We start from the raw sequence: 922,746 nt of genomic DNA on the forward strand, positions 1-922,746 counted from the left end.
CGGACGTCCTCTGCGCCCCGGTCGAGCACGGCAAGAGCGCGTTGCGGTCGCCATCCGTAAGGCTCACAAGTTCGCCTAACGGCTGCCGCGCACTCCCGTCGCGAATCGTCCGTCCTCCTTGGCAGGAAATGAATATCCTCGCAGCATGATCCGCCCTTTTAAAGACAGGGAGACACCGCATGATCCGCCACCGCCGTTCCGCACTCACCCGCCATTCCGCCGTCATGGTGTCCGTGTTGGCCGGTCCCATGGCCTGGCTGGCCGCGCTGGCCCTTGCCGTGGGGCTGCTGGCCTTCGGCCTTGCCCCGGCGCGGGCCGGCACCGCCGACGCGGGCTGGCGCATCCGGCTGCTGGACGCCGCCGTGGTGTCCGGCGCCACGGTGACTCTGGGCGAGATCGCGGAGCCGGTGGGCCCCATTTCTCCGCAGGCCTGGCGCGAACTGGCCGCCACGCCCCTGTGGCCGTCACCCGCCGAGCCGGGCCGCCCCATGAGCGTCAACCGCCCGCGCCTGCAACAGGCCCTGCGCGAGGCCCTGCGTGATACCGAATCGCTGTGTCTGTACCCCGGCACGCTGGTGCTCCAGCGCGGCGGCGCGGTGCTGCGCGAAGGCGATCTGCGCGCCTTGGCCGTCAGAGCTCTGACACCCGCCATGGCCGCCATGCCCGGCGAGGCCTCCATGCAGGACTATCGCCTGCCGCCCTATGTCTTTCTGGCCCACCCGCAGCAGCAGGTGGTGGTGGAAAACACCCTGGCCGCCCCCGGGCGCAACACCCTGCGCTTTGCCGTGCGCGAGGTGGACGGCAGCATCGTGCGCAAGTTCACCGGTTCCGCCTTCGTGGACGTGTGGGCCGACGTGCCCTGCGCCGCCCAGCCCGTGAACAAGGACGACGTGCTGACCCCCGAAAAGATCACCCGCGTGCGCAAGAACCTGGCCTACCTGCGCGAACCCGCGTGGGACGGCCTGGGCGGACCGTGGCGCCTGACCCGCCCCGTGGGCGCCGACCAGGTGATCTACCAGAGCGATCTTTCCGGCGTGCCCACCGTGCGGCGCGGCAGCGTGGTGACCGTGCTGTACGATTCCGGCTCGGTGCGCTTGCAGGTGCAGGGCGAGGCCATGGCCGACGGCGGCCTTGGCGAGACCATTCCCGTGCGCAACATGCAAAGCAAGCGGCAGATCTATGCCGCAGTGAAGGATGGGGGAACGGTGGTGGTCCGCTAGGCCCCCCGCAGGCAGAAGCCCGAAACGCCCCATCCGCAATCTCAAGGAGAACCGTCATGAAACGCAGACTGCTCGCCGCCGGGTGCGCCATGTTGCTGCTTTCCGGGTGCAATGCCGCCCGCCAGCAGCCTTCGCCGGTGCCGCCGGTCACGCAGCCGCAGGCCTATGCCGAGCCCGAGGACACGGCCGCCAACCCCGGATCGCTGTACAGCGAATCGGACTCGGAGTTCCTGTTCTCCGACAATCGCGCCCGCCGGGTGGGCGACATCGTGCTGGTCAAGGTGGTGGAAACCGACAAGGCCAAGAACAAGGCCGACACCACCGCCGACAAGACCTCCACCAACGAGCTGGGCGTCAGCGCCTTTTTCGGGCAGTCCAGCGCGTCCATCAACCCCATAAATCCCGCAGGGCCTTTTAGCGGTGCCGTGGGCGCCAACCCCGTTCTGGGCACCAGCTCCACCTCCAAGCATTCCGCCACCGGTGAAACCAAGCGTGAAAGCACCGTCACCACCACCATCGCCGCCCGCGTGCTGCGCGTGCTGCCCGGCGGCCTGATGGAAGTGGAAGGGGCCCGCGAAACCCGCGTCAACGACGAGACCCAGTACATCGTGGTCAGCGGTCTGGTGCGCGCCCGCGACGTGTCCTCGGACAACTCCGTGACCTCGTCGCAGATGGCCAACGCCCGCATCGAGTACTACGGAAAGGGCACTCTGGCGGACAAGCAGAAGCCGGGGTGGTTTACCCGCCTTATGGACAACGTCTGGCCTTTTTAGGAAATGCGTCGGGCTGACCCGGATGCTTCGTCAAGCGGGGCCGCCGCCGAGGTCGAGTACTGAAGAGTACACTCCCTCGTCGGCGGCCCCGCTTTCCTTGCCTGCGGGCCAGCCGGGCGCATTTCCCGTGCGTTGCCAGGCACGGCGATTCCGCCCGCATGCATCGTCAAACATCGCCGCCGCCGGGGTCGTGTACCAAAGAGTACACTCCCTGGGCGGCGGCTTCGTTTTCCTTGCCAGCGAACGCGGCGATTCCGCTCGCATGCATCGTCAAACGGGATTTTCGCTCCGGTCATGTACCACCCCGTATATTCCCGTCGCGAAAATCCCGTTTTCCTTGCCTGCGAGCGGACTTGCCGCGTTCGCGCCGTACAGTGAGAGCGGGGGGCTTCTCTACTTTCGGTCCCCGCATATTTCCATTCCCTCTGACCGCCTTCGCACTGGCACGGTGTTGGCAATAGCCATGGGCAGCGCCGGAATACCGTCGGATACCCGTCGGTGCCGCGCCCTGCGGAATGCTTGTTTCTTGACCGTCAGCAATCCGCGCGTCCCATCCCTTCGCGCCCGTTCGGCCCACGTCCGGCCCATGTCCGGCGCACATTAGGGGGGGCGCCGCGTAACGGGCTGCCCCGCGCAGCCGGATTTTCGGAGAAATGCCATGTCGCCCAGCCTTCGTTCCCTCACCGCCCGCCTTCTCGTCGTCCCGCTGCTTGCGGCCCTGTGGCTGCTGGCCCTGCCGGGCGGCGCAGGGGCCGTGCGCATCAAGGACATCGCCAGCTTCGGCGGCGTGCGCGACAACCAGCTCGTGGGCTACGGCCTGGTGGTGGGCCTTGGCGGCACGGGCGACAAGAAGGACTCCACCTTCACCATGAGCTCCATGGTCAACATGCTGGAGCGCATGGGCGTGGCAGTGGACCCGGCCAAGATGAAGCCCAAGAACGTGGCCGCCGTCATGGTCACCACCCGCATGCCCGTTTCCGCCAAGCCCGGCACCCGTCTGGACGTCACCGTGTCGTCCATGGGCGACGCCACCAGCCTGCAGGGCGGGGTGTTGCTGATTACCCCGCTGAAGGGCGTGGACGGCAAGGTGTACAGCCTGGCGCAGGGGCCGCTGGCTCTGGGCGGCTTTTCCGTGGAAGGGCAGGCCGCCCGCGCCCAGAAGAACGTGACCACCGTGGGCACCATCCCCGGCGGGGCCATCGTGGAGCGGGGCATTCCCTTCCAGTTCAACAGCCAGGATACGCTGACCCTGCACATGTCCAGCGCCGACTTTTCCACCACCATGCAGGTGGTGGAACGGCTGAACCGGGTCATGGGCGGCAGCTACGCCAAGGCCCAGGATGCCTCCACCGTGGCCCTGGACGTGCCGCCCGCCTACCGGGGCAATCTGGTGCCGCTGATGGCCTCCATCGAGAACATCGAGGTCACCCCCGACAGCCCCGCCAAGGTGGTGGTGGACGAAAAGACCGGCACCGTGGTGCTGGGGCGCGACGTGCGCATCTCGCGCGTGGCCGTGGCCCACGGCAGTTTGCAGGTCACCGTGCAGGAAGGCATGGACGTCTCGCAGCCCGGCCCGTTCAGCCAGGGGCAGACCGTGGCCACGCCGCGCACCGACATCAACGTGCGTGAGGAAAACCGCCGCCTGATGCTCATGGAAGGCGCCACGTTGCAGGAGCTGGTGGATGGCCTGAACGCCATCGGCGCCACCCCGCGCGACCTGATTTCGATCCTTCGGGCCATGAAGACGGCGGGGGCTTTGCACGCCGACCTCGAAGTTATTTAGCCGCGGCACAAGGGCCTTTTCGCCTCTGCCGTCGTCAGAACGTTTTTTTGTTCCGGTCGGGTACCACAAAAGTACGCTCCCTCCACAAAAAGAGCGTTCTTCCTCGGCAGAGACAAAAAATCCTCTTGTGCCGGAGTCTCGCGTCGCCAATCGGATTGCCCGGTTGCAGAGGCATGAGGTTCCAGCTCAGCCGGAAGGACAGCAACCATGACCGCTCCCGTCGACCCTAAACTCGCCACTGCCGCCTCGGCCCAGCACGAGCTTACCCAGCGCAAGCTCGAGATGGATGCCCTGCGCAAGCGCCTGCGCACCGATCCGTCCAAGGAGCAGAAGCTGCGCGAGGCGTGCGAAGGGTTCGAATCCATTTTCGTGCAGAAGATGTGGGAGCAGATGCGCGCCACCCTGCCCAAGGAAGGCTACCTGCACAGCAAGGAAGAGGAATTCTGGCAGTCCATGTTCGACCAGGAGCTTGCCAAAAAGATGACCTCTGCCGGGGGCATCGGGCTGGCCGACATGATCTACGAGCAGCTTTCCACCAAGCTTACCGACGCCAGCCGCACCACCGCGCCCAGTTCGGTGCGCGAGCCGGTGCCGGTGAAGCCGGTGTCGCTGGTGCCGCGCATGATCACGCCCGCGTCCGAGGGGACTGGGGGGACTGGGGGGACTGGCGGGACTGGCGGGGTCAGGAGCGGTGCGGCTTCGTCCATGTACGAACCCGCCAACCCCGAGGCTCCGGTGGCGGGTGAGGCCCAGGCGCCGGACGCCGCAGGCGGAACAGGTGGAACGGGCGCAATGGCCGACCCGGCAAATCAGGCCGGGCACTCCATCGTCCAGCAGCATCTGGCCGAACTGGAGCGTCAGGTTGCCGCCGCACCCCCGGCTGGCGAGGCCGGTCCGGTGGCATCCAGTCCGGCGGTATCCCTTGTGGCGGGGGCTGCCATTGCGGGCGGCGCGGGTGCGGCTGCCGCAACGGGCGCGACTGCCGTAACTGGCGCAGCGGGGTCCGCTGTCGCTGTCGCTCCCGGTTCGACCGGGGCCCAATCCGCCATGGTACCGACTGCCGCCGTTGAAGCCGGGCAGGCAGGTGATGCGTCTTCCAAAGCCCAGCGCCGCACCGCACGCGGGCTGCCCGCCGCCTCCGTGGCTGGCGAGAACACGCGCAAGGTGCGCAGCCCCATGCGCGACGCCCAGATGGGGCCGCCCATCGTGCACCGCACCGGGGCCATGAAGCGGGTGGCCTCGCCCGCTGCCACGCGCACGCTCAGCGTGCCCACGGGTGCGCCTTCGGCAGCCGAATTGCAGGCCGGTCAGGCGGCGCAGGACGTGCAGGCCGCCGTATCCGGCGCCGGGCCCGTCGGCGCAGCATCCCCGGCGGCAGGCGAAATTTCTTCGGCAACCGGAGCAACGCCATCGGTGTCCGGCATGGTCTTTCCGGCATCGGGCGCGGCATCGGGCCCTGCATCGGGCGCGGCATCCCCGGCAGCCGCATCGGCCACCCCGGCCTCTCCGGCTGCTCCGGTTTCCAAGGCCTCTCCCACGGGCGGACCCGCGGTGGCCCTGGGCGCGCCAGGGCCCATGGCCTGGCCGCATGAGGGGCGCATCGCCTCCGGCTTCGGCTGGCGCAACGATCCCATCACCGGCGAACGGGCCTGGCATCCGGGCGTGGACATTGCCGTGACCGAGGGCGACCCGGTGCGCGCGGCGTGGGACGGCAAGGTGGTCTTTGCCGGTGAGCGGGCCGACTACGGCAGGCTGGTGGTGCTGGAGCACCCCGGCGGCTGGCGCAGCTTTTACGGCCATAACGGCAGCCTGGACGTGCGCGAGGGCGACGTGGTTCGGGCGGGCACGGAAATTGCCAAGGCAGGGGGAACGGGCCGCGTTGCCGGGCCGCATCTTCACTTCGAGGTGCGCCAGGGCGAACTGGCGGTAAACCCGGAATACGCGGCGCGCAGCCTCGCTTCCGGGGGGATCGCGGCACAACGGACCCGTACCGGAGGGTAACCAGATGTACGATCAGATACACGGCAATCTTGTCCGGCAAACCAAGGGGCTGGAGGTGCTGGCCCTGCTGCTCGAGGAAGAGTTTGCCCACTTGCGCGGGCGCTCTCCCGACGCCGTGAGCGCCGTGGAATTCTCCATCCACGAACTGATGCGCCAGCTGGCCTGTGAACGCGTTGACCTGAAGTCGGTCATGCAGCGCACCCGGCTTTCGGAATACGCGGACATGCTGCCCGAGGAACAGGGCGACGCAGTGCGCGCCCTCATCGCGCGCATCGACGCCCAGGAACAGCACTGCGCCCGCCAGGCCTCGCTGAACGCGGACCTGGCCCTGGCCCTGCTGGACCAGAGCCAGGAGCTGCTGGACTACCTGCACCGCCGCCTGGTTCCTCCCAAGCAGGAAACCTACGGCCGCAAGGGCGGCATGACCACCTCGCGCGCCGAGGCGGCGCTCATCCGCGGGAGGTTGTAAATGGCCGGTGTCACCTCGCTGCTCAACATGGGGCAGCTTTCGCTGCTGGCGAACCAGACCGCCATCCAGACCACGGGCAACAACATCGCCAACGTGAATACCGTCGGGTATTCGCGCCAGGCGGTGCGCTTCGAGGAGTATCCCGCCCTCGACGGCTTTCCGGGTCAGATCGGCACTGGTGCGTACGCGGCAGAGGTGTACCGCTATTTCAACGGCTTCGTGGAAAAGTCGTACCTGGACAAGGCCTCGCAACAGTCGCGCTGGGATTCGCAGTACGAGATGCTGCAAAGCGTGGAAAGCCTGTTCAACGAATCGACCACCCCCGGCATCAACGCCGCCATGTCGCAGTTCTTCGCCGACTGGCAGGCCCTTTCGCAGCGGCCCGACGACAAGGCCAGCCGCGACGCGCTGCTTTCGCATTCCGACAACCTCGTCAAGCTGCTCCAGAACTCCGAATCCAACCTGCGCATCATGCAGCAGCAGATGGACCAGTACCTGAAGCAGGAAGTGAACGAGGCCAACAGCCTGATCAAGCAGATCGCCGAGTTGAACCGGCAGATCGAAATGCACGACGATCCGGGCAAGAACAACGCCAACACGCTCATCGACAACCGCAACCTGCTGGTGCGCCAACTGTCGCAGAAGCTCGACGTCGACGTGGTGGACAACGGCAGCGGCAAGTTCACGGTGGTCACCAAGGCCGGTCACACCCTGGTGGACGGGGTGAACGCCTTCTCGCTGGACTACCAGGGGCCGCAGTCGCAGCAGTCGCTGGTGCCCGGTTCGAATTTCGACGGCGAGATCCACTTCGAAGGGTCGGACGAGTACGAATACACCCTCGACGTGGTGCAGTCCGGTGCGGTGACCAGCGGCGCGGGCGCGGCCATGTACCGGGTCTCGCTGGACGGCGGCAAGACCTGGCTGAAGGACGAGACCGGCAACGACCGGTTGTTTGCCGCCCGCCCTGAAGACCAGAAGGTCAAGGTGCAGGGGCTGGACATCTATTTCAGCGGGTCCACCCAGAACCTGGAGGCGGGCGACCGCTTTACCGTCACGCCCAAGAGCGGCGTGTACTGGGTTACGCCCACCACTTCGCCCCTGAACATTTCGCCCCAGACCATGGCCGACGGCACCGACAATTCCCGGCGCATCACCGGCGGCACCATCGGCGGGTTCATGATCTTTCGCGACACCCAGGTGGGCCGCTACGTGGACCGCGTGAACGCCCTGTCGGAATCGCTGATCTGGGAAGTGAACCGCCTGCACAGCCAGGGCGCGGGGCTCGACCACATGTCGGTCATGAGCGGCACCTACGGCGTGGCCGATCCGTCCATCGCCCTTGGGTCCGACAGTTCAGGCCTGGCCTGGCTGAACCGGCTGGAGGCGGGCAACTTCAGCATGTACGTGTACGACGCCAACAGCGGCGCCTACCTTTCCAACGCCTCCGGCCCGCTGGACTTCGACACGGCCACGCCGGGCATCCAGAACTTCGACCCCACGGTGCATTCGCTGAACGACGTGCGCGACGCGCTGAACAACACCTTCGGCACCTATATCAACGCCGACATCGTGGACAACAAGCTCGTGGTGCGCAGCAACAGCGGCTACAAGTTCGGCGTGGGGGCCGATTCCGCGGGGCTGCTGGCGGGCCTTGGGCTGAACACCTATTTCCAGGGTTCGGATGCCTCCACCATCTCCGTGCGGCCCGACGTGCGCAGCGACACCAATTTCATCAACGCGGGCAAGGTCAACGGCGGCAACGAGGCCAACGCGGGCGACAACGACACCGCCACGGCCATCGCCGGGCTGGCCACCAAGGAGGTGACCATCTCCACCACCTTCGAACGGGCCAGCTCGCAGACCCTGTCGGAATACTACAGCGCCATCGTGGCCACCGTGGGCGCGGATACCGCCTCCACCAAGTTCAACGCGGCCTATACGGCAACCCTGGCCAAGGACCTGGACGAGCGCCAGAGCGCATCGTCCGGGGTGAACCTGGACGAAGAGATGGCCAGTCTCGTCAAGTTCCAGCACGCCTACAAGGCGGCGGCCAAGCTGGTGACCACGGCGGACCAGATGATGCAGACGCTGCTGGGCCTCAAGCAGTAGCGACGGAAGGAGTCTCCCATGGCAGGACGCGTTACGCAGCGAACCATGTTCGACAATTACATTTCGAACATGAACTATGCGCTGTCCAACCTCATGGAATCGAACATGCAGGCGTCCAGCCAGAAGCAGGTCAACCGCCCGTCGGACGATCCCGTGGGCATGGCCCGCATCCTGAACTATCGCGCCTCGCTGGCCACCAACGAGCAGTACCAGAAGAACGTGGGCCAGGCCGAAAGCTGGCTGAGCCTCGCGGACAAGACGCTGACCCAGGTGAGCACCGTGCTCACCCGCATCAAGGCCCTGGCGGAACAGGCCGCAACCGGCACGGTCAGCCCAGAGAACCGCAAGGAAATCAGCTACGAAATGCGCGAGCTGTACGGGCAGCTCATCAACCTGGCCAACACCGAAAACGAAGGCCGCCACATTTTCGCCGGGCACAAGATCGAGAGCGCCGCCTATGTTGCCGGGCTTGCCGTCACCGCCAACGACCCCGCACTGTCGAACACCTCGTTCACGGTGGACGGCGGGGCCAGCAACACCATCGTGTTCCAGTTCCTGGAAAGCGGCACCATCGGCACCGACGCGCTGGACTACCGCTATTCCGAAGACGGCGGCACCACCTGGAAGACCGGCACCCTGGCCTCCAACGCCGCGCCGGTGATGCTGGGCGGGGCGCGCCTGACCATGTCTCCGGGCGCTGCGGTGACCGCCGTGGATACCGGCAACGACCACGAGGCGGGCAACGGCACCTGGCTGTACATTCGGCCCACGGCCATCTACAAGGGCGACGACATGAACTCTTCCGGCCTCACGGCCGAGAGGTACGGCGCCGCCAACATAGCGGCCACGGCCGATGGTTCGTTCTCGCGCGACGTCATGGTGCGCATCGACCAGTCGGGCACGCTGTCCGGCGCCATCAGCTATTCGTACAGCATGGACGGCGGCTCAAGCTGGGTGCCCGCCACCGCGTCCGGCACGGGCGGGCCCGTTTCGCTGCTGGTGCCCGGCGGCTTCCTGACGCTGGCCTCCAACGGGGGCAACGCGCTGGCGGCGGGCGACCAGTTCGTCATCAGGCCGCACCGCGCCTCGCTGGAATACGAGATTTCGCCCGGCGAATACATGTCGGTGAACAACGTGGGCAAGGACATCTTCGGCGGCCTGTACCAGGCGCCGGGGCAGTCCAGCCCCACGGCGGTGTACGGCGGCGACGGGCGCAACCTGTTCGAGGTGATGGGCAGGCTGATAGCCTTCACAGAAACCAACAGCCAGACCGGCATCCAGCAGGCGCTGGATGAACTGGGCACCGCATCGAAGGTCATCCTGACGGCGGCGGCGCGCGTGGGCGGCAAGGAAAACCGGCTCGACGTGGTGCAGGGCATCCTGGAGTCGCAGGAAGACGACCAGACCATGCGCATGAGCAGCATAGAGGACGTGGACGTGGCCAAGCTGATGACGCAGCTCGCGCAGCAGCAACTGACCTACAACAGCGTGCTCAAGTCGTCCTCCATGATCATGCAGATGAATCTCACGAACTTCCTGTAAGGGCCGGGCCACATGCTCATACTTACACGCCGGCCGGGCGAAAGCCTGTACCTTGGCGACAACATTCGCATCACCATCCTTGGCATGCAGGGAAAGCAGGTCAAGATCGGGCTCGACGTACCCGGCGACATGGTCGTGTACCGAGAGGAAGTCTACCGGCGCGTCATGGAGGAAAACCGCATGGCGCTCGAAACCAGCAACGCTGACCTGCTCGCGGCGACACAGATATGGCACGACAGAACGAAAGAGTGATCCAGACCCGGCTTGGCCGCCAGAGTGTGGCGCTGGACAAGGTGCTGTATTTTCCCCGGGGCCTCATGGGCTTCGAGGACAAGCACGAGTTCACGCTGCTGCAACTGCGCGAGGGCGCGCCCTTCCTCATCCTGCAAAGCATGGACGACCCGCGTCTGGGCTTGCTGGTGGGCGACCCGTACAGCTTCATCGAGGACTACCCCATCCGCATCGGCGATGCGGAGCAGAAGCTGTTGCGGCTGCGCACCATCCGGCAGGTGGCCGTGCTGGTCACCGTGTCCATTCCGCCGGGGCACCCCGAAAAGACGGCGCTGAACCTTACCGGTCCCATCCTGATCAACCACGAGGCCCGACTGGGCCTGCAGGTGCCCCAGACCGACGGGCGCTTTCCCTCGCAGTACTACCTGCACGAGCAGGGCAAGTGCCCGGCGGAACGTGGGCAGGACGCGGATGGGGGGACGGCGGGAGCCGGGACCGGGAACGGCGAAGGACCGGAATCCTGAGGCGTGGCGGACGGCGGGGCGTAGGCCCGGTTGCCCCGGCTGACCCGGTTGGCCCGGTTGCTCCGGTTGCTCCGGTTGCTCCGGACCGTTGGACGAAACACATGCATGCGAAAGGGCGGCCCCTGATGGGGGCCGCCCTTTCGCATGGTGACGACAAACCCGGCGGCGCCACGGACTCCCGAAATGCCCGCGTGGCCGGTGGAGGATGCGGACCCGTCAGTCGCCCCGGCGGGCGCGTTCCCCGGCCACCAGGCCGGAAAGCCCCATCTTGCGGATGCGGTAGCCCATCTGGCGCGGGGTGATGCCCAGCGCGGCGGCGGCGCGGTGCTGCACCCAGCCGTTGCGGCGCAGGGCGGAGATGATTTCGTTGCGTTCGATGTCGCGCAGGGTGGTGGGGTGCGCATCACCGTGGAGGTCCGCATCGCCCTGAAAGCCCGCGCCGCCGTGGCCCGCATGCGCATCGCGCGCCGCCGTGGCCCCGTGCGGCGCGCCGTGGCCGGGGGCGGTGTTGCCCGCCATGCCGCCCGCCATGTTGCCGGACATGCCGCCGGGCAGGGGCGCATGGAGGGGCGAATGCGCCGAATGCGCCTGCTGTGCCGGATGTGGCGGATGCGCCGGATAGGGCCAGTCGGGCTGGGCGTTTTCCGTGGCGGAATGTTCCAGCAGCGGCTCCAGGAAGCGCCGGTCGATCTGGCCCGATTCGGACAGGATGGCCAGGCGCTCGATGAGGTTTTCCATCTCGCGCACGTTGCCGGGCCATTCGTGGCGGCGCAGCAGGCCCAGCGCGTCCGGGGCCAGGGTTATCACCCGGCGGTAGTCGCGGGCGGCCTTGGCCAGAAAGTGGTTGAGCAGGCGCTCCACGTCATCGGGCCGTTCGCGCAGCGAGGGCACCCGGATGGGGAACACGCACAGCCGGTAGTACAGGTCCTGACGAAAGCGCCCCTGTTCGGAAAGCAGGGCCAGATCGCGGTTGGTGGCGGCCACGATGCGCACGTCCACGCGGTGGGTCTGGTTGCTGCCCAGACGCTCGAACTCGCGGTCCTGGATGACCCGCAGCAGCTTGGCCTGGATGCCGGGCGGCAGTTCGCCTATTTCGTCCAGAAAGATGGTGCCCCGGTGGGCTTCCTCGAAGCGGCCCGCCCGCACAGCGGCGGCGCCCGTGAACGCGCCCTTCTCGTGGCCGAACAGTTCCGCCTCCAGCAGCGTTTCCGGGATGGAGGCGCAGTTCACCTTCACGAAGGGGTGGACCATGCGGTCGGAAAGGTTGTGCAACAGCCGCGCGATGAGCGTCTTGCCCACGCCCGATTCGCCCAGCAGCAGCACCGTGGCCCTGGTGGGGGCCACCCGCTCTATCTGGCGCTGCACGTCCAGCATGGCCGCGCTGCGCCCCACGATGTAGTCGCCCCGTTCGTCCAGCACGCGGGTGCGCAGCTTGACGTTTTCGCGGCGCAGGGTGTCCACCCGCTCGTTGAGCTGTTCGTTCAGGCTCAGGAACTGGGCCACCAGGGTGGCCACGATGCCCAGGAATTCCACGTCTTCCGAGGTGGACACGTCGTCGCTGAACAGACGGTCCACGTTCAGCACGCCGATGGGAGCGCCCTGCTTCAGGATGGGGACGCCGAGGAAGGATATCTTGCCTTTTTCCACCTTGCGCGCGCCGGTGCGGTCGAGAAACAGCGGGTCGGTGCGCACGTCGCGCACGATGTAGGGGCGGGCGGTCTGGAAGATGGTGCCGGTCACCCCCTCGTCCAGCCGGTACACGCCCCGTCCGCGTTCCTCGGGGGTAAGCCCGTGCGAGGCGGCGATGACCAACTGCCCGGTCTCGCGGTCGGGCAGGGTGATGGTGGCGCGCTTCATGGAAAGGGTTTCCGAAAGCACGCGCAGAACCTCTCCGAGGGCCTGTTCCAGGTCCAGGGCCCGGTCGAAGACCTGACTGATGGCGTAGAGGGCCTTGAGTTTCAGGCTTTGCAACGTGCACGGCATGCCGGATGTGTTGCAAGGATGGTTCCGCCGTGGCGGAACGCCCGCGTGCCAGGAATCAGAGAACGATTTCAGATTGTTGCGCTTGCGGGTCTTTGGAAAGCGCAAAGTGCGCGCAAGTGTGTTTTGACAATAAACGGAAAAAACATGCGCCGGAAATGCCATTTTTGAAAAAGTGACATTCCCGGCGCGTTGCTATGCTGGGTGCGGAACCGTTGGCCGGAGGGCACACGCCGCAGGCGGCGTCATCAACCAAGCCACCGAGGGCGTCATCAACCAAGACGCCGTGGCGTCATCAACCAAGACGCCGTGGGCGTCATGAGCCAAGCCGCCGTGGGCGTCATGAGCCAAGCCGCCGTGGGCGTCATGAGCCAAGCCGCCGTGGGCGTCATGAGCCAAGCCGCCGTGGGCGTCATGAGCCAAGCCGCCGTGGGCGTCATGAGCCAAGCCGCCGTGGGCGTCATGAGCCAAGCCGCCGTGGGCGTCATCAACCAAGACGCCGTGGCGTCATCAACCAAGCCGCCGTGGGCGTCATCAACCAAGACGCCGTGGGCGTCAGGCCTCGAAGCGGGAAGTGTCGTCGTCTCCGCCGGGGCCGGGTGTATCGGCTCTGGCGCTCGGGGTGCTCCGGTTTTCACGCAACGTCATTGCGGGTACTGGTGCCGGGTTCGGCGGGTGCCGGGGCAGCCGCCAGCGAGGGCAGCCCTTCGATGGCGCGCACGTGCACGTCCATCTGCGGGAAGGATATCTCGATGGCGTTCTCTCGGAACAGGCGATCGATGGTCCGGCGCAGGTCGGACGCAGTGGACGCGCCGTGGTTCAGGTCGTCCACCCATACCCGCAGCACGAAGTCGAGGCTGCTGGGCCCGAAGTCCTGGAACAGCACGTTGGGCGCGGGGTCTTGCATCACCCGCGGATGGTCCGCCGCCGCCTGCTTCAGCAGGTCGGTCACCTTGTCGATGTCCGATCCGTAGGCCACGCCGATGGCGATGTCGCGGCGCATGCGCATGCTGTTGCGGGTCCAGTTGGTGAGCCGGTTGGACACGAATTCGGAGTTGGGCACGAAGATCACGGCGTTGTCGAAGGTTTCGACGGTGGTGGAGCGGATGCTGATCTTGCGCACCGTGCCCCACGTCTCGCCGATCTGGATGATGTCGCCCTCCAGCAGCGAGCGCCCGAAAATGAGGATCAGCCCGCTGAAGAAGTTGTTGAAGATGGTCTGCAACCCGAAGCCCAGCCCAACGCTGAGGCCACCGGCGATGACCGTGAGGCTGGTCAGGCTGACGCCCAGGGCGTTCAGCACCACCAGGCCGAACAGCGCCCACAGGGCATAGGTCAGCCCGGTCTGCAACGGCGGGATCACCCCGCGCTCCACGCGGGGCAGGCGCGCGGGCAGGTTGTCGAGGAACGACGTGCCCACGGCGATGGCCGAGCGGGTAAGGTAGAACAGCAGCACCAGACCCAGCACCCGCAACGAGTTGAACGACACCGACCCCACGTTGACGTTCAGTTCCAGCGCCTGGCGCATCATGTACGGGCCGCCGGGGAAGGCGGACAGCCACGGCAGCAGGGTGGCGGCGGCCACCACCCACATGGCGGGGGCGCCAAGGCCCAGCACCAGGCCGCGCAGCAGGGCGCGCATGCCCTTTTCCGGCAGGCGTTCCGCCAGCAGGGTCACAAGGGCCACCAGCACCGCCCCCAGTTGCAGGGCCACGGCCACGGCCAGCCCCACCAGGAAGAACGGGATGGCCAGCCGCGCCCAGCCGAACACCGCCGCCAGCAGCGAAATGATGCACAGCGCGGGTTCGCAGGCCAGCAGCACCTTTTCCAGCAGGGGCAGCACACGGGGCCTGCCGCGCCGGGCGCGCACGGCCAGCACCGCCACCATGCACAGCGCCCACAGCGGGGCCAGCAGCACGGCGGGCGGGTTCAGGAACAGCAGCAGCACCCCGATGGCCGCCGGTGCGAACAGCAACGACAGGGGCGAGCGCTGCGGCACACCGGCAAGACCGGCGGCGCGCAGGCTCCATACCAGGGTCAGCTCGCCCCACAGCAGCAGAAGGTGCGCGGGCACCACCACGGCCCGGTACACCTCGCCGCCGCGCGTCCATGAGGCGAAGTGCAGGGCAATGCCCACGGCGATCCACGGCCAGCTGCGCGCGGCCACATTGCGGCAGCTGTCGGCCCAGCCGCCCGGCAACCGGCAGCCGCGCTGCAATGCCAGCCTGCCCAGCAGGAACAGTGGCACGGCCAGAAAGGCAAAGCGCAGCAGCAGCGCGCCCCAGTCACGGGTGGACTGCGGGAACTCGGTGGCCAGTCGAATCTCGGTGGTGTCCGACCAGGCGGCCAGGTTGGCGGGCAACGACAGCCATACGCCAAGGTCCATCAGCGAACTGGAGGCCACCAGATAGTAGGTGCGCCACAGCGTGGGCAACTGCGCGTCGATCTGTTCCAGCGCCTGGGTCAGCTTTGCGCTGACGGCGTGGCCGGGGTCCAGGGCGCGGGCAAGGCGGGTGCGCAGCGTCGTGAGGTTCTTGCGGCCCTCGTTGAGCTTGGCCAGGTATTCGGACAGATCCTTTGAAAGGTCGCTGGACCGCTCCGTGGCCAGATGCTCGGACAATTCCTTGTCCAGCGCGGTGAAGTCGTCCAGGCGCTGGCGTACGGCGGCATCGGTGGCCTCCATGGGGGCCAGCCGTCCTTGCAGGGTGCGCTGCACGCCCGCCATCTGGCGGCGGATGGCGGCCATTTCGCTGGGGTGGTTGCGGCTCAGCTGGTACAGGGCGAACAGGCGCTGGTAGTCGCGCTGCATGGCGGACACCTGGCCGTCGAGCGCCTTCACCATGTCCGGCAGGGCCTTGCGCAGGCGGTCGGTTTCTTCCACCAGGGCCGACAGTTCCTGCCCGCGTGTCTGCCAGATGATGTCCATGGCCTGCTGCCCGTCCGGTGCATCCTGCTGCGTGTCGCCCGGCAGGGCGGCATCGGCGGCCTGCGACGGTGCCTGGGCCGCCAGCGCGGCGCGCGGGGCGGGCAGGCCGGACCACGCGGGGGCCAGCCCGGCAAGCGCGGCCAGGCCCAGCAGGGCCAGCAGCATGGTCAGGCGGCGGGGAGAGCGAAGCGGAAGGCGTATGGGGGCATGAAGCATGGTGGTCTGCATCCTGTGGAGTTGCTGTTGGCGGTGCCCTGGGGCATGTTCGGCATGGGCTGGCACGGGCTGGCACGGGCTGGCATGAGCCGGCATGAGCCGGAACGCGTCGGCATGGGCTGGCATGTACGGGGCGCAAGGCGGACTTCACCCTATACGCCGCCACGGCGCGTTGTTCAATGTGCGGATGGGCACCCGCGCCGCGTGGGCTGATTTTTCATCCGAACCGCTTGCCCGGTTAGGAAAATTGGGCAAGAATGCAAGTATTCACGTCAGCCCGCCCCACGGGGCACGCGTTGCGAGCAATGCGTGCCCGGCCCGAGCGGAGGACCGTTCCGGTCCCGCCCGTCCCGCCCGCCCGGTGCAATCGGACGAAAGGCACGGGGCCACGGCTGGCGAATCCAGGAGGAAACCGGCATGACTCCGGCTTTGCCGCCCGCCGCGCTGGTGCCCGTGCCCGACCCCATACCGGGGCCGTGGGGATGGTTCCAGGCGCTTCTTCTGCTCACTTTCGTGGTGCACCTGCTGTTCATGAACGTGGTGCTGGGCACGGGTGTGATAACCCTGTTCCGCTCGCTGCGCACGCCGTTCTCGCCCAACGACCAGATCAACGTGGACATCCGCGAGACGGCGGCCTGGGTGCCGCGCGCCATGGCCCTGGCCGTGAACTTCGGGGTGCCGCCGCTGCTGTTCCTGCAGGTGCTGTACGGGCAGTTCATCTACCCCAGCTCCATCCTGATGGCCGTGTGGTGGCTGGGGATCGTGGGCTTCGTGATGATGGCCTACTACGGCTTCTATCTGTACGGGCTGGGGCACGCCGTGCTCGGCCCGCGCCGCACCCTGGTGGCGGGCATCAGCGTGGCGCTGCTGCTGGTCAACGCCTTCGTGCTCACCAACAACGCCACCCTGATGCTGGACCCGGCCCGCTGGACCGGCTACGCCGCCTCGCCGGGCGGCACCCTGCTGAACTGGGGCGAACCTTCGCTCGTGCCGCGCTACCTGCACATGGTGGTGGGCGCGGTGGCCGTGGGCGGGTTGTTCATTGCCGGGCGCGCCCGGTTGCTCAAAAAGGCTGGCGGCCCGGTGGCCTCCGGCCCGCATGGGCCGCAGGACTGGGAGCTGCGCATCACCGAGGGCCTCAAGTGGTTCACCCACGCCACCTACGCCCAGGTCGTGCTGGGCACGTGGTTTCTGCTCAGCCTGCCCGGCCCCATGACGCGCCTGTTCATGGGCGGACACGGGCTGGCCACCGGCGCCTTCGTGCTGGGGCTGGCGGGCACGGTGCTGGCCCTTGTGGCCGCACGGCAGCGCCGGGTGTGGCTGGCCACCGGGGCCACGGTGGGCGTCATGTTCCTGATGGCGGCCATGCGCGCCGTGCTGCGCGACGCGTGGCTGGCCCCGCACCTGAACGCCTCCATGGCCCAGGCGGCGGCGACCCCCGTGGTCCCCCCGATGGTGGGGCAGGACGGCGCTGCGGCGCTGTTCGTGGTGTCGCTGGTGGCGGGCATAGCCGCCGTATGGTGGCTGGTGGTCATCGCCCGCCGCAGCGGAAAGGAGGCGTAGGCCATGCAGTACCCGGTCTGGCAACTGCCGGTGAACGGCGGCCTGCTCATCGCGCTGATTTCGGTCATCCACGTGTTTGTGGCCCAGTTCGCAGTGGGGGGCGGGTTCTTTCTGGTCATGGCCGAACGCAAGGGCCACGCCGAAGGCAATAACGAGATATTGCAGTGGGTGAAGCGGCACAGCCGGTTCTTCGTGCTGCTCAGCATGGTTTTCGGCGGGGTGACCGGTGTGGGCATCTGGCTGATCATCTCGCTGGTCAGCCCGGCGGCCACCTCGCAACTGGTGCACCTGTTCGTGTACGGCTGGGCCACGGAGTGGGTCTTCTTTCTGGGCGAGATTGCGGCGCTGCTGGTGTACTACTACACCTTCCAGCGCTGCATTTCGGGCCGCATGAGCAAAAAGGACCACATGGCGACGGGCTGGCTGTACGCGCTGTTCGCCTTCCTGTCGCTGTTCATGATCAACGGCATCATCGGGTTCATGCTCACCCCCGGCGAATGGCTGCGCACCGGCAACTTCTGGGACGGGTTCTTCAACCCCACCTTCTGGCCCGCGCTGGTGTTCCGCTTTGCCCTGTGCCTGCTGCTTTCCGGCCTGTTCGCCATGATAACGGCCCTGCGCATTCCCCACCCGGAAACGCGCGAGGCCATGGTCCGCTGGTCGGCCAAGTGGGTGTGCCTGCCGTTCATCGGGCTGCTGCTGGGCGCGGCATGGTACTTTGCGGCGCTGCCCCCGGCGCAGCAGGCCATGATCCTGCGCCGCACCGACGACATCCGGCCCTTCGCCCTGGCCTGGCCGGTGGTGACGCCGCTGCTGTTCCTGGGCGGGCTGGCCTTTTTCGTGAAGGCAAGCGGCAGGGCGCGAGCCGTGCTGGCGGGCGTGGTGCTGCTGCTGGGCCTTGCCCAGGTGGGGGCCTTCGAGTGGGTGCGCGAGACGGGGCGCCGCCCGTGGGTCATCCACGGCTACATGTACTCCAACGGCATCCGCGCGGCGGACGTGGAGCGCATGCAGCGCGACGGCGCGCTGTCGCTGACCGCCTGGGCGGGCGCGCGCCAGGTCACCGACGCCAACCGCCTGGACGTGGGCCGGTTCCTGTGGGCGCAGCAGTGTTCCAGCTGCCACGGCATGGGCAACCCCATGCTGGACATGGTGCCGCGCGCGGCCAAACGCGGTGTGGCCGGGCTGGAGGCGCAGCTGGCCGGGCAGGGCAAGCTGCTGCCCTACATGCCGCCCTTCTGCGGCACCCCGGCGGAGCGCAACGCGCTGGCTGTGTATATTGCGCACGAGGTTGAACGCCGCTTGGCGCGTTAGGCCGTCCGGAATATGCATTTGTGAGATTTTGGCAGCAACGACGCAGGGAGATGCGACGATGAGCAAGACAGATTCCCGCATGACCGAGAACCTGTTCCGCGTGTGGCTGATCGTGGTGGCCGTGTTCGCGGTGGGCTTTCTGGGCGCGCAACTGTTCGCGCCGTCCATGCGGCCCGCCGTCAAACCGGCGGGGCCGGGCCAGAATGTTCCCAGCCAGAACGCCACGGCTCCGCAGGGCGGGACCGTGGCCGGCACCGGCTATGGACAACTGGTCACCGACGTGCCCCCGTTCGACCCCGGCAAGGCCGGCCACGTGCTGGTGGCGTGGAGCAGGCAGGGCATGCAGCACGTCACCGACGCGGAACCCGCGTGGACCCTGCTGCCCGCCGGTTCCACCCTGCGGGCGCAACTGGTGCATCGCGGCCCCGGCCCGCAGGCGGTGACCGCGGGGGTGACCCTGACCTGGCGGCTGGACGGCGAGGCCAAAACCGTCGCCGCGCAGCCCGCCGCCGTGGCCGATTCCTCGCTCACCCCCGCCGGGCAGGCCGCCACCACGCCCGCCGCGAAACCCGGCGATGGTGCCGCGCAGGTGAAAGCCCCGCAGCTTTCGGGTGAACTGAAGCTGGTGGAAGGCACCACCCTGTACGAGGCTACGGGCATTCCCGTGCTGCCGTATGACGGAGCAGGGAGCCCCGGTGGTGGAAAGGGCGGGTTCAACCCGTACCCCACGGTGACCGTGGAGGCGCGTGATGCCTCCGGCGCGTTGCTGGCCGTCACCCGCTGCGTGCTGCCGGTGTCCACCGAGATGGGCTGCCGCAACTGTCACGGCGGCGAATGGAAGGTGGGCGGCGTGGCGGGCATTTCCCCGGCCACCGCCGCCGACGTGCTGGAAGTGCACGACCGCATCAACGGCACGGATCTGGCCAGGCGGGCCAAATCCGGCACCACCGTGGTCTGCCGGAGTTGTCATGAACCGCCGGACAAGTCCAAGGCAGACAAGTCCGAGGCAGACAAGTCCGACGCAGCCAAGCCGGGCGCAACGCCGTCCGGCAAGCCCGTGCCCCCCAACATGTCCGCCGCCATCCACGGCTGGCACGCCGCCTACATGGGCGGGCGCGGCGCGGATGCCTGCAATTCCTGCCATCCTTCCGCACCCCAGGGGGCCACCCGGTTCTGGCGCGACTACCACGCGACCAAGGGCCTGGATTGCACCCGCTGCCACGGGGCCATGGAAGACCATGCCCTGTCCCTGCTGCGCAAGGAGCAGGAGGCGGGCAACCCCGCCGCCGAGCGGCTGATGGCGGCCATCGCCCCCGTGGCGGTCAAGGATGCGAAAGACATCGCCCCGCGCACCCCGTGGGTGAACCTGCCCGACTGCGCGGGTTGCCACGACTTTGCCGAAAAGCCCAGGTCGGCCACCGCCAGCGCCTTCAACAAGTGGACCGCCGATGCCGCCGGGCTGTACGCCGAACGCACCGACGACACCACCATGCTGCGCTGCCCGGCCTGCCACGGTGCGCCGCACGCGGTGTACCCGGCGCGCAATCCGCTGGGGCGCGACCGCGACAACATTCCCCCCATGCAGTACCAGCAGTACGCCCGCGCCATGGGTGCTTCCGGCAACTGCTTCGTCTGCCATGGCGAGACGCCGGAATTCTCGGTGCACCACCCCCTGGTGGAGCGCAAGACGGTCACCGTCACCGTGCCGCAGGGCGCGAAGCTGGCCAAGCCGCGCGTACCCTTCCCGCACGAGGCGCACACCCCCGCCGTGGATTGCGGCACCTGTCACCACAAGGGCTACGTGGACGGCGGCCCCATGAAGTGCGCCAGCAAGGACTGCCACGACGTGGTGGTGGACGCCGAAACCGGCACACCCAAGGACCGCGAGAACCCGCGCTACTTCCGCAACGCCTTCCACGGCGAAGGCCCCAGCTGCAACGCCTGCCACGCCAAGCTGCTGGCGGCGGGCAAGGCGGCGGGGCCCACGGAGTGCCGGGATTGCCACAAGGTCAAGCCGTAACCATGTCGGGCCGTTGCCTCCTGTCTGGCAGGGGGTGAAACGCCTCGCAATGCCGACGAGGCCCACGGCCTGACCACATCGCACACCACCGGGGCGCGCGGAACACACCGCGCGCCCCGTTCGTTTCGGGGCACTTTCCGCGCCATTCTGTCAGGATAGACACATATAGCTGATAACGTGGAAGAAAGTGACTTCCCATATTCGAGTGGTGTGATATGCAGGACATGCTGGGCGTCTGCTTTCGCGGGGCGGCATGCCGTTTCCCGCCCGCGCCCGGTGCGCACCTTTCGCGCGCAACCCGCATCCCTCGTCAGGAGGCACACCATGAAAATGAACCGGCGGGGCTTCATCAAGCTCGCTGCCACGGGTGCAGTGGCCACCGCGTTCGGGGGGCTGGGCATCAGCCTTGCCCCGGTCGCGGTCCATGCCGAAGGGTTGGCCATCGACAAGGCCACCCTGACCACGTCCGTCTGCTGCTATTGCGCCGTGGGCTGCGGCCTGCTGGTCTGGACCGACCCCGCGACCGGGCGCACCATCAACATCGAAGGCAACCCGGACCACCCCACCAACGAAGGCACCCTGTGCCCCAAGGGGTCGTCCATCTGGCAGACCGCGGAGCAGAGCCAGCGCATCACCAAGGTGCTGTACCGCGCCCCCGGCAGTGACAAGTGGGAAGAGAAGTCGTGGGACTGGGCGCTGCCGCGCATAGCCCGCAAGATCAAGGACACCCGCGACGCCTCGTTCGAGGCCGTCAACGACAAGGGCCAGCCGGTCAACCGCACCCGCGCCATCGCCTCCGTCGGCTCCGCCGCCATCGACAACGAGGAGGGCTGGCTGCTGCAAGCCATGCACCGCTCGCTCGGCCTGGTGTACCTGGAGAGCCACGCCCGCATCTGACACAGTTCCACTGTGGGGGCTCTGGCAGAGTCCTACGGACGCGGCGCGATGACGAATCACTGGATCGACCTCAAGAACAGCGACGTGTTGCTCATCATGGGCAGCAACGCGGCGGAAAACCACCCCATCTCGTTCAAGTGGGTCACCCGCGCCCAGCAGCGCGGAGCAACGCTGATCCACGTGGACCCGCGCTTCACGCGCACCTCGGCCAAGGCGGACCTGTACGCGCCCATCCGCTCGGGCACGGACCTGGTGTTCTTTGGCGGGCTGATCAGGCACATTCTGGATAACGAGCTGTATTTCAAGCAGTACGTGGTGGACTACACCAACGCCTCGTACCTTGTGGGGCCGGACTACGACTTCAAGGACGGCCTGTTCTCCGGCTTCAACCCGGAGACGGCCAGCTACGACCGCAGGAAATGGGCCTTCGTCACAGACGACAAGGGCGTGACCCTGAAGGATCCCACCCTGAAGGATCCGCGCTGCGTCTTGCAGGTGATGCGCCGCCACTACGCCCGCTACGACCTGAAGACCGTGGTGGACGTGACCGGCATGCCGGAAGACAAGGTGCTGGCGGTGTGGAATTCCTTCGCCTCCACCGGCAAGCCGGACAAGGCGGGCACCATCCTGTACGCCATGGGCCAGTGCCAGCACACCGTGGGCGTGCAGAACATCCGCGCCCTGTCCATGATCCAGATGCTGCTGGGCAACATCGGCATAGCGGGCGGCGGGGTCAACGCGCTGCGCGGCGAATCCAACGTGCAGGGCACCACGGACATTGCCCTGTTGTGCGACAACCTGCCCGGCTACCTGCCCATTCCCCGCGCCACCTGGGCAGACTACGACGCCTACGTGAAGGCGGGCACCCCGGTCACGGCGGATCCGCAAAGCGCCAACTGGTGGTCAAACATCGACAAGTACGCGGCATCCCTGATGAAGGCCATGTACCCCACGGTGGACCACAAGGAAGCGTACACCTGGCTGCCCAAGATCGACGACACCAAGGTGGTGGAATACTCCTGGCTGTCGCTGTTCGAGCGCATGTACAACGGCGGTTTCAAGGGCGCGTTCGTGTGGGGGCAGAACCCCTGCGCGGGCGGGGCCAACGCGGGCAAGAACCGCAAGGGCATGGCCAAGCTGGACTGGGCGGTGATGGTCAACCTGTTCGAGAACGAGACCTCGCTGTTCTGGAAGGGGCCGGGCGTGAACCCCAAGGACGTCAAGACCGAGGTGTTCTTTCTGCCCGCGTGCATGAGCGTGGAAAAGGACGGCTCGGTGGCCAACTCCGGTCGCTGGCTGCAATGGCGCGAGAAGAGCGCCAGGTTCATGGGCGATTCCCTGAGCGACGGCGACATCGTCATCCGGCTGTTCGAGGAAGTGCGCAAGCTGTACAAGGCAGAGGGCGGCAAGTTCCCGGAACCCATCCTGAACCTTGATACCGCCTACCTGAAGGACGGCGCATACGACGCCAGCGCGCTGGCCAGGCGCCTCAACGGCACCTTCCTGAAGGACGTGACCATCGCCGACAAGCAGTGGAAGGCGGGCCAGCAGGTGCCCGGCTTTGCCGCGTTGCAGGCCGACGGTTCCACCGCGTGCGGCTGCTGGATATTCTCCGGCTGCTACACCGAGCAGGGCAACATGATGGCCCGGCACGACCGCACCCAGACCCCGGAACAGGCGGCCATCGGCCTGTTCCCCAACTGGTCGTACGCCTGGCCCGCCAACCGGCGCATCCTGTACAACCGCGCCGGGGTGGACCAGACGGGCAAGCCCTTCGACCCCAAGCGCGCGGTCATTGCCTGGAACGGCGAAAAGTGGGTGGGCGACGTGCCCGACGGCGGGTGGAAGCCCGGCGAAAAGCTGCCGTTCATCATGGTGCGCGAAGGGCGCGGCCAGTTGTTCGGCCCCGGGCGCGTGGACGGCCCCCTGCCGGAACACTACGAACCCTTCGAAAGCCCGCTGGCGGGCAACCCCCTGTCGCCGCAGCGGGTCAACCCCACGGCCCTGCACTTCGCCCACGAGGAAAAGGCCGTGCGCGACCCGCGCTTCCCTTACGTGTGCATACCGGGTGACCGAGCAGTGGCAGTCCGGCACCATGACCCGCAAGACCGCGTGGCTGAAGGAAATGCAGCCCGACGGATTCTGCGAGATGAGCCGCGAACTGGCGGCGCAACTGGGCGTGCAGAACGGCGACCAGGTGGTGCTGGAATCGGTGCGCGGCAAGGTGCAGGTGGTGGCCATCGTCACCCCGCGCCTGAAGCCGTTCACCGTCATGGGCGAAACCGTGCACCAGGTGGGCATTCCCTGGCAGTTCGGCTGGGGCCAGAAGAAGAACGCCACGTTCGATTCGGCCAACCTGCTGTCGCCTTCGGTGGGCGACCCGAACACGGGCATTCCGGAGACGAAAGTCTTCATGGTGAACGTGAGAAAAGCCCAGTCCGGGAAGCAAGGGTAGGTGAGCCATGAGCGAGAACAAGGGCAAGACCTTCTTCATCGACCAGACCCGCTGCACCGCCTGCCGTGGCTGCCAGGCAGCATGCAAGCAGTGGAAGAAGCTGGCCGCCGACGAAACGGTGAACACCGGCAGCTACCAGAACCCGCCAGACCTCAACGGGCACACCTTCAAGCTGGTGCGCTTCAACGAGGTGGAAGTGGACGGCAAGCTGAAGTGGGTGTTCTTTCCCGAGCAGTGCCGCCACTGTCTGGAGCCGCCGTGCAAGATGATGGCGGACGCCTTCATCCCCGGCGCCATCATCCAGGACGAGGCCACCGGCGCGGTGATCTACACGGAAAAGACGAAGGAACTGGACTACCAGACCATCCGCGAGGCCTGCCCCTACGATATCCCCCGCAAGGAGGAATCCACGGGCCTGCTCACCAAGTGCAACATGTGCATCGACAGGGTGCGCGCGGGCATGCTGCCCGCCTGCGTCAAGACCTGCCCCACCTTCACCATGCACTTCGGCGACCGTGACGAGATGCTGGCCATGGCCCGCGCGCGGCTGGCCGAAGTGCAGAAGAAATCCCCGGCGGCCCTGCTGGCCGATTCCGACCTCGTCCGGGTGCTGTACCTGTGCGAGGTGCATCCCAGCCATTACCACCATCACATGGTGGCCGACGCAGGCGGCGCAACGGACCGCATCGGCCCGTTCAGCCGCCGGGCGCTGCTGGCCATGCGGCCGCTGCGCACGGGGTAGGGCCTGTTCGGGCTGCCCGGGCAGTAGCCCGCATCCTCACCTTCTGACCAAGAAAAACGGGCCGCCCGCAATCGCGCGGGTGGCCCGTTCCGTTTGTATGACCGCAACCGGCTATGCCGCGTAGGCAGCCAGAAAGACGGAGACGGCGGCCTCCACTGCGTTGCGCGCTTCCTCTTCGCTCACTTCCGTCTTCACGCACAGCATCACCGGCATCTCCACGGTGGACTGGCACAGGGCCAGGAAATGTTCGGCGGCCACGTCGGCGTCGGGTATGCGCAGCACGCCCAGTTCGTCCGCCCGTGTCAGGTATTCCGCCAGCAGCCGCCTGCCGCGCAGGATGCACGTTTCGTAGAAGATGCGCCCGATCTCGGGAAAGCGCGGAGACTCGTGGTACAGCAGGCGCATCACGGCCTGCGGGTCCTTGTCGGTGATGAGGTTGAGGTACCGTTTGCCCAGCAGGCGCAACACCTCGTGCAGATCGTCGGCGTGGGGGGGCAGGTCGAACACGGTGGCGCCGCGCACGCGCACCCTGTCTTCCATGTAGGCTTCGAACAGGGCCTCCTTGCTGTCGAAATAGGCGTACAGGGTGCCCTTGGAGCCGCCAAGCGCGCTTGCGATGCGCGACATGGACGTGCCCTGATAGCCGTGTTCGAGAAACAGCGGACCGGCGATTTCGAGGATTTCGGCCCTGCGGTCACGTGGGGGGCGGCCTAGCGCCATATGCGTCTCCTGCCTCGATGAAGTTTTCGCAACATAACCCGACATGGGGGGAGTTGACAGGCACATGTTCAAACCGTACTGTACGGTCAATAAAATATAGGGCTCAGGGCGGGAAACGCAAGCACGAATCCGCAGCATGCCGTTTCTGAAAGGCATCGTTGCGGAACGAAAGGGTTTGCATTTCACGTGCGTGCGCGTCGCCCGACCGGCGAAAGCCGGAGGAACCGGCGTCAGGCGCCCGATGCACCGCAACTGCGCCATTGGCGGCATGTTGTCCCGGCCATGATGGGGCCGGTTTCGATCACACTCCATGACGGGGTGTGATGATTTTTGGGTGGCCCTTCACGCACGCCGCATTGGCGCGGCAGGGGCGCACGGCCGGAGGGGGCATGCAGGAGCAGCAGGATGACGAAACGCGCGCGCGACTGCTGCGCGCGGCCAGGGTGGTCTTTGCGTCCGACGGGTTGAAGCGCGCCACCATCCGCAAGATCAGCACGCTGGCGCGGGCCAACATCGCGGCGGTGAACTACCACTTCGGCAGCAAGGAAAACCTCTACGTGGCCGTGCTGCGCGACCACCTGGAGCAAAAGCTGCGGCGCAACCCGCGCGATGCTGGCGTGAGCAGCCTCACTTCTCCGCGCGGGCGCCTGCGGGCTTACGTGCGCAGCATGCTGACCCAGTTCGCCTGCGATGGCGACGCGGTGTCCGCACGTCTTGGAAAGCTGCTGTCACAGGAATTCGTGCAGTCCTCGTCGCGGTGTTTCCAGACAGTCATCGAGAGCTGCTGCGGGCCCGCGCACGCCATGCTGCTGGACATCGTGCGTCAGCTCCTGCCCGGCAGCGACAGCCGGACGGTATCGCGCTGCGCCGGGAGCATCATGGGGCAATGCGTCCTGCATGCCCACGCCAGCGAAGTCATACGTCTCATTTCACCCGACATGGTGCTGAAGCCCAGCAACGTCGAATCCATGGCGGATTTCATCGTCGAGTTCACCCTGGGCGGTATCGAGCGTCTTTCTGTCGGTCTGCCCGGTCACTCCCCCTCCCCCATACGGGAGCAACGTTCAGAAATTGCATGAAAGGTTCAGGAAAATTAATGCGCAACACCATGAGACACGCACTCGTCGCCCTGTTTGCCGTGCTTGCCACTGTGGTCGCCGGTTGCGGCCAGGACAGGCCCGCCGCCGGTCCGGCCCCGGAACCGGAAGCCACGGTGGTCACCATCCGCCCCGGCACGGTGACGCTTTCGACCATCCTGCCGGGGCGCACAGCTGCCCTGCTTGTTTCCGAGGTTCGCCCACAGGTTGGTGGCATCATTCAGAAAAGACTGTTCCGTGAAGGGGCGGACGTGAAGGAAGGCGAGGTGCTCTACCAGATCGACCCTGCCACCTTCCAGGCCGCGTACGACAGCGCCAAGGCCGTGCTGGCCAGGGCCGAGGCCGCCGTGGAGCCCGCCCGGCTCAAGGCCGCGCGCTACGCCGACCTGGTGAAGACCAACGGCGTGAGCCAGCAGGACAACGACGATGCCCAGGCCGCGTACAAGCAGTATGTGGCCGAGGTGGCCTCGGCCAGGGCAGCGCTGGAAACGGCGCGCATCAACCTTGGCTATACCCGGGTTGTCGCGCCCATTTCCGGGCGCATCGGTCGTTCCAGCGTAACCCCCGGCGCCCTGGTCACCGCCAATCAGGCCAACGCCCTGGCCACGGTGCAGAAGACCGACCCGGCTTACGTGGACGTTACCCAGTCCACCGGCGAGTTGCTGCGTCTTCGGCGCGCCCTGGCCGAAGGGCGGCTGCGCAAGGCCGGGACCGACGGCGCGAAGGTGAAGCTGCTGTTCGAGGATGGCAGCGCCTATCCGCTGGAGGGCACGTTGCAGTTCTCTGACATTACCGTGGACCCGGACACCAGCGTGGTGACCCTGCGCGCCTTGTTCCCCAACCCGAAGCGTGACCTGTTGCCCGGCCTTTACGTGCGCGCGGTGCTGGAAGAGGGCGTGGACGAGAACGCCATCCTGGTGCCGCAGGCTGCCGTGACCCGCGATTCCAAGGGCAACCCCATGGTGTTGCTGGTCACCGCCGACAACACGGTGGAGCGCCGCTCCATCACCGTTGACCGCGTGGTGGGCAGCGACTGGCTGGTGGGCAGCGGCCTTGCCGCAGGCGACCGGGTAATCGTGGAAGGCCTGCAGAAGGTGCGGCCCGGCGGCAAGGTGAAGGCCACCGAGGCCGTCGCCGCCGATGCGTCCGCCGCATCCGGACAGGCTCCCGGTACGGCGGCCACCCCGGCCGCGCGCCAGTAGGCGGGGAGTGTAGACCATGTCCAGATTCTTCATTGACCGTCCGGTCTTTGCCTGGGTTATCTCCATCATCATCATGCTGGCGGGGGCCTTGTCGATCCTCAGCCTGCCCATATCGCAGTATCCCAAGATCGCGCCCACGTCGGTCACCATCAGCGCACAGTACCCCGGCGCTTCCGCCAAGACCATGGAGGACACCGTCACCCAGGTCATCGAGCAGAAGATGAAGGGGATCGACAGCCTGCGCTACATGTCGTCCACCAGTGACTCCACCGGCCAGACCTCCATCACCCTGACCTTCGATGCGGACACCAACCCCGACATCGCGCAGGTGCAGGTGCAGAACAAGCTCTCGCTGGCCACGCCCCTGCTGCCGGAAGCCGTGCAGCGTCAGGGCATCACGGTGAACAAGAGCACCTCCAGCTTCCTGATGATCATCGCGCTGGCCTCGGATGATCCGTCCATGACCGGTCGTGACCTCAGCGACTATGCCGCCACCTACCTGCTGGATCCCATCAGCCGCGTGGACGGTGTGGGCGAAACCATGCTGTTCGGTGCCCAGTATGCCATGCGCGTCTGGCTCGACCCGCACAAGCTGCTGAACTACAAGATGACCCCGGCGGACGTCAGTTCCGCCATCACCGCCCAGAACGCCCAGTTGTCCGTCGGCCAGATCGGCGGCACCCCGGCCGTGCCGGGGCAGGGCATGAGCTTCACCATCCTTTCGCAGTCGCTGCTGCAGAACCGCGAACAGTTCGAGAACATCGTGCTGCGGGTGAACCCGGACGGCTCCACGGTGCGCTTGTCCGACGTGGCGCGGGTGGAGCTGGGCAGCGAAAGCTACGACAGCGTCTCCCGCTTCAACGGCAAGCCCTCCACCGGCATCGCCATCAAGCTGGCCACCGGAGCCAACGCCCTGGATACGGTAAGCCGCGTGCGCGCCATCATGGGGGAACTGGCCAAGAACCTGCCCGAGGGCATCCGCTGCGTGTTCCCCTACGACACCACCCCCTTCGTGCGGGTGAGCATCGAAGAGGTGGTCAAGACGCTGGCCGAGGCCATCGTGCTGGTGTTTCTGGTCATGTACCTGTTCCTGCAGAACATGCGGGCCACCATCATCCCCACCATCGCCGTGCCCGTGGTGCTTTTGGGTACCTTCGGCGCGCTGGCGGCCTTCGGGTTTTCCATCAACATGCTGACCATGTTCGGGGTGGTGCTGGCCATCGGCCTTCTGGTGGACGACGCCATCGTGGTGGTCGAAAACGTGGAACGCATCATGACCGAGGAGGGCCTGTCCCCACGTGAAGCCACCCGCAAGTCCATGGGTGAGATCACCGGGGCGCTGGTGGGCATCGCGCTGGTTCTTTCGGCGGTGTTCATCCCCATGGCGTTCATCAAGGGTTCCTCGGGGGTCATCTACCGCCAGTTCTCGCTCACCATCGTCTCGGCCATGACCTTGTCGGTCGTGGTGGCCCTTGTGTTGACCCCGGCCCTGTGCGCCACCTTCCTGAAGCCCATGCACAAGCACGAGCATCAGGCCCAGGGCGGGTTCTTCGGCTGGTTCAACCGCATGTTCGACCGTACCAGCCGGGGGTACCGCAATCAGGTTTCCGGCGTGGCGGGGCGTGTGGGCCGGATGATGTGCATCTACCTCGTGCTGCTGGTCTGCGTGGGCTACCTGTTCCTGCGCCTGCCCACGTCGTTCCTGCCGGAAGAAGATCAGGGCACCATCTTCAGTCTGGTGCAGTTGCCCACCGGGGCACCGCAGGAACGTACCCTTGAGGTGCTGCGACAGGTGGAACACCATTACCTGGTGGATGAAAAGGACACGGTGAATTCGCTGTTCACGGTGGCGGGCTTCAGCTTTGCCGGGCGCGGACAGAACGCGGGCCTTGCCTTCGTGCAGTTGAAGCCGTGGGACGAACGCAAGGGCGCGGGCATGAGCGCATCGGCGGTAGCCGGGCGCGCCATGGGTGCTTTTGCGCGCGTCAAGAACGCCATGATCTACGCCTTTACCCCCCCTGCGGTGACGGAACTGGGCAACGCCTCGGGCTTCAACCTGTTCCTGCAGGACCGGGCGGGCATCGGCCACGAGGCGCTGATGCAGGCCCGCAACCAGTTGTTGGGCATGGCCGCGCAGAATCCGGCCATTGCGGTGCTGCGGCCCAACGGCATGGAAGACACGCCGCAGTTCCAGATCGACATCGACCAGGCCAAGGCGGGCGCGCACGGGCTGGCCATGGCTGATGTGAACAGCGTGCTGTCTACGGCACTTGGGGGCAGCTACGTCAATGACTTCATCGACAGGGGGCGCGTGAAGAAGGTCTACCTGCAGGGTGACGCCCCCTTCCGCATGATGCCGGATGACATCAACGACTGGCACGTGCGCAATGCGCAGGGCAACATGGTGCCGTTTTCGGCCTTTGCCTCCAGCCGCTGGACCTACGGTTCGCCGCGACTGGAACGCTACAACGGCCTGCCCGCCGTGGAACTGCTGGGTTCCGCCGCGCCCGGCCGCAGTACCGGCGACGCCATGCAGGCCATCGAGGAAATGGCGGCCAAACTGCCCGCCGGCGTGGGCATAGAATGGACAGGCCTGTCCTACCAGGAACGCATGAGTGGCTCGCAGGCCCCGGCGCTGTACGCCATCTCCATCCTGGTGGTGTTCCTGTGCCTGGCCGCGCTGTACGAGTCGTGGGCGGTGCCCACGGCGGTCATCCTGGTTGTGCCGCTGGGCATCATCGGGGCGCTGGCCGCCACTCTTGGCCGGGGCATGAACAACGACGTGTTCTTCCAGGTGGGGCTGTTGACCACCATCGGCCTTGCGGCCAAGAACGCCATCCTCATCGTGGAATTCGCCATGCACCTGGTGAAGGCGGGCAAGCCGCTGCTGGAAGCCACGGTGGAAGCCGCGCGCCTGCGGCTGCGGCCCATCCTGATGACATCGCTGGCCTTCCTGCTGGGCGTGCTGCCCATGGCCATCAGTACGGGCGCGGGGTCCGGCAGCCAGCGGGCCATCGGCACCGGGGTCATCGGGGGCATGCTCTCGGCCACGGTGCTGGCGGTGTACTTCGTGCCGGTGTTCTTCGTGATGGTCTACAAGTTCGCCACGCGAGGGCGAAAGGGCGCCAGGCCGGGTTCATCCGAATCCGCAACCGCCGCCGCCCTGCCTTCCAACGACAATCCTGCCGGAACTTCCGGTGAGGTGACGCGATGAACCGCCTGACTTACACCCGCAAGATCGCCCGGCTGGCGGCAGCGGCGGCGTTTGTCGCCCTGACCGTCACGCCGCTGGTCGGCTGCTCGCTGATACCTGAATACCACCGGCCTGCCCCGGACCTGCCCGCCGCCTGGAACGCGGGCGGGGCGGCGGGGAAAGCTGCCACGGCAGCCACCATGCCTTCCACCATTCCACAGGACTGGCGGCAAGTGGTGGCGGATGCCCCCATGGCCCGGCTGATCGAACTGGCGCTGGCCGACAACCGCGACCTGCGCGTGGCCGTGCTGCAAATAGAGAAGGCACGCGCCCAGCACGCCATTGCCCGGGCCGACCTGTTTCCGCACATCGACGCCAGCGGCGGGGCGGACATGGGCCGCACACCAGCCCCGCTGTCGTCCACGGGCCGGTCGTACACCGCGCACACCTATTCGGTGGGGGTGGGCTTCAGTTCGTTCGAACTGGACCTGTTCGGGCGTGTGCGCAGCCTGAAGGAACAGGCCCTGGAACAGTATCTGTCCACGGATGCCTCCGCACGCAGCGTTCAGCTGACCCTGGTGGCCGAGGTGGGGCAGGCCTACCTGACCCTGGCCGCAGACCGCGAGAAGCTGGACCTTGCGCGCGAGATACTGGAAACGGAACGTGCCTCGTTCGAGGTGGTGAAGAACCGGTATGACAGGGGCATCGCCGGGGAACTGGACGTGGTCCGGGCCCAGACCACGGTGGATACGGCCCGCGTGAACGTGGCCGCAGCCGAGGCCACGGTAACGGCAGACGAAAACACTCTGGCCCTGCTGGTGGGGGCGCCCCTGACGCCGGACATGACCCCGGCCCGCAAGCTGGCCGACGTGGCCCCGCTGGCCGATGTGCCCGCCGGGCTGCCTTCGGAAGTGCTGGCCCGCAGGCCCGACGTGGCGGCGGCGGAGCATGCCCTGAAGGCGGCCAACGCCAACATCGGCGCGGCGCGGGCGGAATACTTCCCGCGCATCGGGCTGACCGCCAGCTACGGCAACGCCAGCACCGAGATGAACGACCTGTTCCGCGCGGGTTCGCGCACCTGGAGCTTTGTCCCGCAGGCCACCCTGCCCATCTTCCATGCAGGGGCCATCCGCGCCGGGGTGGAGTCGGCCGGGGCGGAGCGGGACATTCAGGTGGCCCGGTACGAGAAGACCGTGCAGACCGCGTTCAAGGAAGTGTCCGACGCACTGGCGCAGGGCACGTCGCTGACCACCCAGGCCGAGGCGCAGGCCTCGCTGGTGCGGGCCACGGGCAAGGCGTACGCGCTCTCCACCCAGCGCTACGAACGCGGCGTGGACGACTACCTGTCCAAGCTCGACGCACAACGGTCACACGCCACAGCCCGGCAGAACCTTGTGTCCGTTCTGCTTTCGCGGCAGAGCAACCGCCTGACCCTGTTCAAGGCGCTGGGTGGCGGATGGGACGGTCAACCCATGCCCGGCACGGGACCTGCGGCTTCGGAGGGGAACGGGGCACCCGCCTCTGCCGCCATCAACTGACGGGCTGCCTGCCCATCCACTGCCCGTTCGTCCCCTTCCGGTTCCTCCCCGGAGGGGGACGACGCACGAAACACAAGCCCCCGCGACCGTTCGCGGGGGCTTGCCGTTTTGCCGGGGCACGGGGTGCTGCGCCTACCCGGCCTTGCGAACCACGAAGGCGCAGCGTCCCTTCTCCCTGCCGCCGGTGGGCAGGTTCATGAACTCGTGCAGCAGGATATGGCAGGAAAGCCCGCGCAGCATGTCGGCCACCCGTTCCGGCGGGTGCGAATCGTAAAAGAATTCCCGGTCGAACATGGTGTCGGTGAAGGCCGGGTGGGCGGACCCGCCCGCGGTGAGCATCAGCCGCCCGCCGGGGCGCAGGGCCCGCACGGCCCCGGACAGGATGTCCGCATGGCGCGCGCGGGGGATGTGGAACAGGCAGTCCCACAGGATGACGGCGTGGCAGGCCTCGTCGAAGGGGTAGGCCTCCAGGGGCGTGACCCGCCACCGGGCCTGCGGAAAGTGCTGGCGGGCCACTTCTACCATGGCCGGGGACTGGTCGATGCCCAGCACGTCGCAGCCGCGGCGCAGCACGTATTCGGCCATGGGGCGCCCGGTGCCGCAACCGGCGTCCAGCACCAGCGGCCGTGTCTTCGCTTGCCCGTGCAAGTCGCCGGGTACGGCGGGGGCGATTTCTTCCAGCAGCAGGTCCAGGTAGGCCTGTTCGCGGCCGTAAAAGGCATGGCGCGCCCTGTCCCATTGCGGGGCCACGGCGTCGTACGAGGCCAGGTTCAGCGTGTCGGCGGGATGAGGCGTGGTGTTGTGGGGCATGCCGGATGGGGAGTTGGGAACCGTCGGCTAGCGCAGCTTGCGCAGCAGCCGGTAGAACTGCGCGCGCGAAAGGCCCGAAAGCTGCTGGGCCTTGGCCATGTCGCCGCCCGCATAGGCCAGCAGGTTCTGGAAATAGTCCACGGCGGCGCGCTCCAGCGCCACGTCGCGGTAGGTCATCCAGGTGGGGATGGACAGCCCTGCCAGGGGCAGGTCGGGCGAATCGGACTCGGCATGGTCCGTGTTGTCCGTGTGGTCCGTGTGATCGGGCCGCATGCCTTCGGCGGTGGCGCGCATGTGGCGTACCCGGATGTGCTCCGGCAGGTGCACCGGGTACAGGGTGCGCACGCCGTCCGCAAAGGCGATCATGGTTTCCATGGTGTTGCGCAATTCCCGCACGTTGCCCGGCCAGTGGTGCGCGCCAAGGGCCCGCAGCAGTTCCTGGGTCAGGATGCGCGAGGGCAGGTTGTTGCGTTCGCAGTACTGGTGCACGAAATGCTCGCCCAGGGGGCGCAGGTCGTCCTCTCGCTGGCGCAGCGGGGGCAGGGCGATGTGCATGGACCGTACCCGGTACAGCAGATCCTCGCGGAATTCCCCCCGCCGGACCATCAGCGAGAGGTCGCGGTTGGTGGCGGCCAGCAGCCGGAAGTCGCATTCCACTTCCAGCCTGCCTCCCACGGGTCGAAAGCGCCGTTCCTGCAACACGCGCAGGAAGGTTTTCTGCAAGGTGGGAGACAATTCGCCGATCTCGTCCAGAAACAGCGTGCCGCCCGAAGCCTGGCGGATCAGCCCTTCGGCGTCGCGGTCGGCCCCGGTGAAGGCCCCGCGCACATGGCCGAACAGCACGCTTTCGGTCAGGTTTTCCGGCAGGGCTGCACAGTCCACCACCACGAAGGGGCGTCCGGCCCGGTCACTGTTCTCGTGGATGGCCCGCGCGGCCAGTTCCTTGCCGGTGCCCGTTTCTCCGGTAATCAGCACCGGCACGTCGCTGTGCGCCGCCTTGGCCACCAGGTCCAGGCATTCCATGAAGGCGGGGCTGGTGCCCACGAGGCCTGCGGGGTTGAACTGCCGCCCCTGCTGGGCGGTGCGGGCCAGTTTTTCGTTGCGGAATTCCAGTGCCCGCAGGATGGCCAGACGGATGGAACTGACCGGCGCGCCCTTGGTGATGTAATCCCACGCGCCGTTGCGTACGGCCATTTCTGCGGATTGTTCGGCATTCGCGCCGGTTATGATTATCACCTCGGGCCGGGGGGGCGATGCCACGAAGCGGGGCAGCGCCTCCAGCCCGTTGCCGTCGGGCATCATCACATCCAGCAGCACCACGTCGCCGAAGCCCGCGTCCGCATGGGCCAGCCCGTCGGCCAGCGAGGCGGCCCGCAACGGTACATGGCCCATGTCCTCGGCAAGGTCGGCCAGGGTTTCGGCCACCAGCGGATCGTCGTCTATGATGAGGATTTCAGGCATCTCTCAGGCTTTACGCCTTTTTGAACGAAACATGCAAGTGCTTCGATAATTCTTCGCCAGTGAACGGTTTTCCTATCAGGGTCAGGCCCGTCTCCGCCAGTTCTTCCGGAGGGATGTCGCATTCGTTGCCGGTGCACAGCACCAGCGGCAGTGCAAAACCGCGCGCCCGGATGGCGCGGGCCAGCTCCGTGCCGGAACCGCCGGGCATGCGCAGATCCAGCAGGGCCACGTCGTAGCGGCCTGCCGCCAGCAGTTGCAAGGCGTCGCTCGCATCGCTGGTGCCGGTGGACCGGTGGCCGAGGGCATGCAGCATTTCCGCCACGGACTGGCGGAAGTCGTGCTCGTCGTCCACCACCAGCACATGCAGCGGACGCTCCTGCGGCGTGTCGGGCACGTGTTCCGGAGCGGTGGCTGCGGGGGCGGCACCTGCTTCCGCAGCCGCCAGCATGTCTGCAAGGGGCAGCAGCACGTCGAAGCACGCCCCCTGCTCCGGCTGGGAATGGGCGCGCACCGTGCCGCCATGTTGGCGGACGATGCCGTGCACCATGCTGAGCCCAAGGCCTGATCCCATGCCCTGCGGCTTGGTGGTGAAGAACGGCTCGAATACCCGCTCCAGTTGGGCGGCGGTCATGCCCTGACCGGAATCGGCCACCGAAAGGCATGCGTACCGTCCGGGCGACAGCTCCGGGTAGCCGCGCAGCACCTCGTCGCCGCCAAGGACCAGCGCTGCCAGCGAAACGTCCAGCACGCCGCCGTCGGGCATGGCATGCACGGCGTTGGTGCACAGGTTCAGCAGCACCTGGTGTATCTGGGTGATGTCGCCATGCACCGGCAGCGGGGCGACGGGCAGCAGGGTGCGCAGGGTGACGCTGGCCGGGATGGACGGTTTGACCATGTGCAGGGCGTCGGCCACGGTGCGGCACAGGTCCAGGGTGGCGTAGGGTTCGTCCGCCGGGCGACCGAAGGCCAGCAACTGGCGCACCACGTCGCGCGCCCGCAATGCGGCGCGCAGGATGCGGTCGGCGCGGGTGGCGGCCCTGCCGGTAAGCCCCGTGTCGCGCAGCATTTCGATGTTGCTCATGATCACGCCAAGGATGTTGTTGAAATCGTGGGCGATACCCCCGGCAAGGGTGCCCACGGCCTCCATCTTCTGGGCCTGGCGCAGTTGCCGCTCCAGCGCTACTTCGTGGGCCACGTCCTCGGCCAGCCAGGCCACCCGGTGCACGCGGCCCGTTTCGTCGGTGATGGGGTACAGGGTGTGTTCGAATATGTGGATGCTTCGCGCATCCCGGAACGTGGCCGGGGTTGCCGTTGCCACCACGCTGGACAGCACATTGGTCCGCCTGTCGCGCAGGTCATGGGGAACGTAATTCCCCAGCGCCCGCCCCAGCATGGCGTCCGGAGTGGTGCCCAGGCGACCGGCGCCGGTGGCGTTGCAGGCCAGCACCCGGCCCGCAGGGTCGAGCAGGAAGGCGCTGAGGCGCGGCGCGTTGAGCAGGGCGCGCAGGTTGGCCTCGCTCTCGCGCAGCGACTGCTGTTGCATGATCCGGGCAAAGGCGCTGCCGCCCTGGGCGGCCACGGCCTCCACATGGTGGCGGGCGGCCTTGCGCATGGGGCCGGGGCCGCGCGTGCCCGTCAGCAGGCAGGCAACGGCCCGGCCCTCGTGCAGAATGGGCAGGAGGTGGGCGCAGCAGACGGACGAGGCGGCGGCCAGCGCGTCCAACTCCACGTCACCGGTAAGCATGCAGCATGATTCCTGTTCGGGCGGCGTCTCGGGCACGGGGCGGCCCGCCTCCATCAGGCGCGTGGCCGGGGTGCCCGAAGGCAGGCAGCGCACCCTGTCCAGTACCGCCGGATTGAACCCCTGCGCCGCCACCAGCCGCCATTCGTGTCGCGCGTCACCACCGCGTGCGCCGTGCCCGGCGGGGTCTTCGGGCCGGTCGGGCCGGTCGGGAAGGTCGGGCCGGTCGGGAAGGTCGGGCAGATCCACCCGCAGCCATGCCGCGCCCGCGTCCACGCTTTCGGCGCGCAGGGCGGTGCGCAGGCACAACCCCAGGCAGTCCTCCACCGTGGTGGTAATGCCAAGCGCCAGCAGCAGGTCGCGTTGCAGGCGCAGCAGTTCATCGCGCTGGCGTTGCTCGGTGATGTCCTGAACCATGCCGTGCACCATTACGGGGGACTTGTGTCCGGTACGGGGCGGAATATCGAAGGTTACCAGCTGCCGGGCGTGGCGATACTGCCCCGAGGGGCTCCGGTAGCGGTATTCAATGATGGTATCGATATGATGTGCCATGGCGTGGTGGCACTGTTCGGCTATCCGCATCCTGTCGTCGGGATGGATGCACTCGAAGAACCGCGCGAACGAAGGCGCTTCCGCTGCCACGGGAAAATCGAACATCCGGAACAGGTTGTCCGACCATTGCCCTCTGCCGGTTTCCAGGTCGCGCCAATAGCTGCCCAGCTGGCCGGCTCGTTCGCCGTGTTCCAGCAAGTCGCGGCTGCGGCGCAGGGCCAGTTCGGCCCGGCGGCGTTCGGCCACTTCGTGCCGCAGCAACTGGTTGGCGCGGCGCAGCTGGGCGGTGCGCTTGCGGATGCGGTTGTCCAGGCCGCGCAGGGCCCTGCGCGTGGCCTCGGCGGTGCGGGCCGCCTGCAACAGGTGCGCGGTGGTATGGGCAAGCCCTTCCAGTTGCATGTCGGTGATGGGGTCCAGGGCGGGCAGGTGCACGCCCAGCACCCCGCCGGAAATGCCCTGGCCGATGCGGATGGCGTAGGCGGTGAACATGCCGCAATCGCAGGACAGGGGGGCGTCGGCTTCCGGCGTTGCGTGCAGCACCGGGCGCCGCGTGCTGGCCGAGGCGGCGCGGCCCACCGGGCCATGCCGGAAGGGAATGCGGATGATGCGCGGGTCGGGCTGGGCCTGTTCCGCCGCGGCGGACTGGCAGGAGGACAAGGCCGGTTCCTCCACCACCATGTGCAGGCAGACCGGTGGGGTGCGCGGCGCCGTGGGGCATGGAGCCCCGGCGTGAGGGCATTGGGCGCAGCGGTCACCTTGCCGGGCCAGCCAGATGCGGCAGGACCCGGCACCGAAGATGGCCAGGATTTCCCGTGCCAGCAGGCGCAGCTTTTCCTCCGGCGCTCCGCTGTGGATGAGCGCGGCGCGCAGGTCGTTGAGCCGCTGCACCCGTTCCACGCGCTGCGCGGAATCGTGCAGGAACGACACGTCATGCACCACCGAATGCAGCAGAACCCGGCCATTCAGCCACACCGGACCGCTGTGCACTTCCACCTCGCGCTCCAGGCCCGAGGCTGCCCGGTGCCGGAACCGGAAGGCCGTGCGTTCGCGGTGGAAGGCCTCGTCCATGTGCACGGCCAGTTGGTCTTCGTCCAGAGTGTTGATGGCGGCTATGGGCATGCCCGCCATGCGTTCGCGCGGGTGGCCATAGAAGCGGCAGGCGGAGGGATTGGCGTCCACGATGGTGCCGTTTTCCGGGTCCACCAGCAGCATGGGGGCCACGCTGTGCTCGAAGAGAGGAATGGGGTCGCCCTGCCGGTCGGGGGGCAGTCTTTCGGGATTGGCCGGATGGTTCGGCCCCGCGGCGGAAGCCGCGTCGGGCGAAGGCGCCTGCCCGGCCTGCTCTGCCTGTCCAGACTGGCGGGCTTCATGATCCTGACGAGACATGGGGGAAACCTCGCGATGGCCGGGAGTCTGCCCGCGCCCTTTTCCGGGTTCGCCCGGAGTCGAAGCTTGCGGTCATGGCAGGCATGTCCGCAAGCCTGGTGGCACAACGGGAAGAGGGGTTGTCTCACCAGGTGATATAGAGTCTCGCGTTATGAGACGCAAATCTCATATCCGGATACAGGCTTAGAGATAGCGCTCCCCGTCGAAAAGAGCAACCATAGCAGAAACAGCAAGTTGCAGAAAATTAAGGCAGGCGCAGTGTCCGCTTGCTCCGCCCTGTTGCCCGGCATGGTTCTTGATATCTCCGGCAGGTCGGCCAACGTCGGCCGCAGGAGGGAACATGTCCGAGAAGTGGATCACCAGAATGGTGCAGGGGGCGGTGCTCAGCAGCAGGAGCCAGGCGCGCGAAGTGGCACGCACCATCGGCAAGCCCTATCCCACCCTGATGCGCGAACTGAACCCGTTCGACCTTGGGGCAAAGCTGGGCGTGGAAACGTTTTTCCAGATACTGCGCACCACCCGCGACGTGACGCCGCTGGAGCAGATAGCGCAGGAACTGGGGTACCGGCTGGCTCCGGTGGATGGCGGCGAGGAGGACCCCGGCCACGGGGCGCACCCCGGGCGGTAGGCATGCCGTCCCGGGGGAACGACACACCGCAGGGGTGGCGGCGGCGAACCGGCAGCTCCGGCCCGGCCCGACATGGGGGCATGGCGGTGCGGTTGGCGTTGCGCGCGCTGGCCGCCGTGCCTGTGCTGCTGTTGCTGCTGCTGCCTCAGGGCCTCGACTGCCTGGGGCGAGGGTCCGGCAGGGCGGCGCATGCCCCGTGGGGGGCAGCATGGGCGGCAGAGGACAGCTGGCGGCATGACGGCGCGCAAACGCAGCCCGATCCGGGGTCAAGCCCCGCCACCAAGCCGACAGGGTCCATGAGGAACGGCAACGGGCTGCCGTCCGACGCCCCGGAACTGCACATCGGCCTGCTGACCACCTATCCGCCGCTCAGCTACATGGTGGAGGGGGTGCCAGCGGGCTTCGCGCGCGATCTGGCCGAGGCCGTGGCCCAGGCGGCTGGCCGCAGGGTGGTGTTCCTGGCCGACGACAGCGGCGTGGCCCTGCGGAGCGACCTGGCCGAGGGCAAGGTGGACGTGCTGGCCCTGGTGGCGGAAACGCCGGAGCGTCAGACGCAGCTGGAATTCAGCGAACCCGGCCTGGAAGTGGCGGAGCGCATCTACGTGCGGCGCGACAGCGGCGTCCACCCGCGCGGCGTGGCCGATCTTTCCGGGCTGCTGGTGGCCGTGGTGGAGAGCCATGCCAGCCACCAGTACCTGCGGAACATGCCCGGCCAGCGGCTGCTGCCGGTGCCCACCCCGCTGGATGCCGTGATGGCCGTGGCCTGGGGGCGGGCCGACGCCCTGGTGGCGCCCGAACCGGTGGTGGAGCACATCATTCGCCGCCTGCCCACGGACGCCCCCCTGGAACCTTCCGGCCAGCCGTTGCGCACGTTGCGGTTTTCGTTCGGCGCGGCCAAGGGCAACACCCCCCTTGTGGCCGTACTGAACGAGGCCCTCGTCAAGGTGCGCGCTTCCGGCGAATACGACAAGCTGTACAGCCGCTGGTTCGGCGGCAACGTGCTGTCGCGCTATACCGACCGCGAACTGCTGCTGGCCGGTGCGGCCTTTGCGTTGCTGACCGTGTTCCTGGGGGCCTCGGTGGTGCTGCTGTCGCGCACGGTGCGCCTGCGCCGCGACGTGGAGGCGGGCACCGTGGCCACGCGCGAGGCGCGGGCATCCATGCTGCGCGAGGCCATCAGCAGGCAGCGGGCCGAGCAGGAGGCGGAGCGCTTCTTCGCCCTGTCGCTGGACCCGGTGGCCATCGTCACCCAGCAGGGTGCGCTGCGTCGGGTGAACCCGGCATGGGTGCGGCTGTTCGGCTTTTTGCCGGAAGAAGTGACCGGGCACCCGTTTCTGGATTTCGTGCACCCGGACGACATGCATGCCAGCCGCCCGTTGCTGGTGGGCGGCATGAACGGTCTCGCGGGGGTGGCGGCCACCCCGGTGGAAAATCGCTTCCGCTGCAAGGACGGGGTGTACCGCTGGCTTGCCTGGGCCTCGGTGGTCTTGCCCGAGGAAGGTCTGGTCTACCTGTCCGGGCGCGACGTGACCCAGCGCAAGGAGGCGGAACTGCACCTTGAGCGCCAGGCCGAGGAGTTGCGCCGCTCCAACGCGGAACTGGAGCAGTTCGCCTACATCGCCTCGCACGACCTGCAGGAGCCGCTGCGCAAGATCGCAAGCTTTCTCGACCTGCTGGCCAAGCGCTACGTGGGACGGCTGGACAGCGATGCCGACGAGTTCATCGGCTTTGCCGTGGACGCCGCCCGCCGCATGAAGGACATGATCGAGGACCTGCTGGCCTATTCGCGGGTCAGCACGCAGGGGCGGGATTTCGAGGACACGGACATGGAAAAGGTGGTGGACACCGTGCTTTCGGATCTTGGCCTGCTGTTCGAGGAAGCCGGGGCCACGGTGGAACGGGGCCCGCTGCCCATGATCCGGGCCGACCGGGTGCAGATGGAGCAGTTGCTGCGCAACCTGCTGGGCAACGCGGTGAAGTACCGGTCGGAGGCGCCCCCGAGCATTTCCATCGGGGCGGAGCGGGCCACGGGCGACGGGCACCCCGGCGGGGCGTGGGTATTTCATGTGCGCGACAACGGCATCGGCATGAAGCCGGAGCATTTCGAACGCATCTTCCGGGTGTTCCAGCGGCTGCACGGGCCGGGGCGCTATCCGGGCACCGGCATTGGCCTTGCGGTGTGCAAGAAGATCGTGGAGCGGCACGGCGGCACCATCGACGTGGAATCGGCACCGGGCAAGGGCAGCACCTTCCGCTTCATGATGCCAGACAGGCACGGCGGGCAGGTCGGGCAGCAGATGCCGTAGCAGCCGCCATCGGCCACGGGTTGCACCAATCGAACAAGACTGCACGGGAGAAAGACATGAGTGGCATGCATCAGGCAAGACTCATCGACATCCTGCTGGTGGAGGACGATCCCGGCGACGTGCGCCTGACGCGCGAGGCGCTGAAAGGCAACCGCGTGTCCAACCGGCTGTTCGTGGTCGAGGACGGCGAGGAAGCCATGGCCTTTCTGCGGCGCGAAGGCCAGTACGCCGACGCGCCCCGCCCCGACCTTGTGCTGCTGGACCTGAACCTGCCGCGCAAGAACGGGCGCGAGGTGTTGGAAGAAATCAAGAAATCTCCGGAGCTGCGCACCATTCCTGTGGTGGTGCTGACCACCTCGCGGCAGGAGCGCGACATCCTGCACGCCTACGACCTCAACGCCAACTGCTACATAACCAAACCCGTGGGCTGGGAGCAGTTTCTGGAGGTGGTGGGGCAGATCGAGCATTTCTGGATGGGCATCGTGACGTTGCCGGTGAAGGGGGACTGAAGGCGGGGCCACATGGCGGACGGCCCGGCCTTGGCGTCGTGTCCATGTTCGGCACGGCTGCGGATCAGTCCACGGCGTGTGCACAACGCACGCCGGAATACACCGGAATAACTCCGGAAGTCCATCGGAGGCTTCATGGATCAGGGGCAGGTGCGCATACTGTTGTTCGAGGACGACTCCGGCGATGCCAGGCTGTTCAGGCTGCTGCTTGCCGGGTCGGGCCTGCGGCATGCCATCGAGCGGGCGGAAACGCTGGCCGAGGGCCTTGCCCTGCTGGGCGGCGGCGCATTCGACGTGGCCCTGCTGGATCTCAGCCTGCCCGACAGCCAGGGGTGGGACACCCTGGGCAGCCTGGTTTCGTACGCGCCGGAACTGCCCGTCATCGTGCTGACCGGGCTTTCCAGCCCCACCTTCGCCGAAGAGGCCGTGGCGCGCGGCGCGCAGGACTACCTGCGCAAGGGCGAGGTGGCCGAGGGGCTCATCGTCCGTACCATCCGCTACGCCATCGACCGCAAGCGGGCGGAGGGCGCCCTGCGTCAGCACCGCCAGCGTCTGGAGACCATCATCAGCGCCAACCCGGACGGCATGCTGGTGGTGGACGCCGATGCCCTGGTGCGCTTCGCCAACCCTGCGGCGCTGGCCATGCTGGGACGCGGCCTGCCCGATTTGCCAGGCCTGCTGGGGCAGCCTTCGCCGGTGCCGGTGCGCGACGACGAACTGGACCTGTGCGGCGACGGCGACAATCCCTGCCTGGTGGAGGTGCGCACCGCCCCGGTGACCTGGGACGACGCCCCGGCCACCCTGGTATCCCTGCGCGACATCACCGCCCAGCGCCAGGCGGAGCGTGCCCTGCGCGAGGCCGAACTGCGCTACCGCACCATTTTCGAGCATTCGCTCGACGGCATTTCCGTCTACGAGCATCGCGACGACGGCAGCGCCCCCCGGCTGGTGGATTGCAACCGGGGCTACGAGCGCATGGCCGGGCGCACCCGCGACGACCTGCGCGACATGGACGACGTGCGCCGGTTGCAGGTGTATCTGGGGGGGCGCAAATCCCCGGAGCCCTTCCGTGACGACGGCGGGCTGCGCGGCCCGCAGAGCGCCGTGTATTCGTGGCTGCGGCCCGACGGGCGCGAGAACTGGATAGAATCGGTTTCCGTGCCCGTGCGCGATGGCGACAGGGTGCTGGTCTTCGGCATCGGGCGCGACGTCAGCCGCCGCCGCAAGCAGGAAGAGGCCTTGCAGCAGAGCGAGGCGCGCTTTCGCGCCGTGTTCGAGCATGCCCCCCTGGGGGTGTTCATCACGGATCATGACGGCAGCTACGTCAAGACCAACCGGCTGTTCAACGTGCTGCACGGCTTTGCCGCGGCGGAACTGCCATTGGGGCACTTTTCGGAACTGGTCTACGGGCACGAGGCGGGCGACGTGCGCGCGCTGTTCGCCGAACTGCACAGGGGAGAGCGCAACGGCTTCTTTCTGGAAACGCGGCATTTGCGGCGCGACGGCACGGTCTTTCCCGTGCGGCTGGCCGTGGCGGCCATCCGGGGGCGCAAGGCCGACCTGCAATACGCAGTGGGCATGCTGGAGGACATCAGCGAACGCCGCGCCGCCGAGGCGGAACTGCAAGGCTATCGCGCCCGGCTCGAGAACATGGTGCTGGAGCGCACCCGCGACCTGGAGCAGGCCCTTGGCACGGCGGAGTCCCACCGGGAGAAGATCGACCTCATCCTGCGTTCCGTGTCCGAGGGGCTGCTGGTCACCGACCCCGACCACCGGGTGTTGCTGACCAACCCGGCGGCGGAGGACATCCTGGGCCTTGCCGCCCCCGGCGATCTCGTGGCCGAGGCGGTGGCCGATCTCATAGAGGACGTGCCGCTGCGCAAGCGGCTGGTGCAGTGCCTGGACGACACCATGGGCGGCGCGCCCTGTCAGTTCGGCTTTTCGCGTCCCACGGAAGCGGGTGGCGTGCACCACTACACGGCCAGCACCTCGGAGGTGCGCGATGCGGGCGGCGGGCGCACCGGGGTGGTCACCGTGCTGCACGACGTGACCAGCGAGCGCGAACTGGACCGCATGAAGAGCGAATTCCTGACCACGGCCGCGCACGAGTTGCGCACCCCGCTCACCACCATCCTGGGGTTTTCGGAACTGCTGGTCACCGGGGGCGACATTCCCCCCGTGGAGCAGCGCCAGTACCTTGGCTACATCAACGAGCAGGCCGCGCTGGTCTCCGGCATCGTGGCGGACCTGCTGGACATTTCACGCATCGAGATGGGGCAGGGCTTCAGCCTCAAGCGCAGGCCGTGCGACCTGGTGGCGCTGATACGGCGCAAGGTGGCCGCGCACATCGTGGGCACGCGCCGCCATTCGTTCCGGCTGCTGCTGCCCGAAACGCCGGTGCCCGCCGTGGTGGACGCGGACAAGGTGGCCCAGGTGCTCGACAACGTGCTGAGCAACGCCGTCAAGTATTCCCCCGGCGGTGGCGTGGTGGAGGTGCGGCTGCGGCCCGGGCAGGACGCGCACGAAGTCAGCGTGCGCGACAACGGCATGGGCATGAGCCCGGAACAGCTTTCGCGGGTGTTCGAGAAGTTCTATCGGGGCGATGCCTCGAATACCGGCATACCCGGCACGGGCCTGGGCATGAGCATCGTGAAGCATCTCATAGAGGCGCATGGCGGCGAAGTGGCGGTGGAAAGCGCCAAGGACGTGGGCACCACGGTGCGCTTTACGTTGCCGACCGGCGCGTCCGAACCGGCCGACCACCCCGAACCGGCCGACCACCCCGGGCCGGCAGGGCCACCCGGCTCACCCGGACCGACAGGGCCACCCGGCTCACCCGGACCGACAGGGCCACCCGGCTCACCCGGGCCGGCAGGGCCACCCGGCTCACCCGGACCGGCTGGACCGGCTGGCGCGTGAACGGACAGGGCCGCTGCGTGGGGCACTGGATAACTGGCGAATGGGGCCGCACGCCCCGAAGGAGACGCCATGACCGGCGAACGTGAACGGCGTGGAGCATTCGGCATCAAGGCCAAGATCATGGCCATCGCCATTCTGGGGCCCGTGTGCATCGCCGGTGTCATGGCCGTGCAGCGCATCGGCGACATTCGCGAGGGCGCGCACGAGGCCATCCTGGAACAAAGCCGGGCCGTGGTGCTCATGGCAGAGGCCGCGCGCGACGAGATGTCGCGCAAGCTTGAAGGCGGGCTGATCCGCCCGTTCGCGGAACTGCCGCCCGACAAGGTGGTGGACGCTGTGCCGGTGATCACCGCCATCAAGATGGCCAGGGTCAATGCGGAAAAGCTGGGTTACGAATTCCGGGTGCCCAAGATGCATCCCCGCAACCAGACCAACGAACCCACGGACCTGGAACGCAGGGTTCTGGAGCAGCTTTCAGCCTCGGGCCAGCAGGAACTGATCCTGCGCGAGGCGGACCGCATCCGGTATTTCCGGGCCATCAAGCTGACGCGCGAATGCCTGTTCTGCCACGGCGACACCAAGGGCGAGCACGACGTGGTGGGCGGCATCAAGGAAGGCTGGCGCGAGGGCGAGGTGCACGGCGCCTTCGAGATCGTTTCGTCGCTGGACGCGGTGAATGCCCAGGTGCGTTCCGCCGCCCTGTCCGTGACGGGCTGGGCGCTGGGCATCGTGGCCGTGGTGGTGTCCTGCGCGTGGCTGCTGGCCAGCCGGTCCATCGCAAGGCCGCTCGAACGCATCCGCGACGTGGCCGGGCAGGTGGCCTCCGGCGACCTGACGGCGGACGTCGAGGTGAGCAGCCGGGACGAGGTGGGCAGCGTGGCCGAGGCCATCCGCACCATGACCGGCAACCTGCGCCGGGTCATCGGCGAGGTGATGGAGACCACCCGCGGCGTCACGGCGGGCAGCCGCGAACTGTCCGAGACGGCGGTGAGCATGGCCCAGGGCGCCACGGAGCAGGCCAGCGCGGTGGAAGAGGTGTCCGCCTCGGTGGAACAGATGACCTCGAACATCCAGCAGAACGCCGAGAATGCCGCCGAGACAGACCGCATCGCCCTGCGCTCGGCAGAAGACGCCCGCGAGGGCGGGCAGGCCGTGGCCCAGACCGTACGGGCCATGAAGACCATCGCGGAAAAGATATCCATCGTGCAGGAAATTGCCCGGCAGACCAACCTGCTGGCCCTCAACGCCGCCATCGAGGCGGCCCGCGCGGGCGAGCACGGCAAGGGCTTTGCCGTGGTGGCCTCAGAGGTGCGCAAGCTGGCCGAGCGCAGCGGCACGGCGGCGGCGGAAATCGGCGAGCTGTCGTCGTCCAGCGTGGCACTGGCCGAGCGCGCGGGCAGCATGCTGGGCACGCTGGTGCCCAGCATCCAGAAGACGGCGGAACTGGTGCAGGAGATCGCGGCGGGCAGCAAGGAACAGAGCGTGGGCGCGGAGCAGATCAACAAGGCCGTGCAGCAGCTCGATTCGGTGATCCAGCAGAACGCCTCCGCTTCGGAAATGATGGCCGCCACGTCGGAGGAACTGGCCGGGCAGGCCACGCAGCTGGCCCAGACCGTGGCGTTCTTCCGGCTGCCCGCGGGCGGCGGCGCGCCGTCCATGGGGCGGCCTGTTCCGTCAGTCCAGTCAGTCCAGCCGAACCACAAGGGCGGGCTGGAGATACGCCGCCAGCAGCGGGCGCACCCGTCCGCCGCCATCACCGGGGGCGGGTTGCCCGGTGACCGCTCCGCCAGGGCGGGGCAGTCCGGCGTGACCCTTGAACTTGACGAGGCCGCCACGTCCGACGCCGACTTCGAACGCTATTGAGGTCTGCCGGTCCGGAACCGCATGCGTTCGCCGGGCCGACCCCCGGTTTTGCCGCATGCAAGGGGTAGGAGCCATGAAACGGATACTCATCGCAGAGGACCAGTACGAGGTGCGTGAACTGGTGCAGGCCACGTTGCGGATAGGCAACTATCAGATATTGCAGGCTGAAAATGGCATGCAGGCGGTGGAGATGGCCCGCCTGCACCGCCCGGACCTGATCCTGATGGACGTGATGATGCCCGGCGAGATCGACGGGCTGGAAGCCACCCGGCGCATTCGGTCCGACCCGGTCACGGCGGCCTGCCGGATCATCATGCTGACCGCCAAGGGCCAGACTCAGGACCGCGAGGAAGGATTGCGCGCCGGGGCCGACGACTACTTCCCCAAGCCGTTCAGCCCGTTGGCGCTGATCCGCAAGATAGAGGAGTTTCTGGGATGAACGGGGCGCGGGACGGGACACCCCCGGACATGCAGGCCGACGTCCGGACAGACGTGCGTCCCGAAGCCCGGCGCGACGCCGGACCGGCAGCCCCCCCCGGCGCGGGTCAGGCTGACCAAACGGACCAGGCGGACCAGGACGCATCACCGGCGCCGGACGGCCTGCCCCCCCGCCCGGCTGCCCTGTCGGGGCTGGCCGAGTGCGGCGAGGTGTCCATGCAGACGGTGCGCTACGCCGAGGACCTGGCGGCGCTCTACACCGTGGAACGGGCTCAGCGGGCGGAATTGCAGGCCGTCAACGAGCGCTTGAGCGCGGTCATCGACTCCATGGCCGATGGCATGCTTACTGTGGATGCGACGGGCGTGGCGGTTACCGTGAATACGGCGGCCTGCGCCATGCTGGAGCGTTCCCCGGCGGAACTGGAGGGCCGTCCGCTGCTGGAATTACTGGGCGAGGCGGGCGCGGCGGCGGTGTTGCCGCAGGGCGGGCACGGGGCAAGACTCCCCGGCGGGGGCGGTACCGAAGGTGTGTCCGGGCCGTACATGCGCGGACAGTATGTATCCGGACAGGACCTGTACGGGGCGCGGGTGGTGGAACTGGAACTGCCCTCGCCCGAAGGGCTGGCCCGGCGGGTCGTGCGGGTGGCCACATCGCCCATGCGCGACGGCGGGCGTGTGCTGGTGCTGCACGACATCAGCATGCAACGCCGGGTGCAGCACCTGAAGCAGGATTTTCTGGCCATCATTTCACACGAGATGCGCACCCCGCTCAACGGTATCCTTGGGTTGGGAGACGTGCTGCTGGACGAGGCGCGCCGCCGGGGCGATTCCGACGCCGAGGAACTGCTGGGCCACCTGTTGCAGGCAGCGCGGCGCATGCACGCCATGGTGCGCGAGGTGGTGCGCTTTGCCGAGGTGCAAGGCGGCCGCGTGGAGGCCGCGGATGCGCCCGTGGACATGTATTGGGTGCTGACCGGCGTGCTGGAAGAGCTTTCCGCCTTTGCAGCAGCCCACGGCGTGGTGCTGGGGCCGATGCCCATGGGGATGCCGGTGACGGTGCGCGGCAACGCCGGGCTGCTGCGCGAACTGTTCCTGCACGTGGTGCACAATGCCATTCGCTTCAACAGGCAGGGAGGCATGGTGACCTTGCGCTGCCGTCCGCCGCGCGGCATGGCCGGGCCAGGTGTGGCGAATGGGCCCGGCGGGCCAGACGGGCCAGCCGGCAAGGGGAGTCCGGATGTGCCGAGCGGGCAGGGCTGCGCGGTCCGCGAGGTGGTGGTGGAAGTGGCGGACACGGGCGTGGGCATCGGCGCGCAGGAGCGTGAGCGGGTGTTCGAAAGTTTTTATCAGGCGCAAGGGTACATGACGCGCAACCGCGAAGGATTGGGCATCGGGCTTACCTTGGCCCGGGCCATTGCCCGCCTGCACGGGGGAGAGGTGACCCTGGCCAGCGAGGTGGGCCGGGGAACGACGGTGTCGGTGCGTCTGCCTGCCTGCGTGGGCGTGTATGGCGCGTCCGTCCGGGAAACCTCGGCAGGGTGACGTTTGGGGCGCGGCCACGCGCATGGGTGCCCCCCGTGTGCCCGGGCCGTTCGCCCACTCCGGGACAGGACGGCGGATGGGGGTTTCGCCGTGCGGCCCACCTGCCCTGGAGTTGACCAACCCCCGACCCAGGTCGCGCCGGGTCCCGCGCGAGCGCATGCTCGAACCCGGCGCGGCCGCAGGGAAAGTGCGGAGCGATGCAGGGGGTGGCCCGGCGCGACCGTCATGGCTCGTAACGCCGGGTCCCGCGCGAGCGCATGCTCGAACCCGGCGCGGCCGCAGGGAAAGTGCGGAGCGATGCAGGGGGGTGGCCCGGCGCGACCATAGGGAAAAAGGCGAGTGGAGTGCATGGCCCGGCGCGGCCACGGGGAAGGCACGCGAAGAATGGCGCCGCACGTTGCGGTGCCATGGGAACGGCAGGAGGCATTCACCAACGCCCGGCCACGGAGACAGGGCGCACAGCGGGGGAGGACCGCATGACGCAGGACACCACGCACGATCCACGGCATCCCGAACGGAACCGCATTGCCGAGGAAGCGGAAGAGGCCTGCACGGCCATGGAGGAAACGCGCGAGCAATTGCGCCTGGCCCACGGGCAGTTGCGCGCCTTCGCCGACGATCTGGGGCGTACCGTGCTCGACCTGCGTGCCTCGCGCGCGGAACTGGAGCGCTCGTACCTCGACACGCTGAACAGGCTCACCCTGGCCGCCGCCTACAAGGACGACGACACCGGCGACCACATCCTGCGCATGGCCTTTTACAGCGAAGGCATCGCCGCCGCGCTGGGCATGCACGCCGACGGCCTGCGCGACATACGCGTGGCCGCGCCCATGCACGACGTGGGCAAGATCGGCACGCCCGACGCCATCCTGTTGAAGCCGGGCCGACTCACGCCGGAGGAATTCACGGTGATGCAGCAGCATGCCGTCATCGGCGAGAAGATACTGTCGGCCTCGTCGTCGCGGGTGGTGCGCATTGCCGCCACCATCGCGGGCACCCACCACGAGCGCTGGGACGGCAGCGGCTATCCGCGTGGCCTTTCGGGCGAAGGGATTCCGCTGGAGGGGCGCATCGTGGCCGTGGCCGACGTGTTCGACGCGCTGACCAGCAAGCGGCCCTACAAGCCCGCCTTCGAGCTGGACAAGGCCCTCGGCATCATGCGCGAAGGGCGGGGTACCCACTTCGATCCCGGGCCGCTGGACGCCTTTCTGGAAATCGCGAAAGACCTGTGGGCTGCGCGGGACGGGGTAAGCTCAACCCTGCGCACTGGCGAGCATGACGGGTGAATGTTCCCCCATGCGGACCGGGAAGGGCACCGGCAGATGGCACGCGGAGAACTGTTTCATGTGGTTTCCTTTCCGGAACACTGTTCCGGATTGAAAACATCCTGGATGGAAATGGTCAGATACAATAGTTCTCCGGTGTGCGCGCCGCAATGTCGGAGTGTGCCGATTCTGACTAATGGTGTTGAATGCCGTGCAGGCATGGTGTAGGTGTACCGCAGCGGACGGAGTGCAACATCGCGCGCCGCCGCAACGGGAGACCTTGAAACGGCATGAAGCTTACCGCCAGAACGCGCTATGCGGCACGGGTGCTGGTGGCTCTTGCGGTGCATGGCACCGAGGGGCCGCTGACCACCACCGCGCTGTCGCGCCACACGGACATCAGCGTCCAGTTCCTGGAGCAGATTCTCAAGGATCTGCGCCGCGCCGGGCTTACGGCCAGTGCGCGGGGAGCCATGGGCGGGCACCGGCTTGCGCTGCCACCCGCCAGGATATCACTGGGCACAGTGGTACGGCTCATGGAGGGCGGCATCCGCATCGCGGAGCACTGCGACCTGCCCGCCACCCCCGGCGACAGGCTGACCTGCCTCGGCTGGACACGCGCCGCCGATGCCGTGGAATCGGCGCTGGACTCGATCACCCTGGACGACCTGGCCAAGGGCCTGCCCGACCTGACGGACCACGACACGCCGCCTGACGGCACCACTCACGCCGACAGGCCGGGTGCCTGACCTGCCCCAGGGGCACGGCTTCCGTTCCTTTTCGCAGTATCCCCCTGCCGGACGCTTTTGCAGACAATGGCGCCCCGCCCGTACAGGCGAGGCGCCGTTTCATTTTCATGCAACAGGACGCGTGTGGTGCGGTGTGGCTTGATGTGTCCGTGTTGCGGCGCGCAATGTGGATTTTGAGCGTGGCAATCCGTTCAATCCGGATTGTCCTGATGTGGAGTGAATGCGTTAGTTGTGCGATGTTGTTGAATATACCATTTAGGTATGCTATGGTGCGACAGTGCGCATCAAGTGTCTGCCGTTACCCGCATGCATGCGGATGCGACGGCGACGACGTGCGCGCATGCGGCATGCACGGGCGTGTGGGGCCTGGTGAATGGCCGCGAGATGATCGTCAACCGAGGGGGCAGGTCATGCGACTGCTGACCAACAGCCGCTACGGCACGCGGATGATGCTGGACATCGCCCAGCACAGCCGCCTGGGGCCGGTGCTGATGCGCGACGTGGCGCGCAGGCTGGACGTATCGCAGAAGTATCTGGAAAAGATCAGCCGTTCGCTGAAGGAGGCGGGCCTGCTGATGAGCCAGCGCGGGCCCAACGGCGGACACCGGCTGGGCCGCGCACCCGATGAAATTTCAGTGGGCGACGTGGTGCGCGTGCTGGAAGGCGGGGCGGAAATGGTGGGCTGCGGCCGCGACGAGGAAAACTGCACCCATGCCCCAGGCTGCCTCACGCGCATGGTCTGGAAGGAGTGCAGCCGGGCCATGTTCGCCCGGCTGGACGCCATCACCTTCGGCGAACTGCTGCGCTATGTGGATCAGGGGGTGAAGTTCGGCGACTGGTGCCCCGGCACCGTGGACGAGCATCGTCACGAGGCGGAACGAGAGCTGCGCGCCCTGGGCGGGCTGGAGGAGCCGACTGGCATGGCGGGAGCGCAGACATTCGGCGGGCAGGCCACGACATGTTGCCCCGGCGATGCCGCGCCGATCACGCAGGCCGAGCCGATCGCACAGGCCGAGCCGATCGCACCGACGGTACCGGCCATGCCGATCACGCAGGACCCGCAGGCCGTGCCCGGGCCGCCCGGGCGGCGACGCGTATCGGAACCGTGCGAGCCGGAGGGTCCGGTGGAACCGGACGGGGCGGAGGATGCGGAATGGTCGGGCACCCCGCGCGTCTCCCGCACAAGGCCGATCCGCGTGCCCTGACCGTGGCGGCCCGGTGTGTGGGATGCGCGCGGCGGCAGCACGGGAGGTTGCCATGGCCGCAATGACCGCCGGGACGGGCGGCACGACATCCGGTGACAGGGGCCCGGACAGGGGCCCGGACAGGGGCTCGGACGGGGGCAAGGGGCCGGGTACGGGTTCGGGCGCCGATGCGGGCGCCTCGCCCGGTTCTGCCCCTGCCGCCCGCGCGGGAAGACCCGGCAAGCCGGGATGGGGCCGACGCCTGCGCGGCCTGCCGGGCGGCAGCCTGGCCGCCAAGGTGGTGGCGGGCAGCGGCGCGGCGCTGTTCCTGGGGGTGCTGGTGCTGTCGCTGGGCAGCATCCGCTACCAGCGCGAGCACCTGCACGACGAACTGGCCGCCGGGGGCGACCGCCTGGGCACCACCATCCGCCTGGGCGCGCGCTTCGCCATGATGCTGAACGCCCGCGACGAGATCAACCAGATCATCAGCGACGTGGCCCGCCAGAAGGACATCGTTTCCATCCGCATCTACAACAAGGAAGGCGTCATCAAGTTCTCGGGCGACCCGGACGAGGTGGAACGCCGCACCAACATCCGCGACGAGGCCTGCGCCGCCTGCCACCGCACGGCGGAACCGCGCAAGTGGCTGGCCCTGCGCGAGCGCACCCGCGTGTTCACCGACACGGATGGCCGTCGCCTGCTGGGCAGCCTTACCCCCATCATGAACGAACCCGGCTGTTCGGGCGAGCCCTGCCACTTCCACCCGGCGGACAAGCTGGTGCTGGGCGCGCTGGAAGTGGTGCTTTCGTTGCAGGACGCGGAGGCCGAAGTGCTGGCCTTCCAGACCCGGGTGGTCACCCTGGCGGCGGCGGTGTTCCTGCTGGGGGCCACGGCGGTGCATCTGTTCCTGCGGCGCTTTCTGACGCGGCCCGTGGCCCGGCTCATCGAGGGCACCCGCGCCGTGGCGCGCGGCGAGAAGGTGGACCTTTCCGACGTGCGCCAGCAAGACGAGATAGGCGAACTGGCCGGGGCCATCACCCGCATGGACCGCGACATCGCCCAGAAGCGGGCGGAACTGAACCGCCAGCGCGACGAGTACCAGCGGCTGTTCGATCAGGTGCCCTGCGCCATCACCGTGCAGGACAGGAACCTGCGGCTGCTGCGCTACAACCGCATGTTTCGCGAGAACTTCACGCCAAGGCCCGGCGATTTCTGCTTTCAGGCCTACAAGGGGCGCACCGGCAAGTGCCCCAACTGCGCCGTGGAAATGACCATGCAGACCGGCCTTGCCCATTGCAGCGAGGAAAGCGGCTTCCACACCGACGGCAGCCGGGCGCACTGGATCGTGCACACCTCGCCCGTGTTCGATGCGGAAGGGCGGGTGGTGGCGGCCATGGAAATGACCCTGGACATCACCGACCGCAAGGAACTGGAAGAAAAGCTGCGCCGCTCGGAACTGAAGTACCACGCCATCTTCAACCACATTCCCAGCGCCGTGTTCGTGCTGGACCAGCAGACCCTGGAGGTGGTGGACTGCAATTCCACGGCGGAAAAGGTGTACGGCTGGCCGCGCGAGGAAATGAAGGGCCGCTCGTTCCTGGACCTGTTCCCGCCGGACGAGCGCGAACGCTACGCCTCGCAGTTGCGGGCCTTCACCGTGCTGAACCGCGCCCGCAACGTGGCCCGCGACGGCAGGCCCTTTCACGTGGACATCATGCTGTCCCCGGCGGAATACCTGGCCCGGCAGGTGCTGCTGGTGACCACCACCGACATCACCGAACGGCTGGAGGCCGAGCAGAAGGTCATTCAGGCGGGCAAGATGGCCACCCTGGGCGAAATGGCCACGGGCGTTGCCCACGAACTGAACCAGCCGCTGACGGTCATCAAGACCGCCGGGGGCTTCCTGTTGCGCAAGGTGACGCGCGGCGAACTCATCGACCCGGAAATCCTGGCCACCATGGCCCGCGAGATCGACGGCCACGTGGACCGGGCCAGCCGCATCATCGGGCACATGCGCGACTTTGGCCGCCGCTCGGACCTGGCGCTGGAGCGGGTGGACGTGAACGCGGTGCTGCAAAGCGCCACGGAATTCTTCAGCCGCCAGCTGTCGCTGCGCGGCATCGACATCGACTGGCGGCTGGCCGAGCCGCTGCCCCCGGTCATGGCCGTGTCCAACCGGCTGGAGCAGGTGTTCATCAACCTGCTGCTCAACGCCCGCGACGCCATAGAGGAGCGCAGCGAGAAGGAGCCGGGCGCGCCGCGCCGCATCATCGTGGAAACGGTGGCCGACGACCGGCGGGTGACGGCGCGGGTGTGCGACACCGGCGGCGGCATACCTCCGGCGCTGCTGCCGCGCATCTTCGAGCCGTTCTTCACCACCAAGAAGGTGGGCAAGGGCACGGGGCTGGGGCTTTCCATCAGCTACGGACTGGTCAAGGAGTTCGGCGGGTCCATCCAGGCGTCCAACATGGCGGAGGGCGGGGCGTGCTTCACCCTGAACTTTCCGGTGACTTCCGGGGCCGTGGGCGCTGCCGGATCGGGGGGGACTGCGGGGGCAGGGGGCGACGCCCCGGGTAGGGCAGGAGGCGGGGCAGATGCGCCCGCCACCGCGCCGGGGCCGGACGGGACCGCTGACGGCACCCCCGCCGGGGGCGTGGGAGGGGACGCGGCATGAGCGTATCGTTGCCTTTGCCCCTGCTGTCCCTTCTGCCCCTTCTGTTGGTCGACGACGAGGAAGGCATCCGCACCGTGCTGGCGCTGCTGCTGGCCGACATGGGGTGCGCGGTGCGCACGGCGGCGTCAGGGGCGGAGGCGCTGGCCATGGTCCGCGCAGACCCGCCCGCCGTGGTGCTGACCGACGTGCGCATGCCCGGCATGGACGGCATGGACCTGCTGCGCGCGGTGAAGGCGGAATTTCCCGCCGTGGAGGTGCTGGTGCTGACCGGCCACGGGGACATGGAACTTGCCGTGTCCAGCCTGCGCTTCGGCGCGGGCGACTTCCTGACCAAGCCGGTGGCCCCGGAGGCGCTGGAAGTGGCGCTGGACCGCGCCCGCCAGCGCATGGCCCTGCGCGAGGCCCTGCGCCGCCATACCGAGGAACTGGAGCAACTGGTGGCCCAACGCACCCGCGAACTGCTGCACGCCGAGCGGCTGGCCGCCGTGGGCGAGACGGCGGCGGGCCTTGCCCACGCCATCAAGAACGTGGCGGGCGGACTGGAAGGGGCCATGTTCGTGCTGGAAAAGGGGTTGGAGCTGGACCGCCGCGATTATCTGGAACAGGGCTGGCGCATGGTGCGCGACGACGTGGCGCGGGTGCGCGACCTGGCCATGCGTTTGCTGGACATGGGCCGGGCGGCGGAACTTGCCCCGCGCCCGTGCGACCCGGATGGCCCCCTGCGCGACGTGGTTCGCCTGCTGGTCCCGCGCGCGGCGGCGGCAGGGGTTGCGCTGGTGGTTCAGGCCGGTGCCGGGCCGGAACCGGCCATGCTGGACCCGGACGCGGTGCACCGCTGCCTGATGGATCTGGTGGTCAACGCCATCGAGGCGTTCGAGGATGATGGCGGGACGGGTGCGTTGGCCGGTGGCCCGGCCAGTGCCCCAACGACTGTCGCGGCCCGGATGGATGCTGGCGGGCCGGAGGCGGGCGGGGGTGACCCTGATGCATCCCGCCGGGTGGTCCTGCGCAGCCGCCGGGTGGTGTTGCCCGAGCCTGCGGGCGCGGAAGGAGCGCCCGGCGGTGAGCTCGGGTCGGTCAGTGCAACCGGCATCGAATACGTGGTGGAGGACAACGGCCCCGGTTTTCCGGAACAGGCCAGACAGAGCGGACAGGCTGGACAGGAGCAGGGGAGCAATGCAGCCCCGGACGGCTTTGCCGCCTTCGTTTCCGCCAAGCCGGGCGGCAGCGGCGTGGGCCTCATGGCCACACGCAAGCTGGCCCGCGAAATGGGCGGCGAACTGGAGCTTGGCCCAGCATTACAGGGGCACGGCGTGCGGGCGGTGCTTCGGGTGCGCGTTGGCTAACCGCCGTTTTCCGTTCGCTCTTCCTCCGCCTCATCCCCACGCCTCACTGCCTCCGGCAGGCGGCGCGGCAGCGACACGGTGAAGGTGCTGCCCTCGCCGGGTTCGGATGCCACGGCAATGTGCCCGCCGTGCTGCCGCACCACCTGGCTGGCCACGAACAGGCCGATGCCCGTCCCGGCGGTGCCCTTGGACGAGAAGAACAGGGTGAACAGTTTTTCGCGGGTCTCGCGGTCCATGCCGGTGCCGTTGTCGATGATGGTGAAGGTCACCTCTTCCGGCGCGCCGCGCACCCGGAAGGTGACGGCGTGGTCCTGCTTGCGCCCGTCCGCCGCACAGGCTTCCACCCCGTTTTCCAGCAGGTTCACCAGCGCGGACGACAGCGCCCCGGTGTCCGCCTCGAAGGTGCCGAGGTCGGCGGTACCGCCGCTTCCCGACGATCCGGCCTGAGCCGTGCCCGTGGCCTCTCCGGCGTCCGTCGCCGTTTCCGCGTTCCCCGTGCTGTCTGCTTCCACCCCTGCCGCCGCCCCTGCTGCCGTAAAATCCCGCACAAAGCGCACCCCGCGTTCCGTGGCCTTGGCTTCCACCAGCATGGCCGTTTCCTCGGCAAAGGCGCGGGTGACCACCACTTCCCAGTTCAGTTCGCGGTTCTTGGCGTAGTACAGAAGGTCCAGCACCATCTTGCGCAGCCGGTCCACCAGGTGGCGGATGTCCTGGTGGCTGTCCTGCACCCGCGCCGCGTCGCCGCGCGCGATGCCGCTGCCCAGGCGGTACACCCCGCCGTCCAGCGCGGTGAGCAGCCCCTTGATGCCGTGCGCCGTGGAGCCCAGCAGCAGCCCCAGTTGCGAAAGCCGGTCCTGCAGGCGGCGCAGTTCGGTGATGTCCGTGGACATCTCCATGACCTCGGTGATGGCGCCCTCTGCGTCGCGCAGGGGGGCCGTCCACACCAGCACGTTCACCTGCCGCCCGTCGCGCGCGGTGACCACGGTTTCCGCCTGATGGGGTCGCCCGTCGTCAAAGGTGCGCCCGGCGGGGCAGCCGGAGCAGGGGGCCAGGCGGTGGGCAAAGGCGTCGTGGCAGCGGCGGCCTGTGGGGTCGCCGAAATCCTCGCGGTATCTGCGGTTGGCCTCCACCACGCCGAAGTCGCGGTCCATGACGGCCACGTAACAGGGCGATTCGTCGAACAACTGGCGGAAGCGTTCGCGGGTCAGGCGCAGGTCTTCGCGCAGGCGGCGCACCTCGGAGACGTCCACCGAAAGCTCCAGCACCAGTTCCACCTCGCCGTCGTTGCCGTAGATGGGCGCGGTGTTCACGATGACCGGAATTTCCTGTCCGTTCCTGCCCAGCAGCACCTCGTTGGAGCGGAACCCCTCGCCCGTCTCCAGCACGCGCATCACCGGGCACAGCCGGTCGCCGGGGCCGCGCCCGGCGTAGGCCTCCCAGCTGCGGCTGCCGATGCGGTGCCCCAGGCGTTCCTTGTACAGCTGGTTGGTGGAGACGATTTCGAGGTCGGCGTTGTGCACGGCCACGAAGCAGGGCAGTTCGTTGAACAGCCCGCCGTCGTCCAGCGCGCTGCACAGCGAACGGATGCCGCTGGCGATGCCGTCCATGACCTGCAACGCGGCCAGCTGGCGTTCCGCCTCCACCAGCCGGGCCGACTGGTCGCGCACCATCTGTTCCAGGTTTTCGGTGTACCCGCGCAGGCGCTGGCGCATGGATATGCGTTCCTCGGCGCGGCGCAGGGCCACTTCCAGCATGTCGTCGTTGACGGGCTTGGTGAGAAAGTCTGTGGCGTCGCGCTTCAGGCTCTGGATGGCCAGGTCCATGTCGCCGTGGCCGGTCAGCATGATGACCTCCACCTCCGGGTCGGCGGCCTTCAGGCGCTCCAGCAGGTCCAGCCCGGACAGGCCGGGCATCTTGATGTCGGTGAGCACGATGTCGGGCCTGTGCGCGGCAAAGCGGGCAAGGGCTTCTTCGCCGCTGGCGGCGGTGGTCACGTCGTAGCCCGCGTCGGCAAGCGAGATGCCGAGCACGGTGCGGATGCCTTCCTCGTCGTCCACCAGCAGGATCGATGCGCCCATGCGCGGCTCCTCGTGGTCCGGTGCGGGCCCGGCGCGCTCCGGATGCGGTTTCGCGGGGTGGTGAATCCCGTGCCGTACCCGGCGCGGCCATGGGGGGATGGGGGCGGCACGACAGGCGCGCTGTCGGAGGCCGCCCTGATGTCCCATTGTCCCACGCGGAGCCGCGCGCGGCAAGGGCGGGCCGTCGGAGAGGGTATTGCCCGCCCCGGTGCGGGGTGCCTTCTCTGGTGCGGGCCCGCCGCCGTCCACAAACCCGGCGGGCGCCTGCCCGCTGCTGGTGGGTTACTGGCGCGCTACTGGTGAGCTGCCGGCGCTTCCGCCGCCAGCTCGCCGCGTTTTTCCAGTGTGTCGCGGATGATTTCCAGCAGGCGGTTGGGGTCGAAGGGTTTCTTCAGCGAGGCCACGGCGTTGCGGATGGCCAGATGGATGCCCGACAGCCCGCTGATGACGATGACCGGGGTGTCGCGGAAGGCGTCTTCCCTGGTCATCTTGCGGTAGAAGCGCGGCCCCCACTCGTTGGGCATTTCCAGGTCCAGCGTCACGAGGTCGGGCCGCTCGCGCTTCAGCACTTCCAGCGCCTCGCTGCCGTCCGAGGCGGAGCAGGTGGCGTACCCGTTGTCGGAAAGGATATCCACCATGTACTTCACGATGTAGGGGTCGTCGTCCACGACCAGTATCTTGTACGGCATGCGCTCATTCTCCTTGGCGTCGTGCGTGGCGGCGCGCGGTGACGCCGTTGCCTGCCCTGTCTTCCGGGATATTCCGTCCGGGGTCGCCCCGGTTCCGTCCTGTTCCGCCCGTTCGGGCTGACCTGCCATTCCTGCCGTTCCGTTTCCGGTTCCGTTCAGCGCCCGGCGGGCCAGTTCCAGCAGCCTGTCCGGCCGGGGGGGCTTTTCCACGTAGGCGAACGGCTCGTTCATTTCCGTGCTTCCGCCCCCGTTCCGTCCACCGTCCCTGCCCCTGTCGGCGGCCTGGCACATGGACAGCCCGTGGGCAAAGGAGGCCCCGCCCACGCCGGACAGCATGATCACCGGCACGGAACGCAGGGCGGGGTCGGCCTGCATGGCGCGGTACATGGGCAGGCCCCCGCCGCCCGGCATCATCACGTCCAGCACCACCAGGTCCGGGCGTCGCTTGCGGGCCGTTTCCAACCCTTCCGCGCCGTTGCGGGCGGCCACGGCCTCGTGCCCGTCGGTTTCGAACAGGGCCTTCAGGAAGAACCGGAACGACAGGTCGTCGTCCACCACCAGCACCAGCGCCATGTCGTGCCCCGTGTTCTGTCGTCGCTCGTCGTGAACCGGTTACGCCCCGGCTGGCGGGGCAGCGTGGCCGCCGCCCCGTGCCGTCATCCTCCTGCCGTCAGCCCGCAGGCGGACGTCAGGCAACCCGCTCCTCATGCGTGACACTGGCCACCGGACAGGCGGAGCGCAGCACCACCTGTTCCACGGTGGAACCGATTTCCGCGTCCTCGGCGGGCACTTCCCTGGCGTGGTGGGCCATGACGATGAGGTCCGCCTTGCGGTCGCGGGCGTACTTCAGGATTTCCACGTAGGGCGTGCCTTCCCAGATTTCCACCTGGTAGTTGTCGTAGTCGGTCATCTTGCTCACGTACCTGTCCTGCATCTGCTTGCGCGCCCGTTCCAGCTGCCGCTCGATTTCTGCCTGGCTGGGGTACAGCCCCGAACCGCCAAGGTCGCAGGCGTGGAACAGGTACAGCTTGGCGCCCACCTCGCGCGCGGTCCTGTAGGCGAACTGGAAGGCCGCGTCGGCGGGCTTGGAGAAGTCGGTGCTGAACACGATGTTGGAGAACATGTGCCAGCAGGTGTTGCAGGGCCGGTTGACGATCAGCACCGGGCAGCGGGCGGACTTGGCCACCTTCTGCATGGTGTTGCCGATGATGGAGCGCACCCGCGAGGCGGCGGCGTCCTCGTCGCGCCCGTGTGCGCCCATGACGATCAGGTCCACCCCTTCCTGCCGGGCAAAGCGCAGGATTTCGGTGTGCGGAACCCCGACGGCCAGTTGCAGCGCGGCGTTGGGCGGGCCGAAGTCCTTGAACTGGGCCTCGTAGACGTGCTTCAGTTCTTCGGTGACCCATTCGCGGTAGTCCGCGTCGGCCACTTCTTCCTCGCCCGACTTCAGGTCGCGCACGTACTGGCCGAAGCCGCGCGTGGGCACCCCCAGCACGTGGAAGACGTACAGGCGCGCCTCGTTGCGCCGCGCCAGTTCGAAGGCCACCTTGGCCGCGTTGTCACATGCCGGAGAGGCCGACGTTGCAAAGAGGATCTTACCGAACATGGCGTTTACCTCCTCAGGCTACAGTGTCTGGCGCCGCCCTGGAAGCCGAGCTCCCAGGCGAGGCCCTCGATGACTTCGAACAGGCTGAAGGTGGTCTCGCAGTCGAGCACCCGCGTCCTGTCCCCGAAAACCACGTGTCGCAGGCCGCCCAGCGAGAGCGGCAGATCCAGAAGGGCGTCGAGCGGGATGAACCTGATTTCGTGTTCCGTTTCGCCGTCGCGGCCGCAGGGGCTGTTTGCCCCCGGCGCCAGCGCCCGCAAGGACAGGTAGATTTCCGCGCGCGGGCCGCCGGGGTAGCCGATGAGGTCCACCGTCTTGCGTAGGGCAAGGCCGGTCAGCCCCTCGGCCCGGCAGTCCGTGGCGGGGCAGCGGGCCGCGTCCGCCACGGCGGCGGGCAGGAACGGGCCAAGGCGTTGCAGTTCGGCGTGCCGGGTCAGCAGGGCGAAGAACGAGCGCAACGTGCAACCGGCGTCCAGCACCGCCGCCAGCCGCAGGCAGGGCAGCGGATCGGCGTGGGTGCTTCCGTCGGGGGCGCGGAGCGTTCCGTCGGGGGCAAGGTGCACGGTGTCCATGTGGTCTCCGGGATGTTCTCCGTCGGGGTGTTCTTCTTCCTGCGTGGCGCGGAATGCCGCAGGGGGCCGGTTACCGTTGTCACCGTCGCGCCATGGCGTTTCAGACCCTGGTGTGGCAGCCGCCGCAGGCCGTGGGGCCCTTGCCCTGTTCCCGGTGGCAGCCCATGCACTGGCGGTGGTAGGCGCGTTCCAGCGGCGTGCCCTTGCCGACCTTGCCAACCCCGCCTCCCCCGCCACCGTGGACGGCATGGCAGTCGGCGCAGGGGGTGCCCTCGGACGTGGCAGCCGTGGCGTCGCGCCGTCCGTCCTCGGTGGTGCCGTGGTGGCAGGTGCCGCATTCGTCGATCTTGGCCTTTTCGTTGTGCGTGTCATGCACGAACCGGGCGGCGGGGCGCGACTGCGGGGCCAGGGCCTCGGGCGCCAGAACCTTCATGTCTTCCTGCGCCGGGGCCATGGCCACGGGCGGCAGCAGCAGGAACAGCAGCGCGGCGGCAAGGATGGCCGCCACGATGGCCGGTTGCGTCGCAAGCCGTGGTGCCCGGGGCAGGGAACGTGGTGTCTTCATGGGGGTGCTCCTTGCCGTGCCTACGCGGCGCCGGGCTTTTCCATGCAGTCGTAGATCAGGTCGCCCAGGAACTTGGTGTGCATGCCGAGCTTGTAATGGTGGATGATGTCTTCCAGCCCGCCGTGGCAGTTGTGGCAGGGGGCCACCACCGTGTGCACGCCCGTGGCGGCAAGCTGGTCGGCCTTGGCCTTGTTGCCCGCCAGCCGCACGCCCTTGAAGGGCGGGCCGCAGTTGATCACCCCGCCGCCCGCGCAGCAGCACAGGTTATGTTCCCGCGTGGGGGACATTTCCACCACGTTGGAGCACAGGGCGTGGGTAACCTCGCGCAGCTTGTCCATCAGGCCTCGCCCGCGGATGATGTTGCACGGGTCGTGGATGGTCACCGGTTCTTCGAATTTCTTCGCCAGCCTGATCCTGCCCTCGGTCAGCAGTTCCCAGAAAAACTCCACGGAATGCACGATGGGCACGGGGTGGTTCTTCCAGCCCAGCCAGCGGTTGCCCACGTCATATACGGACCGGAAGGCGTGTCCGCACTCGCCCATGACGATGCGCCGCACCTTCAGCTTCTGGGCCATCTCGAAGTGGCAGCGCTTGAGCCGCCCCATCATTTCGTAGTCGCCGGTGAACATGCACATGTCGCTGTTGTCCCAGCCGGGTGACGAGGGCATGGTCCAGTCCACCCCGGCCTGGTCGAAGATCACCGCCGCCTGGTAGATGAGCTGGGTGCGGAACTTGGGTTCCGGCGCGATGACCGAGTACAGGAAATCCGCCCCTTCCTTGTCGAAGGGGATGCGCAGCGTGGGAATTTCGCCTCGCGCCTCGTCTTCCTGCCACACCAGGCTGTCGATCCACTCGTCGTCCTTGACCCACATCTGGTTCATGGTGCCGGAATGGCTGTGCGCGGTATCCTGGATGTACAGCGGCACCACGCCCAGGCGGTGGCAGATGCGCCGCACCAGGCTCATGACGTAGCCGGTGTCGATGCCCACGGGGCAGTAGTGCACGCAGCGGCGGCACAGGTTGCATTCCGTGTAGGCGATCTGGGCCATGCCGTAGATGTCGTCCGGGTCCACCCTGCCGCCGGTGCGCAGCAGCTTCCACATGGTCTGTTCCATCTTGCCCACGGGCGAGTAGGTGGGGTCGCCGTCGTGCGAGATGCAGTAGTGGCAGGCGTCGGCGCACATGCCGCAGCGCATGCAGGTTTCATGGTAGACGGCCAGGCGCGCCCCGGCCTCGCCCCTGGTCACCGCCTTGACCACGCGTTCGATGCGTTCGCGCGTCAGCGCGGCCACGCCCCGCACGAGGTTGGCGTCTTCTATGCGGCGTTCCGCGATGCCCGAGAATTCCGTTGCGCTCATGTGGTTGTCTCCCGTGGGATGGCGCCATGCGCCCTTCCGATGAATCCGTCCGGTCCGTTCTGCCTGCTCTTTCCCGTGCTGCCCCGTGGCCCCGCCTACCAGTCGGGGCAGTGGCGCACCCCGCCGAACTCAGAGCCCATGTAGGCCCGCGTGAAGGGCGAGAAGATGGCGTGCGACAGCCGGGTGAAGGGCAGGGCCATCAGCGTGGCCTCGCCCGACAGCACGTGCAGGGTGGACAGCAGCAGGTTGTCGCCGATCTGCTGCTTGGCCAGAAAGGCGGTGACGCACGGCACGGCCACCAGTGCCAGCACCAGCCAGTCCATGGGCCGGGTGACGAAGCGGACGACGGGAAGTTGCAGGCGTCGCCATGCAAAGAACCCGCACAGCAGGATGACCAGCACGGTCAGGGTGTCGGCCATCCCTTCTGGTAGCGACCAGACATTGATGCCGAAGGCGTAATCCCACAGCACCGCGTGCCCCGGCGCAAAGAGCAGCAGCAGGCCGAGCGCGGTGTGAAAGGCAAAGGTGGCCACGGTGACGGCGGGGTTGGCCCGCCAGCCCAGGGTGGCGAACGGGGTTGCCCAGTGCGCCATGGAGCGCGCGGCATGGCGCACGTCCATGTAGGCCACGGCGTTCATGTCTTTCTTGCGGGCCAGCGCCCACATGGACGCCAGGCGCCAGGCCGACCCGCCCAGAAACACGGCCCAGGCAACCCAGGCCAGGGGCCCCACGGCGAAATTGTACAGTTGCTGCATCGCTGTGCCTCCGCTGGCCATCAGGCCCTGAAGTCTTCTGGGGTGGCCACCCACCGTTCGCACGCCCCGCCCCGGATGCCCCGCAACAGCACGGTGCCGGGCGGACAGCCGGAATCGGCAGGGCCGAACACCGGGTTCCACGCCGTGGTGAAGCCATCGCGCCACGGGCGGCCATCCAGCAGCACCGTTTCACGGCCCGCTTCACGCACCCGCACCGCCACGTGCCGACCGCAAGGGCTGAACACGGGCCGCCAGGCCATGTCCCACTTGCCGGGCCAGGGCACTCCGTCCACCACCACCTGCCAGGCGGCGTTGTCGTTGCTGGCCAGGGCCGCGGCGCGGGTGCCGTCGGGCGACAGGACAAGGTCGGTGATCACCGGCGCGGTGAACGGCCAGGGCGCAGCATCGCGGGCCACGGTGAAGCTGCCGTACCGGGGGGCCACGATGGCCCACAGGTGCCGCCCGTCGGGGCTCCAGGCGGGCGACCAGCACTGGAAGAAGCGCGCCTCCCACAGCAGGGTGCCGTCCAGGGCCATGCCCCATCGGCCATCCTTGCGCACCGGGGCGGCCACCGCGCCGGTGGCCGGGTCGAAGCACGGCTCCCACACGCAGGGGAAGGTGGCGGGCCACAACGTGCCGTTGACGGCCACGGAGTATTCGGCATGGGTAAGGCGCACCTGCGCGGCCACCCGGTCGTTGCGGTTGTCGAACACCGGGGTCCACACGTTCATGAAGTTGTGGCCCCATGCCTCACCATCCACGGCCACGCTGTACACGCCCCGCACGAAGGTCTCTATGTCGGCCTGGCCCAGCGGCACGGTCTGCACCACGGCGGCGGTGCGGCGACCATCGGGGCTGATGGCGAAATTGTTGGCGTTTTCGTACAGCGTTTCCCAGGGCTCGCCGTCCATGATCATGCCGTAGCGCATGTCCTGCTGCACGGCGGCAATCACCCTTCCGGCGGGGCCGTGCAGCAGCGACCAGATGAACCCGTAGGTTTCCGGCCACGGTTCGCCGTCCACGGCCACGGTCCATTCCCCGTCCTGCTGGACGATGGCGACCAGCCGCCCGTCGGGCAGGAAGCGCGGCGACCACACCTTGTCGAATCCCGCGTCCCAGACTCCGTCGTCCACCCGCATGGTGAAACTGTCGTCCTCTTGCCGGACCACGGCGGCCACGTGCATGCCGTCGTGCGACATGAGCGGTTCTTCCTGCCATTGGTGGCCGGGCAGCGGCGCGAGGGACGGCGCGATGACCCGCCTGCCCGGCTCCCACTGGCCGGGGCCGGGCTGCGGAAGCCCCGTTGCGGCGTGCGCGGCGGGCGGCGCTTCCGGCTGGCCGTGGGCCGCTTGCGGGGTTGCGGTGGGTGTGGACATGCGAACCTCCTGTTCTGCGCTCCTCATTGTTGCGATGAGCGCAGGAGAATGATCGTTGCTTCGTATTGCAGCGTCGCTAATGCGAATGTGTTTGAAGGATATGTAACACAGGAAAGACTACCGTGGAAGTGGTGTTGCGAAAAATAGTAGTATACTTGCGTGGTAGATTTGATTGTCTACTGCAATGGTATAGTTGAAATGCAACTATGGCGGTAGAGAATATGTGTTGCGCAGTGTGTGTCATGCGGCAACATGGGTGGGGTAATTGCTGTGGCGTGACCGGCGGCGTGTCGATGTGAACCAAAGTGTTTCACAGGTGTGCCGGAATCGGAAAATCGCCACTGGGGCGGGCGAGGGGAAAGGCCGCCCTTGCGGGCATGTGCGGCAGGCCTTTTGTGGCGTCAGGCAGTGTGTCTGCCGGGGGGCTGCGCCAGGAGTCGGGTGCGCAGGCGGGAAAGGTGCGCCGACGAGGAAGCTAAATATTGCGACTATGAGATTGACTATGAAAATCGTTTTCAGTATCTAACGCGGAAACGTCCGCCGTACCCCTGCGCGGCGCGGCGTTGCACGGGGCTGCGCGGCGCCATTGCCGTCCGGTCCGTACATATTCCTGCAAGGAAGGAGGAAGCATGAAACGTTTGATCACGCTGCTGTTGGGCGCGGCGCTGCTGTGCGGCGCGGTGTCTCCGGCAAGCGCCGCCACCATCGAGGCCAAGGGCGAATGGGCCTTCGACTTCTCGTGGACCGATGGCATGAATTACCGTTCCGCCAGCGACGGCGGCGACAGCGAAGACGATTTCGCGGCCCACCAGCGGCTGCGCACCCAGATCGACATCATCGCCAGCGAATCGCTGCGCGGCGTGGTGTTTCTGGAAATGGGCACCACCACATGGGGCCAGGAAGACGGCGCGCTGGGTTCCGACGGCAGGTCGGTGAAGGTGCGCCGGTCGTACATCGACTGGACCGTGCCCAATACCGAACTGAAGGTCCGCATGGGCCTGCAGGGCATGGATCTGCCCGGTGCCACCTTTGGCGCCAACCCGGTGCTGAGCGATGAAGACGTGGCCGCCCTGGTGCTGAGCCATGCCATCACCGAAAACGTGGGCCTCACCGCCTTCTGGGCGCGTCCCTATGACAACAATTCCGGCAACTCCGCCGCCGACGGCAACGACTTCGACGAAGTGGACCTGTTCGGCCTGACCGCGCCGGTGACCCTGGACGGCGTCAGCGTGACCCCGTACGTCATGTACGCCTCCGTGGGCAAGAACGTGGACGGCACCGACACCGAATCGTGGGAAACCTTCCAGGATGGCATGCAGAGCCTGGGTGAACGCACCGGCATGACCGGCGATGACACCACCATCCACAATGCGTGGTGGGGCGGCGTGGCCCTGGAGGTGTCGCTGTTCGATCCCTTTGCCCTGAAGATGGACTTCACCTACGGCAGCAAGGACGCCGACGAAGACTACGCCACCCGCGAAGGCTGGCTGGTTTCGGGCATGGTCGAGTACAAGACGGAATCCGCCACCCCCGGCGTGTTCGCCTGGTACGGCAGCGGTGAAGACGACGACCTCGACAACGGCTCCGAGCGCATGCCTTCGGTGTCGCCCAACGCATGGGCGCCCACCAGCTTCGGCTTCCCCGGCTCCGCCTTCAACCAGGACAGCCAGTTCGCCCTCAATGGCGCGGGCCTGTGGGGCATCGGCGTGCAGGTGGCGGACATCTCGTTCGTCGAAAACCTCTCGCACCTCGTCCGCGTGGCCTACATGCGCGGCACCAACGATTCCGAACTGGTGAAGGATACCGCCGGGCTGGCTGGCGAACTGGCCCCGGCACAGGGCGGCGTGTTCCTGACCGACAAGGACAGCGCCTGGGAAGTGAACTTCGACCACACCTACCGGATCTACGAAAACCTCACCTTCATCCTTGAAATGGGCTACATCCGCCTGGATCTGGACGAAGATGTCTGGGGTGCCGACGGCAAGGACCTGAACGCCGCCAAGAAGCTGACCTTCAATCTGGTGTACGAGTTCTAGCCGTATCGTCCGGCGGTTGCGCGGCGTGACCGACGCAGGGCGCCGACCGCAGGGACGATGGGCCGCACCGGCAGTGCCGGGCGCGCAAGGTAATGGGGGCATGGCCTTTGGGTCATGCCCCCTTCGCGTTTGCCCTCTTCGTGTTCGCCGCTGCGACGGCAATTGTTCGGCTGGTGGTGTGTCGCATTTTTCAGATGGTGTGACGCTGCATTTGACGGATGCGCGCGGACCGTGAGAAGGGCTGCTATTATATGCCACTGGAGCGGCATCGCAATATAATTGCGGTGTACAATGCGGAAAACTGCGTGCTATGCGGAAATGGATGGTCATGGACAGGGTGTGTCGATCGCCGCGATGTGTGGTTTGCGACATTCTGTCGGCGTGTTGCCCGATGCAGGCTGATGCGTGCCGATGCATTTCGGCATGTGCCTGTGCGCTGCGGGTTGTGCGTTTTCGGCATGTTTGCCGCATTTGGCGGCGGGGTGTCATGCATTCCGCCCTTCGCAAAAGGTGCACCCCCATGCCCATCGACGGCTGGCTCGAAGCGTTGCCCGGACAGGATGACCGCACCGTGAACCGCGATGTGACGGATGACGTCGTCCTGTTCGCCGGTCGCGACCACCCGCTGCTTTCCTCCCGCACGGTGCGCCACCATGTCTCCCGGCTCAGCGCGCATCTGCTTGGCGGTGAAGCTCCGGGAGCCCCGAACCTCATGGACGACGGGCTGCGCCGCGCGCTCATCGGCTATTCCCTGTACACCCGCCAGCTGGACATGGTGCAGGACCGCGCCACAAAGCACATCTGCCGCGACGGATGCGAGCGCCCCCCGCTGGGCTGCTGCAACCGCAGCCACAACGTGGTGTTCAGCCTGTCGGACATCATGATGCAGTCGCCTACGGGACTTGCCCTGCGCATGGGCGATGCGCTGGCCCGCCTTCAGGCCGCAGAGGGCTCCCACCACTCCCACGGCGCCCCCACGGGCGAGCGGGGCTGCCCGTACCTGACGGCCACCGGCTGCACGCTGTATCTCTTCAAGTCGCCGCTGTGCGTGCACTACCTGTGCCCCACGGTGGCCGACGCCCTGAACGCCGCGCACGGCCCCGAGGCCGCGCCTTTTGTGGAGGGCATGCGCCGGGCGGCACGTCGGCAGATAGAACGCAGCACGGACTTCATGGAACCCGGCCTGATCGAGGCGGCGGTAAGGATGTTCGCCACGCGCGGCGGGGCGGGAAGTGGTGCGGCGGGCTGGCCGGACGGCGGGGCAAGCGGCAACGCCTGAGGCAGGCGGACTTCCTGAAGGGGGCGTCATCGGCGGCACTGCCCGGCTCCGTGCCGGGCGCTGTTGCGTGGTCGTTTTTGGCAGAAAGTGCATGATGCGGGACATTGCCGCCATGGCAGGGGGGCGGTAGACTGTTCCGGTCAGGTGATCGGGTGCCCGTTTCGGCCCTTGCCCCCTGCTGCCCAGTTACCGATTGCCATTCCCAATCGGGCCGTTCGCCTGCCGTCCCCCCCCCGTGAGGTTCCCATGCCGCAGTCCGCACGCCATATCGTGTTCGCTCTCTACCCCGGTTTCGTGGGGCTGGACCTTGCCGGTCCACTCGACGTGTTTTCCTGCGCGGCTCGGCTGGCCGAGCGGCAGGGCCGCCCAGCGCCGTACCGTTGCCATTTCGTGGCGCGTGCGCTGGGGCCGGTGGTTTCGTCGTCGGGGCTTTCCGTGCTGGCTGACACCACGCCCGATGCCTTTGACGCAGCCGTTGCCGGTCCGGGTTCCCCCGCTCCGCACACCCTGGTGGTGCCCGGCGGCGTGACGCCGGGGCGGGAAGGGGACGACCCGGAACTGCGCGCCATGGTGGCCGGGCTGGCCGCGCGGGCGCGCCGGGTGGTTTCCGTCTGCACCGGCGCCTTGCTGCTGGCCGCCTGCGGTCTGCTGGATGGTCGGCGGGCCACCACCCACTGGCAGGCCTGCGCCCGGCTGGCCGCCGCCTATCCGGCGGTGCGGGTGGAGCCGGACGCCATCTTCGTGCGGGACGGCGGCGTGGTGACCAGCGCCGGGGTGACGGCGGGCATCGACCTGGCCCTGCATCTTGTGGAAGAGGACCTTGGCCCGGCCACGGCCATGGAGGTGGCCCGGCTGCTGGTGGTGTACCGGCGGCGGGTGGGCAACCAGAGCCAGTTCAGCGCGCCGCTGCGGGCACAGGCGCGGGCCGGGGCGCGATTCGGCCCGCTGCACGTCTGGATGGAGGCGCGCCTGGGCGAGGACCTTGGCGTGGAGCGTCTGGCCGGGCAGGCCCACATGAGTCCGCGCCACTTCGCGCGGGTGTTTCCGCAAGAGACGGGCATGAGCCCGGCGCGCTACGTGGAGCAGTTGCGGTTGGACAGGGCGCGCGAGCTGCTGGAATCGGGCGAATCGCACATGCAGACCGTGGCCATTGCCGCCGGATTCGGCAGCGAGGAGCGGCTGCGCAGGGCCTTTCAGCGGCGCATGGGGGTGACGCCCAGCCAGTATCTGGAGCATTTCAGCGGCTGACGCGGCGCGCCGGGGCGGAGCGCACGTCGATTGCCCGGTGGCGCATGACGCCCCGCGGTTTCGCCATGGCGCGAACTGCGGGGCGTGTGTCGTTGTGGCGGGCTGGCGCGCGGGTGCATGCTGGGGTGGTCCGCCGGGCAGTCCGGCTGCGCAGGGCGGACGTCGGGCACGGCCCGGCACACCACGAACCGCGTCAACCGCGACAGCCGCGACAACCGCGACAACCACAACAGGGAGCACCCATGACCACGTACGGCCTGTACATCTACGAACAGGTGGCGGAGCAGGATTTCGTCGGCCCGCAACAGGTGTTTGCCGCATCCCGGCACATTTCGGGCGGCAACGACACTATCGTGACCATCGCCGCGCGGCCCGGCCCGCTGCGGGGGGCCAGCGGCCTGCGCATGATCCCCGACCACACCTTTGCCGACGCGCCCCCGCTGGACGTGCTGGTGCTGCCCGGCACCGCCGATGTCACCCGTCACGCCCTGTCCGACCCCGGCCTGATGGAATGGGTGACGGCACAGGCCGCCACGGCGCGCTGGGTGACGGCAGTGTGCACCGGCACGCTGATCCTGCACGCGGCGGGCCTGCTGCGCGGGCGCAGGGCCACCACCCACTGGGCCTATGCAGAGGAACTGGGCCGCGACCCGCAACTGACCCTGCTGCCGGACATGCGCTACGTGCGCGACGGCAACATCGTCACCTCGCAGGGGGTGTCGGCGGGCATAGACATGGCCCTGTGGCTGGTGGGGCAGATTCATGACCCGGACCACGCCCGCGCCGTGCGCAGGCTGATCCAGTACGACCCGGCCCCGCCGTACACGGCGGAAGTGTAGGGGATGCCGAGGCGACCGGTCGCAGTGCGGTCGCCATGGGAAAGGCGGCGCGGACAGCAACGGCTGGCGCGCCGAGGCAACGGAAAAAGGCGTACGCGGTTGCGTACGCCTTTTGGCTTGCGGTGGCGTCCCCAAGGGGATTTGAACCCCTGTCGACGGCGTGAAAGGCCGTTGTCCTGGGCCAGCTAGACGATGGGGACACCCTGTGCGCCTTGCAGCGCGGAAGAGACGGATACTCCGAAGGCGCGGTGCGCGTCAAGCGAAAAAGATGGTGGCGCGGCAAGAGAATGCGGAGCGGGTGGCGGAAGGGGCACTTCCTGCCGCCGGTGCGGTCCCGTTCCGTTCCGGGTGTCCGCCGTGCCCGGCCTGCCCACCCTATCGGCTGGGTCTGCCCGGCCCGTCCTATCTGTTGGTCCGGCCAGGTCCGTCCTATCTGTTGGGGCGGTCAAGTCCGCCCTGCCTGTGGGTTCCGTTCCGCCCGGCGGCCCCGCCCGGCTTCGCGGCGGCATCCCCGATCTCGCGGAACATGCGCACGTAGCTGGCATAGGCGCGGCCCACGGGCGATTCCGGGTCGAAGGCGCCCAGCAGCCCGCCCAGATTGTCCGGCCTGGGGGGCACGCGCGGCGGGGGCGCGCTGCGCTCCACGCGCACCTCGTCCAGCGGGGTGCGGCGTTGCAGCAGGTGCACCTCCACCCGTTCGAAGTACGGCCCGTCGGACACGTCGTCCATGAAGGCGTTGACCCGCTCCAGGATTTCCGGCGTCAGGAAGGTCAGGTCCTGCATGGCCATGTTGTCCTCCGCCCCCACCAGCAGGATGCGCTTGCGGTGGCCCAGCGGGTAGGCCAGCACGGCGATGTCCGTGCCCATGACCATGTCCCAGTTCTCCCACAGGCGCACGAGGCGCATCCGCTCCGGTGCGCCGCGCCGTTCCAGAAAGCCGCGCAGGGCCTCGCCGATGGTCTTCACGACGACCTCCGGCGGGAGCCCGCCGTGCCCGCTGCGCCCTTGGTGAGGGACGCGCGGGACGCGCGGGTTGCGTGAGGATAGCAGGGAAAGCTGATCGTCATGGGCGCGGTGTAGCACGTCCGGCCCGGAAACGCACCGGGCGCGAAAGGGGGGTGGCCGGTGCGGCATGAAGGGAGGCGACCAGATGCTTCGTCCCGGCCATGCGTTGCCGCAACGCAAACGCCACATGCGCCAGCGCGTGGTGAAAACACTGAAACCGCCACATGTTACGGAAACGTGACGCCGCCGTAACCTGATCTTCGTCCGCGTGCCCCATGAATACGCCAGCCGCCGGGGAGGGTGGCGCGCCCCGATCGTCGTACGTGCGTCTGCCGTGCGAGCGCCTGGCCGACACCTGCCGACGGGCGGATGCGGAGCGCCCGGACGCAGTGCATTCCACAGGACGGGGGCCGCCCGGGGGGGCGCCGTTGCGCGCGCCTCGCGCACGTCCCGCCTTGCGTTCCCCGCCCCGGCCCGCATCCACGCCGTACGGGTTCATCCCCCGGCATACTTGCCACGGGCATGCTTTCCGCTGGCATACCTCAAGGACGGGCGCATGTTTTCCACCCTTTCGTTCCGCACCAAGCTCATCGCGGGCTCGCTGGTCATGGTGCTGGTGACCATGGCGGCCATGCTGGTCACCAGCCTGGTGGACGCCCGGCGCGGCTACCTTGCGCAGGGGCGTGCCTCGTTGCACAACGTTTCGCAGATACTCATGGAATCCGCCCGGTTTCAGGATACGCTGAACCGCAACAAGATCGGCTCCGACCTCAAGCTGATGCAGTTGCAGTTCGGCCTGGCCGGATTTCCCATCCCCGAGATTTTCATGGAGGTGGAGGCCGACCTGCGCGACGCCGACACCGGCCAGCGGGTCAAGGCCACCCTGCCCGGCTTCAAGCTGGGGTCCGCCTACCTGCATCAGGGCACCGACCTCGTGGACCGCATCCGCGAACTGGCCGGGGTGGGGGCATCGGTGCTGCAACTGCACGAAGGGCGGCTGGTGCGCGTCAGTTCCAGCGTGGCCGATCCTTCCGGCTCCGCCCGCTGGACATTCCTCGGCAAGGAGCATCCCGTGACGGCGGCGGTGCTGTCCGGCAACGGCTTCACCGGCATGCTCAAGGTGGGCGGCCAGTGGAACCTGGCCGCCTACGCCCCGGTAAAAGGCATGGACGGCAGCGAGATACTGGGCGCTGTGGAAGTGGCCCGGCCCCTGCTGACGCCGGAATTCGCCGCCGCCGTGGTGCGCCACAACGTGGGCGGCAAGGGGTATTCCCTTGCCTTCGACGGGGCGGGCATCATCCTCATCCATCCCGACCCGGCCATGGTGGGCCGCAACGTCTTCGACCTGCCGTGGGGCGCGGCGCTGAAGCAGGGCGAGGGGGCGCAGGGCCGCAATGATCCCGCTGCCCGCGCGGATGCGAACGGTTCCCGCGTGCTCGCCTGCACCATCAACGGCGAGGAGTACGAAGCCTGCGCCGACCGTTACGCCCCGTGGGACGTCACCTTCGTCACCACGGTCAGCCGCGACGAACTCATGGACGGCGTGGGCGAGCGGCTGTGGCGCGGCGCGGCCATTGCCGCCGCCGTGGCCCTGCCCGTGGCCGCTCTGGTCATCTGGCTGATGGTGCGCCAGCTGATGGTGCCCATGCAGCGGCTGGCCACCCTGGCCCAGCAGGTGGCGCGCGGCAACTTCGACTACACCTTCGACTACGCGGCGGACGACACCATCGGGGCCACGGTGCGCGCCGTGCAGGCCATGGTGGGCGAACTGCGCATGCGCCTGGGCTTCAGTCAGGGGGTGCTGGACGGGGTGGTGGTGCCCTGCGTGGTGGTGGACCTTGCCAATGACATCACCCACGTCAACGCAGAGGCGCTGGCCGTGCTGCGGCGCGGGGGCGCCCCCGCGCAATGGCTGGGCCGCCAACTGGGCGAGCTGGTGTACGGCAGCGCCGCCGATGCCGCCCGTCCGGTGCTGACCCGGCGCAGCATGGAACGGCGCGATCGGGTGGCCGAGGACGTGGTGCTGGACCCGCAGGCCGACGGGCGCGAGGTGGTGCTGCACATGGTGGCCACACCCATCTACGACCTGGACGGCGAACTGATGGGCGCCATCTCGTTGTGGGTGGACCTGACGCACGAGCGCGCCCAGCATGCCCGGCTGGACGCCCAGAACGCGGTCATCGCCGCCACAGCGCGCGAGGCGGAGGACATCGCCCGCCGGGTGGCCTCGTCGGCCCACGAACTGGCCGAGCAGGTGGCCCATTCCAGCGAGGGGGCCGCCCGCCAGCTGGCCCGCGTGGACGAGGTGACCGCCGCCATGGACCGCATGAACCGGACCGTGGCCGAGGTTGGCCGACGCGCCGCGCTGGCCGTGGACATGGCCGCCTCCACCATGCGGGTGGCCGAGGATGGCCGCGACGTGGTGCGCGCCTCCATGGACGTGATGCACAAGGTGCACGGACAGGTGGAGCGGTTGCAGGAAAACGTGGCGGAACTGGGGCGCGAGGCGGAAGGCATAGGCCAGATCATGGGCGTCATCAGCGACATTGCCGACCAGACCAACCTGCTGGCGCTGAACGCGGCCATCGAGGCCGCACGGGCCGGAGAGGCCGGGCGCGGCTTTGCCGTGGTTGCCGACGAGGTGCGCAAGCTGGCGGAAAAGACCATGAACGCCACCGGCCAGGTGGGCGAGCGCATCCGGGCCATCCAGCGGGCCACGCGCGGCTTTGTGGACAGCACCGCCACCGTGGCCGGGGCGGTGCGCGAAAGCGACGCGCTGGCCACCCGCTCCGGCGGGGCGCTGGACGACATCCTGGCCCGCATCGGCGATTCCGGCGGCGAGGTGCGGGCCATCGCCGCCATGGCAGAGGCGCAGGCGCGCGGCGGTGCGGACGTGGAACGCGCCGTGGCCGAGGTGGACGCCATCGCCCGCGAAACCGCGCAGGGCATGGCGGAATCGGCCCATGCCGTGACCGGGCTTTCGCGCCTGGCCGGTGAACTGCAACGCGCCATGGACGGCATGGCCTGCGATGGTGATGGCGCAACCCACTGCGATGACGGGGAATCCTTGGTGTGACGCCGTACGTGCGCGGCGTGCGGCACGGGAAAATGGCGCGACACAGGATTGTAACGGTCGTCACAACAGGCCGTAACCTGCGCTGGCTACTTCTTGTGGCGCGTTGACGCTGAACCGCACACAATTACCCCCAACCGGGAATCGTCAGGGAGGCTTGCAATGAAGTCGATCAAGAAAGTGGCGCTGGCCGCCGCGCTCGTGCTGTCGCTGGCCGGTGTGGCCGAAGCCCGCGACCAGGTCCGCATCGTGGGCTCCAGCACCGTGTATCCCTTCTCCAGCGCCGTGGCCGAGGAATTCGGCGCCACCAACAAGCAGTTCAAGTCGCCCGTGGTCGAATCCACCGGTTCCGGCGGCGGGCACAAGCTGTTCTACGCGGGCGTGGGCCCCGATACCCCGGACATCACCAACTCTTCCCGCCGCATGAAGGTCGAGGAACTGGAAACCAACATCAAGAACGGTGTCACCGAGATCACCGAAGCCAAGATCGGCTTCGACGGCATCGTCATCGCCCAGAACATCGGCAACGCCGACATGGACCTTTCGCTGAAGGACCTGGCCCTGGCCGTGCTGGAGGAAGTGCCCGTGGACGGCAAGCTGGCGCCCAACCCCTACAAGACCTGGAAGCAGCTGAACCCGGCCCTGCCCGACCGCAAGATCGTCATCTACGGCCCGCCCGCCACCTCCGGCACCCGCGACGCCTTCATCGAAATGGTGGTAGAAAAGTTCACCGGCAAGGACGAGACCTTCAAGGCCGTGCTGGGCAAGGATGCCGCGCAGTACAAGAAGATCCGCCAGGACGGCCCCTACGTGCCCGCCGGTGAAAACGACAACCTCATCGTGCAGAAGCTGACCAAGGACACCGAGGCCGTGGGCATCTTCGGCTACAGCTTCCTGGCCGAGAACAAGGACCGCATCAAGGGCTGCACCGTGGTCGGCAACGCGCCCACCTTCGATGCCATTTCCTCGGGCAAGTACCCCATCTCCCGCGCGCTGTTCTTCTACGTGAAGGACGCCCACGTGGGTAAGATTCCCGGCCTGAAGGAATACGTGGAACTGTTCATGTCCGAAAAGATGATCGGCGATGCCGGCTACCTGAAGACCATCGGGCTCATTCCGCTGCCCGCCGCCGAACGCGAAAAGGTGCGCAAGGACGTGACCGGCTTCAAGAAGCTGACCGCCGAAGACCTGAAGTAGCAACAAGCCGCACGCGCCGGGGAAGGGATGCGCCTTCCCCGGCCTTCACCATTTCCGGGGGGCGCGTACCCCCCGGCCAACGGGAACGCACATGACCATGGGAAGCGCGTTGCAGATGGCCCTGATGGCCATATTGCCGCTTTCGGTGCTGGCGTACATGGCAGCCCGCCGCAGGGCGGGGGCCGACAATGCGCGGGGCACGGAATTCCATTCGCCGCTCGTGTACTACGGGTGGTATTCGTGCCTGTGGGTGGCCCTGCCGTCCATGGGGCTGTTCGTGCTGGCGGGGCTGCTGCACCTGCTGCACATCGCCACCGTGCCCGGCCCTGTGCTGGCGGGCGGGGGCGTGGCGCTGGCCGCGTTCGGCCTAGTGTGGTCGCAACGGGCCATCGGGCGCGACTTCCGCGCCATCCAACGGGTGGAAGGCGTGGTGCGCTGGGCGCTCATCGGGGCCTCGTGCATTTCCATCCTCATCACCATCGGCATCGTGGTCTCGGTGGTGTTCGAGGCCATGCAGTTCTTCCGGCTGGTGAACCTGTGGGACTTCCTGACCGGCACCAAGTGGAGCCCGGAAACGGCCTTCCTGATTTCCTCGGGCCGGGCCGACGGCAACGTGGCCACGCCGGAATTCGGTTCGCTGCCGCTGTTCGCGGGCACCTTCTACATCACCGCAGTGGCCATGTTGGTGGCCGTGCCCATGGGGCTGTTCGCGGCGGTGTACATGGCCGAATACGCCAGCAAGCGGGTGCGCCGCATCGCCAAGCCCGCGCTGGAAATCCTGGCGGGCATCCCCACCGTGGTCTACGGGTTCTTCGCGGCCATCACGGTCAGCCCGTTCATCGTGCACCTGGCGGAACTGGTGGGGCTGGAGGCGGAATACACCAACGCCCTCGCTCCCGGTCTGGTGATGGGGGTGATGATCATTCCCCTTGTGTCCTCGCTGTCGGACGACGTGATCAACGCCGTGCCGCAGGCCATGCGCGAAGGTTCGTACGCGCTGGGCGCCACCACGTCCGAGACCATCCGCAAGGTGGTGCTGCCCGCCGCCCTGCCGGGCGTGGTTTCCGCCGTGCTGCTGGCCGTGTCGCGCGCGGTGGGCGAAACCATGATCGTGGTCATGGCCGCCGGGCTCATGCCCAACCTGACGTGGAACCCGCTGAAGAGCATGACCACGGTTACCGTGAGCATCGTGGATTCTCTGACCGGCGACCAGGCCTTCGACAGCCCGCAGACCCTTTCGGCCTTCGGGCTGGGCCTTGTGCTGCTGGTGCTGACGCTGGTGCTCAACGTGGTGTCGCTGGTGGTCATCCGCAAGTTCCGCGAACAGTACGAGTAGGGGGGGCAGCATGGCATCATTGTTCGGCATCGACGAAAAGAAGCTGCTGCGCAAGCGGCGCGCGGCGGAAACGCGCTTTCGCCTGTGCGCCATATCCGCGCTGTTTCTGGCCGGGGCGTTTCTGGTGTTCTTTCTGTTCGACATCGGGCGCAAGGGCTACCCCGCCTTCCAGCAGGCGGAACTGCTGGTGGCCGTGAACTACACGGTCGAGGCGCACGACAACCCCTACGCCGCCATGGACCCGGATACGGTGCAGGTCGTCTCGCGCAGCTTCACCCGGCTCATCCCGTCCATGATGGCCGAGAACAGCAGGCTCATCGGCACCACGCAAGAGGTGTGGGTGCTGGCCAGCGCAGACACCGACCAGTACCTGAAGGGGCGCCCCAACCGGCTGAAGCCCAGGCATCAGGCGCTGGTGGACACCATGCGCCAGGAAGGCAAGGCACGGCTGGCCTTCAACTGGGGGTTCTTCGAGTCGGGCGATTCCAAGCTGCCGGAACTGGCGGGCATCCGCGCGGCGGCCATCGGCTCGCTGTACGTGCTGCTGATAACCCTGGCCATCAGCTTTCCCGTGGGGGTGATGTGCGCGGTGTACCTGGAGGAATTTGCGCCGGACAACCGGCTGACCCAGATCATCGAGGTGAACATCAACAACCTGGCGGCCATCCCGTCCATCCTGTACGGGCTGCTGGGGCTGGCCATCTTCATCAACTTCATGGGGGTGGCCCGGTCGTCGGCCCTGGTGGGCGGGCTTACCCTGTCGCTGATGACCCTGCCCGCCATCATCATCAGCACGCGGGCGGCCATCCGGTCCATACCCCCGTCCATCCGCGAGGCGGCGCTGGCCCTTGGGGCAACGCCGTTGCAGGTGGTGTGGCACCACGTGCTGCCGTTGTCGCTGCCGGGCATCCTGACCGGCACCATCATCGGCCTGGCCCGCGCCATGGGCGAAACCGCGCCCCTGCTCATCGTGGGCATGATGGCCTACATCCCGGAAGCGCCGGAAAACTTCAACAGCGCGGCCACGGTGCTGCCCGCCCAGATATTCACCTGGGCGTCGGATTCGCAGCGGGCCTTTTCCGAGCGCACCGCGGCGGGCATTCTGGTGCTGCTGGTGCTGCTGCTGGGCATGAACGCCACGGCCATCTGGCTGCGCAACAAGTATGAGCGCAAGTGGTAGGATGCGACGGACGGTGCCCGGCGAGTGTCGGGACGGAAAATGAAGAATGAGGACGGCGGCTCCGCGAGGGGCCGCCGTTTTTGTCCGTCATCATGTTTGGCCGGTTGGTGCTTGAAGCGTTTATTGCGTGAAGTAGGCAGGCTGTATGAAGGTACGTGCCCTTTTTGGCCGGTTTGCTGGCTGGTTTCACGTGTGGTGCGTTGAAGGGAAATCTGACTGTCTTCTGACAGGGAGTCGTAGGTTGCGTACCTTTTATTGACTTCGATTTTCAATTTCAATACACAGGGGGTGCCGCCGACGAGGCCCACCCCGCACCGATGACGCCGCCCCCCTGCGCCATGACCGCGAGGCAAACGGGCCGCAACCCCCGTCGGCGTCACGCCTGCTCCGTGGTCGTTGCGAGTTGTCCGCCTTGTGGCGGAATGCGGCAATGGCCCGGCAGGGCGGCGTGCCCGGCATGTGCCTTCCCCAACATGGTGTCCGTCCAATACGCCTCGCTGCGGGGTTTGCCGGGTGCGCCGCGCCTTACGGCGGGGCGCTGTCCGACTTCGTCGGAGCGCATTTGCCGCCGTCTTCCTCTCGCCATTCCTTCATCCCTGGAGCCTTCATGATTCCTTCCCAGATTGCCCGCGCCCTTGCCACGCTGGTGGCCATCCGTCGTCCCGTGTTCCTGTGGGGCGCGCCGGGCGTGGGCAAAAGCCGGGTGGTGGCGCAGGTTGCCCACGACCTTGGCATGGACCTGCGCGACGTTCGCGCCGTGCTGCTGGACCCCGTGGATCTGCGCGGCTTGCCGACCATCGACGCCACCGGGCGCGCCCGGTGGTGCTCGCCCTCGTTCCTGCCCGATGACGGGCGGGGCATCCTGTTCCTGGACGAACTGAACGCCGCGCCGCCGCTGGTGCAGGCCGCCTGCTACCAGCTGATTCTTGATCGCCAGCTTGGCGAATACCGCCTGCCTGATGGCTGGGCCGTGGTGGCGGCGGGCAATCGCGAACAGGACCGGGCGGTAACCCACCGCATGCCCACCGCGCTGGCCAACCGCATGGTGCATCTGGACTTCGAGACCGACCTCGAAGACTGGCTGGGCTGGGCGCAGTCCGCGAACATCCGTTCCGAGGTCACGGCCTTCCTGCGCTTTCGCCCGCGCCTGCTGCACGACTTCGACCCTGCCGTGGTCGACCGGGCCTTTCCCTCGCCACGCACGTGGGAATACGTGTCCGACATGCTGGCCGCCGGGCCGGACGAGGCCGTGGAATACGATCTGGTGCGCGGGGCCGTGGGCGAAGGGGCCGCCGCCGAATTCGCGGGCTTTCTGCGGGTGTGGCGCGACCTGCCGGAGCCGGACGCCGTGCTGGCCGCCCCGCACGAGGCCCCGGTGCCCGACGAACCCGCCGCCGCCTACGCCATATGCGAGGCGCTGGCCCGCCACGCCGCGCCCGGCACCATGGAGGCGCTGGTGTGCTACGCCGACCGCCTGCCCGTGGAATTCGGCGTGCTGCTGATGCGCGATTCCGTGCGCGCCGACACCACGGTGGTGGAAACCCCGTCCTTCGCGCGGTGGGCGCAGGCCAACGCCCACGTGCTGCTGTGAGCGGGGCCGTGCATCCGGAGATTGCGGACTTCCGGCCCGGCAGGCGGCCCGTTGGGCCGGTTCTGGAGGTTCTGCCGGATGGGGCGCGGGACGTGGCGCAAAGCGTGGCGCCGGACGGGATGCCGGGCGGACATGTCACCCCCTTGTGCGAGGCATATCTTTCTGCCGCGCCTGCCGCCGAGCGCCCGGGCGCATCCAACCTCCCCGTCGCCCCCGAATCACCCGCCCCTTGCGGCCCCACCGAAAGGGCGCTGGAAGCCGAGGCCCACGGACGCATGCTGCGCGCCCGCGCCGCGCTGGTGCTGGACCATCCCTTTTTCGGCTCGCTGGCCCTGCGGCTGCACCTGAAGGCGGACCCCGCCTGCGACGGCCTGTGGACCGACGGCGTGAGCCTGGGCTTCAACCCGCGCCGGGTGGCCGCCCTGCCGGACGCCATGGTCACGGCCATGCAGGCGCACGAGGTGCTGCACGTGGTCTGCGGCCACCACGTGCGCCGTGACGGGCGCGACGAAGGCCTGTGGAACCGCGCCTGCGACTACGCGGTGAACGGCATACTGCTGGATGCGGGCTTCACCCTGCCCGCCGGATTTCTGGACGCGCCGGAACATCGGGGCCGCACGGCGGAGGACATCTACGCCGTGCTTTCGCGCATGCAGGAAGAAGAGAAGGGCGGCGGCACCGGCGACAAGGCCCAGGGCGAGGCAGAGGCCAGCGGTGCGCGTTCCGGCGCCTCCGGCGACCAGCCGGAAGAAGCCCCGGCCACGCAGCGCCGCAGCGACCCGGAACAGGCGCCGCCGGAACTGCCGGAAGGGGACGATGCGGACGGGCGCGGCGGTGACCGCACGGGCGAGGGCGAAGGCCGCGACAACGTGGAAACGTCCTTTTCCGGCGAGGTGCGCGATCATCCCGCGTTGCAGGGTGACGCGTCAGACGCGGCCCGTCGCCGGGCCGAACGCGACCTGCGCATCGACCTGGGGCAGGCGGTGCAGGGGGCGCGCTTCATGGGCGACCTGCCCGCCGGGCTGGAACGGCTGGCCGGGCAGGCCCTGCACCCGCCGCTGGACTGGCGCACCCTGCTGCGCCGGTTCATCCGCCAGTGCACGGCCAACGACTATTCGTGGACGCCGCCCAACCGGCGCTACGTGCACATGGGGCTGCACCTGCCGTCATTGCGCTCGCAGGATCTGCCGGAACTGGTGCTGGTCATCGACAGCTCCGGCTCGGTGGACGACGCCGCGCTGGCCCGCTTCTGCGGCGAGGTGTCCGCCATATTGCAGGATTTCGACACCCGGCTCACGGTTATCTACTGCGACTGCGCCGTGCAGGAAGTGCTGCACCTGACGCGCTGGGATCTGCCCCTGCGCCTGACCCCGCGCGGCGGGGGCGGCACGGACTACCGCCCGGCCTTCGCCCGCGTGGATGCCGACGGCCTGCATCCGGCCTGCTTGATCTGCCTGACCGACCTTGAATGCAACCGTTTTCCCGCGCCGCCGCCGTACCCGGTGCTGTGGGCGTCCACCCGGCCCGTGGGGGCAGACGGTGGCGACGACGCCCCGCCCTTCGGCGAGGTGCTGACCCTGCACGAAGGAGCCTGACCATGCGCATCGAATGGCGCATCGACAAGCAGCGCGGCAACCTGCGCCCCGTGCTGCGTTACACCGTGTCCCTTGAACCGCACGAAAAGGCGCTGGGCGTGCCCCCGGTGCGGGTGCAGTCCACCATCCCCGAACCGCCCGATTCGTGGCGGCCCCACTGCTACCCCGGCGAAAGCGAACGCGCGGGCGAGGCCCCCAGGGGCGTCTACGTGCTGGATGCCCCCTCGCACGCGGGGCGCGAGGCGGAAACCACGCTGCGCCTGCCGTGGCGCGAGGACAACGAGTACCCCGAGGTGGAGGCGTCGTTCGCGCTGCTGCGCGACGCCTGCGAGGCGCAACTGACCAGCGCCCACGCCAGCGAGCCCATGAACCTGCGCGGCGAACTGCGCGCCACGGAATCCATGCGCCGCCACGTGGCCCCGGCGGTGGTGGCCGAGCGGTTGTTGCGGCTGGCCAGGTAGCCACGTTGTCTTTTCGCCCGTTGGCGGGCATGCGCCGGGTGCGGAAGCCGACTACTCCAGCCCCAGTTCCTTGCGCTTGCGCCACAGGGTCACGGTGGTGATGCCCAGGATGGCGGCGGCGCGCTCCATGTTGCGTTCCGTGGCCAGCACCCGGCGGATGTGCGCCTCTTCCAGTTCGCGCAGGGTGGGCAGGCGCGCGTCGTCCCCGTCGTCGCGTTGCGACAGGCCGCCCGCGCCCAGCGGGGGCAGCCCGGCGGCGGCGCGCACCGCGTCGGGCAGGTCGGCCAGCCCCGGCTGCCGCCCGGCGGCCAGCAGGGCCATGCGCTCCATGGCGTTGCGCAATTCGCGCACGTTGCCCGGCCAGCGGTGGGCCAGCAGGGCATGCAGCACCGCTGGCGGCAGGGGGGCAAGGCCCTCGCCCGATGCAACGGCGTCGTGCGCCCCTTCCGATCCCGTATCCACCCCCAGCCGCACCGACGCCGTGCGGAACAGCCGGGCCGCCAGCGGCGCGATGTCGTCGGGCCGGTCGCGCAGGGGCGGCACCACGCACTCGAACACGTTCAGCCGGTAGTACAGGTCTTCACGGAACGCGCCTTCGCGGCACAGCCGGGCAAGGTCGCGGTTGGTGGCGGCGATGATGCGCACGTCCAGCCGCAGGGGGCGGGTGCCGCCCACCCGTTCGATGACCCGGTCCTCCAGAAAGCGCAGCAGTTTGGCCTGCGACGCGGGCGACAGCTCGCCCACCTCGTCCAGGAACAGCGTGCCGCCCTCGGCCAGTTCGAACTTGCCCGCGTGGTCGCGCACCGCGCCGGTGAACGCCCCGCGCACGTGGCCGAACACCTCCGATTCGAACAACGATTCCGCCAGCGCGGTGCAGGTCACCTCCACGAAGGGGCGGCCCGCCCGCGCAGAGCGGGCATGGATGGCCCGCGCCAGCGCGGTCTTGCCGGTGCCCGTCTCTCCGGTCAGCAGCACCGTGGCCTCGCTGGGGGCAATGCGTTCCACCAGCGTCTGCAAGGCCAGCGTGGCCGGGGCGGTAAGCCCAGCGAACCAGTCACCGCCCGCGCCTGCGGCATCCGATGCGCCCGCCGCCCGCAACCGGGCGTTTTCGCGGCGCAAGGCCACCACCGTGGCCACCTTGCCCACCAGATGCTCCAGCTGTTCCACGGAAAAGGGCTTGGGCAGGTAGTCGAAGGCCCCGGCCTTGATGGCGGCCACGGCGTTCTCGAACGAGGCGAAGGCGGTCATGACCACGCACAGCGCGTCCGGGAGCAGCGCGCGGACTTCACGCACCAGGTCGATGCCCGATGCCCCTTCCATGCGCACGTCGGTCAGCACGAGGTCGGCGGGGTGTCCGGCCAGCAGGGCCAGCGCCTCTTCCGCGCTGGCCGCCGTGCGCACCGGGCATCCGGCGGCGGACAGGGCCAGGCGCAGGGTGGTCAGGATGCCGGAGTCGTCGTCCACCACCAGCACGTCCAGCGGGGTGCGGGCGTGCTCGTTGCCGGGGGCCGGGGCGGCGGCTGGGGCGGCTTGTGGTTGCGGTGCGGAGGGCATGGCGTCCTTCATGGGGCTTGGGAGGATTGCGGATGTGGCGGGCCTTTCCGGCATCATCCGATGTCCGGGGCGGAACGGTTCGCCGTTGTGGTGTCATCGGCCATGTCAGTGCTCGTGTCCATGCCCGATTCGTCCTCCTGGCCGTTGCGGGGCGGTAGCGGCAGGGTCACGGTGAAGCGCGAGCCGCGTTCCTCGCGCCGTTCATAGGCAATGTGCCCGCCGTGGGCATCCACGATGGAGCGGGTGATGGCAAGGCCCAGGCCATACAGGCCGCCGCGCGCGCCCGCCGCCGGGCCGTGGGCGAAGGGCTGGAACAGGCGCGCCTGCACGGCTTCCGGCAGGCCCGCGCCTTCGTCCTCCACCTCGATGACCGCGCGGCCCTGATGCTCGGTCACCCGCACCCGCACCTCGCCATCCGTGGGGCTGGCGCGCAGGGCGTTGGCCACCAGGTTGGAGACCACCCAGGCGAAGCGTTCCGCGTCCAGACGCACTTTCACGGGGGCCTCGCGGGCATCCACGGCCAGGCGCACCCCGGTTTCGCGGGCCAGCAGCACGAAGGGCGTCAGCCAGCGGTCCAGCAGGGCGGGCAGGTCCGCCTCGTCCCGCGTCAGGTGCAGGGCGGAAGGGGTCATGCGGGCAATGTCCATGAATTGCTGGGCAAGGGTGCGCAGGCGGGCGGCGTCCTCGTGCACGGTTTCCACCAGCAGTCGGCCCTCGGCGTCCAGAGTGTCCTTGCGCCGGTCCAGCAGGTCCGCCGCAAGGCACAGCGACTGCATGGGGGTCTTCAGTTCGTGCGACACCCAGTCCATCATTTCCGAGCGCAGCCCCTCGCGCCGCCGGGCCTCGGTGACGTCGCCCAGCAGGAAGACCTGCCCGACTATGGATGTGGGGGGAGTGGGGGAAGCGGGATATGCGGGAGGCATGGGGGAATGGAACGGCACGGAGGACGCGGACGGGAAGGATGAGCGCGGTGTCTGGCTGGTGCTTCCTGCCTCCGCCAGCCCGTGGGCGTCGCCGCCGACCTCCGAGAGCCCATGTGCGCCACCGCCGACCTCCGACAGCCCGTGGGCGTCACCGCCGACCTCCGAGAGCCCGTGGGCGTCGCCGCCCACGAGATCCCGCCGCCGGGCCACGAACACCCGCTCCTCGCCGCCTTCGGTCAGGGGCACGTCGCGCTTGCCGTGCAGGCTGGCGTCCAGCGCCCCGCGCAGGGCCAGGTAGTTGGGCGCGGCGGTGGAAAGGTCGGCCCAGGGCATGCCCAGCACCTGTTCGCGCGCAAGCCCCAGCAGCGGCAGCATCCGTTCGCTGACGTGGGCCACCGTGCCCGCGCCGTCCAGCACCAGGATGGCGTCGTCCGCCGATTCCAGAATGACCTCCAGCTTGCGCTTTTCCGCCGTCAGACTGCCCACGTTCAGGGCGTCCAGTTCGCTCAGGCGTCCCCACAGCCGCACCAGTTCGTCGAACAGCACGCGCACCTCCAGCGTCTGGGGCGGGGGCAGGTGCAGCGGCGCGCCCAGCCGGGGGCGCTCCTTGAAAACTTCCGCCGCCCGGCGCAACGGGTGCGAGACGCGGGCCGCGATACTGTCGGCCAGCAGCACCGCCCATAGCGTGCCCGCCAGAAACAGCGCCGCCGCGCCCATCACGGTGGCGTCGCGCAGCAGGGTGTTGCGGTCCAGCCGCCGGAACATGCCGCGCTCGTTCACTTCCACCAGCGCGGCAAGGGTGGCGCGCAGCCCCGCGTGGGCCGCATCCACCGCGACGGGGGCATCGGGGGCGGGGGAAGGGGGTGCCCCTGTGGCCACCCGGCGGAACTCGACCCAGGCGGCGCGGATGTCCGCCAGGGCCTGCGGTTCATCCGGTTCGGTGATGTTGCGTTCCGCCCGGTCCAGCGCGGCCTCGAAGGCGGCGGCCCAGCCCGCGCCGTCCCGTTCCGGGTACTGGTCGGCAAAGCGCAGGCCGTTCATGGCCGTTTCCATCTCGCGCACCCAGGCGATGGAATCGTAGTTCATGCGCACCAGCAGGTTGGGCATGCGCCCGGCGGCAAACACCGCGCCCACCAGCACGATGCCCAGCACCCCGAACAGCCCCACCAGCCGCAGGAAGTCGCGCCGGATGCGCTTTTGCAGGGTGGGCAGCGTAGTGGCGCGTGGCCCGGCGTGGGCGGCGGATTCCGGCCCGTAGGGCGTGCGGGGGCCGTGCGGCCCCTGCCGTGAGTCGGGGGTGTTCCTGCCGGAATGGCCCCCGCCGGAAGCATCAGGACCGGAAGCATTCGGGCCAGACGCATCCGCAGACGCACCCGCGGGCCCATCCGTGAAGGACGCATACGGGCTGGCGCTCATGGGGCCTCCCGGGGGGTGGTGTTGACGATGTGCACGTCCACCCCCACCGCCTCGTGCAGAAAGTCGAGAATGAACGAGCCGCGCAGCCGCTCGCGCAGGGGCGACAGGCGCGACTTGCCGAACACCGCGTGGCGCACGTTGCGCTCGCTGGCGAAGTTCACCAGCGCCTCGGGCACGTCGTGCCCTTCCAGTTGCACCACTTCCGCCCCCAGCAGGGCGGCCAGGCGCAGGTTGTTCTGCAGCACGCGCTGCAACCCCGCGTCGATGCGCACCGGGGTTTCGCTGGGGCGGCGCACGTACACCACGTAGCACGGCGAGCCGAACTGGCTGGCCATGCGCATGCCCCGGCGGATCAGGGTTTCCGCGTCGGTGGGGTCGGAACTCAGGGCCACCATCACCGCCTCCACGGCGTCTCCGGCGGCCTCGCGCGACAACAGGCCCTGCTCGGTGATCTTGCGCACCTGGTCGCCCGATGCCTCGCGCAGGCACAGTTCGCGCAGCAGCGACAGGTTCTGGTAGGTGAAAAAGCCCATCAGCGCCCGCTCGGCCTGCTCCGGCCCGTAGATCTTGCCCAGGCGCAACCGCTCGCGCAGTTCCTCCTTGGTCACGTCCACGTTCACCACCTGATCGGCGCGGTGCAGCACCGCGTCGGGCAGCCGTTCGCGCACCGGGATGCCGGTCACCGTCTCCACCCGCTCGGCCACCGATTCCAGGTGCTGCACGTTGAGCGTGGTGATGACGTTGATGCCCGCCTCCATGATCTCCAGCACGTCGCGGTAACGCTTGGGGTTGGGCGACCCTGCGGCGTTGGTGTGGGCCAGTTCGTCCACCAGCGCCACCTGCGGGCGGCGGGCCAGCACGGCGGGCACGTCCACCTCGGGAAACAGGGCGTCGCCCACCCGGCACATGCGCGGGGGCACCACCTCCAGCCCGTCCATGAGGGCGGCGGTTTCCGGGCGGCGGTGGGGCTCCACGTAGCCGATGGCCACGTCGAACCCGGCCTGACGCAGCCGGTGCCCTTCCTGGAGCATGGCGTAGGTCTTGCCCACCCCCGCCGCGTAGCCAAGGTAGACCTTCAGCGAGCCCTGTCGCTTGCGGGCCAGCAGTTCCGCGAAACCTTCCATGTTTCCTCCTGGTGCATGACGGCCTTTTGCCCACCGGCGGCGTCAGATGCGCCTTTTACTCCGGTCACGCACATTAGAGTGCGCTCGCCTTCGTAAAAGACGCATCTTCCTTGCCGGTGAACAAAACTCCTGTCATGCACGGCGCGCGAGTGCCTGCGGGCAGTCGGTCCATGTGGGGAGCGACCGGACTGGCCAATAACACGGCCAAGACACGTCCTAGTTGCCTTCTGCCCGGCCACCCGCCAGCGCGTCCAGCGCCAGGTTCAGGCGCAGCACGTTGACGTGCGGTTCGCCGAACAGGCCCAGTTGCGGTCCTTCCACGTGCTCCTCCACCAGCAGGGCCACGGCCTTGATGGGCAGGCCGCGCGCGGCGGCCACGCGGGCCACCTGCATGGCGGCTCCCTGCGGGCTGACGTGCGGGTCCAGCCCGCTGGCCGAGGCGGTGACCATGTCCGGGGGCAGGGGGGCCTTCCAGTCCGGGTTTTCCGCGCGCAGGGCGGCGGCGCGGGCCTGCATGGCCTCTGCCAGCGCACGGCTGGTGGGACCAAGGTTGGACCCGCCGGACGCCGAGGCGTCGTAGCCGCCTTCTCCTGCGGCAGAAGGTCTGCCGTGGAAGTACCCGGCCCCGGTGAAATGCTGGCCGATCAGGGCGGACCCCGTTACCCGGCCGTCCGCCACCCCACTCTCGGGCATCACGGGCGAGCCGTTGGCCTTGTGGGGCAGCAGGGCCTGCGCCGCACCTGTCACCAGTACAGGGTACGCGCCGCACAGCAGGGCCGCAAGCAGCAGGGTGACCGCGAGGGATTGTCTGACAAGGGTGAGCATGACCTTCTCCTTTGCCTGCCGCTACACCAGCCCGAGGGCGGTGATCAGCAGGTCGATGCACTTGATGCCGACGAACGGGGCCACCAGCCCGCCCAGCCCGTAGACCAGCAGGTTTGTGCGCAGCGCATGCGCCGTGCCGCGCGGGCGGTAGCGCACCCCGCGCAAAGCCAGCGGGATGAGCGCCACGATGATCAGCGCGTTGAAGATCACGGCGGAGAGCACGGCGCTTTCCGGGCTGGACAGGCGCATCACGTCCAGCGCGCCCAGTTGCGGCAGCGATGCGGCGAACAGCGCGGGAATGATGGCGAAGTACTTGGCCACGTCGTTGGACACGCTGAAGGTGGTCAGCGCCCCCCGCGTGATCAGCAGTTGCTTGCCGATCTCCACGATTTCTATGAGCTTGGTGGGGTCGGAATCCAGGTCGATCATGTTGCCCGCCTCGCGCGCGGCCTGGGTGCCGGTGTTCATCACCAGCCCCACGTCCGACTGGGCCAGCGCGGGCGCGTCGTTGGTGCCGTCGCCGGACATGGCCACCAGCCGCCCGCCCTTTTGCAGGTCCACGATGAGGTGCAGCTTGTCTTCCGGCTTGGCCTCGGCAAGGTAGTCGTCCACGCCCGCCTCGGCGGCGATGGCCTGCGCCGTCAGCCGGTTGTCGCCGGTGATCATCACCGTGCGGATGCCCATGGCCCGGATGCGCTCGAAGCGGTCGCGCATGCCCGGCTTGACCACGTCCTTCAGGTGGATGACCCCCAGCACGCCCGCCACGGAAGAAGCCACCACCAGCGGGGTGCCGCCCTGGCTGGCGATGGCGTCGGCCAGGCGGTGGGCCTCCTCGTGCCGGGCGGCTCCGTTGCGGCTGGCTGCTTCGGGCAGATGCGATCTGTCCATTCCATCCGGCCCGTTCAGACCGGCCAGCCCATTCAAACCCGCCAATCCACCAACCCAGGCCAGCACCGCGTCGGTGGCGCCCTTGCGCAGTTGTTCGCCCGGCTGGTCGATGCCGCTCATGCGGGTTTGCGCGCTGAAGGGGATGCGGGTGATGTGCCCGTGCGCGGCGGGCGTGGCGTCGCCGCCCTGCTGCCGGGCCAGATCCACGATGGACCGGCCTTCCGGCGTTTCGTCGCCGGACGAGGCCAGCAGCGCGGCGCGCACCAGCTCCGTCCGGTCCACGCCGGACAGGGGCACGAAGTCGGCGGCCATGCGGTTGCCCAGGGTGATGGTGCCGGTCTTGTCCAGCAGCAGCACGTCCACGTCGCCCGCCGCCTCCACCGCGCGGCCCGACATGGCCAGCACGTTGCGGCGCAGCAGGCGGTCCATGCCCGCAATGCCGATGGCCGCCAGCAGCCCGCCGATGGTGGTGGGAATCAGGCACACCAGCAGGGCCACCAGCACCACCACGCCCAGATTCACGTCGTGAAACAGGGCGAACGGCTTCAGGGTGACCACGGCCAGCAGGAAGACGATGGTCAGCCCGGCCAGCAGGATGTTCAGGGCGATCTCGTTGGGGGTCTTCTGGCGTTCCGCGCCTTCCACAAGGGCGATCATCCTGTCGAGGAAGGACTTGCCCGGCTCCTGCGTCACGCGGATCACCAGCCGGTCGGACAGCACCGTGGTGCCGCCGGTCACCGCGCTGCGGTCGCCGCCGGATTCGCGCACCACCGGGGCCGATTCGCCGGTGATGGCCGATTCGTCCACGGCGGCGGCGCCTTCCACCACGGTGCCGTCGGCGGGGATCATCCGGCCCGCTTCCACCACCACCACGTCGTCGGGCAGCAGGGCCGAGGCGGAAACCTCTTCGGTGGCGCCGCCGCTGCGCAGGCGCAGGGCCGGGGTGTCGCGCCGGGCGTTGCGCAGGGTGTCGGCCTGGGCCTTGCCGCGCCCTTCGGCCAGCGCTTCTGCGAAGTTGGCGAACAGCACCGTGGCCCACAGCCACAGGCTGATCTGCCCGCCAAAGGCCGCGCGGGCCGACCACCCGTGCAGGGCAAGGTCGTGCAGGAAGGCGGCGGTGGTCAGCAGGCTGCCCGCACCCACCACGAACATGACGGGGTTTCTGGCCAGCACGCGCGGGTCCAGCTTGCGGAAGGCGTCCCGCACCGCGCGGCGGTACAGGGCGGGGTCGTGCGAGAGGGGGCGTGAACGTTTCATGGCGTTGGTACCTTCATCATCCAGCTAGTAGAGCTGATTTTCAATCATTTGCAGATGTTCCACGATGGGGCCCAGTGACAGGGCGGGCAGGTAGGTCAGCGCGCCCACGATGAGGATGACCGAGGCCAGCAGCAGGGCGAAGGTGGCGCCTTCCACGGGGAACGAGGCGTCGGTGACCGGGCGCGGCCTGCGCGCCGCCAGCGAACCGGCAACGGCCAGCATGGGCAGCATGACGCCGAAGCGTCCGATGAGCATGGACGCCGCCGTGGTCAGGTTGAACACGGGGCTGTTGACGGTAAGCCCGGCAAAGGCGCTGCCGTTGTTCTGCGCGGACGAGGTGTAGGCGTAGAGCAGTTCGGAGAAGCCGTGCGCGCCCGCATTGGCCATGGCCTGCGGCCCCCAGCCCACGGCGGCCAGCGCGGTGAAGCCCAGCAGGGGCAGGGCGGGCAGCAGCAGGGCGGCCACGGCCAGGGTCACCTCGCGCCCTTCGATGCGCTTGCCGAGGTAGTCCGGCGTGCGGCCCACCATCAGCCCGGCCAGGAACACGGTCAGGATGATGAACAGCACCATGCCGTACAGGCCGGACCCCACCCCGCCGAAGATGATTTCGCCCAGCTGCATGTTCAGCAGGGTCACCAGCCCGCCCAGCGGGGTCAGGCTGTCGTGCATGGCGTTCACCGCGCCGCACGAGGCGTCGGTGGTGACGACGGCGAACAGGGAGGAGGAGAAGATGCCGAAACGCACTTCCTTGCCTTCCATGTTCGGGACGGAGACGGAAACCGCCACGGGGACGGGGGCGCTGGCGGGAGGGGATGCGGGGGGCGAGGCGACGCCGGACGCGGCAATGGGCGCGGGCACGGAGGCGGCGGAGGTGGAAGGACCGGACGCGGCAGGGCTGCCCGTAGCCACGGCCTGCGCCATGGCCGGGGTGCCCCGGTATTCGAAGTGGGCGGTCAGCAGCGTGCCCGCCACGAACACGGCGGCCATCACGCCCCATACCGTCCAGGCGTGGCGGGGGCGGCGCACGGCGGCCCCCAGCGTGAAGACGAGGGAGCTCGGCAGCAGGAAAATGGCTAGCATCTGGATGAAGTTGGCGACGGCGGTGGGGTTTTCGAAGGGATGGGCGGCGTTGGCGTTGAAGAAGCCGCCGCCGTTGGTGCCCAGCATCTTGATGATTGCCTGCGAGGCCACGGGCCCCACGGCAATGGTCTGTATCGCGCCTTCCGGCGTTGCCACGGTGAACGAGGCGGCAAGGGTCTGCACCATGCCCTGACCCACCAGCAGCAGCGCGCCGGGCACGCACAGCGGCAGCAGCACGTACAGGGTGGAGCGCACCATGTCGGCCCAGAAGTTGCCGATGCCCTGCGCCTCGGTGCGGGCGATGCCGCGCACCACGGCCATGCACGCGGCCATGCCCACTGCGGCGGAGACGAAGTTCTGGTAGGTCAGCGCCACCACCTGCGAAAGGTGGCTCATGGCGGTTTCGCCGCCGTAGGCCTGCCAGTTGGTGTTGGTGACGAAGCTGACGGCGGTGTTCAGGGCCAGGTCCCACGACGGGGCGGGGAAGTGCTGCGGGTTCAGCGGCAGCACGTCCTGGAACAGCAGCACGCCGAAGGTCAGGCAGAAGCCCGCCAGGGTGAAGCCCAGCAGGCTTGCGGCGTAGCGTTGCCACGGTTGGTCGCTGGCGGGGTCGATGCCCGCCGCCGTGTAGATCAGCCGTTCCACCGGGCCGAGCAGGGGATGCAGCCAGGTGCGGCCACCTTCCAGCACGCGGTGGATGTAGCGGCCCAGCGGCGGCGAGGCGGCGGCCAGTATGCCGAGGAACAGGGCCAGTTGCAGATAGTCGCGCGGGGTCATGATGGTCTCCGGTATGGGGCGGTCCGACAGGGAGGTGCTTGTGCTCGGGAGGTGTTTCCGAATGAGGTTTTCCGTTCGTTGGCGAGGAAGGCGAGCGAGCCTCCCGGATGTCCACCGCGCCGCGTGCCCTTCTCGTATTCAACCGGGATGGCGGCGAAGTCTGTCGAAGCCAACGGGCGAAAAGGCCATTGGAAAGCACCCTCTAGAACTTGTCGGGTCGAAACAACGCGTACACGAGATAGACGAACAGGCCCGCCGCAAAGGCGATGCCGATGGCGTCGTACAGTTCCATGGTGCGCTCCGGCGCGCCCGGCAGGGCGCGGATGGAGGTGCGCGGGAGCCGTTCCTGCTTGTGTCGGCGGAAGACGGCGTACCCGGCCCGGCGGGTGCCGGACGTCACCGGTAGAGCATGCGGCGTGCCAAGGGAGGAGAGAAAGAGGAAATGCAGCAGTTACGGTGAGTTGCGTTGCGTGGCGCGAGCGGGGAAGGCGCGGCGGAGGGGGGAGCGGGATTACCTTTTGCAACGGGGATATTTCATTTTGTAATCCCGTGGCGAAGCCCCGGCAATGGAAATGACGGGCTGAGGCAGGCGGCGTCAGGCGGCGGCAAACGCAACCACAGGTCGATCATGGAGCGGCCTGGCGCTGTATGCGCCGGAGCGGATGCTTGCAAATCAAGTTTTCTTGATGTATGGATATCAAGGCATCCGGAAACGGTGTCCGGCGTGTGGAGAACCACCCGTCATACCTAAAGAAATTTTGCGCGGGAATCCCATGTCGGCAGCTCTCGACTACTTCAAGGCCCTTTCCGACGACACCCGAATGCGGCTCATGCACGTGCTGAACAAGCACGAGCTGAACGTGAACGAGCTGGTATCCATCCTCGAAATGGGCCAGTCGCGCGTGTCGCGCCACCTCAAGATCCTGACCGGGGCGGGGCTGCTGGTCTCGCGCCGCGACGGGTTGTGGGTGTTCTACGCCGCCCCGGCGGAAGGCGAAGGCCGCGACTTTCTGGACGCGGTGGCCCCGTTCATCGCCGAGGACATGACCCTGCAGGGCGACATGGCCATGGCCGAGAAGATCATCGAGGAGCGGGCGCTGAAGACCCGCCAGTTCTTCAATGCCATTGCCGAGGACTGGGACGAACTGAACCGCGAGGTTCTGGGCGGGTTCGACCTGGCGGGCGCGGTGGCGGATGCCATGCCTGCCGCCACGTCGGGCGGGTCTGATGGCACACCGGGCTGCCGCGTGGCCGTGGACCTGGGCTGCGGCACGGGTACCGTGCTGGAGCGCATGCTGCCCCGCGCGCAAGAGGTCATCGGCGTGGACGGTTCGCCGCGCATGCTGGAAATGGCCCGTCGCCGTCTGGCCGATGCCGGGCAGCGCGTATCGCTGCGCATCGGCGAACTGGACCACCTGCCCCTGCGCGACGGCGAGGCGGATTTCGCCTCCATCAACATGGTGCTGCACCACCTGTCGGAGCCGGTGGCGGCCCTGCGCGAGATTGGCCGTACCCTGCGCACCGGCGGGCTGCTGTTTCTCAGCGACTTCGACCACCATGACAACGAGCGCATGCGCACCGACTATGGCGACCGCTGGCTGGGCTTCGACCGGGCCGCGCTGACGGCCCGCCTTTCCGAGGCGGGCTTTGCCGTGCGCCGGGCTGACCTGCGCGAGGTGAGCAAGGGCCTGTCGCTGCACCTGATCGTGGCGGAGAAGTCGTAGGCGAACCGGCGCAGTTGGCCGGGGCTGGGACGGGGCTGAGCCGGTTCGGACAGAACCGGACGGCACCGGGCAGAACCGGGCAGCAGGAATCTGTCACCGATCGACAACTATACTCCCCCAACACGCCGTCCTCCTGTATGGTAGATGGAGCAGATTTCCGGGGCGCGCGCCGTGCCGCCGCCCCGCGCCTTACGGGTTTCACAAGGTTTTCATGTCTTGACGTTTCCCATGTTTTCCGGTGGACGGCCGCCCAGGCGGCACGCGACGACCCGCCCCGCTCCGCCGGACCCGCGCGCTCTGGAAGTCACCGGACCGCCGGGCGTCACCGAATGCTCCCCGGGCCGCATCCCGCATGCCGTGCCCGGCACACCGCAACAGCAACCGAATCCTTCCCTACGGAGGCACACATGACCGATGCCAAGCGGGCGCAAGCCCTGGACCTTTCCCTTGCCAACAAGGTGGCCGACATGGCCCTGGCCGACTTCGGCCACAAGGAAATGCAGCTTTCCGAGCGCGAAGTGCCGGGGCTGATGGAACTCATCCGCATGTACGGCGTCAGCAAGCCGCTGAAGGGCCTGCGCGTCACCGGTTCCCTGCACATGACCATCCAGACGGCCATGCTCATCAAGACGCTGTACGAACTGGGCGCGGACATCCGCTGGGCCTCGTGCAACATCTTCTCCACCCAGGACCACGCGGCGGCGGCCATTGCCGATTCCGGCATGGCCAAGGTGTTCGCCTGGAAGGGCGAAACGCTGGAAGACTACTGGTGGTGCACCGAAATGGCGCTGACCTGGCCCGACGGCAGCGGCCCCGACCTGCTGGTCGACGACGGCGGCGACGCCACCCTGATGATCCACAAGGGCGTCGAGGTGGAAGGCAATCCCGAACTGCTCAAGCAGGCCTACGACAACAAGGAATTCCAGATCATCATGGATCGCCTTGCCCTGGCCTACCAGAACGATCCGGGCCGCTGGCAGCGCGTGGCCGCCCGCGTGCGCGGCGTTTCGGAAGAAACCACCACGGGGGTCCACCGCCTGTACCAGCTGGAGCAGGAAGGCAAGCTGCTGTTCCCGGCCATCAACGTCAACGACTCGGTGACCAAGTCGAAGTTCGACAACCTGTACGGCTGCCGCGAATCGCTGGCCGACGGCATCAAGCGCGCCACCGACGTGATGGTTGCGGGCAAGGTGGTGGTGGTCGCGGGCTACGGCGACGTGGGCAAAGGCTGCGCCCAGTCCATGCGCGGCTTTGGCGCGCGCGTGCTGGTGACCGAAATCGATCCCATCTGCGCCCTGCAGGCCGCCATGGAAGGCTACGAAGTGACCACCATGGAAAAGGCCGTGGAAGAAGGCGACATCTTCGTCACCGCCACCGGCAACTACAAGGTCATCACCGGCGCACACATGGAGGCCATGAAGGACGAGGCCATCGTCTGCAACATCGGCCACTTCGACAACGAAATCGACATGCACTACCTGGAAACCACCCCCGGCTGCACCTGCCTGAACATCAAGCCGCAGGTGGACAAGTGGACCCTGAAGTCGGGCCGCTCCATCATCGTGCTGGCCGAAGGGCGTCTGGTGAACCTGGGCTGCGCCACCGGCCACCCCAGCTTCGTCATGTCCAACAGCTTCACCAACCAGACCCTGGCCCAGATCGAACTGGCCACCAACCCCGACCTTGAACGCAAGGTGTACATCCTGCCCAAGAAGCTGGATGAACAGGTGGCCCGCCTGCACCTGGCCCGCCTTGGCGTTACCCTGACCACCCTGACCAGTGAGCAGGCCGACTACATCGGCGTGCCCGTGGACGGGCCGTACAAGCCGGGGCATTACCGGTACTAGCCAAAGCCGGACGAATGACCGGAACGCCCCCGGGCCATGGGCCCGGGGGCGTTCCTTTCGTTGTTGCCCTGAGCGTGCCGGTCGGCCTAGGCGCGGCGGTTGTCTTCCTGCCTTGTGGCTGCGGAAGGGGATTCCGCGTGTCCATGTCGGCATCGCGATGCATGCCGGCAGGCGCGGCATGTGGCGTCATTGCAGATTTCCAGCTTCAGGTGCACCCCTGCCACGTCCGGGTTGTCCCGGCGCAGCATCTTTTCCAGCTTCGCCATGCATTGCTGGGCCTCGGCAAGGGACAGCCCGCGCGGCAGCACCACATGCATGTCCACGTAAACGTCGCGACCCGACATCCACGCCCGTACGGCATGGACCGAAAGGCAGTCTTCCGAGGCCGCTTGCCGCAGCGAGCGGTTCAGGCGCTGGAGAAGTACGGCATCCGCCTCGTTCATCAGGCCCTTCACGGCATTGCGCACCAGCCCGTAGCCCGTTCGCACGATGTGCAGCGCCACTGCGCAGGCTATGGCCCCGTCCAGCCACAGCCAGCCGGTCAGGCGGACGGCGGCCAGCCCTGCCAGCACCCCGGCGGTGGTGTACACATCGGTCAGGATGTGCTTGCCGTCGGCGATGAGGGTCATGGTGTTGGTGCTTCTGCCCACCCGCAGAAGATGAAGCGCCAGTGCCAGGTTGGCTGTTGAAGCCAGCACCGAGATGCCCAGCCCCGTGTCGAGGTGGGTCAGAGGCAGCGGATCGATCATGCGGGGTGCGGCAGTGATGATGATGCCGATGGCCGCCGCCAGTATGAGCCCCCCTTCGAAGAACACGGAAAAGTATTCGATGCGACCGTGCCCGTAGGGGTGATTCTTGTCCGGAGGGGTTTGCGCCACGTGGATGCTCCACATGGCGAACCCGCTGGCAAGGACGTTGATGGTGGATTCCAGGGCGTCGGTAAGCAGGGCGGAGGAACCCGTCACCAGAAAGGCTGCTGACTTGAGCAGCAGCACAATCACGCCCACGGCCAACGACGTTGCAATGGCCCTCTTTGGCGCGTTTCCGGTGTCGGTATTCCTCATGGGCAGCCTCTGTGGAAAATGGCGCCAACCTGCGGTGCGCAGGGCATACAGGCTATGCTGCCGCTTTCCGAAAATCCATGAGTATCTGCGCCGGGCCATGGCAGCGCATGGCGTCCACGGCAGTGGGCCTGTGGCGCGGGGCAGGCCTCCCGTGGCCAAACAAGGCACTGGCACCGCGCGTGCAGCAGGGGGGGGGAGGCTTTTCGTCGCATACTCATTGCATCTACGCCCTGATGCTACTGCGTCCCCTACCTTCCTTCCGCTGCCCCGTTCCCACCGCTTCGGAAATCGCGTATTGTCCAGCGTGACTGTCCCTAACGAGCAAAACCCACGAGGCATGACCATGAAGAAATTGATCAATGCAGTGGAAAACGTGGTTCGCGAACAGTTGCAGGGCATGGCGGCAGCGCATCCGGAACTGCGGGTGAACATCGACCCGCACTTCGTCTGCCGCAAGGAAATACCGCAGGGCAAGGTGGCCATCGTCTCGGGTGGCGGCAGCGGGCATGAACCCATGCACGGCGGCTTCGTCGGCCACGGCATGCTGGACGGCGCGTGCCCCGGCGAGGTGTTCACCTCGCCCACGCCCGACCAGATGTACGAGTGCGCAAAGGCCGTGGATCGCGGCGCGGGCGTGCTGTTCATCGTCAAGAACTACACCGGCGACGTGATGAACTTCGAAACCGCGGCCGAACTGTGCCACGCCGACGGGCTGAAGGTGCAGAACATCCTCATCGACGACGACGTGGCCGTGAAGGACAGCCTGTACACGGCCGGTCGGCGCGGCGTGGGCACCACCGTGCTGGCGGAAAAGATCGTGGGCGCGGCGGCGGAAGCCGGGTACGACCTAGACAAGTGCGCCGACCTGTGCCGCAAGGTGAACCAGTATGGCCGCTCCATGGGCATGGCGCTGACCCCCTGCACCGTGCCCGCCGCGGGCAAGCCCACCTTTGAACTGGCCGAGAACGAGATCGAGATCGGCATCGGCATCCACGGCGAGCCGGGCACCCAGCGCGCCCCCATGAAGACCGTGGACGAACTGGTGCAGATCATGGCCACCACCATCATCGACGACCCGGCCTACACCCGCACCGTGCGCGAACTGGACCCCGCCAGCGGCCAATGGGTGGACAAGACCCTGACCGACGCCCCCTTCGCCAAGGGCGACAAGGTCATCGCCTTCGTCAACAGCATGGGCGGCACTCCGGTCAGCGAACTGTACGCCGTGTACCGCAAGCTGGCCGAAATCTGCGGGGCGCGCGGCATCTCCATCGTGCGCAACCTGATCGGCCCGTACATCACCTCTCTGGAAATGCAGGGCTTTTCCATCACCCTGCTGAAGGTGGACGACGAGATCCTGAAGTTCTGGGATGCCAAATGCGCCACCCCCGGCCTGCGCATGGGCTAGGGTGCGCTGCGGTCCTTTTGTCCTTTGCCGTCGTCGGAACGCGCGTGCATTCCGGTCACGCACCGAAGAGTGCGCTCCCTTCATGAACACGCGCCCCTCCTTGGCAAAGAACAAAAATCCGCGCAGCGCACGGCGATTGCCACTGGCATAGTCAATGCCGATGACCTTCGCGTAGCGCATGCAGAATGCGAAGGGCCAAGGCTAGGCACACGCAGAGGCGTGGTCCCCACCAGTCAATCGTAGGACTTATATAACCTGCGCCAGCACAGTTTCCTTACCGACCATGAATCCCGGTCCGGCCGGTGGCCATGCGCCGCCCGCCGGACCGGAATCCGTACACGCGGATGGCGGTTCACGCCATTTTCACCAATTCACCGCAGCTTCCCACAAGGATGCCCCATGCAGATCACCCGCGACCACATCCTCACATGGCTCGACAAGCTGGGCGATATCATGCGCGACAACCGCACGTACCTCACCGATCTGGATGCCGCCATCGGCGATGCCGACCACGGCATCAACATGGACCGGGGCTTCAGCAAGGTGCAGGAAAAGCTGCCCGCCTTCGCGGACAAGGACATCGGCGCGATTCTGAAGGACACCGGCATGGTGCTGCTGTCCACCGTGGGCGGGGCCAGCGGCCCCCTGTACGGCACCTTTTTCATGAAGGCCGGGCTTGCCGTGGCGGGCAAGAACGCTCTGGACACCCCCGACGTGCAGGCCCTGCTGGATGCCGGGGTGGAGGGCGTTGTCTCGCGCGGGCGGCCCGTGCTGCACGACAAGACCATGTTCGACGCCTGGAAGCCCGCCATCGATGCCTATCGCGATGCGGTGGCGGGCGGGGCCGACCTGCTCGCCGGGCTGGATGCCGCCGTGGCGGCGGCGGAAGGCGGCATGCGCGCCACCATTCCGTTGCAGGCCCGCAAGGGGCGCGCCAGCTACCTTGGCGAGCGCAGCATCGGCCATCAGGATCCCGGGGCCACCTCCACGGTGCTGCTGCTGACCGCCCTGCGCGACGTGGTGCGGGGGTAGCCCATGGTCGGCATCGTGGTCGTCACGCACAGCGCCGTGCTGGGGCAGGGCGTGAAGGAACTGGCGGAACAGATGACGCAGGGCCGCGTGCCCCTGGCCGTGGCGGGCGGCATCGACGACCCGGAACACCCCATCGGCACCGACCCCATGCGGGTCATGGCCGCCATAGAAGAGGTGCAGCAGGGCGACGGCGTGCTGGTGCTGATGGACCTTGGCAGCGCCCTGATGAGCGCGGAAACGGCGCTGGACCTGCTGCCGCCCGAAGTGGCGGCGCAGGTGCGGCTGTGCCCGGCCCCGCTGGTGGAGGGCGTCATGGCTGCCGCCGTGCAGGCCTCCATCGGGGCGGACCTCGACACCGTGCTGCGCGAGGCGCAGTCTGCCCTGGCGGCAAAGGCCGAGCTGCTGGGCATGGCCCTGCCGCAGGATGGCGGCGGGGAGGACGAGGCAGCACCCCCGGCGGCGGGCGCAACCCCGGCGGCCAGCCACGAGCTGACGCTGATGGTGCCCAACCGCCTCGGGCTGCACGCCCGGCCCGCCGCGCGCATCGTCACCGCGCTCGGCCCGTTCGTGGCCGACGTGCAACTGGCGCGCGGCGAGCGGGTGGTATCGGCCCGTTCGGTGAACCGCATCGCCACGCTGGCCGTGCGCGGCGGCGAAACCATCACTTTCCGGGCCGCCGGGGCGGATGCGGAACAGGCCCTGAAGGCGCTGGCCGACCTTGCGGCGGAGAACTTCGGCGATCTGCCGGACGCGATCAGGTCATCTGGAAAGACTGGCGCCGAAGGCCCGGGCGGACCGGACGGGCAGGGCAGGGCCGGTGTGGCGGGTGTGCCCGCCGCCAAGGGCGGGGTGCCCGCTTCGCCGGGCATTGCCGTGGGGCCTGCCGTCTGGCATCGCCCGGCGTTCGATGCGCCGCCGCCGGACCTGGCAACGGGCGATCCGGACAGTGAAACCGCCCGGCTGGATGGCGCGCTGGATGCGGCCCGCAAGGAGCTTGCCGCGCTGGAGCGGCGCACCGCCGCCATGGCGGGCAAGCAGGAGGCGGAAATATTCGTCATGCACCGCCTGCTGCTGGACGACGCCACCATCGCCGGGGACGCGCGCCAGCGCATCGCGGAGCTTCGCGAACCCGCCGAGACCGCATGGTACGCGGTGATCGACCAGGCGGCGGAAAGTTTCCGGCAACTGCCGGAAGGCTACATGCGCGAGCGCGCGGCGGATCTTGTGGACGTGGGTGCGCGCGTGCTGCGCCTGCTGACCGGCGCGCCGCCATCCGGCCCGCGTCTGGAGCGGCCCTCGGTGCTGCTGGCCGCGGACCTTGGCCCCTCGGACATGGCGCATCTGGATCCCGCGCTGGTGCTGGGCATCGTCACCGCGCAGGGCGGGGCCACCTCGCACGCGGCCATCCTGGCCCGGTCCATGGGCATTCCGGCGGTGGCGGGCGCGGGCGCGCTGGCCGCCAGCGTGGCCGACGGCGTCACCGTGGCGCTGGACGGCAGCACCGGAGAGGTGTGGATTGCCCCCGCGCCCGATGTGCTGTCGACCATCGAATCCCGCCGGGCCTCGTGGCTGGCCGTGCGGCAGGCCGCGCTGGCCGGGGCCGCCCGCCCCGCCGTGACCGTTGATGGCCGCCACATGCACGTGCACGCCAACATAGGCAACCCGGCGGACGCCGCCCCCGCCTTGCAGAACGGCGCGGAGGGCGTGGGCCTGTTCCGCACCGAGTTCCTGTTTCTGGACCGGGCCGCCGCCCCGGACGAGGAGGAGCAGCGCGCCGCCTACGTGGCCGCTGCCGCCGCCATGCCCGGCCTGCCGGTGGTGGTGCGCACCCTGGACATCGGCGGCGACAAGCCGGTGCCCTATCTGGGGGACTTTGCGGCGGGAGAGGACAACCCCTTCCTTGGGTTGCGGGGCATCCGCTTCTGCCTGGCCCGGCGCGAGCTGTTCCTGACCCAGTTGCGCGCCCTGCTGCGCGCCGCCGCCGAACATCCCCTGCGGGTCATGTTCCCCATGGTGGCCCACCCCGGCGAACTGGCGGCGGCAAAGGCCCTGCTGGAAGAGGCCCGCGCCGCGCTGGCGGCGCAAGGCCTGCCCCACGGCCCGGTAGAGGTGGGCATCATGGTCGAGGTGCCCGCCGCCGTGGCCCTGGCGGACCAGTTGGCGCGCGAGTCGGCCTTTTTCAGCATCGGCACCAACGACCTGGCCCAGTATGTCATGGCCGCCGACCGGGGCAACGCCGCCGTGGCCGACCTGTCGGACGCGCTGCACCCCGCCGTGCTGCGCATGGTGCGCGACACCGTGGCGGCGGGCAATGCAGCTGGCATACCCGTGGCCATGTGCGGCGAACTGGCGGGCAACGCAGAGGCCATTCCGCTGCTGGTGGGGTTGGGGCTGGACGAACTGAGCATGAACGGACCGGCCATTCCGCGCGCCAAGGACGTGGTGCGCGGCTGCGACATGACGGCCTGCGTCAGGCTGGCCGAGCGGGCGCTGGAATTGCCCGATGCCGCCGCCGTGCGGCGGTTGCTGCGCGACGGCGGGTAGCTTGCCGGGGCGCGGCCCTGCGACGTGGCATGATGCCGAAAGGGGCCGCGCGGTGACATGACCGTGTGGCCCCTTTCGCATGCGTGCGTGCCGGATGCGCGTGCCGTGAACGTATCGGGCGCATGTGGGGGCACATGACGAGCGCATGTGTGGCGCGCGCGCCTTGTCGTCTTTCGCGCGCATCCGGGATGGAGACAAGACGCGACGAGGCGGAACCATCCGAAAATGGTTCCGCCTCGCCGTTACATTGGCAGACCGCGCAGGGGCGCAGCCGGAAAAAACCGGCTGGTGGTCGGGCGTGCCGGGCGCATGCGTCCTGCCCCGCCATCGACACCGTGCCGTACGTGACCTTTACGCAGCCGGTGCAGAACCGTGCGCAGCCGGTGCGCAACCGGTGCGCAACCGGTGCACAACGGGCCAGCATCACCGCGCCGCGCAAAACGCGGGGCAGGTAGCGGGGGGGGGCAGAGGCGCGCGATACCGCTAGCCGAACAGGTCCTGCTCTTCCTTGAGCAGCTTTTCGGCCACGGCGCGCGAGTCCACCTGGTACTCGCCGGATTCCACCTTGCTCTTCAGCGCATCCACCTTTTCCTGCCGCACGTCGGGCGCGGCAAGGGCGGCAGAATACGCTTCCGTGCGCAGCTTGGCCTCGTTGGAAAGGCTTACCCGGTCGCCCTGCAAAGAGGGCGCGGCGTCGCTTTCCTTGCGGGCTGCGGTGCGCTTGGACTGGAGCTCGGACTGTTCCAGCTTGGTCCTGTACGGATCCAGGTTCTTGAGATAGTTCTTGATTTCCATGGTAACCTCCCCGGGGGAGCATACCGTTTATCGGAACGTGGATAGCCTAAAGCATGGTATCATCCACTGTTTCGAGAGCAATGTGCCATAGCCGGTCAAGGATTCTCGCCTTCTCCGCTGGCGCTACCTCGACGGGGCCTTCCGGCCCGGCGCGGAACACCTGAATGTCCAGCTGCGTCGGAGGATACGTGAAGGTGAGAGTTTCTCCCAGTTCCTGTTCCAGCTTTTGCCGAATCTCTCGTACGACGGGGTTGTCGCTTCCCGCAAGCAGAAGATTCTCCATGATCTCACGAGCCACACGTTCCACCATGAACCGCCGCTTCACCTCAGGAGGAATGGCGCTTTCCTCCTCGCCCGACGCGAGACGCATGGCCTGCCTGTAGCGGGCCAGCCTGCGCGCGGTCACAAGCTGCTTGTCGTAGTGCAGCAGCATGTTGCGAAGGTAAAACGAGTTCGTGGTCACGGTAGTCTCCCCTCGTATCGCCTATCGGCATCCCCGAGGGGGAACTTTAGGGGGCGGACGCATTTTTCCGAAAAAAATTTCCGGCCAATGCGAAGAGGGAAGACCCGCCCATGCACTCACCCCTCCTATCGGCGGCTGGCGCAGAAACATTAGGTGGTTTTGCGGTGTGACTGCATTCTTTTGAAGCGGGTGGGGAATGCCCCCATCGCGCTGGGGTGCATTGTCTGTATGTGGTGGGGGATTCCCGCGCTGCCGCTTGCAAATGCAGGCACATGCATGCGGTATGGCTGTGGGGATGGCGCACTTGCGCCCAGGGCCGCCATGGGGCATGACACGCAAGGCGTATCGCGTGCCGCCCGCGCGGGCCCGGCTGTTCGGGGTGCCAGACCGGCCTGTCCAGACTGGTTTGGGCAAGGGGGATTGGGCCAAGCAGGTTTGGCCAGACGGGCCGGGCAGACCCGACAGACAAGGCTGGCGCACCGGCCTTTCGGGGTGGCGAGTTTCCACGCACGGGGCGCGAACGTTACATTCTTTCCGGAGCCGCAACCGCATGACCGATCCTTTCATGACAGCGCAGCCGGGCCCGGCGGATTCCGCGGAACCTGCCGCGCCCGCCGGTCCCTTCCGGGCGCTGCTGCCCGTGGTGCTGGCCTCCGGCTCGCCCCGCCGCCGCGAGTTCCTGCATTCCCTGGGGCTGTCGTTCGAAGTGTACGGCAACGGCGCGGCAGAGCCGGAGCCGCTGCCCGCCGAACCCCCGGCGCATTACGCCCGCCGCGCGGCGGCGGCCAAGGCCGCGTCCGTGGCCGCAACGCGCCCCGGTTCCGTGGTCATCGCGGCGGACACGGTGGTGGCCCTGCACGGCGAGATCATGGGCAAGCCGCAGGACAGGGCCGACGCGCTGCGCATGCTTTCCCGGCTGGCCGGGCACACCCACGAGGTGGTCAGCGCCTGCTGCGTGGCCCTGCCGGACGGCACCCGCGAAGTCTTTCACGCCGCCACCCGCGTGACCATGTGGGACGCCCCCGCCGCCGCCCTTGCCGCGTATGCCGCCACGGGCGAACCCGACGACAAGGCCGGGGCCTACGGCATTCAGGGGGTGGGCGCGTTTCTGGTGGAATCCATCGACGGTTCGTGGAGCAACGTGGTGGGACTGCCGGTGGCGGAACTGGTCCGGTTGCTGCTGCAACACGGCGTCATCGCGCCGTCGGTGGAGTGAGCTGCCCCGGGCGCGGCATTGGCGGCACACACGGGCCGTCTTTGGCAACGCAAGGTGGCAAGAACAGGGAGCACACGCATGCACGCAACGCACGATACCGGGCCTGAAGGCTGCATCCCGCCGCACGAGCGGCATGGTCTGGACAGGCTGGCGCTGGAAGTGGCCCGGGTATGGTACGCCGGGCGCAGCCCCGTGGCCCCCGGCACCGTGGGGTCCGCCGTGGCCGCCCTGCTGGCGCCGTGGCTGTTCCTGCCCTTGCCGCTGGGCTGGCGCGTGGTGGTGTTGCTGGCGGTGTTCTTCGGCGGGGCCTGGGCGGCGGGCCGCGCGGCGCGGGTGCTGGGCCGGTGCGACCCCGGCAGCGTGGTCATCGACGAGGTGGCCGGGCAGTGGATGACCATGCTGCCCTTTGCCACGCTGTCGCCGCTGGGCGTGCTGGCTGCTTTCGTGCTGTTCCGGGTGTTCGACATTCTGAAGCCCGGTCCGGTGGGCGCCTCTGAATCGTGGCTGGAGGGCGGCCCGGGCATCATGATCGACGACATGGTGGCCGGGGCCTGCGCGGCGGCGGTGCTGGCCGTGCTGTTGTGGCTGGGCCTGCCGGGGTAGGGGAAAGGCGCGCGACAGGCAGCCGGGACTATGTCGAGCCCCGGTGGGCATATCGGCGGAACATGAACGAAGCGGCTGCTGTCGCCTGACGGCACGACGGCCCGCGTATCCGGAACCACCGGGTACGCGGGCCGTCGTGCGTTGCGTGCCTAGTGCGTGCGTGATGCGTGCCTGAAGCGTGCGCTGATCGCGCGGGGTGGTTTGCGTGGCGCGGGTAGCGCGGGCAGCCGCCCGCCTGTTGTCTCCTCCCCGGGCTGCTGCCGGTTCAGCCTTGTTCGGTCAGCGCTAGCCGGATGCCCAGGAACAGGAACAGCGCGCCAAGGCACCGGTCACCCCATCGCGCAAACCGGCCCGCCAGCGACCCGGCCTGGAAGATGCTGCCCAGCCGGGCGGCGCCCCAGGCCACCAGCAGGTTCACCAGCGTGCCGTTGACGGTGAAGATGCACCCCAGCACCAGAAAGGCCACGGGAGACGGGGGCGTGCCCGTGTTGCCGCCGCCTTCCACGAACTGGGGCAGAAAGGCCAGGAAGAACAGCGCCACCTTGGGGTTCAGGGCATTGGTCAGAAACCCCTGCGCGAACACGCCCCGCAGGGATGCCCACGGCGTCCTGCCGGTGGAGGCTTCATTCCGACCGCATCCGCCCGGCATTGACCCATCGCGTGTGGCGGGGGCGGCGGACGGCAGCGTACCCTTGCGGGACAGCAGCATGGTGCACCCCATGTACAGCAGGTAGGCAGCACCCAGCAGCTTGACCACGGTAAAGGCCGTGGCCGATGTGGCCAGCACGGCGGACAGGCCGAAGGCCGCTGCCGCGATGTGCACGGAACACCCCGCGCCGATGCCCAGTGCCGCCGCCACCCCTGCGCGCAGGCCGCGCGTGCCAGAGGTGCCGCACGGGGTAGACCGGGCGATGATGTACAGCATGTCCGGGCCGGGGGTGATGTTCAGCAGCAGCCCAGAGACCACGAACAGCCAGATGTCGTGCACGCCATGCATGGCGGTCCTCCGATGTTTTCGCCCTCATGCGCTTCCGGCGTCGGTGCGTCAACCCGGCGCACGGCCCTGCGGGGAGTCCGTGCGGGGGGCATCATCATGCCGCAGGCAGCGGCGGTGGATACGTGTGCGCGCACGCCCTGTGGAAAATGTTCGTTAGTTTCATAAAAAACTGAAATTGCACGGATAAAAAGGAGTACGGCATGTGCGTTTCATGAGCGGCGATCCCTGCTGGCAACCCGCAGGCTGTCACCGGTGCCCGCGCTGCGAACATCATGTGCATAACCATGTGCCTAACAACTCTATTATTCCGAAAATGCAGGTAAATTTGATGCATGAAGAAGTCGGGGGGCGGCAAGGTTCGCCTTCGGACGCAAGAAACCCGCACGGGCGGTGCGGGCGGGACATTGACCGAAGGCGGCAGGGATACCGCCGGAATGGCTGGTGAATCGTCAGGGAGTGCCAGGCAATGGAGAATCGGGGCGGGTCGGCGGAAGCAGGACCGTCAGACAGGGTGAAGCGCGGCCAGCCAGACGGACGGGGTGTCAGGCGGGACGATGGGGGGAGGCTGGACGACGGAGGAGACAGGCCGACGGGGGAGACAGGACAGCAGGGGGAGACAGGACAGCGGGACGCGGCGGAACCACGGGCAGCGCGCCGTGTCATGCCGCCCGGATCAGCCCCAGAGTGCGCAGTTCCGTCAGCAGGCGGTCGAAATCCAGCGGTTTCACCAGATAGGCGGAGATATGCCCCTGCTCGAAGGCGCGCAAGGCGATATTGATGTCGGTGACGGCGGTGGTGACCAGCACGGGCACGCGGGCCAGGCCGCGTTCCGTTTCCACGGTGCGGATGCGTTCCAGCACGGTCAGGCCGCTTTCGCCAGGCAGCATCAGGTCCAGCAGCACCACGTCGAAGGGGGCATCGCCGTCCAGCGCCTGCATGTAGGCCGAAAACGACCGTTCCGCGTCGTCCGTGCAGACGGTTTCGAAGTGCATGTTCAGCGTCAGGTGCAGGACACGGGCGCTGAGGGCGTCGTCTTCAACGATGAGAGCTCGCATGTGGCCTCCGGGCGGCGCGCTGTCGGCGCAACACGCGCGCCGTACACGGGCGCATTGCAGGATAACCAGAGCAATGTAGCCCGGAATGCCCGGAAAATGGAAGGGTGATTTTGCGCAGGCGCATGCGAGGGGGCACTGCACGCGGTGGCAGTGCGCGCGGGGGCCTAGTCCTGTGCGTGGGGCGAGATATGGCAGGCGTTCTTGGGGCACAGGCTGGCGTCGCGCATCAGGTCGGCCAGGGTGAAGCTGTTGAGCTTCTTGTACATGGCGCGCGAGGCCTCGTCCCAGATGGTGCGCGTCAGGCACACGGCCATGCGCGGGCAGCAGGGATTTTCCTCGTCGCAGGTGTAGGGCGCCAGAGATTCTTCCAGCGCGAACACCACGTCGCCCACGGGAATTTCCGAGGCGGGCTGGGTAAGCTGGTAGCCGCCGTGCGCGCCCAGCGTGCTGCGGATGTAGCCCGCCTTGCGCAGTACCCGGATGAGCTTTTCCAGGTACTTGACGGAAATGCCCTGCCGCTTGGCGATATCGCGGATGGACACGGGGGCATCGGTGCCGTGCATGGCGATGTCGAGCAGCATGCGGGTGCCGTAACGGCTGCGGGTGGTCAGTTTCATGCGTATGCCGTGTGGTTTGCGGCGGTGCCCGGTTGCCGGGCCGCTGCTCGTTTCATGCCGTGCCCGTTGCCGGGCTGCCCGCCTTGCCTCGCGCGTGGCCGTTGGTTTCTCATTCGCCCAGGGCGCGCCGCACGATGCCCAGCATCAGGTCCGGGTCGAACGGCTTGTCCACGGTGCCCACGGCGTTGGGCACCATCAGGTGCAGCCCGCCAAGGCCGGTCACCAGCACCACGGGGATGTGCGCGCCGCCGGGCAGGTCCATCAGTTCGCGGTATACGCGCGGACCCCACTGGCGGGGCATCTCCAGGTCCAGGGTGACCAGGTCTGGCCGCCGGGCGCGGGCCATTTCCACGGCATCGGGGCCTTCCGTGGCCGCGTCGGCGCGGTAGCCGTTGGTTCTGAACAGCGAAACGAGGTAGGCGGCGATGTCCGGGTCGTCTTCCACCACCAGGATGGATTTAGCCTGGGTGTTCCGGGCCTGGGTGGCGTTGGCCATGGTCGCTCCGGGCCTCCGTTTGCGGGCCGGGCCGGGGTGCCCGCGCCATCATGCGAGGGGATGGGGGGGCGCCGGCGGGCCGGGCGGGGGGTGGCTCTCCCCATCCGGCGGCCATGCGGTCGCGTGCGGGGCGCGGGCCTTGTCGCGATGTCGTGCAAGGCCCGCGCGCTCCGGCGCGATCTATTCGTCTTCTTCCTGCGGCTTCAGGTGCTCGGGCACGATGACCATGCTGATGAGCAGCGGCTTCAGGAACGACCAGCGGATGCCGATCTCGTATTCTTCCTCAAGGTCGCGGATGGCGTCCCAGCAGTTGTGGCAGGGCGCCACCACCAGCTTGCAGCCGGTGGCCAGGATCTGGTCGCGCTTGGTTTTCAGCGCCACGTTGCGCTGGTGGCGGTAACGACCGATGCCGTTGAACCCGCCGCCGCCGCCGCAGCAGTAGTTGTGTTCCCGGTTGGGAGCCATTTCGTGGAAGTCTTCCGCGATGTAGCTCATGATGATGCGGGTGTGCTTGGCAAGGCCGTGGTTGCGCACGTAGTTGCAGGAATCCTGCAAGGTCACGGGTTCCTTGATGCGCTTTTCCGGGTCGATCTTCAGCTTGCCGGTGGTCAGCGCCTCGGACACCCATTCCACGTAGTGCAGGAAGGGCGCCGGGGTGCGGCCATCGGGACGGCCCGCCCAGTAGGGGCCTTCGATGACCGTGGCGCGGTGCGCGTGGCCGCATTCGGTACCCACGACGCGCTTGGGCCGCAGCTTGTCCACGGCGGCGTACACGCGCTCCACCTGCATCTTGCAGCCCGCCCAGTCACCGGCGAACATGGTCAGCGAGGTCTGTTCCCAGCCTTCGCTGGGCACGGTCCAGTTCTCGCCCGCCAGGTGGAACAGGATGGCGGCCTCGGCCAGGTCTTCGGGGTAGTGCTTGGGCTCGCGGGCGTTCAGCACGTACATGATATCCGCGTCTTCCTTGTCGACGGGGATTTCCAGGCCCGGCCATTCTTCCTGCTGTTCCTCGGCCATCCATTCGCAGGTTTCCACCCAGTCTTCGGTGGTCACGTCCATCTGCGCGCCGTACACGCGGTGCATGCCGGAGCCGATCTTCAGTTCCCACGGCACGAAGCCCTGGGAGAACAGCAGGCCGCGCAGGTAGCTGAACATGACGCCCATGTCGATGCCGTGGGGGCAGTACATGCCGCAGCGGTTGCAGCAGGTGCACTGCGACCACGCCACTTCCATGGTGCGCATCATGAACGCGGTATCCACCTCGCCCTTCTTGCGCACGATTTCGCCCAGCGTGGACTGGATCTTGTAGGCGGGCACCTGCTTGGGGTCGCGGTCGTTGACCCGGTACAGGAAGCAGCTGTCCGCGCACATGCCGCAGTGGGCACAGATTTCCAGCCACGTCTTGGTACGCGACTGCAAGGTTTTCTGCAGGGTGGCCTTCAGGGCCTCTACATCAACCTCCAGTTCCGCCATTTCCTTGTAGTATTGCGCACCGCCCTTGTCGCCGAGCAGGGCCTTGAGGTCCTCTTCGGTGTTGACAGGACGTCTGTTGCAGAACGTTCCTTCAGGCATGGGATGCTCCTTTCATGTCCATCGGGTCGTGGCACGGTCGGGTAACGGACGGGCCGTTACCAGGGGAAGGCCGCCCCGCGGCTGTAACCGCCGCGCTTGATGGCGTAGTCCATGCCGAGCTGGCCGCGCGACATGAAGAACAGCACGATGTGGGACAGCTTGGTGAACGGGGCCACGATGAGCAGCAGTTCGCCCGTGATGATGTGGGCGAGCAGCCACGCGTCGTAGTTGCCCACGTGCAGCCGGGCCACGAAGCCGGTGACGAACGGCGCCGCCGAAACGGCGAGGATGAACCAGTCGTAGGCGGTGGTGAGGATGCGCACCTCGGTGAGGGCGATGCGCCGCAGCGCGATCATCACCAGGCCGATGATGGCGGCCACGGTCAGCGCGTCGGCGATGCCCATGGGCAGCGTCGGCAGGCTGAAGCCGAACCGCTCGGCCAGGATGATGTTGTGCCCGGCAAGGAACAGCGGCACCAGCACCGCGCCGATGTGGAACAGGAAGAAGGCCACTGCGAAGTAGGGCTGCTCGCGCCAGCTCTGCGTGCCGAACGGCAGCATCCACTTCAGGGCGGAATGGATGCCGCCCTTCAGGCCGTGCGCCAGGTGCGGGCCGTAGGCCACGCGGTCGAGCTGCCAGCTCAGGCCGCGCACATACCAGACCACGCGTGCCGCAAGGCCGCCGAAGAAGACCAGCAGCGCCACCCACAGCATGGGACCGGTGAGGAATGCGTACATGGTTTGCTCCTATGGCAGGCCATGTTTACAGGTGGATATTCCGTCCGTTGGCGGCGTCAGGCTTTGCCTGCCGTCATGGCAGATGCGCCCTTGTTGCCGACGAACGGAATCTCTCACCGTAAACACGCCCTGGTCACTGCTTAGTATTTGCGGATCTTCTTGTCGCGTCCGGTCAGGAACAGCCAGTAGCACACGAAGCCCACCAGGGTGGCACCCATCAGCAGATAGGTGATGTTCTTGGTGTGCAGCATGAACTCGTGCAGGGTATGGATTTCCATAGCGTGCTCCTTGGCTGCCCTAGTGGGCGTCCTTGTAGTCGGGATGCTCGTACAGCACCGGCATGCGCGTGGCGATGAACCGGTAGACCGTGATGATGAGCGTCACGATGAACACCGACACGCCGATCTCCATCCAGTGCGGGAAGTAGCGGTCGGCGGCGGGCAGGTTCCAGTTGAAGGCGACGAGCGAAACGTTGAAGCGGTTCAGCACGATGCCCAGCACCGCGTTGATGGACGCGATGCGCACCAGGGTGACGTTCTTCTCGCGCACGCCAAGGGCGTACAGGAACGAGGGCAGCGCCACGAAGCCGAACATCTCGACCAGGAACCAGGCCCCGTAGCCGGTGCCGAGGTAGGCCCAGTCGTTGTCCATGGCGATGTCCATGGTCTTGATGAAGAAGTACCCGGCAAGCACGAACGAGGCGGCCTTGCCGAAGCCGAAGATCACGCCTTCGGCCTCCTTCAGGTGGGTTTCGTCCATCTTGTGGTGCAGCCCGGCGTGGGCCAGGGTGCCTTCGAAGATGACCATGGAAAGGCCCGCCACCATGGACGAGATGAAGAAGAACACCGGCAGGAAGCTGGAGTACCACAAGGGGTGCAGCTTGCCCGGGGCGATCAGGAACAGCGCGCCCAGCGACGACTGGTGCAGGGTGGACAGCACCACGCCGAAGATGGTCAGCATGATGGTCAGCTTGACGATGACGTTGCGCAGCTTGCGCAGGCCCAGCCATTCCAGCGCCGCCGGGGACCATTCCACGAACAGCACGGTAAGGTAGGTGGCCACGCACAGGCCCACTTCGAACAGCAGCGAGGTGGTGCCCTGCGAGTACACCAGCGGGTAGGGCAGGCGCAGCGGGTGGCCCAGGTCGTAGTGCAGCGCCACGACCACGAAGAAGTAGCCGAGGAACGCTGTGGTGATGGCCGGGCGCACCGCCGAGTGGTAGCGCTTCATCCCGAACAGGTAGCACGAGGCCGAGGTGACGTAGCCGCCGGCGGCCAAAGCCACGCCGCACAGCAGGTCGAACCCGATCCAGATGCCCCACGGGTTGTTGTCGGACAGGTTGGTGACGGCCCCGATGCCCTGGGTGAAGCGGATGAAGGTGATCACCGCGCCCACGGCCAGGATGATGCCCGTGATGATGTTGCCGGGCGTGAACAGGCCGTTCTTGGTGTTGGCGTCATGCATGTTATGCATCCTCCTTGCCTTCGCCGTCGTCGCCGTTTTCGGCGGTCTGGCCTTCGGCACGCAGGGCGGCGAACTTCTCTTCGAAGGCTTGCTCCGCCTGTTCCATGGCCTTCTTGACCTCGCGGGTCACGGCGGCGTCCTTTTCCTTGGCCGCCTTGGCCAGGGCGGTATCCATGGCCTTGGCCGCATCGTCGCGGGCCTTGGCCAGCGCGGCCTGCACGGCTTCTTCGCGCTCTTCCGCCGCAACCTTTTCCTTGCGCTTGGAGATGGCGTAGGCGCCGGTCAGCAGCACCGGCCAGATGCCCACCACCATGGGCACGGAACCAAGGGCCCCCGCCGTGTATTCCGGCGCGGACTTGGTGCCCATCTCCTGCTGGCCCACGGCCTCGAAGGGCACGCCAGCCAGGTACATCCACGCGGTGCCGCCCATTTCCAGTTCACCATAGACGTGATCCTGGTACCGGCCGGGATTGCTGCGGATGCGGTCATGGGCGATGCGCACGAGGTCTTCGCGCTTGCCGAAGGTCAGGGCCTCCTTGGGGCAGGCCTCGACACAGCCGGGCAGCTTGCCTTCCTGGATGCGCGGGTGGCACATGGTGCACTTCTGGATCAGCGGGTCGAAGGGTTCGTCGTACTGGAAGGCGGGCACGTTGAACGGGCACGCGATCATGCAGTAGCGGCAGCCCACGCACAGGCTGCCGTCGTAGGTGACGGAGCCGTCGGGGTTCTTGGTGAAGGCCTTGACGAAGCAGGCCGAGGCGCAGGCGGGTTCCAGGCAGTGGTTGCACTGCTGCTTGCGGAACACCGGATGGTCCAGCCCTGCCACATTGTACTTGTTGACCACCGTCCAGTTGTTCGAATCGGTACGGCGCGATTTTTCCAGCACCGTAAGGTCGTCGAACTTCACCTTGGGCGCGGGCAGCTTGTTCACCTCGTTGCAGCCCTGCTCGCACTTGCGGCAGCCGATGCAACGGGTGGTGTCGTGCAGCACCCCGTAACTGTCCTTGTAGCCCTTGAAGCTCTGGTTGCCCGCCGCGACGGCCTTTTTCGCGCCTACAGCGCTCATGGCCGTGGAAACACCGGCGGTGCCCAGCAGGGTCAGGAATCTTCTCCTGTTCATGGATAACTCCTTACCGGTTTCCTATTTCGCGCGTTCCTTGTGACACTCGGCGCAGGCCGTATCCGCGGGCTTTTCCAGCTTCATGCGGTTGTGGCAGCCCATGCACTGCTGGTGGTAGGCAGCCTTCAGGCCGGGGCGGTCGCCCTTGGCGGCGTCGAAGGGCTGGCCGTGGCAGCTGGCGCACTTGGGCGGCGTCTTGCTGGCGGGGCTGTTGTGATGGCAGCCCGCGCAAACGGTGGCCTTGTCGGTGTGGAACGTGCCGGCCAGCTTGTCGTCGCCGATGGCGGCCATCAGGGTGTTGACGATCTTGCGGTGCGGCAGCTTCGAGGGTTCGTACTTGTCGGACAGCACGCCGATGGTCACGAACTCGGGGATGTCGTCGGCGGGCAGGGTGCCCTTGGTGGTGCGGCGGGCGGCCAGGGTGGCGGCGGCCACGTCGGCGCGCTGCTCCTTGGTGGCCTTCAGCAGGCCGCCGTCGGCCACGGTCTTGGCGTCCATGCCGACAGGATCGGCGTGGCACACCCCGCAGGCGGCTTCGGGCTGGGGCTTGGCGCCGGTCTTCATGAAGCCGTGGCAGCCGGCGCAGGCAGGGGCTTGCACCTTCTGGTTGTGGCAGCCCACGCAGCTCTTCATGGAATCGGGCTGGTGCATGGCCTTCTCGATCTGCACGAAGTTGCCGTCCTTCACGCCTTCCAGCGTGTGGCAGGTGGTGCAGTTGTCGATCTTCACGTGGTGGCAGGCGCGGCAGGTGTTGCTGGCCGTTTCGTGCACCTTGTGGTTGAAGGCCACGGGCTTCATGGCGCCCTTCATGCCCTTGGGCGCGGTCTTGCCCACTTCGGGCAGGACCATGGCGGCATCAGGCTGGCCGCGTTCCAGGCGGGGCACGTCGCGCACCACCTTGAACTTGGCCTGCATGGCCGGGTCGTGGCAGCCCGCGCAGGAAACGGGGCCGCTGTCGGCCTTGGCCGGGGCGGCGGCCACGCTGCGGTGGCAGGTGATGCACTGGGTATGCGCGGCTTCACGCAGCGAGGGCTTCTTTTCCACGCGCGCGTCGCCGTGGCAGGCGCGGCAGGAATCTTCCTTGTTCTTGACCCAGGAAAGCTTCTTGGCGGCTTCGTCGTACACGTGGTGGCAGGCGCCGCAGTTCTTCTGCGGGTCGTTCACCGGCGCGATGGCCTTGGCGGCCACGTGGCGGAAGTGCAGCGACTTGTCGAGGCCGATCTGCTTCCACGAAGAGGCCATGGGCTTCGGGTTGTGGCAAGAGCGGCATTCGCCGTCCTGCGGCCCGGTCTTCTTGCCCGCCTTGGCCTGCTCGGTGTGACAGCCGATACAGTTGGCGTGGTAGATATTCTTCAGGTCGGCGGCAGTGGTGTCCTCAAGGCGCATGAACTTGAGCGACATCTTGCCCTTGTCGTCATTCTTGTGGCAGGTGGCGCATTCCTTGCCGGGCGCGGCGACCTTGGCCACGGCCTCGGAATGCCGATCGTGCGGGAAGGTGACCTTCGGCAACTCCAGGTTGCCGAATTTCGCCATGACGCCGATCTCCACCAGGTCGGCGCGCTGCTCGCCCGTGGAGCCGGGAAGGGGCTTGGTCGTGCCCCGCGCATCCAGTCCGAAGACCGTGACCGCAGCCACGGCGACCAGAGCTCCCGCCCATCGCAGCAGTGATTTCGCGTTCATCATAGTGGCAGTCCTTTGAAATGAGTGAAACGCTTCCTCTGACAACCCTCAGTCGGCGTGCCGCCAGCCGGTTCCCTGCGGCTTGCGCGGCGGCACGTTCGGACAGAGCCCTGCCACGAAACGGAACCGCGCCAGTGCCCCCCATGCCGGGGCACCCGCGTGTGGTCCGAATCGTGGTTCCTCCCTGTGGCGTTCGCGCTATTCCGATGTGTGTCCTGTGATGCCGCGCGGTTACGCGGTAGGCGCAGGCGCATGCACCGGGGTTTCTCCGGCCGTTGGCGTCGGTCGGAAGGCACGCGAATACCCTACTTCTAGGGTATGGAATAATTCCTACCGGAGGGGTATGCGATTATCAAGGGTGCGTCAAGCACATTCTGCGGAAAATCGGGGTTGCTCGAAGGGTTTGGCAGATCGCTGCTACATGTTGAAATAATTTATGAACTTTTGGTATGTAAGCGGTTGCAAACCGGCCTTTTTTAGTCCGGATTAAGGCGGTACGCGGGGTGGCGGCGGGGTGGTTTTCATGAGGGTGCCGAAAAAAAAGGGGGATGCGCGTGAAAAGGGCGCGGATGCCCCTATACGGGGGCAAGGTGGCCCAAATGCGGGGTGCGGTGTGCCAAAGGCGGGGTGTGGGGTGCGCAAAACGGGGTGAGGTCGTTTTGAAGGGCGCGCCGCCGCACGTCGGGCATCACCTGGCTGACCATTCCGCGCAGGCCTGTCCCCAGCTGCGTGGTTGGCCCCGGACGGGCGCTGTGCTACACGCCCCCCATGCACACCTTCGTGAATCTTCCCCTCAGCTGGGTCGTCCGCGACCCGGCGTGGCTCGACCGTTTCGCGGCCGATGGGCTGGCCCCGGAACTGGGCATCGACACCTTTGCCGTACAGGAACTGACGCTGGACTGGCACCGTGACACCGCGCGCCGCCTGGTCGATGCCGGGCTGGCCTGCGCCGTGCACCTGCCGTTTTTCGACCTGCACCCCGGCAGCCTCAACAACGCCATCCTGGCCGCCAGCCGCGACACCCTGCGCCGCGCGGCGGAACTGGCCGCCCTGTACGCGCCGCGCCACATGGTGGGGCACGCCGCCTTCGACAACAGCCAGCATGGCGGAGCCTTTGCCGCGTGGCTGGAGCGGGCCTGCGGCACGTGGGCGGCGGTGCTGGAAGTGTGCGCTGCGCCCGTGCACATCGAAAACACCCACGAGCGCGACCCCGAGCCGGTGGTCGCGCTGGTCGATGCCCTGGCTGGCCGTTTCGGCGTCCGCGCGGGTATCTGCTTCGACGCCGGGCACTGGCACAGCTTCGCGGGCGGCGCGCAGCGGCGCGACTTGCGGCGCTGGCTGGACGCCTTTGCCCCGCGCCTTGCCCACCTGCACCTGCACGACAACGACGGCAGCGACGACCAGCACTTGGGCCTGGGCACCGGGTCCATTCCGCTGGACGACCTGTTCGGCGGGCTCATGGCGCGCGGGCTGCACCCCACCGCCACCCTGGAGCCGCACGATGAAGCGTCGTTTGCCGTGTCCCGCGCCTGGCTGGCCGCGCGCAAGCACTACGCGGACGTGCTGACGTCCGTGAATGAACCATCCGGGGAACCTGCCGGAACATCCGCCGTCTGAAGCGCCCCCGCTGTTTCCGTCCATTGCCTGTTTCGCAAATGAAGCGCGCCGCCCGGTACCTGCCGGACGGCGCGTCGTGCATTGCGGATTCCGCGGATGGGATTGGCGGCGGCACCGCCCCGGCTACAGCCCGTCGGCGTAGTTCACGGGCAGCCAGGCGTAGCCGCCCTTGCCGCCATTCCTGGCGCGCACCCGGCCCAGGCCGGGGAAGGGCAGGTGCGACCCGGCCACCCAGCAACCCTCGGCGGCCACCTGGGGCAGCAGGCGCAGGCGGGTGGCCACGGCGGTCTTCTGGTCCACGTCGAAGTCGATGGATACCTCCGGCCGGGCGAACTGCACCGGGGTGCTGTGGATGATGTCCGCCCAGAACAGCAACGCCGCGCCGCCCGAGGACACCCGGAACCCGCAGTGCCCCGGCGTGTGGCCGGGCAGGTCCACGGAGGTGACGAACGGCAGTTCGGGCAGGGGCGCGGCCCCCGGCGTGAAGGTGTGCAACTGCCCGGAATCCTTGTAGGGGGCCAGCGCCTTGCGCAGGGCCAGCAGCCCGGCCTTGCGCCCCTCCGGCGCTGCGGCGAAGGTGGTGTCGCTGGTCCAGTAATCCAGTTCCGGGGCGCTCACGTGCACGCCGGCATTGGGGAACACCCGCGCGCCCGCGGCGTCCACCAGGCCCATGGCGTGGTCCGGATGCAGGTGCGAGAGCAGCACGTGGTCGATGTGTTCCGGGGCGTACCCGGCCGCGCGCAGGTTGGCGGGCAGGTGCCCGCCCCGCGCGCCGAAGAAGGCGCCCGCGCCGGTATCCATGAGCACCCTGCGCCCCCCGGCATCCAGCAAAAAGCAGTTCACGTTGCTGGTGGCGGGCTGCCCGGCGGGGATGCCCGCATCCTCCAGCAGGGCGTCGATGTCCTTGCGGTCGGCGCCGTGCAGGATGGACGGGTCGAGCTTTCCGTGGGCGTCGAACAGGGCGAACACGCTCGCCTCGCCCACCGGCAGGCGGAAAAAGCCGGGCGCCTGCGTGCCGGGGGATGCAGGGGGCGGGGAGGATGCGCCCGTTCCCGCGCCGCCGGTGGTGGCGGTGGCGGCGGTGGCCGCCGTGGCGGGCAGGGTGGCCAGTGAGGCAACAGCCAGCAACGATTGCATGAAGCGTCTGCGATCAAGCATGCGGGCCTCCGGGATGGTTGGGGCGACGGGTGGCGGGAACGCCTGCTGATGGCGGAAGCGCAAGACGACGGGATGTTCCGGCGGCGCGTCGCGGGCAGGCGGGGTGGCAGCGACGGGCAATGCGTTGCCCGTTGGTACAAGATAGCACGCGGCGGCGCACAGGCAAGCAGGCACGGGCAGGATGCCGCGTGCGAACGCGGGGCAGGCCGCCCGCGCCGCCATTCCCTGCCTGCGCGGTTATTCCCTGTCCGTACCCTATTCCCTGCCTGCGCCGCCGATGCCCAGCCGTCGCAGTATCTTCTGCAACGACACCCGCTCCAGCCCGGAGATGCGCGCCGCCTCGGAGATGTTGCCCTCGGTGCGTTCCAGCAGCCGTTCCACGTAGCGCCGGGTGAATTCGTCCACCACGTGGGCCTTGGCGTCCTTGTACGGGGTAAGCGTTGGCTCGGCCACGGGCGCGGCGCAGTCGGCGGGGCCGTCCACCAGCCGCAGGTGGGCCATTTCCACCGTGGGTCCGGGGCAGAATACCGCAAGACGCCGCACGAAGTTCTGCAATTCACGCACGTTGCCAGGCCATTCACGCCCGCACAGGCAGGCCATGGCTTCCGGCGAAAGCCGCTTTGCGGCTATCTGCATCTCTCGGCAGGTCTGGACCAGAAAGTGGTCGGCCAGCAGGGGGATGTCGTCGGCGCGGTCGCGCAGGGGCGGGGTGTGGATGGTCAGCACGTTGAGCCGGTAGAACAGGTCTTCCCGGAATTCCCCGCTCTTGATGCGCGCCTCCAGCGCCTGGTTGGTGGAGGCGATGATGCGCACGTCCACCTTCACCGTGCCGCTGGAGCCCACGGGGCGTATCTCGTGTTCCTGCAACACCCGCAGCAGCTTGGTCTGGATGCCGGGCGAGATGTCGCCGATTTCGTCGAGCACGATGGTGCCCCCGGCGGCGGACATGAACAGCCCCTTGCGCGAACGTTCCGCCCCGGTGAACGCGCCCTTGACGTGGCCGAACAGCTCGCTTTCCAGCAACTGGTCCGGAATGGCCGGGCAGTGCACGCTGACGATGGGCCGCTGCGCCCTGCCGGACAGGGCATGGATGGACGCGGCCACCAGTTCCTTGCCGGTGCCCGATTCTCCGCGCACCAGCACGGTGTAGTCCGACGCGGCCACCGCCGCGATGGTTTCCTTCAGCCTGCGCATGGCCGGGGTTTCGCCGATCAGGGTGCGTTCCATCCCCGTGCGCGACATTTCCTCGCGCAGTTGGCGGTTTTCGCGCAGCAGGCGGCAGCGCTCCAGCCCCTTGGTCACGGCGCGGTACAGGTCTTCGCGCCGCACCGGCTTGGTCAGGAAGTCGTAGGCCCCGTTCTTGAGCGCGGTCACCGCCGTTTCGATGGTGCCGTGCGCGGTAAGCAGGATGACGCTGGGGGTGGCGTCCTGGGTCTGGGCGTGGGCCATCAGCTCCAGCCCGTCCATGTCGGGCATGCGCAGGTCGGTCAGCAGCACGGCTGGGTCGCTGCGGCCCAGCAGGTCCAGCCCGGCCTTGCCGCTGGTGGCCACCAGCACCTCGGCATCGGGAAAGCCCGCGCGCAACTGGCGGGCCAGGCCGTTGGCGAAGTCCGCCTCGTCGTCCACCACCAGGATGGTCTCGTGGGGCGTGGTCATGCGTCGTGCTCCGTACGCGGGGCCGGGTGCTCCCGGTCCGCCGCGGGCAGGTGAAGGGTGAATACCGCGCCGCGCGCCAGCTCTGCCATGTCTGGCATGTCTGGCATGTCTGGCATGTCTGGCATGTCGGTTCGCTCGGCAGACCGGTTCTGGCCGTCTGTGGCGCCCGTGCCATCGGGGCAGTGCGGGCCGGTTCCGATGGCCGGGGCGGTTTGGGCGGCCTCGGCAAACAGGGCGGCCAGGTCGATCCGGCAGGCCAGGCCGCCAAGGGCCGCAGGGGCAAGGTCGGCTGGGGTCAGGTTGCGCGCCTCGATGCGCCCGCCCATGTCCCGCATGATGCCGAAGACCACGGCCAGCCCCAGCCCGGTGCCGCGCCCGGCGGCCTTGGTGGTGAAGAACGGGTCGAACAGCCGGGGCAGGTGTTCTTCCGGAATGCCGGGGCCGTTGTCGATGACGTGCACCACCACCTCGCCGTCTTCGGGCAGGCTGCGCGCGGACAACACCACCAAGCCGCGCTGCCGGGGGCGTGGGATGGCGGCGGGGGACATGGCGTCGGCATCGCCGGTTTCACCGGTAATTCCGTTCATGTCCTGTGGGCAGCTGCGGTCCTCGGGTTCGGCTCCGTGCATGGTCGGGCCATCGGTCTCCACGGCGTCCAGAGCGTTGAGCAGCAGGTTGGTAAGAATCTGCTCCAGCCCGTTGCGGTCGGCCAGCACCGGCGGCAGCGGGGCGCAACCGGCGCCTCCGGTTGTTGCCCCGTCCTGTGACACGTCCTGTGAAACATCGGGGACGATGCGCGCCCGCGCGGCCCGCGCCCGGGGGCGAAACACGTCGGCCAGCCCCGCCAGCACGTCGGCCACGTCGCAGGGGCCGCGTTCCGCCTGCTTGGGCCGGGCAAAGTCCAGCAGGTCGCGCACCACCTTTCGGGCCTGCTCGGTGTGGCGCATGATGACGTCGATGTCGGCCTGGGCCTGCCCGTCCGGCGCGGCGGCGCGCAGCAGATCAGCGTAGCAGTGGATGACCCCCAGCGGGTTGTTGATCTCGTGGGCCAGGCCCGCGGCCAGCTTGCCCACGGCCACCAGTTTTTCGTGCTGCTGGACGCGTTCCAGCATGCGGCGTTCGTCCGTGGTTTCGCGCAGGTAGGCCACGGTGCGCCCGCCGCGTTCCAGCCGCCCCCCCAGCGGGTAGGCGTTCACCGCAAAGGACCGTCCGTCGCGCAGGGTCACCGCGCGCGACACCGGGCCGTCGCCCATGCGCGCGGCGATGTCTGCCGCGTCCAGCAGTTCGGCCAGGGGGGTGCCGTTCGTGTCGGCGGCGTTGCCGTGCCTGTCGTCGTCCCCGCCGGGCGATGCCGCCAGCGACCGGGTCAGCCGACGTGCCGAACTGTTGGCCAGCACCACCCGGCCATCGCCGCCCAGCAGCAGCAACGGGTCGGAAATTCCCTCGAAGATGGAATCCAGCAGGGCGTTCTGGCGCAGCAGGTTGTCCAGCGCGTCCAGGTTGTCCATGGCGATGCCCAGCTGCCGCCCCACGGCCTGGGCCAGGTCCGCCGTGCCGGGGCCGCAGGCATGGTCCGCATCCCAGTACAGGCACAGCAGGCCGCGCGTGGTGTCGCTGGTCTGCACGGGAATGAACCAGGCGCGCGGAGTGAGGCGCGGCGAGCCTTCCGCCGCCATGTCGTGCCAGTCGGCGGGCAGTTCGGGCCGCACCGCGCGGTCCGGCCAGGCGTGGAAGTCGCTGGCCGAGAGCACGCAGGCGTAGGCGGCCCGGTCCGCACCGAAGCGCCGCGCGATGAGCGCCAGCGAGGCGGCCAGCAATTCTCCCTTGCCGCTGCTGCGGTTCAGGCGGTCCAGCAGCCCCACGAACAACTCGACGTCGGTGCGCCGGGCCGTGGCCTCGGAGGCGAGGTCCACGGTGCGCTCGTGCACCATGCCTTCCAGGTTGGCCGCGTAGTCGCGCAGCTTGGCCCGCGCCTCGCTCAGGTGCAGGGCCAGCGATTCCATGTCGCCCAGCAGGTCGTCTATGCCCACGTCCGGTTGGCCGCGGCGGGGCATGGTCATGTCCGCCTCGTCCGGGAAATGGCGGCGCATCACCCCGCCCATGCGGCGCAGGTTGTGCACCACCAGCCTGTTGAAGAACACGTGGATCACCGCGAACAGCACCAGCGCCCCGCCCGCGAACAGCACCCCGAACGACATCACCGCATCGGTCATGCCGCTGACGGCCTGGTCCATGGGCAGGGCCACCATGGTCATGCCCGCCAGATCGCCGGTCTTGCGCCAGAAGCCGCGTTCAGCCCCGTACATGGCCAGCAGCACGGGCGGGGCCTCTGCCGGGTCGCCGTGGCAGCGCAGGCACGCGGTTTCGAAACGCACGGGCTTGGCCGTGATGAACCTCCGCTCGCCCTCGTCCTCGGTCACGTCCTCCACGCGGGTCAGTTCCGGGTCTTCCTGGAACCGGGCAATGATGGAACGCTCCAGGTCCGAGGCCTCGTAGGCAGGGTTGCGCGCGCCCACGGCCACCCGGCGGTAGGTGAAGCGGTCGTGGGCCAGGTTGTTGTCGTTCATCACCGCGCGGGTGACGAACGAGGTGGACATGGCCTCGATGACGAAGGTGTCTTCGGAGAGGGTTTTATACATGGCAGGGCGCAGGGTGTTGCGCACGTAGCTCTGCACCGCCTCGGCCTGCGAGAGGATGAGCGCCGCGCGGTCGCGGGCCTCGTTTTCCACCAGCCGTTCCAGGTGCATGAACAGCGAAAGGGCGAAGAACCCGCCCAGACAGGCGAGAATGAGCAGCAGGCCAAGCAGGAAGCGGGCCTGCAACGAATGAGGCGTGAGTCGGATCACAGGGTTCCTTGCGCGATGCATCAACAGATATGAAGGGCGGCCGTCTTCGGCTGTTCCGGCCAGGCGGATTCGCCAGCGGCGTCGCATGGCCGATGTCTAGCACAGGCGGGGCAAAGGGCAACCCGCGTTCCGCAAGCTGCGTTGCACCGGCTGCGGGTGCTGCCGCGAGTTAGCAGGCGGGTAGGCACTCATGTTCCGTATCATGCTATTATTGTTTGCATTGAATGTTCCGGACCGGGTTGGTCCGCGTCTTGCTCATGGGGGGCGATATCCGGCGCACGGAACCGTGGGCGCGGGCAGGGCGGGCGGCGCAAAGGGGCGCCGCGCGGCTTCGCCCGCAACCTTTCCCGGCAGCGGGGAAGGAACGGCACCGGGCTTCGGCAAGGGACAAGGGAAAGGGAAGATGCACCGGCGGGCCATGCCCGCGTCATGCTCTCGGCAGGGGCGCGGCAGGGCGATACGCCGGGGCATCCGACCAAAGATCACGCAACCCCCAGGAGATGCAACGCAATGGAAGACAAGGGGCTTTTCGGTAAGATCCTGGCCATCGTGCCCGGTCTCGCGGTGATGATCGGCACGCTCTACGTGCTGCGCGTGTACGTGGAACCGTGGATGAAGGACGCCGTGGTGTTCGGCAGCAAGGGCTGGCTGGTGCAGGTGCTGAGCCTGAACTACATCCTGCTGTCCATCCTGACCGGCATGTTCTACCGCAACATCCTGTTCGGCGGAAAAATTCCCACCTGGGCGGAAGAAGGCTTCCGCACCACCCGCCTGTTCATCAAGACCGGCGTCATCATGCTGGGTTCGCTGTACACCTTCGACAAGCTGCTGAAGGTCGGCGGCGTGGCCATCGCGCTCATCGTGGCCTTCGTGTTCGGCACGGCCCTCTTCGTGCTGTGGCTGGGCAAGCGCCTGGGCGCCGACCGTTCGGTCACCGCCACCATGGCCGCCGCCTGCGGCGTGTGCGGCGTTTCCGCCGCCGTGGCCACCGCGCCCGGCGTGCGCGCCAAGCCCGTGGACCTGGCCCTGTCCATCGCCACCATTCTCGGCTTCGGCATCATGACCATGTTCGTCAGCCCGTTCATCGGCAAGATGCTGTCCCTGTCGGACTACCAGTTCGGCGCCTGGGTGGGCACGGGCATCCTGAACTCCGGCCAGGTACTGGCCACCTGCCTTGCCTTCAACCCCAACTTCGCCCCCGGCACCGCCGTGGCCTACGGCGAAATCTGGAACGTGGTGCGCGTGCTGTGCATTCCGTTCGTGGTGTTCTTCATCACCGCCTGGTACTGGAAGGGCGAGGCCGACGCCGAACACGTCAGCCTGGGTTCCATCCTTGCCTCCAAGTTCCCCATCTTCGTGCTGGGCTTCATCGGCATGACCGCGCTGTCCTCGCTGCACATCATCGGCGCCGAAGGTTCCGAGACGCTGCACCTGATGCGTGACGTGATGGCCTGGGTGTTCGGCATCGGCCTTGTGGGCCTTGGCGCGTACATCGACGTGCGCGAAATCAAGGCCGCGGGCGGCACGCCGCTGCGCATCGGGCTCATCGCGGGCGTCTCCAAGTACGTCATCGCCATGATCATCATCCTGGCCTTCATTCCGAAGGAAGGCGCCTTCTAGGCGGCCCGCACGAGGAGAATACACATGTCCGACAAGAAGAAGTCCCTTACCGTATTCAAGAGCGACCGCCACGAGGACGTGGCCGCCATCCTGGCCTCCGCCCTCATCGTGGTGGTGGTGCTGACCTACATGGCCTTCATCGTGCCCTCGGTGGGCATCAAGGCCTCGCAGGACGGCAAGCTGGTGGAGATCTTCGTGACCGAAGGCGCCGACGTGAAGAAGGGCGACAAGCTCTATGCGCTGGAAGTGGTCAAGAAGAAGTGGGTCAACAACGTGATGGAAGAGAAGATCGCCGTGGAAAGCTTCACCGCCAAGGCCAACGGCAAGGTGCTGAAGGTTTCCGGCAAGCCCGGCGACTCCCTGAAGAAGGGCAAGCAGACCATCGTGGTGCTGGAGCACGAGAAGGGCACCCTTCCCTAGCCATCAGTCATCAGAACCGCGCGTGGCCGGGCGGAAACGTTCCATCCGGCCACGCGCGGCATGCACCTGACCCATGGCGGGCCGCCTGTGCCCGTCGCCGCATTCCACCCCGCCCACGGAGAACATGTCCCCCATGAAGTCGCCCACGACCACCCCCATGAAGCTGCTGCTCGCCCTTGACGACGGACCCGGCGCACGCCGTGCCGTGGACGAGGCCATCCGCATCGCCCGCGAGAAGGGCGCCACCCTGGACGCCCTGTTCGTCATCGACGCCACGTGGGACGTGTTTACCGGGCACGACTGGCTGTCCGGCTGCAATTCGCGCATCGGCTTTCTGGAGTACATGCAGGGGCTGGAGGAAAAGGCGGCGGCGGAAAGCGCGCGCGCCTTCCTGGAACGCAGGGGCGACGTGCCCGGCGAACTGCTGACCGCCCCCGGCGACGTGGTGGACGTGATCCGCGAGCACGCGGCCAGGGGGTACGACCTGCTGGTGGTGTCCAGCCCGTTCACGCGGGGGCTTGAAGTCATGCGCGACGCCGTGGCCCGGCTGACCCGCGATGCCCCGTGCGACGTGCTGCTGGTGCGGGCCGCGCCGGAGTAGCTGCCGGAGTGGCCGCCGGAGTGGCCGCCGGAAACGGTCGCGGAACAGGTTGCCGGAAACTCACGCCGGAAAAGGGCGCCGAAACGGTCGCCGGAGAAGGGCGCCAGACGCCTTCGGTTTTCCGGCGGGGCGTGCGGTCTACACGTCTTGGCCACGCAGGTGCTCCCGGGGCGCACCGCATGCGGGCTTCACCGTGTGCCAGGCAAGCGCCCTGCGCCCGCATGAACGAAATTTTCGCACGGTTGCCCCTGCCTGCCGCACCCCCGTGTGGGGCAGCCGATGCGACCGCCCACGGGCCCGCCACCGCCGGAGGCATCTCCGGCGGTGGCGCTGCGTTCAGGGGCGGGGCTGCACCCGCGCGTGAGAGGACATTCGGCGCTCGTACCTCTTCGTCCGTTGGCAGAGAAGACTGCACCCGCGTGAGGGGGGCGTTGGGGCTGTCAGCCGGGTGGCCGGGCGGGTTGCCGGGCGGGTGGCCAACGGGGTGGCCAACCGGCTGGCCGGAAAGGCTGGCGGCGGATCGTGCCCGCCGCCGACCGCCTGCCGCCGCCCGCAATGGGCACACGTCGCAGCGGGCGTGCGCGATCAGCCTATCGTTGCCGTGCAGTGGGGGCACCGGGTGGCCCGCACGTCTATCTTGCTGAAGCAGAACGGGCAGTCCTGCTGCTTGGGCGCCGCCGGGCCTTCCAGACGTTCGCGCAGGGTGTTCACCCCGCGCACCAGCAGGAACACGGCAAAGGCCACGATGGTGAAGCTGACCACCGTGTTGGCGAACACGCCCGCGTTCAGGGTTACCGCGCCTGCCTGTTTGGCGGCGGCCAGGCTGGCGTAGGGGCCGGGCGCGGCGCCGTCGCGCAGGGTGACGAACAGGTTGGAAAAGTCCACGCCGCCCAGCACCAGGCCGATGGGCGGCATGATCAGGTCATCCACCAGCGACTTGACGATGGTGCCGAACGAGGCGCCCAGAATGACGCCCACGGCCATGTCCAGCGCATTGCCCTTGACCGCGAATTCCTTGAATGCCTTCAGCATGTGAACCTCCTGCTGCGAGAGAATGCCAGATGCTATGCACGCATTGGGGCGCGGCGGCAACCCCGCAGCGGCGCGGCGCAGCCCTGCCTGTTTTCTGGGGGTGGGCGGCAGGCGGGTGGGGCAGGCGGCATGGAGCCGAACCGCCAGGGCTGGAGGGAGGAGGCGATACGGGAACGGAAAGCGGCATGGGCGCGGAAGGCTGCATGGTCGGGGTATCGGTGAATCTGCCGTGGTGCTCTTGACGGATGAAGCGATGCAAGGGTAGGGCAGTGCGCCCGGTTCGAAACGAGAGGACGGCGTGGTGCCGCATTCGGCAACGCACGCGAGTGCGCACGGCAGGACAGGCGTATGGACACCACATTCTAAGCTGGTGGCCGCCGCGCACGCCGCAGGGCGGTCCGCACATTCGGTGTCAGTTTTTACGCCACGAAGTGATGCCAAAAATGACAACACTCGGTGTGCCGCCGGAATTTTGCCAAAACATCGGATAGTTGTCGTAACCGGTAGTGTTTGACAGCTTTCCGGATTCCGTGGCATCAAAAAGTGTTGGTCGATGGTGGCATTCCTGCCCGACGCGCTGCATTGCCGTGCGTGCGCGGGGTGGTCGCCGTTGCGGCAATGTCTTTACAATATTGTTCACTCGTTTCGTCAACATTTCGGAGGATCGAGCATGCGTAAAGGATGGTTCAAAGGCCTTGTTGCGGGTCTTGCCGTGGCCGTTATGGCCTGCCCGGCGTTTGCAGCGGACACCATCAAGTTCGGCGTGGCCGGCGCCCACAGCGGCGACCTGGCTTCCTACGGGCTGCCCACCGTCAACGCCGCCAAGCTGGTGGCCAAGATGATCAACGCCAAGGGCGGCGTGCTCGGCAAGCAGGTGGAAGTCATTCCCCAGGACGACCAGTGCAAGCCCGAACTGGCCACCAACGCGGCCACCAAGCTGGTGTCCGACGGCGCCAACGTGGTGCTGGGCCACATCTGCTCCGGCGCCACCAAGGCCGCGCTTCCCATCTACAAGGAAGCCAACATCGTACTGATGTCGCCCTCGGCCACCAACCCGGCCCTGACCCAGAGCGGCGACTACCCCAACTTTTTCCGCACCATCGCCTCTGACGATCAGCAGGCCAAGCTGGGCGTCGATTTCACCATCGACAAGCTGGGCAAGAAGAAGATCGCCGTGCTGCACGACAAGGGCGACTACGGCAAGGGCTACGCCGAATACGCCAAGCAGTTCGTCGAGCAGAGCGGCAAGGGCACCGTGGTGCTCTTCGAAGGCGTGACCCCCGGCGCCGTGGACTACTCCGCCGTGGTGCAGAAGATCCGCAACTCCGGCGCCGAAGCCGTGATGTTCGGCGGCTACCATCCGGAAGCCTCGAAGATCGTGCAGCAGCTGCGCAAGAAGCGCATGGACCTGCCCTTCGTGTCCGACGACGGCGTGAAGGACGACACCTTCATCAAGGTTGCCGGCAAGGACGCCGAAGGCGTGTACGCCTCCAGCTCCAAGGACGTGAGCGCGCTGCCCCTGTACAAGGAAGCCATCGAAGCCCACGTGAAGGAATTCGGCGCCGAGCCCGGCGCGTTCTACAAGGAAGCCTACGCCGCGTCGCTGGCCCTGCTGAACGCCATCGAAAAGGCCGGTTCCACCGATTCCGCCAAGATCATGAACGCCCTGCGCACCGAGTTCGTTGAAACCTCGGTGGGCAAGATCAAGTTCGACAAGCGTGGCGATGCCGAAGGCGTCGGCTTCTCCATGTACCAGGTGAAGAACGGCAAGTACGTGGAACTCAAGTAGTTCTGCGGAAAGCATTCGATACGACAGGGGGGCGGGCCAGAGGCCCGTCCCCCGAGTTTTGACAAGGTGCGGCCAGGGCCGCGCTTGTACGGGAAGGCACTAATGGATTGGCAGTATTTCTGGGAACTCTTCTTCGGCGGGCTGACGCGCGGCTCCATCTACGCGCTCATCGCGCTCGGCTACACCATGGTGTACGGCATCATCGAGCTGATCAACTTCGCCCACGGCGAAGTGTACATGATGGGGGCGTTCACGGCGCTGATTGTGGCGGGTGCCCTCGGCATCTACGGCTTTCCGGCCCTGGCCATCCTGATCATCGCGGCGGTGGTGGCGGTCATCTACTGTGCCGCCTACGGCCTGACGCTCGAAAAGATCGCCTACAAGCCCCTGCGCGACGCACCGCGCCTCTCGCCGCTCATCTCGGCCATCGGGATGTCCATCTTTCTCCAGAACTACGTCATCCTGGCCCAGACCTCGGACTTCATGCCGTTTCCCAATCTGGTGCCGCAGCCCGAATTTCTCGAGCCCATCGCGCACATCATGGGCGCCAGCGAGGTGCTGATCATCGTCACGTCGGCCGTTTCCATGGCCGCGCTGACGCTGTTCATCAAGTACACCCGCATGGGCAAGGCCATGCGCGCCACGGCCCAGAACCGCAAGATGGCCATGCTGCTCGGCATTGACGCCGACAAGGTGATCTCGCTCACCTTCGTCATCGGCTCGTCGCTGGCCGCCGTGGGCGGCGTGCTCATCGCCTCGCACGTGGGGCAGGTGAACTTCGCCATCGGCTTCATCGCGGGCATCAAGGCGTTCACCGCCGCCGTGCTCGGCGGCATCGGCTCCATTCCCGGCGCCATGCTGGGCGGCCTTGTGCTTGGCTGGTGCGAAAGCTTCGCCACCGGGTACATTTCGAGCGACTACGAGGATGCGCTGGCGTTTGCGCTGCTTGTGCTCATCCTCATCTTCCGGCCTTCGGGCATCCTGGGCAAGGCCAAGACGCAGAAAGTCTAGGCGGCGCCCCCACAAGGTGCCTTTTGTCCTCTGTCTTCGTCGGAACGCCTTTTTGATACGGTCGAGTACGCAAGAGTACGCGCTGCGGTCGCCAGTCGTAAGGCTCGCAGACCCGCCTGACGGCTGCCGCACTCACCGCATAAAACGTCGTTCTTCCATGACAGAGACCAAGAATCCCGCTTGAGGCGGCACCGCCGGTCTGCGGTAATCCGCAGGTCGCGGGCCGTCCCGCCGGGTGCCGGAGCACGCAGGACACAACGACGCATTCCGAGGAAAGTCTTCATGCAAGGTCTCAAGAAATCCATACTGGTCAGCCTGTGGTTCATGTTCCTGACCTTCCCGCTCATGGTCATCAGGATCGACAGCCTGAACGGGACCATCGACTGGCGGTGGGAGAACATGCTGGGCATGGGCGTGGGCTCGTTCGTGCTGTCCTTCGTGTGGCGGTTCATGCTGGCCCGCAAGGAAGCCGGGCGCGCCGCCGCCGCAGGCGGGGCCATGTCCGCGCGCGGGGCGTGGCTCGAACGCCTGCGCAGCGACCCCAAGGCCGCCGTGCCCGCCCTGGTGGTGGTGCTGGCCGCGTTCCTGGTGCTGCCGTGGGTGGTTTCCACCTACCAGACCAACATCATGATTTCGGCGCTGCTCTACGTGATGCTGGGCCTTGGCCTGAACATCGTGGTGGGCCTTTCGGGCCAGCTGGTGCTGGGCTACGTGGCCTTCTACGCCGTGGGCGCGTACTCCTACGCCATCCTGAACAGCAACTTCGGCCTCGGCTTCTGGTCGGTGCTGCCCATCGGCGGGGCCATGGCCGCGCTGTTCGGCATCCTGCTGGGCTTTCCGGTGCTGCGCCTGCGCGGTGACTACCTGGCCATCGTCACCCTGGGCTTTGGCGAAATCATCCGCCTGGTGCTGGAAAACTGGAGCAGCTTCTCGCAAGGGCCCAGCGGCATCGCCAACATCGAGCGACCCGGCCTGCTGGGCATGCAGCTTTCGGTCAGCGACGCCACCACCTACATCTATTATCTCATCCTGGCGGCGGTCATCGTCACCATCCTTGCGGTGACGCGCCTGAAGAACTCGCGCATCGGCCGCGCGTGGCAGGCCCTGCGCGAGGACGAGATTGCCTGCCAGGCCATGGGCATCGACATCACCACCACCAAGCTCACCGCGTTCGCGCTGGGCGCGTGCTGGGCGGGCTTCGCGGGGGTCATCTTCGCGGCCAAGACCACCTTCATCAACCCGGCCAGCTTCACCTTCCTGGAATCGGCCATGGTGCTCGCCATGGTGGTTCTGGGGGGCATGGGCTCGGTCATCGGGGTTTCGGTGGGCGCGCTGGTGCTCATCCTGCTGCCCGAATACCTGCGCGCGTTCTCCGAGTACCGCATGCTCATCTTCGGCGCGACCATGGTGCTGATGATGGTCTTCCGCCCGCAGGGCCTCGTTTCGCCGGGGCGCACCAAGTACAACGTGCCCGACGCCCAAGGCGCCGGTGCTGACGCGGCGCGCCCCGCCGCCGGAGGCAACGCCTGATGTCCGCAACCACCGCCAACGCGGCTGCCGCCGTTCTTGACGTCCGCTCCATTTCCATGAACTTCGGGGGCCTGCGCGCCCTGAACGAGGTTGACCTGCAAGTGCGCCAGGGCGAGATCGTGGCGCTCATCGGTCCCAACGGCGCGGGCAAGACCACGTTCTTCAACTGCATCACCGGCATCTACGTGCCCACCGAAGGCACCGTGCACGTGACCCCGCGCGACGGGCGCACCGTCACCGTCAACGGCCTGAAGGCCAGCCAGGTCACCGCGCTGGGCATGTCGCGCACCTTCCAGAACATCCGTCTGTTCCCCACCATGAGCGTGCTGGAAAACGTGATGATCGGGCGCCACTGCCGCACCCGCGCGGGCATTCTGGGCGCGCTGCTGCGCGACCCCAGGACCCGCGCCGAGGAACAGCGCATCGTCGAGGAAAGCTACGCGCTGCTCAAGAGCGTGAACCTGCACCAGCACTACAAGGACGAGGCGCGCAACCTGCCCTACGGCGCCCAGCGCAGGCTGGAGATTGCCCGCGCGCTGGCCACGGAACCCTTCCTGCTGTGCCTCGACGAACCCGCTGCGGGCATGAACCCGCAGGAAACCCACGAACTCAAGGAACTCGTCATCGAGATCCGCGAGCGCCACGAACTTTCCGTGCTGCTCATCGAGCACGACATGAGCATGGTCATGTCGCTGTCGGACCGCATCTACGTCATGGAGTACGGTTCGAAGATCGCCGAGGGCACCCCCGAGGAAGTGAGCAAGAATCCCAGGGTCATCAAGGCCTACCTGGGCGAGGAATCCCATGCTTGAGCTGCGTAACGTCAATGCCTTCTACGGCAACATCCAGGCCCTGCGCGACATCAACCTGACCATCGGCCAGGGCGAGATCGTCACCCTCATCGGCGCCAACGGCGCGGGCAAGACCACCACGCTGATGACCGTGTGCGGCGCGGTGCCCCCGCGCACCGGCGAGGTGCTTTTCGAGGGCAAGCCCATCCACACCATGAAGCCCAACGAGATCGTGCGTCTGGGCATCAGCCAGGTGCCGGAAGGTCGGTTGATCTTCCCCGACCTGACGGTGCAGGAGAACCTGGACCTTGGCGCTTTCCTGCGCAACGACAAGGACGGCATCGCCCGCGACCTGGACTACATCTTCGGCCTGTTTCCCATCCTGGCCCAGCGCCGCAAGCAGGCCGGGGGCACCCTTTCCGGCGGCGAGCAGCAGATGCTGGCCATTTCGCGCGCCATCATGGGCAGGCCGCGCCTGCTGCTGCTGGACGAACCCTCGCTGGGCCTCGCGCCCATCATCATCCAGCAGATCTTCGACATCATCCGCAAGATCAACGCCGACGGCACCACGGTGTTCCTGGTGGAGCAGAACGCCAACCAGGCGCTGAAGATCGCCCACCGTGCGTACGTCATGGAAACCGGGCGCATCACCCTGGAAGACACGGCGGCCAACCTGCTGGTGAACGAAGACGTGAAAAAAGCCTACCTCGGCATGTAGCCGGGTAGGCAGGATACATGGCCCCGCACGCGGGGTTTGCACATTGCCTGGCGTGGGCGGTCCTTTCCGAAAGGGGAGGGCCGCTCTTTTTTGTCTGGCGGGACGGGGAAAGCGGCCTGTCGCGGACCAGATCGGCCAAGCCGGCCAGATCGGCCAGGTCGGTACGGTCGGGCAGGTCGGCCATGTAGGTAAGGTCGGGCAGATACGGGCCAGATGCTTGACGATGCGTAGAGACGCATGACGACGCGTGGCGACGCGACAATACGCACACGGACTGCCGGGGCCGCCCGGTGGGAACGTGAACAGGGGCCACCGCCTCCGCCATGCGCAAAGGACGGACGGCCCCTGTAGCAGAAGCCCGCTGTTCGCAGCGCCGCCATGGCACGGCCCCGCTCCTGGCGGACGTGGCCATGCCTGTTCGGTCGCGGTCAGGCGGGCAGCGGGCCGAGGAGAAGCGCCGTCAGCATGGCGCAGGCCATGACTACGGCCACGGAGGTGCAGAGCAGGCGCATGGTCATGCCTCCCTTCCGGACGCCATCGGCACGGGGCCGAGCCGATGCGCACCGGTGTGGTCGGGGTGTCGGTGGGGGCCGGTTGCCGCACGATCTGTTGCGGGCATGCCGGTAACAACCTGGGCGGACTCTGGGCCGGATTGCGGGGGAATCCCGTTGGCGGGAAGGGCGCGGGCCTTTGCCTGTGCCGTGGGGGCGTGGCCGGTGATGTCCGGCTGCCTGCGCGGTTCGCGGTGCTTTCCGAGCTCCGCCACTTCCGCGAGCTCCGCCGGGGTCAGCGGGCGGCGCAGGGTGGCGGAAAGCTCGCGCACCGCCTCGACGATGGCGGGCAGTTCGTCCGGTGGCGGCAGGATGGAAAGCTCGGCCAGCGCGGCGGCAACGGCGCCTACGCCGCTTTTGCGCCCCACGCCCATGCGGCGGCTGTCGCCCACCAGTTCCGGGGGGAATGGTTCGAACAGGCTGGGGTCGCGCCGCACGCCATGGGCGTGCAGTCCGCTTTCCACGGCAAAGATGTCACGCCCGGCCACGGGCCAGTGGCGCGGCACGGACAGCGAGGCGGCCTGGGCCACCTGGCCGCACAGCTCGCGCAGGGGCGCCAACTCGAACCTGGCCCTGCCGCGCACCACAAGGGCGGCGGCCAGTTCTTCAAGCCGGGCCACCCCGGCCCGCTCGCCAAGCCCCAGAACCGAAACGTCGGCGCAGTCCGCCCCGCATTCCAGCGCGGTGAGGGCGTTGGCTGTGGCCATGCCGCAGTCGTTGTGGAAATGGGTGCCAATGGATACCCGGCGCGCACGGGGGGCCGTGCCGTCCTGGCGGGCCCCTTCCAGTTCCGCGCGCAGCGCGCGCACCACGTCCGCCACCTCCAGCGGGGTGTACAGCCCCACCGTGTCGCTCAGGCGTACCCGGTGCGCCCCGTGCGCGGCGGCGTGGCGCGCCACGGCGAAGACGAAGGCCCGGTCCGCGCGCGAGGCGTCCTCCATGCCCACGGTGACGTGTTCGATGCCCAGCATGCGCGCCTCGGCCAGGGTGGCGGCCAGCAGGTCCAGCAGGGCGGGCCTGCCGATGCCCAGCCGCCGGGCCAGATGCGCGTCGGAAACGGGCACGCCCACGCATACCCGGCGTGCACCGCAGGCCACGGCGGCACGCAGGTCTTCGGGGCGGCAGCGGCACCATGCGGCGGCGGCAAGGGCGGGGGCCACGCGGGCCGACAGGGCCAGCATGTCCGCAAGGTCGTCGCGTCCGGCCCAGCCCACCTCGACCTCGGGCACGCCCACGGCGGCAAGGCCGCGCAGGACGCGCTCGCGGTCGGCCATGGACAGATAGGTGCCGAAGGACTGTTCTCCTTCGCGCAGGGTGGTGTCGAGCAGCATGCGGCCTCCCTGAAGAATGGCGGAGCCGCCCCGACCTCTGGGTGGCGGCGGTGGAAGAGGGCGGGGCGGACATCCGCGTGAACCGGATGCGCCTTGGTATGCATCGCGGATGCCAACCAGACCGCCCATGGCGACGCAGGCACGGCTCTTCCCTTCTCCGTGCCGGGCGTTTTCAGGAGCCGTGCGGTTCGCTCCCGGGAAGCGTGTCGCTGATTTCCCTTGTCATCCGGCATATTGCGCGCGCTGACACGGCGCCACATCCCTTCGTGCCGGTGCCCCGGCCCGCGCCGTACCCGCGTGCCGCAAATCCTGCCGTTGCCCCGCAGCACCCCTCTGGTTGTCCCCTCCATGCCCCGCTCCGACCCTGTCGGGAACAACGCATTTGTCGCATGCGACAAAATGGTCGCTGCGTGCGTGTCGCGTCCGACGTGCGCGCCGATCGCCTGCTGCGTGAATAAGGCGTGTATTTTTGGTGTGTTGGTGCGTTTTGTCCGCACTGGCACGGGGTTTGCCCTATGCGTGTCGTTGCATGGGCACGCCAGTCACGGCGAACACACCCCGGCCAATCCACCCCCCGGCCGGGCGTGAATCTTCAGGAGGATATCATGAGAAAGGTGGCCATCTACGGTAAGGGCGGCATCGGCAAGTCCACGACCACGCAGAACACCGTCGCGGGTCTCGCGGAAGCTCTGGGCCGCAAGGTCATGGTCGTCGGCTGCGACCCCAAGGCCGACTCCACCCGTCTGCTGCTGGGCGGCCTGGCCCAGAAGTCGGTGCTCGACACCCTGCGTGACGAGGGCGAGGACGTGGAACTCGATGATATCCGCAAGCCCGGCTACTCCACCACCCTCTGCGTGGAATCGGGCGGTCCCGAACCGGGCGTCGGCTGTGCGGGCCGCGGCATCATCACCTCCATCAACATGCTGGAATCCCTTGGCGCGTACGAAGAAGACCAGAAGCTGGACTACGTGTTCTACGACGTGCTCGGCGACGTTGTGTGCGGCGGCTTCGCCATGCCCATCCGCGACGGCAAGGCCGAGGAAATCTACATCGTGTGTTCCGGCGAGATGATGGCCATGTACGCGGCCAACAACATCTGCAAGGGCATCATGAAGTACGCCGAATCGGGCGCGGTGCGCCTTGGCGGCCTTATCTGCAACTCGCGCAACGTGGACAACGAAAAGGAAATGATCGAGGAGCTGGCCCGCAAGATCGGCACCCAGATGATCTACTTCGTCCCGCGCGACAACCAGGTGCAGCGCGCCGAAATCCACCGCCAGACCGTCATCGAGTTCTCGCCCGAGCACGGCCAGGCCCAGCACTACCGCAACCTGGCGAAAGCCATCGACGAAAACCAGATGTTCGTGGTGCCGAAGCCCCTCCAGATCGCGGAACTGGAAAAGCTGCTGATGGATTACGGCCTGTTCGAAGCTTAGGACCAACCGCCACGGCAGGCCTTGCTTCGCCAATGAGCGAAGCCTGCCCCGCAGACAGCCCCAAGCCGGGCCAACCCCACCCAATCTGAAGGAGAACGGCGATGATGATCATGGTTCGTGCCATCGTGAGACCCGAAAAATCCGACGACGTTCTGGCCGCCCTCATGGCCGCGGGCTTTCCGGCCGTGACCAAGATGTCCGTGGCCGGGCGCGGCAAGCAGCGCGGCATCAAGATCGGCGAAATCACCTACGACGAAATTCCCAAGACCCTGCTGATCAGCGTGGTGAAGGCCAGCGAAAAGCAGTTCGTCATCGACACCATCATGGAAGCGGCCCGCACGGGCGCCAAGGGCGCCTTCGGCGACGGCAAGATCTTCGTCACCCCGGTTGAAGAGGTCTACACCATCAGCTCCGGCGTGAAGGAACCCGACATCGAGGAGGCCGCGGCATGAAGGAGATCATGGCCGTAGTGCGCCTGAACAAGATGAACCAGACCAAGAAGGCTCTGACCGAGGCGGGCGTGAACGGCTTCTACGCCCACGAGGCCTTCGGCCGGGGCAAGGGGCTGGTCAGCAGCGACCTGCTGGAAGGCGCCAAGGAAGGGTTCGAAGAGGCCGTGGAACTGCTCGGTGAAAAGGGCAGGTTGTATTCCAAGCGCGTGGTCACCGTGGTGGTGCCCGACGACCAGGTCAGCGACGTGGTCGAGGCCCTGATCAAGGTGAACCAGACGGGCAAGCCCGGCGACGGCAAGATCTTCGTCACCGCCGTTCCGGAAGCCCACCGTGTGAGAACCGCCGAGCACGGCGACAAGGCCATACTCTAGCGGTCAGGAGAGGACACCATGGCACTGAAGCACAAGAGCATCCCCGACGTCGCGACCGTCAAGGAAGAGCTGCTCAAGAAGTATCCCACCAAGGTCGCCCGCAAGCGCGCCAAGCAGATCGTCATCAACGACGTGAAGGACGGCGACGTGGTGCCCGAGGTACAGGCCAACGTGCGCACCACGCCCGGCATCATCACCATGCGCGGCTGCACCTACGCGGGGTGCAAGGGCGTTATCCTTGGCCCCACCCGCGACATCGTGAACATCACCCACGGGCCCATCGGCTGCGGGTTCTATTCGTGGCTCACCCGCCGCAACCAGACCAAGGCGCCGCTGGAATCGTCCGAAAACTTCATGCCCTACGCCTTCTCCACGGACATGCAGGACGAGGACATCATCTTCGGTGGTGAAAAGAAGCTGATCGCGGCCATCCAGGAGGCCTACGACACCTTCCACCCCAAGGCCATCGCCATTTTCGCCACCTGTCCCGTTGGCCTCATCGGCGACGACATCCACGCCGTGGCCCGCAAGATGAAGGAGAAGCTCGGCATCAACATCTTCGCCTTCAGCTGCGAAGGGTACAAGGGCGTCTCGCAGTCCGCGGGGCACCACATCGCCAACAACCAGATATTCACCCACGTGGTGGGCGAGGACGATACCCCCAAGCTTGGCGAATACAAGATCAACATGCTGGGCGAGTACAACATCGGCGGTGATGCCTTTGAACTGGAACGCGTGCTGGAAAAGTGCGGCATCACCCTGGTGTCCACCTTCAGCGGCAACTCCACCTACGAGCATTTCGCCACCGCCCACCAGGCCGACCTGAACGCCGTCATGTGCCACCGTTCCATCAACTACGTGGCCGAAATGATGGAGACCAAGTACGGCATCCCGTGGATCAAGGTGAACTTCATCGGCGCCGAATCCTCTGCCAAGTCGCTGCGCAAGATCGCCCAGTACTTTGGCGACAAGAAGCTGATCGACCGGGTGGAAGAAGTCATCGCCGAAGAAATGCCCGCCGTGCATGCGGCCCTGGAAGACGTGAAGCCCTTCACCGAAGGCAAGACGGCCATGCTGTTCGTGGGCGGCTCGCGCGCCCACCACTACCAGGACCTGTTCACCGAAATGGGCATGAAGACCATCGCCGCCGGGTACGAATTCGCCCACCGCGACGACTACGAAGGCCGCAAGGTCATGCCCACCATCAAGGTGGATGCCGACAGCCGCAACATCGAGGAAATCGAGGTCGCGCCCGATTCCACCCGCTTTGTCCCGCGCAAGTCCGACGAAGACCTGAAGCGCCTCGCCGAGGAAGGCTTCACCTTCAAGGATTACGAAGGGATGATGCCCCAGATGGAGTCCAACACCCTCGTCATCGACGACCTGAACCAGTACGAGGCCGACAAGCTGATCGAACTCCTGAAGCCCGACGTGTTCTGCGCGGGCATCAAGGAAAAGTTCTCGGTGCAGAAGATGGGCGTGCCCATGAAGCAGCTGCACAGCTACGACTACGGCGGACCCTATGCGGGCTTCAAGGGCGCGGTGAACTTCTACACGGAAATCAAGCGCCTGGTCACCAGCAAGGTCTGGAGCGACCTCAAGGCCCCCTGGGAAGAAAACCCCGAGCTCTCGGCAACCTACGTCTGGGAATAACGGGCAAGGAAGGGAAACGACATGCTGCTCAGACATACCCCGACGGAAATCAAGGAGCGCTCGGCGCTCAACATCAACCCGGCCAAGACCTGCCAGCCCATCGGCGCCATGTACGCGGGCCTGGGCATCAAGGGCTGCCTGCCGCACAGCCACGGCTCGCAGGGCTGCTGCGCCTACCACCGCAGCACCCTGACCCGCCACTACAAGGAACCCGTGTCGGCGGCCACCAGCTCGTTCACCGAAGGCGCGTCCGTGTTCGGCGGCCAGGCCAACCTGTTGCAGGCCATCGAGAACATCTTCTCGGTGTACGAACCGGAAATCATCGCGGTGCACACCACCTGCCTGTCCGAAACCATTGGCGACGACCTGAACCAGATCGTCGACAAGGCGGTGAAGGAAGGCAAGGTGCCCGCGGGCAAGCAGGTGATCTTTGCCTCCACGCCCAGCTACGTGGGTTCGCACGTCACCGGCTTCTCCAACATGGTCAAGGGCATGGTGAAGTGCCTGGCCGTTGCTTCCGGCAAGAAGAACGGCAAGGTCAACATCATCCCCGGCTGGGTGGAACCTGCGGACATGGAGGAGATCAAGCGCATCGCCGGCATGATCGGCGTGTCCTTCACCATGTTCCCCGACACCTCTGGCGTGCTCAACGGCCCGCTGACCGGCGAGTACCACATGTTCCCCGATGCGGGCACCCCGGCAGAGGACATCCGCGCCGCGGGCGATGCCATCGGCACCCTGGCCCTTGGCGAATGGTGTTCCGCCGATGCGGCCCGCACCCTGGATGCGCAGTGCAAGGTGCCCTGCCGGGTGCTGGACCTGCCCATCGGCCTGAAGGCCACCGACCGCTTCATCGACGCCCTGCGCACCGTGGCAGGCACCTCGGTGCCCGACACCGTGAACTTCGAACGCGGCCAGCTCATCGACGTCATTTCCGACTACCACCAGTACTTCTTCGGCAAGAAGGTGGCTCTGGTGGGCGACCCGGACCAGCTCATCGCGCTGACCGAGTTCCTGCTGACGCTCGACATGCAGCCCGTCCACGTGGTTACCGGCACGCCGGGCAAGAAGTTCGAGGCGCGCATCAGGGAACTGTGCGCGGGCAAGGGCTTTGACGTCAACGTGCGCGCCGCGGGCGACATGTTCCTGCTCCACCAGTGGATCAAGAACGAGCCCGTCGATCTCATCATGGGCAACACCTACTGCAAGTACATCGCCCGTGACGAGGACATTCCCCACGTGCGCTTCGGCTTCCCCATCATGGACCGGGTGGGCCACCAGTACTTCCCGGTGACGGGGTACAAGGGCGGCATCCGGCTGATGGAAAAGATCCTGGGCGTCCTGCTCGACCGTGCCGACCGGGATGCGCCGGAAGAGAAGTTCGAACTCGTCTACTAGGGCGTGTGGTCACGAGCGTCCTTTTGCCCTCTGCCTGACCGACCCGAAGGGCGCGAAGCGTGCCCGTTGGGCGAGCTTGCGAGCCCCACGGACATCGAGCGCAAAGCGGTCAGAACAAGTTTTTATTCCGGTCACGTACGGGAAGAGTACGCTCCCTCCGTAAAAAATTGTTCTTCCTTGGCAGAGCACAAAAATCCTGCTCGTGACGACACACCAAGCACCCGCATCCTTTCCGCCCGGCGCCGTTTGACACCACACGGAGCCACCCGGCGCCGGGCGGAGAACCCCACGGAGACACCATGAGCGGCGCACCCCACTGTATGCACACGAACGGACGTCCCGGCGGCTGGCTGCTGCTGCCCGTGGCGCCGCGTTCCAACGCCCGCAGCCGCCATGGCGATCCGGGCGTGAGCACCCCGTGCGCCTGCGGAACGCAGCCCGCATCCCCAGCCATGCTGCCGCACGAAGCGCTGGAACACCTGCGCACGGTCATGGAATCGGGCGCGGTGGTGAACACGGTGGGCGTTGCCGGCCCCGGCGACCCGTTTGCCGTGCCCCACCGCACTCTGGAAACCCTGCATCTGGTGCGCGCCGCCTACCCGCACATCACCCTGTGCGTGACCACCAACGGCCTTGGCGTGGCCAGCCATGTCGCCGCCCTGACCGAGCTTGGCGTTGGCCACGTCACCCTGCTCATGGACGCCGTGGACCCGGAACTGGTGGACACCCTGTATGCGTGGATACGCCCCGGCACCCGCACCCTGCGGCCCGGCGAAGGCGCCGCGCTGCTCGTGGACGAGCAGGCCGTGGCCCTTGCCGCGCTGGTCAGGGCGGGCATCGAGGTGACGGTGTGCGTCACCGTGTACCCCGGCATCAACGACGCCCACGTGGGCGACATTGCCGCCGCCGCCAAGGTGCTGGGCGCCTCGGGCATCTACGTGCTGCCCTTCGTGCCTGCCGACGCCGCCGCAGGCCCCGTGCCCGCCGCCGACGCGGCCACCATGGACGCCGCCCGCAACGCGGCAGCCGCCTTTCTGCCCGTGCTCGACGCCTCTGCCCGCGACGGCCTGCCCGTCGCGCGGCGCACCGGCATGGGATGCGGCGAACCCGTGGCCGTCACCGCCGGTTCCGGCCTGCCGCTGCCCGGCGGCAACCGCCCGTATGTGGCCGTGGCCAGCAGCGACGGCTTTGAAGTGGACGAACACCTTGGCCACGCCCGCCAGTTTCTGGTGTACGGGCCAAAGGATGGTCCCCAGACCGGTTCCATGGCCAGTTCCATGACCGGTCCGGTGGAGCTTCTGGGCGTGCGCCCGGCACCGCCCGCCGGTTCCGGCGACGCCCGGTGGGAGGCGCTGGCCGCCGTCCTGTCCGACTGCGCCTACCTGCTGGTGTCCAGCGCGGGCCAGCGGCCCGTGGAATGCCTGGCGGGCAAGGGGCTGCGCGTCATCCAGACCGAAGACAACATCGAAGGCCTCGTGGACGTGCTCTACGGGGGTGGCAAGAAAGGCAAGAACCGCGGCAAGGGCCGCACAGTCTAGGTATTGCAAGGGAGAGGAAGGACCATGCCCAAGCCGACGCATCAGATTCTCGTGTGCCAGAGCTTCCGTCACAAGGGCGAACCCAAGGGCGTCTGTTTCAAGCAGACCGACGGGTTCCTGCAGTACCTCGAAGAGGAAATCCTTGATCGCGGGCTGGACATCCTGGTCACCGCCACCGGGTGTCTGAAGGCCTGCGAGGAAGGCCCCGTCCTCGTGGTGCAGCCGCAGAACTGGTGGTTCAAGGGCGTGGACAGCCACGACGCCATCGATGCCATCCTCGACGGCATCGAAGACGGCGAACCCAATGCCGACTACCTGATGTACTGAGGAAGAATTTCCGGGGGAAGGGACCCTTTGCGGCAGCCGTTGGGCGAGTTTGCGAGCCTTACGGATGGCGACCGCAGAGCGTGAAAGGGTCTCCTTCCCCCGGACCCCCATCCCCCCAAACTTTTCAACGGGGGGGCCGCAAGGAACAGCGGGAAACGCCACAGCAGGACAACACAAGATTTCGCGCAGCTACGACAAAGGGGAAAGACCATGACCACCGCAACCGCACCCAACGTTACCGCCACGGCAGAATGCCGCGACGCGGATCTTCTGGACGAACGGAAGAAGCAGGTGCACCGCGCCGGGCAGGGTCCCATCGACATGGCCTGCAACCGCGAGAGCCTCGCGGGGGCCGTCAGCCAGCGCGCCTGCGTGTTCTGCGGCTCGCGCGTGGTGCTGTACCCCATCGCCGACGCGCTGCACCTGGTGCACGGCCCCATCGGCTGCGCCGCCTACACCTGGGACATCCGGGGGGCGCTTTCGTCCGGGCCGGAACTGCACCGCCTGAGCTTTTCCACAGACCTGCAGGAAAAGGACGTCATCTTCGGCGGCGAAAAGAAGCTGGCCGCCGCGCTGGACGAACTGATCGACCTGCACAATCCCAAGGCCGCCTTTGTCTACTCCACCTGCATCGTGGGCCTGATCGGCGACGATCTGGGCGCGGTGTGCCGCAAGATGTCCGAGAACAAGGGCATCCCGGTCATTCCCGTGCAGTCGGAAGGCTTCAAGGGCAACAAGCGCGAAGGCTACCTTGCCGCGTGCAAGGCCATGTTCCGGCTGGTGGGCACCGCGCCCACGGACGACGTTTCGCCCCTTTCCGTGAACATCCTCGGCGACTTCAACCTGGCGGGCGAAATCTGGATCGTGCGCGGCTACCTTGCGCGCATGGGCATTCAGGTGGTGGCCAACATCACCGGCGATGGCCGGGTGGACGACATCCGCCGCTGCCACGGCGCGGCCCTGAACCTGGTGCAGTGCAGCGGCTCCACCATGGATCTGGCCAAGATGATGAAGGAAAAATACGGCACCCCGCACCTGCGCGTGTCGTACCTGGGCATCGAGGACATGGCCGATTCGCTGTATGCCGTGGCCGAACATTTCGAATCCGTGGACCCCGGCATCGTGGAACGCACCCGCGACCTGGTGCGCGAGGAACTGGCCGCCCTCATGCCGCGCCTGCGCGACATCCGGCGCGACCTTTCCGGCAAGCGCGCCGCCATCTACGTGGGCGGTTCGTTCAAGGCGTTCTCGCTGATCAAGGCCTTCCGGCACATCGGCATGAACGTGGTGCTGGTGGGCTCGCAGACCGGCACGCAGGAAGAATACCGGGAACTGGAAACCGTGTGCGACCCCGGCACCGTCATCATCGACGACGCCAACCCGCTGGAGCTTTCGCACTACGTGCGCGAACTGGACGTGGACGTGTTCGTGGGCGGCGTGAAGGAACGCCCCATCGCCCACAAGCTGGGCGTGGGCTTCTGCGACCACAACCACGAGCGCAAGATCGCGCTGGCCGGTTTCGAGGGCATGTACAACTTCGCCCGCGAGGTGCACGCCTCGGTCATGAGTCCCGTCTGGCGGTTCGTGCCCCGCCGGGCCAGGCGCGCCGCCACTCCCGCTGGCGCGGATGCATAGGGGGTGTGCCATGACGCTTGATTTCGTTGAACCCGAAGGCACTTGTGCCAGTGGCGATGCCGTGTCCTGTGACTGTGGCAGTGACTGCGGTGGAAGCTGTAGCGAATCCGCCCCGCGCGGCTGTGCTGACGACTGCGCAGACGGCTGCGGCTGTTCCGGAACCCCGGAAGCCGGTGCGGACGACCGCTGCCTGGCCCCGGTTGCGCTGAAGGCCGCGCCGTCAGGAGCGGTTCCGGGAACGGCGGCCACCAGCGGCGGCAAACCCGGCAAGGCCCCGCGCCCCAAGCGCCCCGACTTCGTTTCCACCACCAACGCCTGCAAGCTGTGCACGCCGCTGGGGGCCATGCTGGCCTTCCGGGGCGTGGAAGGCGCCGTGCCCTTCCTGCACGGTTCGCAGGGCTGCGCCACCTACATGCGGCGCTACGTCATCAGCCACTACCGCGAGCCCATGGACATCGCCTCGTCCTCGCTGGGCGAAAAGCAGGCCGTGTACGGCGGGGGGCCCAACCTGAAGAAGGGCATCCTCAACGTCATGAAGAAGTACGACCCCGTGCTGGTGGGCGTTGCCACCACCTGCCTCACCGAGACCATCGGCGACGACGTGGGCGGCTACCTGCGCGAATTCCGCAACGAATTCGGCGACCTCGACCTGCCGGAAATCGTCCACGTGCACACGCCCAGCTACAACGGCACGCACATGGAAGGCTGGAACGCCGCCGTGCGCGCCCTGGTGGACCAACTGGCGAAGGAGAAGGTAGAACCCCACGGCAAGGTGGCCCTGCTGCCCGGCTTCGTTTCCCCGGCGGACCTGCGCCACCTGCGTGACCTTGTCGCCGATTTCGGCTCCGACGCGGTGATCCTGCCCGACCTGTCCGACCCGCTGGATGGTCCGGCGCTGGAAGACTACACCCCGCTGCCCGAGGGTGGCACCCCGCTGGCCGACATCCGCGCCCTGTCCGGCGCGGCGGCGGTCATCGAATGCGGCCGCTCGCTGGCCATGACCCCCACCGGTTCATCCGGCTCATTCGGCTCCGCTGGCCCGGCCACGGCGGGGCGGGTGCTGCACGAACGCTTCGGCCTGCCGCTGCACGCCGTGGGCCTGCCCATCGGCCTGCGTGAAACCGACGCCCTTGTCGCCGCGCTGGAGGCCATTACCGGCAAGCCCCTGCCCCGCAGGCACGAACTGGAGCGCGGGCGGTTCGTCGATGCCCTGGTGGACGGCCACAAGTACGTGTCCGGCAAGCGCGCCGTGGTCTACGGCGAGGCTGATCTGGTCATCGGCCTTGTCTCCCTGCTGACCGAGATCGGCGTGCACACCGTGCTGGCCGCCACCGGCACGCGCGGGGCGCATCTGGCCGAATCCGTCGCCGCCGTCACCGAAGGCATGCTGCCCGCAATGCCCACGGTCATCGAGGGCGCGGACTTCGAGGAAATCGCCGACACGGCGGAAGGACTTTCGCCCGATCTCTTGGTGGGCAACAGCAAGGGCTACCGCTACGCCCGGCAGTGGAACATCCCCCTCGTGCGGGCGGGCTTTCCCATCCACGACCGCTTCGGCGGCCACCGCCTGCTGCACGTGGGCTACGTCGGTGCCCAGGCCCTCATGGACCGCATCGTCAACGCCGTCATCGAGAAGACCCAGAGTGATAGCCCTGTAGGATATTGCTATCTTTAGGAATAGCGAAGGAGACCGCCATGAAGCCGCTGCGCACCACCCCCCCCGGCCATCCGTGCTTTGATCACAACAGCGCCTCGTCCTGCGGTCGTGTCCATGTTCCCGTGGCGCCCAGGTGCAACATCCAGTGCGGGTACTGCAACCGCAAGTACGACTGCGTCAACGAATCGCGCCCCGGCGTGACCAGCGCGGTGCTTTCGCCGCGCCAGGCCCTGGAGTACGTGGACAAGGTGCTGGCGGCGGACCCGCGCATCACCGTCATCGGCATCGCCGGCCCCGGCGACCCCATGGCCAACCCGGCGGAAACGCTGGAAACGCTGCGGCTGGTGCATGAAAGGCATCCCGAACTGCTGTTCTGTCTCTCGTCCAACGGCCTTGGCCTGCCGCCGCATCTCGACCGGCTGAAGGAACTGGGCGTCACCCACGTCACCGTCACCATCAACGCGGTGGACCCGGCCATCGGCGAAAAGCTGTATTCCTGGGTGCGCGACGACAAGGTGGTCTGGCGTGGCCGCGAGGCGGCGGAATTGCTGCTTGCGCGCCAGCTCGAATCGGTGCGCGGCCTTGTGGAGCGCGGCATGGTCGTCAAGGTCAACACCATCCTGGTGCCCGGCGTGAACGACCACCACGTGGAAGAGGTGGCGCGCGTGGTGGGCGAACTGGGGGCCACCATCCAGAACATCATTCCGCTGAAGCCCACGGCGGATACCCCGCTGGCCCACCTGCCGGAACCGGACGCCGCCGCCGTCAACGCGGCGCGCAAGGGCGCGGGCGGGCACATTTCGCAGATGACCCACTGCAAGCGCTGCCGCGCCGATGCCGTGGGCCTGCTGCACGAGGACAAGTCCGCCGAGATGGCCGAAACCCTGCGCGCCTGCGCCGCCAGCAAGACCGAAGAAGCGGAACGCCCCTACGTGGCCGTGGCCACGCGCGAAGGCATGCTGGTCAACCAGCACCTGGGCGAGGCCGCCCGGTTTCAGGTCTGGGGGCAGGGGGCGAGCGGCTTCTACCTCGTGGAGGAACGCCTTGCGCCCAAGCCCGGCTGCGGCCCGGAACGCTGGAAGCAGGTGGCCCATACCCTGCGCGATTGCCGCGCCCTGCTGTGCGCCGCCTTTGGCGCGCACCCGGAAGGGATTCTGGTGGCCGCCGGGGTGAAGCCCGTCGAGGCCTCCGGCTTCATCGAGGATGCACTGGAGGTGGTCTTCGGCAACGGCAACACCGCTCCGTTGCGTGGCCGCAAGGGCGGCGTGGGCAAGACCTCGTGCGCAGGGGGCGGGTGTCGCGGCACCGGCGAGGGCTGTTAGTTTTCGCAAGTTCTCCGTGTGCTGGCTTCGTCAGAAGGTGTCGCTTGCTCCGGTCACGCACCTTTAGTGCGCTCCCGCCGCAACCGCCTCGTCTTCCTTGCCAGCGCACGGATTGCATGCGGAAACCGAAGGCGTGTCGATCCCGCGCGATGGCAGGAACGCCATCCGAAGGCTGAACGCGAAAAAACGGCGGCTCTCCTTGGGGAGGGCCGCCGCATGTTGCGTGCGGGCAGGAAGGCGGGAGGGGGCGCGAAGAGGGAAAGGGGCTACTTTTCCAGCGGCAGGCCCGCCGCGTTCCAGGCCAGCGTGCCGCCGTCCATGTGCAGGACCGACGTGAAGCCGAGTTCGCGGAACACTTCCAGCGCCTTGCTGCTGCGGTTGCCCGAGCGGCAGTAGACGAGATAGGTGCGGTTGCGGTTCAGCGAGCGTACCCGGTCGCGGAATTCCGGCGAGGTGAAGTCGATGTTCCGCGCGCCCTGCAGGTGGCCTTCGGAAAATTCTCCGGGGGTGCGCACGTCCAGCACCATGAAGGCTTCGTCGTTCGCACGCTGTCCCATGACGGTGGCGGCCTCTTGCGGCGTCACGTTGCGCCAGCCCGCGACGTGTCCGTCGATCTGCCCGGCGGTCTGTTGAGCGGCCCTGACAATGTCGGGCGCTATCCGTGGCAGCATGGCCTGCACCGAGTACGCCGCCACGCACAGGGCGGCCAGCCACAACAGCATGGTGCGCAGCGTGGTGCGCTTGCGGGCGTAGGGGATGCGGGCGTGTTCCGCGCGCGGGCTGAATTCTTCGTCGGGTTCGGGACGGTAGGTCATGGCGGCTCCTGCTGCGGGCAAGGCGGTGTGGCCGGAACGGGCGGCACGGCGCGGGAGCACGCCGCCTGCCGATGGCTAGCCATAGATAGGTCCGCGCCGTCCCGCTGGCAACCGTGGCGATGTGCCGCCTGCGTCCAGCGTCCTCTTGCCTTGCTTCGCCGCCGGTCACGCGTTGCCAATATCCGGTCAAGCCGTTGCGTGAAGCGCCACCGTCGCGCTATGCTCTGCCCCATCGACACATGGGAGTGCCGCCATGAAACATACATTGTCCGTGCTGGTGAAGAACAGGGCCGGGGCCGTGGCCGAGGCCACCGACGTCTTCCGGCGCCGGGGCATCAGCTTTCGCTCCATATCCTGCGCCGAGACCGAGGATTTCGACGTCTCGCGCCTCGTGCTGACCGTGGAGGACCACGAGGCCGAACTGGAATCCATCGCCGACGAACTGCGCGCCCAGGACGTGGTGGCCACGGTCGAGGACCTTTCACGCCGCGACTTCGTGGACCGCGAACTGGTGCTGGTGAAGGTGGACGTGACCCGCGAAACCACCACCCAGATCATGCAGGTGTGCGAGGTGTTCCGCGCCAGCGTCATCGGCATGGGGCAGGAAACCATGACCGTGGAAATGACCGGCGACACCCAGAAGGTGGACGGCTTCATCCGCATGTTGCGCCCGTTCGGCATTCGCAGTCTGGCGAGGACGGGCGTGGTTGCCATGAAGCGCGGCGACGACGACTAGCAGGGGCGGCGATTTTGCCGGATCGCTGCGTCAGCCGCCGTTTCCGCTCCGGTCACGCACCAAAGAGTGCGCTCCCATCGCGGAAACGCCGTCTTCCTTGCGCTACGGCAAACGTGCCACCCCTGCATGAAGAAATTTGCAGTGGATTGCATCGTTGCGCGGCGTGTTCCTTTCCGCGCTGATGTTCACACGCGGCCTCGTTTTCCCTTTCCCGTTCACGACGTCCATCTCCAGCGGAGCATGCCGGTTTGACCACTGAAGCAAAGATTTGCCAGGGCCCGCACACGGGCGGGCAGGGGCCGAGCAGCCTTGACGAACTGGTCGCGCGCGTGGCCGCCTGCGGGGCGCGTCCGCGCATCGCGCTGGCCGCCTGTGCAGAGGCCCATGCCCTGGGCGCGTTGCTGGACGCCATGGAGCGGGGCATCGCCCAGCCCCTGCTGGTGGGCGACATGGACCAGACCGCGCGCATCGCGGCGGAGCTTGGGCGCGACATTTCCGGCATTGCCGCCGTGCACGCCCCCGACCCGCGCGAGGCCGTGCAGTGCGCCGTGGACATGGTGCGGCGCGGCGAGGCCGATGTGCTCATGAAGGGGCTGGTGAATACCGATGTGTTGCTGCGCCGGGTGCTCAACCGCGCCACCGGCCTGCCCCCCAAGGGCGTGTTGAGCCATGTGGCCGTGTTCGAACTGCCCGCGTCGGGCGGCACCACCCGGCTGGCCATGATGACGGACGCCGCCGTGAACATCCGCCCCAACTTGCAGCGCAAGCTGGAAATCGTGCACAACGCCGTGGCCGTGGCCCGCGCGCTGGGCATTGCCCGGCCCCGCGTGGCCATGCTGGCCGCCACCGAAAAGGTCATCCTGCCCGCCATGCCCGCCACGCTGGACGCCCAGATCGTGGCCCGCATGGCCGAGCAGGGCGAATTCGGCGAGGCGGACGTGGCCGGGCCCATGGCCCTCGACATCGCCCTTTCGCCCGACGCGGCAACTCGCAAGGGAGTGGACCACCCCGTGGCCGGGTGCGCCGACATCCTCGTGGCGCCGGACATCGAAAGCGGCAACATCCTGTACAAGTCGCTGACCATCCTGGCCCGCGCGGACATGGCCAGCACCATGGCGGGCAGTTCCGCGCCGCTGGTGGTCACCTCGCGCGGGGACAGCGAACGGTCCAAGTTCTGCTCCATCGCGCTGGCGGGGTATCTGGCCCTGGCCGCAAGAAGCTAGCGCCCGCCCCGACCGTCCGTTCCATTCTTTTCCGGCGGCCCGCATGCCGCGTTGCCGTCCTTGCACGACACCGCCTTTCGAGAGGATATCCATCTGAGTTCCCAGCCTGTTCCCACCGACGGCACGCCTGCCGCCAGCACGGCCCGCCCCGAGGATGCGTCCGGTTCCGGGAAGGAACGCATTCTGGCCATCAACCCCGGCTCCACCTCCACCAAGGTGGCCCTGTACGAGGGCGAGACCGAAGTGTTTTCAGAAACCGTGGAACACCCGCGCGACGAGCTTGCGGCCTTTCCCACGGTCATCGCCCAGTACGCCTACCGCCGCGCCGCCGTGGACGCGCTGCTGGCCGAACACGGCATGGCCGACATGCCCCTGGCCGCCGTGGCCGGGCGCGGCGGGCTGCTGCCGCCCATGCCCGGCGGCGCGTGGCGCATCACCCCGGCCATGCTGGAAACGCTGGAGCAGGCCCGCTACGGCGAGCACCCCTGCAACCTGGGCGCGCCGCTGGCGCACGATTACGCCGCCCGCTGGGGCGTGGCCGCGTACATCGTGGACCCGCCCGTCACCGACGAGATGGACGAGGTGGCCCGTATTTCCGGCCTGCCCGCCCTGCCGCGCCGCAGCGTGTTCCATGCCCTCAGCCAGCGTTCCGCCGCGCGGCGGGCCGCGGAACTGCTGGGCGTGGACTATGCGGCCAACCGCTGGCTGGTGGCGCACATGGGGGGCGGCATTTCCGTGGCGGCGCACCGCTGCGGGCGCATCGTGGACGTCGTCAACGCCCTGGACGGCGACGGGCCCATCGCGCCGGAACGCACCGGCCGCCTGCCCTCGCTGGGCGTGCTGTCGCTGGTGCAGGACGGCACGTACACCTTCGAGCAACTCCGGCGCATCATCCTGCGCGAGGGCGGCATGTGGGCGCACTGCGGCACCAATGACCTGCGCGTGCTGGAGCGGCGCATGGACGGAACGGCCTGCTGCGATAAAGACGGAACGGCCTGCTGCGATAAAGCCGGAACGGCCTGCTGCGGTAAGGACGGTACTACCGGGAGCGGTAAAGACGGTTCAGCCGCAAGCGGTACGGATGGCGACGGCTACACCCCGCCCGACGCCCATGCCGCGCTGGTGTTCGAGGCCGTGGCCTACACCATCGCCAAGGAAATCGCCTCGTTGGCGCCCGCCCTGCTGGACGGCGGCACCGGCACCGGCTGCGGCGAGCCCGTGGCGGACGCCGCGTGCCCGGCCCGCATCACCGGGGTGGTGCTGACCGGCGGCATGGCCCGCAGCGTCCGGCTGACGGAACGCTTGCGCCAGCGGCTGCAGTGGCTGGCCCCGGTGGTTGTGCTACCCGAGGTGGAAGAGATGCACGCCCTGGCATCGGGCGTGCTGCGGGTGCTGCGCGGCCAGGAGACACCCGGCGACTATGTCTGATGGATGCTGAAGGTGCCTGGGTGCCCGAGGTGCCGCCCGAGGTATGGGGCTGGCGTGCCCCTGCGCGGCGCGCGGCCTTGCCCGGCGGATTCGCATTGGCGCGATTGGTTCTTTGGCCCGTCACCGGCAGGCCCGGCAGGCAGGTCGGGCATGGCAGCCCTGCCAGGCGTGACAGGCGTGACAGGCATGACAGGCGTGACAGGCATGACAGAGATGACAGGCGGGCACGCCTGGATCGGCGGCGTGTGACGGCGTGCGGTGTGATGTGCCCTGTCGTGTGGGTGCCGCATTGCGATGCCCGGTCCGATGCATTCCGGAAGGGGAGTCCCGGACCGTTCTTTGGCATGCGCGAGGACCCCGCGCAAATTCCCGTGCTTGACGCCGCCTGTGGGAACGTGTCTATGATGTTCTGCGCAACGCGCGTTCCGCACCTTTCGCTCCCTTTGCGGCGGACGCACCCAGAAAAGAGGCACGCATGGCATCTTCCAAAGATCTGATCCTGGAAAACGCACGTATCCTGTTTGCCGCCAACGGCTTCAAGGGTACCACTATCGCACAGATCGCCAAGACGTCCAACGTGACGGATGCGGCCATCTACCGGCACTATCGTTCCAAGCAGGAAGTGTTTGACGTCATCGTCGAAACCTACCTGGAAGAATACCGAAAGCTGATGGCGGCCATCAAGGAGCGGCAGAAGAGCGGCTATTGCCTGCTGGAAACGCTGATCCTCGACCATTGCGGATTCATCGACAAACGCCTGACCGACACCCGGGTGCTGCTGAACACCTACACCACCATTCCCAGCGCCCGCGCGGTGATGGACGCGCTGTCCACCAGCCTGTTCCAGACCGTGGAAGCCTGCCTGATCCGGGGCATCCGCGACGGCACGGTGCGCGACGACATCGACGTGCCCGAAACGGCGCGCATCGTCGGCATTCTGCTGCTGGGGCTGAACCGCCGCCGCATCTTCTGGCCGGAAACGCCCGACCTCGCGCGCGGGGTGGTGGCCTTCTGCCAGCGCAGCATCAAGAGCTGACCGGACAGTTCGCGACCCGGCATGCGGGCTGCGGCCCGACCGTGCCGGGCGTGCCGCGTTGGCGCCCCCCCCATGCCTCGATTTTGCCTTGGGCAAACGGAACGGCCCGTCCGGATGGACGGGCCGTCGTCATTTGCGTGGTGGGGCATGGCTGTTTTCCGCGCGCCCTGCGCCGGAGAATCCGGCGCGGGTGCCGAAAGGACCGTGGGTATGCCGTGCCTACCTGCCGTCGTCCAGCCGCATGTCCGCCGGGGCCGTGGCCCGCACCGTGTGGCGGATGGTGGCGGTGGCGCGCGGCGCAACATCCAGCGTCCACACCAGATGGTGGTTTTCCGTGGCGGGCTTGGGGTCGGACTCCACGCTGAGGCTGATGGCCGTGTCGCGCGGCTGCGGCTGCGGGTCTTCCACGCGCACGGACACCGGGGTGGCGCGCCGGTTGGCCACCTCGATGGTCCAGGCCCAGGTGCGGGTCTGCTGCTTGTTCACCAGCCCTTCGCGCCCGCTCTTGCGTTCGTCCAGGCGCATGGTGGCGGACACCATGGGGTCGCTGCCGAAGAAGATGTCGGCCTTGTCTTCGGCCAGGCTGAAGGGGGCGCTGCCCACGCTGGCCCCATCGGCCACGTACAGCGCTTCGCCCGTGGGATAGTGGCGCGGTTCGGGCAGGGTGACGGAGGCGGTAAGGAAGGCGCGCGGGTCCGCCGCCGGGCGCACGGTGTGCCGGAAGGCGGCGGGCCATGTTTCGCCGCGCAGGGCCACGCGGGCGCTGCCGCCCGCGGGCAGGGTGCGCGGGCCAAGGTCCCACACCTCGTAGGTGGCCTTTTCGTCCACCGCAGGGGCGGCGGGCGCTGCATCGGCGCGCAGGGCCACGGCTTCGGCGGCCATGGGCGCGGCCTTCATGGCCATGGGCATGGGCGTCACGCCCAGTATGGGCCGCAATTGCCAGTCGCGCAGGGGCGGCGGTTGCAGGGCCGTGCCCGGCTCCACCGTGGCCACGGACAGGCGCGCGCCGTTCCAGTCCACGGAGCCGCCCTGGCGGATTTCCGCCTCGAAGGTGAAGCCCACGCTGCCCTTGTCCGGGAAGGCCTCCAGCCGGTAGGCGGGCCGCCAGCCCGCATCGCGCAGGGTATAGGCATAGGATACCGCCAGCGGGCCGCGCGTCGGGCTTGCCAGCAGCACCGTGGCCATGGGCGCCGTACGCGTCGCGCCGCCCGCGTCGTTCAATTCCTGCTCCAGCCTGTCGATGCGCGCGGCCAGCGCGGCCTGCTTGTCACGCAGGTCGGGCAGGGTGGCGTTCAGTTCCGCCAACCGCCGGGCCATCTGGGCGTCCAGCCGCTCCAGGTCGGCGGTGGGCGCGTTGGTCACCGGGGGCTTGGACCACAGGGCCATGCGCGCCTCGGTGGCGGCGATGGACCCGGCCACGGACGCGGCCTCGCGCCGCAGCCCGGCCAGTTCGGCCCGCAGGCGCGCCAGGCGCGGGGACTCGGTTGCGTCGGCTTCACGAATGCTTATCGATGCCACCCCGTTGCCGGGGATGGTCACGGACAGGGTGGCCGGGTCCGCCCCGGCGGGCAGGGCCAGCCGGAATGCCTGACCGCCGCCGGGAGCGGCCTCCACGGACACCCGGTCTTCCACCGTGACCCGCGCGGAACGGGGGTAGAGCACCACGGACGTGGGCGCGACGGGCTGCGGGTCGGCAATGCCGACGGACTGGGTGGACAGGGCGGACTGGGCGGATTGCGCGGACTGGGCGGATTGCGCGGGCACTGCCGGGGCGTTCTGGGCCTGCGGGGCGGCCTGCGCCCCAAGCGGGGCTAGCAGCAGCGCGACGGCCAGGGTGGCCGACGCAATGCCGCAGGCGGGGAACGGAAACAGGGGAACTGTCGGTCGGCGCAGGGCGCCTCTGATGGTGAGTATACGCATGCCTGCCCTATAGCATGTTTCGCGTGGCAGGGCGAGTGGGCAGGGCGGCATGTGATGCCGGAAGGCGGAACAGCGGAACGGTGGGGCGTACCGGCGGAACGGCGGGCCGATGGGGCGTACCGGCGGGACGGACCGGCCGGTATGGGACGACGGGGGGGCGGTGCGTGAGCAAGGCCGGAAGGGAATGCGCCCCGGCAAGTGTCCGGTCGCCTGCCGGAAAGGTGGCAGGTGGACAGGGGCAAATCCATCGGGAGTCGCCTTGCGCGCACTCTCGCGCACTCCTGATGCGGCAACTTTCCGGTGGGTGTCGACCCGGTCTCCGTGCTGCGGCGGGCATTGGCCGTTTCGACGCGGTAGCCCGGCGTAGCGGCTACCCGGCTGCGGGGTCCAGCAGGTCGGTGTCGTCGTGGGCGTAGGGCGGGGCGCAGCAGCACAGCACCAGCAGCGGCACGTCCCCGGTGTTGGCGATGCGGTGCGGCGTGCCGGGGGCGATGTGCACGGTGTCGCCCGGCCCCACGGCAAAGCTGGCATCGCCCAGGGTCATCAGCCCCTGTCCGGCGGTGACGTGGTACAGTTCCTCGCTCTGCGGGTGGCGGTGCAGCAGGGTGACGCAGCCGGGCGGCACCTTCGCCTCGGCCAGCGACTGGTTGCGGTTGCCGTGCACGGCGGGGTGCATCAGTTCGCGGATGATGGACCCGTCGCGGGTGACGTAGGGCGCGACGTCGGCGCGGGCCGTGACGGTGGCTGCGGGGGCGCCGTGGGCGGCAGGGGCGGTGGCATTGGGGCGGGACATGCGGCTCCTTGGGCTGCCGTGGGCGGCGTTCATATGCGTGCGGGGGGGGGGGCAGTGTTCGTTCCGGGGCAGGTCGTCAGGTGCTCGCGCACCCGAAACAAGGCGCCCCGGCCCACGGTCCTCGAAAGTCCTCATGGAGCCGGGGCGCATGCATCCGGTCGTGCCATCGTCATGCCCGATGGGGCACGGCGCGTCAGTACAGCTGCTTCAGCAGGTCTTCCGCGCTCTTGGTGTCGTCGTCGCCCCGGTGTACCGGGTCGCCCGCCGTGGAGGTGGGCTGGGTGCCCAACTGGAACGGCAGCAGGTAGCTGGTCTCGGAGCCCGGCCCGGCGATCTGCCCGGTCTTGCCGTCCACGCGCACCATGACGATGCCGGGGGGCATGGGGAAGTCGTCCGCAGGGTACTTGGGCTCCACCACCTTGCGGTAGTCCACGAAGATGGGCAGCGCGGCGCGCCCGCCGGTTTCGAACTTGCCCATGGGCGCCACCTGGTCGAAGCCCACGTAAACGGCGGTGACCAGATGCGGGGTGTAGCCGATGAACCACGCGTCGCGTTCGTCGTTGGTGGTGCCGGTCTTGCCCGCCAGGGGCTTGCCCAGCACCTTGGCCTTGGTGGCCGTGCCGTCCTGCACCACTTCCTTCATCAGGGTGGCCATGATGAAGGCGTTCTGCGGGCTGAGCACCTCGCGCACGTCGGGCTTGGATTCGAACAGCGTTTCGCCCCAGGCATCGCCGATGGAATGGATGAACCGGCGCTTGGCCACGCGCCCTTCGGCGGCAAAGGCGGTGTACGCCTCGGCCATGTTGATGGGCGAAACCGCCACCGCCCCCAGGCTGACGGAAAGCTCGTTGGGGAACGGCCCTTCCAGCCCCAGCGCCGTGGCCCGCTCGATGACGGCGGGTATGCCGATCTTCTGGGCCACGCGGATGGTGCACAGGTTGCGCGACTTGGCCAGCGCCGTGCGCAGCAGGGTGGGGCCGTAGAACACGCCTTCGAAGTTTTCCGGCCGCCAGATCTTGTCGGTGTACTCGTTCAGGTACACGAAGGGCGCATCCAGCACCACCGACCCGGCGGTAAAGCCGTGGTCCATGGCGGCGGAATACACGATGGGCTTGAACGACGAGCCGGGCTGGCGCCTGGCCTGGATGGCCCGGTTGAACTGGCTGTCGCTGAAGCTGTAGCCCCCCACCAGGGCCAGTACGTCGCCGGTGTCCGGCTCTATGGTCACCACGGCGCCCTGCACGTCGGGGTACTGTTCCAGCGAAAGCTGGATCACCCCGGCCTGCGAGACCAGCGAGGGGTTGTAGCTGGCGGCCTTGCCGTCGGCCCCCAGGGCGGAAACCCACACCACGTCGCCCACGTCCAGCACCTTCTTGGCGTCCTTGACGGCGGCCACGTTTTCGGGGGCGTAGCGGATGTCCGGGGTGCGGCACCAGGCCATGGACTTCACGTCGATGAAGCCCCGGTAGCCGCCCAGGCGCACTTCCGCGCCCTGCGGCACCACCTTGGTCACCAGCGCCCGCGCCCATGCGCCATCGGCCAGCGCGGCGGGGGTGAAGTTTTCGTGCTTCAGGAAGGCGTCGTATTCCGTGGGCTTCAGCCGTTGCAGCGGCCCGCGCCAGCCGTGGCGGTGCGAGGCGTCGTTAAGCCCGTTGCGCAGGGCCTTTTCCGCCGCGGACTGGTGCAGCGGCTCCATGCTGGTGCGCACGTGCAGGCCCAGTTCGTAGATGGCGTCCTCGCCGTAGCGGTCCACCTTCAGGCCCAGGCGCTTGACGTTGGCCTCGCTGAAGAAGTCGATGAGCTGGCGGCGCACCTCTTCAAGGTACCACGCGCCCTCGCGCCAGCCGCTGTCGTCCATGGACCGGTACACCAGCGGCTGGGCCACGGCCTCGTCGTATTCGGCGCGGTTGATCCAGCCCAGGTCCAGCATGCGGTGCAGCACGTACATCTGGCGCTGCCTGGTGGCGTCCGGATCGCGGAAGGGGTTGTACTTCGAGGGGGCCTGCGGCAGCCCGCCGATCACCGCCGCCTCGGCCAGCGACAGTTCGTTGACGTGCTTGCCGAAGTAGGTGCGCGCCGCCGCCTCCACCCCGTAGGCGCCGCCGCCGAGGTATATCTGGTTCAGGTAGATGGTGAGGATTTCGTCCTTGCTCAGGTATTTTTCCAGCCTGTAGGCAAGGATGGCTTCCTTTATCTTGCGCTCGTAGCTCTTTTCGGAGGTCAGCAGCAGGCGCTTGACGATCTGCTGGGTGATGGTGCTGCCGCCCTGCTTGATGGACCCCGCCTGCATGTTCTTGAGGAACGCGCGGAAGATGGCGATGGGGTCGATGCCCTCGTGCCGGTAGAAGCCGTCGTCCTCGGCGGCCAGAAAGGCCTGGGGCACGCGGGGCGACATCTTGTCCAGCGGCGCGAGAAAGCGCTTTTCACGGTAGAAATAGCCCATCACGCTGCCGTCGCGGGCATACACGGTGGTGACGAGGGGGGGGCGGTAGTCGGCGATGCGGGTGAAGCTGGGCAGGTCGTGCGAGGCCCAGACCACCAGCATGGCGGCAAGCCCGGCCGCGGCGGCAATGCCAAGCGCGCCGACGATGCCGAGGGTGAGCAGCAGTTTTTTCATGGGGGTGCGCGTTACAACGTTTCCGGCCCGTCGTCCAGAGCGCCCGGTTTGCCGGGCCGGGGCGGCCTGCGGCGGCCACGGGGGGCGGTGCGGGGATCAGGGATGGGCTGGGGTTTGGGCAGGGGGGCCGCGCCGGTGGAAGCCGGGGCGGCGGGGGCATCGACATCATTGGGTGCGGCGTCAGCCGGAGCCGCAAAGGGCAGCCCGGCCTCGAAGGCGTCCAGCGGGGTCAGGCCCCAGGCCAGGCGCAGGCGCCCGAACAGCAGGCGGACGTCCTTTTCCGTCAGGTGCACGGCGGCCAGCACGCCGGACAGGGTACGCCCTTCGCGTACGACCACACAGTGGTCCGGGGTGAACAACGTGATGCGCTCGCCGCGCATCCACAGCGGAAACAGGCGACAGTACCAGGGCCGCACCTCGCGCGGAAGGCGGCAGCCCTCCGTACCCAGAAAGGCGCAGTCGCCCCGGCGGTCCACCGCCAGGCGCAGGTGTTCGCCGTGCAGGGGGAACAGGGCCTCCACGGCGGCTTCCTCGCCGGGGAACAGGCGCTTCATGCCGTCCACGAAGGGGCGGGTGTTGCGTTCGGTGGCAAAGCCCCCCACGTGGTCGCACCATTCCACGATGCGCTCCCATTCCGAGCGGGACAGGGGGAAGCAGAATTCCTCCTCGCCGGGGGTGGTGGAGCAGCAGGTGGTCCCCTGCGCAGCGCAACGGGCGCAGGCCGAAGGATCGGGCGCGGGGGCGTCCCGTCTGGCATGGGGCCGGGCATGGGGCCTTGCGCAGGGGGTGCCCGTCGTGCCCGTTGTATCGGGCGTTTTGGGGGTGCGGGGTGCGCGTGCCATGTCAGTAGGCTCCGGAGCCGGAGTTGGGCCAATGGCCGTTGAAGCCGCGCAGCACCACCACCCAGAACGTGCGCCCCGGCTTGCCCCGGTGGGTGGACTGGTAGTTGGTGACCTGCACGGATTCGAACATTTCTTCGAGCTGCGGTGGCATCCTTGGCCCGTCGCGGCGCACCAGCACGGCGTCCCAGCCTACCTTGTCGGTGGGGGCGGGCCAGATGTCGTACTGGCTCATGCGGCGGCCGAAGTCGGCGCAGTAGGTCACCGGCTGGCCGGGTGCGTAGAACGCCAGCGAGGCGGTCATGTCGTAGGCGTCGGAAAAGAAGAACACCCGGTCCGGGTCGGGCAGTTGCCGACGCACCTCGTCGAGGTGCTCGCCAAGGTCGGCCCAACCCTTTAGGCGGGTTGCGGGGTTGTACTGCGGCGGCAGGGGCAGCGCATCCTGCGCGTGCACCAGGCCGAAGGTCAGCACGCCCAGCACCGCCCACACGGGCACCAGCCTGCGCCATACGGTGGTGTGCGTCCCCGCCGCGAGCAGGACGGCGTCGCGGCGGCGGGCGGCGACGAGGTCGGCCAGGCAGCACGCGGCCAGCATGATGCCCGCCACGTAGCTCATGGCGGGCCAGTTGGGGTAGATGCGGGTATGCAGGCTCCACAGGGTCATGCCGCCCCACAGGGGCCAGAACCCGGCGGCCAACAGGATGTCGCGGCGCAGTCGGTCCGGATCGCAACCTGCGCCGATGGGGGCAGTGGGCACGGAAGGGGTGCCCGGTACGGAAGCCATGCCGCCGCCCCCGGCTCCGTTCCTGCCGCCGGGCGCGTGCCCGGAGCAGGCGTTGCGCAGGGCGCGCCAGCCGCCCACCAGCATCAGGCCCAGCCACCACGGGGTGATGATGCCCGCCTGCGCGCCCAGATGTTCGGGCAGGCGGTCCGGGGTCAGAAAGGTCTTGGCGGCCTTGCCCGCCACCCCGGCCAGGGTGGCCACGTGGCGGAAGCTGACCCAGTCGTTGGAAATGTTCCAGGCCAGGATGGGCAGCATGCCCACGGCGGAACCGGCCAGCATCACCGCCAGCACCCGCCAGGCCACGCCGCGCGCCAGCAGGTCGTGGCGCGCAAGGCCCCACAGCCACAGCACGGCCACGCCCGCCATGGCCAGCATCATGTACTTGGCCAGCACGCCCAGGGCCATGCACGCGAACAGCAGCACGTAGGGGGTGCGGCCACGCGGCTCGCGCGAGATCCAGTGCAGGCAGAACAGCGCGCCCGCCCAGCACAGCAGCAGGGGGCTGTCGGTGGTCATCAGCACGCCCGATGCAATGAACAGCGGGGTGGTGTTGGCAACGAACAGGGTCAACACGCCCAGCGCGGGTGCGCGGAACAGCCGGGCAACACCGAGATACAGCAGTGTCTGGGCCAGCGCGGCATTGACCACCGCGCCCATGCGCACGCCGGTTTCCGTGTCGCCCAGCAGGGCCGTCCACCCGTGGATGAGCCAGGCGATGAGCGGCCCCTTGGAATAGTAGGAAAGCTGCAACCTGCGCGACCAGTCCCAGTACTGCGATTCGTCCTGCACCAGATCCAGCTGGCCGGAGATCACGAACCACAGCCGCACCAGGGTGGTGACGGCAATGATTGCGCCCGCGCACAGGGCGGGGTTGCGTTCCCAGATGGGGGCCGCGGGCAGGCCCAATGGCGCGGGAGCGGCGCCGGAGCGCGCGCCGTGGCTGCCGTGGCTGCCGGTGTCGGCGGCATTGGCGGAAGGGCGGAATTCGGGCCGGTGTATGGATGCGGACATGCGCGCGAAAATGACCTGTGGGGATTGATGATGATGGAAGCCGGCAGGGCGGGCAGGGCCGCGTGCCGGGAAGCGTGGCTGGCTTGAATCGTCGTGGTCCGAGCCGCGCTGGCGTGAACCGTTGCGGCACGAATGGCTCCGGATCGGTGCCGCTGGGAATGTAGCCTCTCGGAGGGGGGGTGTCCAGAAGGGGGGATGCGGCGGTGCCAGCCGATGCCGGGGAGAGGCCGGGAGAGACCGGGATGGACACGCCCGTGGGACCGGCATGCGGACGGGCGGAGCGTACCCCTGCGGCGGCGGAACGTTCGTTCGGATATCCGCCGCCGCAAGGGGGGTGCGTTACTTGTACAACCGCTTGAGCACCTTCAGCTTCAGGTCGGAGCCGGGTGCGAAGCGCAGGGGGATGTCGAAGAAGTTGGACCCCACGGCTGTCGCGCGCGGTGCGGAGAAGGTGGCCAGCCCGGCGGGGCCCGCCATGGCGCCGTGCCCGGTTTCGCCAACGCCCCCCTGCGGCAGGCGCGGGTTGGCGAGGTGGGTGGCCGCGTCGTTGATCAGCACTGCCCCGGCGCGGGTGGTTTCCATCAGCCGTTCGCCGCGCGCGTGGGCGGTGGTGAAGGCGTACAGCGCGGTGAGCGCGGGCAACCCGGCCAGAAAGGCCGTGGCCTCGTCCAGCCGGGTGTAGGGGCGCACCACCAGCACGGGGCCGAAGCCTTCCTCGCGCAGCACGGGGCTGTCATCGGGCACGTCGGTCAGCAGGGTGGGCGGCACGTACAGGGAGGCCCTGTCAGGTTGATTGGCCGCATCGCCGGGGCCGAAGGGCAGGGCGCGCCCGATGGCCAGCCGTTCCGCCTGGCGCGCGAACCCGGCGGCGGAGACCATGCGGCCAAAGTCCGCGCTGGTGCGCGGCTGCGGGCCGAAGGCGCGTTCCAGTTCGGTGCGCAACGCGTCCAGCACGCGGTCCAGCACGGTGCGCTGCACCAGCAGCACGTCGGGCGCGGCGCGCAGTTGCCCGGCATGCAGGAACTTGGCCCACACGATGCGCCGGGCGGCCATGGCCATGTCCGCATCGCCGTGCACCAGCGCGGCGGACGGTCCGCCGGTGATGGCGGCATACGGGGTCAGCGTGGGGGCGGCCAGCGCGGCGATGGTCCGCGCTCCGCGCGCGTCGCCGTCGTACCACACGAAATCGGGCGCGGTGGCCAGCAGGGCCTCGTCCGTTTCCGCGCCGCCGCCGACCACGGCCACATGCTCCGGCTCGAAATACTGGCGCACCATCCGGGCCACCATTTCCGCCGTGGCCGGTGCTTCCGCCGAGGGGCGCAGCACCACGGCATTGCCCGCGCCCATGGCGTCGGCCAGGGGCACCAGCAGGCTGCGGAACGGGTCGGCCCAGTGGGCGTAGGCCGCGACCCGGCCCAGCGGCTGACGGCGCACGTAGCTGCGCGCCTTGAACTGCCCCAGCGACGGCAGCACCCGCCGCCCGCCGCAGAAGCCGGGCACGGCCTTGATCAGCCAGTCGATCTCGTGCAGCACGGGCACCACCTCGCGCACCAGAAAAGGGTGCTCCGGGCGGCCATAGTCGGCGCGGATGGCATCGGCCAGACGGTCGCGGTAGCCCTGCACGCCTTCGCGCAGGCGACGCAGGGCGTCCACCCGCGCGCCGGAGGGCAGCACCGCGCCCGAGGCGATGAACGCCTTCTGGCGGGCGGCCAGCGCGGCCATGTCCTCACCGATGACCGAGGGGCCGGTGGCGGAAGAGCCGGTGGGCGCGGTGGCGGTGACTGCGTCGGCGTGCGGTACGGAGGAGGGGGCAGCGGACGGGGCGGCGGATTGGGTCATGGCACACTCCTTGGCGGACGTTCCGGTACGGGGCGGATGCGCCCCGCCCGATACGCGGGGTTCGGGGGACGGCTGGCGGCTGGCCGGGACGCGGGGTGCCCGATGGCGACTGGACGACTGGGCGACAGTGCGTCTGGCGACTGGGCGACTGGGGCGCCGGAAGTGCCCGCGTGTCTGGCCCTGTCTGGTTCTTCACGGGCCGGGCCCATTCTTCACGGTCCGGTCCGATCCGGGCTGATCCGGGCAGACCCGGTCAGACCCGGGCAGGGCAAAGACGGTGGCGCGCGTCCGGTACGGTCCGCCATTGTGTACTGATAACGCATCCCCTGTCGCCGCGCCAGTGGGGGCGGCGAGGAAACACCCCCGCGACCGCCTTGACAGCTTGCCTCTTGCGGTGCAGGGTAAACTGGCCTTCGTGCGGCCCGGCGCCTGGAGTCTGCTGTTCTGCAAGCAGCCAATGGCGCTGACGGGGCCGGTCACTGCGGGCGCATGCGACACCGCTTGCGCCCCTTCGGCGTGCCCGTGGCACGGCGCGACGCACGTGCCCCTTTCCCCATGCCGCGCGGATGCCGCAATGATCCGTTCAGGGAGAGTTCTCACCATGTCAAAGGGTTCCAATCAGTTCGACGTCATCGTCGTGGGCGGCGGCCCGGCCGGGCTGTTCGCCGCGTACCACCTTGCCGAGCATTCCGGCCTGCGCATCTGCCTCATCGAGCGCGGGCAGGACGTGCGCAAGCGCAGCTGCCCCATCAACAAGACGCAGAAGTGTCTGAAGTGCAAGCCGTGCCACATTCTGTCCGGCATGGGCGGCGGCGGCCTGTTTTCGGACGGCAAGCTCAATTTCATCCACAAGCTGGGCAAGACAGATCTTACCCAGTTCATGCCCCGTTCCGAGGCAGAGACGCTGATCAACGAAACGGAGACCATCTTCAACCGTTTCGGCATGGACGGCCCGGTCTACCCCTCGGACATGGAGGCGGCCAAGGCCATCCGCAAGCAGGCCAAGAAGCACGGCATCGACCTGCTGCTTATCAAGCAGAAGCACCTTGGCAGCGACTGCCTGCCCGACCATATCGCCTCCATGTGCGCGCACATCCGCGACAAGGGCGTGGATATCCGCACCGGTGAAGAAGTGCGCACCCTTACCGTGGAAAACGGCGCGGTGCGCGGCCTTGTCACCGACAAGGGCGAATATGCGTGCAAGGCGGTAATCATCGCCCCCGGCCGCGTGGGCGCGGACTGGGTGGGCGAACTGGCCCGCGGCCACGGCCTGGCCGTGAGCCAGCGCGGCATAGAGGTGGGCGTGCGCGTGGAAGTGCACAAGGACATCATGTCGGACATCACCGACGTGATCTACGACCCCACCTTCTTCGTGCAGACCGACAAGTACGACGACCAGACCCGCACCTTCTGCACCAACCCGGAAGGGTTCATCGCGCTGGAGAACTACCAGGACTTCGTGTGCGTGAACGGCCACGCCTACCGCCACCGCAAGTCGGAGAACACCAACTTCGCCTTCCTGTCCAAGGTGGTGCTGACCGACCCGGTGTCCGACAACCAGGGCTACGGCACCGCCATCGGGCGGCTGGCCACCATCATCGGCGGCGGCAAGCCCATCCTGCAGCGTTTCGGCGATCTGCGGCGGGGCCGCCGGTCCACGTGGAACCGCATCAACAAGGGCTACATAGAGCCCACCATGACCAACGTGGTGCCCGGCGACATCGCCATGGCCCTGCCGGAACGCATCGTGACCAACCTGGTGGAGGGGCTGGAGCAGCTGAACAACGTCATGCCCGGCATCGCCAACGAGGAAACGCTGCTCTACGCGCCGGAGATCAAGTTCTTCGCCACCCAGGTGGAGACGGACAACCGGCTGGAAACCTCGCTCAAGGGGTTGTTCGTGGCGGGCGACGGGCCGGGCGTTGCGGGCAACATCGTGTCCGCTGCGGCCACCGGGCTGATCCCGGCCAAGGCCATCATCGAGCGGATGTAGCCGGGCGGCGTGCCGTTGCCTCCGGAATCGGGGGGCGGCGTGCAGCGGCTGCATGATACATGGTCAAACGGACGGGGCGCCTTGCGGGGTGTCCCGTCTTTTCGTGCGCGCGAGGGGCGGGGCATCCGGATCGGTCGGGGGAGGGGGGCGGGGTGCGCCATCCAGTGCCGGCGGCAAGACGGGGTACAGCAAGGGCGGCAGGACGGCGGCGCGGGCAGGCCCCCCCATGTCTTGAACATCGCCGTTGCGGTCTTATGTTTTGGGACGAGACACCAATCGCGCCCGGCGCGAGGGAGGTGATACGCATGTTCACCGGCATAGCGCGCGTGCCACGGCACGTATGGGACAGCGACCCGGTCGTTCGGGACGACTTCGAACGGTTGATCGAACGGCTGGAAGGGCTGGCCCTGGATGTGGGGCTGGACCCCGACCGCAACATCTGCCTTACCGACAACAAGGAGGATGTGCGGGTGGGGATAAGCGAGGAAATGGACATGTATCTGCGCGAGGAGCCCGGCACCTGGCGCATGTAGACGAGGTGGCGCGTCGGCCATGAACCGGTCCGACCGGCAGGCTGGAACGGTTCGGCCAGGAAGTCTGGCCGGAACAGTCAGGCCGGAACAGCCGGGCAGGAGAAATCGGGCCAAGGCAGTGCCTGGCCGGATGCGACGCGCGGAAGGAACAACAGAGGGGCGCTCCGCCATGGCGGAACGCCCCTTTTTCGTGGTCGTTTTTCCGTTGTGTCCTGCCTGCGGCCACCGCCTACGAGCAGGACGAGGACACCGAGTTGGGTGGAAACACCCGGATGGCCCAGGTCAGCGCCAGTGCGAACAGCGCCGAGATGATGCCCACGGCGGCGTCCCAGAACGGCGGCGCGCCAAGGGCTATGCGCATGAGCAGGGTGGCGATGACGTAGCCGGAGTTGCGGAACACCGCGTGGAACGAGGGCATGAAGGTCTGGGCCACCAGCACCATCAGGATGTCCGCGAAGATGAGCACCGTGTAGATGGTTTCGAAAAAGTCGAACGACTGGCCGGTGGTGGCGAACATCCAGCCGTCCCACAGGGCAATGCCGATGAAGGCCACGAACAGGCCGAGCGCCAGAAGCTTCTTGGCCATGACGTAGTGCATGCGGTCCATGGCCGAGGTGATGTACCCCTGCGGGCGCTGCACCTTGTAGTACAGGCCAAGGCACAGGAATATCACCAGCGCGGCGCTGGCCGATACGATGATGTGCAGCACGGGTTGCAGGTCGAGCGAAAGGCTGATGGGCTCGTGCATGTGCGAAAGCTCCTTGAAGGAGTTTCGCAGCAGGATCAGCGCGAGAATCTCGAACTGCTTGCCCACCGAGCGCGACAGCGAGCAGGACAGCACCAGGATCAGGCTCATCACTTCCAGCACCAGCAGCATGGTGAAGGCGAAGTTGACGGCCTGGAAGTGGTTGGAGGGAACGAAGCGGGTCAGTTCCACCGGCAGACCGGCCAGCAGGCCGCGCCGGTTCAATTCGATGGCGATGATGCCGCCGATGAACGCGAAGATGAGACCAAGCGCCACCCGGCGCTGGGTGCGCGGGTGTTCCCAGTAATGGTGCAGCAGGTCGAAAAGATTGGTGAGCGGTTCGAGGCGGAACATGGTCGTGCCCGGCGCTGGGGCCTGATGGATGGTTTGGTGTCTTGCGCGGCCACGCGGAGTGCGAGCCGCGTGCGCATGTGACCAGTGTCGTCCGCCTATATCAGGAAATAACGACAAACAGAAAGGGATTTGCCTGAATTTTCCGAACCGTCGGTTGGTCCGCCCCGGCGTTGCCGTATGGGCTAGGGACCAGGTTCACCGGCAAATCCCTTTCATCGGGAAGTGTTCCGTCGGCATTATTCCTTCGCATCCTCCGCCGGGGTTTACCTGCGGCTGCCAGGGGAGCATCCGCGGGCCTCTGCCATGTATGTCTGGGAAGCAGGGGCCTTCCCTGACGTGTTCCTGACATGCATGACCTTTCCCTTGCTATAGGGATAAGGCCGCGTGGCGTGTCGTCAAGCGTGACGGGTGGCTGTTGGCGTTATTTTGTGAGGGGGGAGCGGGCGGGGCGGTGGGCGGCGCGGTGCAGGTGCGTGAAGGGGAGAGAGGGAAGGGGTGAAAGACGTTTCGGCACGGGGGGATGGCGCAGGGTGACGGTGGCGGGGCGGTGGTGCCGCAACGGGCAGGCAGGAACGGGCAGGAGGACTTGTCGAACTGGGCTGGGCGAACTGGAGCCGGGCGGGCAGCTGGCAGCACGGGGCGGGAGCTTGGGCTTGCCTGCCACGGCCCGCCGCACCCGGCGAAAAAACAGTTGACGCGCGGCCACCCCGTTGGCTATTGAATCGCTCCGCGCCACCGGCGCGCCGGTGCGTCCCCATCGTCTAGCCGGCCCAGGACAACGGCCTTTCACGCCGTCGACAGGGGTTCAAATCCCCTTGGGGACGCCAAATTTCGAGAGCCACCAGGAAAATTCCCGGTGGCTCTTCTTGTTGCGTCTGACGCTGTTGACCGGATGTCGTCAGGAAAGCCCGTACCACACCCCCCGGCCCTTGCCCTGCATGGCAAGCTGACCGCTTTCCACCAGCCTGCGAAAGTGTTCCTTCAGGGTGTTCCGGCTGGCCCCGGTCAGGATGGTCATTTCCTTCAGCGTTACCCGGCCATGCGCGCGGGCATGGTCCATGATGCGCAATGAAAGTTCCGGCAACGCCGCCAGCAGGATGCGTTCCCGCTCCACCTTTCGTTCCAGCCGCTGCATCTGCTGGTGCAGGGCGCGCAGAAAGAACAGCAGCCAGGGCTGCCAGTCGGGCGCGTCGGCGCGGATGGTCACCTGCGTCTGGCGCAGTGCCAGGTAGTAGCCTTCCCTGTTGTTCTCGATGACGCTTTCCAGCGAACTGTATGGCGTGTAGCCGTACCCGCAGCGCAGCAGCAGAAGCGTGGTCAGGATGCGCGACAGGCGACCGTTGCCGTCCTGAAAGGGGTGGATGGCCAGGAACGCCACGGTGAAGATGCCGATGACCAGCAACGGATGCAGGCTTCTGGTTTCCAGCGTGGCGTTGGTCCATTCGACCAGTTCGCGCATCAGGCGCGGCGTGTCGAAGGGCGCCGCAGTCTCGAAGACGATGCCGATCTGCCGCCCTTCCGCGTCGAAGGCCGCCACGTTGTTCGGCGCGGTCTTGTACCCGCCCCGATGGCGTCCGTCCTTGTGGCTGTGTCGCAGCAGGTCCCGATGCAGTTGTCGGATGTGGTTTTCCGTCAGGGTGATGTGCTCCCATGCCTGAAAGACCTGCTCCATGGTCTGCGCGTAGCCTGCCACCTCCTCCTCGTCGCGCGTGGTGAAGGCATGGTCGGAAAGGTGCGTCAGCAACCGTTCCACCTCGCTGTCGGACAATCTGCTGCCCTCTATGCGGGTGGACGACCCCACGCTTTCGATGGTGGCCACCCGGCGCAGGGCTGAAAGGCGTTCGGGCGCAAGGGTGCCCAGTGCCTTCCAGGCCCCCTTGAATTCATCGATTTCCGCAATCATGCCAAGAAATTCCGGCGTGATGCGCAAGGAGTCGGTGGTGATCATGTCCATATGTTCATCCGAAAACATCCGATTCGTCAATCCATAAATTCATCCGTTTTCATCCGATTGTGAGCGGTGATGTGGCGCGGTCACCCTTCGTCACCCCATTCCCCACCCTGTCACGTTGACGCCACCCCGCCGAGTTCCTATGACTGGCGGGTGCGTACCCCCAGCAGCAAACCGGCATTCCGGCCAGACATGAACGGCCCCGGCCCCGCCACCAGCAGCACCCTGCCGGGCGCGGCCCGTGTGCTTGTCCTTGCCATTGCGGTGTGCCTTGCCAGCATCGCCGCCCCCGTCGGTCCGGCTTGCGCGGTCACCCCTGCGGTCACCCCCACGGGCTTTTCTGTCCGCGCCGTCACCTCTGCCACCACGGGTTCCCCGGTCAACGCAACGCCCCCGGTTCCAGTTGCTTCCCCGGCTGGCGGTGCCGCTCCGGCTTCTGCCTTTTCTCCGGCTCCGGCTGTCCCGCAGGCTGCCCCGCAGGTTCCCCGTGCCCACGCCGTCCAGCCGCTGGAAGCCGCCCCCGCCCCACAGCCGCAGGACGCTCCTCACGTGCAGCGTGTCCTTATCATCGGGGGCGACAGGAATTATCCGCCCTACGAATACCTGGACGACAAGGGCCAGCCCACCGGGTTCAACGTGGATCTTTCGCGCGCGGTGGGAGAGGCCATGGGCGTGCCCGTGCGCTTCGTGCTCATGGACTGGTCACGCCTGCACACCGCCCTTGCCGACGGCACGGTGGATGCCCTGCAACGCACTCCGTATTCCAACCTGTGGCTGCGCGAGGCGGAATTGACCCCGCCGCACACCACCATCAACCACGCCATCTTCGCCCGCAAGGGCACGCCCGCCGTCTTGTCGCTGGAGGAACTGGCCGGAAAAAAGGTCATCGTCCACCCCGGCGGCAGCATCAACGACATCCTCGACGGCATGGGCTACGAGAAGGACCTGATCTTCTCCAAGACCCCCGTGGGCGGGCTGCGCCGCCTTGCCGGGGGCGAGGCCGACTACGCGGTGGTGGCCATGCTGCCCGGCATGTTCACGTTACAGCACGACGGCATCGACAACGTGCGCGTGGTGGCGAAAAGCGTCACCAGCCAGCCCTACGGCTTTGCCGTGCGCCACGGCGACGAGGCCACCCTGGCCCTGCTGGGCGAGGGGCTGGCGCTGGTCAAGCAGTCCGGCCGCTATCAGGAACTGCGCCGCAAGTGGTTCGGCGTCATGGACACGGAGGGCATCTCCGCGCAGGTGGTGGCGCGCTACGCCGCCGTGGTGCTGGGGCCGCTGCTGCTTCTGCTGTGCGCGGCGGCGCTGTGGACCCGCTCGCTCAAGCGGCAGGTGGACCAGCGCACCCGCTCGCTGTCCGACGCCCTTTCGCAACTGCGCGAGAACCAGCAGCAACTGGTGCAGGCCGACAAGATGGCCGCCCTGGGGGTGCTGGTTTCCGGCGTTGCGCACGAGATCAACAACCCCAACGGGCTGATCCTGGTCAACGTGCCCATTCTCAAGAAGCTGAACGCAGAGGCCATGCGCGTGCTGGACGAGGTGTACAGCGAAAAGGGCGACTTTCCGCTGGGCGGCAGCAGCTATTCGCGCATCCGCGACAAGCTGCCCCGCATCGTCGAGGTGGTGGAGGAAAGCGCCCAGCGCATCCGGCGCATCGTGGACGACCTGCGCGACTTCTCTCGCGTGGCCCCGGCCAGCGACCACCAGTCCTTCGACCTTGGCGAGGTGGCGCAAAAGGCCATCCGGCTGGTGGGCAGTTCCATTGCCAAGGCCACGTCGCGGTTCGACACGCACTTCGCCCCCGGCCTGCCGCCGGTATGGGGCAACCCCTCGCGCATGGAGCAGGTGGTGGTGAACGTGCTGCTGAACGCCTGCCAGGCCCTGCCCGCGCCGGAGGCTGGTGGACCGGGCGAACCGCCCGAACCGCCCGAACCGCACGACAGGCACGACAGGCACGACAGGCTCGCCAGAGGCATCACCGTCTCCACCGTCGCCGCGCCGGACGGCAGGTCGGTGGTGCTCACCGTGGCGGACGAAGGCGTGGGCATCGCGCCGCAGGACATCCCCCGCCTGACCGACCCCTTCTACACCACCAAGCGCGCCAGCGGCGGCACGGGGCTGGGGCTTTCCGTCTCGGCGGGCATCGTGCAGGAGCACGGCGGCAGTCTGGACTTTACCTCCGAACCGGGCCGGGGCACCACCGTGCGCCTTGTGCTGCCCGTGGCAAGCGACGGCGCGTCATGAGCGGATACTGCCCGAACACCCCGGAAAGCCTCGCGGCCCCCGGCATCCTGCTGGTGGACGACGAGGCGGACTGGCTGGCCTCCATGACCCTGCTGCTGGAATTTTCCGCCGGGTTCTCCAACGTGCGCGCCTGCCAGGACAGCAGGCAGGTCATGGACATCCTGGATGCGGGGGGCATCGGCCTCGTGCTGCTGGACCTGACCATGCCGCACGTTTCCGGCACCGATCTGCTGGCCGCCATTGCCGAACGCCACCCAGACGTGTGTTGCATCGTGCTTTCGGGCATGAACCAGCTGGCCACCGCCGTGGAATGCATGCGCCTTGGGGCGTACGACTACTACGTCAAGACCGACGACGAATCGCGCATCGTGGGCGGCATTGCGCGGGCCATGCACATGCTGGAACTGCGCGAAGAAAATCGCCAGGTGGCCAGCCGCCTGGTGTCGGGCCAGTTGCGCCAGCCAGAGGCCTTTGCCGCCATCCGTACCCGCAGCGCGGCCATGCACGCCATCTTTGCCTACATCGAGGCCGTGGCCAGAAGCCCCCGGCCCCTGCTGGTCACCGGTGAATCGGGCGTGGGCAAGGAAAGCCTGGTGCGCGCCGCCCACGAACTGAGCGGCAGGCGCGGCCCGCTGGTGGCCCTGAACGTGGCCGGGCTGGATGACGCGGTGTTCGCCGACACGCTGTTCGGCCACGTGCGCGGCGCCTTCACCGGGGCGGACGTTCCGCGCCGGGGGCTGGTGGAAGAGGCGGCGGAGGGCACGCTGTTCCTCGACGAGATCGGCGACCTGTCCATCGCCTCGCAGATCAAGCTGCTGCGCCTGCTGCAAGAGGGCGAATACTATCCGCTGGGCAGCGACCAGCCGCGCAGGCTGTGCGCCCGCGTCATCGCCGCTACCCACGCGGACCTTGCCGCCAGCGAGCGGGAAGGGCGCTTCCGGCGCGACCTGTTCTTTCGCCTGCGCACCCACCACGTGGCCGTGCCGCCCCTGCGCGAACGGCCCGAAGACATCGCCCCGCTGCTGGACCACTTTCTGGGCGAGGCGGCGGCGGCCATGGGCAAGCGCAAGCCCACCCCGCCGCCGGAACTGGCCGCGCTGCTGGCCAGCTATCCCTTCCCCGGCAACGTGCGCGAACTGGCGGCCATGGTCTACGACGCGGTCAGCCTGCACGCCGGGCGCATGCTGTCCATGGATGCCTTCAAGCGGCACATCGGCACGCCGGAAGCGGCAACCGCCGTGGCCGCCGCCGTGGCGGAGGGGGACAACCCCTTTGCCGGGCTGCCCACCCTGCCCAGCTTCGCCCAGGCGGAGCGGCTGCTGCTGGACGAGGCCATGGCCCGTTCCGGCGGGCGGCAGACCCTGGCCGCGCGGCTGCTGGGGGTCACCCAGTCCGCCCTGTCCAAGCGCCTGAAGGCACAACGCCGCGACGACGACGCCAGCTGACGCATTCCCCCGCCATCCTTCCGCTTCATGAGCCCCGCCGGGATTCCCCGCCGCCGTGCCCCGGCGATGGGGTATGCCGAACGGCATATCATGCCATCGGGCAAGCCGCGCCGATACGGCGTGCACGCTTGTCTTTGCCGTTTCCAGCGGGATTCCATTCCCTGCGGCATACCCCTTCGCGCCTCGCCCTCTCCTGACTTGTTCAAATAATCACATTGATTCTGCAATGTTGCCGGAACGCTGCGGGCTGGCATCGTACCTGCTTTTGCGTTTGCGGCCACGGGTGGGCCGGGCGGGCCAGATGGGCCAGACGGGCTGGGCCGCCACGAAAGCCCCCGGGGCGCGCGCGGCATGGGGCCGCGCGCCGCAACGAACGAAGCAGGAGTACGTATGCAACAGATTGGCGCAGTCAGATCCGCCGTGCGGCGGGCATTGTTGGGCGCTTTCGCGCTGGCGGCATGGGTTGCCGTTTGCGGCGCACCCGCCATGGCGGCGGATACCGCACCCCTTACCTACGAAGGGGCCAGCACCATCGGCGGGGTGATCCTGCCGGAGGCGACCAAACTGTTCACGGCCAAATCGGGCGTGCAGTTCGGGGCCGTTGGCACCGCGGGTGCGGGTGCGGGCTTCAAGGCCGTGGTGGCGGGCAAGGTGGCGTTCGGCGGCCTGGCCAGCGAGCCCACCGCGCAGGAAAAGGCCCAACTCACCGACATCGTGGTCATCGGCTACGACGTCATGGGCGTGTTCGTGCACGGCGCGAACCCCATCAAGGGCCTGAGCATGGCCCAGCTGAAGGACATCTTTTCCGGCAAGGCCACCAACTGGAAGGACGTGGGCGGGGCCGACGCGCCCATCACCGTGTACAGCGAAAGGCTGGACGGCGGCCGGGCCACGGTGAAGGCCTTCAAGTCCATGGTGCTGGGCGACACCCCCTACGGCCCGGTGAAGGAACTGGACGACGCCACCGACTGCGTGGCCGACGTGGTCAAGGATGCCGGGGGCATTACCGCCGCCTCCATGTCCTTTGCCCTGCCCGGCGCGGTGGCCGTGCCCGTGAACGGCGCCACGCCCGACGCCGCCGGGGTGCGCTCCGGGGCCTACCCGCTCAAGCGCCCCCTGTCGCTCATCGCCGTCAATCCGTCCGCCAACGTCAAGGCGTTCTTCGAATTCATGCTCACGCCCCCGGCGCAGGCCGTGGTGGGCAAGTCGTTCGTTCCCGCGAAGTAGGGGCCAAATCGTCTTTTTGCTCGTTGGCGTCGTCAAACTTCGCCTGCCATTTCGGTTGAATACGATAAGAGTATGCGCCCTCATGGCAGGCTTGTTTTCCTCGCCAACAAACAAAAATCCTGATTTGGCCTCACTCGCATGACCGACGACACATCTCCCGTGCAACCACAACACAAGGAAGGCGTTTTCCGATGACCAAGGACATGAACGATACCGACGCGACCCGCCGCAACTTCATCAAGGCGGGCATGGTGGCTGGCGCCGCCGCGCTGCTTACCCCCGTGCTGGCCAAGACCGCGCAGGCAGCCGACGCCGCCGCGCCCGCTGCTGCTGCCGCACCCGCTGCTGCCGCCCCCGCCGCGCCCGGCGCCAAGCTGAAGATGGGCGACGTGCTGCGCGTGGCGCGCGAAAAGCTGTATCCCATCTGCCGGGTGTGTCCGGAATGCGACGGCGTGGCCTGCGCGGGCGAGGTGCCCGGCATGGGCGGCATCGGCTCGGGCCAGGCGTTCAAGAACAACTACAATGCGCTGGCCCGCATCGAACTGGTCATGCGCACCTTCCACGACGTGAAGAAGCCCGACCTCACCACCACCCTGTTCGGGCAGAAGCTGTCCATGCCCGTGACCTCCGCCGTCACCGGCGGCGTCACCTACAACATGGGCAACAAGATGACCGAAGAGGAGTACATCAACTCCATTCTCGGCGGCTGCCTTGACGCGGGCACCCTGGGCTGGGTGGCCGACGGCATCGGCGACAAGATGGAAGTGTTCGAGCGTCGCATTTCGGTGCTCAAGACCCAGTTCGGCGGCAAGGGCATCGTGACCATCAAGCCCAAGACCAACGAAGAGATCATCAAGCGCATCCGCATGGTTGAAGAGGCGGGCGGCGTGGCCGTGGCCATCGACATCGACTCGGCTGGCCGCGCCGCGCGCGCCGTGCCCGGCCAGACCGTGGAGCCCAAGACCCCGAAGCAGCTGGCCGAACTGGTGAAGTCCACCAGCCTGCCCTTCATCATCAAGGGCATCATGACGGTGGAAGAAGCGAAGATCGCCGTGGAAGTGGGCGCCAAGGGCATCTGCGTGTCCAACCACGGCGGCCGCGTGCTGGACTACACCCCGGCAACCGCCACGGTGCTGCCCGCCATTGCCGCCGCCGTGAAGGGCAAGACCACCATCCTGGTGGACGGCGCGGTGCGGCGCGGGCAGGACGTGCTGAAGTTCCTGGCCCTGGGGGCCGACGCCTGCCTGTGCGGCCGCCCGCTGGTGCGCGGTGCCCACGGCGCGGGCCGCGACGGCGTGGCACTGATCATGAACACCATCAAGGACGAACTGACCGTGGCCATGACCCTGACCGGCGTGGCCGACGTGCGCAAGGCCACCTCCAACATCATCGCGAAGGTGCAGGCATGAAACGAGCCTGGAGTCTCCTGCTCCTGGCTCTGCTGACCGCCTGGCCGGGGCTTGCCCTGGCGACCAGCGAAGGGAAGGCCCTGCGCTACGGCGGCGGAGGCCAGGGGACCGTCATGTTCGACGGCAGGCTTCACGCGTCCAAGGGCTTCCGGTGCGACGACTGCCACTCGAAGCTCTTCGACACCAAGAAGACGGCCCGTATCACCATGGCCGACCACTTCACGGACAAGGCCTGCTTCAAATGCCACAACAACACCAACAAGTCTGATGGCACGGGCGGAACGGGGGGGACGGGGTATCCGCCCACGGCCTCGCGCGACTGCGCCACATGCCATCGCAAGGTGGCCTCCAACGCGGTCACCTCCACCGATGCCATGGGCACGGTCATCGCCACGCCCTTTGTCGGCGACGAGGCGCAAAAGGCCCTGCTGCTGTCCGGCAAGCGCGGGGTGACGGCCCAGAGCACGGCCTGCCTGTCGTGCCACGGCGCGGACACGCCGCCCCACCCGGTGACCGAACGCGGCAAGACGCTGAACCTGCACATCGACCGGGCAGGCTACATGCACGGCACGCACGCCAACCTGCCCTGCGCCACCTGTCACATCGGGCAGAAGGGCGAGGACAGCTTCCTGCTGCAACCCCACGCGGTGGCCAGGCCGGACAATGCAACCTGCCTGTCCTGCCACAACGTGGGCCTGGCGCACCAGGTGAAGGCCTTCGGGCAGAGCACCCACGCCCGGAAGCTGGGCGACAAGGTGTCCTGCGACAGTTGCCACAATCCGCACGCCCAGCCCAAGAACCCGGCCAAGGTGGCCTACGCGCCGCTGACGGCCATGTACAACGCCCAGTGCCTGACCTGCCACGGCGATGCGGGCAGGCTGCGCGAACTGTCGGGCCGTTCCGTGCCCGACGCGAAGTCCGCGCACTCGTTTCTGGCCAACTGGGACGCCCACAGCCGCTCGGTGATGTGCGTGGAATGCCACACGCCCAACGACGCCGACGGCTCCATGGACAAGCCCGACTCGCACCTCATCGGCGAGAAGAAGACCGCCCTGCGCAACTGCGCCACCTGCCACACCTCGGGCGAATCGCTCATCGTGGTGCGGGCCAGCGTGCACGTGGAAGGCGCGGGCCCGGTGACCTCCGGCTACTTCCCGCCCAAGCGGGTGATGCCCGAACTGGACCGTCCGGCCGCCACCGCCCTTGCCGCCGTGGTAGCCTTCGTGGTGCTGCACGGGCTGGGCCGCATGGTGACGGGCAGGAAGGAACGCGGTCCGCATGGTCCCCATGGTCTGTTGACCTCGGAGTTCGTGTACCCCGGCTTCGTGCGGGTAACCCACTGGATCAACGCCGCGCTGTTCGTGGTGCTGGCCTTCACCGGCCTTTCGGTGCGCTTCACGGAAAGCCCGTGGGCGCTGGGGCTGGAGGCGGCGACCCGCATCCACAACGCGGGCGGCGTGCTGCTGGGCCTGAACTTCCTGGCGTACGTGGCCAGGGCGTTCCTGACCGGCGACATCCGCCAGTACCTGCCGGGGCCGGGCGAGGGCCTGCGCGCCCTGTTCATCCAGGCGCGCCACTACTGCTTCGGCATCTTCCGGGGCGAGGCCCATCCCTTCCCGGTGACGGCGCAGCGGCGGTTCAACCCGTTGCAGCGCGTGGCCTATCTGGCGGTGTTCCTGCTGGGCATGCCGGTGCTCATCGCCTCCGGCCTGCTGCTGCTCCTGCCGGAATCGGTTTCGGCATCCATCGGCCCCCGCCAGTTCCTGGTGGCGGCGCACTTCGTCATCGTCATCTGCTTCGCGCTGTTCTGCGTGGGTCACCTGTATCTTGCCACCACCGGGGCGACGCCGCTCAGTCTGGTTAAGGGCATGATCAACGGGCGGCACGAGCACGAGCCGGGCGGGCACCGTCCCCACGGGAAGGACGGCAACGCGTAACACGGCACGACCTGGATCGGACCGGCACCGGCCTTGAGCCATGCCGGTCGCCTCCAGCCAGCGACAAAGACGGGCGCCGGAGATTTCTCCGGCGCCCGTCACGCATTGGCGCGTTGCGGGGTGGGCCGCGCCGCCCCGCAACGTCGTCTGGCATACCGGTTGTCGTGGCTCGCAGCGCGTTCTCCGTACGGCCATGCGCGCCGCCGCGCAAAAAGCGCGAGGGCTGCCGTTCGATACAGGCGGAATGATACTTCTTGCCCCACCGGGGAGTACCGGTACACTATGCGGATAGTGGGGCGCCTTCCCGTGCGCGCGCCGCATTCCGTACCGCCAAGAGGTTGTTTGATGTTCAGCCGGTTGTCCCTGATGCTCTTCCACGTCCTCCCGCTCGCAGTGCTGTTGGCAGGGGCATTTCCCGGCATCTGCCGGGCGGATTCCGGCCCCGCCGACGTCCGGTTCGCCCCGGCGGAACAACGCTTCATCCGCGAATCCGGCCCGGTCACCCTGTGCGTGGACCCGGACTGGCCGCCCTTCGAAACGGTGGAGGTGCGCAACGGCCAGCCGCGCCACGCGGGCATTGCCGCCGACATCATCGCGCTGGTGGCGCAGCGCACCGGCCTGTCCTTCGAACTGGTGCCCACGGCCACGTGGGATGAAAGCATCGCCGCCGCGCGTGAGGGCCGCTGCCAGGTGCTCAGCTTCCTGAACCAGACGCCGCAGCGCGAGGCGTGGCTGGGCTTCACAGATCCCCTGCTGACCGACCCCAACGTGTTCATCACCCGCGTGGAGCACCCGGCCATCATCGACCCGGCGGCGCTGGAGGGCGCGACCATCGTGTTTCCCCGGGGCACGGCCATGGAAGAACTGGTCCGCAAGGACTACCCCAATCTGAAGGTGCTGGTGGCGGAGTCGGAGGCCGAGGCCATCCGCATGGTGGAGGAACGCAAGGCTGACATGACCATGCGTTCGCTCATCGTGGCGGCATACACCATTCGCCAGCAGGGGCTGTTCAACCTGAAGATCGCGGGCAAGCTGCCGGAATACGAAAACAAGCTGCGCATGGGCGTGGTGCGGCACGATCCCCTGCTGCGCACCGAGTTGCGCACCGTGCTGAACCGGGGCATCCGTTCGCTGACGGACGACGAGCGCCAGCAGATCGTCAACCGGCACGTGCCCATCACCGCCCAGACGTCGGCGGATTACTGGCTGGTGGCCCGCGTGGCCGGATTTTTCGCGCTGCTGGCCGGGGTGGTGCTGTGGTACAACCGCAGGCTCAAGCGCATGAATGCGGTGCTGGAGCGCCTGGCCCGCACCGATCCGCTCACCGACCTGCCCAACCGCAGCCGCCTGAACGAACTGTTCCGGCGCGAGGTGGAACGGGCCCAGCGTTACCGGCGCCCCTTTTCCATCGTCATTCTGGACATCGACCACTTCAAGCGCGTCAACGACGAGCTTGGCCATCTGGCGGGCGACAGGACATTGCAGGTCTTTGCCGGGGTGGTGCGGGACAGCGTGCGCGGGGCGGATACCGTGGGCCGCTGGGGCGGCGAGGAGTTCCTGGTGCTTTGCCCGGAAACCACGGCGGAAGAGGCCGTGCAACTGGCGGAGCGGTTGCGGGGCGCGTTGCGGGCCACGCAGTTCGAGGGGGGGCGCATCCATACTCTCAGCGCCGGGGTGGCGGCCTTCCGCGAAGGCGACAGCGTGGACGCACTGCTGCACCGGGCAGACACCGCCCTGTACCGCGCCAAGAACGGCGGGCGCGACCGGGTGGAGGCGGAGTAGCCGCCTTTCGCCGGGGTGTGGTGACAGCCTGGGGCGCTAGGCCCGGAATTCCGCGTGCGGGGGCAGCAGCGGGGCCAGGCCGGTCATGAACCGGTCCAGCGCCAGGGTGATGCGCCGGGATGCATTGTCGTCGCCGGGGGCTGTGCAGGCCGCCGCCATGGCCGCGTGATGTGCGCCATCATCCAGAAGGGCCGCCGTCTCGCGCAGGATGGCGGCCTTGTCCGTTCCCACCAGCCGGGCGCGTCCGGCACGCACCGCGCCGGGCAGGTGCGGGGTGGCGCGCAGGGCCAGCACGGGCACGCCCAGCGCGGCGGCCTGTTCCAGCACGTCCGCCGCGTCGGTCAGCACCAGGCGGGCGGCGCGCAGGCAGGCCACGAATTCCGGCAGCGGGGGCACCGGCATCAGGTGCACGTTGGGCAGTGCGCCCAACAGGGGAATGGCCGCATCGCGCAGGGGGCGGTGGCTGCCCACCGGCACCAGAAAGCCTGTGTCGCGACGGGCCAGGGCCAGTTCGCGCACTGCGGCGCAGATGTCCTTCAGCGCCTGCGGGCTGGCGTGCAGGCCGTGCAGGCTTACCAGCACGCGATGTCCATGGGGAAGGGGCCGGGCGGCGCGTGCCGTGGCCGGGGCGGCGGGCACCGGCGTGGCCGCGATGTCCGCCGCATCACGGGCACGTTTGGGCACCCTTCTGAGGGACACCGGGCGGATATCCGGAACTTTCGGGGCGTGCGCGGCGGCGCCCATGGTCTGTCCGGCGTCCCCCCCCGTGTGCCGGTTCGTGCCCCGTCCCGTGGTTTGGACGGCATGGACGCGGGAAATGGTGGCGTCGTCGTGATGCATCGCGCCTTCCGGGGCCGGGCTGCCCGCCTGGCTGGCTTCCGCGAACCGGTGCAGGCTTTCCGCCACGGTGGCTCCGGTGACGGCAATGCGCGCGTCGTCCACGCCATCGTGCAGCAGCGCCTCGCGCGCCTCTTTCGTGGCGGCGAAATGCAGCGATGCCACGGCGGCGATGCAGCGGCGGTTGCCTTCCTCGGGCGATGGGGTGCCCGCCTGCTGCCCGTGTGGTCCGGCGTCGATGTGGGCCACCGGCACGTTGTTGTGAAAGGCGGTCAGCGCCACGGCCAGGGCCGTGGCGGAGGCACCCTGCACCAGTACGATGTCCGGCCTGAGGCGCGAGACCACCAACCCGAAGCGCAGCACCGCGTTGCCCGCCAGCAGGTGGAACTGGCCCTCGTCGATGTCGCCGGGCAGGCTGAGGTCGATGTCGCACTCCATGTCCAGATCGCGCAGGGTGGGCACGAAACGGTCGCGGTGCAGGCCCGCGCTTACCACGATGGGGTGGAACCGGGCGGCGCCCTCGCGCAGGGCGCGCACCACGGGTGCGCAGGCGATGGCCTGGGCGCGCGAGTCCACCACCAGCATCACCCTGGCCCGGCGCTGGGCGGGAATGTGAACGACGTTGTCTGCCATGGCGGCCTCCGTTGCGGCGGGCAGGCGCGGAACGCCTGCATGACGCGGTGCTTTGCCCGTGCATAGCAGATGCGCGCGGATATGTTCGGGCCGCAGCGGCACATTTACACCGGTTCACACTATTTAACGCGGGCGCGCCGCGCGGACTTGCCCTTGCGGCGCGGAGCGGTTAGCCAGATGGTACGAAACAGCATGGCCGGTCTGGTGTGCCAGTGCTGTTTGTCGGCCCGCTTCGGGCCTCCCCCGGTTCACTCCCAATATCTCCATGCCATGAACACGCCCGCGCCCTGCCGTACCCCCGTACCCTCCGCGGTCTCCGGACATGCTCCGCGCCCCGTCGCGCCGGGCCGTGCGCACACGCCGGGCGTCTGCCCCCGTTGCGGGGGCCGGGTGTACCAGCCCGGCCATGCGGGGCAGGCCTGCCAGACGGGCCAGACAAGCCAGACAAACAAGACGGGCCAGACGAATCAGGCCAATCACGCGGGACGGGTGCCGGAGAGCGGGGCGGGCGGCCTTGCAAGGCTGCTGCGACGGGGACTGTCCGGCCCCATGCGCTACCTGCGGGCGGCGCCCCTGCCCCATGCCACCGGAGGCGTCTCCGCCCTCATCGGTGCAGGGCTGACCCGCGTGGCGCTGGAAGCGCTGGCGGAAGAAGCGCTGGCCATGGGGCTGCTGTTGTTCATGCCCGCTTCCGGGTGGTTCGGGCTGGCCCTGCTGTGCGGGGCCGACGGCCTGAGCCGCTACCGCGAATACCTGCGGATGCGCCGCATGCTGGACCGCTGGGGTTTCACCCCCCGTCTGCTGCGCCCGCTGGCCTCGTCGCGCTGCCAGCGCGATGCCGCCATGCAGGCCGCGCGCGAGGCGGGCTGCGCGGACAGGACCCGCGCCTACTACCGCAAGTTGGGATACCGTTGGTACCATCTGCTGCCCGACAGGGTGGTGGCCAACCCTCTGGCGTTTCTCGACATGCGGTTTCTGCGGGCCACTTTCCTGCCCGGCAAGCGTTAGGGGTGGTCTCCAGTAGGCCTTTCGCCCGTCGGCCATCCGCCGGAAGGCAGCGAAGTGTCCCCGAGGCTGCAAGTTCCTGTCGCGCGAGGGCGCGTTCTGGTGTAGCCTGTATGGCGCGACGAGTAATTTCGGTGCGTTCTCCGTGGCATCGCGATAAACGGGTCGGTGCATGGGGCAGGCTGAACGGGACTGGTGCCGGGACTGGTGCCGGAACTGGTGAAGGAATGGGCGCGGCGCGCGCCGCAGGGGGGAGCGATTCGCATGGCAGCCGATGGCCACCACGATCACGGCATCGTCGCAACCGGGCCGGAGCCCGCGCATTCCGATCGTCCGGATGACCCCGGCAATGTTCCCGGCGGCGCTCCGTCGGGTTCTCCGCCCGGTGCCGCGCGCAGTACGCCGTCCGATGTCCCGACGGGTGCGGAATCCGGTGACGTGGCCCAGCAGCATCGCCTGCTGCTGGAGCATCTGCCCGGTGCCTATTCCCTGCACGAAATGCTCTGGGACGAGCACGGCCAACCACGCGACTACCGGTTTCTCGACGTCAATCCCGCCTTCGAGGACATGACCGGCCTTTCCCGCGAAAGGGTGCTGGGGCGCACACTGTTTGAAGTGCTGCCCGGCATCGAGCGCAAGTGGGTGGACATCTACGGCAGGGTGGTCTCCACCGGCCAAAGCGCCTCCTTCGAACACCGCGACGAACTGATGGGCAGGCACTGGGATGTGCGGGCCTGGTGCGCGGGGCCGAACCGGTTCGCGGTGGTCTTTTCCGATGCCACCCGCTGCCGGGTCATGGAGGGCGAACTGCGCCGCTCGGCGGCCATGCAGCGGGCCATGATCCGCAACATCCCCTTCGATTTCTGGGCCCGCGACGCCAGTGGCCGCGTGGTCATGCAAAGCGACATTTCCGTGGCCCTGTGGGGGGACCTGACCAACTCGCCCGACAGCGAGCGGGACGTGCCACAGGCCACCCGCGCCGGGTGGCAGGACATCAACACCCGAGTAATGGCGGGCGAGACGGTGCGCCACGAGCACGAGGTGCAACTGCCGGACGGCGCCCGACGCGTCTTCGCCAGCATGGTCACCCCCATCCGCGACGAGACGGCCGACGGCCTGCTCGGCATTCTCGGCATCAACATCGACATCACCGAACAGCGCGCCGCGGAACAGGCCCTGCGCCGCAGCGAGGCGCGGTTCCGCTCGCTGATCGAGAACGCCCTGAACCTGCCGGTGCAGGGTTACGACCGCGAGCGGCGGGTGTTCTTCTGGAACGCCGCCAGCGAACGGCTGTACGGCTTCACCCGCCAGGAGGCCGTGGGCAGGCGGCTGGAGGAACTGATCATTCCCGAGGACATGGCCGACGAGGTGCGCCGCGACATGGCCCGCTGGGTGGAAACCGGCATTGCCCCCCGCGCGGGCGAATTGCGCCTGCGCCACAAGGACGGCGGCCCGGTGGCGGTGTATTCTTCGCACGTGGCGTTGCAGGGGCCGGGCGGCGAGCCGGAGATGTACTGCATCGACGTGGACCTCAACAACCTGCGCCGCGCCGAACTGGCCCTGCGCGAGAGCGAGCAGCGCTTCCGCACGCTGGTGGCCAACCTGCCGGGCGTGGTCTACCGCTGCGAGGCCACGTCGCCGTGGCGGGCGCTGTTCGTCTCCGACCAGGTGGAACAGTTGACCGGGCATCCGGCGGCGGAATACCAGCAGGGCGGCCTGCCCCTTGAACACATCATCCACCCCGACGACCGCGCCGGGGTCATCGCGGACATGGCGGCGGCCACCGATCCGGACGGGTATTTTTCGCTGGAATACCGGGTGCTGCACGAGGACGGCACCCTGCGCGCGGTCATGGAGCAGGGTCGGCGGGTGCACGACGAGGCGGGCAGGGAGTTTCTGGACGGGGTGATCCTGGACGTCACCCCCCTGCGCCAGGCCCTGGGCGACCTTGCCGCCGCGCGCGACTTCCTGGACGCGGTGATGGAGGCCATGCCCTCGGCCTTGGCCGGGGTGGGGCCGGACGGCCTGGTCATCCACTGGAACCGCGCGGCGGAAGAGGCGTCCGGAATTTCGCGCGATGCCGCGCGCGGGCGCCCGGCAGCGGACGTGCTGGCCCGGCTGGTGGGCGCGACCCCCCAGGTGCACGAGGCCGTGGCCCTGCGGCAGGCCGCCCGGTTCGAGGGAGTGCCCCGCGTGACGGACGGGCGGCTGCGCCATCTGGACGTGATGCTGTTTCCCCTTTCGGGGCAGGGTGCCGCGCCCGGCGTGCCGGGGGCCGTCATCGTGCGGGTGGATGACGTCACGGAGCGCGCCCGTCTGGCCGACATGCTGGTGCAGACCGAAAAGATGCTGTCCGTGGGCGGGCTTGCGGGCGGCATGGCGCATGAGCTGAACAACCCGCTGGGGGCGGTGTTGCAGGGCGTGCAGAACATCATCCGCAGGCTGGACCCGGATATGGCCGCCAACGCACAGGCCGCGCGCGATGCCGGGGTGTCCCTTGTGGCCATGCGCACCTACATGGAGGCCCGGCGCATTTCCGAAATGCTGGAAGGCATTCGCGATGCGGGCGCCCGCGCGGCGGACATCATCGCCACCATGCTGGAATTCACGCGGCCTGGGCAGGGGCGGCGCACCACGGCGCGGGCGCACGCCCTGGCCGAACGGGCGCTGGCCCTGGCGGGCAGCGACTATGACCTGCGCCGCCAGTACGACTTCCGCAAGCTGCACGTGGTGCGCGATTACGCCGAAAGCGTCGATACCCTGACCTGCGTGCCCACCGAGATCGAGCAGGTGCTGCTGAACCTGTTCAAGAACGCGGCCCATGCCATGGCGGAAAAGGACTATCCCGCCGGACAGACCCCCGCCCTGCACGTGAGCACCCGGCGCGAGGGCGACGAGGTGGTCATCGTGGTCGAGGACAACGGGCCGGGCATGGAGCCGGACGTGCGGCGGCGGGTGTTCGAGCCGTTCTTCACCACCAAGCCTCCGGGCGTGGGCACCGGGCTGGGGCTTGCGGTCAGCTACTTCATCGTGGTGCGTACCCACGGGGGCAGCATTACCTGCGACGGCGTGCCCGGAGAGGGCGCCCGGTTCACCGTGCGGCTGCCCGCCCGACAGGCGGTGGACAGCTAGGGGCAGAGGGATTGCCCCGAAGGCGCGTTGCAAGCTCGGAGGCATGGCCCCAAGGGATATTCCGGGGCGCATCCGTTTGTGCAGGTTGCCCGCACAATGTGGATCATGGTTGCACAAGTTGGCGCATCATGGCATTCGGGCGTATGAAATGGCAGGGGCGTGCGGCGTCGGGAAAGTTTTCCGGCATGCACCGCGCGCGGTGGGCAGCATTTTTGCGCGCAGCATGCGCTTGCACAGGATGGAATCATGATCGGAGAATTGTTTCAGCCGATGCATCTGCTGGTGTTGGGCATAGTGGCCCTGTTCGTTTTCGGGCCGGACAAGCTGCCCCAGCTGGGACGGACATTGGGCAAGGCCGTGCGCGAACTGCGCGGGGCCATGAACGAACCCGACGAGGTCACCAAGGACAACACGAAGTAGGCGGAAGTTGCACGGAGTTTTCGGGGGATGACCGCCGGACGGGATACCCCGGCCTGATGCAGGCCGCCTGAGGCATGCTGACTGGCGAAGCGCGCCTGGCGAATACGGACGGGGCGGACACGGAAACAACCGTGCCCGCCCCGTCCGCGCGTTTTTGCGGGGAAAGCGGGCGGCGTCAGTGGGCGGCCAGCCACCATGCGGCGGTGACGGCGGCCAGGCTGGCCACGCGGAACAGCTGGCTCTGCACCAGCAGCACCAGCCCCAGGCGGGGTGTGAAGATGCCGGTGTGCGCGGGCAGCTGGTGGCGCAGCGCCCGGATGGGGGTGGCCACGATGGTGCCCAGCACCAGCGCCAGCGCGGTCTGGGCCGTGTCCAGCGAACCGGCGTCCAGCAGGGCGGCGGCAGCGGCCACCCCGGACGAGAATTCTGCGGCGGCGGAAAATATCACCACCCCTGCTGCCTGCACCGGCAGGATGCCCATGCCGAAGCCCCCGGCGGCACCGCCTGCCGCCCCCGCTGCAAGGTCGCGCAGGGTGTCGAACACCCCGACCTGATGCAGGGCGTACATGGCAAGATAGGTGGGCGCGGTGAACAGGGCCATGCGGCCTATGCGGCGGCGGAACCGGGTGCCCACCAGCGCCAGTGCCGCCCTCAGGCGCTGGGCTGGGGCGGCGGGCCCATCCTGCCGGGCCCCCTGTGTCCCGTGTTGCCCGTGCACGGTCACGACGCCGGAATGGGATGCGCCGGAATGGGGTGCCCCCTGACCGGTGGGAAGTGGCCCGCGCCCGTCTCCTTTCCCGTCCTTGGCACCGCTCGTGTCCTTGGCGCCGCTCGTGTCCGCCGGTTCCGCCCGGCGGGTAAGCAGCAGCACCAGCGCCGTGCGCAGCAGCGCGGCCACGCCGTTCAGCGTCAGGTAGATGATGCCTGCCGTGCGCGCCAGCGGCCCCACCACGAAGAACGTGGTGGGCAGGTGCAGCAGAAAGACCGGCAGGCCGGAATTGAGCAGGTACGACAGGCGCAGTTCGCGCGCGGACAACCGCCCGGCGGTGTGCGCCTCCATGAGCAGCGAGTTGGCCGCGGCGGCGGACAGGAAGGCCGTGGCAAAGGCCGCGCCGCTGTCGTCGGGCAGGCGGCCCCAGCGGGTTACCGGACGGGCCAGTCGGGCCAGCAGCGGCGTCCAGCCAAAGGCTTCCACGGCCAGTCCCACGGCCAACCCCACGCCCATGATCATCAGCATGTGCAGCAAGGGGCGCACCAGTCCCGGCCACGCGGCGTGCCAGGCCAGCAGCCGGGGGTCGCGCGCCAGGATGGCCCCCAGGGCCACGGCGCAGGCCAGCAGCGGCAGCGCCAGCCCCAGGCGTGACGCGCGGCGGCCACCGCCCTTGCCCTCTCCACTCGCCCTTGCGTGGAGGGCGCGACCGTGACCGGACCCGGGACCGGACGCGTGGCCGTGCACGTGGCCTGCGGGGAACTCGGACGAGGACGATGGCACGCCCGGTGCGGAGGGCTGCTGGGGCGGAGCGGATGCGTCGTGCTGGCGGGGGTGCGGCATGGGCGTGTCGATGGCGGTTTGGCGGCGTGCGTGCGGTGCGCAGGGGCGCCAGAAATGGAGAGGCGGTAGTCCTGTGGCTGCCGCCGGTCGGCAGCGTGCGGAACACTGCGGGTTGTAGGCCCGGCGGCGGTGCCGTGCAAGGGAAAACCGCGTGCCGTCGCGCTGGCGGGGTGCTGCGCGTTTCCGGCGGGACACCGACGGGACACCGGCAGGATACGGGCACGATTCCGGGGTGATACAACCGCGAAAGGAAGCCGCTGCCCGGTGGCCCTTTGCCGGGAAAGGCGCTATATTACGCGCCGAACGATGCCGGGGGGCACGGCGGCTGGTTGCCGCCGGGCCGACGCGGGCGCCATCATCCGGATGCGGGTGCGGCGTACCCTGCGCTGCGCACCAGGTATAGGGCCCGTACAGCGGGTTTGCCGGGTCGCGGCGGGCAACGGCGCATTTCGGATGCTCATCGGGGCAGGGCGCGGCAGCGCCAGCCGGGAGGGAACATGGGGCAGACCGGCATTCTGCTGGAATCGGGCACCAATGAACTCGAGATCGTCGAGTTTTTCGTGGACGAGGCCGCGCCGGATGGCGCGGTATCCGACGGTCTGGAGCGTCCCAGTACCGCGTCTGGCGGACCTGGCGGCGCGCCCGAAGGCCTGGGCGTGGACGACGCCTGCGTGGCCGAAGTGCCGACCAGGGGGGCCTTTGGCGCTGCTGCCCCGCTCGCGTGCGGCTCGTTGCGGCGTCGGTATGGCGTCAACGTGGCCAAGGTGGTGGAAATCATCCGCATGCAGCCCATCACCGCACTGCCGCAAATGCCTCATCCGGCGGTGCTGGGGGCCTTTCCGCACCGCGACGGGCGGGTCATCCCGCTGGTGGATCTGGCGAAGTACCTGGGCATCCCGCGCGACACCAGCGGCGAGCCCAAGATCATCGTCACCGAATTCAACACCGTGATCACCGGATTCATGGTGTCCGGGGTGAACCGCATCCACCGCATCAGCTGGACCGACGTGGAGGCCCCGGGCCGCTTCCTGCAGGAGGCCAGCCGCAATTCCATCACCGGCATGGTCCGGCTGGACGAGCGGGTGGTGTTTCTGCTGGACATGGAAAGCATCGTGGCCGAGATGCACCCGGACCTGTCCATACGCATGGAACGGCCCCTGGCTTCGGCATCCGCCGGAGAGCGGGGGCAGGGGGCGGATGCCGCCAGCGGGACCACGGAAGCCGTGCCGCCGGACGCGCAGCCGGATCTGCCGCCGCGCCGTTACCGCATTCTGCACGCCGACGATTCCGGCAGCGTGCGCCGTCTGGTGCGCAACCTGATGGAGGCCAGCGGGCGGTTCGAACTGCTGCAGGCCAACGACGGACAGGAAGCGTGGGACATGCTGGACGGCCTGCGCCGCGAGGCCGAATCAAGGGGCGTGCCCCTGTCCGATCTGGTGCAGGCCGTGGTCTCCGACATCGAAATGCCGCGCATGGACGGGCTGACCCTGTGCCGCCGCATCAAGGAAGATTCCGCGCTGCGCGCCCTGCCCGTGGCGCTGTTTTCGTCGCTGGTCTCGGAACGGCTGGGGCACAAGGGCGAATCGGTGGGCGCGGACGCGCAGTTCGCCAAGCCCGATTTGCAGCAACTCAGCCAGAAGGTGCTGGAACTGCTGGGCGAATCCGCCTGATTTTTCGCTGAGTTCCAGAACCGCCTGATGTCCAGCGCTGCCTGATTTCCCGAGCCGGATGGTTTTTCGGGCGGGCTGATTTTCCGGTTCGGGTCCGCTGCGTGAGCCGGACCGGATGTCGCAACCGGACAGCATGTCGCAACCGGGCCGGATGACCCGGTTGGGCCGGGTATGCTGCGGCCCCCCCCTCTCTTTCTCTCTCTCGATGTTGCGTGCAGCCTTGCCCGTACGGCGTGCATTGCTGCGGGCATGTGGCGTTCCCCGCCCCGCGTTTCGCCTTTCCCGCGCAGGCGCGCGGTATCCACAATCCCTTCGGAAAGTCCTGCGTGCAACGTCCGGTGTGCTGCGTGCGGCGCTGCGCCCGTGTGCCCGTGCGCTTGGCGCGTGCGTTGGCTGCACCTTCGAAAACGTGCGGGGCGCGCCGTTCCAATGGAACGGCGCGCCCCGATTTCGCCCGCAGCGCACCGACTGCGCCACGGACCCCTGCGGCTGGAATGCGTCCGACGCATTCCCCCGTACCGGCTGGCCTTGTCCAACCGCCTTCCGGCACGGACGGGCATCGACCGACATGCCCGGTGTCTGTTGCCATATACTTACCAAGAAGCGTGCCATTCGCGTTATGGAACCATGCTGATATTAATCGACTGTTATTTAAGCGTGTTGCGCGAATATTGGATTGGGTAAGCAATCAATTTGGGTGTTTGTCAAAGGGTCCGTCCGCGATGGCGGACGCATTTGGGATGTATAAATCCGCGATGGCGGACGATGTGGGCGAAGGCGTGTCCGCGATGGCGGACAACGGGGGCGTTTTTCATGCGGCGGGCTGGCGACCTTTTCCGGGCTAGCGGGGGGGCACGCCGTGTTTGCGCAGCAGGTCGTACAGGTGCGAGCGGGACAGCCCGGACAGGGCACAGGCCGCGCGGATGTCGCCTTCGGCCCTGCGCATCAGTTCGTGCAGGTAGGCGGTGAATTGCGCATCACGAAAGTCGAAGAAGCGGGGCAGGCCGTCGGCAAAGGGGGCGACGGCATGGGGGGCGGTTGCGGAGGACGGGCCGGGGTGCGTGCGCATGCCCGCCGTCGGTAAGGGCAGGGGGGCGTCAGCTTCCGGGGTGCCACGGTGGGGCAGCCCGGCAAGGTCGGTTTGGTCATGGGAAATGCCGCTCCCGCTGGTGGCGTGCCCGTGCCGTGATGGCCGTTCCGCGCCGTTGCCGGGGGCCATGCTTTCATGTGCCGTGTGCGTTGTGGACGCCGTGCGTTCCGGGGACGGGGCATAGTGGGGCGAGGTGTAGATGGCATAGGGCGCGCGTGGCCCCCAGCCGGGCGAAACGGGCGGCGCGGGCTGTGTCTGTACGGGCTGTGTCTGTATGGATTGTGCCTGTACGGATTGTGCTGGGTCGGGCTGTGCCTGTTCGAGTCCGGCGGCCAAGCTGGCCGACGGGGCGTTGCCGCCTTGCCGCGCGGTGGATGATGCGTCACCGGCCCGCGCTGTGGATGGCCGTGACGCCGGGGCGGGGTCGCTCGCGGGGCGGTTTTCATCTGCGGCATTCGCCGCATCCGCTGCGTTGCCGCCCGGCGGTGCAGGTGCGGCGCGTTCCCCGGCCCCGTACAGGCAGGACGGTCCTCCCGGCCCCTTGTAGCCGGCGGGGACGGCGGCTCCGTTGCGCGCGGCGGCGCGGGCCAGGCAGATGCGCAGATAGTCCGGCAGGTGGCGGGCGAACAGCTTGGGCGCGTCCTGCGAAGCCAGCACCGCGCGCTCAAGGGTATGGATGAGCTCGCGCACGTTGCCCGGCCAGTGGTAGGCCAGCAGGGTTTCGTGGAAGTCGGGCGAAATGTCCTTTTCCGGCAGGGCAAAGCGCGCCCAGATGCGCGGCAGGTAGTGCCCGGCCAGCGCGGTGACGTCTTCGCACCGTTCTCGCAGCGGCGGAATGCTCACCACCACCGTGCGCATGCGGTACAACAGGTCGCTGCGAAAGGTGTTGCGCTCGGCCATGTCTTCCAGATTGCGGTTGGTGGCCGCGATAAGGCGGAAATCGCTGGTGATTTCCGCGCGGCCCCCCACCGGGCGAAAGCGGTGTTCCTGCAACACGCGCAGAAACATCTTCTGCATGGACAGGGGCAGTTCGCCCACCTCGTCCAGGAACAGGGTGCCGCCGTCGGCCTGCAACACCAGACCGTCGCGGTTGGAGTCGGCCCCGGTGAAGGCCCCCTTGCGGTGGCCGAACAGGATGGACCCGGCCAGCGAACGCGGCAGCGAGGCGCAGTCCACGGCCACGAAGGGCGCGGCGGCGCGCGGGCTGTTGTCGTGGATGGCCCGGGCGAACAGTTCCTTGCCCACGCCCGTTTCGCCGGTGACCAGCGCGGTGGCGTCGCTGCCCGCTGCTTCGGCCACCACGTCCAGGCAGCGGCGAATGGCCGTGCTGACCCCCACGATGGAATGCTTCAGCCGCGACGAGGGGCGCTGGGCGGGCAGGCGACCGCGGTAGTCCAGCACGCGCAGCAGCGGCAGCACCACCCGGTCGGCGGGCAGGGGCTTGCGCAGCCATTCCCAGGCCCCGTGGCGGATGGCCCGTTCCGCGCCGTCCGGGTCGCCCCCTTCGGCGGTGACGATGATCTCCGGCTGGCCGGGCAGGGCGCGCAGGCCGGGCATGGCCTCCACGCCGTTGCCGTCGGGCAGGGTGGCGGCCAGAAAGACCACGTCGGCGTCGTCGGCCAGCAGGCGCCCTTCCACCAGGCTTGCCGCGCGCGAGGCCCGGTGCCCCAGCCCCTCGGCAATGCCCGCCACCAGTTGGGCGAAGGCGGCGTCGGCGTCGATGATCAGCACGTGGGCCATGGATGTTCCGTATGGTTCCGTAAGGTTCCGTGGGGTTGCGGGCGGTGAACGGGTTGCGCCAGACGGGTTTGGCCAGACGGGTTCGGCCAGACGGGTTCGGGTGGACGCCGGAGCGCCGGTGCGGGGCGGCGCCCGCGATCAGGCCCGCACGAACAGGCCCGGCGCAAGGCCGTCGTGGGCGCAGTGCAGCACCCCCGCCATGCCGGGGTGCAGCCGGTCCACGGTCTCGCCCTTGTGGTTTTCCAGCCGGAAGTCGCCGGGTTGCAGTTCCGGCCTGCGCAGGCCGGGCAGCAGCAGTTCCAGGGGCTTTGCGGCGCGCCACGGGGCGCGCACGGATACGTGCCACGCGCCGTCGCCCGCAGGCTGCTCGATGCGCGCCACCACCGGGCGGCGCATGGCGTCGTGCGGCAGGCCCCGGTTCACGCGTTTGCCGCCGGGCAGGAAAAAGCCGGTGGAAAGCGGCCTGCTGGCGGTGTTCAGCAGTTCGTACAGGTAATCCTCGTGCCGGAAGGTGCGCCGGGCCAGGTCGTCCAGCGCGGTGCGGTAGGCGTCGGTCACCTGGGCCACGTAGCCCGCGCTCTTCACCCGGCCTTCTATCTTCAGCGCGGCCACGCCCACGGCGGCAAACCAGCGCACGTACTTCACCAGGCACAGGTCGTTGGGCGCCCAGAAGCTGGAATGGAACGGACCGTCCTGCGCCGCCTCCCACGCGATTTCGCCGGGGCGGGTCTTTTCTTCCACGGCCAGGGCCATGCCCAGGTATTCGAAGCGGCAGGGGTGGGTGCACTGGCCAAGGTTGGCCGGGCGGTTGTTCATCCAGGCGGAAAGCAGGCAGTGCCCGGACACGGCAAGGCACACGGCACCGTGCACGAAGGCCTCGAATTCCATGCCGGGGCAGGCGCTGACCAGTTCGCGGATGCCGTTCAGGTCCAGTTCGCGCGCCATGTTCACGCGGGTGGCGCCCATGTCCTGCCAGAACAGGGCGGCCTCTGCGTTGGCGGTGTTGGCCTGGGTGGAAATGTGCAGCGGCAGGCCCGGCACGCGGCGGCGGGCCATGCGGGCAACGCCGGGGTCGGCCACGATCAGGGCGTCCACGCCCGCCTCGTGGGCCTCTTCCATGGCGGCTTCCACGTCGCGCAGGTGGCGCTGGTGGGGCAGGCTGTTCAGACAGTAGTAGACGTGCGCGCCCACGGCATGGGCGCGCCGGGCCGCCTCGGGCAGTTCGTCGGCCGAAAAGCCTTGCGCGCCCGCGCGCAGGTTGGGGCCGCGCCCGCCCAGGTAGACGGCGTTGGCGCCGTAACGCAGGGCCGCGTCCATCTTTTCCATGTCGCCCGCCGGGGCCAGCAGTTCGGGCAGGGCAAGGCGTTCGGGGGCGGGAGGGTCCGCGTCCGGCGGGGACGCGTGGGGGTGAGCTGTGAAACCGTTGGTCATGGTGGGTATGGCGTGGTTTGGGCTGTGGTGGCTGTGGTTGTCGATGGACGGGCCGCCTTCGGCTGGCGGTTGGACGGGGCTGCGGGACGCCGGGCCAGGATGCGTCTACACCGGCAGTCCCTGACGGAGCCTGCGTTCCTTCAGGCTGTCGAGCACGGCGGTGGTCACGCGCAGGCCTCCGCGTCCCCGTCCCAGCGCGATGCCGGGCTTGCCCGCGCCGTGATAGTCCGAGCCGCCGGTCAGGGCCAGCCCGTGCCGGGCGGCCAGGTCGACGCAGCGGCGGGTGTCGGCCTGGGAATGTTCGCTGTGGTAGGCCTCTATGGCGTCCAGTCCGTGGGGCTTGAGGTCGGCCACGGTGTCGTCCAGCCATTCGGCAAAGCCGTTGCCGGGGTAGCGGAACAGCATGGGGTGGGCCAGGGACACGGTGGCCCCCACGGAACGCAGCAGGGCCACGCCGTCGGCGGGCGACAGGGTTTTCTTGGCCACGTAGGCCCGGCCTCCGGGGCCGATGTAGCGGGCAAAGGCCTCTTGCGGCGAGGGAACGTAGCCCTTTTCGTGCAGGATGCGCGCAAAGTGCAGGCGGCTGACCGATTCGCCGCCGGAGATGGCTTCAACTTCGGCGTATTCGATGTCCACGCCGCATTCGCGCAATTGCGCCGCTATGCGGTGATTGCGGGCGGCGCGGTGGCGGCGCAGGTCGGCCAGGGTGGCATCCAGCGGGGTGGCGCCGCCGTTTTCGGGCAGCCACAGTCCCAGGATGTGCAGTTCGCCATGTTCGCAACGCACGCCCAGTTCACACCCCCTGATGACCTCAATGCCGCGCTGGCGGCCTTCGCGCACGGCCTCGTCCAGGCCGGAGGTGGTGTCGTGGTCGGTAAGGGCGATGGCGGCCAGCTTTGCGGCGGCGGCCTTGCGCACCAGTTCCGCCGGGGTGTCGCTGCCGTCGGATGCGGTGGAGTGGGAATGCAGGTCTATGAAACGGATGGACATGTCTGCTCCGGGTGCCTGATGCCCCGCGACCGTGAGAACAGGAGGCCGGGTGCCCGTGTGCCCGTGTGTGGGGCGGGCAAGGTCGGTCGGAATGGTCAACCGGCATGGCGGGCCATGCGCGGTGCGACGGGGTACGCAATGATGCTACGTTCCGCCCCTGCGGGTGTCAATAAAGGCGTCCGGCATCCCGGACGGTGCTGCGGACCCGGATCCGCCGGGCGAACGGGCGGGTCGCATCGCATGCCTGACCAGCCGCGCCGCTTGAGCCAGCGGCGGCTTCGGGCTATGGTGCGCGCACAATGCAACCAAGGAGTGCGCCGTGTCGCTGAACAAGGAACTGCTGGAAATTCTCGCCTGCCCCAAGTGCCGTCAGCCCGTGGAACCCGTGGACAACGAGCGCGGCCTGAAGTGCGCCCAGTGCAAGGTGGTCTACCCCGTGCGCGATGAAATTCCCGTGATGCTGGTGGAAGAGGCCGTGCCCGCCGAGCGGTGGGAACAGGGGCAGCGCTCGGTAAAGTAGCGCCCGGCGGGGTGCGTGCGTGACGGGCCGCTCCGGCCAGCCGATGCCCGCAGGGCGTGGGCCGTGCTTCTTGTGCCCCGCCCCCGTCCCCATGCGCCGGGCATGCGCCGGCCACACGCCGGGCACACGACGGGCACGCGACGGGCATGCGCTGCACACGCATACGTTGACAGCGCCGCCGGGGATGTTAGCTATGCCTGTGCGGTTTCCGATACCCCGATTTGCCGCGTCGTCCGCAATCCGCCCATCCGAAGAGGTGCGCATGGTCATCGACTTCAGCGCGTTCTACGAATTTCCCAACCTGCTCGACCGCCTTGCGGGCGATGCGGGCCGCAGCCTTGCGGCCACGCGCGGCAGGGCGCAGTTTCCGCCGCTGAACATCGGCGAGGACGACGCGGCCATCCGCGTGCGTGCGCTGGTGCCCGGCGCGGACCTGGACGGGCTGGACATCACCCTTACCGACAAGACGTTGGTGCTCAAAGGCGAACTGCCCGTGGTGCGTGGCCGGTACTACCGGCAGGAGCGGCCCACCGGCCCCTTCCAGCGGGTGGTGACCCTGAACGTGCCCATCGACCGCGACCGGGCCACGGCCACCATGAAGGACGGCGTGCTGGAGATCGTGCTGCCCAAGGCGCAGGCGGTGACACCGCGTACCGTCCACATCGAAGTCAGGTAGGAGGCTGCCATGACGCCCCCCGACCGCCGCCCCCGTTTTCCGCACCCCGCGTCACGTCCCGCCCGCCAGAACGAACGGGGCGGCGCGGAGAGCCGCGCCCGGCAGGGCCGGTTTGCCCAGTCGCCGCAACCGCCGCGCATGCGTCCCCAGGCAGACCTGGTGGAGCGCGAGGACGGCTTTCACCTGTTTCTGGACATGCCCGGCGTGGCGCACGACGATCTGGTGCTGGACGTGGAGGGCGACGAACTGACCGTGCGCGGCGTGACCCGCTTTGGCGATTGCCGCGACATGGGAAGGGACGCAGGCCGGGATGGGGGACGCGATGGCGACGCAGAGTCCGATGCCACGGATAACCCGGCCCACGCCCCCTGCGGCTGCGGCCCGGCGGGCGGCCCCCGCGTGCACGCCATGGAGTTCGGCGACGTGGAGTACCACGCCGTGTTCACCCTGTCGGACATGGTGGATGCCACGCGCATTTCGGCCCAACTGGCCAACGGCGTGCTGACCATCCGCATGCCCAAGCGCGAGGCCGCCGCGCCGCGAAGGATTACCGTCGAACATCTGTAGGGGCTCATCGCGCAACAGCCCGAACAGCCCGAACAGCCCGAACAGGCCGCGACAGGCCGCATCCGGCTGCATGGCGCCACGTTTCCGCAGACGTCTCTTGCATGCACACGTTCCGGGCCACCGCCCCACGCGGTGGCCCGTTCCCTTCCCGGCGCGCCGTGCCGCGCCAGCCATACCATCAGGAATCACCCGACCATGAAACTGCTCATTGCCTCCGACCTGCACGGCTCGCTGCCGCGCACCGAACTGGTGCTGGAACTGGCCCGCACCCATCACCCCGACGCCCTGGTGCTGCTGGGCGATCTGCTGTACCACGGCCCGCGAAACCCGGTGCCCGAAGGCTACGCCCCGCGTGAAGTGGCGGCCCTGCTGAACGACTGGGCGCCGCGCATCATCGCCGTGCGCGGCAACTGCGATGCCGAGGTGGACACCATGGTCCTGCGCTTTCCCCTGCCGGAAGCGGCGTGGATTTTTGCCGACGGGCTGCGCATCTGGGCCAACCACGGGCACCATCACCAACTGCCCGACCGCTTCCCCGACCTGGCCCCCGGCGACGTGTTCCTGTGCGGGCACACCCACATTCCCCGCGCGGAAACCGTGGACGGTCTGCACATCTGGAACGTGGGCTCCACCACCCTGCCCAAGAACGGGTACGTGGCTTCGTACGGCCTCTACGAGGCGGGCACCCTGTCCATCCGCGACCTGGACGGCAACGAAGTGCTGCGCCACACCCCGGGCGCGTAGCCCGCGCCCGTGCAGTTTACATTGCAGCCCGCCATGCCGATGACGTCCCCTCCGAACATGCCCCTGCCCGGTGCCCTGCCCGGCGCCGCCCCCGGCATCGCCCTCGAAACCGCCTCCAACCCCGCTCCAGTGGGTGATGCGGCCCTTGCCGCGCGCCTGCGCCAGCCGCTGACCGTGGGCGGGCGCACCGTACCGGGGCGGCTGTGGCTGGCCCCCATGGCCGGGCTGGGCCACGCCGCCTTCCGCGAGGTGGTGGAAGGCTACGGCGGCTGCGGCCTGCTGTTCACCGGCATGTGCAACGCCCGCGCCGTGCCCACGGAACGTCCGGAAAAGTCCGAGGCGTTCTCGTGGCGCGCGGGCGAGCCGCCCCGGCTGGTCTGCCAGCTGTTCGGGGCGGAGCCGGAGCACATGGCCGAGGGTGCGCGCCGGGTGCAGGCCGAAGGCTTTTTCGGCGTGGACCTGAACATGGGCTGCTCGGTGTCCGCCATTGTCAAGCGCGGCTGCGGCGCGGACCTGCTGCGCGACCCGGAGCGCGCCGTGCGCATGGTGGCGGCGGTGCGCCGCACCGTGGACATTCCGGTGTTCGTCAAGTTCCGCACCGGCTGGTCGCCGGACCCGCAGCCCGCCGTGGACCTGGCCCGCCGCTTCGAGGACGCCGGGGCCGACTGCCTGGTCTTTCACCCCCGCGTGGCTCCGGACCGCCGCACCCAGCCGCCCCGGCGCGCCCACATCGGGCTGGTAAAGGCGGCGGTGTCCATCCCGGTCATGGGCAACGGCGACGTGTTCACGCCGGAGGACTGCGCCAGACTGCTGGACGACACCGGCTGCGACGGCGTGTCGCTGGGGCGCATCGCCGTGGCCCGGCCATGGGTGTTCGCGGCCTGGACTGGCATGGTGGACGACGACCCGGACCGCAACCCCGCCCCGTGGCGCGAAGCCCCGCTGGCCCTGCTGGACGCGCTGGCCCGGCGGCACGGCCCGGCCCGCGCGGTGCGCATGTTCGGCAAGTTCCTGGTCTACATCACCGGCAACTTCACCTACGGCAACGGGCTGCGCGGGCGGCTGCTGCGGGTGACGGGCCGGACGCCCGCGTCTTTTGGAGCGGACGATCCCGGCGCCCTGCGCGCGTTGCAGGATGCCCTGCGGGCCGAACTGGACCCGCTGCCCGCCGTGCTGCGTCGCCCCAGCGCGTTGCTGTTCGGCATGTAGGCTTGCAGCCGTTCCTTTTACGGCGTTCCTTCCTTGCGTTTGCGTGCTCACGCCCGGCCATTCCCATGGTCCGGGCGTGTTTTTTTGCCCGGCCCGCGAAACCGCTTGACTTCGAGCGTGCTCCAACCTGTAGGCTTCGGAAAAAGGAGGAACACCCATGCGCATCCGCGACGTGGCGGCAACCACCGGGCTGAGCGCCCACACCCTGCGCTGGTACGAAAAGATCGGCCTGCTGCGCTCGGTGGAGCGCGACCGGGGCGGGCGCAGGCTGTTCACGCAGGACGACCTGCGCTGGCTGGAATTCATAGGCAGGCTGCGAGAGATGGACATGCCCGTGCGCGAAATGGTGCGCTACGCGGAACTGCGAGAGCGGGGGCAGCAGGGCGATGCCACGCTGGCGGCCCGGCGGGAACTGCTGGAAGGACACCGCCAGCGCGTGCGCGAGCGCATGGACCGGCTGGCGGCGTGCCTGACCCATCTGGATGACAAGATTGCCTGGTATCGCGGGCAGGAGGACGACCATGCATGACGGCGTGAAGACGGTCCAAACGGAAGGGGCGGAACAGTCCGATAGGGCGGCTGGAGCGGGTGGAACGGAGATGGCGGCTGGAACGGAGATGGCGGACGAGGGGGCAAGGGCGGAAACCCGCTACCAGCGCGGGCTGCGGGTGCTGTCACAGGTGGACGGCACGGCGGGCGAGCAGGTGGTGGCGAAGCTGGCGGAATTCGCGCCGGATTTCGCGCGGCTGCTGGTGGAATTTCCCTTTGGCGACGTGTATGCGCGGCCCCTGCTTGGCCTGCGCGAGCGCGAGATCGCCACCATCGCCGCGCTGACGGCCATGGGCACGGCGCGCCCCCAACTGGAGGTGCACATAGCCGCCGGGCTGCACGTGGGCCTTGCCCGCGAGGAGATCATGGAGGTTATCATGCAGATGGCGGTGTACGCGGGCTTTCCCGCCGCACTCAACGGCATTGCCGCCGCGCGCGAGGTGTTCGGGCGGCATGACGCGGCACGGGAGGGGGGCGGGGCGTAGAAGGGGGCGGTGTGATTCGGCCGGACAGGTCGGGATTGGCGCAGCCCCGCACCAGCCCCCGCGACGGAAGCCCGTCGCGGGATACCGGGAAAAAAACAATCAGGGCAGACGGCAAGAATCCGTAATGGGCCCGTGCCGACCTCTTCACGTCGGCGCGTGCAGAGCCCGTAGCTACCGTGGCCAGGCCAGCAGCACGTCCTCGCGGCGCAGGGGCAGATCCAGCGCATCTTCCGATGCACCGGGAATGTTCGCGTCGGACAGTCCGGCCACAAAGCCCGGTGGCAGCGCCCACACCCCGATGGCCGGACCGCCGTCCATGCGGATGGCCAGCGCCACGGCATCATCGTTCAGGCCCAGGATGCGCGCGGGCCTGCGGCACCACGGTAGCCGGGCAACGGCGGGCAGGGGCGGCGCACCCTTCGGTCGCTTGGGCATGCACGGCTCGCCGCGCAGGCGAAAGGACAGCAGCACGCTGGTCCAGTCCCCTTCGCTGCCATCGGCGCGGGCGGGCGTCAGCGCGTCGTCCTGCCGGGCGAACAGCCGGAACATCTCCACCCGTGCCCGGTGGTAGGTATCCGTGCGGCGGCAGCGCACCCCGCTGCGGTGGATGGCGAAACAGGTTTCGTTGATGGCAAGCAGACGGCGGGTTCCCGTGCAGGTGACGCCGGGAATGGTGACCATGGAATCGGCAAGTAACTGGAACGGCATGTCGGTTCCTCCTGCTGATAGCCTACTTTCCCGGTAGGCTATTCGGAGGCGGAAGGCAAGAAAAATCGGACGAAAATCATTACAGTATGATTCGTTCCAATATGCGTTGTTCCAGCATGTATTGGTATGGATTACGTATCCAGCTGAAAAGAAATGGAAACGCAACGGGTTCCGCGCCATGTACGCGCGGAACCCGTTGCGTTTCGGAATGGGAAAAGGGTGGGAGAAGGCGATACGGCACGCAGCCGCCATCAGCCGAGAACGATTCGCCCGGCCTCGTCCAGTTGCAGCGAGGGCACGTGGGCCACTTCCCACGGGTGGCCATCCGGGTCGGCGAAGTAGCCGGTGTAGCCCCACGGCTTGTCGCGCGGGGCATCCAGCACCGTGCCGCCCGCCGCCACGGCCTCGGCCATCAGCGCATCCACCATGGCCCGCTCGGCCACGTTGTGGGCCAGGGTAATGCCCCCCGGCGCGGGGCTGGCCCCGGCCATGCCGCAGTCTTGCAGCAGTTCCTCGCGCGGGTACAGGGCCACGGCCAGTTCGCCCACCTGGAAGAACACGATCTTGTCGCAATCCGGGTAGGCGGGCTTCCAGCCCAGGGCCTCGTAAAAGGCCCGGCTGCGGGCAAGGTCGGCCACGCCAAGGGTCAGCAGGCAGATGCGGGGGATGGGCATGGGGCCTCCTTTGGCGGTTCGCGCCGGATGGGGAAAGGGGTGCAGGACAATCTACCCCCATGCGCCGCCCGGGTACAGCGGGGTGCGCGGCCCGGGACGGACTGCACGGGATGCCCCCGCCCGGTCCGCCGTTATTTCCGCCCCACCATCTCCTCGTCGGGCATGGGTTTGGCCGAGCGCTGCTGCACGATCTTGGAGCCGGGCGGCACGTCGTGGGTCACCCACACGTTGCCGCCGATCATGGAGCCCGTGCCGATGGTCACCCGGCCAAGGATGGTGGCCCCGGCGTACACCGTGACGTTGTCTTCCAGGATGGGGTGGCGCGGGTTGCCCTTGATCAGCACGCCGTCGCCGTCCTTGGGGAAGGACAGCGCGCCCAGGGTCACCCCCTGGTAGATGCGGCAGCCGCGCCCGATGATGCACGTTTCGCCGATGACCACGCCGGTGCCGTGGTCGATGAAGAATTCCTCGCCGATGCGCGCGCCGGGGTGAATGTCGATACCCGTGCGCGAGTGGGCCATTTCGCTGATGATGCGCGGGATCAGCGGCACCTCCATGCGGTACAGTTCGTGCGCGATGCGGTGGTTGATCATGGCCGCGATGGACGGGTAGCAGAACACCGTTTCGCCGGGGCTTTTGGCGGCGGGGTCGCCTTCGTAGGCGGCCTTCACGTCGCTGGCCAGCATGCGGCGGATTTCCGGCAGCCGTTGCAGGAACTGGATGGCCTTGTCGCGCGAGTGCAGTTCGCAGCTGCCGCATTCACGGGCGAAGTCGGCACAGGTGAAACACGCCCCACGACGGATCTGCTCGGACAGGATGCGGTAGATGGAATCGAGATTGGCGGCCAGATGGTAGCGCATCGATTCCATATGTACGGTGGCCGCGCCGAAAAAGCCGGGCAGCAGCGCGGCACGCAGGCGGCTGACCATTTCGGCCAGCGCTTCCAGCGAGGGCATGGGCGCGTCGTGCAGCGAGCGGTGGTAGACCGCTTCGTACGATTCCGGCGCGCACATCTCGTCCACGATGCGTTCCAGTTCGGGCATGCCTTGCAGCGAGCGGGCGTCGAGGTCGTCGAGTTTCTTCATGCGCGTGCGATCCGTCGGGGTTTGGAGGGTGATGAGGAAAATCGTAGCCTGTGCATGTGCCTGGTACGGGGGGCGTTCCGTATCAAGGGGAGCGTGCGGCAGCCGTTACACGAGCAGCGCGAGTGTTACGGATGGCGACCGCAGCGCGCTCTTATTGTACGTGACCCGATGCCGCAGCTTCATCTGACGAAGCCGGAGGGCGAAAGGCGCATCAGGCGGGGCTAGTCGGGCATTTCGGTAAACAGCGGGGTCGAAAGATACCGCTCGCCGGTATCGCACACCACGAACACCACGCGCTTGCCCGCCATTTCCGGGCGGCGCGCCACGGCCATGGCGGCAAAGGCGTTGGCCCCGGACGAGACGCCGCACAGGATGCCTTCCTCGCGCAGCAGCCGCCGTGCCGTGGCCAGGGCATCCTTGCCGGGCACGCGGATGATCTCGTCGTAGACCTTGGTGTCCAGCACCGGGGGCACGAAGCCCGCGCCAATGCCCTGGATGGGGTGCGGGCCGGGCGCGCCGCCCGACAGCACGGGCGATTCGTCCGGTTCCACGGCAACGATCCTGATGGCCGGGTTCAGCTCGCGCAGCCGCCTGCCGGTGCCGCTGATGGTGCCGCCTGTGCCCACGCCCGCCACGAAGGCGTCCACCTTGCCATCGGTGTCGGCCCAGATTTCCTCCGCCGTGGTCTTGCGGTGCACCAGCGGGTTGTCCGGGTTCACGAACTGGCCCAGCATCACCGCGCCGGGCGTTTCGGCCACGATGCGCTCGGCTTCCTCTATGGCGCCCCGCATGCCCTTGGAGGCCGGGGTCAGCACCAGCCGTGCGCCAAAGCCGCGCAGCAGCGCCTTGCGCTCGTTGCTCATGCTTTCGGGCATGGTCAGCACAAGGGTAAGGCCGCGCACCGCCGCCACGAAGGCCAGCCCCACGCCGGTGTTGCCGCTGGTGGGTTCCACCAGCAGGCCGCCGGGGGCCAGTTCGCCGCGCTCCATGGCCCCGTCGATCATGGCCAGGGCAATGCGGTCCTTCACCGAGGCGCAGGGGTTGTTGAATTCCAGCTTCGCCACCACCTCGGTCGCGCAGCCTTCGCTGACGCGGTTCAGGCGCACCAGGGGGGTGCGGCCTACCAGTTCCGTCATGTCGCGGGCGATCTTCATGCGAGCCTCCTGAGAGTGTCCGGCGCGGATGGCCGTGGACGCGGGGTGCGGTGTCGCGCCCTGTCGGTTGCGAAACGGGGGAAGGTTGCGCCTTCCCCCGGAATGTTCGTTGGCCCTGGCCTGAAGTATGGCGATGTTCCCGGATGCCACAAACGCCCCCGCGCGTACAGGGGTGAGGATGGCGAACGGGATCACCCCGTCACGAACCGCAGCCCTGGCAGCCGCGGTCAGGCTTGCACAGCGCCGCCTCCGCCTCGCTTCCGGCGCGGAAGGGCGACATCTCGCGCAGGCGGGCGATGACGCGCGGCAGTTCGCGCACCACGTGGTCCACCTCTTCCTGCGTGTTGAAGCGCGAGAGGCTGAAGCGGATGGAGCCGTGCGCGTACGTGAACGGCACGCCCATGGCCCGCAGCACGTGCGAGGGTTCCAGACTGCCCGAGGTGCAGGCCGAACCGGAGCTGGCGCATACCCCCAGCTGGTCGAGCAGCAGCAGGATGGCCTCGCCCTCCACGTACTTGAACGAGATGTTGGTGGTGTTGGGCAGGCGGTTTGCCGGGTCGCCGTTGATGATGGCGTCTGGGATGGCGGCCAGCAGCCCCTGCTCCAGCCTGTCGCGCAGGGCGCGCACGCGGGTATTTTCTTCCGCCATGTTGGCGGCGGCAAGGTCGCAGGCCATGCCCAGGCCGATGATGGCGGGCACGTTCTCGGTGCCGCCCCGGCGCCCGCGCTCCTGATGCCCGCCGCGCAGGAAGGGCCGGTAGGCCGCCCCGCGACGCACGTACAGCGCGCCGATGCCCTTGGGGGCATGCAGCTTGTGGCCGGACAGCACCAGATAGTCCACGGGCAGCTCGCGCACGTCGATGGCCAGCTTGCCCACGGCCTGCACCGCGTCGGTGTGGAAGGGCACGCCGCGCTCCTTGCAGATGGCGGCGGCTTCGGCCACGGGGAAGATGGTGCCCGTCTCGTTGTTGGCGAACATGATGGATACGATGGCCGTGTCCTTGCGGATGGCCTCGCGCAGTTCGTCAAGGTCCATGCGGCCCTTGTCGTCCACGCCCAGCAGGGTCAGTTCGTACCCGTTCTTTTCCAGGTGCTGTGACAGGCTGAGCACGGCGGGGTGCTCCACCCGGGTGGTGATGATGTGCTTCTTCTCGGGCTGGGCGGCCAGCGCGGCGCGGATGGCGGTGTTGTCGCCCTCGGTCCCGCACGAGGTGAACACGATCTCTTCCGGCGTGGCCCCGATGAGCCGGGCCACCTGTTCGCGCGCCTCGCGCACGGCGCGGCCCACCTGCCCGCCAAAGGTGTGCATGGACGAGGGGTTGCCGTACAGTTCACCGAAATAGGGCAGCATGGCCGCAAGCACGGCCGGGTCCACGCGGGTGGTGGCGTTGTTGTCGAAGTATACGGTGTTCACGCTGCCGCCTCCTTGACCACGATGTTCTCGTCCACATGGTCGCGCAGGGTCTTTTCCACAAAGCCTTCCAGCGTCAGGCGGCTGGAGGGACAGCTGGTGCACATGCCGCGCAGGGCCACGTAGACGGTGGTGCCGTCCATGTCCACCAGTTCGATGTCGCCGCCGTCCTGTTGCAGGCGGGGGCGGATTTCGCCTTCCAGCACCTTCAGGACCAGTTGCATGCGCTGCACGTTGGTGAGCTTTTTCGGCGCTGCGGCCAGCGGGGTTTCGCACACCGGGGCCTTGCCCAGTTCCGCGTCCAGCAGCTTTTGCAGTTCGCCCACGCATTCGCCGCAGCCGCCGCCGGCCTTGGTGTAGTGGGTGATTTCCTCCACGGTCTTCAGGCCGTTTTCGCGGATGGCGCGCACGATCTGCTCGTCGGTCACGCCAAAGCACTTGCAGACCAGCTGGCCCTCGTGGCTGTGTTCCACGGCGGGTTCACCGCGCCAGTTGCGGATGGCGGCCTCCAGCGCTTCCTGCCCCATGACCGAGCAGTGCATCTTTTCCTTGGGCAGGCCGCCCAGAAATTCGGCGATGTCGCGGTTGGTCACCTTCAGGGCTTCTTCCACCGTCATGCCCTTGATAAGTTCGGTCAGGGCCGAACTGGAAGCGATGGCGCTGGCGCAGCCGAAGGTCTGGAATTTGGCGTCCACGATGCGGTCGCCGTCGATCTTGAGATAGAGCTTGAGGGCGTCGCCGCAGGCAAGGCTGCCGACCTCGCCGATGGCATTGGCGTCGTCAAGGGAGCCCACGTTGCGCGGGTTCAGGAAGTGCTCTCGCACCTTGTCGGTATACTCCCACATGTTGCTGTTCCTCCGGAGGGCGTTAGCGCGGTCGGCTGAGCACTGGCAGAGCATCGGGCTGAGCACTTGGCAGGGCGCGGCGCGTCATTACCGGGCATATAACAACGCACGTCCGGGCGGGGAAGGGGCGGAGCGGATTTTTTCGGTCGGGATTGTGTGATCGAACAGGGAAAGGAGGCAGGGCGGGGCGTGCCGGCACGGGAAAGGGCTACACCACGTTGGCGCCGGAAAGTATCATCACGAACCGCTTGAAGATGTCGAGGTCGATCTGTTCGCGCATCTCGTTCATCATCAGGCGCAGCACCTGGAAGGCGTTCATGGCCGGGGCGTAGGGGCGGTTGGACGTGAGCGCGTCGTAGATGTCGGCAATGGTGATGGCCCGCACCGGCAGGGGGATTTCGCCGCTGGAAAGGCCGCAGGGGTAGCCGGTGCCGTCCAGTTTCTCGTGGTGGAACAGTATGCAGTTGATGGCGTCCTGCGACAGGGGCATCAGCGTGCACGCACCCACGCCGAACACCGGGTGGCGGTTGACCTCGATGCGCTCGTCCAGCGACAGCGCGCCCGGCTTGGCCAGGATGTCCGGGTTCACGAAGGTCTTGCCGATGTCGTGCAGCATGGCCCCCAGGCCGAACTGCACCAGGCTTTCCTCGTCAAAGCCGTAGCTTTGCAGGATGGCCTGCGAATACACGAAGACGTGCAGCGAGTGGGAATAGGTGTGGTAGTCGTGCGCCACCAGCGAGGCCACGGTCTTCAGCGAATTTTCCAGCGTCAGGAAGCTGATGCCCTCTGTGACCAGGGCCAGGATGCGGTCGAAGGTGGCGCGCTTCAGGCTGCGGGGCAGCTTGCGTTCGAACACCTCCTGCACGATTTCGGTGGAGGTGGCGTAGAACAGGCGCGCCCGCTCGGGCAGGGGGATGGTTTCGTCGGAAAGGATGCGCCCCAGGTACAGTTCGCGGTGTTCGCGGTACAGGGGGTGCTGCGCACGATGCACGTAGATGTGCTCCACCCCGTGCGCGCGCAGTTGCAGGCGATGGCGCGGCGTGAACTGTTCGCCTTCGTGGGCGTAGAGGACAAACCCCTTCTCCTGCCTGATGTACACGCCGAAAGAGCCCGACATGTCGGGCAAAAGCATCGTGGTGGGCACCGCGAAGAATTCCGAGGGGTCCTGTTGCGCAGCCGATGCCTGTGTCATTTCCAAGGATTTCCTGGATGTTGCAGTGGTGCCGGGCCGTTATGGGCGCACCTCTCCCCTCGTAAAGGCATGACGGAAAGCACAAGCATTGTCAACTTTTTCTAGACTTTCTCTTTAAGTGTATGGGGCGGGTGGGGCTGACGGGGCATTTTGCCGCCCGGAGAAGCCCCGGAGCGTGCGCAAACGCGCGCATGCGGGGGCCGATTTGGCCGTATGGCCGGTATGGCGCGGTCAGCCCGGCCTGCACCAGGCCGGATTGTTTGCCCCGGCCCGATCAGCCCACCGGATCAACCCGCCGGGTCAGTCCATCTCGGCTCCGAAGCCGCCGTCCAGCATGGCCCCGGACAGCACCAGCACGAAGCGCCGGAACATTTCCATGTCCAGGGTGGATGCCATTTCCGAACGCATGCGGTTCAGCACCTCGAAGGCGGAGGTGGCCGCGGACGGCCCCCCGCGCGTGGAGGTGAGCGTGTCGAAGGTGTCGGCCACGGACAGGGCGCGCACCACGGGGGGAATCTGCTCGCCGGAAAGGCCCGTGGGGTAGCCGGAACCGTCCATGCGCTCGTGATGGAACAGGATGCAGTTGATGGCCTCTTGCGTCAGGGGCACCTGGGCGATGGTGGCCACGCCCTGCGCGGGGTGGGTGCGGTACACGGCCTCTTCGTCCGGCAGCAGGCGGCCCGCGCGTTCGATGATGCTTTTCGGCACGCGGGTCATGCCCACGTCGTGCAGCAGGGTGCCTATGCCCACGCGGATCAGCGTCGCATCGTCCAGCCCAAGGGTTTGGGCCAGGGGCATTGTGTAGATGAGCACGTTGATGGAGTGGGTGTAGGTCTTGTAGTCGTGCGCGATGAATTCGCCAAGGGCCCGCAACGAGTCGGCGCTGGTCAGAAAGCGGATGGACTGGGTGACGAAGTAGTGCAGCCTGCGAAAGGTGTCGCTGTCCAGGGGCACGGGCATGCGCGCCTCGAAGGCGTCACGCAGGATTTCGGTGGATGCCCGGTAGAAGGTGCCCGCCCGTTCCGGCAGCGGAATGGACTCGTCCTGCAATATGGCGCCCAGGTTCTCTTCCACGTAGCGGGTGTAGTTTTCGCGCTGCTCAAGGCGCACGTAGACTTCGCGCACGCCGTTCTCGAACAGGTTGGTGCGATGTCGCTCGGTAAAGGCCTCACCCGCCGCGGCATACAACACCAGGGTGTTGCCCTGCCGCAGGTACACGCTGAACGATCCAACGGCCTTGGGAAAGATCATCAGGGGCGATACAGGGAAGAAGCGCGGGTCGCCCGCCGGAGTATGTGAAGGAATGGTTTCTTTCATGGGATGTTACGCAACGGACGTGAAAGTTGTCCGGAAAGGAGTGTGTTGTCGCGCGGCGACCATACCGTTGTCGCGCGGTGAAGGAAAGGGCCTTGTGCATGCGCTCGGACCGGACGGGAAACCGCGGGGATTTTCTTGAAAGGCCACGCGCGCTCGGCTAACCTTTATTCCGATTGCGCCGATAGGCAGTAACGTGATGCATGCCGCCAAATGCATCCGTTGCGGGCGCACGCAGCACATGCTTCCGGCGCGGGGCGGCGCCGCCAGACTTGATCCGCCATTTTGCCGTGTCCTGTGACATAAGGAGATGCCTCGATGATGCAAGGGTTGCGCATCCGGACACTTATCTTCCTGCTCGCACTCGTTCCCCTGGCCTGTCTGGGCGGTTTCGCCTGGCTTGGTTCCGTGGGCGCGGGTTCCATTACCCCCGGCACCATCTGGCTGGCCGGGGGCATCACCGTGGGGTGTGCGGTGATGTTGGCCGTTGCCCTGGCCTTTCTGCTGCACGCCAAGGTGGTCAAGCCGCTGGGCGAGATCACTGGACGGCTGGACCGGCTGAAGGCCGGTGACCATTCCGTCTGTTTCGCCTGTGACGGCGGCGACGAACTTGTGGAGATGCGCATCGCCCTTGATGGGCTTATCGGACAGTTGCGCAGAAACCTTTCGTTTGCGCAGGGCGTGCTGAAGGGCATCGATACCCCCTTCGTGGTCGTGGACCCCAAGGAGGTGCTTACCTATACCAACGCCAACCTGCTGCACATCCTGGAGCATGACGGAAAGCCGGAAAGCTTCTACGGCCAGAACGTGGCCCAGTTCTTCTACGGCGACGCCACCCGCCGCACGGTGCTGCGCGACTGTATCGAAAACGGCACCATCGCCCGGCGCGAGGTGGATCTGACCGGCCGCAAGGGTGGCAAGCGGCGCATCTTCATCAATGCCTCGCCCCTGTACGACATAGAGGGCAAGCTGATGGGCGCGTTGTGCATCTATCAGGACCTCACCGACCTGCGCGCCCGCGAGGCCGAACTGGAAGCCACCAACAGGCGCATTGCCGAAGCGGCCCACCAGTCGGAGGAAATATCCGGCGAGGTGGCCCGCACGTCCGCCACTCTGGCCGGGCAGATGCGCAATGCGGGCAGCCTGACCGACAGGCAGGCCAGCCGCATCGGCGAGACCGCCGCCGCCATGGACGAGATGAACAGCGCGGTGCTGGCGGTGGCCCGCAACGCCTCGGACGCTGCCCGCCAGGCCACCGACGCCCGCGCCAAGGCGGAAGCCGGGGCAGAGGTGGTGGAAAAGGCCATGACCGCCATCGGCGAGGTGAGCACCATGGCTGCCCGCCTGAAAGCCGACCTTGGCGCGCTGGGCACCCGGGCCGAAGGCATTGGCCGGGTCATGGAAGTCATCAGCGACATTGCCGACCAGACCAACCTGCTGGCCCTGAATGCGGCCATTGAGGCGGCCCGCGCCGGTGACGCCGGGCGCGGATTCGCCGTGGTGGCCGACGAGGTGCGCAAGTTGGCCGAAAAGACCATGAACGCCACCCGCGAGGTGGGTGAGGCCATCCGGGCCATTCAGGAAGGCACCCGCGATTCGGTGGCCGGCATGGAGGCGGCGGTGCACGCCGTGGAACGCTCGCGCGGGCTGTCCGCCGAATCGGGCGCGGCCCTGGCGGAAATAGTCACCCTGGTGGTGGCCACCAACGACCAGGTGCACGCCATCGCCACAGCGGCGGAGCAGCAGTCGTCCACCAGCGAGCACATCAGCAGTTCCGTGGCCGAGGTGCGCGACATCTCGGGCAAGGTCACCTCCGAGGTGGAGCAGGCCGGGCGTGCGGTGAGCGCGCTGGCCGACATGGCCGGGCAGCTGCGGGGGATCATTCACAACATGACGGTATAGGGACGCGCCCGGATGGGCCTTGCGCCCGTCGGCTTTCGGGCCGAAGGCGCGAGGCGTTCCCGTTGATCGAACGTGCAGCCTTGCCACACTCGCAGGCGAGTCTGCGTGCCATGCGGATGGGGGCAGCAGCGATGCGGACATCGTGCTGCCCCCCTGTCTGTCCTGCCTGTCCTGCCTTGGCCCGCCTCTCCCCGTCCCGCCCCGTCTTGCACTGCCTGCCCTGTCCCGCTTTGTCCCGCCCTGTCCCAGTCTGTCCCGGCCTGCCCCGCCCTGTCCCGCTTGCCGCGTGGTGCGGCACGGTCTGCCGCCGTTGCGACACGAACGGGTATGGCCGGACTACGCGGCGGATGATGAAGCGTGCATATCGGCCATGCGACGGCGTGTCGGGCGAATGCATTCGCGTGTTGCAGCGCGCGCTTGCAGGGCACGGTGTTTGCTTCGCATTCCGGGATGTGCAAGAGCGGCATGTTCTGCCGTATTACGATGTGATGTCGTGGCGTGGTGATGCCATGCAATCCGGTATTCACAGAATGCTTGCATGAACAGTCGCGGCACGATATGCGGCGACAGCGGGGCGATTGGCGGGATGTTTGGCGGGACGCCTGTTCCGCGCAAGGGAATGGTCCGCGCGGGGCGAGGGAAAAATGTGCCCGCGCGGGACGATGCACCGGAATGGAGGTGGCATGGCGATAGTTCGGGGAAGGATGCAGTGGAACCGGGGCGGCATGGCGCCGTACGCGGTGGCCTTCACGGCCCTTCCGCTGGTCCTTGTGCTGTCCCTTGTGCTGGTTGGCTGTGGCCGCAAGGCCGTTGCGCCGACCCCCGTTGTAGAGGCAAGAAAGGAACATTGCCCCCAGCCGTCCGCCTCGGTGGAGCGGCGGATGTGCCAGCGCGAACGGCTATGGAACGTGGGCTATGCCCTGCGCGAAGCCAACGCCCCGCTGTGCGGGGGCCGCACCGTGCTGGACGACGGCGTGGTGGTGGTCAGTACCGACACGCTGGACGACATGCTTTCAACGGTGCGCTGGGGCGACCTTGGGGCCTTCGTCGAAATGCGCCGCTGGCGCGAGGCCTACGTGCGCGAGTACCAGTTGGACGGACGCCACCGGGTCATCAGCGTGCTGCGCGGCAGCGGCGGAGAGGCGGCGGGCATCCGCCCCGGCGACGTGCTGGTGGCGGTGAACGGGCAGCCCTTGCCCACCGGCAAGCTGGCAGCACGCACCCTGCGCTGGCAGGTCACCAAGGCACTGGGCGCGGGCGATACTGTGTCCTACACCGTGGAGCGCGACGGCCTGCGCATGGACGTGCCGGTGCGCTTTCACCGGTTGTGCGACACCTCCATGGACGTGGAGGTGCGCGACACGGTGGACGCCTTTTCCTCCGGCCAGTCCATCCACGTGACCATCGGCCTGCTGGAACGTTTTTCCGACGATGATGAACTGGCCGCCGTGCTGGGCCGCGAAATGGCCAGGCATGTTCGCCAAGGTGGGCAGGCAGGCCAAAGTGGCCAGACAGGCCAGACAGGCCAGACAGGCCAGACAGGCCAGACAGGCCATACGGGGCAGAACGGGAAGGCCGGGGCGGCGGCGTCCGCAACGGACAAGCCCGGCGTGCGCGGCTATTACGGCATGCCCCCGGCGGGCGGGCTGACGAAGCCCGAAGCCGCCGAGGCCGACCGCCAGACCGTCAGCTACGACGTGGACCGCGTGGCCCTGTTCTGCATGGCCCGCGCGGGGTACGACCACCGCCGGGCCGCGCCCATGTTCGAGGCGCTGGCACAGCTGCCACCGTCTCGCCGGGCGGTGCTGGAAGGTGAGGCCACCGCGCTCGCCGCGGCCAGGGCCGACGCACAGGCGCGCGCCGCCCGGCTGGCCACCACCGTGGCCGAGATTGACGGCAGGTTGGCCCAAGGGCAGCCGCTCATTCCGTAGATAGTCCCGGAGCCGCAGACCCCACAGGCCATGCGTTGGCCGGCGTTGCGGCGAATGCAAACAGGAACGGGGCGGAAACCATGCAGGTTTCCGCCCCGTTTTCATTGGTGCGCTTCGGGGCTGTGCCCCTACCCCTTCAGGATGGCCCGGGCAAACTCGTCCTGCACGTCGGTGATGAACGGAATGCCGGTTTCGCGCTCGGTCTCGCGGTTGCCGGAGGCGATGTCCTCGCGCCGGATCTGGTCCAGCGAGAAGCGGCGGGCACCGGCCATCAGCTGCTGCACGCCCGCGCCCAGCTTGTCCAGCAGGGTCCACATGGCGATGGCGCCGTAGGGCAGGTCCTTCATGCCTTCGCGGCCGATCTTCGCCTGCACGTCATGGTACCCGGCGAAGATTTCTTCCGCCGTGCTGCCGTGCTCGGCCACGGTCTTGGGCAGGGTGTCCCAGTTGCCGCTGACGCGGGCGCGGTTCGCCGGCTTCAACACGCCTTCGATGTTGGAGCCGAGGAAGCCGGGAATCATCATGGCTCGGCCCATGCAGATCATCTTCGTGTAGGGCGCGCCAAGGGCCAGCGCCTTGAATATCTGGCTGGGCTTGGCAAAGCCGCCCGCGAAGGACATGTCCACCACGCGGCGACCGCTGGCGGCCAGCAGGGCCGCGTATTCGGCGGCCTTGGCGTGCAGCAGGATGGAGGGCACGCCCCAGGTTTCCATCATGTCCCACGGGCTCATGCCGGTGCCGCCGCCCGCGCCGTCGATGGTCAGCAGGTCCAGTTCGCACTCCGAGGCCAGCCGGATGGACATGGCCAGCGCTTCCATGCCGTAGGCGCCGGTTTTCAGCGAGATGCGGCCAAAGCCCAGCGAGCGCAGGTAGGCCACCTGGGTAATGAAGTTTTCGCGCACCTGCTCGTAGCCGGAAAGGTCGGTGTAGCCCAGGCGGCTGTGCCGGGCAAAGCCCTTCACCGCGCCGGTGCGGTAGCCTTCCTGCACTTCGGGCCGGGTGGGATCGGGGTCCACAAGGTAGCCGCGCTGCTTCAGGAACTGGGCGTATTCCAGGCTCTTCACCTCGATTTCGCCGCCGATGTCCTTGGCGCCCTGGCCCCACTTGAGCTCGATGATCACCTTGTCGCCGTACTTGCCCGCCACGTATTCGGCCACGCCGTTGCGGGTGTCCTCCACGTTCAGCTGCACGATGATGGCGCCGTGCCCGTCGTAGTAGCGCAGGTAGTTGTCGATGCGGCGTTCCAGTTCGGGGGCCTTGGTGATGCGCCCGTTTTCCAGCACGGCCTCGCGGTCGATGCCCACCACGTTTTCGCCCACCACGATGGGCACGCCACAGATGGCGCAGCCGGTGGCAAAGGCGTCCCAGTACTTGGCGGCCACAAAGGTGGAGCCCAGCGCGCCGGTCATCAGCGGGTAGCGGCAGGTGGTCTTGTGCTGCGCGCCGAAGGAGGAGGCAAGGGAAACGTCGGTGAACAGGGCATCGCCGGTGGCGGCCTTTTCGCCCGCGCCGCAAGCTCCGTAGTTGTAGCCCTGGATGCGCAGCGAGTTGTACGATACGCCCACGTGGGTGGTGTTGCCGCTGCCCGCGGTAACGATGCCGAAGTCGCGCGGGTACAGGGTTTCGCGACCCTTCATGCACGAAAGCCAGGTTTCGCACTTGCCCATGCAGTCGGCGCGGCACAGGGTGCACAAGCCGGATTCCGCCGTGTTGCCGCGGTTGGTGGTGCCAAGGACGTCATTGCTCTTGAGCCACTGGGACATGCTGCCTTCCTCCGGGATGGTCCGTGATATTCCAGATGATGGAAAACGGGGCATACCGCCCGGAACCGGGCAAGGCAACGCGGACATGCATGGCCATGCGCATGGTATGCGGACGATGTTTCCGGATGGTGCACGACAACGAGGGGTGAAGATCGGCTGTGTGTCCATGTAATGACGGATCAGGTGTACGGAGGGTGCGGCGGAGTGGGCCGTACTTTTCGTGCATGGGCATGCTGTGGCGTGCCGTACAAGGGTTGGCTGTGTTTCCGGTGTGCTGGATAGAGTGGATGTGAAGGATGATTGCAGTGATGTGCGTGCCGGTATGTTCGAGAGCGCTCACTCGAATGCATGTTTTTTACAATTTCGCGAAGCGACATTTTTGTCGCTAAAAAATTTCAAATGTGACGTTCTTGTATCAAATTGTTGGAAGCACGCACAGCTGGGCCCGGAATATGCCGTTTGCGGGGGGCGGTAAGCAGGTGCCCGCATGCGACCCGGATGGTGTCCGGGTATAACGAAAATGTGTAAAACGGAAAAAATGCGAAATGCAGCCAGGCTGATCGGCTGGCGCAAAGGAGAGGGTGCATGAAATCGTGGCGCAAGGAATTGTGGTTCAACGTACCCACCCGACGGGCGTTCATCAACATTACCCCGCAGGTGGACGCGGAACTGGCGGCCAGCGGCATCCGCGAGGGACTGTGCCTGGTCAATGCCATGCACATCACCGCCAGCGTGTTCATCAACGACGACGAAAGCGGCCTGCACCACGACTACGAGCAGTGGCTGGAGCGGCTGGCCCCGCACGAACCGGTGCGCCAGTACCGCCACAACGTGGGCGAGGACAACGCCGACGCGCACATGAAGCGCCAGATCATGGGGCGCGAGGTGGTGGTGGCCGTGACCGACGGCAAGCTGGACCTGGGGCCTTGGGAGCAGGTGTTCTACGGAGAGTTTGACGGTGGGCGGCGCAAGCGGGTGCTGGTGAAGATCATCGGCGAATGACGGGCAGGGCGTCAGGCGTGCGGGGGGTAGGGCGAAGCCGAATCGGGAGCGAAGCAGGGGCGAGTCCGGGGCGCGTCCGGGCCAGCCATGGGCCGAATCAGGGGCGCGTCCGGGCCAGCCATGGGCCGAATTAGGGGCGAATCAGGGCCGAATCAGGGGCGGGCCCGGGCCAGCCATGGGCCGGATCAGGGAATCGTCAGCCAGTAGTACCCCGCGCCCACCAGCGTGATGGACGCGGCGCGCAGGGCCTGGTTGACCACGATCAGTTCCGCCGCCAGCGCGGGCTTGAAGTACCCGGCGTAGGACGGAAACTGGTGGCGGAAGGCCCGCATGGGCGTGGACAGCACGTTGCCCGCCAGAAGGGCCAGCACGATTTCGCGCTCGCTCAGCCCGCCGCCGCCCAGCACGGCCCCGGCGGCGGACACCGCCGCGCCGAATTCCGCCGCCAGGTGCAGCAGCACGATGCCCAGCGCCTCTGGTCGCAGAAAGGACAGGGCGCCCATATGCCGGGTCATCCACGCCTCTGCCAGGGCGAACCAGCCCGCCTGCTGCATGAAGTACATGGCCGCGTAGGTGGGCACGGTGAAAAAGACCACCCGGGGCATGCGCTTGCGAAAGCGCACCCAGGCCGTGCGCAGCCCGGCCCGCCAGCCTTTGGATTCGTGCCCGTCCAGACGGCAGGTGACGCACCCTTCGGGCAGCGGTGGCAGCAGCACCCGGCCGCAGGCCACCGTCAGCGCGGTGCGCAGAAAGGCGGCCAGCAGGGTCAGCCCCACGTAGATCACGGCGGGAAAGCCCAGCACCGGCCAGGTGATGAAGAACAGCGTGGGCAGGTGGACGAAGTAGCTGGGCAGGCTGTTGAACAGGTTGGCGAAGCGCAGTTCCCGCCGGGACAGTTCGCCCTTCTCGTAGCTTTCGGCCAGCAGCGAGTTGGACGCCACGGACGAGAAGAACGCCAGCGAGAACGAGGCCCCGGCCACGTCGCGCAGGTGCCCCAGGCGCACCAGCGGCGTGGCCAGTCGAGCCACCCCGCGCGTCCAGTTCAGCGCTTCGATGCAGTTGGCCACGAACAGCCCGACGGACATGGACAGCACCAGACGCAGCAAGGGGCGGCCAAGGCCGTCCCAGAGGTGCCAGGTGGTCTGCGCGTCGGTCATGCGGGGCTCCGTGCGTGGGGATGCGCGCCGGGCGCGCGGCGCGCGGGGCTGTGGCCGCGCACGCATGAGGCATCAGGTAGCGGCGGGACCGGGGGGCGTCAAGCGCCAAGGCCGAAGCATGTGCGCCCGAGCGGATGCAGGCGGGGGGGGCTGTATGCTGGCAAGGACGCCAGGATGCCTGCAAGGGTGCGGGAAACGGGGGCACGGCGGGGCGCCGGAGGCGTCGGGGAAGCGGGGCCGGGCCGGAGTGCTGCGGAACCATGCCACGCCGGATCGGGTCAGATCAGGCAGGACACGTTGTCGAGGTAGGTGGAAAGCTCCAGTTGGGTGTCCGTGCTGAGGTCGGCGAACTTCAGGCCGAGCTGCATGCGGCTGCCGTCCATGGAAATGCTTTTCACCAGGCTGGAAAGGGTGGTCTGGGCCGGGCCCTCCGCCCCGAAGAAGCCGCACTGCAACACCAGCATGTCGTCCACGGCGGTTTCACGGAAGGGGTCGTCGCGCTGCAATTCCAGCGAGACCTTGCAGCCGCCCTCGCTCAGGTCGAGCAGGATGCACTTGTACGTCCCGTGGCGGCCATGCACGGCGGCGGGCAGCAGGCAGTTGACCCGGCGGTGCTGGCGCAGGTCCACCTGCTCCATGGAGTCGGGGTAGTCCACGAACAGCAGAAAGCCCGGCTTGACGATGTGGTTCAGCACCTGGCTCTTGAAACCGAAAATGGTGCCGCCGGCTATGTAGCGCAGGGTCACCATTTCTCCGTTCAGCAGGCGCGCGCGGATGCCGGGCACCAGCGGCATTTTCAGGATCAGGTATTCGAAGTGCTGCAACCCCACCAGTTCGCTGGACAGGTTTTCCTTGGTGCCCGCGATGTTCAGCAACATGCGCGTGCCAAGGGGCAGGTCGAGGGCCTGGCCGTTGCGGGTGCGGGTGACCATGGGGCGCTCCGTGGCCCGCTCGGCGGGGCGTTCTGTGGTGGCGGTGCGGTGGGGCATGGCCGTTTCTAGCCGGATTCACGCAAAAAAAGAATGGGGGCGAACCCTACCGGGGCCGCCCCTCATCGAAAAACCGATGCATGCCCCGGCTTACTCCCGGTAGCCCGTATCGGGCGGCAGCCCGCGCGTAGAGGCCTGGGTGCGGGCCAGCACGTCGCAGCGTTCGTTTTCGGGGTGGCCGGAGTGGCCGCGCACCCAGTGAAAGCGCACCTGGTGCAGGTCCAGCAGGGGTTGCAGCCGCTCCCACAGGTCGCGGTTCTTCACCGGCTTCTTGTCGCTGGTCTTCCAGCCGTTGCGGCGCCAGCCCGCCAGCCACTTCTTTTCCACCGCGTTGCGCACGTACTGCGAGTCGGTATACAGGTCCACGCCGCACGGCTCCTTGAGCAGGGCCAGCGCCTCGATCACCGCCAGGATTTCCATGCGGTTGTTGGTGGTAAGGGCAAAGCCCCCCGAAAGTTCGCGCTCGGAGCCGTTGCAGCGCAGCACGGCGGCCCAGCCGCCGGGGCCGGGGTTGCCGAGGCACGAGCCGTCGGTGAAGGCTTGGACGTTCTTCATGGTCATGGAATGGTCCGGTGATGTGGTTGCAGGTGATGCGGATGCGGGCCCGTTCGGTCAGGTGAGGCCGGTTCAGTCAGGTGAGGCCGGTCCAGGTGGCGGACAGGCCGGACTGTGACTGCCGGACAGGGGCTGGCAGAGCCGTGCATGGCCGGGCCAGGTTCGCTGCCGGTCAGTTTTCGCCCAATCTGTCCCACAGGTGCTTCAGGGTGCGCACCAGCCCCTCGGCCCACTGGCCGGAAGCCATGGCGGGGCGCAGCCAGTCGTTTTCCAGGGTCTGGGCCAGGGTTTCGCCGTAGGCCTTGCGCAGCAGCGGCGGCAGTTCCACGATGGCCTGCCCCTTGGCCGGGCACAGTCCCACGAACAGGGTCTGGGCGTCCAGCCTTGGCAATTCCGGGGTATCGCGCCGGATGTGGATGAGCAGCTTTACCCCGTGCACCTCGCGGAAGGCGTCCACCAGTTCGCGCAGGGCCTTTTCCTGCGCGTCGGTCAGCAGGTCCGCCTCGTCCCACACGGCGGAGGCGGCGCGCACGTCTGCCATGCGGCGTTCGGTGTTGGCCCAGAAGGCCCACGCCGTTGCCGCGAACACGGCGATGAGCAGCATGGTGCGCAGAAAGAACTGGCCCGGCGTGTCGGCATTGACCAGCGGCAGGCGCGGTTCTGCGCGGTCGCGCTTGGGAAACCGGAGGAACATGGTTCCCGGGCCTCAGCCCGCCGCCGGGGCGGGAGCATCCGCCATGCGGCGGATGGCGTCCACGTAGGCCAGGCGCAGGGCCTCCATGTAGGCCGTGTCGATGGGGCCCTTCCAGGTGACGATTTCGGTAAAGCGTTTGGGAATGGTCACTTCCTCGGGCCGATAGCCGGTTTGCAGCTTCAGCCGCCAACGCGCCGCCTGCACGGTGCGCAGGGCGTCGGGCATGCCGTCTGCCTCTGCCCGGCAGCCGATGGCCGCCAGCGCCTCTTGCAGGCGCGGCATGGAATAGGCCTTGCGCGAGAACAGGCAGGCCACCATGCAGTTGATGGCGATGCGCTTCTGTTCGTCGTCGGCCAGGAAAGCCACGGCCTTGTTCACGTCCGCCGTGATTTCCTCCGGCGTGCGGAAGGTGCCCGGTTCGCGCGGGGGGACGGACTGGTCGAAGGAATAGCCGCCGCTGTCCAGGTGCGAATGGCGAAAGCCCAGCGCCTGCGCCACGAAGAACACCTCGCCCGTGGCATACCCCGCCATTTCCTGCCCCAGCACGCAGGAAAACTCGCGGCCTCCGTATGCGTCGGTGGCAGAGGGGGTGCCCCGGCCCAGGGTGCGCCAGAATTCGTTGGCGCCGTTGGCCAGATGGTGCAGCCCGGTCATGTAGGTCGCCACGTTGCCGAAGGCCAGCGGGGCGAGGGTCTCGGCCTCTGTGATCACGCCGCGTTCCAGGGCTTCCGTGGCCCAGGCCAGGGCCACGCCCGCGCTCATGCAATCCAGTCCCAGCTTTTCGGTATCGTCCAGCAGGGCCAGCACGTCGGAGGCGTTGGTCAGCCCCAGCATGGACCCCTGGGCGAAGATGGGTTCGTAGTCGTACGACACCTGCTTGTACAGGAACTCGTGGTCCCGCGCGAACTGCTGGCGCAGCAGGCCGATGTGGATGCAGCCCACGGGGCAGCCCGCGCAGGCCGTCTGGCGCAACAGCAGCTGTTCGGCGAAGCGTTCGCCGGAAATGCCGTCGATGGCCGGATCGGTGGTGGCTTGCAGGTTGCGCCAGGGCAGGGCCTTCAACTCGTTGAGCACCGAAAGGTTCTCCGCCGTGCCGAGGTCGTGGTACTTCTGCATCATGTCGGTGCCGGTGACGGCGCCGTAGATGTCCCGGAACAGCTTGGGGTAGTCCTTGCCTTCCGGCAGGGCGGCGCCGCCGTCCCCCAGCACCACGATGCCCTTGAGGTTCTTGGCGCCCATCACGGCGCCAGCCCCCAACCGCCCGAAATGGCGGAAGGAATCCACGTTGGCGCAAGCGAAGGCCACGCCCTTCTCGCCCGCCGGGCCGATGCGCACCGTGGAGCGGTGGCCGGAACTGTCCTTGCCGAAGCGGCGCAGGTACTTGCCGGTGACGAACACGTCCTGGCCGCGCAGGTAGTGCACGTCGTGCACCTCCAGCCGGCGCGACCCCACCACCAGGCAGGACAGGGTGCGCGCCGCACCGGTGATCATCAGCGCGTCGTACCCGGCAAAGCGCAGGGCCAGGGCCAGTCGGCCACCGGCGTGGCTTTCGGCCCATTGCCCGTTGTAGGGCGAACGGAACCCGCACACCACCTTGCTCATGAGCGGGTAGTAGCCGGTCAGCGGGCCGATGGCGAAGATCAGCGGCTGGCGCGGGTCTTCGGCGGGCGCCCCGGGCAGGCCGTAGGCCTCGTACAGGGCGGCGGCCAGGCCGCTGCCGCCGAGGTGCAGAGGGCGTCCCTCGAACTGGATGACGCGCGAGGCCCCGGTGGCCAGGTCAACGTGCAACACGCGCGAGGTGGTGGCGCTAGCGGGCATGGCGGGCCTCCCTTGCGGCGTCGGCACCGGCCTCGGGGGCGGGTGCACCCGGTGTTCCGTCCGGGGTGGCCTGCTCCGGTGCGCCCGGCGCATCCGTAGTGTCCGTAGTGTCCGGCGTGTCCGTAGTGTCCGGCAGATCGGCCAGTTCTATGCACGCATGCGGGCAGAAGGGCACGCAGCGCCCGCAGTGGATGCACACGTAGGGCAGCCCGGTTTCGCCGTCCAGGTGGATGGCGTCCACCGGGCAGGCGGCGGCACAGTTGCCGCACCGGATGCACAGGTCGCGGTTCACCTTCACCCCGCCGCCCTTGCGCTGGACATAGGCCCCGGTGGGGCAGGCCAGGGCGCAGGGGGCGGGGTTGCAGGCCAGGCACAGGCGTGCCTCGAACCCGGTGGAAAGCCCGCCTGCGGAGGTAATGCGAATGCCCGCGGTGGCCCACGACAGGCGTTTGTGGACCAGGCGCGCGCAGGCAAGCGAACAGCCGTGGCAGCCGATGCAACGTTCCATGCGGCTGGCCTTGAGTATTTTCATGATGCATCTCCCCCGGCACTCCACCCATGCTGGCGGCATGCGGGCACGGGTGCGCCGGGCGTTTGCGGCGGGGCTATGCCGTGGCGTCCCTGGCCGCGCGGGCCTCGGCTATCCAGGCAGCGAGCGGCGTTTCCACCAGGGTGCGGATTTCGGCCAGGCGCTCCGGCGTTTCCGCCTCGAAGCGCAGCACCAGCACCGGCTGGGTGTTCGAGGCGCGCACCAGTGCCCAGCCGTCGGGCCAGGTGATGCGCGCGCCGTCGATCTCGTTGACGTCGTACAGCGCGCGGAAGTGTTCCTGCGCGCGGCGCACCACGGCGAACTTCAATTCGTCCGGGCAGGGCATGTGCAGTTCGGGCGTGGCATGCGAGGGCGGCCAGCCGGGCAGCGCCGTCAGCGGCACGTCGGACGCGGACAGGATGCGCAGCAGCAGGGCGGCGGCGTAGATGGCGTCATCGAAGCCGTACCACCCCTCGTTGAAGAACATGTGCCCGCTCATCTCGCCCGCCAGCGGCGCGTTGACCTCCAGCATGCGGGCCTTCATCACCGAATGGCCGGTGATCCACATGGTGGGCTTGCCGCCGTGGGCCTCTATGTCGCGGAACAGGCGGTGCGAACACTTCACGTCGGCCATCACCTCGCCGCCGGGCACGCGGGCCAGCAGGTCGCGCGCGAAGAGCGAGAGCAATTCGTCGCCGAACAGCAGGCGGCCCTGCGCGTCCACCGCGCCCAGCCGGTCGGCGTCGCCGTCCAGGCCTATGCCCAGGTCCGCGCCTTCGCTGGCCACGCGGGCGATCAGGTCGCGCATGTTGGCTTCCACCACCGGGTCGGGGTGGTGGTTGGGAAAGGCCCCGTCCGGGTCGCAGTACTGTTCGATCACGTCCGCGCCCAGGCGGCGCAGCAGGTCGGCGCAGAGGTCGCCGCCCGCGCCGTTGCCGCCGTCCACCACCACCTTCAGGGGGCCGCGGGCGCGCGGGGCCAGCTGCACCCGTTGCGTCACGGCTTCCATGTAGGCAGGCACGATGTCCATGGTGCAGCCCACGCCCTTGCCCGAGGCAAAGCGCCCGGCGGCGAATATCTCGTAAATGCGCCGGATTTCGGTGGTGTGGATGGTGGTCTGCCCGGCCCACACCTTGAAGCCGTTGTATTCCGGCGGGTTGTGACTTGCGGTGATCATGATGCCGCCCTGGCGATCCAGGTGGCGCACGGCGAAGTACAGCAGGGGGGTGGGCACCATGCCCACGCTGACCACGTCGATGCCGCAGGCGATGAGCCCGGCGGTGAGCGCGTCGTGGTAGGCGGGGGAGCTGTGGCGGCAGTCGTGCCCCACCACGGCGGCGCCGATGCCGCGTTCCAGCAGGTAGGTGCCGCAGGCGCGGCCCAGGCGCTCCACCCATTCGGCGTCGAAGTCGGCATCGACGATGCCGCGTATGTCATAGGCCCGGAACGGGCGGTCCGAAATCGGTTTCATGGCTGCTCCGGCAGGCGGGGTGGGTCGGCAAATCGGCGTCATGCCTTGACCGGACTCCACATCTGCCCTATTTTTGAGGCATTATGAACTGGGATTGGGAAAAACTGCAAGAAAAACGGCAGCGGCACTCCGGGTGGCGCGGAGGCTCCGGTGGTTCCGGCGGCTCCGGCGACGGGGACGAAGGTGGTTCCGGCGGCTCGGGCGGTTCCGGTGGCTCTGGCGGCCCCGGAGGCCCCGGTGGTTGGGACGACCCTTCCGGACCGGACTTCGAGAAGCTCGGCGAGACCTTCCGCAAGTTTCGCGAATACCCCTTCCCCGCGGGGAAGGTGGTGGCGCTCGTCTTCGTCCTGCTGTGGGCGGCGTCTGGCATCTACATCGTCGAACCGGACGAACTGGGGGTGGTGTTGCGCTTCGGCCGCTACGACCGCACCGTGGAATCCGGCCCGCACTACCATCTGCCGTTTCCCATGGAATCGGTGTACACCCCCAAGGTGACCCAGGTGCAACGCGCCGAGGTGGGCTTCCGCTCGCTGGCGCAGGGTGCCTCGTTCCAGCAGGGCGGCGGGCGCATCGTGCCCGAGGAAGCCGCCATGCTCACGGGTGACGAGAACATCGTCAACGTGCAGTTCAGCATCCAGTTCCAGATCAAGGACCCCGTCCAGTACCTCTTCAACGTCACCAATCCCGCCGCCGTCGTGCGCAGTGCGGGCGAGGCCGCCATGCGCGAAGTGATCGGCAACAGCCGCATCGACGCCGCGCTCACCGACGGCAAGCAGCTCATCCAGAACGAGACGCTGACGCTGCTGCAGGCCATCCTGGACACCTACCAGGTGGGCGTGCGCGTGCTTGCCGTGCAGATGCAGGACGTGCACCCGCCGAAAGAGGTCATCGACGCCTTCAAGGATGTGGCCAGCGCCCGCGAGGACAAGAGCCGCATCATCAACGAGGCCGAGGCCTACCAGAACGAGATTCTTCCCCGCACCCGCGGCCTTGCCGCGGAAGTGATCAACCAGGCCGAAGCGTACCGGCAGGCCCGCGTGCGCGAGGCGGAAGGCCAGGCCAGCCGCTTTCTGGCCGTGCTGAAGGAATACAACAAGGCCAAGGACGTGACCCGCAAGCGCCTGTACCTGGAGGCCATGGAAGAGGTGCTTTCCGCGCCCGGCATGGAAAAGATCGTCATCCCCGGCGAGGCGGGGGCGCGCATGCTGCCCTACCTGCCGCTGGACGGGGCGCGGCCCCGTGGCGACGCGGGCGCGGCCCGCAAGGGGAGCGAATAGCATGGAACGCCGTACCATAACCCTGCTCATCGCCCTTGCCGCGCTGCTGGTCATGGGCAGCCAGTGCGTCTACAGCGTGCACCAGACCCAGAAGGCCATCGTGCTGCAGCTGGGCGAACCCGTCGGCGGCGTGGTGCTGCCCGGCCTGCACTTCAAGCTGCCGTTCATCCAGAACGTGGTGTACTTCGACGCGCGCATCCTGGACTACGACGCCCGCTCGGCAGAAGCCCTGACCAGCGACAAGAAGGCCATCGTGCTGGACAACTACGCCCGCTGGCGCATCACCGACCCGCTGACCTTCTATCGCACCGTGCGCACCATTCCCGGCGCCCAGGCCCGCCTGGACGACACCGTGTATTCGCAGCTGCGCGTCTTCGTGGGGCGCAATACCCTGACCGAGGTGGTCTCGTCCAAGCGCGCCGAGATCATGGGGGCGGTGACGGCCCGCACCTCCGAGCTGCTGCGCGAGTACGGCATGGAGATCATCGACGTGCGCATCAAGCGCACCGACCTGCCCACGGAAAACCAGCGCGCCATCTTCGGGCGCATGCGGGCCGAGCGCGAGCGCCAGGCCAAGCAGTACCGTTCGGAAGGCCAGGAGGAATCGACCAAGATCCGATCGGCCGCCGACCGCGAGCGCACCGTGCTGATGGCCGAAGCCACTCGCAAGTCCGAGATGTTGCGGGGCGAAGGCGACGCAGACGCCGCCCGGATATTCTCCGAGGCGCTTTCGCAGTCGCCGGAGTTCTATGACTTCCAGCGCAGCCTGGATGCCTACCGCAAGGTGTTCCGTGACAACACGCGTATCATTCTCACCCCCAGCGATCCCTTCCTGAAACAGTTCCAGGGGCGGTAGTGTAACATTGTTACGCCTTTGGTGTGAGTAAGGTGTAACATGTTACGCGCCGTTGCCCTGATACCGGAAAGCGCGTTACGCTATACAAGCTGCTACCACCGGAAATCATGAACTCTATCCGTTGGTGGCACCGTTCTTGTATTGCTGTGATGCGTAACGACCCGGACTACGGTCCGCAGTGAGCGACGCAGCGTTGCCGATGTGGGCAGCCATCTGGTGGCAAGCGCCCGCATCATGGCATTGACGCGTCGCTCGTTCCGTGCGAGGCAGCACTGCAAAGGTGCGCTGCGCCCGCTTGCCAGGCGGGGTGCGCGCGCACCGGGGACCGGTTTCCGCCGCGCCGGGTCGCGGCCGTGAGGCCCTAATTCTTGAATGGGAGAACACCGTGTCCACCTTTGAAGAAGTCTTTGAACGCATCAAGCTGGCCACCAATACGCGTACGCAGGTGGAGCTTGCCGAGGTGCTCGACATCCGGCAGTCCAGTATTTCCGACGCCAAGCGCCGCAATTCGGTGCCCTCCGACTGGTACATGAAGCTGTTCGAGAAGTTCGGCCTGAACCCCGACTGGCTCAAGAAGGCCTCTGGCCCCATGTACCTGCGCACCGAGCAGGGGTACCAGCCCCTGGACGCCCCGGCAGCGGGCATGGTGCTGGAAGATCCGGCCCGTTACGGCGATCCGGATGCCAAGAGCAGCGTTGTGACCGTGCATTCCATGCACTGCGAGGTCACGGAGCAGGGTGGCGGCCCGTTGAAGGCCATCAGCAAGCTGTCCGTGCCGCAGTCGTACACCGGCCCTTCCATGCAGGTGGTGCGCATGGATGCTTCGAGCATGGAGCCCCTGGTGCGCAAGGGTGCCTACGTGGGCATCGATACGGCGCAGAAGAACGTGGTGTCGGGCGAACTGTACGGCGTCTACGTTCCTTACGAGGGCGTTGCCCTGAAACGCATTTTCCTTGACGCGGAAAAGGCCCGTTTCGTGCTGCGCTCCGAAAATCCCGCACATCCCGAACAATACCTGCCCGTGGACAAGCATGCGGAACGCATCGTGGGCCGCGTGGCCTGGGTGCTGCAACGCTTCTGATCGTTCTTTCCCGTGGCAGCGCGAGACCCGCGGGAACGGAACATGGCAAGGCCACTCCGAACGGGCCGCACCGCGAAAGCGGTGCGGCCCGTTTTTTTTTCGTTCCCCGAATGGGGTAAAACCGGTGCGGGGAGCGGGGGCAGTGCGCCTGATGCCTTGCGTTGAGCGCGGAAACGCGTCATATGCTGGTGCATATAGTCCGGATCCTCCCCCGGTACGACAAGTGTGACAGGCGCGACAGGCGCGACAGGCGCGACAGGCGCGACAGGCGCGACAGGCGTGACATGTGTGCCCGGTGCGCCCGGCGTGATCGCCTCCGAGCCAGTACCCAGGCCTTGCCGCAAACACTTCACCGTCGCGGACAGTGCCCATGACGCAACAGCAGCCTTTTCAGGATTCGCCCCGCCCTGCGGTGGTCATCGTCGATGACGAGCAGATCGTGGCGCTGGACATTCGGCGTACTCTGGAACGCCTGGGGTATGCCGTGCCCGCCATGGCCGCCGACGGCGAAGAGGCCGTGCGCATGGCGGGAGAGTTGCGGCCGGACCTCGTGCTGATGGACATCCGCCTGCGCGGCCCCATGGACGGCATAGAGGCGGCGGCGCGCATCGCCAGACAGTACGGGGTGCCCGTGGTGTTCCTGACGGCCTTTTCCGATGCGGCCACCCTGGAACGGGCCAAGGAGTGCGGCCCGTTCGGCTTTCTGGTGAAGCCCTTCGAAGAGCGCGAACTGCATTCCACCATCGAGGTGGCCCTGTTGAAGCACCGCGCCGTGCGCGACCTGGACGAGGCCCGGCGCACCGCCGAGAACGCCAGCATCGCCAAGAGCGCCTTTCTGGCGGGCATGAGCCACGAGATACGCAATTCGCTCAACGGCATTCTGGGCATGACCGACCTTGCGCTGGAATCCGCCGAGGACGAGGAGCAGCGCGACCATCTGGTCACCGTGCTGGAATCTGCGGAGACGCTGCTGGCCCTGCTCAACGACGTGCTGGACTTCTCGCGGCTGGAGGCGCGGCAGATTCGCCTGGTGGAGCGCCCCTTCGAACCCGGCGCCGTGGTGCGCAAGGTGATGCGCTCGGTGCAGTCGGAGGTGGCACGGCGTGGCCTGGCCCTGTCGTGGCGGGTGGCGCCGGAGATTCCCCCCGTGCTGGCGGGGGATCAGGTGCGGCTGACCCAGGTGCTGGCCAATCTGGTGGGCAACGCGGTGAAGTTCACCCATGCGGGCGTGGTCTCGGTAGAGGTGGCGCCGGTGCCGTCACCCCCAAGCCTGTTCGAGTCGCTGTTTCCCCCGGGCGAGCCGGGCGGGGCCACCCTGCTGTTCACCGTGCGCGATACCGGCATAGGCATTGCCGAGGACCGGCTGGAATCCATTTTCGAACTGTACACCCAGGCGTCCGACGACACCGGCGCCACGTATGGCGGCTCGGGCCTTGGCCTGTCCATCTGCCGCCAGTTGGTGGGCATGATGGGTGGCAGTATCTGGGCGCGCAGCACGCCGGGGGTGGGCAGTTCGTTCCATTTTACCTGCCGACTGCGCCCCGCGCCCGCCTCTCTGGCCGAAGCGTCGCCCGCGTTGCGTCGACATGCGTCCGATGCGCTCCCCGTCCCCGGCCCGGCTTCTGCCGGACCGTCCGGCGCCTCCGCGCCGGACGGGGTTGGGCCGCATGCCCCGGCAGGGCGGGGATCTGCGGCCATGCCCGGCGCGCTGGCCCGCCTGCTGGACACGGTTCCAGCGGCGCCGCCGCTTCAGCCGGTACCGCCTTTCGCGCCGCAGCCCGTTGAACCGGTCGAATCGGCCGAACCGGCCGGACGGGCCGGACCAGCCGGACCAGCCGGACGGGCCGGACCAGCCGGACCTGGCGCGCAGCCAGCGCCCCAGCCCGCATCCCCGCATGCCGTGCCCCTTTCCGACGAACCCGCGATCGCCTCGCTGCATGTGCTGGTGGCCGACGACAGCGAAGTGGCCCGCACCATTGCCGCACGCCTGCTGCAACGGCGCGGGCACACCTGCGCCACGGTACAGGACGGCGTTGAGGCGCTGACGCGGCTTGCGGCGGAACGCTTCGACCTGGTGCTGCTGAACATGGAGATGCCGCGCATGAACGGTTTCGAAACCTTGCGCCGCATCCGCAACTCCATGCATCCCGGCGTCAGCCCGGCCCTGCCCGTGGTGGCCATGACGGCGCATGCCCTTGCGGGCGACCGCGACCGCATGCTGGCCGCCGGCATGGACGGCTATGTGGCCAAACCCATCCAGCCCTCCGCCTTTCACGAAGAGATCGACCGGGTGGCGCGCCTGGCCGGGTTGGCGCGGCAGGGCTGACCCCGCGTCTTCGGTGCCTCGCGCTGCCGTTTCGTGTCCTCGTTCCGTCTTGCGCGCAATCCTCTCGTGGCGCGGCCTGCCTGGGGTTCCGCAGTGTCGCGGTCCAGTTCGGGCAGACACGCCGTGCGTAATCGCACGTTTTTTGCCGCCGGGAATTAGGTTTTGACGCTGTGTGCGAAAAAGAACACTATGCGCCATCATCATGCACGCACCGGACGATCACGCCGCACAGCCCGTGCCATCAGCGGGGGATGACGCCTCTCTCGCGCCGGACGCTCCACGTCTCGCATCCGCGTCTGCCGGGGATGGCCTTCCCGGCGGGCGGACTGTTGCGGGCCGCGTAATGCGCCTGCCGCGCCGTCTGCCCTCGCCCGTGGCCGCGCTGCTGTCGCAGATTGCCGATGTTCCCGGCGTGCCGTACGCCCCGCCCGATCCGTCCTCCTCGCCCGCACCCGCGAGCCCCCCCGGTGTCGCAGGCGGCAGAATCCATCCGTCACCGCCCGACGCGGCGCCCATGGGCGGCTTCAGCTACGCCGCCTCGGTCATCCTGCCCCAGACCGGCTGGCACGCCTCGGAATTCCTGCCCCGCCTGGTGGGGGAACTCTCCTCCCCCGGCAACCTTTCCGTGCTTGAACGCGAGATGCACCGCCAGGCGACCGGCGCACCCACGCCGTATTCCCTGGCCCTGCGCGGCGAAACCGGCACCCCGGTGGAGTTGCTGGTCACCCCGCGCCCACTGCGCGGCGTTGCGACCGGGACTGAAGGCGAAGGCCCGGTGCTTTGCGCCACCCTGACGGCAACGCCGCTGCCCAGCCAGTCCAGCGAGGGGCCCGCCCCCGCCTGGAGCGAGCGGACCCGGCTGCTCAACCTGTTGGACCGCCTGCCCGCCTATGTGGTGCTGCTGGGGCCGGATTATTCCATCCGCTATGAAAACAGGGGTTTCCGTCAGTTGTTCGGCCCCGGCGTGGGGCGCCCCTGTTACGAGGTGATCCGGGGCCATAGCCAACCCTGCGCGCTGTGCCCGCCCTTCGACGTGTTCGATTCCCGCACCCTGTGCGTGTGCGAGTGGGCCTGTCCGGAACGCCGCTCCGCCTTCCGCATCTATTCCTATCCCTTCGAGGACGTGGACGGGTCGCCACTGGTGCTCAAGCTGGGCATCGACATCACCTCCGGGGTGCGCGCCCAGGAGGCCCTGTCCATCAGCGAGGGGCGTTACCGCTCCATCACCGACAACCTCACCCTGGGCATTGCCGTGCTGGACAGGGCCCTTGGCATCACCGCGTCCAACCCGCGCCTGCGCGAATGGTTCGGCGACGCGGCGGCGCCCGGCGGGCTGCTGTGCCGCATGCTGGCCGAGCACTGCGGCGAGGACAACACCCGCTGCCCCGGCTGCGCCTGTCTGGCCACCTTCCGCGACGGGCAGACCCACGAATGGCGGCTGGAGACCACGGCCCGTTCCGGCGGGCGACGGTCGTACCGCCTGACGTCGTGCCCCATCCTGGCGGGCGACGGCGGGGTGGATTCGGTCATCGTCATGCTGGAGGACGAGACCGACCGTCTGCGCGTGGAGGAACGGTTGCAGCGTGCCCGCAAGCTGGAGGCCATGGGCACCTTGGCCACGGGCATCGCCCACGAGATCAACCAGCCCCTGTCGGCCTTGCAGCTGTACGCGGGCAGCCTGGAAATGCTGGCCGAAAAGGATCGCGCTCCTGACCGCGAAACCCTGCTGGCCCGCCTTTCGCTGATTCTTGGCGAGACGGCGCGCATCCGCGACATCATCGACCACATGCGGGCGCTGGTGGCCCACGGCGACACGGCCCTTTCGCCTACCCAGGTGGAGGCGGCGGTGGACCGGGCGCTGGGGCTGGTGGGGGCGCAACTGCGCGCTCACCGGGTAACCGTGGAGCGCGCGCTGCCGCCGGACCTGCCCGCAGTGCGCGCCAACCCGGTGCAACTGGAGCAGGTGGTGATCAATCTGGTGGTCAACGCCATGCATGCGCTGGATGCCCGTGAACCGGCGGGTGGGCAGGACAGGCGCATCCGCATCGAGGCCGCCTACCGGCCCGTGCCGCGCGGCGGGACCGAGCGGCCAGACAGGCCAGACAGGCCAGACAGGCCAGACAAGCCAAGCAGGCCAGACAGACCAGACAGGGCGGAACGTCCGGAGCATGGCGACGGGCAGGGGGCATGCCCGGCGGACGGCGAGGCCCCGGCGGGCCGCGTGCTGCTGACCGTGGTGGACAACGGGCCGGGGCTGCAAGGCCTGGAGGATAGGGTGTTCGATCCCTTCTTCACCACCAAGGGGCCCCACAAGGGGTTGGGACTTGGCCTCGCCATCGTGCACAGCTTCGTGGAATCATGGGGCGGCGAGATTTCCGTGTCCGGGGGCGAGCCGCCCATGACCGGCGCGGCGTTCACCCTGGCCTTGCGCCGGGCCTCGCCGCCGGAGCCTGGCGCCGACGGGTAGGCGCCCCCTGCGGGGGCAGCGCGCTCATGTCCGCCCGGACGATACCGGATAGCCCGGACAGATCACCCGGACAGATAACCCGAACGAACCACCCGAACGAATAGCCAGACAAATCACCCAGACAAATCACCCGGACGAATCCTCCGGACAAACCGTCACGGCAAGCCGCCGGACGGAGTGCCACAGACAGGTTGCTGACAGGGGGAACGCCACGCACCATGGCATGCGCGCCCGAATGCGCCGACTGCCCACAGATGCGAACCGCTGTCCCGCTGACGCCCATCACGATGCCTAAAGGACATCCACATGCGCATACTCATCGTCGACGACAATCTGCCCAGCCTCCAGAGCCTCAGCCTCGTCCTGCACGACCTAGGGTACGAACCGACCCCTTTCGAAGACCCCGTGGCCGCGCTGGCAGAGGCCCGCACCACCTGGTTTCCGCTGATCATCACCGACATCCGCATGCCCGGCATGGACGGCCTGACGCTGCTTTCGCACCTGAAGGAAGACCCCTCCACCGCAGAGGCCGACGTGGTGCTGATAACCGGCCACGGCGACATGGAAACCGCCGTCGAGGCGCTGCGGCGCGGGGCCTACGACTACCTGAACAAGCCCATCAACGCCCGCGAGCTGGCGGCGGTGGTGGAGCGTTGCGCCGAGCACCAGGCGCTGCTCATGGAAAACCGGGAACTGCGCGAACATCTGGACGAGGTGGTGGAGGAGCGGGCCGACACCCTGCGCCGCGAACTGGAATCGGCCCGCACCCGGCTGCGCCAGGTGACCGGCATCGGCGAAGTGGTGGCGGCATCGCCCGCCATGTCCGGGCTGCTGGACGAGACGCGGGTGTTCCATGCCGAGCCGTCCGTGCCCGTGCTCATCGAGGGTGAAACGGGCACCGGCAAGGAAGTGGTGGCCCGGCTCATCCACTACGGCGAATCGGGCAACGACACCCCGTTCATCGCCCTGAACTGCGCGGCCATTCCGCACGAACTGTTCGAGGCGGAACTGTTCGGGCACGAACCCGGGGCCTATACCGGCAGCCGCGCCGGGGGATCGCCCGGCAAGCTGGAGCTGGCGGGCGGGGGCACCCTGTTCCTGGACGAAGTGGCGGAAATGCCCCTTTCCTTGCAGCCCAAGCTGCTGCGGGTGCTGGAAGAACGCTGCTTCTACCGGCTGGGCGGGGTGAAGCGCCGCGAATTCAAGGCCAGGGTGGTCTGCGCTGGAAACCGCGACCTTTCGGCCATGGTGGAGGCCGGTCAGTTCCGGCGTGACCTGTACCACCGGCTGCGGGTGGGGCACCTGCGCATTCCCCCGCTGCGCGAACGGCCGGAGGACATCCCCGTGCTGGCCGGGCTGTTCCTGCAACGCGAGGCGGTGCGCAAGAAGAAGCGCTTCACCGCGCTTTCGCCCGACGCCCTGCGCCTGCTGGGCCGCCACCCGTGGACGGGCAATGTGCGCGAACTGGAAAATGCCGTGGAGCGTGCCGTGCTGCTGCACGACGGCCCGGCCCTTACCGCCCGGCACCTGAGTTTTCTGGACGAACACGGAGTGCCCGAGGTACCGGGGCCCGCTGTTGCCGGTCAGCCCGGCACGTGGAGGCTGGACCCGGACAATCTGACGCTGCCCGACGCCCCCTTTGACGTGGAGGCGCTGGTGGACGGCCTGGTGCGCAAGGCGGTGGAGCGGTTTGGCGGCAACAAGAGCCGCGCGGCGGCGCATCTGGGCATTTCGCGGTTCGCCCTGCATCGGCGGCTGGCAAAGTAGCCGGGCAGCCCTACACGAACCCGAGGTGTTCCCTACCCATGTGATGGGTGCAGTGCGGATATGTGCGGGACCGCCCTACCGTGCGATATCGCTCGTGCGATATCGCACGGTAGGGGTCGGGGTAATGCAAAAGTGGTATGGGCGTTTTTCATGTTTTTTGTATGGGTGTGTTTTTACAGAAAAATAATATCGCATAGTGGTCACTGACATGGTGGCACGCTGCTTGCTAAACAAGGAGGCAACTGCGGGACACAAGCCATATCGGCGGTCCCCCCCCGACCCCCGCAGTTGAACACAGGCTCTGATGTGCCGGGCTCCTTGGCGGATATTCCCCCCCCATCCGCCCCAAGGTCCGGGGTGTTACTTCAGATCCCCCCTTTCGGAAGCCTTCTGCGCGGACACCCCCCCGTCCCGCAGGAGGCTTTCGACTTTTCCGCGCTTCGGGACAGCGCCTCTTGCGCGGGCCATGCGCGCCTTCCATGCCATCCGTCTCGCCCATCCCTTCCCCTGTCCCGGCCCACGCTTGCATCGCGCGCCCGGTGGATGTAGCATCCGGCCCGAATCCTCAGGGCGGGGTGAAAGTCCCCACCGGCGGTATTCCCGCGCGGCTTGCCGCGCCGGAGAGCCCGCGAGCGCCCGTTCCGTCGTGGAACGGGGTCAGCAGACCCGGTGAGATGCCGGGGCCGACGGTAACAGTCCGGATGAAAGAGGACGCGGCGCAACGCCAACCGACCTCGCGGGCAATCCCGCGCGCGGTTGGGCATGGCGTTTCGCGTGACGGCATGTCCGCTCCTGCGGCGTGCCGGTGCGGGCCTTCCGGCGGGCGCGGCTGCGACGCGTGCCCCGGTGCCTGGCCGGTGCGTTGTCCGAGGGTGTACCGTCACGCCGCGTTTCCACACGCCCTGATTCTGGACCTCCAGCCAAGGAGATGCGCCATGAATCAGCCGTCCCCCACTCCCGTTCAGGCCGGAATCACCGGCCCCCCCATGCATTCCGACATGCCCGCCATGTCGCATGCCCCGCAGCCGTGCCAGGCCCCCCTGGCCACGGTCGAGCAGGCGCTGGACGCCCTGCGCGCGGGGCGCGGCATCCTTGTCGTGGACGACGAGGACCGCGAGAACGAAGGCGACATGATCTTCGCCGCCGAAACCCTGACCGAGGCACAGATGGCCCTGCTGATCCGCGAGGGCAGCGGCATCGTCTGCCTGTGCCTTACCGGCGCCCATGCCGACGCGCTGGACCTGCCACCCATGGTGGCCTGCAACACCAGCCGCACCGGTACGGCCTTCACCGTGACCATCGAGGCGGCGGAGGGCGTCACCACCGGCGTTTCCGCCGCCGACAGGGTTGCCACGGTGAAGGCGGCGGCAGCCCCCGGCGCCCGGCCGGAACACCTGCGCCGCCCCGGTCACGTCTTTCCGTTGCGTGCCCGCCCCGGCGGCGTGCTGGAGCGGCGGGGCCACACCGAGGCCACCGTGGACCTGATGCGCCTTGCGGGCCTTTCGCCCTGCGGGGTGCTGTGCGAACTGACCAACCCGGACGGCACCATGGCCCGCCTGCCGGAAGTGCTGGCCTTTGGCGCGCGGCAGGACATGCCCGTGCTGACCGTGCAGGCCCTTGCCCGGTGGCGTGCCCGGCACGACGCCGATACGCGGTGCTGATGCGCACCGGCATGCGTACCGGCACGAACCCCGGCGCAAGCCTTGGCGGATCTGCCCGCGAGATGTCTGGCGTGAGCGCCCGCAAGGGGCCAGCCGGAGTCACCCGCAAGGAGGCTGACATGGCATGACGGCACGGTGCGCTCCGGCTTTTTCTGCCCCCGTTTCTCCGGGCCTTGGCGACTGCGACGCCAGCCCCGGCCAGCGGGAAACGAAGAAGTCCCGGCTGCCGGAATTCCGATCCGCCCGGCGACTGCGACGCCGCGCGGACCGGTTCGGCGGCGGGAAAGGCCGGAACGCCGGGGGGCCGACAGAATGAACCGACGGCGCGGCGGGAACATCCCGTCGCGCCGCCGTCGTTGCGCCAGCGTCTTTTTCAAACCCTGCCGCTGCCGGGGGGACCGCCCTTGCCGGTTCCGCTGGTGTCGTCAGGTAATGGGGGTAATGGGAGCGATGGGGGCGATGGCGCGTCGTCCGGGGCGGAGGTGCCGTCGCTTGCGGCGCCGTGCAGCAACTGGCGCAGGGTCGGTTCGCGCGTTTCGTCCTTCCCTGCGCTGTCCCGCGCGCCATTACCCGCACCGGGCCATGCACCGGGCTTCGCTGCGGGCCATGCATTGTCCGGCGCATCGTCCGGCTCGTCGTCATGGACATCATCCTGCATGTCGTCCGGCGCGTTTTCCGGCGTCTGGTGTGCACTGGCCGGGGCCGCATCGAACCAGTCGGGCAGGGTGGTGTCGTGGTAGGTGCGCAGGGTGGCGTTGGCCGGGCTGGCGGCCATGTCCCCGGCCAGTCGGGTCAGGGTGTCGTTGATGAATTCGAAGGACGTGGCCACCCGTTCCTCGCCTTCGCCATGGGTGCGCCCCGCCAGGGCCAGCAGCACGTCGGCGATGCGCAGCCCGTCGGGCGGCGTGCCCAGCACCCAGGCCGGGGCATCGTCGCATACCCGCACCACCATGCCTTCGCGGGCCAGCCTGTCCAGCACGTCGTCCAGCACGTGGTCCGGGGCATCCAGCAGGGCGGCCATGCGGTGGCCGGGCACGGCGCCCGTGCCGCGCACGAAGGCGCGGGTCAGCAGCAGCATGGCCAGCACGGCCAGCCGGTCGCGCTCAAGGCGGCTCACCCGCCCGGCGCGCAGGTGTTTTTCGAAGGTGGGCGCGTTCTGCACCGCGTGGCATACCTCCACCCCGAACAGCACCACCGCCCACGAAACGTACAGCCACATCAGGAACAGCGGCACCTGCGCGAAGCTGCCGTAGATCAGCCCGTAACTGGCAAAGCGGGCCTGCCAGACCATGTAGGCGTACTCTGCGCCCTGCCAGGCCATGGCCGCCAGCAGCGCCCCGGCCATGGCCGCGCGCGGGCGCACCCTGGTGTTGGGAATGTACGAGTACAGGAACAGCAGCACCACGAAGACCATGAACAGCGGCACCAGCTTGAGCAGCAGCAGGTAGGCCGCGCCCACCGGGGCCACCTCCAGCAGCCTGCCCAGCACCTTGCCGCTGCGCAGGCTGGCCCCAAGGGTGAAGGCGGTGCCCATCAGCAGGGGGCAGACCAGCATCACCGAAAAGAAGTCGGTGAACTTGCGCCATGCGCTGCGGCCCTGGCGCACCTTCCAGATGGCGTTGAACGAGCGTTCGATGTTGGCCATGAGCATGCCCGCCGTCACCAGCAGAAAGGCCGCGCTTACCGCGCCCATGCGGCCGGCGCTGGTGCGCTCCACGTATTCCAGGATGCGGGCCACCGTGTCCGGGTTGCCCGCCGCAAGGCGCAGCAGCAGCATCTGGGTGGCCTCGGCGTTGTGCACCCCGAGGCCCTTGGTGATGGAAAACACCACGGCCAGAAAGGGCACCATGGACAGCACGAAGGTCATGGTCAGGGCGGATGCGCGCAGCAGGCACTGGTCGTCCACGAAGCCCAGCGCCGCCAGAAAGGCGCGCCGCACCAGCCAGACCAGGCCGCGCCGGGCGGGCGGGCCGGTTTCGGCACGTTCAAGCCATACGTCGCGGGTCACGTAGCGGCGCACGCGCCGGGCGCGGTCGCGCAGGGTGGGTCCGTGCATCCGGCCTCCGCGGGTTGGGGGTAACGGAGCGCAATGCGGGTGGGAGCACGACGGCCCCTTGCCATGGGCCGGGTCTGTTCGTACCATGCATTCCATGCAAGCGTATCAGACCGGGACCAATGCAGGCAATGATGCGGCGCACGCGCCGGACGGCTCAGGCCCGAACCCTCTGGATCAGGACGCCGGGTACCGCCGCGCGGCCTTGTGGCGCGCGCTGGCATCCGCCGCGCTGTGTGCCCTGTTGATGACGGGGTGCAGCGGCACCCGGCAGGCCGCCGCGCCGGAAAGCGCGACCACGACGCCGTCCCCCGGTGAGGTGCGCGTGCAGGCCGCCGTTCGTCCTTCCGAAGAGCCGTTGACCTCCGGCAGGCCCGCCGCCTGCTGGACCCCCCTGCTGGGCCGCCTGGCCGCCGACGGCGTGTCCGGCGGACGCGTCGACGCGCTGTTCGTCCAGCTGGGCGATGCGGTTTCGCCAGACCCCATGGGCCGCAAGGTCAAGGAACTGTACACCACCAAGTTCCTGCGGCCAGAGCCGCAACCAACGCCGCCCGGCCAGAAGCCCAAGCCCGTGCGCCCGCCCATGTACCCCGGCGTGGTCACCGACGAGAACGCGACCAAATGCCGCGCCTTCCTGACGGAAAACGCCCGCTGGTTCTCGCTGGCGGAATCGCGCTACGGCGTGCCGCGCGAGGTGGCCGTGTCGCTGCTGTTCGTGGAAACGCGGCTGGGCACGGCCCTCGGCAAGGGCAACGCCTTCCGCAATCTGGCCGCCATGGCCGCCGCGGACAACCCGGACATGGTGCCCGGCTACATCGCCGCGCTGCCCGGCGCGGATGGCAATCTGGACTGGATTTCGCTGCGCATGCGCCAGAAGTCGGACTGGGCCTACCAGGAACTGAAGGCGCTCATCCGCCACGCCGACGCGCTGGGGCAGGACCCGCTGACCATGCCCGGCTCCATCTACGGGGCCGTGGGCATCTGCCAGTTCATGCCCAGCAATATCCCGGCCTACGGCGTGGACGGCGACGGAGATGGCCGCGTGGACCTGTACACGGTGGGTGACGCGGTGTTCAGCCTGTCCAACTATCTCGACAAGCATGGCTGGCAGCCCGGCATGCGGCGCGATGCACGCTACAACGTGCTGAAACGCTACAACAACAGCGCGGCCTACGCCAACACCATCCTGGCACTGGCGGACAAGGTGGCGGGCAAGTCCGCCCAACCGGGAAAGCCCGCGAAACCCGCAAAATCTGCCCAGCCCGGCAAGCCCGTACAGCCCGCAGCTGCGAAGTCCAAAGCGCAGGGCAGCCCCGCGCAGCCCGTCAGGGCATCCGCCGCCGTTTCGGCTGCGCAGTAGCCGCAGGGCGGCCCTGCTCGCCCCTGTTCGGTCCTGTTCGGCCCTGTTCGGCCCTGTTCGCGCCTGTTCGCGCCTGTTTGCGCCTGTCACTCCTGTTCGTCCTTGTCCTCCTTTCTGCTTTCGCTATTTTCGGTCCGTGGCCGTGCTTCTTGCCGGAGCACGGCCACGGAGCCGGATTTTCTCCTCCCTCCTCTGCCTCGCTTGCGACGGCGCGGGCGGTGTTTCCGTCATGCCCTATCACTGGTCCGGTGTCGCGGCCTGCCGAGTCGGTTGCCTTGATGCACCGTGCGGCTGCGTAGCGGCAGAGTAATAATGGTGGGTCGATGGCCCCGGGGGGTAGCTTCTGGCATCGCCGCCCCAAGGAGGCCTGATGTCCGCCGAGCCACGCCCCGAATCCCCCCACCCTGGGTCGTCGCCGTCACCCTCGCCCATGGTGTCCGACACCCCGCCGGGTTTCGCGTCTGACGTATTTTCTTCCGCTCCTCCCGCTTCCCTGGCCTTCGTCACATCGACAAGGGGCATGCTGCTTGCGCTGGTTCTGCCGCTGGGAACCCTGGCCCTGCAATGGATGTTGTGGGACTATATCCGACCCTATGCGTGGTTCCTGTTCTATCCTGCCGTGTTCCTGGCCTCTCTGGCGGGCGGGCTGGCGGGGGGCCTGATCGCCACCCTGCTGTCGGCATTGCTGGTGCTGTACTTCTTCATCCCTCCCATACTGTCCTTCATGGTGGTGCAACCGGTGGACGTGGTCGCCGTGGCCATGTTTCTGGGCATCGGGCTGATGATCAGCCTGGCCCACCAGGGGGTGCGGGATGCCGTCCGTCGTGTTGTCGAGGCACAGGAGAGGCAGCAGGCCGAGCGGGCAGAGGCGGACGAGGCCACCTCCCGGCTGCGCGCGGCCAATGCCGAACTTGCCGCCCGTTGCGCACGCGCCGAAGAACTGGATGTCCTGAAGACCCGTTTCTTCGCCAACATCAGCCATGAACTGCGCACTCCGCTCACCCTGCTGCTGGGGCCGCTGGAACGGCTGCTGGCCGAAACGTCCGAGGGCGACGAGCACCGCCACGCGCTGTTCACCATGCTGCGCAACGCCCGGTTGCTGCACCAGCATGTGGACGACATGCTGGACCTTTCGCGGGTGGATGCCGGAGCCATGCAACCGCGCCATGCAGAGGCGGACCTGTCCGCGCTGACGCGCACCACCTGCGCCTATTTCGATACCCTGGCCGCCCAGCGCGGCATGCACTACGGGGTGCAGGCGCCCCTGCGCCTGGACGCGCAGGTGGACACGGACAAGTACCGCCGCATCCTGCTCAACCTGCTGTCCAACTCCTTCAAGTTCACCCCGGACGGGGGCAGCGTTTCCGTGACCCTGGAGCGCAAGGGCGACGAGGCGCTGCTTTCGGTGAGCGACGACGGCCCGGGCGTACCCGCGCACCTGCGCGGCGCGGTGTTCGAGCGGTACCGCCAGAGCGGCGAGGGCGCGCGCGGACTGCACGGCGGCAGCGGTCTCGGGCTGGCCATCGTCAAGGAATTTGCGGAACTGCATGGCGGAACGGCCAGCGTCGGGCAGGGCGCTGAGGGCGGGGCGCTGTTCCAGGTGCGGCTGCCCCTGGCCGCGCCCCCCGGCGTGGAAGTGGCCCCGGCGGAATCCGTTGCCGCATCGGGCAGCTTTGCGGGCGACCCTGCGGGCGATCCCGGCTGGCTGGCCTCCGGCCATGTCCCGCAGTATGCCCCGGCGGCGGGCAGGGACGGCGGGCTGGTGCTGGTGGTGGAAGACAACCGCGACATGATCGCCTACATCGTGGACATCCTGCGGCCGCATCATCAGGTGGCCGTGGCCTTCGATGGCGAAGAGGGGCTGCGCAAGGCGCTGGATCTGCGGCCCGACCTCATCGTGTGCGACGTGATGATGCCCCGCGTGGACGGCCAGCGCATGGTGGAACAACTGCGCCGCTACCCCGGCATGGCCGACGTGCCGGTGCTGATGCTGACCGCAAAGGCCGATGACGAACTGCGCGTGCACCTGCTGCACGGCGCGGTGCAGGGGTACATCCAGAAGCCCTTTACGGCTGCGGGGCTGCTGGCCAGCGTGCACGCAGAACTGCGCGACCGGGCACGGCACAAGGCAGAGCTTGACGAAAGCGAAACCCGGTTCCGCGCCACCTTCGAGCAGGCGGCGATGGGCCTTGCCCTGGTGGCCCCGGACGGAAGCTGGCTGCGCGTCAACGGCAAGCTGTGCGCCATTGTGGGCTACTCTGCGGAAGAACTGACGAAACTGCGCTTTCAGGACATCACCCATCCCGAATACCTGGACAGCGACCTGGCGCTGATGCATCGGTTGCTGGCCGGCACCATGGACAACTACAGCCTGGAGAAGCAGTACCTGCGCAAGGGTGGCGAGCCGGTGTGGGTGAACCTGACCGTGGCCCTGGTGCGCAAGACCGACGGCACGCCCGACTACTTCATCTCGGTGGTGGAGGACATCCAGCAGCGCAAGACCTTCGAACGGCGTTTGGCCGAAAGCGAGGAGCGTTTCCGCCAGGTGGTGGAGCACGCCCCGGAAGCCATCTTTTTGCAGAGGGAAGGCAGGTTTGCCTATGCCAACCCGGCGGCGCGGGTGCTGTTTGGCGTGGGTGACCCCAAGGAGATCATGGGGCGGGGCGTGCTGGAGTTCTTCCACCCCGACGACCGAAGCGTGGTAGTCGAGCGCATCCGCCAACTGAACGAGGAGCGCCGCACGGTACCGCGCGGGCATGTGCGCATCCTGCGCCGCGACGGCACCGTCGTGGATGCGGAAACGTCCGCCGTGCCTTTCCGGCTGGGGGTGCGCGACGGTGCGCTGGTCTTCGTGCGCGACATCAGCGACCGGCTGTGGGCGGAACGCGAGATACGCGACCTCGCGCGCTTTCCCGGTGAAAACCCCAACCCGGTCATGCGGGTCAGTCCGGATATGGTGCTGCTGCACGCCAACCGGTCCAGCGACACGTTCCTCGAATGTTCCGGTGCGCGGGTGGGCGCCCCCTTCCCCGCGCCGTTTGCCGAGGTGGTGGCCGAGGCCTTGCGCACATGGGCCCCACGTACCTTCGAGGTCCAATGCCTTGACCGCATCTACGCCATGACCGTGAATCCCATTGCCGACGGCGGTTACGCCAACATCTACGGCATGGACATCACCGAGCGGAAGAACGCGGAACTCGAACTGATCAACGCGCGCGAGGCGGCGGAAACCGCCACCAAGGCCAAGAGCGCCTTTCTGGCCAACATGAGCCACGAACTGCGCACCCCCATGAATGGCGTGCTGGGCATGCTGCAACTGCTGGACGCCACCCCCCTGGACCCGGAGCAGCGCGGCTACGTGCAGGTGGCCCACGCGGCGGGCAGCAATCTGACACGCCTTCTGGGCGACCTGCTGGACCTGGCCAGGGTGGAGTCTGGGCGATTGACCATCCGCGAGGAACCGTTCGATTTCAACGGGCTGACACAAGAGGTGCTGGCCGTGCTGCGGCCAGAGGCGGACCGCAAGGGCATCGTGCTGGAGGCGGCGACGGACGGCATGCCGGGTGCCCTGCTGGGCGATCCGCAGCGCATCCGCCAGATGCTGCTGAACATCGTGGGCAATGCCGTGAAGTTTACGGATAGGGGGCACGTGCGGCTGCTGGCCCGCTTCGAGCCGTCAGCCGGGTCAGGCGCGACAGTCGAACTTGGCGGACAGGGCGAACCCGGCGGGCAGGGCGAACCCGGCGGACAGGGCGAACCCGGCGGGCAGGGCACGCTGTACCTCGCGGTGGAAGATACCGGCATCGGCATCCCCGGCGACATGCTGGGCAACATCTTCGAGCCGTTCACCCAGGTGGAGGACGCGGTGTCGCGCAGGCACGGCGGGGCCGGTCTGGGGTTGTCCATCGTGCGGCGCATAGTGGACCTGATGGAGGGCGAGGTCTCCATGACCAGCGCGGAAGGGCGCGGCACCACCGTGACGTTGCGCCTGCCCGTGGCCGCAATGGACCGGCTGCCTGCACAGGAACCGACGCGCAACGGGCTGGCCGACCCGCCCATGCGCCAGGGGCGCCTGCTGCTGGTGGAGGACGACCATGTGAACCGGCTGACCGTGCTGTGGATGCTGGAGAAGCTGGGCTACGATGCCCTTGCCGTGGGGGATGGCGCTGCGGCGCTGGAGGCGTTGCGGCAGGGGCGCTTCGACGCGGTGCTCATGGACGTGCAGATGCCGGTCATGGACGGCCTGCAAGCCACGGCGGCCATCCGCAACGCCACGGACCTGCCGGGCGGGGCGGAGGTTCCGGTCATCGCCCTGACGGCCTATGCCATGGAAGGTGACCGCGAGCGACTGCTGGCGGCAGGCATGGACGACTACGTCGAAAAGCCGGTGGACGTGCAGGCGCTGCGCAGGGTGTTGTCCCGTTTCGTGGGCGTGCCCGATGCCCCGGCCCTTTCCGATGCGTCCCGGCTGGCGGACGTGCCGGACAATTCCTAGGCCCGGATGAACGGCCCCGCCCGCAACCGAAGGGTGGGGGGACGCAGGACGGCGCCGCGCGCGGGCTACATGGCCCGGCGCAGGCGCCGTTCCACGTGGCGGGCCGCCAGCGAGCAGGAAAAGGTCAGCATCAGGTACAGGGCAGCCACCGTGAGCCATATCTCGAAGGTCAGGTAGGTGGCGGCCATCAGTTCCATGCCCTGAAAGGTCAGCTCGCGGATGGAGATCACCGACAGGATGGCCGAATCCTTGATGGTGGAGATGAACTGCCCGGCCAGCGGCGGTACGATGAGCCGGAAGGCCTGCGGCAGGATGACGTGGCGCAGTTGCTGCCGCCTGGTCAGCCCTGTGGAGGCCGATGCCTCCCATTGGCCGCGCTCCACGCCTTCCAGCCCGGCGCGCACGATTTCGGTGATGTAGGCGCCCTCGTACAGCCCAAGGACCACCACCCCGGAAAGGAACACCGGCAATTGGCCGGGCGGCGCCAGCAGCAGGGCCGATGCCCGCGCCAGCCAGTCCTGCACGGGCAAGTACAGTTGGGGGGGCAACAGGGCCGCCACGCCGTCGGCCACGGGGGCGAACAGCCCGTCCAGCAGCGGGGCGAACTGCGAACTCACGAAGAAGTGGAAGATGAACACCAGTACCAGCGGCGGCAGGTTGCGCACCCCTTCCACATAGGTGCGCGCCACCATGCGTCGGAACAGGCGCGGGCTGGCCCGCAACAGGCCCATGCCGGTGCCGACGCACAGGGCCAGCAGGGTGGACCACAAACCCAGGCGCAGCGTGACCAGCAGCCCCTGGGTCAGCGTGCCGGGCACCCAGCCCCCCGCCGCCCCCTGTGCCCCATGCGCCACCTGCTGCGTGTCGTGCCGCAGCAGGAACTGCCACACCACTCCCCAGTTCCACTGGTAGTCCAGGCGGCCAGCCGCTTTCCAGTACAACCATGCCCCGGCGCAAAGCAGCAGGGCCAGCAGGAGCGCGTCCAGCCGCCGTGCCGCGTGGGGCGACAGAAAGGCCTCCACGGCGGTGGGCGCTTCGGGCGTGCGGTCAAGTCGCGCGCCGTCGTCCCCGTGTTCCTGATGCGGAAGACGCGCCAGACGCGTCAGATGCGATGGACGCGCCAGACGCGGAGGAAAGGCCGGAACGTTGTGTTCCGGCGGCAGGGCCGGGAACGGGCGGGGACGCATGGCACTCCGGGGCGGGGCAGGTGACGGGATGCGGTGGGTGAAAGCCCGCACGGCGCACGGGGCAGCTGCGCGGCCCCGTGCATCGCGTGGCTGAGGCGGCGGGCTACTTCAGCCGCGCTTCCCACTCGTTGGTTTCGAACCAGTAGTGCTTGCGTTCCTTCAGCCAGCCCTCGGCATCCATCAGGCGAATCCAGTTGTCGAACACGTTCAGGGTGTCCACGTCGCCCTTGCGCACGGCAAAGGCCACCGGCTCGCTGGTGAAGGTGCCGGGCACGGGCAGGAACAGCTTGTCCGGGTTCTTCAGCACCTCGAAGGCGGGCAGCGGCGCACTGGAAACCATGGCGTGGGCGCGGCCGGACAGCACTTCCTGAATGGCCGGGGCCTCGTCATCGAACAGGCGCAGGGTGGCCCGGGGCAGACGCTTTTTGGCCGCGGCCGCCGCGGTGCTGCCGGTGCGCGCGGCGATGGTCACCTCGGGCTTGTCGAAGTCATCCAGGGTGGTGAAGCCCTTTGCCGTCGCGCGGTTGGCCATCAGGGCCATGCCCGCGTAATCGTAGGGGATGGTGAAGTTCACCTTCAGATTGCGGTCGGGCTTCACGCTCATGCCGCCGATGATCACGTCGAACTTGCCGGTGAGCAGGGCGGGGATGATGCCCGACCACTTGGTGGGCACGAATTCCACCTTCACGCCCAGGTCATCGGCCAAGCGGGTGGCCACGTCCACCTCGAAGCCGATGAACTTGCCGGTGACGTCCTGCATGGCCCACGGCACGAAGGTGGAAAAGCCCACCCGCAGCACGCCGCGTTCCAGCACGCCCGCGATGACGCTTTCTTCGGACAGCTTCTGGCGCACGGATGCGTCAGCCGCCCGGGCAGGGGCGTGCGGCGTCAACAGCGCCGCAAGCACCAGCAGAAAGGCCAGCAGCAGGGCGGGGACGTGGAGACGTGCAGGAGATGTTGTCGTATGCATGGGGATGCCTCCGTTGCGTGGCGCGCGTTGCGGCGCGCGGGCTGTGCCCCGGCGGCACGGCGTGCCGCCGGTCGGCGGGGTGGACGCGTCCGTCATCGTCGGCCACCGCTGGGCAATGGCGTCCGGCGGGTGCCGGTAGTGCCGGTGGTGCCGGTAGTGCCGGTGGTGCCGGTGGTGCCGGTGGTGCCGGTGGTGCCGGACGCGTCAGAATTCGTAGCGCAGGCGCCGTTCCAGCAACTGCGCCAGGGCCGAAAGGGACAGCGTGAGGGCAAGGTACATGCCCGCCACGAGAAACCAGACCTCGAACACCAGAAACGTGTCGGCTGCCACCGCCTGGGCCTGCATGGCCAGATCGTGCAGGGCGATGGTGCTGACCAGGGACGAATCCTTGACCAGGGAGACCAGTTGCCCGGTCAGGGGGGGCAGGGCGGTGCGGGCCGCTTGGGGCAGCACCACCTCCATATAGGTTCCGGGCACGTCCATGCCAAGGCTGCGTGAAGCTTCCCACTGCCCCGTAGGTACGGAAAGGATGCCCGCGCGCAGGACTTCGGCGATGTATGCCCCCTCGAACAGCGAAAGGGCCAGCACCCCGGCTGCAAAGCGCCCCAGCCCCAGCACCGGCGCCAGCACGAAATAGACCACGAACAACTGGATGAGCAGCGGGGTGTTGCGCACCGTCTCCACATAGGCCACGGCCATGGCGCGCCCCACGCGCGAACCGGATTGGCGCAGCAGGGCTGCCAGCAGACCGGCCAGCAGCGCCAGCCCAAGGCTGGCCGCCACCACCTGCACCGTCACGCCAAGGCCGTCCAGCAGCGGACCGGCGCGGAACCCGCCATCCCCCGCCGTGGTGAACAGGTGGCGCCACAGCCGGTGCCATTGCCAGTCGTAGCCCGACGACGCCGTGCCGCGCAGGGTGATCCAGACCAGCGCACCCAGCAGGCAGCAGTACCGGGTCACGTCGCCGAGCACGGCCAGCAGGGCGCGGCGTGCGGGCGGAGGCGCCGGAACCACCGGGGCCTGCCGGGCAGGCGTGGCCGGATTGGGGCGCGAGGTGCCGCCGGGCGCATCGGCGCCGGTGCCGTGCGCCGTTGGGTGTCCTGGGGCCGAGCTGTCCCGGCTGTGTCGGGAATTTTCCATTCTGTGGCGCAGCATACGCCGCAACACGCCCCCTGCCAAGGTGGCCGGGGCGGACGGGATGACGGAGCGCTGGAAAAAAGCCGGGGGCCCTGCCCTGCGGCATGGGCACAGCGCCATTGACTGTGCGGTGCGCGCCAGAGGGTGCGCGCCGTTGCAGGCGCGGCCTTCCGGGGTTGCCGCCACAAAGAAAGGCGGGACAGGTTGCCCTGTCCCGCCCGTGAATGCGTGTATCCGACGGCGCGAAGGCCGCGCGGCTACTTGTTCAGCTTCGTCTCCTGCGGGAACACCGGCAGGTAGCGGTACGAAAGGCTGAGAATCAGGGCCGCGTAGGCCATGATCATGGCGCTGGCGCCCCATTCCGCCCAGTTGGGGGCATAGGTTTCCCAGCTGTCGAAGGGCATCACCGGCGCGGCCAGGGCCTGCACGGTCATGACGTAGCGGTTGATGGTCACCCCGATGCAGTCCAGGATCGCCGCCGTGTAGAACAGCGTGCGGTTGTTGCGCGTGGACGGGATGATCAGCAGGATGGCGGGCAGCACGCCGCAGGCGAACAGTTCCGCCCACAGCAGCCACTTGCCGTAGATCCAGCCGTAGAAGACCTGGTCGAAGGTCAGGCCGGAACGGGGCAGGATGTCATTGGCCCACGCCCAGGTGTCCGCCAGCTTGAAGACCATGTACACGGTCAGCATGGTGCCGGCGATCTTGCCCATCAGGCTCTTGATTTCCCAGCTGACCAGCTGCTTGCCGGTCATCTTTTCCATGATGGTGCACACGAGCACGGTGAACACCGGCCCGGAACCCACGGCGGAAAGGACATACAGGAAGAAGGTCCAGGGCCAGATGAAGAAGCCGTCGCGCGCGATGTACGGGCGGGCGAAGAGCACGCCGTACATGCCGCCCAGCGACCCCTGGTGGAACGTGGACAGGAAGGCGCCGATACCGGCAAAGAGCGGCATCATCAGGTGGAAGTTGTGGGCGATGGCATGCACCAGCTTGTTGCTGTTCAGCTGCTTCTGCTCAAGGATCAGCGGGACGTACTCGATGACCAGCACGAGGCAGTAGCAGGTGATGCAGAAGATAACTTCTGTCAGCATGGAGTGCACGTTGGCGTGCCAGTAGCCGAACCATGCGCGCAGCGGCTGGCCCACGTCGAGCACCAGGACGAGCATGGCGCCCGAGTAGCACAGGAAGCCCACGATGACCGTGAGGTTGATGATGTTCTTCAGCGGATCGATGTTCAGGATGTAGCGGAGCAGGCCCGTGAAGAACGCACCGGCGCCCAGGGCGATGACCGCAAGGTCGAAGGTGATCCACAGGCCGAACCCGAAGTAGTCGTCCAGCCCGGTCACGCCAAGGCCTTCGGCCAGCACCCGGTAGGCGGCGTACAGGCCCCACCCGAACACCACCATGACGGCGGTGATCCAGACGAGGAACTTGGACAGCGAGCAGCGCGTGCAGCCTTCGGGGAACAGCGCGGCGTCGATGGGAAGGTCGTAGTTCTTATCCATGGCCGCCCCCTACCCTTTGACCTTTTCGTTTTCGAGATAGTTGTCGCCAAGGCGGCGTACCCACTCGCGGCGGCTGATGTAGTACACCTGCGGGTCGGTGCCCAGGCGTTCCAGCAGCCGGAAGGCGTACTTGCCCTTCACGAGATCATGCACCTTGTGCGCGGGATTGTTCACGTCGCCGAACACGATGGCCCCGTTGGGGCAGGCCTCGGTGCACGAGGTGATGTAGTCGCCGTCGTTGAGCGCGTTGGGATCACGACCTTCCACGCGGGCCTTGTCCTTGGCCTGCATGAAGCGGTGGTGGCAGAACGAGCACTTTTCCACCACGCCGCGCGGACGCACCGACACGTCGGGGGTCAGGGTCTTGTCCATGCCTTCGGGCCAGGTCGGGTCGAACCAGTTGAAGTACCGGGCATGGTAGGGACACGAGGCCATGCAGTATCGGCACCCGATGCACCGGGGGTAGACCTGGCTGACGATGCCGCCTTCCTCGTTCTTGTCGGTGGCGATGACGGGGCACACCGACACGCACGAGGGCTTGCCGCACTGCATGCAGGGGCGGGGCAGGTAGGCCACTTCATGCTCGGGGAAGGGCTTTCCGTTGTTCAGTTCATATACGACCAGCCAGTTCAGCGACTTCAGCTTGTTGCTGGCGTCCGGCTGGGGGGCGATGTTGTTCTCGGCCTGGCAGGCGACCATGCACGCGCCGCAACCCGTACATTTGTCCAGGTCGATGGCCATTCCCCACTTGATCTTGAATTCCTTGAATGAGGACATGACGTACGTTCCTTATGCTTTGGCGATGTTTACGCCGGCGCTGGTCCAGACCGAAAGGCCCGTGCCGGGTTCCGCACCAGCTGCGAGCAGGCGCATGACGTTTTCGCCCTTGCCCTTGCTGAACTCGTCGAAGGCGGTGTGCCCGTGCCCGGCAGGGACGGCCACCGTATCGTTGATGACGCCTTCGAACAGGTTCACCCGCGCCGTGAATTTTCCGGCGGGGTTCGAGAGCTCGATGCGGTCGTGCATCCGCAGGCCCAGCTTGGCGGCCGTGGCCCCGTTCATCATCACGTAGAGTTCCTTGCCCTGGATTTCCCAGCGCCGGACGGTCTTGGTGTTGAAGGGCGGGGTGGCGGTCTTGCTGGTGCCAACGTTCAGCTTGGCGACCGGAGCGAGGGCGACGGGGAAGGCCGGGGCCTTCACGTCAATGGCCTTGGAAAGTACGTCGGCGCGCAGTGCGATGCCGTTGACCGGCAGCACCGCGTTGCTCACGTGCGCGTTGGTGGCCGAAGGCTCGGTGAAGCTCGCGCCGCGGGCTTCTGCCTTGGCCTTCAGGGCGTCGGCAAAGGCGGCAACGCCAAGGTCGGCGCCCAGCTTTTTAGCCACGCCGATGACCACGTCGCCTGCCGGGCGGGCGTCCACCAGGGGCGCCAGCGCGGGCACGGCAAGGGCGTAGACCACCTGGCCGCAGCCGTAGGGGGTGTCCACGTCGTCGAAGCGTTCAAGGCCCATGGGCACCGGCAGCACGAGGTCGCAGGCCATGGCGGTTTCATCAAGGAAGCTGGTGAAGGCCACCTTGAAGGGCACCTTGGCCAGCGTGGCCTTGACTGCGTCGGCCTGGGGCAGCGCGTAGACGGGGTTGGCTTCGTAGAAGACCACCGCCTGCGGGGCGGCGGACTTGCCGGAGGCCACCTTGCCGAGCCATGCCACCAGGTCGTTCTGCAGCAGGGCCTTGCGGTCCATGGCAGCGGGTACGACCTTGCGGGCGTAAGGCAGGGCACGGATGCCGCCTTCGCGGTTCATGGAGCCCAGCAGCGCGTTCAGGGCAAGACCGGCCAGCACGGGGGCCGCGCCGCCGCCCTGTCCGATCTCGGACCCGGCGATGACCAGAGGCCGCTTGGCCTTGGCCAGTTCCTGGGCCACGGCGGCAAGACGCTTGGCGTCCACGCCGGTCTGGGCTGCCACCTGTTCAGGGGTGAACTTGGCGGCCAGAGCCTTGAAGTCGGCGAAGTCGGCGGCGGGGCTGGTGGCGCCCGCCTTGATCAGCAGGTTGGCCAGGCCCAGCGCCAGCACCGCTTCGGTGCCGGGGCGGATGGCCAGCCACGTGTCGGCGGTGGCGGCGGTGTTGTTCTGCACCGGGCCCGCATAGGCGAAACGCACGGCCGGGGCTTCGCCATGGGGGCGGCCCACCCGGAAGGCGTGGCGATTGCGGATGACCGGGCCCCAGGTTTCGAGCACGTTGGCACCGATGGCGAGCACGTAGTCGCTCTTCTCGATGTCGTAGCCCACCTGGCCTTCGCCGCCCATCAGTTCCCACGCCTTGGCGGCGGACTGGGCCTCGCCGGGCATGAGGAAGCAGGACTTGGAGCCCATCTCGGCGGCCAGCGCCGTGAACAGCTCGTTGATGGTGCCGGTTTCGTCACCGGAGATGACGGCAAGCTTGTCGCCGCCCTTGGCCTTTTTCAGGCCTTCCACCAGCATGGCTTCCGCCTCTTCCCAGGTGATGCCCACGTACGCGCCGTCGGCGGTACGCTTGAGGGGGCGCTTCATGCGGGAGGGGCTGTACAGCAGTTGCACTTCCGCCGCGGCGATGGACGAAAGCCCGCCGCCGAGGGGATGATCGTTGTTGGTCAGCACGCGCACCGGGCGGCCGTCCACCAGCCGCACCTTCACGCCGACGGCGGACGGGCACAGCTTGCTGACGGTGGGCACGTACGAGTTGGCGCCGTCGATGTTGCGGGGAATCCACGACCAGTTCTGCGTCCAGATGGACACGTCGTCCAGGCTTTTCCAGACGACGGGGGTGGCGAGAATACCCGCGGTGGCGCCGCCGATGAACTTCAGGAAACCTCTTCTGTCCAGAGCCATAGCACCACCCCTTTACTTGTGGCAGACGAAGCAGGCATTGCTGGAATTCGTCACGCCGTAGTGGTTCTCATTGGCGTGACAGCGTTCGCATTGCCACATCTTCATGGTTTGCTTGCTGTAACCGGTCAGCTTGTTCTCGAAGTAGGTCGGTGCGCTGTCGGAGTTGGCCACGTCGGGGTGGCACTGGGCGCACAGTTCCGACTCCTTGAAGTCGTGACACTGGTTGCAGCCGTCAAGGGAATGGGCGGCATGGCTGAAGAAGACGTTGTCGGGCTGGATCTGGTAGACCAGCCACTTAACTTCCTTGCCGGTTTTCACGTACTCGTTGACGAAGCGGGCTTCCTCGGGATCGGACCCGAGCACGTCGGAATGACAGTCGGCACAGCTGGCCGTGGAGGGCAGACCCGCGAAGGTCCCGTCCTCACGCAGCACATGACACTGCTTGCATTCCATGCCCGCGCTTTCCATGTGCACCTTGTGGCTGAAGCGTATCGGTTGTTCCTTCTTGCTGTACATCATGTCAGGGAACACCCACCAGCCGAAGATGAGCGATACGACCAGACCCACGAGAAACGGGGTGATGCCGCCGCCGCAGCACTTACCGCCATCCTTCGCGCAGTCTGAACTGTTTAACTGCCTGTCCTCCATACCCTTCGCCTCATTAGCTGATTTGAGAGATGAATAACGAATGCCCACACTTGCCACGACAACCTTACTAGGCGACAGGTTGAAAGGCTGTCAAGGTGAAATATTTCACGAATCCGCTTCCATTTCGCGCAACTAGGTGAAATTTCATGCCGCCTGAGCGCCCGATCAGCCCTCTTTGCGGCGCCCGTAGACGTCGTCGAAGCGAACGATGTCGTCTTCGCCCAAATACGGACCACTTTGGATTTCAATGAGTTCAAGAGGAATGCGGCCCGGATTGGTTAGCCGATGAAGGGTGGCTTTCGGGATGTCCACCCATTCATTTTCGGTCAGGGTGCGTTCCTCGTTGCCAACCTGCACAAGCGCGGCACCTTTCGCCACCACCCAGTGCTCGCTGCGGTGATGGTGCATTTGCAGCGACAGGCGCGCGCCGGGGTTCACCTCTATGCGCTTGACCTTGCGTCCGGGGCCTTCGTCGAGCACCGTGTAATTGCCCCAGGGGCGGCGCACCGTAAGGTGCACGTCCACCAGCGGGCTCTTTTCGGCCTTCAGTTTCTCTACCACGTCCTTCACCCGCTGCACCTGGTCCTTGGCGCAGATGAGAGTGGCGTCGCGGGTCTGCACGGCGATGACGTTCGAAAGTCCGATGGCCACCAGCTTGCCCCCGCGCGAGAGCAGCAGGCAGTCGTCGCAGTCCAGCGCCATGGTGTCGCCCTGGATCACGCAGCCGCGTTCGTCCTTGGCGCCCAGGCGGTACAGCGCTTCCCAACTGCCCAGGTCGTCCCAGCCGAAGGCGGCCTCCACCACGGCAATGCGGTCCACGTGCTCCATGATGCCATAGTCTATGGATATGGACGGCAGGGTGGAGTAGCCGTGGGTAAGCGGAATGCCAGGAGTCAGGCTGGTGTCCGTGCGGGTGGTCCACCAGGCGGCAAGCTGTGGCTGAAAACGTTCCACCGCCGCCAGCAGCACGCCGCCGTTGAACACGAACATGCCGCTGTTCCAGAAATGCATGCCCTGGCGCAGAAAGCCGCGCGCGGTTTCCAGGTCCGGCTTTTCGACGAAGCCGTCCACGGCGAAGGCGTCGCCTTTGGCCGCGGTATCGGCGTTGGGCAGAAGCTCGCCCCGGCGGATGTAGCCGTAGCCTGTTTCCGGCGTGGTGGGCGGCACCCCGAAGGTGACGGTCCAGCCATCGGCGGCAAGGCCCGCGGCGCGCGTGACGGCGGCCCCCCAACGGACCTCGTCGTGCAACTGGTGGTCGGACGGGAATACCGCCAGCAGGGGGGGCTGGGCGGCATCGTCCGCTTCCGCGGCGTTCGTGGGGGCGTTCATGGCAGCGTCCAGGCCCAGCAGGATGGCGGGCAGGGTGTTGCGGCCCACCGGCTCGGCCAGCACCTGGGTGTCCAGTCGTTCGTTCAGGGCGCGGGCCTGGGCGCGCACCTCGAACACGTGTTCCTCGTTGGTCACGATGTGCACCCGTTCGGGGGGGAACAGCGAGAGCACGCGGCGCACGGTCTGCTGGAGCAGGGAAAGGTCGCCGTTCAGGGCCAGCAGCTGCTTGGGGAACAACGCGCGCGAAAGAGGCCACAGCCGGGTGCCGGATCCGCCCGCCAGGATGACGGCATGGCAACGGTCGAGCGGGGTGGGAGCGGCGTTGGCGGGGGATGTGGTCATGCGTCGGCCTTTGCCGGGGAGGCGGGTTCGAAGGTGAACGGCGACTGGAAATCGCGCAGCCGGGGCAGGCGGCGGTCCTTGTCCGAAAGAATGGGCAGGGCGGGGGCGATGTCCGGCCAGGTGATGCCCAGGTCCGGGTCGTCCCAGGCGATGCCCGCATCCCGCTCCGGCGAGTAGTAGGCGTCGACCTTGTACTGGAACTCGGTGCCCGGCTCCAGGGTCATGTACCCGTGGGCGAAACCGCGGGGCACGAACAGCCGCGCGAAGTTGCGTTCGCTCAGTTCGCAGCCGTACCATTTGCCATAGGTGGGCGAGCCGGCACGCAGGTCCACGGCCACGTCGAAGACCGAGCCCCGGGTAACCCAGACCAGCTTGGACTGGGTGGCGGGGGGCAACTGGAAGTGCAGGCCGCGCAGCACGCCGGGCTGTTCCGACCGGGCGTGGTTGTCCTGCACGAACCCGGCGGGCACGCCCAGTGCAGCAAACAGGTCTCGGCGGTAGGTTTCGAGAAAGAAGCCGCGTTCGTCGCGGAACACGCGCGGCTCCAGCCGGAGCAGGCCGGGAATGCCGGTTTCGATGATCTGCAAGAGGCCTCCGGTGCCTGTGAGTGTGGAATCCCCAAAGCGCTTACCTGATTGAGGGGCTTTTTTGAAGCCCCGGCGCGCGCCAATTCCGCGTCGGGCGCGGATTGCCAAAACCGTTGCCCATGCCCGTGGATTTGGGATACATAAACGCAATTGTGGTGAACTTCGCAGATCGTGTTTTCTATCTATGGATATGCCATGAGTGAGCAAGAGACGGCGTTGAATGCGCCCGCACAGGGGACGGGAATGGTGTTCGAAGATGCCGGAACAGCACGCGAGGCCGCACTGGAGGCTGAAATCGCGCGGTTGCGAGGCGAGCGTGACGCCGCGCGTTCCGCCGAGCGTACCTTGCGCGACATCCTGACCTCGATTCCCGACCTGCTGACGGTGCACGATCGGGCGGAACAGGTGGTGTTCAGCAACTGGCAGGGCGACAACGTGCGCTGGGAGACGCAGGGCGGCGACCAGCACGGCAGAAGCTGCTTCGGCTGCTATTTTCGCGGCGAGAAGTCCTGCGACGCCTGCCAGATAGCAGAGGTGTTCGATACAGGACGCCAGAAGATCATCGAGCTGTACAACCCCGATTCGCGCACCTTTCGCTCCATCACCGTGTTTCCGGTGCGCAACGCCTCTGGTCAGGTGGCCATGGTGGCGGAATACGTACGCGACGTGACCGAGACCCGCCGCATGGAGCGCGAACTGCGCGTGGCCAAGGAGGCCGCCGAGGCGGCGGACAAGGCCAAGAGCGAGTTCCTGGCCTCCATGAGCCACGAAATACGCACCCCCATGAACGGCGTGCTCGGCATGCTGGACCTTGCGCTGGACACCCCGCTGGACGAGGAGCAGCGCGAATACCTGGAGGCGGCGCAGAATTCCGCCGAATCGCTGCTGGCGCTGATCAACGACATCCTCGACTTTTCCAAGATCGAGGCGGGGATGGTGGAACTGGACAGCCAGGTGTTCCGCCTGCGCAAGCGCCTGTCCACCCTGCACACCATGTTCGTGCACCGGGCCGAGGAAAAGGGGCTGGGCTTTGCCTTTCTGGTGCCGGAAGACGTGCCCGACGGCCTTGTGGGCGACCCCATGCGCCTGCGCCAGGTGCTGGTGAACCTGCTGGACAACGCCCTGAAGTTCACCGAGGCGGGCCGCGTGTCGCTTGCCGTGCGCACCGTGCAGGCCACGCCGGAATCCATGCTGCTGGAATTTTCCGTCACCGATTCCGGGCCCGGCATTCTGGACAAGCACCGCGAGCACATCTTCGAGCGGTTCGTGCAGGCGGACGGATCACTTTCGCGCCGTCACAAGGGCACGGGCCTTGGGCTGGCCATCTGCAAGCGGCTGGCCCTGCTCATGGGCGGGGACATTCGCGTGGACAGCGCGCCGGGTCAGGGCAGCACCTTCCACTTCACGGCGCGCTTCGCCACGGCACGCCTGGAAGGCGAAGAAGCCGCCCGAGCGCCGGTGCAGACGCCCGAGCCGGAATGCCGGGCGCGCATCCTGGTGGCGGAAGACCACCCCATGAACCTGATGTTCATCGAGAAATTTCTGCAAAAGCAGGGCTACGAGGTGCTGTCCGTGACGGATGGCAGCGAGGTGGTGCCTGCGCTGCGCAAGCAGGAATTCGACCTGGTGCTGATGGATATCGCCATGCCGGTCATGGATGGCATGGAGGCCACGCGCATGGTGCGCAAGGCCCAGGGCATGGCCACCAGCAGCGGCGTGCCCATCATCGCCATGACCGCCCACGCCATGAAGGGCGACCGCGAGCAGTTTCTGGCGGCGGGAATGGACGACTACATCGGCAAGCCCATCAATTCCGACAACCTGCGCAGCCTGCTGCTGAAGCACATCCAGAAGTGCCGCCGGGGCGGGGCCGCGGGGGCGGGGGATGGAGCTTTGGGCGGTGCCGGGTAGCGGGGCCGGACGCGCCATGCCCCTGTTGCCCGGGCGCGTACATGCCGCGTACGCGGGGTTACCGGTGCGGGGAAGGCCGGTGCATGCGCCACGCCTCCGGATGCAGTCGGTCGCCGCGTGAAGGTTTTTCTGCTCTGCTTCGCCACGGTCATCGCCCGGATTGCCTGCCGTACCTTGCGTGTCTGTGGCTGAGGCGGGGCAAGCCAGTCTGGCTGTCGGCCCCGGCAGCGGCCAGTCTTGCGATGTCCGGATGGCTGCCGACCATGCACGAGATGGCGGTCGGGCGCGTGCGTGCCGCGTATGGCGGCGTGTACATCGGCGTCGCCATCGGTCGGCGAGGGCTGGTGGACGGCGTGCGCCTGCGCACGGGGACGTGACTGGGCTTGTGACCTGGCTGGCATGGGCATCATCATGTTCCAGCTGGCTGAGAGGGTCACCCGATTGACTGGAGCGGGGCGGCACGAGACGATTTCTTTGTCGGGGGCGGCGACGCGACTGTCAGATGCCGCGGCCTGGTCAGGATTTTTCGTGGCGGGAAGAAGCCTTGCATGGCGTTGAGCAGCGACGCCAACTTCCTGCTCTGCACCCGGTCCGGCGGCATCCGGGCTGCCCGCCTTGACCGCCCCCGGCAGTCAGGGCATAACCGCCCGGCAAGGTCGGTGGCGGTCCGTCATTGCTGACATGGGCTGCCTCACATCAGATGCGGAAGGGTGGCAGAGTCCGGTTTATTGCGGCGGTCTTGAAAACCGTTGTGGGGGGAACCCCACCGGGGGTTCGAATCCCTCCCCTTCCGCCAGAAGAAGTATGCTGAGCTTTTGTAGACGACGGCCATGGGCACGCTCCATTTCGTGCACGCTCCATTTCGTGCACGCTCCATTTCGTGCACGCTCCATTTCGTGCACGCTCCCGCAACGGGAAGAATGCAGAAGCCTCGGTTGTCCTGTTGATGGGGGAGATTGGCGTGCTGTGCGGTAGTGAGCCGCTGCGGAATGCTTTTTATTAGTCCGCCGTACGTGCGGCTGTATTCGGGGGGAGGGCGCACGGTAAGGGGACGTATGAGGGTGGAGTATGAAAAAGGCTTTGATCACAGGGATTACCGGTCAGGACGGGGCATATCTTGCCCGTTTTTTGTTGGACAAGGGCTATGAAGTTCATGGCATCAAGCGTCGTTCATCCCTGTTCAATACCCAACGGGTAGACGCCATCTACCAGGGCGTGCACGCCAGGGATAAGCGCTTTTTTCTGCACTACGGCGACCTGACCGACAGCACCAACATCATTCGCCTGGTTCAGGATATCCAACCTGACGAGATTTATAATCTCGGTGCCCAGAGCCACGTGCAGGTCTCTTTTGCGGCGCCCGAGTATACGGCCGATGTCGATGCCCTGGGCACGCTCCGCGTGTTGGAGGCCGTCCGTCTCCTTGGCCTGGAAAAGAAAACCCGCATCTACCAGGCGTCCACATCCGAACTGTACGGCCTTGTCCAGGAAGTACCGCAACGGGAAACCACGCCGTTTTATCCCCGTTCGCCGTATGCGTGCGCCAAACTGTATGCCTACTGGATTACGGTAAACTACCGTGAGGCATACGGCATGTATGCCTGCAACGGGATACTCTTCAATCACGAATCCCCGTTGCGCGGCGAAACCTTCGTCACCCGCAAGGTGACGCGAGCCCTGCCGCGGATCATCCTCGGCATGGACGAATGCCTGTACATGGGCAACGTAAACGCCCTGCGCGACTGGGGGCATGCCCGTGACTACGTCCGGATGATGTGGCTGATGCTGCAACAGGCTGCTCCGGAAGATTTCGTCATCGCCTCCGGCGAACAGCATTCGGTGCGCGAATTCATCGAAGAAGCCTCTCGAAGCCTTGGGCTTGTCTTGTCCTGGGAAGGGCTGGGTACCGACGAAGTGGCCCGGGTTGCCTCGTTCGACAAGGCCGTTTTGATGGCGCTGCTCGACAGGCAGATGCAGGGCGAGGCTTCATCCACCAAGGACGCGTTCATTGCCGAAACACTGTCGGCCATGGAACGAAACCCCCTGCTGAAGCCGGGGAGCGTCATCGTGCGCATCGACCCGCGCTATTTTCGGCCCACGGAAGTGGAAACGCTTCTGGGCGACGCGTCCAAGGCCAAGGCAAAGCTTGGCTGGGCGTCGAAGATCACGTTCCAGGAACTTGTCCGGGAGATGGTGGAGGAAGACTTCGCCGCTGCTCGGCGCGACAGCTTGTGCATCCAGGCCGGATTCGACGTGCATGAGGTGCGTGAATGATGCAACAGGCTCCTCCCATGCAATCGGACAGCCGTATTTATGTGGCCGGTCATCGCGGCCTCGTGGGCAGCGCCATCGTTCGGGCGTTGCAGGCGCAAGGCTTCAATGATCTTGTCCTGCGCACGCACGCCGAACTGGATCTTTGCGATCAGCATGCGGTGAATGCGTTTTTCGCAGCAGAAAAGCCGGAATACGTATTTCTCGCGGCCGCCAAGGTCGGGGGCATCCACGCCAACGACACATACCCCGCGCAATTCATCCGTGACAATCTGCTCATCCAGACGAACATCATCGACGCCGCGTACCGCAACGGCTGCAAGAAGCTGCTGTTTCTTGGTTCTTCCTGCATCTACCCCAAGCTGTGCCCGCAACCGATCAAGGAAGAATACCTTCTTACCGGTCCGTTGGAGCCCACCAACGAGTGGTACGCCATCGCCAAGATAGCGGGCATCAAGATGTGCCAAGCCTATCGGAAGCAGTACGGTTTTGACGCCATCAGCGCCATGCCCACCAATCTGTACGGGCCGGGGGACAATTACCACCCGGAGAACAGCCATGTGATCCCGGCGTTGATCCGGCGCTTTCATGAAGCGAAAGTGGCTGGCGCAGATAGGGTGAAAATTTGGGGTACTGGTACCGCGTTGCGGGAGTTCTTGTATGTAGACGACATGGCGGGAGCGTGCGTGTTCCTGATGGAGAAATATTCCGATTTCGAGCACGTCAATGTGGGCTGCCAAGAGGAAATATCCATCATGAACGTGGCGAAGTGCATTGCAGGCGTGGTGGGTTTCAGGGGGGAGGTCGTCAATGACCCGACGCGACCGGATGGCACACCGCGTAAGTTGATGGATTCTGGTAAGTTGTTCGGTTTGGGCTGGCGTCCGGTACATATGCTGGAAAGCGGCCTGCGAGACGCGTATCGCGACTTTCTGGATACCCAGCACAAACGAGGCAGCTGACTTCATGCCGCACGAACTTGTAATTGAAGCCGGACGCGCCGAACGGCAGTACTGGAAAGACCTGTGGCGTTACCGGGAACTCTTTTTAATCCTGATGTGGCGCGACGTAGCGGTGCAGTACAAACAGACCGTGGTGGGCATACTGTGGGCCGTGCTGCGACCGTTGCTGACCATGGCCGCGTTCACGTTTGTCTTTGGCAAGGTGGCCAAGCTGCCGTCCGAAGGTGGCGTTCCCTACCCGCTTATGGTGTTTGTGGCCATGCTGCCCTGGCAGTTGTTCGCCACATCTCTTGCCGCAACGGCCAATAGCCTTGTGAGCAACAGCAACCTGGTATCCAAGGTATACTTTCCGCGCATCATTGTTCCGGCGGGCACCATGGGCGTGGCATTGGTCGATTACGCCATCTCTTTCTTGCTGCTCGGCGGCATGATGGCTTGGTACCAGTATGCGCCGCCGCTGCAAATTCTTGCCGCCATACCCCTGACAATGCTTGCAGCCATTGTCGCCCTGGGCCCGGGGCTCATTCTCTGCGCCCTCAATGTTACTTATCGCGATTTTCGTATTATTGTGCCCTTCATCACCCAGTTCGGCCTGTATGTCTCGCCCGTGGGTTTTTCGTCCGGCATCGTGCCGGAAAAGTGGCGAATCCTCTATGAGTGCAACCCCATGGTGGGTGTAATCGACGGCTTCCGATGGGCGATGCTGGGGTCCATTGAATTTCCGGCGCGTGCGCTATGCATCAGCATGATATGCGCCTTTATATGCATGCTGTTGGGCATCAAGATTTTTCGCAAGACGGAACGCACCTTTGCGGACGTGATTTAGGATGAGATTATGAAACCCATCATTTCCGTTGAGGGGCTCGGCAAGTGCTATACCATCAGGCACGAAGGGCAGACTCGCTACAAGTCGCTACGTGAAGAGATTTTCAAGCTGCCTCAGCGGTTGCTGCACCGGAACGCGCAAAGCCAGGAAGAATTCTGGGCGCTCAAGGACGTGCGATTTGATGTCATGCCTGGCGACAGGGTGGGCATCATCGGGCGCAACGGTGCAGGCAAGTCCACCCTGCTCAAGCTGCTTTCGCGCATCACGGAACCCACCACGGGGCGCATCACCCTGCGGGGGCGCGTGGCTAGCCTGCTGGAGGTAGGCACGGGCTTTCACCCTGAATTGTCGGGCCGGGAGAACATATTCCTCAATGGGGCTATCCTCGGCATGAGCAGGGCGGAAGTACGAAAAAAATTCGACGAGATCGTGGACTTCGCCGGTGTCGAAAAATTTCTGGATACCCCAGTCAAGCGTTACTCGTCGGGCATGTATGTGCGCCTGGCTTTTGCTGTGGCCGCGCACCTTGAGCCGGAGATTCTGATTGTGGACGAGGTTCTGGCGGTAGGCGACGCTGAATTTCAAAAAAAATGCTTAGGGAAGATGGAGGATGTGGGCAAAAGCGGACGGACCGTACTGTTCGTTAGCCATAACATGGCAGCAATGCAACAATTGTGCAGATATGGCATTCTTCTCAGTGACGGAAGAATAACTGATAATTGTGACATTAATGCTGCTTGGAAAAAGTATCAAAACATTAATAATCAGCAAAAAGCGCAAAGCGAAGCAACTGAATTTGATTTAAAGTCAAGGAGGCCACATGGTTGTATTCGTGAGATTTTCACTAAAATCAACTTGTTTTCGATTGGCGGAGTATGCCAATCAAGATTTGAAATGAAGTCTGGAATGGTTATAGATTTCTCAATTGCAAATTTAAACGACGAAAAAGACATTGATTTTGGCGTTGTTATTTATGACGATGCTGGCGCTAGGATGACAACATACAACACGTGGATGCTGGGTGTAAATGTTGAACCCTGCACGCAGAAACTTCGAATAACTATCCCTGAATTATTCCTGTCTCCAGGTGAATACACAGTTAACGCTTGTGCCGCTAGAAAGACTGCGGGGGAATACATTGACAGGATAGAGCCTGGGATCAAATTCTCTATAGCAGAAAGCAACATGTTTTCCACAGGCTATTCATACTCCCGAACAGACGGCATCTTTTTCCAGAATGCTAAAATGGAGTGTTTGTAGTGCTTTTAAAAAACAGATTGAAAGAAATCATTAGAAAATCAAATCTATGCAGGAAAATAGCGGAAATCTACGACCTCTTCCCCTACCGCATGATACACTACGGGCAAAATGCAGAAGACATAATTGCAGGAAGTCTCTTCCCTGCTTCCTATACTGGTTTTTATGTTGATATCGGCGCACATCATCCGGTTAAATTCTCTAACACCTATCTATTATACCAAGCCGGATGGCAAGGAATTAATATAGACCCCCTCCCAGGCAGCATGACCCTGTTTAATAAAATGCGCCCGAAAGATGTTAATCTAGAGATCTGTGTCTCTGATGACGATGCCGACGTAGAGTATTACATCTTTTCAGAGCCTGCATACAATACAATATCTAAAAAAAGAGCTGAACACGTAATATCTAGGAGCTATTCTCAGCTCATTGAGACGAAGGCTATCAAGACAGAATCGTTAAAGGCGATTTTTTCGCGCCACATCCCAAAAGGGCAGTCCATCGATTTAATGACCATTGATGTCGAGACAATGGAGCTGCAAGTTTTAAAGACCAACGATTGGGAAAGGTATATTCCAAGGGTGATCGTAATTGAATCGCTCGCCTCTTTCGAAAAGGACATTTTTAGCATCATTCATGATCCTGCGATCTCGTATCTCATTGAACAAGATTACCGCATAATTGGAAAGGCCATAAACGCAGTATACCTACAGCATGGAAAGTAATAAATCAGAACCTATAATTCTGTTTGCCGGCAACACAGTAAGATATCGTGAATTATCGAGTGATTGCTCAACTGACAACAAGTCGGCCAAAGTCCGTGCGCACACAAAAGCACCTGCCTGACACTGTCGCGCCCAGAGGAGTGTTGACCGATTTGACCCTCGGAAGGGCCTCCGTGAAATACTTGGCGTGGCGCTCCTCTCGATTCACGCTTCCGCCTTGGCGCGCACAGCTGGCAAGCACCACGGCGTGACTGTCTAGCCCCAAGATTAGTGCCCGATTTGCGTCCCTGGCGCCTGCAAATACTCGACAAGCAATATCCCCTGCTGCCACTCCACAGAGCCACTATCATGTGGACACCTGATACGCGTTACCCCGCGCTCAATGTCATCTAACGACAGAAGGGCTCATGCGGGCCACTATAGGGATACGCCAGCAAAACTCATGATCATTGCCCGAATAGACCAGGAGACCGACGTGTCGCTCTCGTTGAAATGGATAGACGGACGCGTGATCGCTTGAACTGCCGCAATCGCCAATCTACAGAGTGCAGTCTTTCTGCGCGCGTCACTCGCGAGCTGAACAAATCACAGATTGGCGAAGCGAGTCGAAGGCCATATCGCATGACAACAGTTTGCAACATATCGGCCCCCACCCCCACCCCCCCACCACCACCTCTCTCTCTGCGCGAGAAAAGACGAAATATTCATCGAATACATTCAGCAGACAAGCTGCGCAAAGCCACTATGCTGTACGATATAACCACAGGCGTGGTCACCAGTTGCCGGACAATACCCGCTTGCGGATGTCAAATGGGCCAGAGACTTTGCCACCAAATGCCCATGGACTTACAACGAGGAAAGAACGCACATGGACATTGACGACATTCCCCTGAGGCAAAGACTGCGAATGACAACATTACAACACCTTTCAATCTATCTAAAAAATCTGGACCCTCAGTAGCTTATGAAATATGCTATTTATACGGAGCAACACTCACGTAGCAGACTCACACAGAAAAACCAAAAAATGATCGCACCTATAGCCCTTTTTGCCTTCAACCGGCCCGAACACCTGCGCCGGACTCTCGACGCCTTGGCCGCCAACGAACTGGCTGCCGCGAGCGATCTGACCATTTTTTGTGACGGCCCCCGCAGCGAAAATGAAAAAACGCAGACGGAAGCAGTACGAGCAGTCGCCCAGGCTGCTGGGGGATTCCGCTCTTGCACAGTCATTGAACGAAAAAAAAACCACGGCTTGGCCACCAGCATCATAACCGGCGTGACGGAGATTCTTGACAAGAGCGACCGCATCATCGTGCTTGAAGATGACATGGCAACATCGCCACATTTTTTACAGTACATGAACGACGGATTGAACATCTATGCAGATAATCCCAAGGTGGCGTCCGTTCATGGGTGGTGCTTCCCCAACACCATAGCCAACCCGCCAGAGACTTTCTTTTTGCATGGCGCCGATTGCTGGGGCTGGGCAACTTGGAAGCGCGCATGGAATTTTTTTGAGCCGGATGCGTGTAAGCTTTTAATGCAGTTATACCAGCGCAACATGGCTGATGCCTTTAATCTTGACGGTGCGTACAAATATACTGAAATGCTGCAGGCCGCCCTCGAGGGAAAAAACGACTCCTGGGCCGTACGCTGGCATGCTTCTGCCTTTTTACGCAACATGTATACCCTACATCCCAGTCGCTCTTTAGTGCAAAACATAGGCCTTGATGCGTCAGGCACTCATTGCGGCAACGACACAACGCATATTGTATCCATTTCCACAACACCCATAAGAGTTGTCAGTCAGCCTGTTGAAGAAAACTCCGCGTTGCTTCATGCAAAAAGAGAATTTTATCGCAGTATTGGCAGTGCCAAAAACACCTTGCGCTCCAAGTGGATTCCCCTGCTCAAAGATTGCATGCCACCCATCGTGCTGCGTTATGTCCAGCAATTGCGCCAGCGTGAAAAAACTGCGGAAACCCTGACATGGCAAGGTAATTATCCTGACTGGCAAAGCGCTGTCGCCGCCTCAACTGGCTATGATCAGGAAGCTATTTTCGTGAAGGTTCGCGACGCAGCTCGCGCTGTGCGTGATGGCAAAGCCCGCTGGGAGCGCGACTCCGCCCTTTTTTATCATGAAGAATACAACTTGCCTTTGCTGTCGGCGCTCATGAGCGTGGCCGCATGGAACAAGGGCCGCTTGCGCGTCCTTGATTTCGGCGGCGCATTTGGTAGCACCTACTGGCAGCATAAGCACTTGCTGCACAAGCTGGACGAGCTGTCGTGGAATGTGGTGGAACAACCGCGCATCGTTGCCTGCGGACAGGCTGAATTCAGCACTGATGAGCTACGTTTTTGGCTCGACATTCAAGCCTGTGCCACGGCTGGACCAGTGGACGTGATGTTGTTTTCCAGCGTGCTGCAATATCTGGAGCTTCCTTATGCCCTGCTTGAACAGGCTGTTACCCTACAACCGCAAGCCATTATTCTGGCGCGCACTCCGTTTGCTGAGGAGGGAGAGCGGATAACCATACAGCATGTGCCCGTAGAAATATATGCGGCGAATTATCCCTGCCGCTGGCTAAACAGAAGCCGTGTGACCGCGATCCTGAGGGAAAACTACTGCCTACTGCCTGACTACCGGACGCACCTTGATCCGCCGGGGTTTTGCGGGATCATCGCCATAAAACGAGACCAGCATGCTGAATGACACCAAGAAGGCTCTCTGGGCGCTTGTTGAAAAAAACCAGTTCCACTCTTCTTTTGTTGGCGCTTTCGTCAATCCATTTTGGCTGTGTCGTAGGGAACTTTTCAGGACGCTGCAAGAATTAGCACCTGGCTTGTCTGGTACTGTTCTGGATTTTGGGTGCGGTTCGGGGCCGTATCGGCGACTGCTGTGCAACGCGAGCGCATATATTGGATTGGAATATGATACGCCCGCAAACCGTGCGGGAAAAAGTGCCGACATTTTCTATGATGGTTTGACGATACCTCTGGGCGACAGTTCAGTTGATAGTATTCTGTCAACACAGACGCTAGAGCACGTGCCAAACCCAGAGCGCATTACAGAAGAGTGGCACAGGGTTCTCTGTCCTGGAGGCAGAGTTCTGCTTACTGTTCCTTTCATGTGGCCAGAGCACGAGATGCCGTACGATTACCAGCGATACACAACGAATGGGCTGCGACATCTTCTTGAGCGCAAAGGTTTTTCAATCCTTGACCAAAGACGGCTGCTTGCAGACTGCCGTACGCCTGCACAGTTGCTTCTTGCATGGCTTTATGACGCACTGCGGTTCGGCGTGCGTTCACCAAAGACACGATTACTGCTGACTTTCCTTTTGTGTGCCCCCATAGCATTGTTGGCTGAAGGGATGGCTGTGGTTTGCCCCAAAAACATGAATACGTATATGGACAATGTAATTTTGGCGGAAAAATTCGCATGACCCTCCCCTTCGTTCTCTTTGCCAATCCTGGAGCCGCATACCGCGAGCGCAAAGCTGAAGTACTGGCTGCGGTGGAGAGATCATTCGACAGCGGGCACTACATCCTTGGCAAGGAGGTAGAGGCATTCGAGAAATGCTTTGCTGCCTACCTTGGCGTTGATCATGTCGTCAGTTGTGCCAACGGCACAGACGCCATCGAACTGGCCCTGCGTGCACTGGGAGTTGGCCCCGGTAAGGCGGTCTTTACCGTGTCGCATACAGCTGTTGCCACTGTGGCCGCCATTGAACGGGCTGGCGGGCAGCCGGTGTTGGTGGATATTGATGAAGCCACTTACACCATGGCGCCCGCCTCGCTTGACGCAGCAATTCAACATCTGCTGGTCCACCGCCCGGACTTGGCCCCGGCAGCGGTCATTCCGGTGCATCTCTATGGCCATCCTTGCGATATGGACGCCATCACGGCCATTGCCACCCGTCACGGCATGAGCGTGCTTGAAGACTGCGCTCAGGCGCACGGCGCGCGCTATAAAGGTCACATGGTCGGGACAATAGGAGCGGCGGCTTCCTTTAGCTTCTATCCCACCAAAAACTTGGGTGCACTGGGTGATGGGGGGGGGGTGGCCACCAATGACGCAGTCCTGGCCGCAGAAATGGCCGCCCTGCGCCAATATGGCTGGAAAGAACGATACATCAGCGCCAGAACAGGTATAAACAGCCGTCTTGATCCTGTACAAGCTGCGATACTCGCAGTCCAGCTCAAGCATCTGAACGTGGACAATGCCGTTCGCAAACGCATCGCAACTATCTATACCACTGAGCTTGCAGGCTGTGGCCTTATTTTGCCCACAACTGCGTCATGGGCGGAGCACGCGTTTCACCTTTACGTGATACAGTGCTCAAATAGGACGGGTTTTACGGCGTTTTTGCGTGAGCGCGGCGTGGGAACAGCAGTTCATTATCCAGCGCCCGTACATATGCAACCCGCGTATGAAAACCGCATGCTGCTCGCCCCCGGCGGACTGTCCGTGACTGAAAGTATAACGGACCGCATTGTCAGCCTGCCCATGTTTCCACAGTTGAGCCATGATGATGTGGCGCGCGTCTGTTCGGCAGCACGTCAATGGGCTAAAACGCATAATTAGGGAGCTTGTATGGATTTCTCCGGGGCCAGGGTACTCATCACTGGTGGCGCGGGCTTTATCGGCTCCACCCTCGCTCATCGCCTTGTAAATCTCGGTGCGCAAGTAACCATTGCCGACAGTTTTATTCCCGAGTACGGAGGCTCTCCTGCCAATCTGGAAGGGATTGAAAAGAAAATATCACTTTCCGTAACGGATGTGCGCGACCCGCACGCCATGCGCTATCTGGTCCAAGGGCAGGATTTTCTCTTTAACTTGGCGGGACAGACCAGCCATATGGATTCAATGGCTGACCCATTCACAGATCTTGAAATCAATGCAAAAGCCCAGCTTTCTATTCTTGAATCCTGCCGCACGAACAACCCTCGCGTGAAGATCGTCTTTGCAGGCACTAGACAGATATACGGTCGCCCGGATTATCTACCCGTGGATGAGGAGCACCCTATCCGCCCTGTGGACATCAACGGCATCCACAAGGTTGCAGGCGAGTGGTACCACATGTTGTACAATAACGTGTACGGCCTGCGTTCCACCGTACTGCGCCTGACCAACACCTACGGCCCACGCATGCGCATTAAAGATGCTCGTCAAACCTTTGTAGGCATATGGATACGCTTGATCCTGGAGGGCAAGATCTTCGAGGTCTGGGGAGGCGAGCAATTGCGCGACTTCACCTATGTGGAGGATTGCGTGGAAGCTTTGCTGCTAACTGCATCGGACCAGGCGGACGGAAAAGTCTACAATCTTGGTGGAGACAAGGTTGTCAGCCTGAGGGAGTTGGCTGATGCACTTATCGCAGCCAGTAACTGTGGCCAATATGCCCTGAAGGATTTTCCCGAAGATCGCAAGAAAATAGATATTGGCGACTATTACTCTCAAGATGCGCGTATTCGAAAAGAATTGGGCTGGCACCCCGTAGTGTCGCTGGAGGAGGGCTTGAGTCGGACATTGGCCTACTTTGCTCCACGCTTGGAGAAATACCTGTGAGCACCCGACATTTCTGCACTTATTTCGATCACAATTATCTTCCGCGCGGCATAGTCATGCTGGAGAGCCTACATGAACACTGCCCTCACGCGCAAATCCATGTGCTTTGTCTTTCTGACCAGTGTCATGCCGCACTAGCCGCGCTTGCCTATCCTTACGTTTCTTTGATCCGGTTGCCCCATCTTGAAGCCGCGGATCCGGAGTTGGCCGCGACCCAAGCAACCCGCAGCCTCATCGAATATTACTTCACCATTACTCCATGCCTCCCGTGGCACTTGCTGACGCGAGACGATACTATTGATGAGGTTACCTACCTCGACGCAGACATGATGTTTTTCTCATCACCGGAGCCGATTTTTGAAGAAGCGCCAAGAGCTTCGGTCATCATCACCCCACATAAGTTTGCTCCGCATTTGGCAGCTTTAATTAAATTTGGAATGTATAATGTAAGTTGGCTGACATTTCGCAGAACTACGGAAGGGATGGCCTGCCTTGCATGGTACCGCAAGTCCTGCTTGAACTGGTGCAAGGACGAATTGGAGGCTGACCGCTTCGCTGACCAAAAGTATTTGGACGCCTTCCCGCAGCGCTTCGCCGGAGTCCATGTCATGCAACACAATGGAGGTGGTGTCGCCCCCTGGAACCTTGCGGCTGCCTCCGTGACCCGGCGTGGTAATGCGGTTACGGTCAATGGTGAAACGTTGATTTTTTATCATGCTCAAGGTTTTAAGCATATTCGAGGACCATTTTATTCCTCAGGTTTTCGTGATTATTCTTGTTCTTTGACGTGCGAAGTAAGGGGAGGGATAGTTTGCCAATATGCAAGGCGTTATTCGCTTGCTGTGCAGGCGTTAAAAGGGGGGCGGGGCTCTTTTGTCGGTATTCGGCAAGATTTGAGAAGCAACTTTGCTTTTTTACGTGACTGCAAGAGTATTCTGCGAGAATGGGAGCAGCAAGCCTTAGTCGTGTGCTGGTCGTGGCGAAAGTTTCGGCATGGTCAAGGTCGCCTCTGTTGCCGCTGAGGCCTTAAGCGACGCTTTTCTTTCTCGATTGGGTTTTGCCCCCCCCCCCCTCCCGGCGGTTGTATGTGCTGTCAAAATATGTGCGCCGCAAGGTCCGTGTAACTGACGTCCTGGCTATTGCTCGTGACTGCGCTGGGTATTGAAGTGTCGGTCGTTTTTCAAAAACTACGGATTGTTGGCAAGCTATTGCGAGGAAGAGTGCTCGGCGAGTTCGGATGAGCGATGTGCTTAAGCGTTGGCGTGTGTGGGGGCGCCGGTATCTTTTTTGCGCTTGTGGATGAAGAGTTGAGGTGCGTTGGGTGATGCCGCCTGTATGAAGGTCGAGAGAAATCGTTTCGCTGCTGCCGAGGCCGGAAAAGGCGCATTTATGAGTGTATTCTAATTTCACAACCGCGAGTGTGGTGGCTATGCTGAAGATTCGTGTGCTGGAAAAATTTCGAGCGGGTTTGCGCAAGCTTTTGCTCCCGCATTTGATTCGATTAGCGTATGGAAAAGTGCCTTGGTCATTCAAGACGGATATAGCTCAGCAGTATTGCGGTGTTCAGTTGTGCTTTGAATCGCTTCTTGATCTGGGCATTCCTGTCGCGACTGTCATTGATGTTGGGGCTTCTGACGCTAGATGGTCCAGGGCGGCGGTTCCTTATTTTTCAGATGCGCATTTTTTATTAATAGAGGCGAATCCGGTGCACGAGGAAGATCTGCAGAAATTCTGTGAAGGGGCTAAGAGGGAGTATATGCTTGCGGCGGCTGGCCGTGGCCTGGGGACGGTCTATTTTGATATGTCAAGCCCTTTTGGTGGGCTGGCGCGGGAAAGCTTTTTGAATGGTGATGATTGCTGTATTCCATCCACGTCTATCGATCATGAGGTGGCTAAGCGCCGTCTTAGTGGTCCATTTATGGTAAAGTTAGATACGCATGGTTTTGAGGTTCCGATACTTGAGGGGGCGCGTGATACACTTCGCGAAACAAGTGTCGCTGTTATTGAAGCATATGGATTTAAGCTAACGCCTGAATGTCTCAAATTCTATGAGCTTTGTGCGTACATGAATGATTTGGGCTTCTCCGTCTTTGATATCTGCTCTCCGATGTGGCGGGAGAAGGATTGTGCGATATGGCAAATGGATATTGTGTTTCTGCGCAGCGATATGCCGTTGTTTGGCGATAACGCGTACTTATGAATATTGCGCGTACAATATATGTAGTTACTCCAGTGCGTAATGGGGCGGCTACGATCAGGAAGACTATTGACAGTGTGCTTGCGCAGTTTCGACAAGGTCAGTTGTTTTATCATGTTCAGGATGGAGGATCGTCGGACGGAACAATTGATATTCTGCGTTCTGTGGCGGGAGCGATCGCTGATTTTCCAGAGGCGTACCCAAATGTGACATTTTCATGGGAATCAAGTGCAGATTCTGGAATGTATGATGCGATAAATAAGGCGCTGAATGGTCTGGATATACCTGGTGATGCGTTCGTTGGTTGGCTGAACGCAGATGACTTGCTGGCTGATGGCGCCGTACAGGCAGTAGAGGCGGCTGCTAAAATTTACGGAGTAGAGTGGGTTTACGGTTTGACATCGGTCATTGCTCTCGGCGGTGACGAGCATGTGAAGCAAGAGCTTTATCCGCGTGCCCTGCTTGCGGCGGGAATCGCTGATGGGCGTTTCTGGCGTTTTTTTCAGCAGGAGGGATGTTTTTTTCGTAAAAGGCTGTGGGACGCTGCCGGGGGGTGCGATTCGTCGTTCAAGCTTGCTGGGGACTGGGATTTGTGGCGCAACATGGCCGACAGGGCCGAACCGGTATTTATTCCTCAAAAGCTCGGTTCCTTTGTGGTGCGGGAGGGGCAGCTGTCTGCGGATATGGCGTGTTATCAGGCTGAAATTTCGCACCGCCTTGCGTGTAAAAGGCGACGGTGGCGGGCAGCGCAGTTGGCGTGCTTCAGCGCTTTGCGGTCACCCATTCTGAATTTGGAGACGGGTATCATTGTGCGCAAGGGGGTGCCGGTGAAGGACAGGATGCGTTGCCTGGCCGAGGTCCTGTCTGTGCGCAAGGCGATTTCCAAATTCAAATCTGTTTTTTTGCAATGTAGCAGGCTGGGTTGAGGCTGTGCCTCCATTTTTTTCTATAGTGACAGCAACGTATAATGCGGGAGCGACGTTGGCGTGTCTGCTTGATTCCTTGGCTGCACAGTCGTGCCGGGACTTCGAGCTCGTGGTGCAGGATGGTGGGTCCGTCGACGACACCATAGCGGTTCTCGAGTCGTATAGGTCATGCCTGCCGGCGCTGTCATTGGCTTCCGGTCCCGATAGCGGGATTTACGATGCATGGAACAAGGCTCTGCGGGTGGTTCGCGGACAGTGGGTGCTGTTTCTTGGCGCTGACGATCGCTTGGCGGGCCCGACCGTGCTCCAGAGCATGAAGGGTGCGCTTCTTCTGGTTGCTCCGGAGGTTTTGTACGCTGTTGGTGGGGTGACCCTTTTTGCTGTATCGGGTGAGTATTACGGGGAATATCCGGTTGATGTGGATAATGCGGTGCAGCGATTGCGCCGCGAGATGATCTTCTGCCACACTGGCGTGTTGCACAGGCGTTCTGTTTTTAGGGGTGAGTTGTTTGACAGCACGTATCGCGTGCTGGGTGATTATGATTTTTTTTGTCGCACTGTGCTTGATGACCGGCAAGTCGCTAAGCTGGATGTTACGGTCACCCACATGGCGTTGGGTGGTGTTTCCTCGCGGCTATGCTCTCAGCCGCGAATTTTTCTGGAGTCGCTGAGGATCGCTATGAGGCATGCGGGGGCCATATCTTCGCGCCATATGCGGGTAGGATGTGTTGTCGCCGCTGTTGCTTTATTGTGTCGTGTTCTTGGGCCTGTGCGGGCGGCTGGTTTCGTTAATATCACGCGCAAGTGGCGGGGAAAACGTCCGTTTTGGAGTTAAGTGTGAAGGGGGCGCGGCAGACGCGGGCGGGGCGAACGTTCATTGATCTCCTCAAAGGTGCCCATCCGTAGGGGGCAGAATTGCAATTTATTTTTGCTTGCATGTCTGCGAGAGTAGGTAGCTCCCGCTTGTGAAGCGGGTGCTGCATAGAATATGATTCTTCACTGTGTATATTTAAAGAGTGTAGAAAGGTGTGTGCGCAGCGCAGAGATGTTCTTTGTTTATATTGCATTCTTTGCATGCTAGTTAGCAGTAGGGCGAATGTCTGGTTTTGTGGCGTTTTTTTTGTCGTCCATGTTCAATGTTGAAGGGCGCGTACTTTTTTGAGCCAAGCGCTTGCGTGAGGGATATTAGAGTGTTGAGCAGAATTGAATATGCTCCTTGCGCAATAATTATAGTTAACTATAACGGATCTAGCGATACATGTGTATGTATCGAGAGTCTTGCGTCTTTGGTTGTGCAGCCCAAGATGATTGTTGTTGTTGACAATGGGTCAACAGATGATTCGTGTGATGTTATCGAGCGCTTTTGGAGAGAGTTTTCCAGATTTCAAGGCGACTCGTTTGCTGTTTTAGATGCTTCGGGCGTTCCGCCGGAAACGGCACGCAATGTTTTTATAAAATCCAAGCGTAATGGCGGGTTTTCAGCGGGAAATAATATTGCGTTAAGGGCTTTGGCGAATATTGATGGTCTTGAGTGTTTTTGGCTGCTTAACAATGATACAATCCCAGATCCACACGCATTGTCAGAGCTAATGCGTTGTGTTGCAGAGAGTCCAAATATTGGCCTTGCCGGTTCAACCCTGGTGTACGCAGGCAGGCCCGATACAATACAGTGTGCAGGCGGTGGGTGGTACTTTCCTTTATGGGGAGGCACTCGTCATTATCTTGAAGGTAAGCCGTTCCCGTTGTCGGAGATACCTCGGAATGGCCCAAAGCCTTTGGAATACATTTGTGGTGCATCCATGTTGATCACGGCAGCTGCATTTTCCAAGCTTGGGCTTTTAGATGAAGATTATTTTTTATATTACGAAGATGTTGAATATGGATTGCGTGCAAGGCGAATGAATTTTCAGGCAGTATGGGTTGCTGAAAGTGTCGTCTACCACAAGGAAGGTGCTTCTACGTGCCCTCAAAGTGATAGTTCCAGAGGGTCCAAGCCGTTATTGATAGATTTTCTCTCCATCAGGAATAGGCTTTGGTTGTCCAGAAAATATTACCCATATATTTTCCCTGTAGTTGTTTTTAGCCTGATTGGTGTGGCAATCAAACGGTTAATGAGAAATCAGGCAAGCCGCCTGCGTATTATATTCATTGCTCTGGCTCATTGCCTTAAGGGCACGATGGGTAAGCCGAATTTACGTATTTTCTAGGCTGGGAACCAAGGCCGACAGCGTTGCTGCTGTCATTGACTTGGTCGTCGCTAGTCCATGGGCCTTATGGCTGTGGTGGGAAGTGCAGTTGAAAGGTGTGTTCCACTGAACAGAGGGCGCCGTTATTTTGTACAGAGTGTTTTTTGTAGGGCTTTCAAGACTTCGGCTGCCCCTTGGGTATCCACTTCCGCCCAGCGCACTGCCTTCCCGCAGGCAGGCATCTGCCCCGCAGGAACCGGCACCAGTGTGAAGGGCAAAGGATGCGCCAACGGTCCCTTCATGAATTCCATGTTGGCGGACCATCCCGTGGCCGCCACATGCAGTCCACGCAGCATTGCTTCATGGATGGTCAGGCCATAGCCTTCTGACCGATGCGTCGAAAGATATACGTCATGGTGCAGATACAGCTCATCCAGACCGCCAGCCGTGAGGTTTTCTGTCATCAGGGTTACGCCGGGCGTAGCATCGGCTAGTGCCAGTAGGCGTCTGTAGGTGTGCGGCGCTGCCTGGTGCTGGCTGGTCTTGAGCGTGAGCGAAGCTCCTCGCCCGTTGGGAAAGGCCGCGGCAAAGGCAGCAATGGCCGCCCAGGGGTTCTTGCGCTCGCATGATGAGGCCATGTCGAAGACGTACAGGCAGCGCATCACGCCGTCCGCGCAGAAGCCTGCCTTGCGGAGCACGGGTTCGGGCAGTTTGTGCGGCACCACGCGCACCTCTTTGTCCGTCACGCGGCGGAAGGCATTGGCCGTGAATTCGCTGGGTACTTCCACGGCGTCCACATGGTCCAACGCGTCGAGGTAGATTTGGGGCAGGCATTCCAATTCCCAGGCCCAGTACGCCACAAGGCGTTTGTTGCGCAGGAATTTCCTGTTCATTCGCAGCAGAACCATGTGGAAAAGCGGTGGGTTGGCGTGGATAACCACGGTTCCGCCGCCGATATGGGTGGCAAGGTCCGATAGTTCCAGGCAGTCTGCTATGCCCTCTGGTGGCAGAACGGCCTGCTGCAACATGGCCGACGTGGCATCCACTCCGCATGCTTGCCTGCCTGCGTCGCGTGCGCTTTGCAGATACAACCGGGCGCCCTCGCCAATACCTGTGGCGCTCCGAAGGCTGCCCACAACATATACGGGGTCGTCGCCGTGCGTATGCCCGTCGCGTCTGGTCGCGAGCAGGGAGCAGCATGTCTTCAGGATGCGCGACTGGGCCTGTGGCGGCAGGTTTTTCCATATTCTCTTAAGACCGTGCATATGCGGTATGTCCTGCTTCTGGAACTATGCGATGCGATTGTGGGGCCGGATGCAAGGCGCTTTCCAGGTGCGCGGCCTCTGCAGACCACCGCGCGACCGCTGAGGCATACGTTTTCGTTTCAGGCATGTCCATGTACCTTTGCTGGTCGACGCGTGGTGTCTGGCTTATGTCAGTCCATACCGGTTGAGCTATGGGGGACAGGCACGACAGGGCGAGGCCGGTAAGGTCGGGACGGGACCGGGCGGAGCCGTGGAACCATTGCCGTACACCCAACCTTTACACAACGCCCCTCACCAGCCAGTCGATCGACCTCCCCGTCCTCAACCCCGCATCGATGAGCCAGTCCGGCGGGATGCGCCCGTTCTTGCGGGCGTTGGAAATGGACGCCGCCGACACGTTCAGGAAGCTCGCCAGCTCGCGGTCGGTGCGTGCCCCCGCCGCCTCCTTCAGGCGTTCCAGCACCATGGGTGCCTGGCGCAGTCCCATCTCGCCGGAAACGTCGCGCGCCACCACGTACACGCGCGGCTCGCCGTAGATGGTGTCGTTGTACACCAGTCGGGCGTGCACGGTGGAATAGCTGCCCGACAGGTTGCGGATGCGGCATTCGAAGTGCTGTTCGCGGTGTTCGCGCATGGCCCGCAGCAGTGCCTGGCGCACGGCGGGCAGGTCGCTTTCGTGCAGCAGGTCCAGCACCGGCCCCATGTCCAGGGTGTAGGCGTCGTACGGCTCCTGCCGCCCGAATATGGCCGGGGTCAGCGTCTGGCGTGATCGCCGCAATATCCGCCCCTGATCGTCGGTCACCACCACCACGTCGCCCTGGTGGGTGTGCAGTTGCTCGATGAAGGCGTTTTCCTGCACCACCTTGGCGGAAATATCCTGCGCGATGCCCAGCAGGCCGATGACTTCCTGCCGGTTGTCGTCGAAGATGGGTCGCCGGATCACCCGGTACCACACGGAAGGGTCCAGCAGGTGCGGCACCGCCGGGTGTTCCAGCTCCCGTTTTTCCTCGAACACCTTCAGCGCCGCCTCCACGGGGTAGCGGGCCAGTTCCGGTGGCAGGAAGTCGTATTCGGTGCGGCCCATCACCTCGTCGCGCGTACGGCCGTATGCGGCAAGATACGCATCGTTGACGGCCACGATGCGCAGGTCGCGCCCGCATACCCATGCCAGGCCCGGCAGGGCATCCACCACGCGCGAAAAGTCGCTGGCCAGCTTGGACGAGAAGGCGAACGGGCGCTCCTGAAAGTAGCCGCTGTAGGCCACCATGCGGCCCGCCGCATCGCGGATGGATTCGGCCGTGTACCACAGGGCCAGGGGCGATCCGTCCTTGCGCCGCAGGGTCACCTCGCCGTTCTCCACCTCCGCCCGCTTGATGAGTTGACTGACGATGCGCTTGCGTGCCGTGGAGGTAAAGTAGAACTCCCGCGCGGACCGGCCCACCAGTTCGTCCCGCGTGTAGCCGCAAATGGCGCACAGCGCGGGGCTGACCGCCTGGATGACTCCGTTGGGCAGAATGGTGAAGCCCATTTCCTGCCCCCCCTCGGTAGTGCGCAGGCGGCCCCAGGCCAGATGGATGGTGCGGGCCGGATAGGGGGGGCGGATTACGCTGCCGGTGCCGCTTTCACTGCTCCGGTCATCCGCTGCGTCCGCTCCGCCCGCTCCGCCCGGTCCGCCCGCTCCGTTCGCTCCATCCGTTTCGCCGGTTTCATCGGTTTCGTCCGTTTCGTCCGTTTCACTAGGGCCGCACATCTCCCACATGCCCGCATGCCGGATCGCGCCACCGTTCCCGGTCTGTCGGGCAGATTCGCCGTGTCGAGCACCCTTCCACCCGTCCGGGTGCGCCCTTTCGCCTTTTTCCGTACCTCCTTCCCCGCCCGTGCCGGGCACGGGCACGGCCACGCAGGTCCAGCTTATCTGCCGGATGCCAGCGCCGTCGGGCAGGGTGATTCGGGTGCGGCTTTCGCGCACTGGCGTGCCGCCTTGGGGCACGGGGGGCACTTCGTCGTGCAGCCAGCCGTGAGCGGGCGCCGGACAACCCGGCGCGGACAATTTCGGGCGCGCCCCCTTTGTTTCCGTGGTGCGCTCCGCATCACCGTCCGCCCCGCGCAGCAGCCGGGCGGGTTTGTTGGCGTACAGCACGCCACCATCGCCATCCAGCAGCAGGGCGGGGGTGTCCATGGCATCCAGCCGGGGAGCATAGAAGGCTACAAGGTCAGTGCTGGTCATGTGTTCATTGCTGGTCATGGGTTCACCACGGTTGAACGGCACGGCAGGTCATTCATGGAATATGAATAAAAAACGACGCTATGTTCATTGACGCTGTACTTCTGCCTGCTACACTCCCGTCGTCCTGTCAACATTCGACGGGCATACTCTGCAAGTACGGGAAGTTGTCATGCGAAAGCCATTGTTCCTGCTGTGTCTGGTCCTTGTTGCGCTGCTGCTGCCGTTGCATGCGCACGCCTCCGGCTATGCCGTCTACGAATGGAGCGCACGCGGCACCGCGCTGGGCGGCGCCATGGTTGCCCGCGATGCCGATCCCTCCTCGGTGGCCTACAATCCCGCCAACATCACTGACCTGCCGGGGGCGCAGGTGCAGGTGGGCGCCACGGCCATCAAGCCCGCCGCCACCATGGATTTCAAAAGCGCGTCCCAGACCGACCGTGATTTCTCGGATGCCATCTGGGGGCTGCCTACCGCCTATTACACGCAGCAGTTGAACGACCACTACTGGTTCGGCTTCGGCGTCTTTTCGCGCGTGGGGCTGGGCACCGAATACGCGGGCGGCGACAACTGGGCCGGGCGCTACAACTGTTCGTACGCGGGCATTCAGTCGCTGACCTTCAACCCCAACCTGGCCATGAAGTTTTCCGACCAGTTCTCCATGGCCGTGGGTGTGGAAGCCACCTACCTGCGCTTCATGTATGACAGCACCGTCCCCCTGGCGGACGTGAAGCAGGAAATCGACGCCGACGGCTGGGCCTACGGGCTCAACGCGGGGGCGCGATACAAGCCGTACGACTGGCTGGCCTTCGGCCTTGCCTGGCGCAGCCAGATCGACCTGAAGGTGACTGGGGACGTGGACTTTACCCGAAAGAAGGTGACCTCCCCGCCGACAATCAGCCAGGGCGGCATTTCCGGCACCGAACCCCTGCCCGAGTCGGTGACCTTCGGCGTGATGGTCAAGCCGATTGATCGCCTGAGCCTTGAGGCCGACGTGGTCTGGACCCGCTGGAGCGCCTACGAGGCTCTGACCATGGATTACGATCCGGCCCTGCTGGGCATGTACCCCACGGTCAGCAAGGAAAAGGACTGGAAGAACACCTGGCGCTTCCAGTTCGGCGCGGAATACGCCCTGACCGACAGCGTGGATCTGCGCGCGGGTTACGTCTACGACCAGAGCCCCATCAACGACAAATACGAAGACTTCGCCGTGCCCTGCTCCGACCGGCAGATCGTCTCCGTGGGCGCCGGGTGGAAGGTGGACCAGAACTGGGTGGTGGACGTGTTCTACGGCTACCTGTGGATGGTCGATCGCCACTACGACGCCCGCCCGGTCAATTACATCAATTACGAAGTGGAGCGCGAAGATGCCCACGCCCACATGGCGGGGCTCAGCGTCACCTACAAGTTCTAGCCGCCAAATCAGTTCCGGAGGTTGCTCCGGCTTCTCATGAATCCGCGAACAGCTTCTGGTTCTCCCCAGCCGCCCGCCGTTCCCTCCGGCGGGCGGTTTCAGTTTCCGGGCCAGCCCACGGTCTGGCTGATGACGATGCGCCGGTCGGCGGGCAGGCGCAGGGCGGCATGCAGGGCCGTTTCGTCGTAGCTGGCGCGGACCACGTTGCCGAGCCCGGCGGACGCGCAGAACAATCCCGCCCCCTGATACATGGATCCCGCATGCATGGCGGCGTATGCCGGGTCTTCTGCCGTGGCGGCGGTATACACCAGTGTAAGCGGGGCCGCGGCAACGAACGACTGGCGGGCCAACAGGGGGCGCAGGTCGCCGGTGGCAGCGGGTAGCAGGGCGTGCGCGCTGCCGTCGTAGCGCCAGGCCCCGTCGGCGCGTATCACATATACATCCATGCCCTGGCGGTTCCGGGCCGTGGGCACGGTGCGTCGTCCGTCGGGACGGTTGATGCCCCAAGCGGTCCACAACAGGTCTCCCAGCACCTGCTCGGGGATGGGGGCATCGCGGAAGGACCGGGTGGAGGAGCGCGCCGCCAGCGCCTGCATCAGCGTTTTGTTCCCCGCGCCGCCCGCCGTGCCGGAAATGTCCGGCGGCGGCAGGGACACCGCGCCCTGTGCGGCGTGGGCCATTCCGGTGCGCAGGGGCCGCAGGGCACGCCGCGCCCGTCCCGCCAGTCCCTTCTCGTTTTCTCCGACAGGCTGCCCGGTCGGGCCGGGCAACCCGGTCACGGCCAGCGTTCCGCCCAGCAGGGCCAGCGCTGCCAGTGCGGCGCGCCGCGTCATGCGGGCGCCCGGGGTGGTCATGTGCGGCATGGTGAACCTCCGTGTGTGGTCGTGGCGCGTCCGGGACGCATGGTCCAGCCCCATTGGGGCAGGGTGGCGTCAGCCGCCACCCGCGTCAAGCAGAGAGTCCGCCCCGTTGCCCGGTGCGCAGTTGCGCCCGTTGCGCAGGCCGTAGTTCGGCCCGTTGGGCAGGCCGTAGTTCGGCCCGTTGGCCGGACGTGCATCGCCCCGGCAGTTGCCGGCGGGCATGCCCCCGAAACCGGGAGGGCTTCCGGTTTGGGGCAGGTGTTTTTCTTTTGCCGTGGCTACCCGTGATGTAGTGCGTGCCCACTTCATGTCGTCAAGAATCTAATGTCAAATAACAATGCTTCTTGCGATTATGCGAGTCAGAAATGTAGCCCCTGCGAACTAGGGATGCTTCCGGACGGGCAGGCCCGCCGCGTGAAAGTACCCACGCGGAGCCTTCAAAACATACCGCATGCTGCGTAAGGAGCACGTCCATGAAACTGTCTGTCAAGCTTACCGGGGCGTTCGGCACACTTCTGGTGCTGATGCTCATGCTGGGTCTGTTCGGCATTCGCATGTTCGGCAACGTTCTGGAAGATGTCCGTGACGTGACGACCAACTGGTTGCCCAGCATAAAGGTGCTGGGCGATATGCGAGGGGCGTTGAATACCGTGCGCCGTGCGGAATTGCAGCACATTGTTGCGGAAACGAACGCCGCCATGGACGACGAGGAACGGTCCCTGGAAAAGGCCCGTGCAGATTTTATCGACACGACACGCAGATACGAACCGCTTATTTCCAGCGATGAGGAACGGCAACTCTATACGAAGATGAAAGCCGACGCCGATGCCTATCTTGCGGTGATCCCCCAGATCCTCCCCTTGTCGCGGGCCCGGAAGACGGAGGAGGCCCGCGCGGTGTCCGTGGGCAAGGCCCGTCCCGCGTTCCGTTCGGCCCTGCAAGGGGTGGTGGAACTGGTGGAACTGAACGACAAGGGGGCCTCGGACTCGGGGCGCCAGATCGAAAACGAGGTGACCACGGCCCGCACCGTCAACCTGGTGCTGGTGCTGGCTTCGCTGGGCCTCGGCATTTCCGCCACGCTGTACATCATACGCTCCACCCTGGCACAACTGGGTGAAGACCCCGGCTACCTGTACGATGTTTCGCGCCAGATCGCGGCGGGCAATCTTGCGGTGCAGTTCCGGTCCAGCAGGTACAAGGGCGTGTACGATGCCATGCAGCAGATGGTGGGCACCCTCAAGTCCAAGATAGCCGAGGCGGAGGACAAGAGCCGTCAGGCCGCCGCCAAGGAGCAGGAAGCCCTGGCCGCCATGCGCGAGGCCGAAGAGGCTCGCCGCCAGGCGGAAAGCGCCAAGCGCGAGGGCATGTTGCAGGCCGCGCAAAAGCTGGAGGGCGTGGTGGAAGTGGTGTCTTCCGCGTCGGAAGAGTTGTCCGCCCAGATCGAACAGTCCGACCGGGGTACCGAGGAGCAGGCGCGCCGGGTGGCGGAAACCGCCACGGCCATGGAAGAGATGAACGCCAGCGTGCTCGAGGTGGCCCGCAATGCGGGCGGCGCCGCCGATGTTTCGGAAAACGCCCGCCGCATGGCCGACGAGGGATCGGCCATCGTCGGCAGGGTGGTGGACGGCATCGGACAGGTGCAACAGCAGTCGCTGGCCCTGAAACGCGATATGGAGGAGTTGGGGCGGCAGGCAGAGTCCATTGGGCAGATAATGAACGTTATCAGTGATATAGCCGACCAGACAAACCTGCTGGCGCTGAATGCCGCCATCGAGGCGGCCCGTGCCGGTGACGCCGGGCGCGGCTTTGCCGTGGTGGCCGACGAGGTGCGCAAGCTGGCAGAAAAGACCATGCACGCCACCCAGGAGGTGGGCGCAGCGGTGCGCGGCATCCAGCAGGGCACGCGCACCAACATGGAGCATGTGGATCGTTCCGTGGGCACCATCGAGGAGGCCACCGACCTTGCCCGGCGCTCGGGCGAATCGCTGCGCGAAATCGTGCGCTTCGTCGATGCCGCCGCCGATCAGGTGCGAGGCATTGCCACCGCGTCGGAGCAGCAGTCCGCCGCCAGCGAGGAAATCAACCGGGCCGTGGAACAGGTGAGCGCCATTTCGGCAGAAACGGCCCAGGCCATGCGCGAAGCGGCCACCGCCGTGAACGAACTGGCCAACCAGTCGCAGGTGCTCAAGCGCCTGGTAGAGGAATTGAAGCAGAGTTAGCCATACGCTCGCCAACCAGCCGAAGCGCGCGGTCTGCCCCGGGGCATGCCGCGCGCTTTTTTGTCTGGAACGGGTGTGATGCCATTATAAAAGAAGGCATACTGCAACGTTGACGCGTGTTGGTAATTCCCCTACTACGAATCCACATTTTCTGTGCTATTTTTCACAAATCGGTGAATTCCCGCAAGGGATAACTCGCCTGTTTTCGGGGAGATACATGATCCGCGCCCGATCAATCAGTGTTTTGTGCTGCGTGGCCGCCCTTGCGGGGGTGATGGCGGCCACGGCGCTCACGCCCGCAAGGGCGGCCACGCCCTATGTGGGCAGCGCCGCATGCCAGCCCTGCCACGCCGGGGAATACGAGAAATTCCAGAAGTATTCCAAAAAGGCCAAGTCGTGGAAGAGCGTGGCCACCATGGCACCCAAGCTGACCGAGGAAGAACTGCGCGGCTGCTATGAGTGCCACGTGACCGGCTACGGCAAGGGCGGCTTCGTGGATTACGCCGCCACCCCGCAGTTTGCCGACGTGGGCTGCGAAACCTGCCACGGACCCGGCGCGGCCCACGCCGAAGCGGGTGACCCCTCGCTCATCGGCAAGCCCACCATGACCACTTGCGAAGGCTGCCACAACGCAAGCCGGGTGCGTTCGTTCGGCTTCAAACCCTTGCTGCACAGCGGCGCGCACTAGGGGGCGAACATGGGGGGGACTCTCGCGCGGTCGCTCAGCCTGCGCACTTCGCTTCTGGTGACGGTCATCGCCATCAGTGTGTTCGCGGTCATCATCGGCACCGGGGCGTGGCGCCAGCGTCACGCGGCCCTGAAAGAACTGGAGGCCGTGGTCACCCGCGAATCGTCCATGATCAAGCGGGCCATCGACCGACCCATGCTGCTGGGCAACGACGCGGGCACCCGCGCCGAATTCGCCGAACTGGCGCGCAGCTACGCGGATACCACCGTGCATCTGGCCAGCTTCACCGGCAACATCACCTATTCCACCCGGCCAGAGGCGGAACGGCGCGACCTGTCCGAGGTGCTGACCGACCCCGGCCTGCGCGACCTGACCGGACGCGCCCGGCGCGAGGCGCTGGAGGCGTCGCTGCTGTTCGAGCGGGACGGACGGTCGGTGTTCGCGCACGTGACGGGCATTCCCAACGAGCCCTCGTGCCACCACTGCCACGGCGCTTCGCAACCGTTGCTGGGGCAGTTGGTGATGATGCAGGACGTCACGCCCATCCTGGCCGGGGTGAACGGGCGCATCCTGGAAAGCGCGGCCATCTCGGCGGCGGGGCTGGTGGCCTTGCTGGCCGGGGTCATCCTGTTCATCCGGCGGGCCATCGTGGACAGGGTGCAGCGCATCACCGATGCCAGCACGGCCATTGCCGGTGGCGACCTGAACGCCGATCTTGCCGTGGGAGGGCATGACGAACTGGCGCGCCTGGCCGCCAACCTGCATGGCATGGTGGGCGGGCTGAAGAAGGAACTGGGTTTTTCCAAGGGCATCCTGAACGGCATGACCCTGCCCTTTCTGGTGGCGGACACGGATGGCCGCGTCAGCTACTGCAACACGGCCCTGCTGCGCATGCTGGGGCTGGACGGCACGCCGGAGGAACAGACAGGCAAGACCGTGGGCGACCTGATGTTCGGCGAGCCGCAGCACGTCACCGTGACCGACCGCGTACTGCGCGAACGCGCCGTGCACACCGGCCAGCGCGTCACCCTGGACAGCCGCAAGGGCGGGCAGGTGCACGTGGTGGTGGACTCGGCGCCGCTGCTGGATCTGGACGGCAACCTCATCGGCGCCTTCAGCGTGTACACCGACGTTACCGAAATGCAGCGCCAGCAAGCCCGCATAGAAGAACAGCACGCCCGCATCGCCCGCGCGGCGGAGGCGGCGCGGCAGGTTTCCGCGCGGGTGTCCTCCGCATCGGGAGAACTGTCGGAGCAGGTGGAAGAGGCCAGCAGCGGCGCGGACGAGCAGCGCGGGCTGGCCGTGGAAAGCGCCTCGGCCATGGAGCAGATGAACGCCTCCGTCATGGAGGTGGCCAGCAATGCCGGTTCCGCCGCCGACCTGGCCGGTACCGCCCACGAGCAGGCCCGGCAGGGATCGGTCGTGGTGGAAGAGGCCGTGGCGTGCATCAATCGCGTGGCCGAGCAGGCCCGCGTGCTGGAACACGACATGGGCGAACTGGGCACCCAGGCCGAGGGCGTGGGGCGCATCATCGGGGTCATCGAGGACATTGCGGACCAGACCAACCTGCTGGCCCTGAACGCCGCCATCGAGGCGGCCCGGGCCGGTGACGCCGGGCGCGGATTCGCCGTGGTGGCCGACGAGGTGCGCAAGCTGGCCGAAAAGACCATGCAGGCCACGCGAGAGGTGGTGGGCTTTGTCGAGGCCATCCGTACCGGCGTTGCCCGCAGCCGTTCCGCCACCGACGAGGCCGTGCGGCTGGTGGCGCAGTCCACCGGGCTGGCCGGACGCAGCGGCGAGGCGTTGCTGGCCATCGTGGGCACCGTGGACCGCACGGCGGATCAGGTGCGGGCCATCGCCACGGCGGCGGAGCAGCAGTCCGCCGCCAGCGAGCAGATTACCCGCGCGGTGGACCGCATCAGCACCATTTCCGGCCATACGGCCGATTCCATGCGCCATTCGGCAGGGGCCGTGAGCGACCTTGCCCGGCTGGCGCAGGAACTGGATGCCATTATCGACGACATGCGCTGACGCCTGAAGGGCGGAACAGAAAGATGCCGTTGGGGCCGCCGGAGCAATTCGGCGGCCCCGTCGTTTGGCTGCACGGAAGGGAGTGGCGTAACGGCGTGAGGCGATGGAGGGAGTGACCTCTGCCAGCCTGATACCTGCCTGCTACTCGGTGAAGCCGGGCGGCAGCCCCACGGATGGCGGCGCGCCGTCAGGGGAGGGCGGCGGAGGCTGCAATCCGTCGGTGCCCGGATAGGGCGCGCTGCTTGTGGAGTCCGAGGCGCCCGTGGAGTCCATTGCGCCTGTCGCGCCCGTGGCGTCCGTGGGGTTCGGGACGTGCGCCTCGCCGGGCTTTTTGGGGGTGAAAACCAGGCGCAGGCCGCGTGCCTCCGCTGCCGCGCGCATGCTGCCGCCGGCAATGCGCAGGGCGTCGCGCGTGCGGATGATGATGGCCTTCTGACCGGTGGCCTGCACCGTTTCCGGGCAGTGCTTTTCGCAAAAGCCGCATCCGGCGCAGCGGGCCGGGTCCACGTGGGGCACGCCCACGGTATAGCCGGGTTCCGGCTTCAGGGCGATGGCGTCGTAGGGGCACACCTCGTCGCAGACCAGGCAGCGCTTCTTCTTGGCCCAGGCCAGGCAGTGGTCGCGCAGCACCTCTGCCGTGCCGATCTTGGCGAAGGTGCGCTCGTCGGCCAGCCGACGGATGGCCGTGGTGGGGCAGGCGCGGGCGCAGGCGTGGCAGGCCGGGTCGCAGAAGCCGCGCGCCGGGGTGACCACCGGGCTGAACATGCCCAGCGCGCCGCTGGCCAGCCATGCGGGTTGCAGGGTGTTGGTGGGGCAGGCGGCGGCGCACAGTCCGCAGCGCACGCAACGGGCCAGAAAGTCCGGCTCCGGCAGGGCGCCCGGCGGACGCAGCACCCCTTCCGGCCTGCCCAGCGCCGGGACGGCGTGGCCCAGCGCGGCGGCGCAGGTGCCCACGGCCAGACCCGCCAGCAGCGCGCGGCGTTGCAGGCGGGCGTGTGGGGGCAGGGGGACTGTGGAAAGGGAGCCGGGCCGCTTGCGGTGGGCTGTGCCGTTGGCGGTGCGTTGGCTGGCGGCGTCTGCACAGGCGTCGGCACAAGCGTCTGGGGGGGCGGGAACGGCCTTCCCCGATCGGGGAGCCAGCGTATCCGGCGTGCCTGGTAGCTCCGGTCCCCCTTGCGTTCCCGGCATGGTCATGCCGGGAACATCACTGAAGGCAAAGCGCACCGCGTCCACGGGGCAGACATCGGCGCAGTGCAGGCATTTCAGGCATTCGGCGTGGTCCGTGGCGCGCGGTGCCGCCGCAGGAATGGCCCCGGCAGGACACCGGCGCGCGCACGCGCCGCAGGCGGTGCAGGCATGCTCCACACGCCGCCGCCACGGGGCCGCGCGGCCCGCAAGGCCCATGGCCGCACCGGCAGGGCAGAGCATGCGGCACCACAGGCGCGGTGCGATCACCCCGCCCGCCAGCACCAGCGTGAAAAAACCGACGATGTAGCCGGTGCCCGCGTAGCCGGGCACGGCCACCTCCGCGAAGGCCAGACCGGTGGCCCCCATCTGGCGGGCCAGCGGCGCGGCCAGCGCAAGCGCTCCTTCGGCCAGCCGGGCCACGGGCGGCCATGCCGCCAGCACCCAGAACCGCGCGGCCAGCGGCAGCGGCGCGGCCCAGAACACCAGGTCCAGCCCGGCCAGCGCCGCAACCAGCATGGCGGCCAGCACCGCGTACTTGGGCAGGCGCGGCACGGTGGGGCGGGGCGCGCTGTCGTACCCGCCGGTTTCGCGTGCTGCGGATTTGCGCTTCCTCCGGCCCCTTGCCAGACGGCGCAAGACGTAATCACCGGCGTCCACCATGGCCCCGAACGGACACATCCAGCCGCAGAACGCCCGGCCCAGCAGCAGGGACAGGGCCAGCACCACCAACCCCGGCACCGCCGCGCCGATGAAGGCGCGCCCCGCGATGCTGGCGGTCAGGGCCACGGACGGGTCCAGCCGGACCAAAAGATCACGGGGCAGGGTTGCGCTGTCGGGCAGGGCCTGGCCTGCGCCCCACGCCAGCAGCACGAAGGCCGCAAGGCACAGCCAGCGGCTGGCCAGCCGTACTCGTTGGCGGTTCATGCCGTGCGGCCCTGCCTACAGGGTGATCCGCGTGATGGCGCGTGCGGCCAGATCCATGGAGCCCAGGCCCCGTTCGTGGGCCAGCCGGATGTGGCTCACCTGCCGCGCGGCAAAGCGCCGCCCGTACCATTCGAACGATTCCACGGCGCAGGCATCGGCGGCCACCGGGTCGGCGGAGGCGATCACCGTGTTCTCCTGCAGGACCTTGCCGGGGCCGCCGGGGCCGCCGGTGGACAGCACGTAGGTGCCGTCGATGACCGTGAGCGCGGCGCGCAGCCTGGTGTTCAGGTCCACGATGGCGGTGTCGAGGTCGTAGCGCGAATGCATCACCCCGCGCTGGCGGATCAGGCCCATCATGCCCTTGAGCCCCAGCGAGACGCCGGTGGAACTGTGCGACTTGGCCGTGGGCGCGGCGATGAGCACGTCGGCGTCCAGCGCGTCGCGCATGAAGGTGTTGGCGGTCATCTGCTGCGCGCCGTCGATGTCCAGTTCGCGGTAGAATCGTTCCGCCGTGGGGGCCTGCACGATGTCGCCGAATTCCGCGCAGGCGACCCGGATGCCCGAGCGCGCTATGCACTGCTCCGCCGGGGCCAGCGGGTTGTCCAGCACCAGCACCGATGCGGCGCCCGCGTCGCGGCACATGCGCACCAGCGCGGCCACCACTTCCGGGTGGGTGTTGGTGCCCAGGCTGGCTGCGGAGGCAAAGGACATGTTGGGCTTGATGACCACCTTCTGCCCGGTCTTCACGAAGCGGCCCATGCCGCCCAGCATGCCCACGCAGGCATGGGTGGCGGCGGCGGGGGCTCCCTTGACCACGGCCACGTCGGGGGTGCCGTCCGCCTCGCCGGTGGCGGTCTGGGCCGCCTGGGCCTCGCCCGGCCCCCGCAGCAGGAAGGAAAGGGGCGAAAGCGCGGACGGCGCGGCGGACAGGCCCGCCCCGGCGGCCAGCCACAGCGCGCCGGACATTTGCCATTTCAGAAAGTCCCTGCGACGCATGATGCCTCCTTGCGCCGGGTGGCGCGGCTGGGGCGGGTGGGGTGGCTCCCGGCGTGTACGGGCGCGGGGGCACGGGGACGGACGGCAGGTGCGGGACTATCAGGGTGGGTCGGGTTGTTCGGATTGGGGGATGTTCGGATTGGCCGAAAGGGCGAGCGGCGGAACGGGCAGATGGGCCGATGGGGGTGCAAGGTTCGCAAGGTCGCACACCTTGAGCCTGTTTGTACCACCTTTGGCTGACGGTGGGCAATGGCTGACGGCGGATCGGTGCATGACGGGTGCGCGTCGGGCCGGAGCATCGGGGGCGGCATGCCATGTGGTGGCAGGCGTTGTCCGCGCAGGCACCGGTCTGACCGCGCAACGCAACGCGCCCCCGGTGAAGGGGGCGCGTGCGGTAAAAACCGTCATCACGACGGCGAACGATGCGGCTGCAAACGGCAGTGCGGGCCGCATCGCCGAAGTTCGGCTTACCTGCCCGGATTCAGGCCGGGCATGGAGTCGGAGGTCAGCCCCGGCGCGCGGGACTGGCTGGTGGCGGGCACGGACATGGCACCGGGCATCATGTGCTGGCCGCCATTCTGCATCATGTGCTGGCCGTTGCCCATCATGTGGCCGCCGTTCTGCATCATCTGACCCATGTTGGCGGACATGGCCGCGTGGCGGCCCTGCATGGCGCCGTAGCCGGGGCAGGACTGCATGCCCGTGGGGGTGGCGGGAACGTTCTGCGCGGCCAGTGCGGCTCCGGCGGTGATGGCCACCAGGGCCAATGCGGTGGGAAGGATGCGGGTAATCTTCATGATGAACTCCTGTGGATGATTTCCGTTGCCGGATGATGCCTTCTGTAAGGCAAACGGTGTGCCAAAGGAGTAATTGCATGGAATTGATGATGTTGTGGTGTTGCGGTGCGCGAGTGTGGCTGCCGGGGCGGATGATTTTTGGGCGGTCTGTTGTTGCTTGCCTGTCCAGTATTGGGACAGCTGCATGAATTTTGAACAGTAGCCCGAAGATGCGGTGTGGGTGATCCGTGGTGCGGGGCTATTGCAATGGCAGGAACATCGATGAAGCGGTGGCGGTATGGCGTGCGGGCGTACATGGCGTGCCGGTGCAACGCAACGCGCCCCCGGTGAAGGGGGCGCGTATGCCGCGAGGCGGAACCGTGGGACCGGCGAGGAGGAGGTGTCGGCCCCACGGAGGAATCCTGATGTCTGCCGTGGGGAGCCTGAGCGGGCCCGACCGGTTTTTCGGCCAGTCAGGCCAGTCAGGCCAGCCAGTTCAGTCAGGCCAATCCGGCCAGTCTGGCCAGTCCGGTTGCATGGCCCGGTGGCGCGTCTTGCCGTCCTAGCTGTGGCGGACCGGCGCCTTGCCGTCCATGCCCGGCATCATGTGCCCTGCGCCGCCCGGCTTGGCGTCCATGTTCCCCATGTTGCCCATGTTCCCCATGTTGCCGTGCCCGTCCTTCATCATCTGGCAGCAGCCGCAGCCCTGCATGGGAGCGGGCTGGGCATCGCCGGGGGCCTTGTCCGCCGGGGCAGAGGCCGCCGGGGGCGTGGCGTGGGTATTGTGGTCACCGGTGCTGCCCGCCGCCAGGGCCGAGCCCGTGGTGATGGCCAGGACGGCAAGGGCGGCAAGTGCGGCGGGGAGAATGCGGGTGATCTTCATGAAATGCTCCTGCATGTGGTTTCCGTTTCCGGGTGTGTGCTGCACATAAGGCAAGCGGCGTGCCATGACGCGCACGACAGGGCCATGGGGGCGCAATGCGTTGCGGCGCAGGGCCTGGCGCGCGGTGTGCGCGTTCCGGCGCGGTCAATCGTCACTGACCGGGTGTATGATTTCTGGACGGTTTTTTGTGCAGGATGTGCAAACCGGAGTGCTGCTGTCCGATTTTTGGACAGTGCATCGGGTGGCGGGGCGTGGGGGCGACGGTCCGGAACCGTTCGGTGTGCACGCCCTGCCTGTGCGCTGCTCCGTCCCGCCAGTAGCGTCCCGTCAGCACCGACCCGCCAGCTCCGTCCCGCCAGCTCCGTCCCGCCAGCACCACCCCGTCAGCATAGTCCCGTCAGCACTGTTCGGGCTGCCCCTCCCCGGTGCTGATGCCGCCCGCAGCGTGGGCTGCGGGGCGGTTGGACTTCCGCCCCCGAATGCAGTATGAAAACCGATTCGAATGGTACGGCGACGCGCGCCGGGCCGAGGCGCCACCCCGTGGCCGGTCGGCGCGCACGGCGTCAACGCGCCCGTACCCACCCCATGCCCGCATACATTTCAGGAGGCGCGCCGCCGCAGGGCGGCACCCACACTATGCCCAGACAGGAACACATCCGCAATTTCAGCATCATCGCGCACATCGACCATGGCAAATCCACCCTGGCCGACCGTATCCTTGAGGTTACCGGGCTGGTCAGCGACCGCGAAAAGCGCGACCAGTACCTGGACCGCATGGAGCTTGAGCGCGAGCGCGGCATCACCATCAAGGCCCAGTCGGTGCGCATTCCGTACACGGCCAAGGATGGCCGCAAGTACGTGCTGAACCTCATCGACACGCCCGGCCACGTGGACTTCAACTACGAGGTCTCGCGGTCGCTTGCCGCGTGCGAAGGGGCGCTGCTGGTGGTGGACGCCTCGCAGGGCGTGGAGGCCCAGACCCTGGCCAACGTGTACCTTGCGCTGGACCACAATCTGGAAGTCATCCCGGTCCTGAACAAGGTGGACCTGCCCAGCGCCGACGCCGACCGCGTGAAGCACGAGATCGAGGAAAGCATCGGCCTCGACTGCTCCGACGCCGTGGCCGTCAGCGCCAAGACCGGCCTGAACGTGGACAAGGTGCTGGAAGCCATCGTCGAGCGCCTGCCCGCGCCCGAAGGCAACCTGAACGCCCCGCTGAAGGCCCTGATTTTCGACTCCTGGTACGATTCGTATCAGGGCGTGGTGGTGCTGTTCCGCATCGTGGACGGTGTGCTGCGCAAGGGTGACCGCATCAAGCTGTTCGCCACCGAACGCAGCTACGAAGTGATCCGCCTTGGCGTGTTCTCGCCCGAAATCGTGGACATGACGGAACTTGGCGCGGGCGAAGTGGGCTTTTTGTGCGCCAACATCAAGGAACTGGGCGACGCCAAGGTGGGCGACACCATCACCCATGTGGACCGCCCCGCCGAAGTGCCCGTCGAAGGCTTCAAGGAAGTGCAGCCCATGGTGTTCTGCGGGCTGTACCCCACCGATTCCGCCGACTACGAGCAGCTCAAGTACGCGCTGGAAAAGTTGCAGCTCAACGACGCCGCCTTCTCGTACGAGCCGGAAACCTCGCAGGCGCTGGGCTTCGGCTACCGTTGCGGGTTCCTTGGCCTGCTGCACATGGAAATCATCCAGGAGCGGCTGGAGCGCGAATTTCAGGTGGAGCTCATCGCCACCGCCCCCTCGGTGATCTACAAGATCGACACCGTGGACGGGAAGAAGAGCGACATCGACAACCCCTCCAAGCTTCCCGACCCCACCAAGATCGCCGCGCTGTACGAACCTTACGTGCGCATGGACATCCACGTGCCCAACGATTACGTGGGCAACGTGCTGAAGCTGTGCGAGGAAAAGCGCGGCATCCAGAAGAACATGGGGTACATCGCCTCCAACCGCGTGGTCATCACCTACGAACTGCCCTTCGCCGAAATAGTGTTCGACTTCTTCGACCGGCTGAAGTCGGGCACCAAGGGCTACGCCTCGATGGACTACGAGTTCATCGACTACCGGCAGTCGGCCCTGGTGAAGCTGGACATCCTGATCAACGGCGAGGCCGTGGACGCGCTGGCCGTCATCGTGCACCGCGACAAGGCCTACCACTATGGCCGCGCGCTGGCGCTGAAGCTGAAGCGCACCATCCCGCGCCAGATGTTCGAGGTGGCCATCCAGGCGGCCATCGGGCAGAAGATCATCGCCCGCGAATCCATTTCCGCGCTGCGCAAGAACGTGACCGCCAAGTGCTACGGCGGTGACATTACCCGTAAGCGCAAATTGTTGGAAAAGCAGAAGGAAGGCAAGAAGCGCATGAAGCGCATGGGCAACGTGGAGTTGCCGCAGGAGGCCTTCCTCGCCGCCCTTCAGGTGGGCGACGAGTAATTTCGCGGCAGGGGTGGCAATGGCTGCGTCATGCGCCGTTGCCGCTCGGGTTACGTACCAAAGAGTACGCTCCCCTCGCGGACAACGTCGCTTTCCTTGCCGTTGCTGCCCCTGCCGCGAAATTATCGGAAGGCGGCAGTCTGTTCCTGCCGACCATGCGCACCGCTACAGGCGTGTGCGTTGAGTGAAGAAGTGAGCGAAGCCCTGGCAACCCCTGCCGCGAAGCGGTGGGTGGGGCAGGGGAATGAGCCCCGCGTGGCGCATGTGCGCGCCAGCCGTTTGAAAAGAGAATGACGTGAACAATGCCGGGCGGCAGGCACTGGGTGTGTCGCCGACCGGCGGTTTCAGCGCGCCGTCCCCGGCATTCCCCACAGTGCGGGGCGCGGCGCAGGGCATGCCCCTGCGGCCACCGCACCAGCGGTGGCGCGCACCGGCCCCGCCTTGGGCGACAGCCTTTGGCGGGTTTTCGATGAACCGCAAATCCCCGTCCCCGCGCGCCAGCGCGACAGGACGCGGAGGCACCCGCATGCAACAGAAAAGCCTGCTGCTGGAATACGTGGAGGCGCTTGTCGTCGCCTTTGCGCTGGCCATGCTCATTCGCACCTTCGTGGTGCAGGCGTACAAGATTCCTTCCGGTTCCATGCTCGAAACCCTGCAGATCGGCGACCACCTGCTGGTCAACAAGTTCAGCTACGGGGTCAAGCTGCCGTTCACCCACAAGGTGGTGGTGCCCGTGGGCGACCCGCAACGCGGCGACATCATCGTGTTCGAGTACCCCGGCGATCCGTCCATCGACTACATCAAGCGCATCGTGGGCCAGCCCGGCGACGTGATAGAAGTGCGCAACAAGCAGCTGTACCGCAACGGCGAAGCAGTGCAGGAAGCGTACATCCGTCATTCGCAGCCCGGCATCGTGATGCCCGTGCGCGACAGCTTCGGCCCGGTCACCGTGCCCGAGGGACACTACTTCGCCATGGGTGACAACCGCGACGATTCGCAGGATTCCCGCTTCTGGGGCTTTGTCCCGCGCGGGGCCATTCGTGGCAAGGCCTGGGTCATCTACTGGTCGTGGGAAGGGCTGGGCAACGTGCGCTGGGATCGCATCGGCACGGTCCTGCACTGATCCCGTTCGGTGCCCTGCGTGCCGACGCGGTGAGCGGGCCTGCTGCCCGGTCGGCCCCGTTTTCCTGGTCAGCCGGTCCACCCGTTTCGCATCGGCTCCATATCCGTCCCGTCCCGCGCATCATTGCGGGGCGGGACGTTTTGCTTTAGTGGTTGTGCGGTATCGCAGGATGCATGCAGTGGCCCTGCTGCCGGTCCGGCTGTTGGGAAGCCGCTGGCCGGCCGTGCGCGCGCCGGGGCGGATTGGTGCCTGCCCGGCCCCTCGGGGTTCCGGGGAGCCCTGCTGCACTGGTCGCGCCCTGCCAGTTCCAGCCAGTTCCTGCCAGTTCCTGCCAGTTCCTGCCGGATACTGCCGAGTCCTGTCGCACCTGTCGTTCCTGTTGCTTCCGCTTCGCCCGTTCCTCACTCTTTCCGCGCAGGGGGCTTGATGATCGTTCGCGTGGCCTGTGCCGCCCTGCACGGGGTGGACGCCTTCCGGGTGGACCTGGAGGTGGACCTTGCCCGGCAGGGCATGCCCGCCTTCGTCATGGTGGGTCTGGCCGAGGGGGCGCTGCGCGAATCGCGCGAGCGCGTCTTTGCCGCCATGCGCGCCTGCAACCTGCGCCTGCCCCCCGCCCGCATCACCGTCAATCTCGCCCCTGCCGACCGTCGCAAGAGCGGCAGCGGCTTCGACCTGCCCCTTGCCATAGGCCTGCTGGCCGCCGCAGAAATCCTGCCCCAGGGGAGCACGGACGGGTGGTTCATGCTGGGCGAGCTTTCCCTGACCGGCGAACTGAAGCCCGTGCCGGGCGTGCTGCCCGTGGCCGTGCGCGCCCGAGCCGAAGGGGCGCGCGGCATGCTGGTGGCGGCGGACAACGCCGCCGAGGCCGCCGTGGTGGAAGGGCTGCCGGTGTACCCCGTGCGTTCGCTGGGCGAGGCAGCGGCCTTTCTGGCCGGGCAGGCGGACATCTCCGCCGTGCCTTCCGGCGGGCGCACCATGTGGGAACGCGGCCAGGACTGGCCAGTTGACTTCGCCGAGGTGAAGGGGCAGGAGCACGCCAAGCGGGCCATCGAGATCGCGGCGGCGGGCGCGCACAACCTGCTGTTCATCGGCCCGCCCGGCAGCGGCAAGACCATGCTGGCCCAGCGCATTCCCACGGTGCTGCCGCCGCTTTCCTTCGAGGAGGCGCTGGAGGTGACCACCATCTACAGCGTGGCGGGCCAACTGGACGGGCACGGGCTGATAACCCGCCGCCCTTTTCGCGCGCCGCACCACACCGTGTCCGACTACGGGCTGGTGGGCGGCGGGGTCAACCCGCGCCCCGGCGAGATTTCGCTGGCCCATCGCGGGGTCCTGTTTCTGGACGAACTGCCGGAATTTCGCAAGACCGCGCTTGAAGTGATGCGCCAGCCGCTGGAAGACGGCGTGGTAACCATCGCCCGTGCCGCCGTTTCACTGACCTACCCGGCGGACAGCATGCTGGTGGCCGCCATGAACCCCTGCCCCTGCGGCTACCGCACCGACGACAGGCACACCTGCACCTGCCTTGGCCCGGCGGTGCAGCGGTATCGGGCGCGCCTTTCCGGCCCGCTGCTGGACCGCATCGACCTGCACGTGGAGGTGCCCGCCGTGCCCTATGAGGATCTGCGCGGCGGCATGACGGGCAGCACCTCCACCGAAATGCGGAACCGCATCGCGGGGGCGCGGGCCGTTCAGGCGGCGCGTTACGCGGGCACCTCTTGTCGCACCAACGCGGACCTGACCGGCAAGCTGCTGGAAGAGCACTGCGCCCTCGGCCCGGACGAGCATGCCTTTCTGGAAGGCGCGGTGCGCGCCCTGGCCCTGTCGGCGCGGGCGTACACGCGCATCCTGCGCATTGCGAGGACCATCGCGGATCTGGAACAGGCGGGGCTGCCGGAAGGGGCACTGGCCGCCGGGCAGGCGACGGGGGAGGAAACCGGGCACGATGGAGAGGTTCCGGCTATGCCCGCTGCTTTCGGTGCCGGTCCCATCCGGGTGGCCCATCTGGCGGAAGCCATCAACTGTCGCGCGCTGGACCGCGAGCGGCTGTAAGGCGGGAATGCAAGGCCGCGCGACGACGCGGCGGGACGGGGACACACATACACGGCACCGGTCCGTATCCTGGGGGGATACATGGACGAGAAACGGTATTGCGTGCATGCCGCGCTGGGAACGCGCGGCGAACGGCTGCGGCTGGTGCGGGTGCGGCCCGAACGCTGCCAGTCTGCCGGGCAGGGCGAAGGGGAGCAGCCGCATGGCTCCGCCGCATCGATCGGCACGGTCGGCGCGCCCTTCACGGATGTCTTTCCGCACGATGCGGCCCACCCGCTGCCGCTGCCCGGCGCACGCCCGGTGGTGCTGGCCGAGGGGCTGACCGCCCGTCAGGCCGAGCGGCTGGCGGCCCTGTTGTCGGGCCTGGTGGATGCGGATGTGCCGCAGGCTGACGGAACCATCGAAACCCCTGTGGACCGCGGCAACGGAGGCATGCCGTGCATCGCCCCCACGCTGTCCGGTGGCAAGGGCATTGCCGTGCCCGAAGGGGCGCAACGCAAGGCCCGGGACGGGCTGAACCTGCTGCGCGAGGCGCTGCTTTCCGTCATGGCCTGCAACCCCAGGGGACTTACCGGCCCGGAACTGCTTTTTGCGCTGGGGCTTGATGAGAGGCCGGAAGCGCCGGGGATGAAGGACGCACGCCCTCACGGCGCTGCACTGATGGTGCAGGCACTGCTGGAACTGCTGCGTGAAGCGGGCGCGGTGCGCGGGGGCGAGGGGAGGTAGGGGCTGCTCCGCTACGCCAGAAGCCCGCAAAGACGGGGCCTTCCGAACATTCGGGAGGCCCCGTCTTTTGCTTGTCGGGTGACGGCGTCGCGTTACTTGGACGCCATGTCTTTTTTGAGCACGACCACGATTTCCTTGGCCACATCATCGAAGACGTATTTCCATGCCCCGATGGTGTAGCCGCCGCCCGCCGCAATGGAACGCTCCACGGGAATTTTGGCCAGTACCTTCCCGTCGGGAGCGCATACGTCACTCTCGGTGGAAAGTTTGGTGGCCCCTGCGCCCGGTACGAGCCAACGGGTAAAGGCGTTGCCCGGTTCATAGGCAAGGATGCGCGTGTTGATTACCAGCCGCCCCTGGTCGCTGGCCATGGATTCCTGCGTCAGCGCGTTTTTCAGAGAGACGTTCATGGTGTCCGGAAGCGAGAACTTTTCGTCTTTTTCACCAAAGACATAGCCGCTTTCATCCACGGTCTTGCCCACGGCGAACGTGGAGCCAGCCGGAATATGCGGCGCATCGCCCATGGGCGTGATGCGGGATTTGGTGGAACACCCTGCGGTGAAGAGAACGCAGAACAAGAGCAGCAGTGGCAGGATACGGACGTGTCGCATGCAGGATTCCTTGATTTGAGTGTGACGGGTCATCACTCTGGAGCCGGGGCGACCACAACGCGCAGCATGTTGTTGCGGCACCCCGCCAGCGGGTGAGTCACGCTATATCAGCAAGGGCATGCTGACAATGGATGATGAAGAAATGACCTGTGCCGCAAGGCACAGTGCCCGCGTTCTGGTTACCCCTTCCCGTTCTCCAGCCCCAGTTCGGACAGGGCGGCGGCAAGGTCGGCGCGCAGCAGGGGCTTGGCCAGCATCATGCTGACGCCCGCCTCCATGGCCGCGTCGTGGCCCAGCCCCTCGCTGAAGCCGGAACACAGCACCACCGGCAGGTCGGGGCGCAGGGCGCGCATCTGGCGGGTCAGTTCGGTGCCGGTCATGCCGGGCATGGTCTGGTCGGTGACCACCAGCCGCCAGCTTGCCGGGTCCGCCCGGAAGCGTTCCAACGCGTCCTGCGGGTTTGCAGTCACCACCGCCCGGTAGCCCAGCTTTTCCAGCATGGCCCCCATGATGGCGGCCAGCGGGGCCTCGTCGTCCACCACCAGCGCAAGGCCGCTGCCGCTGTGGGCCGAATCCGCCCGCGTGGCGGCCTCTTCCCCCGCCTGCGGGGCAAGGGGCAGCAGCACCTCGAACTCCGTGCCCACCCCCACGGTGGACTGCACCGCAACGGCCCCGCCGTGGGCGGTGACGATGCCGTGCACCAGCGCAAGGCCCATGCCCGTGCCCTCGTCCGGTTTCTTGGTGGTGAAGAACGGATCGAAGATGTTCTCCATGATGTCCGGGGGGATGCCGTGGCCCGTGTCGCGCACGCGCAGCCGGGCGTAGCCGCCGGGGGCGGGCAGCGAACGGGCGGCGGCCTCGTCCTCGTCCAGTTCCACCGCGTCCAGCGCCAGATGCAGCACCCCGCCGTGTTCCTTCATGGCGTGGGCCGCGTTGGCGCACAGGTTCATGATCACCTGTTGCAACTGGCTCAGGTTGGCCAGCAGCGGGCCTGTCTCGGCCAGGTCCAGGCGGATGTCCACGTTGGCGGGCAGGGTGGCGCGCAACAGGCGCACCGTTTCCTTGATGGGGGCCAGTGGCGGCAGCGGCAGGCGGGATGGCTCCTCCTGCCGGCTGAAGGTGAGTATCTGGCGGATCAGGTCGCGCGCGCGGCGTCCGGCGGCCAGCACCTCGGTCAGGCGGCGGTGCTGGGCATCGCCTTCTTCGGTCTGGTCCAGGCTCATTTCCGTGTAGCCCATCATCACACCCAGGATGTTGTTGAAATCGTGGGCGATGCCCCCGGCCAGCGTGCCGATGGCCTCCATCTTCTGGGCCTGGCGCAGCCGGGCTTCCAGCTGCTTGCGGCTGCTGATGTCGTGCGCCACCAGTACCGTGCCGGGCGCGTCCCCTTCGCGGACCGGTTCGCCGTCGTACTGGCTGTCGGCAAGGAAGGGCGACAGGGTGACCAGAAAGTGCCCGCCAAGGCTGGGCAGGTACAGTTCCTCGGTGCGGCTTTCGCCCCAGGGCATGCCCCGGATGGCCGCGCACACGTCGTCGGCCATGACGGACGCGCCCAGCACGTCGTTGCAGTGGCGTCCCACCAGATCCTTGGGGTGCAGGCCCAGCAGCCTGCCCAGGGCCATGTTGCTGCGCCGCACCCGCTGGCCCGCGTCCATGATCATGATGATGTCGGGCACGCTGTCGAAGGTTTTCTCCCATTCCTGCTTGGCGCGGATAATCATGTTTTCCACGGCCTTGCGGCGGTCGATATCTTCCACCGTGCCTTCGATGCCGGAAATTTCGCCGGTGGAGCCGCGCTGCACGCGGGCGTTCACCGAAATCCAGAAGGTGGAGCCGTCGGCCCGGCGGGCCGGGGTTTCGAAGTCGCGCACCTCGCCTTCGTCACGCAGGGTGTTCAGCATGCGGTCCAGTGTGGCCCGGTCCAGAAAGCCGCCGGGCAGCCAGCCCTCCGGCATGGTGGTTCCGGGCGCGACACCGGCTGCGCCGCCGGACCGGATGGCCTCGAACAGCGCATCGGGCGAGGGATAGCCGAACATGTCGGCAAAGGCGGGGTTGGCGCTGATCAGTTCGCCCCAGGGGCGGCAGCGGAAGATGCCGAGCACGGTGCCTTCCACCATGCCGCGCCACTGCCGGGCATCGCGGTTTATCTCGCGCCAGTGCACGGAAAGGGTGCGCCGTCGCTCCGCCTCGCGTACCAGGCGCATGAAGGCCGGGCCAAGGTGCCAGTCGTCGGCGCAGAGCACCTCGTCCGCGCCTTCGCGCACGGCCTCCAGGGCCAGCCCTTCGTCGGCGGCGGGGGCCACCAGCACGAAGGGCACGTCCTCGCGCACCCCGCGCACCAGCATCAGCACTTCCTGCCATGTCATGCCGGGGGCTTCGGATTCGGCCACCACCATGTCCCACGGTTCTTCGGTGATCAGGCGCGAAAGCTCGAACGGCGTTTCGGCCAGCATGTACGAAGGCTCCAGCCCGCAGGCCGCAAGCCGCGCCACCAGCCCGCGCGCGAATTCCTCGAACTCGGAGACGATGAGCAGGCTGAGCCGCGCCGCGCGCGATGCCGTGGCGTCCTGTCCGGACGTGTGGCCGGACGTGCCGATGGATGGGGGCGGCGGTGGTGCGGACATGGCTTCCCTGTGGGTAGCTGGACAGCGGGTGGTGGGGCCGTGGGTAGTGGCCCGGTGGGCAACCGGGTGGACGCCGAGTGCGGTTTCCGCAAGCAGGGCAAGGGCGGCTGCCCGCCGTGCCGGAACACGCGCGGACGCTGGCCATTCCGGCATCAGGATGTCGGGCATGTCCGCCGGCATGTCCGGCTGGCCGGGCACCGGGCCGGGCCTGGGGCTGGCCGCCAGCGTGTCCGCCGGACTGGCGGAGAGGCAGATGGTGACCGCCGTGTCCCGCATGATAGCAGAACGGGCCACGCCCGCAAAGCGGGGTGGCCCGCCGTGCGTGGGCATGGGCACCGGGCCATCCGGTTGCGGTGAGCCTGGTTTGTGCGCGGGCGATTTCGCCCCTGGGGTTTGTGCCCCGGACGTTTGTGGCCCGGACGTTTGTGGCCCGGAAGTTTGCGCCCCGGAAGGCCCGGCGTGCCGTGCCCCCCGCGCCCCCGGTTCCAGCTGGCCGGAAAGCCCGGATGCGGACTCTCTCGGCCAGCAGGAACCGGCGACGACGTCGTGCGCCTCGGGCACGCAGTGCAGCGCAAGCCCCAGGTGACGGGTCATTTGCAGATGGCCCAGGGTTCGTTGACCATGCGTTCGCGCCCGGTGACGGTAATCTGCGCTGGCAGCAGCGAACCCACCAGCGGCGTCAGCGGCGCGTAGCGGTAGTCCACCTGCACCTCCACCGTCTGGCAGGGGTCGCCGCCGCTGTTTTCCACGGCGGCTGCCCCGGTGCCGTTGGGATAGCTGCGCACCAGGATGGTCACGCCCGTGCCCGAGGCGCCGGACAGCACCTGGGTAAGGGGCCGGGCCGCTTCCTTGATCAATGCCACCCGGTTGCCGGTGTCGAAGCCTTCGCCGGTGATGGCGAAGCGCGCCCCCACCTGCGCGGCCTTTTCCACGGTGGAGCGGGCAAAGAGGTTGTAGCCGAATTCCACAAGGCCGAAGAGCATGGCCAGCAGCACCGGCAGCATGAACGCCACCTCCAGCGAACCGACCCCGCCTTCACCGCGCCACAGACGCAATGGCCATATGCGGCATGCACGCATGGTGTCCTCCCTGCCGCGCTAGCGCAGCAACCGCCAGCCAAGCTGCCGACCGATCTTCTTGAAGATTTCTTCAAGGTCGTAGGCAGAGGGCGCGTTGTAGTAGTGGTCGTCCGTACCCGCCTTGCTGGAGGCGATGGCCTTCATCAGGCTGATGTCCGTGGAGTCGGAATCGCCGTAGCGGATGGCAAAGACCTCTATGCCCTTGTCCTTGGCGATCTGCGCCTCGCTCAGCATGGCCGCGTTCAGCTTGCCGCCGTTCTCGCAGTGGGTGTTCATGTCGAACATGCCGTAGTAGGCGTTGGTCCAGTAGGCGTTGGGCGTGTAGTTCAGGGCGTAGTTGCCGCCGCACTTGCCGTCCTCGGTATCGCCGTCGGTCAGCACGATCATCACCTTGCGCATGTCCTTGTTGGACGAGCCCTGGGTGAACGGCGCCTCGGGGGTGAGCACATGACGCCCCCACTTGATGCCTTCGGAGATGACGGTGCCCGAGGCATCGCCCAGGGCGTCCTGCTTGGCGATGGCGCTGACGATGGTGGTGCGGCTGCTGGTCAGGGCCTGCACGCGCGGAATGCTGTCGCAGGTGCCCTTGGGCACGTTGAGTGACGAACCCGTGGGGTAGCGGTACTTGGTCTGCTTGTACTCTTCCAGGATCCACGAGGGCGCCAGGGTGCCGTCGGCGTTGCGGCAGCCGTCGGCCAGGCCGTCCACGCCCGCGGGAATGTGCACCTTGCCCCGGAAGGGTACCAGCCCCACCTTGACCGAGGTTTCCATGCCGTCGGGCATTATCAGCTCGGCAAGCTGGGTGGCGGCCGCGTTGGCCTGCTGGATGGCCGTGCCCTTCATGGAGCCGGTGTTGTCGATGACGAAGACCACTTCCAGGTTGTTGTACCCGGCGGTGGCCTGGGCGCGCACCGTGCTCGACCCGATGCCAAGGGCACCCATGAAGATGGTGTCCACGGTGGCCTCTGCCTTCACGGTGACGCTGCGTTCCTCGGTGCCGGGGGTGACGCCCTTCAGCACGGCGGCGGGGTAGTTGGCGGCCATGTACTGGTTCACGGCGCCCTTCACCAGCCCCTTGTCCAGTTGCGGGTCGTAGGGAAGTTCCAGGCTGCCCGCCAGGGCTGCCGCATCCACGGCCCCTTGCAGGCGGTTGTGCGCGAGGTAGAGCATGCCCGAATCGATGCCAAGGCCGGCAAGGCCCAGCACCACGGGCAGCAGCACGGCCATCAGCATGGCCATGGAACCCCGCGTGCCACGCCACAGGCCGCGCGCCAGGGCGCGGAGACCGGCAGGCCGGGCCGCGTTACGGCGTGGGCATGCTGGTGCTTGCGGAAAACGTGTAGAGCGCGTCATTGGGGTCTCCGTTGTAGGGATTGCTCGTGAATACCGACTTGTAGGCATACTTCACGGTTACCGTGACCATCTGCTTGCCCGTGTCCTTGACGGCGGTGGCCGTCAGGGCATTGGGGTCAAGCGTGGTGGCCAGCGAGCGGACAAATGGCTGCACGCCCGCCACGTCGTCGTTCATGACCACGTGGCGCGCGCCTGCGCGGCTGGCTTCGGTCAGGGCGGAGTAGGCGCGGATGGTGTTGCCTCCCTCCACCAGCACGTAGAGCAGTGCCGCGATGACCGGCAGCATCAGGGCCACTTCCAGCGCGGCCAGGCCGCGCTGGGCCAGCGCCCGCGACGACGGAAGGTGGCGCAGCCCTCTGCGCGTTCCGCCGGGTGGGACCGGTGGCATGGTGTTGCGTGTTTCGAACATGGTGTTCACTCCTTGCGATGGTCCGCCCCCCGGCGAGATCCATCAGCGGTGCCCCCAACGGACTATGGGCGGGCGCGACGCGTGACGCGCCCGAAATTTCTCGCGGCGGCTACTTGCCGTCGCGTAGTTCGCCTTCGCGCACGGCGGCAGGGGTGGCGCGGGCCTTCAGCGGGGTGGACGAAGGCGGCAGCGTCACCGGGGTGGCGACTCCGGGCGCGCCCGGGATGGGACCAGGCCCGGCGGCCCCCGTGACCCCCGTGTCGGGACCGGACATGGGCAGCGGCACGGCGGTGGTCGCAGCCGGACCCTGCCCCTGCGCGATGCGCGCGGCCAGGCGGGCGCGCTTCAGGTTTTCCGCCGCGCGGGCGTAGTAGCGGGGCTCCACTTCCAGGGCGCGTTGCAGGTGGTACAGGGCCAGGGCATGCTCGCCCTGCTGCGAAAGGTACACACCCAGGTTGTTGTGCGCGGCGGCTTCGCCCCCGGCGTTGCGGAACGCCTCGAAGGCCTCGTCGTAGCGGCCCAGGCGGCACAGCGACAGGCCCATGTTGTTCCACACCCGGCTGCCGGGCGCGCCGTAGGTGATGGCGGCGCGGAAGTGGTCCACGGCGGCGGCGTCGTTGCCCAGCATGGCTTGCGCGATGCCCGCGTTGTTGTGCAGCTCGCCCGAACGGGGCATCTGTTCCAGCGCCCGCACGAACAGGGCCAGGGCCTTGTCCGGCTGCCCCTGGTAATTGTGGATGGCGCCAAGGTGGCTGGCCGCCCCGGCAAGGCGGGGGTCCAGCGTCAGCGCCCGCTCGAAGCGGCTCTTGGCCTCGGTCAGGTTGCCCTCGGCAAAGCTGAGCATGCCCGCCGTTTCCCAGGCCCGGGCATTGTCCGGGGCCAGGGAGAGGGCGGCGTCGATGTCCGCCCGCGCCTCGATGGGCACGCCCCGCGCCACCAGCAGCGCGCCGCGCTGGTAACGTGCCTCGGCCAGCTTGGGATCAAGCTGGCAGGCCCGGCTGAATTGCTCGAAGGCCAGTTCCGGGCGGTCCTGCGACAGGAAAACCAGGCCGCGCTGCAAGTGTTCCTGGGCGTTCATGGCATCAGCCTGGGGAGTGGGCTCCACCCCCTCGCCGTCGTGCAGCAGATCCTTGCTGCTGTGGTAGCGTTCCATCAGCGAAAGGTTGGAGCCGCGCGTGATCTGCTGCGCGCCGCAACCTGCAAGCAGCAGGGCGCAGAGCGCCAGCAGGGCAAGGGCGGGATGGGTGGCGGTGCGGGCGGTCATGGCTGTTTTCCTTTCTGCGTTTGAAACCGGGTGGCTTTCGCTGTTCGCCCCGGCTGGAGATTTCGTTCGACGTAGCCAGCGGGCGCCAGAGGGATGAAATTCCGTCGGGGCTATTGGCCCATCTGGGCGAAAACCTGCATCAGCTTGATGAACGCGGGCCCCATGATGGTCACGAACAGGGCCGGAAGAATGCAGAACACCAGCGGGAACAGCAGCTTCACCGGCATCTTGGCGGCAATTTCCTCGGCCCGCTGGAAGCGCGTGGTGCGCATGGTGTCGGAGTAGACGCGCAGCGTGCTGGAAATGCTGGTGCCGAAGGCATCCGCCTGCACGATGAGCGTGACAAGGCTGTTCACGTCTTCCAGCGCCACGCGCGCGGCCAGGTTCTTCAGGGCCTCGGCGCGCGACTTGCCCGCGCGCAGCTCCAGGATGACCAGGTTCAGTTCTTCGGCCAGCACCGGGTTGGTGGCCGCCATTTCGCGGGCCACGCGGGAGAACGCCTGGTCCAGGCCCATGCCCGCCTCCACGCAAACCACCAGCAGGTCCAGCGCGTCGGGCAGCGAGTTGATGATGTCCAGCCTGCGCGCCTTGATGCGCCGCGACAGCCATACGTTGGGTGCGTACAGGCCCACCACCGCCGGGCAGATGAACAGCAGCGCCACCATGCCCAGGGGAATGTCGTTGCCCGCCAGCAGGCGGACCACCAGGCCCAGCAGCAGGCCGCACAGGGTCAGCCCGGCCTTGACGCCCCAGAAAACCAGCGGGGCGCGGCGGTTGCGATAGCCCGCGCGCACCAGCGCGAGCCCCGCCTCGCTCACTTCTTCGCCGTCATCCTTGACCACCTTTTGCCCCACCCGTTCGGCCACGGCGTTCAGCGCGGCCTTCAGGGAGGAAAAGGGGGATTCCGGCAGGGCCGGGGCGGCCACGGCCACGGCACGGGCGCCAGCCGCGTGCCGGGTGAGGCGGCCATGCATGCGCTGCACCCGCTGGCGGTTGCCGAACATGCCGCGCAGGGCGTGCGCCACCAGCAATACCGCGCCGGAGGCCAGCAGGGCGGCCAGGAAGGGGATCATGGTTTCGTCGAACGGCATGGTGATATCCTAGGGGCTGTTTCCAACGCGGTATTTTCGTTCGTGGGCAAGGAAAACGAGCTTGCCATGAGGGAGTATACTCTTATCGTATTTGACCGAAATGGCTGGCGAAGTTTGACGCCGCCAACGGGCGAAAAGGCAAGTTGGAACAGTCCCTACACTCGGATGGTGGTCATGCGCTTGAGCGCTATGCCGCCGATGGCCATCTGGAACAGCGACGCGGTGAGCAGCATGTTGCCTTCGGGCGTGGCGTACAGGGCGCTCATGAAGTCGGGGTTCAGCAGGTTGATGATGAACCCGATGCCGAAGGGCAGCACGAACAGGATCCACGCCGTCAGGCGGCCTTCCGCCGAAAGCACGCGCACCCGGCCCGCCAGCTTGAACCGCTCGCGGATCAACCGGGCGATGTTGGTGACGATTTCCGCAAGGTTGCCGCCGGTTTCGCGCTGGATGTTCACCGACACCACGAAGAACTTCAGGTCCGGGCAGTCCACGCGGCGGGTCAGGTTGTACAGGGCCGCGTCCGCCGGGATGCCGAAGTTGATCTCGTCCAGGGTCTTCTGGAATTCCGGGCCGATGGGGTCGGCAAATTCGTCGGCCACCATGCGCATGCCCTGATTGAAGGCGTGCCCCGCCTTCAGCGCGCGGGCGATGAGGTCCAGCGCGTCGGGCAGTTGGCGCTGGAAGCGGCCCATGCGGGCGTTGCGCTTGCGCTGCACCCACAGGAAGGGCGCGTAGCCCAGCGCCAGCGGCGGCGCCACCAGCAGGAACAGGTTGTTCACCAGCAGGTGCATGACCAGGAAGCACGAGGCCGCGCCCAGCACGGAAGCCAGCAGCAGCACGCCCAGGGTGGCCCGCACCTGCGCCTGTTCCAGCGCGAGGTCCATCTTCTTGGTCCATGACTGGGCGGCCAGCATCCGGTGCAGCCAGTCCACGTCGGACAGTGCGCGGCGGCGTTCCAGGTCCACCCGGTCCTGTTCGTTTTTGGCCCGCAGCAGGTTTTCCATGCGCTGTCCCACGCGCTGCGCCGTGGCGCGGCGGCGGCCGTAGGCAAGGTCCAGCACGCCCATGACGAACACGAACATGGCGATGACCGAGAGTACGGCGATGACGAGCATCATGGCGAAACCCCTTTGCGTTCAGGCTGCCGCGTTTACTGCGACAAGCCGGGATCGAACAGTGCGCCGCCAAGCTCGATGCCCATGGCGGCCAGGCGCGGGGCGAAGCGGGGTCGGATGCCGCCGGAGCGGAACCGCCCCTGCACCTTGCCGTTCTCGTCCACGCCGGTCTGTTCGAAGGTGAAGATGTCCTGCATGGTGATGGCGTCGCCTTCCATGCCGGTGATTTCCGAAAGGCTGGTCATCTTGCGCGAGCCGTCGGCCAGGCGCGAAACCTGGATGATCACGTCCACGGCGGACGCGATGTACCGCTTCAGCGACAGGGTGCCGATGTTCAGCCCGGCCATGGCCACCATGGTTTCCAGGCGCATCAGGCAGTCGCGCGGGGTGTTGGCGTGGATGGTGGTCAGCGAGCCGTCGTGGCCGGTGTTCATGGCCTGCAGCATGTCCAGCACCTCGCCGCTGCGCACTTCGCCCACGATGATGCGGTCGGGCCGCATGCGCAGGCAGTTCTTGACCAGGTCGCGCGCGGTGACCTGGCCGTGGCCTTCGATGTTGGCGGGCCGGGTTTCCAGCCGCACCACATGGTCCTGCTTCAGTTGCAGTTCCGCCGCGTCCTCGATGGTCACGATGCGCTCGTCGTGCGGCACGAAGCGCGACAGGCAGTTGAGCATGGTGGTCTTGCCCGAGCCGGTGCCGCCGGAAACGATGATGTTCAGCCGCGCCTTGACGATGCCGCGCAGCACCTCGCCCATTTCCGGGGTCAGCGCGCCGAAGCGGATCAGGTCTTCCAGTTCCAGCGGGTCCTTGGAAAAGCGGCGGATGGACAGGCTGGGGCCGTCCAGCGCCAGCGGCGGGATGATGGCGTTGACGCGCGAACCGTCGGCGAGGCGGGCGTCCACCATGGGCGATGCCTCGTCCACGCGGCGGCCTATGCGGGCCACGATGCGGTCGATGATCTTGCGCAGGTGGTCGTCGTCCAGGAAGCGGGTGTTGACCCGGATCAGCTTGCCGCGCCGTTCCACGTAGACCATGCGGTAGTTGTTCACGAGGATGTCGTTGACCGTGGGGTCGCGCAGCAGCGGTTCCAGCGGGCCAAGGCCCATGACCTCGTCGCGGATGTCCTCCACCAGCTGGCGCTGTTCCTGCGCATTGAGGGGGGCCTGACGGAACTCCTCGCGCAGCAGCTTTTCCACCAGGCGGGAAATTTCTGCGGCCAGCCTGTCGGGCGGCAGCGATTCGGCGGCGGCCAGGTCCATCATCTCCAGCAGGCGGTCCTGCAGGCGGGCGCGGATTTCGTAGTAGTGGTCGCCGTGCAGGGTCAGGGTGGTCACGTCGCACACCTGCTCCGCGCTGGCGGGGCGGGCGGCGGGCCGTGCCGACGGACGGGATTTTCCGGTTTGGCCCGCTTGGGTGGCCTGTGCGTCTGCGGGCTGTGCTTCCGGGGTGTCGGCACGGGGCGCGGCCAGCGTTGCGGATTCGGACACCGGTGCGGATTCGGGGCGCGGCGCGCGGAACAGGGTGGCGTCGTTGACCGGCACGCGCGGAATGGGCGCGGTGTCGGCCTCGTCCGACGCATCGAGGCGTGCGGTGTCGGGCTGGATGGCCATGCCGACCGTGGCGGCGGGGGCAACGGCGGAAAGGTGGCTGCGGGCGTTCAGGCCCGAGGCACCAAGGCGCGGCGCCTGCGGCACGTCGTCGTCCCGGTCCTGCCCCCGGTCCTGGCCCAGGTCCTGGCCCGTCCCGTCCGGATCTAGTTGCAGGTGGCCGTAGACATCGGCATGGGCCTGTGCGTCGTCCCCTGTCCCATGGAGGGAGTTGTCCGTGCGGGCATCCTCGGACGCCACGGGTTCCAGGTGCAGCGCGGGGGCGGGTTGCCGCCGCGTGGTGCGCATCAGTCGTTCGGCCAGTCTCATGGCTATCCCCTTGCGCCCTGCAACAGGACGCCGTGCGGCAGCAGGCCGCCCCGTTCATGTTCGGGGGCGCGTTCCATGCCGCGCCGATTGGGTTCGTGGGTGTCGTCGCCCTTGCGGTGCAGCAGCCGGGCGAACAGGCTGCCCGCCTTCATGCCGGGGGCGGCGCCGCCGTTGCCGGGCGTTGCGGCGGTGGGGGCCAGCCGTTCAGCCAGCTTGGCCAGCGAGCGCGCGGCCACCGAGCGGGGCGCCGCCTCGCACAGGGGCACACCCTGATTGATGGCCGACACGGCCGCGCCGTAGTCGTCGCCCACGGTGGCGAACACCTTGCGCTCCAGCAGTCGTTCGGCCTCCGTCAGGTCCACCCCGGCCTGGGGCGACATGCGGTTGACCACCAGCTGGATGCGCGCGGCCACGGCGGGCGCGGCAGCGGCCACGTCGTCCAGCAGGCGGCGGGCGCCGGCCAGGGCGGGCAGGGCCAGATCGGTGACCAGCAGGATGGTTTCCGCCTCCTGCATGGAGACCAGGGCCAGTTCGTCGGCATAGGGGCCGCCGTCCACCACGGTGACGGCGTACAGGGCGCGGGCCAGGTCCAGCACGGCCTTCACCGCGCGGGGGCTGATGGCGTCCAGGTCGTCGCCCGTGTCGGGCGAGGCGAACACCTCAAGGCCGCTGGCGTGCCGTTCGGCAAGGCTGCGCAGGAAGGTGGCGTCCAGGCGGCCAAGGTTGCGCGCGCCGTCGGCCCAGGTGCGGGAATATTCCATGTCCAGGAACAGCGGCACGTCGCCCTGGGGCAGGCGCATGTCCATGAGCGCCGCCAGCGGCAGCGCTGCGGGCGCATGGGCGGGGCCGCCCGTGGCCAGCGCCGTGTCGCCCATGGCCTGCATGTCGCGCTTGGCGTTGCGTCCGCCCAGTTTGGGCAGGCCCCTGCCCGCCTTCTGCGCATCGGGCGCGGGGGCGTTGCCAGCCAAGGAACGCGCGGCCAGCACGGCCAGGTTCACGGCCACCGTGGTGGCGCCCACGCCGCCCTTGGCGCCCATGATGTGGATGAGCCGGCCACCCGCTGAGGCAGGCGCCGCCGCAGGGCTTGCGGCACGGGTGGTACGGCGGCGGCGCGCATAGCCTTCCAGCGCGGCCAGCACCTCGTCCGAGCGGAACGGCTGGGACAGGAATTCGCTGACCCCGGCGCGCATGGCGCGGATTATCAGGTCCGGATCCTTCTGGCGCGAGGCCACGAACACCTCGCCCACGCGGGGATCGGTCACCAGTGAGGCGATGGATTCGAAATCGTCTTCAAGGTCGTCTCCCAGTTCCAGTACGACCAGTCCGAGGTCGTCGGCTTCACCGGGGGAAACCAGACGGAAACCATCCTGCCGGGCGAGGACGCGGGTGAGTTCTTCGCGCGTGGCGAGGCGCTTGGTGAGCAGGCAGACGGGATGGGTGATGTTCATGGCGGCCTCTTGCTATTTCGAGCCGATCTTGAGGCGAAGGGTGTTGCTTTCGTCGGTCTTTTTCTCGCCGTCGCGCATGTTCTTCATGGCGCGTTCCGCCACCCGGCCATCCAGGCCGATGACGGGGTCGTCGTCCGCCGGGGCGGGGTTCAGCCGCTGGGCGTCGCGCTGGGCGCGAAAGGCCTCGCCCTGGGTGAAGGTCCATTCGGAAATGGGCGAATCCTTGGACGGCCCGGCACAGCCCGCCAGGGCGGAAAGGACGGACAGGGCGGTCAGTACGCAGATGACCGCAAGCAGGGGCCGCAGGACAGGAGGGATGATCCGGTTGCGGGCGCTCATTTCGTGCCTCCCTGTGCATGGCCGGGCAGTACGTGCCCGAACTCGCCCTCCATGCCCGAAGGGGCATCGGCGGAGTTGCGGGGATTGGCATAGGCTGCGGGTGCGGTAATGGCCGGGGCCGCGCCTTCCATCCTGCCCTGGAGGAAGAATTCGAATTCCGATGGCTCGCGAAAGCCGTCGGTGGGCAGCTTGGCCGTGGCGCCGTCCAGCGGCTTGGCCAGGCGCGGGGTGACGATGATGACCAGTTCGGTTTCGTTCTTCTGCCAGTTGCTGGAACGGAACAGCGTGCCCAGCAGGGGCACGTCGCCCAGCACCGGGTATTTCTTGATGTTCTCGCGCACTTCGTCGCGCAGCAGGCCCGCCACGGCAAAGCTCTGGCCGTCGGCCAGTTCCACGGTGGTGGCGGCGCGCCGGGTGGAGATGGCCGGAATGGTGAACCCGTTGATTTCGATGACGTTGGAGTAGTCCAGCTCCGAAACTTCGGGGGTTACGCGCATGCTGATCAGCTTGTCCGAGACCACCGTGGGGGTGAAGCCCAGGGTCACGCCGTACTTCTTGAATTCGATGGCCACGGTGCCCAGCCCCTGCGGCACGGGGATGGGTATTTCGCCCCCGGCCAGGAAGTCGGCGTTTTCGCCGCTGCGGCAGATCAGGGTGGGTTCGGCCAGCACCTTGACCAGGCCGTTCTGCTTCAGCACGTCCAGAAAGCCCATCAGGCTTGCCCGGCCAGAGGTGGCGCGGAACATGCCGGTGACGTTGGGGCTGACCACGGCGCCGGTGGGGCCAACGCCCACCACGCCTTTCTGGCTGTCCAGGGTGAACAGCTGGTTCAGCATGCCGAAGGCGAAATCGTTGTTCCAGGCGTAGGTCAGGTCGATGCCCAGGCGTTCCAGCACCGACTTGCGCATCTCGGCCACCTTCACTTCCAGCAGCACCTGGTGCACGCCGCCCACCTGCATGAGGTTGGTCACCTTGTCCGGGGCGTACATTTTGGCCACGTCCAGGGCGGTGGTCATGCCCGCGCTGCTGCGCACGGTGCCGGCCAGGGTAATGGATTCGCCCACGGCCATGACCATGATGTCCTTTTCGTCGGGCAGCACGCGGTGCAGCATTTCCTTCAACTGGGCAAGGTCCGGAGTGACCTGGATGTCGTAGACCTGGGTGATGGCCCCGGCCCCGTTCCACAGGGTAAGCGTGGCCCCGCCCGCCTTCTTGCCGGTGACGTAGACCTGCTGGGGCGACAGCACCACCACTCCCGCGATGGCTTCGTCGGACATGGAAACCCGTGCCGCGGGCTGCGCGGTGCGCACCACCATGGACTTGCCCACGGCCAGCGGCACGGCCTGGGGGGTAGCATCGGCCTGGGCCTGCGCGGCGGTGGCCAGCAGCAGCACGGTGGCCAGCACGGCGCATGCCGCAGCATGCACCGTACCGACGAGACGGCCCGCCGCGCGGGTGAGGGAGGCGGGGCGGCTCATTGCGGGAACCTCAGCGTTGAACGTTCGGTGCCGGAGATCATTTCCACCTTGGTTTCGCGCACCTTGGGAACCGGCTTGCCTTCGGGGGTGCTGGTCAGCAGGGCCAGGGTGCCGGGCACGTCGGTGCCGGGGGTCAGCACCGTGCCGTCGTCGGCGGGGTTGCGCAGGGCGAAATGCAGTTCGCCGCGCGAGGCGGCAAGGGCCAGCGGCTCGGCCTGCGGGGGCGAAATTTCCAGGGTGTACACGTCCACCGACGAGGTGGAGGTGTCGTCGCCCTCCTGCTTCAGTTCGGTGCCGGTGGCCAGCACGCGCACGTTTTCCAGCACCAGCTTGGTGCGCGACTTGGACTTTTCGCGGGTTTCGTCGTCCAGGGTCACCAGCACGTCCACGCGGTTGCCGGGGCGGATGAACCCGGCAAGGCCCAGCACCTTGTTGCCCTTGACGGCCACGGCGCGCATGCCGGGGGCGATCAGCGTGCTGACGCCGCCGTGCGATGCGCCGTCCTGCAGCAGGCGCGCTTCGGTGATGGGTTCACCGGCGGCCACGGCGGACGACAACACCCGGCCCACGGGCAGGGTGTCCTTGGTGAATGCGCCGGAGGGGGCGCTGGACTTCAGGAAGGGGGCCAGCTTGATCTGTTCGGCGGCCAGCTTGGCGCCGCGCGGCACGTCGGCGGCGGCCACCGCCAGTTCGACCTGTTCGGGGGCGGCCATCTGGGGGGCGGCGGCGCGGTTCACCTGCATGAACCGGAACACCAGCACCCCGGCCACCAGGGCCAACACCAGCGCGAGGGAAATCTGGATGAGGGAGGAGGCGCGCATGACCGTGCCCCCCTACAGGATGGCGGCCCAGGAGGGCAGCAGGGCGGACATGGCCGAGGGGAAGGCGGCCTGGGCCATGGCCAGGCCCGTGCCCAGCGCAATGGCCACGCCGTAGCACAGCCGGGGCAGGCGGGCGTTGGCGGTGGCGGGCACGTAGTCGAAGCGGCCGGTGACGGCCAGCAGTTCGACGGACACCCGCAGCGAGCGCAGCACCGCGCGCAGTTGCGGCAGGTGGAAGGCCAGCACGCCAAGGGCGTACACGCCGCCGGCAAGGCTGGTCCAGATGAAGGCGCGGAACACGGTTTCGGCGCCCAGGAAGGCACCGGCGGCGGCCAGCAACTTCACGTCGCCCGCGCCCATGACCCGCAGCAGGAAGGGGATCAGCATCAGGCCGAGCCCCAGACCGAAACCGGACAGCGAGAAGAGCAGGCCGTCCCATGCGCCGGAAAGGCCGCCGGTCCAGGCGCCCAGCGCCGCGTTGGCCGCCACGCCCGCCAGCATGGCGGGAAAGGTGAGCCAGTTGGGAATGCGCATGGCGCGCAGGTCGGTGGTCACGGCCACCAGCAGCACGACGGCGAGGGGGGCGGCAAGGATGGGGTTCATGGGGCTCTCCTCTTGTGTGGCCGGGGAAACGGGGTGTCGTCGTTTCCGGGCGGACTGCCCTGTCGGCGGCTGCCGATTCGGGCGGGTTCTCCATCGCAAGGTCCGCGCTTTCGATGGCGAAGGGGCCGGGGGTTCGCCCCGGCCCCTCCGAGTGCAGCGTGGCCGGAAGCCGAGTCGCCGTCGCGGGGTGCTACGAGCCGGGGGTGGGCATCTTGGAATCGATGTACGAGAAGGTGGAGCTTACCTTGGTGCCGAGGGCGGTAACGGCGGCCACGATGACGGCTGCGATGAGGGCGGCGATGAGGCCGTATTCGAGGGCGGTTGCGCCTTCTTCTTCACGGATCAGGGCGGTGATGGACTTGAGCATGATCTTACTCCTTTCGGGAATTTGCGCGATTATAAACGGCCCTACGAGCCGGGGGTGGGCATCTTGGAATCGATGTACGAGAAGGTGGAGCTGACCTTGGTGCCGAGGGCGGTGACGGCGGCCACGATGACGGCGGCGATGAGGGCGGCGATGAGGCCGTATTCCAGGGCGGTAGCGCCTTCTTCATCATTGATCAGGCGGGCGATGATCTTCGACATGGCTGTTCTCCTGCGATTCGTTCTGTTGATGTCTGCTGCGGTCGCGGCGTGGGCTACGAACCGGGGGTGGGCATCTTGGAATCGATGTACGAGAAGGTGGCGCTGACCTTGGTGCCGAGGGCGGTGACGGCGGCCACGATGACGGCGGCGATGAGGGCGGCGATGAGGCCGTATTCCAGGGCGGTAGCGCCTTCTTCATCATTGATCAGGCGGGCGATGATCTTCGACATGGCTGTTCTCCTGCGATTCGTTCTGTTGATGTCTGCTGCGGTCGCGGCGTGGGCTACGAACCGGGGGTGGGCATCTTGGAATCGATGTACGAGAAGGTGGCGCTGACCTTGGTGCCGAGGGCGGTGACGGCGGCCACGATGACGGCGGCGATGAGGGCGGCGATGAGGCCGTATTCCAGGGCGGTTGCACCTTCTTCGTCACGGAACAGGGTGGTGATGCGTTCAAACATGATGTCTCTCCTGCGTCGGGGGCTTTTGGGTTGGCCGGGGGGCCGTTGTTGACTCCCATTCAGCAACCCGCGTGCCAAGGCGCGTCATGCAGAACGTAATACGCGTTAACATTCTGAAACAGTATGGAATATTTTTTTGCACGACCCGGAATGGGCTGTTAGAGGCAGGGTTCGCGGGGCGCTTGGGCGGGACGCGGGGGCACGCGCCGGGAAGGAATCCACAAATCTTGGAGTCGGGCTGGTGGAGGGGCGGGCGCGGTGGGCGCGGGGCGGTGGGAGCAAGGCAGGAAGTTCAATGGCGCAGGCGTTCTGGAAGGGAATCTAGGATTCTTGGATCGAGGCGCAAACGGGGGATGGCGACAGGGCCGGGACGCGGCCTTGGGGCTTGATGGGCCGACGTATCCGGGGGAGCAGGACACTGTCGTGAAACGTGGCGGGGGGATGGGATATGCAGGGGGGGGCCGTGCCCATTGCGGGGCGCGGCGGAAGAAAGTCTAGGATTCTTGGATCAGGGGCAGGCCGTTGCGCGGCTTGATGCCGTGCTTCTGCAACTTGGCCCACAGGTTCTTGGGTGTCAGCCCCAGCAGCACGGCGGCTTCGGTCTGGCGGCCTTCGGCGCGGCCCAGGGCATCCAGCAGCAGGTTGCGTTCGACCATGCGCATGGTTTCGCGCAGGTCGATGGGGCCGGTAAGGGCCGCCGCCGCGAAGGCGTGGCTGGAGAAGGCCCCCGCTGAGGCGCTGGTGGGGGAGGGGCTGGCTGAAGACGTGCCGACCGGGGATGCGCTGGTGGGCGGCAGGGTGGCGCCCGGCCCGTTGCTGTCGGTGCGGCCCGCGGCATCTCCCGGCCCGAATGCGGCGGAGGCATGACCGGACGTGTGCCCGATCATGCGCCCGCCAGTCGTGCCTTCGGGCGCGGCACCGTCGGGCACCGGGCCGTCGGGCACGGCACCGTCGGGTATGGCACCGGGCACACGGCCCAGGGCGCGGTCCACGTCGGGGGCGTCGATGGGGCCTTCGGCGGCGATGGCGGCGCGCTCGATGACGTTGGCCAACTGGCGCACGTTGCCCGGCCAGTCGTAGGCGCACAGGGCGGCCACGGCCGCCGGGGTCAGCCCGTGCACGGGCAGGCCCAGGGTGCCTTGCAGCCGCCGCACCACGTGCTGGGCCAGCAGGGGGATGTCCTCCTTGCGGCTGCGCAGCGGGGGCAGGTGCACCACGGCCACGCCCAGGCGGTAGTACAGGTCTTCACGAAAGGCCTTTTCGCGCACCCGGTCGGCCAGGTTCTGGTTGGTGGCGGCGATCAGCCGCACGTCCAGCGAAATGGGCTTGCGCCCGCCCAGTCGTTCCACCTGCTTCTGTTCCACCACCCGCAGCAGTTTGGGCTGGATGGCCAACGGCATGTCGCCGATTTCGTCCAGCATCAGCGTGCCGCCCTGGGCCAGTTCGAACTTGCCGGGCTGCGCGGTGGCCGCGCCGGTGAAGGCGCCCTTTTCATGGCCGAAGAGTTCGTTTTCGAAAAGATGTTCGGGAATGGCCGCGCAGTTCACCTTCACGAAGGGGGCGGCAGCGCGGGGCGACAGCGCGCGGATGGTGTCCGAGGCCAGTTCCTTGCCGGTGCCCGATTCGCCCATGATCAGCACGGTGGTGTCCAGCGGGGCCACCTTTTCGATGAGCGCCTTCACTTCCATGATGGCCCGGCTTTCACCGATGATGCGGCTGGCCGGGCCGTCGCGGCGCAGCGAATCGCGCAGGGCGGCGATTTCCGCCTGCAAGCCGCGCTTTTCCATGGCCCGGCGGATGACGATGTCCATTTCCTTCAGGCTGAAGGGCTTGGAGAACACGTCGTAGGCGCCCAGCTTCACCGCTTCCAGCGCCAGTTCGCGCGTGGAGTAGGCGGTCATGACGATGATGTCGGTGCCGGGCGCGGCGGAGCGCAGGTGGGGGATGGCCTCCACCCCGGACATGCCGGGCAGCATGACGTCGGACAACACAAGGTCGAAGCCGCCGCCGCGCAGCAGTGCGATGCCGTCCTCGGCACGCCCGGCGGTGGTGACGCGGTGGCCGCGTTCTTCCAGCGCCTCGCGCAGCATGGACTGGAAGGCGGTGTCGTCTTCGATCAGCAGGATGTGGCCGCTCATGCGTTGCCGTGTGTCCGGATGCCGGTGAATGGGGTGGGCATGTGCCGTGGCGGAGCCCTGGCGCGGTGTCCGGGCTGTGGCCCGGCGACATGCCGTTCGGGGCGCGGCGGCACGGCGGCGAGGCCGGGCGTCGCGCGGACCGTGCCAAGGTACAACGGACCGGTGTGAAGGGCAAATTGTTAGATTTGCACACCTGTCCGTCTATCCTGACTTTGACGCAGGGATATGTCCATGCGCATGAGGCGGTTGCGCGCGGTGAGGCGGCGGGCGGTTGGGGCGGCGGGCGGTGGTGTGCTGGGGCGGTGAGGTGGTGAGGCGGCTTGCACCGCCTTCACAATAGGCATGCGACCCTCCGAAGCGGCTTCAGGGGCATGACATGTCGATCTGCCGCAGTGCAGGGGGTTGCCGCACCTCGGGACGGTGGGGTAGGTGTGTGCGCTGATCCGTTTGGGTGCGGAAGGGGGCGGTTGGCCAATCTCTTCGGGGGCGTCTCGGCCCGTCCCGGCGCGTCCCGATTCGTCCCTGTCCGTTCCGGTCCGTCCGGATCAGTCCGGATCAGTCTTGTCCGTCCCGTTTCGGCAGCCGTTCGCCCGCGGGCGCGACGGCGCAACCGCCTTTCGCAGGAGTTTCGCATGCAGCTTGGCCGCATGGCGCAGAGCGCCCTTCGTCCCATGATCGTCGGCACCGACATCGAGGCCTTTCGCCAGCACTGCGGCGGCAGCCTTGGCGGGTTGTTCCACTGCATGCGCTACCCGGGGCCGCGCCTGTTGTGGGATGGCGGCACGCAGGAATTCGTGGATGAGGCGGGTGCCGCCGTGGCGGGGCTGGACGCGCTGGCCGGGGAACTGGCCGTGCTGCGCGATGCCGTGGGCGCGGCGCTGGCGGGGAGCGCATCCGCCGCCGTTCCCGTATCCATGGATGGCACCCTGCTGCGCGGTCAGGACGGCTCCGCCCATTATCGCATCTACGACCTGATTCACCCGGAGATTCCGGTATGGCGGCAGGTGAACCTGCTGGCCGACCTGTTCTGCCAGATGGAACAGCGGGTGCCCCATGTGCGCACGGTGCCGCACGAGCATACCCCGGCCATGAAGACGGAGACCCGCGTGGCCCGCTGGCTGGCCACATGGAAACGCCCCGGTTGCGGCGGCGTGCTGCTGAAGCGCCCCGAACTGGTCTACACCCCCGGACGGGCGACGCCAGACGCTTGTTGCGTCGTCATGCGTTGACCGTCTGTAGCGTCGTCATGCGTTGACCGCCTGTTGCGCCGTCATGTGCCAGACGCCCCGGCGTCGTCATGCGCCAGACGCCCCGGCGTCGTCATGCGTTGACCGCCTGTTGCGCCGTGATGCGCCAGACGCATGTTGCGCCGTGATGCGCCAGACGCATGTTGCGTCGTCATGTGCCAGACGCCCCGGCGTCGTCATGTGCCAGACGCCCCGGCGTCGTCATGTGTTGACCGCGTGCCGCGCGGGAATTGTCCGACCGGAAAATGCGGCGTTTTCCGGCCTTCTCTCCTCCCCGCCCGGCATGCCCCCGCCCCGTTTTCATCCTTCCCGGCCCTGCTCCCGTCCTGCCCCGCCCTCGCTGATTCGTCCCGTTCATTGGCATGACGTACAGTTATCTTGTCAGAGGGATTGCTTTTCTTCGGCTTTTTCCGCAAAATGTCGTAAGCGGCCCGCATCAGGCGTGGCCCGGTCATTTGTGTTGACAATAACGTTGACAGGCATGTCCATCCACAGGGACGGTACCACGACGGGCCAGCAGCCCGTCGTGTCGCACCATGCGAAGAGGCGAGGAAAAGGTATCGGGGAAACAGTCTAGCGAGGGATCCGCGGGTTCCCGGGAGGTTTCGACATGAAACACGTTGTAAAGGCGCTGACGCTCGCACTTGCCGCTTCGCTGCTCATGGCCGCCACGGCCTTTGCGGCACCGGTGAAGATCGGCCTGATGTGCCCCCTGACCGGCAAGTGGGCCAGCGAAGGGCAGGACATGCGCAACATCGTCACCCTGCTCGCCGATGAACTGAACAAGGCTGGCGGCATCAACGGCAACAAGGTCGAACTGGTCGTCGAAGACGACGGCGGCGACCCGCGCACCGCGGCCCTGGCCGCGCAGAAGCTGACCACCTCGGGCGTCATCGCCGCCATCGGCACCTACGGCTCGGCGGTTACCGAAGCCTCCCAGAGCATCTACGACGAAGCGGGCGTGGTGCAGATCGCCACCGGCTCCACCGCCGTGCGCCTGACCGAAAAGGGCCTGAAGCGCTTCCTGCGCACCGCCCCCCGTGACGACGAACAGGGCATGGTTGCCGCCAAGCTGATCAAGGCCAAGGGCTACAAGGCCGTGGCCCTGCTGCACGACAACTCGTCCTACGCCAAGGGCCTGGCCGACGAGACCAAGGCGCTGCTGGACAAGGCCGGCACCAAGATCGTGTTCTACGACGCCCTTACCCCCGGTGAACGCGACTACACCGCCATCCTCACCAAGCTGAAGGCCGCGAGCCCCGACATCATCTTCTGCACCGGCTACTACCCCGAAGTGGGCATGCTGCTGCGCCAGAAGATGGAAATGAAGTGGAACGTGCCCATGATGGGTGGCGACGCCGCCAACCATGCCGACCTGGTGAAGATTTCCGGCAAGGAAGCGGCCAAGGGCTACTTCTTCCTCAGCCCCCCCGGACCGCAGGACCTGGACGCCCCGGTCGCCAAGTCCATGCTGACCGCCTACAAGGCCAAGTACAACGGCGTGCCCGGCTCCGTGTGGTCCGTGCTGGCCGGTGACGCGTTCAACGTCATCGTCGAGGCCGTGAAGTCCACCGGCAAGGCCGATTCCGGCGCCATCGCCGAATACCTGAAGACCAAGCTGAAGAACTACCCCGGCTTCACCGGCCAGATCTCGTTCAACGAGAAGGGCGACCGCGTGGGCGACCTGTACCGGGTGTACGAAGTGAACGCCAACGGCGATTTCATTCTCCAGCCCTAGTCAGGCAGGCCAGGTTCTGGCACCACAAGCACGACGGGGCGGGCGCTGCCGCCCGCCCCGTTTCCAACGCCCGCCGGGGCCACCGGAAACATCCGCGTCTTCCGGAAGCGTCCGCGCCTTCCGGAAGGATGCGGACAGGACGCATCCGGCAACAGGATCGGGCAGGGGATCGACGAAACAGATGGCCACGGGGCCGTAGCGGGGCGCATGACGTCCCATCCGCAGGCGGACCCTCACCGGGGTCCGCGTTTCGCGCCGCCATGTCCGGGCCATCCGCCCGGGTCGGCGGCGCGGGGGAAGCAGCACAGGAACGTCCATGGAAGAATTCTTTCAGCAGTTGACCAACGGTCTTGCGGTGGGGGGCATCTACGCGCTCATCGCGCTGGGCTACACCATGGTCTACGGTGTGCTCAAACTCATAAATTTCGCGCATGGCGACCTGTTCACCATAGGGGCCTACCTGGGCTTCACGCTGTTCACCGCCTTCGGCCTGTCGGGCTGGGTGTCCGGGCCGGGCGGCGTGCTGCTGGTGCTGGTCATGGTCATGGGGCTGGTGGCGCTGATCGGCTTTCTGCTCGAACGCGTGGCCTACCGCCCCCTGCGCTCTTCCAGCCGCCTTTCCGCCGTGGTTTCGGCGCTGGGCGCCTCCATTTTCTTTCAGAACGCGGTCATGCTCATCTACGGGGCCAAGTTCCAGGTCTACCCCAACGACATCCGGCCCAGCTACGTGCTGTCCATCATGGGCATCGACGTGCCGCTGGTGCGCATCATGATGATTGCCGCCTCGCTGGGCCTGATGCTGGCGCTGTACTGGTTCACCCAGCGCACCCGCATCGGCGCGGCCATCCGGGCCACGGCCATCGACCAGGGCGCGGCCAAGCTCATGGGCATCGACGTCAACCGGGTGATCTCGCTGGTGTTCATGATCGGCCCGGCCCTTGGCGGCGTGGCCGGGGTGATGGTGGGCCTGTACTACGGCCAGGTGGACTTCACCATGGGCTGGGTCTACGGGCTGAAGGCCTTCACCGCCGCCATCCTGGGCGGCATCGGCAACATACCCGGCGCCATGGTGGGCGGCCTCTTGCTGGGTGTCATCGAAGCGCTGGGCGCCGCCTACATTTCCATCGCCTGGAAGGACGCCATCGCGTTCCTGGTGCTCATCCTCATTCTGATCATCCGGCCCACGGGCCTGCTCGGCGAAAGGGTGGCCGACAAGATATGACGGTGTCGCGCACCACGAGCTACGCGGGCATCGCGGTGGTGGTGGCGGTGCTGCCCCTGCTGCTGGACCCCTACTGGACCGACGTGTTCGTCAGCATCGGCCTGTATTCCGTGCTGGCCCTTTCGCTGAACATCATCCTGGGCCAGGCCGGGCTGTTCCACATGGGCCACGCGGCGTTCTACGCCGTGGGCGCCTACGTGACGGCCATCGCCAACACCATGTGGGGCGTGCCGGTGCTGTGGGCCATGCCCTTTGCGGGGCTTGCCGCCGCGCTGTTCGCCATGGTGGTGGCGCGGCCCATCATCCACCTGCGCGGCGACTACCTGCTCATCGTGACCATCGGCATCGTCGAGATCGTGCGCATCGCGCTGATCAACAACGTGTTCGGGCTTACCGGCGGGGCCAACGGCATCTTCGGCATTTCGCGTCCGATGCTGTTCGGGTTCAAGATCGCCAAACCCGTCCACTTCTACTACCTGGTCTGGGCGTACGTGGCCTGTTCCATCCTGCTGTTCCGCAGGCTGGAGAATTCGCGCTTCGGCCGCGCCCTCAACTACATCAAGGAAGACGACACCGCCGCCGAGGGCAGCGGGGTGAACATCGCCTCGTACAAGCTGTGGGCCTTCGTGCTGGGCGCCTTCTGGGCGGGCATGACCGGCACCATCTACGCGGCCAAGATGACCATCATCTCGCCGGAATCGTTCTCTTTCTGGGAATCCGTGGTGCTGTTCGCCATCGTCATCCTGGGCGGCGGCTCCAACCGGGGCGTGCTGCTGGGGGCGTTTCTGCTCATCGGGCTGCCGGAATTCTTCCGTGAATTCGCCAGCGCCCGCATGTTGGCCTTTGGCCTGGCCATGGTGATGATGATGATCTTCCGCCCGCAGGGCATGCTGCCGCCCATGCCGCGCTTCTACAAGCTGCCGGAGCGCATCCGCTGCATCACCGGCAAGGGCGGCGACGCCGCCGCCCAGGCAGGAGGTGGGGCATGAGCCTGCTTGCGCTGCGCAACCTGACCAAGACCTTCGGCGGTCTGGTGGCCGTGAACAACGTGACGTTCGACGTGGCCGAAGGGTCCATCGTCGGGCTCATCGGCCCCAACGGGGCGGGCAAGACCACGGTGTTCAACCTGATCACCGGCAACTACAAGCCCGATTCCGGCGACATCTTCTTCGATGGCCGCACCATCAAGGGGCTGCCCACACACCGCATCGTGCAGCAGGGCATTGCCCGGACGTTCCAGACCATCCGGCTGTTCCAGAACATGTCGGTCATCGAGAACGCGCTGGCGGGCTGCCACTGCCGCATGCAGTCGGGCATGCTGTCGGCCATGCTGCGCACCCCGGCCCAGCGCGCCGAAGAACAACGCGCCCTGCTGCGCGCCACGCGCGAACTGGAGTTCGTGGGGCTGGCCGACGAGCACGCCAACCTGGCCAAGAACCTGTCCTACGGCAACCAGCGCCTGCTGGAGATAGCCCGCGCCCTGGCCACCGACCCGCGCTTCATCATTCTGGATGAACCCGCCGGGGGCATGAACGACCAGGAGACCGCCGCGCTCATCGACACCATTCGCGCCATCCGCGACCGGGGCATCACCGTGCTGCTCATCGAGCACGACATGAGCCTGGTCATGAAGGTGTGCGAAAAGCTGGTGGTGCTGGAGTACGGGGCGTTGCTGGCCGAGGGCGTGCCGGCGGCCATCAAGGATGATCCGAGGGTGATCGAGGCGTATCTTGGCGCCGATACAGATGATTAGTCCGGATTCCATGTCGCGCAAGCGATACGGTCACCAGTCCGGACATGGCGGTTGCAGCCATACCGGGCAGATGGACGACAACAGTATTGCCGGAACATGCCACCCCTGCAAGCCTTGGCTTTAACGGGTACCGGGAGAGACGATGTTTCTGGAATTGCGCGACCTGCATGTGAAGTACGGCAACGTCGAGGCCCTGCACGGCATCAACGTGCACGTGGACGAAGGCGAGATCGTGACCATCCTTGGCGCCAACGGCGCGGGCAAGACCACCACGCTGATGTCCATCAGCGGGCTGGTGCAGCCCAGCCAGGGCGGCGTCTACTTCAAGGGCAAGGCCCTGCACGAGATGCCCAGCCACGCCGTGGTGCGCGAGGGCATTACCCAGTCGCCCGAGGGGCGGCGGGTGTTCGGCACCCTGACCGTGCTGGAAAACCTGAACCTTGGCGCCTTCACCAGCAACGACAAGGCCCGCATCCGCAAGACGCGGGACTGGATATTCGAGCTGTTCCCCCGCCTGCTGGAGCGCAAGGACCAGCTGGCGGGCACCCTGTCCGGCGGCGAGCAGCAGATGCTGGCCATCGGCCGCGCCCTCATGGGCGACCCCAAGGTGCTGCTGCTGGATGAACCCTCGCTGGGGCTGGCCCCCATCCTGGTGAAGTCCATCTTCGAGACCGTGCGGGCCATCAACAAGACCGGCATGACCGTGGTGCTGGTGGAGCAGAACGCCCGCGCCGCGCTGAAGCTGGCCACGCGCGGCTACGTGCTGGAAGTGGGCCGGGTGGTCATGGAGGATTCGGCGGCGAACCTGCTGGCCAATACGGATGTGCAGGATGCGTATTTGGGCGGCTCCGGCCATTAGGTGATGCCGCCACAAGGGCCTTTTTGCCCTCTGCCGTCGTCAGACCGCCTTTGCGTTCCGGTCGAGTACGATAAGAGTACGATTTGCGGTCTCTATCCGTAAGGTTCGCGCTACGCGCTCGCCAACAGCTGGGACACTCCCTCCACGAAAAGGAGTTCCTCCCCGGCAGGGAACAAAAATCCTCCTTATGTCGACATCCCCTTTGGGATGCCGTAGCGGGCAGTGCGGGGTCAGATTGAACACAAGGCAAGAGCACGTGCTAATCTTGCTGTAGCATAATAGTGAAAAGATTGGTCTTCTTTTTAGGTGTAAGGCGTTAGTGGAAGGTGTAGGTAGTGTATAAGGAAATATAAAGCAAGAATACTTCACAGTCTTACATGTCGCGAAGGTTATATGGAGTTAAATTGTCTGAACATAAAGGCAGAAAAAAAAGTTGGTGCTGGACTCTTGGCTGAAAATTGATGGACGTTGGTTTTAGCCAGTTTCATGTTGGCGTGTTAGAGTAATATCAGATAAACACGCCTTATGGTAGTCGTGACATGTCTCCTGAGGCAGGTTCGTTTTTTGTTACCAACTACAGATCTTACAGGATGAGGGGATGAAAAAAAACCTCGCTGCAATTCACTGGTCAAAAATAGATTGCTCCGCATCAGAGAGGAACTTTTATTGCTTTCCTCCTATTCGCGCACGATCTTCACTCAAAATATTTGACGAGTACGATCCGCTGCGAAAAGAATGGTGCGAATATTGGACTGCTGAGAAATATTTAAAAGGCAATATTCCGTTTGGTAAGTGTCTAAGCATTTGTTGCGGATTCGGATCAGTTGAACGGACATTGGCTCGACTTGGAATCGCAAATGAGTTTGTAGGGACCGATGTTGCCCCTGGTGCTATTGCTGAAGCCCAAAAAAGAGCGCATGATGAAAACCTTTTGAACATAAGTTATGTTTGCGAAGATCTGAACACTGTTACACTACCCCATAACGAGTACAACATTATTTGGGCTAACGGCGCGCTTCATCATATAGAAAATTTGGACAAAGTAATTGAAAATCTCCACAACTCACTTCATCGTGGTGGATTTCTTGTCGCAAATGAATATGTCGGGCCAAATTACCAACAAATCGGACGCAGGCAAGAAGAAATAATTAATGCCGTTAGACATCTTCTCCCAGATGATCTTTGCAATAAAGAAACTATTCATGGATTATCTGTATGGAAAAAAGGTCTTCGGTTTATAAAGAACAAAGTGCTCAAGCTGCCGAAAGGGGAAAAGGCGTACTTTGGGAAAATTTTTGAGAGACATGATTTGCGATTTTTTGAGAAAACAGACCCTTCCGAATGTGTTAATTCTATAAATGTTATTCCAACACTAAAAAAATACTTCTCACAAGTCGATGTAAGGTACTTCGACGGTTCAATTGCTTTCTATGCATTTGATGAAAAGTTTTATGCGAATTTTGATGCTAGTAATCCTGATCATATGAATTTGCTAAACATTATTTTTGATATAGAGGATAGATTCATAGCCTCCGGTGAAATAGGGCGGGACAATGCCCATATCATTTGCAGAAAATAGCCTCTCTTTTTTGTAAAGTAATATCTAACCAAACCGGACTGATCCATTGTAAAATTTCTTGCGGGATTTGTCTTTAATGTCGTTAAACGTATGGGGAACAAGTCCTCACCAACGGCATTTGAAACGGCCATCGGCAAGATGCCAAGCTCGCGAGTATGTGCAGTTCGGGCACTCTCTCATGTCCAGACCTGTTTAGCACGGGTCCGGTTTGTTTAGGTATTACCAAGCAAAAAAGGCGCTCCGGAAACGGGGCGCCTTTTCTTTTTTAGGTGGCTAGGCCGGGGGACTTACCCCGCCAGATGGGCGGCGATGGTGGTCATGAGGTCCTGGCGAGTGATGGGTTTGGTGAGCAGTCCGTTGCAGCCCGCGTCGGCGCAGCGACGCAGGTCCTCGTGTCTGTCGTGGGCGGTCAGGGCCACGATGGGTACCGGACGGCGGCCCAGCATGCGTTCTTCCTCGCGCATGGCGCGCACGGTGTCCGTGCCGTCCATGTCGGGCATCACTACATCCATCAGCACGAGATCCACGGGATGCTCGCGGAAGATGCGCAGTGCCGCGTGGCCGGAATCGGCCTCCATGCAGCGCAGCGGCGTGTCGCGCAGCAGAAGCAGCAGCAGGGCGCGGTTGGGGGCGGCGTCATCGACAATGAGCACCGTGGCGGGGGGCAGCGTGTGGTCTGTGGCGGTGGTCATCCAGGACTCCGGAACGCGGGCCGGTGGTCGGCGCGCTGGTGAGGGGTGCCGGACGGCGTGCGGCGGATTGGCGATGCAGTGGCGGAAGTTGTTCCTCCATGTGTTCTGCTTAGCCCAAGGATGCCCGTAGCCGCAAGGTGGGGTGAGGTGGCACACCATGTACCTGTCGGGGGCGGGTGCCTGCATCTTCGTGCCCTCGTGCGTTCCGGTGCGTTCCTGCGTCCCGTGCGCGGCCCTGTGCCTTGTGTGCGGCCCGTATGCGGTCCGGGTGCGGTCCGGGTGCGGTCGTCTGGCGGGCGTTGGCCGCGGTTCCGTCCGTCCGTGGTTGCCATGCGATTTCACCGCGCGCCTCTTGCGCAGTGGGGGCGGGCGTGGCACATCCGTGCGGTCGGCACGGCCTTCCCCCTCATCATCAGCATGCCCGCGCGGCGCAGGAGCAGCACATGGTCACCATCGGCACCCCCAACACCCCCTCCGCAACCCGCATCCTGCTGCTCGGCTCCGGCGAACTGGGCCGCGAGGTGGCCATCGAGGCCATGCGCCTTGGCGTGGAGGTGATTGCCGTGGACCGCTACCCCAATGCGCCCGCCATGCAGGTGGCCCACCGCAGCCACGTGGTGTCCATGCTGGATGGCGCGGCCCTGCGCAGGATCATCGAGGCGGAACGCCCCCATTGCATCGTGCCGGAAATCGAGGCCATCGCCACCGAGACCCTGCTGGAACTGGAGAAGGAGGGCTTTCGCGTGGTGCCCACGGCCCGCGCCGCCCGCCTGACCATGGATCGCGAGGGCATCCGCCGCCTGGCGGCGGAGGAACTGGGCCTGCCCACCTCGCCCTACCGGTTTGCCGAAACGGAAGCGGAATACCGCGAGGCCGTGGCCGCCGTGGGCCTGCCCTGCGTGGTCAAGCCGGTAATGAGTTCGTCCGGCAAGGGGCAGAGCACCGTGCGCACCGAGGCCGACGTCTTGAAGGCCTGGGAATACGCCCAGACCGGCGGGCGCGCGGGGGGCGGCAAGGTCATCGTGGAAGGCTTCGTGGATTTCGACTACGAGATCACCCAGCTTACCGTGCGCCACGCGGGCGGCACCACCTTCTGCGACCCCATCGGGCATTTGCAGAAGGACGGGGACTACCGCGAATCGTGGCAGCCCCAGCCCATGAGCCAGGCCGCCCTGGCCGAGTCCCGGCGCATGGCAGAGGCCGTGACCGGGGCCCTTGGCGGGTGGGGCATCTTCGGCGTGGAACTGTTCATCAAGGGTGACAAGGTATACTTCAGCGAGGTCTCTCCCCGCCCGCACGACACCGGGCTGGTGACGCTGATCTCGCAGAACCTCAGCGAATTCGCCCTGCACGCGCGGGCCATCCTGGGGCTGCCGGTGCCCGCGCTGCGCCAGAACGGCCCCGCCGCCTCGTGCGTGGTGCTGGCCGAAGGCGACAGCGCATCGCCCGGCTATCATGGCATCGAGGCGGCCCTGGCCGAGCCGGACACCGGGCTGTGCCTGTTCGGCAAGCCCGAGGTCCACGGCAAGCGCCGCATGGGCGTGGCCCTGGCCCTTGGCGCCAGCATCGAGGAAGCCCGCGAGAAGGCCCGCCGCGCAGCCGCCGCCGTGCAGGTGGAACTGTAGCCACGGGCGAACGCCGCATCCTGACGCACTGCATGCGCCCGCTCCGGGGAACCGGGGCGGGCGTTTCGCGTTGTGCGGGGCGGCTGGGGGTAGCCGGGCGGGGGAGAGGGGCGGCAAGACGGGCGGGCCGGGCTGGACGGGCGGAACTGGCAAGACTGGCTGAACTGGCAGACTGGCAGACGGGCTGAACTGGCGGGGCTGGCGGTACTGGCAACGCTGGAGAAACAGGCAAGGGCGGGGACGGCTTGGGAACCGGGCCTAGCAAGGCTGCCGCGTGCCGCACGGGCATTCGGTGCGCCGCCCCCCTTTTCAAACGTGCAACGCGCCGCTATGGTGCGCGCCATGCCGAACCAGACCGAAATTTCCACCGCCATGGCCCCTGCCGAAGCTCCGGCCCCCATCCCCGCCGAAACCCCCGGCACCTTCCGCATCCACGCCACCGACGGCGCGGCCCGCACCGGCGTGCTGCACACCGCGCACGGCCCGGTGCGCACGCCCATCTTCATGCCCGTGGGCACCGTGGGCAGCGTGAAGGCCGTGGCCCCGGACGACCTGGACGCCATCGGGGCCGAGATCATCCTCGGCAACACCTACCACCTGTACCTGCGCCCTGGCGACGAACTGGTGGCCCGGCGCGGCGGCCTGCACGGCTTCAATGCCTGGAAGAAGCCCATCCTGACCGACAGCGGCGGCTTTCAGGTGTTCAGCCTGTCAGCCCTGCGCAAGATCACCGAGCAGGGGGTGGAGTTCCGCTCGCACCTCGACGGGTCCAAACACCTGTTCACGCCCGAGAAGGTGGTGTCCATCCAGCGCAACCTGAACTCGGACATCATGATGGTGCTGGACGAGTGCGTGCCCTACGGCGCGGACAAGCCCTACACCGAAAAGTCGCTGGCCCTTACCACCCGCTGGGCGCAACGCTGCCGCGACGCCTACCCCAGGGGCACGGCGGGCAACCTGCTGTTCGGCATCACCCAGGGCGGGTTCTTCAAGGACCTGCGCGAACGCTCCATCGGCGAGCTGACGCAGATCGACTTCGACGGTTTTGCGCTGGGCGGGCTTTCGGTGGGCGAATCCAAGCCGGAAATGATGGACATCCTGTACCACAGCGCGCCCCTGCTGCCCGCGGACAAGCCGCGCTACCTGATGGGCGTGGGCACCCCGCTGGACATCATCAACGGCATTGCCGCCGGGGTGGACATGTTCGACTGCGTGCTGCCCACCCGCAACGCGCGCAACGGTACGCTGTACACCTCGCTCGGCAAGATCAACATCAAGCGCAAGGAATTCGCCGAGGACGACGGCCCGCTGGACCCGGCGTGCAACTGCTACGCCTGCCGCACCTTCTCGCGCGCCTACCTGCGCCACCTGTACGTGGCCAAGGAACTGCTGGCCTTCCGCCTGAACTCGGTGCACAACCTGACCTACTTCCTGGACGTGGTGCGCGGTGCGCGCGCGGCCATCGCCGAGGGGCGCTTTGCCGCGTACAAGGCGGGGTTCGAGGCGATCTACCCCGAAGAAGTGGTGGCGTAGGGACAGGTTACGAATGGTCTTTTCGTCCGTTGCGGTCCTCGTCCGCGAGGCTCGAAGACTCGCCAACGGCTGAGGCATGCGCCCTCATGGCAGGCTCGTTTTCCTTGCCGACGAACGAGAATCCTGATTCGGAAACAGCCCACAGGGACGCAGTCCGCGCCGAATCGACCGGCCTGGCTGCCGGACAGCGTGCCTGCCCTGACGGGCAGGGCCCGCCAGTTGTCCGCCCTGACCAGCCGGATTGCCCGCAATGACACAAATGACATGGGGCCGTCACGACAGCGTGGCGGCCCCATTCGTTTCTGCGTGCGGGTGCCAATCTGGCGCGGATGCGCCCGTTCGTTTGCTCAGGCCGCGTCCTGCCCGTTTCCGGCAGGGCCATTACCGCCCGTGCCGTCAGGGGATTCCGCGCGGGCGGGCCTGGCCTGCTGGGCGCATACCCGGTTGCGGCCCTCTTCCTTGGCGCGCATCAACATGTGGTCGGCCCGGCGGATCAGGTCGTCCAGCGAATCGTTGGCCCCCCGGTATTCCGCCGCGCCCACGCTGACGGTGCACCCCACCCACACGTCGCGCACGGCCACCGGGGCGTCCTCCACGGCGGCGCGGATGCGTTCCGCCGTGCGCAGGGCGCGTTCCTGCGCCGTTTCCGGCAGCAGCACGCCGAATTCCTCGCCCCCCAGGCGCCCGATAAGGTCGTTTTCTCGCAGGGACAGGCCCATCACGTCGGTGATGTGGCGCAGCACCATGTCGCCCGCCTCGTGCCCCCAGGTGTCGTTGATGGACTTGAAGTGGTCGGCATCCAGCAGCAGCACGGAAAGCGGGCGGCCATAGCGTTGGGCGCGCGCCGCCTCGTCCTCCAGCCGGGCCATGAAATGGCGGCGGTTTGCCACGCCGGTCAGTTCGTCGGTGGTGGCCAGTTGTTCCAGGCGCAGGGTGTCTTCCACCTGGTCGGTCACGTCCAGGAAAAAGCTTTCCACTTCCGGCGCTTCCGGCGTGCCGGTGCGCCGGGCGTACAGCGACACCCAGATGGCCTCGCCGCCGCGCCGGTACCAGCGCAGCCGCAGCCCGGTCACCACCTCTCCGGCGGTCAGGTCGTCCAGCATGGCCTGGCGGTCCACAGGTTCGGCGTACAGGGGGATGACGGAATCATCCAGCACTGCGCGGGCGTGGGCCACGTCGCGAAAACCCAGCAGGGCCGCGCCGTGCTGGTTCAGCACGTTGATGGTGCCGTCCCAGGCGGTGCGAAAGATGCCGATGGGCGCGTTTTCCACCAGTTCGCGGTGCTGGCGTTCGGCATCGCGCAGGGCGGCTTCCGCGTCGCGGCGGGCCGTGACCAGTTCGTTCAGGTGGCGGTTCAACGCGCCGAATTCGTCACGCCCGGTGAACAGGTTGCGCACGGTGAAGTCGCCGCGCGCAACGCTGCGCATGTATTCGGCAAGCTGGCCCACCCGACCGGACGCCCCCGCCGTTGCCACCGCGAACAGCACGGCAAACAGGAGGAGCGTGCCGCCGATGGCAAGGATGGTGCCGTAGCGGATGGGGGCCACGGCGCGCAGCAGTTCTTCCTGCGGCACCAGCAGCACCAGCCGCCAGCCAGGGCCGGGCACCGCGCGCACGGCTGTCAGCACCTGTTCGCCGTCCACGTGCAGGTAGGTGGCGCCGTTGCCCGCATTGTCGCCTATGGTGCCGCCGATGGCCCTGTCCGTCCCGTGTGCGGCATAGGTGCCGCGCGCCAGGTTGCGCAGGGGGGTGGTGTCCACGCGGTCGGCCAGCGCGGCTCCGAGCCCGGTGGCGGTGACGGGGTGCCCATTGGCGGTAAGCACCAGCAGCCCGCTGCCCGAGGGCAGGGCCACGCCGGAAAGGATGTTCCGCAGTCCGTCGGTGGTGATGTCCAGGCCAAGCACTCCCAGCGGCTTGCCGCCCGCCGGATCGTCCACCGTGGCCACGGTGCTGACCACGGTCTTGCCGGTGATGAATTCGGTGTACGGGTCGGACCAGCCCACCACGCCGGGGTGTTCCATGGCCCTGCGGAACCACGGACGCGTCCTGGCGTCGAAGTCGGGTGGCAAATCGCGCGGGGGCTGGATGGCGTGGACCCGCCCGGACATGTCCGCGAAGTAGACGAAGTAGGCTTCGGGCCGTTGCCGCAGGAAGCTGGCCCAACTGGCCATCAGCCCCTGATGGTCGTAGGGCCGCCCGGAAAGGCAGGCCACCACGCGCGGATCCTGGCGCAGGCTGGCCACGGCGCGGGCGTATTCACCGGCGTACTGGCTGACGATGGCGTTGGCCAGGGTGTCCGCCTGAAGGGCCATGGCCGATTCTGCCCCGTGCAGCATGATGTTTTTGGCGCGTACGTAGGAAAACGTCCCGAGCGCGACCAGCGCTAGGGACGAAAGGATGGCAAGAAGCAGCAACAGGCGTTGCCGTAAGGGGATGACCCGCATGTCGGTCCTCGCGCCGGAGGAAAGGGCGCATGGTCAGTAGCGCACGGTCGGGGCATGGTCGGGGCATGATCGAACGTTGCGGAAACCTACAGGATGCGGCGCCGTGCCGCAAGCATTCCGCAATGGTGGCTGCCGATTGGCGGGCGCGCCGCGCCGTGGCTTGGGCGTTCGTTGCCGTTGCTCCGGGTTTGCATTTTTCGCGTCGCCTCTTTCCTGTCAGGCACCATTCGCAACGCGCCGCCCGTCCTTGCGCTGTCCGTTCTTGCGCCGTCCGCCCTTGCGCCGTCCGTCCGGTCGGCCCTGTCCCCGTCTTCATCTGCCGCCCTTCCTCTTGACGGGCCGTGTTGCGGTCCTTTTCTTTTCTTGCAGCCACGTTGCCCGCATGGCGCGAGTCTGATAGGGCATGGGTAAGGTCGGGTATCTCCATGCGCCTGCTGCCGCGAGCCATGTATCCCTGGCCAGTGCGCGCCGTCGGGAGGGGATGGGGCGTCCGCGCGGCGGACGGCCCGCGCCGGGGCCGTGCACCGTCACGGTCGTTCACCGCCCGCGACACCACGGGGCAAAGGGGCAAGGGGGATATGCCATGTCCAACCTCTCCGGAAAGTCCACCACGCCGACCGGGATGCACGACGCCCCCGGAAAGAGCGCCTCCGGTCACGCCGCCACCGGCCCGGCTGCCGCCATTCCGGCTGTCGCCATTTCGACTGTGACCATGCTGGCGGGCAACCGCCTGTCCACCTCCAAAAGTCCGTACCTGCTCCAGCACGCGGACAACCCCGTGCACTGGCACCCGTGGGGCGACGAGGCTCTGCAACGCGCCCGCGACGAGGACAGGCCGCTGTTCGTCAGTGTAGGGTATTCCACCTGCCACTGGTGCCACGTCATGGCCCACGAATCGTTCGAGGACGACGAGGTGGCCCGCCTGCTCAACGACGCCTTCGTGTGCGTCAAGGTGGACCGCGAGGAGCGCCCGGACATCGACGCCGCCTACATGGCCGCCTGCCAGATGCTGACCGGCAGTGGGGGCTGGCCGCTGACCATCATTGCCCTGCCCGACGGGCGGCCCTTCTTTGCCGCCACCTACCTGCCCAAGCATTCGCGGCCCGGCCGCATCGGGCTGATGGACCTGGTGCCGCGCGTGCTGGAGGTGTGGCGCCACAAGCGCGACGACGTGCTGGATTCCGCCGACAGCATCGTGGAGCATGTGCGCCGCCATGCCGAGGCCATGCTGCGCCCGCCCGCCGATGGCCGCCTGCCCGGCGCGGGCACCCTGCACGCCGCCTGCGAGGCCATGGCCTCGGAATTCGATGCCGTGAACGGCGGCTTCGGCACGGCGCCCAAGTTTCCCTCGCCGCACAATCTGCTGTTTTTGCTGCGCTGGGCGCGGCGCAACGGCCATGCCGCCGGGCAGCCGGGGCTGGCGCAGGCAGGCTCCGTGCCGACGGGAGAGGAATCCGGCGGGGCAAAGGCCCTGCGCATGGCCGCGCAGACCCTGCGGTCCATCCGGCGCGGCGGCATCCACGACCACGTGGGCTACGGCTTTCACCGCTACTCCACGGATGCCCGCTGGCTGCTGCCCCACTTCGAGAAGATGCTCTACGACCAGGCCATGCTGATGCTGGCCTATGCCGAGGCGTGGCTGGCCACCGGCGACGGCGAGTTCCGGCGCACGGCGGAAGAGACCGCCGCCTACGTCCTGCGCGACCTGACATCGCCGGAAGGGGCCTTTTACAGTGCCGAGGACGCCGACAGCGAACTGGACGGCGCGCGCGGCGAGGGGCTGTTCTATACCTTCACCCTGGCGGACATCGAAGAGGCCTGCGCCCCGCTGGATGTGGGGCCGCATGCGGGCGGTGAGGGCGGCGGTGCGGATGACCTTCACGGCCCCGGCGCGGACCCGGCCTGCATTTCCGACGCGGACCTGACGGCCCGGGCCTTTGGCTGCACGGCCTACGGCAACTATGAGGACGAGGCCACGCGCAGCCGCACGGGCCGCAACGTCCTGCATCTGCCCCGCACGTCGCAAGGGCTGGCGCGCGACCTGGGCCTGCCCCCGCGCGAGGTGGAGGAACGGCTGGAAGCGGCCCGCGCCGCCCTGTTCGACCTGCGCGCACGGCGCCCGCGCCCCCATCTGGACGACAAGGTGCTGGCAGACTGGAACGGCTTGGCCATCGCTGCCATGTCGCGCTGCGCCCAGGCCTTCGATGCGCCGCATCTGGCAGAGGCCGCCGCCGCAGCAGCGGACTTTGTGCTTGCGCGCATGGCCACCCCGGAAGGGCGGCTGCTGCACCGCTGGCGCGATGGCGAGGCCGCCGTGCCCGGCCTGCTGGATGACTACGCCTTCATGATCTGGGGGCTCATCGAACTGTACGGCGCCACCGGCGAGGTGCGCTGGCTGCGGCGCGCCCTGCGTCTGCAAGAGGTGCAGGACACCTTCTTTCACGACGTCGAGGGCGGCGGGTACTGGATGACCCCGGCGGACGGCGATGCCCTGCTGGTGCGCCGCAAGGAAGGGCACGACGGTGCGCTGCCCTCGGGCAACGCCGCCGCGCTGTTCAACCTGCTGCGCCTGGCCCTGCTGCTGGGGCGTCCCGAATACGGCGAGCGGGCGCGGGGCGTGCTGCGTGCCTTTGCCACGCAGGTGCGCCATCATCCCATTGGCTCCACCATGTTCCTGTGCGGGGTGGACTTTGCGCTCAGCGGCGGGCGCTCGGTGATCGTGGCGGGAGAGCCGGACCAACCGGATACCGAGGCCATGCTGGCCGCCGTGCGGGGTACCTACGCGCCCACCACGGTGCTGCACCTGCGCACCACCGACAACGCGCGTGATCTTGCGGCGCTGGTGCCGTTCACCGCGCACCTGGCCCCGCTGGAAGACCGCGCCACGGCCTGGCTGTGCGAGAACTACGCCTGCTCGCCGCCCATTACCGACCCGGCGGAATTGAAGGCCCGCCTGCTGGCCGTACGCCCCCTGGCGCAAGGGTAGGGCGGCGGCATTGTCCATGGATGGCGTGGGTTGCCGGGCCATCGCGGGGGAACCGGGAGCAGTATGCGCTGGTCAGTCTGTGCGTGCGCGTGGAGCGCATGAGGGTGAGGGGAAGGCGCGCGAGGGCGGGGCGGGTTGTAACGGGCAGTTGCGTATCCCTGAGAAATAGGCGTGGACTGTTTGTGTGAACGGTATGTTTCGCTTGTGATATTGGTATGTTGCGACAGAGCTTGCGTTTCCCCCGGCAACCGGATACACCCCCATTCACGCTTGGTTTCGGATGACGACAGCAGGAGAGACCCCAGCCGGCGGCAAACGGCATGGGGCGCCGACGAAGTGAATCTTTCAGGCGAAAGGACTGCTGCCCGACGAACCTCTGGAGAGCCTCCATCCGTGGAGCACCGAAGGAGCAAACCGCCCGTGTCCTCGCAGGGAACCGGGGCGGCGAAACTCTCAGGTAAAAGGACAGAGTGCCACGCGTGACTCCGGCAGGCATGCGCCCGCCGCGCCCCGTGCGCGGCGGCTCCCGCCCGCGACCCGGCTGGCTGGCCGATCTTTTGCGATCGTGCCCATGCCGGGGTGCCGCCGGAACCCACCGTGCCCCCCAGGCAGGCCCGCTTCGCGCGGGCTGCCGTCCTCCGCTTCCACACCGGCTTTCCCGGCAGGCGAATCCGCCATGCTTTCCGACACCCTGGTGCCCGTACACCCGTGTTGGAAACGTGCGCATTCGTTCCGCCGCATGGGGTCGTCACAAATGCGTGCCGGAACCTTGCGTGGCGGAACGTGCGCGCGGCGGCCCAACTGCCGCCGCGCGGCACGACCGCAATGCGAAGTTGGCAACGCCCTGTCTCCTGGGCGAGTCATGTGGTCGCAGGCCGGAGGGGCGGTCCCTTCGGCCTGTCGCCGTTTCTGGGCCTGTCGGGCTACGGTCCTTTGGCCCCCCTGTCTTCCGACCCGAAGGGCGGGCTTGCGGGCCTTGCCCCATCCATAAGGCTCGCGCGGCGCGCTTGCCGACGGCCGCGGCATATTCCCTTCATGAAAGACAGTTCTTCCTCTCCAGAGAACAGAAATCCACATGGCCCGGAAAGGCGCCGGGAGAACTGGCGCAGTCCGTCAGCGTTCCGTGGCGGGCAGGTGATGCAGCACGAAGTGGGGCAGGGGCGTCCACACCGGGGTGCGCGCCCCGGTTGCGGCCAGCGCGTCGGCTGCCCAGGTGTTGCAGGTGCGCAGGGGGCTGAAGCGCCCGGTGGCTTCGAAAAACAGGCTGCCAGGCCCGTAGCCCGCGCCGCCGTTTTCCGGCGTGGCCGGAATGCGCATGGGGCGCCCAGCGGCATCGCGGCGCAGGCTGGCCGCCACGAAGGCCACAAGGTTCCGGTAGCCCTGCCGTGACAGGTGCAGGATGCGGGTATCCGCATCGGGCAACGGCGGGCCGGGCATTACCTCCACGTGCAGGGCGGCGGGCGCCAGGGCCAGCGCACGCAGGGCCACGCCGGGGCGCATCTGGTCCCAAGTGGGCGTGGCCAGGTAGAATTCCCGCGCGCCCCAGCCTATCGCCAGGTAGGCGTTGTCCGGCAGGGCAGTCAGGGCTGTCAGTGCTGTCAGTGCGGTAGGGCCGCTCCTTTGGCTGCCCGGTCCGCCACCGGTCCCGCCGCCTGACGCATTCCCCGGTCCGTTGCCCGTCCCGCCGTTCTTCCCCGGCGCGTCCAGAAGCCCCGGCACGTCCGGCAGTCCCAGCACGTCCGCCAACCCCGGTTCTCCTTCCACTCGTGCGGGCAGCACGATGTCCGCATGCACCCCGTTGCTGATCACATGGATGGTCACTGGCGGGGCTTCGCGCGTTGCGGCGTCCGCCATCCCCGCGTTTTCTCCGCCCGGCGTGCCCTGCGCGTCCGGTGCACCGGGCGCATCGGGCGCACCGGGCGCACCGGGCGCGAGCGGTATGGCGGGCGCAGGCGTGTCGTTCCGCTGGTCCGTGGCGTTGGGTGCCGTCCTCACGGGCTGGCAGCATGCGGGCAAGGGCACTCCATCAGTCGGGCGCGGCATGCTGCCCAGCACGGCCACGGCCAGCAGGTATCCCAGCGGCAACAGGGCCAGGCCGCGCAATGCCCATGTCAGGGTACGAAGCAGGGTACGGCGCAGGGGCGGTTGCGGCGGCTGGCCGGGATGCGGCGTGCGGGACGGCATGGTGTTTTCCTGTAGGGGCGGGAAGAAGGAGGCAGGCAGGGATCATGATATTCGTAACCCGATGGATTGCCAAGGTATCGGGGCGCGGCGCGTGATATCGATGATAATGCGTGGTGGTTTTTCGGAAAATCATTTCACACTGGCGCCCATTCTGGTGTACACTGGCGGCAGGATTCTCTCCTCCCGTCCGGGCTCCGCATCATGTCGGGGCGCGGAGGGCATGCGGTCACCCCCTCCACCCTCAAACCGCAGGAGTGGCACCATGCAGGAAATCAGACTGCACCGTAACGGACGCGAAGACCTCGTATTCAGCGGCGAACACCTGGCCACGGTGGATGACCGCGAATGGATGGGCATAGCCCCCAACTGGTGGGAACTGGCCCTGTACCGGTCCGAAGCGGGGGGCTTCGTGCTTTCCTCCGTGTTTTACCTGAACTTTCCGCGCCATCGCGTGCTGCGCGGGGCCGTGGTGTTCCAGAGCATCGCCGACGTGCGCGACTACGTTGTCAACGCGTGCAACGGCCCCTCCATGATCGCGGACGGCCTGCTGGGCCGGGCGCGCAGGCGCATCCGCCAACTGGACGACCCCATTCCGCCGCTGCCGCAGTTTGCGCCGGTATCCGACTACGAATCCTTCGGAGAACGCGAGATTCCCTATGCATGACGACACACGGCACGTGCCGCGCCGTCGGTTCCGGGAAGGGACGCGGCGCGGCGCCATGCGAAACGGCGGCCCTGGCCGCCGTTTATCGTTTGCGGGGCTTTTCGCGTGTGCGGGCAGGCTCCGGATGCCTGCGGACGATACGGCAGAAGCAGCGCGATGCGCGCGCCGCGCCGGGCGGCGGGCCGATATGGTGGCTGTGTCCCCGCCGGTCAGGAGAGATGCCGCCCGGCGGAACGCTGTCCGGACGTGCCCTGCACGTATGGGTGGAACTTGGTGTCGTCGTCCAGCATGTGGCGCGCCACCACCTCGTGGGAGATGACCCGCAGCGCCGTGTCGAGGGGAAGGTTGGCGTGCTCGTAGCGAGCGGCCAGGTCGCCCGCCGCTTCCAGCAGGGTGGCGTGCAGTTCCGCGTGGTGCTCGGCGTCGGGGTAGCCCCGGCTGCGCAGCACGGCTTCCTCGTCGCGGAAATGCTCGGCAAGGGCGGTGAGCAGTTCGTGGATGATGGCCAGGCAGGCCGCGCGGGGGGCGTTGTCCAGAAAGGCGGCCAACAGCCGGTTGACCATCTCGAACAGTTGGCGGTGCTGGGCGTCGATGCGTGCCTCGCCGCATTCGTACGAACGGCTCCAGGCAAGCCGCAGCAGATCGGCGTGCGGGCAGGCCTGCGGGGGCAGGATGTCCTGTGCCGTGGCCACCGTGTTCCGCCCCTTGGACTTGGCCCGGTACAAGGCCCGGTCGGCCATGTCGATTGCCTGGTCCGGGGTGGCGTTGCGCCCGCCGCGCACCGTGGTCACGCCCACGCTGACGGTAACGTGGCCCGCCGGGGTGTTGCCCGGGTGGACGATGCACAGTTCGGCCACGGCGCAACGAATGCGTTCGGCCATCTGTGCCGCCCCCGCTTCCGCCGTGCCGGGCAGCACGCAGGCGAATTCCTCGCCGCCGTAGCGGGCCACCATGTCGGGCGCGCGGTGGACCACCGTGCGCAGGGTGTGCGCCACGGCCCGCAGGCAGGTGTCACCCGCCAGATGGCCGTGGATGTCGTTGTAGGACTTGAAGTTGTCCACATCGACCATCAGCAGCGACAGCACGTCCTCCGAACGCTGGGCTCGGCGCAGTTCCGCTTCCAGGGCGCAATCCAGACGACTTCTGTTGAACAGCCCGGTCAGCGGGTCGCGCATGGCCTTCTGTTCCCACATTTCGCGGTTGCTGTCGGCGTTCAGCAACTGGCGGTTGTGCAGGGCCACTCCCAGGGTGACTATGGTGGTGCTGCACAGGAATGTGGCCAGCAGAAAGGCCGCCTCGCCCGTGGTGGGCATCTGGAAGGGACCGAAGCCCATGGTGGCGCCGTAGGCCACGGCCATCATGGAAGGGGCCAGGGCCAGCATCAGCCCGTGCAGGCGGGCATTGTAGGCCAGCAGCACCAGCAGGGGCATGATGAAGTAGATGCACCCGCCATACCCGTTGAAGGACAGCAGAAGAAACACCAGGTTGCCGCCCAGCACGCCCCCCAGCCAGCGGCATTCCCTGCCGGTAAGGTGGCGGTATGCGGCGCAGGCCCGGTACAACGGGTAGACCAGCAGCAGCCCCAGGCATACCGCCATGACCAGCGTGGCGAACAGGTATTCTGCCTGGTCCCACGGCACGTATCCTTCCGTAGCCTGTTGCAGGACGATGACCCCGGCGCCGGAGACGGCGGCGGGCAGGCAGACCCTGCCCACTGCGCGGAACAGGTCGGGCACGCTGGCAGGTGGCGCGGCGAACACGCGTTGCAGGAGCATGGCGGCCATGCCCCCGGCAAGGGCGTCGGACACGGCGGCGGACAGCACGCAGGACAGGGGCAGTGCCGCGTGGCGCGCTGGCCCGGAAAGCAGGGCCACGGCCAGGGAAAGGACCGCGATGAGCGGCATGGACTGCCAGCCGCTGCGCAGGCACACCACCATGGCCACCCCGGCCCCAAGACGCAGCGGGGTCAGGTTGTGCACGCCCAGGGCAAAGACGTTGGCGTCCAGCCAGGTGGCGGCGCAGTAGGCGGAAAGGGCGGAGAATAGCCAGACGGCACCGGTGGCTGGCCGGGGCGCGGTGGTTTCTCCGGTTGCGGGTCGATCCATGGTGTACGGCTATACGCGATTTCCGGCTTTGGACAAGGTGGTGGAATGCCCACCTTTGTGCCGGTCCATACGGGTCCATGCCGTCTTGTGGCGGGGCGGGTACTGCATCGTGAAGGCGGGTGCGCGCTGTATTTGGCGAAGGTGGCCGCGCGGGCGCGGGGGGCATGCCGCCAGTCCGGAAAAATGAACTGCAATGGCAGTCGGTTGGACGCACACACAAGAGTGTGGGGGGATTCCCTATGCTGCACTGCGCAGCCCCCATGTCGAAGTCGGGTAACGTCCGGTTCACCGGGCTGCACTGGCGGGCACGGACGAGGAAAGATGGCCCGCACCATTTGCATCTGGGTGGCCCATCGGGAGGTTGCAGCTGGCACATCCTGCAACCGAATGCATGCAGGCAGGCTACAACCGCGTCGGTAGGGGCGTCCCTTCCGGGAAGGCGATGAGCCCTCCCGGAAGGGGGCGGTTGCGCTTAACGGGGGGTAGCGTTGGGAAAGAACAGCGGTTCGCCGTATTTCTCCACCCCAAAGGTCTTGATGATGCCCTGCGCTTCTTCGCCCGTAAGCCAGTCGGCCAGCTGCAAGGCCCCGGCAGTGTTGACCTGCGGGAATTTTTCGGGATTGACCCGGATGAGGGCGATATAGTTGAGCAGCAGCGGATCCTTCTCCACCAGCACCGCCAGACGGGAGCTGTCCTTGAGGGTCAACCAGGTGGCGCGGTCCATGAGCACGTATGCGTTCTTTTCGTCGGCGAACTGCGTGGTGGCCTTGTTGCCCTTGGCGCCGTCGGGGTAGACCACGTACCAGTCCCCTCCGGGCTCGATGCCTGCCGCGGACCAGACTTCCATTTCCTTCACGTGGGTGCCCGAATTGTCGCCACGGGTGACCACCATGGCCTTGCGGGTTGCCAATCGCCTGAAGGCTTCCGTGGCGTCCTTCATTCCCCGTATGCCCGCCGGATCCTCCTTGGGGCCCAGGATCACGAAGTCGTTGTACATCACGTCGCGGCGGTCCACGCCAAAGCCGTCGGCGATGAACTTGTCCTCAAGCTTGCGGGCATGCACGATGACCATGTCGAAGTCGCCCGTGCGGGCCTTTTTCAGGGTTTCGCCCGTGCCCGCCTTTTCATAGGTCGCCTTGATGCCTGTGCGTTGCCCGAAGGTATCGGCAAGCAAGGGAATGATGCCTGCGTCCACCGGGCCGATGGTGCTGGATATCCTGATGGTCCCGGTGTCCTGGGCGAATGCTCCGCCGGTCATGAGAAGCGACAGTAACAGAACAGCAAGGCTCGTGCGCATGGCGTTCTCCTTGGGGGTGGGATGGTCATGTATAGTAATCCGTATGCCGGACTACCCGTGCAGTTGCAGGAACACCAGCCGGTCCAGCACGTCCAGCAGTTCCGCGTACAGGCCGCCGCTGGCCATGGGCGGGCCGAACAGGGCGGCGCGCTGTTCCTTCAGGCTCTGGCGCGAGACGGTTTCCGGAAAGGTCTTGGACAGGGTCATGGCCAGCCGTTCGGCCAGCAGGTAGCCGGTGACGCCCTTGTGGAACAGGGCCAGCCGGGCCAGGAAGTCCGCCTTGCGCCCGTGCCAGTAGTCCTCTGCGGCGGGCGTGGGCGGGGTGGACACGGCGGTGCACACCGCCGCGTGCAGGTTGTTCAGGTTGGCGCCGGGTATGCCCGCGCGCCAGCCGATGAGCCACGAATTGCGGCGAAAGAACAGGCAGTGGTTGATGCCGATGGTCACGATGTCGTCGAACAGCGCGCGGGCGCGCAACAGGCCGTCGTCGTGCCAGCGGGCGGGCAGGGCGTCCAGTTCCCATGCGGGCACCAGCGGGGTTGCGGCGCGCAGGCCACCGGAAACGCCGGGAACGCCGGAAGCGGGGGGGGCGTCGGTCAGGCGCTGCACCAGATGCGCCAGCCACAGGTTGGCCTGGGGCGATTCCGGCGTTTCGAGGTGGGTGTAGCTGAGGGTGTAGCTGCCCGTGCCGTACCTGCCGTGCAGGATGCACGGCTGCCCGACCAGAAAGGTGGGCCGCAGGCGGATGCCGTACAGGTCTTCCCACTCGGCGAAGGTGCCGGGGGGCAGGGTGTCCAGCGGCAGGTCGGCCACCCAGAAATCGCTGCCCGGCTCGGTGTAGCGGGCCAGTATTTCCACGTCGTGGCCGTCTTCCGGGGCAAAGCGGCCCGGCCACCACACCGGCAGGGCCGGTTCCGGCGGCAGGGCGGCTGGGGTCAGGGGGTGCCCGGCGCTGACCGTGGCGTGCACGTGGCCGGACACGAAGTGCTGCATGCGGTCGGTGAACGACGCGCGCGACCACGGGCACAGCCCAAGGCCGTGTTCACCGGTAAGGCCAAGGCCCGCGCCGCCGCAGAAGCCAAGGTAGCGTCCGCCCCCGGCCACGTAGTCGCGCACGGCCTGCATGCCCGCCTCGCCCAGGGCGTCGGCCTTGAGGCGCGCGGTGCCGCCGGGCACCAGCAGCAGGGCGGGGGGATTGCGGGAAAGCAGGCCGTCGGCTATCTCTTGCGCCCGCACCAGCCGGTACGGCAGGCCCATGCTCTCAACCGCACGCCAGGCCAGCAGCCCCCAGACGTGGGATTCGTCCCAAAGTATGTGAAGGGTTGACATCTCTCTGCCGCTCATTAGGGTGGGGAAGCCGTTTTACCGGGGGCATCGCCGGGCCTTGCCGTCATGACGAAACGTCCGCGCGGCATGCCCGGCGCGGCGTTTCGCCCGTGTCCGGGCGTTCGTTGCGCTGCCCGCAGCGGGTGGCCGTCGCAGGCCGCCGCCGCGCGCATCGCCCGCCGGTGCGGCACCCTACATCATCTTTTCCGGAGATTACAACATGTCGGACAACGCGCTGCCCAAGGGCTACGAGCCTCGGGACGTAGAATCCCGCTGGCGTGCCCACTGGGAGGGGAACAAGACCTTCACCCCCGACCTGGACGCCCCCGGCGAACCATTCTCCATCGTCATACCGCCGCCCAACGTCACCGGGGCCCTGCACATGGGCCACGCCCTCAACCTGACCATCCAGGACATCCTGTGCCGCCATGCCCGCCAGAAGGGCAAGAAGGTGCTGTGGGTGCCGGGCACCGACCACGCGGGCATCGCCACCCAGAACGTGGTGGAGCGCGGGCTGGCCAAGGAAGGCAAGGGCCGCCACGACCTGGGCCGCGAGAAGTTCATCGAGCGGGTATGGGAATGGCGTGAGGAATACGGCACCCGCATCCTGAACCAGATCCGCGCCATGGGCGCCTCGGTGGACTGGACGCGCGAGCGCTTCACCATGGACGAGGGCCTTTCGCGCGCCGTTCGCCAGGTGTTCGTGAAGCTGTACGACGACGGCCTGATCTACAAGGGCGATTACATCATCAACTGGTGCAACCGCTGCCACACCGCCCTGGCCGACGACGAAGTGGATCACCTGCCGCGCAAGGACCACCTGTGGCAGCTGCGCTACCCGCTGGCCGACGGCAGCGGCGAACTGGTCATCGCCACCACCCGTCCGGAGACCATGTTCGGCGACACCGCCGTGTGCGTGCACCCCGAAGACGAGCGCTACACCGCCTTCATCGGCAAGATGGTGAAGCTGCCCCTGACGGACCGCGAGATTCCGGTCATCGCAGACAACTACGTGGACCGTGAATTCGGCACCGGCGCGCTGAAGGTCACCCCCTCGCACGACCACAACGACTGGGAGCTGGGGCACCGCCACAAGCTGGAATTCCTTCAGGTCATCGACGAGAACGGCGTGATGAACGAGCACGCCGGCATCTACGCGGGCCTGACCAAGGAAGAATGCCGCAAGCGCGTGGTGGCCGACCTTGCCGCCCAGGGCGTGCTGGTGAAGGAAGAGGAACTGGACCACAGCGTGGGCCATTGCTACCGCTGCAAGTCGGTCATCGAGCCGCACGTGTCCACCCAGTGGTTCGTGGCGGCCAGCAAGATGGCCCCGCGCGCCCGCGCCGCCGTGCCCGCCGCCACGCAGATATTTCCCGACAACTGGGAAAAGACCTACTACAACTGGCTGGACAACATCCGCGACTGGTGCATCAGCCGCCAGATATGGTGGGGCCACCGCATTCCCGCGTGGACCTGCGGCGACTGCGGCAAGCTCATCGTGTCCGTGGACGCGCCGGAACGCTGTTCCTGCGGTTCCGCCAACCTGGCGCAGGACGAGGATGTGCTGGACACGTGGTTCTCGTCCGCGCTGTGGCCGTTCTCTACCATGGGATGGCCCGACGACACGCGCGAACTGAAGACCTTCTACCCCACCTCGGTGCTGGTCACCGGCTTCGACATCCTGTTCTTCTGGGTGGCCCGCATGATGATGATGGGGCTGCACTTCATGGACGAGGTGCCGTTCCGCCATGTGTACATCCACGCCCTGGTGCGCGACGCCGAAGGCCGCAAGATGTCCAAGTCCACGGGCAACGTCATCGACCCGCTGGAAATGATCGACAAGTACGGCACCGACTCGCTGCGCTTCACCCTGGCGGCCTTCGCGGCCATGGGGCGCGACATCAAGCTGAGCGAAGAGCGCATCGAGGGCTACCGCCACTTCGTCAACAAGCTGTGGAACGCAGCGCGCTTCGCGCTGATGAACCTGCCCGACGACGAAGCGCCCGCCCCGGTGGACCTGGACACCGTGCAGGGGCTGCACCACCGCTGGATTCTCCACCGGCTGGAAGAGATGAAGGAATCCACCGACGCCGCCATCACGGGCTACCGCTTCAACGATGCGGCGCAGGGGATGTACCGGTTCATCTGGAACGAGTTCTGCGACTGGTACCTGGAACTCATCAAGCCCGACATGCAGGCTGGCGGCGAACGCAAGGCCGCGGCGCAGCACGTGCTGCTTACCGTACTGCGCGAAACGCTTACCCTGCTGCACCCCATCATGCCGTTCATCACCTGCGAAATCTGGGCGGCCCTGCCCGGCAACGCGGGCACCGACCTTGCCGTGCAGCCCTTCCCCGCCGCGCGCCCCGGCTGCGTCCGGGCAGAGGATGCCGCACGCATGGAACTGGTCCAGGGGGTCATTGGCGCGGTGCGCACCATCCGGGCGGAACTGAACATCGCGCCTTCGCTGCGCCTGACCGCGCTGGTGCGCACGGCCAACGAGCACGACCGGCAGGTGCTGGAGGAAAACCGCCAGATGCTGCTGGTGCTGGCCCGGCTGGAAAACGCCGAGTTCGGCCCCGCCATCGAGGCGCCCAGGGCATCGGCCAGCAACGTGGTGTCCGGCAACGAGGTCATCGTGCCGCTGACCGGCGCCGTGGACTTCGAGGCGGAACTTGCCCGCCTGGACAAGGAACTGGGCAAGATCGAAAAGGATCTGGTGCAGGTAAACAAGAAGCTGGCCAACGAGAGCTTCGTGGACAAGGCCCCCGCCGAGGTGGTGGCCAAGGAGCGCGCCCGCGCCGGTGAACTGGCCGATGCCAAGGCCAAGCTGGAGGCGTTGCAGCAGCGGTTCCGCGAGGCCATTGGCTAGTTCGGGAAAAGTATGAAACGGGGGCGGGGAAGGTGATACCTTTTGCGGCAGCCGTTAGGTGAGTGCGAAGCGCGAACCTTACGGATGGCGACCGCAACGCGCAAAAGGTTCCCTTCCCCGCCCTCGAACCCCCACCCCTTCCCTCCAAAAACCTTCAATTGGGGGAGACGCGCTGGGTATGGTTGCTGGTACCTGACAACGCCGCGCCGGGCAACCGGCGCGGCGTTTTGCGTGTCTCGCACGGGCGGCGGCGCGGCTTGTCACCCCGGCATGAATCCGCCATACCGGGCATGCGCGTTCCGTGATGGTGCGGTAATGCCTGCCCCCCAAGTTTTGCCCGGTTTTCGTGCGCGCCACCTCCATCCCCCTGCGAAGAACGTTCGAGGCCCCCATGACCGACACCGCCCCCCTGCATCTGGTGGCCCCCTGCGGGCTGGACTGTTCGCGCTGCGTGAACTGTAGCGAAGGGCAGGTGGCCGCCCATGCCAAGATCATCCGCGACATTCTCGGCCCCGGCTTCGGCCCGTTCGCCGAGCGGCTTGCGGCCATGAACCCGGCCCTGGCCGAATACCCGGCCTTTGCCCGCGTGCTGGATGCGCTGGCGGAGGGGACGTGCCCCGGCTGCAAGACGGAGCGCCGCACCTGCCTGCCCACCTGCAAGGTGGCCGGGTGCGCCGCCGCGCGCGGGCTGGACTTCTGTGCCGACTGCGCGGACTACCCCTGCGCCGACACCGGCCTGCCGCCTCGGCTGGAGCAGAAGTGGCGCGCCAGCAACGACCACATCCGCGCGGCGGGGCGCGACGCCTTCCTGCGCGCCCTTGCCGAAACGCCCCGCTACCTGTAGGCTGCGGCGGTCGAAAAAGCGGGCATGCACGCACTCTCATGCGTGGTCGGGCGAGTGGGCTGTTTCGCCCCTGCCCTGTACTGACCTGTACTGTCCTGCCTTGGCCGTGGCCGTGGCCGGGGTACTGCTTCGCTCGGGAAGTTGTGGTTTTTAGCTGGGATACCGCAAGGATATTTTGCGCGCCCACGAACGGCGCGACACATACCGGAGGAAGGATGAAGGTCTATCTCATCGGCGCGGGGCCCGGCGACCCCGGTCTGCTCACGCTCAAGGGCAAGCGCATCCTCGAATCGGCGGACGTCATCGTCTACGACTATCTCGCCAACGACGCGTTCCTCGCCTACGCCAAGCCCGGCGCGGAAATCATCTACGTGGGCAAGAAGGGTGGCGACCACACCCTGACGCAGGACGGCATCAACCGCCTGATCGTGGACAAGGCCAAGGAAGGCAAGACCGTGGCCCGCCTGAAAGGCGGCGACCCGTACATGTTCGGGCGCGGCGGCGAAGAGGCCGAAGAACTTCTGGATGCGGGCGTTCCCTTCGAGGAAGTGCCCGGCGTCACCAGCGCCGTGGCCGGTCCCGCCTACGCGGGCATTCCGCTGACGCACCGCTCCTACTCCTCGTCCGTGTCGTTCATCACCGGGCATGAAGACCCCACCAAGCCCGGCTCGGTGCACAACTGGAAGGCCCTGGCCGAAAGCGCCAGCACCCTGGTCTTCTTCATGGGCATGAAGAACCTGCCCGAAATCTCGCGCAAGCTCATCGAGGCGGGCATGCCCGCTGAAACCCCGGCTGCGCTCGTCCATTGGGGCACCACCGCCCGCCACCGCAGCCTTGTGGCCACCATCGCCACCCTGCCGACAGAAGGGCCGAAGCATGGCTTCACCAATCCCTCGCTCATCGTGGTGGGCGGGGTGGTCAACCTGCACGACCGGCTGAACTGGTTCGAGCAGAAGCCCCTGCTGGGCAAGGGCGTGGTGGTCACCCGCGCCCGCGAGCAGGCCAGCGGCCTTGCCGAGGCCCTGCGCGAACTGGGCGCCGACGTGGTGCAGTTTCCCACCATCGAGATCATTCCCCTTGCCGACTACGCCCCGGTGGACGCGGCCATCCGCGATCTGCCCGGCTATGACTGGGTGGTGTTCACCTCGGTCAACGGCGTGAAGCACTTCTGGAACCGCCTTGCCGCGTGCGGGCAGGATTCGCGCGCGCTGGCCGGGCGCAAGGTGGCCGCCATCGGCCCCGCCACCGCCGACGTGCTGCGGACAAAGGGCATAGAACCGGACTTCATCCCCGAAAAGTACGTGGCCGAAGGCGTGGTGGAAGGCATGCTGGCGCGCGGCATGGGCGGCAAGCGCGTGCTGCTGCCCCGCGCCCGCGAGGCGCGCGAGGTGCTGCCCGACGAACTGCGCAAGGCCGGGGCCGCGGTGGACGTGCTGCCGGTGTACGAAACCGTGCCCAGCACCGCCCGCAAGGACGACGTGCTGGCCCGAATGCAGGAAGGGCGCATCCATTGCGTCACCTTCGGTTCGTCGTCCACGGTGGACAACTTCTTCTCGCTGGTGCCCGTGGACATGGTGAAGGCCCATCCCGAGGTGAAGCTGGCCTGCATCGGCCCCGTCACCCGCAAGACGCTGGAAGGCTACGGCCTGACCTGCCACATCCAGCCCGAGGATTTCACCATCCCCGCGCTGGTTGACGAACTGGTTGCGCGCCTGCCCGAACTGTAGACGACGTCCGGCGCGGGTGGCGTCCCCTGCGGATGCCGCCCGGTGCCGGATTTGATCGCATGCCGGTCCTGCGCCGATCTTCCTGATGTTGGTTCAGCCCGGGTTTTCTGATGGTTCCGGTGCAGGACCGTGCGCCAGTGCGACGGTATTTGACAGGTGAAACGTCCCGTGTTGTGAGGAATGCGTGACCGGAGTGATCCGGTCCGCAATCCCGCCCGGCCCCGTGCCGGGCGCGGCATCCTTACGGACATTCAAGGGAGGGACACCTCATGGGCATCGTGCGAGCCGTCTGTATCAGCGAGCGGAAAGGCGAGCGCAAGCGGGTGGTGGACGCCATCACCCTGCGCGAGGACTATGGCGTGGAAGAAGACGTCCACGCGGGCAGCGGCAGGCAGGTCAGCCTGCTGGCCGTGGAAAGCGTGGACATCATGCGCCCGCGCATGCCGGAACTGGCGGCGGGCGACTTTGCGGAAAACATCCTGGTGGAAGGGCTGCCCCTGACCCGCTGCAAGGTGGGCGACCGGCTCACCGCCGGGCCGGACATCCTTCTGGAAATCACCCAGATCGGCAAGACCTGCCATTCCAAGTGCAACATCCACAAGACCGTGGGCTTCTGCATCATGCCCACCGAAGGGGTGTTCGCAAAAGTGCTGCGCGGCGGCGTGCTGCGCGCCGGGGATGCCGTTGCCATGACGGAAGGGTAGCTGCCCGTGCGGGCGTGCCCCTCCGCCCGCGCCCCGATAACCCTCGATCCCTCCGTGTTCAGGGAGTCTCATGACGCTGCAACTGGCCGTGCTGGCCTCCGGCAACGGGTCGAACCTGCAAGCCATTCTCGACCGCATCGCCAGCGGCGCGCTGGATGCCCGGGTGTGCCTTGTGCTGTGCAACAAGCCAGAGGCCCGCGCGCTGGAGCGCGCCCGCGCGGCGGGTGTTGCCCACGTGGCCCTTTCTCCGGCGGATTATCCGGACCGGGAAGCCTTTGATGCGGCCATGGTGGCGGCCATCCGCGCCCATGGGGCGGATGCCGTGGCGCTGGCCGGGTACATGCGGCTGCTCACGCCGGGGTTTCTGGCGGCGTTCGCGGGGCGGGTGGTGAACATTCACCCCGCGCTGCTGCCCAGCTTTCCGGGTTTGCGCGGCGCGGCGGATGCGCAGGCGTACGGGGTGACGCTGGCCGGGTGCACGGTGCATTTCGTGGACGAGCAGATGGACCATGGTTCGGTCATCGTGCAGGCTGCGGTGCCGGTGCATCCGGGCGAGCCGCTGGATGATCTGAAGGCGCGGATTCACGCCATGGAGCATCGCGTCTACCCGCAAGCCTTGCAGTGGCTGGCCGAGGGTCGGTTGCGCGTGGAGGGCCGGGTGGTGCGGGTGCTGTCGAGGTCCGACGGCAAGGCGGCGCCGGGCATTCCCGATGGGCCGTGGCTGGTTTGGCCGCCGCTGGAACAGGGATTCTAGACGGGCCTGATGTCGCTTTGCTCGCGGTAGCGCGCACACGCTGCCAGCGGAATCCGTCTTTTTGGGCCGGGCGGCGTTGGCGCGCGATTTTCCCTGCTCACGTACGCCAGTACGTTCCGCGTGAAAATCACGCGCCGCCTTGCCCGGCCACAAAAATTCGTAATTCCTTGCATCGTGTCCGCACCAGCCATCCGCGCCGAAAAGACCGGCGCGGAGTATAAGGAAGAAAGGCACCTTCGATGCTGGGCGTTGCACTAGGTAGACGTATGCCTTTTGGCCCAGAACGGTTTCGTGTTTCTCCCGACCCGCGTCTACTTCCCTAACCCCCTCCCTTCCCCGTCATGCTGTACAATCTCGTTGCCCTGTTCGGCCTGTGCATGGTGGGCCGCATGAGTCCCGGCCCGGACATGATGCTGCTGGTGCGCCACGGCGCGGGCGGTCCCACGCGCGCGGCCTATGCCTGCGTGCTGGGCATTTGTCTGGGGCTTACCTTTCACGTCACCTGGGCGGTGCTGGGCACCGGCCTGTTGCAGGGCAGCCCCCGCGCGTTTCAGGCTGTGCAGTTGGCCGGTGCGGGCTATCTGGCCTGGGTGGGGTGGAAGGCCCTGCGGGCGCGGGCCGACGAAGGGGGCGAGGGAGCAGCGCCGCCCACCCTGCGCGAGGGCTTTCGCGACGGGCTGTTCTGCAACCTGCTGAACCCCAAGGTGACGCTGTTCATCCTTTCGGTGTTCACGCAGTTCGTGGCCCCCGGCACGCCCACGGGCGAGCGGGTGGCCTACGGCGCGGTCATCGTGCTGGAGGCGCTGGTGGGCTGGACCATCTTCGTGCGCTTTCTGGACACCGCGCCCATGCGCCGCTTCTACGAGCGGCACGGCCTGCATCTGGTGCGGCTTACCGGCGCGCTGCTGCTGTTGCTGGCGGGGTGGAGCGTGGTGTCCTTCCTGCGCGGGTAGGCCGGGTCATCCGGAGGCGCGTTCAGGGGCGCGTGCAGGGGCGCATGCAGGGCCGCGTTGCCCGTCCGTCCGTGAACATGGGGCAGGCCGCCGCAAGTTTCTGTCAGCCGGGGCCAGCACGGTTCCGATCACGCTTTCGGGCACAGGCGGACGCGGGCCACGCATCGGGCCCAATCATGCCGCGCATTCGAACGAATCATGCCGGGCGCGGGTCGCTACACCGGGCAGCCGGGATGATCGCGCGGCACTTCGGGCGCTTGGTCGCTGCCGGGCAGCGGCAGACGCAGGGTGAAGGTGGTGCCCCGGCCCGGCTCCGAGGCCACGTCAAAGGTGCCCCCGTGGTTGCGGGTGACGATGAAGTAGGACACCGACAGCCCAAGCCCGGTGCCCACGCCCACCTCCTTGGTGGTGAAGAACGGTTCGAACACCCGCCGCCGCACGTCTTCCGGCATGCCTGTGCCGTTGTCCTGCACGTCGATGCGCATCCACACCCCTTCGCGCCGCGTGCGCAGCACGATGCGCGGCTCGTCCCATCCGGTTTCGCCGGACGGGGCCGACGGCGCATAGGCTGCCGCGCCTTCCGCCCCCTCGCCTGCCGGGCGTGCCCCGTCTGGCGGCCTGCCCTCTGGCCGCCTGCTTTCCGGCCGCATGTGTTCCGGCCGCATGTGTTCCGGCCGTGCCGCGATGGCCTGGGCCGCGTTGCGCAGCAGGTTCAGCACGACCTGGGTTATCTCCTGCTCGGAACAGACCAGTGGCGGCAGTTCCGTCTCGTACTCGCGCACGATGGCGATGTTGCGGAAATCGTAGCGTTTCTTCAGGTCATAGTCGTTGGCGGCAATGTCCAGGGTGCGGTCCAGCAGGGCATGCAGGTCCACCGTGGTGCGACGCGCGCCGCTGTTGCGGCTGAATTCCAGCATGTTGGTGATGATGTTGGCGGCGCGGCAGCCCGCCTCGCGGATGCTGTCCAGAAATTCCAGCACCCGCCGCTCCGCGAGGTAGGCGCGGATTACCGGCAGCGAGCAGCCCAGGCGTTCCGCCGCCTGTTCGTTGGCGGGCAGGCCGTCGGCCAGCCGCCGCTGGATGTTCTGCGCCCCTTGCAGGATGGCCCCCAGGGGGTTGTTGATCTCGTGGGCCATGCCCGCCGCCAGCCCGCCCACGGACAGCATCTTTTCCGACTGCACCAGCACCTCTTCCATGCGCACCCGGTCGGTCACGTCGTCGATGCGCAGCACGCCCCCGTCCCCTTCCGGTGCGCCGGTCATGCCGCTGCCCATGGGGTACAGAGAAACGTCCTCGTAGCGGTAGTGGCCGCCGTTCAGGGTGACCAGCCGTTCGCGGTCCACCGGGGTGCGGCGGGCCATGGCTGCCGTCAGCCGCGCGGCGGTGTCGGCATGATCGGGCAGCAGTTCGGACAGGGGGGTGCCCGCCGGGGTCAGGGCATGCCCGGTACGGCGCAGGGCCGCCGGGTTCATGCGCACCACCCGGCCATGCCCGTCCAGGGCGATGATGGCCGAGGGCATGGCGTCCATCATCTGCTGCACGTAGGCGCGGGTGCGGCGCAACGCGGCCTCGCGCTGGCGCACCGTGGCCGCCATGTCGCGGAATTCGCGGTCCATGTCGGCCAGTTCGGCCAGCTGCTCCCCGCCGGAGGGCGGCAGGTCGTAGCTGCCGCCGGAAACCAGCCGGATGGACTGGCAGAATCCGGCCAGTGGCCGGGCGATGGTCCACTCCAGTTCGGCCAGCAGCGATACGGCGAACACGGTCAGCAGCACCGTGAGCAGCAGCAGGAAGATGACCATCTCGCCAGCCACCTCGGACAGCACGGCCCCCTGGCGCTTCAGGGTGATGATGGTCCAGTCGGGCCCGGTCACCATGGCGGTGCAGGCAAACCAGGTTTCATCGTCGTAGCGCACGCGCTGCACGGTGGGTTCGACGTTGCGCGCCACCGCGCCAGCGGGCCTGAAGAAGGGCAGGTGCCCGATGTTTTCCTGGCGCTGCACACGGGTCAGGTCGGGGTGGGCGATGAGGTTGCCGTAGCCGTCGGCCAGCAGCACTGCGTTGTCGTCGCCCGGCAGCAGTTCCAGCACGTGCTCTTGCAGCGTGTTCAGCCGCAGCGCGCCCACCAGTTGCCAGCCCCCTTCGATGGCCTCGCTGACGTACACCACCACCTCGCCGGTGTCCGGCAGGGGCGCGGGGCTGCCCAGCCGGTAGCCCCGTCCGTCCATACCGTTGCCCTGCGGGCCGCGCAGTACGGGAAAGTCCACCATTATCGGGCCGTCCGGCAGCGAAAACACCACCCGTTGCGCTTCGTCCAGCAGCATGATGCGCGCGAAGTGCTGGCGCAGCGAGCGTCGGCGGCCCAGTTCCTCGGCCACGCGGGCTGGCGAGGGCGAGGCGGGCAGGGCCGATGCCAGCCGGGCCAGCGACAGGGCGGCGTTATCCACGTGCTCTTCAAGGTAGCGGGCCAGGGTGGTCGTCAGCAACGCGCTTTGCCGTTCGAAGTCGGCCTTGCGTCCAAGGTAGGTGAAGGTGCCCGCGAAGGCCAGGATGCACAGTCCCAGCAGCACCAGCCAGACCAGCAGCCGGGTATGCAGCAGAAGGCGCAGCGAGCGCGGGGCGCGTCTGGTGGCGCGACCGGAGGCGGGCGCCTGTTCGGGGTGTCCCGTATGGCCTGCATGGCCGGGCGGTTTCGGGGCGTCGGCGCGGGGCTGGCCGCAGGGAGTGGTGGTGGGTGGGTTCATTGCAGTGTCGCGAATTCGCCGTCGCGGATGGTCAGGATGAACGAGCGGCGGTGCACGTCGCCGTACCGGTCAAGGCTGATGGGACCGAGAACGCCGGTAAGGTTGCGGACTTCCGGAAGGGTTTCGCGCAGCCTGGACGGGTCGCCTCCGGCACGGGCCAGTGCATCGCCCAGAACCATCACCGCTTCGTACCCGAAGGCCGCCGCAAAGTTGGGCATCCAGCCGAAGCGCGCCGTGTAGGCAGCCTGGAAGTTGCGGAAGGAGTCGTCGTCGAGGTCGGCGGCGTAGGCATGGGCAAAGACGATGCCCTCCACGTCGCTGCCGCCCGCCAGCAACAGTTCGCGGGTGTAGCCCCACGAGGAACTGAACAGCGCGGGAAAGAAACCGTCGCGGTGAAAGCCTTGCGCGGCCATGGCCACGTCGCGCGCCGGGCACACCAGCAGCACGCCGGAGGCGGCGGACTGCCGGGCGTGGCGGAGCGCCTGGGCGAACTCCTTCCGGTCGGCGGCGGCGTACGGCAGGTCGGCGGCCACGGTGCCGCCCAGTTCGCGGAACCGGGCCACGAAGGCCTCGGCGAAGGGGGTGGAGAAGGGGGCGTTGGCGGTCTCGCGCACAACGGCCATTTCGCGCAGGCCGGTGGAACGGGCGTACACGGCCAGTGCCTCGGCCCAGGTGGTGTTGGCGGGAATGACGCGGAAGAAGCCGTCCTCCCTGCCTTCCAGCGCGGGAGCGCTGGTGGTGGGAGAGATCAGCGGCACCCCGGCGGCTTCCCACAGGGGCAGGGCGGCCACGGTCTGGCCGCTGGTCATGTGCCCCACCCCTGCCTGCACCTTGCGGGCAAGCAGCCGGGAGACCGCCGCGCGGGCTTCCTCGGGGGTGTTGCCATCATGCTCGGCCACCAGTTCAAGGCGGCGTCCGGCCACGCCCCCGGCGGCGTTCAGGTGCTCGACGGCCAGTTGCGCGCCGTTGCGCCCCTGCACGCCCAGGTCGGAGGTGAGGCCCTCAAGCTGGCCGACAAAGCCGATGCGCACGGTGGCGGGTTCGCGTGTCAGTGTCAGCGTAGCCGTCAGGAGCATGCCGATGACCGCCACGGCCACGGCGGCCAGGACAACACGACGCGAGAACCACGGCCCGCGACCCGCTTGGATGCCCCGGTTCGGGCCATTCTCGTGGGCCGAGATGTGCCCAGGAGTCGGGACACTCCCCTGGCCGGGGGCGGCGTGGTCTGGTTGCGCCATGTAACCTCTCGCTGTTGGGCGATGCGCCGGAATCCTATAGTGCGCAGTGGGGAAAGTCCATCGGGTGGGCGGCGGGGCTGCCGGTGGGACGCGCGACGGCATGGACGCGCGACGACATGGACGCGCGAAGGCGTGGCGCAGGGCGTTGCCCGGTCCATGCAATGGATTGGGGAACGGGCTGGCTAACGGATCGGGGAATGGCCTGTGGGGCTGGGAGGCGGAAGACCCCGGCCCAGCCCTTCCGCCCTTCCTGTGGACGCGCCGGGCGGGCTCTGGCACCATGGGGTTGCACGGCCATCGTCGACGGCATGGTGCCGCAACCGGGCCGCGCAAGGGAGTTTCCCATGTCCGCGCCCCATGACCCCACCGATGCGACGCACGTGCCAAACTCGCCTGACGCCGATCCCGGTGCGTTCCGGCTGGAACTGTCCGCCGACGAACGGGCGTGGCTGCTCGACCTGGCCCGCTGGGCCGTGCTGCACCGACTGGCGGAAGCAGGGACCATGCCGGACGGGGACGAGGAAGCGACCGGCCCGGATGTCTCCGGGGTGCCCGCGCCGCCCCCCGGCGTGTTGCACCGTTCCCTGGGGGCCTTCGTCACCTTCAAGAAGGACGGCCACCTGCGCGGCTGCATCGGCTCCATGGTCGGCGACGGACCGTTGTATCTCACCGTGGCCCGCATGGCCCGCGCCGCGGCCTTCGAAGACCCGCGCTTTCCGCCGGTGACCGCTGCCGAGGCATCCGCGCTGGAACTGGACATTTCCGTGCTCGGCCCGCTTACCCGCTGCCCGGACCCGTCCCTCGTGCGGGTGGGGCGGCATGGGCTGCTGGTCCGGCAGGGCTATCGTTCCGGGGTGCTGCTGCCGCAGGTGCCGGTGGAATGGGGCTGGGACCGCGAGACCTTTCTGGCCCATACCTGCCGCAAGGCGGGGCTGCCGCCCGACACATGGCGTGATGCGTGGCAGGACGGGCGCACCGAACTGTACTGGTTCGAGGCCGAGGTGTTCGGCGACCTGTAACCCCCGCCTGCCGCTGCGCATATCTCCCGGTCTTCACTCCTTGCCTGCCGTTCCCGGTTGGTGTCCTTTCACCGCGCCGGTCCGTTCCGCCGCCCGTTCCATTGGCCCGCTGCATCGGTCCGTTCCATCGGTTCGGGCGGCCCCCCCGTCCGCGCGCATGTCCGGTCACAACGGGTCTCGACTGGCCGCAACTGGTCGCAACTGGTCGCAACTGGCCGCACGTGGTCGTGCCTGGGCGAAGTGCGTGCTCCCCTCGTTGACAGTGCTCGCGCGCGGAGGTAGGGCACGCCTTCCGGCATCTGCGCCGTGCGCGGGTTCCCGACCCGCTCCATGCCCCCTTCCCGTCCCCCATCCGGCGCGGCGTTTTCCGCGTGCGCCCGCAGGAGTATCGCGTGCAGCGCGTTCCCGATCTGCCCACCATTCCCAACAGGCCCATGTACATCTTCCTGCTGGTGCTCACTCTGGCCAACGCCGTGGGGTATCAGGGGTGGAGCACGCTCTACACCAACTTCGCCGTGCACGAGGCGGGGCTTACCGGCGCGCAGAACGGCCTTGTGCAGTCGCTGCGCGAGGTGCCGGGCCTGCTGTCCATCGGGGTCATCCTGCTGTTGCTGGTGCTGCGCGAACACCGCCTGGCCGCGCTTTCGGTAATCATGCTGGGCGCGGGCGTGCTGGCCGCCGGGTTCTTTCCGTCGTTCGGGGGCATCGTGTTCACCACCATGCTCATGTCCTTCGGGTTCCACTACTTCGAGACCACCAACCAGTCGCTGATCCTGCAATACTTCGACGTGCGCACCGCGCCGCTGATCATCGGGCGGCTGCGCGGGCTCAACGCCGGGGGCAATCTGGCCATCGGCGCGGTGATCTTTCTGGCCGCCGGGGTGCTGCCCTTTTCCGGCCTGTTCGCCATCTCGGGCGGGCTGGCGGTGCTGGCCGGGCTGTGGGCCCTGACGCAGGACCCGCGCGCCCGGGGCCTGCCGGTGCAGCGGCGGGGCATGGTCATGCGCAAGCGCTACTGGCTGTTTTACCTGCTTACCCTGCTGGGCGGGGCGCGGCGGCAGATTTTCATCGTGTTTTCGGCCTTTCTGCTGGTGGAGCGGTTCGAATTCGGCGTGCGCGAGATGACGCTGTTCTTCATGCTGAACAACGCGGTGAACTGGTTTCTCAACCCGCTCATCGGCAAGGCCATCAACGCCGTGGGCGAACGCAGGCTGCTGGTGATGGAATGCCTGTCGCTGGCGGGCATCTGCCTGGCCTACACCGTGGTGGAGGACCGCTGGCTGGTGGGCCTGCTGTACGTGCTGGACCAGATATTCTTCAACTTCATCGTGGCCGTGCGCACCTACTTCCAGAAGATAGCCGACCCGGCGGACATCGCCCCCAGCATGGCCGTGAGCGTGGCGGTGAACCACGTTGCGGCGGTGGTGGTGCCCGTCGTGGGCGGCATGTTGTGGATGATGGACTTTCGCATTCCGTTTTATCTGGGGGCCGCGCTGGCCGGGTGTTCGCTGGTGGCGACACTGTTCATGCGGGTTCCCGCGCGGGGCGCGTCTTGCTAAATGGTCCGGCAGCGACTACCCTTGTGGAACGATCCGTGAACCGCAAGGAGGTTGTGTCATGTCGCGCCCGTTCCCGCTCCGTACGCCCGCATCGAAGCCGCGCCCATGGGCGCCCCTGCTGCTGTCCGTTTCGCTGTTCCTGATCGCTGCCGCACTGTTGCCCCAATTCCCGCCGCTTTCCGGAATCACGGGGGGCGGTTTCGCGCTGGCCGCCGAGGCCGCTCCCAAGGCCGTGGCCGACAAGCCCGCCCCCCATGTGGACCGGGCCGTGCAGGTGGCCGTGGAACTGGAGGGCACCGACAGCCTGGGCGCGCGCCTGGCCTTTCGCCTGAAGGATACCTTCAACTCCAGTTCGTTGTTCGTGCTGTCCGAAAAGGATGCCCCCAAGATCCGCGTGCTGCTTTCCACCACGCCGGAATTCCCGTCGCGCCCCTCGGTGGGCTCGGCCTACTCCGTGGTCTGGGTGTTCTCGCAGAGCGAAGGCACCCTGCGCCACTACCTGGCCCGCGAGGTGGGCGTGGTGACGGCGGAAAGCGTGGAAGACCTGGTGGCGCACATCGCCGAGCGCACCGACGGCATTTCCGTCCGCTACGGCTACCTGTTCCAGTAGGCCCGCCATGGAGCGCCACCTGCTGCTGACCATGGGGGGAGACGGCGGCGAATCGTGGAACCTGCGCTTCGTGGCCGGGTTCTTTCGCCGCAAGGCGGCCCTGCGACTGACGTTGTTCTACGTGGTGCCCGACGCCTACGCCTCCGGCCCCGGCGAGGTGATCCTGTCCGACGCGCAGATGCGCCAGGGACTGGAGCAACTGGCCAGGGCGCGCCGCTGGGCGGTGGAGCACGGCTTTGTGCCGGAGCACGTGGAGACGCGCGCGGTGCCCCGCCAGTTCGGCGTGGTGCGCGACATCGTCGAGGAAGCCCACAAGGGGCTGTACGACGCGGTGGTGTCGGGCCGCCGGTACCTGGGCTGGCTGGAACAGACCTACACCACCAGCGTCTCGCGCGGGCTGCTGGGTGAAGAGATCGCCTTTCCCCTGTGGGTGTGCCATCAGCCGGAACCGGACCTGTCCAACGTGCTGCTGTGCGTGGACGGATCCGGCGAAAACCTGCGCATGGCCGACCATGTGGGGTTCATGCTGGCCGCCCCCGGCGCCGAGGATCATGCCGTGACCCTGCTGCATTGCAGGGAGCCGGGCAACGGGCCGGGCCGGGCCGACCATCACGGGCAGGGAGAAGGCGGTGTCGACGACGCGTCGCTTTCCGGCGAAGAAGCCATCGCCGCCGCGCGAGAGGCCGTGCTGGCCAACGGCGTGGACGCGTCGCGGGTGCGCGTGCTGATGCTGGACGCCTGCGACTGCACAGGCCGGGCCGACAAGGCGGAAGCCATCCTGCGCGTGGCCGAGCAGGACAGGTACGCCGTGGTGGCGGTGGGCCGCCGCACGGCCCTGCCGGATACCCTGATGCGCCGCATGTTCGGGCGCAGCGTCAGTGAACGGCTGCACGACCGGGTGAACCGTTTTTCCCTGTGGGTGAGCAAGTAGACCATGCCCAAGCGCGCCGTTTCCCGTACCGGCACGGCTCCCGGCACCGGGGGCGCGCCCCCGGAATTGCCCGGAGCGGGGGAATCGCCTGCGTCCGCCGGTTTCGCCCCCTCATCCTGTCCCGCCAGAGCCGATCAGGCCGGGCAGCGGGCAGATGGAGGCATGCCTGTGCGGCAGAACGCCCCCCAACCGGAACTGTTCTCCCGGCCCACCGCGCAAACCTCCGTCCAGCCCCCCGAAGAAGAACTGCAACGCCTGCGCGCCGAGTTGGCCGTGCTGCGCCACCGGTTGCGCAAGGCCGAGGCGCGCCTGCTGCCCCTGGATGCCGACCCGGAAACCCCGGACATGCTGCTGGACGCGGTGCCCGTGCTGGCGTTGTGCATCGACGCGGACGGGCGGGTGCGCATGGTCAACCGGGGGTTCGAATCGCTGTTCGGCGTCTGGCGCATGGAGGCGCGCGGCCACCGGCTGGAGGGGCTGGTGCCCCCGGAAGTTTCCGCGCAGTTGTCCCCCCTGCTGGCCCGGGCCTTTGCCGGCGAGCAGCGCGTGACCGGCGAACTGGCCGTCAGCGGGCACGCGGGCGATCGCTGGTTCAACATCACCCTGGCGGGGCGCGGGCTGCCGGGCAGTGGCATCATGTGCCGGGTGCTGCTGGTGGGGGTGGAAATCACCGAGGCCGTCACCGCCCGCCGTGCCCTGCGCGAGGTAGGCGAAACCCGCCGCGCGCTGCTGGACGCCGCGCCAGGGGCGGCCTTTCTGATGGAGCCGGACGGCACCATCGTGGCCCACAACAGTGCCGCCGCGCGCCACGCCTGGCGCGATGGGCAGGACATGGTGGGCGAGAGCGTGTTTGCCCTCATGCCCCCGGGCATGACCGCCAGACGCCGCGAGGAGCTTGCGCGCTGCGTGGCCACCGGGCGTGGCGGCTACTTCGAGGAACACGACGGCGGCCGCGTGCTGCGCCACAACCTGGCGCCCGTGTTCGACGTGCAAGGCCGGGTGGCCCAGATTGCCGTGTACCTGCACGACGTGACCTCCCAGCGCCGGGCCGAAGAGGAACTGCAAGCCACCCTGGAGCGCAAGGACCGCATGGTTCACGCCCACGAGGCGGCATTGGGCCGGCACGAGCGGTTGCTGCGGCGCATCTATGACGACGTGCCCGTGGGGCTTCTGCATACCAGCGCGGCGGGCAACGTCATCGAGGCCAACCGGGCGTTGTGCGCCATCACCGGACTGACCCTGAGCGAAATGCGCGGCATGCATGTGCTCGACCTGGTGCTGCCGGAATACCGCGAATCGCTGGCCTACGAGATGCGGCGCAACCGGGCGGAGCGCGACAGGGTGGCTAGGTTCGAGGTGCGGGTGCGCAGGCCCGACGACGAGATACGCCTGTGCCGCGTCACCTCCACGGTGATCTGGGGCACCGACGACCTGCCCCTGTTCGGGCTGGGCGTTGTGGAAGACCAGACCGAACTGCACCGCCTGCGGGCCGAGGCCGTGCGGGCCGGGCAACTGGCCGCCCTGGGCGAACTGGCCGCCGGGGTGGCGCACGAGATCAACAATCCCATCAACGGTATCATCAACTGCGCCCAGCTGTTGCTGGACGATGCCGACGTGTCGGCACAGGGCGGCATGCGCCACGAACCGCAGCCGGAACTGGCCGGACGCATCCTGCGCGAGGGGCAGCGCATCGCGGGCATCGTGCGCAACCTGCTGTTCTTCGGGCGCGACCGGCGCGACACCGACGTGCGGGTGGACCTGCGCGAGGTGCTGCACGACACCCTGGCCCTGACCCGCACCCTCATGGAGGGCGATGGGGTGGTCATCGAACTGAATCTGCCCGACCTGCCGCTGATGGTTGTGGGCCGCCCCGGCGAATTGCAGCAGGTGTTCATGAATCTTCTGGCCAATGCCCACCATGCCCTGAACGCGGCGGAGACCGGCGGGCAGGGCGAGCCCGGTGCCGTCCCGCGTCCCAGGCGCCTGACCCTGACGGCGGCGCGGTCCTCGCTGGGGCCGCAGCGCGAGGCCGCCCGCAAGGGCGTGTCCCTGGACGGCGGGGGCGATGGCTGCCGGGGCATATGCATCCCCGAGCGCCGCGCCGCGCGGCGCAGGGGCGGGCGGCTGACGGTGAGCGGGCCGTGCGTGTGCGTCACGGTGGCCGATACGGGCACGGGCATTGCCCCGGCGGTGCTGGACCGGGTGTTCGAGCCGTTCTTTACCACCAAGCCGGAAGGCAAGGGCACCGGACTCGGCCTGTCCATCAGCTACGGCATCGTCAAGAGCCACGGCGGCACGCTGGTGCTGGACAGCGACGGCGTTTCCGGCAGCCGCGCGGTGGTGGTGCTGCCCGAGGCGCCGCCCGAGTCCCTCCTTGAAGCCGACGCGGGGGCGCCAACTGCGCCAGACACGCCAGACACGCATGTTTCAGGCAGGCAAGGGGAGGTCGCCCATGGCGAAGATATTGCTCGTTGACGACGAGGAGAGCATCCGCTTCACCCTTTCGGCCTTCCTGCGCCGCGACGGGCACGTGGTGGTCACCGCCGCCAGCCTGGACGAGGCGCTGCATGCGCTGGACCCGGCCAACGGCGGCCCGCCGGACCTGGTCATCACCGACATCATCCTGCGCGGCGAGAACGGGCTGGATTTCGCCCGCACCGTGCGCGAACGATGCCCCTTCGTGCCGGTCATCCTGCTGACCGGGCGGCCCAGCGTGGAATCCGCCGTGCGGGCGGTGGCGGAAGGGGCGGAGCAGTACCTGACCAAGCCGGTGGACAAGGAGCAGATGCTTCAGGCTGCCCGTACGGCCCTGCGCCACAAGGCCCTGGACGACGAGCGCCGCGCCCTGGTTATCGAGCGCGAGACTCTGCGGGTGCATCTGGAAGCGGTGTTCCAGGCCGTGCCCGACGTGCTGGTGACCGTGACGCCCGACCTGCGGATACAGCGCATGAACCTGGCCGCGCGGGAACTGCCTGGCGGCGCGCGTGATGCGCGCCAGGCAGGGGGGAGGCGCTTTGACGAGGCCCTGGGGTTGTTCGCGCCGTTGTTCCGCCCGGTGCTGGACGAAACCCTGGGGGCGCGCCGGGCTTCGCGGCGGCGCCGGGTTTCCGCCCAACTGACCGACGGGCGCGAGCAGGTGTTCGAGATAGAGGCCGCGCCGTTGGTGGGAGCGGGGGGTGAATTTCTGGGCGCGCTGCTGGTGGCGCGCGACGTCACCCGTCTGGCCGGGCTGGAAGAGGCCCTGGGCCAGCGGACGGGCATGAACCAGATCATCGGTCGCAGCGCGCCCATGTCCGAGCTGTTCCACCTGCTGGACGAACTGGCCCAGACCGACACCACCGTGCTCATCACCGGAGAATCGGGCACCGGCAAGGAACTGGTGGCCGAGGCGCTGCACCGGGGCGGGCCGCGCGCGCTGGGGCCGCTGGTCAAGGTGAACTGCTCGGCGCTGTCGGAACATCTGCTGGAAAGCGAGCTTTTCGGCCACGTGCGGGGGGCCTTTACCGGAGCCGTGCGCGACAGGGTGGGGCGGTTCCAGTTGGCGCACGGGGGCACCATCTTTCTGGACGAGATCGGCGACGTCTCGTCCGCCGTGCAGCTCAAGCTGCTGCGGGTGTTGCAGGAGCGCGAGTTCGAGCGGGTGGGCGACACCCGCACCGTCAAGGTGGACGTGCGGGTCATCGCCGCCACCAACCGGCCCCTGGCCGACCTGGTGCGCTCCGGCAGGCTGCGCGAAGACCTGTACTACCGGCTGCGGGTGGTGGAACTGCATCTGCCCGCCCTGCGCGACAGGCGCTCGGACATCCCCCTGCTGGTGGACCACTTCGTGGAGCAGTTCAACATCCATTTCCACCGCCGGGTGGCCGGGGTTACCCCGGTAGCCCTGCAGGCGCTGATGGCGCATTCCTGGCCCGGCAACGTGCGCGAGTTGCGCCACGCGCTGGAGCACGGCTTCATCCTGTCGCGCGGGGATGTCATCGACGTGGATGCCCTGCCGCCCGAGGTGCGCGCCGCCGTGGGCATGGCGGCCACCGCCGCGCCCGTGCTGCGCAGCATCGCCTGCGATACGGACCTGCCCCAGCAGGGTGCGGGCCTTCCATGGGCCGGGGGGCGAGCCTTGGATCGGGCCGGGGACCGGATCGGCGACGGGGGCATGGAACATGGGCTGGCGCGGCCCCCACAGGGAACCTGGCCAACCGGTGCCTCGTCTTACGGCCAGGGCGCCAGGGCGCCAGCCGTTGGCGGTGGCGCGGACCATTCCGGCATCTATCCCGACGGTACCCCCGTGCACCTGGCCGAGGGGGTGCGGGGGCGGGAGGCGGCATTCCTCGAACCGCCGGTATCGGGCGGCCCCGCTTCGCTGCCCACGCCAGCCATGCCGGCAGGTCCGGCGGGCAGTGGCTATGGCGGCCAGGTCGACGAAGCTCCCGCACCCTACGGCGCGGAAGCTGGCCGTCGCCTGCGGCTGACCCCCGAACTGCTGTCCGACGCCCTGCGCAGGGCCGGGAACAACAAGGCCCGCGCGGCACGACTGCTGGGGATCTCTCGCCAGACGGTGTACCGCAAGCTCGTGGAATTCGGCCTGGCCGACGGAGCGGATGGCGGACCGGATGGCGGACCGGACGGCGGACCGGACGGCGAGCCGGATGATGCGCCAGGCGTGAGCGCCAACGAAGCAGACGCGGCAGGCTCGTAGCCGTTGCCTGCCGGACCGCACGGCACGAACCGCACGGCCTGAACCGCACGCCACGGACCGGCGAATCCGCCGCAGCATGCGTCCTGGGCCATGTCGCCCTCCTGCCATGTCACAACGGACACTCCCAGCGCCCCGCTCCGGTACCTCCGGGGCGGGGCGTGCCATTGCGGTTCCCGGGTTGCCGCCCTTTCGGCAGATGTCCGGTTGCGACCGCGCGGGGTGCCGGGCGCATGTCGTCGGGTGATGGCTGGTGAGAAAACATGCTGCCCCGGCATCCGTGCCCGCATATCGTTCTGTTTTTTTCAGCATGTTTGTTTTGGTTGTGATAGCTCGTCATGGGTGTTTTCAGGTTTTGATTGGTCTGTTCTTGTCGTTGTTTCGGAGTGGTGGTGCCAATCCTTATGCACGTTTTCTGCTTGTTTCGTGACTGTTTGGGCTGCTAACAATGAAGCCCATTGGAGAAGGACCGGACACCCAACGACAACGACCAACGCCAACGACAAACCCGGAGGATGCCATGCGTCGTCTGCTTCTTGTTCTTTGTCTGTTCACCGTGCTGTTGCCCGCGCAGTCCATGGCGGCGGACAAGGTGCTGATGATGGCCACCACCACCAGCACCGCCGATACCGGCCTGCTCGACGACCTTGCCCCTGCCTTCCAGAAGGAAACGGGCATCGAGCTCAAGTTCACGGCCACCGGCACCGGCAAGGCCCTGGAAATGGGCCGCAGCTGCAACGTGGACGTACTGCTGGTGCACGATCCCGAGGCCGAGGCCAAGTTCGTGGGCGAAGGCTTCGGCATCAATCGCGTGCAGCTGATGTACAATGATTTCGTCATGGTGGGCCCCAAGGCCGACCCCGCGGGCGTGAAGGGCAAGACCGTGGCCGAGGCCATGAAGGCGCTCTCCGGCGGCAAGGCCCCCTTCATCAGCCGTGGCGACAAGTCCGGCACCCATGCGCTGGAACTGCGCCTGTGGAAGGACACCGGCGCGGGCGTGCCCGAAGGCAAGGAATGGTACGTGGAAGCCGGGCAGGGCATGATGCGCACCATCGCCATGTGCGCGGAAAAGGGCGGCTACACCCTTACCGACCGCGGCACCTGGATCAAGTACGAGGCAGGCCTGAAGGAAGCCGGGCCGCTGGCCATCGTGGTGGAAAAGGACCAGAAGCTGTTCAACCAGTACAGCTCCATCACCGTGAACCCGGCCAAGTGCCCCTCGGCCAAGGCTGACTTGGCCGACGCCTTCACCAAGTGGATGGCCAGCCCCTCCACCCAGAAGCGCATCGCCGACTTCAAGCTGATGGAAAAGCCGCTGTTTACGCCCAACGCGGGCAAGTAGCACCGCTTCGCAGGGATACCCGGCGGCGGGGCGGCAGTGCCGTTCCGCCGCCTTTGCATGGGCGCCCCCGCTCCGGCGCGGCGGCTTCGTCCCCTTGGCAACCGGCCGCCAACAGGCTGCCCCGTTGCCCGCCCCTCCTTTTGCCCGTTGCCCGCCGAGGGGGATGGCGTTTAGAGTTCCCCGCAAGGAGACCCCAGCCGCATGGACTATCTGCTCGACGGCCTTGCCACCGCCTTGCGCCTGCTGGCCATGGGCGACGCCGAAACCTTTTCCGCCGTGTGGATCACCCTTGCGGCGTCGGGAATGTCCATTGCCGCGTGCCTTGCCATCGGCGCGCCGCTGGGCTTCCTGATCGGCTACCACGACTTTCCCGGCCGCCGGGCCGTGCGCATCGCCGTGGATACGGCACTGTGCTTCCCCACCGTGGTCATCGGCCTGCTGGTGTACCTGCTGCTGTCGCGGCAGGGGCCGCTGGGCGACCTGGGGCTGCTGTTCACCATTCCCGGCATGTCCGTGGGCCTGACGCTGCTGGGGATACCCATCGTCATGGCCATGACCGCGCTGGCGGTGGAACAGGCCGACGCGCGCCTGCGCCTGACCCTGCTCACCCTGGGGGCCGACGGGCGCCAGGTGCTCTTCGCCACCCTGTGGGAAACCCGCTACCACCTGATGCTGGCGGGGGTGGCTGCCTTCGGGCGCATCGTGTCCGAGGTGGGCATTTCCATGATGGTGGGGGGCAACATCAAATGGCACACCCGCACCATCACCACGGCCATCGCGCTGGAAACGGGCAAGGGCGACTACGCCCTGGGCATTGCCCTGGGGCTGGTGCTGCTGGCCATTGCCCTGCTGCTGAATCTGCTGCTGGCGGGGCTGCGCAGGAGGGCGGGACGATGAGCGGACGCGAGGACAAGGGCGTGTCCCGGATGTCTCCCGGCAGCCGCGAGCATAATACCCCCGCCGATGATGCACATGCGGCGGTGGCGGGTGGCATGGCGGGCGGTGCCGCCAGCGAAGCGCGTCCCGAGGAAATCCACCCTGAGGCGCCGCACACCGAAGGGCCGTGTACCGGCGTGCTCTGCACCCGCTGCCACGTGCCGCTTTATCAGCTGGAGGGCGTGGTGCGCCGCCACGGCGAACGGACCGTGCTCGACGTGCCCCGGCTGGACATCGCCACCGGGGGCATCACCGGGGTGGTGGGCCCCAATGGCGGCGGCAAGTCCACGCTGTTGCGCCTGCTAGCCTTGCTGGACGCTCCCTGTCGGGGCGAGGTGCGCTTTGCGGGCGAGGCCGTGGGGCCGCTGTCCTCCGCGCGCACGGCGGACCTGCGCCGCTCGGTGACCCTGCTGCTGCAGGAACCCTACCTGCTGCGCCGCAGCGTGTACGAGAACGTGGCCTTCGGCCTGACCATGCGCGGCGTGCGCGATACGGCGGACGCCGTGCGCGGCGCGCTGGAACTGGTGGCCCTGGACCCGGACGTGTTCCTGCGCCGCCGCTGGTTCGAACTTTCCGGGGGCGAGGCCCAGCGCGTGGCCCTGGCCGCCCGGCTGGCCTTTTCGCCGCGCGTGCTGCTGATGGACGAACCCACGGCCAGTCTGGACGAGGACAGCGCCGCGCGCATTGCCGACGCCGCCCGCGCCGTGGCCGGGCGCGGCACCACGGTCATCGTGGTCTCCCACGACCGCGACTGGCTGGAGCCGCTGGCGGGCCGCATCCTGAAGGTGCGGCGGGGGCAGGTGGAAGGATAGCCCTGCGCGGGCATGCCCGTCTGGCCGCACGTCCGTCCCGTTGCCGCCAGCCGCACACCCGCCCGTCGCATACCCGTCCGCCTGCCGTCCGGCATGGCCTCCGGGGCTTGCGGCCTCTTCACGCGCCTTTCCGCCGAAGCCTGCATAACAACGCGAACGCCGCCCCTGCCATGGCATGGGGCGGCGTTCGCGTTTCGGCTTTCCGGGTGTCGGATGCCCGATGGCTGGAAACCGCGGACCGATTTTTCAGTCCGTGAAAGCCTGTTCGAAAATCTTTAGACTTTGGCGTGATTTTTCTAGAGATGGCTGTTGATGCGGGTTTGATCCGTTGCGCGATTTTCCGTGCCAGCGACGGCGGAAAATGCCGGGTATAGGCTGGGGTATTGTTTCGGAAGGAAGGTATGGGGTCGAAAAGGCGTGGGATTGGTAACAGATGAAGACCGCGCGTGCCGGAAGATCATCCTGCCAGTGCTGTCGGCATCTACACGTAGCCGTCTTCCAGCGTTGACAAATCCCCCGTATCCCTGCCCAACTCCTCGCTGCGCAGTACCCGGCGCATGATCTTGCCGCTGCGGTTGCGGGGCAGCCCCTCGCGGAAGGACACCTCGCGGATCACCGCCACCGGCCCCAGCTCGCGCCGCACGTGTTCCACCAGTTCGGCGGCCAGGTCGTCGGCATTGACCATGGTGCCCAGCGGCGGGTGGTCGTCCACCAGCACCACGAAGGCCTTGGCCACCTCGCCGCGCAGGGCGTCGGGCACGCCGATGACCGCGCATTCCGCCACCGAGCGGTGCGAGGCCAGCGCCGCCTCCATCTCCGCCGTGCCGATGCGGTGCCCGGCGATGAGCAGCACGTCGTCGGCCCGGCCCTGGATCCAGAAGTAGCCGTCCTCGTCGCGGCGGGCCACGTCGCCGGTGCAGTACCAGCCGGGAAAGCGTTCCCAGTACAGGCGGCGATAGCTTTCGTCGTCGTTGTACACCCCGCACGACATGGCGGGCCATGGGCGTTGCAGAACCAGCAGGCCGCCGTGCCCCGGCCCCACGGGCTTGCCGTGTTCGTCCACCACGTCGGCCTCGATGCCGGGCAACGGGCGGGTGACCGAACCGGGCTTCAGCAGCGACACGGGCAGGGGGCTGAGCATGATCATGCCCGTCTCCGTCTGCCACCAGGTGTCCAGCACCGGGCAGCGCCCGCGTCCCACGTGGCGGTGGAACCACAGCCACGCTTCCGGGCTGATGGGTTCGCCCACCGTGCCCAGCAGGCGCAGGGTGGTCAGGTCGTGCCGGGCCACGTGCTGGGCGCCGTGGCGCATCAGCATGCGCACCAGGGTGGGCGCGGTGTACAGGATGGTGATGCCCAGGCGTTCCACCATGGACCACACCCGCCCCGGTTCCGGGTACAGGGGGTGCCCTTCGTACAGCACCGTGGTGGTGCCCGCCATGAGCGGCCCGTACACCACGTAGCTGTGCCCGGTGATCCAGCCCGGTTCCGCCGTGCACCAGAAGATGTCCGTGGGCTTCACGTCGAACACCCAGCGCATGGTGCGGTGCACCCCCACCATGTAGCCGCCGTGGGCGTGCACGTGGCCCTTGGGCTTGCCCGTGGTGCCGGAGGTGTACAGCAGGAACAGCGGGTCGGTGCTGTCCATGATTTCGGTAAGCGCCTCGTGGTGCTGGCCGCGCACGGCATCGTGGTACCAGATGTCGCGCCCTTCGGTCATGGGGGTTTCCACGTGGGCGCGGTGCACCACCACCATGTGGCGCACCCCGGCGGCAAGGTCGGGCGGCAGGGTGGCCACGGCCTCGTCGGCAATGGGTTTCAGCGGGATGACCCGGCCATTGCGGTAGAAGCCGTCCACCGTGACGATGACGGCGGGGCGGGCGTCCTCCATGCGGTCGCGCAGCGAACGGGCGGAAAAGCCGCCGAACACCGTGGAATGCACCGCGCCGATCTTGGCGGCGGCCAGCATGGCGAACACCGTTTCCGGCAGGGGCGGCATGTAGATGATCACCCGGTCGCCCTTGCCCACGCCCAGGCCGCGCAGCGCGTTGGCCAGGCGGTTCACCTCGCGGTATAGCTGATAGTAGGTGAAGCTGCGCGTGTCGCCGGATTCGCCTTCCCAGATCAGGGCCAGGCGGTTCTTGGTGCCGGTTTCGATGTGCCGGTCCAGCGCGTTGTGCACGATGTTGCAGCGCGCGCCGGTGAACCAGCGGTGGAAGGGGGCGTTGCTGCCGTCGTGCACTGCGTCCCAGCGGCGGAACCACTCCAGTTCTTCCGCCGCCTCTTCCCAGTAGCCGTCGGGGTCGGCGGCGGCGCGGGCGCGGGCGCGGGCCACGTCCTGCGGATTGACCACAGCCCCGGCCACCACCTGGGGCAGGGGGCGGAACACGCGTTCCTCGCGCAGCAGGGCGTCTATGGTGCCGCCGGTAAAGGGCATATCCCTTGCGGGCCGGTCGGGCAGGTCGGGCCGGTCGGGCAGGTCGGGCAGGACAGGCAGGACAGGCAGACCGGGCAGGACAGGCAGGCCGGTCTGCGCGGTGTGTTCTGTCGGCGCGCCGGAAGCAACGTCGGGCAGCACGTCGGGACCGATGCCGGGCGCGGTGTGGGCCGGGGTGCCCGGCACTGCGGGAGGCTGTGCGGAATGTTTGCGGCGCGGCATGCTAAAGCCCCAGTATCTCTTTCAGTTCGCCCAGCCGCCTGCGGCTGATGGGCAGTTCGATGCGGGTGCGGCCCATGGTGCGCAGCATGCAGTTGCCGCCCGGCACCGAGGCAATTTCCGTCACCATGTCCAGGTTCACCAGGTACTTGCGGTGCACGCGGAAGAAGCGGTGCGGGCGCAGTCTGCCTTCCAGCACCTTCAGCCGGTACGAGGTCAGGTACTTGTCGGTGGAGGTGTGCACGTAGCTGTAGTCCTCGTAGGCTTCCACGAAGACGATTTCGTTGTACGGCACCAGAATGGTGGTGCCGTCCTGGGTGATGGCCAGCTTGCCGATTTCCACCGGGCGGAAGCGGCTGGTGTAGTCCCACGCGGACCCCAGGGCCGAAAGAAAGCTGTCCTGTTCTTCGTCGCCCAGCGCCAGTTGCAGGGTCTGGACCGGGGGGCCGTCCTCCGGATTGCCGGGGGCATGCCCGTCATCGCGCCATTCTTCGTGCCAGCCGTCCTGCCAACTGCCCAGCGGTTCGATGTCGCCGGAAGCGATGGCCGCGCGCACGGCTGACGGGGCAGCAAGGGCCGGGGTGGCCTGCGATGGTGCGGGACCGCCCGCAGGCTGCGGCGCGGGCTGGTCGGCCTGCGGCTGCTGGGGGGGCTGGGCCTGATGCGGTTCGCGCCAGCGGGCCGCCGGTTCCGGGGCCAGCCGGAAGTTGGCGCGGAACTGGTCCAGCCGTCCCACGGTGCGCTGAAAGCGTTCGTCCGGGCAGGGAAAGATGAGGTAGTCGGTGGCGTCCAGATCGAAGGCCTCGAAGGCCAGCTTCTCGTCCCCGGCAATGAACACCAGCGCCGGGCGGTCGCGGCGGCCCAGCAGGCGGCGGGCCAGTTCCATACCCGAGGTTTCGCCGCCAAGGTCCACGCCGGTGAAGAACACCCCGTAGGGCAGGGCGTCGAGCAGGGCCCAGGCCTCCTCGCCGTCCACGGCCTCGCCCAGCACGCGCAGGAAGGGCACGGACGCCAGCATGCGGCGCAGGCGTTGGCGCACTTCCGGGTCGGGGTGGGCGAGCAGGGTGTTCAGGCGCGTCATATGCGATCGTGGTGTAACCGTGGCGTGACCGTGGTGTGAGTGCGGTAACCGCCCGGGGGCTGCGGGGACCGTGAGGGGCCGTGGGCGCCGGAGTGCTGCCGTTGTGCTGGCCGGGAAGGCCGTGGGCGGACCGTACGGGAAAGCCCAGGCGGCCCCCGGCAACCGGAATCCGCCAGCCGTAATCAGTCAGCCGTAATCTGCCAGCCGGAATCTGTTCGGCGTGGCCGCGCCCGTGCGCCCGGAGCCGTGCCTTTCACCCCGCACTGTACATGCGCCACGGGAATCTGAAAAGGGGCGGCAGGTTGCGCGCGGCAAGGTTGTGTGAACAACCATGCAGCATGGTGCAACGCCCCGCTCGCGTAGCGGGACGGCGCAAACGGAAGCGGGGGCCCCGCGTCGCACGGGGCCCCCGCAGGGGGCGGGCATGGGGCGCACGGACCGTGCGCGCGGAGCGGGGGCTCCACACCCAGGGAGGTGGACCGTTGGCGCACGGCCCGCCATGCCCGTCGGCAGTTTCTGGTTTTGGTGAAGCGGAGTTCTGCGTCAGTTCTGCATGGCGGCGACAATGGCCGCCAAATCCGCGCTCATGCGGCGCACGTCGTCCATGGCGGCCCCGATGCCGCGCAGGGCTGCCCCGGTTTCGTCGGCGGCACCGCGAATCTCGGTGGTGGACCGGGCGATCTGCTCACTGGCGGCGGACTGCTGCTCGCTGGCCGTGGCGATGGCCCGCACCCGGTCCGCCGTGTCCGTGGCGATGTGGTGGATGGCCGCCAGTGCCTCGCCCGCGCCCGAGGCCAGTTGCGTGGCCCGTCCCACGATGGCCGTGGTTTCTTCCGTGGCGCGCACGCTGCGACCGGAACTTTCCCGGATGGCCCGCACGAATTCCTCCACCTCGCGGGTGGCGGTCATGGTCTTTTCGGCCAGCTTGCGCACCTCGTCGGCCACCACGGCAAATCCGCGCCCGGCGTCACCGGCGCGGGCCGCCTCGATGGCGGCGTTGAGCGCCAGCAGGTTGGTCTGGTCCGCGATGTCGCTGATGACCCCGGCAATGCGTCCGATGCCCTCGGCCTTGCCCGCCAGGTCGCCCATTTCGGCGCGCAGGTTGCGGGCCGTCTCGTCCACCTCGGCAATGGCGGCCACGGCCCGCTGCACCACCTCGCGTCCTTCGGCGGCGCGGCGCAGGGCCTCGTCGGCGGACCCGGCCGCATCGGTGGCCCCGCGCGCCACCTCGGCCACGGTGGCGTTCATCTGTTCCACGGCCACGGAAACCTCGGCGGTGCGGGCCTGCTGCATGTCCGACCGGCGCAGCGATTCGCGCACGCTCTCGTCCACCCGGCGCGCGGCGTCCACCACGTCGCCGCCTACCCGGCCCGCGTTGTCGGCGGCCTCGGCCAGGGCCTCGTTGCGTTCCATGACCAGCCGTTGCTGGCGGCGCAGTTCGGAAACGTCCACCAGACAGGCCATGACCCCCAGAGGGTTGCCGTCCAGGTCGTGCACGGGGCAGGCGGTCATGTCCGCGCCGCGCTCGCCCTCGTCGTCCAGGGGCAGGTCGGCCCGGCGCAATTGGTTGCGGCGCAGGGCGTCGTCACAGATGGCGGCGGCATGCGGGGTGGGCAGGGCGCGCGCTCCGGGCTGCCCCACCAGTGACGCACCGGTGCCGCCTCGTCCCGACAGCGCGGCCAGGGAGTCGTTGGCCCATTGCACCGTGCCGTCGGTGTTCAGGATGACGCAGGGCACCGGCAGGCTGCGCAGCACCCCCTGGGCAAAGCCGATGCGTTGGCGGATCTGGGCCACCATGGCCCGCATGGCGCCCACAAGGGTGCCCACCTCGCCGGAAAAGGCGCGGGCCTCGTCCTCGGCAAGATCGTCGTAGCGGCCCCCTTCCACGGCGCGGGCGTAGGCGGTGGCCCGGTCCAGCGGGCGCACGATGGCCCGCACGATGGCCCAGCCAAGCAGCAGCAAGGCGGCCACCACTCCGGCGGACAGCAGCAGCACCTGGGTGCGCCCGGCGGCCAGGTCATGCTCGAAGCGGGCCAGGCTTTCGGCGTACGAGGCATCGGCGTGGGTCACCAGCGCGTCGAAATGCTTGCGCGAGGCCTCGGCCAGCGGCGTTGCGGACGCCTGGTACTGGGGGTAGCGCTGGTGCCGTTCCGCCGGGGGCAGCTTGGCAAGCCCCCGCACGAAGACCATGCCGTCCTCCACGAACTGCATGGTGGAATCCTCGGCCTCGGCCACCTTGCGCCGGACCTCGTCGTTGTCGGCGGCGCGGTTCAGGGCGCGGAAGCCCTCGCGGATGGAGGCGGCGGTGTGCTCCAGCCCGGCCAGGTCCTTTTCCAGGTTGCTGCCCAGCATGATGTTGCGGGTAAGGCGGCTGACGTAGTTCAGATCCTTGCCGATGGACAGCGTGGCGACCTTGCCCGCCAGGCTGTGCTGGGTCACCCGGGTGAAGTCCGCGCGGATGGCGCTCATGGCGTGCAGGGCGATGGCCGCCACCAGGCCTGTGGCCACGATGCCGCAGGCGGCAAGCAGCAGGATGCGGGCGCGGACACTGGACAGCCGGTGTGACATGGACATCTCCTTGCGGGTGGGGTGCACGAACGGACTCCAGTAGTCAGCAAGGGCCGTGCCATGTCCAGGGTTCCAGAAACGACGGGATGTTGCAACGCGGAAGAGGGGTGGCGGAGCCGCGCAAAGGCCCCTTTGGGTGCCTCCTGGAGATTGCAGGTGTTGCTTCGAGTTTGCAGCGGCCACTTCCGGTTATCAGGGCGGCGCACGCCCGCGCCAGTCCAACGTGAAGGCCCCCGCGTCGCTTCCGGGGAAGGACGGCGGGGGCCTTGTGAGCGTCAAAGGAGCAGGTGCCCGCGGTGCATGGCGCGCGGTGCGCCGCGTGCGTCACATGCGCAGGCTGACCTTTTCCGGCGACAGCCTGCGTTCCAGCCGCGCCGCGAATACCGACATGGAGTAGCAGCAGATGAAGTAGAGGAAGGCCACCGTGCCGTAGATTTCCATGGGGTGGATCATCAGGCGGTTGTTGATGCCCTGGGCCACGAAGGTCAGTTCCAGCACGCCCAGCACGAAGGCCAGCGAGGTGTCCTTGAAGATGGCGATGAACTGGCCCACGATGGCGGGAATCATCTGTTTCAGCGCCTGGGGCAGCACGATCTTGCGCATGGCCTGCAGGTAGGTGAGGCCCGTGGAGTAGGCCGCCTCCACCTGACCGGCCGGAATGTTCTGGATGCCGGTGCGCACGATTTCGGCAAGGTAGGCCCCGGTAAAGGCCGTCAGCGCCCATGTGGCCGACCAGAACACGTTCAGCGTGGTGCCGAACATGACCGGGATGAAGAAGTACACCCAGAAGATGACGATGATCAGCGGGTTGCCGCGAATCAGCTCGATGTACAGCAGGCAGGGGATGCGGAACACCCGGTTGGACGACGAGCGCCCCACGCCCACGGCAAGCCCGATGAAGAAGCTGACCGAAATGGCGATGACGGCCATCAGCAGCGAATAGGCAAGGCCGCCAAGGCCCAGGAACATCTCGTCCGGCCGCCCGGTGGGAAAGTGCCAGATGAGCAGGGAGCGCAGGTTTTCGAACACCACGTGCCACTGAAAGCCCAGCAGCCCCTTGCCCACCGAATAGAGCAGCCCGGCCAGCATCGCCACGAACAACCCCTTGCCCGTCAGCGCGGCGGCGCGGGCGGCGTGACCGCCCAACTGGTGCAGCATGGCCGCCAGCGGGGTGTAGGTGGTCTCGGCGGCGGCGCGGCGGCGGGCCCGCAGGGCGCGGGTGACGGGCCGGATGAACATGCGGCGGATGAGCCCCAGGGGCGTCAGCAGCGCGCCCACCACCAGCACCGGAATCGATCGGCCGGGGGCGGTGTCGAGCCGCATGCGTCCGTTCACCCCGTTGAGGATGAACGAGATTATCAGCGACAGCGAAAGGTACAGCACCGTGGCGGCGCTGGTGGCCTCGAAGCCCTTGAAGGTCAGCGATTCCACCTGCTGGGCATGCCAGGTAAGTTCCGCCACGCCCACCACCATGGCCAGCGACGAGTTCTTCATGTTGTTCAGGAACTCGCTGCCCAGCGGCGGAATGATGGCCCGGAACGCCAGCGGCAGGATGATGGTGCGCAGCACCTGGAAATAGGACAGGCCCGAGGAGTAGGCCGCTTCCAGCAGCCCCTTGGGGATGGACTGGAGCCCGGCGCGGATGACTTCGGCCATGAACGAGGCGGTGTAGATGGACAGGCCGATGGTGGCGCACCAGAATTCGAACTGGATGGAGAACAGCGCCTCGCGCGCGTTGTCGGGCAGAATGGCCGGAAAGGCGAAATACCAGAAGAACAGCTGGATGAGCAGTGGCGTGTTGCGGAAGAATTCGATGACGCAGGTGGCCGTGGCACGTAGCGGGCGGAACAGCGAGAGCCGCGCAAGGCCCAGCATGGTGCCCAGCAGCAGCGCAAGGGCCGAACTGATCAGCGAGATGCGCACCGTGTTGGCAAGGCCCTTCAGGATTTCCGCGCCCATGACCACGCCGTAGGTCTCGTTGCGCGTGAAGAGCATGCTCCACTTGAATTCGTAGCCGAAGTCGAAGACCCAGCCGCAGTAGTAGATGGCGAACGTCGCCAGCGAGATGAGGACCGCGTTCTGGACCCAGGTCTTTTCCAGCCAGTATCGGATCATGTGCCGTTCCGGAGAGGGGCGCGCCGTGCCCCGGCGGGGTGCGGTGGCGGCGGCGCGTGCGTGGTCTTGGTGCATGTGCGGGCGTGCGGCCGCAGGGTTGCCGCCCGTCCGCGCGCTGGTGCGCGGGTCTTCAACAATACGCAAGCCCGGACGGGCCGGGCTTGCGCACAATGTTCAGCAGGTGTGGACCGTTAGGGCCACATTTCGATCTGGCCGGCCAGCGGCATTTCGAACGGGGTGCCCGGGCCGTACCACTTGTTGTAGATGGTCTTGTAGGTGCCGTCCTTCCACATGTCCTGGATGGCGGCGTTCACGGCGTCACGCAGGGCGGAATCGTCCTGGGGCATGGCCATGCCGTAGGGCTCGTCGGACAGGAAGTCGCCCACCAGTTCGAACTGGCCGGGGGTCTTGGCGGCGTAGCCGACCAGGATCGAGGCGTCGGTGGACCAGCCAGCCACGCGGCCGTTCTGCAGCGCCTGGAAGCACTCGGATTCCTTCTGGAAGGAGATCACGTTGGTTTCGGCGTTGGGGTCACCAGCTTCCTTCAGGGCGCGGCGCACGTTCACTTCGGAGGTGGTGCCCTGCATGGTGGCGATCTTCTTGCCCACCATGTCCTTCACGGACTTGAACTGGCCCTTCTTGGCCAGGATCTTCTGGCCGTCGAAGAAGTAGGTCAGCGAAAAGTCGACCGACTTGTCGCGCTCGCGGGTGTGGGTCATGTTCGACACGGAAAGGTCGATCTGGCCCGACTGCACGAGGGCGATGCGGGTCTTGTTGTTCACCTGGACGCGTTCGATTTCCACGCCCATGCGCTTGGCCACTTCGGTGGCCATGTCGTAGTCGAAGCCGCCCCATTCGCCCTTTTCATTGTAGAAGGCGCCGGGGATGGAGTCGGTCATGATGCCGATGCGGATCTTCTTTTCCTTCTGGATGCGGTCGAAGACCGGACCGGCCATGGCCACGGAGGCCATCAGCACGGTCAGGGCCGAAGCCATTGCAAGCAGTTTGACCAAGCGCATATCCTTCTCCCTGTTTTGGGTTGCCCATGGCCCCCGCACATGCGGGCAGGCCCCCTGGGGGGCTGCGGCCCCTTCGGCAAAAGGGGCGGCGGGCCGACAACGGCAAGAAAGGCGACAGTCAAGGCGTGTGCCCCGCGTGCGGGGCGGATGGCTAGTGCGTGAGAATCTTGCTGAGAAATTCCTTGGTGCGGTCGTGGACGGGATTGCTGAAGAACGCTTCCGGGGTGTTTTCTTCCACCATGACGCCCTGGTCCATGAAGATGACCCGGTCGGCCACTTCACGGGCAAAGCCCATTTCGTGCGTCACGCAGACCATGGTCATGCCCTCGCGGGCAAGCTGGCGCATGACGTCGAGCACCTCGTTGATCATTTCCGGGTCCAGCGCGCTGGTGGGTTCGTCGAACAGCATGATGCGCGGCTTCATGGCCAGGCCGCGCGCGATGGCCACGCGCTGTTGCTGCCCGCCGGAAAGCTGGCCGGGGTAGGCGCCTGCCTTGTCGGGAATGTTCACCTTTTCCAGCAGCTCCATGGCCGTCTTTTCGGCTTCGGCGCGGGGGGTGTTGCGCACCAGCAGGGGGGCCAGGGTGATGTTTTCCAGCACTGTCATGTGCGGATACAGGTTGAACTGCTGGAAGACGAAGCCCACTTCGGCGCGCAGCATGGTGAGATTGGTGCGCGGGTCGTTGATGTCCACGCCGTCGACGACGATGTGGCCTTTCTGGATGGGTTCCAGCTTGTTGATGCAGCGGATCAGCGTGCTCTTGCCGGACCCGCTGGGCCCGCAGATGACGACAACCTCGCCCTGCCTGATTTCAAGGGTGATATCCTGCAGCACATGCAGTCCGCTGGCGTACCACTTGTGCACATGGTCGAATTTGATCACGCGGTGCTCCACGATTCGGTCTGGGCGGGCTGGGGCGATCTTGCGTACCGTCTGGCGCACGGTCTGGCGCACGGTCTGGCGCACGGTCTGGCGTACGGTCTGGCGCACGGTGGGCGACCGGGGCGGATGAGGCCACGGCGGCTGCCGACGCGCCCCGCGCCTGCGAAGTAGCAGAATACGGGAATGCGGGCAACCCGTGGGGTTACGCTTTTGACATTAATGTTTCAATTCACGGCGTTGCGTCATGGTATTGTTGCAGGCCCGCATTGAATATCGCCGTTGATGGCGGGTGGTTGGCACGGCTGAAGGCGGATGCGTCCCGTGTGTCGGATCGTGTTTTTGCGAAATTGTCAGCGTCCGGGTGGAGTGACCCCGTCAGTTTTGCATGTGGAACGGCAGGAGTGGGGGGCGGTATGTGGCGCAGGCGGTTGCAAGACCGGACGGCAGGGGGGCCGCCCGGCAGGCCAGGACAGCAGGACAGCGGAACAGGGGGGAAGCCGGACAGCGGGATGGCAAGACATCGCGATAGAAGGACAGCGGGTCGGCAGGTCGGCAGGTCGGCAGGTCGACAGGGGCGACAGGGGTGACAGGGGCGACAGGGGGGCGACAGGTCGACACGCCAACCGGGCAGCTGGCCCGATACCCCGTCAGCGTGCCGGGCTGGCAGTCCGTCAGTCTGACAGTACGCCAGTCCGCCAGCCCGCCAAACCGGCAAACCGCCAATCCGGCAGGGGGGCGTCAATCGCGGGCCGGGGTGTCGCACGGCAGCATGAAGAAGAAGGCATTGCCGCCTTCCTGCGCCTCGTAGCCCACGCGCCCGCCGTGCAGGTCCACGATTTCGCGCACAAAGTGCAGGCCGTGCCCGGTGCCGTATTCGCCAAGGGTGTTGGCCCCCCGGAAGTCCGGTTCGAACAGGTGGGGGGTGTCATCGGCGGACACGGCGGGACCGGTGGTGAACACCTCCACCCGCGCACCCGGCTTGCCGGGGCCGAAGGCATCGGCCACGCGGCAGATGCGGCAGTACAAGGCCTGGCGGAGCGCGCCCGGGGTGGGGCGGGTGTACTTGACCGCGTTGGACAGCAGGTTGGCCAGCACCTGGCTGATCAGCCCCACGTCGGCGGAAACGCGCACGTGTTCGCAGTCCGGGCGCATGTCCATGCGCACCGTGATGCCCTTTTCCTCCAGCCGCGCCCGGAAGCGTTCGAGTTGCGGCACCACCACCCGCTGGGCGATGTCGATTTCCGTCTTCTGGAGCACGTAGTGCCCCTGGTCGAAGTGGCTCTGGCGCAGCAGCGTTTCCAGAAACAGGCTGGATTGCAGGAAGTGGCGGTAGATTTCGCGGTACTGTTCGTCCAGCCGTTCGTGCAGGTAGCCCAACTGGCGGATGGCTTCCGCCTCCGGCCCGCTGGGCATGCGCCCGCCCGCGCTGAGGGTTTCGCGCAGTTCGCCCATGGCCTGTATCTTGCCTTCCAGTTGCCGGAACAGCAGCTTGAAGTACATGTTGGGCACGATGACATTGTGGCCGATGTCGTGCACCAGGCTGCGGATGAACCGGATATGCTCGCGGTTCTTCATTTGCAGCAGCCGGTTGTGCAGCTGGAAGCCCACGCGGTTGGCGTATTTTTCGTAGTAGAAGCGGTCGTGGTCGGTAAGCGGCGCAGCGGGGTGCAGCACCATCATGCCCAGCACGTCGCCCACGGGGGTGAAGGGCAGGCTTTCGCGATCGGCATGGCGGCCCCGCACGGGGATGCGGTACTGCCCGTCCTGCATGTGCGGCCCCTCGGCCAGGTGGTCGCGCTGGGGCGGGTTGTCCGCGAAGGGGGCCATGTCCGGGTTGCGGCGCACCAGAATGCCGGTGGCATCCAGGACGTACAGTTCGGCCTGCATGTCGAACAGGATGCGCGGCACCAGCACTGCCAGGGCGTACAGGTCGGGCAGGGCGTCGAATTCCTGGGCCAGGTCGAAGAACACGTTGAACGCGCAGATCTGCCGCGCGCTGAAATTGTAGCGCGTGTAGTCGGCCAGTTTGGCCCGGATGCGTTCGGAAACGTGGTCGACGCCCAGCACGGGCGGCGGAGCGGGGGGAGAGGAGTTGGACGGCGGACTGGGAGACTCCGGTGGAACGGGAGAGGCTGGGGGCTGTTCGGACGTCATGACAACCTGCTGGGCTACCCGCGGCCTGCGGGGCTTTCGGGGGCCGTGCGGGCGCCCGGAACCGGACGTTCCGGCATTGGGGCGGCCCGGTTTGGCGGTCCGCTCGTGACAGGTGCCGGGACGGCGCCTGTCGAGCGTTGGCCGGTGGAGGGCGGGGCATCCGATGGCTGCTGGTCCACCGCCATCATGCATCATTTCATGCGCCGCGCCAAGGGTTCGGGCCCGGTTTGCGCATGTCTGGGGCGTTTGCGCCACGCCGGGCGTCCGGATTCGCGCGTGCAGGCCGCACCGTAAGTGCCCGGCCTTTTTCCGGGGCATTCCCAAGTCTCATTGACGCGGCGGGGCGCGCCATGCCATCACCCCGTGAAGAAACGGGAACGCGCGGTGACGCGGACTGGCCGGGGAACGGCCTGCCACCGCCGGGGCCACGGAAGGCACCGGGTCGATAGGCGGGCATGCCACCGGGCAATTGGCCGGGCCCGCGCGAGAAGGGGGGGCACATGGTGCCGCAGGTATTGGGGGTGTATGTTTCCGTGCGCACCGAGCGCACGGGCATGGGCTCCACGAGCAGGGATGTTTCGCAGAAGATTTACTGGCTGGCCGCCTGCCAGGCCGCCGGACCGGACCCGGCGGGCCTGCCGGAGCGTCCGGACGGATCTGGCCGGGCAGGGAAGGCAGAGCTTGCGGAGGGCGGGCGGTACATCCTGCAACCGCTGACCGAGGCACACCTGCCTTCGGGACTGGTGAAGGAACTGCCGGAGGCCGATTTCATCGAGCACTTCCTGCCCGACGCGGACTGCTACGAAAAGTTCATCCGCCCGGCGGCAGAGGCGCTGGCCGCCTACATCGACGACCTGCCGACCGATGCGCCCTTTTCGGTGGAGCAGTTCAGCCCGCTGGCCCTGCCCTTCGACCAGCAGCGCGTGCTGGAAGGCCTGCTGGCCGTGCTGCGGGGCAGGCCGGGGCTGGTGCCGCGCGCACACGACGTGCCCGACCTGCGGGCCATGCTGGCGGGCATGTGCCAGTTGCGCATGGTGCCCGACTTCCAGAACCGCGTGGCCGGGGTGGCCATTGGCCTGCGCAAGCGCGGCGACTACGCGGCGGCGGAATACTATTACGAACGCGCCCTGGCCGTGAGCGGCCAGGAAGACCGCATCCTGTTCAACCTGGCGCGGGTGTACTACGAGACGGGGCGGCCCCAGCAGGCCGCCGACTGTCTGCGCCGCGCGCTGGAGGCCAATCCGGGGCTGGCCGTGGCCGAGCAGTTCCTGCGTTTCGTCCTGACCGGGTTGCGCTCTGGCGCGCCGGAGGGGGCAGAGAGGCCCGGCGAGGCTGGTCCCGACGATGTCGGCAGCGATGATCCTACATCGGCTGTCTCGAAGCCGGACACCCCGGTGCCAGACACCCCCGGCGCGTGACGGCCACCGGCCCCGCGCGGAGCCGGGCAGCCATGCCGGGCGAACGTCCTGTTTCTTCCTCGCGCAGGGCGGGTTCGCATCGCGACGGCATTGCGTGTCAGGCATGGGCAGGGGTACGGGCAGGGGCACGGGCAGGGGCACGGATGCAGCCATGGCGTTCCATGACGGCTCCGGACGAATCATGGCGGCACCGCCGCAGCACCCGGCCCCGGCGGCATGGCCCCGGCGGCCCATCCGGCAAGGAGAAATCATGAGCGACGACCGCCGCGTCTTTCCCCGGCTGCAACTGGATTGCCCCTGCTTCGTCACCCTGCGCCGCGATGCCGGAGACCTGCCGTGCATGCTCGGCAACATCAGCTCGGGCGGGGTGATGCTGCAACTGCCCCCCTTCTGCGCGACGGACGGGCTGCCCTTTGGCGAGGTGGTGAGCCTGGTGGAGGTGCCCAAGGCCCTGGCAGAAGCCCTGGAAGGAGCGCAGGGCCGGGTGGCCTGGTGCAGCGGCGTGCAGGCGGGCGTCTGCTTCGACGATGTGCTGCCCTTCAACGTGGACGACATTCTGGACATGCTGGACGAGGTCTGCTGAAGCGGGCGCATTGCCACGGGGCCGGGTTTCCCGGTGCCCGGTCAGCATCGGCGGACCGGACCTTGCCCCTGCGCGGACCGCCTGCCCGGCCTGTTCGGACCGTCTGCCCCTCCCTTTCTTGATCTTCGTGACGAAGGCACGCGGTCGGGCTGTTTTCCGCCCCACCGCGTGCCGTTTTGCCGTTGCGATCCGTCGTGCCCGTATCGTCACCGGCCCCGGGCAGGTGCGTACACCAGCCGGAAATCCAGCGAGATGGCGTCATCAACCCGGTGGTGGCCCAGGTGCCGGAAAAACCGGGCAGAGCCGTACAGCACGCCCCAGCGGGTGCGGTTCAGATCGCAGTGCCCGGCCAGCGCCAGACCGCCCGCATCGCCCACGCCGCGCAACGCCACGTTCAGCGCCAGCCTTCTGCGCATGCCCCGCAGGGCGAACTGCGCCGTCAGCCTGTAGTTGGGGGTTGTGGCCGTGGCGGAGGGCAGCGGCGCGAGGGCCATGTCTTCCAGCGCGGCCTGCGGGAACAGGGCGGTGAAGAAGAAGTCGTCCGAGGCCAGATGCGCTTCCAGCACCGGGCGCAGCGCGGCGTCGGCAATGTCCAGGTCCCGGATGGAGCGCATGTCGATGCGCAGGTCGCCCGTGCCGTGCCCGCGCGAGAAGGCCAGCGAGCCAGCGGCGCAATTCACGGTGCCGTGGTGCGCGCCGTTGTCGTTGCGGCCTGTCCAGCGGATGGCGGATGCCGCCGTGTCCAGCATGTACGTGCCGTCGGGCATGACCACGGGCGGGTGGGCGTCCGGTCGGGCATGGGGTGCGCTGCCCTCCAGCGGCAGGCCTGCGGCGCACCATGCCTCCAGCCCGCCCGCGAACCAGCGCACGTCGGCGTGGCCCAGCCGCAGCAGCTTTTCCGCCGCCATGCGCCCGTCCTGCGACCCCGCACCCGCGCCATAGACCAGCACCGGCACCGCCCGGTCCGGAGCCAGCGCGGCCACGGCATCGCAGAACACCACCTCATGCACGCAGGCCTGCAACGCGCCGGGGATGTGCCGTTGCTCGAAGTGCTCCGGCACCATCACGTCCAGCACGATGCCCGTGCGAGCCTGCACGAAGGCCCGCGCCGCCGCGAGCCCGATCCTGCGAATCCTGTGCTCTGTGGTCATGGTGCCTCCTTTTGCCTGCCGCCGCGCATTCGTCGTCCGCTTCCGCCTGCCCCCCGTTTCCGTCCATCTCCGTTGTCCCGGTGGTCTCTTGTCCCCAGCGTGGCGGCATGGCCGACGGGGTGCGTTCGACGGGCCGGATGCGGCGCGGAACGTCCTACCGGTCCAGCCCGGCGGGGGCGGGGTGGCGGATGAAGGTGCCCGCCCTCACCTCGCGGAACGCGGTTTCCAGTTCCGCGTCGGTGTTCATGACAATGGGCCCGCGCCAGGCCACGGGTTCGCCCAACGGACGCCCCGTGAACAGCAGGAGGCGCAGGCCGTCCTGCCCCGCGCGGACGACCACGCTGTCGCCGCCTTCCGCCGGATTGCCATCCCCGGCCCGCCGGAACAGCACCAGGGTGCGGTTGGCCACGGCGGTTTCCCCGGCCTTTTCCCCTGCGCTCTCCCCGCCGGTTCCGATGATCGCCCCGGTTCCGTCAATGACGTAGACGATGGCGGTGTGCCCGTGCGGCACGGGGTGCTCGTGCGTCACCCCCGCCGGAATGGTCAGGTCCAGGTAGCCGGGGTCGGTGACGATGTCCGCCGCGGGGCCCGACACCGCCCCTGCCGCGCCGTGCACCGTCCCGGCGATGACCTTTGCCGTCACGCCCTGCGGCAGCCGCGCCACGGGGATTTCCGCCGCCGTGATGCTGCGGTAGCGGGGCTCCATCATCTTGTGGCTGGCGGGCAGGTTGGCCCACAGCTGGAACCCGTGCATGGCGCCGTGCGCGTCGCCCTTGGGCATTTCCTGATGGATGATGCCGCTGCCCGCCGTCATCCACTGCACGTCGCCGGAGGAAATGACCCCCTTGTTGCCCATGCTGTCGCCGTGTTCCACGTCGCCGCGCAGGATGTAGGTGATGGTTTCGATGCCCCGGTGCGGGTGCCACGGAAAACCCTTGATGAAGTCTTCCGGCCTGTCGGAGCGAAAGTCGTCCAGCAGCAGGAACGGGTCGAACATGGGGGCCTCGTAGTAGCCGAACATGCGGCGCAGCCGTACGCCCGCGCCTTCGGTAACCGGTTCCCCGTGCAGGACGAGTTCGATGTCTCTCGGCATGGCGTGCCTCCCTTCTTGCCGTGATGGTGGTGCGTCCCGGGCCGTGGCCGCCCCCAAGCCGTGGCTGCCCCGGACAATCGCTGCCCCGGACAGTCGCTCCTCCGGACAGGCGCTGCTCCGGACCGTCACCGGACGGCAGCGCGCACCACGGACCCTGCGCCACCTTGGCACAGGGTGCAGGCGGCGGCAAGGCGCGGAGGCGGATTGACGGGCAGGAGCGGGCGCAGGGCACGCCGCACGGGGGGCGGCGATCAGGGCCAGACGAAAGCCAGACGAGAGTCAGACGGGTGGAGGCGGGCGGTTGGCAAGGGATGAACGGACGGTGGAGGCGGGGCGGTGGTGCAGGGCGGTGGTGGGGGGGGCGGATGGGGCCGTTCCGCCCCCGTTCCGCTAGTGGCCGGAATAGGCCAGCACGTGGTTCAGCCCGGCGCTGGACTTCTTGATGTTCGTTCCTTCGATGCGGTAGCGGGTCAGCCGCCAGGCGTCCATGTCGATGTGGTCGATGCGGCCCTGACAGTCCGGGGTCAGGTGCGGGGCGATGGCGTCGGCCAGTTCCTGCGCGTCGCAGTACGGGCCTTCGTAGGCGATACGCAGCAGGTCGCCCTCCAGTTCCACCCATTCCTCGCCGATGGCCGTGGCCGCCGCGCGCAGCATGTCCTGCCCGGCGGGCCACACCGAGCCGTAGACCTTTTCCTGAATCATGTCGCGGGCCATGCCGGTTTCCTTTTGAGGGGGAGTGGGTTGCGTACCCCCGGCGGGGTGCGGTGCAGCCGTATCAAATGCCCTCGGCGTACGGAAGGGAGCGGACCGGAGGCAATGCCTACAGCCGGAATTCGCCGTCCTCGTAGATCACCACGCGTATGCCCCCCGGCGTGACGGCGGTGACCTTGCGCGGGGTGGTGGCCACCAGATCCCAGTGCAGACTGGAACTGTTGAAACCAAGGTCGCGCCGGGCATCGGCGGTCAGTTCGTCGGACGGGCCGGAAAAGGTGTTGGCGTACGACTGGCCCAGGGCCACGTGCATGGAGCCGTGCGGGCCGCCGTGGTTTTCGTCGTACAGGGTGTTGGCCATGAACCGGGTGATGCGCGAGAAGCGCCGGTCCACCAGGGCGAATTCGCCCAGCATGGCCGCGCCGGGGTCGCTGTTCAGCTGCCCGGTGGCAAAGCCTTCGCCCTGTTCGGCATCCAGCCGCACCACCCGGCCCTGCCGGAATTCCAGCCGCACCCCCTGCACGATGTTGCCGGAACGGAACGACGGCAGGTCGGCGGTGTACACCCCCTCCACGCTGCGCCAGTCGGGCGAGACATACAGTTCGAAGCTGGGGATGTTGCGACCGGTCACTCCGGCCCAGCGGCGCATGCGCCCCACGCGCAGGCGCAGGTCGGTGCCGTCGGCCTCCACGTGCAGGGTGGCGTCGCCCAGTTCGTCCAGTTTCGTGCGGATGCTCTCGGCCTGCCTGGCCACGCGGGCCCAGGTGGAGGCGGGGTCCGCCTCGCCCAGCAGGCAGGCCCGGCTCACCTCGTCGGCGTAATCGTCCAGCGAAAGCCCGGCCTGCCCGGCCAGGGCCGCCGTGGGCCAGATGCACAGGGTCCAGCCGTAGGCGCCCATGTCCTCGCGCAGGTGGGCAATGTCCTGCAACGGGCGGCGGGCGGCCTGGGCCATGGCGATGCGCTCCGGCTCTATGGAGGCGAGATGGGTGAGCGATTCCGGCGCGATGATGGTGATGCACCCGCCAAGGTGGCTGTACAGGTCGCGTTCGCCGGGGATCAGCGTGGTCAGGCGCTTGTTGTTGGCCTTGGCGTAAAGGTCGTGTTCCATGCGCGGGGTGGGCTGCATGCGCGGCACGGGAATCATGCCCATGTCGTGCAGCCTGCCGCACAACTCCTCGGCCAGTGGCAGGCCCGGCAGGTCGAAACGCACCAGCACGATGTCGCTCTTGCGCAGCGGCGCGCGCCGACCGCGCGCCAGGCCCCACAGCATGACGTCGGCATATTTTCCCAGGGTTTCGGCATCGTACATGGGCAGCTCCTGTGGGTGCGCGGTGCGCAAAGGCGCAGCCGTGGCGGCGAAGTTATCATTGCCGGGGCATCAATCGATGCTAGGGTGGAAGCGTGGTGCCCCGGAAACCCGTTTACGGTCTCCACGCCGCTTCCGCCCCGTACCCGCGTACGGGACACAGACCCGGAAGATACGTACGGCAGCATGCGTATCACCGAAGGAACGCGGCACGGGCAACCCGGCCACTCATCCTCCCCCTTGCAGCGTCGGCCGCGTTCCAGCCCCTCGGAGCGCGGCCGACCACTTTTGTCGCGCCGCGGCGCGGGTGGCCGGCGGATGGCTGGCGGGTGGCCGGCGGATGGCCTGGGGGTGGGCAGGCGGGCCGCATCCGGCCTGTCAGACCCGGTGATCTCTCCGGCCCGGCGTGCCGGGGCCAGCGCCTTTGACAGCATACCCGTATCGGCGGGTTCGCGCCATCCGGGTTGCCGTCTGGGTTGCCATCCGGGTTGCCAGCGGGGGCGCTCTGCGTGTGCATCTTCCGGCTGACTGAAGTGACTGGCTTGCCGCGCCTCAGGGCAGCGTGCGCGGGGCCGGGCTGTCGTCCGGCAACTCGTACAGGCTGGCTGCCCGTCCCGCATCGCGCCCCGTTTCGCCCGCTCCGCCCGTTTCGCCTGTTTCGCCTGTCCCGGCCGTTCCATTGGTCGCGGGGGGCGGCGTCATGGCGGATGGGAAATCGCGTGGGACATGCTCGTTGAACAGTGCGGCGTCCTGCGGAACGTTTAGGGTGGCCCCGGGCGCACCATCCGGCGTGGCATCGGGGGCAATCCCGACGGCGGTCACGGGCGCGGCGTCGGAACTGGTTCCGCTTGGCCCGGTGCCCCCGTTCTGCCGGTCCTGCCGATCCTGTCGGTCCTGCCCGTTGTGGCCGTTCTGCGCGCCGCCTCCGCTGGAGTCGCCGTCCGCGCGGGGTGCAATGGTCCCGCCCGGTGTCGGGCGGCATTGCCCGCGCCCGCGCGCCAGGCTCAGACCTTCGCAATCGCCCAGGGCGCAGGCCCGGTAAAAATCGTCGCACATGGGACCGGGTTCGCCGCGCACCTGCCATGCGGCCCCGCGCACCCGCCAGTTGGCGGCCACGTCGGGCCGCAGGCGGATGGCGGCAGAGGCGTCGGCCACGGCCAGGGCGGGCATCTGCAAGCGCAGGTGGCACACGGCGCGCGCGTGCAGGGCGCGGGCGAAGCCGGGCGACAGCTTCAGGGCGCGGTCCTGCGCCTCCATGGCGTCCTGCGGACGGTCGAGCAGCAGCAGGGCCTCGCCCAGCGCGTTCCACAGCAGCGGGTTGCGCGTGTCCAGCGAGACGGCGCGGCGCATGTGGCGCAGCATGGCTTCCGGCGCAAGGCCCCAACCGCCCACGAAGGCGACCATGGTGGAGACGGCGGGGGATGGCTGGCCGTTGGCTGCCTGTCCATGCGTCAGGCCGCCTGTCTGGCTATCTGTCTGGCCGCCTGTCAGGTCGGTTGTCCGGGCAACGGGCTTTCCGGACGCAGCGGCCCTGCCGTGTGCCTGTCCGCCCGTGCCGTCCGTCCCGTCCGCGTCGGCGGCAATGCCGGACAGGCAGGCACGGTACAGGTCCAGGGCCTCCAGAGAGCGGGCCAGCGCGCCCAGCCGCTGGGCAAAGGGGCTTTCGTCCTCGCCGCCGTGGCGGGCCACGTGGCGGGCGGTGGCCTGGGCCGCGTCCAGCGCCTCTTCGGTCAGGGCGGCCTCTCGGCGCAGCACCTCTTCGTGCAGTTCCAGCAGCGGGTCGTTGCGCAGCACGGCGCGGACGGCATCGGCGGTGGTTGGCAACGGGGCGGATGCCGCCGTGTCCGGCGTGCCGTTTCCGGCAGCGGCCTCGGGCCGGGGGGGATTGGCGGCGGGTTCCGCGTATGCGGGCGGGTCTGCCTGCACGGTCACGGCCACGCGGACCTCGGGGGGGTACCCTTCCACGGTGACGGCGGTGACGCGGGTGGTCAGCACGGCGGACGTCACGGCCAGGCGGCGTTGCGGATCGTGCGCGGCCAGGGCGGCGAAGGATGCGGCGGAACCTTCCAGCAGTGCGGGCACGCCTTCGCGCAGCGCGGCCCGGCGCGCGGCGGAACGGGCGATGACGATGGCGGATTCCTTGCGCAGGCCGCCGCCGAAGGGCACCGTGACGGTGCTGGCGGCGTGCGCGGTGGCGGCTGTCGCCAACAGGATGGCGATGCCGCAGAGCAGCGGGGCAAGCCCGGTGCGAAGGCGGGCGGAAGGGGGCGGAACCGGGCCCGTTGCAAGGCCCGGCGCCGCCCGTCCGGAGTGGCGCATCTACTTCTTCACGGTGGCCTGTATCTTGCGGGCCGCGGGTTGCAGCACGTCGCGCAGGGTTTCGGCCAGCAGCTTTTCGACCACGTCGGAAGCCGGGATGACCTGCTTGGACTGGCCGCCGGAAAGATGCTCGGTATACAGCACCTTGGTGTAGTCGGAAACGGAAACGGCCAGCTTCATGGAGGTGCTGAATTCGGTGGTCTTCAGTTCCTTCAGCCACACCTCGTTGACCACGCCGGTGACGATGTAGTCGGGGCCGCCAGCGCGGGCCTGTTCCTGCGTCAGGGCGAAGGACACCTGCAAGCCCTGGCGGGCCAGTTCGTCGGCCAGCGAGCGGCTGACCCAGTCGGACACGGTGGACGAGGCCACGAACGAGGTGCCGTCCTTGCGTTCACCCACCTGCACCAGCGGGCGCTTGTCCTCGAACATGACCACGGTCACGCGGGGGGCGGAAGGATCGGGCAGCACCGCGGCATCGGGCGGGGAGTAGAGCAGGCGGACCGAGTTGCCGGGGGCGCAGGCCGAAAGGGCCAGTGCGGCAAGAACCAGCAGCAGCGCGGCAAGGGTGCGCGAAATGTTGTTGCGAAGCATTGTTCCTCCTGTGCGCGAAGCGCGGTGCGCGGCGCATGCATGTTCGCCGCCGGGGCGGCGGGTGTTACAGCGGGGCCAGTGGCAGGTAGAGGCGGGTCAGCAGCTCGTCTTCGGGCGTGGCGCCGGGATCGTTGAGATAGGCCTCCATGCGGGGTGCGCCCAGTGGGGTGCGCCCGCTGGCGGGCAGCCATTCCCAGTACAGCGCCGACCACGACCACGGCAGGGTGGCGTAGGGGCCCTTGTGCACGGCCACGGCGTATTCCCGCGCGCGGATGACCCGCACGATGACGTAGTCGTCCGGCTCGAAGTCTTCGGGCACGGTGACCATGGCGTCGTAGCGGATGCGCTCCGGCGGGGTGATTTCCGGGTCGTCGTGGCACAGCCCCAGGAACATGGTGGAGGCGCTGGTCACTTGCCGCCGTGCGATCCACGGCGTGAGCAGCTTCCACGCCTTCGGCCCCGATTCGGCATAGGGGCCGAGCACGCGGATGCCGGCCACGCGAAGTTCTGGCAGGCGTTCGATGCGCACTTCCATGTGACCTGCGTCCCCCTGTTTCTCTCTTGCCTGTGGGGGCTCTATAGCGCAAGCGGGGCCGAAATCAAAGGGTTGCGGAGCGCGTTTTGCCGTTGTTGCGGCGTGCCCCGGCACTGCGCTGGCGGCGGGACGGTTCGGCACGGCATGCCCGGAGGGGGGCTTTTGGGTGACGAATCAAGCAACGACGCGCCTTCGTGGGCGCAAACGGTTGACAAGGGGGCCAACCTCTGTAAAAGCTGCGCCCTTGCACCACGTGCATGCAATACCGCGCCGCCGGAGCGCGCGCGGAACGAAACCCCCATATGGAGATACCGATGACCAAAGCTGAACTGGTTGAAAAGATCCGCGCCAAGGCCGGTCTTGCCTCCAAGGTCCAGGCCGAAGGCGCCCTTGACGCCACCATCGCCGTGCTCGCCGACGCCCTGGCCGCTGGCGAATCCGTGACCTTCACCGGCTTCGGCAGCTTCAAGGTGACCGAACGCGCCGCGCGCAAGGGCCGCAACCCCCGCACCGGCGAAGAAATCACCATTCCTTCCGGCAAGGTGGTGAAGTTCACCCCCGGCAAGCTGCTGAAGGATTCCGTGAAGTAGGCAGCCCACGGGCCGCAGATTTCCGCGCCCCGCGTCTCCGGCAAGGAGACGCGGGGCGTTTTGCGTTTTTTTTGGGGGGGGTGGAGAGTACGCCGAAGGGCGCGGGGGAAAGGGGGCACCCTTCCGGGATCCGGCCCCGCCGTCTTCGTTCGCCTGTCTATTTCGCGGCCTTGCCGGGGCGCGGGGGCAGGGCCTCGGGCAGGGTTCCCGCCTTGCGGTGGGGCGTCCAGGCGAACCAGTCGCGCCGGGCGGCGGGCAGATGCGGGTCACGGGCCTGGGCCACGGCGCAGGCGAACACATCGAGCACGCACGGATCGTGGCGCTGCCCGGTGACCGCGCACAGCCGGTCGTACAGTTCCTGCGGGTCTGCCGCCGCAAGTTCGGCCAGGGTGTGCACGCCCAGCAGGTCAAGGTCGCGCCGGGTTGCCGGTCCCACGGAACGCAACCCGGCAAAAGGATGCCCGGGGCGCGATGCGGGGCGGTTGCCGACCTTGCCCGTTCCTTTCGGCCTTGTGGCTCCGTGGTCGTCCTGCACGGCTTCCTTCCTGCGCCCGCTGTCGTTCATGCGGCGGGCTTGCCCTTGGGCGCGTCCACCAGCAGCACGGCCAGGTCCATGACGTTGGTCAGGGTGGGGCCGGTACGCAGCAGGTGTCCGGTGCGGTCCAGGAAATGGTAGGCGTCGTTGTCGGCAAGGTGTCCGTGGGCGTCCACCCCGCATTGGCGGGCAACGCACAGGGTGCTGCCCGATGCGTAGCCCCCGGCGGCGTCGGTGGGGCCGTCGGTGCCGTCGGTGCCCGCGCAGAGCATGGCGATGTGCTGGCAGTCGGCCAGTTCGTCCATGCGGATGGCGGCGGCCAGGGCCATTTCCTGGTTGCGCCCGCCAAGCCCCCCGCCGGTGATGGTGACGGTGGTTTCGCCGCCCGCCAGCAGGCAGAACGGCCCTTCCGGGTGGGGCAGCCCTTCGGCGGCGCTGGCTGCTTCCTCCACCAGTTCGCGGGCGCGCACGCGCGCCTCGCCGGTCATGGTGTCGGTAAGGATGCGCGGGCGGTAGCCGTGCGCGGCGGCTGCTTCCGCCGCCGCTTCCAGCGCCAGCCGGTTGCTGGCCACGATGCAGTTCTGCACCGCGCCGAACACCGGGTCGCCGGGCTTGGGCGTTTCCGCCGCCATGCCGCGCAGGCCCGCCGTCAGCCGTTCGACGACCGGCCCCGGCAGCCTGTGCAGAATGCCGAACCTGTCGGCGATGGATTTGCAGTCGGCATAGGTGGACACGTCGGGCGAGGTGGGGCCGGAGGCGATGACGTCAAGGTCGTCGCCCACCACGTCGGAGATGATCAGCGAAACCACCCGCGCCGGGGCCGCCGCGCGGGCCAGGTTGCCCCCGCCGAAGGCGGACAGGTGTTTGCGCAGGGCGTTGATCTCGTGGATGGTGGCCCCGCATTCCAGCAGCAGCGTGGTGGCGGCGCGCATGTCGTCCAGGGTGATGCCCGGTTGCAGCGCCGGGGTGAGCGCGCTGGCCCCGCCGGTAAGGGCGCACAGCACGAGGTCGCGCGGGCCCGCCGTGCGCACCAGGTCCAGGATTTCGTTGGCGGCGCGCTCCCCGGCGGCGTCGGGCACGGGGTGGGCGGCCTCGCGCAGGGCGATGCGCTTCAGCGGTGCGGTGTGCCCGTACTTCACCACCACCACGCCGTCGTGCACCCGGTCGCCCAGGATGTCCTCCAGCGCGGCGGCCATGGGGGCCGCGCCCTTGCCCGCGCCCACCACGTAGACCCGCTCGTGGGCCGAAAGGTCGTAGTCGCGCCCCGCGATGTGCAGGATGTTGCCGTTGCGGCGCACGTGGCGGTGCACGGCGCGGTCGGGGGCCACGGCGTCTAGGGCGCGGGACAGGATATGGTCGAGGACGGCGCGCTGTTCGGGGGTCATGCGGCGATCTCCTGGCGTCGTTGCGGGGACGTGTTGGGGGTGTGCGGGGCGCGGCGCCCGGTCATGGGCTTTCGGTCCGGGGTATCCGGCGCAGGGGGGCCGCCCGCGTGGCGTTTCCGGTTCCGCCGGTTTGGGGCGGGCACGGTCGGGGCGGAGGGGCCGCGTGACGCATGGTAGGTGGGCGCAATGCCCGTGGTCAAGAGGAACGCTTCGTCCGGCGGCAGTCCTCCCGCAGGGCGCCCGAAGGATGCTGGGCCCCGGTGACAGCGCGCCCGTCGCGTGCTATATTTCACCATGAATCCCCGCGTCCGCGCCGCGCCTTTCCGGCATTGGGGCAGCGCGCCAGGGGGGCAACCAACCGAAGAACACAACGCAGGAGACAGCCATGAAACGCCGTATCCTTTCCGCCGTCGTTCCGGTGCTGCTGCTGGCGGCCTCGGTGCTTGCGCTTTCCGGCCTTGGCGGCTGTGCCGTCTATTCCGTGCCGCAGGACGAACGCACCGTGGGCACCATGGTGGACGACAGCACCATCCGCTCTTCCATCAAGACCGACCTCATGCAGCGCGATGCTTCCGACGGCTACGCCGTGAAGGTGTACAGCTACGCCGGGCGGGTCTTTCTGGTGGGCGAGGTGCCGTCGTCGTTCCGCGACCCGGCGGTGGCCATCGCCCGCAAGGTCAAGGGCGTGCGCTCCGTGACCACCCACTGGTTCGACCCGGGCACCGGCCACACCGCCGACGACCTGGCCGTGGCCACCAAGGTGCGCACCAACCTCATTGCCGAGAAGGCCCTCAGTTCCACCCAGATCGACCTTGAAGTGTACGGCGGCCAGGTGGTGCTGCTGGGCATGGTGCGCGCGCAGGCCGACGTGGACCGCGCCGTCATGGTGGCACGCGCCGTGAGCGGCGTGCGTTCGGTGAAGTCGTACCTGATCCCGTAGCAACTTCGGCGTGCCCGTCACATCCGGGCGCGCCTCATCCACCTTCACCATATTCTTCCGCATCCGCGCACGGGCCGTGCGCGACCGTATGCGGGGAAGGTCAAAACGGCGCCGACAGGGCGCAAGGAGACACCGATGCAGAAATACAAGTGCCCCTGCGGCTATGTGTACGACCCTTCCGAAGGCGACCCCGAGCATGGCGTGGGCCCCGATACCCCCTTCGCCGACCTGCCCGAGGACTGGGTGTGTCCGTGGTGCGACGCGGAGAAGGAATACTTCGAGCCCGTGCAATAGCCGCGCGGATCGATTCCGCAACGCAGGATGACAATGCCCCCGGCGCAGGATGCTGCGTCGGGGGCGTTCGTCGTTTGGGGAAGGGAACGTGGGCGGAAGGAAGCGGCGTCCGGCCCGGCTGCTTACAGGGCCAGGCGGATCACCGCGCCCAGCCCGGCGCAGACAGCCAGCACCGGCAGCATGGGGGCCTTGAAGCGCAGCATGGCCACGCCCGCGCCCACAGCCAGCAGGGCGGCCACCGGATCCAGGCTGGACAGGACAGGCATGGGCAGCCGCAGACCCAGCGGCCCTTCCCACGCGCCAATGGTTCCGAACAGCACATGCAGCCCGAACCACAACGAGAGATTGGCGATGACCCCGGCCACGGCGGCGGTTACCCCCGCCAGTGCGGCGGCAAGCGCGGGCCTGCCGCGCACGGCTTCGATGTAGGGTGCGCCCAGGAATATCCACAGGAAACACGGGGTGAAGGTGACCCACACCGTCAGGGTGGCCCCCAGCAGTCCGGCCAGGGCCGGGGGCAGCGCGCCGGGGCTGTTCCACGCGGCCAGATAGCCCACGAACTGCAATACCAGTATCAGCGGGCCGGGCGTGCTTTCCGCCAGGGCAAGGCCGCCCAGCATGTCGGCGGCGGTGAGCCAGCCGTGCGCCTCCACGGCCTGCTGGGCCACGTAGGCCAACACCGCGTAGGCCCCGCCAAAGGTGACCACCGCCATCTTGCTGAAGAACACGCCCATGCGCGCGTAGACGTTGTCCCACCCCAGCAGCAGGCCCAGCAGCAACACCGGGCCCAGCCACAGCGGCAGCCAGGTGGCCAGCACCCGCAGGGCGCGGGCGGTGGAAGGGCGGGCGTGATCGGGCATGTCGCGGATGGCCGGAAGGGGAAGGTGGGCGGGGGGATTTTCGCCGCGCGCGGGGGCGTGCGGGGTGGTGCCCCCCTTGTGTCCCTTGTGCCCGTTGGCGCCGTTGCCGCCGCTGGTTGCAGGCGCGTATCGCGCACGCAGCCAGCCCAGCAGCCCGGCGCCAAAGACCACCGCCGGAAAGGGCACGCCGAAGGCGAACAGCGCCGCGAACGCGCCGCCCGCGAGCGCCAGTGAAAAACCGTCACGCAGCGACCTGCGCCCCACGCGCAGCAGTGCTTCCAGCACCACGGCCAGCACGGCGGGCTTCAGCCCCCAGAACAGTGCGTCGATGGCGGGAATCTGCTTGTATGCCGCATAGATGAACGACAGCGCCATGACCACACAAAAGCCGGGCAGCACGAACAGCGTGCCCGCCGCGATGCCCCCTGCGGTGCGGTGCAGCAGCCAGCCCACGTAGGTGGCAAGCTGCTGCGCCTCCGGCCCCGGCAGCAGGGTGCAGTAGTTCAGGGCGTGCAGGAAGCGCGCGTCGTCTACCCAGCGTTTTTCGTCCACCACGGTGCGGTGCATCAGGGCGATCTGACCGGCTGGCCCGCCGAAGCCCAGGCAGCCGATGCGCAGCCAGGTGCGCAGGGCCTCGCCAAAGGTGGGGTGGGGCGTGGCGGGGGGCGAAGGCATGGGCGGGACGTGCGAAGCGTCGGGGGATGAGACGTCGGGGGATGCGATTTCAGGTGCCGACGCTTCAGGTGCCGATGCTTCGGGATGCGGGGCGGCGTCCATGGTTGCCTCCTATGCGGGGCGGGCGGGCGCGCTGCGCCGGAAGTATTCCAGCAGGTCGTCCAGAACGCGGAAGCCGCGCTCCAGCCGTTCGTCGTCGTCATTGGTGCGCAGGGTGATGCCCGCGATGAGCGCCCCCACCCCTGGCGACTCGGGCCGGGCGGGGTGGCGCTCGTCGAGGTCGATGTCGTGAATCACCGCGCCCACGGCGGCCAGGGCCGGGTCCGCGTCCAGCCCGAAGCGGCGCAGCAGCACCTCGAAGGTGCACAGTTCGCCCTCGTGGGTGAATTCCGCCTCGGCCATGTCGAAGCGCACGCACCGCCCGGAGCCTGCCGTGCCTGCCTTTGCGCCTGCGCTGCCTGTTCTGCCTGTTCTGTCAGACATGCCCGCGCTCCCTTCAGACGGCGGGCCGAAGCGGAACGCGGCCTCGGCATCGATGAACCTGCGCACCAGCCATGCGCTGGCGATGCGGTCCACGTGCACCCCGGGCCGGGTCACCCACACGAGGCCCTTGTAGTCTTCCGCGCGCAGGTACGTCTCGGTCTGCACGGCCCGGGCGGTTCCGGACGCGCCAAGGCGCAGCCAGCGTTCGGCCCCGGCCAGCAATCCTTCCACCATCTCGCGCGCGGGCGCGCCAAAGAAGTCCACCGCGGCAACGGCCTCGAACCGGGCGCGCAGTTGCGCGGCCCACGCGGCCACGGCGTCGCGCCGGGGGGCGTCGGCCTCGCGCGGGTCGCCCAGGGTTTCGAATTCCGGTTGTGCTTCGGCGGCCAGTTCACGGTACTGCGCGTCGCGCGCGTCCACGAACAGCGCCTTGACCTGGGCGTCCGTCAGGCCGCCCGCTTGCACGTCGAAGCAGGCCCCGCACACGAAGGCCCGGCCTCCGCCTTCCTCTATCTCGCGGGCCAGCCAGAGCAGGCCCTCGCGTTGGCGCTCGCCGTCGGGCAGCACGTACACGGCGTTCTTCAGGGCCACGGCCCCCAGCGCCGCAAGGCGGCGGGCGGCCTTGGCCCGCAGGTAGGGCGGCTTGGGGGGGATGTTGTGGATGCACAGCAGCCACGGCAGGTCGCGGGTCTGGTCCGGGGGCATGGCAATCTCCTTGATATGTCAATTGTCATATAATCAACTTTTTCATTGATGGCAATTGACATATCGTGATGCGCTCAATATATGTCAATTGCGCTATCGAATGAGGCAGTTGTTTTTTGCTTGCGCGGGCGGTGGATGTTCCTTCAACACCCTGAAATCAAATAAAATGGAATCAGCCATGAAAGACGTTTCCGTTCTGGCAGCCGGACTGATGGCCGCCGCCATGCGTACCGCCCCCAAGGCGGGCGGCAAGGACTTTCTGGAAATCGCCGTGATTTCCGACGAGGCGGATCTGGCCCGCATCGCCAATGCCATGCGCGACTTCGCCCCGCGCAGCACCAACGAGGCCTACTGGCTGCGCGACGCGGACAACATCGCCCAGTGTCACGCCGTGGTGCTGGTGGGCCTGCGTTCATCCCCCGCCGCCGGGTACGACTGCGGGGCCTGCGGCCACGAATCGTGCAAGGCCTTTCTGGCGGCGCGCGGGCAGCAGCCTGGCTTCGCCAGGGAAATGGGCTACGGCGGCCCGCACTGCGTCATGCGCATCATCGACATCGGCTGCGCGCTGTCGTCCGCCGCCAAGGCGGCCAGCCTGCTCAGCATCGACAACCGCGTGCAGCAGCGCGTGGGCGCGGCGGCGCGGGCGCTGGGCATCATCGAGGCCGACGTGGTCATGGGCGTGCCCGTGGGCATCCACGGCAAGTCCATCTTCCACGACCGGCCCAGCAGGAAATAGAAGCGGGGCGCCTGCCGCGCCCGGTGAAAGGAAACGATCATGAACGCATCGGCCATGTTCCGGGCCTTGTGCTCGGTGGGCTTTCTGGCCCGCTTTTCGTACGCGCTGGCGCGCAACCCGGTGCTGCCGCTGTTCGCGGTGTTCCTGGGCGCGGGGCCGGAGGCCGTGGGCCTTGCCGTGGGCATCTCCACGGTGACGGGCATCTTTTTCAAGCTGCCCGCCGGGGCGCTGTCCGACGTCATCGGGCGGCGTCGCACCATGCTGGCGGGGCTGTGCTTCTTTGCGCTGGCGCCCTTCGCGTACCTTGTGGTGGACGACTATGCCCAACTGGTGGCCGTGCGCTTCGTGCACGGCTTTGCCACGGCGGTGTACGGCCCGGTGGTCATGGCCGTGGTGGCCGACATGGCCGGTGCGCGCAAGGGCGAGATGCTGGGCTGGTTCTCGTCCGTGGGCATCATCGGCACGCTGGCGGGCGCGCCCGTGGGCGGGCTTGCCCTGTCGCTGCTGGGGGGTGAGGCGGGTGGATCGCCCGTGGCCTTCCGGGTGGTGTACGGAGTGGTGGCGGCGACCGGCCTTGCGGCTCTGGCTCTGGGCTGGCGGGTGCTGCGCGACGGGGCGGAGAACGCGCCGTCGGCAACATCCGGCGGTTTCCGCGTCCGGCTCGGGCACTTTTCCTCCGGCATCCGCGAGGTGGCGTCCGACCGGCGGGTGGTGGCCGTATCGGCCATGGAGGGCGTGCAGAACATGAGCATGGGCGCGCTGGAGGCGTTCCTGCCGGTGTACGCCGTGACCGTGGCCGGGCTGGCCCCGTTGCAAGCCGGACTGCTGTGGGCCGTGCAGGTGGTGACCACCCTGCTGGCCAAGCCCTTGCTGGGCCGCGCATCCGACGCGCGGGGCATGCTTGGGCGGCGCGGGTTGATCGTGGCGGGCGTGGCGGCCTGTGCCGTGCCCTTTGCGGCGGTGCCGCACCTGACCGGATTCTGGCCGCTGGCCGGGGCGTGCCTGGTGTTCGGTTTTGGCGAGGCGCTGGTCACCTCGTCGTCCGCCGCGATGGTGGCCGACCTGTGCCGCAGCCGTCACTATGGCACGGCCATGGGCGTGTTCGGCACCATCTTCGACGTGGGGCACGCCTCCGGGCCGCTGCTGGGCGGCCTGCTGGTGGGGGCGCTGGGCTACGGCCCGGCGTTCGCCATCATCGCCGGGGTGTTGCTGTGTTCCGTGCCGTGGTTCCTGACGGTGATGCGCGGCTGCGATTCTGCCGGAACCCTGTGCGGACAGGAGTAGCAAGATGAACGCATATCACGACAACGCACAGGTGGAACTGCTGCGCGAAGCGGGCATGACGGAGGCGGACATCGCCCATTCGCGCCTGGTGGCGGGCATTGCCGTGGGGCTGGGCAGCCGGTCCCGCGTGGCGGTGAACCTTTCGCTGGTGGCGCTGGGCGGGCTGTTCCACGACCTTGGCAAGGTGCGCACCGACGGCATCCTGCACGGAGTGGAAGGGGCACGGCTGGGCAGGCACCTGGGGTTGCCCGGCGAGGTGCTGGACATCATGGAAAAGCATGTGCGCGCGGGCGTGCCGCTGGATCAGACAGCCGACTATGGCTTGCCGCCGCGCGACTTCAGCCTGACCACGCTGGAAGAGAAGCTGGTGATCTACGCCGACAAGCTGTCGGACATGGTGGAGGAACCGGGACTGGTGGCGTCCGTGGGCGAGGCGCGGCTGCGGTTTGCCCGGATACTGGAAGAGCGGGCCGACCTTGCCAAGGACGAGGCCACCAGGGCGCGGTACCTGACCTGCGCGGCGGAGGTGGAGGCATTGTTGCGGTAAGCGAGGGAAAGGGCAGGCCATCCGGCCTTGCGCATTCCCTTCATCTTATGGTGTGGACGGAAAACGCCCCCGGCACGTACTGCGCGCCGGGGGCGTTCATGCTGTTTTACAGCTGGTTGCCTGAGGGAAGGTTCGGAAGGTTGCCGCAGGCTTGCCGTATTCCGCAGTGTGTTCCTGCTTCGCTCGTCCGTCAGTCCTGCATCACGCTTTCGATCACATCCAGCGCCGCGTCCACCAGGGTTTCGGTGGCCTGCGTGCCCATGTGCCCGAGGCGGAACACCTTGTCCGCCATGGGGCCGAAGCTGCCGGACACGATCAGCCCGCGTTCGCGCAGGCCCTGTCGCCATTCCGGCCAGGTGAAGCCTTCGGGAACCATGGCCGCCGTCACCGTGGGCGAGTTCACCGCGCCCTCCGCCGTCCACAGGTCGATGCCCAGCTTGGCGAGGCCCGCGCGGCAGCGTTCGGCAACTTCCCGATGCCGGTCGAAGCAGCCCTGCATGCCGCCCTTTTCGTTCAGGATGGCCAGCGCGCCCGCGTTGAGCGCGGCGGTGCCATGCCAGTACGGAGTGTACGGGCAGCGGCCATCCTGCTGCACGGTGCGGAAGGGGGCGATGGCGTCGTAGCCCTGGTAGCCCACGGCCTCCACGACCTCCCACGCCGCCGGGCTGACGGACAGAAAGCTCATGGACGGCGGGGCGGAAAGGCACTTCTGCGAGCCGCCCAGCACCAGGTCCGCGTGCCAGGCGTCGGCCTGCACGGGCGCGCCGCCCACGCTGGCCACCGCGTCCACATAGAACAGCGGCACGCCGCAGGCTTGCTTCAGCGCGCCAAGGTCGGCCAGCGGGTTCAGCGTGCCGGACGGCGTTTCGCAGTGCACGGCGGTGATCATCTTGGGCTTGAAGCTGCGGATGGCGTCTTCGATGCCGGTCAGGTCGTCGATGGTTTCGTTGTACGGCAGCGAGACCTTCAGCACCGCGCAGCCGATGGACGCGGCCATGTCGCCGATGCCGTCGCCGAACACGCCGGTGCCCACGGACAGCACCCTGTCGCCGGGCACGAGGCAGCTTTTCAGCGCGGCCCACAGGGCCAGCATGCCCTCGCCGGTCATCAGCACCACGTCACTCTGCGTGCCCATGAGCTGCGCGAGGTTGCGGCCCGTTTCCGCATACAGCTTCAGATAGTCCGGCTCGATCTGGCCGGAGCCGTAGTCGCGGGTCATGGCCGTCAGCACGGCGGGGTGCAGGGTGACCGGGCCGGGCACCATGGGGATGGGGGCGTATGGCTTGTGCGCCATGGGGGTGACCTCCGGTGGTTGCAGGGCTGTGGGGTTTGTGCGCTCTGTGAGGAAGGGGGAGACTTTTTATAAGCCTCCGGCTGCCGTCCTTGCCCGCCGGAGGCTTGCGGAAAACCCAGTCCCGCCTTCATGCCATAGCCGCATGGCAACAGCATGTCGCACAGACTACAGGTCTATGAGTTCCACCTCATCCGGCGCGATGGCCGTGCCGAGGAACAGCCCGCCGGTGCGCACGAAGCGGGGCACGTCGTCTGTGGTCAGAAAGCGCGCCTCGCCGCATTCGTTGCCGCCCGGCCCCGTGCGCAGGGGGCGCACCAGCCCGGCGGCCTGCAATTCCGCCTGCACGGCAAGGGCTGTGGTGGCGGCGGAATCGACGATGACCGGCTCCGGCCCGATGACGTTGCGGATGGCCCGCGCCAGCAGCGGAAAGTGGGTGCAGCCCAGCACCAGGCAGTCGGGCGTTTCCGGCGTGTCGCTGCCGGAGGCGGGGCGAAAGATGGGGTCCAGGTAGCGCGCGGCGATGTCTTCCACGATCTTGCCGTCCACCCAGCCTTCCTCGGCCAGCGGCACGAACAACGGGCAGGGCTGCCCGATGATCTGCGCGTCGGGCCGCAGGCTGTGGATGGCCTTGTGGTAGGCGCGGCCCCGGATGGTGGATTCCGTGGCGATGACGGCAATGTTGCCCCGGCGAGAAGCCCGGCAGGCCGCCTGCGCGCCCGGCTGCACCACGCCCACCACCGGCAGGCCGGGGTTGGCGGCGCGCAGGGCGTCCAGCGCCACGGACGTGGCCGTGTTGCAGGCCACCACCAGCAGCTTGATGCGCCGCTGCACCAGCCTGGACGCGGCCTGCACGGCATAGCGGGTGATGGTTTCCGCGCTCTTGGTGCCGTACGGCAGGCGGGCGGTGTCGCCCAGATACAATATGTCCTCGCAGGGCATGCGGGTGCGCAGCGCCTTCAATACCGTAAGGCCGCCCACGCCCGAATCGAACATGCCGATGGGCAGGTGCGCGGCGTCGGGGGCGAATCCGCCCGCGTTGTCATGGTCGTAGCCCGTGGCGGCGGTGCCGCACGCGGGGCTGTCTACTTGCATCGGTCCTCGTCCTCCAGAAGTTCGTAGCTGCTCACGGTAACCGGGGCGCGCAGGGTGTCCAGCACTCGTTCCAGCAGGATGCCCTCGCGGCTGGGTGAATTGTGCCCGAAGGTGGCGCGAATGCCCAGCGTGACGAAGTGCACGGCGCGGTCCATGGCGATGGGCAGGCTGTCGCCCTGCAACAGGCTGCCGGTCAGCACGCTGGCAAAGGTGTCGCCCGTGCCGGGGTAGTGGGCGGGTATGTACTGGCAGTCCACCTTCCAGAACCTGTCGTGGGTGCTGTGGTAGGCCGCAACCGAGCTGATGCCCGCATGCCCGGCCACCGGCACGCTGGTGATTACCGCCACGCGCGGCCCCATGGCCGTCAGGCGGCGCAGCCAGTCCATGAGATCCGCCGTGGAGATGGATTCGCGGTAGGGCTCGTCCAGCAGCAGGGCGGCTTCGGTGAAATTGGGGGTGATGATGTCCGCCTTGCGCACCAGCCAGCGCATGCGCTGCACCATCTCCATGTCCATGGTGGGTTCCAGTTGGCCGTTGTCGCCCAGCACCGGGTCCACCACGGCAAGGCCACCCTCTACCCGGCACATGTCGATGCACCGGGCCACGATGTCCACCTGTGCCGGGGAACCCAGAAAGCCGCTGTACACCGCGTCGAACTTCAGGTTCAGGGACTGCCAGTGGTCCAGGAACAGGCGCATCTGGTCGGTAAGGTCCAGAAAGCTGTAGCCGGTGAAGCCGGCCGTGTGCGTGGACAGCACGGCGGTGGGCATGGGGCACACCTGCGCGCCCATGGCGGACAATACGGGGATGGCCACGGTGAGCGAGGTGCGGCCAAAGCCGGAAAGATCGTGGATGGCCGCCACGCGCGGCACGGCATTGCGCATTGCAGGGCTCCTTGCGCGGGGTTCCGGGCTGGCCGGGTGACGCCGGGCGGCGTTGGGCGGCGTCAGGTAACGTCGGCGGAGTCAGGCGACACTGGGCAGCGCCGGGTGCAGCCGGACAGGGCGCTGCATGCCCGGATGTGCATGGTGCGCCCGGCGGCACACCATCACCACGGAGTGGGGCAAAAGGCAAGGGGAGCCTGCGTCGGCGGCAAGGAAAAGGGGGTGCCCGTCGGTACCCCCTTTTCGCCAATGGCTTGATGCCGGAATGCTGCGGCGTGCGTTCTACCTGAAAAACTCCACCACGTACTTGCCCGCCGTGAACAGCAGGATGCAGCACAGCATCCACTTGATCAGGTTTGCGGGCACGTGCTTCTGGCAGCGCGCGCCCAGGTACATGCCCGCCATGCCGCCAATGCCCAGCAAGAGGCCCAGCGTCCAGTCCGGGGCCACGGACATGTGCGGGTACAGCGGCGCGATGGCCATGTAGAAGGTGACGCCCGCCACCGAGGTGACGAAGGTGCCCATCAGGGCCGCGCCCGCCACGGTGTACACCGGCAGCCCGAAGAAAGAGACGAAGAACGGCGCGATGATGGCCCCGCCGCCAATGCCGTACACCCCGCCCACGATCCCCACGATGAAGCTCAGGGTAAAGATGCCCACGGTGCGAAAGCTGTAGGTTTCGCCGTAGAAGCTGTACGAGATGCGCGACAGGCAGCACTCGTTCATGCACACGGCGGGCAGGTCGTCGGGGTTCTTGCCTTCCGCCGCCGCCTTTTCGCGGTGGGTGCGCACCAGCGCGCGGAACTTTTCCTCCGCCGTGGCCTTGCCGTTGCCCGCCTTCTTCTTGGTCAGGTCGCGCACCATGCGCAGGGCGATGTAGGCCAGCACGCACGCGGCAAACAGCTTGAAGTCGCGCGCGTTGGGCAGGTACGTCACCCGCACGAAGGCCCCTATCAGCACCCCCGGCAGCGTGCCGATTATCACCACCCACGTCAGCGGCCAGACCATGCGCCCTTCACGGATGTAGCGATACACCCCGCTGGGGATGGCCACCACGTTGTAGAACTGGTTGGTGGCGCTGACGGAGGGGTTCACATAGCCCAGAAAAGACATCTGGAAAGGCAGCAGCAGGAACGCGCCCGACACCCCCCCCATGGACATGAAGAACGACACGACGAACGCCACCAGCGGCGGGATCCACGGTTCCGCGTGTATGCCTGCGACGGGGAAGTACATGGTGTCCTCCTGTGTCGGGATGGGGCGATGGAAGCGATTGGCTGACGGAGCCGGTCGGAACTGACGGACGGGGCAGGGATGCTGGCCTGGTCGGCGGCGCTGTCCGACGTTTCTTTGCTGACATTTGCTGACACGTTTTTTATAATCTTCGTGTCAATTAAAAAATAGCGCATGGGCGTTTCGTTGTCACGGATTATTTTATTTTCATGCCTGTGCGCGAAATGAATCATCGCTTTGATTTTCGTGCGGGTGCGCCTATATGGTAGAAATTCGGCCAACGAAAGGGCCGCATCCGGACTGCATTCGGGGCGCTCTGGGCCGCTCCGGGGCGTCCGCGCGCCGCATCCACCCGGTCACGCCGCGCCGGGGGCGCCCGGCGCGGCAGACACCCGGAACCGGGCACGCGCCGCGCCCGGCCCCACGCGCACGCAACCAACGGGACACCCATGCGACAGGACGACAGCCTCGAACGAATCTGGGAAGCGCTGGCCGAAAACGTGGCGGAACGCCGCCACAACCCGGCGGGCATGCTCTCCATCCCCGACGACGTGAAGTATCTGGACACGGTGGAACTGGCCCGGCTGGAAGAAGCCTTCCGCCTGTGGGCCGCCCGCCCGGCGCGGGGCGACGTGCGCCGCTCGCGCCTGCGCATGCTGCTGGTGTTCCTGCTCATCCGTCACACCGGGGCGCGCCTGGGCGAGGTGCTGGCCCTGGCCCCGGGCCGCGACATCGACACGGCGCGTGGCGTGGCGTACCTCGGCGAGCCGCAGCGCGAAGTTCAGCTGCCGCCCGACCTCGTCACCCGGCTTGCCGACCTGCTGGACGAGGCCGTGGCGGGCGAGGGCGAACACCCCTTCGCCGTGGACCAGGCCCACGTGCGCCGCAAGTTCTACGAGCGCGCCCACGAATGCGACCTTGCCCCCGACCTTGCCAACCCCAGCGCCCTGCGCCGCTCGCGGGCCATCGAACTGCTGCGCTCCGGCCTGCCGCTGCCCGTGGTGCAGCGCCTGCTGGGGCATTCCACGGCCAGCCTGACGGCGGCGTACATCGACGTTTCGAACGAGGACATGCAGCGCATGGTGGGCCATGCGCTGGACCGCGAACAGCGCCGCCGCACCAGCGCGCGCAACGCCTTTTACGGGCGCATCGCGGCGGTGGTGCGCGGCGACGTGCAGTCGGTGGTCTCGGTGCAGACGCCGTCGGGCATCCGGGTGGCCTCGGTCATCACCAACGACAGTCTGGACAACCTGGGCCTGCGCCCCGGCGTGTTCGCGGCGGCGGAGGTGAAGGCCCCGTGGGTGGTGCTGACCGTGGGCAGCGAGGCCCCGTCGTCCACGGCGGGCAACGTGTACCCGGCCACCATCGTCAAGGTGGTGGTGGGCGCGGCCACGGCGGAAGCGGTGGCCCGGCTGGAAGACGGCACCGAGATATGCTCCGTGCTCACGGCGGACAGGGTGCGCGCGCTGGATCTGGCCGTGGGCAGCCCGGTGTGGGTGCTGATCAACGTGTTTTCGGTCATCCTGAACGTGAGCTGACGGGCGGCGCGCCCCGTCGGGCCGCCCCGCGCGCACTGCGCTCGCTGTTTCCCCCCGGCCCCGGTTCGCCATCTCGCTCGGTTCGCTCGTCCGCCCGGTTCATTCCGTCCGCCCGGTTCATTCCGTCCGCCCGGTTCATTCCGTCCGCCCGTCACTGGCCCGCCGCATCCCGTCGCATTCGGCCCATCCGGCCCACCCGGCCCATCCGGCCCGCCGCATCAGGAGGGTCGAACCGTGCGCCAGTGCGTCACTCTCGACTTTTGCCCGGCGCTCCGGTATGTGGCGCGGACACATCCATTGCTGTCCGTGCGCGCAGGCAGCCACAGTTGGCCCCCCCGCCGCGCGGCACCCCGACGCACACCGCCGCTACAGGTCGCACTCTCAAGGAGGCCGCCATGCCTTGCCGTACGCTCTTCCTCCGGTCGGTGGACGACTGGAAGGAACTGCAGGCCCTGCTCGCGGGACGCGACAATCCCGGCGACACCGTGGAACCCGCCGTCCGCGAGATTCTGGATACCGTCCGCGCCGGGGGCGATGCCGCCCTGGCCGACTACACCAGCCGTTTCGACTGCCCCGGCTTCGACGCCGCGCGCATCCGCGTGGGTGAAGACGAAATCGCCGCCGCCCTCGCAGAGGTCGGTCCCGACGACCGGGCCATCATTGCCGAAGCCGCCGCCAACATCCGCGCCTTTCACGAGGCGCAGAAGGAACAGTCGTGGTTCACCACCCGGCCCGACGGTTCCGTGCTGGGCCAGATGGTCACCCCCGTGGACCGCGCCGGGCTGTACGTGCCCGGCGGGCAGGGCGGCAACACTCCGCTCATTTCCAGCCTGCTGATGAACGCCATTCCGGCCCAGGTGGCCGGGGTGCCGGAAATCGCCGTCATTTCGCCGCCCCGCAAGGACGGCACGCTGAACCCGTTCATTCTCGCCGCCGCGCATCATCTCGGCATCACAGAGGTGCACCGCGCGGGCAGCGCCTGGGCCATCGCCGCCCTTGCCTTCGGCACCGAGACGGTGCGCCCCGTGGACGTCATCGCCGGACCGGGCAACATCTGGGTGACCACGGCCAAGCGGCTGCTCATAGGCCGGGTGGGCATAGACATGATCGCCGGGCCCAGCGAGATACTCATCCTTGCCGACCACACCGCCCGCGCCGACTGGGTGGCCGCCGACATGCTGTCGCAGGCCGAGCACGACCCGCTGGCCTCGTCCATCTGCATCACCGATTCGCCCGCGCTGGTGGACGCGCTGAAGCTGGAACTGGCCGCCCAGTGCGACACGCTGCCCCGCGCGGACATTGCCCGCAAGGCGTTGGCCGACTGGGGCGCCATCGTGGTGGTGCCCGACATGGCCACCGGCATCGGCATCACCAACAAGGTGGCGCCGGAGCATCTGGAAGTGCTGACCAAGGATCCGTGGGCGCTGCTGGGCACCATCCGCCATGCCGGGGCCGTGTTTCTGGGCGGCTGGTCGCCGGAACCGGTGGGCGACTACTACGCCGGCCCCAATCACGTGCTGCCCACCATGGGCACCGCGCGTTTCTCGTCGGCCCTTTCGGTGCAGACCTTCTGCAAGCGCACCAGCGTCATTTCGGCCACCGCCGCCTTCACGCGCGGGCATGCCGCATCCATCGCGCGGCTGGCCCGGCTGGAAGGGCTGGAGGCGCACGCCCGCTCGGCGGAATCGCGCAACAGGTAGCGGCGGGCCGGGGGCATCTTGTCCCCGGTGACCGTCCCGCGTTATCATACCCGAAGGCCCGGCGGTCCCGCCCGCGCACGCGCGGCAGGGCGCCCGGGCTTGTCGGCATCAGTAACGGTGGCGCCACAAGGCATCGCGCCGCATCGGCACCGCAACCGCAGCCAAGGGAAGACAAGGGAAAGACATGCAGGTCGTCACGCAAACCGACATCAAGGAATACCCGCTGCTTTCGCGGGGCAAGGTCCGCGACATCTACGAGATCGACGCGCAGACCCTGCTCATCGTCACCACCGACCGCATGTCGGCCTTCGACGTGATCATGGGCGAGCCCATCCCCTACAAGGGCGTGATCCTGAACAGCATCACCCTGTTCTGGATGAACCGTTTCGCCGGGCTGGTGAAGAACCACCTGATCGAGCACGACGTGAACCGTTTTCCCGCGCCGCTCGCCCCCTACCGCGACATGCTGGAAGGCCGCGCCGTCATCGTGCGGAAGGCCAAGCCCCTGCCGGTGGAATGCATCGTGCGCGGACACATCACCGGTTCCGGCTGGAAGGATTACAAGGCCACCGGCGCGGTGTGCGGCCACAAGCTGCCCGCCGGGCTGCCGGAATCGGCCAAGCTGGAAACCCCGCTGTTCACCCCTTCGACCAAGGCGGAACTTGGCGCGCATGACGAGAACATCAGCATCGAGCAAGCCTCGAAGCTGCTGGGCGACGACCTGGCCGCCAGGGTGCAGGAACTTGCCATCGCCATTTTCTCGCAGGGGCGTGAATACGCCGAAGGGCGCGGCATCATCATCGCCGACACCAAGTTCGAGTTCGGGCTGGTGGATGGCGAGGTGATCCTGATCGACGAGGTGCTGACCCCCGATTCGTCGCGCTTCTGGCCCGCCGAAGGGTACGCGCCCGGCAAGGGCCAGCCCAGCTTCGACAAGCAGTACCTGCGCGACTGGCTGGCCTCGCAGCCGTGGGACAAGACCCCGCCGCCCCCGGCCCTGCCGGAGCACGTCATTGCCGAGACAGGGAGGAAGTACCGCGAGGCGTACGAGATTCTCACCGGCCAGAAGCTGGCCGTCTAGCTGCCGCACGTTTCATCACGGCGCGCGACGCTCTTGAGGGAAGAGCGCCGCGCCGCCGTCCGCCGGGATGCCGCGCCGCGCGCCGCAGGCCCGTTTTTGCCATCTACCCAGAACCACAGGGAGAACCGCATGCTGCTCGCAGGAAAGAAGGCTCTGATCTTCGGCGTGGCCAACAACAAGAGCATTGCCTACGGCATTTCCAAGGAATTCAAGGAACAGGGCGCCCAGCTGGCTTTCAGCTACGTGGGCGAAGCCATCCAGAAGCGCGTGGAACCCATCTGCGAGGAACTGGGCGGCGACTTCACCTTTGCCTGTGACGTCACCGACGACGCGCAGGTGGCCGCCGCCGCCGACTTCGTGCGCGAAAAGTGGGGCACCGTGGACGTGGTCGTCCATTCCGTGGCCTTTGCCCACCGCGACGACCTGCACGGCCGCTTCATCGAGACCACCCGCGACGGCTTCAAGCTGGCGCTGGACGTTTCCGCCTACTCGCTGGTGGCGCTGTGCAAGGCCTTCGAGCCGCTGCTGAACCCCGGCGCCTCGGTGGTGACCATGACCTACTACGGCTCGCAGAAGGTCATCACCAACTACAACGTCATGGGCGTGGCCAAGGCCGCGCTGGAAGCCTCTGTCCGCTACCTGGCCGTGGACCTGGGCGAAAAAGGCGTGCGCATCAACGGCCTGAGCGCCGGTCCCATCAAGACCCTGGCCGCCTCGGGCATCTCCGGCTTCAAGAACATCCTGAACCACATCGAGGAACATGCGCCCCTGCGCCGCAACGTGACCATCGAGGACGTGGGCCGCGCGGCGGTGTTCCTGGCTTCCGACCTGTCGTCCGCCGTGACGGGCGAGGTGATGTTTGTGGATTCGGGGTACAACGTCATGGGCATCTAGTCGGGACTATTCACGCTGCGTTCTTTCACCCTCCGGCTGCGTCAGACGTCGCCTTTTGCTCCGGTCACGTACGGAAGAGTACGCTCCCTTCGCAAAAAGGCTCGTCTTCCTTGCCGGAGAACGAAATCTCCGCAGTGTGAACAGTCCCTTGCGAACCCCCGTGGTTTCGTTTTCTCAAAGGCTCACTCGCAAGGGTGGGCCTTTTGCTTGGGGTGTACAGGGGAATTGCGTGTTGTCGCGCGGGCGTAGGTGGGGAAAGGCAACGTCCCCGCGAACCGCCGCGGTTTCGTTTTCTCAAGGGCTCACTCGCAAGAGTGGGCCTTTTGTGTTTGTGGCACGTGGGGATGGCGTGCGTATGCCATGACGTTCTCAGGCTGTTGCCGTCCGGAAAGGGCAGGCGTAGGGATTTGGAAGCGCCGGAGATGGCGGGCATGACGCCTGCGCTTCGGCAGCCGTACGCAAGGAGCCGTTCCCCATGTGGGAGATTCTGATACTGCTGGCCGTTCTGGTGGTGTGGGTGATGGTTGCCGGGCGCTTTCTGCCCTCTGGAGGCGGGTGCTGAGGCCCGCCACGGGCGCGCCGGGAGCGTGCCGGAACGGAAGAGGGTGCGGCGTGCCGCGTGCGGCATGACGAGGAGAGGAAGTAGGCAGGCGGGGTGGTTTGCGGGCCGGTGAGGTGTCCGGCCTGCCGGTTCGGACAGAATTTGTGGCTGGCGGGCGGGTCTGTCAGCCACATCGGCATGGCCCGCGTGCATGGGTTTGCATTGCGGGCGGGCGACAAGCGGCGCGGCCCCATTCGTACAGGCGAAATGCCTTCTGCGGAATGGCGTGCGAAGGTTTGGGCGCATCCTGCACTTTTCGCTTGCCATGCTGCCCCGCCGTCTGCTAGACACTGCCTCTCGCACGGAGAGGTGTCCGAGCTGGTCTAAGGAGCACGATTGGAAATCGTGTGTACGTTAACAGCGTACCGGGAGTTCGAATCTCCCCCTCTCCGCCAGTATTTTTCCGCTTGATCACAGATCGGGAGCCGGACGGCGGCAACGCCGCCAACCCCGTCAGGTCCGAAAGGAAGCAGCGGTAACGGTTGTGGCCGGGTGTCCGGCTCCCTGAAGGCACAAGGAAGCTTGTGCCTTCATCTGTTATGTGCCGTGTTCATACCGCACGTGCACATCGGCGGAATCCTGCAATACCTGCGAAGCAGGGATTCCGTGTTAGCGCACGGAAGGCCAATTCGCAGATACGAGGGACGGGGCAGCCCGCAAGGGAAGTCTCGGCATACCACCGCCACCTCCAAACAAGACGGCCAGCGCAATCGGGAGCGCTGGCCGTCTCGTTTTTCACGGGCTGAAACGGAAGGATTCATTCCCCAAACCTCCCCGCGCCATGACCCATGCGGTTCACGTTGGCGGCCTCGCGGCTGGGCAGGGTGTACAGGCGTACCTTGTGGCTGCGCGGGAATTCGCGTTTCAGCAGGGTCTTCAGCAGGCGGCGCACCGCGTCGGCGGTCAGGCCGGTCCAGGTTTCCTCGTGGAATCCGGCTTCGAACACGTCGTAACTGTCCGGCCCGGTGCGCACGATGGCCACGGAGCGGTTGCGCTTGTAGGTGCGCAGGTCCAGGCAGTGGCCCGTTTCCAGCCGGGGCAGCCGTTCGCACACCGTGGCGATGAGGGTGGTCTTGTCCAGCATGGGCCGGGTCAGTCCTTCATGGTGTCGTCAATGGCCCCTTCCAGCAGCAGCAGCCAGCGCTTCATGGGCAGGCCGGACGCGCCGAAGCCGTGCAGCCGGATGTTGCGGCCAGAGCCGCCCAGCACCCGGTGGCAGGGGATGACCAGCGGCCACGGGTTGCGCGCCATGATCTGCCCCACGCCACGCGCCGCGCCGGGGCGGCCCGCCAGTGCGGCCAGACCGGCGTAGGTGGTGAACTGCCCGTGCCCCACCTTGTCGCGCAGGGCCAGCAGCACGTCGCGGGTGAACGGGGTCAGCCCGTCCAGCAGCAGGGGCAGGTCGGGCCAGCGTACCGGCTTTCCGGCCACGTAGTCGGCCAGCGCGGCCTGCACGGCGCGGCCATGCTCGGTGACCGGCCCTGCGGGCAGGCCGGGCCAGGCGTCCGGGCGCGGGTTGGTCCAGCCGTCGCGCACGGCGGGGGCGCTGGCCAGCGCGGCCCCGTCCCAACCCATGGTGATTTCGCGCAGCCGGTCTTTCCCGTGTTGTGCGCGCCAGTGCAGGATCAGCGAGAGCGGCCCGGCCACCAGTCGCTCGCGCACCTCGTCGAACAGTGCGGTGTCCGGTATGTCGAGCGCGGCGCGGCGGCGGGGAGTGGCGGAACGGGGTTGCGGCATGCGGCCTCCGAAGATGAAAGGCTGGTGTGTTCCGGGCGCGGGTTGTTCCCGGATGACGGGAGGGGTGGCGGCGGGGCAGGGGATCGAACCCCGGCTGTCGGCTTGTAAGGCCGACCACCTGCCGTTTTCATAGCCGGAAAGCCCGACATCGGGAAAGGGGTGGCCGGGGTTCGGGCCAGTCGGCGCCAGTCGCGGTCAACTGCGAGACGAACGGCTTTCGGATGCAGGCCAGGTGTGCCATGTGTGCTGGGCGTGCCAAGTGTGCCAGGTGCAAACGCGCGCGAAAGGGGGCGACCCCAGAGCCGTTCACGCTCGGGCGGGGCGGGCGGCAGTCTTCATTCGTCGTCCGCCACGGGCCGCAGGTGCGGGAAGGCAGCACAGGCCGCCGCATATTCCGTCTCCCACGCCTGGGCCTGTTCCGTGTCCCGCAAACGCGGAGCGGCCCCCGGCAGGCGGTGGGGCGGCACGGCGAACCACGCAGGAGGTGCAGCCACGGCGGGCGGGGCAGGGTGCGCAGCCGGTGCGTTCGGGGTGCCTTCCGCCACGTCCCTGCCCTGCCACGTGTCGCGCCGGGTCAGCAGTTCGTGGATGCGCGCGGTGGTTGCCCGCTTGTCATTGGCCCAGTCCGGGGCCAGCAGTTCATCCCCCGCCGGGTCGCCGGTCAGGCGCTGGATGATGATTTCGGGGCGCAGCCGGGGCAGGGCGCGGGCGATGAGGTCCGCGTAGGCCTCGCGCTCCAGCGGGGTGTAGCTTCCGGCCCTCCACTGCCGGGCCAGCGCGGTGTGCTCGCACACGTACAGGCCGTGAAACTTCACACCGTGCACCGGCAGCCGGTTCACCCAGTCCACGCTGGCCAGAAAGTCGTCGCCACTCTCTCCGGGCAACCCGGCGATAAGGTGCGCGCATACGCGCAGCCCCCGTGCTGCGGCGTCCCGCACGGCCCGCTCGGACGCTGCGGCGTCGTGCCCCCGGTTGATGCGAGCCAGCGTGGCGTCGTGGGCGGACTGCAACCCCAGTTCCAGCCAGACTTCCGGAAGGGGGAGAGCCGCCACAATATCCAGCCGTTCATTGTCCACACAATCAGGACGGGTTCCCACTGCCGCTCCCACGATGCCTGGCAGAACAGGCAACACGCCGAGAACATGGCGTAATTTATCAATGGGCCCATATGTGTTGGAAAACGATTGTAAATAGGCTATGAACAGTCCGGCGTTGCGCGTGCGGGCGTAACGTCCCGTCCAGACCGTCCACTGTTCTTCCAGCGTCAGTCCATCTTCGCCAAGCCCGGACCCGGATCCGCGCGGGTTGCAGAACACGCAGCCCCCGCGGGACAACGTTCCGTCGCGGTTGGGGCAGGAGAAGCCGGCGTCGAGCGGCACCTTCTGGACGCGCGCGCCGAAGCGCAACCGCAAATACGTCGCCAGCAGGTGCAGCCGGGTCGTGGTGTTTTCCATTGACAATGGCTGTCCTTTTGGAAGAATGCCCTGTTTTCAACGTTGATACGCATTCCCCCTCAGAGAGGCAAGTAAGATAAAATGGCAAAGATACTGGATTTCGTCCTTGGAATGTTTTCCAACGACCTGGCCATAGACCTGGGTACGGCCAATACCTGCGTCTACGTGAAGGGCCAGGGCATCGTGCTGCGCGAGCCTTCGGTGGTGGCGGTGAAAAAGGACACGCGCGGCAACAACGTGGTGCTGGCCGTGGGCCACGACGCCAAGCGCATGCTGGGCCGCACCCCCGGAAACATCCAGGCCATCCGGCCCATGAAGGACGGCGTCATCGCGGACTTCGAGATTACCGAGGCCATGCTGCGCCACTTCATCTCCAAGGTGCACAATTCCCGCCGCCTGGTGCGGCCGCGCATCATGATCTGCGTGCCCACCGGCATCACCCAGGTGGAAAAGCGCGCGGTGAAGGAATCGGCCCAGAGCGCGGGCGCGCGCGAGGTGTACCTGATCGAGGAGCCCATGGCCGCGGCCATCGGCGCCAACCTGCCCATCCAGGAACCCACCTCGAACATGGTCGTGGACATCGGCGGCGGCACCACCGAAGTGGCCGTCATCTCGCTGTCCGGCATCGTCTATTCGCGCTCGGTGCGCGTGGGCGGCGACAAGATGGACGAGGCGATCATGACCCACGTCAAGCGCAAGTACAACATGCTCATCGGCGAATCGTCGGCGGAAGAGATCAAGATCAAGATCGCCTCCGCCTACCCCATGGACCCCGAGCAGCAGCTCGAGGTGAAGGGCCGCGACCTCGTCACCGGCATTCCGCAGAATATCATCATCACCTCCGAAGAGGTGCGCAAGGCCATTTCCGAGCAGGTCGAAAGCATCGTCCAGGCGGTGCGCATCGCGCTGGAACAGACCCCGCCGGAACTGGCGGCCGACATCGTTGACCGGGGCATCGTGCTCACGGGCGGCGGCGGCCTTCTGAAGGGGCTGGACCAGCTGCTGCGCGAAGAAACCTCGCTGCCCATCACCGTGGTGGACGATCCGCTCTCCACCGTGGTCATAGGCACCGGCAAGGCGCTGGACAATCTGCACATCCTGAAGGAGGTGTGCATAGATTAACGCCTCGCTCAAGCGCATCATCCTGCTTCTGGTACTGGCGCTGTTCCTGTACCTTGGCCTGTATACCTGGAACCAGAGAACCGGCGTGCTCGACAGGCTGGCGGAACACGCCGGTCTGGAATTCGTGGGCGCCATCCTGAAACCGGGCGTGTGGGCGAGGGATCAGGTCGTTTCGTCGTGGAACAATTACCTCGACCTGGTCGGGGTGCGCGAGGAAAACGAGGCGCTGCGCCAGCAGGTGCGCACTCTTTCGCAACAGGTGCAGGTTGCCTCCGAAGAGCGGACCGAACTGGCCCGCCTGCGCGCGTTGCTGGAACTGGAACCCCCCGAAGGATGGCGGCCTCTTGGCGCGCGCGTGGTGGCCAACAGGCTTGGCCCGCAGGCCGCGCTGGAATCGGCCATCATCAGCAGGGGGTACTATTCCGGCGCGGGGCCGGGCACGCCCGTGGTCACCCACGATGGCGTGGTGGGCCGCGTGTACCGCGCGGGGCCGTACACCGCCACGGTGCTGCTGCTGACCGATCCGGGCAGCCGCATCGCCGTGCTCAGCGCGGTCAACCGCACGGCGGGCATTCTGGTGGGCACCGGCCCCCGGGGCCTGCTGGAAATGAAGTACGTGCCCCAGAACGCCCGCATAGAAGTGGGCGAGCTGGTGCTTACCTCGGGCCTGGAAGGTGCCTTTCCCAAGGCGGTGCCGGTGGCCCGCGTGGAAAGCGTGTCCCAGTCCGACCTTTCGTTGTTCCAGACCGTGTACGCCAGCCCCCTGGTCGAACTTGAGGCCCTGGAAGAGGTGCTGCTGCTGGAACGGCCCCCCGTGCAGCCCGGCGCCCGTTCCTTGCCGTTGCCCACGGTCAACGCCACGCAAGGCGTTGGGCCGGGCACCGGCCATGGTCCCGGCCAGGGCAATTCCACTTCGGGGCACGGGGGGGCGCACATGCAGCCCGTGCAGACTGTCCCGTCCGCACAGCAGGGCACGCGCGCACCGCGACCCCAACCGTCTGCACAGCCGTCGGGGCAACAGTCCGGGCAGGCCCCCCGGCAATAGGCAGTATTCGTCCGGTCCGCGCCGCGTCGCATGGTCAGGCCTCCGCAAGGGCCTCCCCATCCGTGCGCGGCGTTCCGGTCCAGGTCCGTCGCGGCCTGGCGCCCGGCCAAAGCCAGTCCAACCCCAGCCAGTTGGGCACAACCACCCAGCAATGCCGGAACATTCATGAATTTCAGCAATCTTGCCTGGTGGGCCTGCTTCATCTTCGTGGGCGTGTGGCTCCAGCAGGTGCTGCCGGGCGTCGACGTGCTGGTGGCCGGGCTGTTGGTATCCTTGCAGGAGCGGCGCCACTACCAGACCTTCTGGCTGTTGCTGGTGCTGTTGCTGGTGCAGGAAGGGGCGGGCACGCTGGCCTTCGGCTCCACCGTCCTGTGGTACGGCGTGCTGCTGGTCTTCTTCAACGTGGGGCGCTGGCTGTTCGAGGCGGAAAACCTGGCTTTCGTGGTGTTGATCAGCCTTGGCCTCGGCGTGTGCCACTTCCTGTTCACGCTGATGATGGCCTCGTTGCAGCAGTTGGACATTCCGCGGGACAGGCTGCTGCTGGAAAGCGTGTGGCAGGCCTGCGTCGTTCCCCCGGCCTGGTGGCTGACCCATTTCGTGCGCCGGAGATGCATGGGCGATGCGCATCCAGTTTGAGCCGGAAGGCTTTCAGCCGCCCCGCGCGGGCCTGATACTGCTCCAGTGCATCGTGGCGGGGCTGTTTTTCCTGTTCGTGGTGCGTTTCTGGTACCTGCAGATTCACCGGGGCGATGATTTCGCGCGCCTGGCCCGCGAAAACCGGCTGCGCCAGGAACGCATCTACGCTTCGCGCGGGCTGCTGCGTGACCGCGACGGACGCCTGCTGGCCGAGAACCGTCCCGCCTTCGGCCTGGCCCTGGTGCGCGAAGACTGCCGCGACATTCCCTCCACCCTGGCCCAGGTCAGCGAGTGGACGGGCATCCCCCTTGACCAGCTTACCGCCAAGTTCAACCAGGACCGCCAGCGGGTGAAGCCCTTCGAGCACCTGCTGCTCATCTCCGACATGCCCTTCGATTTGCTGGCGCGCATCGAGAACCGTGTGCTGCAATGGCCGGGCCTGGAAATCGTCACCCGTTCCAAGCGCAACTACCCGCAGGGCGAGCTGATGGCCCACATCCTGGGGTATGTGGCCGAAGCCAACGAAAAGGAACTGGAAGACGACAAGAACCTGAACCTTGGCGACTTCGTGGGCAAGCAGGGGCTGGAACTGGTGCTGGAACGCCGCCTGCGCGGCCAGAAGGGCCTGCATCAGCTGGAAGTGGACGTGCTGGGGCGCCAGCTGAACAAGAAGCTGGTACAGGAGCCGCAGAGCGGCGAGAACATCGACCTGGCCATCGACCTCGGGTTGCAGCAGGTGGCCTGGGACGCGCTGGAAGACCAGACCGGCTGCGTGGTGGCCATGGACCCCGACACCGGCAAGCTGCTGGCCCTGGTCACCAAGCCGTCGTTCGACAACAACGCCTTTGCCGCCGGGCTTTCGCTGAAGGAATGGACGGCCCTGCGCGACAACCCCCGCCACCCCCTGCAGAACCGCGTCATCCAGAGCGTGTACCCGCCCGGCTCGGTGTGGAAACTGATGATGGCGGGCATGCTGCTGAACGAGGGCGTGAACCCCGCCGACTCGGTGTGGTGCACGGGCGAGGTCGCGCTGGGCAAGCAGGTGTTCCGCTGCTGGAAGAAGGGCGGCCATGGCCGCGTGGACATGATGCGTTCGCTCATCGAATCGTGCGACGTGTACTACTACCAGATGAGCGATCGCTTCGGCATCGACAAGATAGAGGCCTTTGCCAAGGCCTGCGGTTTCGGCGCGGCCACGGGCATAGACCTGCCGCACGAAAAGTCGGGCCTGGTGCCCTCGAAGGCGTGGAAGCGCAGGCGCTTCGGCGAGCCGTGGCACCGGGGCGAGACGCTGAACATTTCCATCGGCCAGGGCTTCACCCTGGTCACGCCGGTGCAGGTGGCGGCCTTCGTGTCCGCCCTGATGAACGGGGGCAAGCTGCTGAAGCCCAGCCTGCTGGCCGACGAGGAGCAGGTGGTGCGTGCTTCGCTGCCGTTCACCGCCGCCGGGCGCAAGATGATTCTCGACGGCATGCGCCTGACCGTCAACGACGACCGGGGCACCGCCAAGGTGCTGCGCCGCTCGGATGCCGTCATGGGCGGCAAGACCGGCACCGCGCAGGTCACCAAGCTGAAGATGGTGGGCGAAGAGCGCGTGCGCACGGAAAATCTGGCCTACGAGCACCGCGACCACGCCTGGATCGCCACGTGGGGCGAAAAGGCGGGCAAGCGGCTGGTGGTGGTGGTCATGGTGGAGCACGGCGGGCACGGCGGTTCCGACGCAGGCCCCGTGGCGCGCAGGGTGTTCGACAAGTTTTTCGGCGCACCGCCCGGTACGACAACTGCCGTGCCCGCAGGGCAGGTTGCGCCGGCCAGTCCGGTCAGCCCGACTGCCCCGGCGCAGCCGTCGCAATCCGCACCAGCCATGCCTGTCACGCCAGTCACGCCAGTCACGCCAGTCGCGCCAGTCGCGCCAGTCGCGCCAGTCACGCCCGGCACCCGCCCGGCTGCCCCGGCCACGCCGCCCGCCCGACCCGGTCAGGCAGTAGGCGCGCCCGAACGGCATGAACAGCGTGACCAGCAGGATTCGCAGGACAGGCAGGATCAACTGGACCGGCAGGACGAAGGGCTGCGCACCGTGCCTACGGGCCGTTCGGCGCGTCCCGCCGGGCGTGACCGCGCGACGGGCAGAGGGGCAGAACCCCCCGAAGTCGAGGACGCGCGCGAGGGCCAGCACCGCTACGACCCCGACACCTTCGATCCCGACGCCGACACGCCTGACGGGCGGGGGGGCGACGACGGCGTGGTGCCGCCGCTGCGGCGCTTCCAGAACGTGGCCCCGGAGGACGGACAATGAGCCCCATCGACCGACGCCTGATCACCCACATGAACTGGGGCCTGGTGGGCTTCACCGCGCTGCTGTTCCTTTTCGGGGTGGCCAACCTGTATTCGGCCAGCGGCGTGCGCATGGAAGACGGCATCGTGGTCTCCACGTTCTACCAGAAGCAGCTTCTGTGGGGGCTGATGGGGCTTGGCGGCATGGTCTTCTTCATGCTGTTCGACTACCGGCACATGAAAAGCCTGGCCCTGCCGCTGTTCATCGTCACCATGATCCTGCTGGCCGCCATCCCGGTGTTCGGCAAGGTGGTGTACGGCGCGCGGCGCTGGCTGCCGCTGGGCTTCATGAACCTGCAACCCAGCGAGGTGGCCAAGATCGCCATCCTGATCATGGGGGCGCGCTTTCTGTCGCGCAGCCGCGAACCGCTGGGCTGGAAGGGGCTGTTCGAGGTGCTGGCGCTGGGCGGCCTGCCCGCCGGGTTCATCGTGATGCAGCCGGACCTTGGCACCACGCTGCTGCTGCTGATGCTGCTGGGCGGCATAACCCTGTTCCACGGGGTGAAGCCGGGCGTGCTGAAGACCTGCCTGGTGGTGGTGCCCTCCATGCTGCCGCTGGCATGGTTTCGCCTGCATGACTACCAGAAGCAGCGCATCATGACCTTTCTCGACCCAGGCAACGACCCGCTGGGGGCGGGGTACCACATCATCCAGTCGCAGATCGCCATCGGCTCGGGCCAGCTGTGGGGCAAGGGCTTTCTGGGGGGCACGCAAAGCCAGCTGCGCTTTCTGCCGGAAAAGCACACCGACTTCGCCCTGGCCGTGCTTGGCGAGGAATGGGGCTTCATCGGGTGCGTGTTGCTGGTGGTGCTGTTCTGCCTGTTCCTGCTGAGCATCTTCAATACCGCGCGCGACGCCAAGGACCGCTTCGGCAGCTACCTGACCGTAGGGGTGTTCTTCTATTTCTTCTGGCAGATACTGATCAACATGGGCATGGTCATGGGGCTCATGCCGGTGGTGGGGGTGCCATTGCCCTTCATCAGCTACGGCGGCAGCGCAACCCTGGTCAATTTCAGCCTGATTGGGATCGTGCTCAATGTCTCCATGCGGCGATTCATGTTCAAGACCTCGTGATTGCTGAAACTACCAAGCACGACAGCGTTGCACTTTCGCTCACAAAGGAGGCGACACACATGGCAAGGGACGAGATAAACGCCTTCCTCGGCGCGGGCACCGTATACCAGGGCCAGCTGAGCTTTCAGGGCGCGGTGCGCATAGACGGCAACTTCGTGGGCGAGGTGCATTCCGAGGGCACGCTCATCGTGGGAAAGGACGCCAACGTGGAGGGGCAGGTGCGCGTGGGCCAGCTGATCCTGTCGGGCCGCGTCACCGGAGAGGTGGTTGCCCAGCGCAAGGTGATCCTGCACCGCACCGGCAACCTGAACGGCAATCTTTCCACCCCGGTGCTGGTGATGGAAGAGGGCGCCGTCATCGAGGGGCGCATCACCATGCAGCCCGCGGAAAAGACGGAATAAACCCCCACCGTTCACATGCCTTTTTCGGCCGCCTTCGGGCGGCTTTTTCATTTGTGCCGGAATGACGGCGGGTTGGCTTCCAGAAGACTGTTTGGAAAGGAAAAAAGACTTTGACACCCCCGTGGTAATCAGCTAAATCCTACCCGACTTTGAGCTTAAATTCACAACCTCACCAAGGGAGCAGGCATGATCGATCTGAACATCACCTTCTTCTTCCAGTTGGTGAACTTCCTTGTGACGCTGGTTGTCCTGAATGCCATCCTCATCCGGCCGGTGCGGGATATCATCAGACAGCGGCGTGACAAGATGTCCGGTCTTCTCGGCGAATCGGAGCAGTTCGCCGGCCAGGCCGACACCAAGCTGAAGAATTACGAGGCCACCCTTGTCAAGGCCCGCGCCGAAGCCACGGCCGAGCGCGACAAGGCCCGTGCCGAGGGCGTGGCCCGGGAGCAGGTGATCCTGGCCGACGCCGGCAGGCAGGCCCAGGACTACCTCGAAAAGTCTCGCCAGGAGGTGGCCGCGCAGGTGAAGACCGCCATGGATACCCTGAAGGGGCAGGTCGACGCGCTGGCCGCCAAGGCTACCGCCAAGGTGCTGGGCTAAGACTCCACGTCAGTGCGCAACAGCAAGGAGGGATCGGCGTTGAAAGGGCTGAAACACAGTGCAGCGGCGCTCGGACTGGTGCTTGTCACCGCCGGCGTGGCGCTGGCCTCCGAAGGCGGGGGCGAGCATCATGCCGACTGGGGCAACTTCGCCTTCCGTGTCGCCAACTTCGTCATCTTCATCGGCATCATCTACTGGGCCGCGGGCAAGAAGATTGTGGGCTTCTTCTCCGGGCGCAGGAAGGGCATCGAGCAGGAGCTGAACGACCTTGAAAGCCGCAAGGCCGAGGCCGCCAAGAACCTGGCCGATGTGGAGCGCCGCATAGCCAACCTTGAGCAGGAACGGCAGTCCATTCTCGCCGAATACCGTGCCCAGGGCGAAGCCATGCAGGCCGCCATCATCGAGAAGGCGGAAAAGACCGCCTCCCAGATCACCGAGCAGGCCGCGCGCACGGCCGAGAACGAGATCAAGCAGGCCATGGAGACCATGCGCGCCGAGATGGCCGACAAGATCATTGCCGCCGCCGAAAAGATGCTTCAGGAAAAGCTCACTGGTAAGGAGCACGAGAAGCTCATCGACAAATACTTAACGAAGGTGGTGCTCAATTGACCGGCAACATCGTAGCTCGCAGATACGCCCGTGCGCTTTTTGCGCTGGGCGCGAAATCGGGCGTCGGTGAGCTCGAGAAGCTCGGCAGCGACCTTGCCGCGCTTGCCGGGGCTCTCGACAAGGCACCCGAACTTGGCCGCATCTTCCGCAATCCCATCATCACCGTCGGTGAGAAGCGGAACGTCATCCTCAAACTGGTCGAGAAGTACGGCGTCAGCGCCACCGTCCGCAATTTCTGTCTGCTGCTGGCGGACAAGGGGCGTCTCGACTGCCTTTCCGACATACAGGCCTTCTACGGCGTTCTCCTCGACGCCGAAAAGGGCGTCATCCGCGGCGAGCTGATGACGGCCGTTGAACTTGCGGAAGCAAAGCGCGCACAGGTCAAGGCGGCTCTTGAACAGCAGGCCGGACGCAAGCTGGAACTCACCTTCAGCGTGAACAAGGACATCCTTGGCGGCGTCGTGCTGAAGGTCGGCGACCGGGTGCTGGATGCCAGTCTGCGCGCGCAGTTAGGTATCCTCAAAGACAACATCAAGAGGGGTGAGTAGGGCTATGCAGATCAAAGCCGAAGAAATCAGCAAGATCATCGAAGAGCAGATCCAAAGCTATGAGCAGCGGGTCGAGATGAGCGAAACCGGCACCGTCCTTTCGGTCGGTGACGGCATTGCGCGCGTCTACGGCGTCCGTAACGCCATGGCCATGGAACTGCTCGAGTTCCCCGGCGGTCTCATGGGCATGGTGCTGAACCTTGAAGAGGACAACGTGGGTGTTGCTCTTCTGGGCGAAGACACCGGCATCAAGGAAGGCGACCCGGTCAAGCGTACCGGCAAGATCTTCTCGGTTCCCGTGGGTGACGAGGTCATGGGCCGCGTGCTCAACCCCCTCGGCCAGCCCATCGACGGCCTGGGTCCGCTGGAAGCCAAGGAGTTCCGCCCCGTGGAACTGAAGGCCCCCGGCATCATCGCCCGTAAGTCGGTGCACCAGCCGATGCCCACCGGCATCAAGGCCATCGACGCCATGACGCCCATCGGCCGCGGCCAGCGCGAACTGATCATCGGCGACCGTCAGACCGGCAAGACCGCCGTCTGCATCGACGCCATCCTGGCCCAGCGCGACACCGGCATCCGCTGCTTCTACGTGGCCATCGGCCAGAAGAAGGCAACGGTCGCCCTGGTGGCCGACACCCTGCGCAAGCACGGTGCCATGGAATACACCACCATCATCTCCGCCACCGCGTCGGAACCCGCGCCGCTGCAGTTCATCTCGGCGTACTCCGGCTGCACCATGGCCGAGTTCTACCGCGACAAGGGCGACCACGCCCTGATCATCTACGATGACCTGTCCAAGCAGGCCGTGGCCTACCGCCAGATGTCGCTGCTGCTCCGCCGTCCTCCGGGGCGTGAAGCCTACCCCGGCGACGTGTTCTACCTGCACTCGCGCCTGCTGGAACGCGCGGCCAAGGTCAACGATTCGCTGGGCGCCGGTTCGCTGACCGCCCTGCCGATCATCGAAACCCAGGCCGGCGACGTGTCCGCGTACATCCCGACCAACGTTATCTCCATCACCGACGGTCAGGTGTACCTGGAACCCAACCTGTTCAACGCGGGCATCCGCCCCGCCATCAACGTCGGTCTGTCGGTGTCCCGAGTGGGCGGCGCCGCGCAGATCAAGGCGATGAAGCAGGTTGCCGGCACCATGCGTCTGGACCTTGCCCAGTATCGCGAACTGGCTGCCTTCGCGCAGTTCGGCTCCGACCTCGACAAGTCCACCAAGCAGAAGCTGGACCGTGGCGCGCGCCTGGTGGAGCTGCTGAAGCAGCCCCAGTACCAGCCCATGCCTGTCGAACAGCAGGTCGCCTCCATGTACGCCGCCACCCGCGGCCTGATGGACGATGTGCCCGTGCTGGCCATTCGTAAGTTCGAAGCCGAAATGCTCGACTTCCTCAAGAACTCGAAGGCCGACATCCTGAACGACATCAAGACCAAGAAGGCTCTCGACGCGGACATCGAAGACCGCCTGAAGGCAGCTGTTGCCGAGTTCAAAAAGGGCTTCCAAGCCTAGGCGGGAGGTAGCCGATGCCTTCTTTGAAAGACGTCAAGGTCAAGATCGCCGGCGTCAAGAAGACCAAGCAGATTACCAAGGCCATGAACATGGTGGCCTCGGCGAAGCTGCGCGGTGCCCAGCAGCGCATAGAACGGTTCCGCCCCTACGCGGCCAAGTTCTATGACATGCTGGGAGACCTGGCGAGCAAGGCGGACAGCTCCGTCCACCCGCTTCTGGAAGTGCGCGAGGAAATCAAGACGTGTGGGATCGTCCTCGCCACCTCGGACCGCGGGCTGTGCGGCAGCTTCAACTCCAACCTCATCACCACCGCCCTGAAGCTGGCCGCCAAGAAGGCCGCGGAAGGCAAGAAGGTCAAGTTCTACTGCGTGGGCAAGAAAGGCCGCGATGCGGCCCGCAAGACCGACCACGAGGTCGTCATGGCGCTTGCCGACCAGATGGGCAGCTTCGACTTCCAGCTCGCCAACAGGATCGGGCTCGATGTCATCAATGCCTACCTGGCGCGTGAACTGGACGAAGTGATCATGGTCTACGGCGAGTTCGTGAGCATGGCCAAGCAGCTGCCCATCGCGCTGCCCATCCTGCCCATCGCTCCCAAGGAAGAGGAGGCCGCCCCGGCTGCCCCCGCCTCCAACAAGGAGTACATCTACGAACCCGCCGTGGAGGGCCTGCTGGCCGAACTGCTGCCCCGCTTCATCAAGGTGCAGCTGTATCGCGGCCTGCTTGACACCTCCGCCAGCGAGCATGCGGCGCGCATGGCCGCCATGGATAACGCCACGCGCAGCTGCGACGACATGATCGGTTCCCTGACGCTGCTCTTCAACAAGACGCGGCAGGCTTCGATCACGCGCGACCTCATGGACATCGTCGGTGGCGCCGAGGCGCTGAAAGGCTAATAAGGGAGCGTACACACATGAGTGCTAACATTGGCAAGATCGTTCAGGTCATCGGCGCCGTCGTGGACGTCGAGTTCCCGAGCGGCAACCTGCCGAACATCTTGAGCGCGTTGGACATCAAGAACCCCAACAACAGCGACGCGCCCCAGTTGGTCTGCGAAGTTGCCCAGCACCTCGGCGACAACGTCGTCCGCACCATCGCCATGGACGCGACCGAAGGTCTCGTGCGCGGCATGGAAGCGGTGGACACCGGCAAGCCCATCATGGTGCCTGTCGGCAAGGCGTCGCTTGGCCGTATCATGAACGTGGTGGGCCGTCCCGTTGACGAAATGGGCCCCATCAAGACCGACAAATACCTGCCCATTCACCGTCCGGCGCCGGAGTTCACCGAGCAGAACACCAAGGTGGAACTGCTCGAAACCGGCATCAAGGTCGTTGACCTGCTCATCCCGTTCCCCAAGGGCGGCAAGATGGGCCTGTTCGGCGGCGCGGGCGTGGGCAAGACCGTTATCCTCATGGAAATGATCAACAACATCGCGAAGCAGCACGGCGGTATCTCCGTGTTCGCGGGTGTTGGCGAGCGTACCCGTGAAGGGAACGACTTGTACCACGAAATGAAGGACGCCGGCGTTCTGGAGAAGGCCGCGCTTATCTACGGCCAGATGAACGAACCGCCAGGAGCCCGTGCCCGCGTGGCCCTGACCGCCCTCGCCTGCGCGGAATACTTCCGTGACATCGAGAACCAGGACGTGCTGCTGTTCGTCGACAACATCTTCCGCTTCACCCAGGCGGGTTCGGAAGTGTCGGCACTGCTCGGCCGCATGCCTTCGGCGGTGGGTTACCAGCCCACCCTGGGTACCGACCTTGGTGGCCTGCAGGAACGCATCACCTCCACGGTCAAGGGCTCGATCACCTCGGTCCAGGCCGTGTACGTGCCCGCGGACGACCTTACCGACCCCGCGCCTGCCACCACCTTCTCGCACCTTGACGGTACGCTGGTGCTTTCGCGTCAGATCGCGGAACTCGGCATCTACCCCGCGGTGGACCCGCTCGACTCCACGTCGCGCATCCTCGACCCCAACGTGGTCGGTCCCGAGCACTACTCGGTGGCCCGCGCGGTGCAGCAGGTTCTGCAGAAGTACAAGGATCTGCAGGACATCATCGCCATTCTCGGCATGGACGAACTGTCCGACGAAGACAAGCTGACCGTCGCCCGCGCGCGCCGCATCCAGCGCTTCCTGTCGCAGCCGTTCCACGTGGCCGAAACCTTCACCGGCACGCCTGGCGTGTACGTGAAGCTGGAAGACACCATCAAGGCGTTCCGGGGCATCCTGAACGGTGACTTCGACCACCTTGCGGAAGGCGACTTCTACATGGTGGGCGGCATCGAGACGGCCCTTGAAAAGTACAAGAAGCGCCAGGAGCAGCAATAAGGAGTGACCCATGGAAAAGTCGCTCCATCTCGAAATCGTCACGCCTGACAGGCTCGTGCTCAGCGAGAAGGTCGACTATGTGGGCGCCCCCGGCTACGAGGGCGAATTCGGCATCCTGCCGAACCACATTCCCTTCCTCTCCGCGTTGAACATCGGCAGCCTGTACTACAAGGCTGGCGGCAAGACGCACTGGATCTTCGTGTCCGGCGGTTTTGCCGAGGTTTCGGACAACAAGGTGACCGTGCTGGCCGAATCGGCGGAACGCGCAGAGGACATCGACCTCGAACGCGCCCGCAAGGCCAAGGAACGTGCCGAGCAACGCCTGGCCCAGGCCAAGGAAAAGCTCGACAGCGCACGGGCCCAGGCCGCCCTGCAACGCGCCATGGCGCGCATGAGGGTACGCGGCGCCGCCTAGCGCACCGCAAGCCCGGTCAAAGACGACATGCGACGGCCCGGAGGGAAACCTCCGGGCCGTTTGCGTTGGCGGCGGACAGATGCTTCAGGCGCGTTGCGCCAACACAGCAGTATGCCGACCCGGACAGCGGGCCGGTTGCACCTGCCGGTGCAACCGGAGCGAAGCCGAGGGAGAACGACGGGCCGGGACGACGCAAGGACAAGCAAAGGCCGGGAAAGGCCGGCTGGGGCGGGAACCGACAGGCCGGTGCGGGGGGGGGCGTGCCGGGGGCTGGTGAGGCACGGCCACCTGTTATGCCGCCATGGGCACACCGCCCCACAACTTACCTTCCGATTTTCGCCCCGGCCCTCACCCCCGACCGAACCCCAACACGCGTCTCAAGACGGCAACCAAACGAAAGCCGGGCCGGAAGTTCCGGCCCGGCATGCAGGCTGAATGCGGCGCCCCAGAGGGCGCCGTTGCTGTCGTTGCGCACCGCCGCACTGTGCTGCGCGCCGGTGCATGCCGCCACGCAAGGGCGGCTTCCGTTGTCGGCTTACCCCAGAGTCTTGGCGGCAATGGAGCGGAACAGCTTCAGGCTGTGCGGCTCGTTGCGGAATTCCGCCGAGGGCACCTTGGCCGCGCCTTCGCCATGGCGCTTGTACACGGCGGCAGCCTTACCGGCCGAGATGTTCTTGCCGCCGGGGCAGACGACGTTGCCCGAAGGGCTGAGGGTGCAGCCCATGGCGGTGGCGGTTTGCATGAACTTGTGGGCGAATTCTTCCGGTTTCATGTATCCTCCCAGGTCGCGGTGTTGCGAGAAGGGCCCGCCGCCGGTCCGCGCTCCGGCTGGCAGCAGGGCGGGCGGCAACGGGCGGAACCATGTCCGTATGCGGGGAAAATGCCGGGCAGGCCCAAGGCTTTCCCACCATCTCCATAAAGCCACACCGGGCACCAACCGTCAAGTTGGCGATAACCGGCCACGGACCGGGCGGTGACTTCGGGCCGTGTCCGGCATGCGGGCACTGGTGCACGGCTGCTTGCACCCGGCTTGTTGCAGACCGCGACAGTTTTTTCGGGAAAAAGCGTTGACACGCTAATGGTAATTGTTACTGTGTAGTCGAGTGGTGCTTCCTCAGCCACGCTCTCTCCTTCACATTGGCGACGGTTCACCTGCGGGCCGGGAGTGGCAGCCCGGCCCGCTCAGGTGACCGGATCACCCGCCGGACGAGGAAGCGGACACAAGATTTTCCGGACAGCGGGCGGAACCAGGCCGCCAGCAGGATTCTTACAGCAACGGGCGGCATGCAGGCCGCACGGCACGCGCAAACCTTACGGCAGGAGTGACCCATGCAAGACCTGAAGACGCTCGGCCACATGGATATCGACTGGAACCTCAGCCCCGAGCACGCCGTGACCATGTACCTTGAGTGGGGCAACAACAACTGGCACGCCGAATACCCTCCGGTACGCTCCAAGGACGATTATTCCACCTACTTCGTGGTGGACACCTGGGGGCCGCGCCCGGTGGTGCGGCTGGTGCGCCGCAATTCCGAGGCGGCGGAAGACATCTACAGCGCGCCTCTGCCCGAGCGGCTTGCCAACCTCTTTCTGGCCGAGTTCGGAGACCTGCGCGGCATCTACGAGCCCACACCGGAAATCAAGGAATGGCTGCGGAACGAGATGGGGCTGGCCTAGGAAGCATTCTGCCTGCGCGCGGCGGGCAACCTCCATCCTGACAGGTTTTCGGACACTGTCTGTCCTGTCCGTGCTTTGACCTGACATCCCGCATTTTCTTTCCTCCATCCTCGGCAGCGATGGCAAGGATTCCCCTTCGGCCCCGGCATTGTGTCGGGGCCGTTGGTGTTTGAACGGCTGAGGTTGTGGCAAGCACCACGTTGTGGTTGAGAATTCGTGCTGCGTGTCTGCTGATGCGCGCTATCAGTACAGCGTGTTGCGGCATGCCAGCTGGCCCCCTTCATGGACAGGACGCACACTGGGCTGCATTCCGGCTCCCGCCGCACAGGGTATGGTATTGGCAACGGCTGGGCGTGACCGGCCAATCTGCTGTTCATGCTGCGTGTTGCCATGCTATATGCGGCATGGCCAAACGCGATATTGTTTCTTCTGCGGAGGTTGCGTGCTGCGTTTTCATCCGGAAAGGACGAAAATCGTATTCCTTGACCTGGAATTCTATGTGCCGGAGCAGGACAGGGGGCGCAGTTCGCCCAGCGGCATGCGGTATTCACCGGTATTGCCCGACCACAAGATATTGGGCGGCACCTTCCTTACCTATCTTCCAATGCGCAACCATGTGGAAGGGGTGCACGGCATCTGGGAGTGGCAGCACGGCGCAGAAAAGGAAGCCCTGCGCCAGATGTATCGCCTGTTGTGTCGCGAGTGGCTGAGCATTCTGGGCAAGGAAGATCATGGATCTCTCATGTTGGGGGGGATTGGTATTTCTCATAGTGATATCCCGGCGCTGTTTGCGCGCTGTGCACAATTCGGCATCGACACCCCCCACAGGCTGCACGATGTGCTTTATGGAAGCAGACAGTTGGATCTTTCCGCCATCTCGTACTGCCAATTCTCCGGCGGTTGGCCCTACTTCGCCTACCCGAAGACCAAGCGGGAACTGTACGCGAAGTATCTGAAGCAGAAGTCCCCCGAATCGGGAAAGCAGGTCTGGCAATGGTACGAGTGCGGGCAGCACGCTCGCATCGAAAAGAGGTGCCGCGCTGAAATCATGTCCACGCTGGCCATTTACAAGGCCATGTTCGATCTCAGGCGCAAGACGGAAAGCGACCTCAAGCGGTTGAAACGTTACGAGAAGGAAGAGCCAAAAAGCCAGTAGCCCATGTGGCGTGGCTGCGTCCCCTGCTTCGGCTGGCGCTTCTTGCCGTGAAGCGCTTTCTGTGACGCCAGCCGTAGTGGCTGCGGCATTGCCTGCCCTCCCGCCCCCCGTCCCCTTCCCGGGCAATTTGCGCGTACCCGTGCCTTTCGCCTGCGCGGTTCTTGCGCTTTTTCCGCCCCGCGACCCCGCATTTTTCCCCCCCGGTGCACATCCTTGCACGAAAAAATGGCCTTCCCCTCTTTACGACCGGCAACCCCGCCTTACTATTCACTCCAGCCAACGCCGGAACGGCTCGCACCGGAACGGCGGCCAGCGCAAGATCACTTCGCGACATGCTCGCGTACCCTTTGAGGAGGAAGACAATGGGCAAGATCATCGGCATCGACCTCGGGACCACCAACTCCTGCGTCTACGTGATGGAGGGCAAGGATCCCAAGTGCATCACCAACCCCGAAGGCGGGCGCACCACGCCCTCCATCGTGGCCTTCACCGACAAGGAACGCCTTGTCGGCGACATCGCCAAGCGCCAGGCCGTCACCAACCCCGAGCGCACGGTGTTCGCCGTCAAGCGCCTGATGGGCCGCAAGGGCGACGCCCCCGAAGTGAACAACTGGAAGACCCACAGCCCCTACCGCATCGTGGCGGGCGCCAACGGCGATGCCGCCGTTGAAGTGCAGGGTCGCCAGTATTCCGCCGCCGAAGTTTCGGCCATGATCCTCGGCAAGCTGAAGGCCGACGCGGAAGCGTACCTTGGCGAAACCGTGACCGACGCGGTCATCACCGTGCCTGCCTACTTCAACGATGCCCAGCGCCAGGCCACCAAGGACGCGGGCCGCATCGCGGGCCTCGACGTCAAGCGCATCATCAACGAACCCACCGCCGCCTCGCTGGCCTACGGCTTCGACAGGAAGACCAACGAGAAGATCGCGGTGTTCGACCTTGGCGGCGGCACGTTCGACATTTCCATCCTTGAAGTGGGCGACAACGTCGTGGAAGTGCGCGCCACCAACGGCGACACCTTCCTGGGCGGCGAAGACTTCGACCAGCGGGTCATCAACTACCTTGTGGAAGAGTTCCGCCGCGAGAACGGCGTCGACCTCTCCAAGGACCGCATGGCGTTGCAGCGCCTGAAGGAAGCGGCGGAAAAGGCCAAGAAGGACCTTTCCACCTCCATGGAAACGGAAATCAACCTGCCCTTCATCACCGCCGACCAGAACGGTCCCAAGCACCTGATGATGAAGCTTTCGCGCGCCAAGCTCGAAAAGCTGGTGGAAGACCTGGTGGACCGCACCATCGAGCCGTGCCGCAAGGCCCTGGCCGACGCCGGCCTTTCCGCCGCGCAGATCGACGAGGTGGTGCTGGTGGGCGGCATGACCCGCATGCCCCTGGTGCAGAAGAAGGTGGGCGAGTTCTTCGGCAAGGAGCCCAACCGCTCGGTGAACCCCGACGAAGTGGTGGCCATGGGCGCCGCCATTCAGGGCGGCATCCTGGCGGGCGACGTGAAGGACGTGCTGCTGCTGGACGTGACCCCGCTTTCGCTGGGCATCGAAACCCTGGGCGGCGTGTTCACCCGGCTCATCGACCGCAACACCACCATCCCCACCCGCAAGAGCCAGACCTTTACCACGGCGGCGGACAACCAGCCCTCGGTGTCCATCCACGTGTTGCAGGGCGAGCGCCCCATGGCCGGTGACAACATGACCCTGGGCCGCTTCGAGCTGTCCGGCATTCCCCCGGCCATGCGCGGCACCCCGCAGGTGGAGGTCACCTTCGACATCGACGCCAACGGCATCGTCAACGTGTCGGCCAAGGACCTCGGCACCGGCAAGGAACAGTCCATCCGCATCACCGCCTCTTCCGGCCTGTCGGAAAGCGAGATCCAGCGCCTGATCAAGGAAGCGGAGTCGCATGCCGACGAGGACAAGAAGAAGCAGGAACTGATCGAGGCCCGCAACCAGGCCGACGGCCTGATCTACGGCACCGAAAAGTCCATCGCCGACCTTGGCGACAAGCTGGACGCCGCCACCAAGTCCGACATCGAGGGCAAGATCGAAGCCCTGAAAAAGGTCATGGACGGCAGCGACCTGGAAGCCATCAAGACCGCGTCCGAAGAACTGTCGCGCGCTTCGCACAAGCTGGCCGAACAGCTGTACCAGCAGAGCCAGCAGGGCCAGCCCGGCGCCGGTCCCGAAGCGGGTGATGCCGGTCATGCCGGTTCCGCCAAGGGCGACGACGACGTGGTGGACGCCGACTACACCGAAGTGAAGAAGTAACCAGCCGCCCTTGCCCGCGTCCGTGCGTGGGCAGGGCTGGAATGCTCAGGGGCGCGTCCGCGCCCGGCCATGTCCTGCGGGATGTCGGTCGGACGCAGGGCGCGCCCCGCTTGCATTCCGGGGCCACAATGTATAGCCTGACGCGATTCGCCGCGGGGCCTGCCGGTGCAGTGCCCCCGTTTCGCGGCCCGGGTTTCGCCCCTGCGCCGGTCCCGTCCTCGGCGCGTTTTTCGCGTGGCAAGCCGCACGCCAGGCCGCAGGCCACGCCGCGCGGCGCCCGTGCAGGTACATCCGGCAAGCAACGGTCCACCCCATGGTGCACACGATGGTGCACACCACGGTACCCACGATGCAGCACGTTCTTTCGCGCGCCACGGTCCTTGCCCTGCTCGCGCTCATGATGCTTTCCGCCGCCGGGTGCGGCGGCAAGCGGTCCATCATCATTCCGCAAGAACCCGTCACCCCGCAGGTGCAGCAGCCGGTGCGGCGCTCGGCGCTGGACGAAGGCAACGAGGCCCTGAAGCGCGGCGACGCGGCCACGGCGGAACGCATCTTCGGCATGATGACGGCGCGTACCGACATCACGCCCGAAGAACGCCTGGGTGCGTGGCGCGGCTATAGCATGGCCGCCGAGGCCAATGCCCACCCCAACCTGGCCCTGGACGGCCTGGAGGGTTGGCGCAGGCTGGACCCGGCTGCCGATGCCGCGCAGGAGTGGCAGGATACCTGGTACCGCGCCGTGTCCCGCATTTCCAGGACCGAAAGCCGCCAGCGCGCCACGGCGGTGTTCGGCGACGCCGCGCGCCCGTGGGGGCTGCGTGCGCAGGCCGGGCTTATCGTGGCCACCCGGCAGTGGGAAGGGGGCGACATTTCCGGTTCGCTCCAGACCCTGTCCAGCCTGTGGGCCCAGGCGGGCACGCAGGCCGGGGCCGCCGCCGGAAGCCAGTCCTTCCGCGCCGCGCTGGAAAACCGCCTGTTCGACGAGCTGAAGCGTTCCGACAACGCCACGGTGGAGCAGCTTGCCGCCACCGTGACCCCGGAGAACGAAGGCCGCTATCCCTACAACATCATCGAACTGGAGTCGGCCCGGCGCATGGCCGCCGCCAACGCCGGTTCACTGCGCGCGCTGGAAACCCTTACCCGCTTGCAGCGCAGCGGCAACTTCAACGATCCCAACCTGCTCGGCACCGTGCTGGCACCGCTGGAGCAGAGCGGCATGCGCGCCTCGCGCACCGTGGCCCTGGCCCTGCCCATGACCGGCGCCTTCGGCAACATCGGGTGGAAGATCTCGCGCGGGGCAGGCGCCGCCCAGTGGGAACTTTCGCGCACCGGCGTTGAGGTCGAGGTGGTGGTGCTGAACACCGAGTCGCCCGACTGGCTGGACAAGCTGGCCGCCCTGCCGCCCCAGTGCGTGGTGGTGGGCGGGCCGCTGCGCACCAGCAGCTTCGGCGCCGCCAAGGAACGCGGCCTGACCGGCCAGCGCGCCTTCTTCACCTTTCTGCCGCAACTGGACGGCGGCGAAGAAGGCCGCGTGGCGTGGCGCTTCTTCACCAGCCCCGACGATCAGGTCAACGCGCTGCTGGGCTTCACCCAGGACGCCCTGGGCGTGACCAGCTACGGCGTGCTGCACCCCGACGACGCCTTCGGCGGCAAGATGGCCTCGCTCTTTGCCGAGCGCGCCCGCGCGCGCGGCTCCAGCGTGGCCTCCACCATGTCCTATCCCGCCAGCAGGCATCAGGAATGGAACCGCATCGCGGGCAGTTTCGTGAAGGTGCGCACCGTCAACAGCTACCCGGTGCCGGGCGCCACCTTTGAGGCCACCTTCCTGCCCGACAGCTGGAAGAGCACCGAGATGCTGGTGCCCAACCTGTTCTTCCACGGCGAGGACCGGCAGGTGCTGCTGGGCACCACCCTGTGGGAGCAGGGGCTGGCCGGGCAGAAGAGCGTGGACGTGCGCAACTTCGGGCTGGCCGTGTTTCCCGGCGCCTGGAACGGGGCGCAGACCTCGCCCGCCGGCGATGCGCTGGCGCGCACCCTGCGCGAGGCGGGCAACCCCGATGCCCCCGACTTCTGGGTGGGCCTTGGCTACGACTTCGTGCGCTTTGCCTCGAATATCGGCCTGCCGGAAAAGGGCTGGACCCCGGCGGATGTCAACCGCCGCCTGGCCGACGCCCAGCGCATGCAGTGGGCCATGGGCGCCCTGCACTGGAGCGCCGACGGCCACGCCTCGCAGGACCTGTTCCTGTTCGCGCCCACGTCCGACGGCTTCAAGCCCGTGGAGCCCACCGAGTTCCGCCAGAAGCTGGAACGCACCCGCGAGCGCCACGAGGCCCGCGTCAAGGCCGCGGCCACCGCAACTCCGCAATAATCCGCACGCCATACAGGACCGATCATGACCACCATCAGCACCGATCAGGTGGCCGCCATCGCGCGGCTGGCCCGGCTGGCCCCGGACGAGGCGCAGCTTGCAACCTTTGCCCGGCAGTTCGGCGACATCCTGGGCTACATGGAAATGCTGAACGGCCTCGACACCACCGGCGTCGAGCCGCTGTACAGCCCCGTGCAGCATGCCACGGCCCTGCGCTTCGACGAAACCGCCCCGCGCTGCACGCGCGAGGATGTGTTGCGGAATGCGCCGGAGGCTGATTCCGAATTCTTCATTGTCCCTCGGATAGTCTAGGGCAGCGCGATGGCCTTCCGGCCCATGGCTGCGTCAGGCTTCGTGTTCCGAGGCTCGAAATACGACAAGAGTATTCCTTCACCTCGGAACACTCGCCTTCCTTGCCCTGAACCGGAAATCCGCCGCGCTGGTTGTGCCGACGCGACGGGGGAAAGGCAGAAAGACGGAGCGGCGACGGACCTGACGTGCGGATGCCCGCAGGGAAAAAGAAAAGTGCCTCCTTCCTGAACCGGACGCCGCGCTGGTAGTGCTGGCGCGACGGGGGAAAGGCAGGAAGACATGGTGCCCGCCCGACGCGCGGAAGTGCGTGGCGCGGTTGCCGATGCCTGTCAGGCCCGGTGGCGGGCAATGCAGGGGGACCGGGGGAACATGTTCCCCCGGCGGGGTTCGGGGCGGCGCCCCGATTCCTTCCCTCTCTCTCGCAGATATTTTTCTGAAAGTTCACAGACAAGCCCCCGCGCAGGCGGCGGCATGCACAGCCAAGGATAGTGAGATGTCCGATACGTCCACCGCAATCGTTTCCCTGTCGCTGGCCGAAGTGCGCGACCGGCTGGCCCGGCGCGAACTGACGGCGGAGCAGGTCACCGCCGCGTGCCTGGACCGCATCACGGCCACAGAGCCCGCCATTGCCGCGCTGCTCGTCATCAGAGGCGAGGGAGCCCTGGCCGAAGCCCGCGCGCTGGACGCCGCCGGGCCGGACCCGGCGAAGCCCCTGTGGGGCGTGCCGCTGACGGTCAAGGACGCCCTGACCACGGCGGGCACCCGCACCACCTGCGGCTCGCGCATCCTGGGCGACTTCACCCCGCACTACGACGCCTTTGCCGTTGGCAGGTTGCGTGAGGCCGGTGCGGTGATCCTGGGCAAGACCAACATGGACGAATTCGCCATGGGGTCATCCACAGAGAATTCCGCCTTCGGCCCCACCCGCAACCCGTGGAACGTGGCGCGCGTGCCGGGCGGTTCCAGCGGCGGTTCCGCCGCCAGCGTCGCCGCCGGGCAGTGCTTCGGGTCTCTCGGGACGGACACCGGCGGCTCCATTCGCCAGCCCGCATCCCTGTGCGGGTGCGTGGGCCTGAAGCCCACCTACGGTCGCGTGTCGCGCTTCGGGCTGGTGGCCTACGGCTCGTCGCTGGACCAGATCGGCCCGCTGACCCGCACCGTGGAGGACGCGGCCCTGCTGCTGTCGGTCATCGCCGGGCACGACCCGCGCGACGCCACCAGCGCCACCCTGCCCGTGGACGACTACATGGGCGCGCTGGCCTCCCGCAAGGATCTGTCCGGGGTGCGCATCGGCGTGCCGCGCGAATTCCGGGGCGAGGGCATCGACCCCGAGGTGTCCGCCGCCTGCGAGGCGGCGCTGGATACGGCCAGGGGCCTCGGCGCCACCATCGTGGACGTGGAACTGCCGCACACCCCCTACAGCATCGCGGCGTACTACATCATCGCCCCGGCAGAGGCCAGTTCCAACCTGGCCCGCTTCGACGGGGTGCGTTATGGCCGCCGGGCGGAAAGCCCGCGCGACCTGGCCGACCTGTACGTGCGCTCGCGCGCGGAAGGGTTTGGCGACGAGGTGCAGCGGCGCATCATGCTGGGCACCTACGTGCTGTCGTCCGGCTACTACGACGCCTACTACCGCAAGGCAGCGCAGGTGCGCCGCCTGATCCGCGAGGACTACGAGAAGGCCCTTTCCCGGTGCGACGTGCTGTGCGGCCCGGCATCGCCGGTAACGGCGTGGGGCCTTGGCGAACTGACCAGCGACCCGCTGAAGATGTACATGATGGACGTGTTCACCCTGTCGCTGAACCTGGCGGGCCTGCCGGGCCTGTGCATTCCCGTGGGCATGGGCAGCCGTTCCGGCATGCCCGTGGGCTTGCAGATGCTGGGCAGGGCCTTTGGCGAGGGCGACCTGCTGGCGGCGGCCAACGTGCTGTCCGGCGCGCTGGGCGTGCCGGGGGTGGCACCCGCCATTTCAGCCGCCGCAGCCGGGACCGGCGCGTAAGCGCGCCCGGATGACCGCACCCCGTACCACGGCAGCGCACGCAGCATGAAGATCGCCGTCGCACTCAGCGGAGGCACCGACAGCCTGTTCGCGCTCCTGCTTCTGCTGGAGCAGGGGCAGGACGTGTTCGGCCTGCATGCGCGCTTTCTGCCCCCGCGTGCCGAGCAGCCTTCGGGCAACCCGGACCCGGCCGAGGCCATCGGCTCCATGTGTGCCCGGCTTGGCGTGGACTTTCACGCCGTGGACCTGGCCGATGCCTTCGAAGAGGCGGTGGTGGCTCCGTTCATCGAGGAATACGTGGTGGGGCGCACGCCCAACCCCTGTGCCCGGTGCAACGCCACCATGAAGTTCGGCCTGCTGCTGGACGCCGCGCGCGCCCTTGGCGCGGCGCGCCTGGCCACGGGCCATTACGTGCGCCAGCTGCGCCACCCGCAATGGGGCATGACCCTGCAACGGGGGACGGACCCGGCCAAGGACCAGAGCTACTTCCTGTCACTGGTGGAGCGCGCCCGGCTGGAGCAGGCCGTGTTTCCGCTGGGCAACTGGCGCAAGGAGCAGGTGAAGGCCGAACTGGTGAAGCGGAACATCGTGCCGCCGCTGCCGTCGGAAAGCCAGGAAATCTGCTTCGTGCCCGGTGACGACTACCGCGCCTTCCTGCGCGACCGGCAGGTACGCCTGCCCGGGCCCGGACCCATCGTGACCATGCGCGGTCGCAAGATCGGCAGCCACAAGGGTTTGTGGCAGTACACCGAGGGCCAGCGGCGCGGCCTGGGCATCGCCTGGGAAGAGCCGCTGTACGTGGTATCCAAGGACATGGAAAACAACGTGCTGCTGGTGGGCGGGCGCGAGCATCTGGCCGCGCGCGGCTGCCTGACCGAGGACGTGAACCTGCTGGTGGACCCCGCCGACTGGCCCGCCGAGATCAGCGTGCGCACCCGTTACCGGCAGGCTCCCCAGCCCGCGCGGGTAACCGTGGGCGATACCGGCATGGCCGTGCGCTTCCGCGAGCCGCAAACCCCGCCCGCGCGGGGGCAGGTGGCGGCGGTGTACGATGCCGAAGGGCACGTGCTGGCGGGGGGCGTCATCCTGGGGCCTGTGTAGCCCCGGCAGTTTGGCTCCATGGCGTCCCGCGGGCGCACCGATCCTGCGGGTTCCTCCGGGTGCCTGCCCGGCCTCCAAGACCATGGCCCTGCATGCCCGCCACGGCGGTGGCGCCCCGTTCCTTCCTGCGCCCTTCCTCCCCCCGCCCTGTCTTCCGCCTGTCGGCCACAGGTCGACCACCGGTTCCTACTGCGTCGTGCAGATGCTCTGCGACACGTTCAGGGCTTGCAGATAGCGGTGCGTCAGCAGTGACATGTCCAGCCCCAGTTCGGCGAAGCCCTGTGCGGCATCGCCAAAGTCTCCCCGTTCGTATGATTCCACCACGTGCAGCCAGTGAGCCAGCGCGCCGCGCCGCTCGATGAGCGCCTCGTCGATGTCGCTGCTGAGCCGGATGTCCGCCAGAATCGTTTCCATGGGCAGGCCCAGGATCGCGTCCAGCAGCGAAAACAACCCGGCCAGGTACAACCGGTCCGCCGGTGGCCCGCCCGTGGTGCTGTTGCGCAGGGCCTCGGCAAAGACGCCCCTGAACACCGACATGCGGATCAGTTCCGGCACGAACGGCCCCTTGGCGATGCCGGAAAGCAGGGCGGCGCACAGCCACCGGCGCAAGCCCGTCTCGCCCATGAGCCTGGCGGCGAACTCCACGGACGATACCCGCGAGCTGAAGGAAAAATGCGCGGAATTCAGGTAGCGCAACAGCCGGTAGGACAGCGAGACGTCGGCCCGGATGGCCTTGATGAGACGTGGCGTGGTGGTGCTGCCGGAAGCGAATATCTTGATGGTTTTCAGCCGCAGGGCCTGGGTGGTGCTGACCGTGCACCCGGAGGTCAGTTGCGGGCGCGACAGGAAGTACCCCTGAAACAGATGGCAGCCCAGCTTGCGGCAATATTCCAGGGTGGACTGGTCCTCGATCTTTTCGGCCACTACCCTGACGCCCGCCGCAAGCATTCTTTCCACGTCGCGTGCCACGTCGGCGCGGGGCCTGCGCAGCACCTCCACTTTCACGTAGTCGGCCATCGGCAGCAGCGCGTCCGCCGGTCCGGCCCCTGCATAGTCGTCAAGGGCGATGGTGAAGCCGCGCCGCTTGAGCGCGGCCAGTTGCGCCAGAATGCCGGGCGTGGGCTGCGTGGTTTCCAGCACCTCGACGCAGGTGCGGGCCGGGTCGAGCATGTTGGCAAGGCCGCTGAGCAGCAGGGATTCGTCGAAGTTGACGAACAGCATCCGGTTGTCGCCCAGGGTGTCCATGATCAGTGGCAGGCCGTCGATGATGACCGATGCCGTGGCGACGGCATCGGAGAACGGCGGGCAATTGCTGGAGGGCCAGCATGCATTTCGGTACAACATTTCAAAGCCGAAGATATGCCCTGAAGCGTCGAAGATGGGCTGATGCGCGACCATGACGGGAGCACTGCCCGCTTTTGTTTGTGTCGTGTCATGGAGGAACGGTGCAGGTGCTGCGCTGTCGGGGGGGTGTGCCTCGTCGTTCTGGAATTTTTTCATGTGGCGTCCATGCGTGCGTTCTGTAGTGATGGGAACCCACATGAACTATCCAGAATTCGTGTCGGTCGACAGTCGGGCTCACCCCCACGAATAGCTGTGTGTACGCGCGATCATTGGAGAGGACGGCAGGAAACCTGGAGCGGGTGACAGCAGGAGAAGGTATGGTGAAGGTAGCGTTGGCTCGGGGTGAGGTAGGGGGCGTGGGGCCAGGAATGGGGGGCTGGCATGGGGGCGCGGCGATAGCGCCCGGGCAAAGGGGGGCTGGCGGGCGCCGGGCACGGCCAAATCAGGACGCCCACGCCTGGGCCTGCACGGGCGTATCCCTGGTGTGCGGCGTGCCGCCCCAAGGAGCGGACGTTTGAAGATGAATGTCGGGCTGGCAGGCGGGGAAAGGGAGGATCAGCAACGCTTGGGCAGGGACATGACCGATGGATGGGCATCCGGGTGGCTGGCGGTGGCGGCCAGCACGCGCGGCGTGGCCACGGAGCTGAGTGCCCCGCGCAGCACGTCTGTATCCAGCGGTTTGGGCAGCACGGCGTCCGCGCCCATGAGGTGGGCGGTGCGGATGGCCGATTCCATGTCCATGACCGGGGTGCCTCCGGACATGGCGATGACCTTCACCCCCGGAAACTCGCGGCGCAATTGCGCGATGGTGGCCAGGCCATCCTGTTCGGGCATGATGATGTCGGTAATAACCACGTCTGCCGGGGTCATGCGCTGGCAGGTCATGCATGTTCGGCCGTTGTCCGCCGTTGCCACCTCGTGCCCCCAACTGCACAGCAGGGCTTCGAGAAAGCACAGCGTCACGGCATCATCGTCCACGACCAGTATCCGCACCTTGGCCTCCAGTGGGCTGCGGGACGGCCCGCAGCAGGGTGATGGCGCGCCGGGTGGCGCGCAGATGCTTGCCTGTGGCCGGGCGATTTCGCCCGCCACCACATGGCAGCATACGAACGCAAGCCCGCAAATGCCAATGACCAGCCTGAACGGGTCAGGACGGGGCAGGACGGGCCGATACAGGCAACCCGGTGGATGCCGCTAACGTTCGGCGGACATGCGCAGGGGCAGCAGGGGGCGATGGATTTCCGCGCCGCCCGCCTCGGGTTCCAGCCGGTAGCCCAGTTGCCGCGCCATGTATTCCAACGGTCTGATGTTGCCGGTGTGCTTCATGATTTCAAGCAGCGTTTCCACGCCCAGCTTGGCCCCGGTATCGTACGGGTTTATCTCGCGCAGCAGGGTGGAGTAGGGCTTGCCTATTTCCTTGGCCAGCGCCTTGGCCGGGGTGGGGCTGTCCAGCACGATGCCGTGGACGATCTTGGTCAGTTCGGAAAGCATGAGCGGTCTCCTGGTTGATAATCTGGAGCGACACACTCACGCCTTATCAAAAGTCATACCGCAGTGTTATTTTTAATGATTAGTCAATAATAAATGCATGTTGAATGATGGTTGAGCAGTTGCGTGGCGAGATGGTTGCGTAATTTTTTAGATTACTTTGTCTTGTAAAAATTTACACTGTCATTTTTTGCTGGACAAATCGTCATCCACCCATTGGCGCATCACCCCGTGCTTGCGCAACAGCGCGTACAACCGTTGGCGGGACAGCCCGGCCATGCGGGCTGCCTTTGTGATGTTGCCCTCGCTGGCCAGCAGCAGATGGTGCAGGTAGCCCTTTTCAACACTGCCAAGGGCGGCATTGCGGTAGTCCCTCCAGACCCGGGGATGGGTGTGGTGCTGGCCGGGCGCGCCGCACGACGGCTGAAGCCCGGGGGGGAATTCGGCGGGGCAGGGCAGGCCCTGTATTCCCCCGGCGATGCCGGGGCAGATGTCGGGCGGCAGGCCGCCATCAGGCGCCGCCGGGTAAGCCATGCAGGGCTTGCCCGGCGCAAATCCGCCTGGTCCCCATTGGCCTCCCTGCCCGGCGTTGCCTGCCAGTGCGGCAGCCGCCGCACTGGCCGCGCCGGTCGCATTGGCCCCGGCTCCGGGCGCCAGCCTGTGGCGCACCATGCGGGCGCGCAGCGGCACGGGCAGGTGCTCCAGTTGCACCACCGGTTCCTCGTGGGCCAGCAGCAGCGCCCCCTCCACCACGTTGACCAGTTCGCGCACGTTGCCGGGCCAGTCGTGCGCGGCCAGGGCCTCGTACACGTCCGGCTCGAAGCCCTTGGCGCCGATGCCGTCGCGGCGGCAGATGCGTTCCGCGTGGGTGGCGACCAGTTCGCGGATGTCCTCCTTGCGTTCGCGCAGGGGGGGCAGTTGCAGTTCCACGGCTTGCAGGCGGAACAGCAGATCCTTGCGAAAGGTACCGCGCTCGGCCATGTCCGGCAGGTTGCGGTTGGTGGCTGCCACCAGGCGGAAGTCGCTTTCCACCTCTTCCTTGCTGCCGATGGGCCGGAACCGCCGCTCTTGGAGCACGCGCAGAAAGGCCTTTTGCTGGGCCAGGGGCAGTTCGCCCACCTCGTCCAGAAACAGGGTGCCCCCGTGCGCCTGGCGGATGAGCCCGGCGCGCGATTCCATGGCGCCGGTGAAGGCCCCGCGCTGGTAGCCGAACAGTTCGCTGTGCAGCAGGGAGCGCGACAGGGCCGCGCAGTCCAGGGTGATGAACGGGCCGGAGGCGCGGCGGCTGTTGCGATGCAGGGCCCGCGCGAACAGTTCCTTGCCGGTGCCCGTTTCTCCGGTAACGAGCACGGCGGCATCGCCCATGGCCGCCTCGGCCAGCCGCTCCAGACAGGCGGCCAGACGCTGGCTGGCGCCCACGATGCCCCCCGTGTCCAGCGGACGGCGCAACTGGCGGGTTTGCCGGTTGCGGTGGCGCAGGGCGCGGTCCAGGGTGAAGCGCATCTGCTCCAGCGAGGCGGGCTTTTCCACGTAGTCCCACGCCCCGTCGGTGATGGCCAGTTCCGCGCCGTCCGGGTCGCCCGCGGCGGTGACGATGATGATCTCCGGCGGGCTGGCCATGTGGCGCAGCCGGGGCAGCATGTCCAGCCCGTTGCCGTCGGGCAGGCGCACGTCCAGGAATACGGCGTCGAACACGTCGCGCTCCAGCAGGCGGGCGCCGTCCGCCAGCGAGTGGGCGGCGGACGAGGCGTGTCCCTCCATCTCCATGGCCGAGCGCAGCATTTCGCAGAACAGTTCGTCGTCGTCGATGATGAGCACATTGGCCATGCGTCAGGCTCCTGCGGACTCAGTCGGCCACGGGCAGCAGGATGTCCACCATGCAGCCCAGGCCCGGCCCCGCCGTGATGTCCAGCCGCCCGCCATGGGCCCGCACGATGCCCGCGGCGCGGGCCAGTCCGCGCCCCTTGCCCTCGTGCCGGGCCTTGGTGGAAAAATAGGGGTCGCGCATGCGGCACAAGGTGTCCGCATCCATGCCCTTGCCGGTGTCGCGCACGCGCACGCGCACCCAACGGCCGGGAAGGCGGGGTGAGGGCGGAGCCAAGGTGGTTTCCACCAGGACGCGCCCGGCGGGGGGGGCGGCGTCGGGGGGCGGAGGCACGGGATGGGCCTGATGCACAGGGAGAACAGGGCGAACCGGCGATGCCGGGGAAGCACTGCCCGCGCCGACCGGCGATTGCGTGGCGCGCGGCTGGTCCTGATTCGTGCCCTGAATTGCCCAAGCGGCGTTACGCCATATCTCGGCAAAGGCTTCGCGCAGGCGGGCGGCATCCACGCGCACTGGCGGCAGCCGGTCGGGGCGGGGAGCCTGCCCGGGAGTGCCGGGCTGGCCGGTGCCGACCGGTGAGGACTGGGCAGATGGGCCAGGTGGGCCAGATGGACCGGACGGGCCAGATGAGCCAGACGGGCCGGACGGGGAGTGCCGTTCCTGAGGCAGGCCGCAGGATACGGCCCATCGGACGTCGGGTGGCAGTTCGCCCGCCAGTTCCGCGCACCATGCGGTGACAAGGGCGTGCAGGTCGACCGGTTCCGCGTTCAGGTCCATCCGTCCGGCAACGGACTGGGCAAACGCAATGACATCGCGGGCGCGTTGGCAGCCCAGCACGATGTTGTCGAGGCTGCGCAGCACCATGGGGTCGGCGGCGTGCGGCGTGACGGGCGCGGCGTGCAGCCGCGAGATGGCGATTTCCGCGAAGCCGAGGATGGAGGCCACCACGTTGCCGAAGTCGTGCGCCAGGCCCACGGACAGCGCATCCAGCGCCTGGCGCAGGTGAGCGTCCGGCACCGGAAGGGGCGTGGGCGTCGGGGGGGCGGTATCGCGGAACTGGCTGTCCTGACCGGCAGGGCCGCCATGACAGGCCGGGGCAGGATGTCTTGCCGGAGGCGGCCCGTCAGGCAGACCGGGACCGTCAGGCAGACTGGGCCCGTCAGGCAGACCGGGCCCGGAAGTGGGGACTGGCCGGTCTGGAATATCCGGCCAGTCTGGAAGGTCGGGGGCGCGCAGTTGCAGCAGCACCCCGGCGCGGCCATGGGACGCAGGGGGGGAGCTGCCCACGGCGGCAGGGTCGCGCGGGTCTCGCAGGGCGGGGCAACCGGGTATGGCCCGGACCTCGGCGGAGGACAAGGTGCGCACCAGCATGCCCCCCCGCACGTCAGCGGGGCGTGCCCCTGCCGCGTATGTCCGCCCCTTGCCCGCGGTGTCGTGCGGATTGGGCAGGTCATGCAGGGCGGGTGGAAGGTCCAGCAGCCAGTGCCACCCCGCACAGGGGGGGCAGTTTTCGGACAGGGGCAACAGGTCGTGCAGCATGGCGCCGGGCGGGGGCGACACAAGCCCCAGAGCGCGCAGGAACAGCCCGCTCATGCCGAGCACGCGGCCCGAGGGGGCCACTGCGCAAAGGCCGGTTCCGGCATGGTCGTGCAGCAGGCGTGTCATGTGCTTCCCGCGTCCAAAGGATGCGGCGGGGAATCCGCCGGGGTTTCCATGGTGGCCCCATACTGCGCAAAGTTGCGCTGCAAGGCAATGGGCCTGGGCGCGGAACCTGCGGGACGCACGGGGAAACCACGCGCCCGGCGGCGACTGCGGGTTGCCGGAGAGGCTGCCCTCCACTGCCGGTGGATGACGCTTCTGCCGGATGAACCATCATACGGATGGTTGTCCGGCAAAGTCTGACTGTGGGCGTCTGCCCGGCAGGCGCCCCGGCAGCAGGGGGAAAGGGCTGGCTCCCCGTCAGCGGCGGCGTGAGGTGTCCATCTCCTTCAACCGCTGATGGATCTGGCGTGCCCGGCGCGGGCCGATGCCCGGCACCTCGGCCAGTTCCTTTTCGCTGGCGGCGCGCATGGCGGCCAGCGTGCCGAAGCGGTCCCACAGAAGGCGCGCGGTCTTGGGCCCCACCCCCTCCACGCGTTGCAATTCGCCCGTCAGGGCCGCCCCGGCGCGGGCGCGGCGGTGCCGCCCGATGGCGAAGTCGTGCACGGCATCGCGCACGTGCTGGAGAAACAGCAGTTCCGGCGCGCCGTCGCGCAGGGGCAGCGGGTTGGTCCGGCCCGGCAGGAAGATGCGGTCGGCTACGTTGCCCGCGCGGCGGTCGGCCCGACCGTCCTCGGTGCGGGCCTTGGCGATGGAGGCCAGTGCGAACAGCCCTTCGCCGCCCGCCTCGCGGACGGCCCTATGCACGGCGGAAAGCTGGCCCCGACCACCATCAATCAGGACCAGGTCCGCCCACGGCGGGCCGGAAGCGATGCGCCGCCGGGCCCATTCGGCCAGGGCCGCGTAGTCGTCGCCCGCCGTGAAGGTGGGGGGCTGGCTGGTGTGTTCGGCGGAGGTTTCGGAGGCCTCGCCCGCGTGTCCGGCCATTTCTTCTTCAGGCTGATCGGCGAACACACCATCGGACGGGCCGTCTGATGGACCGTTTGGCGCGCTGGTGTCGGGCAGGCCGAGGGAACTGTCGGCAGGGCGGTCGAGGGCGTAGGCGCGCCAGGCGTCGCGCACCGGACGCCCATCCTCGAAGACCACCATGCCCGCGCGGGTGGAGCGGCCCCCGGTGTGCGAAATGTCCACGGCCTCCACCCGGCGCACCGGCGCGGACAGGTGCAGGGCGCGGGCCAGCAGGTCGGGCAGGGGGGCTTCCGCCTCGCGGCGGGCATGCTCGCGGGCGTTGGCGGCGGCCATGTCCACCAACCGGTTCTCTTCGGGCGAGCGGGGCGCCACTATGCGCACCGGCCCGCCGCGCAGGTCGGCCAGGGTTTCCTCTATGGCCCGCAGGCTCATGTCCGTGACCGCCTGGGGGGGGATGGGCGCGGATGATGGCGCGAAAACTCCCTGCGCCGCAGCGGGCGATGCGGAACCCGGTCCGGCCAGTCCTTGCGGCATGACTGGCATGTCTGGCATGTCTGGCGCGACTGGCGCGACTGGCGTGACTGGCGTGACTGGCTCGGCTGGCGAGACCGGCTCGGCTGCTTCCTCCGATACGGACGATTCGGTCGGCCCTTCAGGTTCCTTCGGCACAGTCGTGGCCGGGGTGGTTCCGGCGGCATCATCCCCTTCCATTCCTTCGTTGCCTTCAGTGCCTTCCGTCACGGGCAGCCACGGCACCACGATGCGCGCGGGTATGGCCGAATGCGGGCCGTAGAACTGCCCCAGGAAGCTCAGCAACAGTTCAGGGGCTTCCTCGAAGCCAAGGCCCGGCCACAGGAAGGCCCGGCCATCCAGCACCGCGCCCTGCCGCACGAACAGCACGCCAAGGCCAAGCCCGCCGCCGGTGTCCACGATGCCCACCACGTCCAGGTCGCCCCCGCCAGGCAGTACGGCGGCCTGACGCTCCACGGTGCGCTCCACGGCGCGGATCTGGTCGCGCAGTGCTGCGGCCCGTTCGAATTCCAGCGCCTCGGAGGCGGTTTCCATCTCCGTGCGCAACTGCCCCACCAGTTCGCCGGAGCGGCCCGAGAGCAGCATCTCCACCCGTTGCACCAGCGCGGCGTACTCCTCGCGTGGCACGTCGAACACGCACGGGGCAAGGCACTGCCCTATGAAATGATACAGGCAGGGGCGCACCCGGTTTTCCAGCGCGCGGTCGGTGCAGCGGCGCAGGGGAAAGGCGCGGTGGATGGCCTTCCAGGTGGCGCGGGCCGCACCGGCGGAGGTGAACGGGCCGTAGTACTGGGCGCCGTCGCGGCGCACGGCGCGCACGATGTCCAGGCGCGGGAAGGGATGCTTCTTTTGCAGGCGAAAGAGCACGTACTGCTTGTCGTCGCGTAGCACGATGTTGTAGCGGGGCCGGTGCTTCTTGATCAGGCTGGCCTCCAGCAGCAGCGCCTCCTTTTCGGTGGTGGTGCTGAGGGTGTCCAGCCGCTGGGCCTGGCGGAGCATGGCCAGCGTCTTGGGCGTCTGCGGCGGCGGGGCGCCTTCGGCGGCCTCGCGGAAATAGGAGGCAATGCGCTTGCGCAGGTGCTTGGCCTTGCCCACGTACAGGATGCGCCCGGCGGCGTCCTTGTACAGGTAAACGCCGGGGGTGTCGGGAATGTTCGACATTACGGGTTTTTGCATGCGGAAAGGGGCGGCCCGCCGGTGCGGTGCCATGTGTCAAAAGCGTGACTCTCGGGTGGCGGGGCGTGCGTGGACAAGGGGTAGGGCGCACATCGCCGCGTTCCGGTCTCCCCCATCGGCACGCATGCGTCAAGGGCGGGCGGGGGCTGGCAGGAGCGCGCGGCGGTACAGGTCGGAACCGGACAAAAAATCTCTACCGTAAAAAAAATTTTACACCGGCTCTTGCCAAGGTTTTCCGGGTGGAGTAATTTGCACTCCGAACCTTGTGTTCCCGCGTCAGGAACATCGCACTTGAACCGCAAAGGAAGGAAGGGAAAACAATGAAGCGCATCGTTACTCTGATGCTCGCCGCCATGCTGGTGCTCGGCTCCGTCGCCGGCGCCTCGGCCGCCGACATCAAGGTGAAAGGCCAGTGGGATTTCGCGTTCCAGTGGCTGGACAACACCAACTTCCGTGATGGCGACGACTCTGCCACCGACGCTGGCGAAGACGACTTCGACGCCCGCCAGCGTTTCCGCACCCAGATCGACATCATCGCCAGCGAAAACCTGCGCGGCGTGGTGTTCTTCGAAATCGGCGAAACCGTGTGGGGTCGCGCTGGCGACAACAACCGTGACGGCGGCGCCCTTGGTGCTGACGGTCTCTCCGTTGAAGTGAAGCGTTCGTACATCGACTGGACCGTGCCCAACACCGACCTGATGGTCCGCATGGGCATCCAGGGTCTGGCCCTGCCTGGCGTCGTGGCCGGTTCCCCGGTCCTTGATGACGACGTGGCCGCCCTTACCCTGTCGTACAAGTTCAATGACATGGTTTCCGCCACCGCTTTCTGGGCTCGTCCGTTTGAAAGCAACGACACCGAAAGCAACGGCCACAACAGCTACGACGAAATGGACCTCTTCGGCGTCCTGCTGCCCCTGAGCTTCGACGGCGTGAAGGTGACCCCGTGGGCCATGTACGGCTCCATCGGTGAAGACGTGTCCACCGCTGGTTCCGTGTCCACCCAGGGTGCCCACGGCCTGCGTCCCATCGGCGCCCCTTCGTCCGGCAAGCTGTTCGGCAAGGACACCACCATGTGGTGGGCTGGTTCCTCCTTCGAAGTGTCCATGTTCTCGCCCCTGTCGTTCAAGCTTGACGCCATGTACGGCAATCTGGAAGGCGACGAAATCGGCACTCTTGACATGGACCGCTCCGGCTGGCTGGTCATCGGCGCCGTCGACTACAAGATGGACATGATGACCCCCGGCCTCTTCGCCTGGTACGCTTCCGGCGATGACGACGACCGTGACAACGGTTCCGAGCGCATGCCCTACATCCAGCCCGACTTCGGTCCGACTTCGTTCGGCTTCGACAAGGTCGGCGCGCCCATCGGCAACGACTCGAACGTCTCCGTCAGCGGCACCGGTCTGTGGGGCGTTGGTGTGCAGTTGGCTAACATCTCCTTCGTTGAAAACCTGAAGCACACCCTGCGCGTGGTGTACATGGAAGGTACCAACGACAAGGATATGGCCAATGTTGCCTCCTTCAACGTGTCGGGCAATGGCATCTACCTGACCGAGAAGGACAGCGCCTGGGAAGTGAACCTTGATCATTTCTACAAGATCTACGAAAACCTGGATCTGATCGTCGAAATGGGTTACATCAAGGTCGACCTGAGCGACGAGTGGACCAACGACCAGACCTCCGACGCCTGGAAGCTGGGCTTCAACCTGAAGTACAGCTTCTAAGCAAAAGACGTTCCTGACGCACCCCGGAGGGGGGAGGCTGCAAGCCTCCCCCCTCCTTTTTTTGGGGGGTGCTTGAGCCCACGCGGGTTCACCACGGTGGGCGCGGTGCCGTGATGCGGGGCGGGGATGGTCGTAAAAATTGTTGATGTGCTTCTTTAGGCCATGTTTGCATTTTTGTCATGCGTGTGATGGCGGATGTGGTATGGATAATGCGTCTGACACGCGATTGTTGCCAAAATTTTAAACTTCGGATAGTTTGCGTGGGTGGTTTCAGGCAACCCCAACAGCAAAGAAGGAAGGAAACTCCATGAAACGTTTTGCTACCCTGATGCTGGCCTTCGCGCTGGTGCTGGGCGCCTTCTCGGCTGCCCAGGCCGCCGACATCAAGGCCAAGGGCCAGTGGGCCTTCGATTTCGCGTGGACCGATTCGCTGGGCTTCTCCAAAAGCGGTGACAACGGCTCTGACGGCCAGGACGACTTCTCCGCCAGCCAGCGCTTCCGCACTCAGATCGACGTGATCGCCAGCGAAGCTCTCAAGGGCGTCGTGTTCTTCGAAATCGGCAACACCGTGTGGGGCCGTGCAGCTGAAGGCGGCGCCCTTGGTGCCGACCAGACCATTGTCGAAGTGCGTCGTTCGTACATCGACTGGATCGTGCCCAATACCGACCTGAAGGTCCGTATGGGTATCCAGGGTCTTGACCTGCCCGGCGCCACCTTTGGCGCTTCGCCCATCCTGAGCGGCGAAGACGGCGCGGCCCTTACCCTGTCCTACGCCATCAATGACATGCTCGGCGTGACCGCCCTCTGGGCGCGTCCTTACGAAGGTGGCGCCAACGAGACGGAAGCCAACGGCCACAACCGCTTCGACGAAGTGGACGTGTTCGCCCTTGCCGTTCCCGTGACCCTCGACGGTTACAAGATCACCCCCTACGGCGTGTATGCTTCCGTGGGTAGCGATGCCGATCTCAGCGTTGGCGCTTCCGCTGACTACGTTGCCGGTGGTATGCAGAGCCTTGGCCAGTACGTCGGCGGTCTGACCGGCGACGACACCAAGGCGTACGACGCCTGGTGGGGCGGCGTGGCGTTCGAAATGAGCGCCTTCGCTCCCTTCTCGCTGAAGGCTGACTTCACCTACGGTTCCAAGGATGCCAACGAAGACTACGCCACCCGTTCCGGCTGGCTGGTGTCCGCTTTGGCCGCATACAAGCTCGATATGGTCACCCCCGGCCTGGTTGCCTGGTACGGCACCGGTGAAGACGACGACATGAGCGACGGTTCCGAGCGCATGCCTTCCATCTCCCCCACTGCCTGGGCCCCGACCAGCTTCGGCTTCCCCGGTTCCGTGTACCGCATGGACAGCAACCTTGGCGGCACCTCCAACGGCGTGGGCAGCTGGGCCATTGGCGTGCAGCTGGCTGACATCTCCTTCATCGAAAACCTGTCCCATGTGTTCCGCGTGGTGTACATCACCGGTACCAACGACAGCGATGTCGTGAAGAAGAACGGCCTCGCCGGTGACCTGATTGGCGACACTTCCAACGGCATCTTCCTGACCGAAAAGGATCACGCCATCGAAGTGAACTTCGACTCCACCTACCAGATCTACGACAACCTGAAGATGGTCGTGGAAATGGGCTGGATTCGCGCCGATCTTGATGACAACGTCTGGGGCGACCCCGACCTGTCCGACGCCAAGAAGCTGGTCTTCAACTTCATCTACGACTTCTAAGCCTTACGCAGCCTGAAACCGCACACCCCGCCGGGGGCCGCAAGGCCCCCGGTTTTTTTTTGGTTCAAAGGATGGGCACGTTCCGGGCAACCGGCACGAAAACGGCCCGCACCTCTTCTGGTGCGGGCCGTGTGCGGTTCAAGAGACGGGAAGAAGGAGGGGGCGGCGGGTTGCGTGGTCCCCCGGTTTGCTTGCTAGCCCGGGTGCACGTTGTCACGCGCCCAGTACATCAGCGAGAAGCGGCTCTTGACTGCTTCGATGATGCGGTTTTCCTCGGCGCGGTCCATGGGCAGGATGCGGATGTACACCCGGCGCGTGGGACCGCTGGAATCGTCCATGGAGGTGAGGATGGAGATGATGCGTGCATTGTGTTCACGCAGGGTGTCCACGATGGGCTTGAGCGTGCCGGGTGTGTTTTCCAGTTCGAAGGCGAACTGCACACCGCCGTGGCGCACCCCGGTGATGGTGATGAGCACCTTGAACACGTCGCTGTCAGAAATGATGCCCACCAGTTTGCCCGCGTCGTCAATGACGGGCAGGCCGCCGATGCGCTTTTCGATCATGTTCAGGGCCACGGTTTCCACCGTGTCGTCGGCGCGCACTGTGAACGGGTCACGCGTCATGATGTCTTTGACCTTGATTTCGGAAAGCAGATAGTACAACTCGTGCATGTCGAGCGTGGTGGCCTTGGAGGGGGAGGCTTCCTTGATGTCCCGGTCGGAGACGATGCCGATCAGGCGCCCTTCGGCGTCCACCACGGGCAGGCGGCGGATGCGGTTTTCCTTGAGGATCTTGGAGGCCTTCATCATTGACGTATCGGGCGTGACGGTGATGACATCCTTGGTCATCCATTCGCGAATGAGCATGGGGTTAATCCTCCTGCGTGGCGGATGGTGCGCGTTGATGGACTAGGTATCCTGTTGGAACCATTCTATACCTGTTTCCGGGCGGAGCACAACCTTCAGGCGGGTGTCCGGGCCGAAGAACCGCGTGGAATCCTGCGGGGGACCTGGCCGATGCGCATGGCCGTCAGGCAGGGCTGTCCGGTCGGGCAGGCAGGTGGTACAAGGGGCACCCGCGCGGCCTCATGGTCGGCAGGGACACGTTCCGCCATGGTGCTGGCGGGCAACACAGGGGAAGCACATGTTCGAAAGGGAATTGCGCAACGTAAGCATGACCGTGTGGTGGAACCTGGCGCTGCTGACCATCGGGGGCACGCTGTTCTCGCTGGGCATGAACGCCATCGCCGTGCCGCACGGGTTCATCTCCGGCGGCATCTTCGGCACGGGCATCTACATATACTACGCCACGGGTGTGCTGTCGCCCGCCTTGTGGTACCTGCTGCTCAACCTGCCCATTTTCGTGCTGGGCTGGCTGTTCGTCAGTCGCCGCTTCTTCCTGTACAGCCTGTACGGCACGGCGGTGACCACCCTTGCGGCCCAGTTCATCACCTGGCAGGCGCATATTGCCAATCCCCTGCTGGCGGCGGTGGCCGCGGGCACCGTGTGCGGCGCGGGGCTGGGCATCGTGTTGCGTTCGTTGGGCAGCGAAGGCGGCATGACCATCATCGCCATCATACTGCACCAGCGCTGGAGCATGCGCGTGGGGCAGGTGAGCTTTCTCTACAATTTCGTGCTGTTCATGGTTGGTCTGGCCACGCTGGACGTGGACATGGTGCTCTATTCCGTCATTCTGGTGTATACCTATTCGCAGGTGATGGACTATGTGCATTCACTGTTCAACCAGCGCAAGATGGTGTTCATCATCTCGGAATGCTCGGAATGCATCGCTGCGGAGATATTGCAGCACCTGCATCGGGGGGCTACATTCCTGCAAGGCAAGGGGGCCTTTACCGGGCGGGACAAGCAGGTTCTGATGACCGTGGTGCAGAACTACCAGCTGAAGCGCCTGGAGGAAACGGTGTTCCGGCACGACCCCAACGCGTTCATGATCGTGGAGAACACCTTCAATGTGCTGGGAACGGGATTTTCCACGCGCAAGGTCTACTAGGTTCTGACGCGGGCAATTCGCGGCCGGAATGGTGCGCCCTTGGCTGGTGCTCGCCATGCTGATGCACGCCATGCCGATGCGGACCGGATCGGGCGCGCAAGGCGCAAGGATGGCGGGAGCTGTGCACATGGTGCGGCGGCATACTGCGGCGGCGGGCAGGGAAGTACCCCTGTCCGCCGCCGCAGCATCTTTGCGCATGCCTGAATGGGGAACCTGTTGCCAGGTGGTCGCGGACGGGGTGCCGGACAGTGGGTGCGTCAGTCCGTTTCGATGACACGCAGGCTGGCGCACAGGGCGGCCAGGGTGTCCGGAGTCGGGCCTGCGGTGCTGCACAGGCAGACGGTCACCAGCTTGTTTTCGTCACCGACAAGCCATGCCGCGCCGTCCTCGTGGATGGCGCCGCGCGACAGGCCGCGCAATACCGGCAGAGTGCCCAGCAACGACCTGCGGGCCGTGCGCTGCCAGAAGGCCGATTCGCGGGCGTGGGGCGGTTGGCAGTGAGGGGCGCGCGCATGCACCTCGCGGGTATCCAGCCCCGCGCGGCGGGCGGCCCAGTGGCGCAGGGGCAGCCCTTGCAACACCACGTTGGCGGGTGAAAGCCGCTCCACGGACAGGGTGTCCGCCCCCCGGCGAAAGTGCACGGCGCAGAGCCCTGGCCGAAAGGTGAAGTCGCGCAGGGTAAACCCTGCGGGCGCGGAAAGCTCCAGATCGTGCAACCTGAAGGGCACGGCCTCGTGCCGGGGGTGCAGGCGCAGGGTGGTCAGCACGGACGCGGCTTCCAGCAGGGCTGCCTCGTCGGGTTGCGGGGCGTGCAGCCGGGTAATGGCGGGCGCCGCGCCGTGTCCGTTGGCTTGCCTGACGCCCCGGCTGTCGCTGGTATTGGTGAAGTCGGGAGGATCAGGGGCATCGGCGGTGCCGGGGGTGCCGTGAACCTGCGGAGCAGTCGGCGGCCCTGCCGGAAAGCGTACCTCGACGTTACAGCGGGCCACGCCATCGTGGCACAGCGCGCCGCAGCCTCCGTGCCAGGCAAACGGCACATAGGTCAGCCGGGGACGCAGCGCGGCCAGCACCTGCGCCCAGCGGGCGGGCACCCGGCGCGGATCGGCGGTGAAGCCGGGCAGGCGGCGGTTCTGGCGCTCCAGGGCCGCACGGCGGCGCGGGATGGAAAATTCTGCGGGGTCGGGCTGCCAGGCGCATTCCAGGGTGGTGCGACCGTGCCGGGCCAGCGCCAGGAAATGGTGCTCCACGTCGTGGGGCTGCCAGTCGGGCGGAACGGTCAGGCTCAGACCGTTCCAGGCGATGTGCCGCGCGAGCGGCTCTGGTAATGGGGGGACAGGGTCCATGTGGCAGGTCGGGGGGAGCCGGTCGGGGCCCGGCGGGGTAAGGGGGGGGACGGGCTGCGGCCACGCTCGGCCACCTGGGCCGTTGCGGTTGCGGTGAGGCAGGGGGAACGTCCGTGGCGTTCCGGGCATCGGGTTCCTCACCTTGAAAGAGTACCCAATCAATTGTCAGGACGCAAGAGGCACGCAGTGGCGCAGGCCGCCGCGTGGCGAAAGTGCCTGCCGCTTCGCCGAACGCGCGGCCATGGCGGGGGCGGGCGGGTTTCCGCCCCGCCGGGCGTCATGGGCAGGCACGCCGACGCACGCCATGCTTCAAGCACGCCGGGCGGCATTTCCTGCCTCGACCAGCCTTGACTGGCCTCGATCTGCCTTGATCTGCCCCGACCTGCCCCCGTCTTGATGCGAACTGCGGTGGCTTCCCGATGCGGCTCTGCCTGATGCGGCCCCGATGCAGTCCGCCTCCGATGCGGCAGAACGCTGTCGCTCAGCGTTCCCCGGCGCGCAGCAGGGCCTCGCGGGCGTCATGGTCGCGGCCACGCACTTGCAGGGCGCGGGCCAGTTCCAGCCAGCCCTGCTTCAGGTCGGGCCGCAGGGCCACGCTTTGCCGGGCCATTACTTCCGCGATTTCCGGATCCTCGCCGCCGTCCAGGTACAGCCGGGCCATGAGCTGCAAGGCAATGGCGTCCTGCGGGTTGTGCAGCAGCGCCTCGTGCAGGTGTTCGCGGGCCTCGTCCGGGCGGCCCTGACGCATGCACAGCCGGGCCAGGTGGCGGCAGGTCAGCGCCGCGCCGCCGTCCAGCTTCGCGGCCTTGGTGTAGTACTGCCGGGCCTGGGCGAAGCGCTTCTCGCCTTCGGCCAGTTGCCCCAGGCGGATAAGGGCGTAGACGTGCCCCGGCGCGTTGCGCAGGCACTTGCGGAAGCAGTCGCGCGCCTCCGTGGCTTCGCCCTCGGACTGGCACACCGTGCCCAGGTTGTACAGGGCCATGGGGTCGCCGGGCTTGCGCGTCAGCGCCTCGCCGAAGTGGCGCCGCGCCTCGGAATGCCGCCCCAGCCCGGCCATGCACACCCCCAGCGAGTTCCAGGCCATGGTGTTGCCTTCGTCCGCCAGCAGGGCCAGCTTGTATTCCTCGATGGCCCCGAAGGTGTCGCCCAGGCTGTAGCGCTTGTCCGCGCTGATGTTCAGGGCCAGCGAATCCAGCACCCCCACGCGTGGCGCGGGCAGCAGCATGGCGTATTCCAGGGCCTTCAGGCAGTTTTCCAGCGCGTCGGCCTTGCGGTAGCTGAGGTACGGGTGGCAGGCCACCCCCACGGCGGCCCCGATGCGCAGGCGGCGTTCCAGTTCGTCGCACAGGGCGGCGTAGGTTTCCCGCGCCCCTTGCGCCCCCTCCGTTCCATCGGCCGTCATGCCGGGATGGAAGAATATCAGGCTGTTCAGGCCGTAGCGCCCACCCAGGGCCTGCGGACCCAGCAGGTCGCGGCACAGTTGGGCGGCCTCTGCCATGAGCTGTTCGGGGTGCGCGGCGCGTCCTTCCGGCTCGCGGCCTTCGTCAGACAGGCGGATCAGCGCCAGGGCGAAGGCATCGCAGCGTTCGCGCTCAGCGCTCCAGCGGGCAAGGAAGTCGCCGTGGCGGAACAGCCCGGTCAGGGGGTCCGTGCGTGGAGCCTCTCCGCCGCCGTCGCGCACGGTGACGCCCTTTTCCTCGGGCAGCAGGGTCAGCCGGTCACCGGGTTCCACCGGCCAGGTGGGGTCACCCACGTGCATGATTTCGGCCAGCGAGGTGTTGTCGCGCACCTCCATCAGCACCACCTCGCCCTTGTACAGGGGCTGGCGCGGCTCCTGCGAGCCGCCGCGCACGGGGTAGGCCACCGACCACACGGAAAAGCGCTGCCCTTCGCGGGCGTTCATGTTGCCGCCAAGGCTCAGTACCACCCGCGACAGGGGCAGGGTTTCCAGCACCCGGCCCCCTTCGGCGAGAATGCGCGAAAAGCCCATCACCGGCACGCCGGGGGCGGCATCGCCCCCCTTGCCGTCACCCTCCCCGGCGGACGGGACGGACAGGCCAGACGGGGCGGCGGCCTCCACGGCCACGGCGGCGGCCAGGCGGGCCTTGCGCAGCAGCACCCGGGCCTGCTCGCCATGGTCGCGGGCAAAGGCCGCGCCTTCCATGTCCTGCGGGTAGACGGCGAATCCGGCGGAAACGGCCACCCCCACCGGCTCGTCGGTGAGCCCGCAGGTGATGGTCACCCCGCGCAGGCGGCGCACCATGTCCACGGCCAGCTTGCGGCAGCCGCCGGACGTGCCCGCGGGCACGAACAGGGCGAATTCGAAGTCGCCGGTGCGGGCGGCCAGGGCCTGTTCCGGCGCGGCGCGGCGCAGTTCCTCGGCCAGCGCGGCGATGAGCCGGTCGGCAAAGACGTAGCCGTGGTCGCGTGCCACCTCGCGCAGGCTGCCCAGGCGCACGGCGATGACGCCCATGCTGGCCCGGTGCCCGGCGGCCAGGTCGCACTTGCCCTCCGACGCGGTGGAAAAGCAGTCACGGATGCAGTCCACCTCGCGCGCTATGGCGTCCAGCAGGTGCTGGCGGGTGGCCAACCCCGTCACCGGGTCGGTCAGGCTGGCCTTGTACAGTTGCAGGTTTTCCAGGCACAGCCCGGCCAGGCCCGGCAGCACCGGCGACAGCGCGCGCGCCGTGCGCGCGGGCACGCCGCGCGCCACGAACACGCCCAACTGCTGGCCCTGATGCATCAGGGGCACCAGCAGCTTGCGCTCCTGCGGCAGCCACAGCGGTTCCGGGCCGCTGGCGGCACGGGGAAAATACAGGCTGTACGCCTTGAAGGGCAGCACGCGGGCCATGGCATCGCGCAGACGGTGTTCGAAGGCGATCAGGTCGCGCCGGGTAAGTGGAACCTGCCACATTGGCAGGGTCGGATTTACAGGCCGTGCAGGCGGACAGGCGGGGTCGGCAGGCACGGAAGGCCGGGAACTGTCGGACGCGGCGGCGCCGGGTGCTGTGGGCTGCTTCATGGGTATGGCTTATACCGTTTTTCCGCACCGTTGGAAAGGCGTGCGGCATTGCGCGCGGCGCGTTGCGCCCAGGTCGGAGACGGGTCGTCGCAGCCCGGCGCACCGGGGAAAGGTTGAACCGTCTGGTGGCTTGGGCTATGGTTCTGATCGTCTGGTCAGGCCAGACAGGTCAGGCCAGTCTGGCGTGTCCCGCCCGCCGTGTCCGGATTCCGCATTCCGGGCGGAACTCCAAACGCAGTTGCCCGGAACATACCCGGAACGCACCCGGAATACACCCCAAATCCCCCCCCCGATACCCTCATGACAGACCCTAATGTTTCCGATGCATCCCGCGTCGTGCTCGACGCCCTGCACCAGCGGCGCAGCATCCGTCGCTTCACCGGAGAGCCGGTCACCCGCGACGAGATCGTGGCCATGCTGGACGCGGCCCGCTGGGCTCCCAGCGGCCTGAACAACCAGCCGTGGCGCTTTCTGGTGGTGCAACCCGGCGACCCCCGTCAGGAGGCGCTGGCGGGCTGCACCAAATACGCCCGCATCGTGCGCGACGCCGGGGTGCTGGTGGCCGTGTTCCTCGACCGCGAGACCTGCTACCACCCCATGAAGGACCATCAGGGCGCGGGCGCCTGCATCCAGAACCTGCTGCTGGCCGCCCATGCCCTGGGCCTTGGCGCGGTGTGGCTGGGCGAGATCGTCAACCAGGCGGAGCAGGTGGAGCAGGCCCTGGGCCTGCCCGCCGGACGGTATGAATTCATGGCCCTCATCGCGGCCGGGCGCCCTGCCCAGCGCGGCTCGTCCGACCGCGTCCCCCTTGAAAATCTGCTGCTGGAGGCCCTGTGAGTTCTGTAAGGCCGCGTATTTCCACCTTTCCCATGGGGCCGCTGGAGACCAACGGCTACCTCGTGCACCTGAACGGGGCCGCCGTGGCCGTGGACCCGGGCGGCACGCCGCGCCCCATGCTCCAGTACGCGGAAAAGAACGGGCTTGCGCTCACGCACATCCTGATCACCCACCTGCACTTCGACCACATCTACGGCGTGGCGGCCCTGGTGGAAGCCTCCGGCGCGCCGGTGCTGGCGAGCGCGGCCGACGCCTTCCTGATGGAGACGGAACTGGGCAGGGGCGGGGCCTTCGGCTTTCCGCGCGTGACGCCGTTCAGCTACCAGCCGGTGGAGGAAGGCGATCTGGACCTGGGCGCCATCGCCTGTCGCGCCCTGACCACGCCGGGCCATACACCGGGCAGCCTGTCGTTCCACTTTCCGCAGGTGGGCGCGGTGATCGTGGGCGACCTGCTGTTCCATCGGTCCATCGGTCGCACGGACTTTCCCGGCGGCGACCTGGACGCCCTGCGCCGCTCGGTGGTGCAGAAGATTTTCACCCTGCCCGACGACACCGTGGTCTACCCCGGTCACGGGCCGGAAACCACCGTGGGTTCCGAAAAATTGAACAACCCGTACTTCACGGAATTTTCCCTGTAGCCTTTACGCACAGGCTGTTATATGCGGAGCCCATGGACATGTCGGAACCGCTGCTCGTAGATTTGCGCGCCACCTGCTGAGGGGTGGGCATGGAGGTAGGTTGGTACCTCCGTTTCAAGCCGGATGCGGCCCTGGTGTTTCTGGTGGGCCACGGATCCGTGGACGCGGCGCTGGGTGCGCTGCATACGGTTTCCGGCTGGGTGGCCGACGTCACCCGGCACGAGGACCATGCGGAGATCCGCTTCCGGCGGGGCACGCCGGGCGTTCACGATGCACGGTAGCACGGGACGGACGTGCCGGGTGTGTCGGGCGTGCCGGGTGTGCCGGGCGTGCCGGGTGTGCCGGGTGTGTCGGGCGTGCCGGCTGTGCCTGACGGGCCTGAAGCCGAACGTGCCTGATGGGCCTGATGGGCCTGATGAGCCCGACGGACCTGACAGGCCCGGCGGGCCGACGGAGCCAAACGATGCCGGTGGGGGGCGCCACACCGGGGGGCACGGCAAGGAGTAGCCATGAACGCAAGCATCATTCCTGCCCGGGCGTTGTCATGCAGCCCGCGCGCCAACGGCAACAGCGACAAGCTGGCCGCCCTGTTCGCGCGCGGATTCGCCGAGGCTGGCGGCAACATAGAGGTCACGCTGATGCGCCAGTACGAGGTGCGCCCCTGCGTGTCCTGCTACCGCTGCCAGCACGATCCCAACGGCTGGTGCTTCCTGGAGGGCACCGACCGCAGCGCGCCGCTGTTCTCCATGCTGCACGAGGCCCCCGCGCTGTTCTTTGCCGCGCCGGTGTTCTTCTACCACCTGCCCGCCATGTTCAAGGCGTTCATCGACCGGGGGCAGTCGTACTGGCTGCGGCGCGAGGCGGGCGACCCCCTGCTGCTGTCCCTGCCGCGCCGCACGGCCTGGGTGGCCCTGGTGGCCGGGCGCAAGAAGGGCGAACACATCTTTGACGGCAGCCTGCTGACGTTGCGCTACTTCCTGGCGGCGTTCAACATCACCCTGGCCGAGCCGCTGCTGCTGGCGGGCTATGATGGTCCGGACGACATCGCCAATGATCCGGCAACCTGCGCGCGGGTGCTGGAATACGGCGGCAACGCCGCGCGGGCCATGTTCGACGGTCAGGCCATGGCCGTGAACCTGTAGCCGGTGCATTCCCTGCGAGCACGCCTTGCGGCGTGGGCGCGCGCCTGCGGTCTGGCGGAAGTGCGCTGCGCCGCCTGCGGCAGGCCGTGTGAAGGGCATGCCGCAACGCCTTGCGCTGCGCCGTGCGGCGGGCAATCCACCGCATCGTCCGCCCCGGCGGCATCCCCTTCCCATGCCCCGCCACTGTGCCCGGCCTGCACCGTGGCCCTTGCGCCGCGCCGGGGCGGCATCTGCCCGCGCTGCGGCGCGCCGCACGCCCTCGCCACCCTGCCGGATTCCCCCTGCGGCCATTGCCTGACGTCCCCGCCGCCCTGGGCCGCCTTTCGCATGCACGGCCTGTACGAAGGCACCCTGCGCCATCTGGTGCTGCGCGTGAAATTTGCCGAGGACCATGCCGCCGCGCGCGTGCTGGGCGGCTTGCTGGCCACGGCCTGCCACGGCCTGCCCCGGCCCGACGGGGTGGTGCCGGTGCCGCTGCATCCGGAACGCCTGCGCCGCAGGGGCTGCAACCAGTGCCTGGAGCTTGCCCGGCTGCCCGCCGCCGCTCTGGGCGCGCCGCTGCGCCCCGGCTGGCTGGCCCGCGTGGTGCCCACCCGCCCGCAGACCGGGCTTTCACGCCAGGAACGCCGCCGCAACCTGCGCGGGGCCTTCGCCGCGCATCCGGACGTGCGCGGCAGGCGCATCCTGCTGGTGGACGACATCTGCACCACCGGCACCACGCTGGCCCGCGCCGTGGACTGCCTGTTGCGGGCCGGTGCCGTGGCCGTGGACTGCGCCGTGGCGGCGCGTACGCCCGCCCATCCCGCACACGCCGCTCGGCGCGGATAGTCGCCGCCGGTCGCCTTCTTCCCGCCTTTTCCTGCCGTTCCTTCCACGGGTACCCATGCCCGCGCACCGGCCCCGCCCGTGCGCGGCAAGCGCAAGGAGCACACAATGGAAACGACAGCCAGAAACGCCATCGTCACCGGCGGGTCGCGCGGCATAGGCCGAGCCATCGCCCTGCGTCTGGCGCAGGACGGATTCTGCGTGGTGGTCAACTACGCCAGCAACGCCCCCGCCGCCCTCGAGGTGGTGGACGCCATCGCCAGGACGGGCGGGCAGGCCGTGGCCGTGCCCGGCGACGTGGGCGAAACGGGCGACGTGGAGGGCCTGTTCGCCGCCGCGCACGATGCCTTCGGCCAGGTGGGCGTGGTGGTGAACAGCGCGGGCATCATGCCCATGCTGCCCATTGCCGGGGGCGACACCGCCGCCTTCGAAAAGGTGCTGCGCACCAATCTGACAGGCACCTTCAACGTGCTGTCCCGGGCGGCCAACGCGCTGACGGCGGGCGGGCGCATCATCGCCCTGTCCACCAGCGTCATCGCCAAGTCCTTTCCCGGCTACGGACCGTACATCGCCAGCAAGGCGGGGGTGGAAGGGCTGGTGCGGGTGCTGGCCAACGAACTGCGGGGGCGGTCCATCACCGTCAATGCCGTGGCGCCCGGCCCGGTGGCCACGGACCTGTTCCTGAACGGCAAGACCGAAGAGCAGATCGCCGCCATCGGCAAGCTGGCCCCGTTGGAGCGGCTGGGCACGCCGGAAGAGATCGCCGGCGTGGTGTCCTTTCTGGCCGGGCCGGAAGGCGGCTGGGTCAACGCCCAGGTGGTGCGGGTGAACGGCGGTTTCGCCTGATTCCCTGACGCATCCGGACCACATCTCCGGCACGGGGGGGGCGGGTGTGCAGGCCGGGCGGCCAGCCCCCCGGCCTTTGTGCGCTTTTGATGGTGACACGACATTCTGTTTCGTGTAACGAAGCATTTCATATTTCATGCTTCGTATCCGCGTACGCATATCAACAGGAAAGGAGTATTCCATGCAGCTTCGCAGGCTTGCCGGCGCGCTGGCGCTGGTGCTCGTCACCGCGGCCCCGGCCCTTGCCCACTTCGGCATGATCATTCCCGACGCCCCGGTGGCCACCGCCGCCAAGCGTTCCACCACAGTCACCCTGTCGTTCTCCCATCCTTTCGAGGGGCACGGCATGAACATGGAACGTCCCCAGGCCTTCGGCGTGGTGCGGGTGGACGGCGGCAAGACCGAGCGCACCGACCTGCTGGCCTCGCTGAAGGAAACCAAGGTCATGGGCAAGGCCGCCTGGAAGACCGATTTCACCTTTCCCAGGCCCGGCGTGTACATGTTCACCATGGAGCCCAAGCTGTACTGGGAACCGGAAGAAGACTGCTACATCCAGCACCTGACCAAGGTGGTGGTGCCCGCCTTCGGCAACGAGGACGGCTGGGACACCCCGGCGGGGCTGAAGTTCGAGATCATTCCCCTTACCCGTCCCTTTGGGAATTACGCGGGCGGCGTGTTCACCGGCGTGGCCATGCTGGACGGCAAGCCCGCCCCCGGCGTGGACGTGGAAGTGGAATACTACAACGCCCAGGGCAAGTATGCCGCGCCCACCGAGTTCCACGTGACCCAGGTGGTCAAGACCGACGCCAACGGCGTGTTCACTGTGGCCTGCCCGCTGCCCGGCTGGTGGGGCTTTGCCGCGCTGACCACCGCGCCCGAGCAGGTCAAGGGGCCCGACGGCGCCATGAAGGACGTGGAAATCGGCGCGGTGCTCTGGACACGCTTCGACGCCTTCAAGCCCGCAAAATAGTGTGCGGCTGGCACGCCAGCCGACTGCGCGCCGTACTATCCGCCCGGCTCCGGCTTGTGCCGGGGCCGGGCGTTGCCGCATCCGCAGATTGGCGCAACCGTGCGGCAAAGAGGCATTACGTAGTCCATGCAGTGGGTAGGGCGCGTGATTGGTTGCCGCATGACGACTTGCATTCCACGGGCGAAGCCTTATGATTGCCAGAACGCCACCGGCGCGGCCTTCACGGCGCACCGGCCAGCGTCAGAACCGGTCCGGAGGCCTTCCATGCGCGTGCTCATCGTCGAGGACGACTTTACCAGCCGCAAGTACCTGCAAACCATCCTGTCGCCTTACGGGGCCTGCGACATAGCCGTCAGCGGTGTCGAGGCGGTGGAGGCATTCGCGACCGCGTTGAACGCGCAGCAGCCGTACGACCTTGTCTGTCTGGACATCATGCTGCCCGAAATGGATGGACAGGAGGCCCTGCGGCGCATCCGCGCCATGGAGCGCGAGCGCGGGGTGGCCCCCGCCGACGAGGTGCCCGTGGTCATGACCACCGCTCTCGACGACCCGCGCAACGTGGTGGAGGCCTACTACAAGGGCGGGGCCACGTCGTACGTGCCCAAGCCCATCGACCGTCAACTGTTTGTGCAGATGTTGAAGGGGCTTGGCGTCATCCGCTAGGATTTTTCCGGGATTTTTCCCGCATCTGCCCGGCGCTCCCGGCCCGCAGCCGCAGCGCCGCCCCGTCGCATGCCGCCGTTTCGATGGTGGACCGACGCCGCACCGACACCCCCGTCGTTGCACCGGCCCGATATCCTGCGGGCCGCAACTGATGCGGTATGCCGGTGGGCACAGCCCGCCAGTCTACCCCGACTTCGACCAACCGCACGCAACCATCGGGAGTACCCATGACCCGTACCCGGATTATTGCCTGTTGCCTGGCCGTGGCCGTGGCCTTTTGCCTGAGCATGACCGACCTTGCCGACGCCAAGCGCCTCGGCGGGGGCAAGTCGTTCGGCGGCAGCCCCAGTTACCAGCGCAGCTTTACCCCCAGCCAGCCTTCGCCTTCCTCGCCCGCAGGGCCCAATCTCAACCGGCAACAGCAGACCCAGCAGCCCGGCCCCGCCACGCCGCAGCAGGCCCCGCGCTCCCGCTTCGGCGGGTTCGGCGGCATTCTGGGCGGCATGCTGGCGGGCAGCCTGATCGGCTCGCTGCTGTTCGGCGGCGGCTTCGGCGGCGTGGGCATGATGGACATGCTGCTGCTGGCGCTGGTGGCCTTCATGGCGCTGAAGTTCTTTGCCGCACGGCGCGGCAGCGCCCCGGCCCCGGCCTCCGCTTCCGGCCAGCCCGGCGGCATGCGCCGCGAGGCCGACTACGGCGCCCAATCCGGCTCCGGTGCCGGGTGGGATGCCCTGCGCAATGCCCCGGCGACCGCCGCCGATGCGCAGCCCGCGTCGCCCGGCATTCCCGAGGGATTCGACACGGAAGAATTCCTGCGCGGGGCCAAGCTGGCCTACAACCGTCTGCAAACCTCGTGGGACCGGCGCGACCTGGACGACATCGCCCAGTTCACCACCCCCGAGATACTCAAGGATATCACCCAGCAGGCCCAGGAAGATCCCGGCCCCTCGCGCACCGAGGTGCTGTACTGCAATGCCAGCGTGCTCTCCGTCACCGAAGAGAAGGACCGCAGCGTGGCCACGGTGTTCTTCGACGTGCTGATGCGCGAGGACGCCCAGGCCGATGCGCCCAGCCAGGTGCGCGAGGTGTGGCACTTCGTGCGCACCGGCAACGAGATGTGGCGGTTGGACGGCATCCAGCAGGTGGAAATGTAGCATCGCACCTGATGTCTGGCGGCGGGGATGCTGCCGGGCGTCGAGTGCGCCGCATGACGTTGAAGGGGCGGTTTCCCGTGGTGAACCCACGGGAAACCGCCCCGTTCCGTTTGTTCCGCACCATGCTGTAGCAGCGGTGCGTTGTGACCGGCGCACCGGACAGTTGCCGGAAGGCGACCGCGTTATTTCCCCGCCAGCCGCCGCAGTTCGTCCCGCACCGCCTGGGCATGCCCGTCCACCTTCACCGGCGACCACACCGCCCGCACCGTGCCGTCCGGCCCGATGAGAAAGGTGGAGCGCACGATGCCGGTCACCGCCTTGCCGTACATCATCTTGGTGCCGAAAGCGCCATAGGCCTTGGCCACCGCGCGGTCCGGGTCGCTCAGCAGGGCCACGTCCAGGTCCTGTTTCAGCGTGAAGTTGCCGATGGCTTTCGGAGAGTCGGGGCTTACCCCCACCACTGCCGCGCCCGCCGCCGCGAAGTCGGGCAGCATGCAGGTGAAGTCGCGCGCCTCGCGGGTGCAGCCGGGGGTGCTGGCCTTGGGGTAGAAGTAGAGCACCAGCCATGTTCCGGCAAAGTCGGACAGGCCGCGCGACGCGCCGGATGCGTCCGCCAGCCGGAAGTCGGGGGCCGCCTTGCCCGACAGCGAGGCGGCGGTGATCAGTTCGCTCATGGGGATATGCTCCGTGGTCTGGTGTTCGTGACTTGTGGGGAAGGGGAGGGCAACCGGGTGCCATTCGGTGTTTCGGGGCCATGCACGTGGCGCATCGGCAGCTTGCCGGTGCCTTTCCGTGGCGCGGCCCGCCTGGCGTCCCCCGTCCTGCGCCCGGCTTTGCCTGCGGTCGCGACGCCGCCCGGAATACGCCCCACCACGAGGGGATAGCGTGTTCCGGGCGGCTGCCGGTTTTGCTATTGCTTCTGGCCCGGCAACAGGCCCTTGATGGCCCCGCCGATGCCCTTTACCGCCTCGCCGCCCTTTTCCACCGGGGCCTGGATGACGCCGCCAGCGCCTTCAAGGGTGTTCATCAGCATCTTGGCCGGGTCCACCCCGTAGCTGGGCGAATCCAGCGCGCCGCTGATCTTGATGGGTATCTTGGGCAGGCCGGTGACGTCGAGCGTGGCGGCGTAGTCCACCACGTTGCGGCCAAGGTCGGCCGTGCCCGCGCCCGTGGCGCCGATGCCCGGCGAAACGAACTTGAGGTCCTTGTTGCTGACCACGCCCTTGTCGGCGCGGACGGACGCGGTAAGGCTGTCGAACTTCTGGCCCGACGCCCCGGCCCGCTTGGATTCCGCGCCCTTGATGCCTTCGGGGATGATCTGGAAGCCGTGGATGGTGCCCTGGGTCATGGCCAGCGATGCCGTGCCCGCCAGGGTATGCTTGGCGGCGTTCCAGTCGTCGCCGGTGGCGGTGAGGTCGGTCTTCACGTCGGTGCGGGCCGACAGGTGCCGCTTGCCCAGCGCGGCCTGTTGCAGTTCGCCCACCTCCACCCCCTTCACGGTGGTGACGATGCGCGACTTTGTCGCCTCGGCGCGGGTGTCGGCGGTGATGTCGCCGTTCACCGAGCCGCCGCCCAGGTTCAGTTGCAGCGGGTTGATGCGCACCAGCCCCTTGTCGGCCACCAGGCGCACCAGCACGTTGGTCATGGGCACCTTGGAGGCCACCAGCCGTCCGGCCTTGAAGGTGACATCCGCATCGATGGTGCGCAGGCTCTTCTTGGCCTCTGCGGTGCCGTCCTGCGGTGCCGCCTTGCCGTCCTTGCCGTCCTTGCCGCCCTTGCCGGTGGTCGGGGCCGCGCCCTTTTCGGTCGCCTTGCCCTTGTCCCCTTCCGGCGGCAGGTAGCGGTCCACGTCGATGGCGTCCAGCGTCAGTTCCGCCCGGATCACCTGCACCGCGCCCGGCACGGCGGATGCCTTGCCCTGAATGGCTGTGTCGTCCAGCTTGCCGGTGATGGACCGCACGTCCACCTTGGCGGGCGCGGCCTGCACATCCAGCTTAAGGTCCAGCGCGTCCAGCACCTTGGGGTCGGCGGTGCGCACCGGGGTGCCCAGCGATTCCAGCGCCTTGCGCGGCGAACCGGCCAGGGTGACCAGCCCCTCGAACGACTGCGCACCGAGCGCGGCGGTGCCGTTGGCGCCCACCTTCAGGGTGGGGGTGGACAGCGACAGCCGGGCGATGTCCACGCGCTGCGGCACGGTGTGCACGGTCAGGTCGCCCGCCAGTTCCACCTTGCCGATTCCGGCGGGCACCACGCCGCCCTTGGAGGTAAGGGTGATGGTCAGGCCGTCGATGCGCAGCACCGAGCCGTCCAGATCGGACTGCACCCTGGCGGCGAGGGCAAGGTCCGCGTCGATGTCCGGCTTCTGGCCGGACATGGCTACGGCAAGCCTGATGTCGGCGGGGTCGCCGCCGGGGGCCAGGCCGTTGACGTTGACGTTCAGGTCGCGGGCGCGGAACTGCTGCCCGGTGCCCAGGTCGCGGAAGGACAGCGAGGCGCCCTTAACGGACAGGGTGTCCACGGCCACGGCCAAGGGCGCGCCGCCGGAGGCCGATGGCTGCGCAGGCTGCGCGGACTGGGGGGAGGGGGCCGCAGGGGCCGCCGGGGTCTGGCCGGGCTTGGCGAAGTCCCAGTTGGTGCGGCCATCGGCGGCGCGCACCAGGTTCAGGTACAGCCCGTCCAGCATCAGCTCCGCCACCTCCACCCGCTTGGACAGCAGGGGCATGAAGGCCACGCGCAGCCCGCCGCCCTTGATGCTCAGGAAGATGTCATCATCTCCCGGTGCGGCGGACGGGGCGCCAGCCTTGGGGAAGTCCGGCGGATTGCCGAGGTGCATGGGGCCGAAGGCCACCCCCAGCCACGGGAAGAAGGACAGCGAAAGGTCGCCGTCGAAGACCAGTTCGCGGCCCGTGGCAGAGCGCGCGGCGTCCGCGATGCGGCCCTTGTAGTCGTTGGGATTGATGGTGGCCACCACGATGGCGATGGCCGCGGCGGCAAGGATGACCAGGGCGCCGATGGCGGCGGCCACGAGTTTGAACGTTCTGTTCATGGCGGTGCTCCCGGGTTGGGGTTGCCGAAGGGACGGCGGCACGGGCCGGAGCGCGTTGAACAGCGGCAAGACGGAGAAGCCCGAGCCTTCCCTGAAGATAACCCACCGGGGATGTTGGGGCAAGGCGTGAGAACGAATTGTGACGGAGCCGCGCGGAAAGTGGGCTGCACGGAGCCGCGCGGATGGCTGCATGCGTGGTCGCCATCTGGTTGCGCGGATGGCCGCCATCTGGTTGCGCGGATGGCCGCCATCCGGCAGGGCGGGGTGCCTTCCTCGCGGCGAGGGGCGGGACCGCTCTGGCGGAGCGGTGCGATTCGCGCTAGACCTTGGCCCATGACTTCCGACACCCGCACCGAATCCCGCCTCCGCGCCCCCCGCACTCCGGCCCTGATGGTGCAGGGCACCTGCTCCAACGCGGGCAAGAGCATCCTTGCCGCCGCGTTCTGCCGCATCTTCTTGCAGGACGGGCTGCGCGTTGCCCCGTTCAAGGCGCAGAACATGGCGCTCAATTCCTGCGTCACCCCCGACGGGCTGGAAATGGGCCGCGCGCAGGCGGTGCAGGCGGCGGCCTGCCGCCTGGACCCGGACGTGCGCATGAACCCGGTGCTGCTGAAGCCCTGTTCCGACGTGGGCTCGCAGGTCATCGTCATGGGGCGGCCCGTGGGCGTCATGCGGGTGCGCCAGTACGTGGACTACAAGCCGCAGGCGCGCGATGCGGCCTTTGCCGCCTACGACAGCCTGGCGGCGGAACACGACGTGATGGTCATCGAGGGGGCGGGCAGCCCGGCGGAAATCAACCTGAAGGCCCACGACATCGTGAACATGGCCATGGCCCGCCATGCCGGGGCGCGGGTGCTGCTGGTGGGCGACATCGACCGGGGCGGGGTGTTCGCCGCGCTGGTGGGCACCATGGAATTGCTGGACGGCTGGGAGCGCGACCATGTGGCGGGCTACCTGCTGAACAAGTTCAGGGGCGACGCCAGCCTGCTCGACCCGGCGCTGGACTTCATGAAGCAGCGCACCGGGCGCCCCGTGCTGGGCGTGGTGCCGTACCTGCGCGACCTGGGCCTGCCGGAAGAGGATTCCGTCACCTTCAAGGAAGGGCTGCCCGGCCTGCGGGACGGAACTCTGGAGGACGCGGGGCCCGATGCGTCGGGGTACGGATTGGGCCTCGTACTGGACATCGTGCTGGTGGACCTGCCGCACATCAGCAATTTTACCGACGTGGACGCCCTGCGCGGCGAACCGGACGTGCGGCTGCGCGTGGCCCGCACCCCGGCGGAACTGGCGGCCCCGGACGGCAGGATGCCCGACGCGGTGATCCTGCCCGGCAGCAAGAACACCACCGGCGACCTGCGGACGCTGCGCGCCACGGGCATGGCCGATGCGCTGGCCAGCCTTGCGCGCGACCCGGACGGGCCGATGGTGGCGGGCATCTGCGCCGGGTTGCAGATGCTGGGCCTGTGCGTGGCCGACCCGCTGGGGCTGGAGGGCGGCGGCAGCGAGCAGGGGCTGGGCCTGTTGCCGGTGCGCACCGAGTTGGCGGCGGAAAAGACCCTGCGCCGCATGGCGGGGGTGCATCCGCGCAGCGGCCTGCCGGTGGCGGGCTACGAGATTCGCCACGGCGTCACCGTGGCCGAGGGATCAGGCGGAGACGGCCTGGACTTTGTGGATTCCGTGGACGCCGGGGGTGGCGGCTGCGCCGGTGCCGACGCGGCGTTCCCCTTTCTGCTGCGCGAGGATGGCGGCCCGCTGGGCTGGGGCACCCACGGGGGGCGGGTGTGGGGCACCTCGCTGCACGGGGTGTTCGACGCCGACGGCTTTCGCAGGCATTTTCTGGACGGGCTGCGCATGCGCCGGGGAATGGCCCCGCTGGGCCGCGTGATGGCCCCCTATTCGCTGGACCCGGCGCTGGACCGGCTGGCCGACGCCGTGCGCGCCGCCGTGGACATGGACGCCATTTACGATATGCTGAACCTGCGGCCAGACAGGATGTAGGCGCGCTTGCGGGCGCACGCGGGGCGGCGGTCCTGCCGCCGGAGACGCCGGAAAGGGGAACGTGATGCATATTGACGGGAAGAGGCGGGGAGTGCCGGTGCATCTTCCGGTGTTGCTGGCATGTTTGCTGGCGGTGTTGCCGGTCCGTTTCGCAGTGGCTGCCGGAGATGATGTCCTTCGGGCGGCGGCTGTTGCCGAAGCCATGCCGTCGTCCGTGACCGATGCGGTCGCGCCAGCCGATTCCGCGCCAGCCGATTCCGCGCCAGCCGGGCCAGCGGCAAGCGCCCCTGCGGCATCCGGGTTCCCGCCGTCCTCCCCCGTTGCCTCCGTTTCCTCCACCTCCGTGGCCCCGGCCATGGGGCACATGCCGAATTTCGGCGACCAGCCCGCCACCGAAGGCTCCGGGGCACTGTACGCAGAGGCGGTACGCGTGCTTTCGCAGGTGCGCAGCACCCGCTATACCGGCAGCTTTGTGGTGGACGAGGATACGGGCCGCTTCGAACTGAACTGCTCCGGCTTCCTGTCGCTGCTGCTGTACGAGGTGAACCCCTCGGCGCTGGCCACCGTGGACCGCAGCGGCAAGCACTACCGCCCACGGGCGGAGGACTTTCACCGCAGCATCCTACGCGCCGGACCCAAGGGCGACGGTACGGGCTGGCTGCGGCTGGAACGGGTTTCCGACCTGCGCCCCGGCGACGTGGTGGCCTGGCTGCGCCCCGCCGAGCGCAGCGCCAGTTCCGCCACCGGGCATGTGATGGTGGCGCTGGCCAGCCCGCGCCTGAATCCGGCCCGGCCCGGCGAGGTGCTGCTGCCCGTGGCCGACTGTACCCTGAGCCCGCACGGCGACCTTGCCGCCATGCAGGGGGTGGGCAGCCCCGAATCGGAGGCCGCCCGGGCCGCGCCGCCGAACGATGCATCGGCTGCGGAGCCCGTTGCGGGGCAGGCGCGAGAACAGGCGCCGACGCACGCGCCGGGACAAACCCCCGAACAGATACTGACACCCGGGCCCGGTTTCTCCCTGGGGCAGCCCCGGCCACCGCAGGTGGAGGCGCCCTCGGCCATCGCCCCCGGCCTGGAACGTGGCAGCGCCGCATGGCTGGCCGCGCTGCCACGGGACACGCGCGAGCCGGGCATCGGCGGCGTGGGCAGCGGGGTCATCGGCCTTGCCGCCGACGCCACCGGCCATCCCGTGGCCTACTGGTGGCGGGGCGGAGTTTCACGCCACCGGCTGGTGACCTCCATCATGCTGGGGCGGCTGGAATAGCCGGGACAGACGCAGCCCGAGGGTGCCCGGCGCCCACCCGGCGTCCTCATGCCCCCGGCGTTTCGGAACATGCAGCCACGCGCCGCGACTTTCCGGCGTCCCCCCCCACACGCCTTTCCGGCATATCCCGACGCTTCTCTCCGGGGCGCGGCCTTCCATCCTGGCGGACGTTTCGCACGGCGGCCCGCCGCACGGCCTCAATTCCGCAACGTACGGCCCGGCAGGGTACGGGACAGATCCCGCCCTGCCGGGCCGTGTGCGTTTGCCCGGTCCTGCGCCCGGCATTATCCGGGCGTCTGCACCGTTACCTCGCCAGTTCGTCGGCCTTCTTGCGCAGGTAGTCGCCAAGGTCGTTCATGGCCGCCTTGGCCTTGAACAGGTTGAGGTGCAGCGCATCGGTAAAGCCGAGCACGTTGGCCCCTTCCTTCAGCGGGGTGGACGACTGGCCGAGGGTGGTGTGTTTCAGGCGACCGCCCTCCACCACGAACACCGTGGTATCCACCATGTTGCCCAGGAATTCCTTTTTCACGTCCACGGTCAGCACCACGTTGTTGCCTTTCAGCTCGCGCTTGGTGATGTCGCCCATCACCGATTCGCCAAGGTAGATATTTTCGTCCTTGATGTCGGGCACGGCGTCGAACACCACCCGGTAGTCGTTTTCGAACAGGCCGAGCACTGCATGGGCGGTGGTGGCCGCGCCCGGCAACAGCAGCAGGGCAAGGAGAAGGACAAGGATGCGCATGGAAACCTCCCGTACTGGCGGATGATGGCGAATGATGCCGTTCACACTGGATGTCGGCCGATGCCTGCCGGTGCCGGGGATGCGGCACGGCAGGCGCGCGTGCGTCCACGGGTTCTGTCCCGGAGTGGTTTTCAGCATACACCCCGGCGCGCCTCGTGGGCAACCGTGCGGGCATCGGAGTGCACCTGCCCCGCGCGCAGGCTCGATCAGGCATGCCCGCCGCTCCTGCCGCCACGAAATTTCCAACGGGGTATCCGCGCCGTATGCGGTCTGCTATGCACGGGGGTGATCAGGTGGTGTGCGGATGGGCGCCCCGCATGGTGCGGGGGCTGATTGTGCCTGGCCAATTCCGACTGGCGGGAACCGGCCAGACCCGCTGCGCCGCCAAGCCCAGCGCGAGGAGGTGCGCCATGGCGGATTTTGCACCGGAACTGGCGAAGCTTGATGGCATCGAAGGCGTGTACGACAACGACCCGGACGACGCGGGCGGGGAGACCTGCTTCGGCATTGCCCGTGCCTCTCACCCGGGGTGGGAAGGCTGGCCGCTGGTGGATGCGGCCAGGAACAAGCCCGGGTTCCCCGATATCCTGGAACATGACCCCGGCGTGCTGGCGGCGCGGGCGGCCTTCTACAAGGCGGAAAACTGGGACCGCTTTGCCTGCGACGAATGGGAGCAGGGGCTTGCGGGCGAGATTTTCGAGCAGGCGGTCAACCTGGGCAACGGGCGGGTTGCCGAACACCTGCAACGCGTGTGCAACGCCCTGAACCACAGGGGGCGCTACGGGGCGGACCTGCTGGTGGACGGGGCCTTCGGCAGCAACACCCTGGCCGCGCTGCGCAAGGTTGTGGCGGACAGGCGGTCGCGCGCCGTGCAGTACGGCATCAACGGGCTGCAATGCGCCCACTACGTGCAACTGGCGGAAAAGAACGCGCTCAAGCGCAAGTGGACCGGCGGCTGGCTGGCCAACCGGGGTGGCACCACGCCCTGACGCTGTGTGCCTTCGCGCAAGGCAGGGGCGGGCAGCACCCGCCCCGCCACGGCCTTGCCGTCCATGTCACGCGCCCTGCCGGGCGCGGGTACGCCCCGCGTTTGTGCGGGGGGCAGACTTTTTTTCGTGCCGAGGGTAAAACGTGGTGGCGCAACCCCGGCGGGCGCAACTGCCGCGCCGCCGTCGCCATTCACTACGGGAGGATACGCACATGGGCATCATCTGGTTTCTGCTGCTGGGCGCACTGGCGGGTTGGCTGGCCGCCAAACTGATGCAGGGGCGCGGCTTCGGCTTTCTGGGCAACATGGCCGTGGGCGTGGTGGGCGCGGTGCTGGGCGGATTCCTGTTCCGCATGGTGGGCGTGCACGGCGGCGGCATGATGGGATCGCTGGTCACCGCCGTGGTGGGGGCCATCGTGCTGCTGTTCCTGGTGAGCCTGGTGAAGCGGGGCTGACGTTCCGCACCGGATCGGATGCTTCGGGCGGCAGCCCTGCACGGCCCGTAGCGTGCGCAGAAACGCCCCCGGCGGATATCCGCCGGGGGCGTTGGTCAATCTAGTCGTGCCACTTCTTGGCCTTGCCGGGGGGCATGCCGCCCTTTTTCATCAGGCCGGGAGGGCCGCCGTGCGGGTGGCCCTTGTAGTAGCCGCGGTACAGGTCGTCGTCGAACTCCCTGTCGTAGGCGTCGTACAGCCGGTACCCGTAGCCGATGGACCGTGGGGAAACGCCGAAATAGCGGCATATTTCCGGCCAACCCATGCCAGACGCGCGCATGTCGCGCACCTGCATGCGGGGCGCCCTGGCGAACCGCGAGATGCGGTCCACGCGGGCCTCTTCCAGGCGGTATTCCTGCTCACGCCATCTGCGCTCGTAGCGGTAGGCGTCGTCGTAACGGCCCTGCCTGCTGATGCGGTCCAGCTTCTGCCGAGCGTAATCCGCCTCGCGGATGAGGTCGCTCAGCACGCCCAATGTCGTTCCAAGGTCTCTCAGCTCGTCGGCGCGCGCGGCGAGCGGAGCCGTCATGGCCAGGCAGAGCAGGAGTGCCGTCACTCTCGCAATGCGACCGATGATCATGATGCCTCCTTTGCGGGGCCAGTGCGGGCGCGGGATGCGCCCCGGTCCCGTCAATGGCGCCTCTGTACACCAACGCGCGGAAAGCGCAAGGCCTGCGCGATATGGCACGGAATGAAAGCGCCCGGGCGGCGTGTGGGGGCTGGGGGATATGGTGAGGCAGGGCTGAAGCGCACGGCAATCTTTTGCGTGTCGCCCCGTTTCTGGAAACGTTGTCGACGTCCCCTTGTCGGTGGATATTTCCGCAGCGACCAGGCGCACCGATGCAGCAGTCTTGCGGAATGATCTTTCCGTCACGCCCTGCGGCCTTCGTGGCGTGGCCGCAGGTTACTGCGCGGCGGGGTTCAGCAGCTGCTTTTCCAGCACGAATTCCACGCGGCGGTTCCTGGCCCGGTTTTCTTCCGTGGTGTTCGGGAACAGCGGGTTCATGTCCGCAAGGCCGGTGGCGGTGATGCGGTGCGGGGCTATGCCCATGTCCAGCAGGGTGCGCAGCACGTTGATGGCCCGCGAGGAGGACAGGTCCCAGTTGTCGCGAAAGCGCCCGCCGGACGGGGTGGGCGAACTGTCGGTGAAGCCGCGCACGTTGATGTCCTGGTCCGGATGGCGCACGAACAGGTCGTACATGTGCTGCAAGAGCTTGCGGCCCTCGGGCGTGATGGTGTCGCTGCCGGGTTCGAACAGCACCCCGGCGGGCATGTTCAGGGTGATCTTGCCGTCCTCGCTGCTGCCGGTCAGGATGTCGCTCATGCCGCGCGACTGCGCGAACAGGCGCACCTCCGCGAACAGCCTGTTCTGGGCTTCCACCAGTTGGCGGCGGTACAGCACCTCGTCAACCACGCTGCCCACCTTTTCGTCCTTCAGGCGCACGATGCGCGCGCCTTCCCCCACCCCCAGGGCCTGCTGCACCGAACTGATGGATTCGGAGAACGTGCCCTTTTCCACGGAGGACATGGAAAAGAGCAGCACGAAGCAGGCCAGCAGCAACAGGGAAAGGTCCGACGTGGTGATCAGCCAGATGGCATGGTCGTCACTGTCGGACTCCATGGCCTTCTTGCGTTCGTCCCTATCGAGCATAGCGGCGCTCCTTGGGTGCCAGGAACGAGGACAGCTTTTCGTAGACCAGGCGCGGGTTGTTGTTTTCGAGGATGCATTTGGCCCCCTCGAAGATGATTTCCAGCCGGTGCACCTCCAGCTGGGTGCGCGCGGCTAGCTTGCCCGCGATGGGCGTGAGGATGAGGTTGGAGAGCATGGCCCCGTAAAAGGTGCAAATCATGGCCACGGACATGGCCGGGCCGATGCTCTTGGGATTGTCGAGGTTGGCGAACATCTGCACGAGGCCAATCAGCGTGCCGGTAAGGCCCAATGAAGGGGCCAGCAGGCCCAGCCGCTTGAACACGTTCTGGGCCACCGAATGGCGCTTGCACAGCGAGGATATTTCGATCAGCAGCGAATCCTTGATCAATTCCGGCGCGGCATTGTCGGCGATGAGCATGCAGGCCTTCTTGAGCACGGCATCGTTGGTGTGCACGTGTTCCAGCGCCATGATGCCCTCGCGGCGGCTCAGTTCGGCTATGCGCACCATGGAGTTGACGACGTCGGCATCGGAAAATTCGCGCATCATCAAGGTTTTCGATGCGGCACGGAAGGCCTGCAACACCTGGTTGAGCGGAAAATTTATGCAGATTGCCGCCAGTGAGCCGCCAACGACGATCATGAAGGCGTGCAGGTCAACGAACAACCATATGGAGCCGCCACCCATGATGGCGCCGAAGACCATGGCAAGGCCGACGATGAGTCCGAAAAGGGTTGCGATGTCCATGCAGGATGTCCCGTGGATTCTGTATGCAATGTGTCGCCGGTATGGCGAAAATTTTGTGCGCCCGTGAATGTGTTTTTCGTGAGGCTGATGAGGCGCAGTGCCGGGAGCAAAAATGCGGTGGGCAAGGGCGAAGCGGGATGCAACGGCGGTATGACGTCTTCCTGCGGGGGCAGTGGGCCGCTGATTCCCGGACGTGCTGCCATATCTGGCACAGCATGGTGCAACGTATTCCTAAATGCAAGCATGGCGGATGGGGGCGCGAGCGGAACATGCTGTGCGGCAAGCGCTTTTTTTGTGCGCGCGGGATGCCGGGAGGAGGTGGTGCGACTGTGCGGCGCCGGAAAGCGTGCGGGGGCGCCCATCGGGGCTGGTCACCGGGGCTTGTCTTCCGGGGGGGGGGGAGTCAGGGGGCGAGGAGGGGGTGCCGTTCCTGATGGGGCAACAGCGGTCAAGGCCGGTCAACCGGGCGCAGGATGCGGCGCTGTCGTGGGCAATGGGAAGGGCCACGCTGGCGCGTGCCGTGGCGGGGTCCGGAATACGTTCCGGCGCCATGCGGCATCGCAGTGACAACGTGGCCCTCATCAGGCAGGGCTTCGCGGTGGCGAAGCCGCGAACCGGCGGGAATCTACCATTCGGCCAGGGGCGAAACCACCGGGCTGTTCACCACGGAATAGTCGCAGGACGAAAGCACCATGCTGTCGTCGGCGCGGACGATGCGCGAGGCCACGTAAATCTTTTCCTGCGGATTGCTGTGCCCGGAAACGCTGGAGCGAACCACCGCGTAGGTGCCGACAACCACGGTGGCGGCGTTGTGCATTCTGCTGATTTCTTTCACGTCGCGGCTCAGCATGAATTCCCCTTTGCCCTCCTGCACGAACAGTGAGTTCTGGCGCAGCTTCAGTTCCACCACATGGTAGCCCCGTTGCGAAAGCCGCGACCCCACGTGCTCCGCGATCATCCTGCCGAAGGTGGAGGATTCCGTCAGGTTGTTCACGTTGACGAAGCTGGCCACGATGATGGGCTGGTCCTTGGAAATAGGCAGGCGCAGGTTGGTGTCGAGCTTGTCGGCGATGGCGTAGCCCGCCTCGACGTAGTCGCTGCCCAGTTCATAGGGGGTGCTCCGCGCGTCGGTCGATTGCCGGGGCGCGCAGGCCGCCACAAGCAGGATGCAGGCCACGGCCAGCAGCACAAGCAGCGCGTGACCGGAACGGAAAGCGGAAATGAACGGTTTCATGCGGCCCCCCTACTTGTTGACGACCTGAAGTTGCCTGGTGGGCAGCACGGTCGGCGCCTCCCACGGAACCTGACGTTCCCAGTATTGTCCCTTCTCGGCCTTGTCGATGTAGTAGACGGCCAGGAAGTTTCGGCGCAGTTGCCCGTTCTGTCTGGCAACCACGCCGATGACGAGTTCGGTGTCGGTGGTTTGCATGGCGCCCCATTGCATGCTGGCGTGGCTGGTCTCTACCGCAAGGCCGCTCAGTATCAGGATGGTGTCGAGGCTGTCGTGCCAGGTGGCGTCGTTGTGGGTGTAGTAGTGCGCACCTGCCATGCCCAACCCGGCCAGCAGCAGACCCGCACCGGGGAAGGGCGCGTTGCTGGGGCGCGGCCCGCGGTGTTCGACGATCTGGGTGCCCCAGTCCAGCACCATGGCGCCCTTGGGTGACGCGCTGACCGGCATGCCGCGCAGCATGGCCTCGTGCCGCATGAACTGCGAAAAGGCGCGCCCGAAGTCGGACCGGTCATCCTGCGCCACATGGACCGGGGTTCCCGGTTCCAGCTTCAGGCCGTCGAGCACCGTGGCGGCCAGCTCGCGCCAGTGTTCGGCGGCTTCCAACTGCTGCTGGGTGGAAAAGGCATGCCCCACCGGTTTGGGCACGCGGGCGCAACCCGCCATGATCAGGGCGAGGAACAACAGGGCGAACACTCTGGGCATGGGATCCTCCTGCGCGGTTTTTTCCCATGCATACCGTGTCTATATGTAAGGTCAATTTTTATTTTCGGGAAAGCTGGATGTGGCGAGAGGGGCAGGCGGGAGGGTACCAGCGGGCCGTGCGGGGCATTTGGCACGAGCCGTGTACGGATGCCAAATTCACGGCACAACGCGAAAAGGGTCACGGTTTGCACCGTGACCCTTTGTCGTCTGGCGGAGAGGGAGAGATTTGAACTCTCGATACAGGTTTTGCCCGTATACTCCCTTAGCAGGGGAGCGCCTTCGGCCGCTCGGCCACCTCTCCGTTGTCGCGCGGCACGCCGCGCGAGAAAGCGTGTGTACCCGGTTGGCGGGCGCGCTGTCAAGCGCGTGGCCCACTTTCGTGGGGCGGAAAGCGTGCCGGGGTGGCTTTGCCGCCACTCCGCCCCGTTCGTGAACGGGCAGCCGCTGCACAGCCCAGCCACCAGCCGCCATTCCCCCTGACCAACCGCAAAACCTTCGGCGATCTGCACCGCCCGTCGCCAGCATGCGGCAGGCAGCCGCCAACCACCCGCCGTTAACTGCGGTAGTCGGCGTTGCAGCTGATGTAGTCGTGCGTCAGGTCCGAGGCCAGCAGGCGGTAGCTGCCCGGCCCGTTGCCCAGCATGATGTTGACCACGATGTCGCGACCGGCCAGCGGTTCCTTGAGCAGCGCGTCGAAGTCGAGATTGGTGGGCTGACCGCCCCGGAACAGTTCCACCCCGCACAGGGACACGATGACCGCCGCCGGGTTGAAGGTGGCCCCGCTGCGGCCCAGCGCCGCCACGATGCGCCCCCAGTTGGCGTCGCGCCCGTACATGGCCGTCTTGACCAGTTGCGAATGGCCCACGGTGCGCGCGGCCAGTTCCGCGTCGGCGTCGTCGCGCGCGCCAGCCACGTTGATATGGATGACCTTGGTGGCGCCTTCGCCGTCCTTCACCAGCATGTAGGCCACGTCGCCCAGCACGCCGGTAAGCGCCGCGCCCAGCACGGCCAGGTCCGCGCCGCGCGCTGCCACGCCGGAAGCGCCGTTGGCCAGCCCGAACACCGTGTCGTTGGTGGAGGTGTCGCCGTCCACGGTCACGCGATTGAAGGTGGCGTCCACCGCATCGCGGAACAGGGCCTGCCAGGCGGCGGGCTCCACGTCGGCGTCGCACAGCACGGTGGCCAGCATGGTGGCCATGTTGGGGCAGATCATGCCCGCGCCCTTGGCCATGCCCACCAGAGTCACTGTGCCGCCGGAAAGCTCCACCGTGCGCGAGGCGAACTTGGGAAAGGCGTCGGTGGTCATGATGGCCTTGGCGAAATCTTCCGGGCCCTTCCTGCCAAGGTCTGCCGCAAGGGCGGGCACGGTGGCGGACCACTTGTCCATGGCCAGTTGCGCGCCGATGACCCCCGTGGACGCGGGCAGGATGTCCTGCGGCGCAAGGCCGGTGGCGGCGGCCACCAGTTCCAGCGTGGCGCGGCAGTTGGCGAGGCCCTCGTCGCCGGTGCAGGCGTTGGCCTGGCCGGAATTGATCAGCACCGCGCGGGCCTTGGGGGCGTGGGCCAGAATGTCGCGCGCCACCAGTACCGGAGCGGCCTGGAACAGGTTTTTGGTGAACACGGCGGCGGCCACGGCGGGGGTATCGCTGACCACCAGGGCCAGATCGTCCCGACCCGCCTTTCGGAACCCGGCGCCCGCAGTGGCAAAGCGGAAGCCCTTGGGAGCCGCGCAGGGGGCGGGGATTTCGCCGTTAGTGGTCGGGGACGTTGCCGGGGTGTCGTTGGTGGCCATACTGGCTCCGTGTTCGGCCCGATGGGCCGGTTGTCGGGTGCGTGGGGTGCCCGCAGGCGCATGGCGGCGGCACACGTGGTGCGTATTACGGGCAAGTTTCGGAAAAGTGAAGGGCGGAGCGGGTAATACCCGCTCCGGTCCATGACCGATGGCAAGCCCCGCAAACCGGGGCTTGCAAAGGCACGCCCGCACGATCGTTTGCAGGCGGCAGTGCATGCCACCTGCGCCCGTGCGGCGTCGTCGGGACAGTCGGAAGGCCCGTCTGCCCCAACGGGCAGGGGCGGAACGGGTAATACCCGCTCCGCCCCTGATTATGTGCGACTGTGTCGTACGGCGCGCTACGCGCCGCAGCACTTCTTGTATTTCTGGCCGCTGCCGCAGGGACACGGGTCGTTGCGGCCAACCTTGGGCTCGCCTCGTCGTTCGGGCGCGGCGGACGGGGTTTCCTTCTGCGCGCCGGAATAGTTCAGGCTCTTGGGCTCTTCCTTGTGCTTGAATTCCTGCTTCAGTTCTTCCGGCGGCGCCTGTTCCTCGCGCTGGATGCGCAGGCGGGTCAGGGCCCGGAACAGGTTTTCGCGCACGCGGAACAGCATTTCCTGGAACAGCGAGAAGCCCTCGCGCTTGTATTCCTGCTTGGGGTCGCGCTGGCCGTATCCGCGCAGGCCGATGCCGTCGCGCAGGTGGTCCATGTTCAGCAGGTGTTCCTTCCAGCAGCGGTCCACTTCTTCCAGCAGGAAGAAGCGCAGGATGTCGCGGTACACCTCGCCGGTGTCGCGCTTCAGTTCGTCCAGGATGGACAGCACGGCGCCGCGCGCGGTTTCGCGGTCGGGCAGCTGGCCGTCCGTCAGGGGCAGCACGCGGGGGATGTTGAACACGTCGCGCAGGCGGGCCATGGCGTAGGCCTTGGCGTCGTCGCCCTCGCTGCCCTTGCCCTGCTCCGCGTCGCCGTAGATTTCGTCGAACAGGTCGTCCATGAACTCGACGGCGGTCTCTTCAAGGTCCGCCTCCATCATGGTTTCACGGCGCAGGGTGTAGATGACCTCGCGCTGCTGGTTCATGACGTTGTCGTAGTCCAGCAGGGTCTTGCGGATTTCGAAGTTGTGGCCTTCCACGCGCTTCTGGGCGTTTTCGATGGCCCGGCTGACCATGCGGTTCTCGATGGGTTCGCCTTCCTCCATGCCCAGCTTCTGCATCAGGCCGGAGATGCGGTCGGACCCGAACAGGCGCATCAGGTCGTCTTCGAGCGAAAGGTAGAACCGCGAAGAGCCGGGGTCGCCCTGTCGGCCAGAACGGCCGCGCAACTGGTTGTCGATGCGGCGGCTTTCGTGGCGTTCGGTGCCCAGGATGTGCAGGCCGCCGATTTCGCGCACGCCTTCACCCAGCACGATGTCGGTACCGCGGCCCGCCATGTTGGTGGCGATGGTGACCTTGCCGTGCTGGCCCGCCTGGGCCACGATTTCGGCTTCCTGCTCGTGGTGCTTGGCGTTCAGCACGTTGTGCGGCACGCCCGTCTTCTTGAGCATGGCCGAAAGCAGTTCCGACGTCTCGATGGAAATGGTGCCCACCAGCACCGGCTGGCCGCTCTTGTGCAGTTCGCCTATGGCGTCCACGATGGCTTCGAACTTTTCGCGGCGGGTGCGGTAGATGGAATCCGGGTAGTCGCGGCGGATCATGGGCTTGTTGGTCGGGATGGTGATGACCTGAAGCCCGTAGATCTGCTGGAATTCCACGGCTTCGGTGTCCGCCGTGCCGGTCATGCCCGCCAGCTTCTTGTACATGCGGAAGTAGTTCTGGAAGGTGATGGAGGCCAGCGTCTGGTTTTCCGCTTCCACCTTCACCTTTTCCTTGGCTTCCAGCGCCTGGTGCAGCCCGTCGCTGAAGCGGCGGCCCGGCATGAGGCGCCCCGTGAACTCGTCCACGATGACCACCTGGTCTTCGGGGGTGACGATGTAGTCCACGTCGCGCCGGAACACGTGGTGGGCCTTCAGGGCCTGCAACACGTGATGCTGGAAGGTGATGTTGCCGGGGTCGAACAGGTTGTCGATGCCCAGCAGTTCTTCGCATTTGGCCACGCCCTCGTCGGTGAGGGTGGCGGTGCGGGCCTTTTCGTCCACGGAAAAGTGGGCTTCGGCGGAAAGTTTGGGGATGATGTCGTCCACGCGGCGGTAGAGGCCGGTGGAATCCTCCGACGGGCCGGAAATGATCAGCGGTGTGCGGGCTTCGTCGATGAGGATGGAGTCCACTTCGTCCACGATGGCGAAATTGTGTTCACGCTGCACCAGCTGGTGCGGGTAGAACTTCATGTTGTCGCGCAGGTAGTCGAAGCCGAATTCGTTGTTGGTGCCGTACGTGATGTCGGAGCCGTAGGCTTCCTTGCGTTCCTCGTCAGACAGGCCGTGCACGATGACGCCCACGGAAAGGCCCAGGAAGTTGTACAGGCGGCCCATCCACGCGGAGTCGCGCTTGGCCAGGTAGTCGTTGACGGTCACCACGTGCACGCCAAGGCCGGAAATGGCGTTCAGCACCACGGGCAGGGTGGCCACAAGGGTCTTGCCTTCACCGGTCTTCATTTCGGCGATGCGGCCTTCGTGCAACACCATGCCGCCCACCAGCTGCACGTCGAAGTGGCGCATGTTCAGGGCGCGCTTGCCCGCCTCGCGCGTCAGCGCAAAGACTTCGGGCAGCAGGTCGTCCAGGCTGCGGCCGTTCTGGGCCTGTTCGCGGTATTCGGCAATGCGCGCCGGAAAATCGTCGTCGGCAAGGGCCTGCATCTGCGGTTCCAGGGCGTTGATCGCCTCGACGCGGGTGCGGCAGCGCTTGATGTAGCGGTCATTGGAAGAGCCGAAGATGCTTTTGAACAGGGTATCGAACATTCCTTCTCCCGAATGGTGGGGGCGGTGGGAACGCGGGGCGGCGATGGCCGGTTGCCGCGCATAAGGCCCCGCGCGGGGCGGGGCTGGCGATGGCCGCAGGGCCGACGGACCGGTCTGCCGCGTGGCGTGGGGCGCGGTTTTCGCGAAGACCCGGCGAACGCCGGGGGCGGAACCTGCGCGCGGCACGCGGTGCCGGGCGGTTCGGCTGCACCTGCGGGTGGTGCGCGCGGCGCGCTTTGCGCGGCAGGGCATGAAGGCATGTGCCGCGCGGCGGGTGGCCGAACCCATCTCAGATAAGTCAAATACTTGCGGTTGGCAATGCGCGCACCTTTAATTCGCACGCATTGCTCCGGAATGACAGGAAATCGTGACGCAGATGCGCGCGGTGGACAATGCCGGTGGGGGGGCGGGCGGCAGCGCGATGCGCGAACGGCATGCAAAACGGACGGGCGGCGGCTTCGGACATGACGTGCCGATGCCGCCGCCCGCGAGGATGCACGGAAAGGGCGATGCGGACGGGGGCCGAACTAGGTGCGCGGCACGCCCACCACGTCCAGCCAGTGCAGCACGCGCACATCGGGGGGGGCGGTTGCCGCCAGTTGCAGGGTGCAGCCGCTGCATCCCGTAAGCACGGTGATGCCCGGCTGTCGTGTTGCATTGGCCGTTGCGGCGGGTGCGTCTGGCGCGGCTGGCGTGGCAGGGGTGGACGCGGCGGCGGATGTGGCGGAAGCCGCATCCGGCGAGGAGGGCGCGCGGGACGAGGAGGGCGCGGAAGTGGACGCGGCGGCGCGTTCCGGCAGCAGCGCGTTCCAGCAGGCATCGGCCACGGTGCGGGAAAGGTCGGGCGCGGCCAGTTGCAGCACGCCGCCCATGCCGCAGCAGTTCACTCCGCCGGGGGCGCGCATGCGGCTGCCCAGCAGGGCGCGCAGCCACACGGCATCCGGGTCCGTGTCCTTGCGGTGGCAGGGCTGGTGGTAACGCACGGGCGCGGGGGCGTCTGCCTCCGGTTGGGCCGGGGCATCGGCGGTGACGCGGAACGCGGCGTCCCCCCACAGGGTGGAAAGGGGGCGCAGGGCTGCGGTCCAGGCCTCGCGTTCGCCGTCCTGCCAGTCAAGGTCGGCGTGGCCGGGGTATTCGGACAGGCCGTGGTGGCAGGTGGCGCAAAAGGTGACCAGCAGCGGGCGACCGGCGGCGCGCCAGGCGTCCAGATTGCGGGCGCGGGCCGTGGCGGCGGCATCGGGAATGCCCGCATGCTCCAGGGTGGAGCCGCAGCAGGTGAAGGAATCCTCATCGCCCTGGGCGGGCGCTGGGTGGCCCAGCCAGCGCAGCAGGGCGCGGGCCGTGTCCTTCCAGCGGGGGCGGATGCGCCGGGCGGTGCACCCGGCAAAGAGCATGGCCGGCGGACGGGCAGCCTCGCCGCGTGGTGCCTCCTGCGTTGCCTCATGCGTCACCTGGTCCGCCACTATCCACGGGGCGGGCGGCGGCGGGGGCAGCATGGCGGCGGCGGACCGCAGCATGTGCTGCACGCCCTCCGGCACCACCGCGCCGGGCACCACGCGGGTCATTTGGGCCAGCGCGGGCCACAGCAGGCGGCCATGCTCTATCCATTGCTTCCACAGCCACTGCTGCCAGTTGGGGTGCCTGGCGCGCAGGGCGGCCAGCGCCTGCGGCACCGACAGCCCCTGCGGGCAGATGGTCGCGCAGCGCCCGCAGGACAGGCAGCGGTCGGCCAGTTCGCGCGCTGGCTTCAGGCTCAGGCGTCCCGGCTCGTCGCGCAGGGCGGCGAACACCAGGTGCTTGGCGCGGGGAGAAAGTTCTTCCTGCCCGGTGGTCAGAAAGGCGGGGCACACGGCGGTGCACTGGCCGCACAGCAGGCAGGCGCGGGGCTGCCCGGCGGTGTCGCCCGGCGTGCCGCCGTTGGTCGTGGATATGGAGGTGGTGTCCGTGCTCATGGTGTGTTGCCCCTAGTACGCCTTGTCCGGGTTCATGATGCCCAGCGGATCGAAGGCGTGCTTCACCTGGCGCATCAGTTCCGTTTCCAGGGGCGAAAGTTGCAGGTGCAGGAATTCCTTCTTGGCCATGCCCACGCCGTGCTCTCCGGAAAGGGTGCCGTCCATGGAGCGGACAAGACGCATCACTTCCACTGTGGCGGCGTCGGCGCGGGTGGTTTCCGAAGGGTCTGCCCCGTCGTACATGATGTTCACGTGGATGTTGCCGTCGCCCACGTGGCCGTAGGTGAGGATGGGCAGGTCGTGCGCCTGCGCGATGGCCCGGATGCCGGTCAGCGCGTCCAGCAGGCGACCGCGCGGCACGGCGATGTCCTCGCCGATCTTGTTGGGCCGCACCAGGTACGACGAAGGGCTGATGCCGCGCCGCATGGCCCACAGGGGTTCTTCCTCGTCGCGGCCCACGCCGTGGGCGGACCACACCGGCGGTTCGTTGCCGGGCGTGGCGTCCGCAGCATTGCCGGGGGAGTGCAGGGCGTCGTGCATGCGGCGCACTTCCAGCGGCAGCGATTCGCGGCTGCCGTCCAGGCGGATCAGCAGCGCGCCGCGCACGCTGTCGGGCCACGGGGGCGTCTGGCGGCGGGCCACGCAGTCCAGCACTTCCGGGCTCAGGAATTCCAGCGCCACCGGCAGGATGCCCGCGCGAAAGATGCGCCGCACGCCGTGCATGGCCGCTTCCATGGAGCCGAACCCGGCCAGCAGGGTGGCCGTGGCCTGCGGCAGGGGCAGCAGCTTCAGCGTGATGCGGGTGACGATGCCGAGGGTGCCTTCCGACCCCACGAACAGGCGGGTAAGGTCCAGCCCCACCACGTTCTTGTGGCAGCGGCCCCCGGTGTGTAGCACCCTGCCGCCGGGCAGCACGGCTGTCAGCCCCAGCACGTATTCGCGGGTGACGCCGTACTTCAGGGCGCGCATGCCGCCCGCGCAGGTGGCCACATTGCCGCCGATGGTGGAAATGTCGATGCTGGCCGGGTCCGGCGGGTAGAACAGGCCGCGCGCTTCCACGGCGCGTTGCAGGTCGGAGGTGACAACGCCCGGCTCCACCTCGGCCACGAAGTCATCGTCCGCGATGTCGAGGATGCGGTTCATGTGCAGCAGGGACACCACGATGCCGGGCCGGTCGGGCACGCATGCGCCCACCTGGTTGGAGGCGCGGCCCCGCGCATACACGGGCAGGCGTTCCGCCTGAGCCAGGCGCAGCAGTTCAACCACCTGCGCTTCGGTGGTGGGGCGCACCACGGCCAGCGGGGTGCCCATGCGGCGGCCCGCGTCAGTGGCGAAGATCAGGGTCTGCTCCGGCGTGAGCAGCAGCGAATCACCGGGAAAGATGTCGCGCAGGGAACGTTCCTGCGTGGCGGTAAGGTGGGGAGCTTGGGTGGACACGGGGCTATCCGGCTGATGCGGTTGGGGATTGGCTGGGAGATGGCCGAGGGGATGGATTGGTTTTGGAGCGTCAGTGCGCGGGCAAACCAGAATTCCTTGGCGCTGGCAGGTAGGGTTCGACGCTGCCAGCGCCCGAACGGATGGTTTGCAGGGACAGGCTAGAACCGGGCCAGTTCGCGCTCGGTATCCCGGTCGGCGGCGCGCTTCTTCAGGTCCTCGCGCTGGTCGTGCAGCTTCTTGCCGCGACCCACGGCTATTTCCACCTTCACCCGACCCTTGCTGAAGTGCAGGTTTACCGGCACCACGGTCAGGCCCTTCTGGGCCACGCGCAGGGCCAGCGTGTTGATCTGCTTGGCGTGCAGCAGCATCTTGCGGTCGCGGTCGGGATCGTGCTGGGCGTAGCCCGCGTTGTCGTACGGGGCAATGTGCAGGCCCACCAGAAAGGCTTCGCCGTTGCGGAAATCCACGTAGCTGTCGCGGAAGTTCACGTGCCCCGCGCGCAGGCTTTTGACCTCCGATCCGGTCAGGACGAGGCCCGCCTCCATGAAATCGTCGAGTTCATAGAGATGTCGGGCCTTCTTGTTCTGGGCGATAAGGGCGGGAGAGGGTTTCTTGCTCATATATTTGGGGAATGTTGGTGCGGTTGGTGGCGCGCGTGTGGAGGAAGCCCCGGCGGGGCGGCGATGGTGGCTGGTTGGCGACGGCTGTGGGGCGAAGCGAGGGCTGGGTGCCGGTGCCGGTGCCGGTGCCGGTGCCGCGCGGTGACATGGCGCGCAAGGGGTTTCAAGACCAGAAATCTGCGGGAATGGCAAGGGTGGTGGAAGGGCGCTACGCTGAAGGGGGAGACAAGGCGAGGTCGTGCGCGGTTGCAGCAGCGCTGAACCTAAATCCCACACCGCCGAAGGCCCTCACCGCCTCGCGCTAATCATCCTGGTCCAGCATGGACGAGAAGAACGTCAGCTCTTCCGGGAAGCGGTTGTAAATCGTTTCCTTCACCATGCGGTTGATCGTGGAGACGGTGGACGCACTCAGCACGTCGCGCAAGAGTTCCTTGCACTCTTCCATGTTGGTGCGCCGCAGAATGTGCTTGATGCCCGGTATGGCCTGCGGGGCGATGGAAATGGCGTCTATCTGCATGCCCAGCAGGATGGGCAGGCAGTACGGGTCTGACGCCACTTCGCCGCACACGCACACCGATATGCCCATGCGGTGGGCAGAATCCACCACGTACTTGATGGACCGCACGATGGCCGGGTGCAGCGGCTGGTACAGGTACGAGACGTGCTTGTTGCCCCGGTCGATGCCCAGCGAATACTGGATCAGGTCGTTGGTGCCGATGCTGAAGAAGTCCACTTCCTGCGCCAGCGCCTCGGAAATCATCACGGCGGACGGCAGCTCCACCATGATGCCCACGGGCATGTCCGGGTCGTAGGGCAGGCCCGCCGCGTCCAGTTCTGCCCGCACCTCGTTCAGGATGTGCTTGGCCTGCCGCAGTTCGTGCAGCCCCGAGATCATGGGGAACAGCAGCGAGGCGGAGCCGTGCGCGCTGGCCCGCAGGATGGCCCGCAACTGCCGCCGGAACACGTCCTGATGGCGCAGGCAGAAACGGATGGCCCGCAGCCCCAGGGCCGGGTTGGGCTCTTCCAACTGGCTCTGCTCGGACAGCATCTTGTCCGCGCCCACGTCCAGCGTGCGGAACACCACCCGCCGGGGCGAAAGCAGCCCGGCAAGCTGGGAATACTCGTCGTACAGTTCTTCCTCGGTGGGCGAGGTGCGGCGGTTCAGGAAGGCGTATTCGGTGCGGTACAGGCCCACGCCGTCGCCGCCGCCGTCCAGCACCTGGGGCACTTCCTCCACCAGTTCTATGTTGGCCTGCACGTCGATGCGGTAGCCGTCCAGGGTTTCCGCGGGCAGGGTGGACTGGCGGCGGATGGACTTCTGATAGTTTTCGAACTGGTACTTGAGGTCGGTGTAGTCGGCCAGTTCCGTCTCGTCCGGGTCCACCACGATGAGGCCGCGCAGGGCGTCCACGATGACCAGGTCGCCGTCGGCCACGGATTCTTCCAGCGACGAGACGCCGACCACGGCGGGAATCTGCAGGCTGCGCGCCAGAATGCCGGTGTGCGAGGTCTTGCCGCCCTCCGCCGTGGCGAAGGACATGATCTTGACCGTGGGCAGGCCCATGGCGTCCGCCGGGGTCAGGTCGTGGGCCATGAGCACGATGCGCTCGTCCGGGGTGCGCAGCGGTTCGGCGTGGCGGCCCACCAGGCGGGTCTGGATGCGTTCGGCCACGGCGCGCACATCCTGCACGCGTTCACGGATGTACGGGTCCTCGATGGCCGAGAACGCGGCGGCAATGGCCTCCACAGCCTGGTCCAGCGCCCATTCGGCGCAGATGTGATGGTCGCGGATGCGCTGCGAGGCGGCGCGGATAAGCTTGGGATCCTGGCAGATCATCATGTGCGAATTGATGATCGCGGCGTGGTCGCGCAGTTCGGCGGGCACGTTGTCGCGGGCGCGGGCAAGGTCGTCGCGCACGTCGCTGGCGGCCTGCTCCAGGCGGGCCACCTCCGAATCCGCCGCGCCGGGCGGAATGATTTCGAACGAGACGCTTCTGCGGCGGCGGTTGGTGAAGAACGCCTTGCCGATGGAAACGCCCGCCGAAACGGCTATGCCTTGCAGGATCTCGCGCGCCACCGGCTACTCCTCTCGAAAACGGTTGCGGAACAGGGCGGAAAGGTGCTCCAGCGCGTGTCGCGCATCGGCCCCCACCCCGCGCAAGGTAAGGTGCGTACCCTTGGCGGCGGCCAGGGACAGGATGTCCAGAATGCTCTTGGCGTCCACTTCCATGCCGTCCATGGCAAGAAAGAGCTCCGCGCCGAACTTCTGCGCTTCCTGGGCCAGGCGGGCGGCCGGTCTGGCGTGCAGGCCCTGGTCGTTGGCCACGCACACCGTCACGGTAAGTCCTTCCTGCGTCTCTTCGATGGGTTCCTGCACGTCGTGTATCCTGTAGGCTATGGCGTCGGTATGGTTCGTGATGCGGGCGACTGGCTAAAAACCCCAGGGCAAGGGCATCCAATCATCGGCCCACGGCAGGGCGAAGGCTGCTGCGGTAGCGCAGACGGCCAGAAAGATTCGCGAAACATGAAAGCGGCCAATCAGCCACGAGGCCAGCATGAGCAGCAGCGCGGACAGCGTCCAGCGCGAGGCATGCTGGTGGTGCGGCCAGATCAGCCACAACAGGCTCGCCAGCACCACGGCGTTGCACAGCTTCAGCTTTTCGCCCCAGTTGATGAGGTCCCACTGCTTCAGCCGTTGCAGCACCTTCAGCCCTTCGCGCAGGCCCGCAGCAAAGGTGAACAGCTTGAACACCTGCAACGAGACGAACAGCATCAGGCTCCACAGGAAGGCCGCGCCGTTGTTGCCCGAAACCACCAGCGCGCAGGTGGTCAGCGACCAGAACACCAGCATGCTGCCGCCGAACACCGAATCGCCGATGGCCGACAGGGTGTACACGGTGGTGTCCTTCAGGCTGCGCAGCACCTCTGCCGGAAAGGTGCCGCGCGCGATGCGCGCCTCCAGCGACAGGAACGTGCCCACCAGCAGCGGGGCCCAGAACGGATGCGTATTGAAATGACGCAGGTAGCGCTTGCGCGCCTCTCGGCGGGCGCGCGGGTCCGGGTAGATGGCGGCCAGCCCCGGTTCCATGGCGAACACGATGCCGATGTTCTGGTGCCCGCGCGTGTTGAACGCCGCGCCCACGAGATACGACCGCAGAAAGCACAGCAGCAGCGTCTTGGCGTCGGGCATGGCGTTGGCGGAAGTGGGCATGGAGCACCGTGGCAAGGACGTTGTGGTGTTGAGAGCCTGTCTGCCTGCTTGGCCTGTCTGGCCCGCCTGCCGGACGGATTCGTCTGGCCTGTCTGGCCTGTCTGGCCGGACTGGCCGGACTGGCCGGGGCCGGGATGCGCGCCGGGGAATATTCCTAGCGCGCGTCCTGCATCAGCTTGTAGATATCCTTCACCGTCCAGCCCCGGGTTGCCTCGTGCACCCTGCGGGCCAGTTCGCGCGGTTTCTCGTCGGGGGCCGCCCTGGCCTCGTCGGCCAGCAGGGCCAGCACCTCTGCGCGCGGGGTGGCGGTCACGGATTCCGGAGGACCAATGACTACCGTGATTTCTCCAAGTAATTCACGCGTCAGCTGCGCCCTGTCTTCCAACCTTAGAAGGATAAACTCCTCGTGAGGCTTGGTCAATTCCCGAGCGATGCAGCACTCGCGCGGGCCCAGAACGGCGTGGGCGGCGTCCAGCGTATCGGCCAGTCTGTCCTTGCGTTCGAAAAAGACCAGGGTGGTGCGCACGTTGGCGTATTCAGCGAACAGCTTTTCCACGTCAGAGCGCTTGCGCGGCGGAAAGCCCAGAAAGGTGAACGGCTGCGGGGCAATGCCGCTGCCCGCCAGCGCAGTAATGGGGGCCGAGGGGCCGGGCAGCACCGAAACGTCGATGCCCTCTGCCCGGCAGGCGCGCACCAGCCGAAAGCCGGGGTCGGCCATCAGGGGCATGCCCGCGTCGGAAATGAGCGCGATGTGGGCCCCGGCGCGCAGTTCGTCGAGGATGCGCGGCAGGCGCTCTTCCTCGTTGTGGTCGTGAAAGCTCATGAACCGCTGGGCGGTCAGGCCGCACCGGGCAAACAGCTGCCCGGCACGCCGGGTGTCTTCCGCCAGCACCAGCGCGGCTTCGGTCAGCACCTCGCGGGCGCGGGGCGAAAGGTCACCAGGGTTGCCAAGCGGCGTCGCCACCACCCAGAGACGCGGTGAGGTCGAAGGCATGGGGGTAGTGCTCCAGCGTCAGGGTTGCCCCGTCGTGCACCACGCACACGAGGTCGAAACGGCATGGCCTGTCCCAGCAGTCGTGGGCGGCCAGATACTGCCGGGCGGCGCGCACCAGCTTGCCGCGCTTGGCCGGGGTCAGCGCCTCGTCCGGGCGGGCGGGACCGCTGGCGGCGCGGGTTTTTACTTCCACGAACACCAGAGTGCCCCGGTCGTCGCAGACGATGTCCAGTTCAAGGCCGCCGTGCCGCCAGTTGCGGGCCAGCACCCGCAGGCCGCGTTGGGCCAGCAGCCGGGCCGCCGCCTCTTCGCCCCGCGCCCCGATGGCTGCATTGCCGGTGGCGGATGGTGTGGTCGGGGGGGCGGCGCGGGGCGGCGTCACAGCAGGGTACCCTGCGTCTGGGGCGGTTCTGGCCGCACCCCGCGAAAGGTGGCCCGGTGTTGCGGGCAGGGGCCGTGTTCGGCAATGGCCGCCATGTGCTCCGCCGTGCCGTAGCCCTTGTGCACGGCCAGGCCGTAGTGGGGAAAACGGCGGTCCAGTGCGGTCATGAGCTGGTCGCGAAACGTCTTGGCCAGGATGGATGCGGCGGACACCGCCGGAACCAGCGCATCGCCCCCCACCACGGCGCGCTGCACGGGCGCGGGAAACGGGATGGCAGGGGCGGCCTGATCCGAATGGACCGTATGGACCGAACGGATTGAACTGATCGGATAGTCTGAACCGATCGGTCTGATCGGACGGGCCGGGCAGGGCGGCTGCCCCGCGAACACGGCGGCGGGGATGATCTTGTCCCCGTCGACGATCAACGGAACATCGGACAGGTCGAATTTTCCAGACACACTGGGCAGGCCATGCAGATCGGGCAGGAGCGCCGGAGCCCGGTCGGGGCCGTTCGCCGCATTCCGTGCCGCGTGGCCGGGGCGCAGGAAGCGCACGGCGCGCCACATGGCGTGGAAGGTGGCCTGCAGGATGTTGATGCGCTCGATGTCGCGCGGCCAGACCACGCCCAGGCCCCAGGCCACGGCGTGCTGGCGGATGCACGGGGCCAGGGCCTCGCGTTTGGCGGCGGTGAGCTTCTTGGAATCGGTCAGCCCGGCAAGGTCGGGCAACAGGGCGACCAGCGCGGCGGCGTCGGCGTGGGGCGGCAGGATGACGGCGGCGGCAACTACCGGCCCGGCAAGGCAGCCGCGCCCGGCCTCGTCTATGCCAATGTATGGCGTGGACGGGTGTGGGGGGGCCATATCCGCAAGCAGGCCCTGAAGCATGCCGGGCGCACCGGATACACCGCTTCTGCCACGCGTGGAACGCGCGCTGGGGGCGCTGGCGCGGCGAGCGGGCGGTGACATGCGGCCTCCTGCGGATGACGGAACAGGTGGAGCGGGCCGAAACGGAAGGCAGGGTGCGTGGCCGGAGGGTGGATGCGTCCGGCCCGGCGTGGCTGGGCGTTCGCAGCGCATCACGCGGACTGGATGACAGGTGCCGCGCCAACGAAAAAAGGGGGGACCGGCGTGCCGGACCCCCCTTGCATGAAGCAGTCTGGCCTAGAAGCGGTTCTTGGGCTTGATGCGCGCGGCCTTGCCCTTGAGTTCGCGCAGGTAGTACAGGCGGCTGCGGCGCACGCGGCCTTCCGTCACCATTTCCACGCGGTCGATGAAGGGAGAGTGCAGGGGGAACACGCGTTCCACGCCCACGCCGTCAGACACCTTGCGCACGGTGAACGTTGCGCCGGTGGTGCCGCGGTGGATGCGGATGACGTTGCCCTGGAACACCTGGATGCGTTCCTTTTCACCTTCCACGATGCGCAGGTGCACCTTGATGGTGTCGCCGGACTTGAACTTGGGCAGGTCGAGGCGCAGGTGTTCGCCTTCGATTTTCTTGATGATATTCATGCTCGTGTCTCCCTTGGACCGGAGTTTTTCGCTATCGTGGGTTCGCCGGTTCCGCCTAATAGCAGTCGCCGAGAATCCTGTCCATTATGATGGCGGCGGCGGTGCGCACCGAAAGGTGGTTGTACCCGTCCATCCACCGGACGGGCCGCAGGGTGCCGTCGCACGCCGCCACAAGATGCGGCGACAAGCCGTGGCCGGTGCCGAACAACAGCAGCACCGGGCGTTCCGCGAGGATGGACCTTACCTGACCGACGGTCGTGTCGCCCGCGCCGCGCGCACTGGTTGCCATAACCAGGGGGCGCTGGCCCGTGCGGCGGGTAATGTCGTCCACCGCTTCCTGTACCGTATCGGCGCCGCGCACCAGCCCGAGCGCCTCGCCCCTGTCGGGGTTTGCCGCCAGGCCCGGACCCTCCGTCCAGTGCCGGAGAATGCCGTCGAGCAGCCGCCGCTGGTCCTCGATGGGTGTTACGATGTAATACCCGCCAAGCCCATACGTGCAGGAACAGCGGCCTATATCGTGAATGTCGAGGTTTGTCAAAGACACGGCCACCGATTTTTTTTCCTTGTTCAGCACCGGGTAGTGCACCAGGGCGCAATGCAAGTTGCGTCCGGCCCGTTCCACGGTCTCGGCGGCCTTGTGCCGCAGGAAGGTCATGTCGGTTTCGGTCAGCGGGGCTTCCGGCAGCAGCTCCGGGCGCAGGCGCAGGGTGGCGGCCAGCGACTGCTCGCGCCGCCATGCGGCGATGCGGCCATGGTCGCCGGAGCGCAGCACGTCGGGCACGGGCAGCCCCTCGAACACTTCCGGCCTGGTGTAGTGCGGGTATTCCAGCAGGCCGTCGGAAAAGCTTTCGTCCTCGCCCGATTCCTCCTTGCCCATGAAGCCGGGCACCAGCCGGGCCACGGCCTCGATGACGTTCAGCGCCGCCGTTTCGCCGCCGTTGAGCACGAAATCGCCCACGCAGACCGGTTCGATGTCGAACAGTTCCTCGATGCGCGCGTCGAACCCTTCGTAGCGGCCGCACAGGATGGCCACGTGTTCTTCGCGGGCCAGTTCGCGGGCCATCTGCTGGGTGAAGCGCCGCCCGCGCGGGGCCATCATCAGGATGCGGGCTCTGGGGGCGTCTTCACGCAGGGCGCGCAGGGTGACGGCCAGCGGTTCCGGCAGCATGACCATGCCGGGGCCGCCGCCGTAGGGGCGGTCGTCCACGGTGCGGTGCCGGTCGGTGGTGGCATCGCGCGGGTTGCGGAAGGAAAAGTCCACGGTGCCCGACTCGCGCGCCTTGGCCATGAGCCCGGCGGACAGGGGCGAGTCGAAGAATTCCGGGAACAGGGTGACCAGAGTGAAGTGCATGGCGGCTGTCCGGGCGCTACGCGCCGCCCGATCCTGCTGGATTCCCGGTGCCTGCGGGCTCCCCGGCCTCGTCCGGTCCGGTGGCATCCGCATCAGGCTTGCGGGCGGCGGATTTCTCCGGCGCCTCCAGATACAGTTCCATCAGCCCCGGCGGCGGGGTGATGCGCACCTCGCGCGCGTCGAGGTCGATGGCGGCCACGAATTCCTCCACGGCAGGCAGCAGCACTTCCTTGCCGTCGGCAGTGCGGATGGACCACACCTCCTGCCCGCCGGGCATCTGCACGTCGTCCAGGGTGCCCAGCGCCGCGCCCGTGTCGTGCAGCAGCACGCGCAGGCCCAGCAGTTCGTGCAGGTACACCTCGTCCTCGGCGGGTTCGGGCAGGCGGTCCTTGGGCACCAGCACGTGCATGCCGCGCAGGGTTTCCGCCGCGCTGCGGTCGGCGATGCCTTCGAACAGCACCAGCGGGCGGCCCTGATGGCGCCGCACGGCAGCCACCGTGTGGGGGCGGGGCGCGCCGCGCCCCGGGCGCAGCCACAGGGTGCCGCGCAGAAGGTCGGGCGATTCGGCCCAGAAGTCCACGCCCACTTCGCCGCGCAGGCCGTGGGGTCTGCCGACGAGGCCGATTTCGATGAAGGAGTCGTCGCTCATGTGCGCCCGTTGCGTGGATTGAAGGTGATGCCCGTGGGCGTCGGGAAAGGGCCGCAGGTAACGGCCCGCCGTGCGTGCACGGTCGCCCAAGCGACAAGAGCCCTTCGGCTTGCGCGTCCGGGCTAGTCGTTCTGATGGGCTTCTTGTCGCGTGTCCGCCCCGTCCGACCGTATCACTACGTGCCAGGGGGGCAGAAGGCTACTCGAGGATTTCGAGCACGGAACGCTTGCGCGCCTTGGTGGATGCCGCACCCAGAATGGTGCGCATGGCACGCGCCGTGCGGCCCTGTTTTCCGATGACCTTGCCGAGGTCTTCCTTCGCTACCTTCAGTTCGAGAACGGACGTCTGCTCGCCCTCGACCTCCGTCACATGCACGTCTTCCGGCTTGTCGACGAGGGATTTCGCGATGTATTCGACCAGATCCTTCAGCATGGCCACCTCCACAGGATGTTCCGCAGGATTACAGCTTCCGGCGAGGCGCCTCCGCGACGGGATACCGGGTTACCGGCGCCGCACTATCCGGCCTGCTTCTTGAGCAGGGTACGGACGGTGTCGGTGGGCTCGGCGCCCTGATCCAGCCACTTCTGCACCTTTGCAGTGTCGATCTTCACTTCGGCAGGATTCACCATGGGGTTGTAGAAGCCCAGGAATTCCAGCGGACGGCCATCGCGGCGCGCAGCGCTGTTGACGGCGACGATCCGGTAGAAGGCACGCTTCTTGTTGCCCATGCGGGCGAGTCTCAGCTTCACGGACATGATTTGGTCTCCAACTAGTCTGTGTATAGTATGGTATCTCGGGAAAAGCGCAAGTGGGCGAGAATTCCCACCCGACAACTTTTCGTCCTCAGCGCTTCTTGCTCTTGTTGCGCTGCTGCTTGCGCAGCTGCTTCTTCTTCTTGAGCGCGGTCTTGGACATGGGGTTGGGGCCGCCGGGCGCGCCTTCGCCGTCACCCGTGCCGGGCATTCCCGGCATTCCCGGCATGCCGCCGAGCCCGCCCATGCCGCCCATTCCGGGCAGTCCACCCATTCCTCCAAGGCCCCCCATGCCGCCCATTCCGGGCAGCTTGGGCATGCGCGGCATCTTTCCGGCCTGCGCGGGTTTGCCCCCGCCCATGACCTTTTTCATCATTCCGCGCATCTGCTCGAAATTGTTGATCAGCTGATTCACGTCCTGCACGGTGGTGCCGGAACCCATGGCAATGCGCTGGCGGCGGCTGCCATTCAGCACCTTGGGGTTGCGGCGTTCCTGCATGGTCATGGAATTGATGATGGCCTCTACCCGGCCCATCTCCTTTTCCGGCACGTTCATCTCGCCCAGCTTTTCGCGCAGCGCGCCCATGCCGGGAATCAGCTTCAGGATGCCTTCCAGCGAGCCCAGCTTCTTCAGCCGGCGCATCTGGGTGCGGAAGTCCTCCAGGTCGAACTCCGCCTTCTGGAACTTGCGGCCCAGTTCCTCTGCTTCTTCGGCCTTGATGGTGGACTGCGCCTTCTCGATGAGCGTCATCATGTCGCCCATGCCAAGAATGCGGCCCGCCACGCGGTCGGGGTGGAAGACCTCGATGTCCGAGAGCTTCTCGCCCATGCCCACGAACTTCACCGGCTTGCCGGTGACAGAGCGGATGGACAGGGCCGCGCCGCCGCGGGCATCGCCGTCCATCTTGGTGAGCACGACGCCGGAAATATCGAGCGCGGCGTTGAACGATTCGGCAACCGTCACCGCGTCCTGGCCGGTCATGGCGTCGGCCACGAACAGGATTTCCTGCGGCTCGACGCGACCCTTGATGGAGACCAGCTCCTGCATCAGGGTTTCGTCGATGTGCAGGCGGCCCGCGGTGTCCACGATGACCACGTTGCACTGCTTTTCGCGTGCGTCTTCCACGGCGGCCACGGCGATGTCCACCGGGTTCATGCCGGGGGCCGAGGGATAGGCCGGGATGTCGAGTTGTTTGGCCAGCGTGTGCAACTGGTCGATGGCCGCCGGGCGGTACACGTCGGCGGGCACCAGGTACGGGCGCATCTTCTGCTTGCGCAGCAGGTTGGCAATCTTGGCAGACGACGTGGTCTTGCCCGAGCCCTGCAGGCCCACCATCATGATGACGTAGGGCTGCCTGCCGCGCAGGTCCAGCTGGGTGGTGCCGCCGCCCAGCAGTTCGACCAGTTCGTCATGGACGATCTTCACCACCTGCTGGGCAGGGGTGAGGCTTTTCAGCACGTCCTGGCCGAGACACCGTTCGCGCACGCGCTCGATGAAGTCGCGGACGACCTTGAAGTTGACGTCGGCTTCCAGCAGCGCCAGACGCACCTCGCGAAGGCCATCCTGGATGTTGGCTTCGTCAAGGCGGCCCGTGCCGGTGAACTTCCGGAAAACTCCTGTCAGTCTGTCCGAGAGACTATCGAACATGCATACCCCGTCCGGCGAATATCGTAAGAGGAGGTTCGGTACATGGGTTTGGGGGGGAAGTCAAGGATGTGGGTGGTGGGAAGGGAGGGGATGGGGAGGGGGAAAGTGATGTTCGTTTGGGGTAGTGCGCGGTTGGAGGCGGTTTCTACGAAGACACGCCAGCGCTGTTGTCCGCCCTCGATTTCGTTATGTCTCCGACGGGTGGGAGATGGGGAGTGCGTGGTTGGAGACTGCTTCTACGATGACAGTTGTGCCCTCTTGGTCCCCCCCGATTTCGTTATGTCTCCGGCAGGCAAGGGGCCGCCGCTCTGCGGCCCCTTGCCTGCCGGAGACATAACGAAATCGAGAGTGAACAAAAGGGCAGTACTGTCTTCGTTGAAGCCGGGTGCGAGCGAGCGGGGCCTCTTCCGTTCCTGTCCATCAAAATAAAGAGAGGCCGCACCCATCAGGGCACGGCCTCTCTTTTCTTGCTCTTAATCCGAGTCCATCGGCGTCAGCCGCTACCCCTTGATGGCCCTTCTGAACCCTTCCTCCGACCTTGCAATCACATCCTCGCCCACGCAGAAGGTCAGCCGGAAGTGCCCCGGCCCGCCGAAGCCGGAACCCGGAACGGCTAGCACCTTCTCTTCCATCAGCCGGTTGACGAACTTCACGTCGTCGCCGCCCGGTGCCTTGGGAAAGAAGTAGAACGCCCCGGCGGGCATCTGGAATTCGTACCCCGCATCTCGCAGGATGCGCGCCATCATGTCGCGGCGGCGGGCGTAGATGCCCGCGTCCACCTGCGAACCCAGCGCCTTGGCCATCAGGTGCTGGCCCACGGCGGGCGGGTTCACGAAGCCGAGGATGCGGTTGGTCAGCAGCAGCGCGGCCGTCAGCGTGGACCGGCCTTCCATCAGCGGCGAAAGGGCGATGTAACCCAGTCGCTCGCCCGCCAGCGAAAGGTTCTTGGAGAACGAGCTGATCACCACCGCGTGCTGGTACAGGGGCAGCAGCGACGGCACCTCGTCGCCGTCATAGGACAGGAAGCGGTAGGGCTCGTCCGAGATCAGGAAGATGGGGCGCCCGTGCTTTTGCGATGCGCGGCCCAGCGCCGCCGCAAGCTCGGTCAGTTCCGCCCGGTTGTAGATGACTCCGGTGGGGTTGTTGGGCGAGTTGACGATGAGCGCCCGTGTCCTGGGGCCGATGGCGGCCTCGATGGCGGCCACGTCCAGCGCGAAGGTGTCGGGTTTCGAGGGCACGGTGCGGAAGGTGCCGCCGTGGTTGGCCACGTAGAAGCCGTATTCCACGAAGAACGGCGACACGGCCAGCACCTCGTCGCCGGGCTCCAGCACCGCGCGCAGGAAGGCGTTCAGCCCGCCCGCCGCGCCGCAGGTGAGCACCACGTCGTCGGCGGCCAGGTCCACGCCCTGCTCGGCGGAAAGGTGCGCGGCCAGCTTGGCGCGGGCCCACGGGTAGCCGCCGTTGGGCATGTAGCCGAAGGTGAACGGCTCGCCCGCGTGGTCGGCCAGTTCGCGCAGGGCCTGGCCCACGGCGGGCGGGGCAGGCAGGTCGGGGTTGCCCAGGCTGAAGTCGCACACGGCCTCTTCGCCGTACTGCTGCTTGAGGGCTATGCCCGCCTCGAACATCTTGCGGATCCACGACGAACGTTCAAGGTACCCGGAAATCTGCTGGGATATGAGCGACATGTTGCGACCTCGGCGGGTTGTCGGTGGTGCGGGCGGCCCTCGCAAAGCAGGCGGCGGGCCGCAAACGGCGCGGGGGAGGCGACGCGGCGCGCGTCGCCTCCCCCGGCGGGTCATGATCTAGAACATGGAGTTGGCGTCCAGGCGCAGGCGGTTGATGCGCACCCGCCGCAGTTCCTTCTGCACTTCCAGTTGCAGCTTGCGCTGGCGCGCCTGGTGGATTTCCTGCGCGAAGCAGATTCCCTCGTCGGGGCGCTCCGTCTCGCACAGGTGGCGCACGGTGGCCTCGCAGGCGCGGCGTTCCTCTTCGAGCAGGGCCATCTGGGCCTCCAGCTCGGGGATGCTATTCGGCAATGATGCGTCGTCGAGCGGGCTTGGCACCGTCATCCTTCTGCTCCTTGGGCTTGCGCGGGGCGTTATCGGGCGAGGGCAGGCCGTTGTACAGCGCCCAGAAGCCGGGCATCAGCTCGGTCACGTTGCCGGGGTTGGACAGGTGCAGGCCGGGGCGCAGCAGCGCGCCCAGCGCCAGCCCGAACGTCCAGGCCGCCGTGGGGCTGGCCCAGGGCGAACCGTTGGCCGGGGCCTTGGAACCGGCGGCCACCACGGAGCGCAGCACCGGCTGCCCAGCCTCGGTGGCCAGGGCGAAGCCCAGCTGCTCGGCAAAGCTTTCAGCCGTCACCGTGTCCACCCCTTCGGGCAGCAGCGGCGCGGGCACCACGTCCACCTTGGCCGCGCGGGCCGTGGCGGCGGCCAGGGCCAGCGCCAGCGGGGCGTAGTCGAGGGGCAGGGCCGATGCGTCCAGCGGGGCGGTGGGCGCGGGCGCGGCCTGCACCGAAGGCTTCATGGCGGGTTTGGCCGCCACGCCCTTGGCGTCGGCGGTGACCATGAGGCCCGTGGCGCGCAGCAGGTCCAGCACCTGCCCGGCGTGGGGCTGCGTGGCGTCCCAGGTGCCGGAAAGGCGGGCCTCGCCGCTGGTGAAGGCGGGCATGGCCAGCATCACGGCGGACACCAGGGGGTCGATGCCCATGGCAGGGACCTTGGGCACGCGCAGCTTGGCGGCGGGCACGGGGGTGACGCTCACAGACAGCGCGTCGTCGCCGGTTTCGCCCAGCGTGGCCACCTTGGCCTTGCAGGTGTGCAGCAGGGGCAGCACTTCCGCGATGCAGGCGGCGGCGTCGGGGTGGGCGGCGCAGTGCAGGGTGATGGGGGCGTTCCAGAACGGGGCGGCCAGCAGCAGCGCGGTCAGCGCGTCGGCGGGCAGTTCCGCCGGGATGCGCACCTCGTCGGGCAGCACGCCGGAACATTCCAGACGCACCGGCAGGCCGGACGACTTGGGCACCACGGGGGCCAGACGCGCGCCGAGCAGCGGCAGGAACTGGCGCAGCGCGGTGGTGTCGGCCATCTTCAGGGCCGGGCCGCCGGTGAACTTGACCTTGCCGACGGCGCCAAGGGACAACGCGGCCAGCAGGTGGAAATTGAGGGAATCGTCACCCGCGTAGATGACCTTGTCGGTGAATTCCAGCGGGTCGCCGCCCTTGCTGCGCACCAGCGAATCGCCTTCCCACGACAGATGGGCACCCGCCTGGTTCAACGCCTTCACGGCGTCGATCAGGTGGTCGCCCAGCATGGCGCCCTCTATGTCGGCCTCGGCACCGGCGGCGGCGGCCAGGGCCACCCAGAGCCGGGTGGGGCGGACGGCCAGCGGTCCATATATATTGATGGAGACGGGGCGGCGCGGCGGGGCAAGGTTGAAACTGGGGCGCACTTCGCCTTCGGGGCTGCGCTCCTGCATTTCCACTTCCTGCAACAGTGCGAACAGCTGGCGCACGAAGCGCGGGTCGCGGCTGACGCGCGCGGCGGCGCTTTCCCAGGCCTCGCGCAGCTGCTTTTCGGCCACGGTGTCGCGCGCGGGGGCGGATGACACGCCGGGACGGCGGCTGCCGCGCACCTTCTGGAAGAGGCGGGCGCGCTTGGCCAGCAGGCGGATGATGTCGCGGTCGAGCTCCATGATGGATTCGACCAGCGACTGGCCGGAAGCGGGGCGGCCCTGACCGGGGCGGGGCGAGCGGGCGGGCCTGTCGGACCGGTCGGGCCGGTCGGATCGCTCAGGTCTGTCGGCTCGGTCGGTCCGGTCGGAGCGCTCGGGCCGGTCGGATCGGGCAGGGCGCTCGGCCCGTTCAAAGCGTTCCGGCTGGGACGCGGCATCCCGTTCCGGACGGCCGGACGGGGAATCGTTGGTGTCGTGCATGGGGAAACCTGTGTTGGGATGGTGATGTGGCGTACCACCTAGCCCGAAACGTGCGCTTCGGCAAGTGGCAAGGCCCGTGCGGAACTGGCGATGCGTGGGGCAGAGCGGCAAGCGGACTGGCGGAAGGGCTTCGGATCGGGTGGGCGTCTGGTGCCCGCAGGGAAGGCCGCTACCCTGCATTGGCGCGTGTGCCCACATCCGACGATGGGGGCGCTGTCACCAGCTTGAGACAATGTGCACATGCCAGGCAGTGGCGGGGTTTCTGGTGTATTTGTTTTTATTTCGGTGCGTTGTGTGTAGGGTGCGTGGGCGCGCTCGCGAAGCAGGGCGTATGCGGGAAGCCCCTTTGGTGACATTTTCGCGCCATGCGCATGTCGTCACAAGGGTGTCGCAAGGGTGTCGCGGCGGCATGTAACTGCTTGTTTGAACAGTCATAGCCGGGGTGCCCGGTTCCGGATCGCCCTAATCCTTCATTGCCGGAAACCCGTTCCGGGCGGTCTTTCGTGAAAAAATGGATAAAAGGCCGCGAAACGACGGCAGACGGGCTTGAAACTCTGCCTGCTTCACGATACACCGCAAGGGGCAGTGCGGCGGGCTCGACCCCCATGGGCGGCGCAACGTGGCGAAATATCCCGGTAAACCACGCAAAAACAAGCCCATGGCGTATCCTTGTGAAGGGTTTGAACAAGTTGCTTGACACTATCGGGCCACATTGTTAAATCAGTCACAAGCAACACGATCTGGCCGCTAGAGGGCGATGCAGTCCGAAAAGGCAGGCTCCCGAACCTGCTTTTTCAGCCTCCATCGACATGATGGTGGGATCCGCATGGGTTGAGGCTGACAAGGTATAACCCCTTAATTCGCTGAGTTGGAGGATAAGGTATGCCGACTTATGTTGATCCGTCCAAGTGTGACGGCTGCAAGGGTGGCGAAAAGACCGCTTGCATGTACATCTGCCCCAACGACCTCATGATCCTCGACCCCGAGGCCATGAAGGCCTACAACCAGGAGCCCGAAGCCTGCTGGGAATGCTACTCCTGCGTGAAGATCTGCCCCCAGGGCGCCATCACGGCCCGCCCCTACGCCGACTTCGCGCCCATGGGCGGCACCTGCATCCCCATGCGCTCGGCCGACTCCATCATGTGGACCGTCAAGTTCCGCAACGGGAATGTGAAGCGCTTCAAGTTCCCCATTCGTACCACCCCTGAAGGCTCCATCAAGCCCTTCGACGGCAAGCCCGAAGCTGGCGACCTGGAAAATGAACTGCTGTTCACCGAAACGGCGCTCATCGCTCCCAAGGTTGCCCTGGGCGAAAAGGCCGCGATCAGCGACTCTGATCTGAGCCAGTGCTGGTATGAAACCGGTTGCGAAGGCGGCAACCGCTAGTTCGGAACCCACCGCAAGTCATTGCGATAAGGAGATTTAGCTATGCCGATGATTCCCGTTAAGGAACAGCCGAAGGGTGTGGCCATCGCCGATCCCATCGTGAAGGAACATGACGTCGACATTCTCATCGTCGGCGGTGGTATGGGCTCTTGCGGCACCGCGTTCGAAGTCGTTCGCTGGGCCGACAAGTACGCTCCCGACCTGAAGATCATGCTGCTGGACAAGGCCACCCTTGAGCGTTCCGGCGCCGTTGCGCAGGGCCTGTCCGCCATCAACACGTACCTCGGCAAGAACCCTTGCGACGACTACGTGCGCATGGTCCGCACCGACCTCATGGGCCTCGTGCGCGAAGACCTTATCTTCGACCTTGGCCGTCACGTTGACGACTCCGTGCACCTGTTCGAAGAGTGGGGCCTGCCCTGCTGGATCAAGGACGAACACGGCCACAACCTCGACGGCGCCCAGGCCAAGGCCGCCGGCAAGTCGCTGCGCGCCGGCGACGACCCCGTCCGCTCCGGCCGCTGGCAGATCATGATCAACGGTGAATCGTACAAGTGCATCGTGGCCGAAGCGGCCAAGAACGCCCTTGGCGAAGCCCGCATCATGGAACGCATTTTCATCGTGAAGCTGCTGCTTGACGCCAACACCGACAACCGCATCGCTGGCGCCGTGGGCTTCAACCTGCGCGACAACGAAGTGCACATCTTCCGTACCAACGCGATGATGGTTGCCTGCGGCGGCGCGGTGAACGTGTACAAGCCCCGCTCCACTGGTGAAGGCATGGGCCGCGCTTGGTACCCCGTGTGGAACGCCGGTTCGACCTACACCATGTGTGCCCAGGTCGGCGCCGAAATGACCATGATGGAAAACCGCTTCGTGCCCGCCCGCTTCAAGGACGGTTACGGCCCGGTCGGCGCGTGGTTCCTGCTGTTCAAGGCGAAGGCCACCAACTACAAGGGTGAAGACTACTGCGCCACCAACCGCGCGATGCTGAAGCCCTACGAAGATCGCGGCTACGCCAAGGGTCACGTCATTCCGACCTGCCTGCGTAACCACATGATGCTTCGCGAAATGCGCGAAGGTCGCGGTCCCATCTACATGGACACCAAGACCGCCCTGCAGAACACCTTCGCCACCATGACCCCCGAACAGCAGAAGCACCTCGAGTCCGAAGCCTGGGAAGACTTCCTCGACATGTGCGTGGGTCAGGCCAACCTGTGGGCGTCCATGAACATCCAGCCCGAAGAACGCGGCTCGGAAATCATGCCCACCGAACCTTACCTGCTCGGCTCGCACTCCGGCTGCTGCGGTATCTGGGTGTCCGGTCCGGACGAAGCCTGGGTGCCCGAAGACTACAAGGTGCGCGCTGACAACGGCAAGGTCTACAACCGCATGACCACCGTGATGGGCCTGTGGACCTGCGCCGACGGCGTGGGCGCTTCCGGCCACAAGTTCTCCTCCGGTTCGCACGCCGAAGGCCGTATCTGCGGCAAGCAGATGGTCCGCTGGTGCATCGACCACAAGGACTTCAAGCCCGCCATCAAGGAAACGGCCGAAGAGCTGAAGCAGCTCATCTACCGTCCTTACTACAACTACCTGGCTGGCAAGGACGCCTCCACCGATCCGGTGGTGAACCCGACCTACATCAGCCCCAAGAACTTCATGATGCGCCTCGTGAAGTGCACCGACGAATACGGCGGTGGTTGCGGTACCTACTACACCACCTCCGCTGCGGCGCTGGACACCGGCTTCGCGCTCATGGACATGATGGAAGAAGACTCCCTCAAGCTGGCCGCTCGCGACCTGCACGAACTGCTGCGCTGCTGGGAAAACTACCACCGTCTGTGGACCGTGCGCCTGCACATGCAGCACATCCGCTTCCGTGAAGAGTCCCGTTACCCCGGCTTCTACTACCGAGCCGACTTCATGGGCCTCGACGACTCCAAGTGGAAGTGCTTCGTGAACTCGAAGCATGATCCCAAGAAGGGCGAAACGAAGATCTTCAAGAAGCCCTACTACCAGATCATTCCCACCGAATAGGTGAGCTTCAGGGGCGGTTGCGGCAAGCCGCAACCGCCCCTTTCTCCTTTCACCCGGACGGCCTAAGCCGGGGCAGTAAGCATGCCTTATTGTCTGGGCTTAGGCCGTTTTGACGAAGGCCCGATAAACTGTAGGGAGGATAGCGAGAATGTCGAACTCCATACTCGTCGTCGGAGGCGGTTTCAGCGGACTTACGGCCGCCATTGAAGCCGCGGAAGTCGGCTATGAAGTGTACATCGTCGAGAAAACACCATTTCTTGGCGGGCGGGTTGCGCAGCTGAACAAGTATTTCCCCAAGCTTTGCCCTCCCTCCTGCGGTCTGGAAATCCAGTTCCAGCGCATCAAGAAGAACCCCCGCATCAAGTTCTTCACCCAGGCGGAAGTGACCGCCGTGTCCGGCGATGCCGGCAACTACACCGTTAAGGTGCACATCGAGCCGCGCGGCACCGTGCCGAGCAGCGCCGATCTTTCCCTGCTCGCCTCCTCCCTTGAAAGCGACGTCGACAACGAGTTCGAACTGGGCCTCGCCAAGCGCAAGCCGCTGTACATGAGCGTGCCGTTCGCCTTCCCCAGCCGCTTCGTGCTCGACAAGGCCGCGCTTTCCCGCGCCGACGAACTGAAGGTCGGCAAGAGCGCGTTCTGCGACATGAACGAAGCCCCCCGCGACATCGAGCTGAATGTGGGCAGCATCGTGGTCGCCACCGGGTGGAAGCCGTACGACGTGACCAAGCTTTCCAACCTTGGCGCGGGTGCGTTCGCCAACTGCGTGTCCAACATGCAGTTGGAACGCCTGGCCTCGGCCAGCGGCCCCACCGCCGGGCAGATCAAGCGCCCCTCCGACGGCAAGGCCCCCAAGAAGGTGGCCTTCGTGCAGTGTGCTGGCTCGCGCGACCAGAACCACCTGAACTACTGTTCCTACATCTGCTGCATGGCCTCCCTCAAGCAGGCCCTGTACGTGCGCGAGCAGTACCCCGACGCGGAAGTGACGGTGTACTACATCGACCTGCGCACCCCGGGGCGCTATGACAAGTTCCTGCGCAAGGTGAAGGCGGACGAAAAGATCGCCCTGGTCAAGGGCAAGGTCGCCGGCGTCGAGGAAGACGCCGCCACCGGTGACGTCATCGTCGAGGTGGAAGATGCGGTGAAGGGCGAAAAGCGCAAGTACCGCTACGACCTCGTCGTGCTGGCCACCGGCATGCAGCCGAGTCTTGCCGGGCAGAAGCTGCCCTTCGACGTACCCGTTGACGAGGAAGGCTTCATCGTCGGCGGCGAGGAAAAGGGCATCTTTGCCGCCGGGTGCGCCCAGAAGCCGCTCGACGTGATGCGCACCGCCCAGTCCGGCACCAGCGCCGCCCTGAAGGCGATTCAAACGGTGAGAGGGAGGTAATACAGAATGGCCACCAAAATTGGCGTCTATTTCGACCAGTCGAGCATCGGCGGCGGTCTCGACCTTGAGTCCCTTGCCGACACCGTTGGCGGCAAATGGGGCGATCTCACGCCGGTCTGCAAGGTCTTTCCCGTCCTTGCCGACAAGAAGGCCCGTGACGAGATCGCTGCCGACATAGAGGAAGAAGGGCTGGACGGCGTGCTGCTGTGCGGCGCTTCTCCCCGCGTGGACTGGGACCTCTACGAGTTCGAAGGCGTGCTTGTGGACCGCGTGAACCTGCGCGAGCAGGGCGTGATGAGCTACAAGAACCCCGACGGCTCGCTGGCCGACCCCGAAGCGGCCCCCGCACTGCTTGAACTGCTGGTCACCGACTACGTGAACATGGGCGTGGTGCGGTTGCAGAAGACCACCGCGCCCGACGGTTCGCCCTCCGAGGGCGTGCGCCGCATCCTGGTGCTGGGCGGCGGCTGGACCGGCCTTACCGCGGCCGTCAACGGCTCGCTGGCCGGGCACGAAGTGGTGCTGGTGGAAAAGGACGAAGTCCTCGGCGGTCGCACCCTGGGCCTTCTGAAGACCGTGCCGCTCAGCCACCCCTACACCGACGTGCACGACACCGGCATCGAAAAGAAGATCGCCGCCGTGCAGGCTGACGACAACATCACCGTGTACACCAAGGCGAAGCTGGCCAAGCTGTCCGGGCAGCCCGGCGACTTCACCGCCACCATCGCCCTTGCTTCCGGCGAACAGGAAGTGAAGGTGGGCGCCGTGGTGCTGGCCACCGGCTGGCAGCCGCAGGACACCAAGGTGCTCGAACCCTTCGGGTACGGCTCCCTGCAGAACGTTGTCACCGCCGCCGAATTCGAGAAGATGGCCAAGACGGGCACCATCACCGCCCGCCGCGTGGCCTTCATCCTGAACACCGCGCTGGCCGAGCCCGCTGACCCCTACGCCGAACTGTGCGCCCCCGAGGCCCCGGCCGAAGCCCCCGCCCCGGCGGAAGGCGAAGCCGCCGCCCCGGCGGTGAAGGACCACGAAAGCGTGCGCCACCTGCCCATCTCCAACGCCATCAGCAGCGTTGTTGCCCTGAAGCAGGCCGGGTACGTGTGTGACGCCTTCGACGGCGGCCAGGCCTTCATCCTGTACGACAGCATGGTGGTGCAGGGCATCCACGAGCGGTTCTACAAGGCCGCGCAGGACCGTCTGGGTGTCATGATGTCCAAGGCGGAAATCCGCTCCATCACCCAGGCCGCCGACGGCAGCCTGAACGTGCTGTGCGACAAGACCCTGATCGGCGACGACATCGAGATCAACGTGGACATGGTGGTGCTGCCCACCGGCATCGTGCCCGCCACCGCCAAGGATCCCATCGTCAACTTCGACTACCGCCAGGGTCCGGCCTTCCCGGACCTGGAACTGTTCGAAGGCTACGCCGACTCGAACTACATCTGCTTCCCCTACGAAACCCGCCGCACGGGCGTGTACGCCGCCGGTTGCGTGCGCCAGCCCATGATGCTGGATGCCGCCGAGGAAGACGCCGTTGGCGCCACCATGAAGGCCATCCAGTGCATCGAATCCGCCAACAAGGGCGTTGCGGTGCACCCCCGCTCGGGCGACCTGTCGTACCCGCTGTTCAACTTCGTCCGCTGCACCCAGTGCAAGCGCTGCACCGAGGAATGTCCCTTCGGCGCGCTGGACGACGATGAAAAGGGCACGCCGAAGCCGAACCCCGCCCGCTGCCGCCGCTGCGGCACGTGCATGGGCGCCTGCCCCGAGCGCGTCATCTCCTTCGCCAACTACAATGTCGACCAGATCGGTTCCATGATCCGCGAGATCAACGTGCCGCCGGACATGAAGAAGGGCGGCCCCCGCGTGGTCATCCTGGCCTGCGAGAACGACGCCTACCCCGCGCTGGACATGGCCGCGCTGCGCGGCAAGCACTGGAGCCCGTACGTGCGCATCATTCCCGTGCGCTGCCTTGGCTCGGTCAACGCCATCTGGGTTGCCGACGCCATGTCCAAGGGCATCGACGGCGTGATGATGCTGGGCTGCAAGTACGGCGACGACTACCAGTGCCACTTCGTCAAGGGTTCGGAAATCTGCAAGCGCCGCAAGGAGAACATTGCCGAGACGCTGAACCGCCTTGGCGTGGAACCGGACCGCGTGGAGCAGTACGAAGTCGCCATTGACGAGTACGACAAGCTCCCCGGCGTGATCGAGGACTTCATGAACATGATCCTTGAGAAGGGTCCGAACCCGTTCAAGGGGTACTAGGAGGAGATGGAACATGGCTCAACCCGTCAGGATTCAACCCGATCTTGAGTTCGTCAAAGAACTGCAGGCAGTCGGTGGCGAATCGCTCAAGAAGTGCTACCAGTGCGCCACTTGCAGCGTGGCCTGCCCCATCTCCCCCACCAACAACCCCTATCCCCGCAAGGAGATGGTCTGGGCCTCGTGGGGCCTGAAAGACAAGCTGCTGTCCGACGTGGACATCTGGCTGTGCCACAACTGCGGCACCTGTTCCGACCTGTGCCCCCGTGGCGCCAAGCCCGGCGACCTGCTGTCCGCCCTGCGCAACATGACCTATGCGCGGCTCACCCAGCCCACCGTGGTGGGCAAGTGGCTGTCGTCCGCACAATACCTGCCCATCCTGGTGGCCATTCCGGCCATCCTGTGGGCGGTCATCTGGGCGATCATGGCCGGGGTTAACGGTTCCGTCTTCCCCGAAGGCGAAATCGTGTTCGGCAAGCTGTTCCCCGGCGACTTCACCATCGACCCCATCTTCATGCTTACCTTCTTCACGGCGGTGGGCATCCTGTTCAAGGGGACCAAGAACCTCATCGCCTCGTTCCAGCCGGAAGGCCGCACCATGATGCTCGGCAAGACCAAGCACTGGACGCTGCACCTGGTGGACGTGATCCTTGAGGAAGTGCTGACCCACACCAAGTTCAAGGATTGCGGCGCGGACAAGTCCGACCGCAAGGTGGGCCACATGGTTCTCATGTACTCCTTCGTCATCCTGGCCTTCGTCACCGGCGTGGTGGCCGTGGGGCACTGGGGCGGCAAGGTTATTCCGGCCATCGCGATCCACACGCCCATGCCGCTGACCTTCCCGGTCAAGATTCTGGCGAACATCGGCGCGGTGATGCTGCTGGTGGGCCTGGCCATCCTTACGGTGCGCCGCAAGGCGCTTGATCCCAAGAAGACCAGCTCGAACTACTACGACTGGTACCTGCTCGGCGTCATCTGGGTTGTGGCCGTCACCGGCGTGCTCAGCCAGCTGTTCCGCCTCGCGGGCATCGCTCCTGTCGCCTACAGCGTGTACTACGTGCACCTTGTGGCGGTGTGGATGCTGTTCGCCTACCTGCCGTGGTCGAAGCTCGGCCACCTTGTGTACCGTACCGCCGCGCTCACCTACGTGCGCGCCATGGGCCGCCGCTAGCGGCAGAGAAGGCGGCGCGCGAAGGCGCGCGCCCGGCCGGAACAACGAACCGAGAAGTCATTCTTCCGATATCAGGAGGCTGCAATGTCTGACGAAGGTCGCAGAGTGTTCAAGATGGAAACCGTTCTCGGCCTGGTCGCCGGGAAAGCCGGTGCCGACGTGTCCGACCTGCTGGGTTACCTGGCCCAGCGCGCCCTGGCCACCGAAGAAGAAGCCGCCGTGGCGCCCATGGCCAAGGGCTGGCTGTACAGCCAGAACCCCGCGTTCATGCAGTGCGGTGAAGCCGAAGGCAATTACGACGACTGGGTGAAGAAGGAATGTGGCCGCCTGGGCGACAACGTGTCCCTCCAGCCCATTTCCGCTGCGGAACTGGCCGGCATCAGCGTGGTGCTGGACAAGATCGCCGCGCTGAAGGCCAACGTGGCCGACCTGGAAGAAACCGTGGCCGGTCTGCAGGCCCAGGTGAAGGAACTGACCCCCTTCAAGGGCCAGGCCGCCGACCTTGAAAAGAAGCTTGGCCAGTCCGAGCAGAAGGTCCAGGGCCTGAACGGCGACATCGCCAACCTGAAGAAGGAACTGGCTCCCTTCAACGGCAAGGTGGCCATTGACGAGAAGGAAATCGAGTCCAGCGTGAAGGACATCGTTTCCCGCGCCGTCAAGGACGCCCTGAAGGCCCTGCCCGTGGCCGCCGCTGGCGCCGCTGGCGCGGCTGCCGCCGAAGGTGGCGCCATGGCCGACTTCGATGCGCCCGCCGAAGACACCAGCGGCGGCGTGCCCGATACCTTCGGCTTTGGCGCCTCCGGCGCCAGCGACGACGGTTTCGGTTTCTAGTTGCGAGGCGGCTGCGAGTCGCCACGCGGTCTGATGTGAGAAGAGAGCGCCCGGTCGGTATGGCCGGGCGCTTTTTTTGTTTTGCGGAAGAAGAGAAGGAAGAAGAGATGAAAGGCGATGTCGAGCCTTGATGGGGGCGGCTTCTACGAAGGCACGTCAGCCCTGTTGAACACCCTCGATTTCGTTATGCCTCCGGCGGGCAAGGGGCCATCGCGCTGCGGTCGCCATCCGTAAGACTCGCGCTACGCGCTCGCCTAACGGCTGCCGCTGAACGATGGCCCTTTGCATCCCCGCGTTCCAGGGGGCGCTGCCCCCTGAACCCCCGGCGTGTCATGCGCGGCGTCCCTACGGCGTCAGCTTCCCTTCGGCGCGGGGCGCCTTCGGGCGATCTGCCGCCGGTGCCGCCAATGCGCGCGCATCTCCCGCAGCCCTGATTTCACTTGGGTGCTCTATCCACGCCCTCGTCGCGACGCATGTGCCGCCGCCAAGGCGCGGCGTCACACGCTTCTACGCGCGGGACGTTTCCTTCGGGTGTTGCGGATGAGGCTGCTCTTTTCCCGACCTTTTCCTAGCCCTTCAGCACCACCAGCGGGCGGAAGTGGTCGATGATCCGCACCAATATGCCGTCTTGTGCGGCCAGCACCTCGGCGATGGGTTTGTAGGCGTCCGGGGCCTCGTCCAACACCCCTTTGTCAGCGCGGCAAACAATGCCGCGCATCTGCGACCGGAATCGTTCGAGGGGGATGGTGCGGTGTGCCTCGTTGCGGGACATGCGGCGGCCCGCCCCGTGCGAGGCCGAGGACAGGTATTCCTCGTTGCCGAGTCCCTCCGTGACATACACCCCGTCCCGCTGGTTGGCGGGAATGATGCCGGGCTGGCCCGCGTCCGCCGGTGTTGCGCCCTTGCGGTGCAGCACCAGTGGCGCTCCGGATGGCCCGAGCCGGTTAAGGACCACGGCGTGGTTGTGGTTCTCGTTGATCATGCGGCCCAGCAGCAGGGAAATTTCCTGTTCGGAGAGAGGGGGGTGGGCAGAGGGAATCGGGGTGGCTGTTGAGGCGAGGGACGATAGGGGAGAGGTAGGGGAAATGGACCCCGGAGAGGCTGTCGAGGCGGCAGGGGCCGGGGAAGTCGGGGCATGCGGGTGTATGGTGTGCCCCTTGAGGTCTGTGGCCCCATTGGCTGCCATGGGCGCGGCGGGGCGTGCGGGGCGCTTGTGTGCGGGCCGCGCCGGTTGCCGATGCACGTCGGCCAGTGCGCGTAGGGCGTGTTCCAGCATCAGGCGGCGGTTCAGCAGCGCATAGTCCAGCGCCCAGTCCATGTCCTGCCGGTAGGCGCGGCCAAGGCGCGAATCCAGCGGGAACAGGCGCCCCTGCTTCATGTACCACGCCCCGATGTCCCAGCCGGACCGGCGCGAGCCGGAGTGCACGGTAACGCCTATCTCGCCCCGCTTGTTCACCCCCACTTCGAGGAAGTGGTTGCCCCCGCCCAGGGTGGCCAACTGGATGGACTGGCGCGCGTTGACGGCATCGGTCAGTTGCGTGTCGCCGCTGGCGCTGATGAAGCGCGTCAGGTCGTATTCGCCGGGGGCGCGGGTGGCGGTGCCCACGGGAATGGCCAGCCGCAGCCGGTCGAACAGCAGTTGCCGCGCGGCCTCGTCGGGCAGCACCTCGTCCACGGGCAGGCCGGTGTTCACGTGGCACATGCCGCAGCCGATGTCGTAGCCCACGAAGCTGGGACTGATGTGCCCGTCCAGCAGGGCCACCCCGCCGATGCACAGGTCGTAGCCCGCGTGGGCGTCGGGCATGATGGCCAGGTGCACCATGCAGGGCAGGGCCAGCGCGCTTTCGATCTGCTCCCATGTGGCGGCGTCGAGCCGGTCCGGCGGAATGGTCAGGGACAGGCGCGGCGGCGCGTTGCGCACCCCGGTGCAGGTGGCGTAGGCCATGCGGTCAGCCGGGGCCGCGCCGGATGTGCGCCCCTGGCCGCGTTTCCGGCGGGAGTCGTCGGCGGACGGTTGCGAGCCCCGTTTGCCGGTGTGCTTCTTGTGTGTGGTGCGTCCCATGCCCCATCCATAGGGCAGGCGACGCGGGCGGGCAAGGTCGCGTCAGTGCGGAGCGACGCCCAACAGGCCGTAACAGGCGGCCAGCAGCAGGCACAGCGGGGTGTACAGCCGGGCATCCCAATGGGCGAAGGTGGTGGAACGGATGCGCCGGAACACGCCGCAGTACCGGAAGTCGCCAATGGCCCGCACCACGAAGATGAAGGCCGCGCCAAGGCACAGCGTGGGGGCCATGCCGGGCGGCGGCAGGGGCAGCCAGCCCAGGGTCATCCCGGGCAGCAGCGCCAGCAGGGCAAAGGCCAGGGTGACCGCGCCGGTAAGCCCGCGTGAGATGGCGAACAGCGGGCGACCGCCCACAGAGTCAGGCGTGCGGGGAATGACCTTGTCGAGCCACAGGGTGGAGCCCAGAACCCACGCCCCGTGCAACAGCGCGATGGCGGCAAGGCAGACTGTGGCCACGAATGCGGCGACGACGGAGAGCAGGGTGAGGATGGTCATGAGACATGGATAGCACGGACGCGGCGGCGCGTCATGCCGTTGGGGCCACGCGGGGCATGGGGGCGGAGGGCACTCGCTTGCCCCGATGATCGGAAAGGGCGCGACACATGCAAAAGCCCCGGAACGTCATCCGACATTCCGGGGCTTGATCTTGCTGCGTTATGGCAGGCCCTAGTCGGCCATCTGGAAATCAACCTTGATCTTGAACAGCTTCGTCGCGGGCAGGTTCAGGATGGGGATGCCCGTCTTTGCGGTGATTTCGGCCAGCGTGGCGCACACGCTGTCCCACGAGGGGCCGATGCAGGTGAACCAGATGTTGTATTCGTGGTTGCGCAGGTAGTTGTGGGTGACGCCCACATGGCGGTTCACCTCGGCCACGAACCCGTCCATGGCCTCGTCGGGCACCTTGGCCGCGCACAGCGTGGAGCGAAAGCCCAGCTTGGCCGACTGGAAGTTGGCCCCCATGCGGCGGATGAGCCTGCGTTCCTTCATGGCGCGCACGCGGGCCAGCGCCTCGGCCTCGGTGACGCCGCACTTTTCGCCGATGACGGCGTAGGGGCGCGATTCCAGCGGAAAGTCCGACTGGATCACGTCCAGAATGCGCTTGTCGATCTGGTCCAGCGTGTCAGTCTCAGTGCAGCTTGCGGCGTGTGATGCGGTCATGATGCCTCCGTCAGCGGCACGCGCCGGTGCGTCTGGGGGTGTACGAGCACAGCGGTTCCTCGGCCATGTGGTCGCCGCTCATGTTGTAGGCCCGCGCGCGGCAGCCGCCGCACACCTTGTGGTATTCGCAGGGGCCGCACTTGCCGGTGTAGGCTTCCTGATCGCGGAACTGCTTGAAGTGGTGCGTGTTGCGCCAGATTTCGGGGAAGGGCGTTTCGCGCACGTTGCCGCAGTCCAGTTCCAGGTAGCCGCACGGCTGCACCTGGCCCACATGGCTGATGAAGCAGAACCCGATGCCGCCAAGGCAGCCGCGCGTCATGGCGTCCATGCCGAAGGTGTCGGGCGTGACGGCCAGGCCTTCTTCCTTGGCCCGCTGGCGCATGATGCGGTAGTAGTGCGGCGCGCAGGTGGCCTTCAGGTGCATGGAGGTGGTCTTGCGGAAGTCGTAGAACCAGTTCAGCACTTCCTCGTATTCCGTGGCGGAGATGACCTGGTCGCCAAGACCCGCCGCGCGCCCGGTGGGCACCAGCAGGAAGATGTGCCACGCCGCCGCGCCGATGCGCTCGCACAGCTTGAAGATGTCCTTGAAGCTGCCGAGGTTGTCGCGGGTGACGGTGGTGTTGATCTGGAACTCGATGCCCGCCTGCTTCAGGTATTCGATGCCCCGCAGGGATGCGTCGAACGCGCCGGGCACGCCCCGGAAGGCGTCGTGGCTGGCGGCGTCCGGCCCGTCGATGGAGATGGAGCAGCGCTGCACGCCCGCTTCCTTCATCTTGCGGGCCGTTTCCGGCGTGATCAGGGTGCCGTTGGGCGACATGACGCAGCGCAGGCCAAGGCCGGTGGCGTACGCGATGAGCTCGTACACGTCGGCGCGCATCATGGGGTCGCCCCCGGTGAAGATGATGATGGGGTTGCCCACCTGCGGAAAGGTGTCGATGAGGGCCTTGGCCTCTTCGGTGGAAAACTCGCCGGGGTAGGGTTCTTCGTGCGCTTCGGCCCGGCAGTGCTTGCAGGCCAGATTGCACGAGCGGGTCACTTCCCACGCGATGAGCTTGCAGGTGGGGGTGCCGTCGGGCAGGGTGCGCGGCATCTGCGGCGCGCCCACTCCTGTGGGGTGGCCTCCCATGCTGGCCGGATGGCCGCCGCCCGGATGCCCACCGGGATGTCCACCCGGATGTCCGCCGGGGTGCCCCCCCATGCCTGCGGGATGTCCGCCCTCTGGGCTGGCCTTGCGTTCGTCGCCGGGGTGTTGCGGATGGCTCATGCTATTTCACCAGCCCTTTGCGCAGCAGGTCTTCGGTAAAGTACGTGATGATCAGCCCGGCCCCGGCGCGCTTGATGCCCAGCAGCGATTCCATGACCACGGCGTCCTCGTTGATCCAGCCGTTCAGACCGGCGGCGCGGATCATGGAGTATTCGCCGCTCACCTGATAGGCGGCCACGGGCACGTCGAAGCGGTCGCGCACGTCGCGGATGATGTCCAGGTAGGGCCCGGCGGGCTTGACGATGAGCATGTCCGCGCCCTCGGCGATGTCCGCCGCCGCCTCGCGCATGGCTTCCACCCGGTTGGCGGGGTCCATCTGGTACGTCTTGCGGTCTCCGAACTGGGGGGTGGATTCCGCCGCCTCGCGGAACGGGCCGTAAAAGCTTGATGCGTACTTCACCGCGTAGGACATGACGGGGATGTGGCTGAACCCGTTCTGGTCCAGCGCCCGGCGGATGGCCTGCACCCGTCCGTCCATCATGTCGGACGGGGCCACCATGTCCGCGCCTGCCTCGGCATGGCTGATGGCGGTCTTGGCCAGCAGCGACAGGGTGGGGTCGTTGTGCACCTCGCCGGACGTGTCGCCCTGGCGCACCAGACCGCAGTGGCCGTGGTCGGTGTATTCGCACAGGCACACGTCGGTGCACACCACAAGGTTCGGCCAGCGCTTCTTCAGCAGGCGCACGGCCTGCTGGACTATGCCGTCCTTGTTGTAGGCCTCGCTGCCGCGATAGTCCTTTTCCTTGGGAATGCCGAACAGGATGCAGCTGCGCAGGCCCGTGGCCACGGCGGCTTCCACCTGCTTTTCCAGTTCCTGCAACGAAAGCTGGTACTGGCCGGGCATGGCCCCGATTTCCTTGCGGAAGGTGGGGTCGTCGGTTTCCACCACGAAATAGGCCATCATCAGGTCGGCCGCGTGCAGCGCGGTTTCGCGCACGATTTCACGCAGGGCGGCGGTGCGGCGCAGTCTGCGCCCCCGGAAGAAGTCCCCGAATTCGGACATGCCGTCTCCTGGAGTAGGCAGGGTTGAAACGCTGCGCCCGATGCTCTCGGTGCGCCGGGCTTGCGGCCCGTTGCAGGCAGGCACGGTCAACCGGGGCCAGTCACGGCCAGTTTAGGCTGGCGGGTGGCAGCCGCTTGGCGGCGGTGCGGGCGGCCCGCCGAGGTGGCGGGGTGGCTGGGTGGCGGCCTGCGTGGGTGCAGCGTGCACCCGGACGGCGCGGAGGCCGTCCGGGTGCCGTCATGGCAGGTATGGTTCCGGCGCGGGCGAACCTACGCGCGGATTTCGTCGTCGCTCAGGTAGCAGGCGGGATCCTGCGCCCAGATGTCGCCGTAGTAGGCTTCGGCGCGGGCGCGGAAGTTGCCGCCGCAGATGTTCAGGAAGCGGCAGGTGGCGCAACGGCCGCCCACGTGCTGCTTCTTGTCCTTCAGCTTGTGCAGCAGTTCGATGTTCGGGTCGTCCCAGATCTGCGAGAAGGGGCGTTCCAGAACATTGCCCACCACGTGCTGGCGCCAGAACTGGTCGGGGTGCACCTTGCCGTCCCACGAGATGCAGCCGATGCCGCGCCCGGAGTTGTTGCCCTCGTTGTACTGGAGCAGTTCGAACACCTCGGCGGCGCGCTTGGGATCTTCCTTCAGCATGCGCATCCACACGTAGGGGCCGTCGGCGTGGTTGTCCACGGTCAGCACTTCCTTGGGCAGCCCGGCGTCGAACAGTTCGCGGGTCTTGTCCATGATCAGGTCCACCATGGCGCGGGTTTCCGCGTGGTCCAGGTCTTCCTTGATCAGTTCGGAGCCGCGACCGGAGTACACCAGGTGGTAGAAGCAGATGCGCGGCACTTCAAGGTCGCGCAGCAGCTGGAAGAGCTTGGGCACTTCGCCCTGGTTGCGCTTGTTGATGGTGAAGCGCAGGCCCACCTTCAGCCCTTCGGCCTTGCAGTTTTCGATGCCTTCCAGCGCGCGGCGGAACGAGCCGGGCACGGCGCGGAACTTGTCGTGCACCTCTTCGCCGCCGTCCAGCGAAATGCCCACGTAGGACAGGCCCACTTCCTTCAGTTCGCGGGCCTTCTGCTTGGTGATCAGGGTGCCGTTGGTGGAGATGACCGCGCGCATGCCCTTGGTGGTGGCGTGCTTGGCCAGTTCCACCAGGTCCTGGCGCACCAACGGCTCGCCGCCGGAAAAGAGCATCACCGGGGCGCCGTAGGCGGCCAGGTCGTCGATGATGGCCTTGCCCTGTTCGGTGGAAATTTCGTCCTTGCCTTCAGGGTCAATGGCCTGGGCGTAGCAGTGGACGCACTTCAGATTGCAACGGCGGGTCATGTTCCAGACCACAACCGGTTTCTTGTCCTTGGAGAACTGGAGCAGGTGGGAGGGAAGCTGGCCCGAATGGCGCCCGTAGCGAAGGGCGTCGGAGGGTTCGACCTGACCACAGTAAAGCTTGGAGATCCCGATCATTCTCACTCCTGTTGGCTGGCCGCCGGGCGCGCTGACAAGAGAGGCCCCGGCCTTCTGGCACGGGGCGTAGCGCGGCGGGCTGGCACCGGAAAAACGTCCTCACGCCCTAGCATAAATCGTGGCGGAGGGAAAGCAACTCCGGCCCGGCGGGCATTGCGGCGCAGCAGGCGGAAGCGGCGGGCGCAAGGGTGCGGTGTCAGTAGTCCTTTTTCCACATGATGCCCAGTTCGCTCGACGTGGGCGAACTGCGGCCTTCCAGATTCAGGCGGGGCAGCAGCTCCACTTCCACCCGCGCGCCGGTCGCGCCTGCCTCCGTGCCCTGCTCCACGCCCACGTAGACGTTGTCCAGCAGGTACTTGCCCGCTTCCAGCGTGGGGCGGGCCTGTTCGCCGGAGGCGGATGCGCCCGGCATGGAGGACGTGCGCGAAAGGGAAGGGTCGCGCGGGGCGGTGGTGGTGCGCTGCCGTGCCGGGTCCGACGAGCCCACCCGCAGCACGTCCACCCCAAGGGTACGCCGTACGGAGGTCAGCACGTCGAAGTCGCCGCCCGCGCCGGACAGGGTGCGCAGGGCGTTGGCGGCCTGCAACGCCTCGAACCGGCTGAGTTCGGTCAACGGCTTGCCGAACAGCACGTAGCTCATCACCTCGTCCTGGGGCAGGGGGGGCGTGCTGGACAGGGCAAGCGCCGGGCGGCGGGCCGTGCCGCCCACGTGGGCCACGGCGGTGACGGCAGAACCTTCGTTGGTCAGGTCCAGGTCCAGCGCGGGGTTGGGCGGCTGTTCGCCGGTGAAGGTGATGTTGCCGCGCGACAGGCTGAAGGGCTTGGCCAGCAGATCGAACCTGCCGCGTACCGGCGACAGCGTGCCCGTCAGCGCGGGGGATGCGGCGGCGCCCGCCACGCGCAGGTCGCCCCGCCATTCGCTGTCCAGACCGCGCCCCCGGATGAAGAACCGTTGCGGGGCCACGATGCGCAGGTCCAGCCGGGGGCCTGTGGAGGACATGGAAGGCCCGGCGGCACTGGCGGTGGGCGGCGCATCCATCGGGGCGGTGGCCGCCATCGGGGACGAGGCTGCGGAAGAGGCCGGGGCTGCATGAGGGGCCAAGCCTGCGGGAAGGGGGGAACCTGCCGGAAGGGCCGGGTTTGCCGAAAGGGGAGCCGCGGGCACGGCCTTTTCGGTCACCTCCAGCGTGGTGACCCCGCCGCCCAGACCGCGCAGCAGGCGCAGTTCGCCTTCGGGCACGGTGATGTCTGCCCGTACCAGCGGCGCGGTAAGCGGCCCGTTGGCTTCGATGCTGCCGGACAGGGTCAGCGACAGGTCGTCGCGGTGCAGGGGGCTGAGGCGCAGCAACTGGCCGCGCAGGTCTATGCGCGGGGCAAGGTCGCGCGAAAGACCGTGCCGGGCAGCGGGGGGGGGCGACGCGGTCTGTCCGGTGCCGGTGGCGGGCTGGAGTGCGCGAGGAGCGGCCCCGGGAGCGGCGGCGGATGCGGCATCGGGGACATGGGCGGGGGCGAAACCGGCGTCCGGGGGCGGTGAGAGGCGTCCCTCGAAGGCCGCCGCGCCGCCGCGCCCATCACCCAGCCGTGCGCGTATGGACAGCGTTCCGTCGTCCTCGTGCAGGGCGTCCATCCGGATGTCGGTCAGCAGCACGCCGGACACCAGGTCTTCGTACCTGCCGCCGCACAGGAAGGCTTCCGCCTCCACGCGGGGAGCGCCCACCGGGCCGCGCAGCGAGGCGGTCAGGCTGCCCGTGCCGGTCAGGTGCCGGTCGGCCAGCGGCACGAAGCGCCACACCGGGGCCACCGGACCGCGCCAGCGGACATCCGCCGTCATGTCGCCCGCAAGGTCCGGTCTGGGGAGACCGGAGTTGAAGCGCAACGGCAGGGTGGCCTCGGCTTCCGCCACGTCGGCCTGCAAGCCGTGGGCGGACAGGGTGGCGTGCAGTTGTCCGGTGCCGGAAGAACTGGCCGGGGCGCGGCGAGCGGGGCTGCCGGATTCGGCGGCGGCAGAATCAGGGGCGGCGGGCCGGATGGTGCCCGACAGACGAAAGGCGGCGGGCGTCTGCCCGGGGTCGGGGTAGGCCACGTCCTCGGCCTCCAGTTCGAAGGCCCCGCTGCCGGAGTTGCCCTGCCCGCGCAGGGACGCGGAACCGGAAATGCGGCCCTCGGGCAGGGGCAGGTCTGCGGCCAGACGCAGCACGCGCAGGGGCACATCGGTCAGGGCGGCGTCCAGCATCACGTCGGGGGTGGCGGCGTTGGCGTTGCCGCCGTTGCGCAGGCCCAGCGAAAGGTCCAGCGTGCCGGTGGCGCTGTCGTGCTGTCGTGCGTGCGGGCTGGCTTGCCCGGGAGGGGACGCGGTTGATGGCAAGGGTGGCGGCGTGGCGGTCAATGTCAGATGCAGGCCGTCCATTCGCACGCCCCCGGCCAGTTGGATGTCCGCCGGGCGGGTCAGGTCCACACTGGCCGCGTGGGTCGCATCCGAAAGGTGCAGGGTGTCCAGTCGCAGGATTTGTGCGGCGGCGTCGTAGCCACCGTGCACGTTCGCGGTGCTGCGTCCGCGCAGTGCCAGCCCGAAGGCCGCGCCGGGCGAGCCCGCGTTGTCGTCATGCAGGTCCAGCGTGGCGTCGGCTGCATCCCAGGCCAGCCCGGCTGCCGTGCCGGGGCCGGTGCGCAGGCGGGCGGTGCCGCGCGGGGTGGGAGGCCCGTCCTGCCCGTCCCGCAGATGCAGCAGGTCGGGCAGGCGCAGGGTCAGGGTCAGGGCATTGAGCGTGGCCGCGCCGCCCACGGCAAGGCGGTTGGCCGTCGCCTCCGCGTGCAGCGGAATGGCGAAACCACGCGGGGCAGTACGGGACGCGCGGGCCATGGTGCCGGAGCCAGTGCCGGTGTCGGTCGCGGGCGATGCAGCGGCGTGTTGCGGGGGCTTGCGCGTTTTGGGGCTGGAACCGGCGGTGCGTTCGGCATCGGCACGTGAGGGGAGGGGAGCTTCATTTCCCAGCCATATCCGCAGCCTGGCATCGTCGCCGGACAGGGACGTGCCCGCCGCGCGGGAGAGCGCAGTCCAGTCGGCCACGGCAAGGTCGACGGTACCGGACAGGATGGGGCCAGACAGGATGGGACCGGATAAGGCGGGGGCGGATCCCGTATCCCGCGCCTTTCGCATGTCGTTCCATGACGCGGCCAGTGCGGCCAGCCCGCGCAGGCCGGCACCCTCGGCACGGGTGATTTGCAGGCGCGCGTCACCCGCGCCGCCGCGCTGCTCCAACTGCCAGTTGGCGGCAATTGCCAGCGGCGCGTTCAGGGCGCTGGCGGCGGATACGTCCAACTGGCCCCGTGCGCCCGATACGGCGTCGGTGGGGAGCGGGGCGGGGACGATGCGGCCGGTTGTGGCGCTTTCGGCGGCGCGCGCTGCGGCCACCGGAGGGTCGAGGGGCAGGCGCAGGTCCGCATCCAGCCGGGCCGTCACCCCGCGCACCGTACCCACGGGCAGTTCCAGATGCGGCAGCGTCGCAGTCAGGCGCGCCGTGGGTGCGGCCAGCGTGCCTCTGGCGTCCAGGTTCAGGGTCAGGGTGTCGCTGGCGGCGGCTGGCGGGGGCGTTTGCCTCGTCGCCCCTTCGTCGGGCGCCAGCAGGCCGTTCACGCCGGTCACCGTGAACCGGGCCGAAGCATCAAGCAGGGTTGTTCCGGTAACGGGCGGCAAAAGTTTGGGAGTACCGCCGACATGCGGGGCGGGCGTGCCGAGGCTGGCCGTGCCCCGGCCCGACAGCCGGGCCGTGGCGAGGTGGCGCAGTTCCAGCCGCAACGGGGCGGCGTAGCCGCCGGTCACATCGGCGGACAGGGCGGGCGATGGCCCCAGCAGGTAGCGCGCCTGCGGAGCATTCCAGCGCAGGCCGGCGCCCTGGGCGCGCACTGTCATGTTCAGGCCGGGCGCGGAAGCGGCGGGCGCGGCCCCCGGAGAGCCCGCACCCGGAGCATCGGGCGGCAGGCGCAGGTCCACGTCCGCCTCCATCCGTGCGCCGCCCGCCAGCAGGGGAGAATCGGCGGGGCTGCTGCTTCCGGATGTTCGGGGCGCCGCACCGCGTCCTTTGGCCGGGGTCGGGTGGGTGGCCTCCAATGGCAAGGACAGCGCGGACAGCGCGGGCAGGTCGGGCAGTTCTGCCGCAAGGGTGGCGGTGGCGTGCCGGGTTGCGGCATCCCAGGTGCCGTTGCCGGTGAGGATGGCCAGCGGAACCGGTGGGGACTCGGCAGTGTAGGGCCGCGCGGCGGTGTTCCCTTTGCCCTTGCCGGGGCGTGCCGCATCAAGGCTGCCACCCGTGCCGTCAGGGCCGTCCGTACCGTCCACACCGCCCGGGCCGCCCCCGGCTGCGGGACCGGCGGCAGGCCGCGAACCGTTCAGGGCCAGGCGCAATCCGTCCAGTGTCAGGCGTTGGCCGGTGCGGCGCAGGTTGCCGTCCATGTCCACGGCAATGTCCGTGCGCGCCACCGCAGCCAAGCCGCGCAGATCGATCCGGCCACGCAGGGCCAGTGCGTCCCCGTCCGGGGTATTCAGGCTGCCGTTCAGCGCCAGTGCCGCCTCGGCTGCGCGCAGGGGGGCATCGGGCAGCAGGGCGGCGGCATCGTGCACCCGCGTTCGCACGGTGGCGCGCAGGTCCGTGGGGGCGACGAAGGCCGTCCCGGCGGGCGCATGCAGGGTGGCGTCGGCAAGCTCCAGGTTCCATGCGCCGCCATCCAGCGTCAGCCGGGGGATATCCAGCGTCATGCCGGTGCGCCCGAAGTTGCCGGATGCCTGTGCCCGCAGGGCCACCCCCTTGATGTGAGATGCCATGACGGGAGAATCCGGCGCGCCGGATGCGCCCTGACTGCCGGTGCCCCCCATCCAGCGGCGCAGTTCCGACGGGGCGTCCGCGCCGCTTTGCGCTGCCAGCCGCAGGTCGGCCCGCCAGGCGGAATCCTTTCGGCCCGCCAGCCACGCGGCGATGCCCGGAGCGCTGGTGTCCAGTTCCACGTCTGCCTCGCTGTCCAGCCGCAGCAGATCGCCTGCCGAGACCGCAAGCCAGCCGCGCCACCGGCCTCCCGTGCCGTGCCCGGCCATGCGCAGGCCATAGGCGGGCAGGTCGGGCTGGCCGAGCAGGCAGCCCAGCAGGCCGCCCGTGTCTTCGCCTCCGGCGGCGTCCAGTTGCAGGTCGCCGGTGCGCGCGGTGTAGGACAGGGCAAGGGCCAGCCCGCCGGGGGCAGCCGTAGCCGGTGCGCTGGTGTTCGGTACGCTCGCGTTCGGCGCACCCTCGGCGTGCAGCGGTTCGCGGTCCATGTTCATCCGGACGGAGACGGAACCCGGCGGCGCGTCCAGCGCACCGCGCAGCGAAAAGGCCAGCCTCCGGCCCAGCAGGTCCGCGCCCAGCGCGGCACGCCGCACGTCCAGTTCATCCAGCCGCACCCGCAGCGGCAGGGCCGGGGGATCGAATCCCGTCGGGGCCTTCGGCTTCGGGCTCTCCGTGGCGGGCATGTCCGGCATCCGCTCCCAGCGGGGGGCGGACAGGCGCATCAGTTCCACATCCAGCGTGCCGTGCAGCAGGGCCAGTGGCCGCAGGCGCACTTCCGCCTCGTCCAGATGCAGCCACGGGCCGCGCGCGTCGGACAGGGTCAGGTTGCGCAGCCGCAGCCGCTCGGGCAGGGGGCCTTCCAGGCTGTCCAGCGTGGAGGTGATGCCCGCAGCAGCCAGCATCCGCACGGCCTGCGCGGTCAGCCATGCCTCGCCGGGCGCGCTGCGCAGAAAGGTCGTTCCGGCCCCCAGCGCCAGCAGCAGGATGAGCAGCACCGCCAGCGCCGCACGTCCTGCAGCGCCAAGGATGCGCCACGTGCGGTTTTTCCTTTCGGGCGGCGTCGGTTCCGATGCACGCACGGCACTGCCCCCGGCGTTTTCCGGCAGGGCGGGCGGCGACGACGGTGCGGTGGGCGCGGCGTCGGGGCCGGTATGGCGGCGCGGGGCGGTCATCAGAAGCTTTGCCCGATGCTGATGTAGAATTGCAGGGGGGCGTCGTCCTCGCGCGGGTTCAGCGGGGTGGCCACGTCGAGGCGCAGCGGGCCTGCCACGGTGTAGTAGCGCACGCCGATGCCCGCGCCCCAGCGCATGGCGTCGCCGAAGCGGGGTGTTTCTTCTTCGTAGACGTTGCCGCCGTCCAGAAAGGGTACGATGCCCAGGGTTTCGGAAATGCGGTAGCGCAGTTCGAAGCTGGCCTCGCCGAACGAGGAGCCGCCGATGGGGTCGCCGTCCTCGCGCGGGCCCAGGGACTGGTAGGAATAGCCGCGTACGGAACCGCCCCCGCCGCCGTAAAAGCGGATGGAGCCGGGCACCGCGCCGCTGGACGCCCCGGACAGCGACCCGGCAGCCGCGCTGGCGGCCAGCACCAGCCGTCCGTCGGGACCGTCCGGATAGCCGCCCGCGAGATCGTCCGGGTGACCGCCGGGCCCGTTGTCGGAAGCGGCGGCCCTGTCACCCCTGTCGGTCCTGTCGGCCTGCCCCGCGCGGTGTGCCTTGCCGCGCAGCAAGACATGATAGGCGCTGACATCCAGCCGCGAACGCACCACGTTGAACGGTTCGTCATACACCCCGGTGTAGGGGGTGACGGAAAGGTCGGCCCGCGTGCCGCGCGTCGGGTCCAGCAGGTCGTCGGTGGCGTCGCGGCGCAGCGAAAGCGGCAGCCCCCACATGGTGTACGAGCGCTCCGGGCCGCCCGCGTCTTCTATGCGGCCACCCTCGGTGGACACGCCGACCCCGGCCCGCCAGCCGGGGGCCAGGTCGCGCGCCAGGCCCACGGAGGCAAAGGCGGCCTGCTGGTCGTAGGCGTCGGACGTTTCGTTGCGCATCCAGCTTTCGGCCAGCAGTTCCTGGTCGGGCCGCAGGAAGGACGGCTTGCGGAAGCTGGCCTTGCCCTCTTGCCGCTTGTCCCAGACCGGCAGCTCCAGCCGCAGCCGTTCTCCTTCGCCCAGCAGGTTGCGGTGTTCCCAGAAGGCCAGCACGCCGGGGCCCAGGGTGGAATCGTAGCGCAGGCCGCCGCCCACGGTGCGTTGCGGGCCTTCGGTCACCTCCACCCGTACCGGGCTGGTGTAGGCGGCGTCGGTCCGGGTGCCGGACGGCAGGGCCGTCTCAATGTCGGACGGCAGGGCAGTCTCGATGTCCGGTGCGGCGTCGGGCGCGGCGTGGGCGTCCGTAGCCGTGGCGGATTCCGGCGCGGGCACGACCCCGGCGCTGACCGCACTGAACAGCCCGGTGGCGCGCAGCCGCTCACGGTAGCGCTCTACCGTCCGTTCGTCCCACGGCTGGCCCGCCTGCCAGTCCGCCATGGATTCCAGCCATTCGGGGCGCACCGTGCGGGCGCCGCTGATTTGCGGTGGCCCCATGCGGGTGGGCAGCCCCGCCACCACGTCCACGGTGGCGTCCAGAGTGCGCGCGTCATGGTCCACCTCGTACCGGGCGGATGCCACCCGCGCGAAGGGGTAGCCCGTGTCGCGCAGGGCGGCTGGCACGCGCCCCACGGCGTCCAGAACGGCGTCGGAAACGGCGGGCGCGCCGGAGGCAAGGCCCACCTCGGCCAGGGTGCGCGGCGGCGCAGAGGCAAATTCCGAGGCGAAGGAAGACACGCCGTCCACGATGCGAATGTGCGTTGCGCCCACCACGTAGCGCGGGCCGGGCCGCAGTTCCAGCCTGACGGCCACGGGCGATGCGCCGTCGTCGATGCTGCCCGCCGCCGTGCCCGCGTAGTACCCATGGGCGCGCAGCACCTTCACCGCTTCCTGCTCGTCGGCCAGCATGCGGCGCCGCAGGCCGGTCATGCTTTCGGGAGGGGTGTCGGCAAGGCGTTGCAGCAGGCTGGCGTTGCGCGTCGCGTCCAGCAGTTCCCGATCGTCCGCGCCGGGATCGGGCCGGGATGCCGGGGGCGTGTCAGGGATACTGTCATGGGGGAGGACGCCACGGGGGGGATCGCCATGGGGGCCACTGCCGTCGGAAGCGCTGCCCGCTGGCGCGATGATGAAGGAGACCCGGTAGGCCACGTTTTTCGAAGGCTGGCTCGGCGGCTGGCCGGGTGCCGTGCCCGGCGCAGTGTTCTGGGGCTGGGGCGCAGCCGTGGCGTCTGCCATGGCGGAGGGGCACAGTCCGGGCGGGGTGCGCGGCGGGGCCACGGCGTCAAGCGCGCTGGTGGCCTCGGGGGCGCTGGGGGCGGCGTTGCGAACGGCTGTTGGGGCGGACGTTCCGGGGGTGGGGGGCACGTCGTTGCGCGGTGCGGCGCAGCCCGCCAGCGTCAGGAATAGCGTGGTGAGCAGCGCCAGTGCCAGCCTCCGGCTTGGTAGCGGCGGAGCATGGGAGAAGGTGCGCGCCACGGCGGCATGAAGGCGGATGCACGGCATGCCGCACGATAGCGGCTGGGCGCGGATTTGACAACGTGAGGCGGGCAAAAGGCCAAAAGGTGGCGGGGCGGCCAGCATGGCCGCCCCGCGAGAATTGGCGATGGACGCCGACAGCCCCTAGAACGCGGGTTCCTTGGACAAGCCCTTGGGCGCGGGCGGGTCGATCCACAGCTTGATTTCCTGCGCCATGTCCCACGAAACGGTCTGGGTTACGGCCCACATGGGGTCGCTGGGCTTGCGCGCCTTGGCGGAGAACAGGATGAAGTCGTTGGTGAACTGGTGTTCCATGACCCCGGCGTGGCCCATGGCCCAGATCATCTGGCCGGTGTTCACGTCCCATATCTCCAGCGAAACAGACAGCTTGGAATCGCCGGAAGTGCCGCCGTTGACGTAATGGGTCACGTAGCCGCCGATGAGCAACTGTGCCCCGCGCAGGGCGGCCATCTGCATGGCCAGGTCGCGCCGGTAGGGGGTGGCGTTTTCCGCGAATTCGATGACCGGGAAGACCTTTTCCGACAGCCACGTCTGCCAGATCTGGCGCGATACCTCCAGGCCGACAACGCCCGGCTTTTCCATCTGCTGGGTGACCCGGAAGGGCACGAACAGCGCGGTCAGGGGGCGGTTGGGCGGCGTGGCCGGGCGCACGCTGACCTGCGGGTTGCCGCGCCGTACCCAGTCGTCCATGTAGAAGATGGGCTGGCTGGCAAGGTCGATGTACACCCCGGTCTTGGGCGGGCTGGAACAGGACATGACCAGCGGCAGAAGCAGCAGGCACAATGCAAGCAGCGGAAGGCGCAGGGTCGGACGGGCGCATCTGGCGGATATGGCGCATCGGGCACGGTGGGCGGGGGATGCCGGACTGGGCATGAAGGGCATGGACAACGCTCCGGGAATGGCCGCGCGCCTGCCGTTGCCCTGTGGGGGCGGGAAGGCGCACGGGGGTGATGTCGGAAAGCCGTCGCGTGGACGGGTGTGCACATGCCGCAGCAAGAATGGTGCCGTAGATGCCTGCAAGGGGGGCATGCGGCGGAGGCGGAAGGAGGCGGGACCGGTGCGAAGGGGGGCGAAAAGGCGTGGAAGGGGCGAACGTGCTGCGGAACCATGCGGAAGGTGCCGGACGCCAAGTGCGGATTGGCTGGCGAGGGGCACGGACCGGGCGGGACGAGGAGCGGGCAGGACGCGAATCGGACAGGACGCGTGGCGGCTGAGGCGGCGCCGGGCGGTCTATTGCAGACGGGTGGTGGGCGTGGGCGCGGCCTGGGCCGATTCCAGAATCTGTTCGCGGGTGCGCTGGATGCCGTTGTGCAGGTCCAGCCTGCGCTGGGCGGGAATGCGGTGGAATTCCGGGCGGCGGGTAAGGTCCATCAGGTCGTTCATTTCGTGGCGGATGCGCCGCAGGCGCACCAGCGTCTCGGCGTCCACCGGGGCCACCCGCTCGGCGATCTCGGCCAGTTCACGCAGTTCGGCGGCCAGATTGCGGATGGTGCGCGGGGCTATTTCGCGGGAATGCCTGCGCCGTTCGCGCAGTTCGTTCCACAGGGCGCGCAGTTTCCTGAACATGGCCGCCTCCCCGGTTACCCGGTCGGGCCCCCCGCCCGATGGCCGTTTCCGCGTTCCTCCGGGGCGGGGCCAGCGCCCCGCATCCCGTCATTCTTGTTCCGCATCCCCGTTTGCGCCGCCCGGTAGTGGCGTGTCCCGCGTTCCCGCACGGCGTGCGGGCCGCACCGCCTACATGGGAGCCGAGGACATGAACATGCGCAGCAACTGCACCGTCAGCGCGAAGCCCAGCCCCAGCAGAGGGCCGATGGCCAGCGCCGTGCGCGACCAGGGCAGCCGGTGGGCGTACTTGACCCCCACGAAGGTACATACCACGAACCACAGCGAACCCACCACCGGCCCCACCAGCGGCACCACACTGAGCACCGTGGGCGCTGCACTGTACGAGATGACCCGCACCGTGGTGGGCAGGTCTGCCGCGCGCGGCTCCACCAGCCGGATCATGAAGTGGTACAGGCCGGACAGCACCGCCAGTTGCAGCAGCAGGGTGAAGGGCGAGACCAGCAGGGTCAGGGGCAGGCTCATGTCGTGGGTGACGCTGCCCATCCAGGCGTGCAGTTGCGGGTCTTCGATGAAGCCGCCGAAGGCGCGCATGCTCATGAGATACCACAGCCGCTCGGTGAGCGCCTGAAAGATGCCGATGAGCAGGTAGAACGCCACCGGCCGCTTGAGCGAGCCCGAGGAACGCACCCCGGAGAAGAAGCGCGGCGCCGCCAGCATCACCCGCAGGATGGTCTGGTACAGGCCGGGGAAAAAGCCCACCCGGTCCAGGTTTTCCCACGGCACCTCGCTGCGGGCGGATGCGGCCCACGGCGGCAGGGGGGCGTCCCGTTCGCCGGGGTGCCCGCCATCGTGCGGGGGAAAGGCATCGCCGTGGTTTCCGGCGTTCCATCCGTCAGGGGAGCCATTTGGGGAGCCATTTGGGGAGCCATTTGGGGAGCCATTTGGGGCACCGTTTGGGGAGTCGCCGGGGGTGCCGTCCCGGTAGTTGTCCCGGTCGTGGGGGGGGGCGCCGTTGCCGGGCCGCGTGCGGGATTCGGACTGCTTGCGCCAGCGGTCGCCCACCGAGGCCACGGCGTCCCATATGTCGCGGGGCGAGCCGGGGCGGCGCTGTCCCCCGGCGGAGCCCGGGGCAGCGTTGTGCCCGTTGGGGGCATCGTGATTGTCGTCGTGGGCGGGGGTGCTGCTCCGGCCGGGAATCACCGCGCCGGGGGGCAGCGGGTCGTCGCCGGGGCGGGAAAGATCGGTGTGCCCGTGGGCGTTGCGGGGCGCATCGGCGCTGGAAGGCGCGGTGCCCGCCGGATGGGGGGCGGTGGGTGAAGCGCCCGGATCGGCCATGCGCGGCGTGCCGGTGCCGGAGACGGGGCGGGGTTCGCCCACGTGGTCGTCCTCTCCGGCATAGTCGGCTTCTGCGCCAGATACGCCGGATACGCCCGATGCGCCCGAGGTGGCAGATACGTCAGACTCGTCAGCCCCGTCAGGTCCGTCAGCCCTATCCGGCGGAAGCGATGCGCCGGACGCCGGGGGCTGCGAAGTGGCGGAAGTGCCACGCCGGAAGGCGGCGGGCAGGTCGTCGCCCTCGTCCTGATCCATGGCAGGCCCGGCAAGGGGCATGGCGTCGGGCGCCACCGCATCATCCGGCGCGCGGCGAGAACCCGCGTCCGCTGCCTGCGGGGCACGAGGGGCCTGCGGGGCACGAGGGGCCTGCGCTGTGTGCCCGGCGGGGGAAACGTCCGGGGTTTCATCAGGTGCCAGGGCGCGAAAACGAAAACGGTGACGGCACTTGGGACAGGTGGCGATGGCGGCCGAGGACGGAATCTTGCTGCTGTCGATGCTCCGTTCGAACTGGCACTCCGGGCAGCGTATAATCATGGGAAATCCTTTGCTTCCTTGCATATGCCCAGTGTAGGGCATCAGGCAGCGCAAATCAAGGTGGGCTCCGTTCCGTAGCGTTCCGTGCCGTCCCGCACAGGGGGAGCGGCGGGGTGACGCTGGTTTTCCGCCGGTTCCCGGAACCGAAGCCGGGGCGGCGCGCTCAGGGTGACAGGGGCAGGCGCAGGGCCAGATGGCGGCGGTGCGCATCCGGCTCCGTGTCGCGGCGTTCCGCGCTGTCCTCGGCTGGCCGTGCGTTGTCGCCGGAAACCAGCCCGGCATGGGCGAACAGGCTCCGGGGCAGGGCCGGGTATTCCGTGCTGAGCCGGTGCAGCCCGCCCGAAGGGGACGGGGTCGCCTGGCCCGCCCCCGCCGCATTGAACACCCGCAGGCGCTCGGCCAGCGCGTCCCGGTCCTTGGCGGTCCAGCTCAGGTGGTCGATCCAGACATCGCCCAGCAGGCAGGTGTGGCCGTGCACCCCCACCACCCGTTCGTGCACCGCACCCCGGAAGCATACCCCCGGCATGCGGCGGAACAGCCGCAGTTGCACGTCGGGCCACAGGCCGTAGCCCACGCGCAGGTGGTCCGCGTCGGGGTAGGCGGTGGCGCGGGGCAACAGCCAGGCCCCGGCGCCGGGCACGGCCATCAGGCGGGGCAGCAGCGCCCAGGCGTGGGGCTCCAACCGCTCGTCGGCGTCGAGGTACAGACACCATTGCGTGGACAGCAGCCCCAGCATGGCGTTGCGCTGGGCGGAAAAATTGCCCCCTAGCGTTCGCACTGACTGGCGCAGCGGCACGGGGCACAGGGGAATCGGATCGAAATCGGGGGGCGCGCCGTCCCAGACCACGGCCATTTCGCGCACCCAGCCGGGCACCTGGGCGAAAAAGGCGGGCAGGTTCGGCTCTGCGGGGTGCAGGATGGCCCCCACGCCCAAATCGGCCTGATCGGCCAGATCGGCCATACAGGCCAGATCGGTCGGATTGGCCGGATCGGCCAGATGGGGGGGGCGGTCCGCGCCTTCGGGCGCGGCTTCGCCCGGGTGTTGTCGCGCATCCCGATTCGCATGGGGCAGCGTCACGGGCACGCACCCGGCGAACAGGCGACGCCAGTGGTGCAATGCCTCGGTCTCCGCCTCCGGCAGGAACGGGTTGGGGAACAGGGTGGCGGTTTCCGGCGTGACGCCGGTGCCCCGCAACAGCAGCAGCAGCGCCCATGGCGAGGTGTCGGCCAGCAGGCGCGGGGCGTCCGGCGCTGGCGTCGGGGCGGTGAAATCCTTCAGGCGGCCGGTGGCCAGCGCGGTGCGCATCCGGTCCGGGGCAAGGTCGCACAGGGTCAGGCGCGGCACGGTGGCCGACGCGGCCCGCCCTGCGGCGTTGGCGGCAGCGTTCAGGGCGGCGCAAACGGCCTCGGGCAGGGTGCCGTCGCCGGTGCCCAGCAACACCAGATGCGGCCGCCCGCTGCGCAGGGCAAGGCGCACCGCCTTGTCCGCCGCCTGCCGGACCGCCTGTTGGAGGGCATCCGCATCGGGCCGGGGCAGTCCGGGAACGTCGTCCGCCGGTTTCTCCTGTCCGGCACCGCCCAGCCGGAACCCCAGGACCGTGGAGGTATACGCGGCCAGCAGGGCGTCCGTGGCGCCGGAGGCGACTGTGGCTCCGGGGGCGTCGGGGCGGGCGGCTCCGCGGGGCGTTTCGGGTGCGATGCTCATGGGGCCTCCCCGCATGCCATCTCCGCCGGGCACACCTCGTCATACAGCGCTTCCAGGGCGCGGGCCTGCATGTCGGCGTCGAACAGCGCGGCGGCCTTGCGCCGCCCGGCCTCACCCATGCGCCGGGCCGCGCCGGGGTGACGCAGCAGATGCAGCACGGCCCCGGCGTAATCGTCCGCCGTTTCGGCCACCAGCCCGGTGACGCCGTGCTCCACCAGTTCCAGTTGGGCGTTGTCGCGCAGGCCCGGGCAGGGGTGGGTGACCACGGGCAGCCCGGCGGCCATGGCCTCCGCGATGGCCAGTCCGAAACTTTCGCCGGTGTCGTTGGCATGGGCCAGCAGGGAAAGTTCGTTGAAGAACCCGGCCAGTTCCGCGTCGTCGCGCAGCGGCGGCAGAAAGCGCACGTTGTCCGACAGGCCGTGTTCGCGCACGTAGCGTTCCGCGTCCGGGGTGCCGCCGACGACGTCGTAGCGGAAGTGGGGCAACTCGCGGCGCAGCACGGGCAGGATGTGCAGAGCCAGCGGCGACCATTTGCCGGGGTCTGGCCGGGACAGGCGGCCCAGCACGGGGCGGGTGTAGTCGCGCTCGGCGGGCGGCGGGGTCAGCCGGGCGAACAGGGCGGTGTCCACGGGGTTGTACAGCACCCGCCAGCGCGGGGGCACGGCGGCGATGCCCTGCACGCGGGCGAAGCGTTGGGCGCAGAAGTGCGAGACGAACAGGGTGACGTCGATGAGCTGGCCCGAAGGGGAAGGATCGTGCCGCCCGAAGACGTTGGTTTCCACGATGGCGGGCAGGCGCCGGTGGGGGGCATCGGCGTTCGCGTCCGGAGAACGCGCGGCGGCGGGCGCCTGGCGGAAGGCCATGCGCAGGGGGCGCAACAGTTCCGGCTGGGGCCAGCCCGCGCGGTGCACGTGCACGATGTGGGGAAGAAAGCGGGCGGCCACGCTGCCCAGGTCGCCTCCGATGAAGGTGGTCACCCCCGCCTCGCGCAGGGGGGCGGCGCGGGGGCCGTCGGCGGGGCTCCATACCGCGCGCTGGAAGCGGGACGGGGCCAGCCGGGTAAGCAGCAGTTGCATGACCTTTTCGGTGCCGCCAAGCCCCAGCGAGGAAACCACGTGCAGCACCCGGCGCGGCGCAAGGGGCTCCTGCAGCCCGGAATGGTCCGATGGGGCGAGCGCTGCGGCCCCGTCGGGAGAGTCGGGAGAGCCGGAAGAGCCGGGGGAGCCGGCGTTTCCTGTCGCGTGGGTTGCGGCGGTGACCATGGGCCGTGTTCTAGCCCAGCGGCGCGGGCATGGGAAGGGTGTCTCCCGCCGACGTTCGGCCTAGCCCTGCGCGAACTTGCGGTACAGGCTGGCCGCGGCCATGCGGCTGGGGGCAAAGCCCTTCACCGGCTGGGTGTCGGAAGCTTCGGATGTTTCGGCAGCCGTCGGTGCGGCTGGTTCCCCGGTGGCAGTCGCCGGGGCAGTGGGCGGCATGCCAGCCGATGTCGGCGCTGCTTGCTGTGCCGAAGGCGCAGTGGACACGGGGGCGGCTGTCTGTGCTGTCTGCACGGCCTGCTCTGCCTGCTCTGGCGGGCTTGGCAGGGGGGGCAGGGCCTGTGCGACCGCCTGCGGCGCGGCATCGGCTGCCGGGGCCTGCTGGCCGTAGGCCTGGGCGTGGGCGCGACCGAACTGCGCGGGCTTGCCCAGCGGGGGCATCTGCGCGGTGGGCAGCGGCACGCGCGAGGGCGCGGCGTTGGCGGGCGTGCGGCTGGCAGCCATGCTGGCTCCCACGGCCATGGCCTCCGGGGTGTTGACGATCTGTCCGTAGGCGCCGCGCAGGCCGGACAGTATCTTGATCACCTCGTCGATGAACGTCACGTCCATCTTCAGGTTGGCGTTGAGCAGGCGGGTGGAGCAGTAGAAATACAGCTTGTGCAGGTTTTCCGCCAGTTCGCCGCCCTTTTCCAGGTTCAGGCTGGCGTCCAGTTCGTTGACGATGTCCAGGGCCTTGGAGATCAGGATGCCCTTGCCCGCGTAGTCGCGTTCGGCGATCTTTTCCTTGGCCTGGTTCAGGAACTTGATGGCCCCGTCATACAGCAGGAGCAACAGCTCGCCCTGGGTGGTCGTGGTGACCTGGGTCTGTAGGTAGGCGTGTGCGGCCTTCTGCATTGCATTCTCCCGGTATATGCGCCCGCGTGTCGATGCGGTGAGTGTGTCGCGCGTTGTGGTCGTTTTCCGCGCCGTGGCGGGTGTGGCCGCCCCGGTTGTTCCGGCGGTTCCGGCCCTTGGCTACGAAGACGTTGACGAGGACAACGACTTGATCTGGCTTTCCACGGACTTGCCCAGCGCGTCGTAGCGGGCCAGGGTGGCCTCCAGCCGCGAGTAGCGCAGCCGTTCGCGCCGTTCCCACTGGGTGACGCGGTCCACTTCCTTGTCGATCTTCTTCTGTATGTCGTCCATGATGTCCTGGTAGTTGTCTTCCAGGATCTTCAGTGCGCCGTCGCTGCCCAGCATGTCGCTGAGTTGCTCGCTGAGGCCGCTGAGCTTGCCTTCCTTGATGCGCATGCGGCTCGCGTAGCTGCCCTGCGAAAGATTGTCGATTTGCAGCGCCAGGCCTCGGGCGTCGCCTTCCATGGCCGTGATCTGCTTGTTGGCGTTGTCGATGTTGGCGCGCTTGCCGCCGATGAAGGCATTGACGATGTTGCCCGAGGCGTCCACGTCGTAGGTCACGTCGTAGATGCCCGCCTTGGTCACGCCCTTGACGTGCGAATAATAGCTGAAGTCGGACGAATCGGACTCGGGCAGCCCGTCTGCGGCAAACAGTTCCGCCACTGCCGTGGGGTTGTTCTTCAGCACCTCGTCCAGTTTTGCCTCGTCCAGTTCCAGCAGGCCGGCGTTCAGGCTGTTGGTCTCGGCGTTGGTCAGGATGCCGATGTGCGCCAGCGACGAAAATTCGTCGCCTCGCAGCAGGTTGCCGTCCTTGTACTGGTATTCGAAGCCCGCCGCCCTGTCTGCCGTGGCCATCTTGAGCTGGGTCGACAGCAGCTGCACGCCGTAGTTGCCGGTAAGGATGGACCCCTTCTGCATGGAATACAGCGACGAGGCGTCGTCCGGGTTATCCACGTCCTTGGAGCTGTTGACGGCGGTCAATTCCTTGATCTTGGATCGTACGGCGTTCATGGCGTCCACGAACGACTTTACGTTTTCCTTGATCTTTTCGGTGTCCGTGGCCACCGAAATCTGGGTGGTGCCCACGTCCTTGAGGGTAAGGGTCATACCCTCCACGGCGCCGGTCAGTGTGTTGGACGTGGATTCCAGCCAGGTGGCGGCGGGCCAGCCGTTGACCCGGTACTTGGCGTTCTGGCTGGCCTGCACGGTCCATGCGGCCGCCGTGCCGGGAAGGCCGGTGACGGTGGTGCCCGAATCCACGGACAACGTGGCGTTGGCCCCCAGATCCATGCCCCGGAACTGGAAGGTGTAGCCGGTGCCGTTCTGCACCAGCATGGCCTTTACCCCCGGGTTCTGGGGGTCGTTGTTGATCATGTTCTTGAGGGCGTCGATGGTGGTGCCGCTTGGCACCGTGATCGAGCGGGTCTTGCCCATGTAGGTGTAAACGAACTGCTGGTCGCTGCCGGAGTCGTTGACCTTGGTTTTCTTGTCGGCGAAGGCGGTGTTGTAGGTCCAGATGGAGCTGGAGGCCAGCTGGCCCACCTCGATCTTGTAGTTGCCTTCAAGCACGCTGGAATCGGTGGTGGCGCTGGCCACGGTTTCGGCGGAACTGGAACTCGTTTTCACCAGGAACTTGTTCATGGAGCTCATGGAGTCCACGATGTCCTTGAGCGATGCGATTTCCGTGCGCAACTCGCCAAAGGCGTCCTGACGCCGCTGCCAGTCGGCCTTCCACAAGGTAAGCCGCTTTTGCGGAATCTGCTCGATGGACTTCAACTGGTCGATGACCTTGGAGAAGTCCGTGCCGTTGCCGAGCCCGGAAAAGTATACGCCGCCGGATGCCAGATCGACCATGATGCACCTCTTCGTCGGAAGAAATTTCCCGATGGGGGTCTCCCGCCGTGGGGGCTGCAAGGCTGGTGCCAGAACGGCGCCGCCTGTCCCTCGTGCATCTTATCGGCGGGGATGGCGGAGGGCTTTAGGTTGCGGGGCCGGACGTGCGGTTGCGAGGGGCGCGTGGGGCGAAAGGCAAGGGGGGAGAGCGGCGACGCAAGGGAAAAGGCCGGAGCCGGGGGGGATGCGGAGCGGCGGGGGAAACCCGCCGGACGACGGTGCGGGCGTGGCGTTGCCACGCGCCGGTCAGCGGAGTGCCTGCCGGGTGGTGCCGGATGGGGTGGTGTCTGCCGGGGGAGTGGCGGCCAGCGGTGCGCTGGTCAGCCGGGCCAGCTGCCGCCGGGCCTGCTCCGGATCCATGCCGCGTGCGGCGGCCATGGCGGGGAGGTTTTCTTCCGCATCGCAGGGGCGCACGTACAGCGGCTGCACGTCATCGGGACCGTAGATGGCTGCGGCGGCCAGGGGCAGCAGCAGGGCGGGGGCGGGGTGGTCGAACCGGTCGGGCAGAAAGCGCGCCTGCGGCAACAGTTCAGCCAGGGCCTGCGCCAGCACGGTCCGGTTGCGGGTGGCCCCGCTGCCCATCAGGCAGACGGCGGGGGCGGTGTCAGTGTCGCACCCGGCCCGGTTTGTTGGCAGCGTCTGTTCTTGGGCGCCTCTGGCGGCCAAGGGGCTATCGTCCCTTGGAACCCCATGGTCGGGTTTGTCAGCAGTCTGTGGCGCCGCCGATTTGCCCGCAGGGTTTTCCGTGGTTGACCGGAACGCGACTATCCGGGCCACGGCGGCGTCAAGCGTCGCCGCCTCCACCGGGGTCAGGGCTTCGGGCAACCCGCAGGGCATGCCGTGGGCAGCGGCGCTGGCGGCGTCCGGCATTTCGCCGGGCATGCGGAAGGCCTGCATGTGCACCAGCCCGCGCCGGGCGTGGGTCAGCACCCACAGCACCGTGCCGCGCGGCAGCAGCGGGCCGCAGGCCAGCAGTTGCGTGTACGAAAGCCCGGCCTGCTCCGCTCCCAGCGCGCGGGCCATGCCCGCCGCCGTGGACAGCACCAGGCGCAGCCCGGTGAAGCTGCCGGGGCCTTGCACGCAGGCAATGCGCCGCACGTCGGCCAGCGAAAGGCGCATCCGCGCAAAGGCGTCGGCAAGGGCCGGGGCCAGCAGTTCCGTGCCCTGCGAGGGCACATGCCATTCCTGCGCGAACAGGGTTTCGCCGTCGCTCAGGGCGGCAACCTGCACGCGCGATTCCGCCGCGTTCAGGGCCAGGGTGATGGCCCCCACGCCGTGCGCAGCGCAGGTCCCAACGGGGCCAGTTGGGGAGGTCGGGCCAGTGGGGCCAGTGGGGCCAGTTGGAGCGGTCGGGGCAGTCGGGTCGGAAGCCACGGCCAGCCCCGCCGCCGGGGGCACCTGGGTCATTGCAGGTTCCGCACGATGTCGTTGTAGGTGGCCAGCAGCATCAGGGCCAGCAGGAAGGCCAGGCCGATGCGGGTGGTTATCTCGCGCAGGCGGGCGTTGACCGGGCGGCGCATGACCATTTCCATGGTCAGGAAGATGATGTGCCCGCCGTCCAGCACCGGTATGGGCAGCAGGTTCAGCAGACCAAGGTTGATGCTGATGAGCGCGGTGAGGGCCAGCACGCTGTCCAGCCCCTGGCGCGACTGCTCGCTGACCATCTGGGCGATCATGATGGGCCCGCCCACCGAATCCAGCGGCACCACCCGCTCGAAGATCTTCTGCACGCTCTGGCCGGTGATGACGATCATCCGCCAGGTCTGGTCCAGTCCGGCCTTCATGGCCGAGGTGCCGTCCAGCGGCAGGGAGACGGTGCGGCCCGAGGCCTGGATGCCGATGAGCCAGGTGCGCTCGTCCTCGCCGAAGATGGTCTTGCGGGTGCGCACTTCCGGCTTCACGTTCAGGGTCAGGGCCGTGCCGTTGCGGTCGATGGCGATGGCCAGTTCGCGGCCCTCGCTGGCCACGATGGACCCGGCCACATCGTCCCACCACTGCACCGGCTTGCCGCCGATGGACAGCACCCGGTCGCCCGGGGCCACGCCCGCGATGGCGGCGGGGCTTTCCGGCTGCACCCGGCCCACTTCCGGGGCCAGCTGGAACTGGCCGTGCGCCCAGAACAGCCCCCAGTAGATGAACCACGCCAGCAGCAGGTTGAACACGGGACCGGCGGCAATGACCAGCAACCGCTGCCACGCCGGGCGCAGGGTGAAGCTGTGGCGCTTTTCGAAGCCTTCGGGCAGTTCGGCCTCTTCGCTTTCACCCACCAGCGACACGTAGCCGCCCAGGGGCACCAGCGACAGCCGGTAGTCGGTCTGGCCGCCGCGCCAGCCGAACAGGCGCGGGCCGAAGCCCAGCGAAAAGGTCTGCACGCCGATGCCGAACAGCCGGGCAATCAGGAAGTGCCCGAGTTCGTGGAAGAATATCAGGCCGCCAAGGACCAGGAGTACCGAAAGGAAGCTGCTCATGCGTTGCCCGTTCCTTGCGTGCCTGCCGCGTCTGCCCAGTGGCGCACGCGGCGGCGGGTTGCGGCGTCGAGCGCCTCTATGTGGTCGATGTCGTGCATCAGGAATGTTCCGTCGGTGCCGGTCGATGCGGCGTCCGGCTCCGCAGTGGCTGGCGAGCTCGTGTCTGGTCCGCTCGTGTCTGGCCCGTTCGTGTCTGGCGTTCCTGCTTCATGGGCGTCCAGCGCCCGTTCGATGAGCGCGGGAATGTCCATGAACCCGATGCGCCCGTGCAGGAAAAGGTCCACCGCCACCTCGTTGGCGGCATTGAGCACCACGGGCAGGCCCGCGCCGCCGGGGCTGCGCGCCTCGCGCGCAAGCACGCGCCGCGCCAGCGCAAGGCACGGGAAAGAGGATAAGTCGGGGGCCTCGAAGGTCAAGCTGCCCACCCGTACCAGGTCCAGCGGGGCCACCCCGGTGTCCACGCAGTGCGGCCAGGCCATGCAGTAGGCGATGGCGATGCGCATGTCCGGCGTGCCCAGATGGGCGATTTGCGAGCCGTCGGCGTATTCCACCAGCGAATGCACGATGGACTGCGGGTGCACCACCACCTCTATGGACTCCGGGGCCACCCCGTACAGGTGGTAGGCCTCGATGACCTCCAGCCCCTTGTTCATCAGCGTGGCGGAATCAATGGTGATTTTTGCGCCCATGGACCAGTTGGGATGATTCAGGGCCTGCTCGCGGGTGACAGTGGACAGGAACGCCCGGTCGCGCCCCCGGAACGGCCCGCCCGATGCGGTAAGGATGACCCGGCGCACGGCATGGGGAGCGCGGCCCCCGTCCTGCAAGGTATCGTGCACGCGCAGGGCCTGGAACACGGCGTTGTGTTCCGAATCCACGGGCAGCACCACCGCGCCCGTTTCGGCGCAGATCTGACGGATGAGCGCGCCCGCCAGCACCAGTGATTCCTTGTTGGCCAGGCAGATGACCTTGCCCGCCCGCGCCGCCGCCACCGTGGCCCGCAGGCCCGCGGCACCCACCTGGGCGGACAGCACCGTGGAGGCATCGGGCAGGACGGCCAGCGCGGCGTACCCTTCCGGCCCGACATGAATCTCCGGCGCGTACCCGGCGGGCAGCAGCGCGCGCAGTTCCTTCGCGCCCGTTTCGTCCAGCACGCCGAGGTGCGCGGGCCGGTGGCGGGCGGCCTGTTCGGCCAGCAGACGCACGTTGCGCGCCCCGGCCAGCGCGGCCACCTGGAACAGGCCGGGGTGGGCCTCGATGACCTTCAACGCGCTGGTGCCGATGGAGCCGGTGCTGCCCAGCAGGGCCACCGTGCGCGGCGTGGCGTCTTCCCATGCCCGGTCCGGCATGCGCGAAATGTAGCGGATCATGCCCGTGTTCTTCCCTTTCCGCCGTGCCCGGCGGGTCTAGACCTGCGGGGTCTGCGTGGTCTGGGGCGCCTGGGGGGGCTGCGAAGCATGGGGGCCTTGGGGGCCCTGCGCCACAAGCTCGCGGCCAAGCGTGGTCATGAGGTCGAACAGCAGGCGGATGTCGGCCTCGGAGGTGCGGTGGTTGGCCACGCACAGGCGCACCCCGGCCCTGCCGCGCACCATGGCCGGGGTCAGGAACCCCTCGCCCGATGCCTCCAGCCGTTCCAGCAGGCGCACCTGCAAGCGGTCCACGTCTTCCTCGGTCCAGCCGCCCCCCTGCGGCACGTAGCGCGCGCAGGCGATGGACAGCTGCACCGGGGCCAGCACCCGCCATTCCGGCGAGGCGGCGCACAGGTCGCGGAAGTGCCGCGCCAGTTCCATGTTGCGCGTCACGATGCGCCGCAGCCGCTCGCGCCCGTACGTGCGGAAGGCAAACCACACCTTCAGCGCGCGGTTGGCGCGGCTGAGGATGAATGTGGTGTTCTTGAGGTCGTGCGGGTTTTCCTCGCCCAGGTACGAGGCGCGCGCCCGGAACGTGGCGAGCTGTTGCGCCTTGCTGCGGAACAGGGTCACCCCGCATTCGAGCGGGATGAAGAACCACTTGTGCGGGTCCACGCAGATGGAGTCCGCCCGGTGGATGCCCGCCAGCAGCGCCCGGCCCTCGTCCGTCAGCATGGCCGCGCCCCCGTAGGCCGCATCCACGTGGAACCACAGGCCTTCGTCCGCGCACGTGTCGGCGATCTCCGGCAGCGGGTCCACCGCGCCTGTGGTCACCGAGCCAGCCTGGGCCACCACGCAGAACGGGGCAAGGCCCGCCTCGCGGTCCATCGTGATGGCCGCGCGCAGGGCCGCCACGTCCATGCGGTTGTCCGCGCCGGAAGGGATGGCGCGCACGTTGTCCGCGCCCAGTCCCAGCAGCACTGCGGAACGCTCGATGGACATGTGCCCCTGGTCGGAAACATACAGCACCGGGATGCGCCCGATGCCCGCAAGGCCCCTGGTGGCCGCTTCCGGAAAGTGCGTGTGGCGCGCCACGGTCAGCCCCATCAGGTTGGCCATGGTGCCGCCGGACACGATGGTGCCGCCCGCGCCGTCCATGCCCTCGTCAGCCGCCTGAGGCAGGCCGAACAGCCGGGCCAGCCAGCCGAGGACCACGTGTTCCAGCACCGTGGCCGCCGGGCCGCCCTTGAACGACAGCGGCGCCTGGTTCAGCCCCGTGCACACGATGTCGCCCAGCGTGCCCGCCGGGGCCGGGCTGGTCGTTATCCACGCCAGAAAACGCGGATGCCCGATGCGCGTGGCGTACGGTTCTATGCACCGCGCCACGTCGTCCAGCACTGCGTGCGCCCCCGCGCCCGCCTCCGGCCAGTCGGACGGAATCAGCGCCGCCAGTTCGTCGAACGTGGCCGGGTGCACCACCGGACCCTGCGCACACGGGCCGATGCGCTCCACCCGGTCCGCGATCATGGTCGCAGCCCGGTGCAGCAGGGCTTCGAAATCTTCCAGGTCAAGTGTCTCGTGTCGTTGCATGGGGTGTAAAGTATGCGAGTTGCGGCGTGTCTGGAGCTATTCCGGGGGAAGGGGGAAAACCACTTTTGCGGCAGCCGTTAGGCGAGTTTACGAGCCTTACGGATGGCGACCGCAACGCGAAAAGTGGTTTTCCCCCTTCCCCCGGACCCCCATCCCCCTTTCCACCAAACTTTTCAATGGGTATGGCGGCAACGGTTTTTCAATTGAAAAGTTTGGGAGGATGGAGAGGGGGTGCGGGGGAGAGGAAGGAACCTTTTACAAAAGGTTCCTTCCTCTCCCCCGACAAACATTAAAAGAACGGAAATACCGAATCCAGGGCGGCGTAGGCGGGCACGACAAAGAGCAGGCTGTCGATGCGGTCGAGCAGGCCGCCGTGGCCGGGCAGCAGGGTGCCGGAGTCCTTGACGCCGAGGGTGCGCTTGAGGGCGGATTCGAAGAAGTCGCCCAGTTGCGAGGCCACGTTCAGCAGGCCGCCCAGCAGGGCAAAGGCCCACCACGGGGCGGTGCCTGCGGCCATGCCCACGCCGGTGATGGCAAGCACGCACAGGGCAAGGCCGCCAAGGCTGCCAGCCCAGCTTTTCTTGGGGCTGACGCGCGGCCAGATGCGCGCCTTGCCGAACCAGGTGCCGATGAAATAGGCCCCGGTGTCGGAAATGACGGCGGCCAGCACCACCACCAGCTGTTCCCAGCGGTTGAAGTGCAGGGCGGGCAGCAGCAGCACGGGCACGTACAGGATGCCGCTGGCCAGGACCTGGCCTTCGGTGAAGCGGCAGTCGTCCTCGCCGTTGCCCCAGGTGAGCAGAAAGCCCACGGCGCCCACCAGGAAGGCGGCGGCGACGCAGCCCAGCACCATCCACGGGCGGTCCATGTGCCCGGCGGCCAGTACGGCGGCGCCAAGGGCCATGCCGCTGGCCTTCAGCGGCAGGCGGGCGTTGCCGGGCCAGAACATGGTGTAGAATTCCAGCAAGGCCAGGCTGGCCACGGCCACCACCATGATCAGCAGCACCCAGCCGCCCATGGCAAGGCCCACGGTAAGCAGGGCGGCAAGGGCCGTGCCGGTGACGACGCGTTGGAAATGGGGGGATGCCGGGGTCACGCGGGGGTTGCCTCCGTTTTGCCGAAGCGGCGTTGCCGCCCGGCATAGTCGCGCAGGGCGGCGCGGAAATGCTCTGGGGTAAAGTCCGGCCAGAGGGTGTCGGTGAAGTGGAATTCGCTGTAGGCGCTCTGGTAGAGCAGAAAATTGCTGATGCGCACTTCGCCGCTGGTGCGGATGACCAGGTCCGGGTCGGGCTGGCCCGCGCTCCACAGCCGCGCGGCAAAGGCTTCCTCGGTGATGGCTTCGGGCGCCAGGCCTTCGGCGGCCAGGGCGCGGCAGGCCATGAGGATTTCATCGCGGGCGGAGTAGTTGAGGGCCAGGTTCAGGCGCATGGTGGTGCAGGCGGCGGTGCGGGAAATGGCGTGTTCCAGCGCCTTGCGCGCGGCCAGCGGCAGGTCGGCCAGTTGCCCGAACACCGAAAGACGGATGTCGCGCTGGATGAGGTTGGGCAATTCCTCGCGCAGGAAATCCACCAGCAGCTCGAACAGAAACTTCACCTCGGCACCGGGGCGGCCCCAGTTTTCCTTGGAGAAGGTGTACATGGTCAGGTGGGGGATGCCGAGGGTGCGGCATTCGGTGACGATGGCCCGTGCCGCCTCGGTGCCCGCGCGGTGGCCGTCGCTGCGCGAAAGGCCGCGCTGGGTGGCCCAGCGCCCGTTGCCGTCCATGATGATGGCCACGTGGCGGGGCAGGGTTTCCGGCAAAAGCATGTCCGGCGTGGGGGAGCCCGCCGTGGGAGCGTTGTTCACGATAAGCCTCTGCTGCGCGTGCGATGCGCCCGCGTCATATGCGCCATGGCCGGTCCGCCCGCCCGTCCGTCCAACCGCGTGTGCGGGGCGGACTGCCGCGGGCGCGACCGGCCATGTGGAATCTGTCACCGTGGGACCGCACGTGCGGCCACGGTTCGGAGACCGTTTCCTAAAGCTCCATGATTTCCTTTTCCTTGGCCGTGCACTTCTCGTCCGACTTGGCCACGAAGCGGTCAGTCAGCTTCTGCACGTCGTCGGTGGACTTGCGCACGTCGTCCTCGGAAATCTCCTTGCCCTTTTCCAGCTTCTTCAGGGCGTCGTTGGCGTCGCGGCGCACGTTGCGCACGGCCACCTTGGCTTCCTCGGTGTACTTGCGGGCCACCTTCACGAGGTCCTTGCGGCGTTCCTCGGTCAGCGGCGGGATGGAGATGCGGATGATCTTGCCGTCGTTGACCGGGTTCAGGCCAAGGTCCGACTTCATGATGGCCTTTTCCACCAGCTGGAAGGCCGAACGGTCCCACGGCTGGATGGTCAGGGTGCGGCTGTCGGGCACGCTGACGGACGCCAGCTGGCTGATGGGCGTGGGCGTGCCGTAGTAGTCCACCTTGATGTTGTCCACCAGCGAGGTGGAGGCGCGGCCCGTGCGCAGCTTGGCGAATTCGCGGTCCAGGGAGCCGAGGGCCTTTTCCATGCGCTCTTCGGCGTCGAGAAGAATGCTATCCATATCCATGGGGGTTAGCCTCCGTGTACGATGGTTCCGACGTCTTCGCCCATGACCACGCGCTTGATGCTGCCCTTGAACATGTTGCAGACGATGATGGGCACATCGTTCTCCATGGCCAGGGTGATGGCCGTGGAGTCCATGACGCCGAGCTTGCGCTGCAACGTTTCGACGTAGCCGAGGCTGCGGAACATCACGGCGTCGTCATGCTTCATGGGGTCCTTGTCGTAGACGCCGTCGACCTTGGTGGCCTTGATGATGGCCTGGCACTTCAGTTCCATGCCGCGCAGCGCGGCCGCCGTGTCGGTGGTGAAGTAGGGGTTGCCGGTGCCCGCCGCGCAGATGACCACGCGGCCCTTTTCCAGGTGCCTGTCGGCCCGGCGGCGGATGTACGGCTCGCAGACTTCCTGCATGGTGATGGCCGAAAGCACCCGCGTGGGATGGCCGATCTTTTCCAGGGCGTCCTGCACGGCCAGCGCGTTGAGCACCGTGGCCAGCATGCCCATGTAGTCGGCCGATGAGCGGTCCATGCCCTTGGCGGACGAGGAGAGGCCGCGGAAGATGTTGCCGCCGCCGATGACAAGCGCCACTTGCAGGCCCATGTCGACAACCTCGGCGATTTCCTCGCATATCTTCGAAACAGTCTGGGGGTCAATACCGAACTTGTTTTCGCCCGCCAGGGCTTCGCCGCTGAGCTTCAGCAGCACGCGCTTGTAGCGGAGTTCGCTCATGTCCGTCCCTCGGTGTGGTGGTTGTATGTTGCGTCGTCGGAAATTCGTGTGCGTTCGCGGGGCGCCGGTGTCGATGTTGCAGTGCCCGTTTGCCGGGGCTCGTGCCGTGCGTGCGTCCTAATGGTGATCGAAGGGCGCACCCCAATCGCCCTCGCGTACCCGGATGTACTTCAGAAAGGCGTAGAACGCCCCGTGCGCCGCGTTGATGAAGCCTGCCCGGCCATCCAGAAAGCCCAGCTTGACCACGTACAGCTTCAGGAACCGGGCCAGGCCGTGCGCCGTGGCCACGGCCACGCCGCCCTGACGGCCCTTGGCGCGCAGGTCGTCCGCACCCTGCTGGGCGTACGAGTTGATCTTGTCCAGATGCTGGCGAAAGCTGTCGTACGGGTAGTGCAGTATGTCGCCGCGCAGGCGGCCCGTTTCGCCCTTGGGGTGGAACGAGTAGTGCGCGCCAGAGACGTGCACCTCCATGTGGGCCGGGCGGAACAGCCGCAGCAGGTAGTCCGGGTACCAGCCGCTGTGCTTCATGAACCGGTCGAAGTACCACGAGCGGCGCGGCACCCAGTGGCCGGCCCTGGCGGCCTGGCTGCCCTCGCCCCCGCGCACCTGCGCGCGCAGGGCGGCCAGCACGCTTTCACGCAGTTCTTCGGTGCATATCTCGTCCTGGTCCAGGCTGAACACCCATTCGGTGTCGATGAGCGAGAGGGCGTGGCGGAACTGCGGGCCGGGGCCTTCCCACTTGCGCTGGACGACATCTGCCCCGGCGGCGCGGGCCATGTCCACGGTGCGGTCGGTGCTGAAGGAATCGACCACCAGGACCTTGTCGCAGAAGGACAGCGAGGCGAGGCACCTGTCGAGCAGGCGTTCGCCGTTGTAGGTGAGCACAAGGCCGGTGATGGCGGGGCGCATGGAAACTCTCGTTGCGGGTTCGGGGTGTGCGACCGGGTGTTGCAATTCGTTGTGGCGCGCTGGCAGATGCGTCAGGCGGACGCCCTGGGCGGCGTGACGTGCCGGGTGAACCAGCGCAGGGTGTCCGCCATGCCGTCGGCCAGCGGAGTTGTTGCCCGCCAGCCCATTTCGCGCCAGGCCGCGGCGCAGTCCAGCACGCTTACCGGCACGTCCACCGGCCGGGGGGGATGGTACAACCGTTCCAGCCTGCGGCCAAGCACTGCTTCCAGAGTATCAGTCACCTCGTTGATGGTGGTGCCGCGTCCGGAGCCCACGTTGAACACGCGGCCCGGTCCGTCGTGCACCGCCGCGCGCAGCAGGGCGTCAGTCAGGTCGTCGATGTACACGTAGTCGCGCACCGTGCTGCCGTCACCCCAGATTTCCAGCGGCTGCCCCGCAAGCGCCTTGCGGATGAACGCGCCAATGATGCCTTGTCCCTTGGTGGCCAGCTGGTATGGCCCGTAGGGGTTGGCCACGCGCAGGACGCGGTAGTCGAGATGGTGCAGGTGGCGGAAAACGTGCAGGTACTTTTCGATGGCCACCTTGGCCACGCCGTATGCGGTGATGGGATCAGTGGGGGCCGATTCCGGAGTGGGAACCACCGCGCCCGGCCCGTAGACGGTGCCGCCGGAAGAGACGAACACCACCCGGCCCACGCCCGCCGCAAGGCAGGCGCGGAACAGCTTCAGCGTGGTCAGCACGTTTTGCTCGGCGTCGGTGACAAGGTCCCAGTCGGCATTGACCGGCGTGGAACTGGACGCAAGATGGATGACCCGGTCCACCCCGTGCAGCAGCGGCCCCAGCCGGTCGATGTCGCCGGTTTCTCCGGTATGGCATTCCGTGCCCGGCAGGCCCAGCGGCGACAGGATTTCCTGCGCGCGCCTGCCGTAGCATATCAGGCGGCGGCACCGGGGGGCCAGCGCCTTGACGAGATTGATGCCGATGAATCCTGCCGCGCCCGTGACGAGGACCGACAGTTCCCCGAGGCCGGCGGGGGCGTCGGGGGGGCTGTTCGGCGTGCAGGTGCGAAGCGGATCAGTGGGGATGGACATGCTGCTCCGTGCGCCGGAGCCGGGCCGGCGTGGTGGCGGTGGTACGGGCGTGGTGCGCAGCCCGCGAAAAAGGGGGTCTTTCGACCCCCCTTTCATTCATGATGCATGCACGGTCTGCTGCATGCCGGTAGCGGTGCGGTTGCATCCGTGCGGCATGGCGGCGTTCCGTCCTGCGGCTAGGCTTCTTCCGCGCCCAGCTGCATGCGGACGAAGCGGCCGATGGTGACGTTTTCGCCCAGGGTGGCGATGACGTCGTTCAGCAGGTCGCGGATGGTCATCTTGTCGTCGCGGATGTACGGCTGTTCCAGGAGGCAGATCTCCTTGTAGAACTTCTTGATGCCGCCTTCAACGATCTTCTCGATGATGTTCTCGGGCTTGCCTTCTTCACGGGCCTTCTGGCGGTAAACCTCGCGCTCGCGCTCGATGACGGCGGGGTCCACGGACTCGGCGTCCACGGCGGCGGGGTTGTTGGCCGCAATCTGCATGGCCACGTTCTTGGCGAATTCCTGGAACTTTTCGTTGCGGGCCACGAAGTCGGTCTCGCACTTCACTTCCACGAGAACGGCGATCTTGCCGGTGGAGTGGATGTAGTTGCCGATGACGCCTTCGGAGGTGGCGCGGCCAGCCTTCTTGGCGGCCTTGGAAAGGCCCTTCTGGCGCAGCCAGTCGACGGCCTTTTCGAGGCTGCCGCCGTTTTCTTCCAGAGCCTTCTTGCAGTCCATCATGCCGGCGCCGGTCTTTTCGCGCAGTTCCTTAACCATCTGGGCGGTAATTGCCATTGTGCGGTCTCCCTGAGATGTCGTGGAGGTCTGGTTACTCGGCGGCGGCTTCGGCGGCGGGAGCGGCTTCGGCGACGGCTTCAGGAGCGGGCGCGGCCTTGGGCGCGGCGGCCTTCTTCAGCTCTTCCTCGGCGTCCTTGCCCTTGCGTTCCTTGCGCATGGCGTCGCCTTCCATGCAGGCGTCGGCGATGGCGGCCACGAAGAGCTTGATGGCGCGGATGGCGTCATCGTTGCCGGGAATGACGAAGTCGATCAGGTCGGGATCGCAGTTGGTATCGGTAACCGCCACGATCGGGATGCCGAGCTTGCGGCATTCCTTCACGGCAATGTCTTCGCGGTGCGGGTCCACGATGAAGGCGAGCTGGGGCAGACGGTCCATTTCCTTGATACCGCCAAGGGTGGCCAGCAGCTTGTCCATCTCGCGCTGCATGCGCAGGATTTCCTTCTTCTGGTACTTGTTGACGGTGCCGTCGGCGAACATGGCCTCGAGCTTCTTCAGGCGGTCGATGCTCTTCTGGATGGTGGTGAAGTTGGTCAGCGTGCCGCCCATCCAGCGGTTGGTCACGTAGAACTGACCGGCGCGACCGGCTTCCACGGCCACGGCTTCCTGAGCCTGGCGCTTGGTGCCGATGAACACGACCTTGCCGCCGTTGACCACGGTGTCCACAACCTTGTCGTGGGCGGTGCGGAACAGCTTAACGGTCTGCTGCAGGTCGATGATATGGATGCCGTTGCGGGCGCCGAAGATGAAGGGGCGCATCTTGGGGTTCCAGCGGCGGGTCTGGTGACCGAAGTGCACGCCGGTTTCCAGCATCTGCTTCATGGAAACGTAAGCCATTTCAGAACTCCTTGCGGGTTTTTTCTTCCACACCGGCCATGGCCCTTCAACCCGCGCCGCACGTGGCGTGGCGGGCACCCCGGGCCGAAACCGGAGTGTGCTTGGTGTAAAAGGCAGGAATGCATACGCCAGATCGTGGCGGATGGCAAGCGTCTGTGGGGAGAGAGGCTGAAAATCCGTGCGCCACCCGCGGGTGGGCATGCCCCGGTGCATTTCTGCTCCGTCCCCGGAAAATCCGCGCGCGGGCGGCGCAAGTCCGGCGCGGCGGCAGCGGCAGGGCGGGAGATGGCGGACAGCCGTTCAGGGGCGGAAAAGCCACTGCCCGCCTTACTGCAACGGCACCTCGGCGTGCTCGTCCCCATCCGGGGCGGTCAGCACGGGGTTGATCAGCAGGCCCACCTGCTCGATTTCCACGCGCACCTCGTCGCCGGGCACGATGGGCCCCACGCCCACGGGGGTGCCGGTAAGGATGAGGTCGCCGGGCAGCAGGGTCATGACGCGCGATATGGCGCTGACCATCTCGTTGGGGGTGAACAACATGTCGGCGGTGTTGCCCTGCTGGCGCACCTCGCCGTTGACCAGGGTGCGCACCGCCAGGCTGGCGGTGTCGGGCAGGTCGGTTTCTATCCACGGCCCCACGGGGCAGAAGGTGTCGTAGCCCTTGCAGCGTCCGAACAGGCCGTCGCGGCGTTGCTGGTCGCGGGCGGTGACGTCGTTGGCGCAGGTATAGCCAAAGACGTGCGCGGGCACGGCATCCGGCGAAATGTTGCGGCACTGCCGCCCCACCACGATGGCCAGTTCGCCCTCGTAGTCCACCCGGCCCACGCCCTGCGGCACCAGGATGGGCTGGCCGCTGCCGATGACGGCGGTGGGGGCCTTCAGGAAGAACACCGGCTCGTCCGGCACGGGAAAGCCGATTTCCGCCGCGTGGTCGCGGTAGTTCATGCCCGCGCAGATGATCTTGGACGGGGCCACCACCGGCAGGATGGCAAGTTCCGCCAGCGGGATGGGGTCTTTCAGCCCCAGTTGGTGGTTCAGGCACACCACGCCGTCGTCCTGCAACGCGCCAAAGAACACGCTGCCCTTGTATTGCACCCGTACCACGCGCATGTCGCCGCTCCGCTCCGGCGGGCGCACCCGCCGCGTTGCATCGCCAATGCCCGAAATCGGGCGCCGTCAGGTTCGGAAAGGGGTAGCCGCCTTTTCCGAAAGGGCCGAAAAATCCGTTGCCGGGGCCGCGCGCACCCTGCGGACGGTCAGATGGTGGTGATTACGGGCACCACGATGGGGTCGCGCTCCAGCACCTTGCGGAAGAACCGCCGCAGCGACGAGCGGATGCGGTCCTGCAGCCGTTCCGTCTCGCCGGGGGGGATGTTTTCGAAGATGTCCAGCACGATGCACTTGGCGTCTTCCAGCACGTGGTTGTAGTGCTGCTCGAACACGAAGCCCTTGGACAGCATTTCCGGGCCGTGCAGCACTTCCCAGCCGGTGTCGTCCACCACCAGCACCACGATGACCATGCCTTCGCCGCCCAGGATGTGCCGTTCCTTCAGCACCGAATGGCCAACGTCGCCCACGCCCTTGCCGTCCACCAGAATGAATTCCACCGGCACGTGCTCTTCGAAGCGCACGCTGTCCGGGGTGAGGGTGATGGGATCGCCGTTTTCAAGGATGATGGTGCGTTCCTGCGCCACGCCGCATTCCTGCGCCAGGCGGCAGTGCTTGACCAGGTGGCGGTATTCGCCGTGCACCGGCACGAAGTAGCGGGGGCGCACCGCCTCGATCATGGCGCGCAGCTCGTCGCGGTGGGCGTGGCCCGATGCGTGGATGGAGCGCACCTTGTCGTAGTAGACTTCCGCGCCCAGCCGGTACAGTTCGTTGATCAGCTTGGTGATGGCCCGCGCATTGCCGGGGATGAAGCGCGAGGACATGACCACCGTGTCGCCCCGGTGGATGCACAGCTGCTTGTGCTCGCCCATGATGATGCGCGAAAGGGCGGACAGCGGCTCGCCCTGCGAACCGGTGACCAGCAGCACCAGGTCGCGGTCGGCCATGGGGGGCATGGTCACGGCGTCCAGGATCATGCCCGCCTCTGCCCGCAGAAAGCCGAGGTTGCGCGCGATTTCTATGTTGTTCATCAGGCTGCGGCCGCTGACCACCACCTTGCGCCCGAATTCGCTGGCCAGGTCGAACACTTCCTGAATGCGCTGGATGTGGCTGGAAAACAGCGTGACCACGATGCGGCCTTCCGCCTCGTCGAACAACTGGCGGAAGGTGTCCATGATCTCGCGCTCGCCCAGCGACTGGCCGTCACGCTCGATGTTGGTGGAGTCGGACAGCAGCAGGCGCACGCCCTCTTCCCCGGCAAAGTCACGGAACAGCGCAAGGTCGGTGCCGGGGCCGGACAGGGGATTGGGGTCGATCTTGAAGTCGCCGGTGTGCACCACGCGGCCCGCCGGGGTTTCCACGGCCAGGGCGTAGCCTTCGATGATGGAATGGCACACGGGCAGAAAGCGGAAGGTCATGTCGCCGAGCACCAACGGCGCATCGGGCGAGACGGGCACCAGTTCCACGCGGTCGGCCAGGCCGTGTTCGCGCAGCTTGTGTTCCACCAGTGCCAGGGTGAAGCGCGACCCGTAGATGGGGGCCTTCAGGTGGGGCATCAGCCAGGGCAGCGCGCCGATGTGGTCCTCGTGCGCGTGGGTCAGCACGATGCCGCGCACCCGGTGGCGGTTCTGCAACACGTGGTCGAAGCGCGGAATCACCACGTCCACGCCAAGGTGATAGTCTTCGGGGAACATCAGGCCGCAGTCCACCAGGACCATGGAGTCTGGCGTGGACCAGATCTGGCAGTTCAGGCCGATCTCTCCGAGTCCGCCAAGGGGGGTGATGGTCAGGTGCGGGGTCTGGTCCGCCATGCGAGAAGCTCCACTCTGGTTGCGCGTCTGGTGAGGTGTGAAAGGGCACAGGTCAGTTCCTCTTGCTATCGCAAAAAGGCGGGCCTCACAAGGGGATGCGACGCGCACACCGACCCGTGCCGTTTGGCTGAACAGTCTCCGGCAGGGGCGGGCGGTGCGGCTCGGCGCGGTGGGGCTGCGCCATCCGTAACCGTGGCCGGTGCGCGCAATGCGCCGTGCGGCCCGCCCGGCGCAACGGTGCGGGGTGGGCACGACGAAACAGGGCCGCGCCACCCGATGGGCGGCGCGGCATGTGCTTGCAAGGCATGATAATTTTGCCTTGGTCGTGAACAACGAATGTTCAACGGAAGGACAACGATCGTGGCTGCGGTGCGCCTTTATGCCTTTTCCAAATGGGAAAAAGGCCAGCCGGAGAGGCTGCTAGGAAGGCTTGTTGCGGCGCACCTCCACCCCGGCCAGCTTCTCCCAGTGGCGGATCAGCGCGCCGTGGTCGGCATCGCCCAGCCCGTCGGCCATCAGGCCTTGCATCACTTCCATCAACTGGGCGGCCATCGGCAGGGGCACATGCAACTCGCGCGAGGTTTCCAGCACGTTGCCCATGTCCTTGGCATGCAGCCTGATGCGGAATCCGGGGGTGAACTTGCCGTCCATGACCAGCGGGGCCTTGGCATCCAGCACGGTGCTGCCCGCAAGGCCGCCCCGGATGGCCTGGTAGACCAGGTCCGGGTCCGCCCCGGCGCGGGTGGCCAGCACCAGCGCCTCGGACATGGCCGCAATGTTGCCCGCCACCACGATCTGGTTGGCCAGCTTGGTCACGTTGCCCGCGCCCACCTCGCCCACGCGCACCACCGAGGCGGCCATGGCCTTGAACACCGGCAGGCAGGCGTCGAAGTCTTCCTGCGCGCCGCCCACCATCACCGACAGGGTGCCGTCGATGGCTTTCGGCTCGCCGCCGCTCACCGGGGCGTCCAGCATGCGGATGGACTTCTTCGCCAGTTCCGCCGCGATCTCGCGGCTGGCCAGCGGGGCGATGGAGCTCATGTCGGCCACGATGCAGCCGGGGGCCGCGCCTTCCGCGATGCCGCCGGGGCCAAGAGCCACCGCGCGCACCTCGGGCGAGTTGGGCAGCATGGTGATGACCACGTCCGACGCGGCGGCCACGGCAGCGGGGCTTTCCGCCGCCGCCGCGCCCTCGGCGGCCATGGCCCGCAGCTTGTCGCCGTTGCGGGTGTAGGCGGTTACCGGAAACCCGGCCTTGAGCAGGTTGCGGCACATGGGGGCGCCCATGATGCCGAGCCCAATGAATCCGATGCGTTGCATGGCGTGCTCCTTTGCGGTGGCGGGGCCGCCGCGCGCTGCGGCGGCCCCCATGGTGTTGCGCGGTTTGCGGCGTCTGGAATCAGGACGGCCTGTGACGTTCCAGGCTTTCAAGGTTGCAGAAATCACGGTGCGCGGCATGGTCGATGGGGTAGTCCCACGAGCCGCTGCGCAGTTCCACATGGCCACCGAACCCGGTCTTGAAGCGATGCAGCCCGTGGAACGGGTGGGCCGGGTCCAGCCCCGGGGGCACCGCACCCATGTCGTAGGCGGTGCACCCGCGCAGGCGCGCCAGGCGCATGGCCTTCCAGTGCATGGCATAGGGGGCCATGCACTGGCGCTTGTGGTTGGACGAGGCCCCGTACAGGAAATGCGCCGTGGTCCCGCACAGGGCCACGATGGCCCCGGCCAGCACGTCTGCGCCGTGGCGGGCCAGCAGGAACAGCAGTTCGGCGTCATGGAATGTGCCCGATGAGGGAGCTGAAGCCGATGAGGCCGATGCGGCGGATGAGGGGGACGAGACGGATGAGGGGGACGAGGCGAATGAGGCGGACGAGGGGGACGATGCGGATGTGCGTGCGGCCTCGGTGCGGTCCGCAGCGCCAACCCACTCGCGCCAGTCATGCCAATCCGCTCCGCCCGGCCACTCCGTCCGGACGGGATGGGCCGGGGCGGCATGTTCCGCCCTTGCAGGGGGCAGGCCGCGCAGGCGGGCGCGGAACAGCGCCTGGAACTGCTCGTACCCGCACGGGGCAAAGCCGTTGCGCAGGGCAGTCTGGCGGTACAGCCCGTGGAACACCGGCAGCATGTCCGGCGGGGCGGGGTCCACCCACACGTCCTTCCGGTCCGCAAGGCCGATGTTGTAGCGGGTCTTGGGCTTCATGCGCGCCAGAATGTCCTGCTCCGTGCCGGTCAGGTCCACCACCAGCGAACTGGCCACGGTCATGTCGCGGTAGGCCTTGCGGAGGTTCCAGTTGCGGGTGCCCATGTTCATGCGCATCTCGCGGATGCGCGGTTCCGGGTAGGCGTTGCTGCCGTGCGCCAGCATGTCTTCGGCATAGGGCGAGGCCCACGGCAGGTCATAGCGGATGAACGCCACGGACGGGCCAAGGTTGCGGGCCAGCGCTTCGGAAAGGTCTTCGAGGAACGGACCATAGTCCTCCTCGGCGGGGGCGTGCTCCGGCCCTTGCGGCACGTAGGCCATGGCGCGGCCACGCCCCATGGGTTGCAGCAGCACCAGCACGTCGCCGTGGTGGTCGGTGGCGGCCAGGTCGAACGCCTTCGGCGTGTAGCCCAGCCGGGCCTTCACCTGCGCCCAGTATCCCGTCTGGAACAGGATGTCGGTGGGCAGCAGGGCATCGGTCCGTTTCGATGAAAGCTCGAACATGTCAGATCCCTGTTGAGGTTGGCGTGCGCCGTCAGGCGCGGTCCGTGGTCGCGGGAGGGGGCAGGCCGAAGAGGGGCGGCCCGGCGGCATCGCGCCGCCGTGGATCGGCCACGCCGGTCGTGCCCCCGTGGGGGAGCGGGGTGCGCATGTGGGTGTCCTTGTTTTCTTTTTATTGGTTGTGGTTACGCCTGTGTGGTGTACGGAAGCATCCAGTCCAGCGACGCCAGCGTGCCGGGCGCGGGCACGTATTCCAGCCCGATGTGCCCGGCGTAACCCAGGCGGTCCAGTTCGGCGAACAGGAAGGGGTAGTTGATTTCGCCGGTGCCCGGCTGGTGGCGGCCCGGCGTGTCCGCGATCTGGACGTGCCCGATGCGGGCCATGTGGGCGCGCAGGGTGGCGGCCAGTTCGCCCTCCTCGCGTTGGGCATGGTAGACGTCGTACTGCAACAGCACGTTGGGGCGGCCCACCTCGTCCAGCAGGCGCAGCACCTGCACGGTGGAATGCAGGAAGAAGCCGGGAATGTCCTTGCGGTTGATGAATTCCACCAGCAGTGCCAGCCCGGCCTCGGCCAGCCGGTCGGCGGCGAAGCGCACGTTGTCCACCAGGGTGGCCCACGCGGCCTGCGCGGCGGCGGGGTCGTTGTCCGGCACCTTGCCCGCCAGGCAGTTCAACCGGGGCACGCCAAGGGCCTTGGCGTAGGCAATGGCCCGGTCCACCCCGGCGCGGAATTCCGCCTCGCGCCCCGGCAGGGCGGCGATGCCGCGCTCTCCGGCGGCCCAGTCGCCCGCGGGCAGGTTGAACAGCACCTGGGTCAGGCCGTTGTCGCGCAGCAGCGAGGCCAGCGTTTCCGGGGCGTGGTCGTAGGGGAACAGGTATTCCACCGCGTCGAAGCCCGCAGAGCGCGCGGCGGCGAAGCGTTCGGTGAACGGCAGTTCGGTGAACAGCATGGTCAGGTTGGCGGCGAATCTGGGCATGGTCACTCCTGGGGTTGGGCCTGCTTGCGGTTGCAGGGGCGGAACATTGCGGGCGGCTGCCGGGGGACGCGGGGCGCCCCGTGCCGGGGCTGGCGTCGTGTCCGTGCGTTTTCGGGTGAGGCGTTCGGGGCTGCCGGGTGCGGCCCGGTTTCTTCAGGCGGCCTTGGGCGGTTCGTGGCTGGTGTCGCCAGCAAGCTCTGGAGACGCGTCCGGTGACGTGTCCGGTGACGGGGGCAGGGCGTCCTGTGCGTCCGACACGTTCGGCCCGTCCGGTCCATCCGGCCTATCGGGCCTGTCCGGCGTTTCGGCTTCTGTCAGGGTCTGCCGCAGCGCCGCCAGCGACGGCGCGATGTGGTTGCGCATGGCCGCGCCGCTGGCCACCGGATCGCCCCGGCGCAGGCCATCGATGACGGCCAGATGGTCGGGCACGGTGTCCTCCCACGGGCGGGGGGTGCCGTGCAGGTAGGCGGCGGCCATCATGCTCACCGGGTCCATGGCCGCGCGCAGGAAGGGGTTGCCGGAAAGCTCGGCCAACCGCCGGTGAAAGGCCCGGTCGCGCTCCACGTAGGTCTGGTGCGCCTGCGGCGTGTCCGGCAGGCTGGCCATGGCCCGCCATTCGTCGGCCATGCGCTGCGCCTCGTCCGGGGTGATGCGCAGGGCGGCCAGTTCCGCCGCCAGCGGCTCCAGCCGCTCGCGCAGTTCGAACAACTGCACCAGTTCCAGCGTGGACAGTTCGCGCACCCGGAACCCCCGGCGGGGAATGGCCCGCAACAGCCCGTCCTGCGCAAGGCGCTTCAGGGCGTTGACCAGCGGCGTGCGGCTGACGCCAAGGCGCGCGGCCAACGCCTCCTGCGCCACCCGCTGGCCGGGGGCCAGCACGCCGTCGGCGACCATGGCCCGGATGCGGTCGTAGACCTTCTCGTCGAGGTTCTCGTGCCGGATGGCGGCAAGGCCGTCGGGGGCGGTGGTGGCGATGTCGGTGGAGGACGTGGGAAGCTTCATGTGTTGACCCTAGCCGGGGCCGGGGAATGGGTCAATCGTTTTGCATGCAGAATGCAAAAGTACAGGATTGCGTATCCGCCGGTCAGGCATCCTGCCGGTTGGCGTGAAGTCGGTGTGCCATGCCGATGTGCTGCTGCGGTCTTGCGTGCCGTTTGCCGCGTGCGTTGCTGACGTTGACACCGTCTGTTTTTGGACGCCTCCGGCTGCCGCAAAAGGGTTCCTCACCCGCAAGAATTCGGGTTTCGCAACAGTTTCGCGCCGCCCCCGGAATCCCGGAAGCGGCGCGATCATGTGCAGGTCTGTTCAGTCCACGGCAGGAACCGGCGCGGCTACTCCTCGCCGCGTTCCTTCCTGTAGTCGGCGATGACCTTTTCGGCCACCGGCGGCGGCGCTTCCTCGTAATGGTCGAATTCCATGGTGAACACGCCCTGCCCGCCGGTCATGGAGCGCAGGTCGGGCGCGTAGCGTAGCACTTCGCTCATGGGCACGTGGGCCTTGATTTCGGTGATGCCCACCTGCGAATCGGACCCCAGCACCTTGCCGCGCCGCGACGACAGGTCGCCGATGACGTCGCCCATGTATTCGTCGGGCACGGAGACGGTCAGCAGCACGATGGGTTCGAGCAGGGTGGGCTTCATTAGTTCCATGGCCTTCTTGAAGGCCAGCGAGCCCGCGATCTTGAACGCCATTTCCGACGAATCCACCGTGTGGTAGCTGCCGTCGTACAGCTTCACCTTGAAGTCCACCACCGGGCATCCGGCAAGGTACCCGCGCGCGGCGGCTTCCTGCACGCCCTTGTCCACGGCGGGGATGTACTGGCGGGGGATGGAGCCGCCCACCACCGCATCCTCGAACACGTAGCCGGAGCCGCGCGGCAGCCCTTCCATTTCGATCCAGCAGTCGCCGAACTGGCCGCGCCCGCCGGACTGCTTCTTGTGCCGCCCCTGCACCTGGGCCTTGCCGCGCACGGTTTCGCGGTAGGGCACCTTGGGCGTCTTGAGCAGGATTTCGGTCTTGTAGCGGCGTTTGGCCTTTTCGACGGAAAGTTCGATGTGCAGCTGGCCCATGCCGGAGAGCAGGATGTCGCTGGTTTCCTCGTCACGGGCCAGACGCAGGGTGATGTCCTCGTCCAGCAGCTTGTGCACGGCGGTGAACACCTTGTCTTCGTCGCCCTTTTCCTTGGGGGCGAGGGCATAGGTGATCAGCTGCGGCGGCATGGTCGGCTTGGGCAGCACGAAGGGGTTCTTTTCGTCGCACAGGGTGTCGCCGGTGCGGGTGCCCTTCAGCTTGGCCACGGCCACCACGGCGCCGGGCCCCAGCGCGTCCTTGCAGGGGGTCTGGGTCTTGCCGGTAAGGTACAGCAGCGAGCCGAGGCGTTCCGGCTCGCCCGTGGTCATGTTCTTGAGGGTGGATTCGGTGGAGACGGTGCCCGAAAGCACCCGGATCAGGCTGAGTTGCCCCGCGAAGGGGTCCGCCAGGGTCTTGAACACGAAACACGCGGCGGGGGCGTCGGGGCTGCTGGCCCGTTCCTTGCCGTCCGCGTCCAGCCAGGCGGCGCGTTGCAGGGGCGAGGGCAGCAGCCGGTCGATGGTGTCGAGCAATTGCGCGCCACCCTTGTTTTCCATGGCGGCACCGGCCACCACGGGCACCAGGTCGCCGGACAGCACGCCCTTTTGCAGGCCCAGGGCCATTTCCTCGGGGGTCAGTTCGCCCTCTTCGAGGTATTTTTCCATCAGGGTTTCGTCGGCCTCGGCGATGTTCTCGATGGTGGTCTCGCGCAGGGCGGCCACGTCGTCGGCCATGTCGGCGGGGATTTCGCCTTCGGTCACCTTGCCGTCGGCGCCGAAGAACAGCGCCTTGCCCGCCAGCACGTCCACAAGGCCCTTGAAATTGGCCTGCTGGCCGATGGGCATGTACAGCAGCACGGGCCGCATGCCGAGAATGGCGGAAAGGCCGGAGAAGGCCATGTCGAAGTCGGCCCGGTCGCGGTCCACCTTGTTGATGAACACGGCGGCGGGCAGCCCGGCGGCCCGCACCGACTGCCACAGCTTGCGGGTGAGCGGCCGCACGCCGTCCACCGCGTCGATGACGAAAACGGCGGCATCAACACCTGAAAGCAGGTAGCCGATGTCGCCGATGAAGTTGTTGTCGCCGGGGATGTCGAGCAGGAAGTGGCGGGAACCGTTGCGTTGCAGGGTGGCCACCGAGGGCTGGATGGAACCGCGCCGCTTGGTTTCCTCCGGCTCGAAGTCGAGGGCGGTGGTGCCCTCCTCGATTTTGCCGAGGCGGCCGACCACGCCCGCCTGATACAGCAGCATTTCGGCGAGCGAGGTCTTACCGCAACCTCCGGTTCCTACGAGAGCATAGGTTCTTTGGGTCTCCAACGCCTTGGACATAATCCGTCTCCCTTGTTCCTGATGGTTGTGGAGATGAGATCCCTGCCGGGCAGGGCGCAGTGTCCATGAATGCGTGATGCCGCCAACAAAACCGTGTTCCGTTCGTGCTTTCTCGTGCGGGGCGTCGTCCCTGTGGCGTGGTGCGTCTGCGCCGTTCGTGCGGCTGTGCCTGGCGGTGCGCGGTGCGGCGGGTGGTGTTGCCGCTGCCCGGGGTCGTCGTGTTGCCCCGTGTGCTCCGTGCCTTGCCTGTGGCTGTCCTGCCTGCCGCAGTTGCGCGGTTGCGCTGTGCGCTGTCGGGCCTTTTCCCCCGTGTCGTGTGGCGTATCGTCCGGTTTTCGGGCGGCGATGCGGGTTGAGGGTTGCAGGGGGCGGTGGCGGTTGGCAACCGTTCCGCGCGGGAATCGTGACAGTGCCGCGATCCTGTCGGACGTGCCGCCGGGCCTTGCCGATGGCTTTCCAGTTACGTAAGTCATAGGAAGACGTTAAGAAAGATGTCAAGGCCAAACTGGCCGTCGCCCCGGCAATCGGCGTCCCGCAACGGTTTGCGGGTTTCGCTCCGTTCGGGTGGGCGGATGGGCCGGGGCGGTGCGGGGTACCGCCGGGCACGTCGCACCGGCGGAACGGCGTTGCAGGGTTGGTGGAAAGCACCCTCCGCAGGCACCCACTTGCGCAAGGCGCATCTTTCGCGGCATGGAGTATGGCATGATACGCGGCTTGATTCTGGGCGGCCTGTTCGTCCTGCTGATTTACCTGCTGTTGCGCTACGTGTGGCGGACCAGGCCGGAGAACCCGCGCGAGGTGCTGCGCGAGGAGCTTTCGCGCCGCCGGGCCGTGGGCGAAAGCGCCACGGGCATGTCCGAACGGCTGCGCGACGTGGCCCGCGAACGGCTGCGTCCCGTGGCCGCCGCCCTTGCCGAAATGCGCGAGGAACTGCCCGAGGACCAGCGCTTCGACCTGCGGGACGACGGCGACACCCTGACCGTGGAGGCGGGCGGGCGCACCATGGTGGTCACCCACAATGCGCTCACTGTGTTGCTGGGTGACCGCGACGGTTCCGGGCACCCCGGCGGAGACGGCGTGCGCCGTCCCCTGCGCGATGAACGCTACGGAATCCGCGTGGACGGCGTTCTTGAGGAGCATCCCGACCTTGCCTCCACCGTGCGGCGGCTGGCCTCGCTCATCGCCGACGCGGTGGCCGGGCGGCCAGTCGCGTAGCGGCGGGCGGCTTCCTGCGGGGGCATTGCGCGGTTTCACCGGACAGTCCATCCGGGCTCCCATACAGATTGTCACGCCGGGGGGGCTGCTGCTAGGATGCGCCAGCGGTTCGCGGCACCTCATTTCCATTCCACCGAACGTTGCGGCGCGCACGCCGAACGAGGTATGCATCATGTCCGACGATTCCAACGAAGTGAAACTGTTCGCCCTGTCCACCTGCGTTCACTGCAAGAATACCAAGCAGTATCTTGAAGAGCATGGCGTGGACTACAAGTGCGTGTTCGTGGATCAGCTGGAAGGCGACGAGCGCAAGGCGGTGCTGGAAGAAATTCGCGCCCACAACCCCAAGCTGTCCTTTCCCACGCTGGTTTGCGGCAATGGCCGCGTCATCGTGGGCTTTCACAAGGAAGACATCAAGGAGGCCCTGCACCTATGAGCGGCCCAGCCACCCCGCAGGCGCTGCATGACATGCTGCGCAAGATTCAGGAACCCAAGGGCTACTTCTTCAACAAGGACATGGACATGACCATGCCCCTGCTGGAAAGCCTGCTGGTGAACAAGCAGCGCTACGGGTACATGGCCTGCCCCTGCCGCCTGGCCCTTGGCGAGTTCGAAAAGGACCGCGACATCGTCTGTCCCTGCGTGTACCGAGAGGACGACGTGAAGGAATTCGGGGCCTGCTTCTGCGGGCTGTACGTGTCGCAGGCCTGGAACGACGACGAAATTCCCCACGACATCGTGCCGGAGCGCAGGCCGCCGGAGAAATTATTTGGATAGGTGGTGTGGCCGCAAGGTGCCTTTTGTCCTCTGCCGTCCGACCCGAAGGGTGCGGAGCATGCCCGTTGGGCGAGCTTGCTAGTCCTACGGGCATCGTGCGCAGAGCGGTCAGCGTGTTTTTTTATTCCGGTCGAGTACCACAAACGTACGCGCTGCTGTCCTCATCCGTAAGGTTCGCGTTGCTCACCCAACGGCTGAGGCACTCCCTTCATAAAAAAGCCCGCTTCCTCGGCAGAGAACAAAAAACCCTCTTGCGGCACACCACCTGAAGCTGTGCGTTGGCATGCCGTTTAGCAGAAATTTAGCGCCGCCGGATTCCCGAAGGAACCCGGCGGCGCTTTTCGTTGCGGATATGTCGTGTGCGCGAGGGGCTAGTTGCCGAAGGCCGCGTTGTGCCGCGCCGCAAACTGCTCCGGCGTGAAGGCATGTTCCTGGGTGCCGTAGTGCTCCACGCAAAAGCTGGCGCAGGTGGCGCCCATGCGGGCGGCCTCGGTCACGTCCTTGCCGTCCACCAGCCCCTTGATGAGGCCCGCGCGGTAGGCGTCGCCCGCGCCGGTGGGGTCCAGCACGCGTTCGGCCTTGACGGCGGGCACCAGCACCGGGCTGCCGTTGTCGATGCGCGAGCCGTGCTCGGACATGGTGGTGATGATCCACCCGGTGCGCTCCAGCAGTTCCGCCTTGGTGCGCCCCGTGGCCTTCATTATCATTTCCAGTTCGTAGTCGTTGGTGACCAGCATGTGCGCGCCGCAGATGGCCTCGTACAGTTGGTCGCCGGACAGGGCGGGAATCTGCTGGCCGGGGTCGAAGATGTAGCGCACGCCGCGTTCGCGGAACATGCGCGGCAGGCCCACCATGTCGTCCACGTTGCCGGGCGAGACGATGGCGATGTCCGCCTTGGCGTCCAGCGCGGGGAAGGGGTACTCGCACGGAAAGCGCATGGCCGCCGGGTTGAAGCCGGTGATCTGGTTGTCGCTCTGGTCGGTGGTGATGTAGGCCCCGGCGGTGAACTGGTCGTCCAGCCTGCGGATGCCGTCCTGCGGCAGGCCCAGCCTGTCCAGTTCCTCTGCGTAGCGGTCGAAGTCCTTGCCCACGCAGCACAGGATGTGCGGTGTTTCGCCCAGCAGGGCCAGGTTGTAGGCAATGTTGCCCGCCGTGCCGCCGCGCTTTTCCTCCAGCCGGTCGATCAGAAAGCACACGTTCAGGATGTGTATTTTTTCCGGCAGGATATGGTCCGCGAACTTGCCGGGGAAATTCATGATGCGGTCGTAGGCGATGGACCCGGAAACGTAGATGGACATGCTAGGGCTCCTTGCGGGTTACTTCGTCGATCCAGCCGAGAAAGGCGGCGCTGCCGCCGGTGATGGGCAGGGTTGCCACACAGGGCACCTCGTAGGGGTGCAGTTGCAGCACCGCCTCGGTCAGGGCGGGTACGAGGGCGTCTGTGGTCTTGGCGATGAACGCGGTTTCGGTTTCGGTCTGGATGTCGCCCGCCCAGTGGTAGATGGACCGGATGGACCCCAGCACGTTGACGCACGCGGCAAGGCGGCGTTCCACCAGAATGCGGCCGATGCGCTCGGCTTCTTCCGGGTTCGGGGCCGTCATGTACACGATGACCGCCATGTGGACCTCCTGCGGCGTGGTATGCCGCCCGTGCGCCGTTGGCGTTGATGGTGCGCGGAGGGGCCGCGCGGTGCGGGCGGGCAGCGGGTGCGCGGGATGAAGGCATCCGCGCGCGGCGCGCCGCCCATGTGCATAGCGGAGAAGCCACCGCACGGCAACGCGATGATCGCCGTTACGGCACGGGAATGCCTCGGGACGCTGCCGGGAAGCGCCTTGCGGGGGCGGTGGGTGCGGTGCGAACGAGGAGGGGCGAGCACGAATCCGCGCAGGTGGATGCGGATGACGGCGGATGACGGCGAATGACGAGGGTGACGGGGCGGTGGGACGGGGACGGCAGGGGGCGGCAGAAAATCATGCGCAAGGCATGGGGTGGTCCGGCAGGGCGCGCGGTGCCTTTCGCTTTCGCGTGGTTGCGGGGCGCGGTTCGCCATGGCATATACTGGCCGCCGCGTGGAAACAGGGCGTTGCGCCGCCCGCATGCCTGCCCCCTGCCCGTCGGTGCGGCAGCATGCCGGTCCGCCTGCCCGTCACGGACGCCTTGTCCTTCCGCCTTGCCGCCCGGCAGCCGCCACATCCTTTTTACGGAGCCTTTCATGCAGACCGCCGACCGCGCGGCCAGGGTGCTCGAACTCCTGCGCCTGCGTTACCCTACCCGCGAAACGCATCTGGTGGCCCGGAACGCCTGGGAACTGCTGGTGGCCACGGTGCTGGCCGCCCAGTGCACCGACGTGCGCGTGAACCAGGTCACCCCCGGCCTGTTCAGCCGTTGGCCCGGCCCGGCAGAGCTTGCCCGCGCCACGCAGGAGGAGTTGGAAGAGGTCATCCACTCCACCGGGTTCTACCGCAACAAGGCCACCAACCTGCTGGGCGCGGCCCGTCGCGTGACCGACGTGCACGGCGGCGAGGTGCCCCGCACCATGGCCGAACTGGTGCAACTGCCGGGCGTGGCCCGCAAGACGGCCAACGTGGTGCTGTGGGGGGCCTACGGCATCAACGAAGGCATTGCCGTGGACACCCACGTCAAGCGCATCGCGTTTCGCATGGGCTTCACCGAATCCGTGGACCCGGTGCAGATAGAGCGCGACCTGATGGACCTTTTTCCGCGCGATGCCTGGGGCGACGTGAACCACATGCTGGTATGGTTTGGCCGCCATGTGTGCGATGCGCGCGCCCCGCGCTGCGGCGAATGCGAGATGATCGAGGTCTGCCCGCGCCACGGGGTGGGGCAGAAGCAGGGCGCGGCCACCAAGGTCCGGAAGCCCCGGAGCGGCAAGAGCGGCGGAAAAAGCGACGAGGCGGCGCAGGAGGCCGGAAGTGAAGCCCGGCCCGAAGGAAAAGGGGCGGCGACCGGATTTGGCAAACCCCGCAAGCCCACCATGGGTGGGCGACGGCGGGCTGGTAACGTGGGGCGCTCCGGCAGCAGCGGCGGCAAGCCATGATAACCTCCACCTTCCGCCATCTGCCCGGCGTGGGCGCCGCCTTCGAGGAGCGCCTGTGGCGCGGGGGCTGCCTTACCTGGCAGGACGCCGCCGCGCGCGGCGACATTCCCTGCCGCAAGCACGAGGCAGGCACGTTTGCCCGTGGCATCACCGATTCGCACGAGCGCCTCGCGGCGGGCGATGCCGCGTGGTTCGGCCAGCGCCTGGGCGCGGCGGACCAGTGGCGGCTGTTTGGCGCCTTCCGTCATCAGGCGGCCTACGTGGACATCGAAACCACCGGACTCGGCTGGCCGGAATCGCACATCACCACCATTGCCCTGTGGGACGGGTTCCAGTTGCGCACCTACCGGCATGGCGACAACCTGGAAACCTTCGCCGACGACATCCGCGACTACAAGCTGCTGGTGACCTTCAACGGGCGCGGCTTCGATGCGCCGTTCATCGAGCAGACCTTCCGCCAGAAGCTGGACATGGCCCATCTGGATCTGCGCTGGGTGCTGAAGCCGCTGGGCTATTCCGGCGGGCTGAAGCGGGTGGAGCAGGCCTTCGGACTGGATCGCGGCAACCTCGCCGGGGTGGACGGCTACACCGCCGTGCTGCTGTGGCGCCACTGGCGGAACAGCGGCGATGACCGCGCGCTGGAAACGCTGCTGGCCTACAACGCCGAAGACGTGCTGACCCTGGAGCCGCTGGCGGTGCATGCCTACAATGCCCATCTGGCCGGGCTGCCCGTGCTGCCGGAGCATCCGCTGCCGCAGTGCCTGCGGGCAGAAAATCCCTTTCGCGCCAGCGCCGAGGTGCTGCGCAAGGTGGGCGTGCGGGCGGTGTGACGGTCGTTTCCCGCGCCCTTCAGATGGGCCTGACGGCCTGACGGCCTGACGGCCCCGTTTCCGCATCCCCCTCCATCGGACCGCACTTTCCGGGTGCGGTGGCGAGTGCCCGTTCCTCTTTGCTCTGCCGGTCATTTCCTGCCAGTGTCCTTGCCCGCTCCTACCTCCCGGCCTTCCCCGTCGCACACGCGGCGGCGCTGGCTATATTGTTGCCCCCGATGCGGAAAAACAATTGCCCACGGCGCGCCGTGTGGCATACTGGGCCGCACGTCACGACTTTTCAGGGGGGCACATGAGCCAGACCAACATCCTGCTGGAATCGGGCACCAACGAGCTCGAAATCATCGAATTCTACATCGAGGAAACCCTGCCGGGGGGCGGGGTGTACCGTGGCTACTACGGCATGAACGTGGCCAAGGTGCTGGAGATCATTCGCCGTCCCACGGTCACCGGCGTGCCCAGCAAGCACCATCCGGCGGCGCTGGGCACCTTCAACCTGCGTGGCCGGGTCCTGCCCCTGGTGGACCTGGGCGGGTGGCTGGGCAAGCAAGTGGCGGCCAGTGACGCCCTGAAGGTCATCGTGTCCGAGTTCAGCGGCATGGTCACCGCGTTCCTGGTGTCCGGGGTCACGCGCATCCATCGCCTGAGCTGGAGCCAGGTGGAGGCCCCCGACATGCACATGCAGACCTACAGCGGCCAGTCGGTCATCGGGGTGGTGCGCTTCGAGGACCGCATCGTGTTCCTGCTGGACATGGAAAAGATAGTGGCGTCCATGAACCCCCGGGCGGACATCGGCGCGACGCTGGCGGCGGTGGAGCCGGTGGTGACGCAGGGCGAACAGTGGCACGTGCTCATCGCCGACGATTCCTCGGCCATCCGCAACATGATCGGCAGCACGCTGGAAAAGGCGGGCTTTCGCGTCACCCGCACCAGCAGCGGGCGCGAGGCGTGGGACGTGCTGGTCGACTGGCGCAAGCGTTCGGAAGAAGAGCGCAAGCATATTTACGACTACGTGGACCTGGTGGTGTCGGACATCGAGATGCCCGAGATGGACGGCCACAACCTGACCCGGCGCATCAAGGAAGACCAGGTGCTGCAAAAGCTGCCCGTGGTGCTGTTCTCTTCGCTGATCACCGACGCCCTGCGCCACAAGGGCGCCGCCGTGGGGGCCGACGACCAGATATCCAAGCCCGACCTGCCCGGCCTTACCGAACGGGTGCGGGGCCTTATCGAGCGGTTCCGCCAGGAGGCCAGCGCGGCGTAGGCCTCCTGCGTGTGCGAGGGCGGCGGACCCGGCCCCGAGCACCCCGTCGGACATGTCGTGCGCATCGACTAACGGCGTTCCCATCCTTTCGCGGGTGTGGTAGAGTGCTCCCCGTTTCAGGGGGTTATGCGCCGGATGTTCCGGCATGCACAGGCAGGCGATCCGACCGGAGCAGTTGGACCGCCCGACTCGTGCAGACCGTCCGAGCCGAGCAGGCCGTGTGGCTTGGCAGGCCGCACGGTTGTCGCCACGGCAGGGCAACAGGGGGAAACAGCATGGAACGCAGGCGCCACGCACGCATTTTTCTGAAAGCCTACGGGTTGAACCAGTCCTGCCGGGTGCACATGGACGGCAGGGACCGCATTGCCCAGCTTATCGACATCAGCCCCGGCGGCTCGCGCATGCTGCTGGCCGACGGCAACGCCATGCCCGCACAGGGCGTGCGGGGCACCCTGCTGCGGGGAGAGAATTTCCAACTGGCCTACCTGAAGGACGTGGCCTACACGGTGGCCTGGGTCAGCGGCAGTGAATTCGGGGCCAGCTTCGACGTGGATCTGGATGCCTCGGTGTCGGGCTTGCAGGCGGACCTGGCCGATCTGGCGGGATAGTGGCGGGATAGTGGCCGGATGACGGCGGGACGGCGGCAGGCGGTATGCCTTCTCTGCTGCCCGGGCAGGGGCCGCGCAAGGGCCAGCGCAGGACCGGAACACCAACGCACGCAAAAAGGGCGGGGAGCATGCTCCCCGCCCTGTCTTTTTCTGGCTGGTTTGCGTCGCGCGCTAGATCTTGGCGGCGGTGCGCAGGTCGGCCACGGCGTCGCACTGCTCCCAGGTGAACTCGGGCAGTTCGCGGCCGAAGTGGCCGTAGCAGGTGGTCTTGCCGTAGATGGGGCGGTTCAGGTCGAGGCGCTTGATGATGTGGTACGGGCGCAGGTCGAACACCTCGCGCACGGCGCGGGTCAGCACTTCGTCCGACAGTTCGCTGCTGCCCAGCGAGGAGACCAGCACCGAAACCGGCTCGGCCACGCCGATGCAGTAGGCGATCTGCACTTCGCACTTGGGCGCCAGGCCCGCCTTGACCACGTTCTTGGCGATGTAGCGGCCCATGTACGCGCCGGAACGGTCCACCTTGGAGGCGTCCTTGCCGGAGAACGCGCCGCCGCCATGGTGGCCGGCGCCGCCGTAGGTGTCCTGGATGATCTTGCGGCCGGTCAGGCCGCAGTCGCCCATGGGGCCGCCGACGACGAAGCGCCCGGTGGTGTTGATGAAGATTTCGCAGCCGTCGGCCATCAGGCCTTCGGGCAGCGTCTTCTTGATCACTTCCTCGATGATGCCTTCGCGGATGGTGTCGTTGGACACGTTGTCGGCATGCTGCGACGAGACCACCACGTTGTTGATGTGCACGGGTTTGCCGTCCACGTATTCGAACGAAACCTGGGTCTTGCCGTCGGGGCGCAGGAAGTCGAGGATGCCGTCCTTGCGCACCTGGGTCAGGCGCTGCGAAAGCTGGTGCGCCCAGTAGATGGGGGCGGGCATCAGGGTGGGGGTTTCATCGCAGGCAAAGCCGAACATCATGCCCTGGTCGCCCGCGCCCTGGTCTTCGGGGTTGCCGCGGTCCACGCCCTGAGCGATGTCGCCCGACTGCTTGTCGATGGAGGAGATGACCGCGCAGGTCTTCCAGTCGAAGCCCATTTCCGAGCTGTTGTAGCCGATGTTGCGGATGGTGGAGCGCACCACCTCGGGCAGGTCGGCAAAGCCCTTGGTGCGGATTTCGCCCGCGATGAAGGCCATGCCGGTGGTCACCAGCGTTTCGCAGGCCACGCGGGACATGGGGTCCTGCGCCAGCAGCACGTCAAGCACGGCATCGGAAATCTGGTCGGCAACCTTGTCGGGGTGGCCTTCGGTGACGGATTCGGACGTGAAGAAGTAGCGGCCTTTTCCGGGAATCATGCGGTCCTCCTGATGATGCGCGCGTGGCCCCGGCTGTGGCCTGCGCCCCTTCGCCGGTGTGGGCGGTGTGGGCGGTGCGGGCTGCGGGCGCGTTTCTTTGCGTGGGTTGCGGTTGTCTGCCCCGGCGGACGTGGTGAGCCTATTCTCCGGCCAGCAGCATGTTGTCGATAAGCCGGGCCTTGCCCAGGCGGAAGGCCACCGCGCACAGGGCTGCGTCGGTGATGCGCGCGAGCGGCTCCAGCGTTTCCGGGTGGACGATGGAAATGTAGTCTTCCTGCGCCAGGGGCAGGCTTTCGCGCCAGTAGCGGCGCATGGCCTCGGCCACGGCGGCGGCATCGCGCTCGCCCCCCTGCACCAGCGCCCGGCCAAGGGCCAGGCCGTGGTGGATGTTGGGGGCCTGGGCGCGTTCTTCGGTCGAAAGGTAGATGTTGCGCGAGCTCATGGCCAGCCCGTCCTGCTCGCGCACGATGGGGCGGCCCACCACGTCCACGGGCACGTTCAGGTCGCGCGCCATGCGGCGGATGATGGCCAGCTGCTGCCAGTCCTTCTGGCCGAACACGGCGGTGCGCGGCATGGCCAGCTGGAACAGCTTCATGACCACGGTGCACACCCCCCGGAAATGGGTGGGGCGCGAAACGCCGCACAGCGTGCCCGCCAGAGAGGGCACCTCTATCCACGTGGCATGGCCCGCCGGAAACATGTCCGCGGGCTGCGGGGTGAACAGGATGTCCGCGCCGTTGGCCTCGGCCAGGGCGGCATCGCGTTCAAGGTCGCGCGGATAGGCGGCCAGGTCTTCGCCGGGGCCGAACTGCGTGGGGTTCACGAACAGGCTGACTACCACCTTGTCGCCCACCGAGCGGGCGTAGGACATCAGGCTTTCGTGCCCGGAATGGTAGTAGCCCATGGTGGGCACCAGCACGGTGTGCTGGCCGTCGGCCCGCCAGCGCAGGCAGGTCTGTTGCAACGTGCGTGGGTCGGTGAGTATCTGCATATCAAGTTATCCGAATATTGTTGTGTAGGCGGGTATACACGCAGCCCGCCATGATGTCCAGCGAAAACGGCGTCCGATATGGGCGGCGCGAAGCGGGGCAGGGACAGGGGGCGCATCGGACGCCCGGCAGGTTTGTCCGCACGGCGTGCGAATCAGCAAATCGCATGCCGGAGGGGCGTGTGGTCCCCGGCTGGGCGACCGGGCCCCGCGCGCGTCCGCCATCACTTGACGGCGGCGGTGGCTGCGGGCAAGAGCAGGGTCGGGCCACCCGCACCCGGCAGTGTGGCCCGCAACGTCAAAGCCCACGGGAGCCGCATGGTCGCGTCCAATTCCCACCACACGCCCGAAGCGCCGCACGGCACAGCGGAAGGTTCCGCCGCCGCGCGGGAGCCGTCGTCTTGCGCGTCGTTCCAGCCGTACCATCAGGGGCAACTGGACGTGTTCTGTGCGGTGTACGCGGTGGCCAACGCCCTGCGCTCCGTCCATCCGCTGGGCATGGGGCAGGCGCGGCGGCTGTTCAACGACGTGCTGCTGGACCTTTCCCGCGATGCGGACGCCTTTCGCACCGTGCTGTACAACGCCACCGATCACGATGCGCTGGTGCGCGCGGTGCTGGAGTGCGCCCGCCGCGATGTGGTGCCGCTGCGCGTGGAGCGCCCCTTCGCGACCAGCCCAGCCCTTCGCGTGACGGGCCGGGTGGGGCCGGATGCGTCGGCGCCAGCCAGACGGGCCTACGGCCCGGATGCGTCATTGCCAGACAGGTGGGGCCACGGCCCGGATGCATCTCCCCAGCCCACGCCCCGCGCGGTGTGGGAAACCCTTGTGGGCTGGCTTTGCGGCGGAACGGGGCGGGCAGCCGTGTTGCGCTTTCATCGCTACCTGCCCTTCAAGGGCGACCCGGTGATCTCGCACTGGACGGCGGCGGGCATTCCGTTGGGCGACACGCTGTTCCTGCACGACTCCAGCCGCGAATCCAACGCCATTCACGTCATCGAGCGGGGCGGCTTCGTCACCGCGCCGGAGCACCTTTCCGACGACAGGCTGGTGCTGGTGGAGCCGCGCTGCCTGTACCTGATCGACGTCTCCGTCTGACCGCAGTTTCCGGATAGCCCCTTTCTTCGCGGGCTTCGTCGGCCCTTGCCCGCAGTTCAGATGGAATGCGGCAAGAGCATGTTTTCCGTGGGGGGCTTGTTTCCGCGTCGTGGGGCAGGGACTGCCATGCGGAAACAGCCCAGGGTTTGTCAATCCAGCCCTTTCTCTTTCAGCCACTGAGACAACAGGTCCGCCACCTTGACGTTGTTCAGGTCCGAAAAGGGGAAGTGGGTATTGCCGACCTGTCCGGCTTCGGGCAGGTGGAGCACGGTCGCATCGCCTCCATGTCGGTTCACGGTTTCCGCCCATTTCCTTGCCATGGCAAGGCAGGCCCGCCAGTAATCCTGGGCTGGAACGTCGCTGGGATCATTGGGGATGTTATCGCCGTAATAGATGATGATCGGCAGCCGCGTCAGCTTCTTGAAGTCTGACATGGGAACGCCGAGGGCGCTCAGGGTGGCGAACCTGTTTTCAATGGGCGCGGGTACCTCTCCTTCGGGGAAGGTGAAGTTGCTGCCGGGCTCGTACGCCACGACAGCGCGTACATTCGGGCTTTTCATGGCCGCCATCCAACCCGGACCGCCACCCTGCGAATGGGTGACCAGGATGCCGTCGCCGATTTTCGCGAACAACGCGGACAGGGAGTCCGAAATTACCCCGGCATCGAACGGGCCGGTATTCGGCGTCATTTGCCGGAAGTACTGATTCAGTGTGTCCTTGCCCCTGGGGAACTGGCTGCCGGGGAAATAGTCCGGCCATACGCCCACCCGGAACTGGGTGAACCACATCTGTTCGTCCGGCGTGGGGGTTACCTTCTGCTCCACCATGCTGCGGCCCGCATTGCCGCGCCGCGGCTGGTCAACGAGGTAGGTACTGAAGCCCCGCCGCAGGAAGATGTTCTGGAACCCTTCACGCCCGTCCGGGGTGCTTTCCCAGGTTTTGGAGAACTGCCCGGCCCCGTGCAGGAATACCAGCGGGTATCTGCGCGCATTTACCGGCTTTTGGTAAAACACGTAGGCGTGGTCGCCGTGGAACGTCTGGCCTGCGGGATCGGCGGGCTTGCGCGGATCGAATGTGCCGGGATTCCGGGCAACCGTGCCGCCCACGGCAAAGCTGCCCTGTTCCTGAATCAGCAGCGGGGGCTGGGCCCCCTTTTCCGCCGCCATGGCGTCAGCCGTCGCAAAAAGTCCCACCGTGAGCAATAGTCCCGCAAGGAATGGTTTTCGCTTCATGCAAGATACTCCTTACTTTTGATCCTTCCCCGGCTGTCTTTCCCGGAAACGGTAGGCATGGTCCATCCGGTTTTCCGCATCTGTGCCCGCGCTGGCGCCAAATCCATGCCCGCATGACGGCAGGGCCCAAATTCCGCTGCTGGTTCCGCCCTTATCTGGTTCGATACTGTTCATCAGTTACCTGCTCCATCCATTCTACACTCTTGCCTTCCACATGTTCTCCTATGGCAAGATGCGTCATGGCGGCATCGGGGGCAGCGCCATGCCAGTGCTTGACGCCGGGAGGACAAATCACCACGTCCCCCTGCCGGATAACCTCGACGGGGCCGCCCCATTCCTGTGTCAGGCCCGTCCCGAACGTAACGATCAGGGTCTGGCCCAGCGGATGGGTATGCCAGTTCGTGCGCGCTCCCGGTTCAAAGGTGACATAAGAACCATAGGCACGGGCGGGAGCCTGAGCCTGGAAGACGGGATCGACGCGGACGTATCCCGTAAAATTCCCGCTCGGAGCCGTCGAGGAAGGGCGTGAGCCGCCGAGAATGACGACTTGCCCCAGGCCGTTCTGTTCTTCTGCATGGGCCCGTGCGGATAATGCGATTTCCGGAACCAGCAGGCACAGTGCAATCAGGGATATTGTGAGAACGTTCATGCAAACTCCATGGTGGATTCCCTCCACTGCGTCTGCCAGGGCAGTGCCGCACCTGTACGCGGGAGCAGGTTTTCCCGCTGCGCAAACACGGTGCGCTCCTTGCGGCATTCCGTGCGGCACTACCGTGCTGTGGTCAGTAGGTGCCGTTACAGGTTTCTGCCGTAGAATTCCTTGAGCTTGGTGACGGCAAGGGCGACATATTCCGGTACATGGTAGGTCTGGATATGCGTTGCCCCGGGAATCTTGAAGAGTTCCTTGTCCCTGGTTCCCACCGCTTTGCGGAATGCCTCTTCGGTCATGTACAGCGAGTCGGCTTTCTCGCCGGCCATCATCAGCAGCGGGGCATTGATCAGTTCGAGATGGTCGGTGGCGTCCCAACTCATCAGTTCCATGAGGCTGCCTGTCGTGTAGCGGAAGGTGGAATTGGGATGCCGGTGCGTCTGCCCGTAGTAGATCATGCCTTCCCGGTAGAGGTCGGTGGGAATCCTGCTGATGCTTTCGTCCGTCAGGGCGTCGAAATCAACGTTGCCGGAGTAGTCGATCTCGCCGGTGGATATTTCCTTGGCGCGTGCGTCAGAGGCCGCTTTCAGGCGGGACTGCACGGAATCAAGCATCGTGTTCATGTAGCCGTTGCGCCGCACCTGGCCGGAGTTGAACATGCTCAGGGTTGCCACGGCCTTGAAGCGCTTGTCGGATTTTGCGGCATGCAGCGTGTAGCCGCCTCCGCCGCATATGCCCAGTACGCCAAGGCGATTGGCGTCGACACCGGGATAGCTGCCGATGTAGTCGGCCATGCCGTGGATGTCTTCCGTGCGGTAATAGGGCTTGTCGATGTTTCTGGGCGTACCTTCGCTGGCCCCCTGATAGGATGCGTCCGCCGCGATGGTGACATAGCCGTTTTCCGCCAGTCGCTGGGCATAGAGGCCTGCCACCTGCTCCTTGACGCCCCCGTTGGGGTGGGCCACCACCACGGCGGGATACTTGCGGGCGGCATCATATCCGGCAGGCGTGTAGACGTTGGCCGCAATTTTTAGGCCGTTCAGCGTGTAGGTTACGGGGTGTATGTTGATCTTGTTCTTGGCGTTTTCCGTGATGGCCCCCCGGTAGATAAGGCCGAATGCATTACCCCCGGCAGCTTTTGCGGAATCGGCAAAAACCAGCGCAGAGAGCATGGCCAGGGTTGTCAGAAGTATTTCTTTCATGGCTACCTCGTTGTTGTGTTGCTATTTTGCTTGCTGCCTGCTTTGCACGACGGCATCCAGAAGTCTCTCTGACCTTTCGGCTTCATCCTTGCCGACCTCTGCATCCAGTATGGATACGAACGCCCTCATCTGGGGTTCGGTTAGGCCGACATTCATGCAGACGTTCAGGTGGGAGCGCAGCTGGGGTTCGGCGGGAAGGCTGGCCAGGGCGGCCACGGTTGCCAGTTCCCTTTCTTGGAGGTCAAGCACGTCACGCCCGAATATGTCGCCGAAAAGGTGCTCCTTCAAAAACGTGTCGATGATGGGGGCGAACTCGTAGACAGGGCCTCTGACCGGTCTGCCGACAATCCTGGTCTGGACGGCCGTGCCGAGGTCACGAATGCTCGCACCGGCGGGCAAGGGGGTGGCGTCTTTGCCGATTTCGTCCCTGATGCCTCGCCCTTTCCGGTCTTCAAGGACGGCGAGGAAGGTGTCGAGACCGGTAAGGCTCCGAGGGAATCCCGCGTAGGCATACATCTGGACGATAACTTCCTTGATCTCGTTGATGGTCATGCCGTTTTCCAGGCCCTGAACGAGAGCGGACTTCAGTTTTGCGGTGTCCCCATTTGCGGTAAAGGCTGCAATGGGAATGATGCTCTTTTGCTTGTTGCTCAAATGGTTGTCGTGGTTTTCGTTCTTGGCGTGAGATATTGCCGGGATTCCAACTGATGCGATGAGGCATAGTGCCAATAGCGGCACGGAGTTTCTGCTTGGCATTGCAACATCCTTCAGCGCTACGGTATTTGTGTGGGCTGTTTTGGCTGATAGCAAGATAAGAGGGCTCGTGTGTGGGCGCTATACACAATCCATGCAGATATTTGCCTGATTCGCTCGCGCTTCGCTGAGGAGCAGGCAGACGCAAAGAAGGGCGGGATGCACGTCAATGCATGCATCCCGCCCTGTTTTTGTGTTGTTTGTGAAGGATTGTGCCGAGTTGTCGCAGGCTACGACCGTTTCTGCGCCACGTCCCGACGGGGTGGCGCCCCGAACTGGCGCTTGTATTCCCTGCTGAACTGCGAACCGCTTTCATAGCCAACCATAACCGCCGCCGTGCCAGCATCCTTTCCCTCAAGCAACATGAGGCGCTCCGCTTCGTAAAGGCGCAGGCGTTTCTGGAATTGGAGCGGGCTGAGGCTGGTCACCTGCTTGAAATGGCGGTTGAATGTCGAAGGGGCCATGTTGACCTGGCGGGCCAGTTCTTCCATGTGGAGATGGCCTGTGTAGTTTTCTCGCAGCCAGGTGATGGCTTGGGCAATTTGGCTGGTTTGTGTTCCGCCAGTACTGAACAGCCGCAGACAGTCACCCTGGCTGCCCGAAAGCAAGTGGAAATGAATTTCGCGGAGGATCATGGGGGCAAAGACAGGTATTCTTGACGGTGTGTCCAGCAGATCGACCAGCCGTATGAATGCTTCGAGAAGTTCTTCGCTGGCTTCTGAAATGGCTACAGGATTTGCAGGCTTGTTGTACGACGTGACTATTGAAGGCATTTCTGTCGCCAATTGGGAAATGATGCGTCTGTCAAGTCTTACAGATAGCGAGAGGAAAGGGTTTTGCTGCGACGCATGGGTGATATGAAATATTCCCGGCATATCAACGCCTACAACCATTGAATGCCGCTCACCATAATCGGCGTCGTGGTTGCCGATCATGGAACGTTTGAATCCTTGGACAATAAGCGCGACGATGGGGTGATAGAAGCATTTTTCCGCAGAAGTTTCCTGGTCAAAGCGGCTTAATGCCAAACCGAAAATCTGTGTTTCCAGTCGGGATTGTTCCGGGAGCCACTTGAGCAGCTTCTCTTTGAGAATGGCATTTCGTTTTTCCACGCCTATTGCTTCAATCATGCAGATACTCCGGAAGCTGGAAACGATGTGCTTGTCTTCGTTCCATGGGAACGGACAGGTTGCCGCAGGTGCTGGAGCTGTCTGCCCCACAAGACTGTCGATTGCCTTGCTGCAACCTGTTCGGCGGGTGGCTGCGCCCATAGCGTGCCTGCCGTACCCGGTCCGTGGAGGCGTGGTCATTCCTTGCCGTTGGGGGCTCCGTCCCCGCCCCATTGGCGCAACTCCTCGTCGGGCATGGCAAAGCCGTGTTCCGGGCCGGGAAAGGCGCCGCTTTCCACTTCCTGCTTGTAGGCGGTCACGGCGGCTGTCACCTGCCCGGCCAGGTTGGCGTAACGCTTGACGAAGCGGGGCACCATGCGGTCCTGCAGGCCCAGCATGTCGTGCAGCACCAGCACCTGCCCGTCGCAGTCCGGCCCGGCGCCGATGCCGATGGTGGGGATGGTCAGCGCGGCGGTGATGCGCGCGGCCACGGGCGAGGGCACGCATTCCAGCACGATGGAAAAGCAGCCCGCCTGCTCCAGGGCCAGGGCGTCGTCCAGCAGTCGGCGGGCCGCGTCGGCGGTCTTGCCCTGCACCTTGAATCCGCCCAGTTGCGCCACCCGCTGCGGGGTGAGGCCGATGTGCCCCATGACCGGAATGCCCGCGTCCACCAGGGCGCGCACCTGCGGCAGGTACGGCCCGGCGCCTTCCAGCTTCACGGCGCGCACGCCCCCTTCGCGGAACAGCCGCCCGGCGTTGCGCAGCGCGTCCGTCGGGCTCGTTTCGTAGGACAGGAAGGGCATGTCCGCCACCACCAGCGCGCGGGTGACGCTGCCGGTCACCGCGCGGCAGTGGTGCACCATTTCGTCCATGGTCACGGACAGGGTGTCGTTTCGGCCCAGCATGACCATACCCAGCGAATCGCCCACCAGGATGATGTCGATGTCGCAGCCGTCCACGAGGGCGGCGGTGGGGGCGTCGTAGGCGGTGAGCATGGCGATGCGCCGCGCGCCCTTGGCGGCGCGCACGTCCAGCGTGCCCACGGGGCGGCGTGTCTGCTGTTGGGGGGCGGAACGCTGCGGTGCCGGATGAACGCTCATGAAAGGCTCCTTGCTGTGCGCTGCGGGCGGGGTGCGCCCGGTGAGTTCTCGTCGCTACGCGACGGGTGATGTCTCGTCGCTGCGCGACTGGTGATGTCTCGTCGCTACGCGACGGGTGACGCCTCGCCGCTACGCGACTGGTGATGTCTCGTCGCTACGCGACGGTGATGATCCGGCGCGGGGTGCGTCCGGTGGAGATTTGGCGCTGCGCGAATGGTGACACTTCAGCGCTGCTCGCTGGGCAACCAGTCTACATCCCCCGCCGGGGCATGGCAAACCGCTGGGCGCCGTTGGTCGCGAATTTTCGCCTGGCGTGGGAATCCGGCTCCGGGTCTTCTCGCGTCCGTTACGGGGGATTACCGCATCCGGTCCACATCCGGTCCACATCCGGCTCGCGACCTTCTCGCATCCTTGGCTCATCCTTGCCGCGCCCTTCTCGCGTCCTTGCCGTGTCCTTACCGCATCTGGCCAGAATCAGGACGTAATCCTGCCTGAATCCGGTTTATCCGGACAAGCGTAAAGAAAAGTGAAGGCCACCCCCTATAGTTTCACATGGGCAGGCCGAAAAGAGGGGCATGAACGGCGGATGATCGCATGGATGCGGTCGGCGTGGTGCCCCGCCCGGAACGGCGCAATATTCATGGAGGAATATTATGTCTCTCGTAATCAATCACAACTTGATGGCAATGAATGCCGCCCGCAACCTCAGCTCGTCGTACGGCAGCCTGTCCACGTCCGTGCGCCGACTGTCGTCGGGTCTTCGTGTTGGCGCAGCCTCTGACGACGCGGCCGGCCTGGCCATTCGCGAACTGATGCGTTCGGACATCGCCGCCCTGAACCAGGGCGTGCGTAACGCCAACGACGCCATCTCGCTGATCCAGACCGCCGACGGCGCCCTTGGCGTCATCGATGAAAAGCTGATCCGCATGAAGGAACTGGCCGAACAGGCCGCTACCGGTACCTACACCTCGGACCAGCGTCTCATCATCGATTCGGAATACCAGGCCATGGCCTCGGAAATCACCCGAATCGCCAACTCGACGGACTTCAACGGCATCCACCTGCTCAACGGCAACCTGTCCGGTGCCACCCACGACGGCTCCGGCCTCGTGTCCACCGGCAAGCTGAAGGTCCACTTCGGCTCGGCCAACGATTGCTCGGAAGACTACTACTACATCCGCATCGGCACCTCCACGGCGTCGGCGCTGGGCGTGGGCAGCCAGGCAGCGGAAGGCAAGGGCAAGTCGATCTCCACGCAGTCTGCCGCGCAGGCCGCCCTGGAAGGCATCGAGAACGCCATCATCTCGAAGGACAAGATTCGCGCGAACCTTGGTGCGCTCCAGAACCGTCTGGAAAACACCATCAGCAACCTGCAGATCCAGTCGGAAAACCTGCAGGCCGCCGAATCGCGGATTTCGGACGTGGACGTTTCGAGCGAAATGACCGAATTCACCCGTCAGCAGATCCTGACCCAGGCTGCCGTCGCCATGCTCTCGCAGGCTAACTCCCTGCCGCGTATGGCCATGCAGCTGCTGGGCGGCTAAGGCACACACCGTAAGGTGGAGGGGTTTTGGCAGACACGCTCGACCGGGCCGCGCAAGCGGCCCGGTTTTTCTTTTGTCCGTTTGCCGCCAGCCTGTTGTTTACAGCGGTGGGGGCATGCGGCATCGTGGCGTGCTTCCCTTTCCGCATTCCCTTCCGCAGCCGTACCGCAGGAGCGTCCCATGACCGTGTCTTCCCTGCCTTCGCCGAACATGTCACCGCAGGCATCGCGGGATGGTTCCGCCAAGCCCTCACGCCTGCCGGAAATGCTGGCCGCCGTGTTCGTGGTGGTGTTCGTGGTGCTGGGCATCGCCCCGTACGACCGCACCGTGTGGTACATGGAGGTCACGCCGGTCATCGTCATCTTTCTTCTGCTGGCGGGCACGGCGCGCAAGTTCCGGTTCAGCGGCGCAGCCTACCTGCTGATGGCGGTGTGGCTGTTCTGGCATACCGTGGGCGGGCACTACACCTTCGAGCGGGTGCCATTCGACATCATTACCGACGCCTTCGGCTTTGCCCGCAACCACTTCGACCGGGTGGGGCATTTCAGCGTGGGCTTCTATGCCTACGCCTTCGCGGAACTGCTGACGCGTCGCCGCTTGGCCGGGCCGATGGTGACCATGCTTTTCGGGCTGTTCGCCATCATGGCCGTGGCCTGCGGCTGGGAAATCCTGGAATGGCTGGTGGCCGACGCCGAGGGCGGCGAGGCGGGGCTGGCCTTTCTGGGCAGCCAGGGCGACGTGTGGGATGCCCAGAAGGACATGCTGGCCGATACCTTGGGGGCCATCTTCGCGCTGGCGCTGTTCCGGCTGTGCGGCAGGCGCTGGGGCAGCATGGACCCGGTGTAGGGCGGGCTGACGGCTTGGGGGCGGGGGGATGCGCGCGTGGCCGGAGCTTGGCCGATGCGGCCCGCTGCGATGAAGATGCCCTGATGCGGGAAACCGCAGCCGGATGCGACCCGATGTTCCTTGGCGCGGCCTGACGAGGTGGCGCCAGTCCGGAGCGCCGGGCCGTTTTGGACAGCGCCGGGGAAATGCCGTATGCCGGACGGGCGCGCCGCGCGGCGTATCCGGTGGCTTTTCACCGGGCGCTGGCGGCCGACGTCATTTTTTCCGGAGCCTTGCCATGACCGCCTGCAATCCGCAGTTGAACCTTCAGGGGCGCGGCCGCCTGAAGCGTATCGTCGATTTCCTGAACGAGGCGGGCATGCTGCGCCTCACGCCGCGCACCGGCTACCAGTTTCTGGGCACCGGCAACGAGAACGTGGCCGAGCACTCCTTCCGCACCGCCATCATCGGCTACGTGCTGGCCCGCATGGCCGGGGCCGATCCTTCCCGTACCGCCATGCTGTGCCTGTTCCACGACTTCCACGAGGCGCGCATCGGCGACTTCAACTACGTCAATCGCATCTACAACACCTCGAAGCCGCGCGATGCCGTGGTGCACGCCGCCGAAGGCACCGGCCTTGAGGTGGACATGCTGGAGTTCTGGGACGACCTGGAGGCCTCGCATACGCCCGAAGCCCAACTGGCCCACGACGCGGACCAGCTGGACCTGATCCTGAACCTGAAGCGCGAACTGGACCTGGGCAACAAGTACGCGGGCAAGTGGATGGAAAGCGCGCTGGAACGGCTGCGCACCGAGGAAGGCCGCGAACTTGCCCGGACCATTGCCGAGACGGACCACACCGACTGGTGGTTTCTGGGCCCGGACCGGGCGTGGTGGGAGAGGAAGAACGGGAAGGAGTAGGGAGGGCGCTGCGCTGGCTGGATGGGGAGGGGGTGCGCGCAGTTGCACCCGGCTTCTACGAATACACGCCAGCCCTGTTGCATCCGCTCGATTTAGTTATGTCTCCGACGGGTGTGGAGGGGATGTGCGCGGTTGTATCCAGCTTCTACGAAGGCCGTCGTGCCCCTTTGACCACCCTCGATTTCGTTATGTCTCCGACGGGCAAGGGGCCATTGAACGATGGCCCCTTGCATCCCCGCGTTCCAGGGGGCTTCGCCACCCCTGGACCCCCGGCGTATCTTGCGCGGCGTCCCTTCGACGGCAGCTTCCCTCCGGCGCAGGACGCCTTCGGGTGATCTGCCGCCGGTGACGCCAATGCGCGCCTGGCTCTCGGAGCCTTGGCATAACTCCTCTGCCTTTATCCACATTCTTCCTGCACCGCATTCTTACGCCGGGCAGCTTCCCTGCGGCGCTGGCGCGCCTCGGGCGATCTGTCCGGCTGAATGCGTATGTGCGCGTATCTCTCGCAGCCTCCGTCAGACTGGAGTGTCCTTGTCCCCGTTGCGACGCATGTGCCACCGTCAAGGCACGGGGTCACATGCTTTTTCGCACATTACACGTTCTTCCTGCGCGATGTGTTCTTGGTGGTAGCTTCCTTCGGCGGATGGGAATGATGTGGTGCGCGGTTGCGCCCGGCTTCTACGAAGACAGTCCAGCCCTGTTGAACGCGTTCGATTTCGTTATGTCTCCGACGGGCAAGGGGCCATTGAACGATGGCCCCTTGCATCCCCGCGTTCCAGGGGCTCCGCCCCTTGGAACCCCGTGTCGTCCTGCACCGCATTCTTTACGTCGGGCAGCTTCCCTGCGGCGCTGGCGCGCCTCGGGCGATCTGCCCGGCTGAATGCGCATGTGCGCAAAACTCCCGCCGCCCCTATCTCACTTGGGTGCCCTTACCCTCGGGCCTGTTGCGACGCATGTGCCGCCGTCAAGGCCCGGCGTCACACGCTTCTACGCACAGCACGCTTCCCTTGAGCAACATTTGGCGCTGCGCGACGGGTCTGTCAGCTCTATCAGTGGGGCAAGGCGTCAGGACCTTCGGACACGGTGTGACATGCGCGCGGATTGCGCCCGCATCCGGAGATCGCCGCCGGAGGCTTTGCGACGGCGGAAGCTCCGGCGTTGCGGGTGCACCGCAGATCGACTGACGGTAAAGGCATAACCCGAACCGTCGGCAAGGCGACGAGAGATTCGGGCACATCGCATTCCCGTCGCCAGATCGCCCGCAGGCGCCTAGCGCCGGAGGGAAGCTGGCGGCGAAAGGAATGCGGTGCAAGATACGTTGGGGGTCCAGGGGCGGCGAAGCCCCCCTGGAGCGCGGGGATGCAAGGGGCCGCCGCTCAGCGGCCCCTTGCCCGTCGGAGACATAACGAAATCGGGGGTGGTCAAAGGGGCACGACGGCCTTCGTAGAGGCCGGGTGCAGCCGCGCACGCCGTCTCCCCTTGCCCGTCGGAGACATAACGAAATCGAGGGTGGTCAAAGGGGCACGACGGCCTTCGTAGAGGCCGGGTGCAGTCGCGCACGCCCCCTCCATACCCGTCGGAGACATAACGAAATCGAGAGTGATCAAAAGGGCACGACGGCCTTCGTAGAGGCCGGGTGCAGCCGCGCACGCCCCCTCCATACCCGTCGGAGACATAACGAAATCGAGCGTGGTCAAAGGGGCACGACTGCCTTCGTAGACGCCGTGCCCAACCGCGCACAACCTCTCCCATCCGCCGCTGGCAGCACCCACCACGCCCACCTACTCAGGATTCCTGAGCACCTCCAGCACCTCCACACGCGATGCCTGCCACGCCGGGTACGCCCCGGCCACCAACCCCAGCAGCACCGATGCCACGCAGGCCCCGACAATCAGTACCGGGTCGTACAGGTACGGAAAATCCCCCACGGCATACACCACGGTGACGATGCCCACGGCCGCCAGCACCCCCGCCGCGCCGCCCACCCCGGCCATCACCCCGGCCTCGGCCAGGAACTGGCGGATGATTACCGTGCGGCTGGCGCCCACGGCCCGGCGGATGCCGATCTCCAGCCTGCGGGCGCGTACCAGCAGGATCATGATGGACAGGATGCCCAGCGCCCCCACGGCGAACGAGATGGACGACGACAGCACGCCCAGCGTCCACACCAGATCCAGCGCCTGGTTGCGCAGCCGGGCGGAATCCTGCGCCGAGATGACCGAAAAGTCGTCCTTGCGGCTTGGCCCCATGTGGTGGCGGCGGCGCAGGATGTCGGTGACGGTGGCCTTGGCGGCGGCCTCGTCATTCTGGTCGTGCAGGTTCATGAATACGCCGCTGATCCAGTCCTGGTTGGTGAAGCGGCGCATGTACGTGGACAGCGGGGTGAACACCATTTCGTCCAGGTTGGCGCCGGTCACGTCCTGGCCCTTTTCGGGCAGCACGCCCACCACCAGCACGTTGGCGCGAAAGAAGAACACCTGCTTGCCCACGGCGTCCGCCGGGTCGCCGAACAGGCGCTGCGCGATGGCGTAGCCCAGCACGCACACCTTGGCCTGCGTGGCCTCTTCCTCGTCGTTGTAGAAGCGGCCATGTTCGGTTTCCAGCATGCGCACCTGCGCGTAGGCCGGGGGCGATGCCATGAGCTGGCTGCCCGTCTTCACCCGGCCATACCGCACCGGCATGGAGCCGCCGGCATACGGCACGCCCAGCCGCACCTGCGGCACGGACCCCAGGATTTCGCGGGCGTCCTCCAGGCTGAAGGTGGTGGTCATGCCGGTGACGCGGGTGGAACCTTCGCGCCGGAAGTTGGCCTGCCCGGACAGGGCCTGCAACAGGTTGGGGCCCAGGCGCTGCGTCTCCATGTCGGCCTTCTTGACCATGGCCTTCGAGATGTGCAGCACGGCGGTAAGCGCCAGCGCGCCCAGAAAGACCCCCAGCATGGCCAGCGCCGTGCGCATGCGGTGGGCGGCCAGCGAACGCAGGGCAATGCGCAGCCGCTGCATCACTCACCCCCGCGCAGGGCCTGGATGGGATCCAGCGCGGCGGCCTGCCGCGCCGGGCGCAGCCCGAACACCAGCCCCACCGCCGTGGCCGCGGCAAGGGCCAGCAGAAACACCTTGGCCGACAGCACCATCTCGATGAGCCCCAGACGTTCCAGCATCTGGCCCATCAGTGCGCCCAGCAGCACCCCGCCCACCGCGCCGCACAGGGTCAACGCCAGCGATTCCATGAGAAATTGCAGCAGGATGGCCCGCCCCGGCGCACCCAGGGCCTTCTTGAGACCGATCTCCACCCGCCGCTCGGTGACCGAGAGCAGGAACAGGTTGGCCAGCACGAAACCGCCCACGATCATGGCCGCCGCCGCCGTCACCCCCAGGAACAGCACCAGCCCGCCCTTGATGACGGACAGGAATTTCAGCACTTCGCGCGCGGTGAGTATGGTGAAGTCGTCGGGGTCTTCGGGCGCCAGGCGGTGCAGGTGGCGCAGCAGGCTGCGCAGGTCTTCCACGTGGGCGTCCATGCCCGCCGTGTCCTCGAACTTCACGCGCAGGGCGCGGAAGTAGCGGCGGTCCATGTTGAAGCGCTGGGTCAGCGTGGTGAGGGGAATGACCACGCGGTCGTCCACGTTGCCGCCGCCGCCGGACATGCCCCGGTACTGCATCAGTCCCACCACGGTGAACGGCACGCCGGACATCAGGAAAGTGCGGCCCACGGGGCTTTCGTCGCCGAACAGCTCGCGGGCGGGCTTGTCGCCCAGCAGGGCCACGCGGGCGCCGCGCTGCACGTCTTCCGCCGTCAGGTCGCGGCCTTCCACCAGCGGCCAGTTCCAGGCCCTGGCGTAGTTCTCGGTGGTACCCGCCACCAGCGACACGTCGTAGTTGTTGGATTCGTGCTTCAGGCGCACGTTGCCCTTGGAGCGCATGGGCAGCACGATGTACGCGCCCGGCAGCGACTGGCGGATGCGCGCCGCGTCCTCCCAGGTAAGGGTAAGGGTGCGGGCGCCCACGGCGCGGTTGACGATGTTGCCGCCGAACACCAGCACCGCGTCCGGCCCGAACATGTCGGCGATTTCGTCGGCCTTCTTGGACGCGCCGTCCACGGCGGCCACGATGACCGTCAGCGAGGCGATGCCCAGCGACACGGCGGCGATGACGAAGAAGCTGCGCAGCCGGTAGGCCAGCAGCGCGGAAAGGCCCAGCGTCGCGGCGCGCCAGCCTTCGCGCGCCAGCGCGGGCAGGCTCCGCCCGCCGAAACGGCCAGGTGCCGGACCAGTGGCCGAACCAATGGTCGGATCAGGTGCCGGGCCGGGTGCGGTGCCAGCCGGGGTGGTCATGCCGGGGCTCCACCTGCCGCCGCGCCGCCCTGCAGGCCGTCGCTTTCGATGACCCCGTCGCGGATGACGATGCGCCGCCGCGCGCGGGCGGCGGTTTCCGCGTCGTGGGTCACCACCACCACGGCCTTGCCGGTGCGGTTGATGTCCGCGAGCAGGTCCAGGATGTCCGCGCTGGTGGTGGAATCGAGCTGGCCGGTGGGTTCGTCGGCCAGGATAAGGGCGGGGTCGTTCAGCAGGGCGCGGGCCAGGGCCACGCGCTGCTGCTGCCCGCCGGAAAGGCGCGCGGGCACGAAGTCCATGCGGTCGCCCAGGCCCACGCGGTGCAGCAGGTCTTCCGCCCGCTTGCGTTGGGCACGCAGGTTCTTGTGGCTGTACAGGCCGGGCAGCAGCACGTTGTCCAGCGCCGTGGCGTAGGGGATGAGGTAGAAGTTCTGGAACACGAAGCCGGTCAGCTGGTTGCGTGCCTCCGACCGGGCGTCGTCGTCCAGGTGCGACACGTCGTGCCCGTCCAGCACGTAGCGGCCCGATGTGGGGCTGTCCAGCAGGCCCAGGATGTGCAGCAGCGTGGACTTGCCGGAGCCGGAAGACCCCTGGATGGCCACGAACTCGCCGCGCGCGATGGAAAAGCTGACGCCGCGCAGCACGTCCACGGTCAGGTCGCCCTGCGTGAAGCTGCGGGTGATGCCGGACAGCTCGACCAGCGGCGCAGCGGGCGCGCCGTCGGGAGTGGAAATGGGGGGCGTGCTCATGCCGTGCGCCCCGCTACCTGCCCGGTCGCCCGGAGCCGGGGCCGCCGCCCTGTCCACCAGATCCGCCGGAACCGCCCGGCGTCTGTTCGGGCCGCCCGCCGCCGCGCGAAGTGGGCAGCACCACCTTGGTGCCCACCACGTCGCCCTCGGCCAGCCCTTCCAGCACCTCGCTGGTCTCGGCACCGGCCAGGCCGATGCGGGGCCGCACCCGGCGGATGGCGCCATCACCCTGCACGAACACCACCTGTTCGCCGCCCACCCATTTCAGGGCCTCGTTGGGCACGGCCAGCACGTTGTCCTTCTGCTGCACCACGATGCGACACTGGGTGGTCATTTCGGGCCGCAGGTCGGTGGATGTCTGCGGGGTAAGGCGCACCAGCGCCCGGTAGTACACGATGTTGTCGCGGATTTCCGGCTGCGGGTAGATCTGGTTCACCGTGCCGCCAAAGGTGCGGCCGGGCAGCGAATCCACGCGGAATTCCACAGTCATGCCGGGGGTTATCTGGCCCACGTCGGTTTCATCCACGTAGATCCACATCTCCAGCCGGGTGGGGTCCAGCACGGTGATCAGGTTGGCCACCTGAAAGCCCGCCACCACGGTTTCGCCGCCCTGCGCCGTGACCTCGCTGACCACGCCGTCCAGCGGGGCGCGGATCACCGAATAGGACAGGCGCACGTTGGTGGCCTCCAGCGCGGACTGCGCTTCGTTCACGGCTTCGCGCGCGGTCTTGATGGCCAGCGTCGATTCGCGTTGCAGGCGGTCCAGGGTGGCCTTGCGCGCGGCCAGGGTGTTGCCGGTGGTTTCCGATTGCTGCTTCGCCTCGTCCAGGGTGTTGCGGGCGTCCAGATCCTGTTCCACCAGGGTGCGGCGGCGCTTCAGGTTCAGGGCGGCGTAGTCGTAGTCGGCCTGCGCGGCGGCCATCTGGGCTTCTGCCTCGCGGATTTGCAGGGGGTACGAGGCCTCCACGCGGGCAAGCTCGGACTGGGCCTTGCGCAGGGTGGCCTCGGCCTGGTCCTGCTGGGCGCGCTGCTCGCGGTCGTCGATTTCGGCGATGATCTGCCCGGCCTTCACCGCGTCGCCCACCTTGACGTGCATGGTGCGGATGATGCCGGTGAACCGGGTGCCGGTCTTCACGATGGCGCCCACCTCGGGCTTGATGATGCCCGTGGCGTCCAGCACCTTGCGCACGGTTGCCCGGCTGACGGTGGCGGTCTGGGTGATTTCGGTGCGGCCTTCGCGCCGCGACAGGAAGTAGGCGGCAATCAGGGCCACGGCGAGGGCGATGGCGAGGCCGATGATGATCTTCTTGCGCATGGGGTTCCCGTGTCCGTGAGGTAATGGGAGGTATGGCGGTATGGGCAGTGGGAAGGGATGGTCCCTTGGGGCAAACGTGGCGCCGTGCCGCGTTGGCGGTTCGGCCCCGCGCGTGGCGTGCGGGGGGCGGGCAATGCCGGGACTATAAGTGTTCGCGCGGCGAAGGGGAAGGGCATGCGCCGGATGTAACGGCAAGGAGCGTGATGTTGTTGCCGCATGGGGGCGGCGCGGACAGGAAAACGGCGCGGGGTGGTTGCTGGCTTTTGATTGCTGCCGCGCGGTGGTTTCCGCGCGGCTTCCGCGGCGGCCCCGTCAGCCGATGCCTGTCCGGTGGGGGGAGGGGACGCGGGCGGGCTAGTCGCCGGGCCGCAGGGCGGTCAACCTGCCCGGCTCCCCATATCTGTCCGATCCGCCAGGCCCGTCGGCCAGGCGCAGGCCAAAGCCCGCCCACAGTTCCGCCAGCAGTTCCGTGCCGGGTTCCATGTCGGGCGAACCGGCCACATGGCGGTTGCGGAAGAAGGAGTGCAACTCGCGCGCGGCGGCGGGCAGTTCGGCCCTGTGCAGCAGTTCCGCGCCGGGGGCGGCCAGATCGGGGAAGTGGTCCAGGGTGGCCCAGGCGTGGGACAGGGCCAGGGAAAGGCGCATCACCAGCGGGCGCACGGCGCGCAGGTAGGTGGCGGTATCGCCGGTGCGGGCGTGGTCGTCGGCCAACATGCGCAGCCAGGTGCGCGCGTCCGCCGAGGTGGCGTGGCCCAGGTCTGCGGCAAAGGCATGCAGCAGGGCGGTGCGGGCGCGCTCGGAAAGTTCCTGCCGCAGCACCTTGCGCAGCAGCCCGTCGCGGAAGTCCCAGGCCTTGCGGGCGGCGTCGTATTCACCGAACAGGCGCGAAACGGCGGTGAGCAGCACGGCGTGGCGGTCCTGCCGGGGAGCGCCGTCGGCAGTGCGCAGGGGCACGGGCAGCCGCCCCTTGTTCACCAGGCGGGTCAGTTCGCGCCAGTACAGGGCGTAGCGCATGTGGGCGTCGTGTTCCGGCCCGTAGATGCCGGGGTGGAAGACCAGTACCCAGCCCTGCGGGGCGGGGATGGCTGCCGTCATTGCGGTAGGGGCAGTAGGGGCAGTAGGGGCCTTGGGGGCGGTGGAGGCAGCAGGGGCAGTGGGCGCGGCAGAAGCGGAAGACGCCGTGCGCGGGCGGGGTGCGTGGCGATCCGGGGCCAGTTCGGCCAGCGCCGCGCCGAAGTCTTCGGGCACAAGGATGCGCGCAATGCGCACCACGTCGGAAAGGCCGCGTGCAGCCCCGGCGATAACGCCCAGTTCCTCCCGCGCGGCCTGGGGGCCGGTGCCGCCTTCCGGGCCGCGCAGGCTCTCCGGCAGGGTTGCTTCCACATCCACCGAAATGCGCATGGGGTGCTCCTTGCATCGCGCCACCCGCGGAATGCGGGGACGCGCCCCACCATGTAGAGGAAGCGCGAAGCCGGGTCAACCGTCCGGCGGAAGCGGTTTTCCAAGGCCCGGCGCGGGCTGCGGCCACAGGGGCTGATTTCGGAAGCGTCCGGCCCGGTTTCGGGCCGTCCCGAAAATGGACGTGCGGCAAAGTGTGCGCCGGGGGTGTTGACACTGCCGCGAGCGGATTTAGCTAATTGCCGGAAAGGGTGCGGCCATCCTGTTATATTTGCATGCCGCCGCACTGTGGCAATGGAAAATCATGAACGTGCCGAACCAAGGAGGTACCATCATGGTGATTGACTTCAGCACACTGTACGACATGCCGAAAAGTTTCGAGAGGATGTTCGACGAGATGTCGCGTTTGCATTCGTTCAGCTCGCGGCGCACTGCATACCCGTTGCTGAACGTGCATGAGAACGAAGACGGCTACACCGTGGACGTCAGCGTTCCCGGCGTGGCACCTGGAGACGTGGAACTGACCCTTACCGACCGCAACCTGATCATCAAGGGCGAGCGCAAGGCCACCGAGGGCAGATACTTCCGGCAGGAACGCCTTTCCGGCTCGTTCCAGCGCATCCTGAGCCTGAACGTGCCCGTGGACCGCGACCGCGTTTCCGCCCGCAGCGAGAACGGCATCCTGCGGGTGACCCTGCCCAAGGCCGAAGCCGTGAAGCCGCGCAAGATCGCCGTCGAAGCGCAGGCAGGAGGTGTGCAGTGATGACCGACATTACCGAACGCAACGCCAGTGTGGCCCGCACCGGTGAAACCGGCGGCGCCGAACGGTCCGCCTCGGTACGCGAAGGAAGCGCCGCGCGCATCGAGCGTTTTTCTCCCGCCACAGACATCATCGAGCAGGCCGACGGTTTTCACATCCTGATGGACCTGCCCGGTGTGCCGCCGGACGGTCTGACCATCGACCTCGAGGAGAACGAGGTCACTGTCACCGGGCGCAGCAGCTACGCCCCGGCGGGCAACGACCGGCGCATGCACGCCGAGTTCGACGCCGTGGAGTTCGTGCGCACCTTCACCCTGTCGGACATGGTGGACAGGGAGCGCATCCGCGCCGTGCTCAAGGACGGGGTACTGAACCTGTTCCTGCCCAAGGCGGAAGCGGCCAAGCCGCGGCGCATCGAAATCTCGCAGGGATAACGCCAAATTGTCTTTTTGTCCGTTGGCGTCCGACCCGAAGGGCGCGTAGCGTGCCCGTTAGGCGAGTTTGCGAGCCTTACGGGCACGCTACGCGGTCAAACGTCCCCTGCCATTGCTCTGCTGTCCTTATCCGTAAGATTCGCTTCGCTCACCTAACGGCTAAGGCTCGGTCAAATACGGTAAGAGCGCGTTGCGGTCCTCATCCGTAAGGCTCGAAGACTCGCCAACGGCTGAGGCATATTTCCTCATGGCAGGCTCGTTTTCCTCGTCAACGAACAAAAATCCTGCTTTGGCGGTCTTGAGCAAGGGCCGTCGCCCGTGATGCCATCCCCACCGTCGCAATGAAAAGGCCCCCGGCAATGCCGGGGGCCTTTTCGCATCGGGCAGGCACGCTTCGCGCCCTTCGGGTCCATTGGCCAACGGGCGCAAGGACAATCGGGGAACAGCCCCTACCGGAACCAGCCGCGCTTGTGGAAGAACCACATCATGCCTCCGGCCACCGCCAGCATGCCGCCCAGCGCCACGTAGTAGCCGTAGTCCCAGTCCAGTTCGGGCATGTGGCGGAAGTTCATGCCGTAGATGCCCGCGATGACCGAGAGAGGCATGCACACCGCCGTGAGCACGGTGAGCACCCGGATGCGGTGGTCGGTGCGGCGTTGCAGGACCAGCAGGTAGAACTGGTACAGGTCGCGCAGGCGCATTTCCAGCCGGGCCTGGCTGCGGGCCAGATGACTCTGGTTGTCCATGATGTCGCGCAGGCCCTCGCGCTGGCTGGTCAGGGGCAGGGCGGTGGCCTGTAATGTCTGGAGCGTGGCCAGGCAGTAGAACTGGTCCTCGAACTGGATGGACAGCCGGGTGATGGCGCGCTTCAGCGGCAGGATGTCGTCGGGGCTGACCGCGTCGGGGGTGTCGTCCAGTAGTTCGGCCAGCTGTTCCACGTGCGTGCGGGCTTCCATGTAGAAGTGCACGTTGGCGTCGATGCAGGCGTCCAGCAGAAAGATGAGCAGGGCCTGCACGCTGGCCTGGAGCGGCGCGTTGCCGGAGCGGATCATTTGCACCAGTTTGTCCAGCAGGGGGATGTGTTCGTCGTGCAGGGTGATCATGCGGCCCGGCAGGCAGAGCACGGTCAGGTAGCGGCCATGCAGCGCGATCCAGTCGTGGCGGGTGGGCAGGTGGACCATGATGCCCGAGGGGAACACGCTGACTTCGGGGTAGCGGCGCGGCGCAAGGCAGGCCTCGGTCACGTCGTCGGGCAGGTCGTAGGGGGCCAGGAAGCGGCCAAGGTCGTCGCGCGAGGTGGTGGTGACGTCATGCCATATTACGGCAGGCCTCGTGGACTCGGCACTGCCTGGCCATATTACGGCAGGCCCCGTGGACTCGGCACCGTTTGCCGTCATGTCGGCAGGCCTCGTGGACTCTGCACCGTCCGACGGCATGGCGGCGGACCTCGCTGGCTCGGCACCGTTTGCCGTCATGTCGGCAGGCCTCGTGGGCTCGGCCTCGTCCGATGGGATGGCGGCGGGCCTCGCGGGCTCGGCCTCGCCTGGCCACATGACATCGGGAACGGGTGCATCCACCCCGTTTGCCATGGCGGGTTCGGGCGCCCGAGGGCAGGCGCCGTTCGGCGTCACGGGCGCTTCCGTACCGGGCGGCATTGCGGCAATGGTGCAGTCCGGTGCCAGGTGCAGGGTGCGCACGCGCAGGCTGCCCATGGAGGGAACGGCATCCGGGGGAGACGTGAGGGCGGTGGTCATGGCGGCTATGCTCCGGAAAAAGCGCATCGCGCGGGTGCGTTGATGGGGGCGTGTGTACCATCATTCATGGCGTTGCGTAAGGGCGTGCGTACCGGGCACGCCCTGCGGGAGCTACCCATGCGGCCCCATGCCGACCGACGCGGACCACACGGACCACGTGGACTGGTGCCGACCAGTCCGGCCCTATCCGGCCCGATCCGGCTCGATCCGGCTTCAGTCTAGATGCCCGGGTTGCCTCCGTTTCACGCGCCGTCCGAGGGGTGCAGGCCACCCGGCAGCGTCCGACGGGTGCCTTTTGGGCTTGCCTTCGCCGCCCTGCGGGGGTAAGGAAGCCGTTCCGCAACACCCCGCCCGACCACAGGTGCCAACCTGTGGTTTTTTTGCGGCGGTGGATGCTTTGCCACGGCCATGCCGCCGGTTTTCCATAATCCCCAAACAGTTGCGTCCACGGGCCGATGCCCGCCGCGCCCGGACCGAGCGTCCGGGGGCAGTGCGTCGTCCGCCCACAGATATTGAGGACGCGTCGCGGAATGCAGGCCGCGTCGGGGGAAAGGGCCGGGTCGGCGCGCGGCGCATTGTTGCGGGGTACACGGATGCGGGCATGCACCCCGCCGGGTGCCGTTTCGTTCCCTTGCCGGGAATGGACGGCCAACGGGCGCGGGGGGGATTCATTCTTTTCCGGGACGGCGCGAACACCTGGCGGCATGGCTGCCGGGCTGCCGCGCCACCCGACAAGCGAAAGGTGTGTTGATGCGCAGTACAGGACTTGCCGCCGGGGCGATCATCGAGGCCAAGTGCACACGATGCAACGACATTACCGGCCATGTCATCGTGGCCATGGTCGGCGGTGAAGTGGTGAAGGTCGAATGCCGGGCCTGCGGCTCGGTGCACAAATACCGTCCCCAGAAAAAGGACGCCCCGCGCAATGCCGCACCCTCCGTGCGCAAGGTGCGTGCGGGTGCCACCCGCGCCGAGGCCGTGGACGTTTCCAACTCACGTTCCGAGGCCGCCCGCAAGGCTGCGGCCACCCGCGCCAATCAGCGGGCCGCGCGCGACGCCGAGGCCACCGAAGTGGCCTGGAAGGTGGCCATGACCCGCAACCCGGCGGAACACAACCGCAAGTACAGCATGAGCGAAAGCTACGAAGTGGGCGAGATCATCGACCATCCGGTGTTCGGCCCCGGCGAGGTGCGCGCCGTGGTGCGCCCCGACAAGGTGGAAATACTCTTTCAGGAAGGCCTGAAGGTATTGCGCTGCGTCTGCTAGTTTTCATGGTGCCATCTGCGCACCATCCTGCGGACAACAAAAAACCCGGAGCTTGCTCCGGGTTTTTTTCATGTGTCCTGACCAGGTGTTGCGCCAGTTCAGCGCCCGCCGTCCAGCCACGCGCGGATGTCGCCAAAGGCGGTGCGCGCCGTGAAGTCGAGGGTCAGCGGGGTTACCGAGACCACCCGGTCCATGCTGAGGGCGTAGACGTCGGTTTCCGGCGATTCGCCGGGTGCGGGCCCCTTGGTCACGGTGGCGTCGCCCAGCCTGCTGCCCAGCGAAGGGGCGACCAGCCGCGATTCGTAGTACATGTCCGGCGAAAGGCGGGTGAGCCGCCACGGCGTATCCGGGGTGGCCCCGGCGGGCACGTCTATCTTCAGCACGTGCACGTCGCCGGGCAGGCCGCGCTCCAGCACCATGCCCGCGAACAGCGCAAGAAAGTGCATGGCGGCGCTCCAGTCCTGCTCGGTGTAGGCGTGGTGCGATTCGATGCCCGTTTCCATGGAAACGGCCAGCGCCGGAATGCCCCGGCAGGCCCCCTCCAGCGCGGCGCCCACCGTGCCGGAACTGGTGATGCTGGCCCCCAGGTTTTCTCCGTAGTTGATGCCGGATACCAGCAGCGCGGGGGCGTAGCCGGGCATCACCTTCAGCCCGTGGCCCACCGTGGCCGCAGGGGATGCATCGCAGGCCCAGGCCCGCAACGGCGCGCCCGCCACGGCAAGTTCCACCTGTTGCAGGGTTGCGTTGCGGTCGCCGGTCTGGGCGCGGCCCATGGCCGTCTGCTGGCGCAGCGGGGCGAACACGTCCAGCCCGCCCAGGGGGTGCAGCGCCTCTGCCGCGGCCAGCAGGCCGGGCGAGTGCACGCCGTCGTCGTTGGTCAGCAGGATGCGCGGTGTTGTCATGTAATCTTCCTGGGGATGGCGTGTTGCCTGTCTGTTGCCCGGGGTGTTGCCCGGTATGTTGCCGGCGCGTGGGCGTTCAGCGCGGTTCGGTTGTTGCGGGGGCGCTGGCGTCCGGCTCGCCGGGTTCGTCTGGGCCACCGCTCCCTGTCGGGGCAGTCGTGCCCGTGGAAGCGTCGGGAACGCCCCCGGCGGTGATGAACTCCACGGCCCGTTCTTCGGCAACGGGGCGGGAGAAATGGTACCCCTGCACCGAGTGGCAGCCCAGTTCCGCCACGATGGCGAACTGTTCCGCCGTCTCCACCCCTTCGGCCACCACGTGCAGGCCCAGGCTGCGGCCAAGGGTGACCACGGTGCGCACGATCTCGCGGTTTTCCGCATCCCCGGCCACGGCGGACACGAACGAACGGTCCACCTTCAACGTATCCACCGGAAAGCGTTGCAGGTATGCCAGCGACGAGTAGCCGGTGCCGAAGTCGTCGATGCCGATGCCCACCCCCAGCCTGCGCAGCGCTTCCAGCCGCTGCAACGCGCCGTCCGGGTCCTTCATGATGGCCGTTTCGGTTATCTCCAGCTTCAGGGCTTCCGGCGGCAGCCCGGTGTCGGACAGGATGCGGGCCACGCGCCCGGTAAGGTTGGGCTGCGAGGCCTGCCGCGCCGAAAGGTTTACCGAAACGTACAGGTCATGCGCGCCGGGCAGGGTGGCCCGCCAGCGGGCCAGGGTGGCCGCCGCCTGTTCCAGCACCCATTGGCCGATGCGCAGGATCAGCCCCGTTTCCTCGGCCATGGGAATGAACCGGGCTGGAGGCACCGCGCCCTCGGTGGGGTGCCGCCAGCGCACCAGCGCCTCGAAACCCAGAAGTCGCGGGCCGTCCACGGCGAACACCGGCTGGTACTCCAGGTACAGCTGCTTGCGGCGCATGGCCATGGAAAGGTCGCCTTCCAGGGTCATCATTTCCATGGTGTGGCGGTGCATGGACTGGTTGAACACCCGGAACCGCCCCTTGCCCTGGGCCTTGGCCTGGTACATGGCGATGTCCGCGTCGCGCAGCAGCGCGTCGGCTGTGTCGTACCCCTGGGTGCGCAGGACCATGCCGATGCTGGCGGACGTGCGCACCACCTTGGCGCCCATGCGCACCGGGCGTTCCAGCGCGGCCAGCAGGCGGCGGGTGATCTGCACGATGCGCCGGGGCGAGTCCACGTCTTCCAGCAGCAGGGCAAACTCGTCGCCGCCAAGGCGGGCCACGGTGTCGCCCGCGCGCACCACCGGTCGCATGCGCCGGGCCACTTCCACCAGCAGGTTGTCGCCGGTGGTGTGGCCGTGGCTGTCATTGATGAACTTGAAGCGGTCCAGGTCCAGCATCAGCACGGCAAAGCGGTAGCTGTCGTTGCGGCGGCGGCGCTGGATGGCCCGCTCTATGCGGTCCAGCAGCAGGGCGCGGTTGGGCAGGCCGGTAAGCGGGTCGTGCAGGGCGAGATGGGTCAGCATTTCCTCGCCCTGCTTGCGTTCTATGGCCACGGCCACCTGCTCGGCCACCGGCACCATCAGTTCCGCGTCGCGGGCCGAGAAGAATTCCGAATCCTCGTAATGTTGCACCACCATGGCCCCGATGACCTTGCCGCGCGAGCGTAGCGGGGTGCCCAGCCAGGCCGCCGGGCGCGACCCGAACACCGGGCGCGCCTCGATGTCGTCGCTGTGCAGGTGCACCTGCCTGCCGGTGCGGATGACCTCCAGCGTGGGGCTTTGCACGGTGGGGTTGGAAATGTGCTCCACCGGCTTGTAACGGGCGTCGCGCTCGTCGGCGAAGTAGGCGAAGTCCAGCCGGTCTTCCGGTTCGTTGATCAGGGCAATGAAGAAGTTGGGGGCCTGCACGTGGCGGCGCAGGGCGGTGTGGATGGACAGGAACAGTTCGTCCAGGTCACGCGTTTCGTTGATGGCGTTGGCGATGTGGAACAGGATGCCCGCGATGGCGTCGCCCTGCTTGTGGTCGGTGATGTCGGCCAGCGCTCCGGCCACTCGGTTCAGGCGCCCGCCGGGGCCACGCCGGGCCGCGCCGCGCGCCAGAACCCAGCGCCACGTGCCGTCGGTGTGGCGGATGCGGAATTCATGCTCGAAGCGTTCCGCGTCCTCTCCGGTGATGCGGCGCACCTCCGTCAGCACGCGCAGCCTGTCCTCCGGGTGCAGGATGGCCGCGATGGCCATGGGCGACAGGGTCGCGTCGGGGGCACGCCCCAGGATTTCGAGGCAGCGCGGCGAATGGTACAGGGTATTGGTGGCCAGTTCCCATTCCCAGATGCCGTCGTTGGTGGCGGAGATGGCCATGTCGTAGCGCTGGCGGCTTTTTTCCAGTTCCCGCACCTGGTTGTGCCGCTCGGTGATGTCGCGGATGGTCTGGATGACCCCGTTCAGCCGCCCTTCGCCATCGCGCAGGGCGGATGCCACGGTCCACACGTGGGCGCCCCGACCGCCGAACAGCGTGGGCACGTAGGCCTCCGCCGCCAGTTTGTCGCCGTGCTCGCTGAACCGGGTGTAGTGGCTGGGCTGGGGCATGTCCGGACTGAAGAACCAGTCGCCCAGCAGGGGGATGCGTTCGCCGTAGAAGGGCAGGGCATATTCGAAGTTGCCGCGTCCCAGCATCTCGCTGGCGGAATGGCCGGTCATTTCCTCCATGGCGCGGTTCCAGGCAATGACCCGGCGGCTTGCGTCCAGCACCAGAACGGCGTCGGGCAGAAAGTCGATGATGTCGCGCAGCCTGCGCCACGCCTCGGAAAGCTGGTCCTGCATCGCCTTCTGTTCGGTGATGTCCAGCACGAAGCCGTCGATGTAGTCCACCTCTGCCGGGGCGTTGCCCGCCTTTGCGTCGGCACGGTACGTGCCGTTCGGCGCGCCCGTTCCGGCAGTCTGGCCAGTTTTGGCGATCTGGCCCGTTTGCGCAGCCTGGGCAGGAGCAGGGCCGCGCACCAGGCGCGCGCTGACAAGCCCCCAGAACAGGCTGCCGTCGCGCCGCTTGAGGCGCAGTTCCATGCGGTCCACGCGGCCCGTGGCCTGCAACGCACCAACGAAGCGCTGGCGGTCTGCCGGGTTGGCGTACATCTGCCGGGGAATGTCCGAGACGCATTCCAGCATTTCTTCCGTGGTGGGGCAGCCCCAGATGCGCGCGTATTCCGGGTTGACGTTCTCGTAGCGGCCTTCGGGCGTCACGCGGAAGATGCCCACCGGCGCGTTGGTGAAAATGGCGTGGTACTGTTCGCGTGCCCGGTCCAGGTCCACCGCCTGAGTCGAAGTGTTTGCCCGACCCGAAGCGTCTGCCTGGCCCGAAGCGGCGGCGTGCGCATGAGGCAGAGCGCCCCGCTGAACATCCTGCTTCGCGCCAGCGGCCTTGCCGCGCCGCAGACGCAACCCCGCCAGCAGGCCCAGCACCAGCCCGGCGGCAAGGCCGAACAGCAGCGCGGACGACGTCCACGGCACGGCGCCTTCGACGGCGGCCCAGGCCGGGCGGGCGGTGGCAATGGGGGTGACGATGGCAGCGGCGGCAACGGCGGCAACGGCGCCAGTGTCGGCCAGGGTCGGCAGGGGCAAACGCAGGCGCGGTACGAACGGGAGAACCGGCAGGCGAAACGCGTGGAGCACAAGGCGCGGGTGGGGCGGGGTGCGCAGGCGGCGAATGCGTCGGGGGGTATCTGCGGCGTGATGGCGTGCGGCAGGCACAAGTCCTGGCTGTGTCATGCGGGAGCGGCGCGGGCAGTCGGCAGGCACGCGCGAGGGCGCATGCGACGATGCCTCCTGCGGCCAGGGCGCCTTGCGGCGGGTGGTCATCTGAGGCCCTTCGGGAAACGGCGTTGAATGAAAAAGGATAGAGGATTCCGTTCCGTTTGAAAAGCACCTCAAGTGTCATGTGTCTGATGTCACGGGATATTTTTTCCTGACAGCGATGGGGGCAGGTCCCGTTTCTGCCCGGTGGGGCAGGGCGGCTATGGGGGGTGGTCGCGGTGCGTGCACGCAGGGGGGCACCACCCTTGATCTTTCCTGTTGACGGATGGCTCCGCATGGGGCAAGGGCAGAAACTGGGGCCGCGCAGCAGGACATCGGTCCTGTCCCGATGAAACGGCGCGGGCGTGTTCCATTTTTAGTGAGAGGTTTTTCGCATGGCCAAGTCTATCTACGTCGGCAATCTGCCTTGGTCCGCCACCGAGGACGAAGTGCGCAGCCTGTTCAGCCCTTACGGCACGGTGCTTTCCGTCAAGCTGGTCACCGACCGTGAAACCGGGCGTGCCCGTGGTTTCGGCTTTGTCGAGATGGATGACGCCGCTGCCGCGGCGGCCATCGAAGCTCTGGACAACACCCCGTTCGGCGGTCGCAACCTGCGCGTCAACGAGGCGCAGCCCAAGGCGCCCCGCCCGCCCCGCTACTAGACACAAGCCGCACGCTGCATGTTGCGCCGCTCCGGAACCGCGGGTTCCGGGGCGGCGTTCTGCATGGCCCCGCAAGCGCCGGAAGCGTGTCGCGGGGGGCGTGTTGCATCCCCCGCCCGCAGGATGTATATTCAGATAGGAAATCGCACCGTCATTTCCGGCGGCGCGGCAAACGATTCCTTCCTCAAGACAAGGAGAACGAGATGCGTCAACTCAAGGCCCTCGTGGCGCTGCTGATCGTCGGGCTTGCCCTTTCCGGCTGCGCCCAGACCTATGGCGGCGGCACTTACAAGGGCGGGCAGACCCGCATGTCGCACACCGTGCAGTACGGCACAGTGGAACAGGTCAATGATTCCGTGATCGAAGACAACCCCAGCGGTCTCGGCGCGCTTGGCGGTGCCGTGGTGGGCGGTGTGCTTGGCAACATGATCGGCGGCGGCAAGGGCCGCGTGCTGACCACCCTTGGCGGTGCCGTGGCCGGTGGCGCCGCGGGCTATGCCGGCGAGCAGGCCATGAAGACCAAGAAGGCCATCGAGATCACCGTCAGGCTGGAGAACGGACAGGTGATGTCCGTGGTGCAGGAGCCGGACGAAACCTTCATGGTGGGTGACCGGGTGCGCATCCTGACAGGAAGCGACGGTTCGGCCCGCGTCCGCCACTAGCCTGCGCTGTACACCGCAAGCCAAATGCGTATACTGGACCCGTCCCGGCCTTTCGGGGCGGGTCTTCCCTTTTCATGACGTGTCGCGGGTGGTGCCCGCCGCGCACGTCGCACGACGCCACCACACCGCGCCGGCGGCGGGCCGGCCTTCACGAACGCGACGGAGGATACCGATGCTTGATCCCAGGGAATGCATCCTGTACAGCGGCGGCGCCGCGGGAACCGAAACCTGTTTCGGTGCCACGGCTGAAGCGTATGGCCTGCAAGAGGTCAACTACAGCTTCGAGGGGCATCAGGTGGAACGCATGCGCGGCGTGCGCGTGCTGACCAGCGAGGAACTGGCCCTGAAGGACGTGAGCCTGACCTACGTTTCGCGCCTGATGAACCGCCAGTACACCCGCGCCCCCCTGTTCCGCAAAGTGTTGCAGTCCATCTGCTGGCAGGTCAGCAGCGGGCACGAGGTGTTCGTTGTGGGCGAGGTGATGGAGGACGGCACCGTCAAGGGCGGCACCGGCTGGGGCGCCGAATTCGCCAAGATCTGCAACAAGCCCCTGTTCGTGTTCGACCAGGTGAAGAACGGCTGGTTCCGCTGGGAACAGGACGCCTGGCTGCCCGAGGCCGCCCCGCGCATTACCCATCGCCACTTCACCGCAACCGGCACCCGATTCATCGAGGATTCCGGCAAGGCCGCCATCGAGGCCCTGTTCGCCAGATCCTTCAGCCGGTAGACAACGACCCAGCGCAGTTACGGGGGCCGTCGGCGACGGCCCCCTTCGTTTTTGGGCCAGCCGCGACCTTGCCCGAGTGGTCGCGACTGGCCGTGATCGTCCGAGACCACCAGGGCCATTCTTTCGCCACCTTTGGGCGCGGGGCTCGTCCCCCGTCGCCGCCACGGAGTAGACATGCCGCCGCAACCGGAGCAACGCACCACGCGCGCGGGCCTTTGGGGGGCCCTTGGCGCGTTCGGCCTGTGGGGCCTTCTGCCCCTGTACTGGAAGCTCGTCCAGCAGGTTCCCTCGTCCGAAATCCTGTGCCACCGCATCGTCTGGTCGGTGATGTTCCTGCTGCCCCTGGTGTTGCTGGGGGGGCGCCTGGCGGAAGTGCGCGCTGCCCTGGCCTCGCGCCGCAGTCTGGCCACCATCGCGGGCAGCAGCCTGCTCATCGGCGGCAACTGGTTCCTGTACATCTGGGCCGTGAATTCGGACATGGTGCTGGAAACCAGCCTAGGCTACTACATGACCCCGCTGGTCAACGCCCTGCTGGGCGCGCTGGTGCTGGGCGAACGGCCCACCCGCGTGCAGCTTGCGGCCATTGTCATCGCCGCCGCCGGGGTGCTGTCCATGCTGTTGTCGTACGGCAGGCTGCCGTGGGTGGCGCTGGTGCTGGCGGTGTCGTTCTCGTTCTACGGCCTGTTGCGCAAGCTGGTGAAGGTGGAGTCCATACCCGGCCTGTTCATCGAAACGATGCTGCTTGCGCCCGTGGCCGTGGGCTACCTTGGCTGGCTGGCGTGGCAGGGCGGCGGCGCGCTGGGGCACCAGGGCCTTGCCACCGACCTCGTGCTGGTGGGCGCGGGCATCGCCACTTCCACGCCGCTGCTGTGTTTTGCCTTCGCGGCGCGGCGGCTGCGCCTGACCACGCTGGGAGTCATGCAGTACATCGCGCCGAGCATCGCCTTTCTGCTGGGGGCCTTCGTGTTCCGCGAGCCGGTGACGTCCGCGCACCTGCTGACCTTCGGCTGCATCTGGATGGCGCTGGCCTTGTACACGGCGGAAGGCCTGCGCGCCGCAAGAAGTGGATACCGTCACGCCGTTCGGTGACAGCGGCAGGGTTTTGGAGTAGCCTGACAGCAGTGGTCGTGCGGCCGTGACCCGTGCGTGGCTTGAGCGCAATCTTCGCGTGACATGGGGTCGCCATAGTGGCGTCCCCGCTGCGGGGTTGCGCCATGCACGGGATGCGGCGCGCGCGGGCGGGAAACCCATCATACCCGGAGGCTGCACATGACGAAGAAGATGCTGTTGCTGCTGTCGATGATCACGGTGCTGCTGCTGCCCTGCCTGGGCAATGCCGCGCCCAAGGAATTCCGCCTGCTGACCTGGAAGGGGTACGCCCCGGCGGAACTGGTGGAAAAGTTCGAGAAGGAAACCGGCTACAAGGTGCAGGTGACCTATTCGAACAACGAGGAAATGATCGCCAAGCTGCGCGCCACGCGCGGCGGCGGGTTCGACCTTGCCCAGCCCAGCCAGGACCGCATTTCTTCCGTGCAGGAAAGCTTCGGCCTGTACCAGCCCATCGACTTCGGCCGCATCGAGGCAGCCCGGTTCATTCCCTCCATGCTCGACGCGGTGAAGAAGAACACCCTGGTCAAGGGCAAGTCGTACGCCGTGCCGTTCTGCTGGGGCACCGACGGCCTGATCGTGAACCGCAAGTTCGCCCCCGAGGCCAAAAGCTTCGCCGACCTGCTGGACGCCAAGTACGCGGGCCGCGCCAGCTACCGCCTGAAGCGCCCCACCCTCATCGCGCAAGCCTTCGGCATGGGCATCGACCCCTTCAAGCTGTACACCGATGAAGTCGCCTACCAGAAGATGCTGGACCAGGTGGAAGGCAAGCTCATTGCCGCCAAGGGCGTGGTGAAGAACTACTGGACCAACGGCGACGCGCTGCTGGAATCCATGCGTTCGGGCGAAGTGCATATCGCCCAGGCCTGGGACAACGGCGGCTTCAAGCTGCACGCCGAAAATCCCGACATCGACTTTGTTGCGCCCACCACCGGCGCGCTGGGCTGGATCGACACCTTCGCCATCCCCGCCAAGGCCGACAATGCGGACGCCGCGTACAAGTGGATCAACTTCATGATGCGGCCCGAAAACGCGGCCGTGTTCACCAACGCCGAAGACACCCCCACCGCCGCCGTGGGCGTGGGCGAACGTCTGAAGCCCACCTTCCGCGCCGACTTCGAACGCTGCTACCCGCAGCAGGTCATCGACAACATCAAGTGGTACCCGCCCGTGCCCGCCAAGCTCGAAGCCATGGAAGGCAAGGCGCTGGACCGGGTGAAGGCCGCCCAGTAGCATGACGCGGGGCGCCGCGCCTGCCCGCGAGGGTGGTGCGGCGCCCCTATTCCGTTCTTATCCGGAACAGGACGCGCCGGGCATGCAGGGCCCGGCGGTTTTGCCCCGTCATTGTCGCGGGGCGAAACCGCGATGGATACCGGATGGCCCGGCAGCGGGTGGCCATCCAGATGCGCCGCGCATGGCGGCCCGAGTCCTCTTGCGAAACCGCGACACCCCCAGGCGGACCGGACGGCCCGGCAACAAGGCCGGCAACGGCACCGCACGGGCACGCGGCGAAAGAGACGGGCGGCCCGGCGCGGCGGGAGTGCATGACCCTATGCCCACGGAAATTTCGCCAGTTGCTTCTTCAGACGCATCCCCGGTTGCATCCCCGGTTGCTTCCCCAGTTGCTTCCCCGAGTGCTTCGACGGACCTTTCCGTCACCCGCCTCGTCAAGCGCTTCGAAAAATTCACGGCGGTCAACGATGTGTCGTTCGAGGTGGAGCAGGGCAGGTTCTTTTCCATCCTCGGCCCTTCGGGCTGCGGCAAGACCACCCTGCTGCGGATGATCGCGGGCTTCGAATCGCCCGATTCCGGCGTCATCGCCATTCGCGGGCGCGACATGGCGGGCATTGCCCCCAACCGCCGCCCGGTGAACCTGATCTTTCAGCACCTTGCGCTGTTTCCCATGATGTCCGTGGCGGAGAACGTGGCCTTCGGCCTGAAGCGCCGGGGCATGGCCGGGGGCGAGATAACCCGCAGGGTGCAGGACGTGCTGGAGCGTGTGGGCCTGCCCGGTTACGGCGTCAAGATGCCCGCCCAGCTTTCCGGCGGGCAGAAGCAGCGCGTGGCCATTGCCCGCTGCCTGGTGCTGGAGCCCGCCGTGCTGCTGCTGGACGAACCGCTGGGCGCGCTGGACCTGAAGCTGCGCGAGCAGATGAAGGTGGAACTGAAGACGTTGCAGGCCGAGGTGGGCACCACCTTCGTGTACATCACCCACGACCAGTCCGAGGCGCTGGTCATGTCCGACCACGTGGCGGTCATGAACGCCGGGCGCTTCGAGCAGGTGGACACCCCGCGCAACCTGTACCGCCGCCCGGCATCGGCCTTCGTGGCCGGGTTCGTGGGCGAGACCAATGTCTGGTCGGGCACGCTCGAGGAAGCCACCGGCGATGCGGGGCTGGTGCGCACCGACGAGGGCGCGGTGTTTCGCGCCCGCGTGGCCGCCGGGCTTGCGAAGGGTGCGCGGGTGGACATGTTCATCCGGCCAGAGGCAGTGCTGATCGACCCCGACGGCGCGTCGTGCGCGACTGATGGCGCGACTGGTGACGGGGCGGGCGACGGCGGCGACGCCCCCCTGCCGGTGCGCGGGGCCTGCGCCAATCGCGTGCAGGTGCAGGTGCAGGCCATCCTGTTCGACGGCGCGGCCAGCCGCCTGCTGACCCATCCGGAAGGATCGCGCCGCGAGGTCATGGTGGCCCTGCCCCAGAACCGCCTGTACGACCACATCAAGCCCGGCGACCGCATCACCGTGGGCTGGGACGACCGCGCAGGCATCTGCTTCGCGGCGGGGAGCGGACGATGAACGCCGCACCGCATGCCGCGCCCGGCCCTTCCGCACCGCTGAAATCCGGGCCGGGAATGCGCCTGACCCTGGCGCTGTTCCTGACCCCGGTGGTGCTGTGGCTGGGGCTGCTCATCGTGTTGCCCCACCTCGACCTGCTGATAATGTCCTTCCGCATGGACCCGGCCTTCGGCGACGAGGGCTGGAGCCTCGAGAACTACCACCAGTTCTTCGCGGAACCCATCTACTGGCTCACCTTCGTGCGCACCGCCGGGTATTCGGTGCTGGTCACCCTGCTGACCTTTCTGGTGTCCCTGCCCGTGGCTTTCTACGTGACCAAGGTGGTGGCGCGGAACACCTCGCGCTTTCTGCTGACCATGCTGCTGCTACCGTTCTGGGTCAGCGAACTGGTGCGGGTGTACGGCTGGATGATTTTGCTGCGCGAAAGCGGCGTGCTGAACCACTGGCTGACGGCGCTGGGCATCACCGGCGCACCCGTGGAGATGCTGTACAACGACGCCACCATGATCATGGGGCTGGTGTACACCTCCATGCTGTTCATGGTGGTGCCGCTGGTGTCGGTGCTGGAAAGCCTGGACGACAGCCTCATCGAGGCCGCCTGCGACCTTGGGGCCGGGCCGTGGACCATCATGCGCACCATCGTGGTGCCGCACTGCATGCCGGGCATCATGTCCGGGGCCATCGTGGTGTTCATGCTCACCCTCGGCAACTACCTGACGCCCAACCTGATGGGCGGCAAGAATTCGCTGTGGTTCACCGAGCAGATATACAACCAGTTCATCGCCAGCTTCAACTGGAACCAGGGCGCGGCCTTCGGCTTTCTGCTGCTGGCGCTGTCGTCGTGCATCATCTGGCTGGGGCTGCGGCTGACCGGCCAGAAACTGAGCAGGGTAGTGCAATGATCCGCTCGCTGCCGCGCTCGCGCGGCTACACCATGGGCTACGGCCTGTACGTCACGCTGTACTTCGTCTTTCTGTTCGCGCCGCTGGCTGTCACCTGCGTGCTGGCCTTCAACGATTCGCAATTTCCCTCGCTGCCGTGGAAGGGCTTCACGCTGGACTGGTTTCTGGCCGACCTGCCCGCGCGCACCGGCATCTTTCACGACCGGGGCAACCTTTCGTCCATCTTCACCAGCGCCCAGACCGCCATCCTGGTGTCCGCGCTGGCCACGCTGGTGGGCACCTGCGCCGCCTTCCTGTTCGAGCAGGAGGAGTTTCCGCTCAAGGGCGCGTTGTACTTCCTGATGCTGGCCCCGCTGGTGGTGCCGGGCGTCATCCTGGGCATTTCCATCCTGATTGCCGCCACCACCGCGGGCACCTTCATGGAAGACGTGCTGGGCATCGACGTGGGCATCCTGCGCCCCGGCTTCTGGCTGGTGGTGCTGGGGCAGTTTTCGTTCATCACCACCTTCGTCACCCTGGTGGTGTCCGCCCGGCTGAAAAAGTTCGACCGCACCCTGGAAGAGGCCGCGCTGAACCTTGGCGCCACCCGGCTGGAGGTGATCCGCTACATCACCCTGCCGTTCCTGCGCACGGCCATCATCGGCGCGGGCGCGGTGGCCTTCCTGATGTCGTTCGAGAACTTCAATACCACGCTGTTCCTGGTGGGGTCGGAACCCACCCTGCCCATCAACCTGTACCTGCAGGTGCGCGACGGCTCCACCCCGGTCATCAACGCCATCTCGTTCCTGCTCATCGTGGGCACCTCGCTGGTGGCGTGCGTGAATTTGTATGCTGGGCGGAAGACCGAAGCCAGTTAGCGCGCCTTGTCCTTTTGTCTTCAGACTTCGTCAGGCGTCGCTTTTTGCTCCGGTCACGGACGGAAGAGTCCGCTCCCTTCGCAAAAAGCTCGCCTTCCTTGCCTGAAGGCAAAAATCCTGCGGCGCGCGGGCGGAGTGGGTATGCTCAGCTGCATCGTTGTTTGTCGGTGAAAACGTCTTGTTTCATTGATTCAGGAGGTCAGCATGTCCGGCGCAACCACGCCCCGTGAAGGATACTATGCCCTGCGCGAAGGGCGGGTGCTGTGCATCGCCCATCGCGGCGCGCGCTCCGTGGCGCCCGAAAACACCATCCTCGCCGCCCAGCGCGGGCTGGAGGAAGGCGCGGACCTGTGGGAACTGGACGTGCAGCTCACCGCCGACGGCCATCTGGTGGTGGTGCACGACGACACCCTGGACCGCACCACCGACGTGGCCTCCCGCCCGGAATACGCGGGCCGCGCCCCGTGGCGGGTGTGCGACTTCACCCTGGACGAATTGCGCGGGCTGGATGCGGGCAGCTGGTACCAGACCGCCGATCCGCACGGCCAGATCGCCTCGGGCGGGGTTACGGCGGACGACCTGGCCCTGTTCCCCGGCCTGCGCATCCCCACGCTGGACGAGGCGCTGGCCTTCACGGCGGACCACGGCTGGCGCGTCAACGTGGAAATCAAGGACATGACCGTCAACGCCGACGGCAGCCCCGGCAGCCCCACGTATCCCGGTGACGAGGCGGTGGTCCGCGCCGTGCTGGAATGCATCCGCGCCCATGGCCTGACAGAGCGGGTGCTGCTGTCTTCCTTCCGGCACGACTGCCTGCGCCACGCGGCCCGCATGGAACCCGCGCTGGCCCTTGCCGCGCTGGTGGAGGACGTACGCCCGGACGACCCCGTGGCCCTGTGTCGCGACCTTGGCGTGGTGGCCTACCACCCCGGCGACGACATAGTCACGGAAGCGGACGTGGCGGCGCTGCGGGCAATGGGCGTGGCCGTCAACGTCTGGACCGTGAACGAAGAAGCGGACATGCGCCGGTTCATGGACTGGGGCGTGGCCGGGCTGATTACCGATGTTCCGCTGTTGTGCTGGGGGCTGCTGCGCGAGAGGGGCTTGAGCGCGTAAGGGGTGTTCGGGCGCTGCCCTTGTCCGTCCCCCTGGGCTGGGGCGAGCAGGAAAGGGCGCCCACGGACCGCGTCCCCCTGTGCATTCCCGCACGGGGAACAGTCTGCATATCCGGATGGTTGACCCGGCGCGCCACAAGGGGTAGGCCGTGCGCTCGGGCATCCGCGCCTGCCGTTGCGGCGGTGCGCAGTGCCCCCACGCGACGTTCTCGCGATCCTCCGCGACCCCACGCGATTTCCACGCAACGGCACGCACCTGTCGCGCAACCCGTGCGCCGGTCTTTCCGGCCAGCTTCCGCCCTGCGGAGGAACCCCATGCCCGCCATCGGGACCGGCGAACTCGCCGCCCTGTCCACCGCCGCCCTCTGGGCGGTGTCGTGCCAGATTCACGCCATTCTTTCCCGGCGCCTTGGCGCCCACACCCTGATCCTGCTGCGCCTGCCCATCTGCATCGTGATGTTCGGCGCGTGGTGGGGCGCATCCGTGCTGTTTTTCGGCGGCGGGGTGATGGTGCCCGGTTCGTTCGGTTCGCCCAGCCCGCTGGCACTGGCCGCGCTGGCCCTGTCCGGGGTGTTCGGCGTGGCCCTGTGCGACCTGCTGTTCTATTCCGGCGTGGTGCTGGTGGGGGCGCGGGTGGCCCTGCTGGTGCAGTCGCTGTCCACGGTTATCACCGCCGTGCTCGGGTACCTGTTTCTGGGCGAGGCCATAGGGCCGCTGGGCATCGCGGGCATTCTCATCGCCACGGGCGGGGTTGCCTGGGTGGTGGGCGACGGCGGCACGGTGCCCGAAGGGGCGGTGCCCCTGTCGCGCACGGTGCGGCTGCGTGGGGTGGGGCTGGCCTTTGCCTCTGCGCTGGCGCTGTCCGGCGGCATGGTGCTGTCCAAGCAGGGACTGGCCGAAGGAGTGGACCCGCTGTTCGCCGCGCTGCTGCGCATGGTGGTGGCCATGGGCGTGTTCTGGCCCACGGCCATGCTGACCGGCAGGCTGCGCCCGGCACTGGCCGTGGTGCGCGGCGACAGTCAGGACCGCCGCAATTTCCGCTGGCTGCTGGTGGCCTCGCTCATCGGCCCGGTGGTGGGGGTGTGGCTGTCGCTGGTGGCCATTGGCGCCACCCAGACCGGCATTGCCGCCACCCTCATCGGGCTGGAACCCATCTTCATCATTCCCGTGGCAGCTCTGGTGGAGCGGCGCTGGCCCACGCCCCGCGCCATTGCCGGGGCGGGCATCGCCTTCGTTGGCACGGCGCTGCTGTGTCTGAGAAATGTATTGTAGGTACGGCCTGACACCGAAAGGAAAAAGCGCCCGGAGTTGCTCCGGGCGCTTTTTTTTCGATGGGCGAAATCGGGCGGCAGGCGGTTATACCTCGCCCACGGCCATGTCCAGATCATTGCCGGTGTCAGGGGCATCAGTGTCCGGGGCATTGGTGTCGGGGGCATCGGTGGCAGACGCGATGGCGCGCCCGGCGGTCCTGGTGCCCGTGGCGCCCACGGTACCATGATTGGCCTCGAAGGCATGGCCCCACTTGCACATTTCGGACAGTACAGGCAGCACGCTGCGGCCCAGTTCGGTCAGCGAATATTCCACGCGCGGCGGCACCTGCGGGTACACCTCGCGGTGCAGCACGCCGTCCGATTCCAGTTCGCGCAGCTGCTGGGTGAGCATCTTCTGGGTGATGTTGGGCATGATGCGCCGCAGCTCGCTGAAGCGCAGCGTGCCGTCCTGGCCCAGCCGCCACAGGATGATGGGCTTCCACTTGCCGCCGATGACCTGAAGTGTCAGCTCCAGCGCGCAATAGTATTCCTTGCCCGCGCAGTGCTTGAGGGTGCATGCCGTGACCATCTGGTACCTCCGCGCGAAACATAGTATCATCTTCGGTATCTTTCAAGACCCTATGGTATGCTACAGGGTACTATGCCACAAAATGGTGCGTACTTGATGAAAAAACCGAAGCAGGTATTTTGAGCCGTAACGTTTCGCCCGCCTTGCCCGGCCTTGCCTGTCCCGGCCACCGCCCCCCTTGCCGCACGGAGTTCCGGCAGGCGCGGCGGTTGGCCGGGCACGCGGCAAGCCGGGAAAATTCGCACCCACGCCGGGCAATGCAGCGCCACGCAAGGCGCAGGAGGAATTCATGGACGTCTTTTCCGCCATTCACGGGCGCCGCTCCATCCGCAAGTACACCGAGGCCCCCGTTGCCGCGTCCGACGTGCGCGACATCCTGGCCGCCGCCATGTCCGCGCCCAGCGCGGGCAATGCCCAGCCGTGGCGCTTCGTGGTCGTGGACGACCGCGCGCTGCTGGAGGCCATCCCCGCGTTCAGCCAGTATGCCGCCATGGCCGCGAAGGCCCCGCTGGGCATTCTGGTATGCGCCGACCTTACGGCGGAAAAGTACCCCGGCTACTGGGTGCAGGACTGCTCCGCCGCCGTGCAGAACATCCTGCTGGCCGTGCACGGCAAGGGGCTGGGCGCGGTATGGACAGGCGTGCACCCCATGAAGGATCGCGAGGACGGCTTTCGCCGCCTGCTCGGCCTGCCGGACAGCGTGGTGCCGCTGGGCTTCATCGTCATCGGCCATCCGGCGCAGGAACTGGCCCCGCAGGACCGCTACGACGAAGCCAAAATCCATTGGAACGGGTGGTAGCATGCCCATCATCAGCGTTGTGGCCAATCACATGGAAACCGACGACAAGCGCGAACTGGTGCGCGAGCTGACCGCCACGGCGGCGCGGGTCATGAAGCTGCCGCCGGAAACCATCACCGTGCTCATCGACTGCCGCCAGCCGGAAGACATCGGCGTGGCCGGAGTGCTGCTGGCCGACAGGAAGAAATGACGGGGGCGGCACCCGCCGCCCCTGCTCCATGAAATAATCCCCCGACACTTTCGCCAACATTTTCGCGCCGCCTCCCCACGTTTGCGGGAAGGTCGGCGCACCACGGAGACCTCATGAGCGCATCCATCTTCGCGCCCGTGCGCATCGGCAATCTGGAATCTCCCAACCGCTTCGTCCGTTCCGCCACCTGGGAAGGGCTGGCCACCGACGAAGGCATGGCCACCCCGGCACTGGCAGACGTGCTGGGCGAACTGGCCAGGGGCGGCGTGGGCGTGGTCATTCCCGGCCATGCCTACGTGGAAAAGCGCGGGCAGGCTGGCCCCCGCCAACTCGGCATCCACGACGACGCCTGCATCCCCGGCCTGCGCATGCTGGCCGACGCCGTGCACGCGGGCGGCGGGCGCATCGTGGCCCAGCTGGCCCACGCGGGCGGCCTGGCCCACACCCCGGCCACGGGCGAACCCGGCATGACCGCCACCCCCTTCGAGCGGGAAGGCTTTCCGCCCATGCGGGAAATGACCGAGGCGGACCTCGACGAGGTGATGGCCGCCCTGGCCGCCGCCGCGCGCCGCGCCGTGCAGGCGGGCTTTGACGGGGTGCAGGTGCACGGGGCGCACGGCTACCTGCTGAGCCAGTTTCTGTCGCCCGCGCGCAACAGGCGCACCGACCGGTTCGGCGGCAGCCTGGAAAACCGCATGCGGCCCCTGCTGATGGCGGTGCGCGCCGTGCGCGAGGCCGTGGGGCCAAGCTTTCCCGTGTGGGTCAAGCTGAACAGTTCCGACTTCATGGACGGCGGCTTCGAAGTGGACGACATGCTGGAAGCGGCCCGCCAGGCCGTGGCTGCCGGGGTGGACGCCGTGGAAATGTCCGGCGGCACGGCCATGAACCCGCCCAATCGCATGCCCGCCCGGGTGACGCGCATCCGCAAGCCCGAGGACGAGGCCTGGTATCGCGAGGCCGCGCGCCGTTTCAAGGCCGAGGTGGGCGCGCCGCTGATTCTGGTGGGCGGCATCCGCACCCCGCAGGTGGCGCAGCAACTGGTGGACGCGGGCACGGTGGACATGCTTTCCCTGTGCCGCCCGCTGATCCGCGAACCCGGCCTGGTGCGCCGCTGGGCGGAAGGCGACGACGCCCGCGCCGCGTGCATCTCGTGCAACAAGTGCTACGCCCCCCTGCGCGAGAACCGGGGTTTCTACTGTCCCGTGGCGCGCGGCGAGGTGGCTGGCGAGTAGCGCGCCGTGCCCGATGGAAGGATGGCAGGCGGGCCGGTGGACAGGTAAGCCGGGGCCCGGGCCGGGGCTGGAACCCGGTTTTCTCCCCCTCGGCAGGCACTTGGACCTTGAGGGGGACGGCGAAACCGCGTACCCGTCGTGGACCGGGTGCAACCCGAATTCCACCAGGAGCCGCGCATGAAGATTCTCGCCATCGACAAGGTTCGCGAAGACGCCACCCCCGACGTCATCCGCGCCAACTTCCTGAAGGAAGTGGCCCATACCATCAAGATGTACCTCGCCGACGTGGTCCGCGAGGTGTACTTCCGGCAGGACCGTTCCGGTACCGTCATGGTGCTGGAGGCCCCCTCCATGGAAGAGGCGCAGTCGCTGATCAACACCCTGCCCCTGGTCAAGCAGGGGCAGATAGAGTTCGAACTGATTCCCCTTGGCCCGTACGTGCCGCTGGGCCTGCTTGTCGAAGAGGCCGACGGCCCGGCGGAAGAAACCGCCGCTGGCCCCGCGCAATAGCCCGGATACGGGCCGCGCGCCCCGTGCCCTGTTCCGCCTTCCCTGGCCGGAGCGGGCACGGCGCGCGGCCCCGCCTCCGGGTGCGGCGCGGGCCATGTGGCCACCCATCATGCCCCATCCCAACCGGAGGATATTTCCATGCATGTCGTCGTTTTCAACGGCAGCCCCCGCAAGAACGGCAACACGTCCATCCTGCTCGGCACCGTCCGGCGCGAGCTTGAGGCCGCAGGCGTCACCACCGAGGAATTTCGCGTGGGCGGCAAGGCCGTGCGCGGCTGCATCGCCTGCATGAAGTGTTTCGAAAAGCAGGACGGCCAGTGCATTCAGACCGGCGACCCCATGAACGAATGGATCGCCGCCATGCACAAGGCCGACGGCGTCATTCTGGGGTCCCCCACCTATTTCGCCAACGTCTCCACCGAAATGAAGGCCCTCATCGACCGTGCGGGCATGGTGTCCATCGCCAACGGCGGCGCCCTGCGCATGAAGGTGGGCGCGCCCGTGGTGGCCGTGCGGCGCGGCGGCGCGCAGCAGGTGTACAACGGCCTGATGGCCTTCTTCGGCATCGCCGAGATGGTGGTGCCGTGCTCCAGCTACTGGAACGTGGGCATCGGCCTGGCCCCCGGCGACGTCAACGGCGACGAGGAAGGCATCCGCACCATGGTCAATCTGGGCCGCAACATGGCCCACGTGCTGAAGTGCCTGAAGAGCGGGCCGGAGGCCCCTGCTTCCCTGAAGGGCGGCGAAGTGTAGGGCCAAGCCCAGATTTGGAAACACCCCCTGGGATGAGAAGGGCGGGACGCAGTGCGCCCCGCCGAATCATGCGCATGCCACGCGGCGCGGTCGGGCTTTTCGTCCCGTCCGCGCCGTGTTACGTGGCGGACAGGGTGGAACCGTGCACGGGGGGGAAGGGGAACGGCGCATGGGTGACGGCACGCGCGAATTTCCGGTCGGGCTGCAACGGCAGGCGGAGGCTGGCGGCTACGGCCTGCTGGCTCCGGACGAGGCGTGGCGGCGCGTCCGGGCGGGGGCCTTGAGCATGGTGGACGTGCGTGACGCCGCGCAGTACGAGGTCGGTCACGTGCCCGGCGCGCTGTGCTTTCCCCTGCCGCCCACCTGGATGGCCCGCCTTCTGCGGCGCTGGTGGCTGCACAAGGTGCTGTGCGCCGCCCGGTGTCCTTCCGTGGCTTTCGTATGTGACGGGGCCACATCCACCCGCAGCGATTCCGCCGCCCGCGCCGCCGTGGTGCAGGGCTTTGCCGTGGCCTACCGCATCGCGGGCGGCATGGATGCCTGGCACGCCGCCGGGCTTCCCGTGGAGTTCGGCCCCTGCGGGCCGTGCGCGCCATCGGTTGATGCGGTTGGCGACGTTTCCGGCAGGGGAGGGCAGGGTGCCCCGCCCCGCACGACCTGCTCCGGCGGCGGCTGACGGCTGGGCTGATGGCGGTGCGGCGCGCCTGCCTTGATGCACGGTCCCGGGTCTTTTGCCGACGACGTTTTTACCGGTGGCATGGCCGCCGGTTTCATGCAGGGTCTTTCATGTCACCACTCGGGAACGGTACCCCGCGCACCCCGCGCCCCCTGAAGCCGCGGGCATTGCTGGCCCTGCTGGCCGGGCATCCGTGGCGGCTGGCCTGCACCCGCTGCGCGTGGGCGCTGGCGGTGGCCGTGGTGGTGTACCAGTCGCTGATACCCCAGCCGGACATGCTGCTGGACGTGCCGAACATCGACAAGGTGTGGCACGCGCTGGCCTATCTGGTGCTGGCGGTGCTGGCGGCGGGGTCGCTGTGGGACAACCCGCCTGCTCCCGTCCTGTCCCGTGCGGCGCGCCGGGCGGCGTGGTCCATGGCCCTGCTGGGCGTGGCCATGGAGTTCGCTCAGGCGTATGTGCCGGGACGTGTGGCCTCTGCGGCGGACATGGCCGCCAACACGGCGGGCACCTGGGTGGGCGTGCTGCTGGCCGGGGTGCTGGTACGGCATCTGGCCCGCGGGCATGGTGCGATTGCCGGTGGTGCCGCGTCCGGGCAGAAGGCGGATTCCACAGCCGCGACAGCGTCCACCGTTTCCCCGACCTCCACGGATGGCGGCGCGGCACGGATTTCGGGCAGGCAAGACTAAGTCGATCCGGCGGGATGGGCTTCGGGCCGTCCGGTGGGATGGGCCTCGGGGCGTCCGGCGGGCTGCTCCTTCGGGCAGCCTTTCGAAAACCCGCCCCGCAACGCAAACCGACGGACGGGTTGCCCCGACCGCCGGTGATGCGAACTGCGCCAGTCGTTCGAAGTGCGCCAGGCCGCGCCTAACGCCGCCAGTGGCGCGACGTGTCCTACAGGTAGTGCGGCGGCGGTCCGGTGTCTTCGCCGCCGTCGTCTTCCATGGCTCTTGTCAGCAGGCGCAGACGTTCGCGCGTGGCCTCCAGCAGCCGTTCCGCCTCGTCCAGTTGGGCCTGCTGGCGCACCAGCGCGTCGTTCAGTTCGCGCAGGGCCTGTTCCTGAAAATAGACGGTTTCTTCCAGCCGGGTCAGGCGGTCTTCCAGTTCCTTGGTCATGGCGTGTATCCGTGATGTGGCGTTGGATGGTCCATGCCCGGCGCGCAGCCGTTTCCGGCCATGCGGCTGCCGGGCAGGGGGGGGCTAGGCCGGGGCGTCAGGCAGGGGCATCAGGCCGGGGCATCGGCCAGGCGCAGCACCGTCGCGTATTCCTGCGGGCTTACCGGCTGTACCGAAAGGCGGCTGCCCTTGCGCAAGAGTTCCATGTCCGCCAGTTCCGGCAGGGTGCGCAGCAGGGCCAGCGGCACCGGCCGGGCAAAGGTGCGCACCAGCCGCACGTCCACCATGAACCAGCGCGGCTTGTCCGGCGTGGATGCCGGGTCGAAGTGGCGATCCTCCGGGTCCCACGCGGTGTGGTCGGGGTAGGCCTCGCGCACGATTTCAACCACCCCCGCCACCGAAGGGTTGGTGACGCTGTGGTAGAACAGCCCAAGGTCGCCCAGGCGCATCTCGCGCATGAAGTTGCGGGCCTGGTAGTTGCGCACGCCGTCCCAACTGCTGGTGGCGCCGGGCAGGGCGGCCAGATGGGCGATGGAGAAGCAGCCGGGCTCGGTCTTGAACAGCCAGTGGCGGGGCATGGAGCCTCCTTGCGGGGTTGCGTGGTCCATGCGCCGGACGATACCCGCGCCGCCCGCCGCCGTAAAGCCCGCGCCGCGCAGCGCGCGAGGGATGGGCGTTGCCGCGCGGCGTACTTGGCGGTGGCTGCGTTTTGGCGTAGGGGGGTGTCTAGGGCGGGAATTCCGCCGGAGGTGCCATGAAGGAGCGCAGGCCACCCCACCGCAAGGTGCTTCCCTTCCGCCGCATCCGCCGTGGTGCCGGAACCGGCGGCGATGCGCCGTACGGTGCGCCGCGCCCGTCCGGCCAGCCTGGCCCGGGCTCGTCCGCGTTGTCCGGCGGCTTCGTGGCGCCGGGTGAAACCGCCAATCCTGCCAATGCTGCCAATCCTGCCGATGCCGCCGGTTTTGCCGATGCCGCCGGTTTTGCCGAAGCTGCCGGTCCTGCCGAAGCTGCCGAAGCTGGCAGGCTTGGCCGTCTTGGCAATTCGGGCAGTCCAGCCGATCCTGTCGCCCCTTCCGTCCCCGATCTCCCCAATGATGCAAGCAGGCCGGGCGGTTCCCGCGCCACGCGCGGCGGCAGCCCGCCGGAACTGGTGGTGGTGCCCGGTCGAAGGGACCGCAGCCGCACCCCCCGGTCACTGGGCGCCGTGGCCCCATCCGGTCCGCCCTTCCAGTGCATGGATGACCTTGCGGATCTGGGAGGCCTTTCGGGGTTCGCGACCCCGCTGGACCCCGCCGGGCCCGCGGGCATGTCGCGCCGCTCCGGCAGGCAGCCCACGCTGCGCCGCCTGCCCCTGCTCAAGCGCATCCTGCGCCGCTTCGCCGACGCCGCCGCCCGGCGCATCGGCACGTTGTGCGGCGTGGGGTGCGTGGTCACCCCGGACGAGACGCAGCTGTGCGACATGGCCGGATGCGCCGGGCTGCTGACGCGGCCCGCCATGCACCGCTTCGGCGTGGTGCCGCTGGAGGGCATGGCCGCGCTGCTGTTCGACCATTCCCTGCGCGATGCGCTTGTGTGGCTGGGGCTGGGCGTGGACCCGCGTGCGGTCGTCAACTCTCCGGGGGGTGCTCCGGGGGGATGTCCGCCGCATGCATCGGCGGGCGGCCCGACCGGTGGCTCGCCGCAGGCTTCGATGAGCCACCGGTCCGGCGGCGTCCCCGTATCTTCGCTGCCGGGTGCGTGCAGCCGCAACGGCTGGCTGCCCGGCCATGCGGAGTCCGCGCTGTGCGTGCACCTTGGCCGCCAGTTGCAGTTGGACCTGGAATGGGCCTTCCTTCCCTATTTCGAAATCGAGACCTCCGGCTGCGATGCGCCCCCCGGCGAACCGGGCGGGCAGCCCGCCCATGCCCGCGAGGCCCTGCGCCCCGACTGGACGGCCCTTGGCGAGCCGCTGGTGGCCACGCCGTTCACGGTGGCGCTGCACTGGCTGTCGCCCGCTGCCGCGCCGCAGCCGGAAAGGCCCGCAGGCCCTTCCCTTCCCCGTGAACTGGCCCCCACCGGAACCCCGGCGACCCTGGCGCCTTCCGCGACATCCTTCCCCAGCCAGCCCCCCGCTCCGTGGCTGGGTTGCGTGATGCTGGTGCTGCCCCTGTCCATGTTGCTGCCGCTGGCCGATCTGCTGTCCGACGATACGGCGCTGCTGGCCCCGGAGCAGACCGAATCCGCAGAATCGGTCCACGACCGCCTGCAGGTGCTGCCCGACGCGGAACTTGCCGCACGGCTGGCCGAGGGCCACCCGCAGGCGGCGGCGGTGGTGGCGGCCCGGCTGGCCCCGCAGCGACGCGATGCGGTGCTGGCGCTGCTGGGTCCGGAACAGGGCACCGAGGTGCGGCGGCGCATGGCCCGGCGGCGGCTGTTCCGGCAGGTGCTGTCGCCGGAACAGCGCTTCGTGGTGCGCACCCTGGCCCTTGGCGAGGTGCACGCCGCGCAGGCGCTGGCGGCCATGCGGCCCGAGGCGGCGGCCCGTTTCGTGCGGGTCATGCGCGGTCTGGGGCGCGGGCTGGGTTCGCTGTACGCGGAACAGGTGGAGGCCGTGCTGCGCGAAGACGGCGCGGGCGTGGCGGGCGCGGAGGATCTGGTGCTGGAAGGCGAGGCCCAGGTGCGCCGCCTGTTGATGCGGGCCCTGGGGCCGGACGACATGCGCACGGTGCGGGCCTGCCTGGAGGCGGAGGCGCGCCGTGCTCCGGTTGTGGCACCGGCATCGTCACGTGCGCCGGGCGCCGGTCCGGATGGCGTGCTCCGTGGGGACGACGGCGAAGGTGCGGCTGCCGCACGCGGAGATTTTGCGGCGGGCGATTTCGGTGACGGGGATGGGGGGAGCGATGCCGAACCGTTTGCCCCGTTGCTGGGGGTGCCCGCCGTGACTCTGGCCCGCCTGCTGACGGCGGAGGGGCTGGGCGTGACCGTGGCCGTGCTGCGCCACCTGGCCGCGCGCGACGCACGGCGGGCGGCGGCGGTGCTGGGCGCGCTGCCCACGGCCTGGGCCGGTCCGGTGGCGGTGGGCCTTTCGCCCGAGGTGGCGGAAAACGGCGGCTGGATGCCGGAAGCGGCGGGGGCTGAATTCCCGACCGGGCCCGACCGGCCAGACAGGCCAGACAGGCCAGACAGGCCAGACAGGCCAGGCAGGCAGGCCACGCAGGACAGGGGGGACGGGCATGGGGCGCGTGCCGTGCGGTCCGGTTCGCTGGAGGCGCTGCTGGTGGCGGAAAACGCCCTGTGTCGCGCCCTGCCGGAGGAGCACGCCTGCCGGGTGCTGGCCCTGCCCGTGAGCCGGGAAGAGAGCGGGCGCAACGCTCCGCCCGCCACGGCGTTGGCCGCCCTGTTGCGCCATGGCGGCGATGCGGTGCGCGAGGCCGCGTTGCAGGCCCTGCGCCGTCACCGCCCGGGCGGCGGAAAGCACGGCGCCCGCATTCGCGAGGGCATCCGGCCCGACGGCGCGGAACGTCCCGCATCACCCCCGCCGGAAGGCGACCTTCCGTTCCCTTCCGATGATGACGTAAGCTGACGCCCTGCCCATGCGGGGCGGCCCGGCGGTCACGGGGCAGCCTGCCGCACCCGGCCTGATGTTCGCATTGTGGTGCCGGACGTCCCGTCAGGCAGGGCGCCGTCAGCGGCTTCTGCCGCCCCCGCCCTTGCCCCCGCGCCTGTCATTATGCGAGCCGGGGCGCGAGCCGGGACGGGAATCGGGGCGCTTGTCGTTGCGCGTCTCATTCCGGTTGGCATTGCGATCGCCATTGCCCGGTCCGCCAGGCGTGCCACCCGGCCTGCCGTCAGGTCTGCCGCCCGATCTTTCTCCGTGGCCGCGCCGATCCCGGTCTGCTTCACTTCCCCGTTCCTGCCGGTCCCCCCGTCCCTGATGACTCCGATGATCCTGCCCGCCAGACCTCTCGTTGGGCCTGCTCCCGGATTTTCCGCCCGGCCTGTTCCCCGGTGCGCCCGGCGCACGCCCACCCGCAGCGGGCGGCAGGCCGAAATCGGGAATCAGGATGCGGTGCTGGCGCAGCCGCGTGGCGTCGGTGCGGGCCACGGGCACGGGGTTGCCCTCAGGGTCGATGCCCGCGAAGAACATGGCCGTGGCCACGGTGCCGGGGGTGGGAATGAAGCACTGCACCTGCCGGGGCGACCAGCCGCGCGCCGCCAGCCAGCGGGACAGGGTGCGCATGTCGTCGTCGGTGCAGCCGGGAAAGGCGCTGAGCAGGTAGGGCACCACGTACTGTTCCTTGCCCGCCGCCGTGGAATGGTCGGCGAAGGCGGCCAGGAACCGCTCGAACACGGCCAGGCCGGGCTTGCGCATCAGGTCCAGCACGCCGTCGCAGATGTGTTCCGGGGCCACCTTCAACTGGCCGCCGGTGAATTCCATGGTGTAGGCGCGCAGGGCGTCCGCATCGCGCAGGGCAAGGTCGAAGCGCACCCCGCTGGCCACGCGCACGTGGCGCACGCCGGGGGTGGCGCGCACCGCGCGCAGCAGTTCCACTGCCTCGGACTGGTCCACGGCGAATCCGGGGCACACGCGCGGGTGCATGCAGCTTGCGCGGCGGCAGCGGGCCGGGTCCAGGGTGCAGCGGGCCTGCCACATGTTGGCGCTGGGGCCGCCCACGTCGCTGACCGAACCGTTGAAGCGCTCCATGTCGTTCAGGCGGCGCGCCTCGTCCAGCACGGAATCGCGGCTGCGCGAGGCGATGCGACGCCCCTGGTGCAGGGCCAGCGAACAGAACGAGCAGCCGCCCCCGCACCCCCGGTGGGTGGTGATGCTGGTGCGGATCATTTCCTCTGCGGGGACAGGTTCGCGGTGCGAGGGGTGCGCCCGCCGGGCAAAGGGCAGGGCGTACAGCGCGTCCATCTCGTCCGGCGACAGGGGCGGCGCGGGCGGGGCCAGCAGCACGGCGCGCGCCGTGGGGGTGTCGTCCACGGGCTGGATGGCCCGTGCATCGCCCCGGTGCACGTGGCGCTCCAGCAGCAGGGTGGCGCGCATGAGCAGGCGGGGGTCCGCCATGATGGCCGCGTGCGAGGGCAGGCGCATCAGTGAAATGGGGGGAATGGCGGGGATGGCGCGGGGGGCGGTGTGCCCCTCGTCCTGACCGTCATTGCTCAGGTCGTCGGTGTCCGGGGTGTCGCCCGCCCCCCGTGCGGCATCGTCCGCCGGGGCCGCATCCCATTCGGTCACCCGCCCCATGCGGGCCGTGCCGGGGATGCCATCGAAAATTTCCGCAAGGGGCGGCAGCAGGGCGGCGTCGTAGGCGTCCGCTCCCACGGTCTCCACGGCGGCGTCCAGCGCGCAGGTCGCGTCCAGCAGGGCGCGTTCGCCCATGCCCCACACCAGCAGGTCGGCCTTGGCATCCATGAGGATGGGCCGCCGCAGGGCGTCGGTCCAGAAATCGTAGTGGCTGATGCGCCGCAGCGAGGCTTCTATGCCGCCCAGCACCACGGGCAGGCCGGGAAAGGCCTGGCGCGCCAGGTTGGCGTAGACGATGGCCGCCCGGTTGGGGCGCGCCCCGGCGTGGCCACCGGGGGTAAAGGCATCGTCGTGGCGCTTTTTCCTGAAGGCGGTGTAGTGGGCCAGCATGGAATCGAGCGAACCCGCGGAAATGCCGGTGAACAGGCGGGGGCGGCCCATGCGGGCCACATCGTCCGGAATGTCCCAGCGGGGCTGGGCGACGATGCCGGTGCGAAAGCCGTGCGCCACCAGCCAGCGGCCCAGCAGGGCCATGGCGAAGGTGGGGTGGTCCACGTAGGCGTCGCCGGAGACGAGCAGCACGTCCAGCCTGTCCCAGCCAAGGTCGCGCATCTCTCGCGCGGTGGTGGGCAGAAAGGCGGGCTGGGGCAGGGGCGTGCGCCCGCGTTGCGGGATGTACGCCCGGGGGCATGCCCCGGATGGGGCCGCGTGGCGCGGCAGGGTGCCGCCGGGCTTGGCGCGGCGGTGGTCGTGGCTGGAATGTCGCATGCGCGGATTATAGTGGCGGGCAGGGGGGCAGGCAAGGACAAGGGTTCGATTACCGGCAGCGGGATGGCCGTGGCGTATGTTTTGTGCAGGCGACGCGTGGCGGATGGTTCGGACTGCCAGTCTGATTCGGATGGGGCCGGATGGGGCCGGATGGGGCAGAACGAGGCGGGATGGAAGCCGGTCGACCTTGGAGCGGTTGCCTTCGCCCCCGGTTTCGCGCAGTATGCCCAATGCCCCCGATACGGGGGGAACCCCGCGAGGATGCCATGCGCAAGGATGATGCCGACGGGGCCGTTCAGCCCTGCCCCAATTCCCCGGATCATGCTCCGGAACATGCACCGGATTGTGCACCGGGGCATGCATCGGACCGCACCTCCGTCACGTGGTGCGGCCAGGCGGTGCCATGCGCCTCCACCGGCAAGCCTGCCGGAGTGCCCGGCAGCGTGCCGGGCAACGTGTCTGGCAGCGTGCCGGGCGCGGCGCCCCTGCCTGACGCCGGGCAGGACCGCCTGCGCCAGTTGGAGGAGGAGAACCGCCGCCTGCGCAAGGCCCTGGGGCTTCGCCCCGATGATCCCGTGCCGTGCGGCGCGCCCGACCACCCCGGCATCTCCGGCCCGTCTGGCATCTCTGGCCCGTCCGGCCCGGCTGGCCCGTCTGGCCTGTCTGGCTTCAACTTTTTTCCCGCTTCCACCCCGCCCGCCGATGGCGGTACCCGTTTCCCACCTCTGGCGCCTGGCATTTGGACAGGCAACCCCCTTGCCCCGCGCAACGTGGCCGAGCCTTTTGTGGAAATGGCCGCCCCGGCTGCGGATGGCCTGGTCTGCGCCTACGTGTCCGACATCGACACCCACGAGGTCCTGCACGTCAACGCCGCCCTGCGCCGCCTTGTGGGCGACTGCGAGGGCCGCCGCTGCCACGAGGCGTTGCAGGGCCGCGATGCCCCCTGTCCCTTCTGCAACAATGGCCGCCTGCGCGACGAGCCGGAAAAGGCCCACGTCTGGGAATTCCGCAACCCGGCCCTGAACCGCTGGTTCCGCTGCATCGACAGGCTGGTGCCGCTGGGCAACGGGCGTTTGGCCCGGTACGAGCTGGCGGTGGACATCACCGACATGAAGGAGACGGAAGAGGCCATGCGCCGCTTCCGCGCCGCGCTGGACGCCACCGCCGAGGCCATCTTTCTCATCGATCCGGTGACCGGGCTGCACGTGGACGTCAACCGGGGGGCCTGCGCCCTGCTGGGGCTTGCGCGCCAGCAACTGCTGTCCATGGGCCCCTGCGACATCAACCCCACCCTTACCCGCGACCGCTGCCTGGAAATCTCGCGCACCGTGCTCAACGGCACGCCGCTGCTGAACCAGGAAACGCGCTATTGCCGGGGCGACGGCACCCTGGTGCCCGTGGAGCTCAGCACCAGCGCCTGGCATTCCGCGCGGGGCGACCTTATCGTTGCGGTGGCGCGCGACATTTCGGAACGGGTGCGCGCCCGCAACGAAATGCAGTTGCGCCTGCTGTACGACCGGGTGCTGTCCACCTGCGCGCGCGATCTGCTGGCGCGCCCCTGCGCCGACGACACGCTGCTCGTGGTGCTGGAAAGCCTGCGCGAGGCCGCCGGGGCCTGCCGGGTGTACATTTTCGAGAACCACGACGACGCGCAAGGCAACCCGTGCTGTTCGCAGCGCTACGAGCGGTGCGCGCCGGGCGTGCCGCCCCAGATCGACAACCAGTTGTTGCGCAACGTGCCGTACGCCACCGTCATTCCCCGCTGGGGGCAGGAACTGGAGGCGGGCCGGGTGATCCGGGGGCCGGTGGCCACCTTCCCCGAGTCGGAGCGGGTGGTGCTGGAAGCGCAGGGCATCCGTTCGCTGCTGGTGCTGCCCATCGTGGCGCAGGGGCGGTGGTACGGGTTCATCGGCTTTGACGACACCCGCAGGCCCAGGGTGTGGGAATCGGTGGACCACAAGTTCTTGCAGACGGCGGGCGAGATCATCGGTGCCGCGCTGGAGCGCCGCCGGACGGAACAGACCCTGGCCGAATCGGCGCGCGGGCTGGAGGAAGCCAGCCGGGCCAAAAGCGAATTTCTGGCCAACATGAGCCACGAAATACGCACCCCGCTCAACGCCATCATCGGCCTGACCGAACTTTCATTGCAAGAGCGCCTGCCCGGCGACGTGGCCGAAAACCTGCGCGCGGCGCTGGTTTCGGCAGAGGCGCTGCTGGGCATCGTCAACGATCTGCTGGACCTTTCGCGGGTGGAGGCGGGCAAGCTGCGCCTGGAGTGCATCGACTTTGCCCCGGCGCGGCTGGTGCGCGGGGTGATGCGCGTCATGGGACATACGGCGGAACGCAAGGGCCTGACCCTGACCCTGCACATCGACCGCGACGTGCCCCGCCATCTGCGCGGCGACCCCGGCAGGCTGCGCCAGGTGCTGGTGAACTTCATCAGCAACGCCATCAAGTTCACCGACGAGGGTGGGGTGCATGTGGCGGTCTGCCGGGCGGACGGGGCCGATGCCGCCAGCGCGCCGGACGCGTCCGGCATGGGCGGCGGCGCCACCTGCGCCGAGCCCCTTGCCCCCGGCACGGTGCTGGCTGATGCGTCATCCGGGCTGCACACGGACGGCGACACGCAGTGGCTGTGCTTTTCCGTGCGCGATACGGGCATCGGCATTCCGGACGACAAGCACGAGCTGATCTTCGAGAATTTCCGGCAGGCCGACGCCTCAACGGCGCGACGCTACGGCGGTTCCGGCCTTGGTCTTGCCATCTGCCGCAAGTTCACGGACATGATGGGGGGACGCATCGTGCTGGACAGCACGCCGGGGCAGGGCAGCACCTTTCGCGTGCTGTTGCCATTCGGCACGTGCACGGCGGATGCTCCCTTCGTGGCGTCGAACGTGCGGCCTGATGCGGATGCCCACGGGGTGTTCCAGGTGAAGGAGCGCACCCGGGGTGGCGAGTGGCAGGGCGGCGCATCGGCAACGGCCCGCGTTGCCCCGGCAAGGTCGCCCCTGTCGGACACTCCGTCCGGGGCACCCGCATCGCCCGGATTGTCGGAACTTCCCGTGCTGTCCAGTCCGTCTTCCCGCCTGCCAGCCCGCCCGCCTGTGGGGTCGGCATTCCGCCAGACGGCCCGCGACCCGTTGCGGGTGCTGCTGGTGGAATCGGACGATGTGAACCGCCATGCGGTCAGCCGTGCCCTGTCGCGCGGCGGGCACCATCCCGTGACGGCTGCCGCCGGGCGACAGGCGCTGGACGCCGCCCGCACGCAGCGCTTCGACCTGGTCATCACCGATGCGCACCCGCGTGACATGGACGGGGCCGACGTGGTGCGCGCGTTGCGCCGCCTGGCCGATGCGGCCACCCCCTCCGACGTGCCGGTGCTGCTCATGACCGGCGACCCCGCCGGAGTGGACCAGGGCGCCCTGGAGGCGGCGGGCGGGGTGTCCGTGGCGCTGAAGCCGGTACGGCTGAAGACGTTGCTGGCCGCCGTGGAAGGCATGGTGGGCGGTTCCGGAGAGGATACCCTGCGCCGGTCGTCGCCCGCTCCGGTGGACGAACCCCCGGTATTCAATGCCGCCACCCTGCTGGTGGGCGGCGACGAGGCCTCGCTGCGCTTCCTGCGCCAGTCGGGCACGCTGCGCGAAAGCCTGTGGTCGGCCATGGACCGGGGCAGCCGGGTGGAACTCATCGCCTTGTCGCACCTGTTGCGCCTGGAGGCAGAGGCCATCGGCGCCGAACGGGTGCGCCTGATGGCCGAGCGGATGGAACTGCGCACCCGGTCCGCCGGGGCGGAAGAAACGCGTCCGGTGTTCATGCTGCTGATGGATGCCCTGAACCAGCTGGAGCATGAACTGCGCAAGATGCAGCGCGGCGCACCGCCGATGAGCGAAAGTCCGGGGGGCGGACAGGATGCCGGGCCTGATGCGGGACAGGATGCCGTGTCTGGCGCCGTGTCTGGCGAAGGACCGGGAGAAGGACCGGGGGAAGAACCGGGCACGGGCCAGATGGCGTAGCCGCCTTGCCCCGGCGATTTTCGGGCCGGGGACAGGGCCGGTCTGTTCGGGCCCGCATGTTCGTTCCGATGTGTCCGGGAAGGTGCGTCCTGCCGATGGGCATTCACTCCATGCTGTTCCGATGCAAAAGAAACGGGCCGGTGAATACCGGCCCGTATCGCGTTTCAGGGGGGTGCCGTGGCGCCATGGCGACGCGGGTACGGCTACTTGGAGGGGGGCTGGATGAGCGGGGCGGAACCCATGCCGCCCATGCCCTTGGGCATGTCCTTGGGCATGGTGGCGCCTTGCCCGTCCTTGGGGCCCATGCCGCCGCCCATGCCCATGCCGCCCTGGCCGTGGTGGGCGCGGAAGGCGTCCCATTCCTCGTGGCTGAGGGCGCCGCTGCCGTCGGTGTCGATGGCGTCGAAGGCGGGCTTTTTCATCTGCGGGAACGCGGCGGAAAATTCCTCCCAGGTCACGCTGGCGTTGCCGTCCTTGTCCATGGCGGAGAACTTGTCGTCGGCCTGGGCCGTGGCGGCGCACAGCAGCATGATGGCTGCCGGGATGATGCGTTTCATGGTGCCTCCTGCGGGCTTCGGGTTGTGGTCGCGGGCGTGCGCCCGGTGCGCCCCCTGCCCCCGTGCCGTGGACGGGGGCGGCGCATGTTCCGTACCGCCATGTATAGGCCCGTGGCGGTATTGGTCAACAGTGCAACGCTGTGCAACGTTGTGCAAAACGGCGGGCAACGCGCGGCGGGCCGTCGGCCATCGTGCATGGCAGGCCGTGCATCCGGAAAGGATGGAAAGGGGCCGGAAGGCGTGCAGCGCCGCTCCGGCCCCGTGGTTGCACAGGCTGTTCAGCTGTGTCTGGCGGCATGGGCGGCATTCGCCCGACGTGCCGCATCCCGCATCCCGCGTGCAGCACGCGGCACGGCTTACGCGGCCGTGGCCTCGCGCTTCATGCCGTCGATGACGGACTTCATTTCCTGCGACTGGCGGGCCAGTTCGGTGACGGCCACGGACGACTGGCGCATGGCGTCGGAGGTTTCCGCCGAAATGCGGCTGATGTCCTCGATGGAATGATTGATCTCCTCGCTGGTGGCGGACTGCTGTTCCGCCGCCGTGGCGATGGAGCGCACCTGCTCCGAGGTCACGTCCACCAGTTGCACGATGGAGAGCAGCGCATCGCCCGACTTGTTGGCGAGGCCGGTGGCATTGTCGATGAGCTGCACCGCCTGCTCCACGTTGCCGATGTTGCGGCGGGTGCCGTGCTGGATGTTGCGGATGGCGTCGCCCACCTCGCGCGTGGCGTTCATGGTCTTTTCGGCCAGCTTGCGCACCTCGTCGGCGACGACGGCGAATCCGCGTCCGGCATCCCCGGCGCGGGCCGCCTCGATGGCCGCGTTCAGCGCCAGCAGGTTGGTCTGGTCGGCGATGTCGGTGATCACGTTCATGACCTGGCCGATGCCTTCGGCCTGCGTGCCCAGGCTCTGCATGTCGGCCTTGAGGGACAGCGCCTGGGTCTGGGCTTCGGCGATGCTGCGCACCACGTCTGTGACCAGGGTGGCGCCGCTTTCGGCCCTGCCCTTGGCGTTTTCGGCAGATTCGGCTGCCTGCGAGGCGTTGCGGGCCACCTCCAGCACCGTGGCGTTCATTTCCTCCATGGCGGTGGCCGTTTCGCCCACGCGGGCGCTCTGGCTTTCCGCGCCCCTGCTGGACTGCTCCACCTGGGCGGACAGTTCCTCGGAGGCGGAGGTGACGATTTCCACCACGCTCTCCAGCTTGGCGGCGGCGTGCAGCATGCCTTCTGCGCGGGCGCGTTCGGCGGCGGCGCGGGCCTCTTCCGCCTCGCGTCCCGCCCTGGCGGCACGGGCCGATTCCTCGTGGGCCATGCGGGTTTTTTCGTCGGCCTCGGTGATCTTGCCCTTCAGACTCGTGACCATGGTGCGCAGGCTGTCGGCCAGCTTGCCGATCTCGTTGCGCTGCGCAAGCTCCAGGGTGTCGTCCAGGTTGCCCGCGGCCACGGTGGAGGCGTAACCTTCCAGCTTCTTGATGGGGCGCACGGCAATGCGGTCGAGGGCGAACAGGCAGACCCCGATCAGCGCCACGATGGCGGCGATGCCCATGGCGATCATGTAGTTGCGCTGGGCCACGGCGGGAGCGGCGATTTCTTCCATGTCCATGGAAATGCCCAGGATCCAGTTCCAGTTGGGCACGCGGGTCCAGGTGAGCATGATCTCTCGGCCATCACGGGTGACGGCGTTCTGGCCGTTGGCTGCGACGATCATCCCGGCAACGCCGGGATTGGCGGAAATGTCCTTGAGGATCATGGAATCATCCGGGTGGCCGATGACGATGCCCTTGGGCGAAAGGAAGAAGGGGCGACCGGTATCGCCGATCTTCACGGAGTCGATGTAGTTTTCCACCAGTCCGTCGATGGCGTAGGACATGCCCACGCCGCCCAGCACCCGGCCCGAATCGTCGAAGATGGGGGCGGTGACGCTGATGATGAGCTTGCCGGTGGCCAGGCTCTTGGTGGGGGATGAACTGTAGCCTTCCTTTCCGGACAGCGCGGCCTTGATGTATTCGCGGTCTGCCAGGTTGTTCGGCTTGCCCGGCTTGCCCTGGGCACGCAGGATGACCTGGCTGCCCTGCGCGTTGAACAGGTAGTAGGTGTTCACGCCGGGGGCCGCCTGGGACATGGCCGTGATGACTTCTGCCGCCGCTCCTTCGAGCGATGCGTCGCCCTGCAGGAACTGGCGAAGCACCGGTACTCTCGATGCCCCGCGCATCATGTCCACCTGGCGCAGGCCGAAATCGGACACCGACTTGGAAATGGTTTCGGCCATCAGGCGCATTTCACGCTTCTTTTCCGCCAGTCCGTCATCGTAGCCGGTTTTCGCCACCACCACGACCAGCGCAGATTGTATCAGCAATACAACGCCGGCAATGATGATGAGCATGGTCGTACGAATGCTCTGCGAGACCATTGCTGCCATCTCCCTTGTTCATCAGGTGAGTGTGTCTGGTAATGCAAAGTCTTGTATCTAGCATAAGACATTGAAGCGTGTCTATCGGCGGATGCGGTGCGTAACCGCTCGCGCGAATTGGCATGCCATGCCAACCTGGACATCGAAGGAGCTGTTTTTTCACGGGATGCGCTGTTCGCATCCACTGGGGGATTACCCCCTGAAAAAAATATGGGAGCAGGGGGAAGGAGGGGCGGAAATAGGGGGGCGGGGCAAACGCCCGTCTGCGGACGCAAGAAAGGGCGCATGACCATGGTCATGCGCCCTGTGCATTCTGGCTCCCCGGGACGGACTTGAACCGCCAACCTAGTGATTAACAGTCACCCGCTCTGCCGATTGAGCCACCGGGGAACGTGGCCGTCGTTGCGGCGAAAAAGGTGTGTATGGTGAAGCCGCTTCTTTGTCAAGCGCGAGGCGCAGGTTTTCGCTCCGGCGCGGTCCCGCCGCTGCATCACGGCGTGCGCGCGTCCGTCCGGTCAGTATGGGACGGCGCGGTGCGCAGCACCAGCCAGCCGCATACCCCGGCCACCAGCGAGGCGGCAAGGATGCCCACCTTGGCGTAGTCCAGGGTGCGCGCGTCGGCATAGGCCAGTTGGGCAACGAACAGGGCCATGGTGAAGCCGATGCCCGCCAGCAGGGCTATGCCGTACACGTGCCGCCAGGTCATGTCGCGGGGCAGCCGGGCAAGGCCCAGCTTCACCGGCAGCCACACGGCGGCCAGCACCCCCAGTTGCTTGCCGAAGAAGAGCCCTGCGGCCACGCCCATGGTCACCGGGTTGCCGAGGCCCCCCAGCAGGTCCGCGCTGATGGATACCCCGGCATTGGCCAGGGCGAACACCGGCATGATGCCCCAGGCCACCCACGGGGCCAGGGCGTGCTCCAGCCTGCGCAGGGGCGTTGCGGCGTGGCGGGCGGCGGTTTCCATGGCTTCGACGGCGGCGTGGCGGTGGCCGTCCGCCAGCAGGTGGGCGTCGGCGGCGCCGTTGCCCACGGTGTCCAGCAGGCGTCGCGCGGCGGAAACCAGGTCGCCGGGGGTGGCCCGTGCGCGGGTGGGAATGCAGAAGGCCAGCAGCACGCCCGCCACCGTGGCGTGCACGCCCGACTTCAGGAAGGCCACCCAGGTCACGGCGCCCGCCAGCACGTAGAACAGGGTGCGCACCACCCCCAGCCAGTTGCCCAGCGCGGCCACGGCCAGCGCGGCAAAGCCGATGCCCAGCGCCACCAGAGAGATGTCCGCCGTGTAGAACAGGGCGATGGCCAGCACCGCGCCGATGTCGTCGGCAATGGCCAGGGCGGTCAGGAACACCTTGACCGAAAGGGGCACCCGGTCCCCGGCCAGCGAAAGCACGCCGAGGGCGAAGGCGATGTCGGTGGCCATGGGCACGGCCCAGCCCTGCGCGATGCCGGAAGGGTGGCCCAGGTTGAAGGCAAGGTAGACCAGCGCCGGGGCCGCCATGCCGCCCGCCGCCGCCAGCACGGGGGGCAGGGCCTGGGCGGGGGTGGCCAGTTCTCCGGCCAGCATCTCGCGTTTGATTTCCAGGCCCACCAGAAAGAAGAAGATGGCCATCAGGCCGTCGTTCACCCAGAGGATCAGCGGCTTGCGCAGTTCGTAGCCTTCCGGTCCCATGGCGAAGGGGTGTTGCCAGTAGGCATTCCAGGCTGGGGCCAGGGACGAATTGGCCGCGCACAGCGCAAGTGCGGTGCAGGCAAGCAACAGGATACCGCTTGCTGCCTCCATGCGCATGAAGGACAGGAAGGGGTCGAGCAGGCGATCGGCAGGGGTCGCAGGCCGTGCGTAAGAGGATCGCAGGTCGTGACCGGTGTCGTGCGTCATATGGACTCCAGAAGATGATTTGAAGAGTTAACTATGTATAATATGCATGCGTTGCGGACAGTCAAGAAAATAAGGCCGCAATTGTTGTGCGTGCAGCAATCCGGATGGATGTTTCGCATATGCATATGACCGGCATGATTGTCGCCATGCCGGTGGGGGTATGGCAACCGGCATGGTTCGCGCGTGCGCGCGACGGGGTGACGGGATCGCCCCGACAGGTTCACGATGCAGGAAAACGGCATGGTTCGCGCATGTGCGCGACGGGGTGACAGGGTGACAGGTGGGGCAGGGGGATATGGGGACATGCCGGACGACGACGCGCCGGGGCAGGGCGCGCGGGAATCGGACCGGCGGCGGCATCGGGTGATCGGGGCGCCGGCACGCGCGGGGTGGTGTGGCGGGGGGGGCTTCCCTGCTGGCTGGTGATTCGGGTATGATGCAGGCGTGGAAAACCCTTCGGCATGGAGGTTCCGCCATGAAGCACGATCATCTGGACATCGCGCGGGAATACTCCGCGCTGCTGCGGACCGACGAGGCCGACGACCGGCAGCCGGGGTCCTTCCGGTTGCCGCACGGCGAGGGCGATCATTTCGGCGAACCGGGCATGGGCGGCGAAGGCGCGGCCATCCCCCGCGTGGTTCCGTCGCACGAGGACGAACGCGCCGGGGGCGTGACGCCGGAAGAACTTTCGCTGTGGGGCGCGGGGCCGCGCATCGTGGTGCCCGCCCTGCTGGCGCAGCTTGGCGGGGCGGCGCTTACCCTGGCCCTGCCGGGGCCCTTCGGCATGGGAATGCTGCCCCATTGGGCTTGGGTACTCATGGGGTTGTGCGCCCTGCTGCCGGGCACGCTGGCCGTGCGCCGCGCCTGGGCGGAGCTGAAACCGGGCCGTCAGGAGGGGCGGCTGGTCACCGGCGGCCCGTACCGGATAACCCGCAACCCCATCTACGCGGCATGGATTCTGGGCATTTTGCCGGGCATCGCGCTGTGTTTCGCCTCGTGGCCCATGCTGGCCGGGCCGGTGGTGGCCTGGGCGCTGTTCCGCGAGACGGTGGTGGTGGAGGAATCGTTCCTGGCCGCCCGCTTCGGTGAAGCATGGGATCGCTACGCCGCCCGGGTGAACCGGTTGTGGCCCAACCCGTTCCGCATGCAGGACTGACCGGGGGCCGCATCAGGCTCCATGGGCCGCACCCGTGGAGGGTTCCGCAGGATGGCCCGCAGGCCGTTCGGGACCGGAGGGAACATGTTCCCGGCGTTGCGCGCTTTGTTCCGCCCCCGCCGCCCCCGGTGGGACTGGATGCAGGTGGAGGTGACCACCCGCTGCGACGCGGCGTGCGTCTATTGCCCCCGCACCGCCTGCGGGGGAGGATGGCGCGACGAGGACATGTCCATGGCGCTGTTCCGGCGGGTGCTGGCCGCCAGCCGGGGGGCGCGCCATCTGCACTTGCAGGGATGGGGCGAGCCGCTGCTGCACCCCCGGTATCCGGACATGCTGGCAGAAGCCGTGCAGGCGGGGTACGTGGTGGGGCTGACCACCAACGGCGTGCATCTGGATGCAGGCATGGACGGTGTACTGGTGGATGCCGGGGTGGACCTGGTGGCCCTGTCGCTGGCGGGCGTCGGTGCCCGCAACGACGCGGTGCGGCGTGGCGCTCCGACCGCACGGGTGCTGGCCGCTCTGGATGCCCTGCGCGAGGCCAAGGCCCGGGCGGGCAAAGCGTTGCCCCTGTGCGGTGGCCGTCCGCGTGACGACAATCGCACGGTGGCGGCCGGGCGCATGCTGTTCGGCAGCGTGGAGGACGCCCCCCTGGCCGAGCTGTGGCGCCGCCCGGCCTATGCGGCGTTTCGGGCCGCCCATGCGCGGGGCACGCCCCCACCGCCCTGCGAGGGGTGCATCAAGCTGCGGGTGCACTGAGCGCATCCCCCTGCGTGCCCGCGCTTCTCCTCCGGGTCGCTTCGCGTGGCCCGGCGTGTTCCGGCATTCCCGGCTTGCCGTAATGCCAATCCCAGCCAGCTTTGCCGACGTTGCCAATCCCCGCCGGTTCTGCCGCTCTGTTCAGGCCGACTGCGGGGGGGCTGCCGCCAACCGCCTGCGAATGAACACCTTGGCCACCTCCATGGAGGCGAACACCACCGCACCGAAGGCAGTGATGATGCCCAGTGTGCGCCCGTCGGGGATGTGGATGCCGAAGGCCTCGCGCACCGGGGCAAACTGCACCAGCACGGCCACCAGCGCCACTTCCCAGACGATGGACAGCAGCAGCCAGCCGTGCGGCGGGGCCTGCATGATGCCGAAGCGCATGGACCGGAAGTTCAGCGCGATGATCATCTCCACGATGATGAACAGGAAGAACATTTCGGTGCGCGCGGTGCCGATGTCCGCCAGATCGTGCAGGAACAGGGCGAAGAACAGCGGAATCTCCAGGCACACCGCCAGCAGCACGAAGGCCTTCACGTCCCAGGTGAACACGCTTTCGCGCGGGTCGCGCGGGGGGCGGTCCATGATGTCCGGGTCCGGCGGGGCCACGCCCAAGGCCAGTGCGGGCAGGCCGTCGGTGGCAAGGTTGATGTACAGGATGGCGGCGGGCAGCAGGGGCAGGTATTCCGGACCCAGCAGCAGCACCATGCCGCCGATGACGGCCACCTCCGTGATGTTGCAACGCAGAAGGAAGGTAAGGTATTTCTTGATGTTGTCGTAAATCCACCGTCCGAGTTCAATGGCGTTCACGATGGAGGCGAAATTGTCGTCGGTCAGCACCATGTCTGCCGCCTCGCGCGCGACCTCGGTTCCGGCGATGCCCATGGCCACGCCGATGTCGGCCTGCTTCAGCGCCGGGGCGTCGTTCACCCCGTCGCCGGTCATGGCCACCACGTCGCCGCGCGCCTTCCACGCCTTGACGATGCGCAGCTTGTCCATGGGCGAGACGCGGGCATACACGCTGACCCGGTCCACCATGCCCGCGAAGGTGGCGTCGTCCAGCGCGGCCAGCCCGTCGCCGGTCAGCACCACGTCGCCCTCGCGGTGGATGCCGATCTCGCGGGCCACGGCCTCTGCGGTCAGGCGGTGGTCGCCGGTGATCATCACCGGGCGGATGCCCACCCGGCGGCAGGTGGCCACGGCCTGCGCCGCCTCGTCGCGGGGCGGGTCCATCATGCCCGCAAGGCCCAGCAGCACGTGGCCGTGCTCGGCCTCGTCTTCAGCAGGCGGGGTGGGCGGGGCCGGATTCGCGCCGCTTTCCAGCGGCAGCATGGACAGGGCCAGCACGCGCAGGGCACGCCCGGCCATGCGTTCCGCCGCCGCCTGTACGGCAGCGCGGTCGGCGTAGGTCAGGGGGCGTATCTCTCCGCCCGCCAGCACCCGGTCGCACCGGGCCAGCACCACCTCCGGCGCGCCCTTCATGAAGGCCGCGCGGTCCGCCCCTGCCACCGGGGCGGCCTGGGGCGACAGGTCGTGCACGGTGGTCATGCGTTTGCGCTCGGAACTGAACGGAAACTCTTCCACGCGCGGGTTGGCCGCGCGCAGGTGCAGGGCGCAGCCCGTATCGGGTGTGTGCGGCAGCGCGGCCAGCCAGGCCGGGCAGGATTCTGCGGCGTTGCCGGAATCGGGTGCGCGCAGCTTCAGCCCGGCCACCACCAGCGCGGCCTCGGTAGGGTCGCCGCGAATGGTCCATTGCCCGGAATCGCCGGGGGGCAGCAATTCGGCGTCGTTGCACAGCACGCCCGCCAGCAGCAGGGCCTGCACCTCGCGCGGGGGCGGGCCGGCGAATGCCGCGCTGCCCTGTCCGGCAGGACGCAGGCCGCCCTTGGGCTCGTAGCCCGATCCGGTGACCTCGGTTTCCGCGCCCGTGGCCTCTCCGGCTTTTTCCGCTGTTTCCGGTGGGGCGGGCGAGAAGGTGAACAGCGCGCGCACCGTCATTTCGCCGCGCGTCAGGGTGCCGGTCTTGTCGGTGCAGATCACGGTGGTGCAGCCCAGCGTCTCCACGGCGGGCATGCGCCGCACCAGCGCCCCGCGCCGGGCCATCTGGCGCATGCCTATGGCCAGCGCCCCGGTGACGATGGCGGCCAGTGCTTCCGGCACGGCGGCCACGGCCAGCGACACGGCGAACATGATCATGGACACGATGAACGCGAAATCCACGCTGCCGTGCATGGCCTCGCGGGCAATGCTGAAACCGGCCACCAGTACGCAGATGGTCAGGGCGATGATGCCCAGCCACTTGCCGATTTCCTCGGTGCGCTTTTCCAGCGGGGTCTTTACCGTTTCCACGGTGGCCACCTCTCGGGCGATTTGCCCGAAGGCCGTTTCCATGCCCGTGGCGGTAACCACGGCGCGTCCGCGCCCGTAGGTGACGGTGGTGCCGGTGAAGGCCATGTTGCGCCGGTCTGCCGTGCCCGCGTCCTCGGGCACGGGATCCGTGCCCTTGCCCACGGGCACCGATTCGCCGGTCAGCGGGGCCTCGTCGCAGCGCATGGCGTGGGCCTCGACGATGCGCGCGTCGGCGGGCACGCGGTCGCCCGCCTCCAGCAGCACCACGTCGCCGGGCACCACCTGGGCCGAAGGTATGCGCGCCTCCGCGCCGTCGCGCAGCACGCTGGTGGTGGGCGAGAGCATCTTCTTCAGGGCATCCAGGGCCTGTTCCGCCCGGTACTCCTGCACGAAACCCAGCACCGCGCAGAACAGCACGATGACCAGAATGATGGCCGCGTCCATTACCTCGCCCACGGCGGCGGAAAGAACCACCGCCGCCAGCAGGATGACGATGAGCACGTTGGCGAACTGCCCCAGGAACATGCGCAGGGGCGAGGCACGCTCCTCGTGGGTCAGTTCGTTGGGGCCGTGCCGGGACAGGCGTTCCTCTGCCTGGCTGGCGGAAAGGCCGCGCGTCGGGTCCGTGTCCAGGGTGCGGGCCACATCGTCCGTGGTCATGGCGTGCCATGCGGGATGGGTCATGGAGTGCTCCCGTTCATGTGTGGAGGGAGTGATGGTGCGCCGGGGCGGGCAGCCCCCGGCGCGCTGCTGCAAGGTCTGTTGTCTTTGGGGCCGGCTGCATGGGCGACCGGGTTGCATGGGGAGCGGCGGATGCGGCAACGCCCGCCTCGCCCCTGGCGGCGGCCTGGGCGGCAAATGCGGTCACCTCTGGCGTCTTGCTCTCTGCCAGTTGGGCGAATTCGCCGTCGGTGGTCCTTTTGAATTTGGGCAGGCTGACGATGAGACCGCCAAGAATCAGGATGATGATCAGAAAGCCCCGCCAGACTGCCAGCCAGTCTCCGGTCTTCCAGAGTGCGGAAATCCCCAGCTGGTTTCCCCCAGCCATACGAAGCCTCCTCCGTGTCTTGCAGTGGGTGGGTGAAGCATGCGGATCCAAAGGCAGCCCCTTCGTGCGCGCTCACGCGCCAGCGGCAATGGCGCGAAGCAGCGTGTCTGACGGGGGCTGTGCGGGATGGGGGGCGTTCCTCCTTGTCCGGTTGCGCGCGGCATGGAGCATGGGGGGCCATGCGGGCGGACGGCATGCGGCACGCGGCACGCATGATGGGGAGCGGCCGCACCGAACGGAGACAAGGGGCGCGAATTGGGCGCGGGGAGGGAAAGGCGCCAAGGGGGAAGGTGCGGCGCTGCGCGGCAGGGTGGCAAGGCCCCGCCGAAACTTTGCCTATTGGTATGTTGCTATTAAATATGCTGCACGATGTCCAGCGTGCGCCCGGCCCGCGCACAGCCTGAAGTCGGTCCGCAGCCAGCCCGCAGTCGGCCCATATCCGGTCACGCGGCGGCGGCACGCAATGCAAAAGGGCGCATGACCATGGTCATGCGCCCTTGCATTCTGGCTCCCCGGGACGGACTTGAACCGCCAACCTAGTGATTAACAGTCACCCGCTCTGCCAATTGAGCCACCGGGGAACGTGGCGCGCCGGGCGTTTACCGGCGCGGAGGGTGAAGTACCCGCAACGGGCCGGACGGTCAAGCAAAAAATCGCGCAGCGTGAAAAAACTGTTGACGAACGGACGCCTTGGGCGTTTCTTGACTGCCGCACTCAATTGGCATACCCGTAGCAGTCCGGCATCCGGCAGAATCAACAGGTCCACGGAGAACGTCCTTGAGCAGTCAGGAACAGTCGAAGCGCAAGAAGATCAAGCTTGCCACCAAGTCCGAGCGGGCGGAATATTTCATGCCCATGCTCGAAAGCCTAGAAACCCGCGACGAACTGAACGAAGTCGTCAAGAACCGGGTGGTCAAATCCTGTGAACTGCTGGACGACGGCGTAGCCCTGTACCCCAACGGTTTCGTGAAACAGCACGACGTGGCGGCCATTTCGGCCGAATACGAGGGGCTGACCGCAGAGGAACTGGAAAACGTCGACACGCGCTTCACCTGCGCGGGGCGCATCGTCTCGCAGCGCTCGTTCGGCAAGGTGACCTTCTTCCATCTGATGGACAAGAGCGGTCGCCTGCAGTGCTACACCGCGCGCGAGGTGCTGGGCGAAGACCCGTACCGCAACTTCAAGAAGCTGGACATCGGCGACATCGTGGGTGTTTCCGGCACGCTGTTCCGCACCAAGACGGGTGAACTGACCCTGTCGTGCGACCAGTGCATCCTGCTCACCAAGTCCATCCGGCCCCTGCCCGAAAAGTACCACGGCCTGAAGGACGTGGAGACCCGCTATCGCCAGCGTTACGTGGACCTCATCGTCACGCCGCGCACGCGAGAGATTTTCCGCAAGCGCACCCTGATCGTGCGCGAGTTCCGCCGCTTCCTGGAGGACAAGGGCTTCATGGAGGTGGAAACCCCCATGATGCAGCCCATTCCCGGCGGCGCCACGGCCATGCCGTTCATCACCCACCACAATGCGCTGGACATGCAGCTGTACATGCGCATCGCGCCGGAATTGTACCTGAAGCGCCTGCTGGTGGGCGGGTTCGAGAAGGTGTTCGAGATCAACCGCAACTTCCGCAACGAAGGCATCTCGACCCGGCACAACCCGGAATTCACCATGTGCGAATTCTACTGGGCCTACGCCACCTTCGAAGACCTGATGGACCTGACGGAGCAGCTGTTCGCCCACGTGGCGGAAAAGGTGTGCGGCTCGTACGTGGTGACCTACCAGGGCCAGGAAGTGGACCTTACCCCGGGCCGCTGGACGCGCCTTTCGTTCCATGACTCGCTGGAGAAGATCGGCGGACACAAGCCGGAATTCTACAACGATTACGAAGCGGTGCGCAAATACATCCGCGAACGGGGCGAAAAGGTGGTGGACGGCGAGAAGATGGCCAAGTTGCAGGCCAAGCTGTTCGACCTGGACGTGGAAGGCAAGCTGATCCAGCCCACCTTCATCTATCATTACCCCACCGACATCTCGCCGCTGTCGCGCCGCAACAACGAGCGGCCCGACGTGACGGACCGCTTCGAGCTGTTCATCACCGGGCGCGAACTGGGCAACGCCTTCTCCGAACTGAACGACCCCGTGGACCAGCGCATGCGCTTCATGGACCAGGTGGCCGAAAAGGAAGCGGGCGACGCCGAGGCGCACTTCATGGACGAGGACTACCTGCGCGCCCTGGAATACGGCATGCCGCCGGCGGCGGGAGAGGGTGTGGGCATCGACCGCCTGGTCATGCTGCTGACCGACTCGCCCTCCATCCGCGAGGTCATCCTGTTCCCGCTGCTGAAGCCGGAAAGCTAGGCTGCCCCGCATGAGCTTCGAACTGTTCGTGGCCTTGCGCTACCTGTTCGCACGTCGCAGGCAGACCTTCATCTCCGTCATTTCCGTCACCTCCATTCTGGGGGTGGCGCTGGGGGTGGCGTCGCTGATCGTGGTGCTGGGCGTCATGAACGGCTTCACCACCGACCTGCGCGACAAGATCCTGGGCGCCAACGCCCACGGCATCGTCATGTCCGCCGACCGTTCCGGCCTTGGCGACGCGCCGCAGCTCATCGACAAGATCCGGCAGGTGGACGGGGTGCGCGGCGCGACACCCTTCATCTATTCCGAAGTAATGCTTTCCACCCCCCACGGGGTGAAGGGCCTGGTGCTGCGCGGCATAGACCCGCAGTCCGCCCCGTCGGTGCTGGGCATCCTTTCCAACATGACCAAGGGCAGCGTGGCCGACCTTGCACCGCGCGCGCCCGCATCCGGCGCGAGTGAGGGCGGCATCCTTTCCGGCCCGCCCGGCGTGATCATCGGCGACGAACTGGCGCAGCGCCTGGGCGTGGTGGTGGGCAGCCGGGTAAACCTGCTGTCGCCCGCCGGGCAGAAGACCTCCGCCGGGTTTGCCCCGCGCATCCGTCCCTTCATGGTGGTGGGCGTGTTCTCCACCGGCATGTTCGAGTACGATTCCTCGCTGGGTTTCGTGTCGCTGGACGCCGCGCGCGACGTGCTGGGCCTGCCCGAAGGCGCCGTTTCGGGCGTGGAGCTTGCCGTCACCGACGTGTACAAGGCGGACCAGGTTGCCGAACGGGTCACCCGCGCCGTGGGCGGCTACCCGCTGTACACCCGCCACTGGATGGAGATGAACGCCAACCTGTTCGCCGCGCTGAAGCTGGAAAAGACGGCCATGGCCGTGATTCTGGTACTCATCGTGCTGGTGGGCTCGTTTTCGATCATCACCACGCTGGTCATGCTGGTCATGGAAAAGACGCGCGACATCGCCATACTCATGTCCATGGGGGCCACGCGGGGCATGATCCGGCGCATCTTCATGCTTCAGGGCACGGTCATCGGGGCCATCGGCACCGGTCTTGGCTATGTGCTGGGGCTGGGCGTGGCGGAACTTCTGAAGCGCTACCAGTTCATCAAGCTGCCGCACGGCGTCTATTCGCTGGACCACCTGCCGGTGCTGCTGCAATGGCCCGACATGCTGGCCATCGGCGCAAGTTCGATGCTGCTGTGCTTCGTCGCCACCATCTACCCGGCGCGCCAGGCTGCCAGCCTGGAACCCGCCGAAGCGCTGCGCTACGAATGAGCACGGATTTTCTGCACATGACCGCCCCCGGCCAGGCCCCGGACGCGTCCACCCACCCGTCCGGAGACGGGGGCAGCGGCGAGCCGCTGTACCGCCTTGCCGGCGTGGACAAGGAGTACGATGGCCCGGCCGAGCAGCTGACCATTCTGCGCGGGGTGGACCTGTCCATCCGCCAGGGGGAATCGGTGGCCATTGTCGGAGCTTCCGGCTCGGGCAAGTCCACCCTCTTGCATCTGCTGGGTACCCTTGATACTCCCTCACAGGGACAGGTGCTGTTCCAGGGCCGGGACATGGGAGCCATGTCGCCGGACGAGAAGGCGGGGCTGCGCAATCGCGAGATAGGCTTCGTCTTCCAGTTCCATCACCTGCTTCCGGAATTCGATACGTTGGAAAACGTGGCCATGCAGGCCATCATCGCGGGCATGCCGCGCGCACAGGCCCTTGCACGGGCGCGCGACACCCTGGCCCTGGTCGGCCTGGCCGACCGGACCGCGCACCGGGTAACCACGCTGTCGGGCGGCGAGCGCCAGCGCGCCGCCATCGCGCGGGCCATCCTGATGCGGCCAAAGGTGCTGCTGGCCGACGAGCCCACGGGCAACCTCGATGCGCGCACCGGCGATGTGGTGGCGCGCCTGCTGCTTGAACTCAACCGGGAACTGGGCATGACGCTCGTCATCGTGACCCATAACCGGGAATTGGCAGACCTCATGGGCAGATGCCTAGAACTCAGAGCCGGAGAGCTGTATGACCAGACTCGCTAGATGGGGGCGCATCCTTGCGGTGGCCCTGCTTGTGCTCGCACACGCGGCAACCTCTCCGGCCCAGACGCCGAGGGATACCACCGTCATTGTCCTGCCTTTCCAGGTGAATGCCGGACCGGACCTCGAATATCTCAACGACGACCTGCCGGAACTCATCTCGCAACGCCTGGTGGCGCGCGGGCTTACCGTCATTGCCCGGCAGGACACCCAGGCCCTGGTGCGCGACCAGCGCGTGACCAACCTGGACGTGTCCACCGCGCGCGACCTGTCGGTTCTGGCGGGCGCGGGCGTTGCCGTTTACGGCAGCTTCAACCAGGTGGGCGAAGGATTCAGCATCGACGTGCGCGTGGTGGACGCCCTGGGCATCCGCGCCGCGCGCCCCTTCTTCATCCAGAAGGAAGGGTTGATCAACGTGCTGCCCGCCGTGGACGAACTGGCCGAGCGCATCTCGTCCGACCTGCTGCGCCGCAACACCCTGGCCGACGTCAAGGTGCGCGGCACCAAGGTGCTGGACCCCGACGTGGTGCTGATGCGCCTGACCACCCGCAAGGGCGACCCGGTGGATCCGGCCGCCATCAACCGCGAAGTGAAGCGCATCTGGGATCTCGGGTATTTCAGCGATGTGCAGGCCAACGTGGAGCAGGACGGCGAAGGCCTGATCCTCGTGTACACGGTGCAGGAAAAGCCGCGCATCGAAAACGTTGCCGTAGAGGGCTCGGACAAGGTGGACGTGGACGACATTCTTGCCGCCATGAGCACCAAGACCGGATCGGTCCTCAACGAAAAGCTGCTTGCGCAGGACCTGCAAAAGGTTACCGAACTCTACCGCAAGGAAGGCTACTACCTGGCCAAGGTTTCGCACCGCGTCGATTCGCGCGCGGGCGGGGCGGGGGCCAGTCTGGTGCTGAAGGTGGAGGAAGGCAAGAAGCTGTACATCAAGAAGGTGGCCTTCGAAGGTGTCGAAAAGCTGGATGCCGACGACCTGAGGAAGCAGCTGGCGCTGTCCGAGCGCGGCATGTTCTCGTGGATCACTGGCTCCGGCGTGCTCAAGGACGAACACCTCGAGCGCGATTCCGCCGCCATCACCGCCTACTGCATGAACCACGGCTACCTCGACGCCATGGTGGCCGCACCCAAGGTGGACTACGAAGAGGACGGCATCATCGTCACCTTCGCCATCAAGGAAGGCCCGCGCTACAAGCTGGGCGAAGTGACCTTTGCGGGCGACCTCATCGAGCCCGACACCCGCCTTGCCGAAATCATCAAGCTGGACGACGTGAAGAAGGAGGACGGGTTCTTCCGCTTCAACGTGATGCAGGAAGACAACAAGGCCCTTACCGATTTCTACGCGGACTACGGCTACGCCTTCGCCGAGGTGAACCCCCGCACCAAGAAGCACGAGGACGAACCCGTTGTGGACGTAGCCTACGCTGTGAACAAGCGGCAGAAGGTGTACATCCGGCGCGCTTTGGTCGAAGGCAACGACAAGACCCGCGACAACGTCATCCTGCGTGAACTGCGCATCACCGACGGCGACATGTTCGAGGGCAAGAAGCTGCGCCGCAGCGCGGAACGCCTGAACAAGCTGCAGTACTTCGACGCCGTGAGCACGGAACTGGTGCCCACCGAGCGCGAAGAGGAAGTGGACCTGAAGGTCAAGGTGAAGGAGAAGAACACCGGCGCGCTCATCGGCGGCATCGGGTACTCCACCTACTACGAGTTCGGCGTGTCCGGCACCATCATGGAACGCAACCTGTTCGGCAAGGGCTACCAGACCTCGCTGATGGCCATGTTCTCCGGTCGCCGCACGGCGTACCAGTGGTCCTTCACCAACCCGCGCTACGACGACACCAACCTGTCGGTGGGCTACGACGCGTACAACATCCGCGACGAGTACACGGACTTCAGCAAGAACACCATCGGCAACACCATCCGCTTCGCCTACCCCATCGGCGAATACACCACCGTGGGCTGGGGGTACCGGTTTGACTTCTACAAGCTGTACGACGTCAACGACGACGCGGCGAAGATCATCCGCGACCGTGAAGGCGACAACATATCCAGCGTCGCGCACGGCCGCATCACCCGCGACACCACGGACAGCCGCGAAAACCCGACCCGGGGCAATATCACCAAGATATTCACCGAATACGGCGGCGGCATCCTGATGGGCGACGACAACTTCTTCAAGCCCACGGTGCAGACCGAACAGTACTACCAGTGGCGTCCCAACCACGTGCTGCACGGTCGCGTGCGCGGCGGCGTGGTGCTGGAAACCAGCGACGAAGACGTGCCGGTGTTCGAACGCTTCTACATCGGCGGCATCGACTCCATCCGCGGTTACAGCTCCAAGGATATCTCCCCGCGCGACAAGGAATCCGGCGACCGCATCGGCGGCGACCGTATGGCCTTCGCCAACCTGGAATACATCTGGGTGTTCCATCCCGAACTGGGTCTTGCCCTGGTGCCGTTCTTCGACGTGGGCTTCAACGCCGACTCCAGCGAGAAGTTCACCTGGGACGACGAGATCAAGAAGTCCGTGGGCCTCGAATTCCGGTGGCGCTCGCCCATGGGCGACCTGCGCTTCGCCTACGGGATTCCGCTGGACGAAAACCGCGAGGGCGAGAAGACCAACGGGCGCTTCGAGTTCTCCATGGGTCAGTTCTTCTAGCCGATGGGGCGGCCCCAAGGGGCTTCCGACATACGCAACAAGACAGGGGCGCGGCGCAGGCCGCGCCCCTTTTGCGCGTGCGGGGTGCCACGCATGGGGGTGCGCCGCGCGGATGCCTGTTTTCCTGTACGCCGCCGGGGGGGATGAGCACCGCGAATGGAGCAGCGTTGGCTCCGGCCCCGTCCGGCCATGCCCGGCATGCGCGTTTTGGCATGCGTATGCGGCATGCGCGTTTGGCCTCACGCTTGGCCCCAAGGCCGGGCCTGCCCGCCGGGCAGGCCCGTGCGCGGGTACGGGTTGCCAACGGGGCGCGGGTTGCGGTAGGGTTTGCCGCCGCCGCAGCCCGTCCGGGGTACTGCAGGCCGCACTGCGCCGTGGCCGCCCGGCGGAACCCAGGAACGGACATGCACAGGTTTTTCGCCCTCCTTCTGCTTTCCCTCACATTCGTTTGCTGCATTGGCCTTCCCGCACCGGCGAAGGCCGCCGATGCCGCGTCCGCATACGCCACCGCCAAGAAAGAGCTGGAGTCCCTGAAGCGGGACGCCGGGCGCGGCGCGCTGCGCGAACCGTGGGAACGCGTGGTGTCCCGCTTCGACGGCATGGTCCGCGAGCATCCGCGCTGGCCCAACGTGCCCGCCGCCATGTTTCACGGCGCGCTGGCCAAGAAGGAACTGGCCAGCCGTTCATTCCGCACGGCAGATTTCGAGGATGCCGCCCGCCGCTTCGAGCGGGTGGCCGCCAAATACGGCTGGCACGTGCTGGCCGACGACGCGCTGCTGCACGCGGCGGACATCCGGGGCAACCGACTTGGCGATGTCGCCGCCTCCCGCAAGCTGCTGGACTCCATCCTGACCCGCTATCCCAGCGGGGACATGGCCGAACCCGCCCGCGAACTGCTGGCTGCGCTTTCCGGCGCGCCCGGCGGCGATGCGCCCAAGGCGCCGGTGGCCGTTGGCCGGTCTGGCCGTCTGGAGCAGGACGACGACGTGCCCGCCTCGGCGACGGGTGATTCCGCACGGTCTGCGGGTGGCGGGGTGGCGGTGGCCTCTGCGTCCGACGGCGTTCCCGCTCCCAAAACGCCAGCCAAGGCAAAAAAAGGCGCGCGCAGCGACCCGGCCAAGGCCGCGAAGCTCTACGCAGAGGCCCGCAAGGAACTGGAGGCCGTGCGCGGCGACGCCAGGCGCGCCGCCCTGCGCGAACCGTGGCTGCGCGTGATGGCCCTGTACGATGGCGCGCGGGATGCCGCGCCGGAAGGAGATCTGGCCCCCAACGCCGCCTACGGCATGGCCGTGGCGCAAGAGGAACTGGCTGCGCGCTCGTGGCGCAAGGACGATTTTCTCGCGGCGGTGGCCCGCTACAATGACGCGGCGGCCGCCTACCCCGACGATTCGCTGGCCGACGACTGCCTGCTGCGCGCCGCGCGGCTGCGGGCCACCCGTCTGGACGACGCCGAGGGTGCGCACCAGTTGCTGGAAGCGCAGTTGCGCCGCTACCCCAAGGGAGACATGGCCGGAGAGGCCCGCGCCCTGCTGGCGGACCTGACCGCCGCGCGCACAACGGTATCTGCCCAGCCGGGGAAGGCGGCGGCTCCTGCCGTTTCCGCTTCGCCCGCGTCATCTTCGCCCGCGTCACCGGCGCCCGCGCGCGGCGGCAAGCCCGCCGTGCTGCGTCAGGTGTCGTGGCGGGCTGACAACGACCGGGCCACCATCACCATCGAACTTTCGCGCGAGACGGAATGGCGCAGCCAGTATGCCGCGCCGGACAACGGCGCAGGCCGCCCGCCGCGCCTGTACATCGACTTTTCCGATGCCCTGCCCGACGACGCGGTGAAGCCCGGCGCCAAGGTGTCCGGCGCGTTGCTGACGCGGGTTCGTTCAGACCAGCCCTCGTCCGGCCACACCCGGGTCATCCTGGATTTCAAGGCGCTCCGGCGGTACAAGGTGCAGGCCGTGCGCAACCCGTACCGGGTGGTCATAGAGGTGGGCGCCACGGATGCGGCCCTGCCCGATGGCCAGCGCCCCGACGATTCGCGGGTGTCCGTGCCCGTGCGCGAGGCGGACAAGGCCACGCCCTCCGCCCCTCCCAAAGACCTGGTGGAGCAGTTGGGCCTGACCGTGCATACCGTGCTGATCGATGCGGGCCACGGCGGCAAGGACCCGGGCGCCATGGGCAACGGCATCGTCGAGCGCAACCTGACCCTGAAGATGGCCAGAATGGTGGGTGACCGCCTGCGCCGCATGGGTTTTTCGGTCATCTACACCCGCGACAGGGACGTGTTCGTGCCGCTGGACAAGCGCACGGCCTACGCCAACGACAAGAAGGCCGACCTGTTCCTGTCGTTGCACGTGAACGCCAACAACGACCCGCGCATCTGCGGCTTCGAGACGTACTACCTCGACCTTGCGCGAACCGACAGCGCCACCCGCGTGGCCGCGCGCGAAAACGCCGTCAGCGAGAAAAGCCTCAGCGACCTGCAATTCATCCTCACCGACCTCATGCTCAACGCCAAGACCCAGGAATCGCGCGACGTGGCCAATTTCGTGCAGGATTCAGCCCTGGGCCGGCTGCGGCGCGGCGGCTTTCCCGCCCATGACAACGGCGTGCGCTCGGCCCCGTTCTACGTGCTGATGGGCGCGCGCATGCCCTCGGTGCTGGTGGAGCTTGGCTACTGCACGAACCCGGACGAGGCACGCCGCCTGAACTCGGAACAGTACCTCTCCACCCTGGCCGACGGCATTGCCGAGGGCGTGGCCACGTACAAGCGCAAACTTGCCCGTTTTTCACAGTGATGTCGCGCCCCTTGACGCCCCACCGACAAGGGGATAACTGACCGCGAACCCCTGCATATCGCGCCCCCCGGCGTGGCATGCGGCAGGCGCCGGGGAAACGGCGCCAGCCAGACGTCGGGCGGCGTCCGGCAATGTTCGGGGTATCCGCGAACCGGCATCCGCCGCATCGCATTCATTGCAAGCTACGCCGGTTTCCGGCTGCCACTCATCCAAGGTGTTTTCAAAGGAGTCGCTTCGCATGCGTAGAGTTCTCATCCTGGCCGCGGCCTTCGTCCTTGCCTGGACCACCGTTGCCGTTGCCGCCGACATGAAGATCGCCATCGTCAACATGCAGGCCATCGCCTCCCAGAGCGAAGCCGCGCAGGACGCCCAGAAGAAGATGAAGTCCACCTTCGGCGCCGAAAGGGACCAGCTGGAAAAGCAGGCCAACGACCTGAAGAAGAAGGCCGAGGACATGAAGGTCCAGTCCGCCGCCCTGTCCGCCGAAGCCAAGGAAGACAAGAAGGTGGAATTCATCCGCCTGAAGCGCGACCTTGAGGACAAGACCCGTGCCTTCGCCCGCAAGGTGGAATCCGCCGAAGTGCGCGTGCGTCAGGAAATGGCCGCCATCATCCTGAAGGCCGCCAAGGAATACGGCGAGAAGAAGGGCTACACCCTGATCCTCGACGGTGCTGCCGCCGGCGTTGTGCATGCCGACAAGACCATCGACGTGACCAAGGAACTGCTGGACGAAGTGAACCGCGTGTACCGCGCGGGCAAGAAATAGCGGGGGGCTGATGGCCAGACTGCTTTCCGAGTTGGCGGGGCTGCTGGGACTCGAATTGCGCGGTGAAGACCGCGCGATCGAGGGAGTGAACACCCTCGAGGCGGCAGGCCCCGCCGAGGTGAGCTTTCTGGCGAACCCCAAGTACACCCATCTGCTGGCGAACACCCGCGCAGGCGCGGTGATCGTGGCGGCAGAGCATGCGGACGCGGTGCCGTGCGCCCTGGTCAGCGCCAATCCGTACTTCGACTTCGGGCGTACCCTGGCCCTGTTCTCCAGGCCGCAGGGCAGCCTTTCGGGCGTGAGCGACATGGCGTTCGTGCACCCCGAGGCGGAGCTGGGCGAAGGCTGCACCGTCTATCCCTTTGCATTCATCGGGCCCCGTGCGCGTATCGGCGCGGGGTCCGTTCTTTTTCCCGGCGTGTACGTGGGCGAGGACTGCCGCGTGGGGGCCGGGTGCCTGCTGTATCCCAACGCGGTGCTGATGGCCGGAACCGAAATCGGCAACGGCTGCATCCTGCACGCCGGAGTGGTGCTGGGGGCCGACGGCTTCGGCTTTGCCCGCACCGACTTCGGCATCCAGAAGATTCCGCAGGTGGGCACCGTGCGCCTTGGCAACGACGTGGAAGTGGGCGCCAACACCGCCATCGACCGCTCGGTGCTGGGCGTGACCACCGTGGGCGACTCCACCAAGATCGACAATCTGGTGCAGATCGGCCATAATGTCAAAATGGGGCGCAACTGTCTCATCGTCTCGCAGGTGGGCATTTCCGGTTCCACCAAGGTGGGCGACGATGTGACCATGGCCGGGCAGGTGGGCGTGGCCGGGCACCTTTCCATCGGCAACGGGGTGACACTGGGGCCCAAGTCGGGCGTTGCCAAGAGCATCCCCGACGGTGAAACCATGGGCGGCGCCCCCGCCGTGGACAAGGCCACCTACATGCGCACCTTGACCGTGATGCCCAAGCTCCCCGACATGTACAAGCGCATCGGCAAGCTCGAGAAAGAGCTTGAGGAACTGAAAAAGCTCGCCGCCAAGGAATGACATGACCGACCCCGCACGGAACATCCTCGATATCCGCCAGATTCTGGGCCTTTTGCCCCATCGCTATCCCTTCCTGCTGGTGGACAGGGTGACGGAATACGTCCCCGGCGAGTACATCAAGGGATACAAGAACGTGACCATGAACGAGCCGTTCTTCGAGGGGCACTTTCCCGGCGTGCCCGTGATGCCGGGCGTGCTGATCATGGAAGCCCTGGCCCAGGCCGGTGGCATCCTGGTGGTCAAGAGCACCGACACCCCCGTGGAGGACAAGCTGTTCCTGTTCACCGGCATCGAATCGGTGCGCTTCCGCAAGCCGGTCTACCCCGGCGACAAGCTGGAACTGCACTGCCGCCTGCTGCGCCACAAGCTGAAGCTGTGGAAGATGGAAGGCTTCGCCTACGTGGACGGCAAGCTGGCCGCCGAAGCGGTGATGACCGCCGCCGTGACCAACAGGGAGGACATGTAGTGGCCGCGCAGGTGCATCCTTCCGCGTTCGTGCATGAAAGCGCACGGCTTGGCGACGACGTGGTGGTCGGCCCCTGCGCCGTCATCGAAGAGGACGTGGTCATCGGGGCAGAGTCGCGCATCGACGCCTTTGCCTCGGTCAAGAGCCACACCCGCATGGGGGCGCGCAACCACATCCATTCCTACGCCTGCGTGGGCGGCGAACCGCAGGACCTGAAATTTCACGGCGAAGTCACCACTCTGGAAATGGGCGACGGCAACACCGTGCGCGAGTTCTCCACGCTGCACCGGGGCACCGAGGGCGGCGGCGGGGTTACCCGCATCGGCAGCAACAACCTGCTGATGGCGTACACCCACGTGGCGCACGACTGCATTCTGGGCAGCGGCATCGTCATGTCCAACGGGGCGACCCTGGCCGGGCACGTGCACGTGGGCGACCACGTGATACTCAGCGGCCTTTCCGCCGTGCACCAGTTCGTGCGCATCGGCGACCACGCCTTCGTGGGCGGCATGAGCGGCATCGCGCAGGATCTGCCCCCGTTCATGCTGGCCGTGGGCCACCGCGCCGGGGTGCACAGCCCCAACCTGGTGGGACTGCGCCGCATGCAGGCCACGCGCGAAGTCATCGCCGCGCTGAAGAACGCCTACCGGCTGGTCTGGAATTCCGAGGTGCCCCGCAAGGAGGCCCTGGAACAGCTGGAATACGAGCTTGGCAACTACCCCGAAGTTCTTCTATTTGTAGAATTCATTCGCGCCAGCGAGCGCGGCATTCTGCCCGCATCGCAGGGGACGCCCGTATAGCCCGTACGGAATGCTCCGGCATTCCGCGAAGGGGGAAAGCGGGCCAAGGCCCCTTTCCCCCTTTCGCCGTTTTCCGGGGGGGGCTGCGACGGGGACAGGCGCGGCACGAATGCGCCGCCATGCCCGGCTGCACGGCAAGCATACGCACGAAACACACGCACACGGCACATACCCGCACGGGAGCAGCATGAGCAACGAATCCATCGGCATCATCGCAGGCAAGGGACAGTTTCCGGCGCTGGTGGCGCGCGGCGCGCGCGCCGAAGGGCTATCCGTGGTCATGTGCGGCTTTCACGGCCACACCGACGAGGCGCTGGAGCACGAGGCGGACGCCTTCGCCATGCTGCATCTGGGGCAGCTCGGCAAGCTCATAGATTTCTTCCGCGACAACAACGTGCGCCGTCTGTGCCTGGCCGGGGCCATCAGCAAGCCGCGCGCGCTGGACCTGCGCCCCGACCTGCGGGCCGCCAAGGTGCTGTTCCGCCTGCGGGCCAAGGGCGATGACGCCATTCTGCGCGCGGTGATCGACGAACTGGAGTCGGAGGGCCTTGCCGTGGTGCAGCCCGCCTCGCTGGTGCCCGGCCTGCGCGCGCCCGAGGGCGTGCTGACCAGGCGCCCCCCCAGCGATGAGGAATGGGCCGACATCCGCTACGGCTGGCCCATCGCCCACGTGCTGGGGCGACTGGACATCGGCCAGTGCATCGTGGTCAAGCGCGGCATGACCGTGGCCGTGGAGGGCATGGAGGGCACCGACGCCACCCTGCGCCGTGGCGGCGAACTGGGCGGCGAAGGGTGCGTGGCGGTGAAGGTGGTCAAGCCGGGACAGGATGACCGCATCGACCTGCCCGCACTGGGCGCGGGCACCATCCGGGTGCTGGCCGACTACGGCTACACCTGCCTTGCGCTGGAAGCGGGTAAGACCCTGTTCTTCGACCGCGAGGAAAGCATTGCCCTGGCCGACAAGCACGACATTTCGATCATTTCCATGCCGGAAGGGTTCATGGCGGGTGACGAGCCCGAGGTGAACAACTGAAATCCGGCACCGTGCGCATGAGAAATTCCCGCAGGTTTCACTGCGTAATCGGCAGACCCCACGCGGGCCGGTTGCCCGCATAGATAGATGCCGTCCCGAAGACGGCGGAGGAAACTGTAATGCGTCTTGCCCAGCGCATGGAAAGCGTGCCCCGTTCCTACATCCGCGAAATCCTGAAGGTGACGGCGCAACCGGACATCATTTCCTTTGCAGGGGGGCTGCCGCACCCGGCATCGTTCCCGGTAGACGCGGTGGCCAGCGCGGCGGCCAGCGTGCTGGAGGAAGCCGGGCCGGAAGCCCTGCAATATACCACCACCGAGGGCTTTCCGCCTCTGCGCCAGTGGATTGCCGACCGCTACAAGCGGCAGGGCATCAATGTCTCGCCCGACGACATCCTGATCACCACCGGCTCGCAGCAGGCCCTGGACCTGGTGGCCAAGGCGTGCATCGACCGGGGCGGCAGGGTGGTCATGGAGCGTCCCGGCTACCTGGGGGCCATCCAGTGCTTCTCGGTGTTCGGCCCGGACTTCGTCACCGTGCCCCTGACCCCGCGCGGGGTGGATACGGATGCCTTGCGCAAGGCTGCCACGGGCGCGCAGGTGTTCTACGCCGTGCCCAGCTTCCAGAATCCGTCCGGCATCACCTATGACGAGCAGACCCGCCGCGAGGTGGCCGAGATCATGGCCGAAACCGGCTGCCTGATGGTGGAGGACAACCCCTACGGCGAACTGCGCTTCATGGGGCAGCACCTGCCGCCGGTGCGGGCGTACATGCAGGCGCCCTCGGTGCTGCTGGGCTCGTTCTCCAAGGTGGTGTCGCCGGGCCTGCGCCTGGGCTGGGTGTGCGCCCCCCAGGAGTTGCTGAACCCCATGATCACCGCCAAGCAGGCCAGCGACCTGCACACCCCCGGCTTTACCCAGCGCATCCTGCACCGTTATCTCATGGACAACGACGTGGACAAGCACATCGCCTCCATCCGCGCCCGCTACGGTGCCCAGCGCGATGCCATGGTGCAGGCCATCCGCCAGCACTTTCCGGAAGACGTGGCCTGCACCGAGCCGGAAGGCGGCATGTTCCTGTGGTGTACCCTGCCCGGGGGCATTTCCGCCGAGGCGTTGTTCCACAAGGCCATCGACCGCAAGGTGGCCTTCGTGCCGGGGCGCCCGTTCTACGTGGACGAGACCGACGACACCTTCCGCCTCAACTTCTCCAACTCCAGCCCGGAACTGATCGAAGAGGGCATCGCGCGCCTTGGGCAGTGCCTGCGCGAATACCTGGGCAAGGGGCAGGCAGGCGCGGCGTAGACGCGTGCGTGCATCGTCACTGGAGAACCTCGCGTTCGCCTGCTTTGCCTGACGAACCTCGCGTTCGCCTGCCTTGCCTGACGAACCCCGCGTTCGCCCGCCGACGCCGCAGTGATGATTGTCACAATGACGATGGGCGCTCCACCATGACGGTGGGGCGCCCCTTTTCGCGTGCTGCGTTGTGCCCGGATACCCGCGGGGGCTGCCCTCAGGCGGGGTAGAATTTGCCCGTGCACGAGGTGACGTGCACGGCAATGACGGCGGTCATCTTCAGCATGTTGGGCGGGTAGCCCTTGCCGGTGTGCTGCGGGGTGTACTTGGCCACGATGGCGTCAAGCACGCGGGTCACCGTGGCGGTGTCCTGCACCACCGACGCCCGGCCCCGGACGATCACGCTTTCGTACACGGTGTTGGTGTCGCAGGGCAGGTCGGGGTGGTGGATGAGCGAGAGCATCTTGTCCACCTCGAACCCGACCATGGGGTCGCGCCTGATGTTGTGCAGCTTTTCGCCCGCGGCCAGGCCGTGGATGTACACGGTGCCATCCATGACGGCGAAATGGACCGGCGTGACGTACGGGCAGCCGTCGGCGCCGTTGGTGGCCAGCCTGCCCACAAGTTCCGTATCCAGCAGGTGGGCGATCTTTTCCGGCGAGAGGGGGTGGTCTTTCATTCTTGCCTGCACGGGAACCTCCGGGTAGATGTTTTCTGTCCCCATGCTTAGTGCAATTGTAAGGGGCATGGATAGGGACAGTTTGATTTTTCGGCAGCGGACAGCCTTCGCCCCCTGCCCCTCTTCAGTGTCGCGGGCCAAAGCCTCTGTCGGTGCCGACTGGCAGTGTTGCCAGACAAGGGACGTCCCCACCGAAAGTCTTTCGTGCCGACATTCGCCACTGTCGGCATCGTCGCCACCGTGCCGCCCGGGAGTGTTCCATGCTGCACCTGGATGCCGCCGCCGATGCGCCGCTCTACCGGCAGATCTACGACCAGTTGAAGCAGGACATCCTTTCCGGCGCACGGCCGCAGGGCATGCGCCTGCCGTCCATCCGTGCCCTGGCCCGCGATCTGCGCGTCGGAAGGAACACGGTGGAAAACGCCTACGCCCAACTGGTGCTGGAAGGGTACGTGTCGGTATTGCCGCGTTCCGGGTACCGGGTGAACGTGATCGAGCGCGACCTGCACGCAGCGGAAGGGCCTGCGGCGCAAGGATGCGAAAAGGCCGGGCACCGGGACGCGCCAGCCGCGCGACGCCCGGTGGACTATGATTTCCACTATGGCAATCTGGATGCCGCCACCTTTCCCTACGTCGTCTGGCGCAAGCTGCTGTTCGCGGTCATGGAGGAGGCGCGGACCGGGCGCATCGCCTCCGACGGCATGCACGTTTACGGCGATGCCCACGGCGACCTGCGCCTGCGGGCCGAACTGGCGGCCTACCTGTACCGCAGCCGGGGCGTGCGCTGCACCGCCGGACAGGTGGTCATGTGCAGCGGCCTGCAACCGTCGATCATGGCGGTGACGCGCCTGCTGCACCGCGAGTACGACGAAGTGGAGCAGGGGCCGCAGGTCGCCCTGGAAGACCCCGCCTACAACGGGGCCAGGCGGGCCTACGAGTGCTTCGGCTTTCGCACCGTTCCCATCCCCGTCAACGGCGACGGCATCGACGTGGCGGCGCTGCGCGCGTCGTCCGCGCGGGTGGTGCATATCGCCCCGTCGCACCAGTTTCCCACCGGCGCGGTAATGCCCATCTGCCGCCGCATGGAAGTCCTCAACTGGGCCACGGAGCACGGGGCGTGGATCGTGGAGGACGACTACGACAGCGAGCTGCGCTACGACGGCAGGCCCATTCCCTCGTTGCAGTCCATCGACCGGCATGGTCGGGTCATCTACACGGGCACCTTTTCCAAAACCCTCTCGCCCGGCATGCGCATGTCGTACATGGTGCTGCCGGAACAACTGGCGGAAAGGTTCCGCACCGTATTCGCGGGGTTCCAGTGCACGGTGCCCTGGCTGGAGCAGGCCGTTCTGGCCCGCTTCATGGCCGAAGGCCACTGGGAGCGGCACCTGCGGCGCATCTGCCTGGCCAAGAAGCGCAAGCACGACGTCTTCGTGGGTACGGCCACCCGCCTGATGGGCGATGGGGTGCGCATCCACGGGCACAACGCGGGACTGCACCTGCTGCTGGAGGTGCCCGGCGGGCCGGGCGAGGCCGCGCTGGTGGAACGGGCGGCGGCGCACGGGGTGCGGGTGTACCCGGCGTCACCGTTCTGGGCCGATGCGCGGCGGTATCCGGGCAACTGCCTGTTCATCGGGTACGGCATGCTGTCCGAGGCGGACATTGCGGCGGCCCTGGAGCGGTTGCGGCAGGCGTGGTTTCCCGCCGCCGCATTGCGGGGTTGACGCGGCGTCCGCCGTTCGTAAGATGCGCAAGCGACTTCCTGACTTCTCCGGGGTGGCGGCATCCCGCCCGGCGGGCCCGCGCCACCCACGCTTACCCAAGGAGGGCACATGCCCCATACCGAACATGTGCAGCAGATATGGCGCAACGTGGACGCCGTGCGGCGTCAGGCGCCGCTGGTACACAGCATCACCAACTTCGTGGTCATGAACGTTACCGCCAACGCGCTGCTTGCCGCCGGGGCCTCGCCCATCATGGCCCACGCGCGCGAGGAGATGGCGGAACTGGTGAACATCGTCTCCGCGCTGGTGCTGAACATAGGCACCCTGAGCGCGCCGTGGATCGACAGCATGTTCCTGGCCGGGGTCGCCGCGCGCGATCGGGGCATACCCGTGGTGCTCGACCCGGTGGGGGCGGGCGCGTCCACCCTGCGCACCACCACCGCCGCGCAGCTCACGGAGCGGGTGCGCCCGGCCATCGTGCGCGGCAACGGCTCGGAAATCATGGCCCTGGCCGGTGCGGCGGGGGCCACGCGCGGGGTGGATTCCACCCGTGATGCGCACGCTGCCGCCGATTCCGCGCGGGCCTTGTCGCGTCGCCACCATTGCGTCACCGTGGTCAGCGGCCCGGTGGACCTGGTCACCGACGGCGACGAGGTGGTGCTGATCACCGGCGGGCATGAACTGATGCCCCGCGTCACCGGCATGGGCTGCACCGCCACGGTGCTGGTGGCCGCCCACGCCGCCGTGGCCGCCAGCCCGCTGGAAGGCGCGGTGAGCGGCATGGCCGCCATGGCCGCCGCCGGGAGCATGGCGGCGGAGCGTGCCGCCGGACCGGGCAGCTTTGCCATGCATTTCATCGACGCCCTGTACGCCCTGTCGGAAGCGGACATCCGCGCCCGCGTGCGGGTGGGCCGACCGTGAGCGCCATGCGGCGGAATGCGGATTACGGGGTGTATCTGGTGACCGACCGCACACTATGCCGGGGCCGCGCCCTGACCGACGTGGTGGCTGCGGCGGTGGCGGGTGGCGTGACCGTGGTGCAGTTGCGCGAAAAACACGTGGACACGCGCGAATTCGTGGAACTGGCCCGCGCGCTGAAGGCGCTGCTGGCCCCGCGCGGCGTGCCCCTGCTGATCAACGACAGGGTGGACGTGGCCCTGGCCTGCGTGGCCGACGGCGTGCACGTGGGGCAGGGCGACATGCATCCCGCCGACGTGCGTGCGTTGCTGGGGCATTCGGCCCTTGTGGGGCTTTCCGTGGAGACCATGGACCAGGTGCGCGAGGCGGAAACGCTGGATGTGGACTATCTGGGGGTGAGCCCGGTGTTTGCCACGGCCACCAAGACGGATACCGCGCCGCCGTGGGGGCTGGACGGGCTGGCCCGGTTGCGCGCCGCCACGGGGCGCACGCTGGTGGCAATCGGCGGCATCGGCCCGGCCAACGCGGCCTCGGTGCTGGCGGCAGGGGCCGACGGCCTGGCCGTGGTTTCCGCCCTGTGCGCGGCGGATGACCCGGGGCGGGCGGCGGAGGAACTGCGCGGATCGGTGCGCGCCGTGCGCGGCTGGTAGGCGGTCATCAGGTGTGTGGGCGACCGCTTCTGGAGATGCCCGCCGTTGCGTGTGGCAGTCGGGGGCGGTGCAGGCGGCGTGTGCCGCAACTCCGGTAATTGACCGGAGGATGGCGATTGTCCGGGCGTTGGCTGTCCCGGCTTTTGCCCATGGTGGGAATGGTGAGCGGGACGTGTCGTCCGGTTGGGCGACGCGGCCTTGGTGGCGGATAACGCAAGGAGGAGCCATGCGCATTGCCGTGGCGGCGGACGGGCCCCGGCCCGACAGCAACGTGGAGCCGGTGTTTGGCCGGGCGGAATGGTTCGTGGTGACGGATACGGAAACCGAGGGCGTCATTGCCGTGCGCAACGCGCACCGCGACGACCGCGAGGATGCCGGGCGCTCTGTGGCGCAGCTGCTTTCCGCCGCGCGGGCCACGGTGGTGCTGTGCGGCGAGTGCGGCCCCAAGGCGCGGCTGGCCCTGGCCGATGCGGGCATTGAGGTGCTGGCGGCCAGCAGCGGGCTGGTCAGCGATGCCGTGGCCCGGTATCGGGAACTTGTCGGTAGCGTCCCGCAGCAGTAAGTGCGATAGTTACAAGGTTTTTCACCCTCGGAGCGTCGCGGCATCCCGCCATTGGCGACGTCATCCGGAAGGCTCCCGGTAAGCCCGGCACCGGGTCGTCTACGAGAAGACGAACTGCTCCGTCTCCACGCCGCCGGTATCCACCCCGAAGGCGCGCAGTTCATCCAGCACGTGCTGCTGCATGGGGCCGGGCCCGCACAGGTAGAACGAGGCCGTGGCCGACTGCACGTGGCGGGCCAGCATGTCGCGCGAGATGTGTCCTTTTTCGAAGAACACGGCGGGCAGTTTCTGGTCGGCGTAGTGGTGCGGGTTCGTCTCGCGCGTGAGCACGTGCACCACGGTCAGGTCCAGCCGCCGGGTCATGGCTTCCAGTTCCTCGGCGGCAAAGGCGTCGCCATAGGTCTTGTTGGACCAGAACAGCACCACCCGGTTGGCCGCCCCCGCCTGGTCGAAGCTGCGCAGCACGCTGAGAAACGGCGTGATGCCAACCCCGCCCGCGATGAGCACGATCTGCTCCTGCCGTTCGATGTCGCGGCAAAACACCCCGTAGGGCCCGGCGCAGTGCACCTCGTCGCCGTCGCGCAGGCCCGGCACCAGTTCCGACGTGAAGCGCCCCTTGCCCCGGATGGTCAGGCGCACGGTTTCGCCGGGCGCGGCGGCGATGGTGAAGGGGTGGGCATCGCTCCAGCCGTCCTCTTCCATCACCCGCAGGGTGGCGAACTGCCCCGGGCGAAAGGTGCGGAAGCGCTCGTCGTCGCCCGTGTCGATGTACACGGAGGTGGTGTTGTCGTCCTCGCGCACGGTGCGCAGGATGCGGGCCTTGCGGCCCTTGGGATCATTGGAGGTGCCGGAATCGTCGCTCATGTGTCGCTCCCTGGGGGGTGCAGGCGGTGGGTGCAGACGGTGCGGTGGCCGACCGGATGGTCGGCAGCCTGCCCGCAGTTTCGCCCATGGCGGCGGGCATGACAAGCGGGATGCGCAAAGTGGGGCGTAAATATCACCGCCGGATGGTGCATTGCCCGGCAGCCTCCGTCTGGCAACCCTCGTTTGGCAGGCCCGACCGGCGAGCCCCGCTCGGCAGGCCATGGCGGGTGCTTCCTGGGGGGCCCGGGGTGCGCCGGGACACGACGGGACACGACGAGACACGACGGGGTGCCCCGGCCGGTTCCGGTCACGTCCCGCACGGGTTCAGCGCCCGCGCAAACCCAGTGTCTTCATGCGCGATTGCAGGGTGGTGGGCGGCAGGCCCAGCAGTTCCGCCGCGCCGCCGGGGCCATGCACGCGCCCGCCCGCCGCCGTAAGGGCGCGTTCGATGTTGGCGCGCTGCAATTCGCGCCAGTGTGCTTCCGAAATGATCCCGGCGGGGTCCGGCGCGCCCGTTTGTCCCGTTTGCCCGAATTCTCCGGCTTTTCCGGCGTTTTCTGTTTCACCTGTTCCCCAGGGCGCATCGTGGGCGCCGCCCCCCCCCATGGGGCCCGCGCCACCCGGCATGCCGAACGCGGCGCCGGGGGACACGGCCTGCATCCCGCCTTCCGGTGGCAGGTCCAGCACCAGCCGCCCCCCTTCGGCCATGATGACCCCGCGCTCGATGACGTTCTGCAATTCGCGCACGTTGCCCGGCCAGGGATAGGATTGCAGTTCGGCCATCTGGCGGTGGGCGATGCGGGGCTCCGGCAGGTTCAGGCGGCGGCACGAGGCCCGCACGAAGTGCCGGGCCAGCAGGGGGATGTCATCACGCCGGGCGCGCAGGGGCGGCAGGGCCACGGGGAACACGCTGAGCCGGAAGAACAGGTCCTGCCTGAAACGCCCATGCTCCACGTCGGCCCGCAGGTCGCGGTTGGTGGCGGCGATGATGCGCACGTCCACGCTGCGGCTGCGTTCCTCACCCACCCGTTCGAACACCCCCTCTTGCAGCACGCGCAGCAGCTTGCCCTGCAACTCCAGGGGGATTTCGCCAACTTCGTCCAGAAACAGGGTGCCGCCGTCGGCCAGTTGAAAGCGGCCCACCCGGTCGCGCAGGGCACCGGTGAAGGCACCCTTCACATGGCCGAAGAATTCGCTTTCGAACAGTTCGCGCGGGATGGCGGAACAGTTCACCCGCACCAGCGGCGCGGCGGCGCGCTGGCTGCGGTCGTGGATGGCCTGGGCCACCAGTTCCTTGCCGGTGCCCGATTCGCCCAGCAGCAGCACGGTGGCGTCGGTGGGGGCCACCATGTCCACCTGCTCCAGGGCCCGGCGCAGGGGCGGGCTGTCGCCCACGATAGAATGCGGGGCGCGGGCGCGGCGCACCTCGCCGCGCAGGTGCTCGTTTTCCAGTTCCAGCGCCCGGCGCAGGTGCTGGATTTCCTCGAAGGAGCGGGCGTTGACCACGGCGGCGGACAGGGAGTCGGCGAAAATCTTGTGCATCTTGCGGTGTAACAGCATCAGGTCGGCCAGCACCCCGCGCATGGGCCGGTCGTAAAACACGGCCATGACCCCGATCATGTTGCCCTTGAACTGCAACGGATAGGCCGCGTAGGCGTGGATGGATTCGTCCACGGCCCAGGCGGGGCGGGTCCAGTCCTCGGGCGATGCCGCCCATGTGGGCTCGCCGCGCAGGGCCACCTGCCCCACAAACGGTTCGGACAGCGGCACCATGGCATAGGTGCCTTCTGTATGGCGCCAGTCGCGCACCGGGGTGGTGGTGTGCCCGGCCACGGTCATCAGGCGCAGGACAGGATCGCCCTCGCCGGTGCCGGATGCCGGGGGCGGCGCATCCACGAACCAGATGCATCCGCACATGACGTGGGTGCCCCGGTTGACGCGGTGGGTCAGTTCCAGCAGCCCCTCCACGGTGCGTTCCTGGGCCACGTTGAGCATCATGTCCAGGAACGGGCTGATGTCGAACTGCTGGAGCACCGAATGGGCCAGGGTGGGTTCCGTTGCGCCGGGCGTCGGCTGGCCGGACGGGGTGTCGCCGGAGGGAGGGGAGAAGGGGGACATGGGAGCCTCGGAGATTGGGCGGATTGCGGGCAGGCGATCATTCCGTGGCGTGCCTGCTGTTCAGTTGCCGCGTGGGGTACGAACGTCGTTTACGATATATCGTTACGAAATTTCGTCAACAACGAAATTTCGTTGAGGGGGCGCTGGACATTGCACTCGGCAAACCCTTGCCAGCCGTGGAACGCGGCCTTTTCACCCGTCTGGCACGGGTTGTGCTTTATAACGCCATGAAAGACGGTGCTGCCGTTCTTTTCGGTGCCGAGTCCGTGCATTCCCTCGTGCCCGGACTTATGATTCAGTCGCTTCATTCCGACAAAGCCCCGGTGTTCCCCTCACCGGGGTTTTGGCATTTTCGGTATCCTGCAATTGTTTCAGGGGATAGCTGTTTGCGTCGGCAGGTGCGTGTGCCAATTGGCGTGCCAATCCGCCAGCCGGACCGCGCCAGACATGCTCCGGGCCAGTTTCGGGCCAGTTCCGGGGAGGTTCCGGGCCTGCTCCGGCGCAGACAGAGCTCCCTCGCTCCCCTGCGGTGACGCTTGATTGCGCGGACAGCCTCGCCCGCCGGGCTGCCGGGCGCGGGTATTTGCGTCCGGTGGCAATTGGCGTATGTGAAAGGCGTCAGTGGATGATCCCGTGTCCGATATCTTTTCGGGGGGTGCTGTGTCGCAGGCGATGGGATTGGAAACGCAGGGCGGTTGCGCCCGCGATGTGCAGGAGATAGCCGAGGAGGCCGTGGCGCGGCGGTTCCGGCTTTCCGGTACGGCGCACCCGCTGTTGGTGCTGCTGCGGCGCAGGGCGGTGGAGGCGCTGGCCCGGACACTGTGCGCCGGTGCTTCGTGCGAATTGCCCGCCCCGCGCATGCCCCTGCCGCCAGAGGTGATCCACGAGGCCCACAGCGGCCTGGCCCCCGGCGACCTGGACGGGTTGGCCGAGCGCGCCCGCCTGCCCGCCCTGCCGCAGGTGTTTCTGGAATTGCAGCACGCCATGGAGCGCGAGGAACCCTCGTACGAGGAACTTGCGGCCATCATTTCCAAGGATCCGCGTCTGGCCGCCTCGCTGCTGCGGCTGGTCAACGGGCCGCTGTTCGGCTTTCGGGCACCGGTGGAAACGGTGAGCCGGGCGGTGGCGGCGGCGGGCACCCGCCGGGTGACCTCGCTGGCCCTGGGTACCTTTGTGCTGGGGCTGTTTCGCGAGCGCCCTCCCCACGTGGTCAACCTGCACGATTTCTGGCTGCATTCGGTGGCCACCGCGCTCATGGCGCGGGCTCTGGCCACCCGCATGGGCCGCGACGATCCGGAACGCTATTTCGTGGCGGGGCTGCTGCACGACATCGGCTGGCTGGCCATTTGCGCCGTGTGGCCCGCCGGGGCGGAACGGGTGCTGGACCGTTGCCGCGATCAGGGGGAAAGCCTGACCGTGGCGGAGCGGGCGGAACTGGGCATGACCCACGGCGAAATGGGCGCGGCGCTGCTGCGGCGCTGGAATCTGCCGCCCGTGCTGGTGAATGCGGTGCAGGCACATCATGATCCGTCCACGTTCCCGGCCAGTGACGAGGCCCTGCTGGTGCACCTGGCCGACGAGGCGGTGAAGGCCTTCGGCATTGGCGGCACCGGCGACGATTGCGTGCAGCCGCTGGATGCGGATGCCCTGGCCGCGCTGCCCATTTCGGCGCACGATCTGGACGCCGCCTGCGAGGTGCTGCTGGAAGGTGTGGACGAGATGTACGCCGTGCTGGGGGCCGGAGTCAGGAGCTGACCCGGCGCGGGGGTACATGCCCTCTGCGCGACAGGCACGGCACACGATGAGCCGTCCGGTGCGCTGTCCGGTTCACTGCTTGGGGCGTGTCTGCCGGGATGCCCGCCTGTCCGTTTTTCGATGCCCGCCGATGTCCATCGGTGCCTGATCCGCCCACTCCCGCACGGGGATGGGCGGATCAGCCGTTTGCGCAGACGGCGCGGATGTGCAGGGGGGAGTGCACGCTTACGTCCAGTTGGCCCGCCTCGCGGGGGACACCGTCCACCTCCCAGTGCAGTAGTCTGGCACAGCCTTCCGCAGGCGGAGCCACGGTAATCCGCTGCCCCTCGAAGTAGCGCCCGGTGTAGTCGGTGTAGTCGGATTCACCGTCGATGCGCACCGGTCCGGGGGCGTTTACCCGCACCGTATGCCAGCGGGGCGCCTTCAGGTCGCGCACGGTTTCTTCCAGCACCTCGTCGGCCCGGTTGGCCAGCAGGCGGCGGGCCAGGTCAAGGTCGAACATGGTGTTCCCCGCCTGGCGGTCCAGGGCTTCGTACCGGGCGAACAGTCGCTCGCGGGCCGCTTCGTTCAGGGTGTGGTTCAGCGCGTGGGTGACGAAATGCAGGAAAAAGTCGCGGAATTCCGGCGATTCTTCCCACAGCCGCAGGAACAGGCGCATGCGCACGGCCTTTTTTTCGTCCATGGCGTATTTCCAGCCGGGGCGCTGGTCCAGCGGCCCGCCGGGAACAAGACGCTGGAAGGCCTCGTCCAGATCCCAGGCGATGTTGATCCAGCGCGGCTTGGGCTGGTTCTTGTCCAGCAGGAAGGCCCCCTGGTCCCAGTCGTTTTCGCCCATGTACACCGCGCCAAAGATGACGGCGCACATGCTGCGCATGTCCATACGGCGCTCGGCCTGCTGCATGGTCAGGGGGGCGGGCATCAGGCGGATCCACAGGTACAGTTCGCGCAGAGCGGCGAATTCCGCCCGGTCGTTGCCCTTGCGGATGGAGTAGAGCAGGAAGTTGTCGTGCCCCAGCCTGCGCTTCCAGTGGGCGTCGGCAATGTGCTCGCTGACCAGCGAAAGGCCCATGTCCTTGCCGTTCATCGAAAAGACGGCAGGCATGAACCGGGGTGTTTCCGCGCCCAGCATGCCCATGATGTCCAGCCCCAGCATGTTGATGAAGCCGGGGCTGGTGGTCTTTTCCTTGCGCAGCACCAGCCGTTTCAGCGAGCCTTCGGCATCGGGAAAGAACAGGTCGGCGGGCTGTGCGGAGGCGCCGTACGAACTACGGAAATAGAGGCGGTAGCCGATGCCGAGATGGCGCGAACCACCGCCGTGCAGGCGCAGACCCACGCCCGAGGCCATTTGTTCCTTGCCGTCGCGGTAGTAGACCACTGCTGCGGGATGTTCCCATTCCCGGCCGCGTTCCTTGGAATTGGCGACAATGCCCGATTGCGGGGCGCTCAGGTTGGCTTCATCGGTGCGCACGGCGAACACAGGCCAGCCGCTGGCCACCATGGCCGGGTCTGCGTCGCGGCGGGCCTGTTCCAGCAATGCCGAGGTGTGGGCCGTGTTTTCCGGGGCCATCGCGTGCACATCGGGCAGGCCCAGTTCCGTCAACAGGTGCCGCTTGCGGGGAGAGCCCAGCGAATCCTTGCCGGTGGCGATGTGCAGCGACACGGCGCGGTACTGCCGGATGAAGGCCGAACGCTCCAGCAGCAGCCCGGCGCACAGCAGGGCGGCAACGAACAGCGCCGCCGCCCACAGCGGGATGCGGGGAGCGCCGGGGCCGTGGGGCACGCGGGGTGGGCCGGATGGCGGCGCCGTGCCGTCTCCCTGCGGCGGGCTATTGGGCCGCGTGGTCGAAATAGACATTGATTTCCGCGCTGGGGGCAACGCCGCTGGCCAGTGTGGTCAGGCGTTGCACCAGGGGCTCGTCGGAACGGGCGAAGGTGGCGATGATGGTGCGCCGTTCGCCGTCACCTGAAATGCTGGCCACGGTCAGTTCCGGCAGGCTGTCGCGCAGGGCGGGCAGCAGGGCCGCATCGGCCTCGCGCTCGGTGGACGGGTAGGCGATGACCGCCGTGCCGCTGCGCCGCGCCACGCGGCCCCGCCGAAAGCGGTGCGCCACCGCCAGCCCTGCCGTGATCACGCCCAGGAACAGCGCCAGGATGACGATGTTCAGGGTGGCGCAGCAGATGGCCGTGGCGATGTTGACCATGATGAAGCCCACCTCTTCCGGCTCCTTGATGGGGGTACGGAAGCGGATGATGGACAGGGCGCCCAGAAGGCCCAGGGACAGCGGCAGCGAGAACTGCACGCAGATGAAGATGGCGGTGATGGACGGCCCCAGCAGCAGGAAGCTGCGGTGCACCAGGCTGCCCGTGCCCCGGCTTTCGTAGAATCGCGAATACAGCAGCGCGGTGTACTGAGAGGTGAGCAGGGAGATGAGCAGGGCCAGCAGGAAGGTGCCCGCGCCGATGTCCGCAGCCTGCTTGGAGCCGAAGCCGGTGACGGATACCAGCGCCTGGTAGGCGCCGCCAAGAACTTCGAAGAGTGATTCAACCATGTGGGTGAGCCTTGTCCGTGTAGTGTCCGGGAACGTATGGTCCGGGTATGTGGTTGCCGTTGTGGTGGTGTCTGGCGGCAGCGTGTCCGGTAATGGGCTGCCCGGTGCGCGGTGGCGGGTGGAAGGGCAGCTGCGACATCAGGGCTGCCGGAACACCACGCCGGATGGCCGGAAGCGCGACATCAGGCGTGGTCGCGGGGCGGCGCGGCAGGCGCGAAACAGGTGTAGCCGCCGGGTATGCCCGTGGAACAGAACAGCATGTCATGGCATGCGAGGTACTTGGAAAACGTTTCCCGCCGGAAGTGGAAGGTGCTTACGGCATGCAGCGAGCGCGGCATTTCGCGCAGGCTGCCCTTTACCTCCAGCACGGCCACGGGCAGGGGCGTGGGGTTGTGCCGGGCGATGAAGGCAGGGTTGGCGCGGGGCACGTGAATGCCCGTGTCCACGGCGATGCGTGCCCCGGTTGCCGGATCGATGAAACGGTGGCGGGTGTAGCGCAGGATGAACATGGGAAAGATGGGCCGGGGAAAGGGGATGCCCGCTTCGGCCAGGTGTTCCGGCAGGCGGCACAGCAAGGGATCGGTCAGCGGGGTGTTCCACAGGGTGGCCCCGTCCAGGGGCAGCAGCACGCGGGCCTTGTCGCGCGCGGCGCCTTCCTTGCGCTTGGCCTCCAGGAACACCGCCCGCTCCATGGTCGTGCCCCGCACGGCGCCGTACCAGCGGCAGCGTATCTTGGTCTTCAGGTAGTCGCTGTTGCGCTTTTCTTCCAGCAGATCGCGCGCGGGCGTGTCGTAGTAGAGCGAAAAGACGTCCGCCGCAGGAAACGCGGGGTCGGGGCGGCATGCCGCGCCCAAAAGGTCCACGACCGCACGGGCGAAGGCCGGGGCGAAGGTGTATTTTATCTCGTTGCTCACGATGGGAACCGCCGAGGATGCGAGAGGAAGTGGTTCTGGAGCGTGCTGTCGTGCCCGCGTGAAGGGGCGCGGCAGGCAGACCGAAAGGTTGCGCGGCTCCGGATGGTGACGCACCCGTGTTACGGGATATCGTGCGGAAAGTCCATTTCGATGCGCGGCGGGGCCGTGCGCGGTGCCCCATGCGCCGGGGAAAGCCGCAACGCAGGGTGCGTGCGCCGGGAGCGAAGCTATTGCGCCTCTTGCATCCCATCGGGCAGCGTTGTGGACAGTGCAGCGATCTGTCGCACCAGCTGCTCGTTGTCGCCGTGGCGACGAACCTGCATCCTTATGTAGCCGCTGGGCATGCCGGGTATGTTGTCGCAGGATCGCACCAGCATGCCGTGGTGCAGGAGTTCGCGGCGCACCATGTCCGCCGTGACGCCGATCCGCAGCAGTTCTTCGGACAGGCGGCAGGTAGTGAAGCTGGGGCCCGCGTTGCAGGCGTGGGGATCGAACACGCCCAACCTGCGCAGTCCGTCAAGCAGCACGGCACGGTCGGCACGCAGGGCGGCAAGGTGCGCCCGGTAGTCGGGCAGGGCGTGCAGAAAGCGCCTGCCCATGGCCTCTGCAAAAGGGGATACCATCCACGGCGGGCGCCGGGACTGCAAGAGGTCCAGCAGTCTTTCGGGGCCGGTCAGGTAGCCCAGGCGTATCCCCGTGCAGTGGAAAAACTTGGTGAAGCTGTGCAGGCACAGCAGCGTGCCGCCAGTGGGGCTGGGCGGACGGGCCGGGGCGAGGGCCGCGTGGCGGTGGGCATCATGTTCCGGGGAGCCCCACAGGAAGTCGCGGTAGGTCAGGTCGGCCAGCACGGTGCGAAAGCCCGACCGGAACAGGGCGGCCACCAGGGCGGGCAGGTCGGGCGCGGTCACCGGGCAGGGGTTGCCCGGCGAGCAGAGGACCACCAGTTCGTCTTCCGCATCGGCCTCGGTGCCCGCCCGGAAGTCCGGCGGGGGGGCGTCCAGCGCGCGCATGGGATCGGCATGCAACACCCGCCAAGGTATGGCGTGGGCCTCGCAGGCGCGGGCGTATTCGGAAAAGGTGGGGCCCAGCAGGGTGACCCGGCGGGGTTGCAGCACGCGCAGGATCAACCAGATGAGTTCCGACGAGCCGTTGCCCACCATGATGTTGTCTGGGGCAAGTTCCTCGTGGGCGGCCAGTTCCTCGCGCAGGGCAGTGCTGGCACTGTCCGGATAGTGCTCGAAGGGGTGGGGCTGCGCCTCGACCAGGGCATGGGTCAATCCCCGCGCATGGGCGAAACCGTTGCTGCTGCAATCCAGGATGTGTTCCGGCTCCACGCCCAGTTCACGGGCCACACGGTAGATTTCGCCGCCGTGCGCGCCCTGAGGCGGTGTGGAATCCGGTGCGGAGTCAGGCGCGGAACCGCGGGGGGCGGCGGGCCGCGACGCGGGCGCGGCATGTGGGGGCGGCCCGGCATCAGGCATCGGACAGTCCTCGGCGTTGCAGCAGGGTGCGGTACAATGCCTCGAAGCGGTTGATGCGCGTCTCGGTGGAGAAGTCCGGCGCGATGGCGCGGCTGGCCTCGGCCCAGGTGACGCGCAGGCTGGCATCGCCCATGGCCGTGGCCAGGGCGCGTGTCAGCGCGGGCACGTCGCCGGGCGGCACCAGCAGGCCGTTGCCCCGCACCAGTTCGGGCACGCCGCCCACCTGCGAGGCAATGACCGGCAGGCCGGAGCAGATGGCTTCCAGCAGGGTGTTGGGCATGGATTCGGACAGCGAGGGCAGCACGAAGGCATCGAGCAGTTGCAGGTAGTCGGCCACGCAGTTGCTGTGTTCCACCAGCCGGACGCGGTCCGTGATGCCCAGTTCCGCGCACAGCGGCTGCCACCGGCCAGGCGTGACGCCCACCACGACCAGATGCGGGTTGCCGCTGGCGGGGGCGCTGTCCTTGTGACCGCTGGCCGGGACGCTGTCTGGGCCGTCGGATGGGGCGCCATGCCGGGCGCAGGCCAGCGCAAAGGCCCGCAGCAGGGGTGCAACGCCCTTCACGTCGCCGTCGTGGGCAACGCAGCCGAACAGAAGGGCACCGGCGGGCAGCCCCAGTTCCGCGCGCATGGCGTCCGCCCCGCGACGCGGAACGAGCCGCGCGGCGGGAATGCCGTTGTGGATCACCGCAAGGCGCCGCTCGCCCAGGCCCATGCCGCGCAACACCTTGGCGCAGGCGTGCGAATTGGCCACGAAGGCGTCAATCCCCGGAGACCAGTAGGTCAGCGGGTTGCCGGGGCGGAAGACCACCCCCCGGTAGCCCACGCAGACGACGCCGCGCCGCCGCCAGAACAGCCCGTGCCAGGCCAGACGCTTGACGGCCTTGTTGTGGAAGGCCTGCACGATGCAGGGGCCCTGTCCCGGCGCGGGCATGGCCGCCTCGAGCGCGCCCTTCCACTTGCCGGGCGATTCGGGCAGGTCGGCCCAGGACATGGTGTCCGACAGGGGGCGCAGGGTGGATGAGCGCGGGGTGAAGAACGTGACGTGGTGGCCATGCTCGTGCAGGCCGTCGGCAAGGTACAGCGCCTGGCGGGCGCCGCCGCTGCTTGTGGTGGCCGAGGTCAGGAAGAGTATGCGCATGTGCTTTGGGGCGAAAGATGACGGTGGAAGGTGCACGCCGTACGACGGGCATCCGCCAGTGGCTGGTAGGCACGATCACGCGCGGGGGCCGCGTCGGTCGGCATCAGGATTGCCGGTGGATGGTGCCGCACGCGGTCTTCTGCGTCAACGTGGCCAGCCATGTTTCCAGTTCTCGGGCCTTGCCGTCCAGTTCGCAGTGGGTGGCGCAGGCCTGGCGGGCGGCGCGCTTCATTTCCAGCAGTTCCTCATCCGGCAGGGTCAGCGCCTTGCGCAGCATTTCCGCGAATTCCGCGGGTCCGGCGGCATAGGGCAGCAGCCAGGGCAGCAGTTCCGGGGTGTACACCTCGCGCACGCCACCCACGTCGCGGGCCACGGGCAGCAGCCCCTGAGCCAGCGCCTCTTGCAGGGTGTTGGGCAGGCCCTCGCTCAGCGAGGCCAGCAGGAACACGTCGGCGCGTTCCAGCAGTTCCGGCACCCGGGTGGTGAAGCCGTGCCAGCGGATGCGCTCGGCAATGCCCAGCGAAACGGCAAGATCCTTCAGGAAGGTTTCGTGCGAGCCGGTGCCCGCCACGTCCAGTTCGAAGGGAATGTCCAGACTGGCCAGGGCGCGCAGCAGCGTCTCGTGCCCCTTGTCGGGGTTCAGTTGCTGCGTGGCCACCAGCCGCCGGGGCGTGGACACGGACAGCGGCCCGGTGGCCACCCGCTTGGCCGTGAGCACCACGTGCAGGTCCTCTGCCCGCAGGTACGGCAGGCTGGTCAGGAATCCGTCGGCTATGTACCGGCACGAGCACAGGAACCTGGGGGCGATCCAGGCATGCAGCAGGCGGGTCTTGAGGCGGTGGGGGATGTCGCCGGGCAGGCCGATCTGCTGGACCACGGGAATGCCCAGCAGGCGCGCGGCAACCCCGGCGGTGGCAAGATCCTTGCCGATGTTGAGGATCACCACGTCGGTGCGGTGCTCGCTGAACCGGCGGCGGAACCAGGCAATGGTGGCCGGATTCAGGTCGAATCCGAACGTGGCCGACTCTCCATGGCCCACACGGCGTTTGGCCTCGTCCACGAAGGCCTGCTGGCGCCCGTAGACGCGCACGTCATGCCCGTAGGCGGAAAGCCGTTCAGCGAAATCGAGTATCCAGGTCTTCACGCCGCCCCATTTGCGGGTGCTGTTGACGAAAGCGATGTTCATGGGATGTTCCGGGTTTCGCGGGATGGCGCTCCCACGGGTGAGGCAGGGGGAGTGTCTGCATTGATGATGGCGCCGATCATCACGCCCAGATGGCCCATGGATACGGCCATCCACCACGAGCGCAGGAAGTCGTGCGCGAACAGCGCCTCCACCAGGTAGCACAGCCAGCCGGCCAGGAAGAACGCGGCCATGGTCCACATGTCGTACGGGGCGCCGGAGCGCGGGATGTTGCGGTGTATCCGCCGCAGTCCCCAGGCCAGCATGCCGAACAGGAAGACCATGGCGATGACGAAGCCCACCACGCCGGTGTCCACCAGAAACTGGATGTATACCGAATGGGGGTGCTGGATGCTCGGCGGGTTGATGACCGGTTGCAGCCCCAGCGCCTTGAACGCCGGGCCGAACATGCCCATGCCCCACCCGGTCAGGGGGCGGGCCTGGATGACTTGCCACGCAAAGTCCCACAACTCGAGGCGCCCGTCGCGCATGGCGGTTTCCAGGGTGATGCGCTGCGGGCCGAACAGGGCGGCCAGAATGCCGATGCCCGTGGGCACCAGAAGGTATGCGGGCTTCGGGCGCGTGAACAGGTACCACAGCAGGAACAGGGCGGCGGCAACACCCAGGTAGCCGCTGCGGGCCTGGGCGAATATCCACAGGTGGATGCCCGGCGCCAGGATCAGCGCGACCACGGCGGCCCTGCGCCATGCGGAGCGGATTTGGGGCAGCATGGTCCACAGGGCGAAGGCGGGCACCAGGATCAGCGCCATGTAGTCGCCCACGCGGTAGGTGGTCATGGAGCCGGTGAGCCGACCATACATGATGGGTGTGCCCTTGATGAGGTCGTGCCCGGTGAGGTGCTGGTAGATGCCGTCCAGCCCCTGGAAGATGGCCGCCAGTGCGAAGGCCCGGACCAGGCGGCGCATGTCGCGCATGTCGCGCGCACACTCCATGGCCACGAAGGGCAGGGCGAAGCCCTTCCAGACGTTGGGAAGCACGTAGACCAGGCTCTGGCGCGGGTCCAGCGACAGGGCCGTCTTGACGCAGATGAGCCCGTAGAAGGCCACGAACAGCCACTTGAGCGGAAGACGGCGCAGGGTGGACTGCCGGTACCCCCAGTAATGATAGGCGAACAGGGCGATCAGGCAGAGGATGGGACCGACTTCGCGGAAGGCCTGGCCCAGCGAAAAGGTGACCACGGACAGCCAGAACAGCCAGAACAGCACCGTACGCGCCCATTCCGCCTTCTGCGGGTCCGGGGCGGCACGGAGGGTGCGCAGGGCCGTAGTCACGCGGGAGGGGGCGGTGTGGGGGCGGATGTCGGACATGTGGGGATCCATAGCCTAAACGGTGGATTGCGGAAAGTATTGCATGCGCATGGCGGCGAAGGCGTGCATCGGTGAGGGGGTCACCGGGCCTGCCCGCCATGGTTTTTGGCTGGCAGGCTTGCATAGAAGGCCAGCAGGCGCTCCGCGTAGCGCGGCATGGTGAGTGGTTCGATCACCCGGTGCGCGGCCTCGGAAAGCCGTGCCCGCAGCGTGCCGTCGCGCAGAATGGAAAGCAGCTTGGCCGCGATGTCGCCAGGTTCGGTTTCACACACCAGCGAGGCTTCGGCCGCCACCTCCAGCGAGGGAACATGGCGCGAGACCACGCACGGCAGGCCGCAGTACAAGGCTTCCATCTGGGCGATGGGAAAGCCTTCGAAATCCGAGGGCATGGCGAAGATGTCCGCCGCCCGGAAAAAGGCCGCCACGTCCTGGCGGAATCCCGTCAGCACCACGTGCCCGCCAAGGCCCAGACTGTCGCGCAACGCCTCCAGGCGGGGGCGTTCCACCCCTTCGCCCACCAGCACCAACGATGCGGGTATTTGCTGGTCGTGCAGGATGCGCACGGCCCGGATGAGCAGGTCCAGGTTCTTCTGCCGCACGTACCGGCCCACCGAAAGAATGACCGGGCCGGAGACGCCGTAGGCGGCCTTCAGGTCTAGCGGGGGCATGTCGCAACGTTTCGGGTCTATGGCGTTGTAGAAGACCTGCACCGGCCGGCCCGCCCGATTGTGGTCGGCGGCGACGACGTCGGCCACGGCCTTGGATACCGCCAGATACGCGGTGGTGGCGTACGAGAGCAGCTTGTCGGAAAGCCTGCGGTGCAGCCGTCTTTCGCGCTTGACGTTGTGCAGGTGGGTGACCACGGGAACTCCCAGTCCCAGCGCGGCCAAGCGCCCGTGGTGGTTGGCGCTGATGTGCATGGTGTGGATGACGTCGGGGGCGTAGTCGCGCAGCATGGCGCGCAGACGCAACGTGGTGTCCAGCCTGTGCGACGCGATGGCGCGGACGCCGGAGCCCACGGAGCGCACGTCGAGCCCCTGTTCCACGAAGCGGTCGTGCATGTCGCCCGTGCCGGACAGGTTGAAGATGCACGCCTCGGCAAGGCCGCTGCGGCGGTATTCCGCCGCAAGGTCGCACAACCACGTTTCCACGCCGCCGAAGGGCAACCCGCCGACGATATAGGCTATCTTCATCCTGATGCTTCCGGCTGATGGTTCCGGGGCCTTGCCGCGCCTGCCGACCATGCCCGACCGGCGTGCCGACCGGCATGTCTGCCGACGAATGTGCGCGGCACGCAACAAGTGCGTGGGCGGTGTGGCGCTTTCGCGGACGGCCCGTTTCACGGGGGGGCGAATGCTGAAAGCTCCTACCCGCAGCCTGCCGCATGGTCAAGGATAACCAGGGAGTGGGAAGGGTGCGGATGCCGTGCCGCCCCGGCGGTGTGTGCCACACGGGGCATGGCGCCCGCACGGTGGGCGGAGGCGCACGCGGCCCCCGTGTCCGCCTGCTGCGGGAGGCGCCCCGGCGTTATCGGCGCCGCCCGTGTTCCATCAGTTGATAAAGCTTAAGGTTGCGGGTACAAGGTTCTAATGTCCGCCCGGCGCATACTATTCCTCGCTCCGGCCACTGCCGTGACCCGAATCTTCCCCAAGCTGCGCGATGCGGGATTCGAGGTCGGCATCGCCGAGAACCTCAAGGGTGCCTCCGCCTTCATCCGCAAGTCTGGCCCTGCCGTGATCTTTTCGCGGCCCAGCCTGCCCGGATACAAGGTGGACGACCTGCTTGCCGTGGGCGCGGACGACCCCGCGTTTCCCCCCGTCATCGTGTTTGCCGAAAAGGGCTCGGCGGAAGAGGCCGAACGGTGCCTGTCGCTGGGCGCGCGTGACTACTGGCTTGAACCGTTGCTGTTCGAGAAGGTGGTGGCCGCGTTGCCCGCGCAGCGCCGCGCCGCCGCGCCGGTGCCGCCTTCGTCCACCCTGGGCGGTCGCACGCCCGAGCAGCGCCCCGGCGTGCCGCGCATCGTGGGCGACCACCCCGCCGTGCGCCGCGTGCTGGCCCTGGCCCGCCAGGTGGCGCCCTCGCGCGCCACGGTGCTCATTTCCGGAGAATCGGGCACCGGCAAGGAAATGTTCGCGCGGTTCCTGCACGGCTGGAGCGACCGGGCCGAAGGCCCCTTCGTGGCCGTGAACTGCGCCGCCCTGCCGGAACATCTGCTGGAAAGCGAACTGTTCGGCCACGAGAAGGGATCGTTCACCGGAGCCATTGCCCGCAAGCTGGGCAAGTTCGAACTGGCCAACGGCGGCACGATCCTGCTGGACGAAATTTCCGAGATGGACCTTGGCCTGCAAGCCAAGCTGCTGCGCGTGTTGCAGGAAAGCGAGATTGACCGCGTGGGCGGCACCGAGACCGTGAAGGTGGACGTGCGCGTGCTGGCCACCACCAACCGCGACCTGGACGACTGGGTGAAGCAGGGCAAGTTCCGGCAGGACCTGTTCTTTCGCCTGAACGTGATCCCCCTGCGCCTGCCCGCCCTGCGCGAGCGTGGCGACGACGTGGTGGTGCTGGCCCGGCATTTTGCCGCCACCTACGTGCGCGAGTACGGCCTTGCCACCGCCGAGTTTTCGCCCGAGGCCGAGGAATGGCTGCAACACTACGACTGGCCGGGCAACGTGCGCGAATTGCAGAACCTCATGGAACGCGCGGTGCTGCTGGCCGGTGGGCGGCCCATCACCACCCGGCACTTCCTGCTCGACCCCGACACCTGGCCGCTGTTCGAAGAAGGCGACCTGCCCTTCGGTGCCGATGAAGGCGGAGGCGCCGTTCCGGCTGGGGCGGGAGCGGACGGGGCTGGCGATGCATTCGGCTCTTCCGGGTTTTCCGCCGATGGCGGCCAGGCTGGCGGGGCCGACGGCGGCTCCTTCCCCGGCGGGGTCATTCCCCTGCACGAGATGGAGCGCATCATGATCCTGAAGGGGCTGGAGGTCACCTCCGGCAACCGCACCCAGGCGGCGGAGCTGCTGGGCATCTCGGTGCGCACCCTGCGCAACAAGCTCAACGAATACCGCGGAATGGGCATAGAAGTTGCCTGACGCCCCTTGCGGGCCGCGGTGATGTGCACTACACCGGACAAACCGCCCGGAACCCCTCGTGCGGGTTCGCGGGCGGTTGCGGCATGATGGCCCGGGCATCGGACACCGCCCTGTCGGCAGGTTCCGCCGTGACGTTGGCCATGGCGTTGGCAATGACGTGGTCGTGACGTGGTCGTGACGTTGGCCATGACGTCGGTCGTGATGCCTGGCGTGACGCCTGGCGGCTGGCGCGGCATTTTGCCGGATGATCCACCGGCGTCTTGCCAGACGTTCTGCATGCCGTAGAACCGATGTTTCGCGGCTGCCGGATCGGCATCCGGCCCGCAATCATGCGATGCAATGTGTCCCAGGGACCTTCGGCCCGCCGGACGAATCAGCTTACGGGCGGCGCGGGTGCGCACGCCATACCGGCAACGCCGAATCCACGAGGGGTAGCATGTCCATGAACCTTACGCAGAAGATCATCGCGGCGCATCTCGTCAGCGGAGAGATGGCCCCGGGGGCCGAAATCGGCCTGCGCATCGACCAGACCCTGACCCAGGACGCCACCGGCACCATGGCCTATCTCCAGTTCGAGGCCATGGGCGTTGACCGCGTGCGCACCGATCTTTCGGTGAGCTACGTGGACCACAACACCCTGCAAATGGGCTTTCGCAACCCGGACGACCATCGCTTCCTGCGCACCGTGGCCGCGAAGCACGGCGTGACCTTCTCCCCCCCCGGCACCGGCATCTGTCACCAACTGCACCTGGAAAATTTCGCGCTGCCCGGCGCAACGCTGGTCGGCTCCGACAGCCACACCCCCACGGCGGGCGGCATCGGCAGCCTGGCCATGGGCGCGGGCGGCCTTTCGGTGGCCCTGGCCATGGCGGGTGAACCGTACTTCATCTCCATGCCCCGCGTGGTCAAGGTGCGTCTGGAAGGCCGCCTGACCGGCTGGGCCTCTGCCAAGGACGTCATCCTGCACCTGCTGGGCCTGCTCACGGTCAAGGGCGGGGTGGGCAAGGTGTTCGAATTCGCCGGGCCGGGCGTGGCCACCCTGAGCGTGCCCGAACGCGCGGTGATCACCAACATGGGGGCGGAACTGGGGGCCACGGCTTCGCTGTTCCCCAGCGACGAACGCACCCGCGCCTTCCTGGCCTCCATGGATCGCGAGGGCGACTGGAAGGAACTCTGCGCCGACGCGGACGCCGCCTACGACGACGAGATCGTCATCGACCTTTCCGCGCTGGTGCCGCTGGTGGCCCAGCCGCACATGCCCGACCGGGTGGTGCCCGTGGCCGAACTGGCGGGCCTTTCCGTGGATCAGGTGGCCATCGGCTCGTGCACCAACTCGTCCTATGCCGACATGCGCATGGTGGCCGAGGTGCTGCGCGGCAGGATGGTGCACGTGGGCACCGACACCATGGTCTCGCCCGGCTCCAAGCAGGTGCTGAAGATGCTGGCCGCCGAAGGCCTGGTGGAACCGCTGCTGGACGCGGGCGTGCGCATCCTTGAATGTTCGTGCGGGCCGTGCATCGGCATGGGCGGATCGCCCGTGTCGGGCGGGGTCAGCGTGCGCACCTTCAACCGCAATTTCGAAGGCCGCAGCGGCACCAAGGACGCCAAGGTGTACCTGGTTTCGCCGCTTACCGCCGCCATGGCCGCGCTGCACGGGCAGTTCACCGATCCGGCCACCTGGGGAACGCCCCCGGCCCAGCCGGAACTGCCCGCCAAGGCCCCGTCCATCCGCCACCTGTTCGCCTTCCCGCCTGCTGACGGCAGCGGCGTGGAAGTGCTGCGCGGGCCCAACATCGTGGCCCTGGAGCAGTTCACCCCCATGGACGACACGGTGACGGCGCCGGTGGTCATCAAGCTGGGCGACGACATCACCACCGACCACATCATGCCCGCCGGGGCGGAAATCACCTCGCTGCGCTCCAACGTGCCCGCCATCGCGCAGCACGTGTTCGGCCGGGTGGACGCGGACTTCGTGGCCCGCGCAAGGGCGGCGGGCACCGGGGTCATCGTGGCCGGGGACAACTACGGCCAGGGCTCCAGCCGCGAGCACGCCGCGCTGGCCCCGCGCCATCTGGGCATCCGCGCGGTCATCGTGCGTTCGCTGGCGCGCATCCACCGGGCCAACCTGGTGAACTTCGGCATCCTGCCGCTGATCCTGTGCGACCGGACGGACTACGACAAACTGGCCGTGGGCGGCACGGTGACCATTCCCGCCTCGGCCATCACCGCCGGGGGCGAAGTGGACGTGCAGGTGGAGGGCGTGGGCGCCATCCGCGTGCGGAACGATTTGACGCAGAAGGAATTGGATATTATCCGGGCAGGCGGATTGCTGAACCACGTCCGCCTTTCCAGAAAACAGTAGGGTGTCCTTGCCGGGGCTCCGCACGGAGCATCCGGCACCCCCGGCCCCCCGACGCCATCGGCGCGCACCAGCGCGACTGGCGCAGCCGGACGCACCGGGGGGCATTGGCGCACACCGCAATGGAGTTTCTCAATGCTTGAACTGATCCGTGCCCACGCGCAGTCGTGGGGCGTGAAGATTGCCTTCGGCATCATCATCCTCGTGTTCGTCTTCTGGGGCGTGGGCTCCATGCACAACAGCTCGTCGGGCGCCCTCGCCACGGTGAACAAGAAGCCCATCCTGATCCAGGAGTTCGGGCGCGAATACGAGCGCCAGGTGGAAACCCTGCGCAGCCGCTACCCCGGCATCACCGCCGAGGACATGAAGCAGATGGGCCTCAAGCGTCAGGTACTGCAGGCCATGATCACCGAACGCCTGCTGGCCGACGAGGCCGCGCGCATCGGGCTTTCGGTGTCCCCGGTGGAACTGCGCCGCTCCATCGAGTCCATAACGGCCTTCCGCAACGGCGACGGCAGGTTCGACGCCGAGGTGTACCGTTCCGTGCTCAAGGGCCAGCAGACCTCGCCCGGCCGCTTCGAGGACGGAATCCGCCGCGACATGCTGCTGCAGAAGCTGCGTGACCGGGTTGCCGCGCCGGCTTCAGTCACCGACGAGGAGGCTCGCGCCCTGTTCGACTACGGCCGCGAGCGCCGGACCATCGAATACGTGCTGTTCCCCCTGGAAGACTACGTGCTCAAGGTGGCCCCCACCGACGAGCAGATCGCGGAACGCTACAACGAGAACATGGATGCCTGGCGCAACCCGCAGCGCATCAGCCTTGACGCGGTCACCCTGACCCCGGCCAGCCTGGCCACCAGCGTGGAGATTCCCGAATCGGCCGTGGCCGCCTTCTACGCGGACAATGCCGAAACGTATTTCGTGGTGCCGGAGCGCGTGCACGCCCGTCATATCCTGTTCATGGCCCAGGAAGGGGCGAGCAAGGATGAGGATGCCGCCGCCCGCGCCAAGGCCGAAGACGTCATCGCCCAGCTGAAGAAAGGCAAGGATTTCGCCTCTCTGGCCGCCAAGCTGTCCGACGACAAGGGCAGCGGCGCGCAGGGCGGCGACCTTGGCTGGTTCACCAAGGGCCAGATGGTGCCCCCCTTCGAGGAAGCCGCGTTCGCCCTGAAGCCCGGCGAGATCAGCGCCCCCGTGCGCTCCGCCTTTGGCTGGCACGTCATCAAGATGGAAGCGCACGAAACCCAGCGCACCCGCGCCCTTGACGAGGTACGCGGTGAAATCCGCCAGCGCCTGGGCGAGGAGAAGGCTTCCGAACGGATGCACGAGGCCCTGGACACCGCCCTGGAAATGGCGGGCGCCGGCAAGTCCATCGACGACATCGCCAAGGCGCTGAAGCTGGAGCACAAGCCCACCGGCCTGTTCTCGCGCGCCGATGCCGGCGTTGCCGTGGGCCTGAAGGGGCAGTCCGTGGGAACGGCCTTCTCCACCCCGGCGGGCACGGTCATCGACACCCCGCTGGAAGTCGAGGGGGGGTACATGATCGCCGCCGTGCTGGAATCGCAGCCGGAAAGCGTGACCCCGCTGGAAAAGGTGAAGGAAGAAGTGGCCGCCCAGGTGCGCCGCATCGAAGGCGCCAAGCTGGCGGTGAAGGCCGCGCAGGAAGCCGGGGCCAAGCTGGCCGACGGCGTGCCCGCAGAGCTTGCCGCCAGGGTGAAGACCGCCGAACCCTTCGGGCGCAACGGCTTCATCGCTCCCTTCGGCCAGAGCCGTGCCCTGGTGGATGCCGCCTTTGCCGCCGCCCCCGGCGCCTGGCAGCCCGCCCCGGTGGATACTTCGTCCGGTGCCGTACTGTTCCGCGTCAAGGACGTGCAGCGCCCCGGCGACGCCGAATGGTCCGCCGCGGCAGAAACCGTGCGCGCCACCGTGCTGTCCGCCAAGCGCGAGGAACTGTTCCGCGTGTTCGTGGGCGAGCTTTCCGCCGCCGCAAAGATCGAACTGCGCAACGCCAAACTGCTCGACGATTAGCCGCTAATGGCTCGCGGCATATGTCCGCATGGCCGCCCTCCCGCACGGGGGGGCGGCTTTTTTTATGACCTGCCGTTTTTTGTTTTTCAAAAATGTAATTCTTTCGGCCTGCTCTGTGATTCGTAGAAAAGCAGCAGGATGTGTGAATGTGGCGTTGGATGGCGTATCGCAAGTACGTGTTACGGCATTCATGAACCCGCAAATGGGGAATTTATGCTGTTTTCTTCTTATAAATGCAAATATGTAAAATATTAATCAGAAAAATATACAAAAATGTTATTTTAAAATGCCGCAGAACGTCGTTTTTGTGCGGTGAGAATATTTTTCTTGGAAAAGTACCACGTTGCAGCAATGGCCTGAATGATGCTTTGCAAGATGGCGTTGTTACTTGGCGTGCATTTTCAGTAGAGAGTGCACAATTCTAAGGTTGTTCTTTACTTGTTTGCGGCATTGATTGGTGTGTGAATACACATAATGTGCTGCATGAAGCGAGGGATGCGGGATGAGGAACAGAAAGTGTATCGAGCTTGTCATCATTCTTTTGTGCGTAGTGTTCGCTGCGTGTGTTTCTCATGCCGAGGATGCTCACGTTTCCGATCCGAGTGGTACGTCCATAGGCACTGCTGCTGACGTCATCGGCGCGACGGCGGGGGCGCCCACCAAGGAAGAATTCGACGCGTTGTCCCAGAGTGAGCCGTTGGCGGCCAAGGTTGCCGATGTGGTGGGGCACAACCGTATCGCCATCAACATGGTGTGGACGTTGTTGTGCGGCTTCCTGGTCATGTTCATGCAGGCGGGCTTTGCCCTGGCGGAAACGGGGTTTACCCGCGCCAAGAACGCCGGGCACACCATGGCCATGAACATGATGATCTACGGCATCGGCATGCTGGGGTATTGGATATGCGGCTTTGCCCTGCAAATGGGCGGGGTGGGCGGCGTGCTCAGTCTGGGCGGTGCCGGGGCGCTGGCCAACGAATTTACCGTGACCATTGCTGGCAAGGAATTCGGCCTGTTCGGCACAACCGGGTTCTTCCTGTCCGGCGATGCCTATGACGCGGTGATCTTTTCCGTCTTCCTGTTCCAGATGGTGTTCATGGACACCACCGCCACCATTCCCACAGGTTCCATGGCGGAACGCTGGACCTTCAAGTCGTTCGTCGTCTACGGCTTCTTCATTTCCATGTTCGTGTACCCGCTGTTCGCCAACTGGGTGTGGGGCGGCGGCTGGCTCTCCGCCCTTGGCCGCAACTTCGGCCTTGGCCACGGCATGGCGGACTTTGCCGGCTCCGCCGTGGTGCACATGACCGGCGGGGTGGCTGCGGCTGCCGGGGCCATCGTGCTGGGGCCGCGCCTTGGCAAGTTCAAGCCGGATGGCACCCCTGTGGCCATGCCCGGTCACCACATTCCCATGGCCATTGCCGGGTGCTTCATCCTGGCCTTCGGCTGGTTCGGGTTCAATGCCGGGTCTACCCTGGCTGGCGGCGACCTGCGCATCGGAGTCATTGCCACCAACACCATGCTGGCTTCCGCCTCTGGCGCGTTCTTTTCAATGATGTACATGTGGATGCGTTACGGCAAGCCCGACGTGTCCATGGCAGCCAACGGTCTGCTGGCGGGCCTGGTGGCCATCACCTCGCCGTGTGCCTTCGTCAACTCGGTGGCTGCGGTGGGCATTGGCGCCGTGGCCGGGATACTGCTGTGCGTCAGCGTGCTGTTCGTGGAGCAGACCCTGAAGATCGACGATCCGGTGGGCGCCATTTCGGTGCACGGCGTCAACGGCGCATGGGGCGTGCTGTCCCTGGGCCTGTTTGCCGACGGCACCTACGGCGAAGGGTTGAACGGCGTGGAAGGCGCCGTGAAGGGTCTGTTCTACGGGGATGTCTCGCAGTTCATGGCCCAGCTGGCCGGCGTGATCACCAACATCGTGTTCGTGTTTGTGGTGATGTACGTGTTCTTCAAGTTGCTGGACAAGGTCGTGCCGTTGCGCGTCGATCCGGAACTGGAGCTGGAAGGGCTGGACCAAGCCGAGGTGGCGGTTTCCGCCTACCCCGACTTCAACCTGAAAAAGGCCATGAAGTAGGAGCCCGCCATGAAGAAGATCGAGGCCATCATCAAGCCGTTCAAGCTGGATGCGGTGAAGGACGCGCTGATCGGCATAGGGGTGTTCGGGCTGACGGTGACCGAGGTGCGCGGCTATGGGCGCCAGCGCGGCCACGTGGAAACCTATCGCGGTCTGGAATACGAAGTGCAGTTCAATTCCAAGCTCAAGATCGAAACCGTGGTGCCCGATGGCATGAGCGACCAGGTGGTGAAAGCCATCACCACCGCCGCCCGTACCGGCAGCATCGGCGACGGCAAGATATTCATTTCTTCCCTTGAAGAGGTGATCCGCATCCGCACCGGCGAAGAAGGCACTGACGCCATCTGATAGTTGCCTTGCACACCCGAACAGCCGCGAGGCAAGCAGGACCGACGGGGCCGCCAGTTGTTGGCGGCCCCGCTTTGCGTCGGGAATGGGGGGCACGCGGGACGCAACGGGCATTCCTGCTGGTGGTGTTGGCGGTGCCGGACGTTGCCCCGGCGGCAGTGCCGGCCAGGTCGGCGTGCCGCCGTCCGGGGTAAGCGCTTGACAGCAGGGGCAGGGCAGGGCAAGGGAGGCGTCACCCGCAACGGGAGCAGGAAGATGCGCCGCAAGGCTGGCCGCATCCGCTCCGGCTCCGCAACCCGCAGGAACCCACGTGCGCACCGCAGACTCCTACCGCAAGGTCTTTCCCGTCACCTGGGAACAGCTTCACCGCGACGCCAAGGCGCTGTCGTGGCGGCTGCTGGAGAAAGGGCCCTGGACCGGCATCATCGCCATCACCCGCGGGGGGTTGGTGCCCGCCGCCATCATTGCCCGTGAAGTGGGGGTGCACCTCATCGACACGGTGTGCATCACCAGCTACAAGTGGCAGGATCAGTCCAGCCGCCTGGAAGTGCTGAAGGGCGTGCAGGGCGACGGCGAAGGCTGGCTGATGGTGGACGACCTGGTGGATACCGGTCGCACGGCCAAGGCGGTGCGCGAAATGCTGCCCAAGGCCCACTTCGCCACCGTGTATGCCAAGCCCGAAGGGCGCCCCCTGGTGGACACCTACATCACCGAAGTCAGCCAGGATACATGGATTCTTTTTCCGTGGGACTCGGAGGTGCAGTACGTGCAGCCCCTTGTCAACCAGCGGGAAGCGGGCTAGAAATCTCTTTTCCGCATCAGCGTCGGCCTGCCGCCAGCAAGGCGTCAGGTTGCGATCCCTTGTACATTGGCGGACGGGTGCCCCCGTTCGCAGTCGCATGCCGTTCCATTCACCAAGCCCCGAGGAGGCTCCCGATGCGCAAATCCGTATCCGCGATGTTGCTGGTTGCCGCCATGCTGCTCATGGCCGCCCTGACCGGCTGCGGCGAAGACAAGAAGCCTGCCGAGGCCCCCAAGGCCGAGCAGAAGCCCGCCGCCGCCGCGCCCGCCCCTGCTGCCCCCGCAAAGGAAATGCAGGTCGGCTTCGTCTACGTTTCGCCCGTGGGCGACGTGGGCTGGTCGTGGGCCCATGACCAGGCCCGCAAGGCCATTGCGGAAATGCCCGGCGTGACCACCTCGTTCGTGGAATCGGTGCCCGAAGGCGCCGATGCCGAACGCGTCATCCAGAACATGGCGCGCAAGGGCTACGACATCATCTTCACCACCAGCTTCGGGTACATGGATCCCACGCTGAAGGTGGCGGAGCAGTTCCCCAACATCACCTTCATGCATTGCTCGGGCTACAAGACCGCGCCCAACATGAGCAACTACTTCGGGCGCATGTACCAGGCCCGCTACCTGACCGGCATGGTGGCCGGCGCCATGACCAAGTCGAACATCCTCGGCTACGTGGCGGCCTTCCCCATTCCCGAGGTGATTCGCGGCATCAACGCCTACACCATGGGCGCGCGCGCCATGAACCCCAAGGCCGAAGTGCGCGTGGTGTGGACCAAGACCTGGTACGACCCCGCCACCGAAAAGGAAGCCGCCAAGAGCCTGCTGGACGTGGGCGCCGACGTCATCGCCCAGCATCAGGACTCCCCCGGCCCGCAGGAAGCCGCCCAGGAACGCGGCGTGTACTCCGTGGGCTACAACTCGGACATGAGCCAGTTCGCCCCCAAGTCGCTGCTGACGTCCGCCATGTGGAACTGGACCCCGTTCTACAAGGACGTGGTGGAAAAGGTCCGCAAGGGTGAATGGAAGTCCGGCGCCTTCTGGCCCGGCATCGAAACCGGCATCGTGGGCATTGCCCCCTACGGCGACATGGTGCCGCAGGACGTGCGCTCCAAGGTGGACGCGCGCAAGGCCGAAATCGTGGCGGGCACCTACAAGGTGTTCTCCGGCCCGGTCAAGGACCAGAACGGCGCCGTGCGCGTGCCCGAAGGCCAGGTGCTTTCCGATCAGGACATGCTGGGCATGACCTGGTTCGTGGAAGGCGTGGTCGGTTCCACCCAGTAGCCGCGTCCAAGAACCGGAGCCCCCTGTCCATGTTCCTACCCAGAGTCGTGAAACGGCAGGAGCCCCTTCAATGGGGCTCCTTTTTCATTTTCGCGGTGGCCCTCGTCGTATCGCTGGGGGTCAGCTGCGCGTTGCTCGCCGTGCACGGCAAGCCGCCGCTGAAGGCGCTGGCGGTATTGTGGTCGGGCGGTTTCGGCGGTCCCTTCGCGCTGGAAGACACGCTGCTGAAGTCCATCCCCATCTTCCTGTGTTCGCTGGGGGTGGCCGTGTCGTTCCGCATGCAGGTGTGGAACATCGGCGCCGAAGGGCAGTTCGCCCTGGGCGCCGTGGGCGCCACGTGGGCGGTGCTGGCCTTTCCGGGCCTGCCCATGTGGGCCATGATGCCGGTGATGTTCCTGTGCGCCGCCATCGCGGGCGGGCTGTGGGCGGCGGTGCCCGCCGTGCTGCGCCTGCGCTTCGGCATGAACGAGATCATCTCCACGCTGATGTTCAACTACATCGGCATCCTGTTCCTGCAATTCCTGGTCTACGGGGTATGGAAGGATCCGACCAGCTTCGGCTTTCCCATGACCCCCATCTTTCCCAAGGCCGCCATCATCGGCCCCATAGCCCCGGCCACCCTGGGCCGGGTGCACTGGGGGCTTGCGGTGTGCGCGGGCGTGGCCGTGCTGCTGGCCGTGTTCCTGAAGCGCACCCGCCTCGGCTTCGAACTGCTGGCCGGGGGCGAAAACCCTCGCGCCGCCCGCTATGCCCGCATGCCCTACAACCTGCTGGTGCTGCTGGTCATGTCGCTGTGCGGCGCACTGGCGGGCTTTGCCGGGTGCATCGAAACATCGGCCACGGTCAACCGCCTGCAACCCAGCATCATGGTGGGCTACGGCTACACCGCCATCGTGGTGGCCTGGCTGTCGCGTCTGCGCGTCAGCTCCATCGCCTGCTTCGCCTTTCTGCTGGCGGGGCTGCGCGTGGGCGTGGAACACCTGCAACTGGACTTGCAGGTGCCCGCCGCCTTCGGGGGCATTCTTGAAGGCATGATCCTGCTTTCGGTGCTGGCCGGGCAGTTCTTCGACCGCTACCGCTTCACGCTGAAGGGGAGGAGCTAGCATGGACATGGATACCGCGCTGCTGCTCTCCATCCTGGCCGCCACGGTGCAGTCGGGCACGCCCATCCTGTTCGCCACCCTGGGCGAAATGTTCACCGAACGTTCCGGCGTGCTGAACCTGGGTGTGGAAGGCATGATGATCGTGGGCGCGTTCAGCGGGTTTCTGGTCACCCACATCACCGGCAATCCGTGGGCCGGGGTGCTGGCCGCCGGGCTGTGCGGGGGCGGGTTGTCCCTGCTGCACGGGGTGGTCTGCCTGATCTTTCAGGGCAACCAGGTGGTGTCCGGCCTTGCGCTGACCATCCTGGGCCTGGGGCTGGCCGACTTTCTGGGCACGCCGTACGTGGGCATCACCACCACCGGCTTCCAGGCCTTCGCCGTGCCGGTGCTGGCGGACATTCCCGTGCTGGGCGCCATATTTTTCAGGCACGATGCGCTGGTCTACCTGTCGTACCTGCTGCCGCCGCTGTTCTGGCTGTTCATGGCCCGCACCCGTCCGGGGCTGGCCCTGCGCGCTGCGGGCGAACACCCCGCCGCCGCATCCGCCGCCGGTCTTTCGCCGGTGCGCATCCGCTGGTGCGGCATATTCACCGGCGGCTTTCTGGCCGGTATCGGCGGGGCCTACCTGTCGCTGGCCTACACCCACCTGTGGACCAACAACATGACTTCCGGGCGCGGCTGGATTGCCGTGGCGCTGGTCATCTTCGCCTTCTGGCGGCCTGGCCGCGCCGTGTTCGGCGCGTACCTGTTCGGCGGGGTGATGGCCCTGCAACTGCGTTTGCAGGCCATGGGGGCCAACCTGCCCTCGTCGCTTATGCTCATGCTGCCCTACGCGCTGACCGTGCTGGTGCTGCTGGCCTCGTCGGTGCGCGGTGGCGGGCGTGCCGCGCCCGCCGCGCTGGGCGTGAACATCGAGCCCGAGGAATGATGCCATGAGCGATACGCCGCATACCCCCGCCGTCGTGGCGCCGGAAACGCCCCGGCGCGCCCGCGAGACCCACGCCCACCTGCCGCCCGTGGTGCGCCTGGACGGCATCTGCAAGTCGTTCGGCAAGGTGCGCGCCAACCACGACATCACGCTGGACATCCGCCCCGGCTGCATCAAGGCCCTGCTGGGCGAGAACGGCGCGGGCAAGTCCACACTCATGTCCATTCTGGCGGGCAAGCTGCGCCAGGATGCGGGCACCATCGTGGTTGACGGCGTTCCCACGGTGTTCGCCTCGCCGCGCGATGCCCTGCGCGCGGGCATCGGCATGGTCTACCAGCACTTCATGCTGGTGGATTCCATGACCGTGGCCGAAAACGTGCTGCTGGGCCAGTCGCCCGACATGCTGTTGCGCCCCGCGCGCATGCGCGACGAGGTGGCCGCCCTGGCCGAACGCTACGGCCTGGCCGTGGACCCGGCGGCCCGCGTGGGCGGCCTGTCCATGGGCGAGCGGCAGCGGGTGGAAATCCTGAAGCTGCTGTACCGCGACAGCCGCGTGCTGATCCTGGACGAACCCACGGCGGTGCTTACCCCGCGCGAAACCGACCAGCTGTTCGAAGCCATGTGGCGCATGGCCGACCAGGGCAAGGCGCTGGTGTTCATCAGTCACAAGTTGCAGGAAGTGCTGACCGTCGCCGACGAGATCGCCATCCTGCGCCGGGGCGAGGTGGTGGACGAGTTCAGCGAGGCCGACGTGCCCAACCAGACCGTGCTGGCCAACCGCATGGTGGGCCGCGACGTGGTGTTGCAGGTGGACGCCAAGCGGCTGACCCCGGTGGACACCGTGCTGTCCGTCGAGCATCTTTCCGGCGCCGGGCTTTCCGACGTCTCGCTGCAGGTGCGGCGCGGCGAGATCGTGGCCATTGCCGGGGTGGCGGGCAACGGGCAGAAGGAGCTGGTGGAGGCCATCTGCGGCCTTGCCCGGCCCGAAGCGGGCGAGGTGCGCATTCTTGGCCGTCCGTGGCGCGAGTTTTTTGCCGGGCCTCCCGGCAGGCGTGGGCTGGCCTACATCCCCGAGGACCGGCAGGGCCTTGCCACCTGCCGCCATCTGGACCTTGTGGACAACTTTCTGCTGACCACGCGCAACCTGTTCGCCAAGGGTGTGTTTCTGGACCGCACGGAGGCCACCAATGCCGTGAAGCGGGTGGTCTGGGAGTACAACGTGCAGCCCGGCGACATCACCGCGCCCGCGCGGGCGCTTTCGGGCGGCAACCTGCAAAAGCTGGTCATCGGGCGCGAGTTCTTCCGCAAGCCGGAAGTCATCGTGGCCGAAAACCCCACCCAGGGGCTGGACATTTCCGCCACCGAGGAAGTGTGGGGCAGGCTGCTGGAGGCGCGTTCCACCTCCGGGGTGCTGCTGGTCACCGGCGACCTGAACGAGGCGCTGGAACTGGCGGACCGCATCGCGGTGATGTACCGGGGGCGGTTCATCGACGTGTTCGACAAGGACGACACGGCCAAGGTGCAGGCCATCGGCCTGATGATGGCCGGGGTGCGTCCCGATGAGGCGGACGGGCCCAATGAGCCGGATGGGCCGGGTGTGGCGGACAAGGACGTGGAGGCGGAAGCGCGGACGTAGGCCACACTCCGCAGCGTGCGGTCAATAGCAGCATGCAGTCAGCAGCATGACGAAACGGCGGGCCATCCCTGAAGATGGCCCGCCGTTTCGTCATTGGCAAGGAAGAACGGGGGCTGGGCGAAGGTGGCGCAGGCCTAGTTGGCGCAACCGCACCCGCCGCCATTGCCGCAACCGCCCGGCTTGGGCGCGGAGCCGCTGGCGCAGGCGCAACCGGGCGCGGGAACGGGCGCGGTGCTCGCGCAGCCGCAGCCTGTGGCGGCTCCGGCCCCGGCGTTGCGCGGGGTGCTGGTGAACGGGCTGCCCGCGCGCAGCTTGGGGGTGGCGGCGGACATCATCCGGGTGCCCTGGTCGCCGCAGGCGGGGCAGGCGCAGGTTTCGGCATCACGGGCGCACAGTTCCTCGAACACTGCGCCGCACCCCTGGCAGGAAAATTCGTACATGGGCATGTGTGTGACCTTTGCGTGTCGGCCGGTTTTCGACCGGCACGGTGTATGGTTGCGGTTGTAAGCAGCCGCCGAACGCGCTATTGATAGAATGCGCAAACACTCCCGCGAGGGGGCGTCGGCGTCCATGGGTACGTCCCCGAACACGCCCTTGGGCACGTCCTTGGGCATGCCGATGGGAATGTCCATGGGCCAGCCATGGAACCATCCATGGGCATCAACCATCAGCCGCCCGACGGGAACGGATTCCGCGGCGGCCCCTTTGACCAGGCATTTCAATAATCATTTCGCACCGGGACGCAAGCCGTGGCGCGAGCGTTGCGCCGCACCGGCGCCTGCATCCCATCCCAACCCCCGACCGGCACACCCGGCGACGGTCCGAAGACTCGCCACCGCGCGCGCCGGCAGCAAAGGAGCACGACATGGCAGTGAAGAAGATTCTGTTCCTGGTGGGCGATTTCGTGGAAGACTACGAAGTCATGGTGCCGTTCCAGATGTTGCTGATGGTTGGCCACGACGTGCACGCGGTGTGCCCCGGCAAGAAGGCGGGCCAGCAGGTGCGCACGGCGGTGCACGACTTCGAGGGCGACCAGACCTACTCCGAAAAGCCGGGCCACAACTTTACCCTGAACGCCGATTTCGACGCGGTGAACACGGCGGACTATGACGCGCTGGTGATTCCCGGCGGGCGCGCCCCGGAATACATCCGTCTGAACCCGCGCGTGGTCGAGATCGTGCGCGAGATGGCGGCAGCCAAGAAGCCCATCGCCTCGGTGTGCCATGGCCAGCAGTTGCTGGTGACGGCGGGCGTGATGAAGGGGCTGACCTGCACCGCGTACCCCGCCGTGAAGCCGGACATCGAGGGCGCGGGCGGCACGTGGTGCGAGGTGAATGACACGTTCACCAATGCCTGCGTGGATGGCAATGTGGTCACCGCGCCCGCGTGGCCCGCGCACCCCGAATGGATGCGCAAGTTCCTGGGGGTGTTGGGTTCGCGCATCGAACCTTAGAACCGTGCCCCTATGGCCTTTTTGCCCACTGCATGCGTCGCAATGGTTTTATATTCCGGTCGGATACGCTGAGAGTGTCCTCCCTTCATGAAAACCATCCTTCCTTGGCAGAGAACAAGAATTCTCATAGCGGCAACAGGCGCTCGCCACTGGCTTGGCGTGTCCTTTCCCTGGAAAGGTCAGGCATCGGAAGATCGAAATGCGACGTCCGGCGACACCGCCGGACGTCGCTGCATATGGCGGCGACCGCCATGGGGAGGCCGGATGGGAATGGATGCCGGAATGGGCGGGTGGAGCGGAGCCGTCGGGTTGTTCGCCAACGAGTCGCTGGAGTGGACGGGCAGGGCGGTGACCTATGCCGCGCCCGCCAGTTCCGCCGAGGGTGTGGGAACGGACGGTGATACGGTGGACTGCGAGGGGCGCCTGTTTTTGCCGGGCGGGTTCGGGGTTGCCGCTGAACAAGGGCAGCCCGGCGGCGTGCCCGGCGTATTGCTGCTGCACGAATACACCGGCCTTGGCGGCTACCTGTTCCGCAGCGCGGCGCGTCTGGTGCAGGCAGGGTATGCCGTGTTGTGCGCCGATCTGTACGGCACGGCGTTGCGCCCCACGGACGTCGGGCAGGCCCGCGCCTGTCTGCGCCCCCTGCGTGACGACAGGGCGTTGTTGCACCTGCGCGCGCGGGCCGGGCTGGATGCGCTGGCCAGCGTGCCGGGCGTGGACGCGGACCGTCTGCTGGCCATGGGGTTTTCGCTGGGCGGCGGGGCCACGCTGGAACTGGTACGTGCCGGTGCACCCCTGCGCGGCGCCGCCAGCATGTACGGGTACCTTTCGTCGTCGCTGCCGGTGGCGCCCGGCGCGGCGCATTGCCCGGTGCTGGTGCATCTGGCCGGGCACGACCATGTCATTCCGCTGCGCGACGTCGAGCCCTTTGTCCGCGAGATGTCCGCCGCCAGCGTGGATTGCCGGGTGGTGCTGCACGCGGGTGCGGGTCACGGTTTCTGCAACGCGGCGTACGGGACGGCGTTCGACGCCGAAGCGTCCTGGCACTGCCCGCTCACGGAGGCCAGGGCCTGGGACGACGTGTTGCGTTTTTTCGCGGGGTGTCTGGAGGCCCGTTGACCCCGTGGCCGGAAGCGTGACCCCGTGATCGGGGCCAAGGGCAGGCGCGGCGGTGCCGGGCGGTTGTTGCCGCAGGTCACGCGGCATCCTGCCGCTGCGGGGCTGCCCGTGGGAACGCGGTGCCGTGCCTAGAACTGCGGCATGGGCCGTTCGCGGTCGTCGGGGAACAGGCCGGGCTGGGGGGGCGTGGCCTTGCGCCGCGCGCCCAGCACGTTGGGCAGGGGTGCCGCGGCGTTGCCGCCGCTCCAGAAGTCTGCAGGGTGGCGGCCCATCCAGATGTCGGTGCGCACGGGGGTGCGCAGGTAGAGCCCGGCTTGCGGGCCGCCCTCCACGTACATCACGTCGCGGATGTCGATGGGCAGCGCCAGCAGGATGGTGGCGAAGCGCCACGCCGTCAGCGGTTCGCGGCAGTGCAGGAACAGGATGGCCCCGGTGCCGTCCTGGCCCACGGCGGCCACCGAGTACAACGGCCCGCCCTGCGGCCACAGGATGCGCCGGTTGGCCCCGATGAGCCGGTAGTTCTGCACCGCCCCTCGGTACTGCGGCAGCAGCGTTTCCCACGGGTCGGCGGTGCGGTCCAGCAGGTCGGCCTGGGGCAGGTCGGACGAGAGCGGCCCGAACACGAAGAACGCCCCCAGGTTGCCCCCGATGCGCGGGTTGTTCAGGTGCGCGCCGTTGCGCAGGTAGCCGGTGCTGGTGCGCGCGTCGGGCAGGTACATGCTGGCGTTGATCACCGCGCTCAGATCGTGGCGGCGGGCCCATTCCGCCAGCGAGAGGGCGGGGGCGCCCTCTTCCGACGTGGTGTGCAGGCTGAATTCGTAGTAGGCGGGGTCGATGCGCAGGGCCACGATGCGTTCAGGGCTGTCGGGCGCGTCGGGCGCGGGAAAGATGCCCAGTTGCAGGCCGGTGTCCAGTTCCGTCCAGCCGGGGGCCTCGTCCGCCCGCGCCGTGCCCGCCGACACCAGCAGGCCCAGCACCGCCAGCACGGCAGCCGCCTTGCGCAGGGCGCGCGTGCAGCATCCCATGCGGCGGATGCCGGACGGGGCCGGGCGTGCGGACGTGGCGGGGGGCGTTGCGGTGATGGTCATGTCGGTATGGAGGGTGTGGCTGCGGTGGGTGGCCGGTACCATGGCGGGTGCGTCATGGCGACATCCGGGCGTGGCAACGGTGCATGCGGCGGTGGGGGCGGCCAGCGCAAGCCGGACCAAGTCAGGCCGGGAAGGCCGACGGGACGGAAGACCCCCCTCTGTGCAGGCTGGCAGTGTAGGGGAAACCCTTGCGTGGCGCAACGGGCAGGTCAGCCCCGGCTGGCGCTGACCGCGAGGGTGGGGCCAGCCGGATCTGGGCCAGCCGGATCTGGGCCAGCCGGATCTGGGCCAGTCGGGGGTGGGCACCACTGGGTTGGGCACGACGGGGTTGTGCGGCCCGGACAGGACGAGCAGAAGCCGGATGCCTTGGCAACCCGTTTGGACAGTGCGGACCGGCAGTGATGGATATGTGGTGCGGCATGGTCACATTTCAATATTGACATATCAAGATAGCTTGATATAGAGTCGGTCCATCACGTGAAGCGATGGGAAAAAGGGCCGGTCATGACGGGCTTGAGCAGGCCGGGTTCGGCCAACCCCAAGCTCATCCGGACCGGAGTTCATCCGGCCCCGAATTCATCCGGCCCGGTATGCGCACCCTGCGCGCCCCGCCCCCACACGACAGCACCCGCAGACGCCAGCCCCAGGCAGCAAAGGATACGCCGTGAAGATCAGAGACCGCATCGCCGCCAGCACCCGGCCCTTTTATTCGCTGGAATTCTTTCCCCCCAAGGAGCGGGAGAACTGGCCCGGCTTTTTCGCCACCGTGGAGCGGCTGAAGGCCTTGAACCCGCTGTTCGCCTCGGTCACCTATGGGGCGGGCGGTTCCACCCAGGACAACACGCTGGAAATCACCTCGCACCTCAAGAACGTCATGGGCCTTGAGCCCATGGCCCACCTGACCTGCGTGGGCGCCACGCGCGAGCGCATCGCCGACTACCTGCGCCGCCTGCGCGAAGTGAACGTGGACAACGTGCTGGCCCTGCGCGGCGATGCCCCCAAGGGACAGGACATCGACTGGGGCACGGCGGAATTCCGCTACGCCGCTGACCTGGTGCGCTTTACCCGCAACGAACAGCCCGAAATGGGCGTGGGCGTGGCCGGGTATCCGGCGGCCCACCCCGAGTCGCCCAGCTTCGCCAGCGACCTGCGCCATACGGCGGACAAGGTCAACGCCGGGGCGGACTTCATCGTCACCCAGCTGTTCTTCGATGTGCGCGAGTATTTCGACTTCGTGGAGCGGCTGCGCGCCATGGGCGTGACCGTGCCGGTGCTGCCGGGCATCCTGCCCATCCAGAGCCTGGAGTCGGTGCGGCGCATCCTTTCGCTGTGCGGGGCCAACATCCCCGGCAAGCTGTATCTGGAACTGGACGCCGCCAACGAGAAGGGCGGGGCGGAAGCCGTGAAGGAAGCGGGCATCGCCTTTGCCCAACAGCAGATTCGCTCGCTGCTGGACGGCGGTGCGCCGGGCATCCATCTGTACACGCTGAACCGCGCCGATACCTGCCTGCGCATCGCCGAGGCCGTGGGCATGCGGTAGTTGCCGCGTGACCTGGAACGCCGCACGGTCCGCTTGACTTTCCGGACTGCTTCGGCAATACGGAAGATGTTGGTTGATTAAACAGTTCGTATGCGCCGCAGGGCACCGAAACGGCGCGACGGACCTCACCGCACTTTCAGGCGAGGCACGGCACGGATGGCACCCGCGCCGGTCCGCGCAGGGTCGGGAACATTCGGTCATGGTACCGGCTGCGCAAGAGGGCTTGCCAGTTCCCGCCCGGCGCGACGCGCCGCCGCCAGCGGTCCAAGGCCCCCGGAGCCGCCAGGTCTCCGGGGGCTTTTTCCGTGGTCCGGGCCATGTCGGGCCGTACCGGGCCATGCACCACTCCCGCCATCCTTGCCCGGTTCTGGGGCTTCCTTTCCGGTTTTCCGCCTGCTGCCTTTCCGACCCTCCGGCCCATCAGGTTGACGCACCGTGCGCAAGGCGGTAGCACGGCACCATTCCAGACCGGAGCACCCGTGAACAGCACCTCTTCCTCCCCCCCTCGCGAAGCCGAACAGCTTCCACCCGCCGGGTATTCCGGCCCTCCCGTCATCGCCCCGGCCAGCGTGCGGCGCATCCTGGTCTGCCAGTTGCGGCAGATCGGCGACGTGCTGTTGGCCACCCCCTCGCTGGAACTGCTGCACCGCCACTTTCCCGACGCGGAAGTGCACGTGCTCACCGAGCGCAAGTGCACGCCCATGCTGCAAGGCAACCCCGCCGTGCACACGGTGTGGGCCATCGACAAGAAGGACCTGGGGTCCCTTGCGCGCGAGGTGGCCTTCTACTGGCGGGTGGCGCGCTCCGGCTTTGACGTGGTGGTGGATTTTCAGCAGTTGCCGCGTTGCCGGTGGGTGGTGGCCATGTCGCGCGCGCGGGTGCGTCTGTCGTACACGCCCGCGTGGTACAACCGCTGGCTGTTCACCCACTGGGTGCGCCCGCGCGACGGGTATGCCGCCATGGCCAAGGCCAGCGTGCTGGAGCCGCTGGGCGTGCGCTGGAACGGCGAACGTCCCCGCCTGTACCTGAGCGACACGGAACGCGACACCGCGCGCGCACTGCTGGCTTCACTGGGGCTGGCAGAGGGGCAGCGGCTGGTCACCGTGGACCCCACGCACCGCCGCGCTACCCGGCGCTGGCCTGCCGCCCATTACGGCAGGTTGCTGTCACTGGCCGCCGCGCATGATCCCTCGTTGCGCTTCATGCCGCTGTTCGGCCCCGGAGAGGAGGACGACGTGCGCGCCGTGGTGGACGCCTGCGACTGCCCGGAAAAGGTGCTGATGCCGGACCGCATGCTGTCGCTGCGCGAAATGGCCGCCTGCATGGCCGAGGCCGTGCTGCACGTGGGCAACTGCTCCGCGCCGTGCCATATCGCCGTGGCCGTGGGCACGCCCACCTTCGTGGTGCGCGGGGCCACCAGCAGGGCGTGGTCGTTCCCCGCGCCGGAACATTTTCACATGGCCCTGGGGCTGGACTGCCAGCCCTGCAACCGCAACGAATGCGCCAACCCCGACCAGTTGGCCTGCCTTGTGCGCCTGACGCCGGAATCGGTGTGCCGGGCCATGCTGGATCACCTGGCAGCCGTGTCGCGCTGAAGCGGGGGGGGGGCGCCCGCAGGCATGGCGGTCACGATGACCACGCGCAGCCATGCCATCCTGCGGATTGCGCAGCGCGGTTCCGTGGCTTCCGGTGCCGCATGCTCTTGCCCGGCGGACATTCCCTGACATTATAAGGCCAAGGGTGTGTTCGGGCTTTCGTGGCGGTGGGAAAGCGGTTACAGTGCCGGAGTTGTCCTCCGGTTCGTCCGGTTCGTCCGGTTCGGTTGTGTGAGATGGGCGGGATGGACGGGATGGGCAGGATGGGCAGGATGGGCGGGGAAGTGTGGGGTGGCGGGCGTGCCGCCCACGTCGGGTTGCGTCAGGTCCGGCGCATGGCCGTGCCCGAGCCTGCATCCGACCCTGCATTCGGCTTTGCAGGTGGCGTCTAGGCCGCGTGGAGCCGGGCCATGTTTCTGCAGTGTCATGCAACTCCGGGCTGCGTGCACGTAAACATGTGGGGAATTCATGCCGCGCCACTGTCGTTTTTGTCGCCATGCAACGCAAAAACCCCGCAGCGGGTTTCCACTGCGGGGTTTCTCTTGCTCTGGTGGGCCATCAGGGACTCGAACCCCGAACCAACTGATTAAGAGTCAGCTGCTCTACCAATTGAGCTAATGGCCCAGCGCCTCAACGCGAAGGGGAAACTAAAGAGAACCCGCTCTGAAGTCAAGCGGATTTTTTCAAGGTTCTTAATATTTTTCTAAAATATGAAAAAAGAAAATAAAATCATGCATTTGAATGGTGTGTTTTTTTGCTCGCGGGTGTCTTTGGCAGTGCTTGTCTGGCTGTTTTGCGCGGCCTTTTCCCTGCATGCAGCCGATCTGTCCGTTCCGGAGGGCGGTTCGACGGGTCTTGGACCCCGCCCCGAGGTGACTGTCGAGGTCTTCAGAGAGGTCCGCGCGGGCGAGGACGGCGTCCTGGCGGTGGTCTGGCTGGAAATGCCTTCCGGGTACCATGCCTATGCCAACGACATGGACGGCAGCGGCGGCAAGGGAAGCGGCGTGGGGCTGCCCACGGTGGTCACCGTGCGCGGTGCCTCGTCCCAGGCTTCCGCGCCAGCCCGGGCCGCTGCTCCCGTCGGCACGCCCGGCATTCTGTACCCGCCGGGCCGCGAGATCATGGACCCCCTGTCTCCCGGCCAGCGGGTGCTGGTGTACGAAGGCCGCGCGCCGGTGTTCGTGCGTTTGCCGCAGGACCATCTGGACCGCGACCTGACGGCCTCGGTTTCCCTGCTGCTGTGCTCCGACCGCAACTGCCTGCCGTATCGCGGCGGGGTGGGGTTCCGCGTGGACGGTGCCGCGCTTGGCCAATTGCCCCGCGCCGACGATCAGCCCTGGATGGAACAGCTACGCACGGCGCGCCCCGGGGTGCAGGTGGCATCCGCCCGCCTGGGAGAGGACGCCGCCACGGCGGGCCAGCCTGCGCCCACGGCAGCCGGTTCGGGAGCTTTTCCCGCCGTTGCCCCGGCAGCCGTCGCGACACCGGCAAAGGGCACGCAGGATGCCCAGGGCGCGCAGGAGCAGGGGGACAGGGTAACCATTCCCTTCGGCAAGGGAGGGCGCTCCGTGCCCCTGCCGGGCATGCCAGACGCGCAGGCGGCCGCCAACGCCACGGAAGGTGCGGTGTCCGGCTCCCTGCCCGGCACCATCCACTGGAATTTCGCGCCGCGCTACCAGGTGCCCGAACTGGAGGTTTCCGGCCTGGGCAAGGCGTTGCTGCTGGGCCTGCTGGCGGGCCTGCTGCTGAACCTGATGCCCTGCGTGCTGCCGGTGATCAGCCTGAAGCTGAGCGGCTTCGTGGCCGTGGCGGGCCTGGGGGGCGACGAGGAGCGCCGGGCGCACTTCCGCGAGCACAACCTGTTGTTCGCGGCGGGGATCATGGCCTGGTTCCTGTTGCTGGCCTTCATCCTGGGCGGTGCGGGCCTGGCCTGGGGGCAACTGTTCCAGCGGCCCGGCGTGGTCATGGGGCTGCTGATGGTGGTGTTTGGCCTTGGACTGAGCATGTTCGGGCTGTTCACTTTGCCCGTGCTGGACCTGAAGGCGGTGGGAGCGGGCGGTTCAGGCCGTGCGCAGCCGTTCTTTACCGGTCTGGTGGCTACCCTGCTGGCCACCCCGTGCAGCGGCCCGCTGCTGGGCGGCGTGCTGGGCTGGGCCTTTCAGCAGCCGCCGGAGATCATGGCCTTCGTGTTCACCTCGGTGGGCATGGGCATGGCCCTGCCGTACCTGGTGCTGGCGGCCCGTCCGGGACTGGTGCGCCATTTTCCCCGGCCCGGCGCGTGGACCGGCACGCTGGAGCAACTGGTGGGCTTTTTCCTGATGGGCACCGCGGTGTACCTGCTGACCATCCTGCCTGATGCCTGGCTGATGCCCGCGCTGGTGACCCTGCTGGCTGTGGCCTTTGCCGCGTGGATATGGGGGCGCTGGGGCGGGCTTGACGCCTCGCCGCGCCGCCGGACGATGGTACGGCTGACCGCTCCGGCGCTGGTGGCGGTGGCGGTGTGGTTGGCCTTTGCCCCTTCGGCCCCGCCTGCCCGCTGGGAACCCTTTGAACCCGCCACTTTCCGGGCCATGCTGGGGCGCGAGCCGCTCATCGTGGACTTTACCGCCGACTGGTGCCCCAACTGCAAGCTGCTGGAACAGACCACCCTGTCCAGCGGGGCGGTGTCCGAATGGTCACGCCGGTATGGCGCCCGGCTGGTGCGCGTGGACCTGACGGCGGAATCACCCGAGGCCCAGGCCCTGCTGCGCTCGCTGGGCAGCAGCAGCATTCCCGTGGTGGCGCTGTTCCCCAAGGGGCTGTTGTCTGCCTCGCCGGTGGTCTTGCGCGACCTGTTCACCACCGGACAGATGGAACAGGCCCTGTTGGAGGCCTTCGGCAAGCCGAAGCAGGAGTGGGCCGATTGAGCCGTGGGCTGAGCCGTGGGCCGATTGAGCCGTGGGCTGAGCCGTGGTTGGCCGCAGGGCCGGTGAGCAGGCCTGAATGCGATGCGCCGTCCGGGGAATTCCCCGGACGGCGTTTTTCGCGCGCCGCCGAGAGGAGCGGCGCGCCGGTGCGATGCGTGCGGCAGGCTGCCGTTCGGTACGGGCTAATCCCGGACGAAGGTGCGGTACATCAACGACATGCCCAGCATGTTCGAGGCCACCTGCACGGCGTCCACCACGTCCGACTCGCGCCAGCCCAGTTCCACCAGCGCCTCGATGTGGGCACGGGTGACCGTGGCCGGTTCGTTGACCGCCCTGGTCACGAAGGCCAGCAGGGCGCTTTCGGTTTCGTCCAGCGGGGTTTCGGCGGGCTTGCAGGACAGGCTGGCGATGTCGTCCTCGCTCATGCCCTGCATGCGCAGCAGGTCGTGGTTGAATACGGCGCACGGGGCATAGGCGAACTTTTCCGAGGCCACGTAGCGGATGGACGCCAGCAGCGGGGGAGACACCCGGTCGTGATGGCGGAAATAGCGGATCATGTTGGCCTGACGCTCCATCAGGCCGGGGCTGACGCTCAGAAGGCGCATGGGCACGGGAATGTCGATCTGCGCGGGAACCAGGGCGTAGGTGTCTGCCACGATGCCTTCGGCCTTGTCGCGTTCCACGGTGTTCACCAGATACATGTAAGGCTCCTTTGTTTCGGCGGGTTTTGTAGTAGACCGGTCGTCTATCTGGATGGCCGGATGTTCCCTGTGGGGTGGTGTCACTGTTTCAGCGGGCGGCGGTGCGGTGTGCGGTCCTGTCGCGGCAGGGGGCGTGAAGGTCGGCCACGCCAGTGTGGACGCCAGCCCGCCGGATGTGTCCGGTTGATCGTTCCTGTCGGGCTAACCGTGGTGATCGGGCTGATTGGGGGCGGCGTTCCGGGTATCGGTCAGAAGGCGGGCAAAAACCATGTGTTCCAGCCGCAGCAGGGGCTGGACGTTCTTTTCCGCCTTCATGCGCAGGATGGCCCCTTCCCAGGCGTCCATGACGAAGGCGGCGGTCTCGTACGGCTCCAGGCCGGGGGCCAGTTCGCCGCGTGTGGCGGCCTCGTGCAGGATGTCGCCCATGGCCCTCGACAGGCCGCCCAGCACCTCGCGCAGCTTTTCGCAGATGGCTGGCGAAAGATCGCACATTTCCTGGGCCAGGTTGCCGAAGGGGCAGCCGCGCTCGAAGCCCCATTCCTGGTAGCGTTGGCGGGCCAGTTCGAAGAACCGACGCAACCGGTCCAGCGGGGGCGTTTCGGCATCGCGCAGCACCTGGATCAGGGCCGGAGTGCGCACCTCGCGGTAGTGGTCGATGAGCGCCAGTCCGAACTCTTCCTTGCTGGGAAAGTAGAAATAGAACGAACCCTTGGGCACTTGGGCCAGGTCGAGGACTTCCTTGATGCCGGTGTTGTTGAATCCCTTGCGGTGGACCAGTTCGGCCCCGGCGTCCAGGATGGCTCTGCGTGCGTCGCGTTTCATGGGTTTTCTAGTAGACCAGTCGTCTAGTGCGGGTCAAGCGAAAAAAAGGTCGCCCGAACTGCATGCTCGGGCGACCTGTAGATGACGGGCGGGATAGGTTTTGGCCAGAGCGTGGAGGGCCGGGTTGCGACCTGTCCGGGACGTGGCGGGGGACGGAGGTTCGGGCGGCGGCGCGGGCGCTATACGCAGACCATGTCGTAGGCCGTGCCGGTCAGGGCGCGACCACCCCCGTCGGCAACCTCGAAGGTGTTCTCCACCCCCACCATGCCCACTCCGGCAATGCCCATCTTGGGTTCCAGGGCGATGGTCATGCCTTCTTCCAGCGGCTCGTCGAAGCGGTGGGCGATGACCGGGTACTCGTCGATGGTCAGGCCGATGCCGTGCCCCAGAAAGGTGACCTTGTTGGAGCCCAGCCCCATGAACCCTTCGGACAGGCCCGCGCATTCCACGATATCCAGCGTGGACCGCCAGATGTCCGAGGGGATTTCGCCGGGGCGCAGCCGTTCCGCCGCACGGGCCTGCACCTCGATGCACAGGTCGTGGGCGCGGCGCACCGCGTCGGGGATGGAGGCCGCGTTGCCCGCCCAGTACAACTGGGTCTTGTCGGTATGGTATCCTTCGAGGCAGAAGCCGATGTCCAGCGCCAGCGGGGTGCCATGCCGCCATACCGAGCCCGCGTACCCCATGAACGGGATGGCAGGGTGCTCGCCCTTGAGCCCCAGCGGGCCGTTGAAATGGCTGGGGTAGTTGCCGTTTTCGCCAGCGGCGATGTGCCCCAGAAAGCATTCCTCGCCCGGCGCGCCCATGCGCATGAGCCCGCCGTGCCCCCGGCTGAAGAACACCTGCCATGACAGGTGCGAAATCTCGCGCTCGGTCATGCCGGGGCGCAGCAGGCCGGGCAGCACGTCGTGCAGGCATTCGTGGTGACGGGCACCGGCCAGGCGCAGCTTGGCCAGTTCCCATTCGGTCTTGCGGGCGCGGGTACGGGTAAGCACCGCGTCGCCCGGCACGAAGGCCACCCCCGTCAGCCGCTGTTGCAGCATGGCGGCCAGCGACCACGGCAGGCCGGACATTTCCGCCGCCACCACCGGGGTCAGCGGGCTGCCCGCGTCGGCGCACAGGCCGGTCAGGTCGCCGTAGGAACGGAAGGACACGATGTTGGCCAGCGGGCTTTCCAGCCGGGCGCGTTCCTCGCCCTTGCGCACCAGCAGCACCGGTTCGCCGTTGCGGGGCAGCCACAGCACGCCGTTGCCCGCCGTGCCGGTAAGGTAATAGATGGCCACGCGCGAGAAGGCCATCAGCCCGCCCGCATCGGGGGCGTGCGCGGCAAGGATGTCCAGCGTGCGGGACTGGCGCAGGCGGGCTTCTTCGGCGGGCAGTCGTTCGGCTGCCGTGAACGGGCGGGGAGCAGGGGCGTGCGAAGCATGGGCGTGGGGCATGGGGGCGGGGACTCCTTTGCGGCTGCGGTTCCGGCGATGGGCACAGGGTAGGCCAAGGCGAAGCCGGGTGCAACAGGACGCAGCCGGGTGCAACAGGAAGACGCGGGGTGTGGCCGGTCAGGGCGGAAGAGGGCAGGCCCCCCCCTCCAGAACCTGACGGCACGCGCGGCGGCCAGTACTGGCGCTGTGCTGGCGCCTGCCGTCATCGGCGGGCGGTTTCGCACCCGTCGCCATGCAATTGCAGTGGCAGGCGCGGCGATTGCGCTTGGCGGCAAGGCCGGGTAGAGAGGATGTTTCCGGATTGTTGCTCGCGGCCGAAGACGGCGGCGCGATTTTGAAAGAGGCAGGGGCCGCGCCAGGTTGCGGGCGTGGGCCTTCGGCTTTGTCCGTTCATGCGGTTTCAGGGGTACAGGATGCTGCTCGACGCCAAGCTTCGCACCATACTGCGCGAATCGCGCACCATTGCCGTCATCGGCGCCAAGGACAAGCCCGGCCAGCCCGTGGACATGGTGGGCCGTTATCTGATCGAGGCCGGATACGACGTGCGGCCGGTGCATCCGGTGCGCCGCACCGTGTGGGGCATGCAGGCCTATCCGACCATTGGCGACGTGTCGGTGGACGTGGACATCGTCAACGTGTTTCGCGCGCCGGAACATTGCCCGGCCCACGCGGCGGAGGTGCTGGCCCTGCCGCGCCTGCCGCGCCTGTTCTGGATGCAGTCGGGCATCTCCAGCCCGGAGGCCGGGCGGATGCTTTTCGAACGCGGCGTGGCCGTGGTGGAGGATTTGTGCCTGATGGTGGAACATCGCAGGCTGATGGCCGGGGGGCTGCTGTGAGCGTCAACGATACCGTGTCTTCCACATCTGACGCGCCTTCCGCATCCGGCACGTCCTCCTCTCCGTGGGACGACGCCTTCGACTGCCGCATGTGCGGCCAGTGTTGCCAGGGCGAGGGCGGCATCGTGGTCAGCCCCGCCGACCTTGCGCGCATCTGCGCCTTTCTGGGCATGACGCCCGAAGCCTTCGAGACCACCTACGGCGAACGCCGCAACGGCAAGCTGAAGGTGCGCACCGGTCCGGACGGCAACTGCGTGTTCTTTGCCGCCGGGCGCGGCTGCACCGTGCACGAGGGCAAGCCGGACATCTGCCGGGCCTGGCCGTTCTTTCGCGGCAACCTGGTGGATGCGGACAGCCTGGGCATGGCCAAGGAATACTGTCCCGGCATCCGGCCCGACGTGCGCCACGCGGAATTTTCCGCCGCCGGACGGGCCTATCTGGCCGCGCGGGGGCTGCTGGCTTCCGACTGTACGTGCGAGGCCAACGCCCTGGTCATGGACAGGAGCATGGGCGACAGGAACAAGGACGGCGGCACGTAGCCGGTCGGCAGGCCCGCCGGTCATGAAAGACGCGGCGGCGGTAAGGTTTTCGCCAAAACAGCCGAAAGGGCTGCGGGCAGGGTAAATGAGGGGCGGAGGTCGCGTGACGCTGAGGGAATGCTACCGGATACTGCAAGTCGGCAACGGCGCGTCGCTTGACGAGGTCAAGAAGGCGTACCGCAAGCTGGCGTTCGAGCTGCATCCGGACCTGAACCCCGGCAGGCCCGACGCGGCCCGCCGCTTTCAGCGCCTGAACGAGGCGTACGTACTGCTTTCGCGCACGCTGGACGCCGCCGGACCCGGCGGCAACGGCAACGGGATGGGGGCGGCTGGCGGCGCTGCGGAACGCGAATCCGCCGAGCGGGAGGCCACCCGCGCCTACGAGCAGGCCCGGCAACGCTTCGGCGATATGGGGACTGGCGGGACTGGCGGGACGGGCGGCGGCAACGGCCCTTCCGCGTCGTCGTCTTCAGGGACTGGCGGGACCGGTGGGACGGGCGCGTCATCTGCCACCGGGGCACCCGGCGGCACGGCATCGGGGGGCGCATCCGCAACGCGCGGCGCAAGCGGGGCAGACCGCAACCGCCGCAGGGCGGAGGCCACCTATCAGGGCCGACAGGACGAGGTATTGCAGGACATCCTGCGCGACCCGTTCGCCCGGCGGGTGTTCGAGGACATCTACAGCCAGATCCGCCGCGACGGCGGCGGGGGGCTGGCCGCGCGCCCGCCCAAGAAGCGCAAGCTCAGCCTGGAATGGGGCGGCAAGGCCCTGACGCTGGACCTTACCCACGGCATTGGCGGGGCGGTGAAGGGCTGGCTGCGCCGCCAGATCGACGACGAGCAGACGGTGTTCCTGCCCGCGCTCAGCATAGTGCCGGGGGCGCGGCTGCGTTTGCAGGTGACTCAGGGCCTGTCGGGAGAGGTGCGTACCGTGGAGGTGACCCTGCCCCCGGACTACGTGGTGGGGCGCCCCATCCGGCTCAAGGGGCTGGGCAAGCGCATCGGCCCGTGGCAGGGTGACCTGTATCTGCGCATTCTCGCCAAGACCGCGTAGCGCTCTCAACCGAGGGTGCGCCTTGTCGGTGCGCGCTTTCCCTGACGGCATCCCCCAGACGGTTCCCCCCAGACGGCATCCCCCAGACGGCTCCCCCCAGACGGCTGCCGGACGGTTTTCGATCATTCCACGGGCATGTGCCCGCGCGTGAGGCCGGTATCTTCACCGGCCTCTTCCATTTCGCGGGATTCGGCGACACCGGCGGCGCGGGACACGCCCCCGTCACGCTTGTCTTCTCCGCGCGCGCCGTCCAGCACCACGCAGAACACCGCCGCGATGACCAGCCCGGCGCCGATCCAGCCCGAGGGCGGAAACAGTTCGTCCCACAGCCAGTAGGCCAGCAGGGCAGCCAGCACCGGCTCGAAGTTGGCTACCACGGCCACGCGGGTGGGGGAAAGACGGCGCATGCCCTCGCAGTAGGCCATGTACGCGCCGTAGGTGGTCACCAGCCCCATGCCCAGCACCAGCAACGCCCAGGCCAGCGGCCCCTTGGGGACAAAGGTGACGAAGGGCAGCAGGGCCAGAGCCCCCACGGGCAGGCAGAACAGGTACAGGGTGACCGGCGAATGACGGTGCAGGAAGTGGCGGCTGAACACGTAATGCAGCGAATAGGTGAAGCCCGCCAGCAGACCGAAGCCGATGCCCGCAGCGCTTGCTCCGCCCTGCAATCCCCCGCCCGACCGGCAGATCAGGAAGGCTCCGGTCATGGCCAGCCCCAGGGCCGCCAGCTTGGCGCGGGTCAACGGTTCGGCGAAGCACAGCCGCGAGAGCAGCGCCACCCATGCCGGGGCGGTGTACAGCAGGATGGAGGCCAGCGCCGCGCCGCCTTCGCGTACGGCCAGCTGGTACGAGCCGAAGAACAGCGCCACCCCCACCAGCCCGAAGGCCGCAAAGGTGGCCGCATCGCGCACGGGCGCGCGCCACAGCCCGTGCCGGGCTGCGTGCAGGCCGAAGAACAGCGCCCCGAACGTGGCGCGCCAGAAGGCGATTTCCAGCGGGGTCACCCCTTCGGCAAGGCAGTAGCGGGCCAGCGGGCCGATAAGCGCCCACAACCCGGCGGCAAGCAGCACGAAGCCGTATCCGGCCAGCGGCATGGCATCCTCCCGTTGTTGTCGTACCGGTGTTGTGAACGATGGCGGGGGGGATGGCAAGCGGGGAACGGGCGGAAAAACGGTTGCATGGCCGCGTGATGTTTCCGCAACCCGGCGGCGACTTCACAGTGGCCTCCGGCGGTGGTACATAGCGTGGAGACATGCCCGTCGAAAACGCATGGGCATGCCGCACCGGACATGCTCACCAGTATTTCGCCCGCTCACGCCCGACCACGCAGACCAATGGAGCCCGCGCCGCAAGGCCCGCGCCCGCAGGAGGATGCCACGGATGGCCCCCGATACGCCCGATCAGACTCCCGACCAGACTCCCGGCCGCGATGCCTCCGGCCCCATCCGCCCCGACCGCCCCATACGGCAGGACGGCAGCCTGCTCGACATGCCCCGCCCCCCCAAGCGCAAGCGCAGCAAGCTGGTGTGGGTATTCGTGCTGGCCGTATTGGTGGCGGGCGCGGCGCTGTGGCAACTGCGCGACCTGGTCCTGCGTGACGCCGTGCCCGACAGGCAGGCCAACATGACCGGCACCGACGCCGCCATCCTTGGCCCCAACGCCACCAACGGCACGCTGCCGTCCATGGTGCCCATGGACGGCGACGCGGCAGCCGGTGCCGCCGATCAGTCCAACGCCACCGCCGCGACGCCGGGCGTCAACGCCACCAGCCCGGACGGGGCCTTTGCCCAGGACGACGCGGTGGTGCGCTTCGCCTTCGTGGAAGACGTGGCCAACTGGCTGGTTGAAAACTACTACCCCAAGGGCACCCACATGGAGGCGCGAACCTCCGGCTGGGTGGCGCCCAGCCTGAAGTCGGCCAACATGCGCTACGGCGTGAGCATGACCGGGCTGTCGTGGTCCGGCGACGACATTTCCGCCGGGCGCGCCAGCGTGCTGGACTACGCCTTTACCCCCGCCATGCTCGAAGCCCTGCAACGCCTGTACGCCGATCGGTTCATGAGCGCCATGGCCGCGGCGGCCTCGCATGCCAAGGTGACGGACAAGGGCAAGGAGCGCCCCCTGACCCCCGCCGAGGTGGCGGAAATGTACACCCTGTACGCCACGCGGCTGCGCGGCCTGTCCGGCGCGCTGCGCGAGGTTGCGGGCATGTCCGACGCGGTGGTGCGGGTCAACGCCTGGCTCACCGCGCAGCAGACCGCGCTGGAGGCCAACGCAAAGTATCAGGACGCCGTGTTCGGTTACGACACCGCGCGCGAAGGCAATTCCGCGCATCTGGCCGAGCAGGCCCGGCGCATCATGGAGCTTTCCGGCAAGGCGTACCAGCAGGCCATCATGGCCCGCGAGCGCGCCCGCGAAACCCTGGCCGAGGCCATCCGCCGCAACCCCGACGCCCGCAGGCTGGACGACGACACCCTGGTCTACGCGGCCGGGTGGGTGTACCGCCGGGCGAGCGGCAAGCCGGAAAAGATGGACGCCGTGCGCATGGCTGCCACTGTGCTGGGCGATACGGCGGCACGGTTCGACAAGGCTGCGCAGGCGGCCCGCCAGTAACCGCGAAACGGCAAACCCGAAACGACAAACCCGAAACGACGACGCCGCGAGGGGGCAACCCTTCGCGGCGTTTTTGCGTGGGAAAGCGGGGAGGGGAAGGTGCGGGGGAAGGAATCGGGGGAGGGAGGAAGGAGCTTTTTCAGAAGTTCCTTCCTCAAATGTTTCAGCGTGTTACGCGCTGGAACAGCGTTTGGGGAGCATCTGATGCCGTGATTGCCTCGGCATCTGTCCGTCAGAACTGGCGGTCCAGCAGCAGGTGCGAAAAATATCCCAGCACGGCGGCTGCATACCATGGCGCCGCCGCCTGCCATGCCCAGCCGTACAGCAGCACCGGGGCCAGCAGCAGGGGCAGGGGAACCAGCAGCATGGCCCACCAAGTGTGCGTCCACCCCCTGTGGCCGTCGATGGCGGGCAGCATGGCCAGCAGCCCCAGCAGCGCGGCCCACTGGTAGCGCCGGGTGGCGATGAGCGCCACGTCGGCTGCCACCAGCAGCCCGTAGAACCAGGTGCGCCCGCGCGAGTGGGTGTCCACGTCCGGGGCCAGGGCAAAGGCGGTGGACACGGCCAGCAGCGCCGCCTGGGTGGGCAGGCCGGGGGAATGCACGCGCAAGGCCTGCGCGGCGAACAGGGCCCCGGCGGCCAGCACTGTGCCGCCGATGAGATGGGTGCGGTATCCGGGCATCGGTGATGTGGATCGGGCTACGGGTTGAGGTGGGGGATGCGCATGGAAACGTGCGGCGCGGGGCAAGGGCCTTGGGGGCGCACCGCGGGCCGGAGCGACCATATGCCACCGCCCGCCCGGCGGGCAAGCAGGGTGCGCTGGCTAGGCCGGGGCGCTCCGTGTTACACGGGCGGGGCCGCATGGTCCGGACTGCACGGCCTGCTGAATGGCCGGGACTGCATGGGGTGGGATTGCATGGGGTGGGGCGTGCGGACCGCCCTCCCGCCTGCGTGCGTGTTCCCTTTGCCCCCTTCGCGTTCTTTTTGTCGCGTGCCGTCCGGCGCAGCCTCTTCACCGCCAACCGTGGATCCGCCATGTCCGAATCATCGCCCGTCGCCCTTGTCAGTTCCGCCAGCCCGGTCAACGCCGAACCCGTCCGGGCCATCCTGTTCACGGGTGGATGCCGCAGCGGCAAGAGCGGCCTTGCCCAGCGCTGGGTGGAATCGCTGGGGCCGTCGCGGGTGTACATCGCCACCGGGGCCGCCCGCGATGCGGAAATGGCCGAGCGGGTGCGCCGCCATCAGGTCGCGCGGGGCGCGGGATGGCGCACGGTGGAGGAACAACTGGACGTCTGCGCGGCCCTGCGTGAGTGCATGCCGTCGTGCGCGGGCCAAGCGACCGCGCAATCCCTCCCGCAACCGCGCCCGCACGGGGTGCTGCTGGACTGCATCACCCTGTGGCTGACCAACCGCATGCTGGCCGGTCATGACGATGCGGCCATCCTGCGCGGGGTGGAGGATCTGGCGGCGCTGCTGCGCGCGGTCACCGTGCCCGTGGCCGTGGTCACCAACGAGGTGGGCTGGGGCGTGGTGCCGGAAACCCCGCTGGGCCGCCGCTTCCGCGACCTGTCCGGCGAGGCCAACCAAGCGCTGGCCACGGCCTGCACCGACGTTATCCTTGCCGTCAGCGGGTTGCCGCTGGCCGTGAAGGGCGGGGTGCCCGCCGCCTGCGCGGGGTAGGGGCGCCACTGGACCCCGGCCCGTTGCTGGAGTAGAAGCCGCATGAGCCGTTCGTGCGGCCCCAACCCCCTGAACAGGAAGCCCACATGCCCGGATATTTCTGCCGTCAGATTTTGTCTTGCCTGATCCCGTCCCGTCTGATTTCGTGCCGTCAGATTTCATCCGGCCTGCTGCTGGCCGTGGCCCTGCTGTTGGCCATCGCCCCCCTTGCCGCCGCCGAGGAAACCCCGGAAGCCGCCCTGCGCCAGGTGCAGACCGCCATCGACACCAATGACGCCGCCCTGCTGGAGCGGTATGTGGACGTGGGGCGCATTGCCCAGCGCGGGGTGGATGCCTTCATGTCCGATCTGGTGGCCCGCCCGCCCAAGGCCGTTTCCGGCGGTGGCGAAACCCTGCCCCTGCTGGCCATGCTGTCCAGCGCGGTGCAGTCGGGCGCGCAGTCGCAGACCGCCCAGACCATGAAGATGCTGGTGGCGGAAGAAACCCGCAAGTTCGTGGTGTGGGGCGTGGCGTCCGGCAACTTCTCCGGCAAGCCGGTCAAGAAGGAGCGCAAGGCCACCGACGGCGGCCTGTTCTCGCCCCTGTTCTCCGACGCCTCCGTGGGCCGCAAGGAGTTGCGCGGCGTGAAGTCCGTGACCCGCGACGGCGACAAGGCCACCGCCTCGGTGACCCTGTTCGACCACGGCAGCGAACGCTCCTACCCCGTGGACCTGACCCTTTCCCGCCGTCAGGAGGGCAACTGGCAGGTCACCGACGTGACCAACGCCGCCGCGCTTATTGCCGCCATCCGCAAGGAAGCGGAGAACAGATAGGGCGTTGGCGTACCTAGCTGCCAGTGCAGGATGCTCTGGCCCCGTTTTTCCTGCACATTTCTGCAAGAGTGGGGCAGGAGTGGGATGGAAAGACACAGCGGCCTGCGTGAGCACTTCTGGGTGCACGCGCAGGCCGCTGTTTTCAATCTGGTACCGGGAGCGAGACTCGAACTCGCAAGGTGTTGCCACCGGCGGATTTTGAGTCCGCTGCGTCTACCAATTCCACCATCCCGGCAGGTGTAGGGAAAGGGCTATGGCATAGCGGGCATGGTCCGGTCAAGGGCAGAGTTGTTCCATGACTCGGAAGGGGCTGCTGGCGGCGGTCCGGGCGGGGCCGGTTCGCTGCCGGACAACCGGATATGGCCGGACAGGGCCGGATCGTAACCATGTCGTATGGTGCCGTGGCCGAGCGGGGCACGCCCCGATGCATGGCAGGCCCCTCAGCCGCCCAAGGGCAACTGTCGCTCACGCTGGGACGGATGCAGTTGCGCAGGCGCGTTTACCGGCCACACAGGGCCAGCCATCAACCCCTCAGGCCCGCCCGCAAGTCACGCAGACCCCCAGATTTTTCCGTCCCGCGCTGCTTTCCTACTGTCCGTCGGCGGACAGGATCACCTTGGAAAAGGTGCTGCCGTTCCAGCGGTACATCACCTTATGGTCAAACTTCACCTGCGCAAGGCCGGTGGATGTCCACAGCAGGGCGCGAGCTTCCAGGCCGGACTCGCCAAGGCAGAGCATGACGGACGGGCTTGTGCCCGGGGGCAGCTTGTAGCCGGGGGCGAAAAAGTCGGTGATGTCGGGATCTTCCGGCGTGGCGGCGGGGGCCAGCCTGCCATCGGGCTTGCGGCGCCACAGTTCCAGCGCGCAGGCCTCGCCGTTCTTCACGCCCATGGCGGCCAGCGTGTCGCCGTTGTCGGCGCGGAACACCCGCACCGTCACGCGCGTGTCCAGCATGGGCAGGGCGCCCACCTCGTAGAGTTCCGGGGTGCTTTCGACAACCGCCCAGAAATTGGTTTCGCCCTCGTCGGCAAGCTGCTGCTTTTCTTCTTCGTTCAGCCCTTCGGCGGTATTTTCGAAGATGGTTGCGGGCAGCATCCGGAACATGTCCAGCGCGGTGACCTGTCCCCCGGCGGCATGGGCCGTTGCCGCGCCCGTTGCCGTCACCGTCAGTGCCGCCGCCAGTGTGACCAACAGGGCGACAACGCGCAGAATGCGATGCATGATGAGCTCCTTCCTTCTTTCGATGCCGCCGCCAGCCTGCGGCGGCGCTGTCATGATACGCGGGCCACGGGGCCGTGTCCATTTGCAGGGTGCCAGAACCGTGGGGAATTTCCGTGAGCGGGGTCACGCCTTGGGTGGCGGCTGCGGCCTTGACCGGCAATTTCCGCGCACGCCGTCAGCGGATGTCATGCGGCAGCATGGCGCCAGGCCGGATGCGTCTTGCATGACTGGGGGGATGGCATGTGAAAGAACCCCACCCCGTACCGCCATTGCGGCGCGCACCCGCGCAGGGTAGGGCGCCTGCTGTGAAATGGCGGGTAAAGCCGCTTCCAAGTCCCCGTGGTTTCCGGTATCACGGTGCTCCAACAAACGGAGCATATCGTGAATCTTCCCGTCGGTTCATTCATCAACATGGCCGCCGTTGTCGGCGGCGGCGCGCTGGGCATGATGCTGGGCGCGCGCTTGCCCGACCGTGTGCGGGCCATCGTGTTTCAGGGGTTGGGGCTGTGCACCATGGTCATCGGCATGCAGATGGCCTTCAAGACGGCCAATCCGCTGATCATGATCTTCAGCATCCTCAGCGGGGCCATCATCGGCGAACTGCTGCGGCTTGAAGACGCCTTCGCCCGAGCGGGCGAGGCGCTGAAGGCAAGGCTGCGTTCCGGAAACCCGCGCTTTACCGATGGCTTCGTCACCGCCACCCTGCTGTTCTGCATCGGGTCCATGGCCATTCTGGGTCCGTTCGACGAGGGCCTGCGCGGCGACCGCACCATAGTGCTCACCAAGTCCATCCTCGATTGCTTCGCGGCCATCGCCCTGGCCTCGGCCTACGGGGTGGGCGTGCTGTTTTCCGCGCTGCCGCTGTTCATCTACCAGGGGGGGCTGACGGTGTTCGCCGGGGTGCTTCAGCCGTTGCTGGGCCCGGCGGTGATGAACGAACTGACCGCCACGGGCGGGCTGATGGTCATCGGCATCGGCATCAACCTGCTGGAACTGAAGCGCATTCCGCTGGCCAACATGTTGCCCGCGCTGCTGACGGCGGTGCTGCTGGCCTCCATTTTCATGTAGGGCGGCTGCGAAGCGGGCTGGCCTGGCGTGGCCGATGCGGGCAATCCGCACTGGCAAACCCTGCCTCCGCGTTGTGCACGACATGGTATTTTTCCGGCGCGTTCGCGTACCCGGCATCACCGGGTGCACGGCGCGCCGGACGCCGTTTGGCGCGGTCTTCCGGTCGCATCCCGCAGTATCCTGCGGTCATCCTGCGGTCATCCGGGGGACGCCGGGGGACGCCGGGGGGGCCGCAGGCAGGCTCCACACTGGTCCCCGACAGCACGGTTCACGCGATGGTAACCGGACCATCTTGCGCCGGGTACTTGCCCCGAGCGCCGGATGTCGTATCTTACCCCCTGTTGCGATAAATACCCCGGTGCTGACCCGGTCCGCGCCGGTCCGCGCCGGTCCGCGCTGGTCCGCGCCGGTCCGCCCCGGTCCGCGCCGGTCCGTACCTGTTCGCACCGGACGGGCCGCAGGTCGCCCGGCAGGCGCAATGCCCGCGCATGGCGCGGTTTTTCGCCGTGCCCGTGGCCTGCTTCTGTGCCCGGAACCCGTGAGTCGGCCCCGCGACCGTCCGCTCTGGCGCCCGCGTTTCCGCATTTCCATCACACCAACCCGCGCGTCCCGCACGACGCTTCGGCGGTTCCGCCGCCCGCCCCATACGAGACCCACCGCATGAGCAAGCCCTGCATCCATATCGAGGGAGCGCGCCAGCACAACCTCAAGAACGTCACCCTCGACATCCCCCGCGACGAACTGGTGGTGGTCTGCGGCCCCTCCGGCTCGGGCAAGTCCACCCTGGCCTTCGACATCGTCTACGCAGAGGGCCAGCGCCGCTACGTGGAATCGCTGTCGGCCTACGCGCGTCAGTTCCTGCCCCAGATGGACAAGCCGGAGGTGGAGAAGATCGAGGGGCTTTCCCCGGCCATTTCGCTGGAACAGCAGACGGCCACGCGCAACCCCCGCTCCACCGTGGGCACAGTGACCGAAGTGTACGACTTTCTGCGCGTGTTCTGGGCGCGGCTGGGGCGCATGTACTGCCCCCAGTGCGGCCTGCCCATCGAGGCGCGCGCGGCGGACGAGATCATCGCCGACATCCTGGCCCTGGGCGAGGGCACCCGGTGCATTGTGCTGGCCCCGCTGGTGGAATACCAGAAGGGCACCCACATCGACCGGTTCAAGAAGCTGAAGGCCGAAGGCTTCGTGCGGGTGCGGGTGAACGGGGCCATCATGGGCATCGACGAGGTGCCCGCGCTGGACAAGAACCGCAAGCACTCCATTGATCTGGTGGTGGACCGGCTGGTCATCAAGGACGGCATCCGGGGGCGGCTGGCCGATTCGGTGGAACTGGCCCTGCGCTATGGCGACGGACGGCTGGTGGTGCATTTGCCCGCTGAAGGCGCGAACGGCAAAGACGGGAAAGACGCCGGTGACGGGAAGGGCGGCAACGCCGGGCGCGACATAGTGCATTCCACGGAATCGGTGTGCCCGGTCTGCCGCATCAGCCTGCCCGCGCCCAGCCCGCAACTGTTTTCGTTCAACAGCCCGCAGGGGGCCTGCCCGCGTTGCCTGGGCCTTGGCAGCGTGGAATACTTCGAGCCCGCGCTGGTGGCGCCCAACCGGGGGCTGTCGCTGAACACCGGCGCGCTGCTGCCGTGGAAGAACACCAAGCTGTTCGAACGCCACAGGGATGCCCTGACGGCCCTGGGCAAACGCTGGGGCTTCACCCTGTCCACGCCGCTGGCCGCCTATTCGGCGGACGCGCTGGACGCGCTGTTCCACGGCGAGACCGAGGACGGCCGCCCGGCGGGGCGCGGCGCGGGCAGCAACCTGCGCCGCAACTGGCTGGGCGGGTCCGTGGTGGTGGGCGGCAACGGCCAGAACGGGAGTACCGGCGAGAACGGGGGGAGTGGAGGCCACGACCACGGCCCGGCGCTGCCCGTGACCCCCGCAGCCGCCAACGGCGGCGCGGTCACGGCCGACCGCTGGCCCGGCGTGGTGTCCATCCTCGAACAGGGCATGCAGTACGGCGACGCTTGGCGCGAACTGCTTTCGCGCTACCGCCAGAGCATGGCCTGCCCGGTGTGCTCCGGGGCGCGCCTGCGCCCGGAATCGCTTTCCGTGCGGGTGGACAGCCTGAACATCCACGAATTCTGCTCCATGTCCGTGGCCCGCGCGCTGGACTGGCTGCGCGAGCGCCGCTTCGAGGGGCGCCACGCGCTGGTGGCCGAGCCGCTGATGAAGGAACTGCACCACCGGCTGGAATTCATGGTCAACGTGGGGCTGGACTACATCGCCCTTGGCCGCAACATGGCCACCCTGTCCGGCGGCGAGGCGCAGCGCATCCGCCTGGCCTCGCAACTGGGGTCGGGCCTTGTGGGGGTCACCTACGTGCTGGACGAACCCTCCATCGGCCTGCACCCGCGCGACAACGAGCGGCTCATCAAGACCCTGCGCAGCCTGCAACGGCGCGGCAACACAGTGCTGGTGGTGGAGCACGACGAGGCCACCATCCGCGAGGCGGACACCGTCATCGAGCTTGGCCCCGGTTCCGGCGCGCTGGGCGGCGAGGTGGTCTTCATCGGCCCGGTGGACACCCTGCTGTCCTCGTCGCAAAGCCTTACCGCGCAGTACCTGCGGGGCGACATGGCCATTGCCCGCCCCCGGGCGCGCCGCGCCCCGCGCGGCTGGATGACCCTGCACGGGGTGACCACCAACAACCTGCAGGGCATCGACTGCCGGGTGCCGCTGGGCGTGCTGACCTGCGTGACCGGGGTTTCCGGCTCGGGCAAGAGTTCGCTGGTCATGGACACCCTGTACAAGCACCTTGCGCTGGCGCAGGGCATCCGGGTGGACCAGCCGGGCACCATCGAGGGCATCGAGGGCGCGGAGACCATCGAACGCATCGTGTCCATCGACCAGACGCCCATCGGCCGCACCCCGCGCTCCAACCCGGCCACCTACACCAAGATATTCGACGAGATACGCGGTATCTTCGCCATGACCCCGGATGCCCGCAAGCGTGGCTACAAGCCGGGGCGGTTTAGCTTCAACGTGCGCGGGGGCCGTTGCGAGGCCTGCGGCGGCGACGGGCAGATCCGCGTGGAAATGCACTTCCTGCCCGACGTCTACGTGACCTGCGACGTGTGCAAGGGCCGCCGCTACAACCACGAGACGCTGGAAGTGCGCTACAAGGGGCTGAACATTGCGGAAGTGCTGGACCTTACCGTGCGCCAGGCACGCCAGTTCTTCGAAAACTACCCGGTGCTGGAGCGCCGCCTTGGGGTGCTGGAGGATGTGGGGCTGGAATACCTGCGCCTTGGTCAGCCCGCCACCACGCTGTCCGGCGGCGAGGCCCAGCGCATCAAGATATCGCGCGAGCTGGGCAAGCGCAGCCTGCCCGGCACCATGTACATCCTGGACGAACCCACCACCGGCCTGCACATGCACGAGGTGGGCAAGCTGATCACCGTGCTGAACCAACTGGTGGACCGGGGCGCCACGGTGACGGTCATTGAGCACAACACCGACGTCATCCTGGCCTCGGACCACGTGGTGGACCTTGGCCCCGGCGGCGGCGAGAACGGCGGGCGCATCGTTTCGGCGGGCACGCCGGAAGAGATCATGGACGACCCGCACTCGGTGACCGGCAGCTTTCTGGTGCAGGAACACGCCACCCGCCACCCCGGCGTGCCCATGCCGCGCGTGCCCGTGGCCGCCGCGCCAGCGCCCATCCAGATTCCCGGCCTTGATGCCCCAAGCGCGGGTGATGCGGAGGATGGGGAGGACGCAGACTTCGACGCTTCCGATCCGGATGCTGGCGATGACATGGATGGAGCGAGCGGCACGGGTGGCTCGACGGCCTCCGCAAGGCCGGGCCGCAAGCCCAGGGCCGCCACGGTGGACAAGGGCACGGGCAAGGGCGGCACGTCCGCCAAGCCGGGCAAGGCAGGCGCGGCAGCCGTGAACACGACGGCCCCCGCCGCCCCGGCTGGACCGGATGGACCGGTTGGACCGCGCAAGCGCGGCAGGCCCCGCAAGAATCCCTAGGCCGGTTTGGCCGCGTCGCCTTCAGGGCGCGCCCGGCGGGTGGTGCCGGATCGGCGCAGGCGGGCAATGTCCGACCCTCGGCCCATACCGTTGCCCCCGTGCACGTGTGCACGGGGGCGTCGCGTCTCTGCAATTCTGCTTGGCCGGACCTGCCGGAGATGGCAGGGCCGCGTTCCGGTGCATGGCATGCGACACGGGCTGATGCCTGCGTGTGAAGAAGTGTCAGGCCGTGCAGCGCATCCTTGTCCGACGTGGTAAGCGCCTACTCCGCTCCTGTCATGTTTCCGTTGCCGCATCCAGCGCATGGGTGTAAGATGCCCAGCGAATTGACCGTACGTTTTGCCCCACAGGAGATGCACATGGGCCGATTTTCCGGCTTCGACGAAGTATATGCCGCGCTGTATGTGGATTTCGACAATATCTATTCGCGCCTGCGCGAACAGGATGAAGACATTGCCCGCGCCTTTGCCACCAACCCCCAGCGCTGGGTGAAGTGGATAGAAGGGCATGCCCTGCGCATGTTGTACGGCGACGGGGTGCGCCGCCGCATCCTGAAACGCATCTGCTACATGAACCCGCAGTGCTTTCACGAGTTCCGTCCATTCTTCATCCGTGCCGCCTTTCAGGTGGTGGACTGCCCGCCCCTGACCAATCAGGGCAAGACCAGCGCCGACATCCATCTGGTCATGGACTGCATGGACGCGCTGAACCATTCCACCCGCTTCGACGAATTCATCATCCTTTCCGGTGACGCGGACTTCACGCCGCTGCTCATCCGCTTGCAGGAACACGCCCGCCGCCCGCTGGTGCTGTCCGTGGGCTATACCTCGCCCGCGTACACCGCCGCCGCCTCGTGGCGCATCCGCGAAGACTGGTTCGTGCAGCAGGCCCTGGAAGACGAACGTCCGGCGGAACCCGTCCCCGCGCCCGCCCCGTACGCCCCGCGCGGCAACGGCGAGCGGCTGGCCCGCGTGGCCGAGGTGGTGCGTCGCACCGTGGCCGATGCCTCCGCCCCCGTGGGCGTGGCCTCGCTGGCCCAGATCCTTCAGCGAGAGGTGGATCCCGGCGCGGACTGGTTCGGCTACGGTCGCCTGCGCGACCTGCTGGACGTGCTGGACCTGAAGGGGCTGGAGTTTTCGGCGGTGCCGCCCGGCTACCTGTACGACCCGGAACGCCATGAACAGCCCGAGGAACGCGACGCCCACGACGACTTCCGCTCGCGCTACCCCGACCTGTACGACTTTGCCCTGAAGGTGCACCGCCTGACCGACATGCCCCTGCTGCGGCCCGACCATTTCCGGCAGCTGCTGGGCATCATCGTGGAAGAGGTCAATGCCAACGGGTTCTTCATGACCACCACCTCGCGCAACGTGCGCGACCGGTGCGTGGAGGCGGGCCTGCCCATTGCGCGGGGCCACGTGAACTTCGTGCTGGTGGGCATTGCGCGCGGGGGCTACCCCCTCAACGAGCAGGACGGCGTGAACCTGCGCGAGGTGGGCAAGGCCTTTCTGCGCAACGCCTACGACCTGTGCCGCATGTCGCAGATCGACCTGACCAAGGCGGAACAGCAGATGTTGCTGGTGTGGATACTCCCCAAGGAGTCCATGGGCGATTAGGGTGGCCTCGCCACTGCGTTCTTTTTGCCCTCTGGCGTCGTCAGAACGATTTTTCATTCAAGTCGAGTACGAGAAGAGTACACTCCTTTCATAAAAAATCGTTCTTCCTCGCCAGAGAACAAAAATCTCCGCAGTGACAACGCCACCCAAAGGCAAATGGCCTGTTTGCCTGATGGTGCGTCACGACGCAATGAAAACAACGAACCGGCTCCCCTCGCGGGGAGCCGGTTTTCGCATTCTGGGTCAAGGGCTTCCAGCGTTCAACAGGCAAACCCGGTGCGGTGCGGAGTCTCAGCGGTCTATCCCGCGCGGGGCAGCATGCCTGCGGCCCGCCTACCACTGCACGTAGCTGATGTGGGTTTGCAGGTATTCCATCAGGCCGTGCTTGCCATCGGCCCCGCCTATGCCGGACTTGCGCCACCCGGCATGGAAGCCCTGCATGGCCTCGAAGTGTTCGCGATTGACGTACGTTTCGCCGAACTTCAGGCGGTTCATGGCGTACATGGCGCTGTTCACGTTAGTGGTGAAGATGGACGAGGTCAGGCCGTATTCGCTGTCGTTGGCCAGGTCGATTGCCTCGTCAAGGTCCGTGAAGGTCAGCACAGGCAGCACCGGCCCGAAGATTTCCTGCTGCACGATCTCCATGGCCTGGCGGCAGCCGCCCAGCAGGGTGGGCTGGTAGAAGTGGCCGGTGGGCGTGTCGGGGATGTGCCCGCCGGTGATCACGTGCGCCCCGTCCTCCACGGCGCGTTGCACCATGTCCGCCACCTTTTTCTGCTGTTCCGCACTGACCTGGCTGGACATGTCCGGAGCCGTGGTCGCCATGGGGTCGCCGAAGGTTACGGCCTTGAAGGCCTTGGCCAGCATGTCGGTGAACTGGTCGGCAATGCGCGCGTCCACGTACAGCCGTTCGGCGCAGTTGCACACCTGCCCGCTGAAGATCACGCGCGATGCCACCACCGCCTTGGCCGCCAGTTCCAGATCGGCGTCGGCGCAGACGATGGCCGGGGCCTTGCCGCCCAGTTCCAGTGAGGTCTTGGTGATGTTTCTGGCGGAAGCGGCAATGACCCGCTGGCCCGCCTCCACGCTGCCGGTCAGCGAGACGATGCCCGGAATGGAGCTGCGCACCAGCGCTTCGCCCAGCGTGCCGCCCGCGCCGGTGATGAAGTTGACGATGCCCTTGGGCAGGTCCAGCCCGGCCAGCAGTTCGGCAAAGGCCATGATGGTGTTGGGGGCCACGGAGCTTGGCTTGATGACCACCGCGTTGCCGGTGAGCAGTGCCGGTGCCACCTTGCGGGCCATGACGAAGAACGGGAAGTTCCACGGGCAGATGCCCACGGATACGCCCACGGGCTTGCGCATCAGGAAGATGCTTTCACGCGGGCGGTCGCTCTGGATGATCTCGCCTTCATAGATGCGCCCCCAACCAGCGTAATAGTCGAAGTATTCCGCGGTGACGTCGATTTCCACCTGTGCCAGCGGCAGCACCTTGGCCTGCTCCTCCACCAGGATATGGGCCAGTTCCACGCGGTGCTTGCGGATGAGTTCCGCCATCTTCTTCAGGTATCCCGCACGGTCGGGGGCGCTGCGGGCCGCCCAGGCGGGCTGCGCGACGCGGGCCGCTTCCAGCGCGCGCAGGGCATCGGCCTCATTGCCGTTGGGTACTGTGGATACGATCTTGCCGGTGAACGGGTTTTCGACCTCTATGACGTCCGTGCTGCTGGACGAAACCAGTGAACCATCAATGTATTGCTTGTAAGCCTTCATGATGCCTCCGGATTGCAGATGGTGAAAAAGAAAAGGGTCCGGCATGTGCGGGCAGGAAATGACCTGTGGCCCCGACCATGAGAACGTGGGGGATCATGAGGAACTACATCGCCTTTTGTCGTCACAGTCAAGACATGAAACAAGGGATGCAGCGGAGGTGTGTTGCAGTGCGGCTGCAATTGAGGTGAGTGCGGAAATTTTGCGCATGTTTTTTTGCGAATTCGTGACCGCATCCGTCGGTATCAGGCATGCCGCGCGAGTGACGAATAGCGCGAAGTGCATCATGCGTCTGACTATTTGCATAAGTTGTGTCTATCGAATCGTGTTGGTTGAATCGGCTATTCCGCTTTGTGGACCTTCCGCGCGGCGTATAGGGTGGGCGCCACTACCCATTACACGCGGAGGTGTTCATGCGTCAGTTGCAGGACGAGGGGCGGCGCGGGTTTCTGCGCGCCTCGCTGACCGGGGTGGCGGGGCTGGCCGCCGCTTCCCTGCCGGGGGCGGCGCAAGCCGCGCCATTCCCCGGCGGCAGGTTGCAGGTGTGGTCGTGCGGGGGGCTGGCAGAGGCCATGCAGCCCGCCCATGCGGAGTACGAACGGCGCAGCGGCGCGGCGGTGGTGTACACCGGTGCGTTTGCGGCGGCGCTGGGCAAGTCGCTGCTGGGCAGCGGCTCGACAGAGGTGTTCGCCGGGCGGGTGCTGGACCTTGCCAAGAAGCTGCGCGCGGAAGGGCGCATGACCTATTTCAAGCCGCTGTGCTTCACCAGCTATGTCATCGTCACGCCCACGGGCAATCCGGGCAACGTGCGGTCGGTGGACGACATGGCCCGCAAGGGCGTGCGGGTGGCCATGGCGCCAGAGGCGTCGCCCCCCGGCGGCGCGGCGGTGGTGGGGTTGCTCAAGAAGGCGGGGTGCCTGGATGCGGTGATGGCCAACGTGGTCAACCCCGGCACCTGCGTGCAGCGCTCGGTGGAGGCGATTACCACCGGCAAGGCCGACGCCATGATCGTGGAACTGCGGGTCACCCGCCTGCCCCAGTTCGCGGGCAAGCTGGACATCGTGGAAATTCCCGCAGGGCTGTTTCCGCCGCCGCCGCTCACCTTCACCGTGGGCGTCATGCAGGAGGCGCGTGACCGCGCCCTGGCCGACGACTACGTGGCATGGGTGACGTCCCCCGAGGGGCAGGCGCACTTCGAGCGGGCCGGGTTCATCCCCGCCATTTCGCCGCGCGGGCAGGAACTGGTGGAAAAGCTGGGGGTGAAGGATGTCTGATGCGGGCGTGAGCACCGTGCATGCGGCGGGCGGCACGGCCAACCTGACGGAACTGAAGCCCCGTACCGTGCGCCAGGACGCGCGCGCCCGCGCCGTGCGCCTGTGGAACCGGGCGGCGCAGGCCGTCATGCTGCTGCTGATCGGCCAGTGGTCGTTCTACGGCATCTTCCGCTGTCCTTTCGTGGTGCCGTACATCAGCTGCCAGAACTGTCCGGTGGTGGCCTGCCACGGGCGGCTGTTCACCATGTTCTGGGGCGTGTGGGCCGGGTGGCTGGCGCTGGCGGCCCTGTTCGGACGCGCCTTCTGCGGGTGGGCCTGCCCCGGCGGCACGGTGAACCGCCTGCTGGGCCTGTTTGCGCCGCTGCGCCTGAAGCCCGGCGGCCTGGCCGCGCGCCTGCTGCCCTTCGGCAAGTACGGCGGGCTGGCGCTGGCACTGTGGGCCTACTTCGTGCTGGGGCAGCCGCGCGTCAACGTGCCCATCCGCACCGGGGAATTCTTCGGCGCGGTGGCCCTTACCTTCGAACACGCCATGCCGCTGTGGCTGGTGCGCACCTGGGCGGTGGCGGGCATCCTGGCGCTGGGCGTGGCGGTGTCCGCCGCGTGGTGCCGCTTCGCCTGCCCGGCGGGCGGCGTGCTGGAAGCGGTGCGCCGCTTCGCGCCGTTCTCGGTGTACAAGACCGACGCCTGCAACGGCTGCGACAGGTGCCGCAAGGCCTGCTACATGGCCACGCGGCCCGAGGAAACCAACTGTACCAACTGCGGGGACTGCCTTGGCTCGTGCCCGCAGGACTGCATCGGCATGGGGCGGAAGCCGCGATGAACGCGGGCGATTCGCGCCATCCGTGCTTTACCGCCGGGGCGCACGGCACGCACGCGCGCATCCACCTGCCGGTGGCGGCGGCCTGCAACATCCGCTGCGGCTATTGCGACCGGCGGCACGACTGCGTCAACGAGTCGCGCCCCGGCGTGACCAGCCGCGTGCTGAACCCGGTGGAGGCCGCGCAACTGGTGGACCGGGCCGTGGCCGCGCTGCCGCACCTTTCGGTGGTGGGCATTGCCGGGCCGGGCGATCCGCTGGCCAGCCCCGGACCCACGCTGGAAACCCTGGCCCTGGTGCGCCGGGCGCATCCCGGCCTGTTGCTGTGCCTGTCCACCAACGGTCTGGCCCTGCCGGACCATGTGGATGCACTGGCCGCGCTGGGCGTGGGGCACGTCACCGTGACCCTGAACGCCGTGGACCCGGAGGTGGGCGCGCGCCTGTACGCCCATGTGACCGGCGATGATGGCCTCGCGCTGCATGGCGCGGAAGGTGCGGCGCACCTGCTGGCCCGGCAGGAGGAGGGGCTGTCGCGCCTTGCGCGGGCGGGCATTGCCGTGAAGGTGAACACCGTGGTGGTGCCCGGCGTCAACGATGACCACGTGGAGGCGGTGGCCCGGCGCGCCGCCGCGCTGGGAGCATCGCTGATGAACTGCATCGGGCTGATTCCGGTTGCGGGTACGCCGCTGGGTGGCGTGGAAGCGCCGGGGCCGCGACTGATGGACGCCGTGCGCGCGACGGCGGGGCGTCATCTGCCCCAGATGCGCCACTGCGCCCGCTGCCGGGCAGACGCCGCCGGACTGCTGGGAGACGGCGGCACGCTGGGCGGGCTGGGGCTGCTGCCCTTGCAGCCGGAGCACCCGCACCGTGGGCATGGCCTGCCGGATACGGCGGGCATGCCTCCCTGTGCCGGGCGGCGGCGCTGCGATTGAGACCACCGTGGTCCGGGGAATGCCCAACGCGCCTGCTGATCGAACTGCATGAAAAACAGAAGGACGCCGCCCCAACACGGGCGGCGTCCTTCTGACTGCTGACAACCCCAAATTCTTCCGGGGGAGGGGCCCTTTTGGAAAAGGGTCTCCTCCCCCGGCCCCCTCCCCCCAAAACTTTCATTTGTGCTCCCTGCACATTCCGAAAGCACAAAACATGGGGCTTCCAAGGGGCGGCAGCCGCTCTGCGATCACCATCCGTAATGCTCGCAAGCTCGCATAACGGCTGCTGTCCTTGGCCGCCGGAGTCGTCCAGAAACAGAAATTGTCAACAACCCGGGACGCCGCCCCATCACGGGCGGCGTCCTTTCTCGTTTCCGGGTGGCGCCTTGCGCGCCGGATCATTTTTCCGCGCCCCAGACCTGTTCCAGCCGCTTGTCGCGTCCGCAGCCGGTTCGATAGTAGGCGTAGCGGATGGGATTCTTGCGGTAGTAGTCCTGATGGTATTCCTCGGCGGGCCAGAAGGTGGAGGCGTCTTCTATGCCGGTGGCCACCGGCTTGCCCAGGCGTGCCTCCGTCGCCTTCTTGCTGGCCTCGGCGACCTCGCGCTGCGCCGCATCGGCCACGAAGATGGCCGAGCGGTACTGGCTGCCCCGGTCGCAGAACTGGCCGCCCGCGTCCAGCGGGTCCACGTTGCGCCAGAAGACGTCCAGCAGCGTTTCGTACGTCACCCTGGCCGGGTCGTAGGTAACCCGCAGGGCTTCGGCGTGGCCGGTAAGGCCCGAGGACACCTGCTTGTAGGTGGGGGAATCCACGTTGCCCCCGGTGTAACCGGAGGTGGTTTCAAGCACGCCGTCCAGTTGGTCGAAGGGCTTTTCCATGCACCAGAAGCAGCCCCCGGCGAACACGGCGGTGGCCGTTGCGGCGGCCTGGCGGGGGGGCGCGACTGCATCGTCCTGCGCGGCGCGGGCCGTGGCGGGCAGCAGCAGGGCGGCCAGCAACAGGGCAGAAAGAGGAAGAAGATGCGCCAGCGCGGCCAGTGCCGACGTTGCGGTCTCGATGAACGGGGACTGAAGCAGGGTGGACATGATGCGTACTCCCTTGCCGGAGGCGGTGCGCCGGAAGTGGCGCGCCCCTTCGGGCATCATGTCAGATATAGCACGCCCGCGCCGGGAGTACAGGGGGATTGGGGCGACGTGGTGGCGGCGCGGGTGTATCGGCGGGACATGCCGGACGGTAGGCGCGGACGGCGGCGCGAACGGCGGTTGGCTATCCCCCGGCCCACATGTTCGCCAACCGCTGGCGGTGGTGCAGCAGGATGTCGCAGTAGTCCAGTTCCATGCCCAGCATCTCCCGGTCGCCCCTGCGCAGCCATTCCGACAGCCAGCCGAAGCGGGATGCCAGCACCATCAGCGGCAGATGGCGCAACATATCGGCCCCCATTCCGGCAAGCTCGTACGGGGCCACGCCCTGGCGCAGCGCGGTGGTGAACCCGGCGGCAAAGCCGCGTCCAAGGCCAGAGGGGTGCTCGAAACCCACGCAGCCGATGCAGTTGGCGGCGTCGTACAGCGCGGGCTGCGCCCCGGCGAATTCCCAGTCGATGACCCCGCGCAGCGCGGCCAGCGGTTCGCAGGTCGGTGGTCCGCTGCCATCCGCCGGGGCGTCGTCGCCTTTGCCGCAGGGCGCCCAGATCAGGTTCAGGGGGTGGGCATCGCCATGGGCCAGCACCACCGGTTGGGCGGCCAGCACGTCGGGCAGGGCCTCCAGCGCGTCGCGTACCGGGTGCAGGCGGCGGGCGGCCTCCGGCAGGCGGCGGGCCACCGCCTCGTGCAGCCCGGCGATGAACGCGGGCAGCGGGGGCACCGGCGCGGGGGGCAGTCCGGCGGGCAGGTTGTCACCGGCCCGGTGCAGGGCCAGCAGCAGGGCGGCCACTGCGCGCCCGCGCCAGTCGTGGTCCAGATAGTCGGGGCGGGGCGGTTCCGCGCCGGGCACGAAGGGCGAAAGCTGCCAGTACCCGGCATGGGGCGGGGTGTCCGCCTTGAGCACATGGCGCAGGTCGCCATCCTCCACCGGCAGATACGCGGGCACCAGCGCGGCCAGTTCCGGGCCGGACACGGCAGGGTCCGCCAGTTGCGCCAGCAGGTCGCCCATGGCCTCGCGCCGGGAAACCTGCGTCGGGGCCAGCCGTTCCAGCATCCACAACCGCCCGTCGTCGCCCTGCACCGCCGTGCGGGTCAGGCAGCGTTCCGGGCTGCCGGGCAGGGGAAATTCCGTGGCCAGGCGGCGCGGGGTGATGCCGAAACGGTACAGCAGGTCGAGCATGAAAACTCCGGGGCGGTTGGCGTGGAGGCTGCGGTGGCCGGAAAACGGAAGGGCGCAGTGTTCCATGCCGGGGGCGCCGTGTCCAGTTCGGTCAGGGGCGGCAAGGAGACGGCAAGGATCTGCCAGGGCGCGGCAGAGGAAATGCGGCATACGGAGCGGACCGCGCGTCCGGACCTTTCCCGGCATTGCCACGGTCGCCGGGGCAACGTAGTATCACCCGGCGTTGCGGTCCCGCGTTCCGCGTTCCGTGTCCGAACAGCCCGGCCCCCGGCCATTCCGGAGTGTTTCCGCCGTGACCTTCGCCGAACTGCCCCTTGACGCCCGCCTGCTGGCCGGGGTGGAAAGCATGGGCTACCATCTGCCCACCCCCGTGCAGCGCCGGGCCATTCCCGCCGCGCTGTCCGGGCGCGACGTGCTGGCGCTGGCCGCCACCGGCACGGGCAAGACCGCCGCCTACGCGTTGCCGCTCTTGCAACGCCTGCTGGAAGGGCCGCGCGGGCAGGTGCGGGCGCTGGTGGTGGCCCCCACGCGCGAACTGGCCGAACAGATTCACGACCATATCCGACGGCTGGGCTCCATGACCCGCCTGCGCTCCACCACCATCTACGGCGGGGTGGGCATCATGCCGCAGACCCTGCGGCTGCGCACCGGGGTGGAGATCGTGGTGGCCTGTCCCGGGCGGCTGCTGGACCATCTGCGGCGCGGCCACCTGAACCTTTCCGCCCTTGACGTGCTGGTGCTGGACGAGGGCGATTCGCTGTTCGAACTGGGTTTTCTGGCCGACGTGCGGACGCTGCTGGCCGCCGTGCCCGCGCGGTGCCAGCGCATGCTGTTTTCCGCCACGTTGCCGCAGGCCGTGCAAGGCCTGGCGGGCGAGGCCCTGCGCGACCCCGTGACCGTCAGCGTGGACGCGCAGGCCCCGGCGGCCACCGTGGACCATGCCCTGTATCCGGTGCCCGCCCACCTCAAGACCCCGCTGCTGAAGGCCATGCTGCGCGCCCGGCTGCTGCCCGGCGTGGCTGCGCACGCCGGGACGGCCCATGAGCCCGGTATGCCCGGTATGCCCGATATGCCCGATATGCCCGATATGGCGGACATGCCTGATGACATCGGCGGCGGCATTGATGACGAGGGTGACGACGGCTTTGACACCGACGAAGGTGGCGCTTTCGCCGGGGATACGGCCGGCGGCCATCCGCCCCTGCATTTCGTCGAGGACGAACCCCTGGCCGGCGCGGTGCTGGTGTTCGTGCGCACCCGGCACGGGGCGCGCCGCCTGTGGCAGCAACTGGCTTCCACGGGGCTGCGCGTGGGATGCCTGCAAGGCAAGCTTTCGCAGCGGCGGCGCCAGGCGACCCTGGACGGGTTTCGCACCGGGCGCTACGCCGTGCTGGTGGCCACCGACGTGGCCGCGCGCGGGCTGGACATTTCGCGGGTGACCCACGTGGTGAATTACGACGTGCCCGCCACGGCGGACGCCTACATCCACCGCATCGGTCGCACCGGTCGCGCCGCCCGCGCGGGCACGGCCATGACCCTGGTGGCCCCCGGCGACGAGACGGCGGTGCGCCACATCGAGCGCGCCCTGGGCGGCCCGGTGACCCGCTGCCGCTTCGAGGGCTTCGACTACGGCGCGACGGCGCGCAGCCCGGAAGGGGCGCGCCCCGCCTTGCCGCCCCGGCAGGCCCGCCTGCCCGGCGGGCGCAAGCCGCAACTGCAACCCGCCGAGGCCCCGGAACCGCCGCGCCAGCCCGTCCGGCCCCGTCCGGCCCGCCATGCCGTGCCCCCGGCGGCCCAGGGCGGCGCGCCGCAGCCGCAGGGGCAGCAGGCGGCCAAGTCCGCCCGGCCGCAGCCCGGCCCCGGCACTTCCGGGCATGCGGGGCAGGATGGGCGCGCCAAGGCCGGTCGGGACGGCATGGGGCGCGAGGGTGGGGGACGTGGCCCTTCCGGCGGCTCCGGTTCCCACTCCGCAGGCTGACAGGCATCCCGGCCCGCGCGGAAGCGGCAGGGGGCCGGAACACGATCCGGCGACCCCGGTCCGGCACCCGGCGCATCGGCTTGAACCACGGCGCGCCCTTTGCTACATCCTGTGTCCTCATGCGGGATCGGAAGGCCGTTTCCGTGCCCGGCAGATCGTGACCGGTCCAAGCGGGCCAACGCGCACGGCCAGCCGGTCCCCAGAACACGTTTCAATCCGCGTGCCCACGCACGCTTCATCCGGAGGTTCGCATGCCCTCGTTCGACGTGGTCAACAAGGTCGAGATGCAGGAACTCGACAACGCCGTGAACAACGTGAAGAAGGAAGTGGACACCCGCTACGACTTCCGCAATTCCGTCACCGAAATCGAACTGCATCGCGGTGACAAGCGCATTCACCTGCTGGCGGGCGATGAAATGAAGATGCGCGCCCTGCAGGACATGCTGCAATCCCACTGCATCCGTCGCAAGGTCGATCCCAAGTGCCTGGAGTTCAAGGATATCGAGCCGACGTCCAAGGGCCAGGTCAAGCGCGACGTGGTGATCCAGGAAGGCATCACCAAGGATGTCGCCCAGAAGATCGTCAAGAAGATCAAGGATTCTAAACTGAAAGTGCAGGCCGCCATCCAGGACGACCAGGTGCGCGTGACCGGCAAGAAGATCGACGACCTTCAGGAAGTCATCCAGTTGCTGCGGGGGGAGGAGTTTGGCGTGCCTCTTCAGTTCGTCAACATGAAGGCCTAAGGGCTGCCTCCTGATTGTCTTTTTGTCCGTTGGCTTTGTTAAACTTCGCCTGCCATATCGGTCGAATACGATAAGAGTATACTCCCTCATGGCAGGCTCGTTTTCCTCGCCAACGAACAAAAATCCTAATCAGGAGACAACCCTTGGCGCATCGAGCGCTCCCCGCTGACTGTGCTTCTTCGCTGGCTGCGTTGCGGCACACCCCGGCTTCCTCGACGTAGCGCTGCTACGCCGTCGTCGCCGTGGCGCACCACGCCTTGCCTTGGGGGCCGCCGCCGCGTTTCGCCATCGCAGGCCGCCCCCTCGCCCTGCCCGGTGCGTGGGCGGAGGCGGGTACTGGCCTGTGGGCGGAAGATAGTGGTGAGTGGAAGGCGTGTGCTTTCGGGCGTAACAGCCTCAACGTGGTAGATATCCAAAGACAACCGCCCGGATACTTCTCGTATCCGGGCGGTTGTCTTTGATGTTTTGCAGGCCCCGAGTTGTTTGGGGACGTTCGATGCGGTTGGACCGTTCTCTTCGTACTACCCGGCCCGCCCTGCGCGCACGGCGGCGGCAAAGGTTTCCAGGTCGTTGGGCTGCCCGGGGGTGTGGTCTTCCGGGTAGAGCAGGGCGGACATGTAGAATACGGAATCGATGCGCAGGGCGTTGGATGCGCTGGAGGCAAAGCGCGACAGTCGGTCGGCGATGGCCTCGCGCTCGTGCCCCTCGAACTGGGGCAGCAGGTCGCGGGCACGGTCGGGCAGAGATGCCAGCAGTTGCGCCTTGCGGCGCATCAGGTCGCGGTAGGCGTCCTGGTCCTCGTTCCGGTGCAGCGCCTGTTCGGCCTCGTGTTCGATGTCGCGCACGGCGGCGGCCATTTGGTCAAGCCAGAGTCCAAGGGCTTCGCGTCCCTTGCGGGCGTCGGGTTCGGTGGCGGGCATGGATGGCACCTCCTGTTATGGCCTTAGTACCCTTGTGCAGGTCGGGGCGCAAGGGTTGCGTCCCGCGCCTTGGGCCGTACTCCCTGGGCCGAGGCGGGGGCAGGCTCGCGGAGAGGGACGGCGAACCGGATTGCAAAGGGGCGGGGCGTTGCGTGCGCCCCGCCCCTCTTGTGTGGCTGATCTGGCTGATGGATGCACGCGGGGGCGGCGCCCCGGCGGCTTGTCGCGCGGCCTAGCGCCGCAGTTCCAGCCGCACGCCCCTGCCCGACGTGCCGCCCAATGCTCCGCCGGACATTTGCGAATCGTGGGCGTCGCGCCGGTAGGAAGCGCTTTTGAAGAAGTCGCACTTGGCGCAGTTGCCGATCTTCTTGGCAAAGGTTTCCTGGATGCTGCCGCCGCAGAAGGTGCCGGTAACCCCGGCACAGCTGAAGCCGTGGTCGGGCCAGGCGGGGCAGATGCCCATTTCCTTTTCCTTGGCGCCCCCCTTTTCGCGTCCGCACTTCTTGAATTCCCAGCAGGGCACGGCCTTGCCCGCCATGGCGGCTTCGGTCGCGTCGTCGGCCTCGCCGGTGGCGGTAATGCGCGCGACGGTGCGCGAAAGGTCGCTGGAACGCCCGGCCAGGCTGAAGATGTCCTGCGCGGCATGGTTCATCATGTCCATGGTGCGCCCGGCAATGCCGGTAATGGCCTCCACAGCGCGGTTGATCTCGGCGGATGTGGCCGACTGCTGCTCTGCGGCGGTGGCGATGGACTGCACCTGGATGCTGGTGTTGTCGGTAAGGGCAAGGATTTCCGACAGCGCGGTGCCGGAATCCTGGGCGCGGCGGGCGGCCTCGTTGACGGCGGCGCGGGCTCCGTCCATCTCGCGGGCGGCTGCGCGCGAGCTTTGCTGGATGCCGGTAATCACCTCGCTCACCTCGCGGGTGGCGTTCATGGTCTTTTCGGCCAGCTTGCGCACTTCGTCGGCGACGACGGCGAATCCGCGCCCGGCGTCACCGGCGCGGGCAGCTTCGATGGCGGCGTTCAGCGCCAGCAGGTTGGTCTGGTCGGCGATGTCGGAAATGACGTTCATCACCTGGCCGATGTTGCCCGCCTGCGTGTCCAGCGCGCCCACGCGTTCTGCCAGCTGGCCGATGACCTGCTCCACGCCGTCGATGTGCGCCACCAGTTCGTTCACCTGCCGGGCGCCATCCATGCTGCGGCGGCGGGTTTCGGCGGCCTGGTCGGCGGCGTGGGCCGCGTTGCGGGCCACTTCCATGACCGTGGCGTTCATCTGTTCCATGGCGGTGGCGGTTTCCGCCGTGCGCTCCTGCTGGCTGCCCGCCCCCGCGTTGGCTTCCTGGATCAGGGTGGCCAGGTCTTCCGCGGCGCGGGTCACTTCGCCAGCCGCCGACATGGAATCGGCGGCAAAGCGTTCGATGCGCGACGACGTGCTGGCCAGGGTACACTGCGCGGCGCGCAGCCGGGTCATGTCGCGCAGCAGCACGAAGCTGCCGTGGGCGCGGCCCGCTGTGTCGGTGATGGGGCAGGCGGACACCGCAAGGTGGATCAGGCAGGATGCGCCGGGGGCCGCGCCGTTGCCCGTTGTCCCGCAGGCCAGGGGGATGACCAGTTCGCCCTTGGCGGCGCGGCACTCGCGGATGTTGCGCAGCAGTTCCGTTCCGGCTTTGTCCGTGGGGGCGGGACGCAGGCCCACGGCGTCAAGGGTTCCGGGGAGGGCGACGGGTGATGTGGTGCCTGTGTCGAGCAGGGCCAGCAGGGCCGACGAGGCGCAGGTGACCATGCCCTTGGCGTCCAGCAGCAGGTAGGGGACGGCATCGTCCGGGTGATTGGCGGCAGTGGGGGCGGCCTGTCCACCTTGTCCGGCCTGTCCGGCCTGTCTGGCTTGCCCGGCCTGTCTGGTCTCTCCATCAAGGGCTTCCAGCATGGCCTGCCCGGCGGCGGCATTGCGCAGTGCCTCGTCGCGCAGGGCGGCTATGGCGGCGGCGGCTTCGGCCAGGGCGGCGGGTGTGCTTCCGGCGGCGGGGCCGAGGCCCTTCAGCGCTGCATCGTGCAGCAGGCGTGCGTCGGCCGCCTGTCCGCGTGCACGGCACACCAGCATGCCGACTGCGGCGATGCACGCCACAGCCAAAGTGGCGATGCCGTGCAATACGGAAAACGTGCCGGATACAAGCGGCACCAGGGCAGCCACACTGGCCGCGAGAAGGCCGGTGGCCATGGCACAGAACAATGCTTGTGAAGAAACGTGGCGCATGGATACCCCATGGGATTGTGGCGTGCGCGCCATTTCCCATGGCGCTTGATGCGGCGGTAGTGCTGCGTCTATCTCTTGCCGTGCGCACATGTCAATGTTAGCACATATTTACGCATGCTTTTGTGTTGCAATGATAACATTCCGGTATCGCAGAGTTTTGTGGACTTGTTTTGTCCGGCTTGCTCAGGGGGCGGTTGCGCGCTAGACTGATTGATTGAACGCTATATCCGGTTGTTGGCGGACTCTTTTCGGACATTTGTTCGGAGATGCGTTTTTTTGTCCGGTATTTTTGCGGAAACATATATTTCTGGTGGGATACGCGCATGGCATTGCTGGGCATTCAGGACGTCACGCTCAACCTCGGCACCGGCAAGCTGCTGGACGGGGCCAACCTGCACGTGGAGCAGGGCGAACGCATCTGTCTTGTGGGGCGCAACGGCGCGGGCAAATCGACGCTGTTGCGGCTGATGGCCGGTGACCTGCGCCCCGACGCGGGCGAGGTGGTGCGCACGCCGGGTTTGCGCTTTGGCAGCATGCCGCAGGAGGTGCCGGTGGACATGACCGGCCCGGTGTTCGGCATAGTGGCGGGGGGACTTGGACCCGAGGGCGAGGCGCTGGCCGCCTTTCACGTGCTGGAGGCCGCGCGCGAGGCGGGCCGCCCCGTGGATGAGGCCGCCCTGGCGGCGGCGCGGCGCGGGCTGGAATCGGGCGAAGGGTGGGAGCATTACGGCGACGTGGTGTCCGTGTGCAACCACCTGCGTCTGGACCCGGAACGAGAGTTCTCCACCCTGTCCGGCGGGCGCAAGCGCCGGGTGCTGCTGGCCCGCGCGCTGGTAGCGTCGCAGGATCTGCTGCTGGACGAACCCACCAACCACATCGACATCGACACCATCGCCTGGCTGGAAGATTATCTGATGCGCCGCGCGCGCACGCTGGTGTTCGTCTCGCACGACCGGGCCTTCGTGCGCCGTCTGGCCACCCGCATCGTGGAGGTGGACCGGGGCAAGCTGCATTCCTATGCCTGCGGGTACGACCAGTATCAGGAGCAGCGCGAGGCCCGGCTGGAGAACGAGGAACGCCAGTTCGCCCTGTTCGACAAGAAGCTGGCCCAGGAAGAGGCCTGGGTGCGCCAGGGCATCAAGGCCCGGCGCACCCGCAACATGGGCCGGGTGCGCGCCCTGTACGCCCTGCGCGAGGAACGCGCCCGCCGCCGCGAACGGCAGGGCGGGGTGGCCATGCTGGCGCAGGAGGCGGAACGCTCTGGCAAGCTGGTCATCGAGGCGCGCAACGTGTGCTTCGCCCACGAGAACGCCAGGTCGGTGCTGCGCGACTTTTCGGCGCTGATCCAGCGCGGCGACCGGGTGGGGCTGATCGGCCCCAACGGCTCCGGCAAGACCACCCTGCTGCGCCTGCTGCTGGGCCAGCTTGTTCCCCATTCCGGCGAGGTGCGCCACGGCACCCGGCTGGAAATCGCCTATTTCGACCAGTTGCGCACGGCGCTGGACGGCGAGAAGTCGGTCATGGACAACGTGGCCGAGGGCGCGGACACCATAGAGGTCAACGGCAACCGCCGCCACGTGGCCGGGTACCTGCGCGATTTCCTGTTCGAGCCGGACCGGCTGCGCCTGCCCGCCAAGGTATTGTCCGGCGGCGAGCGCAACCGCCTGCTGCTGGCCAAGCTGTTCACCCGGCCCTCCAACCTGCTGGTGCTGGACGAACCCACCAACGACCTGGACGTGGAAACGCTGGATCTGCTGGAGGAACTGCTGGCCGAATACCAGGGCACCGTGCTGCTGGTGAGCCATGACCGCGCGTTCCTTGACGACGTGGTGACCAGCACCCTGGCCTTCGACGACGACGGCAACGTGCGCGAGTACGTGGGCGGCTACACCGACTGGCTGCGCCAGCGCCCGAAGCCGGTAGCCGATGCCGCCGGAAAGGATGGCGCCAGTGGCGAGGCCGCCCCCCGCAGGAACGGGGAGGGCGACGGCCCGGGCAACGGACAGGCGGACAACTCCGCTGGCCCCGGTTCCGGTACCGCCCAGATTCGCAAGCTGACCTTCAAGGAACAGCGCGAACTGGCCGGGCTGCGCGAGGAACTGGCGGCGCTGCCCGGCAATCTGGACGCGCTGGAGCGCGAACAGGCCACGCTGGAAGCCCGACTGGCCGAGCCGGACTTCTTCACCACCGATCCGGAGGGCTTCAACGCCGCCGCCGCGCGGGTCACCGCGCTGGAAGGCGAGCAGACCGCCCTGCTGGAACGCTGGGAAGTGGCGGAGGCGCGCATCGCGGAACTGGCCCAATTTCGTGAGTAGCCGTGAATGACCGCGAATAAGCGGCGCGGCATGATATTCCGGGGACGCCCGCGCCAGTTCGTCTGGACACGCGGCGTCCCCGTCCCTATCTGCACGGTCCGCCGTCACGCGCAGGCCCGCGAGGCGGGCTTCCTCTCGTCCGGTCCCGGTACCCGGACACATCACACTGCATGCATCGGCCCGGCAGCCGCCGGGCCGGAATAAGGATATCGCCATGTCCCCGACGTCTCCAGTTGCCGCGCCCCTGCATCAGCCCGCCCCCAACCCCGTGGCCCTGCTGCCGCTGTTCCTGTTCCTGGTTCTGTTCATTGGTGCCGGGCTGGCCCTTGGCGCCGCCGGAACGGAGATGGCCTTCTACCAGCTGTCGCCCACGGTGGCCATTCTGCCCGCCATCGCCCTGGCCCTGGTCCTGCGCGAAAAGGACCCGGCCACGGCGGCCCGGTCCGGCGGCCTGACCCGGCGGGTCAACGTCTTTCTGTCCGGCGCGGGCGAGATCAACATCGTCACCATGTGCGTCATCTACCTGCTGGCCGGTGGCTTTGCCTCGGTGGCGTCGGCCATCGGCGGGGTGGAATCCACGGTGAACCTGGGGCTGTCGCTGGTGCCGCAACGGCTGGTGCTGCCGGGGTTGTTCGTCATTTCGGCCTTCGTGGCCACGGCCATGGGCACCTCCATGGGCACCATCGCCGCCGTGGGGCCCATCGCGGCGGGCGTGGCCGCCCAGACCGGCATGGATGCCGCGCTGCTCATGGGCGCGGTGGTGGGCGGGGCCATGTTCGGCGACAACCTGTCCATGATCTCCGACACCACCATCGCGGCCACGCGCACCCAAGGCTGCGACATGCGCGACAAGTTCCGCATGAACTTCGCCATTGCGCTGCCCGCCGCGCTGCTGGCCGTGGCGGTGCTCTGGCTGGCGGGCGATGCGGGCCGGGCCGCCGCGCCCGGCGATTACCGCGTGATCACGGTGCTGCCCTACGTGGCCATTCTGGCCATGGCGCTTTCGGGCATGAACGTGTTCGCCGTGCTGTTCGCGGGCATCGCCCTGGCGGGCGGCGTGGGCATGGCCGTGGTGGACGGTTACACGCCGCTGAAATTCGCCCAGGACATCTACAAGGGCTTTACCGGCATGCACGAGATTCTCGTGCTGTCCATGCTCATGGGCGGCCTTGGCGAACTCATCCGCTATCAGGGCGGGGTGGCCTGGCTGCTGGCCGCCGTGCGCCGGTTCATCGACCGGCCCGGCGAACGCGGCGGAGCCGCCGCCCGCACCGGAGAAGCGGGCATTTCCGGCCTGGTGGCCGTGGCCGACCTGTGCACCGCCAACAACACCGTGGCCATCATCCTGACCGGGGGCATGGCCCGCGAGATCGCCGCCACCTCCGGCGTGGACCCGCGCCGCAGTGCCAGCCTGCTGGACATCTTCTCGTGCGTGGTGCAGGGGCTGGCCCCGCACGCGGCGCAGGTGCTGCTGGCCGGGTCCATCGCGGGCATCTCTCCCGTGGCGGTGCTGTCGGCCAACTATTACTGCCTGTTGCTGGGCGCGGCGGGTGTGCTGGCCATTCTTACCGGGCTGCCGCGCGCCCCGCGTACGGTGGCGTCCGGGGGCGAGCGGGCGTAGGCTGCCAGATCTGCCAGATCTGCCAGATCCGCCAGTGAGGGCAGATCGGCAAACGGCAGAGCGGGCATTCCCCGTAGCACCCGGTCTGGTGAAGGGGGCGAAAAGGGCGGCAACGTGCGGAAGGGCACGGACGGCAAGGGGGCCGGTGGGGGCGCGCCGGGCGTGCAACCCGCTGAATTTGCATGGCGCGTGAAGAAAATGCAAAAAAATGCACACGCCCCCCCTTTTCAACCCGCAAACCTGCCTTATTATCCAACGCGGTTGCCATGCACCGCCACCGCGTCAGCGAGCGCGGGCGCGCAACCGCATCCGGCAGACGGACCCGATGACCAGCAGGTTCTTGCGGGTCCAGCCCCTGCCGAAAAGCCACGATACATCGGGCGAGACGAATTTCGCCCCCCGCCATGCGGCGGGAGGGCGCGCGCATGACACCGTCATGACGCGCGGCGAGATGACCGCCCTTGCCTTTGGCACTCGCACCCCGCGAGTGCCAAAGACGGGACAAACAGCGATCACCTAAAGTTGGAGGACTAGTTGTCATGAATCTGAAGCCTTTGAATGACCGCGTTCTGGTGAAGCGCCTCGAATCCGAAGAAAAGACCGCCGGCGGCCTCTTCATCCCCGACACCGCCAAGGAAAAGCCCTCGCGCGGCGAAGTCGTCGCCGCCGGTCCCGGCAAGGTCGCGGAAGACGGCAAGCTCATCGCCATGACCGTCAAGAAGGGCGACATGGTGCTCTTCAGCAAGTACGCCGGCACCGAGATCAAGCTTGACGGCGTCGAGCACCTCGTCATGCGCGAAGACGACATTCTCGCCATCATCGAATAACGCCCCGCGAACTCAGCACTTACTCCCGAGGAGGATGAATACAATGGCTTCCAAGGAAATCCTGTTCGACGTCAAGGCCCGCGAAAAGCTTTCCCGCGGCGTGGACAAGCTCGCCAATGCCGTCAAGGTGACCCTCGGTCCCAAGGGCCGCAACGTGGTCATCGAAAAGTCTTTCGGCTCGCCCGTCATCACCAAGGACGGCGTGACCGTGGCCAAGGAAATCGAACTCGAGGACAAGTTCGAGAACATGGGCGCGCAGATGGTCAAGGAAGTTGCTTCCAAGACCAGCGACATCGCCGGTGACGGCACCACCACCGCCACCATCCTGGCCCAGGCCATCTACCGCGAAGGCGTGAAGCTGGTGGCCGCTGGCCGCAGCCCCATGGCTATCAAGCGCGGCATCGACAAGGCCGTTGAAAAGCTGGTCAAGGAACTTGGCACCCTGGCCAAGCCCACCCGCGACCAGAAGGAAATCGCCCAGATCGGCACCATTTCCGCCAACTCCGACACCACCATCGGCAACATCATCGCCGAGGCCATGGCCAAGGTGGGCAAGGAAGGCGTCATCACCGTCGAGGAAGCCAAGGGTCTGGAAACCACCCTTGAAGTGGTCGAAGGCATGCAGTTCGACCGTGGCTACCTGTCGCCCTACTTCGTGACCGATCCCGAAAAGATGGTCTGCGAACTCGACGAGCCCTTCATTCTCTGCAACGAGAAGAAGATCTCCAGCATGAAGGACATGCTGCCCGTTCTCGAACAGGTGGCCAAGATGAACCGTCCGCTGGTGATCATCGCCGAAGACGTGGAAGGCGAAGCCCTGGCCACCCTGGTGGTCAACAAGCTGCGCGGCACCCTGCAGGTTGTTGCCGTGAAGGCCCCCGGCTTCGGCGACCGCCGCAAGGCCATGCTGCAGGACATCGCCGTCCTGACCGGCGGCACCGTGGTGTCCGAAGACATGGGCGTGAAGCTCGAAAACATCTCGGTGGCCGACCTTGGCACCGCCAAGCGCGTGGTTGTGGACAAGGAAAACACCACCATCGTTGACGGCGCTGGCAAGTCCGAAGACATCAAGGCGCGCGTGAAGCAGATCCGCGCCCAGATCGACGAAACCACTTCCGACTACGACCGCGAAAAGCTGCAGGAACGCCTGGCCAAGCTGGTGGGCGGCGTGGCCGTGATCAACGTGGGCGCCGCGACCGAAACCGAAATGAAGGAAAAGAAGGACCGCGTCGAGGACGCCCTGAACGCCACCCGCGCCGCGGTGGAAGAAGGCATCGTCCCCGGTGGCGGCACCGCCTACATCCGCATCTCCAAGGTGCTGGACGACGTGAAGCCCGCTGACGACGACGAAGCCGCTGGCGTGAACATCATCCGCCGCGCCATCGAAGAACCGCTGCGCCAGATCTCGTCCAACGCCGGCTACGAAGGTTCCATCGTGGTCGAGAAGGTGCGCGACGGCAAGGACGGCTTCGGCTTCAACGCCGCGTCCGGCGAGTTCGAAGACCTGATCAAGGCCGGTGTCATCGACCCCAAGAAGGTCACCCGCATCGCCCTGCAGAACGCGGCCTCCGTTGCCTCGCTGCTGCTGACCACCGAATGCGCCATTGCCGAAAAGCCCGAAGCCAAGAAGGACATGCCCATGCCCGGTGGCGGCATGGGTGGCATGGGCGGCATGGGCGGCATGTACTAGGCCGAAAGGCTGGTACGCCCCGCGCATCATCGCACGTGACTGTGGGCCGGAACCTTCGGGTTCCGGCCCTTTTCGTTTGCGCGAAAGGGGAGCAGCACGGATGCGGGCCATTCCGACTTGACGCGGGCCCGACGCACGGGCACCACGGGGCAGGAGAGGAACCATGGCGAAAGCGAAACACACGGACGCAGGCACCGTGCCGGATGACATGCACCCCGCGAACGTGCCCGACAGGGCTCTGCTGCCCGACAAGGCGTTGCTGCTGGACTGGGGCGGCACGCTGATGCGCGTCATGCCCCGCTGGATGGGGCCGCAACACGGCTGGACCGACGAGGAACCCATGCCCCACGCGGGCGAGGTGCTGTGTTCGCTGGCCGCTGGCTGGCGGCTGGCGCTGGCGTCCAACGCCTCGGAGTCGGACGAAGGCCCCATCCGCGCGGCCCTTGCCCCCATGGGCGTGGGGCCGTTGCTGGCCGGGGTGTACACGTGGCGTTCGGCGGGGTCGCCCAAGCCCTGGCCGCCGTTCTGGTCGTATGCGCTGCGCGACCTGGGGCTGCCCGCCAGCAGGGTGGTGATGATCGGCGACGACTGGACCGGCGACGTGTGGGGCGCCACGCAGGCGGGGATGCATGGCATCTGGTTCGATCCGCCGCGCAACGGAACGGTGCGCGAGGCGCGCACCGCGCCCCGCGTGCGCACCATGCGCGATTTCCGCGAACTGCCCGGCCTGCTGGCAGAACTGGGGTTCGAGGGCTGACGGGGCGGGTTGTCCATCGCGCCGTGAAAATCCGGCCTTGCCATCGGGCCATGCCCCGTGCCTGCCGATCAACAGAAACGCCCCCGCCGGTTTCCCGACGGGGGCGTTGTGTTCTGCGTGTGTGTTCCGGGCCGTGCGGTCCGCCGTGCGCGCGGGCACGCGGGGCGGGGAAATGGCCGGAGGGGCGATGGATCGAAGGCCGGGTCAGGTACCGGGTCAGGTACAGGAACAGGCAACTGCTTCGTGCAGGGCGCGCTGCCGGACGCGCCCGCCGAAGGTGCCCGGCTACACTAGGTAGCCGCAGGAATGGATGATGTTCTTGCGCAGGGTGCGCCCCTTCCAGACCGCCTCGGGGCCTTCGCTGCGGATTTCCTCGCTCACGATGTCGCGCAGTTCGCGCATCTGTGCGTCGGTGAGTTGCAGGCGAGTCATGTCACCCATGAGTTCCAGCGGGTCAGACCAGCAGGTGGGCATGGGTTCGTCCTCGTTGTGGTAGAGGTAGTAGATCACACACTCGCCAACGGGCTGCAACTTCTCCAGAAAATCCTTCATCGTGTCTCCCTTTTTTCCGCGAAGCCGTCCGGGCTTCGCGTGGTCAATCCGCCGGGGGCTGGTCCGGCGGACCACCGTGCGCCCTTGGGCTGTCCGCCGTCCCGCCGGATGTTCCGGCTGGGTGTGTGGCGGCCCCCGTGGCGCAACGGCCTGTTAGCTGCATTTTTTTTCTGTGGGTGCGCAATTGGCCTGAAATCCACCCACATGCACCGTGCGGCTCCAGCGTCCGGACGATGCCCCCAAAACAGAAAAAGCCCCTCGCAAGGAGAGGCCGACGCCGCAAGCCCGCGATCATGATCCCGTGCGCTACACGGTCGGTATTGGCACCTTGTCCCGACCGACGGCGTCACGTCAGGGCAGGTTGCCGGGCGGTCACAGGGCCGTACCCTCGCGCCTCTCTCCATGAATGGGGCATATCTAGCGGTTGAGTGCACAGTTGTCAATGGTTAAGCAGGAAATCAGGAAATACTTGTATAGTAGCTTTTTTGGGATGATAGCGCGCATAAAAAGTGGTCTCGTATAGTACCACTGCTGAAAAAATGTGACCGCGCGACCGGAAACCCGAAAAGGGGGGGGACGCGAAGCGTGAGTCCGGGCGACCGATGGGCCGGGTGGGACCATGCGGTGGACTGGAAGGGTGCCGAACATACATGACAGGCCGGACGCATCGGACAGACAGGACAGGCCGGGTGCGCCGGGCGCATCGGACAGACAGGACAGGCCGGGTGCGCCGGGCGGCCAGGGGGGCGGACCGCGTTGGATGCAGCCCCCGCCCGCCCCATCGTATGGTCAAGCGGGGCGGTATGGGGTAGTGGTTCCTGCGTACCGCACGTCCATCACGTCTTGCCCGCCACAGGAGAGCCCGCCGTCGCATGAAGCTGTTCACCCGCACCCACCAGATGGGCGCCGCCGCCCTGATCATGGCGGCCAGCGTCTTTGCGTCGCGGTTCATGGGCCTCTTGCGCGACAAGGTCATCTCCTACCTGTTCGGGGCCACGGCAGAGGCGGACATCTACTTCGCCGCCTTCGTGGTGCCCGACTTCATCAACTATCTGCTGGCGGGCGGCTACTTCTCCATCACCCTCATTCCCCTGCTGTCGGAACGCTTCGAGCGCGATCCGGAAGATGGCTGGCGCTTCTTTGCCGCCGCCTTCTGGTGGATCACCATCGTCATCTGCCTGATGACCGGCGTGGCCTGGTGGTACGCGCCGGAACTGGCCCGTGTGGCCGCGCCGGGCTTCGACGCACCGTCCACGGCCCGGCTGGTGCGCTTCCTGCGCATCATCCTGCCCGCGCAGGCGTTCTTTCTGCCGGGGGCGTGCGTCACCGCGCTGCTGTACATGCGCCGCCAGTTCGCGGTGCCCGCCATGGGGCCGCTGGTGTACAACGGCTGCATCATCGGCGGCGGCGTGCTGTCGTGGGCGCTGGCCCCGGCGCGCGGCATGGAGGGGTTTTGCTGGGGCGTGCTGGCGGGCGCGGCGCTGGGCAGCCTTGCCTTGCCCGTGCTGGCCGCCGCGCGCGGCGGCGGGGTGCGGCTGCGTCCGGTGCTGCGCCACCCCGGCGTGCGCCGTTTCGCCCTGCTGGCCCTGCCCCTGATGATCGGTCAGTCGGTGGTGGTGCTGGACGAGCAGTTCGTGCGCATCTTCGGTTCCATGACCGGCGAAGGGGCGGTGAGCCTGCTCAACTATGCCCGGCGCATCATGCTGGTGCCGGTGGGCGTGGTGGCCCAGGCCGCCGGGGTGGCCTCGTACCCGTTTCTGGCGGCGCTGGCCGCCAAAGGGGAGTCCGACGCCTTCGACGCCACCCTGTCCACGGCCCTGCGCAACGCCCTGGCGGTGATCATCCCCCTGTCCGTGTGGATGCTGCTGGCGGCGGAGCCCACCATGCGCCTGATCTTTCAGGGCGGCGGGTTCGCCGCCGCCGAGACGCTGGCCTCCGCGCCCCTGTTGCGGGTGATGCTGTGCGGCGTGGCCTTCTGGGCCGTGCAGCAGGTGGTGGGCCGGGCCTTCTACGCCCATCAGGACACGGTGACCCCGGCGGTGGTGGGCACCCTGGCCACCCTGGCCGCGCTGCCGCTGTACGTGCTGGCGGGCCACGCGGGCACGCGCGGCACGTTGGGCGTGGCCGTGGCGGGCACGGTGGCCGTGGCCGTGTATACCGTGGCCCTGGCCCTTGTGTGGCGCAGGCGCCATGGGGGGGGCGGACTTTCCGGCATTATCGGGTGCGGCGCGAAATCTGTGGCTCTGTGCGCCGCCGCCGCGCTGCCCGCCTGGCCCGCGCTGGCGTATGCGCCGCTGCTGGCCCCGGCCAGCCCGGCAGGCCAGTTGTGGGGGGCATTCCTGGCGCTGGCCGCCAGCGGACCGGTGTTCGCCGGGGCATATCTGCTGCTGGCCCGCCGCTTCGCCCCGGAACTGGCGGAACCGGTACTGTCGCGGGTGCGCCCGCTGCTGGCGCGCCTGCGGGGTGGGCGGCAGGGGGAAGACCTGTAGGCGGGCGGCTGACGGGCGACCAACGGACGGCTGACGGGCCCCGGCGGTATCGAATTCCGCCCGGCTTCCGTGCGACAGCCGGATCACATGAGAAAGCCTCCGCTGCGTCACCGCAACGGAGGCTTCAGTGCATGAAAGGACCGGCAGACGGCCTGTTACTGTTCGAGGCCGCCTTCGCCTTCGTACATCATGCCGCCTTCCTCTTCCATCTCCAGGGTTTCCACCTTTTCCTCCAGCCATTCCAGAACGGCACGGGCGGTGTGGTAGTTCAGCACCACCTTGGAGCGGATGTGGCGGGTGATCACCTTCAGGTTTTCGTCGTAGGGGGCCACCTCGTGGCCGAAGCTGCCGTCGGGCGCCACCAGGCGCTCGGAAAACGGCGGCATCTTGTCGGTTTCTATGTAGAAGCTCATTTCGATCTCGCCCTGCGGGTTGATGCCGCCCCACACGCCGTGGGCGTATTCCAGGCGCACGCCGGGATCGTGCTCGTATTCGTAGCGGATGCGGGTCGGGTATTTCGGGTCCTGACTCATGGACGCTCCTTGGGAAAGTATGGGACCGGCCAGACAGGCCATATCCGCCAGACAGACCGGATTCGCCAGGCAGGCTATATCCGCCAGACAGGCCGGATTCGCCGGAACTGGCAGACGCGCCGGAATCGGCAAGGCCGGTTGCCGCGTCAGCCGATCAGCGAGACCAGCGTGCCCGCGATGCGTTCAGGCACCACCAGCGGGCTCTGGTGGCGGGTGTCGCCCCTGGGCGGGCTGTAGCCCGCGCGTTGCAGGCGCTGGCGTTCAGCCGCCGCATCGGCTTCCATGTCATCGACGACGATCTGGGTCTTGTCCAGCAGGGTGGGGGACGGCGGCGTCAGGTAGGGCGGGTCGTGCCACGGGTCGAGCGGAGCGGACATGGCCCGCAGCAGCCCTGGGCTCATGCGGCGCAGTCCTGGAAGCTGCATGGCGAAATCCGTGGACATGTCCGCCTCCGGGCCGTTCCTCCTGTCCGGTTCCTTGGGCGCGCATTCTAGGGCAGTCGCCGGGTGAAGTAAAGGCGCGCACCGCGCAACGGAAAGGCCATGGCGTGCTGGTGCGCGCCATGGCCCGGGTGATTCGGCTGTGTCCCGTGGACCCGCCGGAGGCAGGCGCTATTCCGTGCCCGGTTCGTACCCCGGCAGCACGATGGACGAGGGGGCGCCCGCCGCGCCGGAACCCTTGGGACAGTCCTTGAGCAGGGTGCAGATTTCGCAGCCGCCCTTGAAGGGGTAATGGGTGACCACGGCGTAACGGCGCGACAGGGTGGGACCGTCGCCGTTGTAGGGCAGGCCTTCTGCCTCCAGTGCGGCGCGCAGCTTGTCGGTGGGCTTGGGGGCCGGGGCGCAGCCCACGTCCTCCACTTCGGGCAGCAGCATGTGGACCGCGCTCATGACCATGGTCTGGGCCAGGGAATTGACGATGAACGCGTCGGAGGGAGAGGATTCCCATGCGGCGTCCACGTCTTCTTCCACGTCGCTGTCCAGCCACACCACAAGGTACTGGATCTTTCCGGTGCTGATGTGCAGGGCGTGCAGCTTGTCCATCCAGGCTTCCCAGCGCTGCATCAGGCGGTTCATCACTTCGCCGCCGATGCGCGTTTCCTGGCTGGTGTTCATCAGCAGTTCCACGTCGAAGTAAGGCTGCACGTCAAGTTTTTCCGCAGTATGTTCCGCCATGTCCCTGTCTCCTGGGGGTTATGCTCGTGTGGGGGCGGCGCGCGCCGGGGCGCTGCCGTGCTCGCGGGGGGGGGCGTTGCCCGCACCTGCATGGCGGGTGGTTCGGCGTGCCGGGGGTGCCCGGCGCTGTCCGTGTTGTTCCCGCGTTGTCTCCGCGCTGTTGTGGACGAGACTTTGCTCGAAAGGCGCGGGGCGCGTCAAGGGACAAGGGATAGACGATAGGGGCGGGGACAGGGCAGGGGGGCAGGGGACAGGAAGGCGGCAGCGGGTGGGCAGGTGCTGGGCGCGCACGAACTGATGGCCGTACGCATGGGCCCGGCCTGTCTTGTCAGAACGGGCAAGGGCGGGCAGGGGCGGGACGGGACGGGAAAGATGGAGGCACCGGGAGTGGCGTGCCGCCCGGACGCCGGGCAAAAGCATGTCGCCCGTTTGGCCCGTGCGCCCCGGGTTGCCAGCGGGGCTGCGCGACGGGCACGTCGGCCGGGGGTTACTGGACGAAGTAGCGTTCCATGAGGGCATGGCTGGCGGCATCGCCGCCGATGAACGACGCGCCTACCCGCGTGGCGCCCTTGCCGCGCTCGTTGCGGGTGCTGCGGCAGCGCATGCGCACTGGCGGGTTGTTGTCGTCCAGGCGAAAGATCACCTCGAACTCGGCGTCGGCCAGGCGCATGTCCAATTCGGCATTGGGGGGCATTCGAAAGCCCACGCCATTCAGCGAGATGTCGTGCAGTTCCACGGGCTGGTAGCGTCCGTAATGGCCGTCCGGCTCGGTGACGTACACCACGCCGGGCAGCCGGATGGGATGGCGTTCGAAGGAGCGCCGGTCCGCGTCGTCCCGCGATTTGGCATCGCGCCGCAACAGGTAGCGTTCCAGCAGTCCCTCCACGAGGGCCGTCGTGGTGATGCCCATTTCTTCCGCGGCGGAGTCGATGCGCTTCAGCAGGTCGGGGTGAACACGAAGTTCGCGGAATCTTCTCATGGCGGCTCTCCAGTGTTGTCCACAAAAGGCAGACAATGACGCTTGACGCCAAGATATGAAAAGTCCGTGCCATCCGTACGGGAATTCATGCTGCTCTTGAGAGATATTCTTTTATTATAGGGTGTTGATAACGTTTTTATTGTCCTGCTCCGGTCGGGGCAGACTCGCAAGGTGTCCGGGAGGACCGGTCCGCGTCCGGAGAAGGCGGACAGCAGCCCCGTGCGAGAGGCAAAACGCGATAAAAGTAATTGCGTGATGCAGCCCCGTATAAATCTAGACCCCTTTCCGAAAATATAATGCTGTGGCATAAGATACGGACAGGCGCGCGCCGTATGGTTTGTGCTGCTCGACAGCGGCAAGCCAAGGGGGGATCCGGTGGACTGCCGCATCACCGCAGGGGGGTGCGTTCATTCAGGGTGTTGCGGGATTCGGAGAAGCACGTCAGGCTGCGCAAGAGCGCGTCCTGGGGTGTCGTGAAATGCGTACACACGGCAGACGGCGCAGCTGCGCACGAGCGGGGGGCCGGCGGATACGACCGGTGAAAGTGACCATGGCAGACGTTCTGCTGATTGATCCCACCCGGCGGTACAGGGAATACCTTGTGCCCGCCATTACCGCCGCAGGGCATGCGTGCCGAGTGGTTTCCACCTGCGAAGAGGCCGTGGCCAGCGGGCGCCGCCGCGCGTGCGACGTGGTGCTGCTGGACGTGGACATGCCCGGCCCGGAAGGCGTGGCCTGCCTGCCGGAACTGTCCGCCATGCGCGGCCAGCCCGAAGTGCTGGCCCTTACGGCCCAGCGCACGGGCAACAGGGCAGAGGACGCCATCCGCGCCGGGGCCTGGGACGTGTTGCTGCACCCCATCCCCGAACCCTCCGTGCGCCAGGTGCTGGAGCGCTGCCTGTACCATCACGCCGCCAAGGTGGCCCTGATCGGTCAGGCCAACATCAAGCGCGGCGACATCATCGGCACCAGCCTGCCGCTGGAGCGCTGCCTGCACTCGCTGGGCGTGGCCGCCCGCACCGACACCAACGTGCTGATCCTGGGCGAAACGGGCACCGGCAAGGAACTGTTCGCGCGGGCCGTGCATGAAAACAGCGAGCGCGCCGGGCGCGGTTTCATCGTGGTGGACTGCACCAACCTGCCGAGCACCCTGGCCGAAAGCATCCTGTTCGGGCACGAACGCGGGTCGTTCACCGGGGCCGACGCCGCGCGCGACGGCCTGTTCAAGCAGGCCGACGGCGGCACCATATTCCTGGACGAAATAGGCGACCTGGACCTTTCGGTGCAGAAGTCGCTGTTGCGGGTGTTGCAGGAACGCACCTTTCGGCCCATCAGCGCCCGCAACGAGGTGCGCAGCGACTTCCGCCTGGTGGCCGCCACCAATTGCGACATCGAGGACATGGTGCGGCGCGGGGCCTTCCGCAAGGATCTGTACCACCGCCTGAAGACCCGCATCATCCAGTTGCCCCCCCTGCGCGAGCGGCGCGACGACATAGAGCCCCTGGCCCGGCACTACGTGGACCGCATCTGCCGCCAGCACCGGCTGGCCGCCAAGCAGATGTCGCCCGATTTCGTGGAAGCGGTGCAACTCTATCATTGGCCGGGCAACGTGCGCGACCTGATCAACGCCCTGCACTTTGCGGTGCAGGCGGCCTTTGCCGAACAGCGGCTGTACCCCCAGCATCTGCCGGTGGAGATTCGCGGCCACGTCATGCGCGCCCGGCGCGACCAGGCGCCCGCGCGCGAGCATGAGGAAGAGGTGCACCCTCCCAGACACGCTCCGGGAACAATGGGCTCGGCGGATACGGGAACCGGGGCCGGGGACAACGGGCGTGGGTACGGGACTGAACTCGGCCAGTCCGGCCCGCACGGACAACCCGGATTGTCCGGGTATTCTGCGTCTCCCAGGCTTTCCGGCTCGTCCGTCGCATACGGTCTGCCGGACGGGGAGGGTCTGCCGTACGGGACGGGTCTGCCGGACGGGATGGGCCTGTCTGACGGGGCAGGGCTGCCGGACGGCGTCGCCCGTCTGGGGGGCGCAGTGATGCAGGGGGCGGCAGTTCATGCGGGTACGGGCGTGGCATTCGCCAGGTCCGCCGTAGACTTGCACGACGGAGCCCGTGCCATGCACGCTCCTTCGCCGGACACCTGCCCGCCGCCCGTGGAACGGGAACGTTTCGGCTTTGCCAACGAGGTGTTTCCCTCGTTTCGCTCCGCGCGTGAAGTGACCATGGACCGCATGGAGTCCGCCTACCTCATGGAACTCATCCGGCGCAGCCGGGGCGAGATAGCCTCTGCCATTGCGCTTTCCGGCCTTTCCCGCGCCCGGCTGTACGAGTTGCTGCAGAAGCATTCCATTTCGCTGCGCACCGGAAACTGACCGGGCCCCCTCCTTCCCCTTCTCTTCCTTACCGTTTCGCGCGCACGGGAGCATTCTCCTTCGCGTTGCCCGAGCATGCGGCCTTTCCGCGCAGGGGCCCCTCTTCGTGCGCGCGCCAGCCCGCGCCGCGCACGCCTTGTGGTTGCCGAAACGAGACAACAGTCCGTCATGTCTGTTACGTGAAATGAAAGGCAGGCCGCCGGGCAGGCGCGTGCCGCATGAAAGTGCATTGGGTAATCACGTGTTCCCTAATGTTCGTGAGTGGTTGTCCGATATGTGAAGTACACACTCATCATGTTACCGTGCGAGGCGTGCATGAAGCTGACGATTCTTCGCAAACTGCTCATCATGGTCATCTGTATCGTGCTGCTTACGGCGGCGGCCATTTTCGGCACGGCCCACCACTTCATGAAACGCGGATTTGCCGACGAATCTGCCGAGGCGGTAACCCGGTTGCGCGATGTGGTGGTGCGCAACATCGGCGACCGTTCCGCGAAATTTCTGGAGGAAGCGGCGCTGGTGGCGCAGCATACGGATTTCGTGGCCGCCGTGGCCGCGGGCGACGGAGCACGCGCGACCGAACTGGCCAAACGGCTGATGCGTGACGTGGGATCCGACTTCATGACCGTCACCGACGACAAGGGCAACGTGCTGGCACGCGGCCATTCGGACAAGACGGGCGACTCGGTGCTGGACCAGGACACCGTGCGCCGTGCCCTGCGCGGCGAAGCGTCCGTGGGTGTCATTTCCGGCACGGTGGTGCCGTTCACCCTGCGCGCGGGCGCGCCCATCCGCCGCGACGGCAAGGTGGTGGGCACGGTGGCCATCGGCACCTCGCTGGTGCGCGAGGGCTTCGTGGACGACATCAAGTCGTTCACCGGGCTTGAGGTTACCGTGTTCAAGGGCGACACGCGCGTCATGACCACCATCGTGCGCGACGGCAAGCGGGCCATCGGCACGCGCATGGACAACCCCAAGGTGCTGGAGACGGTGTTCAGCGCGGGCAAGACCTTTCTGGCGCGCAACCAGATTCTGGGCAGCGAATACGAGACCGCCTACTGGCCCATCCGGGACATGGAAGGCAAGACCATCGGCATGTGGTTCATCGGCATGCCGGTGGCAAGCATCATCGACGCCCAGGACCGGGTGACCGATTCGTCGCTGGCGGTCATGGCGGGCGTGCTGCCGGTGATGATAGGGGTGGCCTGGCTGCTGGCGCGCGCCCTGTCGCGGCCCATAGCGCGCACCACCGCCTTTGCCACGTCCGTGGCCGGGGGCGACCTGGATTCCGAACTTGCCGTGCGCACGGGCGACGAGGTGGGCCAACTGGCAGACGCCTTGCGATCCATGGTGGGCACGCTCAAGGACAAGATCGGCGAGTCGCAGGAGCAGACCCGCCTTGCGGCGGAAGAGACCAGAAAGTCCCAGCAGGCCATGGCGGAGGCCGAAGAGGCCCGCGCACGCGGCGAGCAGGCCCGGCGCGAGGGCATGCTGCACGCCGCGCGCGAGTTGGAAGGCATCGTGGACATCGTCTCCGCCGCGTCGGAAGAGCTTTCGGCGCAGATCGAACAGTCCTCTCGCGGGGCGGAACTGCAAAGCCGCCGCACCGGCGAGACCGCCGTGGCCATGGAAGAGATGAACGCCACCGTGCTCGAGGTGGCCCGCAGCGCGGGCCTTGCGGCGGACACGGCGGGCGACGCCAAGGCCAAGGCCACGGCCGGGTCGGGCATCGTGGAGGCCATGATCGACGGCATCGGCGTCGTGCAGCGACATTCCGAAACCCTGAACCGCGACATGGACGCCCTGGGCAAGAGCACCGAACGCATCGGGGCCATTCTGGGCGTGATTTCCGACATCGCCGACCAGACCAACCTGCTGGCGCTGAATGCCGCCATCGAAGCCGCGCGCGCGGGGGATGCCGGGCGCGGCTTTGCCGTGGTGGCCGACGAGGTGCGCAAGCTGGCGGAAAAGACCATGACCGCCACCAGGGAAGTGGGCGAGGCCATCGGCGGCATCCAGCAGGGGGCCAAGGTGAGCATCGCCCAGGTGGGCGAGACGGTGCGCGAGGTGGAAAGCGTCACGGGCAGGGCGCGAGAGGCGGGGCAGTCGCTGGGGGCCATCGTGGCCCTGGCCGATTCCGTGTCCGATCAGGTGCGCTCCATCGCCACCGCCAGCGAAGAGCAGTCCGCCGCGTCCGAAGAGATCAACCGGGCGGTGGAGGAGGTGAACCGCATCTCCACCGAGACCAGCGACGCCATGCGCCAGTCGGCCCTGGCCGTGAGCGAACTTGCGGCGCAGGCCCAGAGGCTGAAGGCCATCATCGAGCAGATGCAGCGCGACAACGCCTGAGCTCGCATAAAGCGGCAGGCCGCCACTGCGGCGTCAGGCCGGACATGATGATCGGGACCGTCCCTGCGGGGGCGGTCCCGATCTTGCGTTTACCATGCGGGACGGGATGACGGGGGCAGCGCGGCTGCGGTGCGGGCCGTATGGCCCGATGCGCTCGTGACGCGCCATGGGGCGGGACTGGCCGTGGCGTGACGAGGGTGACGAGAGGGAAGGGTGGACGGGGGGGGACGCAGGCAGGCAACCGGAAGGCGGTGCGGGCGGACGCGGGCCGGGCAGCGCGCGGCTGTCCGCTTACGAACACACGGCGTCGCCGTTGCGCAACTGGCGCAGCACTTCGGCCACATCCGGCATGTCGGTGTGGTTGCCGCGCAAAAGGTCCAGGCAGGCGTCCACCACGTCGGCGGCGTACAGGGTGCCCCTGCCCGCCGAAAGTTCGTCCATGGCCTCTTCCAGGCAGTGGGCGGGGCGGTAGGGACGGTGCGAGCACATGGCCTCGGCCACGTCGGCCACGCCCAGAATGCGCGCCCCCTGCAACAGGGCATCACCCGCCACGCCGTGCGGGTATCCGGAGCCGTCCAGCCGTTCGTGGTGCTGCAACACCATGCGCGCCACGGGGTGGGGGAAGGGAATGGTTTCCAGGATGTCGTGCCCGAACTGGGGGTGCTGCCGCATGAAGGCCATTTCGTGGGTATCGAGCACGGTGGGTTTCAGCAGGTACTGAGCGGGGATGCACAGCTTGCCGATGTCGTGCAGCATGCCCGCCACGCGCACTGCCTCCACCTCGTCGGGGGGCATGCCCAGCCTGCGGGCCATGGCGGTGGCCAGCACGGTGACGCGGGCCTGGTGGGTGCCGGTATAGGCGTCTTTCAGGTTGGTGACCCGCGACAGCGAATCCACCGTGGCTTCCATCATGCCGCTGAGCTGGTCGCAGGCGGTGCGCAGTTCGCGGGTGCGCTCGGCGATGCGCGCTTCCAGCCCGGCCCGATAGGCCTCGTTTTCCGCCAGCAGGCGCGCCCGTTCCAGGCAGCGCTCCACGGTGTGTTCCAGGGCGCCCATGTCTTCCAGGGGCTTGGTCAGGTAGTCCCAGGCGCCTTCGCGCAGGGCGGCCACGGCATCGCGCAGCACTCCGGTGCCGGAAACCACTACCACCGGCGTACCCATGCCAGAGGCGGTGATGGCCCGGATTACCGAAAGCCCGTCCAGCACCGGCATGCGCAGGTCCACCAGCACAAGGTCCGGCTGGTGCGCCTGCCAGGCATCCAGACCGGCGAGGCCATCTTCGGCCTGCAAGACCCCGTAGCCGCTGTCCGACAGAAAGTCGGCCAACGAGCCGCGAACCTGCGGGTCGTCGTCGATGACCAGAATGGTGGGCGCAGTGGGCATGGCGTGTTCCGAAAGAACGGCGTGGACGCGGGCAGGGCCGGGTTTGGCTGCGTGGCGGGCCAGGTGGGCCGGATACGAATGGCCGGTGTGGACGGGTGTAACCAGCCATCCGGGGCGGCACGGCAACTCGCCACGGCGGTCAGGCCATGGCAGAGCGCGTATCGAGTAAGCGAACACTAGCAGGCGGCGGTAACCACTGCAAGGGGGAAGGGCTCTGTCCGGCGCCAGCGCAGGCCCGTCATGGTCTGCCGCGCGTTGCCTCCAATGGCCGGAGCGGGATGTCCGCCCCGGCGCGAAAGGTCATTCCGTCGGGTGGCGGCCCACCACGCCCCGCAGCCCGGTGCACAGCCCTTCGTGCATGCAGGGGGCAAGGTGCAGCACGGCGGGGAAGGTTGCGCCCGATGCGTGCATGGCCGTGCAGGCCAGCGAGGTGGGGTGCCCGTCGCGCAATGCAGCGGCGATGGCGGCGGCCATGCGGGGGCGCTCGTCCGGTGCCAGCAGGTCCAGCAGGCCCGCCGCCGGGGGCAGGGCAGCCGGGTCGATGCCGAACTGGGCGGCGGCGGCGCGGTTCAGCGAGCGCAGCACGCCCGCCGGATCGGTTTCGAACACCGTGACGGACAGGGTGTCGATGAATTCGCGCTGACGGCGTTCGTGCTCGCGCAGCAGGCGGTACAGCTCGAAGCTCTCGATGGCGTTGGCGCAGTGCTTGAGGATGAGCGAGAGCAGCGAAAGCAGGATGCCCGAGAGATTCTTTTCGGTGCGCGGCATGGCCCCGACGAACATCCCCCGCACGCGCGAGGTGGTGGCCAGCACGCTGAGCACCAGGCGGTGGCTGTTGTCCGAGGAATACACGGTGATGGGCCGGTTTTCACGCACGGCCAGGGCGAACACCCCGGTCTCGATGAGCCGTTCCACCTCGCGTTCGATGGCCGGTCCTTCCTCGCTGGGGCGGCACAGGCCAAGCATGAAGTCAGAGGTCTGTTCGTCCACCAGGTAGAATGCCGTCACCGAAAACTGCACCAGCTCGCCGATGCGCGCCACGGCCTCGTCCAGCAGGGCGGATGGTTCTTCCAGCCGGTTGATGCAGGTCTGGAAGTCGCCGAGGTTGAAGGCCATGTCCAGCACGTCGAGCGTGAACCGGGCCTGGTCTTCAAGGTGGCGCAGCCGGGCGTGCAGGCCCGCGCTGCCGAAGGTGGGGTCGTTGCTAGTCATGCGTTTCCAGGAATCTGATGATTTCCAGCACCTGATATTCCATCTGGTTGGCTGTCTGCACCACCGCGCCGGGAGGCAGGGCCAGGGCGGCCCAGCCTTCGTCGCTCAGGGGCGGTACCAGCACCTCGCCGCTGGTGCCGTAGCCCAGGGCGTTGGCCAGCAGGTCCGCCACGGCCATGATGGCCGGTTCGCAGCTGCCGCTGGAGCTTTCGGGCGTGTGGTGCCGCTGGACGTTGCGTTCCAGCGATACCGGGCATTTCCATTGCCGCAGGATGGCCCCGCCCATTGCGTCATGGGTGAAGCCGACGATGTCGCGTTCCAGCGAGCGCACCGTGGTGCCGCGCGTGCGGGCCTCTGCCAGCAGCAGCCGCCCGTGGTCGGGCAGTTGGCCGTAGATGGCCAGCCGCCCCATGTCGTGCAGCAGCCCGGCCACGAAGAACCGTTCGCTGTTACTCATGCGGTGCAGCCCGGCCAGGATGCGCGCGGCCACGCCGCAGGCGATGGAGTGCGTCCAGAAGGCGCGCATGTCCACGAGATCCTGCGGCACCCCGCGGAAGGCCGTCACCACGCTGACCCCCATGGCCAGCGATACCAGCTGGTTGGTGCCGATGATGGACACGGCGCGAGTGATGGTTTCTATGCGCGCGCGCAGCCCGTAGTAGGCGCTGTTGGCGATGCGCAGCAGCCGCGCGGAAAGGTCGGTGTCCTTGGAAATGATTTCTGCCGCGTCGGCGGCGGAACTGCGCGGGTCGTTGACCACCTCCACCAGGCGGTGGAACACGCTGGGCAGGGTGCCGAAGCGCATGTCTTCTCGCAGGACAGATTCCAGCGTTACCGGGCGGGGGGCCGGGTCTGGCCGCACCGGGCTCGGGGCCTCGCCTGGGGTGGCGGGCCATGGCGGGGGAGAGGCGGCAAGGCGCAAGGCGCAGTGGCGCATCAGCGCGGCCACGTGCGGGTTGGCCGGGTCGTGCAGGGCGAAGTGGGCGCGGGTGCGTTCCATGGCCTCGTCGAAGCGGGCTGCCACCGTGGGGGGCATGTCACCCTCGCCGTCCTCTTCGCCGATGACGGCGGCCTCGGTGACGCCCCAGATCTTGAGAATGCGCAAGCCCGCGGGCGAAAGCACGTCGCCGCACTTGAACAGCAGGCGCCCGTTGCCGTCGCGGATGTCGTCGGCCACGCGCATGCCTGGCTTCAGGTCTGTGATGCTGATGCGTGTCATGAGGCTCCGTGCAGGGCTTCGGACAGATGCCCGAAACGGCCCGCGGCCTGGTGTCGGGCTGCTGCGGCCCGGCGTGGTCCGGTATGATCCGGCATGTCTCGCGAATCGGGCATGTCCGGCTATCCGGCGTGTCCCGGCTGGATGACCGGCTGGGTGCCCGGCCCGGCGAGGGGCGTCTGGCGTGCCATGTCGTTCAGGTGCGCCAAGCGTGTCAGGCGCGTGGGGGCAATACGCACCCGAAGCATAGTACAGGAAATGACCGGGCGCATGCAACAGGGTTGCCGCGCACCACCCCAAGCCGTACCGGCACGCCGCCAGGACCGGCCCCGTGCCTTGATCGCCGCGCGTTGCTTCCCCTTCGGGGCGAGTTCTGGTAGGTACGAGCCCGGACAGGGGGCTGCGGCCCGCGCCGCATGCGCGTCCCCCGAGTGTTTCGTGCACGTCCCGCGTCCGTCCGCAGGGTTCGTCACGGGGCGTTGGCGAGTTGCCCCGGGCCTGCCTGGCCAGATGGGACCAGATCGGGCCAGCTCAGGCCAGATCGGGCCAGTTCGGGTCAGTTTGGGCCAGTTCGGGTCAGTTTGGGCCAGTTCGGGTCAGTTTGGGCCAGTTCGGAAATTTCACGAAACATCCCGAAATGTCATGGCAATTCCCTTCGCTGCGCGCCCGGCCAGTGGCGGAGCGCATCCGAAGGTTCCCGGCCCCCGGCTCTCCATTCGTCGTCGGATGCGGACGCCATTCCCCCTTCGTCCCAAGGAAACCGAATGAATTTCAACATGCTGGACGCAGCCTTCCTGATCATCGTCGGGTTGTTCGTGCTGCGCGGGCTGTTTCGCGGCTTCGTGGAAGAGGTGGCGGGACTGGTGGGGGTCATCGGCGGGTTCATCCTGGCCAACCGCCACCACGGCGATGCCGCGCCCCACGTGGCCAAGGTGGTGGGCGACCCCGGCTGGGTCAACGTCATCGCCTACGTGGGCGTGTTCCTGGGCGTGCTGCTAGTGGTGGCCATCGTGGCGCGCATCATCCGCAAGCTGCTGGTCATCACCTTTGCGGGGTGGCTGGACCACATGGCGGGCGGGGTCATGGGCGCGGCCAAGGGGCTGCTGATCTGCTCCATACTGCTGGCCGTGCTGCTGCACTTTTTGCCCGACGCCGCGTTTGTGCGCGATTCCCGCGTGATTCCGTACCTTTCGATGATTACCGGCTACGTGAAGACGTTCTTGCCGCAGCAGTTGTTCTGACGGGCGGCGAACACTGGCCCGAATGTCGGCGGACGGCAAACGCCGCCCCGAATTCCTGCTTCCCCATCCCCACCCCCAACGCCCGGCGTGCCGGGCATCCGACGGACCGCAGACCATGAGCACCGAACCCGCGTCCCCGAATTCTCCCCACGGCCTTCAGGCCATCACCGACGTCATCGACCGCCTGCTGGCCCCCGAAGGCTGCCCGTGGGATCGTGAGCAGACCCCCGAATCGCTGGCCGACTACGTCATCGAGGAATGCTTCGAACTGGTGGAGGCCATCCGCTCGGGCAAGGTGCACGACGTGCGCGAGGAACTGGGCGACGTGATGTTTCTGCTGGCGTTCATCGGGCGCCTGTATGCCGACAAGGGGGCGTTCACCCTGGCCGATGCCGTGGAAGGCAACGCCGCCAAGATGATCCGCCGCCACCCGCACGTGTTTGCCGAGGGTGAATGCGCCAGCCGCGAGGAGCTGCTGCGCAACTGGGAACGCATCAAGCGCGAGGAAAAGGCGGCTGCCATGGCCGAGGATGCCGACGCCGAGGGCGACGCACAGGCCGCACCCGCCGAAGGCGCGCAGAAAGGCGTGTTCGACAGCCTGCCCAAGGGGCTGCCCCCGCTGGTCAAGGCGTACCGCCTGCACTCCAAGGCCGCCCGCGTGGACTTTACCTGGGAAAGCGACGAGGACGTGGAGCAGCAGGTGGAGGCCGAATGGCTGGAATGGCTGGATGCCTCGGCCAGCGGCGACAAGGAGCGCCAGGAGCAGGAACTGGGCGACTTCCTGTTCACCATCGTGGAACTTGGCCGCCGCAAGGGCATCAAGGCCAACGCCGCGCTGGACTACGCCACGCTGAAGTTCTTGCGCCGCTTCGAGGGCATGGAGGCGCTGGCGCGCGAACGCGGGCTGGACTTTCCCAACCTTCCCTTTGAAGAAAAGGACGCGCTGTGGAACGAGGTGAAGGCCGCCGAAAAGGCCTGATGCCCGACCGATTCGACCGGTCCGCCGGTGTCGCGGCCCTGCGCGGCGGGGAGCGGGGCACGCGCCTTGCCGCCTGTGCTCCCGCGTCCCTTGGTGCCCGTCCGGCCCGCGCGAATCATGCGACGCAGGCCCCCGGTTCGACAGGGGCGACCGGGCGGGATGCCGCGCCGGGGGGTGCCAGTCCGGCCACGCTGGTGGCCGCTGCCTCCGTCGTCCCCAGCGCCCCCGCCCCCGTCATCCCTGCCGTTCCTGTCGCGGACGACAGCATGCCGGACCAGCGTGCCCGGCGCATTGCCGATGCCATCCTGCGCTGGCTGGCCAGCGGGGTGCGCCTGGATGCCCCTGCCCGCACGTTTCTGGAGGCCCAACTGGGCATGACGGGACTTGCGGGCCTGCCGACAAGGGAGGTGGCCGCACGGCTGGCCCCATTGCTGGGGGCCGAACCGCAAGGGCAGGGTGTCCCCGCCTCTCCAGATCGCCCAGATCGGTCAAATCACCCGGATCACCCGGATCACCCGGATGCTGCCGACGCCACCGACACAGCTGACACCGCCGACGCCGCCGCCGAAGGCGCGCTGGAATACCTGCTGTACCCGGATACCGCCTTGCGCCTGTCCGTGGAACAACTGCTGGCGTTACAGGCTGGCGAGGATGCGCCGGGCGCATCCGTCCCCGGTGCGCCCTCGGTGTGCCTCGCGGACGCGGTGCTGGCCGTGTTGCCGCCGGACGCCACCGCCGTGTTGCATGTTCCGGATATCCCCGGCGGTTCCGGAAATCCGCCCGACCTGCCCGATCTGGCCGACTTGGCCGATCTGGCCTACATGCCCGATCTGGCCTACATGCCCGACCTGCCCAACCTGCCCGACCTGCCGTACTGTGCCCATGCGCCCCACAAGCCAGCCGCGTCCGGCACGTCCGGCACGTCCGGCACGTCCGGCACGTCTGGCACGTCTGGCACCGTCAGCATGCCCGGCCCCGGCGTGCTCGAGCGTGTCCGGCTCACCCTGCCCGTGCCCCGTTGGGCAATGACCCTGCTGGTGCGCCGACTGCGCCTGGACCGGGTGATTCCCGCGTCCATGGCCGTTGCCGTGGCGGAACGCCTGCCGGAACAGCGGGCTCTGGCGGTGCGGCTGGCCCTGCGCGATGCCCGGTTCGACCTGGTGGAAGCCGCGCCCGCCCCGCATGCCGATTCGTCCGGCAGCGCCGCCGGGCCTGCCCGCGAAAGCCGCCCCGAACTGGTGCTGCGGTTCATCAGGCGCATGCCCCCGTCCGACCCCGGCTACATCGAGACGCTGGCCCTGTGGCTGGACCTGCTGCACGACCTGCCGCCCGACAAGAGCGCGCACGCGGCCCTTTCCGCACGGCGTGAACGGTTGTCCCGCGCCGCGCGCGAGGCGGACGAGTTCACCGAACGGCTGGGCCGCCTGAACATGGAAATCCTGATGCTGCAAGGGGTGCACGCCCCGGCCCTGGACGCCGCGGAGGCGCGCCGCAAGGTGCGCCTGATGGACCGGATGTGCCTGGCCGTGCTGGGACGTCCCGCCGCGCTGGACCCGGCGGAAGAGGGCATGACTCCCAAAACACCGGACGGGCATGATCTGGGGGCGTTCGACCCGGCCACGGGGCTTGACGACCTGATGCGCCTGCTCTCGTAAAGGTCGGGTGCGCCGCAACGGAACCGTTCCGCTACGGCGCACCCCGGTGCCCATTGGCGCCCGCGCGTCAGACGGTGACGTCCACGTGCTCTCCAAGGCCGCGCACGGCCACGGGAGACTCGGTCTGCGTCTGTCCGGCGTCCCGGCGTTCCTGCCGGGGAAGGGCGTCTGCCTGAGTGGCCGCAAGCTGTTGCCCGTCCTGCTGCATCAGGCGGGTCTGCTCCAGCACGTTCAGGATCCCCTCCGCGCCACCGGTGAACTGGTCTATCCGCATGGCGCACCTCCTTTGCGGGGGATGAGTCGCCCCGTATCCTTCCTATCGGCAGGTGCCCCGCTTTCCACAGGGGTACCCGTGAAAACGGATGCATTCCGCACCTGTCTTGCGTATCATCATTGCCAGCCATTGCAGCCATGCCGCCCGTTTCGCCGTACGGGGCACGGGCAGGCAGGACAGAACGCGACGGGTCGTGCCCACAAGGGAGGCAGCCATGCTCATGCCGCAGAACGAAGCCAAGTTCCGCTACTGTCCCTTTCTCAAGACCAGCGACGACAAGATGCGCTTCTGCGTCGGCGCCCAGTGCATGATGTGGCGCTACAAGCATCCCCAGCGCAACGGCGAAGGTGACGAAGGCTATTGCGGGCTGGCTGGCAAGCCCGCTGGCGCCATGTAGGCGCCCGACTCGACCGGACCCGACCCGACTCGACCGGACCCGACCCGACTCGACCGGAGCCGACAGGACCCGACATGAACCGGGCCCAGGCGCAGGTCCGGCCCCATGCCATGTCCAACCCCGGCCAGCGACAGCGCAGGGCGGGCCGCAAGAGCGCTTCCTTTCATCGTGTCCGCTGCACGGCACCCGTGCAGCGCATGCGGCACCCCACCAACGGGCACCCATCCATGAATACCATCCCGACCAAGGGAAATCGCGCCACCGCCTCGCGCAACCTGTTTTCGTACTTTCTCTTCCTGTTGCTGTTGCTGGCCTTGTGGCTGGCCTATCAACTGGTGGAATCCTTCCTGCACACCCTCATCCTGGGGGCGGTGTTCTCCGCCATCTGCTATCCTCTGCACCTGCGCTGCAAGACGCTGGTGCGGGGCAGCTCCATTGTTTCCGCACTGCTGGTGCTGACGGGGCTGGTGGTGTGCATCGTCATTCCGTTGTGCGTGTTCGTGGCCCTGCTGATTCCCCAGGGCATGCAGACGGTGACGGCCATCAACAAGTGGCTGAGCGGCGGGGGACCGGCGGCGTTGCTGTCGGAATCGAATCTGGAGCCGTGGCTGCAATGGGTGCGGGTGAACCTGCCGTTCATCGACCTGAGCCACATCGACTTCCAGACCAACCTGTTGCAGGTGTCCCGCACGGCAGGGCAGACGCTGATCCAGTGGGGCTCGTACGTGCTGGGGAACACCATGCTGTTCTTCCTGCACTTCCTTCTTCTGCTGCTGGTGATGTTCTTCATGCTGAAGGACGGCAAGCGCATGGTGGAGGGGGTGAAGTACCTGTGCCCCCTGCGCGAGGAACAGGAAGACATGATCATCCAGAGCCTGCGCCGGGTGGCCCGCGCCGTGCTGGTGGGAGGGCTGCTGGTGGCCGTGGTGCAGGGGGTGCTGGGAGGGCTTGGCATGGCCATCGTGGGCATGCCCGGCCTGTTCTGGGGCACGGTGATGGGCTTTGCCTCGCTGGTGCCGGTGGTGGGCACGGGGTTGGTATGGGGACCGGCTTCCATCTATCTGTTGCTGATGGGGCAATGGAAGGGGGCGGTGTTTCTGGTGCTGTGGTGCTCGCTGGTGGTGGCCGGGGCGGATTCCTTCCTGCGGCCCTACTTCATGCGCGGCAGTTCCGGTGCCTCGGTATTCTACATTTTCCTGTCCATCCTGGGCGGGCTGAAGACCTTCGGCATGGCGGGCATCATCTACGGCCCGCTCATTCTCAGCTTCACCATGGTCATGCTGAACCTGTACGGCGAGGAATACCGCGACATTCTGGCCCCGCAGACGGTGAATGGGGCCAATTGCCCGGTGCCGGACAGCGGGGCGGAAGGGGGCGGAGGCGCTGCAACCGCGTCGCCGGAAGGAAAGAACGGCGGATAGCGGCGGCTACCGGAATCCACCGGCCCGGAAACGCATGGATTCCGTACCCTCGTGCCCTTCTTGCCATTTTTCTAGGTTACCGGTAGGCGATGGACTGGGTGGGGCGCCGACCGCCCGCGGCGAGGGGGCAGTGCCGCGAACGCACCGGTGCCCGTCACGCTGACCTGCCCGCTGTCGTTGTCCGCGCATTGATTGCCGTTGCATGGCCTGCGCCGTGCGCATTGCGGAGCGCGGCCCGCCGGTACGTCCGGCCCTGTATCGCAAACCGTCGATGAGCCGGGTTTTGGCCCGCAGGGGGAGACGTGTTGCGCGAACCTTCCGGTGTACACACCATGCCCGGCACCGCCGGAGCGCACGCCGAGCCGCATGCCGATCCGGAACGCTCAGCCATGGCCGAGGCCATGGCCAGCCCGAACGCGCCCCGGCGGCCCTCGTTGTCGCCGCTGCCGCCTTCCCCCCGCGTGGCGGGCGATGGCCCCTTCGCCGGTCTGCCGGACCTGTCCGCCATGCTGGGCAAGCCCGCCCCGGACGCGTTGCAGGAAGAACCGGGCGCGCCGCCCGCGCCCGACACCTCCGGGGCGATTTCCACCACAGCCACCACCACGCAGGATTCCCCGTCCGTCGCTTCTGCATCGGACCCGCGCGGACCTGACCTGGCCTCATCCGGCAGGTTCTGGCCCCATGGAGACCTGGCCGCGCAGTTCGGCGCGGCGGGCATCGGCGTGTGCGTGTTCGACCCGGCGGGCCAGCTGCTGTACATGAACGGCCGCATGGCCGACCTGCTGGGCTGCGGCCCGGAAGGCATTCCTTCGTTGTTCTGCGCCCGTCTGGTGGGGATGGAAGGCACGGCGGACGTGCTGGCGCTGTTCCTGCGCGTGGCCTCCGGCCAGGACGAGGGCGGCAGCGTGCGCAAGCGCTTCCTGCGCGGCGATGGCGGCACCATGCTGGCCTCGGTCACCCTGTACGCGGTGCACGACGCCCTGGGCCTGCCGCTGCACGTGGTGCATCTGGTGCGCCCGCTGGAACGCCCAAATCGCACGGACCGGCCAGAAAGGGGCGGCGACCGGCCAGAGGCACTGGCCCGGCGCCGCTTCGACGACGTGCCCTTTCCCGTGGGCTGGTCCGCCACCGACGGCGCCCAGACGCCCGGCACCGCCCGGCCCGACCGCTATCGCGCCGCACTGCACCTCATCGCCCACGCCACCCTGCACGAAACCGACCCCGACAGCCTGGGGGCGGCCTTCACGCGCATCTTCCGTTCGCTGCTGCCGGGCGAGCCGCCGGAACTGGTGGTTTATCCCGGCGACGGCAGCCGCACCGTGTATTCGTCCGCCGAGGCTGCCGGGCGCAAGGATGCCGCGCCCCCGTGCGACCTTGCGGCGCGCGTGTACCTGCGCGGCGAGACCGTGCGCGTGGACGCCGACGAACTGCGCGAACTGGTCGAGCTTGGCGAATGCCTGCTGCCCGATCCCGTGCCCGCCCATTGGCTGGGCGTGCCGCTGCGCACCCGCACCGGAGAGGTGCTGGGGGCCATGGTGTGCCAGGTGGCGGGTGGGGAAGATGCCGAGAGGGGCGGCCCCGGTACTCTGCCAGTTCTATCTGTTCAGCCCGGTCAGCCCGGTCAGCCCGATCAGGCCGATCAGCCCGATCAGGCGGAACGGGCCAAACGGGCCAAACGGGCCGAACGCACGGAGCCGGTCGGCACGCAACCCCTGCCGCGTCCCGTACCCGCGCGGGTCAGGCCGGGTTTTTCTGCGGAGGATCGCCGCCTGCTGGAACTGGTGTCCGGCCACGTGGCCGACGCCCTGGCCGCCCGGCGTGATCTGGGCCGCCGCGCCCTGGACGAGGTGCGCTACCGCGCCTCGTTCATGGACGCCGTGGCGGGCATGGCCCTGCTGGATGCCGGGGGCAGGCTGCTGGCGGTGAACCGGGCCTTCGAGGCCGCCTTCGGCTATCCCGATGGCGTGCTGGCGGGCACGGACCTGCGCGACCTGTTGCCCCCGGACGTGGCCGGGCAGGCCCTGCGCGAGTTCGGCGGGCTGTGGCTTTCCGTGTCGGCCATCCGTGCGGCGGCGGGCATGGGCGAGACCGCCGGAGGCATGGTGGAGACCTCGTGGCCGTTCCTGCGGGCCGACGGTGAAAAGCGCTGGATGCAGCAGAGCCTGCGCATCCTGCCCGGCGAGGCGGGCCACCCCCCGTGCGCCCTGTTGCAGGTCACCCCGCTGGAGGGCGGCAACGGACGCGCCGGGCGCGACCCGGCCACCCGCGACGAGGAGCGCATGACCCAGACCGCCTTCCACGACGTGCTCACCGGCCTGCCCAACCGGGTGCTGCTGCTGGACCGTGTGGAAAGCGCCCTCAAGCGGGCCCGGCGTCACGATCATTACCGCTTTGCCGTGCTGTTCCTGGACATCGACCGCTTCAAGGTGGTCAACGAAAGTCTGGGCCATCGCGCGGGCGACGAGCTGCTGCGTCTGTTTTCCGACCGGGTGCTGCCCTGCCTGCGCGAGGTGGACACCCTGGCCCGCTGCGGCGGCGACGAATTTGCCGTGCTGCTGGACGACGTGGAGGACACCGCCGAGGTGGGCACCATCGTCGAGCGCATTCAGGACGCCCTGCGCACGCCGTTTCCGGTGCGCGACACCGAGGTGTACATGGCCGCCAGCATCGGCGTGGTGGTGCGTGCCCGGCAGTACGCATCCGCAGAGGACATCCTGCGCGACGCCGACCTTGCCATGTTCCGCGCCAAGGAATCGGGCAAGGGCCGCTACGAACTGTTCGACGAGGACGTGCCCTCCGCCGTCCCGGACAAGCTGCGCCGCGAAAACGAACTGCGCCGGGCCATGGAGCGCGGCGAGATAGAACTGTACTTCCAGCCCGTGGTTTCGCTGCGCACCGCCCGCATCACCGGGCTGGAGGCGCTGGTGCGCTGGAACCACCCGGACCTCGGCCTGCTGTCGCCGTCGGAGTTCATCCCCCTGGCCGAGGAATCGGGGCTGATCTACCACCTGGACCGGCACGTGCTGGAACTGGGCTGCGCCTCCGTGCGCGCCCTGCGCGAGCGGGCCGGGCCGGCGGCGGAATTCGCCCTGAACCTGAACATTTCCGCGCGCAGCTTCCGCCGCTGGAACATGGTGGAAAGCTATTCCGCCGTCATCCTGGAATCGGGCTGCAACCCGCTGGACGTGCGGCTGGAAATCACCGAAAGCCTGCTGCTGACCGGCGTGGACGCCGTTACCGACAAGCTGTGGAAGTTCAAGGAACTGGGCGTCTCGCTGGTGCTCGACGACTTCGGCACCGGCTATTCCTCGCTGAACTACCTGCGCCAGTTCCCCATGGACATGATCAAGATCGACAAGTCGTTCACCAGCCGCGTGCACGAGGAAAAGGCCGCCTACGGCATCGTGCAGTCCATCGTCAGCCTGGGCCGGGGCCTCGGCCTCGGCGTGGTGGCCGAAGGCATCGAACAGCCAGAACAGGCCGAGGTGCTGCTGGAACTGGGCTGCCTGTACGGGCAGGGCTTCCTGTACTCCCGCCCGCTGCCCTTCGATCGAACCGTCAAGCTGCTGGAACGCCGCTGCCCCCTGCCGCTTTCGGCGGGGTAGGGGGAAGCATCTGATCCTGAAAAGAGAACCGGGGAGGGGACCCTTTGCGGCAGCCGTTAGGTGAGCACGAAGTGCGAACCTTACGGATGGCGACCGCAGAGCGAAAAGGGTCTCCCTCCCCCGTTCGCTGTTTATTCTTTCGGAAACGCCAGCGGCAGCAGGTCGTCGATGTGGGCCACGGGGTGAACCTGGATGCGGCGCAGCAGATCTGCGGGAATGTCTTCCAGGTCCTTGACGTTCTGGCGCGGGATGATGACGTGCTGCATGCCGCGCGCCACCCCGGCCAGGATCTTTTCCTTGATGCCGCCCACGGGCAGCACGCGGCCGCGCAGGGTGATCTCGCCGGTCATGCACAGGTCGCTGCGCACGGGCTTGCCGGTGATGGCGGAGAGCAGCGCGGTGACCATGGTTACCCCGGCGGAGGGGCCATCCTTGGGGGTGGCGCCTGCGGGCACGTGGATGTGCAGGTCGAGCTTTTCCGAGAAGTCGGGCTCGATGCCCAGCTGTTCGGCGCGGCTGCGCGCGTAGGAGATGGCGGCCTGCGCGCTTTCCTTCATCACGTCCCCGAGCTGGCCGGTCATGGTCACGCCGCCCTTGCCCTTCATGGGGGTGACTTCCACGTGCAGCACCTCGCCGCCGTAGGGGGTCCAGGCCAGGCCCAGGGCCACGCCGGGCAGCAGTTCGGCTTCCTTTTCCTCGTCGATGAAGCGGGGCGCGCCCAGCAGCTTTTCCAGCATGCGGGGGGTGACCCGGAAGGGGCCCTTTTCGCCCTCAGCCTTGCGGCGGGCCACCTTGCGGCACAGCGAGCCGATTTCGCGCTCCAGATTCCGCAACCCTGCCTCGCGGGTGTAGCCGGTGATGATGCGCTCTATGAGCGCGTCAGGCACGGTCACCTCGCGCGGAGACAGGCCGTTTTCCTTGGCCTGGCGCGGCAGCAGGTAGCGGCGGGCGATGGCCAGCTTTTCCTGCATGGTGTAGCCGGGAATGGAGATGACCTCCATGCGGTCGCGCAGGGGCGGGGGAATGGTGTCCAACTGGTTGGCGGTGCAGATGAACATGACCTTGGACAGGTCGAAGGGCACGTTCAGGTAGTGGTCGCTGAACGAGAAGTTCTGTTCCGGGTCCAGCACCTCCAGCAGTGCCGATGACGGATCGCCCCGGAAGTCGGAGCCGATCTTGTCGATTTCATCCAGCATCAGCACGGGGTTGCGCGTGCCCAGCTGCTTCAGGCTCTGCACGATGCGCCCCGGCATGGCGCCGATGTAGGTGCGTCGGTGGCCGCGGATTTCCGCCTCGTCGCGCATGCCGCCCAGCGAGATGCGCTGGAACTTGCGGCCCATGGCGCGGGCGATGGACCGGCCCAGCGAGGTCTTGCCCACGCCGGGAGGCCCCGCGAAGCACAGGATGGGCCCTTTGGACTTGGGGTTCAGCTTGCGCACGCTGAGGTATTCCAGAATGCGGTCCTTGACCTTGGCAAGGCCCAGGTGGTCCTCGTCCAGGATCACCTTGGCCTTGTTGATGTCCAGCCGGTCGCGCGAAAGCTTGGCCCACGGCAGTTCCGCCAGCCATTCCAGGTAGGTGCGCACCACGGTGGCCTCGGACGAGTCGGGGTGCATGGAGGCTAGGCGGCGCAGTTGCTTGTCGGCCTCCTTGCGGACTTCACGCGGCAACCCGGAACGTTCCAGGGCGCGGGTGAGGTCTTCCAGTTCCTCGTCCTCGTTGCCCGATTCACCCAGTTCGCGGCGGATGGCCTTCATCTGCTCGCGCAGGAAGTAGTCCTTCTGGGCCTTGTCCATGCCCTCGCGCGCCATGCTCTGGATCTTGGCCTGCATGGACGCCACTTCCACTTCCTTGACCAGCTGCTCGTTGACCAGACGCAGCCGGGCGTCGGGGTCGGTGCATTCCAGGATGGCCTGCGCGTCGGAAACCTTCATGCGCAGGTTGGCGGCGATGAGGTCGGCAAGGCGGCCCGGATCGTCCACGGAATTGAGCACGGCCATGATGTCCGAGGTGGCGATGCCGCGCAGCGAAAGGATCTTTTCGCTCTGCTCGCGGGCGGCGCGCATCATGGCTTCCTGCTCCACCGTGGGCGGGCCCAGTTCCGGCTCGGGCAGGGTTTCCACGCGGGCGGTAAGGTAGCCGTCGCCCACGCCGAAGGATTCCACGCGGGCGCGGCTGATGCCCTGCACCAGCACCTTCAGCCGGTTGTCGGGCATCTTCAGCATGCGCATGATCATGACCACCGTGCCGGTGGGGTGCAGGTCTTCCGGCGCGGGGTCGTCCACCGATTCGTCGCGCTGGGTGCAGATCATCAGATAGCGGCTGCCGTTGAGGGCGGCGTCCACGGCCTGCACCGACTTTTCGCGGCCCACGAACAGGGGCAGGATCATGTAGTTGAACACCACCACGTCGCGCACGGGTAGCACGGGCAGTTCGTCGGGCAGCACGGGCAGTTCCGGACCTTCGGGCGTCTCCGAAGATTCGGAGCCGCCGGGATTGTCCGCGTCGGGGCCGCTCAGGCCATCGAAATCAAGGGCACGGGCATCGTCACCGGCGCGCGGCGGCGCGGACACGGCAACCTCGATGCCGGCGGTCTTGCCCGGAGCGGCCTGATCCGGTGCAACCTGCTCCGGGTCGTCCTGGGCGCCGGTCTGGACGGCGATGACGGTGACGCCATTTGCAGCGTCGGGCGCGGCGTCGGGGGCCGGACCGGAGGCCGCATCGGCGGCAGGGCTGGCGGACGCCGAGTCCTGCTTCTTTTGCGGCTTGCCGGTGGTTTGGCCGGATTCGTCGGGGGTGCCGTCGTCGTATATGTCGTCGGTCATGCGGGGTGCTCCTCGCGAGTCAGAATCGGATATGGAAATCTTGCAGGGGGGCGTTCTGTCCGTCCCGCGTGCCGGGCGCATCGGATGGTTGTCCGTCCACGGAATGCATGTTCAGGGCGTGCTCGTTCAGGGCCTGTTCTTCCACCCCGGTGACCCTGGCGAACATGGGGCCTTTCCACAGGGCCTCGCGCAGGGCGTCCATGCGCTCGTCCGGCCCCTCGGCTTCCAGTTCCACGCTGCCGTCGGGCAGATTGCGCACCCACCCGGCAAGCCTCAGGGCGCGGGCGGTGCGCCCGGTCCACGAGCGAAACCCCACCCCCTGCACCCGGCCGGTGACCCTGAATCGGCTGCGTGGCATGGGCGTGTGCTCCCGGTTTTGTCCGGCGTCGGCGTGCCGGGCGGTGTGCTGCGGGGGCGTCCTGCCTTGGAGGCGGCTGCCGCCAGTTCAGGTTTCCGCCAGATCGGGCCGTTGCCGGACGAGGTTTCTGCCGGATGGGGCTTCCGTCAGATAAGGCCGTCGTCCTTCAGGCTGTAGCAGGCGTCGTCGGTGACGATGACGTGATCCAGCAGGCGCATGCCGATGGCCTTGGCCGAAAGTTCCAGTTGCCGGGTGATCTCGATGTCTCCCGCCGACGGCGACGGATTGCCGCCGGGGTGGTTGTGCACCAGGATGATCGATGCCGCCTTGTGCCGCAGGGCCAGTTCCAGGATTTCGCGCGGGTACACGACCGATGCGTTCACCGTGCCGCGCGAGGCCCGTTCCCACGCCACCAGGCGGTTCTGGGTGTCCAGCAGGGCCACCCACACCTCCTCGTGGGGCGAGGCGGCCAGGCGCATGCGGGCCATTTCCGCCACCGCCTGCGGGCTGCCCAGCACCTCGCGCTCGCGGGCCGGGGTTTCCACGTAGCGGGCCATCACCTCGCGCAGCAGGGCCCAGAAATCCAGCATGGCCGGGCCGAAGCCCTTTACCCCCATCAGCTCCGAGGGGCGCGCGTCCAGCACGCCGCGCAGGCTGCCGAAGCGGGACAGCAGTTCCTTGGCCAGCGGCTTGGTATCGCGGCGCAGCAGCACGTGGCCCAGCAGCAATTCCAACACCTCGTAGTCGGGCAGGGCGGCGGGGTCGTTGCGCAGCCTGGCCCGCACCCGTTCGCGGTGCCCGTGGTAGTGGGGACCAGTGGTCATAATAAGCAGTCGTGCGTGGCGTGCAAGCCCGTTGTACGGGCGCGACCCACGGTTGCGGGACGGGCATGACCGGGTGCGACATGACGGGGCGCGGCATGCCGGGCGCCGCGAGCCGGGTGGGCGCCGCAGGGCGCAACGGCAGGGTGGGCGGTTTGGGGCAAGCGGGACATCATCCGTCAGTTCCTGTGCCCGCCCGGCGCATACGCCGCGGGACGGGGCCTGCCGGGGTGTCCCCCGCCCGCCTGACCGGGGCTGGCCGGGCCGGTACCGGTCGCGGCGCGGCGGCTGCGGGCAAACAGGGTGAACAGCCCTGCCACCAGCATTTCCATGGCCTGCTCGGGCGAGCGTTCGCCGCTCTTGATGCCCAGTTCCGCCTCCAGCGCCAGGTCCCATATCCGGGCAAGCCCGGCATGGCCCAACTGGCGCGCCAGTTGCTGCTTGGGCGGCAGTACCGAGGGGGGCAGACGCACCGGCTCGCCCGCCAGCAACTGCCACAGGATGCGCGTTTCGCGCAGCAGCATGCCCAGAAAGGGAAACAGCATGGAGTCGCCGCCCAGTCGGTCGCGCAGCACCTGGCGCCACACGGTCATGGGGGCGTTGCCCGCTTGCAGCGCCCGCATGAAGGCAAAGATGTCGATGTCCGCCGCGTGGTCCACCAGCGCGGCCATGGCCGGGGTAACCTCTCCGTCGCCAGCGGCCAGCGAGATTTTTTCCAGTTCGGTGGCGATGGCCGTGGCGTCAGGTGGAAGGGCGGCGCATACCGCCTCCAGCGCGCCGGGGGCAAAGCGGATGGCGCGCGAGGCGGCATGTTGGCGCACGAAGGTGGCCACGCCGCGCTCGTCCAGGCCCGGCGAACGCCAGATCCACTTCTGCGAATCCGCGAAGTCGAGGCAGCGCAGCTTGGCGATGTGGGCGGGCACCTTGGGCTGGCCCTTGTCGAAGGGGACCTCCAGGCACAGGAACGGCCATGCCAGCGGGTTGGGCTTGGCCAGGGCGGCGGAGATGCGCTTCCATGTTTCCGCGGGCAGGTTCTGGGCGTTGCGCACCACCAAGGCGCGCGGCGTGGCGAACAGCCCCTGGAGCGTCAGGTGTTCCCAGAAGGCGGGGGGCAGGGGCTCGTCGCCCCAGAAGGCCTGACGGTCCCAGGTCGCGGGCGCGGCCATGCCCCCAAGCGCGCCGGACATGGAAGCCGCAGCGGAATCGGCCCCCGTCGCGGGCGCTGCGGGCGGGTGCGCGGCCAGCAGCGCGTCGATGCGGTCGCGGGTCAGGCGGGCGTCGGGGCAGATGCAGATGGTGAAGCCGGGTCGGGTCATGCAGTCACCGTGGGGTTGCGGGGCGGCAACAAGAAGGCCCGAAGGGAACGCCTCCCCTCGGGCCGTTTATATCCGGGCCTTGGCCTGCGGTCTAGAAGCGCTGGCGCATCCTGTCCACCAGCCGTCGCACCAGTTCGACGCCCACCTTTTCGGCGGCATCGCGCTCGTTGTAGGTGTCGTACGAGTCGGAGTAGCTGACAAGCCCCGACTCCCAGACCACGGCGTTGGTGGCGCCGTCGTACACCGTGGCCTCTGCGCCCATGGAGGCGGTGTACAGCTGCGTCCTGTCGTCGGAGTCGCGCACGTCGCCGCGCAGGCGGAAGTAATGCACCCGCAGCTTGATCTCGTAGTCCGCGCGGCCCTCGTCCTTCCATACCGCCAGACTGCGCGCGCCTACTTCGTCGCGCAGGGAGGAACGCAGGATGTACGGCAGCCACGAGTACATGGTGGGGTTGTCCACGTTCTTGACCTTGAGGGTCTTGCCGCCGTCGCCGAAGATGCCGGTTTCCTCGCTGGTCAGGTGGTACCCCGCGCAGCCGGTCAGCGCGCTCAGCGCGGACAGGGCGGCCAGGGTGGCCAGCAGGGCCACGACCGGGAAAATGCGCGGCATGTGCCGCGTCATGCGGGACAGGAATCCGCCGTTGCGGCCCGCGCTGGGGCCAGGGCTCCTGAAGGACGCGGCGGCCATGGCTAGCCGACCACCACGTTGACGAGCTTGCCGGGAATGACGACGACCTTGCGCACGGTGACATCCTCCAGATGGCGGGCCACGTTGGGTTCCGACAGGGCGGCGGCCTCTATGGCCTTGGCGTCCGCGCCTGCGGGCACGCTGACGCGGCCGCGCAGCTTGCCGTTGATCTGGACCACGATGGTTTCCTCGTCACGGGCCAGGGCTTCCTCGCTCCACTGCGGCCACGGCTCGTCGGTGATGCGACCGGCGTTGCCGATGCTGGCCCACAGTTCCTCGGCGATGTGCGGAGTGATGGGCGAAAGCAGCGTGAGCACGGTGGCCACGGCGCTGGACAGCACCTTCCGTCCGCCCTCGTCGCCGGACAGTTCGTCCTTGGCCAGGTACAGGGCGTTGACCAGTTCCATCACCGCCGCGATGGCCGTGTTGAACTGGAACCTGTCGCTGATGTCCGCCCCGGCTTTGCGCACCGTGGCGTGTTCCTTGTTGCGCAGGTCCTTGCCCTGGGGCGTTGCCGCGTCCGCCGCCGTGGCAGAGCAGGCCTTGACCGGCAGGAGCACGCCGGAAAGTTCCTCGGCCAGGCGCCAGATGCGCCCGATGAAGCGGTAGGAACCCTCGATGCCCGAATCGCTCCAGTCGAAGTCGCGTTCCGGCGGCGCGGCAAACAGGCAGAACAGGCGCACCGTGTCCGCCCCGTAACGGGCGATCATTTCGGTGGGGTCCACCACGTTGCCCTTGGACTTGGACATCTTGGCCCCTTCCTTCAGCACCATGCCCTGGGTGAGCAGGTTGGCGAAGGGCTCGTCAAGGTCCATGTAGCCGCAGTCGCGCAGGGCCTTCACGAAGAAGCGCGAGTAAAGCAGGTGCAGGATGGCGTGCTCCACGCCGCCGATGTACTGGTCCACGGGCATCCAGTACTTGAGCGCGGCGGGGTCGAATGCGCCGTCGTCCTCGCTGGCGCTGGTGTAGCGCGCGAAATACCACGAGGACTCCACGAAGGTGTCCATGGTGTCGGTTTCGCGGCGGGCCTTGCCCCCGCATTTGGGGCAGGCGCATTCCGCGAATTCGGGGGTGTCGGGCAGGGGCGAGCGGCCATCCTCGTGGGTGCGCACTTCCAGCGGCAGCAGCACGGGCAGGTTCTCGTCCTTTTCGGCCACCACGCCGCAGGCATCGCAGTACACCACGGGAATGGGCGCGCCCCAGTAACGCTGGCGCGAAATGTTCCAGTCGCGCAGGCGGAAGTTGACGGTGCGGCGGCCCTTGCCGGAGGCTTCCAGCGAATCGGCGATCTTCTGCTTGGCGGCCTCGTTGGGCAGGCCGTCGAACTCGCCGGAATTGACCAGCAGGCCCGCCTCGGTCCAGGCGGCCTGCATGGCGGCGGTGTCCAGCGCGTCGCCTTCCGGCTGGATGACCACCTGCATGGGCAGGTCGTACTTGCGGGCGAATTCGAAGTCGCGCTGGTCGTGCGCGGGCACGGCCATGACCGCGCCGGTGCCGTATTCCGCCAGCACGAAGTTGGCCACCCAGATGGGCATGCGGCGCCCGGTGAAGGGGTTCACGCAGTAGGCGCCGGTGAACACGCCTTCCTTCTCCAGGTCGTCCGACTGGCGCACGATGCGGTCCATGTTGCGGATGCGTTCCACGAAGGCGCGCACCGCCGGGGCTTCGGGCTTTCCGTCAATGAGTTGTTCCACCAGCGGGTGTTCCGGCGCAAGGCTCATGAAGGTGGCGCCGAACACGGTGTCCTGCCGGGTGGTGAACACGGTGATGGAGCCGTCATTGCCCGATCCGCCGGAGCCCTCCAGCGGGAACACGATCTCCGCGCCGATGGACTTGCCGATCCAGTTGCGCTGCATGCTCACCACGCGCTCGGGCCAGCCCGCCTCCAGTTTGTCAAGGTCGGCCAGCAGTTCTTCCGCGTAGTCGGTGATGCGCAGGAACCACTGGGTCAGGTTCTTTTGCTCCACGGCGGAATCGCAGCGCCAGCACAGCCCTTCGATGACCTGCTCGTTGGCGAGCACTGTGTGGCACTTGGGGCACCAGTTCTGCGGGGCCTGCTTGCGGTACACCAGGCCCTTTTCAAAGAAGCGCAGGAAGAACTGCTGCTCCCAGCGGTAGTATTCGGGCGTGCAGGTGGCCAGTTCGCGCCGCCAGTCATACGAGTAGCCAAGGCGGCGCAACTGGGTGCGCATGTTGTCGATGTTGGAAAAGGTCCACTTGGCGGGATGGGTGCCGTGCTTGATGGCGGCGTTTTCCGCTGGCAGCCCGAAGGCGTCCCAGCCCATGGGGTGCAGCACGTTGAAGCCCTGCATGCGCTTGAAGCGCGCCACCACGTCACCGATGGAGTAGTTGCGCACGTGCCCCATGTGGATGTTGCCCGAAGGGTAGGGGAACATCTCGAGCACGTAGTACTTGGGCTTGTCGGAGTGGTGGTCGCAGTGGAAGGCGCCGCTTTCTTCCCAGGTGCGCTGCCATTTGATTTCGATGGACTGGTGGTCGTATTTCATGCCGCGTTCGGGTTTCATGCCGCGATGGTCCTTGTAGGCTGGTCCGTATGGATTGGTCCTTGTGGACTGGTCCGTGTGGGCTGGGCTGGGCCGGGTCCGCCTGCCGTGCCGCTGGTGGCCGGTGTCTGTTCCGGCCGCCGATGGGGCGGATGTCGGCGGTATCTGGTCCGGTATATGACCCGGCATCCGCTCCATTCTCTGGTCTGGCGGGCTCGCGCCCGCCGGGAAGACCGAGGGCGCGAGCCCGTCAGACCGTAGCCTTTCGGACGCGCGCCTTCAAGTGCCAATTGCGCATTCGCGGGGTGATTCCGGGCGGTTAAGCGCCGCAGAACTCCCCCGCCAGCACCGGGGCCTACTGCCCCTTGGGGGTTAGTCGGCCCGACTCCACGGCGCGGGCCACCGCGTCGAGAATGCCGTTGATGAAACCGCGCGAGTTGTCGTCGCCGAACTGCTTGGAAAGCTCGATGGCCTCGTTCATGGCCACCTTGGCGGGCACGTCGTCGCGGAACAGCATTTCGTACACGGCGATGCGCAGCAGCGTCAGTTCCACGCGGCCCATGCGCTCCACGCGCCAGTTCTGCGAAAAGCCGGACACCGCCTCGTCCAGTTCGCCCTGGGTCTTCCACACGCCGTGGATGACTTCCCACGCGTAGCCCTGCGGGGCGGTGGCGGGGGCTTGGCGGTCGGCCTTTTCATCCTCGGCGTTGCGGTCGGCCACATCGGGCGAGGCGGCATACGCCGCGCGCAACGCGCCTTCGCTGGTGGCCGGGGTAAAGCTGAGCCCGTACAACACCTGGAAGGCCAGCGCGCGCTCGCTGCGCCGGGTGGGTTTTTTGCCCTGGTTGGCCATGGGGTTACAGCTGCTCCATCACGCGCACGGTTTCCAGCACGGCGGCGGCGGCTTCCACGCCCTTGTTGCCAGCCTTGGTGCCCGCGCGTTCGATGGCCTGCTCGATGGAGTCGGTGGTCAAAAGGCCGAAGCCCACGGGCACGCCGGAATCGAGCGAAATGTGGGCCAGGCCCTTGGTGGCTTCACCGGCCACGAAGTCGAAATGGGGGGTGGCCCCGCGAATGACGGCGCCCAGGGCGATGATGCCATGGTAGCGGCCGCTCTTGGCCAGCTTCTGGGCCACGATGGGCATTTCGAACGCACCGGGAATGCGGACGATGGTCATGTCCTCGCGCTCGCAGCCGTGGCGGGCCAGGTAGTCCACCGCGCCGCCCACCAGGCGGTCCACGATGAAGTCGTTGAAGCGGGTGGCGATGATGGCGAACTTCAGGCCCTTGGCGTCGAACTGGCCCTCGATGGTCTTGACGTGCAGCATTGGGGGTCTCCTTTTCCGGCGGCGCGCCGGGGCGTGATATGGGGCCGTCCTCCGCCCGCGCCGGGCGTTGCCGGGCGCGGGCGGGGCGGTTGCGTGTCGGTTAGATTTCGGTCGGCGCGTCGTGGTGCTTCAGTTCGAGAAGATGGCCCATCTTCTCCTTCTTGGTGCGCAGGTACGTCTCGTTGAAGGAGCAGGATTCCAGCTCCACGGGGACCCGTTCCACCACCTCGATGCCGTAGCCTTCAAGGCCGATGATCTTCTTGGGGTTGTTGGTCATCATGCGCATCTTGCGCACGCCAAGGTCCACCAGTATCTGCGCGCCGATGCCGTAGTCGCGCAGGTCCGCCTTGAAGCCCAGCTTGTGGTTGGCCTCCACGGTGTCGTAACCCTGGTCCTGCAAGGCATAGGCGCGAATCTTGTTCGCAAGGCCGATGCCGCGCCCTTCCTGGCGCATGTACAGCAGCACGCCCTTGCCCTCGCCCGCGATCTGGCACATGGCCGCCGCCAGCTGGCCGCCGCAGTCGCAGCGCATGGAGCCCAGCACGTCGCCGGTCAGGCATTCGCTGTGCACGCGCACCAGCACCGGTTCGCCGGGGGTGATGTCGCCCTTGACCAGCGCCAGGTGGGTTTCGTCGTGCAGTTCGTTCTCGTACGCGATGACGCGGAATTCGCCGTACTTGGTGGGCATCTGCGCTTCGGCCACGCGCTTCACGGACAGCAGGCCCGACTGCATGCGGTAGCGGATCAGATCGCGGATGGTGGCGATCTTCATGTCGTGCTTTTTCGCGAACTCGATCAGGTCGGGCATGCGGGCCATTTCGCCGTCGTCGCGCATGATCTCGCAGATCACCGCCGCGCCCTTCAGTCCGGCCAGCCGCGACAGATCGACGCTGCCCTCGGTCTGCCCGGCGCGCACCATGACGCCGCCCTTCTGGGCCCGCAGCGGAAAGATGTGGCCGGGGGTCACCAGGTCTTCGGGCTGGGCCTCGTCGGCCACGGCAGCAAGGATGGTGGTGGCGCGGTCGGCGGCGGAGATGCCCGTGGTCACGCCCTTGCGCGCCTCGATGGACACCGTGAAGTTGGTGCCGAACTTCGAGCCGTTGCGGCGGGTCATCATGGGCAGTTGCAGCTTGTCCACCTGGGCCGGTTCAAGGGCCAGGCAGATCAGGCCGCGCCCGTGCGTGGCCATGAAGTTGATGATCTCGGGGGTGACGTGCTCTGCGGCGATGGTCAGGTCGCCCTCGTTCTCGCGGTCTTCGTCGTCCACGAGGATGATCATCTTACCCTTGCGGATTTCCTCGATGGCTTCCTCGGTCTTGCAAATGGGCATGGCTACCTCTGGATATGCGGCGCCGCCCCGTGCGGGCGCGGCGTTCTGGACATGGGTGAAGACCCGGCCCCGGCGTTCTGCGAAAACGCCTAGAAACCGTGTTCCTTCAGGAATTCCACGGTCAGCGCTCCACCCCCGCCGGAGCCGGAGGCAGCATGGCCCGTGGCGGATGCGCCGCCCTGCCATGCCGAAAGCATGCGCTGCACGTACTTGCCGATGAGGTCCGTCTCCATGTTCACGCGGACTCCGGGCTTCCACCCTGCGATGGTGGTGACCCGCTGCGTTTCGGGGATGACGTTGACCTCCAGAAAATCCGGGCCGCAATGATTAACCGTCAGGCTCACCCCGTCAAGAGCCACGGAGCCCTTGGGGATGACCTGGGGGCCGAATTCCTGCGGAAACTTCAGCCGGTAGCGGCGCGATTCGCCTTCTTCGCGCACCTCGGCCACGGTGGCCACGCAGTCCACGTGCCCCGCCACCATGTGGCCGCCCAGCCGGTCGCCCATGGCCAGCGCGCGTTCCAGGTTCACCCTGTCACCGGTCTTGAGGTCGGTCAGGGTGGTCAGGCGCATGGTTTCCGCAGAGGCGTAGCAGGTGTACCAGGCCGCGTCGCGGCTGCCGCCGTGGGTTTCCACGGTCAGGCACACGCCGTTGGCCGCGATGGATTCGCCCACCACGATGTCGGACAGCATGAACAAGGGCCGGATGCGCAGGCGGGTTTCCTTGCCCGCGCCCTCCACGGCCACGATGCCGCCCTGTCCCTGAATGATGCCGGTGAACATGAACACTCTCCGAGGCGGCGTGCCGCCGTTGTCTGAACGTGCCTACACCTTCTGGCGCAAGGTCACGATGATGTCATCCCCGCTGGGTGCGGTGTCGGCAACGCGCAGGCCCAGCGCATCGTCCATGCGCAGGGGCGCGCGACCATCGAACAGGGGCCGCGCCACGTTGTCGCCCAGCACCTTGGGGGCCAGGTGCAGTTCGAATTCGTGCACCAGTCCGGCTTCCAGCAGGGCCAGGCCCAACTGCCCGCCACCCTCGCACAGCACGTACAGGCAACCGGCCTCGGCACGCAACCGGGCCAGGCCCGCGCGCAGGTCCAACCCCGTGCCGCCGGAGCAGGTGGTGCCGTCCGTCCCGCTCTGCCCGTTCTGTCCGTCCTGCCCGTTCTGGGCGTCCAGGCCCGGCAGGCCCCACACCCGCGCGCCCACGGCGCGCACCGTGTCGGCTGCCGGGGATGCCGCCGCCGTCTCCGTGGTCCAGAAAAAGGTGTCCGCCGCCCGCTGTTGCAGCAGCGCAAGGTCGCCAGCCCGCGCGGCAACCTCGTCCATGCGCGAGGTGACGGCTACGGCCAGCGGCTGGCGGCACGGGGCGTCTGCTTCGTCAATACCGGCGCAGCCCCCTTGAGGGGCGGAGGGAAAGGCATCGGAAAAATCACCGCAGCGGGCGGTCAGCAGCGGGTTGTCGGCGAACAGGGTTCCGCCGCCCACCAGCACCGCGCCCCCGGCATGGCCCGCGCCCGCGCGGATGGCGTGCACCCGGCGGCGCGAGGCCGCGCAGCTTATCCACTGTGAATGGCCCGCGCGGGTGGCGATGCGCCCGTCCAGCGTGCTGGCCAGCTTCAGGATGACGTAGGGCAGGTCGGTCTTTTTCCAGGTGACGAAGTCGGCCACCAGATCGCGGCAGTCCTGCTCGCATACGCCCATATCCACCCGCACGCCGTGCTGGCGCAAAAATTCCGCGCCGCCCCTGGCCACCGGGTTGGGGTCGGCCATGCCCACCACCACGTGGCGGATGCCCGCCGCCAGCACCGCCTGCGAGCAGGGGGGGGTCTTGCCGTGGTGGTTGCATGGTTCCAGCGTGACCACCAGGGTGCAGGCTGCCGGGTCCACGCCATTGGCCGCCGCGTCACGCAGGCATTCCACCTCGGCATGGGGCATGCCGCAGGCCGTGTGGTAACCGCGCGCCACCACCTGGCCGTCGCGCACCAGTACCGCGCCCACAGTGGGGTTGGGCGCTGCGCGCCAGCGGCCCCGCCGGGCAAGGGCGATGGCCTCGCGCATGAAAATTTCAAACGGATGCGGCGCGGTCATGGCGCTACCTGCCCCCGCAGGCGCAGCCGCCGCCACAGCCCCCACCCTGATCGGGAGCCGGGGCATCCGGCGGCAGGCACGGGCCGCCCGTGCGCGGGGTGAAGGGCAGCACCTCGTAGTGCACGCCCGATTCGCGCAGCATGTCCTCGGCCAGTTGGTCGGGGTACGATTCCGCGTAGCGGATGGCCGTGACGCCGCAGTTGATGAGCATCTTGGTGCAGATCAGGCAGGGCTGGGTGGTGCAGTAGATTTCCGAACCGGCCAGCGAAATGCCATGGATGGCGGCCTGCACGATGACGTTCTGTTCCGCGTGCAGCCCCCGGCAGATTTCGTGGCGCTGGCCCGAGGGCACGCCAAGCTGGGTGCGCAGGCAGCCCACGTCCAGGCAATGTGCCACGCCCGAGGGCGCGCCGTTGTAGCCCGTGGCCAGGATGCGCTTGTCCTTCACCGCGATGGCGCCCACCTTGCGCCGGGTGCAGGTGGAGCGCTCGGCCACGAGGTAGGTGATCTCCATGAAGTACTGGGGCCAAGGCAGGCGGGACAGCGCGGACATGGGTACCTCTGCGGCTGGGGTATGCACGGTGACGCCACAAGGTGCCTTTTGGCCCGTGCCTGCGTCAGGCAGCCTTTTCCATGCCGTCGCGTACGGCAAGCGTACGTTCCGTCATGCAAAGGCGTCCTTCCTCGGCAGGGTCCAAGAATCCTTCTTGTGCCGACACCTCGCCCGGCAGCCCCACCGCGTGGAAGAATGGTGGAAGTGCCGTGCTCGGGTAAAAAACGGGAAGTGAGCCGTGTCAAACACCGGGGCGGTTGTCCGCCCCGGTGTCGTCAGATCGTCGATGGCGCTGTCGCGGGGCCTACCAGGCGAACAGCGGGAACTGCCGCGCGAAGACTTCCACTTCGCGGCTGATGGCCGCAAGGCGGGTCTCGTTGTTCACGTTGGCAAGGGCGTCCACGATCCAGGCGGCCACCTTTTCCATTTCCGCTTCCTTCATGCCGCGCGTGGTCAGGGCGGGGGTGCCCAGGCGCACGCCGGAGGTCACGAAGGGCGAGCGGGTCTCGAAGGGCACGGTGTTCTTGTTGGCGGTCATGCCCGCCTTGTCCAGCGCGTGCTCGGCGTCCTTGCCGGTGATGTCCTTGGACGTCAGGTCCATGAGCATCAGGTGGTTGTCGGTGCCGCCGGAAACCAGGTCGTACCCGGCGGCGGTCAGGCAACCGGCCAGCGTGACGGCGTTCTTCACCACCTGCTTCTGGTAGTCGGCAAAGGTGGGGCGCAGCGCCTCGCCGAAGGCCACCGCCTTGGCCGCGATGACGTGCATCAGCGGGCCGCCCTGAATGCCGGGGAATATCTGGCTGTTCAGGGTCTTGGCGTTGTCCTCGTCGGACAGGATCATGCCGCCGCGCGGGCCGCGCAGGGTCTTGTGGGTGGTGGTGGTGGTGAAGTGGGCCTGCCCGATGGGCGTGGGATGCAGGCCGGTGGCCACCAGGCCCGCGATGTGGGCCATGTCCACCATCAGCTTGGCGCCAACCTCGTCGGCAATGGCGCGGAAGCGGGCAAAGTCGATGGTGCGCGGGTAGGCGCTGGCACCGGCCACGATCAGGGCGGGCTTGTGCTCGCGGGAAAGGGCGGCCACTTCGTCGTAGTCGATGTAGCCGGTTTCCTTCTTCACGCCGTAGAACACCACGTTGTACAGGCGGCCGGAAAAGTTCACCGGGCTGCCGTGGGTCAGGTGACCGCCGTGCGAAAGATTCATGCCCAGGATGGTGTCGCCCGGCTTCAGGCAGGCGAAGTACACGCCCATGTTGGCCTGGCTGCCGGAATGGGGCTGCACGTTGGCGTAGCCGCAGCCGAAGATGGCCTTGGCCCGGTCGATGGCCAGGTTTTCCGCGATGTCCACGAATTCGCAGCCGCCGTAGTAACGCTTGCCGGGGTAGCCTTCGGCGTACTTGTGGGTCAGTACGCTGCCCTGGGCCTGGCGGACGGCGGCGGAGACGAAGTTCTCGGACGCGATGAGTTCGAGTTTGCCGGTCTGACGTTCGATTTCAAGAGTGACCGCGCGACCCACTTCCGGGTCTTGAATCAGCAGTTCGTCCATGGTTCGCCTCCGTGAATGGTTGTGGTCGCGCGGCGTCGGTATGCCGCGCGACCTCTGGAAATATCGTTCTCCCGTGTCCGGTTGGGGCGGGAGATGTTCTGCAAGCCTCCGGCGGGCAGGGGGCCAAGCCCCCTGCACCCCCGTTCAGGCAAGCGGGTTCGGACAGTGTCCGATGTCAGGCAGGACTGCAAACGTGCGGAGCGCGAGGCGGGGACGAGGAAAAAAGCCTTTTTGCGGAAGAAGTGTGCGGCAGCCGTTAGGTGAGTCTTCGAACCTTACGGATGGCGACCGCAGCGCGCTCTTCGGTATTCGACTGGAGCAAAAAGGCTTTTTGACGACGTAACCGACCGCGATACGTGCGTTTGCGCGGTTACCCCTTCCAGCGCTTGTACAGCATGCAGCAGTTCGTCCCGCCGAAGCCGAACGAATTGCACAGCACGTATTCGGGCTGGTAGTTTTCCGAGCCGTCCGCCATGTAGTTCAGGTCGCATTCCGGGTCGGGCGTTTCGCGGTTGATGGTGCCGGGGATGATGCCGGCGTGCAGCGCCATGACGCTGAACACGCCTTCCATCCCGCCCGCGGCGCCCAGCAGGTGCCCGGTCATGGACTTGTTGGCCGTGATGCGGATGTTCTTGGCATGGTCGCCGAACACCTTCTTGATGGCCTTGGTTTCGCACAGGTCGTTGAGGTGCGTCGAGGTGGCGTGGGCGTTGATGTGGTCCACGTCCTCGGGGCGGATGCCCGCCTCGTCGATGGCGGCGCGCATGGCCTGCGCCATGCCCAGGCCGTCCTCGTGCGGGGCGGTCATGTGATAGGCGTCGCCGGAGGCGCCGTAGCCCACCACTTCGGCGTAGATGGTCGCGCCGCGCGCCTGCGCCGATTCCAACGATTCCAGCATCAGGAAGCCGGAGCCTTCACCGATGACGAAGCCGTCGCGGTCCTTGTCGAACGGGCGCGACGCCTTGGCCGGGTTGTCGTTGCTGGCGGTGGACAGCGCCTTCAGCGCGGTGAAGCCGGAAACGCCCATGGGCGTGATGGTGGCTTCCACGCCGCCGGTGATGACCGCGTCGCAGCGGCCCATGACGATGTCGGTGTAGGCGTAGCCGATGGCATGCTGGCCCGACGCGCAGGCGCTGGTGGTGACCAGGTTGGGCCCCTTGGCCCCGGTGAAGATGGAGACCTGGCCCGGCGCCATGTTGGAGATCAGCATGGGGATCATGAACGGCGAGACGCGGTTGGGCCCGGATTCGACGAGCTTGGAATGGAAGACCTCGATGGTTTGCAGCCCGCCAAGGCCCACGCCCAGCAGCACGCCCACGCGGTGGGCGTTGGAATCGTCGATGACGAGGCCGGAATGCTCGACGAGCATCTTGCCGGTGGCCACCGCGAACTGGACGAAGCGGTCCATGCGCTTGGCCTGCTTGGCCGGGATGTACTTCTCTGGGTCGAAGCCCTTGACCTCGCCGGCGATGCGCGAGGTGTACTCCGAAGCGTCGAAGTGGGTGATGGGCCCGATGCCGGACTTTCCGGCCACCAGATTCTCCCAGCTTGTCGCAAGGTCGTTACCAAGGGGGGTGATGGCCGCAAGGCCGGTCACGACGACACGCTTTCCGGTCATTAAGTGTACCTCTTGGCGGTAGTGGGCCGAACCCGCGCAAACGGGATGGATGTGGAACGATGGCGAGCGGTTGCGCGCCGTCGGCGTGGTTCCGGCCGTGCGGAGGAAAAGCGCGAGAGCGTCTTATGACCTCGTCATAAGACGCCCGCATGCGATCTTCGTTGCGTGAAGAACAGGCCCTACTGCTTGTTCTTGATGTAGGCGATGGCGTCCTGGACCTTGAGGATCTTCTGGGCATCATCGTCGTCGATTTCGATGCCGAATTCCTCTTCCATGGCCATTATCAGTTCGGTCAGGTCGAGCGAGTCGGCGCCAAGGTCTTCCACGAAGGAGGCTTCGGGCTTCACTTCCTCGGCGGACACGCCAAGCTGATCCATGATGATCTTGCTGATCTTTTCTTCAACGGACATGGTCCCTCCAATGCTGTTTTTCTCGTTTCGGTGCCGGTCGGTGCTGCGTACGCGGCGTTCTGCACAAGCCGTTTCATCCGGGATGCCTGTTGTACGGCTGGCAACGCCTGCCTGCAAGCATTCCGTGGCGGGGATTTGCTGGCAAATCCCCGCGAGCTGTCCCTTCATTCCTATGGCGGGCAATCCTAGCAGTACATGCCGCCGTTGACGGCAATGACCTGCCCGGTGATGTAGCCCGCCTTATCGGAAGCCAGAAAGGCCACGGCATCGGCGATGTCCTGGGGCTGGCCCAGGCGCCGGAGCGGGATGGCTTCGATATATGCCGCGCGAACCTCGTCGGTGAGCTTCGCGGTCATGTCCGTTTCGATGAAACCGGGTGCCACGGCGTTGACCGTGACGTTGCGTCCGGCAAGTTCCTTGGCGGCAGACTTGGTCATGCCGATCAGGCCCGCCTTGGCGGCGGAATAGTTGACCTGCCCGGCATTGCCCATCTGCCCCACCACCGAGGTGATGTTGACGATGCGGCCCTTGCGCTGCCTGGTCATCAGCTTGGCGGCCTCGCGCAGGCAGGTGAACGCGCCGGAAAGGTTGACGTCCAGCACGCGGTCGAAGTCGTCGTCCTTCATGCGCAGGATAAGCCCGTCCTTGGTGATGCCCGCGTTGTTCACGAGCACGTCCAGGGTGACCTTTTCCCGGATTTCTTCCTGAAAGAACGCGGCCACGGCGGCGGCGTCGGAAACGTCCAGCCGGAAGGCCCGCGCCGAACCGCCCGCGGCGTTGATGCCCGCGGCCACGGCTTCGGCTTCCTCGGGCTTGCTCACGTAGGTAAGGTAGACCTGAAAGCCCTCGCGGGCCAGGGTTTCCGCCACGGCCTTGCCGATGCCCCGGGAGCCCCCGGTGACCAGCGCGGTGGAAGTGAGTTCGCTCATTCGGCCTTTCTCATGTTGCGGGTTGCAAAGGGCACCGCCTTATACCGCAAAGACAGTGCGACTTCAATTGGCCCGTTTCGGGGTGCCCTGAGGGGCGGTTCTGACTCTCTTCAGGAGTCCCACAGTCCTTGCGCCTAGAAATGCAGCAGGGCGGCACCCCAGGTAAACCCACCCCCGAACGTGGCCAGCAGCACGCGCATGCCGGGGCGCAGCACGCCCTTGGCCCGCGCGTCGGCAATGGCCAGCGGCACGGACGCCGCAGAGGTGTTGCCGAACTCGTGCAGGTTCACGAACACGCGCCCGGCGGGCACGCCCAGGCGATCGCCCACGGCCTCTATGATGCGCAGGTTGGCCTGGTGCGGGATGACCAGAGCCACGTCGTCGATGGTCAGGCCGTTGCGGGCCAGCACGTCCTGGCTGATGGCGGCCATGTTGCGCACGGCGTGCTTGAACACGTCGCGGCCATTCATCTGCACGAAGAAGTCTTCGCCCACCGGGTCGCCCTTGGCGTAGGGGGTGTGGGTGCCGCCGCCGATGGTCAGCAGGCCGCCCAGGTTGCCGTCCGACGCGCAGAGCACGTCTTCCAGCAGGGCGCCTTCGCCTTCGGCGGTAATCACCGACGCGCCCGCACCGTCGCCGAACAGCACGCAGGTGGTGCGGTCGGCCCAGTTCAGGCGGCGGGTCAGCGCCTCGGTGGCGGTCAGCAGCACGCGGGCCTCGGGCTGGGCGGCCACGATGGCGCGCGCCATGGACAGGCCGTACACGTAGCCCGAGCAGGCCGCGTTGAAATCGAAGGCCATGGCGCCCATGATGCCCAGCTTGGCCTCCACGAGGCAGGCGGTGTTGGGGCACAGGTAGTCGGGCGTGCAGGTGGCGTTGATGACGTGGGTGATCTCGCCCGGCTCCATGCCCGCGTCGGCCAGGGCCATACGGGCGGCTTCCGTCGCGGCGTCGGAGGCGTTCTGGCCTTCGGCCAGGCGGTGGCGCTGCCGGATGCCGGTACGGGTGGTGATCCACTCGTCGGTGGTCTCCACGAATTTCTCAAGGTCGAAGTTGGTCAGCACGTCCACGGGGGTGTACGCACCAAACCCCCTGACCCGGCAGGCAATATCGCGCGATGCTGTCATGTGGCTGATTCCGGTCGGCGCGCGGGGCGCCGCAGGTGCAGGGTGGGGGGTGCCAAGGCCTTTCATGGTCAGGAACGCCTGCGGAAAACGTTCCTGCGGTGGGGGCGAAACCGTGTTTCGCCGCCCGGCACCGGGGAACGTTTCTGGAGGCGCCCTATTTGATGGCCTTGCCGTAGCGGGTGAGCTCCTCGTTGGCGCTGATGGCCTTGACGAGGCGTTCGTTGGTCTTCTTTTCCACGAAGGTGGCGGCCAGCTTCACGGCGTTGCATACGGCCTTGGAGTTGGACTTGCCGTGACAGACGAAGGCGATGCCCTGCAAGCCGAGCAGGGGGGCGCCGCCGTATTCGGCATAGTCCACGAACTGGGCAAAGCGGCGGAAGGCGGATTTGGCGAGCAGGGTGCCGATCTTGGGCAACAGGCCGGAGAGCAGTTCGCGCTTCAGCACGCGACCCAGCGAAGTGCTGAGCCCTTCGCTCAACTTCAGCGCCACGTTGCCCACAAAGCCGTCGCAGACCACCACGTCCACGTCGCCGCTGAAAATGTCGCGGCCTTCCACGTTGCCCACGAAGTTGATGCCGTTATGAGCCAGCTTGAACAGTTCGTAGGCTTCCTTGACCTGGGTGTTGCCCTTGCCTTCTTCTTCGCCGATGCTCAGAAGGCCGATGCGCGGCGACTCGCACGACAAGAGGTCGCGCGCGAAGGCGTCGGCCATGAGGCCGAACTGGAACAGGTGGTGCGGCTTGCAGTCCACGTTGGCCCCCACGTCCAGCAGGACGATGGGGTTCTTTTCCGTGGGCATGATGGTGGCAAGCGCGGGCCGGTCCACGCCGGGAATGCGGCCCATGATGAACATGCCGCAGGCCACGGTGGCGCCGGAATGCCCGGCGCTGACGATGCCGTGGGCCTGGCCGTCTCGCACCAGGCGGCAGGCCACCTGGATGGAGGCATCCTTGCGGCGGCGCAGGATGTCCGAAGGCTTTTCGTCCATGCCCGCGACTTCGCTGGCGTGGACAACGTCATAGGCGACGCCGTCAAGGGGAATCCTGGCCAGTTCGGCCTGCACCTTCGCCTGGTCGCCGACCAGCAGAAGGGCGATTCCCTTGTCGCGCGCCGCCTCGATCGCGCCGGGGACCACCACGGAGGGGCCGAAATCCCCCCCCATGGCATCCACGGCGATGATGGTCGCGTTATTCATTAGGCTGAGCGACCACCTGACGGCCCTTGTAGGTGCCGCAGCTCGGGCAGGCGCGATGCGGAACGGTGGGCTCGCCGCAGGCGCAGTACACGATGGTGGGGACGGCCACGCGATCGTGCGAACGGCGCATACCCTTCTTGGACTTGGACTTCTTGTTCTGCTGAACGGCCATGGCGTTCCTCTCCTGGATGTCCCGCCGAGGGCGGCGGGGGTTGTGCTACTTCTTTTCTATGGTAAGGCCGCGCAGGGCGGCAAGCCTGGGGTCGCCATCTTCGCTCTTGCAGGAGCAGGCGGCAACATTCAGGTTGCTTCCGCACGACGGGCACAGGCCCTTGCAGCCGGTGGAGCACAGCGGCTTCGTCGGCAGGGCCAGCAGAAATTCTTCCCACAGCAGGCCGGACAGGCTTATTTCAACGCCCTGCCCGGAAGGGGATAGGCGGATGACGGCAGCGTCCACATCCTCGAAATCGTCGTCCGTTTCAGGCTCTGCCGGGGCCGCCTTGCCGTGCTTGCGCTGGTCGTCCTGCGCATGGGGCTGGGCGGACTGCTGGGCCGGAAACGGCTCGAAGCTGTCGAAGGACTGGTCGATGGCCATCTCCGCCGGTTCCGCGCAGCGGTCGCACGGCGCGCTGATGCGCCCCGTGAGCCTGCCGCGCACAAGGCAGCCGTCGTCCTGCGGCAGCAGGAATACCGAGCCGCGCAGCGGTTCGATGATGGTGAACGGCAGTGAAAACTCGGCGATGGGACCCTGCCAGACAGACTGGTCGTCAACCTCGTACTCGCCGCCGCCCGCCGGAATGTCCTTGAGCGGAATCCAAATCTGGTGCATGGCTACCTCGCGAGCAGCGATTACTACATGCGAACCCTTCGGGCTGTCAAGAAAGGGGTTGCGTTTTTCAGGGCGGCGGTATAAGACTCCCATCTCTCGCGGCGGCAAACATCCAGAATGCGTCCGGAACGTGCCCGGCACATCGGTCGACGCCCGCCCCGCGCGGCGCCCCGGCGGCAGAACGCCACCGGCGGCACACCAGAACGACCACGCGAACTTTGCACATATACGGAGGAAAGTCATGTCCAAGCAGTGCGATGTGTGCGGCAAGAAGGCCCAGGTCGGCCACCATGTGAGCCACTCGAACATCAAGACCAAGCGTCGGTTCGAGCCGAACCTGCAGAGCGTCCGCCACCAGTACCCCAACGGCGAAGTGAAGACCCTCAGCGTCTGCACCCGTTGCCTGCGCTCCGGCGCTGTGGTGAAGCCCGCCGTCCGCAAGGTCGCCTAAGGCTTTCCGATCCGAGCGTTCAAAAGCCCCGGTGGTTTCCGCCGGGGCTTTTTGGCGTTGTTGTTCCGGGCGCGGCGTCACGCAAATGTCGCCGCCCATCCTGCGCGGGGTGCTTTCCGCCGGTGGCGGTGCGGGGTAGGGTAGGCCATGTCCTGGACGCTTCCCGCCCTGCTGGCGGCCGTGCTGGCCGCGCTGGACGCCACCCTGCTGCGCCGCCTTGCCGGTGACCTGCCCCCGGCCCGCATGGTGGCCTATCCGGTATTCTGGAGCCTGCCGCCGTTTCTGGCGCTGCTGGCCGCGCGCGGCGTGCCCGACCTGCCCGCGCCGTTCTGGCTGGCCACCCTTGCCGCCGTGCCGGTGAACATGGCCGGGCACCTGCTCACGGCGTGGGCGGTGCGCCTGGCGCCCGTGTCGCGCACGGTGCCCTACCTGTGCTTTTCGCCTGTTTTCGTGGTGGCGCACGAATACCTGCTGCTGGGGGTTGCCCCGCGCCCGGCGGGCCTGGCCGGGGTGCTGCTGGTGGTGGCGGGCAGCTGGGTGCTGAACGCGGGCGGGGCGGAAACCCATGATCCGGGGCATGACGAAGATGGCGACAGCGGCGTCATGACCCGGCTGCTGCGCCCCTTCCGTACCCTGATGGCAGAGCCCGGCGCGCGGATCATGCTGGGGGTGGCCCTGCTGTGGGGGCTGGGCAGCGTGCTGAACCGCCAGATGGTGTTGTACGCCACGCCTGCCGTGGCGGGCGGGGTGTTCTTCGCCATCTACGGCCCGGCCATGCTGGCGGCGCTGATGGTGTTCGGCGGGGTGCGCCCGCGCATGCTCGTGGACAGGCCGTTGCGGGGCGCGGCCATGGGCGCGGTGCTGTTTCTGGCCGCGTACGCGCACTTTACGGCCATGAGCCTGACCACGGCCGCCAACATGATCGCGGTGAAGCGGCTGGACGGGGTGTTTGCCGTGCTCTTCGACCGGCTGTCCGAAAGATGGAGCAGCGCCCGCCGGGGACGTACGACTGGTTCGGCTGGACTGCCCGGTCCTGTTGGTGCGGCCAGTTCTCCCGGTTCCCCTAGTTTACGCAGTTCGCCCAATTCGTCCAGTTCGCTCTGTCGGGCTGATTCGGGCACTGGGGGGCGCCCCTCCCGCGACGGCAGATTGCCCGGTGCGGCGCTGATGGCCGCCGGAGCCGCCCTTGTGGTGCTGGCGGCCTGACGGCGACACCTTCCGGTGCCGCAAGCCCCTGCGGCAGGGGCCACACGGCACAGATGCAATGCCTCCCTGACGCGGCGTCCCCATTCCCCGCATTTTTCCGGCGGGATACGTCTTGCCGCCCGGCCCTTCCGTGACTATCTTCACAGAATAGGCATACGCGGCATGCGCGGCCACGGGCAATCGGGCCGCAGTGGCCGCAACGTCGCGGCCATGCCGTTGCGCGCCGCCTCTTCGTCCCCGTTTCCCGCGCCTTCCATGCCCGGTGGCGACACCACGGGCATCCCCCGCGTACCCGGCGCACCGTTCCCACCGCAACCATCCCGGAGCCCCCATGCCCCGTCTTGGTCTTGTCCTTTTGCTGGTTCCCTTTCTGGAGTTCTACGTGCTGGTGGAGGTGGGCGCGCGCATCGGGGCGTTCAACGCCGTGTTGCTGGTCATCCTGTTCGCCATGGTCGGGGTGTGGCTGGCCCGTACCCAGGGCATGGGCACGCTGGCGCGCATCCAGCAAAACCTGGCCCAGGGCGTGCTGCCCGCCGACGAGATGCTGGACGGGCTGTTCCTGCTGCTGGCTGGCCTGCTGATGGTCTTTCCCGGCTTCGTGTCCGACGTGTTCGGGATTCTCCTGCTGCTGCCCCCGGTACGCAGGCTGGCCGCGCATCTGCTGCGGCGGCACATGAACGCCACCATTCAGGCGGAAGGCCGCGCGGGCGGGTCGTCGGTGCACGTGCGCACCTGGTATTTCGGCCCCGGCGGGGCGCGGCACACAGAAACCTTCGGTGGCGGCGGGCCCATGTTCGGCCCTAATGCAGATGGCCCAAATGGCCCAAATGGCCCAAATGGCCCGGATGTGCTGGACGGGCTTGCTGGCCCCGATGGGTCCGGCGGCAGCGGCCCCCACCCCTATGGCCCGGACCATGGGGGGGGCGCGGGCAGCGGCCATAACGCGCGGCAGGAGCCCCGCCGCACCGTGGTCATCGACTGCGAACCGGTGGAGCCTTCCGGTCCGGCGGAGCCCTCCGGTCCGGTGGGGCCCTCCGGTCCGGCCAATGGCCTCGGCAAGCCGGGCAAGGCTGGCGGCCCGTCCGGTGATATTTCGGATGGGGCATCCGGTGATTTTTCGGATGGAGCATCCGGCGGTTCGGGCGCGCGCTAGCGCATCCGGCTCCGGTCCCTCCCATTCACGGTTGCCGCATCGTCCATGGCACCCCCCAACGGATCAGACCGCTTCCGCCGCCCCCGGCAGGTGCGCTCCGGCGGCGCTTCGGCCCTGGCCGGGCGTTCCGCCATGGCCTCCGGGCTGGGCGCGCGGCCTGAACACGTGGCGGCGGCCCTGCGCCGCAGGCCCGTGCTGCCCCCGGGCTGGCGCGACCTGACCGTACCCGTTCCCCCGGCACAAAACGCGGCGCTGCCCGCGCCGTTGCCGCAGCTGCCCTCGTGTACCGCGCAGTGCCTGCCGCGCTGGCGACTGGTGCTCGAGGCGCGCAACATTCCGTTCATGGCCGTGCGACGGGGCGAGCGCCAGCACTTCTTCGTGCCCGCGCTGTACGAGCGGCTGGCCCGGCAGGAATTGCTGGCTGCCGAGGGCGAGGACGCCGCCGCCCGTGCCCGCCCGCCCGCTCCGCCCCCCGCCCCACTGCGCGCCAACGTGCACCTGACCCTGCTGGGCCTGCTGCTGCTGGCCCTGTGGCACGGGGTGCGCATGGGCTGGTGGTGGGACATGCATCTGCCCCTGCCCGACCTGGACCCCGACGTATGGCGCGATGCCGGGGCCATGGACGTCTATTACACCGTGGCGCGCGGGCAGTGGTACCGGGTGGTCACGGCGCTGACCCTGCACGCCGACAGCCCGCACCTGTTCGGCAACATCCTGTTCGGCAGTTTTTTTCTGATTCCCCTGTGCCGCCGCGTGGGCAGCGGCCCCGGATGGCTGCTGACCATTCTGGCGGGCGCTGGCGGCAACGTGCTGAACGCGCTGGCGCGCCCGGCCTCGCACGTCAGCCTGGGCTTTTCCACGGCGCTGTTCGGCGCGGTGGGCGTGCTGTCCGGGCTGCTGGCGGTGGAGGGCGGCTGGAGCGGCTGGCGGCGCATGGTGGTGCCGCTGGCCGCGGGGCTGGCCATTCTGGGCATGCTGGGCAGCGAGGGGGAACGCACCGACCTTGGCGCGCACCTGTTCGGCCTGGTGGCGGGTGTGGCGGTGGGCATGGCGGCGCAGGGGCTGCGTGAATGGCTCGGTCCGCCGCCCCGCTGGCTGGAATGGCTGGCGGGCACTGCCTGCGCTGCGTTGCTGGCCGGATGCTGGATGCTGGCGCTGCGGTAACCTGTCCGCCTGACGGGGCAGGATGGGGGGTGGCGGTGCGCCTTGCCACCAGAACAGGACATTCCCGCAACGCAAGACTGCCGTGGAGTCGCCTCCACGGCAGTCTTGCGTTGTTCTCTTGTCGGCGTTCGGCGTGTTCCGGCTATTGGGCCTGCGCCGTGGACGGGGCGGTCGGGGTGTCCGTGGCGCCCACGCCGGGCGGCGGCGGGGGCGGGGTGGGCACCGGCACGGGCTGGGGCGTTGCCGGGGCGTTGTCCTGCGGCTGCGGGCCGGGCAGGGGCACCGCGGGGGCCTCCGGCGTTGCGGGATGCTGACCCGGCTGCACGGGTTGGGCCGGCTGGGCAGGCTGAGCAGGTAGCGCGGGTTGGTGCGCGGCGGGGGCGGTACCGTTGCCCTCGGCGGGCGCGGGCTGCGGCAGGGCCGGTGCATCGGGGGCCGGGGCCTGATCGCCGGTAACGGCGGGGGCGGACCCGTCGCCGCCGGGGGCGGGCGTCGTCGTGCCGTCAGATTGGGCGGGCTGCGCGGGCTGCATGGGGCCGGAACGTTCCGCCAGCACGTACTCGCGGTCCACGATCCACTGGCGGTGCACCTCGCGCAGGTCGGCGGGCTTGTCGGCCCATTCGGCGAAGCGGTCGGCGCGCATGGCCACCACCACCTGCGGGAACACCGCCATGGCGGCGCGCAGCGAGTCCTCGTCGGAAAGTTCCTCGATGTTGGCCCCCGCGTAATAGGTGTAGGTGCCGGAGTACACCTTGTAACTCACCGGGTGGTACCCCTTGCGGATGTACTCGCCCATCAGCTCGGCCTGGGCGCGCGGGCTCATGACCGGGTCCAGCGAGGGCGCGGTGAACAGGGCGGCGGGCACGACGAGCGCGGTGACGAAGGCGGCAAGGGTCAGCAGGCCGCCTTCGGGACGGCTGCGGTCCACGGCCTTCCACAGCAGCACGGCAAACACCAGAGTGATGCCCGCCAAGATGGGCGCGCCGCGCGCGATGTCGAGCAGGGCCAGTACCTGCGGCTGGAAGCGCACGCGGACCATGTCCGGCGCCCACTGCCACAGCGATGCGGCCCCCAGGCCCAGCGCCAGCACGAACAGCACCAGGGCCGTCAGGCCGAAGTACATGCGGCTGCCGAACCCGTTCAGCCGCAGCAGGGCGCGGGCGGTGACCACGGCCAGCAGCGGGAACAGCGGCAGCAGGTAGATGACGATCTTGATGCTGACGGCGGTCAGCAGGGCGAACGAGGTGACCAGCGCCAGCCAGATGTAGGCCATGCCGTCGCCCTGGCCCTTGCGGGTGGCCAGCACGGTGCGCATGGACGCGGGGGAGAAGGCCCGGCCCCACGGCAGGAACGGCAGCACCAGGGTAAACGGCAGCCACGCGACGGGCAGGGTGGCCAGGTAGTGCCACCACGGCTGTTCGTGGTGCCAGGCGGCGGTGGCGCGGTCCACGATCTGGTGGCGCATGATGTTGCGGATGAGGTCGGCGTAGCCTTCGAACCACACCGCGCCCACCCAGGCCAGCAGGGTGGCCAGCATGATGCCGCCGCCGATGGCCACGTCCATGCGGTTCAGGCGGCGGGGCATGCCGCGCCACAGCCCGTAGGCCAGACCGGCCAGCAGCGGAAAGGCCAGGCCGAACGGCCCCTTGATCAGGGTGGCCACGGCGGCCAGGGCAAAGGCCGGGATTACCCAGCGGAAGGCCAGCGGCAGGCGCAGGCCCCGGTACATGCAGATGTGGGCCAGGGTGATGACCGCAGCGAACAGCAGGTCCATGCGGGCGTAGTGGGTCACGCCCATGAAGTACATGCCGCACAGCAGCACCAGCCCCGCCGCGAACGATTCGCGCTTGTCGCACCCGGCCACCAGGCGGGCCAGGGCATAGGTGGCCCACAGCACCAGCAGGCCGGATACGGCGGCCCCCAACTGGAAGACCATGGGCCCGTCCACGCCGGGGATGGCGTCCAGCAGGCCGAGGAACCAGAAATATACGGGCGGCTTGTCGGGGTAGGGGATGCCGTTCAGGTGCGGCACCAGCCACTGGCCGGTGGCCAGCATGGTTTCATAGACGTTGCCGTGGCGGATTTCGTCCGAAAACCACAGGGATCGCGCATCCAGGGTGAAGGCCGTCTGCGCCGCGTAGATGAGGGTGAGCGGCAACAGCGGGAACAGGGCCAGCAGGTCGTACAGGCGGGCCAGGATCCCCCTGGGCCGCGCCCCGGCCTGCGGGGGCGGACAGGAACCGGCAGGTTTGCCGTCCCCGGAACCCGTGCCGCTGGCGGCGGCGCCGGGCGGGGTCTGCGGCGTTTCCGGAGAAGCGGCGGCCTTGGATTGGGAGGCGGCGGTTTCGGTCTTCGGATCGGTCATAGGGGGGCGGTCCTGTTGGTGATGCGGTGTATGACGAAGGCGGCAAGGCTGCCCAGCAGAAGCCCCGCCAATATGTCGCTGACGTGGTGCTGCCCCAGCAGCACCCGCGAATAGCCCACGGCGGCCACATACCCGCCAAGGGCCAGAGAGAGGGCCGTGCGCTTCCAGCGCATGGCCAGCGGCGGGCAGGCCCCGGCGATTTCCGCCGTGTGGCCCGAGGGCATCGAATTATGCGGCCCGTCGAAAGAAAACGGCACCCACGGCCCCGCCACGCCGGGCCGGGTGCGCCCGACGGTGATCTTGATCACCCGCACGAGCAGGAATGAAATCAGCAGTTGCACGACCACGTAGGTCAGGACGAAGCGCACGGTGCGCGGGTCGTGGCGGCGGCGGGCCCGCCAGAACAACGCTCCGTAGACCGCGTACAGGGCCGGGTTGCCCCAGTCGGTCAGCACCTGCACGATGTTGGCCGTATCGGGGTTGGCCTGTCGCCACGCCCGCCAGTAGGCGGTCACCTCGTCCCCGGTGCCGAGGCACACGGTGGATATCGCAAGCAGCGCCAGCAGCGGCAGTGTGCACAGCAAATGGTGCGCGAGGGGGTATGGCTGACGCATCAGCGCCTTATAGGGCGAATCCGCAGTGAAGGGAAGGGTGCGGGCGTGCCACGCCGCGCGCCGACGCCGGGGTGGCACGCCCGGGCAGGCATGGCTCCGAACCGTGCGGCATGCCGAGGAAACGCACTTCCTCGCCCTGCCGGGGCGCGACGTACCGTGTCGCGTGGCCGGGGTGCCTTGACGCCACTGTTCCCCTGGGGTACTTGGTACAGCTTTTCCGCAATGCGGACCGTACGTCATGGAGGATGGGATGTTGTCGAAAATGAAGACTGCCGTAGCCGGACGCTGGAGCGCGCCGGGCGGGTACCGCGAGGTGCTCGGCGTCAGTCTGCCGCTGGTGGCGGGCATGGCCTCCACCACGGTCATGGAGTTCACCGACCGGCTGTTCCTGAGCCACTATTCGGTGGAGGCCATCGCGGCGGCCACGCCGGCTGCGGTGGTGCATCTGCTGTTTCTGCTCACCTGCATGGGCATTACGGGCTATGCCGGGGTGTTCATCGCCCAGTACATCGGTTCCGGCGCGCCGCACCGGGTGGGGGTGGCGCTGTGGCAGGGGCTGCTGATGGCCTTCTTCTTCGGTGGGTGTCTTGCCCTGCTGTGGTTCGCGGCGCCCGCCATCTTCGCCTTTGCCGGGCATCTGCCCGCCGTGCAGGCGGGAGAGGTGGCCTACTTCCGCATGCTGGCTCTGGGGTCGGTGCTGGCCCTGGGCAACAGCTGCCTTGGCGGCTTCTTTTCCGGGCAGGGGCGCACCCGGCCCGTGATGCTGGCCAACTTCGCGGCCATGGCCGTGCACATTCCGCTGGACTACGCGCTGATTTACGGTGCGTGGGGGCTGCCCGAAATGGGCATAGCAGGTGCGGGGCTGTCCATGATCCTCAGTTGGGCCGTCACTTCGCTGCTGTTGGGGGGCATGGTGTTCACCCGGCGCAACGAGCGGTGCTTCCGGGTCTGGAGCGGACGCGGCTTCGAGCGGGAGCTGTTCCTGCGCATGGCCCGCTACGGCCTGCCCAGCGGCATCAACGGCTTTGCCGAACTGTTTTCGGTGACGTGGTTCGTGTTCCTGGTGGGCGAACTGGGCGAAACGGCCCTGGCCGCCACCAACATCACCTTTTCCATCAACATGGTGGCCTTTCTGCCCATGATGGGCATGAACATCGCCGTGGGCAGCATGGTGGGGCAGGCCATGGGCAAGGGCAACCCCGCCGCCGCCGAACGGGTGACGTCCAGTACCCTGCACGTGGCCATGGCCTGGATGCTGCTGCTTTCGCTGTTCTTCTTCTGCACGCCGGGGCCGCTGTACGACCTGTTCCTGAGCGGCGGCGCGCAGGATCCCGCCGTGCTGGCCCAGAAGGCGGAAATCCGCGCCATGGGCGTGGTGCTGCTGCGCTTCGTGGCGGTGTACTGCCTGCTGGACGCAGTGACCATCGTGTACACCGGCGCGCTGAAGGGCGCGGGCGACACCTGGTTCGTCATGTGGAACGTGCTGCTGGGCTGCGTGGTCTGGCTGGTGCTGCCCACGCTGGCCCTGCGCGCCTCGGGCCTGATGACCCTGAACACGCTGTGGGTGGCCTTCACCGCGTTCATCATGCTGCTGGCCGTGGTGTCGTGGCTGCGCTTTCGGCGCGGTGCGTGGAAGCGGCTGCGGCTGGTGGAGACGGCGCACCCACTGCCCGATGGGACCGATGGGCCCGATGGGCCCGATGGGTCTGTCGGCCCCGAAGACGGCGGAAAGGCCTGATTCGGCCTGACTCGGCCTGACTCGGTAGATAATATCTGATTCGATCCGGGGCGGCATGGGGGGCAACAGGCCCCATACCTTTCCCCTTTTCCGGCAGGGCATGTGATGGCCGGAAGATACGAAGCAAAACGGCCGCGCGGCAGTCACCGCGCGGCCGTTGTCGTTCACTATGGCCGATTTCGTTCGTTGCCCTTCAGCTTTCGGACAGCCTTGCCTCCACCGAGGCCACCTTGCCCGCCATGCGGCCCACGGGGCCTTTGCGCAGGTCCACCTTCAGGGTCATGTATACCCGGTCGCAGTCCGCTTCCAGCGCGGCCAGGCACCGGTCGGCCACCTGCATGACCTCGGCCCGTCCGCCCTCGATGGTGGTGCCCATGGGACCAAGCTGGTACGGCAGGCCGCTTTCCTGGATGACCGACAGCACGCGGGCCACCCATTGGCTGACGCTGGCCCCCTTGTCCATGGGAAAGACGGCGATTTCGGCGAGAACGCTCATGATGCCTCCGTGCGGGCCATCGTTTTGCCGGGCGTCATGCGGCTTGTCGGCCCGCGTTGGTCATCACTTCGTCGATGCGCCGGATCTTGTCCAGCACCCGCCGGGCGATCTGCCGGAATTCCGTCATCTGCGGCAGGCCGAAACGGTCGCGCCCGTGCACCAGCCCGGAAACGTCCATGATCTCGTTGTACAGGTACGGCGTGCAGATGGGGTCCTGCCGCAGGAAAAAGTGTACCCGGCCCAGCATTTCGACGATTTCCGCGCCGTGGCGTTCCGGCTTGCGGAACAGCGTTTCCAGCCGCTTCTGGGCATTGCGCAGCGAGGTGCGCCACTGTGGCAGGCGCGGGGCGAACAGGGGCTGCTCGCACGGGGTCATGGCCGCATCAAGGCGCTGGCGGAACCCGGCCAGAATGTCGGCGTCACCGCTCGCGTTGCCGCCATCCGCCGGGGGCGGCAATTCGCGGTCAAGGTCGTCTGGCGCGATGTCCCGCGCGCCCCGGATCAGCGCCCCGCCGCCGTACAGGTTCACCACGTCCAGTTGCAGGGTGCGGATGTCCTGTTCCATGTCGCGCAGGGCCGTGGCGTAGGGCAGGGTGGAGCGCACCGGCCCGTCGCGGCCCGGCAGGTCCAGCGTGCCCACGGTGATGGCGGCGGCATGGTGCCCGGCGGCGTGCGATGCCTCGCCCCGCCAGCCGAAGTCCTGCCCGGCCAGCACCATGCGTCCCGCGCCCATCCAGTGCAGCAGGCGCAGCAGGGCCACGCTGACGTTGCCCGCCGCGTCCAGCACCAGGTCGTCCTTGCCCGCGATGAAGGTGGCCATGCCGCCCACGGTCCACAGCGGCAGGGTGGGGCCGGGGTAGCGGCGCACCACTTCGGGCTGGACCTTGGTGGAATAGATCAGCGGCACGTGGCGCGCCCATTCCGGGTCCAGCCGGTCGTACACGCGAGAAATGCCGTCGCTGTAGTCGATGCACAGGGCAAGGTCGGGCCGGATGCCCACGGCCTGCATGGCGGGCAAGGTTTGCAGCGCCGCCGTGACCAGCGCGCGATGGGACAGCCGGGCCACGGCGGGGGCCGATGCGGCCAGCGAAGGCCCGGCGCCCGCGACGACGGCGGGCAGGCCGTCCAGCGCGCCGCGCAGCGACTTCATGTCGCCGTCGGCAAGGGCGCGGCGGAAGTTGGAAAGCTCGTTGCCCACCATCACGTCCTGGGCGCGGCGCAGGGTGGAAAGCTCCACCGACAGGGCGTCCAGCTGCTCGCGGCAGATGCGGGTCCAGTGGGCGTAGGCGGGGCCGATCTGCTGGCTGGGCAGGTCGGCCTGCAACAGGATGCGCCCGAACAGGAACTGCTTGTCGCAGCCGCGCACGGCGGCCACCAGGGCGTCGAACTGCGGCGCCACGAAGGTCAGCCTGCCCGATTCGATGAACGGACGGTAATCCGTTAGCCCCAGGCACAGGCTGAGCATGGCCGGGTCTGGTTCCACCACCAGCAGACGGTGGCGGGGCGGCGTCTGTTCCAGCATGTGGTTGATGCCGTAGCCCAGGTTGGCGCCCACGATGATGGTGGCCGAACGCTCCGCCTGCTCCGTGGGGGGCCATGACCTGTAGGCGAACTGGGGCGGAAAGGCGTCAAACAACCGACGACCATCCTCCAGTTCGACGTCCAGCATGTTCCAGCGGTTCAGGCGCAGGCGGGGGGCCAGCGCCTCGGGCGCGGGAGCGTTTGCGGCCAGCCACGCGGCCACCTGGGGCTGCGCGGCGGTCAGGGCCTTGGTGTTGTCGGCGAGGAATTGGGTGTGGTTCATGGGCCTGCCCATGCATGATGCATGCCGCACGAATGGTCTGCGGGCGGGTGGCGGGAGTGCGGCGGGCAAGGCCGGGAAACAGGCCGCCCCCTCGGCGCGGTGCGCGAAGGGGGCGGCGGCGGGATGTAGTGGAAGGACGCGGAATGGACGGGGGGGGGCGGCTATGGCGCTGTGGTTCCCGGTTCCGTAGACGCCGGGTTCGGTGGTGTCACCGGATCGGCGGGCGCTGCCGGAGGCGTGGGCAGCGGCGGCACCGTGATGGGGGCGTCCAGCGTTTCCGGGGCTCTGCGCAGGGGGGCCTTGTAGGTGGTCGTGCCGTCCGCCGGGATGTCGGTCCCGCCGGGCAGGGCGGTGGACGCCGGGGGAACGGGAACGATCGGGCCGTCCAATGTTTCCGGCGCGGTGCGCCGTACCGACTTGTACGGAACGAGGCCGCCGTCCGTGCCATCAGCGGGAGCCGTGGGCGTCAGGCGGGGTGGGGCGGTGGATTCCGTTGCCGGGGCCGTTACCTCGGGAGTCACGGGGTATGCGGGGGGTGCCACGGGTTCCGGCAGGGCCGGGATTTCCGGAGGCGTGACCGGCGCGCGCACCTCGCCGCCCGCGTCATGAGGCAAGCTGGGCGGCACGGCGGGCGGCACGGGCTGCGATTCCTGCATCTGGGCGGGCGCGGGGGCCACCGGCACCGACGGGGCCGGTTCACCTCCAACGGGTTCAAGCCCAAGGGAGTCAATCCTGACCGGCTCGGTGGCCGGGGGCAGGGGCACCTGCTCCGTGGGGGTCGGTTCCATCGGCGGCGTGGCGGGTTGCGCTTCAGGAGCAGCGGCGGGGGCCACGGTGGGCGGCACGCCGGGCATTGCCGCCGCGTCGCCGCTGGTGGCCGGAGTTTCGGCGGGCATCCCTTCCGGGGCAGCGGGCACGGGGCTGGCTTCGGCCCCGGCGGGCGGCGCGATGCGGATGGTCAGGTCCGGCACGGGCGCCGGAGCCGGGGGCGCCACCGCCGGTTTGGCCGGTGCGGGTGGCGCGACCACGGGCATGGGCGTGGCGTCGCGGGCGGGCACGAACGGCCCCTTGGGCTGTTCCGCCGCCGTTGCCGCGCCGATGGACCTGGCATCGCGCCCCACAAGGATGGCGCGGGTTTCCCACGGGTTCAGATGCAGCACCATGCGGCCACCATCCAGCGGCAGCGGGGTGCCTTCCTCCAGGTCCACGGCGGGGTTGCCCGCGCCGAACAGTTCCAGAAGCTTGGGCGTGGCGGCCATGTCCAGCCGTTCGGTCACTGCCTCGCGCCCGAAGTTGGTGACCGCCACCACCACGCCGCGCCCGCCGGGCAGTTCCACGGCAAGGGCGATGCAGCCCCGTCCCTGCGTGCGCAGGCGCGCGGCCACGCGCCCGGCGGCAATGCCGGTGCGTTCGCGCATGGCGGTGATGGCGTGCACCCCGTTGAGGAACGAATGCGGGTCGTGCAGCTGCTCGTCGGGCGTGGGGTAGGCCACCGGGGCGCGGGGCATGCCCTGCTTGGTCAGCACAGTGGTGCGGGCGGTGCGGTACAGGGCGTATGCGCCGCGCGGGGCCAGCGCCGGGTCCCAGCGGTCCTCGGAATCGGCCATGGCGTGCCAGTCCAGCGGCAGGGCGCCCGCCAGGTCCTGCCCGTGCAGCACCAGCAGGCCCGGCTGCATGGCCTTGAAGAAGACCAGGGCCAGATGCCCCTGACGGATCGTTTCGCGCGCGTCGGCCCTGGCGGCGTCGGCATGGCTGAAGCCAGCGCCCAGCGCGGCAAGCCCCGCGCCGGTGACGGGCAGCACGTCGCCCGCCCCGCCCAGCGGCATGGTGGACGCCCACAGGGCCGCGCGCGTGCGCATGGCCGCGCGCATGTCGTCCGCCAGGGCGGCATCGCCCGCCGCCGCGCCGGGCGGCAGCATGCCGGGGGACAGTTGCGGCAGGGCGTAGTCCACGCCGTCCGGGCCGGGGGTGGCATGCACCAGGCGGCGCATGTCGATGCCAAGGCGCAGGGCGTCGTCCAGCAGGGAGCGCAGGGGGCGCGCATCGCCGGTGAGCAGGGCGTGTTCGGCGGCGGGGCTGGTGACGGTGTCTTCGGCCACGTCGGCGGATTCGTGCAGGGTGCGGGCCAGCAGCGGCAGGGGCAGCCTGTCGCGCTGCCAGGCCCAGCCGCCGTAGCGACGCGTTTCGCGGGCCAGTGACAGGGCGGCGGTGGGGGCCGGTTCCAGGGCCGGGGCATGGCCCTGGTCGCCGTAGGCGGCGCGGGGCAGCGGGTCCAGCCCGGTCAGGGGTTCCACCCGGAAGCCGGTCAGGGCCATGCCGCGCAGGCCGATCTGCTGGATGATGCTGGAAGACAGGATGCGCCGCGCGGCGGCGGAAGGGTCGTCCCAGTGCAGCACGGGCATGTCGTAGCGCCCGGCATGGCGGTAGACCCAGCGGCGCAGGGTGCCGTCGGACCCGCGCACCTCACCGGTGACGGCCCAGCCGCCGGGCCGCGCCCACGACAGCAGGTCGCGCGAGAGGGAGGCGGGCAGCAGCCCCTTTTCCGCCAGCAGGTCATGCTGGGCGCGAGTGAGCGGGCGGGCCTGCCATTCCGACGAACTGGCGGGCATGTAGGGCCACAGGTCGCGCGGGATTTCCACCAGGCAGTAAGCGCCGGGGTATTCGCGCACGTTGCGCGCGGCCAGAAAGAAGTCCGGTCCCATGCCGGTGGCGGCGGGGATGATGTCGGTGCCCAGCAGCATGCGGTTGCTGTCGGTCAGGCGGCGCAGACGCAGGTATTCGTCGTCCGTGCCTGCCGCCTCGGAAAAGCCGTGCTGGATGGTGTCGTCGCCGGTCAGGGTGGCGCTGCGGTCGTAGGCCCAGATGGCCCCGGCGCCGCCGGAGGGCGCGACGTACAGCCCGCGCGCTCCCGTGCGGCGCAGCAGTTCCTGCGTTCTGGGCTGGGCCAGGATGGCGAAGGCCGAAGGCGTGCCGTCGGCGATGAGCGCCATGGGGTGCACCAGCAGCCAGGTATCGGCGGCGCGCAGCAGGTTGTCCGGGTCGGGCGGCAGCGAAGGAGAGCGCCAGCCCAGCTGGCTGCCGGAGACCACGCGCGAAAGTTCCGCCCCGGCCCCCAGCAGCGACTGCTTTTCCAGCCACTGCATATAGCCGGGGTCCGCCCGGGTGACCGAGGGGCCTTGCGGCAACAGCAACGATTTCTGTTTGGCCTGAGGTGCCCCGCACCCTGTCAGGAGCAGGCCGAGGGCCAGACCCAGCACCAGGTGCAGTACCATGCCCGGAACAGGGGCGGCGGGCTGCATGGCCGAACGGCTGGGCGCGGCAGCGGCGCGCGGAAGGCCGGATTGCGGAAGGATTGCGGGCAGGCTGCGGAGCATCAGGGCAATGGTGCGGAGCGCGGCGCGGTTCGGCATGCAAGTCTCCTTTATCATGCCGACATTACAGGGGGGCGGGGGGGCTGTCAAAGGCGGTATTGCGGTCATGCCACGCCATTTTCGCTTTACACGCGGCGTGAAGCGGGGCAAACCGGCACCTGTGGCCATTCGGGCCACGGAGTACAGGGAGGATCTTCATGCCGTTTTTCGAAGTGGACGCGCAGAAATGCAAGCGCGACAACATCTGTATCGACGAATGCCCCATCCGCATCCTGATCGCCGACAAGGAAACGGGCGTGGCCAAGATGCGCCAGGGCGCCGAGGATGCCTGCATCCGCTGCGGCCATTGCGTGGCCGTCTGTCCGAGCGGGGCGGTGCGCCTTGAGGGCATGCCCTTCGACGAATTCGTCCCCGTCCGCCGCGAACTGGCCATCGAGGCCGACGCGGCGGAACAGTTCCTGCGCGGGCGCCGCTCCATCCGCACGTTCAAGGAGCAGCCGGTGGAGCACGACGTGCTGGCCCGGATCATGGACACCGTGCGCTGGGCACCCACCGCCAGCCACCGCCAGCCGGTGCGCTGGGTGATGGTGGAAGACCCCGCCCGTACCCGTGAAATCGCCAGCCTGATCATCGACTGGATGATGTACCTGCGCGAACACGACCCCGAAATCGCCAAGCGCCACAACGTGGCCGGGCTGATCGCCGGGTCGCGCAAGGGCGTGGACCTGGTGCTGCGCGGCGCGCCGCACATCGCCGTGGCCTGCTGCGACGGCGGGGCCACCTGGCCCGCCGTGGATTCGGCCATTGCCCTCACCTATCTGGAACTGGCCGCCCATGCCCACGGCGTGGGTGCCTGCTGGGGCGGGTACTTCACCTACGCGGCCAACGCCTATGCCCCCCTGCGCGAACTGCTGGGCCTTGGCGAGGACGAGCGGGTGCAGGGCGCGCAGATGCTGGGGTATGCGAAGTATCGGTATCGCCGGTTGCCGTGGCGGAAGCCGCTCCCCGTCACCTGGAAATAACCCCCGCGAGAATCGCGGGCGCTGACGGCGTCAAAACCGGTTTCCGCTCGGGTCATGTACCGAAGAGTACACTCCCCTCGCGGAAACCGGTTTTTCCTTGTCTTCGCCGCGCGCTTCTCGCGGGGGTGCCGCTGGCCGCGCGGATCGCGGGCGGTTGCTGCGTCAAGCACCGTTTCCGCTCTGCTGGCCGCTCGGGTCATGTACCAAAGAGTACACTCCCCTCGCGGAAATGGCGTTTTCCTTGCCCTCGCCGCACGCTGCGCACGGCCAGAAGGCCGTGATTTGACGCGCGGTTGGAAAGAATGAAGAAATGAAGTCGCCCCGACCGGAAGTTCCGGTCGGGGCGGTTGTCATTTGAAAACGAGAAAGAATGTAAATTGCCTCCAGGCATGGTCGGCAGGCGGAGCGGTGTTGTCCGAGGACAAGGAAAACGGCGATGCAGCGAGGGGAGGCTTCGGTATTTCTTGCAGCGGCTATACCCGACAAACGGCAGGATTTGGCCCGGCACGCAAGGAAAGCGGCCCCGGCGCGAGGGGAGTGTACTCTTTGGTACATGACCCGAGCGCCGGGGCCGTTTGACGCAGTGGTCGCGGCCAAGGCCCGCCGTTTGTCAGCGCATGCGTGCCATGACGGATCGCAGCGCCTCCGCCTGCTCCGCCAGCGCGGCCACGGCCCGCGCGGCCTCGCGCATGGCGTCCACGGTCTCGCCGGAGATGCGGTCCACCTCGCCGGTCGCCCGGCTGATTTCCTCGCTGGCGGCGGATTGCTGGGCCGCGGCGGTGGCAATGGCCCGCACCCTGTCGGCGGTTGTCACGGCAATGGTGACGATGTGCTGCAAGGTCTGGCCGGAGGCCCCGGCCAGTTCTGCGGAGCGGCCCACGTTGCGGGCGGCGTTTTCCGTGGCCTCCAGGTTGCGGGCGGCCCCGGCTCGGATGCGCGTGACGGCCTCGCCCACCTCGCGGGTGGCGCCCATGGTCTTTTCGGCCAGCTTGCGCACCTCGTCGGCAACGACGGCGAATCCGCGTCCGGCGTCACCGGCGCGGGCCGCCTCGATGGCGGCGTTCAGCGCCAGCAGGTTGGTCTGGTCGGCGATGTCCGAAATCACGTCCATGATCCGGCCAATGCCCTCCACCTGCGTGCCCAGTTCGCGCATGTCGGTGCGCAGGGCCTCTGCGTCGGCGGCCACGGCGGTGCTGGCGGCCACGGACTCGCGGGTGATGGAGGCGCCGTCCTCGGCCTTTGCGCGGGCTTCGTCGGCGCTGGCGGCGGCCTCGTCGGCGGCGCGGGCCACCTCGACCACCGATGCGTTCATCTGGTCCATGGCGCTGGCGGCCTCGCCAGCGCGGGCCTTCTGCACGTCGGCCCCGCGTTCGGCCAGTTCCACCTGGCGGGCCAGCCCGGCGGCAGCCTCTGCCACCACCTGCGAGATGCGGTCCGCCTCGACGGCCACCTCGCTGATGAGGGTGTTCTTGGCTTCCATTTCCTGCTGGTGAGCCTTGATGTCCGTCAGGTCGGCGAAGATGGAGAAGGCGCCGATGAGGTTGCCGTCCAGGTCCAGCAAGGGCGCGGTATCCAGGCGGGTATGCACTGTGCCGCCGGTGCGGCGGGACAGGGTCAGCTCCGTGTTCAGGATGGCCCGGCGTTCGCGCATGCAGCGGCCAACCACGGTGTCGCGCCCGGACTCGCCGTAGAAGAACAGGGCAACGTCGGCGCCCAGGTGTTCGTCCGGCGTGCCGGAAACCCCCAGCAGGTCCAGCATGGCCTGGTTCACGTAGCTGATGCGGCCATCGGTATCCACCACGTAGCTCGGCATGGTCATGCCGCGCAGGATGCCGTTGGAAAAGCCCAGGCGGTGCTTGATCTCGGCCACCATGGCCCGCACGCCGCCGATGGTGCGCCCGATGTCGTCGTCGGCCAGGTAGTCGATGGCCGCGTCATAGTTGCCCTTGGCCACTTCCGCCGTGAAGCGGCGCAGGGTGCCCAGCGGGCGCGACACGGTGCGCAGCAGGCCGAACACGAAGACCAGGGCCACGCCCAGCGCCACCACGGCGATGACGGCGGCGCTCTGCAAGAGGTGCGCATCCAGCCCGTGCACCATTTCCGTGCGGGTCATGCGCACGGCCACGCGCCAGTCCCACGGTTCGAAATGGCGCACGTAGGCGCGCATGGGCACGCCGTCCATGGTATAGTCCACGGGGCCATCCTTCACGCCCTTGAAGAAGGGGCCGATGTCCGCCTCTTCAAGCGTCTTGCCGCGCAGCGTGGGATGGTGGAGGATCATGCCCGAGGCGTCGTAGACAAAGGCGTAGCCCGCACCGGCCACGCGCACCTTGTCCATCATTTCGGCAAGCTGCGGCGTGCGGATGGGGCGGCCCACGAAAATGACGGCGATGATGGCGCCGTCTTCGTCGCGCACGGGCTTGTAGGCGGTAATGTACCAGTCATTCACCACGAAGGCGCGGCCAGAGTAGGTCTGCCCCCCCATGACCGCCTTGTAGACGGGGCTGTCTTCCGGAATATAGGTACCCACGGCGCGCTGGCCGTCCGCCGTGCGCACGTTGGTGGCAATGCGCACCAGCTTGCCGGGCAGCACCTGGAACAGGGTGGCGGCGCCGCCCGCCATCTGCTGCACGCGGTCGACCACCTCGTTGTTGTCGCGCATGGGCTTGCGGCCAAGCAGGGAATACTGGAACAGGCCGGGCATTTCGACCGTTTCCTTCTGCTTGGTGAGCTGGTTGACCACGTCGACCTTCTGCATGTCGTTTTTGCGCACCATCAGCGGGCCATCGGCCAGCAGTTGCGATTCGAACAGCGCAAGGTCGGAGGTGACCTTTTCCTGCGTGATGGCGTGCTGCATCTCGATGGTGGAGACAAGATTGTCCGTGGCGGACTTCAGGTTGAGCTGCCCGAGGTCCACCAGGTCGCCCCGCACGACGATGGTGAGCACGATGGCCATGAAGGCCACGGTGCTTGCCACGATGACGGCGCTGCCCAGGTAGAATTTGGTGCTGAAACGCATCCGCTGGAACATGAACCCCCCAAGGCTGATGGGGGCCGCAAGACGTTGCCACGCAAGAACGCCGCGTGGACGGAATACGGCCCCGGTGTGAAACGAGTGTGTCTGGCTCTGTGAGTGTTGGATAGTGTTAATCAAAGAAGCTTCGAAATCAACATGATATATTAAGAAAGGAGTACGGAATGAGCGGAAGCACAGGGAAGGACAGGTTCGATACCTCCGGGTTCGTCATGCGCAAACAGGACGTGGGCGATGCCAACGCGACAATGACCGTGTCGCGCGTGGGGCGCAGGCCCCCCTTCGACCCGGCGGCGGAGCGCATCGTGATCCTGGGGTTGCCGGGCAGCGGCAGGCGGCAACTGGCGGAGTTGGTGGCGCAACGTTTCGGCATGCAGGCGGCCACGCCCGATGACGACGCCGCGCCCGAGGTGGTGACGGAGCTGTGCTGCCGCACCGGCCTGGTGCTGGCGGCACCCGTTTCCGCCGTGCGCGACGAATATCTGCGGGCCTGCCTGCGCGACGGGGCGCGGGTGTTCTACATGATGACCAATCCGGTGCGGCTGGCCGCGGAACTGGAGCTTTCCGGCGAGGTGGGCGAAAAGTTCTGCCGCGAGGCGCTGGAACTGGAAACCCTGAGCATGGGTGTGCTGCACTTTCTGCTGCCGGACGGAAGAACGCCGGAGCAACTGGTGGTCAACGTGTGCGAGAGCCTGGGGGTGGCCTGAGCATCACCACGCGGCCACGCAGCCGTCGCCGCGCGGGTCTGCCGCGCCTTCCAGCGTGCCGTCGGGGTGGCGGACGATGCCACCGGCATGGCCCATGACCGGATCGTAGTCGTCCACCATGCGCACGGGGTGCCCGGCGGCGCGCAGCGCATCGGCAACATCCGGGGCGATGCGGCTCTCCAGCCGCAGATGCACGGCGTCGTCGCCCCAGGTCCGGCCCAGCAGCCAGCGCGGTGCGCTGACGGCCCGTTGCAGCGGCTGGCCGAAGACCACGTGGCGGGTGAACACGGCGGCCTGGGTCTGGGGTTGGCCCTCGCCGCCCATGGTGCCGTATGGCATGACCCTGCCGTCGGCCAGCAGGGCCATGGCCGGGTTCAGGGTATGGAACGGCTTGCGGCGGGGGGCCAGCGCGGCAGGGCTGCCCGCCTGTAGGGAAAAGCCGCAGCCCCGGTTCTGCCAGGTGATGCCGGTACGCGGCAGAACCACGCCGGAGCCGAATTCGAAGTAGATGCTCTGGATGCAACTGACGGCGCGCCCCTGTGCGTCCACGGCGCCCAGCCACACCGTGTCGCCGCCGGAGGGCGGCGCGGGCCACGGCAGGGCGCGGGCCATGTCCACGTCGCGGGCAAGGGCGTCCAGCCGGTCGGGGCGCAGGGGGTCCGTTGCAGAGCCGGGCGCAGGGTACGGGGCGTGGTCGGGATCACCCACAAGGCCGTCGCGCATCCGGAAGGCGCGCTTGGTGGCCTCCACCACGGCGTGGATATGGGCGAAGGTTTCGGGTTCGATGGCGGCACCCGCATCGCGCAACCGTTCGAAGATGCCGAGGATGCACAGCGATGCCACCCCCTGCGAGGGCGGCGGCAGGTTGAACACCTGCCCGTGCGGCAGGCGCAGGGACAGCGGGGTGACCAGCGCCGCGCGATGGTCCGCGAGGTCCGCCGCGGTGAGGGGCGAGCCCGCTTCGGCAAGGTCCGCGGCCATGGCGGCGGCCACCCGGCCTCGATAGAAGTCGTCCAGCCCGCGTGTGCCCAGCGTATGCAGGGTGTCGGCCAGGGCGGGCAGGCGCAGGGTGCTGCCTTCCGGCGGGCAGATGCCGTCCGGCAGGAACTGTGCGGCAAAGCCGGGTTGCGCGGCCAGCGCTTCCATGTTGTCGCGCACCAGCGCGTGGTGCCCGGCGGTGACGGCAACGCCGTGCCGGGCGTGCCACTGCGCTTCTTCCAGCAGGCGGGGCAGGGGCAGGGCCGGACCCCAGGCGCGGGCGTGCTCCAGCGCCGCCGCCCAGCCGGATACTGCCCCGGCCACGGTGATGGCGGCCAGCGGGCCGCGCCGGGGAATCTGGTGCGTATGCCCCGCCGCGCGCAGCAGGTCCGGGGTTACCGCCGCGCCGGAGCGTCCGCTGGCGTCGATGCCCACGGGCGCGGGAGCGCCGGGTTCGTGAATCAGCCAGAAGCCGTCGCCGCCAAGGCCGGTCATGTGCGGATAGGCGGCGCACAGGGTGGCGGCTGCGGCCACCACGGCTTCCACGGCGTTGCCGCCCTCGCGCAGGATGGCCAGACCCGCCTGCGAGGCGAGATGGTGGGGGGTGACGACCATGCCCCTGCGGGCGCGCGGCGTGTGCAGCATGACCGGGCTCCTTGGCGTTGAAATTTCAACGGGCATCCGCTGTCGGCCATGCCGCCAGCCTGCCCGTCTGCGGCCTTGCGCCGCCTGCATCCACCCCTACCAGAAAGTTTGAGGGAGGGGATGGGGGCCGGGGAAGGGGAGGGTACTTTTCAAAGTACCCTCCCCTTCCCCGGTTCGTCTTCTCTCTTTCCCTTACCCCCGCAGCCTCAGATAATTGCGGAACAACCGGCGACTCATGCGCGACCAGGCATCGAAGTCGGCGGTGGATTCCAGCCCGGGCACCAGCGCCTTGACCACGGGGAATTCCAGGTCGGCGTGGGTGAGTTCCACGTACACGGGCGCCATGCGGTTGACGGCGAACAGGGTTTCCAGCAGCGCCAGGTTGCGCTGGGGCGATTCCAGGGCCAGGTCGGGCAGGTCTTCCAGCTTGCGTTCCGGCAGGCCGCGCACGCCGGGGCCGGAGGGACCGCCGTTGGGGTAGGCGAAGGGCGTTTCGGTCATGGCGGAAAGCACGGCGCGCCGACCGGAAAGGCCCGCACCGGTGCCGCGCGCCACCTGGCCGCGTGGTCCCACCACGAAGCACTTGTAGCAGGGCACGCCGAACTCGGTGGTCAGGTCCTGGAACTGGATGTGGATGCCGCGCCCGGCGTAGTCGTCCAGCAGGGATTGCAGACGCGCATCGTCGGTGACCAGGCGGAAGCACTGCGAGCGGTCGTAGGGCACGGTGGCTTCGGCGTCGCGCTCGAGGATTTCGGTGAGCGCCGCCACCTTGGCCTCGGCCATGATGTTGCCGGTGGCAAGGCCCGTGGAGCCGGACGCCGAGAACAGGGCGATTTCGTCGAGGTTGCAGAACAGATAGGCCATCTGCGCGGGCACCAGCACGGGGCGCGAGCCGCCGGCATCGTCGGGGGTGTGCCCGGCAAGCCAGTACAGGGGCTGGTCCTGGTAGGGGGCTTCCAGCGGGATGGCGTGGGGGGACAGCACCTCGCGGCCATCGGCCAGCAATTCGGACAGACGGGCGCGCAACAGCGGCTGCGGCGTGGCCCGGTCGAGCACATGGAACTGGCCCCCAATTCCGTCGACCTCACCCACGGAAACGTAGGACGAGGCACGTTCCACCATCTCCATGGCGTACGAGGCGCGCGCGTCGGCCAGGGACAGGCCGCGCCCGTAGGTGGTGCCCTCACCCTTCAGGGTGTAGTCGAGCGCGCCGCAGCGCACGGTCATGTCCACGTTCCAGCGGCGCAGCAGGGCAATGGGCGAAAGGGACGCCTCGTGGCGCATCTCGACCCCGGCGATGATGCCGTTTTCCACCAGCCGCTCCAGCGCAAGGGATGCCGTCTCGTGCGACGGAGGACGCTGCCAGGGGGCGGATTCCGGGGGCTCCATGGACAGCAGGGCGCGGATGTCGGCGGCTGTGACCACAGGACGCTCCGGTCCGTCGAGAATTTCCGCCGGGTCGTACAGCGGGGGGATGTCCATGTCTTCGAGCTGTGGCAGCATGCGATGGTTGTGCATGTTGTCGCGGAACACCTCGCACCAGGCGCGGTGCAGGTCGCGGTCGGGCTGGGCGTGCCAGCGCAGGGCGATGTGCGGAGTGGCGGCCTCGACGGCGGCAAGGGTTTCCGGCGTGGGGGCCGGGGCCGCCGCAAGCAGGCCGGAAAGATCGGGGTTCAGCAGGCACGCCTCGCGCAGCAGGGCGGCGGTGGCGGGACGGGCGGCGGGGTCAAGGCTGTCCAGCAGGGCGGACATGCGTTCCGGGGATAACACGGCGGCAAGACGCAGCAGATGGCTGTGCAGGAATTCGTCGAGGGGGGCGGCCTCCAGTCGGTCGAGGCCCTGCTCGAAGGTCATGTCTGCCGGGGGCTCGCAGGCGAAATAGCCCGTGGTGGCCTCGGTGGAGGTGTGGGCGTAGCGGTAGTGCAGGGTGGGGAGGGCGGCGGGGGCCGCAGGCTTGGTCGAGTGGGGCATGTGTCCTCCGTGAGTGTGCGTGGGGATGGCATAGCGTATGGGCGGCAGGGGGGGAAGGGGGGACAGGGGGACAGGGGGACAGGGAAAAGAGAGGGTTGCGCTATTGCACACCCGGCATCTACGAAGGCAGTTGCGCCCCGGTGATCACGCCCGATCTCGTCATGCCTCCGGCGGGCAGGGGGCTGGCGCGTTGATGGGCACGGCCTCTACGAAGACAGTTGCGCCCTGTTTACCACGCCCGATCTCGTTATGCCTCCGGCGGGTGGGGGGCTGGCGTGTTGATGGGCACGGCCTCTACGAAGACAGTTGCGTCCTGTTTACCACGCCCGATCTCGTTATGCCTCCGGCGGGCAAGGGGCCATTGAACGATGGCCCCTTGCATCCCCGCGTTCCAGGGGCTGCGCCCCCTGGACCCCCGGCGTTTCTTGCACCGCATTCTTACGCCTGGCAGCTTCCCTGCGGCGCTGGCGCACCTCGGGCGATCTGCCCGGCGGAATGCGAATGTGCATATATCTCTCGTAGTCTTGGCAAAGGTCCGGGGTGTGCCCTTGCCGTTGCGCGGTTTGCGGTGCACCCGCAACGCCGGAGCTTCCGCCGTCGCGAAGCCTCCGGCGGCGATCTCCGGCTGCGGGCGCAATCCGCGCGGATGTTGCGCTTTGTCTGGGGAGTTTGGCGCCTTGCAGGACGCACAGGTGCATCAGATATGAATTGCTGTCCAGTTCTTGCCTGAGTGATGACGTTCACTGTTTTATCATGTTTGTAGGTTAGAGGCGCGGGAAACCTGTGTGCGGCGATACCTATCCGTAGCCGGAGATTGTCACCGGAGGCTTTGCGACGGCGGACGTTTTGGATGTATGGGGGCGTGGGGGATATGGTCGGATTTTCATGCGGTGTTCAGAGGAAACGTCTCGTGCGTAGAAGCGTATGACGCCGGGTTTTTACGGCGGCACATGCGTCGCAACGAGGGCGTGGGTAGTGGCATCTTCGTTGTGCGATGCCAGCGGGAGCCATGCGCGCATCCGCATTCAGTCGGGCAGATCGCCCGAGGCGCGCCAGCGCCGCAGGGAAGCTGCCCGGCGTAAGAATGCGGCGCAGGATAAGCGCGGTTGAGGCAACTGCGTGTGGTTGTGCCTGCGAGAGCGACGTACGCATTGGCGCCACCGGCGGCAGATCACCCGAAGGCGCCAGCGCCGCAGCGAAGCTGCCCAGCGTAAGAATGCGGCGCACTATAGACGTGGTTGAGGCAACTGCGTGTGACTGTGCCTACGAGAGTGATGTATGCATTGGCGTCACCGGCGGCAGATCACCCGGAGGCGCTCTGCGCCGAAGGGAAGCTGCCGCCGAAGGGACGCCGCGTATGAAACGTCGGGGGTTCCAAGGGGCGGAGCCCCTGGAACGCGGGGGTGCAGGGGGTGTTCGTTACAACACCCCCTGCCCGCCGGAGGCATAACGAAATCGAGGGTGGTCAACGAGGCGCAACTGTCTTCGTAAAGGCCCAACCCATCAACGCACACCCCGTCCCCCTTGCCCGCCGGAGGCATAACGAAACCGGGCGTGGTCAATAACGCGCGACTGTCTTCGTGGAGGCCGGGTGCAACAGCGCACTGCCTCTTCTTTTCCCCATCCCCATCTCCTTTCCCTTTCCCCTTCCCAACACCGACCACCAAACAACAAGGGGGCCGCGTTTCCGCAGCCCCCTCGCTCAGCTATCCAATTCCAACCTCTTGTCCGCGCGCGTTCATACTCGCGCCCCGCGCCCTCACTGCGCCGCAATCCACTCCATGGCCGCGTGCAGGTCGAGGGTGCCGGTGTAAATGGCCCGGCCCGTGATGGCCCCTTCCACGCTTGAGGTCAGCGTCAGCGGGTACAACGCCCGCACGTCTTCCAGCGTGGCCACGCCGCCCGCCGCGATGACCGGCACCGGGCACATGCCCGCCAGCCGTTCCAGCGCGGCCAGGTTCACCCCTGTCTGCATGCCGTCGCGGTCGATGTCGGTGTAGATGACGAAGGCGGTGCCCGCAGCCAGCAGGCGGGGCAGGACGTCGTCGACGGTCAGGCCGGAATCGGCCACCCAGCCCTTGGTCTTCAGCCTGCCGCCCTCGGCATCCAGCGAAACCCCGATGCGCCCCGGAAAGGTGGCGCACAGGCGGGCGTACAGGTCCGGTTCCTCCAGGGCCACGGTGCCGATGATCAGCCGTTCCACCCCGGCGTCGAGGTAGGCTTTCGCCGTGGCCTCGTCGCGGATGCCGCCGCCAAGCTGCACCGGCACGGAAAGGTCGGCGCAGATGCGGCGGATCAGCTCGAAGTTGGCGGGCATGCCGCTGAAGGCCCCGTCCAGGTCGATGACGTGCAGCCACTTGGCGCCCTGGTCCTGCCAGTGGCGGGCCATGGCGGCGGGGTCGTCGGAAAACACGGTTTCCGCGTCGGCGCGGCCCTGCCGCAGCCGCACGCAGCGACCGTCCTTGATGTCCACGGCGGGGAACAGGATCACAGGCCAAACTCCTTGATGGCCTTGCGCATCCCTTCCTTGGCCAGGTCAAGGGCCGACAGCCATTTGCCCTTGCGCCCCACGAACTTGCCCATTTCCAGCAGGTTGTCCGCAAGACCCATCTGCTTTTCGTCGTAGTTGGAGCGCATGACAAGGGTGCCGCCCTTCACGTCGATGAGGAAGACATCCATCATGATGCTGGCCGATTCGGTCACGCCCATGTCGCCGCCCTTGCGTTCGCGCATGTCGACGACCTGGGGCACCAGCAGAAAGTCCACCTCGGCCTTGCGGCCCACTTCCACCCAGTAGGCCAGCGCCTGCGGACGACCGCCGGTGCGGCTGCCAGCCTGGGGCGAAAGCGAGGGCTTGGTGGCGGCAAAGCTGTACACGCGCTTGGTTTCGCCGCGCAGGATGTCGCCGAAGGTGCGGTCGAGGTCGGCAAAGGTTTCTTCCGACACCCGCTGCTGGTCCTCGGGGATGTACCCGGCCAGCAGGTCGGCCATGGCCGTGGGCTGTGTGAAGGCGGCCACGCCGATGGTGGCATCCGGCAGCGGAGCCGGGCCCCGCTGACGCTGCGAGCAGCCGGGCAGGGCGACGAGCAGGGTGACGACGAGCAGCGCGAGCAGCGCGCCCGACACCGGGAAGGTGATGAAACCGCGATGGGTACGCATCAGTCTAGGCTCCCTTTGGTGCTGAGCAGCGTCTCGCGGTCACGGCGCACCGCCTGCCGCAGGGCAAGTCCCAGCCCCTTGGCGGCGGATTCCAGCAGGTGGTGACCGTTCCTGCCGTACAGGAACGAGACGTGCAGGTTCATGCGGGCGGCCGAGGCGAACGCCTTCAGGAATTCGCGCCACAGGTCGCGTTCCTGCCCGGCGATGACGGGCGGCAGAAGGTCGTCCCCGCGCCATTCAAGCCACGGGCGACCGGAAATGTCGATGCATACGTCGGCCAGGGCCTCGTCCATGGGCACGCGGGCAAAACCCACGCGGGCGATGCCCGACCGTTCGCCCAGGGCTTCGGCCAGGGCCTGCCCCAGGCACAGGCCCACGTCCTCTACGGTGTGGTGGGCGTCGATCTCGAGGTCGCCGGTGCAGGACAGGGTAAGGTCGAACCCGGCCCAGAACGCGGCCAGGGTGATGACGTGGTCCGCCATGCCGAACCCGGTGTGCACGTTGACCAGGCCCTGTCCGTCCACCACGAGGTCGAGGCGGATGGAGGTTTCCTTGGTTTCGCGGAACACGGCGGCGCTGCGCTGGCTCATCTCGGGCTCCTTTCTTGGTGCAGGGTTCATGTGTGGACCTTTGCGGGCTGCTGCGCGCCGCTAGTCGCCCTGTACGATGGTATCGGGGCCCGGCTTTGCTGCCTCGCCGTCCTTTTCTTCCGCGTCTTCGCCGTCTTCGCTGTCCGCGCCGGGCTTCTTCTTGCCGAACACGGCGGCAACGATGATGCTTATTTCATACAGCACAAGCATGGGCGCCGCCATCATCAACTGCGAGAAAACATCCGGCGGGGTAAGGATGGCGGCCACGATGAAGATGGCGAGGATGGCGTACTTGCGGGTCTTGCGCATCCACTGCGCGGTGACGAGGCCAAGCCGCGCCAGGAAGAACGCGAAGAGCGGCATCTCGAAGATGAGGCCGAAGGCCAGCAGCATCTTGAGCGTGAAGCCCAGGTACTCGTCCAGCTTGGGCATGGGCGCGATGGTGTCGGTGGCGAAGCCCACGAAGAACTCGAAGGCGTACGGGAACACCTGGAAATAACAGAACGCCGCGCCTGCCACGAAGAACAGCGCGGATGCCCCGGCAATGGGGATGACGTGGCGTTTTTCGTCGTCGTACAGGCCGGGCGCTATGAACGCCCATATCTGGTAGAACAGGTACGGGCTGGCCAGAAAGGCCCCGGCCACCAGCGCCACCTGCATGTAGACGAAGAACGCCTCCGGCAGGGCGGTGTAGATCAGCTTGGCCCCGGACGGCAGCGCCCGGGTCAGGGGGATCATCAGGTAGTTGAACAGCTCTTCGGCAAAACCGTAACAGGCGAAAAAGCCCACGGTCAGCGCGATGAGGCTGCGCACCAGACGCACGCGCAGTTCGGAAAGATGGTCCAGCAGGGTCATGGAGCGGCCACCCTCGGCGGCGGCTTCGCCTTCCTTGCTGGCGCGGTCCACGGCCTCGCTGAGGTCGCGCGGGGGGGCGGAAACCACGGCGGTCTCCGGGGAGGCGGCTGCGGCAGCGTCGTCCGGGGGCAGGGGGGCATCCGGGGGCGGGGTGTCGGAGCCGTCCTGACTGGCTTCCTGCCCGGCATCCTGACTGGCGGCGGGGGGCGTGTCGGAGCCGTCCGGCTCATAGTCGGGCAGCACGGCGGCGGCGATCACGCTCTCGACGGAGCGGGACTCGCCCGATTCGACTTCCGCCGAAACGGAATCCGCCGGGGCGGCGTCGGAAGTACCGCTGGCGGGCGCATCACTGGCGGGCGCGTCGGAAGGTGCCGGAGCATCCGCTGTAGTTTCCCCGATGGTGCCGCACGAGGCGTACGCCAGCCCGGCATCGGGGTCTGACTGCCATGCGGGCTTCTGCTCACAGGCGTCAATGGCGTCCAGTTCCCAGGAGTTGCGTTCAGCTGCGTCCGGATCGTACGCGTTGGGGGCGTGCGCTTCCGGTTCGGCTGCGTCCTGCTTGGCCGGGCTGTCCGGCTTGTCCTGCTTGTCCGGCGCCGCACGTTTCTCGCGGTCACCTTCGGACACGGGCTCCGCCTTGGCGGCGTCCTTGTCGTCCCGGCTCATGCGCTCTTACCGTTGGCTTCGGAGGCGGGCTTGGCGGACTCGGCCTTGGGTTGCTCGGCCTTGGGGGCTTCGGCCTTGGCCTTGTCGTCGAAGAATTCCTTTTCGGCTTCCTTCTTGCGGCGCTCGTGATCCTCGAGATCGATCTCGGTGTTCAACGTGCGCTGGAAGTCGGTGGAAACCCGGCGGAATTCACCCATGGCCTTGCCCAGCGTGCGTGCGATGTTGGGCAGGTTCTTGGGACCAAGGACAATGAGGGCCACGACCATGATGACCAGAAGTTCCGTACTGCCGATGCCGAACATTGAAGACAGACCGCCTTGGTTGCAGTGCTGCGGGCCGGAGCCGGGATGACCGGCCATGCCCCGTGGGCGCCGCGCCGTGGCGCGGCCCTTCGGCCAAAGGTGGCGGGGGCGTCACGGGGGCCTTGCGGCCCCCGTGCGTCCGCCGGGCGTTCATTCAGGGGCGCACTCTGGCGCGCACCTGGGCGAACGCGGTCCGCCTATTCCCATTCGATGGTGCTCGGCGGCTTCGAGGAGATGTCGTAGACCACGCGGTTCACGCCCTTCACCTCGTTGATTATCCGGCTCGAAATACGCTCAAGCAGTTCGGAAGGCAAGCGCGCCCAGTCCGCCGTCATGGCGTCCACGCTGTCCACGATGCGCAGGGCGATGACGTGCTCGTAGGTGCGGCCATCGCCCATGACGCCCACGGTCTTCAGCGGCAGCAGCACGGCAAAGCCCTGCCAGACCTTGCGGTACCAGCCGGAGGACATCAGCTCGGCCTGCACGATCTTGTCGGCCTTGCGCAGGATGTCCAGGCGTTCCTCGGTGATTTCGCCGATGACGCGGATGGCCAGGCCCGGACCAGGGAAGGGGTGGCGCCAGATGATGAAGTCCGGCAGGCCCAGTTCGCCCGCCACCTTGCGCACTTCGTCCTTGAACAGTTCGCGCAGCGGCTCGATGAGCTTCAGGTTCATCTTTTCCGGCAGGCCGCCCACGTTGTGGTGGCTCTTGATGACGGCGGAAGGCCCCTTGTGCGACACCGATTCGATGACGTCGGGGTACAGGGTGCCCTGCGCCAGGAAGTCCACGTGCCCAAGGGCTTTCGCTTCCTCGTCGAACACTTCGATGAAGGTGTAGCCGATGATCTTGCGCTTCTGCTCGGGGTCTTCCACGCCCTCCAGCTTGTCGAGGAAGCGGCGCTGGGCCTGCACGTACTTCAGGTTCAGGTCGAAGTGCTCGCGCAGGTAGTCCACCACTTCCTGGCCCTCGTTCAGGCGCAGCACGCCGTTGTCCACGAAGATGCAGTGCAGGCGCTTGCCGATGGCCTTGTGCAGCAGCACTGCCACCACGGTGGAGTCGATGCCGCCCGAAAGCGCGCACACCACGTGGCGGTCACCCACGGTTTCAGCCATTTCCTTGATGGCGCGCTCAACGAACGACGACATGGTCCAGTCGGCCTTCAGCTTGGCCACGTGGAACAGGAAGTTGTTGATGATGCGGGTGCCTTCCTCGGTGTGGTGCACTTCGGGGTGGAACTGCACGGCATAGATGCGGCGGGCGTCGTCGGCCATGGCCGCCACGTCCAGGGTGGCGGTGCGGCCCACCACGGCAAAGCCGGGCGGGGGCGTCTTGACCTTGTCGCCGTGGCTCATCCACACGCGGGTGGGGGCGGACTTGTCGATGCCGTCCCACAGCGGGCAGTCGCCCAGCAGGGTAAGGTCCGACGGGCCGTATTCGCGGGTTTCCGAGGTGGCCAGCTGGCCGCCCAGGTTGTGACCCAGAAGCTGCATGCCGTAGCAGATGGCCAGAACCGGCACGCCAAGCTCCAGCAGGCCCTTTTCCAGGGTGGGGGCGTCGGCCTCGCCCACGCTGGCCGGGCCGCCGGACAGGATGACGGCGGCGGGCTTCATGGCGCGCACCTGATCCGCCGTGACGATGCAGGGGTGGATTTCGGAGTAGACGCCAGCCTCGCGCACGCGACGGGCGATGAGCTGCGTCACCTGCGAACCGTAGTCGATGATGATGACCTTGGTCTGTGCTTCCATGTGCTGTCCTCTGACGCCCGCGCGGGGTGCTTCGGGCAATCGTGATATGCGTTGTGAGGCCGTGGTGTCTGGCTTGGCGCTTGCGCGGAGGGCATTTCTGCCTTTCTGCTGCAATGCGCGATCTCAGCCGCGAAGGGAGTTTCGGTTCCGGCAAGGAAGGCGAGGGGCGGCAAGGGGAGCGTACTCTTCGGTACGTGACCCGCGCCGCCTCCGATGCCTGACGATGCCGGAACCGGAAATACCGAGCGGCTAGTTGTTGTCGATGCGGTAGTTGGGCGATTCCTTCGTGATGATCACATCATGCACGTGGCTTTCGCGAAGCCCCGCCGCGGATATCTCCACGAACTGCGCCTTTTCCTGCAATTCCTTGATGTCCGCCGCGCCCACGTAACCCATGCCGGAGCGCAGGCCGCCCACCAGCTGGTACAGGCTTTCGGCCACCGGGCCCTTCACGGGCACGCGGCCCACGATGCCTTCGGGCACCAGCTTCTTGCTCTTTTCCTGGAAGTAGCGGTCGGAGCTGCCTTCCTTCATGGCGTCGATGGAACCCATGCCGCGATAGATCTTGTACGAGCGGCCCTGGTAAAGAATGGTTTCGCCCGGGCTTTCGTCGGTGCCCGCGAACAGGCTGCCGATCATCACGGTATCCGCGCCCATGGCGATGGCCTTGACCACGTCGCCCGAGAACTTCACGCCGCCGTCGGCAATGACGCAGCGGCCAAGCTCTCGCGCGGCGCGCACGGATTCGAGGATGGCGGTCACCTGGGGCACGCCCACGCCCGCCACGATGCGGGTGGTGCAGATGGAGCCGGGGCCGATGCCCACCTTCACGGTGTCGGCGCCCGCCTTCAGGATGCCCTTGGCCCCTTCGTAGGTGGCCACGTTGCCCGCCACCAGCTGGCACTTGGGAAAGGCGCCCTTGACCATCTCGATGGCGCGCAGCACGTTGCGCGAATGGCCGTGGGCCGAATCCAGCACCAGAAAGTCCACGCCCGCGCCCAGCAGGGCGCCCGCGCGCTCTTCGCAGTCCTTGCCGATGCCGATGGCCGCACCCACGCGCAGGCGACCGTTATCGTCCTTGCACGAGTTCGGGTACTTCTGGACCTTGTCGATGTCCTTCATGGTGATGAGGCCCTTCAGGCGATTGCCCTCGTCCACCACCAGCAGCTTTTCGATGCGGTGCGCGTGCAGCAGGTCCTTGGCCTCGTCCAGGGTGGTGCCCACGGGCACGGTGACCAGGTTCTTGCTGGTCATCACCTCGCGCACCTGGGTGCCTTCCAGGTCCTTGACGAAGCGCACGTCGCGGTTGGTCAGGATGCCCACCAGTTCCACCCCGCGCACCACCGGCAGGCCGGAGACGCGGTATTCGGCCATCAGCTCCAGGGCCTGGCGCACGGAATAGTCGGGGTCGATGGTCACGGGGTCGATGATCATGCCGCTTTCGGACTTCTTGACCTTTTCGACCTCGATGCGCTGGCGATCCACGGGCATGTTCTTGTGGATGACGCCGACACCGCCGTTGCGGGCCATGGAGATGGCCATGCCGGAATCGGTCACGGTGTCCATGGCGGCGCTGAGCAGGGGAATGTTGAGGCGGATTTCGGGGGTGAGCCAGGTGGAGACGTCCACGAGGTCGGGGGTGACTTCGGAATAGCCGGGCTGCAGCAGGACGTCGTCGAACGTCAGTGCCTTGCACACGATCTTGCTCATGATCTCTCTCCGGGCGGGTTGGTTGGAGCGTCCGGGCCGCGCGGCTCCGGACCGTTTTCCCCGTCTGCCTCCGAACGAAGGGCGGGTCGTTGGGCTTGGCAGGTTTGACAAATATGTCAAAATTTAATCAACCATCATATCTGTCCGGGCGCCGCATTGTCAAGATTCGGATTGTTTCCCCAATCAGTGACGCCGGGTGGCGCCGGGTGGCGCCTGACGACACCTGACGAGGACCAGCGGCCGGGCTGGGCCGGGGCCTGGCGTCTTGTCGGGCATCGTGCCGTCATCCCCGTCCCGTGCATGCGCGAAAGGGGCGGTGGCCCGCCCCTTCCGGTGTGTGACATCATGCGGCGGGGCTGCGCCCGCTACTGCTTCTTGTCCTGCTGCTTCTTGTCGCCGTGCACGGCGGATTCCAGTTCCTGCCGGGCCTGCGCCTTGAGGTCTTCCGGGGCCTTGGCGTCTTCGATGATGGCCTTGAGGTGGGCGTTGCCCTTGGCTTCGGCCTTCAGGTAGTGGCGGTACAGGATGCCCAGATTGTAGCGCGCGGCGGGCTGGGGATCGATTTCGATGAGCCGTTCGAAGGTTTCCGCCGCCTTTTCGAAAGACTGTTGCTGGTACTGGGCGATGCCCAGCATGTACAGCGGCTGCGGGTCCGCCGGAGAGGCCACCACGGCGCGGGCCAGGAAGCTTTCGGCGCGCGCCCAGTCGGCGTGGTCCAGAAAGTGCTGGCCAAGGGCGAACAGGGCACCCGCGTCGGTGGGGTTCTGCTGTACCTTCTGCATCAGCGCGGAGACCACTTCCATCTCGCCCGCGTGTTCCCCTTCCTCTTGCGCGACGGGCTCGCGGCCCTGCTGCACCAGCGACGGGTTGGACAGGCGGTACAGGAACGAGGAACCCAGCATGGCGGCCAGGCCAACGCATACGGCCAGAAGCACAAGCTTGCGGCCACCGTCCAGCGGATTCATGGTCAGGGAACTATTTGTCATCGCCAAGCATCTCCATGTGGCGGATGCGCCGGTCCAGGTTCTGTTGCGCGCGGGCCATCAGGAACAGGTAGGCGCCGATGCCGAGCCACACGGCCGCGTTGGCGACCAGGAGCCATTGGGTGCTTTCCATATTTTTTCGAACCTCCTGCCTTTCGCAAGGCTAGATGGTGGTTTCCGTCGCAAGCACGTCGATGCGTCCCGCCATGCGCCGCTGCGCCGCGCGCAGCCAGGTAAGCGCCACCCACAGAAAGCCGAAGGCGACGATGCAGGCGATGACGGTGGTCTTCATTTCCGGTTCCAGTCCCCCGCCCTTGGACGCGAACACGGCGGGGTGGATGGAGCGCCACAGCCGGGCGGACAGGAACACCAGCGGCACGTCGAGGAAGGCCACGATGCCCACCACGGCGGAGACGGTGCCCAACCGCTCGCGCGGCAGGTCGAGGGTGCGCAGCACAAGGTAGCCCGCGTACACGAACCACATGACCAAGGTGGTGGTCAGACGCGGATCCCACGTCCACCACACGCCCCAGGAGTGGCGGCCCCAGATGGAGCCGGTGATGAGGGCAAGGCCGCTGAACAGCACGCCCACTTCGGCGGCGGCGCCGGACAACGCGTCCCACTTCCAGTTGCGGGTGCGCAGAAAGGCGATGCTGGCCGCGAACACGGTAAGGAAGCTGATCAGCGACCACCACGCCAGCGGCATGTGGAAGTAGAATATCTTCTGCACGATGCCCATGGTCTGTTCCACGGGGGCGTACACGAAGATCATGTATTGGCAGAGCGCGAGGGCCAGGCCCGCGACAATCCCGACAAGGGGCATCACGGGGGAAAGCCGGTTCGTTTGCATGGGTGCCTCGCAATAAGGGGTCAAGGGGGCGCGGCCCCTTTGCGGGGGCCAGGGGGCGGAGCCCCCTGATCAATTACGTTCAGCTACTCTTCCCCACCGTACACGAAGGGAAAGAGCACGATGCCCGCGCCAAGGAACAGCGCGTCGAAGGCGGCCACCAGCCCCAGCCATGACTCCACCCCTTCGGGGATGTCGTCGGCAAAGGCGGCGGCGCCCACCCGGATGCCCGCGAGCAGCACCGGGACCAGCAGCGGAAACAGCACGATGCTGAGCAGCGATTCGCGGGCGGCCTGCCCTTGCGACAGCGCGCCCAGCAGCGCGCCCAGAGCCACGATGCCCACGTCCGCCAGCAGCACGGTGGCCAGGCCCACGTGCCACAGGGGCGACACGGACTGGCCCAGGAAGACGATGGCGGCGGGCAGGAACACGGCCTGGGCGCAGAGCAGCAGGGTAAACCCGGCAATGCCCTTGCCCAGCCATACGGCCTGCACCGGCACAGGGGCCAGCAGCAGCCCGAAGCGGGCGCCGTTGGCTTCCTCGATGGCGAACAGGGTATTGAAGATGAGCACCTGGCAGAAAGCGGACGCCAGCCAGAAGATGGCGGCGGCCCCTTGCGGTCCCATCACCTCGCCCACGCGCTGGGACAGGCTGAACACGAAGATCAGCAACAGCCCCAGCAGCAGGGCCTGGACCAGGCCGGTGCCGCGTGACAGCAGCAGGCGCAGGTCTTTCGATGCGATGGCGATGGCGGCGCTCAGCATGCCACGGCCTCCGGAACGTAGTCGGCGGCGGGGCCGCTGTAGGTCACGCGTTTTTCGGCAATGGCCAGCACCTGGTCGGCCCGGGCAAGGTCTTCGGCCACGGAATGGCTGATCCAGACAATGCCCGCGCCCCGGTCGCGCGCGGCGGCGATTTCGCGGTGCAGGATGGCCATGGACCGGGTGTCGAGCCCGGTGCCCGGTTCATCCAGCAGCAACAGCGATGGGGACAGCAGCAGCACCCGTGCAAGGTTCAGCCGCTGGGCCATGCCGCGCGAAAAGCCGCCCGCCCGCTCGAAGGCGAAGCGCTTCAGTTCCATGCGCTCCAGGGCCGCGAGCAGGGCGTCTTCGGAGCAGCGCTCCGGCGCAAGGCCGTGCAGGCGGGCCCAGAAGGCCAGGTTCTCGAAGGCGGTGAGTTCAGGATAGATGAACGTCTGGTGGCCAAGGTAGCCAAGGGCGTCTTCCGCGATGCCGCGCTCCACGCTGCCCGCGCTGGGCCGGGAAAGCCCGGCCATGAGCTTGAGCAGCGTGGACTTGCCCGCCCCGTTGGGGCCGGCCAGCAGCGTCACCGTGCCTGGGTGGATATCGAACGAAACGTCCTTTATCACCAGCCGGTTGCCGTAGAACTTGGCGACCTTGGTCAGCCGGAGCAGCATCATGCCTCCTGCCTGTCTCCGGTGTCGCCGTCCTCGTCGCGGGACGAGGACGGACGGCGCAACCCCAGAAAGGGCGCGATGCACATCAGCGTGCCGCCGATCCACACCCAGTTCACCAGCGGATTGACACTGATCTTGAGGGTGGCGGCGCCGGAAGCGTCGACCCCCAGCAGGGTGGCGTACAGTTCGTCGCCAAGGCCGAAGATGGTGGCCGCTTCGGCATAGGCCTGGCGGTCGAACTTGGCGTACAGGCGGCGCTGGGGCGACAGCACGCCCACGGGCGCGCCCTCGCGGGTGACGTTCAGCTCGGCCTCGATGAAGATGTAGCCCGCGCCTTCACCCTCGTACAGGTTCACGTAGCGCAGGTCGTACTTGCCCAGCTTTACCGTGGCATCGCGGGGAATCTCCACTTCCTGCTCCAGCTTGTACGGGCCGGAAAAGGCCACGCCCAGCACCATCAGGGCCAGGCCCAGGTGCACGCCGTGGGCGGCCAGCGAGGCGTTGTTGCGCCGCACGTGGCTTTCCGTGGTCAGGAGGATGATGATGCCCGCCACGCAGGCCGCGCCCGCGCCCGCGCCCAGCGCGGCCATGGGCATGCGGTAGGTGTACCAGGTCATGGCGGTGACGGCGGCCATCACCCCCAGCACGGCCAGCAGCTTGGGCATGCTGCGCACGCCGCCCTTCCAGCCCAGCCAGGGGCAGATGGACAGCAGCACGGCAATGCCCGCGAACAGCGGCAGACACACCCGGTTGTAGAAGGCGGGTTCCAGCCCCATGGGCTTTTCGACCCAGAACTTGCTGAACACGGGCCACATGGTGGCAACGAGGATGATGGCGGAAAGGGCCAGCAGAACCCAGGCCACCAGCACCAGGAAGCCTTCGCGGCTGTCGATGCCGGACAGGGGCTTGGCGTCGTCCTTGCGCCAGATCAGCGTTACCGCCACGGTAAGCGCGATGGAGGCCAGGATGAAGACCAGCAGCGGGCGGCCCACGCCGCCGTCGCCGAAGGCGTGCAGCGAATCCACCACCCCGCTGCGCACCAGGTAGGTGGCGAAGAAGGCGGAAATGGTGGTCAGCGCCATGAGCAGGATGTTGACGCGGTGCAGTTTGCCGCGCCGCGACTCGATGACCGAGGTGTGCAGGAACGCGGTGGAGACCAGCCACGGGATGAGCGAGGCGTTTTCCACCGGGTCCCATGCCCAGTAGCCGCCCCAGCCCAGTTCCATGTACGACCACCAACCGCCCAGCACGATGCCCGCGGTCAGGAACAGCCATGCCGTCAGGGTGAAGGGCCGGGAAATGCCCGCCCACGCGCCCTCGCGGCCATAGCCGTTGCTCATGGCCTGGGCCAGGGCGAGACAGCCGGGGATGGCGAAGCCGCCGTAGCCCAGAAAGAGCAGCGGCGGATGGAAGATCATGCCGGGGTTCTGGAGCAGCGGGTTCAGGCCGTTGCCATCGGCAGGGGCCGGGGCGGCGGTGAGGAACGGGTTGCTCCACGCGGTGAGGATGAGCAGGAAGAAGGCCATCACGGCCAGGAAGAACAGCCAGTACCACAGTTTGGTCTGGGGGCTGAGGTCGCGGTAGCCGCTGGTGACGGCGAAGATGACCCCGAACAGGGCCACGGACCACGCCCAGAACAGCATGGACCCGGCCTGCCCGGCCCAGAAGGCCGTCATGCGGTAGAACAGCGGCAGTGCGCGGTCGGTGTAGCTGGCGACGTAGACGAGCGAGAAGTCGAAGTTGACAAGGGCGTACAGCAGCACCACGGATGACAGGGTCATGAACCCGGTCAGCATCAGGTGCGCCTTTTCGATCCACGGCAGCGCCGAGGAACGCCCCTGCCACAGTTGCGCGGCTGCCGCCCCGGCGAAGAAGAGGGCGAAAAGCAGCGACGCGACAAGCAGCAAGTAGGCGGAAAGGTGCATGAAGTCTCCTGCCGATATGTGAGGGATGCGCGGCGCGGCATGTCGTGCGGCCAGAAGCGGAGCGCCGGGTGGCGCCCGCCATGCCGCGTGTTCCACATGTGTGTCGCGGACGCAGGGCGCGGGGCACAGGGACGCGGCACGTGCCGAGATGGCCATCCGTCAGCCGCAAGGCCGGTACGGAAGGCTGGCCGGTTCGCGCCGCGTCAACCGCCGCTCATCATCCCTTACGGTTTTCTTTTTCGTATTTCGAGGGACACTTGGTCATCAGCGTCTTGGCGCGGAATTCGCTGGCGGCCCCGCCCTGGGGCATGCCGCCTTCCACGATGACCTCGACGCCTTCCTTGAAGGTATCGGGCACGGCTCCGCGGTACATCACCCGCACGGTCTGCCCGGGATTGTCCTTGTCCTCGAGAAGGAAACGCACGCCCGGCCCGTCGTCCAGCCTGGCGATGCCTTCGGTGGCCACCGTGCCGAACATGCGGATGGACTGCAATTTTTCCGAAGGCATGGCGAGGGCTTCCGAAACGTTCAGGAAGTACACGCTGTTCTGGGAAAAGCCCGAAAACACCAGATAGCCCACCCCGCCCAGAAACAGGGCGAGGGCCACGAGGTACAGGCTTTTGCCGTTCTTCTTCGACATGTGTGGTCCTTGTGGCTTCCCTTCCCGCTCCGGCGGCGTCGGTCGAATCCTGTTTCTGACCGTGTCCGGAAAGGAGGGAAATGCGCCGCTGCATCACGCGTAGGCCGGGGGCTGTGCCCACCCGTGCCGTTGCGAAAGGGCCGTCCCTTTGGCTGCGCGGGCGCGTTCATGGTGCAGGCGCGGAGGGCGCCGCGCAGGCGGCTGGCGTTGCCGCCCGCATGATCCGCCGGTCGGTGACCGGCTGCGAACTGTGTATCGTCTCGCGGCGCCGTGTGGCGGTGCCGGATTGCATCGGAGCAGTGCCGCGCGTTGCGTCCGAAGGGGAAGCGGAACGGCCTGAAGCGGCCCCGCTCCCTACGGAAACGTCATGTGCGGTTGCGTCTGGCATACGGCGTTTCCGCCGTCGTGGCAAGGGGGTAGCGTGCGTGCAAAGGCTTTCACAACAGGTTGTACTCCTGGGTAACTTGCCGAAATCAGGAGGTAAGCTTAAACATATCCAATCGCTATTGGTAGCTATTCCTTGTTGTGTGCCAGTTCCGCGCGGCGGCGCCGGGCCAGTTCCTGCAAATCGTCCACCCTGTCGGTTTCGTCCACGATTTCGCGACCCAGTATTTCTTCCAGCACGTCCTCCAGCGAAATGACGCCAGCAAGGCCGCCGTACTCGTCCAGCACCACGAACAGGTGGGTGCGGGCATCCAGAAATTGCAACAGGGTGCGGTCCAGGGTCTGGGTGTCGGGCACGAAGTGCACCGGCTGCATCACCTCGGACAGGCGCAGCGTGTCGTTGTCCTCCGCAACTTCCTTGAGCACCCGGCGGCGGGTGGCTATGCCCACCACATCCTCGTTGTGCTCTCCCCACACCGGCACCCGGCTGTAGTGCCAGAAGTCCGGCTGCTCGTGGGCCTCGGCCACGGTCATGGCGGCAGGCAGCGAAAAGACAACCGTGCGCGGGGTCATGATTTCGTGTACCCGCTTCTGGTCCAGGGACAGGATGTTGCGGATGGAAAGTTCTTCATAGGGCTGGATGCGCCCGGCCCGGCGTGACAGGCTGACGATGGCCCGGATGTCGTCTTCCGTGGCGTGCGGCGCGCCGCCGCCGGGCGGGGTGAACAGCCGGGTGATGCGCCCGCCCAGCCATATGACCGGCATCAGCAGCGCCACCAGCACGCGCACCGGGCGGGCCACGTATTCCGAAAGCGGGCGCGCATGGGCCACCCCGATGGTCTTGGGGATGATCTCGCCAAGGATCAGGATGAGCACCGTGAACCCGGCGGCAAAGGCGGCCATGTGTTCGTCGCCCAGCACGTCCGCAGCGTAGGCCCCGGCAATGGCGGCGCCCGCCGTGTTGGCCACGGTGTTCAGGGTGAGCACGGCGGTGATGGGCTGCTCGATGCGCGAACGCAGTTCGAACAGCACCTGGCCCGCCTTGCGCCCCGATTTGCGCAACTGCTCCACGTGGCTCCAGGGCACGGAATACAGGATGGCCTCGGTGACGGAACAGCAGGCCGAAATGATGAGCGAAAGCGAAACAGCCACGGTGAGCGCAAGCATGCTATGTCCTGTGCGCCGATACGCGGCGTACGAGTGAGGGGCGTTCCGCGCGGATGTTCCGACGGCGGAATCGACAGGAGCGGGCGGCGGGCGCGGGTATTGCCGGACCGCCGCATCGGAACAGCCTATGCGGCCCGGCGTCGAATGGCAACGCAGGGCCGCATGATGGCCGGTTGCCGCAAGCCGCCGCGCTGCGCCGTGACGCGCCGCCGCCTTGAAAAAAGCGGCCCGCCGTGCCACAAGTTGCCCCACCATGAACCGGGCATCAACAACCACCAGGGCAATTCCCGGCGCCGTGCTGCTTGACCGCGACGGCACCGTCATCGAGGACCGCCACTACCTGTCCGACCCTTCCGGCGTCACCCTGCTGCCGGGCGCGGCTCGGGGGCTTGCGGCCCTTGCCGCCGCCGGGGCGCGGCTGTTCCTCGTCACCAATCAGTCGGGCATCGGCAGGGGCTATTTCACCGAGGCGGACCTGCACGCCTGCAACGCCCGGCTGGGCGAACTGCTGGGCGAACACGGCGTGGCGCTGGCCGACACGGCCTTCTGCCCGCACGGCCCGGACGACGGCTGCGCCTGTCGCAAACCCGCGCCGGGCATGTGGCTGGCCCTGCGCGACCGGCACGGCCTGTGCGCCGCCGCCACCGCCATGGTGGGCGACAAGCGTGAGGACGTGGCCTTCGGGCGTGGCGCGGGCCTGGGCCGCGTGGTGCTGGTGCTGACCGGCAAGGGGCAGGCCGCCGCGCAAGCGCTGGGCGTGCCCGTGCCCGAAGGTGATGCCGCCGTGCGCGAACCCGCCCCCGCCGAGCTTGCCGCCCGCCCGGACTGGCCGCACGCCGTGGCGCGCGATCTTGCCGCCGCCGCGGAATGGCTGCTGGGCGGTACCGCCGCCGCTTCGGGTGCATCCCCCTCCGGCCCCTCTTTCACGGACCTTTCGCGGAGCGAACCGTCATGAGCCGTATCGGCGTCTGGAACACCGCCTTTCTGGGCGACGCGGTACTTACGTTGCCGCTGCTGCGCACCCTGCGCGCCAACTACCCCGATGCGGAGCTGCACTTCTGGGTGCGGCGCGGCGTGGGCAGCCTGTTCGCCGCCCAGCCGGAGCTTTCCGGCGTGCACGAGTTCGACAAGCGCGGCGGCGAAAGCGGCATCATGGCCGCCGCCCGCGTGGGGCGGCAACTGGCGCGCGAGCGGCATTCGCTGTGGATATCCGCCCACACCAGCCTGCGCAGCGCCTGCATCGCCCGCTGGACCAGCGCCAAGGTGCGCATCGGCTACGACGCGCCGTGGTTCAATTCGTGGTTCTACACCCACACCGTGCCGCGTCGCTTCGACGAACTGGACGAGATCGAACGGCTGCTGCAACTGGTGCGGCCCCTGAACCTGCCGCAGATTCTGGACTGGCCGGAACTGGTGCTGCCCGAACCCGCCCGCGAACGCGCCGCCGCCTTCCGCGCCGCGCACGCCGCCCCCGGCGCGCCCCTGCTGGGCGTGCATCCCGGTTCCGTGTGGGCCACCAAGCGCTGGCCCGCCGAATACTTCGCCGAGGTGGTCCGCCGCGCCGCCGCAGCAGGCGCGCGCATCGTGCTGTTTGCCGGTCCCGGCGAGGAAGCCGTGGCCCGCGAAGTGGCCGAACGCTCCGGCACCCTCGGCACGCCCGCGCTCATCGACCTGTCCGGCGCGCTCAGCCTCGTGGACCTTGCCGCGCACCTCGCCATCCTCGACTGCTACCTGTCCAACGACTCCGGCCCCATGCACATCGCCTGGGCACAGCGCACTCCCGTCACCGCCATTTTCGGCCCCACCGTGCGTCGCCACGGCTTCTACCCGCGCGGCCCCAAAGCCACCGTGCTCGAAACCGGGCTGGACTGCCGCCCCTGCGGCCTGCACGGCCCGCAGCAATGCCCCCTGGGGCACCACCGCTGCATGCGCGACATCACCCCCGACACCGTGTGGCAGGACGTGCACGCGAAATTGTTCGGGTAGATGGCGGGGCAACCGGGGGAAGGGGAGAAGCCCCTTTTCCAAAAGGGGCTTCTCCCCTTCCCCCGGACCCCCATCCCCTCTTCCCCAAAACGTTTTCATTGGGGGGATGAGCCATGGGATGAGAGGAGCATCGCAGCCGGTGGCTGGTGCCCTTGTTGAAAAGTTTGGAAGGATGGAGAGGGGGTGCGGGGGAGAGGAAGGGAACTTTTTCAAAAGTTCCCTTCCTCTCCCCCGCATTTGTTTTCTTTTGGTTTTACCCGTGGTGATGGTGCACGTCGCCGCCGGTGTGGGTGTGCACGTGGGTATGGGGCGTATGGGTGGCGATGCGGACGGTGCCGTCCTGCACGCCGAGGAAACTGTCGCAGGTCCGGGCCAGAAAGTCCCAGTCGTGCGAGATGATCAGGTGGGTGGGGCTGTGCGCGGCCAGGGTGGCGATGAGCCGGTCGCGGGTGCGCGGGTCGAGGTCGTTGGTGGGTTCGTCCAGCAGCAGTGCCTGCGGCTGCATGGCCAGCACGGCGGCCAGGGCGATCATCTTCTTTTCGCCGCCGGACAGGCGGTGGGTAACCCGAGCGCCGAATCCGGCAAACCCCAGGCGTTCCAGTGTGGCCTGGGCCACGTGGCGGGCCTCTGCTGGGGATGCGCCGTGGTTCAGCGGGCCGAAGGCCACGTCTTCGAGCACGGTGGGGCAGAACAGCTGATCGTCGGAATTCTGGAACAGGAACCCCACCTCGCGGCGCAACGGCGCAAAGTCGGCCTCGCACGTCAGGGGCGCGCCGCGATGCAGCACCCGGCCCGACTGGGGGCGCAGCAGGCCCATGAGCAGGTGCAGCAGCGTTGACTTGCCGCTGCCGTTGTGCCCCAGAAGGCCGATGCGCCGCCCCGGGCGCAAGGCCAGCGAGGCGCCACGCAATACGGGGTCCGCGCTGCCGGGATAGGTGAAGTGGATGTCCTCAACGGCGGCCAGCGGCGGGGTGGCGTCGTCGAAATGGGGATGCGGATGCGCGTGTCCGTGCTCGTGGCCATCCGCATGTTCGTGGTCATGCTCGTGCCCGGGGGCGTGATGATCCGGATGCCCGTGATTCGGGGGGGTGGCGGCGGTGCTCATGGCAGTGCGGTGAGGGGCTGAAGGATGTCGGCGGCCAGCAAGATTGCCGCGCACAGGATTATGGCGGCGGCCAGCAGACGGTCGCCGGGGTGTCCGGCGGGTTCGGCCAGCATGTGGAAGCGCCCGTCAAAGCCGCGCAGGCGCATGGCCTGGCCCACGCGTTCGGCCCGGTCGAAGCTGCGCACCAGCACCATGCCCGCAAGGTTTGCGTACGTGCGATAGGTGTGCAGGTTGGTGCCGGGGGTGAAGCCGCGTACCTTGGCTGCGGTGCGCAGGCGGTGGTATTCTTGGGCCACCACGTGCAGTTGCCGCCAGGTGAACAGCAGCAGCAGCGCCAGCTTGTTTGGCAGCCCCAGCCCGGCCATGGCATGGCCCACGGCGGTGATGTCCGAGGTGCCCGCCAGGGCGATGAAGGCCAGCACGATGGCGTTGGATTTCAGGGTGACCAGCACGGCCTGGGCCACGCCCGCGTTGGTGGCGGTCAGAGACAGCCAGTTCGGGGCCAGCCAGTCCGGCAGGCCGGGAAAGGGGCCGATGCGCAGCAGCGGTTCGCCGGGCAGCGAAAAGGGCAGGAACACCCACAGAAAGGCCACGAACACGTTCACGGCGGCCAGCCGTCGCAGCAGACGGGGCAGGGGCAGACGCGCCCACGCGCACAGGGCCGCGCCCAGCAGCAGGGCCAGGGCCGCCGGGCCGGGCGAGCGCAGCAGGGCGACGCATACGGCAACGGCAAGCGCCGCCGCCAGCTTGCAGCGCGGGTCGGCCAGATGCAGGCGCGAGGCGCCCCGGCTGAAGGGTTCGTCCAGCACCGTGAGCTAGCCGTGAGCCGCAGAGGTGAAGGCCAGCATTTCGGGCCGCACCCGGGCGATGAATGACACCACCAGCGCCGTCACCACGCCTTCCACGATCATGACCGGGATGTGCGCCAGCATCAGCGCCCGCGCGGCGGGGATGAACGCCTCGCCGGACAGTCCCAGTGACACGGCGGTGAGCAGGGCGGACGCGCCCACGGACAGGAAGCCGCAGGCAAAGGCAGCGCCCCCGCGCAGGCGGGACGGGCCGGTCAGCATGGGGCGGAAGACGTAGAAGCACAGCACCGGGGGCAGGGCCATGTTGAAGGTGTTCACCCCCAGCACGGTAAGCCCGCCGAACTGGAACAGCAGCGCCTGCAACGCCAGCGCCACGAAGATGGCGGGAAAGGCGGCCCAGCCCAGCATGACGCCCAAAAGCCCGTTGAGCACGAGGTGGGCGCTGGAGGGGCCGATGGGCACGTGGATCAGCGAGGCCACGAAAAAGGCGGAGGACAGGATGGCCACGGTCATCAGACGATCGTAGTCCAGCCGCTTCAGCCCTGCCGTGACGCCAAGGGCGGCCAACGCCGCGCCCGCGCCGAGCACCGCCGGAGAAAGCACCCCTTCCGAAATGTGCATGCATGCCTCGCGCTGTCTGCGCGCCCGTCGCGGCGCGCGGAAAATCCGGCGTCACGGGCGTGCCGAAAGGGGTAGCAGATGGCACATGGAGCGTCAACGTGTTACGAATCCGCAAGGCGTGCCGGGGCGTCGTCCGACAGGGTGTTCCGCCCCCGAGGGGGGCTTTCGGAATGCCGCAGACGCCGAGGGGGGCGAGAAAGCAGGGATGCCGCAGGCCGCGCGCAAGGCGGCGTTCACTGCCCCACCTCCTTCCCTCCGGCTGGCAGTTGCAACGGAAACCGCCCCCGCATGCGCGGGGCATGCGGGGGCGGCGTTGATTGGCAATGCGGTGGGCGCTACATGAAGAAGACCAGCGTCACCAGAATGAACGAGGGCACCAGGATGCCGCACGACCAGGCCATGTAGCCGAAGAAGCTGGGCATCTTCACGCCCTGGTCTTCGGCGATGGAACGCACCATGAAGTTGGGCGCGTTGCCGATGTACGTGTTGGCCCCCATGAACACGGCACCGGCGGAGATGGCCAGCAGGGTCTGGGGCATGTCGTGCATCAGGTGCATGGCATCACCGCCTGCGGTGTTGAAGAACACCAGGTAGGTGGGCGCATTGTCCAGAAAGCTGGACAGCAGGCCGGTCAGCCAGAAGTACATGACGTTCACCGGCTGGCCGTCGTGGGTCACCATCTGGATCACCGGGCGCAGCGCGCCGCTTTCGCCCGCCTTCAGGATGGCGATGGCCGGAATCATGCTGACGAAGATGCCCGCGAACAGTTTGGCCACTTCCTCGATGGGGCCCCAGCTGAAGTCGTTCCTGATGCGCGACTCTGGGTCGGTCAGCTTCAGGGACAGCCCGGCGATGGCCAGCAGGATGATGTCGCGTACGATGTTCTGGAGTTCCACCGGCACGTGGTACACGTTGAATTCCACGCCCGGCTTCCAGAAGCCGCTCAGCAGCACGGCGCCCACCACGCCGCCCAGCAGCAGCAGGTTCACGCTGCCTTCCAGGCCCAGCTTTTCACCGCCGTCTTGCCGGGGCGGCACGGGGCGGCCTTCCTTGCCGAACAGCACGGTATCCAGCGCGAAGAACACGGCCAGCAGCAGCACCGAAACCAGCAGCATGGGGGGCAGCATGTGGATGGTGGTCCAGAAGAACGAGACGCCCTTGAGGAAGCCGAGGAACAGCGGCGGGTCGCCCAGCGGGGTCAGCGAGCCGCCGACGTTGGCCACCAGGAAAATGAAGAACACCACCGAATGGACCTTGTGCTTGCGGTGGGCGTTGGCGCGCAACAGCGGGCGGATCAGCAGCATGGCCGCGCCGGTGGTGCCCATCCAGCTTGCCAGTACCGTGCCGATGGCCAGCAGCAGGGTGTTGACCACGGGCGTGCCCGCCAGCGAACCGGTCAGGCGCACGCCGCCCGCCACGGTGAACAGCGCGAACAGCAGGATGATGAACGGGATGTATTCCAGCAGCAGGGTGTGCAGCACTTCGTACAGAGCCAGCGACGCACCGAACTTGAGGGCGAAGGGCACCAGGAAGGCCAGGCCCCAGAACGCGGAAACCTTGCCGAAGTGATGGTGCCAGAAGTGCGGCGCCATCAGGGGCAGGATGGCGATGGACAGCAGCATGCAGGCGAAGGGGGCGGCCCACAGGCCGCCCAGCACCGCACCGTCGAAGTGGGGCGCACCACCCTGCGAGGCAAGCGCAGCGGCGGGGAGCAGCGCTACCACCATGGCCGCGGCAAGCGCCACGGTCGCAGAAACGGGGGCGGCAATATCGCGGAAACGTTTCACCGTTGGGCCTCCTGGATTCGCATGGGGTGTCGGCCATCCTCCGCCATCGGGCACCGGGGGCGGAGGCGGTCGGGTTTATCGATACGGCACGGTCCCGGTAGCATGGACCGGAGCAGGGCGGAACCGTGCGCAATCGAACGGGCGACGTGTATCGTGCAGCACATTGCGGGGAGAGTCACCCCGCCTGCCTGCCCGGCCGGATGCATGCGCTTGTCATTTTCTGCAACCTGCCGTTCTTGTTCGTCAAGCGCGAAGATGACATTTTGGCGGAACGAAGGTACACAGGTGCCCCGCGCCACGGCGCTCACGGCAACCGCCACGAACCCTCCACCGGCCCGCAGCATGGGCCGGACAGCACACACGGATACCCATGGCACCACAGATAACACCCCGGCGCATGGAACGCATCCGCCGCGTTCTCGGCTGGCGGCAGAAGGACCTGACCCTTGTGCTGGCCAACATTCACGACCCGCACAACGTTTCGGCCATCTACCGCAGTTGCGACGCCTTCGGCGTGGCCCAGGTGCACCTGTACTATACCGATACCGCCTTTCCCGTGCTGGGCCGCAAGTCGTCGGCCTCGGCCCGCAAGTGGGTGGACACGGTGCGCCACTCCGATGCCCAGAGCCTGATGCGCACCCTGAAGGAAGGCGGCCACCGCGTGCTGGCCACCAGTTGTACTCCGGCGGCCAAACCGCTGGGCGACTACGACATGACCCAGCCCACCGCCATCATCATGGGCAACGAGCATTCCGGCGTGGCCCCGGAACTGGTGGAACTGGTGGACGGCGAAGTATACATCCCCATGTACGGCATGATCCAGAGCTTCAACGTGTCGGTGGCGGCGGCGGTGCTGCTGGCCGAGGCCTCGCGCCAGCGCGTGGTGGCGGGCATGTACGATCGGCCTTCCTGGCCCGAAGAGGAACTGGAAGCCCGCATCGCGGCATGGGCTGAGAAATAGCGGGGGACACTGCCCCGAAAAGGCGCGACGGCGGCGTATCCGGATGGTTCCGGGTACGCCGCCGTCGTGTCTGGCGGGGATGAGCGGGCCGCCGCCGGGATGTTGCCGGGGCGTCGTCAGTGGTCCCGCCCGGCAGGCCACCCGCGTCACTTGCCTGCGTCACTTGCCTGCATCATCGGTGCGTCATTCGTCCGTACCATCGGGGGCGCCGGGGCCGTCGGGTTCGTCGCCTTCCAGCGGCAGGCCAAGGTCGGTCAGCCAGCCTTCGTACAGCGCGCCCACCTCTCGCTCGCCCGCGCGCCGCGCCCAGCGGGCCAGCCCGTGCGCCTTGCGCACCAGCGGTTCCGGGTCTTCCAGCAGGCCGGTGACGTGCTCGATCTTGCGGGCTGCCTGCCCGGCCAGGTCCGGGTTGCCCGCCTGCGCCGCCACCAGGGCCAGGCGGCGGTACCCCGGCAGGCTGGGAAAGAAGTAGCAGTGCAGCAGCCGCACGCCGGAAGCTTCCAGATACCTGTCGTGTCGTTCCAGAAAACCCGCCAGCAGTTCGTAGCCGGACTGCCACAGCGGGTCGGCCTGCAAGGCCTGCCAGCATCTGCCGGCCTCGAAGTCGGCGTGGGTCGCCAGCAGTTCCGCCTCGCGCGTGGGCGGCAGGGTCAGGTAGGTTTCCAGCCACGGGGTCAGCGCCAGTTCGAAGCCATCGCGCCGGGCCAGCTTGTGCAGGTCCGGACCGAAGCAGCCGGAGCAGCGCCGGTTGAGCCGGGCGGCGTTGGCCGCGTCGTGGTCGCGGCGTCCGGGGGTGCGGCTTTCCAGATGGTACACCCGGCTTTCCGCCACGCAGGCCACCTTCAGCCCCCGCTCGCGGATGCGCCAGCACAGTTCCAGATCCTCGCTGCCGTTCAGGTACCCTTCATGGAAGCCGCCGCAGTCGGCGAACACCGTGCGCTTCATGAGCATGGCCGCGCCGGTGATGGCCTGCAATGGCCGTCGCGCGGCCACCGCCGGGTGCGTTGCCGGAAAGTTGGCGTACAGGTGCTCGGTGGACAGCGAGGGCGTGAAGGCGATGCCGCAGTGCTGCACCCTGTCCGTATCCGGATAGAGCAGCAGCGGCCCCACGGCGCCCAGCCGGGCGTCGTCGTCCAGCGCGCGCAGCAGGGGGGGCAGCCAGCCGGGGGTTGCCAGGGTGTCGTTGTTCAGGAACAGCAGTCTGTCCGCGCGGGCCTGGGCCGCGCCAAGGTTGCTGGCCACGGCGAAGCCCTTGTTCTCCGGCAGTCGGACGGCCCGGAAAAGATCGCCGAACAGGGAACGTCCCAGCGGTTCAAGGTCGCTGGCGGTGGCGTCGGTAGAGCCGTTGTCCACCACGATGACCTCCAGCACCCCGCCGGGGGTATGCTCGTGCAGGCTTTCAAGGCAGCCGCGCGTGAGATCCCAGAGGTTCCAGGCGGGGATGATGACGGAGACGAGGGGGGCTTTGGCGGTCATGCGATGTGGCTCGTGTGCGCGGCGCGCGCGGTGCAGCAGGTGGGAGTGAGAAGGGGAATTACCCGGCGCCCGGCGCGGGCAGGGCCGCCAGCGCGGCGGTTTTGCGCAGCAGATCCTGCCGGGCCAGCGCCGCGGATGTCTCGCGCGCCTGCCTGACCTTGTCGGCCGGGTACAGGTGCTCCAGCTTGATGCGGTTGCCGAAGATATGTGCGCTGCGCGCCCGGCTGCTGGCCTGGCGCAGGCTGGAATGCTGCATGTGGCGCACCCGCACCGTGCCCGCGTACCATACCGGCAGCCCGGCCAGCGTGCAGCGGATGTCCCGTTCCAGGTCGTCGAACTGGCTGGGGGTGAAGCGCACGTCGAAGGCGCCCACCTGGTGCACCGAAGCCATGGAGACCATGTGGCAGCAGCCGGAAACGGACAGGCAGGGCCGGGTGTAGGCGGTAAGCAGCGGGTCGGGGTTGCCTGCCGCGTTGCCGTGGATGTGCCAGAGTTCGTCAAGATCGGCAAAGCTGCGGGTGCCCATGTTCGGAGGCAGGGCGAAAAAGTCGGCGCATTGCAGCGCGTGGGGCGGCGTGTGGTCGGTGACCGCGCACCCTATGGCCCCCCAGCCGGGCCGGGCGTGGGCCACGGCCAGCAGGCCATCCATCCAGCCGGGTTCCAGCAGCACGTCGTCGTCCAGGAACACGGCATGGTCGCGCTGGCGCACATCCGGCAGGGACAGCAGCCAATTGCGGGCAGCGGGGGCTCCCACGTTCACCGGCAGGCGCACCATGGTGAACGGCGAACCCCAGTCCGCCGCCATGGCGCGGAACATTGCTTCCGTGCCGTCCTGCGAGCCGTTGTCCAGCGCGAAGACCGGCGCGCCGCGAAAGCCCGCCGCGCGCAACGAGCGCAGGGTCTGCGCCGCAAGGTCACGCTTGTTCCAGGTGTACAGCAGGATGGCGGGCGGGGCCATGGCCGCCGGGGGCGCGGGCAGCGGGTACAGCAGTTCGTGCAGGGCCAGCGTGAGGTTGGGATGGTACGGGGCCTCGCGCCACAGGGGCAGCAGCAGGGCGGCGGCGTCCGCCGCATGGCCCGGCTGTTCCAGCCGGGTCAGCAGTTCGGCGCGGCGCAATGCGTACCACGAGGCAAAGGGGGATACGCGAGCGGTGGTAGTGTCCTGTCCCGCCAGTTGCTCCAGTCGTCGTAGTGCCTCGGCGGGGTCCAGGCGGCGAACCGCCCATTCGGCGCGCAGCCGGTGAACCAGGGTTTCCGGTAGGGGTTGCGCTGTCGACAGCGCGGCGCGCAGCAGGGTTTCCAGCGTGGTGTCGTCCGCAGGCGGAAGTGCCGGGGAGTCTGTTCCGTCCGTGGTCGCGACAACGGAATTCTCGTGGCGCACGCACCATTCCACGCCCCGCGCCAGCCAGAACAGCCCGTGCGTCGGGTCGGCCAGCCGGGGCAGCACCACGTCCAGCACGGCCTGCACCGGGGCGGTTGCCGGGCCGCCGTGGGCATTCAGGGCAGTATCCAGCGCGCCGAAGTCGGCGGGTACGCGCACCCGGTCATGCAGGCGGGCCACCAGTTCGCGCAGGGTCGGGTCGAACGCCTGCGGGGCGTCGTCCATGATGGCGCGCAGCAGTGCGGCAAGGCGGGTGTCCAGCGGGTTGTCGCGCCAGCCCCACAGGGCCATGCCCACTCCGGCGGCCACCACGCCGGGGTCGCCCCCCGCGTTTTCGATGGCCCCGCGCGCCAGCCGGAACTGGTTGTCCGCGCCCATGGCCCCGCATTCCCACAGGGGTACGCGGTCCATGAGGGTTGCCAGCAGCGCCGTGACCTGGGCCGGATGGGGTGCGGGGATGCCGTGCGGTTGCGCCATGCGTGTTGCGGGGATGCGGGTTGGCGGGATACAACGCGCCGAAACGTGTGCCCGTCGCGGCGCGCGGATCGACCGATGCGGCACTGTGGGCGGTAACGCCCGGAATGTCAATTGAACCTGCCGGAGCCCCCGTGACCTCACCCGCCCTTGCCCGACCATGCTGGCGCGATTTGCCCCGCGACCTCGCCGCCGCCCTGCTCAAGGGCGGGGTGGGGCAGTTGCACCTTGTCGGCATTGCCGAGATGGCCCTTGGGGCCATGAACACGCCGGAAGGCTCGGCGTACGGTCCCGCCGACCTGTTCGCCCTGGGGGCAGACGCCCTGTGCGCCGCCTGGGAGTCCGACCCGCTGGATGCCCGCACCGCAGGCCAACTGGTGGCGTTGCACAAGGCCCGGCCCTTTCTGCCCACGCCGGTGTTCCGGGTGGCGGAGCTGCTGGCCTCTCTGGACGTGCCCCCGCCGGATGCCGAAGTGCGGCAGTTGGTCCAGTTGCTCCAGCAGCGCGATGCCGACGCCTCGTGCCGCCTGCTGGATCGCCAGCGCCGCGCCCAGCCGGGCAACACCTTCTGGCTGCGGCAGGCCATGGTGGTGGGCATGACCGAGGCCCGCCACCAGTGGCTGGATGCATGGCTGTCCGGGCTGCCTTCCGGCTCTCGGGACAAGGGAGGCATTCCCGCGCCCATTGTCGCCTCCCTGCGCGGCGACGTGGCCTTTGCGCGCGGGGACATGGCCGGGGCCGCCGCCCTGTACGCCGCCGCGTGCAAGGCCCTGCCGCTGGCTGCGTGGAGGGTCCGGCACGCCGAGTGCCTGTACCGCGCGGACGACCGTGACGGCGCCGTTGCCCTGTGGCGCGCGGCGGCGGCAGCCCGCCCCTGGCAGGTCAATCTTCTGCTGCGCCTCGACGACGTGGCAAGGGGGCGCGACCTGCCGGGCGATTTGCCCGCCGGGCGCGGCGCGGTGCTGTTCTACACCTGGAACAAGGCCGAGTGCATCGACGAGGCGCTGGCCTCCGTGGCCGCGTCCGACCTGGGCGATGCCCGCGTGGTGGTGCTGGACAACGGCTGCACCGACGCCACCCCCGTCGTGCTGGCCCGCTGGGCCGAACGCGCTCCCGGTCGCCTGGGTGAGCGGCTGTATACCGTCACCCTGCCGCTGAACATCGGCGCGCCCCCCGCCCGCAACTGGCTGCTGACCCTGCCGGAAGTCCGCGCCTGCGACTGGGTGGCCTTTCTGGACGACGACGCCACCGTGCCGGTTGATTGGCTGCGCCTGTTCGGTGCCGCCATGGACGCCCACCCCGCCGCCAACGTCTATGGCTGCCGCGTGGTGGATTATTCGGTCCCCATGCTGCTCCAGTCCGTGGACCTGCATCTGGACCCCGGTGGCGACATGGCCGCCGCGCCGGAGAACGCCCCCGGCTATCGCCGCCGGTTCTCCGTCTCCGACCTGCATTTGCAGGAACTGGACTTCGGCCAGTTCTCCTACCAGCGTCCGTGCGTGTCCGTGACCGGCTGCTGCCACCTGTTCCGCCGCGCCGTGTTCGACACCGTGGGCCCCTTCGACCTGCGCTACGCCCCCAGCCAGTACGATGACCTGGAACACGACCTGCGCCGCAGCCTGCGCAACGATCTGCCCGTCTATCAGGGACATCTGGCCGTGCGCCACATGAAGCGCACCGGCCGCGCCGCCTGGACCGATCCCGCCCAATTCTCCAATGCCTGGGCCAACATGTACAAGCTTCAGTACCGCTATACCCGCCCCGACTTTGATACCCTGCGCCAGCACGACCACGCCGCCCTGCTGGCCGATGTGGAAGCAAGAGGTTTTTGAGAAGAAAGAATGCGAATCGGGGAGGGGAAGGAAACTTTTTGCGCTTTGCGGTCGCCATCCGTAAGGCTCGAAGATTCGCCTAACGGCTGCCGCAAAAAGTTTCCTTCCCCTCCCCGAACCCCACCCCTTCCTTCCAAAACTTTTCAAATGGGTGGCGAAAGTAACTCGACATGGAATGGTTGAAGCGAATTCATATTGAGTTAAGGGGGTTATACCTTCATAGCCCATGCTTCAGAATAAAAAGTTTGCGGGGGATGGGGTTCGGGGAAGGGGGAGCTTTTTAAAGCTCCCCCTTCCCGGATTCTCTTCAGATTTTATCCAGTGGGGGCACACCCACCATCCATGCGGCAAAGCTGGCGCGGGCGCGTTCGGCGTACAGGGCCTTGCGGTCGCGTTTCTTGGCGCGCTGGGTCAGTTCGGGCATCAGGCCGAAGTTGACGTTGGAGGGCTGGAAGTTCTTGGCGGGGGTGCGCAGGTGGTGGAGCAGCGCGCCGAGCGCGGTGTCCACGGGCGGGGCGGGCAGGTCGCGGCCCAGTGCGCGGGCGGCCAGCAGCATGCCCAGCCACAGGCCGCAGGCGGCGGATTCCACGTAGCCTTCCACGCCGGTGATCTGCCCGGCCAGATGCACGTGGCGGTGGGGGCGCAGGGCAAGGTCGTCTGCCAGCACGAGGGGCGCGTTGACGTAGGTGTTGCGGTGCATGGAGCCGTGGCGCACGAATTCGGCGTTGGCGAGGCCGGGGATCATGCGGAACACGCGTTCCTGCTCGCCGTACTTGAGCTTGGTCTGGCAGCCCACGAGGTTGTATGCGGTGCGGTTCAGGTTTTCGGCGCGCAGTTGCACGATGGCGTAGGGGCGCTGGCCGGTGCGCGGGTCGGTGAAGCCCACGGGCTTGAACGGCCCGAAGACCAGGGTGCGTTCGCCGCGTTCGGCCAGTGCCTCGATGGGCATGCAGCCCTCGAAGTGGACTTCCTTCTCGAACTCGTGGGTGGGGGCCTTTTCGGCGGCCAGCAGGGCGGCGTGAAAGGCCTCGTACTCCTCGCGGTTCATGGGGCAGTTCAGGTAGTCGCCCTCGCCCTCGTCGTAGCGCGAGCCCTGAAAGGCAATGGAGGTGTCGACGGATTCGGCGGAGATGATGGGCGCGATGGCATCGTAGAAATACAGATGGCGCGAGCCGACGACCTCGGCCAGCGATGCGGCCAGCGGCTCGCTGGCCAGCGGCCCGGCGGACACCACGGCCACGTCGGCGGCGGCCAGTTCCGGCGCGTGGATGGAGGTGATTTCGCGGCGCACCACGGTGATGTTCGGTTCCGCCTCCATGGTCTCGGTCATGCGCCGGGCAAACAGCTCGCGGTCCACCGCCAGGGCCTTGCCCGCGGGCACGCGGGTGGCCTCGGCCACCTGCATGACCAGGCTGTCCAGTTCGCGCATCTCCTGCTTCAGCAGCCCCACGCCGGAGGCGATGTCATCCGAACGCAAAGAATTGGAACACACCAGTTCGGCAAGGTCCGGGCTGGCATGGGCCGGGGAAAATGTCTGGGGCTTCATTTCGTACAGGGTGACGGCAACCCCGGCGCGGGCGAGCCTGCGGGCGCATTCGCAGCCTGCAAGGCCCCCCCCGGCGATGGCGGCGGTGACGAGAGCGGTCAAGATGTCCTCCGGAAGGGCTGGGCGGATGGGATGAAAACGGCCTGCGGCGCGGCGGGCGCGCCAAGCCTGCGGGTGAGGTAGGGCATTTCCGCCCGGCAGGCAAGCGGGGCAGGGGGGATGTGGCGCTGGAAGCGGTACGGTGGGGCGCATGCCGCCGGGCCGATGGTTGGGCGGGCCGCCATGCCGCAGGAAGCCATGCCGTGGCCGTAACCGTGCCGGGCTGGGGCAGGGCGGGATGTCTGATGCGGGTTACTGCCCTGCCGGTTGCTCCTCGGTCAGGCGACGCATTTCGCGGTGCAGTTCGTCCAGCAGCCCGGAGGCGCGTATGGTGGCCAGCCCCCTGTCGAAGGCCTCGCGCAGGGCGGCATGGTCGGGCCGCGCGCGTGAAAAGCACACATGCAGGTCGCGTTCGCCCAGGATGGGGTCGAATTCGGCAAGGCTGGCGGCCTGTGCGGGCAGGTCGCGCCGCAGCAGAAAGTGCACCACGTTGCGGTCTGCGGCCATGGCGTCGATGCGCCCGGCCAGCAGCTTGCGCAGGTTGGCCAGTTCGTCGTTGGCGGGCTCCTTGCGCAGGAAGGCCGCGGCGTCGAAGGCCTGGGTATGGGCGTAGCCGCGCACCACGCCGATGCGCAGCCCGGCCAGGTCGCGCAGGTCGTTCCAGTGCAGGGTGTTGGCCGTCAGCCCGAACAACGCCAGCGGGCCGCCGGGGAACGGGGCGGACAGGTCGCATTCGCTTTCCCGCTCGGCGGTTCTGTAAGCGGGCGCCACGGCGGTCACCTTGCCGTCGCGCAGCAGGGACATGCCCCTGGCCCACGGCATGAATTCGAGGCGCGCCTCAAGCCCCACGGAAGCCAGCGCGGCCCGGATGACCCGCGCCACGTAGCCGCCGTGCGGCAGATTGTGTTCCACGTAGGGTGGCCAGTCGTAGGTGGCAATGTGCAGGGCGGAACCCCCGCCAGACCCCTTGGCCGGACGGGCCGGGGGCGGGGTGGTCCGCTGGCCGCCGGGATGCGCTGTTCCGTTGATTGCGGACGCGGGCGCGGTGGATGCCGGGGCAGACTCCGAGGATACGGCGGACCCCCCGGATATGGACACGTCCTGGCCCGGCGCGGGCATGTCAGGGCGATGCGGCTCCGGTCGAGACGGCTCCGGTCGAGACGTATCTGGCAGAGACGCCTCCGACCGGGCTTGCCCCGGCTGGGCCATGGCCGCTGACGGCGTGATGCTACCCGTGACCGACAGGCCAGGCAGCCCGGCCCGCTCCGCCAATCCGGCCAATCCCGCCAAACCCGTGAGCCCCGCCAGAGCGCACGCCACCGTCAACGGCACCATGTGCCGCCGGAAGGCCTGCGCCGCCGCCCGCATCCGGTGGCGGATGCAGGCGGCGCGCCCTGCGCGCGGGCGCATCACGCGGGCTGCCTATGCGGGCGAGGCCCAGCGGATGAGGCCCAGCGAATGCGGGTCTGCCAGCAGCGGGTGCACCGGTGCGGCCCGCACGGTAAAGCCGAAGCGTCCGGCCTCCGCCGGGCGGGTGCTGCCGCTGAAGGTCTGCCAGCCGTCGCGCCGTTCGCCCTCGGGGGTCATGACCGTCAGCTGGCGCTGGGCAAAGGAGCCGTCCTGCCCCAGCGGCCCGGCGTACAACTGGACGAGCACGTGTTCCGCCGCGATGTCGTCGAGGTACAGTTCCGCCTCCACCCGCAGCGAATCGCCCACGTGCAGGGTGTCCTCCACCCGGCTGCGCACGTTGCGGATCTGTACCGCGCTCCACTTGGTCATCATGTCCATGCGCCATTCGGAAAGCTCGCGCGCCGGGACGAAGCCGTCGCGCGCGAGGCGCATGTAGTAGCCGTGGGCCGGGGAATAGGCCGTGCCCAGATAGTCCAGCACCATGCGGTGCGAGTTGTAGCGGGGGGCAAGCTCCTTCAGCGCGGCCTTCATGCGGCGTATCCACGAGCGGGGCAGGCCGCCCCGGCCTCGGTCGTAGAATTCCGGGATGATGTCGTTTTCCAGGATGTTGTAGAGGGTCTGCATCTCCACGAAGTCCTGGTAGTCCGGGTCGTCGTATTCCTCGCCCTTGCCGATGGCCCAGCCCAGGCTGTTGTCCGGCCTGTAGGCCTCGTCCCACCAGCCGTCCAGGGTGGAGAACTGCACCACGCCGTTGAGCATGGCCTTCATGCCGCTGGTGCCGCAGGCCTCCAGGGGGCGACGGGGGTTGTTCAGCCACACGTCGCAGCCCGTGACCAGGTACGAGGCCACCTCCATGTCGTAGTCTTCCAGAAAGACCACGCTCATGTTCGCGCCCTGCGAACGGCTGAAGGCGATCAGATCCTTGATCAGCTGCTTGCCGCCCTGGTCCTGGGGGTGCGCCTTGCCCGCGATGATGAACTGCACCGGGCGTTCGCGGTCGCCCAGGATGCGTTCCAGCCGTTCGCGGTCCTGCAACAGCAGGTTGGCGCGCTTGTAGGTGGCGAAGCGCCGGGCAAAGCCGATGGTCAGGGCCTCGGGGTTCAGCACCTCTTCGGCGGCCTGGATGTCCTGCCGCCGCGCCCCCTGCGCGGCCAGCTGGCGGCGCAGCCGCTCGCGCACGAAGTCCACCAGCCGGGCGCGCAGCCGTTCGTGGGTGCGCCAGAACTCGGCGTCGGAAATGGTGTCCACCTGGCTCCAGGCGCGGGCGCAGTCCGGGTCCTCGCGCCAGTTGGAGCCAAGGTACCTGTCGTACAGCATGCCGATGTCCTGGGCCACCCAGGTGGGCGCGTGCACCCCGTTGGTCAGTGCGCCGATGGGCACGTCCTCCACCGGGAACTGGTGCCACACCTGCTTCCACATGTTGCGCGACACGCGGCCATGCAGGGTGGAGACGCCGTTGTTGGCGCGCGACAGGCGCAGGGCCAGCACGGTCATGCAGAAGGGTTCCGCGTCGTCGTGGGGGGCTTCTCGCCCAAGGGCCATGAACACCTTGAAGGCCAGCCCCATGTCGCGGGCGTAGGATTCGAAGTAGCGGTGCATCAGGTCCGGGGCGAAGCGATCGTTGCCTGCGGGCACCGGGGTGTGCGTGGTGAAGATGGAGCCGGAGGCGGCAACCTCCGTTGCGGCCTCGAAGGGCAGCCCGTGCTCCTTCATGTACAGCCGCACCCGCTCAAGCCCCGCGAAGGCGGAATGCCCCTCGTTCATGTGGATGACCTTGGGGTCGATGCCCAGCACCTTCAGCGCCTTGATGCCGCCGATGCCCAGCAGGATTTCCTGCCACAGGCGCATTTCGATGTTGCCGCCGTACAGCCGTTCGGTGATCTGGCGGAAGTCGGGCGGGTTTTCCGGCAGGTTGGTGTCCAGCAGGTACAGGGTCACGCGGCCAACGGCCACCTGCCAGATGCGCGCCGCAAGGGGGCGGTCGCCCACGTCCAGCCGCACCACGGCGGGCTGGCCGTCGGGCGTCAGGGCAGGGCGCATGGGCATCTGCTCGAAATCGTAGACGGGGTAGCGTTCCTGCTGCCAGCCGTCGGGGGTCATGTACTGGCGGAAATATCCCTGCTGATAGGCAATGCCGATGCCCACCAGCGGCACGTTGAGGTCGCTGGCCGACTTCAGGTGGTCGCCCGCCAGAATGCCGAGGCCGCCGGAATAGATGGGCAGGCACAGGGCCAGGCCGAATTCCAGGCTGAAATAGGCCACGGCGGGCGTGCCGGTGGCGACGCCCTCGAACTTGTGGGGCGACGGCCTGCCCACGTACTGGCGCAACTGCTCCACGGCATCGGCCAATCGTTCCTTGAAGAACGCGTCGCGAGAGAGTTCCTCAAGGGTGCGCTGGGGCACGTGGTTCAGGAACCATACCGGGTTGCGGTAGCTTTCCTGCCACAGGCGCTGGTCCATCTGCGAGAAGATGGTCTCCATGTCGCTGTTCCACGAGAACCAGAGGTTGTAGGCCAGTTCCCACAACCCTTCGAGCCCTTCGGGCAGCTTGGGGATGACGCTGAAGACCTTGAGCGGCTGCATGCTGCGTACCTCCCGGCGGTGCGGCGTGTGTGCTTTTGACTTGCCTGCGAGAGTGGCATAGGAACAGACGGTCCGGCGGCCCCCCGCTTGATCGTCGGGGGCCAGCGGGTCTGTGGAGTTACGGTATTCTTTCACAGGAGCTTTTTCGTGACAAGTGCAAGCAGCGTTATCGAGGGAACTCCGGCGTTGCGGGTGCGGGTGCGCTACCTGCGCGACGCCCGGGCGCTGTACGCTCTTGGCGACGGCCCCGGCGGCCTTGCCCCGGCCACGCCGTTTTCCGCGGGCATGGACCTGCGCGCCTGCATGGACGCGGAAGAGGCGATCCTGCCTGCCGGGTCGCGGCTGGCCATCCCCGCCGGGGTGGCCGTGGAGCCCCTGTCGCCCGGCGCGGCGGGGTTCGTGTACTCGCGCAGCGGGCTTGGCACGCGCATGGGGCTTACCGTCAGCCAGGGGGTCGGCGTCATCGACCCCGACTATCGCGGCGAGATCGTGGTCTCGCTGCTGAACACCTCTGGCGAGGAACGACGAATTCGCCGTGGCGAGCGCATCGCGCAGCTAGTGTTCCAGCCGTATTTCCACGCCCTCGTCGAAGAGGCGAATGCCCTTGGCGAGACGGCGCGCGGCGCGGGCGGGTTCGGGCATACCGGCGCTCTGTAGAAACTGTTTCCGACCGGAAACTGCCAGAGACGTGGGCAACCCCACCGCACTCCGCCGCATCCGAATACTTCCATCATTCTCCGGAGACACGCCATGAGCGAACGGTTCGAAGCGCTGAAAGCGCGCGAGGAATCCCTGTTGTGCCGCACCTACGGCCGGTACCCCATTTCCGTTGCGCGGGGCCAGGGGTCGCGCCTGTGGGACGTTGACGGGCGTGAATACGTGGATCTGCTGTCCGGCATCGCCGTGACCTCGCTGGGCCACTGCCACGAGGAACTGGCCGAGGTGGCCGCCGCCCAGGCCCGCAAGCTGGTGCACGTCAGCAATCTTTTCTACCAGGAAGAACAGCTGGACCTGGCCGAAAGGCTGCTGTCCACCAGCCATTGCGCCAAGGTGTTCTTCTGCAATTCCGGTGCGGAGGCCAACGAGGCGGCCATCAAGCTGGCCCGGCGCTACATGCAGCGCGTGCAGGGGCGCGAAGCCTACGAAATCATTACCCTGACCGGCGCCTTCCACGGGCGCACCCTGGCCACGGTGGCCGCCACCGGGCAGGCCAAGTTCCAGGACGGCTTCCACCCCATGCCGGAAGGGTTCCGGCAGGTTCCGTCGGGCGACATCGAGGCCCTGCGCGCCGCCATGGGGCCGCAGACCGCCGGGGTGCTGGTGGAAATCGTGCAGGGCGAAGGCGGCGTGTGCCCGCTGGACCCCGACTACGCCCGCGCCGTGCAGGCCCTGTGCCGCGAGAAGGGCGTGCTGTTCATGACCGATGAAATCCAGGCGGGCATGTGCCGCACCGGCCGGTTCTGGTCCTTCCAGAACTACGGCCTCACGCCGGACATCGTCAGTTGCGCCAAGGCATTGGCCAACGGCCTGCCCATGGGCGCCATGATGACCACCGACGAGGTGGCGCGCGGCTTCGTGGCGGGCAGCCACGCCACCACCTTCGGGGCGGGGGCGCTGGTTTCCGCCGTGGCGTCCAGGACCGTGGAAATCATGCTGCGCGACGATCTGGCGGGCCGGGCCGCCACGGAAGGCGAGCGCATCATGGACCGCTTCCGGGCCATGGGGCAAAAGCTGCCCGGCACCATCGACCACGTGCGCGGCCTTGGCCTGATGATCGGCGTGGTGCTGGCCTTCCCCGGCAAGGAAGTCTGGCAGGCGCTCATCGACAGGGGGTTCATTTGCAACCTGACCCAGGATTGCGTGCTGCGCCTGCTGCCCGCGCTGACCATTCCCCGCGCCGACCTGGATGCCTTTGCCGACGCGCTGGAGGATATCCTGTCCGCGCGCACGTCGGCATAGCGCATGCCTGCCTGACGCACCGCACGGGAATCCCCCTTCACGCATGATGCACGACGCCCCGTCGGCTGGTCTTTCGGACCGCCCGGCGGGGCGTTTCGCATGGCGCGGGCAAGCCCGGCAAAATAATGGCGTGACCCGGTTGCCGGACTTACGGTATGCAGTGAACATGGGAAAACCGTGCGGCGGGACGTGGCCGCGCGGTACATGCATGGCGCGCCCGCCGCACGGCACGGATGCCCGGCCAGCGCGCAGGAGGTGAGGGGCATGAGCGACCTCGGCATATCGTCTACCAGTTTTGGCAGTTCCGGCAGCTTCGGCAGTTCCGGCGCATGGGACAGCCAGACCTTCGGCGCGGCGGTGGTGAGCAAGACGCTGGACACCATGAACGGCGTGGCGTCTTCGCCGTTGCAGGCGGCACCCTGGGACAAGCAGACCTTCGGCGCCGCCGTGGTGGGCAAGACCCTGGACTACATGAATGCGCCGGGCATGGGCAGCACGGGCGGAACCAGCCCCACGGGCTGGTCAGGCTCCATGAGCGCAGATTACGATTTCCAGAAGTCGGTACTGGGGGCGGCCTATTCCGGCGCGGGCGCCCTGGTGGACATGTACGCCTGATGGCTGCCCTGTGTGGCGCGGCCAGACAGGGGCTGACCGATTGATGCACGGCGTCTGCCCGCAAGGGTGGGCGCCGTTTCACGTTCTTGATTTCTTGCAGGGGGTTGCACTCGCGCGGGGCAGGGGATGCCAGCGCCGGGCAGACATGGCGGAGACGGCGGAGCGGTCGGGGCCGCTGGGTAGCGCATTGTTCCCGCAATCCCCCGCAGGCATAGGCTATTTACGTTTTTGTTAATGATTTCGCTTGACAGCGCTTCAAGCCGTCCGCTACAACACCGCAACACGCCTGTAGAAACGTGTGGCACTTCCTGCGACCGATGCGGTGGCTTTCCCGTGTCGGCAGTATGGCTTTCGCGGTGCAGTGGCCAATGGAGCCGTGCAGGGGCACCCACCCCTGCCCGTGCATGTCCGGTCACGCCGCGCAAGGGGGCCAGCGCGCCGTCCGGGGTTCTGCCCGGGGTGGTGCAGTGTACTGCATCGCGGGGCGCATTCCTGACAATATGGTAAAAAGACGGCGGCGGCCCGCGCCCCCGCCGGTACAGCATACGGACGGCCGCGCATGGCGATGATCGAATTCCACGACGTGCACAAGTGGTACGGCGAATTCCACGTGCTCAAGGGCATCACCCAAAAGGTGGAGAAGGGCGAGGTGCTGGTCATCTGTGGCCCCTCCGGCTCCGGCAAGAGCTCCTTCATCCGGTGCCTGAACCGCCTGGAGCCCATCCAGAAGGGGCAGATCCTGCTCGAAGGCAAGAGCATCCACGACAAGGGCGTGGACGTGAACGAACTGCGCACCGAGGTGGGCATCGTCTTCCAGCAGTTCAACCTGTACCCGCATCTTTCCGTGCTGCACAACGTGACCCTTGCGCCCACCAAGGTGCGCAAGATGCCCAAGGCCAAGGCGGAATCCATCGCCATGGAATTGCTGGAGCGCGTGGGCATCCACGATCAGGCCCGCAAGTACCCCGTGGAGCTTTCCGGCGGCCAGCAGCAGCGCGTGGCCATTGCCCGCGCCCTGGCCATGCAGCCCAAGGTCATGCTGTTCGACGAGCCCACCAGCGCGCTCGACCCCGAAATGATCAACGAAGTGCTCAATGCCATGAAGGACCTGGCTCGCGCGGGCATGACCATGCTCTGCGTGACCCATGAAATGGGCTTTGCGCGCGAGGTGGCGGACAGGGTCGTCTTCATGGACGGGGGCAAGGTGATCGAAGAGGCCCCGCCGGACGTCTTCTTCTCCAGCCCCAAGCACGAGCGCACCCAGGCCTTCTTGCGGGAAATTCTGTAGCGCTTCCTGCCGACGCGCGCCGTCGGCAGGCCCTCAGCCGGGCGGCGCGCCTGCGCCTCGGGCACGACACGCGATACCCCCGGCAGCCGCGTAGCGGCACGCCGGGTTCGGACGACGGACGAACGCCCATCCCGGGGGCCTGCGGCCCCCCGAACCGCATCAGCAGGGAGAACTCTCATGAAGCGTCTTGTGCTACTGGCCGTGGCCCTGTGCGTGGTGCTTACCGGCACCATGGCTCACGCGGGCAAGATCGAGGACATCAAGGCCCGCGGCGCGCTCGTCTGCGGCGTCAAGGATTCCACCGTGCCCTTCGGGTATATCGACGAACAGAGCAAGCAGATCGTCGGCTTCGACATCGACATCTGCAAGGCCGTCGCCGACAAGATGGGCGTGAAGCTGGAACTGAAGACCGTCACCAGCGCCACCCGCATCCCCATGCTGACCCAGGGCTCCGTGGACATGGTGGCCGCCACCATGACCCACAAGTTCGAGCGTGACGACGTCATCGACTTCTCCATCACCTACTTCATGGACGGCCAGAAGCTGCTGGTGAAGAAGGGCGGCGGCGTGAAGAGCGCGGCGGACCTGAAGGGCAAGAAGGTCGCCACCGCCAAGGGCTCCACCTCCGAAAAGAACATCAAGGCCGCCCAGCCCGAGGCCACCGTGGTCTCCTTCGACGAGTACCCGCAGGCGTTCCTGGCCCTCAAGCAGGGCAAGGCCGAAGCCGTCACCACCGACTCCACCATCCTGCTCGGCCTGCGCAATTCCGACCCCGAGCCCGACAAGTGGGAAATCGTGGGCGACTACATCTCGCCCGAACCCTACGGCCTGGGCCTTGCCGAAAACGATTCCAAGTTCCGCGACCTGGTCAACCGCACCCTGGTGGACCTGTGGAATTCCGGCGAATACGTGAAGCTTTACGACAAGTGGTTCGGCAAGGACACCAAGTACTACCTGCCGCTCACCTGGAAGATGGAAACCTGGCCCTACTAGCACGCACCAACCCGACGGGGGACGCGGCGCCATCGCCGCGCCCCCCGTTTTCACGCGGATACCGTCTTGCAGTACAACTTCGACTGGAAACTCGTCCTCTCCGGCGAATACTTGCAGTGGATCATCGACGGCGTCGTGGTCACCTGCCAGATTTCCGCCCTTTCGCTGGTGCTGGCCATGGCCCTCGGCACCCTCATCGCGGTGATGCGCCTTTCCGCCGTGCGCCCGCTGGTGTGGTTCAGCGCGGGCTTTACGGAGTTCTTCCGCAACACGCCGCTGCTGGTCCAGATCTTCTTCTGGTACTTCGGTTCCGACGCGGTGTTGCCCACAGCCGTCAACCAGTGGCTGTACAAGCAGAATTTCGAGTTCGCGGCGGGGGTCATCTCCCTTGCGGTGTACACCGCCGCGTTCATCGCCGAAGAGATCCGCTCCGGCATCTTTTCCATTCCGCGCACGCAGCTTGAAGCTTCGCGCGCCTGCGGCCTCACCTTCCTTCAGGCCATGCGCTACGTGGTCCTGCCGCAGGCCTTCCGCATCATCGTGCCGCCGCTGATCTCGCAGGCGCTCAACCTGTTCAAGAACTCGTCGCTGTGCATGACCATCGGGGTCATGGAACTTACCTACATGGCCCGCCAGATCGAGTCATACACCTTCCACGGGTTCGAGGCGTTCACGGTCAGCACCCTGATCTACCTCACCATCTCGCTGCTGGTGTCGTTCAGCATCACCCAGTACAACAAGTACTTCCTGCGGACCATCAAGTACTGACGATCCCCGCGCCGCACTGGCGGCCCGGCCTTTTCGCGCGGCGGCGCCGCGTGACCCCGGATACCGCCGGGCAGCGCGCCGCCCATGTTTCAGAATCAGTCGCAAGGAGCAACCGGCGTGCAGTGGGACGTCGTCTGGAGAAATTTCGATTACCTGCTCGTGGGCTCGTGGCCGCAGGGGCCGCTGGGCGGTCTTGCCATGAGTGTGGTGCTGGCCATCGGCGGCATTTTCGGCGCGTTCTGGCTGGGCCTCGGCTTCGGCCTGCTGCGCCTGTCCGACCGCTGGTGGCTGCGCCTGCCCGCCATCATCTACGTGGAAGTCATTCGCGGCATCCCGCTGCTGATGCTGATCTTCTGGTTCTACTTCCTTGCGCCCATCGTGCTCGGCCATACCCTGCCAGAGGCGGAGAGCGCCCTTGTGGCTTTCATCGTGTTCACTGGCGCCTACATCGCCGAAATCGTGCGCGCCGGGGTCATTGCGCTACCGCACGGCCAGATGGAGGCCGCGCGCGGCACCGGGCTTTCCAAGACCCAGGCCATGATCTACGTCATCCTGCCGCAGGCCCTGCGCAACATGATTCCCTCGTTCGTGAACCAGTTCGTCAGCTTGACCAAGGACACCTCGCTCGCCTACATCATCGGCGTTTCCGAACTTACCCGCACGGCCACCCAGATCAACAACCGCGAGCTGACCGCTCCGGCGGAACTCTTCTTCACCATCGCCGTGCTGTACTTCATCGTCTGCTGGACCCTGACCGCCGCAAGCCGGCGCATGGAACGGCAGATGGCCCGATACCAGGCAAGGTAACCACGTGTCCGACCTTATCCGCATCAGCATCGTCATTGCCGCCGACTGCCCCGAAGATCTCGAAACCGTCGACGCCGTCCTGGCCCTTGCCGTGCCCTTCGGCTGGGAAGAGGAAAGCCTGCCCGACGGCTCCGTGCGCCTGCGCGTGCACACCGACAACCCCGCCTTTTGCGAACAGCTTCTGGCCACCCTGCGCGCCGAACTGCCCCGCGCCGAGGTGACCCGCGATTCCGTGCCCGATACCGACTGGACCCTGGCCTGGCGCGATTTCTTCACGCCCGTGCCCTGCGGCACCCACTTCATGGTCATCGCCCCATGGATGATCAACACCGTGGACCTTGAAGGCCGCACCCCCATCGTCATCGAGCCCAAGACCGCCTTCGGCACCGGCCACCATCCTACCACCGCCCTGTGTCTCGGCGCCGTCTCCGAGCTGGCCGCCTCCGGTCGGCTGCGGCCAGGTCTGCGCTTTCTCGACCTCGGCACCGGCTCCGGCATCCTCGCCATCGGTTGCGCCAAGCTGGGCATGACCGGCGTGGCCACCGACATCGACATGCTGGCCGTGGAAAACGCCGAGGAAAACCGTGTCATCAATGCCGTGGCCCCCGCCATTGACGTGCGCCTCGGCAGCACCGGCGTCGCCCAGGGCGAACGCTACGACGTGCTGCTCGCCAACATCCTCGCCCAGCCCCTGAAAGACCTCGCCCCCGACATCCTCGGCCTGCTGGCCCCCGGCGGGTGCCTCGTGCTCTCCGGCCTGCTCGCCGTACAGGCCGATGGCGTGGAAGCCGCCTACACCAGCCTCGGCATGCCCCCCGCACGCCGCCGCGTGGAAGGCGAATGGGCCGCCCTGATCTGGGAGTAGGGAAGAAGAGTTACGAAATTACGGAAGTACCGGGGAGGGGACCTTTTGCGGCAGCCGTTAGATGAGCGCGAAGCGCGAATCTTACGGATGGCGACCGCAGAGCGTAAAAAGGTCTCCCTCCCCGGACCCCTCCCCCCAAAACTTTTCAATTGGGGTAGTGAAGGGGAAGGCCGAGAATTTTTGTACCGCGTTACTCGATGTAGTGACGCGGTATTTTTATTGGAAAAATATTCCCTTAAGGGGTGCAGGGGGCCATGCCCCCTGCCCGCCGGAGGCGTAAAAAAAGACACGACCTGCTGCCGGAGGCATATGCACAGCCCCCGAAACAGAGACGCGCCATCGGTTGCGGGGCATGCGCGATGAGGCTAGGGTGTCGGCCTATGCGAGGGAAACGGGAACGCCTGCTGCGAGAGATGTACGCGGCCATGCACGCCCGGCTGGGGCCGAGCGGCTGGTGGCCGGGCGAGACGCCGCTGGAAATCTGCGTGGGCGCGGTGCTGACGCAGAACACCGCGTGGACCAACGTGGAAAAGGCCATCTATCGCCTGCGGGACGCGGGCGCGCTGGCCAGCGGCCAGACGCTGCTGTCCCTGCCCGAGGCGGAACTGTCAGAGCTGATCCGCCCCGCGGGCTTCTTTCGGCTGAAGGCGGTGCGCCTGCGCAACCTGCTGCGTTTCCTGGACGATGCCTGCGGCTTCGACTTCGGCGTGCTGGCCGGTAAGGACCTCGACGACCTGCGCCCCCGGCTGCTCAAGGTGTCGGGCGTCGGACCGGAAACGGCGGATTCCGTGCTGCTGTACGCCGTGGGGCTGCCTACCTTCGTGGTGGATGCCTACACCCGGCGCATCCTGCACCGGCACGGCATGGTGCCGGACGACATCCCCTACCACGAACTGCGCGACGTGTTCATGGACGTACTGGAACCGGACGTGCCCCTGTACAACGAATACCACGCCCTCATCGTGCGGGTGGCCAAGGACTGGTGCCGCGCCCGCGCCCCCCGTTGCGCCGACTGCCCCCTGTGCTCCTTCCTTGACGGCGGGGTGGCCTGAGCCATGCGTCTGATCCGGCTTCCGTTCCTGCCGTTCCGGGCGGCTGCCGCCGGGAACGGGCAGGGTGCCGGACGGCCTGCCGGCCGAACCTGCGAACGTCCCGGCGTGGCGGCATGCTGCCTGCTGTGCCTGGCGCTTGCGCTGGCGGTGTGGCTGGCCGTGCGGCCAGATCCGTTGCTGGCGGCCACGTCCGGCTCCATCGGCAAGGCGGGACCGATCAGGCCTGCTCCGGGTGACACGGATGACGATGACGATGCACCCGCTTCGCCCGGAACGTCGGGCAGGGGAGGGAGGGGCGCCCCGCAACGCCAGGAGGCGCGCGGCAAGGCGGCGCCGGTGGGCCAGCTGACCACGGAAGAAGACATCCGCAAGGCGCTGGAGGCCCAGCAGGCCCGCCTGCGCGCCAGGCAGGAGAGCATCACCAAGCTTTCGGTGCAGGAACGCGCCCTGAACACCGACCTTGCCATGGCCGAAGACCGCATCACCGCGCTGGAGGCCAAGGTGGCCCGGCAGGAACAGGAACTGGTCCAACTGGAGGCAGCCGCCACCGACGTGCGCGCCGCGTACGAACGGCTGGCCGCCGAGCGTTCCCGCACGGAAGCGTCGCTCTCCGGGTTGCTGCAACTGCTGTGGCCGCTGTACGTGCGCCAGAAGGGGGTGGGCGCGCGCGACCTGACCGACTGGCGCATGGCCGAGCGCGACTACGCCTGGACGCAGGAAATCTACAAGGTCATCGGCGAGCGGCAGCAGGAACTGCATGCCCAGGAAACCGCCATGGCAGAGGCCCTGACCCGGCGCGAGGCCCTGTCCGAACAGGTGCGCAAGCAGGTGGAGGCGCTGGGGGCGGACCGTTCGAAGCTGCTGGCCGACAAGCAGCGCTTCCGCCAGTCGCTGTCTTCGGTGCGCCAGCAGCGCGAGGACGCAGAGGCGGAACTGGCCGACCTTTTCGAGATGATCCAGACCCTCAATGCCCGGCTGGAACAGGCCCTGTCGCGTGGCGACATAGAGAAGCAGAAGGGCCGCCTGCCGTGGCCGGCCAAGGGCCGGGTGGTGCGCCGCTACGCGCCGGAGGCCAAGACCCCCGTGCGCGGGCTGGGCATTTCGGTGGGGCAGGGCGAACCGGTGCGCGCGGTGGCCTATGGCCGCGTGGTGCACAACGACACCATGCGCGGCTTCGGTCGCGTGGTCATTCTGATGCACGGGCAGGCGTACTATACGCTGTATGCCTTCCTGGCCGACAGCCCGTTGCGGCTGGGGCAGGAGGTGGGCGGCGGCCAGCAGGTAGGCACCGCCGGGTTCTACCCGGACGCCAATGGCCCCGGAGTCTATTTCGAATTGCGTTTTCACCAAAAAGCCATTAACCCTGATGCGTGGCTTCTCTCAGCAAATTAGCCTCTTTTCGGGCTTTCGGAGGTTTCATTATGCGTGTGACGCTGTGGACGGCCACGCTGCTCATTCTTGGCGTGCTCGCCATTTCCGGCGGGGCGGCGCTGGTGCCCGGCACCGTCGGTGCAGCCAGTGAGGAAGGCAAATACGACTCGCTGAAGCGCTTCAGCCAGGTGCTCGACCTGGTGGAGCGCTATTACGTGCGCGACGTGCCCCGCAAGGACCTGATCAACGGGGCCGTCAAGGGCATGCTGCAAGGGCTGGACCCCCATTCGACGTTCCTGTCGGTGGAGGAATTCAAGGAGATGCAGGAAAGCACCTCCGGCGAATTCTTCGGCATCGGCATCGAAATTTCCAGCGAGAACGGTCAGCTCATCGTGGTGGCCCCCATCGAGGACACCCCCGCCCACAAGGCGGGTCTGAAGAGCGGCGACATCATTCTTGCCGTGGACGGCGTGCCCACCCAGGACATGACCACCCAGGAAGCGGTCACCCGCATCCGTGGCGCCAAGGGCACCGAAGTGGAGCTGTCCATCCTGCACCGCGACGCCAAGGCCCCCGAAGTGGTGCGCCTGGTGCGCGACGCCATTCCGCTCATCAGCGTCAAGTCCAAGATGCTCGAGGACGGCTACCACTGGGTTCGCCTGACCCGCTTCAGCGAACGCACCACCGGTGAGCTGGTGGACGCGTTGAAGGAAGCCAACAAGAAGGGCATGAAGGGCATCATCCTCGACCTGCGCAACAACCCCGGCGGGTTGCTGGACCAGGCCGTGAGCGTGTCCGACACCTTCCTGAAGGACGGGGTGATCGTGTCCATCCGTGGCCGCATGGAAGACGCCAGCCGGGAATACCGCGCCAAGGCCCAGCCCGGCGACGTGACCGTGCCCATGGTGGTGCTGGTCAACGCCGGTTCCGCCTCGGCCTCGGAAATCGTGGCCGGTGCCCTGCGCGACCACAACCGCGCGCTCATCCTGGGTGAACGCACCTTCGGCAAGGGGTCGGTGCAGAACGTCATTCCGCTGTCCGACGGGGCTGGCCTGAAGCTGACCGTGGCCCTGTACTACACGCCCAATGGCCGCTCCATCCAGGCGGAAGGCGTGGAGCCCGACTTCGAGGTGCCCTTCGAACTGCCGCGCGAGGAAGAAAAGGCCCACCGCCTGAACATGGTGCGCGAAAAGGATCTGAACCGCCACATCGAGAACGGTTCTTCCGGCAAGGATGCGCGTCCTTCGGCCAAGGCCGCGGACGACGTGAAGCAGGCCCTGGAAAAGGACAACCAGCTGCGCATGGCGTTGCAGTTCGTGAAGCGCCTGCCCCGCCTCAAGGATATCCAGTAGGCGCGCCGCCGCGCAGGCGGTGGGCTGCCGATGCCGTTGTAACGCTACACGATGAAAAACCAGGGGCGCGGGAGACCGCGCCCCTGTCATGTCAGGGCATGTCGGGACATGTCGGGCAGTGGCGGGTCATGCCGGGTCATATCGATCAAGGCAGGGCATGCCGCAGGCCGGGCGGCGCCACGGGTGGCGCGGCATGACCCGGGCATGGAGCAGGAGAGTGCATGGCAGGGGAGAAAACCCCCGGAAAGAAGCCCCCCCGCAAGGATGACGCCAAGGGGGGCACGGGACGCAAGCCCGCCCAATCGGGCCAGTCGGATAAATCAGGCAAGTCGGGCAAATCGGGCAAGCCGTCGGGAACATCCGGATCGCGGCGTTCCGGCGGCAAGCGCGGCAAGCCCACCCTGACGCCGCTGGTGGCGCGGGCCGTGCTGGCCATTTGCGTGGCCGCCACGCTGCTGGTGATGCTGTTGTTCGTGTTCGGTTCGCCGGTGAAGCAATTCACGGACAGCGGCGCGCGCAAGCCCGCCGTGGCCGAAAAGAGCGACAGGAAACCGCAAGCCCCGCAGCCGGGGCAGAAGCCGCAGAAGGGCGAGCCGAAGCGCGGGGAGCAGGCCGAACTGCCCCAGCTTCCCCAGTTTCCCCAACTGCCCCAAACCCCGGTGGGTGATGCGCCCAGGGGAGAGGCCGCAACCGACCAGGCAAAGGGCGATGCCGATGCCGATGCGTCGCAGCCTGCCCAGCCCGAACGCGCGGCCAACGGCAAGCCCGCTCCCGCTGACACGGGCGGGGCGGACGGCGAGGTGCGCCAGCCGGTGACCCCCGGCAACCTGCCGTACGAAGAGACCCTGGACGCCCCCGTGGAGGCGGGCGTGAAGCAGGTGGACTACGCCCTGGTCCAGACCGTGACCCGCCTGGGCCTTGGCCGCGACCGGCTGCGCCTGGCGTCCATCGAAAACCGCCAGGCCAAGGGCCAGACCTTCCACTTCCAGCGCATGGAAATGCGGCTGGACGGCGCGCCCGACCGCTTCGTGCAGACCCTGAAGGAAACGCTGGCCGCCTGGTCCGATACCGCCAACGTCGAGCAGCGGGCCGACGACCTGCTCATCGTCACCGTGGACGGCCTGCCCACCCACGAGATTTCGCTGCTGCTCTACGAGGGGGCGCCGCCCCCCGTGGCCGTGGCCCCGGGCGGGGCGCGGCTGGCCATCGTCATCGACGACATTGGCGAAAGCATGTCCGCCGCGCGCGACCTTGCCGCGCTGGACTACCCGGTGACCTTCTCCGTCTGGCCGCGCAGCACGCACGCCCGCGAGGCAGCGGAGCTTGCCCACAAGGCCCGGCGCGAGGTGATGATCCACCTGCCCATGGAGCCCGTGCGCTACCCGCAGGTAAAGCCCGGCCCCGGCGCCATCCTGTCCGGCCAGCAGCCGCAGGAAATGGCCGCGCTGGTGCGCGATGCCGTGCGCCGCGTGCCCTACGCCGTGGGGCTGAACAACCACATGGGCTCGCGCGCCACCCAGAATGCGGCGGCCATGCGCACCGTGTGCGAAGCCCTTGACGGCACCGGCATGTTCGTGCTCGACAGCATGACGCATCCCGCATCGAAACTGTACTTCGAGGCGAAGCGCGCGGGACTGCCCGCCTACAAGCGGAACGTGTTCCTCGACGTCATCGCCGACAAGCGCAACATAATGTTCCAGTTGGACAAGGCGGCCCGCATCGCGCAGGCCGAGGGGCAGGCCATCGCCATCGGCCACCCCCTGCCGGAAACCGTGGCCGCCCTGAAGGAGTGGGCGCGGACGCGGGATCGCACGGTTACCATCGTAACCGTCCGGCAACTCGTCCATTGATCACGCTGCGTTCTTTCGCCCTCCGGCGGCGTCGGACGTCGCCTTTTACTCCGGTCACGTACGTCTTGGTACGCTCCCTTCGTAAAAGGCTTGTCCTCCTTGCCGGAGAACGAAATCTCCGCAGCGTGGCGCGTGCGTGTAGTGCAGGCTGAAACCGCAAGTGAGTGAGGCGTTTTCAGCCCGGCCTGCCGCACCTGATGGCATGTCCCCTGTACGGGCGCGGGTGAACCGTTCCGTTGCCGCCCGCGCCGCAACCGCAACCCTTGCAGTATCCGGAGGAAATGAATGGCCGAGCGCACCTTTTCGATCATCAAGCCCGACGCCGTGGAACGCAACCTGTCCGGCGCCATCCTGAAGATGATTCAGGACAGCGGGCTGAAGGTCGTCGCCATGAAGATGATCCACCTCACCCGCAGCCAGGCCGAAGGCTTCTACGCCGTGCACCGCGAGCGTCCCTTCTTCGACAGCCTGGTCACCTACATGTGCTCCGGCCCGGTGGTCTGCTCCGTGCTCGAAGGCGACAACGCCATCCAGCGCTACCGCGACCTGATGGGCGCCACCAATCCGGCCAACGCGGCCGAAGGCACCATCCGCAAGACTTACGCCGTCAGCATAGAGGCCAATTCCGTGCACGGTTCCGACGCGCCCGAAACGGCTGCGTACGAAATCGCGTACTTCTTCAACGCTCTGGAGATGGTAGGGTAGCGCAATGGGCACCGTTCTCGGCTGCATCGGCTGCGGCAACATGGGGGCCGCCATCCTGCGCGGTCTTTCGGGCCGCCAGGGGCTTTCCCTGCTGGGGTACAATCCCACGCCCGCCAAGGTGCTTGCGCTGGCCGACGCCGGCGTGCGCGCCATGCCCGACGCCGCCGCGCTGGCCGCACAGGCCGACGTGGTGCTGCTGGGGGTGAAGCCGTATCTGGTGCCCGACGTGCTGCGCGCCATCGCGCCGTCGCTCACGCCGGGCAAGGTGGTGGTGTCCATCGCCTCCGGCGTGTCCATCGCGGCCATGAAGGCCGCCATTGCGGAAGCGGGCGGTCCCGAATGCCCGGTGGTGCGCGTCATGCCCAACACCCCCGCCATGGTGGGCAAGGGCGTGTACGCGCTGTGCTTCGAAGACCCGGCACTGGATGCGCCCCGGCGCGATCTGGTGCGGGGCCTGTTCGAATCCATCGGCACGGTCATCGTGCTGCCGGAAGCCCGGTTCACCGCCTTCACGGCGGTGGTGGGCTGCGGCCCGGCCTACGTCTTCTACTTCATGGAGGCGGTGACCGAGGTGGCCGTGACGCTGGGCTTCACCCGGCAGGACGCCACGGAACTGGTCAAGGGCCTGTTCTCCGGCTCGGTGGCCCTGGCGGAGCAGTCCGGCACGCACCTTTCGGTGCTGCGCGAACAGGTCTGCTCCCCCGCGGGCAACACCATCGCCGCCATGAACCAGCTGGACCGCGAGGCCGTGCGGGGCCGCATCATGGATGCGGTGCTGGCGGCCTACAGGCGCGGGCTGGAAATGGAGAAGTAGCGGGGCATTCCGCCCTTCCCCGGATTCCCGGCTTTCCCCGGCCTTGTGCCGCGGAGGGACCATGGAACGCACGATCCCCCGTCGCGGCAACGCGGCGGGGGATTTCTGCGTTTGGAGAATGCGTAGTGGCGGGGTGCCAGCGCGTGGGGTGGCTCGCACCTTGGGGAGACAGGCGGCAAGGGCCAACCCGAACTGAGCGGACAGGCCCGACGTGGTTCATTCGTCGCCGTTGCCGTCGGGCACGCTCCAGCGGCGCAGCCACGCAGCCAGCGCAGCTTGCGGCACGTCGCCCCGGCCCAGTCGTTCGAATACCAGAATCCTGTCGCGGGGCGGGGCGTGGCAGACCTTGCCGTGCAGGCGCAGGAACAGCATGGCGGTGACATAGGCTGTACGCTTGTTGCCGTCCACGAAAGGGTGGTTGCGCGCAAGGCCGAAGGCATAGGCGGCGGCAAGCCCGAAGATGTCTGGCGCGTCATAGTTGGCCAGTTGTTTCGGACGCGACAGGGCGCTTTCCAGAAGCCCCGTGTCGCGCACGCCGGTGGCACCGCCGTGTTCGTCTATCTGCCGGTCGTGGATGGCCAGAACCACGTCGGCGGGTATCCACCGGATCATCGTTTGGCCAGTTCGCGCAGGATGTTCCGGTCTTCGCGCATGATGTCGTCGGCAAGGCCGATCTGTTCGGCGAATTCTTCGTTGACCGGGGTAAGCCGGAACCCGCCGTCCGGAGCTTCCGTGAGGTAGATGGTGTCACCTTCGCGTACGTTCATGCGTGCCACGGCTTCCTTCGGCAGGACCATGCCCAGCGAATTCCCCACCTTGCGTACCTTGACGGTTTGCATATGCACCTCCGTTATTACGAATGTACTAACAATGCAGGGCGACGCAGGCAAGCGGATGCGACCGGATGCGGCCGGAAGCCGAAAGCCAGGATACGAGCCGACGGAGTGGCCGCCCGGCGCACCGCCCTTACAGGAACAGGTCGGCGTCTGTCGGCGTTCGGTCCCACTGGATCTTGCCGCGAGACTTCTTGTACTTGCGCAGCAGCACGTACAGCGCGCCCGCGCCGCCGTGGGTGGGCTGGGCCGTGCAGAAGGCCAGCACCACCCGCTTGAACGGGTCGTGCGTCAGCCAGGCCTGCACCTTTTCGCGCAGCACGCCCATGCCGTCGGGCGAGTTTTTGCCCCGGCCCGGTATGACCAGCACGGTGCGCATGCCCTTGTGGTAGGCCGCGCGCATGAAGCCGATCATGGCCTCGTAGGCTTGCAGGGCGTTCATGCCGTGCAGGTCCAGGTGGCCTTCCGGGCTGTACTGCCCGGCGCGCAGCTTGCCCACGGTCAGCGCGTCCAGCCCCACCACGTGGCCTTCCAGGTATTCGTCGGTGAATTCCAGCGCGAATTCCACCGTTCCGTCCATGAAGTCCTGCAACGGGTGCCCCACGGCGGGCGCGGCGGCCTCGCGCGGGGCCGTTTCCGGCGGCACTTCGCGTCCCTTGCCCGCCAGCGTGCGCACGCCGGACATGGCCTTGGTGAACAGGTTGTCCTCGTCGGGGGGCGGGGTGTGATCGTGATCGGTCACGGCCTGCCGCGAACGCTGGCGTACCGCCTCCTTGCGTTCGGAGGCGGTGACGGGCACGGCATGGGGCTTGCCGGGGGGGGCTGCGCCTGCTGAGCCTGTTGCGCCTGTCACGCCTGTCATGCCTGTCATGATTGAGGAGGCAGACGGGGGAGCGGCAGGAGCGTTTTCAGCTACGGGCGTACCCTCCGCGTGTTCCAGCAGCCGCCGGAACCCCGGCTGGTCCTGCAAGGAAAAGCCGTTGCGGCTCGCATCCGCATCCAGTCTTGCCGCCGTGTTCGGCGCCAGTTTGTCGCGTTCGGCGGCGCGCATCGCGGATGCGGGCGCGGCGGGCCGGGTGCTCTGCCCGCCACCGGGGCGGGGGGACGACGAAACGTTGGGCACCGGGGGCGATGCGGGCATCTCCGGCGTTACGGACGCCGGAGCAGGCTTCTGGTTCGCGTGTCCTTGCGGTGTGCCCTTGCCGGGCTTTTTCGGCGCATCCAGCCGCTGCACGGTGCCCATGGCCGACATGAAGGCCTCGGCATCCTCGGAGGAAAGGGGCTCGTCCGGCAACTTCTGGCTGCCGCCGGGCCGCGTCCCGGGCTTGGGCGCGGAAGGGGCGGGGCGAACGGCGGACTTGGGAGCACGGGCGTCGCGAAAGGCGCGCTTGTTCAGCGAGCGGAAGGGATTGGCGCTGTCGAAATCGTCGTCTGGGGTGTCGGCCATGGGGCGTCTCCGGGATATGTGGGCGGGGTGGGCAGGGCGCGTCCGGAAGGAGAGGGAGCGCCGTCGTCCCCGGCGGAATACGGGGTGGTTCCAGGTGGGGGATTCTCCGTGCCGGGCGGGGTGGTGTCAAGGCCCGCGCAGCGTCGGCAGCGGCCCCCGCTTATTACACGCTGTTACATGTGCGCCCGTGCCCCTGCATTGTCCACGGTCAGCCGGATGTGGTAGTCACCAGCGCAACGGAGGTTCTCATGACCACATCGTATTCCCCGCGCCGCGTGGCGCGCGTTCTGCCTGTTCTCATCCTGCTGCTGGCGCTTTCCACCCTGCTTGCCGGGTGCGGCGCGCGTTCGTCGTTCTTTGGCGGGCCGGAGCCCTTCGGCGAGGACACCGTGTTCGGCCAGGGCCGTCACAAGGCCGTGCTGATCAACGTCAACGGCGTCATAGACAACCGGTCCAAGTCCGGCCTGTTCCGCGAACGTCCCGGCATGGTGCAGGAAGTGGTGGCGCAGTTGCGCCTGGCCGCCGAAGACCCGGACGTGAAGGCCGTCATCGTGGCCATCGACAGCCCCGGCGGCGGCGTTACCGCCAGCGACGTGCTGTACCACGAGCTGATGCGCCACCGCGAGCGCACCGGCCAGAAGGTCGTCGCCCTGATGATGGATACCGCCGCCTCCGGCGGGTACTACACCGCCCTCGCCGCCGACCGCATCGTGGCGCACCCCTCCACGGTCACCGGCAGCATCGGGGTCATCTTCCTGCGGCCCGAGGTGGCCGGGCTCATGGACAAGATTGGCGTGCGCGCCGTGGTCAGCAAGTCCGGCGACCACAAGGACATGGGATCGCCCTTCCGCGAGGGCACCGACGAGGAACGCGCCCTGTTCCAGTCCATCATCGCCGACATGAATGGCCGCTTTCAGGGCCTTGTGCGCGAGCGCAGGCCCGCCAGCCACGGGCACGAAGCCGCATTTGCCGATGCGCGCATCCTGACCGCCCGTCAGGCCCTGGCCGCAGGGCTGGTGGACCGCATCGGCTACTTCGAGGACGCCCTGGCCGAAACCGCCAGCCTGACCGGAACCAGCGACCTGCGCGTGGTCACCTATCGGCGCGACCCCCTGCCCGGCGCCACCGAATACGCCACCGCCACCACCCCCGCAGGGTCGGGCCGCATGGCGCTCATCGACCTTGGCCTGCCCGGCATGGACGCCGCCTCGCGCGCCGGGTTCCATTACCTGTGGTTGCCCGAGGCCGGGATGTAGGGAGGTTTGGGAAGTAATCGGGGGAAGGGGAGGAAAATTTGGAAATTTTCCTCCCCTTCCCCCGAACCCCCATCCCCTCCTTCAAACTTTTTAATTGGCTGTTTTCGCACGGGTAAAAGAAACCCCTGCTGCGTAGTTGCAACAGGGGTACAACGGACCAAATGAAAAGTTTGGGAGGTTGGGGGTCCGGGGGACGGAACCTTTTGCGGCAGCCGTTAGGTGAGCGCGAAGCGCGAACCTTACGGATGGTGACCGCAGAGCGTCAAAAGGTTCCTTCCCCCGGGTGCGTTTGTAACTACGCCCCCGGCGCGTCCGCTTCCACCAGCGCGTCCACGATGGTGCGCAGCACGGTGGCGGCGGGGCGGTCGGGGTGCGAGGCGATGTAGATGTTGCCCTCGTCGCCCGCGCGGACGATTTCCGGGTCCAGCGGCACCGCGCCCAGGAAGGGCACGTTCATTTCCTTGGCCAGTCGTTCGCCGCCGCCCTGTCCGAACAGCGATTCCACGTTGCCGCACTTGGAGCAGACGATGCCGCTCATGTTCTCTATGACGCCCAGCACCGGCACGTTCAGGTCTTCGCAGAAGCCCAGCGAGCGGCGCACGTCATCCACGGCCACGGCCTGCGGCGTGGTGACGATGAGCGCGCGGGCGGCGTCGCCCAGCAGCTGAAGCACGGACAGGGGCTCGTCGCCGGTGCCGGGAGGGCAGTCCACCACCAGAAAGTCCAGTTCGCCCCAGGCCACGTCGGACAGCAGTTGCTTGATGAAGCCCATCTTCACCGGGCCGCGCCAGATTACCGCCTGGCGGCCATCAGGCAAAAAGAAGCCCAGCGACATGACGGAAAGCGAAACCCCCTCGCGCCACTGCACGGGGTGGATGACGTCGCCATCCGTTTCGGCCTGTGCCGCGTCCAGCTTGAGCAGGCGGGGGATGGACGGGCCGTGCACGTCCACGTCCAGCAGGCCCACGCGCTTGCCCGCCAGGGCAAGGCCTGCGGCGATGTTGGCGGCGGTGGAGCTTTTGCCCACGCCCCCCTTGCCGGACATGACCACGATGGTGTTGCGGATGTGCGACAGGGTGGCCTGCAGGCGGGCCTCTTCGGCCTGCTGTTCCGGGGTGGGGCCGCCGCACCCGCCGCCGCAGCCCGAGCTGGCGGCAGGAGTAGAGGCGGAGGGGCAGCCCTCGGGATTTCCGGCGGAGCCGCAACCGGCCGCGCTGGGGCAGCCCTGACAGGAAGAAGAATCGCTCATGGGGTGTTGCCTCCGGCAATGGCATACCCCCGGAACCGTCCGGGTACGCACAGGGCGCCGGACGGGCCGGGGGGTGAATTCTGCGTCGGAACGGGGATATTGCCCGACGTATGCAACTGTAACCACGCGCCCGCCATGCCGCAAGCCCGTGGGCAATGTTCCGTTTGCCGCTACCCGCGCTTGGCGGCCCGCGCCGTGCGCAGCCAGTCGTACCAGCCTTCCAGCCCTTCGCCGCTGCGGCAGGACATGGGGAAGATGGTCAGTTCCTTGTTCAGGTGCGTGGCAAAGCGCTTGGCCCGCTCCACGTCAAAGTCCACGTAGGGCAGCAGGTCCACCTTGTTCAGCAGCATTACCTTGGAAAGATTGAACAGCAGCGGGTATTTCTCGGGCTTGTCGTCGCCCTCGGTCACGCTGAGCAGGGCCACCTTGTGGTCTTCGCCGCAGTCGAATTCCACCGGGCAGACCAGGTTGCCCACGTTCTCGATGAACAGGATGTCGATTTCCGCGAGGTCGAAGTTGGACAGCGCTTCGAGAATCATGTTGCTGTCCAGATGGCAGCCGCCGTCGGTGTTGATCTGCACGGCCTTGGCGCCGGTGGCTGCCACGCGGCGGGCGTCGTTGTCGGTTTGCAGGTCGCCCTCGATGACCGCCATGCGGAATTCGCCGCGCAGGTCGGACAGGGTGCGCTCGAGCACCGAGGTCTTGCCCGCGCCGGGCGAACTGATCATGTTCAGGACCAGAATGCCGTGCCGGGCAAACAGGCTTTTCAGTTGTACGGCCATCTTGTCGTTGGCTTCCAGCACGTTCCTGACCACGGGTATTTCCACGCCAGCCCCCCTATTCGGCTTCGATGTGTTCGACGTACAACTCGCGCCCGGCCAGCACGTGGTGCCCGGCCTCCTCGCCGCAGGCGGGGCAGGGCGCGAACAGCAGTTCCTTGCCCTGCGGCTCGAACTCCTTGCCGCAGCCGCCGCACAGCAACTTCACCGGGGCCATGGCCAGTTCCAGCTTGGCGCCCTCGAAGTCGGTGCCGATGGTCATGGCCTCGAAGGCGAATTCCATGGCCTCGGGCACCAGGTTGGCCAGCGCGCCAAAGCGCACGCGCACCAGCAGAAGCCGGGTTGCGGAGTGCTTGGCCAGTTCTTCCTGAACGATGGAGATGACGCTGGATGCGACGGACATTTCATGCATCCGGCATGGATAAAGGAAAAGCCACGGCGCGTCCAGTTGGTGGGGCGGCGGGACGAGTCCTTGCCCGCCCCGCCGGGGAGTGCCCGGTTTAGCCCGGTCTCGGTGAGTCTCGGTCGGACTCGCCTGGTTTCGTCTGGTCCCGTCCGGTCTGGCCCGGTCCGGCCCGGCCTGGTCGTATTCCGCCGGACGCTGGAGAATCAGGGGGAATGACCGGCGTGGTCAACATGACGGGCGCGATCAACGCAACGGACGCGATCAACGCAACCGGCGCGGTTGGCGGGCCCGGCCTGACCGGCGCCACGAATACGACGGGCGCGCTGCCGCCGCCGACCCGCACGCCTCGGCCCGTTTGCAACGTCCGCGAAAAAGGGTACATCTGGGCCCGGCGCGCCTGCGTCATGCGGCGTACCGTGCCGCCACAGGAGCAGATATGGAGACCGGCATCTTCAAGGGCGTCTATTCCAGCGTCGAGCCACGCCAGGCTGGCAGGCCCGGCGGTGGCGTACCGGGGCGCAGCGCCGCGCGCAAGCGCTACTGGTTCGTGTGGGAGCACGACGCGGGCGGGTTCGTGGTGCAGCCCCTGTCGGCCAGCATGGAACCCACGGGCGAGCGCCGTGCCGTCAGCACGGCGGAACTGGCGCGCGGCTACGCCTTCGAGCCGGACATCCTTGCCGTGCCGATCAGGACCGCGCCCATGGCAGCCGCCTACGGAGAGCGCGAGGAGGCAAGCCGTGGCGCGGCCTCTGCCCAGGCTGCGCCAGTCCGGAAAGATGCGGCTAATCCGGCCAATCCGGTTAAGCCGTCCAGTGGCGGCATTCAGGCATCGGGCATGGCGACCGGGCGCGATGCCACCCGCCGTTCCGGCGATATCGCCGGGCACGAGGTGGGCGCGCAGACCGAACGTGCGCTGCGGGCAGACTTCGCCACTGCGCTGGCCCAACTGCGGCGCGGCGACCGCGACCGCGCCGTGCGCGCGCTGGAGCGGCTGGCCGAGACCCCCGGCGAATTCGTGCCTGCCCATCGCCACATGTTCACCGATTTCGGCATCAACCTGCGCAAGAGCAAGCTGCCGCGCATTGCCATCCGGCATCACCTGCGCGCACTGGACCTTTCGCCGGACGACAGCCACGTGCATTTCAACATCGCCCGTGCCTACTACGACATGGGCGACATGGACCGGGCGGAACGGCATCTGCGCGCATCGCTGGACCTGACGCCCGACCTCGATCCCTCGCGCCGCTTTCTCGACTTCCTGCTGGAGCGGAAGGGCGGCGCCGCCAACGTTGATGGGACGGCCCCCAAGGCCGCCCGGTAAGGAGACTTTCGCGAGATGAACAAAACCATCGCCATGCTGATCCCCACCGTCGTGCTGTTCGCCATGGCGCTCATCCTGTTCAACCATTTCGGCTCCGGCGACGAAAAGCCCGCCCCGGTGGAAGGCCCCTCGGTGCAGGCCCCGATGCAGGCCCCGACGCAGGGGCAGCCCCAACCGGGGCAGCCGGGCATGCCCTACTTCGAACAGGGCGGGCAGGGCGCTCTGGCCCCCGGCCAGTCCGGCGGACAGCCCGGCGGCACGATGACCGAAACCCCGGCAGGCATGGTTTCTCCCGGCGAGGGAGAGCCCGCCGCCACGCCGCCAGGGGCGTCCGCGTCCGCCGAACCGCGCACCGCGCTGGGCCGCATGGCCTCCAAGTCTGGTGCCGACCTTGCCACCCCGCTGGAAAGCAAGAAAAAGGAACCGGTAAAGGGCACCGACAAGGGCACGGAAAAGGCCGCTCCGGCCAGGCAGGCAGAGAAAGCGGCCCCGGCCCCGGCCAAGGCAGAAAAAACGGAAAAGGCCACCCCCGCCGCCAAGCCGCAGGCAGCCGCTCCCGCTCCCGCTGCCCAGCCCGCTCCGGCCAAGGCCGCTGCCGCCCCTGCATCGCCGCAGACGGCCAAGGGCGACCATGCCATCACCTCGGCCACCATCAAGTTCTCGGGCAGTACGGCCATCCTGCACCTGCAAGGCGATGCGCCCATCCAGTACAAGTACATTGTTCTGCCCAACCCCGACCGGCTGGCCCTGGACCTCGTCGGCGCGTGGTCGGTATCCGCGCCCGCGGTGCCGTCCAACCGGGTCATCGAAAAGGTGCGCGTGGGCCGCTACGGCGAGAACACCCGCATCGTGCTGGACCTGAAGGCCGCGCCCACCAAGCATGAAGTGGTCAAGAGCGGAGACAAGGGGATAGAGGTCCGCGTCCAGTAGGGGCTGCCTCCAAATCGTCTTCCTGCCCGTTGGCGGACCGACCCGAAGGGCGCGACGCGTGCCCGTCAGGTGAGCTTGCGAACCTTGCCCCAGCCGGAGGCGAGTCCGCGAGCCTGACGGCTGAGGCATACGTCCTCATGGCAGGCCGGTTTTCCTTGCCAGCGAACAGCGATCCTGATTTGGGAATAGTGCTTACTTTCCGAAATGATTTGCAAAACAAAAGCGGGATGGCATGCGCCGTCCCGCTTTTTCATGTCCGCCGTCTGCAAGGGCACGGCGCGCGGCCCGGAAGGGCTACTCCACGTCGAATCCGGCCTTGCGGATGGCTGCCTTCACGGCGTCCACGTCCACCGGGGCCGATTCGGTCCATGCGGCCTCGCCCTTTTCAAGGCTGACGTCCACGTCCTTGACGCCGGAAACTCCGGCAACGGCCTTGGTTACGGACATCTTGCAATGATTGCACGACATTCCCTTCACGGTAACGCTGGGCATGGCTGGCTCCTTGGCTTGCGGGTCACGAATGTTGCGCGTGCCCTTGCCTTGCGGCGGGCACGGGATTACTTGAATGAGAACGCCTTTCAACAACATAGGCTCCGGGGTGCGGTTTGGCAACAGGCCGCCGGGTCCGGGGCCGTCGTTTCGGTCGGTGCTGGTGCAGCATACCCTTTGTCTGTTGCCGTTTGCCGCTGACCGCAGGAGCCCGCATGACCACGCCCGAAGAATTGCCCGGTGTTTCGCAACAGTCTGCCCCTGCCTCCGGCACCTCTCCCGTCCCGGAAGGGGCCGTCGCACCCGACCAGTCCCGGCCCGACCTGACCCGGCAGACCCTGCCGGTGCGCGGCATGACCTGCGCGGTGTGCGCGGGCCGCATAGAGCGTATGGTGGGGCAGATGGACGGTGTGTCGCGCATCAGCGTGAACCTGGCCACCGAGACCATGGACGTGGCGTGGAACCCCGCCGCCCTGCATCTGGACGACATTGCCGAGCGGGTGAAGGATCTGGGCTTCGAGGCCGTGCTGCCGGACCCCGCATCCACCGCCGGACAGGATGACGGCCTGTTGCGCTACGCCGTGCGCGGCATGCACTGCGCGGCATGCTCCGCACGCATCGAGCGCGCCGTGGGCCAGATGGAGGGCGTGGCCGCCGTCACCGTCAGCCTGGCCACGGAAACGGCGCAGGTCACCCCGGCCCCCGGCCTTGGCCCGGACGCGACGGATGCCCTTGCCGCCGCCATTCCCGCGCGCATCGCGGACCTTGGCTTTTCGGCGGAACGCATCCTGCCCCGGCAGGATGCCGGCACCGCCCTGTGGGAAGCCCAGCGCGAGGAAGCCGCCGCCCGTCTGGCCCGCATGCGCGGCAAACTGGCGCGCGAATTCGCCTTCACCGTTCCGCTGCTGGTGCTGTCCATGGGCCATATGGCGGGCCTGCCCCTGCCCGCCTGGCTCGACCCGCACCACGCTCCGCTTGCATTCGCGCTGGCGCAGCTGCTGCTGACGCTGCCGGTGATGTGGTTCGGGCGCGATTTCTACCGCATCGGCTTCGGCAACCTGGCGCGCCGCGCCCCCAACATGGATTCGCTGGTGGCCGTGGGCACCGGCGCGGCCTTTGCCTACAGCCTGTGGAACACCGTGGAGATCGGCCTTGGGGTGGAGGTGGCCCGGCGGGTCATGGACCTGTACTACGAGTCGGCGGCGGTGCTCATCGCGCTGGTGTCGCTGGGCAAGTACTTCGAACTGCGCTCGCGCACCCGCACGTCAGAGGCCATCAAGGCCCTGATGGAACTTGCGCCGGACACCGCCCTGCGCATGGAGGGCGGCGAGGCGCGCGAAGTTCCCGTGGCGTCAGTAAGGGCCGGTGACCGGCTGCTGGTGCGGCCCGGCGCGCGCATTGCCGTTGACGGCGTGGTGGAGGAGGGCACCAGCAGCGTGGACGAGGCCATGCTGACCGGAGAAAGCCTGCCCGTGACCAAGAACCCCGGCGACGCGGTGGCGGGCGGCACCATCAACCGGCACGGCTCGTTCGTCATGCGGGCCGAGCGGGTGGGCGCGGACACCGTGCTGGCCCGGATCATCCGGCTGGTGCAGGATGCCCAGGGGTCGAAGGCCCCCATCGCCAACCTGGCCGACCGGGTGAGCCTGTGGTTCGTCCCGGCGGTGATGGCGCTGGCGGTGCTGGCTGGCGTGGCGTGGTATGCCGCCGGTGCGGAATTCGCCTTTGCCCTGCGCATCTTCGTGGCGGTGATGGTCATTGCCTGCCCCTGCGCCATGGGCCTTGCCACGCCCACGTCCATCATGGTGGGCACCGGGCGCGGCGCGCAACTGGGCGTGCTGATCAAGAGCGGCGAGGCGCTGGAACACGCCGGGCGGCTCACCGCGCTGGTGTTCGACAAGACCGGCACGCTTACTGTGGGCAGCCCGCACCTGACTGACGTGGAGGCCCTGCCGGATATGGCGGCCTTGCCGGACGTGGGGGGGCTGACGGATACCGCAACGGCGGGTGCGGCAGGGGAGGCCGCACCGGCCCACGGCGGTGCCCCCATTGACGAATCCGCGCTGGTGCGCCTGGCCGCCTCGCTGGAAGCCCTGTCGGAACACCCCCTGGCCGAGGCCGTGGCGGCAGGAGCCACGGAACGCGGCCTTGCCCCGTGGCCGGTGCGGGACTTTCTGGCCGTGCCGGGCAAGGGCGTGCGCGGCAGCGTCGTGACCGATGATGGTGCGCAGCGTGCCGTCGCCATTGGCAACGTGGCCTTCATGGCGGCGGAGAACGTGGCCGGGCACGATGCCCCCCATGTGACCGCCCGCGCCGATGCGCTGGCCGAGCAGGGCCGCACCCCGCTGTACATGGCCGTGGATGGCCGCATGGCCGCCCTGCTGGGCGTGGCCGACCCGCTGAAGCCGGAGGCCCCGGCGGTGGTGCGCCGCCTGCGGGACATGGGCGTGCGCGTGGTGATGCTGACCGGCGACAACCGCCGCACCGCCCTGGCCGTGGCGCGGCAGGCGGGCATCGACGACGTGCGGGCCGAAGTGCTGCCCGACCAGAAGGAACAGGCCGTCAGCGCGTTGCAGGCCGAAGGGCACGTGGTGGGCATGGTGGGCGACGGCATCAACGATGCCCCGGCCCTGGCCCGCGCCCACGTGGGCATCGCCATGGGCACCGGCATCGACGTGGCGGTGGAGGCGGGCGACATAGTGCTGCTGCGCGGCGGGCTGGACGGGGTGCTCACGGCCCTTGCCCTCAGCCGGGCCACGGTGCGCAACATCCGCCAGAACCTGTTCTGGGCCTTCGGCTACAACGTGCTGGGCATTCCCGTGGCGGCGGGGCTGCTGCACGCCTTTGGCGGGCCCACCCTGTCGCCAATGATCGCGGGCGGGGCCATGGCCCTTTCGTCGGTTTCCGTGGTCAGCAATGCGTTGCGGCTGCGCTTTTTCACCCCGGATGGCGGGGCGGCAGATGGACCTGAGACCACCCCTGAGACCAACCCGGAGGCCAGCCCCGAGACCAGTCCGGATGGCGGGCCGGGGAAGAACGCATAGCCCCACCCTGTGGGGGAAACGCAAGGGGCGCCGGATCGTGATGATCCGGCGCCCCTTGCCGTTCCGTCCGGTTGCCCGCGTATCTGGTTTTCCGGTCCGGATGCTTCCGCGTCGTGGTGCCGCCATGCCGGGCTCCCTCCATCATTTCGCGGGCAAACCCGCGACATGGACGCGCCCCGGTGGCGATGCTGGCCCGCAACGGCTCAGTATTCCTTGATGTACTCGTCCAGGCTGTCGGCGGTGCAGTTGCGGCTGACCCAGTAGGCGGCGGCCCAGACCATCAGCGCGGTGGCCTGGGTGTCGTCCAGGCGCTTCAGCTTGGCTTCCAGGCTGGCCTTGCTGGCCCCGTGCTTGGTGTGCACCATGCCCACGTCGCAGGCATCCATGACCCGCAACAGCAGGTAGGACAGCCGGGTGTGGTCGGGCAGCAGGCGCAGGTCGCGGTGTGCCTCGATGATGGTCTTGAGTTCGGGCCCGGAAAAGATGCCCTTGATGGCGGAAATGGCGCGGAAGAAGGTATCCACGGCCCATGGCAGGATGAATTCCGCCCCGGCGCTCTTGGTGCGGAAGTAGTCCTTGAGCCAGCGTTCCTGGTCCGACGATATCCTGGCGGCAACCTGAGGCATGTTCGCCCTCCCTGCTGGGGGTGCGGCTGTCGTCCTGCGGGGGTGGTGACGGCGGCGCGGCACCAAGTGCTCCACCTGCGTCCCCTTCGGCGGGCCGGGCCGCATGGCTGCATGCGCGCCACACGGGCGCAACGCAATCGCCAAGCATGCCCCCGTGCACACCGGTCTCACGGGGCACGTTAGGTCAGAGCGGAAAAAAGCTCAAGAAAAAATCTAGAAATGGCCACGCGTGCTTACGTTCGCGCGACTGGTGTCCTGTTGTGCATGGCCGCGCGGTTGGGGAAGGCATGGGAGAGGGTGAGGGACGGAATGCGTTGTGCCGCGGCTTGAAAGCGCCTGCTGCCGCGCGTGGACGCGATTGCGGCAATGAATGGCGTGGTTACAGGTGCACGTCGCCTTCCAGCACCGTTCCGTGGGGAATGACGGCCTGCATGCATGAGGGGTTGCGCACCACCACCCGCCCGCGCGCGGTGACGTTGCCGCCGAACAGCACATCGCCGTGCACGGCCAGTGCATCGCAGTGCAGCAGCGATGGCGCCCCGTGCGGAAAGCGGGCCATCAGCCGGTCCCACGTGCCATAGTGCGCGCCATCCAGTTCCACCAGCACGCCGGGGGTGGAGCAGGCGGGGTTGGGCCGCACCTGACCGCCGGGCTCCAGCAGGGTGCGGTCGGACCACAGCACCAGCAGGTCGCTGCATTTTTTCACCGGCAGAAAGCGTTCGCGCCGGGTGACGATGGCCCGCGCCCCGGGGAACAGCGAGATGGCCGCGCCCATGGCCGTTTCCACCTGCCAGACCTTTTCCGAATCGGGGTCGCGGGGGTTCACGGTCTTGGGGTTGCGGATCATGGGCAGGCGCAGCAGGCCGTGTTCGTCGATGTGCTGGCGCAGGGCGCGCAGGTCCAGCCAGATGTTGTTGGTGTTGAACAGGCCGTACCGCACGATGTCCTGGAAGCGGGGCAGATCACCGTCCGGACACTGGGCCAGTTCGCGCAGCACCAGCCCCCCGTGGCGCGAGCGGGCCAGGTGGCCGCCCTTGCGGTCGGACGGGGTGCGCGGCGCGCATTCCATCAGGAAGGGGATGTCCTCTTCCATGAGGTAGCCGAGAATGGCCGGGTCCAGCGTGGCGCCCAGATTGTCCGCGTTGGAGATGAGCGCGTAGCGGCGGCCCGATTCCAGCAGCCGGGCAAGGTGCCCGGACAGGGCCAGGGCGGCGTACAGGTCGCCGTGGCCGGGCGGGTTCCATTCCAGGTCCGGGTTTTCCGGGTACTCCACGGGCAGCAGGGTTGCCCGGGACACCTTGGGAAAGCGGTGCTGCAAAAAGGTGCCCGGCCTGCCGGCATGTTGCAGGCCCAGCACGTCCAGCGCGCGCAGGGTGTCCTGGTGGGTGGAGAAGCTGTTCATGAACAGCAGGGGCGATGGTCCGCCGTGGGTACGGCGCTGGTGCTCGGCCTGGCGCACGATGAGTTCGAGAAAGGTGGCCCCGTCCTTGGCGGGCAGCAGCGACTTGGCGTGGGTCATGCCCATGCTGGTGCCAAGGCCGCCGTTCAGCTTGATGCAGGCGGCTTCGCGCAGGCGGGCGCGTCCGGTGGCGGCGTAGGGGGCCAGGTCTTCCAGCAGCGGCAGGTCGTCGCGGCCCACGGGCAGGATGTCCGACTCGGGGATCAGTCCGGTGCTGCCGCAGGCCAGTTCCTCCAGGTAGGAGGCGAACAGCGCCACCAGCGGGGAAGGCAGACCGGCGCGGGCCATCTTGGTGGCAAAGGGCTGCATGGGAACGGTGCACATGCCGGTGTCCGCGTCCGCATCGGGGATGCGGGCGGGGGCTATGGAGGGGGCGGCGGGCCGGGTCAGCAACTCGGGGCCGGAATGGGGCATGGCAACCTCTGCGAACGGTATGAAACTGCCCTGACGGCGTGCAGGGCGCGGCGCCGCTGGAATGGGCATGCAATACTACGCCAAATGTAGCACAAGTTCAAGAAAAGGACAGCGGAAAAGGGGGTTTGCACGTGGCAAACGGGTGACGACGGTATGGCGGAATGCCGCGCCGGGGCAGACAAAGAGGAGTGTTTGTAAGTGGTTGCTGATGAAAATAGCGGCGCGGCGAACAGGTCGCCGCGCCGCCGGAAGGTCGGGTGGAGGGGGGGGAGGGGGAACTACAGGTACCCGTGCAGCGGGCCGCCGGGCGCGGCCAGCGCGTCCACGCGGCGCTCCACGTCGGGGTCGGTTTCCAGCGCCGGGGCGTGGAACGACTTCAGCCGCGCGTCGATGACCAGCGGGCCGGTGCAGCCCCAGTGCTTGCAGTGGGTGAATTCGCCCGCGCCGTACATGTCGGTGGCCGGGTCGGACCGGGTGAAGACCACCCACAGGAAGTTTTCCCAGTTGGCGGCGGTAAAGGCCGGGTCGTCCACCACCACGAACAGGGGCAGGCCGTCCAGCCCGTGCGCATGGGCCAGCCGTGCGGCCAGGGCGTGCATGGCCGGGTCGTGCTCGTCGCGCCTTGCCGTATGTTTCGGCCCGCGCAGCACCACAATGCCCCTGCCGAACAGGCGCGGATCGCCGAAACTGCCGCCCGCAGCGGCAAGGCCGCCATCTTCCGATCGCGCATCCAGCGGCAGGTCGCCGGGCAGGGTGTCGGCCAGTTGCCGCTTGCGCGGGCCCGCCGCCGCCCACACCAGCTTGGAACCCTGGTTCAGGCTGATGCCGGTGTAGTCCAGGGTGTCGATGGTGGTGCGGGTGACGAAGTGCAGGTCGCGGGTGAAGTCGGTGCGCTCCAGCATGTGCGTGAAGAAGCCGGGAAAGTCGTGCGTGGACATGGAGGGCGCGTCCTCGTGGGCCATGATAAGCACGTACTTGGAAAGCGAGGTCTGGGTGGAGCCCAGCAGGGCCATGCCGCAGGTGATGAGTTCCTGCGGCTGGCGTTCACCGGCGTAGGGCACGTAGCGCTCGCTGCCGATGGCCAGCAGCAGGGGGTGCACCCCGGCGGCGTCCACGGCGTGGATTTCGCGGACGCCCGCGAATACCTGCGGCACAAGGGCGGCGGTAAGCTGGTGGATGAAGTCGCCGAACACGGTGTCTTCCTGCGGGGGGCGACCCACCGTGGTGAACGGCCAGATGGCGTCCGGGCGGTGGTGCACCGCGTCCACCCGCAGCACGGGAAAGTCGTGCGCCAGGCTGTAGTAGCCAAGGTGGTCGCCGAAGGGGCCTTCCGGCTTCTGGTACGGGGCGATGGTGCCGCAGATGCAGAAGTCGGCCTCTGCCAGAATGGGCAGGCCGCCCGTTCTGTGGGATTGGCGTACCATGGGAATGCGGAAGCCCGCCATGGCCCCCGCGAACAGGATTTCGGCAAGGCCTTCCGGCAGGGGCATGACGGCGGCCAGGGTCATGGCGGGGGGGCCGCCCACGAAGATGTTCACCTTCAGCGGTTCGCCCCGGCGCAGGGCCTGGGCGTGGTGGTACCCGATGCCCCGGTGGATCTGGTAGTGCAGGCCCACCTCGCGGTCCTTCTCGTAGTCCGGGCCGTCCAGCTGCACGCGGTACATGCCGATGTTGGACTGCATGGGGCCGGGTGCGTCGGGGCTTTCGGTGTACACCTGCGGCAGGGTGACGTAGCCGCCGCCGTCCATGGGCCACGAGATCAGGCGCGGCAGGTCGCTGATGGCGCAGCGGTGGCGCAGCACCGGGCCGTCGGACACCGATTTCGGCAGCATGGACCACAGGGCGCGCGGCACGCCGGTGTAGCGCAGGGGGTGGCGGAAGGCGTCGAAGGGGTCCAGCTTCAGGCGGAAGATGCCTTCCACGGCGCGCAACGTATCGCGAAAGATGAACTTCGTGCGCTCCATGGTGCCGAACAGGTTGGCCAACATGGGAAAGCGGCAGCCCTTCACCCGCGTGAACAGCATGGCGGGCGCGCCCGCGCGGTAGGCGCGGCGCTGGATGGCGGCCATTTCGAGGTTGGCGTCCACCTCTGCGTCGATGCGCACGAGGTGCTTGTGGCGTTCAAGGTCGGCCACGCAGGCGGAAAGATTGCGGTAGGTCACGGGTTCCTCGTGCTGACGGCGTGATGGCTATGGTTCGCCCAACTGGTTCGTGCAGGACGGGCTCGTGCAGACCGGTGCGGGCATGTCGCAGGCCGTGCGGTGGGGGCCTGGATGGCCGACGGCCACTGGTGATGACCGGTGGCGTGGCGGGGTTCGGGAATGCGACAATGCGACAAGCTTGCCCGCGACGCAAGCCCGGAGTGGGGGCAAGGGGGCCGGGGGGCGGATGTGCCAGACGGGCCAGACGGGCCAGACGGGCCTGATGAACCTGATGAGCCTGATGGGCGAGACGAGCCTGACAAGCCTGACAAGCCTGACGAGCCGGATGAGCCTGACGAGCCGGATGAGCCAGATGAGCCGGACGAGCCAGATGAGCCGGACTAGCCGGATGAGCCGGACGCGTAAGGACGTGAAGGACGTGGGCGACGCGAAGGGAACGGAGAGAGGGCTGGAAGCAGGGAGTGGGAACGTTGCGGCTCCGGGATTACGTGGCGGTTGCGCAACTCTGAAGGATCGTGAACGACGCGGGCCTCAGCCCGCTTCCAGCCGGTAGCCGACGCCGCGCACCGTGCGCAGGCGCGTGCCGCTGGTGGCGCCGGGAACGCCGGAGCCTGCCGCGCGTGCCAGCGTACGCCGCAGGCGCGAGACCAGCACGTCTACTGCATGTGGCGCATGTGGCGCATGGGGCGCATGGGAATCAATTTCCGGAATTGGCGTGGCGTAATCCAGGCACCAGTGGGCGATATCTTCCCGTTGCACCACGCTGCCCGCCCGGCGCAGCAGCAGTTCCAGCAGCAACCGTTCCTGCGGGTGCAGGGAAAGGGGGCGGAAGTCACGGGTGGCGCGTCCGCTGACCGGGTCGAACACGATGTCGCCCAGTGCCAGCACGCCGGTGGCCAGCGGTCCCCTGCCGGGCGGGGCCGCCAGTCCCGCTGCCCGCAACGCGGTGACCAGCGCCCCGGCAGAGAACGGCACGCGCAACAGGCGGGCTGAGGGGGGCAGCCCCGCAGCGCGCACGCGGCGCGATTCCTGCCGGGCCGTGGCGGCATGCAGCAGGATCAACGGGATGCCGGGGGGAATGCCGGGGGAAATGCCGGAAGCGGAAATGGGGGACGCATCGCCGTCCGTGTCGGCACTGTCCGCGTCATCACCGCCCGTTTCACGGCCCGGGCGCGGCGGGACCAGCAGGTCCAGGTCGGCCACCAGTGCGTCCGGCTTCGGAAGCATAACCGGTGTCGTACCTTCCGGGGGTTGTACCCGCCCATCCGCAAAGGAAGGCATTTCCACCACCAGCCGCAGCCCGGCTTCGGCCAGGGGGGCGGTCAGGTGCGCGGCGATGCGCGCGTCGGCGGTGCGGAGCAGGATCAGCATGGGTATCCCGGAGCGGAAAAGCGGGTGCGCATGAGCCGGGATACTGCACCCACCGCACGGTGTCGAGGGTGCCAGGGACGTGCGTGCCAGAGGACGTGCGCGGCAGGCGGCCGGGGCGACAGGGGACGGGCGGGGCAGGGAGCGACACGCGAGTTGACGACCACGCCAACGACGGGAGGGCTCCGGTGATGTACACCAGAGCCCTCCGAAGCGTGCGCCGTTCGGGCAGGGAGAACTAGGCGACCTTGTAGAACGCGGACGCCGCGGCGTTGCAGATGGGGCACTTGTTGTCGTGCGGGCCTTCATGGGTGTAGCCGCACACGGAACACACGTAGTAGTCCACGTCGGCCAGGGCGGAGGGGTTTTCCAGCGCCTTCTTGTAGAGGTTGGCGTGCACCTCTTCAACGGCGTTGGCCCAACCGAAGTAGCGCGCGGGCACCTTTTCGCCTTCGGCTTCGGCCTCGGCGATCATCTGCGGGTACATCTTGGTGAATTCGTAGGTTTCGCCGTCGATGGCGGCCTTCAGGTTGTCGAGGGTGGAACCGATCTTGCCCGCGTTGCGCAGGTGGCCGTGGGCGTGAATGGTTTCCGCCTCGGCGGCGGCGCGGAACAGCTTGGCGACCTGGGGCAGGCCTTCCTTGTCCGCCTGCTTGGCGAAGGCAAGGTACTTGCGGTTGGCCTGGGATTCACCGGCAAAGGCCGCCATCATGTTCTCGTAGGTCTTGCTCATCGATATGCTCCTTGTTGGTTTCGGTGTAGGGGTTCCTTGTCAGGAACAATTCCTGTTTAGACGCCATCCATGGACTTGTAAAGTACTTTTCAAAAAAATTGTGGAAAGAAATCGTTCAGACCATACGTCATCGGGGCGGATAGGGAAAGGGCAACGCGTGAAAACAGGCAACGCACAAGAGCCGCAAGCGGGCGTGCGGCGTGGCAGGGCCAGACAGGGGGGCCGGTACGGAAAAGGAAGCAGGCGCGGAAAAGGGAGCCGGAATTGACGCTCCCACAATGAGGTGTGGCGGGCTAGATGTCGGCGCTGCCGGGCGTGTCCGGTTCGCCCGGTTCGGCCGGTTCGTCCGGTTCACCTGTTACGCCTGATGTACCGGATGCGCCCAGTGAGCCGGGCGTGCCCAGTGAGCCGGGCGTGCCCAGTGAGCCGGATGCGCCCAGTGAGCCGGATGCGCCCAGTGAGCCGGGCGTGCCCGCCGCATTGGACGTGTCGGGGGCGGCATTGTCGGCGGGTTGCGCGTTTTCTTTCGGCTGTTGCGGGGCGGAAGCACCATCCGTAGCCCTGCGCGGTCCGTCCGGCACGAATTCGGGGCGCAGGCGGCCCCCCTTCAGCACCAGATGCGCCCGGAACGGCTTGCCCTGGCGCGAGGTGAAGTCCATGGCCTGCGCCGTGCGCCCGGTGGCCAGCAGTTCGCGCGCGGTGGGTTCGTCCAGTTCGCGCCCGAAGGAGGTGCGCCAGAGAATGAACGGGCAGCGGCCACCATTGGCGGGGGGTGTTCCGCCGTCTGCTTCACTGTTTGGCGCTGCGTCTGGCCCGCCATTCGGTGCGCCGGTCTTTTTCGCGCCGCGTTTGGCGCGCGCGGCGTCCTGCCCGTCGCCGTCGTCGCCGTTTGCCGCCTTGCCGCGCTTCTTTCCGGAAGGGGCGGGCGGCTGCCCGGTGCAGGCCCATCCGCGTGGGGTTTCGCGCACTTCGCCACCGCACAGGGGGCACAGGCCGTCGGGCGTGCGGGCGTAACGTTCCGACGCCGTATCCAGCAGGCGGTCCAGATTGCGTCCGCCCACCCGCTTGATGCGGTGCACGCCGTTCCACACGCTTTCGCGTATGCCGTGCATGAACTGCGGGTAGGTGGCGGTGCCCGCCTCCATGTCCTTGAGAGCCTTTTCCCACGTGCCGGTCAGCTCTGGCGAGGCCACGTCGGGCAGCAGCGCCTCGATTACCTCGGCCACCTGCATGCCCCGGTCGCTGGCGATGATCCGCTTGCCGTGCCTGCCCACGTAGCCGCGCTGGAGCAGCGTTTCGATGACCTGGGCGCGGGTGGCGGGGGTGCCGAGGCCGCGTTCCTTCATGGCCTGGCGCAGTTCCTCGTCCTCCACCAGCTTTCCGGCGGTTTCCATGGCCGCCAGCAGCGAGGCATCGGTGTAGTGGGCCGGGGCCTTGGTCTGGCGCGTCACCCGGCGGATGTCGTCCGTGTGCAGCTTCGCACCCTTGCGCAGGGGGGGCAGGGGGGTGTCTTCCGCCGCGCGCCACGGTTCCACGGCCAGCCAGCCCTTTTCCTTGAACACCTTGCCCCGCGCGATGAAGGCGTGCTCGCCCACCTTCACCGTGACGGTGGAGGTGGCGAACCTGGCCTCGGCGCAGAAGGCGGCGATGAACCGGCGGCAGATCATTTCGTAAATCTGCCGTTCCGGCTGCGAAAGGCGGGCCGGGTCGCCCTTGCGGGCGGTGGGGATGATGGCGTGGTGGTCGGTGACCTTGCGGTCGTCCACGCAGGGGAACTTGACCTTGCCGGACTTGATGCGCGCGACCGCCAGCATGGTCCCGTCCGGGTACAGGTGGTGGATGGCCCGGAAGTGATTCAGGATTTCCGCGAACAGTTCCTTGGTCAGGTGGCGGGAGTCGGTACGCGGGTAGGTGATCAGCTTGTGCGTTTCGTACAGCGCCTGGGCGTGGGTCAGAGTGTCCTTGGCGGACAGGCCGAAGCGGGTGTTGGCTTCTCGCTGCAGGGTGGTCAGGTCGAAGGGCAGGGGGGGCTGCTGGCTGCCCGCCTTGCTGGCCACCGATTCCACCACACCTTCGCGCCCGGTGCAGGCGTTGGCGATGGCCGAGGCCTCGTCCTCGCTGTCCACGCGGGTTTCGCGCAGTTCGGGCGGGCGGTGCCATACGGCGGGGAAGGAGTCCGGCGCGTCGGAAGCGGGCGCGGGCGTGTCCTGTGTTGTGTCGGGCGAGGCATCGGCTGTCGCGTCCGGTGACGCATCGGGTGCCGCCACGCCGCCCTGCGCGGCGCGTCCCTTGCCGCCGGGGGTGAACACCCCTTCCACGGTCCAGAAATCCTGCGGCACGAACTGTTCGATTTCGCGGCGACGGGCGGTGAGCAGGCACAACACCGGGGTCTGCACGCGCCCCACGGAGACGAGGCCGCCGGTCCTTACCGTGAACAGGCGCGAATAGTTCATGCCCACCAGCCAGTCGGCCTCGGCCCGGGCAAAGGATGCCAGTCCCAGGTTGCGCTTTTCCGCGTCGGGCAGCAGGCGGGCAAGGCTCTTGCGCAGGCCTTCTTCGGTCATGTCGTTGGCCCACAGGCGGCGCACGGGTTTCGCGCATTCGGCCATCAGGTAGATGCGCCGAAAGATCAGCTCGCCCTCGCGTCCGGCGTCGGTGGCGTTGATGACGCCGGTTACGCGCTCATCGGTCAGCAGGCGGCGCAGCACGGCGAACTGGTCCGCCGTTTCCGGCAGCACCCGCAGCCGAAAGCGCGGCGGCAGTATGGGCAACTGGTCCAGGGTCCAGCGGCCCGCCCAGGCCGGGTCCTGTTCTTCCGGCTCGGCAATGCCCACAAGATGCCCCACGGCCCAACTGACCAGATGGTCCGGCCCTTCCAGAAAGCCCGCCCGGCGCTGCGTGGCGCCCACAAGGGGAGCCAGTTCGCGCGCGACGGAGGGCTTTTCCGCGATGATCAGGGTCTTGGACATGGGGATTCGGGTGCTTGCGGGCAACAGGGTGAAAGGTTGGGGAGTGGAAGCGCCATGGGGGCGGGGCAGTCCGACCGATGCTCGACCTATGCGGGACCAATGCCCGCCCAATGCCCGCCCAATGCCCGCCTGACGCCAGACCGGCAGCTTGACCCGCCACGGGCGGACGGCTACAGCCGGAGGCCATGACCGACCAGCGTACCAGTACTCCATCCGGGGCCGCGCCGGGAGCGGAAACCGCAACGGGCGAATCCGCACCCCCGGCGGGGCAGCCCACCCCCGCCCGCTATCCGGTGCCCTTTCTGTCCGGCCAGTCAGGCAGGACGGACGCGGCAGGGCCGGAGGCCCTGGCGCAGGGCGCGGAACTGGTCCATATTGCCGGGTTTTCCGGAGGGGTCGGTTTTGCCGGGGGCGTGTACCGGCGGGAAGACTCCATCAAGCGCAGCCGGTTCATAGTCAGCGTGGCCCACGCGCCGGACACGGCCACGGCGCGGGCCTTCATCGAGGCGGTGCGCGCCGAATTCGCCGACGCCACCCACAACTGCTGGGCCTTTGCCGCCGGGCCGCCGGGCGACACCGCCCGCATCGGGTGCAGCGACGACGGCGAGCCCCACGGCACCGCCGGTCGCCCCATGCTGCAGCAACTGCTGCACGGCGGCGTGGGCGAGGTGGCGGCGGTGGTGACACGATATTTCGGCGGGGTCAAGCTGGGCACCGGCGGGCTGGTGCGGGCCTATGCGGCCATGGCCCGGCTGGGGCTGGACGGCCTGCCCCTGCGCCAGCGCATCGTGCCCGCGCGGGTGTCGGTGGTGCTGGCCCACGGCAGGGCCGGGGCGTTGCGGCGGCTGCTGCCCGCATACGAGGCGGCCATCCTGTCCGAAGTGCACGGGGCCGACGTGGAATGCATCATCGGCCTGCCCGTGGAGCACACCGCCGCATTCATGGCCGCCGTCATCGACATGGCCGCCGGTGAGGCGCTGGTGGACGTGCTGCCCCCGGCAGAAGATTGACCCGGTTGCGGCCCCGGGCTGCTGCCCGGTTTAGGCCCCGGGCTGCTGCCCGGTTTAGGCCCAGTCCCGGCCCTGCTTCGGCCCGGCTCAGCATGACCAGATCCACTGCGGGCGAAAGAGCGCGTTGCATTACCCCTTGGCCGCGCCCTCATCCACGATCCACACCAGGTCCCCATTGGCGGGCTTCACGAATTGCGCGGGCAGGGTGGGTTCCGCCAGCAGGTCCAGCGCCCGCGCCAGCACGGGGTGCTTTTCCCTGCCGGAAACAAGGAACACGCAACAGCGGGCGTTGTTCAGCACCGGCAGGGTCAGGGTAAGCCGGTCGCTCTTGGTGGCCAGCACGTACTGGTCGATGACCAGGCGCGTGCGCTCGGCAAGGCCCGTCCCGTCGGGGAACAGCGAGGCGGTGTGCCCGTCCTCGCCCATGCCCAGCAGCACCATGTCGAAGCGCGGCCAGGCGCCGTCTTCCAGGTCGAAATGTTCGCGCAGCAGCGATTCGTAGGCGGCGGCGCCCTCCACCGGGTCCATCTCGCCCTTCATGCGGTAGAAGCGGGTGGCCGGGGCCAGCGACAGCAGTTCGCGCCGGGCCACGCCGTAGTTGCTCTGCGGGTTGTCCGGCTCCACGCAGCGTTCGTCCACCCAGTATACGGCGATCTTTTCCCACGGCAGGCGGTCGAGCCAGGCCGGGGTGGCCAGCAGGCGGAACAGCGGGATGGGCGTGCTGCCGCCGGACAGGGCCAGGGTGAACACGCCGCGCGCGGCCACGGCCCGTTCGCAGCGTTCCAGCAGCAGTTGGGCGGTCTTTTCGGCCATGGCGGCCGGGTCTTTCATGACGTGCAGGGCAAGGTTGACGGAACGGTGAGGCATGGCGGCTCCGGTGGCGGCGATTCCGGTTGGCGTTTCTTGTCGGGGGCGGCGCGCGGGGCGCAACTGCTCCCCATGGTCGATATGTTGGCGATGACGAATCTGCCACAGGACCGCCCGCGTGGGAATGGGCAAAGAAGGACCACTGCCGCCCGGACGGCCAGCGCGCGCATGGCTGCCCCGGAAATGCGGCAGCGCCGTGGCGGGCCACGGCGCTGCGGAGATGCGAGAGGACTGGTGGAAAGCCGTCGGACACGGCGTGTGGCGGGGCAGCCGCGCCGGTGGATCAACAGGCTTTATGCCAGCACCACTTCAAACGCAGGCGGCGTCATGATGTGCTTCTTTACGGCGCACAGTTCCACGGCGCGCACCAGCGCATCGCGGTATTCATCCGGAAAGCCCTGCGGCGGCGTGACCACGAAGGTCATGCGGGTGACCTGAAAGCCCTTGGGCGCGAATTCGCAGCCCACGCGGATGCCCAGCCCTTCCGTGGATATCTTGCGGGCCTCGCAGAAGCGCTGGGCGTACACGCCCGCGCAGGTGGCCAGCGAAGCCAGAAACAGTTCGAACGGGGTGGGGGCGGTGCCTTCACCGCCGTCCTTCACCGGCTGGTCGGTGCGGATGACGGTGGAAGCGGGGGCGGGGGTGTCCGGCCCGGCGGGGGTGACGGGGGGGTGGAGTATGGCGTCGATCTTCATGCCGCCGTTGAAGGCGACGTCGATGAACTTCATGGTCATGTGCGGCTCCTGTGAATGTTCCGGCATTCGGGTGCGATGGAGCGGGCGCGGGAACGGCGCGCCGCGTCCGGTGTGCCTGGCTGGAGGTGTGGGTGGTGCGTGGCGCCGTTGCCGGGCGCCGTATGGCGGCGTGGCCGCGTACCTGCTCCGCGCGGGGCGGCGTGCTCAGCCGATGGTCTCCATGCGGGCAAAGCGCGGTTCGTGCAGCGGAAGGACGATGTCCGCCGCCTCCTTCACCTTGAGCATGATGTCGTAGCCCTGCTTGGGGTTGATGCAGGTGCCGGGGGGAATGACCTCCATCTCCATGCCCCGGATGGCGGCGGGCGGATTCATGTTCTCGTCGATGATGCAGAACCCGGTGATGGCGGCGGTGCCCTGTTCCGTATCCACGAACACGGTCAGGCCACCCTCGGTATGCACCGGGGTGTGCACCACGCGGATGCCGGGCAGGATTTCGCGCTCTTCTTCGGTAATCACGCGCAACTGGCCGTTGTCCTCGACATCGGCGATGTAGTCTTCAAGGTAGCGGAAATCCAGCGGATGCGGGTCGTGGATGGACTCCAGTTCCTTTTCGTGCACCCAGATTTCCGCGTTTTCGCACTTGTAGTCGTTTTCGCAGTGGTCGTTGTGCAGATGGGTGTGGATGACCACGTCGATGTCCGCCGGGGTGAGGCCGAATTTGGCCAGCCCCGCCTCGAAGGTATAAATCTTGCCGCCCAGGGCCGCCTCGCGGTCGGGCGAGACGATGGGGTTCAGTTCGCCGGTGTCCACCAGGATGCGCTTGTCGCCGCCCTCGATGTACCAGGTGTAGATGGGGATGGTGTAGGGCGTGCCGTAGTCGTGCTGGTAGGTCATCATGCCCTTGTCGAACACCTTGGAACCCATGACGATGGGGTGGATGCGGTACTTCATGCGACGCCTCGCGGGCTGACGGTTGCCGGAAGGTTGCCGGGCGCTTTCAGGGATGCGGTCACGGAGCATCTCGCGGGCGCCCCGGCCACGGGGCAGAGAGTAAGCACTTCCGCTCCGCTTGTCACGATTTCCTCCCGATCTGGTGGGAAATGGGGCGGGCCGAACATACTGAACGCACAGAACACACAGAACACACGGAACACGCAGAACACGCAGAACAGGCCGGGCAGAGAGGACAGGTGCTCTCCGTGCCCCGCCGCACCCGCGCGCGCCATGTGCCCGGATACGCGAAGCGCCCCGGCATGGGGTAATGCCGGGGCGCTGTGTTTCATGGCCGGGGGCAGGCTGAAGGTCCGCCGCCTAGCTGTCTTCCTTCAGTTCGCGGATGACGTCCTGCAATTCCGATGAGAGCCGGGCCAACTCGCCCACTTCGCGGGTGGACTGGGCCATGGCCTCGGCCATTTCGGAGGCGATGCGGTTCACCTCGTCGGTGCCCCTGTTGATCTGCTCGGACGCGGCGGACTGCTGTTCCGACGCCGTGGCTATGGAGCGCACCTGGTCGGCGGTGGATTCCACGATGGACACGATGCGCGCCAGCGCCTCGCCCGCCCGTGAGGCCAGGTCGGTGCTGCGCTGCACCACTTCCGCCGCGTGGCTCATGCCGGTGATGTTGTCCTGCGTGCCGCGCTGGATGGCGGTGATGGCGTCGCCCACTTCCTTGGTGGCCTGCATGGTCTTTTCGGCCAGCTTGCGCACCTCGTCGGCCACCACGGCGAAGCCGCGCCCGGCGTCACCGGCGCGGGCCGCCTCGATGGCCGCGTTCAGGGCCAGCAGGTTGGTCTGGTCGGCAATGTCGGTGATCACGGTCATGATGTTGCCGATGCCCTCGGCCCGCTTGCCCAGGTCGCCGAGGCCGGTGCTCATCTCGCGGGCGAACTCGTCCACCTTGCGGATGCTGTCCACCACGTCGCGCACGATGGCCCCGCCCGCCTCGGCCTGTGCCCTGGCGCTTTCGGCGCTTTCCGCCGCGCGAGAGGCGTTGGCCGCCACCTCAAGCACGCTGGCGTTCATCTGTTCCATGGCGGTGGCGGCTTCCGCCGTGCGGGCGCGCTGCACCTCTGCGCCGGACCGGGCTTCGTCCACCTGCCCGGCCAGTTCGTGCGAGGCGTTGCGCACGTTGGCCACGATGCCTTCCAGCCGTTCCGCCGTGTGGCGGATGCCTTCCTTGCGAGCCTGTTCGCCGCGCAGGCGGGCCTGTTCGGCCTCGCGCAGGGCGGTTTCCGCCTTGCGGGTCTGCTCTTCCGCCTCGGCGGTCTTGGTCTTGCCCGTGGCCAGCAGTTCGCCCAGGTTGCCCACCATGGCGCGCAGGCTGCCGTGCAGGTCCAACAGTTCGCCCGAGAAGTGGCGCGCTTCGGGCAGGGCGTCGAATTCGCCCGCCGCCACGCGACCGGACGCGGCCACCAGCATCTGCACCGGGTTGGCCACGGAACGGGCCAGCAGCCAGGCCACCACCATCAGGGCCATGGCAATGCCCGCGCCCACCATCAGAATATAGTTCACCACGCTGGTCGACTGGGCGTACACCTCTGCCTTGTCGATGACGGCCACCAGCTTCCAGCCCTGGTAGCCGGTGAACACGGTGACCAGCTTGTCCGTGCCGTCCATGGACGACTCGAAGGTGCCGCGCTGCATCCTCATGATCTGGGCAAGCGCGGGCACGCCGGTGTCTTCGGCTTTCTTGAAACCGAACTTTTCGTGCTTCGGGTCGGACAGGATGACCGAGGTGTCCTCCAGCAGCATGACGTAGCCGGTCTTGCCGATGCGCAGGTTGGAGGTAACCTTGGTCAGGGTGGAAAGGTTGATGTCCACGCCCATGATGCCCACGATGTCGCCCGAGCCCGTGCGCACCTTGCTCATGACGCTGGCCACGGGATATCCGGTGGTGGACAGGTAGGCCTTGCTGATCAGCGTGTTGCCCGAGTGGGCCATGGCCTCCTTGTACCACGGGCGCTTGCGCGGGTCGTAGCCCGCGGGCACGCCGGAACCGTCGATGTGGCTGAGAAAGCCGCCGTCCTGATAGCCGATGAAGATTTCATCGTACCAGTTGTTGGCCTTGCCCATCAGGGTGAACACCTTGGCCAGCGCCTGCTCCTCCTGCGTGAGCGAGGCGTGGTACAGCTTGTTGTCCTGTTTGGTGTCGGCGTAAGAGGCCACCTGGCCCTTGGCGTCAACCACGCGGGGCAGCGAAGCCATGTAGACCACGTTGCGCTGGGCCGCCTCGAAGAAGGTGGTGACGAAGTCGTTCACCCGCTCCAGTTGGGCGCCGGACGAGTCTTCGAAGTCGCGCAGCGAGGCGCGCCGGATTTCGATGGACACCACGGCGGAAACGCTGCCGATGGCGACGACGATGGACAGGAGAAAGGCGATGATCAGTTTGCTGCGGATGGTCAGAGACATGTTGCCCCCCAAGGCGACTTGGTTGTTTACGGTTTGCCCGCCGTGAACCCTTCCGTCGCGCGTGCGCGGGGTTGCGTGAGTGTGCCCCGCTACGGCAATCGGATGGCTCCCCAGCTGCATCCGCCTGCCGCGCGGCCTTCATGCCCCCATTCCTGATGATTGGCAAGGCGCGGGGCGCATTGCATGGTGCAAAATCCGGGGCGGCACCACATCCCGCAGGAGTGACGTTTTGGTTGCGGTACGGCGGCAGCGCACCGCCGTGCGCAGTTCCGCACGCCTGTGGCCGGGTGCGCGCCATTGCGGCGTACTGGCCGCGCGTCCTGTCGCGACCGGTTGCGCGCTACACGACGACACTATATTGTGCGCCGCCAATAAGGTGGAACCCGGCCACGAACCTGGAGGAAACGATGATCATCGGCACGCTGGACACGTGGATGCGTTACGACCTTGGCCCGGCATGGCGGGCGGCCTTCGCCTTTCTGGCCAACCTGACGCCCGATGCGGCCACTGGCCGCCATCCCGTGCCTTGCGTGGATGCGCCGGAAGGCAGCGTGTACGTGGAAGTGGGGCGCTACGATACCAGGCCGGAAGGCAGCGGGCGGCTGGAAGCCCACCGCAGGCATATTGACATCCAGTACGTTCTTTCGGGTATGGAATGGTTGGACTGGACGCCACTGCCCGGACTGGCTGCCCTGGGTCCGTACGCCGACGACAGGGACGTGCGCTTTTTTTCCGTGACGGGGCACCCCTGCACCCGCGTGCTGCTGCAACCCGGCACCTTTGCGGCGCTGTTTCCGGAGGATGCGCACATGCCGGGCATTGCCGTGCAGGGCGGCCCTGCTGCCATGGTCAAGGCGGTGGCCAAGGTGCGCGTGGACGCTCTGGCGGTGGCGGGCATCCCCCCGTGCGGGCTGGACGGGTAGCAAGGGGCGGAAGCGCCGAACCGGCATGCGCCGGACCGGCACGCGCCAAACCGGCACGCGCCGAGTCAACATGCGCCGCATCAACGCGCGCCGAGCCAGCGGCGGGTGGGAGCAACGGGAATACCGGAACGGTGGAACCGGCGGGGAATTCAGGCATATCGACGGCTGATGGAGTCAGGCCGAATGCGCGCGGGCACCGCCCGCGCCCAGGGGGGCGGACCTGGTACTGACAGGGAGCGGATCGGGACAACCAGGAGGTCTCATGGACATTTTCGATCAGGCCCAGGAACTGGAGCGGCTGGAACGCGAAGCCGCCTTGTCCCGTGCGCGGAACGCCTCCGCGCAGGGGCGCGAGGGGCCCGAATGGATCGACGGCGTTGCCTGCTGCCGCGAGTGCGGCGAACCCATCCCCCCCGCCCGGCTGGCCGCCGTGCCGGGAGTGGGTTTGTGCAAGGCCTGCCAGGAAGAGATGGAGGGGGGCAGCTAGCCCCCATACCCGACCACCCCCGAACGGCCCGCGATGCTGATGCTCGCGGGCCGTTTTGCGTCGTATGGCGCAACATTCCGCCCGGCGCTGCGCGGAGATGGGGCGGCCCGGCATCCCGGGCGTCATCGGCCTGCCCGCCATTTCGCCCCGGCATGACATCCGGCCATGTCATCCCGTTGCGCCCGGCCATTGCGAAGACGCAGCTGGCAGGCTAGCGTTGGGCAGGGTTTCCCGCGCACGGCGGAAGCGTGTGTTCGTCGTGCGCGGGGCGCGCAACCGGCAGCACGAAAAGGACGGCACGATGGAGATCAGGCGGGCAGGATCGCAGGCGTCGGCGGTGGGGATGGCCGAACGGTACACCGGTCCGGTGCGCGTGGACCCGTTGGTGGCCGAGCCGTACGACCCGTCGCGGGTTACCGCAACGGTGGTCACCTTTGAACCGGGGGCGCGCACGGTGTGGCACCGCCATCCCCTGGGCCAGATGCTGTTCGTCACCGCCGGATGCGGCCTTGTGCAGCGCCGGGGCGGACCGGTGGAGGAAATCCGCCCGGGGGACACGGTATGGATCATGGCCGGTGAAGAGCACTGGCATGGCGCCCGGCCCGATACGGCCATGGCTCATGTGGCCGTGCAGGAACAGCTGGACGGCAGCACCGCGGAATGGCTGGAAATGGTGCCGGAAGACGTTTACCGGGCCGGGCGCTGACGCAGAGGCTGTCGTGCTCCGGAACGGCAAAAGGGGCTCCCCACGGGGAGCCCCTTTGTCGTGTGCTGTGTCGGCCCGTCGGAACAGGGGGCGCTAGTCGGCGATGCCCAGCAGTTCCAGAATCAGAAAGCTGATGGAAGCCATGGTGGCGGCGGCGGGAATGGTGAGAATCCACGCCACCACCAGGTTGCCCGCAATGCCCCAGCGCACGGCGGACAGGCGCTTGGTGGCCCCCACGCCGAACACGCAGGCGGTGATGGTGTGGGTGGTGGAAATGGGCGCGCCCATCAGCGAAGCCCCGGTGATGACCACGGCGGCGGACGTTTCCGCCGCGAAGCCGTGCACCGGCTCCAGCTTGAATATCTTGTGGCCCATGGTCTTCACGATCTTCCACCCGCCAAGGGCGGTGCCCATGGCCATGGCCAGCGCGCACGACAGCTTGACCCACAACGGCACGTGGATGGTGTCTATCTGATGGAACAGGAACAGGGCCAGGGTGATGACGCCCATGGTCTTTTGCGCGTCGTTGAGGCCATGGCTGGTGGCCATGAACGCGGAAGAGACGATCTGCAATTTTTCGAACGACCGCGTCACCGTGCGCCGGTTGGTGCGCCAGAACAGCAGCATCAGCAGCATCATGCACGCGTAGCTGACGGCAAAGCCCGCCAGGGGCGAGAGCACCAGCGGCAGCAGGATCTTCTTGACGATGGACATGGCGTTCAGCGTGCTGAACCCCGCGTGGGTGATGGCAGCCCCCATCAGCCCCCCGATGAGCGCGTGCGACGACGAGGAAGGCAGGCCGTAGTACCAGGTGATCAGGTTCCAGGCGATGGCCCCGATGAGCGCGGCCAGCACCAGGGTCTGGCTGCCCGCGACCATGTTGGTGTTCACGATGCCCTGGCCCAGGGTGTGCGCCACCTCTTCGCCCAGCATGGCGCCGAAAAGGTTCAGCACGGCGGCCATGGCCACGGCGGTGCGCGGGGAAAGCACCTTGGTGGAGACCACGGTGGCAATGGCGTTGGCGCAGTCGTGCGCCCCGTTGGTGAAGTCGAAGATCAGCGCGACGATGACGATGACGACGAGCAGCACCGGTATCTCAAGCATTCTTCAGCACCACTTCCTCGATGGCGTCCGCGAGATCGTCCAGGCGCTCCACGGCCAACTCGATGCGGTCGTACACCTGGGTCCACTTCATGATGTCCACCACGGCGCGCATGTCGAGATTTTCGGTGTCGTGCAGTTCGGCAAGGCCGGTGCCCAGCAGCATCTCGCATTCGCCCTTGATGGCCTTCAGCTGCTTGACCTGCGCGGCAACGTCGGTCTTGTCCTTCAGGCAACAGATCATCTCGCCGGTGACGGCGCACATCTCGCGCAGGTTGCGGACCATCTTGCGGGCAGGGAAGCGGATGTAGGTGAACCCGTACAGCCGCGCGCGGGTGGCAATGCCCTTGATGAGGTTGATGGAGTCTTCCTGCGCCAGGTTCAGGCGGTAGATGTCCTCGCGGTCGATGGGGGTGATGAAGGTGAGCGAAAGCTGGCGCGAGATTTCGCGGCACAGTTCGTCGGCCTCCACCTCGACCAGGTTCACGCGCTTGCAGGCGTCGTCGACCTTGCCGAAATCCTCAAGGATGCGGGTGAGCAAGTCGGCCGCTTCCACCAGCATGGCATTCTGGCGGCTTAGCAGTTCAAAGAAGCGGACGGTCTTGGGGAACAGGTTCAAGGCCATGCGTTGGCTCCGGTGTTGTCGTTGTGCACGCGGGCCTGGCAGGCCCTTGGGTTCGGCTGGCCCGCAGGGTCGGCCGGGTCCATCTGTGACGACGGTCCGCCATGAGCGGCGGAAGGTTACGGATGTGTCGCGGTTTCGGCGGGTGCCGGACGGCACTGCCCCGTGCGCAAAAAAGGCCGGTCGGGACCGCGGGGATTCTACGCTTCCCCCGGCGTCCGGGCAACCGGCATCGTCATTGATTCGCCACGAAATAACGCGATTTTGTTACGGAACGGTGACATCTGGCAATGTTTCGAGAAGTCCAATCGTGCCGGGGTGTTGAGCGGTTGACCAGTCGTATTTCGGGCCGTGCCGGAGTGGTTTGTGACGGCTCGTTGGTGACGTCCTCCCCGCACGGCACCATGCCTGGTCGCGCAAAAAAACGGAGCGGGGAATCTCCCCGCTCCGTCATGAACGCATGCCGGGCTTGGCGTGGGCTTCCTGTCAGGCAGGCGGCGGGAGCAGGCAGGCGAACCCGCTTGCCGGAAACCGCCGCTAGCGCTGCATGGCGCGGTATTCGTCCAGAGTGACCATGTGCAGCGCCTTGACCGGGCAGGCCTCCACGCAGGCGCCCTGGTCCTTGCCTTCCTTGGCGCGCCAGTCGGCGCACACGTCGCAGCGCACGGCCACTTCACGGCGGTGCTGGGCGGGCCGGGCGGCATCGGCGCCTTCTTCGGGCAGGCCGATGAAGGACAGCTCGATGGCGCCGTACGGGCAGGCCATGACGCACAGCTGGCAGGCGGCGCAGTACTGCTGGCGCATCACCACCACGCCGTCTTCCTGCACCAGCGCGTCGGTGGGGCACACGCGGGCGCAGGGCGCATCGGCGCACTGGCGGCACTGCACGGGCATCTTGACGCTGTCGGTCTTGATGACGTGCACGCGGGGCTGGAAGAGATTGCGCTTCTTCACTGCTTCCTTGATGGTCATGTTGTTGTGCGAGGCGATGCAGGCAAGTTCGCACTTCTTGCAGGCCTTGCACTTGTCTGCTTCAGCGAAGACGACGTACCGCATGAGCGAATTGGTCATGGTGCTATCCTTCCGTGGTTTGCGCCGCTGCCGGAAGGTCGGTGGCATCCGGGCCGGGCACTTCTATGCTTGCGATGTACAGTTCCCTGCCGCCAATCCAGTGCACGGCGTCGTCGCCGCACGAAGGGCAGGAGAATTTCCGCTTCCGGGTTTCCACGTCGCCGCAGGCCAGGCATACGCCGCGCAGGGGCAGCAGTTGCACGTCCAGCGGCGCGCCCTCGGCGGGCGTCCCTTCGGCCAGCAGTTCGAAACAGGCGGTCAGGGTGCGCGGCTCGACGCACGCCAGAAGGCCCACGGCAAGGTTCACCCGGCTGATGCGGGGTGCGCCGTGTCGCGCCGCCTCGTCAGAGACGATGCGCAGGATGCCTTCGACGATGGAGGATTCGTGCATGATGACCGCCGTTATTTCCTGTGTGTCTTTCCGGGAGGCGTTTCCAAATCAGGTTTTTCGTTCGTTGGCGAGGAAAACAAGCCCGCCATGAGGGAGTATACTCTTATCGTATTCGACCGATATGGCGGGCGAAGTTTGACAACGCCAACGGGCGAAAGGACGATTTGGAGACGCCTCCTATCGTTCCGTGCACGATATGCACGGGTCGATGGAGTTGACGATGAGCGGCACGTCCGAAACCTTGCAGTCGTGCATCATCACGCCCAGCGCGTCCCAGTTCATGTACGAGGGCACGCGCCACTTCAGGCGGTTGGGCACGTCGGTGCCGTCGGTGCGCAGGAAGTAGATCAGTTCGCCGCGCGGGGCCTCGCTGCGGGCCACGGCCTCGCCCGCCGGAATTTCCGGCAGCCGGGCCACCAGTTCGCCGCCGGGCAGGTCGCGGGCGCACTGGCGCACAAGGCTGATGGATTCCAGCGCCTCGCGCAGGCGCACCAGGGCGCGCGAATGCACGTCGCAGCCGGTTTCGGTAATCACGTCGAAGGCAAGGCGGGAGTATGCGGCGTGGGGCACATCCTTGCGGATGTCCACGGCAAGGCCGCTGCCGCGCGCCACGGGGCCCACCACGGCGTATTCCACCGCGTCTTCGGGCGACAGCAGGCCCACGCCCACGGTACGCCCGCGCACCATGGGGTCGTTGCGGTAGATGTTGTAGATCTCTTCCACGTGCTTCTGCACGCGGTCCAGGTTGCGGGTCAGGAAGGTGAGCAGGTCGGCGTCCACGTTGTACTTCACGCCGCCGATGCAGTTGGCGGCGAGGTCCATGCGGTTGCCGTACACCGTCTCCTTGATGTCCTGCATGATCTCGCGCACTTCCATCACGTGCATGAACAGCGACTTGAAGCCGATGATGTGCGCGAGAATGGCCACGTTGAACAGGTGCGAGGCGATGCGCTTGATCTCTTCGGCCATGGAGCGCAGGTAGCGGGCCCGTTCGGGCACCACGATGCCCGCCAGGTTTTCCACCGCCATGCAGTAGGTGAAGGGGTGGCTGTTGGAGCACAGCGAGCACACCCGCTCGGTGAGCACGATGTTCTGGAACAGGTTGCGCCGCAGGGCCAGCGCCTCCATGCCCCGGTGCACGTGCCCGGCGGTGATGTCCACGCGCTTCACGGTTTCGCCTTCCACGCTCACGCGGAAGTACATGGGTTCTTCCAGGGCCACGTGCAGCGGGCCCACGGGCAGGGTGAAGCCGGCGCGCGGGTCGGTGTTCACGTGGTCGTCCATGTGGGGAGTATGCGCGGTGGTGCTCATGCCTGTGCCTCCTCGTCGGTGACGGTGGCGATGGCGCCGACGGGGGCGCCGGTGGCGACGGTGGTGCCCTCGGGCAGCTTCGCCGACATGATGCGCTCCCACAGGTCTTGCGTGGAGGCACCGTTCATCATGGTGGAAAGGGGAATCATCTGGCCCATGATGCCCGCGTCCAGCCGCTCGTCCAGGAACAGCCGTCTGGGGTTGGGGTGGCCGGTGACCGCGATGTCGTACATCTCCATGAATTCACGCTCGTTCCAGTCGGCGTTGCGGAACCACGGGGTGATGGAGGGCACTTCCGGCTTGCCGGTCACGTCGCCGTTTTCATCCGCTTCGGGCATGTCCAGCGGCGCGGTGACGGTAAGGGTCAGGCCGTCCAGGTCGAAGTGGTAGGCGATGGCGCGCTGCGGGTTGGCCGGGTCGCGCTCCGGATCGTAGGCGGTCATGGTGCACAGGCGCAGGCGGCAGCGGGACATGGCCGGGGCCAGTTCCGCAAGGCGCGGGGCGTTGTCCAGCATGATCCAGCCGTAGATGTTGCCGTGGGCGTCCTCGGTCCAGGATATGTCTGCGCCTGCGGCGTCGGGCAGCCGCTGGTCCAGCAGTGCCTTAGCCTGCAGTTGCGCGGGGCGTGTCAGCATCGGTGCGTCCTCCGTCCTTCACCGTGTGGGGGGTGGCGGGGGTGGTTTCTTCGTTGGCGGCGGCCTTGGCCGCCGGGCGGGAGCCGTTGCCGTTGCCCGTGTCCGCCGGGGCGGTTCCTTCAGCGTCCGTAGCGGCGTTCAGGGCGGCGGAGCGGGTGGCGGCGGCCACCTGGCGGCACTTGGGGCACATGCGCAGCAGCGCCGGGAAGTCCAGGTCGTGGGCGTGGTTTGCGTACACGCGGGTGGCCAGGTCCGGCGGCAGCATGCGGATGTGCGTGTCGCAGCCGGTGCAGCGCAGGTACGGGACGAAGTGGTGCTCCGCCCAGTCGTACTTGCGTTCCTGCAGGTGCGCGTTGTGCCAGTCGTTGGTCATGGTGATGGCCCCGGTGGGGCAGTAGTGGCGGCACAGCCCGCACAGGGCGCAGGTGTTGTGCCACACCGTGAAGTCGTAGCCGCTGCGGTCCTCGCGCGGCTCGATGCGGATGGCCCCGCCAGCGCACACGTGGCGGCAGATGGCACAGCCCACGCACTTGGCCGGGTCCATGGTCACCTTGCCGCGAAAGCGGCTGGGGGTATGCGTCTCGGCAAAGGGGAAGGGGTCGGTGGACGGCCCCTGGGCCACGTTGCGGGCTAGTATCTTCAGGAATCCCAGCATGGCTTACTCCTGCAATCCAAGGCGGGCCATCCATACGTCGCGGGCCTTGATCACGCCTTCGATGATGGCCTGCGGGCGCGGCGGGCAGCCGGGCACGTTGACGTCCACGGGGATGTAGCGGTCGATGGGGCCCTCGATGGAGTACCCGTCGCGGAACACGCCGCCGCTCACCGGACAGATGCCCACGGCCACGGTGACCTTGGGTTCGGGAATCTCGTCCCACACGCGCAGCACCTTGTCCTTCACGCGGGCGGTCAGCGGTCCGGTGATGAGCACGATGTCCGCATGGCGGGGGCTGCCGCAGTACTTGCAGCCCAGGCGTTCCACGTCGTAGCGGGGGATGCAGGCGGTGGTTGCCAGTTCCACGTCGCAGCCGTTGCACGAGCCCGCGTTGATCCGGTACAGCCACGGCGACCGCACGGAGAGCTTCTTCAGGAAGTTCATATCGTCTCCTCTCCGCCTACATACCGCGCCATGCCAGCACCAGACTCGCCAGGGCCAGCACCGAGGGGTACTTGAGGTAGAAGGTGAAGGCCTGGTCCACGCGGAAGCGTCCGGTGGCCGACTTGACCAGCGTCAGCGAAACGGCCATCAGCGCCGCGCACTTCAGCACGAACCACGGAATGTTGGCTACGATGCCGCCGGGAACCGTGCCCGGCAGGAACAGCGCCACGCCAAGCCCCAGCACCACCACGGCCTTGAGCGCCGAGGCGATGTGAAAGAAGGCCAGCGCCGGGCCGGAGTATTCCAGCAGGGGGCCTTCTATGATTTCCGTTTCGGCCTCGGGCACGTCAAAGGGCACGGTGCCCATGGTGCCGGGCAGGAACAGCAGGTAGGCCAGCAGGGCCGGAATCATCACCGGGTCGAAGGCCAGCTGCCCGTTGGCAAGCTGGTAGTCCACGATATTGGCCAACGAGAACTCGGCCCCGCCGCCGGTGGCCATGCCCACCTTCATGGCCACGGCCAGCATCACGGCCAGCAGCGGCATTTCGTAGGCGAACATCAGCGTCATCTCGCGCGAGAAGCCCATGGCCCCGAACGGCGAGCTGGAGGCGGAACCGCCAACCATCAGCGCGATGGCGGGCAGCGGCAGCAGGTAGAAGATCACCAGCAGGTCGCCCATGGCGGGCAGGCCGCCGCTGACGCCCGGCACGGGCAGCAGCGCGGCGCACACCGCCATGCCGGTCAGGCCCAGCAGCGGGGCCAGCAGGAAGGCGGCCCGGTTGGCGGAAGCAGGCATGACCGTTTCCTTGGTGAACAGCTTGGCGATATCCAGGTAGGGCTGGATCAGGGGCGGGCCCACGCGGCGCTGCAAGCGCGCCTCGATGCGCCGGTCAAGCCCCTTCAGGAACAGGCCGACCATCAGGGCGAACAACCCGCCCGGGAACACCAGCAGGCCAAGCAGGCCAAGGCCGGTTTGGGTGAAGAGTTCAGTGGCGTAGGACATGGTCTACCTCCGCTTCAGGGCGGGCATGGCCGCCTGGGCCAGCTGCCGCAGCAGGGCCAGGGGTGCGCCGTAGATGTCCTGCGGGGCAAGGCGGGCCTCGTCGGCCTTCATGGCCACGCCGCAGGTGTGGATGTCGGTGGTGCGCACGGTGCCGATGAGCCTGCGCAGGGCGGTCCGCCCGCCGAAGAAGGCAACCGCCAGCAGCACGGCCAGGGCGGTGGCGTTGAACGCCCCCGCGCCGGAAGCCACGCCCCACGGCGCCACCATCAGCCCGGCAAAGCCCAGTTCGCGGCCCATCATGTCGATGGCCAGCAGGGGCAGGCCCGGGAACACGCCGGTGATGATGCACCCGGCGGCCAGGATGCCCATGGGCACCAGCATGATGCGCGGGGCTTCATGCACGTGGGCCAGTTCCGGCGAGGGGCGGCCCAGGAAGGCCGAGTGCAGGAACTTGGCGAAGTAGGCCAGGGTCAGCACGCTGCCCGCCAGCGAGAGCAGGGCCAGCGCCACTTCGCCCTCGGCCATCAGCGCGTGGTAGAGGATCCACTTGGAGGCAAAGCCGTTGGTGGGCGGCACGCCGACCACCGAAAGCGCCCCGATGGCGAACATGGTCAGGGTGACGGGCATGCGCTGCCCGATGCCGCCCAGTTCGTCCAGCGAGTGCTTGTGGGTGCACAGGATGAGCGAACCGGCCACCAGGAACAGCAGGTCCTTGAACAGCACGTGGTTGACCAGGTGCAGCATGCCCCCGGCCATGCCCAGCGGGGTGCCCAGGGCCACGCCCACCACCATGTAGCCCAGCTGGCTGACGGTGGAGTAGATGAGCACCAGCTTGAGGTCCGACTGCATCACCGCCAGCAGGGCGGCCATGACGATGGTGATGCCGCCCACCCAGGCGATGGCGTACATCACCTGCGGCTGGCCCCACTGGGCGGCCAGACCGGTGAAGAAGCCCGCGCCGCCCAGCACGAAGAACAGCTTGGCGAGGCCGAACAGGGCGCTCTTCAGCAGTACCGACGAAATGTAGCCGGAAACAGGCGTGGGGGCCGTTGCCGGGTGCATCTGCACGTCGATGCGGAAGGGCAGCTGCGCCGCCTTCATGGTGAAGCCGATGGCCATCAGGGCCACGGCGGTGGCGGCCAGGGCCACCGGCATGGTCGGCAGGGCGGAACGCACCGCGCCGAAGCTGGGGTCGCCCGCCATGGAGGACAGCATGACCACCCCCAGGAACAGGAGGGCCGCGCCCAGCACGTTGAAGAAGAAGTACTTGAAGCCCTCGCGCAGCGCGGCGGGGTTTTCCTCATGCACGATGACGAAGTACAGGCTCCACGAGCTCATGATCTCCCAGAAGGTGAAGAAGCCGAACAGGTCGTTGCTGGCGGCAACGCCCATCAGCCCGCCCACCATGAACAGGAAGAACGTGTAGAAGCGCCACTGGGTGTGGCTGTGCTCCATGTAGCCCACGGCGTAGAACATGTTCAGGCAGCCGATGACCGGCACCACGAGCGCGAAGGCGAAGGAGATGGAATCCAGCCCGCGCCCGAACAACACCACCGCGATGGCCGCAACGGCCAGGATGATGGCGGTGGCCAGGCCCGCCGCCTTGCGGTCGCGCCGCAGCAGGAAGGGCACCACGGCGCCCAGCATGGGAACGAGCACGAAGGGATGCCAGGTCACCGCCAGCATGGGCAGGGCCTGGGCGTCCAGCTTGCCCGCGCCCGCCAGCATGTCGGCCACGGGGGTGACCAGCGACAGGCCCAGCTGCGGCAGCACGCCCAGCACCAGGCACAGCGCGGCCAGCACGCCGGTGGCCACGCGCATGGAGACCGGGGCCTCCTGCACCATGGGGCCGGTGTAGGGCTGGAAGACCAGCGTGCGCACGATGCGCATGTAGTAGACACACCCGGCAAGGCTGCCCAGCAGCAGCACGGCGGCCACGGCGGGGTGCCCGGCGGCCACAAGGGCTTGCAGCATCAGGTACTTGCCGACAAAGCCGTTGAACGGGGGCAGGCCCATGATGGAGATGAGGCCCACGACCATGCACCCGGAGGTGAAGGGCATGACCCGGGCCATGCCCGCAAGGTCCGCCAGCTTCTTGCTGCCCGCGCGCAGGATGAGGCCACCCGCGCAGAGGAACAGCAGGTTCTTCATGATGGCATGGTTCAGCACGTGCAGCAGCGAGCCGGTGGTGGCCAGCCAGGTGCCGAGGCCGATGACCATGAAGATTTCCCCCACCTGTCCCATGGTCGAGTAGGCCAGCAGGCGCTTCAGGTCGTCCTGCTTCAGGGCCATCAGTTCGCCGTAGAGCATGGTGGCCGTGCCCAGCGCGGTGACCAAGAGGCCCATGGAGCTGAAGCCACCGGCGGATTCCCCGGCCTTCAGCAGCACGGCGGAGCCGAACACCGCCAGCATCAGCCGCACGGTGCCGTACACGCCGGTCTTGGTCAGGATGCCTGACAGCGGGCCGGAAATGGACGAAGGGGCGGCGGGGTGCGCGTCGGGCAGCCAGCCGTGGCCGGGCACAAGGCCCGCCTTGACCGCAAAGCCCACGAAGGCCAGCACCACCGCGCCCTTCACCACGGGGGCGGGCAGGGTGGCGGCAAGACCGGCAAGGGCCGCGAAGTCCAGGGTGCCCGCCTGGGCGGACAGCAGCATGAAGCCGGGCAGCATGGCGCAGGCCCCGGCCACGCACATCACGAAGTACTTCACGGCGGCGTGGAATGCCTTGTCCGTGGCCTCATGGGCCACCAGGAAGTACGACGAGAAGGTCATCAGTTCCCAGAACACGTAGAAGCCGCCGAAGTCGCGCGCAAGGGCCAGGCCCGAGAGCGAGCCGCACATCAGCAGCAGGAAGAACCAGTAGCCGCCCGCGCGACGGTCGTGGTGGATGTAGCCGGTCGAGTACACCGCCACCACCAGGCCGATGCCCGCGATGATCACCCCGAACAGGCGGGACAGCGGGTCGATGGCGGTGTCGGTCCAGGTCAGCGCCACCGAGGCGGCCACCAGGGCCACGCCGGCCAGGGCGCGGGCGCGACCGGAAGCAAGGCCGATGCACCACACGGCAAAGGCGCCCGCGTAGGGCACGAGGGCGGCGGGGTGCCAGTGCGCGCCGAAGGCGGGCAGGGTGTCGCGCGCAACGCCCAATGCGTCGGCCACCTGCGCGGTGGCGGCGTGTCCGGCCAGGCCGAACGCGGCAAGGAAGGCCGCAAAAAGCCCCGCCAGCACGTGGAACGTGACGGACGGGGCGTGGGGAACGTGGGCGGATTCGCGCCACTGGCCGGATTCAAGACAGATGGCCTGTACCGACAGCACGGTGGCGGCGGCCAGGGCCATGCCCGCGAAGGCCACGGCTACGGCGTAGCCCCAGTGCCCGGCGGCAAAGGCGGCATGCAGGATGAAGGCCCGCCCGTCCGGCACGAGGAAGACGGAAAGCCCCATGCCCGCAAACATGGCGAACCCGAAGAACAGCCCCGTCAGGGGCAGCGCCGCGCGGATGCCGCGCAGGTCGTCCAGTCGGTCCGACCCCGCCGTGCGGGCAAGACGGACAAGGGTGAGCAGCGCAAGGCACCGCGCCGCGAACTGGTAGATGAATTGGGTGGTTCCCCCGACCAGCCCGGCGCCATCGCCAAGGCCAAGGCCGAGAAGCGTGAGGCCGATGTCGGAAAGGCACATCAGGCCCAGCATGGTGAAGGGGCGTCGGCGTGCCGCTAGGGCCGACACGGCGCCGCCGAGCAACAGCAGTGCCCCCAGCATGGCCAGGAACGGCAGTTCGGCGACAGGCGGAGCGGTGGTCATGCGAGTCTCCGTCGTTGAGCGTGTATGGTGCAAATTGGTTGAACAACCAATTTGTGGCTCCACCTTATTTTGACTGGAGACTTCTTTCAACCCCCCTGATTGTGAATGAGTGGTACAAAACAGGGCGCGACAAAGAAAAAAGCGTGTCCATGCCAATGTTTGACCGCGCGACCAATTTTTTTCGCCGTAGGAAAAAAAATTCGCAAGTTGATCGGATCATGCTGCAAGTACAAAAGATTTGCCAAAAAAGACGTCAGGCGCCTGATCTAATGCGGTGAAATGAATGCGACGCTTTGTGAAATGAGTAGCTAGTTGCTGTTTATTATGTGAGTAAACACTACAGAAAATCGCTGTTCATTACATCAGTCCGGATTCGGCTTTCAATGGCGGGCATGGGGTGCCGTGTGGCGGACAGCCGTGCAGCACCATTGGCGTGATGTGGCCAGTGCCGTCGCCGGGTGCCCCGATGGGGGCTACCGGCGAACGGGCACCATTGTTTCGGCGGGGTGATGCACGGTGGCGTGACGTTGCACGTTGCGTGGGGGTGTGCGTCGATGCGTTGCGTCAGGAGTTGGCAAGCAGCTTCAGCCCCGCAATGCCCGCCACGATGCACAGGATGCAGCCCAGGCGCGCGGCGGTTGCGGGCTCGCCGAACAGCGCGATGCCGAGCAGCGCGGTGCCCACCGTGCCCACGCCGGTCCACACCGCGTAGGCGGTGCCCAGGGGCAGGTGGCGCAGGGCCACGGCCAGCAGGTACAGGCTGACGACCATGGCCACCACGGTGAGCGCAGAGGGCACGGGGCGGGTGAAGCCCTGGGTGTACTTGAGCCCCACGGCCCAGCCCACTTCGAACAGTCCGGCGGCGAACAGGGCGATCCATGAACCGGCGGCGCCGGATGCCCCGGCAAGGGTAGTGGCGATCGAGGTGAACATGGTGGGCATGGCGGCTCCTGTGCCGCGCGAACGCGGCAGGTTGCGGATAATAAAAAACCCGGCCGGGGCCGGGCATAAGGACAACACGCCATGGAGGGCGCAGTCCGTGTCATGCGACGCGTCCAACATAGCCATGCCGGGGGAAAAGGCAAGCCGCGGCGGCTTGCCGCCACGGGAACGGCGGGGTATTCTGCAACCATTCTTTACCATGCCCATGCGAAGGCAGGCACATTCCGATGAGACATTGGGGGCACAGGGCACGCGGGGTCGCAGCGATTGTGCACAACATGGCCGTGTGCGCCGTGCTGGCACTGGTCTGCGTGCTGGTTTCCGGCGTGCCCGGTGCGCGGGCCGCTCGGGCCGCCGAGGCGACGGTCCGGCAGGCCCTGGAGTCCACGCCGGATACGGCCAGCCAGCATGCCACCAGCCATGATGCCGTCAGCCAGGATGCCGTCAGCCAGGATGCGCCCAGGCAGGATGCGGCCAGCCAGAACGCCGTCGACGAGGCGGAAATCCCGGCTGCCGTGCCTGCGGCCCCTCCCCCCGCCGGACAGGAACTGCGCATCGGCTTCAGCACCTCCTCGTTGCCGTACGTGGACATGGTCAACAAGAGCGGCCTGGAGCCCCGTCTGGTGGCTGCCGCACTGGGGCGGTCCGGCTACCGCGTCGTGCCGGTATTCCTGCCGCATGCCCGCGCCCTGGAGTTGGTGCGCAAGGGCACGCTGGACGGCTGCGGCCCCGTGGGGCGCCATGCCGACGTTGCCGGGCTGGCCCTGGGAGACATGTACCTGCAATACCGCAACGTGGCGGTATCGCTGGAAGCCGCCGGGCTGGACATCAATTCGCTGGCCGATCTGCAGAACCTGCCGGTGACGGCCTTCCACAACGCGCGGGTGTTCATGGGGCCGGATTTCGCGGCCATGGCTGGCGCCAACCCCCGCTACGAGGAACAGGTGGACCAGCGGGCCCAGGTGGAGGCGTTCTTTCACCGGCGTGACCGGGTCATCGTGGTGGACGAGCGCATCTTTGCCTTTCATCGCGCCCGGCTGGCAGCGCGGGGCGTGGGCGCGCCGGTGCGCATCCACCGCATCTTTCCGGCGCAGGACCGCTTTTTCGTGTTCCGCGACCCGGTCGTGCGCGATGCCTTTGACGCGGGGCTGCGGCAATTGCAGGAGAGCGGGGAGTATCGGCGCATGGTGCGCTAGGGGGTGTTTTTCTAATAGTTCTTTCGCCCGTTGGCTGACCGACCCGAAGGGCGCGCAGCGTGCCCGTTGGGCGAGCTTGCGAGTCCTACGGGCATCGAGCGCAGAGCGGTCAAACTTCGCCTGCCATAGCCCTGCTGTCCTTATCCGTAAGGTTCACTTCGCTCACCTAACGGCTAAGGCTCGGTCAAATACGATAAGAATATACTCCCTCATGCCAGGCTCGTTTTCCTTGCCAACGAACGAAAATCCTAATTAAAAAACACCCCCTGGGGGTTGTTTCGGGCGTCATCACCGTCAACGCACTACGGGCAGGACATCCATGCACTACGACATCGTCTTTCATTTCGACAACGGCCCGGCGGAACTCAACATTGCCATCAGCAACGTGCGCAACTACCACAAGGCCCTGGAAGGGGAGTCCTTCACCAGCGTGCTGGTGGTCAACGGGCCGGGCATCCGGCTGATGGGCGCGGATGATCCGGACTTTGCCGAGCCGCTGCGCGAACTGCGCGCGCTGGGGCTGGACATTCGCGTATGCGCCAACGCCATGCGCCACTTCGGCCTGGATGCGGCATGGCTGAACCCCGCCTGCACCGTGGTGCCTGCGGGCATCGTGGAACTGGTGGACTTGCAGCGCAAGGGGTATGCCTACGTGAAGCCGTAGGGGCCGTTCCGAATGGTCCCTTCGCCCGTTGGCTGGCCGCCGCAGGGCGTGTGGCGTGGTCACCGGGCTGGTTGGCCCGTGCGCGCCACTGCCAGATTTCATCCGGGATACCAGGAGCACTGCCATGACGAAACAGGATGCCACCGAGCAGAGCGCCGGGCGTCGGGAATCCGGCGGCCTTGCGGCCACGGGCAGGCTGGTGGACAGCCACCCCCTGCTGGCCCGGCTGACCGGGCAGGTGGTGTGGAATCTGGCGGAAGAAGCGGGCGCGGACGACGACGAATGCGGCCTGTTCATGGACCATTACGTTGCGTGGCGGGGGGCGGCGCTGGCCGTGCTGGAACGGTTGCGCGACGCGCCGGGCGGCGGCCTGCGCCTGATGGTGGATGACGAGGACCGTGCCGCTGCCTGCCCTGAATGCATGGCCCTGCATGGCGTGGTGCTTTCGGGCACCCATCCGGACTTGGCGGCATGGCTGCCGCCGTTCTCCATCGGCTGCCACTGCCGGGCCGAATACGTGGAAGCGGCGGAAATGGCCGTGGCCGGATCGCAGATGCCGCCTCAGGGATTGCGGCCCCCGGTGCATCGGCTGTGTTGTCCGCGCCGTCCGCTGTCACTGCTGCTGGCCCAGTTGCCAAGGATGGCGCAGTCGCAGGGATACGGTGGGTAGTACGTCGGAACCGTGCTCGCATCCTGATCCGCAAACGAAAAAAGGGCTTGCCGATGTGCTCGGCAAGCCCGTTTTTGGCTGGTGGAGACGATGAGGATTGAACTCACGACCTCAGCATTGCGAACGCTGCGCTCTCCCAGTTGAGCTACGTCCCCAGTCAGGAGAAGGCTGTATATACCTGTTGCCGCCCGACTGCAAGAGGCCGGGACGGAAAAATTTGACGATGCGGGAAGGCGGTGCGGACGTCCGGCTGGCGTGCACGGCGGGCAGCAGGCGGCGGGCAGCAGGACTGTGGGGCGGCGGCAGGCGCTGGCCGCTATTCAAGCCTCAGCGCCTCGCACAGGGTGCGCACCCGGTGGCGGTAGGTATGGCGTGACAGGATGTGCGCCCGCCATGCCGTCACAAGGTCGGCGCGCAGGGCTGGCTCGCGCCCCAGCCGGTGCAGCAGCGCATCAAGGCCGGGGGCTTCGCCACTAGGCGGGGCGACACGGGCGGCGGGGGACGCCGTGTCATTGCCGCCGCTGCGGGCCGGGGAAAAGGCGACCTCGCGGCGCAGTTCCTCGGGAAAGATGTCCAGGCCCGGCGTGTCGTCGGTGATGCAGAAGCCTCCCGCCGCCCAGACGTCGAAGTGGCGCTGGGTGAGTCCGGCGGGCAGCAGCAGGCTGGTGACGTTCAGCGACCAGCGGGCCGCCCGGTACACGGCGGGCAGGGTGGCGTAGTAGTCCACCGGGGGGCGCAGGTCGGTGCCCGGCGCCAGCAGCGCCTGCCAGCCGTCATCGCCGAACACGGTCAGGCCATGCGGCGCGGCGGCGGCAAGGCAGCGCACCCGCCGGGCCAGTGCGCATTCCTCGGCCCCCAGGCCCGCCGCGCGCACCGCGTTGCCGGGCCACAGTTCCGCGATGCCGAGGCGCGCGGTCCACCAATGGAAGTCGGGTCGGCAATGAAAGTCGGGCTGGCAATGGAAGTCGGGGCGGGGACCGGGCGCGTGGAGCAGGGCAAGCGCCTCGTCCAGCAGGGCCGGGGCTATATGTTGCCCCGCGAAAAAGCCCCCCTTGCCGGGGAAGGCGGACCGGCCCACGAACACCACGGGGTTCAGGGCGGCCATGACTGCCGGAGAAGGCCGGGTCGTTACGGTGTCTCCGGCATCCCCTGCCGGTTCAGGGCCTGCCGACTCCGGCCCGAAAAATTCCGGACCGGTGGCCAGCGGCAGGTGCAGTACCCGCTGTGCCCCGTGGGCGCGCAGCAGGGGAATGAACGAGGCGTCGGTGACGCACAGCAGCGCCCCGCGCCACCACGGTCCGCGCAGGGCCGAAAGCAGATGGAAGGGGTTGTCCACGCACCACACGGCCACGTCCACCCCGCAGGCGCGCAGCAGATGGAAGCGTTCGCCCCAGGCGTCGAGGCCCTTCAGATTCACGCTCAGGAACAGGTCCGGGCGCTGGTCGGCCAGCAGACGAGGCAGGTCGGCGTGCAGGGTGTCCGGATCGGCCCGGCGCGGGGTCAGCCCCTCTGCGGCAAGGGCGGACTCCAGTTCCGGCAGCAGCAGCGACCCTTCCGCGCCGGGCAGCAGCACGGTGCGTGACCGGGCGGAACGCACCCCGGCGTGGTCCCCCATGCCTTTCGGCGGCAGCGCAAGCCCGGGTGCCATGCGCACGGCCCGCGCCGTGCCCAGCAGCGGCCCCCAGAAGGAGGGGAACAGCCGTTCCGCCTCGCGGTAGACCACCACCACCGCGCGGGACAGCCTTTGGGGCGGAAAGTCTTCCGGCGCGGCCAGCGTCCATCCTGCGGGGATGGCCGCGCGCCATGCGCCGTGCGTGGCCTCTTCCATATGATGGATGAACGCCGGGCATTCGATGACGTGCACGGTGGGGGCGCCCTGTCCGTCCGGAGCTGATGCGCCCGGTGTGGATGCGTTTGCCCCACGGCGGGACGCATGCTTGTTCCGCAGCCCCGCCAGTGCGACGTCCACCGCCCGTTGCGCCGTGGCCGGGCTTGGCCCCAGGCCCAGCACCACCACCTCGGCGGGGGCGTCGGCCCCCTGTCCGCGCGGGGGCAGCATGTCGAAGGTGGCGGGCAGGATGTCGCCCGGCAGCGTGCCGCCCGCCCCAGCTCTGGTTGTGGCAATGTTGCCTGGCGCGATCTCGTCAGGTGCCGCCACGTCAGGTTCCGCCATGTCGGGCCCCGCCACGTCGGGCAGGGTCCGGAGCTGGCCCAGTTCGTTGGGGATGCGCAGTCGGGCGGGGCGGGCCATGTGAGTCCTTGGCGGGCGGAGGGCTTTCGGGTACAAGCGGCCACGGGTGACCACATGAAGACATACCGAGACCACTATTTTCTGAAGGCCAAGCAGGAAAACTATCCCGCGCGGTCCATCTACAAGCTGAAGGAAATCGACAATCGCTTCAAGCTGTTCCGTCAGGGCATGAAGGTGCTGGACCTGGGGGCGGCCCCCGGCTCGTGGTCGCTTGGCGCGGCCGAGCGGGTGGGGCCGAAGGGACGGGTGCTGGCCTGCGACCTGCAAAACACCGATACCCAGTTTCCGCCCAACGTCACTTTCATGCAAGAGGACGTGTTCAACCGCTCCGAGGCCTTCGAGGACGCGCTGGCGGCCATGGGGCCGTTCCACGTCGTGATCAGCGACATGGCCCCGCGCACCACGGGCACCAGGTTCACCGACCAGGCCCGTTCGCTGGAATTGTGCATCGAGGCTCTTGCGGTGGCGGACCATTGCCTGATAAAGGGCGGCAGTTTCGTGGTCAAGATTTTCATGGGGCCGGACGTCAAGCAGTTGCTTGATGCGCTGCGGGCCCGCTTCGAGACCGTGAAGACCTTCAAGCCCAAAAGCTCGCGGGTCGAAAGCAAGGAAACATTCTACGTCTGCCTCGGGTACCGGGGCGACGGACAGCAGGACTGACGCACGGCGCCGATGGCGCGAGCCCGGCAGGCATGACGCCCGCCGGGGCCGCGCCGTGGCGTTTCCGCACACATCTCTTTCGCAGTCATTTCTTTCAGGAGGACGCATGGCCGGACATAGCAAATGGGCCAACATCCAGCACCGCAAGGGGCGTCAGGACGCCAAGCGCGGCAAGCTGTTCACCAAGGCCGCCAAGGAAATCATCATCGCCGCCAAGGGCGGTGGCGACCCGGCCAGCAACGCCCGCCTGCGCGCCGCCATTGCCGCCGCCAAGGCCGTGAACCTGCCCAAGGACAAGATCGACAACGCCATCAAGAAGGGCACCGGCGAACTGGCGGGCGGCGACATCCTCGAAATCTCGTACGAGGGCTACGGCCCCGGCGGCGTGGCCCTGATCGTGGAAGCGGCCACCGACAACCGCAACCGCACCGTGGCCGAAGTGCGCCACATTCTTTCCAAGCACGGCGGCTCCATGGGCGAGGCCGGGTGCGTGGGCTGGATGTTCGAGCGCAAGGGCGTGATCACCCTGGACGGCGGCAAGTACACCGAGGACCAGGTGATGGAAGCCGCGCTGGACGCGGGCGCCGACGACGTGCGCGACGAGGGCGGCACCTGGGAAATCCACACCGCCGTGTCCGACTTTGCCGCCGTGCGCGACGCGCTGGAAGCCGCTGGCATGGAAATGGATTCCGCCGAACTGTCCATGATTCCCCAGAACACGGTGGAAGTGGACGCGGAAACCGGCCGCAAGCTGATGCGCCTGGTGGACGCCCTGGAAGACAACGACGACGTGCAGAACGTGCACGCCAACTTCGACCTGCCCGACGAAGTGCTGGCCGAACTGGAATAGCCGACATGCCCCGCTCCGGAGCCCGCCTTGCGCGGGCTCCGGCGTTTCCGGCGTCCGTGTGACGCCCCTGTCGCGTTCGTGTCGTGCCCGCTGTCGTGCCCGCTGTCGTGCCCGCTGTCGTGCCCGCTGTCGTGCCCGCTGCGGCAGGTCGGGCTCCGGTTGGCAGATCAGCACCGGGGTGCCCGTGACGCGCGCGACGCCCGTAACACCCGTGACGGCGGCGGCACGGACGTGGCGCGCACCCGTCCGAAGATTGGCATCCGCCGCGCTGCGGCATCACCCTGCATTCCCGGCACCAGCCGGAGGCCCCATGCCCCCCCGCAAGCCCGCATCGCCCCAGGCGGAAACGCCCGCCAGCCCGGTTTCAGTCACCAGTGGGACCGTCGGCGGCGTCACCGTCATCGGCATCGACCCCGGCTCGCAGTGCACCGGCTGGGGGGTGGTGCGCGAAATGTCGGGCGTGCTCACCCTGGTGGACTGCGGAGCCATCCGGCCCAAGGGCGACGACTTCGCCGCGCGACTTGGCCACCTGTTCCGCGAACTGCACGCCCTGGTGGGCCGTTACGCGCCGGACGAGGCCGCCATCGAGAACGTGCACGCCGCCCGCAACGTGGCCACCGCCCTCAAGCTGGGGCAGGCGCGCGGGGTGGCCGTGGCCGCCTGCGCCGCGCACGGGGTGATAGTGGCCGACTACCAGCCCACGGAAATCAAGAAGGCTCTGGTGGGCACCGGAGGGGCGGACAAGGAACAGGTAAGCTTCATGGTGGCCCGGGTGCTGGGCGCCAAGGGCGGCTGGGGGCTGGATACGGGCGACGCGCTGGCCGCAGCCGTGTGCCACCTGAACGCCCGGCGGCTGTCCCGGTTGGCCAGGCTGGGCTGACGGGCCTTGCCCGCCTGCCCCTTTCGCGCAAGGGCCTGTCCGGCGCGAAGGGGGAGAACAGTCGGCAGGGGACATCCCGCGCCATGCGGGCACCGTGACGGGGTGACTGAATACATGGCCCCGAAGGCATGGTGCCCTGAGAAAAAGGCCGTCCGGCGTTACCGGGCGGCCCGTGTTTTTTCAGGGGAACGGGTGCGGTCTGGACAGGTGGAGCGGGCAGGCTGTGCAGGCAGGTGCGCGCGGGACATGTGAGCGACCCGGATCGCGACGCCACGGCTTCCGCATTGTTCCCGTCTTCGTCCCGAGCGTCGTCCCGGCTGGCCTTCTGCCCCGTGTCGGGCTTCAGTCTTCGCTCCCGGGCTCACTCAGGATGACACAGTGCGGCGGCGGGCTTCCGCCCGTCAGCGTTTCCTCGGGCACCTGCGTGGCCCGCACCGTGCGGTTGCGGCCACAGCGCTTGGCCATGTACAGCGCCGCGTCCGCCACGTGCATCCAGCGACCGGGTTCCATATCCGGGCGCGACTCGGCCACGCCCGCGCTGACCGTCATGGGGATGGGGCCGTCGGCATGGGGCAGCGGGGTTTCCTGCACCTTGCGGCGCACCCGTTCCAGCAGGGTTACGGCTTCACGCTCGCCCGTGTCGGGCAGCAGCAGGGCGAATTCCTCGCCGCCCACGCGGGCCAGCAGGTCCGGTTCGCGCAACTGGTTGCGGATGATCTCGGTCACGTGGGCCAGCATGGCATCGCCCACGCCGTGGCCGTGCTGGTCGTTCACCGCCTTGAAGTGGTCAAGGTCCAGCATGGCCAGGGCCAGCGGGTGGCCGCTGCGCGCGCTGCGGGCCAGTTCGGCGTTCATGGCCTCGTCCAGCCGCCGCCGGTTGAAGCAGCCGGTCAGGTGGTCGCGTTCCGCAATGCGGCGCAGTTCCTCGTTCAGGCGGGTGAGGGCCTGGTTGTTGCCCTCTATGATGCGCAACTGCGCATGGTTGTGCAGGGTGTAGATGACGGCGGAAAGCAGGGTGCCCAGCACGGCCAGGCCGCACAGCACCGCGAAGTGGAAGCGCACCTGCCGCCGGTCCTCCAGGCTCAGGGCTTCGCCCACCTCTTCGGCCACGTGCAGCGAAAGGCCGTCCTGCGGGCGGTGGATCACCCCCAGCAGCGCGGGGCGGGTGGCATCGCCGATGAGCGTCAGCCCGTGCTTTTCGCCGATGCCCCGCACCACGAAGGGGCGCAGCGACAGCTCGGGAAACGCCTCGCGCTTGTAGCGCAGGATGCGCGCGGAGATGGGCATGTCGCGCACCGGGGCATCCGGCAGGGCATGGAATATGTGCGTCTTGTCGTTGGCCAGCACCACCACGCCCTGTTCGTCGGTGATGAAGGCGGCGTCCAGGCGCAGTCGGCGCGAAAGGGTGGGCAGGTCGGTCTTCACGGCCACCACGCCCAGCACCGTGCCGTACTGGCGCACCGGAGAGGCGAAGAAGAACCCCGGCACGCTGGAAACGCGCCCCACGGCAAACTGGCGGCCACGCTCGCCGGACATGGCGGCGATGAAGTAGGCGCGGTCGGCGTAGTTGGTGCCCAGCAGGCTGTCCGCGGAGTCGTAGTTGCTGGTGGCAATGCACGTGCCGGAGTGGTCCATGAGCCAGGCGATGTGCAGGTCCATGGTTTCGGCAAAGGTCTTCAGGAAGGTGTTGACGGGGGCACGGCGCCTCACGTCGGCCTGCTGCTGTTTGCGCGGTGCCGCCTCCGGCCTTGGTGCCGCCTCGTCACGTATGCGGTCGTCCTGTGCCAGCAGGTCGGGCAGGCGGCGCAGCCCGGCAAAGGCCAGCTCGAATTCGTCGTTCACCGTGCGCTGGCGCAGGGCCAGCCGCGCCTTGGCATCGGCCACCATGTCATCCAGCGCGCGGACCGCCCACATGTCGGCATATCTGTCGGCCACGTAGAGTGCGCAGGGCAGCAGCAGTATCAGTGTCAGCAGCAGCAGGCGGATGGGGGTGCGTTCCGCGTGCAGGCGGAACAATGCGAAGGGAGAAAGCGGGCGGGTCGGCAAGGGCATGCGGGGGCTCCGGGCGGGTTTCCCTGATGCGGGGTGCGTGGGATCATACGGGGTTTTCCGATTCGTACCAAGGGCGTTATCCGGAAAGGAAGGTTTTTTCCGGCGGGCGGACTGGGCCGTACCGGACAGGACCGGACAGGACCGGGCTGGAGTGGGCCAGGCAGTGTCGAACTGGGCCAGACAGGGCGAACTGGGCCAGGCAGGGGCGAGCTGGGCCAGGCAGGCGGGATAGGGCGGGGCATGCTGGGCAGGCTGTGGCAGGACCGTGCTGCGCGCCCGGCTTTCGGCCCGGACGCTTTTTGTGTAGGGTGCCGCGAGAGGTGGAACCATGATCGCGTATGTCGAAGGCCGCGTTGCCGAAATTTCCGGCAATGCCTGCGTGGTGGTGACGGATGGGGGCGTGGGGTACGAGGTGCACCTGCCCGCGCACACCCTGTCGCGCCTGCCGGAACGGGGCGGGCAGGTGGCCTTTCACGTGCGGACGGAAGTGCGCGAGGATGCCCTGGAACTGTTCGGCTTTTCCTCCTGGGACGAACGGCAGACCTTCATGGTGCTCACCACCATCAGCAAGGTGGGCGCGCGCACGGCTCTGGCCATCCTTTCGCAGTTCCGCCCCGACGACCTGCGCCGCCTGGTGGTGGAGGACGACGTGCTGGCGCTGACGCGGGTGTCCGGCATCGGCAAAAAGACCGCGCAACACATCTTTCTGGAATTGAAGTACAAACTGAAGGTGGAAGAACTGCCCGCGGGCCTTGTGCTGGCGGGCGGGGCCGCGCCGGGCGGGGTGTTCCGCGATGCGCTGGCCGGGCTTGGCAACCTTGGCTACCTCGAGGACGAGGCCGCCCCGGTGCTGAAGGAAGTGCTGAAGGCCGAGCCAGACCTTGACGTGGCCGGGGCGCTGCGCGCGGCCCTGAAGGCCCTGGCGAGGGGGCGCTGATGACGGCACAGTGCAAGGGACCGGATGGAGGGGGCGCAGGCAACTGCGCAACCATCTGCATGGACGAGAACGTGCGGCCGCGCAGCCTGGACGATTTCATCGGGCAGGACGAGTTGCGGGCCAACCTCAAGGTTTTCGTGGCGGCGGCGCTGGAGCGCGGGCAGGCCATGGACCACCTGCTGTTCTACGGCAACCCCGGCCTCGGCAAGACCACCCTGGCCCAGATCATCGCGGCGGAACTGGGCGTGAACCTGGTGTCCACCTCCGGCCCGGTGCTTGAGCGCAGCGGCGACCTGGCGGCCATCCTGACCAACCTCGGGCGGCACGACATCCTGTTCGTGGACGAGATCCACCGCATGCCCGTGGCGGTAGAGGAAGTGCTGTACCCCGCGCTGGAGGACTTCAAGCTGGACCTGGTCATCGGCCAGGGACCGGGGGCGCGCACGGTGAAGATCGACCTCGAGCCGTTCACCCTGGTGGGGGCCACCACCCGCATCGGGCTGTTGTCGTCGCCCCTGCGCGACCGCTTCGGCATCATCAGCAGGCTGGAATTCTATTCGCCCGCCGACCTTGCGCGCATCGTCACGCGCACGGCGCGCATCCTGGGGGCCAACCTGACCCCGGAAGGCGCGGTGGAGATAGGCCGCCGCTCGCGGGGCACCCCGCGCATCGCCAACCGGCTGCTGCGCCGGGTGCGCGATTTCGCCGCCGTGCACGGCAACGGCACCATCACCCCGGAACAGGCATCCGCCGCGCTGGGCCGCATGGACGTGGACGAGAGCGGGTTGGACCAGATGGACCGCAAGCTGCTGTCCGTGCTCATAGAGCACTTCGGCGGCGGCCCGGTGGGGGTGAAGACCCTGGCCGTGGCCTGCTCCGAAGAGGTGCGAACCATAGAAGACATTTACGAACCGTACCTGATCCAGTGCGGCTTTCTGAAGCGCACCCCGCGTGGTCGCGTGGCCACGGCCAAGGCTTACCGGCACCTCAACCTGCTGGCCTGACCATCCGGCCAGATCATCTGGCCAGATCATCTGACCTGCCACTGGCTTGACGGCGGGCGGCCCCACAGGTCAATCCCGCGTGACCCGACCTGTGTGGTCAATTTCGCGCGGCCCGACCCATGCAGCCTGACCTGTGCTGCCTGACCCGTGCGGCCTGCCCCGTGCGGACTGGCTGCCGCCGGACAGGTTGCGCGCGGTAGGATATGCGCCGCAATATCCTGTCTCCACCCCTTGCCCGGCCATCTGCCGGTTACGGAATCCCCATGCCCAAGACGACGCTGCGGGTCGAACTGCTGGCCCATACCCCGGAACCGCTCTCGCTCATCTATGCCGCCTTTCGCCAGTGCTACCATTCCGGGTTCGTGGCCGACATGTGGCCGCGCCTGCTGTCCGGCGAGATCGCGCGCGAGAAGCAGGCCCAGTTCGTGGCTTCGGTGATGGAATCAGGCCATGCCAGCCCGGTGGAGCACGTCAGCTTTACCTTCGCGGCGGAAGGGGTGTCCCGCGCGCTGACCCACCAGTTGGTGCGCCACCGCATCGCCTCGTATTCGCAGCAAAGCCAGCGCTACGTGGACGGCAGCAACTTCGACTACGTGCTGCCCCCGGCCATTGCCCGCAATCCGCAGGCCCTGGCCCGCTTCGAGCAGTGCATGGCCGAGATCGGCGACGCCTACCGCGACATCAAGGCCCTGCTGGAAGCCGACGGCAGGGCCGGGTCCAGGTCCAACGAGGATGCCCGCTTCGTGCTGCCACAGGCGGCGGAAACGCGCATCGTGCTGACCATGAACTGCCGCAGCCTGCTCAACTTCTTCGAGCATCGCTGCTGCATGCGCGCCCAGTGGGAGATCCGGGCCATGGCCGACGCCATGCTGGGCCTGTGCCGCGGCGTGCTGCCGGAACTGTTCGCCGTGGCCGGGGCCAAGTGCGAACGGCTGGGCTACTGCCCGGAGGGCGAACGGTTCACCTGTGGCCGGTATCCCCTGCGTCAGCCCTGAGTGATCGTGCGCAAGCGCACGGCCAGCGGGAAGCCGGCGGGAAGCCGCTGGCAGACGGGCGGGGGGCGCCACGCGCAACGTCTTTTTTCCGCATGGCGGGCGGAATCGCACTGCGTTGGCCAACACTCTGAAAAGACAGGCTGTCCAATGGCTTTTGCTGCGTTCGAGGCAGCGTTGTTTCCCGCCGCGCGTGTGGGCGGCTGCCCTGTCTCTTTGTCGGGACACGGCGCTGCACGTGCCTGCTCGGTGACGCGGGATGCCGGGCGCAGTGTATTTGTTTCACGCGGATGGTGTCGTGGTGAGAAAAAAATAGATGCACGGGCAATTTTTGGGCGTAATTCAAGAATGTGCCTGTGGAAAAGTTTTTTCGTTGATGTGGAAAACAGGGGTTCTCGGCTGTGGAAAGTCTTGCCTGCCAAGGTGTCCGCAAAACGGCGGAATGACGCCATCGAGTGGTTAGATTCTGTGATTGCAGTTGGTTATCTCGAAAAAAGTCTTGGGAAACAGGGCGCGAGTTACGCATGACGACAGGCGCTTTTTCTCTGTTGCAACCCAACCTCGAACTCCGTAAACCAAGCACCATGATTTCAATTTGGGGCCAAATTCAGAATATTCTAGAAAAGAGTCTCAATCCGGGGCTCTTCAAGGTCTGGATCTCGCCGTTGGCGGCAGAGGTCCAGGACGACGTGCTGCGCCTGGTGGCTCCCAACGAATTCGTTGCGGCCTGGGTCCGCGACCGGCTGCTGGATGACATCGTGCAGGCGGCCACCGCCGTGCTGGGCAGTGCCCCCACCGTGGTGGTGGATGCCGCGCCGCAGGGCGCGGGCAGCCTTTCGCCGCGCATGGGCCGCGCGGGTGCATCCGCATCCGCCGCCGTACCGGGCGCGAATGCCGCAGACGGCACCCAGCCCGTGCCCGCCGTCCAGATTTCCTCTGCCGTGCAGGCCGTGGCCGCCCGCTCCGCATCCGGCGTCGGTGCGCGTGCCGCCCACGTCGCCCAGCCCTCACAGCTGGGCCTGCCGCTGGACATGCCCGCCCCGAACCGCGCCCTTAACTGGCGCTTTTCGTTCGACTCGTTCGTGGTGGGGCCCAACAACGAACTGGCCTTTGCGGCCTCGCGCGGCATCTGCCGCGAAACCCTTTCCGCAGACACGCTGTTTCTCAGCTCCGGTCCGGGCCTTGGCAAGACGCACCTGATGCAGGCCGTGGGCCGCGCCCTGTGCGAGGCCAGCAACCGCGCCACGCCGCGCGTGGAGTACCTGACCGCCGAGGAATTCGCCACCCGGCTCATCGCCGCCCTGAAGGCGCGGGAAGTGGACCGCTTCAAGGCCCGCTACCGCGACGTTGACGTGCTGCTGCTGGAGGACGTGCATTTCCTTCAGGGCAAGGAACGCATGCAGGACGAGGTGCTGGCCACGGTGAAGGCGCTGAAGTCGCGCGGCAGCCGCGTGGTGCTGTCCAGCTCGTTCGCCGCGCGCGACCTCAAGAACCTGGATACCCAGTTGGTGTCGCGGTTCTGCTCCGGCTTTCTTGCGCACATCGACAAGCCCGGCTTCGAGACCCGCCGTCGCATCCTGTGCGAAAAGGCCCGCCTGCATCAGGTGATGCTGCCCGACAACGTCACCGATCTGCTGGCCGACCGCATCCGCACCGACGTGCGCCAGATCGAAAGCTGCCTGCACAACCTGGTGCTGAAGGCCAAGCTGCTGAACCGCCAGATTTCCATGGAGATGGCCTGGGAAGTGCTTGGCCACTATGCCCAGCAGGAAGTGGTCATGGACTTCGAGGGCATCGTGCGCAAGGTGTGCGAAGGCTTCGGCATTTCGCCCAAGCAGCTCAATTCGCGCAGCCGCAAGCGTGAATACGTGGTTGCCCGCAACTCCGTGTTCTACCTGGCCCGCAAGCACACCGACCTTTCTCTGAAGGAGATCGGCGACCGGTTCAGCCGCCGCCATTCCACGGTGCTGAAGGGCATCACCTCCATCGAGCGCGAAATGAGCCGCGAAACGCCGTTGGGCCGTCAGGTCACCAACACGCTGTCGCTCATCGAACGCAACGGTCGAATTACCTACCCCTAGCCATGGGGGGTGCCGCCGCGTACGCGGTTGGCAGGGCGCATGCCATTACGGCGGCGCGGACCTCCCCGGTTCGCGCCGCCTTTCGTTTTGTCCGTGCCCGGGGGGCGGACAGGAACAGCAGAGACACCGGCAGGCTGCCCGACCTGCGGATGTCATTGGCATGGCGGGCTTTTCATTTACGGCACGCTGGGGTATCGCAATGCTTCCCCCAGCCATCGAGAGCGCTACCGCAATGTACGGGGGCGCCGGAGCACAACAGGAGGACCGGACGATGCAACAACCGCCCTACAAGGAAATAGCGCCGCGCCTGGCCGGGCTGCGTGACGCCTGCGGCTTTACGCGGCAGGAACTGGCGGACAAGGTGGGCGCAACCGAGGCAGAGGTGGCCCGCTTCGAAAGCGGCGAGGTGGAGATACCGGTGAGCTTTCTCACCGACGTGGCCCGCGAATGCGGCGTGGACCTGACCGCGCTGATTTCCGGCGGCGACGCCCACCTGCACGGCTACAGCCTGGTGCGCAAGGGCGAGGGCCTTTCGGTGCAGCGCCGCAAGGACTACGACTACTGGAACCTGGCCTCGCGCTTCACCAACCGGCGCATGGAGCCGTTTCTGGTGCGCGTGCCCCCCAAGGAAGAAAAGGATCTGGTGTTCAACTACCACCGGGGCCAGGAATTCATCTACATCCTGGAAGGCCGCCTGGAGATATGGTTGAACGACGCGCGCCACGTGCTGGCCGCGGGTGACAGCCTGTACTTCAGTTCGCGCATCCCGCACGCCCTGCGCGGCCTTGATGGTGTGGATGCGGTCTTTCTGGACGTAATTAGCTAGGGCCGTCCCGGTGGGCCTTTCGTCCGCTGGCTGACCGACCCGAAGGGCGCGAAGCGTGCCCGTTAAGCGAGCTTGCGAGCTTTACGGGCATCGAGCGCAACGCGGTCAAACAGCGTCCGGCATTCGGTCAAATACCGAAAGCGTATGTTCCCTCAGGCCGGACTTGTTTTCCTTGCCAGCGAACGAAAATCCGCACCGGGCCGCGGTCCTTCGGGCGTAGCCCGCTATTACGCCGCAGGAAAACGCCCCCACCGCCACCATGGGGGGCGCGCCGTACACGCCATCAGTCAACAAGCCCGCAAGGGTTTGCTTCACAGGGATGCACCCATGACCTACACCACAAAGTTTACGGCCAAGGATTACAAGGAATTCTGCGCCGCGTTCCGCATCGACGCCCCGGACACCTTCAATTTCGCCTTTGATGTGCTGGACCCCATCGCGGCGGCTGACCCGGGTCGGCTGTGCATAGCCCATGTGGATGATGCGGGCGTGCGGCGCGACTACTCCTTCGCCTGGATGGCCGAGGCCTCTGCCAAACTGGCCAATGCGCTGCGTTTGCAGGGCATCCGCAAGGGCGACCGGGTGATGCTGGTGCTGTACCGGCGCATCGAGTTCTGGGTGTCCATGCTGGCCCTGCACCGCCTTGGCGCGGTGGCCATTCCCGCACCGGCCCAGCTCACCCCCAAGGACATCGTGTTCCGCGTGGAGCGCGCCAAGACCCGGTGCGTCATCGTGGACCATTCCATCACCGACCGCGTGGAGGCCGCCCGGCCCGACTGTCCCGGCCTTGCCGTGTGCGTGCAGGTGGGCGGCGACGCCCTGCCGCGCGGCTGGGTGGACTACGACACCATCTTCACCCCGGCGGAGGCCAGGTTTCCCCGTCCGGAAAGCCCGCTGGAATTCGCGGGCGGTGAAGACCCGCTGCTGATCTTCTTTTCGTCCGGCACCACGGGCATGCCCAAGATGGTGGAGCACGTGCACACCTATCCGCTGGGCCACCTGCTGACCGGCATGTACTGGCACGACCTGGTGCCCGGCGACCTGCACCTGACCCTGGCCGACACCGGCTGGGGCAAGGCGGTGTGGGGCAAGTTCTACGGCCAGTGGATGGCCGGGGCCTCGGTGTTCGTCTACGACTTCCGGGGCAAGTTCGAACCGGCGGCCCTGCTGGACGTGCTGGCCACCCACGCCGTGACCACCTTCTGCGCGCCGCCCACCGTGTACCGCTTTCTGGTCCGGCAGGATCTGTCCACGTACGACCTGTCGAAGCTGCGCCACTGCACCACGGCGGGCGAACTGCTGAACGACAGCGTGTTCCACGCCTGGAAGGCCGCCACCGGCCTTGAAATCCACGAAGGCTACGGGCAGACCGAAACCACCCTGCAAATCGCCACGTTGCCGTGCATGACCCCCAAGGCGGGTTCCATCGGTCGCCCCATGCCCGGCTGGGATGTGGTGTTGCAGGACGCGGCGGGCAACATCTGCCCCCCCGGCGAGGAAGGCGAAATCTGCGTGCGCGTGGCCGAGGGCCTGCCCGTGGGGCTGTTCCGGGGCTACCTGGAAGAGCCGGAAAAGACCGCCTCGGTTATGTTCGGCGGCTACTACCACACCGGCGACAAGGCCTGGATGGACGAAGACGGCTACTACTGGTTCCTGGGCCGCGTGGATGACCTGATCAAGAGCTCTGGCTACCGCATCGGACCGTTCGAGGTGGAAAGCGCCCTCGTGGCCCACCCCGCCGTGGTGGAGGCCGCCGTGACCGGCGTGCCCGATCCGCTGCGCGGACAGGCCGTGAAAGCCACCGTGGTGCTGGCCGCTGGCTACACCGCCTCGGACGCACTGACCAAGGAGCTTCAGGACCACGTGAAGAAGGTGACCGCGCCGTACAAGTACCCGCGCATCATCGACTACGTGGCCGAACTGCCCAAGACCATCAGCGGCAAGATCAAGCGTGCCGAAATCCGCGAACGCGACCAGCAGGCCGGTGGGCCCGGGGCGTAGCGGGTCTTTCGATTCTTTGTGAGGCGCTGGCGTTTTGGTTTTTGTTGTTTTTGTACGCCTCCGGCGTGCAGGGGGCTACCGCGCGTTGCGATCGCCATCCGTAATGCTCGAAGACTCGCATAACGGCTGCCGCGCGTTGCGATCGCCATCCGTAATGCTCGAAGACTCGCATAACGGCTGCCGTCCCCTGCACCCCTTCAAGGTAAAAAAAAAGAACGGGGAGAAGGCGTATCGCCTTCTCCCCGCTTTACTTTCGTGTGCGGGTTCTTGTGAGTTTCATGGTCCATGGCCATGAGCCGATTTCCTACCCCAACTAAAAAGTTTGGGAGGTAGGGGGGCCGGGGGAAGGAACCTTTTACAAAAGGTTCCTTCCCCCGGTTCGTTTTTCGTCTTTCCCTACCCCCCCTGGGCTTGCAGTTCCGCAAGATGGGTACGGGCGAAGTCGAGGGAGGGGTCGATTTCGAGGGCGGCTTCCAGCAGGTGCGCGGCGGTGTCGGCATCGCCGAGGAATTTGTGGCACAGGCCCAGGTTGGCGAGGTCGATGACCGAGCCCTTGTCCAGGTGCAGCACGCTTTCGAAGTTGGCGGCGGCCTTGGCGTAGTCGCCCAGCTTGAAGTGGCACACGCCGCGCAGGTTGAAGTATTCCTTCATTTCCGGGCAGGCGGCCACGGCGCGGTCAAGGCCGGGCAGGGCTGCGCCCCAGTCCTGGGCCAGGGTATGCACGTAGGCGCCGTAGAAGGCGGCAAGGCCGCGCGCGTCGGCGTCTGGTTGCAGGGGTTCGCTGGTTTCGAACCAGTGGCGTGCCTCGTCCAGGGCTTCGGCGCGCAGGGCCAGCATGCCCCGGAAGAACGGCACGAAGTGCGCGCCGGGGTATATCCCTGCCAGCACCTCTAGGCCGCGCAGGGCGGTTTCGGCGTCGGCTTCCTCGCTCAGGATGCGGCCCACGAACAGGCCGATGGAGGCGTTCTTGTCCCGTTCGCGAAAGCGGAACCCCGGCACGATGTTGTAGTGGGTGGACACGTCCGCGTCGGGGTTGCGGGTGGAGATGGACAGCAGGGTGTAGCCCTGCCGGGCGAGGCCGTCGGAGAGGGTGGTGAGCTCGCGCAGGATGTCGTCCGATTCCACGGTGGGCAGCGAGGACAGCGGCACCACGGGGCCGCGCCGCAGCCATTCGATGTCTTCCAGCCGTTCGTACTTGGGCAGGCCGGAGGCCTCGTAGCAGGCGCCGGTGATGAAGTCGCCCGCGAGCTGGGCGATTTCGGTCAGGGCGCGCACGGCGGCCTTGACCGGGGTGGCGGCGGTGCCGGCGGTGTAGACGATTTCGGAGCGGGCCGGGAAGGTGGCCGGGTCCCAGGCCACGGCGCCCACGGTGGGCACGGGCAGGCCAAGGGAAAATTCCTTCAGCACCACCTGCACGCCGTGCCGGGCAAAGCGGTCCAGCAGGTCGCGCAGCACGGCGTCGTCGCCGGAGTTTTCGGGCGAGATGTCGATGGTGGGCAGTTCGGGCATGGTTTCGTCGATGATGCAGCACACGTGGCGCTCCACCAGTTCGCAGGCGCCCTGGAGGATGGATTCCTCTTCGGTGTTGCCCGCCGACGAGCCGTTGAACTCGCCCAGCTTCTTGAACCAGTCCAGCGGCAGCCACACCTCGCGGCCCTCGGTGCCGTCGCGCGGGATGACGGTGGCGGGGAAGAACTTCCAGCGGATCAGGTCCAGGGCGCGCACGGCGTCGTGCGGGGCGATGGGGTCGTGCACGGATTTGGCGATCTCTTCCACCGGCAGCAGCGCATCGCCGAAGCGGGCCTGCGCCTCGCTCCAGGTGGCTTCGACCATGCCGGGCATGTCGCGCCAGAAGGTGAAGAAGCTATAGCGCTCCATCAGTTCCATCAGGGCCGATGCCTCGGCCTGCTCCACGGACGCGCCCTTGCCCATCTGCTTGCGGGTGGGCATGACGCGCTTGGCGTCGGCCCCGCACATGCTGAGAAACACGGGAATGCCCAGCCGGTCCACGTCCACGCGGCGGGTTTCGGCAAGGATGTCCACGTCGAGGCTGGCAAGGCGCTGGCGCACGCGGCGCACGGTTTCCACGGGCGAGGTGGCCTTGTCCTGGTCCTTGGTATAGCCCTTGGGGCAGGGAGAGAGCTTGATCATGCGGATGGTCCGTGTGGGGTCGAGGTTGCGGATGCGGGCCGTTTGGTGATCCGGCTGGCTACGCCGACCGGTGCCGTGATCGGCTGGGCCGACTAGGCGGGGGCGGCGGGCGCGGCGCCCGTGCGCTTGGGGGTAAGCCGGTGCACCAGGAACAGGCGGCGTTCTTCCTGCCCGTCGTCGCCGGTGGACTTGATGCCCACGGGCTGCTCGGCCACGTCGAAGTCGCGCCCGGCCAGCTTCAGGAAGTGGGCGGCCTTGCGGCGCTTGTCGGTGCACAGCATGGCCTGCCCGCCGGAGGCCACGTGGCGGGCCAGGAACTTGGCCAGCGGGCGGTGCAGGTCTTCCAGGTAAAGGATTTCGGCCCCGGCGATGACGTCGTAGCGGGCGTCCAGCCGCGCGGTGGTGATGTCGCAGCGGCGCACCTCCACTCGGTCGGCCAGGCCATTGCGCAGCACGTTGATGCGCGCGAAGAGCAGGGCGTCGTCGTTCACGTCGGTGATGGTCACGCGGGCAAAGCCGTAGCGCGCGGCGATGAGCCCGGTGACGCCGCAGCCCCCGCCGACTTCCAGCAGGCTCTTGCCCGCCGGGTCCAGCTTGCGCAGAAAGCGCCCCAGCAGGAACGAGGCGGGCCATATCTTGGCCCACAGGGGCAGGTCGCGCAGCGGGTCCTTGATGGCGTTGGTGGCGATGAGCCGGTCGAGGTGGCCGGTCATGTTGCGGATTTGCAGGATTTCCAGCGGCGCGTCATCCACGGTGAGGGTTTCGAATTCCACTTCGTAGCGTTCGCGCGCCCTGGCCAGCAGGCGTTCCAGTTCGGCGGCGTGCGCTTCCGCCGTGGGCGCGGTTTCGGTGCTATGGAGGTCCGGGGTGTCCGGTTGTTCGGTCATGGGCTGTCCTTTTGTGGGCCGATGGCTGCGGTGAGCCGGTTGCCGGGGCGCGCGCCGGGCGGGCGGATGCGAAGGCCGGAAGAACCCGGCGTGCCGGAGGGCACGAGAGGGCTGGCGGCGGCGCGTCCGGAGTTCATGCCTCAACAGGGCGGGCAGTGCAAGTTGGGCGGGGGTAAGCACGCGCTTTGCGGCGGATGGCGGCGCGGGGATAAGGGCACGGGTGGGGCCGGGCGATATGGCCTGCTGGCGCTGGGATGAAGGGCGAGCGGGCAGGGGGGCACAGCACCCGCGCCGGGGATGCGGAAGGCGGCCGGGCTGGCCGGACTGGGCGGACTGGCCCGGCTACAAGGACTGGCCGGATTACAAGGACTGGCCCGACTGGCCAGAGTACACGGACGCCCGGCACAATGGTCATTCCGCCAGGGCCGGTTCGCCGGAACTTCGGGAAGGCAGCCCGCCCCGCGGCGTGAGCCGCTTGCGGGCCTCTATGGCCACCAGCCGCACGAAGCCGCCCTCCACGGACATCACCCGGATGTCCCGGCGCAGTTCGCGGTAGCCGTGCTCCTTGTAGAAGGCGAGGGCGTTGAGCGAGGCGGTCAGGCGCAGTTCCGGCCAGCCCTGTTCCACGGCACGGCGTTCCAGTTCGCGCAGCAGTTCGCTGCCGGTGCCGGGCGGGGCCTGCGGTGCGGCGTACAGGTAGGCCACCTCGTCGCCGCGCAGCGCGCCGAAGCCGACCACGCGGAAGGACGTCGCGGGGGCGGGCGGCGTACCCCCCCGTGGTCTGCGGGCTTCTGGGTTCGGCGCTTCCCCAGGGGGTGGGGCGACTGGTGGGTCAAGGGGCGTCGCAACCCCTGCCTCCGCCACCAGAAACGGGTTCATGCCCAGTTCAAGCTCCCGCCGGAACTGCTCCACAGTGCGGCCAGCGCACCATGCGGACAGCTGCTCCGCGTCGTAGCTGCATGTCGCCTTGCCGTTGATGGCGGCATGGAACACGGCGGTGACGGCGGCGGCGTCGTCCGGGGTGGCAAGGCGGATGGCAATGCGGGGCATGGGGCGTCCTGCGGCTGGGGTGATGTTTTCGGCATATGCCGGTAACGGCTGGTGAGCAACCGCTTTGGCCGGTTGCGGCGGCTGCGCGCGATGCTGCCGTGCCCGGGCCGATGGGGAAGATGTGGGCGCCGGAGGCACAAGGGAAAGAACACCGGACCGGGCTGATCGGAGAAGGCGCTGGCTGGCGTTGCGCCGGTGCGCGAGGAATGGGGAGAGGCGGTCCGTCAGGCCGGGATATGCCGTGGCGGCGGGCAGCCGGTGCGGGCCGGAACGGGCCACGGCAGGCCCGGGTTGGCCGGAAAAAGGCATGGAGGCATAGTCCCCGTCACCGCCGTTCATTCCGCCGGAAACGGCGAAGGTCGCCTTGCGGCGACCTTCCGTACCCCCGAGGGGCGAAATTTTGGAGCGGGAGACGGGATTTGAACCCGCGACTTCAACCTTGGCAAGGTTGCACTCTACCACTGAGTTACTCCCGCCCTTTCGGGCGACACGCGGACGGGGCGAAGCCGCCGTTCCCTCGTGCGGAGGGAGAGCTACCCTTTTTGTCGGGGACTTGTCAACATGCATGCACGAAAAAAAATGGCGCACCGGGCAGGGGGGGGCGGCAGCGCGACGCGGGGCGCGATGCCGAAGAGGGGCACCACGTGCCGTTTATTGCGCGGGGGAAAAGGCGTAGGATGGCGGTGTCTGCCGCATCGTGCGGTCTCGGATGTCGGGACCGGAGAGCGCGCGGCTGCGCATTGGGCATATGGTGTCGGTTCCTGCGCGCAACCGTTCGGAAGAAAGGAGGAGATATGATGGAAGCAAAGAGCGACGAGGTGGTTTGCGTGACCTGCCACGTGATCTGTGAGGGGACGGTTCCGGAGGTTTGGGGGCGCTTGCTGGGAACCCTGGACGACATGAACGTGCCTGTGTTCTGCACCGTGGACCATGCGGCCAACGCGGAAAAAGCGGGGCTGCGCATGCCTGCCACGCGGGTGGTGACCTTTGGAAACCCCGCCGTGGGCACGCTGCTGATGCTTGAAGCTCCGGGCATCGCCATGGACTTGCCGTTGCGCATGCTGGTGCGCGAGGCAGAAGGCGTCACCGTGCTGTCCTACGAGCGACCGGAGGCGCTGGCCGTACGTCACGGCATTGATCCGGCCTTCGGCCCCGTGGAAAAGGTGTCCACGTTCATGGCGGGGCTGGCGGAGTCGGCGCGCACTGGCCGATAGGTAGGTAATATGGGGGGCTTTGCGGCCACGCGGCAAAAAGCCCCCGCGCATGGCGCAGGGGCTATGTGTTCTGGAGCGGGAAACGGGATTTGAACCCGCAACCTTCAGCTTGGGAAGCTGACACTCTACCGTTGAGTTATTCCCGCTAATGGTGGGGTATCGCTAGGGTTTTCCGCGCTGGGCGGTGCACCCGAAGGAGACGGTGGAGCGGGAGACGGGATTTGAACCCGCGACTTCAACCTTGGCAAGGTTGCACTCTACCACTGAGTTACTCCCGCACCGATGCTGGAGGCGGCATCCGGATTTGAACCGGAGAATGGAGGTTTTGCAGACCTCTGCCTTACCACTTGGCTATGCCGCCTCATCGGTTTCGTTGGAGCGGGAGACGGGATTTGAACCCGCGACTTCAACCTTGGCAAGGTTGCACTCTACCACTGAGTTACTCCCGCTCAACGAGGAGAGCCTTCTACGTCACAGCCCCGCTCCCTGTCAAGCGAGGTTTTTGAAAAAACACGACCAATTTCCATAATATGTTGGCCGGTGCGGATTTGCGGGCACGGCGCGGCCATGGCGACGGCGGTTTTCATGTCCCGGTCGGTTGGGGCTTGCCCCGTGGTGCAGTCCGTCGCGCAGCCCGGTCGTTCCTGCTCCGTCCGTCTGGCCTGTCTCGTCGTTTGTCGGCGCACGGGGCACGTGCGCCGTTGCATCCGCCCTTGTTCCGCGTCATTCGTGGTTTTTCTGGCGTCAGTCAGCGCCTGCCAACGCTGCGGGCGGTCCGTCCGGGTTTCCGTGAACGGAAATCAGGCCTCGCCCCTTTACTTTTATTGGCCGGATGATTTATGGCAGTTGCCTTGCAAGCGACAGCCCCACCCGGCACGCGTGCCGCCAGGATGCGGTGCGCTGCGTACCGCGAGGAGGTTCCCCATGGATCAGAAGGATATCGAGTACTTCCGCGTATTGCTGACCCAGATGCTGGAAGAAGCCACGCAAAAGGGCGACCTCACGCTGGAAGACATGACGGATAACAACGAGGTCTTCGCCGATCCGGCGGACCGCGCCACCATGGAATCGGATCGCGCCTTCACCCTGCGCATCCGTGACCGCGAGCGGCGGCTGATCAAGAAAATTCAGGCGGCGCTGGGCCGCATAGAGGATGGCTCGTTCGGCATCTGCGACGAATGCGGCGAGGAAATCGGCGTGCCGCGCCTGAAGGCGCGACCCGTGACCAAGCTGTGCATCAACTGCAAGAGCAAGCAGGAAGACGACGAGCGCGTCCGAGGCGATTAACGCCCACCACGGCCCCTCACCCCTGCCGGGATGAGGGGCCGTTTTTTGTTGCGCCGTGTTGCGCGCCGTGTTGCGCGTTCTGCCAGATGCCCGGTAGCCAGTGGCAGCCGGGAGGATGCATCAGACGCCTGCTCCGGAGCTGTCCGGCCCGTTCGGTCCTTCGGGCCCTGCCGGGGGCGGCTGCCCACGCATGCTTTCAGGGCGCACAGCCAGGGAAACGACGATGGACGCCCATCTGTTCCGCCGCGTCTGCCGGGCGCTGGTTCCGTTGCTGGCCGGGTGCCGCATCGAAAAGATCCACGCACCCGCGCCGGACATCCATTCGCTCACCATCTTCGCCGCCGGGCGCAAGCAGGTGCTGGTGCTGCGCCACGGGCGCCGGGCGCCGCTGTTGTATCTGGCCGCGCACAAGCCGCCCAATCCGGCCCGGCCCGACGCCCAGATCATGTTGCTGCGCAAGCATCTGGCCGGACGCCGCGTGGCCTGGGCCGGGTGCGACTGGCCCCGCCGCAGGCTGGCCCTGCGCATGGCGCCGCCAGCCGGACAGCCTGACGGGGCGACGGACGGGGCTGCGGATGGGACTGCGGACGGGCGGCCAAACGGTAAGGGCGCAGGGCAGGGCGCCCTGGTGCTGCTGGACCTGCGCGAGGGCATGCGCCTCGTGGATGCCCTTCCCCCCGACTTCGGCGCGGACCCGGTCTGGCCGCAGTTGCCGCCCCCCTCGCAGCCCGGCGCCTTGAAGGCCACCCTGCTTTCGCTGTGCGACGATGCCGCCACCGGGTCCGACCCGGTGCTTACTCCGGCCCTGCGGCGCACCCTGACAGCCCTCGTGGGTGGTGGGCAGCACGCCAGCCCTTCCGCCAGACCCTCCGGCAGCCCTTCCGGCAGCGTCCCCGACAGTTCCCCCGACGCCTTGTCCGCTACCTTCGTTGACGTCCCGGAAGACGGCGTGCTCGACGCCTGCGCCCTGCTGGTGGACCTGGATTCCGGCGAGGGCGACGTGTTCCTGTACCGCCAGCGCAGCGAGTCGGGGGATGGCCCCGGCGAGGCCGACGGTCCCGGCGAACCCGACGAGCTTTCCGCATGGCCCCTGCCCGCATCCCTGCGCGGCAACCGGACGGAAGAGGTGCACGAATCCGCGCTGGATGCCGCCGCCATCCTGGGCGAGGCCGCCGCGTTCACCGGGCTTGCCGATGCCGCGCGCACGGATGCCGCCGCCCCGTTCAAGGCCGAAGCCAGGCGGCTGCGCCGCCTGCTGGCCAAACTGGACGACGAGGAGCGCCGCCTGCGCGCCCTGCTGGACCAGCGGGCCGATGGCGTGGCCCTGCAAGCGGTGCTCTACCAGTACCCGCCGGATGCCCGCCTGCCGGAAGTGGTGGTGCCCGATGAGGCCTTGCCCGTGTCGGCATGGCCGGAAGGCGCGGGCGACGGGCCATCGTCCCCGGAGGGCACCCTCGGCGCAGGTCCCGCAGGCCGCACCATCCGTCTCGACCCGCTGCTGACCGTGCGCGAGAACATGGCCGCCATGTTCCACCGGTCCGACCGGGGCGCGCGCGGACTCGCCATTCTCGAACGCCGCCGGGCGGAAGTGGCCCGCGACCTTGCCGCCGCCGAGCAGGGCGCAGCCATGCCCCCAGGCGGCGGATTGCCCCCGGTGCAGGCCCGGTTCACTCCCGCCTCCCCGGTCAGGCTGGGCAAGGGCGGCAAGGCCACCTCGGATTCGCGCAGGCAGCCCCGCGACGCCGGAACCGGCAGCGACGTGCAGCGCTTTCGCAGTTCCGACGGCTTCCTGCTGTTGCGGGGGCGGTGCGCCGAGGGCAACGCGGAACTGCTGCGCATCGCCTCGCCCTTCGACTGGTGGCTGCACGCGGAGGACGGCCCCAGCGCGCACCTGATCATCCGGCGCGACCACCCGGCGCATCAGGTGCCGGAACGCACCCTGGCCGAGGCCGCCGCGCTTGTGGCGGTGAAAAGCTGGCAGCGCAACGCCGCCCGCGCCCGGATCATGGTGGCCCTGGTGCGCGACGTGCGTGCCGTGAAGGGTGCCGCCCCCGGCGCCGTGCGGGTGGATGCGGTGTCCCGGTCCCTTTCCGTGGCGCCCGACGCCACGTTGGAAGGCGCCCTGCGCCTGGACAATGGTCCGGACGCCACCGTCCCGCTACCCGCTGCAAAGCCCGCCCGCGCCACCACCGGCAAGGGGCGCGGCGGACGGCGCTGAGTAGCCAGCCCTCGTTTCCCTTGCACTCCCGCGGATTGTGTCGGCGTGTTGACCGACGTGCGGCATACCGCATACAGTCCGCCACAACCTTGCGGAGGCCCGCAGGGAACTGCGCCGCTGGCGCGGGATTGTGGGAACATCGGGGGGGAAGGGATTTCGCACATGCTCAGGCGCATGCGGTCTTTGCTCGGCCTTGCGGATGACGACGACCACCCTGCCCGCACCCCTTCCGCCACCAGCGGTCAGGAGGCGGGAAAGGCGGCTCCGTCTTCCGGCGCGCGCATCGTCCCGCCGACCGTTCAGGACGGCACGGCCTGCGGCCCGGTGTTGCTGGTGGCCCGGCAGCCGGTGTTCGACGCCTCGGGAGAGGTGTGGGGCTACGAACTGCTGTTTCGCCATCCCGATTCCCCCGAATGTTGCAGCGGCGATGTGGACGCCAGCGTGGCCACCGCGTCGGTCATTGCCGATGGCTTCGCCATGGCCCGTCCGGCCCTTGGGCAGGGGCAGCGGCTGCTGGTGAACTTCGCGGAGGACATGTTGCTGGAGGGCACGCCGCGCATCCTGCCCCCCGACGTGTGCGGGGTGGAGGTGCTGGAAACGGTGCCCGCCACCGAGGCCGTGCTGCTGGCGCTTTCCGCCCTCAAGGCCGAGGGCTACCTGATCGTGGTGGACGACTACGCGGGGCAGCCCGGCATGGATGCGCTGCTGGACCTGGCGGATATCGTCAAGATCGACGTGCTGGGCCGCCCGCTGACGGACCTGGCCCGCGACGTGGCTGGTCTGCGCTCCCGCCAGTGCCAGTTGCTGGCGGAAAAAGTGGAAGACCTCGCCACGCACAGGCAGTGCGAGGCCCTGGGTTTTTCGCTGTTCCAGGGGTTCTTCTTCAGCAGGCCGGAACTGGTGCACGGCAGGCGGCTGGACAGTTCGCAGGCGGCCAAGATGCGCCTTTTGGCCACCCTGGCCCGCGAGGACGTGAACATCAAGGCCGCCACCGAGGTGGTGCGGTCCGACGCGGCCCTTTCGTACAAGCTGCTGCGGTACATCAATTCCGTGCATTTCGGGCTGCCGGTCAAGGTCACGTCCATCCAGCACGGCATCTCGCTGCTGGGCACGCGCAATCTGGTGCAGTGGCTGTGCGTCACCGTGCTTTCCGAATTCGACACCGGGCCCATGGCGCGCGAACTCATCGCGGTTTCCGCCCTGCGCGCCAAGTTTCTGGAATTGTGCGCATCCCGCGCCACGTCGCGGGCCAGACAAATGGACGCCGGACAGGTGGACGCCGGACACATGGAAGCCGGACACGCGGGTACTGGACAGGCCCGGCCCGCTCCGCAGTCGGGGGCGATGTTCATGCTCGGGCTGTTCTCGCTGCTGGAACCACTGCTGTGTCTGCCGCTGGCGGAACTGTTGCGTTCCCTGCCGTTGGCGGATGAGCTGACCGAGGCCCTTGCCGCGCACACCGGCCCCTACGCGCCGTGGCTGGAACTGCTGGAGCACTACGAACGGGGCCGCTGGGACGAAGTGCTGGCCAGCGGCGAAGCCATGGGGCTTACCCAGGCGGACCTGGCCATGGCCTACGCGGGCGCGCTGGAATGGAGCGCCTTCTTTCACGACAGGCGGGAGTAAGAATGCAGCCTCTGGTCGCCACCATAGAAACGTCGCTGTTCGACATGTTCGAGGCCGGTCCCGGCCCGTCCAGTTCCCATACCATCGGTCCCATGAAGGCCGGGCACGACTTCCGCACCCTGTGCGCGGCCCTGCCGCCAGAGGTGCTGGCCTGCGCGGCTGACATCCGGGTGCGCCTGTTCGGCTCGCTGAGCGCCACCGGCGTAGGCCACGGCACCACCGGCGCGGTGCTGGCCGGGCTGCTGGGGCACCGTCCCGCCACCTGCCCGCCGGGGCTGCTGGAATCGCTGCCCGCGCTGCCGGAAGGGGAACGCACCCTGCGCCTGGGCCCGGCGGCCCTGGTGCTGGCCGAAGGTACGGTGCGGCGCGATGCGGTGCAGCACGCCTACCCCTTCAGCAACACGCTGGTCATGGAACTGCTGGATGCGCACGGCGTGGTGCTGTGCGGGCGCGAGTACTATTCAGTGGGCGGCGGTTTCATCCAGTGGAAGGGCTGGCAGCCCGAAGAACGAGGCAAGCCCGCGCACCCGTACCGCAGCATGGCGCAACTGCGCGCGCGGCTGGTGGAAACCGGGCTGACCATCCATGAACTGATCCTGGAAAACGAAATGGCAGTTACCGGCATGGGCCGTGCCGCCATTCTGGACCGGCTGGCCGCCATCATCGAACTGATGGAAGCCAGCGTGCGGCGCGGCATTGAGGACGGCGGCCCGCTGCCCGGCACCCTGGGGGTGCACCGCAAGGCCCGCGTGCTGCTGATGCGTGCCCAGCGCCTGCCCAACGAGGTGGATGTCTTTCTGGGGCGACTGAACGCCTACGCCTTTGCCGCCGCCGAGGAAAACGCGGCGGGCGGGGTCATCGTCACCGCGCCTACCTGCGGCGCGGCGGGGGTGATGCCCGCGCTGCTCTACGCCATGCGCCACGACCTTGCCATCGGCGACCGGGCCGTGCGCGAGGGGGTGCTGGCATCGGCGGCGGTGGGCTTTCTGGCCAAGCACAACGCGGGCATCGCCGGGGCCGAGGTGGGCTGCCAGGGCGAGGTGGGCGTGGCTTCCGCCATGGCCGCCGCCATGCTGGCCCACGCGCGCGGCAACCCGGTGCACGTGGTGGAGAACGCGGCGGAAATCGCCTTGGAACACCACCTGGGCCTGACCTGCGACCCGGTGGGCGGCTACGTGCAGATTCCGTGCATCGAGCGCAACGCCGTGGGCGCGGTGAAGGCCTACAACGCCTGCCTGTTGGCCACCTGCGAAGACCCGCGCCACCACCGGGTGGCGCTGGACAGCGTCATCGCGGCCATGGCCGAGATAGGGCGCGACATGAACGCCAAGTTCAAGGAAACGTCGTCCGGCGGGCTTGCGGTCAGCGTGGTGGAGTGCTGACCGGTTAGTTGCCTTCCGGTACCCGAAAAGAGAGCGGCGTCCACCCCGTATGGGGATGGGCGCCGTCATTGTTGCTGGCAACGTCTGCTTTTGGACGCCTCCGGCGGCCAAGGGGCATCCGTCCCTTGGAACCCCATATTTCATGCTCTCATAATATGCTGGGAACACAGAAGAAGTTTTCGGGGCGAGGGGCTGGGAGAGCCCCCTCTTTTTTAGAAGGGGCTCTTCACCCGGAGGAGTTGGGATTTGTCAGCAGTCAGAAACGGCGTCCACCCCGAGCGGGATGGACGCCGTCTGCGTTCATTGGCGGTGCGGCGGTGGACCTACAGGCCCTTGCCGACCATGCGCAGCAGCCGGACGAGCTGGTTGGTGAAGCCCGCCTCGTTGTCGTACCAGATGATCAGCTTCAGCATGGTGCCATCAATGACGCTGGTGCACAGCGCGTCCACCACGCCGCCGTAGATGGAGCCCATGTAGTCCACGGACACCAGCGGCTCTTCGGTGTAGCCCATGTTGCCCAGCAGCGGTCCCTCGGCCGCGGCCTTCAGCAGGGCGTTCACCTCTTCCACGCTGGTGGGGCGTTCCAGTTCGCAGGTCAGGTCCACCAGCGACACGTTGGGGGTGGGCACGCGCACGGCCATGCCGTCCAGCTTGCCCGCCAGCGCGGGAATGACCAGCGTGGTGGCCTTGGCCGCCCCGGTGGTGGTGGGGATCATGGACAGGGCGGCGGCGCGGGCGCGGCGCGGGTCCTTGTGCGAACCGTCCAGGATGCGCTGGCTCATGGTGTACGAGTGCACCGTGGTCATCAGGCCGTGCCTGATTCCGAACGCCTCGTGGATGGTCTTGGCGGCGGGGGCCAGACAGTTGGTGGTGCACGAGGCGGCGGAAATCACGTCGTGCTTCGCCGGGTCGTAGTCGCCATGGTTCACGCCCATGACCACGGTGACGTCGGCGTCCTTGGCCGGGGCGCTGATGACGGACTTCTTCGCGCCGCAGGCCAGGTGCTGCGCAAGGCCCGCGCGGTCCTTGATGGTGCCGGTGGTTTCCACCGAGATGTCGATGCCGAGGTCCTTCCACTTCCATTCGCCCGCGCGTTCGCGGGTGACGGCAATGTGGCGGCCATTGACGATGAGCCCGGCATCGTCGTGCGCCACTTCGCCCCGGAAGGTGCCGTGGCACGAATCGTACTTGAACAGGCGGGCCAGAGAGGCGTTGTCGGCGCGGGCGTTGATGGCAACCACGCCAAGGTCGTCGGTATCGGCCAGCAGTCTGACGAGGTAGCGGCCAATGCGGCCGAACCCGTTCATCCCAAGCTTGATCATGATTCCGTTCCCCTGAGACGGTTAGATCTTGTTCGAGCAGCCAAGCACGTTGCGGATCTTGTGCTGCACCATGTTCTTCACGGCGTCGCGCGCGGGCTTGAGGTACGCGCGCGGGTCGAAATCTGCCGGTTTTTCCATGAAATGCTTGCGGATGGTGGCGGTCATGGCCAGGCGGATGTCGGTGTCGATGTTGATCTTGCACACGCCGTAGGTGGCCGCCTTGCGCAGCAGGTCCTCGGGCACGCCCTTGGCGCTGCCCACCTTGCCGCCGTAGGTGTTGGCCATGTCCACGAATTCCTGGGGCACGCTGGACGCGCCATGCAGCACCAGCGGGTAGCCGGGCAGCATGCTGGTGATCTTTTCCAGCCGCGCGAAGTCCAGCTTGGCCTCGCCGGTGAACTTGTAGGCCCCGTGGCTGGTGCCGATGGCGATGGCCAGCGAATCGCAGCCGGTGCGCTTCACGAAGTCCACGGCCTGGTCGGGGTCGGTGTACACCGAATGTTCCGCCGAAACCTCGTCCTCGACGCCCGCCAACTGGCCCAGTTCAGCTTCCACCCACACGCCGCGCGCGTGGGCGTATTCCACCACCTGTCTGGTGACGGCGATGTTTTCTTCGTACGGCAGGTGCGAGCCGTCGTACATGACCGAGGTGAAGCCGCCGTCGATGCAGTCCTTGCAGATGTTGAAGTCCTGACCGTGGTCCAGGTGCAGCACCACCGGCAGGTCGGTGTCCATCAGGGCCGCCTCGATGAGCTTCACGATGTAGTTCTGCCCGGCGTACTTGCGGGCGCCGGCGGAAACCTGAAGGATCAGCGGGGCCTGCTCTTCGCCGGCCGCCTGCATGATGCCCTGGATGATTTCCATGTTGTTCACGTTGAAGGCGCCGATGGCGTACCCTTCCTTGTAGGCCCGCTCGAACATCTGCTTGGGACCGGTCAGCGGCATGGATTCCTCCTGCTGCGCCGGACGGGCGTGATGCCTGCTGGTCCGGCGGTGGAAATGAGTTCGTCGGTCGCGCCCCGACGGCGGGTTCCCGCAGGGTGGCGCGCGCGATCCGCGCATGCCTCCGGAAGGTCCGTCCGCGATGTCCCGTCCGTGGTTTCCGGTGGCGTGTCCGTGCAGGCGCAGCCGCGCGGGATGCCATGGCGCAGGGGTGGGTATGACCTCTCGACGAAGGCGCGGGAAAGATACCCGAATCCGTGGAAAAAATAAAGATGGGCCGCGCAAGGCGGCCCATCCTTCGCGCAAAAGGGGTCACAAGGGCGTATGGGGCGGGGAAGGGGCCGCAAGCGGGTGGAGAGGACCGAAGCCCTGCTTTCCGGAAATGTCCGTTGTACCCATGTGCCCCACCGGGGCGCCCCGGCATCGGCAAATTATGCCGATGTGGCATGCGTGCGACCGGGACTTTTTTCGTATGCACAGGTCGGTTCCCGTGGCACGGGGAACGGGCCGACAATATGTGGTCGTGGAATGAAATTTGCTGGATTATGCCGGGGCGGGTCAGGTTTTGTTAGGTCACGTCAAGATCATGACGACTCTGACCGGGGCACATGCCGTGCAGGCTGGGGCAACGTCGACGAACATGGTACGGGGCACGTAGTGAGCTATCGTGAAGAAACAAGGGGCGGTGTACTGCCGTTCACTTCCAAGGCCGACACCCTGGAGTGGCTTTCCGCGTACGATGATCTGCACATACCGCCCCTGCGCTCCTTTCGCGTGGGCGAGTGGCTGACAGCGCGGGATGCAACACTTGCCTCGCTGGCGCGGGCCTTTCCCGGCGCCATGCTTGCCGTGCGCAGTTCGTGCCGCCGCGAGGATGGCCGGGAAAGCTCCGGTGCGGGGGCCTTCACGTCCGTGCTCGACGTTCCGGCCAATGACCGGGATGCCCTTGCCGCTGCCGTGGAGACCGTCATTGCTTCCTATGGTGCCCCCGGCCTCTCCGATTCCCCCGGCCCCGCCAATCCCGCGGACCCTGACGATCAGGTGCTGGTGCAACCCATGGTCGAAGGCATTGTCGTCAGCGGCGTCATGATGACGCGCGTGCATGCCGACGGCGCGCCATACTACGTGGTCAACTACGACGAATCGGGCCAGGCCGACGCCATCACGGGCGGGCGCAACGCCAGCAAGACGGTGTTCGTCTTTCACGATGCGGAAGACGAACACTGGGATTCGCGCAGGCTGCGTTCGTTCATCGCGCTGGCGCGCAGGGTGGAGGCCCTGTGCGGGCACGATGAACTGGACATGGAATTCTGCCTTGACGGGGCGGGGGTGCTGCACCTGTTGCAAGTGCGGCCAATCTGCACGCAGGCCCGCTGGATAGCCGGTGCCGACGGGCAGGTGCGCGCCAAGATAGGCTTTGTGGTGGACTTCATTTCGGAAAGGGTGGGGCAGTGGCCGGGCCTTTTCGGGCAGCGCACCATTCTGGGCGTGATGCCCGACTGGAACCCGGCGGAAATGATTGGCGTCACCCCCCGCCTGCTGGCAAGCTCGCTGTACCGAGAACTCATCACCCGCAGGGTGTGGAGCCAGGCCCGCGAATTCATGGGGTACCGCCAGATGCCCCCCGAAGAGCTGATGCTCATGGTGGCGGGGCGCCCGTTCATCGACGTGCGCGTCAGCTTCAATTCCTTCCTGCCTGCCGGGCTCGACGGGGTCACCGCAGAAACCCTGGTGGGGGCATGGCTGGACAGGCTGGACACCCACCCGCAATTCCACGACAAGGTGGAGTTTCAGGTGGCCCAGACCGCGCTGGATTTCTGCTTCGACAAACATCTGGACGAACGTTATCCGGGGCTGCTGACCCGCGCCCGGCGCGAGGACTTTCGCGCGGCGCTGCACGGGCTGACGGCACGCTGCCTGGAGTCGGGCCAACGGTCATCGATGGATTGGGCGTACGAGGCGGTCACGGAACTGCGCAACAGGCAGGCCGCGCGCGGCAGGATATCGGTGGACGCCCTTGCGCAGGGCATGAAGCCGTTGCCCCAGTTGGTGCTGCTGGCCGAGGATTGCCGCCTGTTCGGCACGTTGCCGTTTTCCATCCTGGCCCGGCATGCGTTTATTGCCGAATCTTTGCTGCGCTCCACAGTGGAGCGGGGCGCGCTGTCGCCCGAACGGCTGGCGGCGTTCAAGGCCACCATCCGGACCGTTTCCGGCGAGATGTCGCACGATCTCATGTCCGTGTGCCGCAACGGCATGGACAGGGAAACGTTTCTGGCTCGCTACGGGCATCTGCGGCCTTGCAGCTACGACATCCTTTCCCCGCGTTACGCGGACCGCGACGGGCTGTTCTCGGATTCCAGCCCCGTGTCCATGGTGGATACGGGCGTTCCGTTTGCGCTTACCCCGCAGGAATACAACAACATCGCCTCGCTCCTGCACGAGGCGCATTTCGGCAACACCCAGCCGGAGGGCCTGCTGGAGTACGCCCGCCGCAGCATCGCCGGGCGCGAACTGGCGAAGTTCATATTTACGCGCAACCTTTCGGACATGCTGGAAATGCTTGCCCTGTGGGGCGACAGGCTGGGGCTTTCGCGCGACGATCTGTCCCACCTCGAAGTGCGCGACGTCATGGAATGGGCATCGCATTCCCTGCTGCGTGACGCCCCCGGCTATTTCCGCGAACTGGCCGACAAGGGGCGCGAACTGTTCAACCTCGGGCGCAGCATCAAGCTTGGATACATCATCCGTTCCGCACGCGACGTGTACGTGGTTCCGCAGCATCGCAGCGCGCCCAACTTCATCGGGCACGGCCGCACGGAAGCGCCGCTGGCGCGCCTGTACCCCGATTCGCCCTGTTCGGTGGACATTGCCGGGCGTCTGGTATGCATCGAGAACGCGGACCCGGGCTTCGACTGGATATTCTCGCGCGGCATCGCCGGGCTGGTGACCATGTTCGGCGGCACCAATTCGCACATGGCCATCCGCTGCGCCGAATACGGCCTGCCAGCGGCCATCGGGGTCGGCGAGTTGCTGTTCGAACAGGTTACCTCGGCCCAGTCGGCCCTGCTTGATGCTGGCGCCTGCACCCTGCAACCCCTGTGAGCCACACGTGAATGCACGCCTAGCGCTGACCATGCGCGTGACCGAGGCGCCCGGCCACGCCGAACGCCGCGATGCCCTGGCCCAGGACTGGGGGCGGTTTCTTGCCGTGGCCCTGCCGGGCGCGGGGTGGCTGCCCATGCCCAATGCGGGCGATGACGCCGTGCGTCTGGCCGATGCCTTTGCCGTCAACGGCCTTGTGCTGACCGGCGGCGATGACTGGGGCGTCTTTCCCGAGCGGGACGCCACCGAGGCGGCCCTGTTCCGCTGGGCCATGGCGCGGGATATCCCCGTTCTGGGGGTGTGCCGGGGCGCGCAGGTCATCAATCACATGCTGGGGGGCACTACGCGCGCAACCGACGGCGCGGTGCACGCCGGAACGCGGCACCCCCTGACCGAAAGGCAGGACTGGACGCCGGAAGACGTGAATTCGTACCACCGCCTGGTGCTGGACCGCGACATGCTGGCGCCCGGGCTTGCATCCGCCGCCCTGGCCCCGGATGGCACGGTGGAGGCATTTCATCTGCCGGGGCGTCGCGTGGTCGGCGTGCTGTGGCATCCCGAACGAGAACATCCTTACGGGGCGTGCGGCGTGGCGTTGATGCAACGCCTGTTCACGCCGGAGCAGATATGAAACACGCCGTGGGCCTTATCCTGGCGGCGGGACGCGGGTCCCGCATGAAGGGGCTTACCGGGGACCGCCCCAAGTGCCTCACCGAACTCGCGGGGCGCCCCCTGCTGCACTGGCAGCTCGATGCCCTGCGCACTGGCGGGGCCGCGCCGCTGCTGGTGGTGGGCGGCTACCTGGGGCACATGCTGGAGCCGGAGACGCAAGGCATGCCCGCCGATGCCTACGCCACGCTCGAAAATCCCGCCTGGGCGCGGACCAACATGCTCTCCACCCTGCTGTGTGCCGCGCCGTGGCTGGAACGTCAGTTCGACCAGGGCGCCGGGCAGGCCGTCATCTCCTATTCGGACATCGTCTACCACCCCGGCCATGTGGCTGCCTTGCTGGCGCACCCCGACCATGTCGCCATCACCTACGACACGCTTTGGGAACCACTGTGGCGCTTGCGTTTCGGCGATCCGCTGCTGGATGCGGAAACCTTCCGGCAGGAAGGGGGGCGGCTGGCGGAGATCGGCGGCAAGCCGGGTTCGCTGGACGACATCTGCGGGCAGTACATGGGGCTCATCAAGGTCAGCCGGGAAGGCTGGCGGACGGTGACACAACGTTGCGCCCGGCTAGGCGACGCGGTGGCGCGCACGGACATGACGGCCTTTCTGCGCCTGCTGCTGGGCGACGACACCCCGGTGGGTGCCGTGCCCGTGGCGGGGCGCTGGTGCGAAACGGACAGCGGTGACGATCTTGATCGCTACCGGAGGGCGCTGGAAGCGCCCGGCTGGAGCCACGACTGGCGGTAGCGGAATTTTTTCAGGAAAGAACGTGCTTTCGAAGGAGCCAAGCATGAAGACGGAATGGGATTACACGCAACTTGCGGACGCCTACCTGGAACGCCCCGAATATGCCCCCGAGGTGTTGGAACGGCTGTTCGAACTCGCGGGGCTTCGCGAGGGGGATCTTGTCTGCGACGTGGGGGCCGGTGTGGCGCACCTTACGCTGCCGCTGGCCGGCAAGGGGTACAAGGTGATCGCGGTGGAACCCAATGACGCCATGCGCGCCAACGGCCAGAAGCGCACCGCCGCCTTTGCCAACGTCCAGTGGGTGGACGCCACCGGTGAAGATACGCAGCAGCAGTCCGGCGCGTTCGATTTCGTGTCCTTCGGTTCGTCGTTCAACGTCACGGACAGGACACTGGCGCTCAAGGAAACGTATCGCCTGCTGAAGCCCGGACGGTGGTTTACCTGCATGTGGAACCATCGCGACCTTGACGACGCGATCCAGACCGACATCGAAGGCATCATCCGCGGGTTCATTCCGGACTACGGCTATGGCACCCGCCGGGAAGACCAGGCCGACGTCATTGCCGGTTCCGGGCTGTTCACCAACGTTCAGGCCGTAAGCGGCGGGGTGATGCACGTGCAGACCGTCGAAGGCGTGATCGAGGCGTGGCGTTCGCACGGCACGCTGCACCGCCAGGCGGGGGATAGGTTCGAACAGGTCATTGCCGCCATAGCCGACTACCTGCACGCGCTGGGCGTGGAGACGATCGACATTCCCTATACCACCCGCGCGTGGATAGCCCGCAAGGCCTAGGCCATGACGGCACGGCACCCTAGCGGCAGGGTCATCTGGATCACCGGGTTTTCCGGCGCGGGCAAGACCACTCTGGCCAGGGTTCTCATGCCCTGCCTGGGGGAACGCGCGGTGCTGCTGGACGGCGACGAACTGCGCGAGGTGCTGGACGCGGCCCGGTGCGGCTTTGACCGGGAAAGCAGGCAGCGCCTTGCCTTCACCTATGCGCGCATGGCGCGCATGTTGGCCTTGCAAGGGTTTACCGTGGTGGTCGCAACCATCAGCCTGTTCCACGACCTGCATGCCTGGAACCGGGAACACCTGCCCGGGTATCTCGAAGTGTGGCTCGATGTGCCGGAGGAGGAACGCCGCAGGCGGGATCCCAAGGGCCTCTATGCCGCCGCTGCCAACGGTCAGGTGCGGGACATGGCCTGCGAGCGCATGGTGGAGGTGCCGCGCGAACCGCATCTGACCCTGCGTTTTGGCGAACACGGGGATGTCGGGGCCTCCGCGCGCGCGGTGCTGGAAATGTTGGATGTGCCCGGGCTGGCGGAGTCGCCGGAAAAGGGCGAGGCGTCCCTTGCCCCGGCATCCGGAACGGGGGGCGCATGATGGGCGGGGGATACGGGCGCCTGGAATGGGGCAGTGCATGCCGGGGCCGCAAGACGGCGGGGAGCGTGGCATGAGTCGCATTGCCGACGTGGAGGCGTTGTGCCGCCTGGGAATGTTGCACCTGCACAAGGAGGAGCCGGACCGGGCCAAGCGCCTGTTCCTGCGGGCCTGGCAGGCCATGCCGGAGCAGACGGGCATCGCGTCGCTGCTGGCGCAGGCGCACCGGGCGGAGGCGGTCCGGCGTCATGCAGAGCACGGCTGCAACGGGCGGATGCTGTTCGTCATCCGGGGCTATTTTCTGTCGTATTTCCTGCCGGTACTGCGCCTGTTGCCCCCGGACCGCGTGGATGTGGATACCGGCGGCGACAGCTGGGGGGTGGATGGTGCCGCCCGCGCAGAGGTGCTTGCCCTGGGGTTTGGTCCCTGCGAGCACGTTCCCCGACCAGAGTGGTGGCGCTATGCCATGGTGGCTGCGGACCACGCCATCCAGATGCATTTCCCCGTCACCGGACCGGAGGATGTGCTGCCCCCCGTGGTGGCGTATCTGGCGCACAATACCACGTATGCGGGCGGAGCCGTTCATCCCTACCAGAGCCACTGCATCTATCCCTTCGAGGCATTGGCGTTGCAGCAGCGGGCCCAGGCCCCATGGCAGCAGTGCCTGTTCACCGGGCCATACCAGTTTACGGAAGAGATGCTGCGCCTGATGTTCGCGGACAGGGCCGCACTGCGCGGACGAGCCATGCGGGAGTTGGGGCAGGAAGACCGTGGCGGGCCGCTGGTGGTCTGCTATGCCTCGGCGCTGGACAACTGCCACGAGGTGGCCGATGGCCTGCGGGGGCTGGCCGACGCCCTGCACCCGCAGGGCGGACTGGTGGTGCTGAAACCGTTTCCGGACGACGTGGAACGCTACGCGGCGCTGGACATGGGCCGTGCACTGGTCTGGTCGCGTTCGGGGGCGGGCGGCAACGAACTGCGCATGGCCGCAGACTGCGTACTGTGCGGCCTTGCCGGGTCCACGCTGCTTTCGGTGTTCCTGACCGGGCAGCGCGTGCTGCCCTACCACACCGAGCAGGAACGGGAATACTGCGAAGGCAGCCGGGACCGCCAGAAATTGCGCCCGCGCGGCACGGTCAGGCCCGATGCCAACCCCAGGGGGCAGGCCATCATCGCCGGGTTGGGCGGGTCATGTTCCATCGCGGATGTGCCCGCGTTGCAGCGGCATCTTGAGGCGCTGCTGGATGACGCGGAGTATCCAGCAAGGAACGAGGCCATCCGGCTGAGCGTACTGGGCCGCAGCGATGTGCGTCACGGCGCGCGACGAACGGCGGAACTGCTGCTTTCCCTGCTGGATGGCGGACGTACATTGTAGTTGTTTGTGCCATGCGGTTGCCATCCGAAAGGGTGGGGACCACGTGACGAAAGAACAGCCGGGTGACCGCAAAACGTGGTCACCCGGCTGTTCTTTCGACGCATCAATGCCGGATCAGTGTGAAGGGTGAGGACGCTACGCGGCGGGGCTGTCTGTATCGCCGAGCACACCGGAGAAGCGCCCTCGCCTGAATACGGAAAGCACTTCCATGGCCGTCATGGCGGGGGCGTTGACGATGTGATAGCGCCCGTAGGTTTCGTCCTGCAATGCCTTCAGTCTGTCTTTGTAGGTTTGCGAGCTCATCGTTTCCTGAAAGTTGCGCAGAAGGGCGCCGACATCTGTAATAGGGATGGAACCCAGCCGGGCCTCAAGGTCTCGGCAACGTGGAAAGAGGGGGTGCTGAAAAACGCCGCGTTCATAGTATGTGTTTGTACGTCCGATGTCGAATTCGCGCGTTGTGTGGTATACGGTGATGTTTTGTCCAAGCATGACAGCCGTCATGAGTGCCGTTGTGGAGTATGATGTGAGGAAGCAATCTGCGGCAAGGCGCGGATCTATATGTCTGAAGTCGCGCATCCCGAACGTGGTGACACCTGCCTTGGATATTTTTTCTTGCAATTCAGTATGCCACGCATACGTCTTGACGATAAGATTCGTATGCTGTGAGATTTCTATAAGCGGTTCTACAAGTTCATGATGGTCATCCATTATTGTTGTAAAACATACGACCAGTGGAAGTGATGTATCCTTGAAACCGTATTCTTTCAGGATAGTATCGCGCAGAATTTTCTTGTTGTTTACATACAAATTGAGAGCGTCATTGTCGAACTGAAAAAGTCCAGTGTATATTGTATTGCAGTTTTTGTTTCCGTTATGGGTGAATTTTTCACAGATAACAATTTCATGGTCGAAATCATATTGTGTAGCTTCAAGTGAGGCGTGGTCGATGAGAAGCTTCTTCTTTGGCCTTTTTGTGTCATCCACCCATTCCCACTGTTCGCTGGTGTACAGTCCCATGGCGTATGGAGAAATATCTATCTTGCGCGAAGCAGGGATGACGCTATAGCCTTCGTGCCAAGCGCACCATGCATTCTGAAGTTTTCCCGATGGTGATTATGTCGATGAACTTGCTGGGTATGAGTTTGATTATTGGATAATATTTGTGCAAGACTGTGGATGATACAGGCATTGCAATTTTTTCTATGGTCATGGTGCACCTGTCCTTGAAGCATGTATTGCTTTTGGCCTTATCTGCGCCGGGGGTCAATATCAGAGCGGTCTGGGCAGCGGGCAGCCCGTGATGCGGAGTTCGTCGGGTTGTCCGGACGGCACGCGGCAGCAGGCGGGGAAACAAAGAGTTGGTGCCCCCTTCGGTTCATGGCTTTCCGCTACGACCCTTTTGATTCTCATGCTGCCGTGCGTGTGTCGCCCGCATTCGGACAGGGCCCATCCGGCGATAAGTGGCGCGGGCAACGAGGCGGCGTGCGCGGCTATATCTCGCCGCCGGTCTGGTCGACGGTCTGGGCGTTTGCTTGCCCACCGGCTCCGTCGCCCTGCACTCTGGCCAGCACGTCCATGGCCTCGTGGTCGGTGAAGTCGAAGCGCAGCGGGGTAAGGGTGATCCACCCTTCGGTCAGCAGGGCGCGGTCGGTGCCGGGGGCCACTGTTTCCGGCGGAATGACGCCGTTCAGCCACCAGTACGAGCCGCCGCGCGGGTCCGTGCGGTGGTCATACCAGTCCTTCCACACGGCGCGGGTCTGGGGGCAGGCGCGCACGCCCTTCACCTCGGGCATGGGCAGGGCGGGGTAGTTCAGGTTCACGACGCAGCGGGCGGGAAGGGCATTCCAGTCCAGCGTGGCCAGCAGCCCGGCGGCGTGGGCGGCCTGTCCGGAAAGGTCGGCGGGCCGGAACGAATCGTACGAAACGGCCAGGGCGGGGTAGCCCATGTGCGCCGCCTCCGTCGCGGCGGACACCGTACCGGAGTACAGGATGTCCGGCCCCACGTTGGCCCCGGCGTTGATGCCGGACACCACCACGTCGGGCTTCTTGTCCAGCAGGCACGACAGGCCCAGCTTCACGCAGTCGGTGGGGGTGCCGTACACCCCGCGCCCGCGAAAGCCGTTTTCGTGGAATTCCTTCACGCGCAGGGGCAGGCTGATGGTCACGGCGTGGCCCACGGCGGACTGTTCGGTGACCGGGGCCACCACGTGCACCTCGTGCCCGGCGTCCAGCAGGGCCTTGTACATGGCGCGCAGGCCGGGGGCCTGGATGCCGTCGTCGTTGGTCAGGGCTACGATCATGGGGTATCCTCTCTCAGGGACGGCATGATGACGCGCGTCCCGTGCTGCTGTTGCGTGATGTTTCGGTGCCGTGCTGCGCAGCATGCTGCCGGGAAACGGCGACGTCGCGATGACAGGCTGGCGTCGGCCGGAAGGCGTGCGGGCGGCGGCGCGACGATTGTCCGTCCAGGCTTCGTCACGCTTCGTGCGGGCGCGCACCTGTGGCGCGTCCGGCGTGCCGTTCGCATTGACAACGTGGTCGAAAAGCAGGCACCTTGCGGCAAATTGGCCGTCCCCGCGCGGGCATTTCTTCCGTCCGCGTCCCGGCGTTTCCGGTGTAACCGGCGCATTCAGGGCATCGGGCATGGCCGCTTCCTTACGACGCACATGGAAAAAAGACAAACCATACGAGATATCGCCGCCAATGACGAGGTGAGCGGGCTGTTCCTGCTCGGTTCGGCCACCCTGCAACAGTCGCGCAACGGCCCCTTCTGGCGGCTGGAACTGCGCGACGCCTCCGGCAGCATGGAGGCCAAGATCTGGAGCCCCCAGAGCCAGGCCTATCCGGACTTGGCCGCCGGGCAGATCGTGGACGTGGAAGGCCGCTCCGGCACGTACCGCGACAAGGTGGAGGTGACCATAGGCCGCCTGCGCGTGCTGGACGACGCCGAGCAGGCCGGGCTGGACCTTGGCCTGTTCCTGCCCGCCAGCCCGCGCCCCGCGCAGGAGATGCTGGATGAACTGATCGCCCTGTGCAAGGCGGAGTTCACCCACGCGCCGTGGCGCAAGTTCGTGCTGGCCGTGCTGCGCGACGAGGACATCGCCCCGCGCCTGCTGGCAGCGCCCGCCGCCAAGTCGGTGCACCATGCCTACGTGGGCGGCCTTGTGGAGCACATGCTGTCCGTGGTCGGGCTGGCCCTGCGCATCGCCGACCACTACCCGGAATTGGACCGCCAGGCCCTGCTGGCCGGGGCGCTGTTCCACGACATCGGCAAGGTGTGGGAGCTGACCGGCGGCCTTGCCAACGATTATTCCGACGAAGGACGCCTGCTGGGGCACATCCACATCGGGCTGGAACGCATCGAGCCGCACCTGCGCAAGTCCGGCCTCGCGCCGGAACTGGTGACCCATTTCAAGCACCTTATCCTCAGCCACCATGGCGAGTACGAATTCGGCTCTCCCCGGCGGCCCAAGACGGCGGAAGCCATGGCCCTGCACTACGCGGACAACCTGGACGCCAAGATGGCCCAGTTCCGGGGGCTGTTCGCCAACCACGAAGAGGACGCCACCGGCTGGACGCCGTTCCAGCCCACGCTGGGGCGCTTCCTGTACCGTCCGGCCCGCTCGCCCGAGGAGCCCCGCCCGGCGCGCAAGAGCAGCCCGGCCCACAAGGGCGGCGGCAAGGCTGGCGCCGATGGCGCGGACGATGCCGCCAAGGCCGGGCCGCAGAGCGTGCAGGCATCGTTGCTGTAGACCACGGCGGCAGTGTTCTGTCGCTCATCAACAGGCTGTATTTTTTCAGGAATCTGCAATGTTCATCACCTTTGAAGGAATGGAAGGCTCCGGCAAGAGCACGGCCCTGAACCGTGTGCAGCAGGCGCTGCTTGACGCGGGGCACGGGGTGCTGCTGACGCGCGAGCCGGGCGGCAGCCGCCTGGGGCGCACGCTGCGCTCCATCCTGCTGGACCTTTCCAACGACGACATCGTGCCCGAGGCGGAACTGTTCCTGTACCTGGCCGACCGCGCCCAGCACGTGGGGCAGGTGATCCGCCCGGCCCTGGAGGAGGGCGTGGTGGTGCTGTCCGACCGCTACGCCGACTCCACCGTGGTCTACCAGGGCTACGGGCGCGGGCTGGACCCGGAACGGCTGCGCGAACTGAACGACATGGCCGTGGGCGGGCTGTGGCCCGACCTGACCCTGGTGTTCGACCTGCCGCCGGAAGAAGGCCTGCGCCGGGCCATGACCCGCAACCTGCGCGAGGGCACCAGCGTTTCCGAAGGGCGGTTCGAGGCGGAGCACCTTGCCTTTCACGCCCGGGTGCGCGAAGGCTATCTGACGTGGGCCGCGCTGCATCCTGCGCGGTTCCGGGTGGTGGATGCCACCCGCACGCCCGACGAGGTGTTCGAGGACGTCATGCGCGCCGTGCGGTCCGCCTTGTCGGCCCCGGCGCGTCCGTGACGGCGGATTGCTCATGACGGCGGACCGCGCATGACGGCGGGCCACCCGTAACGGCGGGCAAGCCCCGCGAAGGACATTCCCATGCTGGAAGCAAAGAACCGGCTGGGCATCATCTTCTTTCCGGCCTTCGACTGGGCCATCAGCGCCACCCACCCGGAACGCGAGGAACGGCTGCTCTACACGCAGGACCAACTGCGCGAGGAAGGTCTGTTCGACATCGCGGGCATCACCGAATACAAGCCGGAAATCGCCACCCGCGAAGACGTGGAGCGCGTGCATTTCTGCATTCCCGGCGTGGAGAGCGTGTGCACCAAGTCGCACCTCATCTCCGCCGGGGGGGCCATCACCGCCGCCCGGCTGGTGATGGAGAAGGAGGAGGAAAAGGCCTTCGCGCTGGTGCGCCCGCCGGGGCACCACGCCATGAAGGTGGTGCACGGCAACCGGGGGTTCTGCAACATCAACATCGAAGCCGTGATGCTCGAACACATCCGCGAGCACTACGGCCCGTTGCGCGTGGCCATCGTGGACACCGACTGCCACCACGGCGACGGCACGCAGGACATCTACTGGAACGACCGCGACACCCTGTTCATCTCGCTGCATCAGGATGGCCGCACCCTGTACCCCGGCACCGGCTTTCCGCACGAACTGGGCGGCCCCAACGCCATGGGCCGCACCCTGAACATTCCGCTGCCGCCCGGCACGTCGGACAAGGGGTTCCTGCATGTCATCGACAACCTGGTGCTGCCGGTGCTGGAAGACTTCAAGCCGGACCTCGTCATCAATTCCGCCGGGCAGGACAACCACTTTTCCGACCCCATCACCAACATGAACTTCTCGGCGCGGGGTTACGCCATGCTGAACAGGCGGCTGAACCCCGACATCGCCGTGCTGGAAGGCGGCTACGCCATTCAGGGCGCGCTGCCGTACGTCAATCTGGGCATCTGCCTGGCCATGGCCGGGCTGGACTTCGACGGGGTGCGCGAGCCGGAATTCGACCCGGCGGCCATCGCCCAGTCGGACCAGGTGACCGCGTACATCGAGCGGCTGTGCGACGAGATGCTGAAGGTGTGGCGCAAGCCCCCGGCCCTGCCCAAGCAGGGCGAACGCTCCGGCGACTGGTGGGTGCGCACCAAGGACATCTACTACGATACCGATGGCATCAGCGAGAGCCAGGTGGAATCGGTGCTGCTGTGCCCGGACTGCTCGGGCACGGTGAAGATAGAAACCTGGTCCACGGTGAACCCGCTCAGCGTGGGCATCGAGATTCCCATCAGCGCCTGCGACAGGTGCGCGGGCATTGGCCGCCGCCTGCTGGAGGAAGCCCACCTGAAGGGCAACTACCGCTACGTGCAGTGCATTGATAGAAAGGCAAAGCGATACACGCGCTACGGCTTTTAGCCCGGTAGCGCACGAGCAAACGCACATCCTTCGGAGAAATACCATGAGCAAGACCGCCACCCCGCCCGCAAATCCGCCTGCGAATCCTGTGGACACCTTCTGGACCATCCGCCTGGCCACCACCAAGGAAGCCCTTGAAGCCAACAACTTCGAGGTGTCCATGGCCGAAAACCTGGCCGACGCGGCCCGCATCTTTCTGGAAGACATCCTGCCCGCGTCCGGCGCAAAAACCGTGTCCTTCGGCGGTTCCATGAGCATCGGCAAGAGCGGCGTGCCCGAGGCCCTGCGCGCCATGGATGCCATCGAACTGCTGGACACCATGAACTACAAGCTGCCCGCGGCGGAAATGTACGAACTGCGCCGCCAGGCCCTGCTGGTGGACCTGTTCCTGTCCAGCACCAACGCCCTTACCGTGGACGGCAAGCTGGTGAACCTGGACATGATCGGCAACCGCGTGGGCGGCATCAACTTCGGCCCCAGGAAGGTGGTGCTGTTCGTGGGCCGCAACAAGGTGGTGGACAGCGTGGACGACGGCATGCGCCGCATCAAGGAATTCTCCGCGCCCACCAACGCCATCCGCCTGGCCAAGAAGACCCCGTGCACCAAGGTGGCGGAGTGCATGGACTGCAAGAGCCCCGACCGCATCTGTAACGTCTGGACCATCACGGAAAAGGCCTTCCCGGCCAAGCGCATCCACGTGATTCTCATCAACGAGGACACCGGGCTGTAGCCGAACCCCGGGTTGTGCATTCAAGGGGGCGGAAAAACACGCCGCCCCCATTCCCTTGCGCGTCTGTTTCCGGCATGTTGGGGCGACTCACCTCGTCGGATGACCCGGAGCGGCGCAGCCATCGGCAACGGCAGCGCGATGCGCCCCTGGCAGGGCCGACACGGGCCGGACCGGGGCGCGCGGCGTCCCCGGCAGTTGGCGGCCCGCGCACCGCACGCCGCACGCAGGGGGACGGATGTTCCTGAACGAACACCAGAGCAAGAAGCTGTTCGCCGCGGCGGGGATTGCCGTCCCCGCCGGGGATTGTCTGGGGCCGGAAGACGTGGACGCGTATGCGCCGCCGTTTCCCGGCCCCTGGTACGTCAAGGCGCAGGTGCTTACCGGCGGGCGCGGCAAGGCGGGCGGCGTGCTGCGGGCCGATACGCCCGATGCGTTGCGCGCCACCGCGCGGACCATCCTGGGCATGACCATCAAGGGCCACGCCGTGCCCTTCGTGCGGGTGGAACCGGCCACGGACATTCGCAAGGAATGCTACCTGTCGTTCATGCTTTCGCGCCAGCGGCGCGAGATGCTGCTGACCACCAGCCACCGGGGCGGCATGGAGGTGGAGGCCACGGCGGACAGCCGCAAGCCGCTGGTGCAGCGGGTGCCGCTGGACGCGGGCCTGCGCGAACACCACCTGCGGGCGGCGTTCTTCGAACTGGGGGCGGACCCGGCGGGCTGGGCGGGCTTTCGCGACCTTGCCGAGCGCCTTTTCCGGGCAGTACGCGACGATGGCCTGCTGCTGGCGGAAATCAACCCGCTGGTATTCACCGGGGCAGGGCAGTGGGTGGCCCTGGACGGCAAGGTTGAACTGGACGACAACGTGGTGGACCTGCGGGCCGATCTGCAGGGCTACTACACGCCGGAACACCACGGCGCGGAAGAAAACGCCGCGCGCGATGCCGGGCTGAGCTACGTGGGGCTTTCCGGCTGGGTGGGCCTTTTGGTCAACGGCGCGGGCCTTGCCATGGCCACCATGGACCTGCTGAACTTTTCCGGCCTGCCCGCCGCCAACTTCATGGACCTTGGCGGAGCGGCGGACGGCGCGCGCATGCGCCGGGCGCTGGATTTGCTGTTTGCCAATCCGCAGGTGCGGGCGGTGTTCATCAACCTGTTCGGGGGCATCGTGTCCTGCGCCGGGGTGGCCCGCGCGCTCATGGAGGCGCTGGGCACGGAACGCGCCGTGCAACCCATAGTAATGCGTATGGCGGGGCACGAATCGGCGGAGGGCCGCGAACTGCTGCGCGCCTTCGCCCATCCGGACGTGATCATCGCCGACGAGGTGGCCGACGCGCTGGACGCCCTGCGGCGGCTGGATGAGGTGAACCGGGCCCACCGGACAGCGGGCACGGCCCCTGCCGTTCCGCCCGTTGCATACCCCCTTGCCGACGAGGCGTGGCCGCTGCCCCCCGCCGCCCGCAAGGGCTACCGGCGTTCCGGCAGGCGCGGCGTGCCGTGGCTGGGGCCGGATACCCGGGTGCTGGTGCAGGGCATCACCGGCAAGGTGGCCCAGCGCCACGTGCAGCTGATGCAGGAATACGGCACGCGCATCGTGGCCGGGGTAACCCCGTTCAAGGGCGGACAGAGCGTGCTGGGCGTGCCGGTGTACGATTCGGTGCACGAGGCATGCAGGCACCACCGCATCGACGCCTCCATCATTTTCGTGCCCGCGCCCTTCGCGCCCGATGCGGTCATGGAGGCGGCGGCGGAGGAAATCCCGTGGGCGGTGTGCATCACCGAAGGCATTCCGCAGCGGGCCATGCTTTCCGCGCTGAAGAACGTGCCGCCGTCGCCCACGCGGGTCATCGGCCCCAACACGCCGGGCATCATCGTGCCGGGGGCCACCAAGATCGGCATCATGCCGGGCTACGTGTTCACGCCGGGGCCGGTGGCCATCTTCTCGCGCTCGGGCACGCTGACCTACGAGGCGGCGGCACGCCTGTCGGCGGCGGGCATCGGGCAGTCGTTCTGCGCCGGGGTGGGGGGCGATTCGTTCATCGGCAGCGACTTCATCTCGCTGTTCGAGTGCATCCGCGACGACGACGCCACCGAGGCCGTGCTGGTGCTGGGCGAAGTGGGCGGCACGGCGGAAGAGGACCTGGCCCGCTGGGTGACCGCCACCGGCTTCGCCAAGCCGGTGCTGGGCTTCATTGCCGCGCGCACGGCCCCGCCGGGCCGCCGCATGGGCCACGCCGGGGCCATCCTGGACGAGGCCACCGGCGGCGTGGACGGCAAGTTGCAGGCCATGCGCGACGCGGGTTTTGCCGTGTGCCCCGACCTGGCCAGCCTGCCGGAACGGGTGGCCCGCGCGCTGGGCCGGGACGCGGGCTGACCCGCGCCGGATCGGCGGACGTTCCCCACGGGTGCGGCGGCTTCGGCTTGCCGCGCCCCGGCTTTTGGTCTAGGTGCGGTATGCCGTCATCTGGCCGCCCGCGCGGCGGCCTTGCGGCGCGTCATCCGGCATGTCTCCAGCATATCTCCGGCACGTCACCAGTCACGTCACTCGGCACATTGTCCGGCGCATAACCCGGCAGGTCACCGGGACCGCAAGCCTCACGAGGAAGAGCATGAACATCACCGAAGCGCTGCTGCACGCCCTGAAGGAACGCGGCGCGCGCGAGGTCTGGGGCATTCCCGGCGACTTCGCGCTGCCGTATTTCAAGATCATCGAGCAGACCGGCATCCTGCCGCTGGTCACCCTGACGCATGAGCCGGGGCTGGGCTTTGCCGCCGACGCCGCCGCGCGCATCCGCCGGGGGCTCAGCGTGGCCGCCGTCACCTACGGGGCCGGGGCCATCAACATGCTGAACGCCGTGGCCCAGGCCTTTGCCGAAAAGTCGCCGCTGGTGGTCGTTTCCGGCGCGCCGGGCACGGCGGAGAGGGCGCGCGGCCTTCTGCTGCACCATCAGGTGAAGACCGTGGGCTCGCAGTTCCGCATGTACCAGGAAGTCACCTGCGACCAGGGCATTCTGGACGACCCGGCCACCGCCCCCGCCATCATTGAGCGGGTGCTGCGCAACTGCCTTGAGCATTCGCGCCCGGTGTACCTGGAAATTCCGCGCGACATGCCCGCCGTGGCCTGCGGCCCGGTGGCCCCGCACATGCCCACCCCCTGCGATGCAGAGGCCGTGGCCGCCTGCGCGGCGGAAGTGTTGGCCCGGCTGCGCGCCGCCAGCCGTCCGGTACTGATGGTGGGGGTGGAGGTGCGCCGCTACGGCCTTGAGGACCGTGTGGCGGAACTGGCCGACAGGCTGGGCGTGCCCGTGGTCACCAGCTTCATGGGGCGCGGGCTGCTGGCTGGCAAGGCCTGCCTGCAAGGCACCTACATGGGCGTGGCGGGGGATGCCGCCATCACCCAGGCAGTGGAAGGCTCCGACGGCCTGTTGCTGCTGGGGGTGATCATGTCCGACACCAACTTCGGGGTGTCTGCCAGCCACATCGACCGCCGCCGCCTGATGCACGCCGAGGACCGCCAGGTGCGCATGGGCTTCCATACCTATCACGACATCCCGCTGGAAAGTCTGGTGGATGCGCTGCTGGCAGCCCTTCCTGAAGGCGGGCAGGCCTGTGCCGTTCCGGCAGGCCTGGACGGCGATGGGGGGGCGCTGGGCCGCAACGTGGTGTATCGGCGCGGTTTCGTGGCGGACGACGCCCCGGTGACGCCCGACGACATCGCCGTGCTGCTCAACGATTTCTACGATGGCGTGTTGAACGGACCGGCGGTCAGCGCCGAGCCGGATCCGTTCCCGTGGCCCTTTGGCGGGCGCCCCTTGCCGTGGCCGCTGGCCTGCGACATCGGCGACTGCCTGTTCACCGCGCTGTCGGTGCGCCCCGTGCCCATGGTGGGGCCGGGGTACTACGCCAGCATGGGTTTTGGCGTGCCTGCGGGCATGGGCCTGCAGGTGACCACCGGGCAGCGTTCGTTGACACTGGTGGGCGACGGAGCCTTCCAGATGACCGGCATGGAGCTTGGCAACTGCGCGCGTCTCGGCATCGACCCGGTGGTCGTGGTGTTCAACAACGCCTCGTGGGAGATGCTGCGGGTGTTCCAGCCGGAAACCTCGTACAGCGCCATCAATACGCTGGACTTCGCCGCCTTTGCCGATGCGCTGGGCGGGCACGGCTACCGCGTGACCACCCGGCGCGAACTGGCGGCGGCGTTTGCCTCGGCCACCACGGAGCGCGGGCGCTTCCAACTCATCGACGTGCGGTTGGAAAAGGGCGCCATTTCCGACACACTGGCCAATTTCGTGGCCGGGGTGAAGCGGGTGTCCGGCGTGAAGTAGCCGGGTGTGCATTCCGATTTCTTCATGTGACAAGGCCGGGGGCTGCCCGGCAAGACGCGCAAGCGAAGCGGGGCGCGGTCCGGTGGACCGCGCCCCGCATGCGTTCGGCGTCGAATCAGGGTGCCGTTGCGGCGCCGCTATTTTGCCGACTTGCCGAGAGACGCGAACGACACGGCGCTGCCGCCGCCCCCGCCGGAGGCCTGCTTGGCGGCCTGGGCCTGCAATTCGTTGATCTGCTGCTGCAACTCGTTGATCTGCTGATACAGCGGGCGGGTGACCGATTCCTTCACCCCGTCGGGCGAGGAACCCTGCTCCACCTGCGAGATTTGCTGCTGCAACTGTTCGATCTTCTTTTGCAGTTCCTCGATCTGCTTGGCCGTGGAATCGCCGCCCGAACCGCCACCATCAGCGGCGGCAGAGGCAGAGGTGGAGGAAGAGGCCGACGCGTCGGCGGTGTCTCCGTCCGTCGTGCCCGCTTCGGTCAGGGTGCCCGCCTGCTGGGCGGCGTCCGCCTCGGCCTGCTGGCGCGCGGCCAGCATCTCGCGGGCAAGGCGCATGGCTTCCTCGGATATGGACACCCGGTCGCCGGACTGCGTGGCGGCAACACTTTGCGTGGCACGCCGGGTGTTGGAGATGCCCGAAATGTAGTCGGTGGACGACACCCCGTAGCCCTGCATCAATTCCATTGTCCAATCGCTCATGAACGCACCCTCCATGCATGGTTGGCGGCTGTCCGCCCCGCGTCTGCGGCTGTTTCGGCTGCCACGGGGAGGGCGGGACGCGCTTGGCTCCCGGCAGGACCTGCCGCCCATTTCGGCGTGCGAGCGGGCATGCAAAAGACGTGTAAGGGGAAAAGGTTTCCCTGTGCTCCGGCAGGCGCGGATTGCCGGGTTTGCGGCGCTTCAGTCCGTGCCTGCGATGCGGGCAAGGCGGGCGGGAGTATAGATGATGGCGTTCATGGCGCTGTCCGGAATGCGCTGAAAGCCGAAGCCCAGATACCACTCGGTCAGCGTGCGCTGGTCCAGGCAGCCGTTGCCGTGGGCCAGGGGCAGGGCATTGGCCACAATGTGCAGTCCGTGGCGTTCGGCAATGGCCACCAGCAGGGCCATGGCCTGCGAGCCGTGCCCGGCGCGTCGGGCGTCGGAATGGATTTGCAGCAGCGACATGCGGTCCTCCCAGAAGCACACCAGCATGCGCACCGGCCCCAGTTGCCGGAAGCCGGACCGGCTGCCCGGCACGGGCGTAGTGTGGTGCAGGTAGCACTGGCGCGCGGCCTGCGTGGCCGGGGGCAGGCCCGCCGGGGCAGCGGGTGTTGACGCCGAGGCTGCTTCCCGCGTCGGGTGGTGGGACCTGAGGGAGCCATGCAGACCGGAAGATTCCGGGACATCCGCAACGCCCGGCGCATTCCGTGCGTCCGGTGCCGCCGACAGTGCGGGAGGGGGCACCGGGGGGATCACGGAATGGGGTACGACGGCGTTGCGGGACGTGGGGGTGGTGGCGTGCGTGGATGCTTGCGCGTGGTGCGACATGGGGTGGTACCTCGTGAAGGTGATGGATGCGGGGTTGAAGAGGCCGGGGAGCGGACGACGCAAAAGTCCCCCCTTTCCGTTGCGGAGAAAGGGGGGACGTCCGTGGCCGGAACGGCCGAGGTAATCAGGACTACCCCCCGTGCGCCTCGCGGACGGCACGGAGGAAGATGCCGCGCGGGGCGGCGGTGGAGCGGAAGCGTCCGGAACACGCACCACGGCCATGCGCGGCGCACGGGGGCTGCGGCGCATTGACGCGTGTGAAGATGTGTTTTGTGGTGGTGTTCTGCTGCTGCATGAGGTTGGTGGAGGAATACACGTCTTGATGACGTGTGCATGATGTGTGAGTTATAGACACCATGATTACATGGATGAATGTTGAAGTCAAGCCTGTTTGCGAAAATTCATGACACCCATGACCTGTGCGGAAAGGAAGCGCCCTGTGGTGCACTGCGTGATGTGAAATGCTTCTTATAGTCCATGGTACGTGCTTTTAAAACTGCACATTACGTTTGAAAATACTGCAAGGTGTATGCGGAACAGTATGCGATTGGCCGTGTGGTGTGGTGGCAGGGGTGGTGGCCCCTGACGTAGCGGGGGGCGTGGCGAAGGCTGGTGCAGTTGTCGGGCGGGGGCGCCTGGGCTACGCGTGGCAGGTGGCATGCCGGGCAGGCTGTAAAGGGACATGCCGGGCAGGCGGGCAGGTGCGTGGCCACATTCGTGGGCGGTTGGCGCTCAGGGCCGGGCCAGGCAGCCGATGCGCCGGGCTTGGGCGCATCCTGCCGGATAGTCGCGGCAGAGGGTGGGCTTGGTCTCGTGGATGGAGCAGATGCCGTGCCCGTCCGGGGTATGGCGCAGCCACGGGCAGTGGCCGTCATCGCCGCCGCCGCTGCCCCCGCCGTCGGCACGGGGCGAAAGCCAGACCTCGTGGGTCGTGCCGTCGGGGCCACGGGTTTCGCCCACCCTGCACAGGATGTCTTCCCGCCCTTCGCGCCGCCAGCGGGCCACGTCGCCCGCGTCCACGGTCATCAGGTGCAGCAGGGCACAGCACTTTCCGCAACGCACACAGGTGGGCATGGGGCCTCCGGCGGGTAGGGGGTTCCGGGTTGGACCAGTTTACCGCGTGTGCAGGCCGCCCGCCATGAGAATGCCTGCACGCGTACGGGCTGGTCAAAGATGCCGGGCGGGCGGCTTTGCGCAAAAAACACGCGCATGGCGTGTTGCCAGCGGGGTGCGCCGGGTGTATCCGCAGGAAAGTCGGCGGCAACAACGCATGGCGGACCACATCCGCACCACGCCGCCAGATGTGGCGCACCGCCCGTGCCGCCGCCAACCATACGTAACGAAACGCATTGCCCGGAGGTATGCCTTCCATGTCACAACTCTCGCAGACGGATCCCGATGGCCTTGAAATCCATGACGTTGACTTCATCCAGACCGACGGCATGACGGAAGGGACGGGGACGCTGGTCATCGAGATGACCCTCGACGACGAACGCGAGGTGACGCGCATCCATCGGAATGTTCCCGAACACTTGTACGAGGCGTGGGAACAGCACGACTTTGGCCCCGAAATGTACGTGGCCG

Annotated in this window: 724 protein-coding genes, 15 tRNA genes, 1 other RNA gene, 4 pseudogenes and 3 riboswitches (1 of these 747 only partly in view); of the genes and pseudogenes, 368 read left to right on the plus strand and 376 right to left on the minus strand. The window is 67.4% G+C overall.

Translation table 11 applies throughout. The annotated features are described in order from the left end of the window. The first annotated feature begins 179 nt into the window (after positions 1-179). The 9 genes from flgA to fliW all read left to right on the plus strand — a co-directional run bounded on the left by flgA (position 180) and on the right by fliW (position 10,652). Positions 180-1,220: a flagellar basal body P-ring formation chaperone FlgA gene (gene flgA / locus K6142_RS01340; RefSeq protein WP_190245673.1), complete on the plus strand. Its 1,041-nt coding sequence runs from the start codon at positions 180-182 to the stop codon at positions 1,218-1,220. 56 nt (positions 1,221-1,276) lie between these two features. Further along, entirely contained in the window at positions 1,277-1,993 is a 717-nt protein-coding gene (locus K6142_RS01345; RefSeq protein ID WP_190245672.1) for a flagellar basal body L-ring protein FlgH, read from the plus strand. 658 nt (positions 1,994-2,651) lie between these two features. Next, positions 2,652-3,776 (plus strand): flagellar basal body P-ring protein FlgI, encoded by a 1,125-nt coding sequence (locus tag K6142_RS01350; protein WP_190245671.1) that lies wholly within the window; start codon positions 2,652-2,654, stop codon positions 3,774-3,776. Positions 3,777-3,983: 207 nt separating this feature from the next. After that, on the plus strand, positions 3,984-5,777 hold the full coding sequence (locus tag K6142_RS01355) for a peptidoglycan DD-metalloendopeptidase family protein (protein ID WP_190245670.1): 1,794 nt from the start codon (positions 3,984-3,986) through the stop codon (positions 5,775-5,777). A 4-nt stretch (positions 5,778-5,781) separates the two neighbouring features. After that, positions 5,782-6,246: a flagellar export chaperone FlgN gene (gene flgN, locus K6142_RS01360; RefSeq protein WP_190245669.1), complete on the plus strand. Its 465-nt coding sequence runs from the start codon at positions 5,782-5,784 to the stop codon at positions 6,244-6,246. Then, complete coding sequence (flgK, locus tag K6142_RS01365; protein ID WP_190245668.1) at positions 6,247-8,355, plus strand: flagellar hook-associated protein FlgK; 2,109 nt, start codon at positions 6,247-6,249, stop codon at positions 8,353-8,355. 18 nt (positions 8,356-8,373) lie between these two features. Continuing rightward, complete coding sequence (gene flgL, locus K6142_RS01370) at positions 8,374-9,897, plus strand: flagellar hook-associated protein FlgL (RefSeq protein ID WP_015946153.1); 1,524 nt, start codon at positions 8,374-8,376, stop codon at positions 9,895-9,897. A 12-nt stretch (positions 9,898-9,909) separates the two neighbouring features. Further along, on the plus strand, positions 9,910-10,149 hold the full coding sequence (gene csrA, locus K6142_RS01375; RefSeq protein WP_007526389.1) for a carbon storage regulator CsrA: 240 nt from the start codon (positions 9,910-9,912) through the stop codon (positions 10,147-10,149). After that, the gene (fliW, locus tag K6142_RS01380) at positions 10,125-10,652 is read left to right on the plus strand and encodes a flagellar assembly protein FliW (RefSeq protein WP_190245667.1); all 528 of its coding nucleotides are present in this window, start codon (positions 10,125-10,127) and stop codon (positions 10,650-10,652) included. The genes csrA and fliW overlap by 25 nt, the downstream gene beginning before the upstream one ends. A 216-nt stretch (positions 10,653-10,868) precedes the next feature. Here fliW and K6142_RS01385 read toward each other — a convergent pair whose 3' ends face one another. Beyond that, on the minus strand, positions 10,869-12,635 hold the full coding sequence (locus K6142_RS01385) for a sigma 54-interacting transcriptional regulator (protein WP_223380726.1): 1,767 nt from the start codon (positions 12,633-12,635) through the stop codon (positions 10,869-10,871). 631 nt (positions 12,636-13,266) lie between these two features. Beyond that, positions 13,267-15,774, minus strand: coding sequence for a mechanosensitive ion channel domain-containing protein (locus K6142_RS01390; RefSeq protein WP_190244825.1), 2,508 nt, complete (start codon positions 15,772-15,774; stop codon positions 13,267-13,269). Between the two features lie 417 nt (positions 15,775-16,191). Between K6142_RS01390 and K6142_RS01395 the strand changes: the two genes are divergently transcribed. The 5 genes and pseudogenes from K6142_RS01395 (at position 16,192) to K6142_RS01415 (ending at position 24,762) form a co-directional block, all read left to right on the plus strand. Beyond that, a complete protein-coding gene (locus tag K6142_RS01395) occupies positions 16,192-17,337 on the plus strand; it encodes a peptidase (protein ID WP_190244826.1) in 1,146 nt (381 codons plus the stop codon). 3 nt (positions 17,338-17,340) lie between these two features. Beyond that, complete coding sequence (locus K6142_RS01400; protein WP_190244827.1) at positions 17,341-18,648, plus strand: cytochrome ubiquinol oxidase subunit I; 1,308 nt, start codon at positions 17,341-17,343, stop codon at positions 18,646-18,648. A 58-nt stretch (positions 18,649-18,706) separates the two neighbouring features. Continuing rightward, positions 18,707-20,668, plus strand: a complete 1,962-nt coding sequence (locus K6142_RS01405) for a cytochrome c3 family protein (protein ID WP_190244828.1) — start codon at positions 18,707-18,709, stop codon at positions 20,666-20,668. A gap of 324 nt (positions 20,669-20,992) precedes the next feature. After that, positions 20,993-24,020 (plus strand): annotated as a pseudogene (gene fdnG, locus K6142_RS01410) (formate dehydrogenase-N subunit alpha). A 7-nt stretch (positions 24,021-24,027) separates the two neighbouring features. Then, positions 24,028-24,762, plus strand: coding sequence for a 4Fe-4S dicluster domain-containing protein (locus K6142_RS01415; RefSeq protein ID WP_190244830.1), 735 nt, complete (start codon positions 24,028-24,030; stop codon positions 24,760-24,762). Between the two features lie 111 nt (positions 24,763-24,873). On the opposite strand, the gene K6142_RS01420 is transcribed toward K6142_RS01415, so the two are convergent. Then, positions 24,874-25,482: a TetR/AcrR family transcriptional regulator gene (locus K6142_RS01420; protein WP_190244831.1), complete on the minus strand. Its 609-nt coding sequence runs from the start codon at positions 25,480-25,482 to the stop codon at positions 24,874-24,876. A gap of 389 nt (positions 25,483-25,871) precedes the next feature. Here K6142_RS01420 and K6142_RS01425 point away from each other — a divergent pair, with 389 nt between their 5' ends. Genes K6142_RS01425 through K6142_RS01440 form a run of 4 tightly spaced genes read left to right on the plus strand, consistent with a single transcriptional unit; the run spans position 25,872 to position 32,512 of the window. Then, positions 25,872-26,561: a CerR family C-terminal domain-containing protein gene (locus tag K6142_RS01425; protein ID WP_190244832.1), complete on the plus strand. Its 690-nt coding sequence runs from the start codon at positions 25,872-25,874 to the stop codon at positions 26,559-26,561. Positions 26,562-26,578: 17 nt separating this feature from the next. Continuing rightward, positions 26,579-27,781 carry an efflux RND transporter periplasmic adaptor subunit gene (locus tag K6142_RS01430; RefSeq protein ID WP_190244833.1) on the plus strand — a complete coding sequence of 401 codons (1,203 nt, stop codon included), beginning with the start codon at positions 26,579-26,581 and terminating at the stop codon, positions 27,779-27,781. Between the two features lie 16 nt (positions 27,782-27,797). Further along, the gene (locus K6142_RS01435; RefSeq protein ID WP_190244834.1) at positions 27,798-30,995 is read left to right on the plus strand and encodes an efflux RND transporter permease subunit; all 3,198 of its coding nucleotides are present in this window, start codon (positions 27,798-27,800) and stop codon (positions 30,993-30,995) included. Then, a complete protein-coding gene (locus tag K6142_RS01440; RefSeq protein ID WP_190244835.1) occupies positions 30,992-32,512 on the plus strand; it encodes an efflux transporter outer membrane subunit in 1,521 nt (506 codons plus the stop codon). Before K6142_RS01435 ends, K6142_RS01440 begins: the two co-directional genes overlap by 4 nt. A gap of 132 nt (positions 32,513-32,644) precedes the next feature. Here the strand turns inward: K6142_RS01440 and K6142_RS01445 are convergent, their stop codons facing one another. From K6142_RS01445 to K6142_RS01455, 3 genes are read right to left on the minus strand one after another with little or no spacing between them, the layout of a single operon-like run. Further along, a complete protein-coding gene (locus K6142_RS01445; RefSeq protein ID WP_190244836.1) occupies positions 32,645-33,322 on the minus strand; it encodes a class I SAM-dependent methyltransferase in 678 nt (225 codons plus the stop codon). A 27-nt stretch (positions 33,323-33,349) separates the two neighbouring features. After that, complete coding sequence (locus tag K6142_RS01450) at positions 33,350-34,783, minus strand: sigma-54-dependent transcriptional regulator (RefSeq protein ID WP_190244837.1); 1,434 nt, start codon at positions 34,781-34,783, stop codon at positions 33,350-33,352. Between the two features lie 10 nt (positions 34,784-34,793). Then, a complete protein-coding gene (locus tag K6142_RS01455; RefSeq protein WP_190244838.1) occupies positions 34,794-38,462 on the minus strand; it encodes an ATP-binding protein in 3,669 nt (1,222 codons plus the stop codon). Between the two features lie 340 nt (positions 38,463-38,802). Between K6142_RS01455 and K6142_RS01460 the strand changes: the two genes are divergently transcribed. From K6142_RS01460 to K6142_RS01515, 12 genes are all read left to right on the plus strand, one after another. Beyond that, entirely contained in the window at positions 38,803-39,090 is a 288-nt protein-coding gene (locus tag K6142_RS01460) for a phage regulatory CII family protein (RefSeq protein ID WP_015946165.1), read from the plus strand. Positions 39,091-39,170: 80 nt separating this feature from the next. After that, positions 39,171-41,396 (plus strand): ATP-binding protein, encoded by a 2,226-nt coding sequence (locus K6142_RS01465; protein ID WP_223290344.1) that lies wholly within the window; start codon positions 39,171-39,173, stop codon positions 41,394-41,396. A 56-nt stretch (positions 41,397-41,452) separates the two neighbouring features. Further along, positions 41,453-41,905: a response regulator gene (locus K6142_RS01470; RefSeq protein WP_190244839.1), complete on the plus strand. Its 453-nt coding sequence runs from the start codon at positions 41,453-41,455 to the stop codon at positions 41,903-41,905. A 135-nt stretch (positions 41,906-42,040) separates the two neighbouring features. Beyond that, positions 42,041-44,824, plus strand: coding sequence for a PAS domain S-box protein (locus K6142_RS01475; RefSeq protein WP_190244840.1), 2,784 nt, complete (start codon positions 42,041-42,043; stop codon positions 44,822-44,824). 69 nt (positions 44,825-44,893) lie between these two features. Continuing rightward, complete coding sequence (locus K6142_RS01480; protein ID WP_190244841.1) at positions 44,894-46,687, plus strand: methyl-accepting chemotaxis protein; 1,794 nt, start codon at positions 44,894-44,896, stop codon at positions 46,685-46,687. A gap of 73 nt (positions 46,688-46,760) precedes the next feature. Then, the gene (locus tag K6142_RS01485; RefSeq protein WP_190244842.1) at positions 46,761-47,126 is read left to right on the plus strand and encodes a response regulator transcription factor; all 366 of its coding nucleotides are present in this window, start codon (positions 46,761-46,763) and stop codon (positions 47,124-47,126) included. Between the two features lie 29 nt (positions 47,127-47,155). Further along, a complete protein-coding gene (locus tag K6142_RS01490; protein ID WP_223290345.1) occupies positions 47,156-48,667 on the plus strand; it encodes a PAS domain-containing sensor histidine kinase in 1,512 nt (503 codons plus the stop codon). Positions 48,668-49,143: 476 nt separating this feature from the next. Further along, positions 49,144-49,953, plus strand: coding sequence for an HD-GYP domain-containing protein (locus K6142_RS01495; RefSeq protein WP_190244844.1), 810 nt, complete (start codon positions 49,144-49,146; stop codon positions 49,951-49,953). Positions 49,954-50,222: 269 nt separating this feature from the next. Then, on the plus strand, positions 50,223-50,681 hold the full coding sequence (locus K6142_RS01500; protein ID WP_190244845.1) for an RrF2 family transcriptional regulator: 459 nt from the start codon (positions 50,223-50,225) through the stop codon (positions 50,679-50,681). 410 nt (positions 50,682-51,091) lie between these two features. Then, positions 51,092-51,886, plus strand: a complete 795-nt coding sequence (locus K6142_RS01505; protein ID WP_190244846.1) for an RrF2 family transcriptional regulator — start codon at positions 51,092-51,094, stop codon at positions 51,884-51,886. Between the two features lie 52 nt (positions 51,887-51,938). Then, entirely contained in the window at positions 51,939-54,539 is a 2,601-nt protein-coding gene (locus tag K6142_RS01510; RefSeq protein WP_223380727.1) for a PAS domain S-box protein, read from the plus strand. Then, complete coding sequence (locus K6142_RS01515; protein ID WP_190244259.1) at positions 54,536-55,885, plus strand: response regulator; 1,350 nt, start codon at positions 54,536-54,538, stop codon at positions 55,883-55,885. The genes K6142_RS01510 and K6142_RS01515 overlap by 4 nt, the downstream gene beginning before the upstream one ends. Here K6142_RS01515 and K6142_RS01520 read toward each other — a convergent pair. The 9 genes and pseudogenes from K6142_RS01520 to tmcD form a co-directional block, all read right to left on the minus strand. Further along, positions 55,882-57,963 carry a response regulator gene (locus tag K6142_RS01520; protein ID WP_190244258.1) on the minus strand — a complete coding sequence of 694 codons (2,082 nt, stop codon included), beginning with the start codon at positions 57,961-57,963 and terminating at the stop codon, positions 55,882-55,884. The two genes, K6142_RS01515 and K6142_RS01520, sit on opposite strands and share 4 nt — an antisense overlap. Before the next feature lie 293 nt (positions 57,964-58,256). Then, on the minus strand, positions 58,257-58,652 hold the full coding sequence (gene divK / locus K6142_RS01525) for a DVU0259 family response regulator domain-containing protein (protein WP_190244263.1): 396 nt from the start codon (positions 58,650-58,652) through the stop codon (positions 58,257-58,259). Between the two features lie 318 nt (positions 58,653-58,970). Then, positions 58,971-59,225, minus strand: a pseudogene (locus K6142_RS01530) (response regulator); the annotation flags it as partial. 115 nt (positions 59,226-59,340) lie between these two features. Continuing rightward, complete coding sequence (locus K6142_RS01535; protein WP_190244257.1) at positions 59,341-60,258, minus strand: universal stress protein; 918 nt, start codon at positions 60,256-60,258, stop codon at positions 59,341-59,343. A 5-nt stretch (positions 60,259-60,263) separates the two neighbouring features. After that, entirely contained in the window at positions 60,264-60,830 is a 567-nt protein-coding gene (locus tag K6142_RS01540; RefSeq protein WP_190244256.1) for a hypothetical protein, read from the minus strand. A gap of 100 nt (positions 60,831-60,930) precedes the next feature. Next, complete coding sequence (tmcA, locus tag K6142_RS01545) at positions 60,931-61,395, minus strand: acidic tetraheme cytochrome c3 TmcA (protein ID WP_190244255.1); 465 nt, start codon at positions 61,393-61,395, stop codon at positions 60,931-60,933. A gap of 20 nt (positions 61,396-61,415) precedes the next feature. Then, on the minus strand, positions 61,416-62,753 hold the full coding sequence (gene tmcB / locus K6142_RS01550) for an electron transfer complex ferredoxin TmcB (protein ID WP_190244254.1): 1,338 nt from the start codon (positions 62,751-62,753) through the stop codon (positions 61,416-61,418). A gap of 95 nt (positions 62,754-62,848) precedes the next feature. Then, positions 62,849-63,508, minus strand: coding sequence for a TmcC family electron transfer complex membrane anchor subunit (tmcC, locus tag K6142_RS01555; protein ID WP_190244253.1), 660 nt, complete (start codon positions 63,506-63,508; stop codon positions 62,849-62,851). Positions 63,509-63,528: 20 nt separating this feature from the next. After that, positions 63,529-64,884 (minus strand): electron transfer complex subunit TmcD, encoded by a 1,356-nt coding sequence (tmcD, locus tag K6142_RS01560; RefSeq protein WP_190244252.1) that lies wholly within the window; start codon positions 64,882-64,884, stop codon positions 63,529-63,531. A gap of 629 nt (positions 64,885-65,513) precedes the next feature. On the opposite strand from tmcD, the gene K6142_RS01565 reads away from it, so the two are divergent. The 4 genes from K6142_RS01565 to K6142_RS01580 all read left to right on the plus strand — a co-directional run bounded on the left by K6142_RS01565 (position 65,514) and on the right by K6142_RS01580 (position 70,286). After that, positions 65,514-66,920, plus strand: a complete 1,407-nt coding sequence (locus K6142_RS01565) for an outer membrane homotrimeric porin (RefSeq protein ID WP_190244251.1) — start codon at positions 65,514-65,516, stop codon at positions 66,918-66,920. Between the two features lie 520 nt (positions 66,921-67,440). Then, positions 67,441-68,199 (plus strand): hypothetical protein, encoded by a 759-nt coding sequence (locus tag K6142_RS01570; protein WP_190244250.1) that lies wholly within the window; start codon positions 67,441-67,443, stop codon positions 68,197-68,199. A 246-nt stretch (positions 68,200-68,445) separates the two neighbouring features. Next, on the plus strand, positions 68,446-69,447 hold the full coding sequence (locus tag K6142_RS01575; protein ID WP_190244249.1) for a GlxA family transcriptional regulator: 1,002 nt from the start codon (positions 68,446-68,448) through the stop codon (positions 69,445-69,447). A gap of 242 nt (positions 69,448-69,689) precedes the next feature. Continuing rightward, positions 69,690-70,286, plus strand: a complete 597-nt coding sequence (locus tag K6142_RS01580; protein ID WP_190244248.1) for a DJ-1/PfpI family protein — start codon at positions 69,690-69,692, stop codon at positions 70,284-70,286. A gap of 123 nt (positions 70,287-70,409) precedes the next feature. On the opposite strand, the gene K6142_RS01585 is transcribed toward K6142_RS01580, so the two are convergent. Next, positions 70,410-70,486, minus strand: a tRNA-Glu gene (locus K6142_RS01585). A 229-nt stretch (positions 70,487-70,715) separates the two neighbouring features. Continuing rightward, entirely contained in the window at positions 70,716-71,252 is a 537-nt protein-coding gene (locus K6142_RS01590) for a DUF721 domain-containing protein (protein WP_190244203.1), read from the minus strand. Between the two features lie 595 nt (positions 71,253-71,847). Between K6142_RS01590 and K6142_RS01595 the strand changes: the two genes are divergently transcribed. The 7 genes from K6142_RS01595 to K6142_RS01625 all read left to right on the plus strand — a co-directional run bounded on the left by K6142_RS01595 (position 71,848) and on the right by K6142_RS01625 (position 81,724). After that, positions 71,848-74,367 (plus strand): methyl-accepting chemotaxis protein, encoded by a 2,520-nt coding sequence (locus K6142_RS01595; RefSeq protein ID WP_223380728.1) that lies wholly within the window; start codon positions 71,848-71,850, stop codon positions 74,365-74,367. A 159-nt stretch (positions 74,368-74,526) separates the two neighbouring features. Beyond that, a complete protein-coding gene (locus K6142_RS01600) occupies positions 74,527-75,561 on the plus strand; it encodes a PstS family phosphate ABC transporter substrate-binding protein (protein WP_190245944.1) in 1,035 nt (344 codons plus the stop codon). Between the two features lie 91 nt (positions 75,562-75,652). After that, a complete protein-coding gene (gene pstC, locus K6142_RS01605; RefSeq protein ID WP_190245943.1) occupies positions 75,653-76,897 on the plus strand; it encodes a phosphate ABC transporter permease subunit PstC in 1,245 nt (414 codons plus the stop codon). A 10-nt stretch (positions 76,898-76,907) separates the two neighbouring features. Beyond that, positions 76,908-78,077, plus strand: coding sequence for a phosphate ABC transporter permease PstA (pstA, locus tag K6142_RS01610; RefSeq protein WP_190245942.1), 1,170 nt, complete (start codon positions 76,908-76,910; stop codon positions 78,075-78,077). A 607-nt stretch (positions 78,078-78,684) separates the two neighbouring features. Then, positions 78,685-79,668 carry an AAA family ATPase gene (locus K6142_RS01615; protein ID WP_190245941.1) on the plus strand — a complete coding sequence of 328 codons (984 nt, stop codon included), beginning with the start codon at positions 78,685-78,687 and terminating at the stop codon, positions 79,666-79,668. 275 nt (positions 79,669-79,943) lie between these two features. Next, on the plus strand, positions 79,944-81,263 hold the full coding sequence (locus tag K6142_RS01620) for a DUF2201 family putative metallopeptidase (protein WP_190245940.1): 1,320 nt from the start codon (positions 79,944-79,946) through the stop codon (positions 81,261-81,263). Positions 81,264-81,265: 2 nt separating this feature from the next. Beyond that, positions 81,266-81,724, plus strand: coding sequence for a hypothetical protein (locus K6142_RS01625; RefSeq protein WP_190245939.1), 459 nt, complete (start codon positions 81,266-81,268; stop codon positions 81,722-81,724). Positions 81,725-81,775: 51 nt separating this feature from the next. Here the strand turns inward: K6142_RS01625 and K6142_RS01630 are convergent, their stop codons facing one another. The 7 genes from K6142_RS01630 to kdpF form a co-directional block, all read right to left on the minus strand. Then, on the minus strand, positions 81,776-83,290 hold the full coding sequence (locus K6142_RS01630) for a sigma-54-dependent transcriptional regulator (RefSeq protein ID WP_223380729.1): 1,515 nt from the start codon (positions 83,288-83,290) through the stop codon (positions 81,776-81,778). 41 nt (positions 83,291-83,331) lie between these two features. After that, a complete protein-coding gene (locus K6142_RS01635) occupies positions 83,332-85,617 on the minus strand; it encodes a sensor histidine kinase (RefSeq protein WP_190245614.1) in 2,286 nt (761 codons plus the stop codon). Next, positions 85,614-86,741, minus strand: coding sequence for a universal stress protein (locus tag K6142_RS01640; protein ID WP_190245615.1), 1,128 nt, complete (start codon positions 86,739-86,741; stop codon positions 85,614-85,616). The genes K6142_RS01635 and K6142_RS01640 overlap by 4 nt, the downstream gene beginning before the upstream one ends. A gap of 216 nt (positions 86,742-86,957) precedes the next feature. Continuing rightward, positions 86,958-87,566, minus strand: a complete 609-nt coding sequence (gene kdpC / locus K6142_RS01645; RefSeq protein WP_190245616.1) for a potassium-transporting ATPase subunit KdpC — start codon at positions 87,564-87,566, stop codon at positions 86,958-86,960. A gap of 21 nt (positions 87,567-87,587) precedes the next feature. Then, the gene (gene kdpB / locus K6142_RS01650; protein WP_190245617.1) at positions 87,588-89,711 is read right to left on the minus strand and encodes a potassium-transporting ATPase subunit KdpB; all 2,124 of its coding nucleotides are present in this window, start codon (positions 89,709-89,711) and stop codon (positions 87,588-87,590) included. A gap of 24 nt (positions 89,712-89,735) precedes the next feature. After that, positions 89,736-91,568 (minus strand): potassium-transporting ATPase subunit KdpA, encoded by a 1,833-nt coding sequence (gene kdpA, locus K6142_RS01655; protein ID WP_190245618.1) that lies wholly within the window; start codon positions 91,566-91,568, stop codon positions 89,736-89,738. 202 nt (positions 91,569-91,770) lie between these two features. After that, a complete protein-coding gene (kdpF, locus tag K6142_RS16630) occupies positions 91,771-91,968 on the minus strand; it encodes a K(+)-transporting ATPase subunit F (RefSeq protein WP_223290431.1) in 198 nt (65 codons plus the stop codon). A 373-nt stretch (positions 91,969-92,341) separates the two neighbouring features. Here kdpF and K6142_RS01665 point away from each other — a divergent pair, with 373 nt between their 5' ends. Both K6142_RS01665 and ahcY read left to right on the plus strand, forming a co-directional pair. Beyond that, positions 92,342-93,292, plus strand: a complete 951-nt coding sequence (locus K6142_RS01665; RefSeq protein ID WP_190245619.1) for an ArsR/SmtB family transcription factor — start codon at positions 92,342-92,344, stop codon at positions 93,290-93,292. 407 nt (positions 93,293-93,699) lie between these two features. Continuing rightward, positions 93,700-95,139: an adenosylhomocysteinase gene (gene ahcY / locus K6142_RS01670; protein ID WP_190245620.1), complete on the plus strand. Its 1,440-nt coding sequence runs from the start codon at positions 93,700-93,702 to the stop codon at positions 95,137-95,139. Positions 95,140-95,225: 86 nt separating this feature from the next. Here the strand turns inward: ahcY and K6142_RS01675 are convergent, their stop codons facing one another. Beyond that, on the minus strand, positions 95,226-96,203 hold the full coding sequence (locus K6142_RS01675; protein WP_190245621.1) for a cation diffusion facilitator family transporter: 978 nt from the start codon (positions 96,201-96,203) through the stop codon (positions 95,226-95,228). A gap of 343 nt (positions 96,204-96,546) precedes the next feature. On the opposite strand from K6142_RS01675, the gene dhaK reads away from it, so the two are divergent. From dhaK to ptsP (K6142_RS01690), 3 genes are all read left to right on the plus strand, one after another. Next, entirely contained in the window at positions 96,547-97,611 is a 1,065-nt protein-coding gene (gene dhaK / locus K6142_RS01680) for a dihydroxyacetone kinase subunit DhaK (RefSeq protein WP_190245622.1), read from the plus strand. Positions 97,612-98,010: 399 nt separating this feature from the next. After that, complete coding sequence (gene dhaL, locus K6142_RS01685; RefSeq protein ID WP_190245623.1) at positions 98,011-98,643, plus strand: dihydroxyacetone kinase subunit DhaL; 633 nt, start codon at positions 98,011-98,013, stop codon at positions 98,641-98,643. A gap of 3 nt (positions 98,644-98,646) precedes the next feature. Further along, a complete protein-coding gene (ptsP, locus tag K6142_RS01690) occupies positions 98,647-101,187 on the plus strand; it encodes a phosphoenolpyruvate--protein phosphotransferase (protein WP_223380730.1) in 2,541 nt (846 codons plus the stop codon). Between the two features lie 483 nt (positions 101,188-101,670). Here ptsP (K6142_RS01690) and flgM read toward each other — a convergent pair whose 3' ends face one another. Then, positions 101,671-101,982 carry a flagellar biosynthesis anti-sigma factor FlgM gene (flgM, locus tag K6142_RS01695; protein ID WP_190244923.1) on the minus strand — a complete coding sequence of 104 codons (312 nt, stop codon included), beginning with the start codon at positions 101,980-101,982 and terminating at the stop codon, positions 101,671-101,673. A gap of 46 nt (positions 101,983-102,028) precedes the next feature. Beyond that, the gene (locus K6142_RS01700) at positions 102,029-102,445 is read right to left on the minus strand and encodes a DVU0524 family FlgM-associated protein (protein ID WP_015946213.1); all 417 of its coding nucleotides are present in this window, start codon (positions 102,443-102,445) and stop codon (positions 102,029-102,031) included. Between the two features lie 565 nt (positions 102,446-103,010). Between K6142_RS01700 and K6142_RS01705 the strand changes: the two genes are divergently transcribed. Continuing rightward, a complete protein-coding gene (locus tag K6142_RS01705; RefSeq protein WP_190244926.1) occupies positions 103,011-103,661 on the plus strand; it encodes a Maf family nucleotide pyrophosphatase in 651 nt (216 codons plus the stop codon). 78 nt (positions 103,662-103,739) lie between these two features. Beyond that, positions 103,740-104,264, plus strand: coding sequence for a phosphatidylglycerophosphatase A (locus tag K6142_RS01710; RefSeq protein ID WP_190244922.1), 525 nt, complete (start codon positions 103,740-103,742; stop codon positions 104,262-104,264). Between the two features lie 265 nt (positions 104,265-104,529). Here K6142_RS01710 and K6142_RS01715 read toward each other — a convergent pair whose 3' ends face one another. From K6142_RS01715 to hmcA, 10 genes are all read right to left on the minus strand, one after another. After that, entirely contained in the window at positions 104,530-105,261 is a 732-nt protein-coding gene (locus K6142_RS01715) for a LysE family translocator (RefSeq protein WP_190244921.1), read from the minus strand. A gap of 659 nt (positions 105,262-105,920) precedes the next feature. Further along, on the minus strand, positions 105,921-106,316 hold the full coding sequence (locus K6142_RS01720; protein ID WP_190244920.1) for a response regulator: 396 nt from the start codon (positions 106,314-106,316) through the stop codon (positions 105,921-105,923). A gap of 164 nt (positions 106,317-106,480) precedes the next feature. Beyond that, positions 106,481-106,933, minus strand: a complete 453-nt coding sequence (locus K6142_RS01725) for an Rrf2 family transcriptional regulator (protein ID WP_015946218.1) — start codon at positions 106,931-106,933, stop codon at positions 106,481-106,483. A gap of 109 nt (positions 106,934-107,042) precedes the next feature. Then, positions 107,043-107,429: a response regulator gene (locus tag K6142_RS01730; protein WP_015946219.1), complete on the minus strand. Its 387-nt coding sequence runs from the start codon at positions 107,427-107,429 to the stop codon at positions 107,043-107,045. A gap of 180 nt (positions 107,430-107,609) precedes the next feature. Beyond that, entirely contained in the window at positions 107,610-109,001 is a 1,392-nt protein-coding gene (gene hmcF, locus K6142_RS01735) for a sulfate respiration complex iron-sulfur protein HmcF (RefSeq protein ID WP_015946220.1), read from the minus strand. Between the two features lie 56 nt (positions 109,002-109,057). After that, on the minus strand, positions 109,058-109,738 hold the full coding sequence (hmcE, locus tag K6142_RS01740) for a sulfate respiration complex protein HmcE (protein WP_190244919.1): 681 nt from the start codon (positions 109,736-109,738) through the stop codon (positions 109,058-109,060). A gap of 140 nt (positions 109,739-109,878) precedes the next feature. After that, positions 109,879-110,016, minus strand: a complete 138-nt coding sequence (hmcD, locus tag K6142_RS01745) for a sulfate respiration complex protein HmcD (protein ID WP_015946222.1) — start codon at positions 110,014-110,016, stop codon at positions 109,879-109,881. Between the two features lie 19 nt (positions 110,017-110,035). Beyond that, positions 110,036-111,202, minus strand: coding sequence for a sulfate respiration complex protein HmcC (hmcC, locus tag K6142_RS01750; protein WP_015946223.1), 1,167 nt, complete (start codon positions 111,200-111,202; stop codon positions 110,036-110,038). A gap of 1 nt (position 111,203) precedes the next feature. Continuing rightward, on the minus strand, positions 111,204-112,322 hold the full coding sequence (hmcB, locus tag K6142_RS01755; protein ID WP_015946224.1) for a sulfate respiration complex iron-sulfur protein HmcB: 1,119 nt from the start codon (positions 112,320-112,322) through the stop codon (positions 111,204-111,206). Between the two features lie 21 nt (positions 112,323-112,343). After that, complete coding sequence (hmcA, locus tag K6142_RS01760) at positions 112,344-114,005, minus strand: sulfate respiration complex hexadecaheme cytochrome HmcA (RefSeq protein ID WP_190244918.1); 1,662 nt, start codon at positions 114,003-114,005, stop codon at positions 112,344-112,346. 765 nt (positions 114,006-114,770) lie between these two features. Here hmcA and K6142_RS01765 point away from each other — a divergent pair. Continuing rightward, the gene (locus K6142_RS01765) at positions 114,771-115,619 is read left to right on the plus strand and encodes a sugar phosphate isomerase/epimerase family protein (protein ID WP_190244917.1); all 849 of its coding nucleotides are present in this window, start codon (positions 114,771-114,773) and stop codon (positions 115,617-115,619) included. Between the two features lie 123 nt (positions 115,620-115,742). Here the strand turns inward: K6142_RS01765 and K6142_RS01770 are convergent, their stop codons facing one another. From K6142_RS01770 to K6142_RS01780, 3 genes are all read right to left on the minus strand, one after another. Further along, positions 115,743-116,777, minus strand: coding sequence for an MBL fold metallo-hydrolase (locus tag K6142_RS01770; RefSeq protein WP_190244916.1), 1,035 nt, complete (start codon positions 116,775-116,777; stop codon positions 115,743-115,745). 255 nt (positions 116,778-117,032) lie between these two features. Then, entirely contained in the window at positions 117,033-118,433 is a 1,401-nt protein-coding gene (locus tag K6142_RS01775) for a sigma-54-dependent transcriptional regulator (protein ID WP_190244915.1), read from the minus strand. Beyond that, the gene (locus K6142_RS01780; protein WP_190244914.1) at positions 118,430-121,279 is read right to left on the minus strand and encodes a DUF3365 domain-containing protein; all 2,850 of its coding nucleotides are present in this window, start codon (positions 121,277-121,279) and stop codon (positions 118,430-118,432) included. Before K6142_RS01780 ends, K6142_RS01775 begins: the two co-directional genes overlap by 4 nt. Before the next feature lie 510 nt (positions 121,280-121,789). Between K6142_RS01780 and K6142_RS01785 the strand changes: the two genes are divergently transcribed. The 3 genes from K6142_RS01785 to K6142_RS01795 all read left to right on the plus strand — a co-directional run bounded on the left by K6142_RS01785 (position 121,790) and on the right by K6142_RS01795 (position 123,920). Continuing rightward, positions 121,790-122,899: a YeiH family protein gene (locus K6142_RS01785; RefSeq protein ID WP_190244913.1), complete on the plus strand. Its 1,110-nt coding sequence runs from the start codon at positions 121,790-121,792 to the stop codon at positions 122,897-122,899. 24 nt (positions 122,900-122,923) lie between these two features. Then, on the plus strand, positions 122,924-123,319 hold the full coding sequence (locus tag K6142_RS01790; RefSeq protein WP_190244912.1) for a biotin/lipoyl-binding protein: 396 nt from the start codon (positions 122,924-122,926) through the stop codon (positions 123,317-123,319). A 133-nt stretch (positions 123,320-123,452) separates the two neighbouring features. After that, positions 123,453-123,920, plus strand: coding sequence for a universal stress protein (locus tag K6142_RS01795; protein WP_223290352.1), 468 nt, complete (start codon positions 123,453-123,455; stop codon positions 123,918-123,920). A gap of 585 nt (positions 123,921-124,505) precedes the next feature. On the opposite strand, the gene mscL is transcribed toward K6142_RS01795, so the two are convergent. Beyond that, on the minus strand, positions 124,506-124,952 hold the full coding sequence (gene mscL / locus K6142_RS01800; RefSeq protein ID WP_190244911.1) for a large conductance mechanosensitive channel protein MscL: 447 nt from the start codon (positions 124,950-124,952) through the stop codon (positions 124,506-124,508). Positions 124,953-125,622: 670 nt separating this feature from the next. Here mscL and K6142_RS01805 point away from each other — a divergent pair. From K6142_RS01805 to K6142_RS01825, 5 genes are all read left to right on the plus strand, one after another. Beyond that, complete coding sequence (locus K6142_RS01805; protein WP_015946234.1) at positions 125,623-126,741, plus strand: branched-chain amino acid ABC transporter substrate-binding protein; 1,119 nt, start codon at positions 125,623-125,625, stop codon at positions 126,739-126,741. 102 nt (positions 126,742-126,843) lie between these two features. Further along, a complete protein-coding gene (locus K6142_RS01810; protein WP_167122166.1) occupies positions 126,844-127,752 on the plus strand; it encodes a branched-chain amino acid ABC transporter permease in 909 nt (302 codons plus the stop codon). A gap of 282 nt (positions 127,753-128,034) precedes the next feature. Continuing rightward, entirely contained in the window at positions 128,035-129,282 is a 1,248-nt protein-coding gene (locus K6142_RS01815) for an ABC transporter permease subunit (RefSeq protein ID WP_190244910.1), read from the plus strand. Continuing rightward, the gene (locus tag K6142_RS01820; protein ID WP_167125141.1) at positions 129,282-130,094 is read left to right on the plus strand and encodes an ABC transporter ATP-binding protein; all 813 of its coding nucleotides are present in this window, start codon (positions 129,282-129,284) and stop codon (positions 130,092-130,094) included. The genes K6142_RS01815 and K6142_RS01820 overlap by 1 nt, the downstream gene beginning before the upstream one ends. Beyond that, complete coding sequence (locus K6142_RS01825; RefSeq protein WP_015946238.1) at positions 130,087-130,791, plus strand: ABC transporter ATP-binding protein; 705 nt, start codon at positions 130,087-130,089, stop codon at positions 130,789-130,791. Before K6142_RS01820 ends, K6142_RS01825 begins: the two co-directional genes overlap by 8 nt. A gap of 514 nt (positions 130,792-131,305) precedes the next feature. Here the strand turns inward: K6142_RS01825 and K6142_RS01830 are convergent. Further along, positions 131,306-132,673, minus strand: a complete 1,368-nt coding sequence (locus K6142_RS01830) for a LeuA family protein (protein WP_190244909.1) — start codon at positions 132,671-132,673, stop codon at positions 131,306-131,308. Between the two features lie 605 nt (positions 132,674-133,278). On the opposite strand from K6142_RS01830, the gene nifH reads away from it, so the two are divergent. From nifH to nifB, 10 genes are all read left to right on the plus strand, one after another. Continuing rightward, a complete protein-coding gene (nifH, locus tag K6142_RS01835; protein WP_015946240.1) occupies positions 133,279-134,109 on the plus strand; it encodes a nitrogenase iron protein in 831 nt (276 codons plus the stop codon). A 101-nt stretch (positions 134,110-134,210) separates the two neighbouring features. Beyond that, positions 134,211-134,561, plus strand: a complete 351-nt coding sequence (locus tag K6142_RS01840; RefSeq protein WP_015946241.1) for a P-II family nitrogen regulator — start codon at positions 134,211-134,213, stop codon at positions 134,559-134,561. Continuing rightward, positions 134,558-134,932, plus strand: a complete 375-nt coding sequence (locus tag K6142_RS01845; protein ID WP_015946242.1) for a P-II family nitrogen regulator — start codon at positions 134,558-134,560, stop codon at positions 134,930-134,932. The genes K6142_RS01840 and K6142_RS01845 overlap by 4 nt, the downstream gene beginning before the upstream one ends. A gap of 18 nt (positions 134,933-134,950) precedes the next feature. Further along, on the plus strand, positions 134,951-136,585 hold the full coding sequence (gene nifD, locus K6142_RS01850; RefSeq protein ID WP_190244908.1) for a nitrogenase molybdenum-iron protein alpha chain: 1,635 nt from the start codon (positions 134,951-134,953) through the stop codon (positions 136,583-136,585). A 21-nt stretch (positions 136,586-136,606) separates the two neighbouring features. After that, a complete protein-coding gene (nifK, locus tag K6142_RS01855; protein ID WP_190244907.1) occupies positions 136,607-137,983 on the plus strand; it encodes a nitrogenase molybdenum-iron protein subunit beta in 1,377 nt (458 codons plus the stop codon). Between the two features lie 299 nt (positions 137,984-138,282). Continuing rightward, positions 138,283-139,521: a radical SAM protein gene (locus K6142_RS01860; RefSeq protein WP_223380731.1), complete on the plus strand. Its 1,239-nt coding sequence runs from the start codon at positions 138,283-138,285 to the stop codon at positions 139,519-139,521. A 24-nt stretch (positions 139,522-139,545) separates the two neighbouring features. Further along, positions 139,546-139,848, plus strand: coding sequence for a (2Fe-2S) ferredoxin domain-containing protein (locus K6142_RS01865; protein WP_007526572.1), 303 nt, complete (start codon positions 139,546-139,548; stop codon positions 139,846-139,848). Between the two features lie 210 nt (positions 139,849-140,058). Then, entirely contained in the window at positions 140,059-141,483 is a 1,425-nt protein-coding gene (nifE, locus tag K6142_RS01870; protein ID WP_190245910.1) for a nitrogenase iron-molybdenum cofactor biosynthesis protein NifE, read from the plus strand. A gap of 10 nt (positions 141,484-141,493) precedes the next feature. Then, complete coding sequence (locus K6142_RS01875; RefSeq protein WP_223290470.1) at positions 141,494-143,158, plus strand: nitrogenase component 1; 1,665 nt, start codon at positions 141,494-141,496, stop codon at positions 143,156-143,158. A 20-nt stretch (positions 143,159-143,178) separates the two neighbouring features. Next, the gene (gene nifB, locus K6142_RS01880) at positions 143,179-144,462 is read left to right on the plus strand and encodes a nitrogenase cofactor biosynthesis protein NifB (protein ID WP_190245909.1); all 1,284 of its coding nucleotides are present in this window, start codon (positions 143,179-143,181) and stop codon (positions 144,460-144,462) included. A gap of 266 nt (positions 144,463-144,728) precedes the next feature. On the opposite strand, the gene K6142_RS01885 is transcribed toward nifB, so the two are convergent. Beyond that, the gene (locus K6142_RS01885; protein WP_223290469.1) at positions 144,729-145,277 is read right to left on the minus strand and encodes a rhodanese-like domain-containing protein; all 549 of its coding nucleotides are present in this window, start codon (positions 145,275-145,277) and stop codon (positions 144,729-144,731) included. 253 nt (positions 145,278-145,530) lie between these two features. On the opposite strand from K6142_RS01885, the gene ilvN reads away from it, so the two are divergent. From ilvN to K6142_RS01905, 4 genes are all read left to right on the plus strand, one after another. Continuing rightward, positions 145,531-146,013: an acetolactate synthase small subunit gene (gene ilvN / locus K6142_RS01890; protein ID WP_035068250.1), complete on the plus strand. Its 483-nt coding sequence runs from the start codon at positions 145,531-145,533 to the stop codon at positions 146,011-146,013. 248 nt (positions 146,014-146,261) lie between these two features. Then, positions 146,262-147,236 carry a phosphate acyltransferase gene (locus tag K6142_RS01895; protein WP_223290468.1) on the plus strand — a complete coding sequence of 325 codons (975 nt, stop codon included), beginning with the start codon at positions 146,262-146,264 and terminating at the stop codon, positions 147,234-147,236. A 51-nt stretch (positions 147,237-147,287) separates the two neighbouring features. Further along, on the plus strand, positions 147,288-148,664 hold the full coding sequence (gene buk / locus K6142_RS01900; RefSeq protein ID WP_223380732.1) for a butyrate kinase: 1,377 nt from the start codon (positions 147,288-147,290) through the stop codon (positions 148,662-148,664). Between the two features lie 475 nt (positions 148,665-149,139). After that, positions 149,140-149,700, plus strand: coding sequence for a TetR/AcrR family transcriptional regulator (locus tag K6142_RS01905; protein ID WP_190246091.1), 561 nt, complete (start codon positions 149,140-149,142; stop codon positions 149,698-149,700). Positions 149,701-149,919: 219 nt separating this feature from the next. Here the strand turns inward: K6142_RS01905 and K6142_RS01910 are convergent, their stop codons facing one another. From K6142_RS01910 to K6142_RS01935, 6 genes are all read right to left on the minus strand, one after another. Then, on the minus strand, positions 149,920-151,620 hold the full coding sequence (locus K6142_RS01910; RefSeq protein ID WP_223380733.1) for a DUF4139 domain-containing protein: 1,701 nt from the start codon (positions 151,618-151,620) through the stop codon (positions 149,920-149,922). A 370-nt stretch (positions 151,621-151,990) separates the two neighbouring features. Further along, positions 151,991-152,413: a cupin domain-containing protein gene (locus tag K6142_RS01915; RefSeq protein ID WP_190245126.1), complete on the minus strand. Its 423-nt coding sequence runs from the start codon at positions 152,411-152,413 to the stop codon at positions 151,991-151,993. Between the two features lie 193 nt (positions 152,414-152,606). Further along, the gene (locus K6142_RS01920) at positions 152,607-155,030 is read right to left on the minus strand and encodes a penicillin-binding protein 1A (protein ID WP_015946257.1); all 2,424 of its coding nucleotides are present in this window, start codon (positions 155,028-155,030) and stop codon (positions 152,607-152,609) included. Positions 155,031-155,041: 11 nt separating this feature from the next. Continuing rightward, positions 155,042-155,872: a YkgJ family cysteine cluster protein gene (locus K6142_RS01925; RefSeq protein ID WP_190245127.1), complete on the minus strand. Its 831-nt coding sequence runs from the start codon at positions 155,870-155,872 to the stop codon at positions 155,042-155,044. Between the two features lies 1 nt (position 155,873). Continuing rightward, positions 155,874-157,664 (minus strand): ArnT family glycosyltransferase, encoded by a 1,791-nt coding sequence (locus K6142_RS01930; protein WP_190245128.1) that lies wholly within the window; start codon positions 157,662-157,664, stop codon positions 155,874-155,876. A 339-nt stretch (positions 157,665-158,003) separates the two neighbouring features. Continuing rightward, complete coding sequence (locus K6142_RS01935; protein WP_223290372.1) at positions 158,004-159,503, minus strand: aldehyde dehydrogenase family protein; 1,500 nt, start codon at positions 159,501-159,503, stop codon at positions 158,004-158,006. A 601-nt stretch (positions 159,504-160,104) separates the two neighbouring features. Here K6142_RS01935 and K6142_RS01940 point away from each other — a divergent pair. Beyond that, positions 160,105-161,496, plus strand: a complete 1,392-nt coding sequence (locus K6142_RS01940; RefSeq protein ID WP_190245129.1) for an NAD(P)/FAD-dependent oxidoreductase — start codon at positions 160,105-160,107, stop codon at positions 161,494-161,496. A gap of 305 nt (positions 161,497-161,801) precedes the next feature. Further along, a complete protein-coding gene (locus K6142_RS01945) occupies positions 161,802-162,029 on the plus strand; it encodes a hypothetical protein (protein ID WP_015946262.1) in 228 nt (75 codons plus the stop codon). Positions 162,030-162,258: 229 nt separating this feature from the next. Here the strand turns inward: K6142_RS01945 and K6142_RS01950 are convergent, their stop codons facing one another. Beyond that, entirely contained in the window at positions 162,259-163,128 is an 870-nt protein-coding gene (locus K6142_RS01950) for a hypothetical protein (RefSeq protein WP_190245130.1), read from the minus strand. A 750-nt stretch (positions 163,129-163,878) separates the two neighbouring features. On the opposite strand from K6142_RS01950, the gene K6142_RS01955 reads away from it, so the two are divergent. Next, positions 163,879-163,955 (plus strand) — tRNA-Glu (locus K6142_RS01955). 71 nt (positions 163,956-164,026) lie between these two features. Here the strand turns inward: K6142_RS01955 and K6142_RS01960 are convergent. Next, a complete protein-coding gene (locus K6142_RS01960) occupies positions 164,027-165,082 on the minus strand; it encodes a Fic family protein (RefSeq protein ID WP_223290373.1) in 1,056 nt (351 codons plus the stop codon). 546 nt (positions 165,083-165,628) lie between these two features. On the opposite strand from K6142_RS01960, the gene K6142_RS01965 reads away from it, so the two are divergent. From K6142_RS01965 to K6142_RS01990, 6 genes are all read left to right on the plus strand, one after another. After that, positions 165,629-167,326, plus strand: coding sequence for a transporter substrate-binding domain-containing protein (locus tag K6142_RS01965; protein ID WP_223380734.1), 1,698 nt, complete (start codon positions 165,629-165,631; stop codon positions 167,324-167,326). Beyond that, the gene (locus K6142_RS01970) at positions 167,323-168,771 is read left to right on the plus strand and encodes a sigma-54-dependent transcriptional regulator (RefSeq protein ID WP_190245131.1); all 1,449 of its coding nucleotides are present in this window, start codon (positions 167,323-167,325) and stop codon (positions 168,769-168,771) included. The genes K6142_RS01965 and K6142_RS01970 overlap by 4 nt, the downstream gene beginning before the upstream one ends. 486 nt (positions 168,772-169,257) lie before the next feature. Beyond that, a complete protein-coding gene (locus K6142_RS01975) occupies positions 169,258-169,998 on the plus strand; it encodes a substrate-binding domain-containing protein (RefSeq protein ID WP_190245132.1) in 741 nt (246 codons plus the stop codon). A 191-nt stretch (positions 169,999-170,189) separates the two neighbouring features. Continuing rightward, on the plus strand, positions 170,190-171,407 hold the full coding sequence (locus K6142_RS01980; protein ID WP_190245133.1) for an alpha-hydroxy-acid oxidizing protein: 1,218 nt from the start codon (positions 170,190-170,192) through the stop codon (positions 171,405-171,407). Next, a complete protein-coding gene (locus K6142_RS01985) occupies positions 171,404-173,344 on the plus strand; it encodes a cytochrome c3 family protein (protein WP_190245134.1) in 1,941 nt (646 codons plus the stop codon). Before K6142_RS01980 ends, K6142_RS01985 begins: the two co-directional genes overlap by 4 nt. Before the next feature lie 366 nt (positions 173,345-173,710). After that, positions 173,711-175,126 carry a diguanylate cyclase gene (locus K6142_RS01990; protein WP_223290375.1) on the plus strand — a complete coding sequence of 472 codons (1,416 nt, stop codon included), beginning with the start codon at positions 173,711-173,713 and terminating at the stop codon, positions 175,124-175,126. Positions 175,127-175,162: 36 nt separating this feature from the next. On the opposite strand, the gene K6142_RS01995 is transcribed toward K6142_RS01990, so the two are convergent. Next, positions 175,163-176,596: a UDP-N-acetylglucosamine 2-epimerase gene (locus tag K6142_RS01995; RefSeq protein ID WP_190245136.1), complete on the minus strand. Its 1,434-nt coding sequence runs from the start codon at positions 176,594-176,596 to the stop codon at positions 175,163-175,165. Positions 176,597-177,145: 549 nt separating this feature from the next. Between K6142_RS01995 and K6142_RS02000 the strand changes: the two genes are divergently transcribed. The 3 genes from K6142_RS02000 to K6142_RS02010 all read left to right on the plus strand — a co-directional run bounded on the left by K6142_RS02000 (position 177,146) and on the right by K6142_RS02010 (position 181,153). Further along, complete coding sequence (locus K6142_RS02000) at positions 177,146-177,604, plus strand: hypothetical protein (protein WP_190245137.1); 459 nt, start codon at positions 177,146-177,148, stop codon at positions 177,602-177,604. Between the two features lie 261 nt (positions 177,605-177,865). Continuing rightward, the gene (locus tag K6142_RS02005; RefSeq protein ID WP_190245138.1) at positions 177,866-180,733 is read left to right on the plus strand and encodes a PAS domain S-box protein; all 2,868 of its coding nucleotides are present in this window, start codon (positions 177,866-177,868) and stop codon (positions 180,731-180,733) included. 246 nt (positions 180,734-180,979) lie between these two features. After that, positions 180,980-181,153: a twin-arginine translocase TatA/TatE family subunit gene (locus K6142_RS02010; RefSeq protein WP_015946268.1), complete on the plus strand. Its 174-nt coding sequence runs from the start codon at positions 180,980-180,982 to the stop codon at positions 181,151-181,153. A gap of 175 nt (positions 181,154-181,328) precedes the next feature. Here the strand turns inward: K6142_RS02010 and K6142_RS02015 are convergent, their stop codons facing one another. Next, positions 181,329-182,705 carry a nucleoside recognition domain-containing protein gene (locus K6142_RS02015; RefSeq protein ID WP_223380735.1) on the minus strand — a complete coding sequence of 459 codons (1,377 nt, stop codon included), beginning with the start codon at positions 182,703-182,705 and terminating at the stop codon, positions 181,329-181,331. Positions 182,706-183,202: 497 nt separating this feature from the next. On the opposite strand from K6142_RS02015, the gene K6142_RS02020 reads away from it, so the two are divergent. After that, entirely contained in the window at positions 183,203-184,375 is a 1,173-nt protein-coding gene (locus K6142_RS02020; RefSeq protein WP_190246044.1) for a chemotaxis protein, read from the plus strand. An 841-nt stretch (positions 184,376-185,216) separates the two neighbouring features. On the opposite strand, the gene K6142_RS02025 is transcribed toward K6142_RS02020, so the two are convergent. From K6142_RS02025 to K6142_RS02035, 3 genes are all read right to left on the minus strand, one after another. Continuing rightward, positions 185,217-187,205, minus strand: coding sequence for a sigma-54-dependent transcriptional regulator (locus K6142_RS02025; RefSeq protein WP_223380736.1), 1,989 nt, complete (start codon positions 187,203-187,205; stop codon positions 185,217-185,219). A 138-nt stretch (positions 187,206-187,343) separates the two neighbouring features. Further along, positions 187,344-188,636: a peptidase U32 family protein gene (locus K6142_RS02030; protein WP_223290236.1), complete on the minus strand. Its 1,293-nt coding sequence runs from the start codon at positions 188,634-188,636 to the stop codon at positions 187,344-187,346. Positions 188,637-188,741: 105 nt separating this feature from the next. After that, positions 188,742-189,626, minus strand: coding sequence for a PHP domain-containing protein (locus K6142_RS02035; protein ID WP_190243856.1), 885 nt, complete (start codon positions 189,624-189,626; stop codon positions 188,742-188,744). A gap of 319 nt (positions 189,627-189,945) precedes the next feature. Here K6142_RS02035 and K6142_RS02040 point away from each other — a divergent pair, with 319 nt between their 5' ends. The 7 genes from K6142_RS02040 (at position 189,946) to K6142_RS02070 (ending at position 194,376) form a co-directional block, all read left to right on the plus strand. Next, positions 189,946-190,146, plus strand: coding sequence for a Trm112 family protein (locus K6142_RS02040; protein ID WP_015946274.1), 201 nt, complete (start codon positions 189,946-189,948; stop codon positions 190,144-190,146). Between the two features lie 262 nt (positions 190,147-190,408). Beyond that, positions 190,409-190,822, plus strand: a complete 414-nt coding sequence (locus tag K6142_RS02045; RefSeq protein ID WP_167125865.1) for an Hsp20/alpha crystallin family protein — start codon at positions 190,409-190,411, stop codon at positions 190,820-190,822. Between the two features lie 9 nt (positions 190,823-190,831). Next, complete coding sequence (locus tag K6142_RS02050) at positions 190,832-191,389, plus strand: Hsp20/alpha crystallin family protein (protein ID WP_223290235.1); 558 nt, start codon at positions 190,832-190,834, stop codon at positions 191,387-191,389. A 195-nt stretch (positions 191,390-191,584) separates the two neighbouring features. After that, positions 191,585-192,133, plus strand: a complete 549-nt coding sequence (gene yfcE / locus K6142_RS02055; RefSeq protein WP_190243855.1) for a phosphodiesterase — start codon at positions 191,585-191,587, stop codon at positions 192,131-192,133. A gap of 33 nt (positions 192,134-192,166) precedes the next feature. Beyond that, the gene (locus K6142_RS02060; protein ID WP_223290234.1) at positions 192,167-193,342 is read left to right on the plus strand and encodes a tRNA dihydrouridine synthase; all 1,176 of its coding nucleotides are present in this window, start codon (positions 192,167-192,169) and stop codon (positions 193,340-193,342) included. Positions 193,343-193,499: 157 nt separating this feature from the next. Beyond that, positions 193,500-193,871, plus strand: coding sequence for a MerR family transcriptional regulator (locus K6142_RS02065; protein WP_190243854.1), 372 nt, complete (start codon positions 193,500-193,502; stop codon positions 193,869-193,871). A 70-nt stretch (positions 193,872-193,941) separates the two neighbouring features. After that, on the plus strand, positions 193,942-194,376 hold the full coding sequence (locus tag K6142_RS02070) for a carboxymuconolactone decarboxylase family protein (protein WP_223290233.1): 435 nt from the start codon (positions 193,942-193,944) through the stop codon (positions 194,374-194,376). Between the two features lie 171 nt (positions 194,377-194,547). Here K6142_RS02070 and K6142_RS02075 read toward each other — a convergent pair whose 3' ends face one another. The 8 genes from K6142_RS02075 to K6142_RS02110 form a co-directional block, all read right to left on the minus strand. Next, positions 194,548-195,084, minus strand: a complete 537-nt coding sequence (locus K6142_RS02075; protein ID WP_190243853.1) for a hypothetical protein — start codon at positions 195,082-195,084, stop codon at positions 194,548-194,550. A gap of 251 nt (positions 195,085-195,335) precedes the next feature. Further along, on the minus strand, positions 195,336-195,758 hold the full coding sequence (locus K6142_RS02080; RefSeq protein ID WP_190243852.1) for a VOC family protein: 423 nt from the start codon (positions 195,756-195,758) through the stop codon (positions 195,336-195,338). Between the two features lie 131 nt (positions 195,759-195,889). Then, the gene (gene epsC, locus K6142_RS02085) at positions 195,890-196,843 is read right to left on the minus strand and encodes a serine O-acetyltransferase EpsC (protein ID WP_190243851.1); all 954 of its coding nucleotides are present in this window, start codon (positions 196,841-196,843) and stop codon (positions 195,890-195,892) included. Between the two features lie 221 nt (positions 196,844-197,064). Then, positions 197,065-197,997, minus strand: a complete 933-nt coding sequence (gene cysK / locus K6142_RS02090) for a cysteine synthase A (protein ID WP_190243850.1) — start codon at positions 197,995-197,997, stop codon at positions 197,065-197,067. 199 nt (positions 197,998-198,196) lie between these two features. Next, positions 198,197-199,411 (minus strand): cysteine desulfurase NifS, encoded by a 1,215-nt coding sequence (gene nifS / locus K6142_RS02095; RefSeq protein ID WP_190243849.1) that lies wholly within the window; start codon positions 199,409-199,411, stop codon positions 198,197-198,199. Next, the gene (nifU, locus tag K6142_RS02100; protein WP_190243848.1) at positions 199,408-200,253 is read right to left on the minus strand and encodes a Fe-S cluster assembly protein NifU; all 846 of its coding nucleotides are present in this window, start codon (positions 200,251-200,253) and stop codon (positions 199,408-199,410) included. Before nifU ends, nifS begins: the two co-directional genes overlap by 4 nt. A gap of 208 nt (positions 200,254-200,461) precedes the next feature. After that, a complete protein-coding gene (locus tag K6142_RS02105) occupies positions 200,462-201,445 on the minus strand; it encodes an HD-GYP domain-containing protein (protein WP_015946288.1) in 984 nt (327 codons plus the stop codon). Between the two features lie 300 nt (positions 201,446-201,745). Further along, a complete protein-coding gene (locus K6142_RS02110) occupies positions 201,746-202,762 on the minus strand; it encodes an HD-GYP domain-containing protein (protein WP_190243847.1) in 1,017 nt (338 codons plus the stop codon). A 315-nt stretch (positions 202,763-203,077) separates the two neighbouring features. On the opposite strand from K6142_RS02110, the gene K6142_RS02115 reads away from it, so the two are divergent. Continuing rightward, the gene (locus K6142_RS02115; protein WP_223290232.1) at positions 203,078-204,661 is read left to right on the plus strand and encodes a methyl-accepting chemotaxis protein; all 1,584 of its coding nucleotides are present in this window, start codon (positions 203,078-203,080) and stop codon (positions 204,659-204,661) included. 683 nt (positions 204,662-205,344) lie between these two features. Beyond that, a complete protein-coding gene (locus K6142_RS02120; protein ID WP_190243846.1) occupies positions 205,345-206,592 on the plus strand; it encodes a M48 family metallopeptidase in 1,248 nt (415 codons plus the stop codon). 128 nt (positions 206,593-206,720) lie between these two features. Here K6142_RS02120 and K6142_RS02125 read toward each other — a convergent pair whose 3' ends face one another. After that, positions 206,721-208,355 (minus strand): glutamate synthase-related protein, encoded by a 1,635-nt coding sequence (locus K6142_RS02125; protein ID WP_190243845.1) that lies wholly within the window; start codon positions 208,353-208,355, stop codon positions 206,721-206,723. Positions 208,356-208,940: 585 nt separating this feature from the next. Here K6142_RS02125 and K6142_RS02130 point away from each other — a divergent pair. Beyond that, on the plus strand, positions 208,941-209,357 hold the full coding sequence (locus K6142_RS02130) for a secondary thiamine-phosphate synthase enzyme YjbQ (RefSeq protein WP_190243844.1): 417 nt from the start codon (positions 208,941-208,943) through the stop codon (positions 209,355-209,357). Between the two features lie 185 nt (positions 209,358-209,542). On the opposite strand, the gene K6142_RS02135 is transcribed toward K6142_RS02130, so the two are convergent. From K6142_RS02135 to K6142_RS02165, 7 genes are all read right to left on the minus strand, one after another. Continuing rightward, positions 209,543-210,514: a hypothetical protein gene (locus K6142_RS02135; RefSeq protein WP_190243843.1), complete on the minus strand. Its 972-nt coding sequence runs from the start codon at positions 210,512-210,514 to the stop codon at positions 209,543-209,545. A 278-nt stretch (positions 210,515-210,792) separates the two neighbouring features. Next, a complete protein-coding gene (locus tag K6142_RS02140; RefSeq protein ID WP_190243842.1) occupies positions 210,793-211,503 on the minus strand; it encodes a flagellar brake protein in 711 nt (236 codons plus the stop codon). A 90-nt stretch (positions 211,504-211,593) separates the two neighbouring features. Further along, positions 211,594-212,064 carry a ribonuclease HI gene (gene rnhA / locus K6142_RS02145; RefSeq protein ID WP_190243841.1) on the minus strand — a complete coding sequence of 157 codons (471 nt, stop codon included), beginning with the start codon at positions 212,062-212,064 and terminating at the stop codon, positions 211,594-211,596. A gap of 166 nt (positions 212,065-212,230) precedes the next feature. After that, positions 212,231-212,752, minus strand: coding sequence for a TPM domain-containing protein (locus K6142_RS02150; protein ID WP_015946297.1), 522 nt, complete (start codon positions 212,750-212,752; stop codon positions 212,231-212,233). A 12-nt stretch (positions 212,753-212,764) separates the two neighbouring features. Beyond that, entirely contained in the window at positions 212,765-214,570 is a 1,806-nt protein-coding gene (locus K6142_RS02155; protein ID WP_190243840.1) for an aldehyde ferredoxin oxidoreductase N-terminal domain-containing protein, read from the minus strand. After that, positions 214,560-215,102 (minus strand): 4Fe-4S binding protein, encoded by a 543-nt coding sequence (locus K6142_RS02160; RefSeq protein WP_190243839.1) that lies wholly within the window; start codon positions 215,100-215,102, stop codon positions 214,560-214,562. The genes K6142_RS02155 and K6142_RS02160 overlap by 11 nt, the downstream gene beginning before the upstream one ends. A 73-nt stretch (positions 215,103-215,175) precedes the next feature. After that, positions 215,176-216,570 carry a phosphomannomutase/phosphoglucomutase gene (locus K6142_RS02165; protein WP_190243838.1) on the minus strand — a complete coding sequence of 465 codons (1,395 nt, stop codon included), beginning with the start codon at positions 216,568-216,570 and terminating at the stop codon, positions 215,176-215,178. A gap of 83 nt (positions 216,571-216,653) precedes the next feature. On the opposite strand from K6142_RS02165, the gene hflK reads away from it, so the two are divergent. The 7 genes from hflK to ribB all read left to right on the plus strand — a co-directional run bounded on the left by hflK (position 216,654) and on the right by ribB (position 228,005). Continuing rightward, entirely contained in the window at positions 216,654-217,847 is a 1,194-nt protein-coding gene (hflK, locus tag K6142_RS02170) for an FtsH protease activity modulator HflK (protein WP_190243837.1), read from the plus strand. 1 nt (position 217,848) lies between these two features. Next, the gene (gene hflC, locus K6142_RS02175) at positions 217,849-218,703 is read left to right on the plus strand and encodes a protease modulator HflC (protein WP_190243836.1); all 855 of its coding nucleotides are present in this window, start codon (positions 217,849-217,851) and stop codon (positions 218,701-218,703) included. A gap of 385 nt (positions 218,704-219,088) precedes the next feature. After that, on the plus strand, positions 219,089-219,784 hold the full coding sequence (locus tag K6142_RS02180) for a helix-turn-helix domain-containing protein (protein ID WP_015946303.1): 696 nt from the start codon (positions 219,089-219,091) through the stop codon (positions 219,782-219,784). Between the two features lie 370 nt (positions 219,785-220,154). Continuing rightward, entirely contained in the window at positions 220,155-222,110 is a 1,956-nt protein-coding gene (locus K6142_RS02185) for a response regulator (protein WP_190243835.1), read from the plus strand. Positions 222,111-222,453: 343 nt separating this feature from the next. Continuing rightward, positions 222,454-224,577, plus strand: coding sequence for a PAS domain-containing sensor histidine kinase (locus K6142_RS02190; RefSeq protein ID WP_190243834.1), 2,124 nt, complete (start codon positions 222,454-222,456; stop codon positions 224,575-224,577). Between the two features lie 306 nt (positions 224,578-224,883). Further along, positions 224,884-226,344 (plus strand): sigma-54-dependent transcriptional regulator, encoded by a 1,461-nt coding sequence (locus K6142_RS02195; RefSeq protein WP_190243833.1) that lies wholly within the window; start codon positions 224,884-224,886, stop codon positions 226,342-226,344. A gap of 557 nt (positions 226,345-226,901) precedes the next feature. Further along, positions 226,902-227,061, plus strand: a riboswitch (FMN riboswitch). 290 nt (positions 227,062-227,351) lie between these two features. Further along, positions 227,352-228,005, plus strand: coding sequence for a 3,4-dihydroxy-2-butanone-4-phosphate synthase (ribB, locus tag K6142_RS02200; RefSeq protein WP_190243860.1), 654 nt, complete (start codon positions 227,352-227,354; stop codon positions 228,003-228,005). A gap of 373 nt (positions 228,006-228,378) precedes the next feature. Here the strand turns inward: ribB and K6142_RS02205 are convergent, their stop codons facing one another. Then, a complete protein-coding gene (locus K6142_RS02205) occupies positions 228,379-230,061 on the minus strand; it encodes a YihY/virulence factor BrkB family protein (RefSeq protein WP_190243832.1) in 1,683 nt (560 codons plus the stop codon). 94 nt (positions 230,062-230,155) lie between these two features. Here K6142_RS02205 and K6142_RS02210 point away from each other — a divergent pair, with 94 nt between their 5' ends. Together K6142_RS02210 and K6142_RS02215 are read left to right on the plus strand one after the other, a co-directional pair. Beyond that, positions 230,156-231,418, plus strand: a complete 1,263-nt coding sequence (locus K6142_RS02210) for a lytic murein transglycosylase (protein ID WP_223290231.1) — start codon at positions 230,156-230,158, stop codon at positions 231,416-231,418. 370 nt (positions 231,419-231,788) lie between these two features. After that, positions 231,789-235,913 (plus strand): PAS domain S-box protein, encoded by a 4,125-nt coding sequence (locus K6142_RS02215; RefSeq protein WP_190243830.1) that lies wholly within the window; start codon positions 231,789-231,791, stop codon positions 235,911-235,913. Positions 235,914-235,978: 65 nt separating this feature from the next. Here the strand turns inward: K6142_RS02215 and K6142_RS02220 are convergent, their stop codons facing one another. The 9 genes from K6142_RS02220 to rfbC all read right to left on the minus strand — a co-directional run bounded on the left by K6142_RS02220 (position 235,979) and on the right by rfbC (position 246,489). Next, a complete protein-coding gene (locus K6142_RS02220) occupies positions 235,979-237,100 on the minus strand; it encodes an amino acid ABC transporter permease (protein ID WP_190243829.1) in 1,122 nt (373 codons plus the stop codon). 103 nt (positions 237,101-237,203) lie between these two features. Further along, a complete protein-coding gene (locus tag K6142_RS02225) occupies positions 237,204-238,070 on the minus strand; it encodes a transporter substrate-binding domain-containing protein (protein ID WP_015946312.1) in 867 nt (288 codons plus the stop codon). A gap of 204 nt (positions 238,071-238,274) precedes the next feature. Beyond that, positions 238,275-239,210, minus strand: coding sequence for an amino acid ABC transporter permease (locus tag K6142_RS02230; protein ID WP_223380737.1), 936 nt, complete (start codon positions 239,208-239,210; stop codon positions 238,275-238,277). 254 nt (positions 239,211-239,464) lie between these two features. Further along, positions 239,465-240,718, minus strand: coding sequence for a menaquinone reductase integral membrane subunit QrcD (qrcD, locus tag K6142_RS02235; RefSeq protein ID WP_015946314.1), 1,254 nt, complete (start codon positions 240,716-240,718; stop codon positions 239,465-239,467). Positions 240,719-240,727: 9 nt separating this feature from the next. After that, on the minus strand, positions 240,728-241,495 hold the full coding sequence (qrcC, locus tag K6142_RS02240) for a menaquinone reductase iron-sulfur cluster-binding subunit QrcC (protein ID WP_015946315.1): 768 nt from the start codon (positions 241,493-241,495) through the stop codon (positions 240,728-240,730). Positions 241,496-241,507: 12 nt separating this feature from the next. After that, positions 241,508-243,583: a menaquinone reductase molybdopterin-binding-like subunit QrcB gene (qrcB, locus tag K6142_RS02245; protein WP_190243827.1), complete on the minus strand. Its 2,076-nt coding sequence runs from the start codon at positions 243,581-243,583 to the stop codon at positions 241,508-241,510. Positions 243,584-243,595: 12 nt separating this feature from the next. After that, positions 243,596-244,231: a menaquinone reductase multiheme cytochrome c subunit QrcA gene (gene qrcA, locus K6142_RS02250; protein ID WP_190243826.1), complete on the minus strand. Its 636-nt coding sequence runs from the start codon at positions 244,229-244,231 to the stop codon at positions 243,596-243,598. A 165-nt stretch (positions 244,232-244,396) separates the two neighbouring features. Beyond that, a complete protein-coding gene (locus K6142_RS02255) occupies positions 244,397-245,902 on the minus strand; it encodes a mannose-1-phosphate guanylyltransferase/mannose-6-phosphate isomerase (RefSeq protein WP_190243825.1) in 1,506 nt (501 codons plus the stop codon). Then, on the minus strand, positions 245,899-246,489 hold the full coding sequence (gene rfbC / locus K6142_RS02260; protein ID WP_190243824.1) for a dTDP-4-dehydrorhamnose 3,5-epimerase: 591 nt from the start codon (positions 246,487-246,489) through the stop codon (positions 245,899-245,901). The genes K6142_RS02255 and rfbC overlap by 4 nt, the downstream gene beginning before the upstream one ends. Positions 246,490-246,732: 243 nt before the next feature. Between rfbC and K6142_RS02265 the strand changes: the two genes are divergently transcribed. The 17 genes from K6142_RS02265 (at position 246,733) to K6142_RS02345 (ending at position 265,346) form a co-directional block, all read left to right on the plus strand. Further along, positions 246,733-248,400, plus strand: a complete 1,668-nt coding sequence (locus K6142_RS02265; protein WP_190243823.1) for an ATP-binding protein — start codon at positions 246,733-246,735, stop codon at positions 248,398-248,400. 83 nt (positions 248,401-248,483) lie between these two features. Then, positions 248,484-248,777 carry a hypothetical protein gene (locus K6142_RS16705; RefSeq protein ID WP_190243822.1) on the plus strand — a complete coding sequence of 98 codons (294 nt, stop codon included), beginning with the start codon at positions 248,484-248,486 and terminating at the stop codon, positions 248,775-248,777. A gap of 327 nt (positions 248,778-249,104) precedes the next feature. Beyond that, positions 249,105-249,196, plus strand: a tRNA-Ser gene (locus K6142_RS02275). 272 nt (positions 249,197-249,468) lie between these two features. Beyond that, complete coding sequence (gmd, locus tag K6142_RS02280; RefSeq protein WP_190243821.1) at positions 249,469-250,674, plus strand: GDP-mannose 4,6-dehydratase; 1,206 nt, start codon at positions 249,469-249,471, stop codon at positions 250,672-250,674. Positions 250,675-250,691: 17 nt separating this feature from the next. Further along, a complete protein-coding gene (gene fcl, locus K6142_RS02285) occupies positions 250,692-251,633 on the plus strand; it encodes a GDP-L-fucose synthase (RefSeq protein ID WP_190243820.1) in 942 nt (313 codons plus the stop codon). 4 nt (positions 251,634-251,637) lie between these two features. Further along, complete coding sequence (locus tag K6142_RS02290) at positions 251,638-252,459, plus strand: ABC transporter permease (RefSeq protein ID WP_190243819.1); 822 nt, start codon at positions 251,638-251,640, stop codon at positions 252,457-252,459. Between the two features lie 9 nt (positions 252,460-252,468). Further along, on the plus strand, positions 252,469-253,719 hold the full coding sequence (locus K6142_RS02295; protein WP_223290229.1) for an ABC transporter ATP-binding protein: 1,251 nt from the start codon (positions 252,469-252,471) through the stop codon (positions 253,717-253,719). Continuing rightward, positions 253,710-254,441, plus strand: a complete 732-nt coding sequence (locus tag K6142_RS02300) for an FkbM family methyltransferase (protein ID WP_190243818.1) — start codon at positions 253,710-253,712, stop codon at positions 254,439-254,441. The genes K6142_RS02295 and K6142_RS02300 overlap by 10 nt, the downstream gene beginning before the upstream one ends. A 1,027-nt stretch (positions 254,442-255,468) precedes the next feature. After that, positions 255,469-257,157, plus strand: coding sequence for a TIGR04325 family methyltransferase (locus tag K6142_RS02305; RefSeq protein WP_223290228.1), 1,689 nt, complete (start codon positions 255,469-255,471; stop codon positions 257,155-257,157). Then, positions 257,147-257,890: a class I SAM-dependent methyltransferase gene (locus tag K6142_RS02310; protein ID WP_190243817.1), complete on the plus strand. Its 744-nt coding sequence runs from the start codon at positions 257,147-257,149 to the stop codon at positions 257,888-257,890. Before K6142_RS02305 ends, K6142_RS02310 begins: the two co-directional genes overlap by 11 nt. Further along, positions 257,887-259,032 (plus strand): DegT/DnrJ/EryC1/StrS family aminotransferase, encoded by a 1,146-nt coding sequence (locus K6142_RS02315; RefSeq protein ID WP_190243816.1) that lies wholly within the window; start codon positions 257,887-257,889, stop codon positions 259,030-259,032. The genes K6142_RS02310 and K6142_RS02315 overlap by 4 nt, the downstream gene beginning before the upstream one ends. A gap of 9 nt (positions 259,033-259,041) precedes the next feature. Then, positions 259,042-260,016, plus strand: a complete 975-nt coding sequence (locus K6142_RS02320; protein WP_190243815.1) for an NAD-dependent epimerase/dehydratase family protein — start codon at positions 259,042-259,044, stop codon at positions 260,014-260,016. Continuing rightward, positions 260,013-261,038, plus strand: coding sequence for a glycosyl transferase (locus tag K6142_RS02325; protein ID WP_190243814.1), 1,026 nt, complete (start codon positions 260,013-260,015; stop codon positions 261,036-261,038). The genes K6142_RS02320 and K6142_RS02325 overlap by 4 nt, the downstream gene beginning before the upstream one ends. 407 nt (positions 261,039-261,445) lie before the next feature. Continuing rightward, the gene (locus K6142_RS02330) at positions 261,446-262,216 is read left to right on the plus strand and encodes an FkbM family methyltransferase (RefSeq protein WP_190243813.1); all 771 of its coding nucleotides are present in this window, start codon (positions 261,446-261,448) and stop codon (positions 262,214-262,216) included. Beyond that, entirely contained in the window at positions 262,213-263,139 is a 927-nt protein-coding gene (locus tag K6142_RS02335; protein WP_190243812.1) for a glycosyltransferase, read from the plus strand. Before K6142_RS02330 ends, K6142_RS02335 begins: the two co-directional genes overlap by 4 nt. A gap of 25 nt (positions 263,140-263,164) precedes the next feature. Beyond that, complete coding sequence (locus K6142_RS02340) at positions 263,165-263,974, plus strand: glycosyltransferase family 2 protein (RefSeq protein WP_223380785.1); 810 nt, start codon at positions 263,165-263,167, stop codon at positions 263,972-263,974. Positions 263,975-264,275: 301 nt separating this feature from the next. Next, positions 264,276-265,346: a glycosyltransferase family 2 protein gene (locus tag K6142_RS02345; protein ID WP_223290226.1), complete on the plus strand. Its 1,071-nt coding sequence runs from the start codon at positions 264,276-264,278 to the stop codon at positions 265,344-265,346. Between the two features lie 122 nt (positions 265,347-265,468). On the opposite strand, the gene K6142_RS02350 is transcribed toward K6142_RS02345, so the two are convergent. After that, complete coding sequence (locus K6142_RS02350) at positions 265,469-266,590, minus strand: glycosyltransferase (RefSeq protein ID WP_190243809.1); 1,122 nt, start codon at positions 266,588-266,590, stop codon at positions 265,469-265,471. A gap of 277 nt (positions 266,591-266,867) precedes the next feature. Further along, complete coding sequence (locus K6142_RS02355; protein ID WP_190243808.1) at positions 266,868-268,835, minus strand: PAS domain-containing protein; 1,968 nt, start codon at positions 268,833-268,835, stop codon at positions 266,868-266,870. Between the two features lie 151 nt (positions 268,836-268,986). On the opposite strand from K6142_RS02355, the gene K6142_RS02360 reads away from it, so the two are divergent. Continuing rightward, the gene (locus K6142_RS02360) at positions 268,987-270,228 is read left to right on the plus strand and encodes an OmpP1/FadL family transporter (protein WP_190243807.1); all 1,242 of its coding nucleotides are present in this window, start codon (positions 268,987-268,989) and stop codon (positions 270,226-270,228) included. A gap of 98 nt (positions 270,229-270,326) precedes the next feature. Here the strand turns inward: K6142_RS02360 and K6142_RS02365 are convergent, their stop codons facing one another. Then, a complete protein-coding gene (locus tag K6142_RS02365) occupies positions 270,327-271,091 on the minus strand; it encodes a SagB/ThcOx family dehydrogenase (protein WP_190243806.1) in 765 nt (254 codons plus the stop codon). Between the two features lie 470 nt (positions 271,092-271,561). On the opposite strand from K6142_RS02365, the gene K6142_RS02370 reads away from it, so the two are divergent. The 3 genes from K6142_RS02370 to K6142_RS02380 all read left to right on the plus strand — a co-directional run bounded on the left by K6142_RS02370 (position 271,562) and on the right by K6142_RS02380 (position 276,026). Then, positions 271,562-273,307 carry a methyl-accepting chemotaxis protein gene (locus K6142_RS02370; protein WP_190243804.1) on the plus strand — a complete coding sequence of 582 codons (1,746 nt, stop codon included), beginning with the start codon at positions 271,562-271,564 and terminating at the stop codon, positions 273,305-273,307. A gap of 217 nt (positions 273,308-273,524) precedes the next feature. Further along, positions 273,525-273,995: a cytochrome c family protein gene (locus K6142_RS02375; RefSeq protein WP_190243803.1), complete on the plus strand. Its 471-nt coding sequence runs from the start codon at positions 273,525-273,527 to the stop codon at positions 273,993-273,995. A 9-nt stretch (positions 273,996-274,004) separates the two neighbouring features. After that, complete coding sequence (locus K6142_RS02380; RefSeq protein ID WP_190243802.1) at positions 274,005-276,026, plus strand: methyl-accepting chemotaxis protein; 2,022 nt, start codon at positions 274,005-274,007, stop codon at positions 276,024-276,026. Between the two features lie 141 nt (positions 276,027-276,167). Here the strand turns inward: K6142_RS02380 and K6142_RS02385 are convergent, their stop codons facing one another. The 4 genes from K6142_RS02385 to K6142_RS02400 all read right to left on the minus strand — a co-directional run bounded on the left by K6142_RS02385 (position 276,168) and on the right by K6142_RS02400 (position 280,793). Then, positions 276,168-278,138, minus strand: a complete 1,971-nt coding sequence (locus tag K6142_RS02385) for a 4Fe-4S binding protein (RefSeq protein ID WP_223380738.1) — start codon at positions 278,136-278,138, stop codon at positions 276,168-276,170. Positions 278,139-278,153: 15 nt separating this feature from the next. Beyond that, positions 278,154-279,134 (minus strand): DUF362 domain-containing protein, encoded by a 981-nt coding sequence (locus tag K6142_RS02390; RefSeq protein WP_190244071.1) that lies wholly within the window; start codon positions 279,132-279,134, stop codon positions 278,154-278,156. A 467-nt stretch (positions 279,135-279,601) separates the two neighbouring features. After that, entirely contained in the window at positions 279,602-279,931 is a 330-nt protein-coding gene (locus K6142_RS02395; protein WP_190244070.1) for a hypothetical protein, read from the minus strand. A gap of 541 nt (positions 279,932-280,472) precedes the next feature. After that, positions 280,473-280,793 (minus strand): hypothetical protein, encoded by a 321-nt coding sequence (locus K6142_RS02400; protein ID WP_190244069.1) that lies wholly within the window; start codon positions 280,791-280,793, stop codon positions 280,473-280,475. Positions 280,794-281,429: 636 nt separating this feature from the next. On the opposite strand from K6142_RS02400, the gene lepA reads away from it, so the two are divergent. From lepA to K6142_RS02420, 4 genes are all read left to right on the plus strand, one after another. Next, positions 281,430-283,235, plus strand: a complete 1,806-nt coding sequence (gene lepA, locus K6142_RS02405; RefSeq protein WP_015946344.1) for a translation elongation factor 4 — start codon at positions 281,430-281,432, stop codon at positions 283,233-283,235. Between the two features lie 526 nt (positions 283,236-283,761). After that, positions 283,762-284,358, plus strand: coding sequence for a signal peptidase I (gene lepB / locus K6142_RS02410; protein WP_015946345.1), 597 nt, complete (start codon positions 283,762-283,764; stop codon positions 284,356-284,358). A 426-nt stretch (positions 284,359-284,784) separates the two neighbouring features. Beyond that, positions 284,785-286,410, plus strand: coding sequence for a YifB family Mg chelatase-like AAA ATPase (locus tag K6142_RS02415; RefSeq protein ID WP_223290255.1), 1,626 nt, complete (start codon positions 284,785-284,787; stop codon positions 286,408-286,410). A gap of 81 nt (positions 286,411-286,491) precedes the next feature. Beyond that, positions 286,492-287,136 carry a hypothetical protein gene (locus tag K6142_RS02420; protein WP_190244068.1) on the plus strand — a complete coding sequence of 215 codons (645 nt, stop codon included), beginning with the start codon at positions 286,492-286,494 and terminating at the stop codon, positions 287,134-287,136. A 92-nt stretch (positions 287,137-287,228) separates the two neighbouring features. Here the strand turns inward: K6142_RS02420 and K6142_RS02425 are convergent, their stop codons facing one another. The 19 genes from K6142_RS02425 to K6142_RS02515 all read right to left on the minus strand — a co-directional run bounded on the left by K6142_RS02425 (position 287,229) and on the right by K6142_RS02515 (position 306,473). Then, on the minus strand, positions 287,229-287,780 hold the full coding sequence (locus K6142_RS02425; protein WP_223290252.1) for a DUF4410 domain-containing protein: 552 nt from the start codon (positions 287,778-287,780) through the stop codon (positions 287,229-287,231). 146 nt (positions 287,781-287,926) lie between these two features. Further along, positions 287,927-290,701 carry an ATP-binding protein gene (locus K6142_RS02430; RefSeq protein WP_223290251.1) on the minus strand — a complete coding sequence of 925 codons (2,775 nt, stop codon included), beginning with the start codon at positions 290,699-290,701 and terminating at the stop codon, positions 287,927-287,929. Between the two features lie 260 nt (positions 290,702-290,961). Then, complete coding sequence (locus K6142_RS02435) at positions 290,962-291,450, minus strand: TadE/TadG family type IV pilus assembly protein (protein ID WP_190244066.1); 489 nt, start codon at positions 291,448-291,450, stop codon at positions 290,962-290,964. Positions 291,451-291,468: 18 nt separating this feature from the next. Beyond that, complete coding sequence (locus tag K6142_RS02440) at positions 291,469-292,689, minus strand: pilus assembly protein TadG-related protein (RefSeq protein ID WP_190244065.1); 1,221 nt, start codon at positions 292,687-292,689, stop codon at positions 291,469-291,471. A gap of 64 nt (positions 292,690-292,753) precedes the next feature. Beyond that, positions 292,754-293,212 (minus strand): TadE/TadG family type IV pilus assembly protein, encoded by a 459-nt coding sequence (locus K6142_RS02445; protein WP_190244064.1) that lies wholly within the window; start codon positions 293,210-293,212, stop codon positions 292,754-292,756. 109 nt (positions 293,213-293,321) lie between these two features. Continuing rightward, on the minus strand, positions 293,322-294,476 hold the full coding sequence (locus K6142_RS02450; protein WP_190244063.1) for a tetratricopeptide repeat protein: 1,155 nt from the start codon (positions 294,474-294,476) through the stop codon (positions 293,322-293,324). Between the two features lie 110 nt (positions 294,477-294,586). Then, positions 294,587-295,567, minus strand: a complete 981-nt coding sequence (locus K6142_RS02455) for a type II secretion system F family protein (RefSeq protein ID WP_190244062.1) — start codon at positions 295,565-295,567, stop codon at positions 294,587-294,589. A 155-nt stretch (positions 295,568-295,722) separates the two neighbouring features. Next, the gene (locus K6142_RS02460) at positions 295,723-296,688 is read right to left on the minus strand and encodes a type II secretion system F family protein (RefSeq protein WP_190244061.1); all 966 of its coding nucleotides are present in this window, start codon (positions 296,686-296,688) and stop codon (positions 295,723-295,725) included. Positions 296,689-296,720: 32 nt separating this feature from the next. Then, positions 296,721-298,295, minus strand: a complete 1,575-nt coding sequence (locus K6142_RS02465) for a CpaF family protein (RefSeq protein WP_411722698.1) — start codon at positions 298,293-298,295, stop codon at positions 296,721-296,723. Between the two features lie 308 nt (positions 298,296-298,603). Beyond that, the gene (locus K6142_RS02470) at positions 298,604-300,049 is read right to left on the minus strand and encodes a response regulator (protein ID WP_190244059.1); all 1,446 of its coding nucleotides are present in this window, start codon (positions 300,047-300,049) and stop codon (positions 298,604-298,606) included. 12 nt (positions 300,050-300,061) lie between these two features. Then, positions 300,062-300,388, minus strand: coding sequence for a hypothetical protein (locus tag K6142_RS02475; RefSeq protein ID WP_190244058.1), 327 nt, complete (start codon positions 300,386-300,388; stop codon positions 300,062-300,064). Beyond that, on the minus strand, positions 300,385-301,866 hold the full coding sequence (locus tag K6142_RS02480; protein ID WP_190244057.1) for a type II and III secretion system protein family protein: 1,482 nt from the start codon (positions 301,864-301,866) through the stop codon (positions 300,385-300,387). The genes K6142_RS02475 and K6142_RS02480 overlap by 4 nt, the downstream gene beginning before the upstream one ends. Further along, positions 301,863-302,687: a Flp pilus assembly protein CpaB gene (gene cpaB / locus K6142_RS02485; protein ID WP_190244056.1), complete on the minus strand. Its 825-nt coding sequence runs from the start codon at positions 302,685-302,687 to the stop codon at positions 301,863-301,865. The genes K6142_RS02480 and cpaB overlap by 4 nt, the downstream gene beginning before the upstream one ends. Positions 302,688-302,699: 12 nt before the next feature. After that, on the minus strand, positions 302,700-303,290 hold the full coding sequence (locus K6142_RS02490; protein WP_190244055.1) for a prepilin peptidase: 591 nt from the start codon (positions 303,288-303,290) through the stop codon (positions 302,700-302,702). Between the two features lie 190 nt (positions 303,291-303,480). Continuing rightward, positions 303,481-303,657, minus strand: coding sequence for a Flp family type IVb pilin (locus K6142_RS02495; protein WP_015946371.1), 177 nt, complete (start codon positions 303,655-303,657; stop codon positions 303,481-303,483). Positions 303,658-303,698: 41 nt separating this feature from the next. Continuing rightward, positions 303,699-303,875, minus strand: coding sequence for a Flp family type IVb pilin (locus K6142_RS02500; RefSeq protein WP_007526891.1), 177 nt, complete (start codon positions 303,873-303,875; stop codon positions 303,699-303,701). Between the two features lie 53 nt (positions 303,876-303,928). Next, complete coding sequence (locus K6142_RS02505) at positions 303,929-304,105, minus strand: Flp family type IVb pilin (RefSeq protein WP_015946372.1); 177 nt, start codon at positions 304,103-304,105, stop codon at positions 303,929-303,931. A gap of 53 nt (positions 304,106-304,158) precedes the next feature. Continuing rightward, positions 304,159-304,335: a Flp family type IVb pilin gene (locus K6142_RS02510; RefSeq protein WP_015946373.1), complete on the minus strand. Its 177-nt coding sequence runs from the start codon at positions 304,333-304,335 to the stop codon at positions 304,159-304,161. A 494-nt stretch (positions 304,336-304,829) separates the two neighbouring features. Next, the gene (locus K6142_RS02515; protein ID WP_190244052.1) at positions 304,830-306,473 is read right to left on the minus strand and encodes a sigma-54-dependent transcriptional regulator; all 1,644 of its coding nucleotides are present in this window, start codon (positions 306,471-306,473) and stop codon (positions 304,830-304,832) included. 632 nt (positions 306,474-307,105) lie between these two features. On the opposite strand from K6142_RS02515, the gene K6142_RS02520 reads away from it, so the two are divergent. The 7 genes from K6142_RS02520 to K6142_RS02550 all read left to right on the plus strand — a co-directional run bounded on the left by K6142_RS02520 (position 307,106) and on the right by K6142_RS02550 (position 314,871). Continuing rightward, entirely contained in the window at positions 307,106-307,702 is a 597-nt protein-coding gene (locus K6142_RS02520; protein ID WP_190244051.1) for a hypothetical protein, read from the plus strand. 628 nt (positions 307,703-308,330) lie between these two features. Continuing rightward, positions 308,331-309,458, plus strand: a complete 1,128-nt coding sequence (locus tag K6142_RS02525; RefSeq protein WP_190244050.1) for a branched-chain amino acid ABC transporter substrate-binding protein — start codon at positions 308,331-308,333, stop codon at positions 309,456-309,458. Between the two features lie 316 nt (positions 309,459-309,774). Next, a complete protein-coding gene (locus K6142_RS02530) occupies positions 309,775-310,680 on the plus strand; it encodes a branched-chain amino acid ABC transporter permease (protein WP_190244049.1) in 906 nt (301 codons plus the stop codon). Next, positions 310,677-311,669, plus strand: coding sequence for a branched-chain amino acid ABC transporter permease (locus K6142_RS02535; protein WP_190244048.1), 993 nt, complete (start codon positions 310,677-310,679; stop codon positions 311,667-311,669). Before K6142_RS02530 ends, K6142_RS02535 begins: the two co-directional genes overlap by 4 nt. Next, positions 311,666-312,433, plus strand: coding sequence for an ABC transporter ATP-binding protein (locus K6142_RS02540; protein WP_190244047.1), 768 nt, complete (start codon positions 311,666-311,668; stop codon positions 312,431-312,433). The genes K6142_RS02535 and K6142_RS02540 overlap by 4 nt, the downstream gene beginning before the upstream one ends. Before the next feature lie 142 nt (positions 312,434-312,575). Beyond that, positions 312,576-313,292 (plus strand): ABC transporter ATP-binding protein, encoded by a 717-nt coding sequence (locus K6142_RS02545; RefSeq protein WP_167125601.1) that lies wholly within the window; start codon positions 312,576-312,578, stop codon positions 313,290-313,292. A gap of 598 nt (positions 313,293-313,890) precedes the next feature. Continuing rightward, the gene (locus K6142_RS02550; protein WP_223380739.1) at positions 313,891-314,871 is read left to right on the plus strand and encodes a class I SAM-dependent methyltransferase; all 981 of its coding nucleotides are present in this window, start codon (positions 313,891-313,893) and stop codon (positions 314,869-314,871) included. 287 nt (positions 314,872-315,158) lie between these two features. On the opposite strand, the gene K6142_RS02555 is transcribed toward K6142_RS02550, so the two are convergent. Further along, the gene (locus tag K6142_RS02555; protein WP_015946381.1) at positions 315,159-315,563 is read right to left on the minus strand and encodes a response regulator; all 405 of its coding nucleotides are present in this window, start codon (positions 315,561-315,563) and stop codon (positions 315,159-315,161) included. A 443-nt stretch (positions 315,564-316,006) separates the two neighbouring features. Between K6142_RS02555 and purT the strand changes: the two genes are divergently transcribed. Further along, positions 316,007-317,188: a formate-dependent phosphoribosylglycinamide formyltransferase gene (purT, locus tag K6142_RS02560; RefSeq protein WP_223380740.1), complete on the plus strand. Its 1,182-nt coding sequence runs from the start codon at positions 316,007-316,009 to the stop codon at positions 317,186-317,188. Positions 317,189-317,560: 372 nt separating this feature from the next. Continuing rightward, on the plus strand, positions 317,561-318,721 hold the full coding sequence (tgt, locus tag K6142_RS02565; protein ID WP_223380786.1) for a tRNA guanosine(34) transglycosylase Tgt: 1,161 nt from the start codon (positions 317,561-317,563) through the stop codon (positions 318,719-318,721). A gap of 347 nt (positions 318,722-319,068) precedes the next feature. Here tgt and K6142_RS02570 read toward each other — a convergent pair whose 3' ends face one another. Further along, the gene (locus tag K6142_RS02570) at positions 319,069-321,165 is read right to left on the minus strand and encodes a diguanylate cyclase (protein WP_223380741.1); all 2,097 of its coding nucleotides are present in this window, start codon (positions 321,163-321,165) and stop codon (positions 319,069-319,071) included. Between the two features lie 712 nt (positions 321,166-321,877). Between K6142_RS02570 and K6142_RS02575 the strand changes: the two genes are divergently transcribed. Beyond that, on the plus strand, positions 321,878-324,151 hold the full coding sequence (locus K6142_RS02575; RefSeq protein ID WP_223380787.1) for a thioredoxin domain-containing protein: 2,274 nt from the start codon (positions 321,878-321,880) through the stop codon (positions 324,149-324,151). A 366-nt stretch (positions 324,152-324,517) separates the two neighbouring features. Then, a riboswitch (glycine riboswitch) is annotated at positions 324,518-324,630 on the plus strand. A gap of 634 nt (positions 324,631-325,264) precedes the next feature. Here the strand turns inward: K6142_RS02575 and K6142_RS16530 are convergent. Beyond that, entirely contained in the window at positions 325,265-326,335 is a 1,071-nt protein-coding gene (locus K6142_RS16530; RefSeq protein ID WP_190244043.1) for a TIGR02117 family protein, read from the minus strand. Positions 326,336-326,597: 262 nt separating this feature from the next. On the opposite strand from K6142_RS16530, the gene K6142_RS02585 reads away from it, so the two are divergent. Further along, positions 326,598-326,999 (plus strand): hypothetical protein, encoded by a 402-nt coding sequence (locus tag K6142_RS02585; RefSeq protein WP_190244042.1) that lies wholly within the window; start codon positions 326,598-326,600, stop codon positions 326,997-326,999. 209 nt (positions 327,000-327,208) lie between these two features. Here K6142_RS02585 and K6142_RS02590 read toward each other — a convergent pair whose 3' ends face one another. The 3 genes from K6142_RS02590 to K6142_RS02600 all read right to left on the minus strand — a co-directional run bounded on the left by K6142_RS02590 (position 327,209) and on the right by K6142_RS02600 (position 331,730). Further along, entirely contained in the window at positions 327,209-329,104 is a 1,896-nt protein-coding gene (locus K6142_RS02590) for a diguanylate cyclase (protein ID WP_190244041.1), read from the minus strand. Positions 329,105-329,576: 472 nt separating this feature from the next. Next, complete coding sequence (locus tag K6142_RS02595; RefSeq protein ID WP_190244040.1) at positions 329,577-330,401, minus strand: substrate-binding domain-containing protein; 825 nt, start codon at positions 330,399-330,401, stop codon at positions 329,577-329,579. 51 nt (positions 330,402-330,452) lie between these two features. Then, entirely contained in the window at positions 330,453-331,730 is a 1,278-nt protein-coding gene (locus K6142_RS02600; RefSeq protein WP_190244039.1) for a BPL-N domain-containing protein, read from the minus strand. Between the two features lie 217 nt (positions 331,731-331,947). Between K6142_RS02600 and K6142_RS02605 the strand changes: the two genes are divergently transcribed. The 6 genes from K6142_RS02605 (at position 331,948) to K6142_RS02630 (ending at position 339,581) form a co-directional block, all read left to right on the plus strand. Then, positions 331,948-334,599 (plus strand): valine--tRNA ligase, encoded by a 2,652-nt coding sequence (locus tag K6142_RS02605; RefSeq protein WP_190244038.1) that lies wholly within the window; start codon positions 331,948-331,950, stop codon positions 334,597-334,599. A 391-nt stretch (positions 334,600-334,990) separates the two neighbouring features. Next, positions 334,991-335,443, plus strand: coding sequence for a DUF3795 domain-containing protein (locus K6142_RS02610; protein WP_190244037.1), 453 nt, complete (start codon positions 334,991-334,993; stop codon positions 335,441-335,443). Positions 335,444-335,658: 215 nt separating this feature from the next. Beyond that, entirely contained in the window at positions 335,659-337,170 is a 1,512-nt protein-coding gene (gene cobA, locus K6142_RS02615; RefSeq protein WP_190244036.1) for a uroporphyrinogen-III C-methyltransferase, read from the plus strand. 269 nt (positions 337,171-337,439) lie between these two features. Beyond that, entirely contained in the window at positions 337,440-337,874 is a 435-nt protein-coding gene (locus K6142_RS02620) for an MOSC domain-containing protein (RefSeq protein WP_190244035.1), read from the plus strand. A gap of 70 nt (positions 337,875-337,944) precedes the next feature. Next, complete coding sequence (gene purN / locus K6142_RS02625; RefSeq protein ID WP_190244034.1) at positions 337,945-338,628, plus strand: phosphoribosylglycinamide formyltransferase; 684 nt, start codon at positions 337,945-337,947, stop codon at positions 338,626-338,628. A 341-nt stretch (positions 338,629-338,969) separates the two neighbouring features. After that, the gene (locus tag K6142_RS02630; protein ID WP_190244033.1) at positions 338,970-339,581 is read left to right on the plus strand and encodes a LysE family translocator; all 612 of its coding nucleotides are present in this window, start codon (positions 338,970-338,972) and stop codon (positions 339,579-339,581) included. Between the two features lie 215 nt (positions 339,582-339,796). Here K6142_RS02630 and K6142_RS02635 read toward each other — a convergent pair whose 3' ends face one another. Further along, positions 339,797-342,322 (minus strand): PAS domain-containing sensor histidine kinase, encoded by a 2,526-nt coding sequence (locus K6142_RS02635; RefSeq protein WP_190244032.1) that lies wholly within the window; start codon positions 342,320-342,322, stop codon positions 339,797-339,799. Beyond that, complete coding sequence (locus K6142_RS02640; RefSeq protein ID WP_190244031.1) at positions 342,319-343,560, minus strand: ABC transporter substrate-binding protein; 1,242 nt, start codon at positions 343,558-343,560, stop codon at positions 342,319-342,321. The genes K6142_RS02635 and K6142_RS02640 overlap by 4 nt, the downstream gene beginning before the upstream one ends. Before the next feature lie 344 nt (positions 343,561-343,904). Here K6142_RS02640 and amrA point away from each other — a divergent pair, with 344 nt between their 5' ends. The 9 genes from amrA to K6142_RS02685 all read left to right on the plus strand — a co-directional run bounded on the left by amrA (position 343,905) and on the right by K6142_RS02685 (position 355,462). Next, on the plus strand, positions 343,905-344,579 hold the full coding sequence (gene amrA, locus K6142_RS02645; protein WP_190244030.1) for an AmmeMemoRadiSam system protein A: 675 nt from the start codon (positions 343,905-343,907) through the stop codon (positions 344,577-344,579). 392 nt (positions 344,580-344,971) lie between these two features. Beyond that, positions 344,972-346,138: an MFS transporter gene (locus tag K6142_RS02650; protein ID WP_190244029.1), complete on the plus strand. Its 1,167-nt coding sequence runs from the start codon at positions 344,972-344,974 to the stop codon at positions 346,136-346,138. Between the two features lie 58 nt (positions 346,139-346,196). Next, complete coding sequence (locus K6142_RS02655; protein WP_190244028.1) at positions 346,197-346,748, plus strand: hypothetical protein; 552 nt, start codon at positions 346,197-346,199, stop codon at positions 346,746-346,748. 7 nt (positions 346,749-346,755) lie between these two features. After that, on the plus strand, positions 346,756-347,679 hold the full coding sequence (locus K6142_RS02660; RefSeq protein ID WP_190244027.1) for a universal stress protein: 924 nt from the start codon (positions 346,756-346,758) through the stop codon (positions 347,677-347,679). A gap of 3 nt (positions 347,680-347,682) precedes the next feature. Beyond that, positions 347,683-350,154 (plus strand): PAS domain-containing protein, encoded by a 2,472-nt coding sequence (locus K6142_RS02665; protein WP_190244026.1) that lies wholly within the window; start codon positions 347,683-347,685, stop codon positions 350,152-350,154. Continuing rightward, positions 350,132-352,375 carry a sigma 54-interacting transcriptional regulator gene (locus K6142_RS02670; protein WP_190244025.1) on the plus strand — a complete coding sequence of 748 codons (2,244 nt, stop codon included), beginning with the start codon at positions 350,132-350,134 and terminating at the stop codon, positions 352,373-352,375. The genes K6142_RS02665 and K6142_RS02670 overlap by 23 nt, the downstream gene beginning before the upstream one ends. Positions 352,376-352,892: 517 nt before the next feature. Further along, entirely contained in the window at positions 352,893-353,714 is an 822-nt protein-coding gene (locus K6142_RS02675; protein ID WP_015946405.1) for a substrate-binding domain-containing protein, read from the plus strand. A gap of 201 nt (positions 353,715-353,915) precedes the next feature. Continuing rightward, complete coding sequence (locus tag K6142_RS02680; RefSeq protein WP_015946406.1) at positions 353,916-354,611, plus strand: ABC transporter permease; 696 nt, start codon at positions 353,916-353,918, stop codon at positions 354,609-354,611. Further along, the gene (locus K6142_RS02685) at positions 354,608-355,462 is read left to right on the plus strand and encodes an ATP-binding cassette domain-containing protein (RefSeq protein WP_223380742.1); all 855 of its coding nucleotides are present in this window, start codon (positions 354,608-354,610) and stop codon (positions 355,460-355,462) included. Before K6142_RS02680 ends, K6142_RS02685 begins: the two co-directional genes overlap by 4 nt. Before the next feature lie 481 nt (positions 355,463-355,943). Here K6142_RS02685 and acs read toward each other — a convergent pair whose 3' ends face one another. The 7 genes from acs to K6142_RS02720 form a co-directional block, all read right to left on the minus strand. Then, on the minus strand, positions 355,944-357,899 hold the full coding sequence (gene acs, locus K6142_RS02690; RefSeq protein WP_190245495.1) for an acetate--CoA ligase: 1,956 nt from the start codon (positions 357,897-357,899) through the stop codon (positions 355,944-355,946). Between the two features lie 223 nt (positions 357,900-358,122). After that, positions 358,123-359,199, minus strand: coding sequence for a LytR/AlgR family response regulator transcription factor (locus tag K6142_RS02695; protein WP_190245494.1), 1,077 nt, complete (start codon positions 359,197-359,199; stop codon positions 358,123-358,125). A gap of 543 nt (positions 359,200-359,742) precedes the next feature. Then, positions 359,743-361,767: a methyl-accepting chemotaxis protein gene (locus K6142_RS02700; RefSeq protein WP_190245493.1), complete on the minus strand. Its 2,025-nt coding sequence runs from the start codon at positions 361,765-361,767 to the stop codon at positions 359,743-359,745. A gap of 324 nt (positions 361,768-362,091) precedes the next feature. Further along, positions 362,092-363,882, minus strand: a complete 1,791-nt coding sequence (locus K6142_RS02705; RefSeq protein WP_190245492.1) for an amino acid ABC transporter permease — start codon at positions 363,880-363,882, stop codon at positions 362,092-362,094. Between the two features lie 191 nt (positions 363,883-364,073). Then, positions 364,074-364,901: a transporter substrate-binding domain-containing protein gene (locus K6142_RS02710; protein ID WP_190245491.1), complete on the minus strand. Its 828-nt coding sequence runs from the start codon at positions 364,899-364,901 to the stop codon at positions 364,074-364,076. A 151-nt stretch (positions 364,902-365,052) separates the two neighbouring features. Further along, a complete protein-coding gene (locus tag K6142_RS02715) occupies positions 365,053-365,784 on the minus strand; it encodes an amino acid ABC transporter ATP-binding protein (RefSeq protein ID WP_007526977.1) in 732 nt (243 codons plus the stop codon). A 738-nt stretch (positions 365,785-366,522) separates the two neighbouring features. Further along, positions 366,523-367,938, minus strand: coding sequence for a sensor histidine kinase (locus K6142_RS02720; RefSeq protein ID WP_190245490.1), 1,416 nt, complete (start codon positions 367,936-367,938; stop codon positions 366,523-366,525). A 500-nt stretch (positions 367,939-368,438) separates the two neighbouring features. Here K6142_RS02720 and K6142_RS02725 point away from each other — a divergent pair, with 500 nt between their 5' ends. Next, positions 368,439-369,356 carry a tetratricopeptide repeat protein gene (locus K6142_RS02725; protein WP_190245489.1) on the plus strand — a complete coding sequence of 306 codons (918 nt, stop codon included), beginning with the start codon at positions 368,439-368,441 and terminating at the stop codon, positions 369,354-369,356. A 250-nt stretch (positions 369,357-369,606) separates the two neighbouring features. Beyond that, positions 369,607-369,939, plus strand: a complete 333-nt coding sequence (locus K6142_RS02730; RefSeq protein ID WP_190245488.1) for a PilZ domain-containing protein — start codon at positions 369,607-369,609, stop codon at positions 369,937-369,939. Between the two features lie 206 nt (positions 369,940-370,145). Here the strand turns inward: K6142_RS02730 and K6142_RS02735 are convergent, their stop codons facing one another. From K6142_RS02735 to K6142_RS02765, 7 genes are all read right to left on the minus strand, one after another. Next, complete coding sequence (locus K6142_RS02735) at positions 370,146-371,090, minus strand: YceI family protein (RefSeq protein ID WP_190245487.1); 945 nt, start codon at positions 371,088-371,090, stop codon at positions 370,146-370,148. A 154-nt stretch (positions 371,091-371,244) separates the two neighbouring features. Then, positions 371,245-372,183 carry a pirin family protein gene (locus K6142_RS02740; RefSeq protein ID WP_190245486.1) on the minus strand — a complete coding sequence of 313 codons (939 nt, stop codon included), beginning with the start codon at positions 372,181-372,183 and terminating at the stop codon, positions 371,245-371,247. A 390-nt stretch (positions 372,184-372,573) separates the two neighbouring features. After that, the gene (locus K6142_RS02745) at positions 372,574-372,897 is read right to left on the minus strand and encodes a hypothetical protein (RefSeq protein WP_190245485.1); all 324 of its coding nucleotides are present in this window, start codon (positions 372,895-372,897) and stop codon (positions 372,574-372,576) included. Positions 372,898-373,003: 106 nt separating this feature from the next. Continuing rightward, a complete protein-coding gene (locus K6142_RS02750; RefSeq protein WP_190245484.1) occupies positions 373,004-374,203 on the minus strand; it encodes an aminopeptidase in 1,200 nt (399 codons plus the stop codon). Between the two features lie 549 nt (positions 374,204-374,752). After that, positions 374,753-376,519, minus strand: a complete 1,767-nt coding sequence (locus K6142_RS02755) for a tetratricopeptide repeat protein (protein WP_223380743.1) — start codon at positions 376,517-376,519, stop codon at positions 374,753-374,755. Continuing rightward, positions 376,520-377,110, minus strand: a complete 591-nt coding sequence (locus K6142_RS02760; protein WP_190245929.1) for a hypothetical protein — start codon at positions 377,108-377,110, stop codon at positions 376,520-376,522. It abuts the gene before it with no gap. Between the two features lie 64 nt (positions 377,111-377,174). Then, the gene (locus K6142_RS02765; protein WP_190245930.1) at positions 377,175-377,645 is read right to left on the minus strand and encodes a GyrI-like domain-containing protein; all 471 of its coding nucleotides are present in this window, start codon (positions 377,643-377,645) and stop codon (positions 377,175-377,177) included. A 314-nt stretch (positions 377,646-377,959) separates the two neighbouring features. On the opposite strand from K6142_RS02765, the gene K6142_RS02770 reads away from it, so the two are divergent. Then, positions 377,960-378,235 carry an HU family DNA-binding protein gene (locus K6142_RS02770; protein WP_007526990.1) on the plus strand — a complete coding sequence of 92 codons (276 nt, stop codon included), beginning with the start codon at positions 377,960-377,962 and terminating at the stop codon, positions 378,233-378,235. Between the two features lie 157 nt (positions 378,236-378,392). Here the strand turns inward: K6142_RS02770 and K6142_RS02775 are convergent, their stop codons facing one another. Further along, a complete protein-coding gene (locus tag K6142_RS02775) occupies positions 378,393-378,800 on the minus strand; it encodes a helix-hairpin-helix domain-containing protein (RefSeq protein WP_190245931.1) in 408 nt (135 codons plus the stop codon). Further along, on the minus strand, positions 378,797-380,155 hold the full coding sequence (locus tag K6142_RS02780; RefSeq protein WP_190245932.1) for a glycerate kinase: 1,359 nt from the start codon (positions 380,153-380,155) through the stop codon (positions 378,797-378,799). Before K6142_RS02780 ends, K6142_RS02775 begins: the two co-directional genes overlap by 4 nt. A gap of 385 nt (positions 380,156-380,540) precedes the next feature. Here K6142_RS02780 and K6142_RS02785 point away from each other — a divergent pair, with 385 nt between their 5' ends. Continuing rightward, positions 380,541-381,095: a BON domain-containing protein gene (locus tag K6142_RS02785; protein WP_015946426.1), complete on the plus strand. Its 555-nt coding sequence runs from the start codon at positions 380,541-380,543 to the stop codon at positions 381,093-381,095. Positions 381,096-381,230: 135 nt separating this feature from the next. Next, entirely contained in the window at positions 381,231-381,389 is a 159-nt protein-coding gene (locus K6142_RS02790; protein WP_007526996.1) for a rubredoxin, read from the plus strand. Positions 381,390-381,511: 122 nt separating this feature from the next. On the opposite strand, the gene chrA is transcribed toward K6142_RS02790, so the two are convergent. Both chrA and K6142_RS02800 read right to left on the minus strand, forming a co-directional pair. Then, positions 381,512-382,924, minus strand: coding sequence for a chromate efflux transporter (chrA, locus tag K6142_RS02795; RefSeq protein ID WP_190245934.1), 1,413 nt, complete (start codon positions 382,922-382,924; stop codon positions 381,512-381,514). A 111-nt stretch (positions 382,925-383,035) separates the two neighbouring features. After that, positions 383,036-384,112 (minus strand): chromate resistance protein ChrB domain-containing protein, encoded by a 1,077-nt coding sequence (locus tag K6142_RS02800; RefSeq protein WP_223380744.1) that lies wholly within the window; start codon positions 384,110-384,112, stop codon positions 383,036-383,038. Positions 384,113-384,290: 178 nt separating this feature from the next. Between K6142_RS02800 and K6142_RS02805 the strand changes: the two genes are divergently transcribed. The 3 genes from K6142_RS02805 to K6142_RS02815 are packed head-to-tail and all read left to right on the plus strand — an operon-like array spanning position 384,291 to position 386,679. Further along, on the plus strand, positions 384,291-384,848 hold the full coding sequence (locus tag K6142_RS02805) for a DUF2148 domain-containing protein (RefSeq protein ID WP_190245950.1): 558 nt from the start codon (positions 384,291-384,293) through the stop codon (positions 384,846-384,848). A 39-nt stretch (positions 384,849-384,887) separates the two neighbouring features. Beyond that, a complete protein-coding gene (locus K6142_RS02810) occupies positions 384,888-386,132 on the plus strand; it encodes an MFS transporter (RefSeq protein ID WP_190245949.1) in 1,245 nt (414 codons plus the stop codon). A gap of 4 nt (positions 386,133-386,136) precedes the next feature. Beyond that, positions 386,137-386,679: an HD domain-containing protein gene (locus K6142_RS02815; RefSeq protein ID WP_190245948.1), complete on the plus strand. Its 543-nt coding sequence runs from the start codon at positions 386,137-386,139 to the stop codon at positions 386,677-386,679. A 190-nt stretch (positions 386,680-386,869) separates the two neighbouring features. Here K6142_RS02815 and K6142_RS02820 read toward each other — a convergent pair whose 3' ends face one another. The 4 genes from K6142_RS02820 to K6142_RS02835 all read right to left on the minus strand — a co-directional run bounded on the left by K6142_RS02820 (position 386,870) and on the right by K6142_RS02835 (position 391,185). Beyond that, entirely contained in the window at positions 386,870-387,973 is a 1,104-nt protein-coding gene (locus K6142_RS02820; protein ID WP_190245947.1) for a pyridoxal-phosphate-dependent aminotransferase family protein, read from the minus strand. A 165-nt stretch (positions 387,974-388,138) separates the two neighbouring features. Continuing rightward, the gene (murI, locus tag K6142_RS02825; protein ID WP_190245946.1) at positions 388,139-389,065 is read right to left on the minus strand and encodes a glutamate racemase; all 927 of its coding nucleotides are present in this window, start codon (positions 389,063-389,065) and stop codon (positions 388,139-388,141) included. After that, entirely contained in the window at positions 389,056-389,949 is an 894-nt protein-coding gene (locus K6142_RS02830; RefSeq protein WP_190245945.1) for a pyridoxamine kinase, read from the minus strand. The genes murI and K6142_RS02830 overlap by 10 nt, the downstream gene beginning before the upstream one ends. Positions 389,950-390,231: 282 nt before the next feature. After that, on the minus strand, positions 390,232-391,185 hold the full coding sequence (locus tag K6142_RS02835; RefSeq protein WP_015946435.1) for a sulfite exporter TauE/SafE family protein: 954 nt from the start codon (positions 391,183-391,185) through the stop codon (positions 390,232-390,234). 446 nt (positions 391,186-391,631) lie between these two features. Here K6142_RS02835 and K6142_RS02840 point away from each other — a divergent pair, with 446 nt between their 5' ends. From K6142_RS02840 to ffs, 6 genes are all read left to right on the plus strand, one after another. After that, positions 391,632-392,720, plus strand: a complete 1,089-nt coding sequence (locus tag K6142_RS02840) for a TOBE domain-containing protein (RefSeq protein ID WP_190245983.1) — start codon at positions 391,632-391,634, stop codon at positions 392,718-392,720. A gap of 395 nt (positions 392,721-393,115) precedes the next feature. Then, positions 393,116-394,420, plus strand: a complete 1,305-nt coding sequence (gene hisD, locus K6142_RS02845) for a histidinol dehydrogenase (RefSeq protein ID WP_190245982.1) — start codon at positions 393,116-393,118, stop codon at positions 394,418-394,420. Positions 394,421-394,604: 184 nt separating this feature from the next. Beyond that, the gene (locus K6142_RS02850) at positions 394,605-395,501 is read left to right on the plus strand and encodes a phosphoribosylaminoimidazolesuccinocarboxamide synthase (protein WP_190245981.1); all 897 of its coding nucleotides are present in this window, start codon (positions 394,605-394,607) and stop codon (positions 395,499-395,501) included. Positions 395,502-395,630: 129 nt separating this feature from the next. Continuing rightward, on the plus strand, positions 395,631-396,395 hold the full coding sequence (locus tag K6142_RS02855; RefSeq protein ID WP_190245980.1) for an enoyl-ACP reductase: 765 nt from the start codon (positions 395,631-395,633) through the stop codon (positions 396,393-396,395). A gap of 904 nt (positions 396,396-397,299) precedes the next feature. Beyond that, positions 397,300-397,391: transfer RNA gene (locus K6142_RS02860), tRNA-Ser, on the plus strand. 21 nt (positions 397,392-397,412) lie between these two features. Further along, positions 397,413-397,509: signal recognition particle sRNA small type (gene ffs, locus K6142_RS02865), an RNA gene on the plus strand. 244 nt (positions 397,510-397,753) lie between these two features. Here ffs and K6142_RS02870 read toward each other — a convergent pair. From K6142_RS02870 to K6142_RS02880, 3 genes are all read right to left on the minus strand, one after another. Then, positions 397,754-398,080, minus strand: a complete 327-nt coding sequence (locus tag K6142_RS02870; RefSeq protein WP_190245979.1) for a hypothetical protein — start codon at positions 398,078-398,080, stop codon at positions 397,754-397,756. A gap of 8 nt (positions 398,081-398,088) precedes the next feature. Then, positions 398,089-398,733, minus strand: a complete 645-nt coding sequence (locus tag K6142_RS02875; RefSeq protein ID WP_223380745.1) for a methylated-DNA--[protein]-cysteine S-methyltransferase — start codon at positions 398,731-398,733, stop codon at positions 398,089-398,091. Positions 398,734-399,068: 335 nt separating this feature from the next. After that, positions 399,069-400,187 carry a TIGR01212 family radical SAM protein gene (locus K6142_RS02880; protein WP_190244752.1) on the minus strand — a complete coding sequence of 373 codons (1,119 nt, stop codon included), beginning with the start codon at positions 400,185-400,187 and terminating at the stop codon, positions 399,069-399,071. Between the two features lie 81 nt (positions 400,188-400,268). Here K6142_RS02880 and K6142_RS02885 point away from each other — a divergent pair, with 81 nt between their 5' ends. The 13 genes and pseudogenes from K6142_RS02885 to K6142_RS02945 all read left to right on the plus strand — a co-directional run bounded on the left by K6142_RS02885 (position 400,269) and on the right by K6142_RS02945 (position 412,816). After that, positions 400,269-401,309, plus strand: a complete 1,041-nt coding sequence (locus tag K6142_RS02885; RefSeq protein ID WP_007527040.1) for a rod shape-determining protein — start codon at positions 400,269-400,271, stop codon at positions 401,307-401,309. Positions 401,310-401,349: 40 nt separating this feature from the next. Further along, entirely contained in the window at positions 401,350-402,354 is a 1,005-nt protein-coding gene (mreC, locus tag K6142_RS02890) for a rod shape-determining protein MreC (RefSeq protein WP_317846371.1), read from the plus strand. 165 nt (positions 402,355-402,519) lie between these two features. Next, complete coding sequence (locus K6142_RS02895; protein ID WP_190244753.1) at positions 402,520-402,990, plus strand: hypothetical protein; 471 nt, start codon at positions 402,520-402,522, stop codon at positions 402,988-402,990. Then, positions 402,974-404,752, plus strand: a pseudogene (gene mrdA, locus K6142_RS02900) (penicillin-binding protein 2); the annotation flags it as partial. The gene K6142_RS02895 and the pseudogene mrdA, both read left to right, overlap by 17 nt. Positions 404,753-405,282: 530 nt before the next feature. Continuing rightward, the gene (gene rodA / locus K6142_RS02905; protein ID WP_190244755.1) at positions 405,283-406,398 is read left to right on the plus strand and encodes a rod shape-determining protein RodA; all 1,116 of its coding nucleotides are present in this window, start codon (positions 405,283-405,285) and stop codon (positions 406,396-406,398) included. Between the two features lie 59 nt (positions 406,399-406,457). Further along, the gene (locus tag K6142_RS02910) at positions 406,458-406,799 is read left to right on the plus strand and encodes a polymer-forming cytoskeletal protein (RefSeq protein WP_035068447.1); all 342 of its coding nucleotides are present in this window, start codon (positions 406,458-406,460) and stop codon (positions 406,797-406,799) included. A 186-nt stretch (positions 406,800-406,985) separates the two neighbouring features. Then, positions 406,986-407,402 (plus strand): ATP synthase F0 subunit B, encoded by a 417-nt coding sequence (locus K6142_RS02915; protein WP_015946448.1) that lies wholly within the window; start codon positions 406,986-406,988, stop codon positions 407,400-407,402. 39 nt (positions 407,403-407,441) lie between these two features. Continuing rightward, the gene (locus K6142_RS02920) at positions 407,442-408,011 is read left to right on the plus strand and encodes an ATP synthase F0 subunit B (protein WP_015946449.1); all 570 of its coding nucleotides are present in this window, start codon (positions 407,442-407,444) and stop codon (positions 408,009-408,011) included. After that, positions 408,008-408,559, plus strand: coding sequence for an ATP synthase F1 subunit delta (gene atpH / locus K6142_RS02925; protein ID WP_190244756.1), 552 nt, complete (start codon positions 408,008-408,010; stop codon positions 408,557-408,559). Before K6142_RS02920 ends, atpH begins: the two co-directional genes overlap by 4 nt. 4 nt (positions 408,560-408,563) lie before the next feature. Beyond that, complete coding sequence (atpA, locus tag K6142_RS02930) at positions 408,564-410,072, plus strand: F0F1 ATP synthase subunit alpha (RefSeq protein ID WP_190244757.1); 1,509 nt, start codon at positions 408,564-408,566, stop codon at positions 410,070-410,072. Positions 410,073-410,086: 14 nt separating this feature from the next. Next, positions 410,087-410,968: a F0F1 ATP synthase subunit gamma gene (locus K6142_RS02935; protein WP_190244758.1), complete on the plus strand. Its 882-nt coding sequence runs from the start codon at positions 410,087-410,089 to the stop codon at positions 410,966-410,968. A 17-nt stretch (positions 410,969-410,985) separates the two neighbouring features. Next, entirely contained in the window at positions 410,986-412,401 is a 1,416-nt protein-coding gene (atpD, locus tag K6142_RS02940; RefSeq protein WP_015946453.1) for a F0F1 ATP synthase subunit beta, read from the plus strand. Positions 412,402-412,411: 10 nt separating this feature from the next. Next, positions 412,412-412,816 (plus strand): F0F1 ATP synthase subunit epsilon, encoded by a 405-nt coding sequence (locus K6142_RS02945; protein WP_015946454.1) that lies wholly within the window; start codon positions 412,412-412,414, stop codon positions 412,814-412,816. A 535-nt stretch (positions 412,817-413,351) separates the two neighbouring features. Here K6142_RS02945 and K6142_RS02950 read toward each other — a convergent pair. Beyond that, positions 413,352-413,588, minus strand: coding sequence for a hypothetical protein (locus K6142_RS02950; RefSeq protein ID WP_190244759.1), 237 nt, complete (start codon positions 413,586-413,588; stop codon positions 413,352-413,354). Positions 413,589-414,145: 557 nt separating this feature from the next. On the opposite strand from K6142_RS02950, the gene K6142_RS02955 reads away from it, so the two are divergent. The 7 genes from K6142_RS02955 to mnmA all read left to right on the plus strand — a co-directional run bounded on the left by K6142_RS02955 (position 414,146) and on the right by mnmA (position 423,702). Further along, a complete protein-coding gene (locus K6142_RS02955; protein WP_190244760.1) occupies positions 414,146-414,493 on the plus strand; it encodes a DVU0772 family protein in 348 nt (115 codons plus the stop codon). Between the two features lie 442 nt (positions 414,494-414,935). Continuing rightward, complete coding sequence (locus K6142_RS02960; protein WP_190244761.1) at positions 414,936-415,649, plus strand: hypothetical protein; 714 nt, start codon at positions 414,936-414,938, stop codon at positions 415,647-415,649. 362 nt (positions 415,650-416,011) lie between these two features. After that, positions 416,012-417,922, plus strand: coding sequence for a molecular chaperone DnaK (gene dnaK, locus K6142_RS02965; protein ID WP_190244762.1), 1,911 nt, complete (start codon positions 416,012-416,014; stop codon positions 417,920-417,922). A 349-nt stretch (positions 417,923-418,271) separates the two neighbouring features. Beyond that, complete coding sequence (locus tag K6142_RS02970) at positions 418,272-420,290, plus strand: penicillin-binding protein activator (RefSeq protein ID WP_223290335.1); 2,019 nt, start codon at positions 418,272-418,274, stop codon at positions 420,288-420,290. Positions 420,291-420,314: 24 nt separating this feature from the next. Then, positions 420,315-420,602: an Asp-tRNA(Asn)/Glu-tRNA(Gln) amidotransferase subunit GatC gene (gene gatC / locus K6142_RS02975; RefSeq protein ID WP_190244763.1), complete on the plus strand. Its 288-nt coding sequence runs from the start codon at positions 420,315-420,317 to the stop codon at positions 420,600-420,602. 493 nt (positions 420,603-421,095) lie between these two features. Continuing rightward, the gene (gatA, locus tag K6142_RS02980; protein WP_190244764.1) at positions 421,096-422,601 is read left to right on the plus strand and encodes an Asp-tRNA(Asn)/Glu-tRNA(Gln) amidotransferase subunit GatA; all 1,506 of its coding nucleotides are present in this window, start codon (positions 421,096-421,098) and stop codon (positions 422,599-422,601) included. 45 nt (positions 422,602-422,646) lie between these two features. Continuing rightward, positions 422,647-423,702 (plus strand): tRNA 2-thiouridine(34) synthase MnmA, encoded by a 1,056-nt coding sequence (gene mnmA / locus K6142_RS02985; RefSeq protein WP_190244765.1) that lies wholly within the window; start codon positions 422,647-422,649, stop codon positions 423,700-423,702. Positions 423,703-423,888: 186 nt separating this feature from the next. Here mnmA and K6142_RS02990 read toward each other — a convergent pair whose 3' ends face one another. The 6 genes from K6142_RS02990 to uvrC form a co-directional block, all read right to left on the minus strand. Beyond that, on the minus strand, positions 423,889-425,100 hold the full coding sequence (locus K6142_RS02990; protein WP_190244766.1) for an EAL and HDOD domain-containing protein: 1,212 nt from the start codon (positions 425,098-425,100) through the stop codon (positions 423,889-423,891). A gap of 501 nt (positions 425,101-425,601) precedes the next feature. After that, entirely contained in the window at positions 425,602-426,039 is a 438-nt protein-coding gene (locus K6142_RS02995) for a response regulator (protein ID WP_190244767.1), read from the minus strand. Positions 426,040-426,240: 201 nt separating this feature from the next. Continuing rightward, the gene (locus K6142_RS03000; RefSeq protein WP_190244768.1) at positions 426,241-426,537 is read right to left on the minus strand and encodes a phage regulatory CII family protein; all 297 of its coding nucleotides are present in this window, start codon (positions 426,535-426,537) and stop codon (positions 426,241-426,243) included. Positions 426,538-426,717: 180 nt separating this feature from the next. Continuing rightward, positions 426,718-428,361: a sigma-54-dependent transcriptional regulator gene (locus K6142_RS03005; protein WP_190244769.1), complete on the minus strand. Its 1,644-nt coding sequence runs from the start codon at positions 428,359-428,361 to the stop codon at positions 426,718-426,720. Positions 428,362-428,380: 19 nt separating this feature from the next. Further along, positions 428,381-430,024, minus strand: coding sequence for a sensor histidine kinase (locus tag K6142_RS03010; RefSeq protein WP_190244770.1), 1,644 nt, complete (start codon positions 430,022-430,024; stop codon positions 428,381-428,383). A gap of 294 nt (positions 430,025-430,318) precedes the next feature. After that, positions 430,319-432,634, minus strand: coding sequence for an excinuclease ABC subunit UvrC (uvrC, locus tag K6142_RS03015; RefSeq protein ID WP_190244771.1), 2,316 nt, complete (start codon positions 432,632-432,634; stop codon positions 430,319-430,321). Between the two features lie 320 nt (positions 432,635-432,954). Here uvrC and K6142_RS03020 point away from each other — a divergent pair, with 320 nt between their 5' ends. Both K6142_RS03020 and K6142_RS03025 read left to right on the plus strand, forming a co-directional pair. Then, positions 432,955-434,358, plus strand: a complete 1,404-nt coding sequence (locus K6142_RS03020; protein ID WP_190244772.1) for an outer membrane homotrimeric porin — start codon at positions 432,955-432,957, stop codon at positions 434,356-434,358. A gap of 307 nt (positions 434,359-434,665) precedes the next feature. Then, the gene (locus tag K6142_RS03025; protein WP_190244773.1) at positions 434,666-436,087 is read left to right on the plus strand and encodes an outer membrane homotrimeric porin; all 1,422 of its coding nucleotides are present in this window, start codon (positions 434,666-434,668) and stop codon (positions 436,085-436,087) included. Positions 436,088-436,281: 194 nt separating this feature from the next. Here the strand turns inward: K6142_RS03025 and K6142_RS03030 are convergent, their stop codons facing one another. After that, a complete protein-coding gene (locus K6142_RS03030; protein WP_190244774.1) occupies positions 436,282-436,953 on the minus strand; it encodes a CBS domain-containing protein in 672 nt (223 codons plus the stop codon). A 277-nt stretch (positions 436,954-437,230) separates the two neighbouring features. On the opposite strand from K6142_RS03030, the gene K6142_RS03035 reads away from it, so the two are divergent. Beyond that, positions 437,231-438,097, plus strand: a complete 867-nt coding sequence (locus tag K6142_RS03035; protein ID WP_015946470.1) for a YitT family protein — start codon at positions 437,231-437,233, stop codon at positions 438,095-438,097. Positions 438,098-438,354: 257 nt separating this feature from the next. On the opposite strand, the gene K6142_RS03040 is transcribed toward K6142_RS03035, so the two are convergent. Beyond that, positions 438,355-439,440: a hypothetical protein gene (locus tag K6142_RS03040; RefSeq protein ID WP_190244775.1), complete on the minus strand. Its 1,086-nt coding sequence runs from the start codon at positions 439,438-439,440 to the stop codon at positions 438,355-438,357. 481 nt (positions 439,441-439,921) lie between these two features. After that, positions 439,922-442,354, minus strand: a complete 2,433-nt coding sequence (locus K6142_RS03045; protein ID WP_190244776.1) for a tetratricopeptide repeat protein — start codon at positions 442,352-442,354, stop codon at positions 439,922-439,924. Between the two features lie 408 nt (positions 442,355-442,762). Between K6142_RS03045 and K6142_RS03050 the strand changes: the two genes are divergently transcribed. The 9 genes from K6142_RS03050 to K6142_RS03090 all read left to right on the plus strand — a co-directional run bounded on the left by K6142_RS03050 (position 442,763) and on the right by K6142_RS03090 (position 449,537). Next, the gene (locus tag K6142_RS03050; protein WP_190244777.1) at positions 442,763-443,299 is read left to right on the plus strand and encodes a nitroreductase family protein; all 537 of its coding nucleotides are present in this window, start codon (positions 442,763-442,765) and stop codon (positions 443,297-443,299) included. A 32-nt stretch (positions 443,300-443,331) separates the two neighbouring features. Continuing rightward, complete coding sequence (locus K6142_RS03055; protein ID WP_190244781.1) at positions 443,332-443,937, plus strand: MBL fold metallo-hydrolase; 606 nt, start codon at positions 443,332-443,334, stop codon at positions 443,935-443,937. A gap of 89 nt (positions 443,938-444,026) precedes the next feature. Further along, positions 444,027-444,218, plus strand: a complete 192-nt coding sequence (locus K6142_RS03060; RefSeq protein WP_190244778.1) for a hypothetical protein — start codon at positions 444,027-444,029, stop codon at positions 444,216-444,218. Positions 444,219-444,446: 228 nt separating this feature from the next. After that, complete coding sequence (locus K6142_RS03065; RefSeq protein WP_015946477.1) at positions 444,447-445,079, plus strand: flavodoxin family protein; 633 nt, start codon at positions 444,447-444,449, stop codon at positions 445,077-445,079. A gap of 3 nt (positions 445,080-445,082) precedes the next feature. Then, entirely contained in the window at positions 445,083-445,907 is an 825-nt protein-coding gene (locus K6142_RS03070) for a ComF family protein (protein ID WP_223380746.1), read from the plus strand. Positions 445,908-446,012: 105 nt separating this feature from the next. Then, positions 446,013-446,750, plus strand: a complete 738-nt coding sequence (locus K6142_RS03075) for an SDR family oxidoreductase (RefSeq protein WP_190245377.1) — start codon at positions 446,013-446,015, stop codon at positions 446,748-446,750. A gap of 181 nt (positions 446,751-446,931) precedes the next feature. Next, on the plus strand, positions 446,932-447,720 hold the full coding sequence (locus K6142_RS03080; protein ID WP_190245376.1) for a DUF4198 domain-containing protein: 789 nt from the start codon (positions 446,932-446,934) through the stop codon (positions 447,718-447,720). 264 nt (positions 447,721-447,984) lie between these two features. Beyond that, positions 447,985-448,383, plus strand: coding sequence for a response regulator (locus K6142_RS03085; protein WP_190245375.1), 399 nt, complete (start codon positions 447,985-447,987; stop codon positions 448,381-448,383). 227 nt (positions 448,384-448,610) lie between these two features. Beyond that, complete coding sequence (locus K6142_RS03090) at positions 448,611-449,537, plus strand: Tim44 domain-containing protein (RefSeq protein ID WP_190245374.1); 927 nt, start codon at positions 448,611-448,613, stop codon at positions 449,535-449,537. Positions 449,538-449,719: 182 nt separating this feature from the next. Here K6142_RS03090 and K6142_RS03095 read toward each other — a convergent pair whose 3' ends face one another. Next, complete coding sequence (locus tag K6142_RS03095) at positions 449,720-450,211, minus strand: peroxiredoxin (RefSeq protein WP_190245373.1); 492 nt, start codon at positions 450,209-450,211, stop codon at positions 449,720-449,722. A 236-nt stretch (positions 450,212-450,447) separates the two neighbouring features. Then, the gene (locus K6142_RS03100; protein WP_190245372.1) at positions 450,448-452,583 is read right to left on the minus strand and encodes an AsmA family protein; all 2,136 of its coding nucleotides are present in this window, start codon (positions 452,581-452,583) and stop codon (positions 450,448-450,450) included. 333 nt (positions 452,584-452,916) lie between these two features. On the opposite strand from K6142_RS03100, the gene K6142_RS03105 reads away from it, so the two are divergent. Together K6142_RS03105 and K6142_RS03110 are read left to right on the plus strand one after the other, a co-directional pair. Next, positions 452,917-454,581 (plus strand): cobyric acid synthase, encoded by a 1,665-nt coding sequence (locus K6142_RS03105; protein WP_190245371.1) that lies wholly within the window; start codon positions 452,917-452,919, stop codon positions 454,579-454,581. A 364-nt stretch (positions 454,582-454,945) separates the two neighbouring features. Then, positions 454,946-455,845: a hypothetical protein gene (locus tag K6142_RS03110; RefSeq protein ID WP_223290403.1), complete on the plus strand. Its 900-nt coding sequence runs from the start codon at positions 454,946-454,948 to the stop codon at positions 455,843-455,845. 304 nt (positions 455,846-456,149) lie between these two features. Here the strand turns inward: K6142_RS03110 and K6142_RS03115 are convergent, their stop codons facing one another. Further along, the gene (locus K6142_RS03115; protein WP_190245369.1) at positions 456,150-456,587 is read right to left on the minus strand and encodes a hypothetical protein; all 438 of its coding nucleotides are present in this window, start codon (positions 456,585-456,587) and stop codon (positions 456,150-456,152) included. Positions 456,588-456,997: 410 nt separating this feature from the next. Between K6142_RS03115 and K6142_RS03120 the strand changes: the two genes are divergently transcribed. Then, the gene (locus K6142_RS03120) at positions 456,998-457,576 is read left to right on the plus strand and encodes a glycosyl hydrolase 108 family protein (protein WP_190245368.1); all 579 of its coding nucleotides are present in this window, start codon (positions 456,998-457,000) and stop codon (positions 457,574-457,576) included. A 211-nt stretch (positions 457,577-457,787) separates the two neighbouring features. Continuing rightward, entirely contained in the window at positions 457,788-458,030 is a 243-nt protein-coding gene (locus tag K6142_RS03125) for a GlsB/YeaQ/YmgE family stress response membrane protein (RefSeq protein ID WP_015946489.1), read from the plus strand. A gap of 100 nt (positions 458,031-458,130) precedes the next feature. Here K6142_RS03125 and K6142_RS03130 read toward each other — a convergent pair whose 3' ends face one another. From K6142_RS03130 to K6142_RS03255, 26 genes and pseudogenes are all read right to left on the minus strand, one after another. After that, the gene (locus K6142_RS03130; protein WP_190245367.1) at positions 458,131-458,649 is read right to left on the minus strand and encodes a hypothetical protein; all 519 of its coding nucleotides are present in this window, start codon (positions 458,647-458,649) and stop codon (positions 458,131-458,133) included. A 324-nt stretch (positions 458,650-458,973) separates the two neighbouring features. Next, entirely contained in the window at positions 458,974-459,720 is a 747-nt protein-coding gene (locus K6142_RS03135; protein ID WP_190245366.1) for a flagellar motor protein MotB, read from the minus strand. Further along, positions 459,710-460,465, minus strand: a complete 756-nt coding sequence (locus K6142_RS03140) for a motility protein A (protein ID WP_015946492.1) — start codon at positions 460,463-460,465, stop codon at positions 459,710-459,712. The genes K6142_RS03135 and K6142_RS03140 overlap by 11 nt, the downstream gene beginning before the upstream one ends. Before the next feature lie 625 nt (positions 460,466-461,090). Next, positions 461,091-461,699 carry a FlgO family outer membrane protein gene (locus K6142_RS03145; RefSeq protein WP_190245365.1) on the minus strand — a complete coding sequence of 203 codons (609 nt, stop codon included), beginning with the start codon at positions 461,697-461,699 and terminating at the stop codon, positions 461,091-461,093. Positions 461,700-461,708: 9 nt separating this feature from the next. Further along, positions 461,709-462,398 (minus strand): hypothetical protein, encoded by a 690-nt coding sequence (locus K6142_RS03150; protein ID WP_190245364.1) that lies wholly within the window; start codon positions 462,396-462,398, stop codon positions 461,709-461,711. Positions 462,399-462,606: 208 nt separating this feature from the next. Beyond that, a tRNA-Ser gene (locus K6142_RS03155) sits at positions 462,607-462,699 on the minus strand. 252 nt (positions 462,700-462,951) lie between these two features. Beyond that, positions 462,952-464,190, minus strand: a complete 1,239-nt coding sequence (argJ, locus tag K6142_RS03160) for a bifunctional glutamate N-acetyltransferase/amino-acid acetyltransferase ArgJ (RefSeq protein ID WP_223290402.1) — start codon at positions 464,188-464,190, stop codon at positions 462,952-462,954. Between the two features lie 338 nt (positions 464,191-464,528). Then, a complete protein-coding gene (gene secA / locus K6142_RS03165; RefSeq protein WP_190245363.1) occupies positions 464,529-467,063 on the minus strand; it encodes a preprotein translocase subunit SecA in 2,535 nt (844 codons plus the stop codon). Positions 467,064-467,590: 527 nt separating this feature from the next. Continuing rightward, complete coding sequence (locus K6142_RS03170; RefSeq protein WP_223380747.1) at positions 467,591-469,015, minus strand: (Fe-S)-binding protein; 1,425 nt, start codon at positions 469,013-469,015, stop codon at positions 467,591-467,593. A gap of 12 nt (positions 469,016-469,027) precedes the next feature. Next, complete coding sequence (locus K6142_RS03175; protein ID WP_190245689.1) at positions 469,028-470,452, minus strand: FAD-binding oxidoreductase; 1,425 nt, start codon at positions 470,450-470,452, stop codon at positions 469,028-469,030. Positions 470,453-470,610: 158 nt separating this feature from the next. After that, positions 470,611-471,072: an SsrA-binding protein SmpB gene (gene smpB, locus K6142_RS03180; RefSeq protein ID WP_190245688.1), complete on the minus strand. Its 462-nt coding sequence runs from the start codon at positions 471,070-471,072 to the stop codon at positions 470,611-470,613. 301 nt (positions 471,073-471,373) lie between these two features. Beyond that, on the minus strand, positions 471,374-473,149 hold the full coding sequence (gene ptsP / locus K6142_RS03185; protein WP_015946497.1) for a phosphoenolpyruvate--protein phosphotransferase: 1,776 nt from the start codon (positions 473,147-473,149) through the stop codon (positions 471,374-471,376). 3 nt (positions 473,150-473,152) lie between these two features. Then, entirely contained in the window at positions 473,153-473,449 is a 297-nt protein-coding gene (locus K6142_RS03190) for an HPr family phosphocarrier protein (protein WP_190245687.1), read from the minus strand. A gap of 54 nt (positions 473,450-473,503) precedes the next feature. Beyond that, positions 473,504-474,283 (minus strand): PTS system mannose/fructose/sorbose family transporter subunit IID, encoded by a 780-nt coding sequence (locus tag K6142_RS03195; RefSeq protein WP_190245686.1) that lies wholly within the window; start codon positions 474,281-474,283, stop codon positions 473,504-473,506. 154 nt (positions 474,284-474,437) lie between these two features. Beyond that, positions 474,438-475,277 carry a 16S rRNA (cytidine(1402)-2'-O)-methyltransferase gene (gene rsmI / locus K6142_RS03200; RefSeq protein ID WP_190245685.1) on the minus strand — a complete coding sequence of 280 codons (840 nt, stop codon included), beginning with the start codon at positions 475,275-475,277 and terminating at the stop codon, positions 474,438-474,440. Beyond that, complete coding sequence (locus tag K6142_RS03205) at positions 475,219-475,659, minus strand: YraN family protein (protein WP_190245684.1); 441 nt, start codon at positions 475,657-475,659, stop codon at positions 475,219-475,221. The genes rsmI and K6142_RS03205 overlap by 59 nt, the downstream gene beginning before the upstream one ends. Further along, a complete protein-coding gene (locus tag K6142_RS16710; RefSeq protein WP_190245691.1) occupies positions 475,656-476,543 on the minus strand; it encodes a ribonuclease HII in 888 nt (295 codons plus the stop codon). Before K6142_RS16710 ends, K6142_RS03205 begins: the two co-directional genes overlap by 4 nt. A gap of 276 nt (positions 476,544-476,819) precedes the next feature. After that, a complete protein-coding gene (gene rplS / locus K6142_RS03215; protein WP_190245683.1) occupies positions 476,820-477,167 on the minus strand; it encodes a 50S ribosomal protein L19 in 348 nt (115 codons plus the stop codon). A 55-nt stretch (positions 477,168-477,222) separates the two neighbouring features. Beyond that, positions 477,223-478,518, minus strand: coding sequence for a tRNA (guanosine(37)-N1)-methyltransferase TrmD (gene trmD, locus K6142_RS03220; RefSeq protein ID WP_015946504.1), 1,296 nt, complete (start codon positions 478,516-478,518; stop codon positions 477,223-477,225). Positions 478,519-478,645: 127 nt separating this feature from the next. Then, positions 478,646-479,167, minus strand: a pseudogene (gene rimM / locus K6142_RS03225) (ribosome maturation factor RimM); the annotation flags it as partial. Positions 479,168-479,365: 198 nt separating this feature from the next. Beyond that, positions 479,366-479,599, minus strand: a complete 234-nt coding sequence (locus K6142_RS03230; protein WP_015946506.1) for a KH domain-containing protein — start codon at positions 479,597-479,599, stop codon at positions 479,366-479,368. A gap of 83 nt (positions 479,600-479,682) precedes the next feature. Next, positions 479,683-479,922, minus strand: a complete 240-nt coding sequence (rpsP, locus tag K6142_RS03235; protein WP_015946507.1) for a 30S ribosomal protein S16 — start codon at positions 479,920-479,922, stop codon at positions 479,683-479,685. Positions 479,923-480,010: 88 nt separating this feature from the next. Further along, positions 480,011-481,567, minus strand: a complete 1,557-nt coding sequence (gene ffh, locus K6142_RS03240) for a signal recognition particle protein (RefSeq protein ID WP_190245681.1) — start codon at positions 481,565-481,567, stop codon at positions 480,011-480,013. A 500-nt stretch (positions 481,568-482,067) separates the two neighbouring features. Continuing rightward, positions 482,068-483,252 carry a pyridoxal phosphate-dependent aminotransferase gene (locus K6142_RS03245; RefSeq protein WP_190245680.1) on the minus strand — a complete coding sequence of 395 codons (1,185 nt, stop codon included), beginning with the start codon at positions 483,250-483,252 and terminating at the stop codon, positions 482,068-482,070. A gap of 117 nt (positions 483,253-483,369) precedes the next feature. After that, on the minus strand, positions 483,370-483,603 hold the full coding sequence (locus K6142_RS03250; protein WP_035068570.1) for a hypothetical protein: 234 nt from the start codon (positions 483,601-483,603) through the stop codon (positions 483,370-483,372). Further along, on the minus strand, positions 483,593-485,497 hold the full coding sequence (locus K6142_RS03255; protein WP_263284216.1) for a chorismate mutase: 1,905 nt from the start codon (positions 485,495-485,497) through the stop codon (positions 483,593-483,595). Before K6142_RS03255 ends, K6142_RS03250 begins: the two co-directional genes overlap by 11 nt. Before the next feature lie 882 nt (positions 485,498-486,379). Here K6142_RS03255 and aprB point away from each other — a divergent pair. From aprB to K6142_RS03285, 6 genes are all read left to right on the plus strand, one after another. Further along, positions 486,380-486,883 (plus strand): adenylyl-sulfate reductase subunit beta, encoded by a 504-nt coding sequence (aprB, locus tag K6142_RS03260; RefSeq protein ID WP_190245473.1) that lies wholly within the window; start codon positions 486,380-486,382, stop codon positions 486,881-486,883. A 42-nt stretch (positions 486,884-486,925) separates the two neighbouring features. Beyond that, positions 486,926-488,923 carry an adenylyl-sulfate reductase subunit alpha gene (gene aprA / locus K6142_RS03265; RefSeq protein WP_190245474.1) on the plus strand — a complete coding sequence of 666 codons (1,998 nt, stop codon included), beginning with the start codon at positions 486,926-486,928 and terminating at the stop codon, positions 488,921-488,923. A gap of 148 nt (positions 488,924-489,071) precedes the next feature. Beyond that, positions 489,072-490,310: a CoB--CoM heterodisulfide reductase iron-sulfur subunit A family protein gene (locus tag K6142_RS03270; RefSeq protein ID WP_015946514.1), complete on the plus strand. Its 1,239-nt coding sequence runs from the start codon at positions 489,072-489,074 to the stop codon at positions 490,308-490,310. A 6-nt stretch (positions 490,311-490,316) separates the two neighbouring features. Continuing rightward, positions 490,317-492,581, plus strand: coding sequence for a hydrogenase iron-sulfur subunit (locus K6142_RS03275; RefSeq protein WP_190245475.1), 2,265 nt, complete (start codon positions 490,317-490,319; stop codon positions 492,579-492,581). Positions 492,582-492,594: 13 nt separating this feature from the next. Next, positions 492,595-493,749, plus strand: a complete 1,155-nt coding sequence (gene qmoC, locus K6142_RS03280) for a quinone-interacting membrane-bound oxidoreductase complex subunit QmoC (protein ID WP_015946516.1) — start codon at positions 492,595-492,597, stop codon at positions 493,747-493,749. An 84-nt stretch (positions 493,750-493,833) separates the two neighbouring features. Then, positions 493,834-494,580: a hypothetical protein gene (locus tag K6142_RS03285; RefSeq protein ID WP_190245476.1), complete on the plus strand. Its 747-nt coding sequence runs from the start codon at positions 493,834-493,836 to the stop codon at positions 494,578-494,580. Between the two features lie 568 nt (positions 494,581-495,148). On the opposite strand, the gene K6142_RS03290 is transcribed toward K6142_RS03285, so the two are convergent. The 34 genes from K6142_RS03290 to fusA all read right to left on the minus strand — a co-directional run bounded on the left by K6142_RS03290 (position 495,149) and on the right by fusA (position 541,407). Continuing rightward, entirely contained in the window at positions 495,149-496,642 is a 1,494-nt protein-coding gene (locus tag K6142_RS03290) for an RtcB family protein (RefSeq protein ID WP_190245477.1), read from the minus strand. A gap of 42 nt (positions 496,643-496,684) precedes the next feature. Beyond that, positions 496,685-497,137: a DUF3995 domain-containing protein gene (locus K6142_RS03295; protein ID WP_190245478.1), complete on the minus strand. Its 453-nt coding sequence runs from the start codon at positions 497,135-497,137 to the stop codon at positions 496,685-496,687. A 171-nt stretch (positions 497,138-497,308) separates the two neighbouring features. After that, a complete protein-coding gene (gene ahbA, locus K6142_RS03300; RefSeq protein ID WP_190245479.1) occupies positions 497,309-497,800 on the minus strand; it encodes a siroheme decarboxylase subunit alpha in 492 nt (163 codons plus the stop codon). A gap of 10 nt (positions 497,801-497,810) precedes the next feature. Then, positions 497,811-499,064 carry a heme b synthase gene (ahbD, locus tag K6142_RS03305; protein ID WP_411722689.1) on the minus strand — a complete coding sequence of 418 codons (1,254 nt, stop codon included), beginning with the start codon at positions 499,062-499,064 and terminating at the stop codon, positions 497,811-497,813. A gap of 1 nt (position 499,065) precedes the next feature. Continuing rightward, the gene (gene hemB, locus K6142_RS03310; protein WP_190245480.1) at positions 499,066-500,067 is read right to left on the minus strand and encodes a porphobilinogen synthase; all 1,002 of its coding nucleotides are present in this window, start codon (positions 500,065-500,067) and stop codon (positions 499,066-499,068) included. Positions 500,068-500,336: 269 nt separating this feature from the next. After that, positions 500,337-501,518 (minus strand): 12,18-didecarboxysiroheme deacetylase, encoded by a 1,182-nt coding sequence (gene ahbC / locus K6142_RS03315; RefSeq protein WP_190245481.1) that lies wholly within the window; start codon positions 501,516-501,518, stop codon positions 500,337-500,339. Positions 501,519-501,714: 196 nt separating this feature from the next. Next, positions 501,715-507,504: a translocation/assembly module TamB gene (locus K6142_RS03320; protein ID WP_223380748.1), complete on the minus strand. Its 5,790-nt coding sequence runs from the start codon at positions 507,502-507,504 to the stop codon at positions 501,715-501,717. Beyond that, the gene (locus K6142_RS03325) at positions 507,504-509,915 is read right to left on the minus strand and encodes an autotransporter assembly complex protein TamA (protein WP_190245728.1); all 2,412 of its coding nucleotides are present in this window, start codon (positions 509,913-509,915) and stop codon (positions 507,504-507,506) included. Before K6142_RS03325 ends, K6142_RS03320 begins: the two co-directional genes overlap by 1 nt. 117 nt (positions 509,916-510,032) lie before the next feature. Continuing rightward, entirely contained in the window at positions 510,033-510,791 is a 759-nt protein-coding gene (locus K6142_RS03330; protein WP_190245729.1) for a hypothetical protein, read from the minus strand. A gap of 348 nt (positions 510,792-511,139) precedes the next feature. Then, positions 511,140-511,475 carry a hypothetical protein gene (locus tag K6142_RS03335; RefSeq protein WP_190245730.1) on the minus strand — a complete coding sequence of 112 codons (336 nt, stop codon included), beginning with the start codon at positions 511,473-511,475 and terminating at the stop codon, positions 511,140-511,142. Between the two features lie 168 nt (positions 511,476-511,643). After that, positions 511,644-513,344: a YIP1 family protein gene (locus K6142_RS03340; protein WP_190245731.1), complete on the minus strand. Its 1,701-nt coding sequence runs from the start codon at positions 513,342-513,344 to the stop codon at positions 511,644-511,646. 163 nt (positions 513,345-513,507) lie between these two features. Continuing rightward, positions 513,508-515,049: a hypothetical protein gene (locus K6142_RS03345; RefSeq protein WP_190245732.1), complete on the minus strand. Its 1,542-nt coding sequence runs from the start codon at positions 515,047-515,049 to the stop codon at positions 513,508-513,510. Further along, positions 515,046-516,311 (minus strand): glycosyltransferase family 4 protein, encoded by a 1,266-nt coding sequence (locus K6142_RS03350; RefSeq protein ID WP_190245733.1) that lies wholly within the window; start codon positions 516,309-516,311, stop codon positions 515,046-515,048. Before K6142_RS03350 ends, K6142_RS03345 begins: the two co-directional genes overlap by 4 nt. 60 nt (positions 516,312-516,371) lie before the next feature. Continuing rightward, on the minus strand, positions 516,372-517,199 hold the full coding sequence (gene fliS, locus K6142_RS03355) for a flagellar export chaperone FliS (RefSeq protein WP_190245734.1): 828 nt from the start codon (positions 517,197-517,199) through the stop codon (positions 516,372-516,374). Positions 517,200-517,319: 120 nt separating this feature from the next. Continuing rightward, entirely contained in the window at positions 517,320-519,053 is a 1,734-nt protein-coding gene (gene fliD / locus K6142_RS03360; protein ID WP_190245735.1) for a flagellar filament capping protein FliD, read from the minus strand. A 285-nt stretch (positions 519,054-519,338) separates the two neighbouring features. Further along, positions 519,339-520,499 (minus strand): tRNA (adenosine(37)-N6)-threonylcarbamoyltransferase complex dimerization subunit type 1 TsaB, encoded by a 1,161-nt coding sequence (gene tsaB, locus K6142_RS03365; protein WP_223380749.1) that lies wholly within the window; start codon positions 520,497-520,499, stop codon positions 519,339-519,341. Continuing rightward, a complete protein-coding gene (gene rseP / locus K6142_RS03370) occupies positions 520,496-521,560 on the minus strand; it encodes an RIP metalloprotease RseP (protein ID WP_190244018.1) in 1,065 nt (354 codons plus the stop codon). The genes tsaB and rseP overlap by 4 nt, the downstream gene beginning before the upstream one ends. Then, complete coding sequence (gene dxr, locus K6142_RS03375) at positions 521,557-522,930, minus strand: 1-deoxy-D-xylulose-5-phosphate reductoisomerase (protein WP_190244017.1); 1,374 nt, start codon at positions 522,928-522,930, stop codon at positions 521,557-521,559. The genes rseP and dxr overlap by 4 nt, the downstream gene beginning before the upstream one ends. Before the next feature lie 36 nt (positions 522,931-522,966). Next, complete coding sequence (locus K6142_RS03380; RefSeq protein WP_190244016.1) at positions 522,967-524,499, minus strand: pyridoxal phosphate-dependent decarboxylase family protein; 1,533 nt, start codon at positions 524,497-524,499, stop codon at positions 522,967-522,969. Between the two features lie 289 nt (positions 524,500-524,788). Further along, positions 524,789-525,595: a phosphatidate cytidylyltransferase gene (locus tag K6142_RS03385; RefSeq protein WP_015946537.1), complete on the minus strand. Its 807-nt coding sequence runs from the start codon at positions 525,593-525,595 to the stop codon at positions 524,789-524,791. Further along, positions 525,592-526,305, minus strand: coding sequence for a polyprenyl diphosphate synthase (uppS, locus tag K6142_RS03390; protein WP_190244023.1), 714 nt, complete (start codon positions 526,303-526,305; stop codon positions 525,592-525,594). The genes K6142_RS03385 and uppS overlap by 4 nt, the downstream gene beginning before the upstream one ends. Before the next feature lie 208 nt (positions 526,306-526,513). Further along, positions 526,514-527,074: a ribosome recycling factor gene (gene frr / locus K6142_RS03395; RefSeq protein ID WP_015946539.1), complete on the minus strand. Its 561-nt coding sequence runs from the start codon at positions 527,072-527,074 to the stop codon at positions 526,514-526,516. Between the two features lie 5 nt (positions 527,075-527,079). Further along, positions 527,080-527,796 (minus strand): UMP kinase, encoded by a 717-nt coding sequence (gene pyrH, locus K6142_RS03400; protein ID WP_015946540.1) that lies wholly within the window; start codon positions 527,794-527,796, stop codon positions 527,080-527,082. A 117-nt stretch (positions 527,797-527,913) separates the two neighbouring features. Continuing rightward, a complete protein-coding gene (locus tag K6142_RS03405) occupies positions 527,914-528,705 on the minus strand; it encodes a glycosyltransferase family 2 protein (RefSeq protein WP_190244015.1) in 792 nt (263 codons plus the stop codon). A gap of 71 nt (positions 528,706-528,776) precedes the next feature. After that, positions 528,777-529,796, minus strand: coding sequence for an NAD-dependent epimerase/dehydratase family protein (locus K6142_RS03410; RefSeq protein WP_190244014.1), 1,020 nt, complete (start codon positions 529,794-529,796; stop codon positions 528,777-528,779). A 176-nt stretch (positions 529,797-529,972) separates the two neighbouring features. Next, positions 529,973-530,575, minus strand: coding sequence for a translation elongation factor Ts (gene tsf / locus K6142_RS03415; RefSeq protein ID WP_167123647.1), 603 nt, complete (start codon positions 530,573-530,575; stop codon positions 529,973-529,975). 34 nt (positions 530,576-530,609) lie between these two features. Next, the gene (rpsB, locus tag K6142_RS03420) at positions 530,610-531,413 is read right to left on the minus strand and encodes a 30S ribosomal protein S2 (protein ID WP_190244013.1); all 804 of its coding nucleotides are present in this window, start codon (positions 531,411-531,413) and stop codon (positions 530,610-530,612) included. A 327-nt stretch (positions 531,414-531,740) separates the two neighbouring features. Further along, positions 531,741-532,523 carry a fumarylacetoacetate hydrolase family protein gene (locus tag K6142_RS03425; protein WP_190244012.1) on the minus strand — a complete coding sequence of 261 codons (783 nt, stop codon included), beginning with the start codon at positions 532,521-532,523 and terminating at the stop codon, positions 531,741-531,743. Between the two features lie 146 nt (positions 532,524-532,669). Continuing rightward, positions 532,670-534,331 carry a ribonuclease J gene (locus K6142_RS03430; RefSeq protein ID WP_190244011.1) on the minus strand — a complete coding sequence of 554 codons (1,662 nt, stop codon included), beginning with the start codon at positions 534,329-534,331 and terminating at the stop codon, positions 532,670-532,672. A gap of 420 nt (positions 534,332-534,751) precedes the next feature. Next, positions 534,752-535,702 carry a 2-hydroxy-3-oxopropionate reductase gene (garR, locus tag K6142_RS03435; protein ID WP_411722690.1) on the minus strand — a complete coding sequence of 317 codons (951 nt, stop codon included), beginning with the start codon at positions 535,700-535,702 and terminating at the stop codon, positions 534,752-534,754. A 28-nt stretch (positions 535,703-535,730) separates the two neighbouring features. Continuing rightward, positions 535,731-537,035 (minus strand): lipid II:glycine glycyltransferase FemX, encoded by a 1,305-nt coding sequence (locus tag K6142_RS03440; RefSeq protein WP_190244009.1) that lies wholly within the window; start codon positions 537,033-537,035, stop codon positions 535,731-535,733. Positions 537,036-537,217: 182 nt separating this feature from the next. Beyond that, positions 537,218-538,009 carry a hydroxypyruvate isomerase gene (gene hyi / locus K6142_RS03445; protein ID WP_190244008.1) on the minus strand — a complete coding sequence of 264 codons (792 nt, stop codon included), beginning with the start codon at positions 538,007-538,009 and terminating at the stop codon, positions 537,218-537,220. 153 nt (positions 538,010-538,162) lie between these two features. Next, positions 538,163-539,011, minus strand: a complete 849-nt coding sequence (locus tag K6142_RS03450) for a GntR family transcriptional regulator (protein WP_190244007.1) — start codon at positions 539,009-539,011, stop codon at positions 538,163-538,165. Between the two features lie 329 nt (positions 539,012-539,340). Further along, a complete protein-coding gene (fusA, locus tag K6142_RS03455; RefSeq protein ID WP_190244006.1) occupies positions 539,341-541,407 on the minus strand; it encodes an elongation factor G in 2,067 nt (688 codons plus the stop codon). Positions 541,408-542,109: 702 nt separating this feature from the next. Between fusA and K6142_RS03460 the strand changes: the two genes are divergently transcribed. From K6142_RS03460 to K6142_RS03470, 3 genes are all read left to right on the plus strand, one after another. Beyond that, positions 542,110-542,622, plus strand: coding sequence for a hypothetical protein (locus K6142_RS03460; RefSeq protein WP_015946552.1), 513 nt, complete (start codon positions 542,110-542,112; stop codon positions 542,620-542,622). Between the two features lie 172 nt (positions 542,623-542,794). Next, positions 542,795-543,058: a glutaredoxin family protein gene (locus K6142_RS03465; RefSeq protein WP_015946553.1), complete on the plus strand. Its 264-nt coding sequence runs from the start codon at positions 542,795-542,797 to the stop codon at positions 543,056-543,058. Next, positions 543,055-543,399 (plus strand): ferredoxin-thioredoxin reductase catalytic domain-containing protein, encoded by a 345-nt coding sequence (locus K6142_RS03470; RefSeq protein ID WP_035068652.1) that lies wholly within the window; start codon positions 543,055-543,057, stop codon positions 543,397-543,399. Before K6142_RS03465 ends, K6142_RS03470 begins: the two co-directional genes overlap by 4 nt. Before the next feature lie 371 nt (positions 543,400-543,770). Here K6142_RS03470 and K6142_RS03475 read toward each other — a convergent pair whose 3' ends face one another. Both K6142_RS03475 and cutA read right to left on the minus strand, forming a co-directional pair. Next, a complete protein-coding gene (locus tag K6142_RS03475) occupies positions 543,771-544,697 on the minus strand; it encodes a carbohydrate kinase family protein (RefSeq protein WP_190244005.1) in 927 nt (308 codons plus the stop codon). A 1-nt stretch (position 544,698) separates the two neighbouring features. Continuing rightward, a complete protein-coding gene (cutA, locus tag K6142_RS03480; protein WP_015946556.1) occupies positions 544,699-545,019 on the minus strand; it encodes a divalent-cation tolerance protein CutA in 321 nt (106 codons plus the stop codon). Positions 545,020-545,612: 593 nt separating this feature from the next. Between cutA and nth the strand changes: the two genes are divergently transcribed. From nth to K6142_RS03500, 4 genes are all read left to right on the plus strand, one after another. Further along, on the plus strand, positions 545,613-546,458 hold the full coding sequence (gene nth / locus K6142_RS03485; RefSeq protein ID WP_190244004.1) for an endonuclease III: 846 nt from the start codon (positions 545,613-545,615) through the stop codon (positions 546,456-546,458). After that, the gene (locus K6142_RS03490; RefSeq protein WP_190244003.1) at positions 546,455-547,288 is read left to right on the plus strand and encodes a ribonuclease H-like domain-containing protein; all 834 of its coding nucleotides are present in this window, start codon (positions 546,455-546,457) and stop codon (positions 547,286-547,288) included. Before nth ends, K6142_RS03490 begins: the two co-directional genes overlap by 4 nt. Positions 547,289-547,580: 292 nt before the next feature. Beyond that, complete coding sequence (locus K6142_RS03495) at positions 547,581-548,552, plus strand: chemotaxis protein (protein ID WP_015946559.1); 972 nt, start codon at positions 547,581-547,583, stop codon at positions 548,550-548,552. Positions 548,553-548,827: 275 nt separating this feature from the next. Then, positions 548,828-549,160, plus strand: coding sequence for a PilZ domain-containing protein (locus K6142_RS03500; RefSeq protein ID WP_190244002.1), 333 nt, complete (start codon positions 548,828-548,830; stop codon positions 549,158-549,160). 171 nt (positions 549,161-549,331) lie between these two features. On the opposite strand, the gene metK is transcribed toward K6142_RS03500, so the two are convergent. Beyond that, on the minus strand, positions 549,332-550,501 hold the full coding sequence (metK, locus tag K6142_RS03505; protein WP_190244001.1) for a methionine adenosyltransferase: 1,170 nt from the start codon (positions 550,499-550,501) through the stop codon (positions 549,332-549,334). Between the two features lie 139 nt (positions 550,502-550,640). Beyond that, positions 550,641-551,492, minus strand: a complete 852-nt coding sequence (gene panC / locus K6142_RS03510) for a pantoate--beta-alanine ligase (protein ID WP_015946562.1) — start codon at positions 551,490-551,492, stop codon at positions 550,641-550,643. 315 nt (positions 551,493-551,807) lie between these two features. Here panC and K6142_RS03515 point away from each other — a divergent pair, with 315 nt between their 5' ends. Next, a complete protein-coding gene (locus K6142_RS03515; protein ID WP_190244000.1) occupies positions 551,808-552,584 on the plus strand; it encodes a hypothetical protein in 777 nt (258 codons plus the stop codon). Positions 552,585-552,733: 149 nt separating this feature from the next. Here the strand turns inward: K6142_RS03515 and K6142_RS03520 are convergent, their stop codons facing one another. The 6 genes from K6142_RS03520 to panB all read right to left on the minus strand — a co-directional run bounded on the left by K6142_RS03520 (position 552,734) and on the right by panB (position 558,629). Beyond that, positions 552,734-553,816, minus strand: coding sequence for an alpha/beta hydrolase (locus K6142_RS03520; protein WP_190243999.1), 1,083 nt, complete (start codon positions 553,814-553,816; stop codon positions 552,734-552,736). A gap of 151 nt (positions 553,817-553,967) precedes the next feature. Further along, positions 553,968-554,465, minus strand: coding sequence for a cupin domain-containing protein (locus tag K6142_RS03525; protein ID WP_190243998.1), 498 nt, complete (start codon positions 554,463-554,465; stop codon positions 553,968-553,970). Positions 554,466-554,611: 146 nt separating this feature from the next. Then, a complete protein-coding gene (locus K6142_RS03530; protein WP_190243997.1) occupies positions 554,612-555,667 on the minus strand; it encodes an alpha/beta hydrolase in 1,056 nt (351 codons plus the stop codon). A 21-nt stretch (positions 555,668-555,688) separates the two neighbouring features. After that, positions 555,689-556,423, minus strand: coding sequence for a carboxymuconolactone decarboxylase family protein (locus K6142_RS03535; protein WP_190243996.1), 735 nt, complete (start codon positions 556,421-556,423; stop codon positions 555,689-555,691). A gap of 227 nt (positions 556,424-556,650) precedes the next feature. Continuing rightward, a complete protein-coding gene (locus K6142_RS03540; RefSeq protein ID WP_190243995.1) occupies positions 556,651-557,550 on the minus strand; it encodes an AraC family transcriptional regulator in 900 nt (299 codons plus the stop codon). A 176-nt stretch (positions 557,551-557,726) separates the two neighbouring features. Then, positions 557,727-558,629 carry a 3-methyl-2-oxobutanoate hydroxymethyltransferase gene (gene panB, locus K6142_RS03545; protein WP_190243994.1) on the minus strand — a complete coding sequence of 301 codons (903 nt, stop codon included), beginning with the start codon at positions 558,627-558,629 and terminating at the stop codon, positions 557,727-557,729. A 653-nt stretch (positions 558,630-559,282) separates the two neighbouring features. Between panB and K6142_RS03550 the strand changes: the two genes are divergently transcribed. The 3 genes from K6142_RS03550 to K6142_RS03560 all read left to right on the plus strand — a co-directional run bounded on the left by K6142_RS03550 (position 559,283) and on the right by K6142_RS03560 (position 561,920). Next, entirely contained in the window at positions 559,283-560,173 is an 891-nt protein-coding gene (locus K6142_RS03550; RefSeq protein WP_190243993.1) for a flagellin, read from the plus strand. 210 nt (positions 560,174-560,383) lie between these two features. Then, on the plus strand, positions 560,384-561,019 hold the full coding sequence (locus tag K6142_RS03555) for a DUF2238 domain-containing protein (protein ID WP_190244022.1): 636 nt from the start codon (positions 560,384-560,386) through the stop codon (positions 561,017-561,019). Between the two features lie 277 nt (positions 561,020-561,296). Next, positions 561,297-561,920, plus strand: a complete 624-nt coding sequence (locus K6142_RS03560; RefSeq protein ID WP_190243992.1) for an HD domain-containing protein — start codon at positions 561,297-561,299, stop codon at positions 561,918-561,920. A 1,781-nt stretch (positions 561,921-563,701) separates the two neighbouring features. On the opposite strand, the gene K6142_RS03565 is transcribed toward K6142_RS03560, so the two are convergent. The 5 genes from K6142_RS03565 to K6142_RS03585 all read right to left on the minus strand — a co-directional run bounded on the left by K6142_RS03565 (position 563,702) and on the right by K6142_RS03585 (position 569,718). After that, on the minus strand, positions 563,702-564,922 hold the full coding sequence (locus K6142_RS03565) for an ABC transporter permease (protein WP_190243991.1): 1,221 nt from the start codon (positions 564,920-564,922) through the stop codon (positions 563,702-563,704). After that, positions 564,922-566,253, minus strand: coding sequence for an ABC transporter permease (locus K6142_RS03570; RefSeq protein ID WP_190243990.1), 1,332 nt, complete (start codon positions 566,251-566,253; stop codon positions 564,922-564,924). The genes K6142_RS03565 and K6142_RS03570 overlap by 1 nt, the downstream gene beginning before the upstream one ends. Further along, positions 566,250-567,002 carry an ABC transporter ATP-binding protein gene (locus tag K6142_RS03575; protein WP_190243989.1) on the minus strand — a complete coding sequence of 251 codons (753 nt, stop codon included), beginning with the start codon at positions 567,000-567,002 and terminating at the stop codon, positions 566,250-566,252. The genes K6142_RS03570 and K6142_RS03575 overlap by 4 nt, the downstream gene beginning before the upstream one ends. A 13-nt stretch (positions 567,003-567,015) precedes the next feature. Further along, positions 567,016-568,317, minus strand: coding sequence for an efflux RND transporter periplasmic adaptor subunit (locus tag K6142_RS03580; protein ID WP_190243988.1), 1,302 nt, complete (start codon positions 568,315-568,317; stop codon positions 567,016-567,018). A 354-nt stretch (positions 568,318-568,671) separates the two neighbouring features. Beyond that, positions 568,672-569,718, minus strand: a complete 1,047-nt coding sequence (locus K6142_RS03585) for a hypothetical protein (RefSeq protein WP_190243987.1) — start codon at positions 569,716-569,718, stop codon at positions 568,672-568,674. Between the two features lie 331 nt (positions 569,719-570,049). On the opposite strand from K6142_RS03585, the gene K6142_RS03590 reads away from it, so the two are divergent. Together K6142_RS03590 and K6142_RS03595 are read left to right on the plus strand one after the other, a co-directional pair. Continuing rightward, positions 570,050-570,478 (plus strand): Hsp20/alpha crystallin family protein, encoded by a 429-nt coding sequence (locus K6142_RS03590; protein ID WP_015946578.1) that lies wholly within the window; start codon positions 570,050-570,052, stop codon positions 570,476-570,478. Next, the gene (locus K6142_RS03595) at positions 570,478-570,909 is read left to right on the plus strand and encodes an Hsp20/alpha crystallin family protein (protein WP_015946579.1); all 432 of its coding nucleotides are present in this window, start codon (positions 570,478-570,480) and stop codon (positions 570,907-570,909) included. Before K6142_RS03590 ends, K6142_RS03595 begins: the two co-directional genes overlap by 1 nt. Before the next feature lie 449 nt (positions 570,910-571,358). Here the strand turns inward: K6142_RS03595 and K6142_RS03600 are convergent, their stop codons facing one another. Then, positions 571,359-572,306 carry a magnesium transporter CorA family protein gene (locus K6142_RS03600; protein WP_190244021.1) on the minus strand — a complete coding sequence of 316 codons (948 nt, stop codon included), beginning with the start codon at positions 572,304-572,306 and terminating at the stop codon, positions 571,359-571,361. A gap of 1,107 nt (positions 572,307-573,413) precedes the next feature. Here K6142_RS03600 and K6142_RS03605 point away from each other — a divergent pair. Beyond that, positions 573,414-573,929 carry a hypothetical protein gene (locus K6142_RS03605; RefSeq protein ID WP_190243986.1) on the plus strand — a complete coding sequence of 172 codons (516 nt, stop codon included), beginning with the start codon at positions 573,414-573,416 and terminating at the stop codon, positions 573,927-573,929. A gap of 98 nt (positions 573,930-574,027) precedes the next feature. Here the strand turns inward: K6142_RS03605 and surE (K6142_RS03610) are convergent, their stop codons facing one another. After that, on the minus strand, positions 574,028-574,831 hold the full coding sequence (surE, locus tag K6142_RS03610; RefSeq protein WP_190243985.1) for a 5'/3'-nucleotidase SurE: 804 nt from the start codon (positions 574,829-574,831) through the stop codon (positions 574,028-574,030). A 76-nt stretch (positions 574,832-574,907) separates the two neighbouring features. Further along, positions 574,908-578,408 (minus strand): EAL domain-containing protein, encoded by a 3,501-nt coding sequence (locus tag K6142_RS03615; protein WP_223290248.1) that lies wholly within the window; start codon positions 578,406-578,408, stop codon positions 574,908-574,910. A 566-nt stretch (positions 578,409-578,974) separates the two neighbouring features. On the opposite strand from K6142_RS03615, the gene K6142_RS03620 reads away from it, so the two are divergent. The 10 genes from K6142_RS03620 to K6142_RS03665 all read left to right on the plus strand — a co-directional run bounded on the left by K6142_RS03620 (position 578,975) and on the right by K6142_RS03665 (position 588,683). Continuing rightward, positions 578,975-579,241 carry an RNA recognition motif domain-containing protein gene (locus K6142_RS03620; RefSeq protein ID WP_190243983.1) on the plus strand — a complete coding sequence of 89 codons (267 nt, stop codon included), beginning with the start codon at positions 578,975-578,977 and terminating at the stop codon, positions 579,239-579,241. A 203-nt stretch (positions 579,242-579,444) separates the two neighbouring features. Continuing rightward, positions 579,445-579,903, plus strand: a complete 459-nt coding sequence (locus tag K6142_RS03625) for a glycine zipper 2TM domain-containing protein (protein ID WP_190243982.1) — start codon at positions 579,445-579,447, stop codon at positions 579,901-579,903. A 172-nt stretch (positions 579,904-580,075) separates the two neighbouring features. Beyond that, positions 580,076-580,630, plus strand: a complete 555-nt coding sequence (locus K6142_RS03630; protein WP_015946586.1) for a hypothetical protein — start codon at positions 580,076-580,078, stop codon at positions 580,628-580,630. Positions 580,631-580,804: 174 nt separating this feature from the next. Beyond that, positions 580,805-581,719, plus strand: coding sequence for an EamA family transporter RarD (gene rarD / locus K6142_RS03635; RefSeq protein WP_190243981.1), 915 nt, complete (start codon positions 580,805-580,807; stop codon positions 581,717-581,719). Between the two features lie 180 nt (positions 581,720-581,899). Continuing rightward, on the plus strand, positions 581,900-582,970 hold the full coding sequence (locus tag K6142_RS03640; protein WP_190243980.1) for an extracellular solute-binding protein: 1,071 nt from the start codon (positions 581,900-581,902) through the stop codon (positions 582,968-582,970). Positions 582,971-583,289: 319 nt separating this feature from the next. Further along, positions 583,290-584,537 carry an ABC transporter ATP-binding protein gene (locus K6142_RS03645; protein ID WP_190243979.1) on the plus strand — a complete coding sequence of 416 codons (1,248 nt, stop codon included), beginning with the start codon at positions 583,290-583,292 and terminating at the stop codon, positions 584,535-584,537. Between the two features lie 56 nt (positions 584,538-584,593). Beyond that, complete coding sequence (locus tag K6142_RS03650) at positions 584,594-585,439, plus strand: ABC transporter permease (protein ID WP_190244020.1); 846 nt, start codon at positions 584,594-584,596, stop codon at positions 585,437-585,439. Further along, positions 585,436-586,296 (plus strand): ABC transporter permease, encoded by an 861-nt coding sequence (locus tag K6142_RS03655; protein ID WP_190243978.1) that lies wholly within the window; start codon positions 585,436-585,438, stop codon positions 586,294-586,296. The genes K6142_RS03650 and K6142_RS03655 overlap by 4 nt, the downstream gene beginning before the upstream one ends. Positions 586,297-586,500: 204 nt before the next feature. Further along, on the plus strand, positions 586,501-587,412 hold the full coding sequence (locus K6142_RS03660) for a glycerophosphodiester phosphodiesterase (RefSeq protein ID WP_190243977.1): 912 nt from the start codon (positions 586,501-586,503) through the stop codon (positions 587,410-587,412). 314 nt (positions 587,413-587,726) lie between these two features. Then, positions 587,727-588,683 carry a DMT family transporter gene (locus K6142_RS03665; protein ID WP_190243976.1) on the plus strand — a complete coding sequence of 319 codons (957 nt, stop codon included), beginning with the start codon at positions 587,727-587,729 and terminating at the stop codon, positions 588,681-588,683. Between the two features lie 84 nt (positions 588,684-588,767). On the opposite strand, the gene K6142_RS03670 is transcribed toward K6142_RS03665, so the two are convergent. Beyond that, a complete protein-coding gene (locus K6142_RS03670; protein ID WP_190243975.1) occupies positions 588,768-589,250 on the minus strand; it encodes a winged helix-turn-helix transcriptional regulator in 483 nt (160 codons plus the stop codon). Positions 589,251-589,539: 289 nt separating this feature from the next. Between K6142_RS03670 and K6142_RS03675 the strand changes: the two genes are divergently transcribed. The 7 genes from K6142_RS03675 to K6142_RS03705 all read left to right on the plus strand — a co-directional run bounded on the left by K6142_RS03675 (position 589,540) and on the right by K6142_RS03705 (position 594,099). Further along, positions 589,540-590,049, plus strand: coding sequence for a nitroreductase family protein (locus K6142_RS03675; protein WP_190243974.1), 510 nt, complete (start codon positions 589,540-589,542; stop codon positions 590,047-590,049). A gap of 1 nt (position 590,050) precedes the next feature. Further along, complete coding sequence (dmpI, locus tag K6142_RS03680; protein WP_007527318.1) at positions 590,051-590,239, plus strand: 4-oxalocrotonate tautomerase DmpI; 189 nt, start codon at positions 590,051-590,053, stop codon at positions 590,237-590,239. A 113-nt stretch (positions 590,240-590,352) separates the two neighbouring features. Further along, positions 590,353-591,471 (plus strand): NADH:flavin oxidoreductase, encoded by a 1,119-nt coding sequence (locus K6142_RS03685; RefSeq protein WP_190243973.1) that lies wholly within the window; start codon positions 590,353-590,355, stop codon positions 591,469-591,471. 177 nt (positions 591,472-591,648) lie between these two features. Beyond that, positions 591,649-591,981, plus strand: coding sequence for a hypothetical protein (locus K6142_RS03690; RefSeq protein WP_015946597.1), 333 nt, complete (start codon positions 591,649-591,651; stop codon positions 591,979-591,981). 138 nt (positions 591,982-592,119) lie between these two features. Then, positions 592,120-592,734 carry a flavodoxin family protein gene (locus K6142_RS03695; protein WP_007527323.1) on the plus strand — a complete coding sequence of 205 codons (615 nt, stop codon included), beginning with the start codon at positions 592,120-592,122 and terminating at the stop codon, positions 592,732-592,734. Positions 592,735-592,903: 169 nt separating this feature from the next. Continuing rightward, positions 592,904-593,410, plus strand: a complete 507-nt coding sequence (locus K6142_RS03700; protein ID WP_190243972.1) for a rhodanese-like domain-containing protein — start codon at positions 592,904-592,906, stop codon at positions 593,408-593,410. Positions 593,411-593,520: 110 nt separating this feature from the next. Next, positions 593,521-594,099, plus strand: coding sequence for a VanZ family protein (locus tag K6142_RS03705; RefSeq protein ID WP_190243971.1), 579 nt, complete (start codon positions 593,521-593,523; stop codon positions 594,097-594,099). A 205-nt stretch (positions 594,100-594,304) separates the two neighbouring features. Here the strand turns inward: K6142_RS03705 and K6142_RS03710 are convergent, their stop codons facing one another. After that, positions 594,305-594,526: a SlyX family protein gene (locus K6142_RS03710; protein WP_015946600.1), complete on the minus strand. Its 222-nt coding sequence runs from the start codon at positions 594,524-594,526 to the stop codon at positions 594,305-594,307. 110 nt (positions 594,527-594,636) lie between these two features. Next, on the minus strand, positions 594,637-595,104 hold the full coding sequence (locus K6142_RS03715; RefSeq protein ID WP_190243970.1) for an EVE domain-containing protein: 468 nt from the start codon (positions 595,102-595,104) through the stop codon (positions 594,637-594,639). A gap of 176 nt (positions 595,105-595,280) precedes the next feature. Here K6142_RS03715 and K6142_RS03720 point away from each other — a divergent pair, with 176 nt between their 5' ends. Continuing rightward, a complete protein-coding gene (locus tag K6142_RS03720; RefSeq protein ID WP_223380750.1) occupies positions 595,281-598,088 on the plus strand; it encodes a hypothetical protein in 2,808 nt (935 codons plus the stop codon). Positions 598,089-598,190: 102 nt separating this feature from the next. Here K6142_RS03720 and K6142_RS03725 read toward each other — a convergent pair whose 3' ends face one another. Continuing rightward, the gene (locus K6142_RS03725; protein ID WP_223290355.1) at positions 598,191-600,524 is read right to left on the minus strand and encodes a YgiQ family radical SAM protein; all 2,334 of its coding nucleotides are present in this window, start codon (positions 600,522-600,524) and stop codon (positions 598,191-598,193) included. A 266-nt stretch (positions 600,525-600,790) separates the two neighbouring features. Between K6142_RS03725 and K6142_RS03730 the strand changes: the two genes are divergently transcribed. Beyond that, positions 600,791-604,537 (plus strand): ATP-binding protein, encoded by a 3,747-nt coding sequence (locus K6142_RS03730; RefSeq protein ID WP_190245003.1) that lies wholly within the window; start codon positions 600,791-600,793, stop codon positions 604,535-604,537. A gap of 203 nt (positions 604,538-604,740) precedes the next feature. Here the strand turns inward: K6142_RS03730 and K6142_RS03735 are convergent, their stop codons facing one another. The 4 genes from K6142_RS03735 to nhaA form a co-directional block, all read right to left on the minus strand. After that, entirely contained in the window at positions 604,741-605,094 is a 354-nt protein-coding gene (locus K6142_RS03735; protein ID WP_015946605.1) for a calcium-binding protein, read from the minus strand. Between the two features lie 356 nt (positions 605,095-605,450). Continuing rightward, positions 605,451-607,451 carry a methyl-accepting chemotaxis protein gene (locus tag K6142_RS03740; RefSeq protein WP_223290356.1) on the minus strand — a complete coding sequence of 667 codons (2,001 nt, stop codon included), beginning with the start codon at positions 607,449-607,451 and terminating at the stop codon, positions 605,451-605,453. A gap of 368 nt (positions 607,452-607,819) precedes the next feature. Then, positions 607,820-607,895 (minus strand) — tRNA-Asn (locus tag K6142_RS03745). A 100-nt stretch (positions 607,896-607,995) separates the two neighbouring features. Beyond that, entirely contained in the window at positions 607,996-609,378 is a 1,383-nt protein-coding gene (nhaA, locus tag K6142_RS03750) for a Na+/H+ antiporter NhaA (RefSeq protein WP_190245005.1), read from the minus strand. 475 nt (positions 609,379-609,853) lie between these two features. Between nhaA and K6142_RS03755 the strand changes: the two genes are divergently transcribed. Continuing rightward, positions 609,854-610,534 (plus strand): methyltransferase family protein, encoded by a 681-nt coding sequence (locus K6142_RS03755; protein ID WP_190245006.1) that lies wholly within the window; start codon positions 609,854-609,856, stop codon positions 610,532-610,534. 84 nt (positions 610,535-610,618) lie between these two features. After that, positions 610,619-611,290, plus strand: coding sequence for a radical SAM/SPASM domain-containing protein (locus tag K6142_RS03760; RefSeq protein WP_190245007.1), 672 nt, complete (start codon positions 610,619-610,621; stop codon positions 611,288-611,290). Positions 611,291-611,431: 141 nt separating this feature from the next. Here the strand turns inward: K6142_RS03760 and K6142_RS03765 are convergent, their stop codons facing one another. From K6142_RS03765 to K6142_RS03775, 3 genes are all read right to left on the minus strand, one after another. After that, a complete protein-coding gene (locus K6142_RS03765) occupies positions 611,432-614,326 on the minus strand; it encodes a cation-translocating P-type ATPase (RefSeq protein ID WP_190245008.1) in 2,895 nt (964 codons plus the stop codon). A gap of 13 nt (positions 614,327-614,339) precedes the next feature. Then, positions 614,340-614,690: a hypothetical protein gene (locus tag K6142_RS03770; protein ID WP_190245009.1), complete on the minus strand. Its 351-nt coding sequence runs from the start codon at positions 614,688-614,690 to the stop codon at positions 614,340-614,342. A 505-nt stretch (positions 614,691-615,195) separates the two neighbouring features. Further along, positions 615,196-615,271 (minus strand) — tRNA-Asn (locus tag K6142_RS03775). Between the two features lie 274 nt (positions 615,272-615,545). Here K6142_RS03775 and lysS point away from each other — a divergent pair. From lysS to K6142_RS03830, 11 genes are all read left to right on the plus strand, one after another. Continuing rightward, positions 615,546-617,051 (plus strand): lysine--tRNA ligase, encoded by a 1,506-nt coding sequence (gene lysS, locus K6142_RS03780; protein WP_015946611.1) that lies wholly within the window; start codon positions 615,546-615,548, stop codon positions 617,049-617,051. 10 nt (positions 617,052-617,061) lie between these two features. Next, a complete protein-coding gene (locus K6142_RS03785; protein WP_190245011.1) occupies positions 617,062-618,330 on the plus strand; it encodes a lipoprotein-releasing ABC transporter permease subunit in 1,269 nt (422 codons plus the stop codon). A 17-nt stretch (positions 618,331-618,347) separates the two neighbouring features. Then, positions 618,348-619,091, plus strand: a complete 744-nt coding sequence (locus tag K6142_RS03790; RefSeq protein ID WP_223290357.1) for an ABC transporter ATP-binding protein — start codon at positions 618,348-618,350, stop codon at positions 619,089-619,091. Then, positions 619,075-621,762 (plus strand): outer membrane protein assembly factor BamA, encoded by a 2,688-nt coding sequence (gene bamA, locus K6142_RS03795; protein ID WP_190245012.1) that lies wholly within the window; start codon positions 619,075-619,077, stop codon positions 621,760-621,762. Before K6142_RS03790 ends, bamA begins: the two co-directional genes overlap by 17 nt. Positions 621,763-622,166: 404 nt before the next feature. After that, positions 622,167-624,551, plus strand: a complete 2,385-nt coding sequence (locus tag K6142_RS03800; protein WP_190245013.1) for an N-acetylmuramoyl-L-alanine amidase — start codon at positions 622,167-622,169, stop codon at positions 624,549-624,551. 238 nt (positions 624,552-624,789) lie between these two features. Continuing rightward, a complete protein-coding gene (locus K6142_RS03805; RefSeq protein ID WP_190245014.1) occupies positions 624,790-625,317 on the plus strand; it encodes an OmpH family outer membrane protein in 528 nt (175 codons plus the stop codon). A 10-nt stretch (positions 625,318-625,327) separates the two neighbouring features. Next, a complete protein-coding gene (gene lpxD, locus K6142_RS03810) occupies positions 625,328-626,359 on the plus strand; it encodes a UDP-3-O-(3-hydroxymyristoyl)glucosamine N-acyltransferase (RefSeq protein WP_190245015.1) in 1,032 nt (343 codons plus the stop codon). Between the two features lies 1 nt (position 626,360). Beyond that, on the plus strand, positions 626,361-626,825 hold the full coding sequence (fabZ, locus tag K6142_RS03815; RefSeq protein WP_190245016.1) for a 3-hydroxyacyl-ACP dehydratase FabZ: 465 nt from the start codon (positions 626,361-626,363) through the stop codon (positions 626,823-626,825). Next, on the plus strand, positions 626,825-627,625 hold the full coding sequence (gene lpxA / locus K6142_RS03820; protein WP_190245017.1) for an acyl-ACP--UDP-N-acetylglucosamine O-acyltransferase: 801 nt from the start codon (positions 626,825-626,827) through the stop codon (positions 627,623-627,625). The genes fabZ and lpxA overlap by 1 nt, the downstream gene beginning before the upstream one ends. 187 nt (positions 627,626-627,812) lie before the next feature. Next, positions 627,813-628,658: an LpxI family protein gene (locus K6142_RS03825; RefSeq protein WP_190245018.1), complete on the plus strand. Its 846-nt coding sequence runs from the start codon at positions 627,813-627,815 to the stop codon at positions 628,656-628,658. 119 nt (positions 628,659-628,777) lie between these two features. After that, entirely contained in the window at positions 628,778-629,962 is a 1,185-nt protein-coding gene (locus K6142_RS03830) for a PLP-dependent aminotransferase family protein (RefSeq protein WP_190245019.1), read from the plus strand. A 208-nt stretch (positions 629,963-630,170) separates the two neighbouring features. On the opposite strand, the gene K6142_RS03835 is transcribed toward K6142_RS03830, so the two are convergent. Beyond that, on the minus strand, positions 630,171-630,632 hold the full coding sequence (locus K6142_RS03835) for a pyridoxamine 5'-phosphate oxidase family protein (RefSeq protein ID WP_190245020.1): 462 nt from the start codon (positions 630,630-630,632) through the stop codon (positions 630,171-630,173). A 260-nt stretch (positions 630,633-630,892) separates the two neighbouring features. Between K6142_RS03835 and K6142_RS03840 the strand changes: the two genes are divergently transcribed. From K6142_RS03840 to K6142_RS03855, 4 genes are all read left to right on the plus strand, one after another. Next, complete coding sequence (locus K6142_RS03840) at positions 630,893-632,356, plus strand: PLP-dependent aminotransferase family protein (protein ID WP_190245021.1); 1,464 nt, start codon at positions 630,893-630,895, stop codon at positions 632,354-632,356. Between the two features lie 108 nt (positions 632,357-632,464). After that, a complete protein-coding gene (gene thiM, locus K6142_RS03845) occupies positions 632,465-633,277 on the plus strand; it encodes a hydroxyethylthiazole kinase (RefSeq protein WP_190245022.1) in 813 nt (270 codons plus the stop codon). 5 nt (positions 633,278-633,282) lie between these two features. Then, on the plus strand, positions 633,283-633,924 hold the full coding sequence (thiE, locus tag K6142_RS03850) for a thiamine phosphate synthase (RefSeq protein ID WP_223380751.1): 642 nt from the start codon (positions 633,283-633,285) through the stop codon (positions 633,922-633,924). A 226-nt stretch (positions 633,925-634,150) separates the two neighbouring features. After that, positions 634,151-634,486 carry a NifB/NifX family molybdenum-iron cluster-binding protein gene (locus tag K6142_RS03855; protein WP_190245692.1) on the plus strand — a complete coding sequence of 112 codons (336 nt, stop codon included), beginning with the start codon at positions 634,151-634,153 and terminating at the stop codon, positions 634,484-634,486. Positions 634,487-634,585: 99 nt separating this feature from the next. On the opposite strand, the gene K6142_RS03860 is transcribed toward K6142_RS03855, so the two are convergent. Both K6142_RS03860 and K6142_RS03865 read right to left on the minus strand, forming a co-directional pair. Beyond that, positions 634,586-635,350, minus strand: coding sequence for an FAD/NAD-binding family oxidoreductase (locus K6142_RS03860; RefSeq protein ID WP_190245693.1), 765 nt, complete (start codon positions 635,348-635,350; stop codon positions 634,586-634,588). Positions 635,351-635,674: 324 nt separating this feature from the next. Beyond that, a complete protein-coding gene (locus tag K6142_RS03865; protein WP_223290440.1) occupies positions 635,675-637,468 on the minus strand; it encodes a sigma 54-interacting transcriptional regulator in 1,794 nt (597 codons plus the stop codon). Positions 637,469-638,140: 672 nt separating this feature from the next. Between K6142_RS03865 and K6142_RS03870 the strand changes: the two genes are divergently transcribed. Next, entirely contained in the window at positions 638,141-639,223 is a 1,083-nt protein-coding gene (locus tag K6142_RS03870) for an HDOD domain-containing protein (RefSeq protein ID WP_190245703.1), read from the plus strand. 178 nt (positions 639,224-639,401) lie between these two features. On the opposite strand, the gene K6142_RS03875 is transcribed toward K6142_RS03870, so the two are convergent. From K6142_RS03875 to K6142_RS03910, 8 genes are all read right to left on the minus strand, one after another. Next, positions 639,402-641,078, minus strand: a complete 1,677-nt coding sequence (locus K6142_RS03875; RefSeq protein WP_190245694.1) for a CotH kinase family protein — start codon at positions 641,076-641,078, stop codon at positions 639,402-639,404. Next, positions 641,050-641,772, minus strand: a complete 723-nt coding sequence (locus K6142_RS03880) for a DUF4956 domain-containing protein (RefSeq protein WP_223380752.1) — start codon at positions 641,770-641,772, stop codon at positions 641,050-641,052. Before K6142_RS03880 ends, K6142_RS03875 begins: the two co-directional genes overlap by 29 nt. Before the next feature lie 182 nt (positions 641,773-641,954). Beyond that, complete coding sequence (locus K6142_RS03885; RefSeq protein WP_190245696.1) at positions 641,955-642,686, minus strand: VTC domain-containing protein; 732 nt, start codon at positions 642,684-642,686, stop codon at positions 641,955-641,957. A gap of 227 nt (positions 642,687-642,913) precedes the next feature. Beyond that, positions 642,914-644,167: an aminotransferase class I/II-fold pyridoxal phosphate-dependent enzyme gene (locus K6142_RS03890; protein WP_190245697.1), complete on the minus strand. Its 1,254-nt coding sequence runs from the start codon at positions 644,165-644,167 to the stop codon at positions 642,914-642,916. Continuing rightward, a complete protein-coding gene (locus tag K6142_RS03895) occupies positions 644,160-645,308 on the minus strand; it encodes a glycosyltransferase family 4 protein (protein ID WP_190245698.1) in 1,149 nt (382 codons plus the stop codon). Before K6142_RS03895 ends, K6142_RS03890 begins: the two co-directional genes overlap by 8 nt. 103 nt (positions 645,309-645,411) lie before the next feature. After that, positions 645,412-646,494, minus strand: coding sequence for a glycosyltransferase (locus tag K6142_RS03900; protein WP_190245699.1), 1,083 nt, complete (start codon positions 646,492-646,494; stop codon positions 645,412-645,414). Continuing rightward, the gene (locus K6142_RS03905; RefSeq protein WP_223290441.1) at positions 646,491-647,819 is read right to left on the minus strand and encodes an O-antigen ligase family protein; all 1,329 of its coding nucleotides are present in this window, start codon (positions 647,817-647,819) and stop codon (positions 646,491-646,493) included. The genes K6142_RS03900 and K6142_RS03905 overlap by 4 nt, the downstream gene beginning before the upstream one ends. Before the next feature lie 80 nt (positions 647,820-647,899). After that, positions 647,900-649,012 carry a glycosyltransferase gene (locus K6142_RS03910; RefSeq protein ID WP_190245701.1) on the minus strand — a complete coding sequence of 371 codons (1,113 nt, stop codon included), beginning with the start codon at positions 649,010-649,012 and terminating at the stop codon, positions 647,900-647,902. 396 nt (positions 649,013-649,408) lie between these two features. Here K6142_RS03910 and K6142_RS03915 point away from each other — a divergent pair, with 396 nt between their 5' ends. From K6142_RS03915 to K6142_RS03960, 10 genes are all read left to right on the plus strand, one after another. Beyond that, positions 649,409-650,908 carry a sigma-54-dependent transcriptional regulator gene (locus tag K6142_RS03915; RefSeq protein WP_223380753.1) on the plus strand — a complete coding sequence of 500 codons (1,500 nt, stop codon included), beginning with the start codon at positions 649,409-649,411 and terminating at the stop codon, positions 650,906-650,908. Positions 650,909-651,344: 436 nt separating this feature from the next. Beyond that, on the plus strand, positions 651,345-653,270 hold the full coding sequence (locus tag K6142_RS03920; protein ID WP_190245756.1) for an aconitate hydratase: 1,926 nt from the start codon (positions 651,345-651,347) through the stop codon (positions 653,268-653,270). Positions 653,271-653,402: 132 nt separating this feature from the next. Continuing rightward, on the plus strand, positions 653,403-655,295 hold the full coding sequence (locus tag K6142_RS03925; RefSeq protein ID WP_190245757.1) for a peptidylprolyl isomerase: 1,893 nt from the start codon (positions 653,403-653,405) through the stop codon (positions 655,293-655,295). A 679-nt stretch (positions 655,296-655,974) separates the two neighbouring features. Continuing rightward, positions 655,975-657,375, plus strand: coding sequence for an ammonium transporter (locus tag K6142_RS03930; protein ID WP_223380754.1), 1,401 nt, complete (start codon positions 655,975-655,977; stop codon positions 657,373-657,375). A 9-nt stretch (positions 657,376-657,384) separates the two neighbouring features. Then, entirely contained in the window at positions 657,385-657,723 is a 339-nt protein-coding gene (locus K6142_RS03935) for a P-II family nitrogen regulator (protein ID WP_015946641.1), read from the plus strand. 310 nt (positions 657,724-658,033) lie between these two features. Then, a complete protein-coding gene (gene gpt / locus K6142_RS03940) occupies positions 658,034-658,525 on the plus strand; it encodes a xanthine phosphoribosyltransferase (protein WP_015946642.1) in 492 nt (163 codons plus the stop codon). A gap of 134 nt (positions 658,526-658,659) precedes the next feature. Then, positions 658,660-659,802: a BMP family ABC transporter substrate-binding protein gene (locus tag K6142_RS03945; protein WP_015946643.1), complete on the plus strand. Its 1,143-nt coding sequence runs from the start codon at positions 658,660-658,662 to the stop codon at positions 659,800-659,802. A 29-nt stretch (positions 659,803-659,831) separates the two neighbouring features. Beyond that, positions 659,832-660,905 (plus strand): ABC transporter permease, encoded by a 1,074-nt coding sequence (locus K6142_RS03950; protein ID WP_190245759.1) that lies wholly within the window; start codon positions 659,832-659,834, stop codon positions 660,903-660,905. A 7-nt stretch (positions 660,906-660,912) separates the two neighbouring features. Further along, positions 660,913-661,833 (plus strand): ABC transporter permease, encoded by a 921-nt coding sequence (locus K6142_RS03955; RefSeq protein ID WP_190245761.1) that lies wholly within the window; start codon positions 660,913-660,915, stop codon positions 661,831-661,833. A gap of 4 nt (positions 661,834-661,837) precedes the next feature. Then, on the plus strand, positions 661,838-663,469 hold the full coding sequence (locus tag K6142_RS03960) for an ABC transporter ATP-binding protein (protein WP_190245760.1): 1,632 nt from the start codon (positions 661,838-661,840) through the stop codon (positions 663,467-663,469). A gap of 134 nt (positions 663,470-663,603) precedes the next feature. Here K6142_RS03960 and K6142_RS03965 read toward each other — a convergent pair whose 3' ends face one another. Next, positions 663,604-663,915 carry a zinc ribbon domain-containing protein gene (locus tag K6142_RS03965; protein WP_223380755.1) on the minus strand — a complete coding sequence of 104 codons (312 nt, stop codon included), beginning with the start codon at positions 663,913-663,915 and terminating at the stop codon, positions 663,604-663,606. Positions 663,916-664,334: 419 nt separating this feature from the next. Here K6142_RS03965 and K6142_RS03970 point away from each other — a divergent pair, with 419 nt between their 5' ends. Beyond that, positions 664,335-664,922 (plus strand): DJ-1/PfpI family protein, encoded by a 588-nt coding sequence (locus K6142_RS03970; RefSeq protein ID WP_190245026.1) that lies wholly within the window; start codon positions 664,335-664,337, stop codon positions 664,920-664,922. Between the two features lie 270 nt (positions 664,923-665,192). Beyond that, positions 665,193-666,041 (plus strand): dienelactone hydrolase family protein, encoded by an 849-nt coding sequence (locus tag K6142_RS03975; RefSeq protein WP_223290358.1) that lies wholly within the window; start codon positions 665,193-665,195, stop codon positions 666,039-666,041. 128 nt (positions 666,042-666,169) lie between these two features. Here K6142_RS03975 and K6142_RS03980 read toward each other — a convergent pair whose 3' ends face one another. Further along, on the minus strand, positions 666,170-667,171 hold the full coding sequence (locus K6142_RS03980; RefSeq protein ID WP_223290359.1) for a phosphodiester glycosidase family protein: 1,002 nt from the start codon (positions 667,169-667,171) through the stop codon (positions 666,170-666,172). Between the two features lie 622 nt (positions 667,172-667,793). Here K6142_RS03980 and metF point away from each other — a divergent pair. Then, positions 667,794-668,669, plus strand: a complete 876-nt coding sequence (gene metF, locus K6142_RS03985; RefSeq protein WP_190245028.1) for a methylenetetrahydrofolate reductase [NAD(P)H] — start codon at positions 667,794-667,796, stop codon at positions 668,667-668,669. Between the two features lie 569 nt (positions 668,670-669,238). Continuing rightward, a complete protein-coding gene (locus tag K6142_RS03990; protein WP_190245051.1) occupies positions 669,239-670,264 on the plus strand; it encodes a glycosyltransferase family 9 protein in 1,026 nt (341 codons plus the stop codon). 548 nt (positions 670,265-670,812) lie between these two features. On the opposite strand, the gene K6142_RS03995 is transcribed toward K6142_RS03990, so the two are convergent. Then, positions 670,813-670,888, minus strand: a tRNA-Lys gene (locus K6142_RS03995). Positions 670,889-671,136: 248 nt separating this feature from the next. Between K6142_RS03995 and K6142_RS04000 the strand changes: the two genes are divergently transcribed. Next, positions 671,137-673,170 carry a protein-disulfide reductase DsbD family protein gene (locus tag K6142_RS04000; protein WP_223290360.1) on the plus strand — a complete coding sequence of 678 codons (2,034 nt, stop codon included), beginning with the start codon at positions 671,137-671,139 and terminating at the stop codon, positions 673,168-673,170. 182 nt (positions 673,171-673,352) lie between these two features. Here K6142_RS04000 and K6142_RS04005 read toward each other — a convergent pair whose 3' ends face one another. The 3 genes from K6142_RS04005 to K6142_RS04015 form a co-directional block, all read right to left on the minus strand. Continuing rightward, positions 673,353-673,871, minus strand: a complete 519-nt coding sequence (locus K6142_RS04005) for a carboxymuconolactone decarboxylase family protein (RefSeq protein ID WP_190245030.1) — start codon at positions 673,869-673,871, stop codon at positions 673,353-673,355. 201 nt (positions 673,872-674,072) lie between these two features. After that, positions 674,073-674,693: a TetR/AcrR family transcriptional regulator gene (locus tag K6142_RS04010; protein WP_190245031.1), complete on the minus strand. Its 621-nt coding sequence runs from the start codon at positions 674,691-674,693 to the stop codon at positions 674,073-674,075. A 179-nt stretch (positions 674,694-674,872) separates the two neighbouring features. Continuing rightward, positions 674,873-676,132: a M24 family metallopeptidase gene (locus tag K6142_RS04015; RefSeq protein ID WP_190245032.1), complete on the minus strand. Its 1,260-nt coding sequence runs from the start codon at positions 676,130-676,132 to the stop codon at positions 674,873-674,875. A gap of 413 nt (positions 676,133-676,545) precedes the next feature. On the opposite strand from K6142_RS04015, the gene K6142_RS04020 reads away from it, so the two are divergent. The 3 genes from K6142_RS04020 (at position 676,546) to K6142_RS04030 (ending at position 678,561) form a co-directional block, all read left to right on the plus strand. Beyond that, a complete protein-coding gene (locus tag K6142_RS04020; RefSeq protein ID WP_190245033.1) occupies positions 676,546-676,968 on the plus strand; it encodes a CoA-binding protein in 423 nt (140 codons plus the stop codon). Beyond that, positions 676,965-677,507 carry a YkgJ family cysteine cluster protein gene (locus K6142_RS04025; RefSeq protein WP_190245034.1) on the plus strand — a complete coding sequence of 181 codons (543 nt, stop codon included), beginning with the start codon at positions 676,965-676,967 and terminating at the stop codon, positions 677,505-677,507. Before K6142_RS04020 ends, K6142_RS04025 begins: the two co-directional genes overlap by 4 nt. A 103-nt stretch (positions 677,508-677,610) precedes the next feature. Further along, positions 677,611-678,561, plus strand: a complete 951-nt coding sequence (locus tag K6142_RS04030) for a J domain-containing protein (RefSeq protein WP_190245035.1) — start codon at positions 677,611-677,613, stop codon at positions 678,559-678,561. Positions 678,562-678,683: 122 nt separating this feature from the next. Here K6142_RS04030 and K6142_RS04035 read toward each other — a convergent pair whose 3' ends face one another. After that, entirely contained in the window at positions 678,684-679,655 is a 972-nt protein-coding gene (locus K6142_RS04035) for a DMT family transporter (protein WP_190245036.1), read from the minus strand. A 286-nt stretch (positions 679,656-679,941) separates the two neighbouring features. Between K6142_RS04035 and K6142_RS04040 the strand changes: the two genes are divergently transcribed. Continuing rightward, entirely contained in the window at positions 679,942-681,174 is a 1,233-nt protein-coding gene (locus K6142_RS04040) for a hypothetical protein (protein ID WP_190245037.1), read from the plus strand. Between the two features lie 232 nt (positions 681,175-681,406). Here the strand turns inward: K6142_RS04040 and K6142_RS04045 are convergent, their stop codons facing one another. Further along, complete coding sequence (locus tag K6142_RS04045; RefSeq protein WP_190245038.1) at positions 681,407-681,856, minus strand: metal-dependent hydrolase; 450 nt, start codon at positions 681,854-681,856, stop codon at positions 681,407-681,409. 353 nt (positions 681,857-682,209) lie between these two features. Here K6142_RS04045 and K6142_RS04050 point away from each other — a divergent pair, with 353 nt between their 5' ends. Next, on the plus strand, positions 682,210-682,854 hold the full coding sequence (locus tag K6142_RS04050; protein ID WP_190245039.1) for a bifunctional adenosylcobinamide kinase/adenosylcobinamide-phosphate guanylyltransferase: 645 nt from the start codon (positions 682,210-682,212) through the stop codon (positions 682,852-682,854). 86 nt (positions 682,855-682,940) lie between these two features. After that, a complete protein-coding gene (locus tag K6142_RS04055; protein WP_190245040.1) occupies positions 682,941-683,666 on the plus strand; it encodes a hypothetical protein in 726 nt (241 codons plus the stop codon). Positions 683,667-683,814: 148 nt separating this feature from the next. Here K6142_RS04055 and K6142_RS04060 read toward each other — a convergent pair. Next, positions 683,815-683,901: transfer RNA gene (locus K6142_RS04060), tRNA-Leu, on the minus strand. A 353-nt stretch (positions 683,902-684,254) separates the two neighbouring features. Beyond that, positions 684,255-684,887, minus strand: coding sequence for a hypothetical protein (locus K6142_RS04065; RefSeq protein ID WP_190245041.1), 633 nt, complete (start codon positions 684,885-684,887; stop codon positions 684,255-684,257). Between the two features lie 381 nt (positions 684,888-685,268). On the opposite strand from K6142_RS04065, the gene K6142_RS04070 reads away from it, so the two are divergent. From K6142_RS04070 to K6142_RS04080, 3 genes are all read left to right on the plus strand, one after another. Then, positions 685,269-685,955 (plus strand): DUF554 domain-containing protein, encoded by a 687-nt coding sequence (locus K6142_RS04070; RefSeq protein WP_190245042.1) that lies wholly within the window; start codon positions 685,269-685,271, stop codon positions 685,953-685,955. Positions 685,956-686,615: 660 nt separating this feature from the next. Then, a complete protein-coding gene (gene uvrA, locus K6142_RS04075; protein ID WP_190245043.1) occupies positions 686,616-689,990 on the plus strand; it encodes an excinuclease ABC subunit UvrA in 3,375 nt (1,124 codons plus the stop codon). Between the two features lie 359 nt (positions 689,991-690,349). Further along, entirely contained in the window at positions 690,350-691,606 is a 1,257-nt protein-coding gene (locus K6142_RS04080) for an NYN domain-containing protein (RefSeq protein ID WP_190245044.1), read from the plus strand. Positions 691,607-691,939: 333 nt separating this feature from the next. On the opposite strand, the gene aldA is transcribed toward K6142_RS04080, so the two are convergent. After that, positions 691,940-693,373, minus strand: coding sequence for an aldehyde dehydrogenase (gene aldA / locus K6142_RS04085; RefSeq protein ID WP_190245045.1), 1,434 nt, complete (start codon positions 693,371-693,373; stop codon positions 691,940-691,942). Between the two features lie 410 nt (positions 693,374-693,783). On the opposite strand from aldA, the gene K6142_RS04090 reads away from it, so the two are divergent. Genes K6142_RS04090 through K6142_RS04100 form a run of 3 tightly spaced genes read left to right on the plus strand, consistent with a single transcriptional unit; the run spans position 693,784 to position 696,393 of the window. Next, the gene (locus tag K6142_RS04090; protein ID WP_190245046.1) at positions 693,784-694,644 is read left to right on the plus strand and encodes a substrate-binding domain-containing protein; all 861 of its coding nucleotides are present in this window, start codon (positions 693,784-693,786) and stop codon (positions 694,642-694,644) included. After that, positions 694,637-695,464, plus strand: coding sequence for a 4Fe-4S binding protein (locus K6142_RS04095; RefSeq protein WP_190245047.1), 828 nt, complete (start codon positions 694,637-694,639; stop codon positions 695,462-695,464). The genes K6142_RS04090 and K6142_RS04095 overlap by 8 nt, the downstream gene beginning before the upstream one ends. Then, the gene (locus K6142_RS04100; RefSeq protein WP_223290361.1) at positions 695,461-696,393 is read left to right on the plus strand and encodes a radical SAM protein; all 933 of its coding nucleotides are present in this window, start codon (positions 695,461-695,463) and stop codon (positions 696,391-696,393) included. The genes K6142_RS04095 and K6142_RS04100 overlap by 4 nt, the downstream gene beginning before the upstream one ends. Positions 696,394-696,791: 398 nt before the next feature. Here K6142_RS04100 and msrA read toward each other — a convergent pair whose 3' ends face one another. Together msrA and K6142_RS04110 are read right to left on the minus strand one after the other, a co-directional pair. After that, on the minus strand, positions 696,792-697,478 hold the full coding sequence (gene msrA / locus K6142_RS04105; RefSeq protein WP_190245048.1) for a peptide-methionine (S)-S-oxide reductase MsrA: 687 nt from the start codon (positions 697,476-697,478) through the stop codon (positions 696,792-696,794). A 181-nt stretch (positions 697,479-697,659) separates the two neighbouring features. Continuing rightward, entirely contained in the window at positions 697,660-698,712 is a 1,053-nt protein-coding gene (locus K6142_RS04110) for a phosphotransferase (protein WP_223380756.1), read from the minus strand. A gap of 292 nt (positions 698,713-699,004) precedes the next feature. Here K6142_RS04110 and K6142_RS04115 point away from each other — a divergent pair, with 292 nt between their 5' ends. Then, positions 699,005-700,690 (plus strand): DEAD/DEAH box helicase, encoded by a 1,686-nt coding sequence (locus K6142_RS04115; RefSeq protein ID WP_223380757.1) that lies wholly within the window; start codon positions 699,005-699,007, stop codon positions 700,688-700,690. Between the two features lie 251 nt (positions 700,691-700,941). Continuing rightward, positions 700,942-701,433, plus strand: coding sequence for a YajQ family cyclic di-GMP-binding protein (locus K6142_RS04120; RefSeq protein ID WP_015946675.1), 492 nt, complete (start codon positions 700,942-700,944; stop codon positions 701,431-701,433). Between the two features lie 521 nt (positions 701,434-701,954). On the opposite strand, the gene K6142_RS04125 is transcribed toward K6142_RS04120, so the two are convergent. Then, on the minus strand, positions 701,955-702,353 hold the full coding sequence (locus K6142_RS04125) for a hypothetical protein (RefSeq protein ID WP_015946676.1): 399 nt from the start codon (positions 702,351-702,353) through the stop codon (positions 701,955-701,957). A 232-nt stretch (positions 702,354-702,585) separates the two neighbouring features. Continuing rightward, entirely contained in the window at positions 702,586-704,454 is a 1,869-nt protein-coding gene (locus K6142_RS04130; protein ID WP_223290303.1) for a methyl-accepting chemotaxis protein, read from the minus strand. Positions 704,455-704,930: 476 nt separating this feature from the next. On the opposite strand from K6142_RS04130, the gene K6142_RS04135 reads away from it, so the two are divergent. From K6142_RS04135 to K6142_RS04155, 5 genes are all read left to right on the plus strand, one after another. Continuing rightward, complete coding sequence (locus K6142_RS04135) at positions 704,931-706,922, plus strand: ATP-binding cassette domain-containing protein (protein WP_190244504.1); 1,992 nt, start codon at positions 704,931-704,933, stop codon at positions 706,920-706,922. A gap of 214 nt (positions 706,923-707,136) precedes the next feature. Then, positions 707,137-708,543, plus strand: coding sequence for a Na+/H+ antiporter NhaC family protein (locus K6142_RS04140; protein ID WP_190244505.1), 1,407 nt, complete (start codon positions 707,137-707,139; stop codon positions 708,541-708,543). Between the two features lie 539 nt (positions 708,544-709,082). Next, positions 709,083-709,370, plus strand: a complete 288-nt coding sequence (gene groES, locus K6142_RS04145; RefSeq protein ID WP_190244506.1) for a co-chaperone GroES — start codon at positions 709,083-709,085, stop codon at positions 709,368-709,370. A gap of 43 nt (positions 709,371-709,413) precedes the next feature. After that, positions 709,414-711,060: a chaperonin GroEL gene (gene groL, locus K6142_RS04150; protein ID WP_190244507.1), complete on the plus strand. Its 1,647-nt coding sequence runs from the start codon at positions 709,414-709,416 to the stop codon at positions 711,058-711,060. A 163-nt stretch (positions 711,061-711,223) separates the two neighbouring features. Further along, positions 711,224-711,817 (plus strand): HAD family hydrolase, encoded by a 594-nt coding sequence (locus K6142_RS04155; RefSeq protein ID WP_223290304.1) that lies wholly within the window; start codon positions 711,224-711,226, stop codon positions 711,815-711,817. 285 nt (positions 711,818-712,102) lie between these two features. Here the strand turns inward: K6142_RS04155 and K6142_RS04160 are convergent, their stop codons facing one another. Then, positions 712,103-712,369: a hypothetical protein gene (locus K6142_RS04160; RefSeq protein WP_015946683.1), complete on the minus strand. Its 267-nt coding sequence runs from the start codon at positions 712,367-712,369 to the stop codon at positions 712,103-712,105. 288 nt (positions 712,370-712,657) lie between these two features. Then, positions 712,658-712,778: riboswitch (SAM riboswitch) on the minus strand. Positions 712,779-713,241: 463 nt separating this feature from the next. Here K6142_RS04160 and murJ point away from each other — a divergent pair. Next, positions 713,242-714,858 carry a murein biosynthesis integral membrane protein MurJ gene (gene murJ / locus K6142_RS04165; RefSeq protein WP_190244508.1) on the plus strand — a complete coding sequence of 539 codons (1,617 nt, stop codon included), beginning with the start codon at positions 713,242-713,244 and terminating at the stop codon, positions 714,856-714,858. A 155-nt stretch (positions 714,859-715,013) separates the two neighbouring features. Here the strand turns inward: murJ and K6142_RS04170 are convergent, their stop codons facing one another. From K6142_RS04170 to K6142_RS04185, 4 genes are all read right to left on the minus strand, one after another. Next, positions 715,014-715,391 carry a hypothetical protein gene (locus tag K6142_RS04170; RefSeq protein WP_015946685.1) on the minus strand — a complete coding sequence of 126 codons (378 nt, stop codon included), beginning with the start codon at positions 715,389-715,391 and terminating at the stop codon, positions 715,014-715,016. 146 nt (positions 715,392-715,537) lie between these two features. Then, a complete protein-coding gene (locus K6142_RS04175) occupies positions 715,538-715,834 on the minus strand; it encodes a hypothetical protein (RefSeq protein ID WP_190244509.1) in 297 nt (98 codons plus the stop codon). 168 nt (positions 715,835-716,002) lie between these two features. Further along, positions 716,003-716,566, minus strand: coding sequence for a hypothetical protein (locus tag K6142_RS04180; protein WP_015946687.1), 564 nt, complete (start codon positions 716,564-716,566; stop codon positions 716,003-716,005). A gap of 487 nt (positions 716,567-717,053) precedes the next feature. Beyond that, positions 717,054-717,545 (minus strand): PilZ domain-containing protein, encoded by a 492-nt coding sequence (locus tag K6142_RS04185; RefSeq protein ID WP_015946688.1) that lies wholly within the window; start codon positions 717,543-717,545, stop codon positions 717,054-717,056. Positions 717,546-718,095: 550 nt separating this feature from the next. Between K6142_RS04185 and K6142_RS04190 the strand changes: the two genes are divergently transcribed. Continuing rightward, entirely contained in the window at positions 718,096-719,925 is a 1,830-nt protein-coding gene (locus K6142_RS04190; RefSeq protein WP_190244510.1) for a sigma-54-dependent transcriptional regulator, read from the plus strand. A gap of 315 nt (positions 719,926-720,240) precedes the next feature. Continuing rightward, positions 720,241-722,274 (plus strand): methyl-accepting chemotaxis protein, encoded by a 2,034-nt coding sequence (locus tag K6142_RS04195; protein WP_190244511.1) that lies wholly within the window; start codon positions 720,241-720,243, stop codon positions 722,272-722,274. Between the two features lie 291 nt (positions 722,275-722,565). Here the strand turns inward: K6142_RS04195 and K6142_RS04200 are convergent, their stop codons facing one another. The 3 genes from K6142_RS04200 to K6142_RS04210 form a co-directional block, all read right to left on the minus strand. Beyond that, positions 722,566-723,657, minus strand: coding sequence for an HD domain-containing phosphohydrolase (locus tag K6142_RS04200; protein ID WP_190244512.1), 1,092 nt, complete (start codon positions 723,655-723,657; stop codon positions 722,566-722,568). 300 nt (positions 723,658-723,957) lie between these two features. After that, positions 723,958-724,869: a PAS domain-containing protein gene (locus K6142_RS04205; RefSeq protein ID WP_190244513.1), complete on the minus strand. Its 912-nt coding sequence runs from the start codon at positions 724,867-724,869 to the stop codon at positions 723,958-723,960. Further along, positions 724,862-726,088 carry an HDOD domain-containing protein gene (locus K6142_RS04210; protein ID WP_190244514.1) on the minus strand — a complete coding sequence of 409 codons (1,227 nt, stop codon included), beginning with the start codon at positions 726,086-726,088 and terminating at the stop codon, positions 724,862-724,864. The genes K6142_RS04205 and K6142_RS04210 overlap by 8 nt, the downstream gene beginning before the upstream one ends. Before the next feature lie 761 nt (positions 726,089-726,849). Here K6142_RS04210 and K6142_RS04215 point away from each other — a divergent pair. The 3 genes from K6142_RS04215 to K6142_RS04225 all read left to right on the plus strand — a co-directional run bounded on the left by K6142_RS04215 (position 726,850) and on the right by K6142_RS04225 (position 729,960). Then, a complete protein-coding gene (locus K6142_RS04215; protein ID WP_190244515.1) occupies positions 726,850-727,326 on the plus strand; it encodes a CvpA family protein in 477 nt (158 codons plus the stop codon). A 115-nt stretch (positions 727,327-727,441) separates the two neighbouring features. Continuing rightward, the gene (gene mazG / locus K6142_RS04220) at positions 727,442-728,305 is read left to right on the plus strand and encodes a nucleoside triphosphate pyrophosphohydrolase (protein ID WP_190244516.1); all 864 of its coding nucleotides are present in this window, start codon (positions 727,442-727,444) and stop codon (positions 728,303-728,305) included. Between the two features lie 266 nt (positions 728,306-728,571). After that, positions 728,572-729,960 (plus strand): hypothetical protein, encoded by a 1,389-nt coding sequence (locus tag K6142_RS04225; RefSeq protein WP_223290305.1) that lies wholly within the window; start codon positions 728,572-728,574, stop codon positions 729,958-729,960. A gap of 67 nt (positions 729,961-730,027) precedes the next feature. On the opposite strand, the gene K6142_RS04230 is transcribed toward K6142_RS04225, so the two are convergent. Next, a complete protein-coding gene (locus K6142_RS04230; protein WP_015946697.1) occupies positions 730,028-730,234 on the minus strand; it encodes a hypothetical protein in 207 nt (68 codons plus the stop codon). A 214-nt stretch (positions 730,235-730,448) separates the two neighbouring features. Here K6142_RS04230 and K6142_RS04235 point away from each other — a divergent pair, with 214 nt between their 5' ends. The 3 genes from K6142_RS04235 (at position 730,449) to K6142_RS04245 (ending at position 735,657) form a co-directional block, all read left to right on the plus strand. Continuing rightward, the gene (locus K6142_RS04235) at positions 730,449-730,631 is read left to right on the plus strand and encodes a hypothetical protein (protein ID WP_015946698.1); all 183 of its coding nucleotides are present in this window, start codon (positions 730,449-730,451) and stop codon (positions 730,629-730,631) included. 227 nt (positions 730,632-730,858) lie between these two features. Continuing rightward, positions 730,859-732,052, plus strand: a complete 1,194-nt coding sequence (locus tag K6142_RS04240; RefSeq protein ID WP_190244518.1) for an AI-2E family transporter — start codon at positions 730,859-730,861, stop codon at positions 732,050-732,052. A 302-nt stretch (positions 732,053-732,354) separates the two neighbouring features. Then, positions 732,355-735,657 carry an EAL domain-containing protein gene (locus K6142_RS04245; RefSeq protein WP_190244519.1) on the plus strand — a complete coding sequence of 1,101 codons (3,303 nt, stop codon included), beginning with the start codon at positions 732,355-732,357 and terminating at the stop codon, positions 735,655-735,657. Between the two features lie 131 nt (positions 735,658-735,788). On the opposite strand, the gene lon is transcribed toward K6142_RS04245, so the two are convergent. The 20 genes from lon to K6142_RS04345 all read right to left on the minus strand — a co-directional run bounded on the left by lon (position 735,789) and on the right by K6142_RS04345 (position 757,124). Continuing rightward, on the minus strand, positions 735,789-738,482 hold the full coding sequence (gene lon / locus K6142_RS04250; RefSeq protein ID WP_190244520.1) for an endopeptidase La: 2,694 nt from the start codon (positions 738,480-738,482) through the stop codon (positions 735,789-735,791). A 19-nt stretch (positions 738,483-738,501) separates the two neighbouring features. Further along, the gene (locus tag K6142_RS16535) at positions 738,502-738,840 is read right to left on the minus strand and encodes an acylphosphatase (RefSeq protein WP_190244521.1); all 339 of its coding nucleotides are present in this window, start codon (positions 738,838-738,840) and stop codon (positions 738,502-738,504) included. 146 nt (positions 738,841-738,986) lie between these two features. Beyond that, positions 738,987-739,664 (minus strand): RadC family protein, encoded by a 678-nt coding sequence (gene radC, locus K6142_RS04260; protein ID WP_015946703.1) that lies wholly within the window; start codon positions 739,662-739,664, stop codon positions 738,987-738,989. A gap of 176 nt (positions 739,665-739,840) precedes the next feature. Continuing rightward, positions 739,841-740,977 carry a DNA polymerase III subunit delta gene (locus tag K6142_RS04265; RefSeq protein WP_190244522.1) on the minus strand — a complete coding sequence of 379 codons (1,137 nt, stop codon included), beginning with the start codon at positions 740,975-740,977 and terminating at the stop codon, positions 739,841-739,843. A gap of 91 nt (positions 740,978-741,068) precedes the next feature. Continuing rightward, positions 741,069-741,587, minus strand: coding sequence for an LPS assembly lipoprotein LptE (lptE, locus tag K6142_RS04270; RefSeq protein WP_190244523.1), 519 nt, complete (start codon positions 741,585-741,587; stop codon positions 741,069-741,071). Between the two features lie 80 nt (positions 741,588-741,667). After that, positions 741,668-744,172, minus strand: coding sequence for a leucine--tRNA ligase (gene leuS, locus K6142_RS04275; protein WP_190244536.1), 2,505 nt, complete (start codon positions 744,170-744,172; stop codon positions 741,668-741,670). A 352-nt stretch (positions 744,173-744,524) separates the two neighbouring features. After that, positions 744,525-745,022 (minus strand): transcription antitermination factor NusB, encoded by a 498-nt coding sequence (nusB, locus tag K6142_RS04280; protein WP_190244524.1) that lies wholly within the window; start codon positions 745,020-745,022, stop codon positions 744,525-744,527. 4 nt (positions 745,023-745,026) lie between these two features. Then, a complete protein-coding gene (ribE, locus tag K6142_RS04285; RefSeq protein WP_015946709.1) occupies positions 745,027-745,497 on the minus strand; it encodes a 6,7-dimethyl-8-ribityllumazine synthase in 471 nt (156 codons plus the stop codon). A 100-nt stretch (positions 745,498-745,597) separates the two neighbouring features. Then, positions 745,598-746,827, minus strand: a complete 1,230-nt coding sequence (locus K6142_RS04290) for a bifunctional 3,4-dihydroxy-2-butanone-4-phosphate synthase/GTP cyclohydrolase II (RefSeq protein WP_015946710.1) — start codon at positions 746,825-746,827, stop codon at positions 745,598-745,600. 89 nt (positions 746,828-746,916) lie between these two features. Next, positions 746,917-747,609: a riboflavin synthase gene (locus tag K6142_RS04295; RefSeq protein ID WP_190244525.1), complete on the minus strand. Its 693-nt coding sequence runs from the start codon at positions 747,607-747,609 to the stop codon at positions 746,917-746,919. Positions 747,610-747,651: 42 nt separating this feature from the next. After that, a complete protein-coding gene (ribD, locus tag K6142_RS04300) occupies positions 747,652-748,920 on the minus strand; it encodes a bifunctional diaminohydroxyphosphoribosylaminopyrimidine deaminase/5-amino-6-(5-phosphoribosylamino)uracil reductase RibD (protein WP_190244526.1) in 1,269 nt (422 codons plus the stop codon). Positions 748,921-748,924: 4 nt separating this feature from the next. Next, a complete protein-coding gene (locus K6142_RS04305) occupies positions 748,925-749,464 on the minus strand; it encodes a deoxycytidylate deaminase (protein ID WP_223290306.1) in 540 nt (179 codons plus the stop codon). A 313-nt stretch (positions 749,465-749,777) separates the two neighbouring features. Next, positions 749,778-751,016 carry a serine hydroxymethyltransferase gene (gene glyA, locus K6142_RS04310; RefSeq protein ID WP_190244528.1) on the minus strand — a complete coding sequence of 413 codons (1,239 nt, stop codon included), beginning with the start codon at positions 751,014-751,016 and terminating at the stop codon, positions 749,778-749,780. A gap of 370 nt (positions 751,017-751,386) precedes the next feature. Next, a complete protein-coding gene (gene fabF / locus K6142_RS04315; protein WP_190244529.1) occupies positions 751,387-752,634 on the minus strand; it encodes a beta-ketoacyl-ACP synthase II in 1,248 nt (415 codons plus the stop codon). A 179-nt stretch (positions 752,635-752,813) separates the two neighbouring features. Next, positions 752,814-753,044, minus strand: a complete 231-nt coding sequence (gene acpP, locus K6142_RS04320; protein WP_015946716.1) for an acyl carrier protein — start codon at positions 753,042-753,044, stop codon at positions 752,814-752,816. Positions 753,045-753,229: 185 nt separating this feature from the next. Further along, entirely contained in the window at positions 753,230-753,973 is a 744-nt protein-coding gene (gene fabG, locus K6142_RS04325) for a 3-oxoacyl-[acyl-carrier-protein] reductase (RefSeq protein WP_015946717.1), read from the minus strand. A 134-nt stretch (positions 753,974-754,107) separates the two neighbouring features. Continuing rightward, complete coding sequence (locus tag K6142_RS04330) at positions 754,108-755,100, minus strand: beta-ketoacyl-ACP synthase III (protein WP_190244530.1); 993 nt, start codon at positions 755,098-755,100, stop codon at positions 754,108-754,110. A gap of 154 nt (positions 755,101-755,254) precedes the next feature. After that, positions 755,255-756,295: a phosphate acyltransferase PlsX gene (gene plsX / locus K6142_RS04335; RefSeq protein WP_190244531.1), complete on the minus strand. Its 1,041-nt coding sequence runs from the start codon at positions 756,293-756,295 to the stop codon at positions 755,255-755,257. Then, on the minus strand, positions 756,288-756,467 hold the full coding sequence (gene rpmF, locus K6142_RS04340; protein WP_007527626.1) for a 50S ribosomal protein L32: 180 nt from the start codon (positions 756,465-756,467) through the stop codon (positions 756,288-756,290). The genes plsX and rpmF overlap by 8 nt, the downstream gene beginning before the upstream one ends. Before the next feature lie 45 nt (positions 756,468-756,512). Further along, on the minus strand, positions 756,513-757,124 hold the full coding sequence (locus tag K6142_RS04345) for a YceD family protein (RefSeq protein WP_190244532.1): 612 nt from the start codon (positions 757,122-757,124) through the stop codon (positions 756,513-756,515). Between the two features lie 241 nt (positions 757,125-757,365). On the opposite strand from K6142_RS04345, the gene rpmB reads away from it, so the two are divergent. The 4 genes from rpmB (at position 757,366) to K6142_RS04365 (ending at position 761,098) form a co-directional block, all read left to right on the plus strand. Next, positions 757,366-757,575 carry a 50S ribosomal protein L28 gene (gene rpmB / locus K6142_RS04350; protein ID WP_015946721.1) on the plus strand — a complete coding sequence of 70 codons (210 nt, stop codon included), beginning with the start codon at positions 757,366-757,368 and terminating at the stop codon, positions 757,573-757,575. Between the two features lie 147 nt (positions 757,576-757,722). Then, positions 757,723-758,781 carry a DMT family transporter gene (locus K6142_RS04355; RefSeq protein WP_190244533.1) on the plus strand — a complete coding sequence of 353 codons (1,059 nt, stop codon included), beginning with the start codon at positions 757,723-757,725 and terminating at the stop codon, positions 758,779-758,781. Positions 758,782-759,112: 331 nt separating this feature from the next. After that, positions 759,113-759,934, plus strand: a complete 822-nt coding sequence (locus K6142_RS04360; protein ID WP_190244534.1) for an FxsA family protein — start codon at positions 759,113-759,115, stop codon at positions 759,932-759,934. A 45-nt stretch (positions 759,935-759,979) separates the two neighbouring features. Then, positions 759,980-761,098: a rhomboid family intramembrane serine protease gene (locus K6142_RS04365; protein ID WP_223380758.1), complete on the plus strand. Its 1,119-nt coding sequence runs from the start codon at positions 759,980-759,982 to the stop codon at positions 761,096-761,098. A 142-nt stretch (positions 761,099-761,240) separates the two neighbouring features. Here K6142_RS04365 and K6142_RS04370 read toward each other — a convergent pair whose 3' ends face one another. Together K6142_RS04370 and K6142_RS04375 are read right to left on the minus strand one after the other, a co-directional pair. Beyond that, on the minus strand, positions 761,241-763,463 hold the full coding sequence (locus K6142_RS04370; RefSeq protein ID WP_223380759.1) for an ArnT family glycosyltransferase: 2,223 nt from the start codon (positions 763,461-763,463) through the stop codon (positions 761,241-761,243). Next, on the minus strand, positions 763,460-764,077 hold the full coding sequence (locus K6142_RS04375) for a phosphatase PAP2 family protein (RefSeq protein ID WP_190245968.1): 618 nt from the start codon (positions 764,075-764,077) through the stop codon (positions 763,460-763,462). The genes K6142_RS04370 and K6142_RS04375 overlap by 4 nt, the downstream gene beginning before the upstream one ends. A 262-nt stretch (positions 764,078-764,339) precedes the next feature. Between K6142_RS04375 and K6142_RS04380 the strand changes: the two genes are divergently transcribed. Next, the gene (locus K6142_RS04380; RefSeq protein ID WP_223290475.1) at positions 764,340-765,815 is read left to right on the plus strand and encodes an MATE family efflux transporter; all 1,476 of its coding nucleotides are present in this window, start codon (positions 764,340-764,342) and stop codon (positions 765,813-765,815) included. Between the two features lie 193 nt (positions 765,816-766,008). Here the strand turns inward: K6142_RS04380 and K6142_RS04385 are convergent, their stop codons facing one another. The 3 genes from K6142_RS04385 to K6142_RS04395 form a co-directional block, all read right to left on the minus strand. Continuing rightward, entirely contained in the window at positions 766,009-766,311 is a 303-nt protein-coding gene (locus K6142_RS04385; protein WP_190245966.1) for an MTH1187 family thiamine-binding protein, read from the minus strand. 34 nt (positions 766,312-766,345) lie between these two features. Further along, positions 766,346-768,115 (minus strand): motility associated factor glycosyltransferase family protein, encoded by a 1,770-nt coding sequence (locus K6142_RS04390; protein ID WP_190245965.1) that lies wholly within the window; start codon positions 768,113-768,115, stop codon positions 766,346-766,348. A 161-nt stretch (positions 768,116-768,276) separates the two neighbouring features. Next, positions 768,277-771,525, minus strand: coding sequence for a hypothetical protein (locus K6142_RS04395; protein WP_223380760.1), 3,249 nt, complete (start codon positions 771,523-771,525; stop codon positions 768,277-768,279). Between the two features lie 158 nt (positions 771,526-771,683). Between K6142_RS04395 and K6142_RS04400 the strand changes: the two genes are divergently transcribed. Then, positions 771,684-772,508, plus strand: coding sequence for a nitroreductase family protein (locus K6142_RS04400; RefSeq protein WP_190245970.1), 825 nt, complete (start codon positions 771,684-771,686; stop codon positions 772,506-772,508). 610 nt (positions 772,509-773,118) lie between these two features. On the opposite strand, the gene K6142_RS04405 is transcribed toward K6142_RS04400, so the two are convergent. Continuing rightward, on the minus strand, positions 773,119-775,539 hold the full coding sequence (locus K6142_RS04405; protein ID WP_190245971.1) for a Cache 3/Cache 2 fusion domain-containing protein: 2,421 nt from the start codon (positions 775,537-775,539) through the stop codon (positions 773,119-773,121). A gap of 167 nt (positions 775,540-775,706) precedes the next feature. On the opposite strand from K6142_RS04405, the gene K6142_RS04410 reads away from it, so the two are divergent. After that, complete coding sequence (locus tag K6142_RS04410; protein WP_190245972.1) at positions 775,707-776,249, plus strand: hypothetical protein; 543 nt, start codon at positions 775,707-775,709, stop codon at positions 776,247-776,249. A gap of 3 nt (positions 776,250-776,252) precedes the next feature. Here the strand turns inward: K6142_RS04410 and K6142_RS04415 are convergent, their stop codons facing one another. The 17 genes from K6142_RS04415 to K6142_RS04495 all read right to left on the minus strand — a co-directional run bounded on the left by K6142_RS04415 (position 776,253) and on the right by K6142_RS04495 (position 796,233). Next, positions 776,253-777,872: a gamma-glutamyltransferase family protein gene (locus K6142_RS04415; RefSeq protein WP_223380761.1), complete on the minus strand. Its 1,620-nt coding sequence runs from the start codon at positions 777,870-777,872 to the stop codon at positions 776,253-776,255. A 192-nt stretch (positions 777,873-778,064) separates the two neighbouring features. Further along, positions 778,065-779,843, minus strand: coding sequence for a YcaO-like family protein (locus tag K6142_RS04420; RefSeq protein WP_190245515.1), 1,779 nt, complete (start codon positions 779,841-779,843; stop codon positions 778,065-778,067). A gap of 1,759 nt (positions 779,844-781,602) precedes the next feature. Next, positions 781,603-782,334 (minus strand): 1-(5-phosphoribosyl)-5-[(5-phosphoribosylamino)methylideneamino]imidazole-4-carboxamide isomerase, encoded by a 732-nt coding sequence (gene hisA, locus K6142_RS04425; RefSeq protein ID WP_190245516.1) that lies wholly within the window; start codon positions 782,332-782,334, stop codon positions 781,603-781,605. Beyond that, positions 782,331-783,002: a hypothetical protein gene (locus K6142_RS04430; protein WP_190245517.1), complete on the minus strand. Its 672-nt coding sequence runs from the start codon at positions 783,000-783,002 to the stop codon at positions 782,331-782,333. Before K6142_RS04430 ends, hisA begins: the two co-directional genes overlap by 4 nt. Beyond that, a complete protein-coding gene (locus tag K6142_RS04435; RefSeq protein ID WP_015946737.1) occupies positions 783,002-783,592 on the minus strand; it encodes an imidazoleglycerol-phosphate dehydratase in 591 nt (196 codons plus the stop codon). Before K6142_RS04435 ends, K6142_RS04430 begins: the two co-directional genes overlap by 1 nt. A 60-nt stretch (positions 783,593-783,652) precedes the next feature. Further along, a complete protein-coding gene (gene tatC / locus K6142_RS04440) occupies positions 783,653-785,113 on the minus strand; it encodes a twin-arginine translocase subunit TatC (RefSeq protein WP_223290418.1) in 1,461 nt (486 codons plus the stop codon). Continuing rightward, on the minus strand, positions 785,110-785,415 hold the full coding sequence (gene tatB, locus K6142_RS04445) for a Sec-independent protein translocase protein TatB (protein WP_190245518.1): 306 nt from the start codon (positions 785,413-785,415) through the stop codon (positions 785,110-785,112). The genes tatC and tatB overlap by 4 nt, the downstream gene beginning before the upstream one ends. Before the next feature lie 197 nt (positions 785,416-785,612). After that, positions 785,613-787,160, minus strand: coding sequence for a glutamine-hydrolyzing GMP synthase (gene guaA / locus K6142_RS04450; RefSeq protein ID WP_190245519.1), 1,548 nt, complete (start codon positions 787,158-787,160; stop codon positions 785,613-785,615). A gap of 249 nt (positions 787,161-787,409) precedes the next feature. Then, entirely contained in the window at positions 787,410-788,870 is a 1,461-nt protein-coding gene (gene guaB / locus K6142_RS04455) for an IMP dehydrogenase (protein ID WP_015946741.1), read from the minus strand. A gap of 365 nt (positions 788,871-789,235) precedes the next feature. Continuing rightward, complete coding sequence (locus tag K6142_RS04460; protein ID WP_190245520.1) at positions 789,236-789,856, minus strand: tetratricopeptide repeat protein; 621 nt, start codon at positions 789,854-789,856, stop codon at positions 789,236-789,238. After that, a complete protein-coding gene (locus K6142_RS04465) occupies positions 789,846-789,986 on the minus strand; it encodes a CcmD family protein (RefSeq protein ID WP_015946743.1) in 141 nt (46 codons plus the stop codon). The genes K6142_RS04460 and K6142_RS04465 overlap by 11 nt, the downstream gene beginning before the upstream one ends. 30 nt (positions 789,987-790,016) lie before the next feature. Continuing rightward, a complete protein-coding gene (locus K6142_RS04470; RefSeq protein ID WP_190245521.1) occupies positions 790,017-790,703 on the minus strand; it encodes a cytochrome c biogenesis protein in 687 nt (228 codons plus the stop codon). Between the two features lie 83 nt (positions 790,704-790,786). Beyond that, positions 790,787-791,464: a heme exporter protein CcmB gene (locus tag K6142_RS04475; protein WP_015946745.1), complete on the minus strand. Its 678-nt coding sequence runs from the start codon at positions 791,462-791,464 to the stop codon at positions 790,787-790,789. Beyond that, positions 791,458-792,117 (minus strand): ABC transporter ATP-binding protein, encoded by a 660-nt coding sequence (locus K6142_RS04480; RefSeq protein ID WP_190245527.1) that lies wholly within the window; start codon positions 792,115-792,117, stop codon positions 791,458-791,460. The genes K6142_RS04475 and K6142_RS04480 overlap by 7 nt, the downstream gene beginning before the upstream one ends. Then, on the minus strand, positions 792,117-794,042 hold the full coding sequence (locus tag K6142_RS04485) for a heme lyase CcmF/NrfE family subunit (RefSeq protein WP_190245522.1): 1,926 nt from the start codon (positions 794,040-794,042) through the stop codon (positions 792,117-792,119). The genes K6142_RS04480 and K6142_RS04485 overlap by 1 nt, the downstream gene beginning before the upstream one ends. 217 nt (positions 794,043-794,259) lie before the next feature. Beyond that, on the minus strand, positions 794,260-794,682 hold the full coding sequence (locus tag K6142_RS04490; RefSeq protein ID WP_190245523.1) for a cytochrome c maturation protein CcmE: 423 nt from the start codon (positions 794,680-794,682) through the stop codon (positions 794,260-794,262). A 513-nt stretch (positions 794,683-795,195) separates the two neighbouring features. Continuing rightward, on the minus strand, positions 795,196-796,233 hold the full coding sequence (locus tag K6142_RS04495) for a hemolysin family protein (protein ID WP_190245524.1): 1,038 nt from the start codon (positions 796,231-796,233) through the stop codon (positions 795,196-795,198). A gap of 253 nt (positions 796,234-796,486) precedes the next feature. Here K6142_RS04495 and K6142_RS04500 point away from each other — a divergent pair, with 253 nt between their 5' ends. Then, positions 796,487-797,188, plus strand: coding sequence for a D-glycero-alpha-D-manno-heptose-1,7-bisphosphate 7-phosphatase (locus K6142_RS04500; RefSeq protein ID WP_223380762.1), 702 nt, complete (start codon positions 796,487-796,489; stop codon positions 797,186-797,188). Continuing rightward, positions 797,185-798,219, plus strand: a complete 1,035-nt coding sequence (gene waaF / locus K6142_RS04505; protein ID WP_223380763.1) for a lipopolysaccharide heptosyltransferase II — start codon at positions 797,185-797,187, stop codon at positions 798,217-798,219. Before K6142_RS04500 ends, waaF begins: the two co-directional genes overlap by 4 nt. A gap of 253 nt (positions 798,220-798,472) precedes the next feature. Here the strand turns inward: waaF and K6142_RS04510 are convergent, their stop codons facing one another. The 4 genes from K6142_RS04510 to K6142_RS04525 form a co-directional block, all read right to left on the minus strand. Beyond that, the gene (locus tag K6142_RS04510; RefSeq protein WP_223290257.1) at positions 798,473-799,324 is read right to left on the minus strand and encodes an energy-coupling factor ABC transporter ATP-binding protein; all 852 of its coding nucleotides are present in this window, start codon (positions 799,322-799,324) and stop codon (positions 798,473-798,475) included. Further along, positions 799,321-800,133 (minus strand): cobalt ECF transporter T component CbiQ, encoded by an 813-nt coding sequence (gene cbiQ / locus K6142_RS04515; protein ID WP_190244082.1) that lies wholly within the window; start codon positions 800,131-800,133, stop codon positions 799,321-799,323. The genes K6142_RS04510 and cbiQ overlap by 4 nt, the downstream gene beginning before the upstream one ends. Before the next feature lie 6 nt (positions 800,134-800,139). Next, positions 800,140-800,754 carry a cobalt transporter CbiM gene (gene cbiM / locus K6142_RS04520; RefSeq protein WP_015946754.1) on the minus strand — a complete coding sequence of 205 codons (615 nt, stop codon included), beginning with the start codon at positions 800,752-800,754 and terminating at the stop codon, positions 800,140-800,142. Positions 800,755-801,089: 335 nt separating this feature from the next. Beyond that, positions 801,090-802,481, minus strand: a complete 1,392-nt coding sequence (locus K6142_RS04525; protein WP_190244115.1) for a sodium:proton antiporter — start codon at positions 802,479-802,481, stop codon at positions 801,090-801,092. Between the two features lie 430 nt (positions 802,482-802,911). Between K6142_RS04525 and K6142_RS04530 the strand changes: the two genes are divergently transcribed. Then, positions 802,912-803,502 (plus strand): TrmH family RNA methyltransferase, encoded by a 591-nt coding sequence (locus K6142_RS04530; RefSeq protein WP_190244081.1) that lies wholly within the window; start codon positions 802,912-802,914, stop codon positions 803,500-803,502. A gap of 183 nt (positions 803,503-803,685) precedes the next feature. Here K6142_RS04530 and K6142_RS04535 read toward each other — a convergent pair whose 3' ends face one another. Together K6142_RS04535 and K6142_RS04540 are read right to left on the minus strand one after the other, a co-directional pair. Then, entirely contained in the window at positions 803,686-804,978 is a 1,293-nt protein-coding gene (locus K6142_RS04535; protein ID WP_190244080.1) for a glycosyltransferase family 2 protein, read from the minus strand. 58 nt (positions 804,979-805,036) lie between these two features. Beyond that, positions 805,037-806,836: a glycosyltransferase gene (locus tag K6142_RS04540; RefSeq protein ID WP_190244079.1), complete on the minus strand. Its 1,800-nt coding sequence runs from the start codon at positions 806,834-806,836 to the stop codon at positions 805,037-805,039. A 131-nt stretch (positions 806,837-806,967) separates the two neighbouring features. Here K6142_RS04540 and K6142_RS04545 point away from each other — a divergent pair, with 131 nt between their 5' ends. Then, positions 806,968-808,665 carry a glycosyltransferase family 2 protein gene (locus K6142_RS04545; protein ID WP_190244078.1) on the plus strand — a complete coding sequence of 566 codons (1,698 nt, stop codon included), beginning with the start codon at positions 806,968-806,970 and terminating at the stop codon, positions 808,663-808,665. A gap of 307 nt (positions 808,666-808,972) precedes the next feature. On the opposite strand, the gene trmFO is transcribed toward K6142_RS04545, so the two are convergent. From trmFO to glgP, 3 genes are all read right to left on the minus strand, one after another. Next, positions 808,973-810,313, minus strand: a complete 1,341-nt coding sequence (gene trmFO, locus K6142_RS04550; protein WP_190244077.1) for a methylenetetrahydrofolate--tRNA-(uracil(54)-C(5))-methyltransferase (FADH(2)-oxidizing) TrmFO — start codon at positions 810,311-810,313, stop codon at positions 808,973-808,975. 249 nt (positions 810,314-810,562) lie between these two features. Then, positions 810,563-811,429, minus strand: a complete 867-nt coding sequence (locus K6142_RS04555) for a substrate-binding periplasmic protein (protein WP_190244076.1) — start codon at positions 811,427-811,429, stop codon at positions 810,563-810,565. A gap of 303 nt (positions 811,430-811,732) precedes the next feature. Further along, on the minus strand, positions 811,733-814,303 hold the full coding sequence (gene glgP, locus K6142_RS04560) for an alpha-glucan family phosphorylase (protein ID WP_190244878.1): 2,571 nt from the start codon (positions 814,301-814,303) through the stop codon (positions 811,733-811,735). A 147-nt stretch (positions 814,304-814,450) separates the two neighbouring features. Here glgP and dut point away from each other — a divergent pair, with 147 nt between their 5' ends. From dut to proC, 14 genes are all read left to right on the plus strand, one after another. Beyond that, positions 814,451-814,960, plus strand: a complete 510-nt coding sequence (gene dut / locus K6142_RS04565; RefSeq protein WP_190244879.1) for a dUTP diphosphatase — start codon at positions 814,451-814,453, stop codon at positions 814,958-814,960. Positions 814,961-815,053: 93 nt separating this feature from the next. After that, positions 815,054-816,262, plus strand: a complete 1,209-nt coding sequence (locus K6142_RS04570; protein WP_190244880.1) for an aspartate aminotransferase family protein — start codon at positions 815,054-815,056, stop codon at positions 816,260-816,262. Between the two features lie 264 nt (positions 816,263-816,526). After that, the gene (locus K6142_RS04575) at positions 816,527-816,877 is read left to right on the plus strand and encodes a hypothetical protein (RefSeq protein WP_190244881.1); all 351 of its coding nucleotides are present in this window, start codon (positions 816,527-816,529) and stop codon (positions 816,875-816,877) included. 559 nt (positions 816,878-817,436) lie between these two features. After that, positions 817,437-818,165: an amino acid ABC transporter ATP-binding protein gene (locus tag K6142_RS04580; protein ID WP_015946766.1), complete on the plus strand. Its 729-nt coding sequence runs from the start codon at positions 817,437-817,439 to the stop codon at positions 818,163-818,165. 177 nt (positions 818,166-818,342) lie between these two features. Beyond that, positions 818,343-819,158: an ABC transporter substrate-binding protein gene (locus K6142_RS04585; RefSeq protein ID WP_190244882.1), complete on the plus strand. Its 816-nt coding sequence runs from the start codon at positions 818,343-818,345 to the stop codon at positions 819,156-819,158. Positions 819,159-819,224: 66 nt separating this feature from the next. Then, positions 819,225-819,926: an amino acid ABC transporter permease gene (locus K6142_RS04590; protein WP_015946768.1), complete on the plus strand. Its 702-nt coding sequence runs from the start codon at positions 819,225-819,227 to the stop codon at positions 819,924-819,926. 117 nt (positions 819,927-820,043) lie between these two features. Continuing rightward, positions 820,044-820,733: an amino acid ABC transporter permease gene (locus K6142_RS04595; protein WP_190244883.1), complete on the plus strand. Its 690-nt coding sequence runs from the start codon at positions 820,044-820,046 to the stop codon at positions 820,731-820,733. Positions 820,734-820,737: 4 nt separating this feature from the next. Then, the gene (locus tag K6142_RS04600) at positions 820,738-821,598 is read left to right on the plus strand and encodes a 50S ribosomal protein L11 methyltransferase (protein ID WP_190244884.1); all 861 of its coding nucleotides are present in this window, start codon (positions 820,738-820,740) and stop codon (positions 821,596-821,598) included. A 380-nt stretch (positions 821,599-821,978) separates the two neighbouring features. Continuing rightward, a complete protein-coding gene (locus K6142_RS04605; RefSeq protein WP_190244885.1) occupies positions 821,979-822,650 on the plus strand; it encodes an endonuclease III domain-containing protein in 672 nt (223 codons plus the stop codon). A gap of 105 nt (positions 822,651-822,755) precedes the next feature. After that, complete coding sequence (locus tag K6142_RS04610) at positions 822,756-824,042, plus strand: murein hydrolase activator EnvC family protein (protein ID WP_223290348.1); 1,287 nt, start codon at positions 822,756-822,758, stop codon at positions 824,040-824,042. A gap of 29 nt (positions 824,043-824,071) precedes the next feature. After that, complete coding sequence (locus tag K6142_RS04615) at positions 824,072-825,373, plus strand: S41 family peptidase (RefSeq protein ID WP_190244887.1); 1,302 nt, start codon at positions 824,072-824,074, stop codon at positions 825,371-825,373. Positions 825,374-825,594: 221 nt separating this feature from the next. Continuing rightward, the gene (locus tag K6142_RS04620) at positions 825,595-827,223 is read left to right on the plus strand and encodes a divergent polysaccharide deacetylase family protein (protein ID WP_190244888.1); all 1,629 of its coding nucleotides are present in this window, start codon (positions 825,595-825,597) and stop codon (positions 827,221-827,223) included. A 285-nt stretch (positions 827,224-827,508) separates the two neighbouring features. Beyond that, complete coding sequence (ndk, locus tag K6142_RS04625; protein WP_007527740.1) at positions 827,509-827,928, plus strand: nucleoside-diphosphate kinase; 420 nt, start codon at positions 827,509-827,511, stop codon at positions 827,926-827,928. 4 nt (positions 827,929-827,932) lie between these two features. Continuing rightward, entirely contained in the window at positions 827,933-828,742 is an 810-nt protein-coding gene (proC, locus tag K6142_RS04630) for a pyrroline-5-carboxylate reductase (RefSeq protein ID WP_190244889.1), read from the plus strand. Positions 828,743-828,958: 216 nt separating this feature from the next. Here the strand turns inward: proC and K6142_RS04635 are convergent, their stop codons facing one another. The 3 genes from K6142_RS04635 to K6142_RS04645 all read right to left on the minus strand — a co-directional run bounded on the left by K6142_RS04635 (position 828,959) and on the right by K6142_RS04645 (position 831,022). Further along, the gene (locus K6142_RS04635) at positions 828,959-829,354 is read right to left on the minus strand and encodes a type II toxin-antitoxin system death-on-curing family toxin (RefSeq protein WP_190244890.1); all 396 of its coding nucleotides are present in this window, start codon (positions 829,352-829,354) and stop codon (positions 828,959-828,961) included. Beyond that, a complete protein-coding gene (locus tag K6142_RS04640; protein WP_190244891.1) occupies positions 829,351-829,581 on the minus strand; it encodes an AbrB/MazE/SpoVT family DNA-binding domain-containing protein in 231 nt (76 codons plus the stop codon). Before K6142_RS04640 ends, K6142_RS04635 begins: the two co-directional genes overlap by 4 nt. Positions 829,582-829,708: 127 nt before the next feature. Continuing rightward, complete coding sequence (locus K6142_RS04645; protein ID WP_190244892.1) at positions 829,709-831,022, minus strand: Smr/MutS family protein; 1,314 nt, start codon at positions 831,020-831,022, stop codon at positions 829,709-829,711. Positions 831,023-831,270: 248 nt separating this feature from the next. On the opposite strand from K6142_RS04645, the gene sppA reads away from it, so the two are divergent. Then, on the plus strand, positions 831,271-832,278 hold the full coding sequence (sppA, locus tag K6142_RS04650; RefSeq protein ID WP_190244893.1) for a signal peptide peptidase SppA: 1,008 nt from the start codon (positions 831,271-831,273) through the stop codon (positions 832,276-832,278). A 295-nt stretch (positions 832,279-832,573) separates the two neighbouring features. On the opposite strand, the gene K6142_RS04655 is transcribed toward sppA, so the two are convergent. The 3 genes from K6142_RS04655 to K6142_RS04665 form a co-directional block, all read right to left on the minus strand. After that, positions 832,574-833,527 carry an Mrp/NBP35 family ATP-binding protein gene (locus K6142_RS04655; protein WP_190244894.1) on the minus strand — a complete coding sequence of 318 codons (954 nt, stop codon included), beginning with the start codon at positions 833,525-833,527 and terminating at the stop codon, positions 832,574-832,576. A gap of 170 nt (positions 833,528-833,697) precedes the next feature. Continuing rightward, on the minus strand, positions 833,698-834,354 hold the full coding sequence (gene hypB / locus K6142_RS04660) for a hydrogenase nickel incorporation protein HypB (protein WP_015946779.1): 657 nt from the start codon (positions 834,352-834,354) through the stop codon (positions 833,698-833,700). A gap of 10 nt (positions 834,355-834,364) precedes the next feature. Continuing rightward, on the minus strand, positions 834,365-834,709 hold the full coding sequence (locus K6142_RS04665) for a hydrogenase maturation nickel metallochaperone HypA (RefSeq protein WP_223290349.1): 345 nt from the start codon (positions 834,707-834,709) through the stop codon (positions 834,365-834,367). Positions 834,710-835,148: 439 nt separating this feature from the next. Here K6142_RS04665 and K6142_RS04670 point away from each other — a divergent pair, with 439 nt between their 5' ends. Then, positions 835,149-836,033, plus strand: a complete 885-nt coding sequence (locus K6142_RS04670; protein WP_190244896.1) for a tetratricopeptide repeat protein — start codon at positions 835,149-835,151, stop codon at positions 836,031-836,033. A gap of 15 nt (positions 836,034-836,048) precedes the next feature. Continuing rightward, positions 836,049-836,963, plus strand: coding sequence for an AMIN domain-containing protein (locus tag K6142_RS04675; RefSeq protein ID WP_190244897.1), 915 nt, complete (start codon positions 836,049-836,051; stop codon positions 836,961-836,963). A 294-nt stretch (positions 836,964-837,257) separates the two neighbouring features. Here the strand turns inward: K6142_RS04675 and K6142_RS04680 are convergent, their stop codons facing one another. Beyond that, entirely contained in the window at positions 837,258-837,455 is a 198-nt protein-coding gene (locus tag K6142_RS04680) for a heavy-metal-associated domain-containing protein (RefSeq protein WP_015946783.1), read from the minus strand. Between the two features lie 212 nt (positions 837,456-837,667). On the opposite strand from K6142_RS04680, the gene K6142_RS04685 reads away from it, so the two are divergent. Beyond that, positions 837,668-840,496 (plus strand): heavy metal translocating P-type ATPase, encoded by a 2,829-nt coding sequence (locus K6142_RS04685; RefSeq protein ID WP_190244898.1) that lies wholly within the window; start codon positions 837,668-837,670, stop codon positions 840,494-840,496. A 203-nt stretch (positions 840,497-840,699) separates the two neighbouring features. Here K6142_RS04685 and K6142_RS04690 read toward each other — a convergent pair whose 3' ends face one another. The 6 genes from K6142_RS04690 to K6142_RS04715 all read right to left on the minus strand — a co-directional run bounded on the left by K6142_RS04690 (position 840,700) and on the right by K6142_RS04715 (position 850,227). Continuing rightward, the gene (locus tag K6142_RS04690; RefSeq protein ID WP_015946785.1) at positions 840,700-841,122 is read right to left on the minus strand and encodes a hypothetical protein; all 423 of its coding nucleotides are present in this window, start codon (positions 841,120-841,122) and stop codon (positions 840,700-840,702) included. A gap of 379 nt (positions 841,123-841,501) precedes the next feature. Next, the gene (locus K6142_RS04695; protein ID WP_223290350.1) at positions 841,502-842,995 is read right to left on the minus strand and encodes a UTP--glucose-1-phosphate uridylyltransferase; all 1,494 of its coding nucleotides are present in this window, start codon (positions 842,993-842,995) and stop codon (positions 841,502-841,504) included. A gap of 278 nt (positions 842,996-843,273) precedes the next feature. After that, positions 843,274-845,157 carry a UbiD family decarboxylase gene (locus K6142_RS04700; RefSeq protein ID WP_190244899.1) on the minus strand — a complete coding sequence of 628 codons (1,884 nt, stop codon included), beginning with the start codon at positions 845,155-845,157 and terminating at the stop codon, positions 843,274-843,276. A 531-nt stretch (positions 845,158-845,688) separates the two neighbouring features. Then, a complete protein-coding gene (locus K6142_RS04705) occupies positions 845,689-846,528 on the minus strand; it encodes a winged helix-turn-helix domain-containing protein (RefSeq protein ID WP_190244900.1) in 840 nt (279 codons plus the stop codon). Positions 846,529-846,763: 235 nt separating this feature from the next. Continuing rightward, positions 846,764-847,258, minus strand: coding sequence for a rubrerythrin family protein (locus K6142_RS04710; protein ID WP_190244901.1), 495 nt, complete (start codon positions 847,256-847,258; stop codon positions 846,764-846,766). Positions 847,259-847,551: 293 nt separating this feature from the next. Next, complete coding sequence (locus K6142_RS04715; RefSeq protein WP_190244902.1) at positions 847,552-850,227, minus strand: DNA topoisomerase 3; 2,676 nt, start codon at positions 850,225-850,227, stop codon at positions 847,552-847,554. A 185-nt stretch (positions 850,228-850,412) separates the two neighbouring features. Between K6142_RS04715 and K6142_RS04720 the strand changes: the two genes are divergently transcribed. Further along, the gene (locus K6142_RS04720; protein ID WP_317846365.1) at positions 850,413-851,237 is read left to right on the plus strand and encodes an IMPACT family protein; all 825 of its coding nucleotides are present in this window, start codon (positions 850,413-850,415) and stop codon (positions 851,235-851,237) included. Between the two features lie 129 nt (positions 851,238-851,366). Here K6142_RS04720 and pgl read toward each other — a convergent pair whose 3' ends face one another. From pgl to K6142_RS04740, 4 genes are all read right to left on the minus strand, one after another. Beyond that, complete coding sequence (gene pgl / locus K6142_RS04725; RefSeq protein WP_015946792.1) at positions 851,367-852,104, minus strand: 6-phosphogluconolactonase; 738 nt, start codon at positions 852,102-852,104, stop codon at positions 851,367-851,369. A 293-nt stretch (positions 852,105-852,397) separates the two neighbouring features. Then, the gene (locus K6142_RS04730) at positions 852,398-852,838 is read right to left on the minus strand and encodes an OsmC family protein (RefSeq protein WP_190244265.1); all 441 of its coding nucleotides are present in this window, start codon (positions 852,836-852,838) and stop codon (positions 852,398-852,400) included. A 165-nt stretch (positions 852,839-853,003) separates the two neighbouring features. After that, on the minus strand, positions 853,004-853,750 hold the full coding sequence (locus K6142_RS04735) for an N-acyl homoserine lactonase family protein (RefSeq protein ID WP_190244266.1): 747 nt from the start codon (positions 853,748-853,750) through the stop codon (positions 853,004-853,006). Positions 853,751-854,110: 360 nt separating this feature from the next. Further along, a complete protein-coding gene (locus tag K6142_RS04740; protein WP_190244267.1) occupies positions 854,111-856,207 on the minus strand; it encodes a methyl-accepting chemotaxis protein in 2,097 nt (698 codons plus the stop codon). A 407-nt stretch (positions 856,208-856,614) separates the two neighbouring features. On the opposite strand from K6142_RS04740, the gene K6142_RS04745 reads away from it, so the two are divergent. From K6142_RS04745 to K6142_RS04755, 3 genes are all read left to right on the plus strand, one after another. Beyond that, positions 856,615-857,130: a YhcH/YjgK/YiaL family protein gene (locus K6142_RS04745; protein WP_190244268.1), complete on the plus strand. Its 516-nt coding sequence runs from the start codon at positions 856,615-856,617 to the stop codon at positions 857,128-857,130. A 262-nt stretch (positions 857,131-857,392) separates the two neighbouring features. Further along, the gene (locus tag K6142_RS04750) at positions 857,393-857,617 is read left to right on the plus strand and encodes a TraR/DksA family transcriptional regulator (RefSeq protein WP_015946797.1); all 225 of its coding nucleotides are present in this window, start codon (positions 857,393-857,395) and stop codon (positions 857,615-857,617) included. A gap of 301 nt (positions 857,618-857,918) precedes the next feature. After that, the gene (locus tag K6142_RS04755) at positions 857,919-858,323 is read left to right on the plus strand and encodes a cupin domain-containing protein (protein ID WP_190244269.1); all 405 of its coding nucleotides are present in this window, start codon (positions 857,919-857,921) and stop codon (positions 858,321-858,323) included. Positions 858,324-858,416: 93 nt separating this feature from the next. Here the strand turns inward: K6142_RS04755 and K6142_RS04760 are convergent, their stop codons facing one another. From K6142_RS04760 to sugE, 11 genes are all read right to left on the minus strand, one after another. Beyond that, positions 858,417-859,427, minus strand: a complete 1,011-nt coding sequence (locus tag K6142_RS04760; RefSeq protein ID WP_015946799.1) for an inorganic phosphate transporter — start codon at positions 859,425-859,427, stop codon at positions 858,417-858,419. Then, positions 859,420-860,049, minus strand: coding sequence for a DUF47 domain-containing protein (locus K6142_RS04765; protein WP_015946800.1), 630 nt, complete (start codon positions 860,047-860,049; stop codon positions 859,420-859,422). Before K6142_RS04765 ends, K6142_RS04760 begins: the two co-directional genes overlap by 8 nt. Positions 860,050-860,583: 534 nt before the next feature. Next, complete coding sequence (locus tag K6142_RS04770; RefSeq protein WP_015946801.1) at positions 860,584-861,117, minus strand: 4Fe-4S dicluster domain-containing protein; 534 nt, start codon at positions 861,115-861,117, stop codon at positions 860,584-860,586. 4 nt (positions 861,118-861,121) lie between these two features. Beyond that, a complete protein-coding gene (hypA, locus tag K6142_RS04775; protein ID WP_190244270.1) occupies positions 861,122-861,508 on the minus strand; it encodes a hydrogenase maturation nickel metallochaperone HypA in 387 nt (128 codons plus the stop codon). Positions 861,509-861,685: 177 nt separating this feature from the next. Beyond that, positions 861,686-862,792 carry a nickel-dependent hydrogenase large subunit gene (locus K6142_RS04780; protein ID WP_190244306.1) on the minus strand — a complete coding sequence of 369 codons (1,107 nt, stop codon included), beginning with the start codon at positions 862,790-862,792 and terminating at the stop codon, positions 861,686-861,688. A gap of 23 nt (positions 862,793-862,815) precedes the next feature. Continuing rightward, positions 862,816-863,454, minus strand: coding sequence for an NADH-quinone oxidoreductase subunit C (locus K6142_RS04785; RefSeq protein ID WP_190244271.1), 639 nt, complete (start codon positions 863,452-863,454; stop codon positions 862,816-862,818). After that, positions 863,423-864,109 carry a 4Fe-4S dicluster domain-containing protein gene (locus K6142_RS04790; protein WP_190244272.1) on the minus strand — a complete coding sequence of 229 codons (687 nt, stop codon included), beginning with the start codon at positions 864,107-864,109 and terminating at the stop codon, positions 863,423-863,425. The genes K6142_RS04785 and K6142_RS04790 overlap by 32 nt, the downstream gene beginning before the upstream one ends. Before the next feature lie 3 nt (positions 864,110-864,112). After that, on the minus strand, positions 864,113-864,553 hold the full coding sequence (locus K6142_RS04795; RefSeq protein ID WP_007527825.1) for an NADH-quinone oxidoreductase subunit B family protein: 441 nt from the start codon (positions 864,551-864,553) through the stop codon (positions 864,113-864,115). Between the two features lie 16 nt (positions 864,554-864,569). Then, entirely contained in the window at positions 864,570-865,556 is a 987-nt protein-coding gene (locus K6142_RS04800) for a respiratory chain complex I subunit 1 family protein (protein ID WP_190244273.1), read from the minus strand. Positions 865,557-865,559: 3 nt separating this feature from the next. Beyond that, entirely contained in the window at positions 865,560-869,354 is a 3,795-nt protein-coding gene (locus K6142_RS04805) for a complex I subunit 5 family protein (RefSeq protein WP_190244274.1), read from the minus strand. Positions 869,355-869,918: 564 nt separating this feature from the next. Then, a complete protein-coding gene (sugE, locus tag K6142_RS04810; protein ID WP_190244307.1) occupies positions 869,919-870,287 on the minus strand; it encodes a quaternary ammonium compound efflux SMR transporter SugE in 369 nt (122 codons plus the stop codon). 287 nt (positions 870,288-870,574) lie between these two features. Between sugE and K6142_RS04815 the strand changes: the two genes are divergently transcribed. The 3 genes from K6142_RS04815 (at position 870,575) to K6142_RS04825 (ending at position 872,826) form a co-directional block, all read left to right on the plus strand. Then, positions 870,575-871,492: a hypothetical protein gene (locus tag K6142_RS04815; protein ID WP_223290282.1), complete on the plus strand. Its 918-nt coding sequence runs from the start codon at positions 870,575-870,577 to the stop codon at positions 871,490-871,492. A gap of 319 nt (positions 871,493-871,811) precedes the next feature. Continuing rightward, entirely contained in the window at positions 871,812-872,156 is a 345-nt protein-coding gene (locus K6142_RS04820; RefSeq protein WP_015946810.1) for a DsrE family protein, read from the plus strand. 124 nt (positions 872,157-872,280) lie between these two features. Continuing rightward, a complete protein-coding gene (locus K6142_RS04825; protein ID WP_190244276.1) occupies positions 872,281-872,826 on the plus strand; it encodes a hypothetical protein in 546 nt (181 codons plus the stop codon). 79 nt (positions 872,827-872,905) lie between these two features. Here the strand turns inward: K6142_RS04825 and K6142_RS04830 are convergent. Beyond that, positions 872,906-872,981 (minus strand) — tRNA-Ala (locus K6142_RS04830). Between the two features lie 161 nt (positions 872,982-873,142). Further along, positions 873,143-875,077, minus strand: coding sequence for a glycosyltransferase (locus K6142_RS04835; RefSeq protein WP_190244277.1), 1,935 nt, complete (start codon positions 875,075-875,077; stop codon positions 873,143-873,145). 54 nt (positions 875,078-875,131) lie between these two features. Between K6142_RS04835 and K6142_RS04840 the strand changes: the two genes are divergently transcribed. From K6142_RS04840 to ruvC, 3 genes are all read left to right on the plus strand, one after another. Continuing rightward, positions 875,132-875,737, plus strand: coding sequence for an RlmE family RNA methyltransferase (locus K6142_RS04840; protein WP_190244278.1), 606 nt, complete (start codon positions 875,132-875,134; stop codon positions 875,735-875,737). Between the two features lie 106 nt (positions 875,738-875,843). Further along, positions 875,844-876,587: a YebC/PmpR family DNA-binding transcriptional regulator gene (locus K6142_RS04845; protein ID WP_190244279.1), complete on the plus strand. Its 744-nt coding sequence runs from the start codon at positions 875,844-875,846 to the stop codon at positions 876,585-876,587. Between the two features lie 310 nt (positions 876,588-876,897). After that, positions 876,898-877,467, plus strand: coding sequence for a crossover junction endodeoxyribonuclease RuvC (gene ruvC, locus K6142_RS04850; RefSeq protein WP_223290280.1), 570 nt, complete (start codon positions 876,898-876,900; stop codon positions 877,465-877,467). Positions 877,468-877,809: 342 nt separating this feature from the next. On the opposite strand, the gene K6142_RS04855 is transcribed toward ruvC, so the two are convergent. Beyond that, positions 877,810-879,519, minus strand: coding sequence for a sensor domain-containing diguanylate cyclase (locus K6142_RS04855; protein WP_190244280.1), 1,710 nt, complete (start codon positions 879,517-879,519; stop codon positions 877,810-877,812). Positions 879,520-879,847: 328 nt separating this feature from the next. Between K6142_RS04855 and ruvA the strand changes: the two genes are divergently transcribed. From ruvA to K6142_RS04890, 7 genes are all read left to right on the plus strand, one after another. Beyond that, positions 879,848-880,456 carry a Holliday junction branch migration protein RuvA gene (gene ruvA, locus K6142_RS04860; protein WP_190244281.1) on the plus strand — a complete coding sequence of 203 codons (609 nt, stop codon included), beginning with the start codon at positions 879,848-879,850 and terminating at the stop codon, positions 880,454-880,456. Then, positions 880,456-881,460, plus strand: coding sequence for a Holliday junction branch migration DNA helicase RuvB (gene ruvB, locus K6142_RS04865; protein WP_190244282.1), 1,005 nt, complete (start codon positions 880,456-880,458; stop codon positions 881,458-881,460). Before ruvA ends, ruvB begins: the two co-directional genes overlap by 1 nt. 263 nt (positions 881,461-881,723) lie before the next feature. After that, entirely contained in the window at positions 881,724-882,455 is a 732-nt protein-coding gene (gene thyX, locus K6142_RS04870; RefSeq protein WP_190244283.1) for an FAD-dependent thymidylate synthase, read from the plus strand. A gap of 147 nt (positions 882,456-882,602) precedes the next feature. Beyond that, a complete protein-coding gene (locus K6142_RS04875; protein ID WP_155860574.1) occupies positions 882,603-882,980 on the plus strand; it encodes a hypothetical protein in 378 nt (125 codons plus the stop codon). A 56-nt stretch (positions 882,981-883,036) separates the two neighbouring features. Next, entirely contained in the window at positions 883,037-884,533 is a 1,497-nt protein-coding gene (dnaA, locus tag K6142_RS04880) for a chromosomal replication initiator protein DnaA (RefSeq protein ID WP_190244284.1), read from the plus strand. A gap of 271 nt (positions 884,534-884,804) precedes the next feature. Next, on the plus strand, positions 884,805-885,359 hold the full coding sequence (locus K6142_RS04885) for a helix-turn-helix domain-containing protein (RefSeq protein ID WP_190244285.1): 555 nt from the start codon (positions 884,805-884,807) through the stop codon (positions 885,357-885,359). A gap of 327 nt (positions 885,360-885,686) precedes the next feature. Then, entirely contained in the window at positions 885,687-887,360 is a 1,674-nt protein-coding gene (locus K6142_RS04890) for an AMP-binding protein (protein WP_190244286.1), read from the plus strand. A gap of 396 nt (positions 887,361-887,756) precedes the next feature. Here K6142_RS04890 and K6142_RS04895 read toward each other — a convergent pair whose 3' ends face one another. From K6142_RS04895 to K6142_RS04910, 4 genes are all read right to left on the minus strand, one after another. Next, positions 887,757-889,511: a YcaO-like family protein gene (locus K6142_RS04895; protein WP_190244287.1), complete on the minus strand. Its 1,755-nt coding sequence runs from the start codon at positions 889,509-889,511 to the stop codon at positions 887,757-887,759. A 92-nt stretch (positions 889,512-889,603) separates the two neighbouring features. Continuing rightward, the gene (locus K6142_RS04900; protein ID WP_190244288.1) at positions 889,604-890,398 is read right to left on the minus strand and encodes a class I SAM-dependent methyltransferase; all 795 of its coding nucleotides are present in this window, start codon (positions 890,396-890,398) and stop codon (positions 889,604-889,606) included. Positions 890,399-890,809: 411 nt separating this feature from the next. Beyond that, positions 890,810-891,448, minus strand: a complete 639-nt coding sequence (locus tag K6142_RS04905; protein ID WP_190244289.1) for a GNAT family N-acetyltransferase — start codon at positions 891,446-891,448, stop codon at positions 890,810-890,812. A gap of 401 nt (positions 891,449-891,849) precedes the next feature. After that, positions 891,850-891,924, minus strand: a tRNA-Gly gene (locus tag K6142_RS04910). Between the two features lie 318 nt (positions 891,925-892,242). Between K6142_RS04910 and K6142_RS04915 the strand changes: the two genes are divergently transcribed. After that, entirely contained in the window at positions 892,243-892,662 is a 420-nt protein-coding gene (locus tag K6142_RS04915) for a DUF302 domain-containing protein (RefSeq protein ID WP_190244290.1), read from the plus strand. A 71-nt stretch (positions 892,663-892,733) separates the two neighbouring features. Here the strand turns inward: K6142_RS04915 and K6142_RS04920 are convergent. The 4 genes from K6142_RS04920 to K6142_RS04935 all read right to left on the minus strand — a co-directional run bounded on the left by K6142_RS04920 (position 892,734) and on the right by K6142_RS04935 (position 893,111). Beyond that, a tRNA-Gly gene (locus tag K6142_RS04920) sits at positions 892,734-892,808 on the minus strand. A 57-nt stretch (positions 892,809-892,865) separates the two neighbouring features. After that, a tRNA-Gly gene (locus K6142_RS04925) sits at positions 892,866-892,940 on the minus strand. 8 nt (positions 892,941-892,948) lie between these two features. Next, a tRNA-Cys gene (locus tag K6142_RS04930) sits at positions 892,949-893,023 on the minus strand. Between the two features lie 13 nt (positions 893,024-893,036). Then, positions 893,037-893,111 (minus strand) — tRNA-Gly (locus K6142_RS04935). A 475-nt stretch (positions 893,112-893,586) separates the two neighbouring features. Here K6142_RS04935 and dksA point away from each other — a divergent pair. The 4 genes from dksA (at position 893,587) to K6142_RS04955 (ending at position 899,175) form a co-directional block, all read left to right on the plus strand. Beyond that, a complete protein-coding gene (gene dksA, locus K6142_RS04940; RefSeq protein ID WP_012611178.1) occupies positions 893,587-893,949 on the plus strand; it encodes an RNA polymerase-binding protein DksA in 363 nt (120 codons plus the stop codon). A gap of 223 nt (positions 893,950-894,172) precedes the next feature. Continuing rightward, positions 894,173-896,167, plus strand: coding sequence for an NFACT RNA binding domain-containing protein (locus K6142_RS04945; protein WP_190244291.1), 1,995 nt, complete (start codon positions 894,173-894,175; stop codon positions 896,165-896,167). Between the two features lie 162 nt (positions 896,168-896,329). Next, a complete protein-coding gene (locus tag K6142_RS04950; RefSeq protein ID WP_190244292.1) occupies positions 896,330-897,793 on the plus strand; it encodes an EAL and HDOD domain-containing protein in 1,464 nt (487 codons plus the stop codon). Between the two features lie 2 nt (positions 897,794-897,795). Beyond that, positions 897,796-899,175 carry an L-serine ammonia-lyase gene (locus tag K6142_RS04955; RefSeq protein WP_190244293.1) on the plus strand — a complete coding sequence of 460 codons (1,380 nt, stop codon included), beginning with the start codon at positions 897,796-897,798 and terminating at the stop codon, positions 899,173-899,175. A 323-nt stretch (positions 899,176-899,498) separates the two neighbouring features. Here the strand turns inward: K6142_RS04955 and gap are convergent, their stop codons facing one another. Continuing rightward, entirely contained in the window at positions 899,499-900,497 is a 999-nt protein-coding gene (gap, locus tag K6142_RS04960; protein WP_263284228.1) for a type I glyceraldehyde-3-phosphate dehydrogenase, read from the minus strand. 21 nt (positions 900,498-900,518) lie between these two features. Continuing rightward, on the minus strand, positions 900,519-901,442 hold the full coding sequence (gene fba, locus K6142_RS04965) for a class II fructose-1,6-bisphosphate aldolase (RefSeq protein WP_012611183.1): 924 nt from the start codon (positions 901,440-901,442) through the stop codon (positions 900,519-900,521). A 654-nt stretch (positions 901,443-902,096) separates the two neighbouring features. On the opposite strand from fba, the gene K6142_RS04970 reads away from it, so the two are divergent. The 6 genes from K6142_RS04970 (at position 902,097) to K6142_RS04995 (ending at position 908,716) form a co-directional block, all read left to right on the plus strand. Further along, on the plus strand, positions 902,097-904,541 hold the full coding sequence (locus K6142_RS04970; protein WP_190244294.1) for a PEP-utilizing enzyme: 2,445 nt from the start codon (positions 902,097-902,099) through the stop codon (positions 904,539-904,541). A 7-nt stretch (positions 904,542-904,548) separates the two neighbouring features. Continuing rightward, positions 904,549-905,172: a gamma-glutamyl-gamma-aminobutyrate hydrolase family protein gene (locus tag K6142_RS04975; RefSeq protein ID WP_190244295.1), complete on the plus strand. Its 624-nt coding sequence runs from the start codon at positions 904,549-904,551 to the stop codon at positions 905,170-905,172. Further along, positions 905,169-905,960 (plus strand): NTP transferase domain-containing protein, encoded by a 792-nt coding sequence (locus K6142_RS04980; protein WP_190244296.1) that lies wholly within the window; start codon positions 905,169-905,171, stop codon positions 905,958-905,960. Before K6142_RS04975 ends, K6142_RS04980 begins: the two co-directional genes overlap by 4 nt. 43 nt (positions 905,961-906,003) lie before the next feature. Then, positions 906,004-906,753, plus strand: a complete 750-nt coding sequence (locus K6142_RS04985; protein ID WP_190244297.1) for a class I SAM-dependent methyltransferase — start codon at positions 906,004-906,006, stop codon at positions 906,751-906,753. A gap of 3 nt (positions 906,754-906,756) precedes the next feature. Further along, positions 906,757-907,344, plus strand: a complete 588-nt coding sequence (locus K6142_RS04990; protein ID WP_190244298.1) for an adenylyl-sulfate kinase — start codon at positions 906,757-906,759, stop codon at positions 907,342-907,344. A 70-nt stretch (positions 907,345-907,414) separates the two neighbouring features. After that, positions 907,415-908,716, plus strand: a complete 1,302-nt coding sequence (locus K6142_RS04995; RefSeq protein WP_190244299.1) for a hypothetical protein — start codon at positions 907,415-907,417, stop codon at positions 908,714-908,716. Positions 908,717-908,851: 135 nt separating this feature from the next. Here the strand turns inward: K6142_RS04995 and K6142_RS05000 are convergent, their stop codons facing one another. Beyond that, entirely contained in the window at positions 908,852-909,733 is an 882-nt protein-coding gene (locus tag K6142_RS05000) for a hypothetical protein (protein ID WP_190244300.1), read from the minus strand. A gap of 473 nt (positions 909,734-910,206) precedes the next feature. Then, the gene (gene surE, locus K6142_RS05005; protein ID WP_190244301.1) at positions 910,207-911,016 is read right to left on the minus strand and encodes a 5'/3'-nucleotidase SurE; all 810 of its coding nucleotides are present in this window, start codon (positions 911,014-911,016) and stop codon (positions 910,207-910,209) included. A 366-nt stretch (positions 911,017-911,382) separates the two neighbouring features. Between surE (K6142_RS05005) and K6142_RS05010 the strand changes: the two genes are divergently transcribed. The 6 genes from K6142_RS05010 to ipdC all read left to right on the plus strand — a co-directional run bounded on the left by K6142_RS05010 (position 911,383) and on the right by ipdC (position 919,633). After that, positions 911,383-912,468 carry a 3'-5' exoribonuclease YhaM family protein gene (locus K6142_RS05010; protein ID WP_190244302.1) on the plus strand — a complete coding sequence of 362 codons (1,086 nt, stop codon included), beginning with the start codon at positions 911,383-911,385 and terminating at the stop codon, positions 912,466-912,468. Between the two features lie 58 nt (positions 912,469-912,526). Continuing rightward, positions 912,527-913,174 carry a dTMP kinase gene (gene tmk, locus K6142_RS05015; RefSeq protein WP_190244303.1) on the plus strand — a complete coding sequence of 216 codons (648 nt, stop codon included), beginning with the start codon at positions 912,527-912,529 and terminating at the stop codon, positions 913,172-913,174. Between the two features lie 81 nt (positions 913,175-913,255). After that, on the plus strand, positions 913,256-914,575 hold the full coding sequence (locus tag K6142_RS05020; protein WP_167125250.1) for a histone deacetylase: 1,320 nt from the start codon (positions 913,256-913,258) through the stop codon (positions 914,573-914,575). A 43-nt stretch (positions 914,576-914,618) separates the two neighbouring features. Further along, on the plus strand, positions 914,619-915,305 hold the full coding sequence (locus tag K6142_RS05025; RefSeq protein WP_190244304.1) for a lactate utilization protein: 687 nt from the start codon (positions 914,619-914,621) through the stop codon (positions 915,303-915,305). Positions 915,306-915,540: 235 nt separating this feature from the next. Further along, positions 915,541-917,679, plus strand: coding sequence for a succinate--CoA ligase subunit alpha (gene sucD, locus K6142_RS05030; RefSeq protein ID WP_223380764.1), 2,139 nt, complete (start codon positions 915,541-915,543; stop codon positions 917,677-917,679). Positions 917,680-917,914: 235 nt separating this feature from the next. Then, on the plus strand, positions 917,915-919,633 hold the full coding sequence (gene ipdC, locus K6142_RS05035) for an indolepyruvate/phenylpyruvate decarboxylase (protein ID WP_012611197.1): 1,719 nt from the start codon (positions 917,915-917,917) through the stop codon (positions 919,631-919,633). Between the two features lie 137 nt (positions 919,634-919,770). On the opposite strand, the gene K6142_RS05040 is transcribed toward ipdC, so the two are convergent. From K6142_RS05040 to K6142_RS05050, 3 genes are all read right to left on the minus strand, one after another. Then, positions 919,771-920,334: an ABC transporter C-terminal domain-containing protein gene (locus K6142_RS05040; RefSeq protein ID WP_190243616.1), complete on the minus strand. Its 564-nt coding sequence runs from the start codon at positions 920,332-920,334 to the stop codon at positions 919,771-919,773. Positions 920,335-920,535: 201 nt separating this feature from the next. After that, positions 920,536-920,799, minus strand: coding sequence for a hypothetical protein (locus tag K6142_RS05045; protein ID WP_223380765.1), 264 nt, complete (start codon positions 920,797-920,799; stop codon positions 920,536-920,538). Positions 920,800-921,894: 1,095 nt separating this feature from the next. Next, entirely contained in the window at positions 921,895-922,236 is a 342-nt protein-coding gene (locus K6142_RS05050; RefSeq protein WP_190243618.1) for a YkgJ family cysteine cluster protein, read from the minus strand. A 296-nt stretch (positions 922,237-922,532) separates the two neighbouring features. Here K6142_RS05050 and K6142_RS05055 point away from each other — a divergent pair, with 296 nt between their 5' ends. Further along, positions 922,533-922,746 carry the 5' portion of a hypothetical protein gene (locus K6142_RS05055; protein ID WP_190243619.1) on the plus strand. Its footprint extends 62 nt past the window's final position, so the window shows 214 of its 276 coding nt (coding positions 1-214); it begins with the start codon at positions 922,533-922,535; the stop codon falls past the right edge of the window.

The organism is Nitratidesulfovibrio sp. SRB-5 (assembly GCF_019931275.1).
Classification (GTDB): domain Bacteria; phylum Desulfobacterota; class Desulfovibrionia; order Desulfovibrionales; family Desulfovibrionaceae; genus Cupidesulfovibrio.

Excerpts from the sequence above, each read along its gene's own strand:
- K6142_RS02765 (WP_190245930.1), bottom strand. The coding sequence starts at position 377,645 with ATGGAAGTGCGCATCGAACGCCTGCCAGAACTTCGCGTGGCCGGCATC.
- K6142_RS02225 (WP_015946312.1), bottom strand. The coding sequence starts at position 238,070 with ATGCATACGACAACATCTCCTGCACGTCTCCACGTCCCCGCCCTGCTG.
- K6142_RS04045 (WP_190245038.1), bottom strand. The coding sequence starts at position 681,856 with ATGCCCGGATACCGCACCCATCTCATCGGCGGCACAGTGCTGGCCGCC.
- K6142_RS02680 (WP_015946406.1), top strand. The coding sequence starts at position 353,916 with ATGGACTATCTGCTCGACGGCCTTGCCACCGCCTTGCGCCTGCTGGCC.
- K6142_RS03910 (WP_190245701.1), bottom strand. The coding sequence starts at position 649,012 with ATGAAGATAGCCTATATCGTCGGCGGGTTGCCCTTCGGCGGCGTGGAA.
- K6142_RS04800 (WP_190244273.1), bottom strand. The coding sequence starts at position 865,556 with ATGTCCTACGCCACTGAACTCTTCACCCAAACCGGCCTTGGCCTGCTT.
- K6142_RS03655 (WP_190243978.1), top strand. The coding sequence starts at position 585,436 with ATGATCCGCTCGCTGCCGCGCTCGCGCGGCTACACCATGGGCTACGGC.
- K6142_RS03890 (WP_190245697.1), bottom strand. The coding sequence starts at position 644,167 with ATGCCTGATGCCGGGCCGCCCCCACATGCCGCGCCCGCGTCGCGGCCC.
- K6142_RS04840 (WP_190244278.1), top strand. The coding sequence starts at position 875,132 with ATGAAGACATACCGAGACCACTATTTTCTGAAGGCCAAGCAGGAAAAC.
- K6142_RS02330 (WP_190243813.1), top strand. The coding sequence starts at position 261,446 with ATGCTGAAGATTCGTGTGCTGGAAAAATTTCGAGCGGGTTTGCGCAAG.
- K6142_RS03595 (WP_015946579.1), top strand. The coding sequence starts at position 570,478 with ATGACCGACATTACCGAACGCAACGCCAGTGTGGCCCGCACCGGTGAA.
- K6142_RS01925 (WP_190245127.1), bottom strand. The coding sequence starts at position 155,872 with ATGGCACGCGCACCCCGCACCCCCAAAACGCCCGATACAACGGGCACG.
- K6142_RS03230 (WP_015946506.1), bottom strand. The coding sequence starts at position 479,599 with ATGCTGAAGGATCTGGTCGAATACATCGCGAAATCCCTCGTCGACAAG.
- K6142_RS03855 (WP_190245692.1), top strand. The coding sequence starts at position 634,151 with ATGCGCATTGCCGTGGCGGCGGACGGGCCCCGGCCCGACAGCAACGTG.
- K6142_RS02125 (WP_190243845.1), bottom strand. The coding sequence starts at position 208,355 with ATGTCCCAGTGGCTCAAGAGCAATGACGTCCTTGGCACCACCAACCGC.
- K6142_RS03920 (WP_190245756.1), top strand. The coding sequence starts at position 651,345 with ATGTCCATGAACCTTACGCAGAAGATCATCGCGGCGCATCTCGTCAGC.
- K6142_RS01935 (WP_223290372.1), bottom strand. The coding sequence starts at position 159,503 with ATGACCCAATCCGCCGCCCCGTCCGCTGCCCCCTCCTCCGTACCGCAC.
- plsX (WP_190244531.1), bottom strand. The coding sequence starts at position 756,295 with ATGAATAACGCGACCATCATCGCCGTGGATGCCATGGGGGGGGATTTC.
- K6142_RS01830 (WP_190244909.1), bottom strand. The coding sequence starts at position 132,673 with ATGCTGCTCGACACCACCCTGCGCGAAGGAGAACAGTCCTTCGGCACC.
- tsf (WP_167123647.1), bottom strand. The coding sequence starts at position 530,575 with ATGGCAATTACCGCCCAGATGGTTAAGGAACTGCGCGAAAAGACCGGC.
- K6142_RS02105 (WP_015946288.1), bottom strand. The coding sequence starts at position 201,445 with ATGACACAGGCATCGGCTGCGCAACAGGACCCCTCGGAATTCTTCGCG.
- K6142_RS04140 (WP_190244505.1), top strand. The coding sequence starts at position 707,137 with ATGTCCCCGACGTCTCCAGTTGCCGCGCCCCTGCATCAGCCCGCCCCC.
- smpB (WP_190245688.1), bottom strand. The coding sequence starts at position 471,072 with ATGAGCAAGAAACCCTCTCCCGCCCTTATCGCCCAGAACAAGAAGGCC.
- K6142_RS02820 (WP_190245947.1), bottom strand. The coding sequence starts at position 387,973 with ATGGCGCACAAGCCATACGCCCCCATCCCCATGGTGCCCGGCCCGGTC.
- K6142_RS02205 (WP_190243832.1), bottom strand. The coding sequence starts at position 230,061 with ATGCACGGACCCACCCTGCGCGACCGCGCCCGGCGCGTGCGCCGCTAC.
- K6142_RS01910 (WP_223380733.1), bottom strand. The coding sequence starts at position 151,620 with ATGCGTATACTCACCATCAGAGGCGCCCTGCGCCGACCGACAGTTCCC.
- K6142_RS02705 (WP_190245492.1), bottom strand. The coding sequence starts at position 363,882 with ATGATCCGATACTGGCTGGAAAAGACCTGGGTCCAGAACGCGGTCCTC.
- flgA (WP_190245673.1), top strand. The coding sequence starts at position 180 with ATGATCCGCCACCGCCGTTCCGCACTCACCCGCCATTCCGCCGTCATG.
- K6142_RS03870 (WP_190245703.1), top strand. The coding sequence starts at position 638,141 with ATGGGATTGGAAACGCAGGGCGGTTGCGCCCGCGATGTGCAGGAGATA.
- K6142_RS04465 (WP_015946743.1), bottom strand. The coding sequence starts at position 789,986 with ATGGAAAGCACCCAATGGCTCCTGGTCGCCAACGCGGCCGTGTGGCTC.
- K6142_RS04915 (WP_190244290.1), top strand. The coding sequence starts at position 892,243 with ATGATGGAAGCAAAGAGCGACGAGGTGGTTTGCGTGACCTGCCACGTG.
- K6142_RS02375 (WP_190243803.1), top strand. The coding sequence starts at position 273,525 with ATGATCCGCGCCCGATCAATCAGTGTTTTGTGCTGCGTGGCCGCCCTT.
- K6142_RS04990 (WP_190244298.1), top strand. The coding sequence starts at position 906,757 with ATGACGGCACGGCACCCTAGCGGCAGGGTCATCTGGATCACCGGGTTT.
- K6142_RS04120 (WP_015946675.1), top strand. The coding sequence starts at position 700,942 with ATGCCCTCGTTCGACGTGGTCAACAAGGTCGAGATGCAGGAACTCGAC.
- K6142_RS03285 (WP_190245476.1), top strand. The coding sequence starts at position 493,834 with ATGTCTGACGAAGGTCGCAGAGTGTTCAAGATGGAAACCGTTCTCGGC.
- K6142_RS02700 (WP_190245493.1), bottom strand. The coding sequence starts at position 361,767 with ATGTCACACCGGCTGTCCAGTGTCCGCGCCCGCATCCTGCTGCTTGCC.
- ahcY (WP_190245620.1), top strand. The coding sequence starts at position 93,700 with ATGACCGATGCCAAGCGGGCGCAAGCCCTGGACCTTTCCCTTGCCAAC.
- rpsB (WP_190244013.1), bottom strand. The coding sequence starts at position 531,413 with ATGGCTTACGTTTCCATGAAGCAGATGCTGGAAACCGGCGTGCACTTC.
- lpxD (WP_190245015.1), top strand. The coding sequence starts at position 625,328 with ATGGCCAGACTGCTTTCCGAGTTGGCGGGGCTGCTGGGACTCGAATTG.
- K6142_RS01810 (WP_167122166.1), top strand. The coding sequence starts at position 126,844 with ATGGATTGGCAGTATTTCTGGGAACTCTTCTTCGGCGGGCTGACGCGC.
- K6142_RS02610 (WP_190244037.1), top strand. The coding sequence starts at position 334,991 with ATGACCGACACCGCCCCCCTGCATCTGGTGGCCCCCTGCGGGCTGGAC.
- K6142_RS01520 (WP_190244258.1), bottom strand. The coding sequence starts at position 57,963 with ATGGGCGCATCGATCCTGCTGGTGGACGACGAGGAAGGCATCCGCACC.
- K6142_RS03710 (WP_015946600.1), bottom strand. The coding sequence starts at position 594,526 with ATGACCAAGGAACTGGAAGACCGCCTGACCCGGCTGGAAGAAACCGTC.
- qmoC (WP_015946516.1), top strand. The coding sequence starts at position 492,595 with ATGGCTCAACCCGTCAGGATTCAACCCGATCTTGAGTTCGTCAAAGAA.
- K6142_RS04470 (WP_190245521.1), bottom strand. The coding sequence starts at position 790,703 with ATGCAAACGAACCGGCTTTCCCCCGTGATGCCCCTTGTCGGGATTGTC.
- fliW (WP_190245667.1), top strand. The coding sequence starts at position 10,125 with ATGGCACGACAGAACGAAAGAGTGATCCAGACCCGGCTTGGCCGCCAG.
- K6142_RS01920 (WP_015946257.1), bottom strand. The coding sequence starts at position 155,030 with ATGAAAAAACTGCTGCTCACCCTCGGCATCGTCGGCGCGCTTGGCATT.
- tmk (WP_190244303.1), top strand. The coding sequence starts at position 912,527 with ATGTTCATCACCTTTGAAGGAATGGAAGGCTCCGGCAAGAGCACGGCC.
- K6142_RS02110 (WP_190243847.1), bottom strand. The coding sequence starts at position 202,762 with ATGAAAGAAACCATTCCTTCACATACTCCGGCGGGCGACCCGCGCTTC.
- K6142_RS02035 (WP_190243856.1), bottom strand. The coding sequence starts at position 189,626 with ATGTCCATCCGTTTCATAGACCTGCATTCCCACTCCACCGCATCCGAC.
- K6142_RS03525 (WP_190243998.1), bottom strand. The coding sequence starts at position 554,465 with ATGAACGTTCTCACAATATCCCTGATTGCACTGTGCCTGCTGGTTCCG.
- K6142_RS03900 (WP_190245699.1), bottom strand. The coding sequence starts at position 646,494 with ATGAACATCGCTTTCGTCAACAGCACCCGCAAATGGGGCGGCGTGAAG.
- K6142_RS04190 (WP_190244510.1), top strand. The coding sequence starts at position 718,096 with ATGGCAGACGTTCTGCTGATTGATCCCACCCGGCGGTACAGGGAATAC.
- atpA (WP_190244757.1), top strand. The coding sequence starts at position 408,564 with ATGCAGATCAAAGCCGAAGAAATCAGCAAGATCATCGAAGAGCAGATC.
- K6142_RS03345 (WP_190245732.1), bottom strand. The coding sequence starts at position 515,049 with ATGAGCATCGCACCCGAAACGCCCCGCGGAGCCGCCCGCCCCGACGCC.
- K6142_RS04845 (WP_190244279.1), top strand. The coding sequence starts at position 875,844 with ATGGCCGGACATAGCAAATGGGCCAACATCCAGCACCGCAAGGGGCGT.
- K6142_RS04825 (WP_190244276.1), top strand. The coding sequence starts at position 872,281 with ATGACGAAACAGGATGCCACCGAGCAGAGCGCCGGGCGTCGGGAATCC.
- K6142_RS03945 (WP_015946643.1), top strand. The coding sequence starts at position 658,660 with ATGCGCAAATCCGTATCCGCGATGTTGCTGGTTGCCGCCATGCTGCTC.
- K6142_RS16710 (WP_190245691.1), bottom strand. The coding sequence starts at position 476,543 with ATGCTTCAGGGCCTGCTTGCGGATATGGCCCCCCCACACCCGTCCACG.
- ruvB (WP_190244282.1), top strand. The coding sequence starts at position 880,456 with ATGACGGCACAGTGCAAGGGACCGGATGGAGGGGGCGCAGGCAACTGC.
- K6142_RS04900 (WP_190244288.1), bottom strand. The coding sequence starts at position 890,398 with ATGACCGAACAACCGGACACCCCGGACCTCCATAGCACCGAAACCGCG.
- dnaK (WP_190244762.1), top strand. The coding sequence starts at position 416,012 with ATGGGCAAGATCATCGGCATCGACCTCGGGACCACCAACTCCTGCGTC.
- K6142_RS03020 (WP_190244772.1), top strand. The coding sequence starts at position 432,955 with ATGAAGCGCATCGTTACTCTGATGCTCGCCGCCATGCTGGTGCTCGGC.
- K6142_RS04655 (WP_190244894.1), bottom strand. The coding sequence starts at position 833,527 with ATGAGCGATTCTTCTTCCTGTCAGGGCTGCCCCAGCGCGGCCGGTTGC.
- K6142_RS02830 (WP_190245945.1), bottom strand. The coding sequence starts at position 389,949 with ATGCGCAATGCCGTGCCGCGCGTGGCGGCCATCCACGATCTTTCCGGC.
- tmcD (WP_190244252.1), bottom strand. The coding sequence starts at position 64,884 with ATGTCCACACCCACCGCAACCCCGCAAGCGGCCCACGGCCAGCCGGAA.
- K6142_RS01915 (WP_190245126.1), bottom strand. The coding sequence starts at position 152,413 with ATGTCCCGCCCCAATGCCACCGCCCCTGCCGCCCACGGCGCCCCCGCA.
- K6142_RS04430 (WP_190245517.1), bottom strand. The coding sequence starts at position 783,002 with ATGCGTACCCATCGCGGTTTCATCACCTTCCCGGTGTCGGGCGCGCTG.
- K6142_RS03000 (WP_190244768.1), bottom strand. The coding sequence starts at position 426,537 with ATGCTTTCCGAACTGACCAAGATCGTCCACGGCATCGTGCTGGACAGC.
- K6142_RS04005 (WP_190245030.1), bottom strand. The coding sequence starts at position 673,871 with ATGTATCTGGTGAACACCGTGGAACGCGACAAGGCCGAAGGCATCGTG.
- K6142_RS04015 (WP_190245032.1), bottom strand. The coding sequence starts at position 676,132 with ATGCCCCACGCCCATGCTTCGCACGCCCCTGCTCCCCGCCCGTTCACG.
- K6142_RS04705 (WP_190244900.1), bottom strand. The coding sequence starts at position 846,528 with ATGCTGATCCTGCTCCGCACCGCCGACGCGCGCATCGCCGCGCACCTG.
- rsmI (WP_190245685.1), bottom strand. The coding sequence starts at position 475,277 with ATGCCTTCGACCTCACCGCGTCTCTGGGTGGTGGCGACGCCGCTTGGC.
- K6142_RS03560 (WP_190243992.1), top strand. The coding sequence starts at position 561,297 with ATGACCGCCTGCAATCCGCAGTTGAACCTTCAGGGGCGCGGCCGCCTG.
- K6142_RS02440 (WP_190244065.1), bottom strand. The coding sequence starts at position 292,689 with ATGGCCATGCTGATGGCCGTGCTGCTGCCCGTGGTGCTGGGCCTTGCC.
- K6142_RS03125 (WP_015946489.1), top strand. The coding sequence starts at position 457,788 with ATGGGCATCATCTGGTTTCTGCTGCTGGGCGCACTGGCGGGTTGGCTG.
- K6142_RS04500 (WP_223380762.1), top strand. The coding sequence starts at position 796,487 with ATGAACCGGGCATCAACAACCACCAGGGCAATTCCCGGCGCCGTGCTG.
- K6142_RS02540 (WP_190244047.1), top strand. The coding sequence starts at position 311,666 with ATGAGCCTGCTTGCGCTGCGCAACCTGACCAAGACCTTCGGCGGTCTG.
- dhaK (WP_190245622.1), top strand. The coding sequence starts at position 96,547 with ATGAAGAAATTGATCAATGCAGTGGAAAACGTGGTTCGCGAACAGTTG.
- K6142_RS01435 (WP_190244834.1), top strand. The coding sequence starts at position 27,798 with ATGTCCAGATTCTTCATTGACCGTCCGGTCTTTGCCTGGGTTATCTCC.
- K6142_RS03975 (WP_223290358.1), top strand. The coding sequence starts at position 665,193 with ATGGATGCCGGAATGGGCGGGTGGAGCGGAGCCGTCGGGTTGTTCGCC.
- K6142_RS04740 (WP_190244267.1), bottom strand. The coding sequence starts at position 856,207 with ATGTCTCTGACCATCCGCAGCAAACTGATCATCGCCTTTCTCCTGTCC.
- dnaA (WP_190244284.1), top strand. The coding sequence starts at position 883,037 with ATGATTTCAATTTGGGGCCAAATTCAGAATATTCTAGAAAAGAGTCTC.
- K6142_RS03620 (WP_190243983.1), top strand. The coding sequence starts at position 578,975 with ATGGCCAAGTCTATCTACGTCGGCAATCTGCCTTGGTCCGCCACCGAG.
- K6142_RS02910 (WP_035068447.1), top strand. The coding sequence starts at position 406,458 with ATGGCAAGGGACGAGATAAACGCCTTCCTCGGCGCGGGCACCGTATAC.
- K6142_RS04475 (WP_015946745.1), bottom strand. The coding sequence starts at position 791,464 with ATGCTGAGCGCCGCCATCGCCATCGCATCGAAAGACCTGCGCCTGCTG.
- K6142_RS04615 (WP_190244887.1), top strand. The coding sequence starts at position 824,072 with ATGCGTGTGACGCTGTGGACGGCCACGCTGCTCATTCTTGGCGTGCTC.
- K6142_RS01995 (WP_190245136.1), bottom strand. The coding sequence starts at position 176,596 with ATGGCAGACAACGTCGTTCACATTCCCGCCCAGCGCCGGGCCAGGGTG.
- K6142_RS02130 (WP_190243844.1), top strand. The coding sequence starts at position 208,941 with ATGAAATCGTGGCGCAAGGAATTGTGGTTCAACGTACCCACCCGACGG.
- K6142_RS04575 (WP_190244881.1), top strand. The coding sequence starts at position 816,527 with ATGAGCGACCTCGGCATATCGTCTACCAGTTTTGGCAGTTCCGGCAGC.
- rpsP (WP_015946507.1), bottom strand. The coding sequence starts at position 479,922 with ATGTCCGTGAAGCTGAGACTCGCCCGCATGGGCAACAAGAAGCGTGCC.
- K6142_RS04945 (WP_190244291.1), top strand. The coding sequence starts at position 894,173 with ATGGACGCCCATCTGTTCCGCCGCGTCTGCCGGGCGCTGGTTCCGTTG.
- dmpI (WP_007527318.1), top strand. The coding sequence starts at position 590,051 with ATGCCCATCATCAGCGTTGTGGCCAATCACATGGAAACCGACGACAAG.
- K6142_RS02290 (WP_190243819.1), top strand. The coding sequence starts at position 251,638 with ATGCCGCACGAACTTGTAATTGAAGCCGGACGCGCCGAACGGCAGTAC.
- K6142_RS03695 (WP_007527323.1), top strand. The coding sequence starts at position 592,120 with ATGCATGTCGTCGTTTTCAACGGCAGCCCCCGCAAGAACGGCAACACG.
- glyA (WP_190244528.1), bottom strand. The coding sequence starts at position 751,016 with ATGGACGAACTGCTGATTCAAGACCCGGAAGTGGGTCGCGCGGTCACT.
- nifU (WP_190243848.1), bottom strand. The coding sequence starts at position 200,253 with ATGTGGGAGTATACCGACAAGGTGCGAGAGCACTTCCTGAACCCGCGC.
- nifD (WP_190244908.1), top strand. The coding sequence starts at position 134,951 with ATGGCACTGAAGCACAAGAGCATCCCCGACGTCGCGACCGTCAAGGAA.
- K6142_RS04295 (WP_190244525.1), bottom strand. The coding sequence starts at position 747,609 with ATGTTCACCGGCATCATTCAGGGACAGGGCGGCATCGTGGCCGTGGAG.
- K6142_RS02420 (WP_190244068.1), top strand. The coding sequence starts at position 286,492 with ATGGACGAGAAACGGTATTGCGTGCATGCCGCGCTGGGAACGCGCGGC.
- hmcA (WP_190244918.1), bottom strand. The coding sequence starts at position 114,005 with ATGATGAACGCGAAATCACTGCTGCGATGGGCGGGAGCTCTGGTCGCC.
- fusA (WP_190244006.1), bottom strand. The coding sequence starts at position 541,407 with ATGTCCAAGGCGTTGGAGACCCAAAGAACCTATGCTCTCGTAGGAACC.
- K6142_RS04185 (WP_015946688.1), bottom strand. The coding sequence starts at position 717,545 with ATGAGAAGATTCCGCGAACTTCGTGTTCACCCCGACCTGCTGAAGCGC.
- K6142_RS02835 (WP_015946435.1), bottom strand. The coding sequence starts at position 391,185 with ATGTACTTCCCCGTCGCAGGCATACACGCGGAACCGTGGATCCCGCCG.
- K6142_RS02390 (WP_190244071.1), bottom strand. The coding sequence starts at position 279,134 with ATGCGTCGCAGGGACTTTCTGAAATGGCAAATGTCCGGCGCGCTGTGG.
- leuS (WP_190244536.1), bottom strand. The coding sequence starts at position 744,172 with ATGAAATACGACCACCAGTCCATCGAAATCAAATGGCAGCGCACCTGG.
- K6142_RS04395 (WP_223380760.1), bottom strand. The coding sequence starts at position 771,525 with ATGCCGAACCGCGCCGCGCTCCGCACCATTGCCCTGATGCTCCGCAGC.
- K6142_RS01450 (WP_190244837.1), bottom strand. The coding sequence starts at position 34,783 with ATGCCTGAAATCCTCATCATAGACGACGATCCGCTGGTGGCCGAAACC.
- K6142_RS04995 (WP_190244299.1), top strand. The coding sequence starts at position 907,415 with ATGAGTCGCATTGCCGACGTGGAGGCGTTGTGCCGCCTGGGAATGTTG.
- secA (WP_190245363.1), bottom strand. The coding sequence starts at position 467,063 with ATGTTCGATACCCTGTTCAAAAGCATCTTCGGCTCTTCCAATGACCGC.
- K6142_RS04365 (WP_223380758.1), top strand. The coding sequence starts at position 759,980 with ATGGCACCCCCCAACGGATCAGACCGCTTCCGCCGCCCCCGGCAGGTG.
- uvrC (WP_190244771.1), bottom strand. The coding sequence starts at position 432,634 with ATGCAAAAACCCGTAATGTCGAACATTCCCGACACCCCCGGCGTTTAC.
- K6142_RS03290 (WP_190245477.1), bottom strand. The coding sequence starts at position 496,642 with ATGGGACGCACCACACACAAGAAGCACACCGGCAAACGGGGCTCGCAA.
- K6142_RS03195 (WP_190245686.1), bottom strand. The coding sequence starts at position 474,283 with ATGCCCACTTCCGCCAACGCCATGCCCGACGCCAAGACGCTGCTGCTG.
- msrA (WP_190245048.1), bottom strand. The coding sequence starts at position 697,478 with ATGTCCACCCTGCTTCAGTCCCCGTTCATCGAGACCGCAACGTCGGCA.
- K6142_RS01885 (WP_223290469.1), bottom strand. The coding sequence starts at position 145,277 with ATGACCTACCGTCCCGAACCCGACGAAGAATTCAGCCCGCGCGCGGAA.
- K6142_RS03765 (WP_190245008.1), bottom strand. The coding sequence starts at position 614,326 with ATGACCCATCCCGCATGGCACGCCATGACCACGGACGATGTGGCCCGC.
- cutA (WP_015946556.1), bottom strand. The coding sequence starts at position 545,019 with ATGGCGGTCATCGTGTACATGACGGCCCCGAACCCGGAAGAAGCCGAG.
- lon (WP_190244520.1), bottom strand. The coding sequence starts at position 738,482 with ATGACCGACGACATATACGACGACGGCACCCCCGACGAATCCGGCCAA.
- K6142_RS03515 (WP_190244000.1), top strand. The coding sequence starts at position 551,808 with ATGGTCGCGTCCAATTCCCACCACACGCCCGAAGCGCCGCACGGCACA.
- K6142_RS01970 (WP_190245131.1), top strand. The coding sequence starts at position 167,323 with ATGAGCGGATACTGCCCGAACACCCCGGAAAGCCTCGCGGCCCCCGGC.
- K6142_RS03025 (WP_190244773.1), top strand. The coding sequence starts at position 434,666 with ATGAAACGTTTTGCTACCCTGATGCTGGCCTTCGCGCTGGTGCTGGGC.
- K6142_RS04375 (WP_190245968.1), bottom strand. The coding sequence starts at position 764,077 with ATGCGTCAGCCATACCCCCTCGCGCACCATTTGCTGTGCACACTGCCG.
- K6142_RS05010 (WP_190244302.1), top strand. The coding sequence starts at position 911,383 with ATGGAAAAAAGACAAACCATACGAGATATCGCCGCCAATGACGAGGTG.
- ndk (WP_007527740.1), top strand. The coding sequence starts at position 827,509 with ATGGCCGAGCGCACCTTTTCGATCATCAAGCCCGACGCCGTGGAACGC.
- K6142_RS02165 (WP_190243838.1), bottom strand. The coding sequence starts at position 216,570 with ATGAAACCGATTTCGGACCGCCCGTTCCGGGCCTATGACATACGCGGC.
- K6142_RS03335 (WP_190245730.1), bottom strand. The coding sequence starts at position 511,475 with ATGTTCAGGAAACTGCGCGCCCTGTGGAACGAACTGCGCGAACGGCGC.
- K6142_RS02215 (WP_190243830.1), top strand. The coding sequence starts at position 231,789 with ATGTCCGCCGAGCCACGCCCCGAATCCCCCCACCCTGGGTCGTCGCCG.
- K6142_RS03575 (WP_190243989.1), bottom strand. The coding sequence starts at position 567,002 with ATGAGCACGCCCCCCATTTCCACTCCCGACGGCGCGCCCGCTGCGCCG.
- thiE (WP_223380751.1), top strand. The coding sequence starts at position 633,283 with ATGCGGCGGAATGCGGATTACGGGGTGTATCTGGTGACCGACCGCACA.
- K6142_RS01785 (WP_190244913.1), top strand. The coding sequence starts at position 121,790 with ATGGAAGACAAGGGGCTTTTCGGTAAGATCCTGGCCATCGTGCCCGGT.
- K6142_RS02875 (WP_223380745.1), bottom strand. The coding sequence starts at position 398,733 with ATGCCGCAACCCCGTTCCGCCACTCCCCGCCGCCGCGCCGCGCTCGAC.
- K6142_RS02620 (WP_190244035.1), top strand. The coding sequence starts at position 337,440 with ATGGGCATCGTGCGAGCCGTCTGTATCAGCGAGCGGAAAGGCGAGCGC.
- K6142_RS04745 (WP_190244268.1), top strand. The coding sequence starts at position 856,615 with ATGATCATCGGCACGCTGGACACGTGGATGCGTTACGACCTTGGCCCG.
- ruvC (WP_223290280.1), top strand. The coding sequence starts at position 876,898 with ATGCCCCCCCGCAAGCCCGCATCGCCCCAGGCGGAAACGCCCGCCAGC.
- kdpC (WP_190245616.1), bottom strand. The coding sequence starts at position 87,566 with ATGCTCACCCTTGTCAGACAATCCCTCGCGGTCACCCTGCTGCTTGCG.
- ruvA (WP_190244281.1), top strand. The coding sequence starts at position 879,848 with ATGATCGCGTATGTCGAAGGCCGCGTTGCCGAAATTTCCGGCAATGCC.
- K6142_RS02550 (WP_223380739.1), top strand. The coding sequence starts at position 313,891 with ATGAAAAAAAACCTCGCTGCAATTCACTGGTCAAAAATAGATTGCTCC.
- K6142_RS03350 (WP_190245733.1), bottom strand. The coding sequence starts at position 516,311 with ATGGTCACCGCCGCAACCCACGCGACAGGAAACGCCGGCTCCCCCGGC.
- K6142_RS02895 (WP_190244753.1), top strand. The coding sequence starts at position 402,520 with ATGAATTTCAGCAATCTTGCCTGGTGGGCCTGCTTCATCTTCGTGGGC.
- rplS (WP_190245683.1), bottom strand. The coding sequence starts at position 477,167 with ATGAATATCATCAAGAAAATCGAAGGCGAACACCTGCGCCTCGACCTG.
- K6142_RS03895 (WP_190245698.1), bottom strand. The coding sequence starts at position 645,308 with ATGCGCATACTCTTCCTGACCTCGGCCACCACAAGCAGCGGCGGCGCC.
- K6142_RS04510 (WP_223290257.1), bottom strand. The coding sequence starts at position 799,324 with ATGAGCACCGCCGCCACCCCCCCGAATCACGGGCATCCGGATCATCAC.
- K6142_RS02515 (WP_190244052.1), bottom strand. The coding sequence starts at position 306,473 with ATGAGCGGCCACATCCTGCTGATCGAAGACGACACCGCCTTCCAGTCC.
- K6142_RS03720 (WP_223380750.1), top strand. The coding sequence starts at position 595,281 with ATGAAGGAGCGCAGGCCACCCCACCGCAAGGTGCTTCCCTTCCGCCGC.
- K6142_RS03935 (WP_015946641.1), top strand. The coding sequence starts at position 657,385 with ATGAAGAAGATCGAGGCCATCATCAAGCCGTTCAAGCTGGATGCGGTG.
- K6142_RS01820 (WP_167125141.1), top strand. The coding sequence starts at position 129,282 with ATGTCCGCAACCACCGCCAACGCGGCTGCCGCCGTTCTTGACGTCCGC.
- K6142_RS03760 (WP_190245007.1), top strand. The coding sequence starts at position 610,619 with ATGTTCCCGGCGTTGCGCGCTTTGTTCCGCCCCCGCCGCCCCCGGTGG.
- K6142_RS04580 (WP_015946766.1), top strand. The coding sequence starts at position 817,437 with ATGGCGATGATCGAATTCCACGACGTGCACAAGTGGTACGGCGAATTC.
- K6142_RS04090 (WP_190245046.1), top strand. The coding sequence starts at position 693,784 with ATGCGTCAGTTGCAGGACGAGGGGCGGCGCGGGTTTCTGCGCGCCTCG.
- K6142_RS04205 (WP_190244513.1), bottom strand. The coding sequence starts at position 724,869 with ATGACTAGCAACGACCCCACCTTCGGCAGCGCGGGCCTGCACGCCCGG.
- K6142_RS04080 (WP_190245044.1), top strand. The coding sequence starts at position 690,350 with ATGGGCCGATTTTCCGGCTTCGACGAAGTATATGCCGCGCTGTATGTG.
- K6142_RS02490 (WP_190244055.1), bottom strand. The coding sequence starts at position 303,290 with ATGAACCCCATCCTTGCCGCCCCCCTCGCCGTCGTGCTGCTGGTGGCC.
- K6142_RS01510 (WP_223380727.1), top strand. The coding sequence starts at position 51,939 with ATGGCCGCAATGACCGCCGGGACGGGCGGCACGACATCCGGTGACAGG.
- K6142_RS04585 (WP_190244882.1), top strand. The coding sequence starts at position 818,343 with ATGAAGCGTCTTGTGCTACTGGCCGTGGCCCTGTGCGTGGTGCTTACC.
- K6142_RS03405 (WP_190244015.1), bottom strand. The coding sequence starts at position 528,705 with ATGCGCCCCGCCATCACCGGCCTTGTGCTCACCTACAACGGCGAACGC.
- K6142_RS02780 (WP_190245932.1), bottom strand. The coding sequence starts at position 380,155 with ATGACCCCCGAACAGCGCGCCGTCCTCGACCATATCCTGTCCCGCGCC.
- hmcE (WP_190244919.1), bottom strand. The coding sequence starts at position 109,738 with ATGTACGCATTCCTCACCGGTCCCATGCTGTGGGTGGCGCTGCTGGTC.
- K6142_RS04675 (WP_190244897.1), top strand. The coding sequence starts at position 836,049 with ATGAACAAAACCATCGCCATGCTGATCCCCACCGTCGTGCTGTTCGCC.
- purN (WP_190244034.1), top strand. The coding sequence starts at position 337,945 with ATGACGCTGCAACTGGCCGTGCTGGCCTCCGGCAACGGGTCGAACCTG.
- K6142_RS01490 (WP_223290345.1), top strand. The coding sequence starts at position 47,156 with ATGCAGGCCGACGTCCGGACAGACGTGCGTCCCGAAGCCCGGCGCGAC.
- hypA (WP_190244270.1), bottom strand. The coding sequence starts at position 861,508 with ATGCACGAATCCTCCATCGTCGAAGGCATCCTGCGCATCGTCTCTGAC.
- K6142_RS16705 (WP_190243822.1), top strand. The coding sequence starts at position 248,484 with ATGCGCCACGCCTCCGGATGCAGTCGGTCGCCGCGTGAAGGTTTTTCT.
- K6142_RS02015 (WP_223380735.1), bottom strand. The coding sequence starts at position 182,705 with ATGCCGCACCCCCGCCAGCACGACGCATCCGCTCCGCCCCAGCAGCCC.
- K6142_RS04950 (WP_190244292.1), top strand. The coding sequence starts at position 896,330 with ATGCTCAGGCGCATGCGGTCTTTGCTCGGCCTTGCGGATGACGACGAC.
- K6142_RS04480 (WP_190245527.1), bottom strand. The coding sequence starts at position 792,117 with ATGCTGCTCCGGCTGACCAAGGTCGCCAAGTTCTACGGCAACCGGCTG.
- K6142_RS03270 (WP_015946514.1), top strand. The coding sequence starts at position 489,072 with ATGTCGAACTCCATACTCGTCGTCGGAGGCGGTTTCAGCGGACTTACG.
- K6142_RS04835 (WP_190244277.1), bottom strand. The coding sequence starts at position 875,077 with ATGGCCCGCCCCGCCCGACTGCGCATCCCCAACGAACTGGGCCAGCTC.
- surE (WP_190243985.1), bottom strand. The coding sequence starts at position 574,831 with ATGACAACACCGCGCATCCTGCTGACCAACGACGACGGCGTGCACTCG.
- K6142_RS04735 (WP_190244266.1), bottom strand. The coding sequence starts at position 853,750 with ATGAAGTACCGCATCCACCCCATCGTCATGGGTTCCAAGGTGTTCGAC.
- K6142_RS04495 (WP_190245524.1), bottom strand. The coding sequence starts at position 796,233 with ATGCTTGCGCTCACCGTGGCTGTTTCGCTTTCGCTCATCATTTCGGCC.
- K6142_RS04125 (WP_015946676.1), bottom strand. The coding sequence starts at position 702,353 with ATGCCCGCCACCGAACCCGACGCCCGCAAGGGACGCGAAGCCCTTGGA.
- K6142_RS03055 (WP_190244781.1), top strand. The coding sequence starts at position 443,332 with ATGGGGCCGCTGGAGACCAACGGCTACCTCGTGCACCTGAACGGGGCC.
- pstC (WP_190245943.1), top strand. The coding sequence starts at position 75,653 with ATGACCATGGGAAGCGCGTTGCAGATGGCCCTGATGGCCATATTGCCG.
- K6142_RS02345 (WP_223290226.1), top strand. The coding sequence starts at position 264,276 with ATGTTGAAGGGCGCGTACTTTTTTGAGCCAAGCGCTTGCGTGAGGGAT.
- K6142_RS02195 (WP_190243833.1), top strand. The coding sequence starts at position 224,884 with ATGCGCATACTCATCGTCGACGACAATCTGCCCAGCCTCCAGAGCCTC.
- K6142_RS04110 (WP_223380756.1), bottom strand. The coding sequence starts at position 698,712 with ATGCTCGACCTGCTGTACCGTTTCGGCATCACCCCGCGCCGCCTGGCC.
- rarD (WP_190243981.1), top strand. The coding sequence starts at position 580,805 with ATGCCGCCGCAACCGGAGCAACGCACCACGCGCGCGGGCCTTTGGGGG.
- K6142_RS03590 (WP_015946578.1), top strand. The coding sequence starts at position 570,050 with ATGGTGATTGACTTCAGCACACTGTACGACATGCCGAAAAGTTTCGAG.
- rpmF (WP_007527626.1), bottom strand. The coding sequence starts at position 756,467 with ATGGCCGTTCAGCAGAACAAGAAGTCCAAGTCCAAGAAGGGTATGCGC.
- K6142_RS03800 (WP_190245013.1), top strand. The coding sequence starts at position 622,167 with ATGCACAGGTTTTTCGCCCTCCTTCTGCTTTCCCTCACATTCGTTTGC.
- K6142_RS02495 (WP_015946371.1), bottom strand. The coding sequence starts at position 303,657 with ATGCTCAAGTCCATCACCGCCCTGATCCGTGAAGAAGAAGGCGCAACC.
- K6142_RS01710 (WP_190244922.1), top strand. The coding sequence starts at position 103,740 with ATGCACGCAACGCACGATACCGGGCCTGAAGGCTGCATCCCGCCGCAC.
- dhaL (WP_190245623.1), top strand. The coding sequence starts at position 98,011 with ATGCAGATCACCCGCGACCACATCCTCACATGGCTCGACAAGCTGGGC.
- K6142_RS04765 (WP_015946800.1), bottom strand. The coding sequence starts at position 860,049 with ATGGCCTTGAACCTGTTCCCCAAGACCGTCCGCTTCTTTGAACTGCTA.
- K6142_RS04235 (WP_015946698.1), top strand. The coding sequence starts at position 730,449 with ATGCTCATGCCGCAGAACGAAGCCAAGTTCCGCTACTGTCCCTTTCTC.
- K6142_RS02855 (WP_190245980.1), top strand. The coding sequence starts at position 395,631 with ATGCTGCTCGCAGGAAAGAAGGCTCTGATCTTCGGCGTGGCCAACAAC.
- K6142_RS02740 (WP_190245486.1), bottom strand. The coding sequence starts at position 372,183 with ATGCCGAGAGACATCGAACTCGTCCTGCACGGGGAACCGGTTACCGAA.
- K6142_RS02850 (WP_190245981.1), top strand. The coding sequence starts at position 394,605 with ATGCAGGTCGTCACGCAAACCGACATCAAGGAATACCCGCTGCTTTCG.
- K6142_RS01430 (WP_190244833.1), top strand. The coding sequence starts at position 26,579 with ATGCGCAACACCATGAGACACGCACTCGTCGCCCTGTTTGCCGTGCTT.
- mnmA (WP_190244765.1), top strand. The coding sequence starts at position 422,647 with ATGAAGATCGCCGTCGCACTCAGCGGAGGCACCGACAGCCTGTTCGCG.
- K6142_RS02710 (WP_190245491.1), bottom strand. The coding sequence starts at position 364,901 with ATGCGCTTGGTCAAACTGCTTGCAATGGCTTCGGCCCTGACCGTGCTG.
- K6142_RS02555 (WP_015946381.1), bottom strand. The coding sequence starts at position 315,563 with ATGACCACCGCCACAGACCACACGCTGCCCCCCGCCACGGTGCTCATT.
- qrcB (WP_190243827.1), bottom strand. The coding sequence starts at position 243,583 with ATGGCTCTGGACAGAAGAGGTTTCCTGAAGTTCATCGGCGGCGCCACC.
- K6142_RS02050 (WP_223290235.1), top strand. The coding sequence starts at position 190,832 with ATGACGCCCCCCGACCGCCGCCCCCGTTTTCCGCACCCCGCGTCACGT.
- K6142_RS02320 (WP_190243815.1), top strand. The coding sequence starts at position 259,042 with ATGGATTTCTCCGGGGCCAGGGTACTCATCACTGGTGGCGCGGGCTTT.
- epsC (WP_190243851.1), bottom strand. The coding sequence starts at position 196,843 with ATGAAGAAACTCGACGACCTCGACGCCCGCTCGCTGCAAGGCATGCCC.
- K6142_RS03650 (WP_190244020.1), top strand. The coding sequence starts at position 584,594 with ATGCGCCTGACCCTGGCGCTGTTCCTGACCCCGGTGGTGCTGTGGCTG.
- uppS (WP_190244023.1), bottom strand. The coding sequence starts at position 526,305 with ATGCTTTTGCCGGAAACCCTGCCCCGCCACGTGGCCATCATCATGGAC.
- K6142_RS04415 (WP_223380761.1), bottom strand. The coding sequence starts at position 777,872 with ATGCTGCACACGCCGCGCGCCCGCAGGGGCATGGTCGTCACCCCCCAC.
- K6142_RS02675 (WP_015946405.1), top strand. The coding sequence starts at position 352,893 with ATGCGTCGTCTGCTTCTTGTTCTTTGTCTGTTCACCGTGCTGTTGCCC.
- K6142_RS02315 (WP_190243816.1), top strand. The coding sequence starts at position 257,887 with ATGACCCTCCCCTTCGTTCTCTTTGCCAATCCTGGAGCCGCATACCGC.
- K6142_RS04400 (WP_190245970.1), top strand. The coding sequence starts at position 771,684 with ATGCCGTTTTTCGAAGTGGACGCGCAGAAATGCAAGCGCGACAACATC.
- K6142_RS02500 (WP_007526891.1), bottom strand. The coding sequence starts at position 303,875 with ATGTCGAAGATCATCGCCCGCCTGATCAATGATGAAGAAGGCGCTACC.
- K6142_RS02665 (WP_190244026.1), top strand. The coding sequence starts at position 347,683 with ATGCCCAAGCGCGCCGTTTCCCGTACCGGCACGGCTCCCGGCACCGGG.
- K6142_RS04695 (WP_223290350.1), bottom strand. The coding sequence starts at position 842,995 with ATGCCCCATTCCGGCCCCGAGTTGCTGACCCGGCCCGCCGCCCCCTCC.
- K6142_RS02020 (WP_190246044.1), top strand. The coding sequence starts at position 183,203 with ATGGGGCAGACCGGCATTCTGCTGGAATCGGGCACCAATGAACTCGAG.
- K6142_RS03580 (WP_190243988.1), bottom strand. The coding sequence starts at position 568,317 with ATGCGCAAGAAGATCATCATCGGCCTCGCCATCGCCCTCGCCGTGGCC.
- K6142_RS02480 (WP_190244057.1), bottom strand. The coding sequence starts at position 301,866 with ATGAGCCGCCCCGCCTCCCTCACCCGCGCGGCGGGCCGTCTCGTCGGT.
- K6142_RS03645 (WP_190243979.1), top strand. The coding sequence starts at position 583,290 with ATGCCCACGGAAATTTCGCCAGTTGCTTCTTCAGACGCATCCCCGGTT.
- K6142_RS03970 (WP_190245026.1), top strand. The coding sequence starts at position 664,335 with ATGGCAGTGAAGAAGATTCTGTTCCTGGTGGGCGATTTCGTGGAAGAC.
- rpmB (WP_015946721.1), top strand. The coding sequence starts at position 757,366 with ATGTCCAAGCAGTGCGATGTGTGCGGCAAGAAGGCCCAGGTCGGCCAC.
- K6142_RS03905 (WP_223290441.1), bottom strand. The coding sequence starts at position 647,819 with ATGTCCGACATCCGCCCCCACACCGCCCCCTCCCGCGTGACTACGGCC.
- K6142_RS02120 (WP_190243846.1), top strand. The coding sequence starts at position 205,345 with ATGGCGATAGTTCGGGGAAGGATGCAGTGGAACCGGGGCGGCATGGCG.
- K6142_RS02400 (WP_190244069.1), bottom strand. The coding sequence starts at position 280,793 with ATGAAGATCACCCGCATTCTCCCCGCCGCACTTGCCGCCCTTGCCGTC.
- K6142_RS04435 (WP_015946737.1), bottom strand. The coding sequence starts at position 783,592 with ATGAGCCAGCGCAGCGCCGCCGTGTTCCGCGAAACCAAGGAAACCTCC.
- dxr (WP_190244017.1), bottom strand. The coding sequence starts at position 522,930 with ATGATCCGCTACATTTCGCGCATGCCGGACCGGGCATGGGAAGACGCC.
- K6142_RS01595 (WP_223380728.1), top strand. The coding sequence starts at position 71,848 with ATGTTTTCCACCCTTTCGTTCCGCACCAAGCTCATCGCGGGCTCGCTG.
- K6142_RS03955 (WP_190245761.1), top strand. The coding sequence starts at position 660,913 with ATGGATACCGCGCTGCTGCTCTCCATCCTGGCCGCCACGGTGCAGTCG.
- yfcE (WP_190243855.1), top strand. The coding sequence starts at position 191,585 with ATGAAACTGCTCATTGCCTCCGACCTGCACGGCTCGCTGCCGCGCACC.
- K6142_RS04360 (WP_190244534.1), top strand. The coding sequence starts at position 759,113 with ATGCCCCGTCTTGGTCTTGTCCTTTTGCTGGTTCCCTTTCTGGAGTTC.
- panB (WP_190243994.1), bottom strand. The coding sequence starts at position 558,629 with ATGAGCGTTCATCCGGCACCGCAGCGTTCCGCCCCCCAACAGCAGACA.
- K6142_RS01625 (WP_190245939.1), top strand. The coding sequence starts at position 81,266 with ATGCGCATCGAATGGCGCATCGACAAGCAGCGCGGCAACCTGCGCCCC.
- rodA (WP_190244755.1), top strand. The coding sequence starts at position 405,283 with ATGAGCCCCATCGACCGACGCCTGATCACCCACATGAACTGGGGCCTG.
- K6142_RS04685 (WP_190244898.1), top strand. The coding sequence starts at position 837,668 with ATGACCACGCCCGAAGAATTGCCCGGTGTTTCGCAACAGTCTGCCCCT.
- K6142_RS02155 (WP_190243840.1), bottom strand. The coding sequence starts at position 214,570 with ATGCCCGCTAGCGCCACCACCTCGCGCGTGTTGCACGTTGACCTGGCC.
- K6142_RS03980 (WP_223290359.1), bottom strand. The coding sequence starts at position 667,171 with ATGGTACCGGCCACCCACCGCAGCCACACCCTCCATACCGACATGACC.
- ffh (WP_190245681.1), bottom strand. The coding sequence starts at position 481,567 with ATGTTCGATAGTCTCTCGGACAGACTGACAGGAGTTTTCCGGAAGTTC.
- K6142_RS04215 (WP_190244515.1), top strand. The coding sequence starts at position 726,850 with ATGAATTTCAACATGCTGGACGCAGCCTTCCTGATCATCGTCGGGTTG.
- K6142_RS04875 (WP_155860574.1), top strand. The coding sequence starts at position 882,603 with ATGGCTTTTGCTGCGTTCGAGGCAGCGTTGTTTCCCGCCGCGCGTGTG.
- K6142_RS02005 (WP_190245138.1), top strand. The coding sequence starts at position 177,866 with ATGGCAGCCGATGGCCACCACGATCACGGCATCGTCGCAACCGGGCCG.
- murI (WP_190245946.1), bottom strand. The coding sequence starts at position 389,065 with ATGCAAGTAGACAGCCCCGCGTGCGGCACCGCCGCCACGGGCTACGAC.
- flgN (WP_190245669.1), top strand. The coding sequence starts at position 5,782 with ATGTACGATCAGATACACGGCAATCTTGTCCGGCAAACCAAGGGGCTG.
- K6142_RS02545 (WP_167125601.1), top strand. The coding sequence starts at position 312,576 with ATGTTTCTGGAATTGCGCGACCTGCATGTGAAGTACGGCAACGTCGAG.
- tatB (WP_190245518.1), bottom strand. The coding sequence starts at position 785,415 with ATGTTCGGCATCGGCAGTACGGAACTTCTGGTCATCATGGTCGTGGCC.
- K6142_RS02805 (WP_190245950.1), top strand. The coding sequence starts at position 384,291 with ATGAAAGACGTTTCCGTTCTGGCAGCCGGACTGATGGCCGCCGCCATG.
- K6142_RS03565 (WP_190243991.1), bottom strand. The coding sequence starts at position 564,922 with ATGCAGCGGCTGCGCATTGCCCTGCGTTCGCTGGCCGCCCACCGCATG.
- K6142_RS01390 (WP_190244825.1), bottom strand. The coding sequence starts at position 15,774 with ATGCTTCATGCCCCCATACGCCTTCCGCTTCGCTCTCCCCGCCGCCTG.
- K6142_RS02935 (WP_190244758.1), top strand. The coding sequence starts at position 410,087 with ATGCCTTCTTTGAAAGACGTCAAGGTCAAGATCGCCGGCGTCAAGAAG.
- qrcC (WP_015946315.1), bottom strand. The coding sequence starts at position 241,495 with ATGTCCTCATTCAAGGAATTCAAGATCAAGTGGGGAATGGCCATCGAC.
- K6142_RS16535 (WP_190244521.1), bottom strand. The coding sequence starts at position 738,840 with ATGCCACGCAGCCGATTCAGGGTCACCGGCCGGGTGCAGGGGGTGGGG.
- K6142_RS03080 (WP_190245376.1), top strand. The coding sequence starts at position 446,932 with ATGCAGCTTCGCAGGCTTGCCGGCGCGCTGGCGCTGGTGCTCGTCACC.
- K6142_RS01535 (WP_190244257.1), bottom strand. The coding sequence starts at position 60,258 with ATGTTCGGTAAGATCCTCTTTGCAACGTCGGCCTCTCCGGCATGTGAC.
- aprB (WP_190245473.1), top strand. The coding sequence starts at position 486,380 with ATGCCGACTTATGTTGATCCGTCCAAGTGTGACGGCTGCAAGGGTGGC.
- K6142_RS04690 (WP_015946785.1), bottom strand. The coding sequence starts at position 841,122 with ATGCCTCAGGTTGCCGCCAGGATATCGTCGGACCAGGAACGCTGGCTC.
- K6142_RS03735 (WP_015946605.1), bottom strand. The coding sequence starts at position 605,094 with ATGAAACGCATCATCCCGGCAGCCATCATGCTGCTGTGCGCCGCCACG.
- K6142_RS02815 (WP_190245948.1), top strand. The coding sequence starts at position 386,137 with ATGAACGCATATCACGACAACGCACAGGTGGAACTGCTGCGCGAAGCG.
- nifE (WP_190245910.1), top strand. The coding sequence starts at position 140,059 with ATGACCACCGCAACCGCACCCAACGTTACCGCCACGGCAGAATGCCGC.
- metK (WP_190244001.1), bottom strand. The coding sequence starts at position 550,501 with ATGATTCCCGGAAAAGGCCGCTACTTCTTCACGTCCGAATCCGTCACC.
- K6142_RS03425 (WP_190244012.1), bottom strand. The coding sequence starts at position 532,523 with ATGCGCGTGGTACGGGTGCAATACAAGGGCAGCGTGTTCTTTGGCGCG.
- K6142_RS04130 (WP_223290303.1), bottom strand. The coding sequence starts at position 704,454 with ATGCTGGTGTGCCGTGCACGCGGACAGGCGGCCGACGCACGCCTGCTG.
- K6142_RS01930 (WP_190245128.1), bottom strand. The coding sequence starts at position 157,664 with ATGTCCGCATCCATACACCGGCCCGAATTCCGCCCTTCCGCCAATGCC.
- K6142_RS02450 (WP_190244063.1), bottom strand. The coding sequence starts at position 294,476 with ATGACCGCCCGCACCGCCACCCATCCCGCCCTTGCCCTGCTGGCGCTC.
- K6142_RS04200 (WP_190244512.1), bottom strand. The coding sequence starts at position 723,657 with ATGCCCACTGCGCCCACCATTCTGGTCATCGACGACGACCCGCAGGTT.
- K6142_RS03925 (WP_190245757.1), top strand. The coding sequence starts at position 653,403 with ATGCTTGAACTGATCCGTGCCCACGCGCAGTCGTGGGGCGTGAAGATT.
- K6142_RS01570 (WP_190244250.1), top strand. The coding sequence starts at position 67,441 with ATGCCCATCGACGGCTGGCTCGAAGCGTTGCCCGGACAGGATGACCGC.
- K6142_RS03950 (WP_190245759.1), top strand. The coding sequence starts at position 659,832 with ATGTTCCTACCCAGAGTCGTGAAACGGCAGGAGCCCCTTCAATGGGGC.
- flgL (WP_015946153.1), top strand. The coding sequence starts at position 8,374 with ATGGCAGGACGCGTTACGCAGCGAACCATGTTCGACAATTACATTTCG.
- K6142_RS04370 (WP_223380759.1), bottom strand. The coding sequence starts at position 763,463 with ATGACCGATCCGAAGACCGAAACCGCCGCCTCCCAATCCAAGGCCGCC.
- K6142_RS03865 (WP_223290440.1), bottom strand. The coding sequence starts at position 637,468 with ATGTCCCCCTTCTCCCCTCCCTCCGGCGACACCCCGTCCGGCCAGCCG.
- aldA (WP_190245045.1), bottom strand. The coding sequence starts at position 693,373 with ATGAAGGCTTACAAGCAATACATTGATGGTTCACTGGTTTCGTCCAGC.
- K6142_RS03915 (WP_223380753.1), top strand. The coding sequence starts at position 649,409 with ATGTCCGCCCGGCGCATACTATTCCTCGCTCCGGCCACTGCCGTGACC.
- pgl (WP_015946792.1), bottom strand. The coding sequence starts at position 852,104 with ATGCCTCACCGTTCCGTCAACCTTGCCCTGCACGTCATGAAAGACCCG.
- K6142_RS01470 (WP_190244839.1), top strand. The coding sequence starts at position 41,453 with ATGAGTGGCATGCATCAGGCAAGACTCATCGACATCCTGCTGGTGGAG.
- K6142_RS02435 (WP_190244066.1), bottom strand. The coding sequence starts at position 291,450 with ATGCGTGCATGCCGCATATGGCCATTGCGTCTGTGGCGCGGTGAAGGC.
- K6142_RS04645 (WP_190244892.1), bottom strand. The coding sequence starts at position 831,022 with ATGGCCGACACCCCAGACGACGATTTCGACAGCGCCAATCCCTTCCGC.
- K6142_RS04485 (WP_190245522.1), bottom strand. The coding sequence starts at position 794,042 with ATGCACCTTTCCGCCTACTTGCTGCTTGTCGCGTCGCTGCTTTTCGCC.
- radC (WP_015946703.1), bottom strand. The coding sequence starts at position 739,664 with ATGACCACTGGTCCCCACTACCACGGGCACCGCGAACGGGTGCGGGCC.
- qrcA (WP_190243826.1), bottom strand. The coding sequence starts at position 244,231 with ATGGAGGACAGGCAGTTAAACAGTTCAGACTGCGCGAAGGATGGCGGT.
- K6142_RS02655 (WP_190244028.1), top strand. The coding sequence starts at position 346,197 with ATGTCGCGCCCGTTCCCGCTCCGTACGCCCGCATCGAAGCCGCGCCCA.
- K6142_RS01790 (WP_190244912.1), top strand. The coding sequence starts at position 122,924 with ATGTCCGACAAGAAGAAGTCCCTTACCGTATTCAAGAGCGACCGCCAC.
- cbiM (WP_015946754.1), bottom strand. The coding sequence starts at position 800,754 with ATGCACATTTCGGAAGGGGTGCTTTCTCCGGCGGTGCTCGGCGCGGGC.
- K6142_RS02445 (WP_190244064.1), bottom strand. The coding sequence starts at position 293,212 with ATGTTCGAAACACGCAACACCATGCCACCGGTCCCACCCGGCGGAACG.
- K6142_RS03770 (WP_190245009.1), bottom strand. The coding sequence starts at position 614,690 with ATGGCTGGGGGAAACCAGCTGGGGATTTCCGCACTCTGGAAGACCGGA.
- ipdC (WP_012611197.1), top strand. The coding sequence starts at position 917,915 with ATGAACATCACCGAAGCGCTGCTGCACGCCCTGAAGGAACGCGGCGCG.
- K6142_RS03095 (WP_190245373.1), bottom strand. The coding sequence starts at position 450,211 with ATGAGCGAACTGATCACCGCCGCCTCGCTGTCGGGCAAGGCGGCCCCC.
- K6142_RS02735 (WP_190245487.1), bottom strand. The coding sequence starts at position 371,090 with ATGACCACAGAGCACAGGATTCGCAGGATCGGGCTCGCGGCGGCGCGG.
- K6142_RS01840 (WP_015946241.1), top strand. The coding sequence starts at position 134,211 with ATGATGATCATGGTTCGTGCCATCGTGAGACCCGAAAAATCCGACGAC.
- K6142_RS01720 (WP_190244920.1), bottom strand. The coding sequence starts at position 106,316 with ATGCGAGCTCTCATCGTTGAAGACGACGCCCTCAGCGCCCGTGTCCTG.
- K6142_RS04750 (WP_015946797.1), top strand. The coding sequence starts at position 857,393 with ATGGACATTTTCGATCAGGCCCAGGAACTGGAGCGGCTGGAACGCGAA.
- K6142_RS01730 (WP_015946219.1), bottom strand. The coding sequence starts at position 107,429 with ATGGCCAACGCCACCCAGGCCCGGAACACCCAGGCTAAATCCATCCTG.
- gatC (WP_190244763.1), top strand. The coding sequence starts at position 420,315 with ATGACCACCATCAGCACCGATCAGGTGGCCGCCATCGCGCGGCTGGCC.
- groES (WP_190244506.1), top strand. The coding sequence starts at position 709,083 with ATGAATCTGAAGCCTTTGAATGACCGCGTTCTGGTGAAGCGCCTCGAA.
- K6142_RS01825 (WP_015946238.1), top strand. The coding sequence starts at position 130,087 with ATGCTTGAGCTGCGTAACGTCAATGCCTTCTACGGCAACATCCAGGCC.
- K6142_RS01975 (WP_190245132.1), top strand. The coding sequence starts at position 169,258 with ATGGCGGCGGATACCGCACCCCTTACCTACGAAGGGGCCAGCACCATC.
- K6142_RS01845 (WP_015946242.1), top strand. The coding sequence starts at position 134,558 with ATGAAGGAGATCATGGCCGTAGTGCGCCTGAACAAGATGAACCAGACC.
- K6142_RS01495 (WP_190244844.1), top strand. The coding sequence starts at position 49,144 with ATGACGCAGGACACCACGCACGATCCACGGCATCCCGAACGGAACCGC.
- atpD (WP_015946453.1), top strand. The coding sequence starts at position 410,986 with ATGAGTGCTAACATTGGCAAGATCGTTCAGGTCATCGGCGCCGTCGTG.
- K6142_RS04795 (WP_007527825.1), bottom strand. The coding sequence starts at position 864,553 with ATGAACTTCCTGAAGAAGCTCTCCGTGCGGTCGCCGTGGCTGTACCGG.
- K6142_RS04195 (WP_190244511.1), top strand. The coding sequence starts at position 720,241 with ATGAAGCTGACGATTCTTCGCAAACTGCTCATCATGGTCATCTGTATC.
- K6142_RS04175 (WP_190244509.1), bottom strand. The coding sequence starts at position 715,834 with ATGTCCACGGATTTCGCCATGCAGCTTCCAGGACTGCGCCGCATGAGC.
- K6142_RS04065 (WP_190245041.1), bottom strand. The coding sequence starts at position 684,887 with ATGCATCGCATTCTGCGCGTTGTCGCCCTGTTGGTCACACTGGCGGCG.
- K6142_RS01575 (WP_190244249.1), top strand. The coding sequence starts at position 68,446 with ATGCCGCAGTCCGCACGCCATATCGTGTTCGCTCTCTACCCCGGTTTC.
- K6142_RS03140 (WP_015946492.1), bottom strand. The coding sequence starts at position 460,465 with ATGGACATCGCAACCCTTTTCGGACTCATCGTCGGCCTTGCCATGGTC.
- hmcD (WP_015946222.1), bottom strand. The coding sequence starts at position 110,016 with ATGGAAATCCATACCCTGCACGAGTTCATGCTGCACACCAAGAACATC.
- K6142_RS03835 (WP_190245020.1), bottom strand. The coding sequence starts at position 630,632 with ATGAAAGACCACCCCCTCTCGCCGGAAAAGATCGCCCACCTGCTGGAT.
- K6142_RS01770 (WP_190244916.1), bottom strand. The coding sequence starts at position 116,777 with ATGCTTGATCGCAGACGCTTCATGCAATCGTTGCTGGCTGTTGCCTCA.
- K6142_RS04330 (WP_190244530.1), bottom strand. The coding sequence starts at position 755,100 with ATGACAGCATCGCGCGATATTGCCTGCCGGGTCAGGGGGTTTGGTGCG.
- fcl (WP_190243820.1), top strand. The coding sequence starts at position 250,692 with ATGCAATCGGACAGCCGTATTTATGTGGCCGGTCATCGCGGCCTCGTG.
- K6142_RS05000 (WP_190244300.1), bottom strand. The coding sequence starts at position 909,733 with ATGGGACTGTACACCAGCGAACAGTGGGAATGGGTGGATGACACAAAA.
- K6142_RS03115 (WP_190245369.1), bottom strand. The coding sequence starts at position 456,587 with ATGCGCATCCTTGTCCTTCTCCTTGCCCTGCTGCTGTTGCCGGGCGCG.
- K6142_RS02505 (WP_015946372.1), bottom strand. The coding sequence starts at position 304,105 with ATGTCGAAGATCATCGCCCGCCTGATCAATGATGAAGAAGGCGCTACC.
- cpaB (WP_190244056.1), bottom strand. The coding sequence starts at position 302,687 with ATGCGCGCCTCCTCCCTCATCCAGATTTCCCTCGCGCTGGTGTTGGCC.
- K6142_RS04640 (WP_190244891.1), bottom strand. The coding sequence starts at position 829,581 with ATGCAAACCGTCAAGGTACGCAAGGTGGGGAATTCGCTGGGCATGGTC.
- K6142_RS04710 (WP_190244901.1), bottom strand. The coding sequence starts at position 847,258 with ATGAGCAAGACCTACGAGAACATGATGGCGGCCTTTGCCGGTGAATCC.
- K6142_RS04525 (WP_190244115.1), bottom strand. The coding sequence starts at position 802,481 with ATGGTGGTAGCGCTGCTCCCCGCCGCTGCGCTTGCCTCGCAGGGTGGT.
- surE (WP_190244301.1), bottom strand. The coding sequence starts at position 911,016 with ATGATCGTAGCCCTGACCAACGACGACGGCATCCAGGCCCCCGGCCTG.
- K6142_RS04535 (WP_190244080.1), bottom strand. The coding sequence starts at position 804,978 with ATGACCGCCAAAGCCCCCCTCGTCTCCGTCATCATCCCCGCCTGGAAC.
- K6142_RS01600 (WP_190245944.1), top strand. The coding sequence starts at position 74,527 with ATGAAGTCGATCAAGAAAGTGGCGCTGGCCGCCGCGCTCGTGCTGTCG.
- K6142_RS03495 (WP_015946559.1), top strand. The coding sequence starts at position 547,581 with ATGAGCCAGACCAACATCCTGCTGGAATCGGGCACCAACGAGCTCGAA.
- uvrA (WP_190245043.1), top strand. The coding sequence starts at position 686,616 with ATGAGCAAGCCCTGCATCCATATCGAGGGAGCGCGCCAGCACAACCTC.
- K6142_RS01705 (WP_190244926.1), top strand. The coding sequence starts at position 103,011 with ATGACAGCGCAGCCGGGCCCGGCGGATTCCGCGGAACCTGCCGCGCCC.
- K6142_RS02310 (WP_190243817.1), top strand. The coding sequence starts at position 257,147 with ATGCTGAATGACACCAAGAAGGCTCTCTGGGCGCTTGTTGAAAAAAAC.
- K6142_RS02360 (WP_190243807.1), top strand. The coding sequence starts at position 268,987 with ATGCGAAAGCCATTGTTCCTGCTGTGTCTGGTCCTTGTTGCGCTGCTG.
- K6142_RS03640 (WP_190243980.1), top strand. The coding sequence starts at position 581,900 with ATGACGAAGAAGATGCTGTTGCTGCTGTCGATGATCACGGTGCTGCTG.
- K6142_RS03670 (WP_190243975.1), bottom strand. The coding sequence starts at position 589,250 with ATGGTCACGGCATGCACCCTCAAGCACTGCGCGGGCAAGGAATACTAT.
- K6142_RS04790 (WP_190244272.1), bottom strand. The coding sequence starts at position 864,109 with ATGCTGGGATTCCTGAAGATACTAGCCCGCAACGTGGCCCAGGGGCCG.
- hmcC (WP_015946223.1), bottom strand. The coding sequence starts at position 111,202 with ATGCATGACGCCAACACCAAGAACGGCCTGTTCACGCCCGGCAACATC.
- K6142_RS02945 (WP_015946454.1), top strand. The coding sequence starts at position 412,412 with ATGGAAAAGTCGCTCCATCTCGAAATCGTCACGCCTGACAGGCTCGTG.
- lysS (WP_015946611.1), top strand. The coding sequence starts at position 615,546 with ATGCTCGAAAGCCTAGAAACCCGCGACGAACTGAACGAAGTCGTCAAG.
- K6142_RS02370 (WP_190243804.1), top strand. The coding sequence starts at position 271,562 with ATGAAACTGTCTGTCAAGCTTACCGGGGCGTTCGGCACACTTCTGGTG.
- K6142_RS01865 (WP_007526572.1), top strand. The coding sequence starts at position 139,546 with ATGCCCAAGCCGACGCATCAGATTCTCGTGTGCCAGAGCTTCCGTCAC.
- argJ (WP_223290402.1), bottom strand. The coding sequence starts at position 464,190 with ATGGCCACCAACGACACCCCGGCAACGTCCCCGACCACTAACGGCGAA.
- K6142_RS01465 (WP_223290344.1), top strand. The coding sequence starts at position 39,171 with ATGGCGGTGCGGTTGGCGTTGCGCGCGCTGGCCGCCGTGCCTGTGCTG.
- K6142_RS02140 (WP_190243842.1), bottom strand. The coding sequence starts at position 211,503 with ATGCCCCACCGCACCGCCACCACAGAACGCCCCGCCGAGCGGGCCACG.
- K6142_RS02535 (WP_190244048.1), top strand. The coding sequence starts at position 310,677 with ATGACGGTGTCGCGCACCACGAGCTACGCGGGCATCGCGGTGGTGGTG.
- nifB (WP_190245909.1), top strand. The coding sequence starts at position 143,179 with ATGAAGCCGCTGCGCACCACCCCCCCCGGCCATCCGTGCTTTGATCAC.
- K6142_RS02880 (WP_190244752.1), bottom strand. The coding sequence starts at position 400,187 with ATGGAAAACACCACGACCCGGCTGCACCTGCTGGCGACGTATTTGCGG.
- K6142_RS02520 (WP_190244051.1), top strand. The coding sequence starts at position 307,106 with ATGCAGCTTGGCCGCATGGCGCAGAGCGCCCTTCGTCCCATGATCGTC.
- K6142_RS04895 (WP_190244287.1), bottom strand. The coding sequence starts at position 889,511 with ATGATCAAGCTCTCTCCCTGCCCCAAGGGCTATACCAAGGACCAGGAC.
- K6142_RS02870 (WP_190245979.1), bottom strand. The coding sequence starts at position 398,080 with ATGCTGGACAAGACCACCCTCATCGCCACGGTGTGCGAACGGCTGCCC.
- K6142_RS03725 (WP_223290355.1), bottom strand. The coding sequence starts at position 600,524 with ATGCGACATTCCAGCCACGACCACCGCCGCGCCAAGCCCGGCGGCACC.
- cysK (WP_190243850.1), bottom strand. The coding sequence starts at position 197,997 with ATGAAGATCGCCCGCGACATGACGGAACTGGTAGGCCGCACCCCCCTG.
- K6142_RS03875 (WP_190245694.1), bottom strand. The coding sequence starts at position 641,078 with ATGTCTATTTCGACCACGCGGCCCAATAGCCCGCCGCAGGGAGACGGC.
- K6142_RS01415 (WP_190244830.1), top strand. The coding sequence starts at position 24,028 with ATGAGCGAGAACAAGGGCAAGACCTTCTTCATCGACCAGACCCGCTGC.
- tmcC (WP_190244253.1), bottom strand. The coding sequence starts at position 63,508 with ATGCAGCAACTGTACAATTTCGCCGTGGGGCCCCTGGCCTGGGTTGCC.
- K6142_RS03450 (WP_190244007.1), bottom strand. The coding sequence starts at position 539,011 with ATGAAGCTTCCCACGTCCTCCACCGACATCGCCACCACCGCCCCCGAC.
- hmcF (WP_015946220.1), bottom strand. The coding sequence starts at position 109,001 with ATGCCTGAAGGAACGTTCTGCAACAGACGTCCTGTCAACACCGAAGAG.
- K6142_RS01715 (WP_190244921.1), bottom strand. The coding sequence starts at position 105,261 with ATGCATGGCGTGCACGACATCTGGCTGTTCGTGGTCTCTGGGCTGCTG.
- K6142_RS02070 (WP_223290233.1), top strand. The coding sequence starts at position 193,942 with ATGGCGGCTGGAACGGAGATGGCGGACGAGGGGGCAAGGGCGGAAACC.
- K6142_RS03550 (WP_190243993.1), top strand. The coding sequence starts at position 559,283 with ATGTCTCTCGTAATCAATCACAACTTGATGGCAATGAATGCCGCCCGC.
- K6142_RS04715 (WP_190244902.1), bottom strand. The coding sequence starts at position 850,227 with ATGTCCAAGACCCTGATCATCGCGGAAAAGCCCTCCGTCGCGCGCGAA.
- K6142_RS04020 (WP_190245033.1), top strand. The coding sequence starts at position 676,546 with ATGCTGCTCGACGCCAAGCTTCGCACCATACTGCGCGAATCGCGCACC.
- ahbD (WP_411722689.1), bottom strand. The coding sequence starts at position 499,064 with ATGAGCCATCCGCAACACCCCGGCGACGAACGCAAGGCCAGCCCAGAG.
- K6142_RS02475 (WP_190244058.1), bottom strand. The coding sequence starts at position 300,388 with ATGAGCGCCCGCAACCGGATCATCCCTCCTGTCCTGCGGCCCCTGCTT.
- K6142_RS04605 (WP_190244885.1), top strand. The coding sequence starts at position 821,979 with ATGCGAGGGAAACGGGAACGCCTGCTGCGAGAGATGTACGCGGCCATG.
- K6142_RS03075 (WP_190245377.1), top strand. The coding sequence starts at position 446,013 with ATGGAAACGACAGCCAGAAACGCCATCGTCACCGGCGGGTCGCGCGGC.
- K6142_RS03100 (WP_190245372.1), bottom strand. The coding sequence starts at position 452,583 with ATGAACAGAACGTTCAAACTCGTGGCCGCCGCCATCGGCGCCCTGGTC.
- K6142_RS02460 (WP_190244061.1), bottom strand. The coding sequence starts at position 296,688 with ATGATGCTCGTCATCGCCGTACTCTCGGTCATCGCCATGTTCGTGTTC.
- K6142_RS02915 (WP_015946448.1), top strand. The coding sequence starts at position 406,986 with ATGATCGATCTGAACATCACCTTCTTCTTCCAGTTGGTGAACTTCCTT.
- K6142_RS03475 (WP_190244005.1), bottom strand. The coding sequence starts at position 544,697 with ATGTCCATCTACGTTTCCGGGTCCATCGCCTACGACCGCATCATGAAT.
- K6142_RS04620 (WP_190244888.1), top strand. The coding sequence starts at position 825,595 with ATGGCAGGGGAGAAAACCCCCGGAAAGAAGCCCCCCCGCAAGGATGAC.
- K6142_RS03730 (WP_190245003.1), top strand. The coding sequence starts at position 600,791 with ATGCGCAAGGATGATGCCGACGGGGCCGTTCAGCCCTGCCCCAATTCC.
- K6142_RS01455 (WP_190244838.1), bottom strand. The coding sequence starts at position 38,462 with ATGTCTCGTCAGGATCATGAAGCCCGCCAGTCTGGACAGGCAGAGCAG.
- K6142_RS02840 (WP_190245983.1), top strand. The coding sequence starts at position 391,632 with ATGCGACAGGACGACAGCCTCGAACGAATCTGGGAAGCGCTGGCCGAA.
- lptE (WP_190244523.1), bottom strand. The coding sequence starts at position 741,587 with ATGCCGCGCATTTTCCCGGTCGTGGCCCTGCTGGCCACCCTGGCCGCC.
- K6142_RS01485 (WP_190244842.1), top strand. The coding sequence starts at position 46,761 with ATGAAACGGATACTCATCGCAGAGGACCAGTACGAGGTGCGTGAACTG.
- groL (WP_190244507.1), top strand. The coding sequence starts at position 709,414 with ATGGCTTCCAAGGAAATCCTGTTCGACGTCAAGGCCCGCGAAAAGCTT.
- K6142_RS02640 (WP_190244031.1), bottom strand. The coding sequence starts at position 343,560 with ATGGCGCAACCAGACCACGCCGCCCCCGGCCAGGGGAGTGTCCCGACT.
- K6142_RS02080 (WP_190243852.1), bottom strand. The coding sequence starts at position 195,758 with ATGCCCATCCCCCGCATCTGCCTGCTGACCCTTGGCGTGGCCGACCTT.
- K6142_RS03790 (WP_223290357.1), top strand. The coding sequence starts at position 618,348 with ATGACCGCCCCCGGCCAGGCCCCGGACGCGTCCACCCACCCGTCCGGA.
- sugE (WP_190244307.1), bottom strand. The coding sequence starts at position 870,287 with ATGTTCACCTCGATCGCCACTACCCTTGCCGGGGCATCCGGCGCCGCC.
- K6142_RS01815 (WP_190244910.1), top strand. The coding sequence starts at position 128,035 with ATGCAAGGTCTCAAGAAATCCATACTGGTCAGCCTGTGGTTCATGTTC.
- K6142_RS03130 (WP_190245367.1), bottom strand. The coding sequence starts at position 458,649 with ATGATCATCGGTCGCATTGCGAGAGTGACGGCACTCCTGCTCTGCCTG.
- K6142_RS02760 (WP_190245929.1), bottom strand. The coding sequence starts at position 377,110 with ATGCTTCGCAACAACATTTCGCGCACCCTTGCCGCGCTGCTGCTGGTT.
- K6142_RS04890 (WP_190244286.1), top strand. The coding sequence starts at position 885,687 with ATGACCTACACCACAAAGTTTACGGCCAAGGATTACAAGGAATTCTGC.
- K6142_RS02060 (WP_223290234.1), top strand. The coding sequence starts at position 192,167 with ATGCCGATGACGTCCCCTCCGAACATGCCCCTGCCCGGTGCCCTGCCC.
- K6142_RS01615 (WP_190245941.1), top strand. The coding sequence starts at position 78,685 with ATGATTCCTTCCCAGATTGCCCGCGCCCTTGCCACGCTGGTGGCCATC.
- K6142_RS03005 (WP_190244769.1), bottom strand. The coding sequence starts at position 428,361 with ATGGCCAATGTGCTCATCATCGACGACGACGAACTGTTCTGCGAAATG.
- K6142_RS04170 (WP_015946685.1), bottom strand. The coding sequence starts at position 715,391 with ATGAGTCAGGACCCGAAATACCCGACCCGCATCCGCTACGAATACGAG.
- K6142_RS03665 (WP_190243976.1), top strand. The coding sequence starts at position 587,727 with ATGCCCGCCATCGGGACCGGCGAACTCGCCGCCCTGTCCACCGCCGCC.
- K6142_RS02230 (WP_223380737.1), bottom strand. The coding sequence starts at position 239,210 with ATGGAAAATTCCCGACACAGCCGGGACAGCTCGGCCCCAGGACACCCA.
- lepA (WP_015946344.1), top strand. The coding sequence starts at position 281,430 with ATGCCCAGACAGGAACACATCCGCAATTTCAGCATCATCGCGCACATC.
- K6142_RS16530 (WP_190244043.1), bottom strand. The coding sequence starts at position 326,335 with ATGCCGTCCCGCACGCCGCATCCCGGCCAGCCGCCGCAACCGCCCCTG.
- K6142_RS01635 (WP_190245614.1), bottom strand. The coding sequence starts at position 85,617 with ATGAGCGCCAGCCCGTATGCGTCCTTCACGGATGGGCCCGCGGGTGCG.
- K6142_RS04885 (WP_190244285.1), top strand. The coding sequence starts at position 884,805 with ATGCAACAACCGCCCTACAAGGAAATAGCGCCGCGCCTGGCCGGGCTG.
- K6142_RS02605 (WP_190244038.1), top strand. The coding sequence starts at position 331,948 with ATGTCGGACAACGCGCTGCCCAAGGGCTACGAGCCTCGGGACGTAGAA.
- K6142_RS03825 (WP_190245018.1), top strand. The coding sequence starts at position 627,813 with ATGAGCAACGAATCCATCGGCATCATCGCAGGCAAGGGACAGTTTCCG.
- K6142_RS02115 (WP_223290232.1), top strand. The coding sequence starts at position 203,078 with ATGATGCAAGGGTTGCGCATCCGGACACTTATCTTCCTGCTCGCACTC.
- K6142_RS03110 (WP_223290403.1), top strand. The coding sequence starts at position 454,946 with ATGCCGAATTTCGGCGACCAGCCCGCCACCGAAGGCTCCGGGGCACTG.
- K6142_RS03465 (WP_015946553.1), top strand. The coding sequence starts at position 542,795 with ATGTCCGACGATTCCAACGAAGTGAAACTGTTCGCCCTGTCCACCTGC.
- K6142_RS04290 (WP_015946710.1), bottom strand. The coding sequence starts at position 746,827 with ATGCCCATTTGCAAGACCGAGGAAGCCATCGAGGAAATCCGCAAGGGT.
- K6142_RS02355 (WP_190243808.1), bottom strand. The coding sequence starts at position 268,835 with ATGACCAGCAATGAACACATGACCAGCACTGACCTTGTAGCCTTCTAT.
- tatC (WP_223290418.1), bottom strand. The coding sequence starts at position 785,113 with ATGAGCCGGGACGACAAGGACGCCGCCAAGGCGGAGCCCGTGTCCGAA.
- K6142_RS02350 (WP_190243809.1), bottom strand. The coding sequence starts at position 266,590 with ATGCACGGTCTTAAGAGAATATGGAAAAACCTGCCGCCACAGGCCCAG.
- K6142_RS03295 (WP_190245478.1), bottom strand. The coding sequence starts at position 497,137 with ATGACCATCCTCACCCTGCTCTCCGTCGTCGCCGCATTCGTGGCCACA.
- K6142_RS02025 (WP_223380736.1), bottom strand. The coding sequence starts at position 187,205 with ATGGCCCACGTGCTGATCATCGACGCCGACGCCGCCTTCGCCCAACTG.
- K6142_RS02010 (WP_015946268.1), top strand. The coding sequence starts at position 180,980 with ATGATCGGAGAATTGTTTCAGCCGATGCATCTGCTGGTGTTGGGCATA.
- K6142_RS01725 (WP_015946218.1), bottom strand. The coding sequence starts at position 106,933 with ATGAAACTGACCACCCGCAGCCGTTACGGCACCCGCATGCTGCTCGAC.
- K6142_RS03805 (WP_190245014.1), top strand. The coding sequence starts at position 624,790 with ATGCGTAGAGTTCTCATCCTGGCCGCGGCCTTCGTCCTTGCCTGGACC.
- K6142_RS03440 (WP_190244009.1), bottom strand. The coding sequence starts at position 537,035 with ATGTTCGAGCTTTCATCGAAACGGACCGATGCCCTGCTGCCCACCGAC.
- K6142_RS01355 (WP_190245670.1), top strand. The coding sequence starts at position 3,984 with ATGACCGCTCCCGTCGACCCTAAACTCGCCACTGCCGCCTCGGCCCAG.
- gmd (WP_190243821.1), top strand. The coding sequence starts at position 249,469 with ATGAAAAAGGCTTTGATCACAGGGATTACCGGTCAGGACGGGGCATAT.
- K6142_RS04490 (WP_190245523.1), bottom strand. The coding sequence starts at position 794,682 with ATGTCGAAGAAGAACGGCAAAAGCCTGTACCTCGTGGCCCTCGCCCTG.
- K6142_RS03830 (WP_190245019.1), top strand. The coding sequence starts at position 628,778 with ATGCGTCTTGCCCAGCGCATGGAAAGCGTGCCCCGTTCCTACATCCGC.
- hmcB (WP_015946224.1), bottom strand. The coding sequence starts at position 112,322 with ATGAACAGGAGAAGATTCCTGACCCTGCTGGGCACCGCCGGTGTTTCC.
- K6142_RS02685 (WP_223380742.1), top strand. The coding sequence starts at position 354,608 with ATGAGCGGACGCGAGGACAAGGGCGTGTCCCGGATGTCTCCCGGCAGC.
- K6142_RS04755 (WP_190244269.1), top strand. The coding sequence starts at position 857,919 with ATGGAGATCAGGCGGGCAGGATCGCAGGCGTCGGCGGTGGGGATGGCC.
- K6142_RS01630 (WP_223380729.1), bottom strand. The coding sequence starts at position 83,290 with ATGAAGGACGCCATGCCCTCCGCACCGCAACCACAAGCCGCCCCAGCC.
- K6142_RS04420 (WP_190245515.1), bottom strand. The coding sequence starts at position 779,843 with ATGCCCCACTCGACCAAGCCTGCGGCCCCCGCCGCCCTCCCCACCCTG.
- nifH (WP_015946240.1), top strand. The coding sequence starts at position 133,279 with ATGAGAAAGGTGGCCATCTACGGTAAGGGCGGCATCGGCAAGTCCACG.
- K6142_RS04035 (WP_190245036.1), bottom strand. The coding sequence starts at position 679,655 with ATGCCGCTGGCCGGATACGGCTTCGTGCTGCTTGCCGCCGGGTTGTGG.
- fabG (WP_015946717.1), bottom strand. The coding sequence starts at position 753,973 with ATGAGCGAACTCACTTCCACCGCGCTGGTCACCGGGGGCTCCCGGGGC.
- K6142_RS04240 (WP_190244518.1), top strand. The coding sequence starts at position 730,859 with ATGAATACCATCCCGACCAAGGGAAATCGCGCCACCGCCTCGCGCAAC.
- K6142_RS01385 (WP_223380726.1), bottom strand. The coding sequence starts at position 12,635 with ATGCCGTGCACGTTGCAAAGCCTGAAACTCAAGGCCCTCTACGCCATC.
- tmcB (WP_190244254.1), bottom strand. The coding sequence starts at position 62,753 with ATGAGCGCAACGGAATTCTCGGGCATCGCGGAACGCCGCATAGAAGAC.
- K6142_RS02660 (WP_190244027.1), top strand. The coding sequence starts at position 346,756 with ATGGAGCGCCACCTGCTGCTGACCATGGGGGGAGACGGCGGCGAATCG.
- ahbA (WP_190245479.1), bottom strand. The coding sequence starts at position 497,800 with ATGACCGCATCACACGCCGCAAGCTGCACTGAGACTGACACGCTGGAC.
- K6142_RS02970 (WP_223290335.1), top strand. The coding sequence starts at position 418,272 with ATGCAGCACGTTCTTTCGCGCGCCACGGTCCTTGCCCTGCTCGCGCTC.
- K6142_RS04355 (WP_190244533.1), top strand. The coding sequence starts at position 757,723 with ATGTCCTGGACGCTTCCCGCCCTGCTGGCGGCCGTGCTGGCCGCGCTG.
- K6142_RS02295 (WP_223290229.1), top strand. The coding sequence starts at position 252,469 with ATGAAACCCATCATTTCCGTTGAGGGGCTCGGCAAGTGCTATACCATC.
- K6142_RS04410 (WP_190245972.1), top strand. The coding sequence starts at position 775,707 with ATGAGCGGAAGCACAGGGAAGGACAGGTTCGATACCTCCGGGTTCGTC.
- K6142_RS02585 (WP_190244042.1), top strand. The coding sequence starts at position 326,598 with ATGCAGGAAATCAGACTGCACCGTAACGGACGCGAAGACCTCGTATTC.
- K6142_RS02210 (WP_223290231.1), top strand. The coding sequence starts at position 230,156 with ATGCAAGCGTATCAGACCGGGACCAATGCAGGCAATGATGCGGCGCAC.
- K6142_RS01665 (WP_190245619.1), top strand. The coding sequence starts at position 92,342 with ATGTCGGCAGCTCTCGACTACTTCAAGGCCCTTTCCGACGACACCCGA.
- ptsP (WP_223380730.1), top strand. The coding sequence starts at position 98,647 with ATGGTCGGCATCGTGGTCGTCACGCACAGCGCCGTGCTGGGGCAGGGC.
- K6142_RS01990 (WP_223290375.1), top strand. The coding sequence starts at position 173,711 with ATGCTCTTCCACGTCCTCCCGCTCGCAGTGCTGTTGGCAGGGGCATTT.
- frr (WP_015946539.1), bottom strand. The coding sequence starts at position 527,074 with ATGGATATGGATAGCATTCTTCTCGACGCCGAAGAGCGCATGGAAAAG.
- K6142_RS01950 (WP_190245130.1), bottom strand. The coding sequence starts at position 163,128 with ATGTTCCGCCTCGAACCGCTCACCAATCTTTTCGACCTGCTGCACCAT.
- K6142_RS03715 (WP_190243970.1), bottom strand. The coding sequence starts at position 595,104 with ATGCCCCGCCACTGGCTGTTCAAGACCGAGCCCGGCTGCTTCTCCATC.
- K6142_RS01875 (WP_223290470.1), top strand. The coding sequence starts at position 141,494 with ATGACGCTTGATTTCGTTGAACCCGAAGGCACTTGTGCCAGTGGCGAT.
- K6142_RS01475 (WP_190244840.1), top strand. The coding sequence starts at position 42,041 with ATGGATCAGGGGCAGGTGCGCATACTGTTGTTCGAGGACGACTCCGGC.
- pyrH (WP_015946540.1), bottom strand. The coding sequence starts at position 527,796 with ATGAGCGAACTCCGCTACAAGCGCGTGCTGCTGAAGCTCAGCGGCGAA.
- K6142_RS01905 (WP_190246091.1), top strand. The coding sequence starts at position 149,140 with ATGGCATCTTCCAAAGATCTGATCCTGGAAAACGCACGTATCCTGTTT.
- K6142_RS03520 (WP_190243999.1), bottom strand. The coding sequence starts at position 553,816 with ATGAAGCGAAAACCATTCCTTGCGGGACTATTGCTCACGGTGGGACTT.
- K6142_RS02185 (WP_190243835.1), top strand. The coding sequence starts at position 220,155 with ATGACGCAACAGCAGCCTTTTCAGGATTCGCCCCGCCCTGCGGTGGTC.
- K6142_RS02160 (WP_190243839.1), bottom strand. The coding sequence starts at position 215,102 with ATGAAAATACTCAAGGCCAGCCGCATGGAACGTTGCATCGGCTGCCAC.
- K6142_RS04100 (WP_223290361.1), top strand. The coding sequence starts at position 695,461 with ATGAACGCGGGCGATTCGCGCCATCCGTGCTTTACCGCCGGGGCGCAC.
- K6142_RS04180 (WP_015946687.1), bottom strand. The coding sequence starts at position 716,566 with ATGGCGGAACATACTGCGGAAAAACTTGACGTGCAGCCTTACTTCGAC.
- K6142_RS04980 (WP_190244296.1), top strand. The coding sequence starts at position 905,169 with ATGAAACACGCCGTGGGCCTTATCCTGGCGGCGGGACGCGGGTCCCGC.
- K6142_RS01395 (WP_190244826.1), top strand. The coding sequence starts at position 16,192 with ATGACTCCGGCTTTGCCGCCCGCCGCGCTGGTGCCCGTGCCCGACCCC.
- K6142_RS01675 (WP_190245621.1), bottom strand. The coding sequence starts at position 96,203 with ATGAGGAATACCGACACCGGAAACGCGCCAAAGAGGGCCATTGCAACG.
- K6142_RS02425 (WP_223290252.1), bottom strand. The coding sequence starts at position 287,780 with ATGACCCGTCACACTCAAATCAAGGAATCCTGCATGCGACACGTCCGT.
- panC (WP_015946562.1), bottom strand. The coding sequence starts at position 551,492 with ATGCAGATACTCACCGACCCACGCACGTTGCAACAGACCTGCCTGCGC.
- K6142_RS04635 (WP_190244890.1), bottom strand. The coding sequence starts at position 829,354 with ATGATCCGGTGGATACCCGCCGACGTGGTTCTGGCCATCCACGACCGG.
- gap (WP_263284228.1), bottom strand. The coding sequence starts at position 900,497 with ATGATCAAGCTTGGGATGAACGGGTTCGGCCGCATTGGCCGCTACCTC.
- K6142_RS03860 (WP_190245693.1), bottom strand. The coding sequence starts at position 635,350 with ATGAGCGACGATTCCGGCACCTCCAATGATCCCAAGGGCCGCAAGGCC.
- K6142_RS02470 (WP_190244059.1), bottom strand. The coding sequence starts at position 300,049 with ATGAACATCACCCATCCCGTCTGCCTGCTCACCAAGCGCCTCGCCACG.
- K6142_RS02255 (WP_190243825.1), bottom strand. The coding sequence starts at position 245,902 with ATGACCACATCCCCCGCCAACGCCGCTCCCACCCCGCTCGACCGTTGC.
- K6142_RS02385 (WP_223380738.1), bottom strand. The coding sequence starts at position 278,138 with ATGAACCGCCAACGAGTACGGCTGGCCAGCCGCTGGCTGTGCCTTGCG.
- garR (WP_411722690.1), bottom strand. The coding sequence starts at position 535,702 with ATGGGGGCCGCCGCAGCGCGCGGCGGCCCCGCCACCGCAAAGGAGCAC.
- K6142_RS03840 (WP_190245021.1), top strand. The coding sequence starts at position 630,893 with ATGCTGCACCTGGATGCCGCCGCCGATGCGCCGCTCTACCGGCAGATC.
- K6142_RS03120 (WP_190245368.1), top strand. The coding sequence starts at position 456,998 with ATGGCGGATTTTGCACCGGAACTGGCGAAGCTTGATGGCATCGAAGGC.
- K6142_RS03535 (WP_190243996.1), bottom strand. The coding sequence starts at position 556,423 with ATGCCAAGCAGAAACTCCGTGCCGCTATTGGCACTATGCCTCATCGCA.
- K6142_RS02670 (WP_190244025.1), top strand. The coding sequence starts at position 350,132 with ATGGCGAAGATATTGCTCGTTGACGACGAGGAGAGCATCCGCTTCACC.
- K6142_RS02590 (WP_190244041.1), bottom strand. The coding sequence starts at position 329,104 with ATGGATCGACCCGCAACCGGAGAAACCACCGCGCCCCGGCCAGCCACC.
- fliS (WP_190245734.1), bottom strand. The coding sequence starts at position 517,199 with ATGCAGAAGGCCGCACACGCCTACCTACAGACCCAGGTCACCACGACC.
- K6142_RS03340 (WP_190245731.1), bottom strand. The coding sequence starts at position 513,344 with ATGATTATACGCTGCCCGGAGTGCCAGTTCGAACGGAGCATCGACAGC.
- K6142_RS02785 (WP_015946426.1), top strand. The coding sequence starts at position 380,541 with ATGAAACGCCGTATCCTTTCCGCCGTCGTTCCGGTGCTGCTGCTGGCG.
- K6142_RS01805 (WP_015946234.1), top strand. The coding sequence starts at position 125,623 with ATGCGTAAAGGATGGTTCAAAGGCCTTGTTGCGGGTCTTGCCGTGGCC.
- K6142_RS04530 (WP_190244081.1), top strand. The coding sequence starts at position 802,912 with ATGGCACCACAGATAACACCCCGGCGCATGGAACGCATCCGCCGCGTT.
- K6142_RS01425 (WP_190244832.1), top strand. The coding sequence starts at position 25,872 with ATGCAGGAGCAGCAGGATGACGAAACGCGCGCGCGACTGCTGCGCGCG.
- K6142_RS04155 (WP_223290304.1), top strand. The coding sequence starts at position 711,224 with ATGGCGAAAGCGAAACACACGGACGCAGGCACCGTGCCGGATGACATG.
- K6142_RS02790 (WP_007526996.1), top strand. The coding sequence starts at position 381,231 with ATGCAGAAATACAAGTGCCCCTGCGGCTATGTGTACGACCCTTCCGAA.
- K6142_RS01565 (WP_190244251.1), top strand. The coding sequence starts at position 65,514 with ATGAAACGTTTGATCACGCTGCTGTTGGGCGCGGCGCTGCTGTGCGGC.
- lepB (WP_015946345.1), top strand. The coding sequence starts at position 283,762 with ATGCAACAGAAAAGCCTGCTGCTGGAATACGTGGAGGCGCTTGTCGTC.
- K6142_RS04010 (WP_190245031.1), bottom strand. The coding sequence starts at position 674,693 with ATGAAACGCGACGCACGCAGAGCCATCCTGGACGCCGGGGCCGAACTG.
- K6142_RS02600 (WP_190244039.1), bottom strand. The coding sequence starts at position 331,730 with ATGTCAACCCTTCACATACTTTGGGACGAATCCCACGTCTGGGGGCTG.
- K6142_RS04955 (WP_190244293.1), top strand. The coding sequence starts at position 897,796 with ATGCAGCCTCTGGTCGCCACCATAGAAACGTCGCTGTTCGACATGTTC.
- flgM (WP_190244923.1), bottom strand. The coding sequence starts at position 101,982 with ATGGAAATCAAGAACTATCTCAAGAACCTGGATCCGTACAGGACCAAG.
- K6142_RS03245 (WP_190245680.1), bottom strand. The coding sequence starts at position 483,252 with ATGTCGCTCATATCCCAGCAGATTTCCGGGTACCTTGAACGTTCGTCG.
- K6142_RS04665 (WP_223290349.1), bottom strand. The coding sequence starts at position 834,709 with ATGTCCGTCGCATCCAGCGTCATCTCCATCGTTCAGGAAGAACTGGCC.
- K6142_RS02045 (WP_167125865.1), top strand. The coding sequence starts at position 190,409 with ATGGTCATCGACTTCAGCGCGTTCTACGAATTTCCCAACCTGCTCGAC.
- K6142_RS01350 (WP_190245671.1), top strand. The coding sequence starts at position 2,652 with ATGTCGCCCAGCCTTCGTTCCCTCACCGCCCGCCTTCTCGTCGTCCCG.
- fba (WP_012611183.1), bottom strand. The coding sequence starts at position 901,442 with ATGCCGCTGACCGGTCCCAAGCAGATGTTCGAGCGGGCCTACAAGGAA.
- kdpB (WP_190245617.1), bottom strand. The coding sequence starts at position 89,711 with ATGAAACGTTCACGCCCCCTCTCGCACGACCCCGCCCTGTACCGCCGC.
- K6142_RS01580 (WP_190244248.1), top strand. The coding sequence starts at position 69,690 with ATGACCACGTACGGCCTGTACATCTACGAACAGGTGGCGGAGCAGGAT.
- kdpA (WP_190245618.1), bottom strand. The coding sequence starts at position 91,568 with ATGACCCCGCGCGACTATCTGCAACTGGCCCTGTTCCTCGGCATACTG.
- K6142_RS01945 (WP_015946262.1), top strand. The coding sequence starts at position 161,802 with ATGTTCACCGGCATAGCGCGCGTGCCACGGCACGTATGGGACAGCGAC.
- K6142_RS04345 (WP_190244532.1), bottom strand. The coding sequence starts at position 757,124 with ATGCACCAGATTTGGATTCCGCTCAAGGACATTCCGGCGGGCGGCGGC.
- K6142_RS03570 (WP_190243990.1), bottom strand. The coding sequence starts at position 566,253 with ATGACCACCCCGGCTGGCACCGCACCCGGCCCGGCACCTGATCCGACC.
- K6142_RS04720 (WP_317846365.1), top strand. The coding sequence starts at position 850,413 with ATGACCGACCAGCGTACCAGTACTCCATCCGGGGCCGCGCCGGGAGCG.
- K6142_RS03675 (WP_190243974.1), top strand. The coding sequence starts at position 589,540 with ATGGACGTCTTTTCCGCCATTCACGGGCGCCGCTCCATCCGCAAGTAC.
- K6142_RS04210 (WP_190244514.1), bottom strand. The coding sequence starts at position 726,088 with ATGACACGCATCAGCATCACAGACCTGAAGCCAGGCATGCGCGTGGCC.
- K6142_RS01405 (WP_190244828.1), top strand. The coding sequence starts at position 18,707 with ATGAGCAAGACAGATTCCCGCATGACCGAGAACCTGTTCCGCGTGTGG.
- K6142_RS05025 (WP_190244304.1), top strand. The coding sequence starts at position 914,619 with ATGAGCAAGACCGCCACCCCGCCCGCAAATCCGCCTGCGAATCCTGTG.
- csrA (WP_007526389.1), top strand. The coding sequence starts at position 9,910 with ATGCTCATACTTACACGCCGGCCGGGCGAAAGCCTGTACCTTGGCGAC.
- K6142_RS03135 (WP_190245366.1), bottom strand. The coding sequence starts at position 459,720 with ATGCTCGATAGGGACGAACGCAAGAAGGCCATGGAGTCCGACAGTGAC.
- guaA (WP_190245519.1), bottom strand. The coding sequence starts at position 787,160 with ATGGAAGCACAGACCAAGGTCATCATCATCGACTACGGTTCGCAGGTG.
- K6142_RS04265 (WP_190244522.1), bottom strand. The coding sequence starts at position 740,977 with ATGACCCGACCCGGCTTCACCATCTGCATCTGCCCCGACGCCCGCCTG.
- rnhA (WP_190243841.1), bottom strand. The coding sequence starts at position 212,064 with ATGACCATGAAGAACGTCCAAGCCTTCACCGACGGCTCGTGCCTCGGC.
- purT (WP_223380740.1), top strand. The coding sequence starts at position 316,007 with ATGGTCACCATCGGCACCCCCAACACCCCCTCCGCAACCCGCATCCTG.
- K6142_RS03600 (WP_190244021.1), bottom strand. The coding sequence starts at position 572,306 with ATGACGGCAAACGGTGCCGAGTCCACGGGGCCTGCCGTAATATGGCCA.
- K6142_RS03145 (WP_190245365.1), bottom strand. The coding sequence starts at position 461,699 with ATGAAACCGTTCATTTCCGCTTTCCGTTCCGGTCACGCGCTGCTTGTG.
- K6142_RS01345 (WP_190245672.1), top strand. The coding sequence starts at position 1,277 with ATGAAACGCAGACTGCTCGCCGCCGGGTGCGCCATGTTGCTGCTTTCC.
- K6142_RS04815 (WP_223290282.1), top strand. The coding sequence starts at position 870,575 with ATGGCCGTGTGCGCCGTGCTGGCACTGGTCTGCGTGCTGGTTTCCGGC.
- K6142_RS02530 (WP_190244049.1), top strand. The coding sequence starts at position 309,775 with ATGGAAGAATTCTTTCAGCAGTTGACCAACGGTCTTGCGGTGGGGGGC.
- K6142_RS03585 (WP_190243987.1), bottom strand. The coding sequence starts at position 569,718 with ATGCGCATTTCGGTGGATGTGGAAGCAACCCTGCCGGAGAGCCTGCGC.
- K6142_RS04385 (WP_190245966.1), bottom strand. The coding sequence starts at position 766,311 with ATGAGCGTTCTCGCCGAAATCGCCGTCTTTCCCATGGACAAGGGGGCC.
- K6142_RS01775 (WP_190244915.1), bottom strand. The coding sequence starts at position 118,433 with ATGACCACGCCCCACGAGACCATCCTGGTGGTGGACGACGAGGCGGAC.
- K6142_RS01640 (WP_190245615.1), bottom strand. The coding sequence starts at position 86,741 with ATGGAAGGTTTCGCGGAACTGCTGGCCCGCAAGCGACAGGGCTCGCTG.
- hflK (WP_190243837.1), top strand. The coding sequence starts at position 216,654 with ATGAACTGGGATTGGGAAAAACTGCAAGAAAAACGGCAGCGGCACTCC.
- K6142_RS02465 (WP_411722698.1), bottom strand. The coding sequence starts at position 298,295 with ATGGCCATCCAGCCCGACACCGCACGCCTCGATGCGTCGGACGAGGCC.
- K6142_RS04390 (WP_190245965.1), bottom strand. The coding sequence starts at position 768,115 with ATGAACCACACCCAATTCCTCGCCGACAACACCAAGGCCCTGACCGCC.
- K6142_RS02510 (WP_015946373.1), bottom strand. The coding sequence starts at position 304,335 with ATGTTTGAACGCATCACCACCCTGTTCCGTGACGAAGAAGGTGCAACC.
- K6142_RS02265 (WP_190243823.1), top strand. The coding sequence starts at position 246,733 with ATGGTGTTCGAAGATGCCGGAACAGCACGCGAGGCCGCACTGGAGGCT.
- K6142_RS02595 (WP_190244040.1), bottom strand. The coding sequence starts at position 330,401 with ATGCGCACGAGCCTTGCTGTTCTGTTACTGTCGCTTCTCATGACCGGC.
- K6142_RS03255 (WP_263284216.1), bottom strand. The coding sequence starts at position 485,497 with ATGCACGACACCAACGATTCCCCGTCCGGCCGTCCGGAACGGGATGCC.
- ilvN (WP_035068250.1), top strand. The coding sequence starts at position 145,531 with ATGAAACATACATTGTCCGTGCTGGTGAAGAACAGGGCCGGGGCCGTG.
- K6142_RS02990 (WP_190244766.1), bottom strand. The coding sequence starts at position 425,100 with ATGGTCGCGCATCAGCCCATCTTCGACGCTTCAGGGCATATCTTCGGC.
- K6142_RS03880 (WP_223380752.1), bottom strand. The coding sequence starts at position 641,772 with ATGGTTGAATCACTCTTCGAAGTTCTTGGCGGCGCCTACCAGGCGCTG.
- tgt (WP_223380786.1), top strand. The coding sequence starts at position 317,561 with ATGGCCCCTGCCGAAGCTCCGGCCCCCATCCCCGCCGAAACCCCCGGC.
- K6142_RS02190 (WP_190243834.1), top strand. The coding sequence starts at position 222,454 with ATGCGCCTGCCGCGCCGTCTGCCCTCGCCCGTGGCCGCGCTGCTGTCG.
- tmcA (WP_190244255.1), bottom strand. The coding sequence starts at position 61,395 with ATGAAGACACCACGTTCCCTGCCCCGGGCACCACGGCTTGCGACGCAA.
- K6142_RS03060 (WP_190244778.1), top strand. The coding sequence starts at position 444,027 with ATGGAGGTAGGTTGGTACCTCCGTTTCAAGCCGGATGCGGCCCTGGTG.
- K6142_RS03275 (WP_190245475.1), top strand. The coding sequence starts at position 490,317 with ATGGCCACCAAAATTGGCGTCTATTTCGACCAGTCGAGCATCGGCGGC.
- pstA (WP_190245942.1), top strand. The coding sequence starts at position 76,908 with ATGGCATCATTGTTCGGCATCGACGAAAAGAAGCTGCTGCGCAAGCGG.
- thyX (WP_190244283.1), top strand. The coding sequence starts at position 881,724 with ATGCCCAAGACGACGCTGCGGGTCGAACTGCTGGCCCATACCCCGGAA.
- K6142_RS02065 (WP_190243854.1), top strand. The coding sequence starts at position 193,500 with ATGCGCATCCGCGACGTGGCGGCAACCACCGGGCTGAGCGCCCACACC.
- sppA (WP_190244893.1), top strand. The coding sequence starts at position 831,271 with ATGACCACATCGTATTCCCCGCGCCGCGTGGCGCGCGTTCTGCCTGTT.
- nth (WP_190244004.1), top strand. The coding sequence starts at position 545,613 with ATGCAGACCGCCGACCGCGCGGCCAGGGTGCTCGAACTCCTGCGCCTG.
- K6142_RS01960 (WP_223290373.1), bottom strand. The coding sequence starts at position 165,082 with ATGGACATGATCACCACCGACTCCTTGCGCATCACGCCGGAATTTCTT.
- K6142_RS02415 (WP_223290255.1), top strand. The coding sequence starts at position 284,785 with ATGATCGTTCGCGTGGCCTGTGCCGCCCTGCACGGGGTGGACGCCTTC.
- K6142_RS02755 (WP_223380743.1), bottom strand. The coding sequence starts at position 376,519 with ATGCGCCACTCCGGACGGGCGGCGCCGGGCCTTGCAACGGGCCCGGTT.
- K6142_RS01515 (WP_190244259.1), top strand. The coding sequence starts at position 54,536 with ATGAGCGTATCGTTGCCTTTGCCCCTGCTGTCCCTTCTGCCCCTTCTG.
- K6142_RS02380 (WP_190243802.1), top strand. The coding sequence starts at position 274,005 with ATGGGGGGGACTCTCGCGCGGTCGCTCAGCCTGCGCACTTCGCTTCTG.
- waaF (WP_223380763.1), top strand. The coding sequence starts at position 797,185 with ATGAGCCGTATCGGCGTCTGGAACACCGCCTTTCTGGGCGACGCGGTA.
- K6142_RS02630 (WP_190244033.1), top strand. The coding sequence starts at position 338,970 with ATGCTGTACAATCTCGTTGCCCTGTTCGGCCTGTGCATGGTGGGCCGC.
- dksA (WP_012611178.1), top strand. The coding sequence starts at position 893,587 with ATGGATCAGAAGGATATCGAGTACTTCCGCGTATTGCTGACCCAGATG.
- glgP (WP_190244878.1), bottom strand. The coding sequence starts at position 814,303 with ATGCAGCCGCTCAAGGTCTTCAGCGTCATCCCCAAGCTGCCCGAAGGG.
- K6142_RS03030 (WP_190244774.1), bottom strand. The coding sequence starts at position 436,953 with ATGCTCATTCGCGAATGGATGACCAAGGATGTCATCACCGTCACGCCC.
- K6142_RS03410 (WP_190244014.1), bottom strand. The coding sequence starts at position 529,796 with ATGTCCATCCCCACTGATCCGCTTCGCACCTGCACGCCGAACAGCCCC.
- fabF (WP_190244529.1), bottom strand. The coding sequence starts at position 752,634 with ATGACCGGAAAGCGTGTCGTCGTGACCGGCCTTGCGGCCATCACCCCC.
- K6142_RS03150 (WP_190245364.1), bottom strand. The coding sequence starts at position 462,398 with ATGCCCAGAGTGTTCGCCCTGTTGTTCCTCGCCCTGATCATGGCGGGT.
- ribD (WP_190244526.1), bottom strand. The coding sequence starts at position 748,920 with ATGACCGCGCCGCATCCGTTTGAAATTTTCATGCGCGAGGCCATCGCC.
- K6142_RS04225 (WP_223290305.1), top strand. The coding sequence starts at position 728,572 with ATGCCGGACCAGCGTGCCCGGCGCATTGCCGATGCCATCCTGCGCTGG.
- K6142_RS05045 (WP_223380765.1), bottom strand. The coding sequence starts at position 920,799 with ATGTCGCTGCTGCAAATCCATTCCGACGCCCGACGCGCCGGGCACGGC.
- K6142_RS02745 (WP_190245485.1), bottom strand. The coding sequence starts at position 372,897 with ATGGCCCGCGACATGATTCAGGAAAAGGTCTACGGCTCGGTGTGGCCC.
- K6142_RS03705 (WP_190243971.1), top strand. The coding sequence starts at position 593,521 with ATGTCACCACTCGGGAACGGTACCCCGCGCACCCCGCGCCCCCTGAAG.
- K6142_RS02885 (WP_007527040.1), top strand. The coding sequence starts at position 400,269 with ATGGCAAAGATACTGGATTTCGTCCTTGGAATGTTTTCCAACGACCTG.
- K6142_RS03470 (WP_035068652.1), top strand. The coding sequence starts at position 543,055 with ATGAGCGGCCCAGCCACCCCGCAGGCGCTGCATGACATGCTGCGCAAG.
- K6142_RS03500 (WP_190244002.1), top strand. The coding sequence starts at position 548,828 with ATGGAACGCAGGCGCCACGCACGCATTTTTCTGAAAGCCTACGGGTTG.
- K6142_RS02575 (WP_223380787.1), top strand. The coding sequence starts at position 321,878 with ATGCTGGCGGGCAACCGCCTGTCCACCTCCAAAAGTCCGTACCTGCTC.
- K6142_RS02955 (WP_190244760.1), top strand. The coding sequence starts at position 414,146 with ATGCAAGACCTGAAGACGCTCGGCCACATGGATATCGACTGGAACCTC.
- cobA (WP_190244036.1), top strand. The coding sequence starts at position 335,659 with ATGAAGGTCTATCTCATCGGCGCGGGGCCCGGCGACCCCGGTCTGCTC.
- K6142_RS03555 (WP_190244022.1), top strand. The coding sequence starts at position 560,384 with ATGTCACCGCAGGCATCGCGGGATGGTTCCGCCAAGCCCTCACGCCTG.
- gatA (WP_190244764.1), top strand. The coding sequence starts at position 421,096 with ATGTCCGATACGTCCACCGCAATCGTTTCCCTGTCGCTGGCCGAAGTG.
- K6142_RS02135 (WP_190243843.1), bottom strand. The coding sequence starts at position 210,514 with ATGACCGACGCGCAGACCACCTGGCACCTCTGGGACGGCCTTGGCCGC.
- K6142_RS02305 (WP_223290228.1), top strand. The coding sequence starts at position 255,469 with ATGATCGCACCTATAGCCCTTTTTGCCTTCAACCGGCCCGAACACCTG.
- K6142_RS02365 (WP_190243806.1), bottom strand. The coding sequence starts at position 271,091 with ATGCCGCACATGACCACCCCGGGCGCCCGCATGACGCGGCGCGCCGCA.
- K6142_RS03460 (WP_015946552.1), top strand. The coding sequence starts at position 542,110 with ATGATACGCGGCTTGATTCTGGGCGGCCTGTTCGTCCTGCTGATTTAC.
- K6142_RS02570 (WP_223380741.1), bottom strand. The coding sequence starts at position 321,165 with ATGCGGGTCATCCCCTTACGGCAACGCCTGTTGCTGCTTCTTGCCATC.
- K6142_RS03625 (WP_190243982.1), top strand. The coding sequence starts at position 579,445 with ATGCGTCAACTCAAGGCCCTCGTGGCGCTGCTGATCGTCGGGCTTGCC.
- K6142_RS02455 (WP_190244062.1), bottom strand. The coding sequence starts at position 295,567 with ATGCCGTTCGACGAAACCATGATCCCCTTCCTGGCCGCCCTGCTGGCC.
- K6142_RS04780 (WP_190244306.1), bottom strand. The coding sequence starts at position 862,792 with ATGGACGACCACGTGAACACCGACCCGCGCGCCGGCTTCACCCTGCCC.
- K6142_RS01940 (WP_190245129.1), top strand. The coding sequence starts at position 160,105 with ATGTCAAAGGGTTCCAATCAGTTCGACGTCATCGTCGTGGGCGGCGGC.
- nifK (WP_190244907.1), top strand. The coding sequence starts at position 136,607 with ATGCTGCTCAGACATACCCCGACGGAAATCAAGGAGCGCTCGGCGCTC.
- K6142_RS03960 (WP_190245760.1), top strand. The coding sequence starts at position 661,838 with ATGAGCGATACGCCGCATACCCCCGCCGTCGTGGCGCCGGAAACGCCC.
- hflC (WP_190243836.1), top strand. The coding sequence starts at position 217,849 with ATGGAACGCCGTACCATAACCCTGCTCATCGCCCTTGCCGCGCTGCTG.
- K6142_RS03010 (WP_190244770.1), bottom strand. The coding sequence starts at position 430,024 with ATGACACGCCTGCTGCACGACCATGCCGGAACCGGCCTTTGCGCAGTG.
- K6142_RS02335 (WP_190243812.1), top strand. The coding sequence starts at position 262,213 with ATGAATATTGCGCGTACAATATATGTAGTTACTCCAGTGCGTAATGGG.
- fabZ (WP_190245016.1), top strand. The coding sequence starts at position 626,361 with ATGACCGACCCCGCACGGAACATCCTCGATATCCGCCAGATTCTGGGC.
- divK (WP_190244263.1), bottom strand. The coding sequence starts at position 58,652 with ATGCCGTACAAGATACTGGTCGTGGACGACGACCCCTACATCGTGAAG.
- K6142_RS02950 (WP_190244759.1), bottom strand. The coding sequence starts at position 413,588 with ATGAAACCGGAAGAATTCGCCCACAAGTTCATGCAAACCGCCACCGCC.
- K6142_RS03325 (WP_190245728.1), bottom strand. The coding sequence starts at position 509,915 with ATGCCGTGCATCCGCCTTCATGCCGCCGTGGCGCGCACCTTCTCCCAT.
- K6142_RS04820 (WP_015946810.1), top strand. The coding sequence starts at position 871,812 with ATGCACTACGACATCGTCTTTCATTTCGACAACGGCCCGGCGGAACTC.
- acs (WP_190245495.1), bottom strand. The coding sequence starts at position 357,899 with ATGCCCTTTACCGGCGGCACCATAGACGCCCTGCTGCGCGAGGAACGC.
- K6142_RS02720 (WP_190245490.1), bottom strand. The coding sequence starts at position 367,938 with ATGACGTCCGAACAGCCCCCAGCCTCTCCCGTTCCACCGGAGTCTCCC.
- tsaB (WP_223380749.1), bottom strand. The coding sequence starts at position 520,499 with ATGACCCAGGTGCCCCCGGCGGCGGGGCTGGCCGTGGCTTCCGACCCG.
- amrA (WP_190244030.1), top strand. The coding sequence starts at position 343,905 with ATGTCCGCGCCCCATGACCCCACCGATGCGACGCACGTGCCAAACTCG.
- K6142_RS02150 (WP_015946297.1), bottom strand. The coding sequence starts at position 212,752 with ATGTTCCTCCGGTTTCCCAAGCGCGACCGCGCAGAACCGCGCCTGCCG.
- trmD (WP_015946504.1), bottom strand. The coding sequence starts at position 478,518 with ATGCACTTCACTCTGGTCACCCTGTTCCCGGAATTCTTCGACTCGCCC.
- K6142_RS02725 (WP_190245489.1), top strand. The coding sequence starts at position 368,439 with ATGGTGCCGCAGGTATTGGGGGTGTATGTTTCCGTGCGCACCGAGCGC.
- K6142_RS03320 (WP_223380748.1), bottom strand. The coding sequence starts at position 507,504 with ATGACCGCCCCGCGCCGCCATACCGGCCCCGACGCCGCGCCCACCGCA.
- K6142_RS04570 (WP_190244880.1), top strand. The coding sequence starts at position 815,054 with ATGAGCGAACGGTTCGAAGCGCTGAAAGCGCGCGAGGAATCCCTGTTG.
- K6142_RS02695 (WP_190245494.1), bottom strand. The coding sequence starts at position 359,199 with ATGACGCGCCTGAACACCCTGCTCGCCCACCCCGACCCGGAAGTGCGC.
- K6142_RS03330 (WP_190245729.1), bottom strand. The coding sequence starts at position 510,791 with ATGCCCTTCATGCCCAGTCCGGCATCCCCCGCCCACCGTGCCCGATGC.
- K6142_RS01860 (WP_223380731.1), top strand. The coding sequence starts at position 138,283 with ATGAGCGGCGCACCCCACTGTATGCACACGAACGGACGTCCCGGCGGC.
- K6142_RS02800 (WP_223380744.1), bottom strand. The coding sequence starts at position 384,112 with ATGCCCCCGGACCAGACCCGCGACCTGCCGTGGCTGCTGTGCATCCAC.
- K6142_RS02525 (WP_190244050.1), top strand. The coding sequence starts at position 308,331 with ATGAAACACGTTGTAAAGGCGCTGACGCTCGCACTTGCCGCTTCGCTG.
- acpP (WP_015946716.1), bottom strand. The coding sequence starts at position 753,044 with ATGTCCGTTGAAGAAAAGATCAGCAAGATCATCATGGATCAGCTTGGC.
- K6142_RS04985 (WP_190244297.1), top strand. The coding sequence starts at position 906,004 with ATGAAGACGGAATGGGATTACACGCAACTTGCGGACGCCTACCTGGAA.
- K6142_RS01440 (WP_190244835.1), top strand. The coding sequence starts at position 30,992 with ATGAACCGCCTGACTTACACCCGCAAGATCGCCCGGCTGGCGGCAGCG.
- K6142_RS01765 (WP_190244917.1), top strand. The coding sequence starts at position 114,771 with ATGCACACCTTCGTGAATCTTCCCCTCAGCTGGGTCGTCCGCGACCCG.
- K6142_RS03035 (WP_015946470.1), top strand. The coding sequence starts at position 437,231 with ATGTTCGAAAGGGAATTGCGCAACGTAAGCATGACCGTGTGGTGGAAC.
- K6142_RS04405 (WP_190245971.1), bottom strand. The coding sequence starts at position 775,539 with ATGTTCCAGCGGATGCGTTTCAGCACCAAATTCTACCTGGGCAGCGCC.
- K6142_RS04050 (WP_190245039.1), top strand. The coding sequence starts at position 682,210 with ATGTCCGAATCATCGCCCGTCGCCCTTGTCAGTTCCGCCAGCCCGGTC.
- fliD (WP_190245735.1), bottom strand. The coding sequence starts at position 519,053 with ATGGTCGATCTGGCATCCGGCGGCGTATACTTTTCCGGGCTCGGCAAC.
- K6142_RS02075 (WP_190243853.1), bottom strand. The coding sequence starts at position 195,084 with ATGCCGTTCCAGTTACTTGCCGATTCCATGGTCACCATTCCCGGCGTC.
- K6142_RS03170 (WP_223380747.1), bottom strand. The coding sequence starts at position 469,015 with ATGAGCACGGACACCACCTCCATATCCACGACCAACGGCGGCACGCCG.
- K6142_RS04460 (WP_190245520.1), bottom strand. The coding sequence starts at position 789,856 with ATGACAAATAGTTCCCTGACCATGAATCCGCTGGACGGTGGCCGCAAG.
- K6142_RS04095 (WP_190245047.1), top strand. The coding sequence starts at position 694,637 with ATGTCTGATGCGGGCGTGAGCACCGTGCATGCGGCGGGCGGCACGGCC.
- K6142_RS02430 (WP_223290251.1), bottom strand. The coding sequence starts at position 290,701 with ATGCCCACGCACGGCGGGCCACCCCGCTTTGCGGGCGTGGCCCGTTCT.
- K6142_RS02000 (WP_190245137.1), top strand. The coding sequence starts at position 177,146 with ATGCGCTACCTGCGGGCGGCGCCCCTGCCCCATGCCACCGGAGGCGTC.
- K6142_RS01445 (WP_190244836.1), bottom strand. The coding sequence starts at position 33,322 with ATGCCCCACAACACCACGCCTCATCCCGCCGACACGCTGAACCTGGCC.
- mscL (WP_190244911.1), bottom strand. The coding sequence starts at position 124,952 with ATGCTGAAGGCATTCAAGGAATTCGCGGTCAAGGGCAATGCGCTGGAC.
- K6142_RS05020 (WP_167125250.1), top strand. The coding sequence starts at position 913,256 with ATGCTGGAAGCAAAGAACCGGCTGGGCATCATCTTCTTTCCGGCCTTC.
- K6142_RS01420 (WP_190244831.1), bottom strand. The coding sequence starts at position 25,482 with ATGGCGCTAGGCCGCCCCCCACGTGACCGCAGGGCCGAAATCCTCGAA.
- K6142_RS04785 (WP_190244271.1), bottom strand. The coding sequence starts at position 863,454 with ATGCTGACACGCCCCGCGCAACTGCAGGCTAAGGCACTGCTGGACCAG.
- K6142_RS02635 (WP_190244032.1), bottom strand. The coding sequence starts at position 342,322 with ATGAACCCACCCACCACCACTCCCTGCGGCCAGCCCCGCGCCGACGCC.
- rseP (WP_190244018.1), bottom strand. The coding sequence starts at position 521,560 with ATGAGCAGCTTCCTTTCGGTACTCCTGGTCCTTGGCGGCCTGATATTC.
- K6142_RS03700 (WP_190243972.1), top strand. The coding sequence starts at position 592,904 with ATGGGTGACGGCACGCGCGAATTTCCGGTCGGGCTGCAACGGCAGGCG.
- K6142_RS04040 (WP_190245037.1), top strand. The coding sequence starts at position 679,942 with ATGGCCCCCGATACGCCCGATCAGACTCCCGACCAGACTCCCGGCCGC.
- ribE (WP_015946709.1), bottom strand. The coding sequence starts at position 745,497 with ATGCTGCACGTCAAGACCATCGAGGGCCAGTTCGACGCCAAGGGCCTG.
- K6142_RS03105 (WP_190245371.1), top strand. The coding sequence starts at position 452,917 with ATGACTTCCGACACCCGCACCGAATCCCGCCTCCGCGCCCCCCGCACT.
- K6142_RS03605 (WP_190243986.1), top strand. The coding sequence starts at position 573,414 with ATGCGCAGTACAGGACTTGCCGCCGGGGCGATCATCGAGGCCAAGTGC.
- K6142_RS01505 (WP_190244846.1), top strand. The coding sequence starts at position 51,092 with ATGCGACTGCTGACCAACAGCCGCTACGGCACGCGGATGATGCTGGAC.
- K6142_RS03630 (WP_015946586.1), top strand. The coding sequence starts at position 580,076 with ATGCTTGATCCCAGGGAATGCATCCTGTACAGCGGCGGCGCCGCGGGA.
- K6142_RS04905 (WP_190244289.1), bottom strand. The coding sequence starts at position 891,448 with ATGCCCCGCATTGCCATCCGCCTTGCCACCCCGGACGACGCCGCCGCC.
- K6142_RS04135 (WP_190244504.1), top strand. The coding sequence starts at position 704,931 with ATGGCATTGCTGGGCATTCAGGACGTCACGCTCAACCTCGGCACCGGC.
- K6142_RS01620 (WP_190245940.1), top strand. The coding sequence starts at position 79,944 with ATGCTGCGCGCCCGCGCCGCGCTGGTGCTGGACCATCCCTTTTTCGGC.
- K6142_RS02395 (WP_190244070.1), bottom strand. The coding sequence starts at position 279,931 with ATGAAGATTACCCGCATCCTTCCCACCGCATTGGCCCTGGTGGCCATC.
- K6142_RS04380 (WP_223290475.1), top strand. The coding sequence starts at position 764,340 with ATGAAGACTGCCGTAGCCGGACGCTGGAGCGCGCCGGGCGGGTACCGC.
- K6142_RS04055 (WP_190245040.1), top strand. The coding sequence starts at position 682,941 with ATGCCCGGATATTTCTGCCGTCAGATTTTGTCTTGCCTGATCCCGTCC.
- K6142_RS03685 (WP_190243973.1), top strand. The coding sequence starts at position 590,353 with ATGAGCGCATCCATCTTCGCGCCCGTGCGCATCGGCAATCTGGAATCT.
- K6142_RS03040 (WP_190244775.1), bottom strand. The coding sequence starts at position 439,440 with ATGGACCCTGTCCCCCCATTACCAGAGCCGCTCGCGCGGCACATCGCC.
- aprA (WP_190245474.1), top strand. The coding sequence starts at position 486,926 with ATGCCGATGATTCCCGTTAAGGAACAGCCGAAGGGTGTGGCCATCGCC.
- K6142_RS01500 (WP_190244845.1), top strand. The coding sequence starts at position 50,223 with ATGAAGCTTACCGCCAGAACGCGCTATGCGGCACGGGTGCTGGTGGCT.
- guaB (WP_015946741.1), bottom strand. The coding sequence starts at position 788,870 with ATGAGCAAGATCGTGTGCAAGGCACTGACGTTCGACGACGTCCTGCTG.
- thiM (WP_190245022.1), top strand. The coding sequence starts at position 632,465 with ATGCCCCATACCGAACATGTGCAGCAGATATGGCGCAACGTGGACGCC.
- K6142_RS03065 (WP_015946477.1), top strand. The coding sequence starts at position 444,447 with ATGAACGCAAGCATCATTCCTGCCCGGGCGTTGTCATGCAGCCCGCGC.
- qrcD (WP_015946314.1), bottom strand. The coding sequence starts at position 240,718 with ATGGATAAGAACTACGACCTTCCCATCGACGCCGCGCTGTTCCCCGAA.
- mazG (WP_190244516.1), top strand. The coding sequence starts at position 727,442 with ATGAGCACCGAACCCGCGTCCCCGAATTCTCCCCACGGCCTTCAGGCC.
- K6142_RS01980 (WP_190245133.1), top strand. The coding sequence starts at position 170,190 with ATGACCAAGGACATGAACGATACCGACGCGACCCGCCGCAACTTCATC.
- K6142_RS03660 (WP_190243977.1), top strand. The coding sequence starts at position 586,501 with ATGTCCGGCGCAACCACGCCCCGTGAAGGATACTATGCCCTGCGCGAA.
- K6142_RS03690 (WP_015946597.1), top strand. The coding sequence starts at position 591,649 with ATGAAGATTCTCGCCATCGACAAGGTTCGCGAAGACGCCACCCCCGAC.
- K6142_RS03430 (WP_190244011.1), bottom strand. The coding sequence starts at position 534,331 with ATGGCGGACCAGACCCCGCACCTGACCATCACCCCCCTTGGCGGACTC.
- chrA (WP_190245934.1), bottom strand. The coding sequence starts at position 382,924 with ATGCCTTCGCCCCCCGCCACGCCCCACCCCACCTTTGGCGAGGCCCTG.
- K6142_RS04555 (WP_190244076.1), bottom strand. The coding sequence starts at position 811,429 with ATGCCCGCGCCGGGCCAGGACGTGTCCATATCCGGGGGGTCCGCCGTA.
- K6142_RS03965 (WP_223380755.1), bottom strand. The coding sequence starts at position 663,915 with ATGCCCATGTACGAATTTTCCTGCCAGGGGTGCGGCGCAGTGTTCGAG.
- K6142_RS04230 (WP_015946697.1), bottom strand. The coding sequence starts at position 730,234 with ATGCGGATAGACCAGTTCACCGGTGGCGCGGAGGGGATCCTGAACGTG.
- K6142_RS01400 (WP_190244827.1), top strand. The coding sequence starts at position 17,341 with ATGCAGTACCCGGTCTGGCAACTGCCGGTGAACGGCGGCCTGCTCATC.
- ahbC (WP_190245481.1), bottom strand. The coding sequence starts at position 501,518 with ATGATCGGGATCTCCAAGCTTTACTGTGGTCAGGTCGAACCCTCCGAC.
- K6142_RS04670 (WP_190244896.1), top strand. The coding sequence starts at position 835,149 with ATGGAGACCGGCATCTTCAAGGGCGTCTATTCCAGCGTCGAGCCACGC.
- K6142_RS04730 (WP_190244265.1), bottom strand. The coding sequence starts at position 852,838 with ATGACCATGAAGTTCATCGACGTCGCCTTCAACGGCGGCATGAAGATC.
- K6142_RS02770 (WP_007526990.1), top strand. The coding sequence starts at position 377,960 with ATGACCAAAGCTGAACTGGTTGAAAAGATCCGCGCCAAGGCCGGTCTT.
- K6142_RS03090 (WP_190245374.1), top strand. The coding sequence starts at position 448,611 with ATGACCCGTACCCGGATTATTGCCTGTTGCCTGGCCGTGGCCGTGGCC.
- K6142_RS01985 (WP_190245134.1), top strand. The coding sequence starts at position 171,404 with ATGAAACGAGCCTGGAGTCTCCTGCTCCTGGCTCTGCTGACCGCCTGG.
- K6142_RS01480 (WP_190244841.1), top strand. The coding sequence starts at position 44,894 with ATGACCGGCGAACGTGAACGGCGTGGAGCATTCGGCATCAAGGCCAAG.
- K6142_RS04680 (WP_015946783.1), bottom strand. The coding sequence starts at position 837,455 with ATGCCCAGCGTTACCGTGAAGGGAATGTCGTGCAATCATTGCAAGATG.
- K6142_RS03490 (WP_190244003.1), top strand. The coding sequence starts at position 546,455 with ATGATAACCTCCACCTTCCGCCATCTGCCCGGCGTGGGCGCCGCCTTC.
- K6142_RS03050 (WP_190244777.1), top strand. The coding sequence starts at position 442,763 with ATGACAGACCCTAATGTTTCCGATGCATCCCGCGTCGTGCTCGACGCC.
- nusB (WP_190244524.1), bottom strand. The coding sequence starts at position 745,022 with ATGGCCAACCAGGGCAAAAAACCCACCCGGCGCAGCGAGCGCGCGCTG.
- K6142_RS03785 (WP_190245011.1), top strand. The coding sequence starts at position 617,062 with ATGAGCTTCGAACTGTTCGTGGCCTTGCGCTACCTGTTCGCACGTCGC.
- murJ (WP_190244508.1), top strand. The coding sequence starts at position 713,242 with ATGAAGCTGTTCACCCGCACCCACCAGATGGGCGCCGCCGCCCTGATC.
- ribB (WP_190243860.1), top strand. The coding sequence starts at position 227,352 with ATGTCGCATGCCCCGCAGCCGTGCCAGGCCCCCCTGGCCACGGTCGAG.
- K6142_RS03045 (WP_190244776.1), bottom strand. The coding sequence starts at position 442,354 with ATGTGGCAGGTTCCACTTACCCGGCGCGACCTGATCGCCTTCGAACAC.
- K6142_RS04160 (WP_015946683.1), bottom strand. The coding sequence starts at position 712,369 with ATGAAGGATTTTCTGGAGAAGTTGCAGCCCGTTGGCGAGTGTGTGATC.
- K6142_RS05040 (WP_190243616.1), bottom strand. The coding sequence starts at position 920,334 with ATGAGCGATTGGACAATGGAATTGATGCAGGGCTACGGGGTGTCGTCC.
- K6142_RS03540 (WP_190243995.1), bottom strand. The coding sequence starts at position 557,550 with ATGATTGAAGCAATAGGCGTGGAAAAACGAAATGCCATTCTCAAAGAG.
- hisD (WP_190245982.1), top strand. The coding sequence starts at position 393,116 with ATGCCTTGCCGTACGCTCTTCCTCCGGTCGGTGGACGACTGGAAGGAA.
- K6142_RS03085 (WP_190245375.1), top strand. The coding sequence starts at position 447,985 with ATGCGCGTGCTCATCGTCGAGGACGACTTTACCAGCCGCAAGTACCTG.
- K6142_RS01540 (WP_190244256.1), bottom strand. The coding sequence starts at position 60,830 with ATGGACACCGTGCACCTTGCCCCCGACGGAACGCTCCGCGCCCCCGAC.
- K6142_RS03755 (WP_190245006.1), top strand. The coding sequence starts at position 609,854 with ATGAAGCACGATCATCTGGACATCGCGCGGGAATACTCCGCGCTGCTG.
- K6142_RS02775 (WP_190245931.1), bottom strand. The coding sequence starts at position 378,800 with ATGAACGACAGCGGGCGCAGGAAGGAAGCCGTGCAGGACGACCACGGA.
- K6142_RS02030 (WP_223290236.1), bottom strand. The coding sequence starts at position 188,636 with ATGACCAACGGTTTCACAGCTCACCCCCACGCGTCCCCGCCGGACGCG.
- K6142_RS01795 (WP_223290352.1), top strand. The coding sequence starts at position 123,453 with ATGAAGTCGCCCACGACCACCCCCATGAAGCTGCTGCTCGCCCTTGAC.
- hemB (WP_190245480.1), bottom strand. The coding sequence starts at position 500,067 with ATGTCCGAATTCGGGGACTTCTTCCGGGGGCGCAGACTGCGCCGCACC.
- hyi (WP_190244008.1), bottom strand. The coding sequence starts at position 538,009 with ATGCCCAGATTCGCCGCCAACCTGACCATGCTGTTCACCGAACTGCCG.
- K6142_RS04805 (WP_190244274.1), bottom strand. The coding sequence starts at position 869,354 with ATGACCACCGCTCCGCCTGTCGCCGAACTGCCGTTCCTGGCCATGCTG.
- K6142_RS04540 (WP_190244079.1), bottom strand. The coding sequence starts at position 806,836 with ATGGCGCAACCGCACGGCATCCCCGCACCCCATCCGGCCCAGGTCACG.
- K6142_RS02810 (WP_190245949.1), top strand. The coding sequence starts at position 384,888 with ATGAACGCATCGGCCATGTTCCGGGCCTTGTGCTCGGTGGGCTTTCTG.
- nhaA (WP_190245005.1), bottom strand. The coding sequence starts at position 609,378 with ATGACGCACGACACCGGTCACGACCTGCGATCCTCTTACGCACGGCCT.
- K6142_RS02730 (WP_190245488.1), top strand. The coding sequence starts at position 369,607 with ATGAGCGACGACCGCCGCGTCTTTCCCCGGCTGCAACTGGATTGCCCC.
- K6142_RS05050 (WP_190243618.1), bottom strand. The coding sequence starts at position 922,236 with ATGCCCACCTGTGTGCGTTGCGGAAAGTGCTGTGCCCTGCTGCACCTG.
- K6142_RS01460 (WP_015946165.1), top strand. The coding sequence starts at position 38,803 with ATGTCCGAGAAGTGGATCACCAGAATGGTGCAGGGGGCGGTGCTCAGC.
- K6142_RS04855 (WP_190244280.1), bottom strand. The coding sequence starts at position 879,519 with ATGCCCTTGCCGACCCGCCCGCTTTCTCCCTTCGCATTGTTCCGCCTG.
- flgK (WP_190245668.1), top strand. The coding sequence starts at position 6,247 with ATGGCCGGTGTCACCTCGCTGCTCAACATGGGGCAGCTTTCGCTGCTG.
- K6142_RS04770 (WP_015946801.1), bottom strand. The coding sequence starts at position 861,117 with ATGACCAATTCGCTCATGCGGTACGTCGTCTTCGCTGAAGCAGACAAG.
- sucD (WP_223380764.1), top strand. The coding sequence starts at position 915,541 with ATGTTCCTGAACGAACACCAGAGCAAGAAGCTGTTCGCCGCGGCGGGG.
- K6142_RS02750 (WP_190245484.1), bottom strand. The coding sequence starts at position 374,203 with ATGTACGATGCCGAAACCCTGGGAAAATATGCCGACGTCATGCTGTGG.
- bamA (WP_190245012.1), top strand. The coding sequence starts at position 619,075 with ATGACCAGACTCGCTAGATGGGGGCGCATCCTTGCGGTGGCCCTGCTT.
- K6142_RS03380 (WP_190244016.1), bottom strand. The coding sequence starts at position 524,499 with ATGCAACGACACGAGACACTTGACCTGGAAGATTTCGAAGCCCTGCTG.
- K6142_RS04760 (WP_015946799.1), bottom strand. The coding sequence starts at position 859,427 with ATGCTTGAGATACCGGTGCTGCTCGTCGTCATCGTCATCGTCGCGCTG.
- K6142_RS02220 (WP_190243829.1), bottom strand. The coding sequence starts at position 237,100 with ATGCGTCCCCGCCCGTTCCCGGCCCTGCCGCCGGAACACAACGTTCCG.
- proC (WP_190244889.1), top strand. The coding sequence starts at position 827,933 with ATGGGCACCGTTCTCGGCTGCATCGGCTGCGGCAACATGGGGGCCGCC.
- K6142_RS03530 (WP_190243997.1), bottom strand. The coding sequence starts at position 555,667 with ATGAAAGAAATACTTCTGACAACCCTGGCCATGCTCTCTGCGCTGGTT.